Here is a 922746-nt window from a genome sequence, read left to right as displayed (position 1 = left end):
CGAAGACCGGGTTGCCCTCCGCTCCCTGTTGGCCGCTTCCGTTCAAGCTGTGGCAGATGGCCTTCCACCGTATTTTCTGATGCCCGCGCTGCCGGAAATAAGAACCTCCTTGCCCTTATAAAGAAATGTTTCCCAGGTCTTCCGCAGAAAGGCCGCAAGCCCTGTTCCCGGTATCCTGCGCCCGGAAATGCCGGGATAAATTTGCATTAAATGATTTTTAATCAAATTTTTGGGTTGACTCCGGATTCCAAATCCGTCCCGATGCACTAGCTTCTCTCCCTCAAAATGCAAGAGTGTTCCCCGGCGGCACAATTTTCTTTTTACTCAAGAAATGACTTTACAATTCTTAACCAAACGGTATATTCCGTTCCCCGAACCGAACACCAAACCGGAGTTACACACCATGAAAGTTCTTTCTTCCTTAGCCTCTATGAAGCGCCGCCACGCAGACTGCCAGATCGTGAAGCGCAAGGGCACGTTGTATGTGATTTGCAAGAGCAATCCCAAGTTCAAAGCCCGCCAGGGCGCCACGGCAGGTACGCGTCTTTCCAAGAAGGGCGTCAAGTAACCCCTGGCCCAGCACAGATTTCAAGAAGACCGCCGCCCGCCGGGTGCCGGTCTTTTTTTGCTGACAGAGCACCTTCTCACACGTCCATGCAGCTTCCCTCCGTCCAAACCAGATTTCTGGACCTTCCCGGCTCCTTTTCCCTGCGGAACGGAACCGTGCTGGACAAGGTACGCGTGGCCTACGAGCAGTACGGCTCCCTGACGCCGGAAAAGGATAACGTGATCCTCCTGTTTCACGCCCTTTCCGGCAGCCAGCACGCCTACGGCTATAATCCGGAAGTGCCGGGCATCGGCTCCCTCTGGAAGCCGGAAAACCATGAAGGCTGGTGGAACAGCATCATTGGCCCCGGCCGTCCGCTGGATACGGACCGCTTCTGCATCATCTGCGCCAATTATCTGGGCGGCTGCTACGGCACCACCGGCCCCGCCAGCCCCTGCCCTGCGGACGGCCTGCCCTACGGCTCCCGCTTCCCGCACGTGGAGGCGGCGGACCAGGCACGCCTTCAGGCACTCCTGCTGGACAGCCTGGGAATAGACCGCGTTCATCTGGTGGGGCCCTCCGTGGGCGGCCTGATCGCCCTCAGCTTCGCCTGCCAGTTCCCGGAACGGGTCCGGAGCTTCATTTCCATCGGCTCCGGCTACCGGGCTTCCATTGAACACCGCCTGTCCCTGTTTGAACAAATCCTGGCCATTGAACTTGATCCGGATTTCCGCGGCGGGGATTATTACCAGGGCCCGGCTCCCAAAAAGGGGCTGGCGTTCGCGCGCATCATCGGCCACAAGGCGTTCGTGTACCAGGAAGGGCTGGAACAGCGCGCCAGAAAGGAGGTGGGCGGCCAATCCGGCCTGCTTACGTGGATGACGCCCACCCGCAGCACGCAAAGCTACATGCTGCACCAGGGAACCAAGTTTGCGGAGCGTTTTGACGCCAACGCCTACATCCGCATTGCGGACATGTGGGCGGAGTTCGACATCCGGGACCATGCGGCGGACGGCGCTTTCAGCACTGCCCTGGCGGGCTTCCGGCGCGCGGGGATTCCGGCTCTTGTCTTTTCCATTGATACAGACTGCTGCTTCCGTCCGGCGGAACAGAAGGATTTTGCGGAACAGCTCAAAGCCGCGGGCATTCCCGTGGAGTTCCACACCATTGTTTCCACCAAGGGACACGATTCCTTCCTGCTGGAACCGGAGCTTTATGCGGAACCTGTCCGCAGGGTTCTGGGGTGAGGGAGAGTTTTCATTCAGAAACCGCGGCTTTGCCCGGCGGTTCAAGACAGTGCCCGGACGCTCCGGATGACAGACCAGGTGCAAAAGCAGGAAAACCGTTTGCGGTTGAACGCCCTTGTAAGAACTTCAAAAAATTGAAACTCCGTACTTTGCCGCAGCGCCGCGCTCATTCAGGCAAGTCCGGAAGACGGATTGACAATCTCCATTTCCGGCTTTAGTCTGCCCACCAAGGCCATGGATGCTTCCGGGCGTCTATGGGAACCAGCAGGCGCCCGCCGCTTACCGGAAGAGAAGGATATGAGTTACTATTTTATTGTCACGGTTTCTTTAACCGGGGATGCCCATTCCCCGTACGATTCCTATGTCAGGGAAGTCAAACCCATTGTTGAAAAGCACGGCGGAGAATACCTGGTCAGGACCAGCGAGGTCATTCCGTTGACCGACGGCTGGAAGCCGGACCGTGTGATTGTCATCCGGTTTCCCTCCCGGGAAAAGCTGGAACGCTGCTTTGCCTCGGAAGAGTACCGGCAGATCAAATCCCTGCGGGAGGATTCCGTGAAGAGCCACGCCATCATCGTGAAAGGAACGGATGGTGATGAAGCTCTGTGAAGGACTGCACCAGATCAGGGTTGATTTCCAGGTGACGCCGGAAATCAAGCGTTTTGCGTATATCTACCTTATTGAGGGAACCGCCTGCTACCTGGTTGATTCCGGCGTTGGCGGAAGCGAGAAGGCCATTTTTTCCTACATGGAGAAAATCGGGCGCAGGCCGGAAGAGATCAGAGGGATTTTCCTGACGCACGCGCACCCGGACCACATCGGCAGCGCATCCGTCATCAGGGAACTCACGGGCTGCACCGTTTACGCAAGCCGGGGGGAGCGGCGGTGGATTGAGAATATTGACCTGCAATTCCAGGAGCGCCCCATTCCCAATTTTCACGCGCTGGCGGGGGCATCCACTCAAGTGGATGCCGTCGTCACGGACGGAGACGTCATCACGCCGGAACCGGGCATGGAAATCAAGGTTATAGGCTCCAGGGGACATTCCTGCGACGGCGTCTCCTACTGGCTGCGGAACCGGGAGATCCTGTTTACCGGAGACGCCATTCCCGTGTGGAATGACGTTCCCATTTACATCAACAGGGACTGGAGCATGGATACCCTGCACCGCCTGGCGAGTCTTTCCCCGGTACGGTTTTACTGCCCCGCATGGGACAAGGTTTACACAGGCCGGGAAGGCGCGGAAGCCATCTCCCGGGCGCTGGACCTCATTGAAGAGATCCAGAGGGGCGTGGATGCCGTGATGAAGGACCGGCCCGCGACGGACAGGGCCGCACTGATCAGTCAAATCTGCACGAAACTGGGCATGGAAAGATTTTTAGGAAATCCCCTCTTTGCCGGAACAATCGCGTCCCACCTGCCCTCCGGGATGCAGGACATTTCTTCACGGGAATCTTAAATAAAAAACGGAATTATCCCTTTTAGTCTTGTCGCCCCCCCTACTTCTTAGGGGAGGAAACAAAAAAGGTTCCCTTTTTTGAAGGGAGCCTTTTTGCAAATAAATTTCTATAGAGGTTTTTAGGTTTGCTGTAGATTCGCTATTATTATTGCGGAACCCTGTAGCGAGATTTCAGTAAATACAGCAATTGAAGGTGTATAAATCTATCACCATGAAGAATTTGTACATCGATAGGAAATACCTCCTTTGTTGCGCTTATAAAAACATTATCGGGACGAGCATCAACAATTTTTGTTCCACATGGGTGCTTATATACATTTCTTCCTTCATATATAAAACCTAAAGATTTCATATAGCGTTCTATTTCAGCAACTGATGCAGGCTGTCCATCTACAAGAGGTTGCGAAATGAAAATTTTTGCTAATTTGTTAATTTTCTTCTGACGCCCAATAATAGATACTACATCAATGGAATCATAGAATATATAATTAGAAAACCATAAATTTTCTAAATAATCTTTCAGATTTGCGCGTGCTCCATATCCATTATTAGACTTAGTGAGCTTAAATATAATCCCATGAGAATCTTTTATTGAGGTAAACGTATCATGTTCGTCACCTCCTTCATGAGATTCATAAGTCTCTGTGAGGGTTCTTGCGAACTTACCGTAAGAAATGAACCTTTTACGGTGCTTTGCCCAGCAGAACAAAACAGCTTGCTCGCTTCTTTGGAATAAGTCCGTTTGATTTGTTCGCCTGCTGCTCCCGCAGGCCTGCTGTACCAAACAGAAGAGTTCTTCAAGCGGCGTTTTAACATTTCTTGTCTCGTAAGTACTTTGTTCATAATTCATTATTTCCTTCGTAATATCATCAATGAATTAATTTTCTGAAAAGAGAGATAAGATATGCTCTATGAGCATTTTACACCCTTTTTAGCCTTTCGGCAACTGTTTTCTCTATCCACTCTTCAAGCGATAACCCCTCTTTCACCGCCCGTCGAGCTACTTCATTCAGCATGGAGTTTTTGAGACGCACGCTTATAGAGGATTCGAGTTCCGCAGGATAGTCCTTACTCATTAGATGACGCAATGAGCCTTGTACGTTCTTAGGGATTCTTTGACGGGCAAACCAGTTATGAACCACGGTAGTTTGGACTCCAAGAGCCTTGGCTATTTCGGCACGGCTAATGGAATGTTCATTGAGCCATTGGCCTAATTTTTTAGTGTCCACATAGTCCGGTTCAGGCTTGGAATTGCTCGTAAACATGCGGTTTGATTATCTGATAGAACCTAGTTCATAGAAAGAAAGAGCTTGCGTTGTTCGCATTTGTTATGTTAATAACTCGCATATGATGATTATTGCGATTCACAATTGAGACTCTAAAGGAGGAATCTTTGTTGGCAATCGTGACTTCATTATGACTTCAACTCATAAACGACCATGAAGAGAAACTTATTTATAACGTACGCATTAGGCCTATTGTCCTGTACTTTTTCAGCCCAAGCATCCAATGACCCTTGGGATTATTATAGGGTAGGAGGTAATTATAGTTCCGCATATTCAACACGGTATGATTCCAATTTTGGAATGAGTATCAAAGGTATGTATGGATTCCACTCAGGAAATGATTATGGAATAGATATGCCAGACCTGTACGGTGCCCAATTAGGACTTCACGCTAACATTCCATCGGGTTCTGTTTTCCATGAATTATCTTTCAATCTCGGCGCGCTTACAGGTTCTAAAACCTACGGAGGGGAGTTAAAATGGAAACAACAAGTATTCCCCTTCACCGCTGGATATTCTTTCAATGTCCCCTTATCTGATTCTGCCACTTTCTATTTAGGCGGCAAAATTGGTTTTCACTATTATAAACAGGAACTCTCTGGTGGAGGAGAAAAAGCTTCTGAGTCTGATTCTAGTGGAACTTACTCGGCATTAATCGGTTTTAAATTTGCTGTTGCAGAAAAAACAGACATCGTTATTGGATATGAAATAGCGAAATACTGGTCAGATGTTGACCCATACCACTTTATCACAGTTGGCTTTAACTGGTCATTCTAATTTTCGGCGGTGAATTAACGGGCCTCCTTCCTTTCGGGGAAGGAGGCGATTCTTTGATTTGCATTGACTGGCCGTCACCTTGTTGCAGGGTGGCGGCTTTTCATTTCCAGCACAACCCCATCAACACCTCAAAGGCTTCATTTTCGTTCCTGTAACATTGTCTGAAACAGAATTCATCCACATATTTCTGTAGGTGTTTGAGAGAGACATGGTGAAATATTCCATGAATACCTCTTTTCAGTAAGGCCCAAAAGCTTTCAATTCCATTAGTGTGAACCCCATTGCCCGCACTAAACATGACATTATGGTCAATCATGATGCGGGTAAGATTCTTATTGTTAGGATAGTTCAGAATATTGTAGCCCTTGAACTGGTCAGTCATGACTTTGGTATTAGGTTTACAAACCTTGCTAAGGACATTGAACAATTGTTTGCCCGTCAATTGTTTTCCTTCTTCATTCCTATTAGCAACGACGGCATGAACTTTCCCAGTTCCCCTTTCCCTGACTCCAATAACAGGAACTTTAGCTGTCCCTCTTCCTCTAGGATTTTTCGGCAAGTCGTCATCATCCCCATGTTCATTCTTCTTCCGGGGTTTTCCTCCAACATAGGTTTCGTCAATCTCAACAATCGCCTCAAAAGTTTCTCCTACCTCTCTTTTTGCCATTGCCCCTCTAATCTTGTGCATCATTCTCCAAGCGGTTTTATAGGAAACACCTAATTCCCTTTTCAATTGCATGGCTGAAATCCCTTTTTTAGACAAACAAACCATATTAATAGCATACAACCAATGCCTCAAAGGCATTCTTGTTTCCTCAAAAATGGTTCCCTTGAAAATAGAGAATTCCATCTTACAGTTGTTGCAATAGGCATTGCGGCAATTATAGTGAGCGTGATAAACCTTCTCCGTTTTCCCACAAAACGGGCAAACTATTTTCCCCTCAAACCGTTTTTCAATGAGATATTTTGCAACACTCTCATCATCAGGGAATTTTTCAATGAATTCGCGGTACGTCATGTTCTACTCCTTTCTTTTTCTAGGAGTAGTGTAATGGATTATGGGGGATTTACAAGATTAAAGTAAATAGTTCCGTAAAAAAATAACCAAATTCCGGTGAACCCAAACCGGGACCGGACTGTCCTACTCCTATGACTGATACTCATTACACCTCCGAAACGGAGAACGTCGGACAGTTCCGCTGTGAGAGCACCTATATTCCCTCCAATATCACCTTTGCCACCGACCTGCCCGCTTCCTTTGAAGGCCGCGCAGAGTTTCCCTCCCCCGGCGTGATGCTCGGTTCCACGCTTGCCTCCTGCATGATCAGCCTGGTTTCCGTAGTTGCGGCCAGAAAGGGCGTGGACCTGAAGGGCATGCGCATCCTGGCGCGCGCGGTGGAATCCTCCAAGGGGATTGAAAAGATTGAGCTGAAGGCCATCATGCCCCTGGAAGGCACCCACCCCCTCCGCTCCATGCTGGAAAAGACGGCCCTGAGCTGCCCGGTGCACCAGGCGCTCCGCCCGGACCTGGAAACGCCCATTGAATGGGAATGGAAGTAATGGAAAGAGCCAATTAATACTTAACGTCTTATCTGAAAATTACGAAGAAGGCCGTTCCGGAATCCTCCGGAACGGCCTTGTTTTTAGCTGAGTTTCCCTTCTTTTAGAAGTTGTAGCGGTAGCCGATGCTTCCGTTGATGGAGCTGGAGCCGCTGCGGATGTCCGCATTCCCGTCCGCAAAGATGACGCTCTGCGTGCCCACCGGGATGCTCAGGCCCACGCCAACCTGGAAGGCCGTAGCCCCCACCTTGGCGCCGTATACCGGGCGCGTGTAGGAGGGGTCCGCCAGGAAGCCCACATTGGCCTGCCCGCGGCGGTCGCCCATGTCCTGGGAGACATTCGCCCGGACTTCTCCCAAGGCTTCCCGCCCGAAGAGGTTGGAGCCAAGGAGGCCGGAAAGCCTGGCGCCCACCGCAACGGCCGCCGTCGTCAGCTTCTGCTCTTCCACCCTCAGGCCGGCGTTTCCGGCGGAACCGCTTTCACTGTAACCGTCCATGCGCGTCGTCACGATGGAGGCGTTGAACAGGGGCTGGAGAATCACGCTCTTGTCTTCATTGAGGGCGATGTCGTACGCCAGTTCATACATGGCGCCGAAGCCGGACCCGGTCGTGCTGCCGTGGGCCTGGTAGGAGCCTGTGCCGTAGTCCACCGTGCGCGTGAGTTTGGCGTCATTCCAGCCGCCCGTCAGGATCAGCAGGTGGGACCACTTGCGGGACTGGTAGCGGGCGAACAGGTTGACGTAGTAGCTGTCCAGGTCTCCGTCCGCCGTATCCGCCGCGTTCGCGGTCAGGCTTCCGTAGTTGGCCGTGAACGCCGCGCCCGCGGTGAGGTGGTCGTTGATATCCACGTCCATGCCCACCGTTCCGCCCCAGGTGGAGAGCTTGTAGCCGCTCTCATCCCCCTTGGCGTCCAGCTTGGCGTAAGACCCGGTGCCCTGCATCCACATATGGAAGTACGGCATGTCTTCATTAATGTATGCGGGATTCACGCCCATCTGCGCCACGCGGTTGCGTATCCAGCCCATCTGGTCACGCAGGGAGTCCCGCTGGGCAATACCCAGGCTGGTGACCGTACTGCCCGCGGCGGCGGCCAGCTTGCGTGCCGCTCCGGAGTAGTCCCCGCTGTTCTGGGAGAGCAGAACGGAGGTGTACAGGTCGCGCAGGGTGGTTCCCTCCTCCATGTGGTAGCGGGAGTTCCAGAGCAGGTCAGCCCCGGTGGACGCATTCCGCGTGAGGGAGGAGTCACGGAAGATGTTTTCCGTGCGCGCCGTTCCAGTGAGGATGATGGCCGTCATGCTGTCATTGGTGGCCAGGTGCAGGTTTTCATACAGGGAGCTGAGGATCATGTCCTGAAGGGTGACGTTGTCTCCCAGGGAGACCAGGGCGCCGTCCGTCGTCTTGAACAGTTCCATGTTCAGCGTTTCCGTATTCCCGGTGACCAGGGTATCCAGGTTGCTCATGACCAGCGTGACTTCTCCCGTTCCGTCACCCAGCGTGATGTTTCCGCTGGACGTGACGAACGGGTTGCCCAGCCCATCCACCGTAGTGGAGGAGGTGGTGATGGTCACCGTGCTGTTCCCCGTTACGCTCAGGCCGTCCGTGCCCAGCGTGAGCTGGGTCTTGGGATCAGTTGCGCTGCCGATGTTGAGCGTGCCGCCGTTCACGGTGATGCCCTTGTAGGCCGCCTGCGCCGGATTGCCCCCTTCCGCCGGGGCTCCGGCCAGGGTCAGCGCACCGCCGCCGGTCACGTTCAGGTTGTAGCCGGCGTTGCCCGCGCCCTTGATGGTTTGCACGCTGCCGTTTCCGGATTTGAAGTTGAGCGTTCCGGAAGCCCCGTCCAGCGTACCGGTGAAGGTATGGGAGGCGGAGGAGTCCACCGTCATTTCCGCACCGCTCAGCTTCAGGGCGCCTCCGCCCGTCAGGCCGGAGACCGTGTTCACGGAACCGGCCGCGGTGGACAGCGCGGAACCTTCACGGACGTCCAGCAGAACGCCGTCCAGGGAGGAGCCGTTGCCCAGCGTCAGGGAGGAGTCCGTTCCGTCCCCGCCCAGGGTCAGCGTGCCGTCCCCGGAGATGGTCACGTCCGTCACATGGCTGCCGGCCTGCTGGCCGGTGACTACGAGCTGGGCGCCTTTACCCAGGTCCAGGGTGCCGCCGCCCGTGCCGGAGGCCAGGTTTTCCACCGTCGTTACACGGGAAGCGCCGTCATTCCTGCCGCCCAGCGTGATGTCTCCGCCGGCCAGTTCCAGCGTGGTGAGGCTGTTGCCCGTGCCGTTCAGGACAATGTTCCCTTCCGTGGAGCTCAGCTTGGAGTCATTACCCGTAAAGCTGCCTTCCACCGTGAGGGTTTCCGCGCCTTTCTTAATGAAGTCCACATGGTCGCCGCTGATGGTGCCGCCGTAGCTGTTGCTGCCGGCGTCCACGTTCTGGATCAGGTCCACCACGGCATGGTTGGCCGCCGCATCCGCCGCCGTATTCGTCACCACCAGGGCGCCGTTGCTGCCGATCAGGTTGCTAACTTTCAGGCCGTCTCCGTTCCGGGAGGCGTCCGGGGCTCCGTCCAGGCTTATATTAAGCGTGGTTCCGTTGATGCCCACGGCCTTGTAGGGGTCCAAGGCGGCGTAGTCGGTGATGTTGGGGTTGTCGGAATTGGGGGTGGTATCCACCAGGTAGACCAGGTCCGTATTGCCGCTGACCATCAGCGTTCCGTCCGCACCCAGGACTTCCGTCACCGCGTAGCCCAGGGAGGCCAGCAGCGGGGAGAAGCCGATCTGCTTGTAATTGTCCACCGTCAGCGTTCCCGTGGTCAGCACCAGTCCCACGCCGTCCGCGGAATCCCGGTTGGCGGAGAGCAGGTCCAGAACGCCCTGGTTGCTGAGGTTGATGGTCGTGGTGGCGGCGGAGAGCGTCAGGCTGTCCGCGTCAATGACGCCCTGCCCGGTTGCTCCGCCCGCGGTCAGGCTGCCGCTGTCCAGCTTGAGCGTCACCGTTTTGCCCGTCATGTCCAGAGGGCCGGAGATCCCGGTAAGCCGGGAGAAGTCCTCCATGACGATGGAGCTGACGAGACTGCCGGACAAGCCTCCCAGATTGATGGTGTTCAGGGTGCCCTGCGTTCCGGCGGAGGCTGCCACTTCCACGTTTCCGGTGGTCTTGGCGCCCGCGTTTGCCAGGCTTCCCTTCGTGATCAGGATGACGTTGGCCGCATTCTGGGAGGCCAGGTCAAGAACGCCGTTGTTGACGGTGACCCGCCCGGATCCCAGGGAATCAGCCCCCGCCAGAGTGACGGTGCCCGTTCCGGAAAGGGTGGTGGCCCCGGTAAATCCGGTGTTGCCAGCCGCCAGCGTTATATTCCCGGTGGTGTCAATGACCAGGGAACCGGCTCCGGAGAGGGTTCCGGCCCAGGCGCTTCCTTCACCCAGCCGCGCCGTGGCGCCGCCTGCAATGGAGAGGGCGCCCAGGAAGGTGTTAGCCCCGGTGAGTTCCAGCGTTCCGGAGTTCACGGATACCGTGCCGCCGGCCGTGCCGCTGATGACGCCGCCATAGGAGAAGTCACGGGCAAAGGCCAGCGTGGAGTTGTTCTGGATGTCTATGCTGTCCCCCAGCTTGGTCACATTGGCGGAGTTCACCGTGACCGTGCCGCGGTGCACCTTGAGCTGGCCGTCCAGGTTGACGCCGCCCGTCAGGGTGATGTTGCCCGCGCCCTGGGTGGAGAACGCCGTGCCGCTCAAATCGCCGCTGAGGGTGAAGTCCTTGGTGGCAAAAATCTGGTTGCCCGTAAAGACCATGTCATTGGCAAAGGTTCCCCCGGCCGTCCCGTTCCATTCCGTACGGACATTGGAATCCGCCAGGTTCACGGTGCCGTCCGCTCCCATGGTCACGTTGTTCAACTGGAAGTACCCGGCTGTCACGGACAGGGTTCCCTGGAATTCCGTGCTCATGTTCAGGACATTGGCTCCGTAGTTGGTTCCCAGCCCCACGGAAATGGTACCGGTCCCGGAGGCGTTCAGGTTGAGCGCCGTGTTGTCATTGGCGCCGCTGACCGTCAGAACGGAGCCGGAGGCCAGCTCCACGGTTTTTCCGTTGGCCAGGGCCTTGGCGGCGGTAGCCGTCACGTTTTCACCCAGGATGAGGGAGCCGTCCGTCCACGTCATGTTATCCGCGGTGAATGCCGTGGCGAAGGCGCCGGAAGCCAGATTGAGGCTGCCGCCCTGCAGGTTGATCATGCCCATGCCCGGCTGGACGTCCGCCGTTGCCAGCGTGAGCGTGCCGCCCGTAACGGTGACGGCTCCGGAACCCAGGGAGTTGGCGACCTGAGCCACCAGCTCGCCCTGCTGGATGGAGATGGCTCCCGCCCAGCCCGTGTTGTCCAGATTCAGGGTCAGCTTGCCTTCGCCGCGCTTGGTCAGCGTGCCCTGGGCAATTTTCCCGGTGCCGTCCGAGGCGAAGACATAGTCGCTGCCCGCGGCGTTGTTCACCGTGATGGAGGCCGGATTCACCGCCCCGGACAGGGTAACGGTGCCAGCACCGGAGCTGTTGAAGACCAGGTTCTGCCCGGCGGCCGTATCCGCAGAGCCGTCAATGCCCCACTGGGCGCCCGTGTTCGTGTCGCTCCAGGTCATGCCTTCCGTTCCCTGCCAGATCCACACGTCCCCGGCGGAAGTCACCACCAGCTTGAGGGTGGTGCCCGTCTGGACCAGTTCGTAAATCAGCGTTTCGTCTCCGGTGTATCCGGCCCAGTTGAAGATGGCGCTTCCGGCGTCAAGCCCGCTTGCCGCGGAGATGAGCGTGTATTCCCCCGCTTCCGTAATGCCTTCAAGGCCGTTCAGGGTGAGGGTGAAGGTTCCGGCGCCAAAGGCGCCGCCCACCTCCATGGAGGAACTGATGTCCATCGTCAGGGTGGAGCTGTTCGCCAGATTCAGCGCGCCGGCGGTAGTCATGCGGGTGTTGGCGGCCATCGTGATATTCCCCAGAGCGGTGGCTCCGGTGGAAGTCAGGGCCAGCGTTCCTCCGCGGATGTCCGTGAGCCCGGTATAACTGACCGTACCGCCCAGCGTCAGCGTTTCATCGCTGACCTTGGTCAGGGACAGGGCTCCGGTGGTGTCATAGGAGATGGTGGTGGCTCCGTAGGCAATGGCAACGCCCTGGTCCGTGAGCGTCCCGTTGTACGTGCCGGAACCCACCGTCAGCGTGCGTGCGCCGCCCACGGCGCCCACCTGGGAGTTGGCCGTGCCGTCCAGGGAGGCGATTTCAATATCTCCCAGCACGCGCATGAAGGCGAATCCCGTGGTATCCGTGCCGGACGTGAGGGTCACCCCGCCCTGCGCCATGGAGGTGCGCATGTCAAGCCCCGTGCTGTACCCGTTGGAGGCGTTCATGGTGATCATGCCGGTAAATCCGGAGGCGTCGCCACCGATGATGAGTTTGCCGTTGGAGTTGTACCTGCCGTCACCAGCTCCGCGGCTGTAAGTCAGGGAGCCTGCGCCTGTGAGCGTTCCGGTGAAGCCCATTTCCTTGGCCCAGTTGTCCCGGCCTACCAGGGAAGCCGCCCCGTTGACGGTCACGGTTCCCGTAAAGTTATGCTGGTAATTGGTGGCGTTTGCCTGGGAGGCGTCCACCCATTTCACGGAGACCGCATCAGACGCCGCCGTGCCCAGAATCAGGTCAGAGCCGATGGTGTGGTGGGCGCTGTTGCCCGCAATGATCAGGGACGTGCCGTTCTGCAAGGTGACGGAGGAACCGGCGCTCCCCCAATTGATGGCGGTAGAGCCGCCCCCTATCTGGACGTTGCCTTCCTGCACGATCAGATGGCCGGAGTTGGCCCCCGTCAATTTCAGCAGCCCCGTACCGGTTTTCCGGACGGAACCGGCTCCCGTGATGTTATTGCCGAAGGTAAGGTCGGAAGGAGTTACCAGATTGATGAAAGAGTTGTTATCCGCGGCAAGGGAGAAGGCCGGGTTGGTCACGGTTCCCAGATTCACCGTGACCGTCGCGCCGTTGGCCGCTCCCAGGAAGGAACCCGCGCCCCAGGTGATGCCCGTGGCAGGCAGGTCCGTATCATACCCGAACGCCAGAACGCCCTGGTTCACGGCTACGGTGGTTCCCGTGCCGAGCACGGAAGCGGAGCCCAGCACCAGGGTTCCCGTGCCTTCCTTGGTGACGGCGGTATTGGCGATTGCGCCCGTCCCCGTCAGTTCATAGCGGGTGGTGGAGTTGCGGACCAGCATGGAACCGGGGGAGACCTCGGAATCAAGCTGCACCACGGAGGTGGCGACTCCGGCCTGGTCTGCAAAGGAAACCGCCAGGCCGTCCGCATACGTGGCGGGAGCGCCTCCATCCGTCCAGATGTTTTCCGCGCTCCAGACGCCATTTTCGCCACCTGCCCACAGAAGGAGGGTTTCCGCGGTGAAAACAAGGTCCCTGCCGTTGTTGGAAACGGTGATGGTTCCCGCCACGCCGTCCGCAAAGACGGCCTTGATGGAAGAGATGTTGGTCAGCCCGGTGGTGGAGAGCACGGACATTCCGTCCGTCAAGGCGCCAAATCCGGTAAGGTCCAGATTCAATTCCCCTTCCGCGGAGAGGGCGAAGGCGCCATTCACATTGATTCCCGTTCCGGCTCCCCCGGCCAGCGCCAGCGTGCTGGAGCCGTCCACGTTCAGGCTCCCCGTAAAGAAGGAGTTCTGGAACATGGTCACGATGTCGAAGCCGGTGATGACCGTATTGGAGAAGGAGATGGCCTGGTCCACCGTATTGCCGTAACCGCCCAGAAGAAGGGAGGACGTGCCTCCCACCGTGCCTTCCGACACACCCAGCGTGCTACCCGTGCGGAACGCGGCTTTTTTGACGGTGAGGGTGGCGTTCCCGTTCACGGCGGACCTTGCGCCGCCGCCGCCCGCATAAAGGGCTCCCGTGTAAGCGCCGCCGTCCAGGGTCAGGCTGGAATTGCCCTTGACCGTGGAAGTTCCGGCAGTGCCGTAGCCGCCGCCGTAAATGGCCCCGGTAAAGATGGCGTCACTGCCCGCGGTGATGCTGACGTTGGAGTCTCCGTTGATCGTATACGTTCCTGAACTGCCCGAGTAGGAACCGCCCACGATGCTCTTGACGAAGGTGCCCGTGGCAGTCCCCAGGTCAATCGTCACATTGGTGCTTCCGGTGATAGTGGCGCTGGAAGTGGAGTTGGCTTCATAAGCGCTGCCGCCGATGATGAAGCCCCTGGCTACGGAATTGAGCGAGACGGCTTCATCCGTGACGCTCTGCATGCTGCGCACAACGACGAAGGTGCTGCCGTCAATGGTGTTGGTGGAGTTATGGGCCGCCGTACCGCCGCCTATCACGCTCCCCTTCACCACGGCATTGCCGTCCACGGACACGTAAATATTCCCCGTGATGCCGGCCCCCTGGCCGTCCTTGTAGTTGCCGCCTACCACCCAGTTGACGGAGGTATCCCCCTGAATCTGGGTATGGACATCTCCCGTGATGTTCCACTTGCCGGTGCCGCTCCAGTTGTTGGCATAACTGCCGCCGATGATCAGGTTGTAGTTGCCCGCCAGAACGTCCGTCCAGATGCCGGTGGTGATTTCCGTGGCCGTTGCATTGGTTGCCGTATTGTAATAGCCGCCAGCCAGAGTGACTCCCGTCAGGTCTCCCGTTCCGGTCACGACGTTCACGGAGCCGAAGCCCTCCTGCATGGATGCGGCGCGGATGTTGTACAGGGCCAGCGCCTGCTGGTCCGCCAGCGTTCCGGCGCCGGAGGAGGGGGCGCTTCCCAGCCCCCAGGCGGAATCCCATGCGGTATCATACGCGCCGGACCCGGTGAAGGTAATAACCGTTTTCCCGTCAACGGTGGTGATGGTGTACAGGGAGGCGTCAATGTCCGCCAGCGTGAAGCCCGTCCCCAGGTCAACGCCCAGGTTGTAGGAGGTATTCACCAGGGCTTCGGAACCGAACAGGTCCTGGAATTCCTGGAAACCGGAGAAATCAATCAGGCCGGAAGTCAGCGTCACGTTCTGAAGCACGGTGCCCACGTTGTCCATGGAGGTGTAGTACAGGCGGCCGCCGTCCACGGTTACATCGCCCGTAATCGTCCCCGTGCCGTTGGCGAGGATGCCCATCGTTTCCCCCACCGTGACGGCGTTCTGGAAATTCATGGTCCCTGCGGAGGCGGAGATGGTTCCGTTCCCCGTCAGCCCAGTCACGTTCATGGTTCCACTGCCCGCATCCAGCCTGCCCCCCGCAAGGACGGCATTGATGTCGCCCGCCTTGGAAAGTACGGCACCGGAGTTGACGGTGTAGGTTCCCGTAAGCGCTACGTTTTCGGAAAGGTGCACCCAGCCTGATTGCGCCACGAAGTTGCCCGCGCCCGTGATGGAGTTGTCAATGACGTCCGCCGCTTCTCCCGCCGTACCGTAATAAGTGAGGTACTGGCTGCCGGAGGAAGTAGTGACGGCGGCGGTGCCGAGGGACCCGGAAGCGTTGATGCCCAGGGAAGTTGAATTACGCGTGATGGCGATGGTGCCGCCGATCTGGTTTTCCGTACCGGTGAGGGTGTAGTAAGTGTACTCGCTGTCGGCGCCGCTGATGGAGAATCCGGAGGCCGCCGTAAGCACGCCCGTGAATTTGATATTCTTGCCGTACTGCGTGGTCAGGTTCACTCCGGTGCCGAACGTGGCTGCTCCGGAGAAGGTGAAGCCATCCCCGTTGATGGAGTTGGCGTCATAGTTATAATATCCGGAAACGGCCGGACCGTCCTGTACGGTCAGCGTAGTGCCGTCCCCCATGACCAGCTTCTGGGACCAGTTGACATTGCCGGAAAAAAGGGAGAGCGTGCCGCTGCTGATTTTAAGGGTGGCATCCGCGGCGGCGGCTGGGGCCAGGGCCACGGTCTTGTCGGAATTGCCCAGGGTGAACGTACCGCCCCCCGTGTAATCAACCGTCACGGTGCCGCCAAAGCTGCCGCCGTAGGAGGAGGAGTCTCCGGTGATGGTCAGCGTGGTTCCCTCCCCGGTAATCAGGGCCGCGGCGTTGTTGTGCTCCAGCTTGCTGATGGAGGTGTCCACGCCCGCTTTCAGGACGGAAGCGCCCGTCGCATACCCATAGCCGCCCAACTTGATCGTGGCGTTCTGAGCCGCCAGCGCGTGGTTGAGGTTCAGGATGTTGTTCTGCGTTCCCCCTGTCGTGTTGGAATAGAGGGAAATGATTCCGTTGAAGGTGCCCGCCCCGTTCAGGGTGAGGGTGGAGAGAGCCGTGCCTCCGCTGGCGGCCCGGTTCACCGTCAGCACGGCTTCCGGGGCATCCCCGTTCAGGTTCGTGATCGTGGCGTTGCCCGCTCCGGCAAATTGCAATGTTGTGGAAGCCGTGACGGTGCCGATGTCATAAGTGGCGTTCCCTCCCGCCGCCACATTCACCTGTGTCCCGTTAAAAGCGACATCCGCGGCATAAGTCTGTGATACTGTTATTAGAAGACCAGAAACTCCTGCAAAGGTGGCAGTTCCAAGAGTTACTCCTGAGAAGGAGGTCAGCAGGGCGGCCAGCAGATTCAAGGGAAGGTGTAATTTCATGTAACGTTTGACAATTAATGGGTTATTCAATCATAAAAGAACCTTTCCCACAACACGGCAAGGGGAATATGATTGTGAATATAAATAAGGAATTCGCAATCCGCTGTCAAAGGAAAAGAATCAGCTGCAACGGTTTTCTACCGGAAGGGAAATGCTCCCGGTAACCAGATTTTTCCGGTTTTCTCTGGAGGGATTATTTTTTAAATAGATAACACATTGATTATTAATCAAATTTAATAATTGAATTTTGAATAATATGTGAATAAAGAGCCGGCGGATTGCGAATTCGCATTTGCCCTTTTAATGGCAGGATAAAATAAAAAGATGCCCTGCAACAGGTTATGAAGAACACTGCTTGGGGATTGAGGAAGAATGGCTGAATATGCCTCTGGTCCATTTTTCAAAATTTCCCACCCCCGCAGCTTTGTAAAGCGTCTGAGCAGGACTCCGGGGCACGGCCTCGCACAGACGGACCACTGAACCGGCATCCGTCTGAAACGCACGAAAAGTGAATGATGAAGCCGAACGAATTCTTACAAGGTCTTACAAGGGGCGGGAGACCTTGTGCCCGGCAGAGTACCCGTCACGGGCACGGCGGGGCAATAGGCCACAGCTTGAATGGAATACGGCCAGCAGGGAACGGAGGTTTGATTCGTGCCACTTTCAGATTCACTCACCCTGCGGGCTTCAAGATCCGCTTCTCTTCAACCGGATGAACACGTTTTCCCGGCCTCCATCAATGAACATCTTACAAAGCTCAACATAAGTAACTTACATATTCATCCCTTCCGGGAACCAAGGACCATTTTCTCCATTTCCAGCCATGTGACGGATTAGGAATCCGATGTCAATCCTACTATTATGATAGGGATTATTTTAAGGTAAATTCCTCTTTTAAAATAGAACACTGAACGGCACCCCTCTCCCCTTTCAGAGCCCTATGCCGGATCTTTTCTTTTTTGCTGCGGCAAACTTTTTAAGAACTTAAAAATAGTTACTTACAGAGAAATCCATATTTCCAAACATCAATCACACTACCCTTATTTTTCCGATTGATACCTGTTTCAGTCTCTCTTTACGACTGAAGAAAAAATGCGGATTCCTAATCCGCTACTAGGTTCGTGTTGTTACAACACATTCACTACTGATTATTATTATGAGAATGACCATACCTTTGCCGCTGCGCCGCAGCCTGCTGGCCTCCGTGCTGATTCCCGTTTCCTTGTCCTTTTCCGCCTCCGCTGCGGATTTCATGGTAGACGCCGCCCAGACTTCCGACCCGGCCCATAACATCTATACCACTCTGGATGATCTGGCCCGCTCCGGCTCCCTGGCTGCCGGGGATACGGTGGTTCTGAATAATGACGACGCTTCCTTGACGACCGGCTTGACCGTTCCGGTCAACTTCCGTTCGGATGATCCGGACACGCCGCGCACGGTGAACTTATCCGGACTGGGGAAAAACCCCATGTACAATCTTACAGAGGGAGAGTATACGCTGGATATGGATTCCGTCATCTGGGCCAATGCCAACAGAGGGGTGATTCAGGCGCAAGGCGGCGATATATCCCTGGAACTCACCGGTCATGTCCAATTCCTTAATAATAGCGTTTTATCTGGCACCGGCCTCAATGCCGGAGGGGCGATTTATGTGAGTGGAGACCATTCAATAATGGCCCTGGGAGACCACGCAATCTTCCACGGCAATCATGCCTACGGCTACGGCTTTAACTACGGCACCAGCTACGGCGGAGCAATCTATATGGGTGGAAGCAATTCAACAATACTGACTTTTGGAGACGATGCTTCCTTTTCCGGCAATTACGCCTACGGCTCCTTCGATGGCGCCGGCGGAGCGATTTATATGAAAGGAAACAACATATCCCTAACCATCAGGAACGGAGCCTCATTCACCAATAATTATGCTTTCGTTAATGGCGGGGCTATTTTCCTGGATGGGAACAATACCGACAAGTTCAGCCGCTTTCTGGCCTTCACTCATGACGTTTTCTTCAGCGGAAACATGACCGGGGGAACGTTCACTCAACACAATGACGGCTCCTTCTCCGTGGAAAACGGCGTTGCCAACGCCATTCATGTATATGGAACCAGCCATCTTCAACTGGCAGCCGCCCAAGGAAGGGAGGTTCGCTTCAATGACCCCATCACCAGTTCAACCTACGGCATCATCAAGGAAAACGTCACCCTCTCCCTCAACCAATACACGGACGACGACGGCATCTCCCACGCTACGGACGGCACCGTCATCTTCAGCGGGGAACTCTACCAGGGGGACGACGCCCACCTTGTGGCCAGCCGCTACAGCGATTTCAAGGGCCAAACCACCCTCTACGGCGGCACCCTCATCCTGGAACACAATGTCGTCTTCGGCAACTCCCAGCTCAGGGACGATACTTCCATGACCCTGGAACACGGAACCCTGGAAATCACCGGGAGCAGCGTCATCAACGCCGCCTCCTTCACCATCGCCAACGGGGACGCCGTCCTTCGTCCCGGGACCAGCGCCTTCATCAATGCCAAGGACGTGGATCTCTCCCGCGGCTTTGTTTTTGACATGCAAAAGCAGGCGCAGGAAGCCGCCTCCCTGGCAAACACCAACGGACTCTCCATCTCCGCCTCCGGTTCCTTCACCCTGGGCGGCTCTATAGGGATTATGGACACGGGAATATCCGCCGATTATTTCTATGCGGACAATTCCTGGGAGCAACAGCGCACCTTCATCATCCTGACGGACGCCAGCCAGACCCACACGGATGACTTCTCCGGCGCCCATTCACTGGCTACCGGCTCCGACCGGGTGGACAGCCCCTATGCCTATACGGGCTCCTGGAGCCACCAGTGGGTGGATGCCGACGGAGACGGCTTCCCGGAACAACTCCAACTGGTCTGGACTCCCGCCGAGGACTCCGCTATCCGGGACATCCTGCCGGAACTGGCAGGGACTCTGGCCATGAACTCCATGTGGTCCAGCGCCGCCAACGCTCTTGGGATGTCCAGGGCCGCCCTGGGCCATCTGGATGCCCTGCGCTTTATCGCCGGACCGGAAAACAACTACTGGGTCAAGGGCATGGGGGATTTCCTCAACCACGCTTCCGAGGGAACCCGTGACGGCTTTGACTACCACGGCGGCGGCTATTCCGTGGGAGCGGACAGGAAAATCACTTCCCACACCGTTCTTGGCCTGGGCTTCGGTGACCTGTACGGCAAGATGAACGGGCGCCACTTTGCGGGGGATATTGACCAGCAGACGCGCACCGGCATGCTCTACGGGGGCTGGCACAAGGTTCTCAACCGGAAGAATACCCTGCTGGTGACGGGAACGGCAGGCTATGGCTGGACGGACAACAAGATGAATTCCTTCCATACGGGCGGACGGTCCCGCGGCAAGTGGACCAACGAAACCCTGTTTGGAACGCTGACCGGGAAGTGGAGCCGCCGGGTAGACGAGACCGTGGCGATGGAGGTCATGCTGGGGCTGGAGTATACGGACGTGACGCAGGAGGCGTTTACGGAAACGGGCTGGGACGCGAGGCGCTTTGAAAAGGGGCGCCTGAAGAATATGAGCGTGCCTGTAGGGGTGGGCCTGACGCACCGCAGTGAGCTGAAAGGGAGGGAATGGATCAACAGCGCGATGGTGAGCTACGTGCCGGACGTGTACCGTGAGAACCCGGGAGCGCAGGCGGAGCGGCTGCTCAACGGGTACCGGTGGGAAGCGCAGGGAACGTCTCCGGACCGGAATGCGGTGAGGGTGAACGTGAACAGCGCATTACAGCTGAATGCGCGCTGGAGGACGTATGCGGGGTACGAGTTTGAGGGAAGGAGCAAGGCCACGGCCCACCGGTTTAACGCCGGAGTCAGTTACGCTTATTGACAGAGCCTGATTGCAGGCGCCGGAAAACCGTTAAATTTACTTTATCTTTGACGGAAGACCAGCAACAAAGAGGCTGTGCAGAACGACTGCACAGCCTCTTTTTAACGTTAACGGGGAATGTTATTTTACTTTCCGGTCCATTTGCCCAGGAATTCCGCCGCATCCTTCCCTTCTGCAATGTGCCTGAGCAGGGCGCTGCCGAGAACGGCGGCGTCCGGGCGGGCGTCTTCCGGCAGGACATCCAGCTGGTCCGGCGTCTGGAGGCCGAAGCCCAGCGCCAGCGGCACGTCGAATACGGACCGGGCGCGGCGCATGGTTTCCGTGACGCTCTGCGTCAGGTCCACTTTCCCCCCCGTGGTGCCCAGCATGGAGACCACGTAAACGAAGCCGGAGGTATGGGGCTTGTATTCCCGCATGCGTTCCACGGAGGTGTTTGGGGCCACCAGCGTGACGAGCGTCAGGCCGCGGGGCTCAAAGGCCTCCCTGAAGATGCCGGATTCTTCCAGCGGCATGTCCGGAATGACGAAGCCGCTAACCCCGGCTTCCGCCGCATCCCGGGCAAGCCGTTCCAGCCCGTACTGGTAAAAGGGGTTCACGTACCCCATCAGCGCCAGTTTGGCGGAAAAGCGGTCCTTGCGGGCCTTCAGGCCGTCCAGAATCCATTTCAGGCTGACGCCGCGGGCCAGAGCGTCCCGCGAGGCCTGTTCAATGAACGGGCCGTCCGCCACGGGGTCCGAGAAGGGAACGCCTATTTCAATGATGTCCGCCCCGGCTCCGTCAATCCGTTCCAGATGGGTCCAGAAAGATTCCTTGTCCGGAAATCCGGCGGTGATGAAGGGGATGACGGCTCGCCTGCCGAGGGCATGGGCATGCTCCACGGCTTCCTGCAACGGTGATTTCTGCATGTTGTTCATGGAATATTGCTGCTTAAAGGTTCAGATATTTTTTAACGATGCTCAGATCCTTGTCCCCACGGCCGGAGAGGTTCACCAGCACGTCCCCCCCCTGCGGCAGTTCCTCTGCATGGTCCAGCACCCATGCCACGGCATGGGAGGATTCCAGAGCGGGGATGATGCCTTCCTCCTGAGTCAGGGTCTGGAAGGCGTTCAGCGCAGAGGCGTCACAGATGACGCCGTAATGCACCCGGCCGATTTCCGCCAGGTGGGAGTGCTCCGGCCCCACGCCGGGGTAGTCCAGCCCGGCGGAGATGGAGTGGGACGGCTGTATCTGCCCGTCTTCATCCTGCAAAAGCATGGTCACATGGCCGTGCAGCACGCCGGGGCTGCCCAGGTTGATGGGGGCGGAGTTGTAGCACCCGGGTTCCCCGGTGCCTCCGGCCTCCACGCCCACCAGGCGCACGCCTTCATCTTCCACAAAGGGGTGGAGCATGCCGATGGCGTTGGAGCCGCCGCCCACGCAAGCCACCACCACGTCCGGAAGCCTTCCGGCGCGTTCCAGCATCTGGGCGCGGGACTCCGTGCCGATGACGGACTGGAGCTGTTTGACCAGCGTGGGGAATGGATGGGGGCCCGCCGCCGTGCCGAAGCAGTACAGGGTGTCCTCCTGATGGGAAATCCAGTAGCGAAGGGCCTCGTTGATGGCGTCCTTCAAGGTGCGGGAACCGCTTTCAATCGGGAACACGCGGGCACCCAGCAGCTTCATGCGCATCACGTTCATGGATTGGCGCTCCACATCCTCCGCCCCCATGAAGATGGTGCAGTCCATCTTGAGCCGGGCCGCCGCCGTAGCCGTGGCCACGCCGTGCTGCCCCGCCCCGGTCTCCGCAATGAGGCGGGTTTTCCCCATCATCTTGGCCAGCAGGGCCTGCCCCAGCGCGTTATTGATCTTGTGCGCTCCGGTGTGCAGCAGGTCCTCCCGCTTCAGCCACAGGCGGAAACCCAGTTTTTCCGAGAGGTGGGGACAGAACGTGAGGGGCGTTTCACGGCCCGCGTAATTGACCAGCAGGTCCTGGAGCGCGTCCCGGTACTCGCGGGACGGCATGATGGCGGCCATGGCTTCCTCCAGCTCCATGAGCGGGGGGCGCAGCGCTTCCGGTACGAAGCGGCCGCCGAAGTTGCCGAAATATCCTTTTTTGTTCATGCGATGTGGTAAGGGGTGTAGGAGATGAGAGGTTTGAGGGCCGCCAGCAGTTTCTGCGGGCTTTTCTGGCCGGGAATGGCTTCCACGCCGGAGTTCAGGTCAATGCCGTTCGGGGTGCACTGTTCCAGCGCCTTGTTCAGTGAGGCGGAGGAAAGGCCGCCCGCCAGGAACCAGGGCCGGGGGGACTGGAGGGCCGCCAGGGCGTTCCAGTCCAGGGGGACGCCGTGGCCGCCGCCGCGGCTGCCTGCATCCAGCAGGAACCAGGCGCAGCTGTCCGCCCACAGTTCCATTTCCTTCTGAAGGGCCTCCAGGGATTCATACCGGTCCGGCCACAGCACGCGGATGACCTTTTCCGGGCCTATGCGGCGGGCGCATTCCAGGGACTGGGCGCCGTGGAGCTGGGCGAATTCCAGACGGGCCGTCTTCATGGTTTCCATGATTTCCTCCGCATCCTGGTTCACGAAGACGCCCACGCGGCGCACCAGCGCGGAATCCAGCGCGGCGGCGCGTTCCGGCGCAATGTAGCGCGGACTGCCGGGATGGAATATGAACCCGCAGAAGTGGGCCCCCATCCCCATGGCGGTTGACAAGTCACTCTGGCGGGTAATCCCGCACACCTTGATTGCGAATGAATGTTTCTTCATCTTGTTTCTTCTAAAATTGCGGCCAGGGTTTCACCCGGCTTTCCGCCGTCCATCAGGGCGGTGCCCATCAGTACGGCCTGGAAGCCCGCTTCCGCGGCTTCCCTGAGATGCGCTCCCGTGCTCATGGCGCTGGCGGCGATCCACGCTTCCCCCTCCCGGCGGAGTTTGCCCATCTCCAGACAGGCCCGCCTGTCCGTCTTCAAGGTATCCAGGTCACGGGCGTTCACCTGGATGATGCGCGCCCCGGATTCCCTGGCAATTTCCAGGTCCGCCCCGTCAAAGACCTCCACCACGGCGTGCATGCCGTAGGCTTCCGCCTGTTCCCGCAGGATGCGGAGGGTCCGGGCATCCGGCGTCAGGCGCACGATGAGCAGCAGGGCGGAGGCCGGGGTGGAGGCCGTCTCCATCACCTGGAGCTGGTGGAAGATGAAGTCCTTGCGCAGCAGGGGGAGCCCCGCGCGGTGCATGCGTTCCAGGTACCCGATGCGGCCGCCGAAGAACCGCTCCTCCGTCAGCACGGAGATGCAGGAGGCGCCCGCAGCGGCATATTGTTCCGCCACTTCCTCCGGCTTCAACCCGGTGGCAATGACGCCGCGGGACGGGGAGGATTGCTTGAACTCCGCAATCACGGCCACGGGCTGCCCGGCGGGGGGAGCCGCAATGGCCTTCAGAAAGTCCGGCCTGCGCCCCTTCCAGGGCCGGGGCAGTTCCCGCCGGGACGCCAGGTCCGTGAGCAGGGCTATTTCCTCCGCCTTGGCTTCCCTGAACCGGTCAAGCAACATGGAGCGTTCTCCTTCCTACTCCGGCGCAAACGGCCTCACGGGCCTTCGCCATGCAGACGGAGAGGTCCATGTGGTCCTCCAGCAGGAACATGGCCACCCCCACGTTCAGAATCACCATGTCCATCATGGCCCGGGGGCCCTTGCCGTACAGGATGTCCTTCAGCACGGCTACGGCTTCCTTCTTGGAATGGACGGCCAGCTCCTCCGGGTCACAGGGGGAGATGCCGTAATCCGCAGGGTCCAGCGTCATGGGGGTGAGCTTTCCGTTATGGACGATCATCATCTTGGTGGGCCCCAGGGGCGTCACCTCGTCATACCCGCCTGCCCCGTACACTACGGCCGCCTTCCGGATATGGGACTGCCGGAGCGTTTCCGCCAGCAGTTCCACCAGTTCCGGACGGGCCACGCCCAGCAGAATGTGCGTGGGGCGCGCCGGGTTGATCAGGGGCCCCAGCAGGTTGAACAGCGTGCGGATGCCCAGCTCCCTGCGGATGGGCCCCACGTTGCGGAATGCCGGGTGGAAATTGGGGGCGAACAGGAAGGCGAAGTTCCGCTCGTCCAGCAGGTGCTGGACATCCTCCGGAGCCACGTCCAGCGGGAAGCCCAGGCCTTCCAGGGCATCCGCGGAACCGCAGGAGGAGGACACGGCGCGGTTGCCGTGCTTCACTACCTTGTACCCCATTCCGGCCAGCGTCAGGGACGTGGCGGTGGAGCAGTTGAAGGAGCTGCGGCCGTCTCCACCCGTGCCCACTACGTCTATGCAATCCCCTTCCAGCCCTTCCACGCGGTTGGCGCGGCCCAGGGCGATGCCTACGGCGTGGGCCATTTCCAGCGGGGTTTCCCCCTTCATGCGGAGGCCCATCAGGAAGCACCCGGCCTGGGCCGGAGACATGCGGCCGTCCATGATGTCCGCGAATCCGGCGGCGGCCATGTCAGCCGTCAGGTCCTGCCCGGCAGCCAGCGCGTCCAGAATGAGGCTGATCCTCTTTTCCTTCTGGCCGGAGGGGACGACGTTGTCCGGGAAATTCCCCAGGAGCTGGAGGCCGTCCGGCGTCAGGATGGATTCCGGATGGAACTGGATGCCCACCCACGGGCGGTCATTGTACCGCAGAGCCATGACTTCCCCTTCCGGTCCGCGGGAGGTGACGGTAAAGCGGGGGTTGGGCTCGTCCTCCTTGGACTGGACTACCAGGGAATGGTAGCGGCCCACGGTCATGGGGTTGGGGAGCCCGGTAAACAGCCCCTTGCCGTCATGGATGATGTCAGAGCTTTTCCCGTGCATCACGTACGGGGCGCGGGAAACCTCCGCCCCGGCAAAGCAGCCCAGAAGCTGGTGCCCCAGGCAGACGCCCAGCACGGGGATATTCGCGGGAAGGCGTTCCAGGAACTCCAGGCAAAGCCCGGCGTTGCGCGGATGGCTGGGACCGGGAGAAATGCACACGGCCTCCAGGTCCGGGCTGGCCGCCAGGTCCAGAATGCGGGGATCGTCATTCGTGTACACCACGGGCTTGCGCCCCAGGGCGTAAAATGCCTGCACCAGATTCCACGAGAAGGAATCGTAATTATCAATGAACAGAAACATGGTCTTCTCCTTTCAATATCACGTCAATAATCTTGCCCTTGTTCATGCACTCCTGCCATTCCGCGGCGGGGTCCGAATCATACACGATGCCGGCGCCGGCCTGCCAGTGGATGCGGCCGTCCTTCACCCACATGCTGCGGATGGTAATGCCGGAATCCATATGGACGCCGCCCTTGTCCAGGCCCAGCCAGCCGATGCACCCGGCGTACGGGCCGCGCGGCAGGGGCTCTTCTTCCGCCAGAATCTCCATGGCGCGCACCTTGGGGGCGCCGCTGACCGTTCCGGCGGGGAAGGCCGCGCCGAGGATGTCCAGGGCATCCAGCCCGTCGTTCACCTGGGCAGTCACGCGGGAAGTCATGTGCATTACATGGGAAAAACGTTCAATCTCCATCAGGCGTTCCAGCTTTACGGAACCGGGCTTGGCGACGCGGCCCAGGTCATTGCGGCCCAGGTCCACCAGCATCACGTGTTCCGAGCATTCCTTGGGATCTTTTAACAGGTCCGCTGCCAGGGCGGCGTCCTCCTCGTCATCCCTGCCGCGCTTGCGCGTCCCGGCAATGGGGGAGAGCTGAAGCTTGCCGTCCGTGCAGCGCACCATCAGTTCCGGGGAGGAGCCGAACAGCGCGACCTCCGGCAGGCGCATGAAAAACATGTACGGGGAGGGATTAATGCTGCGCATGCGGCGGTACAGCGTGAAGGCGTCTCCGTGAAATTCCGCGGAGGCCTGGGAGGAAAGAACCACCTGGATGGCTTCTCCGTCATGCAGCAGTTCCTTGATATGCTCCACGCCCTTCATGTAGCTCGCCTGGTCCGGGGTGCGGGAGACCTCCCCGATGGAAGGTTCTTCCGTTTCATGCAGGGCGGCATGGGACAGGTCCCGGTGTTCCCCCAGGCTGATCTGGGTGAGGCGGTTGTACAAATGGTCAAACACGATGACGGTTCCGGCCAGTACCAGGCAGGACTCCGCTGAAGAAGGGCTGATGGCCTGCGCCAGCTTGGGCTGGAACAGGGCGGCGGTTTCATAACCGAAGTAACCGTACAGGGCCCGCGTGATGGGGGCCTGCCTCTTGTCGTCCCCCACCAGTTCCAGACGCTGCATCAGGGCGCGCAGGCCGTCCAGGTAAGGCAGGCCGTCCAGCTCCTTCAGGGAGGCCAGGCGGTCGTCGCTGATGGAGAGGGAAAGTTTGGCCTCCACACAGGAAACGGTCATCAGGTAATCACAGGCGATGACGCTGTAGCGGCCCCACCTGCCGTCCACTTCCGCGCTTTCCAGCAGAAGGCCGGGGGTTTGTTCCTGGGTGAGGCTCAGGAACAGGCTGATGGGCGTCTCCAGGTCCGCGCTCAGGCGGCGGCTGCGCTGTTGGAGGGTGATGATGGATGGTGGTTGCATGAATGGTTCATTGTATAAGTTGAAAATAAAAAAACTGCTTTGACTCGCGGAGGAATCAAAGCAGTTCTTGAAAAATGGTCATAGCTGAATGCTACTACTGCACCTCGGGATTCCCCCGTCCGGACATGGGTACGCGCCACCAATAGCCGTTGCCATCATAACGGTTCTTGCTAAAAAAGGGCTGTACGGTGCTGAATTGCATCTGCGCGTTTATTACTCCTCCGCCCCGCTCTTGTCAACGGAACTTTCCCGTGATGACAAAAAACAGCTACCCTCTACCTCCCGGGCCAAAGAAACAAGATGCCTCTCCCGAGTTCTCCAAAGGAACCGCCTGTCATTCTCCCGCCGGAGGAACGGCACTGCAACTATGGAGTTGCAGCTTTATCACTTCTTTTTCCTGTACAGCTTGTCATGCTCCTGGCGGTGTTTTCCCTTATACAGGAAATCAGTCTTGTTGTCCCTGCCGACGGTGCGATCAATCAGGCTGGGAATGTCTTCTTTTGAATATCCGGCTTCCAGAATGAAATTCTCCACCTTTCCGTATTGACCGGGGAATTCGGAGACGAGCAATTCCATGAAGGATTTTTCAAGATCCCTGACTTCGTCTTTAAATACTTCATTTCTCGTCTCGATAAAAGAACGGTGACGCGAACCCTCCCGCATCATCTTGAGGATTTCCTGAACAGGAAGATGTCTGATTCTTTCTATTTCACGCTTCCGGAATTCTTTTTCCTTGTCGGAAAGAGGCGGTACGGGATTTCCCTGTGCGTCCCGCTGGTAGGGGTTGGGCTCCTGCGCGTTTTTGTACTGTTTCAGGATGCGGGCATAATAGGGAAGAAACAGGCGCCGGATGATCTGCTTTTTGACGGGTTCCTTGATTTTGTGCGTATTCCGGACCAGACCGATATATTTCTCCATGAGGAGGCAGGCTTCGGACTTGCGGTGAATATCAATCCTATCATCATCCATATAAACATCCGGTTCTATTTCCCGGTACGTTTTGTAGGTAAAAAGGGGTGCCGAAACTACCAGATAATAATTCCATATTTTCTCTTTCAACTCGGTATCAATATTATCCCGAGTCGTCAAACTGAAGGTGAGCGTATGTTTTCTAGCCCCGTTATAAAAGGATTTGAGCCGCATGTCCTTCAGAAACCCGGCGAGTTCCCGGATGGTGGCGGAGGGCTGCTTGTACTGCTCAAGGCATGCCGGGCTCTCCAGGGGAGGATCGGAGTAGGCCTGATTGCCCTTCCCGATCATCAGGCAGACAACACACGTGCATATAGGTGATAACAGGTTCATTACTCTTTAATCCTCATCGCTGGTTCTTTTAAACGTGATGCCAAATTTTTCAACAACCGTTTTTGTTGTATTTTGATCGACAGCTTCAATGTGATACTTTTGATTTGTTCTACCTAAAAAGATGGAATCCTCTTGTTCGCTTCCTTTTCCTCCCTCTCCACAATGAATATGGAAGTTACATACAAACCAAAAAATTTGAGGATTATGTCCGGAGTCGCGAATCGTTTGAAGAACTTCCTGTTTCTCTCGAGTATCCCCCATCATATCATAAAAATTATTTTTATCCTGAATGGGAGCGGCTATGTTGCACGTTGCATGTTCCATTGCCAGTTCCGGTTTCGGCTGCGGAGGTTTTCCATTTTTTCCATCCCACATAAGCCCCCCATCCCGCTCAATAATCCTGATTTCCTTGAAACTGACATTAGTAGGAAAAAGAGTTACTTTAATAAATCCCAAAACACCGTGTTCTCCCCTGGGTATTTTAAAATCGGCCGTATTGGCGGAAAAGCCATGACCCAAGTCCATCTGCCCCTCATGCTTCACCTTCGCCGTCTTTTTAGGAACTCTGATATTGACGGTGATTTTAGCTTGCTTGCCTCCGCTGGTTTTGGCTGTAACGGTGACACGGGCATCTTTGGTTAAATCTTTTCTGGCTGTCAGGGTGATCTTTTGTGAACCTTTGAATGGATTAGTGTCTGTCTGCAGGAAGCCGTCTCCTTTGATGTTCCAGGTAAGCTCTTCAATATTTCCCTTGGGCTTGCCGATAAGAAGTAAGGTAATATTCTCTCCGACGCCTATATTTTTCCTTTTTCTGTCTTCTTCCTTGCCCTCTTCACCTCCTCCCTTGATGTAATAGTCCGCAGAACATAATTCTGTCCGGGATTTGATCCGGAGAGGCTCGTAAGATTCTTCTTCCGTTTCCTCAATGTCATCATCCTTTTCATCTGCAGCCCCCAAGAAACTGAAGCTGAATGAAGCTGCCAGGAAACAGCACAGAAGCCGGAAGAAGGAGAGAGATGAAGAAAGACGAGTAAACATACCCTATCTGGCTTTTAGTAAAGTACATACTAATACCATTTTTGTAAATAAAAATAAGATCAGTTTTTTGGAAGAGTCATCTTTGTTCTGAACCTTTCCGATGCAGTGGGTAGAAGCACAGACAGAAATTTGACCATTGACCATCAGAGCCTAAAAATCATATCCCCTCCATTAAAAAAGGGAGCACCGCCAATTCCGCGGGGCTCCCTCTGTTTTTCATGAAGGAATCTTCCTGTTTAGAACAGCGTCACGGCGATGTTCACGCCGGCGGTGACGATGGCCACCATGCTCATGAGCTTGATCAGGATGTTCAGGGACGGTCCGGACGTATCCTTAAAGGGGTCCCCCACGGTGTCGCCGATGACGGCGGCCTTATGGCTTTCCGAACCCTTGCCGCCCACGTGGCCCTGTTCAATGTATTTCTTGGCATTGTCCCATGCGCCGCCGGAGTTCGCCATGAACACGGCCAGCACGAAGCCGGAGGCCAGGCCGCCGGCCAGCAGGCCGAACACGCCGGGAACGCCGAACACAAGGCCCATGCAGATGGGAGTGATGACAGCCAGCACGGACGGCCAGATCATTTCATGCTGCGCGCCCGCCGTGGAGATTTCCACGCAGCGCACGTAATCCGGCTCCGCTTCTCCGGTCAGGATGCCCTTGATTTCCTTAAACTGGCGGCGCACTTCCTTCACCATCTTCTCCGCGGCGCGGCCCACGGCGTTCATGGTCAGGCCGCAGAACAGGAAGGACATCATGGCACCCACGAAGAGGCCCATGAGCACCTTCGGGTTCATCAGGGTCACCTGGAAATAGCCCATGAAATCCGCCAGGGAAGCGGTGGTGATCTTGGAGACCTCCACGCTCACGGCGTCATTAATCTTGTAAACGGTGTTGCCCGTGGCTTCACTCCAGTGGAGGATGGAAATTTTCAGTTCTTCAATGTAGGAGGCCAGCAGCGCCAGCGCGGTCAGCGCGGCGGAACCGATGGCGAAGCCCTTGCCTGTGGCGGCGGTCGTATTGCCCAGGGCATCCAGAGCGTCCGTGCGGCGGCGCACTTCCGGGTCCAGCTTGCTCATTTCCGCATTGCCCCCGGCGTTGTCGGAAATGGGGCCGTAGGCGTCCGTCGCCAGGGTGAGGCCCAGCGTGGAAAGCATGCCGACGGCGGCAATGCCGATGCCGTACAGCCCCTTGCTCATTTCAGCTCCAGTGAAATGCCAGTCTCCGGAAGCCATGCCGTAAGCCAGAACAGTGCCCACCACGATGGTGATGACGGGAATGCAGGTGGAAATCATGCCGATGCCGATGCCGGAAATAATGACCGTGGCAGGCCCCGTCTTCGCGCTGTGGGCAATCTTGCGGCAGGGGTAGGAATCATGGGAGGTGTAATGCTCCGTGCTCTTCCCGATGACGATGCCTACTGCCAGGCCGGTGACGATGGCGCCCCAGATGCCCGCCCAGTTATCCAGGCCGATGAGCTGGAGCAGGAAGGCGGAGGCAATGGCGATCAGGAAGGAACTCAGGTTGATGCCGCGGTTCAGGGCGGCCATCAGCTCCGTCTGGGAGGCGCCGCGCTTCACACGCACCGCGTATACGCCCAGCAGGGAAAGAATGGTGCCCAGGGCCGCAATCAGCATGGGCGTGAGAACGGCTTTGATCGCCATTTCCGGCACGGCCATGTAAGCCGCCGCGCCAAGGGCGGCGGAAGCCAGGATGGAACCGCAGTAGGACTCGTAAAGGTCCGCGCCCATGCCAGCCACGTCCCCCACGTTGTCGCCCACGTTATCCGCGATGGTGGCGGGGTTGCGGGGATCGTCCTCCGGAATGCCGGCTTCCACCTTCCCGACCAGGTCAGCCCCCACGTCCGCGGCCTTCGTGAAAATGCCGCCGCCCACGCGGGCGAACAGGGCCTGGAGGGAGGCCCCCATGCCGAAGGTCAGCATGGTGGTGGTGATGACGACCAGGCGCATGGAAAGCTCCATGTCTCCGTAAAACCAGTCCAGCACCCAGTACCAGGCGCCGATGTCAAGCATGGCAAGGCCCACCACGGTCAGGCCGAGCACGGCGCCGGAGCGGAAGGCGATCTGAAGGCCGGCGTCCAGGGAATGGCGGCAGGCGTTCGCCACGCGGCCGGAGGCGTATGTGGCCGTCTTCATGCCGATGTAACCGGCCAGGCCGGAGAAAAAGCCGCCGGAAATGAAAGCGAACGGAACCCAGGGATTCTGGATGTGGAGGCAGTACGCCAGAAAAGCGAATACAACGGTGATCAGCACAAAGAAAATGGCGACGATCTTGTATTGCTGCCGCAGGTACGCCATGGCGCCGCTGCGAACGTGTTTGGCGATCATCTTCATGACCTCGTTCCCCTCATCCTGGGCTTTCATACGGTAAAAGAAGACGCCCGCAAAAACGAGAGCCAGCACCGAAGCCGACGGAATGAGCCAAAATAAATCCTGGATGGTTATCATTGTCAGTACACTTTAAATTAAAGTGGAAGGATCGTACCACCTGCTCCACTTTACTCCAAGAAAAAACCCCCGTTCCGGATGGAAAATTCACCTTCCTGCGGAAAGACCAGACCAACGGGAAAACCAGGGGGTATTTCCGGAAGAAACAAGGGGCGCCCCAATTAATCCAATTCCCTGTCCGGAGCCCCCTGCGGCCTGCTCCGGACAGGCAGGAAAGCCTTTTTACGGCTCTTTCCCCGCTTCCCCCCCTCCCCGGATGGGAAAGCGCCCGGGATCAAGCCCATCCAACACATGCGCCAGCACTGCGGATGGGAACAGACCGGAAGCGTGCCCCTGCCGGAGAACGGGATCATGAGAGGAAGAGTGGAAGGAAAAAAGCCTCCCATCAGCAGGAGCTGCGGCTACCTGTCCGCCATTCCATCAATAACGGAAAGCTCCTCCGGCGTGAACCGGGCATGTTCCAGCGCTTTCAGGCAATCCCTGATCTGGGAAGGGCGGCTGGCGCCTATCAGGGCCGTGGTCACCACGGAGTCCCTCAGCACCCAGGCCAGAGCCATCTGCGCGAGGCTCTGCCCGCGGCTCCGGGCCAGTTCAGCCAGCCGGCGGATTTTACCTTCATGCTCCCGGACACGCTCTTCCGTTAAAAAAACGGAGGAACCCGCCGCGCGGGAATCCGCGGGAATGCCCTCCAGATAGCGGTCCGTCAACATGCCCTGGGCCAGCGGGGAAAAGGCCACGCAGCCGGTGCCCGTCTCCCTGATAGCCTGGAAAACGGCCTCCTCCGGCTCACGGTTGAACATGTTGTAACGGAGCTGGTGCACCAGGCATGGCACACGGGCCTCCCGGAGCATGGCGCAGATCTGCCTGGTCTGTTCCGCCGGGAATTTGGAAATGCCGGCATACAGGGCCTTGCCGGATTGCACCGCCGTGACAAGGGCTCCCGCCGTTTCCTCCACCGGAGTCTCCGGATCATACCGGTGCGCATAAAAAATATCCACGTAATCCAGCTTCATGCGGGAGAGGGACTGGTCCAGGCTGGCAAGCATGTGCTTGCGGGAACCCCAGTCCCCGTACGGCCCCTCCCACATCAGATGCCCTGCCTTGGTAGCGATGACAAGCTCATCACGGAAACGGGACAAATCCTGCATGAAAATGCGGCCGAAGCATTCTTCCGCGGAACCGGGAGGCGGTCCGTAATTATTTGCCAAGTCAAAATACGTGATGCCGGCGTCAAAGGCGCCGTGGATAAGCCGCCGCGCATTCTCAAAATCATCGGCAGAACCGAAATTATGCCAAAGCCCCAGGGAAACAGGGGGAAGCAGCAGCCCGCTGTGCCCGCAGCGGCGGTAGTCCAGATGGCTGTAACGGCCGGGATCAGGAAGATAACTCATCATCAGGAAGGATTGGAAGATTTCCGGGCATGGGACGGGCGTTCATGCCGTACGCCGGAACGCCATGCCTCCGTGCGGTATTTGGATGCCAGCAATTCCGCCACACGGGCGTTCATGCCGGGAAAAAGCTCCGCTTCCACGGACAGTGAATGTTCCTCCGCCAGGCGGGAGGCCAGCTTCTCGTCCCAACCGGAGAGGAGGGAGCAATTCTGGATGCTGCCCTGGTGGAGAACGCCGCCGCGGACTCTCCGCTGCCCGCCCCCGGCCAGCTTCTCTCCGCCGGGAAGTACAAGATCACTCGTCACGGGGCTGGAAAAACAGGCGCGGCCTCCGTCGGGAGCGTCTCCGTCCAGCATCACGCACTCCACGCCGCAATCCTTCAGGACGCGGGCCAGCGCCCCGTGAATCCAGCGGTAAAGCGTGGCGCTGGAAGGCCGTTCCGTTCCGTCGCTGCGGTGCATGGCCAGAGTGAAGGGAATGTCATTCCGGTGGTCTACAATGCCTCCGCCTGTCCAGCGGCGGACAAAATGGAGTTCCTGCGCCGGAAAAATGCCGCGCGCCGTGGCTTCCGCGTCAAAATAGCCGTAGGTCACGGTCGGCCGCGCCCACCGGTACACCCGCAATACGGGCTTCTTCCCCCACTCCAGGAGGGCCTCATCCACGGCCATGGCCTCCTCCCCGCATCTGGCTACCGGATCACGCCACAGCACCAGCTCCGGGAGGGGGGACAAATTGCCGACGACATTTGCGAATCCCGACATATCGTAATGAACAAGTAAATAATGACAGGAGGGGTCCGGGCTGGAGCGGCGCCGGAAAACTCCGCGCCCTCCGGCCCTCAAGGACGGGCCTAGTGGCTCACGGGGAGTGCGACGCGCTGGGTGAACGACCGGGTGTAACGTTCAAAGAACTCCTCCGGAGAGGGCGCGGGACGCTTCTTCTGCCGTATCTGGTCCACCAGGGCCATGCCTTCATCCGTAACCACCGTCATGGAAATGGTCACGGCGGTGACGCGGCCTGACTTCAAATCGTCAATGTTCACGCTGCTCCCGATGATATTCAGCCGGTTGCCGTACACATCCATCTGGGTGCAGGAACCCAGGCGGTTGGCCCCGGTTGTCATGACGGGAACCAGCACGGACGCGCGCTGCGTGGCATCCTTGTCAGACTTGTTGCTTCCGGAATTGCCGATCTTCTTCTGGTAATCCACCTCAAAAATCAGCGTCATTTCCACCACGTTTTCCACCAGGAAATTGGCGGGGATGGTTTCATCCTGCTGATAACGGGTATAAGCGGACCAGAGGTCCTGCTGGCCCAGAAGATTCTGGACGGTATCCTCCGCGCTGATCAAGTTGCGGTACAGGGAATAAACGGGAAAACCGTCAGACTCCGCCGTGGCGTCCTGGTCCAAAATCTGGTCACGGTACAGCAGCTTGTAACCCACGCAGTTAATATCCCCGATGATACGGTCATTCCTCATGTCCATGCTGGACTTGGCAGGGTTACGGTCCGTGGGGGTGGTAAAGAAAATCAACTGGGAGGCATTCGTGATCTTGGCACCTTCCGGCCCCATGGTCATCAGGTTCACGCGGGCTTCATCCAGACCGGAGGAACGGCCTTTTTTCTTGGATGCCGTAGTCTTGCCGGCACGAGAAACCAGGTCGCTGTCCCGCTGCACCAGCATCCATTCAAAGGGATTGCCGGGGCGGAACTGCATGCTCTCAAAATCCTTGGTCATGGTATCCATGGCCGTGCGGGCAAGCGTGGTAGTCCGCACATCCTGGAGCACCCATCTCCAGATATCCACCCCGCGGGAGGTGAGAGCCACAATCACCAGCACCAGCACGGTGGTGATGGTCATGGCGGCCAGAAGCTCAATCAGGGTAAACGCGCCGGATTTGATTTTGGCAAATGTCTTCATGATATTTCAGATGTCTCGGATAATTCCCGTTAACGGCGGAAGGCGAGATTGCGCGTAAAGACGGGCGTCTTCAAATTCTCCCAGGTCACGTTCTGCAAACGCTCGGGGTCCGTATTCAGAAGCTGGAAAAACTCCGCCTGGTACAGGACTTCCGCCCCCCAGGGCAAATTCAGGCCGCCGCCTTTTTCCGGCGTGTAAACGTACAGGGAAGGCTCCGTAATCACCTTGCCGCGGTTGTAGGGATTGTAGATCGTCCCGTACTTGGGCGCCAGCTTGTACCCGTAAGCGTTGGAATCCATGCGCTCCACCACAAGCTGGGTCATGCGCACGGCGAAGACGGGCCCCACGAGCGCCTTGAAATCCTCCCAGCGGTCCTTGTTGTTCGCCAGGCAAACGCCCGTCACTACCGCCGTATTCCTGCCGGGGATGCTGCCGCCTTCCTCCAGCCAGGGCTGGGGCGTGCCGTCCTTGCGGGCGCCTTTGGTCAGGTCAGCCCTGTAATTGTAAACGAGGATGGTCGTAGCGGGCTTGGACGTAAACTCCATCCAGTAAAATGCCTTGTCAAAAGCGGAAATGTATCTGGTGGAGGAAGACTTTCTGGCATTGGGAGCGGCGCGCTCCGAATTGCGGAGCTCCCCGAGTTCCGCCGTCAGGGCGTGAACAATGCGGTCCGCCTCACGGATGGTCAGGGCGGCCTGTACCGTCCTTCTGGCGGGAATGAACATGGCCATGAACACCACGATCAGCACGGCAACTACGCCGATCGCCAGCACCACTTCCGTCAGGGTGAACCCCTTGGCACGAGACTGTCTCATAGAATTGGTCAACATAAAATGGAAAATCCGTTAAAGTATAATTAGTTGGGAATCACCTGCTCCGTCGTTCTCAGCCGGCTGATATTGCCCTTGGGATAAATCACGATGCCGCCTGCCAGGCCCGGCTTGCCGTCCACCATCGGGGAAGGCTTCTCCTCCTTGCCGTTACCGGCGGAACCGGAAACCACCACCAGGCGGGTGGGGGCGTTCGGCTGGGACATGCGGCCCTCCTCGTCAAACTCAATGAAATAAATATCCGTCATCCTGTTGCCGGGAAGATTGACGGTATCCTGCCCGTCACGGCTGGCAAAGCCGCGGGCCACGGACTTTCCGCCCTTGGTCTTTTTGGAACCTTCCAGAAGAGTGCTGTAAGTGGGGCTGATGTAGAACCCGGCGGGAAGCGTCTGCAAGCGGTTGACCAGGTGCCATTTTCCGGTGCGCGTATTCTTGGACATCACGCCCAGGGTGCGCATGTTGCGGGCCTCGTCCTCAGGAGTGCTGACAATAATCAGGCGGCTCCACGTCCCCTTGCCCATGGCGTCCAGCCGGGCTTCCTGCACCATGCCGTCAACCATCTCCACGGCGGACTGAAGGCCCTGCCCCCTGCCCCCGCCTCTTAACATGCTGGCGGCCAGCGCCATCATAGCAACCATAATGGTGATGACGACAATCAGTTCCACCAGGGTAAACCCCTTGCTCCCTGACGAAGAACAGCGTGACGCCGCTCCGGAATGCTTGGAAAAATTTCTCATACAGATAATGCAGGATTGAACAACGATTTTTGGCATGCTACCCGTTTCACGCGGGCACGGCAATCATTTTTTGAGAAACGGGAATGCCGGATATGCTCCCGTCCAAACAAAAATCCGGCGGGGTTTCACCACCCGATCATTCCCGGCGCCATGAACCATCCGGAAGAAAGGAATTTTCGGCTGATTCAATCCACACAACTCAAGAAGCATAGGGAGGAAAAAGCCCTTGAACCACCTTTGAAAGGCCGATTTTCCAGAGTTCACTCACCACTCCTCCTGCAACCGGATGGCAGGCAACGCTCCCATGATGACCGCAACAGTTTAACGGTTCATCCTTTCTCGGAAAAGAAACCTTAAACAGGAGCAGAGAACCAGCCATCTTCCCCTTCATCCGGGAAAACTGTTCCTTCGTGCCGGATGATACTCCTGTTTCCTCCCGTGATGGACTCCATGGAAGTGGCCTCCATTCTGACCACCCTGTACCGGGAGAAAAATGCCTGTTCCGGCAAAACGGGTTACCGTTATCAGGAAATCGTCCGCAACATTGCCGTAGTGGAACTCCTGTTCGGCACCGGCATCCAGGTATACACCATTTGGTATTTGCAGTTCGAGGGCGAGGGAACGCTGACAATGGATAACGGCATCACCTTCCTGCCCAACGACCACTACCTGCTCGAAAACGAGAAGTTCCGGCTATACTATAAGCCGAAGAGCGACGAGGCGCACAACTTCATCGTAGTAGTTGAAGACAATTTCGACAATTCCTACGAATTGGAATTTGACTTCAATAATCGGATCGGGAAGGACGACCAAACTGTTATCCCCATCGGCAATTTCAAGCCACTGCCATGATGATGCGTGTTTTCATGGCAATGTTCTTTTCCTTTTTGGTGGTCTGTTCCGTGTCTGCACAGGACAGCCGTCATGAGGGGACAAACGGGCAGGCGGCAATCTACCGCCTGCCATCTTTCGAGCGTGCAGTGCGCTGCACGAAATACTTTGAGGGCTGGCACTCGGAGAAACACCATTTGTATGTAGGATGGGGACACAAACTCTTGCCGGGCGAAAGGTACTCGGCACGCACCATAACTAAAAGGCAGGCGGATGCGCTCCGAAGCAAAGACCTGCGGAAGTTCTGCGCGATGTTCCGGGAATTCGGGCGTGACAGTCTGCTCCTTGCCACCCTCGCTTACAATGTCGGACCATACCGACTTTTGGGTAGCGGAAAGATGCCCAAAAGCACGCTGATTCGCAAATTGGAGGCTGGCGACCGGAATATTTATCGGGAGTATATAGCTTTTTGCAACTACAAGGAGAAACGGCACACCATGCTACTTAAACGGAGGAAGGCGGAGTTTACGCTGCTGTATATCCCTTGATATAATTATAAAAGGGGCTGTTAGTTTTGACACAACCCATTTACGTTATTTAGATTCATTGAAAGCAGCCTTAACATTAACATAATCCCACTCCAATTGACCATTCTCTCTTTTTTGCATAGCTCTATGCACACCTCGCCATCGTACTATTTCAGGGCATTTGTCTCGATTTACAACAGTAGAGTTGTAAAATACTATGATTTCCAATTCATCAGAGACTGCCTTTTTACATTCAAAGTCAATATAACTTTGATAATCCACGCTATTACCTCGAGCACAAGAGCAGGTATAGTTATTGTAACTGTCACAATAGTAACAACTACCAGCTCTCAGATTTTTTGTGTGTTCACCAACGATCAAGACAAAAGTCTTAGATTCATTCATGCGATACGCTAATGATCGTTTTATTGAACACTTCAAACTTGTATCTCGAGCTTGTGTTAAGTCGTGGGCATCAGAGAATGATAGACCATACTTACTGCTATTATTCCAATAATGCAGCATTTTTACAGCCTTATCATCATGATCCCAATCACCAGCAATATAAGTTTTAGTACGGCTCATGTTAAAAATGTTTTTTTATGTTATATAAATCAATTTTTCTGATAGTATCCTCTGTTAGAACGATTGTTACAGGTTTACCGATTTGCGTATCAGAATATTTTAATGTACACAAGATACATCTTAATAGTTGTTCTTCATTCTTGTCACTATTCCCGGCTATTCGTGTTATTCCTCCTCCTATTAAAGGTAGAGAAATTGGATAATATGCGTAAGCACGGCTAATCTCTTTCCACATAGTTATGAGACATGATTCATATTCTTCATGAGTTATTCGAGCCTCATTCTTATCAAAATGAGTAAGAGCCAATAGCATATACCTATTATCCTCATTCTCAACATAAGGAATTATATTACCGAGCGGATAACATACCCTATTATGTTTTGTTCTACTCTTCAATACACCAACATAACTTTCTATCTCCTGTTCTACATTCGATATATCCGATACGTATTGGTTGAGAAAAATTCCATTTAAGGATTTTTTAGCAATTACGATGTCATCAACTTTTGTATCATAATATTCATTAAACGGTATTACTCTCCAACCATTAGTCTTAAATAAATCTCCAGTAGTTATCGTAACGTCAATATTTCGGATTTTAATTTTTAAATTCTTTGAATTAATTAATCCTTTTGTTATCCCAACAATAAAACATATCAAAAATAGAGTTCCTGCGATAATTATGAGCTTTATGCCCCAAGAAATAGAATCATCAAAATCTTCTAACGAAAGACCAGATATTGCTGCAATAGTTTCAATAGCAGCAACAATAGAAATGGCAACAGTGAAGCTGTCAATCCACAAACTTTTATTTAGTAATTTCCTTATGATCATTAATGTTAATGTTCAAAAAGAAAGCGTTATTATAATAAAAGAAAATCTCATTAAAATTCGAAAAATATTTCCAAATTTTCGACTATATTTTAAAATACTGCCATATTAAATAGTTATTAATTATTTGAACTGGTAATGCTAAAGAATAGTACTACAAATTTCACTTTTGTTAGAATATTATTTTTTTAGATTTTTGCAAATGTATTTTTATGTTACGAAAATATCAATTTTATCAATTAAAAAATCTAACAAATATTTATTGCGTATCTTTTTTATAATAAATCATTATTACCTACCTCAATTCTACCCATACGCCGCGGTGGTCGCTGGCTTGGCGAGAGGGGGGAGAGTCAAGGATGCCCATGGGGGGCTTGCGGCCAAGGCGCTTTTTCAGAGTATTGTTGATGAAGAGATGGTCAAAGGAGTGGTAGGTGTCACCGTCTTCGTAGTAGATGGTCCAGGTCTCTCCGCGGGAATCCCTGGGTTTCAGGCGGTTTAAACGATATTCCGTTTTCGCCGGACCCTGGATGACCTGTACGGCGCTGTCCGCCGGGCCGTCATTGAAATCTCCGTACAAAAGGAGTGGCATTCCGTCCTGGGAGGCGATGACTTTATTCAAGTAGTCCCGCAAGGCGTAGGCCTCCCTGCGCCGCGTGTCTTCCGCAGAGCCGTCGCGGCTGAGGCGGGATTTCAAATGAATGCCCATCAGGCGGAAGAGGCGCCCATCCGGCGTTTTCACCGTGGCGTCCAGAATGCCGCGCAGCATTGTTTTTTTCCGTTTGGATTCTCCCGGTACAGGCATGTCCGTGACGGAACGGTTGTCCACGATGGGATATTTGGAGAGGAGAGCCAGCCCCCGGTCTTCTCCGTTCCGCATGACCAGCACCTTGTGCGGCAGTTGAATGCCTTTTCTTTTCAGCCGCATCTGCAAGTCGCGCACGGCGGCTTCTCCACCCATTTCAGACAGCCCCACTATTTCCGCCCCGGATTGCCGGACCAGTTCCGCCAGGGCTTCCCGCGCCTCCACGGGCTTGTATTTTACCTGGAAGTTGCTTCTCCGCGGGTCTTCCGGAACAAAGTAGTTGCCCGCGTTCATGGTCAGCATCCGGACAGGCTCCCCCTTGTCCGGGATTTCCACTTTTTCCGGAACAGATGACTGCCGCGCTTCCCCCGGCTGGGCAGGGACGGCCTCCGGCATATCCAGAAGCGGTTTCCATTCCGTCAGCCCGTAGCCCAGCACCGCACATAGTACAATCAGGGCGGCAATGACGGAGGATCCCCTGCGTTTTGACGTTTTCCTGATCATGCCCGTTGTCTTGAAAGATTTTCTCCATGGAGGACGTAGTGAATACAAAGGTCCAGCCTCGTAAAATTTTCAGCTTATTACTCGGCTTTCACTTCACTTTCATCCGTAATTCATGATAAACCATGAATGTGCCTCCATTGCAACCCCAGAACGAGTCCCAGCCTGACGAACAGTCACTTTCCCAATACGCGGAACATACCAGGAAAAGCCTGATTGCGCGCCTGGAGAATTGGGAGGACCAGCGCACGTGGGATGAATTTTACCGCACCTACTGGCGGCTGATTTATTCCGTAGCCCTGAAGGCCGGTTTGAGGGAGGATGAAGCCTGGGACGTGGTGCAGGAGACCATCCTTTCCATCGCCAAGCAGAGCAAGAAGAATATTTACAAGCCGGAACAGGGTTCCTTCAAGCTCTGGCTCTGGAATATGACCCGCTGGCGCATCAACGACCAGTTCCGCAAACGGAAGAAGGATACGGCCATGCTGATGAGTCCGGACGCCACGGAGACCCAGGAGCATCCCATTGACAAGATTCCGGACGAAGGGAAGAATAATTTTGACCAGGTGTGGGAACGGGAGTGGCAGAATAACCTGCTGCAGGCGGCTCTGGAGCGCGTCAAGGCGAAGGTATCCCCCAAGCAGTTCCAGATTTTTGATTACTACGTGCTGCGGGAGTGGGATGCTGCCAAAGTCCGCAGACAGCTTGGCGTCACCATCGCCCAAGTGTACCTGGCGAAGCACCGCGTGGGGAGCGCGCTGAAGAAAGAGCTGCAATTCCTTCAATCCCAGGAAGAAGAGAAGGAGAGGTAGCCGCGGGCGCCTGCGCCGGGATTGGAGCATTTCCTGCTTTTCCCCTGCCGTCCGCCTTTTCAGGAATGATTCCTTTATTTTGCCTCTTGCCAAGGCAGGCGTTTTGTCGTTAGATAACGGCAACTGCAATGCCGCCCTCACGCAACAGACATTCCGCCCAGAAGGTTTTTACCTGGGATAAGATCAAGATGGCCCTGGCGGCGGCGGAAGAGGGTTTTTATATCTGGAATATCAAGACGGGCGTCATCCATTATACGGACCGCTGCCTGACGATGATGGGGGCCAGCCGCAAGGAGAAGGCTCCCAATATTTTTACCCAGCCGGAGCTGACCATCCATGAGGAGGACCAGGCGTTCTTTTCCCAGGAGGTGCGCCGTTATCTGGACGGCCATTCCCACATGCCCATGCGCATTGAGATCCGGATGAAGAAGCTCAATTCCAAGAGCTGGAGCTGGGTCCGCATCAACGGACTGGCGCGCAGGGACAAGCAACGCCGCCCCGTCATGCTGGTGGGCGTATGGGTGAATATTACCCGGCGGAAAACGGCGGAGCTGCGCGCGGCGGAGGACAGGGACCTGTTCCACACCCTGATTGAGCACATTCCGGACAGCATTTATTTCAAGAACCGGGAATCGCGCTTCGTCCTAGCGAACACGGCCACGGCCAATAAATTGGGCGTCCCCACCCCGGCGGACCTGACGGGCCGGACGGACGGTTACTTTTTCGATCAGACGATGTCCGATATTTCCCGCAAGGAGGAGCTGGACATTATGGCGACCGGACGCCCCATCCGCGCGCGCCTGCACCATGAGACATGGCTCCACAAGGATGATTCCTGGAGCCAGATCAGCAAGTTCCCGTGGTATGGCCGCAACGGAGACCTCAAGGGCATCGTGGGCATTTCCAGCGACGTCACCAAACTGGTGAAGACGGAGATCAAGGCCACGGAGACAGCCCGCATTCTGGAAGAACGGAACAAGTCCCTGGAGAAGGAAATAGATTTGGCGCGGGAAATCCAGTTCGCGCTGCTTCCGTATGAGATTCCTTCCCGCTCCCATACGGAACACGGCCTGACGCGCCATGTGGATTTCCACCACATTTTCACTCCTTCAGAAGGGGTGGCGGGCGACTGGTTTGATGCCTTTCCCGTGGGCAATTCCGGCGTAGGCGCCATCGTCTGCGACGTGATGGGCCACGGCATCCGCGCCGCCCTTATCGCCTCCATGCTCCGCGGCCTGATGGAGCAGTTGTCCCATCTGGCGGACAATCCGGCGGCGTTCCTTACCTCCCTGAACCACCAGCTGGCCAAGATTCTGCAACGGGCGAACACCACCATGTTCGCCTCCGCCGTTTACGTTTACCTGGACCTGGAAACCGGCGTCATGACCGCCTCCACGGCGGGGCATCCGCACCCCATCATCCTGGGGCCGGACGGCGTTGCCCGCAAGATGCCCTTGCCAAAGAGCATCGCCATGGGCCTGCTGGATGACGCCACCTACCAGAACGCCCAGTTCCCGCTGCTGGCAGGTTCCCGCGTCCTGATGTATACGGACGGCCTGACGGAAGCCGCCAACCCGGAAGGGGAGGAGCTGGGCGTGCACAGGCTGATTGATTATTTCAACAGCTCCTCTCCCAGGAGCACCAAGGATTTCGTGCACCAGGCGCTCACCTGCGTGGCCAAATTCACGGGCTGCACCAATCAGGCGGACGATATCTGCATGCTGGGCATCAGCTATTCCGAGCACGAGGAAAAACCCGGTCACTGACGGGCGCACGCGGCAAGGAGCCCGCAAGCATTGTCCATCCCCGCCAACGGCAAGGGGAAGTCATGTTGTTCCGGGGCTTTCTTCCGGGGAGAACCTGAAGTTGCGCCAGAACGGGACGCTCAGCATCCAGACGGAGAAGAGGGCTTCCAGCCCTCCCGCCATGATGATCGTCGTGGAGACTCCCCAGGCATCCACCACCGCGCCCCAGCCCATGGCAGCCAGGGGCTGCACTCCGATGGTGACAATGCTGAACAGCCCCAGAATGGCGGATTTGCGTTCCGGAGGGGCCAGAAGCTGCACGGCGGAAGAGGAGGTCACGAAGAGGGAGGATGTGGCCAGCCCGGCAAAGAAAAAGCATACGGCCTGTATTTCCACCACGGGGATGATGCCCGCCACGCACAGCGCGCTTCCCATCCACAGCGTGCCTGAGGAGAGCTTGGCCCCCACCCTGTCACTTTTGCGCGCAAACGGCAGGACAAAGAGGATGCTGACCATGGCCCCGGCCCCTACCGCGCCCAGAATGAGGCCGGTATTCCGGGGGTTCCCGTGCATCAGCGCCGGAACAATCTGGTAAAGGGACTGCCCGCAGATGTTCTGAATCAGCGCGCTGATCATGATGAAGAGCAGGCTGCGCGAGGAGAGGACGGCCTTGAGCCCGGAGGCTTTCCTCCCGGCTCCGCGCTGTTTTCTGGGAGCGCAGGCATCCGTGATGCGCCCTTTCAGGGAAACCAGGCAGCCAATCAACGGCAGGCTTGCCACCACGTTGCCGCCAAAAGCGGTTCCGGCCCCCCATTCCGCAATGATGTATCCGGCCAGTGCCGGGCCTATGGCGCGGCAGGTATTGAATACCAGAGAGTACATGCCCACGGCTTCCTGCAATTGCCTGCGGGGGATCAGGTCTCCCACAAAGGCCTGCTGCGTGGGGAAGCCCACCGTCTGGTTGACGCCCATCACCAGCCCGGCGGCATACAGGTGCCATAGCTGGAGCATGCCAAGAATCGTGAGCAGAAACAGGCCGACAGCCACCAGCCACTGGACGCACTGCACGGCAATCAGCAGTTTTCTGCGGTCAAAGCGGTCTCCCAGCCCCGCCAGCAGCATGCCGCCCAGAAAGAAGGGGAGCGCATTGAGCGCCGCCAGCAATCCTACCGCCGTAGCGGAGCCGCCGGAAATTTCATAGACGAGGATGCCCATGGCCGTGACCTGCAGCCACATCCCGATCAGGGCGGCTGCCTGTCCGGACCAGAAGATTTGCAGGTTCCTTACCTGAAGGGGCTTGAAGAAGCCCAGCCAGTCATTCAGCCATTTCATCAGCCCCTTCATCGTAGCCCCCTCCGCCGGAACCGTCCAGACGCGAGTGCGGCAACGCTCCCCTCCTCCTCCTCTGGGTTCCGTTTATTCCCCAGCCGTGTAACAGGCCGGGTAGTCCTTGGAGGGCAGCCACACGGGGAGGTTTTTCATCCTGTCCATGGCGCGTTCGGAGACAGGCATGCGCCAGATTTTAAAGAAAGGCCCCATGTTCTTTCCCGTGACTTTGGAGAAAGCGCTCATGACCCATTCCCATTTCTTTTCATCGCTCAGCTTGCCGTTGTCATACGGCTTGTCATGGAACTGGAGGGCCACTTGCCGGAAGGCGTCAAAGCCCAGGTAGTACATCAGTTCCACCCAGAAGAAGAGCTGAACCTTGTTGGGCGCTTCATTGTAGGTCTGGCCGCCGGAGAAGTATTTTTTCATCTCCGCGCTCATTCCGTACGGCCCCATGCCGCCACCCCAGCAGGATTCAAAGTTTTTCCCGGTTCCCATGACTTCACAGACCATGGAGAAGATGTTGACGGAGACTTCCGTCTGCCCCTCCATCGTAAACGGGGGGGACTGGTGGTTATGCCCCAGTTCATGCCACAGCCCCCAGCTTCCGGACTGGATGATGGAGCCGCTGGCTATGGAGTCCGTCCAGTCCTTCGTGCCCATGGCGGGGTACCCGGAATGCCCGGCCCCGGCGGAAATCTGCCTGTCCACGACAAAGCGCATGGGGTGGTGCAGGCGGTCCGGCTTGGTGTCCCACCCCATGATCCAATCCTGGAGCCCCATGTTTTTTTGCAGGAATTCAGCCGCTTTCTGAACGTCCGGGCACCGTTTCAGTTGCTCCAGGGGCATCGTGACAATGAGGCGGGGCATGGAGATTTCCCCCCACGGCGCCCTGGCGTTTTCCAATTGCGCGGCCCATTGTTCCGGAGTGGTTTTCCCCATGATGAACAGGGGCGCCGGAACGGCTCCGGAAATCTGCACCTTGAAAACTTTCCCGCGCTTTGAACGCTGGCCCACATTCACGTATACCAGGCCGCCCATCGGGTTCGCCATTTTCACGCGGCCCCGGTCCGCCGGAACCTGCATGGTTATTTCCGGAACCCGCTTCCATTCGTCCAGTTTTTGCAGGCTGTCCGTATGGCACCCTATGCGGACGCTGATGGAGCTGTCCTTGGGCGCGCCGGACAGGGAGAAAGAGATTTCCGCCCCGGGAGGCGCATAAAGCCCCGTGCTGTGCCAGCCGCCGATGTTGGAGTCTATCTCCACCGTACGCCGGACAAGCTGGGCGCCATCTTCCGGAACGCCGGGGAAATCCTTTGCCGCCGGGCAGGCCTTCAGCCCGGAGGGCTTGGCGTCCTTCCATTCACGGCACTTTTCCAGAAGCTCCTGCATGCGCCGGGCATCATTCCCGCTCTTCCACGGGGCGGCGCCCGTGGGGAATTCCTCCATTCCCGCCATCTTTTCAGCTTTGTCCCATGACCAGGTTTCCAGCGGCTTGTCCGCATCCATGGGGATTTCATCCTTGCTGGGGGTGGCGTAGACGGAAAGCTCCGGCATCACGTTTTTCACGGGCAGGGGGAAGAGCCCTTCCGGTTCCTCTTCCTCCACGGGAACGGGCTCCTCCTGCCTGCGGGCCTGTTCCTCACGCTCGCGCCGTTCGAGCTCCTCCCTCCTCTGTTTCTCCCTTTCGTCCTGTGCCGCCTGCTCCCGGAGCTTCCGGGCCGCTTCCGCGGACTCACGGGTTTTCTTCTCCATGGCCGCATCCCTGGCCTTCTGAGCCTCCTGCCGTTCCTTTTCCTTCTTTTCCCGGATTTCCCGCTCCCGCTTTATCCTCTGCTTTTCAGCAGCTTCCCTGGCCGCCTTTTCCTTCACTTTGCGTTCCGCCGCCAGTTCCCGGGCCGCTTCCCTTTTCTCCACATTATCCCGGTACAGATAATACCCGGCCCCGGCCCCGCAAACCAGCAGCAGCACTAAAAACCACCCCACGGCGGAACCTCTGAATACATTACGGGAGAAAGAAGGATTGTTCATGTGATCGGAACTTGGAATGAATCGTCATCATTTCCTCATTGCAGGCATTCCTTGTCAATCTGATTCTTCCTTTTCCACAGGCATTTTTCATGGAAGAATACGCCAAAGCGGCTGCCAGGGATCAGCCTCCCGCGCCCGGTCTTCAGAAGTCCGCTTCCGGAATATCCGTATTCATGCGGAAATGGGGGAGCGCCCCGTGCATCAGGCCGTCCAGCACGCCGCGGGTGCGCGGTTCCGGGCTGATGTATCCATGGCCGCAGGCGACCATGGCTTTCACCTCCGCCGCCGCATTGGAGGGACAGCACCGGAACGCCTCCGGCAAATGCCGCATGGCGTCCAGGTCATTGTGCCCGTCTCCGAAGATGGCGGCACGGACGGGCGGCACGCCGAACCGGGAAGCCACAAAAGCCAGCGCGGTTCCCTTGTTATAGTCACGGTGGCTGAAGCGCAGGTAGGGTCCGGCACGCTGCGTCACGATTTCCTCATACGGGCCCACCCTGTCCCGGATGACGCAGGAGACGTCGTCCAGACCGCAGGCGTCATTCACCACCAGGGAAAAGGCGTCATTGTCCTGCCTCCGCAGCTCCAGCCCGGAAAAACGGCCTTCCAGATGAGCCATCAGCTCCTCCAGCATGCCGCCGTAACGGCTGAACAGGTCATCATGGGCCACCGCGCAGGCGTCATTCCACGGAAGTCCGGGCATCAGCCTTCCTTCCGCGTCAGCCAGATGCACGTTGCGCTCCATCGTGACCGTAAAGTCCGGGGCAAACGCCTCCGGGTCATCATGGAACAGGTCCATCAGCCCTTCCCTCAAGTAAACGGGGTCCCGCCCCGTATTGATGCCCCACAACGCTCCGTACCGTGCACGGAGTTCACGCATGATGCTGAAAAACACGCGCCTTTCCTCCGCGGGACCGCCCATCGTGAACAGGGTATCGTCAAAGTCGAAGGAAAAAAGGTACCGGGCCTGCTCCGGCAACGGGAGAGAGCGGACCGGCAGAAAACGCATCAATTCCATTTCAGGCCAGCCCTCCCTTCACCCCGGCATGGCTTTCCGCACGCACAACGGGTTCCGCCAGGGGAATATCCTCCTCCACCGGCTCCGCCGAAGGGATATGCTCATCCACGGGCTCTGCGGACGGAATGGTTTCCGGAACAGGTTCCGCCTGGGGAATGTCTTCCTGCCGCGGCCGGGGCTGCTCCGGACGCGCAGGAGCGGGGCGCGCTGCCGGAACGGCAGACGGGGGACGGGCGGCGGGAGCCTTCCTTTCTGCGGAGGAAGCGGGGACTTTAGCCCGGGCCCCCACTCCGGCACGCACCTGGCGGGCAATCGGAGTGTTCATGTCCACGGCATACGTGGCGGGCAGGCTTCCTGCGGGAATTTCCTCTCCCGGCTTGCGCATGTGGATTTCCACCCTGCGGTTGGCCGCCTGCGCATTCTGGTCACCCCTGGTGGAGACCACCGGACGGGAAGCCCCGCACGCGCGGATGTACAGCCTGCTTTCCCCGTTCGGGCGCGTCAGGGCAATGCCGTTATCCTTCAGCCACTGGCGCACGGCATTAGCCCGCATCAGGGAGAGCACGGCGTTGTATTCTTCAGAACCGAAGCTGTCCGTGTGCCCTTCCACAATGAAGATCGTATCCGGATTTTTCATCATCAGCCCGGCGAGCTGGAGCATGCTGAGACGGGCGGAATTTTTCATCACCGCCTTGTTGTATTCAAACAGAAGGTCCGCGCCCAGCCTGCTGTATCCGCTGTCTTTCCCCAGGGAAGACTGGGCCATCAACTGGGAGAGGGACTTGCTGCCGTCCGGCAGGTGGGAATCGTCCTGGCCGCCCGCACCCTTGAGCTTGTTGTTATACCATTCGTCCGGGTTGACCATGTCCGGCTCCGCCGTCTTGATCGTCGCCGGGCTGGGAGAGGTTTTCAATGCCTCCGGGGGAGAAGGTTCCGGCAGTCCCTGCGCGATGGCCTTCATATCCACCTGCGGCATTTTGGGGGAGAGGGATTCCGGCACGGACGGAGCTACCGGATCAGCGGAGAAGCTGGTTTCCCCGGGAGCGATCACCACGTCTTCCAGCACCATGTCCTCCAGATCCGGCAATTCCGGGGGGGTATCCTGAAGCTGCTCGATGTCCGGCGTTTCAACGGCTTCCGCCACCTCCGGAGCCGGGCGGTCATCCGCTCTCAGCACAATTTTCTCAGGCACGGGCATCCGGTCCGCCGGAAGCGCGGGCGCCTTATGCACATGGATGCCCAGGTCAAACCAGCTCAGAACGATGAAGCCCAGGTAGTGCACCAGCACGGCGGCAAGAAGGGCGCCCACCGCCACGGCGGCCAGATGGCGCGGCGCAGGCAGGATGAAACGGCTGCGCCTGCGGCGGTTCTCGCGGAGTTCACGGGTGTTTTCCTGATTGGCACTCACGGGATCATCAGCAAAGGGGAAGGCCCGGTTCATGAACCGGAAGGCGCCGTGCCCGTAGCGGGCGCACTGTAGGATTCATGGGACAACACCCTGGGCATGGGCATGCGCGTATTCTCGTGAATCCATTCCGCAATGCCAGCCTGGAGCTCGTCATCCCCCGCGTAGACATTGACCTTGTAGGTTTTCTCAAATTTCTCCCCCTTCTTTCCTTCAATGGAGTGAAGGAAGGTCCGTTCCCGGGTGCCGTAGGGCTCCCCTTCACGGATGGATTCATACAACTGTTTTTTCTCGTTTTTCAGGGAATCGTAAATGCTCAGGCAGTCCTCCAGGGTGGAGAAGAAGTACTGGTTCGTACAGACCACCATGACCGGATAATCCAGCTTCAGGGCGTCATCCACCGGAGCCACGTCAAACGTGCTGAAATTGGCCCGCCAGTCCACGCCGGCGTCCAGAAGCCAATAAGCGGCATAGCAGAGGGGTTTGCCCCAGTCCTGCTCCATCTCCCGCACAGCCACGGTTTTAAGGGACGGGAAGCAGTCCATGCTGACCATGCAGCGGATGCGCGGGTCTTCAGACGCGGCTTTCAGCAGTACGGCGGCGCCAAAGCCCTGCCCCACGGCGGCCACGGGCGGCAGCCCCCCCTCTTTCCGGGAGACGGCGTCCAGCAGAGCCGTCACGTCCGCATATTCCTTCAATCCGTAGGTGCAGAATTTCCGGGCGTTATCCTTCCCGCGCGGATTCCATACCAGGCACGTGTACCCGGCCCCGGTCAGGCCTTCCGCCAGCGGCAGGGAACCCTTCACCCCCTGGTCCCAGGAAGTGGCTATCACGACCAGCTCCGGCTTTGCCTCCAGATGCGGCATGTTGCCGCGCAGCTTCAGGGCATCCCGCACGCGGCTCTGGCGCGGGGACAGGGCCTCCGGACGACCCGGACGCACCAGATAGCCTTCAATGGCCGTGCCGTCCGCGGAGACGGCCTCCACAGGCTCCATCGCCAGGGAATCCGCCACAGGAGAATCGGCAGCCTCATCCCCGCCCACGGGAACGAGCAGCGGGGTGGACACATACCAGGCAAACCACACCAGGACGCCCACCGCCGCAAGAATGAGCAGAAAAAACAGTTGAACAAGACGTTTGAACATGAAAAGACGGTGCCTGCAAGGCAGTTATCGGAAAGGTTCTATCCCATCCTGCTTACGTTGACAACCCCCAACTTCTATCAGGCTAATATCCTCCGCCATCCTGCCGCACCCTCCCGGCGGCCAAATAACGCTTTATTTCCCTTCCCCGATCTGGCATCCTTACCCCACCTTCCTTTTTCATGGCAATCCAGGCCCGACATTTCCGCCAATGGTCCGCGTTCCTCCTCCTGCTTGCGCTGGGAGGAACGGCGGCCTGGTTCCTGATGCCCCGGGAGTGGTCCCAGATGCAGTGGGAGATTCCCGGCACGCCGTCCGAATATCCTCTGGCCCAGCTCCTGCGCCCGTGGCTCATCCTGGTGGGGTGTTTTCTTCCGGCGCTGGGCATGTTCCTGTACAACCGGGCGGGCATCATGGACAGGTACGTGGCGCGCACCTGGTTCACGGCCTTCATCATGTGCACGGCCATCCTGACGCTGATTTACATCATCGGGGATTTTGCGGACAACGTGGGGGACCTGATGAACCTGGATTCCCCCCTCGCAGGCACCTTCCGCTTTTACCTGAGCCAGCTGCCCATGATCCTGAACCTGATCCTTCCCTATACGCTCCTTCTGGGAACGCTCTGGGCGCTTACCAAGCTCTCCTCCTCCTCGGAAATCACGGGCATGCTGCAATCCGGAAGGTCCCTGCTCCGGATCAATGCCCCGGTCATCATCGGCGCCGTGTTCGCGGCCATCTATTTCGGTATCTTCGGGTTCCACTGGGCGCCCAATTCCACGCTGTACAGGAAACTCATGTTCTCCTCCCTGAGCCAGAACAAAAATGACGACTCCTCCCGCAGCTCCATTTACAAGAACGATGCGGAGTCCCGCATCTGGTACCTGGGCAATCCTCCCGGCATCGACTCCCCCGGAGAACCGTTCAGGCAGGTGCGCGTGGAACAGTTCAGCGCGCCCGGCAAGATGGAATACGAGCTGTTTGCAGATGAGGCCTCCTGGGACCCGGCTTCCAGAACATGGACGTTCCGCCATGCCATCAGGAGAAATTATTCCCAGGAGGAGCCCCGGCAACTGAACGACGTGCCCGTTTTTGAAGGCCTGGAGTACCGGACGCTGAAAGAGCAGTATTCCGAAACTCCGTGGCAGCTGATCTCCCCCAACGTACGCGTGGACACCCAGGGAACTCCCGCCCTCCAGGAAATCCTCAAGGCCGGCACCATGAACGCCAAGTACCTCAGGAGCCTGCAAACGGAATGGCACGTCAGGATAGCCCGCATGTTCTCCTGCATCATCCTGACATTCATCGCCATCCCCTCCGCCATCACGTTCCAGAGGCGGTCCACCATGTCCGGCATCGGCATCGCCCTGTTCCTGGCGGCGGCCATGCTGTTCCTGTATGAGTTCTTCCCCACCCTGGCCTCCGCAGGCTACCTCCCCACCTGGCTGGGAGCGTGGATGCCCAACATCATCTATACCATCATCGCCATCCGCCTGTTCCAGACCAAGCTGGCCCACAGAAGCTTCATGGAGATGCTGAAAGGCTTGAAAAAGACGCCCGCCCATGACCAACCCTGACCATCCTGTCGCCGTCCAAAAAGCCCGCGAACTGCTCCGGCAGGCAAAAGCCGTGATTTTTGACTTCGACGGGCTGCTGGTGGATACGGAGTACGCCATTTATTCCTCCTGGGAACGCGTGTTCTCCTCCTGCGGCCATTCCCTGCCCCTGGATCTGTTCAACCAGTGCCTGGGCAGCGGCTACACCCACTGGAACCCCGGAGACCATCTGGAACAACTGACAGGACGCACCTACGACTGGGAAGACATCAACGCCCGCAGGCAGGAGGAAATCGTCCGCGACCTGGAGCACGCCGGGCTTCTGCCCGGCGCGTGTGAACTCATCCGCCGCCTGGCGGCAGCCGGAACGCCCATGGGGGTGGCCTCCAGTTCATCCCACCGCTGGGTGGATGGCTGGCTGAATAAACTGGGCATCATGCCTTTTTTCCAAACCGTCGTCTGCCGTGACGACGGCCTTCCCGTCAAGCCGGACCCGGCCCTGTTCCTGAAAGCGGCGGAAAACCTGGGCGTGCCGCCCGCACAATGCCTGGTGCTGGAAGACTCCCAGAACGGCACCACGGCTGCGTTCCGTGCAGGCATTCCCGTCATCTCCATTCCGAACCGGGTGACGGAGCAAGCGGATTTTTCCCAGGCAACCAGCAAAATCCGTTCACTGGCAGAGCTTCTTTAGGAATCCGCTCCTTCTTTTCCCTGTTCTTGCTTCTTGACGGAATTCCCTCCATGCCTTATGTAAGGAGGATGGCTTCCCAACGCATTCCATTATATCACTACCGGGTCAAAGACAAGATTGTGGGCCCCGTCTCCCTGGCGGACCTCCATGCCCTGCTTACTTCCAAGAAGATTCTCCCTGACACCATGATCCGGGAGGAGAATTCCCAGGGCTGGATGCCGCTCACGGCGGAACTGCGCCGGCATGAGCGCCTGGCGCGCCTCAGGGCCTCCGCATTCATGCTTTCCTGCCGGCCGCCCAAAAGCTGCCTTCTGTTTTACATTATTGCCCTTCTTCTTCTGGCGTGCGGCGTGGCGCACTCCATCATGCTCCGCTCCATTCTTTACATGGAAGTGCTGTTCATCCCCGCCACGGCGTTTTTCATGGGGAAGGTGCTGATGTACCTGCACCTCCTCACCGGGGGCATGAGGAAGATGCCCGCGGAAGAACCGGAACGCTGACCGGGCGGGAAATGTTCCCTGCTTTAAATCAAGCTCTTCCGTAGTCCCCCCCTCGGCCCCGCAGGACGCTGCCCCGGAAGCCTGAAATGAAAAAACCACCGGAACCCTGACGGTCCCGGCGGTTTAAAATTTACCGTGCAGGAGAATTACTTGTTCAGCTCCGCAACGGCCGCTTCCAGGCTGGGCACGTCTTCTATGGAAATGACCGTGGCATCCTTGCAGATGCGGCCCATCATGCCGGCCAGCGTTTTGCCCGGCCCCAGTTCAATGAACAAGCGGTGCCCCTGATCCACCAGCTTCTGCATGGAGGCCGTCCAGCGCACGGAACCGCATACCTGGTGTTCCAGCACGTTGCGGATGTCGTCCGGGCCTTCCACCACGCGGGCTTCATAGTTGCAGTAAACGGGCATGGAGGGCGTGCCGAAGGAGACATTCTTAAGTTCCTCTGCCAGTTTCACCATGGCGCTGTGCATCAGGCGGGAGTGGTAGGCGCCCGCCACGTTGAGCTTCTTGGCGATCTTGCACCCGGCGGCTTTGGCTCCGGCAATGGCCTTGTCCACGCCTTCCTCCGTGCCGGAAACGACCGTCTGGCCCGGGCAGTTGAAGTTGGCTACGTCCACATCGCATTCCTGGGCGAGCTTGATGACGTTTTCATCCGTCCCGCCAATCATGGCGGCCATGGTGCCCTTTGTGGCGTTGCAGGCTTCCTCCATGAAAGCGCCGCGCTTCTGGACCAAGCGCAGGCCTTCCTCAAAGGAGTAGGTTCCAGCGGCGGCATGTGCCGTGAATTCACCCAGGGAAAGACCGGCAGCGGCCACGGGGTTCAGGGAAGGCACCAGTTCCTTCAGGACGGCCAGGCAGGCCAGGCCGTGCACGTAGAGAGCGGGCTGGCAGTTGCAGGTGCGCGTCAGTTCTTCGCCGGGGCCTTCAAACATGATGGAGGAGAGGGATTCCCCAAGCGCCTTGTCCGCCTGCTCAATCAGGGCCCTGGCGGCAGGATACTGGTCATACAAATCTTTACCCATGCCCACTTTCTGGGCACCTTGTCCGGAAAACAATAGTACTGCGTCCATAGTTAAGGCGTGAATTATACCGTTCCGCGGAGAAAGAAGCAAGAGCGATCTTGACGCCTTAATCCGGGCTTAAACACCTTACGTTCAATGTGAATAAAAATCCGCCCCGGTCTCAGCAGGAGGCCGGGGCGGAGGGTTAAACCGGATGGTTCAGGAGAACGGCCTTAGGCCGTGGCTTCCGTGGTAGCGGGAGCTTCTTCCTTTTCAGCCGTTTCACGGGGCAGATCGATGATTTCGATCATGGCCACGAGAGCGGAGTCCGTGAGGCGCTGGCCCAGCTTGATGATGCGGGTATAACCGCCCTTGCGTTCCGCACAGAGGGGAGCGATTTCATCAAACAGGCGCTTGACGGCGGTCGTGTTATGAATGGTGGCGGTAGCCAGGCGGCGGGAGTGCACGTCACCGCGCTTGGCAAGCGTAATGAGCTTTTCCACGTAGGGACGGAGGGCCTTGGCCTTCGCCAGGGTGGTGGTGATGCGTCCGTTGAGGATGAGGCTGCATGCCTGGTTGGCGAGCAAAGCCCTGCGGTGAGAAGCGTTGCGCTGAAGCTTGGAGGTTTTTACACCGTGTCTCATGATGATATTTTTCTATGTGTGTTGGTTTTGTGAGATTTAGTCGTCGTCGTCTTCGATGTTGGCGGCAATCAGGTCTGCCAGGCCCACGGGGCTTTCCTCTTCCAGACCCAGGCGCGGCTTGGCCTGCGGCACGGGGCCGGTAAGCAGGGAGGGATCCACCTGGACGCCCAGGGAAAGGCCCAGTTCCAGCAGCTTGTCCTTGATCTCGTTGAGGGATTTTTTGCCGAAGTTGCGGTACTTGAGCATTTCGCTTTCGCTCTTCATGGCGAGCTGGCCAACGGTAGTGATGTTGGCGTTGTTGAGGCAGTTGGCGGCGCGCACGGAAAGCTCGATTTCGTTGACGCTCATGTTGAGCAGCTTGCGCAGGCGGGCCGTTTCCTCGTCCTGGACGGCGGAAGGCGCTTCTTCAAAGTTGACCTGCTTGTCGTCATAGTTGACGAACACGTCCAGGTGGTGGCGCAGAATGGCGGAGGCCTGGAGCATGGCGTCTGCCGGGGCAATGCGGCCGTCCGTCCAGACTTCAAGCGTCAGCTTGTCATAGTCGGTCATCTGGCCCACACGGGTATTCTGAACGGAATACTTCACACGGGTGACCGGGGAGAAAATGGAGTCGATCGGGATCACGCCGATGGGCATGTCCGGCACCTTGTTTTCGTCGCCGGTGGAGAAGCCGCGGCCGACGCGCACCTGGAATTCACATTCAAACAGGGTATCCTGGTCCAGGGTGCAGATGATCTGATCGGGGTTGACCACTTGGTAGGTGGTGTCGTCGGCGATGTCGGCGGCGGTCACGACGCCCTGCTTGTGCACGCGCAGGGAGAGCAGGCGCGGTTCCTTGCCGTTGTGCTTGAACTTGACTTTTTTCAGGTTCAGCACAATTTCCGTCACGTCTTCCACCACACCGGGCAGAGAGGAGAATTCATGCTGCGCGCCGGCGATGCGGACGGAGGTGATGGCGGCGCCTTCAAGAGAGCCCAGAAGAACGCGGCGCAGGGAGTTGCCGAGCGTGTGGCCGTAACCGTTTTCAAACGGTTCCGCGACGAAGGTCAGATGATTCGCATCATTCGGGTCTTCAATTTTTTCCAGACGGCTGGGGACTTCAAAGCGGGCCAGCGTGGTCACGGCCGTTTCTTCTGCAGTAGTGGTTTCGTTTTCCGACATAATCGTATGTAATGTACCGGGTTTCCCTCCAGCACGGGCACGGCGGAGAACCCGCCTGAAGGACCTACGGCATGTTTTGGAAACGCCCGTGCGGGGAGCAATTTAACGATCTGTTTTCAACAATCAACTCTTTTCATGTCCTCCCGCAAATTTTCTGTGACTTAACGTGCGTCATCTGGCATAGTGGACGCAAACCTACACAACAATTGCATGAAGCATCCTGATTTTTTGGACAATAGGGATTTCACGGGGGAAGACCAGCGGCGCCCGTCCACCATGTCCATGGACAACAGCTACCAGGCTCTGGAAGGAATCGTCAAAAAGCTCTCCGAGGTAGCCTCCACCCGGCACGATCCCCGCTACCTCCAGGAATATATCAAGACGGGCATCAACATGGCGCAGTCCGCCGCTTCCGACCATGATTTCACCGTCCTGATCCGCTCCGGGCGGGAGATGTACCGCGCCAACTGCGTTTTTGCGCCGTACCGCCACATCCGCAAGATTTCCGTTTTCGGCTCCGCCCGCATCAGGGAGGACGAGCCCGCCTATGAAACGGCGCGGGATTTTGCCAGGGAGGCCAGCGACCAGGGTTACCTGGTCATTACGGGGGGCGGCCCCGGCATCATGCAGGCGGCCAATGAAGGCGCCGGGGAGGAACGCTCCTTCGGCCTGAACATCACCCTGCCGTATGAGCAGACCTCCAACCACGTGGTGGCCCACAGCGACAAGCTGATCAATTTTTACTATTTCTTTGTCAGAAAGCTGAATTTCGTGGCGGAAAGCGACGCCATGGTGGCGCTCCCCGGCGGCTTCGGCACCATGGACGAGGTGTTTGAAACCCTCACCCTGATCCAGACGGGAAAGGCCACCATTTACCCCGTCGTGCTGCTGGACTCCCCCGGCAAGACCTTCTGGCTGAACTGGCTGGCCTTCATCCGCGTGGAGCTGGTGGATTCCGGCCTGATTTCCGAGGATGACCTGCACCTGATCCACGTCACCAAGAACCCGGCGGAGGCCATGGAGCACATTGACCGGTTCTACCGCATTTTCCACTCCTACCGTTTTATCAAGGATACCATCGTCATCCGCCTGAACACGCACCTGCCCGCCCAGTGGGTGGAGCATCTGGAACGGGACTTCCAGGACCTGATCCTGCCCGGAGGAAAGATGGTGCAGACCGGGCCCCTGCCCGACGAGGCGGACGAGCCCCATCTGAACCGCCTGCCCCGCCTCGTCTTCCCCATCAAGCGCGGCAATTACGGCAGGCTGAGGCTGCTGATCGACCGCATCAACCAGACGCCCAGCAGGACTTATTCCCCCCCGTCCCATGTCTGAAGCCTTTCCCGCGTGGCTGGTTCCCCTGGTCTTCGGCCTGATGGGAGCGTGCATAGGTTCCTTCCTGAACGTGGTCATTTACCGGGTGCCCCTGGGCATTTCCGTGAATGACCCGGCGCGTTCCTTCTGTCCGGAATGCGGGGAACCCATCCCGTGGTACCTGAACATCCCGGTACTGAGCTGGCTGGTTCTCAGGGGAAAATCCGCCTGCTGCGGAACCCCTGTCAGCTTCCGCTACTGCCTGGTGGAGCTGCTCACGGCCCTGCTCTTCGCGGCCATGGGATGGAAGTATGCGGACGCCTCCGCGGGGGCCGCCGTCCTGCTTTGCGCATGGAGCGCCATAGCCATCGTCATCATCTTCATTGACGCGGAGCATCTGATCGTCTTCCGCACCCAGACGCTCATCGGCGCCGCGGCAGGGGTGGGGGCCTGCTCCCTTTATCCTTTTCTCCTGCCGGACAATGACGTCATGACCTGGACGGACGCCTTCACGGCGGCGGTGCTGGGAGGCGCCGCCGGATATGCCGTCATCAGGCTGGTGATTGAACTGGGCAAGCTCCTGTTCGGGACCTGGAAGCAGCATTTTGACGCTCCGGCCCCGTGGAGCCTGAGGGAACCGGAATCAGAGCAGGAGGAATTGCAGCTCATCATTGACGGGCAGTCTCATGACTGGTCCATGCTTTTCCACCGCGCCTCTGACAAGGCCGTCATTTCCGGAGGCTCCGTCACTATTGACGGGAACGTTCTTCCGCCCGGCGCCGTCACCCTGCGCCAGGACAGGATAGAGCTGGAGAACGGTGACGTTTTCCAGCTGGAAGACCTGGAAAGCGTGGAGGGGAGCCTGACGGATATTCATGCGCAGCGGGAGGCCATGGGGTCCGGAGACGCGTGGATTCTGATGATGGCCGGATGCGTGGGCGGCTGGCAGGGCGCCGTGTTCTGCCTTTTCATCGGCTCCCTGCTGGGGATTGTGCAGGCAGTCATTTCACGCATGGGTTTCGGCCGGAATCTCCCCTTCGGTCCCGCGTTGCTCAGCGCCGCCTTCATCTGGCTGCTGGGGGGCGACCGGTGGTGGCTGGCCTATATCCGCTTCATTTCCGGAGAATAATTTTTTCCGCATGACACGGCTGTAACCGCAACCTTCCGGGATTGCGGTCTTTTTTATCAATCCCTTTCACTCTCAGCCGTTTTCCAATCCGGCGCCAAAGCCGGATTGACGGCAATGCCCTAGCCTGTTCCGGCGTCCCTGCCGGAGGCGCATACGTTTTTATTTTGCAACCAGGACGGAAACCGGGTGTTCATCCTAGCAAAGGGAGGCGCCTCCGCCGTTCAAACCGCCGCAGGGCAGCGCTCCTTTCCGAAACGCATTAACCTCACCACTCAAAGATATGACCAAGCAAATATTGATCGCCGCGGCCTTTGCCGCATGCTCCGCGTTCGCCCAGGACGCACCGCCGCCCCCGGCACCGGACTCCCCTTCCGACGCTCCGGGAATGCAGCCGCCCCCTGAACGAAGGGGAGGCCCCCGCAACCGGGCAGGAGGCCCGAACCGCCAGGGTCCCCGTCCGCAACAGGCCGAACTCCGGCTGAAGAGGATTGATCCCGGCATCATGATCATCGGTGAAGAACTGGTGATGGCCAAGTACGATACCGACAAGGACGGCAAGCTTTCCGACGAGGAAATAGCCGTTCTGCAGGCGGACGTCAAGAAAGCCCAGGAAGCGAAGAAAGCCGCTATCCTGAAGAAGTTTGACAAGGACGGAGACGGCAAACTTTCCAAGGAGGAGAGGAAGGCCATGCAGGACGAATGGCTGAAGGACAATCCGGAAGCCGCCAAGCGCATGGAGGAGATGAAGGCCCGCCAGGAAGCCCGCAAGGCCGAGATGCTGAAGAAATATGACAAGGACGGAGACGGCAAGCTTTCCGACGAAGAAAAGAAAGCCATGCGTGACGACTGGGCCAAGGACCATCCGGAAGCCGCCAAGCGCATGGAGGAAATGAAGGCCCGCCAGGAAGCCCACGCCGCCAGAATGGTCAAGGAGTTTGACAAGGACGGCGACGGCAAGCTTTCCCCGGAAGAGCTCCAGGCCATTCCGCCCCATCACGGGAAACCCGGTCCGCACCATGCGGCCCCCGGCGGTCCCAAGGGACCGGAAGCGCCCGGAATGGACGGTCCGCGCCGTCCCGGAGGCCCCAGGGCTGAAGTCCCCCGCGCACCCAGGGGACCGGAAGGCCGCAGAGGCGGTGAAGGACGCCGTGGAGACGGAGACCGCGGCCCCCGCGGCAACCGTCCGGACGGCCCCCGCCCCCAGTTGGACCCCAACCGCGCCCCGATCATGGCCGCCGGCTGGATACTGATCGAAGAGAAGTATGACGCCGACAAGGACGGCAAGCTGAATGAAGCTGAAATGGCGCAGCTTAATGCGGACGCCTCCAAGGCTCTGGAAGCCCGCCGCGCCGCCCGCAGGGAAGCCAGAAAGGCGGCCCGCGGCAATAACGACATGCCTCCCCCTCCCGCCCCGGTGCAGGAAGACGGGGATGATGAATAAGTTCACCCGCAGCAACGCATAGCAGAAACAGAGAGACGGCCCCGTCTGCCTTACGGCAGGCGGGGTTTTTCTTATCAGGGAAAAGGAATTAGGGGTTATAGGAATCATAGGGAACTTTAGGGATTATAGGGAATTCCCCTCTTACCCCTCTTACCCCTCTTACCCCTCTTACCCCTCTTACCCCTCTTACCCCTCTTACCCCTCTTACCCCTCCCCTCTTACCCCTCTTACCCCTCTTACCCCTCTTACCCTCTTACCCCTCTTACCCCTCTTACCCCTCTTACCCCTCTTACCCCTCTTACCCCTCTTACCCCTCTTACCCCTCTTACCCCTCTTACCCCTCTTACCCCTCTTACCCCTCTTACCCCTCTTACCCAGCAAACTCTCGGACTTACTTAACCCTTCCCCTTCCTTCCACCAAGAAACGGACCGGGGGAGGCATGCAGCTTCCCCCGGTCAGAGTTAATGAATCAATTTCCTGCCGCCCCTCAGGCTCCGGCCTTCATGGCTTCCTTCACTTCCGCGTGCAGACCATGCTTCCTGGAGAACAGGAGGGCCGCCGGGGAGGCGATGAAGATGGAGGAGTACGTGCCGATCAGGATACCCGCGGAGATCGTCCAGGCGAAGTCTTCCATGGAAGGACCGCCGAAGAAGTACAGGCACACCAGCACGGACAGCGTGGAGAGGGAGGTCAGGAGGGTACGGGAGAGCGTCTGGTTGATGGCCTCATTCATGATGTTTTCCGCACTTTCATTCGGGTCCGAGAACCGGAGGAATTCACGGATGCGGTCAAACACGATGATCTTGTCATTGATGGAGTAGCCGGCCACCGTTAACAGCGCGCCGATGTGGATGACGTTCAGCTCCGTTCCGCTGATGATCACCAGCCCCAGCACCAGCAGCACGTCATGCGTCAGGGCGATAACGGCACCGATGGCGAAGGTCCATTCAAACCGCACCGTCAGGTAAACCATGATGCCCAGAATGCCGAAGAAGAGGGCCCAGGCGGAAGTGATGAGCGTGTCGTAACCCATGGACTGGCCAATGGTTTCTTCACTGAACGGGGCATCCTTCAACACGGGAAAGGCTTTGTTCAACGCGTTGGTGATGGCCGTCTTGTCCTGGGCGTTGTCAGAAAAGTTGACCAGGATGTTCACCTTGCTGCTGTCCGTGGATTCAGCCACTTCCTGCACGGTGGCCTTCTGGGTCAGGGCCAGCTTGTTGACCACGCTCTCAGCTTCCCGGAAGGATACCTCATTCTTGTTCACCAGGTAGGAGATGGAGGAACCGCCGGTGAAGTCCATGCCCAGGCAGTCCTTGCCCTTCATGGCGCCCACCGCCAGGCAGATTAACAGGAGGATGGCGGACAGGGAGCAGGACCATACCTTCTGGCCCATGAAGTTGATGTTGCTCTTGTTCTTGAAGAGGTTCAGGAATTTGACGTCCTTCATCATGCCCACCGTATCCGCCCAGTAGAACAGGACGCGGGTGACCAGGATGGCCCCGATCATGGAGGTAATAACGCCCACCGTCAGCGTGACGGCAAAGCCCTTGATGGTGCCGGTAGCCATCCAGTACAGGATGACGGCGGTAATGAGGGAGGTGATGTTGGAGTCAAAAATGGCGGAGAAGGCCTTGTCAAAGGAGTTGCGGATGGCCACGCGGAAGGGGCGCCCGGCTTCCTTTTCTTCCCGCAGGCGTTCATAGATCAGCACGTTCGCGTCCACCGCCACGCCCAGGGTCAGCACGATACCGGCAATGCCCGGCAGCGTCAGTTCAAAGCCGAAGATGGACATGGCCCCCAGCAGAAGCAGGGCGTTGATCGTCAGGCCCATGATAGCCACCAGCCCGGCAAAGCGGTAGTAGATGATCATCATGATGAAGCACAGGATCAGGCCCGTAATGCCCGCGTATTCCCCCTGAAGCAGGGCCGTATGGCCCAGGGAGGCGGAGATTTCACTGGCGGATTCAAAGTTGAGCTTGTTGGTCAGGGGGTTGGAAAGCACCTTCGTCAGCGCTTCCGCCTCCCCGGGGGCATCCAGCCCGCTGATTTCAAAGCTCTTGGAAAGGATGGCCTGGACCGTGGGGGCGCTCTTGACCACGTCATCCAGCACAATGGCCATGCGGTCATGGCCCAGCTGCATACGGGAGGTGAGGTTGTACATCTTGTCCGCCCCCTCGTTGCTGAGGGTGACGTTGACATGGCCGGGACGGGCCAGGTCCACCCCGGCGCGGACAATGTCCTTGCCCGTCAGGGATTCACGCTTTTCCAGAAAGATTTTTTCCTTAACGTCTTCGCCCTTGCCATTCTTGAAGGTGTATTCATACAGGCGGTAGCCGGGAACGCGGATGCGGCCCTCCGCCACCAGTTCATTGTTGCGCGGATGGACGGGGAGAATTTGCAGCTTGGCGACCTTCGTCAGAATGGCCTTGGTTTCCTCGCGCTTGGCGGGGTCCGCGGCGGGAATCTGCACTTCAATGAGGTTCAGGTTGTCCTTCTTCTTCGGGCGGATGATGACGTCATTGGCCCCGGTGCTGTTAAGGCGTTCCGTCAGGATGACGCACGCCTGTTCCATGGCCTGGTCCGTCAGCGGAATGGGCTTGCCGTCATCCCCGATGTTCGGTTCCACGCTCAGCGTGAAGGAGACGCCCCCGGCAATGTCAATGCCGTACTTCAGGCCCTGCTGGAAGAGGGAGAAGAGGGAGAAGGACGCGATGCCGATGATGAAGATCGTCCCGGCGTTGCGCTTGACCCTGTCCTGGTCGGAACCCAGGTACCAGAAAAACACGCCCAGCAATACCAGACCGCCGATGAAAATGAAAAGAGGGTTGCTGAAGAGATCGTAAATAAACGCGAGGGGAGCGGACGTTCCGCCGGCCGCGGGTAGAGTATCGGCAGATGCCAGGAGATTCATAGACATTTCAATCCGGATTGGGTGTGAGTAATACGGCAAGGGATTGTGGAGAATTTCACCAGCAGGTCAAGCCTTCTGTGCGTGTACCCGTTAAGAGGAAGGGCGCCCCCGCGGAACGCCGGAAAAGGCGCCGCTCCACGGGCATGAAAAACCCGGTTTCCGCAGGGAAACCGGGTTAAAGGGAAAACCGGAAACGCTGAAATTACATGCCGGCCACCGTTTCCACGGGGACCGAGGCGGGCGTCACGGGAGTGACGATTACAGGCGCGGAAAGAGGCGCGGAATCCGGAACAGCCGGGGAAGGAGACATGGAAGGCGCGTGACCGGAGGCCGCGCGGCCGCGGCGCATGAGTTCGGAAACGGTCACCAGTTCGTACCCGCGGTTTTTCAGCCCTTTCACTATGGCGTCAACAGCCGCCACCGTGGAGGCGTGGATGTCATGCACCAGGATGATGGAGCCGGGCTTGGCGCCGTTTACGGCGCGGGCGGCCACCACGGAGGAGCCGGGCTTGCGCCAGTCATTCGTATCCACATCCCACATGATGGTGGTGAAGCCGAAGCGCTGGCGCGCCCAGGAGGCCACGCCGGCGTTCGTGTAACCGCCGGGGGGGCGCATGACCACGGGAACCACGCCGCAGGCGTTGCGGATGGCTTCATTGGTGCTCTGGAGCTGGGATTCCGCCTTTTCACGGGAAACCTTGCTCAGGTAAACGTGGTTCCACGTATGGTTGCCCACTTCATGGCCTTCATTGACCATGCGCTGGACCACCTGCGGGTGGGCCTTGACGTTGCAGCCCTGCATGAAGAAGGTTCCTTTCACGTTGTTGGCGCGGAGGATGTCCAGCACCCTGGGAGTCAGCGTCCCGTGGGGGCCGTCATCAAAGGTGAGGGCCACCACCTTGTCCGGCACGGCCACGCGGTTCACCGTAACGCCGGGAATGCGGGGGGAAAGGGGGGTGTCATTGTAGGACGGGCTCACGGACGGCGGCGGCACAGACTTGTCAGGCAGTTTCACGGCGGGGCGGTCCGGCTTCTTTCCGGGGGCCGTCACCGGGGAAAAGGAGGTCTTTACCGGGGCGCCGGGCTGGACCGGCCGCTCAGTCTGGTCCTGGTGGGAACAGGCGGACAGCCCAAGCGCCAGGGCGCATGCAAGGAATAAACGTTTCTTCATAACAGGTTTTTGGAGGATTTACGCCCATCCCGCCTACTTGTCACGTCCTAAATCATCCATCTGTGCGGCATGAAAAAGACGCCTCCCGGCTTGAGAGGCGCCATGCGTGCGGGAATACCCCGGAATGGAGGAGGGGCCTACTCCGGGCTGTCCATGTCAATGTAGCTGACGGATACCGTCCTGCGGGGGTTGGCGGGGTCCCTCACTTCCACCTTCATCCTCTTGAAGAACCAGGAGCCGTCCTTCAGCTTCATCACGGAATCAATCATGAACCGTTTGGCCAGCTCCCCGCGGCCGTCAATGCCGTCCACCTGCCACATGGCGCCGTTTTCCTTGTCAATCCAGACGCGCACCCAGGCATACTGCCCCACCTTGGGGTTGGGGTTGGGAATCTGGACGATCCAGCAGTCCCGGCCCTTTACCGTGCTTGCCGCGTCGTCCCGGACGATCTTGGCCTGGGGCCAGTACAGGTAGCGCATGGAGAGGTCTTCATACGTCACGTCCGTCCCGGCAATGGGGACCGCGTACTGAGAGACCGGCAGAACGCCGGATTTCCCGCCTTTCCAAGAGAGGATTTCCTGGCCGCGGTCCTTGAACTTCAGGTCAAACCTGTTCCAGGCATTGTCCAGCTGGTACTGGAAGGCAATCAGGTTGCCGCGCAGGCTCATGGAAAAGGGAACCTTCACGCTGCGCCTGCGTATCTGCCCCTTCACGTCCTTGTTTTCCTGAAGGGTCGCCCCCTGGCGCACCCTTTTCAGCAGCTGCCCGGCGTCCGGGGCCGCCTGCTGGGAGAATGAAGGAGCCAGGGAAAGGACCACGGCGGCCATCCCTGAAAGGAAAGCGGAAAATAAAGAACGTCTGCTCAGCATGAACTGCTCATATCACTCCGGAAACGCGGAAAAAAACCTTTTCTCAGTCACCGGACGGCGTCCATGACATTTTGCGCCGATTTTGCTCGACTAGGTTATACAAAACGACAAGATGTGCCCAACGACATCTATTGATCCATCAATTATGGAAACGCCTGCATTCTTGAAGCCCATCCAGTCCTACCCTGGGGAAATCGTCCAGTTCATTGAAAGAATTCCGGGAGTGGACGTAACCGGAGACCGGGAAACCGTGCTGGAACGGCTGGAACCGTACCACCGCGCGGAAGTGGAAGCCCTGGGCTGGCGGTGGAAGGACCTGCGCCGCGCCGAGCAGGTGCACGGCACCAAGGCGGCCCTGGTGGGGGACATCGGCTCCAATTATCCCGTGGAGGGCGCGGACAGCCTGATCTGTTCCGGGGTTTCCGACTGCGTGCTTGCCATTTACGTGGCGGACTGCGCCGCCGTCTGGCTGTACGACAAGGAACACTGCCACCGCTCCCTGATCCATTCAGGAAAGGCGGGAACCGCCGGCAACATTGTGGCCAACACCATCAAGTCCATGAAAAAATGCCTGGGGGTGGACCCGGCCAACCTGATCGCCGTCATTTCCCCCTGCATCCGTCCCCCCCACTACGAGGAAGACATCCCCACGGCCATCAAGGCCCAGCTTCTGGAGGAAGGGGTGCCGGAAGACCAGATTCATGACTCCGGCCTGGACACGGCGTCCGATACCAAGCGTTTTTATTCCTACCGCGTGGAAAAAGGCCAGACGGGCCGCATGCTGGCCCTCTTCGGTCCGGACCACGCCACGCGCCCGCACCCGATCATTCTTTAACCGCGGGAAGGCCCGGCCTTCCCCTCCCCTTGTATCCAGCGCATCACGGTTCCGCCGTGGTGCGCTTTTTTTCCGTATGCCCCATACCCGTTGGCGCTGGAGGGCACGGCCGCGCAATCCCGCAGGGGACAAGGCCGCAGCCCGCCGCGGCAGGACCGTTCCGGTTACGCCGGACCCGACAATCCGAGTTGCCGTTCCCGCATTCAAACATCATTACATTTGCAATCATGGCAGTAACAATCAGCGACAACTATCAGGTAAAATACACCAGGAAATGGGGCACCCTGCTCCAGCAGCACGCCTCCCGGCTGGACAAGTACGTCAGCGTCATGCGCGACTTGAGCGGCAAGGTGGTCTTTCTGGACCAATTCGGCGTTCTGGACTTCACGGAAAAAACAACCCGCGTGGGCCAGACCGTTCTGAACGAGGCGCCCACCACGCGCCGCTCCATGCGTCCGCGCACCTTCACCAAGGCCATCGGCTACGATGAATTCGACGCAACCCGCCTGGGCGACATGGACCTTCCCGTCAGCAAGACGATCGAAGGCCTCCAGGCCGCCGCCGGGCGCCGCATGGACGACGTGATGATTTCCGGCTTTCTGGACACGAATTACGTGGGCGAGGACGGCATGACCGCCGTTCCGTTCAAGGAAAGCCAGCAGATCCCCGTGGACCACGTGGACAGCGGCACCAAGGGAGCCAGCAACCTCACCGTGGCCAAGCTGCGCGCGGCTCTCCAGCTTTTTGAGGAAAATGAAGCCTGGAACCAGGACGCCCCGCAGTTCGGCGACCAGCTCGTCATTGCGGTCACCAGTTCCCAGATCATGAGCCTGCTGCGGGAAACGGAGGTCAGCAGTTATGACTTCAATAACGTGAAAGCCCTGGTGGAAGGGAAGATAGATACCTTCATGGGCTTCAAGTTCATCCGCACCCAGCGGCTGCCCAAGGCGGACAACGGCACCCGTTCCTGCCTGGCCTGGGTGAAGAGCAAGGCGCAGTTCGGCATCTGGAATGACTTCAAGGTGAAGCTTTCCGTGCGTGACGACATGGAGGAAGCCCTCCAGATCCGCGCCAAATTCGCCTGCGGAGCCACCCGCCTCCAGGAAGAAGGCTTTGTCAAAATCCTGTGTGACGAAGGGGTTAGTTAATTCCGGACCACGTTAACCTTGAACCCCTCCCCTCTTTCATGAAGGGAGGCGCCCCGGACCCGCCCTGCGGTCCGGGGCTTTCGTTTTTCCGCCGGTACGCGCGCACGCTCCCAAAACGTAAATTTGACTTTCCCGGCATACCGGATACATTGCCCGGATGAACTGGAAGCGCTTTCATCTGGTACTCTGCATGTTCCTGCTGGCGGCATGCGCCACGGCACGCGGAGAGAAAACACGCGTTCTGATCGTGGACGGCTTTTCCAACCACGACTGGCAGCGCACGACCGCCTGCCTCCGGATGCTGCTGGAGAAGGAGGGCAGTTATTCCGTGGACGTGAGCACCTTCCCGGCCCGGGCTCCGGAGGCGGAGCGGGAGGCATGGAAGCCGGATTTCAAAAGCTACGACGTGGTCATCCAGAATACCAATGGCGGAACGAACGGTCCCGAATGGGGCGCCGGGGCGAAAAAAGCCCTGGAGCATTACCTCACGGACGGAGGCGGCATGCTGGCCTTTCACTCCGCCAACAACGCCTTTCCCCGGTGGCCGGAATACAACCGCATGATCGGGCTGGGATGGAGGCCGCGGGATTACGGCACCTCCCTGGTCATTACGGATGACGAAACCATCCTGCGCCTTCCACCTGGCGAGGGGGGCCCCACGTCCCACGGCGACCGCGTGGATGCGCTGGTCACGCGCCTGGGAGAACATCCCATCCATGCGGAACTGCCGCGCCGCTGGAGAACGACGGACATTGAAGTGTACCGCTACGTACGCGGCCCGGCGGAACAAGTCCAGGTGCTTTCCTATGCGCGCGATCCGCTGACGGGCCTCAATTTCCCGGTGGAATGGACGGTCCAATACGGAAAAGGGCGCGTGTACACCTCCACGCTGGGCCACGTCTGGCCGGGAGACGCCAATCTGAAGGGGATTCAATGCGCCGCCTTCCAGACCCTGTTGTTCCGCGCCCTGGACTGGCTGGCGGGAAAACCGGTCCGCTACGCCGTTCCCGGAGATTTTCCGGACCGGGAAAAACCTTCCCTGCGCCCCCTCCCCCATATCCTCCTTCAGATGGTTTCCCCCTGAACGGGCACGCATTTACGCATGCCGCCCAGCGCTTTTGCACCCGGAGCCGGCCCATGTTCCCGCTCCGGTGGCGTAGCGTTGCGCCTCCATGGAAAAGCTGACATTTTCCGTGCGCCAAAATGGGGTAATGTCATCAATAGAAGATTGACCTTCCTTCCTTAGCTGGGATAGTAGGATGTATGCAGCAGATTTTACGTGAACATCAAACCTATCCGCCGAAAATCGTTGCGTCCGTCACCTCCTGGGAGCTGTGGAAAACGCTGAAAGGAAAAGATTTAACGGACCAGTGCGACTGTGTGGAACTGCGTGTGGACGCCCTTCCTCCGGAACTCGCGCCTGAGGAGGTCATGAAGTTCAGGCCGGAAATGCCCCTGCTGGTCACCGTACGCTGCCATGAGGAAGGGGGGCTGCGCCGCATTCCGGAGGAAGAACGCTTCTCCCTGCTGCGGGCGTACCTGCCGTACGCTACCGCCATTGACATTGAAATCAAGGCCATGCGCCACGCCAGGGAACTGATTATGGAAGCCGGGGAGCGGGACGTGCTTATCATCGGCTCCACTCATGACTTCCAGATCACGCCCGGCGTGGACTACCTGCGGGAACTGGAAAAAAGGGCGCGCGCCCATAAGGCGGACATCGTCAAATTTGCGTTCACCCCGTGCCTTGCCTCGGACATCCAGACAGGCGTGCAGCTCTTCACCAAGCCAAAGGGACCTATTGCCGTGATGGGCATGGGACCCATGGGGCCCGTCTCCCGCCTGCTGTACTCCCAGCTTGGCAGCCGCCTGGTATACGGCTACCTGGGAGACCGGGAAACGGCTCCGGGCCAGTGGCACGTCTCCCTCATCAAGGAAACCCTCCGCCATCTCGGCCCCATTCTCCGCTGATACCCGCGCCTCTTCTTCCACTCTCTCATGAACATCATTACTTCCGCCTTTCTGGCGGCACGCCCCAAGACGCTCACCGCCTCCCTGATTCCGGTGTGGGCAGGCTGCATGGTGGTGCAGAAACTGACGGGTAACTGGGACCTGCGCCTGGCCCTCCTGACCTTTGCCGCGTGCCTGTGCCTCCAGATTGCCTGCAACTTTTTCAATGACGCCATTGACAACGCCAAGCACGCGGACACGGACAAGCGCACCGGCCCCGTGCGCATGACGGCCAGCGGGGCGCTCTCCTACGGAACGGTCATGCTCACAGGCGCCGCCTTCCTGCTAGGGGCCTGCCTGCTGGCCCTTCCCCTCATTGAACTGCGCGGGTGGCCCATCATCGCCATCGGCATTCCCTCTCTCTACTTCACCTACGGGTACACGGGCGGCCCGTGGCCGCTGGCTTACAAGGGTCTGGGGGAAATATTCGTCATCCTCTTCTTCGGCCTAGTGGCCGTTCTGGGCACCATCCTGGTGCAGATCGGCACGGCACCGGTGGTTCCCGGCACGCTGGTGGAATCCCTGGCGGTGTACAACGCCGGCATCGTGGTAGGCATTCAATGCGGCCTCCTGTGCGCCGTCATGATCGCCGTCAACAACATACGCGACAGGAAGGAGGACCTCACCACGGGCAAGCGCACGCTGGCCGTCCGGCTGGGGGAGGGAAAGGCGCGCGCCATGGCCCAGTCCTTCATTCTGGCGGCGTACATCACGCTGCCCACCTCCAGCCGGGCTCTTCACCTGAACCTGTCCCACACGTGGTGGATGTGGATTCCCGCCATCCTCTTCGGCGGCTACCTGATGCTCCTGATCCGCAAAACGCCTGCGGACAAACGCATGAACAAGGTCCTGGCCCTCTCCTCCGTGCACCTGCTCCTGTACCTGGCTACATACACAATTCTGCCCCCGCACTGAAAAAGCCTCCCTTTTTCCAACGTAGTAACCTGTGTATTCATGAATCTGCTAAAATTCATTCCCGTTTTTCTCATTCTGCCCGTCTTCTTCTCCTGCACTCAAAAAAGCACCCTGGAAATCGCCACCGGCAAGGTGACGACAATCAAGCTGGGCAACGTGGTCCGCATCAAGGAAATCAACGTGCTGACCTCCGCTGATGACGGCACCTTCGCCAACATGGCGGGCACGGCGGCGGAAGCCATGACGCCCGGCATCATCGGCATGGGCACCTCCAAACTGGCGTCCGCCACCGGCTCCATCGTGGACGGCAGGGTGGAAGCAACCAAAATGATCCGCGTGCGCGTCAAGCTCAAGGACACGAACGAGCTGGTGGAAGTCCAGCAGGAAGTAACGCCCACCTTTACCTTGAAAATAGGCCAGGAAGTAGTCATCACGCAGGGCAGCACGCCCGGCAACGTCTGGCCTGATTAAACGGAGATGAACCACGCCGCGGCATCCGCCCCGCCGCACCGGGGCCTTCTGGTTAAAAGCGCCGGCATCCTGGCGGCCGCCTCTCCCCTGTGCGCATGGAGCTATTGGAACAGCCTGCCCTCCGCAGCCCTGCTGGCCCCGTTGTTTTTCACAACCCTGCTTGCCGGAACCATCCGGGCCATGGGAAAAAACGTCCGGGAAACGCTGGGCCCCGTTCTTCCGGCGGTACGGCTCTCCCTGGCCGCAGGGTTGGCCTTCACGGCTGTCCTTCTGCTTTCCCAGAGCGCCTTTGCGTGGCTGCCGGAGGTACTGGCCGGCATGGGACTCATGCCGCCCGCATGGATCATTCCGCTGGGGCACCTGAACCTGCTGGTTTCTTTCTGCGCGCTTCTCCTGCTTACCCTTGCGGCGGCCTGGGCGTGCCTTCTCTGCATGGGAAAAGGCGGAATACGCCCCGTTGCGGGAAAACCGCGTCCGGAATCCCGCGCCTGACTCCCCCTCCGGAACACGGCGCCCGGCAAAGGAAACGCGGCGGCATTCTCAGCTCTCCCGCATCAGGCGGAACACGTCCTCCGGCTTCATGCCCGCGGCGCGCATCTCCTGAAGGCTCAGGCTCCGGTCTCTCTTGGCAAGCCTCTTTCCGGCGGCATCCTTCACCAGCCGGTGATGGTACCACTGCGGCACGGGGAGCCCCAGCAGGGCCTGGAGCGTACGGTGAATACCGGTAACGGGGAGCAAATCCTCCCCCCGGCTCACATGGGTGACCCCCTGGGCCGCATCATCCACCACCACGGCAATGTGGTAGCTGGCCGGGCAATCCTTGCGCCCCAGAATCACGTCCCCCAGCTCCTCCGGGCGGCAAACCTGGCCGCCGAACCGCATGTCCCTCCACAACAGAGGTCCCGTAATACGCGCGGCGGCGCGGCAGTCCAGCCGCCATGAAAAGGGCCTGCCGGACTTGAGAAGCTCCTTCCTGCGCCCCTTGTCAAGCTGGCGGCAGATTCCCGGATAAATATCCACCTGCCCCCCCTGCGGCGCGCCGCCCATGGCGGCCACTTCTTCCGCAATCTCCCGGCGCGTGCAGAAACAGGGATAAAGCACCCCGCGGTCCTTCAGCACCTGGAGGGCGTTTTCATAAGCGATGAAGCGGGAGGACTGGATCATCATGGGGCCGTCAAAACGGATGCCCAGCCAATCCAGGTCTTCCAGAATCCCCTCCACAAAACCGGGACGGCACCGCGTCTGGTCAATATCCTCCATCCTCAGCACGCACCTTCCGGAAAAACGGTCCGCCAGGGAACGGGCCTCCCACGCGGCCAGGGCATGCCCCAGATGGAGACGCCCCGTAGGGCTGGGGGCAAACCTTGTTACTATGGGGGATTCCATGCGGCGCATTCCACCATAAAAAAGCGCAGGCGCCTTTTCAAACCCTTTCCGGAAAATTATTGCGGCTTGACAGAAAGGGGCCGGGAAAGTAGGAGAGTTGGGCCCTCTCCCGGTAAATTCACCTTTCACTACATGCCTTCCCTCTTCAACTTCAACTCCGCCGCCGTCATGGGCTGGATGGAGACGGCAGCCACCCAGCAATGGATTGTGGGCATTCTGCTGCTCCTCCTCTTCATCTGCTTCATCAAGGAATGGATGCCCGTGGAAATAACCGCCCTGGCCGGAACCGCCGTGCTCATGCTTACGGGCATCCTGAGTACCAGCGACGTTCTGTCCAGCTTTGCCAACAGCGGCCCGCTGACCGTGGTATGCATGTTCATCCTGAGCGCCTCCCTGGAAAGAACGGGGCTCATTGGAGACCTCTCCAAACTCTTCAACAAGGTAGCCAAAGGCAGGGAACTGACCGCCCTGCTGGTCATCACGCTGGGGGCGTTCATGGTCTCCCCCTTCGTCAACAACACGCCCGTGGTCGTCATCCTGATGCCCATTGTCCTGGCCTTCTGCCGGGACCACAACATCGCGGCCTCCAAGCTGCTCATCCCCCTCTCCTACGCCACCATCCTGGGTGGCACCTGCTCCGTGGTGGGCACCTCCACCAACGTCGTGGTGCTGGGCCAGGTACAGAAACTGGGCTATGAAGGCATCCAGATGTTCACGGTGACGCCCATGGGGCTGCTTTATGCTGCGGCGGGGCTGCTCTACCTCTGGACGGTGGGCCGCAAATGGCTGCCCACCCGCCCCACCCTGTCCACCATGCTGCCGGGCGGCATCCAGCGGGACTTCCTGCTCCAGGTCAGAATCCCCTCAGGCTCCCCCCACATCGGCACCACTCCCGTCAGCCTGATGCAGTCCGAACTGCTGGGCACCAAAATCGTGGAAGTGCGCCGCAAGGGCTTCTCCATGCAGGAGGAACTACAGCACATCAACCTGGAGGAAGGCGACCGCATCCTCTTCCTGTGCAACGCCAGGAAAGTCAACCAGGTCCGGGAGGCCAAGGGCGTGGACCTGGGCTGGGACGACAGCCGCGGCCTGGAAACCCTGGAACAGCGCGACGTGCAAATCGTGGAAGGCATGATCGCCAACAACTCGGAATTCGCCGGACTCTCCCTGTCCGAGCTCAAATTGCGCCAGCGGTTCAACATCTTCGTGCTCGCCATCCACAGGCAGGGCAGGAACATCACGGACATGGGACCGGACACCAAGCTGGCCGCCGGGGACACCCTGCTGCTGGAAGGGCCGCAGGAAGGCATGAACCGCATCCTGACCAAGCAGCGCATCATCCCCCTGAGCCAGCGCCCCGCGGATGCGCACAACCGCAGCAAGCAGGGCTGGGCCATCTTCGCCATGGGGCTGTTCATCCTCATCGGCCTGCTGGGTTCCTTTGAACAATACGGGGACTTCTTCAAATTCTTCGCCCGCTTCAACCCCTTCTACCTGGCGTTCATCGGCGCCCTGATCGTCGTCATCTCCGGCTGCATCAAACCCAAGGAAGCATACCAGGCGGTGGACTGGGGCATCATCTTCCTGATTCTGGGCATGCTCTGCGTAGGGGACGCCATGAGCAAAACCGGGCTCGCCAAGGCCATTGCCTTCGGCGTGGTGGACAACATAGGGCCCATGGGGTGCCTGGTGGCCATCTCCGGCCTGTACCTGATCTGCTCCATCATGACGGAAATGATCTCCAACAACGCCGTGGCCGCCGTCATGGGGCCGCTGGCCTATGAAATGGCCCTGCAATTTGACGCCAACCCCATCCCCTTCATCCTGGCCGTCATGTTCGGCGCCAGCGCCAGCTTCTCCACCCCCATCGGCTACCAGACCAATACCTACGTCTACAATGCCGGCGGTTACAAATTCAAGGACTTCGTCAAGGTGGGCCTCCCCCTCAACATCCTCCTGTGGATCATCTTCACCTGCACCGTCGGCTGGTTGTACCCTCTTAAATAGAGGCGCGTGTTTTCTGGAAAAAAGCCAGGGAAAGCACCCCTGGCTTTTTTATGGATGAGGAAACGGACGAACCGGTTTTTCCGGGTCATGGGACCCTGACCGCAGAACAAGGAGAAAGCATCCCGTCCAATCTTTCCAGAACAACCGGGAAGCGGAGAAAAAAGGCACACGGGATTTCGGGAATCCAGCACCCGGAAGCCTTACTCCCGCATCAGCGCCACGCGCATGGACTGGCACTTGAGCAGGGCGGCAAAGGCGGCGTAATCCGTTTCCCGGTCGGAGGAAACCAGGCAATACTGGTACCGCGGCAGGCAGGCGTCTTCCTGCGCGGCATTGCGCAGGCGCAGGGAGATCACCTCGTCTTCATCCGTCTGGCGGCCGCAGAGGCGGTTTCTCAGCTCCTCCTGCGGCACGTAGATATAAACGTCCGTATAGCATTTGGGAAGAATGCCGTCCACGCAGGCGCGGATCTGCTCCGCCCCCTGAACGTCAATGTCCATCACCACGCTTTTACCCTGCTCCAGAAGGTTCAGGATGTCCGCCTTCAACGTCCCGTAATGGTTGCCGTGCACCTCCGCATGTTCCAGAAAATGCCCTTTCTGCACCCTGTCCGTGAATTCTTCAGGAGTCAGGAAGTGGTAGTCCACCCCGTCCGCCTCACCCTGCCGGGGCTGGCGCGTGGTGCAGGAGATGCTGTACACGCACAGCCCGTCTTCCGTCGCGCGGCGGCACAGGGTCGTTTTTCCGGAACCGGACGGTCCGGATACTACCAGCAAAGATCCCAATGGCTGTTTCATGGCTGTCATTCGATGTTCTGAACCTGTTCCCTGATTTTTTCCAGCTCCGTCTTGGCGGAAACCACCAGATGGGACAGCGTGGAGTCATTCGCCTTGGAACCGATGGTATTGAATTCCCGGAAGATTTCCTGGCAGAGGAAGTCCAGGGGCCTGCCCGCGGGAGCGGAGGACGCGCACAGGGTGCGGAACTGGTCAAAGTGGGAGGAAAGACGCGTGATTTCCTCGGAAATGTCGCACTTGTCCGCAAACAGGGCCACCTCCCGGATGATGCGTTCATCGTCCGCAGAGACGGACAGGTCGGCATCCGCCAGGCGCTTGAGCATGGCTTCACGCAGTCTTGCGGGGACGGACGGGGCGTGTTCCGCAATCTTGAGACGGAATTGTTCCAGCGTGTCCAGCTTGCCCAGCACATCCGTTTTCAGGTTGGCGCCTTCCGCCGCGCGCATGGCGATGAAGTCTTTCAAGGCACCCTTGAGGGCCTCTTCCACCACCGGCCAGGCTTCTTCCGGAGACAGGGCAGTTTCCGCTGCGGAGGTGATGATTTCCAGCCTCAGCAGGTCGGACGCCTGAAGGGGCATGGGCTGCCCGGCCAGGTCAGCCGCGCGGTTCAGCAACCCTGCCAGGGAGGCCAGTTTTTTTTCATCAAGCTGGAGGGAGCCGTCCGCTTCCTCCAGCCGTTCCACGGAGACGGAAACGCCCACGCGGCCGCGGGAAACGGCCCCCTGAACGATGGAGCGCACGGAGGCATCCCATTCCGCATAGCTGCGGGGCACGTTAACGGCAATTTCCGTCTGCTTGCGGTTTACTCCGGAGATTTCAACAAGAATGTTGTAACGGTCTGTCTGGGCAACGGCTCTACCAAAGCCGGTCATGCTGTTCATGGATACGGTTCAGATTGGGATTAAGAATGGGAGTAGGCTTTTTTCACCTCGTCAGCCACGATGGAGAGGCCCTTGCGCAACAGGTCCTCCGCCTGGGTGAAGCTGATGCGGATGCATTCATGCCGGTGCGGCCAGGGTTCACCTTCCTCCGGAAGGGCAAAGAAAAAGTGATGGCCCGGATTCACAAAGCAGCCGCGCGCCTTGCACCGTTCATAGAGTTCCTGGCACGTGATGGGCAGCCCCTCAAACCAGAGCCACAGGAACATGGCTCCTTCACTCTTGTGGACGCGCCACGGGATGGATTCTCCAAAGAGTTCAGGCAGCAGGGAGAGGGCGAATTCCGCCTGGCGGCGGTAGAACGGCGTGAGGGTTTCACGGCACACGCGTTCCAGCGTGCCGTCTTCCAGATAAGGGGTTACCAGCGCCTGGCCCAGGTTGTTCGGGCACAGGGAGGAGGTGGTGACCATGCTGACCACCGCCCGGATGATGTCCGGACGCGCAATGACAATTCCGGTGCGCGTGCCGGGCAATCCGATCTTGGACAGGCTCATGGTCAGGATCATGTTTTCGTCCCACGCCGGATTTACGGGCACAAAGCAGATGTTGGGCAGCGGCGGTCCGTACGCGTTGTCAATCATCAGGGGCACCCCGGCGCGGGCGGCCATTTCCCGCAGGCGGTCCAGCTCTTCATCCGTCACCACGTTGCCGGTGGGGTTGGTGGGGCGGGACATGCAGATGGCGGCCGTTTCCGGGCGGATGTCCAGGCGGTCAAAGTCAATCACGTACTTGAACGTATGGCCGTCCAGCATGCGGATGCCGGGCCGGATGCCCCGGAACATCACGCCGCCGCACAGGGACTGGGACTGGTAGCCCACATAATCCGGGCACAGGGGGAAGAGGATTTCACGCACGCAGCCGTCCTTGCAGGGACCCGCGAGCATGTTGAAGAGCGTGAAGCAGGCCATCTGGCCACCCTGGGTGATCGCCACGTTCTCCGGCTTCAGGTTCCAGCCGCAGCGTTCATTGAGGAAACGGACCAGGGCGCGGATGAAGCCGGGGTCCCCGCCCGGATGGGCGTAATGCCCTACGAGCACGTCAAATTTTCCATTCCGCACCAGCTCCGCCATGCTGCGGCGCCAGAGTTCCGTTACCTCCGGAATGACGGCGGGACTGCCGCCGTTCAGCTGGCACAGGCCGGCATCCCCCGAATGGAGGGCCTTGAATAAATCCTCCATCAAATCGTCAATACCCGTTCTGGCCGTCAGGTGGCCTCCGATCTCCGATAATTGCATCATGCCGCGGGCATTGTAGCCGCATGCGCGTTTTATGCGAGAAAAATCATTGTTCGGCAGGGCGCATGAACAGTTTGACTTTCCCCCCCGTTAATGTTCATAATCCCCGGCATGTTCAACATCGTGCGATTTACCAGGCGTACCTGTCCGGCGCTGGCCCTTGCGCTGGCCCTTACCTCATGCGACAGCGGCACGAATGAAGCCCTGACCTCCTTCATTACGGGCAATTCCTCTTCGGAACACCAGCAGCTCCAGGCCCAGCTCCAGCAGACGAAGGACGCCCTGGCCCAGCTTGACCAGGAGATCAGCCAGGCGGAATCCCATGACGCGCGCGTGAATTACAATCTTCAAAAGCGCCTTTCCAATCCGGGCAAAATCGCCACTCCCTTCACGGTGAAGGATATTGACGTCCTGCCGTCCAAGCGGCGCGACTTCGAGCACCTGTGCTTTGACATTGAAGACATGCGCAAGACGCTGGCGCAGCGCAAGCAGGAGTTTCACGCCCTGCAATACCAGTACAACGCGTATGCCGCCAAACTGGCGGAATTCAAGCAGTCCCACCCGGTAGACTAATCCCACTCCCCTGACCCATCCCATGACTGACTCACCTTCCCCGCAACAGCCGTCCGGCGAAACGCTCCCGCCTTCCGAAGATGAAACCCGCTTCGCCCCCAGGGAGGACAGGAACGGCGACGGAGAAAACAAGGACGGCTCTTCCGCCCCTAAAAAACGCCTGAAAACATCCATGGACGTCGTCTCCGAACACGCCGCGGAAGAGGAATCAGCCCAGCAGGAGGAGGCGCAGAAGAAAGCCAGGGGGGACGCCCTGTTCTGGAACCTGTGCCTGGGACTGTTCGGCATCATCGTCATCGGGGCCGGATACATCGTTTATGAAAAATTTTCCCAGCTTCCCGATCCGGTGAGGGACGCCCGGGAAGCGCTGGAAGCCAACCATGCCGCCCTCCTGAAAAAGCAGGAACAGTTCAGGGAATTACGGAACAAGACTGCTCCCAAGGAACAGCTTCTCAGCCTGCTGGACATTTTTGAAAACACGGCGACCGACCTGGATGAGACGCAGAAGTCCATTGAGAAGGAAAAAATGCGCGTGGCCGGCATCCGGGGGGAAATCCGCTCCTACTTTGAACGATACCGCCAGGATGCCCGCGCGAAGGCCCGCGGCCGCAAGTTTGACATCCTCAGAACGGCCCATTCCGGAAAGACCTACCTGAACGTGGAAATCACCCGCGTGGAGAACGAGTTTGTGCGCATCATGCACGAGCAGGGCAGCACTTCCATTCCCGCCGGAGACCTTCCGGACGATATCCGGGAAATGCTGGCTTACGGCGACCCGCTGAACATTACGGCCATGAACCAGACGGACGCCTCCTTTCAGGCCCCCGTCATCCGCCGGGCTCCCGTCCCGGCTCCCGCTCCCGCCCCGGCTCCCCAGCCCGCCAAGAAGAAAGTGGTGGTGGAAGACCTGGATCCGCCCTCCGGCAAGCCGCAGATTGAAACGCCCACCCATACGGGAGATTCGGACTCCTCCTCTTCCGGCGGCATGTGGGTGCCTCCTGCCCATTCTCCGCTACCCCCCATGTAACTGATTTATCTCCAAATCATGAAAACAATCATCATCCCCGTCGTGGCCGCGCTCGTTGCCGGAATTGCCGGAGCTTCCGAAGCGTGGAGCACCAATCCTGCGGAAGCCATGCAGCAGGCCGCGGCCCAGAAGAAGGGCGTTATGCTGGAATTCACCGGTTCCGACTGGTGCGGCGCCTGCATCATGCAAAAGAAGCAGGCCCTTTCCCTCCCCAAGGTGCAGGAAGGCATCACCGCCGCCTTTATTCCCGTGGAACTGGATTTCCCGCGTAAAAAGCAGCAGGACGAACAGACCAAGGCCATGCTGGAAACCTACAAGAAATCCTACGGCATCACCGGGTTCCCCACGCTGGTCTACACAGACGCCCAGGGACGCCCCGTCCACACCGTCGTAGGCTATGCCAACCCGGACCAGGTCATGAAAGATGCGGCCAAGGCGGCGGAAGCTCTAAAAACCCAGCAGGCCCTGACAAACAAGCTGGCGGGCAGCCTCACGGACGAGCAGCGCCGGGACGCCCTGGTCCAATTGCTGAAGACGGTTCCCCAGTCCAGCATCCCCGCTTTCTACAAGCCGTCCCTGGAAGAACTGGCCAAACTGGACCCGGAGGATGCTTCCGGCATCCGCGCGGAACTGAACAGGAAAGAACTGCTCCATACCCAGAGAGAAGAGCTGGCCGATACGTTCCGTCAGAAAAACGTCCACATCCTGGCGGAACAAAAGCCTGACGAAGCCCTTTCCCTTATGGACGGCTACCTGAAGAAGGACGGGCTCCTGCCGGAAGTCAAACAGGCCGTCCTCATGCAAAAGGTGAACCTGCTCATGCAGCAAAACAGGGTGAATGAACTGGAACAGCCCCTTAAAGAAGCCGTCGCGCTTCTCCCGGACAGCTTTGAAGGAAAGATGTGCGGCAGGCTTCTGGAAAAACTGCCTGAGATCAAGAAGGAACGGGGCCAGCTGAAGCCGGGGGAAGAGCCCCCGCTCCCTCCCGGAGCCATCCGGGCCACTAAAATGATCATTCCCCCGGCTCCTGCAAAGAAATAACCCATCCTTTCCTGCCGGGTACCGGGTTCCCCCTGCCCGGCGGGTCCGCACATGGATCTTTCCACCAACCACATCCTCACCGTCTTCCTGCTCACTACGCTGGCAGGCCTTGCTACCGGGATAGGAGGCTTCATCGCCTTCTTCATGAAGAGGACGGACACGAAGACGCTTACCTTCGCCCTGGGGTTTTCCGGGGGAGTGATGGTGTACATTTCCCTGGTGGAGCTGCTGGGGGAGGCCCAGCACCGGCTGATGGAATTTGAAGGCCACACGGCAGGCGCCTGGATCGCCATTGCCTCCTTCTTCGGAGGCATCGCCGTGGCGGCCCTGATCGACTACCTGGTGCCTGAAGACGAAAACCCGCACGAAGCGCGCGGCCCGGAGGATATCCACGGCCAGGCCAGCGGGGAATTCTCCTCCGCCAAGATTAAAAGGTCCGGCATCCTCTTTGCCCTGGCTATCGGCATCCATAACTTCCCGGAAGGGATCGCCACCTTTGCCGCCGGGCTGGATTCCCTGACGCTGGGCACGTCCATCGCCCTGGCCGTGGCCGTCCACAACATTCCGGAAGGAATCGCCGTGGCGGTTCCCCTTTACTACGGCACGGGCAACCGTAAAAAGGCCCTCTTCTACTCCTTCCTGTCCGGGCTGGCGGAACCGGTGGGCGCGGCCATCGCCATGCTCTTCCTGTTCCACTTCCTCACGCCTACCGTGCTGGCCATCCTCTTTGCCTCCGTGGCGGGCATCATGGTATTCATTTCCTTTGACGAACTGCTGCCTATGGCGGAACGCTGGGGCCACCATCACATTTCCATCATGGGCATCATTGCCGGCATGCTGCTGATGGCCGTCGTGCTGATCTGAACCTGCTCCTGGCGGGGAAAATTTTCCGTGTCCTGAAAACACGCCGCATTGAGCATTTCCCGGCATCAGGGGGTCTAACCGGAAACCCCCTTTCTCCTCCATGCCGGACACCCCTGCTACCCCTGCTACCCCTGCTACCCCTGCTACCCCTGCTACCCCTGCTACCCCTGCTACCCCTGCTACCCCTGCTACCCCTGCTACCCCTGCTACCCCTGCTACCCCTGCTACCCCTGCTACCCCTGCTGCTTCCTCTGCTCCCGCCGCTCCGGCACCTTCCCCCGCCCTTCCTTCCCCTTCATCCCCCCTTGCCTGCTGGAAAAAAGGGTTCCGGCATTATGCGGATTTCCGGGGCTGCGCCTCCCGCGCGGAATTCTGGTGGTTCATGGCGCTTCCCCTCCTGGCCCTGATTCCGGCCCTGGCGGGGTACATCCTGACGGACTGGCTCCATATTCCGGATACAAGGTTGAGCATTTACGGAGACGCGCTGACCATCCTCCTGTGGGCGGCCCTGATCGTTCCCTGCGCCGCGGCGGCATTCAGGCGCCTGCATGACACGGGCAGAAGCGGCTTCTGGGTTCTTTCCCTGCTGCTTCCCTTCGGCCTGGGGCACCTGATCTTTTTCTACCTGACGCTGGGTGAAAGCAAGACGGCCGGCAACAAGTACTGCCGCCGGACGGACATACCTCCCGCGAGCGCTCCCGTCACTGCCGGAGACACGCCTGAAAAGCCCTTCACGCCGTTTTACCTTTACTGGCTCATCAGCCTCAGGAAGCTGACCACGCTGGCCGGACGCGCCTCCCGTGCGGAGTTCTGGTCCTTCTTCCTCCTTTCCGTGCTTCTGTTCCTGCCGCTGGGCTACAGCATGATCGACGTGGACAGCAATCCGCTGGGGTTCTATGTTTCCCCTTCCCGGCAAATTCTGGCGTACACCACCCATCCGCAGGATGCCCTCATCCTGCTGGCCCACGCCTGTTTCAATCCCACCTTTTACTTTTTCTACCAGTCCGGGGAGCTGAGCATGCTTTCCCTGGAGCTTCTGGCCACCGTGGCCGGGCTCAACATCCTGTTCAACATACCGGTGGCCGTACGGCGCCTGCATGACAGCAACCTGAGCGGAAAATTCATCCTGATTCCCATCCTGATTTTCATCGTCACCTTCGTGCTGGTTTTCCTGCTGCGCCTGATTCCGGGGGATATGGCCCCTTACGTGGCCTATCTGGCCATGGCCTCCAATCTGATGGACCTGTTTTCCATCCTCTTCCTGTCCATGATGCTGCTCAAAAGCTCTTCCGGCGCCAATGACTACGGCGTGCTTCCGCAAAAAATAACCGTATCCTGAGAACAGGATACGGTTGAAAAGCAATCAAGCCGCACAGGCAGCGGCTTTTGCCTGAAGGCGCGGAGCGTCAGTCCCCGAAGCACACGCCCAGGTCACGCGCCGTGCGCACAAGCTGGCAGTCCGGGTCCACCAGCTTCAGGGTCTTCACGGCCTCCTCAATGGGGACGGCCGTCATCTTGGTCCCCCGCAGGGCCACCATGCAGCTGAACTTGCCCTTTTCCACCAGTTCCACGGCGTAACTGCCGAACCGGACGCCCAGAATGCGGTCATAGGCGCAAGGGGAGCCGCCGCGCTGGATGTGGCCCAGCACGCAGGAGCGGGTTTCAATACCTGTAGCTTCCTCCAGTTTTTTAGAGATCACTTTGCCGATGCCTCCCAGGCGTACTTCCCCCTGGGTCTTTTCATCCAGCAGCACCAGTTCATCCGCCAGGCGCGCGCCTTCGGACACCACCACCAGAATTTCCCGCTGCCCGGCAGCCTTGCGCGCCTTGATGCATTCCACCACATTTTCAATGGAGAACGGAATTTCCGGCAGCAGAATCACATCCGCGCTTCCGGCGATGCCGCCTTCCAGGGCAATCCACCCCGCATGGCGCCCCATCACTTCCACCACCATCATGCGCTGGTGCGCGTTCGCCGTGGTTTCCAGGCGGTCCAGGGATTCGGAGACGATGGAAACGGCGCTGTAGAAGCCGAAGGTCACGTCCGTCGCGCCCAGGTCGTTGTCAATGGTCTTGGGCACTCCCACCACGGGAAGGCCTATTTCAGAAAGCAAAAGGGCCGTGGACTGGGAGCCGTCCCCGCCGACGACGATCAGGGCATCCAGGCCCAGCCGCCGGATGGTGGCTTTTGTCTTTTCCAGCACGGCGGGCTCAATCGCCCCTTTCTGGTCCACGCCCACCTTGATGGCGAAGTTTCCCTTGTTCACGGTTCCCAGGATGGTGCCTCCCTTGGCGCGCAATCCGCGGCATCCGGCAGGGGTCAGCCATTCAAACCGTTCATCATCCTCCGTGGACAGAAGTCCCTCAAACCCATCGTAAAAACCGACAACGTTCCAGCCGCGGCGGGAAGCCGCGCCCACGACACCTTCAATAACTGCATTCAACCCGGGAGAGTCACCCCCGCTATTCAAAACACCGATGTTCATATTCGGTGTTTCTTATAGCAGAAAATTGCGGGGCCGTCTACTTCCTATCGCTTCTCTGCTCCAGATTTCACGGGAAGCTGGACGAACTCCTTGGGGTCCTTCATGTCCATGCCGGAAGCCTGCCAGTTTTCCCACACCCGCCAGCCGCTGGTCATCATCTGCTTGGCCAGGGGGTAACGTTGCGCAGAGCCCAGCACCACAATGATCATGCGCTGGGGGTAAATCACCTCCGTGCCCGTCTGGGGACTGCGGCGGGAAATGGCGTTGCGCGTGACGCTGAGCAGCAGGCAGGGGCCGGCGGCGCGGGAGGTGCCCGCCTTGATGCCGTCCACGCCGGGGGAGCTCATGAGCTTGTTGTTGTTGGAGATGTCGTACATCGTCATTCCCTTGGTCTGGGACTGCACGCCGATGCGGCGGCTCGCCTGGGAGACAATGTAGCAGAAGGCCGGATTCTGCATGCTGTACGCGCCCAGCAGGGCCATGTCCAGCGCGCAGGATTCGGAAACGGAGTTGCCCGCATCCAGCCCGTGGGGGGCGGTGAAGCGCGTCTTGGACATCTTCAGGGAGCGGGCCAGATTGTTCATTTCCGTCACGAAGGCGCCAATGGGGGAGCCGCCGCCACGGCGGGAGACCAAATCACGGCCCACAAAGGAGGCGACCGTCAGGGCGGACACGTTGTCCGAGCCCAGCAGGGTGGAGTACAGCGCGTCCCGAAGCGTCAGGCGGTCGCCCGGCTGAAGGTCCATGGGATTGCCGGCGCGGAGTCCGAACGCCTCCTGGGGAACGGCGATGAAGGTGTCCAGCGGCAGGCGCGTGCGGGCCACCCAGTCCAGCGCGACCATGGCGGTGGCTACCTGGGAAAGGCTGGCTACTGGCCTTCTGGCTTCCGCATTGGAGCTGAAAAGGAGTTTGCCGGAATTGGCCTCAATGGCGATGTAACTGGGCTTTTCCTGCGCCCGGGCGGAGAACTGGAATACACAGGCCAGGGTCAGGAGGAATAGAGATAGCTTTTTCATGGCGGGACCGGCGGGATAGTGCCCGTTCCCCCCGCATTTGGAAAGTCTAAAATGTTTTCCATGCACCACTTATATGTCATGACACGGAAAAACGCATTGACCTTTCGCCTCCTATCCTATTTGTTGGAGGAAGCCGTCCCCTCCAACGGGAGCATTACGACCTGCCCAGCGCCATGACCAGCATTCAATTCTTCTACAGCCGGGACTTCCCGGGAAACGCCCTGCGCTCCAACGCCCGCCAGGCGCTGGAGCATCTGGGCATGAATGTGGAAATACAGGAGACGGAAGCCTCTCCGGGACAGGCTGAATGCACGCTGCCCGCCCTCGCCATTGACGGGGAAATCGTCGTTTCCGGCGTGGAGCCTTCCGTGCGTGAGCTGGAACTCCTCCTTGAAGACCGCGCGCGGATGCAGGAAGAGGAATCCTTCTGTGGAGCGTGCGGCATGGAGTGCGGCGGCATGAATGGTGCGGAGGGCTGCGCCGGGTGCGGGAAGAACGGAGGGCACCCCGGCATGGCGGGCAAAATCATCGGCTTTGTGATCCTGCTCATCATCCTGTTCACGGCGGTAAAAATCCTCTCCTGACCATTCCCCGTGCGCAGAAAGCGCCGCTCATGGATGTGCCTTCCCCTCCCCACGGCGGCTTTCCAAGCGGCAGGCCCACTCTTCTTCCGTCCACGTGAGCAGGCTTGATAATTTCTTGAATTCCCCTCTCCAGCAGGACACAGTAGCGGCATGCGCTCCTTCTTCGGTTCCATTCTCCTGATTCTGGTGCTGGCCGCCCTTGGCGCCACCATTTATTACCACTGGTCCACCAATTCCCACCTGGAATTCGAACTCCGCAATCCTGACGAACCGGAGAAAACCATCCAGGTCATCAACATGGAAAAGCGCGCCGCCTCTCCTCAACCCGCCCCTGCCGCGGAAGAACCCATCCCCTTTGCGGAAGAGATTCCGTCCCCCGCGCCCGCCCCGGCGGAAGCCGCGGAATCCTAACCCCTCCCCTCTGTTCCATTTCATGAAACCGGTCATCGGATACACGCTGGGCGACCAGTCGGGCATAGGCCCGGAAGTCATTTCCGCCGCGCTCGCCTCCGGAGAGCTCCCGGAGGAAGCGGAATACCGCCTCATCGGCGCCAGAACGGACGTTCCGGTGGGAAGGCCTAATCCTGAATCCGCCAAATACGCCTTTGAACATCTGGAACAGGCCGCACAAGCCCTCCGGGAAGGGACCGTTGCCGCCGTGGTTACCGCCCCCGTCTGCAAGGAGACCCTGCATGAAGCAGGTTTCCGCTGGCCGGGGCAGACGGAATTCTTTGCGGAACGCCTGGAAACGGACAATTACGCCATGTGCCTGACCGGAAAACGGCTGACAGTGGGCCTGGCAACCATCCATACGTCCCTTCAAAGCGTGCCGTCCCTGCTGAACACCGCGGAACTGGTCCGCATCGGGACCCTGCTGAAGGATTTCTGCCTCCGCAAGGGAATCCGCCGCCCGCGCATCGCCCTGGCGGCCCTGAACCCCCATGCGGGAGAGCACGGGGCCTTCGGGAATGAGGACGGAGCCATCATTGCCCCGGCCGTGGAACAACTGGGCATTTTATGCCCGGATGCCGTGTTTGACGGCCCTGCCGTCCCGGACTGCGTGTACCGTGACGCCGTGGAAGGCTGCTATGACGCCGTGCTGGCCCCGTACCATGACCAGGGTCTGATTCCGCTGAAACTGGTGGACTTCCACACCGCCGTCAACGTCACCCTGGGCCTTCCGCGTCCCCGGCTGAGTCCTGACCACGGAACCGCTTTCAACCTGGCGGGCACCGGAAAGGCCAATCCTTCCAGCACCATCCATGCCTTCCAACTGGCCGTCCGGATGGCGCAGCCGCGTTAACGGCTCTCTTCCTTCCGGAGTTTTTCCCGCCACACCCGGGCGGCCCGTTCCGGAGCAGACACCCAGTATTGGAACGTTTCCTCCGCAGGGAGGCTCTCATCCTCCCACAGGATCAGAGAAATGGTCAGTATGTCTATGACGGAGCGTTCCAGGGCATCCCTGTCATGTTCCCGCTTCTGGAACCAGCACCATTGTTCCGGCGTCAGCGGAGGAAGTTGGGAAAGCCTTTCCGTTTCCTCCACCTGCCGGTCCGCATAACGCCGGATCAGTAAAAACTTTCTCTCCCGGGAAATCCGGGAGACCGTGTCCTCCAGCAGTTCCAGAACCCCGTCATTCCAGCAGCATAACAGCGTCTCTTCCAGACTGCCGTTGGCCAGCGGGTCGTGGTCCATCTCATAAGACAGGGAAGATTCAGGCTTCCATTTCCAGGCCAGCAGCTTTTCATAGGAATCGCCATCGGGGGACGACGGCAGGGGAAGTTCCGCCTGAGCTATGAAATCATCCAGGGAGTCTATCGCCGTCTTGGACGCCCACATCATCCTACGTAACGCGGAAAATCCTTCTTCCGCTTCTTCATGGGTAATAACGCCATCTTCCTCCAGCTCCAGTAATGTTACTATCTCCTCCTTCTTTTTCTGTTTCCTGCTCTCCGCTATCCTCCTGAACAGCCGGACCTCCGCATCAGACATCCGGCACCACTCCCGCGTGGAAGGTTCACCGGACATGAACGCCTCCCGCCACGCCTTTTCCAGCCGGTCCGCCTCCCGGCTCAATTCCTTCACCGCTTTTTTACAGGAGGGGGAATCCTTCACCCGGCTGCCGACCATCTCCACGGCTTTGGTAAACGTATCGTCCCCCACCACATCCACCATCCGGACGCCGGAACGGGCGCTACCGCAGCAAAGGCACCCGGCAAGAAGCGCCACGCAAAACAATTTCATCATGAACGGATCATTGTCAACCGCACACGGAAAGTCAACCCCTTCCGGGCTTTGCCTCCTTTATTCCCACCCAAGGCGGGAATAAAATGCGGGAAACGGGCCGTTCCCCAAAACAAGGTAAAAAATAGGCTTGCTTTCTGGCGGCAATCATTGCACCTTACTTGCCCGCAAGGTGCGCACCGTTCGCACGACACATTTCTAATTATCACAAGACCATGAGAAATTACGAAGCTCTTATCGTATTCAACATGAAGGGTACGGAAACCCCCGTTGAGGAGTTGATCAATACCGTAGCCGCTACGATGAAGGAAGAAGGCGCCGACATCACCAAGACCGAAAACGCCGGACGCCGTGAATTCGCCTATGAATCCAACCACCTTTCCGCCGGCCAGTATGTGACTTACACGTTCTCCGCGGAACCTTCCGCCATCAGAACCATCCGCGAACGCCTTCGCCTGAATCCCCAGATTCACCTTCAGTACTACAAGGTGATCGCCTAAATCCGGCACATGCGGACGAAGCATCCGCTCCTTGCTTTTTTACTGAAAGGACCGCCTCTTTACGGAGGCGGTCCTTTTCTTTACGGGTAATTTACTCTTCAAAAACGCACGCTTGCTCCTCTTTAATAGACATTGGCCGCTTTTGAGGCGATGTTCCGCAGCAACTGGCGGATGGGGGCAACAGGAGGCAGATTTTCCACGCCGTATTCCCTGGCAATTTTTTCCATGTGGGGAAAGCTGATCCACGTGCTGCCTTCCTTATCTTCCCACACGGCAATGCGCAGGGGCAGTTCCGTAGCAATGCCCGGATTTCCGAGCATCAGATTGGTGCCTACCTTGGGGGAGCCAAAAATGACCACCTTGGAGGGAGGCATTTCCAGCCCCGCCTCACGGGCATTTTTTCCGTGGTCAATCCTGGCGAAGACGGGAATGGATTTTCCCTCCAGAATCTTTTCAATGCGTTCCATGGTTTCATCCACGCCGAACACGCTTTCATAAAGATACAGGGAATTGTCATCCAGCTGGCCGGAGCCGAGCTTGGGATCCAGCGCTCCGGCAATGCGGCGCGCCAGGTTGGTCAGGTCCACGCCTTCCTTGTTCGCCGTCAGGGTCACGCACACCAGTTCGGAAGGGGCCGTGAACCGGCAGATGTAGGAGGAAAAGCCGGGAACGCCGCCCTTGATGTCCATCAGGCCCTTGTGGTGCGGGAACTGCCAGCCCGCCATGGCCGGGACGATTTTTCCATTGTCCAGGCGGATGGGCTTGTAAATCATGTCCCGGTGCTTTTCATCCTTCACCAGGATGGAGCCGGCCAGGCAAATGTCCCAGAAGCTGATTTCCTGCGGAGTGGACCAGATGTCGGAAAAGCCGCGCAAGGAGGAGCGCGCAGGCGGAGGAACGGATTTCACGGCCCCGTCCTTCACGGCATATCCCGCCGCCGTTTCCGCCGGGTTCACATATCCCACACGGGATTTGAAGAGGGTATGCTCATTGTCATGCCCACGCACGTTATCCTGCTGTATGGCTCCCAGATCCTTGCCGAACACCGTGTGCTGAAGGCCCAGGGGCTGGAACTGGTTTTCCCGGACAAATTCTTCATAAGGCATGCCCGCTACCGCATCAATGACCATGGACAGGAGCAGGAAGTTCGTGGCGCTCTGGCGCACGTCCGTTCCGGAGGGGAATTCCAGGCCGTTCAGCCTGACCAGGGAAAGGAGTTCTCCCGGATCATAATCCCTACTCATGTCAAACTGGGGGGATTTCCTGTAATCCGGAATGCCGGAAGAGTGCTGCAACAGCTGGAGCACGGAGACGTTCTGCCAGGCTTCCGGCAGCCCCGCCACGTAGCGGGAAATCTTGTCATGGATGTCCATTTTCCCTTTCTCCACCAGCTGGAAGGCGGCTATGGCGGCATATCCCTGGGAGATTTCCGCCGCGGGCCACAGGGTGTTGGTGGAAGCGAGAAGGCCGGTTTCCGCATTGGACACGCCGTAACCCACTACGCGGGGAATGTAGGGGGCCTGGACAATCGCAAGGGTCATGCCGGGAATTTTTTCCTCCTGCATGAAATCGTAAATCAACTGGTCCATGGACTGGCCCAGGTATTCTACCCTGGAGTCTCCACGCCCCTGGGACGGGAGATGAATGGCTGCTGAATCTTGAGTGGACATGTTATTGGGGGTTTTGTTTGCATGCGCGGGGATGCCGCCCAGCATGCACGCGCATGCGAGTATCTCCCCTGTTAACCTGAACGAATTATTCATGGCGCCTGTTTTATAAGACCCTATTTCCTGCATACGGTTCATTCAGCTTGTCATCAGCATTCCCAAAATGCCGCAGAAAAAATACAACACCACCCTCTTCCCTCCTCCGGGGAAGAGTTCCGCCAGGCCAGGTTCCCGCCACGGAAGGATTACAGGGACACGAAGTTTTCCAGCAGCTTTACGCCCAGCTTCTGGCTTTTTTCCGGATGGAACTGGGTGGCTACCAGATTCCCGCGCCTGATGGCGGCGGCAAAGCGCACGCCGTACGTGCAGAAGGCGGCCGCCAGGGAGTCATCCTCCGGACGGGGATAATAGGAATGCACAAAGTAGAAGTACGGGTCCTCCCCCATGCCCTTCCAGACAGGGTCCGCAGGATCGGAGAGGGTGAGCCGGTTCCATCCCATGTGGGGCACCTTGAGTTCCGATTCCGGGAAACGGACAACGCTTCCCTTGAAGATGCCCAGCCCGGGCACCTCCCCGTCTTCCTCACCGCTTTCAAAAAGGACCTGGTAACCTACGCAGATGCCCAGGAACGGCCTGTCCCGTTCTATCCAAGTCCGGATCAGCGGCACCAGCTCCTGGCGGCGCAGTTTTTCCGCGCAGTCCCCAAAGGCCCCCACGCCCGGCAGCACCAGATGGGTGACGCCTGCCGCATCTTCCGGCGTGCGGACCAGATGCCCGTTCACGCCGGCGGCCTCAAAGGTGTTCAGAACGCTGCGGAGGTTGCCCGCGCCGTAATCAATCACGCCGAGTTTCATGGACTTACAGCATTCCCTTGGTTGAAGGAAGGGTTCCGGCAGCCCTGGGATCAATGGCGGCAGCCTGGCGCAGCGCGCGGGCAATGCCCTTGAAGATGGATTCCGCGATGTGGTGGCCGTCCCGGCCGTAAAGCACTTCCACGTGCAGGTTGCAGCGCAGGTTGTTGGCCAGGGCGCGGCAGAATTCCTCACAGAGGGTCAGCGGAAAGTTGGGAGCGTCCGGCAGGCCGCCCTCCGGAATGCGGAAGACCACGTACGGGCGGTTGCTCAGGTCCATCACCACGCGCGTCAGGGTTTCATCCATAGGCAGGTAGGAACAGCCGTAGCGGGCAATTCCCGTCTTGTCCCCCAGGGCGTTTTTGATGCATTCACCCAGAACGATTCCCACGTCCTCCACCGTGTGGTGGGCGTCCACGTCCAGGTCTCCCCTGGCTTGAAGAGTGAGATCCGTCAGGGAATGGCGGGCCAGCAAATCCAGCATGTGGTCAAAAAACGCATGGCCCGTGGCGATGGCGGCGCATCCCGTGCCGTCCAGGTTCAGTTCCATGCTGATGTCCGTTTCACCGGTGACCCGTTTGCAAGAAGCGTTCCTCATGCGACTCTTCTATACCGAAGCCGCTACGGAAGAAAGCAGGAAATACCCCATGGGGAAAGATTTGCCCCCTTTTTTCCTCAAAAACGGCATGGCCCGGTAAAAGGGCCATGACGCAGGGCCTCCGCCGTCAGAAAAAGTCCCGGGAGGCTTTGCAGGTTGAAGGAACGGAATGGGCCTGACAAACAGGGCGGACTGAGTTTTTATTTAATCCGTCCTGTCCGTGAAGCCCGTTCCCGCGGCGCTTTCCGGAGGATATTTTCTACGGGAAGGAGCCGGATTATTTTTTCTTGGCCTTGGCGGCGGCAGCCCGCTCTTCCTGGCGCTTCTTGTCCCGGTCTTCACGGGCCTTGCGCGCGGCTTCCGCGCGTTCCGCGCGTTCACGGGCGCGTTGTTCCTGAAGGCCCACGCGCACCGTTTCCGTCAGTTCCTCATAGTATTCCCGGGGAACCTGGGCGGTGCGTACATCCGCAAGGGCCTCCATGGCCTCGTCAAATTTCTTCTCGTCACACAGGGTCCAGGCCTTTTCCAGAGCGGCGGAGCCGGCGCCTTTTTCCGGTTCCTGGTTTTTCAGGCGTTCCGCATCCGTGTTGGCAACCAGCTTGACGTCCCTCATGGCTTCCAGGGAACCCGCCGTAGGTTCATACCAGCGGTCCCCGCGCTCCTTGACCTTCTTGCGGTAGGCCCGGTGCACTTCCGTGAGCTGGTTTTCACGCTCGCGGATGGCGGTCTGCTTTTTCTGGAAAGCTTCCATCAGGAGCTGGCGCTGCTCTTTCGTCAGCTTGGGATCCCCGCGGCGCTTTTCCTCCTCTTTTCTCAACGTTTCACGTTCCTTTTCCAGAGATTTTTCCTTGGCGGCTATCATGACCTCCAGCCTCCGGTTAAGCTGGCCGGAGATTCTAACGGCATCCGGATAGGCGTCCGCCAGGGCGGCGGAGCCGGGGTAGCCGTCGCGCAAGCGGTCATACACGGCCATGGCCTGGTAGGGATTGCGGGCGGCAAGCGCCTTGAAGCGCTTCAGCAGTTTGCCGGCCTCATGGTCGTACTTGGTGCGCACGGTCACTTCCGCCTCATCCTTGGCTTCCTGCGCGGCCTGGGCGCCTTCCACCAGCTTCTTTTCCTCCAGCAGGACCACCACCCTGGCCCGCGCCTTCACGGCGGCGTCATGGGCCAGCCCCTGGGGATTCTTCTTGATGACCTTGTCCAGATCGGCCACGGCGCTCTCCAGCTCCCTGGCGTTCATGGCTTCCGGCTTGGCGTACGTCTTGGCGATCTTGGCGGCCTCCAGTTCATCCGGAGTTGCCTTCTTGATGGATTCAATCAATTCCCTCTTGATGGTCAGGGAATCCTTGATTCCTCCGGCCACGGGAACCAGGAGGCTCACGCTTTCCGGGGTTTCCACCTCCACGGTGCAATCCTTGTAAATGGTTCCATCCTTGAGTTTTACTTCATCCGCCGCAGCAAGCGGAACGAGTGCGGCCAGCGCCAACATGAGGGACTTGTTCATAAATCTAAGGCTTTTTCCAAATTGATCTGACGAGTACGTATCCTGCACTTTACCAGAAGACGCCATCTTGGCGACAAAAAAAAGCCCGGAGCCGTAAAAACGGTTCCGGGCCCTGAGAGATAAAATCAGTCTGTCAGGCTTACTTGGCAGCGGGGGCTTCTTCAGCAGCCGGAGCGGCTTCCTCCGTGGAAACGCGGGGGGCTTCCACGATGGCCACGATCACGTCGCCGGCCAGTTCCGTGTTCACGCCGGAGGGCAGCTTGAGATCGGCAATGCGGAGGGTCTCACCCAGCTTCAGGCCGGAGATGTCAGCCGTGACGGCTTCAGGCAGGTTCTTCACCTGGCAGGTGATGGCCAGTTCATGAATGGTCTGGTCCAGCACGCCGCCCAGGGCTACGCCGGCAGCTTCACCTTCCAGAATGACGGGAACGATGGAGTGGATGACCGTGGTATCGGTAACGGCCTGGAAGTCCACATGCACGCAGGAGTTGGTGATGGGGTTGTGCTGCACTTCCTTGAGAAGAGCCTTCACGATCTTGCCGTCGATGTCCAGAGCCACCAGAATGTGTTCGGAAACGGCGGAAGCCAGCATGCGGGAGAATTCGCGGGCGTCAACCTGTACATTGACGTTGTCAAAACCGGGACCGTAAACCACGCCGGGGACCAGGCCCTGGCTGCGGAGTTGCTTCAGATTACCGGAGCCGCAGGCTCTCGTTTCGGCCTTGAGGGAATGGGATGTAGCCATGTCTTATAGAGGCAATATTGAGTGTTGATTGATAATGTTTCCTAATCGGGTTCAGGCAGAGGCCCCGCCGGGATTTCTGAACCCGCGTAAACCGATACTCAGGTCAGGGCGCAGGACTCTGCACTAAAATTGTCTAAATGTCAAACAATGATGATACGGATTCTCCGTCATGAATGCGCCGCACGGCATGACCCAGCAGGTCTCCCACGCTGATGCAGTCCACCTTGGGGCCATGGGCCATGGGAACGGTGTCCGACGTGAGGACGCGTTCAATGCAGGAGCCGGCAATGCGCTCGCGGGCCATGTCTCCCAGCACGCCGTGGGACACGCAGGCAAATACGCGCTGGGCGCCGCGTTCCTTCAGGATGTTGGCGGCGGCGCACAGGGTGCCGGCGGTTTCCGTCATGTCGTCAATGAGGACGGCGTCACGGCCTTCCACGTCACCGATGACGTTCATGGCTTCCACATGGGTGGCATTGACGCGGTGCTTGGCTACGATGGCCAGTTCCGCGCCCAGGGCGTCCGAATAGGCGCGGGCCATTTTCACGCCGCCTACGTCCGGGGAGACGACGACGAGCTTCTGGAGGTCCTTCACGTAGTTTTCACGCAGGTGGCGGATCAGGACGGGAGCAGCGTAAAGGTGGTCCACCGGAATATCAAAGAAGCCCTGGATCTGGGCGGCGTGCAGGTCCATGGTGAGCACGCGGTCCACGCCGGCAGCGGTGAGGAGGTTGGCCACCAGCTTGGCGGTAATGGGAACGCGGGGCTGGTCCTTGCGGTCCTGCCGGGCGTACCCGAAGAAGGGCACCACCGCGGTGATGCGTCCGGCGCTGGCGCGGCGGGCGGCGTCCACCATCACGCACAATTCCATAATATTATGGTTGGTGGGGGGGCAGGTGGGCTGAATGAGAAAGACATCCTTGCCGCGGATGTTTTCATTTATCTTTACAAAACTTTCCCCATCGGGGAAAGTGTTCACCGTGACGTCCGTCAACTGAATGCCTACGCTTTGCGAAATGCGCTCCGCAAGTTCTCTGTGTGCTGTACCGCTGATAATCTTCATACCGGAAACTGAAAAGCGGACGCATTCTGAACACAGGTCCACATAATCGCAATACTTAATTCTCACAATTTGATTTTTCTCCATGATGGGTTCATCCGCTCCAGATGCAAAAGAGAGATTTCTAACCGTTCCCATGGCCGCCGTCCTGGCCGCCTGCGCCATCCTGCTGGCGTGGTCGTACCTGGCGTTTCCGGAATTCGGCTCCTCCGGGAATGACAACAGCATCCAGTGGCTCATTTCCTCCTGGAACAAGCAGACGGATTATGAACACGGCTGGCTGGTAGTCCCCATCATCGCCTTCATGCTGTACCACGCCAGGAAGAAGGTAGCGGAAGCCGCCAAGCGCATCGACTGGCGCGGACTGGTTCTTTTCATCCCGGCATGCCTGCTGCTGGCCCTCTCCTACCGTGTGGGGCAGCCCCGCGTGGCCGTAGGGGCGCTCCCCCTGATCCTGCTGGGAGGCGCCTGGTATCTTGCCGGGCCGCAGGTAGCCAGGCTGCTTGCCTTCCCCCTGCTTTTCTTCTGGCTGTGCATTCCCCTGCCTTCCTTCCAGCAGGCCACGGTGGAGCTGCAAATCCTTGCCACGGAGCTGGGGCACCTGGGGGGGGCCCTTTTCGGGGTGGATACATACCTGCAAGGCACCAATATCCGCTCCACGGACGGCCATTGGGACGCCTTCAACATTTCAGGGGGGTGCAGCGGCATGCGCTCCCTGATGGCCCTGCTCATGCTGTCCGCCGCGTGGGCCTACCTGTCCGACCTGAAGTTCTGGAAGAAATGCGTGCTTTTTCTCAGCGCCATTCCCCTGGCCGTCATCGGCAACGGCGTCCGCATCACCAGCATTGTGGTAATGGCGGAATACGGAGACCCCGGGTTTGCGGCTAAAACCTGGCACGACTGGTCCGGCCTGCTGTTTTTCTTCCCCATCTGCCTGGCGGGCCTGGCGGCCGTCCACTCCCTGCTGGCCGGGGAGCTGATCTGGAAGCCGTCCCGGCGCAAAAAGCTGGTCGTTAAAATGAACAAGTCCCACTAAGCGTTTCCGCCGCCATGAATATTAAAACGCTCAAGATTCTCATCCTTCCCTTTTTCCTGGCCGTCATGCTCGGCGGCATTTACCTGATGCCGCGCAAGGGAGAGGTGCAGGACTCATCCATCAGCATGAACCTTCCCACCGGCATGAATCCGGACGGCTGGCACGGCACGCGCCGGCAGGAGTCTGAACAGGAACGGGGCATTCTGGCCCCGGACACGGAATTCTCCAAGGCGGACTACGTGCAGGAAATCCCCATCAGCCTGGACACGCCGGAAACCGCGCCCGTGCTGTGCCGGGTCTCCATCGTCAAATCCGGCCACGACCTGAACAACTCCATCCACCGCCCGGAACGCTGCCTCCCGGCCCAGGGCCATTTCAACCTGACGGGAACCAGGGTGGAGGTGCCCGTGGAAGGCCACGGAACCATCAGGATGACCAAGCTGAAGTCCCAGCAGAACATTACTCCGGGCGAGCCGCGGCCCATCATTCTGGACAGCATGCACTATTACGTGTTCATCGGCCACCGCCACATGACGGAAGACCACCTTGCCCGCACCCTGATGGACATGAGGGACAGGGTCCTGTACGGGGAGGACCAGCGCTGGTGCTATTTCCAGATATCCACCGCATACGGGGACCAGATCAAGGTGCCGGAGGAGGAAGCCCGGAAACAGACGGAACGCCTCATCAGCCAGCTTCTCTCCCGGCTGGTCAAGTGGAATGAACTGGACAGGTAGCACATGCCCGGCCTGCGGCGGTCAGTCCGCAAGCCTGCCTTCCAGCCATGCGGAAGCCGCCTGAAAGAGGCTGGGCGTTTCTTCCGCGGGGGCTTCATACAGCATGGGCGCGGGACGCCGGTGGGAGTAAAGATGCCCGGAGAGGTCCCGCCGGTATCCGGAGAAGGCCAGGTTCACGTCCGCTCCGGCGCAATGGCCCCAGCGGCCGCCAATCCTGGGCACCACGTCCATGAAACCGCCGCCGTCCCGCAGGTAGGCATTTCCCCACCATTCCACGCACGCCGGGCGCACGCTTTTCTGCCGCCGCGCCACGGCGTCTATCGTCAGGAGGCAGAGCGGAGCGGCCTGCACGGACTGCCTGCGGGCCACTTCCACCGCGCAGGAGCCGCCGTAACTGTGCCCCACCAGCACCACGGGCAGCCCGGGATGTTCCCGGCGCAGCGCTTCCAGCTCCTCCGCAATGTTCCCGCACCTGTCCCGGAACACGCCCCAGCCTCCACCGTCCCAGTGGTAATAGGCCGTGGCATGGGCCACCCCCGGCAGAAAGCCGGAAAACCTCCGTTCCACACGGCTCAGGCAGCCCGCCACCGCGTCCCCGAAACCGCCGATGAACACGGTCAGATAACCGGGAACGCTTCCGCGCGGAAGCAGGTTTAACGTCCTTTGAACATGCATGTCTGGCGCCATGATGGAGAAATCACGTCAATATCCAAGCCCATAGGACGTTCTGGCTTGATAAAACCGGAAAACTGTCCAAATGTGATGGTATGCAAGTAATCATTCACCAATGGGCCTTCAATGGAAGCTTTGAACAGCTTGCCTCCCTGCCCCGCCAGGAACTCGTCAACGACTGGTTTGGATACGACGTGGAGCCAAGCGCGGAGTTCGCCTTTGCCACGGACGGCCAGTACCTCTGGTTCCTGGCTTCCCGGAGCAAGGAAGCTACCGTGCATCCGGACGCGCGGCCCGGTCAGTTCCAGCCGGAATTATGGCGGTATGACCTGGCTGAATGGTTCATGGCCGCCGGGGACGGCACCAATTACTGGGAATTCAACCTTGCCCCCAACGGCGCCTGGTGGGCCTGCGCCTTTTCCGACACGCGCCGCGCCAATGAGGATATTCCGGCCCCGCTGGCCGTGGATACCGAGTGCATCCTGACGGATGAAGGCTGGTGCGCCATGGCCCGCATTCCGCTGAATGAGTTGCGCGGCGTGGACGTCCGTGACTGCAAGCTGGCGGCCACGTTCATCCTGGACACCCCGGACCAGATTTTCCTGACCACCGCGGACGACCTTTCCGGCACGCCGGATTTCCACCGCCCGGACAGCTTCTGCACCCCCATTCTCAAGTAACTGCATGTCTTTGGAAGAAGACATTTCCCGCATCCTGGGGCCTGAAAAGGTTTCCGGAGATCCGGAGGTGCTGGCCGCGCACGCCGGGGACAAATGGTATGCCTCCGTGCTTCCGGAAGCCGTCGTTTTCCCGGAGAGCACGGAGGACGTCTCCCTGCTCCTGCGCTACGCCTCCTCCATGAACATTCCCGTCACGGCCCGCGGCGGCGGCGTGGGATATGTGGGGGGCTGCGTTCCCGTGCGCGGCGGCATCAGCCTTTCCCTGGAACGGATGAACCGCATTCTGGAAATTTCCCCGGAAGACGGCGTGGCTGTGGTGGAACCCGGCGTCATCACGGCGGACCTTCAGCGGGAAGTCCGCGCCCTGGGGTGGTTCTACCCCCCGGACCCGGCTTCCAGGAAGGAATGCAGCCTGGGCGGGAACATCGCTACGAACGCCGGAGGCCCCCGGTGCCTGAAATACGGAGTCACCAAGGCCTATGTGCTGGGCCTCACCGTAGTCCTGGCCAGCGGAGAAGTGGTGGAATGCGGCGGACGCACCCACAAGAATAAAACGGGGTTTGACCTGGGGGACCTTTTCATCGGCTCGGAAGGGATGCTGGGCGTCATTACCCGGGCCATTCTGCGCATCATCCCCCATCCGGAAGCGTTCGGCGCGCTGAGCGCCAGCTTTCCGCAGTTTCCCATGGCCGCGGCGGCCGTGCAGCGCATCCTGAACAGCGGGCACCTTCCCTCCGCGCTGGAAATCACGGACAGCTTCACCCTCCGCGCCGCCCGCGCCTACCTGGGGGACAGCGCCCTGCCCTCCGGCAGCCGCGGCCACCTGATTGTGGAAGTGGACGGCAGGCAGGCCGCCGTGAAGGAGGAGCTGGATTCCCTGTGCGCCCTGCTGGAGGAGTGCGGCGCCACGGACATCCTGCGCGCAGACACGGAGGCGGAGGCGGAAGCCGTCTGGCAGCTGCGGCGTGAATTTTCCTACAGCCTGAAAGCCACCGGCATGACCAAGCTTAATGAAGACATCGTCATTCCCCGGTCCCGCCTGGTGGACCTGGTGGAGTTCTGCGAGGCCATGAACCGGGAGACCGGGCTGGACATCGCGTGCTTCGGCCATTCCGGGGACGGCAACATCCACACCAACATCATGGTGGACGATTACACGGACTCGGAAAAGAAGGCCCTGGCGGACGCCTGCGTGGACAGACTGTTCCACTGGGTGCTGGAACACGGGGGGACCATCACCGGGGAGCACGGCATCGGCCTGGCGAAGGCCAAATGGTTCCGGGAAGCCGTGGGAGAAGGAGCCTTCCATCTGCACGAGCTGGTGAAATCCGCCCTGGACCCCCGGAATTTGCTGAATCCGGGCAAAATGGGGCTCCCGTAACGTAAAATAGGCTTCCAAGATGCTCCCGGACGGGGCATCATGGCCACCGCATTCCATGAACAGCCCGCACAAGTCCATCCTAGCCGCCCTTTACGACCGTTTTCCGGCCGCAAACGCCGTCCTGGTGTTTATTCTGGACCATCCCCTGGCCTGGTTTACGCCCAAATGGCGCAGGAAAGGCCGCATGGCCCTGAAGGCGGTGCGCCGCTACATCAATTACAACCGCGACCTTCTGCCGCCCGAACGCCTGGCGGAGTTTGAAGAAAGCCGCAACCTGCTGAAAACGGCCCTCCGCAGGGGGGACAGGCAGCAGGTGGAAACCACCACCTCAAAATTGGAATCCACACTGGAATCCATCCCCGGCGCGCTCCCCTCCGGCCTGGCGGAAAACGTGGAAGTCCTGTTCGTGATCCTGGCCATTTTCCTGGGCCTGCGCTGTTACGTGGTGCAGCCCTTCCGCATCCCCACCGGCTCCATGCAACCCTCCCTGAACGGCATCCGGGCCGTCCCACAGGAAGGAGACCCCACCCTGATGCAGAAAATAGGGGACATGGTGATGTACGGCGGCTCCTATGTGCATGAAACGGCTTCCAAAGAAAAGAAGATCGTCCGTTTTGAACCCGCCACCAAATACCTTCTTCTCACCGTCACCAACGTGGTGTTTGACGACGGCTCCAGGCTGGAAATTCCGGCGGCGGAGGCGGAAACGCGCCGCTATTTCCTCAACCAGGAACCGCGTTTCGAGTCCGAGCGGCACACGCCGTTCAGAAGCTACCTGCCGGGGGATACGATCGTCAACGCCCGCTTTGACGCCGGGGACCTGATTGTAGTGAACAAGATGGCCTACCACTTCCGCAAGCCGGAACGCGGGGAAGTCTTCGTCTTTGACACGCGCGGCATTGAAGGCATTGCCAACAAGGGCAGCAGCACCGGACAGGAGGGCGGCACCCATTACGTCAAACGCCTCGCCGGCGTACCGGGGGATTCCCTTTCCATCCAGGATTCCCAGCTGATCGTGAACGGAAAACCGGCCACGGAATGGACCATCCGGAGGGTGGCCTCCGGACAGCCCCCCTACCAGCCCTGCGGCTATGTGGCCCTTCCCGCCCCGCTGAGCCTGCTGGACGGCAGGGCCTACATCACGGAAGGCGGCACCGTGCACCTTTCCAATGACAAAAAACGCCCCTACCTGCGCGAATACGTGGCCCTGGGCGACAATTCCACCCGTGAAAACTCCTTTGACTCCCGGTACTGGGGGCCCGTTCATCAATACAACATCGTAGGCCCCGCCAGTTTCTGCCTGTGGCCCTTTACCTCCCATTGGGGGCTTATCCCCTGATTCCCCGCCCTTCCGCAGGCACGCTTTCCCCGTCAAGACATGACTCAAGCCCAGACTATCACCAGCAAGGCCAAATCCAACCTGGCCTTCGCTCTCATTGACCTTCCTGAAGAAGAACGCCGCCATATGGCGGAATTTTACGCCTTCTGCCGCACTGTGGACGACATCGTGGACGAACCGGGCATGACGCCCCGTGAACGCCATGACGCCCTGAACCGCTGGATAGATGTCATCAACGGAGGGGAAGGCCTGGAACTGACGGAGCTGGAGGAAGACATCATCGCCCTGATCCAGGACCTGGAGCTGGACACCACCCCCATGCTGCACCTGATTGAAGGCTGCCGTTCCGACATCTGCCAGCAGCAGCCCCTGAACCGCGACGAATTGCTGGACTATACCTATTGCGTGGCCTGCTGCGTGGGCCTCACCTCCGCCCGCATCATGGGCGCGGGGGAAGCCTCCTACCCGTACGCCATCGCCCTGGGACATGCCCTCCAGATGGTGAACATCATCCGGGACGTGGCGGAAGACTGCAACAAATCCAACCGCATCTACCTGCCCAGGGAGGACATGGACCGCTTCGGCTATTCCCTGGAAGACCTGCGCGCCCGGGTGTACTCCCCCCAGCTCCGGGAACTGCTGCAATATGAAGCGGACCTGGCGGAAAAGTTTTTTACGGAAGCGGAGGAGGAATACAACCGCCTCAGCACGGAGGACAAGGCGGCGCTCGTTCCCGCCCAGGCCATGGCGCTCATTTACCACACCATCCTGGACAAGATGAAGGCGGGCGGCTTCCGCGTCTTTGACATCCGCTACCACGTCAATACCTTCCACAAGCTCTGGCTTCTGTTCCGCATCAAGCTGGACATTGACCCCCAATCCTATTACGACAAGTCCAAGGCGTACTATGACAAGCTCGTGGGCTTCCTCTCCAAGCCTATCAGGAAGGATGAGAAATAGAAATTCCCTGCCCACCCCGGCGGGAAGAAGACGGACGTAAAGGGAGAAGGCGCGGGAAAACCTCCCGGTTTATGGAGCCGCCGTGTTCCGGCCTCCGGGAAAGAGGCATGAAAATGGGCTGCCTCCCCCAGGGAAACAGCCCCATTCCCCTCATCGTGAGGCGCTCCTCATCATGCCGCCCTTCGGCGTCTCAACAGGAGCCCGGCCAAACCCAGCAGGCCCAGCGAGGCCGCCGCCGGTTCGGGAACCATCAGTTCCCCGTCCACGGAAATGCCCACCCTGGCGTTATTATTATCGTTCCCTCCCCCGGCGCCCACTACGGCATAGAGCTTTCCGTTTCCGTTCTTTTTCATGTCCTCCAGTTGTTCCGGGGTAAGGTCGTAATGGACGTCCCACGGATTGCCGTCATTGTTTTTCGTACCCCGGCATAATTCCACCATCTCGCCGTCCTTGGTCTCATACCACACGGAGTACGTATACGTACCTCCCGTTCCGGAGGGAGAAAGGTTCATGCTGAAAGACAGGCCGGAATAATCCTGGATGTTTTCAATGGTCATTTTCAAGCCGAAGCACACCCCCGCCGTACCGGGCATGCTGGGAAGGCTGATGGTCTGGTCTTCCGGATTGGCGGAAGCGCTGCCCCAGCGCATGTCTCCGTTCCCGGTAGTGGTGTACCAGCCGTCATTGCGGGAACCGAGCCAGCTCTTGACGTCGTTTCCCGTGATTCCGCTGCCGGACAGCCGGCCTGCGGAATTGTAGCCCTGGCCCGTAATCGTGTCGATTTCAGGAACCAGTTCAATGGTTGCTGCGGCGGCCATGGCCGTCAAGGCGGCCGCGGCCGCGCAGATCATGTATAGTAGCTTCTTCATATCCTGCTGAATAAGTGGATAACTGCATACTGCCGGATTTGGAATCCGTTACATGGGACGGAGATGGAAAAACACCCCTCCTCTCCGCTTCCCCAGACGTTTCAGGCACGAAGGCCGGGTTGCCCTCCGCTCCCTGTTGGCCGCTTCCGTTCAAGCTGTGGCAGATGGCCTTCCACCGTATTTTCTGATGCCCGCGCTGCCGGAAATAAGAACCTCCCTGCCCTTATAAAGAAATGTTTCCCAGGTCTTCCGCAGAAAGGCCGCAAGCCCTGTTGCCGGTATCCGGCGCCCGGAAATGCCGGAATAAATTTGCATTAAATGATTTTTAATCAAATTTTTGGGTTGACTCCGGATTCCAAATCCGTTGAAAAAATTAACTGATTGATTCTTTGGATATAACGTCATTATTTCCGGAGAATTCAGGAGAGAAAGCAGAGTGAGGCAGAGGCATTTTTTCATAAAAAATGACAATAAGAGCTTCTCGGCATCGTGAATACGCCATGAGAAGGAACGCCACCTTTCCCTTCCTCCCGCTACAGGAAGCCGGATTTGCCGATTCGCCCCCTCTTCAACCAAATTTCCGTTCCGGCGGAGTCAGGGGAAGAAAAAAACCATTCCTGCCGGAAAGAACCAGAAAATTATCCCGGCGCAGGAGTCTTCAACGGTGCCGGGAAACATGCACGGTCACGGAGACGCTGTCCGTGCGGGGCAGAATAAATTTGTGCAGGGTGACGATCACATGGCGCGCGCCGAACTCATGCAGGCAAACCTTCCCCATGTCCTCCGCCAGTGTTTCCACCAGCTTGCGGGGGTGTGCCAGGGCCTCCGCCCTGAGGGCGCGGGCGATGGAATCATAACAGACGGTCTTTGAAAAATCGTCATTCAGGCCGGAAAGGGCTTCATCCGGATAAAAGGTGATGTCCGCCTTCAGGGTCTGCATGGAAGCCCGCTCCTCCTCCGGCACGCCGATGAAGGTATCCAGTTCCAGGCCGTTGATGTTGATGGAATCCTGCGTATCGGACGGCAGAGCATAACGGCGCATCAGCGTGCGCAGGACAAGCAGGTCCGGAACGATGATGTCCGGCCTGACCTTGGAGAGCTGGGCCGCGTCATTGTAGCCCGTCAGCACGGCTATGGACGTGATGCCCGCATGGTGGGCCGTCTCCACGTCATGCTGCATGTCCCCGATAAACGCCGTTTCATGGGCATGCAGGCCATGCTGGGCCAGCAGGGTGTGGATGTGGGTGTCCTTGTGGCGGATGCCCGCATGAATGGCTTCAAAATATTCCATCATGCCCAGGTCACGGCACTGGATGTCAAATTCCTTGGCGTCCACGCTGGTGAGGATAAAACAGCGCACGCCGCGCGCGCGGCAGAATTCCAGGAATTCCCGCGCATGGGGGAGCACTTCCACCGGAGCATTGGAGACGCGGAAGGCGTACCGGAAATGGTCTTCCAGTTCATTCAGGTCCGCCTGGGGCAGAACGCGGGCGTAATAGTCCGGGTAGGGAAGCTGGAACTCCGCGCGGAATTCATCCCTGTTCATGCAGGGTTTTCCGTACTGGGAAAAAACGTAGTTGGAAGCGTCCAGCGTCAGGGCCAGGTCGTCCACCAGGGTGCCGGACCAGTCGAAAATGAGATTCTTGAACATGGGAATGCGTATCGGGTGAAAATCAGTCCAGAGCGTACCGCATGGCGGCCAGGCCGAAGAAGGCGGCCGTCTCCACCCGCAGGACGATGGGCCCCAGCGTGACAGGGGCGAATCCAGCCTCCAGCGCCAGGGCCGTTTCCCGGTCCGTAAAATCACCCTCCGGCCCCACCAGCAGGGAGGCGCGCCGCACGGAGCGGGCACGGGCTTCCTCCAGCACGTCCCTGACCGGGCGGACGCCGGGCACCAGGGAGGCAATTACATTCAGGCCTTCCGGCGCGCCGTGCCCCAGCCATTCCGCAAAAGGAACGGGCGCCGCCACCTCAGGCAGCGTGTTCTGGCCGCACTGCTTGCAGGCCTCCAGGGCGATGCGCTGCCATTTCTGCCTCTTAGCCCCGGCTTCACGGGCGTTCAGCCGTACAATCGTGCGGTCCGTCAGGAGCGGAACGATGGCGGAAACGCCCAGTTCCACGGCCTTCTGGATGATGAGGTCCATATTGGCCCCCTTCGGGACGGCCTGGCACAGGGTCAGATGGGCCACCGCCGGAGAGGGAGGGCATTCCTCACCCGGAACCAGCAGCACGCCGGAGCTGCGGGGAGGCTCCGCCACCACGGCATGGGCGGCGCGGCCGCAGCCGTCAAAAACGATGCAGGAGTCCCCCTGTTTCAGGCGCAGGACCTTGGCGGCATGGTGCGCCTCATCCCCCCGCAGCTCCCAGGAGGGGGCTGTCCATTCAGAAGCGGGGAGATAAAAACGGGCCATGTGTTAAATGGAAAAACGGGCCTTACTTGCTCTTCAGATAGCGCGCCGCCTTGTCGGCAAACGCCACGCAGGCCGGCTGGTTGCGCTTTTCATCCAGGGTGGAGGTGAAGGCGTTCAGCTTGTCCATCTGGTCCTTGGTAAGCTTGGTGGGAACTTCCACCTCCACTTCCACCAGCATGTCCCCCACGTCCGAGCCGCGCAGGGCTTTCATCCCCTTGCCGCGCAGGCGGAAGATCATGCCGTTCTGCGTGCCTTCCGGCAGCTTGATGGTGGCGGCGCCTTCCAGTGTGGGAACTTTCAGCTTGCCGCCGGAAACGGCCAGGGAGAGCGGCACCGGAACCGTGCAGCTCAGGTCATTGCCCTCCCGCTGGAAAATATCGTGCGGCTTCACGTCAATGAATACGTGCAGGTCCCCGGTGGGGCCTCCGTGCACGCCGGCATCCCCTTCCCCGGCAATGCGGAGCTGGCTGCCCGTGGCGACGCCCGCGGGAATGCGGATGGTGATGTGGGAGTCTTCCCTCACACGGCCTTCCCCGCGGCAGACGGGGCACGGGTCCGAGATGATTTCCCCGGTGCCGTGGCACGTGGGGCAGGTGGATTGCTGGACGAAAAAGCCGCTCTGCTGGGTGATGATGCCGCGCCCCTGGCAGGTTGGGCACGTCTTGAAGGATTCCTTCCCGTCCCGGGCTCCGGAGCCATGGCAGGCCTTGCAGGTCACCAGGCGTTCAATTTCCAGCTTCTTGGTGCAGCCCTTGGCCGCTTCTTCCAGGGTAATGTCCAGATCGTAGCGCAGATCGGAGCCGGGCCTCTTGGAGGACCTTTTCTGGCCCCCGTGGCCGCCGGCACCTCCGAACATGTCCGCAAAGCCGCCCATGCCGGAAAACATCTGGGCGAAGATATCCATCGGGTCCTGGAACCCTCCACCGGAATAACTTCCGCCGCCCGCAGCGGGGCCGCCCTGTTCAAAGGCAGCGTGGCCAAAGCGGTCATAGGCGGCCTTCTTGTCCGCATCGGAGAGTACCTCGTAGGCCTCTCCCAGTTCCTTGAACTTCTCTTCCGCGGAAGGGTCGTCCGGATTGCGGTCCGGGTGGTACTTCAAGGCCAGCTTGCGGTAGGCCTTCTTGATCTCATCATCAGTGGCGTCCTTGGAAACGCCCAGGATCTCGTAATAATCTTTCTTAGCCATGTGGCGTGAATGTTAAAAAACGGTCAAACTTGCGGTTCGGGTTCCGGAGTCTGGGCCACCACGACGTTCGCCGGGCGCAGGAGCCTGTCTTTCAGCTTGTACCCCTTGCGGATGACGCGCAGGACGGTGCCCTCAGGCTGGTCGGAAGGTTCGCGCTGGAGTGCCTCCTCCGTGGCGTGGTCAAACATGCTGCCTACAACGGGCTCCACGGGAGTTACGCCGTTGCTTGCGAGAAATTCATCCAGCTGCTTTTTCACCATGTTCATGCCGATGTAAATCATGGAACCGGTGTCCGCACTGGCGGCGGCCATGCCCATTTCAAAATTGTCAATTACGGGAAGCAGCTCCTCCAGCAGGCGCTGGTTGGCGAACTTGGCGCATTCCTCTTTTTCCTTCACCATGCGCTTGCGGTAATTATCATACTCCGCTGCGGTGCGCATGGCGGTATCCCGCCACTTCATCAATTCATCTTCCAAGGACGGTTCCGCATCCTTCTGTTCTGCAGGGGCATCCTGAACCTGTTCCGGAATTTCCTTCTCTTCCTCATCCACGTTCTTCTTTTCCTTTTCTTCCTTGCTCATGCGGCCAATGTAAATACTTTTACCGAATGCGTCAACGGCCCCGTAAGACATGGATGACGTTTGACGCGTGATGACTGGAACCTGATACAACTCATCTATGCAGAAAAGGGAATGGCGGCCTTTCCGCCAGCCGTTTCAGGCTTCCGGAGCGTCCGCCGCAGGCAGCAGCCGGGCAAGCTTTTCCGCGCACCCGTCCGGCAACTCCACCATTTTCAGCCGTGCGGACTCTCCGCGCAGCAGGGAGATGGAAGACCTGGGAACGTCCAGCCAGGAGGACAGGAAAAGAATGACGGCCTTGTTCGCCTTTCCCTCCACGGGAGGGGCGGCGATGCGGAGTTTCAGCACGCGCCCGGCGCGGGGATCATCCTCCCAGCCCGCGGCCCCGCTCTTTTTTGCGTTGGGGATGACTTTCAGGGCCAGTTTCATGCCGTTTCCGGTCCGGATTCCGTGCGCTGCCTGGCTACCAGGTCCGCGTACCTGATCAGCCCTCCGCCGAACAGGTCCAGAGCGCTCCCCGCCGTGGCGTCCATGGCGCCCCCGCTCAGGGCGTCTATCTCGTCAAAATCCCGGATATGGCTGATTCCCCCGGCATACGTCATGGGCCGGCGGCGCCAGCTCCCCAGCAGCTTCACCAGTTCCCGGTCAATCCCGGTGCAGAGTCCCTCCACGTCCGCGGCGTGAATGAGGAACTCCGCGCAGTGCTCCGCCAGCATGTCCAGCGTCTGCGCCGTCACCCGGAGCTCCGTCAGGGTCTGCCACCGGTTCATGGCCACGGCCCAGCCGCCCGGAACCCTCCGGCAGCTCAAATCCAGCACCAGATGTTCCGCCCCCACGGCGGAGACAAGGTCCTTCAGCTTATCCTGCAAAAACGTTCCCTCCGCGTCAAACAGGCAGGAGGTGACAATCACGTGGCTGGCTCCGGCGGAAATCCACTCCTCCGCATTTTCCGGCACAATCCCGCCGCCCACCTGAAGGCCGCCCGGCCACGCCGCCAGGGCTTCCCGCGCCGCCAGGTCATTGCCCGGCCCCAGCTTGATCACGTGGCCGCCGGACAGGCCGTCCCGGCGGTACAGCTCCGCATACCATGCGGCGCCGCGGTCGGAAACGAAATTGGTGCGCAGGGAGGCCGCATCCTGCGTCAGGGAGCCGCCCACGATCTGCTTCACCCGCCCGTCATGTAAATCAATGCATGGTCTGAATCTCGTCACCCGGCCACTTTGCCCGGACGGCCCCCCCGCGTCAAGAAGGGATTCCCCTCCCTTCCCCCGGGAGAAACGGGCGCGGAAATTTACACAAAACCGGCCCGTGCATGCGCTCTACCGGGTAACCTCCCCTGAACACCGTTCCAAAAGACCATGAAAAACAACCCCGTTAAAAACCACATTCTTTCCTACTGCGCCGGGAGCGCCCTGTTTACCCTCCTGGCCTTTTCCGCCTCCGTGGCGGAGGCCGGAATCCATGTCCACGGAGAAATCCGCCTCCCGGCGGGTGGACAGGCCACTTTCCTGTATGATTCCGCCGGATTCCCCATCTGGGGTTACGCTCCGTGCGGACGCCCCGTTTACGCCTATTCCCCCGGAGGCGCGCCCATTTATGCCATCAGAGGCATTTACCGGGGGTGCTACGTACCTACGTGGAATCCCAGGCCGCACTACCACGGCCCCTGCTGGCCCGCCGGAATCTGCCGGGGGCATCATGCGGCCCATCCCCGTTACGGAATGGCGTGCCCACCTCCCCGGCCGCACTACCGGCCCTGCCGCCCCCGGCGGCCGTATGGCGGACGCCCGCCCCATTTCCACCGCCACCGGTAAAACAACGGACTGCCGAAGAGATGCGGAAGCAAGGAGGAACAGCCATAAGCCGTCACGCCTCCCCCATGCATGGAAGGGAGACAGAGTTCCGTTATTCCGGGAAGGAAAGGCCGTACCACCCTTCCCCGATCAGCTTCACCAGCGTGAAAGAATATTCCCCCTTGCGGTTGGGCTCCTTGCTGCGGGAAAGCAGGACGCGCATGCGGAGCATTTCCAGCCCGTCATTGGCGTTCAGCACCCGGTAGGGGGAGTGCTCCATTTCCTCATTAATCCTGAACAGCATGAACAGGCGCTTGCCCATCTCCGATTTCCGGGGAACATGCACCATGGGGCGCGCAATGCTGCGCTCCTCCGAGCCGTTCATTCCGGGAGCGATCAGCTTGAACGCGTAATCATCCTTGTTTTCAGACACGCGGTCACGGACCATCCACACGCGGAATTCCGCAATGTCCTCACCTTTCCCGCGCACAAAATCCTCCCAGTCCACCGGCTGGTAGCGGGCGAACTGCTGCCAGTCCAGCTTCCAGGAGCCGTCCTGTTCATCCTTGAAGAAGCAGAACTCCATGTCCGGCGTTCTCTCAAACCCGATCAGGAGCTGGGCGCAGGGGATGCCTTCCACCTCCAGCACGGCAAAGCTTTTAGGCCCGGTGGGCCTGCTGGCGATCACTTCCGGGGGGGAGACGGCGTAATGCCTGACCATCAGGGGAAGGGATTTCAGGGAATTCCACACGAAAGAGGATTTCTGGACCACATCACTGGCGCTCAAATATTTCTGCGCCTCCACCAGGCAGTTCTTCAACAGATCCTGGCGCTCCATGGGGGGAATGTAAAGCGGTGGCCAGAAACTGTAGTCCACCTTGTCCTTCAGAGCGGCCTGCAATCCCCCGGACAACATCTCCGGAGTGGCGCAAATCCGCGCGGCGGCGCCTGAATCCCGGGCCGCCTGGCGCTTCTGGAGCCAGAAGAAAAGACCGCCGAAAAACAGGCCCAGCGCCATCATGAAGAAGATGACGGAAAGAATGCGGCCCAGCGCGCCGCCCGCTTTTCCGCCGTTCCCGCGCGCGGAAGGGGAAAGGGGCGGCCTATTTTCAGATAAATCACTCATTTTAAAACGAAAATGTCCACAGAAAACAACTGCGGAAGGATGTTCAAACACTACCGGAACGCCAAACGCAACGCAACGATAAAAAACAGACACATTTTTTTATCCGTTCCGGAGAAAATTGTTTCACATCCACAGGACGGTGATGTACATTAAACCGGACGAGTTTCAAGAGCTCCCGCCTTACCTTTCACCCCCCCTCTTTTTTAACGCCATGTTTGGATCATTTACTACCGTTCCGGCCCCCAAGGGCAACAAGAATCCTGAATCCACCCCCAGCTGGATGGACGTAGCCAAAAGCCAGGACACTCCCGAACCCGTTGCGGAAGCCGTTCCCTCCCCCGCCTCCTATGCCCCCACCACCCGCGTCCAGCAGCTTACCCGCAACGTGCTGAATTCCGATGTGGAGGTGGTAGGCTCCCTGCGCTTTTCCGACGACCTGCTGATTGACGGCACCGTTGAAGGCGACATCTCCTCCGAAGGCGTGCTCTCCGTAGGCCAGAATGCCGTCATCCGTGCGGAAATCAACACCAAGTCCGTCATCATCCACGGCAAGGTCATCGGCAACGTTACGGTCACGGACCGCGTGGAACTGAAAAGCACCGCGGAACTGGTGGGCGACATCCAGGCGGCGTCCCTCGCCATTGAAGGCGGCGCCATCTTCATCGGCCACTCCACCGTAGGCGCCCCCACGGTAGGCACCGCCGGAGCTTCCGCCGCCAAAAAGGCAGCCCCCGTCCATACCTTCGCCCCGGAACCGGAAGCCGCCGCTCCGGCCAGCCAGAGCACGCTGGACATTGACGCGGAATAAAAGCTTTTAACCAGCCATTTTCAGGGGCGCCAAGGGAACGGACCGTTCTTTTGCCGCCCCTCTTTGTTCCATGAACCCTCCCTTCCAGCCCGTTCCGCGAACCAGCAGCGCGCCCTCCGGAAAAATCACGCGCCCTGCCCCGGCTCCGCCGTGGACACTCCCGGCAGCGACGGAAACCCGGCCCGCCCCCACGCGGGAAGTAGAGTGCTTCTCCTGCCGCCGGAGCACATCCGTTCCCGTCACCGCCGTTTCCGCCAGATGCGGGCACTGCTCTGCCTACATCAAGCTGGACGACGTCATTCTGCACAGCAGGACGCACAGAACCAGGGTGCAGACCTGCGGAAGCGTCACCGTGCAGGCCAATGCAGACCTGAAGGGACTGAACGTAGAATGCCGGGACCTGGTCTTATACGGAAGGGCGTCCGGCGACTTTCTGTGCCGGGGCGTCTGCAAGATCAAAACGGACCAGCACATCTCCGGCTCCATCTCAGCCCGCAGGCTGGTGGTGGAGAAGAAGACGACAGTGCTGGTTACAGGAGCCATTCACGTGGAAAACATCTGGATACAGGGGTCCCTGGAAGGAACGCTTACGGCGGATGAAACCGTTACCATCCACCGGCACGCCAAATTCCTGGGGGACATCACGGCGCGCCGCCTCATCATTGAGGAAGGGGGCGCCCACCAGGGCTCTTTCACCCGGCTTACGTGACATGAACCTCCCCATCTCCATCCGCGGCGCACGCCAGCACAACCTCCGGAACCTGGACCTGGACCTTCCGTCCAACAAGCTGATCGTGTTCAGCGGCCCTTCCGGTTCCGGGAAATCCTCCCTGGCGTTCGACACGCTGTTCTCCGAATCCCGCCGGCGTTTCCTGGACTGTCTTTCAGCCCGCGCACGGCAGGGCATGGAACAGCCGGAAAAACCGGAGGTGGACAGCATCACCGGGCTGCCCCCGGCCCTGTGCCTGGAACAATCCGTCCGGCAGCAGAGCTCCCGCACCCTGCTGGGCAGCATCACGGAAATTCTGGATTACCTCCGTATCCTGTATGCCGCCGCGGGCACGCCCCATGACCCGGAAACAGGCAAGGAACTGGTGCGGAAAAGCCCGGACCGGATCACGGAGGAACTCGTCTCCCTGCCGGAACAAACGCGCCTGGTGCTGGCGGCTCCGGCGGAAGCCCTGCTGGCCCAGGACCCGGCGGCCACGCTGGGGGATTTTCAGCGCCAGGGCTTTCTGCGGGTTTACTGGAACGGGAAAATGCGGGATATTGAGGAAATAGAATCCCCCTCCCCGTCCCCGCCGGACGCTGCCCTGGTCATTGACCGCATCATCGTCAGAGGGGAAGGCACGGCCTCCCGCGTGGCGGACTCCCTGCAAACGGCTCTCCGCATCAACCCGGACGAGGTGCGGGCCATCATTACCCGCCCGGGAGGGGAACCAGCCGTACAGGCCTTCCATACCCGTTACCGCAATCCGGAAACGGGCTTCCTGCTCCCCCAGCTTACGCCCCGCCATTTTTCCTTCAACTCCCCCCTGGGCGCCTGTCCGGCCTGCCAGGGGTCCGGGCTTAACGACCAGGAAGACGCCCCGTGCCCGGCATGCGGAGGCCTCAGGCTCTCCCCGCTGGCGCTGGCCGTGACCATGCGCACCCCCAGCCGGGCCTACAACCTGGCGGAACTGACGGCCCTGCCGCTGGAAGACATGGCCGGGGAAGCGGAGCGGCTGGAAACGCCGGCCTCACTGGCAGCGGCCCTGAACCCGCTCATGGCGGAAATCAACAAGCGCATCCGCTTTCTGAATGAACTGGGCCTTTCCTACCTTTCCCTGGACCGTCAGGCGAACACCCTCTCCGGCGGGGAACTGCAGCGGGCGCGCCTGGCCTCCCAACTGGGGGGAGCCCTTTCCGGTGTGCTCTACATTCTGGACGAGCCTACGGCGGGGCTGCACCCTTCCGATACGGACCGCCTTCTGCATGCGCTCCAGTCCCTCCGGGACCAGGGCAACACCGTCCTGGTGGTGGAGCACGATGAACAAATCCTGAACGCGGCGGACCACCTGGTGGACATGGGGCCCGGCTCCGGGGCCAACGGAGGGCGCATCCTGGCCCAGGGAACCCTCCCGGAAATTCTGGAAAACGCGGAGAGCCCCACCGGGGCATGGCTCTCCGGCAAACGGAACATGCCCGCCTCCGCGCACAGCGCGCTTCCCGCCAGCCGCCTGATCCTGGCGGGAGCGTCCAAACACAACCTCAACAACGTCACCCTGAACATTCCGGTGGGCACGCTGACCTGCATCTCCGGCCCCTCCGGGTCCGGAAAATCCACCCTTGTCCGGGACTGCCTCATTCCTGCCGTCAAACAGGACCTGACCGGAAAAAGGGGAGTTCCGCGGATTGTGCAGGGATCGGAACACCTCAACCGCCTCGTCGTCATTGACCAGTCCCCCATTGGTAAAACACCGCGCTCCACGCCGGCCACGGCCACGGGGCTGCTTCAGGTGCTGCGCCCCCTTTACGCCCAGCTCCCCCTTTCCAAGCAGAGGGGGTATACGGCGGCGCGCTTTTCCCCCAACATCCGCGGAGGGCGCTGCGAACGGTGCCTGGGAACGGGCATGATTGAAGTGGACATGAACTTCCTGGGCAACGTCACGATGCCCTGCGACGCCTGCCAGGGCCAATGCTACAACCGGGAAACCCTGGAAGTTACCTGGAAGGGAAAATCCATCGCCCAGGCGCTGGCGCTGACCGTGGATGAAGCGGCGGACTTCTTCTCCTCCCTCCCCAAAGCCACCGCCATTCTCAAAAGCATGCAGGACGTGGGGCTGGGGTACCTCAGCCTCAACCGCCGGGCGGACACGCTCTCCGGAGGGGAATCCCAGCGCATTAAAATAGCGGCGGAACTAGCCAAGGCCCCGGCCTGGAAGCTGGCGGAAGACGGCAAGCGCGCCCTGTTCATTCTGGATGAACCTACCAGCGGCCTTCACTTCAATGAAGTGGCCCTTCTCCTGACAGCCCTTTTCCGCCTGAGGGCCGCCGGGCATACCGTCCTCTGCGTAGAACACCACAAGGATCTGCTGAACGCGGCGGATTACCTGGTGGACATGGGCCCCGGAGCCGGAAGGCATGGCGGGAACATTGTGGCGGAAGGCTCTCCCGCCGCCGTGGCGGCCATGCCGGAAGCGCCCACTTCCCGCTGGCTTTCTTCCCATTAAAATTGGGAAAATCTACTCTGATCTTGACCCGGCTCCGATTCTTCTATAACGGTAGGGGAATCTCTCTTTTTGTCCGCTTATGAACCTCCGTTTCCTCCCTGTGGCGTTTCTTGCCGTGTTCCTGTCTCCTGAAATAGCCTGCGCCGTTCCGGTATTCCTTGAAAACGTCTCTGAATCCTCCGGCTGGTATGACTGCAACAAAAAAACCAAATGGGACTGGGGCAGTATTTCAAACCGTCCGTCTGAATACTATAAGCTGCCTCTGGACAGCCAGCTCTGCTGGGCGGCCGCGGCGTCCAACGTCCTGCAATGGTGGCAGGATACGCGGAGCGACCGGGCCCCGGCCACGCCCAACGGAAAATCCGCCACTTATGCAGCCATGCCGGAAGTCGGCCAGCTTGCTATCTACTACACCATCGCGAACAACTGGACGGACGCCGGAGGTTCCGTGGAACAGGCCTACAACTGGTGGTTCAACGGCAGCACGCTTCCTTCCGTCTTCTTCCCCACCGACTCCCAAATCAGAGACCAGCCCGTCTTTTCACCAGCTTCCCCGGGCGGATACTGGAAGGAGCTGGATATGAACGTCACCTATACTCCGGATGGCGGAGGCGTGGCGGACACTCCCCTGTTCAATTCCTACACCTTCTACAACCATGACGACAGGGACGGAGTCTATGGAATCCTGAAAAACAACATCAACAATAACTGGGGAACCACGCTCACCATCGGCCAGGAAGGAAGGGGCCACGCCATCACCATGTGGGGATACGATACGGATGCGAACGGCAATCTGATTGTCTACCTGACGGACTCCGATGACTACGCCGTGGGCATGTTCCGTCAGAAAGTGGTGGTGGACGATCAAAAGTACGTTTATCTGACCAGCCTGGATGGAGAAAAGGATGTGTACGGCTATTCCTATGAAGAGCTGGGACTGACCGGGTGCCAGGTGGGGGAAATCCAGGGCTTCACGGCGCCTTTGGGGGACCTCAGAATTCCGGAGCCCGCCACCGGGGTTCTGGCCCTCTGCGGGTTGTTCCTTCCGCTGTGGCGGCGCAGGCGGCGCCTGTGAACAGGGCAGGCTTAAACTCCCGCCCATTCAAAACGAGCCTTGATTATTGCTGGGAAAATGTGCAGAATTGTCAAACGCACGGTTCAGGAGAGCATGAATTGTTCCCATGCTCTCCCAGTGCGGTACCTGTGAAATGAATGACGCTTCCAACAACCGCGGCGAGCTGGAAAACACCGTCTCGACTTACTCCGTCGATATAGAAACACTCCAGCAAACAGCCCTGAAAGGTGACCCGCAGGCCCTGTTCCAGCTGGCGATCAGTTATGAACAGGGGCGCGGGGTTGTGGAAAACCAGCAGGAAGCCTTCTACTGCTACCAGCAGGCCGCGGAGCTCGGCCACGTTACGGCCCAGCTCAACCTCGGCTGGGCCTATTCCAACGGCATAGGCGCTCCGCAGGATAATGACAAGGCCTTTTACTGGTATCAGAAAGCCGCGGAACAGGGGCACCCCACCGCGCAATTCGACCTCGGGTTCTGCTACATCAACGGGCTGGGCGTGGAAAAAGATGAACACCAGGCCATCAGCTGGTACAAAAAAGCGGCGGAACAGGGCCATGCGGTGGCCCAGCTCAACCTCGGCTGGATTTACGCCAACAGCAACAGCCAGAAAAACTGGGAACAGGCCGTGTACTGGTACCAGCAGGCCGCGGAACAGGGAGACCCCCGCGCCCAGTACAACCTGGCCTGGTGCTATGGCAACGGCAGCGGCACCCCAAAAAATCCGCAAAAAGCGGCCTACTGGTATGAGGAGGCGGCCACACAGAACCACGCCACGGCCCAGTATAACCTGGGGTGGTGTTATGAAAACGGATTCGGCGTGCAGCCCAATCTGGACAAGGCGCTGGTGTGGTACCACAAATCAGCCCTTCAGGGCCAGATCACGGCCCAATACACGCTGGGCTGGTGTTACGGCAACGGCCGGGGCATGGAAGTGGACATGGCCAAGGCCGTCTACTGGTACACCAAAGCCGCCGAACAAGGCCACACAACGGCCCAGCTTAATCTGGGATGGTGCCACCTCAACGGCAAGGGAACGCCCGTCAACCGGGAAGAAGCCTTGAAATGGTATCTTAAGGCGGCGGAACAGGGCAACGCCACCGCCATGTTCAATGTGGGCAACTGCTACGCCCACGGCTACGGCATTGAGCAGAATGACGAACAGGCGGCCGCCTGGTACCAGAAAGCCGTCAAACACGGCAATAAAAAAGCCGCCAGCGCCCTGCGCCACCTTGCCTCCAAGCAGGAAAAAGAAAAGAGCCCGGACGCCCAGGCCTGAAAGCTGCAAGGGAATAGCTTCTGTCCCGGAATAAACGTTTCTCACCAGGGCCTGGAAACCGCGTTGTGGCGGCCCAAGCCTGAAGGATGAAAAAGCCCCAGCAACAAATGAATCCCCCCGGTTTCCGGAACCGCGGCCATCAGGGGACACGGGAAAAGGACATATCCCCACAGCTTGAACGGGACACAGCCAGCTGGGCATGAAGGCTTGGTCCCTGCCTCTTTCAGATTCACTCACCCTGCGGGCTTCAAGCTTCGCTTTCCGTCCAACCGGGCGCACCCGGTTTCCCGGCCTTCATTAAACACTGTTCTTCATCGCCTCAACGCCTTCCCTTCCGGCCACCTCCCGCGGGGCCTTTCCTGGAAAGCCGTTCCACCGCCTCCGGCAGCCGGGCCGCACCGTCGCCGCCCAGCGCCGCATCAATATCTTCCAGCGCGTGAATCAGGTCAATCACCTCCCGCCGGGGCAATGCTCCCCCGGCAGCCACGCAAAAATGGGTGCGGCAAGCCAGGGGCCTGCCCTCATAAATCATGCACCTTCCCTGCCCGTTCAGAAACGGGCAGCTACCGTCCGGGGACAATTCCACGCGCGTACGTCCGGCGGCACGCCATGCCTTCCAGGCCACCCACGCCTCCCCCAGCGTCACGTGGGGAGTCTCCCCGGTCAGGCGGAACCGGCAGCAATCCGCCGTTCCCGTACAGGAACGCAGCGCCCCGGAGGCACGGGCAGACCCTTCCCCCAGCAAACGGCGCACCTCCGTTAACAATTCAGCGGAGGGGGCGCACCCCTCCGCCTTTCCATGACGGCACTTGCTGGACGCCATGATTAATGATTCCTTACCGCGTCAGGCCGTCAGCCTTCGCCTGGTTCCAATACGCGTACTCGGAGCGGTTGAAATCAACATACTCCGGAGACAAGTCCGTGGTATACACCGTGTGGGAAAACTCACCGCGGTTCAAATTAATCTCCACCAGGAAGGCGGGCACCTGCACAGCCTGGCGCAGGTCGTCGGACGGCGTATCCGCCTGCATGCCGCCGCGGCACGCGGGAAGTCCGGCTATGTCGATGTCGATCTTCTCTTCATCCACCTTCGCGCCGCAGTAACCCACGGCATGGATGATACGGCCCCAGTTCGGGTCGTTACCGTTCCAGGAACTCTTCACCAGAGAGGATTTGGCGACGGCTTCCGCCGCCTTCTTCGCTTCCTCCTCCGTGCGGCCTCCGGTCACGCGCACGGTCACAAACTTAGTCACGCGCTCGCCGTCCTGCACAATGTGCTTGGCCAGCTCCAACATCACATGGGCCAGAGCCTGCTGGAACGCGTAAATGTCTTCCGGGGATTCCAGCTTCACGCCGGACGCGCCGTTAGCCATCACCAGCACCGTGTCATTCGTGCTCATGTCGCCGTCAATGGTGATGCAGTTAAAGGAACCCTTCACGCCGGACTGCACGCACAGCTCCAGCACGTCGCGGGAAATGCCCGCATCCGTCGTAATGAAGCACAGCATGGTAGCCATGCAGGGATTGATCATGCCCGCGCCCTTGCAACACGCGCCGATGCGCACGGGCATGCCCTGAACCATGAACTCAATGGCGATGATCTTTTCCTTCGTATCGCTGGTCATCACGGCCTGGGCTACTTCATGGCCCTTGTCGCGTGAAAGGCCCTCCGTCAATTCCGGGAACTTAGGGTAAATGCGCATCATGGGCATCGGCAAGCCGATCACCCCGGTGGAGCACACGGCCACTTCCGCAGGCTTAAGCCCCAGAAGTTCCGCGATACTCCGGCATTCCCCCTTCGCGTCTTCCACCCCCTGGGCTCCGGTACAGGCGTTCGCATTCCCGCTGTTCGCCACAATGGCGCGGATATCCCCCTTCCGGAGGTGCTCCCGGCTCACCTTTACGCAAGCGGCCTGCACGCGGTTGGTCGTGAACGTGCCTGCGGAAACGCAGGGTTCCGTGGAATAAATCAGGGCCAGGTCCAGACGCGTGGCCGTAGGCTTCTTGATGCCGCAGCTTACGGCGCTTCCCAAAAAACCCTGGGGCGCGCAAACGCCCCCGTCAACCGGAATATAGGATGAATCATTCATCGTCTTGAAGTACCTTTCAGCGTATCAAAAAACTACAGGACCCACAAGCCTTCCGTTTCATCAAACCCGCACATGATATTGAAGGACTGGACGGCCTGGCCGCCGGCGCCCTTCACCACGTTATCCTCCGCGCTCATCAGAATCACGCGGTTCGTGCGGGGATCATACGCCCAGCCGATGTCCACGCAATTCGTGCGGGTCACATTCTTGGTATCCGCAGGCTGGTTGCGCCCCAGCAGGCGCACGAACGGAGCATCTGCATAAGCTTCCTCCAAAAGCCGGCCCACGAACTCGGCATCCGCCCCTTTCTTCACCTTGGCCGTGATGGTGGAGCAGATGCCCGTATTCACCGGAATCAGGTGCGGAGTGAAGGACATCACCACCGTTTCCCCGGCGGCATGGGAAAGCTCCTGCTCAATCTCGCTCAAATGGCGATGCTTCGGCACGCCGTAGGCATGGAAGCTTTCATTGCACTCACAAAACAGGAGGGGAATGGAAGCCTTGCGTCCGGCGCCGCTCACGCCGCTGCCGGAACAGACAACCACGTCCTCCGGCTCCAGCAGACCAGCCTTGAACAGGGGAATCAGGGGAAGAAGAATGCTGGTGGGATAACAGCCGGGAGAAGCGACGATGCGCGCTCCGGCTATCTCCGCCCGGCGCCACTCCGGCAGGCCGTACACGGCCTCCTGCATCAGGGCCGTATCCGGATGGGCGTTCCCGTAATACTCCTCATACACGTCCGGGGAATCCAGGCGGAAATCCGCGCTCAGGTCAATCACGCGCACGCCCCGGTCCACCAGGCCGCGGGCATAGGAAGCGGCCACGCCGTGAGGCAGCGCCAGAAAGGCCACCTCCGCCCCCGTGGCGGCAATGGCCTCCACATCGGAATCCGTAAACTTCAAGTCGGAACCCGGAACCTGCCGGAAACGGGGAAACACCTCCCACAGCGGCTGCCCGGCATACTGGCGGGAGGTAGCGCACACCAGCTTCACCCCGCGGTGATTCAACAGGATGCGCAACAACTCCTGCCCGGTGTAGCCACTGGCTCCGACGACTGCTACTTGAACTTGCTTCATGACAAAAAAGGTATGCTATGAAAAAAGACTCTTGCCAACACTAAAGTTTTCCTATATACACCTCGCCGTCGCAAGACACGGCCCCGGTCGGTCCGATTTTATCGGGTTGTAGCGCAGTCTGGTAGCGCACCTGCATGGGGTGCAGGGGGTCGCAGGTTCGAATCCTGTCAACCCGACCACTTTTAACCGCTGTAAGTTGAAAAGCTTACGGCGGTTTTTGTTTTCCGGCATATTGAATATAATTGGCCGCCCGTTCATGGCTTTTTCCGCATCACGGTGATCCGGCTCTTTATATTCACGCGCCTGCGTAGATGCAGAAGAATTCGGGAAAAGGGAAAAGCACACGGAATCACTATATCCTGTCCCTGCTCCTCTCCCGCCTGACGTTGCGCGCGGGATGACCTCTCTTTGAAATACATGCAAACTCCTTCCGCAAGGTGCCCGTCCTGGAACAGGTTCCAAGTCATCAGCAGATACGTTCCTGAGTAAAAACAGCACGTCACCAGCCGGGATTATCCCGAACCAGCAAATAACAATCATGAATGAAATGATCACAATTAATGGAATCCTCATGGCCACGCAGAATGAATTTTCTGCCCATGCGGGAAACGCAAACATGCACGTCACCGCGCAGGAAAAGGAAAAATGGAATTCCGGCGGTCAAGGCTCTAAAGGAGACAAGGGAGATCCGGGCCCGCAAGGCCCTCAGGGCCCCAAAGGGGATCCCGGCATCCAGGGCCCAGCCGGTCCACAAGGCCCCAAAGGGGACAAGGGAGACAAAGGTGACGCTGGTCCCGAAGGACCGCAAGGTTCCAGTGTGCCTCCGGGCTGCTTCATGTGGTTCTGCGGCAGCACAGCCCCGAACGGCTGGCTGGAATGCAACGGAGCAACCCTCCAAATCAGCCAATACCAGCAATTATTTGCGGCAATCGGCACTACTTACGGCGGCGACGGCGTGACGACCTTCACCCTTCCCGATTTAACTAGAGACAACGGGTTGTTTATCCGGGGAACGTCCCCGAACAGAACAATAGGGAGCACTCAGGGAGACACCATCCGCAACATTTCGGGGCAGATACCTACAACGCCAGTGACATCAGGAGGCACTACGCCCGGCACGGGAGCATTCAAACAAACAACAGCGATTGCGGAGGACTGGTGTGGAATGGCTTCCTATAAAAGTCACAGAATAACCAATATCATTTTTGACGCATCTGAGGTTGTTCCGACCGCTGAAGAAAACCGTCCCGTCAATATAGCTTTCATGCCTGTGATCAAATATTAAGACCGATTCCGGAGACAACCCTTCAGACTGTTTCAACCGCTGCAAGATGCAATACTTGCAGCGGTTTTTCTTTCTCATCCATAAAAGTCACACATATTCTTCATGAAGTAAAATAATTGTTCCCAAAACAAAAGGTCTCATCCTTTAGCTGAAAACTTCTTTTACATTGTTAGCTTCTTCAGCCTTTGCTATAAACGGGCGGCCCGCTAATCAGACGGCATATTAAGACACTCTGATGAAATGTCCTGATGGAAATTTGGCCTCATGATACAGGAAATAACGCACATGAAAAAAATCCTGCCGTTTTTCACCCTTTTACTGGTTTCCCTTTTCCCTGTACAGGGGGCCAACGTTCCCAGCGGCAGCATTCCCTTTGAATTGGGACCAGCCAGCCGTATTTACGTGAAAGGAAGCGTCAACGGCAGCCGTCCCCTGCGCTTTCTTTTCGATACCGGGGCCACCTCCATGGTCATCAGCACCAATTCCCTGAAAGGCGTTCCCATGGAATTCAACGAGACCGTCGTCAACCATGGCGCCACGGGGTCCGATGAAGTACGCGGAAGCACGGAGAACAAATTCACCATCGGGGGACAAGTCATGGAGCACGTTCCCTTTATTGCCATTCCCTACTCGCCGGACCAGTGGGACGGCGTGCTGGGCCTTTGGTTCATCAATCAGCAGGTGACGGAGGTAAATTACACGGACCGGAAGATTTACCTGTATCCGCACGGTTCCTATACGCCGCCGCCCAACGCCATCCGTCTCAAGATTGAATACGTGATGGGTATTCCAGTCGTTCCCGGCCAGGTGACGGTCAACGGAAAAACCCACCAGCTCCGACTGTCCGTGGATACCGGGTCCGACCGCGTTCTGGACCTCAACACTCCCTTCGTCAAAAAACATCATTTGCTGGGCAGCCAAAAGCCATTTTGCATTTCCCGCATTTCCAGCTCGGATTCCCATACCGGAGTTCTGGAAAACGTCATGTTCGACAGCATCCAACTGGGCGGCTGCAAGCTCCCCCTGATCCCCGGAGCTTTTTCCACTGTTACGGCAGGAACCCAGAGCAGCGCGGAAATGGATGGCGTCATGGGCAACAACCTGCTGAAACGCTTCAACATGGTCTATGATTCCCGGGAAGGGTATATTTACCTGGTTCCCAACAATCTGCTTTACACCCCGTTTTATGATTGCCTGCTCCGCCCCCAGCCGGACGCAGCCTGTTCTTCGGGGAAGTAAGGCATTCCTTCACCACCCCTACCGGGCGCTTCCGCGCAGGTTGATGATGCGCGTGCATAGGTCCACCAGCCTGTTCCCCATGCGGGAATGCAGAACCCGGTAAATGCCGAAGAGGGCGCACCGCACGCGGAGGTCGTTCCCCTTGGCAATGTGTCTCAGCAGGCGGAAGGGAGACCCCGGGGATTTGACGAAGTCCCGCCATTCATATTTGTCCAGCAGCGCGCGCACGGCGTCCAGGGCCTTCTTTTTTTCCGCCGCCGTCTGGTTCAGCAGATTGGAGGAGAATAGCTGAATACTGCCGTTCAGCCAGTTTAACACCGTAATCCTGGCTTTTTCCAGACAGCCCAGTTCCCGGTAGGAGGCGGCAATCAGGTCAATGCGTTCCAGCGCCGGATAGAATCCGGAGCCCTTTTTATCCGGGGCCTTGTGCACGTTCACCAGGGAATCCGGACGCGTGGGCCGGTAGATATACAGACAGTCCGGTATTTTCACGATGTTCCGCACATAAGGCTGGAGCAGGTTGTTGAAGAGGGCGTCACTTCCCTGACGCATCCCCGCCCTGAAGCGCAGACCCGTTTTTTTCAGGAATTCCGCCCGGTAAAGCTTGTCCCAGCACAGTTCGCTGAACGGCCCCATGGCGGCAAAGTCATAGTGGCTGCAGTGCCATTCCGGGCATTGCAGACCGTTGAGCATGCTCCACCGCACGGAAAGGGGCATGTCTCCGGCAACCGTGGCCCCCATGCAGGCCAGGTCTGCTCCGTACTGCTCCGCCGCCAGATAAAGCCGCTGGAACATGACAGGTGAAATGTAGTCATCCGGGTCCACAAAACCGATGTACGTTCCGGAAGCCGCGTCCAGCCCGGCATTCCGCGCGGCCGCTACGCCAGCATTGGGCTGGTCAATGACGATGAACCTGTCATCCGCCGCTTCATATTCCCGCAGAATATCCAGCGTTCCGTCCCGGGAACCGTCGTTGATGCAGATGATTTCTATGTCCCGGAGCGTCTGGGCGCAGACGGTATCCAGGCATTTTTTCATGAATCCGGCCACGTTGTAGCAGGGAATGATAATGGAAACGAGGGGCATGGTTTTAAAAAGATTGGTGTGGTTGAGTAGAAGTTAATTCACGAAACAGGTCCATCCAGCGCGCGGCAATGGCATCCAGGGCATAGTGCGCCGCTTTTTCGCGGGCGGCGGCTCCCATGCTGCGCCTCAGCTCCGGCTGCTCCATCAGCCGGATGATGGCCAGGGAGAGCTGTTCCACATCTCCGGGAGGAACCAGAAGCCCGTCCACCTCCGGGGAAATCACGTCGCGCGGGCCGCACGGGCATTCAAAGGCCACGCACGGTACGCCGCACGCCATGGCCTCCACCAGCACCATGCCGAAGCCTTCAAACAGGGAGGAAAAGACGAGCATGGAGGATTGCAGCAGCCTGCCCTGCACATCGCCCGTCACGCCGCGCAGGAATACTTTGCCTTGCAGTCCTTTTTCCCGTACCAGCCGTTCCAGGGCACCTCGTTCCGGGCCATCCCCCCAGATGTCCAGTTTCCAGTCCGGATGAACCGCGGCCACTTTTTCCCAGGCCTGAATCAGAAGGTCGAAGCCCTTCACGGGAACAAGCCTTCCCACGGCCGCCGCACGGCGGCATTCCAGGGCGGCGGACCGTTCCGGACGCAGAATGCACGGATTAGGGATGACATGCACGCCAGTTTTCCCCCGCCAGTTTTCCTCCCGGTCCTGCCGGGTGAGCACCACCGTGGCGTCATAGCTTCCCTGGCCGAGGCCGAATTCATAAAAGTCGGAAACCGCGGCCACCAGCCGGGCGCGCAGTCCGCCCTGAAGGCGGGCGTAATCTTTCCGGTACGTTCCGGAGTAATGAAATTCACGCACCGTTTTCCAGGGCCTGTTGCGGGAAAGCCGCAGAATCATGAATTTTTCCGACTGTCCCACGGAAATAACAATGTCTGGCTTCAGTTCGTCCAGCACGTTGCGCAAGGCCACGGCATGCTTTCTGCGCCTGACCAGAATGCCTTTCAGGACGTAGAGGAATCCCTTCCAGTCGTCCTCATAATAATTCACGCCCAGATGAACCACCCTGACACCCTGCGGGAGGGAGGAAGCGGTCTGCCGGGAATCATTGGCGGTGACCAGCACCACCTCATTGCCGGGAATCGCGGCCAATGCCGCCGCCTTGGCGCGCGTCACGGCCTGAATGCCGCCCGCCGCGTCCAGATCATCCAGCACGTAGGCAATTTTCATTTTCCGGCCCCCTTTCCTTTTCTGTTTTTTACCAGAATCAGGCACATCAGCGCCACACCTAGCGGAACGGCTGCCAGCGTCAGGAAAAGCCGGGGGGATTCCCGCAGAAAACGGGAATTCCGGACCAGCAGGGAGGCGGACACGTAGTGCACGGCCTCCATGAAACGCCTGCTCCGGGTGGGCTGGTACTGCATGCCCTCCTTCCGCAGGAAGGCAAATCCCCGCGGATTCAGCACATATTGCCGGAACATGTTCCTGGAGGAGCCGTCTTCCCGGTATTCCACCAGGCAAAGCACCTTGTTCATGGTCAGCAGGGGGGCTATCCGGTCCGCCAGCATGTACTTGTAGCCCAGCCCCACGTACTTTTCACCGGGGAAGACGGGATAAGGCGGCAGCTGTTTCATCAGCGCCGTCCGGTATACCAGCTTTTTGTCCCCGCGCCCTCCCGCCGCGTAAAATCCGTTCAGCGTCGTTTCTCCGGCATCTTCCTCAAACGGCGTGCCGATGAGTTCCCCCGTGACGGCGTCCGCATCCAGCCCAGCCATTCCGGCCACCCGGTCACTTCCGTGCAGCTCCCAGAATTCCAGGATGGAGGCCACGGCGTCCTCCGGCATCCGGTCATCGGAATCCAGGCAGACATTCAGCTCTGTAGCCATCAATTCATAGGCGGCATTATGAGCGGCATGCATGCCTCCGTTTTCCTGGTAATGGTACTGTATTTCCAGTTCTCCGGCCTGCATCCACACCTTCACCATGTCTCCGGTCCCGTCGGAGGAGCCGTCGTCCACCACCAGCCAGATGAAATCACGGCACGTCTGTTTCCGCAGGCTTTCATAACAACGGCGCAGGCAATCCGCCCGGTTGAACGCGGGGGTAAAAACGGTCAGCAGCGGCTTCATGCCCCACCTCCCTGTTCCAGATAAATTTCCTGAAGCTTTTCCGCGTTATGGACGATGTCCAGCCCGGCCGCCCGAACGGCTTCCGAGGTGTCCGTGCGGCGCCAGCCGTCCGTTATTTCCAGGATTTTTTCCACCCACGCGCCGAGGGGTTCCCTGAGGGAAAGAAAGTTCACATGGCCCGGCGCCACCGCGCCGTCTTCCGGCACCCGGTCGGAGGCCACCACGGGCAGTCCGGCGGCCTGCGCCTCCAGCATGGCAATGCCGAAGCCTTCAAACCAGGAGGGGAACGCAAAGACATCCATCCCCTGCAACAGGGCGGCCACGTCATCCCTGCCGCCCAGCAGGCGGACTTTCCCGCCCCACTCCGGGTTCCGCGCTTCCGCCCGTATCTTTTCCTCCCCTTCCCCGCCGCTTCCCACCAGCACCAGCAGGGATTCCGGCTGCACGGCCAGCAGGGCGCGGAACACGCGCAGCAGGAATTCATGATTCTTGGGCCAAGAGAAATTGCCCGTATGACCCACCACCAGCTTTCCATCCCACCCCATTTTCTTCCTCACCTGCTCCCGCACTTCCGGGGAGTACCTGAATTTTTCCGCATCAATGGCATTCCGCACCACAATGGCGTCCCGCACGCCCCGCCGCCCGAACAGCCAGCAGCCGCACAGTTCATTGCATGTGAACCGGTGCGTCAGGTACGGGCGCATGAGGTGCTTCAGCAGGAACCGCTGGAGCGAGTTCCTGTCCACCCCCAGCGGGGAGCTGTGGGCATGCGCCGCAATGAAGGGGAGCTTCCGCGCCGCCGCTTCCCGGTATACCCAGTAGCCCAGCTCGGAACAATGGCCGTGCACCAGCCTGTATTCCGGGTGCGCGTCAAAAAACTCCGCCACCTTCTTCCGGTACTCCGCCAGGCCGGACAGGGTAATGGGGGGCAGCCTGTAAATCCTGCCGCCCAGGCTCCGTATCTCCTCTTCATAAATGCCGGGAGCCTCCCGGTGCACCAGAAAGTCAAACTGGAGCCTGCTGCGGTCGATATGGCGGTAATAATTCATCACCATCGTTTCCGCGCCGCCGCGGTTCATAATGGTGAATACCATGAGCACACGTTGAGGATTCATTTTGCCAGGATTCGTTTAATGGCTGCGAGAAGCAGGTACAAACCGGGCACAAAGCCCAGTTTCGCGTTCAGGAAAAACACCTTCCAGTGCGGCGGCAGGGGGGCCAGGGGCAGGCTTTTCACCGCCGCCCGGCACCAGTCCCGTTTCAGGAGGGTACGGAGCATGCCGCATTTCACCAGGGCGGACCCCGGGGCGTCGCAGATGTTCAGGCCCAGGAAAATGAGGGAAACGGCCCTGCGGTTCCGCAACGCGCGTTCAGCCTCCGGAGAGGCCCCGTTTTCCTGCACATGCCGGACCATCCTCCGGAAGAGTTCCTCCCACTGGATGGTCAGAGCAGGCTTGTACCGCTTGGTCAGGGCTCCCGCCGCCGTCTTCCTGTAATGGTAGAAGGTGGTGGGGATATACACCGCCCTGCGGGCCGCGCCAAACAGGGAAAGGTTGCATAGCACGTCTTCCGCGGAGCCGATGAGGGCCGTATCCACAAAGGACGCCTTCCCCTCCCGGAACAGGGCGCGCCTGTAAAGCTTGCCCCAGGCCGTGCCGTAGGAATCCAGCCGTTCCGGACAAGCCAGTTCGGCCCCGTCCGGCCCCAGAAGCCTGTTCCTCAGCCAGACCATGGCTTCCCCTTCAAATACCCGTTCCTCCGGCCAGAACCGCACCGGGGAGGAAGCCGTTTCATATTCCCTGGCATAGCTCCAGAAGACGATGTCCGCTTCCCGCCGCTCCATGGCTTCCACGGCGTCCGCGCACGCATGCCCGTCCAGCCAGTCGTCCGCGTCCACAAACATCACATATTCCCCCTCCGCCAGTTCCAGCCCGGCATTGCGGGAGGCGGAAAGCCCGGAGTTCGTGCGGCAAACCACCTTCACACGGTCATCCCTGCGGGCCAATTCTTCCAGCATCCCCCCGGTGCCGTCCGTGGAGCCGTCATTCACGCAGATCACCTGGATGTTCCGGTACGTCTGGTTCAGAATGCTTTCCATGCAGCGGGACAGGTAGGCCTCCGCATTATAAACGGGAACAATGACGGAAATCATGAACGGCCTCCCTTCTTTTCTTCCAGCACGCGGGTGAACAGGGCATCCCACCGGGCCGCCACCGTCTCCGCCGCGTAGCGCTTCACATTCTCCCGCGTCTTCGCGGCCATGGAGGCGCGCAACGCGTCATCCCCCATCAGGCGTTCCAGCGCGGAGGCCAGTTCCGGAACGTTCCCCGCTTCCGCCAGCAGGCCGTCCTCCCCGTGGCGGATAATGTCCCCGGGACCGCGGGGGCAGTCAAAGGCCACGCACGGCACGCCGCACGCCATCGCCTCCGCCAGCATCATGCCGAATCCTTCATAGCGGGAAGACATCGCACAGATGGAAGAGGCCAGGTACTCCCGCATGATTTCCCGCGTGGGCGGATGCAGCAGGAAGCACCCTTCCAGCCCTGCGGCCCGTATTTCTTTTCTCAGTTCTCCTCCGTCCTTTTCCGCTCCGAACAAATCCAGTTTCCAATCCGGGAATTTTCCGTGTACTTCCTTCCATGCACGGAGCAGCGCCCCATAATTTTTCTGGGGAGAAATCTTGCCGACGGCAATCACCCGCCTTTCCTGCCCGGAAGAAGGAACATCCGGATAAAACGGCAGCGGATTGGGAATCACCTCCACATTGTCCATGGGCCATTCCTCCCTGTTTCCGGGGGTGAGCACCACAAAGCGGGAGAACATTCCCCCCAGCAGGCGCATGGCGGCAAATTCCACACCCATGAGGACCGGGAATTTCTTCCCTTCCGCCTGAATCAGCCGGGACACATGGCGTTCATAAACCACCGGGCACCGGAACCCCTTCACCAGAAAGGGAATCCAGAATCCCTTGAACCCGTCGTCACAGACGGCTATCACGTCCGGGCGTACCTTGCGCACCGCCTCCCTGATTCCGCGCGCCCAGGCCGTCAAACGGGCGGCGGGGCCGCCCTGCATGCGCACGTCATGAAGGCGAATGCCCGGGAAAAAGTCGTAAAAGGGCTCCCTGCCCTCTTCGTTCAGCGTCAGCACGTGGATTTCATCCCCGTATTTTTCCGCAAGCAGGCGTGTGCGGACGGAGAGCACGCGCTCCAGCCCTCCCGCTCCGGCAATTCCATTGGTGATGTACAGCAGGCGTCTTCCCATGTCAGATCAATTCCTCCAGTTTCAGGATTTCATCACGGTTGCCGTAGTCCCTCCTGCGGCATTCCGCAGAGAGGCTTTCCAGACGCGCGGCGTCGTTCAGCAGGCGGAACAGCTCCACGGCGGCGCCCTCCTCCTCATTCGGAATAATCAGGCCGTCCACGCCGTCTTCCAGATGCCCGGCAGAGGTCGGGAACCGGGTGACCGCCACGGGGCGCCCCAGAATCTGCGCCTCCCTCACCGCCACGGCCTTTCCTTCATACCGGGACGGCTGGACGTACAGGTCGCAGGCAGCCATATACGGGTAGGGATTGGCCTTCTTCCCCAGAATGATGACGTGCTCCTCCATGCCGCAGTCTCTTATTTCCCGGCGCAGGGACGCTTCATCCCCGTAGCCGATGAGATGCCAGCGGAGCCGCTCCATGCCCAGGCCCACAAGGCGCGCGGCCAGCCTGACGGCGCGGTCCATCCCCTTGGCATGGGAAAACCTTCCCACGGTGCACAGGCAGGGGGAGCCGCCCATCACGCCGGAGACGTCCTCCAGCGCCGCCTGCTCCCGCACCGCTTCCGGGGAAACGATGTTTTCCATCTGCACCAGCCTGCCTTCCAGCTCCGGGAAGCGGGACAGGAAGCCCCTTCCCGCCTGCGGGGAGATGGAGATGATGTGGTCATAAGCGCGCCACACCGGAAGTTCCCGTTCCACATTGATGCCTATGGAAGAGTAGTCCGTATGAATCCAGGCTATTTTCCTGCGGGCGCGCACCTTGTCCCGAACGATGCGGTGGGGCGTCAGGAAGCTGATGGCAAGATCGTACACGCCCAGCTTCTTCAGGGAGGGGAGGAAGGGGGAGACCGCCGCCGCCGCATCGTCAAAGACGGCGTAGTTTTCCGGGCCGTCCAGCCGCTTTCCAAACCTTGCGGAGCGCCATTTGGCCCACAGGCGCGCTCCGGCAATGCCCAGCTTCCCTTCCAGCAGAATATCTTTCAGAGGCCGGGAAATGGCGCGGTAGGCGGGCAGCTCCGGCAGCAGGTTCACCTTGGACGGAATCAGCGGCATCAGCTCCCCGGAATGGCGGTAAACGAACAGGTCCACCTGGAAGCGGGAGGCGTCCAGCGCGTCCAGCAGCCCCAGGAGGGCGCGTTCCGCTCCCCCCAGCTCCATGTACTGAATAGCTATAAAGATACGTTTCATCTGCATACCAGCGTGCGCATGTGGCCCATCAGGCCGCGGAAGGGCCCCGTCCGGAACAGGAGAAGGACGTACAGCCCCAGCGGAACGGCAACGGAAATGCCCCCCCACAGGAACAGATCGGCCAGGGGGGAGGAAAAATAGGAACGGGAACAGAGAGGGTACGTCAGCACATACCCCGCCGCCGCCAGCAGCAGGTACCATCCGTACGTGATGAAGTACCGCCTCAGCGGCTGGTGGAACACATGCTTGTACACCAAGCGGGGGAATTGCCAGACGCCGATGGAAAGAAGGCTGAGCGTCGCCGCCAGCAACACGCCCGCAATGCCCCACCACTGCACCAGCGTGACGGACAGGATAACGTTGATCACGCCCTGGAGAAGGGGGGAGTAGCGGTCCTGGTGGAAGATGCCCGCCTTGGTCTTGAACACCATGGCGGAGCGCCGCATGCCCACCACGAAGAAGTTCAGGATGATGACGAAGGAGCACGCGCCGGACAAGATGTAGTCCGGTCCCAGCCACCAGGAGATGAACGGGTTCAGCGTGTTCAGCAGAACGATGGAGGCCACCCCGCAAATCAGGAAGTTGATCAGGAAGACCCTTCTGAAAATTTCATACACATGGCCCCTGTCCTCACTGGCAATCAGGTTTCCCACGCTTTCCGCCATGCTGTTGATCACCTGCATGATGAAGGTGGAGATGGTACCCACCACCAGCATGTAGTTGGAATAGAAGCCCACCGCCGCCAGCCCCACGAAGCTGGAGATGACGATGTTGCTGGTGGAGTGCATGAAGTACCCGCCCACGCTGTGCAGGAACAGCGCCTTGACGTTGACCACAATCTGGCTTTTCGTCACGGCGTCCAGCGCATACGCCATCCTGCTCTTCACGTAGGGGTACAGGGCGTCCACCTTGCGCACCATGGCCACGTTGAACCCCGCCAGGAACAGGGATTCCACCACCAGGTACAGCACGTAGTTGGCCGTATAGTACAGGATGGCCAGCTTGGACAGGTTCAGTCCCACCTGGTACACGAAGTTGATGGTCCCCAGCCTGTAGTTCTTCTGGTCCGCATTGATCAGGGAATTCTTGTACGCCGTCAGGTACGGCAGGATGGAGTTGAAGACGAAGATGAAATACACCAGCGTCAGGTAGTCCAGGTGCCCCTCGTCCTTGATGAAGCAACCCAGGAACGGGTACAGGCCCAGGCACAGGACAAGCACGGCGGCGGCAATGATGCGGTACACCTTGCGGTAAAATTGCAGCAGGGCCAGAATCCGCGGCTGGTCATTCTCCGCCAGCGGCTTGTAAAGGTGGAAAACCACGCTGGTTCCAAAGCCGGATTCCAGCAGCGTGACAGCGGCCAGGATGTTGGTCAGCAAGCCGTTGAGGCCCAGGTACTCCACCCCGATCTCATTGACGAACAGCTTGCGCGTCACAAAGCCCAGCAGGGTCATCGTGACCATCAGGCTGATGGTCACCAGAAAATTCTTGCCGGAGTTCAGCGTCCTCATGCCCCGCGTTCCTCCCGGTTCAGTTCCACGCCCAGCCGCAAGGCCATTCCCTGGGCAAAGGGCATCAGATTCCACACGTCGGAATACATGCCTATTCCCTTGGTGTCCCCCTGGCACATGTCCAGCACCCCGTTGCGGCGCGTCACCCCCATCAGCGCTTTTTCCGCACGGAATGCGGCTTCCAGAAAACGCTCTTCCCCGGAGATGCGGAAGGCCGTCAGCAGCAGCAGGCCCAGCAGGGCCGTTCCGGAGGATTCAAAGACGGATTCCGGCCTGGCGGCCATCCAGCCGAAGCCGCCGTTCTTTTTCTGCAGGGGAAGCAGTTCTTCCGCCAGGGACAGAATGCGCCGCGCCATTCCTTCCGCCTCCGGCCTGCCGTGCAGGGTCATCAGGCGGTACAGCTCACACAGGCCCAGCGCATACCATCCGATGCCGCGGGACCAGTCATACAGCCCCAGCGGGTAGCCGCGCTCCATCTCAAACCCGTGGGCCGGGAAGGAGGAATCCGGCAGCAGGGCCACATCATATTCCTCCACCTGCCTCACCGCCAGGTTCCAGTATTCCTCATTCCCCGTACGCGCCGCGCAGGCGGCGGCCAGCGGACACGCCAGGCCGATGGTATCCACGTAACGCATGCCGGGCTGCCTGCGCCTGTAGGCCAGGGTTCCCGCCTCCGTCCGGAGGGATTCCAGCAGCGCGGCGGAAGCCTCCGCCACCTGCTCCGCCCCGCGGCAGCCGGCTTCCAGAACGGCGTAATCCAGCAGCAGGCGGTCTACTTCCCACCGTTCCGGATCCGGGGCCTCCAGATAATTTTTCACCAGTTCATGTTCTTCCAGCCTGCGGCACAGCGTTTCTTTCAACGCCTTATCCCCCCTGTCCGCGGCATAGGCATTCAGGCCCAGGAAAAGTCCTGCCGCCTGCCATCCCTGGATGGCGGTATCCGCATACGTTCCGCGCACCATTTCCCACAGGATGCGCCTGCCCTGGTCCTTCCTGGGCACGGCGGGCATGCGCCGCGTCCATGACAAGGCCGTCCGGGCAAGGGCCTCCTGCCACGCGCGCCGGTCCTGCCAGCGCCCGATGCGCACGCGGCCCGCCAGCGTTCCCATGAAGCGCCAGGCATCCACGCAGACCACAGCCAGGGCCAGCAGGAGCAGGACAGATGCTATGGAAACATAAAAAGTCATGGCCGTTTCAACAGGGCTGCCAATTCCTGCGGCAGACGGTTCAGGCGTTCCCGGTACGCGGGAAGCTTCTCCGCATACGCGGATTTCATCTCATCCTCACGTTCCATCATCCGGACAAATGCCTTACACAGTTCATCCGGGGCGTCCAGCGCCTGCACGGGCAGCACATGGCAGTCTTCCGTTCCGAACAAATCACGGGCAATCCCCCGGGCCTTCACGGAATAGCCCACCACCAGCGCCGGAACGCCCGTGGAATACGCGGCAATGGAGGCGTGCGTGCGCGCGGCCACCAGAAAACGGCACCGGGCAATGTATCCCTTCAATTCCTCGCAGGGAGCATCCCCGACCATCACGACGCGGCCCGTATGCCGGAAACGGCCGTACAGTTCCTCCAGCGGTTTCCGGTCATCATTGCCGGGCCACACCACATGGGGAATCAGGGCCACGTTCATATCCGTAGCGTCCAGCACGTATTCCATGAGCCGCGCGTAATTTTCCATCACGGCTCCGGCCCTCCCCTCATGGCCGATGACCAGGGGACTGACGTTGACGCCAACCATGCCCCCCTCCTTCCATCCTTCCGGAAAGGCAGCCTCCCCTACGGGCAGGGCGAACGCAGGGTCCGGATACAGCACCGTGCGGGAGCACCCGCATTCCCGCAGGGCGTCACAAGTGAGAGATTCCCGCGCCACAATCAGGTCAAAAGCCTTGAGGTCCTCCAGCATGGCCCCCTTCATGTCCTCCCGTTCCAGGGAGCACCCCCACAGGACGGCAGGCGCCCCGGCACGGCGCAGCAGGTCATTCTGCAAATAGATATGCACGGGCTCCCCGTAACAGTAATTGTCCCCTCCGCCGCACAGGGCCAGGGAGGCGTCCCGCCCCTCTTCCGCAATGCCGCGGAAGGCAAGCCGGTCAAAGGCATCCCGCACGCCCATCACATGCCGCCGCATCCACGCCGCCGCATATCCGGCGGAACATCTCCGGATGGGCCTCTGTTCCGGCAGCACGCGCACCGTCCGGTCCAGGCCGTAGCGCCTGTCTTCCCCGCACGCGGAGGAAAACAAAACGCCCTCTTCAGGCCGGAGCAGCAGCATCGTGGACCTGACGATCGCCTCGCAGCCGTGGTTGCCGCTTCCTCCATGGGGATATAAAAGAATCTTATGCATGCCAATCCTATCTATTTTTTCCGGCCCAGGGCCCCTTCCATCAGCAGGAACAGGCTGAAGGGCCAGCGGTTGAACAAACAAACGCTCATCCATTTAGGGCAATGGAACACATCGGGATAAGCGCGCAACAGGTTGTTTTCCGGCGTTCCTACAATGGACCGCACCGCCCGCATGCGCCCCATGAGGCCGTAGTGCTCCCGGAAACGGTATATTTCAAACAGGGAGTTGTACACCAGCCCCCACCAGCGGAACGCCAGGTACCTCTCCACCTTCTCCCCCTCCAGCCTCCGGGTGTGGAAATACTTCCGTTCCAAGCGGAACTGCCGGACAATCCAGATGAATTTTTCCGGGACAAACCGTGTGGACAGGGTTCCTTCCTCCGCCCTGCGGTAAAAGTAACCGGCCTTGTCCACCGTTCTCAAACGCCTGATGTATTTCAGGTACGCCATGTTGAACATCAGGTCTTCCCCGTAGGAGACGTCTTCCGGAAAACGGATGGAGTGCCGAGCCAGCAGGGTGCGCCTGTACAGCTTCACCACCGGGCCAAAAAGCAGGAAGGAGCGGAACAGCCGTACCCAGGCTTCCTCCTCTCCGGGCCTGGCATCCAGTTCCACGGGCTGCGGCACCGTCACTTCATCCTTCTTCCCGTCGCGGACGGAGCGCAGCCCCTCCACCACCAGGTCGCAGGCCCCGTCCTCCACGGCGGAGACCAGTTCCTGAAGGTAGGTGGACGTCACCCAGTCATCCCCGTCAATGAAGCACAGCCAGCGCCCGTCCGTTTCCCTCATGCCGCGGTTTCTGGCGGCGGAGACTCCCATGTTCCTGTCCAGATGGATGACCCGGACGCGCCTGTCCCCGGAAGCCAGCCTGTCGCACAGCGGACCGCTCCCGTCCGTGGAACCGTCATCCACCAGGCAGACGTCAAAATCCGTGAAGGTCTGTCCCAGCACGGAGCCCACGCATTTTTCAAGAAAACGCGCGGCGTTGAATACGGGAATAATAACGGATACGGAGGGCATGGCTATTCAACGCGTTTCTTCAAAAAGCAGTTTCACGGCATTCATCTGTTTATCCAGGTCAAACCGGCTTCCCCCGCGGAGCGCCCGCCCGCGGTAGTCCCGGTGGTCAGCCTTTCCCGTCAGAATATCTTCCAGGGCACGGTAAAGCCCCAGCACATGGTTCTCCGCAACCAGGCCGAATTCCCCGTCTCCCAGTTGTTCCCGGACTCCGGCGCACAGCGTGGCCGCCACGGGCGTGCCGAGGATCAGGCTCTCGGAAATCACGGTGGAATACCCCTCGCTCCGGGAGGAGCAGACCAGCCAGTCCGCCGCCTTCACGTAGGGATACGGGTTTTCCCGGTGTCCCAGCAGCGTGATCCTGTCCTGCAAATTCCCCTCCGCGATCATGGTTTCCAGCATTTCCCTCTCCGGGCCCTCTCCCAGAATCCAGAGATGGAAGGAGAAGCCCTCCCGCGCCAGGTAGCGGCAGGCCGTCACCAGCCGGTCAAAACCCTTCTGCGGAACAAGCCGCCCAGAGGCGCAGAAAAGCACCGTCCCGTCCGGACGTTCCGGAACGGATTCCACGGCTTTATCCCTGATGCGCGGAACATCCACGGGGTTGTAAACCACCCGCGCATCCTGCAAAGGCCCCACCAGCTCCAGCAGGGATTCCCGGACATTCCGGGAGACGCAGGCCACCGTGTCAAAACAGCGGTAGACGGCTTTTTCCTCTTCAGCGTTCCGGTAGGCGGGAAGCGTCCAGTGGTTGGCGCCCAGGTCAATGTGAACCCAGGCCAGCTTACGGCTTCCGGCATGGCGGGAGCCGCCGGCTATCCGCGTGGCGTAGCCTTCAATGAAGGCGACTTCCACATCATAAGTTCCGCGGATGAACAGGCGGTAGAAGACGGAGGGGGGGAAATGCCTGTAAACCAGCAATTTCAGCCCGTTCCTGACCTTGACCCGCAGGCGGCTCCACGGGCCGTCCTCCTCCCGGAGGGCATCAAATAAAAACCGGACGGAGACATTCCGGGGGTAGCCCGACGGAATGTCCTCCTTCTTAATGGAATAAACGACCACCTCCCACTGGTCCCCGTTCCAGCGGTTCAGCAGGGTTTGCAGAATCTTTTCCGCCCCTCCGCCGGACAGGCTGTTGACAAAAAACGCTACTTTCTTCATGCCATTCCCTCCAATACCTGTTCCACCTTCCGCACGGCGCGTTCATAAACAACCGCATCGCCTCCCAGCGCGGCCCTCTCCCGCCAGAATTCGCAGGATTCCCTGCCGGATAAAAAGTCTTCCATTCCGGCAGCCAGCGCATCTTCATCATTCTCCACGATGCGCCCGAACCTTCCCATGCCAAGCTGTTCCCGCACGCCGGAACACTCCACGGCCAGCACGGGCACGCCCAACGCCAGCGCCTCCGTGACCACGGTGCTCATTCCCTCACTGCGGGAACTGCACACGAATACATCAGCTGAGGCCATCCACGGGTAGGGATTCCCCAGGAAACCGGGCATCAGCACGGAGTCCGCCACGCCCAGGGCGGCAGCCTGCCCTTCCAGCTCCCGCCTCCGGCTCCCTTCCCCCAGAATCACCAGCTCCGCCTGCCATCCCCGCTCCCTCAACCGGGCCAGCGCGGCAACCAGACGGTCAAAGCCCTTCTGCTCCTCCAGACGCCCCACGGAAATAAAGCGGAAATGCTTCTTTTCCGGCACGTCCCCCGCGGCGGCTCCGGAACGCACGGCATCCCGGTCCACCGGGTTGTGCAGAACCACGGAACCCGCATGCGCCCCAAAGCGCCGTTCAAACGCCTCCCGGACGGTTTGCGACACATGCACCACGGTTTGAAAACGGGCATACGCCTTTTTTTCCTCCTCCAGAGACCGGAACACCACCCCCTGCGTCCAGGGCCGCGCTTCCAGGTCCACGTGAACCCAGGCGATTTTCCGGGATTTTCCCTCCGGCACGGCCGCCAGAAGGCGCGTAGGCAGCCCTTCCGTAAAAGCCACCTCCACATCATAATCCCCGGCAACGCCCCACTTGTAAATCCAGGCCGCCGGCAAAAAGCGGTACACCAGCGCGTACCTGATCCGGTAAAGCAATCCCCGGCCCCCTACGATGGAGCGGTAACGCGCATGCTTCCCCACTTCCTCCCGGTACGGGCCACAATCCACCACCGTGCACACCGTCACGTCAAACCGGTCCCGGTCCAGGCCGCGCACCAGGCCGGAGAGAATTTTCTCCGCCCCTCCCCCGGCCAGGGATTCCACCAGAAACAGGACTTTTAAACGGGCGCGCGGCATAAACGGTCTCCTAAAGCGAATTATTTTCCCCGCAGGGGGAGGAAGTATCCAGGCTCCTGTACACGGCCGCCTTCCGGGAAGAACGGCCCTGGGGCTCCACATCGCACAGGACAATGCCCATGCGCTTCAGTTCCCCGTTTTTCCATATCTTCTGGAGTCCGGCCAGATCACGCTTCTTCACGCAGCCGGCCCGCATGACGTACAGCGTGGCGTCAGCCAGCCGGGCGGCAATGCGGGCATCCGCCAGGGAGGAATAGGGAACGCAGTCCATGAAGATGAAATCATACTGTTCCTTCAGTTCCTCCATCAGCTTCCGGATGCGGTCATGCAGCAGCAGCCGGGAGGGATGGTCCGGCAGCGTTCCGGCAAACAGATAATCCAGATGATCGGAAACGGAGGACTTCTCCACCAGGGAACGCCAGCCGCCTTCCCCCGCCTGTTCCAGATCGCCCATGCCGGGCTTCCCGGCCCCGCCCAGCAGGGAGCTGAGCGTCCCCTTCCTCAAATCCATATCCATCAGCAGGACCTTCTTTCCGGCCACGGCAAGAGACACGGCCAGATTCACGGAGAGGTAGGTTTTCCCTTCCCCGGAACAGGAGGACGTAACCAGGACGCTGAGGGGCTTTCCACCGTTCTCGTCGGAAAGGGACACCATGCGCTCCGCCAGCAGGGGGAAGCATTCGGACAATTCGGAAGGCTCTTCCAGATTCACCACAATCTCCTGGTTTTTCAGCTTCCGCGGCTTGCGGGGCAGTTCCCCGTAAACGGGAATGGAGGTGAGGGTTTCTATCTCCTCCCGGCGCTTCACGTTGGAATCCAGCACCGCCGCAATCACGCACAGGAGCACCGGAATAGCCATCCCCGCCAGAAAACCCACCATCAGGATTTTAGCCACATTCGGCTCCAGCGGTCCGTTCCCGCCGCGCACGGCGTCCACCATCCGGGCATTGTCTTCCGTAGCGGCCAGGGCCAGGGAATTTTCCTCCCTCTTGTTCAGCAGGAAGACGTACAGGGATTCCCGGACGCGCTGCTCCCGCTCAATGTGGTTGACGTCCCGTTCCCGGCTGGAAACGGTCCTGATATGCTCCCGCGTCATTTCATGCTGGTCCTCCACGTTCTTCTTCTTGACCAGCAGGGACGTATAGTAATTATTCACGGAACGCCTCAGCGCATCCTTCAGGGAGCTCAAGTTGGCTTCCAGCTCCCGGACAATCGGGTTGTTGTCCCCGGCGTTCACCTTCAGGCTCGTTCTTTTCAGCAGGGTGTCATTGAAAACGCCTATCTGGTCCCGGATGCCCATATCCGCTATCTTTGCATTGATGGGCACCAGCCTGGAATCATGCTCAGCCTCCTGCTCCAGGTAATTTTTCAGGTATTCAATGGATTTGATCTCCAGGTCCAGCTCCCTCAGGTCCTTCTTGTCATTAATGCTGTTCTCATATTCCTCCGTGAGGGCGGTGGACAGGTCCGTCAGTACATTGGTCTCCCTTTTCAGGTCTTCAATGGACAGGTCATTTTTCTGCATTTCCTCGCTGATGACGTCCAGACGCTCCTCAATGAACTGGTTCGTTTTCATTCCGCGCGTGTTTTTCTCCTTCAGGGAGGCCTCATTGTAAAAATGGACGATGCTGTGCAGAATCCGCTCCGCCTTCACCAGATTGTTGCAGCGCATGGAAATATTGATCAGGTTGTTCTTTCCGCTCGCCTTTTTGACGGTCAGGCCGCCCGCCAGGCCCAGCGCCGCCTGCCTGACCGAGGTTCTTCTGACAATCACGGGAACATTCAGGCTGGCGTCATTAAACCGGGGCGTTTTCTCCACAATGAACGTCTGGGAGTCAAATTGAACCTCCTTGCCGAAGGAGCCGGTTTTCTCCTCATGCCCGGAATCGCCCACATTTTTCTCCACCCGGAATTCCTCTCCGGACAAGGGAACCACCTGGAACTTGGCGTCAGCCGCCGCGCCCTCCTGCGTGAACCGCACCGCAATGGGTGAGTCCTGGTAAATCTCCACCTTGCGGAACTTGTTCTTCTTCCAGTAGGTGACGTCCAGCTTCAGGTGCCGGACCACGGTTTCCAGCAGGGAGTGGGAGGAAAGCAGGAAGATTTCATTGTCCAGATTGGTGGTGGCCGTATTCACAATCCCATTGGTGGAGGCCAGAACCGTGGTGGCCACGGATTCCTTCGGATAATCCTCCTTGACGAGGATGGTGGTGGCCTTCCCGTAAACCTGGGGCTGCCTGGCCGCGTACAGATAGGCCAGGGGCAGGCAGACGGCCAGGGAGAGCACGCACCAGTACCAGTTCCGGACAATCCGCCCCATGATGGCCTTCGGGCTGGGGAGCAGGGATGGCGGCGCACTGCCGCCGCCGTCCAGGGATTCCGTCTTGTTGGAGAGGGCTTTCATGGGATTAAATGCAGAAGGCCAGAATGACCATGGCAATGGAGGTGCCGGAAATGAGGTAGGGGTAAATCTGGAGCTGCTCGCTGCGGGTATTCACCTTCCTGTCTGACGGAGTAACGTAAATGACGTCATTCTGCTGGATGTAATAGTAGGGGGAGTGGAACAGTTTGCTGCTCCGCAGGTCCACCTTGGACGCGATGCGCTCCCCGTCCGCCTCCCGGATGATGTAAATGTCACGGTTGCCGTCCATGTTCAGGTCCCCGGCCTTGCTCAGCGCCTCCAGCAGGGTCAGGCGTTCCCCCTTGATTTCATAGCTGCCCGGCTTGGACACTTCCCCGAGAACGGAGAATTTGAAGTTCATCAGGCGCACGCTGACCGCCGGGTCCTTGATGTAGCCTTCCTTGAGGATCTCGTTTTCAATATCCGTAGCGAGCTGGATGCAGGTCTTGCCCACAGCCCTGATTCTCCCCAGAACGGGGAACACGATGTCCCCGTCCGTATTCACGAAGTAGCCGCGCTCGTCATCACGGGGGCTGGAGACGCTGCCGCTGTCCTTGTTGAACATCTGCGCGAGCGTAGGATTCTTGCTGCTGACGGAAATGAAAAGGCGGTCGTCCCTCTTGATGACGATCTTATACTCCTTCCCGATGGCCGCTTTCTGGTCCAGCACGAGATCCTGGACGTAGTTGACTTCTTCAGGCTTGACGCAGGCGGGAAGCGCGCCCAGCAGGAGGCCCGCCACGAGAAGGCGGCTCCAAAGGGCGGGACGATAGAACAAATTAAGGTATTTCATTGGATGGATTGAGTAGGTGTTAGATGGAGAGGGGCTTTTTCAGGTCCAGGTAGTCGTATTTCTGGTAAGGGGAGTTATTGCTTTTGTATTCGGGGATTAATTGCTTCATGGCGCGGATGGTTTCCTCCAGGTGGTTGGATTCCGCATGGCGCACCAGTTCTTCAAAGGCCTGCTTCAGCTCGGACATGTCATATTTCCGGGTCTCGAAAATACGGATGCGCTGGTGCGGGGTTTCTAGCGTGTGTTCATAGTCCGTCAGAAGTTCTTCATAAAGTTTTTCGCCGGGCCGCAGTCCGGTGAAGACAATGCGGATATCCTTCAGCGGGGAGAGCCCGGCCAGGCGGATCATCTTTTCAGCCAGCTCCACGATTCTGACCTGCTCTCCCATGTCAAAGACGAAAATCTCCCCGCCCTTCCCCATCGCGTTGGCCTGAAGAATCAGGTGGCAGGCTTCCGGAATGGTCATGAAATAGCGGATCATTTCAGGATGGGTTACGGTTACGGGACCTCCCTTTCTGATTTGTTCCTTGAACAAGGGGATCACGGAACCGGCGCTTCCCAGCACATTGCCGAACCGCGTGGTAATAAACACGGTGGAGCCTTCCCCGTGCTTCTGCGCCAGGTGTTCCCCCAGGCTCTGCACGTACATTTCAGCCAGGCGCTTGGTGGCCCCCATGACGCTGGTGGGGTTCACCGCCTTGTCCGTGGAGACCATGACGAAGCGCTGCACCCCGTACCTGGCGGCCAGGGAGGCCAGGTGCATGGCGCCCTTCACGTTATTGACCACGGCTATGCACGGGTTTTCCTCCATCAGGGGAACGTGCTTGTAGGCGGCGGCATGGAAAATCAAATCCGGACGGTGCAGCTTCATGCACTCCTCCAACTGGCGGCGGTGGCAGACATTCGTAATGGAAGTGGCAACGGGAATCCGGGGATACAACTTTTCCACCTCCCGGCGCACCAGCCACAGGGGCGTTTCCGCATGGTCCAGCAGCACGATCCGGCCCGGGGCAAACGGGCACACCTGCCTGACCAGTTCACTGCCTATGGACCCCGCCGCGCCCGTCACCATCACCACCTTCCCCCTGATCCCTCCGGAAATCTTTTCCGTGTCAATGCTGATTTCCTCCCGTTCCATCAGGTCCTCAATCTGCACTTCATCCACGGCAACGCCGGAATACTCGCGGAACGACTGGATCAGGTCGTGGGAAACCATCAGTTCTATCCCCTTTTCCAGGCACACGTCCGCCAGTTTCTTTTCTCCCAGAATCTCATCCTTCCCCACAAAAATAACCCCTGACGCCTGAAATACATTCAAGGCCGTCTCCACCTCCGCGGCCTCCTTGATCAACCGTATGGGAATCCCCTTGATTTCCTTGCCGTCCGCCTCCGGAGCGGAAGTCAGGATGCCCACCACTTCATATTCCTCACTTTTCAGGCTTCTGATGAGAGAGGCTTTCAGGAGGCAGGCGTCCAGCTTGCCCACCAGCGCAATCCTCTTGCGCCCGGTCGTGGTGATGGAAGAAATGGATTCGCTGGAATTAAGGTGTTCCAGCCATCTTCTTCCGCCGATGCACGCCATGCGGCAGCCGACCAGAACCATGAAGGTGAAGACGAAATTAAAGATGGCGCAGACAACGTGCCCCTTATAATACGTGGGCCAGAGCACAATGTTAAAGAGGCACAGCAGCATGCTGGACAGCAGAATGGCCGCCATCAGCCTCTGCAAGTCTTTCATGGTCGTAAACCGGACCAGGGTTTTGTAAACGCCGGACCTCCAAAGCATCGTGCCCGTAACGGCAAGGTCAAAGAGAAGGGCCGTACCCAAGTGCTTGTCCACCCAGTCCCCCTTGTAAAGCCATTCTCCATAGTAGCAGGCGAACACGGTGACCATGGAAGAAAGCCCCAAGTCCAGCAGGAAGACGAATTTACCGCTGGCATTCAGGATGTAGTGCCGTGCGTAATAAAGGAACTTTGAAACAGGGTTATGAGTCTCAGTCATCAGCACAAAGGTTAAAGATTAAGCAGGACGCCGGTGATGCGGTCCATGTCCTCCCCGGTCAGGGAAGCGCCGGAAGGCAGGCACAGGCCCTGCTCAAACAGGCGGTCCGACACGCCGGAACCGTAAAACGGGCAGGAGCGGAATACGGGCTGCAAATGCATGGGCTTCCAGAGGGGGCGGCTCTCCACGCCGGCTTTCTGGAGCGCCAGCCGCAGCTCTTCCCGGTCAAAACGGGCCTCCTCCGGATTGATCTGCACGCAGGTCAGCCAGTGGTTGGAATGGTAGCGGGCATCCGGATTTTCCAGCAGGGTCAGCCCCGGCACGCCGGAAAGGCGGCGGCGGTATTCCTCATGAATGCCGCGCCTTTTTTCCAGAAAGGCAGGCAGGGAGAGCATCTGCCCACGGCCTATGCCCGCGCACACGTTGCTGAGACGGTAATTATAACCGATGTGCGTGTGTTCATAATGCGGCGCCTGGTCACGGGCCTGGGTGGCGTAAAACTTGACCCTGTTCCGGGATTCCTCATCCGGGCAGCAGAGGGCGCCCCCGCCGGAGGTAGTGATGATCTTGTTCCCGTTAAAGGAAAAAGCGCCGTAGGTCCCGAACACCCCGCACTTGCGCCCCCGGTACTCGGAACCGAGCGCTTCCGCGGCGTCTTCCAGTACGGGAATGCCGTACTTCCCGGCAATCTCCATGATCTCCTCCATGCGGGCGGGCATCCCGTACAGGTCCACCGGAATGATGGCTTTAGGGGTGCGGCCCGTCTGCCTGATGCGGTCCCGGACGGCTTCCTCCAGCAGTTCCGGGGACATGTTCCAGGTACTCTCCTCACTGTCCACAAACACGGGTGAAGCGCCCTGGTAAATGATGGGATTGGCGGAGGCGGCAAACGTCATGGACTGGCAGAGGACTTCATCCCCCGGCCCCACTCCCAGCATCACCAGGCCCAGATGAAGGGCGGAGGTGCCGGACGCCAGGGCCACCACATGGGTTTCCCCCAGGTATTCCTCCAGCTCCCGTTCAAAAGCGTCCACGTTCGGCCCTACCGTCGTCACCCATTTTGATTCAAAGGCTTCACGCACGAACTTTTCTTCCGCCTCCCCCGTGCTGGCCAGGGAGAGCCAGATGGTGGATTTCTTTTCCTGCGCCGGAGACGGCTTCTTTTTCAGCACCGCGGGACAGCCCGCATACGTTCCGCCCTCCAGGGCGTCACGCACCAGCGTGGAATTGGCGCCCAGAACCACGTTTTCCTTCACCGTACGGCACGGAAGCACCACGGACGCAGCGCCCAGGAAGTTGGCATTCCCCAGCGTCACGCCTCCGGATACCTTGCAGCCGTTGGCCACCACATTCCAGTTCCCCAGCGTCACGTCATGGCCGATCAGGGAGCCGCAGCTGAACAGGTTGAAATCCCCCATGGCCACGTGGCAGCTGAAGATGTGGCCAAAGCTGATGATGTTCCCCTTCCCCATGGCTACCCGGTCACGGTCATAGAATTTCACGTCCGGGGCAATGATGTTGGGAAAATCCAGCAACGGATTGTCCAGCAGGCCGGAAATGCGTTCCAGGGCCCTGGGGGAAGCAATGGCGATCACGACGGAAAGAGGCTCCTTCCAGGCGTTCAGCTCTTCCACCGTGCCCAGCACGCGGCCATATTCGTTTTCCGTTCCGGCGGGAACCCCGTCATCAAAGAAGCCGATCAAATTCCAGGAGGGAGACTCCCCGTTGATTGCCCTGAGGCAGCAGGCCGTTTCCCTGCCGAAGCCCCCGGCGCCTATAATCGCTATATTTTTCTTCATTTTCCGGAACCTGTGAATTTTTCCATGGTGGCGCTTCCTTCAGCGCTGATTCCCTGGCGTTGAACAACCTTCGCCAGCGTTAAAAAGATGATGCGGACATCCAGAAGGAAGCTCAGGTGGTCCACGTACCAGACGTCCAGTTCAAACTTGCGCTCCCAGCTGATGGAGTTGCGCCCGTTCACCTGGGCCCAGCCCGTAATGCCGGGCCTCACGTCATGGCGGCGCGCCTGCTCCTCCGTGTACAGGGGCAGGTATTCCGGCAGCAGGGGCCGCGGGCCGATGAAGCTCATCTGCCCCGCCAGCACATTGAACAACTGCGGCAGTTCATCCAGGGAGAGGGAACGCACCAGCCGCCCTGTGCGCGTCAGGCGCCGCTCGTCCGGCAGCAGTTCCCCGCGGGCGTCCCTTTCATCCGTCATCGTCTTGAATTTGGCAATCCGGAACAACTTGCCGTGGCGGCCGGGCCGCGTTTGCCGGAAAAACGGCGTGCCGTGGTTCGCCAGGGCCAGAAGCGCCATCAGCGCCAGAAACGGAACCAGCAGAACCGCCAGGACAGCCAGGGCGATGAGAAAATCCAGCGCCCTCTTGATGCAATTCCCGTAAATCATGCCGCTACCCTCCCGTAAAAATGGAGCAGGGCTTCCCAAACGATCCGGCAGGTAAACCTGCTTTCCACCTGCCGGGCCGCCTCCGCGCCCATCTTCCTGCGCCGTTCCGGGTCATCCCTGAGGGAGGCCATGGCGCAGCGCAGCGCCTTTTCATCCCGGGCCGGGACCAGCAGGCCGTTCACGCCGTCCTTCACAATCTCATTGCACCCGCAGATGTCCGTGGCGATGGCGGGCAGCTCCATGGCTCCCGCCTGCAGCAGGGAATTGGGGAAACCCTCCCGGTAGCTGGGCAGCACAAACACGTCCGCGGCTTCCAGCCAGGGGCGGATATCCTCCTGGAAACCGGGGCGGAACACGCCGGGCACATCCAGTTCTTCCCCGGCGTAATCCTCCGTCCAGCCCACGAGCGCCAGAAAAACGGGCGCCCCCTTCTCCTCTGCGCGCAGGGCGGAAAACGCGGCAAGCAACTCACGGATGCCCTTGTCTCCCGTAATCCTCCCCACAAAAACGTACAGCACGGCGTTCTCCGGCAGTTCCAGCCGCTCCCTCATTTCCCTCCGGCAGCCGGAACGGCGGAAATAGTCCGTATCTATGCCGTTGATATTGCCGTGGGCCAGGATTTCCAGCGGCTTGCCCGTCACCTTCTCCTCCACCAGCAGCTTCCTGACGCCCTCCCCCTCCGGAATGACGTGCGTGGCAAACAGGCAGATGAGGCGGTCCATCTGCTTCAGCAGGCATTTGAAGGCTCCCTTCCGGTAGGGGAAAATCAGGCCGGTGAAGGTATGGACCCGGACCGGAACACGGGCAAAGGCCGCCGCCATCATGCTCAGCAGTCCGGCCTTGGGCGTGAGGGAGTGCACCCCCCACGGGCGTTCCCTGCGGAACAGCAGGAACAGGCGCCACAGGCTCTTCAAATCCTTCCACAGGGAAATGGACCGTTCCATCTCAAGCTCCACGGTAGGCACGCCCTCGCGGCGGCGGATGCGTTCATGTTCCTCACCGGGGGAAGCCACGGCAAGAACGTCAAAGAACCCGTTCAGGTAATTCAACTGTCCCCTGAGCAGCAGGTCCAGGGAGATGGAGGCCGCCGCCACCCTGATGATCTTCTTTTTCATGCGTTGTAAATATTCATGTAAAAGGTGAAGAGGTAGATCGCCGGGATAAAGCAGGCCAGCTTCTTTTCCTGGTCCGCCCAGAACCTTTGCTTGAAAAAGGGATAGATGAAGACAAAGCCCATCAGGAACCAGGAGAGCTGCGCGAACCTGTTGCTGAACGCCGCGTACATGCAGAGAATCCAGAACGCATTGGCCGCAATGTAAATGTTCAGCAGCCACGTGTACATCACGTCCCGGTATTCCTCCCTGAACAGGAAGTAACAGCCGGAGGCAATGGGCAGAGCGCTGTAAATCAGGAAATCCCAGCGGAAGCCGACGCTGCTGAACAAGGCGGAGGAAGCCTTCAGTTCATCAGCCTGGTTGATGTAAAGGGTCAGGCGCGGATCATCGAAAAAGCCGGAGGAGGCGATCATTTCCCCAATGGCGGGCCCGGCCAGAATGACGGCGAGGATGCAGCCCAGCCACGCCGCCACGTAATACCGCGTGTCCGTCACAAACCAGGCCAGGGCGCCAGCGGCGGCCAGCAGCATCATGGACTTATGCAGGCTGACGGCCAGCACGGCGAACAGCAGCAGCATCTTGAGGTTTTTCCGGAACGTCAGGCCCAGAATCATCACGGAGGCGGCCATGCCGTTGCGGATGCCGTTGACGCCATACACCCAGAAGGTGAACATGGCGCACGCAATCAGGAACGGGATGAACCACCTGGCGCCGAAAATCCTGTAACTGGCCAGCGCCAGCGCTCCCACATACACCGCGGCACAGGTCAGGAAGTAGTCATGCACGTTGCCGTGCTGCACCCATGCATGCAGAATGACGGCAAAGAGCCATTCCCCCTTCATCCCCGTCAGCTGGGCTTTCCAGTCCCCGGCTTCCCCCTCCTGAAGGGTCCGGAATTCCGCGGCGTAATTGATGGTGTCTCCAAACTCCCCGCTTACGGGCCGCGCTCCCATGTACAAGATCAGGGCGAGCACGAACAAAATCCCGGCCATACTGTCCAGCCGGGCCGCGGAATGGGAATAGATGCCTCCCGTTCCCGCCTGATACACGGCAAACAGCACAAAAAAAAGAACAGTCCAGTTAAATAATGCTGTGTATACGGAAATGGGAACAAAGTCAAAACACATGCCAAGGCAAAAAAGGACGCGGACGCATTCTAACGGATTATCAGTCCGTTTGAAGATATGAGCTCGGGAAAGCCATTAAATTCAACATCTTAGGAAGATGGCAAAAACGCCCCGTTTTCTGGGGCAAAAATCCAAAAACATCTTAAGCTTTATATTGTCAGAATCTTCGATTGACAGCGGACTGATAATCCGGTTTCATATTTTACTTCTAAAAAACGTTTTTTTCTTTCATATATCATTACATATTGAATATAAAGAAAATAGCAAATGGCACTAATTATCCGGCAATACAGAAAACAGCTTTTCAGCATTGTTTGATGCGTCCGGATGGCCTATCGTTCCCTCCGGTCCGGGCCATGTTTCTCACGTTCCTGCCAGACAGGCACCCTTTTCATGGCGGCGGAGCCTTTAACAACCACCAGGCCCATCGGCATCCCCATGCAGACCCTCCTTCATCCCGCTCCGGAGACACCCCTCGTCAGCATCATCGTTCCCGTGTACAATCTGGAAACGTGCGTTTCCGCCTGCCTGGACAGCCTGCTGGCCCAGACCTGGCCATCGCTGGAAATTATTACGGTCAATGACGGCTCCACGGACGGAACGGCGCGTATCCTGGACGCGTACTCGGAACGGCGCCCCGGCATCAGGGTCATCACCCAGGATAACGCAGGGGTGGACGCCGCCCGCTACGCCGGCATGGACGCGGCCACGGGGGAATATGTCATGTTTGTGGACGGGGATGACGCCATTTTTCCGGACAGCGTGGAGGCCATGGTTCAAATGGCCGTCCGGGAACGGGCGGACATCGTCATCGGAGACTACGTGCGCCATCTGGACCGCTTCGGCCTTTTCCGCCGGAAGGACGGCCATATCCCGCACAGCCGGGTGGTGGAAAGGGAGGAGTTCCTCTCCTCCTACTACTCCGGCTTCTTCGGCATGGACCGCCACGGCCTCTTCTATACGTACGGGAAAATGTGCATCAAGCTTTACAGGAGGGAATTCCTGCTGGACAACCGTCCCGCCCCCAGCGGGCTGAGGTACGCGGAAGACCAGTTGTTCAACCTTCAGGTCTTTCCCGCCGCGGAACGGATAGCCGTGCTGGCAAGGGAGGTGTATATCTATAAATTCGGGGGAGTGACGGGCAACTTGTCCCTCTCCCTGTTTGACGACATGCTGCTCCTTCATTCCACCAAACTGTCCATGACGGACCGGGAAGACTGGAAGAAAAGCGAGCTGGGGGCCTTCCTGAACAACGTGCGCAGTTTTCTGGCTACTCTGGCGGTTTCCGGAAAGCTGACGGCCCGCAGCATGCCGGAGGCTCTTGAAAAACTGAACGGCAGTGCCATCTGGCGCCAGGCGCTGGAAGCCCACCCCTCCCTGAATGACCCGTTTTTCTCCGCCATGCGCCGGAATGACGCCGCGGCGGCCTACGGGGAGCTCAACCGCCATACCATCCTGAAAAAAATAGCCTACCGGATGCGCAGGGCCATCCTGAAGCTGGTGCGCTGAATACGTTTCCGCGCCGGGAACCTGCCCCGTGCTCCCCGCCTTCCTTCCATGGAGGGAAGCGGCCCCCGGAAGAGACAATTTTTTATTGCGTTCCGGGCGGGTAAATCATATACCCCACCGGTTCAGCCGCTGCTGGTTCCCCTTACACGCCATGCCTTTCCCTCCTTTCCTGAAATACCTTGGAGTCCTGCTGACGGGCTGGCTCCTCCTGTGCTCCGGCGCGGGAGCGGCGGAAAACGGTAAAATCCTGATGGTCACGGAAGCGACCTTCCCACCCTATGAATTCTGGGAAGGGAACACCATCATGGGCATTGATCCGGAAATCATGCGGGAAGTGGCGCGGCGCACCGGCAGGGAGCTGGTCATTGAGGACATGAGCTTTGACTCCGTGATTACGGCGGTGGTTTCCGGAAAGGCGGACGTAGCGGCCTCCGGCATCACGGTCACTCCGGAACGCCGGGGAAAGGTGGACTTTTCCATCCCCTACATGGAAGCGGCGCAGGTCATCATTGTGCCCAAAGGCTCCCCCATCCGGAGCAGGGAGGACATCCGCGGCAAAAGAATAGGCGTGCAGCACGGAGCCACCGGAGATACCTACGTTACCCGGAACATCCAGCAGCCGGAACGCTTCCCCAACGGAGCGCTGGCCGTGGCGGCCGTAGCGGCCGGCAAGGTGGACGCGGCCGTGATTGACCAGGACCCGGCCAGCATGTACGCGGCCGGCAACGACCGGCTGGAAATCCTGCCGGAGCCCCTCACCTCCGAGAGCTACGCCATTGCCGTGCGCAAAGGGAATCCGGAACTTCTCCAGGACATCAACACCGCCATAGCGGACATGAAAGCCTCCGGCAGGCTGGAGGAGATACGGGCCAGATACGCGGCCATGCAGGTGAAATCCGCCGCGGAGGCCGGAAAACACGCCGCAGGCGGAAACTGGCTGGAAAACGCGTGGCTGGACCTGAAAAGCTCCTTTGACGTCAATTTCATGCAGGAGGGGCGCTGGAAATACCTGGCCAACGGCTTCCTGGTCACGCTGGAAGTCTCCTTCTTCTCCGTCCTGCTGGGCATCCTGATGGGCTTTGTGGTGGCCGTCATCCGCGCCACGCATGACAAGACGGGCAGCCTGCGCTTCCTGAACGCCCTCTGCAAACTGTACCTGACGGTGATCCGCGGCACCCCGGTGGTGGTGCAGCTGCTGATCATCTACTTTGTGATCTTCGGCACGGTGGACGTCAGCAAGGTGCTGGTGGCCGTGGTGGCCTTCGGCTTCAACTCCGGGGCCTACGTGGCGGAGATCATCCGCGGCGGCATCATGTCCATTGACAAGGGGCAGTTTGAAGCCGGGCGCAGCCTGGGCCTGGGATACTCCCAGACCATGGTTTTCATTATCCTGCCCCAGGCCTTCAAGAACGTGCTTCCCGCGCTGGGGAACGAGTTCATTGTGCTGCTTAAGGAAACCAGCGTTTCCGGCTACATTGCCCTTCAGGACCTGACCAAGGGCGGGGACATCATCCGCAGCCAGACTTACACCGCCTTCATGCCCCTGACGGCGGTAGCCCTGATTTACCTCTCCGTGGTCATGCTGTTCAGCTGGCTGCTCGGCAAACTGGAAAGGAGACTGAAAAACAATGAATGAACAGCCCGGGAACACGCCCATGTTCCAGATCAGCCATCTGGTGAAGGAATTCAATGCCGTGCATGCGGTGAATGACGTCACCACGCAGATTCACCAGGGGGAAGTGGTCTTCATCGTGGGCCCCTCCGGCTCCGGAAAAAGCACCTTCCTGCGCTGCCTGAACCTGCTGGAGGAGCCTACCTCCGGGGAAATCCGCTTCAAGGGGGAACCGATCACCGCCCCCCATGCGGACGTCAACAAATTCCGCCAGCACGTGGGCATGGTTTTCCAGCACTTCAACCTGTTTCCGCACCTGACCATTCTGGAAAACATCACCATAGCCCCCGTTAAAACGGGCCGCTCCACCAGGAAGGAAGCCGTGGAACAGGCGGAGGCCCTGCTCCGGCGCATCGGCCTGTACGACAAGCGGAACTCCTATCCCCTCCAGCTTTCCGGGGGGCAGAAGCAGCGCATCGCCATCGTGCGCGCGCTGGTCATGAATCCGGACGTGATCCTGTTTGACGAGCCCACATCCGCCCTGGATCCGGAAATGGTGGGGGAAGTGCTTTCCCTGATGAAGGACCTGGCGCAGGGCGGCCTGACCATGGTGGTGGTCACCCATGAAATAGGCTTCGCGCGCGAGGTAGCCTCCCGCATCCTGTTCATGGACCAGGGAAAAATCGTGGAGGAGGGGCCTCCGGCCCAGCTCATTGACCATCCCTCCAACCCCCGGTTGAAGGAATTCTTCTCCAAGGTGCTCTGATGCCCTTTTACTCCCGGACTGTTCCGTCCAGCCCCATCTTCATGTCCACCGGGAGGGGGACCATCCCCATGTCTTCCTTGCGGTATAGCCTGATTTTCAGCTTGCCGAGGTCCGTCCCGGCATCCACCGCCATGGACTGCCCGGTTCCGGAACGGCCGGAATCGCGGGAGATGATACCGCTGACGAAATCCGTCTTCAATGGTTTTCCATCCCCGTCCATCAGCTCCCAGGAAGTGATCCGGTAACCCTTGTCATTCCAGAGCATGGCTTCCAGCAGCCATTTTTCCCCCATGCGGCGGGAAACCTTCACGGACAGTTCCTCCGTTCCCGCATCTCCCGCCACCGCCAGGTCTCCGGCGCATTCCTGCGGTTCTTCCTCCGGTCCGGCAAGAGTCACAGGGAATGAGACTGCCCCTTCACTGAGGGAAAAATCATAAACCGGGCTGGGAACCTCACGCGTTACGGGGAGGCGGAAGGTGCCATGCAGCCGAATCCATTCAGCCTCCGGAGAAGGAAGCTCCGGGCATTCCCCCTTGAGCATGGTTACTCTTATCTTCCCCCTTTTCCTGGTGTGCAAATTCCACACGTCAAAGGTTACAGCGCCCAGTTTCCTTCCCGTGGAGTCCTCCGCCTCCAGGCTCTGCCCGCCCGCCTGGCCATTCCCGTTCAGATCAAACGGCTCAGCCACCCCAAAGTTCAGCGCAAAAGACAATTTAACGGCCCGGGGCGCCTGCTCCTCCGCCTCCCCGGCTTCCCCGCAGCTGATTTCCATGCTCCTGAGCCCCGTTTCCACAGGAATCTTTGGGGCGCCGCCATCACCGGCCAGGGCGCCGAGGGCGCAACACATCATCCAGCAGGCTAATCCGGCAGTCTTCATTTTTTCCCCTCCTTTTTCTCCCCACCCTTCCGGACGGGTTCCACGATGCCACCCATGCCCGCCTTGAAGGACACGGGCACCATCACCTCCTGCAAGCCGGAGGCATATTTTACGGCCATCTTGAACCGGTCCTTGCTCTCTGTGCCCATCCAGATGTTCTGCAGCCAGTAATACTGGCCGTAACTGCCATGGAATGCCTCGTAAGATTTGGAAACGTCACCCGGACGGCCGTCCACCGTAAAAAATTCCAGCTCCTTGATTCCGCAGGGTACGGGGGTCTTCACCAGGATAACGGCCGCAACTCCCTCCCTGCCCTTCCGGCGGTTCGGGCGGCACCATTCCACCGTGACGGAAGCGCGCACGTCACTCTCCTTCCCCAGGGCGGCGCCTTTCAATACGATGGACGTTTTTTCTCCATCTTTCAGGGAGAGCGTTACTTTTTCCGACAGTTTTTCCGTACAGGACACGGCTACAGGCATGCGGCCCCGCACGGACATCCACACGGAGCGGGGGGCCGGCCTCCATTTCTCCCCCCGGATATGGAGGTTTGCCCGGAAAGCGGCAGACTTGTCACAGTTCTCCGCCGTGCAAAAAGACAGCAGAGGATTCGGCATGCGGGTGCCGCGGGAATCCGCCACTTCCGGCTTTTCCCCGTCCTGGCGCACATACGCCACCCGCCAGGGAGGGTTACACTGAAGCCTTAGATTCCACTGGACGCAGAGCCCGGGAGAAAGCCCGGACTCGCCCAGCTCTCCATACTGGAACTGAAGACTGTCAAACTGCGCCTGCACCCGGGGCCGGGAAAGGATTTCCGCGTGCAGCGCTCCCGTCATGCAGGCTGCCGGCAGCAGCATCATTAATAAACGCAACATCGCAAAAAGGCAGAGGTTGATTCAATATAAGCCGCTTAACCGCCAATACAATCAAATAGAACAACAAACAGGCGCAGGAGCGGAATCCCCATTACTTTTTCTTGTCCCTGATCTCTCCCCTCATCCCCAGCCTGACGTCCACAGGCACGGCGACGGGTTCCAGCGGAACGTTGTAAATCATCCGGAACCGGAGCTTTTGGAGATTCTCCGGAGCTTCAAACTGAAAACGTTTTGTCCATGACCTGGAATTGGAACTCATGCTGGAGCTTCCCCCTCTCTCATCGGCCTCCAGAACTTCATCCTTCTCATTGAGAATTTCAAATTGGTCCAGGTCAAACGGGGTTTCCACCGCCAGCCCCAATTTTACTTCCACCATCTTCTTCCCATTCCTTTCAAACGAACGGCATTCCTCAATGAAAAACCTGCCTGCGGGTACGCTTTCAGGGATGACGATGTCTTCCCCCGCCTCTTCCTCCCGGTCATCATTACCCGGCAGCGGGGCATGCATTTCAACCCCTTGTTGCAGAGGCAGCTCATGAACCGTACTCTTCATGGAACGGGAGACGGGCACGCGGAAGACGCCCTTCAGCCGGACCCAGGAGGCGGAGGGAGAAGGAAATTCTCCCGCAACTCCATTGACGGATGTCTTCACCACCCCCTTTTCACTCCGGGGATACATACTGCTCATCTCAAACTCCACCGGAGCCAGTTTCCTGCCTGTGGAATCCGTCGCCTCCAGATACTGGAGGCGGTCATTATACTGGCTTAAAAAGCCCAATGGCTCCCTGACGCTGAAGTTCACAGTGAATTTCAGCTTCAGCCCGGATTCCTGCGGCTGGCCATTGATCCACACTTTGTCTCTTTCCACCCCGACGGAAGTAAAAACAGCCTCCACCGGATTTTTCCCTTCCGGCTTTCCTCCGCCCCAGGCGGCCACTCCTGAAACCATGGCGGCGCACAGCAGCGCCCGGGTACACATCATGCTCCAACTCTCCATGCTAATCCTCCCTGTTCCGGTTATCCGGTTGTTTCACTTCTCCAAACATCCCGCACCGGACATGGACGGGAACCATGATTTTTTTTAATCCTGCCGCATATTTAACGGAGACCTTCAGTTCTTCCATCTTATCCTCCTGCATCCGGAAATACCGTTCCCATTCATAATGCTTAAGGGAACTTCCGTAGCTGGAACCGTAATTCTCCGCCAGCAGCGGAGCGCCATCCATCGAGTACAGTTCAAAGTCCAGAAAGCCGAGCAGTGCGGAAGAAGTCATGCTGATCCTTAGCGTACGGGCTTCCCCTCCGGCTTCACCCTCCTCATAATAGCCTTTCAATTCCACCTTCACGTCCTTTCCGTCCACTCCGGCATTCCTGAGAACCAGCGGAACGGAAAAATCCTTTACCGCCACCTTGAGCGCAACACTTTCCGAGACGGCGGAATCACTGGACATGATGAAGGGGATCTCCCCCCTGGCTTCCACCCATCCGGCGCCTTCCGCAGGGAGCCAGGAATCCGTTTGCAGGGAAACCGTTCCGGCCCTGCGGGCCTGTTCCGATGAATGGGATGCGCTGTAACTGAAACGGCGGACGGCGCAGGAACTTCCTTCCGAATCCGCCAGAGTCAGCCTGGCGCCGGACTCTTCACCATCAACCACTTTCCATGAAGGGGATGTTTCCGCTATCTTCAACTCCATGGAAAACGACCAGGACGGAGTTAAAGACGGCCGCACGTTCCGCAGATTCGTTTCCCATCCGTCCAGGGAAACGGAGACGGCAGGTTCTTCAGGACTTTCCTTTCCGGCGGCGCCGGAAAAAGCGGCCAGGCAGAGAAGAGCCAGGGTGGTCAGGCAATAATGACACATAGGCAGGGGGTTGGGACTTTCCCACCATAGCAGGTTTCCCGGACAGGACAAGTTGAAAACGGCCCGCCATCAAAGAACCGTCCCCAATTCCAACAAAACGCTACGTGGCTTTCTTTTCCGCTTCCGCCCGTATTTCCCCTCCCACTCCAAACCTGACGTCCACGGGAACGGTAACATACTCCGGCGCTGTCTTGTAAATCAGCCGGACTCTGCATTTGCCCTGATCCATCTTTTCCGGGGGAGAAAACGTAAAATCAGCGTACCAGCATTGTGACTGTTCATCAATGTCGGACCTGTTGGGACTCGTGTACTCCATCACCTCCCCCTTCCCGTCGAGAAGCTCGATTTTTTCCAGCCTAAACCGATGATTGGCGTCCAGGCAAATGCGCAGGGCGAGCTGCTTTTCTCCATCGCCCCTCTTCCACTCACACTTCCCCACATAAAGCTCTCCCAGGGGCAGCTCATTTGACTTTACCACATCATCCGCATTCCTGGCATAACCCTCCTCACTGCCCGGCAGCGGAATAAGAGAAGAAGCCTCCGCCTTGAAGGGGAGTTCATAGACGGGACTTTCCAGCATGCGCACCACCGGAACCCTCAGGTTCCCCTTCATCCGGACCTGCGTACAGCCGGCAGGCGGCAGGCAGACAGCCGCGCCCTGAATTTCCGCATAACTCACCCCTTTCTCCTCCCGTCCGTTCAGCCAGCCCGTATGAAACTCCACAGGAGACAATTCCCTGCCGTCCATATCCCACATCTTCACAGATTGCCTTTCCGCAACGGAGCGGGTTTCAAAGTCCCAGGGTTCAGGAATAAAAAGCACCGCCTGGCACTTCCACTGCAAATCTCCTGTTCTTTCCCCATTTTCCGAACTCCGCTCCAGGCCCGCCTTCGTAAAGGCTATTTCCACCTTTTTCTCCTCCTTTTCACTGCCGGCGCCCCGGCATGGCTGCCAAGCCGCCAGGCAGGCGCAGATGCCGAACCATAAATAACGCATCGCATTCATCATCCTTGTCCACCTGAAGTTTCTCCGGCCATTCCGGACAGGCCTATTTTCATATCCACAGGTACATCCACCTGCTCCAGTCCGGTCATATAATTCACAAAAACCTGTATTTCCCCCTGTTCACCGGGGTCCAGCCCGTAATTCCACTCCCACTCCCATGAAGAGCGGCCGCCGGAACCGGGAGATTGGCTGCTGCACCAGTTCCTTCCTATAACGGGAGTGCCGTCCGGCTTCATAAGCGTCACGCCTTTCACGCCAAGGAGGCGTGGAGAGCTCAGTTTCACACTCATATAGATCTCCCCGGAACTCTTGTTAAGGGACCATTCCAGGGTCACGGCAGTCTTGACATCCCCCGTCCGGCCGTCATCCATCAACCCGCCGCCTTTCAGAACGAGAGGCCTTTCCTCCTTTTTCTCCTTCATGGAGAAAAGCGCCCCTTCAGACAGCATTTCTTTTTCCCCGGTGACAAGAGAAACATTTCCTGTCACGCTCACCCAGCGGGCGGCCGGGGAGGGGAGCCAATTCTCCATTTCCATCGCGAGTTCCGGATCACTGGAACTCAGAGAATCCCGATAATCAGACGGGGCGCCGGACGCGCCGGAGGAATCACCTATCTTCAGATGAACGCCATCCTTCCGGCAGCCTATGATTTTACCAGGAGCAGGAACGGAAAAGCCCAAAACCACCATGAATTTTTTCCGCGTTTTTTTCATTCCCGGCTTCCATGGGGTTTCACTTGCAGCCGACAAAAGAGACACGGAAACCATCTTTTCCGGCGGAACTTCATCACTCCGCGCGGGAACGTTTGCCGACAGGCAAACCGCGGAGAAGACGGGAATAAGTTTCATCAGGGCAGTTTTCACAATACTTCACGCTAGCATTTCTTTTTCAAGGAGCAAGGGCAAAATGAAGACGGCAGGAATTCACCGCCGTTCCATGCCTCCGACAACTCCGGAACCGTGATCTCCGCCATCTTTTACAGCGCAATATCCACGCGATAGGCCCCGTCGATCAGCACATAATCACACCCGTGCCGCCTGCACTGTTCCAGGTTATCCCGGTTTTCCCGCAGCAGCCTTTCCCGTGTGCAGGAGGCGTCCTCCAGCCGCCGCTCCATCACGTTTGCGTGGTTCATGATATCATGGTAATGCCGGCGAATATAGTCCTCTGAAAAAATCAGGCACACATACCGAATCTGCTTCAGACTGGCGGAGTCAAAATCCTTTTTCCAGTCAAACGGGATGTAGCAGCCTTCCACCACCAGATTCTGCCTGTTCTCGACCGCGGTTTTTACGATTTCCCGGATGATGTTCCAGAGGAAGGGCGTCAGCTCTTCATCGGAACTTTCAGGCGTGAGAGAGCACATTCCGCTGCGTATCAGCCCCATTTTTAAATGGTCAATGGACAAATAGGGATAGGAGTACTTTTCCAGCACCCGCTGCGCCGCAAGCGTTTTTCCCGTATGCGAACCGCCGCCAATCAGTAAAACCATCGGAAATCCCTCCATGACGGGCGTCCGGGACGCCTAAAATTCCAGTTGCTCCGCAAGCTTGACCTCGGCAAACATGCCGTTCAATCCGGCCATATAGGCATCATGCACGACGTTCGCCGGGATGGAATTCCCCATGATCTCCAGATCCCTGGCGGCGCAGGCGTCATAAAGCAGCGTCACCGGAATGCCGTAATCCTTCGCGGCGCGCACCGTGGTATCAATGCACATATGGGTCATCATTCCGCAAACCACCAGTTCATCCATTCCCGCCGCCTGTAAAAGCTCCTGAAGATTCGTCTGGAAAAAGCTGTTGGGGGCGTGCTTGACCACAACCGCCTCCCCTTCCATGGGGGCAATATCCGGATGGATTTCAGAGCCGGAGGTGCCCGGAAGGAAAAAGGCGGCGCCGGGGCGGGTGTTGATATGCCGGACAAAGATAACCGGGCATTCCTTTTCCCGGAACCGGTTTAACACGGCCCTGACCCGTTCAAGGGCTTGAACGGAACCAACCAGTTCACAACGCCCACCGGGAAAGTAATCATTTTGAACGTCAATAATCAGTAATGCACGCATAAGTTTCTGCCTCCGCCATAATTTTACCGCCGGGCGTTTTTCCAGTGTATTACTGAACCCCTCCGTTGTCAAATACGGGCGGGCACGGCCGCACGCTCCCGGGCCGCCCCCTGCCCCGGCTGATGCCGGAAGGAAAAAACACCGCGCCGCAGACTCATTTGGCACATTCCCGGCCTTCAGGACAACGGCTTCAGGATTGGTTCCATTCAGAGGAGCATCCACGGGGTACCGGACATTGCCAGCAAGCCTCCGCCGTTTCCGGCGGAGGCTTGCTGGATGGCGCCCTTGCGGGCGAAGCATGCGGGAAGGCCCTACTTGTTGTAGGAGGATTCCACGCGCGCCGCTACGTCACGGTAGCCGTATTCGGCATCATAAATCTGCTGGAAGGCCGCCAGGGATTCCTCCTTCCGGCCCAGCTTTTCATCAAGCAGGCCGATCATGTAAAGGATTTCCTTCTTGGTGTCATTCATTTCAATCAGCTCCTTGTTGGCTTCCTCCAACTGGCGCAGGGCCATGTCATGCATGTTCTTGGCATCATAGCACTTGCCAAGCAGCAGCATGGCGCGGATGCGGATATGGGGGTTGTTGCGCGCGCGCTGGAGCTCCGGAATGGCTTCCGTATAGCTTCCGCAGTCAAAGAGGGCCTGGCCAAGCTCAAAACGCGTCTGCGGGTCCGTGGGGTTGTTTTCCACGCGCTGGCGGTACAGGGCCACCTGCTGTTCAGCGGCGTCCTTGCTGAACTGGGCCAGCTGTTCCTGAAGTTCTTTGTTGTCAGGTTCCGCGGCGGCGCGTTTGCGAATTTCCTCCACCTGGGCCTTGCGGTAGCGCTCGTTCATTTCCGAAGCCTTGTTTTCCAGGGAAATGTCATTGTTGCTGAGGCTGAACGCATAGTTGTAGAAGGAATAGGCATTTGCCCAGTCTTCCATTTGTTCATAGACGCCGGCGATGTCGCGCACGACGGCCAGATCCTGCTGGTTCTGCGCATAACGGGCGGAAAGGAGTCCCAGGCGTTCTTCCAGTTCAGCGCGGGTGAGGCCCTTTTTGTCGCTCTTGTCCAGGGCATTCGTTTCCGCGGAGTTCTTCATCACGTCCTTGAAGCTCTTGGCTTCCTCCCACTTCTGCTGCTGCATCGTGGCGCGCGCCATACAGTCCTTTTCACTCTTCACGGCCAGGCTGTCCGTGGGGTCCAGCTTCACGATGTCATGGTACACCTCGGCCGCTTCCGCCGGCATGTCACGGGAAACGTAATGGGAGGCCAGCATATGGAGCATTTTCTTGTTGCCGGGATGGCCCTGGCGGACGGTTTCCAGCGCAAAGGCGGCCAGGTCCGGGAAGTCCACGTCCATGGCGGCGGTGAACAGGGCCTCGTTCACGGGGATGCTGTACGGATCATTTTCCAGTTCGTCTTCCAGGGAGGAGAGCTGGGTGGCCGCATCCTTCTTGGAGGAGGTGAGCTTGCTGGTGCTCATTTTCATGCCGCTGAACAGGCCGGCCTTCTTGGCTGACGGATTCAGCTTGATTTCACAGGCGCGCAGTGCCTTGCGGCCTTCCAGAAAGCCGGGGAGCTGCTTCACCAGGGCCTTGAGCAGGCTGACGGCGTAAGGATAATTGTTCATGTCCACCGCCTGGCGGGCGCGCACCCAAAATTCGGCCTGCTGCGGGGTCAACTGATCTTCTTTAATCGTTTCAATCATGGAACTGTTTAAGCGTAAATGGTGAGCAACGAGAGCGTTCCAAACAGGAAGCCCCCGCATGTAATAGTTTAATGCTATCAGCAGGGGAGGCATACTTCAACCTTGTTTTTTGTTCCCGTTAGGAAAAAATACGCCGCATGAGACTGGATGCTCTTTTATCCCGCTACGGGTACTGTTCCAGGCGGGAGGCGCTGGGCTGGATCAAACGCCACTCCATCACCTTCAAGGGGGAGCCATGCACCGCCCCCACGGATAAGGTACAGCCGGACGGCATTCTGCTGGACGGGGAACCGGTGGAATTCCCGGACGGCCTGTACGCGGCCCTTTACAAGCCCCTGGGGTACACATGCAGCCATGACGGAGAGGAGGGGGACGTGATTTACGACCTGCTGCCCTTCCAGTGGCGGCACAGGAACCCCGCGGTTTCTTCCGTAGGGCGGCTGGACAAGGAGACGTCCGGCCTGCTTCTCATCACGGATGACGGGAAGTTCATCCACCGGATGACATCCCCCAAACACCACGTTCCCAAGGTTTATGAAGCCGTTACGGAGGAGGACATTCCGGCGGAGGCCGTGGAGCTGTTCGCCTCCGGCGCTTTCACGCTGGCCGGGGAGGACCGCCCCTGCGCCCCCGCGGCCCTGGAAATCCTGGAACCGCGCCGCGCCCGGCTGACGCTGACGGAAGGAAAGTACCACCAGGTGCGCCGCATGCTGGCCGCCGTGGGCGCTCCCGTGGCTTCCCTGTGCCGCATTTCCATCGGCTCCCTGCGCCTGGACGGGCTGAATCTGGAACCGGGGGAATGGACTCCCATCCGCCCGGACGCGCTGTAAGCCCCTGCCCGCGCCATGTGGATACCCATTTCCGACGCTCCGATCGCCTGCTTTCCGCACTTTGAGGTGGCGGCGGAGTCCGGGGACTGGATCGTGGCGGACAAGGGGGCCCCTCTCATCGTCCATCCTTCCAACGGGAAGAAGGAACCCAATCTGCTGGAAGGCGTGGAAGCCCTGCTCATCTATGAAATCACCAATGGAGCAGCGCTTTCCCTGGTCAACAGGCTGGACCGGGAAACCAGCGGCCTGACGCTGATCGCCAAGAACAAGGCGGCGGCGCGCCAACTGGGCAGGGCCATGCAGAGGCGCCTGATGCACAAGGAATACCTGGCCATCGTCCGGGGACGGCCGGAATGGACGGAAACAGCCTGCGACGCCCCCATCCTGCGGCAGGGAGACGTGGCGGAAAGCCGCATCTGGGTCAAACAAGCTGTGCACCCCGCCGGGAAGGAATGCTCCACCGTCTTCCGGGTGGAGCGGGCATGGAATACTTCCCACGGCCCACTGGCGTTGGTCCGGTGCATTCCGGTAACGGGCCGCATGCATCAGATACGCGTGCATCTGGCGCACCTGGGCCACCCCATCCTGGGAGACAAGATTTACGGCCCTTCCGAGGAGTGCTACCTGGACTACATCCAGCACGGATGGAGCCGGGAGCTGGAAGAAAAACTCATTCTGCCGCGCCATGCGCTGCACGCCTGCCGGCTGGAGTTCCCCTTTGACGAACAAATGTTCACCGTGGAAGCGCCCCTGCCGGAAGACATGCGCAGGCTGCTTGAGGCCGGAACCCGGGAAGATTCCGTCAAACGACCGGAATGACCTCGTCCCGGTCAAAGCGGACCTTCGCCAGACGGGCGTACTTGTCCGCCTCTTCATCCCGGTAGCCCAGGGCCAGGGCGCAGAGCGCGTAATACGGGGAGTCTTCCAGCTTCAGAATGCGGTCATACGCCGCGGGGTCCATCCCTTCCAGAGCGCAGGTATCCACCCGGAGATCAGCGGCGCAGCTCATCATGAAGCCCAGGGCGATGTATACCTGCCGTTCCAGCCAGGCTTTCAGCACTTCCGGGGACTTGGAGTCCACCAGTTCAAAAATGCGGGCGCGGTACTGGTCCAGGGATTCCATGGTGACGCCGCGCACTTCCACGATGCGTTCCAGATAACGCTGCACGTCTTCCGGCTTGAAGTCCCTGCGGGCGCAGAAGACCACCAAATGGGAGGCGTCCGTGACCTGGGACTGGTTCCAGGAAGCCTTGCGGAGCTCCGCCCGCACGGCGGGGTCCTGCACGTCAAGGAACTTCCACATCTGAAGCCCAAGGGAGGAGGGGCTTAAGTGAAGGGATTCCAGAAGGGCCTCCCAGTCATCCGCCGGAATGCGGCGGTCCGGGTTGAATATCTTGGTGGCGTAACGCCATTCCAGCGTCTTGATTAATTCCTGAGCGTTCATCTTTGTTATAAGGCTTATTGGTGCAGGGCTTCCTGCGGATACCCGGCGCCGGACGACGCTCTCATGAAGGCACCCGCCATGGTTGGTCCCGTATCATTGCATCTTCCTTCTTTCCCCACCGGAATGCAAGCCAAGGTTCCGGCACAACCGCGGCGGCTCCCCTCTTATGGAAAAACTCTTTTCCTGCCGATGAAGCAAAAGGAGCGCCCGCTCTTCCGTCCGGCAACGCAATTTCTCTGTGGCAGCAGGACAGGCAACAGAAAATTTCCCTCCGCTGCGCTCCAGCAGGAATCCAGCTATAAAGACCGGAAAACCGCGCTGCGGTCAGACGGAAAGAGAAGCTTGAGCCCCGCAGGGTAAGTGAATCTGAAAGAGGCACGAACCAAACCTTCGTTCCCGGTTGGAGGTTTCCGTTCAAACCATGGCGTATTGTCCTTCTACCGCGCCTTTTGATGGCCGTGCTGCTGGGGCAACGGCCTCCGGGCCCTTGTAAGCAAAACTCCTCGCTTTGCCCCGGAAGAGATTTAAATGCGAAGGCCGGGAGGCCTCCGTTCCCAGCTGGCGGCTCCTTGCCAAACCAAGGTATATTTCCCTTCTACCGTGTTTCCTGATGGCCGCGCTGGCGGGAACAAGAGCTTGCAGAGCCTGCAATCCCGGAGAAATTCCCCCCCTGCCCCACTTAGGAAACTTCACATGGCTTCCCCTGCGAAGCACAGGGGAAACACCCTCTTCCGGAAATCAGAGGAACTTGACCGGCATGTAGTCCCCGGTCTGCTGGATCGTGAAGCTGATGCCCAGGCCGAATTCACTTTTATTCCCGTTTTTGCGCACGAACGCGCCCACGCCCAGGTACCAGGAACCCATGTTGTGGTACACGTTGTATTCCTGGATGTCCAGCTTGCCGTCCAGCAGGGAGAAGCGCCACTTGCCGCTGAAGGCCCAGGCTTCCGAAAAGCGCTGAAGGAGGCGCAAATCCAGCTGGCTGCTGTCTTCCAGCAGGGAGTGCTGGTTCAGATAACGGTGCCCAACCACGATTTCCGTGGAACGCCACGGCATGAAGCGCAGGGAGTTGTTATATTCATGGCAGCCGGAAATCTTATCCTTCCCCAGGATGGGTGCCTGCATTTCCGACCGGTATTCCATCCACGGGACGGGATTCCAGCGCATGAAGGAAAAGAGGTTGGAAAAGTCCCGCTGGTTAACCGGATCATACAGGTACGCATCCATGAACACGTCCCAGGAGAACCAGCGGTGGGAGTTGGCGTCACGGCTGGTCATCAGCATATTGCGCAGGCCGTAGCGGAATACCAGGCCCGTGGGCAGGGAATCAATTTCCGTGTACCGGCCCAGGCTCAGGGACGTCGGGTTGGTGGTGGGGGTGTCCCCGTCTATCTGGGGGTAAAGCTCATTCAGGCGGTTGGTCTTCACGTATGCCAGCGTAAAGTGGGGCTGCACGATGTGGTTCATGCCGTTCAGCCCCATGGAATCACTGTACACGGAGGAATAACGGCGGGAAAATTTGAAATCCGCATCCGTGCCCGCATAAAAAATTCCCTGGTTGAGCGGCTTGTAGTCATCCACGCCGTAATACCCCGTGTACCCCCCGCCCAGCTTGGGCGTCACGTTCAGGAAGCCCATGATTTTCTGGGAAGCGGAAATCTCATGGTAGGAGTGGAACCGGCTGAAACTGTCCGTCATCAGCATGCGGGCCCAGTAATCATAAGAGGTGGTTCCGGGCTCCATATAGTCCAGCATGTCCCGGATTTCCGTCCTCATGAAGGGGGGAACGTACTGCTTGAGGAAAGCGAAGCTGGTGCGGCTTTCATACATGACGGGGGAACGGAAAACGGGGGACTTGATGCGTTCATAACTGAACTCCGTCCGCTGGTCCGCCATGTAAAAGTTGTTGGGAACGAAACGCTGCAGCAGGGAAAAATCATTGGTGTCATCCGTGCGGGAGAGAAGCACCGTGTTATCCGGAGAAGAGTTGCGCTGGTAGATTTCCGGATAGAAGTCACGGAGCATGTACTCGTCGCTCAGCATGTTGACGTTGGCCTTCAGCCGCCAGTCCGTGCGTCCGTTTACCCGGTGGGACCACATCTGCTGAAGCGCGAACCGCCAGCGGTCCGGGTCCAGCCCTTCCCGGGATTCATCGTCCCCGGCGTTAATCTTCACCCCCTTGTCATGGGTCTTGTAAAAGGAGAGCCCCGTCATGTCCGGACAATCCTTTTCCAGCAGCACGTCGCGGATGTCCAACCCGTAGGCAAAGCCGCGCCGGGTACGGTAATCCAGATGCAGGGTGCCCAGGTAGTCCGCGGAGGGCATGCCGTTGTCCGACCATTTTTTGCCCATCAGGAACCCGTATTCATTCAGAAGGTAAGGCCCCCAGATGGACCGCATGCCAGGCAACGGAAGGTAGCCCACTTCCGGATTCAGGGAATGGCTGAGGTAGGGAAAGTAAAAGAAGGGCACGCCCCCGTAATACAGGGTCAGGTTCTTGAAGGAAAACCTGTCTTCCGGATAAACGCGTATCCTGTCCGCGGAAATCCAGGTGAGGGGGTCGCTGACGTCCTCCGCCGTAACGGAGGCGTTCAGGGCTTCCAGATAGGTATTGCCCGCGGCGTCCTTCCGGGATTCAAACTTCCCGCTGCGCAGGATCAGGCCTTCCATCTTCGCCTTGATGGCATCCGTGAGAAGCACCTCGTTCTTCCAGTCAAATTCCGCGGTATTGGCGCGGATCAGGCTGTTGGTCCGCGTTCTGCTATCACTCTGGTAAATGGCCAGGTTGCCTTTCAGAAAGACCTTGTTCTGGTCCAGGTCCGCCTGGGCGTAATCCGCAAATACTTCCACTCCCGTATCCGCTACCATGTGCACGCGCGGACCTTCAAAAATGACCTTCCTGGATTTCTCCACCCTGATGGGGCCGTCATTGGTGATGGAGATATTGGAAGGGATCTGCGGCATGAGCGTGCCGGAAAGCAGATTTCCCGCCATCTCCTCCCGCGGGGTTTCCTCCCCGGCCTTGGCGGGTGAGGAAGCGGGGGACTGCCCTGCGGGCGTTTCTGCAAACAGGGGAGCTCCGGCAATCAGAGCCGCCGCACCCCATAGCTTTGCATTCATCCCAATCATGGCTAGTCCACAGAACACTATGAGAAAGGACAAAAGACAAGCCTAATGTCACATTTCTCCGCCAGTGGAGCAGAAATTTACCGGGTCAGAACGCCGTTGGCGATGATGCCCCAGTCAGCGGCATTGCCGTCTCCGGCGTCATCCACGCGGATTTCCAGCTTCTTGCCGCCCTCCACAGCCACCTTCACGGGAATGGAGGAACCGTCCTTGAGCACGGGAGATTCAACAAGCTTTTTACCGTCCAGATACACGCCGAACCTGACGCTGCCGCGGGAGCCGAAGGGCAGCCCCACATCAGCGCGGAATTCCTTCCAGCGGCCATCCAGGTCATAGGAAAAGACGGCCGGAGCGTGCGCCAGGATGAAGTGGTCCGGCTTCCCGATCGTCCGGAAAAAGGGCACAGGCCCCAGATCAGACGGGAAAAGGGCGTCCCACAGGGGAACGGCCCAGCCCACCTGCGCCACGGAGGGCTTGCAGTCATTCAGGCTGACGCTGACGGTCTCTGCCGGAATCTGGGCCGGGGTAGCCTCCAGGGAAGGGTCCTGACGCTCCAGGGCGCGCTTCCAGATGGGGAGCCATTCCTTCACCTCCGGACGGGAGCCATGCTTGCGCTCCACCTCCGCGAGGGCTTTCCCGGCCTCATTCATGTTGCCGCGTATCCACAGGTTCTGCACGTCTCCGAAGTAAACGGCCTGGGCCAGGGACGGGGCCTTGGCGCCCTGCGCGTCCATCCACACGGGCAACGTAATCATGCTGCGGGTGCTGTCGCAATTCAGCACCGCCACCCGCATCTCAATAAAGCCGCCCTTATAGCCGGGCCGGCAGATGGTGAGGTCAAATTCTCCCTTTTCATTCAGGGAAGCCCCCACGGCATTGGAATCATAATCCGAACCGCCGGGAGGGTCCAGATGAACCACAATGCCGTAAGCAGGCCGCGTCAGGCGCACCCGGCCCTTCAGCCGCAGGCCGTCCTTGACGGGAATGGCCTCCAGCCGTTCATAGGAACCCGGAACGTACTTGCCGATCATGCGCCCGTAGGAGGCGTCAGCGGGAAGCTCCGTCTCCACCCCGTTGAACAGCGGCACGCTGGCCAGCTTCAGGGCGTCCGTAGGGGCCAGATAAGCGCCCTTCCCCTCGTTACGCAGTTCATTGCCGTACGAGGAATTGCCGTGCCCCATCAGGGAATCCCCCGCATCGGGGTAATCCCATCCGTTGCCCGTATGGGGAAGGCCGAAGGAGTGCCCCAGTTCATGGGCCGTGCCGCCGATGTAAATGGTGGCGTTCTTTCCTTTGGTCACCTTGAAGCGGCCGCCCTGCATCATCTCCGTATCCAGGAAGCTGGCAGGGTCCAGCCCCTCCTGGTCACAGGTCCAGCCCGTTCCCTGGTGGCTGAAGCCGCCCCCGTAATAAGGCCCCACGCCGTCCGGAAGCTGGCACACGATCAGCACGTGCTCCTTTTCCATGTCAATCCCCTTGGACGCCAGCACTTTCTTGGCGGCTTCACGGGAGACGGGGCCGGAACTCTGCACGTTCATCTCGCTCATGGGCTTGTCCACATAGGCATCATGGATGACCAGCTTGCCCCGGTCATCCAGGTCAAGCTGGAACGTAAGCGGGGGAAAACCGTTGGCCTTCATCTGGTCCGCGTAATAAGCCTGGATGTTTTTCAGGATGTGGTCATACCGTTCCCGGTATCCGTCCAGCGCGGGCCTGTCCTTGAACGTTACGTAAACCACGTGCAATTTTCTGGAGGATCTGGGCTTGCCCTGATGGAAGGCTTCCAGCGCCTTCCACGCGGCGCGGGCCGTGGCGGCATCCCGGGGATTCACGGTCCAGCTCACGGGCAGTCGGGTAAAACCCGCCCCCTCCGCGGGAGCGGAGGCCGGAGGCTGTGAGGCGGCTGCCTCCTCCTTCTCCCGGGCAGGAGCGTTCCACACGCCGGTCCCCAGGGCCAGCAACAAGACAAAAAAGCGTTTTGACATAAGATCCATGAACCGATGTCAGGATATACGGGTAAAGCGCAGGTGTTTTATCACCATATCATTCACCAGGCGGTTCATATTCTCGGAAAAAGAGTCGTACACCACCTCCACGCGGCAGGGGCCCGGCGTCATCACCGCCTCCACCGCCGTGGAATAAATGAAATATTCCCAGTTGCCGGAGCGGGACGTATGGGGGAAAGCCAGCGTGCCGGCGCGCCGCCCGTTCAGGTACAGGCTGCGCAGGGCGCAGGTGTTCCCGTCTGAAACGTCATACGTGCCGTTGGCAAAAAAGGCGTCCACCCTGTACACGCCGGGCCGGTCTATGTTCACGTTATAGCACAGGGCGTCCGGAGACTCCGTAACGCGGGAAAACCAGACCTCATCCCCGCTCAGCCCGCAGGGGCGCGTCTCCATGCGGGAATCCGCAGAAGGATAATCATTGGGTTCATTAAGGTAGGACTCCCTGCCGTCCAGCGCAACCGCCATCACCTGGAAATACACGTCCCCCCGGCTGGGAGAAGGCATGTAATGGCAATGCTCCGTCTGGGACACCGGAATGCCGTTCCGGTAAACGCGGTAATAATCCGCGCCGTTCACGGCCTCCCACGCGATGCCATGGCGGCTGGCCTTCCATTCCGGAGCCGCCAGGCTGCCGCCCATGTGGGCCAGGTTCACCTGCCCCGCCCCTTCCTCTCCCGGAACCAGTTCCAGCTCCACCAGCACACGGCCCTTCATGTCTGCGGAAAGCGCCGGGCGCCCCTCCCGCCCGTTCACCAGGCAGCGCGCTATCTGGTGCCCGCGGCCCTTCAGGCGCACGTCTACCGTCATGCCGCGGTATTCCAGCCCGGACAACTCATGGACTCCCTCAAAGGACTCCGGAACGCAGGGACGGAATTCCAGGGAATCCGGCAGGAGCCGGATGCCGAACAGCCCCTTGTAAAAACTGCCCAGCATCCCGGCAATACTCCAGAGCTGGCTGTCCGAACTGAGCAGCAGGCCTTCATCCAGCCCCGTTTCCAGAAGAATATTCTCCTTGTTGGTACCGCACAGCAGGGCGGCGCGCACCATGCAGGCGAACGCCAGGGCCAGGGCGGACTCATTCTCCACCGCGGCGGCGGCCTGCGCATAATACCCCTCCAGGAACGGCCACATGGCGCGGTTATGGTAGGGAGGCACGCCGTCCGGCATCTGGGGGTGGAAACAGGGAATGCCGTAAACGCAGTGGGGGAGGACGGCCACCATGCCGGCGGCATGGGAACCGTGCGCCTGCCCCAGAAGCACGCAGAGCAAATTGCCCAGGGAGTCCACCTTTTCCGACAGCACGGGATACCCGCGCCCATACAGGTACTGCCCGTACAGGGCATGCCCTGGAATCCGGAAAAACCGCTCAATCACGGCGGAGAGGGCCGCGCTTTTTTCCTCCCACTCCCGCGCCTTTTCTTCCTGCCCCAGCTCCCGGAACATGCGGGACAGCGTTCGCCGGGCCTCCACATGAAGAACCATGGTGGAAAGGCTGCATGAATCCCCGATGTCCGCGGAAGTCATCCACGCGGGATAGCTCTGTTCCCGCCAGTCCAGGAAGGAAGACTCCCCCTTCACCAGCCCCCCTGTGGCCGCAAGCACCTCTTCATCCCGCAGGCATGTCTTTTCCAGCACGCGGCAGGAACGGGACAGCCAGCCGGCATCCCCCGTGAGGCAGTAAACCTCCCACGCGGCCATTCCCCACACCACGCGGTCTGAGGAAATGGGCCAGGAGCCGCCCGTTCCGGTATCCTGCTCCACCTCCCCGTTCCGCACCCGTGCATTCAGGCTCTTCATGCAGGCATGAACGTTCCACAGGCCCAGCCCCAGGTGGGTGGCATAGGAAATATCCCGCGTCCACACGGTGGGCCAGTTGGCGCCTGTACGGAACGTCCCCTCCCCGTTGAGCAGGGAGGAGGCCTCATTCAGCGCCAGGCTGTAAGCCTTGTTAAGCACTTCAAAGCTTCCCCGGTAATGCGGGGCATTTCCGGTCTCCGGCAGGATGCGCCATTCTGAATAACGGCCGTTTTTCATCGTCTTCACCTGCCCGTCCGGCTGCACTTCCGCCCAGTGCGCGGCATCCTGGCGCACGGAATTCCCGGTCAGCGTGAACGCCTCCCCCCGGTATAGTATACGGTCTTGATCCATAAATAAACGGACGCTGCGTCCATCCTCCTTCTTAACATGGCGGGAAACTTCTGTCCCGCAGAAAATGAGGCTTACGGAGGTTCCCGGGCACAAAAAAACCGGGCTTCCCGGAAAAGGGAAGCCCGGCGCAAGAGCAAATCAACTTTAATGCTTCAACAGAGAGGAAACGGCGTCACGTTCTTCCTTCAGTTCATTGACGGTGGCGTCAATCTTTTCCTGGGAGAACGCGTCGATCGGGAGGCCCTGCACGATTTCCCAGCCGCCGTCCTTGGTGGTGCGGACCGGGAAGGAGCAGATGAGGCCCTTTTCAATGCCATAGGAGCCATCGGAACAGACGGCCACGGAGTACCAGTCGCCTTCCGGGGTCTGGGTAGCCAGGCTGCGGACGGTGTCCACGGCGGCGGAGGCGGCGGAGGCGGCGGAGGAAGCGCCGCGGGCCTTGATGATGGCGGCGCCGCGCTGCTGCACGGTGGTGATGAAGTCGCCCTTGAGCCATTCCGTATCCTTGATGACTTCCGTCACGGGCTTGCCGCCGATCTTGGCGTTGGTGAAGTCCGGATACTGGGTGGAGGAGTGGTTGCCCCAGATGGTCATGTTGGTCACTTCCGTCACATGGACGCCGGCCTTCTCGGCAAGCTGGCTCTTGGCGCGGTTTTCATCCAGGCGGGTCATGGCGAAGAAACGGTCGGCGGGAACGCCGGTGGCGTTGTGCATGGCGATCAGGGCATTCGTATTGCAGGGGTTGCCGACGACCAGCACGCGCACGTCCTTGGCGGCGCTGCGGGCGATGGCCTGCCCCTGGCCGATGAACACCTTGCCGTTGATATCCAGCAGGTCCTTGCGTTCCATGCCTGCCTTGCGGGGAACGGAACCTACCAGGAGGCACCAATCCGCGCCGGAGAAGGCTTCATCCGGATCGGAAGTGGGAACGATTTCATTGACCAGCGGGAACGCGGCATCACGCAGTTCCATTACCACCCCTTCCAGTGCATTCATGGCCGGGGGAATTTCCAGCAGGCGCAGGTTGATCGGCTGGTCCGGTCCCAGCATGCTGCCGGAAGCAATGCGGAACAGCAGGGAATAGGCGATTTGGCCGGCGGCTCCTGTAACGGTAACGGTGATAGGTGTTTTCATAACGTTCAAATTAAAAATAAACAGATCTTTTCTGTCTGGTCGTGGTTATATCACACGGAAGAGAGGCGCTCAATCAGGAACTTTTTATTTTGACAGAAAAAATCCTCTCCCCCATTATGCTTGAACATCAGCCTCGCAGCCCCTATCCTTTAAGGCAACCGATTTTTTACCATATATTTGCACTGACACCATGAATTTAACGATCATCGGCAGTGGCTACGTGGGGCTTACCACGGGCACCTGTTTTGCGGAAATGGGCCACCACGTCATCTGCGTGGACAATAATACAGAAAAAATACGCACCCTCCAATCCGGGTCCATTCCCATTTACGAGCCCAAGCTGGAAGAACTCGTGAAAAAAAACGTGGCCGTGGGACGGCTGGAATTTTCCCCTTCCATTGCGGATTCCATCGCGGAAAGTGAAGTCATCTTCATTGCCGTGCCTACCCCCCCCAATACGGACGGCTCCGTGGACCTGACCTACATTGAAAAAGTGGCGCGGGAAATAGCCCAGGTGCTGAAACCGGAAATGGGTTACAAGGTCATTGTGGACAAATCCACCGTTCCGGTTAAAACCGGGGAAAAAGTGCGCCAGACCATCAAGCGCTATGCAGGCCCCGGCGTGGAATTCGACATCGTCTCCAACCCGGAATTCCTGAGGGAAGGCTGCGCGGTGGATGACCTGCTGCACCCGGACCGCATCGTCATCGGCGCCAACTCGGAACGCGCCATGAACGTCATCAAGCGCGTTTACCAGCCCATCCTGGCCCCCATTCTGGAAACGGACGTCAACTCCGCGGAACTCATCAAGCACGCGGCCAACTCCTTCCTGGCCCTGAAAATCTCCTACATCAACGCCGTCGCCAAAGTCTGTGAAAAAACGGGCGCGGACGTGGAGCTGGTGGCGGAAGGCATCGGCATGGACAAGCGCATCTCACGCCACTTCCTCAACGCGGGCCTGGGGTACGGCGGCTCCTGCTTCCCGAAGGACGTCAAGGCCTTCATCAACATCAGCCGCACGCTGGGCATCCCCTTCACCCTGCTGGAGGAGGTGGAACACATCAACAACACCCAGCACGTCCACTTCCTGGACCAGATACGGGAACGCCTGTGGGTGCTCAAGGATAAAAAAATTGCCGTTTGGGGCCTGGCGTTCAAGCAGAACACGGACGACATCCGGGAATCCATTGCCCTGAAACTCTGTGAAAAACTCCGCAAGGAGGGAGCGGTAGTCACCGCCACGGACCCCAAAGCCATGCACACCGCCGCCCCCATTCTGGAACCGCTGGGCGTCACGCTGGTGGAAGACATGTATGAATGCGCCCGGGATGCGGAAGTGTTGATCATCGCCACGGAATGGAGCGAATACGCCAATGCGGACCTCCAGAAGCTGGCGGACGTCATGCGCAACCGCATCATCTTTGACGGAAGGAACATCCTCTCCCCGGCCAATATCAAGGCCATGGGCTTTGAATACCACTCCGTGGGCCGCCCCCCCATTGAAGAGGCATAACGCCGCCCGGGCATGATCCCGGTTCTACGCAGCATCCTTGCAAAAAGGCCCCCGGAGCGCGGAATGCTCCGGGGGCCTTTGTCATGTATTCGCTAATCCTGTTGGCCGATCAAAAATCAAACTGCAATCCCGCCCGCAGGTAAAAACCGGGATCGTAATGGTACTTCTCCAGTTCATGGCTCCCGTTGCTGGTCTTGATGGTGCCGGAATTCCCGAAGGAAAAGCCCACGTCCGTCACGATGCGGGGATGTACGCTCCCCCAACGGCCCAGCCCTATCTCCGCGCCTACGCCGGCCACGCCGGAAATCCACTCAAACTGGCGGACGCGGCGGTCATGGTGGATCGTCCATGTCCCGGAAACCACGGAAACGAACGGCCCCCACGTCAAGCCTTCGCTCACTTTATTGATGTAGGAAAGGCGGGCGCCTTCCAGCTGGAGTATCCAGTTGCGCGTTGCTTTCCATTCGAACTGGATAAGGGGGAGGATAGGGAAATCCCCCAACTGGGGATAGCAGCCTACGCCGATGCCGTAGCTGAACCGGTCATTCAAGGGACCCGCGAGAAGAGCATGGCCGCCAAAAAAGATATTATGGGTTGTCCAGGTATCGAAATCCGTAGAAATCTGCGGCGTCACGCCAAAAACCAAGCGGGTCTTCCCCGTAAGCTTGTAGGAAGCAGTCGCATTCAGCCAGACCGTGTACAGCTCGTTCACATCCATATCGCGAGCGCCTTCTCCGTTAAACCAGCTCAAACGAAGGGCCGTCGTGGCGGAAAAGCCCCAGGAACCGCTGGACATCCGGCACAGATTCAGGTCCGTCATCCAGTTCTGCACGTTCACGCTCCCATGACCGTTTCTGGAATCCATGGGGCCAAGCAGCTCAAAATAGGACTGCGTGGGGAAAATGGGTTTGGAAGCGGTCTCCCCTACCGGAGCGGGAGAGCTGTTGTACCCTCCGGAATAGGCTTCCGCATAATAGCCGGTATCATAACCGTCTGAGGAATCGGAATCCGGATAAGGCTGGGTATTCGCTTGGGCGATCACGGCCACGCCGGCCGCAAGAGAGAGACTCGACAAAAATCGAAGGGACATGCCGGGAAAGTATACATACGCTCACACGCGGTCAATCAAAAGATATACAGATGACCAATTAATTGCTACCGCGCCCGAACAGAATCGCAACCAACATCATCACGAGTACAAGAAGCAAGTACCACCGGGCCGCTTTGCTGCTCCGCACGCACGCCCCCGCACAAACAAGAGACACGACAAAACAAACCGCCGCCGCCAAAAGCACCACCCGCGCCAGCATGGGAAAATCCAGAGCCCCTGCCCCCGCCGCAAGAAGCGTCCCTACCACATACCCGCCAAACGACCACCTCAACCCCGCTAGCCAGGAAAAAGCTGATGTCTTCTGCCGACTCTCACTCACGCATCTACTGTGCCCTGCATCCCTCGAATTTCAAGCTGAAAGGCCACCCCGTATACTTCAAACTTTTCAACTTATTCTCCCGTAATAAATTAAAACAATTCTTCCATTCATTTCCTGTTGATTAGGAATAGAAAACATTTCCGCATGCAATCCTCAAAAAATCCAATAATTTCTGAGCCGTCAAGCTTTATTAAATGGTCGGGAAGACAGGATTGTAGATATTAATAATTAGATAAGTACAGCAATATGTACCCCTGATATTCGGAATAATCTTTCTTTGTCATACAAGGATATCTACTAAACCAAAGATCACAAAGAGATATATACCAGCTCTCAAAAAACGCACAAGCATTCTTTTCTGACCTCCATACTCGCCCCTTAGAAAAAAGCTTTCTCTGACCTCTACGATCATTCGCAGAGATATTTTTCCAAGTCGCCCATATTATATCTGGTAAATCCCTGACGCCCCAGATAATCCTTCGGTTGCATTTTCCGAATTTTTCCCAACCTTACCCCTTCACAAACATACGTTCTCATACGATCCCGTTTCATCCCGAAATAAGAAGCAGCTGTTTTCAAATCACACCATTCCGGGTTCACAGGGGGAGTTGAATATTCTTGTCGGATCGCCATCTTGGACAATTCCTTCGTCAGCCAATCAGACCAGTCCTTCAACAGCTCAATACTCACGGGAGCTTTCCCATCACCTCTGGCTACCAGGAGATTCAAAGGATTTTCTTCAGATTGATGGTGTATATCCCTCATGGTCGTAATTGTGAGAAAGGAACAAGACAACATATAACGTTGCCTTGAGGTACTTGATTCCTGCCCTTTTATCATGAATAAGCCAAACATGGCTATATCTCATAACATGAATCCCTCCCGCAATTATCTGAAAACATCCTGTTTCTTGTACACCACATTATCTCTTATACAGCCTGTCGTCTCTAAATCACCGAAAATGAGCTCCATGAAATGTCGGAGCCGTTCAACCATCGCCTCAAACTCTTCCACCTCGTCGAACAGCATGGGATTCATCTGCTCATAGTCCTTCATCTGTGCTTGATAACGAATGCCTTTGTGTGATTCATAGACATCGTTTCAACTCTGAAGTAGAAAGGAGCAATGAAAATGGATTCAAATGGGAGGAAAAAATGGATTGAGTACTATGAGAAAACAGGCGATGCATGCTTGACTTGCCTGCGCTGTGGAATAAGTCGTCCAACCTTGAGAAAATGGTCGAAACGTTATCTTGAAAAGGGAGAAGAAGGCCTTACAGAGAAAACTCGGCGGCCGCACCATAGCCCCAAACGTAAAATCAACGAAGAACTTACAAATCTCGTCATGGATCTTCGAAGGACTCGAAATATTGGAGCCCGGCGGCTGCAATGTGAACTTCTTTTGAATCATGACATCAGGCTCTCTCTTGGCACAATCCACAAAATACTCACATTCTCCGAGGCAAAGCCGCTTTTGAAGCAGGGGAAGAAAAGTCATTAGCGTCGTTATGAAGCCTCGCTTCCTGGGGAAAGAATCCAAATGGATACCTGCAAAATTGGCCCGAGCATGTATCAATATACAGCGATAGACGACTGCTCAAGATAAGGGTCATGAAACTCTATAAAAGACGCACAGCGGCCAATACGCTTCTCTTTTTAGAGGATCTTCTGGAAGAAATGCCCTTTCCCATTCAACGCATTCAGACAGAGGGTTAGAATTCTTTGCAGAAAGCGTCCAGAAAAAACTCATGGAGCTGCAATCAAATTCAGACCTAACAAGCCAAGGCGTCCTCATTTGAACGGGAAGGTCAAAAGATCACAGAAAACAGACAGGATCGAATTTTATGCATTGAATGACTTGCCATTCGAACAATTGGCGGAAGAGTTGGAATGCTGGCAGACAACTTATAATTACCGCAGGCCACATGGATCGTTAGGAGGAAAAACTTCTATGCAGAGAGTATGTGAGCTGTATGAAAAAACACCCTACAGCGACGAAGTTTTTTTATGCTTACGATGCATCCAAAGAAATCCTTCGAGTTGCAGATGATAAGATTGACTTGAGGGTGATGAAATTGAAACGATGTCTATGAATCACACAAATTGAAAAACCTTCTCCCTCATGCCTATGCCAGCCATCCTGACTACATTCCCAGGCTGGTTCTTGGCTCCTTCTGCGGTGTCCGTTCGCGGGAAATAGCCTGTATGGAATTGAAGAACATTCACATGGAAGGCAAGGAACTCATGATCCTCCACATGAAAACAAAAACTGAGGAACCCCGCCATCACTTGGCGGCAATACTGGTTCGCTTTCGGAAACACGGCAAAAGGCCCCATAATCCCGACTGAAAACACAAACCACCGCATCTGGACCATGAGTCGATGGATGAAAAACTCTCAACTCATCACCATCTACATTTATATGTTAACTATTCAAATTCAGATGAAAACTCCCTTTTTTACGCGATTAGAAATCCTAATATATTCACAATGGTGACAATCAAACAAATCCGAATACAAAAACTTCTCTTAACCGGACACTAATCATCCTCCACACAAATACGATCTTCGCTATTTTTGCTTAAACAAATCGCCCCTGTAAAAGGATTTTGTATCATTTCCAGAGCGATATGAGCCGAGGTCATTTCTGCAATCGACAATTTTTTTCCTATATTCGACGCGGTTTCCTTGAGATTGACTACACGCCGTTGCACATTTCTCATGGATACGTCTGCATATGTTTTTTCCAAAAGAGCCCCCGTTTTCAAATCCCGCAAGCACTTTTCGAAACCTCCTCCCATTTTGCGGGCAAAGCCAAAATACAAGCCTTCAGCCGGTTGGGCTACCTCAAGCCTTTCGATTCCACCATCGAAAATCCCTATCAGAACGTCATTTCCCAAAGTCTCCAGCCGTAGAATCTTTAAAGGAACGCCATTTTTTCCAAATGCCTTGAATTCCAGTCCCCTCCATCCCCGGACAAGAACGGATCGCATCAAAAATCCGGTACTGCGCATTTCGGAGAGAGTTCGTTCTCCCATACCATTGCTTTTTTGTTCCGGCTTTCCCAAAAGCTTTCTTCTTACGAAAAAGCTTTTCTTGAAAGCCCGGTCAACAACGCTTTCGATGATGGCCGCATCATGCTGATAATCGATGTCAAATACTCGCCCTATGCTCATGGCGCCATCCAGCAACGCGAAAATGAAATTGACATCCACATGAAAGAACCGTGTGCTTTCCTGCGGCAGCATATCTTCACGTACGACAAGATATTGAAAAGGGACATCGTAAAGCAGGCTCCACAGGGCAAGTTTGCTTTCTATTTCTTCAGGAATTTCAAATCCGGAAGAAACGGCATTCATGAGACCTCCACGCTTCGCTATATACTGGGGGGTCAGGAAATCAAACAGATTATCGAAACTCTCTTCTCTTTTTGTCCAGCTCTCAGGCATTTGATTGTTGTTCCCCTATCAGTTCTTTTGTCAAATCAGTCAAACGGCTTAACAGGATATCTTTCATATCGGCATTATTCATCATACGGCAAGCTCCATCAATATGACTCAAAAGCAGAGCATGATTGCTCCGGTCGATCGCTTCTCTTTTGTTGACGCTTCTCCATGCATCCAGTGCTGCGGTAAAGGAACCCGACTGCATGGCGAGCAGACGTCCCAGTGTAAAAGCCGAAGCATAAGAAATGTCGAACATGCCCATTTCCGGTTCGTATATGAGCCGTGAATCCGAAAAAAACTGCGTCCGGTTTTTTCTCGTTTTTTGTTCACAGGAAGCAAAAGGACTTTTATACCAGGATACCGTTCGACCACCGTCCCGCAGAGAATGGTTCAACGGGACAAATCCTTTGGAAATGAGATTGTGAACAGGAGGTGGCGTATTCCCGGAAGTTTTGGCTATCAGAGGATCGACGTCCAATCCCTGAAAAACGGTTTTGAAATCAAAATCATCCTGCCTGCAGTGAAAACTCCATGAAGTCAGAACGAAAAGACGTACATGGCTGTACTCTTTAGAATCCCTGATTCTTTGGCGTAAACGAACATCGTTAAAAAAATTCTCGAATCCCTGGATAGATACAACGTAAGCCGTATTTTTCACACCTTCTTCACCCGTAACGGAACAGGGATACCGGTTGCTCACGAGAACGGAAAGCCACTCATCAATCTGAACCGCCTCTATCGCCTTGTTGTCGCGACAGACGCCTCTTGCGTGTGCAGTATAGGGCAAATCGTCCAAGGCTGGGCACACATCGCAAAACAATTCCGCAGGTACATCAAGGACCGTACAGGGTTCTTCCTGGCCACCTTCGCCAAGAGCCGGACAATAAACGCCGTCAGGAGGGGGAAATGCTTCCCTTCGCGGCATTACCGTCACAACGGCACCCTCAGTTTCGTCAAAAAGCAGCAAAGTTATCCAAGGCGAATCGGGAGCGTTGCCAAAGTTGCGCTCCCAGGGATAGGTGCGGCGCGTAAAAATGATATGAGGCAGCACCATGTCAAATTTTCCGAAACAATCTCTCGGCGGATAGACGGAATAAATTTCATGAGGCAGCAGGGATGACGGATCCGCATCGCAATGAAAGGTAAAGCGGGCTGTTTCTATGGTGCAATCCGGTATATTCGTGCTTTGAGATACCTCTACATGGTATTCTCCTCCGGGCAAATTCGGCCGGATTCGAGCGGCCAGCTGTATTCTTCCTGTATCCATATCTCTTCCTGTTATTCTGTGCCAATAGCTTGAATTTCCGGTGTGCTGAACAGAATTTCATCCAAATTTTCACCCCAGCGGTCCAGTTTCAAATCTTCCTCCCGATAAACGCCAAATTCCTTCGCAAGCATCGATAAACAGTTGTACCGCAATCCTCCTGTTTTGACGATGGAATCCGATATCTGCCGCAGCCGGTTCTCGTCAGGGTAAATTTTGGGCCTAATAGGAGACGGATGAGTCCATGAGAAAATCAAAGGAGGTAGCATTTCATTCTTGCACAGCTCAGCCACATCATAACTTCCAGCAGGATATTCCGGCAGAATTCCTTCAGGTTCAACATCCGGGCAGCATAAGACAATGCCTGTCGGCACGTTCTTTTGAAGTGTGTCGGTATCGTTGATCTCCGGTTTTCGCTGTGCCCACAGAGCCCTGGGCAGATTGGAAAGAATGGCCTTCCCCTGCATCCGGACCACGGCACCCGCCGCACTGCGCACTTTGACCGTCAGCTCGCTTGTATAATGACTGATTCCCATGGGAACAACTCCCAGCCCCCCGTACTCCCCCCGTACCTCGTCTTCCAGCCGCAGAGAACTGCAGGGGAGGCGAGAAATAATTTCAATGGACAGATATTTGGCACTGACGATTTTTTCTCCGCTGTTCCTGTTTTCACGAACAATGCCGTCTGCCACACGTATACCTATATACTGAGCCTCGTTTGCATTGCCTGTCTTTGCCTGAGGGAGGAAGGATTCCGCAAATTCCGGCCATTTGATGGGGATCTCCAAGGCCTTGCCCTCACCGAAGGAAATGGTAAATGAGATAACCCACCATTTGACATGGGCTTTCCCGCCAAACGGCGGACCCCAAAGATCGAGATTGGCGGAAAGTTCAAGAGTAAACGTCCTGTAAAACGGAAAAAAATCCCAGCGGAAACTCGCTCCTATACTGACATAAAGAGAAAGCGAATAGGCGAAGGGCTTCCACTGCATGAAGAAGTCAACGCGAGCCCGAAACCAGGCTTTTAAACGCCCCATCTCAAAAGTCAGGGCTAGGCACCCTCCCATCATCAGGCACGAAGGCGTCAGAGCAAAATAAAAACTGGCTGTCAGAGACAGGTTTTTGCTGATTTTCCAATCTACTCCGATTCGATCTACCTTGGGATAATGAGGTATCAGGAACCCTTCCCTGTATCCGCCCAGCGTCAGGATGAAATCACCGCTATGTTCGTTTTTTCCAAACCACGTCACAAAGGCAAAACCGCCACGAAGTTTGCACCCTTTGTCAAGAACGAAAGACTCGCTTGTAAGTACTCCCAATATACTCACGACCCCGCAATCAGGCGCGATGACCACTTTCAGGGCAAGCTCCGCATATGCGACCTTTGTAGAACTCCGGGGAGGGAGCGAGACACTGGCCAAGCCCAGCAGGGAAATCTCAAGATGGTCGCCAAACATGACATTGGCCAGCAGAAAGGCGTCCACTAACCCGAAGGAGGTAAAACGTACGCCGACAGAGGCAAAGTATTGTCCCCGCTGCGGCTTGATAGACGCATTCATGGCCTTGAGAATCTCTCCCGGCGACATTTCCTTTTTCAGGGGTCCCTGCTGCATGGCTGCAGCCACAAACGGAAACTTTTTTACATCCTTCACCTCTGCGGGCAGGATAATGGTCCGGTTATAACCAAACCCTCCCGCCAATCCCGTTATATAAAAAATGGAAGGCCCTCCCAGCGGGTAATTAAGCAGTAAAAAGATAAAAAGAGAGGGATCTCCATCATCAAAAACTCCATAGGAACCCAATGCAGTTAATTGAAAATTTCCGACTCGAACGGAAATCTCGCCCGTATACAAGGACATCTTCTTTTCTTTTGCAACATAAAGTCCCCCGGACAATAACAGGGGAGGTCTCGATACCGTAACGGCAAGCCCCTGGATGCCGAAATCGACTGGCTTGCTCTTTTTCAAGGGAATGCTCAAATAAAGACCTAAAAATTCGAGCAATAATACGGACAGCCGGAGACCACCGTCGACCTGAACCGTCACGCATCCATCCCCCATGGCAAAGCCTAATCGCGCCAAATGTAAGGGGCCAGCATCCTTGTTGACATCCAGCCACTTAACGGAAGATATACTTTCTTGCCTGACATCACTGGCAAGCGACATGGAACGATTATCCGGCGACGGAAGCAACTCAAAAGGAATTTTTTGCCCGAATAGACCTACTTCCAGATCGGCACCCAGGGCTGCTTTCTTTTCTCGCGCGACGGTCACGGAAAAATATCCCAGACGGATGTAATCCTCCGCCTTCAATCCCTCTCCGATCACCGGCAGTTTGTTCAACTGGAAAACACTGTTGATTTCCAGCTTAAAACAGAACTCCCGCGACAACCCCGAGGAATGGGAAGAAATGGTCAGAGCCCCATAATTTTTTGTCGCGATGAGAAAGGTGAACCGCTTTGCTTTGAAATGGTAGTCAAAGGCGATTTTTGTCAAAGAAAGATCAAAATGGGAAACAGCCTCCGGAATGTCGACGCTCAGGGGCGTATTCGAAAAATGTTGAGATAAAAGGGCGGGACTTATTCCCCCGCCTTCCTCCGCATTCCAGGCGGCCGATATAATACTTTCCTGCCGGGAAGCCTGGAAAAGCAGACGGAAAGGCAAATCGCCGATTCGTATATCACCGGCGATCTGCACACTGATAGATAAATTTTGTTGAGGAATTTCCAAAATTTACACTTTTCTTGTAACTGCCCGGTATACTTGTTTTGAAACTAAGCGTTATCTTTCAGGTAAGTCGGAATATCCACAATATCCATCCGGGACAGGATCTTCACGCGATCCGTATTCCAAACAGAAAGAGACAATTTTTCCACATTGAAGAAAGATTGGCCCTCCGGGAAAATATTGCTGAAATCCACATTGAGTTGAATAGCATATTCGACGGGGGCTTCCGGCGACAGAAGCAAGAAGGCTTGTTTCAAGCAAATCTTGATAGACTCGGGATCAAACGCGGGTTTGGTTGCATCCTTTTTACTGCCTGCTTCCCCGACTTCCTTTATTGAGTCTTCCAGCGCTTTGGCATCCAATCCGGAAGCATTCGGATCAAACCCTTTCAACAGGTTATTGATTTCACCTGCTATATCCTTTATACTCATCCCCTCATTGCTGTCCTTGTCTGTCGGAATCACCAGGAAAGTATTTTTCCCATCTACCCTGGCAAACATTGCCATCAGGCCTGTGCCTATGAGCTTGAATGAAATGCCGGCCTGAATATTCATGCTGCTGCCTGCCGTCCCTAGCTGTGTATCCTGGCGGGATACCAATTGATTGCCTTGAGTGCCCTTATCGGAGGCTCTTTGTAGTTCTTTCTTCATCATATTGTACTCTTTCCATGCTTGTTTGACGGATCGACCCGAAAAACACTATACCTAAAATAACATGTAAATAAATAATTGTCAAAATTAATAAATATGTTATTCTAAAATAAACACAGAATATGTTCCACGAATCAGGAATATTTTGTTTTCAAAATTCCCAATAAAACAAAAAACCAAAAAATCGTATGAATGAGTACATCACCGATCTTGAACGTGAAATGATCAAACAGGCACTGGCCAATGCCGGCCGTGTAAAGATTGATTTATCAAATGATCTGCACTATGCCTTTTTTCTGGAACAGAATGGAGGGCTTGACCGTATGGCACGTGTTGCCCCGACTTATCTGTCCATGGCGCAGCAACAGCGACGCTCCTTCCTCGACGGAATATTCCTTGAGGAAACGCCGGCACAAAGCGTATTGGGTCTTGTTGATTACGAATATATTAGTAATGCGGCAATTTTGCAGATCCAAACCGAAACCGGTAAACCCGCTTGGAATATTTTTTCCAACTCCATTGCAACCTACATTGCTCCCAGAGCGATGGAAAAAATGACTCCCAAAATCTCCAACTGCAATACGGGAAAACTGATTTACTCTGACACTGTCTATTTTGACACCCCGGACTCAGATCATCAATATGTCTCGAAGGCCAAGAAAATATTCCCGTTGGCGGAAGGGCGGAATGAAACGGAATATCGCGCAACTACTTATTTTGAAAATATCAGCGTCAATTCCAAAGGAGAAGGCAGGATCAACGGCACCTTCATTGTCTCCAGTATTTTCACATACAATACGAGCGACGACATCGAGAGAATTACCGTTAACAGTCCACAACCGATAAATGGTAACAAACGCACGGGGGAGGATGCCAAGATCGTCCATATTTCTTATTCCAGTCAGGTTATGAAGAATCCCGATTATACGTACAAAATATACCTGCCTTCCGACATCAAGGAAATGCCTGTTCGCATTCCGTTGGAAATTGAAGTAGAATTACGCAATGGTTCCTGTTTTTACAGCGAAGGAGAAAAAGGGTACTTGGATGAAGACTGCGATCCGACTGTAATATTGTCCCGGTTTTACCAGAATAAAGTCATTCAGAGCGGGGCTGCCCCTCTTATCATTGATTGGAAAGATTTTTCAGAAAATAATATTAAGATCATAAAAACAGACAAAAACAATAATCCCATTGCGCTGAGACTGACATTCCCCGAAGAATGGAAAAGCAAACTTCTTTCCGATGCTGTCGTCACACAAACAACCGATGCGGATTTATATATGAGCTTAATGTTGAATATGAAAACCCCTAAATATGGAAACGTCTATGTGGCTCTTCTGATCGGCAGCGATATGGAGCCAACCCACCCGGGAACTAATACCGCCTATATGCCGCGCTTACGTTATGCCTGGGACTGTTTTGACAAAAACGCCCTGATTTCAACTGTAAACGGACAAAAACGAGCCGTCGAGATCAATAAGGGAGATCAAATTTTGACGCGAAACGGGAAAACAGCCAAAGTCATCAATATCGTCCGGTGCCCTAGAAACACGATGCTGAGCGTGAAAACGGAAAACGGAGGTCTCCTCGTAACGCCCAGTCATATCATTTGCACAGATAAAGGCTGCTGTCCCGCCTCTCTCCTGGTTCCGGGCAACAACGTCCGGGCATGGAATGAAAAAACGAATAAGGAATTCCTGACCAAAGTTACATCGGTGACGGCAGAAGAATACGAAGGAGATGCCTACAATTTCCAGTTTGATTCCACGACGGAAATTATCGCCAATGGGCTTTTTGTCGGAGACGCACTCATGGAACAAAACATCTCCCGGCAAACAGAAGAAATTGTCCGCCCCACATACTCTCATGAACTTCAATCCGTCTTGTCAGAAATCAAAAAACTGTGCAAATAGCGAGCTTCCCGCTTTTGTAAAAGGAGACGTTCCCGAATGTCCCGCCTTACACTACTTCGCCGTCAAGGCTCTCTCCTGTTTTGCCGGATTCTCTCATGAAGAGGCGCAAATAATTGCCGAATACGCTCAATTCCTCGGTGATAATGCTACATCTGCGGGACTGCCAGTAGAAGAAATTACGGAAGAATTAAATGAGAAGAAACTGTATTTTAACAGTGAGACAGGCATTCTCGTGCCCATCATTCCTACGAGCATGAAAACGTGGTACAATGAAACGGAGATTGAGACAAAAATTCCATGGTTTGGTGCTTCTGCCGGAGATAAACGTACTTATGATACCATAACGGATATCCTGCGCCCCTTTCACTTCTATCCCCCTTCATCCCCTTCAAATCCCGGAGATCCGCCCGTTGTTCGGTTCAATCCCTCAAATCTCCACAACCGTTTGACGGAGATTGAAAAAGAAGCGCAAAAAGCGGAAGGGCATCCCGGTACAGATCTGTTGATGAAAATCGGAGTTTATATCCATATTCTTGCCGACACGATGCTGCATGAACGCTTTTGCGCCGAACGGACATGGCAAAATTTAAAAAGACTGGTTACCGCGCTTGATGAAAACGGTAATAGAATAATCTATACTCCCTATAAGGATTATGGTTTCTCGACCTTGGAAAAATATCCGTGCGGCATCCAGCAAATCGGAAAAGTCGTTCATGATAGCTACGTCGATTATGAATATATATTCCCACGGGGAGTTCATGAACTTGCCGACAAACTCGATTATTCGGGGCATCTTACTCCCGTTAATTCGCATCGTTATACGGATGCATGCGAGATAATATTGCGTTTTTTGACAAATTGCATACCCGATTCTTCATTTGACGAAACAAATTGGAAACAAACATTGAAACCAAAGCTACGAAGTGTTTTCGCAACGGGCAACGGAACTTTCAATGAACTGAAAAAAGCCTGGAAAAAAGAATTCAACTATGCATACGAATACGATGCCGGCGCGGTCTATAAACGGTTGATGGAGGGCGACTCTTCAAAAACAACCGATCCGGAACGACTTAAGGAATTTTATGATTACACCCTTTTACTCTACAACATCAAACAGGAAATATAAGCATTATGAGCATCGAAATAATTCCCCAGTGGAATACGAACGGAACCGCACATCTGACACTTATCGCGGAATATCCGGAGTCTGATAAAGATTTGCAGCTGGTTCTCGAACTGAGCAATGAAACAACATCCAGAAAGATTTTCTCCAGAACATATATTGCAAAGAAGAAAATCATCGGTGAAATTCCGAATGTAAAAATGGCAACGCCGGACGACGATACCGTCTATCGGCTCTCTGCCGTTTTACGCGAAAAGGAACAGGAAGAATCCGCCCCGGAAGAACCGACTCCTGTTTTAGACAGTCTTCACATGAGCATCATCGGAACAAAACAATGCTTTGAATATCCTCTTTACCATTTTACGATAAAAGGATTATACGATAATTCCACAAAAAAACAGTGGGTAAACCTTAAGGCATCTGTCCCATTGGTTCCTCTCCCTGAATACAAAATCATCAGAATAGATGCTCCGGCTTTGCAGTATGTCGTCTCCGGGCAACCTGTAAAATATACAGGCCCTCTCATATTCAGGAAACAGACCGCATTCTCTTCTCCGGCCTGTTTCGATCTTGCAGAATTCAGTTCCGCAACAAAAGCGGACAGCCCTTCTTTAATCTTTACCGCATGCTGCTACATTAAAAAACGAGGCCGCCAAAGTCCGGTTGAAATGGTACTGTTTTATTTCGATAGCCGTTACTGGCATTGGTAATGGAAAAAAAAGTTTCTCTTCTCGTTCCCGTCAGGGTGCGTGCCATGATGATTGGAGAGTCTTCGAAAAAGAAGATGTTCTCCGGTTTGTCCTATGATTTTTCCAAACTGGATGAAGAACCGTTATCCCAGATTATTGAAAAACACATCTTCTCCGAACGGGAACAGGAAGACCCCGGCATACATCTGCATTGGGGGTTGCCCGCAGGGCTGACAAATGGCATCCAGGATGAGCAAAGTGAAGATATAACGTATCCGACAGTCCCCAACCGTTGGCTGGTAACGCGGTTATGGACGAAGGAGGGTCATGAGAAAATTTCCACAAAATCCTTCATCATCCGGAGCGACATTCTTAACAGTAATTCGGAAAGAAAAAATTTCAGCAGTCCCACCTATCCCTTCACAAAGGATATTGATCAGCCGTACCGTTATCTGGGTCAATATGCGGATGCCTCCCTAAGCCCTGATGCTGCTGCCTTTTCCGAACGCATAAGATTGACGGCGACAGCCCCGGCCAATCCGTTTTTTGCCGCTTTCGCCCCGATGTGCCGCAATGTTTTTGCGTTTTATGACGATTTGTCGGACGACGACCTGGCTGGCGCACATATCTGTTATGCTGTCTCCGGCTGGTATGAAGACGCCGTCGAGGAAGAACCCATCGCAAGTATCAGCGGGATAAAAGAACTGGAAGAGAAATGGGGGTTAACCGTCAAAGCCGCCCGCAAACCGGACCGGATGATTTGCCACGGGTTTATAGACAATCTCGAATGGAGGGGTAGCCATATCTATTACCCATCAGGCGTCCCATCCGACCCTGAGCCGGGAGAACCGGAAATACGGCCCAGGTTGGCCCTCGGCAATTCTTCAGCAGAGGCACTGGCTGCCCTCGCCGGGCGCGGCCATGGCAACGATGAACGCCTGTTTCATTTGTTCATGCAAAATTCTCTTTCCGGACTGATGGAAAGCAATGGACTCACCCTTGCCGAACGGGAAATGCACGAAACCGCGTTTACCCCGATCAAACCGCCGGATATTATCGGAATCAGACGTAAAAAAAACAGAGAAGAGGCAGCTCCCCCCGATACCCGCACAATGGGTAAAATCGCAGCGATTAGAAAGCGGCAGCGCCTGTTATTCGACAAATACAGGGAATTCCTGCAATCACAACGGGAAGCGTTCGAAACATGGTATTTATATACATTCGCCATGGAGGACAGATACCGGGCTCTATACCTCAAGCGTCTGCAGCAACAATTTCAACGCCTCCCTGTAGTAGGCTCGTGTCTGAAGCAGGGAACGGAAAACCTTGAGTCTCGCATAAAGGCTCTTGATCCCGGCCCCGACTACGAAACCGCAGAAGAGCCTGATCAATGTTTTTATGTGCCCAATGAACCTGTCATGGTTATTTCCCAGCTGGCTCATAAAGATACACAGGAGAGTGGTATCCTGACTTGCCGAATCACTGGTCAGACAATTCAGTCACTGACGCTTCTCCTTGAAGGAAAAAGTGTATTCATCAAAGGCAATTCCCTATATGAAACAATGCGTCTTGGTATCAATGTCCCGGACGATGTTCCGGACCTTGTGACGGAGGCCGTACTGCTCTCCCCCGGATTTGCAGAAATAGCGGCAAAGAAAGCATTTACTCTCGGCGGGATTTCCCCCTCGAAGGAACAAACAGAAACTTTGGCCCGAACCATCAGAGTGCTCCAGCAAAATGATGGGGAAGCAAAAGAAAAAGGATTTTCGGGAGAATTTCCCGATTCTGCCGCCTGCGGATTCCACTCTCCTTCATGGCGTCCTCTCTTCATCGAATGGCAGGCCTGTTATTACCCCGATAACGAACTTTTAAAAAAGCAGCCTGATTTCAAAAACTGGCAATTAGAAAATGGAGACTACACCTTTACCGGAAAGGATGATCTGATCAATCTCCATAACGAACGAATCATAGAAGGGCGTATGCTCATCTCTGACAATGCGGATCATCAGTTGTCCTCCATGGTACAAACAAATCTCCCCCCGGGCAACCAGGCGGAACTGCTTGCTCAGGCACGGGAAAAAAGCCTGCTCTCCCAAGCACTCAGCGGATTTCACAACACTCTTCTGATGAAAAACGAATCATTCCCGCTGGCTCTTTTTACAACAGATGACGAGGAACAGTATATCATTGACGCCATTTCCGGACTCTCTCCCGAAGTGCTTGGAACAAAACCGGTTTTCGATAAATTGTACGCTCCAATACGAGGTGGTTTCCTTTCCCTGCACCAAATACGCATCATCGACACATGGGGACGCTACCAGGATATAAAGCAGCCGGATTGGTACGTAGGCGAAAGCCTGAGGCAAAAAGAAAAACGCCTCCCTCTCAGGTACGCCATGCTGCCCCCGCGGCTTCCGCAGGCGTCCCGTCTGCGGGCTTACTGGACCTGCTCCGGGAAAGGCAGGGAAAAGGAAGAAGCCGGTTTTGTGGAAACGGCGTCGCCGATTTGCGGATTCCTTCTCCCCAACCGTATAGACCACAGCCTGATGGCCTACTATCCGAACGGAACTCTGGCCGGAAGTTTAAATTTGACGGAGACAGGTACCGGAATCATCTGGAAAAGCCCGCCGGGAGCCCCATTCTCCTCAATCATACCGGAAAACCTTGATCCGGAAATGTACCAGATCATGAAGAATTTGCATGATAGCACCCCCTTCGTGTTGAAGCAATTGATCTCCTATATCAACAAACTTTTTTATCTCATCCACACCCCCGTCCACAAGATGCATGCCGCTGATTTCATGGGCCGCCCCATTGCAGTCTCCCGCATCTCTCTCAAAATGGAACAATTGGGCAGAACGGAATGGTACAGGCACAATGAAGAAACCGGGCAGAGGGACAAATCACACGAAACAGATGTCGAAGAGGCGGTCCTGCCTCTGGATCTGGGGCTTCGTACAGATATGCGGGACGGCATGATCGGTTTTTTCCTGAATGGTGACTACAAACAAATGCATATACATGGAGAAATCGTTTCCGGCGACAGCGATCCCTACTTTATCAAAAGCAATCGAATTTCCATACCGCTCAAGCCCACAGCCGAGCCTGACATGATCACCGTTTTACTGGAACCTTGGTCTGACATCAACATCATCACGGGCCTCCTCCCTGTAAAAACACTGCGCCTGCCGGAAGAGCTGGTCAGCCAAACGGTAAAAAAAATGAGCATGACCTGTCTGGCGGCGCCGATCATCACCAACATAAAGGACCTCTCCATTCCCGTGCCGCGTTCCGAGAACACCGATTTTATATGGAGCAGTCTGGAAAACGATACGCAATGGAAGAACATACTTCTGGAACCCGTAGACGGGCAAGCCTTTGCCCATGAATATCCCCAGAAAGCCGTAGAAGGTTTTATAGAAATGAAATATAAGGAGGAACCGAAAAAATGATCTATACTCCCAATGGAATTATCCTTGGATTTCATGAAACGGAATTTGCCGTCAACGATTCAAGTGAAAATAATATGACTGAAGCGCAGCTTCATTTTTCGGTTATGAATCCGAACAGGAGCAAAAAAATAATCTTCTCCAATTCCTTGCAGGCTCCGAAGTCCAAAATTCAGCTATTCATTGATATAGGTGAGGGGGAACACAATATGTTCACACCCGATGATAAAAAGGGATACGGAACCATAATATGTCACGGAGAGTTTCAAGCGACTGGCTGGAAAGAGCATGAGACCTTTCCAAACAAATTATACTGTGACATTACACCTGCAGGCAACAGCCCTGTCAGTCTGGAAGCGCTGGAAGCCATTCGCTTCACCTGGACCGGGATAGCCTCCACATCATGCCAGGGCTTTTGCTCCATCATGGTCAAATTTTCCCATATCAAGGGGGTGCCCGACAAAACCGTGTTATGCGAATTGTTCAAGAAAAAAACGGATCTGCGCATTCTGCAATTCGAGGCGTCTCCCGGAACAGCCGCATTCGGACAGACAATAACCCTGCATTGGAAAATACAAAAAGCAACCAAAGGGTATCTGTATCCCGGTGATTTTGACATTTTTTCGGAAGAACAAAAAGGAGCCTCATCACAGGATGTTGTTTTCGACAAGGATAGTGGTAGTTATTATCTGAACATTTCCTCAGCAGATTGCAGCACATGCAGAAAGGTAGATCTCTTCGCTGCCCTGCCTCTCATCTCCGACTTGTCCGTCAAAAACAAAGAGGCCAAATGGGAAGTCCATTTCGCATATTTGGTTGAATTCTCTACCGGTGATTCCTTTGAAAAAGTCGATCCCGTCGGCCAGCAGGTTCTCACACCGGACATAAGCCATATCTCACTCAGAGCAACAAGCAGCGAGGGAACTATTCAGCGTGACATCCATCTGCCGCCAGTCTCTGAAATCATTTCTATCATCAAGGAAACAACAACCTTTAAAACACACAGGATCATCACTATCAAGTGGACGACCCAGCTACTTGCGAGCGTTACATTAAAATCGTGGGATACCGCACTTTACACCATTTCCGACGTTCCCTCGGGAGAGTGGGAACAGGCTTATCCATTAACGATGAACTGCCAATTTGCCATTTATTATGAAACAACAAAGGGAACCAAGGGCTCCATCATTATTTAACGAAAAAACTGGGACGGATTGTCCTCTGTTTCTCAATATTTCGCCGAATCATCTTTTTTCCAGCCATAAGGAACCTCGTGTTGTCAAAAACAGACTTGTTTTTCAAATTCGTAATACTTCCTTAACACAATCGGTGGAACTATATAATGATGAGGAACGCGAATATTCTGACTTCAAAAACATCGATGAAGCAGAAATCAGACCGGGCCTCAGCATGATCTATCTGGTTTTCCTTTTGGGAGAGGCCGAAACATGCCTGACGACAGAAGCCCAATTCTCTCTTGCTCAAACGTACAGGCAGGAAAATTTTCTGGTGAGTCGTCCCTATCCCGGTCATCTCATTCTCTACCCGGAAAAAACGCTATCCATACCGCCCTGTGGGCAAATAGAACTTGTTCTGGATGAATTGTCCACCAACCTTCCTGCAGGAAGCATTACCTCTTGCGAAGCAAAGTTCATCAATATCCAACAGGATATTTTTTATTTTTGTCTGCCTGTTTATAAAAAAAGTATTCCACTCGGTATCAGGCAATTTGAAATAGTAGAAGGAACTGGGAAAGCCGGATTCCGCGATACGGTCAAATTTAAATATATGGCTTGGGGAGCCGATACCTGTCTTATCACTCCCGGTGATATTGTCTTGGAACAGAAAGCAAAGGAAGAAGACAATATTTATGAAACTATCCTTTTGAAAAAAACATTGTTCACACTCATCGCAAGATGCGAAGACGAACAAATATCCCAATCTCTCGAAATAAAGCCATTGCGAGCTGAAATTGTGAATTTTAAAGTCTCGGCCACTCCCAAAGGCTCAAACTATGAAGCCACGCTGACCTTTACCGTCAAGAATACTCGCCATGTTTTTATAACACATGCAGGACGCATTAAAGTGGAAGACGGGAAAGAACATGTTCTCACTCTTCTTCAAAGCAAAGCAAAAGAAAAGTACACGTTGACTGTAGAAAACGAAGACGGCCTGCTCACAGAATCCCGCAGTACCTAATACTCATAGTCAATTATTGAAAAACCAGATTTCCCTACCTTCCCAAAAAAACAAGTGCCCAGATAATCCTGATGAAAATGATCGTTCAATCGATCATACAGATTCTCGATAATCGGCTTATTTTTACATAAAAACCGTTAGAAAATGAAGGACTCTCTTCCCGGAACCGTCGGATATCAGGCGCAGGGCAACTCCCGTTCCATCATGGCAAAGCACTACCGCAAGGCAAAAGGCAAAAAAGACGCCCAGGCATGGTTCGCCACCACTCCCATCTACATATCAGCAGAAGACATGCTGGCCGAACTCCAGAAAATCACCCTCAAGCTGGAAGCCATGGACCTCGCCCGTAAGGACTCGGACGCGGGCAGCGTCGTCTGGGCCAGCCAGGCCACCCTTGCCAAACGTTATGACATGTCCAAGTCCAACATGTGCCGCCTCCTCCTTGGCGGCGTCTCCGGTAAAAAAATCCGCACCTGCCAGCCCAACGGCGGCGTCCGTAAATACAACGTCGCAGACGTGGACGCCTACCTCATTTCCATTACCCCCTCCGGCGGCTGACAATCCCCCCCATCGCGCCCCACACGTCCGGCACCGGAATTTTCTTCCCTTTCTCATTGGCATTCTTAATCTATATGAGAGAAAATACCTTTAACGGAGAAAGTCTCTCTTCCATGATGGAGACCGGGGAAACCGCCTACCAGACCAACTCCCTGAACCAGTACACCGTCATTACGGAAGGGAGCGCGGCGCCATTCCACCCCACCTATGACGCCAGCGGGAACCAGACCCTCATCCAGACGGACACAGGCATCTGGGAAGTCGTATATAACTTCCATAACCAGCCCGTCAAATTCACGCAGGGCGGCACCGTCATCACCTGCGGCTATGACTTACATGGGCCGCAGATGGTTTACCAAGGTTACGGAAAATGGCACCGTCACAGCGCATGAACGCTACCTCTACCGGGGCTACCAGCAAATCGCCACGGTAGACCTCTTGCACCCGTCGTCACACAATCCAGGCGCATACTTTTCTTCTTTCCCAGAAACTCCAGAAACACTTTGAACGCCCTCTTCTGACCGTCCGAATATTTCTGTTTTCCGGTACTCCGGTAATTATCCAGATACTCTTTAACAGACGGCACTTTATCCGCCATGGAAAAAGCACTGCGAGCCGCTTGCAATGCCTGAGCCTTCCCAACATTGCCTTTGGCTGCACGCTCCATATTATCCGCCGTCAACTGAGCCAGCTTTTTGGCATCCGAAGATTTCATGCCATCCGTAGGCTTCAGCTTCACTTTGGTGGATTTGACGATTTCCTTGCCATCGGCATCCCGCCATTTGGCAAACCACGTTCCTTTTCTTTCTTTCAACCAGGCCATAACATTCAAATTTTCTTAGGGGTACATCGAGGGGTACATTTTGTACCCCAAAGTGTACCCCTAGCCATAATGCGCTATTCGGCACAATTCAAACTAAAACTGCGTAAGCCGTTGCTATCTAAGCATAATTCGGCACCCTTAAAAAGAAGAATTTGGTCGGGAAGACAGGATTCGAACCTGCGACATCCTGCTCCCAAAGCAGGCGCTCCACCAGGCTGAGCTACTTCCCGTATAAAAGGAGGGGGGATTAAAAAATTGGGAGAAAAAAATGGTGGCTCGGGACGGGATCGAACCGCCGACACGGGGATTTTCAATCCCCTGCTCTACCGACTGAGCTACCGAGCCACTTGCTTGCACGCAGAGCGTGATTGCGGGGCAGAATCTAGCACCGCATCTCCCGTATTGCAACCACAAAATATCATTTTTCCAATTTTCCTGCGTTTTGCCGTGTTCGGCGGCAGGAAGTTCTTCCCAGTCAATCAGGAGGAAGCCTGGGCCAGAATGCCGCTCAGCACCAGCGGGAAGATCAGCGCCACCCAGGAGAGGGTGTACAGCATGAGGGGAGGCATGTTCCTTTTCAACCTGTCCAGCACGAACATGAATACTCCCGCCATGGCCAGACCGTAATAGATCCACGCATCCCCGGTGTATTCCCGCGCGGCCGCGGCCAGGCAGAAGACCACGTAAATGACAATCACTCCCATCCAGACCAGGGATACCATGTCCCGGGCGGCGGATTCCTGCTCCTCTTCATCATCTTCTTCTATCCACCTCCTCCGGCTGAACATGCTCAGCATGACCAGGGCCACCAGATACCAGGTGGGCGTGGATAACTGGCCGCTCCACCCTCCGCCCATGGTGCCGTAAAAGTAGGCAGGGATTCCGGCGCCGGTGGCAAAGGAGACGGAGGCAAAGAATGACCCCATGACAAACGCGGAAGACAGGATTCCCTTTTTGTGCGGATTGGTGGAGAAGTACAGGAACAGCAAACTGCAAATACCCGGCAGCAGGGCGAATTGGAAGATGACCACACCCAGCTGGAAGAACATGATCCACAGTCCCGTGATGGCGGCCACCACAATGAGGAGGGAAATGACGAAGCAGTGTTTTTTGGCAAACAGCAGGCATTCGTCAGAGTACACCGCAGGGCCTCCCCGGAATACCTTCATGACCCGGTCCAGCATGTTGACGCACCAGACGGCCACAAATAGAAACTGGTACAGCCAGGGAGAAGAGACTACCACCAGATGGGACTGGCTGACGGCAAAAGCCCACGCAATGGCTGCAGAAGGAATCTCCAGTCCCATCAGGGAAAACCACGCCCACCAGGGGGGTCTCTTCAGCACCTGCTCCATTTTCCGTTCCATCATCCCCATAACCGCCCTCCGGGCAAGTCCGTCCACCGTCATTCACAGACTTCCGCATTTTTATGCGGGGATGCTTGACATGCAATAAAACGCGCCTATACTGGTGCTCCCCTTGCGTCGGAAACGCAATACATCACCATGAAGAAAGATATTCATCCCCAGTACAATCCGGTGGTCTTCGTTGACATTACCACCGGACGCCGCTTCATCACCCATTCCACGGTTCGTTCCCCCAAGACGGAAGTTATTGACGGGGTTGAACATTTCGTGGTTTCCTGCGGTATCACCTCCGATTCCCACCCGTTCTTCACCGGCAAGAACCAGTTTGTGGACACCGAAGGCCGCATTGACAAGTTCCAGAAGCGCTTCGGCTCCGTCCGGCGCAGCGGCGGCAAGCCCAAGCTCAACAAGTAAGGCTTGTTCCAACAGTTTTCCCACCCCGTTTCCTTCCCGGAAAACGGGGTTTTTATTTGCAGGCTTCTCTTTATTCCTTTTTCCTGCTTCACTGGCGGCGGCATGATGTTGACACCGGACCATTTCGATAGCCAGTCTGCGGAGCTTCTGCGTTCCGGGCGCCCCGTCCTCGCCGGCATCAGCGGCGGGCGGGATTCCATGGCTCTTCTTTCCCTCTTGTCCGGCATGCAGGGGTGCAATTTGATTGCCTGCCACGTGCACCACGGCTTGCGTCCGGAGGCGGAGGAGGAGGCGCAGTTCGTGCGCCAGTATGCTTCCTCCCTGGGAGTTCGCTGTGTGTGGGAGCGGGCGGACGTCCGCGCCACGGCCCGCGCCGGGGGCATGTCCGTTGAAGAAGCGGCCCGCCACGCACGGCAGGCACTGTTCCTGAAGTGGTCCGCAGCCCATCCGGGCGCGCTCGTAGCACTGGCCCACCACCGGAACGACCAGCAGGAGACAGCCCTCCTTCACCTGTGCCGCGGCGCTTCCGGCATTCACGGCATGTCTCCCGTTTCCACGTGGGCCAACGGGCTGACCGTCGTACGGCCTCTGCTGAGTGTTTCCCGGGAGGAGATCACCGCGTACCTGGCCCATCACCGCATTCCGTGGAGGGAGGACGCCAGCAACCAGTCCACGGAGTACACCAGGAATGCCCTGCGCCATGAGGTTATCCCCAGGCTGGATGCCCTGTTCCGGCGGAATACCAGCCTTTCCTTTTCACGCGCCTGCCGGGTGGAGAACCAAATCCGCACGGCGCTTTCCCAGGCCCTGGATTCCATGAACCTGACGGACCCGCAGGGGCGCCTGTTCCTGCCGAAGGTGAATCGGCTCCCCGCGGAGCTGAGGCAATGCGCCGTCCATGATTACCTGCGCCGCCAGAATGTTCCCGATCTGACGGAGAATGCGGTCCTCCGGGTGATGAATATCCTGGATACGGACGGCCCTTCCCGCACTTCCCTGCCCGGTGGCAAGCTGGCCGTGCGCAAGGAGAAACGCCTGCTGGTGAAGGACGCGCCGCGCCCCATCAATAAAGGGGAGCAACCCCCTGTGGATACAGCAGGTGGAATTTGATGGCTTCATTCCCCACTACCAGCGCGGTGCCGAACATCCGGTCTTCATCCGTCAACCGCGGAAGCTGGGCAATCGGGAAGAGCAGCCCGCCCAGAATGAGGCCGTAGTTGTACACGGAGGGCATCATGCAGATCAGTTTTTTGGAGATGTCCGCCGCATCCAGGGTCGGGAAGACCCACACGTCACTGGGTTGCAGCATGGAGTTGCGGTGCACGCGCACGCTGTAGGAGTCCGACGAGAGGGCGGCGTCAATCTGGATTTCCCCTTCCACGGAGATTTCATTGTTCAGGCATTCCTTCTGCACCATGCTCCGGGCCAGCGCGGTAGCGGCCCTGGTGCGGTCCGCGGCCAGTTCCGGCACGGAGCCGTCCGTGGACGCGCTCAGCATGGCGACACGGACGCTTTTGCCGAGCATGTGCCGGGCCATTTTGGCCGTTTCCACGGCAAAGTAGGCCATGTTTTCCACCGTGGGGTCAGGCGTTACGCCCGTATCCGCCAGGAAGTAGATGCCGCGGCCGCCGAATTTTCTGGCAAATTCGGGAACCAGCACAATGGAGATGGCAAAAAGGGGCTTGGTGGGAACGGGGTCCTGCCGGTATTTGTTCACGGCGCGGAAGACGGAGGCCACCCTTTTCATGTTCCCGGCCACAATGGCGTCCGCCTGGCCGTAAAGGACCATCATGGCGGCAAAGTGGACCGGCTCGGAGACGATTTCACGCGTGTTCATGGGCAGTCCGTTGCCGAACATTTGCTCCGCGCGTTCATAGCGGTCGCAGAACATTTGAAGATCGGAGCTTTTTTCCGGTTCAATGATGCGGACGAATTTCAGGGAAATTCCATTCATTTCCGCCATTCTACGGATGACTTCCTTGCGGCCCAGCAGGATGGGCACACCGGCCTTTTCCGCCACGAAGCGCTCAGACACGCGCAGCACGCGCACGTCCTCCCCTTCCGGAAAAACAATGCGCTTGGGATGACGCTTCAGGTTGTCCAGGAGCGGTCCTGTGAAATCATTCAGCGGGGAAAAGCCTTGCCAGTCACTCATATGTCACGTGTCCTATTCAACGCGACTCTAAAAAATCCTGTCCATAAAATCAACCCATAAAGTCAAAGACGGCAAATAATCGGCAAATACGTCCTCCGGATTGAACCGCCCGCGCCGCCGTGCTAACATGGGCTTTCCCCCATGTACTGCGATTACCATACCCATACCCCCCTGTGCCTGCACGCCTCCGGCACCCCGCAGGAATATGTGCAGTCAGCCGTGCGCGCCGGACTGCGGGAGTACGGCATTTCAGACCACGCCCCCATGCCCGGCGAGCCTTTTGACGACTGGCGCATGAAGCAGGCGGACATGCCTGCTTACCTGGACTGGCTTACGGAGGCGCGGGAGCTAGCCGCGCCGCACGGCCTGACGGTCCGCACCGCGCTGGAATGCGACTGGTTCCCCGGCATTGAGCCGTGGATAGAGCATTTGCGGAGCCTGCACGGGTGGGATTACCTGATCGGCTCCGTCCATTACCTGGGGGAGAAGGAGGAGTTTGACAATCCCTACAAGATGGATTTCTGGAACCGGACGGCCGTGGAGGACGCCTGGGGGCAGTACTGGGAACGCTACCGGGACATGGCGGCTTCCGGCCTGTTCCAAATCATGGGCCATGCGGACCTGATCAAGAAATTCGGGTTCCGTCCTGCCGGAGACCTGCGCCCTTATTATGAACCTGCGCTGGAAGCCATCCGGGAATCCGGTGCATGCCTGGAACTTAATACCGCCGGCTGGCGCAACAAGTGCGCCGAGCAGTATCCGGACGCGCAGTTCCTGAACATGGCGGCGGAGATGGGCATTCCCCTTACCATCAGTTCAGACGCCCACAAGCCGGAGGATGTGGGCCGGGATTTTGAGCATGCCGCGGAACTGGCCCGCCAGGCCGGATTCCGCCACCTGGCCACCTTTCACGCAGGCCGCATGGAGCTGTTCCCCCTGCCTGGGGCCTGACCTTCCCCGTTGCAGGAAAGAAGGCTTTTCCGCAGTCCGCCGCGTCACCTCCCGGAACAGCCGCAGGCTTGCAGGCTGTGCCGGAAACCGCCCGCAGGCTGCCGGAAGAAAAGAGGAGGAGTCCCGGCAAGCAGCCACTACCCCACGCGCATGTTGGGCTTGGTGGGGATGGGAACGGGACGCGGCGGAACGGGGTAAGGCCTGGGCGGACGGGGAGGAAGGGGCCTGATAATTACGGGAGGGGGAGGATAGTTCCACGTCCTGATGATCGGGGGGACGATGATGCGCTCCGTTCTCGGCTGGCTGGCTACGTCCCGCACTTCCCCCTGCAGCTGGGAGACCTGCTTGTTCAGGTCCGCAATCTTTTTCTGGGTTCCGTCTTTCAGGGCCAGGTACTTCTTTTCCAGGTCCTGCCAGTATTGTTCCGCGGTTTCCCTTTTTTTGCGGATGGCGCTTACCTGGTCCTGATACGCCCCGGCTCTCGCGCGGAAGACGCGGGCTTCCTCCGGCAGCCCCACACGGTCCGCCTCCAGGGCATTCCATTGCAGGGCCATGACTTCCGCTTCCACCTTGGTGAGTTCACCCATCAGTAAAAACATGCGGGCGATGTCCGCCCCTTCCAGATACCGGGGGTGGCGTTCCGCCTCAGACAGGGATTCCCGGATTTTCCTGGCTTCCTCATCTGCCGCCTTCCTGGCCTCTTCCGCCTTCTTTTTCCGCGCCGCATCCTCCAGGCGCCGCCGGCCCAGCCTGGCCTCCACCTCCTCCGGCGTCATCTTATAGTCCTTTTGCTGGTCGTCCGTCAGTTCCTTGTACGGAACCTTGGCTACGCCGTCCGTGTACTGGACGCTGACAAAGTCATCCCCGGAGGATACCACGCTGGCATCCTTAAGCACCCTTCCGGACCTCAGGGTCATGTCTTCCGCCAGAGCGGCGGGCAACAGGGCGCACAACAGTAAAAAACAGGTTCCATGCTTCATTTGATTCTCCCCTTCTACGTTGGTAAGAGGCGCAGGGGAAGGAATTTATTCAAAAAAAATAGGACCAGAGGTTAATTCTGGCGCAGCGGCCCGCTTTTCGTTAGCATTACGCGAATCCTTTATATTCGTATGAGTCTTTATTCTTCATCCTGGAGCCCCCTACCCTCTCTTCCCGATCCGGAAGGTTTCGCCGGCATGTATGCAGGAACCCACGGAGAAACAATGATTTGTGCCGGAGGCACCAATTTTCCGGATAAACCCATGCTTGAAGGCGGATCCAAAACGTGGACGGACCGCATTTTTACGCTGGCGCCAGAGGCCGCAGCCTGGACAGAGGCCGGAACGCTCCCCTTTCCCTATGCTTACGGAGCCTCCGCCAGCATGGAAGAGGGGCTGCTCTGCATCGGCGGGTGTGACAAGTCACGCCACCGGAAAGACGTTTACCTGCTGCGCGCGGCAAACGGCGCGGTGACCGCAACTCCCTTCCCCTTCCTCCCCATTGCCCTGGCTTATACGGCCGCCGCCGTTCTGGACGGAAAGGTTTACCTGACGGGAGGCTGTGAGCGCCCGGGGGAACAGGACTGCACCAACCGGCTGTTCATGCTGGACGCGCGCCAGCCGGACCAGGGCTGGCAGGAGCTGCCCCCCCTGCCGGGCCGCGGCCGCTTCCTGCACCAGATGGCCGCAGTGGACGGAGTTCTTTACGTGCTGGGCGGCATCGGCCTGAAGGAGCAGGACGGCAAACAGGCCAGGGAACTGCTGGCGGAAGCCTGGAGCTTCACCCCGGAACACGGCTGGTCCCGCCTGCCGGAGATGCCTTACGCCATTGCAGCCGCCCCCACTCCCGCCCCGGTTTCCCGGTCCGGGGTGATTTACCTGCTTGGCGGAGACGACGGCTCCGGGAAAAAGTACACCCCGCAGACCAATCCCGGTTTCAACAACCAGTCCCTGTGCCTGGATACGGCTTCCATGACCTGGCACGACGGCGGTCCCATCGCGGCCCCCCGGGCGGTACTTCCATGCTGTGCGTGGCAGGGCGGTTTTACCGCCGTAAACGGGGAACTTAAACCCGGCAGGCGTTCCCATGAAGTGTGGGGCATCACCCTTTCCTGATTTTTCCTCCCATCCCAAACAGTATTTCCCAGCATATGCACCTCTCACGTCACCTTACCCGATTCTCCAGGACCTGGGGCTCCGCTCTCGCCGCCCTGGTGCTGATTGCGGCCCCCGCCGCCCATGCCTCTTTTTCCGTGGAAGTCCAGCCCGCCGGCACCATCCCGGACCTGCCGGACCCGGTAGGCCGCGCCGGCATGGTTGCCGGAACCGTTACGGAGAATGACGGCACCCAGTCCATCATTGCCGCGGGCGGGGCCAACTTCCCCCAAGCCGCGCCGGGCGCCGCCACTCCGGAGGAACGCGGCCCCAAGGTGTATTACCAGGATATTTTCAAACTCCGCAACGGCCAATGGAGCAAGGCCGGAACACTTCCTGTTCCGCTGGGTTATGCCGCCTTCGGCAGTGTTGGCAAGGGGCTGGCGGTAGCCGGCGGCCATAACGCGGAAGGCATCCTGACGGACGCCCTGCTGATCAAGGCGGACGGTTCCGTGGAGAAGCTGCCTCCCCTCCCCGTTCCCATCACGGAAGCCGCCTGCGCCTTCCACGGGAACAAGCTGTTTGTCATCGGCGGACGGGACGCGGAACAGCCGGAAGCAGCGCTCAACACCATTTACATGCTGGATACCACGCCGGATACGGCCAAAATGAAGTGGCAGCTGCTGCCGCCCTTCCACGGACCGGGCCGCATTCTTTCCACTGCCGCCATTTGTGACGGCACGCTGTTCATCGCGGGCGGCTGCACCCTTTCCAAAAACGCCTCCGGAGAAACCGCCAGAACGTACCTTTCCGACCTGATTGATTACAACATGACGTCCAACAATTCCTCCGAGTGGGGCGCCATGAGCAAGCAGCCGCTCGCCGGACCGGGAACGCCCGTGGCCGCCGCCGCAGGACCGGCCCCGGTGCGTGAAAACGCCATCCTCCTGATCGGCGGGGATAAGCGCGGCAACGCGCCGGACACGTCCAAACCTGTGGTCCAGTCCAGGGACATCCTGGCCTATGACGTCATCAAGAACACCTGGACGCATGAGGGGGAATGGCCCGTCGGCATCGCCACGGCGCCCGCCATCGTCAAGGGGACCGAAATCATGACCATCAGCGGGGAGACCGCTCCGGGGGTGCGGACCGCCGTGAACGCCTCCGCCACTGCGGGCTACCATTTTGAAATGAGCATGGTGGATTACGCCGTCCTCATCCTGACCGTGATCGTGATGGCCATCATCATCGTCTCCGCCATGCGCCACGGCGTTAAAAACGTCTCCGCCGTCACGGACCCGAACACCAGGCCCGGCCTGTGGGCCTGGGTGGCCGTGATCGTCCTGTGGTTCGTGGTGATGCTGAATTACTTTGACCGCCAGCTTCTCTCCGCCCTGCATGAACCCATCGTCCGGGACATCCCGCAGACGGAGGCCCAGTTCGGCATGGTTACCTCCGTCTTCCTGCTGATTTACGCCCTGCTCAGCCCCGTGGGGGGCTTTCTGGCGGACCGTTACAGCCGCCGCCTGATGATCCTGTGCTCCCTTGTCGTCTGGTCCGTAGTCACGTGGTGGACCGGCCACGCGGAGGATTACACGTCCCTGCTCATTGCGCGCGGCGCCATGGGAATCAGTGAGGCCTTTTACATTCCCGCCGCCCTGGCCCTGATTACGGACTACCACCGGGGCAGCACTCGCTCCATCGCCACGGGCCTGCACATGAGCGGCATTTACGTGGGCATGGCCGTGGCGGGCTTCGGCGCCACCATGGCGTCATGGACGGGCTGGCGCATGACCTTCGCCCTGTTCGGCCTGATCGGCGTGGCGTACGCCATCGTCCTCATCCTGTTCCTGAAGGATCCCGGCAGGGCCCCGGCGGATACGGCCCTGGCGCGGAAGCCCTCCAAGCCGGAGGAAAAGACCGTGCTGATCAATGTGGACAATGACGAGCAGGTCATCAAGGAACCCGCCTCCAATCTTTCCACCGGAGCCGTCCTCTCCAGCCTGTTGAGCGGTCGCCCCATGTGGATGCTCCTGGCCGTGGTGGCCTTTGCAGGCGCCGGCAACTGGTTCCTGCTCACCTGGTACCCCACCCTGCTGCAGGATAAATACCAGCTTTCCTCCGCGGAGGCCGGCCCCGCCGCCACCCTGTGGAGCTCCGTAGCCAAGTACGTGGCCGTGCTGGGCGGCGCCATCCTGGCGGACATGTGGTACAAGCGCAACAAGCGCGCCCGCGCCCTGGTGCCCGGCATCACCTTCACCATCTCCGGCCCGCTGGTGGTGCTGGCGCTGCTGCCCGGCATCTTCGGCTGGGACATTGCGGTACCCCTCGTGCTCATGCTGGGGCTGGTCGCTACGCAGGGGCTGGCGCAAGGATCGCTGGACGCCACCCTCATGCCTGTGCTACGCTCCCATATTGACGAGCGGTATTCCGCAACCGGCTACGGCCTCCTGAACCTCACGTCTGCGGGCGTGGGCGCCCTCATCTCCTTCTTCGGGGGATGGTTCAAGGACCAGGGCGTTCCGCTGACCACCACGCTGGCGGCGTCAGGCTGCCTGATGCTGTTCTGCGGCTTGCTGCTCCTGACGCTTCCGCGCCCCCAGCGCTGACAGCTTCAATTCTCCCTACCCCCACCCCGCCTGATGAAGAATACCGCACGCCTCTGCCTGGTGACGGGAGCCCTGTGCTCCCTCTCCCTCCTTTCCACGGCCCAGGGCCGCACCTGGACCAGCGTCCAGGGAAAAAGCCTGGAAGCCGAGTTCGTCAAGCTGGACGGCCAGAAAGCCGTGCTGAAACGTTCCGGCGGCCAGACCGTCTCCATCCCCCTGGCCCAGCTTTCCCAGGGGGACCGGGATTTCATTGCGGAACAGGGAAAGGGAAACTCCTCCGCCAATCCCGCGGACAATTACCACCTGCCGTGGCCCCGGACCGTCAAATGCCCGGACAATTTCAAGGTGGAAACCATCAAGGAGGAAAAAGGGGAGTATATTTATGAAACGCCCCATTTCCGCTTTATTTGCGACGCCCGGCTGGGCGCGGGCATGATCAAGCGGCTGGGGCTTCTGTTTGAAGCCACCCACCTGGCGAACAAGTCCCTGCCCATCGGCAACATTCCCCCGCACGACGATTCCGCCAAATTCCCCGCCTACCTGTACGAGAAGTTCAGCACGTACCTGGAGAACGGCGGGCGTGAAGGCACGGCAGGCATTTTCCTGGGGACCACGCGCCCCGGAGACCGCGGCAGAATCCTGGTTCCGTTTGATTCCCTGGGCGTCAAGACCATGGGGAGCACGTACATCATTGACCGTGACAAGGATTCCTCCACCCTCATCCATGAACTGACCCACCAGCTCATGTCCCCGCAGGCCAAGCAGGCAAGCTGGTTCTGTGAAGGCTCCGCGGAATACATGGGGATGACCCCGTATTCCGGAGGCCGTTTCAACTTCGGGGCCAACCGCTCCCACATCGTCGCCCGCGTGACGGAATACGGCAAGAAAAACACCGGGGGCCGCGCCCTGGGGGATGACTTTGAAGCGCCCGGCCTGGAGGCGTACATGAACATGCCCTATGACCAGTTCACGGGGGAGAACGCCAACCTGCATTACGGGCTGGCCGCCCTGATGGCGTATTATTTTTACCACATGGACGGCAAGGGGGACGGCCAGCGCATCAAGAATTACATGAAGGCCATCCAGTCCGGCGCCAGGGAGAAGGAAGCGCAGAAACTCCTCCTGGACGGCCGCAGCTATGCGGAGCTGGCCAAGGAGATTGAACAGAAATGGCGCAAGGCAGGCATTAAAATCCGCTTCCGCACCTCTTCCTGAGCCCCGCTCCGTGTGCCCCGTCCGGAATGCTGCGGACAGTCTGTGCCCTGAAAAACCGTTGACATGGCAGGGAAAGGCGGCACACTCCCTGACAGCAGGGGTTATCAGACAAGCATGGCAGAAGACGCTTCCATATCCGCCCTGATGGACAGGGTGGCCCGGACCGCACCCTTCCACCGGGAGCTGGCCAAACTGGGCACGGAGGAACAGGCGGTTTTCGACCACACTTCCCTGCCGGGCGTCCCGTTTGTGGCGGCCTTGTGCATCCGCGCCATTCCGGAAACCGCCCGCGCCTGGGTGGTAACGCCCCATCTGAGGGCGCAGGAATCCATCGCTGCGCAGTTGGAAACCTGGGGAGTCAGGAACATCCTGTTCGTCCCGGAAAAAGAAGTGGCGCTTGGGGAGGAAGTAGGCGATCCGGAACTTGCCGCAGAACGGCTGAATGTCCTTCACCGCATTGCTTCCGGAAGCCTGGGCAAGCAGACTATCGTGGTGACGGAAGGCAGCCTGAATGACGAGGTTCCCTCCGTCAACGGCATGCAGAACCAGGGGATGACCCTGAAAACGGGAGAAACTCATGCCCCCGACGAGTTGATCAATCTGTTTACGGAGGCAGGCTTTGAAGGGGTTCCGCAGGTCATTTCCCGCGGGCAGTGGTCGCGCCGCGGCGGCATTCTGGACATTTTTCCGCTCCAGTCCTCCCACCCCGTGCGCCTGGAGTTTTTTGACGACGAGATTGAATCCATCCGGGAATTCGACGTAGATTCCCAGATTTCCTTCCGGAAGGTGGAGCACGTCAACCTGGTGCTGGCGGAGGCGGCGGGCGTGGAAACCCTCCGGGACTGGATCAAACCGGGAGACGTGGTAATCACCGCCCCCTTCTGCAAGGAGCGCGGGAACGCCTGCATCCTCACCGCCCCGCCGGAGAACGCGGAGGGGGAGGAGGATTTTTCCCTGGCCATCCATGAGAACCCCCTGGGCAGCTTTGACGCCGGGGACTTCGTGATGCAGGAGATGCGCCGGGAGCTGGCGGAACGCCAGATCCGCGAGTGGCTGGACCGGAAGTGGAATGTCAGCATGTTCTTTCCCAATGAAGGGGAGGAGGAGCGCTTCCGGGACATCTGCGCCGGAACTCCCGCGCTGCTTTCCATCACGGCCCTGCGCGGGGACCTGCCCGCGGGCTTCAGCATTCCGGGCGCAAAAACGGCCGTGCTTTCTTCCTCGGAATTGTTCGGCAGGTACCAGTCCGCCACCGCACGCCGCCGCGCCAGCCGGGAAGACAAGGCGCGCAAGGCCCGTGCGCAGGCCTCCCTGAAGGACATCAACCCCGGGGACCTGGTGGTGCACACCAGCTACGGCATCGGCAAGTTCATCAATATTTCCACCTCTCCGGATTCCGGAGACGAGGAAATGAACATCCTCTACCGGGATAATACCATCCTGCACGTTCCCCTCAGCCAGGCGCACCTGGTTTCACGTTACATCGGCCTGGGGAGCAAGACGCCGGAACTCAACAAGCTGGGGGACGCCAAATGGCAGCGCGCCAAAAAGTCCGCGGAACGCTCCGTGGCGGATTACGCCGCCCAGCTCCTGAACGTGCAGGCGGAACGCCAGACGGGGAAAGGCTACAGCCACCCGCCGGACAGCAAATGGATGTGGGAGTTTGAAAGCTCCTTCCCCTTCCGGGAGACGCAGGACCAGCTCCGCGCCATCGCCCAGACGAAGGCGGACATGGAAGGCCCCCGCCCCATGGACCGCCTGATTTGCGGGGACGTGGGCTTCGGCAAGACGGAGGTGGCCATCCGCGCCGCCTTCAAGTGCGTGACGGGCGGGCGCCAGGTGGCCGTGCTGGTGCCCACCACCGTGCTGGCGGAACAGCATTTCCGGACGTTCAAGTCACGCATGAGCGAATATCCCGTGCGGATTGAAATGCTCAGCCGCTTCAGCAGCGCGGCGGACGTCCGCTCCACGCTGGAAGGGCTGAGGACGGGGGCCGTGGACATCGTCATCGGCACGCACCGCCTTATTTCGGACGACGTCTCCATCAAGAATCTGGGCCTGGTGGTGATTGACGAGGAACAGCGGTTCGGCGTCAGGCACAAGGAAAAGTTCAAGGAACGCTTCAAGGGAATCGACGTGCTCACGCTGTCCGCCACGCCCATTCCACGCACGCTGTACATTGCCCTGATGGGCGCGCGGGACATGAGTTCCATTGAGACGCCGCCCGTCAACCGCCAGCCCGTGCAGACGAGCGTATGCCCCTACGACGAGCGCATCATGAAGAAGGCCATGGAGCGTGAACTGGAACGCGGCGGCCAGATTTTCCTGCTGCACAACCGGGTCAAGACCATTGAACTGTTCCGGGACCGCATCCAGGCCCTGGTTCCCAAGGCCCGCATCGTCATCGGCCACGGGCAGATGCCCAAGGACGAGCTGGAAAAGGTCATGCGCACCTTCGTGAACGGTGATGCGGACATCCTGCTGGCGACCACCATCATTGAATCCGGCATCGACATCCCGAACGCCAACACCATCATCATTGACCGCGCGGACCGCTTCGGCCTGGCGGACCTGTACCAGCTCCGCGGCCGCGTGGGCCGCGCCGGGCACCGCGCCTACGCGTACCTCATGCTCCCCCGGTCCGCCGCCACCACGGGAGACGCCCGCAAGCGCGTCTCCGCCATCAAGCAGTACACGGAGCTGGGTTCCGGCTTCAAGATAGCCATGCGGGACCTGGAAATCCGCGGCGCGGGCAACCTGCTGGGCACCCAGCAGAGCGGCCACATCGCCGCCATCGGCTTTGACCTGTACTGCCAGCTTCTCCAGCAGTCCATCTCCCACATGCAGGTCAAGCACACGGCCCCCCGCCCGGATGCGGCCCTGAGAACGGATTTCATCGTGAACAGCGAGACGCAGTTCGCCGCCAAATCGCGCAAGGATTATCTGGGAGCCTTCCTGCCCCGGGAGTATATCAGCGACGCCGCCCTGCGCATCGCCGCGTACAAGGACCTGGCGGCCGTCCGCACCCTGAAGGAGGCGGACGCCCTGCTCCGCGCGTGGGAAGACCGCTTCGGACCTGCACCGGAAACGGTGCATCATCTTCTGGATTCCCACAAAATCAAGATACTGGCCTCCAAGGCCAACATCTCCATGGTGGAGATCAGCGGCCAGCGCCTGATGCTGACCAGGAACGGGGACTTCATCCTGCTGTCCAACAAGTTCCCGCGGCTGGCAAGCGTCAGTCCCGCAGACAAGCTCCGGGAGGCGCTGGAAATGCTGAAGAACATTTAACAGGGGTCCGCTTTTTCCTCCGGACGCTTTCCTTGTAATGAAACGGCGTGCCGGGACGTATTCCATGAAAGGAGACGTTATGAAGAACCTGATCATCCTCAGCAGCATTGCCGTACTGGCCGCATCCGGAACCGTGCGGGCGGGGGAACCCTCCGCCGCCATGGCATCCCCGGACGGCCTGCTCACCTGGAACCTGGAGGCCCGGGACGGAAAGGCCGGACATTCCCTGAATAAAAAGGGCCGGGTTGTTCTGGAGCCTTCCGCGCTCGGCATCGTGGCGGACGGCGCCGGCGTGGCGGACGGCATCACGGGATGGAGCGTGGAAAAGGTGCGGGAAAACGTTCGCGAGACCTTTGAAACGCGCGGCAAGTATCCGACCGCCTCCGTCAATTTTAACGAGTACGTGGCTTCCGGGGACAACTCCGCCCTGCGCCTCCGCGCCCGCGTCTTCAATAACGGGGTAGCCTTCCGCTATGAATGGACGGAGGACATGAAGAAAAAGCCCTTGCTCCACATCGGGGAGGAAAAAACTTCCTTCACGTTCCCGGAGCAGGCCGTCCTGTGGACCCAGGACGCCTCCTCCGCCCTGGGTCCCTGCGAGGGGGTATGGTCCCCGGCCAGAATAGCAGATTTCAAGAAAGACCCCGGCAATCCCCGCAGCCATATCCGCACCATGCCGGTTACGGCGGAACTGCCGGGCGGAGGCTTCGCCCTGGTCCAGGAAGCCGCCAACTTCAACAAGCAGTGGAGCGGCATTAAATTCTCCCTTGAGGACGGCTCCTGCCGGGCCGTGCATTTCCAGAACCCGAGCGGCTTTGCCGTCCCTTCTTCCGTGGAGATGCCCTGGCGGGTCATTCTGGTGAATGACGATCTCAACGGCCTGGTCCGGAACGACATTATCCTCTCCCTAGCTCCGGAACCGGACAAAAATCTTTTCCTGGAAGGGGCCAAAACGCCCTGGATCAAGCCGGGCCGCTCCACCTGGACCTGGTGGGACCGGGGAAAAGTCCTTGAAGACGACCAGTACGCGTTTGTGGATATGGCCTCCGGCTTCGGCTGGGAATACCACCTGGTGGATGAAGGGTGGAAGAAATGGGGAAAGACCCTCCCGGAAAGCATGGAGAAGATCGCCCGGCTGGTCCGCTACGCTGCGGATAAGAAGGTAGGCATCTGGGTATGGGTGCGCTGGTCCGACGTCAACGATCCCGCCAACAACTGGGAAAGCATGCGCAGCTTTTTCAGCGCCCTTGCCAAAACGGGCATCAGGGGAATCAAGATAGACTTCATGGATTCCGCCTCACAGGAACGCCTGGCTTTTTATGACGCCGTGGCGGAGAACCTGGCGAAGAACAAGCTGATGGTCAACTTCCACGGCGCCAATACCCCCACCGGGGAGGAACGCGCCTGGCCGCATGAAATGAGCCGGGAGGGCATCTACGGAGGGGAACAGAACATCTGGGCGGCCATCGGCGGCCGGCACTACTGCGCGCTGCCCTTCACACGCCTCGTTTCCGGGCATGCCGACTTCACGGGCGGCTACTTCGGCCACGGGGAAAAATTGCGCGGCTCCTCCTGGCCCCTCCAGATGGCGGCCAACATCATTTACACGTCCCCCATCCTGCACTGGGTTTCCAGCCCTGCGGACATGGAAGCGGCCTTTCCACAGGGCTCCCCGGAACGCGACGCCGTCCGGAATATTCCCTCCGTGTGGGATGAAACCATCGTCCTGCCGCCGTCCGCCATCGGGGAATGCGCCGCCTTCGCCCGGCGCTCCGGGGACCAGTGGTACATTGCCCTGATGAACGGGGACGGACAGGAACGCACGGTCTCCATCCCCCTGAAGTTCCTGGACAGAAATACGGCGTACCGGGCCACCATCCTCCGCGACCTGCCTGAAAGAAACGACGGCTGGAAGGTGGAAACAGGGGAATTTTCTTCCAAAGACACCCTCCCCTTCACCATGCGCGTGAAGGGCGGCGGCATGGCGCGCCTGGTTCCCGCGGGCAGGTAATATTCCCTGCCGCCGGAACGGCAACTCCCGTCATCCGGAAACCACGTGGAAGCGGAGAAAGGTCAGCTCCTGACGGGTTCCCCGGCTGCTTCCTCCCTGGTGCTCCACGCCGGGAGCCACTGAACGTCCCGGAGGCGGTAGCCGCGCTTCACCAGTTCCCGGTGCAGGCCGGGGAGGTGGGCCGCCCCGTAGAAAATGCCTATTTTGCGCACGTCCCCGCCGCCCCACAGGTCAAACACTTCCATGCACTTGGCATTCCGCCCTTCCAGAATCACGGTATTCTCCAGGTCATCCGGGGCATTGGCAAAAATGCGCATCAGTTCATTTTTCAGCCCCTTTTTATTTCCGGAAAGCAAATCCAGCATCATGCCGAATTGATTAGGCTGGTAGGCGCCGGGCTTCTCCACCAGGGAAGACAAAAAGGATTTAAACATCAGCCCGGCAAAGCTTTCCCCCCTCCTGGCCTGCGCCAGCCGGAATTCCTCCAGCGTCATGTCCGCATGGACAAAACGGGGCGCGGAATAATCAATGCCCTGGTACTGGGTCTGCAAGCCCACCGCGTCACTCAATTTTTGATAGGCGCTGCCCAGCAATCCCAGCAGGAAGGATTTTTCCTCCTCAGCGCTTTTTCTCCTCCATTCCACGATCCGGTTCCATTCACGCGCCTCTTCCAGCGTCAGGCCGCCCAGCGGCTTGCTGCGGTCCAGCTTGCGGCGCAGTTCCTGCTCCCGCTGGAGCCCCTCCCCGCCGATCATTTCAAACAGCACCACATCATACCCGCTGAACAGCTTGTTCAGGCGCGCATAGTAGGCCGCCTCCGCCACATGGATAGCTCCGATGAGCGCCACTTCCCTGCCTTCCCCATCCACATAGGAAGCCACGGGCGTGGACAGGCTCTGCCGGTCGCGGGAGGATGTTTCCAGAAGCATGTACTTTCCGGGGTATCCCCCCGGTTCCACTTTTTCCGCAGCGGGGGCGTCCGCCGCAAGCACGGGAGAGCACCACAGGAAAACAGCCGGAAGGCAGCGCAGCATCTTCATACGTGTTCAGCCTAGCCGGAGCCGCCCGCAGAGCAAGCCAAAAAAGGGACTGCCGCACCTTTCCCCCCGGCAGCCGGAAGGCAAAAAATTCCCCGCACCCGGAGACGGGAACGGGGAATGAAGGGATTGATTCAAGGCTGCCGGGCGGAAAAACGCCCCGAAGCCGTGAACGGCTACTTCTGGCAGCAGCAGCCGCACTTGTCCGTCAGGGCGCCCACGCCGGGGAGCACCTTGCCTTCCAGCAGTTCCAGGGAGGCGCCGCCGCCCGTGGAACAGAAGGAAAGCTTGTCCTGGACCTTGAATTTCTTGGCCGCCGTCACGGAGTCGCCGCCGCCTACGATGGAAATGGCGGAGGAATCCGCCAGGGCTTCCGCGATTTCCTTGGTGCCCTTGGCGAAGCAGTCCATTTCAAACACGCCCATCGGGCCGTTCCACAGAACGGTCTTGGCGCCCTTGATGATGGCGGAGAATTCTTCAATGGCCTTGTCGCCAATGTCAATGGCCATGCCGCCTTCCGGCACCTTGCCGCCTTCCGCGAAGGGAGCCGTGCAGAAGGTTTCCGCGCCGTCTTCAAACTTCATGGCTACGCGCACGTCAGCCGGAAGCAGGAACTTCACGCCCTTGGCCTTGGCTTCCGCCAGGATTTCACGGGCCAGGTCCAGCTTGTCGCCTTCAATCTTGGAAGCGCCCAGGTCGTAACCTTCAGCCGCCAGGAACGTGTTGGCCATGGCTCCGCCGATGAGGAAGGTATCAGCCTTTTCCATCAGCTTGGAAAGCACTTCAATCTTGTCTGACACCTTGGCGCCGCCCATGATTACCACGAAGGGTTTTTCCGGGTGTTCCAGCTTGCCTTCCAGGTATTCCAGTTCGCGTTCAATCAGGAAGCCCATGGCGCTCTTTTCCGCAAAATGCGTCACGCCTTCCGTGGAAGCGTGGGCGCGGTGCGCGGTGCCGAACGCATCATTCACGAACAGCGTGGCGTTGCCCAGGAGAGCCTTGGCGAATTCCGGATCGTTTTTCTTTTCACCGGGGTAGAAGCGGACGTTTTCCAGCAGGACCACGTCACCGTCCTTCATGGCGGCGCGGGCGGCTTCCGCTTCCGGGCCGATGGCGGCGGGAACGAATTTCACTTCCTTGCCGAGCAGTTCGGAAAGGCGGGCCGCAACGGGCTTCAGGGAGAAAGCGGCATCAGGTTCGTTTTTGGGACGGCCCAGATGGGAGGTCAGGACGACGCGTGCGCCCTGGTCCAGCAGGAACTTGATGGTGGGAAGAGCCGCAACGATGCGGGCGTCATTGGTGATTTCCCCATCCTTGAGGGGAACGTTGAAGTCAACGCGCATCAGGACTTCCTTGCCCTTGGCATCAAGGTCACGTACAGTAAGTTTAGCCATATCGGTCTATATTGTTTGGTTCAATGGAATAAAAAAGGGAGGGCATTTCTGCCCTCCCGGATAAATCCCCGGCCGCCTGGACAAATCCGGTTCATGAACCGGAGGGTTGGTGCAGGCAACCGGCAAGACTTGTCGTGCAACTGAAGAGCAAGCGTTGTTCCGGAGAACTTACTTGCCGCAGGAGCAGCCGCAGCCCAGGCTGTCGCCCAGCTTCTTCATGGCTTCAGCGGCGCGGTTGGAGTAACCCCATTCGTTGTCGTACCAGCCGCAGACCTTCACCAGGTTGCCGCCGACCACATACGTGAAGCCGGAGTCAAAGATGCAGGAGTGGGGGTCGGAAACGATGTCCTGGAGAACCAGGGCTTCCTCGGAGTAGTCCATAATGCCCTTCAGCGGGCCTTCAGCGGCTTCCTTCATGGCGGCGTTCACTTCTTCCACAGTCACGTTCTTCTTGAGAACGGCCACGAAGTCGGTCAGGGAACCGGTCGGGGTCGGCACGCGGAAGGAGGCGCCGTTCAGGGAGCCCTTCAGGTTCGGCATCACTTCACCGATGGCCTTGGCGGCGCCGGTGGTGGTGGGGATGATGTTGATCGCGGCGGCGCGGGCGCGGCGGGGATCGGAGTGCGGAAGGTCCAGGATGCGCTGGTCATTCGTGTAGGAGTGAATGGTGCTCATCATGCCCTTTTCAATGCCGAACTTGTCGTCCAGCACCTTCACCATCGGAGCAAGGCAGTTGGTGGTGCAGGAAGCGTTGGAAACGATGTCGTGCTTGGCGGGATCGTATTCGCTGTCGTTGATGCCCAGAACGAAGGTCAGGTCCGGATCCGGAGAGGGAGCGGAAATGAGCACCTTCTTGGCGCCGGCGGCCAGGTGCTTCTTGGCGGCGTCACGCTTGGTGAACAGGCCGGTGGATTCCAGAACGACGTCCACGCCCAGGTCCTTCCAGGGAAGGTTGGCGGGGTCGCGTTCCACGGTGATGAGGATCTTGTGACCGTCAACAACCAGATATTCGCCGTCGATGGAGATTTCGCCGTCAAACTTGCCCTGCGTGGAGTCATACTTGAGCAGGTGGGCGATCATTTCAATGGGGGTCAAGTCATTGATGGCAACAACCTTGTTGCGTTCTTCCTTGGACATGGCGCGCAGTACGTTGCGACCAATACGTCCAAAACCGTTAATAGCATATTTGGCCATAAGATTGAGGGCTTCAGATTTGATTAATTATTAGTCCAGGGCTTATTTAAGCACCATGGACGCCGTAAGTTTAAAAACGATTCAACCAGCCGTCAACACTATTGTTCCCCCATCATGGCAGTATGTGCCCGCACCCATGCAGGCGCGGGAGCCTCCCAGGCGCACAATGCTCCCCCATGGAAGTCAAATGCTTGCGGAAGCGCCCCTCCGCCGGGACGGTCAGTTCATGGAACGCAGGGCGGCGCGGATCAGCTCGTCCGCATCCGCGTCCGGATGGTCCTTCAAATGGGCGGCAATCGCCTTGCGGGACTCCACCTGCTTGAACCCCAGGGCAATCAGCGCCAGCTCCGCGTCCCCGGCAGCCTGGGAGGTGGCCCCCTGGGCCTGGGCCTCCCACGTGGCGGCCAGCCCTACCTTGTCCTTCAGCTCCAGAACGATGCGCTCCGCCGTTTTCTTGCCCACGCCCTTGGCCCGGGCAATGCCGGAGACGTCCCCGCTGACGACCGCCTGCTTGAATTGCTCCACGGACAGGGAGCCCAGGATGGCGATGGCCGTGGCCGGGCCGATGCCGGAAACGCGGTCAATGAGCAGCAGGAAAATATCCCGCTCCGCATCCGTGGCGAAGCCGTACAGCACCTGCATGTTCTCGCGGACATGCAGGTAGGTCTTCAGCGTCAGCTCCCTGCCGGGCAGAGGATTCAGCCTGTCAAAGGTGGACAGGGGCACAATCACCTCATACCCCACGCCGTGTACATCCAGAATCAACCGCTGGGGGTAGGATTCCGCCACCGTGCCGCGCAGAAAAGCTATCATGCCCATAACGTGACACAATCGCGCCCGCGCTCAAGCCAAAAACGCATCTGTCCGGCATCCGCCGCCATCATCTTTTCCGGAGCACGTGCAGCCGGATATGCTCCAGGTCCTCCCGGTTATAAAAACAGCGCACGCGGAATCCGCGGGTAGTCTTCATCCGGCACCTGTATTCCCGTAGCAGGCCCTTTTTCACGAGCCTGTAAATATAACTCCGCACCACTCCCAGCATGCTGACGGCCGTAGCCATGTCCACATGGCACGGAGGAACGCGGCGGCGCACAGGCTCCCGCCTGGCGAGAATACGCTCCACATCCAGCCTGCGCCAGTACAGCGCCAGGGACCCCGTGCCCTTCCGGACCACGCGGAAACGGGCGCCGTGGCGGTGCAGGTACTGGCGCGCGGCGGATGCGCTGCAGCAGAGCTGTGACGCAATGGCGGAAGTTTCCACAAACGCGCCGCCGCATTCCGCGTAGGGCAGTCCGGATTTGGGATTCGTCCCCTTGCGGCGCGTTTTCACATGCGCCGGGAAGCTCAGCTTGGGGTTGTTAATATATTCGCGGCCTCCTACTCCGATGAATGTTTTCTTAAAATGGTATATCATGGTTTATGGGATTTCACATTGGAAATACAAAGCTCCACGCAGACAGTCCGCATGAAACTCTAACATTTTTGGAAGATTCCAAAAATGCATTGAGCGCACGAATGTTCAACATTTTTCTTTGTTTTTCTGTTTTTCACATTCATACTGAACTCATTTCATCGCAATATATGCCCGGAAGCCGGATGATCCAACCACTTGAAAAGGGCCTACGCCTCTGGCGGGAAGTGCATGTCCGTCAACTCTTTCCGCTCGGCAAGCCTTCCATTCCGGTGAATGCGGAGCCCCCAGGCAGGGAAAAATTCTTTCCACCGGCGTTTCACTGACGCCGTACAGTTACATGGGAATTTTTTTCCAGCTATGATTTTACCATATCCCGCCTGCCATGCACGGTCCATTTCACGGCAGGGTACGGAAAAACCCATGAAAAACAGCCTCCCCTCCCACCAGGCCTCCATACGCAGGGGCTTCTCCGACCACACCCACGCCGCATTTTTCCAGAAGTTCAACAGGATCTTCCGGAATCAGGACAATAAAAAACCCGGCTTCCTTGAGGGAAGCCGGGCCTGGAAAAATGCTTCAGGGCAGGAGTTTGGCGGGCCGTCCTTCAAAAATCCCGCGCTGGGGAACGAAAATACGGTCATTGGGCTGGATGGGGATACCCCTGTCCCGGATGGAGAAGTAGTCATACGTCACGGTTTTTCCCCCGCGCGTCACCTGAATATAACGGGAGCCGAAGTCCGTAATGTCCCCCGCGCCTACAATCGCTTCCAGCAAAGTCATGCCGCGCCGCCACAGAACGTTTTTCTTCATGGCCACGCCGCCGCTCACCAGCACAATGTGCTCCGTCAGGTGCATGTCGGAACTTTGCACTTTCACCAGGAAAGTGGGGGCCGTATACAATTCCGCCTTTTTATAGGCAGCCATCAGCATGTCTTCTATCTGGCGGGCCGTCTTGCCCACCACGCGCAACACATCCTGCCCCGCCGGAAGCTGGGGCATGCGTATCGTCCCGTTGCCGTCCAGCAGATACTGTCCGGAGATGGCTGTAGCGTCATCATTGGGAATGCCGCGCACCTGGATTTCAATGGTCCCGTGCGCAGGCACGGCATCCGGAGACTGGGCGGAGGCCAGCCCCGCCGCACCCAGCAGGAGACAGAGGATGGAACAGATAATTTTTTTCATGGGAGCAATGGAGTTAGTACAAATCTTCACTATCATGGGACTGGTTGGCGGCCAGCTCCTTGGCCTTGCCGGAACGTTCCGCCTTCTTCATGGAAGAGGCGTCCACGTTCCCGCCGGAGGAACCGCCATCCGCGGAATAATAGGAATAGTAAGTAGTGTAGTATTGATACTGATGATCGGACGTAATGTCCACATTATTCATTACCACCCCGGCCAGGTTGCCGCCTACGGATTCAATCACCTGCTTCTGCCTCAGCAGGGCTTTCAACGGCAGCTTGCGCGGCTGCACCACCATGAGGGTCATGTCCACCTCGCTTACGATGACGGCGGAGTCACTGACGCCCAGGATGGGCGGGGAGTCCACCAGCACCATGTCAAAGCGCTGTTTCACCTCCTGGAGAAGCTCGCTGAATTTGCGGGAGTTCAGCGTTCCGGACGGGTCAAAGGGCGTGGGGCCCGCAGGCATCACGTACAGGTTTTCAATGGGCGTCTGAAAAATCACTTCCTCCAGCGGGTAGTCTTCCAACAGGTAGGAGGTCAGCCCCACCTCATTATCCAGTTCATAGTACCGGTGAAGTTTGGAGCGGCGCAGGTCCGCGTCAATCATCAGGGTGGCGTAACCGCCCTGGGCGCAGATGTAGGCCAGGTTGCACAAGGTGGTGGTCTTGCCTTCCCCGGCGCTGCCGGAAACGAACGTCAGGGAAATTTCCTCCAGTCCCTTCTTGTTGAATTCTATGTTTGTCCGCAGGATCCGGTAAGCTTCCGCATCCGGCCCCATCACGTCGGAAGAATGGAGAATGGGAACATTCTTGGGAATGATGCCCAGCACGGGAACCTGAAGAGCCCGTTCCACATCCTCCATGGTTTTGACGGACGTGTCCATGAATTCCAGAAAGAGGGCCAGGCCGATGCCCAGCAGCAGCCCTACGCTCGCGCCCACCGCCAGATTGATGGTGATGCTCGGCTTATAGGCAACGGCGGGATATTCCGGCAGATCATACATTTCAACCGCATCACGGGGAACGCGCATCCGGGCAATTTCATCCGTATACCGGGAAGACAGGTCCTTGAGCTGGTCCAGAGCGGCGTCATAATCACGGCTGGCCTGCTCATACATGGGCACTTTCAAGACATGATCCTGGAGGGCTTTTTCCTTAAGCGCCACGGTTTCCTCCCATTGCTTCCGGCTTGCGGAAACCATTTCCAGCTTGCTTTTAAGCGAAGAGCGCAGCCCGATCAGCTCCTTGTTCAGCTTCTCGGACAGAATTCTTTCCGTTTCCACCAGCGCCAGCATCTTGGGGTGCCTGGGACCGATGTTCTGGGCTTTCAGGTTTTCCTTCTCCTTGAGCTTTTCGGAAAATTCCGCATAGGTTTCACGCAGAGCCTTGGCGCCCACGGATTCGGCATTCAGCAGGTCGGAGCTGATCACGTAATCCAGCAGCTTGTCATCAGGCAGGCGCTGCAGCTCCTGCACGTAGGAAGCCAGTTCCTTTTCATCCTTTTCAAAGGCCATGGCCTGGGATTTGGCGTTCCGGAAGTCTTCCTCTTCCATCCCGGCCGTCAATGTGTTCCGGTTTTCACCGTTCCTCCAGGTAGTGGGCAGGTAGGAGCTCTCCGCAATCAGCTTCTTGAGAGCCATCATTTTTTCATTAACGGTGTCTTCCTGTTCCCGGAGGACGTCCTTCAAACTTTTAATAGCGGTTTCAACCAGACGGTTTTCACGCATTTCACGGTCCTGCTTGTAGGCTTCCGGAACCGTTTTGGCGATGTTCTGCACCAGTTTGGGATCCGGACCGGAGACAATCACATCCACCAGGTCCGTCGCGCGCACGGGAGCCACCTTGATCATGTTGGCCAGGTTGGAGGCGGCCTTTTCATCCGTCATTCCCCACTCCGCGGCAAGGTTCAGTTTTTTGGATACTATCTTCAGTACTTCGGTTGAAGTCAGCACAGAGTACTGCATGGGAATGTAGTTGGCCGTGACGTTGGAGGTGGCGACCACGTCCCCCCCCTGGCCGATTTCCATGACGGGCTTGGGCAGCTTGATCTGGAACTGGCACCTCGTCTGATAAGCCGGAGGCATCAGGAAAGTCACCACCACGGAAATGACCAAAACCAGAAGGAAAACCAGGAAGACCTCCTTCCAGCGATTTTTTAAAACCTGCAAATAATCAATATTGCGTACAATCCGATCGCCGTTCTGCTGATCCTGGGAATTCATGAAAGATAGATAGGTAGTAAGATAAAAACTCCTCTAATTGTGAACGCAAATTCGCAATTAGAGGAGTGTAAGCATTAATCGTCGGTCAAGACTTAGAAGCTGTAATTCATTCCGAAGGAGAACACGTTACGGTTGTAGGCGGGCATGGGATAGTTGTAGCCGCTGTAGGAGCCGTTGGTGTAGGAATACTGGGCCGTAAGGGCCAGGGCATTGGTCAGCATCAGCTTGATGCCGACCGTAGCGTTGAAGGTCAGCGTCGTCGTGTCACTGTTGCCGCTGGAGCTCGGGTTCGTGTAGTCGCTGGAAATCAGGTTCACGCCGGCATCCAGGCTGACGCGGTGCGTCAGTTTCAGGGTGCTGTTTACACCGAAGCGCCACGTTTCATTGGAGTAGTAGCTGGCGCCGCTGTTGGGGATGTACGTATTCGTCGCTTCGTTGGAGTAACGGACGAACATGCCGATCATGAAACGATCGCTCATGCGGTGGTTCAAACCGAATTCAGCGGAAGGATACGTCTTGGTGCCGTAACCGTCCACATACTTGAACTGGGGGCCTACGCGCAGCGTTGCGGACGTGTTTTCAGCCACGGCGTATTCAGCGCCGGCCATGACGAAGTTGGAGAATTCATTGTTGCCGTATTCGCGGTGGCAGTAGGAACCGTTCCAGCTCAGGGAGAGGGCCAGGCGTTCCGTCCACTTGTAACGGTTGGTGAAATCCATGCCCACATAGTCACGGTTGTCTGTCTTGGCGGAATCCTCCTGATACTCAATCATGGAGAAGTTGGCGCCCAGCGTCGTGGAGTAGCGGGAAGTCCATGCCTTGCTCACGGAGTTGGCAATGCCATTGGCATAGTTCGGTTCCGGCTGCCACGCAAAGGACACGCTGCCGTTGTAGCGGAGGGTCTGGTCAAAGCTGTGGGAAAGATTGGCTGACAGCGTGGAGTTGGAGAGGGATTCGTTCGTGTCCCCCTGAAGGTCCTTCAGGTAGAAAATGCCGCCAAGCTTGGCAGAGAAGGAGTACTGCGTCACGGAGTCGTAATTGGCCAGGGAGGCGCCGATGTCCGTGCTGATGAAAGCGGCTTCCTGCTGGTCGTAGTTGGAGGCGTTGACGTTGTCGTCATAACCGCCGGCCAGGTTGAACGACCATTTCAGAGGAATGGATTCTTCCAGGCCAACCGGCCCTGCCAGCGTGTACAGGGACTGCCCGTTGGCGTGAACGGCAAGCATGCCGGCAGCCATCAGGGAGAGGTAAAAAAGACTCTTCATGCGATTGATAAATGATCGGGTTAATTTCCAGCAGGATTGGACACAGGGGACGGGCTCGTAGGAGTGCCGCCCACGGGAAGGCCACCCGGCAGCAGCAGGGCGCCGCCGGAAGCTTCTTCACCAGGCTTCACCAGGCCGTTGGCCTGAGTGGTTACGCCCTGAAGGGGATTGTCAGGAGTGGCGGCCGCCACGCTCACCGCAATGGAGGGAACGGTATTGGCCACCATGGAGTTGCCCAGAGCCTTCGTCACCGCTTCACAAATGGGGGAGACGGACGCATACGGATGGGGCTGGACGGCAACAGCGGAAGCCACGATGTTGCGCACCTGCGCTTCCGTGATCTGCGTTCCGTAACTCCGGACGGCGGAAGAGGCGATAGCCGGGGAATCTGCCGGGAAAGCGCCTGCGGCCATGGATACCATGGAGCCCATGGCGGAGTCGGACACGCCTGCCTTGACGGCGGCGTTCAGCACTTCGGCCACGGCCTTCATATCCAGAGCTCCGGCCTTCAGACCAGCCTGGACGACACCTGCCATTTTCTTCATAAAAGCCTTGTCGGAAGCAGAGGCTTTAACCTTGTTAACAGCCGGAGCGGCTGCCGGAGAAGCAGCTTGCTGAGCCACACCGGGGAGGGTGCCCGCAAACGCAAGTGCCAGCGCACTGAGCGCCGTCTTTGTCATGAACCTGGCTTTCATAAGGAAACTATCTAGCAGGTGAATTTAATAAAAAATGGAGCGGGTAACGGGAATCGAACCCGTGTGATCAGCTTGGAAGGCTGGAGCTTTACCATTAAGCTATACCCGCACAACGGAGGCATTATGTTCAAGCCTTGGGAATAAGACAAGTTTTTTTTCATTACCGCGTCAAAATAACAAAAAAGAAGACACGATTTTTCTGTGGTCTTGACATACCGGGTTTCTACCGCTAAATAAGCACCCGCATTCCATGCGGGCGTCGTTCAATGGTAGGACGCGAGCTTCCCAAGCTTGAGACGTGGGTTCGATCCCCATCGCCCGTACCAGTTTTATACCGCAGGCAGTTGTCTTTCAACGCCTGCGGTTTTTATTTACTCTTCCGTTCTGCGGGCGCCGCCGCCCCCTGCCTTCTGGAAAAAGCCCAGCTCCTTTCCGTTTCCCGCTCCTCCGGGAAAGGCTTCCGGAGAACAGGGCATGGCCTTGCTTTTCCGCCCCGCCGGGAGCATGCACGCTTCCGGCGGGGTCTCCAAACACAGGCGTTTACCAGCCAAGCACGAATTTCCGCTGAATTTTCGCCAGCAGAAGCACCTTGCGGATCATCGTGCGGGTTTCATTAAGCAGGTTGAGGTAAAGAAGAGCCCGCCGCATGTCGGACACGTCTTCCGCCCGCAGGATGATCTGCTGCTTGACCGCCTCCGCGAATTCCTCATCCAGGGCGTCCATGCCGGCCAGGCATTCGTCCAGCCCGGCGTAGTCATTGCTTTCCATCATGTCCCGGAAGCGCGGGTACAGGGAGGAAACGCGGTTGTTCATTCCCCGCAGGTGTTCTATCCTGCCCAGGTCCAGGCCTTCATGGTTGTTGTCAATGTAGGCGTAGCTGGCCGTAGTAATGTTGGAGAGGGATTCAAAGACGGAGGTGGCGTATTCCACCATCTGCACGTAGCGCTTTCCGCGGTCCGCCTCCTCATCCGGGAGTTCCCGCACCACGGGCATGACTTCCATTGCCATCCTCTCGCCCAGGGAGCGGCGGATGCCGCGAGCCTCCTTCCGGAGCTTTTTCAGCCGCTTACGGTCCTCCACGTTCAGGGCTTCCAGGTTCATTTCATAGATTTCCGCCATGCGCTTCATCAGCTCAATGATTTCTTCATTGTAGCGGGCGGCAGCGGCGGGATCCCGGTAATTGGCGCCCTGTGCCAAAGCCGCGGCCTGGGTTCTCTTTTTGTGAAGCCTGGCGCTTTTCAGCAGCAGGAAGGCCGCCAGCCCGCACATGGCAATGATGCCGAAGAGGCCGCCGTATACAATGCACGCCGCCACGATGCAGCACATGGTGAATGCGGCAAAGGCCGTGAAGAACCATCCGGAGATTACCGTAATCACCCCCGTAATGCGGTACACCGCGCTGTCACGCCCCCAGGCCTTGTCCGCCAGGGAGGAACCCATCGCCACCATGAACGTCACATACGTAGTGGAGAGGGGGAGCCGCAGGGAGGTAGCCAGGGAGATGAGCAGCGCCGCCACCGTCAGATTCACGGAGGCGCGGATCAGGTCAAAGGAGGCCCCGTCATCCGGCCCTTCCGCCACGGGCCGGAAGCGTTTTTCAATGAATCTTCCCACGCAGGCGGGCATGATTTTTTCCACCGCGCGGGAGGCATGCAGCGCATAACGCACGGCCATGCGGGCCGGGGGAACGGAGCCGAACCGTTCCACGCCCCCGCCCTGCCTCGCCAGATTGACCTCCGTGTCCGTCACGGTCCGCGCCTTTTTGGAGAAGATGAGGGCGAGCACCATGATCACGCCCGCGCCCAGCAGGTAGCGCCAGTCCGCCGTGACGGGGGCCATCAGGCCGCCCATGGTCAGCGTGGAGAGGTCCGCGCCCTGCGCCGCGGCGGCGGAGGCTATCTCCATGGAGGACTGCCCTGCCATGAAGACGCCGATGAAGTTGACCAGGTCATTCCCGGCAAAGGAAAGGGCCAGCGCCATGGTGCCCGCCAGAACGGCTATTTTTAGGATGTTCACTTTGCAGAGGTTCTGGAGCACGGCCATCAGGACGGTCCAGAATACCAGGCTGTAGCACACGTACAGCCAGATGTGGGCGTCCAGGTGCCGGACCATGTCCTTGGTGACCAGCGTACTGCCTTTCAGCCCCTTGAAGATGGCGAAGTACGTGATGGCCGTCAGGGCCGCGCCGCACCAGGCGGCCCCCAGGTATTTGAAGGATTTCCTGTAGTTGAAGGAGAAGATGAGGCGGGATATCCACATGACCGTTATCCCGCAGATGAAGGCGACGAAGACGGAGGAAAAGATGCCGGAGATGATGGCCAGCGCCTTGGAGGAGTTGATGTAGCTGGACAGTTCCTGCGCCGCCCCCGGCTCTCCGGACCAGATTTTAAACAGGGCCACCGCCACGGCGCCCCCCAGGAGTTCAAAGACGATGGAAACCGTGGTGGAGGTGGGCAGGCCGAAGGTGTTGAAGACGTCCAGCAGAATCACGTCCGTCAGCATTACCGCCAGGAAGATCAGCATGATGTCATGAAAGGTGAACTGGGCCGGCATGAACACGCCGCTCCGGGCAATTTCCATCATGCCGCTGGAGAACAGGGAACCGATGATGATGCCCAGCGCCGCTACCAGCAGGATTGTCCTGCGCGGAGCGGCCTTGGAGCCGACGGCGGAGTTCAGGAAGTTGGCCGCGTCATTGGAGACCCCTACCACGAGGTCAAAGCAGGAGAGTACCAGAATCAGTCCTATGATGAAGTAATAGAGTGGGTCCATATGCGTAATAAACGGCCCTCTATTACAGGAGGCCGCTTCCGCACGCCCGTTTTAAAACGTGACTATTCCGTCACATTAACGCAACAATATGATGTTGAACAAAATATCACATTACTACGCATGATGCCCGCAAACCCTTCCGTTTCTTGCAGGCCAACTCCGGAGCCTGATTTTCCGCAGATTCTCCGGCAGTCAGGGCCATCTTCCTGAAACCCCTCCAAACAAAAAGGCTCCCCGGAAAACCGGGGAGCCTTGAAGTCGATTGCTGTGTCTCGCAGAAACGGACGGGGCTTACATCATGCCCATGCCGCCCATTCCTCCCATGCCGCCCATGTCGGGAGCGCCGGAGCCGCATCCGCAGCCCTTCTTCTCGGGCTTGTCGGCAATGACGCATTCCGTGGTGAGCAGCAGGCCGGCGATGGAGGCCGCGTTCTGCAGGGCGGAACGGGTCACCTTGGTGGGGTCCACCACACCGGCGGTAAGCAGGTCTTCATACTTGTCCGTGGCTACGTTGTAGCCGTCCGCCGCCTTCTTCATGCCTTTTACCTTGGCAACGATGAGGGCGCCTTCACGCCCGGCATTGCTGGCCAGCTGGCGGAGCGGGGCTTCCACCGCACGGTAGACGATCTGGGCGCCGGTTTCTTCGTCGCCTTCCAGCTTGAGGGTGTCAATGGACTTCTGGGCGCGGATGAGGGCCACACCGCCGCCGGGAACAATGCCTTCTTCCACCGCAGCGCGGGTGGCGTGCAGGGCGTCGTCCACACGGGCCTTCTTTTCCTTCATTTCCGTTTCCGTAGCGGCACCCACATGGATGACGGCCACGCCGCCGGCCAGCTTCGCCAGGCGTTCCTGGAGCTTTTCACGGTCGTAGTCGGACGTGGTGTCCTTGATCTGGTGGCGGATCTGGGAAATGCGGGCTTCAATGTCGGCAGACTTGCCGGCGCCTTCCACGATGACGGTTTCATCCTTGGAGACAACCACGCGCTTGGCCTGGCCGAGGTCTTCAATGCCCACGTTTTCCAGCTTGATGCCCAGGTCTTCCGTGATGCACTTGCCGCCGGTGAGGATGGCGATGTCTTCCATCATGGCCTTGCGCCGGTCGCCGAAGCCGGGGGCCTTCACCGCGCAGATGTTCAGCACGCCGCGCAGGCGGTTGACCACCAGGGTGGCGAGGGCTTCGCCTTCAATGTCTTCCGCAATGACCAGGAAGGGACGGCCCGTCTTGGCCACTTTTTCAAGCAGCGGAAGGAAGTCCTTCAGGTTGTTGATCTTCTTTTCGTGAATCAGGATGTAGGGGTTTTCCAGCACCGCTTCCATCGTTTCCGCGTTGGTCACGAAGTAGGGGGACAGGTAGCCCTTGTCAAACTGCATGCCTTCCACCACGTCCAGCGTGGTTTCAATGCCCTTGGCTTCTTCCACGGTGATGGTGCCGTCCTTGCCGACCTTGTCCATGGCTTCCGCGATGATGTGGCCGATTTCCGCGTCCCAGTTGGCGGAAACGGTGGCAACCTGGGCCACTTCCTTGCTGGAGTCAACGGGCTTGCTGATCTTCTTGAGTTCCGCAACCACGGCGTCCGCGGCCTTCATGATGCCCCTCTGCAGGGAGATGGGGTTGGCCCCGGCGGTGACGTTGCGCAGGCCTTCGCGGTAAATGCTTTCAGCCAGCACGGTGGCGGTGGTGGTGCCGTCCCCGGCCACGTCGTTGGTCTTGGAGGAGACTTCACGGACAAGCTGGGCGCCCATGTTTTCAAACGGGTCTTCCAGTTCGATTTCCTTGGCGACGGTTACGCCGTCCTTGGTGATGAGGGGGGAACCGAATTTCTTGTCGATCACCACGTTGCGGCCGGCAGGGCCCAGCGTGCTCTTGACAGCCTTGGCAATCTGTTCCACGCCGCGGAGGAGGGCCTGGCGGGCGGTTTCGTCAAATTGGATTTGTTTAGCCATAATATCAGGTTATTTAAAAATGGTGTTGAGTGAGTGTTGTGCAAGTTAGCCAATGATGGCCAGAATGTCGTTTTCAGACAGGATGAGGTAGTCTTCTCCGTCCAGCTTGATTTCCGTACCGCCGTATTTGGAAATGAGAACGCGGTCGCCCGGCTTCACGGTAAATTCAATCAAGGCGCCCTTGTCGTCCCGGCCGCCGGTGCCTACGGAGATTACTTCGGCTTCCTGGGGTTTTTCCTTGGCGGTATCCGGCAGGAACAGGCCGCCGGCCGTCTTGGTTTCAGCTTCAATGCGCTTGACCAGCACACGTTGTCCTAGGGGTTTGATGTTTGCCATAGTATGTTGTTTTTGTGTTGTTATAGATGAATATATGGATGTAATGTTCCGGAGGAGGGGAATTGCTTCCCCTCCTCCGGGAAGGGGTTATTTCTCGTCGTCGACGATTTCGGCGTCCACCACGCGGCCTTTGGCCTTGCGGGGGCCGTCGGAAGGTTCTTCCTCAGGAGCGGCGCCCGGCATGGGACCGGCTGCGCCGGCGGATTGCTGCTGGGCGGCTTCCGCTGCCTTGTACAGGGCTTCCAGGCGGGATTCAAGGTCTTCCTTGCCTGCCTTGATGGCCGTGTATTCCTTCTTGGAGATGGCTTCCTTCAGGTGCATCACCTTGTCTTCAATTTCACGCTTGAGGTCGGCGGGAATCTTGTCTCCCATGTCCTTGAGCTGGCGTTCCACGGAGAAGCAGAGGGTGTCCGCCTGGTTGACGGTGTCAATTTCCTCGGCGCGCTTCTTGTCTTCTTCCGCATGGGCTTCCGCATCACGCTTGGCACGTTCGATTTCATCCTTGGAAAGGCCGCTGGAACCCTGGATGGAGATCTTCTGTTCCTTGCCGGTGCCCTTGTCCTTGGCGGAGACGTGCAGGATGCCGTTGGCGTCAATGTCAAAGGTCACTTCAATCTGCGGTTCGCCGCGGCGCGCCGGGGAGATGCCGTCCAGCTTGAAGTTGCCCAGAAGCTTGTTGTCGTCAAACATCTTGCGTTCCCCCTGGCACACGCGGATGTCCACGGCAGGCTGGTTGTCAGCCGCGGTGGAGAACACTTGGCTCTTGCGCACCGGGATGGTCGTGTTGCGCTCGATCATCGGCGTGGCGATGCCGCCCATCGTTTCAATGGACAGGGTCAGCGGAGTCACGTCCAGCAGAAGTACGTCGTTCACGTCCCCCTGGAGCACGCCCCCCTGAATGGCGGCGCCTATGGCTACCACTTCATCCGGGTTCACGCCCTTGTGGGGTTCCTTGCCGGCCAGCGTATGGGCCTCTTCCTGAACGGCGGGCATGCGGGTCATGCCGCCCACCAGCACCAGTTCGTCAATGTCGCCGGTTTTCAGGCCGGAAGCGGCAATGCAGTCCAGGACGGGCTTGCGGGTGCGGTCCAGCAGGTCGCCCGTGAGCTGTTCCAGCTTGGAACGGCTCAGCGTAAGCTGAATGTGCTTGGGGCCGGAGGAGTCCGCCGTGATGAACGGCAGGCTGATGTCATAGCTCTGGGTGGAGGAAAGGGCAATCTTGGCCTTTTCAGCTTCTTCCTTGATGCGCTGGATGGCGTCAGGCTGGTTGGAGAGGTCCATGCCGGAGTCCTTCTTGAATTCCTCCATGATCCAGGTGATGATCGCGTTGTCCCAGTCGTCGCCGCCCAGGTGGGTATCGCCGTCGGAGGCTTTCACTTCAAACACGCCGTCACCGATTTCCAGCACGGAAATATCAAAGGTGCCGCCGCCAAGGTCGTATACGGCTATGTTTTCATTGGACTTCTTGTCCAGGCCATAGGCCAGGGCAGCCGCCGTCGGTTCATTGATGATGCGGCGCACCTTCAGGCCGGCGATTTCACCGGCGGCCTTGGTCGCGTTGCGCTGGGCGTCATTGAAATAGGCCGGAACGGTAATGACGGCTTCCGAGATCGTTTCACCCAGCTTGGATTCCGCATCAGCCTTCAGCTTGGCAAGGACCATGGAAGCGATTTCCTGCGGGGAAAAGGTCTTCTTTTCACCGCCCACATCCACGCGGATATAGGCATCCCCGTTGGGAGCTTCCACGATTTCATAAGGCACCTTCTTGTCTTCTTCCGTCAGCTCGCTGTACTTGCGGCCAATGAGGCGCTTGGAGGAAAACACGGTGTTTTTCGGGTTGGTCACCGCCTGACGTTTGGCGGCCTGCCCCACGAGGCGTTCACCGCTCTTGGTGAAGGCAACAATGGAGGGAGTGGTGCGCGCACCTTCGCTGTTTTCAAGTACGGTACCCTGACCGCCTTCCATTACAGCCATGCACGAGTTGGTCGTGCCCAAGTCGATTCCTAATATTTTAGCCATATTGTTATCTTAGATTGTTTTGAATGGTTTTCGTTGAGATTTGGTTTACCCATGACCTGATGTGTCATGCAGGCGAACTCATGTTCTTGCCTTCCTTGTTGCAAATGGCGTGCCAGCCCATAACGGGACCGACTAAAATATATCATAAGCAATCATCTATCAATATATTAAAGCATATTCATTCACATATTCCCTTTTTTAAACGGCACGAATAATGAGACATCTTGTCACACCAAAAAGAGACAAAATGTCACACGCGGTCATTTTGTCCCATCCACCGCCCGGACCAGATACCAACAGACCCTTCACGAAGCCTCCCCGCAGGAGGAAGACTCCGGCTGCGTTCCGGTGCCGCATGCGCCGTAAGCCAGGCGTTTCATGAAATCCTTGTACAGCACCGTTTCCATGCGGCCATCCGCGTATTCCACCACTGCGCTCATGGTTTCCACCCAGTCCCCGCAATTCAGGTAGCGCACTTCTCCCACCATGGTATCCGCCGGATGGTGCACGTGCCCGGCGATGATGCCGTCACACTGCCTCCTGACGGCCAGGCCCTGAAGCTGCTCCTCATATTTTCCGATGAAATTGACGGCGGATTTCACCCTCCCCTTGATGGCCCGGGAAACGGAATAATATTCCCTGCCCCGCCACGCGCGGTACCTGTTATAAAAGCGGTTGACCATCAGCAGGACATCGTATCCCAGGGAGCCGAGCACCGCCAGCCACCGGTGATTGGTGGAAATGGAGTCAAACCCGTCCCCGTGCACGCACAGGTAACGCCTGCCGTCCGCCGCCCGGTGCACATATTCCTTACCCATCTTCAACCCGCCCAGATGAAAGGGAAGGAATTTTTCCAGAATATCGTCATGGTTCCCGCGCAGGTACAGCACTTCCACATTCTCCTGCTCCATTTTTTTCAGCAGGGTACGGATCAGGCGCGTATGCCGCCTGCGCCAGCGGCTGCCGCGGGACAGCGCCCAGGCATCCACCACATCCCCCACCAGAACTATTTTCTCCGCCCGCACATGCTTCAGGAACCTCCGGCATTCGTCCGCCTTGCAGTCTTTCGTCCCCAGATGGAGGTCTGACAGAAAAACCGTGCGGCATTCCAGAACGGCGTCCCGCGGGGGGCGGGCATAACCCGTTCCGTTTTCCTCCCGCGCCACGGAGGCCAGCAGTTCTTCAAACCTGTCATGGATGGCATCCCATGCCCTGGCGCTCACAGTCTTGCGGGCCTGCGCCCCGAGCCTGCCGCCCAGTTCCCTGTCCGTAAGCAGGCGGCGCATGCAGGAATAAAACCCCTCCGCGTTCCCCTTCTCCGCCTGAAGGCCGTTGATGCCGTCCAGCACCACGTCCGCGGAAGCGGCGTACCGGTAGCTGACCGTAGCCAGTCCGCTGGCCATGCCTTCCAGCAGGACGTTCCCGAAAGTCTCCGTCTCGCTCGGGAACAGCAGCACATCCATCCCGGCGTAATGGCGCGCCAGGTCTTCCCCACTGCGCATTCCGCAAAAAACGGCGTCGGGAAATTCACTGCGGAGGCTGCTCATCATGGGGCCGTCCCCCACTACCACCATTTTCATGCCGCAGTCCGGAAATTCCCGCTGCAGGCGCGTATACAGGCCCAGTACCGCCACCAGGTTCTTTTCCCGTGCCAGGCGCCCCACCACGCCAAACACCACTTCATCCCTCCACACGCCCCAGGATTGACGGAGAGAGGCATCCCGCCGGGCAGGATCAAACAAGGCGGCATCCACCCCGCGCCCCATCACGGAGAGGCGTTCAAACCCCAGCCCTTCCAGCGTACGGCGCATCTCTTCCGTGGGCACTACCGTCATCCCCGCCTGGTTGTGCAGCTTGCGCAGGTAATTCACGGCGGCGTTTTCCAGCCCGGAGAAATGGTAATCCTTCATGTACTGGTGGAAGTTGGTGTGGAATCCCATCACCACGGGAATCTCCAGAGCGCGGGCGGCCTTGACGGCGGACGCCCCCATGGGGCTTTCCGTGGCTACGTAAACCACATCCGGCCTCTTCTTCATCCATCTGGCGCGGAACCTGTCTGCGGAAGGCAGCCCTATCTTCACTTCATGGTACATGGGAAGGGAGAGGGACGGCATGGCCGTCTCCCCGGGATTGGAAGCCCCGTCCCGCTCCGACGCCCGCAGCACATGCACCAGGTGCCCCCGCGCCCTGAGTTCCCGGACCAGACGCCCCAGAGTCATGGCCACTCCATTCACATCAGGCTCATACGTATCCGTTGCCACGTCAATTCTCATGCGCCGGAACCATGAACCGGAAGGCGCCTTCAAACAAGACGCGGAAGGAAACGAAACCGTCACGGAACGCCCTTCTCCTGCGCCAGGGCCGGAACCGGAGAAACGGCCGCATCTCCATTGCCTTTACATGAATCCCTGCTTTCAACACTGTGCGCCTCTGCAAAAACCTGATGATTCATTGAATATCAGCCTTTCCAAAATCATCTTTATCCACCCGCGCATTATAAATCCGCAGTCAACCAAATTTTTTGAGAAAAAATGATTTTCATCGTATTTGAAGATGAAAAAATGATCGCTCCCTCCAATACCTCCGGCTTCTGAAATTTTTACTAATAATTTATATTGAATAATATATATCTATCATTATTCACTTCTCCATGTGAGCCGGATTTATAATCCGCCAATATGAGCTCATACGGAACGCGTGAAACGGAAGTGAAGGCATATTCAGGAAGATTTTTAATAAAAACAAGAATGATTCCCATGTGTTAATATCATAAAACAGGACGAATAATTCCAAAAATTCTCCTACCCGGAAATCCCAAACGGAACCCTCCTTCATGGCGTCCTCTCCCTTATCTACTGTTTCTCAAACTGATTTAAACAACCCGGATTAGGAATCCGGCGTCAATACTAGTTTTTCATATCGAGTTCTTTTCTCCAATTACATCCAGTATTTCCCCGTATTGGAGCCTTGATTGAATATATTTGTTAGTACGATGCATAAATTCTTGAATATAATGATTGTTCATCTTATTTTGGCGCTGTTGGCTATTTCATCCGGATTCCTAATTCGCTATTGAAACAACTGACCCCACCCCCTACCCCATGAAATTGATAGATTGCTACCGCTATGCGGCCATGCTTTATGCATCCGCCTGTTGTACTGCGTCACCGCTGTACGGCCCTCTGGAAACAGGATTGCAGGAATCCCAGCTTTTAAACTCCCTGAAATCCTGCAAATCCCTGGAAGGACCTGGAACGGAGGCCTACCTGAGCCGCACCGGGCTGAACGGCGCGTACAAGACGAAAAAGCCCATCGGCGGCCTCTTCTTTTCCCTTCATTTTGAATATAACAAGGACGGAGGGCTGAGGGCCGTTTCCTTTTATTCCAACACCAAAGCAGGCAAAGATGAGTACGATACGCGCCTGAAATCCCTGTACAAGCGCATGCTGAACGGCCTGACGGGCCTTTACGGGCCGCCCATGAACCTGCCGGACTGGATAGAAAAGGATTCACTGCCCACGGACCGCGTGCTGTACATGCACATGTGGCGCATCCAGCCCGGCTGCTTCCTGATGGCCGGACTGGCCAATACGGGAGCCACCGGCTACATGCCCGTTTTCCGGATATCCCCGCCTGCCGGAATGCCTGCCAAGTCCAAGAAAGACAGGGACAAGCTCAAATCCGAGTGGGCCGCCATGCCCGAATTCTACGAGTTCACGAAGGCGGAACGCTTCCTTGCCAACGCGGTGTTCGCCATGTCCCACAAAAAATATCCGGACGCCCTCCAGCTTTTCCAAAAGGCCGCAGACCTGGGCAGCCCCAACGGCTACTGGGGGCTGGCCCACCTGTACCGCCTGGGCCCGGCCGGCGTGGAAAAGAATCCCAGCCTGGCAGATGAATATACCAGAAAAGCGGCTCTGATGGGTTTTGCCCGCGCTGCCATGAAAATCGGAAAAACATGGGAGCAATTCTGCAAAAAACAGGATTTCAGCGAGGCGGAGGCCAAGGAATGGCACGGCAGGAACCTTCGCGCCGCCAGAGCCGGCTACGCCTCCGAGCAATATAATCTGGGCATCATTTACCAGCACGGCTTCGGCGTGGAAAAAAACCTGTCTACCGCCAGGGAATGGCTGGAAAAAGCGGCCTCCCAGGACCACTCCCAGGCAAAAGCGGCGTTAAAAACGCTTCCGGAAGGCGGAACCGCCGAACCTTCCTGACCAGTCTCCCAACAACCAGCTCCCCCCAAACCAAGCCGGCTGCCGCTTCCCCGGAAGCATATGCAGCCGCTCCGGCATTCCCTATGAAATGCCAGACCGGCAGGGAAGCGGCCCCAAACCGCTTCCCTGCCAAAAAGCCGGAACGTATTCAGCCGCGCAGCGGAAGCGCCGGCAGCATCAGCAGATGCGCGGAAGCTGCATCCCGGAAGGCATGCCCAGCACCCGCTCCACGCCCAGACGCCCCGTCATCAGGAGAGGGGCCGTTCTAAATTCTTCCACACGCCCTATGGAACATGTCCCGGCGGAGACGGCGCAGCCGCGCATCAGGCGCAGGGCCTCTTCCTCATATTCCCGGGGCAGAATAGCCAGATAACGGCCTTCACAGGCCACCTGGAGGGGATCCAGCCCCAGCAGGCCGCAGGCCGCGCGAACATCCTCCCGCACAGGAATGGACGTTTCATTCAGCCGCACCGTCAGGCCGGAGGACTCCGCAATTTCTGAAAGGGTGGCGGTCAGGCCGCCACGGGTTACGTCACGCAGGCAATGCACGGGAATCCCCGCCCGGACGAGAGCCGCCACGGATTCATGCAGCGCGGCGGAATCGCTCGCCAGGCCATCCCCGAAGGACAATCCCGCCCGCAGGCTCATAATCGTCATGCCATGCCTGCCCAGGTCCCCGCTCAGGAGGACGGAATCTCCCGGGCGCACGGAAGAAGGGCTGATCTCCAGCCCATGGCGGACCACGCCCACTCCGGCCGTATTAATGTAAATGCCGTCGCCCCTGCCGCGTTCCACCACCTTCGTATCCCCCGTCACAATGCGGACGCCGGCCGCGCGCGCCGCCGCGGCCATGTCCTGCACCACGCAGGCCAGCACCTCTAACGGAAGGCCCTCTTCCAGAATAAAGCCTGCCGTCAGGTACAGGGGGTCCGCCCCGCTCATGGAGAGATCATTCACCGTGCCGTGTACGGCCAGGGAACCGATCGTTCCCCCCGGAAACTCCAGAGGCTCCACCACAAAGCTGTCCGTCGTCATCGCCAGCCGCCCCGGCGGAAAATCCAGCACGGCGGCGTCATTCTGCACGCCCCCCGCCGGGGAGCCAAAGGCCTCCAGGAACACGGAGCGGATCAGGTCATTCATCAGCCGCCCGCCGCCGCCGTGGGCCATCTGGATACGGTCGGAAACAGGTTCAGGAACAGGACATTCAAACATGGGTCAACTTCTTTTATAACGGTAATAGGCCGCGCAGGCCCCTTCCCCGGACACCATGGGCGCGCCCAGCGGAGCCAGCGGTGTGCAGGAGGCGCCGAAAAAGGGGCATTCCTCCGGACGGATAAGCCCCCGCAACACCTGGCCGGCCAGGCAGCCGGAAGCTTCATCCGCGCCATGGACGCCTCTCCGGCACCGGAAACGCAAGGCGGCGTCCATCCCCTCCCACGCCCGGCGCACCTTCATACCGCCGGAGGGAATCAGCCCCAGACCGCGCCAGTGGCGGTCTTCCGGTTCAAAAACTTCCTCCATCCTTTTCCGCGCCGTCTTGTTCCCCTCCGGCTTTACATAGCGCGCATAGGCATTCTGCACGGCACACTCCCCGGCCTCCAGCTGGCGGACGCACATCAGGATGCCGCGGAGCAAATCCGGCGCTTCAAACCCCGTCACCGCCATCGGCACCCGGTAACGGGCGGCCAGACGGCCATAATCCCCCTCCCCCGTAATGGCGCAGACATGGCCGGGAGCCAGAAAGGCGTCCGGCCTCCCCTCATCCTGGTCCATCAGCCATTCCAGCGCCGGAGGAACCTGCACATGGGCGCAGAGCACGGAAAAATTGGCATACCCCAGCGCGCGGGCCTGCTGCATGGCCAGGGCTGTAGCCGGAGCCGTGGTCTCAAACCCAACGGCGAAAAACACCACTTCCAGCCCAGGATGGCTCCCGGCCAGGGCTACGGCCTCCAGCGGAGAATACATCAGCCGCACATCCCCTCCCCGCGCCTTGGCGGAAAACAGGTCACCGCCGGAACCCGGCACCCTCATCATATCCCCGTAACTGCACAAGGCCACGCCGGGCCTCAGGCTCAGCTCCACGGCCTGGTCAATCAGATCCACGGCGGTAACGCAAACCGGGCAGCCGGGACCGTGAATCAGGCGCAATTCCGGAGGAAGAAGCTCCTCCAGCCCCAGGGACGCGATGGCGTGCGTCTGGCCGCCGCACACCTCCATCACCGCCCACGGGCGCGTCACGGCATGGCGCAGCTCTTCAAGCAACCGCTGAACTTCCTCCTGCATAAACCATTGAAACGTTTAATCCGGCAAAGGACGCTCCCTTACACGGGATCGGTATTCTCCACAATCTCCCGCATTTCCCTCCGGGTTTGCAGCGCGGTCTCCTCATCCAGCACGCTCAGGGCCATGCCCACATGCACGATGACGTAATCTCCCAGGGCGGCCTCCGGCACACACGCCAGGTTCACCTCACGGGTCACGCCGCCGAAGTCCACCACGCCCAGCCTGAACAGGGGGTCCGTTTCATTAACGCTCACAATCTTTCCGGGAACAGCCAGACACATATCTTATCCTTTCCATTGGCGCACGACCGCCGCCGCCTGCCCCAGGGAGATTCCCCCGTCATTGCAGGGAACGCGCTGCGGCAGGGACAATCGGCACTTTCTAGACTGGGCCATTCCCGCCAGGCCTTCAAGCAAAAAGGCATTCTGGAAACATCCTCCGCCCAGCACCAGACGGTCCAGGCAGAAATGCTCCGCCACGTCAAAGGCCAGGTTCACCAGGCTTTCATGAAACTTCCGGGCGATGCAGCCGCGGGAAACGCCGTTCAGCAGGTCATCATCCACGGCTTTCAGCAACGGGCGCCAGTCCAGTTCCAGCAGCCCGCCATCCTCATGCATGATCCATTCATACGGATCTCCCTGAATCTCTTCCGTGACAGCCGCCGCGGCCCATGACTCCAGCAACATGGCGGCATGTCCTTCACACCCCGCCACGCCGTCAAAGCCGCACCAGAAGGCCATGGCGTCAAACAGGCGCCCCATGGAAGAAGTGGCCGGAGCGTGAATATTCCGGCCCATCATGGCCTCCAGCGCCTCCCGCTTCTGCCGGGTCATTCCGCCCTCCAGACGACGGTCAAGCCCATCCGTCCTCCAGGGGGCCATCTGCCGCGCCAGGGAACAGGCGCACCGGGCAGGCTCCCGCACCGCTTCATCCCCGCCGGGCAGCAGAAACGGCCTGAGCCGCGCCACCCTCCGGGGTCCTCCCGCCTCCTCCATGACAAAAAACTCTCCGCCCCATACCGTTCCGTCCGTGCCGAAGCCCGTCCCGTCCCAAGCCGCGCCTAAAGCGGGAAACGGAGTCTCATTCTCCGCGGCGCAGGCCAGTACATGGGCATGGTGGTGCTGCACGGGAACCAATTCCACATTCCATTCCCTGGCCAGCCGCCTGCCCAGGGCGAAAGAAGGGCCGTCCGGGTGGGCATCCACGGCAATCACCTGCGGCACTCCACCCAGCGTATGGCTCAGGGTCTCCACCGTCCGTTCAAAGGCGTTCAGGGAAGCCGCGCTGTCCAGATCCCCCAGATGCTGGCTCATAACGGCCACGCCGTCCTTCAGCCAGCAAACGGTATTCTTCAGCCCGGAACCCAGCGCGAGCACATGCGGAGCCTCCGGAGACGTGCGCCATACAGGCCGGGGAGCGTACCCGCGGGCACGGCGCACCACCATGGCTTTTCCATCCGCCACGCGGACCACGGAATCATCCACGGGACGCACGACCGGACGGTCGTGCACAAAAAAAACATCCGCCACATGGCCCAGCTTCTGCAAACCCTCCTCCACGGAAATGCACAGGGGCTCTCCGCTCAGGTTCCCGCTGGTCACCACCAGCGGCTTCTCCCACACATCCATCAGCAGGGCATGCACGGGGGAGGACGGAAGCATCACCCCCACAAAACGGCTGAACATGCACACGGAGGGAGCCAAATCCACCTCCTTCCTTCCAGGCGCCAGCACAATGGGGGCCGCCGGAGAAACCAGCAGGCGTTTTTCCTCCTCCGACAAGCGGCACAGCTTTTCCGCCGCGGCCACATCCGGCACCATCACGGCAAAGGGCTTGGCGTCACGCCCCTTCAGCCGCCGGAGACGCCGGACGGCGGCTTCCGAAGAAGCGTCCGCCAGAAGCTGGAATCCGCCCACGCCCAGCAGGGCAACAATCAGCCCGTCCGCCAGCACCCACGCCACCTGCTCCGCAGGAGTATCAAACCCGTGGCCGAAGCCCAACTCTGCGCCATCCGAAAACAGCACCTTCATGGAGGGGCCGCAGGACGGGCACGCAATAGGCTGGGCATGGAAACGCCTGTCCTCCACATCCCCGTACTCCTTCAGGCACTCCGGGCACATCCGGAACTTCTTCATGCTGGTGCCCGCACGGTCATACGGCAGCTTCTCAATGATGGAATAACGGGGGCCGCAATGCGTGCAATTGGTAAAGGGATAATGATACCTCCGGGAAGAAGGGTCGCGCATCTCCTTCAGGCACTCCGGACACGGGGCCAGGTCCGGCAGCATCATCGGAACGCCGCGGGGGGAGGAATCGCTCTCCACGATGCGGAACTCTTCAAACCCGGCAGGCTCGCACACGGTCCGTTCCACGCCGTACACACGGGCATGCTCCGGGAGGCTCTTCATCAGAGCGGCAAGAAAACGTTCCGGAACGCCGGGCTTCCCCTCCACATGGATATCCACGCCGGACTCCGTATTGCGGACAAACCCCTTCAGCCCCAGCTGCGATGCCAAACGGTACACATGGGGCCGGAAACCGACCCCCTGGACCATGCCGGCTATCTCAAACTTCAATGCCGCAGCGGCCTGTTCAATGGTGGTGGTGGCCATGATTCTGAATCCTGCCTTCCCGGACGCGGCGCGCGCGTTCCACAATCTCCTCACACCAGGCGTCCATGCCTTCTCCGGTCTTGGAAGATAACTCTACAACGTGCGCATGATGGGCTACCTTGTTCAGGGCCGCCAGAGCGGCATCACGGTCAAAATCCACGGCATCTGCCAGATCTGACTTGGTCACCAGGGCCACATCCGCGGAATGGAACATGGGCGGGTACTTCAGCGGCTTGTCCTCCCCTTCCGTCACGGAAAGCAAAACCACGCGCATGCCTTCCCCCAGGTCATAGGAAGCCGGGCATACCAGGTTACCCACATTCTCAATCACCAGCACGTCCAGTTCATCCAGGGGCATCTTCTTCATGGCCTCCGCAATCATGCGGGCGTCCAGATGACACATAGTGCCCGTGGTAATCTGCACCACGGGAATATCCGCACGGCTCAGGCGTTCCGCATCATTATCCGTAGCCAGATCACCCACGATCACCCCCATGCGCACACGGTTACGGAGCATCTCCGCCGTCTTTTGCAGCAGGGAGGTTTTCCCGGAGCCCGGAGAAGAAAAAACATTGATGACCAGCAGGTTCTTTGCCGCAAAAAAACCTCTGTTCCGCTCCGCCAGCCGGTCATTGGCATCCAGCACGGGAACATGGACGTCCATACCGTGGCCGTGACTTTCATGGGTGTGCTCACCTCCGCATCCGCATTCTTTACACATAATCAATACTGATATTAGATTCAGAAAAAGGGAATTTTTCTCATTTATCCTACGTCATACCGGAACTACGGCAAGAGGAATCTTTCCTTTTTCCGGCACGTAATACCTCCCAGGAAAAACCGCCCGGAACCGTTCTTCCGTCCAAATCCCGCCCGGAGCTCCTGCGGACAGCCGCTGTTCCCAACCCATCGGCAGCATCAAAAAAGGAAGAGGGACGCACCAGCTCCCGGAAAAAAGGGAGCAAAAAGAACAAGCCGTTCCCCTGCATCAAGAAGCATCACCAAAAAATAACTGGTTACCAATTAATTTTACCCGGTTCTTCCTTAAAAGAACACCTGTCCTCCCTTGGATGGGCATACAGGCGCTTTTCCGTTGAACTTCCTTCATCATCAGGATGTGGGCTTGCCAAGGCATCAGAATCTTGTAAACTATTTCGTCCTCAGTTAACATCCTTTAATTCAGGTTATGCCAGACGCTCGCTTTCAACCACTTCCCGGATTCCGTGACTTTGCCCCGGCGGACTGCGCCGTGCGCAACTACCTCTTTAACGCATGGAAGAGGGTGGCGCACCGCTATGGATTCCTGGAATGGGAAGGCCCCACTGTAGAAGCCACGGAGCTCTATCTTAAAAAGAGCGGAGGCGAACTGCCCACCCAGCTTTTCCGCTTTACGGACCAGGGCGGCCGGGATATTACCATCCGCCCGGAACTTACCGCCTCCCTGGGCCGCATTGCCGCCGCCTACCAGCGGGAATACACCAAGCCGCTCAAGTGGTTTGAAATAGGCTCCTGCTTCCGTTATGAAAAACCCCAGAAAGGACGCCTGCGTGAATTCTACCAGTTCAACGCGGATATTCTGGGGGAAGGTTCCGTCTGGGCGGACTCCGAACTGATTGCCCTGGCCATCGACTGCATGAGGGAGCTGGGTTTTACACAGAACGACTTCATCGTGCGTGTCTCCGACCGCGAAGCCTGGATCAGGTTTGCCGCGGAACACGGCGTTCAGGAACAGGACATTCCCGCCTTCCTGGGCATTGTGGACAAATTTGAACGTGACCGCCCGGAAGAATGCCAGCGCAAGCTGGACGCCTTCAACATCAGCCGCGGAGACCTGGTGGCCTTCATTGAGAACCCGCCCGCCGGAGCCTCCGAACGCTACGACCTCCTGCTGAAAGACCTGGAAGCCCGCGGACTGGACGGCTATGTGAAGCTGGACCTCTCCGTGGTGCGCGGTCTGGCCTATTACACGGGGCTGGTTTTTGAAATCTTTGATACGAAGCGCAGCCTGCGCGCCGTAGCCGGAGGCGGCCGCTACGACACGTTGGTGGGCGCCCTCTCCAACAACGCGGTAGGCATGCCCGCCACCGGATTTGCCATGGGAGACGCCGTCATCACCCACCTCATTGACCAGACCCCGCATGCCAAGGCGCTGAAAGACGCCGCCCTGGCCGCAGCGGGCTGCGACGTTTTCCTGGTGCAGGCTTCCGAAAACCGCCGTGCGGAAGTGCTCTCCATCGCCTCCGCACTCCGGGACCAGGGTTACAGCGTGGACCTTCCCCTTACCCTCACCAAGGTCAACGGCCAATTGCAGAAAGCCGCCAAATCCGGCGCGCGCGCGGCCCTGATTGTGGGGGACGACTTCCCTTCCCTGGAACTGCGCGACCTGGGCGCGCGCGCCTCATCCTCCGTCGCTATGGACGACCTGTTTGACGCTCTGGCCTCCATGACGGGCCGCGACTGATATTTCCCTCCCCTCCTTCCATTTTCAACAAAGATGAACTCATACCGCACTCATACCTGCAGCGAATTGCGCGCTGCGAACATTGGCAAGCCGACCACCCTCATCGGCTGGGTAGACTCCGTCCGTGACCACGGCGGCGTCATATTTATCGACTTGCGCGACCGTACGGGCATCACCCAGGTAGTCTTTCACCCGGAAGTCAACCAGGACGTGGCCAGGGCCTCCCAGCAGCTCCGCTCCGAGGACATGATCCAGATTTCCGGCTCCGTAGCGGCCCGTCTGAAAACGGACACGGTGGACACCACGAATACGGACCTGCCCACCGGGGAAATTGAAGTCTCCGCAGACACTCTGAACGTCATCAACAAGGCGGAAGTGCTCCCCTTCCAGCTGGACCGGGCCCTCTCCAATGAAGACCTGCGGCTCAAATACCGCTTTCTGGACCTGCGGCGCCCCGCCATGATCCGCAACATGCAGATCCGCCACCGCGTGACCAAAACCACGCGCGATTATCTGGATGAACACGGCTTCCTGGAAATTGAAACGCCCATCCTCTCCAAATCCACCCCGGAAGGCGCGCGCGACTTCCTAGTCCCTTCCCGCCTGGCACCGGGCAAATTCTACGCCCTGCCCCAGGCTCCGCAGCAGTACAAGCAACTGCTCATGGTAGCAGGCATGGAACGCTACTTCCAGATCGCCCGCTGCTTCCGTGACGAAGACCTGCGCGCGGACCGCCAGCTGGAATTCACCCAGGTGGACATTGAAGCCTCCTTCATCACGCCGGAAGACATCTACAACCTGGTGGAAGGCCTGCTCAAACGCGTGTACAAGGAAGCCCTGGACGTGGACATCCCCACCCCCTTCCCCCGCATGACGTGGAGGGAAGCCATGGACCAGTATGGTTCCGACAAGCCGGAACGCCGCTTCGGCATGAAGCTGACGGACGTCTCCTCCATCTTTGAAAACAGCGGCTTCAAGGTATTCTCCTCCGCCGTGAAAAATGGCGGCGTGGTCAAGGCCATTAACGCCAAGGGCTTCGGCTCCGCCTCCGTCGGCCAGATTGACGCCCTCACGAAAACCGCCGTGGAAGCCGGAGCCAAGGGCCTGGCCTACATCAAGGTGCGGGAAGAGGACTGGAGAAGCCCCATCTCCAAATTCCTTTCCGATGAAGAAAAGCAAAAGCTCACGGAAGCCCTGAACATTGAAACGGGAGACCTTGTTCTCTTTGCGGCCGGCCCGTGGGAACCCTCCTGCGACATCCTGGGCCGCGTGCGCCTGCAATGCGCCGACTTCATGGAGCTGCTCAAGGACAACACGGAACGCGACTTCCTGTGGGTCATTGAATTCCCCCTGCTGGGCCGGGATGAGGAAGAACAGCGCTGGGTGGCCATCCACCACCCCTTCACCCGCCCCGTCAAGGAAGACGAGGAAAAACTGCTCAAGGGAGAACTCTCCGCAGACCTGCGCGCCCAGGCGTACGACGTGGTGCTTAACGGCACGGAACTGGGCGGCGGCTCCATCCGGATTCATGAACGCGACTTGCAGTCCGCCATGTTCAAGGCCCTGGGCATCACGGAAGAACAGGCCCGCGAACAATTCGGCCATATCCTGGACGCGTTCAGCTTTGGCGCTCCGCCCCACGGCGGCCTTGCCCTGGGCCTGGACCGCCTGGTCATGATGATCTGCAATGCGGAATCCATCCGTGAAGTCATCGCGTTCCCGAAAAACAACCGTGGAGCGGACCTGATGAGCGACTCCCCCGCCGCGGCGGAAGAACGCCAGCTGCGCGACATTCACATCCAGGTAAAGCTGCCCGCTAAAAAATAACCGGATTCTTTAAACCAAAACGCCCGGATGGAGAACTTCCATCCGGGGATTTTTCATGCAGGGATATCCGGAACCATGCCTGTCATGATGGATGGCAGGCCCTTCCTATGAACCTTGCCTGCCGCCCGTCAGACGGCGGCGGATATCCGCAATCTGCCGCAAATTCTTCATCACGGGCAAACGGTGGCGCTTGTCCAGCGGAGGCGGCGGAGGATTGCCCGTGGTCACCATGGTAAAACGCTGGTACCCTTTTACCTCTGGATAACGCCCCCAGTAATAGGCCGTCCACCCGCTATCCGGGGCATCCGGGCCAAAAGGGGGATAAATCATGTGCCGTTCCTCCCCCGGATACAAATTAAAGGCACTGGTGCCGATTACAATATCCTCCGGCGCGTCCGGCAGCAGCTCCAGCCCGCGGACATACTCACGGATTTTTACGGCCGCATGCGCCTTCACGGCATACAGGCAGCCGTAAACGCGCTGTTCCACAGAACCGCTGCCCCAGAACACCATGTCCCTGCGCCTTGCAAAGCGCCGCAGGTCTTCGCCGGATATCATCACCGTATCCGCATCTATCTTCACCAGCGTATCCCCATCATCACCTGCGCTCCGGAGCATTTCATCCAGCATCCCTTCAATGCAGGCCTTCCCCCGCAAATTGCCGCCCCTTTCCCAGGAAGACACGCGCCATTCCGCCCCCAGCTTCTCCGCCTGCGCCCTCACCTCCTCCGGACACGGATGCGCCCCGTCGTCAATCACGGCCAGCCGGGCCTCCGGAAGGGCATGACGGACGCACAGCAGATTCTCGCCGACCAGGGCGGCATCTCCCGAATACACGAACAAATGCACGTGGATAGTTGCTTTTTCCTTCTTCATCTAAACTCTATTGCTGGAATTCTTTTTCTGCCTGCATCAATCATGGCAGGAATCACCTGCTGCCTCCATCCGCTGCAGCGGGCCTTGTTCCGGAAACTCCGGACGGGACCCCGGCTGGGAAAAAGGAGAGACGGGCACCCCGTTCCCGCTGCGCGCTTCCTGCCTCAGCCTCAACGCGCCCAGCTTGATTCTGGAAACCATATTGCCCAGGGCATTCGCCCGGGAAGGAATCAGCCATTTTCCAAGGACTCCTTGACGGAAAAAATCCGTATCCGCCGCCAGCGCCTCACCCGGCGTCAGGCCGAAAAACAGCCTCACCCACAGTGCCATCAATCCCCGGCTGATGCGGGAATCACTATCTGCATCAATCCTCAGCAGGCCATCTTTCAGGGACAGGCGCAGCCATACCCGGTACTGGCATCCCCGCAGAAGACAAGCTTCCGTCTTCCATTCTTCCGCAAAAGGGGGCAATTGCTCCCCCTGGCGCATCAAAAAACCATACAGGGCGCCTTCTCCCGGCAGAGCATTTAACTCCTTCAGCAGGGCATTCCGCCTTCCTTCAAAACAATCCATACATTTCTATCCGTTATCTGTTAAAACAACTCGGGCCGTTCCTGAAACCACTTGGAAACCACTCCAAACGATATCTGCGACGGCCCGGGCACCTACCCTTTCAGCACGCACTCGTCCCGGGACGCCACGACGGAACCGGACCCGATTTCAATATTCAAAATGCGGCAGGGATGCTGGCGCTGTTCCGAGGCGCAATGCTGCAATCCCTGAATCAATACCCTCAGGTCGCCCTCCCGGTCATTCAGCCTCCAGCCGGAAATAAGCAAACGGAGGCACCGGACTTTCTCATCTCCATTCGTCTGGAACCAGATGAACATCGTCTCATCCGTAACCATGCGGCAGCCCTTTCCCGTGAGCCTGAACATTCGGGAATTCACCGGATACTCCATACTGTCCCAGAAAATCTCCTTCATGCCACAATCGGCAGGCCCCTTCACGGTAATCTTTCCTCCGGGAAACCATCCCATGTGAAACAACAAATACCGCATCAGGGAGGCGCGCCTTAACGCACAATCCTCCTGGTGAGTACCCAGGCCGAGCGACTTTCTGGCCCCACAAAACTTGCTGCCCCGGTCAATGGTTAGCCTGACCTTATAACTTCCCGATGTATTCTTCCTCAATTCGATTGATCTATAGATGGACATGCAAATATTCATACAATATCCAAAAACTATATATATAAAATCAAACGGGCCTAGAAGAAAAATGTTAGAAAACAACATAACATAAGTAAATGCAACAATATCAGAAAACTATGTCGTGAAGAAAAATCAAGATATTCAACGTTTTGGACGTTTTGGGGGCTGCATGAAGGAATATCCCGCCCAATTTTTATCCCTTCCGGTAGCAGGAAAACAGAACATCCTTGCACATATCGTTACGGCAAGCTCCTGTAAAAATCCCACATAGCCAACCGGGGACGAATCGTCAAGCAACTTTCACACTATTTACGGGCACGCCAAAAGGCCACTCCTGTCTAACAGACAGAAATGACCCAGCTCCTTTCACGCAACAGGCAGGAAAAGCTTCTTTATTTTTCCGGAACCGGAATAGCCTGCACCCTGAATGGCTCTTAATCCTGGAACGCTGGAGGGTTCCCAGGGAGCGCGCTTCAAATACCGGTGCAATACAAAAGTATCTTCCTTCCGGATGCCTTCCACGGATGTCCATGCATATTCTCCATATACCGTTCGGTGGGTCCGTGGGTCAAAAAACTCCACCAATGCCACAACATCACTCGAAGGGTGTTTAAGAGTACCGGTCCTTTTATCCACGGCATATTGATAGATGCCTTTAACACCATGCACCACAACCGTTGATCCCCTCGGCACGACCGGAAGACGGGCTCCTTTTCTCCAATTCTGTTCATCTTTCTGGTCCCACAATCCCTGAAACCTTAAGTATTGCTTAAAATCATCCCCATACAATTCACGCATATCCGGATTATAAATCACCGGGTAATAGCGCACATGCATATCACATTGCAACTTCAATGGACGCTTCACATAATCGCAATACGGCTTCTCCCCATTCAAAATACGGCAGGCGTTTTGAATGCTCTTGCACAAGTTAAAATTCCATGACAACAACGACACTAATACCGTACTGCAGTCCTTGGGCACAAGAAATCACAACCAACATTACCCTTTAAATAAAGGAGCAATTTCTCTCCATATGCATCCTAAATTTTATCTATCCGATTTAAATTTCCACTTGAAGACAACATGGGCTCTCCATATAAAATAGAGAGCCCATATTACGAAAAAATATTAGAATATTAATTATTGTATAATAATTTTTTAGGAGCGTACATCCATGGAAAATACATACTCATCCTTGATTGGACGATAAATACCTTAAAAAAATCATACAATGGTTTATTGTAAAAATAAGTATATCCTAATTTTTCGTATGCTCCTCTCTTTTTTATATAATTGAATACACAGATAGATCCATCTAAATCCATATCAATTTGAAACAATCCGATATCATAACCTGATGGACATGAAATGAGAATCATATGCGAATTTAAGCCAAACCATATTTCAGGATACTTTTCATTATGTGTATATGCTTCAAAAAAATCATATGCGGAAGCATGCACAGTAATAGCGGTTTTCTTATAAAAGGATATATCTTTATCCTCTTCCAGAGAATCTATTTTTTGAGGATTATATAACTCATGTAAGGTAATGTCGCTTCCCAGAGAATTACTAACAGCAGCTAAACAAATGCAAATTATAATGTATATATTGATCATTTTATATTCTAAACTAAACACTATTTATCATTGTAAGATCGTCCATTCTTACTTAACTATAACCCTCGGTTATAGTTTATCTTGGGACCTATATACTTAACTAACCATTAAAGTTATTTTTGAGGGTAGGAATATTCCTACCCTCAAATTTTTATCATTCTATTATTATACCATTACTAATTTCTACATGTGACTGTAAGTCACTCCAATCATCTAAAATTCCTTCAAATTCGATTCTATCTCCAACTTTGTATTTTAGACCTTTTTCCTTCTCACTTTTTTTCAAAATAACTAATACCTCAGGAGAAGAAAAGGAAATGTCATTAGAGGAATAACTCATTCCTCCAAAGGAAACTGTATTGGAAGACCCCATTACAACAGACATACTCAATGTCCCAAATGTTGTCTCAATTTCACTTACCTTACCTTTCCATCTGACTTTCTTCCCTTCAAAATCCTTCCATTTGTCCTTTTTAAAAATCTCAGTTGCATCACTGTTATTTCCATAAATCTTCCCTACTTCACTCCAAGTAAGTTCAGATAATGGTATCTTGGATGTGTCTTTTTCTTCTGGTTCTACATCGCAGGAGGTCATTCCTACCATTACTATCACAGATGCCGCCAGAGGCAAAATACGTAACTTCTTCATAATTATTATTTTTTGTTGTTCTAATATCCTAAAACAGGATAATACCTCAGAAGTGTTATCGTAGAACCCTCTTATTGTAAACAACAAAATATCCTAATTCGGGTTATTTTATTCACTATGGTAGACTTATGAGATGCTCAGAAAAAGGGATAACCCCCAAGAGGAAAAGCTTCGCACCTATCTCAGGAACCAACGTAAGAAGATGGGATTGTCTCAAGTAGAACTCTCTGAGATGTGTGAATTACCTCAGTCATTCGTCTCCAAGTATGAAACAGGCGAAAGGTATTTGACCTTTATTGAGGTCCTAATGATCTGCAAATTGCTCAAAATCAATATTTTAGACTTATCTAGAGAAGTAGAATCTTGACTCCTAAACACACCATACTAAAATCGCTTGATGTCTTTACATATTCAAGGATATACACTAAAAGGAAATCCAATAGGAAGCCCTATTTTGGGAGGATTCGGATTTTCCCAACCTATCATAAAAGATGGATATACTTTTCACATTTTATATACTGAATTAAATTTTAATAATCGTACTCGATTTAATTGGAGTGATGTAATTGTTAATCCTACTCAAATGAATTCATTAATTGAACAATATAATAAAACACATATTTTTACGAAAAATTACATTTTTGAAAAAATCATACTCACGGCCGAAGAAGGAATTGCCTTTTCTAAAATAACACAGAAAGACAAGGAAGATGTATTTAATCTTCCTCCTCTACATATATTTCGATTGGACTAGATTTATCATCCCATATTCCATAATAAGGATCTACAAAATGAAGACCAGATGTTGTTGATCTGTATTTTTTAATTTCACCATTTTTTATTCGAAAAAAATAACCTCTATAGAATCCTCTCTCTTCAAAGGTTAAATATTTTTCATTTCCTTTAAAGTTTGGAGAATAAAATTTTAAAAATCTTCCATTATTATCTAAGTCTTGAATATAGATAACTTTTTCTTGGAGTAATTCTTCATATAGTTTTTTAGAAATTGTAATACCTCTAAGTTTTTGTGAACCTTCTTCTACAAGATACTTATTATTATGATAAGTTCTTTCAAGTTCAGTAATTTTTCTATTCTCATCATTATTAATAGGATAGGCAACCATTTCTAGTGATTCGTTTTTCATAGAAACTACTTACCTTCAATTTTTTAAAATCATTTTACCAAATCACAGTACATCAATCTTTTACCATCCATCATCTCAATAGTTTTACCTAGGAAATCTAGAACATTTTCCTTAGAAGTATTGTATCTAAAGGAAAACTCATGGACATATCTATTGAGATGTTTTTCACTCATATAATGGTAAATTCCATAATAACCTCTTTTCAAAATCGCCCAAAAGCTTTCAATACCATTGGTATGCACAATACCTCTAACAAATTCCTTAACAGAATGATTGATTTTGTGATGGGTAAAGTCGGTTAATCCATTATAGGATTTCCATGTATCAGTCATAATAGTAGAACCTTTTTCTATATTGTCATTGATGAATCCATGAAGGGTTTCCTGCTTATTATCCTTAATAACATTGGAAACAACTTTTCCTTTTCTGCTTCTACCACCTACTACAATTAATTTACCAGAAGGACCACGTCCCCAACCACGCTGTTGACTCTTCTTTTTATTCTTCTCCAAACCTCCAACATAGGTTTCATCAATCTCAATAATACCATCTAATTTATTCTTGGTAGTCTTCATCCAAACTTCCCGGATACGTTGGCACAAAAACCATGCAGTCTTCTGAGTAACACCAAGGATTTTACCCACCTGGATAGAGGAAATACCTTTACGGTTAACTCTCATCAAATACATGCAAAACAACCATTTATGTAATGGTAATTTTGATTCCTCAAGGATTGTTCCAAACCTTACACTGAAAAACTTTCTGCATGATCTACACCTGTAAGGCATTGGAGAATGGTTTTTGCACTCATGGATATTATCAGAAGAACAATGTGGACAGACAATTTGACCGTTCCAACGTTTCTTCTCAAAATATTTTCTAGCAGACTCCTCATCTGGAAACATCTGAAAGAATTCGTACAAACTGAGATCATTTTTATCCATAATTTCCTTTGGCTGATAAGGAAATTTTGTCGTGTTTTGATTAGTTTGTACGCATTTATTTTTAGTGATTTGTGTATTATTTTTGGTTACAATTTTCTTACCCATATAGAGCGAGTAGAAAATTGTCCTTAAAATTGAATGATATAAAAATTAATGGAAATTGACTGAATGGATAATGGGGTTAACGATGATTAAACGGGATGGTTAATCAAGTATGTAGGTCCCTTTATCTTATTTAAGGGTATTCACATTTCCAATCATTCTTCTTCCAAAGCCATATCTTCATAGTAATGTAAATTACCAGATTCATTCAGAAAAGCATCAGGAAGATAATTCAAATAGTCCATTTCTTCATGGCAGATACATCGGCTCCCTATCTCTTTCAACAAACGTTCTCTCAATGGTAAATAATAGTCCCAATAATCATACTCTCTTCCTCCGTTATTTCGATTGAAATGACGCCAGGATGGATATAGTTTTACAGGATGGCATATGTCCCCTTGAAGACCTAACGAGTACTGTGTGACATGATCAAATTTCAAAAAGAAATGTGTTGAGCGTTTTTCAGAAGACAGGAAAGATTTCCTTTTTTTAATTTGAGGCAGTAAACTCTCAATTACATTTTTTAATTTTCCCGCGCTGTCTTCTGTAAGCATCAAAATATATACTAGCCTTCCTGACTCAATATCTTCTTCATTTTCCAACAAATAGACAGTACCGGAAAAACACCAGTTAGCACTTAAACCATACTGTTCCGGATCAACTTTAATCAAATAAATGGAAAATGCTGAATCAATTGTATATAATTTCTTGAATTCCTTATCTTTCTCTATTACTTGTTCAAGCCCTTCAAGAAGGGCTTTCTGAACAGGTGAATCTTTACCCAGGATTAGTTGTATTTCAAATTCCGAACATCCTATTTTGTATCCAAACTTAATGCTCATTCCAGGAAGGTAATTCCAGTATCTATCTTTTTCCCTAATCATGCTAAGGTCTATATTCATACAGCATGCGTCTGCATAATTATCATAGGAGTTATATTTATCCCCATCCAGATATTCATATACGAGAATCTGGCGCGCCTGTTAAGTTACTTCCATCATATTCCCTTTTCCGCACGGCAAACAAATAATCATATCTAAATTCAATTCTTACACCCAAGATTGGAGTATTCAATATCCTCCATTTACCGATTTTCTAAAAATTCATTATTACTCAAAAAATCAACTACCAACTTTGTTTAATAAATGGGTCGTATTCCAAGCTTCCTATGTCAAAATGAGTTTTGGGATCATTTTCCTGAACGGTTGTATCACAGCCATAATCGATCAGATCATCCATCAGCCCTATCACTTCCCTCGCGGGTGTGCCTGGTACCGTAAAATCTCTAAAAGAAACACCAAATATTCTTGAATTCATTCCATAGTAAGAAAAGTATCCCGACGACATGAAAAATTCACTTAAAAGGAAAAATTCAGTGCTATCAATACCTTTGGAGGGCACTTGTAATTTCCAGAAACTCGTTAGGACCTTATAAATTGAATTTAAAACTCCTGTTGAAATTGGATTTGAATATTCCTCTATTTCCCATGAAGCTGATTTTAGATTCTTCCACTCTTTCACGAGCTCCATGAGAACCTCGGAATTTTTCTCTTCAAGCAGTTTCTCCTCCAAACATTTAATTTTCCCTCGGACGGCCAATTCAGAATACCATTTTTCCGATGAGCCGGGAACTTTCAAGTAAGGTTTCCAAACAAAAATTCTATTATTCTTAATAACTAAAAAGATGTATGATATTTCAGTATGTATGCTTGCATAGAAAACGTCATACTGTCCATCACATTTTCTCAATATTTCTCTATAAATATTTAAAGGAAGGCTTCCTGTCTCCAAGGCCGTATTCTCAGAATAGGGTATGTAAGAGTATACTGATTTTTTCAATATACTCATATTATCATTTAATAATTTTGCCCTGTCTTCAAATACCTGCAGGCATATTGCTTCAAATTCTGCAGTAGACGCAGCAGAAGCACATTGGAAAAAAACACCAGCAACTAGTAAGTACAGTCTGTTCACAATCAATTTATCCTTTCTTTCTTTTTATGTAATTCTCATATGTGTCCCTACTGTTAACCCTTGCATTATATTCATATGATAGAATACTACCATCACTTCTTTCAACTGTTGACATAATAATAATACCACCAGGCATGGCTACTTGCGGATTCGAATGCTTGATTCCCTGTCTAGCAGTTCTTTCATCTGCGCCACTAAAATTTGGATCGTGATCCGTATGTGTGTGAATATAAGCTACTACAGTATCACCTTTATCACAACCAGGAACAGCTAAGGCATTCACATCTTCAGGATTATATGTTGTACCCACTTTTCCTACATAAAATTTTCTTTTTGAATCACAACACACCCTCACACCATATTCCCATTTTCCTAATTTTGCTTCATATTCCAACAACTCATTTAACAGTTTTTTATCATTTCCTGCGAATTCTTTTAATATTCTTATTCTTTCTTTATTTTTTTGAGACTCACTTTTTCGTTCATTAAATTTAGGCATCTTTTTTAAATTCGGGGGTTCATATCCAGCATCAAGAATTTTCTTATAGGAGTTATTCATGGCTTCCATTACGGATTTCAGTCCTGCTATTTTTGCTTCTTCTATAGAGTCATATGTTTGCCTCAACCCACAGATATCAATATTCATGACAGGGCAATTTGATACAAAACCGTATAAATTTTCCCCACCTTCTTCACCAACCGGATCCCTGGAAATCCATCTTCCATTCTGCGGATTGTAGTGCCGGTAGTTGTAGTAGATTAATCCTAAATCCTCGTCACAGTATTCACTGGAGTAGCGGAACGGCATTGACTGTGCCCATGAACCTTTCTTCGTCAACGTTTCTCCGTAGGGAGCATATTCAAACTGAGCCTGCTGGCTTCCGGATGCATCGAACAAAGAGCTTACATTTTTGAACAGGTCATGGGCTGCATAACGCGTAGACGCCACACTCCTATCTGCGTTATGTGTGCATATGGCAAGCACGCGTGTCGCCACTGGTTCCGAGGGATCCCATAACCATGTATCCAGCAAAGGAAGATTCGAAATATTTTGCGTGCTATCCATGCTTGCTACCAAAAGATATCCCATATACACAAATCTGGTAGACTTAGTCAAGTGGCCTCCATCATATTCCAGTTTTTCCATGCGCCGTCCAAGATAGTCATACACACATTCCACCTTTTTGCTTCCTTGTGTAAAGACCACTGGACGATTATCCGCATTATACTGGACAGCCCAGACTCCTGTGGAAGTTTTTACACTGGTCTGATTGCCATCAGTATCGTATGTAGGTGTGAAGATCATACCGGAATGTGCCGCGCTCTCATACAGGCTCAGTCTATTGCTATCATAAGAACTAGAAGCTCCACGTCTGACTGCGGCCACACGGTTACCGAGGTTGTCATAGGTATAGCTGAAAGAGCCACCGGGACTCATCATATCTTCCGCTAATTCTCCACGCGCATTGTAGCCATATGTATGACGGCGCGAAAGAGTGGAGGAGCCTACATAATCTTCCCGTATAGAGGGACGCTGCATATTGTCCCAGGTATAGGCATGCTTGATCATGGGCTCTATGGAAGTTCCTTTCACATAGGTCAGGGACGAAACCAATGGAAGATTGGCATGGAACTCCGTTTTTCGGATCATTTCATTCGGATAGGTTAGTTCGTTCAGCCAACCTGTATTTATATCATAGCCGTAAGTGAAGGATTTTCCATTAAGCGACACTACAGAAAGACGATCCAACGTATCATAACTCAATGAAACCTCCTGCACCGCCGTCCCATCCAGGGATAGTGCATAACCTGACGGACGCCCCAAAGAGTCACGCGAATAGGATAAGGTACTATCTACCAACCAATGGGAGGTTTCGGAGGCAACATCTTCAAAACCGGAGTATTCCATTCTCCTGGAGCCGGAAGCATCCTGTATTGTGGCTATACGGTCTCTCTCATCATAGGTAAGGGATACGGACGGAGTTCCATCACTATGTGTTATAGAGACTAATTTACCTATAACTTCATCATACCGGTAAACGGATTCCACGCCCCGGGACTGCCTTCGTGTTACAAGACGCTCCCATTCATCAAAACTATAAGAGGTCCTGGTACCGTCTGCATAAGTCTTATCCAATAAAAAACCGCTTACGTGATCATAGTTCCAGCGCGTCACATCGCCTCCGGACTCTGGAACCGTATCCAGAATCCCATCAGGGGAACGATACGTGTAAAGCGCCACAACATGATCGCGGTCATCATATTCCCACTTCATCGGCTGAACGGCACTTCCATATTGGCGAATCAACCGGTTGCGGGAATCATATTCATAATATTTCTTTTTACCATCCGGAGTAGTAACGCAACTGGGAAGCCCCGTTACACCATCATATGTAGTGACGGTTATCTCCCCATTTTGGTCTGTTCTCTGAATTTCTCTTCCAGAAAGGTCATACTCAATGACCATGTTTTTTCCACGCGCATCCTGAATGGTAAGCGTATTTCCGGAAGACCCATAAGTACGTTTGTACTTGGTAATAGTGCCATCCGTTTCCTTTTTCCGGACAATATCTCCATTTAGAACAACCGTCTCTTCCTCTTTATCACACCCATTCCTTCCCCTTAGAATACGGATATTCCCGCTCTCATTGTACGTTTTTTCCCAGGACCATCGTGCATAAACATCCTTATGTAGTGTCAGGGAAACCAAAGACGAACTTTTACGGGAAACCAGCTCATAAGTATCCTCAGTCAAATCGGAAGCATCCTGTCTGGGAAGAGTCTCACGGGAGACCTTGAATACCATCTGGGAGGCTTCCTGAGGAACTCCGGATGGCACCACAGATAAAAGATGAAAGTACGTTTCAAACAAGCGGTCTCCGGGAAGGGTCGCATCCTCTGTAGACCACGCCTTTCTGCTGAAGCGCAGATTGCCTAATTCATCATATTTGTACGTATAGTTGACGCTATCATCACCGATCCAATGCACTACCTGCCCTTTCTCATTATACATGGTGAGATTTCTCGTGCTGATACCATAACCCGTTTCAGGAGAAATAGTTGCTTTCTCTACCATTTTAAAACGTCCACCACCATCTTCTACGGTGCTTTCCACTCTTACCCGACAATCAGGATCCAAATGGGCATTTTTTCTGATCCCGACATCCTCATTCGCCTCATACGCATAATAACGTCCTTCCTGTCCCGTGCCGGATTCTTCCGCTACCAATCCCGACGGAAAAAGCCGGGTGGACAGGGTTGAACCAGTAAATGTAGTTTCTGTAGTCGTAAGACCGTCCGGAGAATAGGAATATGAAGTTAAACGCCCCAATTCATCAGTTCTTGAAATGATACGTCCCAATATATCATATTCATTTACTACATTGTTAATATGACTCCCCATGGAAGTAGTGATTGAAAGAATTCTTCCTGCGCCGTCATAGGTAAAATTCGTAACCGTATCGGGACAAGTAACCGTCATTTCATCACCATTCCAACTTTCTACAGGAACAGCAGCGTCCCGTTCCATGCGAACCAAACGCTTAACCCCATTATAAGTATACCGCGTTTGCAGCCCTCTTACATCCGTCTCCCACAAAGGACCGGCACAGCTCCACTCAGCAGAAGAATAAAGTCCGTTGGCATAATCCGTACGAATTACCCGGTGAGATTCATCATAAGTCATCTGTTTAAAATCAACAGAAACAAAATTTCCCAATACATGGACCAGATAATCCGTCGCTATTTCATTACCGTTTTCTGCATAATAATGAACGGTTCTCGTAGACTTTCCAGATACAATTCCATGCTCTCCTTGCAGTGTTTCCGTACATTTCCATAATGACTGATAATCAGAACACAGCGCATATTCATAATGAATTTCCGTTCCGTCAATTTCTTTTTTCTTTTTTATTTTCCCCTGTGCATAAACACAAGAAGGATGATTCACATACCATTCCGTTGATGCAGAATTGGTAGGTCTGGTCTGTCCACACCCGGTTTGAGAAGTTGTCTTTGATGCAGTCTCACCTGAATTTGAATAAACATTTGAAATAGCGTACATTTGTACCGTCTTTTCACCATTGCTCAAATTCGCAACTTCCCGTATCACCCGCCTGTCATTAAATTTCTCGGAAGAATAAGTATAACTAATTTTCTTCTGAATATCTCCATACCACGGCTCCGTCCGTTGAATCACGTTCCCGTTGGAATCATACTCCATCTCCACTACGGAACCGTCCGGGCGCGTTTCCCTGATGCGTTTGCCATAATTGGGGGAAGAAGGATCGCTGCCGTATCCGTACGTCCATGTCCTTTCCAGCGGGGTTTCATATCCTTCCGTGCGAGATAGAAGGACGTCTCCGTACAACCGGCGCTGGTACACTTCCTTTTCTGCGGAACACAGCACGGCGTTCTCGGTTCCCGCTACACCGCTGTATACATACTTGAATTTTTCCTTCTTGTCCGTGTAGTAGCCTCCCGCCACCATGGACTGTCCGTTAAGGTCCTTGGCTATCATGTTTTCATGGCCGTCCGCAGGGCGGCATCTGGTGACAATGCTGATAGCGTCATCTCCCTCGCCTTTCACCAGCGTCAGGTCGTCCGGGTAAAGGCCGGCACGCCATTCACTGATAAAACCGCCCGGTTCTTCAATGCGCAATGTCTTCAGCATCATCTGAGTCACCTCCGGATTTTCTTCATCCACGGCACGGGCGATCATCGTCTCCGTATCCGAGAACGTCCAGGACAGCTTCCACGTCTTGATGGGAACGGCTCCATTGCGGATGATATACATTCCGTCGTTGCGTCGTCCCTCCACGTCTGCGGCGGCATACCATTTGATGTTCTGCACATCGCTCAGGTCCAGCAATCCGTCCGCCTTGTTCCACACCTGTTTCAGCATGAACAGGGAAAGCGCATTGAACGCTTCTACCGCGCTGTTGGGCTCGTTATAGGCATCCTGCCGGACTACCTGAAGTTCCTCAGCCAATTCCGCGAAGGTGATTTTCACGCCGAGCGGCGTCACGATATGGTCAAATACGGCGGAATTGGGACGGAAGCGCATGGTCATGCCGCCTTCCTGAGCTTCTTCCAGATAGGAAATGCCATCCACGGTAACGCGCCGCATCCTGTCCTGGAACATCTGAGTACCGCCAAGCACCTCTGCCCCGGAAACATTTGGAGAGGCAAAGCTGTAATAGCGCGGAAACCCTTTTTCCGTCTTCACCACCGCCCGGGAAACGTCTTCCGGTTCTTCCGGACGGCTGATGGACGCATTGGTGGTTTCAGTCACTTCCAGACGGCGCTGGGAAATGTGTTCGTACTGAAAGGCGGTCCCCCAGCATAACCCGGCATCCATCATGTTCAGGTTCAGCATCAGGCGCCCTCCACTCAATTCCGGCCATTTGGGAAAACGGCCGAATTCAATGGAGAAGTCCACGCTGTTGTTGTCCGTACTTCCCGTACCGGAGTCGCCTTCGGAACACGGGCATGGGTATTCCGTCTCCGGCCCTATGGGAGTGACGGGGTACCAGGTATTGGGCCACGGCATCGGGGACGGTTCATCGTTGGAGGCGAATGTCACGGGATGGCTGGGCATTCCGCCGGGCTGTTCCGGAGCGGATAATTGATTATCAATTTCTTTCATTTTTTATTGTCATTGACGCATCTGCCGGAAATGAGGGAAACGCCGCCATGGATTTTCCCTGGCTTCATTCCCGACAGATGCTTTGGGTTAAGTTCAGGCGGCAGGCCGGCGATCCACGGAGACAGGACGGCTACAGATGGCGTTCCGCAGGCATCTCATGACGGAAAGGCGGACGGAACGCGCCACCTTGTCCTGATACCGCCGGCTCATGGATACCATGTCCATGTCCGCCAGGGATTCCGCAGACGGGAAAGACGTCCAGTTGTAATGTCCCCACAGGGGGCCTCCCGCACCACGTGTCCAGGCTCTGGCAAGCAGCGGCGCGCCATCCGGAAACAGGGCGGTAAAGGCCCCCAGGATAACGGCGCCTTCCGGACATTTCATCACGGAGGAGGATTGCTCCAGATGCTGGAGAATGGCCCTCAGCACAGCAGGCTTCAGGGCGTAAAGTTCATTGCACAGCAGGCCGGACCGCAGGCAGGTCCCGCACAGCCCCGCACCGGAACGGGCAAATTCCCTCAGGAAAGCGGCATTCAGAATGAGGTTGTCCGGTTTGGTGCGCACCAGCACATCATGTTCATGGCGCACCGCCTGAGCCATCAGCTCCAGAATGGCAGCTGCATGTTCGGAGGATGTCCCGGTCTTTTTCAGCACCTTCCACTCTACGGACATGTTCCGCAGCACTTCCTTCACGGTCTCCGGGCACCGTGCCCGGTCATCGTCCAGAACAATAACGGACGCTTCCGGAACGGCACGGCGGATGCCCTGCACGGCTTCCACCAGCAGAGGCGCGTTGTTTGCCTTGCAGGGGATGAAAAAAACAATCCCCGGCTGCTCCGCAGAAACAGGCTGCGGAGAATTTGATATGGATTCATTCATACAGATAATGGTTGAGTTGTAATGAAATGATGCTTTGCATCGGCGCCATTCTTTACTGCCACCCTGAATGAACACACGTTATTTCAATGGGCCTTGAGTGTTGATTTCAAGATTATTGAGCAATATCCACGATGGCAGGAATGCCCCTGTTCCCCCATCCATGGACACTTTCCCGCCATCCATGTTTTTTCAAATCCTTCCTTCAACAGAAAGAGGATGATTTCCTCTTCCCCTTTTCCCGGCACCACTTTCCTCTTCATCATATTAAACAGCCAAAAGATTGGCATTCCTATCCCAATGGGCCTCACTCCGGACGGAGCCCCCGCTCCTATTAAAAATACAAGGCCGGTTTAAATGACAGTCATCATGCCATTTAAACCGGCCTGTGTCAGCAGGATGTTCATCCCGGAGGGTGCCGGGCAGTACATCCGCCAATCCTGCCGCAAGATTTACCGCTTCATTTACCGGAATCCGCAGGAGCAGGGCCTTCCAGGACGGCCGTCGCGCCCCGTCTGGACGGAGGAGCCACTTCAAGGAATTTCTCTTTAACCATCTCGTGCTCGTTCTCCGGATGGTCAATCAGGGAGATCACACGGTCCACCGCCTCACACGCTTCCGGATGCATTTCTTCCTTGGCCTCTCTCACGGCGCTGCACGCCGTCCACCTGAATTCCTCCGTATGGGCGTCCGCCTGCTTCATGACGGGCGCCAGAATCATGCCTTGGTAAATGGTGGCGCCAATAATAACCACCAGGGCAATGCACCCGCATGTCAGCGCCCCTTTGGCGGAACCATAGGTCCTGTCATCACTCCTCTTTACCGCCACCGCCCCCAGAATAATGGCCAGGATGGCACAGAGAAGACCGGGAACAATGGCCACCCATCCCAGACATGGCAAAAAGGCGAGCAACGCTAAAAACAGTCCTACAATGCCCAGAATTAATGCAAGGATAGCTGAAACGGTATCGGGAACGGAACGGCGGGTATCCGAATAGTTTATTTTGTTCATCTTTCATTTTTTCATTGGATTTCCAGACACGGAAACATCCCAATGTTAAAGAAAGCGCGCAAAATCTGTCAAGGAACCTCCCTGTTGCCCCTTTTCCCTCGTTTCCGCCAAAAACATCGCCGCCATAGGTCACAACGACGGCCTGATACCTTTCAATGTGCTAAAAATAAATGCCATGATTACATCATCCACCAAACCGCCTCCCCTCTTTCACACCTTTTCCGGCATACCGTCTTTATGACAAAAAACGTATGACACAACCGTTCATCTACAGCCGTCAGATAATTATTTTCTCTGTTCCTTCCGCGGATTTTCCACTCCAGAGCACCAGTTCTCCTGTCTCAAGTGCATGCTCCTTTTCCGCCAGGACCATGCCAGATAAACCACGGCCGCTCCACCATTCAGCAACCCGAAGATGAACCAGAACGGAGCGCCCCGGTTCCATTCCCACGCGGCATGCACATCTCCACGGGCCATTTCCACATAACCGCGCGTCATGCCGCACAGTGGACATTCCCGGTGCGGCACGGCAACGGAATGCGCTATGGATTTCATCCCGTCCGGACTGACCACCAGGGCCAGAACGGACGGCACCAGCAACAGGCAGGACAGGATAGCCCACACAGGCAACCCTACCCTCCTGATTATCCAGTTATCACGGCATGAACGCCACGCAGGCCGCACGTCATTCATCGCCATACTTTCTTGGAAGCCTTCCTGCTCCTACAGCTCCTGGGAAACGTTTTCCTCATTCACCGGGGAGGAGCTCTCAGCATCCCGGAGCCTCTTCAACTGCTCCTGGTTCTGCTGCTCCAGCTGCTGGAGTTCCTTCTGGACCTCCTGCGCTTTCTTTTCCACATAATCCTGGTGCTTTTCCACATAAACGGCGGCGGTACTGGCCATCCAGGCCTGTACAATGCCAGCTCCGGCAGATACAGCCAAAGCAATGATGGCAACGACAAGGGCTCCCTTGGGAGAGCCTTTGCTCACGGCCACAATGCTCATGATCAGCGCAATAATGGCAAGCAGCACCGCAGGAACCAGGGCAATCCAGCCCAGGCAGGGGAAGAAGCCAATCAACGCCAGCACCAGGGCAATAATGCCAAGGACCAGAGCCGCCGTGCAGGAGGGGGAACCGCTGCAGCAGGGCGGCGGGGAGGAAGAATCAGGAGCATTCATCATATTATTCTTATGGAGTTCACGGAAGGTTCCCCTTTGGAACCTTCATCCTTTCCCATTACTGGAAGACAGCTTTCCTGTCAAGGTGCAAGCTCTGCCATTCCGGACATCCGGCTGTCATCTCACACGCCTTACAGCATCAGGTATCCCGCCGCCACGGCGGCTGTTCCCAGCGCGGCGCTGAGCAGCATCAGTTTCCTCTTCCTCCGGTTTCTCCACATCAGCAGGACACCGGTCACATAAAGCGCCGCCAAGGTAAGGGCGGCTCCATACCCCAGCACAGTAAACAACCATCCCGCCTTTCCCTTGTGGGCCAGCATCAGCTTGGGATAGATGCCGGGCTCCACCACCTCCGCCCGGAGGGAAGCGCCTTCCCTGAGAAATAAAACATGCGTATCCGTCATGGACCCCAGAATGTGGTTCCCCTTGAACGGCCTTACCTTCCCTCCCGGCAATACTACTCCGCGGCGTTCCAGCTCCCCGCAGGAATCCGCATAGGGCGCCTGGTCGGAAGCATTCAGCTCATACACGGCCACACGGGAAGTAAAATTCTGGTCCACCCCGCCCATGTACAACAGGCCTGTCACGGCATACACCATGATCATGGGCAGGAAAAACAGGCTCAGGACCAAGTGAAGGGAATGGGAGGACAGCGCTTTCATCGTCATTTCAGGAATCGTCTCATGATCCGTGCAGCAGGTCCGCCAGCCCGCGGCCCAGCTGCTCAATTTGCCCGGTCCGGTGGGCTGCCGTCACTGTAATGCGCAACCGGGCAGTTCCGCGCGGCACGGTGGGGTAGCGTATGGCAGGGGCCAGAAAACCCCTTTCCAGTAAAGCTTCCGATGCCGCCAGGGCGGCCTCGTTCTCACCGATCACTACCGGGAAAATGGAGGAAACAGGCCTGCCGGGCATTCCCAGCGCGGCGGACAGCGCATCCGCCAGCACGGAAACATGGCGGCGCAGCTCCTGCCCCTCCGCGCTGCGGATCACCTCCACCGCGGCCAGCGCGGCCGCAGCCAGCGCGGGAGGAGGGGCTGTGGAATAAATCAGGGACCGTGCGGAATTGACCATCACGTCCGCCCAGGCGCGGGAACAGGCCACATAGCCGCCGCTCACACCGGCTGCCTTGCTGAGGGTGCCCATCTGGAAATCTATCCGGGAGGAAACTCCCAGCTCCTCCCCCAGTCCGGCCCCGTGTTCCCCCAGCACGCCAAATCCATGCGCTTCATCCACCAGCAGCAGGGCGCCGAATTCATCTTTCAAGCGCACCATCTCCCGGAGGGGGGCCCGGTCCCCGTCCATGCTGAAAACGGATTCCGTCACCACCAGAATCCCGCGGGAAGGATTATTCTCCCGCAGGTACTCCAGCTTCTTCCTCAGGGACTTCATGTCATTATGCAGGAACGTGGCCAGGCGGGCGCCGGACAAACGCGCGCCGTCAATCAGGCTGGCATGGGACAGCTTGTCCATCAGCACCGTATCCTCCCGGTCCACAATAGAGGTAATCACCCCCAGGGAGGTGGCATAGCCGGAGGAAAAACTAATGGCTGCTTCCGTTCCCTTCAACGCCGCCAGCGCCTCCTCCAGCCGGGAATGCGTCCGGCGCGTTCCCGTCACCAGGCGGGACGCCATGGCCCCCGCACCGCCATCACGCGCTGCGCGGGAAAACGCCTCCGCCAGGGCCGGATGATGCGCCAGCCCCAGGTAATCATTGCTCGCCAGGTTGACCACCTCGCGCCCATCCTCCATGCGGGCCATGCCGCCGGGCAGGCACTCCACATTCCGCAAAACGCGCAGCAGCCCCGCGGACTTCAATTCTGATAAAAACTGTTCAGGATTCTTCATAAGCGTTCACGTTGCAGGAATGCCCATCATCCACGGCCAGGCTCAGCACCACATTATGGCCGCCCATGGACGCGGCGGATTTGACCAGCAGCCGTCTTCCCCGCAAAGGCAATTCCTCCGCAGCGGAAGCCCCGCCGCCGGGGGAACTCACCCATTCCGGATTGGGAGGCAGAACACCCTCCCTGGTAAAAGCCAGCATCAGGGCCAGCTCCAGAATGCCGCTGCCGCCAATGGCATGGCCCGTCCACGGCTTCATCATCCTTAAATCCGGCAAACAGCTTCCAAAAACCCGTTTCAGCGCGGCACGTTCGGAAGCGGCATTACCCGCCGTCCCGCTGGCATGGGGACACACGGTCAGGGGGACGCTCCCATCCCAATTCCGCAGGGCGCCCTCCAGCAGGGCGGCCATGCCCTTTCCATCCTCCGGCATTCCCAAAGGGCTGTAGGCATCGGAATTCACCAGATAATCCTTTACGTAAATACCGGGTTCGTCAGACATCTCCAGCGCTATGGCCGCTCCCCCCTCGGAAATGCACATGCCGTCGGCGCAGGGGCCATAGGGATCATTCACCCCGTTGCGGGAAAGCATGCCGGAGGCCCAGTACGTCCCCAGCAATTCCCGGCACAGGGGCAAATCCAGGCCAATCGCCAGTGCCCGCCCGGCAATCCCCTGCCGCATCAGCATGGCGGCCATGCCCACAGCATCCAGCCCGGCGGCACATCCGCTCGCCAGCACGTGATAAGGCCCGTGAATGCCCATTTCAATGCTGACGCAGGAAGCAAGCTCGCTGTGCAGGGAATTGGGAACCGCCAGAATCTTCATGGCCCGCCGCCCGGGCCACGGGCTCAGCCAGCCGGAGGCATTCCCGCGGGAACTCCCCACAATCAGGGCCGCGTCTTTCAGTTCCTCCCCACTCCACCCGGCTTCCTCCACAGCCTGCCGCGCCAGCAGCAATGCCAGTTGGGATGCGGGGCCGTTCCTGCGGCTGCATAAAAGTTTCCTGTCCGGAATCCATCCGCTCAACACCTCCGCCCAGGGATGGCCCTCTCCCCACAATTCCCGCAACGGCCTCAATACCCTGCGCCCCTTCCTTACCCCGTCCAGATGGGCTGCCGCCCCCATGCCAAACCCGGAAGCCAGCCCCAGGCCGCAAACCCGCGGCTCCGGACTCCCGTGACTTTTACCCCCCTCAATCATGTCGACGGCCAGGCTACCTCCGCGCCGGGGCAAACTCAAGCCTGCGGTACGTCAGGAACAGAACGGAAATACGGCACCGCTGGCGCCTTGCAACAAAGCCTCCTCCTGTGGCAATCTGGCCTCATGACCCTTCAGGCCTCCGGATTCTTCTCTCTCCTCTTTACCGTCTTTTGCCTCCCCGCGTTCTGCTCCCCCGCCGCACAGCCGGAATTCCACGCGGCAGACTGGGCGGTACTCCGCTCTCCCCGGAATGACCAGCGGCACGTTTCCTCCCGGGGAATCGTGCAAACAATGCTGGAGGGCATCCGCCCGGCGTGCGGGTTTTCCCCGGAGATGGCCCCGGAAGCCTTCCCCGCCTGGCGGGACAAAGTTCGGGAAGCCATGAAAAAGCTGATGAAATTTCCCCTTCATGCCCACCTCCCGGCGCCCGTCCTCGTTGAAGCCGTACAGAGGGACCGCTACCGGGCAGAAAAATGGGAAGCCTACCCCTTCCCGGGAGCCGCCGTACCGTTTCTGGTACTCATCCCGGATGCGGCTTCAGCAGAAAACCCGGTTCCCGTGGTTTTCTGCATCCCCGGTTCCGATCAAACCAAGGAAGAACTGGCTGCGGAAACATCCACAGACCTCTCGCAGCCTCCCGTGGAGCAGCCGGGAAACAACGCCATGGCGTACCACTATGTGAAGCAGGGCTGGGCGGCCGTTGTGGTAGATAATGCCGGGACGGGAGAGGAGGGAGACGCCGAGCACGCCGCAGGCCGTTCCTCCCACGATTATGAAAACCTGGCCCGTTTCCTGCTGGAAATGGGCTGGAGCTGGCTGGGCTACACCTCCTACACGGACCAATGCATTCTGGACTGGGTAAAAACACGCCCCTGGGCACAGAAAAACCGCATCATCCTGAGCGGCTTCTCCCTGGGCACGGAACCCATGATGGTGCTGGGCATCCTGAATCCGGACATCTTTGCATTTGTGTATAATGACTTCCTGTGCCGCACCCTGGAACGCGCCAAAGTCATGACCGTGCCGGACAACAGGGGCGTGCGCTCCGCGCCCAACTCCATCCGCCACCTCATACCGGGATTCTGGCAGCAATTTGACTTTCCGGACATTGTGGCCGCTCTTGCCCCCCGCCCCGTCATCTGCACGGAAGGAGGGCTGGACAGGGATTTCAAACTCATTTCCGGCGCCTACCGTATGGCCGGGGCTCCGGAGCATTTCCAATACCGCCACCAGCCCAAATTTGCGGATGCGGGCCGCCGCTGGCAGGGCAGCCGCCTGCCGGCAGGGCTGGACCGGAACGCCTTTTTCCGCCTCGCCAATGTGGATCCCCGCAACCACTTCTTTAAAAAAGACCTCGTCATTCCCTGGATCAAGAGCCTTTTGAGCAAGGAACAAAAATAGAAGGGGGCCATTCCGGCCTGAACGCCATACGGGCCGGAGCAGCCGGAACACGGCTTCCCTGCCGTTACGGATGCAGGGACATTCTGCGGTACATTTTCAGGCAGAGACGGCCCAGTTTCCCGAAAAAGCCAACGACCGCCCGGGCTCCCCTGTTGACGTCCACCATCTTGAATAAATAGCGCCGTACGGAATCCACGAGAGAACAGGCCAGATAAACCGCCACAGCCATCGCAACCACCTTCACCACCATCATCACGGGGGAGGAAGACGCGCATTTGCCGAACAGATCCCATAAAAACAATCTGCCCAGCAAAAGGTTGCAATGGATCACATAAACACTGAACGAGGCCGCCGCCAGCCATGAAATACAGGCAATCGCCCTGCGGGAGGAAAAACGCATGCGGGAAAAAATCAGGAACAGGGAAACCGCCGTCCCTACAATGAACGGAGAATTATAGGCAATGAACATCCCGCCTCCCCTCACCTGGCCAATTACGAGAGGGGATACCACGTCAAGAATCATCTTGAACGACCAGACAAAAAAGACGCATCCGGCATAAAGCGCCCACAGCGTGCCCGTCTTCATCCCTGTAAAAAAGCCATACTTCTTGATATACATACCCAGCATATAGAGAATGCCCAGCCACCAGACGGAATACCCCCCGCTTACAGGAAACACATCCTTGTGAATCAGGGTAGGAATTACGGAAAACAGAACCAGTACGGTGACAAGGAGATATTGAAACTGTAGTTTGGTAAGCTGGCGCCCCAGGACATTAAGAAACGGAATAAAGAAAAACAGCCCCACATACGCCGTCACGTACCAGTACTGGCCCGTCAAAACAGGGAAAAACGAGCTCAAAATACTTTCAAGATGAACCGCCTGGGGTAGAAACAGCATCGCCAGCGCCAGACTGCCTGCCGTATAAAAAATCACCTGGAACCATAAAGTGACCACACGTTCATACTTGAATGATCCCTCACAGCACACATACCCCGTAATCAGCGCATAGCAGTTCACCCCGCAATAAGCCGCGATCTCCAGCAACCATCCCACCCTGTGAAGGGCGGAATCATAATTCTCCAGCGGCAAAACATGAGTAGCCCCCACAAGATGAAGAATTAAAACCATCATCATGGCGGCAATGCGCAAAGCGTCTATTCCATAATTTCTCGACAGGGGAATATCCAAACCAACATACGAAGGAGGGTTTTCTTTTCCTTGATTATCAGCCGCAGGCAAGCTCATAAGGGCATTTCAGCGGATTTCTTATCCGAATAAAAGCTATAAATTTAAGAAAAAACGTTTAATGTAAATTCCTCCTGCTGTTTCTGTGTGCCGCACGTCCGGGGAAGAGGGCCTTACGGCATTCATGCATGCCCTTCCTCCACAATCAAAGGCCGGATATGGCAAGGCACGGGCATCCGCCTGGCGGACGGACGGAATGCGCGGCAGGAAGTCTGAAAAGCAGGCGTTTCCGAAGACGGACGAACTTACTCCTTATTCCCGGACCACGAAGCCATAAGGGACCGCAGGAAGGGAAATGCACCACGGGCAGGCAGGTAGCCTCCAACCTGGAATGAAGATTTCCCGGGCCCCATGGTTAAACACCCTCTGAAGCGCAGCGGAGGGAATTGATCCCTTCATCCCTTTCCGTATCCTGCGCCCATTTTCCCAGCTTCCGGACACGTGGCGGATAAGAAATCCGCAACTCATCATCAGACAATCCGGCTGTCCAGATCAAACGCCTGGCCGGAAACCGCCGTGAGAATTTCCTGCAAAAACAGCAGGAATGCCGCGGCCTTTTCCGGCGTATTAAACCTGCCCAGCACATGCCGGGATAAAGCCGCCTCCTTCACACTCTCCCTCAGCCCCGCGGTCATCTCCGTCAGCATGAACCCCGGCAGCACCAGGTTCACGCGGATTCCTTCCCTTCCCCATTCCCGCGCCAGGCTCTTCACCAACCCTTCCAGGGCGGACTTGGAAGCGGCATAAGCCGCCTGGGAGGGCGACGGGCGAAGCGCCGCATAGGAACCGATCATCACCACCTGCCCTTCCCGTTTCTCCCGTATCATAGCTGCGGCGGCACAGCGGGCGCACCAGGCGGCTCCTGTCACATTCACGTTCATCACCTCGTCCCATTCCTTCTCCGTCTGTTTCAGGAATGGCCTGTCCCTGGTGATTCCGGCGGCGCAGACCGCCAGATCATAGGCGGGATGCCCGTCAAACCAGCGGCGCACGGCGGAGCGGTCCTCCACATCCAGCTCCGCATGGGACGGCGCATCCGCCTCCCAGCCGGCAGCGGTAAAGCATTCCACGGCGGCCCGCGCCAAACCGCCGTGACCGCCGCTGATGAACAACCTTCCCATACCGGAATCTTTCCAGAACCATCAGAGCCTCACTTGGGGTCCACCCACCGTCCGTATTCCTTGATCAGGTCCACCAGCCGCTCCACGGCCTCCTCCTGGGGAATGTTGAACTTGACGGGGGTATGCTTCACGTACAGGTTGATCTTGTTCGGAGCGCCGCCCACATAGCCGAAATCGGCATCCGCCATTTCACCGGGCCCGTTCACAATGCACCCCATCACGGCAATCTTCACGCCCTTCAAATGCTCCGTGGCTTTCCGGATGCGGGCGGTAGCCTCCTGAATATTGTAGAGGGTGCGCCCGCAGGACGGGCAGGAAACATAATCCGCCCGGGTCAGGCGCGTTCCGGTAGCCTGTAAAATATTGAATCCCAGGAAGGAAGCCAGCCGCGGATCGGACTCTCCCTGAATCAGCAGCGCATCCCCAATGCCGTCGCTCAGCAGGGAGCCGATATTGCGCGCAGCCACCAGCGGCACGTCTTCATCGGAAACGGAACCGGGAACCAGCGTATCCTTCAGCAGAACCAGGTGCCTGTCTTCAATGCGGGACGCCAGCAGGCGGAAGGCATAAACGGGTTCCATGTCCAGGCCGTTCTTCACGGTGACAATGGACGGCTCCGCCAATTCTTTTAGCGGCTCAAGGTCATCGTCGCGCCGGGGGTCCACCTCAATGGCATCCAGCTGGCCATAAGCCAGTTCCGGCATCATGTCCCCCATCGCCTCCCGTTCCGTCTGAAGGGAGTAAAACCCGGCATCCGGCACAACCACCCGCACGGGCTGGTCCCAGCCCAGGCGCACGCCGTAGCACATCGCCAATCCCCCCTGCCTTTTGGAAAACTTCAGGGGATCGAACCCCAGTTCAGGTTCAGGAAAGGAAGAAGGAGGATCATCGGAACGTTCCGACGGCTGGAACGGATTGGACAGGCGGTAGGCCACCGGCACTTCCCGCACGGCGTCCTCCGTCAGGGAGACGCGCAGGGTATCCCCAATGCCGTCCATCAGCAGGGAACCGATGCCCACGGCGCTCTTGATGCGTCCATCCTCGCCCCCTCCGGCTTCCGTCACCCCCAGATGAATGGGATAATTCCAGTCCGGGCCCAGCGCATTCAGGCGCTCCACCAGCAGGCGGTAGGCGGCCACCATCACCTTCACGTTGGAGGCCTTCATGGAAAACACCAGGGAATGGTAATCCAGGTCGCGGGCAATCCGGGCAAACTCAATCGCGCTCTCCACCATCCCCTCCGGGGTATCTCCAAAACGGTTCAAAATGCGGTCGGACAGGGAACCGTGATTGGACCCGATGCGCATGGCACGCCCATGTTCCCGGCAAAACAGCACCAGGGGAGTAAACTCCTCCCGCAGGCGTTCCAGCTCCTCGTTATATTCCGCGTCCGAATATTCCCGCACTTCAAACTTCTTCTTGTCGATGAAATTGCCGGGATTAATGCGTATCTTCTCCACCCATTTGGCGGCCTCCATCGCGGCATCCGGCTTGAAATGAATATCCGCCACCAGCGGCACATGACAGCCCGCGGCGCGCAATTCACGGGATATGTTTTCCAGATTGGCGGCATACGCCTTGGTCTGGGCCGTCAGGCGGATAATCTCGCACCCGGCGGCGGCCAGTTCCAGAGCCTCCTTCACGCAGGCGTCCGTATCCCGCGTATCAGACGTCAGCATGGACTGGACCCGGATGGGATTGGACCCGCCCACCCCCACATTCCCCACCATGACCTCCCGGGTCACGCGGCGCGTATATCGATAAGGACTCGGACAATAGGAAGACTGCATGCAACCACTCTACCGCGCCGCGCCGCGCTGTCAACCATCCTTCAAAACAGAACATCTCTTCACCACGCCCGGTAAAAGCGGAAAAACCGGTGGTGCATACGCTGAATGCCTTCTTCCCGTCCGGAAGCATTCCGTCAGGGGAAAGCTTTTCTCACATCCCCAGGGACTGCACGATAAACAAAACAACGGACCCTATATACACCGCCCCCAGCACAAGTGCGGAACAGCACAGGAACAAACGGTATCCGGCGCCCACAGCCAGCCTTCTCAAGGGAGATTCCGGATGCCGCCGCACCCGCCACGCGCATAGTAAAAAGAACGCAGCCGCCCCCGCAGACACGAGCAGGGCAGCCTTTAACAAGGGGGGGTAATAATCAAACACCACCCGGTTACGCCCCTCGTCCAGACGCACCGCCATCAATTCCCCCACTTTTTCAATGGGCGCTTCCACGCCGTTGCGTTCGGCTTTCCATCCCCGGTCGTAAACCACTGGAATCATTAACGCCTCTTCCTTTCCAGCGGACAAAACGGCCTCCACATGCCCTCCCCATCCCCGTGCCTCCAGCCCGTACTTATCCTGTTCCCTGCCCAGCACCGGCACTTCCTGCTCCGGCACGCGCGCCTCAGCCGCCAGAAGAGGGGCCTCCACCGGACGGCGCAGAATTCCCTCCACTACGGTTTCCCCGGCTCTGCCCGCCTGCTTCAATTCCAAAACTCCGTTATAAGTGCGCCCCGTCCAGCCCGGCTTCCCCTGCGCCACTGCCATCACAGGGACGGCCAGCCCATTGACCCGGAAGTCATCAATATCCGTTTGCGGAAATCCGTACACAGCGCCGGAACATTCCGCAATCTTCCCCCTGTATCCATCACCATCCTTCTCCGTCTGCACTTCCACGGGAACGTACAGGGCCCCTTCCCCAGATGGACAAAGAGCGGCATGCAAGGCATTGAGATTCGTGAATACATCAGCCTCCGCATCAAGCCTCAGTCCCAGAGCGTTTTGGGGAACCACCAGCCCCCACCGGGCGCCCGGAAGCCTGTACAAGTGCATCCCGTGCCCGGAAAGCACCCTTTCCATTCCTTCCACGGGACGGGACGCCAGCATAAATCCATTCCCCAGCAGCAAATCTGAGAACAGGGTTCCCCCTTGTCCGTACGTGCGCGTGAATTCATCCCGGTACCCCAGGTTTTTCAGAAAACGGAAATGGGCTATGCTCGTGGTATGCCGGAAATTGCTGATGCTAGGCACCGGCCCCAGGCAGGCGGAATTCTCCACCAGCAGGCGGTCCCTGTCCTTCACGCGCAGAAGCCCGGCGCACCCGTCCATGCGGCGCGCCAGCCACTCCGCATGGAGAGCCTGGACAGCGGCTTTCTCCTCTTCTCCCCGCTTCCAGAATGCGGCAGCCCCCACGGGCAGCCCCAGCATCATCACGGCGGCGATGGACCATGCCAGCTTCCCGCCTTCCGCATGCCGCCAGCAGAACCATGCACACGCAAAAAACAGCAGGGGCAGCAGGCGCACCGCCAAATCCGCATCCGTCACGGAAAGGACAAGCAGGGAAACGGCAAAAGCCGCCGCGGGAAGGCCCAGGCACAGCCCCCAGCCCCAGTTGCGCCCCGCCGGTTCCGGCAGCCTGCCGCCGGACAAAATCCAGGCGCAAAAAGAGACTGCCACCAGATTGGGGATGAACCCGAACCGGACGGGAAAATCCACATAGCTCCACAGATGGGCGGCCCGGTGAAGGGGTTCAATGAATGCGGGAAGCACGGACGCGCCCAGCAGGAGAAGGAACAACCGCCTCCCCCGGTCCGATGAAGAAGCCTCCTTCCTCCCATAGGCCAGATAGACGGCCGCCAGGGAGGCGCAGGCCATTCCCGGCAGGCACGCATACAGGCGTTCCAGGAATTTGGGAGGGTCAAACGGCCACGTCAGTTCAAAAAACGTGGGCGCAGTCATGAACAGGGAGCGCATGGAATCCCGGCTCATGTCCATCATCGGCAACCAGTAGTAGCAGGTAGCCAGCGTCACCGCCGCCGTGTACCAGAACACGCGGGCCAGGCGCACGCGGCGTTCCTCCGTTCCTTTCAGGGGCAGCGTATAGGCCCAGGCGAACAGCCAGCCAAGGACAACAGCCATGAATGCGCTGTACAGGGAAGTGGCCAGCAGAAAAAGCCCCACGGCGTACAGCCACCCCTTTCCCCCGTTTACCAGCCGGTAAAGGCCCAGGGCAAACAGGGGGAACATGGCCGCATGGTCCAGAAACTGCATGAATCCGTACTTGGTCTGGAAAAATCCCCCCAGCGCATATCCCGCCGTCAGGAGCACGGTCCAGCACACGGACAGGGAGGGAAACACGCGCCTCAGGAACCAGGAGGCCGTCAGGCAGATGCACATCACATCCGCCAGCATCACCCAGACCATGTCCTTCAACAGGAAGGAGTCCCCCATGGCTACGGCAATCCAGGTGGAGGGAACCAGCAGCTGGTGCGGCAGCGTGGGGCTCACGCGAATACCCGCACCGGAATTGACATCATAAAAAAAGGACCCGTCACACATGCCGCTCATCAGGGCGGACGCGTAATACTTCAAGGTGGGATAAACGAGCTGCCCGTTATCCATGTATTCCAGAAAATGGCCTCCAAGCGGCCAAATACCCCGCACCGCCAGAAACAGGAACAATGCCGCCAGGGCAAACGCCATGGAGGCCAGAGACGTCAATACCGGACGGGATGAAGCGGGTTCCATGGGAGCGGTCAGCGGACAAAAGGTTCAGCGGTCTGCACCAGTTTCAGGGCGCGGGCGCACTCCTCCACGTCATGGACACGGTGGATACCGGCGCCGTGCAGATGGCCCCACACCGTCATCACGGCGGTGCCCAGCGGGGCGCGCCCCTGCTCCACACTTCCCAGAATGGCGCCCAGCATGCGCTTGCGGGAAAGGCCCAGCAGCACCGGGCGCCCCGCCACCTGAAGCTTGTCCATATTGGACAGCAGGGCCAGATTGTGTTCCACCGTCTTGCCGAAGCCGATGCCGGGATCCCAGCAAATCTGTTCCGGAACAAGCCCGCGCGCCAGCAGAAAATCATAACGTTCCTCAAAATAACTGCGCACCTCCCCCACCACGTCACCATAGGAAGGCGCCTCCTGCATCGTCTCCGGCGTTCCCTGCATGTGCATCACCACCACGCCGCAACGCGCCGCGGCGCACAGCTCCGCCATTCCCTCCTCCTGCAATCCGGAAATATCATTGATCACGTCCGCCCCGGCTTCCAGCACGGCTTCTGCCACGGCTGCATGGCGGGTATCCACGGAAATCACGGCCTCCGTGCACGGGCGCAATTCCCGCACCACGGGAAGCACCCGGTCCAGTTCCTCCTCCACGGAAACCTCCGCGGCCCCCGGCCTGGTGGACTCCCCGCCTATATCCAGAATCAGAGCGCCCTGCCGTTCAAGCTCCTTCGCATGGGAGACGGCGCGTTCCAGCGTATGGAACCGCCCTCCGTCGGAAAAGGAATCCGGAGTCACATTCACTATTCCCATCAGCACGCCTCCGCGCTCCACATTCAATAGGTCTCGCCTTACAAGCCAGTTCATCTAATTACGTTCTTGTCAAAGGCACTATACATCACTTTAATAAGTCAGAAACACTTTTTTCATCATGAAAATATCGCCCCTGCTTCTCATCGTTCCCCTGGCCATGACATCTGGAGCCCTGGCTGCCGGCCAGGACGATTTCAATGTCCAGACCTCCTCCTCCCGCCTGGTCAAGCATGAAGACGGATCACGCAGCTATTTTGAAAAGACCAACGAAGGCAAGGGGATGAAAAAAACGACTTACAATACCCATAACGTGCTGGTTTCCGTAACGCTTTACACCCGGGGCAAATACAACCAGCTTCTCTCCTGCCTCATCTTCGACGGGCAGAAAAACGAGCTGTTCTACGTAAGCTACGGCTACAACCAGAACGCAGAGCTGGTGGAAGAACGGATGTTCGACTCCAAGACCAAGGAACTCGTGCGCCGCTTCCTTTACAGGTATGACGCCATGGGCAACCGTAGCAAGCCCGTGTGCATCACCCTGGTTAAAGACAACAAAAACGTGGAGAAATACGGCAAGGAAACCGCTCCGGAAAAGGACCCCTTTGCCGCCGACTTCGAAAAGAAGAACAAGTAGGCTCCGGAATACCGGGGAAAACTGTTCCACCCCACCACCTTTCAACCGGTCCCATCCCCGTGATGCCCGTCCGGTTTTACCTTTCATGCCGCGTGAAGCAGGCCGGAGGGATACGCACCTCTCCCAACAAGGGAGGAACGCGCACGAATGTCCTGTTTAAGTCTAAAACACGGCTCCCCGCGTCAACCGCCTCAATCCGTCCTGTACCGGAAACGGGGGCGGATTCAGGAACGCCCCGTCAACAGAGCGGGGAGTCTTATTCCTCGTCGCTGGCCTCCAGCCTGTTCCGCCAGCGGCGGGCCACCCAGGGACGCACCAGTCCGTAAAGCAGGTAAATGGAGAAAATGACCGCGGGCATCACCCACGGGAACTTGAAAATACAGATGACCGCCAGCACAATGAGCACGATCGCGTACATCGTTCCCCGCGTACGCATGTTGATATGCTTGAAGCTGGGATAAACCACCCGGCTCATCATCAGGACGGACACTCCCGCCATCGCCAGCGCAATCACGTACTTGAACACGCCCAGGTCCATGGCTCCGTCCGGAGCCCTGCCCGCCAGGTACATCACCAGGTACATGGTGGAAACCACGGCTCCCGCCGCCATCGGAACGGGCAGGCCCACAAAATCGCTGCTCTGCCCCTCCTTCCGGGGAGCGGCCGCCATGCAGTTGAACCGCGCCAGGCGCAGGGCGGCGCACAGCAGGTACAGGATGCCGATGCCCCAACCCACCTCCGGCGGAGAAAGCTGGAACAGGACGGCCTTGGCCACCAGCAGCGCCGGGGCGATGCCGAAGGAGACGATGTCCGCCAGGGAGTCAAACTCCCGTCCAAACGGGCCGTCCTGCCCGCGCATGCGCGCGATGCGGCCGTCAAACAAATCAAACAGGCACGCCGCGAAAATCAGGAACGTGGCATTCTGGTAATAGGAAAAGGCCGCCACGGCGTCGCTGTCCGCCTGGTTGATCCCTTCAAAAATCGTCAGAATGGCGAAAAATCCGCACACCAGGTTCCCTGCCGTAAACAGGTTCGGCAGAATGGGAATCTCAGGTTCGTCCGGAAAAATCTTCTTGTCCATGATCAGTATCCAGTGGGGCGCCCCTGTACGGGGCTAATCATTAATAATATTGCGGGCCGCCGCAGCCAGGGCCTGGGGATCTGCATCCTGCGGGGCGGAACCGCGGGCCTGGTCCGCACGGCCGCCCCCCTTGCCTCCGGCAAGAGCGGAAACCTCACGGATCATGTCTCCGGCGGACAATCCGTCCGCAATGGCATCTTTGCCACAATAAGCGCCCAGGAGCAAGGAAGAACTGTCCACGCACAGCAGGAAGGCGGCGCCCGCATACTGGCGCTTTTTCAGACCGTTCAGTAATTCCTGGAGCAATTCCCCGGCGCCCTCCGCCACCTGGATCAGGGAGGCGGGGTCATCGGAAAGCCATTCATTCAGCAGGGCGTCAGCCCTGGCGGCGGACTGCCCGGCGCGGGCCTTCTTAAGCTTCTTTTCCGCCTCCAGGGCCGTCTGCTTGAAATGCTCCACGGAGGCGTCAAAACGCGCCAGGGAATCATTCACCGTCCGAATGTCGGAAGCGCCCAGGGCGGACAGCCCCGGCTTGCCTTCAATCGTGGGGACCGGGACCTGTTCCAGCCCCATATCCGCCAGTTCCCCATTCACCTCCTTGATTTTTTCCACCGCCCTGGCGATTTCCAGGCTTTTGGCGACGACGTGCTGGCGGATCATTTCCAGAGCCGCGTCTCCCGTCATGGCCTCAATGCGGCGCACGCCGGAGGCGATGGCCCCCTCGCTCTTGATCTTGAACAGGCCTATATCCTTCGTATTGGCAATGTGCGTGCCGCCGCAGAACTCCATGGAAACGCCGTCCAGTTCATTCCGGCAGCCGCCCACCTGGACCACGCGCACCACGTCCCCGTACTTGTCGCCAAAGAACTGGGCAATCGCGGAATTTCCCTTCACGTCCGCATAGGCGCGTTCCGTGCAGTGAACCGGCAGGGCCTCCTCAATCCAGCCGTTCACCTTCTCTTCAATCCGGCGGAGCTGGTCCGGCGTGACGGCGCCGCTGTTAAAGTCAAAGCGCAGGCGGTCTTCCGAAACGTAGGAACCCTGCTGGGCCGCATCCGGGCTCACCACCTGGTGCAGGGCGCAGTGAAGAAGGTGGGTGGCGGTATGGTGCGCCTCCACACGGCGGCGGCGTTCCGCGTCAATGCTCAGATGCACGCGGTCCCCCGGCTTCACGGCCAGCCCCTCGCGGGCTTCCACCACATGGGCGCGGGCATTCCCGATCTGCTGGACGGCCATCACATGGTAGCTGTCCCCGCCTATTTCAATCAACCCGGCATCGGAAACCTGGCCGCCCATCTCCGCGTAAAACGGAGTCTTGTCCGTAATGATGAACAGGGAATCCCCCTGGCGGCTCACTTCCAACACCGTGGCGGCGCATTCGTCCACATCGTACCCCGTGAACTCCGTCACGGCATCCGTCTTCAAATCCAGGGCGCGGACCACCTCGCTCTTGCGGGCGGCGCGGGCGCGTTCCCGTTGCTCATTCATCAGCCTGTTGAACCCGTCCATGTCAATTTCCAGCCCGCGTTCTTCCGCAAGCAGGGCCGTCAGGTCAATCGGGAAACCGTACGTATCATACAGCTTGAACGCAAACTCCCCGCTCACCTTTCCGGCGGAAGCCGTTTCCGCATCAAACAATTCCAGGCCGCGGTCCAGCGTTTCATTAAAGCTGGCCTCTTCACGGTTCAGCACCTCCTTCACGGTGGCGGCGCGGGTGGCGAGCTCAGGGAACACCTGGCCGAAGGATTCCACCAGCGTATCCACCAGTTCCGCCAGGAACGGCTGGGTGAAGCCCAGGCGCCGGCCGTAGCGCACGGCACGGCGCAGAATGCGGCGCAGCACGTAATTACGGCCGTTGTTGCCAGGCAAAATGCCGTCCGCTATGGAAAAACTGAGCGTGCGCAGATGGTCCGCAATCACGCGGAAGGCAATCGCCTCCTGAAGGGAATCATCCTGCGCGCCCACCTTCTTGGAACCGGGCGCCGGATACACGTCCGCATACTTGCGTCCGCTTAAAACCTCCAGACGGTCAAACAGGGGACGGAACACGTCCGTGGCGTAATTGGACGGCTTGCGGGAAAAATCCTTGAACCCGTCCGTGCACTGCATGATGGAGCACGCGCGTTCAAAGCCCATGCCCGTATCCACATGGCACGCCGGAAGATTGCGCATGGAACCGTTGCTCTCCGCATTATACTGGATGAACACCAGGTTCCAGATTTCTATGCACTGGTCGGAATCCTTGTTCACCAGGCTCCCCTTCGTATCCCCCTTCGGGGTCAGGTCCACGTGCAGCTCGGAACAGGGGCCGCAGGGGCCGGTTTCACCCATCATCCAGAAATTATCCTTCACGTTCCCGTGCACGATCTGCACGTCCGGGTCCAGACCGCGGGAACGGAACAGCTCCGCCCAGTAATCCCAGGCCTCCTGGTCAAACTCTCCGGGATCGCCCTTGCTCTTGTCCGGCGAGTATACGGTGGCGTACAGCCGTTCCGCCGGGAACCCCCACCGTTCCACCACCAGCTCCCAGGCCCACTGGATGGCCTCCTTCTTGAAATAATCCCCAAAGGACCAATTCCCCAGCATTTCAAAAAACGTATGGTGGTAGGAATCATAACCCACATCCTCCAGGTCGTTGTGCTTGCCGCCGGCGCGGATGCACTTCTGAGTGTCCGTGGCGCGGGCAGGCGTCCACGGCGGGGTCCATACCCCCAGGAAATACGGAACAAACTGGTTCATGCCGGCATTAGTGAACAACAATCCGGGGCTCTGGGGCATCAAAGAAGCAGAGGGCACGACCGTGTGCTGTTTCTCGCGGAAAAAGTCCAGAAAGCTTTGGCGTATCTCGGTGGCGGTCATCATATCAATAATAGGAAAAGTAAAAGTCGCCGGATTATGCCTGTTCCGCCCCCGTTAGTAAACCGCTAATTCCTTCTCCGTCATGCCGGACGTATTTTTACTTGTAAAAAATTATACACTTGTATAAATAGAGACATGAAAAAACTGGTGATCCTCCTGATTCTTCTTGCGGCGGCAGGAGCGGCAGCCTGGTTCATCTACCGGGAAGCTCCGTCCGGGCCTGAGGATAAAGCCGTCCTTTACGGCAACGTGGACCTGCGCCAGGTGGACCTGGCCTTCCTGATCTCCGAACGGATTGACTCCGTGCTGGTGGATGAGGGAGACACCGTGGTCCCCGGGCAGAAACTTGCCACGCTGGAAACGGTGCGCCTGCAGCAGGCTGTGGATGAAGCGCGCCAGACGGCGGAGGCCGCGCGCCAGAACTACCTGCGCGTTAAAAACGGCCCGCGCGCGGAGGAAATAGCCCAGGCGCGGTCAAACGTGGAAGCGGCGGAAGCCACGCTGAACAACGCCGCAGTGCGCAGCAAGAGACTAGTGGCACTGGCTGACACCAAATCCATCTCCCGGCAGGAGGCGGACGACGCCGTAGCCTCCCAGCAAGTGGCGGCGGCCAACCTGGACGTAGCCAGAAAACAGCTGGAACTGCTGCTGGCGGGCTCCCGCGCGGAAGACATTGCCCAGTCCCTGGCCCAGTATAACCAGGCGAAGGCCAACCTGGTCATCAGGGAACAGAACCTGAAGGACGCCGTGCTTTACGCCCCAAGCAACGCCGTGGTGCGCAACCGGATTCTGGAAAAGGGGGACATGGCCTCCCCGCAGAAACCCGTGTACAACCTCTCCCTGAACCACACCAAATGGGTCAGGGCCTATCTGACCGAATCCCAGCTGGGAAAGGTAAAACCCGGCTTTTCCGCCACCGTCCATAACGACAGCTTCCCGGATACGGACTTCAAGGGAACGGTGGGCTTCATCTCCTCCGTGGCGGAATTCACGCCCAAGAACGTGGAAACGCCGGACCTCCGGACCGCCCTGGTATATGAAGTGCGCATCATCGTGGACGATCCGGACAACCGGCTGCGGCTGGGCGCCCCCGCCACGGTCACCATCCCGCTGGACCAAGCCGCCGGGCAGCGGGCTCTGGAACAGCCCAGGCCATGAACGCGGACTCCCAGCCCCTGATTGACTGCCGGAACGTCCGTAAAATGTTTCCGGACCCGGCGGGCGTTCCCTTTGCGGCGGTGGACGGCGTCTCCTTCCGCCTTTCCCCCGGGGAAATCGTGGGCCTGCTGGGGCCGGACGGCGCGGGAAAAACCACCCTCATCCGCCTCATCACCGGACTGATGAAGCCGCATGAAGGCTCCATTTCCGTACTCAATCTGGACTCCGTCAAAAAAGCGCGGGCCATTCAGGCCTCCATCGGGTACATGCCGCAGAAATTCGGTCTTTACGAGGATCTTACCGTGAGGGAAAACATGGAGCTTTACGCCCGCATGCACGGCGTCTCCGGTCAGGACCGGGAAAAACGCTTCCGCAGCCTGCTCTCCATGACCAGCCTGGAGCGCTTCACCACGCGCCTGGCGGGCAAGCTCTCCGGCGGCATGAAGCAGAAGCTGGGGCTGTGCTGTTCCCTGGTCTCCTCCCCGCCCCTGATCCTGCTGGATGAACCCACCGTGGGGGTGGACCCGCTCTCACGCCGGGAACTCTGGAACATCCTGGGGCAGTTCTCCCGTGAGGAAGGCGTGGGCGTGCTGGTCAGCACCTCCTACATGGATGAATCCGCCTACTGCAACCGCACCCTCATCATGTACAAGGGGGGCCTGCTGATGGATGCTCCGCCCGCGGACGTCATCGCCCGCGCGGAGGGCATGTGCATCACCGTACGCACGCCGGAAGGCATCCACGCGCGCCAGTTCCAGAGCAGGCTGGCCGCCCTGCCCGGAATCATCAACGCCACTCCACAGGGAGGCACCGTGCGCATCATCCTGCCGCGTGACCACCCCACGCGGCAGAAGCTGGAGGAATACCACCCGCAGCCGGGGCAGCCGGATTTTTCCGACGGCTTCATGACCCTGCTGGCCGGACAGACGGACCTCACCCCGCAGGACATCCCCGCTCCCGCGGAAACACCTCCTCCCGACCAGGGGACCGGCGGAGAAACCATCATCCAGGTAACGGACCTTGTACGCAAATTCGGCAGCTTCACCGCCGTCAACCACGTCAGCTTCTCCGTCAGCCGGGGGCAGGTATTCGGCCTGCTGGGACCAAATGGAGCCGGAAAAAGCACCACGTTCCGCATGCTTTGCGGCCTCCTGCCCGCAACCGGAGGCACCCTTAACGTGGCCGGAGCGGACCTGAGAACCGCCGCCGCCCGCGCGCGGAGAAGAGTGGGGTACGTGGCCCAGAAATTCTCCATGTACGGCATGCTCACCACGCGGCAGAACCTGGAATTCTTTGCCGGAGCCTATGGCATGGCCGGAAAGGAACGGCGGGACGCCATCCGCTCCATGGAAGAAGAATTCCACCTCACCCCGTACATGAATGCCCCCGCAGCCCACCTGCCCGGCGGCTACAAGCAGCGCCTGAGCATGGCGTGCGGCCTGCTCCACTCCCCGGACATCCTCTTCCTGGACGAACCCACCTCAGGCGCGGACCCCCTGGCCCGGCGCGACTTCTGGCTGCGCATCAACTCCCTGGCGGAAAAAGGCGTCACCATCATCATCACCACCCACTTTCTGGGGGAAGCGGAATTCTGCGACAACATGCTCATCATGATGGACGGAACCACGCTGGCGGAAGGCTCTCCGGATGAAATACGCAACTATGCCCCGCCCCGCAAGGACGGCGCCCCGGCCTCCCTGGAAGACGCCTTCCTGGCCATCACGGAGGAACACATGCGGAAGGGAGGGGAAAAATCATGACGGCCTCCCTCAAACGCATCGGCGCCCTCATCGTCAAGGAACTCCACCAGGTGGTGAGGGACCCCGGCAACATCGGCATCGCCGTCATTCTCCCCGCCGTGCTCCTGCTCCTCTTCGGCTACGGCATGAGCATGGACATCAAAAACGTGCGCATCGCGTACCTGGCCGTTCCGGCCTCCAGCGAATCCACCAACCTGGAAACGCGCCTCACCCTCTCCAAATACTTCCAGACCACCCGCGTCTTCTCCTCCCGCGAGGCGGAAGAAAAGCTGCGCACCCATCAGGCGGACGCCTTCATCGCCCTGCAAAGCGACGCCCCGGACACGCTCAACGGCGGCGTCACGAAAGTCCAGATCGTCGTCAACGGAGTCAACGCCAACCAGGCCACCCTCATCCGCAACTACCTCCAGGCCGTTGTGGGCTCCTGGGCGGCCTCCCTGGACAGACAGTCCGCCCCCGTGCTGGACGTGCAGACGCGCACCCGCTTCAATGAAGCCAACGACAGCCACTACTACCTGGTTCCCGGCGTCATCGTCACCATCATGACCATGATCGGGGCGCTCCTCACCTCCCTGGTCATGGCGCGGGAATATGAACGGGGCACGCTGGAAAGCCTCTTCGTCACCCCCGTGGGCAGCGGGGAAATCCTCACCGCCAAGGCGGCCACCAACTTCCTGCTGGGCATGGTCAGCCTGGCCATCTCCATGGTCTTCGCCGCCTTCGTCTTTGACATTCCCATCCGCGGCTCCCTCACCCTGCTGCTGGCGGTCTCCGCCCTCTTCCTGATCGTAGCCCTGGGGCTGGGCCTCGTCATCTCCACCGCCACGAAAAACCAGTTCCTGGCCTGCCAGTTCGCCATCATGGGCACCTTCATGCCGGCCCTCATGCTCTCCGGCTTCCTGTATGACATCCTGAACATGCCGCCCGCCGTGCGCGCCCTCACCTACATGATCCCGGCGCGCTACTACGTCACCCTGCTCCAGACCCTCTTCCTGGCCGGGGACATCCCCTCCGTCATCATCCCGTGCTGCATCACGCTGGGCGTCTTTGCCGTCGTCCTCATGGGCATCGCCCGCCTGAAAGCCCCCAAATCCCTAGAATAACGCCATGGACTTCTTCGTCAGAATAGCCTCCCTCGTCAAAAAGGAACTGCTGGCCGTCCTCCGGGACAAAAAAAGCCGCATGGCCCTCATCATCCCGCCCGTCATCCAGATCTGCATCTTCGGATACGCGGCTACCATGAACGTCACGCGCGTGCCTTACGCCGTGCTGGACAAGGACGGCGGGGAAGCGGCCGCCCAGTACATCGCGGACCTGGAAGGCACCGGCATCTTCCGGCGGCAGGCCACGGCAGCCACGGAAAAGGACATCGACCGCATGATCGACAACCGGGACATTGTCGTAGGGCTCACCATTCCGCCGGACTTCTCCCGCAACCTCCAGACGGGCCGCCCCGCCTCCCTCCAGCTCATCGCGGACGGGCGCAACGCAAACACGGCAGCCATCGCCCTCGGCTACGCCCAGCAAATCGCCTCCGGCTTCGGCGCGGACCTGGCCGTCAAAAACGGCGCCGCCACCCCGGTGGAAATAGAAGCCCGCTCCTGGTTCAACCCCAACCTCATCACGCGCTGGTTCATCGTGCCCGGCCTCATTGCCGTCCTCGCCCTGATCAACTCCATCCTATCCGGCGCGCTCTCCATCGCCCGGGAACGGGAGGAAGGCACCTTTGACCAGCTTCTGGTAGCCCCGTACAACCCGGGGGAAATCCTGCTGGGCAAAGGCATCGCCACGGTCATCACCGGTTCCATGCAGGCCGTCTTCGTGGTGCTGGTAGCCATGTTCTGGTTCCGCATCCCCTTCCAGGGCTCCATCTGGCTGCTTGCCGCGGCCATTCTGCTCTTCATCATCACCGCAGCGGCCATCGGGCTGTGCATCTCCTCCTTCGCCCAATCCCTCCAGCAGGCCATTGTGGGAACCTTCCTGCTCCTGGTGCCCATGGTCATGCTCTCCGGCTTCGCCACCCCCATCTCCAGCATGCCGGACATCTTCCAGGACCTCACCCTGCTCAACCCCATGAGGTACGGCCTGGAGCTCATCCAGCGCATCTTCCTGGAAGGGGCCGGATTCCTGGACCTCTGGCCGCTCTTCGGGGCCATTCTCATCGTAACGGCGGTATCCGTATTCGCCGCCATCTTCTCCTTCCATCACAAAATCTCCTGACGGAAAACTCCACGGGAAACTCTCCCTTCCCGGCCCCCGGAACATCCCGGCGCCCTTTTGCCCTTAGTCTTTCGTCTTGAACATTTTCATCACGCCAATCCCGTCACCCGCATAAAAATACTTGCATCCGGCCCGGTTTTTCTATTCTATCTCCTTCGTTCTCCTTGAGAACATGGGCTCGTCGTTCAATGGATAGGACATCGGTTTCCGGTACCGACGATGTAGGTTCGATTCCTACCGGGCCTACCACCCACATCACACCGCAAGCCGTTGTTAATCACAGCTTGCGGATTTTATTTTCTTGAAAGGAAAAGACATGGAGACATCTTCTAGCGGCATTCCTTCAATCCGGATATGCCCATTCCGGGTCTTCTTTCTGAATCCAATGCTCTCGGGTATTGAGCCGTCCTTTTCCAGGCCGGAAGGCCCCAGGCTTCATTCCCCGGAGCAAAAGGAGGCGGTATCATGGCTCCTTCAAGCTTCCTGACCCGCTGGAATCCCGGGGGGCCTGGAGACGGCTTCACCCGTATATTCGCGGAGAACGGAAGCCACCAGTATTCTGTATTGTTCAAAAAGCGCTTCACGCCCCCTCTTCTGGCAGGCTCTGTGATTCATGCGCCTGCGCCATTCGGCGGCAGCCTCTTCATTTTCCCAGAGGGAAAGGCTGAGCAGCCTGCCCTCCTCCTTCAGGCTTGAAAAACGTTCCGCACTGATGAAACCCGGCATTCCCTCCAACTCGGATTTCAGCGCGCCCGCTAAACGGAGATATTCCTCATGGCCCTCCTTCCTGGGTGTTACCTCAAAAAGCACTGCTACTCTCGCGGGCTTTCCCTTCTTGTGGACGTCATCAGTGGCTTCCCGCCGCTCTGCAATCTTCTCCATGCTGATTCTTTTATTCCTGTTATACTAATCCTTGTTTGAAATTCCGCTGCCGCATGCAGGAACAATGCGTCAGGGTTTTCTTTAAAGGGCCGTTCCCTTTTTCGGCATGAAAAGACGGGTCAGATCGGCTCCTTCAAGTTCCAGAAGCCTGATCTTTGCAGGAATTCCGCCCGCATAGCCTGTCAGGCTCCCGCCTGTGCCCACCACCCGGTGGCATGGGATGATGATGGAAATGGGATTATGCCCCACCGCTCCTCCCACCGCCTGCGCAGACATCCCCTTTTTATTCCCGCGCATGGCTATCTTCCGGGCAATTTCTCCGTAAGTAGTTACTTCCCCATAGGGAATTTCGCAGAGCATCCTCCACACGGCCTGGCGGAACTCTCCACCCACGGGGGCCAGGGGTAATTCACTTATCCGGGGCTTCCCTCCTGCAAAATACCTGTCCAGCCAGTCTTTTGCCGCGGCAAATACAGGCAGACCGTCTCTTTCCTCCATGTTCCCGCTGACGGTATCGCCAAAATACTTCTGGCCTTCCAGCCACAGGCCTGCAAGGTTCCCACCGTCGCTGGCCAGCGTAAGCATTCCCAGGGGGGATGAATAATGTGTCGAATAATATTCCATGTTTCTTACTTCTTTAATGAATTCCATAAATTGACGGCGGCATAGCCGCGCCACGGCCTCCAGCTTTCAGCCAGGGCAAGAATTTCCTTCTGCGTACGCGGAGCAAGCGCCCTTCCGATGCCTTGATCGGCTGAAGGAAAAGCGTCCGTCCACCCGAGCGCCCGCATGGCAATGTACTGCGCCGTCCACGCTCCAATGCCGGGCAGCTTCATCAGCCTTTTCATTTCTGTCTCAGGGTCCGCCCGGAAACTGAAATCAATCGCTCCTTCTTCAAACGCGCGGGCCAGTTCCACAACCGCCCTGCTCCCGGCTTCTGTCATTCCGGAGATGCCCAATCCAGCGCTTTCCGGACTCTTGAGGGAAAGAACCCTCCCCGGCGCGGGAAACACATGGGTCAGTCCCTCCATTCCGGTCCGCACAGGCTCGCCAAGGCCCCGCGCCAATCTCCCTGCCAGGGTATTCGCGGCCTTCATGGAAACCCGCTGTCCCAACACTGTCCGGACCGCCAGCTCATAAGGATCAAAGCAGCCGGGCAACCGGGTGCCGGGAACATACAGTCCCGGAGACAGCCTGTTCATGGAAGCCAGCGTTTCATCCACTGCGGCCGGGTCACCATACAAGTCAAACAAATGCCGTACCCTGGCAAGCACCTGGGACAACACGGGAAGCAGAGACCTCGCAATCACCACGACCAGGGCATTTTTCACGGGACGGTGGCCTACCCGTATCCAGCCATAGACATCCTTGTGCCTTCCGGTTGCAAGGCGCACGGTGCGGCCATATTCGCCGCTGCCTACCGCCTCCACACCGGGAATGGCCCGCAGCGCGAGGAAATCAAGCAATTTCTCCCACTGGTAGGGAGGACGGTAAGGCAGCGTCAGCGTTATCCCGGAACCTTCCTCCTCTTCTCCCTTCCCCAGCTTCCGCAATGCCGCAGGGGAAAGCCTGTATTCTTTTTTGAACAATTCATTGAACCGCCGCAAACTGCCGAACCCCGCGCTCATGGCAACGTCCAGAACCGAAAGCCTCGTGCTCGTCAGGAGATTCTTCGCCAGCAGAAGGCGGAGAGTCTGCAAATACTGAATGGGGGAAACATTGAACTCTGCGGCAAAAGCCCGGCGCAAATGCCGGCCGGTACAGCCCAGGTGCGCGGCAAGCTCTTCCAGGCTTTCCATGTCACCGCAATTCTCCTCCAGGAAATTGGCCGCCCGGCGCGCCAGGGAAGAGGCGGCATCCACCGGGGCGGTCCCGGGCGCAAGCTCCGGGCGGCATTGCAGGCAAGGCCGGAATCCGGCCCGTTCCGCTTCCGCCGCCGTGGCGTAATAGGTGCAATTCCCGGGCCTGGGCAACTTTGCCCGGCATATGGGCCGGCAATAAATGCCCGTAGATACAACCCCCACGAAGAAATGGCCGTCAAACCGGGCATCCTTGGATTTAAAAGCGGCATACCAGGCCTTTTCATTTCCTTTCATGGTTTTGGCAAACTCCACGTTTGAGACTCACTATAGCAAACCTCAGGAATGATTCTCGCCATTTTCGGACATGCATCCAAAAAAATTATTTTGACATCGGGAAAACAATTATATAACCAATTACGTAATCAGTTACATTTTTAACAACCCAACAAAAGCCGGAAACATGGATTTTTTCAACCAGACAGGCAAAATGGCCATTGGAAGCAGACTGCGGATGCTGACGGACAAAATAACGAATGACGCCGCACAGATCTTCCGGATGTACGGTGTGGACATCCGCCCCAAATGGTTTCCCGTATTCTTCGTCCTGTCGCGGGGAGAGGCCAAGACCATTACCTCCATGGCAAAGGAAATCGGGCACTCCCACCCGTCAGTCAGCAACATCGTCAAGGAAATGGGGGCCAGGGGACTGGTAAAAGAAAAAAAGGACAAAACGGACGGGCGGAGAAACCTCATCATGCTATCCGCCAAAGGAAAGAAAATGTCCGATATCATGGCGGAACAGTATCCCGACGTGGAAGCCGCCGTGGAGCAAATTTCCCGTCAGACCCGGAACGATCTGTGGCGCGCGATTGAAGAATGGGAAGGCCTGCTGGCGGAAAAAACGCTGCTGGAACGGGTGAAGGAGGCCAAAAAGGAACGGGAAGGCAGGGACATCGCCATCGTTCCCTACGAGCCCCGCTACCAGGCCGCTTTCAAGACGCTCAATGAAGAATGGATTACGGCGCACTGGCAGATGGAAGAACCGGACCATCACGCGCTGGACCACCCGCAGGAGCACATTCTGGACAAGGGCGGCCACATTTTCGTGGCGCTTTATAAGGAGGAGCCGGTCGGCGTGTGCGCCCTGTGCAAAAAGGATGACCCCGTTCATCAGTATGAGCTGGCCAAACTTGCCGTCAGCCCCAACGCGCAGGGCAAAGGCATCGGCATGCTGCTGTGCCGGACCGTCATCGCCAAGGCGAAAGAGCTGGGCTGCAAAAAAATCTTTCTGGAAAGCAATACCCTGCTGCGCCCGGCCATCCAGCTCTACAGAAAGGCGGGGTTCAAGGAAGTTGAGATTTACCACCCATCCTATGAACGGGTGAATATCCAGATGGAACTGACGCTCCGGTAACGCGCAACCCTTTGTGCACCCCGTCCCGAATAGTTCCGGAGAAAAGCCAATGTCTTTTCCTCCGGTCAAAAAATTCATGTTCCCTCATATCTCCGTCAAACGGTCATCACTCCTCTTCCGGTAAAACAGTCTGGCGTCTTGTGAACAAACTTCATCAAAAAGAGGAAGCATTGCCATTCCCTGATCTCAGATTTTTATTATAAGGGGATCATTTCTCCACTGGTTCCGGCCCGGCAGTTTTTTCTTTAGGAAAAAATCGCTCTTCTTTCGGACGATGGCAGCAGTCAGACGTTATAACAGTTAGAGATGGGGATGAACCGGGCCCCTACCCTCCGGTTCCCCGCCTCTCTCCGCCACTAAACAGTGGCGAAAGTCGCACTGCCATCAATGGAAAAGGTAAAGGCATCCTGCCCCCCCCCTTTCCATGCCCCAACACCAGCAAGGCCGTTTCCTCCGTGCAGAGAGGAAACGGCCAGTTGTTTTTCCGCCTCCCCATTTCCTTCATACATGGCGCGGCCGGAAAAAGAAACATATCCCTTATATTCGCGTCCAGCATGGCGGCACTCCATTTTCCCCTGGAAATTCCGGTGTTCAACCACCTTCCTGCAAACCGTTTCATTCAAAATCGCCGCGTTTTCCAGAAACCTCCCTTTCTTTCATGTTCAAGTCTTTCTTTACCCCGTCCAACTGGACTTGGCAGGAAAATTGCATTATGATGGCAGCGCCCCTTTTCTCATGATTTTCCCTTCACTAGGGATCATGAAGCGCACCCATGAAACAGAGAAAAATCATCCATGTGGATATGGATGCCTTTTACGCATCCATTGAACAGCGCGACCATCCGGAATACCGCGGCAAGCCCATTGCCGTAGGCAGGCCGGAAATGCGCGGCGTGGTGGCGGCGGCCAGCTATGAGGCGCGCCGCTTCGGCGTGCGTTCCGCCATGCCTTCCATGAAGGCGATGAAACTCTGCCCCAAGCTGATTTTCACCAGCAACCGCATGGACGTGTACAAATCCGTTTCAGCGCAGATACGCTCCATATTCCACCGTTATACGGACCTGGTGGAACCCCTTTCCCTGGATGAGGCTTTTCTGGACGTCACGGAGAACAAGCCGGGCATTCCGCTGGCTGTAGATATTGCACGGCGCATCAAGAGGGAAATCAGGCAGGAGCTTCATCTGACGGCCTCCGCAGGCGTTTCCTACAATAAATTCCTGGCTAAGATCGCCTCAGACTACCGCAAGCCGGACGGCCTGTTCACCATTCATCCCTCCCGCGCGGAAGAATTTATTGCGCGGCTTCCCATTGAGGCCTTCTGGGGGGTAGGCCATGCCACCGCGGAACGCATGCGCGCCCTCTCCATCACCAACGGAGCGCAGCTCCGGGAACGGAGCCTGGATTTCCTGCTCCGCCATTTCGGCAAGATAGGAGGAGTCTTCTACAACTTCGCCCGCGGTTTGGACGACCGTCCCGTGGAACCTTCCCGCATCCGCAAATCCGTGGGCTGTGAAGAAACTTACCGGGAAGACGCCACCAAGGCGGAAGCCCTGAAAACACACCTTCCCCTCCTGTCGGAAGAGCTCGCGGGACGCCTGGCGCGCTCCGGATTCCAGGGCAATACGCTGACGCTGAAAGTCAAATTCCCGGACTTCGTCCAGAAGTCCCGGAGCATGACCGTTCCGGATTGCCTGACGGAGACGGAGGACATCCTGCCCCTGGCACGCACCCTGATGGAAGACCTGGATTCCGGAGACCGTACCTTCCGCCTGCTGGGCCTGTCCGTTTCCCATCCCAGGGAAGAGCAAGCCGGGGGAATCTGGGAACAGCTTTGGCTGGACCTGGAATACTAATCCTCCCACAGACTCCCATATTTTTAGGCTTCTTCCCTTAAAATCAACCTTATCCACAAGATATTGGCGTATGAATGAGCGAAATCCGCCCTTACCTGGTCATAGGTACGTATGAATCAGGAAGAACGGAGACACTGGAGATCATGGATAGGAACAATCGCTGAAGGAGTGGCAGGCGTCATGGCCGTGGACGGGGGGATTCCCGCCTCCCAAGACGTGCCTGATCCCGGTCCTTCCCGGACGCGCCGCCCCCTCACGGAAACGGAAAAGCGCATCATCGAGCACCAGGGCACGGAACCGCCCTTTTCCGGGGAGTTCGTCAACTGCTTTGAGCAGGGAACCTATTCCTGCCGCAAGTGCGGGGAAGCCCTGTTCCGGTCGGAAGACAAATTTGACGCCGGATGCGGCTGGCCCTGCTTTGACGACTCCCTGCCGGATGCCGTCAGAAGCATCCACTCAGGTTCCGGACGGCGCACGGAAGTCACATGCGCCCATTGCGGCGCCCATCTGGGCCATATCTTCATGGGGGAACACCTGACGCTGAAGGATACGCGCTACTGCGTCAATTCCCTCTCCCTGGAATTCCAGGCGGAGCCGCAGCCCGCCATGGCGCACAGCTCCCCTTGAGGCGGACAGCACGAAAAAGGACCAGCCGGCAACCGGACAAAACCTCCCGGAAAACAGAATTTTCCGGGAACAATGCCTTGCTGAAACATTCATTCCCGTGCCCGCGTAATTTGGTATCATGAGAATGAACGCACTGCGCATCATCCCGGTACTGCTGGCTCTGTTCCTGGCGCACGCCGTAGGAGCGGAACCCAGAATCGCCTTTCTGGGGGACAGCATCCCGTATTCCGGACAATGGCCTGCCCTGGTGGAGTCAGCCCTGCGGCAGACTCCGGCCTACCGGCATGCGGAAATCGTCAGCATGGCCCTCCCCAGTGAAACAGTCTCCGGCCTGTCGGAACCGGGCCACGCCGGGGGCGCCTTTCCGCGCCCCTGCCTCCATGACCGCCTGGATTCCATTCTGTCCAAATACAGGCCCACCCTCGTCATTGCCTGCTACGGCATGAATGACGGCATGATGAAGCCTTTTTCAGAAGCCGCCTTCCAGGCCTTTAAAAAAGGCATGGAGCGGCTGAAGCAGCGGGTGGAAGGGGCCGGGGCCAAATTCATCGTCATCACGCCGCCCCAGTACATGGCGGATACCCCGGAAAAGGATGCGGCCCGTTACAACCAGGTGCTGGATACCTATGCCGCATGGCTGGTCAGCCGGAAAAAAGCGGGCTGGAAGGTAGTGGACATGCGCCCTGAACTTGCCAGGCAAATCCGGGAGGCGAAGAAAAAGAACCCCAAATTCATTTATGCCGGGGACGGTGTCCACCCGGGCACAGAAGGCCACTCCATGATTGCCGGGGCCGTCTGGCCGCCGCTCGCCTCCATCCTCCGCGTCCCCTCCCGCGTCCGTTTTCCGGAAGGGGATGATTTCAGGAAAGCCCTGGACCGGCATAACGTCTACAAACTGGCATGGCTGACGGAAACGGGCCACCGGCGCCCCGGCATCCCGAAGGGAGTTCCCGTTTCCGTACTTCCCTTCCTCCGGGAGGGAGTAAGCGTCTCGGAATGGCAGGGCTTCCCTTCCCTGCGGTTCAAGGCAGCAGGCAGAAGCGCCACTCTTGTTCTTCCCGGAACACCGGCGGAAAACAAGCCCTGGATATGGCGGCAGGAATTCTTTGGCCATGAGCCCCAGGCGGACGTGGCCCTGCTTAAGAAAGGCTTTCACGTGGCTTATGTGGATGTGCAGAATATGTATGGCTCACCCGCGGCCATGAAAATCATGGACCAGTTTTATAATATCCTGGTCAGGGACTACGGCCTTTCCCCTAAAACGGTCCTGGAAGGGTTCAGCCGCGGAGGCCTGTTCTCCTTTAACTGGGCAGCCCTGCACCCGGACCGGGTAGCGGCCATGTATGTGGATGCCCCCGTTTGCGACGTCGCAAGCTGGCCCGGCGGCAAGGGAAAGGGAAAAGGCTCCCCGGAGGACTGGCGCCGCCTGCTGGACATCTACGGCGTGACGGAACAGGAAGCCGTCTCTGGAAAACTGAGTCCCGTCAACAAGCTGGCTCCCCTGGCCAAGGGCCGCATACCGATCCTCGCCGTAGTGGGGGATGCGGATGACGTGGTGCCCCTGGAAGAGAACATGGCCGTCGTGGAACGGAAATACCGCGCCCTGGGCGGCAGCATCAAGGTAATTCATAAACCGGGGGTGGGCCACCATCCCCACAGCCTCCCGGACCCGGCGCCCATTGTGGATTTTATCCTGGAATCCGTTCGTAAAACCGGAACCCCTGCGGTGAAACAGGAACCGCGCGCCTCCAGATAGCCCCGGTTCCGGCGCCGCATTCCCGCCGCACTGGCGGACAAGGGGATTAGCTTGACTTTCCTGTAATGATCCCTATTCTGGCTCAAGCATTATTTGCAACCACTCACACTTATTATGACCGACCGCAGAATTGTTATCACCGGCATCGGAGTGATCAGCCCCTTGGGCAATGATCTTGCATCCACCTGGGAAGCCATGAAGGCTGGCCGCAGCGGCATTGACACCATCAAGTCCATGGATGTCACCGACTACTCCACGAAAATCGCCGGTGAAGTCAAGGATTTCGATCCGTCCCCCTACTTCAAGACGCCCAAGGACGCGCGCCGCGTGGACCGCTTTACGCACTTTGCCATGGGCGCCGCCGGAATGGCTCTCAAGGATTCCGGCATGGACCTGGACGCGGAAGACAAAACCCGCATCGGCGTCATGGTAGGCAGCGGCATCGGCGGCCTCGGCACGCTGGAAACCCAGCACGCCACGCTTCTCTCCAAGGGGCCGACCCGCGTATCCCCCTTCATGATTCCGTACATGATCAGCAACATCGCCTCCGGCCTCATCTCCATGGAATACGGCCTCGGCGGACCGAACATGTCCATCGTCACGGCCTGTGCTACCTCCAACCACAACATCGGGGAAGCCTGGCGCATCATGAAGTTCGGTGATGCGGACGTCATGGTCTGCGGCGGGGCGGAAGCCACCATCCTGCCCACGGGCGTATCCGGCTTCAGCAACATGAAAGCCCTCAGCTCCCGCAATGACGAGCCCCAGCGCGCCTCCCGCCCGTATGATGTGGACCGCGACGGCTTCGTCATGGGTGAAGGCGCCGGCGTCGTCATTCTGGAAACGCTGGAACACGCCCAGAAACGCGGCGCGAAAATCTATGCGGAACTCGTGGGCTACGGCATCTCCGCAGATGCCTACCACCTGACCGCTCCGGATCCGGAAGGCCGCGGAGCCGCCCGCTGCATGCAGATGGCCCTGGAACACGCCGGAATGAAGCCGGAAGACATTGACTACATCAACACCCACGGCACCTCCACCCCGCTGGGCGACATCTGTGAAACGAAGGCCATCAAGGCCGTCTTTGGCGACCACGCTAAAAACGGCCTGCTCATCAGCTCCACCAAATCCATGACGGGCCACCTTCTGGGCGCCGCCGGCGGTGTGGAACTGGCAGCCTGCATCATGGCCATGCAGGACGGCATCATTCCGCCCACCATCAACGTGGATAACCAGGACCCGGAATGCGATCTGGACTGCGTGCCCAACACGGCCCGGAAGGCCAAGGTGGACGCCGCCCTGAGCAACTCCTTCGGCTTCGGCGGGCATAACTCCTCCGTCATCGTCAAGAGATTCTCCTGATCCCTTCAGGCACCCTCTTCCCGGCGGAAGCGCTGATGTTTGTGTCCACCGCAGCCATCACGCTTCCGCCTTCTTCATTTACAGCCATGCTTTCCCACAAACATCAGGACATTCTGCTCATGCGCTGGGCCCTGTTCTCCGTCACGGGGATCATCCTGATCGTGGTGCTGTATTCCGTGGGCGTCACTCCGGCCTGGGCGCAGGAGCTGAAGGAAGCCATGGCGCCCGCTCCGTTCCTGCTGGGACCGGAAACACCCGCCCTTTCTCCCGGCACGGGCTTCCTGCTGTGCATCATCCTGACTCTGGCCCTGGTCTACGATCTGCTGCTGATCCGCGGGACCCTCCGTAAAACAGCCGTTCTGGCTGCCTTCCTTCTTCTGCTGGCCTGCTTCACTCCCGTGCTGGGGCTGTGGGGCGTTTTCTTCAATCCCGTTCCATGCCTGCTCTCCGCAGGGTGCGCGGGCATTCTCGCCATCCTGTGGCCCCAGCCGCCACCGGACCAGCCCATTTCCGAACCACCCCCCGCTCATGAATAATCTGGACTATCCCCTTCCCGTACTTGAACTGGTAGCCGCCCTGAAACAGCTTCCGGGCATCGGCACCCGCGGCGCGGAGCGCATGGCCCTGTGGATGCTCCAGGGCCACATGGGAGAGGCGGAATCCATTGCCCGCACCATCGGCCAGGCAGCTGAACACGTCACCCCGTGCCCCGTATGCGGCTTTTTCAGCACCGCCGGCGAACCCTGCGCCGCCTGCCGGGATGAAGAGCGGGACAGCTCGCTCATCTGCGTGGTGGAACAGGCTACGGACGTCATTCCCATTGAACGCAGCAGTGCCTACCGCGGGTTGTACCACTGCCTGGGAGGGAAGCTCTCCCCGCTGGACGATGTGGAACCGGAAGACCTCAATATCCACGCCCTGGTGGAACGCGTCACCCGCCAGCCGGGTTGTGAAGTCATTCTGGCGACCGGGTCCGATGTGGAAGGGGAAGCCACGGCAACCTACCTGCACCACCTGCTCAAAGACCTGGACTGCAAGATCACCCGCCCGGCCCAGGGACTGCCTGCCGGCTCCGGCCTCAGCCATGCAGACACGCTGACGCTGATGAAGGCCCTGGAAGGCCGCACACAGCTTTGATACCATTCTTTATTACAGAATTTTATATCTAAATTCATAAATCGTTGTTGAATGGAAAAATTCATCAACAGGAATGGGAAATTGGCTGTGGAAAAGCGCGGGCAATACGCTTCCACAACTTGGGTGGATTGCTCTGGATGACGAGCACTGCGGCTTTATTGATTATGATGGAGGTATCATCAGCGGAGGTACATTTGATGTTAATAAAAAAATTACTCTTAACTTCCCCAAATATTTTAGAATATATCAACCATGAATTATTGCATTCCCCTCTTCGCATGTTTAATTTGTTATAGTTCAATTTCTTATGCAAATGTTAAGGATGGGCCTATTACAAATTCCTCCGGCAATACGTCCTTAAATTATTTTTTAAATAATTACCGAAATTTATCTGAGGAAGACATATCTGTATATTTTAATACGCATTGCAGCGATATTTTAAGTAAATATTCATCTTTTACCCGCGATCAGAGGGATTTATTTAATTTTTTGTTTTCTCTAACACCTGAAATCTATCTTGCAATATGGGAAAGCATAGCTGAAAATTTAGATCCTGATAATTCTTCTCATATGCTTGCGCTAAACGATCTGTTTAACGATCCAATTTACGGGTATACAAGATCGTTCTTCGGACTGAACTGGAAGCAAAAATCCATTAGGGATATCTGTGAAAAATTAATAAACAAATTGAAAGGAAATCCGTCATGGATAAATGAGTTAAACAGTATTCTTCAGGGTGAGGCATGGAAAGATATAACAAGGAACGGTTTGAATGACATGTCAGGAAAAATTCCAAAGACCCCCCTTCCCCGGCAAGGCTACTCTCCTCAATTTAAAAATTGGACAGGAGATGAGATCGTTCAGGCAAAGCTGATTCAAGAGCTGTCAGAAGCCCATACGCAATTCACACAGCATATTTGGAAAACAAAAACGGAACAAGATATTGATTCTCTTTATAAAAAAGGACTCCGGGTGATGCAAATAGCAGAAGAATTATTTGAACTGCCTCCTCCATCCTCGGAGGCGGCTCAGCACCGCTTGGGAAAACTATATCATGAAAAAGTTCACGTTGCCGGATACAAGAAAGGAATGCTGCCTCCGCCTGACATCAAGGAGCCGGAACAGTTTTATCGACGGTTCCTGATTCTTGTGGAAAACCATCCAAAAATGAAATTATTACTGGAACAGTATCCGGAAATAATGACTTCCTCCCCCAGTTATCTTCTGGAAGAAGCCCTGTACCTGGAACAACAGGAAATACAGAACAAGAACTGAGTGGCTTGAAATACGCCATTACATTCTCCGTTACTCCGCCAGGCCGTCCACGCGGGCGCGGTCAAAATCCGCCGGGCAAATCGTCACGTTCACCCGGTCGCCCGGCTTAAGCACATCTCTCAGCGGGGCATTCTTTTTTTCCACAAAAGCCACGGTAGTCTTGCCGTTCGGCAGAGTAGCCCGGAAGGCCGTTTCCGCGATGCGCTCCACAATCACGGCCACCGCCTGCACCATCTGGTAGGGGTAAAGTTTCATCTGGAAAATCAGGTTACAAATTCATCAGCCCGTTCATCAGGTCACTCCCGGTCTTGAGCCCCTTTTCCGCGGCGTCCTGAAGATTGGGCATCACGGGAACGGGAACCTTGTCCGCGGCCGGTATCTTGAAATCGCCGTCACCTTTCTCGTCTTTATCCCTGCCCTCTCCGGCCCCTTTGTTCAGCAGGCGGGACGCTACGTCCGCCACTTCCGCCACCTTCCCCATTCCAATCTGCGTCAAACGGTCTCCCGCCGCCTTGATGAGCCGGGCGGACAAGTCTTCCGACGGGTTGTCCAGCGTGCCTCCAATGTTCACATTGGCCCACACCAGATTGCCGCCCACTCCCTGGCGGGAAGCGGAAAATACGTCGGAAAAGCCCGGCAGGGCGCTCCACAGGCCATCCGCCCGCAGCCCCACCTGGAGCCTTCCGTTCAGTTCGCCACCCTTGCCGACCTCCAGCCAGCCTTCCACCCTCACCAGATTTTCACTTTCCACCAGAATGTCGGAAATATGCCAGGCGTTCCCGCTGTAGCGGAACTGGGCGGATGCCTTGTGCAGGGGCAGCTGGCGGAATCTGGGGGAACCGCAGAACAGGGCCAGCCTGTCCAGAACAGGAAGCCCGGTCAGCATGCCGTCCTGCAACCTCACCAGGCCCGCCACATGGGTCAGTCCGTTCCGGCCGCCGCGCAGGTCCACACCCCCGCTCACGCTCCCTTGGACATGCTTTTTCCAGTCATTTTCCAGAATGGAGGCGGCGGGAACGCTGTTGACCACCATGTTCGCCGTCCAGGAGGAGGAAAGGCCGTCCCAGTCCCCCTTAATGTCCAGATAGCCTCCCGCATCCGTCGTCAGGCGGCAGGAGGGCACGTTCACCCTCCTGCTGGAATGATTGAACTGCGCCGTGCCGGACATCAGGGAAAATTCCGGACAGCCCTTGAAGGGGATCAGCAGCCTGCCCCCCTGAATGTCAAACCTGTACTGGCTGGATCCGGCGTCATGGGTGCTTTCCACGCGGGCTCCGTTCAGGGCATACATCCTGCCGGGCACTCCGTAGGATACGGACAGGGAATCAATGCTTCCCTTTTCCAGGCGGAACGTATCCGGCAGAATATTCTTTTCCACCCAGCTCTTGGGCTCTTCCTCCTTTTCCTTAAAGTGGAAAGGCACCGGGGCCAGTTGAAGCTTTACTTCCGCAATGTTTACGGAGGTGATGACAAAGGCGCGCTTCAGCAGATCCCAGCGGTTGAATTCCGTCTCAATGGATTTTGCCTGGAGGGAGGTCAGGAATTCGTGCCCCTCCATCGTCACGCTGTCGCACCGGATTCCGGAGCCGTCCCAGTCCAAGGGGGCTATTCTGGCGGTATCCACATTCATGTCGTCCACCGCGGACTGACCCAGCATGGTTAAAAAATCATCGCTCTTCAAGTAAGCCCGCACATACAGGTAGGAGCCGGTTACAGCCGCCACGGCCAGCACAAGCGCCCCCAGGACGCTCCACAGCAGCAGCTTTTTCCAAACGCCTCCGGTGCGGGGCTTTTTGCGGCGTATCCTCCTCATTCTGGACATGGTACCAGCCTATATCAAATCCGCCGGGGGTCAAGCCTCCGGATGAGGCCCCCGACTGCCGCAAGCCACGGATAAACGGGCATTCCCGCAGTTTTCCCCTGCCTACCGCGGCCCGTGGTACACCTTGTGCCTTCCGGACGCCATGGTGATGAAGAGCAGGAACAGGGTATATGCCGCCAGAAAGCCTACCGGAATCACGGCCCCATGCTCTCCGCGCCCCAGCGCCTGGATGGGAGCGGCCTGCTTCACCCAGATATTCTGCGCCAGCCAGGTCAGGAAAATGGCCAGCAGGAGCGTGGGCGTCACAAATTTCATGATAAAGCGGTAAATCCTGGGAATCCGGATCACGGAGCCGTCCTCCAGGTCCGTCAGCCCCTTGTCCACCCCCAGCTTCCAGGAAAACAGAATCATCATGACCATGGCGCTTACAAAGAAGCACAGGGTGCCCAGAAAGAAGTCATACGTATCCATCGCCAGCAAGTTCCCGCTGTACCAGGCGACAATCAGGGTGCCCGTGGCCGTGAAAAAACCCTGCACCACCACGGCCATCTTGCGTTTCAGCCCCATGAATTCCTCAATGAAGGACAAGCCCACCTGCATCATGGAGATGGAGCTGGTCACCGCCGCCACGGTCAGGAGCAGGAAAAACAGGCTGCCGAAGACCACGCTGGACCCCATCTTGGCAAAAGCCTGGGGAAGCACCATGAAGCCCAGCGCAAAGGTTCCCTGCCCGGCGGCTCCGGCCACCCCCAGGAACGCCACGGCGGCGGGAACCGTCATCATGCCGGCAATGCCTACCTCGCACACTTCATTGGACGCGGCGGCGGAAAGGCCGCTCAGCGCAATGTCCTCCTTCTTCCTGACATAGCTGGCATACGTCAGGATCAGCCCCGTTCCCACGGAAAGGCTCAGGAACACCTGCCCGGCCGCGGCCACCCAGAGTTCAATGTTTTTCAGTCCGTCCCACAAGGTCACCCTGGTAAGCCTCCGGGCTCCTGCGGACATTTCCACCTGCCGCACGGCTTCATCCATGGCCCCCTCATGGGAGGCGGATACCATGGAGACCGTCTTCCACTCTCCGCTGTGCGGGTCCTGCTCTTCCACCAGTACCTTGCTGGGATTCCACATGTAACCCAGCCCCTGCTCAATGCTGCGGTCCGGCTGGGACGGGTCCGGCGTGCCAATGCATAAAATGCGCACCAGCAGCACCAGGGAAATCAGGAGAAGCAACGGCATGAACCAGCGTGAAAACATCTCAATTCCCTTGCTGATTCCCCGGTAAATGATTCCCAGGTTCAGCAGGATGACCCCTATGACGATCCAGAGCAGCCCGTTGTCAGACAGGAGGGCGCTCCCGTCTCCGTACATGCCCGTGAAGCTGAAGAAGGTATGCGCCGTCCCCTCAGCCGTGGAGAACACTTCCGGCTGGGTCAGCATCTTCCAGAAATAGCCGCAGCACCACGCCTCCACCACCATGTAGTAAAACGCCACGGAGGAAGGCCCCAGAACCGCCAGCACTCCCAGGAACTTCCACAGCCTGGACCCCTTGGTCAGGTACCAGAACACGCCGGGGGCGCAATGGGCGCCCAACTGGCCGCCGCGGCGCCCGATGGACCATTCCGCCCAGGCCACGGGCAGGCCCACCAGCACCAGCATGATGCCGTATGCCACCATGAAGGCTCCCCCGCCATACTGGGCCGCCAGCCCCGGAAAGCGCAGAAAGTTACCCAGCCCCACGGCGCTTCCGGCCACAGCAAGAATCACGCCGATTTTTCCGGACCACTCGTCTTGTTGAGGCTTTGGGGATGACATGCAGGCCATACTGACAAAAAAAGCCTCCCTTTCAAGAGAAAACAGGCTCCTTTCTCATGAAGAAGGCATCATTGCCTCTTGACTTCCTCTTGTTTTTTGGAATCATTCTTTTAGAACTAAACCAAAAAACCGACCATGCTCCTCATTGGAAAACCGGCACCTCATTTTAGTGCAAACGCAGTTGTAAACGGTACCATCGTACCGGATTTCAGTCTTGACCAGTTCAAGGGCAAAAAGTACGTAATCCTGTTCTTCTACCCGAAGGACTTCACGTTCGTATGCCCCACGGAACTGATCGGCTTCCAGGAAGCCCTGGGCGAATTCGACAAGCGTGACGTAGCCGTCGTCGGCTGCTCCACGGACAGCGAATTCTCCCACTGGGCCTGGGTGAACACCCCCCGCGACCAAGGCGGCATCCAGGGCGTGACCTACCCCATCGTTTCCGATATCAACAAGACCATTTCCGCTGACTACGGCGTGCTGGCCGGAGACGAGGAAATTGATGAAGACGGCAACGTGGAAGTCAACGGGGAACTGATCGCCTACCGCGGCCTCTTCCTGATTGACAAAAACGGCATCGTCCGCCACCAGCTCATCAACGACTTCCCGCTGGGACGTTCCATTGATGAAGCCATCCGCGTGGTAGACGCCCTCCAGCACTTTGAACTGTACGGAGAAGTATGCCCCCTTGGCTGGCACAAGGGTGACGCAGCCATGACTCCGTCCCACGAAGGCGTGGCCTCCTACCTCAGCAAGTAAGCTGCCCCCGGCAACATTTCATGGCCGTTTCCCACTCCGGGAAACGGCCTTTTTTGTCGCTTTTTCTAACATATAAACATTGACCCGTGAAACCTTCCGTTTTACCTTACCATGAATGAACTACTTCATTCCTGCTTTCCTATTGGTTTCTGCCTTTGCAGGTTCCGCCTGCGCCGCAAACGCCCAGGCGCCAGAAAGCATCAGGGATCTTGAAACGGCCTACCAAAAATTCTGTTTCCGGCGCGGAGAGTCTCTTCTTCCGGCATTTTCAAAAAAACTTCTCTCTCTTCAGCAGCAGGCAGTCAACCAATCCGACTTTGAAAAAGCCAAGCAGATTCAATCCGTTCTTCAAAGCATCAAAAAAGATATCCTCTCTCCGCCTCCTGCAACTACCATTGACCCGTTTTTCATAGGAAAGGCCTGGAAAAAGAATGGGGACAGCAGTGAATTCACGCAGTTCCTGGATTCCAGCCTGAGGCGGTTCTCAAAAGACGTGAAGCAAACGGCATTCCAGCCCCAGAACCAGTGGGCGGACCCCGGCAAATCCTCCCGGGAAATAGTTGTCTTCAGGGAGGAGCCCCTGCGCATCTGGGTTAAAAAGGATGACTCCACCATCATTCAAATCCATAAGGACTCCGGCATTGACTGGCTCACGCTTCAAGACGGCAGGCAGGGCATCATCAAATCACCGGAACCGGACTTGAACAACCTTCACCAGGAATTCCGGACGGAATATTCCAAAGCGTGCCAGCCGTTGACCCAGAAATATCTGGCCGCTGTGGAAAAAAGGCAGAAGCAGCTGGCCCAGCAGGGAAACATGGAGGAGGCGATCGCCATCCACAGCTACATGAAGCCCTTCCACTCTGACGACAGCCCGGTGGACCAGGTATTAAACGGAATCTGGAAGAACCAGGGCGGCGAGCTGTATGACTTCTCCAACAAGTCAAAAGCGGCCAAGAAAAACCCGGACGGCTCTCTTAAATTCTATCTGGTTTATACGTCTTCCAGTCCCAGGGGGGAATGGAAGCTGGCGCGTGTGGACAGGGGGACCGAAAAGGGAATGGAAGTCATTTTCTTTTCCGCTGAAGGTAAATTATACCTCATTCCCAACAGGCCCTCCCGCTTTTTCTCTATTTTAACGCGCGTATCCGGCAGCTGACATCTCTTCAAGGCGCACATTCCCAGTACTAAAAATCCTTCCGTGCCTGTCCATTCACGGAGCCCGGCGGAAAAAGCTCTCCCCTCCCGGCAGGGGTCTCCGTCCCCAGAAATTGCTAATCCATTGCCACATTCACCTTGTTATTGGCAATCAGATAATTAATCGCCTTCGCCGCCTCCAGCCTGTTCATCATCCCCTCCCGCACCCGCCGGGACAACACGTCCACCAATTTTTCCGCCAGAAGCTTGTCCACCGTTCCAACCTGCACGGCAGCTCTCAGCCTCTGCATGGAAGAGGCCAGCGCTTTCTTCTCTTCCTCCCGTGAAGCTATTTTGGACCGTGCCTCCTGCTCCGCCTGGTTGACAAAGGTTCTGGCCTTGGCCCCTTGCCTCTTTTCCCACGCTTCCCGCGCAGCTCTGGCCCTGGCCTCGGGATCTACGAGTTCTACTTCCGCCTCATAGCTTTTTCCATCTTCTCCAACGACGGAAACAGTATCCCTGACGACGGCAGGGGCGCGGCGCGACTTGAAACGTTCAAAGCGTTCCTTGGCGCTTCTCTCCCCTTTCCCGGAATGGGTATAATACCCGGCGGCGCGCCCGGTTTCCAGCGTACGGCCAGTTCCGGCTTCCGCCGGAAAAACCAGGGAGGATATTCCCATACACCACAGGACAACATTATTTTTATTCATGGCTGTTCAGCAATCTATTCTCTCTGGAAGCGTTTTAACCAGCGGCATTTGTCTCTCACGGCAATGTGACGGTAAAAAACGCTGCACGGCATCACGCGAAAACGGCAGCGCTTCTCCCTCCGCCAAATGGCCGGAACTGTCATAAATCCGGAGGAATACGCGCACGCCCCTTGAGCCGTACAGGGGTGTTTGCTACATCCTTGGCATGAATATGGATTTCATGGCAGCCGCAGCCTCCAGGGAAGATATCTGGACAAGAACCATGGATTTTCTGAACATGCCGGACTGGCTCAAGCTGGAAATGGTGCAGTCCGTGGGCGCTAAAATCCTTCACGTGGTCATCTGGCTGGTAGTAAGCTGGATTCTTCTGAAGCTCCTCTGCCAGGTGCTCCGGAAAATAACCAGCCTGAAAATGTCGCCGCAGGCATCCCGCCTGACGGTAAAAATCGTTAAAAACGCGGGGTACATCATCATCGGTGTGGAAGCCTTCGCCCTGATGGGCTTTGACATCCTTACCCTGCTGGGCGCGGCCAGCATCATCGGCGTGGCGGTGGGCTTCGCCTCCCAGACCTCCCTGTCCAACATCATCAGCGGCCTCTTCCTGGTAGGGGAAAAGCAGATCAACCTGGGGGACATGATTGAAGTGGGGGGCATCACCGGCAATGTGGACTCCATCAACCTCATGTCCGTCCAGCTCCGGCTGGCGAACAACACCATGGTCCGCATCCCCAATGAAATGATCATTAAAAACCCGGTGAGCAACATCACCCGCTTCTCCACACGCCGCTGTGACCTGGACCTGGGGGTGGACTACAATTGCGATATTGAGCACGTGGTGGCCGTGCTTGGGGAAGTGGTCAAACAAAACAGGCTCTGTCTGGACGATCCGGCGCCCGTCATCATGTTCACGGGATTCCAGGACTCCTCCCTGGGGTTCAAGATAGGCGCCTGGTGCCTGAAGGACAACTTCCTGGACTGCCAGAAAACGCTTGCCCATGACATCAAGCACCGCTTTGCGGCAGAGGGAATTTCCTTCCCCTTCCCCACCCGCAGCCTGGAGAGCAGAACCCCCATCAAGGTGGAAATCTCCGGTACGCCGGAGAAAAATCAGTAGGGGCTCTCTTTTTGCTTTCTTTTTGCCGCGTGAAATTTCAATCTTGTCTGCGTAAAATCCGCACTATGTCTGACACATCCGCACCCGTCTATCAAAGAATCCTCCTGAAACTCAGCGGAGAAGCCCTGCGCAGCCCCGGCAGCATGGACAATATTTCCCCGGAAATCGTCGCCCGCATTGCTGAAGAAATCGCCCAGGCTCACCGCGCAGGCGTGCAGCTCGGCCTCGTCGTGGGCGGCGGCAACTTCTGGCGCGGGGCGAAAGCCAGCGTGCGCGGCATGGACCGCGCCACGGCGGATTACGTCGGCATGCTCGCCACGGTGATGAACGCCCTGGCCCTCCAGAGCGCGCTGGAACGCGCGGGAGCCCCCTGCGTGGTCCAGTCCGCCATTGAAATGAAAAACGTAGCGGAACCCTTCATCCGCCTGACGGCCCGTTCCTACCTGGACAATAATAAAATCGTCATCTTTGCCGCGGGCACGGGCAATCCGTTCTTTTCCACGGACACCACGGCGGCCCTGCGCGCCAGCGAGATCAACGCGGAAGTGGTGATGAAGGCCACCTCCGTGGACGGCGTGTACGATGCGGACCCCAAGAAAGTTTCCGGCGCCAAGCGCTTTGACACCATCTCCTACCAGGAATGCCTGGAACGCCAGCTCAAGGTGATGGACTCCACCGCATTCACCCTGTGTATGGACAACAAGAAGCCCATCATCGTATTCGATATGCACGAGCCGGGCAACATCACGCGCGCCCTGCTCGGGGAGCCCATCGGCACCACCATCAGCTAAACGCCCGCAAACCCTTTTCCAACCTACAAAAACACTTAGCACCCACCATCATCATGGACGCAGAAACACTATTATTGGAAACGGAGGAATCCATGCTCAAGGCCGTGGACTTCGCCAAACAGGAATTCTCCGGCGTACGCACGGGAAAAGCCTCCCCCGGCCTCGTGGAAAACCTGGACGTGCACGTCTCCAGCTACGGCTCCGTCATGAAGCTGAAGGGCCTGGCCGTAATCAGCACCCCTGAACCGCGCCTGATCCTCATCCAGCCGTTTGACCCCAGCACCGTTCATGACATCGGCCGCGCCATCAATGAAAGCAAGCTGAACCTCAACCCGCTTGTGGAAGGCCGCTCCATCCGCCTGCCCATTCCCGCCCTCACGGAAGAACGCCGCAAGGACCTGGTGAAGCTGGTAAAATCCCAGGCGGAAGAAGCCCGCGTCCGCGTCCGCGGCGTCCGCAAGGCAGCCATTGACTCCGCCAAAAAGCTCAAGGCGGACAACCTTGTCACGGAAGACGGCCAGCGCGACCTGGAAACGCAGATCCAGAAGCTCACGGACAAATACGTCAAGGAGATTGATGAACTGGTGGCCGCCAAGGAAAAGGACATCATGACCATCTAAGCCAGAACCCTCCATCCCCAACCATTTTACGACAATGACAGACAACGTAACAAACTTCCTCGCCTCCGGCATTGAAATCAAGGGAACCATCCGTTTCCAGAACGACATGCACATCGACGGCAAGATTGAAGGTGAAATCATTTCCGACAAGGGAAAGGTCACCATCGGAGAAACCGCCCAGATCAAGGGTGACATCACCGCCGGAGACGTGCGCATTTACGGCAACGTGGAAGGCAAGGTCACCTCTGACCGCTGCGAGCTCAAGCAGCAGGCCCGCGTCGTGGGAGACATGAAAACCCGCAGCCTCGCCATGGAAGAAGGCGCCCACCTGCTGGGCCGCACGGAAATCGGTTAAGAAAAAAATACGCTCCATTTTTACCAAGCCGTTCCTCAAAAAGGGAACGGCTTTTTTGCGTCCGCGTACAGCACGGAATTCCCCGCCGGAAAAGCAGGTAACAACGCTAGACATCCAGCCTGGAGAGGAAGGCTCCCTCCTTTCGCCTTCATGATCATACGGAACACACAGGAGATTTCCTTCCTTTCACCGCCGTACTTTGCAAGGGCCGGGAAACCTTCACTCCCAGCCGGGTGTCTATGCCCATGTGCGCGGTACAGTACAGGAACAAACTCCGGCGGAATTCATCTGCCTGCGCGACAAACTCCGGCAGACGGGGCGGAAACCACCGCCCCGCGCGCTTCCTCAGGGAAGCGGCGGACGGACGATGGACACGGACCGGGGCTGCGCGGGGTCCAGCACCTTCTTGATAAAGGCGTTCACCTGGTCCAGCGTCATGCCCCTGATGGCGTCCGTCTGCCGTTCAAACGCATCCAGGGGCAGCCCGAACAGGATATCCAGCACCAGCATCTGGCACAGGGCTCCGTTGGACTGCATGGCCAGCAGGCGGGAAGACAGGGCGGAGGCCTTGGTACGCTCCAGCTCCTCTTCCGTCATGCCGCGTTCATGAATCATTTCCAGCGTTTTTTCCAGGCGCTCTCCGGCTTCCTCCAATTGCTCCGGGGAGGTCCCCAGGTAGAAGCAGATGCCCCCGGCATCCATGCCGATGAACAGGCTGGAACTGGCATAATAGGCCAGCCCGGCCTCCTCCCGGATGCTGGTGAACACGGGCCCGGCCATGTCGCTACACCAGGCCTGGAAAACCAGCGCCTGGGCCATTTCCGGAGAAGCTACGTCCACACCGGGCAATCCCACCACCAGAACGGCCTGCTGCTTGTCCAGAACGGCCACTTCCCGTCCGGCTTGCAGCGCGGGGGTGGGAGTAAGAACAGGAGGCGTTCCCTTCCGCATTCCCCCCAGACGCTTTTCCAGAAGAGAGAGAACCTCTTCCTTTCTGACGTCTCCGGAAATGCAGATCACGGCATTGGAAGCGCAAATGATGCGTTCATACTGGCTCTTCACGTCCTGGACCGTTAATGAAGAAAGGCTCTCCGGCGTGCCGGACGGGGAATTCCCGTAGGATACGGGCCCATAGGCCACCTTACGCTCCTGCCTGAAGGCCACGGAAAGAGGGTCTTCCATATCCTCCTCCGCATCCGCCACAAAAGATTCCTTTTCCCGCAGGAAGGCGTCTTCCGGGAAAGAGGGGTTCATCACCACATCCGCCATCAGTTCCAGACCGGCGTCCAGGTCTTCCGCCAGAATCTGGCAGCCCACGCTCAGGGAATTATTGCCGGTGGAAGTATTGATGGCCCCTCCTATGTCTTCCAGAAAACGGGCGATGTCCGCCGCGGAACGCGTGGCGGTGCCTTTCAGCAGACACTCGGACATCAAATCCGTCACTCCGGCGTCCCGTTCATTCTCCGCACGGCAGCCGGCCTTGAAGGCTAGGCAGGCATAGGCCAGCGGGAGGCGGTGGTCTTCACGGATCACTACCTTCATGCCGTTGCCCAGCACGTGCTCGCTCAGGGCCGTTTCCGCCCCGGCGGCGGAGCCGTCTCCATCCTCGGCATTGCTGCCCAGGGGGTCCAGGCTGACCTCCGTCACATTCGGGGAGGACAGCCAGGTGGAACACACGCGGCGCAGGTCTTCCGTCGTCACCCGTTCAATGGCCTCCTGCCATTCGGAAGACAGGTTCAAATTGCGCGCGCCGAACCAGTCAGCCCCCATTTCCGAGGCTACCCCGGCAGCGGAACTCCTGCGGCGCAGGCGGCTGACCCGCGTCTGCTTGCAGACCCTCTTCAGGTCCTCCGTAAAATCCTCCTGCGCCAGATCCCGGAGCTCCTGGAGCACCAGGTCCCGCACCTTATCGCGCTGGGCCCGGTCCACGTCAATGCTGATGGTGAACGCCCCTTCGTCAGACTCGGACTGGTTGGAATGCACCTCAATGCTATACACCAGGCCCAGCCGGTCATGGAATTTTTCATAAAAACGCGCGGAACGCCCTCCGCCCAGAATACTGGCCAGGGCGGAAAGAGCCGGCGTATCCGGATGGCCGGAACAGGGCAGCCGCCACGCAAGGTTCAGCTTGGAGTAAGGCACGGCAAATTCCTTCCGCACCCTGCGGGAGCCGAACTGGTGCGGTTCATGGGGAATAAGCTCCCGGTTCAGCGGGCGGGACTTCAAATCCTCCACCAGCAGTTCCAAGTGGGAAAGAATCTCCGCGGCGTCCACATCCCCGGCGATGGAAAGCACCACGTTGTTCGGAACATAGCGGCTGCCATGGTAATCCAGCACGTCCTGGCGCGTCAGCGCGTCAAAGGAAGCCGGTTCCCCCAGCACGGGCCAGCGGCGCGGGTGCTTCAGGTACAGCGTCTGCATCAGAAGCTGGTAGGCCACGGAATCCGGATCATCCGCATACATGGCCATCTCCCGGCGCACCACTTCCTTCTCCCGTTCCATATCTTCTTCCGGGAACGTGGGGGAAAACACCAGCTCCGTCAGGAGATTCAGGAAAATCTGCCAGGACTCCGCCGGGCCGTCTATATAATAAACAGTGCGGTTCACGCTGGTATACGCATTCCAGTGGCCCCCGCGCTCCTGCACCTTGCGGGCCAGGTCCGGGCCGGAGTAATTCTCCGTTCCCTTGAATACCAGGTGTTCCAGTAAATGGGAAAGGCCGCTTCCCTGCCAATGCCCCTCATTCATGGAGCCCGTGCCCACCCAGTACTGGAGGGACACTACGGGATGGGACTTGTCCTCCTTGATCAAAACCGTCAAACCGTTTCCAAAACGGCGCATCACAGGTTCCTTGGCTGAACTCATGTTACTTACCGTGCCTCAAGAAGGGAGGCCATGCAAGCCGCCGCTCCGTACGCGCCGCGGCACTGTCAGACTTACTCCGGTTCCAAAAACGCAATTGAACCAAAAACCTTCCTCAAAAAAACATGATGACTACACATTTTTTTGAACAAATCTTAAACTCTGTTACTCTATCAGTCGTAGAACGGCAGTTCATATGCCGTTCCCTATCAACACCACCAACCTCATACATCAATAACATGAAAAAGATCCTCGCTGTAGCAGCCTTTGCTTTCGCCTTCAGTGTCAACGGCTATGCCCAGGAAGCCGCCGCCCCGTCCGACTCCTCCGCCCCCGCCGCCCAGAAGTGCTGCAAGAAAGACAAAAAGTGCGACAAGAAATGCAATAAGGAAGGCAAGTGCGGCAAAAAGTGCGACAAGCCCTGCAGCAAGGGTGAAAAGCCCTGCGACTGCCCCAAAAAGGAAGAAGCTCCCAAGGCCTAACCCCACGGAAACCATTACAATGAACACCAGCCCTTGCCGGAACCTTTCGGCAAGGGTTTTCTCCACCGGGAGGAAGTAAAACATCCATCCCGTTGACCATGAAATTACTTGATCTTAACCTTCAACCCATTTTATAAATTGTCATCATGAAAACAACCTCCATTCTTACCATCGGCTGTGCAGCCATCGCTCTGTCCATGACCGCCTGCACCAACTTCGGTTCCCCGAATACTTACAACATGAACGAAATCGGCGGCGCCCAGGAAACCTACACCGGTACGGTCACCAGCGTGGAAAACGTCAAAATCCAGGCCAATAACGCCAATGCCGGCACCGGCATCGGCGCCGTGGCAGGCGGCCTGACCGGCGCCATGTTCGGCGGCGGCAACGCCAAGTACGCCACCGCGGCGGGCGGCGCCATTCTGGGCGGCGTTGCCGGCAACCAGATTGACAAGGCCGTGAACAACACGACCGGCCAGCGCATCACCGTGCGCCTGGACCAGAAGAGAAACGGCACCCGCAGCTACACGGTCGTCCAGGTGGCCAGCAAGAACAACCCGATCTATGTTGGGCAGCGCGTACGCGTGATCATTGGCAACAACGGTTCCCGCGTCCTGGCCTATTAACTGGCCGTCATTCCCTGACCAGCTACATACCGGCATGATCTTCGGCACCTTACCCGGCGGCGCTCCAGTAGAATTGTTCGAACTGTCTTCCGACAAGTTGACGGTACGCATCAGCAACTACGGAGGGCGCATCATCTCCGTCGTCAAGGACGGCATGGATATGATCGTTGGGCCCAAGCACTTTGAAGACATGTTGAAAGATACCTGTTATTGCGGTGCGATTTGCGGCCGTGTCGCGAATCGCATCGCAAAAGGCAGGTTCTCCATTGACGGAGACTCCCGCTCCGTGGCCGTCAACAACGGCCCCAACCACCTGCACGGCGGCATCCAGGGCTTTGACAGCAAAATCTGGCAGGTTCAGGAAGCCACGCGCAGCGCCCTGGTGCTCACCCTGCACTCCGCAGACGGGGAGGAAAACTACCCGGGCAACCTGGAAGTGGTGGCCACTTACACCGTGGTGGAGGAAACCCTCCACCTGCGCCTGGAAGCGTACGCGGACGCGGCCACCATCGTCAATCTTACCAACCACGCCTACTGGAACCTCTCCAGCAAGCCCACCATTGACTCCATGACGCTGGAGGTGCGGGCATCCGCCTACACCCCGGTGGACTCAACCAATATCCCGGACGGGCGCATCCTGCCCGTGGAAGGTACGGACTTTGACCTGCGGAAGGCAGCCCTGCTGGGCGAGCGCAATTCCGCCGCCCATCCGGACACAGCCGCCGGACTGGACCACAACTACGTGCTGGATTCCGAACCCGGCGACAAGATTGCCGCCATCCTTCTTGACCCGGAATCCGGACACCGCCTGATGGTGGCAACGGACGCGCCGGGCCTCCAGGTTTATACCGGGGAATACCTGCCCCGGGCCCGCCAGGGAATCGCGCTGGAAGCCCAGGGCTTCCCCAACGCCGTCAACACGCCCCATTTTCCCAGCGTCATCCTGCGCCCCGGCCAGTCCGCCACGCGCAATATCACCTGGACCGTCAGGTAGGAAGCAGGGAGGGGCCATCTGAACGTTCCCTGCACCGCTACACCGCCGCATACAGGGCTTCCGCCACCACTTTTTGCAGGCCTTCCGCCATGCGTTCCATGGAACGGCCCACAAAAATCAGATCCGCCACGGCCACCAGATTGTCCTGATACCGTTTCGGCAGACGGGTAAACATGCCGGTAAGGGACGCCGCATGCTCCGCCAGCGTCTCCAACGCTGGCGCCAGCTCCTCCAGAGCCTTCCCGTTCCAGGTGGAAACGGCCTTGTTCACAGCCCTGAACCGCTCCGCCATCTCCCGGTACACGGGGTCCGCCTGGGCAGTCTCCCGGATGCGGGGGCGCTTGTTGAGCTTGTTGGCCCTCTTGGCGACCGTGACGGCCTCATCCCCAATGCGCTCATACATGGAAGACATGCGTATGGAAGCCAGCACCACCTTGAGATCGGAGGCCACCGGGCTGTAAAAAGCCAGCAGGTGCAGTCCTTCCCGGTCCACCGTCATTTCCAGCTCGTCCAGCTCCTCGTCATCGGCAATCGCCTGGTTGGCGGCGGATTCATTCTGCTGCAAAAGTCCTGCGGCGGCCAGGTCAAGGGCGCTCTGCGCCTTGTAGGCCATCTGCATTAAATGCGTATTCAGGGAGGAAAGGGCGGCGTCAAACTCCCTCAGGGCATGTGCGTCGTGATTCATGATTCGGAATATTGGCTTGCTGGCGGGCAGCGGTTCTGCCCGCATGATAAAAAAGATGCTGCCTGCGCCGGCTGTCCTTGCTGGCGGCGGATGAAGACTTCCTCCGGACAACGCCGGAGGAAGAGGAAAAACGGCCCGCTCCGCCCCTGGAAGTAAATTTTGATAAAACCATAATCAACTTTCTGTCAAGTGAATCTTCCCGTAATATAATCCTCCGTTTCCTTCATGGAGGGATTGGAAAAAACTTTCTCCGTGGAATCAAATTCCACCAGCCGGCCCAGCATGAAAAATCCCGTCAGGTCTGAAACGCGCGTAGCCTGCTGCATGTTATGGGTGACTACAATGATGGTGAACTCCTCCTTGAGCCGGTGCATCAGCTCCTCCACCCGCACCGTGGCGATGGGGTCCAGGGCGGAACAGGGTTCATCCATCAGCAGAATGCGCGGCTTCACGGCAATGGAGCGGGCAATGCACAGGCGCTGCTGCTGGCCGCCGGAAAGGCCGTTGGCGGAGACATGGAGGCGGTCCTTCACTTCATCCCATAAAGCGGCGTAGCGCAGGCTTTCCTCCACCGCCTCATCCAGAAGTCCGCGGTTTTTCACCCCGGCCAGCTTCAACCCGTAGGAAACGTTCTCGTAAATGCTCATCGGGAAGGGATTGGACTTCTGGAACACCATGCCCACTTCCCGGCGCAGATGAATGGGGTCCAGCGTGGGGGAAGTCACGTCCACCCCGTCAATGCGGATGGAGCCGCCCGTGACGCGGGCCTCCGGAATACGGTCGTTCATCCGGTTGATGCAGCGCAGCAGCGTGGACTTTCCGCAGCCGGAAGGGCCTATAAACGCCGTCACCCGGTTTCTTGGAATTCTCATGGTGACATGAAATAGAGACTGCTTGTTCCCATAACAAAAATCCAGGGAATCCACTTCTACGGCGGTCTGTCCGGCTGCTGCTGGGTGTGGGGTCATCTTCGTTCAAAAGCGCATCTTGCGCCGTTACCCGCATGGTATCCCAAATCCGGCCCTCCATGGCTACTACGCGTTTGTGACAATTTCTTAAGGTGGCTTTTTGAGAAAAAGAAAATCATGCAGCGGATTTAGAATCCGTCAAGAGGCTGGAAGAAACCAGGGAGATGTCGTGGTAGACCTCTCCCAAGTCTTTCAGCCTGCCGTTTTTACTGTTGGCGAGGATGGCATCAAAAGAAATGAGTTTTCTGACGGTAGACATGTCGTTTCCGGAGCCCGAGGCCATCACGGAGGAGAGGTTGAGGGGTTCCAAATCCGGCCCGGGCGTGTCCCATGTGGAGCGCAGCACCGTCAGGGCATCCGTGCTTTCTTCAGAGGCGTGCGGCATCAGGTTGATGCGCGCCTTCTGGTTTTCCCCCGTTACCCACCAGGCAATGTACTTGCGCATGTTGGCGTTCTTTTTCAATCCCAGGTTTTTGGAGTAGTCATCCACGCGCACGAGCCGGGCGTAGATTTCCTTATTGTCCTGGTTTTTAGCGCCTACGGGCGTTCCCACCGTGCCATGATTTACCAGGGGAACGGTGCGGAAATTCCGGTTGGAAAGGGAACGCTTGCCCAGCAGGTTCTTTCCGGCTTCCAGTGAGCTGAGCCTGCGCAGGTCAGGGTCGGAAATGAGCCAGCGGCGGAACATGGCCTTTCTTCCCGTATCATAAGTGGAAGAAATGGTCATGCCCTGGGAGTTGTTCTTGTTGAGCCAGGTATCCCAGCTGTTCCAGACGCCCAGGATGTATGGAGCGCTTCCTTCACTGGTTCCGGAGGAAAGGATGCCGGAGTTGGCGGAAACGCGCTGGTCGGGCCCCAGCTCACACTGGAGCTGGCCCAGGGCCACTTCCAGGGAAAACCTGGCTAGGGATTTGGCTTCCGCTGCAAAAAGATGTTTTTCGGAGAGTCTGGTCTGAGAGGATGCAATGGTAAGAAGGCCAACGCTGAGTAGGGCCAGAAGCATCATCAGGGTAATGGTGGCAATCAGGGCAAAACCCTTGCTCATATGTCTGGGTTTTGGATTCTGAGGAATTGTTCTTTTCATTGAAATTTTTATCTAAAAATTATTGAAATCTATTAAAAATGAGAGATGTAAAGCCGCTGTCAATAGGTTGGCCGACATTTCAGACCAACATACAAAATAGTTTTTTTTCAGCAAGAAAAATAGTTCTCAGTTTGCAAGTAAAAACGTATCTGTAAAAAGAAAAGACCAAGCATATTCCTGAGGCCGCCCTCATTTGGTTTTATAGTCATTTAAAAATTAACGGATTCTAAATTCGGTGGATTGAAGAAGGACTTGAACATCATGTTCTCCCAGGAAAAACTGCCTGAGGAATTCCGCGGAGACACCTCGGATATAGGCCTGCGCCCATATACCTCCGAGGACGGGAGCCCGACCGAACAGAGCCGTCCGATCGGCTCCTGGAACCAGCTCTACCTGTGGGCCAACGTATGGGATTCTTCCTCCAAAAAAGAAGGCCAGGACGCCTCCGCGGCCCTGCAATGGGACGGCCGCACGCCGAGCACGCTGATCGCCTCCGATTCCGCCGCGAACATGGAGATGATGGACAACCGCTACACGTACATGCGCCATCCCATCCTGCTGCGCTTTTATTCCTTCGTAGGGTTGAACTACGTCAAACGCGAGGCCCAGCACGGGTCCCGCGGCGGTCATATTGACGTGCGCGTTTCCGTGATCCCGGTGTACGTGTGGTGGAACCCGTACAACGTGGACATGAAATTCCAGGGAGCGGAAGGCGGCCCCTGGGGCTCCTTCTTCGGGGAGCACCGGTACATGCCGCTCATGCAGACCAATAACTACGGCCGCATGCAAGGCAATCTGATTGAAAACTGGGATCCCTCCTCGGCCACCTATTCGGAATCCCCCTTCTCCCCCTATTCCCCCAACGACGGCTATAACAACCGCCAGATTGCCGACTTTGGAGCCTCGTTCCGGAAAACGTCGCAATTAACGTCCGGAGGCGCAGGAAAAGCCGGCGAGGTATCCACGCTCAAGGCGGGGGAAATCGTCATTTACGCTCATCCCGTCGTCTCCAAGATTGAGCACGGCAACATGGTCACGCAGTCCAAGGCAAACAAGAACGATGTGCGCGTAGACAACTTTGCCTTCAAGGAAGGCTGGGACCAGAGCCCCGGGCAAGTCAGTTCCTACGCCATCAACCAGGCTGACGGCATTCAGTACCAGTACCTTGCCGGAAGCGGATATGAAGACAGGGGAACGGCCATGATGTCCATCAAATTTGCCGAAACTCTGAACGACCTTAATTATACGCCCCGCAACGTCGTCCTCTGCACCAAATACACGGACGAATTCAATGCCAGTTCCAACAAGCTCGGCTCGATCGTCATGGTGTCCGGCATCATGGATCCTAAGCAAATCGGCAAGGCAGGGGATTTAACCGCGAAGACGGGAGCAGACTTGAATGTTTTCTCCAAAGCCATGCCCACTATCCTGAATCTCAACTGGGGCGCGTGGGAAAAGCCGCTGCTGGACCAGGTCAAGCTGCCTGCGGACATGTTCTTGGATAACGAAGGGCCGGACGACAACCTGAAACGCCGCGGCAAATACGGCACTGCGGCCCAGGATTCCACGTTCGTGGCCTACTACGGAGTATCGATCAAATGGGGCAAGCCTCCCGTGATTGGAGCCTACCCCGAAGGCAAGGACTACCGCGCCAAGACCTGGCAGCACTCCAGCCCCCTCTTCTGGGGCGGGCAGATGCCCACCGCATCCGAGCTGGGACGCCTCTACAGCCCCTACCAGTTTGAAGTCAAAAACGCCAACAGCGACTTCTTCCCCATCACCATCTCCAACATCCTCTCCAACGACGGCACCAGGCTCTCCCCCTTCGGCGGACCGGGCGCCGAGCAGGTCAACAAGATCGTGGCCGCAGAACTTCCCTTCCAGCAGCCCTCCAGCCTGGCGGGCTTTGCCGGATGCCGCCTCACCCCGGGATGGTACAAGACTGACTCCAAGGCGGCCATCGCCAAGCGCTTCGCCTACCAGTCCGGCGTGCCGGGCGTGGGTATTGGCAACGCCTTTGCCGACCCCATGCTCCCTCCGGACAAGGTCTTCTCCCACAATGAAATCATGGGAGACGCCTCCCTGGGGGACTTCTGGGACCACGGCCTGATGATCAACGACGCCCTCTGGGACTCCTGGTTTGCCTCCTCCCTGGCCTCCCGCCCCTCCAGCATCGGCGGCACGGGCAAGGAAGAACTCAAAACCGTCCTGAAGGAAGCCTTCTCCACGGACGCCTCCTCCAACAAGGCCGCAGGCATTGCCAACAGGCGCTTCGTCCCGGACCTCCAGGGCAAGCCCGCCGAAGCCGTCGTGGACGAACTCTCCAGGGCCGACGAGGGCTACAAGCAGGCCGGCAAGTACCTCACCGTGGCCGGAGGCTTCAACGTCAACTCCACCTCCCAGCGCGCCTGGGAGGCCACCCTGCTGGGGCTGAAAAAGAGAAAGCTCCTCTACTCCAGGAGCGGCATGCCCTCCGTGCTCAGCAACAGCCAGACGGCCTTCTCCCGCTTCGGGGTGGCCAGCAGCGACAAGTCCCACGTGGACGACTACGGCTCGGTGGGGGTCACGCAGGGCATCCCGGACGGGGAGGCCATGGCGTGGTCGGACCTCAGAACGCTCAGCGACTCCCAGATCAAGTCCCTGGCCCAGAACATGGTCAAGGAGGTCAAGAAGAGGGGGCCCTTCCTGAACATGTCCGACTTTGTCAACCGCCGCCTGCAGAGCGGGGAGATGGGGGTGAAGGGGGCGCTTCAGGCGGCTATTGACGAAAGCTCCATCAACAGCACGTTTGACGAACTCTCCGACATGGTCATCACGCCCAAGGGAGGGTACCCGAACCAGGACGCGGCCAAGGGGTCGGTGTATACGGCGGCTCCCGGCTACCTGATCCAGTCCGACGTGCTGGCAGTACTAGGCAACATTCTGACGACGCGTGACGATACGTTTACGATCCGGGCCTACGGGGAGCTGGCCAGCCGGGAGGGGGTGGTGCTGTCGCGCGCGTGGTGCGAGGCGGTGGTGCAGAGGGGGATCAACTACGTGGACCCGGTGAACAGCCCGGAAACGCCGGTCAAGAAGATCAACATGAAGAGCGGCGCGCTGGAGGAGACGGAGCTGAGCGCGGTGAACAAGGCGTTTGGGAGGAAGTTTAACATCGTCTCCTTCCGGTGGCTGTCCCCGGAGGAGGTGTAGGAGAGGGGGAGAACAGAAGAGAGAGAAGAAGGGTCTGACCAGCGCCGCTTCCCATCCACGGGGAGCGGCTCTTTTTGTGCTCCGGGGAGGGAAAGCAAGATAGGGTTTATAAGGATTAGAGGGTTTATAGGGGTAATGGGGGCCTTCCCTATCACCCTCATAAACCCTATCTCCCCTATCCTCCCCCAGAGACAGCCCCCACAACCACATCCTTGCAGTTTGTGACGATTTCTTAACCAGGATTCACTTCCTCACCATGGGGGCGGGAGGGTATCACTTCCCCGTCTTCCGGCATGAACGGCTCCACTGTCCGGGAAACGGAAGGCGTAACACAACAGAAAAGACGCCATGAAATTTGTCGCCACCATCCTGACCATCGCAGCCGCTCTCAGCTCCCTGAGCATGGCCGCCGAGAAAGTAACCGTTGACAGCAGCATCAAGCCGTATGCGCCCACCAGCGGCGTTTCCGGCAACCTGAGCGCCGTCGGTTCCGATACGCTGAACAACCTGATGACCCTTTGGGCGGAAGGATTCAGCAAAAAATACCCCAGCGTCAAAATCGGCGTTGAAGGCAAGGGATCTTCCACCGCTCCCCCCGCCCTGACGGCAGGAACCGCCCAGCTCGCCCCCATGAGCCGCCAGATGAAGCGGGAGGAAATCGCCGCCTTTGAAGCCAAATACGGCTACAAGCCGACGGAAATCAAGGTGGCGCTGGACGCCGTGGCCTTCTTCGTCAACAAGAACAATCCCATCCAGGCCCTCTCCCTGTCGCAGGTGGATTCCATCTTCTCCTCCACCTTCAAGCGCGGAGGCTCCAACATCTCCGACTGGGGCGATGCGGGCGTCCCCTCCATGAAAGGAAAAGCCATTTCCATTTATGGCCGTAACAGCGCTTCCGGCACGAACGGCTTCGTGAAGGAAATCGCCCTGAAGAAGGGGGACTACAAAAACTCCGTGAAGGAACAACCCGGTTCCTCCGCCGTGGTGCAGGGCATCAGCTCCGACGAACAGGGGATCGGCTACTCCGGCATCGGATACGTCACCTCCGGCGTGAAAACCCTCTCTCTGGCGGAAAAAGGCGGCCAGGAGGCCGTGCAGCCTTCCTATGACAACTGCATCAGCGGCAAATACCCGCTTTCCCGCTACCTGCTGATTTACGTCAACAAGAAGCCGGGCGAACCCCTGGACACCCTGACCAGGGAGTTCATCAAGTTCATCGTCTCCCGGGACGGCCAGGAAATCGTGACCAAAGACGGCTATTACCCGATTCCCGCCAAGGTCAGCGCGGATGTCCTCAAGAGAATTGAATAAACGCCCCTTCCCTGCTCCATCAACACATGCCGGGGCAGGACTGCGGCCTTCCCGCCGGAGTCCTGCCCCCAACTCCCCTCTCCACCGCCTGCCGTCATGAGCGCCAATGCCCCTTCTCCTGCGCCGCCCAGAAAGCCCAAGCCCGTTCCGGAACGCTTCCAGGTGGCAAAAACCACGCTGTGGTTTGACCGCATCATGACTAAAACCATCATCGGCGGGGGCTTTACCGTCATTGTAGCCGTTTTCGGCATCCTCTTTTTCCTGCTGGCCGTCACCATTCCCCTCTTCCAGAGCGCGGACGTGGAAGAACGGCAGCACCTCGCTCCGTCCGCTCCGGTCCGGGGAACCTGGGGCCTGGACCCTTCCGGCACGCTCCCCTTTGTTTATGACAACGGCAAAAACGTCTTCTTTCTGGACAAGGCCTCCGGGAACCTGAATCCCGCTCCCGTCACCCTGCCGGACGGGGAAACCGTCTGCGCCCATTCCTATGATTCATCCCTGACGGCCTACGCCATCGCCACGGAATCCGGCAAGGCGGCCCTCATCTCCGTCCATTCCGGGCTCAACATCCACGGCCAGGCGAACGCGCACGGCCCGGATAAGGCCGGAACGGAAACCGGCCCGCTCTATCCCCTGACGGAAAGCGGCGCCGTTCCCGGCAGAATATCCGCCATAGCCTATGCGGACGCGGGGGAACGTAAGATCTTCACCGCGACTGCGGAGACCGAACAGGGCCCGCGCCTCCTGCTGATGACGCTGGAAGAATCCCGCTCCCTGCTGCATGAAGGGGAGCTGGCCCCTTCCGGCTTCCATGACCTGACGGACCAGCTTGAAGGCCGCCCCGCCGCCATGCTGCCCGGCGCCTCCGGGGACAGCCTCGTCATCGTTACGGACACGGACAAACTCCTCTATTTTTCCTATGACGAAGACCGGGAAACGTGGATCAAGCGGCAAACCATTCCGTCACCGCTGGGAAATGGAGAAAAAATGACTTCCGTCAACTGGCTCTTTGGAGACATGTCCCTGGTGATAGGCGGCGACAAGGGAAGCCTTAAAATCTTCAGCCTGTACCCCCACCCCCGCCCGGACGGCACAGCCGTACGCCTCTTCGGGCAGACCAGGCAATTCTCCCCCCTGAACGGCCCCGTGCAGCATTACGCCGCTTCCGGCATCAACCGTTCCTTCCTCGTCTCCACTCCTGGCGAACTCCGGCTCTGCTACGGAACCACGGCGGACGTCCGCTGGACCAGCGGCCCGCTGGAATTCACCCCGGTCCAGCTGGCGGCCAACACGGAATTCAACTCCGTCATTGCCGTGGACGCCGGGGGAAAGGTCCACTTCTTCTCCATGGAAGACAGGCACCCGGAAGCGGGAGCCAAAGCCCTGGCCGGGAAAATCTGGTATGAAGGGTATGATTCCCCCAAATGGCTGTGGCAATCCGTGGGCGGCACGGACGACTACGAATCCAAGCTTTCCCTGATGCCCCTGGTCTTCGGCACGCTGAAAGGCACCCTCTACGCCCTCCTCTTCGCCGTTCCGGTAGCGGTCATGGCCGCCATTTACACGGCCCACTTCATGGCCCCCGCCGTCAAGCGGGCGGTGAAACCCGTCATGGAAATCATGGCCTCCCTGCCCTCTGTGGTGCTGGGCTTCTTCGGCGCCCTCTACCTGGCCCCAAGAATGGAAGACAAGGTGCCCGCCCTGCTCTGCATGGCCGTCCTCATCCCCGGCCTGGCGGCCCTCATCGCATGGTTCTGGACCACGCGGCCCGCGGCCTGGCGCAACAAGTTCAGCCGCGGCGTGGAATACATCGTCATGACTCCCGTCATCCTCCTCTGCGCCTGGTTCTGCTGGGAATACCTGGGCTACTGGCTGGAACAGCCCTTCATCAGCCTCTGCCGCGGCGTCATGAGCCTGTGGGGCGCGGGGGACTTCCAGGCCGCCGGCTTTGCGGACCTGTGGCGCAACGGCTTCGGCATGCCCTATGAACAGCGCAACTCCCTGGTGGTGGGGTTCATCATGGGCTTTGCCGTCATCCCCGTCATCTTCACCATCTCCGAGGACGCGCTGAGCAACGTTCCCCCGTCCCTCATCGCCGCCTCGGAGGCCCTGGGGGCCAGCCGCTGGCAGATGGTCCGCACCGTCGTGCTCCCGATGGCCTCCGCGGGCATCTTCTCCGCCCTGATGATCGGCCTGGGCCGCGCGGTGGGGGAAACCATGATCGTGCTGATGGCCACGGGCAACACCCCCATCATGGACTGGAACATCTTCAACGGCATGCGCACCCTCTCCGCCAACATCGCCACGGAACTGCCGGAAGCGGCGCAGGACTCCACCCACTACCGCGTCCTCTTCCTGGGCGGCCTCATCCTCTTCTCCATGACGTTCATCCTGAACACCCTGGCGGAAGTCGTACGCCAGCGGCTCCGCAAACGCTTCAACGTCGTGTGAGGCCCCCACTCTCCCTCATCCATTCATCTTCCATGAAACAGGACTTCAGCCTCCCGCCCGCTCCCAAACGCCCCCTGGGGGAAGTCAACATCTGGCTCACCTCCATCGGGCTCTCCCTGGGCCTCATCATGATCTTCGGCCTGCTGGGCATCATCGTCTTCAACGGCCTGGAGGCTTTCTGGCCCAAAACCGTCCATGAACTGACGATTGCCCCCGCCTCAAAAGGAGAAAAACCGCTGGTCCTGTACGCCGGCATCACGAAGGACCAGACGCGCCACATGCCGGCAGACCCCGCGGTGCCCGGTTCCACGGCCAGGGATGTGCGGGAATACCAGCTCTTCACCGGAAGCAAGGAAACCTACGGACAATCCTACCGCTACGTGGACGCGCACAACGTCACCGCCTCCTCCACACCCAGGGGGCTCCTGTGCCTGGAACGCATGGAGGGAGGAAAAGCCCTGGTCAAACCGCTGGAACTCAAGCTGGCCTCCGGAGAAACCATCCCGGCCTCCTCCCCGGAATTCATGGCGGCCTTCCGCCGTGCACTGGACCGGGAAATGGAACTGCGGGACGACATCAAGAGCATTGACGTCAAAGACATCGGAGCCGTCAACACCCGGCTGGCGGACACCAGGCTGGACATCAAGGCCATTGAACGGTCCTACGACATCCGGGAAGAAAACGGACGGCGCACGGCCATGACCAGGGAAAACCCCATCCTCACGGGCATGGACGATCCGGCGGGGGAACTGGACCGGCTCCGCGCCAGGGTGGAGCAGCTCAACGCGGAATACGCCCGGTACACGGCGGAAGCGGGCAGACTGAGGGAACAACAGGGCCGGGACACGCTCGTGTACGCCCTGGGAGACGGGGAGAAGAAGGAAATCAGCATGGATAAAATCGTCTACGGCTACCAGCCTAACGACCTGGGCTTCTTCGGCAAATGCGGCGTTTTCCTGCACAACCTGTACCACTTCGTCATGGACGACCCGCGGGAGGCCAATACGGAAGGCGGCATCTTCCCCGCCATCTTCGGCACCTTCATCATGACCCTGCTCATGAGCGCGCTGGTCACGCCGGTGGGAGTCATCGGCGCCATCTACCTGCGGGAATACGCCAGGCAGGGAACCCTGGTGCAGGCCGTCCGCATCTGCGTGAACAACCTCGCCGGCGTGCCCTCCATCGTCTTCGGCGTCTTTGGCCTGGGCTTCTTCGTCTACTACCTGGGCGGAACGATTGACGAACTCTTCTACTGGAAAAAATTGGCCGTGGACAACACGCCCACCTTCGGCACCTCCGGCATCCTGTGGGCCTCCCTCACGCTGGCCCTGATGACGCTCCCCGTCGTCATCGTCTCCACGGAGGAAGCCCTCTCCGCCGTCCCCCGCGGGCTGCGGGAGGCGGCCCTGGCCTGCGGTGCCTCCAAATGGCAGATGATCAAGCGCATCATCCTGCCCAGCGCCCTGCCGGGCGTCATGACCGGCCTTATTCTGGCCATGGCCCGCGGCGCCGGGGAAGTGGCCCCCCTCATGGTCACGGGCGTGGTCAAGCTGGCCCCCTCCCTGCCCATTGACGGGGAAGGCCCCTTCATCCACCTGGAGCGCAAATTCATGCACCTGGGCTTCCATATCTATGACGTGGGGTTCCAGTCTCCGGACTCGGACGCCGCCCAGCCCATGGTCTTCGCCACCACGCTGCTGCTCATCCTGCTGGTAGTGGTCATGAACCTCACGGCCATCCTCATCCGCAACCGCCTGCGCAAAAAATACGCGGCCTCCAGCTTCTAACACCCTATCCTCCTTCACCACCCATGACTGAACCAGACGCCGCAGACGACGACCCCATCATTGAAGTGGAAGACTTCTCCTTCTTTTACGGAGACAAGCAGGTTCTCTTCAACATCGGCATGACCTTTGAAACCAACCGGGTGACCGCCCTCATCGGCCCCTCCGGCTGCGGAAAATCCACCCTGCTCCGCAACATCAACCGCATGAACGACCTGGTCCCGGACGTGCGCCACCGGGGGGACATCCGCATTGACGGCGCCAGCCTGTACGACCCGCGCGTGGAAGTCATCTCCCTGCGCAAACGCGTGGGCATGGTCTTCCAGAAATACAACCCCTTCCCTAAAAGCATTTATGAAAACATCGTCTTCCCCCTCCGCGTGGCGGGACGCAACAGGCGCGCGGAACTGGATGAAACCGTGGAGCGCAGCCTCAAAGGTGCCGCCCTGTGGGATGAAGTGAAGGACAAGCTGCACGAAAGCGCCTACGGACTCTCCGGCGGCCAGCAGCAGCGCCTGTGCATCGCCCGCGCCATTGCCAACCGCCCCCAGATCCTGCTGATGGACGAGCCCTGCGCCGCTCTGGACCCCATCGCCACCCTGAAAATAGAAGACCTGATGGAAGACCTGAAAAAAGACCTCACCATCGTCATCGTCACCCATAACATGCAGCAGGCCACGCGCATCGCGGACCGCACCGCCTTCATGTACATGGGCCGCCTGGTGGAATACGGGGAAACGTCCCAAATCTTCACCAATCCCGCGGAAAAAGAAACGGAAGCCTACATCACGGGCCGTTTCAGCTAAAAAGCCCACCTCCCAAGCCATTCACCTCATGACACCTTCCGGCAATCACATCCTCCCCCACTATGACGCGGCCCTGAACGCCATCCGCACCCGCGTCAATGCCATCTGCGGCAGCCTGCTGAAACACATGGACGTCCTGGAACGGGTCATCTCCGGTCCGGACAGCGACGGAGCCAACGGCATCATTGCGGACGGGGAACTGCTCAACGAAGAAACCCGCCAGGTCCTCACCCTCTGCGCCGCCGTGCTCACCCAGTTCCATCCCCTGGGGTCCGACCTGCGGCTGGTGCTCACCTTCTCCCGCTGCGGGGACAAGCTTCAGGAATGCATGGAGGAGGTCACGGGCATCGCCAGGCACGCCAAGGCATCCATCAGGCGCCGGGAATCCCTCTGCCCGGACATTGTGCTCCCCCTGCTGGACATGGCCGTCTCCGAGTTCAGGGACGCGGCCCGGTGCCTGGAAACGCAGGACGCGGACGCCGCCAGGGAAATACGCCTGAGGGACAAAAAGCTGGACAAGGCCCACCGCAAGGCGCTGGCCCTGCTGGTCTCCCCGGAAAGGGAAAACACACTCTCCCTCAACGTCAACCTGCTCTTCATCATCCGCTCCCTGGAGCGCATCGGGGACATTGCCAAAACAATCGCCGCCACCGTCGTCTTCCTGAAGGAAGCCGCAGACATCCGACACGGGAAAGGGAAATAAACCGCGTCTCTCCCTGCCGATTATTCCGCCTTGCTCACGCTGAAGCAGTACACGGCGGGGTTGATCAGAGCCAGGGGAAGGTAGAACACGGCAAAGGAGAGGGAGCCGCCGTACAAAACCAGGCACAGGGCGGAAATGATAAACAGGATTCCGATTTTCAGGCTCCGCGCCCAGTCCTGGCGGTTCACCAGCCAGATCAGGGCTGCGCATACAAAGCCAATGACCACGCACAACACCCCGCCCATGGTGAGGAACTGCATGTAACTGGAACAGAATTGCTCCAGCCACCGCACATTGTCCGGGCTGGGCGGGTTCCCTTCCCAGGCAAAAACGCCCGGAGGCAGCAGCACCCACAACAGAACGGAAAAAAATACCAGGCGGTCCGTATTGAGGCGATAGGTCATGCGGGGGTACGGTACCATTTCCGTGCATGTGATAACAAGTGAAATCGGCCATTTACGGCTGTTCCCGGAACAGCCCGTTTACAATGGGGCAAAAGCCCCGTCTCCGGCCCCATTGACGGCGATGCCGTCTATTTCCACCAGCCAGCCGGGGCGGCAGACGGGGGCTTTCAGCATCACATGCGGCACGGCGCCCAGCGGGGAATCCATCAGGCGGCGGCGGACCGTCTCCCGGTCCGCCCAGTCGCGCAGGTACACTACGACCTGTTTCAGGTCGGACAGGCTTCCGCCGTTTCTCTTCATCAGGGCGTTCATATTCTCCAAGGCGCGGTCCGTCTGCCGCGCCACGTCTCCCGGATGGACAATGTTCCCCTGCGCGTCAATGCTGGCCGTGCCGGAAAGGAAGTAATGGGAACGGTCCCCGTATACGATGCGTGTGCCGCGTTCAAAGGCCACCCGGTACAGGTGCGTGGGGGACAGGTAATCCGGGGCCTCCATGTAACGGACCTGCTCCGGCCTCAGCCCCGCAATACCCAGGCTGTCCATGTGCAGCAAGCGTCCCGGCGTTTCCGTACAGGCTTCAATGCCCGTGCTGGCGATGAAGTGGCTCTCCGGCGTCAACCCGTAACGGTCAAAACATTCATTGCGGCCTTCCACCAGTCCGCGGTAGTTGTTGTCAATGTCCCGGCAATAAATCCAGGTGCGGTGAACCAGTTCCGCCACGGTTGCCCCCTGCGCGGAAGCCACCCGGTCCAGCCAGCGGAATTCCTCCCGCATCTGGCCGTAGCTGTCCGGAGCTGAAGCCTCCTTCCTGCCAGCCAGAAACAGCCGGTAATGCGGGCGCCGCGCCGTCACCACCGTTCCCCCTTCTTCCGCCTCCTTCCTCTTTTCCAGCATGCCCCCGATGTGCCAGGCCTCCAGGGCCACGCGGGCCCCGTTCGCCGGGGGCTGCCCCACTACGGAGACATAGGAGTTCCGCTCCCCCGCCATCCGGTGCAGCGTTTCCGCCTGGCGCACCGGATCGCTGACGTGGAAGCGCAGCAGGAATTCGTCTTTTCCCCCGCCGCCCAGCTCCTGGTACCTGTCCATCAGGGAGTGCAGTTCCGCCTCAAAGCACGCGCCCGGCTCCGCCGTCATGCAGAAGAAGCGTTCTTCCGCTCCGCCCTTTCCGCGCCATTCCAGTTTTTCAGGTGATTCCGCCGTCATGATGCCCTCCCGCCCCATTTACAGGGACTGCACGTAGTTGACCAGGTCTTCCAGTTCACGGTCGTTCAGGGAACTCGTCTTTCCCCGGATGTCCCCGGGATTATGCGTCGTGACGGCTTCCCGGATCGTCTTCGCCCGGCCGTCGTGCAGGTAGGGGGCGGTGCGCCACACTTCCACCAGGGAGGGCACCAGAATGCTTTTCCCTTCATCCAGCCCACGGGCCGTTCCCGTTGCCACCAGTTCCTTGGTAGTGAAGTACGGGTGCGGGTGGCAATGCACGCACCCGGCAGTTTTAAAAACTTCCTTACCCCTGCGGGCGGATTCGGACAAGGCGCCCCGCTCCACTCCGGGGGCATGGCACTGCGCGCAGGAGACCTGCTTCACCTGCTCCCGGGAGGGAACATGGGCCTCCAGGAACGGGCTGGGAACTTCCTTCATGTTTTTCAGGTATTCATTCACGCATTCCGCCAGTTCTCCGGAGGGTTCCAGGAACTGGATGTGCACGAAGCCCGCTGTTACGGCCACCTCCGCGGAGGCGCGGACGCCCAGCGTCATTACCGGGCTTGTCCGGTGGGAGAGGAACATGGTGCGCGTGTTCTTCGGGTTGCCCATGCCGTCATTCAGCAGGTCCCAGTTCAGCCCGTCCACCCGTCCGTCCGGGTGGCAGGTGGCGCAACTCTGCCAGCCCTGGAAGCAATGGGAGGCGTCGTTGAAGTATTGTTCCCCCAGTTTTTCCCGTGAGGGTTGGAATCCTCCATTCAGGGCGATTTTCCGGGGCCGGGCGTCTGCCTGGAGGGGGACTTGCGCCAGCGAGTCCGAGAAGTATCCGGCCACATAAACGTTTTTCCCGTCAGAAGACAGGGCGCGCGGACCGTTCAGGGGCAGCGGAACCCGGGTACGGAGACCGTGCAGGAAGCCGAGCCTTTCGGAAACGGGCTCGTTTTCCCGGTCTTCCCGCTTTATGCGGTCCAGCAAGGCGGGAAAATCAATCACGGACAGTTCATGCGTTCCCGCGCACGTCACAAACAACTTTCCGCCATCTCCGGAAAAGGCGACGCCCCAGGGATTGGCCGCCCCCGCGTCCGGATCGTCCAGCAGGACGGGATGCGGCTTGTCCGGCTGTTCCGTATCAATAAGGGTCACGGCATTCGTGTTCATCCAGCCGCGGTCCAGCTGGGTGGTGGGCACCTGGTAGCGGCTCAGCACGTGCGCCACGGCCAGGTAGCGGCCATCCGGGCTCATCGCCATGCCGCGCACGCCCTGCGTCCCGTTGGAGAGCGGGAAGTGGGCCGCTTTCCCGTCTTCCACCAGCGTCAGCGCAGCAGCCGTGAAATCCCCGTCCGCCGTCCCGGCAGGCAAATGGCCGGCAGCCCATATCTTCCTGCCGTCCGGGGAGACGGCCAGCGCCACCGGTTCACGGGGAACATTCCAGGAGTTCAGCACTTTTCCGGTGGCGGCGTCCATTTCCACTACTTTGGAATCAAACCGGCAGGCTACATACAATTTCCCGCCGTGCAGTACGGGAGACATGGGCGTGTGCCCCGCCGGAAAGGAGCCTTTCAACGCTCCGCTTTCCAGGTCCACCACTTCCACCACGCCGCACGGCCCTCCTTCCGCCACATAGGCGGCCGCTCCGTCAAGCGCCATGCCGTTGGGCGGCTGGCCCAGCCGGATGCTTTTCACTTTTTCCCCGGAAGCGGGGTCCACCAGTTCCAGAGTCCGGCTTTCATGCCCCAGCACGGCAACCAGATGATTAAAAACTTTCACGTCCACCGGGGCTGCAGGGCCTGTAAAGGCCTCCGGTCCCTGCCTGCATGAGGCGAAGGCCAGCAGACAGCAGAGGGCAGCCGCGGAGGCGCGGAGCGTTTTGGTCAGTTTCATGGCAATTTCAGAGTCAGTCTTCTATCATCACGCGGAACCCCACGTTGTGCACGGGGCGCCAGCCGGGGTACCCCCACCGCCATGAGGACGTAGCCCGCCGGGGGCGGTCATACCAGGAACCGCCGCGCACGGCACGGGGAACGCGTGAGCCCAGGCTTTCATTGCGCCCGTCCTTCCCATTCCACGGGTAGGGCCTGTACTCGGAACGGGTCCATTCCGCAGCATTGCCGATCATGTCGTACAATCCGTAGGCATTCGGCCTGTAGCTCTTGACGGGCGCCAGGTGAAGCTTCCCGTCATTGTATTTTTCATCACGCGGCACGAAGTCCCAGAAACGGTTGGGATTCTTAATCGGCTTGGGGTCCACGCCGGAGACGGCCAGCTCCTTCAGCGTCACGTCCCCCAGGTTGGCGTACGCGGAGAAGTCCGCATCCCGTTCTCCGAAGAAGAAGTCCGCCTCCGCTCCGCCCCTGGCCGCGTATTCCCACTGCGCTTCCGTGGGCAGCGTCACCTTTTTCCCGGTTTTCGCGGAAAGCCAGCGGCAGAATTCCATGGCCCTGGTCCACGGTACCCGGATGACCGGGAATCGCGGGTCGGCGTCCATGTCGTAGCCGGGCCTCACCTGGTCCTTGTAGTGCATGTCGTACCATCCGTTGAGGTAGTCCGGGTCAAAGCGGCGGTACTGCTCCAGCGTCACTTCCGCCTCTCCCATCCAGAACGGTTTTTCAATCTCCACCGTGGAGGCGGGGCTTTCCGCCGGAGTTTCCCGTTCGCTCCCCATCCTGAATTTTCCCGCGGGAATGCGGCGGAATTTCATGCTTACGCCATTCCCCAAATCCACGGCCAGCGTTTCATTACGCGCCTCCGGAACGGGCACTCTTTTTTCACTGGCGCGGGGGACGGGCCTGCCTCCGCCAGGGAGAATGCCGCTGACGTGCCTCTGGAACAGGGAGTCCTTCATGGTCACATAATTCCGTTCCGCTCCGGAAAATTGCCTGTGCAGGTCATAGCGGCGTTTCAGCAATCCTTCATTGCGCTCTCCCGGCCATTCTCCCAGATAGGGGGCGTTCATGTCCATCCACGTGACCAGGCGGTTCCAGTCTTCCTGCGGCATCTCCACGCCGTGATGGCCTTTTTTGAGGAGCTGGTATAGTTCCGACGTATCCGCGAAGAACTCCGTGGGAGACAGCCCCAGGTAGTTCCCTTCCGGTCCGTTGCGGCGTACGTAGGGGTGCAGGTTCCAGTACGCGACGGAACCGGGAGCGGGCGCACCCTTGACGGCCTCCAATGTCATGAAATCCGGTATTCCTTCACGGGCCTTGTCCCCCGCGGTGTGGCAGCGGATGCAGTGGCGGTCCAGCACGGGCTGCACCTCATTCATGAAGGAGAAGGTGCGCGCCGGACCGTACCACGGAACAATGGCGGCAGGCTTTTGGCGGGAAGCCATGGCCGCCTTGGCGGGCGGCGCGGAGTTCTGCCGTTCATGGCAGCCTATGCAGCTGAGCGTTTCCCCCGGCATGGCCGTGAACCAGCTCCGCATCAGCGCCAGGGCGCGCCCTTCCCCGTCCAGCACCTGGAGGGTCAGCGGCTGGCTGGCGGGAGCCGTGAAGATGGCGGAACCGTCCGGATTCACGGGAACGGTGCCGTACAGCACCTTCAGGTCCCAGTTGCTTTCCATGCCCATGGCATAATGGCTTCCGGTGTTGCGCGGGCTGTATTCGGACATGAACACGCGCAGGAATTTTGCCTCCCCCTTAGGCACTCCGGCCATGGCGCGCCCCCGGTACACGTCGGAGATATAAACCGTGGCCGTCCTGCTCTCCGGCTTCACGCGGTCATGCAGCACGGGCGGCTTTTTGCGCGGCTTCAGCGGCGTGGGATCCGCATAAATGAAATAGGAGGAAGCCGTGAGGGGAATGATGTTGTCATACACGTCACACCAGACCACATTGGTCACGCCCTGGTTGCCGGAAGGGGAGGAGACGGCCAGGAAGGTTTCCTCATTCAGCGGGTACGGTTCCGCAAAATAGGGAGTCTTCAATCCCTCCACCAACTGGTCCCTGGTCACGTTTTCCACGGGCTTTCCATATCCGGGAATTTTCTGCACCGCGCCCTCCGTGGCGGTGCGCCCCCGGTTCACGTCAAAGATGACCAGTTCCCCCAGCCGCTTGACTCCATGGTGCCCGCTGACAATGCCCGCAAACATGCCCGGCCTGCCGGGAAGGGGGCGGGCGTTGAACAGGCTATTGGGCCAGTAGGAGTTGGAGCCGTAATATTCCTTCTGGTCGCTGCCGTCGGGGTTCATATGCATCAGCACGCGGCTGAAGTAGTGGGCGCTTTCCGTGTACTCCCAGCGCAGGAACAGCACGCGGCCGTCCGGGAGCATGGTGGGGAACCAGTTGTTGTCCTGGTCAAAGGTGAGCCGCCGGGTCGTCTTCTTCTCGCGGTCGTAAAGGTGGATGTTCCCCACGTAGTCCACCCCGGTGACGCAGGGCACGCCCTGCATGCCGGAGGTGTTGATGAAGATGATGCGGCCGTCCGGCAGGTAGCAGGAATTGTAGCTGTCCGTATCCGCGGGCATGTGGGCGGTAAGGGATTCCTTTTGCCCGGTTTTCAAGTCCAGTTCAAAGACGTCCCAGGGCCTGTTTTCCTTCTTGCCGAAGTGGTTGCCGGTGAACATGAGCCTTTCCCCGGAAAAATCCACTTCCAGATGCCCCATCCAGCGGTCGTCCTCCAGCAGCCGCGCCGCGGGGGAAGAGGCAGCTCCGTCAAATTTCACGATGCCGCTGCGGTACATGCGGCCCGGCCCCGGCATGCTGGAAATGCCCTGCCAGTTGGCCGGGCGGTCATGGTTGAAGGAGCTTTTCCCGGAAGGGTTGAAACGCCGCACGCTCACCCATTCCCTCAGGGAGTCCTGTTCCGGCAGGGATTCAATAAGAGCCTTTTTCCGCAATTCCACCAGCTCGCGCAACTGGGCAGCCTGCTCCGGGCCGGCCTGCTGCACCCACCGGTCCAGCGGCCCCAGCTTCTTTTCCCATTCATCCAGCCGGGCCAGGAAGCCGTCCGCGCCGGGGTACCGTTCCCCGTATTTTTCCCGGTTGCGTTTCACCGCGCGGCGGATGGCGGCCGCGTCATAATAAGCCGCCAGCTTCTTCAGCCTGAGGAAACTGAGTTTTTCCAGAATGGCTTTCTCATGCTTCGCCAAGTCATCCCAGGAGGAGACGGCCCCCACCCGCTCCACCGGAACGGAAAGGATTTCCGCCAGTGCGGCCCCGGCCTTCTGCCCGTCCGGCCATGCCTGGAATACGGGGGCCAGCAGCGCCATGGCGTCTCCGCAGTCATCCGCGGCAGCCGGATCGGAAAGGGAAGACACCTGCTCCGCCGTCCGCGCCCACAGGCCCTGCATCCATTGATTCTTTCCTTCCGCGGAGGCCGGAAGCGGAATTCCGGATAATTCCTGCAGCCAGGGCCGGAGCCCGGAGGCATGGAGTATTCCGGCTCCCAGCACGGCACAGCCGCATGAGAGAAGGCGCAGGATGGAGCATAAGTCAAGCATGGCGTACAGTTTTACACTAGTACGCAGAGGAAATTCTTTTTCATTCAACCATAATTTATGAGCCTCTTTATTTACCCTATAATCAAATGAGGATGAATACATAACTTAATTCCCACGGATTCCCAATCCGGAAGTCAAGCTCCGATTTTAAAGGAAAGGCGGTTGTGGAAAAACTCTCCGGGCAATGGCGGGGGAAAGGAAGGTTTACCGGAGTTTTTCCGTCCATGATTCCAGATGGAGAGCGGAGAGAGTTCCTGCAAGGGCGGAAGGCCTATGTTCCCGGCGGCGCGACCATGAAAGGACGCGGTGGAAAGGCTGTTTTCCCTGCCTTCACAGTTGAATTCAACAAGCGCTCCGGATTGGGAATCCGCAGAATACGTCTTGTCCTCCAAAAAAAGAAGGACATCCGTAATAATACCCACATTAATCTCATGAAAAAGACCCTACTGATTTCCTCCTGCATTGCCATGCTTGGGCTCCTGTGCACGGCGCAGGGAGCAGGAACGCTCCTCTGGGACATGTCGTTCACCGGAACTTCCAGTTCCCCTAGTGCCGGCAATATCGTGGTTACGGGAGCCGACGGAAACGCCTACACCACTCTTTCCCCTAACTTCGGGGGAGGTTCCGTCACGGATGACATTTACAATTCCGTCAGTGGTAATCGCATGACCTTCACGGACAGCGCTTCTCCTATTAAAATGAAAGACAATTTCAGTTTTGTGGTGAAGGCCAGCCTGAACGCAGGGAGCACTTCCAATTGGCCCGTACTGTTCGGCTTGGGAGAAGCCGGCAGCTGGAACCTGAAAGTCAATTACACGAAAGGTGATAATGCCGGATGGTCCTTTTCTCCGGAAGGCTACAGCCTGAGCAACCAAATCTCCACTGCGGGCACCGTGGTTCAGGGAATAGAACAAACATTCATCGTCACCGTAGACACCGGCGCCAATAACACGGGACTCCTCACCCTGTACTTGAATGGAGAGATCATCGCCACCGCAACGCTGGCCTCCACTAACCGGACCAATGAATTGCTGGATACCTTCTCCCTGGGAGGAAGGCCAATCAGCACTCAGAATACCCAGTCGGCGGACTTCTCCAATGTACAGTTATACCAGGGGGTGCTGAGCGCGGAACAGATTGCGTCCCTCTCCGGCAACGTGCCGGAATCCGCTACTGCCTCCCTCAGCCTGACGGGGCTGGCCCTTCTGGCCCTGCGCCGCAGAAGGCCGCAACATTAAAAGTTTTTCCGGATAAACCTCGTTGCGGATATTCCTTTACGGGAATATCCGTTTTTCATGGATTGATACAGAGGCTTCTTCCTTTCCGCGGCCATGGAGGCCATACCGGAGCGCGGAAGAAGCGGTCACGGCGGCAGGAAAGGGCCTACCGGTCATCCTCCATGCCAAGAATTATTTTCATGGCCGGCCTGAATTCATTTCCCCATTGTTCCAGCTGCCTGACGACGGGGATTAACGTCTTCCCTGCCGGGGTGATGGAATATTCGGAATGCGGAGGGAGCTCCGCGTATATCTTTTTTTCAATGATTCCGCACGTTTCCAGTTCTTTCAACTGCTGGTCAATGACGCGTGAGTTGGCCTCCGGAAACAGGCGGTGAAGCTCGCTGGGGCGCCTGGGGCCTTCCGCCAGTTCAAAGATGATGCAGCTCTTCCATTTGCCGCCGATTACCTCCATGGCTATTCTGATTCCGCAATCAATATCAAAGGGCAATTTTTTCTCATACATGGCAGACAGGGGGAAACAGGTTTTCTTCTTTCCACTTCACCAATTCCGGAAGCATTTTTCAAGCGTTTCCCGGATAAAACCGCCGTTATGCCGCACAGCCCGGCGGCTCCCAGTGGCAGGGAGGAAGCCGGGAAAAAGGGCGCCGGAAGGCATGCACCGGCAAATTTGCCGGCATACGAATAATTTATCCGTATTGCGGGAAAACGGAAATGGTCTAACTTCACATAAACGGGTTCTGCCCTTCTCACCATATCACAGCAGCATGAAACATTCCTTATTGTCAGCCGCCGTATTGCTGGGGATATCCTTTTCCCCGGCACAGGAAAAACCCTCAACAAACAATCAGCGCATGGAACATCAAGCAAATACGATTCGCCTCATTTATCCCCAATGGCAAGGGGGCGTGGTAAGCCACTGGATGCCGGACCTCCCCGCGGAAGACGCTTCCAGGGGGTATTACCTGGGAGCGCAGCTTCTCCGGATGCTGGCGCCAGAAAGCACCCAGAAGACCGTTGAAGTTCCCGTTTCCCTGGACATTGGAGAAAGGAAGGTGGAGAAAGGCATCAGCGACCGGAGCGCCATTCTGGCCCAGACCAGAGCGGCACTCGGGAAGCTGCGTGAAAACAATCCGGACAAGATAGTGACGCTGGGCGGGGAATGCTCCGTCAGCGTGGTTCCCTTCACTTACCTAGCCGGGAAATATCCCGATGATGTGGCCGTGGTCTGGATTGACGCCCATCCTGACATCAATCTTCCGAACGATGAATACAAGGGTTACCACGCCATGGCGCTGACAGCCTGCATGGGGATGGGGGATGAAGAGATCATGAAGCTTCTGCCGGGGAAGGTGGATGCCTCCAACGTCCTGATTGCAGGATTGCGCGCCTGGGAAAAGGACGGAGGGACGAAGGAGCGGCAAAAGAGCCTGAACATCAAAAGCCTGTCTCCTGCGGAATTGGCCGATAACAGCGACGCTGTGATGAACTGGCTGAAAGAGAGGGGCGTTTCCAAGGTTCTCATCCACTTTGACCTGGACGTTCTGGACCCGGCGGAAATCATCGCGGGGGTGGGCGTAGAACCGGGAGGAATGAAGATCAGCGAGGTGGTCCGGGTGATTAACGACATCGCCGCCCGCTACGACGTGGCGGGCCTTACGGTAGCGGAACCGATGCCGCGCCTGGCGATCAAGATTAAAAACATGCTCAGCCAGCTCCCCCTGCTGAAGCAGGATGCACCGCCGTCCCCTGCCGGACAGGGAACGGGGGAATGAGCAACGTTCCTCCGTTTATTCCCGCTATCCGGGAAAAACAAACGCCGGAGAAGGAGGGAACCGCCGTTTCCCCTCTCTCCGGCGGTCTTGTTTTTACATTTCTGCGGTATTAAAAGTTCAGGCGTCTTCCAGCGTGCGGGGGCGCAGCAGGTACACCTTGTCCCGGCGGCGCACCTGTTCCGGAACCGCCAGATAGACGGTTTCCCCTTTTTGCGCGGTTTCCACGGGTTCCATTCCGGCCGCCGTCTCCCGCTGCATGGATTCCACTTCCACGCGGACGGCTCCCGTGGTGGGGCCCGCCATGAGGATGGTCTGCCCCGCGGACAAGCCGCCGGCTTCCAGGTAAAGGGCCGCCACGCCGTTCTTTTTATAAAAGTTGTCCACCTTGCCGATGTGGATTTTCAGCAGGGAGGCGCGGCTGTTGGAGGATCCGCTCCATTCCCCCCATTTTACGCCCAGGTAATACCCTCCCTGCCAGAAGCCCCGGTTGAATACGGATTCCAGCCGTTCCATCCACGCAGCCGCTCCGTCCGCGGAGAAGGTGCCGTCCAGGCACGCCTGCGCGGCTTCCCGGTACACGGAGGTGACCGTCCGGACATAGTCTGAGGAACGCCCGCGCCCTTCCAGCTTCAGCACGGAGACTCCGGCATCCAGTATCTGGTCCAGCACTGGAACGGTGCACAGGTCCCGGGGGGACATCACGTATTTGTTGTCTATCACCAGTTCATTGCCCGTTTCTTCATCCGTCACGCGGTAGGCGCGGCGGCAGTTCTGGAAGCAGGCGCCCCGGTTGGCGGAGGAGTTGTAGGCCGCCAGGCTCATGTGGCATTTGCCGGACACGGCCACGCACAACGCCCCGTGGGCAAAGATTTCCACCCGGAGCAGTTCTCCGGAGGGGCCTCTCACGTCCTCCTTCCGGATGGATTCAATGATGTGCCTGATTTGCGCCAGGGTGAGTTCCCGGGCCAGCACCACCACATCCGCGTATTGAGCGTAGAATCTGACGGAGGCCATGTTGCAGACGTTGGCCTGCACGGACATGTGGACTTCCAGCCCGATGGAGCGGGCATAAGTGATCACCGCCAGATCGGAGGCAATGACGGCGTCCACTCCGGCCTTCCGGGCGGCGCGGCACAGGGAATGCACCTCCTCCAGCTCATCATCGTACACGATGATGTTGAGCGTCAGGTAGGCCTTAGCCCCCGCCTCATGACAGCGCGCGACGATTTCCGGCAGGTCTTCCTCTGAAAAGTTTGCCGTGGCGCGGGAGCGCATATTGAGCTTTCCTACGCCGAAGTACACGGAGTCCGCCCCGCCCTGCAATGCGGCGGCCAGGGATTCAAACGACCCCGCCGGGGCCATGATTTCTATCCGGGATGAAACGGGCATGGCTCAGAGTCCTCCGGATTCCTCCATCAGGATGACGGTAATCCTTCCCTTGGGGAAGCATTTGACGATGGACATGTGGATATTGCACAGGCGGTCCGGGGAGTTGCAGTCCGCACAGGTTCCCGTGTACATGCAGGGCGTCTTGAAGCCCTCATGGCGTTTGGCGTTCAGCGGGGCAATGCGGCGGATGCGTTCCGCGGCCTCCTCCGGGCCAGCCACCAGCTTGTTGGCTCCGGCCAGCAGAATGACGTGCCGGGGGCCGAACGCCACCGGGGCCACGCGGTTGCCCACCATGTCCACCCAGTGCAGGGTTCCCTTCATGCTGACGGCATTGATTCCGGTCAGGAAGAGGTCCGCCGTCATGCCGCGGCGCCGGATTTCCCATTTTTCCTCCCGGTCCATGCCCGGGAGAAAGCCGTCGTAAAATTGAATGTCCGGGTTGGCCCGCAGGTCGTCAAGAATTCCCGTGGACTTCAAGGTCATGGAGTCCCCGTAGGAGGCGGACGCGGGTTGGAACTCCCGCACCAGGCCGCGCATCAGGTCCGCGGCTTCCTTCAAGCCCGGGACTACAAAGCTTCTGAATCCGCGCCGTTCCAGGCGTTCGGCGCACTTTTGCAGGGAAAGGTTTTCTTCCATAAAAACGGCGGATGAAGAACCCCGCTCCGGCATGATTCCGGAGCGGGGTTCCATGGAGTGTTATTCTTCCGCAGGGGCTTGCGCCTCGCCGGAAGGTTCCACGGCCTCCGCGTCTTCCCCGTCCTCCGGGATATCCTCTTCTTCATCATCCGGAATGACGATGGAGATGTCCTGGATGGCTTCGCCGTCGTTCAGCGTCATGAGCTTCACGCCCTGGGTGGCGCGGCCCGTCTCACGGACGGTAGCCACCTTGATGCGGACGGATTGCCCGGCCGTGGTCATGAGCATCAGTTCATCCTCCTCGGAAACAACCGTGGCGGAGACCACCTTGCCCGTCTTGTCCGTGCAGTTCATGGTCTTGATGCCGGTGCCGCCGCGGCCCTGCGTGCGGTATTCCTCAAAGGAGGTGCGCTTGCCGAGGCCGTTTTCAGAGGCCACCAGCAGGGTTTTCTGCGGGTCCACAATGGCGAGGGCCACCACGTAGTCCCCCTCGCGCGGGCGGATGCCGCGCACGCCGATGGTGTTGCGGCCCTGGGTGCGGAGGGCTTCCTCCGGGAAGCGGATGCTCATGCCGTCATGGGTGACGAGCACGATTTCATTTTCCCCGGTGGTGAGTTCCGCGTTCACCAGGGTGTTGCCTTCCTCCAGGTTGATGGCGATGATGCCGGCCTTGCGGTAGTTGACAAAGTCGTTCAGGCTGGTTTTTTTCACCGTGCCGTCCTTCGTGGCGAAGACCACGTTGCCGCTGCCTTCCGCAAAGGTGATGTCATTGCCCTTTTCATCCACCCGGCGTTCCAGGCGCAGGATGGCGGCGATGGCTTCCTCCGGCTGGAGGTCCAGCAGGTTCTTGATGTTGCGGCCCTGCGCGCTGCGGGCGGCCTCGTCAATTTCATACACGCGGTCCACGTACACGCGCCCGGTGTTGGTGAAGAACATCAGGTAGTCGTGGTTCTGGGCGGCGAAGAGGTGCTCGATGAAATCCGCCTCCGCGTCTTTTTTGGCTCCCTTCGTGGTAGCGGCCTTCACGCCCTTGCCCCCACGGGCCTGCACGCGGTATTCCGCGGAGTTGGTGCGCTTGATGTAGCCGCTGTGCGTGATGGTGACGATCATCGTGTCGTTCGGGATCAGGTCCTCGATAGCCATGTCCCCGGAGAAGGGAATGATGCGCGTGACGCGCGGCGTGGCGTACTTGTCCCTGATCGCCATGAGTTCATCCTTCACGATTCCCAGCACGCGGGATTCATTGGCCAGAATGTCCAGATAGTCCTTGATCCGGACCAGCAGTTCCGTGTATTCCCCGGAAATCTTGTCGTTTTCCAGAGCGGTGAGCTGGTACAGGCGCAGGTCCAGGATGGAATTGACCTGGCGTTCCGTAAAGATGTAGCGGTCCCCCTGCACGGAGGCCTGGGAACGGATCAGGATGCCCAGGCTTTCCGCCGTCTGTGTGGAGAAGGTGTAGTTTTGCAGCCGTTCGCGGGCTTCCTCCCTGTTTTTGGAGTCGCGGATGATGGTGATGAAGTCATCCATGTGGTGCAGGGCCAGCAGGAAGGCTTCCAGGCGTTCCGCGTCCTTTTCCGCATCCCCCAGCAGGTAGCGCGTGCGGCGCACGACCACCTCGCGGCGGTGCTCAATGTAGAAGTTGATGGCGTCCAGCATCGCGAGCGTCTTGGGGCGGTTGTCGTGAATCGCCAGCATATTCACCGCAAAGGAGGTTTCCATGGAGGTGAGCTTGTAGAGCTGGTTCATGACCACCTGCGGGCGGGCGTCCCTCTTGAGCTCGATTTCAATGCAGGTTTTCTCGTCGGAAAGGTCCCGGATGCCGGAAATGTCCGTCAGTATCTTGTCCTTGTACAGTTCCGCAATGCGTTCCTGGAGGGCGGCGCGGTTTACGCCGTACGGCACTTCACGGATGATGAGGAGGTCCTTGCCGGAGTCCGTCATTTCCATGTCTATCTTGCCGCGGATGCGCACGGAGCCGCGCCCGGTGCGGAAGTAGCTGTCAATGCCGGAAAAGCCCAGCACGTCGCCCCCGGTGGGGAAGTCCGGCCCCTTGATGTAGTGGCGCAGTTCATCCACCGTCATGAGGGGGTTGTCAATCACGGCGCAGATGCCGTCCACCACTTCCCCCAGGTTGTGGGGGGGCATGTTGGTGGCCATCCCCACGGCAATGCCCGTGCCGCCGTTCACCAGCAGGTTGGGGAAGGCGGAGGGGAACACGGTGGGTTCCGTGTGCTCGTTGTCATACGTGGGGACAAAGTCCACGGTGTCCTTGTCCAGGTCAGCCATCAGGGCCACCCCCATGCCGGAAAGCTTGGCTTCCGTGTATCGGGCGGCGGCGGGCGGGTCCCCGTCCGGCGTGCCGAAGTTGCCCTGGCCGATGACGAGGATGTCCCGCATGGACCAGTCCTGCGCCATGTTCACCAGGGTGCCGTAAATGGCGGCGTCCCCGTGCGGGTGATAGTTACCCATGGTGTCACCCACGATCTTGGAGCATTTGCGGGTCTTGCCGCCGGGGGACAGGTTGAGCTCCTTCATGGCGTACAGGATACGCCGCTGGGAGGGCTTGAGGCCGTCTCTCACGTCCGGCAGGGCGCGGGAGATGATGACGGACATGGAGTAGTCCAGGAAAGAAGTGGAGAGCTCACTGGCTACGTCCACCGGTTTGATTCTATTGTTTTCCATGGTTCTGGGAGAAAGTGTAGGAATTAAACGTCAAGGTTGCGGACATTGAGCGCGTGGTCCACGATGTAGTTCTTGCGGGGCTCCACCACGTCCCCCATCAGGATGGTGAACATTTCATCAGCCCTGACGGCGTTGTCGTCATTCAGGATGACGCGGAGCAGCTCGCGCCGTTCCGGGTCCATCGTCGTCTTGAACAGGTCCTTGGCGTCCATTTCACCCAGGCCCTTGAATCGCGTGATTTCCACGCCGCGCTTGCCGATGGTGATGACGGATTCCAGAATGTCCATCACGGAGAAGAGGGCCGTGGTCCGTTCCTTGTCTCCTTCCCCTTCCACCAGTTCAAACAGGGGCGTATCCATGGATACGAGCATGTTCCCGGGGATGCCGAGCTCTGCCAGGCGCGTCAGGGCGCGCGCAATGGCCTTGGCTTCATGCAGTTCATGGGTGATGGAGCGGCGGCTGGGGCCTTCCCGGTCCGGGAGGGGGTTTTCCAGCAGTTCCTCTTCCGTGGGCATGCCGAAGATGAAGAGGTCCCGGTTTTCATCCGAAAAGGCCGTGAGGGCCTCCATGTCATGGAAGAACAGGATTTCCTCCTCATTGCCGCTGCGCACCTTCACCAGGAATTCCGGGAAGTCGCCGTTGGCCTCCCGGTGGTTGAGCAGGTCTTCCAGGGTGCCGCCCTGCGCCTGCATGGATTCCGTATAACGCTGGAGGTTGACCAGCGTTTCCAGAATGGCGGAAAGTTCATCGGAAGAGAAGGAATGGGAGCCGTCCGCAAAGCGGAGGGTCACGTCATTGACGGCCAGTTCAATCAGTTTGCGGTTCAGGGCCACGTCATCCTGCACGTATTCCTCCTTCTTCCTGCGGATGATGCGGTAAAGGGGAGCCTGCGCGATGTACAGGTACCCGGCGCGCACCAGCTGCGGCATGTGGCGGCAGAAGAAGGTGAGCAGCAGGGTGCGGATGTGGGCGCCGTCCACGTCCGCGTCAGTCATGATGATGATCTTATGGTAGCGCACCCGGTCCAGCTTGAAGGAGGCCTCATCATCCCCGTCGCCGATCCCGGCGCCGATGGCCGTGATCATGTTCTGGATTTCCCGGCTACCCAGGGCCTTGTCCAGCCGCGCCTTTTCCACGTTAAGCACTTTCCCGCGCAGGGGCAGGATGGCCTGCGTGCGGCGGTCACGCCCCATCTTGGCGGAGCCGCCGGCGGAGTCACCTTCCACAATGAAGAGCTCACACTTGGCGGGGTCGCGGTCGGAGCAGTCCGCCAGCTTGCCCGGAAGGCCGCCGATGGAAAGAGCGCTCTTGCGGACCGTTTCACGCGCCTTGCGCGCGGCCTCGCGGGCACGGGCGGCCGTGATGCTCTTTTCAATGATCTTCTTGGCCATTGCCGGGTTTTCCTCGAAGTACGTCTTGATCTCTTCGTACACGACGTTCCCTACCACGCCTTCAATTTCCGTGTTCACCAGCTTGTCCTTGGTCTGGGAGGAGAAACGCGGGTTGGGCATCTTGACGGAGATGACGGCCACCAGGCCTTCGCGCACGTCCTCCCCGCTCAGGGAGGGGTCCTTTTCCTTGAGCAGGCCGTTCGCCTTCGCGTACCCGTTGATCACACGCGTCAGGGCGCCGCGGAAGCCGGAAAGGTGCGTGCCGCCGTCCCCGTTGTAAATGGAGTTGGCAAAGCAGAGGATGTTCGTTTCATACGTGTTGTTGTACTGGAACACCACGTCCACCAGCACGTCGTCGTCCATTTTCTTGCCGTCGTACTCCACTTCCACCTTCCGGACGCCGGAAATGGAAATGGGTTCCTCGTTGATCACTTCCTTGTTCCTGCCCAGCTGGCGCACGAATTCCACAATGCCCTCCTTGTAGAAGAACGTTTCCCGGCGCACGGGGGCTTCCCGTTCGTCAATCAGTTCAATAATCAGGCCGGGGTTCAGGAAGGCAAGCTCACGCAGGCGCGTGGTCAGGCGGTCAAACTTGAACTCCGTGGTATCCGTGAAAATGGTGGCATCCGGAAAGAAGGTGATCGTGGTGCCCGTGATTTCACAGGCGCACGCTCCCACCGGGCGGAGAGGTTCCGTCGTCTTGCCGCGCTCAAACTTGATCTGGTAGCGCTTGCCGTCCCGGCGCACTTCCGCCTTGAACCAGTCGGACAGGGCGTTCACGCACTTGGCGCCCACCCCGTGCAGGCCGCCGGAGTATTTGTAGGCGCCCTGGCCGAACTTGCCGCCGGCGTGCAGGTTGGTCAGCACCAGCTCCACGGCGGGAATGCCGAACTTCGGGTGCGTATCCACCGGAATGCCGCGGCCGTTGTCCACCACGGAAATGGAGCCGTCCACATGAATCACAATGTCAATCTTGCTGCAATACCCGGCCAGATGCTCGTCAATGGAGTTATCCAGCACTTCAAACACGCAGTGATGCAGGCCTCTTTCGTCAGGGTCCCCGATGTACATGCCGGGGCGCTTCCGCACGGCCTCCAGGCCCTCCAGTTTGTCAATCTGCGCGGCGCCGTATTCATGCTGCGCCGTCGTGGAAACGGTGGTTTCAACAACCTCGTTGGTATCTTCGGACATAACTGAAATATACTACGCTTATCTTAAATTTTTGCAAGGCTAATGTTAGAAAACGCGCGTGCGCGTGTGGGAGCTGCCTCCGCAAAAACCCGCTGTAATCGCATAAAAACAGGCCTATTTCTCGCCGCCCGGTTTTTTCTGACATAAGATAGCGGACAAGGGGTGCGGAAGTATTCTACGCGGTTTTACAGAATCTTGAACGGGGAGAGTTCAGAGTGGAAGGTTGAGAGTTGAGAGTTCAGGGTGGAGAGAATGGACAGGATGAACTTCATGGACTCACCTTCCCCTTCTATTCCGTCCATGGAGTCCGCTTGGCCTATTCCGTCCTCCTTCTCCGGGAAAGACCCCTTCATCACAACGCAACAGGGCCGTCCCGGATAACCCCGGAACGGCCCTGAAGGGATGGAGAGCGGGCGTCTCCGCTCCACTCTCCACTCTCAAACCTCAACTCTCCTTAAAAGTCATAGCGGTAGCCCACGCTTCCGTTCACCGAGTTGGCTCCGTCACGGAAGTCCGCGTTGCCGTTGACAAACACCGTTCCCTGCGTTCCCACAGGCACGCTCAGGCCCGCTCCGATTTGAAGCGCGGTCGTTCCTACCTTCGCTCCCCTCACCGTTTGCGTGTAGCCGGGGTTGGCCAGGAAGCCCACGCCCGTCTCGCCGCGGCGGTCTCCCATGTCCTGGGCCACGTTGGCTCGGAATTCTACCAGCGCCTCGCGTCCGAAGAGGTTGCTGCCCGCCAGCCCCATCCACCGGCCGCCAAGCGCCACCGTCCCCGTCGTCCATTCCTGCTTGCCTACATTCAGCCCCGCGTTTCCGGCTCCCGTTTCCGTATAACCGTCCATACGGGTGGTTACCACCGAGACGTTGGCCAAAGGTTGCAGGATGCTGCTCTTGTCTTCATTCAGGTAGACGTCGTAGGTGAGTTCGTACATCGCTCCAAAGCCCCACCCGTTGGTGTTGCCCTGCGTGCTGTAGCTGCCTTCTCCGTAGTTGACCGTCCGGTTGAGCTTGGCGTCGTTCCACCCGCCCGTCAGGATGAGCGTGTGGGCCCATCTCTTGCTCTGGTAGCGACCGAAGAGGTTGGCGTAGTAGCTGTCCAGGTGGCCGTCGGCCGTGTCCGCCGCGCTGGCCGTCAGGTCCCCGTAGTTGGCCGTGAAGGCCGCTCCCATCGTGAAGTGGTCGCTGAGGTCCACGTCCATGCCGACGGTTCCGCCCCAGGTGGTGAGCTGGTAGCCGCTTTCATCCCCCTTGGTGTCCAGCTTGCTGTAGGAGCCCGTTCCTTCCATCCACATGTGGAAGTAGGGGAGGTCTTCGTTGATGTAGGCGGGGTTGACGCCCATCAGCGTGGTGCGGTTCCTGATCCATCCCATCTGGTCTCGCAGGGCGTCTTTCTGGGCCGTTCCCAGCGCGTTGACCGTAGCTCCGGCCACGGCCGCCATGACCCTCTTGGCTTCCGAGGGATTGGAGGCCGTCAGGGCGCCCACGGCGTCATCCACCTTCTTCAGGATGGAATCCGCGGCCAGGTCGCCGGGCAGGTTCCAGAGAAGTTCCGCGCCGGCTCTGGAGTTAACGGTATCCGCAATCCGCGCATACTTGTTGTCCTTGGAAGCCGTGGCCACCAGAACGAGGTTGCCGTTTTCCATCACCAGGTACGCATTATTTTCAAACTTCTTGAAAGCAGAGGAGGAGGGGTCCAGCAGGATAGCCAGCCGGTCGCTTCCGCCCAGATCAATGTCGCCGTCCGCGTGCATGAGCGTGTAGCTGCCGTCCGCGCCCAGCGTCAGTTCATTCTTGCCGGTGGAGCTGAGGGTGATTTCCGCTCCCTGGCTGATGCTGATGTTTCCGGTCACGCTGATGATGGGGCCCGCGTAGTCCGTGTTGAAGGTGAAGTTCGTGCTGGAACCGTCGCCCAGCGTCATGCTGCTGAGGGTAAGGGCCGTATTGGCCCTCGGGTCTTCCACCGTGCCGCCCATCCTGATATTGAGGCGGCCCGTGTTGTTGATCGCCCAGTTGCTGCCCGCGGCGGTGATGACGTTGTCAAGCGTCTGTCCCGCATTGCCGGAGATGTTGAGCTGCCCGCGGCCTTCCAGCGTGCCGCTGAAGACGGAGCCGCTTCCCGAGTTTCCGGTATTGACAGCCAGGGAGCCGCCATTACTCTTCAGGGTGCCCTGCCCGCTGATGCCGGCAACGGCGTTGCCGGTGGTGGCGCCCAGGTCAAGCGTGCCCGTGGAATCATCATCCTTCACCAGGTTGAGCAGCACGCCGCCCTGGAGGGATGCCGTGCCGGAAAGAGCCAGCGTATCATGAAGGGCCAGCGTTCCGCTGCCCTGGATGGTGCTGGAGGAAAGGCTGCTGGCGTCATTAATGGTGAGGGTTGCCCCGCTGCCGATGTTGAGGTCCGCGCCTTCGCCGCTGTCCGTCAGGTCTCCCATGACGGTATTCCGGTTGACGTCCAGAACCACGCCTTCCGCCGTGCCTGCCAGAACCACATGGTTGAAGCTGCTGCCATCACCGTTCAGGGTGAGCGTGCCGCCTTCCATGCGGAGGGTGTCCGTCACAAAGGAGCCGTTTACCGTCAGCTTGCCCGTGTTCTGCTTGATGAAGGTGACTCCGTTTTCCCCGACGATGCTGCCGCCCATGATAGAGTCCGCTCCGGCGTAATCGTCCGGTGCAGGCAGTCCCGTTTCCAGGCGTTCATTGTTAAGGATAACCACGGCGTTGCCTCCGCCCGCATTGGTGTTTTCCACCTTCAGCGTGCTTCCCGTCGCGCCCAGCAGGTTGTTGATGACCGCGCCGTCACCGTCGGTATCGCCGGGGGCGCCGGCCAACTGGACGGTGAGCGTCTTGTCCTGGGCGATGACCACGCCGGCGTACATGCCCAGCGTGCCGTAGTTCGTGACGGTATCAGGATCGGAAGAGGCGGTGCCGTCCACCATGTAAAGGCCGCTGACCTGTCCGCTGAGGACCAGGCTGCCGCCGTCGGTGCCCGTCACGCGGATGCCGTAGTTGGAAAGAATCTTGCTGAACTGGATGTCGCCCAGATCAGCGCATTCCAATGTTCCGGTCGTCAGCGTCAGCCAGCTTTCCACCCCGGCGTCCTTGTGGGCGACGAGCGTGTTCACAATGGCGTCAATATCCAGATTGACCGTGGCGGAATCATTGATGACGAGCTTGCCGTCCCCTTGGTCAATGATGGCCGTTCCGGCCGCGCCCTGGTTGACGTTGTCCGCACCCAGGGTAAGGTTCAGCGTTTCCGTAGCTCCCGCACCCACCGTAATGTCTCCGGAGACGTTGGTGAGCTTGCCTCCGGCAGCCAGGGTGATGCCCTTCAGCATGTCGCCATTGGTGCCGCCCAGGTTGATGCTGACGGCGGAGTCCACCACGATGCCCGCAGTGGAGCCTTCACCGCGCGTCATGGCGGAGGTGAGTGATCCGTTAACGATTTTCAGCGTTCCCGCTCCGTTCAGCACAGTACCGGCCCACTGGCCGGCCTTGTCCGCGGTGCCAAGCTGAACCACGGCGCCGGCATCCGTGATGCCGAGGGCTCCCGTAGCGGTATTGGCCTGATCCAGGATCAGGGTGCCCGTGCCCGCATGCGTCAGGTTGGAGTTGCCCTGGACCAGCGCATTCAGCACCAGTTCCGCATTGTTGTAATTGACGTTGTACTGCGCGGCCAGTGCGGCATCCGTGGAGCCCGTGTTGCCCGCCAGAATGGCGCCGTTACCAAAGACGGTATTCCCCGCACCTGTGACGCTTGCTCCGCCGTTGCCGAAGTTCCAGACCTGGCGGCTGTTGTTGGCGGAGGTTTCATTGGTGGACAGGGTTCCCGAAAAGTCCTTGAGGGAGCCTGTGAGGATATTGGTCATCCGCACGTTCGCAGACATGCCCCAGGCGCCCGAACCGGAAAGATTCCCGGAGAAGGTGTACGTGGCGCCGGAGGAACCGTTCTGCATTGTGCCGTGGGCGTCACCAATCTCAAAGTTGGCGGCCGTTGTGCCCGCGGTGAAGAAGAAGCCCTTGCCGTCTATGAAGACGGTGCCCCCTCCCAGCGTATTTCCTGCGCCGAAGGCCACCCAGTTGGCATTGGAGCTCATATTTTCTCCGTTGCCGATCAGTTCCAGGCGTCCCGTGAAGTTGGTGTTCCCGGTATTGGAGATGTTAACCAGTCCCGCGGTATCCGCCGTCCCGATGGTGATGGTGCCCGCTCCGTTGAGCTGGGCATGCAGGTTGACGGTTCCGCCGGAAAGGGCCAGAGTGGCGCCTTCACTTACGCGGACGATGGTGGCGTTATTGGGGTTCACGCCGATGGTCGCGCCGCCCGTGAAGGCTAGCGTTCCCTCTTCCACGGTGAGGTGGGCCAAGGTATTCCCGGCGTATCCCAGCGCCAGCGTGCCGTCCCCCGTCTTGGTCAGGGTGGTTCCCGTTCCCATGACGTCAGCCGTCAGTCCGGCCCAGGAGACGGTATCCCCTGCTCCGAGCACGGAAACGTTAAGGGCTCCTCCGTCACCAACCTTGACGCGGCTGGAAACGTCATACCCCGTCACGTTCGTACCGGCTGCGGAGTCTGCATAAGCCAGCGTGCCGCCGTTAAACGTGATGTCTCCCGCCGTACCCAGCGCGCCGTCCGCGCCGATGGTGAGAGTGCCGCCGTTAAGGACCGTGCCGCCGGTATAGGTATTCGCCAGATTCAGGGTGACATTAGCCGTTCCGTTCACGGTCAGCGACGTGGGAGCCGTGGAATCCGCAATGGCGCCCGCATTGTCGGGATCACTGATGAGCGTGTAAGTGCCGCCGTTGAAGACGACGCTCTTGGGGGTCACGGTGCCGGAGACCTTCACTTCACCCGCTTCCGCAGCGGAGAAGTAGATTTCCTGGTCATTCAGCGTGTCCACGCCCGTGAGCTTGGTGGTCCAGCCGTCAATGCTGGTGTTGATCCACTTGCGGTCCGTTCCGCCGTCCCAGACAAAACCGTTGTCTCCGGAAACGTCCACGACTTTCAGCACAAGCTGGTTGTTTTCCACCACGATGGAATATTCAAAGCCTTCCCGGGTAATGTCAGGCGTCCAGGTGAAGGAATCCGTGGTCAGGCTTCCGTTCGCCGCCCATTGGGCAAGGACGTAGTCAGATGCTTCCAGCTCGCCGTAGTTGTTGAGGGTGAGCGTGCAGGTGGGGTCCGTCAGAGCCAGGGAGCCAGCCTGGATGTTGATGATCGGCTGGCTGGCCACCACGCCCGTCATGTCAAAAGTCAGCGTTGCGCCGCTGTTCAGCGTCAAGCCGGAAGCCGTGGTCATTCTGGCGCCAGCGCCCATGGAGATGCTGCCCAGAGCCATGGCGTTCGTGTTCGTGAAGGCCAGCGTGCCGGCGTTCACGCTGGTTGCGCCCGTGTAGGTATTCTGCCCGGAGAGCGTCAGGGTGCCGGAACCGACTTTGGTCAGGCCGCCCGTACCGGAAAGAACGCCCCCAAGGGTGATGTTGGTGGAAGCCTGGTCATTGTAGGACTTGGTTCCCGCATCATACTGGCGGGTATCAACTGTTACATTACCCGTGAGGGTCATGTTATACGCGGAGGACCAGCCTTCCGCCGCCGTCGTTCCCAGCGTCCCGGAATTCAGGTTCAGGACAATGGCATTGGCATTGCCGGAGGCCGTCATGCCTCCCGCGCCGAGAAGAAGTGAACCGCCGTTCAGGTTGACCGTAGCCCCCTTCTCTGCAGCGCCCGCCCAGTTCTGCCCCAGATCCAGGGTCTGGGCCAGCACCATACCGCCGTTTTCAATATTCAGAATGGCTTTCCCGTCACGGGCAATCTGGAAAATACCGGTGATGTTCATGAAGGCATCCTTCCTGACATTCAGCGTCGTTGTTCCATTGTACTGATAACGGCCGATGAAACTTCCGGCTGTCAGGGAAGCACCGGAATCCAGCGTCCAGGTGGAGGCGTTGTTCACAGTAGCCATCAAATTGTAGCTTCCCGTAATGTTGACGCTGCCTTTCAACACGGAGGTTCCCGCCGCGGATACCAGGGAACCGCCGCCGGTGATCGTATTGCCGTAGGTTCCGGCGGAAAGCGTCAGGGTAGTCCCCGCACCCACATCATACTTGACTCCGGTCAGAGCGGCCGTCGTGGTGCCGGAGGCATTGCCGCTCAGCTTCAAGGTACCCGTTGAATTGGCATTGAGGCGCGTACCCAGCCCATTCCATGTGCCGGTGGTCAGTTCCAGAATGGAATTGCCCTGGAGAAGAACCGTGCTGGTTCCCAACGCGCCGGCATTGCCCACAACGAGCTTGCTGCCGTTATAGAGCACGGTATCTCCGGTATAGGTGTTGGCGTTGTTGATAGTCAGGGAAGCTCCGTCCAGCAGATTCAGCGTCGTATCTCCGGTAATGGAGCCGTCGCCCGCAAAAACGAAGTCCGTGCCTACCACATTGATTTTCCCGGGAGCAACATTGCCCACAATCGTCACGGTCTTGTTCACTCCGTCCCCATTGGAGAAGTAAACGGTCTGTCCATCCGTATAAGCGGAGTCTACGCCATCCATATTCCAGGACAGATCCGTGCCTGACGTGCTCCAGTTGCCGCTCTTCCAGCGCAGAAGCCCTTCCTTGTCCGCTAGGGAAACGTACAGCGTGTTATTATTGACGGTAAAGGTGGCGTTGTACAGCTCGGCCGCGCTGCCGGAGAGCGTGAACATGGACGTATCCCCCAAACCCGTTCCGCTCAACAGGGCATAGCTTGTATTGGTAGTGAGTGTATTAAGAGAAATCTGAACATCCGTAGCCGCCGTACCGCTGACGGAGTTGACCGTGAGGGCTGCCGTATCCTCACTCAGGGTGCCGAAGTTCAGACTGCCTCCATTCAAGGTCAAAGCAGCGGACAAGGTGGCAGTACCCCCGCCAATGTTCGTCGTAGCGAGGGTGGAACCGGCGTCCAGGGAGTAGCCGTCCGCCGAGGTCACAGCAACGGTGAGGCCGCCGCCGATGAGCAGGGTCCCCTGCCCGATGACGCTGGAATCCTTCACCGTCAACGCGCCTTCTCGCAGTTCCACCGTTCCGGTAAAGCCGGGAACGGCGGCCGTTTCACCTTCCGCGGGGACCGGGGCCTGGGCCGTTCCGTTGAGCACCAGCGTGCCGTCTCCCACCTTCACCAGTTTGCCATTCCCGGTCAGGCCGTTCTGGAAGGTGATGGTACGGGCCGTCAGGCCGTCATTGGCGTCCAGTGTATCCACCATCGTCCCCCCTACGGTGCCGATTAAATCAACATAAGCCCCGGTAAAGGCCGCATTATACGTCAGGTTCCAGTTAGCAGTGGCCCCCAGTGTACCCTCACCCAGTTGGATGACGGCGCTCCCGGCAACATTGGAGATGCCGGATGCCCCGAAGTTGACACGGGCAGAACCTGTCCCTGCGGTCCCTAACTGGAATTTGCCACGGAAAGCGCCATTGCCTTCCGCCCAATAATCCATCCCCATCAAATTAGCGGTTCCGGAATTGGCAGAAAAGGTACCCGTCCCGGCCCAGGAAAGCCCCATGACGGCTTCTTGCGCATTCAGTTGTCCGCCATTTAATTGGAAGAAACCCTGGGAGGACCAGTGAGCAAGCAGAAGAGTCCTGTTTGTTGAATGATCATTATTGTTACCCGTTATATTGAGGGTAGCACCTGAATTGACTACCATATAAGTGGAAGCCGCTGCCCCTCCGTATCCTCCCGTATCTCCCAACCGGACTTGCTGGGCATTCATGACGGTTCCGTCATTCAACACCACACGGCTGCCGTCAGCATAACCGCATCCCAAAGAAATCAATTTTACAGAAGCCTGGCTGTTATCAAACTGGAAAGTGCCCAAAGTATAAAATGTCTGCAACGAATCCAGATTGACCGTATTATCCCGGAAAGTAACATTGATGGCATGTCCTCCGTTATAATCCTGCCCTAAAAGCATGGCACCGTTATAATCAACATCACCTGTGACTACCAGGGTGCCTCCCTGGGACTGCCATGAAATGGTATTGGCAGAAGTTACTCCGGCCCCTCCCACAATATCGGAGGTCCATAAAGCGGAAGCAGCCGTAATGTTGTTCCCAAATCTGATTCTGGCATTTCCTTCTACAATAACCTGGGAAGAAGGCTGGATGTTTCCGCTGACGCCATTGCGCAAGAGAAGCATGCTCCCATTGTTCATGTGCAGAGCGGCACCTCCCAGATTGGTGGATACTCCCTGTCCGGAAACATTCATAGCCAGGGTGCCATTGACATAAACATCCTTGACTCCTGTTCCCGTTCCCATGGAAACGGTGGAAACCCCTGTTTCTTCCGTAGCCAGCCACAGGGTAAGGGAAGAGTCCGAACCTCCGGACACATTGGACTGGAAAGAGGAGAAACGGTGGTCCGCATCACCCAGGGTTAAAGAAGCATTATTGCCTAATGTAACGTTTTTGGCTTCCAAGACGGAAGAGGCATCCGCTCCGGCCAGCGTATAAGCGGTATCATTCTCAAACGTCATGGAATTGACGTCAATGGAACCGGAAAAAGTCACGGTCTTGGAACCTTCCGCCGCTGTGAAGATTACGGAGTCCCCATTCAGGAAGGAGGTATCCACCTTGCCGCCGTCACCCTGCGTGTACCAGCCCGTTCCCGTATTGGTCCACGTTCCGTCAGCCGAGTTCCACACGAGGGTTGCCGCATCATAGCCCGTCCCCTTGTACTGCACGGACATACCGGACCCATTGGATACGAGGATAAAATTGCCGGTTCCAAGCTGGTCCAGGGAATTAACCCTGGTCAGGGCGTCATAGGCGTCATCCCCCGTCTGCATCCAAATGCGGAGCGTGTCCAAAAGCCCTCCCAGATCACCGCCGGTGGTCATGAATTTGCGGGTCAGCAGGGCATCATTCTTCAAGGTGCGGTTGGTCAGGCCCAGGTCTCCCCCGCCGGAAACCACCACTTCCACGTTCCACGTGCGGTCATTCTTGGTAACGGTGGTGGTATTGGCCAGATTGATCATGCCGTTGAGGCCGATGTGCCAGTAGTGGCTGCCGGCTCCTGTACCATTGTCAAAGTTGAGGTTGCCGCCCGGCGTGGACAGGTTCAGGGTGCCGTCCACAAAGATACTGGCATGCCCTTCCGCTTCCGTGTTCTTGATCTGGTTGCCGAACGAGGTGGAAAGAGTGGAGCCGTCCTCCACATAAACGCTGCCTGCCCATTGGCCCAGGCTTACGGTCACATTGCTGTTTCCCGTGACGGTAACACCGCCGCCGTCCGACGTATTGGGCGTGGTTCCCGTAACAGTAACGGTTTTATTGTCAAATACAAGATGGGGTCCTTTATTATCCTGACGCGCCGGGGCCGTTCCACCCTGCCAGTTGGCGCCCGTGCCGATAGCGTCACCTTCCCCGTCACCCGTCCAGATGAATTCCGGACCGCCAAAAGCGGGAGCCTGCCAGAAATCCGCGGACGTAGCGGCCTGGGCGGAGTACATGGAAAAACCGGAAAAAGAAACCAGGGAGGCGAGGAGGGCGGAACGCAGGGAAGGAGGAAGATGCAGTCTCATATTGTACTAATAATGCTGCCTCATAAAACCGGATTGGAAATCCGTTGGCAAGCTTATTTTCCTTATAAACTCTACATAAACGCTTCATGCGAATATTAAGAAAGAAGTTAAATTGAATCATCATCCAGAATATTTTGTTAGATAATATCTCAAATTTCTCACGACAAATATCTTAAGCAGAATTCGACAAGATGGCAGGATTTCCAATCCGCCATTTATCCAACCAAAAGACCGTCTGTCCGGAACATGAAAAAGGCCGTTCCCATGGGAACGGCCTTAAATTAAAGAGGGCTGTTTGTCCTTTTACTGCTGTCCGCCGCTCTGCTGCTTGAGCATCTCCTGAAGCTGTTCCGGAGAAATGCTCATGGGGCCGCCCTGGGGGGCCGGAGCTTCGGAAATGCCGTCCAGCTCCAGATCAAAGATGAGGGGGGAGTTGGGTTCGATCGGAGCGCCGGGGGTGTTTTCACCATAGGCCAGCTCGGAAGGAATGTACACGATCCACTTGGAACCGACGGGCATGGTGGTCAGCGCTTCCGCAAAGCCGGGGATGACCTGGAGGGGAAGTTCCACATCCTTGCCCTTGGTGTCGTCAAACACGGTGCCGTCCAGCAGCGTGCCCTTGTACTTCACCTTGAACATGGGGTTCTTGAACTTCTTTTCGTCAAATTTTTCTTCGCCGCCCTTGTTCACTACCTTGTACTGGAGTCCGGATTTCGTGGTAGTCACGCCTTCCTTCTTGCCGTTTTCCTCCATGAACTTCTTGCTGGCTTCCAGATTGGCCTTGGCCTTGGCGGAGATGCGTTCGTCAATCTGCTTCTGGAACGCGTCCAGGGCGGGCTTCAGCTGTTCCTGGTCCTTGGCGGGCTTGCGGACCATGCCGTCCTTGATGCCCTGCAGGAAGGATTCCTGGTCCAGGTCATCAAAAGTAAGGGTGGGGATGGAGCCGAGCTGCTGGCCGCTCTGGAAACCCAGAAAATAGCCCAGGTCCTTTTTCATCTGTTCGGGAGACACAGTAATTTCTTTCTCTTGTTTGGGTTGGTCGGCCACCGGAGTTTCAGCGGCCTTTTCTTGCGCGCCCGCCACACCCGCCAGAAGGGCGGAAACGGCAAACAGGGCGATGGAAGGGTTCATCTTCATGGTTGTTTTTATCCTTTGTTTGAAAAGAGGACACCTTTTTAACGGATTCCGTTCACAGAACAAGACAAGAGAATCAGTCATCCTGTCATCCGCGCTCCGGACGCCCTCCCGCCAAAAGGTGCAGCGGGTTATGCAGGCGTTTCCAGAACGCGGGCAATCATGGCGGGGTAAAGGGTGTGCTCCTGCTCCTGAATGCGGGCGTGCAGGCTTTCCGGGGTGTCTCCCGGCAGCACCGGCACGCGCGCCTGCCCCAGGATGGGACCGGTATCCATGCCGTCATCCACATAATGAACGGTACAGCCGCTCTCCGCCGCTCCGGCGTTCACGGCCTGCTCCCAGGCGTGAAGCCCGGGGAAGGAGGGAAGGAGGGAAGGATGAATGTTCAGGATGCGGGAGGGGAATTCCTTCAGCAGCGGATGCTTCACCAGGCGCATGAATCCCGCCAGGCAAACGCAGTCCACGCCGTATTCCTTCAGCCGCGCGGCGACGGCGGCCTGGGATTCCTCCGGGAATTTGGTTTTGAATCCCCCGCAGTCGATCACCTCCGCCGGGATGCCCCAGGAACGGGCGCGTTCCAGAATGTACGCGTCCGGATTGTCAGACATCACCACGGCGATTTCCGCCCGGAGAGAGCCGGACTGAATGGCATCATAAATGGACTGGCAGTTGGAACCGGAACCGGAACCGAGTATTCCTAATTTGGGCAATCTGGACATCCGGGGGATGAAACCACAGTTTTTTGCCCGTGGCAAGTCTCCGGCTTGACAAAAAGGCGTCGTTATTCGCCTAATAAGGGCATGACAGACACCCGTTTTCAGGCCCTGGCGGCCCAGCTTGCAGGGTATTCCACCACCCTGCGTCCGGGAGACCGGGTTCTGCTGGAATTAACGGATATTCCGGAGGAAATGGGAATAGCCCTTATCCGGGAAGTGCGCGCCGCGGGCGCCCTGCCCTTCCTGCGCCTGAACCAGTCCCGGCTGAACCGGGAGATGCTTTCCGGAGCCACGGAGGAGCAGTACGGCATCATCAGCCGCCACCGCCTGGCGGAAATGGAGGAGATGGACGCCTATATTGAAATACGCGGCGGCGGGAACGCTTTTGAACTCTCTTCCGTTCCCCAGCAGAACATGGCCGCCGCCATGAAGGCCATGAACCCCGTCTCCCAGCGGCGCATCCGCCACACGCGGTGGTGCGGGCTGCGCTGGCCGTCGGAAGGGATGGCCCAGCAGGCCGCTATGAGCACGGAAGAGTTTGAGGATTTTTATTTCAGCACCTGCCTGATGGATTACGCCGCCCTGCGCCCCGCCATGCAGAAGCTGGCCGCCCTGATGGAGGCGGCGGACCACGTGCGCATCACCGGACCCGGAACGGATATTTCCTTTTCCATCAAGGGGCTGCCCGCCATCCCCTGCGCGGGGGAATGCAACCTGCCGGACGGGGAGGTATTTACCGCACCCGTTATTGACAGCGCCAACGGCCGCATTTCCTTCAACACCCCCAGCCTGTTCCAGGGCATCCCCTTTGACAACATCCGCCTGACGCTGGAAAACGGCCTGGTCGTACAGGCGGAAGCGGGAGACAGGACCGCGGAACTCAACGCCATTCTGGATACGGACCCCGGCGCGCGGCGGCTGGGGGAATTCGCCTTCGGCGTGAATCCGGCCATCACCCGTCCCATGCGCAACATCCTGTTTGATGAAAAGATCTCCGGCTCCTTCCACCTGACGCCGGGACAGGCCTACCACGTGGCGGACAACGGCAACCAGTCCCGCATCCACTGGGACATGGTGTGCATCCAGACGGAAGAGGCCGGAGGAGGAGATATTTACCTGGACGGCGCGCTGGTGCGCCGCAACGGCTTGTTCACCCTTCCGGAACTGGCTATTCTCAATCCCGCCCAATCATGACCACTGACTCTACCCCCGCCAAAAAACGCTCCCTGCTCCGCAAGCTCCTGTACGCAGCCGCGGCAGCCATTTTGCTGGGCTCCCTGCTGGCCTCCTACATGCACTGGGAAGCCAACCATCTGGAATTGAATGAAAACACCGCGCCCGCGGGCTGCGTTCCGGACCTCTCCGGACTGCGCATCCTGGTGCTGTCAGACGTCCACACCAACCTTCCCCTGCTGGAAAAAGCGGCACGCATGGCGGAACAGGCCAGGCCTGACATGATCGTGTTCCTGGGGGATCTTTACACGGATTTTATGCGGGCCACCCATGCGGGGGACTACATCACGCAGATGAAGAAGCTCTCCTCCATCGCCCCGGCCTACGCATGCCTGGGCAACCATGACATGGCCCTGGCGGACAACGTGGAGCGCATCCTGAAGGAAGGCGGCTTCACCCTGCTCAGGAATTCCGCCGCCTTCGTCACCATTCCCAGGCTGGGGAACGCGGAGTTCAAGCTGGTGGGGCTGGGGGACGTACGGGAGGGCGACTTCTTTCCGGAGCGGTGCATGACCCCGCTCACCTTTGCGGAAGACTCCGCCATGCCCACCATCGTCCTTTCCCATAACCCCAAGGGGAGGGAGCTGCTGGACGGCTACCGCTGGGACCTGATGCTTTCCGGCCACACGCACGGCGGCCAGATCAGGCTGCCCTTCTCTTCCACCCCCCTGCTGGCCTCGGAAGGGGAAACGATGTACTCCGGCTTTTATCCCTATGAAGGCAGGCAGGTCTTCGTCACCCGCGGCATAGGCTACATGGGGCCGGGCCGCTTCAATTGCCCGCCGGAAATCAATCTCATTATCATTCCCTAGCCTCCCTTTCCAACTGCCATGGTTCTCTCTCTGCTGGCTTCCGGAGGCCCCAATGCCGCGCCTCCCTTTTTCACCCTGCTGACCGTCGTCTTCATGGGCATCATTGCGATTGCCCTGGTTCTGGCCCATTTCCGCCAGTCCCTGCTGGCGGGCTATTTCATCTGCGGGGTGATTCTGGCCAACTGCGGCATTCTGGACCACATCCCCAATTCCGACGTCAGCATCCAGGCCCTTTCCGAGGTGGGCATTATCCTGCTCATGTTCACGCTGGGGCTGGAATTTTCCATTGACGAACTCAGGCACCTGCGGAAAACGGCTCTGGTCGGCGGGGGCATCCAGATGTTCATCTGCACCGCCGCCTTCGGCCTGGGGCTTCATTACGCCACGGGCATGGACATGAGCCATTCCCTTACGGTAGGGGCCATCATGGGCCTTTCCTCCACGGCGGTGGCGCTGAAATCCTTCCAGGAATTCGGCCTCAGCGGCACCTCCGGGGCAAAAATGGCGGTGGGCATCGCCCTGTTCCAGGACATTGCCGCCATCATGCTGGTGGCGATCATGCCCCAGATATTCACCGCGTCGCCCAGCTCATGGTCAACCGCGCTCAACATCGGCATGGCCGTGCTGCGGGGCCTGGTCTTCCTGGGCGCCGCATGGCTGATCGGCCATTACCTGCTCCCGCGCATCATGCTGGCCGTGGCCCGGACAAAAAGCCGGGAACTCTTCACCCTGATGGTGTTCGCCATCTGCTCCGGCATCGCCATGCTGGCCAGCCTGCTGGGCCTGAGCATCGCCCTGGGGGCCTTCACCGCGGGGCTCTTCGTCAGTAGTTCCTACTACAGCCACCGCGTCCTCAGTGAAGTGCTCCCCTTCAAGGACCTTTTCCTGACCATCTTCTTCGTCTCCGCCGGGCTGCTGATTGACATTGACGACTTGTGGGAACACCTCGGCCATGTGGCTACCTTCGCCGCCTTTGTCCTGGCCATCAAATTCGTGGCCTGCATCGTAGCCGCAAGCTTCCTGAAAATACCGGGGCGCATGGGCATCATGGCCTCCACCGCGCTGACCAACGTGGGGGAATTCTCCCTGGTGCTCATCCCCTTCATGCAGGAGATCACCCCCATTCCGGCGCTGGTGACCACGAATGTGTACGCCATTGCCGCCGTCTCCATGGGCATGACGCCCCTGCTGATGAAGGCGGCGCGGAAGCTCACCCCCCTGCTGGTGCGCATTCCCGGCCTGAAAACAAAACGGGAGCGCCTCAGCGTGGAAACCATGATCACGCGCGTGGAGGGCATCAAGGACCACGCCATCATCTGCGGCTACGGCCCGGTAGGCAGGCGGCTGCATGAAAACCTGGCCCAGTACGGCATCCCCTGCATCATCATTGACCTGAACGCGGACACTGTGAAAGCCCTGCTCAACGACGGCCATCTGGCCTTCCTGGGCGACATCCAGCACCAGATCACCATGGACCTGGCGGGCATCCGCACCGCGCGGCTCATCGCCTTCACGTTCCCGGACCCGGCCCCCGCCCTGTCCACCTACATGCAGATCAAGGGTGTCAACGCGGACATCACGGTGATTGCACGCGCCAAATTCCGGTCGGAAGTGGCTTTACTGCATCATGCGGGCATCACCAACGTCATCCATGACGAAATGGAAACGGGCGCCGCCGCGGTACGCCTGGCAAAACGGAGTTTTGATATTATTGAACCCGTGGAGGCGCCCACGCTGTCCCACTGATACATGATGAACCTGCCGGACGCCCACACCCACCCGGCCCCGGCCATCTCCGGCGTGGGGCCCCGCTTCATCTGCGGCACCTGCCCGGCGGATTGGGAACAGGTGGCCCTGCTGGCGGAAGAGGATGAACGCGTTACCCCTTTCTTCGGCATTCATCCGTGGCGCCTGAATCCGAATACATGGCAGGAGGAAATACGCTTGCTGGAATCCTTCCTGCACCGTTTTCCCCATGCGGGAATTGGAGAAACCGGGCTGGACAAATGCCGCCGGGGCATTCCGGGACTGCCCGTGCAAAGGGAAGCGCTGAAACGGCATCTGGAGCTGGCCGTGCGCCTGGACCGCCCCGCCGCCCTGCACTGCTGCCGCGCATGGGGAACGCTGGCCGGCATCCTGGGGGAATACCCTGCGCTGAAAGCCGTACTCCATGGGTGGACAGGAGCGCTGAACCCCGCCGCACAGCTTCCTTCCGGCAACTGGCTCCTTTCCGTGGGGCCGCGGGAGATGGAACGCCCGGACATCCTCTCCTCCATTCCGCGCCAACGCCTGGCCCTGGAATCCGACGAACACCCGGAGGCCCTTCCGGAGCTTTACCGGCGCGCCGCACAAGCCCTCTCCATGAAGGTGGAAGAACTGGCGGCCATGGTCGCGGACAATATGGAAAAAATCTCCACCCGCTAGCACGCCGGGGACGGAACGGAGACTGTGAACGCGGGTGGCGCGAAACCCCGGCTTTTTTCCTTGGCAGGCTCCTGCCGCGGGCTATCATGCGGGCATGGGCCTTTTTCAGGATCAAACCAGTTCTTTGTCGGAAATCAAGCGGCTCGCCGCTCTCGTCATGGATCCCTCCCGCAGGGATGAAATCGGGCCGGACCAATGGCCGCTGGCCATGATCGCCTACGGGCTGGTCACCTGCAATGAAACAGGCAGGGAAGAAGAAGGCGTCACCATTTACAACATCTTCCAGTCCTGCTGTGCGCCGGACGCACGGCGCAAATGCGCGCTTCAACTGGCCTCCTTCATCCGCCAGCGCAAGGGGGACGGCTGGCGGGCGCTCCTGCCCTTTGCCATGACGGACGCGGCTCCGGACATCCGCCGCCAGGCCGCCTTCCTGATTTACACGCTGGCCGCCCCAAAGCCGGAGGAACGCTTCCCCGGAATCGCCGGGCTGGTGAACATCATCTGTGCGGCTCCGCTCCCCGGGCAGGCCGGAATGGCCCCGGCCCTGGACGCCCTGATGAGCCTGGGAGACATGCGGTTTGCCCCTTATCTGGCCTCCATCTCCAAAAAACTTCCTTCCGGCCGTCTTGCGGACCTCCTGGCCGGAACGGAAGCCATCCCCACGGACTTGGGCTGCGGATGGCTGCTGGACGTTTTGGAGGAACACCCGGAACTTTCCTCCGCCATTGCCGCGGTACTGGCCGGAATGCCGGCCAGGGCAACGGAAGTCATGGATGTGGTGGTGCCCGTCCCCTCCTGGCAATTCACGAACTCCGCCGTCCAGCCGCTCCACTCCTGGAGCATTCCGGAATACAGGCTGCGCATGAAGGAACGGCTCTCCAGGCACCTTGACCCGGAAGCACAGGAAACCGTGGACCGGGCGTGGAGCTGATTACTCCTCCGAACCCGGAAATCATCCTTCTTTTACAACAAAAAGGGCCGTTCCGCAGAAATGTGGAACGGCCCTTTTATTCAAAAAATTCAAGCTCAGGCGCGTTTGCGGCGCATCAGAAGCGCCGTCAGCCCCATCAGACCCAGCGTAGCGGTGGCCGGTTCCGGGATGGACAAAGGCATGTCGTGCGTATTCAGGTAGGCAAAATCATCCCCATTCAATACGCCGTCATACACGGCCAGATTATCAACAAAAAGGCCGTTGGCCGCGGTATTGTGCTCTCCGCTGCCCTTAATGCTGGTCACTTTGGAATCATCGGAAAGATTGGTCGTCACCGTTTTGACAAGCTCGCCATCGTGATAAACCTGCATCTCGTTTCCCTTGAACGTCAGCCCAAGGTAATTCCATTCATCATCGTTGGCGGCAAACAGCTCGGTTCCGTCTGCTATGCCAATGCCTGCCCCGTTGTAAATCACCCATTTGTTGGCAGCCGTCATTTCCACCCGAATCGTCGTACCCGCAATGGTCATGGAAAAAGCATCCTTCCAGGCCGCGTTGGAAGAACTGTAATACATGTGAATGCCCACGCTGAACCCGGTGGAAAAATTCAGGCCGTCAATGCCATCGGAGTTCGTGATATTGAACGTTCCTCCGTTGGGGCAATGGGAATAACCGCCGTCCGGCATGGGCGTGATCGCATTGCTCCAGTTCATATAACCGGTGGTTTTCGAAATAGCCGTGGATCCGCTTCCCAAATTGACCAGGTTCTGGCCGCTCCCAAGCTGGTTGAAATCCAGTCCGTACAGCAGAGAAGCAGCCTCCGCGCCGGAAACCAGGCACAAAGCCGCCGCAACCACCGCTCCCTTGAATATTAAATGACCGTGGGGGTTCAACATGTGCCCACTGAAGCGGATAACAAATCCGGTGTCAAGCGTGGATTTTGAGGAATAAAGATTTATATTTCTTTTTAAAAAGAGGACGTATCTCCCTTGAACCCATTCCGTTAAAAATAGGATTATTCATTATTTATTGAATTTTAGAATGTTTTAATACGTGCTGTCTGTTTTTATTAAAACACCGGATTTGTTATCCGTTGGTAGATACTTCATACATGATATTCAACATTTCCGGCGGGTTGAAGGCGGAAAAAACGGTGCAATACGACAATAATGAAATAAAACACCAACCCGCAAAAACAGCACGAGAGCAGGCTCAAGAGCCAAAAACATTTCCGACGCCTCTTTTTCCGGAAAAAACTTATCTTGCCACTACGTGGTTGTGGTGGAAATCCACAAAGCTCCGGTATGTTTCCTCATCCAGCAAGTCCTCATGCGTCATCAGCAGGAGTGGGAAAGGCGTGCCTTCATCCGTATAGGGGGGATGGATGTAATCAAACTGGGGGTTGGGAACGAAGCCGTGGCGCTGGTAAAAGCCCAGGCGGCGGCGTGAGATTTCATCCTCCGGCGGGTCAATCTCCAGAATGACCTTGCGGGGGAAAGCGTCCCTCAGCTCCTCCAGAATCCTCTGTCCGGCGCCCTGGCCGCGCAAGGAGGCATCCACGGCAAAATATTCCAGATACACGAACTTCTCCCGCCGCCAGCTCACCAGCATGGCAACAACCCGTCCTTTCCCGTTTAAGAACACTTCATAACAAAAGCCCGGGTCTTGAAACGCCAGCGGAAAATCCTGAACGCGCCGCTGTTCATGCACCGGAAAACTTGTCCGGTAAATATCCAGGGAGTCCAGGAACAGGGGATCATCCACCCCCGTTACGCAGTGCTTGGTCAACGCTTCAGGCTTCATGCCCCGTATCCAACCACACCCGCACTCCTTCGGCAAGGCTCCCGGAAAGACTTCTCCAGTCATGCGGCAGGCTGTTCCGGTTTAACATGTTCACTCCCAGAATGATGCACATTTTTCAACACATTATGCAAACCGTTGGCAATAAATAAAATAAGAAGATACGCCGATCAGCGTGCAGAAATAGTAGATTCCCCTCCATATTCCATCCGTTTGAAGTTCCATTCCGGAAACATCAGGGTTAAATTCAACTCATGATGCCGGGCATAAAATTTTTCCTGCCGCTGTTTTTTACCTGGGCAGTTTTTCCCTGTTCCCTCTGGGCGCAGGAAGAGCCGCATGGAGAGGGCCCCTGGCCCCGCTGCGCCCCCGCACGGCCCGGAAGCCGCATTCTTTTTCTGGGAAACAGCTATACGTTTTTCAACCGCATGCCCGCCATGGTGAAGGCGATGGCAGATTCCCGGGGACTGAGGCCGGACGTGCACATGCACGCGGCTCCGGCAGCTTCCTTCCAGTCCCACTGGCATGACGGGGGCGCACGCAAGAAGCTGGAAGGGACGGCTTGGGACTTCGTCATTCTCCAGGACCAGAGCGCCACTCCCGTCGTGGCTCCGGAGCGGACCATGGAATTCGGCGGCAAATGGTGCTCCTGCATCCGGAGCGCCCACGGCACGCCCGTCCTGTTTCTGACGTGGGGGAGGAAGAGCGCTTCCGGCGTTCCGGAGCCGCAGGAGCAAAAAGCCCTCCTTGAGGCGTATTTGAAACTTGCGCGCCGGGAAAAAGCCGCCGTAGCCCCGGTAGGCATCGCCTGGGAGAATTGCCTCAAGCGCCATCCCGGCATCCCCCTGTACCAGGCGGACGGCCAGCACCCCACGGCAGAAGGCAGCTATCTGGCGGCCTGCGTGTTGTACTGTACCCTGTTCGGCAAGTCTCCCGCAGGCCTGCCGGGAAAACTGTCCCTGAAAGGAGTGACCCTGTGCAGCATTTCCGCAGACAGGGCCAGGAAGCTGCAAACCGTCGCCATGGACACGTGCCGGCAGCTCTTCGCGCCGCCCGCAAAGAACCATTCCGGAGCCGCCGGACAGTGACCCGCCGCATAGCGCAGAATCTACTGGCAAAACGGATGTTCCCCCTCTATCATTGCGGCGATCACTTACACGTATTATGAGCGAACAAGTCATTATCATCGGCGCAGGATGCGCGGGCTACACGGCGGCCATTTACACCGCCCGGGCCAATCTCTCCCCCCTCCTTATTACGGGTTCCCAGATCGGCGGCCAATTAACCACCACCACGGAAGTGGAAAACTTCCCCGGTTTTCCGGACGGCGTGATGGGCCCGGACCTGATGTTCCTGATGCAGCAGCAGGCGGAAAAGTTCGGCACCCGGTTTGCGTATGAGGACGTCAAGAGCGTGGTCAGGGATGAAGCCACCGGGCTGTTTACCGTGAAAACCAGCGGACAGGATTACGAAGCCCGCAGCATCATTGTGGCTACGGGCGCTTCCGCCCGCTATCTGGGCATTCCCGGAGAAGAAGGCCTCATCGGCCACGGCCTTACCGCCTGCGCCACCTGTGACGGAGCCTTTTACCGCGATGTGCCCGTGTGCGTGGTGGGCGGCGGAGACAGCGCCTGTGAAGAGGCCATGTTCCTGACCCGCTTTGCCTCCCGGGTTTACCTGATCCACCGCCGGGACACGCTCCGCGCGTCCAGAATCATGGCGGAGCGCACGCTGTCCAATGAAAAGATTTTCCCCATGTGGAATTCCACCATCGTGAGCTACAAGACGGACGACAAGGGGGAACTGGAAGCCGTCATGCTGAAGGACCTGGTGGAAGGGGATGAAACGGAACTGCCCGTCAAGTGCGTCTTCATGGCGATCGGCCACACGCCGAACACCTCTTTCCTGGGAGACCTGGTGGACCGGGACGACGCCGGCTACATCATCCGGGAAGCCGGGCTGATGGCAACCAGGACGCCGGGCCTGTTCGCCGCCGGAGACGTGGCGGACCCCCACTACCGCCAGGCCATTTCCTCCGCCGGCATGGGCTGCGGCGCCGCCATTGAGGCGGAACGCTACCTGCTGGGCCTGTAAGCCCGTCTTTCGGAACGGGCCGGAGTTCCCGCGGGAATTCCGGCCCTGTCCCGCCACAGGAAAACGGACATGCACCATTACAGCATTTTTGAGCTTTTCAGCATCGGGATAGGTCCTTCCTCCTCCCATACCGTAGGCCCCATGCGGGCGGCGCACCGTTTTCTGGAACAGATACGCCATTCCCCCCGGCTGCCGGAAATTACGGGCATCCGCTGTGAATGCTACGGCTCCCTGGCAGCCACCGGGCACGGGCACGGCACGGACACGGCCATCATGCTGGGCCTGCTGGGGGAAGAACCCCATACGGTGGAGCCGCGCAGCATTCCCGGAAAAATCGGCCGCCTGCACCAGCAGGAGACGCTCCCCGTCACGGAAGAAAAGTCCGTCCGTTTCTCCCCCACCCGGGACCTGGACCTTTCCCACTACCAGCCCCTGCGCCTGCATCCCAACGGGATGCTGTTCACCGCCGTCAACCAGGCCGGGGAACCGGTGGAGGACGCCGTGTTTTATTCCACCGGAGGCGGTTTTGTCGCTTCCGAGCAGGAACTCCTGCATCCGGAGGAACCGGACAGGGAACCGTTCCCCCTCCCCTATGAATCCGCGGAAGAACTGCTGCGCATGGCGGATGAACGGGATTGCCCCCTTTCCTCCATTGTCATGGCCAATGAATGCGCCCTGCTCCCGGAACGGGAAGTCCGTGAAAAGCTGGACCTGATCTGGGCCACCATGAAGCAGTCCATTTCCAACGGCATGAGCGCGCGCGGCAACCTGCCGGGCGTCCTGCAAGTGCCGCGCCGTGCCAAGACCTTGCGGAAATCCCTCCTGGTGCACGGGGAATCAGCCCTGAAGGACCCTCTTTCCATCATGGACTGGATCAACCTGTACGCCATTGCCGTGAGCGAGGAGAACGCGGCAGGCGGCCGCATCGTCACCGCTCCCACCAACGGCGCGGCGGGCATTGTTCCGGCCGTGCTCAATTACGCCACCAAGTTCTGTTTTTCCCCGCACCCGGACGCCGTTCACCGTTTTCTGCTCACCGCGGGAGGAATCGCCATCCTGTATAAAAAGAACGCTTCCATTTCCGGCGCGGACGTAGGGTGCCAGGGGGAAGTGGGCGTAGCCTGCTCCATGGCCGCGGCGGCTCTTGCGGAGTACCTGGGCGGAACGCCCCATCAGGTGGAAAACGCCGCGGAAATAGGCATGGAACACAACCTGGGCCTCACCTGCGACCCGATCGCGGGGCTCGTCCAGATTCCCTGCATTGAACGCAACGCCATTGCCGCCATCAAGGCCATCAACGCCGCCCGCATCGCCATGGGCGGCACGGGCGCCCACTTCGTTCCGCTGGACAAGGTCATCCGCACCATGCTGGATACCGGCAGGGACATGCAGTCCAAGTACAAGGAGACCGCCCAGGGCGGACTGGCCGTGAATGTGGTGAATTGCTAAAGGGAAACGGAAATCATCCCACGGGATTCCATATGTGTCTGTTCCCTTAAAAAACACTGCGGCGGGTTGACAGATACGGGGAGCAAAGGTAGGGTGCGGGCATGTTTTCACGCCTTTTTCTCGCTCTGGCCCTGCTGCTGGGCGGCACGGGACTGTCCCAGGCCGTCCACGTCGTCATGTGCGGCGGCCCCGCCCTCAGACAATGGGAGGGGCTCAGAATCCAGCCTGACAGGCATGACAACTGGTGGGCCAACTTTGTAAGGGCTTCCACCATCCGCATCTCCCAGATCCAGCAGAAAGACCCCTCCGCCAGAATCACCTGGATCGTTTACCGTCCGGGTTACGCGGCCCGCGGGCGGGAGGACGGCAAGCCCTATACCCGCTGGATTGCGGACCTGGCTTCCAAGTACAGGATCAAGCTCGTCTGGGTGGACAGCGCGGACCAGGCCATCCGCGCGCTGAACTCCTCTCCGCGCTTCCGGGGGGACACGGTGGAATCCTTTTACTACTTCGGCCATTCCAATTGCTTTGCGTGGATGCTGGACTACGGCAACAACATCATGGCCATCTCCACGGAATGGATTCATGAGACGGACCTGAACCGGATACGCCGGGATATTTTCACCCCGCGGTCCGACTGCTGGAGCTTCGGATGCTATACCGGAGCCAGCATGTCCCGCTGGTGGAGGCGCATCGTGGGCGTGCCCCTCTGGGGCAATATGGAATCCACCCGCTACGGCCCCGTCTCCGACGGCAGGCTGCCGGAAGGCGTGGGGAAATGGGTTAAATAAGCATGTAACAGTTAACAGTGAATAGTTAATACTGCTTATAGCCTTCATATTAACCTGCGCTGTTCATCTGCTGCCGATCCCGTATTGCTTTTCTTGGAAAAAACCTTTATCATCATGCCCATGCGGACTGAATTCCGCCATTTTCTGACACAATCATGAACCAAGCACCCCATGTTGCCATCGTCGGCGCCACCGGAGCGGTGGGCGTTGAGATCCTGTCCTGCCTGGAAACCCGCAACTTTCCCGTAGGCTCCCTGAAGCTTCTGGCCTCCGCACGGTCTGCCGGAAAACAGGTCGCCTTCCGGGGAGAAATGCTGACTGTGGAAGAATTGACGGAGAAATCCTTTGAAGGCGTGGACATCGCCCTGTTCAGCGCAGGCGGCGGCATTTCCCTGAAGTTCGCCCCCATTGCCGCAGCCGCGGGCTGCGTGGTGATTGATAATTCCTCCGCCTTCCGCCAGGACCCGGACGTACCCCTGGTGGTGCCGGAAATCAACCCGGAGGCGGCGTTCAACCACCCCCGCAACATCATCGCCAACCCGAACTGCACCACCATCATTACGCTGATGGCGCTCTTCCCTCTGCACCAGCGCTTCGGCCTGAAAACCGTCATTGCCTCCAGCTACCAGGCGGTTTCCGGCAGCGGGCAGCACGGCATTACGGAGCTGGAATCACAGGTGCGCGCCGTGGTGGACGGCCATCCCGTAGTGAAAAACGTTTATCCGCACCAGATTGCCTTTAACCTTCTTCCCCAGATAGACTCCTTCACGGAAAGCGGCTATACGAAGGAAGAGCTTAAAATGCTCAATGAAGGCCGCAAAATCCTTTCCCTGCCGGAGCTCAAGGTAACGTGCACCTGCGTGCGCGTGCCCGTGTACCGCTCCCACTCCATCTCCGTGACCGCCCAGTTTGAGCAGCCCGTGGACGTGGAAGCGGCCCGCGGCGCCTACGAAGGAAAGCCCGGCGTAGCCCTGATGGACAACCCCGCGGAAGGCGTTTGGCCCACCCCGCTGGACAGCACCAACGGGGACACCTGCTATGTGGGGCGCATCCGCCCGGACATGGCCATTGATAATGCCCTGGCCCTCTGGGTCGTGGGAGACCAGGTGCGCAAGGGAGCAGCCCTGAACGCCGTACAGATCGCGGAACTTCTGGTCAGCCGCTGAACCATATCATCCACTATCCCCGCACCCATTCCTTAACGTCATGTGTGAAGAACAATCCCTGAACGATTACATTACAGAACAGTGCGCCCTGATTGACGCCGCGTTGGACAGGCTCCTGCCTGCTGAGGACAAGAGACCTGAAACCATCCACAAGGCCATGCGCTACAGCATGTTCGCGGGCGGCAAGAGAATGCGCCCCGTGCTCTGCCTGGCGGCGGCGGAAGCCTGCGGCGGCCTGGCGGTGAACGCCCTGGTGCCCGCCTGCGCCGTGGAAATGATGCACACGTATTCCCTGATTCATGACGACCTGCCGGCCATGGACAATGACGACCTGCGCCGCGGGAAGCCCACCAGCCACAAGGCCTTCGGGGAAGGAGTAGCCATTCTGGCCGGGGACGCCCTGCTGACGGAAGCCTTCGCCGTGATCGCCCAGGCGGATGATACGGAACGTTATACGGTCCGGGATTACGTCAAGGAACTGGCGGCCACCGGAGGCAGCACCATGCTGATCGGCGGCCAGATACTGGACCTGGAAGGGGAGCACAAGCAGCTTTCCGAGCCGGAAGTGCGGGCTGTGTACGAAGGGAAGACGGCCGCCCTCCTGACCACGGCCCTCCGCTTCGGCGCCATGTCCGCAAACGCCACGGAAGCCCAGCTGGAAGCCATCACGGACTTCGGCTACAACCTCGGCCTGGCCTTCCAGGTGATTGACGACATCCTGGACCTGACCGCCTCCACGGAAAAGCTCGGCAAAACCGCCGGCAAGGACGTGAATGCGCAGAAATCCACCTGCCCGGCCCTGATCGGCATGGACGGAGCCCGTTCCGAGGCGAAATGCCGCACCCAGGCAGCCCTGGACGCCCTGATGATCTTCCCTGAAGAACGCCGCACCCGCCTGGTGGAACTGGCCAATTACCTTCTCAACCGCGAATATTAAGCCGCAATTTCATTCATGCCCGCAGAAACCGTATCCGACAACGTGGAAACCCTGATCAACCTGGCACTGGCCGAAGACTTCGGCTCCGGGGACGTCACCTCCACCTACTTCGTCCCGGAACACCTGACCGCCAGAGCCATCCTGACGCCCCGCAAGAAAGGCGTTCTTTCCGGCGTCAACGTGGCGGCGGAGGTCTTCCGCAAGGTGGACCCCGCCCTGAAGGTGGAAGTGTACCTGCACGACGGGGAAGCCGTGGCGCCCGGCGCCGTGGTGATGCTCATTGAAGGCTCCGCCCGCTCCATCCTGGGAGCGGAACGCACCGCGCTCAATTTCATCCAGCGCCTTTCCGGCGTAGCCACGCTTACCCGGAAATACGTGAAGGCCGTCTCCCACACCAGCGCCCGCATCCTGGACACCCGCAAGACCACGCCCGGCTACCGCCTGCTGGAGAAAGCGGCCGTGGCCCACGGCGGAGGCACCAACCACCGCATGGGCCTGTATGACCGCGCCATGGTGAAGGACAACCACCTGATGACGGACGGCAACACGGAACACCTCCAGCAGTGCATCAACACCCTCCGCGCGGAGAAGCCCGGCGTGGAAATCCAGTTGGAGGCGGACACCCTGGAACAGGTGGAGTCCTTCCTCAAGCTGGAAGGGGTGGACCACATCCTGCTGGACAACATGACGCCGGAAATGCTGAAGCAGGCCGTCGCCATGCGCGGCGACCGCGCCACGCCCCTGATGGAAGCGAGCGGCGGCGTCAATCTGGATACGGTGGCCGCCATTGCGGAATCCGGCGTGGACTTCGTCTCCGTGGGCTACGTCACCCACTCCGCCCCTTCCCTGGACCTGGGGCTGGACTTCAGCGTGGAATAACATTTATCCTCCAACCCATCATGGACCTGTCCAATTTCAGAGAAGAATACCTCAAGGGCCAGCTGCACAGAAAAGACCTGGCGGAGAACCCCTTTGAACAATTTCAAACCTGGTTTGAGCAGGCCCTGAAGGCGGGCATTCCGGAACCGAACGCCTTCTCCCTGGCTACGGTGAACGCGCAGGGAAGGCCGTCCCTGCGCACGGTGCTGCTCAAGTACTTTGACCAGACGGGCTTTGTCTTTTTCACGAACTACGGCAGCCACAAGGCCCATGACATTGCGGAAAACCCGCAGGTCTGCATGATGCTGCCCTGGGTGATGCTGGAACGCCAGGTCATCATTTACGGAAAAGCCGTCAAGGTTTCCCGCGCGGAATCCCTGAAATACTTCCTCACCCGTCCCAAGGAATCCCAGCTCGGCGCGTGGGTCTCCCAGCAAAGCTCCGTCATTTCCGGAAGAAAACTGCTGGAAATGAAGCTCATGGAGCTGAAAAACAAATTCTCCAAGGGAGAAATCCCCCTGCCCTCCTTCTGGGGCGGCTACCGGATCATTCCAGACACCTTTGAATTCTGGCAGGGCGGCCCCGGCCGCGTTCACGACCGCTTCATGTACAAGCTCCAGGAAAACGGCTCCTGGACGATCGAACGCCTCCAGCCATGATTACTCCGCGCGCAACAGACCAGGGAATCACTTTCCTGGACGTGGAAACACCGCTCTGTACCGCCACGCTGTGCCTTCAGGGCGCGCACCTCACGTCATGGAAGCCGGAAGGACAGGAGGAATGCCTCTTCCTTTCCCCCCATGCGGTCTTTGCTCCCGGCAAGGCCATCCGCGGCGGGATTCCCATCTGCTGGCCGTGGTTCGGACCGCGGAAAAACGCCCCGTCCCACGGCGTGGCGCGCATCTCCGAATGGCGCCTCCACCACCAGGAGACGGACAAGGAAGGGAACGTCCTGCTTTCCCTGGCCTTCTATCCGGAAGACGAGGCTTTCCCCGCCGCCATCCTGCGCCTGGCCCTGGGCCGCACGCTGGCCATGAAGCTGGAAACCACCGCGCGCACGCAACCCTGCAAGCTCACGGAAGCCTTCCACAACTACTTTGCCGTGGGCAACCTGACCAAATGCCGCGTTCACGGACTGGACGGCATCCCGTTCCGGGAAGAAGCGGCCCGGCCCATGAAGCACGGAGAACGCCCGCTGGCGCCCCTGGGGTGCCTGGACCGCGTTTACGACTGCCCCGCCTGCTCGGGAAAAACAGTGCTGGAGGACCTCGTGCTGAACCGCGCCATCACGGTGGAACGGAGCCACGCCTCTTCCGTCATCGTCTGGAACCCGGGACAGCAGGGTGCCAAAAACATGGCGGACCTGGGCGCGGCATCCTGGAACAAATTTCTGTGCGTGGAAGTGGGGAATGCCGGGTCGCGCTGCATTCCCCTCGCCTCCGGACAGACTCATACCATGTGCCAGAAAATCACGGTAGGGCCGTTGAAATAGCGGGTATTCCCCTCCCTTTCATCTGCGGATCAAGGCAGTCCCGGACGGGAGCCCCTTCCGGGAGAAAAGGCCGCCGGAACAATTCCGCGCCATTTCTCCGTACAGGGGGAGCGTGAAAGGCAGCCTCCCTCCACAAGGCGGAAATTGGGCGCACCCGGAACTTTTGTTCCCTGAAACGTCCCTCCGTCAACCTCTGCGGCAGGATTCGGCTTGCAAAAACCCCCCTTTTAAGGTTTGGTAGATTCCGAGCCTTTTGGCGCGTTCCCTACCAAGATGCATACAAACCCACCTTCCGATGTTGGCGACGCCGCAACTTTTATTGCGGAAATTTACGGTCAGGATGTCTTCAATATGGAGACCATGCGCGATTACCTGCCGCGTCCCGTTTACAAGAAACTGCTGGCAACCATCCGCAAGGACGAGAAGCTGGACCCGGACATTGCCAATGAAGTGGCCCAGGCCATGATGACGTGGGCCCTGGAAAAGGGCGCCAGCCACTACACCCACTGGTTCCAGCCCCTGAACGGAAGCACGGCGGAAAAGCATGACTCCTTCGTGGACGTGGACCCGGAAGGAAACCTGGAGCTCAAGTTCTCCGGAAAGAGCCTGGTGCAGGGAGAGCCAGACGCCTCCAGCTTCCCCTCCGGCGGCCTGCGCGCCACCTTTGAAGCGCGCGGCTACACCGCGTGGGACCCCACCAGCCCCGCCTTCATCAAGCGCACGGAAAACGGCGCCACCCTTTGCATCCCCACCGCCTTCTGCTCCTACAAGGGACAGGCGCTGGATAAAAAGACCCCCCTTCTGCGGTCCATGACCGCCGTCACCCGCCAGGCCAAACGGCTGCTCGCCTGCTTCGGAGGGCCGGAAAACATCCACGTCAGCGCGGATCTGGGCGCGGAACAGGAATACTTCCTGGTGGACAAGCAGCTTTACGCCCTGCGCCCGGACCTGATGATGTGCGGCCGCACCCTCTTCGGCAATGTTCCTCCCAAGCACCAGCAGATGGAAGACCACTACTTCGGCTCCATCAAGGACCGCGTGCTGGAATTCATGGTGGACGTGGACGAAGCCCTCTGGAAGCTCGGCATTCCGGCCAAAACACGCCATAATGAAGTGGCGCCGGGCCAGTTTGAAATCGCGCCCATTTTTGAAAGCCAGAACCTGGCCGTGGACCACAACATGCTGGTCATGGAAGTGCTCCGGAAAACCGCCAACAAGCATGACATGGTCTGCCTGCTGCATGAAAAGCCTTTCTCCGGCATGAACGGCTCCGGCAAGCATAACAACTGGTCCCTTTCCGCGCCCGGTTACGGCAGCCTGCTGAATCCCGGTTCCAGCCCGCAGGAAAACGCCATCTTCCTCACCCTGCTCTGCGCCACCATCAAGGCCGTGGACGAACACGCCGACCTGCTGCGCGCCTCCGTAGCCAAATCCGGCAACGAGCACCGCCTGGGCGCCCACGAAGCGCCTCCCGCCATCATCTCCATTTTCCTGGGGGACCTGCTGGATGAAATCATTGAGCAGATTGAAAAGGGCGGCACCAAAAAGGCGCGCACGCTGAAGACCATCAACATCGGCGTGGACACCCTGCCCATGTTCCCGCTGGACGCCTCCGACCGCAACCGCACGAGCCCCTTCGCCTTCACGGGCAACAAATTCGAGTTCCGCGCCGTAGGCTCCTCCCAGACCTGCGCATGGCCCATGACGGTGCTCAACACCATCGTGGCGGAAAGCCTGGATGAAATCTGCACCCTTCTGGAACCCGTCAAGGACAACCCGGAGGAATTCCACGCCACGCTGAACAAGCACCTCCAGGGCATCATCAAGAAGCACAAGCGCATCCTATTCAGCGGAGACGGCTACGGCGAGGCCTGGATTGAAGAGGCGGAACGCCGCAAGCTCCCCAACGTCCCCGGCACCATTGAAGCCCTGGCCGCCCTGGAAACGCCCAAAGCCAAGGCCCTCTTTGAAAAATACAAGGTGGTCAGCCCCGTGGAGCTCCACGCCCGCCATGAAATCCAGACGGAAATATTCTACAAGGAAATCAGCATTGAAGCGGAAACCGCCCTGCTGATGGTGGAGACCCTGTACATTCCCGCCGTGACGGAGCAGCTCACGCAGCTCACCACCGCCATCGCTCAGATGAAAGCCGCCGGGATCAAGGCGGGCATGAAATCCACCGTGGACCGCGCCAACCAGATCGGCACGCTGCTGGACCTCCTCCCCACCCAGGTGAAAGAACTCCGCCAGGCCGTGGACCGCGCCAGCACAAAGGACATTCAGTCCGGCATGGACAATCTGAGAAGCACGATCGACATGCTGGAAGGCCTGACGGACGCAGACCTGTGGCCCGTTCCCACGTATGCGGAACTGCTCTTTCTGTAAAACAACAGCCTTTCCTCAAAAGAGAAAATTATTGACTATCAATCATAAATATCACTAAATCCAGTTCCACCAACAAGAAAAACGGCAAATTAATAGCCTGACGGATTGACAAAACAGCCAAAATAGTTATCCTTTCCGTCCGGTTGTGCATAGGCCGCTTAGACGGACGGCACTGAATCTAGTAATTCACAAGAAGCATCTTTCAACATCATGAGCAAGAGGACTTATCAACCATCCAAGCGTTGCCGCAAGCGTCAGTTCGGATTCCGTGCACGCATGGCTACCAAGAACGGAGCAGACATCATCCGCCGCCGCCGCGCCAAAGGCCGCAAGCGCCTGCTTCCCAAGGGAGCCGAAATCCAGTACAAGCGCCACACCATCCAGCACGGCCGTTAATTCAGCCACCAGGACTCGGTTAACGCCTCCTTGGAACTTCTTTTCACGGGCCGACCCGCGGGAGATGCGTCTTACTCGTCAACAAAGCATGACCAGGGCATTTCAATTTGCCCGGGTACGCAACGAGGGACCATCCGTAGCAGGTCGGCTTATTGTTTTAAGTGCAGCCCCGCTGGAACATCCGGAAGACCCGTCCAAATTCGGCATCATCTGCACCAAGAAAATCGGCTGCGCCGTCGTCCGCAACAAACTGCGGCGGCGCGTGCGGGAAATCCTGAGGGAGCACGGCGCCCCCTTTGAAAATGGCGTGCACCTGGTGTGCGTCCTCCGCTGGCGGGCCGTGGAAGCCAGCTATGCCGATCTGGAGCGGGACTGGCAGAAAGCCGCCCGCAAGCTCAAACTGCAACTTCTTTCCCGGGAAAAAGACAACGCATGATGAAATGGCTGCTCATTGCCCTGGTACGGGGCTATCAAACCTTCATCAGCGCTCCCCTGCATGCACTGGGGGGCCCCGGCAGCGGCTGCCGCTACACTCCCACCTGCTCCCAGTACTTCATTCAGGCCGTCCGGCTCCACGGGGCATGGCGCGGCCTTCTTCTTGGAACATGGCGCATTTTAAGATGCAACCCGTGGGGCGGCTCAGGGTATGATCCCGTGCCTCCGGCCCGCACGCCGCGTTAAATTACCTTTCTCTCCCCTCCCTACCTGCCAACTTCAATCAAGCTATATACATTATGGATCGCACAGCATGGATCATCATAGGCGTTTGCGCCGCCCTTCTGGGCCTGAACATTTACATGGGCAACAATAAAAAGGAAGAGCCCGTTCCCGCAGCCCCCGTCCCCGCCCAGCAAACCGCCGCCGCTCCCGCCGGCGCCCCGGCTCCCGGCGCTGAAACGCCCGCCTCCCCCGCCGCGCCGGAACAGACTTCCGCCGCCAAGGCCCTGGAAGAAGACAAAACCAGCCCGATTACGCTGACGGCCACGCAGGAAGCGGACGGCAGGCAGGAGCCCTTCATCACCTACACCTTCAACCGCATCGGCGGCTCCATCGGCGCCGTCACCCTCCACAACGACATTGTGGACTCCCAGAAGGTCGCGGACCACAACATTACGATCAACGAAGCCCAGCAGAGGGGAATCGGCGAGCTCGTCTTCAACATGGACGCCACGCAGGACCCTTCCTATGACAACACGGTATACCGGGAAGTCAAGCGCACGGCGGACTCCGTCACTCTGGAAGGCTATGACGCCGCCCGGCAGCTTTTCATCTCCAAGACCTATACTCTGCACCCCGTCAAAAATCTGGAAGGAAACGTACTGCCCGGCAGCAAATACCTTATCCGCCTGACCGTCTCCCTGCTCAACAAATCCCCCAATGTCCAGGACCTGCGCTACATGGGCATCTTCGGCGGCAGCGCCTATCCCATCGCCAAAAGCGAACCCAAGGACACCTACACCCACTTCTTCTACCATGCGGACGGCTCCCTGGAGCAGGAAGTTCCCTCCTACTTCACGGGCGGCATTTTCAGCACAGCGAAGGCCCGCGTTCTGGAAGGCCCCCTTCAGGACCTGACCTATGCCGGCGTAATGAGCCAGTATTACGCCACCATCCTTCTTCCCCAGGATAAGTCCAACGGTTCCACCGTGTACGCCACCCGCCAGGAATTCCCGCTGGCCCATGAAAACAACACGCTGGTGCCCGGCGTTACCGTAGCCATGGGAATTCCCAACCTGACGATGGCGCCCAACGAGATCAAGACGCTCACGTACGACATTTACACGGGACCCAAGTTCAACGCCTACCTGCGCGACCTGAACCTCACCTACCCCGCCATCAGCGACATCATGGCCTACGGCTGGCTCGTCTTCCTGAGCGTGCCGATGAACTGGCTGCTCAACCTCTTCCACGGCTGGTTCGGTAACTGGGGCGTGGCCATCATCTGCATGACCATCGTCGTCCGCGCCCTCATCTGGCCGCTGCACAAGAAGTCCTACATGGCCATGAAGCGCATGTCCCTGATTCAGCCGGAAATGGCCAAGCTCAAGGAAAAATATCCGGACGAGCCCCAGAAGGTGAACATGGAAATGATGAAGCTGTACCAGAAATACGGCATCAACCCGGCCAGCGGCTGCGTGCCCATGCTCATCCAGATACCTATCTTCTTCGCCTTCTACCGCGTTCTCCAGTACTCCGCGGAACTGAGGGGCCAGCCCTTCTGCCTGTGGATGACGGACCTGTCCCTGCCTGACACCGTGGGCCACCTGTTCGGCATTCCGATCAACATCCTGCCGCTCATCATGGCGGTCACCATGATCATCCAGATGCGGATGACCCCGCAGGCGGGGGAACGCTCCCAGCGCATCATCATGAACCTGATGCCCGTCATGTTCTTCCTGTTCTGTTATAACTTCGCTTCCGCCCTGGCCCTGTACTGGACCACGCAGAACCTTATTTCCATCGGCCAGACGGCCTTGATCCGCCGTCTTCCCATGCCCGTGCTCACCGCCGCCAAAAAGAAGAAGCCCGGCTTCTTCCAGCGGATGATGGACCAGCAGCGCGTGGCCCTGGAGGAACAGCAACGCAAGGGCAAAGGCCACAACATGCGCAACATTACGCCTAAAAAGAAGTAAAGGGCGCGCTTTCAGCACTCTTTTTCCCTGCAAATGCGGCCGTTCACGCGGCCGCATTTTTTATGGGGAAACGCGGAAAACCGCACCGTGCTACAGGAGCGCCGGAAGAAAAGCAGAGCCCGCGCCCTTCGCACCCCTGATGAAAAAACCGGACTTCCCCACACGGAGAAGCCCGGTTTTTCTCGTCATATATCTTTGTGTAGCTAATTGGAGCGGCCTGGCAGAAAATGCCAAAACACCCACTGAAACTACCTTAGCGGATTATGAATCCGTTACATGGGAGAAAGAGAAAAGAACACCCCTGCTTTGCTCCGGAAGGAATTTCAGTACGAAGGCCGGGAGGCCTCCGCTCCCAGCTGGTCGTGGCCCGTTCAAACCGTGGGTATGTTGTTCCTCCACTGTGTTTTGGTGGCCGCGCTGCTGGGAACAAGGGCCTCCCGGCTTCTCCAATCCCCCTCATAGTTCTCTGGAAATTATCTCAGACAAAGTTATCTGAAATCCTTCATTCCAACGCGCACAGCATCCGGAAATGCCGGGGTAAATTCGCATTAAGGGATTTTCCATCAAATTTGTGGGTTGACCCCGGATTCATAATCCGTATGAAACTCTACAGACTGACCCGCAGCCCATGGCACAAAAAGCCATGCTCCCCTTCTGCTTGAAGGGTTCCAAAAATATGGCAGTGATGCGTTATGGCGTGGGTAAATCTTCCGGCATCAAGATGGCCGCCACGGCAAACGCGGCTATGCCTTCCCGGCGCCCCAGGGCGCCGAGCTGCTCATTGGTGGTGGCTTTCACTCCCACGCGCGCCGGAGAAATGCCCAGGGCGCTTCCCAGGGCTTCCTTCATCTGTTCCAGATAGGGAGAGATGCGGGGAGCTTCCGCAATCAGGGAGGAGTCCACATTCACCACGCGGCCGCCGCGCTCACGGATCAGGGAAACGGCCTTCGCCACGATTTCCAGAGAAGGAATATCCTTGCAGGAGGGGTCTCCCGGCGGGAACCAGTACCCGATGTCCGGCAGTCCGGCCGCGCCGAGCAATGCGTCTGCAACGGCATGGCACAGGACGTCCGCATCGGAATGGCCGTCCAGCCCGCGGGCGGAAGGAATGTGCACGCCCCCCAGCATCAGGGGCCGCGGGACTTCCGCAAAACGGTGGATATCATATCCCAGCCCGGTCAGGGCAATCATGTCTTTCATACTGAGGCAGTTTGTTCAGGTTATTCGTTCAGCGCCTCCACAATCGGGATGCGGCCGTTCCAGGCGATGATGGCAAACTGTTCCGGATTATCCTCCCGGGGTTCCAGAATCACTTTTCCTCCGGCGGCCTCCACCAGCAGAGCGCCGGCGGCGATGTCCCAGATGGAAATGACACTTTCCACATAGGCGTCAAACCTGCCGCAGGCAATGTACGCCAGAGCCAGCGCGGCGGAGCCGTTGTTGCGCACCTTGCGCACCTGCCAGGCTATTTTGGCAAAACGTTCAATCCCCTTTTCCTTGGAACCGTCCGTCTTGCCGTGCCCCACAAACACCACGGCCTCCGCCATGCGTTCCCGGCGGCTGCAATGCATGGGGTGGTCATTCATGTACGGAATTCCTCCCTTTTCCACATGCCAGCATTCGTCCATCATGGGATCGTAAATCACGCCCAGCACCACTTCCCCGCGGCGGCGCAGGGCGATGGAGACGCAGAACCAGGGAATGGTGTAAAAGTAATTCACCGTCCCGTCAATGGGGTCCACAATCCATTCGTATTCACTGTCGCGGTTCCCGGTATACCCTTCCTCGCCCAGAACGGCATGAGTGGGGAACACGGAGAGGATTTCCTCCGTAATCAGTTTCTGGGAAAGCTTGTCCAGCTCCAGCTTGATGTCATTCTGGCTGGCTTCATCCACCTTCTTGCTGTCATAAAAATGCTTTTTCAGGAAGGCTCCGGCGGATTTGGCGGCCAGAATGGCCGTGGTCATTTCAGGTGAGTGGTTCATGATATGTGGTCTATTGTAGAAAATTTGCTTCCGTCAGGAATCCTGCTCCGCAGGGGCTTCCTTCTCCTTCCGTTCCTGAACGGCTTTCCTCCGGTTTTCTTCCGTCCGGTCATATACTTCCCCGGCCAGCGCGGCAGTGGTTTTTGCCAGCGCGGCGGCCACCCCCTTCTTTTTATAAACGGCCTCCTCCGGGGAGTCAAAGCCCACCCAGACGAACACCGTAAAATAACGCCCCATGACGGCGGAGAAATTCCCGGTGTTCTCCGGCAGCCTGACATTGACGAATGTCTTCCTGGAGCGTTCGTCATAACGGAAGGGAGGCAGCGCGGCCACCAGATGGGCTGATTCACGCGGCAGGATTTCACGGCGGCTTTCCTCCGGAGAGGGCGCATTCACCATCACCAGGTTCTTCTTGGTGGTGCCTACCTGCCGGACGGAGGAGATCTGCACGTTGCGCCCGTCGCTGCCGATCAGGTACAGCGCATTGACGGCTTGCGCCAGAGGGGCGCGGAACCTCCCGGCATACAGGTCGGGGGAACGGGGAAGGTCCACCTTGTATCCGGCTTTTTGCGCCGTTTCTATCACCGTATTGAACCCTACCCCGCGCCCGGTGACTTCCGGACTGCTGCGGATGACGGTTCTGCGCTGGTCCACGGCACATACGTTGACAATGGGGGTGAAGAGGTCCCCGGGCATCACCATGGCCTGCCACCGGTCCACGCCGTCCAGGGCGGAGCGTCCGCCCGTCACGGCCAGCAGGTCCCCCTTGCGGGAGTCCACGCACAGAACGGCCGCCTGCACGCAGTTCTTTAGCTGGTTGTCCACCCTCCTGGGCAGTCCGGCCCACACGGGGGAATGTTCCAGCTCCGCCAGCAGGGGCTCGCTTATTTCCTCCACCATGCGCTGGACTTCCAGATCCAGCGTGGTCATCACAAAAATGCTGGACGTCCCCTCCTGCTCGTCGCAGCAGTCCATGTCCCTCAATTCACGGGAAATGACCAGGATGGGGTATGAGCCGGGCCGGGCCTCCTTCTCTCCCGCTACCGTCATCGGCTCACGGGATGCCTGCCATAATTGCTCCTGAGTGATGAAATTGCATTCCAGCATCCTTTCCAGCGTGGCGTTGCGCACCTTCACGGCCGCGTCCGGGCTGTAAACGGGGTTGTAAATGGACGGCCCGCGTACCAGCCCGGCCAGCGTGGCGCACTCCGCCAGCGTGAGATCCGCCACTTTTTTACCGAAGTACAGGTCAGCCGCCTGGGCGATGCCGTAGCACTGCTGGCCAAAGTAAATGCGGTTCAGGTAGGCCGTCAGAATTTCATCCTTGGAATACTTGCCTTCAATGCGGCGCGCCACGGCCATTTCCAGAATCTTGCGGTCCAGGGTCTTTCCCCCCAGTTCATAACAGTTCCGCGCCAGTTGCATCGTGATGGTGGACGCTCCCTGCGCATAGGACAGCGTGGTGAGGTTCCGGCAGATGGAGCGGATAATGGAGGAGTACACGATGCCACCGTGATCGAAAAAGGCTTCATCCTCCCGTGCAATGAAGGCATTCACCAGATTGTCCGGCAGTTCATTGCGGGCCACGTACACCCGGTCATGGTCCGTCAGGGTGCCTATCCACTGGCCGTTGCGGTCATAAGCGGCGCAATTTTCCAGCGGTGCCAGCACTTCGTCCAGTTCATACTGGTCCGCTCTCCAGGCGTACACGAGCAGAACGATGACGAACGCAATGGGAATGAGCCCCAGCCACAGCAGCATGCGTCCCAGATTGCGCGGGAGCAATCCGAACAGATCATACCATCTTTTGCGCCTGTTTTCCATTCCGGTTCCAATGATCCGGACGCCTAGCGGGCGTCCGGCGGCAGTGAATCTTCATCCTGCTTCCAATCCGGGAACTCCTTTTGCAGGCGCGCCCGGTACTGGGAAGCCTCCGACTTGCGGCCGGCCTTGTCCAGCGCTTCCGCCGCCTTGAACAGGGCCTTGGGCTTCAGTTCGGCGTCATTGACAAACAATTCAGCCGTGACGCCATAATACTTGGCCGCTTCATCAAACTTTTTCTCCGCATAGGATATGTCTCCAAGAACGATTTTCAGGGAGGCCATCAGGGGGCCTTCCACTCCCAGCGCCAGCGCCTCCTCCGCCGTCTTCCGGGCGTCCGCATACCTGCCAAGCCCCAGCTGGATGGAAGCCTTGTCCAGCAAGCCGTCCGCCCGGCGGTAGGGCTGGTCTTCATCTTTCAGGAAATTGTTGGAGGCCACCAGGGCGCGGTCATACTTCTTGAGGGCCAGCCGCACCTTCGCCAGATTGCGCCAGATCACCTTCTTCACATTCTGGAGCTGGTCGTTCTGGGTGGCCCAGGTCATGTACTTGTCCGCCGTTTCCAGATCCTTCATGCCATAGGCCTGAAGGCCCAGCCACGCGGGAATGACGTCCGGCACGCGGGCTACGGCTGAGGGGTTCTCCTTCTGGAGGGTTTCCAGGGCTTCCTTCAATTTTTTCACGTCCTGGAGCTTGTGGTAGGACAGGACGGAAAGCACGTTCACCTGTTCTCCGTATTTCTGGGGGTCCAGCGTCTTGGCTTCCGCCATGTGGCTGATGGAGGATTTGAAATCCCCCTGGTCAAACGCCGCGCGGCCCAGCAGGAAGTGGGCTTCCGCCAGCGCGGCGGGGGACGCCTTCGGGAAGTTCTGGATCAGGCCTTCATAGTACTTCGCCATGTTCACCATATCCTGGCGTCCCGCGTAAATCTGGGCCGCACGCTGCCATGCGGCGGCGGCGGATTCCTCCTTGGGCCAGCGCGCGATCACCCGGTCAAAGTCCATCAGGGCTTCCGCCTCCTTCCTGGTCTTGGCATACATGTCTCCGCGCAGAGTCAGCGCCTCGCAAATGCGGGGGTCCTGCGGGTACTTGCTGATGAAATCCGTCAACAGCGTGGCGGCCGCTTCCCGGTTCCCGGCCTGGGCGATGGCCCAAGCGCTCTTGTAAAGGATGTCCGCACGCATCTTGGGAGGCAGCTTGTCAAAATCAATGCTGGCGTAAAACCGGGCGGCATCCGCCGGACTGCTGTTAAACAGATTCTCCGCGGCCATCAGGCGCACGAGGTCATGCAGCTCACTGGTCGGGAAAGCCTTGGCATAATGGTTCAGGAAACTCTGCGCGCGCTGCGGAAGGTCTTTCTGCTTGAGTTCATTATAGCACATCAGGCGGTAAAAGGAGGCCTGCATGGCTTCCTGCGTGTAGGGAACGGCCTTTTCCGCTTCCAGGAAGAAATCCGCCGCCTTCTGGTACTCCTTCAGCTTGTAGGCCGACTGGCCCAGCAGCATCAGGAGGCGTACTTCTCCTTCCTTGGTCGGCATCTTCATGTCCTTCTGCTGCGCGTACTGGGACAGGATTTCCTTGTACTTGCCCATGTCGTACAGTCCCAGGAGCAGCCCCATGCGGGCCTCCGGAGCCATTTCCTTCAGGGACTCGTCCTTCAAAAGCCGTTCGTATAGGCCCTGGGCTTCCGCGGTCTTCTTCAGCTTGGTAGCCAGCATGGCGGCCTGCAGGGTGGCAATGCCCCGGTTACGGTCATCCACGCCGGGCGTCTCCAGCACCTTGCGGTATTCGGAATAGGCCTCGCCCAGGCGGCCCGTATCCGCGCACAGGGCGGCATACCCCATCCGGGACACCAGCACGAATTTTCCGTCAGCCTGCGGGTTGCCCATCACCGCGCAGAACATGGTGGCGGCGGCCTCCGGATTCCCGCTGGAGAGGAAGAGGCGCCCCAGGCGGTACTGCGCGTCCACCTTCAAATCATTCTGTTCCGCATTGCGGACCACGAGCTGGTAATACTGGATGGCCTTTTCCGTTTCCCCGGCAGCGGAAGCGTCCGTAGCCAGCCGGTAGGCGGAAGCGGCGACCAAAGCCGGGGTGCCCGTCTGGGTAAGCCTGCGGAACAGGCCATGCGCGTCCGCCTTCCTTCCAAGCTCCGTGAGGCACATGGCGGCGCGGTACTCCGCCAGAGGGGCCTGGGCGGACTGGGGGAAACGCTGGGCAAATTCCAGATACTTGCGCAGGCTCAGGTCAAGCAGGCGGGCGTGTTCCTGCGGATTCCCCTTCATGGCAGGCTCCTGGGCCTGCTTGTACAGCATGTCCGCCATGTCCAGGGTATCCTGCTCCGGATTGGCGACCAGCGGGCCGTCCGGTACGGGAGCGGCATCCGGAATGTTCTCCTGTGCGGCGGCAAACGCGGCCAGGGCCATTAAACCTGCATTGACGAAAAGGAACGCTTTCATGAAGCTTGGGGATTGGAAACATTAACGGAAGACGGAGCCGGGGGCCGCGTGGAAAAGGAAACGTTGTTCAGGCCGGCCTTCAGGCAGGCGTCCATCACATGCACCACCACGCCGGATTCCGCCTTTTCATCCACGCGGATGCGGACGAGCATGGTTTTATCCAGCCGGGCGACGGAAAGAAGCTTGTCTTCCAGCTGCGGCATGGTGTACGGCTGGCGGTTGATGACCACCGTGCCGTCCTTCCGGATATTCACGGTAATTTCATTGGAAACGCTTTCACCGGGCTTGGGAGTCTCCGCGGAGGGGAGGTTGATGGAAAGGTCCGGCTCGTCGTCCTCAAACGTCTGGGTCACGATGAAAAACACCAGCAGCAGAAAAACAATATCCAGCATGGGAGCCAGCTGGAACCCGATGGGATTGGGCATTTTATAATGGAATTTCATACGTTGTTCCGGTGTTGGGAGCGGAGCCGCTTCCTGTTAAAGCCCGCGCACGTCGCGCAGGGAGGTGGGGTCCACGGGCACCCTGGGTAGTTCCTCCTCATGGAACGCCCCGGCACGCGGCTTCTGGAGCTGGGTGGCGACTACGGAAACGCTGTGCGTCACCGCGGCTTCCAGGTCCCCCACGCGCTTGTGCACCCGGCTGCGGAAGTATACATACGCCAGGATGGCTGGAATGCCCAGCATCAGGCCGCCCGCCGTGGTGATCAGGGCTTCCGCCACGCCACCCGCCATGTCAATGCGCTGCTTGCCGCCGGAGAAATCACCGTTGGCGATCTCAAAGAAGGTTTTCATCATCCCGACCACGGTCCCCAGCAGCCCGAGCATGGGGGCCAGCGCGCCGATGTCCGAGAGCCAGGATATCTGGCGGCTCAGGAAGCCCGCCTGCCGCCCGCCTTCCGCAGCGGCTATTTCCCTCACCTCTTCAAACTGGGCGGAAGGGTTGCGCAGCATGAAACTGGCCACCGTCAGCATCACGCGCGCGTAGCAGGAGTCCCCATCCTTGCAAAGGATGGACAGCCCCGTGTAATCCCTCTTGCGGATGAAGGATTCCGCCTGCTCCACCAGCTTGGTAGGCAGAACGGCGGAGGCGCGGGTGGAAAAACAGCACATGACCAGCACCACCACTCCGGCGATGGACAACAGGAGCAGCGGCCACATGATGAAGCCACCCTTCATAAACAGCTCGGAGAGGGGATAGTTTCTATCTCCCACCACAAAGTCCATGGCGGCAGCCAGCGTGGTAAACGGTACAGGATTCATACAAAAGACGTAGGGGATTATACAGAAGATGTCTTCCTAGGCAAGCCAAGTAGCCGTAATGCAGTACGTTTCCGCAGTTTCATTTCTTGCCGCATATGGCATAATAACGCCCGTGGCAGATCGTGAAAAACCATCCCTGAAGGAACTCTGGAGGGAAACCCCGCATAAACCCGGCGTTTACATCATGAAAGACGCCCTGGGGAATACTATTTACGTAGGCAAGGCGAAGGACCTCCACCGCCGCCTGGGCAACTACTTTTCCCCTACGGGAGCCACCCTCTCCAACCACAAGACACGGGCGCTCATCAATGCTATTGCGTCATTCGACTACTTTGAAACCAGGAACGACCAGGAGGCTTTTCTGCTGGAAAGCAAGCTCATCAAGCAGTACCGCCCGCATTACAACATCCAGATGAAGGATGACAAGCGCTACCCCCTGCTGAAGATACCCAAGGGGGAGAAAATGCCGCGCTTCCAACTGGCGAGGGTGAGGAAGGATGACGGCGCGCGCTACTTCGGCCCCTTTGTCCATTCCCAGGCGCTGTACGCCACGCAGGAATGGCTTAACAGGCACTTCCGGCTGCGTACCTGCAAGGTCAAGAATCCCGGCCTCAACGACTTCAGGCACTGCCATGCGGACGTAATACGCAACTGCTCCGCTCCGTGTGTAGGCCGCATTTCCCTCAGCGACTACAACCGGAACTTCGACCAGGCGGTGCGCCTGCTGGAAGGAACGGGCAAAAAAAGCACCCTGGACGAATTGACCCGGGAGATGATGCAGGCCTCCGACGAGCTGGATTTTGAACGCGCCGCCTACCTGCGGGACATCCGGGACAACCTGGTCAAGGTGCTGGAGCCCGCGCGGAGGTTCCAGAAGGGAACGCCCAACCTGCCCGGCACCGTGCGCCCGGTGGAGGACATGAAGGAACTGGGCCTGGCCCTGGGGCTGGAAGAGCCCCCCTCCATTATGGAATGCTTTGACATTTCCAACGTCTCCTCCAACCACATCGTAGCCTCCATGGTGCGGTTCACCAATGGCAGGCCGGACAACAAGGCCTACCGCCGCTACCGCATCCGCACCGTAGACGGCCAAAACGACTTTGCCTCCATGTCGGAAGTCATCCGGCGGCGCTATTCCCGCATTCTGGCGGAAAGCGAGGCCGTAGCGTCACGGCCCGCAGGCATGAGCCTGTACCGGTGGCTCAAGAAACTCAGCGCGGAAGGGAAAGCCCCCATCAAGGTTCCGGACCTGGTGGTGGTGGACGGCGGCAAGGGCCAGCTTTCCTCCGCCCTGGCGGACCTGGAGGCCATCGGCCTGGGGGACATGCCCATCGTGGGCCTGGCCAAGCAGCGGGAGGAAATCTTCTTCCCCCACCAGTCACAGCCCCTGTGCCTGCCGCACAGTACCGGAGCCCTCAAGCTCATGCAGCGCATCCGCGACGAAGCCCACCGGTTTGCCAACGGGTACAACGAGCTGCTTTACCGGAAACGCATGAGGGAAAGCGCCCTGGACGACGCCCCGGGCATGAGCGCGTCCAAAAAAAGCCTGCTGCTGGAAAAATTCAAATCCGTGGCCGCCATCAGAAAAGCGGACCCCGCCTCCATTGCCGCCATCCGCGGCATCTCGGAAACCTGGGCCCGCAATTTGCTGGACTATCTCAACTCATCACCCAACGCCTGACCTCACATGCAATTCCTGATTCTGGCCGCAGGCAAGCCGGCCCTGAACTACGCCCGGGAAGGCGTGGAACTTTATCTCAACCGCCTCAAGCCGTTCGGCAAGGCGGAACTCAAACTCGTCAGGGACGGAAGCTCCAGGGACGTTTCCGAACGACTGCTGGCCGCCAGCGAGGGGTGCCTGCGCATTGCCATGGACGAACGCGGAGAGCTCTGGACCACGGAAAAGCTGGTCAAGCTGGCGAGGGACTGGCAGATGCGTTCCGTACGCCGCATCGCGTTCCTCATCGGCGCGTCAGACGGCCACACGGAGGAACTGCGCTCACGGTGTGACCATATCCTGGCGTTGAGCAAATTCACCCTCCAGCATGAGCTGGCGCTCGTCGTGCTGCTGGAGCAGCTCTACCGCTGCCACACCATCCTGGCGGGGACGCCTTACCACCGGTAAGATTCAATATTCCGTCACTCCCGGTCAATCAAGGCCTTCACCATGACGATGATGGCCACGACTACAGCCAGCCCCCATGCCGTAGAGTCACCCACGATTCCCGTGGAAAACGCGGGAAAAGGATTGAACGCCACTGCCAGGGAGCCAAACATCCAGCCCCAGCCGGGAAGGCCTTTTTTAAAAGCTGCGTAAGCAAGGTAGAAATACAGGGCCACGCCTGCAAACTGGAAAAAAGCGGAACCCGGTCCGTATTTGACCACCTTGGGAGCGTTAAAACCGGCGTAATGGGAATGCCTCAAAAGGGAGCCCAGCAACAGCAGGAGCGGCGTGCCCAGCAAGGGGACAAGCGGAAAAAGAAACCTTGTTGTTTTTTCTTCTTCCGGGGAAGGTTCCGTAACAGCGTCTTCCTGAGGCTCTGGCGTCATGATGCTCCTTCATAACAGCAAGCAGCCTCCCCTGCAACGAAAAAGGAGTACTCCGCAGGGAGCACTCCTTTTCCGAGAAAGAAATGGTAAAGCCAGTTCCTTCGCAGCCAGCCAAGCTTAGCGCTTGGAGAACTGGTAACGCTTGCGGGCGCCGGGGCGGCCGGGCTTTTTACGTTCCTTCATGCGGGAATCACGGGTCAGGAGACCGAATTCACGCAGCTGGGCGCGGGAGGCTTCATCAACCTGGACCAGGGCGCGGGCGATCGCCATGCGGATGGCGCCCACCTGGCCGTGAATGCCGCCGCCCTTGGTGACGACGTTCACGTCAAATTTGTTCATGGTGTTGGTCACCTGGAAGGGTTGGAGAACGGCGTTCTGCAACTGGACGGTGGGAAGGTATTCTTCAAAACCGCGGCGGTTGATCGTGATGCGGCCGGTACCTTCAGTAAGCCAAGCGTGTGCAATGGCGGTCTTGCGACGGCCGGTGGCGTTGAATGGGGTTGTCTGACTCATGTCTGGAAAAATCGGTTAGAGAGTGATGGCGGTGGGCTGCTGGGCTTCATGCGGATGGCCGGCGCCGGCGTAAACCTTCAGCTTGGACATTTGCTGACGGCCCAGGCGGGTGTGGGGCACCATGCCCTTGACGGCCAGTTCCAGAAGAAGTTCGGGGCGACGGGCACGGATTTTCCGGGGAGTATCCACCTGCTTGCCGCCGACGTAGCCGGAGAAACGGGTGTAAATCTTGGCGTTTTCCTTGTTGCCGGTCAGCACCACCTTGTCCGCGTTTACGATAATGACAAAGTCGCCACAATCAACGTGGGGGGTGAAAATTGTCTTGTTCTTGCCACGCAAAATGTTAGCCGCTTCAACGGCAACACGGCCGAGCACCTTGTCGGCAGCGTCAATAACATACCATTTGCGCTCTACTTCTTGCGGTTTGGCTGAGAAGGTCTTCATGGTTCAATTCTTCGTTCTCGGTTTTCGGCATCCTGCCGTAATCTTCCAATTCGGGGGCGCATTCCTAATGATTATTCACGTAAATGTCAAATACTTTTTCTCTATTACTCCCCTTTTGAAGGCTTTTTCCCCCTCTGCCCGGAGAATCGCGGCTTAATTGCGGCGTTTTCACATTCAGGGCTTGCCCTCGTGAAAATATGGCCTATTATTCGCCTGCGCGAAAATTCGTACACGCGCGTTCATTTTAACCTTACAAGGAGAATCCTATCAGCCCGAATCCAAGACCCAGCAACCGCCCCAGCGGCGGCCAGAATTCCCGCCCCGGCCCCAGGCCGGCAGGCAGCAGCACAAGACCGGCCGGCAACGGCAGCCGTCCCGGACAGCCCCGGCCCGCAGGGAGCGGCACCGGCCCGGCACGCCCGGCCGGACAGTCCGCAGGTCCGGGAGGAGCCAGAACAGGCGGGGGACCGCGCCCCGGAGGCGGACCGAACCGCCCGCGCCCGCAGGGAGGCGGACGCCACAAGGGCAGAAGGCACTTCAGCAAATCAGCGCCCAAGGAGGAAAACTCCGAAAGTGAAATTGAAGTGGAAGGCACCATCTGCGCCGTGCTGGCAGGCACCATGTTCAAGGTGCGCCTGCCCAACGGGCACGAAGTGCTGGCCCATATCTCCGGCAAGATGCGCAAGCGTTTCATCAAAATCGTGGTAGGCGACAAGGTCCGCATGGAAATGTCTCCCTATGACATGACCAAGGCGCGCATCACCTTCCGCATCGGTTAACCGTTCCGGATTCACTCCTTTTGCGAAAAACCTTCTCCGGCTTGCCGGAGAAGGTTTTTTAGCGTAAAGTGCGGACTGACTCCACCAACGCGCCATGAAAGTTTGCTCCACGGAAAATATGCAGATTGCGGAACGCGAGCTCATCGTCAGCGGAACGCCGGCCAGAACCCTCATGAAACAGGCCTCCGCCGGCATTGCGGAAGCCGTGATGCAGTTCTTTCCCATTCCCGGTCTTTGCGTAGCCTATGTAGGAAAAGGCAACAATGCCGGGGACGCCCTCACCGTCCTCAATATCCTGAAACAGCACGGCTGGGAAATTGGACTCCGGGCAGCCTATCCGCGTTCCGAATGGGGGGAACTGCCCGTCCGCCAACTGGCGGAAATCTCTCCTCCGCCCCCGGAGTACCAGGAAGCCCCCCTTCCCCGCACGGGAAAGCCCATGATCCTGCTGGACGGGCTGCTGGGTATTGGCGCCAGGGGGCTGCTCCGCCAGGAAATCTCCGCCCTCTGTGCGGAAATGAATTACCTGCGGAACCGCTGCGGAGCCGTGCGCACCGTGGCAATCGACATCCCCACGGGAATTGACCCGGATACGGGAATGCCCCAGGAAAATGCCGTGGAGGCGGATTTCACCATGTGCATAGGAGCCGTCAAGCAGGGGCTGCTGGATGATGACGCCACCCTGCACGCAGGGCGCCTGGCCTGCATTGACCTTCCGGGACTCCATGTGCAGGCTCTGCCCGCCACGGAACTCATCACCTCTTCCCGGCTTACCAAATTCCTCTCTGCAAGGCCTTATACGGACTATAAGAACAAACGCGGGCACATTGGCGTCATTGCCGGCTCGGAAGGGATGCTGGGAGCCGCCAGGCTGTGCTGTGAAGCCGCCCTCCGTGCCGGAGCCGGGCTGGTGACGCTGTACGTCCACCGTAATGCCTATCTCCTCATTGCGCCGTCCATGCCGCCGGAAATCATGGTCAGGCCCGTGGACAGCTATGCGGACGTCTCCCTCCGGACATTCAGCGCCTTTCTCATCGGTCCCGGCATCGGCTCCGTATCGGAGGAAGACGCGGAAGCCATCCGCCTCATTCTGGAAACCGGCACTCCCGCCGTTCTGGATGCGGACGGCCTGAACCTGGCGGCGGCCCTGCAATGGAAACTGGGAGAACACATTCTGGCTACTCCGCACCATGGAGAGATACGCCGCCTTCTACCGGACGCGGACAGCTGCGCCATCCGGGCGGACATTGCGGACTGCTTCCTGGAGGAGCATGAAGCGGCCCTGATCTACAAGGGAGCGCGCACCATCGTCACTCAGCGGGGGAAACCCCTCTTTTACAACATCACCGGAGGCCCCGGCATGGCTACCGCCGGCCAGGGAGACGTACTGGCGGGCGTCTGCGGCGGCTTTCTGGCACAGGGAGAATCCCTGCTGGTCTCCGCCGTCCTGGGAACGTACCTGTGCGGCCGTGCTTCCGAGATGGCCATCTCCTCCGGGGACTCCACCCAGCAAACCCTGACGGCAGGAGATACGCTGCGCCATCTGCCCGCCGCCATCCTATCCACCGCACGCCTCTGCTACTGACATGGCCTACCGCAAACTCCAGGACCTCCCTTCCCAATCCCTGCCGAGGGAAAAACTGCTGCGCCAGGGAAGGCACAGCCTCAGCAATGCGGAACTGCTGGCGATCTTCCTGCGGATGGGCATCAAGGGGAAAAACGTGCTGGACATATCCTCGGACCTGATCCAGTCCGCAGGTTCCCTGGATGCCCTGGCCCACATGGACGCCGCGGAAATAGCGGACATCTGCAAGGGAATAGGCATGGCGAAAGCGGCCACGCTGAGCGCCGCCTTTGAACTGGGCGCGCGGGCCCTCCGGGAAACGATGATGCGGCGCCCCATCCAAACGCCTGAAGATGTTTATGACTATCTGACCACCGCGATGCGCTGGAGAGACAGGGAAACCGTGCTCGTTCTGCTGCTGGATACCAAATGCAGCCTCATCAAGCCTGTGGAAATCTCCAGCGGCACCCTGAACGAATCCATTGCCCACCCGCGCGACATCCTGCGCCCCTCCGTCATCCATAACGCCTACGGCTTCATCCTGGCGCACAACCACCCCAGCGGGAATCCCGCTCCCAGCCGCACGGACGACCTCCTGACAGAACGCGTCCGGGAATGCTCCAAGCTTCTCGGCGTCCGTTTCCTGGACCATATCATCATCGGGAAACCCACTGAAATGGCATCCAGGAACTACTACAGCTACAACCATCCCAACGGGGAACGGCTCAAGGAAGCCGTCAAAGGACGCCCCCTCTATCATTGAATAACCTTCCTCCGTATTTCCCGGGTGGATGCTCCACGCACCGAGGGACAAAAAAGCCCGTCTCAAGGACGGGCTTCCGTTAAAAAAGTGGCGGAGAGAGTGGGATTCGAACCCACGGTAGGTTGCCCTACGTTCGATTTCGAGTCGAGTGCCTTAGACCAGCTCAGCCATCTCTCCGCTTGGAAATCGGGGAGCGTTGTATCCGGTTTGCCGGGCGCTGTAAAGAACAGAATCCCAGCCAACCGTCATTTGAACGCTTTTAGCGTCGTGGAGAAGCCAGCGGTCCGAGGGTGGCTTCCGCCTCGAATTTCTGAGTCTTGTTGTGGGGGAGAGCGCTCTTTGTCTCTCCGGGGGGCGGCTGCGGAATGCGTTCGTGTTCCTTCGGCTCCATCAGCCAGGAGCAGGAAGAGACAAGAAGAAGGGAGAAGGACGCAAGCAAAAGAGAACCTGTGAATCGTTTCATCATTTCCTTTTAAAAAGTTGAACCCCACTATGCCGGAGGGCACAGCGGGGTTCAAGGAAAATACGCGGCAGAACCTTATTTGGCGGACTGTACGGGGCGCAGGAGCTGCACCATGTCGCCGGGCTGGATGCTCATGCCGGCAGGCACGGTATCCTTGACGATGTCAGCCACCGTCTGGTTCTTTTCCAGGGAAGTCACCTTCAATTTGCCGATGCTGCGGCCGTCACGGGTGACAAGCAGGATCGTGTTCGGGTCAATGTTGCTGCCCTGTCCGGCGCCAATCACCACAAAGCCCCACTGCGGGTCCACGGACAGAACGGGGTATTCATCCCCATTCTTGGCGAGGGCGGCGCGGTATTCAGCCTGTTCCTTCTGGCGTCCGGCCAGTTCGGTAGCCTGTTCGGCGCGCTTCTTGGCGGCCACTTCCGTGGCGCTCTTGATCTGGTCAATGTCTTCCTGAAGCTTTTTGTTGGAGGCTTCCATGGATTCCATCTTCGCCTGGATTTCCTGCACGCTGGAAACGCCAAAGTCGTTCAGTTTGGCCTTAAGTTCATCCATCTGCTTGTTGATCTTGGACAGGTCCGCATTCAGCTGGACTTCCTCTTCCTTCAGTTCCGTTTCCTTGGAGAGCTGTTCGTCACGCTGCTGCGTCACGGAAGCCTTGGTGGAGGTCAGGCTCAGGTTTTCTTCCGCAGCCAGACCGCGGTTCTTGATCATGTCATTGCGCAATCCCGTCCAATTCCGGATTTCCTTGTCCAGAACCTTGCGGTACGTGATCATTTCCTTGAAGTCCTGGTACTGGCCATTGATGCCGAAGAGGCCGCTGAGACCGGAGAACCAGGCGCCCGCACCTGCTGCAAGAATCAATAAAACTACTAAGACAGTTTTCATTGTGTGTGTATGTGAGAGTGTATGGAGTGTATTGAACCGGGAAAGGACTACGGGCGGACGGATACTACGATGTCTCCGGCTTCAACACGTTCGCCGGCGGTTACCGTGGTGGGGAGGATGGTAGCCGTGGAAACACGGGATTCAACAGCGTTCACGTCAAGCTCGGCAATTTTGTTGCCGTCCCTCATCACGGCCAGCTTGGAACCGGGCACCACGCCCAGGTCGGCAGCACCGCCGTCAATTACCACTACATTAAAGTCATCAATCACCTGGGAAACCCGCGTTTTCAGGTTGGGCGGGGAAAGGTGCGCATCCTGGTCAGCCTTGAGCTGGCGGAGGGCCGCATTGTTCACGACAAGCTGTTCCGTTTCCGCCACAATAGCGTCATGCTTGCCCTGTTCGGCCTGCTTGACCACTTCCAGCTGCTTGGATTCTTCTTCCAGTCCCTTGATTTTGTCGGCAATGGCCTGGATGCTTTCCATGTCCTTGCTCTTGGACTGGAGTTCCGCCAGGGCGGTTTGCTGCGCCTGGAGGTCCGTCTTCTTGGCCTCATTGGCGGCGGCCAACTCCTGGTTCTTGGCTTCCAGCTCGTCCTTCTGCTTGGTTAAGGCATTGATATCGTTCGTCAAACCTTCATTCTTCACCAGGAAGTCGACATATTTTGTCTTTTCTTCCGTAAACTCACCGCGAAGACCGTTCAGGTTTTTATAGCGAGAGACGCATTCCTTACGCTCCTTGGTTAGAGCTTCCTCGTTATCAAGATAATACATGGCTCCGCCGAGAAGAGCTATGACCAAGGCTGCAATTGATACTTTGACCCACATAGGAAATAATAGAGATGAGAAGGTTCCTGTTACTTTTGTGAGATTGGCATGAACATTTTCACATTTCAACATCAAAATGACATCCTCATTGTTTTCTTGATATTTTTTTCAGGAAGGTTCCGTAACGGGAGGCCGCAAAGTTTCTCTTATCAACATTTTAAAACAATTACGCTCTATTTTCTTTTCAAACAGGGACTCATCTTCTAGTCTTTCTGAACCGTGAGTTACCAGGTCTTTGCCAGAAAATATCGTCCTCTGACATTCAATGACGTCCTCGGACAGGATCATGTCGTCCAGACGTTGAAAAACGCCATTGAGCACAATCGCCTCGCGCATGCCTACCTTTTTGTAGGACCGCGCGGAACGGGAAAAACATCTACTGCCAGAATTTTCGCAAAAGCCCTGAATTGCAGCGGCGGCCCGAAAGTGGATTTTGACCCGCATGAAGACATCTGTGAAGAGATCGCGGAGGGACGGAGCCTGGATGTTCTGGAAATAGACGGCGCATCCAACCGCGGCATCGACCACATCCGCGACCTCCGGGACAATGTGCGCTTTGCTCCCAGCCGGGGGAATTTCCGCATTGTCTATATAGATGAAGTGCACATGCTCACCAAGGAGTCCTTCAACGCCCTGCTGAAAACGCTGGAGGAACCGCCCCCCCACGTCAAATTCATTTTCGCGACGACGGAACCCCACAAGATTCTGCCGACCATCCTGTCACGCTGCCAGCGTTTTGACCTGCGCCCCATTCCTTCCGAAATCATTGCGGAGCACCTGCTCCACATCGCTTCTGCGGAAGGAGTGAATCTGAGCCGTGAAGCGGCCTTTGCCGTAGCCAAGGTGGCGGACGGCGGCATGCGGGATGCCCAGTCCATGCTGGACCAGCTGGTTTCCTTCTGCGGGAACCAGATTGAAGAGGAACAGGTGCTCCACATCTTCGGCATTACTTCCCGGGAAACCGTGGCGCATGCCCTGGCGCTCATTCTGAACAAGGAGCTCCCCTCCCTGCTTCACCTTCTGCATGAGCAGGCGGAGGCGGGAAGAGACATGGGCCAGTTCCTTTCTGAAATTATTTCCGCCGTGCGTGAAATCCTGGTTTCCAAGGTGGATCCGGAAGCCAGCTTTGACTCCCTCCCGGAAGCCTCCAAGGAGGAACTCGCCGGACTAGTCAAACGCACCCAGACGGACAAGATTCTGCGCCTGGTGGAAGTCCTGGCGGAAACGGAAGACAAGATGCGCTGGTCTACTAATAAAAGGCTGCATCTGGAAATGGGCCTGATCAAGGCCGTCCACGCCCTGGCGGAAGCCAGCATCAGCGATATTATCATGGCTCTGGAAGGCGCGCCGCTGGCCGCCTCCACACAGGCTCCCGCTGACCGCCAGGAACAGAAGGCGCCTGCGGCCGCCGCCCCTGCCCCGGAACCTCCGGCAACTGTCCAGGCGCCCATTCCTGTGGAAAAACCGGAACCCGCTCCGGAAGCGCACCTGATGGACCCGGTTCCGGATTTTTCTCCGGCCAAGCCGTCCCCCGCTGCCGCCATGCAGAAGAGCGAACCCGCCAGTGTTCCGCCAGCGCCTGTTCCCGCGGAGGCCCCCGAACCGCAACCGCAGGTTCCGCCTGCCGCCGTGGAGGAAGAACCTCCCCCCTCCCTTCCGGAGGAAGAGCCTCTTTACTCCGCGCCTGAACCTCAGCAAGAACCCGTTCCTGAAATCCCGGCCGAAACCCAGCGCCCCGCCTCCGTCATCTCGGATGCTCCGGTGTCCCCTCCGGATTCTCCGGAACCCACCTTCATGGACCCTGAGGAAAGCCTGCCTCCGGAAAGGAGAACCAGCAGTTTCTTTGACAATCTGTTTGACACGGCAAGCGCCCCTTCCCGCGCCCCTGCTCCCGCGGTAAAAGAGGAGCCGCAGGCCCCCGTTCCTCAATCCGGAAGAACCATCACGGCGGAAGACTGGAAAGCGGCGCTGGAACAGGCCGCCGCCAAATTCCCCCTGCAGGCGGACTTTCTGGCAAACAGCGTCTTTTCCGGCCATGACGGAGCATTCGTCGCCGTTTCTTTCCATCCCTCCGACCATCAGGGAATGGACAGCCTGGGCTCCGGTCCCCTCCGCGCCGCCCTGGAAGCGGATCTCTCCAAACGCGGCGGAGTTCCCGTTACCATCTCCATCCTTCAGGATGCTTCCATACCGGAGCCTGTCCAGGAAGAACTGGCCCCGCTGCCGGCACCCCCGCCCCCCGCGGCGGCCGCTCCAGCCCCCAAACCCCAGGCTCCCCGGGAAAAAACCGCTGCGCCCGTCCGGGAACCCGCCAAAGAGGAAAATGAAGATAACTCCTACTATACGGACCCCCTGATTGACGCCGCCATGGAAATATTCCGCGCCCGTATCATTTCCCAATAATACATCAACCCACATCTCCAAATACAACAGCCATGAATATGATGAAAATGATGAAGCAGGTCCAGCAGATGCAGGCCGGACTTGCCGCCGCCCAGGAAAAACTGGCCTCCCAGACCGTTACTCTGGAAGGCGCGGGCGGCAAGCTGAAAGTCACCGCCACCTGTGACGGAAATCTCACGGAGCTGGTTATTGATCCCTCCATCATTGACCCGTCCGACTCCGAATTTCTCCAGGACCTGCTCCTGCAAACCATTAACGCCGCCATCGCCAAAGGCAAGGAAACCGCAGCCGCGGAAATGAAAAAGCTGACGGGCGGACTGGACCTGCCCCCCGGCATGGGCTTTTAACCTACCATCACCGTGCACAGGCTCAGAAGGCGCAAACATCTGGCAGAACCACTGCCTGCGTTATCCGGTGTCAACCACCTGGGGATAGCGCTGGGTTGCGTCTCTCTGTGCCTGTGGGTTATCGTCGTCACCATTTTCTGGACCGGATCGGACACGATGGCCTTTATGACTTCACTGCCCATCTGGGCGTGCTGTCTTATCTTCTCCTTCCCGGCGCTTCTGGCGTGGCTGATTTTCGGTTCCCGGATCGGGCTGCTTGGCGTCATTGTCTGGTTTGCATACGGCATCGTCGTCACGGATTTCATCCCTCCCATCGCCAGAACGGGAATGGAATATTACAAAATGCCCCCGGCGCCGGACTCCCGCCAGATCAGAGTCCTTACCCTGTACGGGGGCTGCGTGGAAAACCCGCCCATTGAACAGATATCCAAACTCCGGGCGGACGTCATCTTTATCCAGGGATGCAGCAACCACAACCGGACGCTCAAATTTGCCTACAGCATCTTCGGACGCACCTCCTACATCAAGCAAATTGGAAGCTGCGCCATCATTGTGCGCCACGGCCAGATAGGTCCGGCGCAAAGCATCACGGATACCTCAGGCCTGATCGTGGACTGGATACCGGAAAACTCTTCTTTGGCAATACGGCTCATCAACATCAGCCTGGAGCCCTTTGAGCACCGCTTTGACCTTTATTCCCCCGCCTGCTGGAAATACTTCCACACACTCCGGTTCATTCACCGCAAACAGCTCCAGTATCTGTTTGATACCCTGAAGGAGGTAGGAAGCCAGCACGGTGAACTGCCTATCATCCTGGCCGGGAACTTCAGCGCCGCTCCTCAATCCCCCATCTTCTCCAAACTCAGCAGCGACTTTCAGGATTGCTTCAAGCTGAAAGGCGCCGGATACGGGGCCACCTGTCCCGTCAACTTCCCGCTGCTGCGCCTGGACCGGGTCTTCTGCACACCGCCGCTCAAACCTGAACGCGCCAGCACCGTGCTGGTACCGGATACCATCCGCCGCTCCATCCTGGCGGACATTTCCATGCCCTGATCCCCTCCTGCGCCACTGCTCCAGGCTATTTCCGTATAACAATTCCTCCGGACATCCCGGGAACGGAGCAACCCTACGTAAAACGCGGAAAAGAATTTTCCCCGTCACATCTACAGGGTTTTCAAGGCACGGGAAATAGCCGGGAAAAGCTGCTTCTTGCGGCTGACCACATCAGCGGCGGAAAACAGGTTGGGCCCCAGCCGTTCGTACTCGATGCGCTCCAGCACCTCTTCATCCCCCACGGCCAGAAGCATGGAATCATGCGTGACAATGTCCGTAACCAGAAGGCACGCCAGTTTCAACCCTTCTTCCTCCACCAATTTCTGAAGCTCCTTCACCAGGTCATCCTGAACTTCCTGAAGGCCGAAGATGCCGATTTCCTCAATCTGGGAGATGCTGATCTTGTGCCCGTACTCCGTAAAGGTTTTCCTGTCCGCCTGGATAATCGCGGAAGGCGCCGTTTTGGAGCGCAGCAGGGAACCGGTGGCGAAAAACTCTTCCGTAAACTTCTTGGCGTCTATCTTGGCAATGCCGGTCAGCCATTCCAGCATCTCCCTGTCCGCCCGCGCCGTGGTGGGGGACGTCAGGTTCAGCGTATCGGAAAGAATACCCGCGCACAGGCAAATCGCCACAGCCTGGGAAGGCTCCGCATCACGGTGGTAAAACCTGCGTGCCACCAGGGTGGAAGTGGAGCCCACAGGCTCATTCAAAAATCGGATCGGGTCCCGGGTGGAAATCTGGGTGCCCAGGCGGTGGTGGTCCATGACCTCCACGATCTCCGCTTCCTCCACCCCCTTGACGGCCTGTGAAAATTCATTATGGTCCACCAGGGCTACGCGCATGCGGGGCGGGTCCACCAGGTCCGTCTTGCTCAATACGCCAATCATCTTGTTGGTCCTGATGCTCATCACGGGGAATAGCGCCTGCTTGCTCTTCACAGCGGCCTGCCTCAATTCAGGCAGCGGCATATTCTCCGGAAAAACCGTATAATCCTTGTGCACCTGTTCCATCACCTTCCGGGAGCAGCGGATCAACTGGCCCACACTGGCCGTATCCCACGGGGTGCTTAAAATGCATGTGCCTGTCGTCTGGGCCGTCTCAACAATATCCAGGGACGGGAACGCCCCGGAGGTGGTTACCAGCGCGCGCACTCCGTGCTCCACGGCATAAAGCTGCACGTTCGGACGGTCCCCGCAAATAACGATCAGATCCTGGACAATGCCCTTTCTTTTGTAATTGGCAAGCCTCGTCCGGACGCTCGGCTCGCTGGAAGCCCCCACCAGAATGATATTCTGCGTTTCTTCCTCACTCAGGGTCTCCCCCGTCAGGCACTTGCCGTCAATGGTGGTGGCAATGTTGCTCAGGCTGGAAAAAACGGAGCGCACATTCATCTCCGTCATGTTCAGGGGCATCAGCAGGCTCAGCAAATCAAAATAACGCAGCAGCCCATGAAGATTGTGGTCCGCGTCAACCACCGGAATGGTCTGAAGGGAGTTCTCCGTCATCCTGCGGTACGCCGTCAGGAACGTATCGTCCGGACTTACGCTGATCACATCACGGCGGCAGATCGTTCCCGCAGTGGGTGTTACGTCATAAACGAGGAGCGGCTCCGGCAGTCCGGCCTTTTCCAGCACCCAGGACGTTCTCAGCGTCATCTCCCCGCATCTGGCGGCAATGGCGTCAGGTTCGCCATGGGCTCTTAAAAACTCCGCATTACCTATGGCGGAACAAATGGCATCCGTATCCGGATTCTGGTGGCCGATCACGTATATGGGCCTTTTTTCTGTCTTCTCCGGAAGCATCTTTCTTATTTCCTGCACAGGTTAATCTATATTCAACCTGACGGGCACCACTACCTTGGAAGCAATGGGCACGCCGTCCTTTTCTGCCGGGTAGAAAGTCCAATTCTCTTTCACCCAGCGCATGAAAAGACGGTCCAGTTCCGCATTCCCCGTTGACTGAATAAGATTGACGGATGAAGGTTCGCCACGGGGATTTACCCCCACCGCAACTTTCACCACGGCATTCACCTTCCCGACTTTAGAAGAATTGACGGAATTGGGCAAGGATGGAGCATGTTTATAACGCACCTTTTTATCCGGAGTCACATTTTCATCCGGCGCCGGAGGTCCCGGCCGAGATACCGCAGGAGTTTTTGCGGGGCGCCTGGGTTTCACCTCTTTCATGGAAATCCGCTGGCTGGCAAGCTCTTCCGGCAAAAACTCCGTTTGAGGCTCCTCCTGAAGAAAATCCTTCATCTCGGAACAATCCTCGTTTTCCGGCAGCTTCATCGCAAGCAGGTCCTCATCCGCGGTAATTTCCGGAATGGAGCTGACCGTAGGAGGAGCCGCCGCGGGGTCCACCGGCACGGGCCGAACCTCCTCCAGCTCCTGGAGAATCTCCTCGGAAGGGGCCACAAACTCCATTTCTACCTCCCCGCTCTGGACGGAAGGGAGCCACAGCTCCTGAAAATGGATGGCTACGAGCACGGCGCATAAAGCCACCTGGACGCACAAAGCCACCCCCACCGCAATAAACATGGCGGACTTGGAGGTTGAACGGGGCGTGAATCTTACAATTCCGGGCTTTTCATCCATAAAAACGGGCGGGAAGAGGAGAGAAGTGCCCGTTCACTATACCAGCGCCCTTCCCGTTGACAAGCGCCCGCACTGCCATGTGCGGCCCGTTACCGTTTTGTTATCCTGCCGGAAACCGTATGAGGATCAATAACCCAGCGCTTCCCGTATCCGCAGGGAAAACCTCTCCGCTTTCTCCGCAAAGCTTAGTTCCGGATTCTGGTACATGATGCCGCGGGAAACGTTGATCAACGGGGGAGCCACGTGGCCGGACCCGCTCAGGCTGGAAAGGTCGCCTCCCTGCGCCCCCAGGCCGGGAACCAGCAGGGGGGCGTCCGGAATACGCGCCAGAATGCTGGAATCCGCATTGGTCAGCCCCACCACCATGCCCACGGATGTCTTGCGCCCTTCCTGCACGGAGCGGCGCACCATATCCCCCACCAGTTCATACACCTTGCGGCCGTCAGCCAGCTCCTGGCGCTCCACATCCGCGGAACCCGGATTGGAAGTGACTGCCAGCAGATAGATGCCCTTGCCTTCATAATCCAGAAAAGGTTCCAGCGTATCATAACCCATGAAGGGGCTTAACGTGACGGCATCCACTCCCAGACGTTCAAAATACGCCTGGGCATAATACTTCTGGGTCTCTCCGATGTCCCCGCGCTTGGCGTCCAGCACCACGGGCACATCCCCCGGCATATCCGGAAGCAATTCTTCAAGCATCTCCAGGCCGCGCAGGCCCATGGCCTCAAAATACGCGATATTCGGCTTGAACGCCGCCGCATACGGAGCGGTTTCTTCCACGACCTTCCGCAACAGGGCGGGAACCGACTGCAAATCATCCATGACGGGGCGCGGATCCAGCCCCACGCACAGGGCGGAACCGGTCTTTCTGATGCGGGCGGCAAGTTTATCCGTAAAAGATGGGCTCATGCCGTTCATTAAACCACGGCCGCCACGGGCAGGCAAGCCCCAAGCAGGAGGCGTTCCGGAGGAAAGGAAAGGCAGATACGGCTTTTCCACCGCGCCCGCACATGCTATGTTCCGGCCCGTATGGCACCTACGGAATCCCAGTCTTCCCCCGCTCCTCTCTCCTGCCTGGAAAAGCCGCTCCCCCTGGACGGCTTCCAGGGGACGCCGGATGAAATCGAACAACAATGGTATGACCGGGTCTACCTGGGCTCCGGCGACAGAATGAAGCAGCTCACCTGGAGAGCCGTCATCGTAGGCATGCTCCTGGGCTCCATCCTCTCCCTCACCAACCTTTATGCCAACCTTAAAATGGGATGGTCCTTCGGGGTGGCGCTGACGGCAGGCATTATCTCGTTTGCCCTCTGGAATGCGTTTGTCCGCCTGGGCATCTCCAAATCCCCCATGACCATCCTGGAAAACACGTGCATGCAGTCCGCCGCCAGCTCCGCAGGCTACTCCACCGGGGGCACGCTTACCTCCGCCGTGGCCGCCCTGCTCCTGCTCACTGGGCAGCACATGCCGCTGGGCGTCACCTTCGCCTGGATATTCTTCATTGCCGTGCTGGGCGTCACCATGGCCATTCCGATGAAGCGCCAGATGATCAACATTGAACAAATCAAATTCCCGGACAGCATCGCCACGGCGGAAACCCTCAAGGTGCTCTATTCAGAAGGCAAAAAGGCGGCGGGACAGGCCAAAGCCCTTCTTTACTCCGCCCTCTTCGCCTCCGCCAACGCCATCGCCATGGCAGCGGGAGGGGAGCAATGGCTGGGCACCGCCCAGCAGCAAATCCTGGGCAATTGGTACCACCGCACCATCTTCTTCAAATGGGACCTCATGTTTGTGGGCGCAGGCGCACTGGTGGGCATGAAAACCTCCCTCAGCCTCTTCATCGGGGGCACGGTCTGCTGGGCGCTTTACGTACCGTGGCTGGAAAACCAGGGGCTGCTTCCCGCGGGCGCCGGCTACCGGGACGCTGTGGGCTGGACCCTGTGGGGGGGAACCGCCTGCATGGTCGTCGCCAGCATTGTGGCCTTCCTGTTCCAGTGGAAAAGCATCGTCCGCTCCTTCTCCTCCCTGGGCGCCATGTTCTCCCTGACTAAAAGGCGGGAGCTGACGGACGTGGAAAAAATAGAAACGCCCATGAGCTGGTTCCTGGCCGGGCAGCTCGTCTCCCTGGCGGCCCTCGGCTATCTGGCGCATGCCACCTTTGACGTTCCGTACTGGATGAGCTGCATTGCAGTAATCATCTCCTTCTTCCTGGCGCTGGTCGTCTGCCGGATCACCGGGGAGGCCAACATCACGCCCACCGGAGCCATGGGGAAAGTCACGCAGCTCATCTTCGGCGGGATTGCGCCGGGACACGTGACGGCCAACCTGATGGCGGCCAACATCACCTCCGGAGCGTCCAGTTCCTCGGCAGACCTGCTCGTGGACCTCAAGGTGGGCTACCTGCTGGGAGCCAATCCCCGCAAGCAATTCATCGCCCAGTTCTCCGGAATCTTCCTGGGAACCCTCGTCTCCGTGCTCGCCTTCCGCTCCATGGTCCCGGACGTGGATGCCCTCCAGGCCTTCAATGCGCCGGGGGCCAGAACATGGGCGGCCACGGCGGAAGCGCTGGGCATGGGCTTCAGCCACCTGCACAGCATCAAGGTTCTCTCCATCATCGCGGGCGGCATCCTCGGCCTCATTCTGGTGCTTGTCCCCCGCTACCTTCCCGCCGCAGGAAAATGGCTCCCCACTCCCATCGGCTTCGGGCTGGCGTGGGCCATCCAGTGGAATGACTCCTTCCTCTTCTTTGCCGGGGCCGTGCTCGGCTGGGCTGCGGACCGCTTCTTCCGCGCCAAATCCAGGGAATACAAAATCCCCACCGCTTCCGGCATCATTGCCGGCGCGGCCCTGACGGGCATGGCCATCCTGATGTTCAGCATTTACCAGGCGGCACGCTGAATCCGTGACCGGGCGCCGGGCCTGCGGAAAAGGATATTCCGAAGGTCCGGACCTGGCCCGGCGGCATGTCAACGGGCTTCCTTCTTCAACGTCATTTCCCCTTTGGAAGCTCCTTCGGAAACGCCGCTTACCTCCGCCTTCAAGGTATAGGAATCAAGGTTGGTGCGGTACTTCTTTAAATCGAGCCTGTAGGCATTATCCTTATTCTCCACGCCGGTCCAGCCTTCATGGGTATCCGCGGCCACCTCCCTGCTCCCCTCATATAGCTTGACGGAATGAATTTTCAGGGCGCTGGGGCCGTTCTTCCACTGGAAGGTAGCGGTGTACGTACCCGGCCCGGTCACCTGTTCCGTCACGTTAAATTGCAGCGGAGAACCCTGCTGGAGATCCCACGGCGTTCCCGCGGAATGCCTTTCTTCCGCGCTCAGGGCATCCAGCATTTCCCGGTGGGCGCCCATCACGCGATTGGCGACGGTCAACGTATCCCCGGCCGGCCTGGTAGGATACACCTTTCCATTTCCCGCAAAAGCCAGCTCCTCACGGACCGTTTTATCCATGAAAGCGGCATGGGCGGCGGCACGGTCCTTCTTTCCAGTCAGCACATCCAGCTGGGATTCAAAAAAATTCTTCCAGCGGGGCAAATAAAAATCGGAAACAAGCCCGGCCCATTGTCGGTTGGAATAATCATTCAGCGCCCGGGGAGCCTGGTCAATCCATGTGGTAATAAGCATTTTGGCGGACTTGTCCATCAAGGCCTTCTCCTGCCGGGTGCCTCCCCAATCCAGCGCCTTCTTCTGCCAGGTTCCCAGCAGGAACTGCCTGTCCGTCGCCAGGAGGGCGTCCATATCCGAAACCAGGGCCAGGAACAATTTCACCTGCTTCCTGTATGCAGCCGCATCCCCGGAATCAAAAGCGCTCCTGACCCGCTGGAGCTGGTAAAAAGCGGCATCTGCAAGCGCCTGGCGGACAACATCCACCAAATCATAGCGGAAGGTCTCCTCCTTCACCAGGGACGGCTGGTCGTTAGCCGCCTTCAAGTAACCGCGGGCCGCTTTAACAATGTCGCCCAGATGGTAATACCTCTCCCCGCTGGACCACGTGGAGGCCTTGCGGACGTCCCAGGACGGGCGGGCGCAGACAATGGACTCCGTACACCCCTCCTGGGACCGGGCGGGATTGTAAATGGAGGAAGACAGGACTTCCAAAGCCTGTACAACCGCTTCCGGAGCGGCTCCGTAACGCTGGCGGGCATACTTCCCGAGCCAGTCCCGGACAGGAATATCCTCTTGCGTCCATAAGCGGTCACAAAACAGGGCGTAATGAAGGGGATTCGTCTCCAGTCCTTCGGACAAGGTGCCCATTCCCGTCAAACCCTTGTCCCTGTATCCGGCCAAGTCACTTCCAAGCCGGGACAGAAGGGGAACCCCTCCGTACAGCCCCGTATTGCCGCCGAAGTTGGCCAGCTCACACCAGACCCAGGGGATGCCGTCAAAGGTCCTTAAATTCTTTCCGCCGTCAGCCATATCCTTGGTAAGCTGCAATACGAGGGCATGCTTTGGGTCTGTTCCGGCCAGCAGCTCGCGGGAAGGATTGCCTCCCCACGCCTGAATCACCCAGGAAGAACCCGGTGACGCCTTCTGCATGGCGCCCTGCACCGCCTGCGCCGCGCGCGTTACGTCAATGTTCTCCTTGCTGCCGCCCTCATGAAACAAATCCCCCCCGAACATCTTTCCGGAAATACCGTATACCTTGCGGAGAGCCTTGTACCAGTCTGCTGCCAGCTTTGGAAAAGCCTCGCAAGTGGGGTCCACCACCCATGGCCTCTTGAAATTGACCCATTCCCCCTGCGGAATAAGTTTCAGGCCTTTCATCTGCACGTTCTCCGCAAAATCCGCAGGAACAAACCCCACATACCCCTGAAGCACGGGCGTCATGCCCAGCTGTTCCATGCGGGACACGATGTTCCTTCCCAGCTGCGCCATCCTGTCAATCTGCTGCTGGGTCAACGGTCCTCCGTGCCCTTCCAGGTTGCCCATGTTCCACCAGGCGGCAAAGGCTGGATTGGGGATGAAGCGGAGAGCCTTTTCCCGGGGATACCCCAGGCCGATGAGAAAATCCTCCCAGGTTTTCTCCAGGCCTGCCGTTACCAGCGCGTGCGTAAACCCGCTCAGGGCCAGGAAATCAATCTCGCGCTGCCATCTTTTCCAATCCCAGAAAGCTGCCGTATAGGACAAAGTGCAATAATTATACGCAAAAACGGTATTCCACGGAGATTCAATCGTGACGGGACTGGACGGAGCGGGCAACGGAGAGGGAAGCTCCAGACGGTCTCCATTCCAGGAAAAATGCACCTTGGCAATATTCTTCAAATACCACCCATACCCCGCCACCAGGCGGCGGACATCGGACGCCTCCACCCGGATGCCGCCCGGAACTCCTGAGATGGAAACCTTTGCACCCATATTCCGGTTCAACTTGAAAAACACGGACCCTTTGGCACGTGGAGTCATACGCTCCACCACTCCTTCCGCAGCAGCAATCGGCGATATCTCCGCCGGAGCGGCACAGACAATAGATGCAACTCCCATTCCGGCAATGGAACAAGCAGTAGAGACATTAACTATCATGTGTAACGGTACACGTCTTCCTGCCTGCATCTTTCATCAAATCCCGCCAACAAAAAAATCAATATTCCAATTAATTTAACATCGGCCAGCCATGACGGCAATGCGTTAAAATGGCTCCAGTTCTTCCGGTATGCCGCCAAGCCATTTCATTCCTGAAACAGAACGGAAATACTTCCCTCCCATCAGGGAAGATTCAATATCCCATATATTACGCAAATTGACATGCAGCCGGCAAACAAGGGATTCCGCGCTTGATACAATCAACCGGCGCCCTTCCTGCTTCACGACGCAGTTGATACCTAGAACGGAACCATCGGGCCTTTCCACAATATACGCATTCTGCAAGGCCATCTCAGCCATCAACTTGAATCCTTCATGGGCAAAATTATCAATCCCCCATTTCTGCCGCCATGTTGCATTAGGCTCCTTGTGCCAATCCGAAGACTGGCTGACATACTGCTCTCCCATCACCACGCGCTGAGGAACCGGGCGTCCGCTGCCGGAAGGCCATTCCACAAACTGGCAGGCATCAATATACGGATCAACCATGAATCCGAAACGCAGTTCTCCCGTTTTTTCATCCAAAAGCTGCAAACAGCATCCCAGCGTATTAAATGCCTGCCTCAAGTACTCATACTCTCCCGTCAGCAGATACAGGTACCAGCTTCCATACCCATCCCATGCGGACCATCCGCAGGGAGAATTCAGGGCATTCGTCATCAAATTCACCGTATACTGGAATTCCCAGAACCGCAGCGTGGCGCCATTCATCCGGCAATCCGGCACCAGCAGTGCAGAAAGGCAGGAGTGCTTCCGGTGCAATTCCCTGGCACGCTTCACGTAACGGGCGCGGCGGCCTTCATCCGTCTCTTTCAGGGCAGCCATGCCAAGCTGGGCCACGGAGCAGGAAACCATTCCGTCCTCAAACGTCAACTGCCCCTCCGTGTCTATGTTGTCCCCCCGAAGCTCCAAATCATCCAACGCCGCCCGGACGGAAGCGAGGTGGCGTTCATAACGGCTTTTCCAGACAGGATCGGTCATGCCCAGCTTCTTTTCATGAACCATCACCTCCATGATTGACTTGGCCGGATAAATGACCGAGGTGTAATGGGTTTTCCCCGATCGGAAGACCCCGTCCCGGCTCTGGCAGGAAATAAGAAAATCCGCCAAGCCAGAAGCATTCTCCAATGTGGCAATCTCTCCCGTCACCGCATACCGATCCGCCAAAATCCCCGCCATGGTCGCAGCATCCTGAATTCTATGGCGTCCATTCCTCATTACCTTTTTTCCGGCATCGAAAAGTTTGGGGAATAAAGACAAAAACACCTCCTCCGCTTTGGAATCCAGCTCCGGCTCCGGCACGTGAAGGCGGGACAGGAAATAAGAGTAAAACGGATAAAAACACTCGGCATGATGCGTCTCCGTCGGCAGCCATCGCAATCCCGCTTTCCTGGCCTGCCGCAGATAGGATGCCAGAGAAGGCCTCACAAACAAACTTCCTTCGCCAACCTTGCCATTACTTCCAAACACGGCGCATGTGTACATGCCACATCCGGACCCAGGCAGGAAAGACCACAGAAAACGTCCCTCTCCCGTTTTCTTTAAAGGAACGGTAAACAATTCACTGCGCGGACTCCGGATCTCCATTCTCACCACATCTCCCTCCACCGTTCCGCAAAAAGCCTGCCCTTCCTCCTGCGTATATAATTCCGCATCCAGAACCGGGATGCCAGTTAAAAAAGCCGCCTCCCTCTTCACTTCCCGCAAGGAATCCAGAATCTTGAAAAACAAACGGAAGGATGATGACTTTCCCGGTTCCAGCCTGGATAAATGTTGAGGATGACGGGGAGGAAGCGGGCCTCTGTGCATCAAATCCAGAAACACGGTCCGGATCCGGTGCGCGCCCATGTACCCCTGTTTGCCGCTGAAACACCGGGGGGACTGTTCATAATCATTAGCCCAGGAAGCGACAGGATCAGGAGAGGCAACCAAAAGCACGCGGCCGCCGGGACTCATGAAATATCCCCAGAAGCCGTCCCGCTCCGCACGCATCAGCGTTGGAAACATTTTCCCGTTCCAGGAGGGAAAACTCTCCATATAGCAATCCACGCCCAAATCCAGCCGCACACGGTCCGGTGCAAATACCTTGCCGGAATCATTCCTTACCCACGCCCGCAGACATAATGCGCCATGCTCCACACCATACTCCGCTCCATACGTAATACCTTCTTCCTTCACTTCCCCCCTGCCATTCCTGATCGTCAACGGGCCTTTCACCTCCGGAAACAAGGAACCGGAACGGAAGGGAACTCTTTCTCCGGAACCGTCTTCCAACAAGATGCAGTCCAGGGATCCATTTCCATTCACCCGGACGGAGAAACCGGGTAAATGGTACGTGTTCACACCGGAGTGGCAAAGAGGATCCTGCACATTTCCCCATGAAGAGAAACCCGCGCCGCACAACAAAAAAACTCCGGCCAGTACTTTTAAATAATTGCGGGAAAGAGGAACAAGCATCATCAACAATATACCCAATCAGGCAGAGAGAACTTTCAAGTGAGAAGGAAGGGTTCCTTCAGTTTCGTATTCCCCATTGTCCAAGTTCCCCTAAGGAGGAAACCGGGAGAAGGGGAGAGGGCCTTTTGATTGAAGGAGGCGATCAATCCTTGCTTGTTACTTTTGTTTTACCTCAGTATTTGAAGAAGAAGACACTATCAAGAAAAGAGCAAGCCCCGTCAGTTTTTGAACTGGCGGGGCTTGATGAAAAAAATCCCGGCGGCGACCTACTCTTGCGGGACCTATCGTCCGACTACCATTGGCGCGGCAGCGTTTCACTTCCGGGTTCGGAACGGGACCGGGTGGGACCACTGCGCTCTGGCCACCGGGCTTCAGGGGGAAGAGGGTTTCTCTTCATCCTGCCTGCCCGGGAGCCCTTGGGGGCTTTGAGGGGGGGATTTTTTGTATGTGTTTTGTGTGGCTTTAAGAAGATTTCTAAAAGAGGAGTGGCCTCTTGAGGAAAGTCAGCGTAAACTGACATCTGCGTGGCTGGTGGTGTTACTTTTTTTTAACATACATCGTATGAACAGGACAACGGTAAGTTGTTATTCACGAACGGGAGTGATGTAATATGATGAAGTCTATTGGTAATTAGTATCGCTTGGCTCAATACATTGCTGCACTTACACCTGCGACCTATCAACGTGGTGGTCTTCCACGAACCTATAGGGAAAACTCATCTTGGGATGGGCTTGGCGCTTAGATGCTTTCAGCGCTTATCCCGTCCGCACTTAGCTACTCGGCCATGCACTTGACAGTACAACCGATGCACCAGTGGTGCGTCAGACCCGGTCCTCTCGTACTAAGGTCTGAACCCCTCAATTTTCCAACGCCCACAGAGGATAGAGGACCGAACTGTCTCGCGACGTTCTGAACCCAGCTCGCGTGCCGCTTTAACCGGCGAACAGCCGGACCCTTGGGACCTTCTCCAGCCCCAGGATGCGACGAGCCGACATCGAGGTGCCAAACCACGCCGTCGATATGAACTCTTGGGCGTGATCAGCCTGTTATCCCTAAGGTACCTTTTATCCGTTGAGCGACGGCAATTCCACTTTCTACCGCCGGATCACTTGGGCCTGCTTTCGCATCTGCTCGACTTGTAGGTCTCACAGTTAGGCGGGCTTATGCCCATGCACTCGACACCCGGTTGCCAACCGGGCTGAGCCCACCTTCGCGCTCCTCCGTTACTCTTTGGGAGGATACCGCCCCAGTAAAACTGACCGGCTGACACGGTCCTCTGGCCGGATTCACGGCTCAGGGTTAGATCCTCCAGTTTCAAAGGGTGGTGTCTCATTGATGACTCGGACACCCCCTAAAGGGTGTCTTCAGCGTCTCCCACTTACTCTGAGCATTAAAACCGAAGAAACAATGACAGCTTACAGTTAAGGTCTATAGGGTCTTTCCGTCCTTCTGCGGGTAGGCGGCATCTTCACCGCCACTACAATTTCACTGAGCGCCTGGTTGAGACAGTGCCCAACTCGTTTCACGATTCGTGCAGGTCGGAACTTACCCGACAAGGAATTTCGCTACCTTAGGACCGTTATAGTTACGGCCGACATTCACCGGGACTTGGGTTCAGAGCTTCGCCTTGCGGCTAACCCCTTGCCTTAATCTTTCGGCATTGGTCACGTGTCACACCCTATACTTCGACTTGCGTCTTTGCAGAGTGCTGTGTTTTTGATAAACAGTCGGTTGGGCCATTTCTCTGCGGCCTGCATCGCTGCAGGCACCCCTTCTTCCGAAGTTACGGGGCTAATTTGCCGAGTTCCTTAACCAGGTTTCACTCTTACGCCTTGGTATATTCTACCCACCCACCTGTGTCGGTTTGCGGTACGGGTCGCTTAGCATATGCTGGGGCTTTTCTTGGCACTCGATCCAATGATGCGCTGAGTCCGTAGACTCAACTCGGAATTCAATAACCTAGTCATCTTTTCTCATGCGTCCTCCCAGTTTAAGGGTCGCGAGCTCAGGATTATTAACCTGATGTCCATCGCCTACGCCTCTCGGCCTCGGCTTAGGTCCCGGCTAACCCAGGGACGAAACACGTTGCCCTGGAAACCTCGGGTTTACGGCGGCCGGGGATTTCACCCGGCTTTACGTTACTCATGTCTGCATACTCACTTGCATACGCTCCAGGGTCAGTCGCCATCACCCTTCAACGCGTATGCAACGCTCTTCTACCACTCTACCATAAGGTAAAGTCCAGAGCTTCGGTATAACGCTTGATCGCCAATCATTTTCGGCGCAGGATCACTCGATGAGTAAGCTATTACGCATTTTTTAAATGGTGGCTGCTTCTAAGCCAACATCCTCACTGTCTGTGTAATCCCACATCCTTTCCACTGAGCGTTATTTAGGCACCTTAGCTGCTGGTCTGGGTTGTTTCCCTCTCGACAATGAAGCTTATCCCCCACTGTCTCACTGCCACGTTCCATTGCACGGTATTCGGAGTTTGATAAGGTTTGGTAAGCGGGTGTGCCCCCTAGCCTTGTCAGTGCTCTACCCCCGCGCATCAGCACGTGACGCTGCACCTAAATGCATTTCGAAGAGAACCAGCTATCACGGGGTTTGATTAGCCTTTCACTCCTACCCTCAGCTCATCAGAGAACTTTTCAACGTTCACCTGTTCGGTCCTCCACATGGTTTTACCCATGCTTCAACCTGGCCAAGGGTAGGTCACCTCCGCTTCGGGTCCAGTACCTGCGACTTAATTCGCCCTATTCGGACTTGCTTTCGCTACGACTCCGGGCCGGAAGCCCTTAGTCTTGCCACAAACACTGACTCGCAGACTCATTAAACAAAAGGCACGCCATCGCAGATCGCTCTGCTCTGACACTTTGTAGACATACGGTTTCAGGTTCTATTTCACTCCGCTCACAGCGGTTCTTTTCACCTTTCCCTCGCGGTACTTGTTCACTATCGGTCGCCAACTAGTATTTAGCCTTGCGCGGTGGTCCGCGCTGATTCATACATCGTTCCACGTGTGATGTATTACTCAGGATACCACTAATTCCCACGCTGGATTTCGTTTACAGGGCTTTCACCTTCTACGGCCAGCCTTTCCAGGCTGTTCTACTATCCAGTATGGTCGAATATGTCGTGGTCCTACAACCCCGAAGGAGTACCTTCGGTTTGGGCTCCATCCGCTTTCGCTCGCCACTACTTACGGAATCGATTTCTCTTTCTTTTCCTCCGCTTACTGAGATGTTTCACTTCAGCGGGTTTCGCGTTTCATACCCTATGTATTCAGGTATGAACGATCGAGTATTAACTCGATCAGGTTACCCCATTCGGATACCCCCGGATCATCGCTTGCTTGCAGCTTCCCGAGGATTTTCGCAGCTTGCCGCGTCCTTCTTCGCCTGTTGGCACCAAGGCATTCACCGTACGCCCTTACTTACTTCATCATATTGCAAAAGTTTTTTACCACTTCCACAATACCACAAAGCCCTTTCGTGACTTACTGTATTGTCTTATTTCTTGGTATGCATGTTTTAAATTGTGTATTGTAGTTGTTTTTCAACTACCCACTTTGTTGGAAAGCAATTGCTTCTCAGCAATTGTTTTCTTTGCCACGCAGATGTCAATTTTCGTTCTTCCCTCAATAATCGATTTGCTTTTGGTGGGCCTGACAGGACTTGAACCTGTGACCCCGCGCTTATCAAGCGCGTGCTCTAACCAACTGAGCTACAGGCCCGGCTTTGGGTCTCGCAGAGGCAGTTAACAGCGAACAGGTAATAGTTAATAGTTTTTACCTGGCGCCCTGGCCGCCCTCTTACCGAAACTGGTGGAGGCACGGGGACTCGAACCCCGGACATCCAGCTTGCAAAGCTGGCGCTCTACCAACTGAGCTATACCCCCAGTTGCGGTTCGGTTTGAAAAAAGGTCGTCACGCACGTCGTGCCTAGTTTCGCTCCAAGCGAACTGGCTGTTTACACATCTTTGGTTCGTTGCGGGCCCTCACGGGTTCCGCTCCCTCTTCCCTCAGGAAGAGATCCGACCTGTGCACTTCTAATGCACTTACTCCATAGAAAGGAGGTGATCCAGCCGCAGGTTCCCCTACGGCTACCTTGTTACGACTTCATCCCAGTTACCAGTCTCACCTTAGGACCCTGCCTCCTTGCGGTTGGCTTCAGATACTTCGGGTGCGACCGGCTTCCATGATGTGACGGGCGGTGTGTACAAGACCCGGGAACGTATTCACGGCGCCGTAGCTGATGCGCCATTACTAGCGATTCCGGCTTCGTGTAGGCGGGTTGCAGCCTACAGTCCGAACTGGGCCCAGTTTTTAGGATTTCCTCCGCCTCGCGGCTTCGGCCCCCTCTGTACTGGGCATTGTAGTACGTGTGCAGCCCTGGGCATAAGGGCCATACTGACCTGACGTCGTCCCCACCTTCCTCCCAGTTGATCTGGGCAGTCTCGCCAGAGTCCCCACCATTATGTGCTGGTAACTGGCAACAGGGGTTGCGCTCGTTGCTGGACTTAACCAAACATCTCACGACACGAGCTGACGACGGCCATGCAGCACCTGTGTAACGCCTCCGAAGAGTCGCATGCTTTCACATGTTTTTCATTACATGTCAAGCCCAGGTAAGGTTCTTCGCGTTGCATCGAATTAAGCCACATACTCCACCGCTTGTGCGGGTCCCCGTCAATTTCTTTGAGTTTTAATCTTGCGACCGTACTCCCCAGGCGGCACGCTTAACGCGTTAGCTCCGGCACGCAGGGGGTCGATTCCCCGCACACCAAGCGTGCACCGTTTACTGCCAGGACTACAGGGGTATCTAATCCCTTTCGCTCCCCTGGCCTTCGTGCCTCAGCGTCAGTTAATGTCCAGGAACCCGCCTTCGCCACGAGTGTTCCTCTCGATATCTACGCATTTCACTGCTACACCGAGAATTCCGGTTCCCCCTCCATTACTCTAGTCTCGCAGTATCATGTGCAGTCCGGGGGTTGAGCCCCCGCCTTTCACACACGACTTACGAAACCGCCTACGCACGCTTTACGCCCAGTGATTCCGAACAACGCTTGAGACCTCTGTATTACCGCGGCTGCTGGCACAGAGTTAGCCGTCTCTTCCTCTTGTGGTACTATCTTTTTAATTTGCTCCCACATGACAGGGGTTTACAATCCGAAGACCTTCATTCCCCCACGCGGCGTCGCACCATCAGGGTTGCCCCCATTGTGAATGATTCTCGACTGCTGCCACCCGTAGGTGTCTGGACCGTGTCTCAGTTCCAGTGTGGCCGGACATCCTCTCAGACCGGCTACCCGTCATCGCCTTGGTGAGCCGTTACCTCACCAACTAACTAATAGGACGCGAGCCCATCCCCAAGCGCATTGCTGCTTTAATCTTGCGATCTTATGCGGTATTAATCCCAGTTTCCCGGGGCTATCCCACTCTTGGGGGCAGGTTACTCACGTGTTACTCACCCGTGCGCCACTAGAGAATTATTAGCAAGCTACTAATCCTCTCGTTCGACTTGCATGTCTTATCCACGCCGCCAGCGTTCGTTCTGAGCCAGAATCAAACTCTCCATCAAAATAATTTTTGAAATTGCTGGACCAAATGGAATCTTTCGATTTCATCTGCGCCATGCTTCAGTCAGCTCTTCCCTCAAGTTGTGTCTCTCGAGGACATCTTCGCTCTGCCAAGCACGGCGCGCGTCACGACCTTTTTTCTTTCCCTTGCTTCTACCAATCCGCCCCTCTCGGAGCAAGGTCGCTCCTTCGGGTTTTTTCTCCTTCGACCGTCTCTCGACGACCTCCGGAAAACCCTCGGCGGGTTCGGTAGTCATTCCCTTGAAATCTTCTTATCGGAGCTCTCTTTCAAGCCCTCTTCCGGGTGGCCGGCCCCAGCCGCTTCAGCTCCTGTTTTCCAGGCCTTCCGCTGCCGGGCTTTTCATCCCGTCGCCGTGTTGGCGTGCCGAGAAGTCTATCAAAATCACCCCAAGTGTCAATTTTTTTCGAGTCGTTTTTCCAAAGGAACCTTTCATCAAGTTTGTCACGTTACATGACAACATAAACATTATGAATGTTTTAGGATTTTGTCATACTCCCCAAAAACGACGTCATTTTTTTGAACATTCCCTCACTCCACACTCCCCCCTCATCCAAGACAACCAGTTTTACCGCACAACAGGGTAAAAAAGGAGGGGGGGTTTCCCATCTACAGGGGCATTGGGCGCACCATTTTGCCGTTACCAATCCTTTTCCTTTCATGAAAGGCCTCCTGCCAAGGCTCTTTTCACCGCTTCTTTTTCCTTTTAAACCCTTTTCCCGGCGCCCCTGCCGTGAACATTCCACCTCCGGATTTTGTCTAACCGCGCATGAAGAATCAGGAAATCCATTTGCCAACGCCCGATCCCGAGCATCCTTACGGAGCGGGAAACGGGCGTTACCGTTTTCCGGATATCAACGGCATGAACCTGCTGGGGGATAATGTCTCCCTGCCTCCCATTGTGCCGAAAAGCTTTCATATCATGCTGACCGTGTTTCATCCGGAAACCCTGTACAGCATGAAGAAGTGGCTTCCGTTCTGCGAGGATGTACGCAAGCAGTACAAGCATACCCCCACCCCGGTGGAGTACACCATTCTGCTGGTTTTGCAGCCTCCGCCCATTGAAGGGGACGTTCCGGCTTTCACCCAGGCCCTGGGGGATATTCCGGATTTCTACATGAAGACCAATTCCCTGATTTCCTATTACGACCAGTCTTTTGTACGCCGCAGGCTTTCCCTTCATAAGAAGGCGGAGACCGCGATCGTCCTTCTGGACGGCAACGGCAATATTATCTGGATGGATGAGGGAGCCTTCACGTCCGCACGCGCGGAACATTTAAAGGTCATTCTGGAGACGCTTTCCCCGCTCGCGCCCAAGACAAGGACGCACTAGGAAACGGCGCGTCTTCTTCGCCTCATCCGCACTTTCCGTTTGAGCTTCCTTCCGGAATGCCTCATACTGGCCGCATGCCTACCATTTCTCTTGCTCTCGGGGAACGTTCCTACGATATCCACGTGGAAAACGGCGCGCTGGACCGCGTGGGTGAGTTTGCCTACCGCGCCGGACTGGACGGCAAGATCGCGATTATCACGGATACCCGCGTGGCTCCCCTTTATGCGGAACGCGTGATGAAGTCCCTGGAGAGCGCGGGCTTTATGCCCAGCCTGCATGTGGTGGAAGCCGGGGAAGCCTCCAAGAATATGCTTCAGGCGCAGGAATTGTGTTCCGAACTGGTACGGGCGGGCATTGACCGCACCGGATGCATCGCCGCCCTGGGCGGAGGCGTGGTGGGGGATTTGGCGGGTTTTGTAGCCTCCGTTTATTACCGGGGCATTCCTTTCATGCATATTCCCACAACGGTGGTGGCCCAGGTGGACAGTTCCGTGGGCGGAAAAACAGCCGTCAACATTCCGGAAGGGAAAAACCTGGTGGGCGCTTTCCACCAGCCAGCCGTCGTCGTGATTGATCCCACCACGCTGGTGACGCTGGACCGCCGGACTCTGGCGGAAGGACTGGCGGAAGCCGTCAAGCACGCCGCCATCAGGGACGCTTCCATGCTTCATGATTTGAAACGGCTGGGGCCGGAGCTTTCCATCGGCTTTTCCCTGAATACCATTTCCAGGCTTCCGGAGCTGATTGCCCGGAACGTGGCGATCAAGGCCCGCATTGTGGAGAGCGACGAGCTGGAGACGCTTGATATCCGCGCCCTGCTCAATTTCGGTCACACCATCGGCCACGGCATTGAAGCCGCCGTTCCCTACGGCACCATCCTGCATGGAGAAGCCGTGGCGCTGGGCATGCGCGCCGCCCTGTTCCTGAGCGAGCGGAAGGCCGGCTTGAGCCCTTCCGATTCCCGGAAGGTTCTTTGCGCTCTTGAAGCGCTGGAACTGCCCCTGGTCCTTCCGGACGATATCGACACGGAACTGGTACTCAAGAAAACGGCCTCCGACAAAAAATTCCGGGCCGGTACCATCCGCTTCGTCCTTCTCTCCAAGGCGGGGGAAGCGGGCATTTCCAAGAAGATCACGCGGGCAGACATGGCGGAAGCCATTGAAGAATTACGCCGCCCCCTGGCCTGATTTTCTCTCCGGAGTTTTCCCAATCCTCCGGAAAGGAGAATTCCATGTCCCCGTTTCAAAGACAGCCTTTTCCCGTTAAAGCGGGAAAACCGCTCTCACAAAAAATTGCGCCCCTCCCTTCCCTGAAAAACGGGGAGGGAAAGACGCTGATACAGTCCGCAACTGCCGGACGGAGGCAAGCGATTTCTACGGTTCCTCCGGAGTAGGTTCAAACGCATCCACATCCAGAGGCACACTGCCGGTGTATTCTCCGGTGTCCAGGTTGATCCCTTTTAAGGCGTCTTCCAGGGGCAGGGAGCCGTAACATTCCCGGCTGCCCAGGCGCATCAGTTCATTGGCGATGTTCACGCCTTCCTCATTGGAAATATCCTTGGGAAGGGAGGCGGCCAGCTCTTTCACCTCCTCCGCATGGGCGTTTGCCGTCGCCTGGTCCTGGATCAGCACCAGAACGGCCAGCATTTTTTCTCCCGGCGTTTTAGGCACCTCCTGTTCGGAGGGAACGGGAGTCTTCCCGGTCAGGTCCGGCTTTTTGCCGCCGTCGCAGGAAACAAGGGCCAATGCCGCCAAGGCCATTGTAAAAGGAATGAGATTTTGTTTCATAAAATAATGATCTATTGGTAAGCCGGAGGCCTCAGTGAATCCATCATGGACACAGGGGAATCCGGAGTCAAATCAGTTTTTTAATCTTATGAAATGTTTTTTCAGACAAAATATTCCGTTGCGTACGCTTTGCTTTCTGAACGGGGGGAGTATCCCTGTTCAACTAATAGCCAGAATATAGTGCATTCATTGGTTCCCTGCAGCAGACGCAATTTCCGGCAACGGGCGTTGCGTCTGCTTTTTTGCGTCACCACCCCAATACAGCGTTTGATTCCACCGCCTGACAACGTATAATTCCACCGAGATGGGTTCCCCTATTTGGAACAGACGCAGTTTTTTAAGAACCGCCGCGGGAACGGCCGGGTTCCTGGCGGCCATGCCCTATTTGAATGTAACCGCCGCCGGAGCCGTGCCGGACGCCAGGCCGCTCAAGGTGGGCCTGGTCGGCTGCGGAGGCCGCGGCCTGGGCGCCATGAAGAACGCGCTGGACGCGGACCCCGGAACAGTGGCCTGGGCACTGGCGGACGTGTTTCAGGAACGGATTGATTTCGGCTCCAACCTGCTGGCGGAGGAGTACGGCAGCCGCGTGCAGGTGGATAAGAGCCGCATGTTCGACGGCCTGGACGGCTACAAGAAGCTGCTGCAAACGGACATTGACGTGGTGCTGCTCTGCACGCCGCCCGCTTTCCGCCCGGAACATCTGGCGGCGGCCATTGACGCCAACAAGCATATTTATGCGGAAAAACCCGTGGCGGTGGACGTTCCCGGCGTGCTTTCCGTCCTGGAATCCGCACGGCTGGCCAAGCTCCGGAACCTGGTTATTCTGGACGGTTTCTGCTGGCGTTACGACAAGGCGAACGAAGCGGCCCACCACAAACTGTCTTCCGGCCAGCTGGGCCGCGTGCTTTCCTTTGACGGCCTTTATTACACCACGCCGCCCAAGTCCCCTCTGGCGCTGGATTCCCGCCCCGCGTCCGATACGGACGTGGCCTGGGCCCTCCGCAACTGGACTGCCTGGAACTGGCTGAGCGGCGGCCAGTTCGTGGAACAGATCGTCCACACGATTGACGGCATGGTGTGGTCCATGAATGAGCAGCTTCCGCTGGCGGCTTTCGGCTCCGGCGGACGCGCCCAGCGCCGGGACGATGGAGACGTATGGGACCATTACGACGTTTATTTTGAATATGACCACAACGTGGCCGCCCACATCTCATGCAGGCAGTGGGTAGGCTGCCACGGGGAGATCGTGGACCGGACGGTTTGTGAAAAAGGCATGCTGGTCACTCCGTACCGTCCCCACATCCAGGCGGATAAACGCTGGCGTTTCCGCGGAGAACGGGGCAATATGTACGCAGACACGCACGTGGCCTTTTACCGTTTCCTCCGCTCCGGCACCTGGACGCAGACGCTGGAAAGCGCGGCCAACAAGACCCTGGCGGCCATCATGGGACGCGAGGCAGCCCATACCGGGCAGCGCATCACCTGGGAACAGATTAAAAAGAATACCACGCGGCTGGTGCCTGAAGACCTGACGATGGATACGCCGCTGCCCCCGGCCCGCATTCCGCGGCCGGGCAGGACAGCCTGACGGCGGGCCCCGCCTTTTCTCTCTACCGGACCATGGCCAACATCTTTCCACCCAATACCAACAGGCGCTTTTACGGAGGCGTCGCGCTGATTGCGCTTGCCGCCGCACTGGCGCTGGGGGGCCTGTATTACGTCAATTTCCAGGTTCCGGAGTACGAACCCGTGCAACCCGTCCGTTTTTCCCATAAACTCCACGCCGGAGACTTGAACATGAGCTGTACGGCCTGCCACAGCGCAGCCCGCCGCTCGCCCAGGGCAGGCATTCCGGATACGAAGTCCTGCATGGGCTGCCACCAGCATATTCTTCCCAACAGCCCGCTCATCGCTCCGCTGCGCCAGGCAGCCGATCCCCAATATCCCGGCTACACGGGTGAACCGGTCCGCTGGGTGATGGTCAACCGGCTGTCCGGCCACGCCTATTTCAACCACATGGCCCATCTGAACCGCGGCATCGGCTGCACTTCATGCCATGGCGACGTAGCGGGCATGGAACGCATCAGGGCCCCGCGGGATGCCCGCATGCAGTGGTGCCTGGACTGCCACCGCAACCCGGCGCCGCACCTGCGCCCGCTGGAGGAGACGGACGCCTCCCATTATTCCGCCGCGGATTACCTCCGCACGCATTCCGTCCGGGATGCGGAAGGAAACCGCCTCCGGACTCCCCTTCAGTTGGGAGATTTCCTGAAACGCCAGTGGAAGATCCAGCCAAAACTGGATTGCTCCACATGCCACCACTAGCAGTACGGAAAGCCTCCGCAGCGCTTAATTTCCACGTTAAATTTTTCTAAAAACCTCCAGCCCTCCCACTTTGTCCAGCCAACAGCCAGCTCCCGGGAATGACGTTCCCCAGAACCATCCCGCTTTTCTTCCGGAAGAAGAGCGGGAGATGACGCGCCGTTCCTTTATGAAATGGATGGGAGCGGGTGCCGCCCTGGTGGGGGTGGGGCTGCCCGCCTGCCGCCGCGTGGAGAAGTACCTGGTTCCCTATAACGAAGGGCCGGAGTGGTCCGTTCCCGGCGTGGAGACGGCTTACGCCACCTGCCTGACCATGGGGGGAAGCGCCCGTCCCGTCCTGGCCGCCTGCTATGAAGGGCGCCCCGTCAAGCTGCTTCCCTCCCTGCCATATCCGGAGGGTCCGGGCCTGTCAGCCACAGCCCAGGCCTCCATTCTGGACCTTTACGATCCGGGCCGCAGCAAGCACATCCTGTTCCATGGCAAGCCGGCCTCCGGGGACGAGTTCCGCGGCGCCTTTTCCTCCTGGTCCCGCAATCTTCGGGACGGCGGCAAGATGGGCCTTCTTCTTCCCGGAACGGATTCCCCCCTGGTGCGCTCCATGCTGGAGGAAATCACCAGGAAAAACCCCGGCATCCGGATTTACCATGACTCCCCCGTTCCCGCTCCCGGCTCCGCCATGCAGGCAGGCCTGCCGGAGGAAGTGCGGTTCCGCGTCCGGTTCACCCGCGCCAAGCGCATCCTTGCCCTGGACTGCGATTTTCTGCATGAAAATCCTTACGGCAACACCCGTGACTTCATCGCCGCCCGTTCTCCGGAGGGCCTCCATTACAAGGAGGAGAACCGGAACCGCACGCGCCTTTACGCCGCGGAGGGCCGCGTTTCCCTGACCGGGGCCCATGCCGACCACAGGCTGCCTGTTTCTCCCGCCCGTCTGGCGGTTTTTACGGAGGAGCTGTTCCACTACGTCGCCAGCAGAAAATTCTCCCCCCAGGCCGCCCCACGTATCCCTGCCTCCCTGACGGAACGGGAATTCGCGTGGCTCCGCCACTGCGGGGATGATTTATACAGCCATCCCGGAGAAAGCCTGGTCCTGCTGGGGGATAACCATCCGGAGCTTTCCGGGTGGGTCTGGAAGCTCAACCGCCTCCTGGGCGCCATCGGAACCTGCATCCAGCTTTTGGAGGCTCCGGCCTCCGTGCCCCACGGCACGCTGGGGGATTTCATCCGGGACATCCGCCAGAAAAAGGTGGACATCGTTTTCCTGCTGGATTCGGGAAATCCCGTGCTGGATTCCGGGCATGGCCCCGCACTGGCGGAGGCCCTGAACGGAACGGAAAGCATCCACCTGGGCATGTATGAGGATGAAACTTCCCGCGCCTGCCGGTGGCACCTGCCGGCGGCCCACCCCCTGGAAGCCTGGGGAGTGGAAAGGGACCGCCGAGGGAGATTCTGCTACCGCCAGCCCGTCATCCTTCCCCTGTATGGCGGAATTTCCCCGGAGGAAGTGCTTTCCGGCCTGCTTTCCACCAGGGGGCAGCTCATCACGGCGGACAATTCACCCACCCATCTTTCCCCCGTTTACCACCGGGCGCGCAAATGCTTTGAACGTGCCGTGAATCCGGAGAACAAGACCGCCGCCTGGACAGAGGCACTCCAGCGCGGCTATTCGGACGAAACGGCGTACCCCCCCCTCTCCCCACAGGAAGAATCCGCTTTCGCAGCCATCACGCCGGATGTGTCCGTTACGGAGGCCCGCCCCCATGCGGACGCGCCGGGGAGCGGACTGCTGGAACTGCAATTTTGCCCGGATTACACCATCGGGGACGGCCGCTGGAAGCGCAACGCCTGGATGCAGGAATGCCCGGACCCCGTCACGGGCGTCAGCTGGGCGGCTTCCGCACAGGTTTCCCCCGCCACCTTCCGCCGGCTGGGCGGCGCGGGGTCCGGCCCCATGCTCTGTACCATCACGGCCCCCGCAGGGCGGATGGAAGTGATCCTGTGCCCCATTCCCGGAGTGGCGGAAAATCTGCTGGTGCTACCACTGGGGTACGGCGGCATGAACCACGTGGCGGAAGGCCAGCGGAATTCCAACGGGTATGAACTCCGCACGCAGGTGAACCAGGCGCACGGCTGCGGAATTTCACCGGACCAGGTTGTCCTGCGCGGCCTTCCGGACCGTACGGAGGCCATTCAAAGCCCGGTGGTCCGGCCCTCCCCCTTCACAGCCGGGACGGCCCCGGCTTCAGCCCCGTTCACTTCTCCCGGCGCAGATACCGTTTATCAATGGAAAATGGCGATTGACACCTCGCGCTGCATCGGCTGCAACGCCTGCATGATTGCCTGCCGGGCGGAGAATAACATTCCCGTGGTGGGCCGTGACCAGATGGCGAAGGGCCGCGCGCTGGACTGGATACGCCTTGACAGGTATTTCACGGAGGAGGGGGCCCTTACCGCCATTCCCGTGGCCTGCCAGCAGTGCGGCAAGGCCCCGTGCGAGTCCGTATGCCCCGTAAACGCCACCGTCCACACCACGGAAGGGCTGAACGCCATGGTGTACGCACGGTGCTGGGGCACCCGGTACTGCGCCACCAACTGCCCGTACAAGGCGCGCCGCTTCAACTTTTTTGACTATGCGAAGGCGTCTGAGGAAGCCACCCGCCTCCAGCGCAATCCGAACGTGACTGTCCGCTCCCGCGGCGTCATGGAAAAATGCACCTACTGTGTCCAGATGGTGGAACGCGCCAAAATCCGGCATAAATCCCGCCTGATGAAGGAGCACCCGGGGCAGCCCTCCACCTCCGTCCGGGTGACGGAGAAGGACCTGCTCCTGCCGGACGGCGCGGCGCAGACCGCCTGCCAGCTGGCGTGCCCGATGGGCGCCATCACCTTCGGAAACGTGCTGGATACGTCCTCCGCCGTCTTCCGCGCCAAATCCCTGCCGCGCCATATGGACCTGCTGCCCACCCTGGGGACGGAACCCGGCACCGGCTACCTGGCCCCGGCGCGCAACCCGAACCCCGCCATGGAAGAGTAAGCCCCCGGAGGTGGATTCATTAAAACATCCGCTCCGCCAAAGAATAAGGCCGTCCTTTTCCAAGGACGGCCTTACCAGTCAAAGGTTTTTACAAACTGATCACTTAGTCTTCCACAATTTGTTCCACGGACGTGATCGTTTCCACCACTTCAATGTTGGCGGCGTCAGCGAAGTTGTTCACGGCCTTGAGCAGAGCGGGGGTCATGAGCTTGTCCTTCTGAATGCGTTCGCAGTTTTCCAGCATGTCCACGATGGTATCCTGGGCATCGCCGTTCATCTTGGTGATTTTAATGGCCTGTTCGGAATTGAGCTTCATCTTTTCCATGGCCTTGTCCAGCTGCTTGGCCTGCTCGGTCAGCGCATTGATCTGCTTGATGGCGATGGCAACCGCCGCATTGTCCTTCACGTCGTCCAGAACCTTGTTGGCGGAAGAAATGAGGTCGATATTCTGCTTAACCATCTGCACGGGATCGGCAGCGTTCTGGGCAAGAGCGGAGGCGGAGCATACGATGGCCACCACGGGGAGTATTTGGTACGTTTGAATCATTGTTTTATCGGTGTTCGGGTTAAAGAAGAGTCATCCTCTTTGCCTCTTTAGATTCATTCCAAGACAGAAACCGTTGCACGCCGTATCTGTCATACACTTCCTACCGGCTGACTGTCAGCAGGCCACAAGCAAACAATATTATCCCGTTACACGCCTTTCCTCCCCGTTTTCCAGTAGAAAACGGAGCGGGCGGTACTTGGCGGATTCCAGATCGGGGTCTTCCGCCAGAATGGCCTCCGCCAGCTCCCGCCCGCGGTGGATCAGGCGCGCATCCAGCAGCCATTCCTCAAAGCGTACGCCCTTCAGGCCGCTCTGGGAGGTCCCCAGCACGTCGCCGGGGCCGCGAAGCTTCAAATCCTGCTCCGCCAGGTCAAACCCGTTGGCCGTGGTTTCCACAATGCGCAGTTTCTCCCACTGTTCATCTTCCGGCAGGGCCTCCGTCATCAGGATGCAGTAGGACTTATGCGCTCCGCGGCCAATGCGCCCGCGGAGCTGGTGCAGCTGGGAAAGGCCAAAGCTTTCCGCATTGTTGATAATCATCACCGTGGCGTTCGGCACATCCACCCCCACTTCCACCACCGTAGTGGCCACCAGCACGCTGATGCGGTTGGCGCGGAAATCCTTCATCACGGCCTCCTTTTCTTCAGAGGACATCCTCCCGTGCAGCAGCCCCACATCCACCTGGGGCAGAAGCGCCTTCCATTCGTCCAGCTCCTTCGTCACGGCCTTCCCTTTCCGGGATTCCTCCCCGTCAATGAGGGGGGAAACCACGTAAATTTGCCTTCCCTCCTCCAGCTGGCTCCGAACGAACGCAACCACCTTCCCCTTGTCCTTCTCCGTGCGGATGGCCGTCACCACGGGGCCGCGGCCCCCGGGAACGCCGTCCAGGATGGAGACGTCCAGATCCCCGTAAAAAGTCAGCGTCAGCGTGCGCGGAATGGGGGTGGCGGTCATCACCAGTACGTCCGGCCGCTCTTCCCGGTCAATCAGCTTTTCCCGCTGGTTCACGCCGAATTTGTGCTGTTCGTCAATCACGACCAGCCCCACACGTTCCGGAACGTTTTTCCCGTACAGCAGCGCGTGCGTGCCCACGACAATTCCTCCCTGGTTCCCGAACGCCACGTGGGATTCCTCCTTCCTGTCCGCCGTCACCAGGGACACGGGAACGTCCAGCTTGTCCAGCATCTGGCGGAACTTCAAATAATGCTGCTCCGCCAGAATCTGGGTGGGGGCCATCATCACGGCGGAATATCCGTGCTCCACGGCCAGCAGCATCGCGCACAGGGCCACCAGCGTCTTTCCGGACCCCACATCCCCCTGGAGCAGGCGGTTCATGGAGTGCGGGGCCTTCATGTCCCGGTAAATCTCCCTCACGCAGCGCTTCTGGGCTTCCGTCAGCTCAAACGGCAGGGAATCCGCCAGGTCCTTCACCAGATGGCTGGACCCTGCGGTCCGCATGCCGGGCACCGCCTCAGCGCGCCGTCTCCGGTAAGCCACGTTCAATTGCTGGGCCAGGCATTCTTCCAGCGCAAAACGCCTTCTGGTCCGGTCCCGCGCCTCCACGGATTCCGGAAAATGAAGGTCCTTCAGCGCCGTCTTGCACGGGATGTCCGGCACAAACTCGTAAACCTCCGGTTCCGGCGCGGGGGAAAGACAGGATAGAGCCTCCCAGACGATTTCCCGCAGCCTGCGCACGGCAATCCCCATGCGGCCGCTGTATACGGGAACAATGCGGTTCAAGTGGATGGACTGGTCATCCCCCTCCCGGATGAGTTCAAAATCCGGATGGACGATGCTCAGCTTCTTCCCGTACAGCTTCATGCGTCCATACACGATCATCTCCTGCCCGGCGCACAGCATCCTGGCCACGCCCGGCATGCTGAACCACAGGCAGGAAAAACGAGCGCGCCCCAGGGACTGCTCATCCTCCAGCACGGCTTCCACATAACGCCCGCGGCCCTTGCCGCCCTTCCCTCCCCAGCCTTTCCAGCCCACGTCCACCACGCGCCCCCTCAGGCAAACGGGCGCGCCGGAAGACAGAGAATCATAATGGTCAAACATGCGGCGGTCCTCATACCTGCGCGGCAGCGTGAACAGCAAATCCCGCACGGTGGCCATTCCCGCGGCCTGCATGGCCGCCAGCTCCCTGGGGCGGATGAAGGCGCACTCCTCCAGGGGAGATGTCAAAAGCAGCTCTCCGGCCATGGGTCCAGGCGTATTCCTCACAGATCGCATCATGATGCGCGCGCCTCCGTCAGAGCGCCGCGGCGGGACGGGTTTCCAGGCAGCGCCTGTAGTAATCCACGCGGGAAACGAACCAGCTCCACTTATGCCCCGGACGCCCGTTGGTCAGCAGCGGGGCCGGACAGTTCTTGCCCGTCCAGTAATAATGGGGCACTACATTGCGGAGGGGGATGTTGTACTGCTTCATCAGCACGGCCGTCAGCTTGGCGGAGCGGTTCCAGGTGACGATGGGGTTGTGGCTTCTTACCTCGCCCATTTCAATCCCGATGGAATACATGTCCCCGGGGCCGCCGCGGTCCGCATGCCGCCCCGTCTCATTCAGCGGAATATGCTGGATGGCCCGGTACTGGTCCACCGTAAAATGCCAGTTCAGGGAGCCCATGGCCCCCCTTTTCAGCGCCCGGGCGTGCGCCGCGGCGTCTCCCGTGGGATTGGCCGTGCTGTGGATGGTGATGAAGCGCGGACGCATGGAACGGGCCGCACGGCGCGGGCGGGAACGCGGGGACATGAAATCACGGCTGATATGCACCTCCCGGGACATCTGGGACATGGTGCGCGGCACGGGGGGAGCGTTCTGAATCTTGAAGCTGACGGCGGGCGGCCGCGAGGCATCCGAACACGCCGCCAGCAGGGCCGGCAGCACCAGAATCACCGCATTTGCCATCAACTTTCTAACATTCATGATTCTTCCCTAGACTATCACGCGCGAGCTGGCAAGCAGATTTCCAGTCAAAACAGCCTTTTTTCTGCTTACGGGAACACGGCAACAGGGAAAAAACAGGGCCCCGGGAACGGTCCCGCCCGGAGCGCCCCGTATTCCGGGCAACGCCTTCCCCTGCACCGGATTTTCCCTCCCGGAGAAACAAAACGGCCCCGCAAAAAGCCGCACGGGAGACTTGCCAACGCCCATTTCCGTGCATACACTATTTGCACCATGAGTACCACTCACGAAGCAGCTAAGAAGTGGGTCGAAGAAATCGCCCAGCTTTGCCAACCCGACTCCATCTATTGGTGCAACGGCTCTCAGGAAGAAAATGATGAGCTTTGCAACATGATGGTTGAAAAGGGCACCTTTATCAAACTGAACCCCGAGAAGCGCCCCGGATGCTTCCTCGCCCGTTCCACCCCCTCCGATGTGGCCCGTGTGGAAGACCGCACGTTCATCTGCAGCGAGAAGGAAGAAGACGCCGGCCCGACCAACCACTGGGCCGACCCCGCCGAAATGAAGACCAAGCTGAAGGGCTTCTTCAAGGGCTGCATGAAGGGCCGTACCATGTACGTGATTCCCTTCTGCATGGGTCCCCTGGACTCCCCCCTGGCCAAGATCGGCATTGAAATCACGGACTCCCCCTACGTCGTGGTCAACATGCGCATCATGACCAAGATGGGCGCACAGGTTCTCAAGCGCCTGGAAGACGAAGTCAAGGGCGGCGGCAACCCGAAGCGCGACGGCTACGGAACCTTCGTTCCCTGCCTCCACACCGTGGGCGCCCCGCTTGCAGACGGCCAGATCGACGTGCCGTGGCCCTGCAATGAAGAAAAATACATCTGCCACTTCCCGGAAACGGAAGAAATCTGGTCCTTCGGTTCCGGTTACGGCGGCAACGCCCTGCTCGGCAAGAAGTGCCTGGCCCTGCGCATCGCCTCCGCCATCGCCCGCAAGAACAAGTGGATGGCTGAACACATGCTCCTCCTGGGCATTGAATCCCCGGACGGCACGAAGGCCTATGTCGGCGGCGCATTCCCGTCCGCCTGCGGCAAGACCAACCTGGCCATGCTCGTTCCCCCCGCTTCCTACCGCGAAGCCGGCTGGAAGACATCCATCATCGGTGACGACATCGCCTGGATCTGGCCCCATGAAGACGGCACCTTCCACGCCATCAACCCGGAAAACGGCTACTTCGGCGTGGCTCCCGGCACGTCCTACAAGACGAACCCGATCGCCATGGACACCATCAAGGAAAACGTCATCTTCACCAACGTGGGCCTGACGGACGACGGCGACGTCTGGTGGGAAGGCATGGACGGCCCCGCTCCCGCCCACGCCATCGACTGGCAGGGCAATGACTGGACCCCGGACTGCGGCCGCAAGTGCGCTCACCCGAACGCCCGCTTCACCGCTCCCGCCGCCCAGTGCCCGACGATCGACCCCGAATGGCAGAACCCGGAAGGCGTTTCCCTCTCCGCGATCCTGTTCGGCGGCCGCCGCGCCACCACCATGCCCCTCGTCTTCCAGTCCCGCGACTGGACGCACGGCGTATACGTCGGCGCTACGATGGGCTCCGAAATGACCGCCGCCGCCTTCGGTAACATCGGCCAGGTCCGCCGCGACCCGATGGCCATGCTTCCCTTCATCGGCTACAACGTGGGCGACTACTGGCAGCACTGGCTGGACATGGGCAAGACCGTGGCCAATCCTCCGCTGATCTTCAACGTGAACTGGTTCCGCAAGGACAAGGACGGCAACTTCATCTGGCCGGGCTTTGGCGACAACATGCGCGTTCTCGACTGGATCCTCCGCCGCGCCAAGGGCAAGACGGAAGGCCAGAAGACCGTGCTGGGCGTCTCCCCGACCTATGCCGAACTGGACAAGACCGGCCTGGACTACAGCGAAGAACAGTTCAACGCCAACATGGCTCTCAACCCGAGCGAATGGCAGGCTGAACTGGAAAGCCAGACCGAACTGTTCGACAAGGTGGGCAAGAAGCTCCCGGCCGAACTGGAAGAACAGCGCCAGATCCTCATCAAGAGCTTCTCCTAAGCAGAGAAACTCCTGACTGAGCGTCAACTCAACAGCAGAGGCTGTCCCATGAACGGGACAGCCTCTTTTTCATTCCACCCATCTTCTCAACATGCACTTAGGGACCGCGGCAGGCCCGCTCACACGGCATGGTCAAAAATCTCTGCCCGTTATCGGCTTCCCATTAAAAGATGGCAGGTAGCCATGTCTTTCTATCTATCGGGGCGGGGCGAATGAAAAGGCGTAAAGAGCTGCAATGAGATGATAGGAACAGAAAAAATAAAATCGTTTTCCGCCTGAATATAATATTCAGCATTTTTTGGGTTTGCAGCTCTATTTGGACTTGAAACATTATGTTTATTTAGGGTTTTCTGAAAGAAAGAAATGGGAAAACGGGTATAGTAGGGAATAGGTTCAGCCGTGTGTTTCATGGTTTTTTATAGCCGCGGCATATGTTGGGAAGCCATTCCCGGTATGATGCTGCGCTCACTTATCAACTCCGGATTTATCTGGGACGGCTTGAGTAATGCCTGGCTTAAGATGGATAACAATACAAATAGCCGGCGGCCTGGCCGCCAAAGCGGAAATGTCCGGTATCTGAATGCAACGTCCCGGAGAAAGAAAAAACCACGGTCAGCGGATTAAGGCGCCTTTACGTCCTGAAAGAACGCTGCCGGGCGCTCAAATGGAAAATTGCCCTGGAAGAAAGCCTGAATTAATTTAAAAAGAAAGATCACCAACTGATGAAACGGTTACCGCTATGGCTCTGCATCCTGCTGACGGGCCTTCTTACTCCCGTATTCGGCAAACTGGACGGCACTTACATGAATGAGGCCGGAATGACCCTGAAAACGCCCCATGCCGCATGGGATGAAAAAGGTGAGCTCCCCCATAAGAACATACTTTTTATCATGCAGCAGACGGCCTCGCGCGAGGTCATTGAGCTGGTCCAGCGTTTCCCGGGCTTTGAATATGAAGTGGTTCTCACAGCCAGCGAAAAGAGCATCGGAGCGGATGATATTTACAGCAATCCGATTGCGGGGCTGGGCACCGCCGACAAACATCAGGAGCTGGCCGCCAAGCTGGCGAAGGATTATGACCTGGTGGTCATGGCGAACGTTGATTTTTCAATCCTGCCGGACGAGCAGAAATTCCGCCTGATGACGATGGTGCGGAACGGAACCGGCCTGGTCCGGATTCAATCCAGTGAACCTTGGGTGGAACTTAGGAAACTGCCTTATAAAAAACCGTACGCCAGGCCATTGCCCCGGCCTGAATGGGTTGCCGGAAGCAACGGCCTGCCCGGAACCAGGCCGGAAAATTTTGAATCACGTATCTTCAACGCCTGGCAGTTCGGCCATGGCCGGATCGTCGAAGTCGATTATGGCGCGGGCTACCGGGCAGGAGTGGGGCTGACGCCGTATTTTGACTACACCACGGACTGGCTCTTTCTCTATGAAACGTCGCAGGCTTTTCTGGCCCAGGTGCTCTATTACGCCAGCGGAGTGGAACTGCCGGCATTTTCAGTGCGGCAGGACAGCGGCAAATTTGCCGTGGCCTCTCCGGAGAAAACCATTGTGGAGGGCCGTATCCGGCAGACGGATAATTCCGTCATCCGGAACAGCCTTGATTTCACGAACCTTCCGGCGGGCAGATATACCGCAGACGTATTGGTCCGCCGGAATGGCGCGCTGGTCAACTTCGGCGCCTTTCCCTTTACGGTGGAATCCGCTTTCGGGGCCGTATCGGTGGAAGCGCCCAGGCTGGTGCAGAACCGCGGCCCCTTTTCCGGCACGCTGAAACTGGCTTCGCCCGCGCAGAACGGTTACTCCGTCAAAGTGGAGCTGATGGACGCCCCCTACCGCAATGTATGGTTCAGCAAAACATTTCCTTTGGAGGCCGGAAAGAAAGAGTTCCCATTTGACCTTGAAGATTACCGGATGCCGACCATCGGCGGTTATCTGCGCTGTACCGTTTACGATGCCCGGGGCCACGCGGCGCATGCGGAAAAACCGGTGATTTTCCCGGACTATTCTCTGGAGGATTACCTCCAGCTTACCTGGGGGCAGGTTGGCTGCACCTTCAACCCCGCCTTCGGGGAGAGGATTATCGACCGCCTCGGCTGGAACGTATCGCTGCAATTTTTCAGCAAGGGAGATATTGAAAACACCCTGCGGAACGAAAAACTGTGCCCGTATATTTGCCGGATCGGGATGGAAGCCGGACCAAACAATGAAACCAGGATATTGCGCAAGCTATGGTCGGAACAGAAAGAAAATATGGAGCGGCTGGGTACGTTGAACGGCGACGAATCGTTCTACCACCCATTGGTCCGGAAGCTTTGGGCCGACGATCTGCGGCGCCAGGCAGAATACCTGAAAGACCTGAGCCCTGTGCTGTACAACCTGGGCGACGAGAATTTTTACACCTACGACGCCGGATTCGGAGAGTCGGATAAACAGCCGTTCGCCGATTTCCTGCGGAGGAAGTACCAGACCATTGAAAACCTGAACCTTGAATACGGCGCCTCCTACGCCGGCTTCAGTGAAGTGCCCCACCTCCGGCTGGACGAGGCCAAAAAAGAAGGAAACCTGGTCGCCTACAACGACCACCGGGAATACATTGAAAAAATGTACGTGGACATGCATCACTTCCTGGCGGCGGAAATCAAAAAGGTTCATCCCGGAGCCCGGGTAGGCGCGGAAGGCTCGCCTCCCGGCAATCTTGAAGAAATGATTAAAGGGCTGGACTTCTGGGGCCCTTACAGCGGCATGCAGGAGAACGAGGCGCTGCGCGCATTCGGGGCGGACCGGGTCCGGACCATCTGGTGGGGCGGCTATTGCTCGGAACGTTCATCTTATCCGTACAAACTTTGGGAACACCTGCTCCAGGGAGCGATCAACGGCCACGCCTGGTTCCTGATCAACCCCGCCCTGGGAGAAACCAGCCATTCCGGCGACCTCTCCGAGGCGGCATACCTGCGCCAGTACATGCCCTACCTCGATGACCTGAATTACGGCCTCGCGCAGCTCCTGATCAAAACGCCGTTTCCGGATACCGGCATTCTCTTCTACTACAGCCACTCCTCCAAATCTGCCGCCCAGGCGGACAACCGCTGCGTCAACCCGGACGCCAGCATGAATCCGCTGCTCCGGTATTGCTACCAGCGCGGACTGGGCTTCAATTTCGTCTCTCCCAACACCCTGGAACGCCTGAAGAACGCCCGGCTCCTCTTCCTTTGCGGAACGTCCTCTCTGAGCGACAAAGAGTGCGCGGCCATTCTGGATTTCGTCAAATCCGGCGGCACCGTACTGGCGGACGCCAATATTGCGCTCTTGAACGAAAACCTGAAAAAACGCCCCCATAACCCCTTGAGCGAACTTTTCGGAGACCTGACGTTCGACCAGGCGAAAGAGCTCGAAATCCAACCCTATGAGAGCACAAGCGGCGCCCTGGCCCTGGCGGGAGAAAAGGCGCATGCAGTCCACGGTAATCCGGGCCTGCGGCTCCACAAGGCCGGCAAAGGAAATGCCATCCTGCTGAATGCCTCGCTCTCCGTTCTGGAAAATAATTTCCGTCCCGGCTCCTCTCTGAACGCGTTCCTTGACCAGGTAGTAAAGAGCGTGGGCATCCGTCCTCCGGCCGTGATTCCCGATTTCAGCGACACCCTGATGGTCCGTCCCCGGAAGGCCGGAGAATTCGAACTTCTGGGCGCCCTCGGCCAGGAAAAGGACCTCGGCAAATCATTCACCGCCAAGTTGCCGAAAGAAAAATACATCTATGAATGCCGCAAGGGACTGGTCGGGAAATCAGACCGGCTTGCCTTTAAATTCTCTGAAGCGCCGTTCCGCTGCTTTGCCCTGTTTGACCGGGAGCAGCAGCCGCCCGTGGTAACCGCTCCGGCCCAGGCGGCAAAAGGAACCCGTGCCCTGCTTAAAATTTCCGGACCGGCCAATCCCCGGGAGCGCGCGTACCGTATTACGGTAACGGCCCCGGACGGCAAGGAAATGCTGCACCGCAGCAAAACCATCTACGGCAAGACGGAATACCCGCTGGATTTCGCCTTCAACGACCTGCCCGGCATCTACCGCATCTCCATTGAAGATGCAGCTACAGGCTTGAACACTCAACACGAAATAGAGGTAAAATAATCATGCAGAAACTCGCCCTGACCGTACTGGCCGGATTGTGCAGCACACTGCTGTACGCCGCCCCTTTCATTGAAAAGAAAGAAGAACAACTTGACCGCAAGGGAACTGCCGTCCTTGTGACCCGCCATACCGTCAACCTTGGCAATGGAAAGATCAATTACCACACCGTTACCCATCCCAATGACAACAAGCCCATTCAGCAGGAATGGGGGGATTTCAGATTCGGCATCGAATACTGGAGAAACCCCAATACTCCCGGGAGCTGGAGCCCCGTCAATTTCCTTGCCGTGATTGGCAGGGACGGCAAAACGCTGCTGGACCGGAAAGTGGCGGAAAAAATTGACACCGTGGAAAACGGCCGGATGGAAATGGCTGTCTTCACGTTCCGTCCGGAAAATAGTGTTCTGGACGTCAGGATAGCGCAGTTCAAGGACCGTCCGGACTGGCTGTTCGTCAAGGTCGCTTATCCCGGACAACTGAATGAAGTATGGGCATCGCCTGTTCACGGTTACGGAAAGCCGGAACTGGAGTCACAATACGCTCTGAAAGAAGGAGCCGGGGCAAAGCCATGCGGAAAGCCGGACTGGATTCTGACGAAAACGACCGGGGGAAACGGGGTGATGAACTTCAACCGTTATGCTTACAAGGAATTCGGCACTTTCATCGTTTTTGAAAAAGAATCCCTCCGGCAGATCCGGATTCATGGAGATGACATCAAATTTGAGCTGAAGCCGGAGTCGGACAGCTTCAGCTTTGCCATCAGTTATTTTAAAGACCGGAAACCGGAAGAGGTCCGTCCGGAATTCTTCAACGTGACGGTTCCGGAAGTGGAAAGCTTCCTGAAATCCATTGATTGGAACCCGGCCCCCGACCGGAAGGCGTTTTCCGAGCTTGCGGATAACACCCGGGAAAATATCTCCATCCTGAAAAGGGACGGCGGTTCTGTGGCGGACTACGAGAAGAAAATGAACGAGCTGGAAACCGATTTTGCCGAAGCGCCAAGCTTTGAAATTCTGGGCGCCCTCCGCAAGCTGAATATGGAGATCATCAGGAAGAATCTTGAAAACCTGTAGGAACACCGTGTCCGCCGGCCCGCTGGTAAGGTATCCGGTAAAAATTTCCGGGGCGCAGGACCGGATTATGTTCGGCCGGCTTTGGCGCAGGGAAAACGGTCCCGGATGCAGCAAAGGCTTGCAGCGCTTCTGAAGCGTCAGGAAAATTCCGGAGCTTCCGCAAGAGCGATGACGGTGGCGGCGGCGCTATGGGGGGAGTGGGTCATGCTCAGCAACCAGCCCGTGATGCCCTGCTCCCGGGCCGTCACCCCGGCAGTGCCGTGCAGCAGGATGGAGGGAGAGCCCGCATCATTGCGCACCACTTCCACCTCCGTGAAAGAGCATTTTTCCCCAATGCCTGTACCCAGCGCCTTCGCCACGGCCTCCTTGGCCGCAAAACGGGCCGCCAGGCGCGGCACGGGGTCCGCATGCATCCGGCAGTAGGCCCATTCATCCGGGGTGCAGATGCGCAGGGCAAAGGCCTCCCCGTTTTTCTGGAGGGCCTGGCGCACGCGTTCCAGGTCAACCAGGTCCATTCCCAATCCTGCAATGCGGCTCATGTTCCTGCAACCGGGGTTAGCGTTGAAACGGAAGCATCAGCTCAGGCGGTCGATCGCCTGGCGCATTTCCCTCACGGCCTGCTCCATCCCCACAAAGAGGGCGCGGGCTACGATCGTATGGCCGATGTTCAGCTCATGCAGGTAAGGCACGCCGGCCATCAACTGTTCCAGATTCTGGTAGTTGATGCCATGGCCCGCATTCACCTGGATTCCCAGGGAGTGGGCCTGTTCCGCGGCGCGTTTCAGCCGGGCCAGTTCCGCCGTGCGTTCCTTTCCGGCATGGTTGGCGAAGCATCCGGTATGCAGCTCAATCATGGGCGCGCCCAGACGGGCGGCGGCGTCCACCTGGGCCAGCTCCGGATCAATGAACAGGCTCACCTGAATGCCGTTGTCCGCCATTCTTGCCATGGTCGGGGCCAGTTCCTTTTCATGAAAGACGGCGTCCAGCCCGCCTTCCGTAGTGATTTCCTCCCGCTTTTCCGGAACCATGCACACATAGTCCGGCTTTAACCGGAGGGCAAAGTCCACCATCCCCGGGGTATTCCCCATTTCCAGGTTCAGCGGAAGAGCCACGCTTTCCCGGACGCTCAGGGCGTCCGTGTCCTGCATGTGGCGGCGGTCGCCCCGGACGTGGAGGGTGATGGAATCCGCCCCGCCCCTTTGCGCCGCATAGGCGGCGTCCAAAACGCTCGGCTCCACGTTGAAGGAATCAAGCATGGTCGCATAGCGGGCCTGCCTTAGCGTGGCGATGTGGTCTATATTTACACCTAGCAACATATCGGTTTTAAGACAAGGGGACGGGGCCGATCATTCAAATTAATGGAGGAAATGGCGGTGGCCCGTGAACACCATGGCGATGCCCGCGGCGTCCGCGGCGGCGATCACTTCCTCGTCCCGGATGGAACCGCCGGGCTGGATGCAGGCGGTGGCCCCGGCGTCAATGGCTACCTGGAGGCCGTCCGCAAACGGGAACATGGCGTCTGACGCCACCACGCTGCCCTTCAGGTCCAGTCCGGCCTGTCCGGCCTTCCAGACGGCAATGCGGGCGGAGTCCACGCGGCTCATCTGCCCGGCGCCGATGCCCAGCGTGCGGTCCGTGCCGCCAAAGACGATGGCGTTGGAGTGCACCTGCTTCACGACGCGCCAGTTGAAGCGCATGGCGGTAAGTTCTTCTTCCGTCGGGGGACGCTTGGTCACCACCTTGGCTTCCAGGTTGTCCAGGCCCATCACGTCCGTATCCCGCTTCATGGTCATGAAGCCGCCGGGAGCGGAGCGGATGATGGGTTCCAGGCGGGCCTTCATCCAGGCTTCCGTGTTCATGCGAATGATGCGGCAGTTCTTCTTTTTCTGAAGAATGGCGCGGGCTTCCGCGTCGTATTCCGGGGCGATGATCACATCCGTGAAAATGGCGCTCAGCACGCGGGCCAGGCCTTCCGTCATCGGGCGGTTGACCACGATCACGCCGCCGAAGGGGGCCTGCGTGTCCGTTTCAAAAGCCTTCTGCCAGGCGTTGCGCAGGTCTTCGTCGTCCTGGCCCACGCCGCAGGGGTTCGTGTGCTTCAGGATGCCCACCGTCGGGCGGCGGAACTGGGTAATCAGCTCGGCGGCGCCTTCAATGTCCAGCACGTTCGTGTAGGAAAGCTCCTTGCCCTGGAGCTGGTGGAAAATATCGCCGAAATTGCCGTACAGGCTGGATTCCTGGTGGGGGTTGTCCCCGTAGCGCAGTTCCTGGTACAGGGGCGCGCAGATGCAGAAGCTTCCCTTGGTGCTCTCCGCGCTCTGGTGGCCCAGGTAGTTGGTGATGGCGTTGTCGTAATTGGACGTGCGCATGAACACCTTCACCGCCAGGTTTTCACGGGTTTTCAGAGTCGTGTCTCCCTTGTGCGTCTGCATTTCATCCAGAATGCGGGGATAGTCCGCGGGATCGGAGACCACCGTGACGGAGGCGTAGTTCTTGGAGGCGGAGCGGAGCATGGACGGCCCGCCGATGTCAATCTTTTCAATGGCTTCCTCCAGCGTGACGCCGGGCTTGGCGACGGTTTCCTCAAAGGGGTACAGGTTCACGCAGACCAGGTCAATGGGCTTGATGCCGTTTTCCTTCGCCTGGCGTACATGCTCCTCATTGTCGCGGCGGTGCAGCAGGCCTCCGTGCACCATGGGATGGAGCGTCTTCAGGCGTCCCTCAAACAATTCCGGCTCTCCGGTATAGTCGGAAATTTCAATCACCGGAAGGCCCAGGCCTTTCAGGAAAGCGGCGGTGCCGCCGGTGGAAATAAGCTCTACTCCAAACTCGTGCAGGCCCTTGGCAAACTCCTCCAGGCCGGTCTTGTCGGAAACGGATATCAATGCGCGCTGAATAGCCATAAAATCAAATATCTGTAATGTATCCGCGGGCGGACCCTCCTCTCTGGGAGCGAACGCGATAAATGCGGTTCCTTTCCCTACATACTACCGCCGCGTGAAGCAAGCGCAATGTCACCTATCATGACAGCCGGGGGGATTTTTTCCTTCCAAAACATAAAAAAACACCCTTTTTATCGCTCTTGTCTTGACATTCGGGCCAATACTTACTACTTCAACCGCTCACAAATAACCATTTCTTTTTAGCCATGGCAACGATGGAAGTAATTCTCGCAACAAAAATTGAAGGACTCGGCGCGGAAGCCGACCTGGTGACCGTTAAGGCTGGCTATGGCCGCAACTACCTCATTCCTCAGGGTCTGGCCCACGAAGCAACGGCCTCCAACCGCCGTTTCATCGCCAATCTTCAGGCCGCCCGCGCCAAGCGCGAAGCGGAAGAACTCAGCGCCGCCCAGGAAGTGGCCGCTAAGATCAACGGACTGACGGTGGACCTCGTCCTTGAAGTGGGCCAGGGCGGCAAGGCGTTCGGCGCCATCACCAACCAGAACATTCATGACGCCCTGACCGCTCAGGGAGTGGAAGTGGACCGCCGCGCGATTGAGCTTGAAAAGCCGATCAAGAGCGAAGGCGAACACGAAGTTGCCATCAAGGTGCATCCCCAGGTGGAAGCCACGCTCAAGGTGGTCGTCAAGGAAAACGCCTAAGCGGCGCACATCCCTTTTTTCCGGCAGGCCCGGTTCCCACCTTGGGAACCGGGCCTCTTTTTTGTCACCCTTTTTACTTTCCTTCCCTGTATAAACAAGGCATCATACCCGCGTTGGGTGTCACTCGACATCATGCACGGAATCGTTCCACCCCCTAACCGACATTAACGGCATGATTCGACTTTATCGTCAAACCCCGGAAGGCATTGAGCGCACCACCCAGGTGGATGCGGCGGAACAGAACTTGGACTCCGTCTTCTGGATTGACCTCCTTACCCCGGAACCGGCGGAAATCAAATTTGTGGAACGCCTCTGCGGGCTGGAAATGCCCACCTACGACGAGATGCGGGAAATTGAGGCCACCAGCCGCCTGTACACGGAGGACGGCGCCCGCTTCATGACCACTACGGTGCTCAGCCGCGTGGACACGGAATCCCCCTCCCTGTCGGAAATCACCTTCGTCCTCATGGGGGCCAAGATCATCACCATCCGCCATTCGGACTCCTACTCCTTCCGCGTCTTCTCCCACCAGCTCCTGCGCCAGAAGCAGATCAGCCGGGACCAGGTTTTCACCGGCCTGCTGGAAACCATCGTGGACCGCCAGGCGGACGTGCTGGAACGCTTCGGCGCGGAACTGGACCGCCTTTCCAAAAACATCTTCCGCAGGGACGAACCGGAAGGCAAGGGCGGCAAGCGCGCCCCCGTCTCCAGCGCCCTGCGCCTCATCCTCCAGGACCTGGGACGCGTGGGCGACCTGCTCACCCGCCAGCGGGACTGCCTGGTAAACCTTCTGCGCCTGCTCACGTACGCCAGCAATGAGGAAGCCCTGGACGACACCAACTCCACCCTGTACATCAAGCTCCGCCCGCTGAGCCGCGACGTCACCTCCCTCTCGGAATACGCCAACTTCCTTTCCAGCAACGTAAACTTCATGCTGGACGCCGTTCTGGGCCTCATCAACATTGAGCAGAACGAAATCGTGAAAATCTTCACCGTGGCGGCCGTGGTCTTCATGCCCCCCACCCTCATCGCCAGCATTTACGGGATGAACTTCTCCCACATGCCCGGCCTGGAAAACGAATACGGTTATTACATCTCCCTGGCGGTCATGCTCGTTTCCATCATTCTTCCCCTGGTTTATTTCAGGAACAGGCGCCTGCTTTGAACGGCCCCTCCCGCGGATTCCCACCCTCTTTCTCTCTTAACCATTCCTACGTTTCATTACTGACATGGACTCCAAAATCACCCGCCTGATTGAACAGGCCTCCGTCATCGTCGGCGCACTGCCCTACCTCCAGGCCTACCGGGACAAGACGTTTCTCATCAAATTCGGCGGCAGCGCCATGGACGACGCCCGCCTGGTCAAAAAGCTCATGCGGGACATCGTCCTGCTGGAAGCTCTGGGCTTCAACCCCGTGATCGTGCACGGCGGAGGCAAGGCCATCTCCAAGGCCATGGCGGAAGCCGGGCTGGAAGCCCGCTTCGTCAACGGGCTGCGCGTCACGACGCCGGAAGCCATCTCCATCGTGGAACGCACCCTCTCCGGAACCATCAATCCCGGCCTGGTCCAGATGTTCCGTGACTACGGCGGCAAGGGCGTGGGCATTCCCGGCACGGAAATCTTCGTGGGAGAGCGAATCCAGGAAAAGGACGAACAGGGCAGCCCCGTGGACATCGGGGAAGTGGGCAACGTCATCGGCTGCCTGACGGAACGCATCACGGAAGCCCTGAAACTCCAGATCACCCCCATCGTCTCCCCGCTAGCCAAGGAGCTGGGCACCCACAAGCCGCTCAACGTAAACGCGGACCTGGCTGCGGCGGCTCTCGCCAAGGAACTCAAGCCCGTCAAGCTCATCTACATTTCCGACGTGCCCGGCATCATGAAGGACCCCTCAGACCCTTCCACCCTCATCAAATCAGTTACCCGCACGGAAGCCCTGGACCTGATTGAAGACGGCACCGTTTCCGGCGGCATGATTCCCAAAATCCATTCCGCCATTGACGCCCTGAACGCGGGCGTGCGCAAGGTGCACTTCATTGACGGGCGCCTGCCCCACACCCTGCTGCTGGAAATCTTCACCCCGGACGGCATCGGCACGGAGGTCATCAGAGAACAGCGTTAACTGCCCGGCCATTCGCCTCTTCCTCCTTCTTCCGGCTCTTTCCCTGCTGGCGGCTTCCTGCTCCGTGAAGCCGTCCGCCGCCAGCCTTTCCGGCTGCTGGACCCAGCCCGTTCCCGAACAGCCGCAGCACATCCAGGGCATGGCGCTCATGCCGGACGGTCGCGCCAGCTCCATCAACATGCACACGCTCCTTTACACGGGCTGGCGCCTGGACGGCAACCGGCTGACCCTGACGGGAAAAAGCACAGGCAACGAAATTCCTCCGTCTTCACCACGGCCTCCACCATTGACCGTCTCAGCAAAACCACGCTCATCCTGAACACGGACGGAAACCGGGAGGCCTATACGCGCACGCCCCGGTGCGTGGAGCAATAAGCGGCACGCCCCTCCTATTCCTCCTCCAGCAGGGATTTGTTGGCCGCCTTCGCCAGCTCGCAATTCGGGCATTTGTCAATCAGGCGGTCCATCAGGGCCTCAATGCGGGCGTCCTTCGCCATCAACTGCTCATCCTTTTTCTTGAGCAGGTTCAGCGTATAATTCACGGCAATCGTCAAAACGCCCAGGCCGCCGATGGCCCCGGCGGAGGAAACAGCCCCATCCACGGAAATATTGCCCAGGATCGTCGAACATCCGCCTATGGAAAACAAGCACTTAGCTATGGAAAAATTCATCATGGGTCCCGTCTAGCAAATCACGGGCCGGACCGCATCACGCCCGATCCGTCCATGTTCCCGGCCCTGCCCGGACGGAACACGCTCCCCCTGCCCATGGAAAGCCGCCATTCCCGGGAATAACCCCCTCCCGTCCCACCGCCGGAAAAAGCCCTGGCGGGGCAGAAAAATACTTCTTCCCGGAACGCATTTCCTTCTTCGGCCTGGCGGTGTTTATGCTAAAGTGGCGTCAATCTGCCCGGTCCGGGCCTTTACCAATACTTCACTTCATCCAATAGAAAGACACAAACATCATGCATATGGCGGACGGCTTCATCTCACCGGCGGTAGGCTGCACCATGTTGGCGGCTTCCGCGGCCATCACGACGCTCTGCGCGCGCAAGGTCAGGCAGGAAAAGGAAGTGCGGCTTGTCCCGCTCATGGGCGTGCTGGGGGCCTTCATCTTTGCCTGCCAGATGCTGAACTTCACCATTCCCGGCACCGGGTCCAGCGGTCATCTGGGTGGCGGGCTCATTCTCGCAGTTCTGCTGGGGCCGTACGCCGGGTTCCTGGTCATGGCGGCCATCCTGGCGGTGCAGGCTCTTTTCTTTGCGGACGGCGGCCTGCTGGCCCTGGGCTGCAACATCTTCAACCTGGGCTTCTTCTCCTGCCTGGTGGCCTATCCCTTCATTTACAGGCCTCTGGCCGGGAAAACTCCCGGCACGGGGCGCATCACGCTCGCCAGCATCACCGCCGCCGTCATCGGTCTTCTGCTGGGCGCCTTCTCCGTAGTCCTGGAAACGACGGCCTCCGGCATTTCCGCGCTGCCCTTCGCCCAGTTCGTGGAACTGATGCTGCCCATCCATCTGGCGATCGGCATTGTGGAAGGGCTTGCCACGGCGGCCATCGTCATCTTCATCAGCAAGGCCCAGCCCTCCCTGCTGCGCCCGGCGGACCTGGAAACGGGCCCGGTTAAAAAAGCCTCCTTCACCGTCCTGGGCATCTTTGCGGTAGCGGCCCTGCTCTGCGGGGCGGCCCTCTCCTGGTTCGCCTCCGCCTATCCGGACGGCCTGGAATGGTCCGTGGCCGGCGTCACCGGATCGGAGGAAACCACTCTGGCGGAACCTTCCTCCCTCCACCGCAGCCTGGAATCCGTGCAGGAATCCACCGCCATTATGCCGGATTACGCCCTTCCCGCCGCGGAGCAAACGGCCTCCGCCGGGGAAACGGGGGAAACCTCCTCCATCGTCAACCCTGAAACGAGCCTGGCCGGCATTCTGGGGAGCGTCATCATTGCGGCCGTCATCTTCGGCGCCGGCTTCCTGTTCGGCAAAAAACCGCACGGCCACTGCCCCCGCTGACCCTCCCCATGGCCCTGTTCACGGACGCCGCGCGGCACTTCCGCCAGATGGACCGGTTTTCCTGCGGAAACACCGGCTTCCACCGTCTGGACGCCCGCATCAAAATCGGGGCCTTCCTCGTTTTTCAAATCTGCGTGCTCTCCTGGCCTCCTCAGGAAATCACGGGGCTGCTGCCCTTCTTCCTGTTCCCGGTCTGCGTCATCCGCATGGCGGGGCTGCCCCTGGGATACCTGCTGAAACGCACCCTGTGGCTGCTGCCCGTCGCCATCATGATAGGCATCTTCAATCCGCTGGTGGACAGGACGCCCGCAGGGGAATGGTTCGGCATTCCCGTCACCCGGGGCATGATCTCCTTCATCTCCATCATCCTGCGGTGCATGCTCACCATCCTGGGGGCCTTCACGCTGCTGGCCGCCACGGGCTTCGCCCCGCTGTGCCGCGGCTTAAGGCAGCTTGGCGTGCCGCGCATCCTGATCACGCTGCTGGCCTTCCTGTACCGGTACGCCTTCATCCTGATGGATGAATTCCAGAACATGCTGATGGCGTTCCGTTCCCGGCGGGGCGGCTCCGGTTCCGTCCCCCTCTCCACCTGGGGGGCCATGACCGGCCAGCTCCTGCTGCGCACCTTCGGGCGCGCGGAACGCATCTACCAGGCCGTCCTGTGCCGGGGCGGGGAAGACCCGCAATTCGTCAGCGCCCCCGGCGTTATCACCTGGCGCGGCATAGCGGGCGGCCTCCTCTTCTGTGCCCTCGTCATCCTCTTCCGCTGTTTTAACGTCACCATGCTGGCGGGCCAGTGCGCCCGCGGCCTCCTCTCATGAGCCACCACCTTGTAGAAACCATTGACCTGTGCTTCAGCTACCCGGATTCCCCTCCGGCGCTGAACCGCGTCTCCCTGCGCATCACCCACGGGGAATCCGTTGCCGTCGTGGGCGGGAACGGAGCGGGAAAATCCACCCTGCTCCTGCATCTCAACGGCCTGCTGGAGCCCTCCTCCGGCCAGGTGAGGGTGGGAGACATACCCGTAACTCCCAGGACCGCCGCCCGCGTCCGGGAGAGCGTGGGGATGGTGTTCCAGCAGGCGGACGACCAGCTTTTCATGCCCACGGTCCGGGAAGACGTGGCCTTCGGCCCCCTCAATATGGGCCTCCCCCCGGAAGAAGTGGACCGCCGCGTGCGGCAGGCCCTGCGGGACGTCCATGCGGAAGCTCTGGCGGATAAAATGACCCATCATCTTTCCGGCGGGGAAAAGCGCGCCGTCTCCATCGCCACCGTCCTTTCCATGAGTCCGGACATCCTGGTGCTGGACGAGCCCAGCGCGAACCTGGACCCCGCCTCCCGCCGCACGCTCATCAGCCTGCTGCGCCAGTTCTCCCATACCAAGATCATCGCCACCCACGACCTGGACATGGTCATGGACCTGTGCACGCGCTGCATCGTGATGAAGGACGGCGCCATTCTGGCGGACGCCCCCGTTCCGGACATCTTTGCGGACTGCGCCCTGCTGGAGGAGGCGCGCCTGGAACAGCCCCTCAGCTACCGCCTGATGCAGTACGGCAGGGAGCGGGAAAACTCCGGCCAGCTTTAAGGAAAAGCCTTACACGAATTCCAGCCGGGCATCCGGCAGGGACTTGATGAACCGCGCCCCGTACCTCTTGGTGGCTACGCGGGGGTCCAGGATCACCACCATGCCGGAATCGCTTTTCGTGCGGATCAGGCGCCCCACCCCCTGCCGCAGCTTCAGAATGGCCACGGGCACGGAATACTCGTAAAACGGATTGCCTCCCCGCGCCCTGATGCTCTCAAAGCGGGATTCCACCAGCGGGTGGTCCGGCACCTCAAACGGCAGGCGCGTCACGATCACGTTGGAAAGGGCCTCTCCCGGCACGTCCACCCCGGTCCAGAAACTGTCCGTGCCGAAGAGCACGCTGTTCACATCCTTCCGGAACGCCTCCAGCATGGCGTGCCGCTGCATGTCCTGCCCCTGCACGTACAGCGTCCAACCCTGTTCCTCACAGAACGGGCGCACCTTCTCCGCCACCTGCACCATCAGGCGGTAGCTGGTGAACAGCACGAAGGCCCTGCCGCGGGACTCCGCCAGATACCTTTTAATCCACTCCGGCAGCACTTCCGCGTACTCCGGCTGGTCCGGCTCCGGCATGGAGCGGGCCACGATCAGGCGCATCTGCTCCCGGTAATTAAACGGGCTGCCTATTTGGAGCTTCCGGACGCTTTCCGCCCCCACGCGCCCCGCAAAGTAACTCATGTCCGCATCCCCCGTCCCCAGCGTGGCGGAGGTCAGAATGGCGGAACGCCCGGCGGAAAACAGGCGCTCCCTCAGAATATCCCCCACCTCCACGGGAGCGGAGCACACGCTCATGCTCCTGCCTTCCGGGCCGGACCGCTCCGCCCAGTACACGTGCCCCTCCTCCGTCATGTCCATCAGCACCTTCAGGGAGGCCTGCGCCTCCTCCATCCGGGCGGCCATGTCCGCCAGTTCATCCTTCACGGCCGTGTTCTCCTCCTGCTTTGCGGCTTCCCGCTTCAGTTCCCCCACCAGCTCCGCCAGAGGGAGGGAAAGAATGTCCTGGGACCACTCCGGCTGGAGAATGCGGACAATCTTTCCGGAACCCGCAAATCCCAGGTCATCCCGCGCGTTCTGGAAGAACAGGTCCGACGCGTCAATCACCTCCTGCACGCACTGGAACAGGGCCGCATTATTCAGCGGTTTCAGCAGCCCCTTGCGCGTGCGAGGATTAAACATGCGCAGCAGTTCATAATTCAAATGCGGCTGGGACAACTGCACGCCCAGCTGCTTGGCGGCGATGTTCTCAATCATGTGGGCCTCATCCAGAACCACGAAATCACCGGGAAAAACGAACCCCGCCTCCTCGGAGTCCTCCGCCTGGGCCATCAGGCCGAAAAACAGGGTATGGTTCAGCACCACCACCTTGGCCTCCAGCACCCTCTTGCGGGCCACCTGGTACGGGCAGGAGGGGCCGCAATGGCGCATGCTGCACGCATGCGGTTCACTGCACACCATGGCCCACACCTTGGGGGAGGGGCGGAACGTCATGTCGCTCAGGGTGCCGTCCTGCGTTCTCAGCGCCCAGTCCTGGATCCGCGTCAGCTCCGCGGCTTCTCCCTGCGTAAACAGGGAATCCATCTGGGACAGCGCGCGCCGCAGGCGCGTGTGGCACAGGTAATTCTGCCTGCCCTTCAGCAGGGCGGCGGAAAAATCAATCCCCAGGGCGGCCCGGAGCAAAGGAATATCCTTGTTGAACAACTGCTCCTGAAGGTTGATCGTGTGTGTGGAAATGACCGCTTTCCGGTCAAAATCCAGCGCAAACTTCACCGCAGGCAGCAGGTAGCCCAGGGACTTGCCCACGCCCGTGCCGGCTTCCACCAGCAGCGGGGCGTCCACCTGGAGCGCCCTGGCCACGGCCAGGGCCATGCTCTGCTGCTCCGCCCGGTATTCAAAATCCCTGGCGCGGGAAAACAGGCCGTCCGGGGCAAATGCCCGGTGGACATAAGCCTCAAAGGCGCTAACGCCTTCCCCTTCATCTGCCCCGGCGCCATTCATACGGGAATGCGTTCCCTACTGGCCCACGGGAAGCTGGCGGGAGGAAACCGGAGGCAGGTTCACCTTTTCCGGCAGGTCATAAAACATGGAACGCAGGGCATTCGCATTCATCCTGGAGGCGTCGATGAACGTCCAGGGGCCCTTGTCCTTCAAATCCTTCACCAGCACCAGAACGCCGGTATTCTCCATCTTCACGGGCATCCCGTCCGGGCGCTTCATCGAAATGACCATCCGGGTGGGGAGCACCACCAGCACCTCGTCCCCGTTCTTCACCAGGTGTTCCGCCGTGGGATTGCCGATTTCATACGTCTCCACCACCATGCCGCGCTCTTTCATCACGGCGGCGGCAGCCTGCATCTTTTCCCTCATGGTGGTCATGAAAGCGGCCTCCCCGCCGGGGAAGGAAGAAACGAGCTGCTTCTTCATGGGCGCATACATCTTCTCAATCATCCACATCATGTCGCCCGTCTTCACCGCTCCGGAAAGCTCGCGGGCGGCCTGGACCGCGCTGGCTCCATATTCCCCGGCCTGGACGGCGCACGCGGCCACGAGGGCCACGCCTGCAAACAAACTCTTCATCATGGCAGGAGTGTAACGGCATGCCTCCCCCGCCGTCAAGGCAACGCCGCCTGCGGCAACATGTTTTTACCGGGCGCCCCGCTGCATCACGCGGCCGGACCACATCCACAGGGTGGGGTCCAGCTCCTGGGCGGCATCCTCCATCAGCCTGCGGGCCGCTTCCGCGTCCTCCGCCACGGCGAACATGGTGGAGCCGGAGCCGGACATCATGGCGCCGCGCACACCGGGCCTTTCCAGCAGCCAGCTCTTCATTTCCGCCAGAAACAGATGCTTCTCAAACACGGGCCTTTCCAGATCGTTCACCAGCACATGGCCGTCCACCCTCTGCTCCCCGTAAGGTATGCCCGGCAGTTCCCTTGAACCTGCCCAGCGGCGGTAAGCGTCCGGTGTGGAAACGCCGAAGGACGGTTTCAGCAGCACTACCTGGGGCTGCCATTCTCCCCATTCCGGCAGGGGTTCCACCTTCTCCCCGCGCCCGGTGCAGCGGCACGCCGCGCCGTAAATGAAAAATCCCACGTCGGAACCGATCTCCCCGGCCAGTTCCGCCAGGCGTTCCGGCGGCAAGCCCCCGTGTTCCAGCTCATTCAGGGCGCGCAACACGCATGCGGCGTCACTGCTGCCGCCGCCCAGCCCCGCGCCATGGGGCACGTTCTTGACCAGATGCACATGCCACGGCATGGGCCGCCCCAGCTCCCGCTCCATCAGGCGCCCCGCCTTCATGACCAGGTTGCTTTCATCCAGCGGAACGCCCGGAGCGTCGCAGCTCATTTCCAGGGCGTCCGCCGGGGAAAACTCCAGCACGTCGCACAATTCCAGGGGAACCATCACGGTATCCACTTCATGGAAACCGTCCGGCCTCTTTCCCAGAACGCGGAGGAAAACGTTCACCTTGCACGGAGCGCTGCGACTGATCATACGTCATGGATTCCACCAAGGGACGGCCTCCGGGTCAAGCCCCCATTGGGCGCAAATGGGCGGACACGCATTTTTTCTTCGCAAATTCCGGGGGCTCCGCTATAATAGTTGCGACCCCGCTGCACATGGCTTACGACGAAAACAGCATTAAAACCCTGGACTGGAGGGAGCATATCCGCATGCGTCCGGGGATGTACATCGGCAAACTGGGCGACGGCACCTCTCCGGACGACGGCATTTACGTCCTGCTGAAGGAAGTCATCGACAACTCGATTGACGAATTCGTCATGGGCTACGGCAAAAAAATCACCATTGACGTGACTCCGGACGGCCTGTGCGAGGTGCGCGACTTCGGCCGCGGCATCCCCCTGGGCAAACTGCTGGACTGCGCCGCCAAGATCAATACCGGCGCCAAGTACGACAGCGACGCCTTCAAAAAATCCGTGGGTCTCAACGGCGTGGGCATCAAGGCGGTCAACGCCCTTTCCGACTTTTTTGAAATCCAGGCCTACCGGGACGGGGAAACCCGCTCCTACCAGTTCTGCCGCGGGAAGGAAATCCCCAAGGGGCGGAAGGACGGCGCCACGGAGGAACCCAACGGCACGCGCACGGCGTTTCATGCGGACGCGGACATTTTCCCGGTAAACACGCAGTTCCGGCCGGAATACATTGAAAAAATGTGCCGGTACTACTCCTACCTCAACAAGGGGCTGGCCCTGCACTACAACGGCCGCCGCTATGTCTCCAAAAACGGCCTGCTGGACCTTCTCACGGAGGCCATGAGCGAGGAACCGCTGTACCCCATCATCCACCTGGAAGGGCATGACATCGAGGTGGCCTTCACCCATGGCGGCCAGTACGGGGAAGAGCACTACTCCTTTGTCAACGGGCAGCACACCACGCAGGGGGGCACGCACCAGGCGGCCTTCCGGGAGGCCATCGTCAAAACCCTGAGGGACTTTTACAAAAAGAACTATGAGGCCGGGGACATCCGCTCCTCCCTCGTGGCCGCCATCTCCATCAAGGTGAAGGAACCCGTCTTTGAATCCCAGACCAAGACCAAGCTGGGGTCCAACACCATCAGCCCGGAGGGGGAAACCATCCGCACCTTCGTAGGCAACTTCATTGCCAAGGAGCTGGACAACTACCTGCACAAGAATCCGGAAACGGCCAGGGCGCTGGAAGCCAAGATCAAGGACTCCGAACGTGACCGCAAGGAGCTCTCCGGCATCCAGAAGCTGGCGCGTGAAAACGCCCGCAAGGCAAAAATCCACAACAAGAACCTCCGGGACTGCCGCGTGCACTACAACTCCAAACACGCCCGCGCCGGGGAAACCACCCTGTTCATTACGGAAGGCATCTCCGCCTCCGGCTCCATCACCACGGCGCGCGACGCGGAAATCCAGGCGGTCTTCTCCCTGCGGGGCAAGCCCCTGAACTCCTTCGGCATGAGCCGCAAGGTCGTCTATGAAAACGAGGAATTCAACTTCCTCCAGCATGCCCTGAACATTGAAAACGGGCTGGAAGACCTGCGCTATGACAAGGTGGTCATCGCCACGGACGCCGATGACGACGGCATGCACATCCGCATCCTGCTGATGACCTTCTTCATCCAGTTCTTCCCGGAACTGATCCGGGAGGGGCACCTCTTCATCCTCCAGACGCCCCTCTTCCGCGTGCGCAACAAGCAGAAGACCATTTACTGCTACTCGGACGCGGAGCGGGAAGCGGCCATCGCCCTGCTGGGCAAAAACCCGGAAATTACCCGTTTCAAGGGCCTTGGGGAAATTTCCCCCCAGGAATTCAAAGCCTTCATCGGGGAGGGAATCCGCCTGGACCGCGTGCGCCTGGAAGATTCCCACAAGGTGAAAGACCTCCTTTCCTTCTACATGGGGAAAAATACGCGGGAAAGACAGGAATACATCCTGAAAAACTTGCGTGTTGAACTGGACCCGGTCATGGACTAGAGTAGCGGAGCCACATCTATCTATGCTTACCATTCCCAAGGAAAAACTGCCGGTCCATATCGCCTGCATCATGGACGGCAACGGGCGCTGGGCTCACAGCCGCCATCTGCCCCGCCAGGCGGGGCACCGTGCGGGAGCGGATACTGTGGAACACTGCGTGGACTTCTGCATTGACCACGGCATCCCCTGGCTGACCCTGTACGCATTCTCCTCGGAAAACTGGAACCGCCCGAAAATGGAAGTTCACGCCCTGATGGTCCTCCTGCATGAGTTCCTGAAAAAACGCCTCGGCCAGATGCAGGAAAAAGGCGTGCGCCTCCGCGCCATCGGAGACATCTCCCGCCTCCCCAAACGCACCCAGAAGCTGCTTCAATCCAGCATGGACGCCACCCGGGAAAACACCCGGCTCAACCTGGTTCTGGCTCTCTCCTACGGCAGCAGGGCGGAAATTACCGCCGCCGCCAGGAAAATTGCGGAAAAAGCCGCGCGGGGGGAAATCCACCCGGACCAAGTCACGGAAGACCTCTTCAACCAGCACCTGGAAACCGCCGGCATGCCGGAACCGGACCTGCTCATCCGCACCTCCGGTGAAATGCGCGTCTCCAACTTCCTGCTCTGGCAGATCAGCTATTCGGAACTCTATGTGACGGACACGCTGTGGCCGGACTTCAGCGACCGGGACATGGAAGCCGCCCTGCTGGACTATTCCCGCAGAAAGCGCCGCTTCGGCGCCCTCTGACCACTTTAAAAACCATCCTTACGGAATCGCCATGAACCAATACGCTCTCATTCTGGCAGGCGGAAGCGGCACCCGTTTCTGGCCGCTTTCACGGGACCACCGCCCCAAGCAGCTCCTGAACATGTTCGGAGAAGGAACCCTGCTCCGCCAGGCCATCGACAGGCTGGACGGCCTGGTGCCCCGGCAGAACATCTTCATCCTGACCAACCACCTTCAGGAAGCGGAAGTGCGCCGGCAGGCCCCGGACGTTCCCGCAAGCAACATCATCTCCGAGCCCGTGCGCCGGGACACCGCCCCCGCCATTGCCCTGGGCATCGGCCTCATCAAGGCGGCGGACCCGCACGGGGTCATGCTCGTCATCCCCTCGGACCAGCTCATTCAGGACCAGGCGGCCTTCCGCTCCCTGATGAAAGCCGCCATGAACACGGCGGCCCGGGAAAAGGCCCTTGTCACCGTGGGCATCAAGCCCACCTGGCCGTGCCCTTCCTACGGCTACATTGAACGCGGGGAGGAAATCGCCTCCGCTCCGGGATGCTCCTGCCGGGAAGTCGTCCAGTTCCGGGAAAAGCCGGACACGGCTACGGCCGCCGCCTACCTGGCCCAGGGAAACTTCTGCTGGAATGCCGGCATGTTCGTCTGGAGCATTCCCACCGTGTGCGAACAGCTTGACAAGCACTGCCCGGAGCTGGCCTCCTTCGTGGAGCACATCGCGGAATCCCCGGACAAGCAGGAAACCCTCCGGGAGGAATTTCCGGAACTCACGCCCATCTCCATTGACTTCGCGCTGATGGAAAACGCGGACCGGGTACTGAACTTTGAAGCCACCTTTGACTGGGATGACGTAGGCTCATGGATCTCCGTCTCCAACTACCTAGAAGACCACAGCCGGAACACCGCCAACACGGACCTCACCGTGCAGGACGCCTCCGGAAACATCGTCTTCTCCCAGCGGGGGGACAAGCACGTGGCCCTGCTGGGCGTGGAAAACCTGATCGTGGTGGAGACGGCGGACGCCATCCTCATTGCGGATAAAAACAAGGCGGACGAAATTAAAAAAATCGTCAACCAGCTTCCGGACGAACTCAGATGACCCCGCAGCATCCGGCCCTGGGCATTGACTACGGAGAAGCCCGCATCGGCATAGCCGCCACGGACCCCGTGGGCATCATGGCCCACCCCGTGGAAACCATCCACAGGCACAAGACGGACGGCGTCACCCGCATCGTCCAGCTCGTCCAGGAGCGGGGAATCCGTACCCTGGTGCTGGGCATCCCCGTGCGCATGGACGGCACGGAAGGAACCGCCGCCGCCAAGGTGCGCGCCTTCGGCAAGGAACTGGCTGCCGCACTTCCCGGCCTGCCGATGGTATTCATGGATGAATGCCTCACGACCGTCATCGCCCAGGAAAAACTGCACGCCGCCGGGAAAAAGCAAAAAAGCTTCCGCCCCATCATTGACCAGGTGGCCGCCGTGGAAATCCTCAGCACATGGCTTGACTCCACGCTGGGCTGAAACGGCAAACGGCGCACGCCGCGGCGCAATTCCCGCTCTATGCGCCGACGGAGCTCCGCACCTCTCTCTTCCTCAGCAGGACCGTTCCCCCGGCAAGCAGAAACGCCGTCAGCCACAGGGCCCGGCGCGTTTCCGGCCACCAGATGAAGCCGTCCGCCACACGGGCGTCCTGCGGATGTCCCGGCTGATAGCATACCTTCACCGCATCCCCTCTGGAATACGCGGACCAGAAAAGGAAGGCAGGAGACTGGAACGTGACTTCCCCTTCCCCGGTCTGCGTCAGGAACCACACCTCCGGGGCCCAGACAGGCAGAGAGGAGCTGGAGACAGACCGCGAACGGGGCCAAAGTCTCACCTTATCCTCCGTAATTTTCCGAACCTCCCCTGTTGTGCACAACCCCTCCCGTGCAAACAGGTTCTTTTCCAGGAAAAAATTACAGGCCTGCCAGATGGAATAGAGGCTCAGAACCGCCATGACCCATGCCAGCAACCAGTACCACCCAAACCAGGGAACGCTGAAAAAATCCCTCCAGCGCTCCGCAGTACGGGAAAACAACCGTTCTTCCGCTCCGGTCATCAGGCGTTGTCCATGCTCAGCACCACCTTGCCGCTGCGGAACTCCTCCTGGGCCTTCTCTACGGCCTGCCGGACGTCGTTCAGCGGATAAACGGTATCCACGGCCTGCTTCAGCCTGCCGTCCGCCATCAGCCGCGCCAGCTTGTCGTAAGCGGCCTCAATCTCCGGAACGGGGGCATTCTTGAGCCACTGCGTCACCCACAGGCCTTCCAGCCTGATTCCCTTGAAAATCAGGAAACCGTTCGGCACCTTGATGCTCTTCCTGCTCATGGCGCCGTACGTCACCATGCTGCCGCCGGGGGCCAGCATGTCCATCAGGCGCAGGGCGCTTTCCCCGCCCACGGCGTTGGAAGCCAGCACGGGCCTCTTCCCGTCCAGGCGTGCCAGCGTCTTCTTCACCACGTCCTCGTCATCCTCTCCCACCACCAGGTCGGCGCCCAGGGCGGTCAGCTCATCCCTCAATTCATCCGGCCTCCTCACAAAATTCACCGTCTTGACGCCCATCTCGCGCGCCAGCTGGATAATGCACCTGCCCACGCCGGAATTGGCGGCGTTCTGCACCACCCAGTCTCCCGGCACCAGGGAAACGAACCCCTCCAGCATGCGCAGGGCCGTCAGGGGATTCACCTTCAGCATGGCGGCCTGGACCGGATCCACCTTCACGGGAAGCTTCATCACATTCACGGCGGGAACCGCCACATACTCGCTCCAGGAACCTACGCCCCTCAGCAGAATCACCTCATCCCCCTTGCGGAAACCCTCTGCACGGGACTCTTCCACCACTCCGCAGCCTTCCAGCCCGGCGCGTGAATGGGGCAGTACGGGCTTCACGCCGTACACGCCCTGCACAAAGTTGATGTCCGCCGGATTAATGGGAGCGGCCTTCATCCGGACCAGCACCTCCCCTTCCGCCGGAACCGGCATGGGGCCGGAAACGTACTCCAGCACATCCTGGGGCTTCATACTGCACTCGGAAAACTCTGCATAATGATTTTCATTCATGGTCATAATCTCTCACGGAGCATCCCTCCGTGCAAGCGCGGGATACGTTTTACGCAGCCATACCGCTTCCGGGGAAACCGGGACCATCCCAGGATTCCTCCTTCGGTAAAAGGCCGGAAGGCTCTGACTGAAATGATGTTCCAGGAGGACATTTTAACATCGCGGGAACGCGCCCGGCCGCCGGATTCCACCCCCAAATTACCTCCCTGCCCCGGTCCCGGCCGCTCTCCGGGAGCCGGATGTGTTCTCCGGCCTTCTTCCGAACGCCGCCCAAACAAATTCCGAGTCTTTTATCCGGTTATTCTTGACCTTAGGCGAAAATACGCTAGATTATCTCTCTCGTATTAACAATAACTTCGATTGCCATGTCCCGAATTTGTATCATCCGAGGCACCACGCCTCACAAAGGTCGTCGTATCCATCGCTCCGGTCTTGCCAAGAAAAAGGGCGGTATTGGTCGTCACGTCACTAAGACTGTCAATCGTACCGTTTTCCCCAATCTCCAGGAAAAACGCATCTGGGTTCCTGAACTGGGCCAGTTCGTTAAAATGAAGATTTCTGCCAAGGCGCTGCGTACGATTAACAAGAACGGTGCTTACAATACTCTTAAAAAGGTAGGTCTCCTGTAAAAAGATTCTTTTTTTGAACGTTGTTACACCACTTGAACTCTAAGGCTTCAACGAGGTGAGCAACTGAAAGAAAAGATGTCCAAAAAGACAAGGGATCATCTGCTTAAGTGAGGCACCTCCAAGTTGAAGGTTTTATTGAAATATTAATATACCAAAGGACGTAGATAAAGAGTCCACTACTGGAAAAGATCACACAGATGAAAGCCCAAACCAAAATCGCTCTGAGAATTAATGATGACAACCCCAACCACCACCTGTGGAACAACAGGGGGGTATGGTGGTGCCACGTTACGGTTCACAAGCCTGACTCAACGGCTGAACGCCTGAGATTCTCCCTGAAGACCCGTGACATCGAAAAAGCCCGCGCCCGCCGCGACAAGATTTTCGCCTCCATCCAGCAGCACTTCGGCATTGCCGCGTAAGTCCGCCAGGAGGTAAAGGCAAGTCACATCAACTCCTTTTAAAAACCGTTCCGGTTATCCCGGAACGGTTCTTTTTTAATCCTGATCCCGCTCATCAGTTCTTTTTGATGAACCGGAACATGGCGGCTCCGTGGCTGTTAAGCTCCACGGACATTTTTCCCTTCACCGTGCCCTGGTCGGCGCGCTTCCACAGGTCGCGTACCTCATACGTATCCGGCAGGCCAAGTTCCCCCAGGTTCACGCTCAGAACGCCCCTGGCGCCTCCCGTATTGAAAAAGGCCGCCGCCACGGAGCCGTCGGACAGCTCCTTCGTCCAAACCTGGAAATCCCCCCGGTGCCATGCCTTGCGGGCCGGACGGGCCGCCGGGTCCTGGTCCACGGCAATCACCTCGTCATTCGTAAGAAGGCCCATCGTGAACGAATCAATGTTCTCCAGATCGCAGGAAATAATCAGCGGAGCGGACAGCAGGGCCCACAGAGTCACGTGCGTATACTGCTCATCCGGAGAAAGCCGCGTCTGCACAAACGTGGTATTGGCATTGTTGGGCTTGCCCAGCTTCCCGATCTGAAGAATGTCCGGATCATTCCAGTGCCCGGGGCGCATGTGCTTCTGCCAGCGTTCCTGGGAAAAACCTATCCTGCTGACGCTGCCCCAGTGGTCCTCAATATCACCTGTAGTCCGCCACAGGTTGGCCAGCTTGGCCAGCCCTTCCACGTGCTCATACGGAGCGGCGTTGGACAGGCTCAGCACGATGTCCCGCCCGCTTGCGTCCAGTGCCTTGCGGATGCGTTCCGTCGTGGGCACGTCGTTGGGGTTCCAGTCCACCTTTACATAATCAAAGCCCCAGTCAGCCCATTGCCTGGCGTCCCGGTCAAAGAACCACACGGGGCCCGTGCGGTCCGCCTTCCTCTGATGCACTCCGGGATAGCCGCCATACACCTGGTTCTCCTGCTTGCGGTCCTTTTTCGGAATGGTCAGTTCCGTATAATCCCCTTTCTTGTTGGGCGCGCTGCCGCCGATGAATCCGGCATACGTCCCCATCCACGGGCTTGAATAAATGCCCGCTTTCATTCCCATGGCATGGATGGCGCTGCACATGGCCTTCATGTCCGGAAAACGCTTGTTGGGCTGGATGGCGCCATTCTTTCCTCCGCGCTCCCCCTGCCAGCAATCGTCAATATTAATGTAGCTCCAGCCATGGTTGGTCAATCCAAGTTCCACAAACAGCCGCGCCGTCTTGAGCACGTTGTCCTGCCCCACGGCCTCACTGTAGGAATACCAGCTGCTCCACCCCATGGGAGGCGTCAGGCAAAGATCGTCGCCCACCTTCAGCACCCATTCCCCGGAATCCTTCCCATGGCTGTTGGCGGCCTTCAGCGCGACCTTGTATTCTCCCCTCTTTGCCGGGGCCTTCCCCGTAATCAGACCACCCGGGGTCATCTTCAATCCCGGAGGAAGGCCGGACGCCTGAATCTTCATGGGCCTCTCTCCGGAAACCGGAACCTGGAACAACACGCTGGAACCGGGCCTGGCGCCGAACACGCGCGCTCCGTTGATGGAAGGCGCGGGAGACGTTTCAGGCGTCAGGCGCACTCCGGATTCCGCCGCCGGGTAGGGATTTGGAAATTCCGCGCCAAAAGCGGCGGAGACGGCGGCGCCCATAAGGGCGGAAATAAATAACGGGGACATTTTCATCAGTGTGACAGGAGTGTCTACTAACAACGCCGCATCCGCCCTTCTTCTTTCATCTGAATTCTTCCGCGGAAACCATGTGCGCCATCCCCGTCTCCCGGTGGAGAACTAGGGGTTCACGAAAGAGCTCAGTAGAAAGACTCCGGGCAGGCACTCCGCCAGGGAACGGAAATCCTCTTCACTCATCACGCAGGCGGCCGTCGCCAGCGCATCCGCCATGGCTGCGCTGGGCGCCTGCACGCTTGCCTGGCGCCCTTCGGTAACGCCCAGCCCCGTATTCGGGTCCAGCACGTGGGAATACTCCACTCCGCCAATCTTCACCATCTGGCGGGCGTTCCCGGAGGTGGAAACGGCGGCATGGCTCAACAGCAGCGTTCTTCCTTCTCCGTGCCCGGCCTCCACCCGCAGCCGCCATCCCTTCTCCCCGGGCGGGGGAGCTCCCGCCAGCACGTCGCTGGTACTGTCAATGAAGAAGGAAAGCACCCCTTTTCCCTTTAAAAGCTCCGCCATCCGGTCCACGGCAAACCCCTTGCCGATGCCTCCCAGGTCCAACCTCATTCCGGGAACCTTCTTGAGCGCCCCTCTCTTCCCCACGCACAGCTTTTCCCAACCGGAAGCCCGGCGTGCGCATTCCAACTCCTCATGGGACGGGAGAACGTCCCGGCGGCGGCTCTTCTTCCACAGGCGGATGCAGGGCCCCAGCGTGAGATCAAACGCGCCGTCCGTCAACCGGGAATATTTCATGGCCAGCAGCAGAACCTCTTTCAGTTCCACAGGTATGGGCACGATCACGCCGCTTTCCGCCGCGTTAAATGCGGCCAGGGAGCTTTCCGCATCCATGGCGGACATCACCTTCTCCCAGTGAACGGCGCAGGCCAACGCCTCCGTACAGGCTTTTTCCGTCTCCGCCGCGTCCATGCCCTTCCCGGGATAGGCGCGTACCGTAAACACCGTCCCCATGGCTGCGCCGCGGACCGTCACCCTGCCGTCCGCGGCATGCACGCAGGAAAGCGGGTTCAGCGGCGCGCCCTCCTTTTCCGCCCCGTGCGCACAATCCATTCCCACGGCGATCAACAGGCATAGCATCATAACAACGGACTGTCGGGAAAAAGAGATCATGCGCAACTGAGTAATCATGTTTTAAAATTTACTCTGTACGAACAAACAGGGGCAAGGCCTGAATGCGTCCATACCTGCCGCTGACAGAACAGGAACGCCATTCCTGCATTTGACGCTGGAACACCCACCCCTTTTTATGATAAATGGAACGGTTCCACGTTTTTGCAAATTTCAACATCTCCCTGCCGTCATGACCAGACTTCTTCTTTCCCTGTGGCTCCTGTTAACGCTTCCCGTCTGCGCCAGCTGGTATGGTGACGAAGTGAAGCCCGGTTCCGACATCATCATGGTGGACCTGCTCTATCCCTATTGGCCGGAATCCACCTACTTCTCCTGCTGGAACCTGGACATGTTCCCCAAGGGCGGCTACTTTTATGCTGGGGTGGCGGCCAACGTCAACGACAACACGAACCTGGAGACCTACCGCCCGTCCACCGTGTGGTCTTTCTGGCCCGCCCCGGTCTACGAAGGTCGCCAGGTGCGCAACGTGTACGTGAACCCGCACGTCTACGCCCAGCAATACGTGGGTGAAGGCGCTTCCGGCAAGGCCGGCGGGCGCGACGTCCCGTGGATCAAGACCAAGCAGTGGTACACCATGCTCATGCGCACATGGGGCGCGGACGAAGCCAACAAGGAATGCTACGCCGGCTGGTGGATGAAGGACCAGGCCGGCAACCGGTGGCACCACATCGCCACCTTCCGCATTCCCTACGCGGCCACCGGGTTCAAGGGGAACGGCGGCTTTCTGGAGGACTTCGGGCACGGGGGCCGCAAGCAGCGGGAACTGTGGCGCGGCAAGGGCTTTTACCGGAACAACGGCGCCTGGGAAAAATGTGATACCGTTTCCATTAACGTGCCCAAGGAAGGAGGCATGAAGTACAGCGGCTGGACGGTGCACCAAACGGAAAACGACTCCGTCCTGACCATGTCCTACACGGAAAACAGGCAATTCCCCAGAAATCTGGAACCGGGCCGCAAGCACACGTTCAAACTGAACCAGCCGGACAAGCCCGTGATGGACGCCATCACGGCGGAAGGCAAGGCGCGCCATGACGGGAGCCAGGTGATCGTGGACTGGACGCTGGCGGAAACCTCCTCCCCCCAGTTCGGTTACAAAATAGAAGTCTTTGACAACCCGCAATACTCCGGCGCCCCCGTTTACACGGTGGAGGAACAAATCCCGCACGTGCGCACCAGGGCCGTTGCCCTGCCCAGGGACATTCCCCAATGCTTCGTGAAGCTCACCATCACGGACATCTTTGACCAGCAAAAAACCCTGAAGCTTGCCCGGGCCGCAGCGGAAGCTCCCCTGAAAGGGCTGCCCGGCAAAAAAGACCTCTCCAGCGGCCTGGAATACAAATACCTGGAAAACAAGGACGGATGGTCCAAACTGGCGGAACTGGACTTCTCCAAACCGTTGAGGACCGGCGTCTCCCACGGATTCGACACGGCCCTGCGCGGCGCCAGGGAAGGACGCTTCGCCTTTGAATATGAAGGCTTCCTGGTCGTCCCCCAGACGGGAGCCTATACCTTCGCCCTCCAAACCTGCGACGGAAGCCGCCTGGACGTCGGCGGGAAAACCGTCATTGACAACGACGGGCTGCACAGCACGTCGGAAAAGCGCGCCTCCGTCTTCCTGGAAAAAGGCGTCACGCCCGTCAAGCTGACCTACTTCAAGAAAAAACCGGAACACGAATTCACCGTGGCGTGGGTGGGCTGGCAGTACGGCAACCGTCCCATGGAGGAAATACCGCTCGCCAGCCTCATGCGCCCCAAACGGGCGGACATTCCGGAAGCCAGGCTGGAAGTGGGCGGCAAGGGGCCGGAACGCGTATTGAAAACAGCCGTCTCCTCCGGACGGGTGAACAAGGTGGAATACTATAACGGCGCCAAGCTGGTCGCCGCCGCGGACGCCGCCCCCTTCACCGCTCCCCTGATGCTCTTTGACGGAGAAAACAAACTATGGGCGCGCGTCTTCTATAACGGCTCCCGCACGGTGGACACCCCCGTGGTCTCCGTCCATTCCCAAAGCCGCCTCTCCCCGGGCTGGGAAGCCATGCTGCGCGGGGAACCGGGGCTGCCCCACTCCATCAGCGGTACGGGAAACTCCTTCCGCTTCGTGGGAGAAGGGGAATACCTGGTCAACAGAAAGGTCAAGGGAGACTTCATGCTCACGGCCCATATCAGTTCCATCAGCGACAAGGCGCTGGACACCGGGGACGACTGCTGGGCGGGCATCATGGTGCGCAAGGACGCCGGGGCCACCAACTACGATGATGAAATCGCCGTTTTCCGGACGGTGGGCCGCGGCCTCCGGTGCAGTGCGGACTTCAGCGACTACGGAACGGGCCGCCAGTCCACCTTCACCCTGAACAAGGACCACTCCTGGGTGCGCATCATGCGGCGCGGCAATGAATTCACCTGCTTCACCTCTCCGGACATGAAAAAATGGGAAATGGGCATGCAGCGCATCATCCCGATGAAGGAGGAAGCCATCGCCGGCATCACATTCAGGACCATTCCGGGCAAGGGCAAGGGTATCTTCTCCGCCGCCATGGACGGAATCTCCATCAAACCCGTTAAACTCCAGCCGCACAAAATAACCGCCGCGATGCCTGCCGGAAAAATCATCGGCTACTCCCTGCTCTCCCCGGATCTGGCCGTGGTGCGCTACCGTTCCGGCGCGGACCTGCTGGAACGCAAAAACGGAACCTACGTCCGCAAGCCGTTCACGCTGCCCAAGGGCGTCAAAACCATCCGTTCCATGGCCCTTGCCGGGGATAAAATGTTCCTGCTGGCCCCCACCTCCCAGGGAGGAGCCCTGTTCAGCAGCAAGGACATGGGTAAAACGTGGACGGTAGCCAGCCCGGACGTCAAAGTGGACCCGTCCCCCATCTCCTTCATCGCCGGGGAACTCATCTCCGTCAATCCCCGGAACCCTCGTGAAATCATCGTGGGCTCGGACCGCGCAGGGCTGTTCATGAGCACGGATGGCGGAGAAACCTGGACCAACGCGGGCCTGGTGGGGGAACCCGTTACCAACGTCGGTTTCCATACCACCGCGCAGGGCCGGATTGGAGCCGTGACGGCGGATCGCAAGACCAACACCAGCAAAGTCTTCATCTCCACCAACAACGGGAAGAAATGGACCCAGAAAAATGAAGTTCAGGGGGCGGGCTTCCTGAGGCTGGTTTACGACACCCGCGCCGCAGACCAGCTCTATGTCTTCTCCACCCAGGGTGTGTACACCTCTTTCAATGACTGCCGCACCATGAACCGCGTGCTTCAGGGCCTGCCCGTCACGCAGCCCACGCTGGCGATCGACAGGCGCCGCCTGGACGATACTTTCATGCTCGCCGTCCCGCTGGACGGCAAGGGCGTGTATTCCAGCGAACGCAACGCCAGAAACTGGCAGAAGCGGTCGGACAAGGAAGACTGGGGAGCCGCCTTCAACCTGCTGATTGACACAGCCAACAACAAGCACATCACCCTGTACGCGGAAAAAGGCATTTATGAAAGCATGGATGAAGGGAAAACCTGGAAACAGGTTTTCCCCAGCCATTGATCCTAAAATATTCATACAACTTTTTTCAGAGCTCTCCGGATTATCAATCCGGAGTCAAGAGCGAATTCTAAGAGTCAGGATTTTGTACGGAGCGGCTACTGTATCATGAAGCGTTCCCCCGCATTAACTTCCCCGGATTCGCCCCACACGTTCCGGGAGCGCCGCATGCCCATGCGGCGTCTGCACTAGATGTGTCCGTCAGGACGTACTGCCTTTCCGAGAATACAGTTCGCTGCCGCTCAGTTCCATATTCAGGTGCCACGACGCTCCTTGCAGAGGCAGGTATTTATGTGCTGTTTTAATGCATACCGGATTGATAATCCGCAATTATCATTAGGATGAAAACGATATTGCCATTTAAACCAGTAATATCCCGGCTCTTTTGCATCGCCGGCATTACAATGGCCGGAAATTTCCTGGCGGAAGGCGCAGGTGTGGAACTCACCTATCCCGGAGCCCCACTGGACGAAAACGGCCTCCTGTTCCCGCAGGACAGCCTGTCGGACAACACGGTCTCCATCACGGGAGGCTCCATTCCCGGAAACGCCTATGGAGCCAAAACAACAGACGGAGACACTGTCCGTAACCGGATTTCCATGACCGGAGGTTCTGTCCTCCATCTTCTCGGAGCTTATTCCGCGACGGGAACCGTGGAATATAATTCCGTCATTCTTGGGGGCGGGACGGTCGCCCGCAACGTTTATGGCGGAGAAAGCGGCAGCGGAAACGCTCAATATAATTCCATCACAATGACGGGGGGAAGCGCTCAATGGGTACAGGGGGCCTACAGTGATTCCGGCAACGTCACGGGGAACGAAGTCCTTATTTCCGGCGGTACGTTAAGCGGCGGCGTCAACGGAGGCCAAACAGCCGGCGGAGACGCTATCTCCAACAGCGTGCGGCTTGGCAATGCCACGGCAACTTGGCTCAACGGCGGCTATTCCTCTACAGGGAATGCCTCCGGCAACCGGGTAATCATCACCAGCGGCGGCGTCAACAACAATGCCTTCGGAGGCTTTGTGGAATCCGGCACGGGAAACGCCTGCAACAACCTGTTCATCATGCATGGAGGAGAAGTGGGGCTCAACGGAGAAATACCCGGCGTAGGCCATGGAATCATGGGAGGGAGGGCCAGTGAAGGGAACGCCTCCGGCAACCGGGTAATCTTCCTCGGTGGCCATACAGGATTCATTGACGGGGGGACTTCCTCCAACGGAGGGGCCGCTTCCGGCAACCATGTTCTTATTCTGGGAGGGAACATTGACGGCTCCGTCACGGGTGGAATGAGTTTCCAGGGATCTTCCAGCGGCAATGTGGTGGAAATCCGGGGAGGCACGGTAGGGGGATATATCTACGGAGGCAGAGCGGACAAAGGAACGGCCAGCGACAATACCGTTATTCTGGAAGGCAATTTCAACCTTAACGGTGTTTTCGGCGGATGGGACGCCTATGCCTCCAGTCCAGGAGCCACGGCTATGGATGTAACAACGGGCAACATGCTCATTCTGGAAAACTTTCAGGGAAGCGCAACGAACGTGGGCAATTTTGAGCACTACGTTTTCCGCCTGTCGTCCTGGAACGAAAACGGCGGCCCCATGCTTACCGTCTCCAACGGAACTTCTTCCACCGCTCCCTCGGCTACGGACCTTTCCGGCTCCACCATCCGGGTGGAAATCACCGGTGTTTCTCCGGGAAGCCCCGGCCCTGCTGTGGGAGACACCATTTCCCTCATCCGCAACAACATGGGGCTCATCACCAACGGCGTGATCCTGAAAACCCCTTTCGTCTCCTTCAAACGCGGCATCGCCATGCTCTATGACGCCGCCGTCTCCGTGGGAAACACCAGCATTGACGCTACCGTCACTTCCAGCCGCCTGAATCCCCAGTTGAAATCCCTTTCCGAGGGCCGCACCGCCGCCATGGCCCTGAACAACCAGGGCGCGGACCTTGCCGCCGGGCTGGGAATCAGCCGCGCCGCCATGGTCGCCATGCAGGGAGGCTCCCCCTCCGGCATGGAAACATTCCTCGCCATGGAAGGCTCCCATTCCAACTACGCCACCGGCTCCCGTGTGGAACAGGACGGCTACGCCGTTCTGGCAGGCGTTTCCGCCGGATTTTCCAAAAACCGTTCTGTAGTGCTGGGCGGTTTCATGGAAAGCGGCTGGGGCAGCTACACGGCTCACAACGCCTTTGCAGACGCCCCCTTTGTACGGGCTTCCGGGGACACCTCCTATTACGGCGGCGGCCTTCTGGCCCGCTGGGACCTCACGGATAACGGCCTCAGAGGAATCGCGCTGGAGGCTTCCTTCCGCGCGGGACGGCTGGACTCGGACTACCGCAGCGGAGACCTGGTGGACGGGGCGGGCAATCCCTCCGCCTATAACCTTTCCTCCCCTTACTACGGCGGCCACGCTGGAGCGGCGTTGACAAGGGAGCTGGACCGGAAAGTGAACATGGAGGCCTATGGGCGCTTCCTGTGGACGCGCCAGGACGGTGACCACGCCACGGTCTCCGGGGACCATATCCGGTTCCGGGACATGAACTCCAGTCGGCTCCAGGGCGGTGCGCGCTTCCACTATGAGATGACGCAAGCCATCCGCCCGTACGCGGGAGCGGCGTATGAATGGCAATGTAATGGAACGGCCCGCGCCTCCGTCTACGGCCAGGACATCGCCGCGCCCACCTTGCGCGGCGGTACGGGAATGGCGGAACTGGGCGTGATCTTCCAGCCCGTAGCCGGCAAACCCATGTTCGTTGATCTTGGAGTGAAAGGATACGCGGGCAAACGCGAGGGAGTGAGCGGAAGCCTCCAATTCCGGGCGGCTTTCTAATTCCCCGGACAGCCGTTCAAAACAACAGGCCGCGGCGTTCTGCCGCCGCGGCCTGTTTTCATTTACCGTGCGCCTGCCTATCTGGCGAACAGGGAGTGAATGCGGCGGCAGACCTCATCCACGTTCTCCCGTGAATTGAACGCGGAAATGCGGAAGAACCCTTCCCCTCTGGAACCGAAGCCGGAACCGGGCGTAATGACCACATTCGCCTCATACAGCATCTTGTCAAACATCTGCCAGCTATCCAGGCCGTCCGGGCACTGCACCCAGACGTACGGGGCGTTTTCCCCGCCCCACACGCGCATTCCCGCCTGGCGGCAGGCATTCAGCAGCAGCGCGGCGTTCCCTAGGTAATGGCTGATCAGCACGGCAGTCTGCGCCATGCCTTCCAGCGTGAACAGGGCCGCGGCGCCCCGCTGGACGATGTAGGAAGCGCCGTTGAACTTCGTACTGGTGCGCCGGCTCCAGAGCTGGCTGATCAGCACCTTGTTCCCCCGGGAATCATGGCCGTGCAGGTCTTTGGGAATCACCACGTAGCCGCAGCGCACCCCCGTAAAGCCTCCCTGCTTGGAAAAGGAGCGGAACTCAATGGCGCAGTCGCGCGCGCCGGGAATCTCAAAAATGGACCTGGGAACGGCAGAATCCTGAATAAAGGCCTCATACGCGGAATCATACAGGATAATGGCATGGTTCGCCCGCGCATACTCCACCCACTTCAACAGTTCATTCCGGTTGGCGACGGCACCCGTAGGATTGTTCGGGAAGCACAGGTAAATCAAATCCACGTGTTCATCCGGCAATTCCGGCACAAAATTATTCTCCGGCGTGCAGGGAAGGTACACCAGCCCTTCATAGGAGCCGTCCGCACCGGCCTCACCAGTATTGCCGGCCATCACATTGGTATCCACGTATACGGGATAAACCGGGTCCGGCACGGCAATCTTGTTCCCCGGGCCGAAAATGTCCAGAATGTTGCCCGTATCACACTTGGCGCCGTCGGACACGTAAATCTCATCCACCTCCACATGCACGCCATGGGCCTGGTAGGCTTTTTTGGCAATCGCCTCCCGCAGCCAGAAATACCCCTGTTCCGGCCCGTAGCCGTGAAAACGCTCATGGCAGGCCAGATCGTCCACCGCCTCATGCATGGCCTCAATAGCCGCCATGGGCAGAGGCTCCGTCACGTCTCCAATGCCGCAGCGGATCAGCCTTTTAGCCGCCTCCGGGTGGGACTCCATGAACGCATTCACGCGGCGCCCTATTTCCGGGAACAAATATCCCGCCTGCAGCTTGAGGAAGTTATCGTTAATATTAGGCATGGTTTTAATAGTAAGTGTACCCATTCCATACCTTGCACGGAACGGAATCAAGGCCCGGTTCCGGCATCCCCCGCCTCCCTGCGTCACAATTCCGCGCGGGTCTCTCCGCCTCCCCGCGTGTGCAGGGAGGGCCCGCGGCCTATTTGCGCTTCATGCTCCGCATCAGTTCCTTGTCTTCCCGGCTCACCCGCAGGGATTCGATGATCTTCTGCAATGCCTTGTTGTAAGTGAAATCGGACAGGGAGGAATTACGCAAATATTCCAGCGTCAGCGCCGGGAACTTCACATAACAGACGGAAACCGCCCAGGCTACGGCCATGCCCACGTAGTAATCCTCATGCCGCACCCCGTCCAGCAGGGAAAGCACCCGTTCCACGTAATCCTCCGTAATGAAGTGGGCCAGCATCATCACCACGGCAAAGCGGACATCATACACACGGGTGGAATTCAAATACGGCTGAATGAACTCCCACACCAGGGACGGATGCTTTTTGCTGAACTTCAGCCCGGAGCAGAAGGTATCGCAAACGGCCCAGTTATCCATGCGGGACACAAAGCGCGCGACGTGTTCCAGGCGTTCCTCCGGCTCCATGCGCGCCAGCGCTATCAGCATGCCGTCCAGCATCACTTCCTCTGCATACGGATCCCCGGCGGGGTTCTCCAGCAGCTCCCGCCAATTCCCCCTCAACTCCTCACGGGCAAGATTCCGGAGCACGGGCAGGCGGACGCCCAGCAGGCGGCTGACGCCGGGAATCAGGGCAGCGGAAAACTTCTGGAACTCCGGTTCCGCCAATGACTCAATCTTTTCCCTCAGCTTCCGCCTGCTCTCAATCATGGGCGCCATCCTACATGGAGGCCATGCGCCGCACAAGGGGGAATTCCCGTGTGAGAAGCGGTGGAATCCATGCGGAATCCTCCTTTGGAAACGCTCTTCCTGCCTTTCCGGAGGCGCACCTAAAAAGAAATGGCGGCTCCCCTCTTTCTGTGGTAGCCTGCGGACAGGCAGCAAGCCGTCCCCTATGTCTTCCAGCCCTCAACAATTCAAATGCCCCGGATGCGGCACTCCGTTTTCCGCGGCGGATGTGGACAACCGCCGGGACACGGTCACCTGCGGAAGCTGCGGACTTTCCACCCCCTGGACGTCCCTGGTCCGGGAGCAGGAATTCCATGATGTGCCTGCTGCCCCTTCCAGGCATCTGACGGTAACATCCGTCAATGGAAAGGTCACGCTCACCTACAGGCATTCCCTTTCCAAAATACTTCTTTATACGGGGCTGGCCGTGGTTTGGGGGCTGGTTACCCTGGTGCTCGTCCTCATCTCCTTCGGACCGGGGAAAACGGACTTCGCGCTGCCCGTCTTCACCACTTTCTTTGCCATCACGGAAGCCTTCATCATCTTTCTCTGCGTTGACATGATGCTGGGAAAAGCCGTTCTCCGGGTGGAACCGGGTAAAGCGTCCCTTTTCCGGGGCATAGGCCCGGTGGGGAGCACATGGACTTTTCTTCTTCCCGCGCAGGCCCCGATCATGATGGAGCGCAAGGGAGGGGAAAAAACGGACTACTGCCGCATCTCCGTGCCCCAGCCCACCGGAAGGCCGTTTTACTTTTCCGGCGGCATTTCAGACCCGGAGACTCTTGAATACATTGCCGCCGTTCTGCGTCAGTTCCGCGCCTGAAGCCGGAATTTTCACGGTCATGACATGTTTCCCTGGAACAGGCGGAGCCGTTCCATGGTCCAAAAAAGACAATAAAAAATCTTATGATCATGAACGAACTGGAAATCATCGACGTCCGCGGCCGTGAAATCATCGATTCACGGGGCAATCCCACCGTAGAAGTGGACGTGGCCCTGGCCGGCGGCGCCATCGGGCGCGCATCCGTCCCCAGCGGCGCCTCCACCGGGGAGCATGAAGCCTGGGAACTCCGGGACGGGGACGCCAAGCGTTACGGCGGCAAGGGCGTTCTCAAGGCCGTGGATAATATCAACAACATTATTGCTCCGGAAGTGTCCGGGCATGATGCCACCCTCCAGCCGTCCATTGACAAGATCATGATTGACCTGGACGGCACCCCCAACAAGTCCCGCCTGGGCGCCAACGCCATCCTGGGCGTCTCCCTGGCCGTGGCCAAAGCCGCCGCCATCCAGCTTAACCTTCCCCTCTTCAAATACCTGGGCGGCCCGAACGCCAAAGTGCTGCCCGTCCCGATGATGAACATCATCAACGGAGGCGCCCACTCGGATTCCCCCATTGACTTTCAGGAATTCATGATTATGCCCAAGGGCGCCCCCACCTTCCGGGAGGCCCTGCGCTACGGCGCGGAAGTCTTCCATGCGCTCAAGGACGTGCTGCACGACCGCGGCCTGTCCACCGCCGTGGGGGATGAAGGCGGCTTTGCCCCTTCCCTGAAATCTGCGGACGACGCCCTGGAATGCATCGCCCAGGCCGTGAAACGCGCAGGCTACACCCTGGGCACGGACATCTTCATTGCCCTGGACGTGGCTTCCTCCGAATTCTACGATCCTTCCCAGAACCTGTACGTCTTCAAGAAATCCGACGGCCGCGGCCGAACGGCGGCGGAACTGACGGCCTATTATCAGGAGCTCCAGAAAAAATATCCCATCATCTCCATTGAAGACGGCTGCGCGGAAAATGACTGGGAGGGCTGGGAGCAGCTCACCAGGGCCATGGGGCACAATACCCAGCTGGTGGGGGATGACCTGTTCGTGACGAACGTGGAATTCCTGAACCTGGGCATTTCCCGCCATGTGGCGAACGCCGTTCTGGTGAAAGTCAACCAGATCGGCTCCCTGACGGAAACGCTGGATACGGTGGAACTGGCCAAGGACAACAAATACTCCGCCATCATCTCCCACCGCTCCGGAGAAACGGAAGACGCCACCATCGCGGACATCGCCGTGGCGACCAATGCCGGGCAGATCAAAACCGGCTCCCTGAGCCGCTCCGACCGCATGGCCAAATACAACCAGCTCCTTAGAATTGAAGAGGAACTGGGGGATGACGCAGTTTATGGTGGCAAAATCCACATTCTATGATCAAAAATATGTTGTTTAACTGCAAAGAATGCTCTGGAGACGCCGCTATTACCATCGTTTTACCTTGGCGGAACTTGAAATCCGCCGGGAGAAACGTGCCCTGATCGTCCAGAGGGCCCTGCGCCTCTTTGCCATCGTCCTGGCCCTGTGCCTCACCATGCTGCTTTCCCTGGTGTGTTTCAAGCCGTGGAAGGACTTGCGCTCTCTGGAGCATGAGCGTTCCTTCCTCCAGGCGCATCTGGAAAAATCCAGGAAGCAGATGGAACAGGCCAAGAATGAATTCATCTGGATTTCCCAGGACCCCCATTACTTTGAAATGATCGCGCGGGACAAGGGCAACCTGGCCCTTCCCGGTGAGCATATCCTCCGCATCGCGGAACCAAAGCGCCTTAAATAAGGCGCTTTTTTAATGGAAAAGCGGGACCCTGAATACCATGGTCCCGTACGGAACGCGGGCCGCCGCCCTCCGCGTGCCCGGGCAGCCCCGACCCATGGCTCATTCAGGCTGCTTATCCGGCGTGGTCTTGTCATACTCCCGCATGAGCTTGGAGGACCAGCTGATGCTGTCCGGGAAGCGGCACGCGGGCGTAGTGGTCAGGTAGGTTCCCAGCTTTTTGGCGAGGGGTTCCGCATCCTGATGCTTGGAAAAATATAAATCCTTCTGCTCCTGGGGATCATCCGTAACGCTGTAAAACTGCGGCGCGCGGTCCGCCACCAGCAGGTACTTCAAATCCCCGTCCAGCACAGCGGAGGTGTAATCCGTGCACCAGAAGAACGTACGCGGGACGGAAGCCTTCTCATTGCCTACCAGCTCCAGAATATCCATGCCGTCCAGCTTCTTCGGAATCTGGTGGCCGTTTGCCTTCAGCAACGCGGGGAGCAGGTCCACCGTGGAAACGGGCTGCCTGCAAACGCTCCCTGCCGCCAGCCTCTTGTCCGCAGGATACCTGATGATGAACGGCACGCGCACCCCCCCTTCAAAATGCTGTCTCTTGGCTCCACGGAAAGGGGCGTTGCAGGAAGGAGCTTCCGGAGCGCCGCCGTTGTCCGACAGGAACACGACAATCGTGTCCCTTTCCAGGCCGTCCTTCTTCAAGGCGTCCAGAATGCGCCCCACGCCCTTGTCCATGGCATACACCATGGCGCAGTAAATCCTGCGGTCCCGGTTCTGCACGTTCTTGAATTTGGCAAGATCCTCCGGCTTGGCCTGGTAGGGCCAGTGGGGGGCATTGTAGGAAACGAACATGAAAAACGGCTTTTTGTCCTTTCCGGCTTCCTGCAGGAACTCCACCGCCCGGTCCGTAATGTCATCCGTCAGGTAGGTAATATCCTTCTTATCCGTGAAATTGGACTCAATGGCGGAGGGGCTCAGGCCTTCAGCCTCCTTCTTGATGGGGAAATAAGGCCGTGAACCGCCCAGGAACCCCCACCAGTGCGTGAAGCCGCGTTCCGGCGGCGTGTACCCCTTCGTGTGGCCCAGATGCCACTTGCCGAACACGGCGCTCCGGTAGCCGTAAGGCTTCAAATATTCCGGAATCAGCTTCTCCGTCTGGGGCAGTCCGTAATGGGACTCCGGAAGGTAATCCACCTTCACATTGGGATTCGTGGTAATGCCGTAGCGCTTCGGGAAACGGCCCGTCAGCAGCCCCATGCGGGAAGGTGAGCACATCGGCGCCGTTACGTACGCCCGGGAACAGAACACGCCCTCCTTCGCCAGCCGGTCCAGGGAAGGAGTCTTGATCTGTTTGGACCCTGTGCAGCCCAGATCTCCGTACCCCAGGTCATCCGCCAGAATAACGATCATGTTCGGCGGCGTGGAAGGACGGCTCTGCGCCCCCGCCACCCCGCAAAGCAGGCCGAACAGCATCAACAACAAATGCGCTCTCTTCATAGTCTGCTAAATCTACACGGTTCTCCGTTCCTATCAATCAAAAAACCGTCCCGGCTTCTTCCGGAGAATCCCATGGCCCGCACATTTCAAATGCGGTCACGGCAGTCCCTGCCCCTCCCTTTTCTCCCGCCTTTCTTCCAAACCAGCGGCCTGCCGGAACTGCGGCCCTACCCCCTCATCTGCCGCAGAAGGGCCGCTACATACTGCTGGGCTTCCTTTTCCGCGATACCCGTGCCGAACTCGAACGGCTTGCCGTCCGGCTGATCCACCACAATCTTGTTCAGCACTTTATGATTCTGCTGCATGTTGCTCGCTTCAATGGAAACGCGGGCATCCTTCGCCAGAAGAAACTGCTGGCGGCGGCCCAGGCTCCCCACTCCGCGGAACAGCTCTCCCCTGCCCGGCGTCAGAGTCAGCGTCATGCGGCCGAACAGCACATAAACGGCGCCCAGCAACGTGCCGAATCCAACCAGGACGAAAGGAATCAGGAACAACTGCCCGAATAAACCCTCATGGGTCATTTTCCCCATCATCGCAAACAAGATGCTATACGTAATGGCATTCCATATCACGGAAAACAGCAAAAAGAAAAATCCGGCGCCCTTCGGCTTCTTATAAGTCACTTCCAGTCCCCGCGCCGTTTTTACCACGCTCATGCGCCGGGGAATGGAATCAAGGATTTCCTCATCCCGTTCCTCCTGCACAAGGTCTGAAAACCTGCTTATCTTATTGCAGGCGCGGCATAAAGCCATATCCGTGGCCATATTCACATCTTCCATCGCCAGCAGGGCGCCGCACTTCGGGCACTTCAATTCAACAGGGGTAGTCATGCCCGGAACTCTAACAAACTTTCATACCCTGCAAAGCATAAAAATCATCCTGTTACCATCTATTTCACCGCCACCCTTTCACCGGAATCCCCTCTTTCAAGGGGGATGAAACAACGCTGCCATTCGTCCGGAAAAAGAACAAGCCAACCTTTCCCATGAATGGCTTTTGATTATACGGAAGGCGCTCCCCAGAGACAGCGATGCTCTTCACTCCATCAGCTCTCTTACCTTCAAAGGCTGCCTGCGGAGGGGGGCATATTGATATTCACGGTTTTGCCTTTTGTACATCCTTCGGCATTCCCTTGTATAAAAATTCCGTAGCCGGGGTCCGCCCCAATGTCCGGTTGATCAAGTCCGGAATTTCCTTGTCCGCGTACCCCGCCATCCGGAGGTAGTTCTTTACCGCCCCGCTTTGTCCAGGAAACAGATTCACCAGCATTTCCACAAACTCCTCCATCCAGCAATCGGAAAGATAATGCTCCAGCCTTCTATTCCGGGTATCGTTTACTCCCAGCTTGTTGAGGAAGACATGGTACTGGGGGTTGACGAGACTGCCGATCTCCTTTTTCTTGAACTCTTCTTCCACGTACTTCCGGTTCAACGGAATAAACGACTTCTTCAGGGCCTCATGCTTCGCCTCCAAATCCGGATCATAATGGCTCCGGAACTGCGCATAGGTAGCAGCAGCGTACGTGGCCAGCAAGTCGCACAGCGTCTTGCCCCGCAGATGCAGGCGGCGCGCCATCGGCGCAGCGTCTCGGCTCATCACGTAGAGGAAAGACAGCATGTCATGTTTGATATCCTGGTCCTTATTGTCAAAAATGCTCTCCGGCGTAGCCTTATCGTAGTCCGCGGGATACAGGGGCGCGGCGGCAATGTCATGGAACAGCCAGAGCTGCAATGCCAACTCCTCCCTCGTGATCTGTTTGTTGTCAACGGAAGCGCATTGACCCAGCAGGGCATCGGCTCCATCATAAAACTCCCTCAGCTTCCCCTGCTTCAGCTTTTCCTGCAAGCCGGACAACTCCGCAGGGGGAGATTTAAACGGGTCCATGCATGCCGGAGCAGGAATGGCATGCCCCAGCGCAGCCGCGCAGAACAACACGGCAACGCAGATAAACAGGTTCATCAGATCATTACCCTCCTTCTCACGGTTTTGCCTTTTGTACATTCTTCGGCATTCCCCTGTACAAAAATTCCGTAGCCGGGGTCCGACCCAATGTCCGGTTGATCAAGTCCGGAATTTCCTTGTCCGCATACCCCGCCATCCGGAGGTAGTTCTTTACCGCCCCGCTTTGACCGGGAAACAGATTCACCAGCATTTCCACAAAATACTTCATCCTGGGAGTGGAAATGAAATTCTTTAACAGTTCATTCCGGTTATTATTTACCCCCAGCTTGTTGAGGAAAACGTGGTACTGGGGGTTGACCAGACTGCCGATCTCCTTCTTCTTGAACTCTTCTTCCACGTACTTCCGGTTCAACGGAATAAACGATTTTTTCAGGGCCTCGTGCTTCGCCTCTATATTCGGGTCGTAATGGTCCCGGAACTGCGCATAGGTAGCAGCAGCGTACGTGGCCAGCAAGTCGCACAGCGCCTTGCCCCGCAGATGCAGGCGGCGCGCCATCGGCGCAGCGTCTCGGCTCATCACGTAGAGGAAGGACAGCATGTCATGTTTGACGTCCAGATCCTTATCGTCAAAAATGCTCTCCGGCGTGGCCTTATCGTAGTCCGCGGGATACAGGGGCGCGGCGGCAATGTCATGGAACAGCCAGAGCTGCAACGCCAGCTCCTCCCTCGTGATCTGTTTGTTGTCAACGGAAGCGCATTGACCCAGCAGGGCATCGGCTTCCTCATAAAACTCCCTCAACTTCCCCTGCTTCAGCTTTTCCTGCAAGCCGGACAACTCCGCAGGGGGAGATTTAAACGGGTCCATGCATGCCGGAGCAGGAATGGCATGCCCCAGCGCAGCCGCGCAGAACAACACGGCAAGGCAGGCAAACAGGTCCATCAGATTATTTCCAGGCATATTCATAATTCATTTGGTGATTGTATAAATCATAAGAGATGGCGCGCCCGAATTTCCTGATGGCAATCTGGACTTCTTTAATCTCGCCATCTATTGCCTCAAATTTCATATATTCAACTTTGAATCTCTGCTCCACGGTCCCTACTTTGAAAATATCGTCGTTGGCAGACTCCTTGCCTCCATTTCCATCATGCACTTTCCAATCACAGGTCCAGAACCATTCCTGCGGCAGTTTGGCGCCCCATACTGTATTATAATACGCCGCATAAGCCACCTGATCAATCAACGAATTATTTAGTTCAATGATCCTGGCGTCATTGCATCCATGACCCGTATGCGGCACGCCCAACTTTATTTCACCTTTCTGGGGATCGGGAGGCGGATCCGGCATGACATAGGTCAACCCTCCATCACGCTCAATCAGTTTGATATTGCTGAAACTCACCGCCGTAGGCTCTACCGTCAGTTTGACATCCGCCGCCACAACAACGATATTGGGATCACTCGGAAGACTGGATTTAACGGGAACGGCTGCCGTCAGTTTGGTCGGCACAAGAATCTCAAAGGTAATGGTTTTTTCCAGGCCTTCACTCGTAGTGACGGTAACTTCCACCTCTCCCTTCTTTTCCACTCGTTTGCTGACAGTCAAAGTAACTTCTTCGTGCCCCTCCGTTTTTTGGGGGAGAGTGGCAAGGGATTCTCCCTTGGTAACCTTCCACTGCAGTTGGGAAATATCTCCCTTGGGTTTTCCGGCCAAGGTCAACACAACCTTTTCCCCCATGCCCAGCTTTTTCCGCTCCTTATCCGCCTTTTCATCCACATCCTTCCCCTGTTCCCTGGCAATATAGAAATCGGCAGAACATTTTACAGTTTCCGATTTAATTTCCAGCGCCTGTACCTCATCAGGGATATCTTCCACAGCTTGTGCAAAAGCGCCAAACCAGTGGATCATCAACATCAGGGAAACCGAACGTATTTGAAACAGAGACGACATAGCAGGAAGGAAAGCTGGCAAGTTGTTGCCCTATCCGGGTAATTTATTTGTTTGCAGATGTAAAGAAAAAGTTAAAAATCTTAATCACCCTTAATAAATTACGAGCACTCTTCCCTCCCTTTCCGGAGTGGTGTCCGCTTCCCGCAAAAAATGGCGGCCTCCATCACGCAGAAGGCGCCCGGACTTCCTGGCGCCGGATCAACTGCCGGTTCAAGCGGCAAGGCACACAGCCATCAGGCGCGGAACTGGCCGCCTATGCTGACGGTGTCAAATTCCACGATTTTCACAATGATGTTTTCCGCGGTGTCCGCCTCCCGCTTCCGGATGGCATCCAGCAGATCGTCATGCAGCTTCATGGCGCCGGTGTCATATTGCTTCTCCTCCAGCAGCCCTTCCAGATTTTCCTGCACATGGCGGACAACCACGTTGTACAATTCCGCCAGCACCGGGTTATGCGTGGCGCGGGCCACGGCGGCATGGAACAGCATGTCGTCCTCAATGCCCGGCCTTACCCTGGCATGGCAATCCCTCAGGGAGCTTTCCAGCTCCTTCAAATCCTCCTCCGTCCTTTTAACGGCGGCCAGCCGCGCAATCTCCTTTTCCAGCGCCAGGCGGGCCTCCAGAATCTGGGGCAGTTCCGATTCCTTCAGGCGGTTGCTTACCGCTACGGCAAACCGGTCCGACGCCATCACGTAGGTGCCGTCTCCGGGCCGCGCTTCCAGCATCCCCATGTGAATCAGGGATTGCAGGGCCTCCCGAATGGTATTATGGCTGACGGAGAAGGCCCGCGCCAGTTCCGGCTCTGCGGGAATGCGGTCCCCCACCTTCCACTTGCCGGAGCGTATCATGGATTCCATGGCGGTGAGCACTTGGCGGGACAGGGACACCCTTACAGGCTTCTTCAACTCCATTTTCTTGGCTTTCTTCATGAAAAGTTAACGGATAACGGTCCAGAGGCGCCCCTTTTCCGTCTTGATCAGCTGGATATCCAGCTCAAAGGCGTCTTTCAGGTTTTCCTCCGTCAGCACCTCGTCCCGGCTTCCGTGCGCCACAATCTCGCCGGACTTTAAAATCATGCCGCGGTTGAAGACGGGCAGAATGTCCTCAATGCGCTGGGTGATGAACACGATGGTCAGATCAGGCCGCGTCTCCGCCAGCTCCTCAATGGTGTTCAGCAAGAATTCCCGCCCGGCCAGGTCCAGGTAAACGCTGGGCTCGTCCAGGATCATCAGCTCCGGGTTCGTCATCAGGGCGCGCGCAATCAGCACCTTCACCTGCTCCCCGGAAGACATGGCCACCACGGGCCTGTCCATCAGATGCTCCGCCTTCAGGGATTGCATGATCCCGGCGGCTTTTTCCTCCTCTTCCGGCGTAGGCTCCCTCAGCAGGCCGATCGTCCCGTCGGGGCCGGAAAGCACCATGTCGCGCCCGCTCCAGGCTCCGTCCTCCAGCCATTTGTGCATGAACGGGCTCACCCATGCAATGGATTTGCGCAGTTCCAGCAGGTTCACCTGCCCGAAGGTCTTGCCCAGCACCTGGACCTTGGCGCCGAAGAGAGGCCAGGCAAACCCCATCAGCACCTTGACCAGCGTCGTTTTCCCGGCGCCGTTCGCGCCCAGGATGAAGCAGCGTTCTCCGCGCTGCACCTGCCAGGAAATATTGTGCAGGATTTCATGTCCGCCCAGAAACACTCTGGCGTTCTCCACATTGACGGCCGGGAAGGAATTGTCCATAAACTGAAAGATGGCGGGCTTCCGGGGGAAGTCCGGGTTGTATGCGGGCCGTTCCTCCGGAATACGGCGGAACGGCCCGTGAAAGAGTCAAAAGAAACCTTAGTTCCTTTCAAACAGGCTGCGAATCTTGGCGCCCACGATTTCCACCGGGTGCTGGCCCAGGGCTTCGCGCTTGGCCTTGAGGTTGGGCGCGCCCTTGGCGGCTTCTTCCAGCCAGTCCTTGGCGAACTTGCCGGATTCAATGCGCTTGAGGGATTCCTTCATGCGTTCCTTCACATCGGCGGGCAGGATCTGCGGGCCGTTGTAGTATTCACCGAATTCAGCGGTGTTGGAAATCACGGAATTCATCTTCTGGATGCCGCCCGTGTAAATCAGGTCCACGATCAGCTTGGCTTCATGCACGCATTCAAAGTAAGCCATTTCCGGCGGATACCCGGCTTCCGTCAGGGTTTCAAAACCGTACTTCATCAGGTCCACAATGCCGCCGCACAGCACATTCTGTTCACCGAAGAGGTCTTCATACGTTTCCTGGGCCATGGTGCATTCCAGCACGCCGCCGCGGGTCAGGCCTTCAGCCTTCGCCATGGCAAGGGCCACGTTGCGGGCATTGCCGGAGGGGTTCTGGTGCACGGCGATCAGGCCGGGGCAGCCGAAGCCTTCTTCAAACACGCGGCGCACTTCCGTGCCCGGGCCCTTGGGGGCCACCATGATCACATCCACGTCCGCGGGAGGAACGATGGTGTTGAACACGTAGGCAAAGCCGTGGGAGCAGCAAAGCGTCTTGCCAGCCTTCAGATAGGGCTTGATTTCAGCTTCATACACGGCGCCGTGGCTTTCATCAGGCAGCAGAATGTGGATGATGTCCGCCTTGTCGGCGGCTTCAGCTACGGTCATCACCTGGAAACCGTCCTGGGTGGCGGCGTCAAAAGACTTGCCGGGGCGAACGCCGATAATCACGTTCACACCGGAGTCACGCATGCAAAGCGCCTGGGCGCGGCCCTGGGCGCCATATCCGATCACGGCAACGGTCTTGCCGTTCAAAGCGCTGAGATCAGCGGCGTTATCATGAATAATATCCATTGTTACTCCTTCTTTAAGTAGAATTCATCCAAACATCCAATGTTTGGATGAATGACAACATAGCCGTCCGCGGGCCGATTGCAAGCGCTTTTAACCGGATAGCCGCGTTTTTTAAATGATGTGGACGGAGAAAAGGCAACAGGGAAAAAGTTTGAAAGGCCAATGAATCACCCCACGGTTCCCTGCAGAGCAGCTATCAGAGGACGCGGCGGAAGGACTGTTTTCCCACGGTTTGAACAAAACACGGCCAACTGGGAGAAGGTTTGATTCGTTCATCTTCCAGATTCCCCGGCACCGCGGGCTTCATGCTTCGCATTCCGTCCAACCGGGCACGCCCGGCTTCCCGGCCTTCACAGTTGTATTTCCCCGGAACGGAGCGAAGGCGTTTTTCCCATAACGGAACACAGCTTTTCCATCAAGCTGCCGCTTCTTCCCGGTTCACGGACTGCAACCCTCACAAATCCCGCCCCACGGCATGCTCCTGGGAAGACGGGGAATTGCTGTAAATCAACTGGGAGGTATCGTACCCCAGTTCCTCCGCGCAATGAAGCATGGGCTGAAGTTCGCCGTCATCAAGCTGCGGCCTCCGGGCCAGCAGCCACAGGTAATTGAGGGAGCCGCCGGAAACCACGGCGCGGCTGTAATCCTCATCCAGAAAAGCCACTTCATACCGTCCGTACACCAGAGGCACGAAGTATACTTTCAAATGGTTGGGGGCATCCGCCACCACGGCCCGCGCATGAGCCTCCTTCCGCTCCCCGGTGCGGACGTCATAGCCGCTGTTGGTAACGGAAACGGTGCCGTTTTCTCCGTGGTCGTACCGGGCCGTCACCTTGCGCAGCCCGCGCTCAAACCAGTTTTCCAGACGGGCAATTTCATGCCAGTCCCCCAGGTAACGTTCCAGGTTGAAATCCGGCATGGGAGCCGTCTTGACAGAATGGCCGGGAAACAGTGAAGTGAAGATGGTTTGGATGATGCTCATGATTTGTCGGGGAATGCCTTGTTGAAAAAAGTGCGGATATCCGGATATTGAAATTCAAATCCCTCCCGCAGCAGCGTTTCCGGCACGGCGCACTGCCCGCGGGTAATCACCTGGGAAGCCTCCCCCATCAGCAGGCGCAGAACGGCGTCCGGCACATGGATGGACAGGCGGGTGTGGAAATGCTCCGCGGCGGCCTTGTAGAATTCCCGGTTGGTGGTGCGTTCCGGGGCCGTCACATTGACCGGGCCGGAGATGTCTCCCTTCCCCATGATGAAGATCAGGGCGTCCACCAGGTCCTCCAGGGCCACCCAGGAGAAGGAATGGTCCGGGTCCCCTACGGAAGCCGTGATGCCGAACCGGGCGGGCCTCACCATTCTGGGCAGGGCTCCGCCATCCGGGGAAAGAACCACGCCAAACCGGGTGCGGACCAGCCGCACGGAGCCATTCACCAGCTCAGCCTCCTTTTCCCAGGCCAGGCATAATTCCGCCAGAAAGGAATCCGCCGTTGGGTCATCTTTCTCACCATGGCACCCGGACGGGCTGTAGTACCCCACGGCGGAAGTGGAAATCATCACTTCCGGCGGCTCATGCAGGCGGTTGACCGCTTCCACCAGCTTGCGGGTGGTCATGATTCTGCTTTCCACCAGCTCCTTTTTGTAATCATCCGTCCAGCGCCGGTCGATGGGCGCCCCGGCCAGATTGATGACGGCATTGCACCCCGCCAGGGCTTCTGCCAGGCAGTCCACACTGTCCTGCGTGAAGAGGTAGCGCCACAAGGGCGTGACCTGGTGCCCCAGCACCGCCAGGCGGCTGGACAAATGGCTGCCGATAAATCCGCTGGATCCCGTAATGGCTACATTCATGACCTTGAATTCAGATAACGTCCATTTCCGCCGCCGCATTCCGGCACGCTGCCGGAAACATCCTGCACGGAAACGGACAACCTTTAACGGATAAGACATTTCTTCCGCGCTCCTCCGTTCAGCGGAGGACGTACTTTGACAGTCCACCGTCTCCGCAACGTCTCCCAGCACCGGATTCCGCACGCGGCCCGGGAAAAGGAAACCTGGTTTCCGCCCACCTCATTTATGCAGGGACACACCCCTGCAACTACTTTCTCAAGAACAAACCATCATCCTTCACCACTCCCGCAGTGACCGTCATTGGTGCGGGGGCGCAGGCCCCTACCCTCTGCAATTTCATCCGGCAGCCTTTCGCCCCGTCGTGCGCGCGCAATTGAGCAAGCGTCCCCCCGGCACGCCGGAAGGGGGGCGGCCCTCAAGCCGGGCCGGAGATGGAAAAGTCGTCTTCTTCCCCTTCTTCGGCAAATTCATGCTTGAGCATGAAGAGGCCGCACACGTTCATCAGCACGCAGGTGATGTAGAGCTTCACGGGGGCCATGACAAAATCCAGCAGCAGACCGGAAGGAAGGTTCAGGATCACCCATCCTCCTGCGCCAATGGCGGCAAGCACCCCGGCATAGGCCAGGGGCGCCCTCCGGACCAGCATCCACCAGCCCACGGGTGAAAGCCCGGAAAAACTTTCCAGAACGGCTGTTCTCATGAACGCGCCCGGGAAGTACACCGCCCCCGCCGCAATGAAAAGCCAGGCCAGGGAGCCGTCCAAATCCCAGTCCGCCACGTTCAGGTAAATAACCAGAGGCAGGGAAGACACCACCATGCACGCCACCAGTTGAATGAAAGGCATCATCATGCTGTCCAGCCAGTCCTCCAGCTCCGGGAAAAGGCAGATTTCCTCTTCACCCATGGCGGACTGCTGCACCATCTTCATGAAAAAGACGCCCATGAAGGGCAGCAGGAAGCAGAAATTGGCAATCAGGCCAATGAGGGAAGCCCATGAAGCCAAATACATGGCCCATATAATAAGCACTCCAAAAATAAACACCATGGGGCGCCCCCGGAAAGGGTAGCCCAAAGAAGAGAGGTAGTCGGACATGCGGAAATGTTAGATAAGCTACCCCACACCGTCAACGCCTTATTCCATCTCTAACAAAATAGTTTATTCCTCCCTTTCAGGAATAAAACGCCTCCACCGCCCGCGCCATGCGCTCCATGTCCTGCGGACCGCAGCGCTGGTCCACGGGCAGCGGCAGCAGATGCAGCGCCAGCTTCCATTCCAGGCTGTCCGCCGGAGCCCGTTCCAGTACCTCCGGCCACAGCAGGGGAACCAGGATGCGTTCATCAATCAGAGCGTTTCTCAATTCCGGAAAAGCCGTCCAAAACGGATAGCAGAAAGGCCCGGACACGGAATCAAGGTCCACGGACAGCCGGTTCAACGGCCCCAGCCTTTCGTGCAGAAACCGGAAGTTCTCCATGCGCCGGAGCCTTGCCCGCTCATAGTCAATGCCGCCAATCAAACGTTCCGTCAAACGGGACATCCTGCGCAAGGGGGCGTTCCGCAAACGCTCCTCGTTGCGCCCGCAGGCCGCAGACGCCCCCTCCGGCCCATGTTCCAGCCATTCCAGCAGGAAGGCGGCGTCCGGCAGGGATTCATCCCGTTCCTCCGGCAGCGGATCCCCGGCCCCCATGACGGCAATACCCCCGTCCGGCAGCCCGGAGAATTTGCGCGGGCTATACAGGGCGCACGCCCCGGAACGCGGCGGGGAATACAGGGCCAGCGCATTGTCCACAATCAGCCTCCCTCCATACCGGGAGGCCAGCAGGTCCACATACTTCTCCTTGATGCCGAAGTAATTTGCGTACAGCAGGTATTCCCCCTCCTCCAGTTCCGGCAGCTTCTCCAGCTCCAGGCGTTCGTCCAGGCGGTAAAAGACGGCGGGCACCCGGAGCCGTTCCATCGGTTCCAGCGCAGCCGGGCACGTATACAGGGGAACATGGACGCGCCGCACATCTCCCAGACGGCGCAGGATATGCTCCAGTGCGCGCCTGCCGGAATTCACGGCCACGCTCCGGCCCGGATGCCATTGCGGGAAATTGCCGTATTCCGGCAGTTCCAGACCGAAAAAGCCGCCTATGTCCGTCCGCCCTTCCATGCGCCATGCATACTACATCCGTCCCTTAAAAGAAAGCGCCATGTGGAACGGCCCCGTGCCCGCCATGGCGGAACAGCGCGGGAACGGTTGAAAACGGAGCGGCTTCCCATCGGCTCCATGCTCCCGGAACACTGGAACAAGGGCAAGATACAGCGTTCCCCTCCATCCCTCCCCGCCCTTCCCGGCGGTTTGAAAAGGAATGCGCCCGCTCCCGCGCCGGGGGAGTGGCAGAATACGGCCGGGAAGAAAAATCAAAGGGGAATGGATCGCAGGCATGCGGGAAAAGACGCCGGGCGCCCCGGCATCAGGCTACCTCCGCAGCGCCTCTCAAACCGTCGCATTTTGAACGGATGCCCCGGGAATGGACTCCTGACCTTATGCCTTCATCATTCACACTTCACAGCAAGGACCTGGGCGGCGTCGCCACGCCTGTCAACCGGCACACCAGCATTGGAGGAGCCAATCAGTCCCCCCAGCTCTTCTGGACCAATCCGCCGGAAGAAACAAAGAGCTTTGCCGTCACCATTCATGACCGTGACGCGCCCACCGGAAGCGGCTTCTGGCACTGGCTGGCCGTCAACATTCCCGCCTCCGTCCGGGAACTGCACGCGGATGCCGGAAACCCGGCCACCCGCCTGATGCCGGAACAGGTTGTCCAAATCCGCAATGACGCCGGATTCACAGGCTACAGCGGCAGTTTCCCGCCCCCGGGCCACGGCTGGCACCTGTACCTGGTCACCGTTTACGCGCTGGATACGGCTTCCCTGCCGGTAACGCCGGATACGCCCGCCGCCCAGGTGGGGTTCCACCTCTGGCAGCACACGCTGGAAAAAGCGTCCCTTGTCTTTTACGACCAGGTTCCGGCCAAATAGTCCGCGCTTTTACCGGGCTTCCCGTTTGGCGGCCTTTCCGGCATCCATCCAGGTGGCCCGGTGCCACCATCCTTCCAGCACCCCGTAGCGGTGGCGTTCCAGCCACCAGCGGCAGAACCATATCTGCGCCGCCATGGCGGCGCAGCCGATCACAAAACTGGCCAGGTACCCGCAATAGGAGGCCAGCCCCAGCGCATACGGGAAGAAGATCAGGGAGCCGATCATGGACTGGGAAACGTAGTTGGTCAGGCTCATGCGCCCGTAGGTCAGTAGCGGCACCGTCACTTTCCGGAAATATTCCAGCCGGTACAGCAGGACGAATCCGGCCACCCACAGGCCGGTAAAGCAGACGTTGTGCCACATGCTGAACACGGTATGCAGCGGAGCAGGCAGCCCGGGAAGGGACATCACCACGTAAAACGCTACGGCCCCGGCCAGGGAAAGAAGCAGCCCGCGGGTCCAGAACACGGCATTTCCGTCATTCTGCAAAAAGAAATCCTGCCTTCCCAGCACAAAGCCCAGCAGGAACAGGCCCGGGGCCTGCATCAGGCGCCCGGCTTCAATGCCCCACGCCAGGCTGGCCCACTGGCCCACGGTCAGGTTCTCCCTGGCCATCACCCAGAAGTTGCCCGTATCCACCGCGGCTTTCAGGGAGGCGTATGATTCCGCCACGGACAGGGAGGGCGGCGCCCAGCCCGGATTTACCCACTGCGCCGCCGCATACGCCCATTCCAGGGGCTGCGCCAGGAAGAACAGGGACAGGAGCACCAGTGCGGAGGTTTTCAAGCGGCGGCACGGCACCAGCAGAAGCCCCGCAATGGCGAAGGTCAGCAGCACGTCCCCGCCCGGAAAGAACATCGCGTTCAGGCAGGCGAACACCACCAGCAGGCACATGCGCCAGACGAACCTGCCCGCAAAGTCCCGTCCCTTCCGCGCCTGGTTGCGGTACTGGATGGCAAAGGTGAACCCGAACAACAGCGCAAATATGGTGTAGGATTTTCCGGCGAACAGGAAGAAGAAGACCTCCTTGAACTGCTGGTTGGCCGCCTCCATCACCGGGGAGGAAGCCACGGGGTAGGAATTGTAGATGAAATGCTCCAGGAAATGCAACAGCATGATCGCCATCACGGCAAAGCCGCGCAGGGCGTCCACCACATAAATACGTTTGCTGTCCGGAGAGAGTACGGGATCCATGGCAGTGATATTACAGCGCGGGAAGCGCCTTTGTTTCAACAGAAGCAACGTTACACCACGGCAAAGCCGTTTACAGCAAAAATCCACGCCGGACTTCTTTTCCTTCATATTCCTGAAAATTAACAGGTCCCGCCTTTTCTGCTTGCGGATTACCGGACGCATGGAGTAAGTTCACGCAAAACTCTAACAACTCCCCGGGCTTTTTTCCAAAAAGCCGCGGTCATCCGGCAGTTCCCCATGAATACCCTCCCCTCTCTCTCCCAGGAAGAACTCGGCTATGCCGTAAGAAAGCTTGACGCCCTGGCCGCCGCCATGAACCAGGTGCTGTTCGGCAAGGAAGACCTCATTGAACTCGTCCTCATCGGCGTGCTGGCGCGCGGCCACATCCTGCTGGAAGGGCTGCCCGGCCTGGGCAAGACGGAACTGGTCAAAGGGCTCTCCAGGGCACTGGCCCTCACGGCGCGCCGCGTCCAGTTCACGCCGGACCTGCTGCCCGGGGACATCACGGGCACTCCCGTCCTCCAGGAAATGAACGGGGCAAAAACCTTCGTCTTCCAGGAAGGCCCGGTCTTCGCCAACATCATGCTGGCGGATGAAATCAACCGCGCCTCTCCCAAGACCCAGTCCGCCCTGCTGGAGGCCATGCAGGAGCGCCGCGTCACCGTAATGGGGGAAACCCATGCCCTGCCTCATCCCTTTTTCGTCCTCGCCACCCAGAACCCCATTGAACTGGAGGGCACCTTTCCCCTGCCGGAAGCGCAGCTGGACCGCTTCCTTTTCAAAATCAACGTCAGCCGCACCCCGGCGGACGTGCTGGCCCGCATCGTCCTCAACCGGGAAATGGGCGTGGAGCCAGAAATTTCCCCGGTCCTGGACGCGCAGGAATTGCTGGACCTCATGCAGATGGCCCGGAACACCGCCATTCCGGAAGTGGTGGCGGACTACATAGGCAGGCTGGTCAACGCCACCCACCCCGGAGAATCGGAAGCCTCCGGCGGCGTCAAGTACGGGGCCAGCCCCCGGGCGGCCCTGGGCCTGGCTGCCGCCGCCAAGGCGCGCGCGCTGCGCCACGGACGCCCCTTCTGCTCCTTTGAAGACGTGCAGGCCGTGCTCCATCCCGTGCTGGGCCACCGTATCCTGCTCAACCACATGGCCCGGCTGGACGGCATGACTCCCGCCACGGTCATCGACCGCCTGATGAAAGAAATCCCGGCCCAGAACAAGCCCCTGCCGGATTCCCTGGCCGCCGCCAAAATTCATTAATCCAGCACCCTTACCCATGTTCCGCCATCCTCTCTCCCGCTCATGGCTGTTCTTCAGCCTTCTTCTCCTCACGGCGTTCAGCGGCGCACGGCTCCACGCCAGCCCCGTCCCCCCACCCCCCATCATCGTATCCGTGGAGGAAGCGTTTGACTACAGCGCGGAGGACGCCCGCGTCCCCCTGCGGGTCAGGCTGGAAAACACCACGGCCGCGGACAGGAGCGCCACCCTTCAATTCCGGGAAGGCTGGCGCAGCGACCACGGGACCAGCCACACCTATCCGTTCTTCATTCCCGCCGGGGAAAGCGTCCAGGCGGTCGTTTACCCTCTGCTCTCCTCCAACCTTGTCTATGAAGTGAAGGAATCCCATGAAGGCACTTCCTCCGTCTCTGTAGACACAAGCTCCAAGGACCTTTATGCCGTTATCCAGGAAAGCGCCCCGGCGGACTGGCACCTGCTTTCCGAATCATCCTATCATGCGGGCGTTTCCTCCTGCGACCTGATGAAATGGCCTGCCGACTACCGGATGTATGAGGGCCAGACCTGCCTCATTATTCCGGAAAAAACCTACCGGACCTATTTTGACGAAGCTCACCGCAAGGCCATCCGCCAGTGGGTGACGGGAGGGGGCAACCTGTGGCTCATCGGAGACAAGGGGCAGCCCGCCGCCACCCGGCTGCTGGGCCATGGCCGCATCCTGCACGTGCCGTCCCTGGACGGACTGCCGGAAACGGAGAAAAAGCTGAAGCTCGCGGAGTTCATCAAACTCCATGAGAAGGAAGACAGTTATCCCGAACTCACCGCCACCGCCCCCTATTACTTTTCCACCCCGTCCACCATGCTGGGGCTGGTTTTGATCATCTTTGCCGTGTTCGTCGGCCCGCTGAGCCTGTTCCTGTGGGCGCCCGCAGGCAAGAGGCAGAGGCTGTTCCTGCTGGTTCCCGGCATTTCCATAGGCTTCTCCCTCCTGCTGCTGCTCTTCATCCTGGTCGGGGACGGCACGGGAGGCGCCGGGAAACGGGAGGTGCTTATCCAAGTCAACCCGCAGGACCACTCCGCCCTGATCACCCAAAGCCAGATCTGCAAGACCTCCGTCCTTCTGAACAATACATTCAAACTGCCGGAGAATGCCGGCATCACCGGGAAACGCCAGAGAAAAGCGCTCCACTCCAAATGGGAGCAAGACATCGAGAACGCGGCGCGGCAGGGCGAACAATGCGGAGGAAACTGGTTCACCAGCCGTTCCACGCTCCAGCACCGGCTCATCATGCCTGTCGCCACCAGGGCCGCGCTCACCCTGCTGGAAACGCTTCCGGACGGCGCCCCCGTATTCCAAAGCACCTTCCCCGGAACCCTGAACGGCCTCACCTACCGGGACGCCTCCGGAAAATACTGGACCCTGGAACAACTGCCCCCGGGCCAAAAAATGCAGGCCTTCCCGTTCACCCCGGAAGATGAACTGTCCGCACCGCCCCCGGAACACTTCCTGGCAACCATGGAACCGGCGCCCGGGGAACTGGAACCCATCCCCACCCTGCCGTCCATCAACTGGGAAAAAACCTCCATCACCGTCTCCGGCCCCGTTGCCGTCACTCCCCAGCCACACGAATAACTATGAGCACGCCACCTCTGCTGGAAGTTTCCGGCCTGTCCAAATCATTCGGTACGCTGAAAGCCGTCAACAATGCCTCCTTCCGCATCCGCCAGGGCCAGGTCGTCGGCCTGATCGGCGCCAACGGAGCCGGGAAAACCACCGTGATGCGCATGCTGGCCACGCTGGACATGCCTGACTCCGGCCATATCCGGATCAACGGAACCGACGTGGTGGACTATCCGGAACTGGTCCGCCCCCTGATCGGATGGATGCCGGACTACTTCCACCCCTATAAAAACACCAGCGTCCGGGAATACCTGGACTTCTTCGCCCGGGCCTACGGCATCACCAGGGAACGGCTGCTGGACACCGTGGATGAAGTGATTGACTTCACGGAGCTGGGCGGACTCCAGGACCAGATGATCAGCAAGCTCTCCAAGGGGCAGACCCAGCGGCTCTGCCTGGCCCGCACCCTGATCAGCGACGCCCAGTTCCTCATTCTGGATGAACCGGCTGCGGGGCTGGACCCCAAGGCCCGCATTGAATTCAAAAACCTGGTCCATCTGCTCAAGGCACGCGGAAAAACACTGCTCATCAGCTCTCACATCCTCTCGGAACTGGGGGAAATGTGCGACTCCCTCCTCTTCATGGACGCGGGAGCCATTGTTCATGACGGCAATATGGAAGACCTGCTGCACCGTCAGACGGAATCCGGTTATGCCTTTGAAATCCGCACTGCCGGAGACACCACCGCACCGCTGGAGGAATGGCTGGCCCTTCACCAGGGCTGGGACGTGCGTTCCGTGCAGAAACAGATGGTGGTGGCCACTTTCACCTCCTGTGAACCGGACGCCGTGGCCGCGGAACTCCGCCAGCTCTGCCGCGACCTGCCCGTGATTGACTTCCACCGCAGCGAACGCCGCCTGGAAGAAGCCTTTGTAGACATCCTCATCCGCCGCGACCAGGAACCGGCCGCCGCCGTTTCTCCGGAAACTCCCGCCACCCCCGCCTTATGAATACCTCCCGCTCTCTGGATTTCCCCATCTGGGTCCCGTCCGCCCTGGTCAAGGAACTGCGCCAGGGCCTCAGGACGCCCACGTTCATCCTGCTGGCCAGCCTGTTCCCCGCCCTGCTCTCCTTCTTCTTCCTGTTCAGCTTCATCGTCAATCCTTTTGACGGGAAGCCCTTCATCAGTCCCGACGGCTGCCAGGCCATCTTCTGGATCACCATGGTCGTCACCCTGCTCTTCATCATGCCGCTGCGGGCGTCCTCCTCCATCAGGGATGAACTGCTCTCCCGGAACAATGAACTGCTGCTGCTCACCAGGCAGAGCGCGGGCCGCATCGTGCTGGGAAAATGGGTCTCCTTCATGGCCCAGTCCCTGCTGATTGTCTTCATCTCCCTGCCCTTCTTCCTGATCCGGTATTACTACGGGGAAATCAACCTGGTGCAGGACGTGACCGTGTTTTCCCTTCTCTACCTGGGGTCCGGCATTCTGACCGCGTATACGCTGTGGGCGTCCGCCATGCCCTCCCTGTTGCGCACCATCGCCTTCTTCCTCCTGGGCATCGGCGTAGTGATCCTGGGCAGCAACTACACGGACCTGAACCTTTTCCGGGAAGGACTGGGGAACGGCATTCTTCTGGCGTTCCTCATTCTGGCGGATGCCTTCCTGGTCATCTCATCCCTGCTTCTGCTGGCAAGGGAATGGTTCTCCCCCGCGGCACAGAACACGGCGGCTCCCCTGCGGAAGCTGATACTGGCTTTTTTCATGGCTTCCATCATCCCCATTGCCTTTCTGGAGAACGCAAGCTCCGCCATCCAGGATATTATGGCTGGAAACTTCACCTTCATGATGATTTACGGCGCCTTCCTGACGATTGTCAACCTGACTGACCCGGCCTATCTTCTCCCCATTCATGTGGAGCAGATGAACAGCAAAAGGTTCTCCAGGCTCCAACAGCTTCTGTTCCTCCCCGGCCTGCCGGGCGGCGTCTTTTTCACCCTGCTCCTCAGCATTCTGATGGTGCTTGCCCTGTACTTGACAGACCGCATGACGGCCACCTCCGAGTTCCAATCCCTTCAACTGCTCTTCTGCCTTGCGGTGAGCATCTGGTACGCCGTCACCATGCCGGCCATGCTCCTGAAGCCGCTCTGGAAAAAACTGAAGAACAACACTCTTCTGGCGTATGCCCTGGTCTGGCTCATCCTGTTCCTGCTGCTGAACGTGCTGGACGCCATCCACATGCCCCTCCCCCTTATTCCCGGCGGGTACTTGCATGAACTGCTGAATGAAAAATCACTGCCGCCCTTCAGCAAATTCTCCCTGTTCAGCCTGATGGACCTGGCAGCCGGAATAGCGGTGCTGTTCCTCATGAATAAACACTGGTTTGACGTGCTCCGGAACTTCTCCCCTTCACCGCGCCGGGAACCGGAAGACGCCCCTCCGGAACGGGAATAAACGTTTACCTGCCATTGTTGCACTCTTAGAACCTTATGATGCCCCTTTCCCCGCCAGCCCGCCAGGGAATCCAGCCGGACGCCGAGCAGGCGGCGCGGCGCTTCCGCCTGCCTTTTTCCAGCCGCGCCTGGAACGGCGCGCAGGGCAACTGGACGGGAACGGGGTCCGGCAGTTCCATCGACTTCCAAGGGAACCGCTCCTACCAATGGGGGGATGACCCGCGGGACATCCACTGGGCCGCGTACGCCAGAACCGGGCAACTCACCATGAAAGTCTTCCAGGCGGAGCTGTCCCCGCGGGTGGACGTGGCAGTAGATGTCTCCGAATCCATGTTCTTTCATGAAGCGCGCGCGGCACGCACGCAGGGCCTGCTCCAATTCTGCCTGCTCTCCGCCCTCGCAACGGGCGCCCAGGTGCGGCTCCATGCGATGAAAGGCCGCCGCACCGTCCCTCTGGAAAATGTGGACGTCCTCTCCGGCCAATGGCTCGCCCGGCTTCAGGACCTTCCCCCGGATGAATCCATGCCCGCCATTTCCACCTGGCGGCCCAACGGAATGCACATTCTCATCTCCGACCTGCTCTACCCCGGAGAACCGGCTGCCCTGCTGGACGCCATGACCGCTCAAAAAGGCCTCTCCGTCATCCTGGCCCCCACGCTGGCGGAAGAAGCGGGGCTCCCCGCCGCCGGAAACGTAAAGCTTAAAAACTGTGAATCCGGCCTCCTGCGCCGCCAGCTCATCACCCCGGCCCTGTCCCGGAGATATGCCCGCGCCTACGCCGCCCACTTTGAACTATGGGCCTCCGCCTGCCTTCGCCGCCAGGCCGTCCTTGCCCGAGTTCCCTGCACGGGAACCCTGACGGACTCCCTGGCCGGAGAAGCCTTCCGGCAGGGAGCCGTGGAACTCTCCTGAACCGTCCTTCATCCCCTCCCTAAGCCATGATCCCCCATTTTACCAATACGGCTGCGTTATGGGCGCTTCTGGCCATTCCCCTCATCATTGCCATCCACTTCCTCCAGCACAAGACGAAGGTGCAGCCCACGGCCACGCTCTTCCTGCTGGAGGCGTTGTCTCCGGAAGCCCATGAGGGAAACATCTGGGACAGGCTGCGCACCTCCCGCGCCTTCTGGATGCAACTCCTGGCCGTCCTTCTGCTCACCTGGGTTCTGGCCGCCCCCGCGTGGCCGGGCAAAGACGCCGGCCAGACCGTGGTCTTCATCATGGACGATTCCGCAGACATGGCCCCTTTCCGTGAAGAAGCCGTGCGCGCCGTTTCCGGAGACATGGACGCCATCCGCCAGTCCGGAATTCCGGTTAACTGGGTACTCATGGGCAGCCGCCCTTCCAGCCGCCCGCTCTACCGCGGAACGGACTCCCGCCAAGCCCTGCACGCCCTGGACCTCTGGCAGCCGCGCGAAGGAACGCATAACCTGTCCCCGGCCCTGCGCACGGCCGCAGCCATGGCCGGGCCCGCGGGTATCACCCGGCTGGTCACCTCCACCGCCCGGCGGGTTCCCCCCGGCCAATCCGCGCGGGGCGTGGGCAGGCCGCTGGACAATGCAGGCTTTGCGGGAATCACCCCGGTGGAGGACGCCGGCCCCGCCCGCTGGAGGATCGCCGTTAAAAACAACAGCTCCGCACCCCTGCAAAGCGCGGTCACCATCCACACGGAAGACGGGCGGCCGCCTGCCCGGCGCCCCTTGCACCTGAACCCCGGGGCCGTCACGGAATTTGAATACAGCCTCCCTCCGGAATGCGGAAAAGCCATGCTCCGGCTCCCGCCGGACGCCTTTCCGGCGGATGACGCGCTCCTGCTGGTCCGCACCGTTCCCAAACCCGTCACCGTAAGCATGGATGTGCCGGAAAAAGCCGGGGAAACGTTCCGCAGCATCATGGACGGCCTTCCGGGTTTTACTCCGGCCCCGGCAGGCGCCGCGCCTTCCCTCCGCGTGCTGGCGGAAAAAGCGGAGGGCGCCCTGGAAGCCGGCAGCCCGGCCATCATGCTGGCAGGCGGCGGCAAACCCTCCTCCGGCCCCGTCACGGCGGAACAGCACCCGCTGACTGACGGGCTGAACTGGAGCGGTCTGCTCATTCCCACCATCGGCGCCATGAGCCCGGGAGAAAAAGCCTCCGTCCTGCTCTGGCAGGGAGAAGCGCCTCTCGCCTGGGTGGAAGAGAAGCGCCTTTTTCTCAACTGGCCGTGGGAAAAATCCAATGCGGACCGCGTCCCGGCCCCCCTGCTCATGATCCGCAGATTCATGCAGTCCGTGCAGGAGCAACTGCCGGGCACACGTTACGGCAACCTCCCCGGCGGCACCCTTTTATCCGTGCCCGCGGGCGGAAAACTTATTCAAACGGCGCCTGGAGGGGAACGCCGTGAAACCGTCTTCTCCGGCAGACTTCCGGGAGAAGCCGGATATGTGGAAATCTTTCCTCCCGGCACGGAAAAAACGCCCCTGTTCCAGGGCTCCGTCTGGTTTTCCGACGCCCGGATGGGGGACTTCTCCCGCTGCTCCACGTTTGACACAGGCCTTCCCCCGCCCCATGAGGAAACGCTGCGGCACATGAGGCATGACCCGCTCGCCCCGCTTTGGCTGGCGCTGGCCGTCCTGGCCCTGGTCATTTCCTGGCTCCCCTCCACCCCTGACAAATCCCCGCGCCCATGATCCAGTTCAACTCCCCGGAATGGTTTTTCCTGGTTCCCCTGCTGCTGGCTGCCGGGTGGAAATACAAGCGCCTGCGCCTGGGGTCCCCCGTGCGGCTCCTGCTCCAGGCCTGCCTCCTGCTGGCCCTGGCGCAGCCCGTCTTCAACAAGGGAGGCAGCGGCATGGACCTCTGGGTGCTGGTGGACAGGTCCAACTCCGCCGCAGGAATTCCGGCCGCCGGGGCGGAGGAAATCCAAGCCATTCTGGAACGGCACAAGCGTTCCGGAGACCGCATCCGCCTGGTGGACTTCGCGCAATCCGCCGTGCTTCAGGGGCGCGGAGACCCTGTCTTTGCCGGAGGAACCGCGGGAACGGACATGGAACAGGCCCTGGCCTACACGATGGCCCAGATGGCCCCGGACCGGGTGAACCGCATCCTGATGCTGACGGACGGCTGGCCCACCACGCCCCTGGACCATGCGGCGGAACAGCTTGTCCATTCCCGGATTCCGGTGGACTACCGGCTGGCCGTCACCCGCCGGGAAACGGACGTCCGCATAGAACAGATCAAGACCCCGGTCCGCATCCGGCCAGGGGAAGCCTTTATTCTGGAAGCCACCCTGGCGGGACCGCCCGGCCCTTCCGTTACGGTTCCATGGCAAATCAGCAAAAACGGCGGGCCGCCGCTGAAAGGGGAGGCCACCCTGGTCAACGGCAAGGCTACCGTGAGGCTGACGGACCGGCTCACCACTCCCGGCTGCTCCGCGTATGAAATGACCATTGCTCCGCAGAACGACCCCATCACTGAAAACAACCATGCCGTCAGTTTCCTTGAAGTGACGGGAGGAAACAACATCCTGCTGGTCTCCGGCTATGACCGCGACCCCCTCGTCCCCTTCCTGGAAGCGCAGGGCTTCCGCGTCCAGCGCCCCGCCAACCTGCGCCAGCTGGACGCGCGCCACCTCTCCGGCGCGGGGCTGGTCATCATCAACAACCTCTCCGCCTCCGCCATCCCTGCGGACTTCCTGCACTCCCTGGACTACTACGTGAGGGAACAGGGCGGCGGCCTGCTCATGTGCGGAGGCAGGCAGAGCTTCGGTTCCGGGGGCTACTTCTCCTCCCCCCTGGACGAACTGCTCCCCGTCTCCATGGAAATGAAAAAGGACAAGATGAAGCTCATGACGGCCATGAGCATCGTTCTGGACCGTTCCGGCTCCATGGCCTGTTCCGTCTCCGGAGGGAAAACGAAAATGGACCTGGCCAACGCCGGAGCCTGCCAGACCATCTCCCTGCTGTCCGACCAGGACTTCATCTCCGTCCACGCCGTGGACAGCGCCCCGCACCCCATCGTCACCCTGGCCAGGCTGGGGCCCAACCGGAAGCAAATGCTCTCCAGCGTCTCCAGGATCGCCTCCATGGGCGGGGGCATCTTCATTGGCGAGGGGCTCAAAGCGGGCTGGAAGGAACTCCAGCGCTCCGTGGCCGGAACCCGGCACCTGATCCTTTTTGCGGACGCCAACGATTCCGAGGAACCTGCCGACTACAGGGAAACCCTGAAAGAAATGGTCAAGGAAGGAACCACCGTAAGCGTCATTGCCCTGGGATCGGAAAAAAGCGCTGATGCCGGACTGCTCAAGGAAATAGCGGAACTGGGCCGGGGGCGCATCTTCTTCTGCACCCGCCCGGGAGACATCCCCAACATCTTTGCCCAGGAAACCATCAGCGTGGCGCGCGCCGCCTTCATCCGGGAACGCACGCCCCTGCACGGCACGGCAGGCTGGCTCCAGATCGCAGCGCGGCAGCCGGCGTGGCCCCCTGCCGTGGACGGCTACAACCTGTGCTACTTAAGGGACGGAGCCACGGCAGCCTGCGTGACGGAAGACGGAAACGGGGCGCCCCTCATCTCCTTCTGGAACCGGGGGGCGGGACGGGCCGCCGCCGTCACGTTCGCCATGGGCGGGGAATACGGTCAATCCATCCAGCAATGGGACGGCTACGGAGACCTCATTCAAACCCTGGCCCGGTGGCTCAACAGGCAGAATCCCCCGCAGGGCTACTCCGTGCGGGCGGATACGGCGGGAGACAGGCTCCGGGTACGCCTTTACTACAGTGACGAGAACATCCCGCGGCTGGCGGAACGCATGCCGGAGGTATCCATGGAATTCTCTGGAAAGGAAGGTTCCCGCACGCAAAACGGCATTTGGGAGCATCTGCAGCCGGGTGTGTTCCAGTGCAGCTTTCCGCTGCCGCACGGCACTATGGCGCGGGGCTCGGTCCGCGTCGGAAACGGCGTCATCCCCTTTGGCCCCGTCAGCCAGCAGGTGGACCCGGAATGGGCCATGCCACCCGCGGCCAGGGAAGCCTTTCTGGACCTTGTAAGCCGCACCGGAGGCAGGGAACGGATGGACCTGCCCTCCATCTTCCAGGAACCGAGGCCCAGCACAAGCCTTCAGCTCCGCCCCTTTCTGCTGTGGGGAGCCTGCGCCCTCCTGGTGCTGGACGCCCTGTTCACCAGAACCGGGTTGCTTCCCCGCAGGACCTCCCGGCTTCCTCCCCTGCCGGAGAAAAATAAATTTATTTGAAAATCCCCTTCAGGGCGGACTGTTCCTGAGGCGTCAGGTCGTCCGACCATACGGCATCTCCCCCGCGGGCCGGGCGCGCTCCGCGGCCGCCGCGTTCCAGGCCTTCCCTCTCCCCTTCCGGAGAGGGAGCCGCCGTTTCCACCCCCGCCGCCTCTCCCAGTGCGGCACGGCTTAAATCTTCATTCACGGCCCGCCTGGAAACCGTATCAAGCTGCTTGCGCTCCTCCATGTCAAAAGCCAGGGGAGCGTCTCCGCGCCCGCGGCTCACGCCTCCGGAGCCCGGTTCAGTTCCATCCCCCTCTCCGTTCCCGGACTTCACCACGGAGTTCTCATCCGGAGACGCCATCAGGGACATGCCGCACTGCCCGGACATGCTCCGCAGCTGCTGGGCGGCGCGTTCCAGCTGCTCCTTCAGGCGGCGGCCCGTCTCCGGGTCAATCTGCCGGGAAGGCAGGGAGGCCTGCAGCTCCTGAAGCTGGCGGCTCATGATGCCGCCCGGCTGGAGCGGGAGAGACTCCATCCCCTTCAAGGCCTCCTGGAGGGACTGCATCGCCTCCGGGCTGGACGCGCCATTCCTGCTGTCCAGCAGGGACAGCGCGGAATCCGCCTGGTACATCTGGTTGGACAACCCGGCAACGGCAGCCGCCGTCTTCCCCTTCAGGGCGTCTGCAGCTTCCAGCCCCGCGTGGGAATACATCTCATTCCGGGACATCTGCTTCAAATCCTCCAACTGCTCCCGGAAAGGCTCCAGGCTCTTCCCGTCCACACTCTCCATCTCCGCCATGCGGTCCAGGGCTTCCTCCACCTGGGCCAGGACGGGCGGCAGGTCCGGAAGCTGCTGCACAACCTGCTGAACGGACAGCGGCAGAAGGGCCCCGCAGGCTATCAGCGCCGCGCCTCCCGCCAGCCAGCCCAGGCACCGCACGGAGCGCACACGGAGCACGGGCTTCCTCCTTACGGCTTCTCCGGAACTCTCCACGGAATTCCCCCACTCCTCTCCGGCGCTCAACGCCGCGTGCAGTCCCATCTGTTCATCCAGAAAAGCCGCCGCATCACGCCTGCTGAAAAAACGTCCCCGGAGCCGCATCCAGCCCCATGCCGCCAGAAATAAAACAGCGGCGGAAAGGGAAATTCCCGCCAGCCAGCCCCAGTCCGCCCCCAGCCTGCGGCCGCCGTACCACGCCATCCCCACCACCGCCCCGGCGGCAAAAAAGGGGATGCAGAGGCACTCCACCGTTATCACGGCATTCAGCAGCCACTGCAAGCGGGAAATCCGCCCCTGCCATTCCTGTCGCACTGTTAAGGACATAGACGCATCATGACTTATCCTTTGCGCCCCGGAAAGACAAAAAATACTTCTCTGCAAACGGACGCGGAAAAGCCCCTCCCCGTACCTTCCGGCATCTCCGGCAGGAGGGGAATTTCAGCACAGGCGGGCGATATCCTCCATCAACTCCCGCACGTCTTCCTCCCGTGTGGACCAGCTGGTGCAGAAACGCACCGTGCTGTGGGTTTCATCCACCCGGCGGAGGTAGGCAAAGCCGTACTTCTTCCTCAATTCATCCAGAACGGAATCGGGCATCGTGACAAACTGCTGGTTCGTTCCGCTGGCAACGGGAAGCGCAAGCCCTCTGGAACGGCAGAAATCCCGCAGCATCACGGCCAGGCGGTCCGCATGGGCAGCCAGCCGGAAATAAAGGCCGTCCCGGAACAGCTCCAGAAACTGGATGCCCAGCAGCCTCCCTTTCGCAAGGCGGCCGCCCTTCTGCTTCATGATGTAGCGGAAATCCTCCTTCAGGGCATCATGGCGCAGCACCAGGGCTTCCCCGAACAGGGCGCCGACCTTGGTGCCGCCAATGTAAAAGGCGTCACAGAGGGAGGCAATCCCCGGCAAATCCAGATCATTGTCTTCATCACACAGGCCGTAGCCCAGGCGCGCGCCGTCCATGTACAGGTACAGTCCCCTGCGGCGGCAGACATCGGAAATCTCTTCAAGCTCTCTCCGGGAATAAATGGTCCCCAGCTCCGTCGGCTGGGAAATATAAACCATCCGGGGCTGCGGCATGTGCTCATGGGTCTCGTCGTCCCAATGGGCATGCCATGCCTCCTCAATCTGCCGGGCCGTGAGCTTTCCGTCCGGGGTGGAAATGGCGGAAACCTTGTGGCCGCAAGCCTCCACGGCGCCGGATTCATGAACGTTGATATGGCCCGCATCCGCACACAGCACGCACTGATGGGGGCGCAGCGCGGCGGCAATCACCGTGAAATTGGTCTGGGTTCCGCCGATGAGGAAATGAATATCCAGGTCCGTCCTGCCGCACAACCCGGCAATCAGTTCCCTGGCCTGCGCGCAATAGGGATCCTCCCCATACCCGGCGGTCTGTTCCATATTCGTTTCCGCCAGCCTGCGGAGAATATCCGCATGGGCGCCCTCACTGTAATCACAGTTGAAAAGAATCATTGCCTTCCTGAAAAACGCGGGGACCATAGCCCCGGCACCCGTTCATGTAAAGGAATATGAACTGCACCCGCCAACCTGGTCCGGGCAATCCCGGGGGCGATAAAAACCGTTCATTCCGGCAATTTCACCCTTTTCAGCGTGAACTCCATGTTGGAAATATCCCCCGTAGCCTCCTGGATGCGGGAATTGGTGAAGTAAAGATAGCCGTCATGGATGCTGAACGTATCAGGCCAGCTGATGCCGTCCCCGGACGCCAGCACCTTGATCTCCCTGCGGTCCGGAGTGACGTAAACGATGCGGCTCTTCTCCAGGTCCCCCATGTACAAATTGCCCCGGTCATCCATGATCATCCCATCCGGGAAAGGCGTCTTCATGGATGAAATCTTCCCTTCATCCACATGACGGCCAATGAGCTGGCTTGTCGGTATCCCGTACAGGGTCTTACCCGTCAGGGCGTGGAAATAAAGAATGCCGTTCTTCCGGTCCAGGGCAATCCCGTCTGAATGGACTTTCCCGTCATGCCTCCTGCCGCCGGCGGTGATGTGGTCCTGTTCCGCTGTGGTGTAAGGGTGACGGTCCAGCATGCGGTAATTCTCTCCGCTTTCCATATCCAGTACGATCAGGCCCGGATCATTGGAATCCGTAAAATAAATTTTGCCATGTTCGCGGTCCACGCGCAGGTCATTCACATAAGACCCCGGCCTGGTGGACTCCGCCAGGGGATACTTCCTGACAAGCTTGTCCGTATGGAGGTCATACACGTACAGCGTGGGAACGGCGACGGTCTTGCCGATCATGGGATTCTTGGTATCAATCACGTAAAGCCTGTCCCCGTCCGCAACCACGGATTGCACGCACACAAACGCATCCCCGTCCCCGGGCATCCCCTTTTCCCACCGGTTGGTCTTTTCATTCGGATAAGGGGTGTAGCTGCCGTCTTTGCCTACCTCCGCCACCGAACATGGAATATGCTCCCGCCAGCGGGGAAAGTTGACGAAAATACGGCCCTTGTCCGTCACCGTCACTCCGGTCACCTGCGCCCCCTTGAACGAGGCGACGTCTTCAATCTTTCCCTCCGCCTCCGCATGACCGGACGAAGCAAAGGCGCACGCAAGGAATAAAACAAGGGAGGCGGAAAAGATAAAACGTTTAACGGGGAACATGGGATGAAAGCTTCCTATGGACTACCAGACAAGCTCAAAGAGCTTCCCGTTCATTTCACACTCCTAACATTCTACGGCATACATATCTATGCTCCATGAGTAAGAATATGGCGGAAACTGTCTTGGAACTGGAATATTCCGAATCCATGTAGATTGAACATTATTGGAATGTAGTTACTATACAACCAGAAGAAGAGTATTTTACAATCATGCCCCTTATTCCTGAAGAAGTATGGAGGGAACAAAACATACAGCCTTCATTAACATAAAAAAGATCAAGCTTTCCAGGATTATAGGACATCATCAGGTAATAGCCTTGAATGCCTTAATCAAACTGATACCGTTTTTCAAAAGAAGCAAAAACATGACTCCTGAAACGCTCCAGCAAATCGACACCCAATTGGCTGCATGGAAAGCCGGGCAACCACTCTCAGAATCAGCTCGCAAGCAACTTCACTCCAAACAGGATTTATTATGGTCATACAACTCTAACCATCTTGAGGGAAACACTCTTTCCTATGGAGAAACGGAGCTATTGCTCATCCATGGAGAAGTGACGGGCAACCACTCCGCTCGCGACGTTGATGAAATGCGAGCGCACCATGTCGCCGTTACTATGATCCGTCATTGGGCTCAGGAAGACAGGGAAATCACGGAGGCCGATATCCGCAACATCAACCAAATTCTTCTCAAGGAGCCGTTCACCAAAGAAACCGCCACGGAAGAAGGAATCCCCGCCAGCAGACTCATCACGCCCGGTGTTTACAAAAGGGAACCCAACCACGTCAAAACAGCGTCGGGAGAACTTTTCCGCTTTGCAGAACCTCTCGAAGTACCCGCAAAAATGGAGATATTCACTCAACATCTCCGAGAACCGCTTCCCGACAATGTCTTTGACATTGCGGCACGGCTAGCTCACCTGCATCATGAATTTATCCTGATCCATCCCTTTGACGATGGAAATGGAAGAACGATTCGCCTCCTCTTGAACTATGTTCTGGTGAGGGACGGCCTTCCCGCCATTGTCATCAAATCGGCAGATAAAGCACAATATCTGCAAGCATTAAGATTGGCGGATGCCAAGGAATACGAAGCTCTTGTAGACTTCCTGCTGAACTGTATGAAATATGCTCTTGATTTGGGTGTTAAAGCCATCAATGGAGAAAGCTTGGAAGAGCCAAATGATGTTGAGATGAAAATAGCTTTATTAAAACAACGTCTTGTAACAGGAGTATCTCCAGAAAAACGAGTTCAATTTTTCCGAAATTACATTATTCCATTTTGGAAACAGTTGATCATCAAATTCTCCCTATTCGATGATTTTTTTGAAAAAAATACACATGATTTCCGTCTTAATTTTTCAAACGATACATGTAAATATTTCAAAACAACTGAAGAATTAGAAAATTTTCTCATAAGTACAGAAAATATTTCAGATCTCCTTAAGAATTCATATGGAATTATATCCACTTACAGTATAAATTTTTTAAGAAAATACTCAAAATCCAGAATCATAACTACGACAGATTTCACATTTGAACCCTCTTATGTAGTTATGGATAAACATCAACTTTCTTATTCGTCAACCTTAACGCAAGAAGAAGTAGAAAAATTAGTTAGTATCAAATTAAAAGAAGTTCTAATGAAAATAGAAAATTATGATCGCTAGTTCTTATTTCCCTTTAGAGAATCCTCTGTAGCTGACACTAGGCTACTGGCATGGGACATGCGAGCACGAGCCAACGTAATAGCGTCCGTATCGTTGGAATACGAACAGCTCGTTCGATCATGAAAATGTAGGTAGTATCAAAATGACTCAGCTCGGCGAGCTTCTTGGGTAAGCCCTGCTCTTTCCAAGCTGGCGGACGACGTGTCCAAACGGGATGGCTTCCTCACATTTCATAAAAGGCAAGTCCCAATTCAAAAGGGACTTGCCTATTCATTCCCTCAAGAAACCAGTAAGGCCCTGCAAGCAGTTAACTTGCAGGGCCTTGTTTGGTGCGCCCGAAAGGACTCGAACCTTCACGGGGGAACCCCCACTAGAACCTGAATCTAGCGCGTCTACCAATTCCGCCACGAGCGCACATGGTTTGGTAAGAACGGGGCTTATTATGCACGGCGGCGGCGGATTGGCAACTATTTTCCTGCACATGAAAGAAAATATTTTCCGGGGCCTCCGCCTCCCTGCCGTTCCGCGCGGCATGGCAACGATATAAGGGCTTCTCAAATCCTCCGGTATGCAGTAGTCTCGCTCCAGAGTCAGAGGCACCACCATTTCAGGCTTGTGAATGAGACGAGGGAAAAACCGCTATTGAACCGTTTTGAGGTCATGGAAATGGGGTTCGGCCTGTGTACGCTGGCTGCCCTGATGTGGCTGCTGTGGTGGAACGGCTTCGGCGAGGTTCATGAGGACCAGCTTTCCCTGCGTTATTTCCGGGAAATCCTGTCCCTGCTGGTGCTCGGCCAGCTTACCGGGGTGCTCGGCATTCTGCGGGAGAAGTGGCTTTCCAGATCCATCCGGAACCCGCGTTGGATGGAACTGGGGCTGGGCATCGTCATTCTGGTGATGCTGGCCGGGAATTTTTTCAATTCCACTTTTATTTCCAGAATAGAGCTTCAGAACATTTTCCGCGTCCTCTGCCTTTGTTACGGGGCGGCCCCCCTGCTGAACCTGAAGGAGTATTTTTTCCGCGTGGCCCGCAGGAAACGAGGGTTTCACATACCGCGCATCCGCCCGGCCCTGCTTTTCCTGCTTACGCTGGTGGTCTTCATCACGCTGGGGGGCACCCTGCTCATGTCTCCGGGAGCCACCAAGGAAGGCATTGTGCTTTCCCCCACGGACGCCTATTTCATCAGCACCAGCGCCGTGTGCGTCACAGGGCTGGTGCCCCTGAACGTCCACGAGCATTTCACCAATTACGGCCAGACCATCCTGCTGGTGCTTTTCCAGGTGGGCGCCTTCGGCATCATGACGTTCACTTATTTCGTCTCCCTGATGGTGGGCCAGGGCCTGAGCCTGCGCTCCAAGGTCACCATCAGCAACCTGCTGGACGAGGAAGGCATCGCCCAGGTGGACCGGTTTATTAAAAACATCATTGCCGTCACATTCGGGGTAGAGGCGCTGGGGGCGGTGGCCCTTTATTTTTCCTGGAGGAACGTGCCCGGGCTGGAGGGGGACACCCTCTGGTGGTACGCCGTGTTCCATTCCGTTTCCGGCTTCTGCAATGCGGGGTTCAGCCTGTTTGCGGACAACCTGGCTACGCCGGACGTAGCCTATAACATGGGGGGCCAGATTACCATCATGGTCATGGTGCTCTGCGGGAGCCTGGGTTTTGCCATGTACCTGGAAATCGTCCGCAGAGCGCGGGTGGCCCTAGGCTGGGACAACCGGAACACCATCAGCCGCCACTGGTCCACGTACAGCTGGCTGGTCGTGCGCATGACGGCGGCGCTGGTGCTGGGCGGGGGACTGATCCTGTTCCTGACCAAGATGATTGACGGCAGCCTGTTCACCTCGGCCGATCCCTGGTACTGGATTTTGTGGGAGAGCCTGTTCAATGCCACGGCGCGCACCGCCGGCTTCAATATTTCAGACATGGCGCTTAACAGCATCCCGTATGCGCTGTTCCTGGCGGCGCTCATGTTCATCGGCGGCAATCCCGGCTCCACCACGGGCGGCGTCCACACCACCACGTTCGCCGTTTCCTGCGGGGAGGTGGCGCGCATTTTGCAGGGCAAGCAGGACGTGGTGATGCATAAGCGGAGAATCGCCCGCAGCGTGGTGGAACGCGCCGTCATCACCGTCATCCTGGCCGGGGCCTGGGTGGGCATGATCACCACGGTCATGTGCTTTGCGGAACCGGGTCTCAGCCTGGAACGCCTGTTTTTTGAGGTGGTGAGCTCCTTCGCCACGGTGGGGTTCTCCTGGAACGTCACGCCGGAACTCAGCGACGTAGGCAAATGGATCATCGTGTTCAACATGATCGTGGGCCGCGTGGGAATGGTGGCCTTTGTTCTGGCTTTCATGAAACAGCCCACCAAGTCTCCGCTCCGGTATCCGGAGACCCGGCTGCCTCTCAGCTGACCCGCGTTCCCTCCTTCCGTTTTTCATGACATACATGGAAAACAAACGCATTTCTTTCTTGCATGAATCCGGTTTGCGTCAAGAATGCCGGACCTTTAGCGTCTGCTCCCGGCAGAACAAGCCCGCAGGGCGCCCTTGTTATGAATAATCCTTCCTCTATTTCCTATCAAAAGATATGGCTGATGTCCTATCCCCTCATGATCAGCCTGATCATTGAGCACATGATCGGCCTGACGGACGCCGTTTTCCTGGGGCGCGTGGGGGACGTGGCTTTAGGCGCTTGCGCCCTGGGCGGCGTGTATTACATGGCCATGTTCATGCTGGCCTTCGGCTTCGGCTTCGGGGCACAGATCATCATCGCGCGCCGCAACGGGGAACGGCGGTACAACCGCATCGGGCCCACCCTGGTCCAGGGCTGTTACTTCATGCTGGCCATGGCGGTGGCCCTTTTTACCGCCTCCCAATATTTTTCCCCCGCCATCCTGCGGGACATCATTGAATCCCCCCAAGTATACGGAGCCACGGTGGATTACATCCACTGGCGCACCTACGGCGTCTTTTTCTCCTTCCTTTGCGTGATGTTCCGCGCGTATTACGTGGGGATTACCCAGACCAAGATTCTCACGGTCAACTCCGTCGTGATGCTCCTGAGCAACGTGGTGCTTAATTACTGCCTCATCTTCGGCAAAGGCGGCTTCCCCGTCATGGGCATCGCCGGAGCGGCCATCGCTTCCAGCGTGTCGGAAGCCGTTTCTCTCCTCTTCTTCATCCTTTACACAGGCGTCAAGGCGGACAAGAGGAAGTACGGCTTCCGCCGGGCGTTTACATTCCGCCCCCATTTGCTGAAAGGCATGCTGGCCATTTCCGGGTGGACCATGGTGCAGTCCTTCATTTCCGTCTCCATCTGGTTCATCTTTTTCCTGGCGATCGAACACCTTGGGGAACGTCCCCTGGCCGTCACCAACATCGTGCGCAACATTTCCGCCATGCTCATCATGGTGATCAGCGCCTTCGCCACCACGGCGGGAGCCCTCGTCAGCAACCAGATCGGCGCCGGGGAACAACGCTACGTGTTCCGGACCTGCGGCATGACGGTCAACCTGACATACGCCATCCTGGTTCCCCTGCTCGTCGTCTTGTGCCTGTTTCCGGAGCCAGTCCTCCGGGTTTTCACGGATAACCCGTCCCTGATTGCCGCCAGCGTGGATTCCGTGTACGTGATGGCCACCTCCACCCTGGTCATGGCTCCGGCGTTCATCCTGTTCAATGCCGTATCCGGCACGGGCAATACGAAGGCAGGCTTCATCATGGAGATGATGTCCCTGGCCGTTTACACCGCCGCCGTTTATTTCATCGTCATCAGGCTCAAGCCGGACGTGGCCCTCTGCTGGTTTTCCGAGCACGTTTACGGCTTCTCCCTGATCATCCTGGCATGGTGGTACCTCAAGAGCGGAAAATGGCGCGGTAAAAAGGTTTAAGAGAATAAGTAAGGGCGGAGCATCCGCCCCCCCTCCCGCCGACAAGCGGAACAAGGGAAGCCTGCCCTTTTCAATTCCCGTGCGGACAGGTCCGGCGCAATGGAGAATTCCACTCCGGCGCAGCAGACCGCGCCTTTCCCGTCATTTCCAGGAGCATAAAAAAAGCCCCGCGGCAAAAGCCGCAGGGCAACAACGGAACAGGGAGTAGTTATTCCTCGCCGGATTCTTCTTCGGAATCACGTTCTTCCTCCGGGGAAGAAGCTTTTTCCTGCTGCTGGGGGGCGGCCTTCTGGGACTGCTTGCGGCGGGATTCCTCCATCATGAAGAATTCCGCACAGCGGAAGGCGCGGCGGGCGGCTTCGCGCGCCGTCTGGTCATCCATCAGGGCAAGCCCTTCTTCAGACACTTCCGCCAGGAACATTTTCCAGGCGCGGGCGGCCACTTTCTTGCCGTCCAGATGCTTGAAGGAAGCGGATTCCTGCATGGGCTGGCGGTCTTCAGAGCCGTTGCCCTTTTTATTGCGGCGGCGGCGCTTGCGCTTGTTGAAGGTGCCTTCGGACGCTCCGCCCACGGTTTCCGGCTGGGCAAAGTAGTCTCCGCCGTGCTGTTCATGGCGTTCCTGTTGTTCAGAGTTTCGGTTGGGGCGGAATGATTCACGCTTGACCTTGACCGGAGCGGCGGCCTGCGGCTTCTGGGAAGCCTCGGGAGCGGCGGTCTTTTCAACGGGGGCGGCGGGAGCCGGGGTCGCGGAAGGAGCAGCCGCTTCAGCGGCGGGAGCCTTCTTGTCAACCGCCTTTTTGGCGGTTTTCACGGTTTTTGCCTTGGCCGCGGTTTTCGTGGCGGACTTGACCGTTTTGATTTTGGTTTTGGGTGCTTCTACGGAAGCGGCGTCAGCAGCGGGCTTCTTTTCAGCCGCGGCAGCCTTCTTGGTCGTAGACGCCGTCTTTTTGGCAGCCGTCTTGCGTGCAGCCGTTTTCTTGGCTGCGGACGCTTCCGGAGCACCTGTTTCTAATGGTTTTTTTGCCATAAAATTTCAAGTGAAAGGAAGGATTATGAATCAATTCCGGAGATTGTCGAGATTTATCACGGAGCCTCATCCGGAAGGGCCGGCAAATCTTTCAAAAGCGCCTTGTACCTTCCCGAATCAAAGGGCCGTCCGCCCACTACCATTTCATTAATGGTGATGGCGAGGGCCTGCGCCATCAGTTCCAGTGCTTCCTGCTCCTCCAGTTTTTCCCGCCCCGTCAGGCGCTCCAGGCAGGCCTTGACATAGGCCGTATCCGGCGCCTCCAGCTGTTCCCGCACGGCAGGCACCAGCGTTTCAATCATTTCATCCGGTATTTCCATAAGATTTCCCTTCTGCCGGTTTTACATGGCGCCCATGCGGCTGCGGATGACGGATTGCAGCTCCGTTTCAAATTCCCTCAGGTCATCTGCCGTGGGTTCTCCGAGCGTAGCGTCCCAGTTGATGCGGCCCGTGCGGTCGATGTCCCAGACGCCCTGCGCCCCGCTCCTGAACAGAACCTTGCCGGCCATCAGAGCATGGGGAGGCGTTATTTCATCCACGGTTACCTGGGTTTTACCCAGCAGAGAGGCCGGGGGAGCCGTTGCTCCGGGAGCGTCTTGCGGCTGCTCGGCCTGGGGTTCCGGTTCCGGCTGCCTGATGTGGATGTCCAGGTCCTGAAGCAGGAACCTGGTATCCATGAACGTCAGCTTGATGCCCAGGTCCTCATGCAGTTTTTTCTGGATGGCGTTTAAATCCAGCCCTTCTTCCGCCCAGTCCCGGATGGACTGGACCTGCTCCGGAGATAATTGATCAGGGGTAATCATGATATGTATTTGAGTTAGGATGATGCCTTTTTGTTCGCGGCCAGCCATGCATTCCAGCACGGGATGAACGCGGGGGAGAAGTCCTGCGGGCGGCGCTCCACCCATGCCTGGATTTGTTCCGGCGTAAACCACTGCACGCTGTCCACTTCCGCCGCGGGAAAACGGACCTTCCCGGAATAGCTTCCCTCATACAGGGCAATGAATTCCCAGCCGTTGTTTTCACTCGCGTCAAAGTCCGCGATTTTCCTCAGCCCGCAGCCGGAAACGCCCAGTTCCTCCTTCAGCTCCCGCACGGCGGCTTCCTCATAGCTTTCCCCGGCGTCCAGGTGACCCGCAGCGGAAGAATCCCACTTGCCCGGCTGCCTGTCCTTCCACAGGGACCTTTTCTGGAGAAGCACGGCCCCATGCTTGTTTACCAGGAACATGTGCACGGCACGGTGGAGAAGGCCCCCCTCATGGATTTCCCGGCGCGTTCCCTGCCCGGTCATCTGGTTGAGCCCGTCCACCACGTCAAACAATTCATCCCCGCTCTGCGCCACATCCCTGAGGGGGTTGGCGTCATAGGCGCGCGCCAACTGCACCCACTGGGACAAATTCAGTTCCTCCGCCCTGGCGGAGGGGGAGAGTCCCAGGGATGAGGCCACTTCCTCCCACGGAGGGGAGGAGGGAAGCTGTTTTTTCAACTGCTTGCGCCGCTGGGAAAAAGCCTTGCGCATCAGTTCGTCCATCAGCCGGTCGTCATACGGCGGCAGATCGCGGACGGGGCGCGGCGTGAGCAGCATCACCGTGGAGTCAATCCTGGGGCGGGGATGGAATGCTTCCGGGGGAATGGTCTTGAGGGCGCGGGGAACCCAGTTTTTCTGAATGCGGAGGGACAGCAGCCCGAAGGCGTCGTCATCCGGGGTAGCCAGAATGCGGTCAATGAACTCCTTCTGGAGCATCACCACGGCGCGTTCCACCGCGCTGGGGCGGGACAGGAAATTCTGAAGAATGGCGCCTCCCGCGGAATAGGGAAGGTTGCCCAGGAATTTGACGGGAGCCTCCGCAAAGAGTCCCCGGGGGTCCCAGGTGGCGCCGTCCGCATGGTGGACTTCCACATGGGGGTCTCCGGCCCAGCGTTCTTTCTGGTATTCCGCCAGGCGGGAGTCAAATTCCACCAGAATCAACTTGCGGCAGAGGGGCGCGGCATGCTCCGTCAGGGCGCCCGTTCCGGGCCCCACCTCCACCACGCAGTCCTGCGGCTGGATTTCAAGCTGGTCCACAATCCAGCGGGCCACATTTTCATCCGTCAGAAAATTCTGGCCCAGGGATTTGCTGGGGCGCACTTCGTGATCTTCCAGAACATTCCTGATCTCGGATGGTTTCATAGGCCCATGCTCTCAAAAATGCACATCCGGAGCCAGTAAAAAGCGGGGCAGTTTCCGGCATCGGAACGGACGCGCCCCATGCGCCGCCTTGCCGGGAAGGGCCAACCGTGGCAGAGCTCCGTTCCACGGCCCGGCGCCCTCCGCCTGCCCGGCGGCAGGTGTATCACAAATTGACAAAAAGGGGAAAACATGTCACTTTTACAGGCGTCTGGAACAGTGACACCGCCTGCCGTGAACCGGAAGCTTCCGCAGGCCCTGGAACGTGCGGACGCCCTTGCCGGTGAAAAGGTTGAACCGGCCCAACAGCAATTTGATAAGATCATGAAAGTACTTGTAACCGGCGGCGCCGGATATATTGGTTCCCACACGGTGCGCCAGCTCGTCAAAATCGGCGCAGACGTGACCGTGCTGGACAACATGGTGTACGGCCACATCGAGGCCCTGGTGGACCCGGAAGTAAAACTGGTCAAGGGAGACCTGGGAGACGCCTCCGTGGTGTATCCGCTCCTGATGCAGGGCAACTTTGACGCCGTGATCCACTTTGCCGCCTTCATCAACGTGGGTGAATCCGTCCAGAATCCCCTGAAGTATTACATGAACAACATCGCCCGGCCCCTCGTCCTTCTGGGCGCCATGCAGGCCGCGGGCGTCAAGCGCTTCGTCTTCTCCTCCACCTGCGCCACCTACGGCGTCCCCACCCAGATTCCGATTCCGGAAACGGAAAAGCAGGACCCCATCAACCCTTACGGCAGCTCCAAGTACATGCTGGAGAAAGTCTGCCAGGACTGCGACCGCGCCTGGGGGCTGAAGAGCGTTTTCCTGCGTTATTTCAACGCTTCCGGCTGTAGTGAAGACGGCCTCATCGGCGAAGACCATGATCCGGAAACCCACCTTATCCCCAACATCCTGCTCACGCTGACCGGGGAAAAGGAATACATTGAAGTTTTCGGCACGGATTACGACACGCCGGACGGCACCTGCATCCGCGACTATATCCATGTCAATGACCTGGCGGACGCCCACCTGAGAGCGGTGGACTACCTGATGAAAGGCGGCTCCACGGAATGCTTCAACCTGGGAACCGGCCTGGGACTTTCCGTCCGGGAAATCCTGGAAACGGCAGAAAAAGTTACCGGGAAGAAAATCCCCGTCCGTTACGGCCCCCGCCGTGAAGGGGACCCGCCCCGCCTGATCGCCAACCCGAAGAAGGCGAAGGAAATCCTCGGCTGGGAAGCCCAGTGCAAAGACGCCGGAGCCATCGTGGAGACGGCCTGGAAATGGATGACCGGTCCGCGCAAAGGCCATTATTGATTCCTGCTCCCTAGCGGAACCATTCCTTTCCCCGCCCTGCCATGAGATTCATGGCAGGGCGTTTTTCTCCCGTAAAGCATCGCAGATACGGAGCTTCCGTAACCGGCCATCCCCACCTGGCCGGAAAACACTTCGCCTCCACCCCCGGAAACGCCCAATTCCAATTTAAAGACCACAGCGGATAGCATAAATTACTTATGGCGAATACCTCCTTGCAACGCATCTGGTCATCATGCAGACCACCGGGCCAATAAAATTTTTACACTCGTCCCAACCGGAAAAAACGCTATATTATTTTCAGGAACCTCCTATTATTGCATGAGCCTGCACATTGAAAGTACAGAAGAAGCCCTTACGGAACTGAAGAAGCAGCGCGTCAAGACGCTGGCCGCCGCCTTCTCCGTCTCCTTCCTCGGCGTTGTCCTCATGGGCCTTCTCCTTTATCTGGTTCACATCATCGTCGCCGTTCCGGAAGATCCGCCCATGGTGGCTTACGCCACCCAGGAAGGCGACAATCCGGACATTGACACCCCGGAAGTGACCCCGACCACCCAGCGTCCCAGCAGTTCCTCCACCGCCGCGCAGGTGAAGGTCATTGCCGCCGTAGCGTCAGCTGATGTGGCCGTCGTCAATCCGGACATTGAAGTGGAGGTCCCCTCGGAAGAGCTTTCCATGGGCATCGACATCGGCGACGGCTTCGGCACCGGCACGGGGGACGGCGACGGAGGCGGCATTCCCGGCATCATCTCCAAGCGGTGCGACCTGAATGACCGCATGAAGCGCATCACGGAAAACGGCGGCACTCCCCAGTGCGAGGAAGCCGTGGTCAAATCCCTCAAGTGGCTCCAGAAGCAGCAGAACAAGGACGGCTCCTGGGGCGGAACTCCGCAGAACTACAAGTGCGCCATGACGGGGCTCGCCCTGCTCTCCTACCTGGCCCACTGTGAGACCCCCCTTTCCGAAGACTTTGGCGAAACCGTCCTGAAAGGCATTTCCTTCCTCGTGGACCTGGGCGTGAAGAACCCCGTCCTTTCCCTGGTGCCCCAGAGGAATGAGGTCAGCTATGACCACGCCGTGGCCACCTACGCCCTGTGCGAGGCCTACACCTTCTGCAAGCAGATGGACATTCCCTCCATCACCAACCTGGAAAAAGTCGTCATCAAGGCCGTAGACAAGATTCTGGACAACCAGAACGTGGACGGCGGCTGGGCCTATAATTACAATACCAAGGCAGGAGCCCATACGGACCTTTCCGTCACGGGCTGGAACATCCAGGCGCTCAAGGCGGCGGAGCACGGCGGCATCAAGCCTACCAAGGGTGAAATACGCACCGCCCTGCGCAAGGCGGCCTCTTATTGCCGCAAGTGCGGCAAGCCCGACGGCCTGTTCACCTACATGCAGGAAGGCCGGGAAGACGCTACGGCCCGCCCCTCCCTGGTGGGCGTGGGCGTGCTCTCCCTGCAAATGTGCGGCAACGGTTCCGACAGCACGGCGCGCAAAGGCCTGGACTGGATGCTCAAGAATACCAGCCAGCCCTTTAACTGGAAGGCGAACAACACTTCCTCCAACCTGTACCAGCATTATTACGGCGTGCAGGCGGCCATGAACCGCGGCGGGGACGTGTGGAAGGCTTACAACAGGGCCTTCCGGGATTCCACCCTTGGCGCACAGGCTTCCGACGGCAGTTTTGCCCCGAACGGCTTCCCCGGTCCGGGGGGCCTCGTGAACACCAACGGGGGCAGCATCAATGACAAAATCTACCGCCAGTGCCTGGCTACACTGATGCTGGAGGTATATTACCGCTTCCTCCCCGGGACGGGAGAAGGCACCAAGAATTCCTAATCTGATTGACATACCGGCGCGTCTGGTTTTAGTATGCTGCCAGCCTCGTGAACAGGCAGGCCAGCAGCATTTACCCGTACCCTGGCAATTCTCCTCCATTTTCAAGAATGCGGGAGCATTGGCAGGTACACCAACCAGACACGTCCCTCTATGAGTCTCCATATTGAAAGTACCGATGAAGCCCTTACGGAACTGAAGAAGCAGCGCGTCAAGACGCTGACCGCCGCCTTCTCCGTCTCCTTCCTCGGCGTTGCCCTTATGGGCCTTCTCCTTTATCTGGTTCACATCATCGTCGCCATTCCGGAAGATCCGCCCATGGTGGCCTATGCCACCCAGGAAGGCGACAATCCGGACATTGACACCCCGGAAGTGACCCAGACCACCCAGCGCCCCAGCAGTTCCTCCACCGCCGCGCAGGTGAAGGTCATTGCCGCCGTTGCTACGGCGGATGTGGCCGTCGTCAACCCGGACATTGAAGTGGACGTCCCCTCGGAAGAACTCTCCATGGGCATCGACATCGGCGACGGTTTCGGTACCGGCACGGGGGACGGCGACGGAGGCGGCATTCCCGGCATTCTTTCCAAGCGCTGTGACCTGAACGACCGCATGAAGCGCATTGCGGAAAACGGCGGCACCCCCCAGTGTGAGGAAGCCGTGGTCAAATCCCTCCGCTGGCTTAAAAAGCAGCAGAACAAGGACGGCTCCTGGGGTGAAGGCCAGTTCCGCGCTTCCATGACCGGGATTTCCCTGCTGGCCTACCTGGCCCATTGTGAAACTCCTCTTTCCGAGGAATTCGGAGAAAACGTCCTGAAAGGCATTTCCTTCCTGGTGGACCTGGGAATGAAGAATCCCGTGATTTCCGAAAAACCTGCCTTGAAGGAGATCTGCTATGACCACGCCGTGGCCACCTACGCCCTGTGCGAGGCCTACACCTTCTGCAAGCAGATGGACATTCCCTCCATCGCCAACCTGGAAAAAGTCGTGATCAAGGCCGTGGACAGGATCATAGACGCCCAGTGCCCCAACGGGGGCTGGGGCTACAGCTATAACAACAAGATCAATCCGGACATTGACCTTTCCGTCACGGGCTGGAATGTCCAGGCGCTCAAGGCTGCGGAGCACGGCGGCATCAAGCCCACCAAGGGTGAAATACGCTCCACGCTGCGCAAGGCTTCCAGCTACGTGCGCAAGAACGTGATGCCGGACGGCAAATTCGCCTACAAGGAAAACGGCAACATGCCCCGTGCCTCCCTGGTGGGCGTGGGCGTGCTCTCCCTGCAAATGACCGGCAACGGTTCCGACAGCGCGGCCCGCAAGGGTCTGGACTGGATCAAGAACAACGTTAAAACCCTCCAATGGGGACAGGGTTCCGGCACGGAAAACGTCAAGAGCAACCTTTACATGCACTATTACTGCGTCCAGGCGGCCATGAACCGCGGCGGCGATGTATGGACCTCCTACAACAAGGCATTCCGTGACGCCGTGCTCAGCGGACAGAATGCGGACGGCAGCTTCAGGAAGAATGATGTAGGGTACGTTTCCGGCCTGACCAACAAGTCGGAAAGCATCTACCGCCAGTGCCTGGCTACGCTGATGCTGGAAACCTACTACCGCTTCCTGCCCGGTACGGGGGAAGGCACCAAGAATTCCTGACGCCATTCACCGGCTTTTTTACAGCCCTCTTTTTCCTTCCGGGAAAAGAGGGCTTTTCATTTACCTGACGCCACGTGCGGAAGGCGGCAGCCCCTCTTCTCCGGCAGCCCGGCGCCTCTTAAGTAACAAATTAATAACAACACACTAAATACAAGCATATTATAAATTTCATACTTGCATCTGCACGCGCCTGGAGGGATGGTGAAATCCTAATAAAACCCCATCCCATCCATGAGCCTGCATATTGAAAGTACGGAAGACGCCCTGGCGGAACTGAAAAGACAGCGCGTTAAAAACCTGGCCGCGGCGGTATCCGTTTCCGTCCTCGGCGCCGCCATGATGAGCCTCCTGCTCTATCTGGCCAATATCATCACCTTCGTCCCGGAACCTCCGGCCACGATCGTTTATCCGGCGGTTGTGGAAAAAGGAACGGAGGAACCGGAAAGACCGGAGCTCGTCCAGAAGACCCAGCGCCCCAGCAGCCCCGCCATGGAGCAGCAGGTAAGAGTCATCGCCACGGATGCAGCCCTGGATACGGCCATCAGAATCCCGGACACCGAAATGGACGAGCCCTCAGAATCACTCCTGTCAGGCATCGACATCGGCCATGACTTCGGGCCCGACGACAACGAAGGGCCGGGATCAAACCGCCCGGACATCATCATCCTGTCCAAACGCTGTGATCCGAACGACCGCATGAAGCGCATCACGGAGAACGGCGGCATCCCCCAGTGTGAGGAAGCCGTGGTCAAATCCCTCAAGTGGCTCCAGAAGCAGCAAAACAAGGACGGCTCCTGGGGAGACGGCCCACAGAATTACAAGTGCGCCATGACGGGCCTTGCCCTGCTCTCCTACCTGGCCCACTGTGAAACCCCTCTTTCAGAAGATTTTGGAGACACTGTCCTGAAGGGAATCTCCTTCCTGGTGGACCAGGGGATGAAATCTCCCGTCATTTCCCTGGTTCCGCAAATGAATGAGGTCAGCTATGACCACGCCATCGCCACCTACGCCCTGTGCGAGGCCTACACCTTCTGCAAACAGATGGACATCCCCACCATCGCCAACCTGGAAAAAGTAGCCGTGAAGGCGGTGGACCAGATCATGAAGGGGCAGAACTCCAACGGGGGCTGGGCCTATCATTACAACACGCAGCCCGGCGCCCATACGGACCTTTCCGTCACGGGCTGGAACGTCCAGGCGCTCAAGGCGGCGGAGCACGGCGGCATCCAGCCCACCAGGGGCAAAATACGCACCGCGCTGAATAAGGCGGCCATGTACTGCCGCAAGACGTCCCTTTCAAACGGACTCTTCTCCTACCAGGAGAACGGCAATGAACCCAGGGCCTCCCTGGTGGGCGTAGGGGTGCTTTCCCTTCAGATGTGCGGCAGCGGCTCGGACAGCGCAGCGCGCAAAGGCTTGGACTGGATGCTGAGGAACACCAATAAGCCCTTTAACTGGAAAGCCGGAAACACCACGTCCAACCTCTACCAGCATTATTACGGAGTACAGGCGGCCATGAATCGCGGCGGCGACGTATGGAAGGCCTATAACCACGCCTTCCGTGACGCGGTGCTGAAAGCCCAGTCTTCTGACGGCAGTTTCATGCCCAACGGATTCGGAGGCCCCGGCGGCGTTGTCCAGACCAGCCGGAACCGGCATGCCAATGACCGGATTTACCGCCAGTGCCTGGCTACGCTGATGCTGGAGGTATATTACCGCTTCCTCCCCGGAACGGGGGAGGGCACCAGGAATTCCTGAACTGCCTCCCTGCCGGACAGGAGGCAGCCGCCGGAAGAAGGCCCCGCACGCCGGGAGGACTGGCCTTCTTCCGGACCGGCTGCCTGTAAATCCTGACTTGACCGCGGCTCTTTCTCTTGTTATTCATACGGTTTCCATTTTCCAACGACGTGAATAACAATTCTTCCATTCTTTTCGGCCTTTTTGATGAATTTCTTTGGATCCGGTGTTCCGGGCGGGGAAGTTTTGCCAACAGCCCCACCGTCAAATCCTTGGGGGATGACTATATCGCTTCCGGAGGGCGCCTGATCGTCATTGATCTGGAAACCTGTTCCGGGATTGACTCCACCTTCATGGGAACTCTTGCGGGGCTGTCGCGCAGGCTGCTTCCCATCGGCGGAGCCGTGCAGATCGCCTCCCCCAGCGAACGCTGCCTGTGCGCGCTGGAAAGCCTGGGGCTGGACGCCCTGCTCAGCATTGAGCCGCCTACGGCTCCCTGGCGGGGGAAAGTGGACCAGATACGCGCCAGCCTGAGTGCGGAAACCGCCCCCACCGTCCATCTGGACGCGAAGGACCAGACACTGCACGTTCTCAATTCCCACCTGACGCTGAGCGAATTGAGTGAAGAGAACGAAGAGAAATTCCGCAACGTGACCGACTGCCTGAAGGAGGAACTGGAACGGCAGAAGGACAAATAATCCCTCCCCCATTCCACATGGACATGCGCTCCATGGCCTCCCTGTACGGGGATGCCCTTTCCGCCGCGGAGAAGGAAGAGCCGGACGCCGTAAGGGAGAATGCCTGTTCCCTCCGTCCCGGACTTCCGGACGAACGGACGCTCCAGCTTCTGCTGCTGGAAGGCAGGTTCGGAGCCTTATTTACGGATGACCTGGGCAGGGACATCCGCATTCTGGACTTTGGGGACTGGAACAGATCGGCAGGTCCGGATTTCCTGAACGCCCGGGTACAAATAGACGGCGTGCCACAGTCCGGTGACATTGAACTGGACCCGGCCCCGGAAGACTGGGAACGCCACGGGCACGGCTCCAATCCGGCCTTTAACGGAGTCATTCTGCACCTGGCCTGCACGCCCAGCCGCCGGGAATGGTTCACCCGGAATGCCAGGCATGAACGCATACCCCTGGCCGTCATTCCTCCCGCCGCGCTGGCCCTGGCGGGAACACCGCCGGAAAAAGCGCCGGAACGCTGCTGCCGCCATGCCGGCGAGCTGGATGCCATGGCTCCGGAAGTTCTGGAAATCCTCCTTCAATCAGCGGCGGCCTACCGATTCCGGAACAAGCACCGCCGCCATGCGGAACGCGCCGGATACGCAGGAGAGGAGCAGGCCCTTTTTGAAAGCCTGGCGGAAACGCTGGGCTACCATGCCAACAAAACCGCCATGCGCCACCTGGTCTTGCGCGCGCCCCTGCGCGCCATCCGGGAATGCCCGGAAGCCCTTCTCTTTGGCGCGGCCGGATTCCTGATTCCCGTTCTGCCGGATTCCTGCACGCCGGAGGCCGTAGCCCACCACAAGAAGCTCTGGACGGAATGGTGGCCCCTCCGGGAACAGTTTGAACTGGCGCCGGACCGTACCTTCCCCTGGACGCTCTCCGGCAGCAGGCCGGCCAACCACCCGCAGAGGCGCGTGGGAGCGCTGGCGGTCATCGCCGCAGATTTTGACACCTTCAAGCGGCTTTGCCGCCCCGGCCACGGGGATGGCCTGGCGGACTATCTTTCCTCCCTGACGCATCCTTACTGGAGCACCCATGTGACCCTGCCCTCCGCCCCGTCCCCGCGCCCCATGGCCCTGATGGGGCGGGACAGAATCCAGGCCCTGGCCATCAACCACCTCCTGCCCGCGGAAGGCGGTGAACGCGCGTGGGAACATTACCTCTCCCTCAGGGCCGGACAGGCGGGAGCAAAGGTGCTGGCCGTCCATCAATCCCTGCTGGGCCGCAGGCCGGACGCAAAGGCTTTTCTTGCGAAAGAATGGCACCACCAGGCGCTGCTTCAAATTCATGAAGACCTGTGCTCCCGCCGTTCCTGCCCCCTCTGCACCCTGACCGGGCAGCTGAAAAAGCAATGAGAGAGCGCCCTGCTTCCTTTCCCGGACCAACCGTACCAAACGCGGAGTTTATCCCGCCATGGCTTCAGCGGAATAAAAAACTTCCAGCTTCCTCCTGAGGAAGCTGGAAGCCATGAATATTTTTTCTAAGGGAGATTACAGCCCCGGCAATAAAACCGCCTTGTTACCTGGCCACGGCCTGCGCCGCTTCCGCAACGGGCTTCAGAGGCAGGGTCTTCACGCGAGTCATTTTTCCATTGACGCGCACGGGCACCACCTTGGGCTGGTCGGAATAAAGCTTCAGGTTGCTCACCTTGCCGTTCTTCCAGGTGAAATCCACGGTGACATTGCCGCGGGCTTTCAGCCCCTTCACGGAGCCTTCCGGCCATGCCTCCACGGGAGAAGGCATGATGTCCAGCCCCCCGGCGTGGGACTGCACCAGCATTTCACAAATGCCGCCCACAATGCCGAAGTTGCCGTCCATCTGCATGGGCGGGTGAGTGGTGAGCATGTTCGGCAGGGTGTTATGCTTCAGAAGCCCCTGCACCATTTCATGAGCCTTGTTCCCGTCCCCCAGGCGGGCCCACAGCGCCGTGCGCCACGGCCACGTCCAGGAACGGCGGCTGTCTCCGGTGGTGCCGCGCCATTCCAGGGAAAGGCGGGCGGCTTCCGCCAGCTTGGGCGTCTTGAGCTTGCTGATCTGGTTGCCGGGGAAGACGGCAAACAGGTGGGACGTGTGGCGGTGGTCCGTCTTGGGGATGCGGTCAATCATCCATTCCTGAAGGTTCCCTTCCTTGCCTATCTTGTTGCCGGCCAGCCTCTTCAACTTGCCTTCCAGGCTCTTGGCCCAGGAGGCATCCTTGCCCAGGATGCGGGCCGCCTTGATCGTATTGGTAAAGAGTTCCGCAATAAGCTGCTGGTCATGCATCACGCCGTCTTCACGGGGGCCGTGTTCCGGAGACCAGCCGTTGGGGGCCACCAGGGTGCCGGCCTTCACGTCCGCCAGGTCCTTCTTCTCCTCTTCGTTCGGGTCCTTGCCGTTCGTCTTGAATCCTTCGCCCCTGGCGCCCAGTTCCTTCAAATGGTCTTCCCAGAAATGGCAAATCTCCTTCATGAGGGGATAGGCCTGCTTTTCCAGATATTTCTTGTCACCGGTGAACGCGTAATGCTCCCAGATATGCAGCGCATACCACGCCGCGCCGGGAATGTTCCACTGCCAGCCGTTGCCGCCGAAAATGTTCTGGGAGGTACGCACCGTCCAGCCGCGCACGGGCTTGCCGTCCTTGGTATTGAATCCCTTGTTGGCCTGGGAAACGTCGCGGCAGCCGGGAGCCATGGCTTCCACATAATTGATCAGCGCCTCATGGCATTCGGACAGGTTGGCGGGTTCCGCCCCCCAGTAAGCCATCTGGACATTGATGTTGTTGTGGTAGTCACAGGCCCACGGCGGATTGAGATAAACATTCCAGAGCCCCTGGAGGTTGGCCGGAAGCGTGCCGGGCCGGGAACTGGACAGAAGCAGGTAACGGCCATACTGGAAAATGGTTTCTTCCAGATCGGGGTCCACCGGATTCTTCTTGTAGGCTTCCAGACGCTTCGGAATGGGCAGTTTGGCCACGTCCGCATCCGTCTTGCCAAAGTTGACCTTCACCCGGTCAAACATGGATTTGTACTGGGCGATGTGGGCCTGCTTCATGGCGGCATAATCCCCGGCCGCGGCCTTGGCCGCATAACGGTCCAGCTTTTTGGCGGGAGCCTCTCCCTTCCAGTCCTTTTTATAATCCATCAGGTAATCCGTCTCCATGGCGACAATCACCATGCAGGAGTCCGCATTCTTCACGGAAATCTTATCATCTGCCGTGGAAAGCGTACCGCCTTTGGGACGCACCAGGACGCGGCCTTCATAGCTCATGCCGTTTTTCAGGGTTCCCTTCCACGTGATGACGGGGCCCTTGGCGGAGATTGCGGATTCAAGCTGGCTGTTGATGGAAAAGTCCGCGCTGAACTGGCCGGGCTTGCTGGCCTTGTACTCCAGCACCAGCACATTGGCGGGCGTGCTGGCAAAGGCCTCCCGGTCATACGTCACGCCGTCCGACTTGTAATTCACCTTGTGAATACCGTCGCGCAGATCCAGGGCACGAGTAAAATCCTCCACGGAAACGGAAGCCGGCTGGTCCCCCTTCTTGAAATCCACGAACAGGTCCCCGAAAGGCAGGTAATTGCCGAACTGGTTGGTTCCCGCGTTAAGCCCGTAACCGTATCCGCCGCCGGGATTGGCTCCGCCGGACCAGAGGCTGATTTCATTCAGGGCAAACCGCTCGCGGTTGGGCGCGCTGAAAATCATGGCCCCCACCCGGCCGTTGCCGATCGGATACCCTTCAGCTTCCCAGACGGCGGAAGGTTTCTTGTACTTGCCGAAGTTGCCATCAGGGTTCTTGTCCTCCTGCGGATATACTACCACGGCAGGCTGGTCAGACCAGATCAGGTTGGAGGCGGAAGGCTTGTCCAGAGCGCCCCACCCCAGGGAAATGGCGCTCACGGAAAGAGCAGATAAGAAAAGAGATTGGAGATGCATGCTTTGATAAGGATGTCACAAATATACTGCCGCCGCAATCTCTATCTTTCAGCCTTTCCAAACTTATTGGTATGGCCTGGTCCCCCTCTCTCTGCCTTTTTCTCCCCGCCCCGGGGCCTTTTTCACTAATGGTAGCGAGGACAGTAAATTTCCTTGTCTTTAAGGGGGGCGCCTCTACTTTAGACAACCATGTTTAAACGCCTTCTCTCCGCACTTTTTTCCCTGGCTCTTCTGGGAACTGCCTCCGGAATATCCTCTGCCGGGATCACCGTCCCGGACATCCTGAAAGACCGGATTGCCCTGAAAAAGACAGCCCATCAGCTCAACGTCGTGTACTTCCTGGGCAGTGATACGAAGCCCGTACCGGACTACGAACGCCGCCTCAGTGAACTGCTACTTTATCTTCAGCAGTTTTACGGCAAGGAAATGCAGCGGCACGGCTACGGCGCGCGCTCCTTCGGCTTGGACATGAAATCCCCCGGCCGCGTGAACATCATTGAATACAAGGCCAAGAATCCGGCGGCGCATTATCCGTATGAAAACGGGGGCGGCTGGAAGGCGGCGCAGGAACTTGACGAGTTTTTCAAGGCCAATCCGGACAGGAAAAAAGGACAGCACACCCTGGTCATCATGCCCACCTGGAATGATGAAAAGAACGGCCCGGACAATCCCGGCGGCGTTCCCTTCTACGGCATGGGCCGCAATTGCTTTGCCCTGGATTATCCGGCCTTTGACATCAAGCACCTGGGCCAGAAAACCAGGGAAGGACAACTGCTGACCAAATGGTACGGCGGCATGGCCCATGAGCTGGGGCACGGCCTCAATCTGCCCCACAACCACCAGACCGCCTCCGACGGTAAAAAGTACGGCACGGCCCTGATGGGCGCGGGCAACTACACGTTCGGCACCAGCCCCACCTTCCTTACCCCCGCCAGCTGCGCCCTGCTGGACGCCTGCGAAGTATTCTCCGTCACTCCGGCACAGAAATTCTACGAGGGCAAGCCGGAAGTGGAGGTCAAGGACACGGCCATCTCCTTCAAGGGAGACCAGATTCTCATTTCCGGCAACTACAAAAGCCCCCAGACGGTCAAAGCGCTGAATGTCTATGTGCAGGACCCGCCCTATGCGGTCAACCAGGATTATGACGCCGTTTCCTTCTCCCAGCGCCTGGGAAAAAAGAGCGGCAAGTTTTCCATGAAGATTGACAAGAAGGAATTGGACGGACTGACCAACAATGAATTCCGCATTTCCCTCATGTTCATCCTCGCCAACGGATTACAGATGCAAAAGCACGTCACGTTCCACTGGGACGCCCTTCAGGACTACAGGGACGAACCCAAATCCTGAACCGGATTCCCCTTCCATGGGCGGATGCCGCAGAAGCGCCGGCATCCGCATTCCGTGAGGCCCTTATTCCTTCAAACTGGTGCGCCAGCCGGAAGCGTGCTGATAATAATAAACCGCCTCCTTTTCCAGCTCCTTCATCCGGTCATCCGGCTTCACAGGTTCTCCGTCACGGAAAAACTCCGCGCCGCGCTGGGGTTTGAGTACCACCATGTCCCTTCCCTTCAAGTAGCCGATGTACTGGTAATTGCTCACAAAATACCGGGACTGGTAGGAGGGTTTCAAGGCGTCCTTTCCGTAAAACGCCGCATCATACGGCCATTTCAACAGGCCGAGCAGGGTAGGCAGCACGTCAATCTGGCTGACGGGCGTCTCAATCCGTGCCGGCTTCAGTAGGGCCGGAGCGTAGAAAATGGAGAAAATGCGGTGCGTTTCCGGATTAAGCGTCTGTTTCCCGGCGCTGCCCGCGCCGTGATCCGCCACAAACACGAAAAGCGTATGGTCAAACCAAGGTTTGCCCTTGGCTTCCTCCACAAAGGCCCCCACGGCATAATCCGCGTACTTGACGGCGCCCATGCGCCCGGTATGGGAAGGAATGTCTATGCGCCCTTCCGGGTAAGTATAGGGGCGGTGGTTGGATGTGGTGAACACCACCTGTAAAAAAGGAGAACCGCTTTTGAAGGACTTGTCAGCCTCACGCACGGCGCGGCGGAACAAATCCTCGTCACAGACGCCCCAGATGGTGGAATGGGTTACCTCCGAATCATCCATGGAATTGCGGTCCAGAACCTGGAAGCCGTTGTTCCCGAAGAAGTAATTCATGTTGTCAAAATACCCGTACCCTCCGTAAATCCACTTGAGGTCATACCCCTTGTCCCTGAATATGGACCCGATGGTCTGCAAATGCTCGTTCCCTTCCTGGCGGAGGATGGACATGCCGGGCAGCGGGGGCATGGACGTGCTGACGGCTTCCAGCCCGCGCACGGAGCGGGTGCCCGTGGCATAGGTATTCGGGAAGAAAATGCCTTCCCTGCCCAGACGGCTCAGGCACGGGGTGACGTTCGCGCCATCCTCCCGGCACTCATTTAAAAACTCCGCCCCCATGCTCTCCATGACCACGACCACCACGTTAGGACGGAGGGCTTCCCCGGAGGGACGCACCTGCCTCTTCACGCTGCCGGAAGCGGCGTCCGGCACGGACGTGTCGTCCGCCGTAAACTCTCGGGCCAGAAACGCCGCCGCATCCGCGTCCGGCAGCGTCTTGTAATAGTCGCGGTAATCCAGTTCATTCTTCAGGAAGGCGCTGAACAGGCTGTAAAGGCCGTCCTTGGCCATCTCCGAGTTATAGCGGTTGTTCACGGCGTCCGCATCCTTGATGTCCACCAGCCAGTACCCCCCCGTCATGCACACCAGCAGGAACAGCACCACGCCGCCCCGCTTCCATCCTGCGGGAGCTTCCCCGCGGCGGGGAATGAGAAACCGCTTCATCCCCCAGACGGCCAGAACGGAGACGGCCAGAACGCCGATGAGAATCGGAATGATGGGGTAGGATTCATAAATGTTCCCGATGACCTCCTTGGTATAAATCAGGTAGTCCACCGCAATGAAATTGAAACTGGCCTCAAACTCATTCCAGAAAAAGGCCTCCGCCACGTCCTCAAACAGGTTGGCGAGCACAAACAGGAAAAACCATGTGCAGGTAATCCACCGGTCCGCCTTTCCACCCGCCTTCCCGCGCGGCAGAATCCACAAATACACGGCATAAGGCAGCAGCCAGTAGCACATGGTGATGGAGAACTCCGTCACGAAAATATACGCCGTCTTGAGAAGGGGAATTACCCCGAAATCCATGTTCCGGTATTCAAAAAACACCGTGAACAGATTCTCCAAAGCCTCAATACCGAACGCAAACAGAAGGAACGGCCAAAACCTTCCCCAATAATAACGAATCATTGCCCCTGGAAATATGATAGACGGTGCCTGCCGTCAATGCTCCATCATAGCATTACCGCGGTATGGGTGTCATTCCGCAGCGGGGCGCCGGATGTGCGGAGCCCTTACACCACATCCAGGGCGGCGTCCCAGTCTTTCCAGACAGGCTCCAGCCCGGCGTTCCGGATGGCGCCTACCACCTGTTCCGGAGTACGCTGGTCGGAAATCTCAAACTGCTCCGTAGCCTTGCAGCGGCCTTTCCTGTCTTCCGGAAGGTCCACCTGGTTGCCCCGCACCGTCAAATGGGCGGTGGCCGTTCCCACCCCCGTGTAGCCCCCCGGCTCCGTGCGCGCAATGGCGGACATGTGGGTCATGCCCAGATTCATGAGGGCGTTCCTCATGGGAGCGGGTTCACGGGTGCTTACGGACATGCCGATCCTGGGGAAGCAGATGCGGAGGGCGGCCATCAACTGGACAAAGTTCCGGTCATCCAGCATCAGTTCCGGGTCCGGCTCATACTCGTAATTTCCGGCGTAGGGCCGCATGCGCGGGAAGGCCACGGAAAGAGCGGACTTCCAGCAATGCTTCTGCAAATAATCCAGATGGGTGGCCAGCGCCATGGCCTCCCTGCGCCAGGGGGACAACCCGAACAGAGCCCCTATCTGGATGCGGCGGAAGCCGCCCTGATAGGCGCGTTCCGGGCAATCCAGCCTCCAGTTGAAGTTCTTCTTCATTCCCGCCGTGTGCAGAGTTTCGTACACCTCCCGGTTGTAGGTCTCCTGGTACACGGCCAGTTGTTCCGCCCCGTGGTGGACGATCTCCGCATAGCGGTCATCCGGGAGCGGCCCTATTTCCAGCCCCAGGGACGGAATAAAGGGATGCAACGCGTCCAGGCATTCCTGCATGTACCCGTCTGAAACGAACTTAGGGTGCTCCCCGGCCACCAGCAGGATGCTGCGCAGCCCCAGCCCGTGCAGGTAGCGGGCTTCCTGCACCACTTCATCCACCGTGAGGGTGGTGCGGATGATGGGATTGTCCCGTGAAAAACCGCAGTACTTGCAGTTGTTAATGCACTCGTTAGACAGGTAAATGGGGGCAAAGAGACGGATGGTCCGGCCAAAATGCAGGCGCGTCAGCCGGCGGCTCTCCTGCGCCATCGCCTCCAGCCGCGAGTCGTCCGCGGGTTCCAGCAATGCCATGAAGCGGCGCACCAGGGGAGAGGGCCGGTCCATCAGACCGTTTAATTCTTCAGAAAAAGACATGGGAGAAATAAGGTAAAAAGTGAGATAACGGCTGCTGGAAGGCATTACCATGCCTGAACCGGAGGCATTCAATTTGCCCCCTCCTCCGCAAGGGATTCCATCTTTTACCGTGTCATTCCCGGGGGAGGCTCTGCGCAGGAAGGAAGGCGTACCCTGCAAATCATCGTGACAGACGGCCTCCCATGGACTAATCTGGCCTTATCCTCCCATGACCGCCACGCCGAAGAGCCTTTTCCGCCATTATCTCGACTCCCTGATTCAACGGGGGACGACGCGCGCCAGCCTGACGGATGAAGCCAGAAATGTTCTGCGGACATGGTATGTGGCCGCTAAACAGGGAGGACGCCCGGCTGTTGCGGCAGCGGCAGCGGCCGTCACGCCGGCTGTCCCGGAACCGGCGGCACCACCGCAGCCTGGCCCGGCGCCCGCGCCTTCCGCAACCCTGGAACTCCTGCCGGAAAACCGGGAACCGGCCTCCACCGTCACGCTCCCGGAGGGGACGATGGAAGACAAGCTGCAATACCTCCGGGACCTGGCGCAGAACTGGCAGCCGGCCAGGGAGCTCAATTCCCTGCGGGACACCATGGTCTTTGCTACGGGCAATCCCCACACGGAGCTCATGCTCATCGGGGAAGCTCCCGGCTATTATGAAGAAGTGCAGCAGGAGCCCTTTGTGGGCCGCGCCGGGGAAAAGCTCAACCAGATTTTGAAGGCCATGGGACTCTCCAGGGACATGGTTTACATCTCCAACATCGTCAAATTCCGCCCTGCCCTCCCCAACCAGCGGACCAACAACCGCGCCCCCACGCCGGAAGAAATTGAAGCCTGCCTGCCCATCATCATGCATGAAATCCAGGTCATCCAGCCGAAGATGATCGTTGCCCTGGGCGGAACCGCCGCCGTAGGTCTGCTGGGCATCCAGGGATCCGTCAGCTCCATGCGCGGCAGATTCCATGAACTCAACGGCATTCCTGTGCGCGTCACCTACCATCCCAGCTATCTGCTGAGATCAGACAATCCCCGGGAAAAGCGCAAGGTCTGGGAAGACATGCTGGCCGTCATGGAACGGATGGGCATGCCCGTCTCCGAAAAACAGCGCAGCTACTTTCTGCCCAGGGAATAAACCCCGGAGACTCCTGCATGGCAGGAAGCATAAGCACGCCCCGGCGCATTCGGGCTCCATTCTCCCAAACGCGGCTATGCAGCCCCTGGCGGGAGCTTCCAGCAATCCGCTGGATGAGGGGAACTGCTTGCGGACAAAAAAGGCGTGGTTCTTCATTGCCGTGCGGATACGGCAATGAAAAACCCGGGAAAAGTGGATATTCCCTTCTGGAAAACCTGCATCACCCAAAATGCGGCCATGATCCAGCTCCCGGGCCGGAAAGCGCCGGCGAGGGACAGTCCTCAAGAGGTTTCAGGGGCCAGCCGTTTATTCTTTCACCAACTCCAATTTCCCGTTGGAATCTTTTCCTCCCACAGAACGCACCCGGGCTCTGAGGGAACACCCGTTGTTGGCGTGAATTCCTTTGGGAAGAGAGAGCTTGTAGAAAATTCCACGGGAAGGTTTCCCCGCCAATCCGGCATGCTGGTCCCGGGCGAGCACTTTGTCGTTTCCCAGGAGTTCAACCCGGTCTATTTCCAGAGCATGGTTTCCGGAAGTGAAGACGAACCGTACCCCGCGGAGCTTCTCAAGATCCGCGGAAGAAACGGGCCATTCCAGGTCACTCCATTCCGTGGATACCGTCGCGGAAGTCCAGTTTCCTATAACTGATTTGGCGGCTTTTCTTTTCAGGGAAGCGGGGAGGGGAGGCGCCTCCCGGACAGCCTGGCGGCAGGCCTTGATGAGGTCTTCAGGCCTGTGTGCGGGACTTATGCCGGTGGAACGAACCCATTTTTCCTCCCATGTGCCCATATCCGGGTTTTTGTCCGAAAGGCGGCTCTGGATAAAATGCTCCCAGCGCGGCAGATAATAGTCACGGATAAGACCGCTCCATATTTTTGCGGCGTAGTCGTCTACGGGAGGGCCCCATCTGCTCACCAGACGCCTGGCGTTTTTTTCATACTCGTCTTTTTCCTTCGGAGAAGTTCCGTGAGACCGGGCGAACGCTATCCAGCGCGACAGCCTCCAGGTAGGGTGCCCTTCCAGAAGGGAATCTGCCTGAAGGGCGTATTTACGGAAATAGTCCATGCACTTTTCCGCGTTTTCCTGATCCTGTTCATCCAGAGCTTCCAGAGCGGCCTGGATGGCTTCATTCATGCGTATCCCCAGGTAATGGACAGCCATCTCGACGGCATCCTGGCGGAACAGGGGAGATTGCTCCAGGCCACGGGTATTGACGAACAGGGCAAGCCCCCGCAGAAAGTCTTCACTTACGTTAACGGAACAACTGCGGGTGCCGGGTTTCATTTGCCAGTTGAAACGGGGATGGTCTTTCAAGTTGGAATAGGCCGTGCGGCGCAGCAGGGCCCAGGCCTCCTTCAAGGTATCCGGATAATTTCCGTACCTGGCCCGGCAATAATTTTCCAGATATTGCTCCACGTCCTCCTGGTGATTCCTCCATGCGGCATCCGTGACCAATTCGTAAATCACGTCATTGTTTTCTATTCCTTCCGGCGCCATGCCCATCCCTGCGAGACGCCCTTTGGAGGAAGAATTCAAGGCTTCCAGATGACCGTTGGCATAAAAATCCAGTACCCCGGTCATGGCGCATTTGCCGCCCATATTGGGAACTACGCTGTATACCCAGGGTTTGTTGAAAAAGCCCTTAAAAACATCCCAGTTCATGCCGTTGCGCCAAAAGGTTTTGTTATAATCCGCCGCCAAGTCCAGAAGGAGCATTTTATCGTCCGGAACTTTGCTGAGCAAAGCCTTCAGGGTATCTGCATTCCAGATGTTGCGCTGGTATCCGAACATCCATCCCTGCATGACCCATACCGCATCCGGATTATTGGAGGAAATGGAACGGTAGATTTGTTCTCCAAGCGAACTGAGCATATTGTCGCGGGCTTCCGCATTCCCTTGGTTCACGGGAAGTTCCATTTCATTGAAGGAATCTGCCAGAAAGTAAGTGTTCTTCCCGAATTCCTTTTGCCATTCCTTCATGTACAGGTTCCCTATCTTGAGAAAAAGAGGCTCCTCCGGAGAAAGAAGATGGGCGTGGTTTTTTTGGGGCCATCCTCCCACCCCAGGCGGTGAAGCTTTACTTCCGGATAAAGGCGGCGTATTCCCTGGGGAACGAAACCGGAAAAAGCCGGGCAGACGGGAGTCATGCCCAGGGATTTCATTCTGTGGAGAATACGGTGCTGCAAGGCGATTTGATCCTTGTGTCAGCTGGCGGGAAGGGTGCCGTCATGATTGACTATGTTTCCCATTCGCTGCCAGGGGAGATGAGCCGGGCCCGTATAAAACTCCTGTATTTCTTTCTCCGTCAGTCCAAGCTGCTTCCATACCCGGACGGCAATCCCCTCCGTGGCGACTAACGCCAGGGGCATATTGATGCCGTGCAGGGCCATCCAGTCTATTTCCCTTTCCCAGCGTTCCCATGTCCAGTAGGGCATTGTATAGCCATAGGTAACCACATTGAAATAATAGTGGTGGCGGAAAGGGGAAACAATGCGGCGCAGCGCAGTATCCGGCAGCTGTTCCGGCCAGCGAATGTCCTTGTTGTCCCAGGATACCATTCCCAGATGGTTCTTTTTCAGAAAATCATAGAATCCCCGGCAGAGGGCCGTACCGCTGCTTCCCCGGATCGTCAGGACTTCTCCGGAGGACTTCGTCTCGAAGACATCGTGTCCGTTTTCTTTTTCAATAATTTCCAAATGCAGTTTTTCCGGGGTGCCGGCCAGGGCAGGAACGGCGCGCATCATTACCGCGCGCGCGGCTTCCCGTTCCCTGTTTTTCTCCATATCTCCTGCGAAGGCGTGCAGGCTTACCAGCAGCATAAGGAATAAAATTTTTGAAAAGGAAAAAATCATAGTTGCGAATATACGCAGGCTAAGGAATTACCCTTTCAGGATATGGAGGATTTATGCCGTGGAATCCGGCAAAGGAAAAGGCCCCTGCATGGTGCAATGCAGGGGCCTTGGCGGGAAAGCTTGATGACTTTTACCCCTCCCTGGGCTCCGCGGCGGTTCTTGCGCGGAGCTTCGGGCCTGGGTGCGGTTTTGTCCTTGGCGTGGAGCAAAGGGGCTCTTATTCCCCCCGCCGGAGGACAGCGCCATTGCTGGCGTTGGTGGCGAGCTGGCGGTAACGGCCCAGCCAGGAGGAGGAAACCTTATTGTAAGAAGGCTTCCAGTCCGCACGGCGGCGCGCGATCTCATCTTCACTCAGATGGGCGTTCAGTGTACGGTCCGGGATGGAATACTCAATGATGTCCCCGTTCCGCAACAGGCCGATCAGGCCGCCTTCCGCCGCTTCCGGGGAAATATGGCCGATGCAGGCGCCATGGGTGGCGCCGGAAAAACGGCCGTCCGTGATCAGCGCCACTTCCGCGCCGAGGCCCTGCCCCATGATGTAAGAGGTGGGGGCCAGCATCTCCTGCATGCCGGGGCCGCCCTTGGGCCCTTCATTGCGGATGACGACCACGTCCCCGGACTTCACCTTCCCGGCAAGAATGCCTTCGCAGGCTTCCTCCTGGGACTCGAAAATCACGGCGGGGCCGCTGAAGCTCATCATATCCGGATGCACGCCGGCCTTCTTCACCACGGCGCCTTCCCGGGCCAGGTTGCCGAACAGGATAGCCAGGCCGCCGTCACGGGAATAAGCCTTTTCCAGAGGATGGATGACGGTTTCATCCGTAATGCCGCAACCTTCCACGGTTTCACCCAGCGTCTTTCCGCTGACGGTGACGGCATCCAGATGGAGGGCGCCGGGAATGCGGGCGATCTCATGGATGATGGCGCTTACGCCTCCGGCGCGCAGGACGTCCTGCATGTGGAAATGGGAGGAAGGGGCCACCTTGCAGATATTCGGGGTACGTCTGGAAATGTCATTGATGCGCTGGAGGTCATATTCCACCCCGGCTTCCCGGGCGATGGCCAGCGTATGGAGAACGGTGTTGGAGCTGCCGCCCATCGCCATGTCAATCGCAAAGGCGTTGTCAATGGCGTCACGGTTCACGATGTCACGCGGCAGGGGGCCGTCCGCCTTCGCCATTTCCACGGCGCGGCGCGCGGTCTTCTTCCAGAACTCCTTGCGCTCCTCGGACGTAGCCAGCAGGGAGCCGTTGCCGGGAAGGGCCAGGCCGATCACCTCACTCAGGCAATTCATGGAATTGGCCGTAAACATGCCGGAACAGGAACCGGCGCCGGGACAGGCGCGGCATTCCAGGGAATGGAGTTCCTCCGCATTGATCTTTCCCGCCTTGAAACGGGCCACGGCCTCAAACACGCTGTTCAGGTCCAGCACGGTGCCGTCCTCCGCCATGCCTGCGGCCATGGGGCCGCCGCTGCAGAAAATGGTGGGAATATTGCAGCGCAGGGCGCCCATGATCATGCCGGGAACAATCTTGTCGCAATTCGGGATGCAGATCATGGCGTCAAACGCGTGGGCGCTCAGCATCGTCTCCACGCTGTCCGCAATCAGTTCACGGCTGGGCAGGGAAAACTTCATGCCGCCGTGCCCCATGGCAATGCCGTCACAAACGCCGGGCAGGTTGAACTCCACGGGGGTTCCCCCGGCCTTGCGCACTTCCTCCTTAATGAGGGCGGCTACCTTGTTCAGGTGGACATGGCCCGGAATCACCTCATTAAAGGAATTGCAAATGGCAATGAAGGGACGGCTTAAATCTTCATCCGTCATTCCCGTGGCACGCATCAGACTGCGGTGCGGCGCACGCTCGAAACCTGCTTTAACTCTATCGCTTCGCATAACAATATATTGTTGCGGAGCAAGTGTATCACATGACGCAGGGAAGAGAAGTTGAATCTAGGCCAGCCTTGCAAAACGGAAACGCCTCCGTTACAGTCTGTTTGCATCAGGAAAGGCCTTATGCACCCGGGAATGCCCTCCGGACGGGGAAATGTGAACGAATCGTCACATCTAATATCGGGACACGGCCCCTCCCCTCATCGTAAAAAACAGCCATGGCAACCATTCTTATCGCTGAAGACGATCACGCCATCTCAGACCTAGTGGCCTACAACCTGGAACGCGCAGGCCACACGCCCCTGGCGGCTTACGACGGGCTTACCGCACTGGAAGTGGCGCGCAGGGACAAGCCGGAACTGATCCTGCTGGACCAGATGATGCCCGGCATGGACGGCCACGGCGTGCTGCGGGAACTGCGCCGGGACAGCCGAACGCAGAACATTCCCGTCATCTTCCTGACCGCCAAGGCCCAGGCGGAAGACCGCATCCAGGGGCTGGAGCTGGGCGCGGACGACTATGTGACCAAGCCGTTCAGCCCCAAGGAGCTTGTACTGCGCGTAGCCAGCGTGCTGAAACGGTGTGAACACACGCCGGGCAGCGTCATTGCGGAATACGGCCCCTTCACCTTTGACAAAAACGCCCTCAAATTCTACATCGACAAGGAGGAAGTGGAACTGACAGCCACGGAATTCAAGCTCATGATCTACATGGTTGAACGGGAAGGCCAGACCCTGAACCGCAACGACCTGCTGAGCTGCGTATGGGGGTACAGCCACCAGGCCCAGAGCCGCACGCTGGACACGCACATGAAACGGCTGCGCCAGAAACTATCCTCCTATGCGGACTGCATTGAAACCGTCCGCAGCATCGGCTACCGCTTTACTCTGCCGGGGCGCCGACCGCCCAGGGAAGAAGCCTAACGTTCAGGTTCCATGTCGGCCATCGACTACATCCTCATCATTCTGGTTCTGGCCTCCCTGTACCTGAACTGGCATCTGGTCCAGGTATGCCGGTCCGCCATGAAAGCCAGGAAAAAGGCCCTGCGGGACGCACAGCGGCTGCTGAAGCGCGGAGAGGAAGCCCAGGAACAGGCCATTGCAGATAAACGGCGCTTTCTGGAAGCCCTGGGGGAGGCCTTCCTGCTCATCGGACCTGCCGGACACATTGTGCTGGCCAATACGCTGGCGAAAGAACTCTTTCAGGAAGACCGGCTGGAAGGACGCAAAGTGGACGCCCTGGTCTGCAACCAGGAACTGCTGGGGCATGTTCAGGAAGCCTTTGACACGGACGGCCCCGTCACCAAGGAATTCACGCTGAGCGCTGCCAATTCCCCCGGCGGCGTGCAAAACGGCATCACGGCCTGGCACCTGGACAGCGCCATCACGGACACCCCGATCAGGGAAAAGCGCATCCTGCTACGCAACGTCACGCAGAACTACCTCACCAACCAGATGCGCCGGGACTTCGTGGCGAACGCCTCCCACGAGCTGCGCACGCCGCTCACCATCATTGTGGGGTATCTGGAAAACCTGATGGAGGACGACCTGGTGGAGGAAAGCCCCGGACTGGCGCACAAATTCATCGGCGTCATGCACCAGAACAGCCAGCGGCTCATGAACATCATTGAAGACATGCTCATGATCTCCAAACTGGAATCAGGCCACAAGGCCATCCTGAAGGAGCAATGGTTCCACATCACCTCCTGCGTGGACGACGTCTTCTCCCGCCTGGACTCCATCCGGGAGAAAAAACAGGCCGTCCTTCACATGGACATTCCGCCGGACTGGGAACTCTACGGGGACCCCTTCTACTGGACGCAAGTCCTGTTCAACCTGGTGGAAAACGCCCTCAAGCAAAATACGGCCCCGGGCCTCTCCGTCACCGTGGCGGCAGCCAGGACGCCGGAAGCCTGCGTCATCACCGTCACGGATACGGGCGTAGGCATCCCCGCGGAAAGCCTCCCCTTCCTCTTCAACCGCTTTTACCGGGTGGAAACCCACCACTCCTCTGAAATCAAGGGAACGGGCCTGGGCCTTTCCATCGTGAAACGCGCCGTGGAAGCGCACGATAGCGCCATCACCGTCTCCAGCGTCCCCCACCGGGAAACCGTCTTCACCATCACTATCCCCCTGAAACGGTTCCGGGAAGAAGCAAAGGCATCATAAAAGAACAGTCAAAAATATTTGACTCCAAATTCGGAAGACAAGTTAATATCTTTGATCTATTTTCCAGTCTAAGAGAGAATAGACGATCGTTCCCCAATTTCTCTATTTAATGCTCAGCATGGGCTTCCGCATAACGTACCAGCGATTTTTTGTCTCCCAGCTGGTCAGCCACTTTCAGACCTATTTCCGCCATTTTCTTGCGTACGGAAGCCTTGTCCGCCTCTTTCAGCCATGCAGTCAAGCAAGCATCGGCCCGCGCGGACAGCTGTTTGTCTTTCCACAAGTCAAGCACCTGGCCATAAAATCCAAGAAATTGGAGAGCCGTTTTTTCATGGTTCAATAATGGAGGAAGCGCCTTTTCCAATACGGCGCAGGTCTGCACCCTCACCTTACGGTCCACCTTATTCTGCTGGTAAAATTTCAGCCAGTTTTTGAAAAAGATTCTCTTGGTTTTCACTTCATAAGGCAACTTTCCGGCCATGTCCGGAATATCCTTCCGGGCTAAAGCACAAAAATTACGCATATAGGCATCCACGGAATCCCACGATTCATTTTCCGCCAGCAATCCGGGATAAACGGCATAACCATTCGCCTTTTTCCAATCAAGCCCCAGTTCTTTTTTCAGAAAATACTCCCACAAAGTGGGATTCCCAGGAAAGGCCTCCTTGAACTCTTCCAACAAAGCCAGCTTGTCTTTCTCCGCCAAACGGCCCTTCCTCCTCATTAAGGCCTGCCATGCGGGATAATTGGAAGCATTCCGTTTCAACGCCTCTTTCAGCAGTACTTCCGCCTTCTGTGAATCGGCAGCCAGCAAGGATAAATAATAACAGAGATTGGATGCAGCGGCATCCTTCCCCTTCCAAAAACGGGGGAGCTCTGTAATCGTAGAAACGGAACCTTGCCACGGTCCGCCGGAACCGCCTTCCGACCATATCCAGCCGTAAATGTTATTTCCTATCTTCCATTCTCCGTCTGCCCCCTTCCACACAAAGGCGCAATGCCCTGGCTGGCCGATCGTGTAGGAGGGAATCCCCTTCGCCTTCACAAACCCGGCCGCCCCTTTGGAAACGGCGCCGCACACGCCTCCATACTCCACGTAAATCTGTAAGGAAATCGGTTTGTGATCGTAAAACGCTCCACCCGCATGCACGCTGATTCCCTGCTTATTCTTCATCCGGTAGGGAATCAGACCGCAACAGGCATACCCTGCGTTCCCCGCCTTGATCTTCTTTTTGCCGGCCAGGTAATCCTGTGCCCAGGCAAGCTCCTCAATACTTTCCCTGCCCCGGAAAAGTATGCCGAATTCCCACGGTTCCAGCGTAATGAACTGCGGAAACAATTTCTTTTCCGCAAAAGACTTTTTGTAAAAATCGTACCGCGCTTCGCATGCCTCCGGCTCCCGGGACGTGGAAATCAACGCCGCACCCAAGGCCATGTTAAGGCCAACACCGGAAAGTTCCTTCCCTTCCTTCAGCCAAATGTTACGCAAAACAGCCAGCGTATTTTTCCCAGAAGCACGGGCAAAAGAAAGTTTTTCAAACACCTCTGGATGCTCCAACAGCCACTGCACATACTCCTTATCCTTCAACTCATGCAGAAGATACGTCCTTTCTTTTCCCACCAGGGAAAAGAAATGGGCCATATAACAGGCCCGGACCATACCCCGGTCCTGTAGCAACGCCTCTACAGAAAACGTCTTCTGAGCCTCAAACTTCTTCTGCACATACTGACGGCACAGCCCGGCAATATTCCTCACATCCCCTCCATCCATCTGCCACGCCAGACGCTGCTGCGGCAACTCTCTCCTCTGCAATGGAATTAGAAAGAAAAAGAAAAGTAGAAGGAATCTTACCATGAAATTTTATTATTTATCTTGGTGTTGTTATTTAAGTCTTTTTTATCCCTGCCTATCCTACTCTTATAAAGATATTCCGTTTTAAAACCCCTACTTTACAGATTGCATAGTTAATCTTCTTGTCTCGTAAATAAAATATACAAGAATAAAAACCCAATCATTTCTACAATATATATCTTTAAAAAATTTGTCTTCTATAAGAAATTCATTTTTCTACACTAATCATTCCAGGAGCAATTTCTTTCAATTTAATCTCATGTGTTTTTTTATATTCATTAATATAAGACGACACGTCAAACATCAGTACTTTAGTATTATCTTCTTTTTCCAATCGGATCCGATCAATAAACTTTTTCCCGAATACCCATGTGGCCCTCGAAACTATTTGGTAATCAGGAAAATGTTTCTCCAGATAATCCTTCTGTGCCTTCAAAACTTCCTTCTCAGTTTTAGCGTCTCTCAATTCAATAGGAAAATGATAGGAGCTCCCTTTTTCTTCATCTTTTTTTATACTTTGTTTTTGTTTACGGATATCCCTAGAAATTTTAATAATTTCTTTTTTATTATGATCGCGAAATTTCTTCATATAATCCGTAATATCAAAACACGCTTCTATTACATTTCCCTGTTCATTTTTTAAATATACAGTTTCAATGATTGATTCCTTACTGGAAATATCCACTTCCTTATCACCTATACTATAGCCAGGATAATTTGTTGTCACATAATTTTCAATCCAGCTATCAAGCTCTCTCCGGTTTTTTACACCTTCTATAACGACAGGAGAAGAAGATTCATTCTTTTCCAAATTCACTTCCTCGTTCATGGCAACTTTATGTATCATGTCCTTTTCATGGGCATAAAGAAAACCTGCAGAAAGTAAAATGATATTTGTTAATATAATTTTTTTCATAGTATTTTATCAATTATGTTTTTCACATTCTTCTTTAAGTTCCTTTTTGAATTTTTCAAGAAGATCCCTTTTTGCTTTAGAGACGGCACTTTGAGCACTTTTTTTCCCTTCAACATCCGGTTTGAAAAAATCCTTCATCCCATCAGCTAAATGTTCTTTCACCCCCGTTATCCAAGGAGTTTTAAATTTATGATTATGAACAAATCTATAGGCATACCACAAATGAACATGATAAGTATGCTTCATGGAAGCACCTATAAGATGATCCATATCTACTATCCCGGTTTCTGCTCCCAAAGCTTCAGTAAGAACAGATTGTACCATATCCGCCAACATTCCCGCTGCAATATTAGGAGGGGTAGGGGCTTCTTCACCCCATGGAGTGAAAAATGCAAGATATCTCCTTTCTACGCGACATCTTTCCTGATCAGCCACAGCATTTCCCACAAAAATCAGTAATATAGAGATTATCAAGATATGCGCACGCCTCATAGTTTTCTCTTAGAAGGGTATGCATAAAAAAGAAAATATCAATATCATTTACATATGAAACCAAATTAATATTCTTTGACTCATTCAGATACATAAAAACGGCGTCCTTCCGTGGTACGGAGGACGCCGGGATTTTCCGGAAATCGGATAGACTGCCAGTTTGAGCAGCGAAGCGCACAAACCTTAGGACTTGTAACGCAAACGCTTCTTGTGACGGTTCTGACGCATGCGCTTGCTGCGCTTATGCTTGTTGATTTTTGCTTTACGGCGTTTTTTGAGCGATCCCATGATTGTGGTTCGTTTGTTGTTTTACTGTGGTGAGAAAAAAGTTAGTAGACCAGCTTGTTGAGCGGGTATTCAATGATGCCTTCCGCGCCCAGGGCCTTGAGCTGGGGAATGATATCCCGCACGACGGATTCGTCAATGACGGTTTCCACGGCCAGCCAGCCTTCTTCCGCCAGATGGGAGATGGTGGGGCGGCGCAGGGACGGCAGGGCTTCCACCAGGCCGTTCAGGGAAGCCGCGGGGAGGTTCATTTTCAGGCCCACTTTCCGGCGGGCTTCCAAGGCGCCCCTGAGCATCATGACCAGGCTTTCCAGTTTCTGCTTCTTCCACTCGTCCTGCATGGTTTCCCGGTTCGCGATGAACTGGGGGTAGGAGGTCATCAGGGTGTCCACGATGCGGAGCTTGTTGGCCTTGATGGAGCTGCCCGTTTCCGTGATGTCCACAATGGCGTCCACCAGTTCCGGCACTTTCACTTCCGTGGCGCCCCAGGAGAATTCCACATGGGCCTTGATGCCTTTTTCCTGAAGCCAGCGTTCCGTGATGCCCACGCCTTCCGTGGCGATGCGCTTGCCTTGCAGGTCATCCGCGCAGGTGATGGGGGAGTCTTCCGGAACCACCAGCACCCAGCGGGTGGGCTTGGAGGTGGCCTTGGAATATTGAAGGTCCGTCAGCACTTCCACGTCCGCGCGGTTTTCATAAATCCAGTCGCGTCCGGTAATGCCGCAGTCGATGAAACCGTCATTGACGTAACGACCGATTTCCTGCGCACGGATCAGAAAGAGTTCCAGATCGTCGTCGTCGCAAGTCGGGCGGTACCCGCGGCTGGACACATATACATTGTAGCCGGCCTTGCGGAACAATTCCACGGTGGAGTCCTGCAAACTGCCTTTGGGAAGTGCTATTTTGAGTTTCTTCGACATGATGGGACGGGAATGAAAACCCACGCGGGCCTCATTGTCAAGTTTAGAACCGAATCCGCCCCATTTTACCGGGCCATGAGCCGTTCAATGTCATCGGGCAGCAGGGGCACGTCCCCGAGCAGGTCGATGTTTTCCGTTTCCCCGATCAGGATGTCGTTTTCCAGGCGGATGCCTATGCCTTCTTCCGCAATGTAGATGCCCGGCTCAATGGTAAAGACCATGCCCGGCAGCACCACGGGGTTGGGCTCCCCTACGTCGTGCACGTCCAGCCCCAGGAAGTGGGAGCAGCCGTGCATGTAGTATTTCCGGACGATGGGGGGATCAGACGGTTTCTCCGCCACCTGCGCGGGCGTGATAAGTCCCAGCTTGACGAGTTCCCCGGCGGCAAAGACGCGCACCAGCCGTTCGTATTCCGATTTCAGGATCCCGGGCCTCAGGATGCTTTTAGCGTACGTCATCATGTTCAGCACGCTTTCATACACGGCGCGCTGGCGGGGGGTGAATTTTCCGTTCACGGGAACGGTGCGGGTCATGTCGGAATTGTAGTTGCCGTATTCCGTGCCTATGTCCATGAGCACCAGGTCGCCGTCCTCGCACCGCTTGTCATTCTGGATGTAGTGCAGTACGCAGGTGTCCTTTCCGGAGGCGATGATGGGCAGGAAGGAGAATTTGCGCGGTCCCCGGCTGATGAATTCGTTCGCCAGAAAACCTTCTATCTGCCATTCCCCCACGCCCGGCTTGATGAAGCCGAGGAGCGCGCGGAAGCCTTCATTGGTGATTTCACAGGCTTTTTTGAGCGCCTTGATTTCCTCCGGCTTTTTGATCTGCCGCATGTCGGACAAAAGTTCATAGACGTTTTTCAGGATCGCGTCCGGGAATTTTTCCTTCAGGTCTTTGGTCATGCGGGCATTGCGCGTTTCCACCGGGCAGGTGCAGCGGGGATGCTGGTTGGCTTCCACAAAGACCATCCTGGCGGCCGGAACCAGGTTGTCCAGCAGCGCATCATATTCCTTGGTCCAGCGCACGTTCCGGATGCCGCTCAATTCTCTCGCCTGGTCCTGCGTGAGGCGGGCACCTTCCCAGATGGCGATTTGTTCATTCGTTTCCCGCAGCAGCAGGATTTCATCCCAGCCGTCTTCCCGGATGGTCATGATCAGGACGGTTTCCTCCTGGTCAATTCCGGTGAGGTAAAAGAGGTTGGCATTCTGGTGCAGGGCAAAGGTGCCGTCCGCATTCGTGGGGAATACGTCGTTGGCATGCAGGATCAGCATACTGCCGGCGGGCAGGCGGGAAGCCAGTTCCGCACGATTGCCGGCAAAAAAGGAGGAAGGAAGCGGCTCGTATCTCATACGGACAGCATGCCCCGCTTTTCCATCTTGTCAATCATCCATCCGGACACGGAACGGCCTTCCAGCAGCGCTTGTTAAGTTCTTGCACGCGGGGATTCTTTTGTCCATTCTGGATTTCATGCTCCTCCGCGCAGTTTTTTTCCGCTGCGGCCATCCTTTTTCTGGGGGGTTCCGGAAACAGCCCCTTATCTGGCGCGTGAATTCCGGGATTCCATGCAAAAGGAGGTGCGCCTTCTCATTGACCGCAGAAATGCGCAGCCCGGCAACCACCCCCATTGGGTGCTGAGCGACCGACCGCGCACGCCCGGAGTGAAAATTTCCCTGGCGGTCGTCCATCTGAAGCCCACGGACGTGGGCGGAAAAGTAGCGGCCCTGGGCGTGGGCATCGTTTCTCCCATTCCAGGTATTTCCTTCATCATCAACCATCTCGCTTCCGGAGCCGTAGGAGTTGAGGGCAACATTGCTGCCCTGGACAACGGAACCGCCCTGAAGGAGTTTTACGGACGCAACCGGGACCCCATCAATATTTTCTCCTGCAACAGTTTTGAGGAGTTCGCTTGTGACAAGTACAATCTGGACCGCTTTGCCGCACAGATTGCGGAAATGCCGGCGGAAAACCCGGTAAAGCCCTGATTTTTTCCCTGCCGGAAAAACTCTTGATGACAATCGGGTCATGACTCTAACACCGGGCATCCGGCCCCCGTCTTAACCTGCATGTACGGCGCTATTCCAAAGCTCTTGCTGGCATTGGGAACGGGACTGGTTTTTTCCTGTTCCAGCTCCCAGCACATGCCCACCTCTCCCTTGATTACCCATCCCCTTAAGGCGGATCCCAAGCAGAGCTGTTTTCAAGGCGTCTGGTACAATCCCACGGAACAGTCCATCTGGAATTCCCCGCGCCTGAAGGTATACGTAGCGCCCGTCAATATTGATTATATCAAGGCCAAGTTCCCGAAGGAAGCTCCGGCCCTGGCGGCACAGTTCAGAACAGAGCTCCAGAAAGACATCCAAAGGGTGCTGGAAGAGAGGGCCAAGCAGACCGGAGGAAAAATCAAGTGGCAATTGGTTGACCGCCCCGCCCCGGGAGGCGTGACCCTTTACATCGCCATGGTGAAGCTGAAGCCCACGGACGTGGGCGGCAATGTCCTTTCCGACCTGGTTTCCCTGGCCTCCCCCCTGCCGGGCACTTCCCTGATCCTGGGCAATTTAATGAGCGGAGACGTGGGCATTGAAGGGCGCCTGTCCGACATGCGCACGGGCACCAGCATCATGGAGTTCAAGGCTTACAATACGGACCCCATCACCCTGTTTTCCGTGAAGGAGTTTGAACGCTTCGCCTTTGACCAGCGGAACCTGCGGCTTTTCGCCAGCGGGATTTCCTCCATTTTCAAAGGCGGACCATCCAGCAGCATTCCCAAGACAGGCAACTTTGACCTGGACCCGTTTTAAGCAGTCTTCCCGGCTGATTCCTCCTTGTTCTTCTTCTCCGGATCATAGAAGGTGCATTCCTGAACCGTCTGCCTGGTTTTAAAGGCATAGATCAAGAAAGCCACGCCCACCAGAACGAGGAAGACGGAGAGGAACTGCCCGCGGGTCAGGCCCATGGAGAAGGGGGAATCCGGCTCCCGGTATTCCTCGCAGACGATTCTGCCAATAGCATACAGAATGGCAAAGACGCCGCAGAAGACGCCATTCCAGGCACGCGGGAATTTCACCCGGATGAACCACAGAACCGCAAAAAGAAGCACCCCTTCCGCAAATGCCTCATATAATTGGGAGGGGTAGCGCGCATGGTCCTGCATCATTTCGCTCACAATTTCCTTGATGGCGGGCGTATCCCTCACCCGGTCAACCACCCAGGCGGCGTTCATGTGCTCCGGAACGGCCACCCCGGAAAGGGAAAGCTTGTCTACCAGGCCGGGCGTTTCATAAATGCGGGAGGCCACGCGGACAAACAGGTCCGGATCCTGGGAAAGTTCCGCCGGAAAGATCATTCCCTGCGTGGAGCCGGGGGAGACAATGCGCCCATACAGTTCCCCGTTGATAAAGTTGGCCATGCGGCCAAAGAACAGCCCCACGGGCGCTACAATAGCCAGGCCGTCCAGCAGGGCCACCCATTTGACGCGGTGCTTCCACGCATAATAAAACGTATACAGCCCCACGCCGATCATTCCCCCGTGGCTGGCCATGCCTCCCTCCCATACCCGCAAGGCCATCAATGGGTCAGCCAGAAACTGGGACCAGCCATGATTGGGTATCTGGTAAAAGAGCACGTATCCCAGCCGTCCGCCGATCAGGACGCCGAAGATCGCTACATAGGTGACAAAGTCCGCCAGCTTGTCCTGCGGAACGGGGTACAGCTTCCGGCGGGACAGCCAGGAGAGCAGAAAGTATCCTCCTATGAAGCCCATCAGGTAGGCCAGGCCATACCAGCGCAGGGCGATGGAGTCCGTAACCTGCCAGATGACGGGGTCCAGGTCGTGTACGTAAGCAGTCGGGTTCATGAGCGTTTCTTTCAGGGCAGGTAATGGGTAAGGGCTTCCACGGCTTCATGGTCCAGGGAACGCGCCAGCGCCACCGTCAGTTCCACCGCCGCACGGTAATCCCGCAGGTCCAGCACGCCGTTATGGGCGTGAATGTACCGGGTGGGGATTCCCAGTACAATGCAGGGGACTCCCTTGCCGGAGAGATGAAGGGCGCCCGCATCCGTTCCACCGGAGCGGCGCACCGTTAACTGGAAGGGGATGCCCGCCTTCACCGCCGCTTCCTCCGCCAGGGCGGCCAGCCGCGGGTTGGTGATGGCCGTGGGGTCAAACAACCTGATCTGCACGCCGCCGCCCAGGACTCCCTGGGAGTCCGGCAATGTAAAGCCGGGGGTATCGTCCGCGGGCGGTCCTTCCAGCACGATGACGCAATCCGGGCGCATGGCGGCTCCGGCCGTCCTGGCGCCCCTGGTCCCCACTTCCTCCTGCACCGTAGCGGCCGCAATCAGGGTATTGGGATGCCCCTCCCGGCACAGCGTCTTGAACGCTTCTATCATCACGGAAAGTCCGGCGCGGTTGTCAAAGGCCTTGCCCATGACCCGGAAGGGATTTTCCAGAGAGGTGAATTTTACGTCCGGCACCACGGGGTCACCCAGGTGAATGCCGAATTCATTCCGCGCCTGTTCCGCGCTTTCCGCGCCCACATCCACAAACAGGGCTTCCATGCTCATGACGCTGTTGCGCTGGCCTTCCGGCAGAAAATGGGGAGGCTTGGAACCTATTACCCCCTGAATGCTGCGGCCGGAGCGCGTCTTCACCAAAACACGCTGGCTCAACAGGGTATGCGGCCACCAGCCGCCTATGCCCACCAGTTGCAGAAAGCCGTTCCCGGTAATATTCTGCACCAGGAAGCCAATCTCATCCATGTGGGCGGCCAGCATCACGCGGGGGCCGGAATCACCATTGGTGCAGAAGAGGCACCCGGAACCGTCGGTGGAAAATTCCCCGCATCCCGCCAGCTCCCCCGCCACAAGGTTCCGCACTTCATCCTCATGCCCTGAAATGCCATGGGCCTCTGAAAACTTTTCCAGCAGCTCCGAATCAATCGCCATGGGCCGAGCATGTGAAAACACCCCTTCCAGGTCAAGCCCGCAGCCATGCCGCATGATTTTTTCTTGACTGTACCGGGAGAAGCCCCGGACCGCGCCGCACCCGTTCCGGGGAAAGAAACAAGAGATTTTTGCTAGCCACAGTTCGGTTTTTGGTGTAACTAATCAGGGAATCGAATTGTGCTATGAAATCCATCCTTAACACTATCACGGCCATGCTGGCTGCGGTGCTTTTCATTCCTGTGGCATCGGCGCAAACCACCAGCAACCCCAGAATGCAGGTGAAGGTCACACTGGAGAAGCTGTCCCTGTACATGCGCCAGTCCCCCAACGTCATGACCCAGGACGATCCCCGGCCCCTGCCCAAGCCGAAGAGATGGGCGGATTTTGAGATACCCTTCAAGGTGGACGCCGCACCCGCGCCCAAGTCCGGCTACATCGACTCCCTGACGTTTAAATTTTATATTGCCGTGGTCAATCCGGACCGCGCCCGCCAGTACCTGAAACTTTACAAGGAAGTCAAGTACGTCAACGTTCCCGTAGGGGAAGCCACATATGCCTCCGTCTACCTGTCCCCCTCTTCCGTCAAGCGCATTACCGGTTCCGAAGGCGGCAGGGGCAAATGGGTGAAGTACCAGGGCGTGGTGGTGGAATACAACGGCAAAATAGTCGCCACCTACTCCTCTGAACGCGGCAAGATGGAAAAATGGTGGACCATCCAGTCCCCCAGCATCGTGGAAACCTCCTATTATCCCCTGCTGAACAAGGATGAAACGCCCTTCTCCGTGTACTGGTATGACCGCTATCCGGAAATCATGCGGCCCAACAGTACGCAGCCGGCTTCCAGCCCGGCTCCCGCCCCGTTCGGAGCTCCCGCGGAAACCCCGGCGGCGGACGGCGAGTAACGCCTTTCAACATTATTCACCTTTCATTTTTATTTAACAGAAATCACCCATGGCTAATTCACGACAAATCGTCGCATTAAACGTAGGTTCCCAGAGAGTATCCATGGGCGTCTTTTCCAAGACCTCCAAGGACGCCCTCATTCTGGACCGCTATGCTACGCGCCTCGTAGTGCTGGACCCGTCAGCGGAAGGCTTGCGCCTGACGAAAATAGGGGAGGCGATCGCCGACCTCGTCCAGGAACTCAATGTCAAAGGCAGCGTCGCCAACTATTCCGTTTCCGGTCAATCCGTATTCATCCGCTTCGTCAAGCTTCCGGCCCTGGATGATACGGATGTGGAACAGCTCATCCGCTTTGAAGCCCAGCAGCACGTCCCCTTCCCGCTGGATGAAGTGGTGTGGGACTACCACCTTCTCCCGGCCAAGGGCCTGGAACGTGAAGCCGTCCTGGTGGCCATCAAGGCGGAAGACCTGGACACCCTTAATGATGAAATCGTCTCCCACGGACTTTCCACCGGCAAGGTGGACTGCGCGCTGACTTCCCTGTACAACGCTTATGTGGACAGCTACCCGGAAGAAACGGAGCCGGTAATGCTCATCGACATAGGCGCCAAGTCCACGGACCTCATTTACAGTGAACAGGGCCGCTTCTTCACCCGCAGCATTTCCGCAGGCGGCATTTTCGTCACGTCCTCCATCGCCCGTGAATTCAACGTCCCCTTCATGGAGGCGGAACGCCTGAAGACCACCAGCGGCCTCGTTTCCATGAGCAATGGGCAGACGGAGGGGCTGGACCCCGCCACGGCCAACCTGGCTACCGTCATCCGCACGGCCATGACCCGGCTCGCGTCTGAAATCCAGCGCACCACCAACCATTACCGCGCCCAGATGAACGGAAGCGCGCCCGTCAAGGCCTACCTGTGCGGCGGCGGCGCATCCCTGCCCTACACCAAGGAATTCCTGGAAGACAAGCTCGGCATTCCCATCTCCTTCTTCAACCCCATGCACAACGTGGGCGTGGGCTCCGGCGTGGATGTCAACACCATTTCCCGTGAAGCCTTCATCCTGGGCGGCCTGATCGGCACCGCCGTCAACGCCATCGGCAGGGCTTCCCTCAACATTGACCTGGAACCCACGGCAATTGCCAAAAAGCGGGCCAACCAGAAAAAGATGCCCGCCATTATCGCAGGGGTCGCCATCGCCGTCATCGGCGCCGCGGCCTATGCCGTGACGGGATACATGGGCGTCAAGAAGGCGGAGGAAACCCTGGCAAACGTCCAGCCCACCGTCACTTCCATCAAGTCGGAACAATCCGCCCTGCGCCAGAAGGAGCAAGAGCTGAAAAAGCTGGACTCCACCCTGGCTGCCTACCAGCAGCTCACGCTCCAGCGTTACGGTTATGCGGATATTATCAAGCACCTGCTGGAACAGTCGGAACACAAGGACTATCCCTACTGGTTCACGGATTTTGAACCGCTGGCGCACTTCAACCCGGAGGATACCACCCAGATCACGGGCTATTCCGTCATCAAGGACTCCTTCACGTCTGACAAGAACACGTCCCTGGTGGATGACATCAGGACGGAAGCCGCCGCAAATGCCGCCAACGATGACGAGCAAACCGTCTACAGCGTTAACGCCCTGCGCCTGACCGGCTTTGTCCGTCGCAGCCTGGGCGGCCAAAGAATCGTCCAGGACCTCCAGGCAAAGATAGACGGGAACAAGGACTCCCTGTTCACCTTCAGGCACGGAGACGTCAAGCTGGAAGCCCGCCAGATCATGGAACTGGGCGCCAAGGACGCCAAGATAGACGCGGCGGCCGGGCCCTTTGTTCCCTTCAAGCTGGTGCTTCCGTTGAAAACGCCCATTCCCGTGCATTTTAACAAATAAGATTACCCAACCCGAACAAGACACATTTTATGAGCAATTGGATTACAGACAACAAGCCCGCCGCCATGGTAGCGGGCGTGGGGCTTCTCTTATTCGTGGGGTTATCCGTGACGGGATACATGGTCAATTCCAAACGCAGTGAGCTGGACAAGAAAATCAGCATCGCCTCCAAGGAAATCAAGTCCGCCAACGCGGCTGAAATCACGCCAAGCCGCACGTCAAACAACGAGCTGGAAAAGGAATTGAACCGCTATGCCAAGGCAGTCGCCAATCTGGAAACGGCCTACAAGCCCTTCCTGGCTACCTCCGCGCTGGTTCCCACCACGCCCACCGCGTTCCAGAATGAATTGAAAACGTTCAGGGACGCCCTGATCGCGGCCTGCAAGAAAAAGAACATCCAGATTACGGATACCTCCTCCTGGCTCGGCTTCCAGGTTTACAGCACCCAGGCCCCCAGCGTGCAGGCAGCCTCCACGCTGGGCTTTGAATTAAAAGCGGTCAACAGCCTCGCCAACAAGCTGACGGATTGCGGACTGACCAAGTTCATCAAGGTGTACCGCCCCCAGCTTCCCATTGAAAACCCGGCGAACAACCCGGAAGAGGAAGCTGAGGAGCCCAACCAGGCTCCCTGGTCCCCCATGCCGCTGGAAATCGCCTTCCAGGGTGACCGGGAAAGCGTGCTGAAGGCCATGAACGCCATTACGGACTCCCAGGAGTACCTTTTTACGGTCAACTCCATCAGAATCCGCAATGAACGGATGATGCCCCCCCCCATTGCCGGACCGGCGGCGCCCAAGCCTGCCGCGGCACAGCCTGCGGCGGGAGCGGCGGACCTGAGGCCGGCGGATGAAGCGGCAGCCCAAGCCGCGGCTCCGGCCATCCAGCAAGTCATCAAGCCTTACATGGGCAAGGAGCAGATCTTTGTCCAGGTCTCCCTGAACCTGGTCCACTTCAACCAGCCCAAGGCGCAGGAACCGTCTGAAGATTAATTACGGCAACCAACCGCAGCAAATACTTTCAACATGTCTGAAAAACAAAACTACGACAAAATCCTGCTGGCTTCCGGCATCGTGCTGGGCCTGGGGGTAGCCGCCTACGGTACGCTGACCCTTCTGGGACTGAATGACAAGTACAAGTTCACCACGCAGGTTTCAGAAAAGACGATTGAACCGCCCGCCGGCATTAAAAAGGCCGTGGAGGTCAATCAGGAGCTTTCCGCCTCCCATGAGCTCAAGCCCATTGCACAGGAAACCCAGCAATACGTGGGCTTTGTAGCGCCCAGTCTCTGGATCAAGGAGGGGGGGATGGAGCCCTTTGACATCGTCTCCGGTCCACCCATCCACGGCAATATTCCGAATAAATGGTTCCTGGACAACGGCCTGGAAAATGAATTCGTTTATTCGGACGTCCTCACCCGCGACCCTGACAACGACGGGTTCACGGTGCAGGAAGAATATGAGGCCAAGACTCTTCCCAATGACCCCAACAGCCACCCGCCCCTTGTCAACAAGCTCTTTGTAGATGAAATCAAGCAGTTCGGCTTCTTCCTGGGCTTCACGCAGGCAGACGGCAATGATTTTACTTTCAAGGGATTAAACCGCGCCAGACAGGAGCTCTGGAAAAACGTCGTCCAGGTTAATGGCCAGTTCGGCACCCGGAAAAACACGAAAGACAAGCCCAGGTTTGAGCTTGTCAGCGTCACCAACAAGGAATTCAAGAATCCCAGCCTGGACATGGTGGAAACGGATGAGGAAGCCGTTGTCAAAGACCTGAAGCCGACCAAAAACGGCCAGACCTACACCATCAGGCGCGGCACAAAATACGTCATTCCAATCATTGATAAGAAAGCAAACCTTACTATCGCCGCCGGCCCCGAGAGGGACACCAGCTTCGAAGTGGAAGAAGGAGCCGACTTCCAGATTCCGGGAGACACCAAACAGACCTACACGCTGAAAACCGTTGATAATGCTACGCAGACCGTAACCATTGCCAACAAAACAACTGGAGAACAAACAACACTGAGCAAGAAAAAATAGACCCGGATTTAAACTTTTCTGAAAAAAAAGCTTCACAAATCCGAAAAACATGTAAAAAGAAGAACCTAACTATGGACCACGCACCACTTTATCAACCGAAGCGTTCTCTGATCGCGCTGATGGCCATTGCTGCCTCCTGCCCGTTTGCGCAGGCTGGTGATGGCGGCGCCGTCGGAACCTCCAGTGCTTATGGCTCGTCCTACGCCGGACCGGGGAGTTACTACCAGTCCGATGCAGCGCGCCAAGCCATGGCACGCCGTGAAGCGCAGACCCAGGAAGCCATGCAGCTCCTTGCAGAAGGCCGCAACCTGTACCGCGAAGGCAAGTACAAGGAAGCCCTGGACAAATTCAATGCCGCTTACAACATGCTGCCCGCTGCGCCGATCAATGACCAGCGCAAGGAAGCCATTGCCAACAACATTGGCGACGCCAGCATCGCCGTTGCTCAGGAATACATCAAAGTGGGCCGCTATGACGAAGCTGAGAAGCTTCTTCAGGACGCCATCAAGCTTAATCCCCGGGACGTCAAGCTTGCCAAGCAGACGCTCGAATACATGAAGGACCCGATTCGCACGAATCCGGCGCTCACCCCCGAGCACGTCAAGAACGTGGAAAAGGTGAACACCCTCCTTCACATGGCCTATGGTTACTATGACCTCGGCGACTACGACAAAGCCATCGCCGAATTCAACAAGGTTCTCGTTATTGACCCGTACAACGTGGCGGCCCGCCGCGGACAGGAAACGGTCAACCGCCGCAGGATGGCCTATTACGCCGCCGCCTATGACGAAACCCGCAGCACCATGCTTGCGGAAGTGGACAAGATGTGGGAACGCCCCATTCCGATGGAAGCTCCGACCGGACCCGACGGCCTGGACAACACCCCGATGACCGACGTCAACGGCGCCACCGCCAACCTGATGAAGCTCAAGAGCATCATCATCCCCTCCGTCTCCTTTGAAGACACCACCGTGGAAGACGCCATCGACTACCTGCGCAAGAAGTCCATTGAACTGGACCGCACCGTAGGCCCGAACGGCGAACGCGGCATCAACTTTGTCATCAATGACGCCCAGCCCGCAGCCGTTTCCCCCGCAGCTCCCGCTGCTGAGGACCCCGGCTTCGGCGAAGAATCCACGGAAATTACGGAAGTTGCTCCGGCAGCCGCTCCGCAGGAAAGCATCCGCACCCGTAAGATCGGCCAGCTCAAGCTGACCAACGTTCCCATGCTGGAAGTGCTGCGCTTCATCTGCCGTAACGCGGGTCTGCGCCAGAAGGTGGAAGACTATGCAGTCACCATCCTTCCCGCCGGCGGCAATGACGTGGACCTCTACCAGCGCACCTTCTCCGTGCCTCCGGGCTTCCAGTCCTCCCTCCGCAACACCGTTGGCGACAGCGACGGCGGCGGCACTGAAGATCCCTTCGGCGGTGGCGGTGAAAGCTCCTCCGGCCTCAAGCCCATGCCCTCCATCCGCAGCCTGCTGCAAAAGAGCGGCATCAGCTTCCCGGAAGGCGCCACGGCATTCCTCGTCAACGGCAACTCCTCCCTGGTCGTCCGCAATACCTCCGGCAACCTGGACCTCATCGAAGGCCTCATTGAAAACACCCGCGGCGAATCCCAGCAGGTGCGCATCATGACCAAGTTTGTGGAAGTGACCCAGGAAAACACGGAAGAACTCGGCTTTGACTGGATCGTCACCCCGTTCTCCGTCAGCAATGACCGCAGCACCTTCCTGGGCGGCGGCACGAACTACGGCACCGGCCTCATCCCGGACGACTTCACCCAGTCCCCCGGCGGCGTGAGCGGCTGGCCCGTGAACAACAACAGCTCCAACACGGACGGCAACGGCCTCATCAACGGCCTCGCTACCGGCGGCAACCGCACGGGCGACTATGCCATCTCCAAGAACTCCGTGGACAACCTGCTGAACAGCACCAACCGTTCTGAAGCCACCAAGAAGAACCCGGCTCCCGGCATCATGTCCCTCACGGGCATTTATGACGAAGGCGCCTTCCAGATGCTGATGCGCGGCCTGTCCCAGAAGAAGGGTTCCGACGTTCTCACCGCTCCCAGCGTAACCGCCAAGTCCGGTGAAACCGCCAAGATTGAAATCATCCGCGAATTCTGGTACCCCACCGAATACGAACCCCCGGAACTTCCCAACAACGTGAGCAGCTGGGGCGGCGGCAACTACAACAACCGGAACAACGTTCTGGATGACCTTGTAGGCACCGAAAACCCGGCCCAGGTCACCAGCTTCCCCGTCACTCCCGCCACTCCCGGCGTGTTTGAAATGAAGCCCGTTGGCGTGACCCTGGAAGTTGTGCCCACCATTGGTGACAACAAGTACATCATTGACCTCAACTTCAAGCCCAGCATCGTGGAATTTGAAGGCTTCGTGAACTACGGCAGCCCGATCCAGTCCACCGGCGTTGGTTCCGACGGCAAGCCGATGTCCCTGACTCTGACGGAAAACCGCATTGAGCAGCCCATCTTCTCCAAGCGTTCCGTTGAAACGTCCCTGTTCATCTACGACGGCCACACCGTGGCAATCGGTGGTTTGATCACGGAAAACGTGCAGACGGTGGAAGACAAGGTGCCGATCTTCGGTGACCTGCCTCTCATCGGACGCTTCTTCCGCAGCAACTCTGACAACCATATCAAGAAGAACCTGATGATCTTCGTGACGGGTCAGATCATTGATGCCACCGGCCAGCCCGTACGCGGCAACGCCCTTCCCACCACGGCAAACGCCGCGGCACCGGAAAGCGCCCTGCCTGCATCCGAAGGCCTGCTGCCCCCCATGTAGGCGGCCTGCATAACGTCCATATTGGAGCGGGTGAAAGGGTGAACCTTTCACCCGCTCTTTTTGTCCCATACATACGCATTTTCCCTCTCTGCATGAAAACCCTGATCGTGACCGGCGGGATAGCCACCGGAAAATCCACCGCCATTCGCCTGCTGATGGAGGCGGGAGGACCGCGCCTGCGCCTGTTTGACTGTGATGCGGAGGCAGGCAGGCTGCTGGACGGCGGCTGGCTGAAAGAAAGCCTTTCCGCCGCCTTCGGTCCCGCCAGCGTGGATGCCGCCGGACGGGCGGACAGGGGCTTCCTGCGGGAGCTCGTGTTCCGGAACCCGGAAAGCCGCCGGAGGCTGGAGGGAATCATTCATCCCCTGCTGCACCAAGAATGTCTTGCGCAAATGGAGGCGGCGCGTCAGAATGCGGCGGTAGACGGGTTCGTCATTGACGTGCCGCTGTTTTTTGAAACATCGGCATGCTACCGCCAGGACGCCGTATGCGTGGTAGCCGTTTCCCGGGAAACGCAGAAAACCCGCCTGGCTCTCAGGAACGGATTCCGCGAGGATATGATTGAAGCCATTCTGGCGGCCCAGCGTCCTATCATGGAAAAAGTGGCCGCGGCCGATTTCGTTATCTGGAATGAAGGGCCCCCGCCCCTGCTGCGCCGGCAAATCCAAAGACTTCACCAACATTTTTTTCATGACTGAAGAACTCGACAACAAGTCCCTTCCCTCCGGAGAGGACGCACAGGCCGTTCCCCCCAAGGCTCTTCCGTCCCCGGAAGAGGTTTCCGCGGAACAAACCGCCCCTGCTCCGGAACAGGATGCAGAGGCGTCGGCCTGCGCCCCGGCAGCCCAGGATCAGGCCCAGGAATCCGCCGCTCCCGTTCTGGAGCAGATTGACATCAATGAACTGCGTGAACGCCCGCTGAATGACCTTCAGGAGATGGCGGAAGGCCTCCCCATCCGGAACGCGGCCTCCCTCACCAAGTCCCAGTTGATTTTTGAACTGGGGAAACAGCTTCTGGCCAAGGGCCATGAAGTGGTCGTCTCCGGCGTCATGGAACAGGCCAAGGATAACTACGCCATGCTGAGGGACCCCGTCAAAAGCTTCCGCACCTCCCCGGATGACATTTACCTGGGCGGCAACCTCATCAAGCCCATGCGCCTGCGCGTGGGCCAGCAGGTCAAGGTCAGGCTGCGCAAGCTGCGGCCTCATGACAAGTACCTTTCCGCCTCCGCCGTCATCAGCGTGGAAGGCATCCCCGCGGAGGACTACCGGGCAGGCGCCGATTTTGAACGCCTCACCCCCCTGTTCCCGAAGGAACGCCTTCTTCTGGAAAACAAGGAGGTCAATTCCGGTGCCATGCGCGTGCTGGACCTCATGACCCCCTTCGGCAAGGGCCAGCGCGGCCTGATCGTGGCCCCGCCGCGCGGCGGGAAAACCGTTCTGCTGAAAACCATCGCCCGCTCCATCAAGGCCAACTACCCGGATGTGGAGCTGATTGTGCTGCTGCTGGACGAACGCCCGGAAGAAGTGACGGATTTTGAAGAAACCGTGGACGCTCCGGTTTACGCCTCCACCTTTGACGAGCCTTCCCGCCGCCACGCCCAGGTTTCCGACCTCGTAATTGAACGGGCCAAGCGCCTGGTGGAGATGGGCAAGGACGTGGTCATCCTGCTGGATTCCCTGACGCGCCTGGCCCGCGGCTACAATGCCAACCAGACGGGCGGCCGCATCATGTCCGGCGGCCTGGGCTCCAACGCGCTAGAAAAACCGCGCAAGTTCTTTTCCGCCGCGCGCAACGTGGAGGAAGGCGGCAGCCTGACCATCATCGCCACATGCCTGGTGGATACGGAGTCCAGAATGGATGAAGTGATTTTTGAAGAATTCAAGGGAACGGGCAACCTGGAAATCCGCCTGGACCGGGAACTTTCCGAACGGCGCATTTATCCGGCCATCTCCCTTTCCCAGAGCGGCACGCGCAATGACGACAGGCTGTACAATGAACAGGAGTTCGTGAAGATCATGCAGCTCCGCCGCCAGCTCGCCATGAAGCCGGGATGGGAAGGCCTCCAGGCCCTCCTGCAAAATATCTCCAAGACGCAGAACAATGCGGAACTTCTGCTGACGGGGCTGCGATAGAGATTACTGTCTTTTCCGTTTTCACGCCTCCGTTCCCCTGCCGGGGGGCGGGGGCTTTTTGATGGGAGCATGCGCCGTTATTCATGGCTGGCGCGGCGGGATGATGGGGATGATGGGGATGATGGGGATGATGGGGATGATGGGGATGATGGGGATGATGGGGATGATGGGGATGATGGGGATGATGGCCTCCGGGGCGGAGAAAGGGCGGAGGTATTTTTCCGTTACACGCCCAGCTTCACCCGGAAAATGCGCATGGAGTTGCCCACCGCAAGGAGGCACACGCCCACGTCCGCCATGACGGCGCCCCACATTCCGGCCAGTCCCAGAATGCCCAGCACCATCACCAGAAACTTGATGCCCAGAATCAGAATGATGTTTTGCACAATGATGCGCTCCGTCGCCCGTGACAGAAGCATTCCCTGCGGAACGGCCACGGGATCACCCTTCATCACTACCATATCAGCCGCCTGGAGGGCCGTATCAGACCCCACGCCGCCCATGGCTATACCGATGTCCGCGGCAGCCAGGGAAGGAGCGTCATTCATGCCGTCCCCCACAAAGGCAAGCACCCCCGTTTCCGGTTTCAACCGCCGTACATGCTCCAGCTTGTCCGCCGGCATCAGCCCGCTGAAAACTTCGTCCAGGCCCAGCATGCGCCCCACCTCCGGCCCGGCGGAAGAGGAGTCCCCCGTCAGCATCACCAGGTTGGAGACGCCCAATTCCCTCAGTTCCCGCACAGCCTGCTCCGCCCCCGGCTTGATCCGGTCGGACAGGCGCAGCCGTCCCAGCAGAACGCCGTTCAGAGCCACGTAAATGGTCACGCCCCGGTCTTCAACATCTCCGGTGCTGATTCCGGCCTCCTGAAGAAAAGCCTTTTTCCCCACCAGTACGGCCTTTCCCTCCACCCGGGCGGAAACGCCGCCTCCGGTCACTTCCACCAGCTCCGCCACGCGGTCCGGGAACAGGCGGCCTTCATACGCTTTCACGATGGAGCGCCCCAGCGGGTGGGAAGCGGAGCTTTCCGCATGCGCCGCCCAGTACAGCAGGTTTTCCGGGGTGATCCCGTCACAGGGGAGCACTTCATCCACGGTAAAAACACCTTCCGTCAAGGTTCCTGTTTTATCAAACACCACCGTTTTCACCTTCCGCAGGGCATCCAGGTAATTGCTTCCTTTCAGCAGAATCCCCTGCCGCGCCGCCCTTCCTATCCCGGCAAAGAAGCCCAGGGGGATGGACAGCACCAGCGCGCAGGGGCAGGAGATCACCAGCAGCACCAGCGCGCGGAACAGGCCGTCAGACCAGCTTCCGCCCGTCACGAAGGGATAAAGCAGGAACACCAGCACGGCAATGGAGATCACCAGCGGCGTGTAGATGCGCGAGAACCGGGCCAGCCTTCCCTCCAGCGGGGATTTGCGCCCGGACGCGGCTTCCACCAGCTCCTGGACCCTCGCTAGGGCGGAATGCCGCCAGTCCCGCTCCGTACGAACCTCCAGCACGCCCTGGCCGTTGATGTAGCCCGCCAGCACGGAACTTCCGGCCCCGGTCTCCACCGGCAGGGATTCCCCCGTCATGGCGGAGGTGTCCAGCACGGAATTCCCGCCCGTCACCACGCCGTCCAGAGGAACGCGCTCACCGGGGCGCACCTCAATCAGGGTTCCGGGCCGCACCTCCGCAGGAGGAACGTCACGGATTTCCCCACCCTCTTTCACATGGACAAACTCGGGCCTCAGATTCATCAGTTCACTCACGGACCGGCGGGAACTGCCCACTGCGCGCTCCTGAAGGTATTCCCCCACACGGTAGAAAAGCATCACGCCCACGGCCTCGGAATAATCCCCCAGGAACATCGCGCCCAGGGAGGCAATGCTCATCAGGAAATTTTCATCCATGGCACGGCCGTGCCTCAGTCCCAGAAAAGCCGCCTTCAATACATCCCAGCCTATCAGCAGGTAGGCGCCCGCGTAGGCGGCCCTGCCGCTCCAGGAGCCGCCCCCCAGCACCAGGGCGGCGATGAAAAGGGAAATGCCCAGCACGGCGGGAACCGGCCTGATGGCGTCTCCGGAGCCGCAGCAGCTTCCGGAACAGCACCCTCCGGCGCAGCAGGAAGCCCCTTCTGAAAAATGTTCGTGGGAATGTTCCGTACTCATGACTTGTTCCGCTTGTACGCCTGCCGCCCCGCGATGGCAAGCCCTATGTTAGCCCAATCTAACAAAGAACCCTTGATGTTCCCTGTTTTTTAAAACGTTCCAGAATCCCCAGCCCCATAAGTTCATCCATCGCCATGGCTCCGGCTCCCAGCAGGCCCGCTTCAGCGCCAAACCGGGCGGGCAGGATGTTCAGATCCTCCATCAGCAGGGGGAACAACTGCTCCCTGAGGTTCTTCAGCAGGGGCTTCATCAGCAAGTCTCCGGCCTTGGCCACGCCGCCGCCAATGATGAAGGCCTCCGGAACCAGGATATACATCAGGTTCATGATCAGGCAGGCAAGCATTTCCGCCGTGTCCTCCCACAATTGGAGTGCTACGGGACACCCCGCGCGGGCGGCTTCATCCAGATGCCTGGGCGTGCATTCGTTCACGGTTTTGACGATTCCGGCCCCGGCATACCTCTTGACCGCTTCCGCCGCCAGTTCGTTGTTGCCGATGTATTCTTCTATAGCCCCCCGGTTGCCGAACGGTCCGGTCTTGCCCTGATAATGGATGCTCGTCTGGCCCAGCTCCCCGGAGGAAAGCCGCTTTCCGCGCACAATGCGGTCATTCACCACAATGCCGCCGCCAATGCCCGTTCCCATGGTCAGGCACACCAGGCTGGACATGCCGCGCCCGGCGCCCAGCTTCCATTCCGCATACGCCATGCAGTTGGCGTCATTGTCCAGCACCACGGGCAGTCCCAGCGCCTGCTCCATCAGCTCCTTCACCGGAACTTCATGGTCCCATACCCGTACATTGGTGAGCTGGTAAAGCACGCCCCGGCGGTAGTCGCACCACCCCGGCATCCCCATGCCCATCACGCAGGCGGTCGGGAATTGCTCGCGCAAGGTGAGCGCCGCCGCAACCATGGCGTCAATGATCGCCTGGGGACTCTCGAACATGGCGGTGGGGATGCGGTCCGCCGTCGCCAGGATGCGGTCCCCCGCCGTCACGCCCATTTTAATGCTGGTTCCGCCAAAGTCCACGGCCAGCGCGCAGGGTTCTGAAAAGCTCATGGTTCATACTTATGCCACGCATCTCCTGGAATCAACGCAAAAACGCATTCACCCCCATTTCTTTTCGCGGCATGCCCTACTTCTTGTATAATTTACAATAAATATCCTCCAGAAAGGGCTTGCCACAGGCGCGCCGTCCGGTCCATGATAACCGGCGTGATGATGGAAATGCCCGGTTCTGACGAGTGGTTCATGCGCCAAGCCATGAAGGAGTCCAGAAAAGCCCTGGTGAAGGGGGAAGTGCCCATCGGGGCCATTGTGGTGAAGGACGGCCGCGTGATCGGCCGGGGATGGAACCAGGTGGAGACCCTCAAGGACGCCACGGCCCACGCGGAGATGATCGCCCTGACGGCGGCCCAGGAGGCGCTGGGGGACTGGCGGCTGGAAGGCTGCACCCTGTACGTCACCAAGGAACCGTGCCCCATGTGCGCGGGGGCCATCGTCCATTGCCGTCCGGACCGCGTGGTGTTCGGCTGTCCGGACGCCAAAACCGGAGCCGCGGGCGGCTGGATCAACCTGCTGGATTCCAACCCGCCCCTCAACCACAAGTGCGAGGTGCGCCCCGGCGTGCTGGGGGATGAATGCCTGCACCACCTCCAGGAATTTTTCCGGGCGGCGCGGCTGGCGGCCAGGGAACGGAAGAAGCTGTCTGCGGACTCCTCCGCAGCCCCGGATGAAAACGGGGAGGACAGTCCCGAATAAAACACTTTGCATTTGCCAAAGCGGCGGAGTCACGGCAAGCTAGCGGAGCTATGGAACGCCGGAACGACAATGAGACTGCGGAAGGGATGGAACGTAAGCCGTCCTGGATCAAGGTGCGCCTGCCCAACGGCCGGGAATTCTGGGACGTCAAGCAGCTTGTGGAAGGCAAGAACCTCTTCACCGTCTGTGAAGAAGCCCACTGCCCCAACCGCTATGAGTGCTGGAACCAGGGCACGGCCACGTTCATGATTGCCGGGGAACGGTGCACGCGCGCCTGCGGATTCTGCGCCACCCGCACAGCCAGGCCTGATCCTCTGGACCCGGAGGAACCCCGGCACGTGGCGGAAGCCGTCGTGCACATGAAGCTGCGCCACGCCGTCATCACCATGGTCACCCGTGACGACCTTCCGGACGGGGCCGCCGCCCATTTCGCCCAGGTAATCCGGGCCATTAGAAAAGCCAGCCCCTCCACCATCATTGAAGTGCTGGCCTCTGACCTGAATGAAAAGCCCTCCTCCATCCAGACGCTGATGGCGGCGCGGCCGCACATCTTCGGCCATAATCTGGAAACGGTGGAGCGCCTTACGCCCATGGTGCGCTTCCGCGCCCAGTACAGGCGTTCCCTGCGCGTCCTCCGGATGGCGTTGGATTGCGTGGACGGCAAGGTGTCCACCAAGAGCGGCATCATGCTGGGCCTGGGGGAAACGGAAGACGAGCTTTTCCGGTCCATGGACGACTTGCTGGAGCACGGCGTCTCCGTGCTGACCCTGGGGCAGTACCTGCGCCCCTCCCGCAAGCACCTGCCGGTGGTCAAGTACATCCACCCGGACGACTTTGCCCGGTATGAGGAAATCGCGCGCGCCAAGGGCTTCAGGCACGTGGCGTCCGGCCCGCTGGTCCGCAGCTCCTACCACGCCGCCAATTTCACCCCGGAAGCGGACGTTCTGGAAGCCATTAATGAGGACCTGAGAAAGGCCGGCGAACTTTAGAATAAATCTTGATTTATTGCCCTTCACCCTTTACCATGCAGGCAATTCCACGTCATTGAGAATCTCATGAGCAAAACACGTTCCTTCTTTACGGCCGGTGCCATCCTGTGCGGCACGGTCATCGTGACGGCGGCAGTCGCGCCCCTGTTCCTTCCGGACCAGAATATCAAGCCCCTGACGCCCTCCCAGGCGGCGGAAATCACCGCACAGACCATGAACTCCAAGTGTGCGGACTGCCACAAGCCCGGCACCCACATTTCCCAACTGGTGAACACCCTTTCCGGCGGCCTGCTGGCGCGCCACATCCGGGACGGCCAGCGCAGCTACAATATGGATGAAGCGCCCACCGCCGTGACCCTTTCCAAGCTGGAACACGTGCTCCAGATCAATTCCATGCCCCCCACTTCCTACACCATGGTGCACTGGGGCAGCACGCTCACCCTCCGGGAGAAGGCCGCCATGCTGCAATGGATCAAGGATGAACGCCTGAAGATCTTCGGCGACATGGTGGGCAAAGAATACGCCATCACCGCCATCACTCCCATCCCGGACAGCCTCCCCACGGACCCGGCCAAGGTGGCCCTGGGCGACAAGCTGTTCCATGACGTGCGCCTTTCCACGGACAATACCGTTTCCTGCGCCACCTGCCACTCTCTGGAGAAGGGCGGCACGGACAATCTGGCCACCTCCACCGGCGTACGCGGGCAGAAGGGCGGCATCAACGCCCCCACCGTATTTAACGCCGCCTTCCACACCAAGCAGTTCTGGGACGGACGCGCCGCCAATCTCCAGGAACAGGCGGGCGGCCCCCCCCTGAACCCGGTGGAAATGGGTTACGAACACCCGGACGACTGGAACCAGATCGCCGCCAAGCTGAACCAGGACACCGCCTTTGCAGCGGAATTCAAGAAAGTCTATCCCCAGGGCTTCACCGGAGAAACCATCACTAACGCCATTGCGGAGTATGAAAAAACCCTCATCACGCCGAACAGCCCGTTTGACCGTTATCTGAAGGGTGATGAAAACGCCATCAGCGACAACGCCAAGAAGGGCTACAGGCTCTTCCTCAAGCTCGGCTGCCAGACCTGCCACACCGGCCCCGCCATGGGCGGCCAGTCCTTTGAATACGCCGACCTCAAGGGCGACTTCTTTGCCGGACGCGCCAAGACCAATGACGACAACGGCCTGATGAACTTCTCCAAGAAGGAGTCAGACAAGCACAGGTTCCGCGTTCCCACCCTCCGCAACGTGGAGCTTACCTGGCCGTACATGCATGACGCCTCCGCCCGGACGCTGGAGGAAGCCATCACCAAGATGTACCATTACCAGCTTGGCTATGACAAGCTGGACAAGAAGGAAGTGAGCCTCCTGGTAGCCTTCCTGAAAACCCTGACCGGGGAATACAAGGGCAAGCCCGTCCGGGGCGAAGTCTGCCCCGCTTCCTGAAGTCGGATCATCATCCTCTTTTCTCCCAGCCGCGCCATGAATTCCCATGGCGCGGCTTTTTTAGCATTCCCGTTTCCGGCCCAGCGGAAGGAATGGCCGGAAAACACCTCTTCCCGGCCCGGAACCTTTGCGTCATACTTAGATTAAACTAATGTATAATTTTTTCATGGTGAATGAATACCATGGAAATTAAAAACACAGCCGCATAATATCATTGACTTGTTAGTTTGTTAAAACTAACTTTCTCACGGATTTGATTCATACACACACCATGCCACTCTCCATGCTCAACATCGGCGACATCCGCCAGATTAACAAAATTCATGGCAGGGATGAAACCCGGCGCTTTCTGGAAAGCCTGGGCTTCGTTTCCGGCAGTACGGTTTCCATCATTTCTGAAAATGGCGGAAACTTCATCGTCAATGTCAAGGGGTCCCGGATCGCGCTCAGCAAGGCGCTTGCCTGCAAAATATTCGTGGCCTGAACCTTTTCATTCAACATCACCAATCTATGACCAAACACCGTACATTAAGAGACGCCCTGATCGGGGAGACCGTCACCGTCGGCAAGCTGGCGGGGGAAGGCCCGGTCAGAAGGCGCATCATGGACATGGGAGTCACCAAGGGAACGCAGATCTTTATCCGCAAGGTCGCGCCCCTGGGAGACCCCATTGAAGTCACTGTCCGCGGCTACGAACTCTCCATCCGCAAGTCGGAGGCCGAGAATATCCATATCCACTGATTCCGCCTTTATTACCGCACGTTTCCTGACCTGACAGCAAGACGGCGCATCCCATACATCAAGACAAGGAAACATCCATGAGCAACATTACCATCGCCCTGGCGGGCAATCCCAACTGCGGAAAAACCACTCTCTTCAACGCCCTGACCGGCGCCAGCCAGTACGTCGGGAACTGGCCCGGCGTTACGGTGGAAAAAAAGGAAGGCCGGCTGAAAGGCCACAGGAACATCATCATTGAAGACCTTCCGGGCATTTACTCCCTTTCCCCCTACACGCTGGAAGAAGTCGTCAGCCGGAATTACCTGGTCACGGACCACCCTTCCCTCATCCTGAACCTGGTTGACGGCAGCAACCTGGAACGCAACCTTTACCTCACCACCCAGCTTTGCGAGCTGGGCGTTCCAGTCATCATTGCCCTGAACATGATGGACATCGTCCGGAAGCGCGGGGACCGCATTGACACGGAAAAACTTTCCCGGGACCTGGGATGCCAGGTAGTGGAAATAAGCGCGCTGAAAGGCACCGGCGTCCGTGAACTGGTGGATGCCGTGGTAAAAACCGCAACCGCGGAGGATGCGCAGGCTCCGCGCGCCGTCCACTTCCCTGCCCCCCTGGAAAAAGCCATTGGGGAGATTGGGGAAATCATCACCGGCAAATGCCTGGACCAGCAGAAGAAATGGTTTGCCGTCAAAGTTTTTGAAAGGGACCAGAAGGTCGCGGACCAGCTGGCCCTCACCCCGGACGAGCAATCCCGCATCAACGGGATTATCGAGTCCATGGAACGGGAGATGGATGACGACAGCGAATCCATCATCACCAACGAACGCTACAATTCCATTTCCCGCATCACCAGGGATTCCGTCGTGAAGGCCAGCGCCGGAAGCCTGACGGGGAGCGACCGGATTGACCGCATCATCACCAACCGCTGGCTGGGCCTCCCCATCTTCGCCGTGGTCATGTGGGCGGTGTACTACATCTCCATCCAGACGGTGGGCGCGTGGGGAACGGACTGGGCCAATGACACTTTCTTCGGTGAATGGGTTCCGGAATGGGTAGGCGGCCTGCTGGAGAGCGCCAACTGCGCCCCCTGGCTGGAGAGCCTGATCCAGGACGGCGTGATTGCCGGCGTGGGGGCCGTTCTGGGCTTCCTGCCGCAGATGGCGGTGCTGTTCCTCTGCCTGGGGATTCTGGAAGACTGCGGCTACATGGCCCGCGTGGCCTTCATCATGGACCGCATTTTCCGCAAATTCGGCCTCTCCGGGAAGTCCTTCATCCCCATGCTCGTTTCCATGGGCTGCGGCGTTCCGGGCATCATGGCCACCCGCACCATTGAGAATGAAAAGGACAGGCGCATGACCATCATGACCACCACATTCATTCCGTGCGGGGCAAAAACGCCCATCATCGCCCTGATTGCCGGAGCCTTTTTTCCGGAAAATTCCTGGGTGGCTCCGGGCGCCTATTTCATCGGCGTGGGCGCCATCATCCTTTCCGGCCTTATTCTGAAAAAGACCGCCATGTTCTCCGGGGACCCCTCCCCCTTCGTCATGGAACTTCCCATTTACCACATCCCCGCCTGGAAGAACGTCATCATCCACGCGTGGGATCGGTGCAAGGCCTTCGTGCAGAAAGCCGGGACCGTCATCTTCGTGTCCAGCGCCCTGATCTGGTTCCTTTCCAGCTATAACTGGAAGGCGGATTCCGTGGAGCAGAACGACAGCATGCTGGCCTCCATCGGCAATGTGGCCGCGCCCGTCTTCCAGCCGCTGGGCTGGGGTGAATGGAAACCCACCATGGCCACCATCACCGGCCTGATCGCCAAGGAAAACGTGGTCGGCACCTTTGGCGTCCTGTATGCGGACGGCGGTTCCGGGGAGGAAGAGGCCGCAGAAGAACCGGCAGCGCCCGCAGAAGTGCAGGAGATGTCTCCCGCCGGGCAGGAACTCCAGGCATCCCTGGAGGAAGCTTCCGGCGAGTCCGCCGCTGAAGCGGAGGAAGAAGAAGATGAAGACGCTGAAATCCGGGAAACCGGGGACCGCCTGGTCCAGGCCGGGGCATTCACCTTCCTGAGCGCCTTCTCCTTCATGATCTTCAACCTTCTCTGCGCCCCCTGCTTCGCCGCCATGGGCGCCATCAGAAGGGAAATGAACAGCGCCAAATGGACCTTCTTCGCCATCGGCTACATGTGCGCCCTGGCGTACTGCCTGGCCTTCCTGATCTACCAGCTCGGGGCGTGGCTTTATGCGGAGGCTTCCTTCGGCATCGGCCAGGCGCTCGCCGTGCTGCTCCTGCTGGGGCTTGCCTACCTGGTGGTGAAAAAACCCGCCCGCTCTTCCAAGTAATCCTCACATCCACTCTTAACCAACCCCCTCACTTCATATGGGAACATACATTATTGGCGCCATCCTTTTCCTGGCCCTGGCTTATGCGCTGTATAAAAGCTTCAGCAAGCGCGGCAAGTGCTGCGGCAATTGCGACGGGTGCGGCAACGGCGGCGGAGGCTGCTGCGGCGCCCACGATCACGGCCACGACGAGGAAAACGAAAAACAGGACTGATCCCGCCCGCGGCTAATTCCTTCAGAACCTGCAAGCCGTCCGCGGTTTGCAGGTTCTTTTTCCCTGGCGCATGCAGCATGCGTCCCCCCCCCGTTACCCGATCCAGCCGTGCTGGTACGCAGCCATGGCGGCAATCACCATCGCGATGAACAGGAAGATGAACCACATCACATTGTGGCGGTGGCGGTATTCCACGGCCATCAGGGGCTCCCATTCCTTTTCCACAAAGGAGAAGTCATCCCCACCGGCAAAGCGGTCGTACAGCGTTTCCAGTTCCTTGCCCGTCACCCCCTCCGGAGCGGCAAAGACGGGCGGGCAGCATCCCCCCGTCTTGAATACGATCTCGCAGTGGTAGACGCCGTCCGCCTCCTTGTAGGACTGGAGGCACGCGCCGTCGCGGGCGCATACCACATGGCCGGTCGTTCCTTCCTGCAAGCGGCGCAGAGCAGTATCACGGTCAGTCACTTCATCATTTGAAATTTCCCATTGAACCTTACTCATTCTGTCAGTTTAAGACAGTTCCCATCCAAGTCAACATGGTTTTAAACGTTTCCTGACGCCGGAAATGTCATCCATTGTCATAAATCCGGCCGCGCGCAAGCTGCTGAACTTAACGTTCTTCCCGGTGTTTAATTCACCTAACTTGTTGTTAGTCAAACCAAAGAACTTTCAACGAACAGCCAGGGGTGCTAATCTAACTATCAGCGGCCGCAACCAGCCGCACACCATAAGATGATGAACAAGTACACATGTATCATGATAGGAGCCGCCTGCCTGCTGGCAGCCTCCTGTCAGGCGGATACGGCCCGCAGGGAACCGGTGCGGAATACGGCGCCGGCTTCCACCGTACAGGCCTCTTCCGCAGCCCCCCAGTCCGGCCAACGGAATGACGGGGTTCAGGAACACAGGCGGTTCAAGCGCCTGTCTCTTCCTTTGAGATAATAAAATAAGCAACGCCGCACCCCCTACCTGATCGAGAATGCGACGTTGCCGCCAGGTCATGCAGACCCCTTCAATGCCCCCCGCACGCAGGATTCCGCTCTCTGCATGCAGAAGGACAAGGAAGACTTGATTGTTATTGCGTTTTCACTGGTACGGAGCTTTTCCCGCCTAGAACGTGACCACGCATTGCACGGAGAGGATATTGGCGGAGTTGACGTCATCCCGCCCGGAAGGATTTTTCACATACTGGTAGGAAGGCTGGATCAGGCAGTACGGCGTAATGGAAAAGCTGTACGTGCATTCCAGAATCATTTCCCGGTCATGTCCGGGCCGCGTTTCCGCCAGCGTGTCGGAATCCGGCTTGCTCACGGAGAAGCCTACGCCAAGGAAGTTGCCATCCGCCTCTTTCAGGCCGGTCATGATTTCCAGGGGCTTCTTGAAGACTACCCCGGCGGAAGCCTGCGCTTCCGCTCCGCAGATGTTGCCGTATTCGGCGCTGCTCCATCCGGCGCGCGCGAACAGGGCGAACGGACTGCTGCCCAGGTCCTGTTCCAGGTTGAACGCCACGCCGCCGTGGTTCTTGCCGTCCGCATGGAACATGAACGGCTGGAGGCGGTACGTGCCCGTGCCTATTCCGAAGGCCTTTTCATGCGTCCAGCCGATTTCACCGAGCAGGTTGAAGGATTTCCCGGTAGTGTTATGGAACGGGTTGCGGCGCGGCTCATTGTCCATCATGTTGCCGCCCACCTGGATGAACCAGTTGTCATTGAACTGGTACTGCCCCACGAACCCGAAGTTGGAGTCTCCCAGCGGAAGCACCTGGTTGTTGACGAAAGGAGCGCTGCCGAACTGCCCGAAGGTGGTGTTGGCATACGTATTGGCGTCAAAGTAGTTCGTCTGGTTGATCATGCCGCCCATGATGACCAGCTGGCCGTCCATGAATCCCTGGGAAAGGAGCAGTTCCGGCAGGTAGAAATAGCCGTCTTCAAAAACGTCGCAATTGGCGGGGCCGCTCGCGCCCCAGGAATCATCCAGCGTGGTGCGGTGCGTGTGCCTGTTCAGGGCCACGGATCCGGAAAGCTCGCTCTTGATCCAGGTGCCCTGGTTGCGGCTGGATTGGAACAGCTGCAACCCGGCCTGGGCGTGGAACTTGTACCAGCTCTGGCTGGAACCCGCGGTCTCATCGTTCGGGGCGGCATGGTGGCCCTTGGTATACAGGAACGCCTGCTCCACCAGGAACTGGAAACCGGCTTTCTCATAAGCGCCCTTGTGCAGATCCGTCAGGGCCCTGGTCAGCAGGTCGTTCGGAATGGGCGTGCTTTCGTCGCCGTACTCGTCCCCGAACAGGTCGATGTCGTCCAGAATGGAACCTTTGCCTTCAGCCTCTTCCGCGGCCGGAGCGGCGGCGGTAGCGGCTACGGATGCCGTACCGGCCATGCAGAAGCCGGAGCAGGCCAGCAGGGCGGGTATCATGTAGCGTTTCTTCATAGTAATGCTGTTTCTTGAGTCTTCCTCGTCAATCGCGGATATTCAGTCCTCCATGGAGGAGGAGCATTCCTGCTCCCGGCCCGCGGGGGGCTGCGTATTCACGGCTTTGCCGCATGCGCCCATACAGAACTCACAGTCTCCGCAGAGCAGGCGGTACCTGGGGCGCCGGACGAGCAGCCCGGCCAGTTTCCGGTACCGGGAAACCCGGTGGAAGAAACGGTGAAGTCCTGTATGGGTCAAGTTCATGCAACACGGCAAAGTTAGATTCAACTAACTATTGAGTCAACTCTTTTTCTCTCTTGCCTCTTCCCCAACCTCATACCTCCTTCCTGATACATGATTCATATTCATCTTACCATCAACGTTTTGAAAAATATCCCGAATTGTTTTCCAAGCCTGTAAAAAAATTAGTTCAAACTAATTCAACTTGACCTGAAACCTCCGGAACGCTACAAAAAAGCAGGCCGAAGGGAGACAATCCAACTCTTCCGGAAAAAGAGCGGCTGCATGCCGCCAGGGCCCGCTGAACCAACAAAAGGAACATTACCATGAGTTACATCAACAACAAGGGCCTCTGGGGCTTCGTGGGAGGAATCATAGCCGCCGCCATCGGCGCGAAAGTAGCTAAAAGCCCCGCCACCAGGAAACTGGCCGTCCAAGGGCTTTCCAAAGCCATGCTCATCCAGCAGAAGGCCATGGAGCAACTGGCCAACATCCGCGAGGAAGCCCAGGACCTGTGCCACGAGGCCGCCGCAGAAAACCGCAAGCCGGAACAGTAGGAATCTCATTGCTCATCATCAGACAGGGGCTGTCCGTTTCCTTCTCCTCCGGCGGAACGGACAGCCTCCAACGGGGGAAACGCACGGAGAAGGGCGTTTCCCCCTTTTTCATTTTTCCTTACCCATGCACTATCAGGTTATCCACCACACGCCCGGCAGGCTCCGGGTACGCTGCGGCCGCGGCATATTCAATCATGACCAGGCCTGCGGCATTGAATGCAGGCTCTTGAAACAGAAAGGCGTGCGCTCCGTCCAGGCCACCCCCTGCAACGGAGGCGTGTTCATCCTGTATGAAGGGAGCAGCCCCCAGACCATTTTCCGCACGCTGGACAGGCTCAGGCCGGAAACGCTCCGCAGCCATGAACCGGAAGAACGCGCGGAAGCCCGCAAACTGGCCCGCTCCTTTTCCCTCCGGATAGCCGGGAAGGTTTCCTCCTTCCTGCTCTGCAAGCTGTTCCTGCCTCCCCCGCTCAGAATGGCCAAAGCGTTCTGGAACTACGGCTCCTATTTCCGGCGCGGGATGGCGGGACTGGGCAGAGGACGGCTCAACGTGGCGGTGCTGGATGCCGTCTCCATCGGCGTTTCCATCGGCACCGGGGCTTACGGAACGGCCAATTCCATCATGTTCCTCCTTTCCATTTCAGACCTGCTGGAAAATTACACGCGGAAAAAGACCCGGGCGGCGCTTGCGGCCAGCCTGAGCATTAATGTGGACCAGGTTTGGAGGGTGGATGAGGACGGCATGCGCCAGGTGCCCATGGAACAAATCCGGTCCGGGGACAAGATCCGCGTGGACACAGGAAACGTGATCCCCGTGGATGGAACCGTGCTGTCCGGAGAAGCGGAAGTCAACCAGGCCGCCATGACGGGGGAATCACAGGCGGCGGCCAAGCAGGAAGGCTCCGTCGTCTTCGCCGGGACCACGCTGGAGGCGGGGTCCCTCGTCATCCGGGTGGATGCCGCGGGAAACCAGTCCCGCATCCACAACATCATCTCCCTGATTGACCACTCGGAAGAATTAAAAGCCCGCATCCAGAGCCGGGCGGAAAAACTGGCGGATTCCATCGTGCCTCTCACCCTGCTCACGGCGGGAGGACTGTTCCTGTTCACCCGGAACATTTCCAAGGCGCTGTCCGTGCTGATGGTGGACTATTCCTGCGCCATCAAGCTCGCCACGCCCATCTCCGTCATCTCCGCCATGAAGGAGGCTTCCGCGCGCAAGATCATGATCAAGGGAGGAAAATTCATGGAGCTGTTCGCCGGGACGGATACCATCGTCTTTGACAAGACGGGCACGCTGACTTCCGCCTGCCCGCAGGTGACGCAGATCGTCCCCCTGGGAGATTGCAGCCGGGAGTACATCCTGAAAACGGCCGCCTGCCTGGAAGAGCACTTCCCGCACAGCGTGGCGCGGGCCGTGGTGCGCAAAGCCCTGGAGGAAGGCCTGCACCACGAGGAGGAGCATGCGGAGGTGGAGTACATCGTAGCTCACGGCATTTCCTCCCGCCTGCACGGGAAAAAGGCCCTCGTGGGGAGCTACCACTTCCTTTTTGAGGATGAGGGCATCCCCCTTACGGAAGAACAGCGGCAGATCATCCGCACCCACTCCAGAGGGAAATCCAATATCTTTCTCGCCATCGGCCGCAGGGCCATCGGCATGATCGGCGTCAGCGACCCGCCCAGGCCGGAGGCGAAGGAAACGATCGCGCGGCTGAAACAGCAGGGTATTTCCTCCGTCATCATGCTCACGGGGGACAGCGAATCCGCCGCGCGCGCCATCAGCCTCCAGCTGGGCATCACGGAATACCGCTCCCAGGTGCTCCCGGAGGACAAGGCGCGCTTCATCCGGGAGCTCAAGCAGGCCGGAAGAACGGTGTGCATGGTGGGTGACGGCATTAATGACTCCCCCGCCCTTTCCTGCGCGGACGTCTCCGTCTCCATGAGGGATTCCTCCGACATCGCCCGGGAAGTGGCGGATATTTCCCTGCTGTCCAGCTCCCTGGAGGAACTGGCCGTCTTAAGGGAATTGAGCTGCGCCGTCCTTGAGAAAATAGAACGCAACTACCGTTTCATCGTCGGGTTCAACACGTCCCTCATCCTGATGGGCATGTTCGGGCTGATCACTCCGGCCCTTTCCGCCTTCCTCCACAATGCCTCCACGGTGTACGTCAGCGCGCGCAGCACGCGCCGCTGCCTGCCTCCGGTGCCGCCCCGCCAGTAACAGGAAAGGGATGGTTCATTCACGCATGAACCATCCCTTTAAAAACGTTCCGGCCTTTTTACTGCCCGTCCTTCCGGGAATGTTCCGTGAGCAGTTTGAACCTGGAAATTTCCTCCAGCGTCATGATGTGTTCAATGCCGCAGGCCACTTCGTCCGCGCGCTTTTCCTCCATCTTCAGCACCGTAATCAGGAAGTCCTTCACCATGGTGTGGCAGGAGATGACCCGGTCCGCATAATAACGGCCCTCCCTGGTCAGCACAATGGGGGAATACTGCGTATATTCCACCAGCTTCCGTTCTTTCAACTGCTTCATGGCGAGGGAGACGGAGGGCTTCTTCACATTCAGGGCCTCCGCAATTTCCCCTACGGTGGCGCACCCTTTTTCCAGCTCAATGTTGCGGACGGCTTCAATGTAATCCTCCAGGCTGTTGCTCAGTTCCAGGGAGGGAAAGTTTTTGCGTATCATGACTGATGCTTATTAGATTCAACTAACAAAAACAATAACCCAGCCTCCGTCCAAGTCAACCTCTTCTTCAAAAAAATTAGGTCCGGCAAACTTTTTTCTTGCAAGTTTAGTTAGACTGCACTAACTTTCGCTCATGGTCAGCCCAAACCCGGAAAGAAACCATGAAAGAAAATGCTCCGGCGGCGTTCCCGCCAGAACGGAGTCCTTCTTCTCCCGGTTTTTTTCCTCCTCGCGCCCCTGCCGCTGCCGGGGCTGCGCCCTGAAATGCTCCGGGAAAAACTGTCCCTCCGGCAATAAGGGAAAACAGGCACGGCCAAACTCCCTGGGGAACGCGTCCACAAACTGTATGGACTAGTCATCCGGTGCTCTAACACATTATCGCCTAAACACGGACGCGTTCCCCCTCCCCTTTCTTTCCGTTCCTCGGAACCTTGTCAGCGGAGATCTTCCTCCGGGCCGTTATAACCCTCCGGGGTATAACTGCGGATGGATACGGCGCCTTCCGCCGTCACGTCCGCCGCATAACATTCCGCATGGCGGAAGCAGGCTCCCAGGTTGACGTATAGCCGCCTCCCCTGTTTTCCGGCAACCGCCCGGCGGTGCAGATGGCCGAAGATGACGACCTCCGCCTCCGGGAAAAAGCGGTCCGTAAATTGCCGCATGCGCCGCATCATCGTCAGCCACGCCAGAAGAATCTGCACAGGCCGCTCCGGCGGCCACGCGGAATGGGCCAGGAAACGTACCAGCTTATTTCCGCTCGCCCCGGAACGCGTATCAATGGGGGGCACCAGCACGCTCATGGCGCGCGCCAGTTCCAGCCGCTGCAGCAAATCCGTGTCCGCCTCCGGAAACGCGGCGATCAGGTCACGGGCGGCCTGCTTGTTCTTCAAATACTCCCAGCCCCACGGAGCCACCTCCTTGAACAGGGCATGGCCGTGCAGGGCGCAGATGCGCCCCCCCTGCAATTTCAGCAGCCCGGCCTCTTCATCCGGATCATGGTTGCCCGCCAGCAGAATGGGACGGACTCCGGCAGCACGGCACATTTGCAGGAAGCGGGCGCGTTTTTCCAGCCCTTCCTTCCGGTACGGGCTTTCACGGGTTTCACTGAGGTCCCCGCACACCACCAGATGGGTGCACCCTTCCAGCAGGAAAGCCAGTTCCTCCGGTTCCCGGACCAGGGCCTTGGCATGGCCGAAGTGGATGTCCGAGATGAACCGGGCGCGTTCCCCCGGAGCAAGAGCAAGTTCCTGAATCATAAGGGCGGCGGAGGTAGAAAAACAATAGGACATCAGGCGCGCAGCCGCTGCCGCACCATTTCATACAGGCACACGCCCGTAGCCACGGACACGTTCAGGCACGGAACGCTTCCCCTCATGGGAATCCGCAGCAGGAAGTCACAGTTCTCTTCCGTCAGCCGCCTCATGCCTTCCCCTTCCGCGCCCATCACCAGCGCGGCCGGCCCCGTGAAATCCGTTTCATACAGGTCGCGGTCCCCCTTGTCCGAGGTGCCGAAAATCCAGATGCCGCGGCTCTGAAGCTGTTTCATGGTGCGCGCCAGGTTGGTCACCTGGATGAAGGGCACTTTTTCCGCCGCTCCCACGGAGACGCGCAGCACGGTTTCCGTAATGCCCACGGACTTGTCCCGGGGGGCGATCACGGCATCCACGCCCGCACCGTCCGCCGTGCGCAGAATGGCCCCCAGGTTGTGGGGATCCTGCACGCAGTCAAGAATCAGCAGCAGGGGGTTGGTGGCGTTGTCCAGAATCCCGTCCAGAGCGTCTTCTCCCAGCGCCTTGACGGCAATTTTTGCCGGGGCGCTGCGCACGTGCTTGTTCCGCCGCGCCTCCTGTTCGTTCCCTTGGGGTCTCATGCCCATGAATTAGCGTGTTTCACGCCTCTTTTCCAGACAAATATGCCCCGGCGCACCATCATTGGGCGTGACTTGCGGCCCCCCGGCATGGTACAGTTCCGTACCATTCATGATGAAGACGAGCGACTTTTTAGTCATTGGGGCCGGGGTTGCCGGGTTGAGTTTCGCCCTGAGAGCGGCGGAACACGGCAAGGTTGCAGTCATTACAAAAGGTAAATTTCTGGATTGCAGTTCCGCCAAGGCGCAGGGCGGCATAGCCGCCGTATGGGACCGCAATGATTCCTTTGAAGACCATGTGGCAGACACGCTGGACGCCGGAGCGGGCCTCTGCAACGAGCAGGCCGTGCGCACCATCGTGGAGGAAGGCCCAGGCGCCATCCGGGAACTGCTGGAATGGGGCGTGAATTTTGACCCCGGCAACCAGGGGGAGGATTACGAACTGGCCCGGGAGGGCGGCCATACCAAGCGGCGCATCCTGCACGCCAAGGACGCCACCGGTCTGGAGATCACCTCCAAGCTGCTGGAGGCGGCCAAGCTGCACCCCAACATTGAACTGCTGGAAGACCACTTCGCCATCGACCTGATTACGACAACCAAGCTGGGCCTGGTCACGGAAGACCGCGTGCTGGGGGCCTACGTGCTGGACCGCAGCTCCGGGGAAGTAGAAATTTTCCGGTCGGACCGCGTCCTGCTCGCCACGGGCGGCTGCGGACGGGTGTACCTGTACACCACCAATAATGATTCCGCCACGGGGGACGGCGTAGCCATGGCCTGGCGCGCGGGCGCCACCATCGCCAACATGGAATTCGTGCAGTTCCACCCCACCTGCTTTTTCAACACCCGCGCGGAGGGCGCGGAAGCGCGTTCCTTCCTCATTTCCGAAGCCGTGCGCGGCGAAGGCGGCGTGCTGATCGGCGCGGACGGGAAGGAATTCATGCACAAGTACGACCCCCGCAAGTCCCTGGCTCCGCGCGACATCACGGCCCGCGCCGTGGATTCCGAGATGAAGCGCACGGGCAGCATGTGCGTTTACCTGGACATCTCCCACAAGCCGGAGGGCTTCGTCCAGGAACGCTTCCCCCTGATTTACGAGACCTGCAACCGCTACGGCATTGACCCAGCCAGGGAACCCATTCCCGTGGTCCCCGCGGCGCATTTCCAGTGCGGCGGCGTGCTGACGGACGTCAACGGCCAGACGAGCCTGGACGGCCTTTACGCCGCCGGGGAAACCGGCTGCACCGGGCTTCACGGAGCCAACCGCCTGGCCTCCAATTCCCTGCTGGAATGCGTGGTGGTGGCCAAGCGCGCGCTGAACTCCATGCTGGCCCTCCAGCCCCTGCGGAAGGATGCCCCCACTTCCTACGACATCCCCGCGTGGCACCACGGAGACACCGCCCTGCCGGATGAACTTTCCGTCATCTATCACAATTGGGATGAAATCCGCCGCCTGATGTGGGATTATGTTTCCATTGTCCGGACCAATAAAAGGCTGGACCGCGCGGCCACGCGCCTGCGGATGCTGCACCGCGAGGTGAAGGACTTCTACTGGGGGTACCGCATTACGCCGGATATCCTGGAACTCCGCAACCTGGTGGCGGTGGCCTCCCTGATCGTGGACTGCGCCATGCGCCGCAATGAAAGCCGCGGCCTCCACTTCAACACGGATTATCCCGGCAAGCTGGATCACCGCTTCGTCACTCAACTGCACCGATGGTAAAGCACTGGCAACGTCAACAGGCATTCCGGAAGGGTTCCCCTGGGAACTCCTTCCTTTCCGCATGCCTGCTTGCCTTGCTGGCGCTGGCCTCCGCGGGGACTGTCCGGGCGGACATCCAGACAGGCCGGAGCGCCACCCGCGCCCTGGCGGACAGCCCCGCCCGACCCAAAGGCCCGGTCATCATCACCCCCACGCAGCGGGATCCGCTCCCCAGGGTCATCGTCAAATCCCCCACTACGGCGCCCGGCGGCAAACGCCCCGCTCCCCAGCCCCGCATCCTTCCCCGGACGGCCCCGCAAAGCCCCGGCACCTATCCCTGGCGGCTCAACATCACCGCCACGGTGTTCTGGGTGGGGGAAGATTCCACCGCGCGCAATCCTGTAGCCAACCACAAGAGTTCCTGGGATTCCGCGTGGCGGGAAAACTTCGGCGGCTTTGACGATCCCAACCCCGTGTGCCGCACCACGGATTTCCGCCCAAAGACGTTTATCCCCCAGCAGAACCCCTTTTACGTGGCCCTGCCGTACAATGACGTCTCCAAGGGGGAGCACAAGGTGGAGGCCTCACGGGTGATTCCCTGGTTCCGCCGGGAATACACGGAAAAAGGGCAGTCCGTCTGCAAGGGCAGATGGGTGCAGATCGTGTACAACAAGCGCAGCTGCTTTGCCCAATGGGAGGATTGCGGCCCCTTTACCACGGAAGACTGGCCCTACGTCTTTGGAGACAAACCCCCGGTCAATACCCAGAACAAGGGCGCGGGCATAGACATCTCCCCCGCCGTGCGGGACTACCTGGGCATCACCGGCGGGACGGCCACCGTCCACTGGCGCTTTGTGGAATTTTACCGCATTCCCCGCGGGCCATGGTCCAGGTGGGGGGATAACAACCCTTTTGTCAATCCCGATACGGCCTCCCGGAGAAAGGCTCTCAAATCCCAGGAAGACCGCCTGCGCCTGCAGCAGGAGGCCATCCAGAGGGAGCTGTTGAAGGACCCCCAGAAGCTCAGGAGGGAACTCCAGGGATAGCCCCGTGCCGCCGCGGCCATGCAACGTCCACGCATTCTACATATTTTCAGCCGCTACGGGGAACTGGGCGGGGAAGAAGTCTGCTTCCATGCCATCACGGAGGCGCTGGATACCGTGGCGGACGTCACCCCCTTTGTCTATTCCACCGGAGAATTGTTCCGCAGCCCCCACGGCGCGCTGACGAAAATGCGCTACATGCTCCACAACCGGGACGTGGAAGAGAGGCTCCGCGAATGCCTGCGTGAAAACCGCTTTGACGCGTGGATCATTCATAACACGTTTCCGGCCATGTCCCCCTGCGTTTACGAGCTGGCCCTGCAGCAGGCCGTTCCCGTCATCCACTACCTGCACAACTACCGCGCCGGGTGCCTTAACGGGGTGTTCTACCGGGACGGCGCGCCCTGTTTCTCCTGTAAAAACGGCAATTATCTTCCCGGCGTCCTGCACGCCTGCTGGCGCGGTAGCGCCGCCTATTCCGCCCTGGCTGCTGCCGCCCTGTACAAGACGCGCCGCATGGGAACCTGGAACCGCCTTTCCTCCTACATCGCCGTCAGCCGGCGGCAGCGGGAGCTTCTCATCCAGTCCGGAATACCGGAGGATAAAATCCGGGTCATTCCCCATTTTATCCGGCAAACGTCCGCCCCCGCCGGACCGCCCCCCCCCCGCCGGGACGTTCTTTATGCCGGACGCTTGACACAGGAAAAAGGAGTCCTCCAACTGGTTCAGGCGTGGGAGAACCTTTCCCCGCCCGGTCGCACCCTCTACCTGATGGGGGACGGCCCCATGCGCGGGGAGCTGGAGCGCTACGTCTCTTCCCGCCGGCTTGAATCCGTCCGCCTGACCGGATTCATTCCCCATGAGGAGCAGGGGGCCATACGCGCCGCCTGCGGCCTGACCGTAGCCCCCTCCCTGTGGGAGGAAACCTTTGGTATGGTGGTTCTGGAAGGCTGGCTCCACGGCACGCCCGTCATCGTGACCCCGTGCGGCGGCCTGCCGGAACTCATCACCCACGGGCGGAACGGATGGATTGCGCGGGGACCTTCCGCGGACGCGCTGGCGGAGACGCTGCGCGCCGCGCTGGAGGAAGAAGAACGCTGGCCTGCCATGGGGATGCACGGGCGCCAGCTCCTGGCCTCTACCTACTCCCCCGCCGCATGGCTCCAGTCCATGGGTAGCCTTTTTGAAGAACTCCGCATTCTCCGTCAACCTTCCACCACCACGGCATCATGAAATGGTACACCTGCACGCCCGTTCCCTTCAAAGGGGACCACACTTTCTTTTCCCGTGATTCAGGCGCTTTCTGCAAGGCCTTTCAGCGAATAGGCGTGGAGAGCAGGGCCATCATGCCCACGCCTGCTCAGGACGGGGACGATCCCGACCTCATCCGCACGGAATACGCCAACCTGGAAGACCCTGCCTGGTGGAAATCCCTGGGCATTGACGGGCTGGTCCTGTACGCGTGGGGCACGGGCAAATACCTTCCCATCGCCCGGGCCATCCATGACGCGGGCATTTTCCTGGTGGTGTACATGGATTCCTCCGGGCTGTTTTTCCCGTGGCAATACTGGTTCCCCATTGCGGAAAACATGTGGATCAGGGACGTCTTCGCCCGCGGAAAAATCAAGGGTTCCGCCTTCTTCCTGCTACGCCTGCTGAAGCAGCACACCTGGAACCTGCTCAACCGGGGGCGGAGAAAACACCTGGACCAGGGGGACATGGCGGCCTTCCCCATGCCGGCGGCCCTCCAATCCATCCGGGACAGGGAATGGCTTTACGGAAAATCCATTGTCCGGAAACTGGCCCTCCTCCCCAACCCCATTTCCTCCACCTGCCGCTATGCCGGGGAAAAACGCAACATCATCATGGCCGTGGGACGCTGGGACGACCTTCTCTACAAACGCCCCTACCTTCTGATGGCCACGCTGGAACAGGCCATGCCCCGGGCCCCGCACTGGGAAGCGGAAATCTACGGGAACATTCCCCCTTTTCTGCGGGAATGGCACAGCAACCTTCCGGAAGGCCTCCGCTCCCGCATCCGCCTGGCCGGATACCTGCCGAATGCGGAGCTCCAAAAGAAATATTCCCAAGCCAGGATCAGCCTCTGCACCTCCCGGTCCGAGGGGACGCACGTCGCCTCCGCGGAGGCGCTCTGCGCCGGAGCCTCCGTCGTGGGGCCTCGCCTCACTCCCCTGCTGAACTGCCTGCAATGGTACGTTTCCCATGATTCCGGCACGCTCAGCCCGAAGGATTCTCCGGAAAGCATCGCCGGAGCGCTTCTGGAAGAAATCCGCGCCTGGGACGATGGGAAACGCAGCCCGGAGGAAATCTCCCGCCACTGGTGCTCCCTGCTGCACGCGGAAAACTCCTGCAAGCGCATCATTGCCGCCTATGAAGCCGCCAAAGGCGGAAACTGACCGCTAATTTCCCGACAGGGCGCGCGCCTCAATCCAGACGTCTTCCCAGCTCCTGTCCCCCAGCGCCCCGTAAAGAGGATGGCCCCACAACCGCGCGCGCATGGCCGCCGGAGAAGCCAGCCCCAGCAGAAAACGCGTTAACTGGGAAGGGCGGGACAGCGCGGGCTTTCTCTGCGCCGCCAGTTCCATGACGGCGGAACGCAGTTCTTCCGGAACCGGGCCGGGCTCCTCCTCTTCCATCTCCGCGGGAACCGCACCGCAGCATGACGGACAGTGCCCGCAGGGGCCGGACGGTTCCCGGAAGCCGAAGTAGGCGTCCAGGCTCCTGTTAAGACAGGCGACGGCCGTCAGCGTGGAAACGCACGTTTTCCAGCGTTCCAGCCCGTTCAGCCGCGACCGGGAAAAATACCGCGCGAATTCCTCCGCGGTTTCCGCCGCATCAAAACCTTCGGAATGCAGATGAAGCGCTATCTGGCGCAGCTCCACCTTCCATTCCCCGGAAAGGGCCAGCTCGTCAAGCCAGGCGGCGGCCTCTTCCCATGAAATCCCCCACTCCGCGGCCAGGACCTCCACTTCCCCCTCCCGGCGGCCGTCCATCCATTGCAGGCGGGCGCTTTCTTCGCCATCACGGCCGCACAGGATTTCCTCCATCCGGAACAGAGGGCGCACCTTGTAATATTTGTATCCCCTGCCCTGCTCCCGCATGGAGCCGGAACGCTTCAGGTCAAACAGCATCCGGTCCACCGCCACATCCGGCAAATCATGAACGGCGGAAGCTTCATACAGGGAAACAACGTGCTCCCCCCTCCGGGACAGCAGGGACACCAGCCCCTTCACGCCGTGGCGGTCCGGTTCCGCCGCATGCAGGCGGTTGACCACGGCCACGCCGTCGCGGGCGGACAGCATCACCAGGCTGAAGGAGGGCAGCCCGTCGCGGCCCGCACGGCCGGATTCCTGCACATACGCCTCCAGACTGGCAGGCGGGTGGTAATGCACCACGGAGCGCACGTCCGGCTTGTCTATTCCCATGCCGAAGGCAATCGTCGCCACCAGCACGTCCGCCGCCCCCGTCAGGAATTCATCCTGCACCAGCCCCCGCGTTTCCGGAGGCATGCCCGCATGGTAGGATTTGACGGAAAAACCGCCCTGCCCCAATTCATAGGAGAGCCTTTCCGCATCCTTGCGCGTGCGCGTGTACACCACGGCGGGACGGTGGCCGCCCTCCTTCAAAAACTCAACCAGCCGAGCGGTTTTATCCTCCTCCTTCAGCGTTTCCACCTGGCGGACGATATTCGCGCGGTACGGCGGGGCGCGGAAAATGCATTCCTCCTTCACGTTGAAAAGGGAGGCCAGGTCACGGCACACCCGTTCCGTAGCCGTGGCCGTCAGAGCCATGACGCTGCGGAACCCATGCTTTTTGAAAAAACCGGGGAGTCCCAGATAATCCGGGCGGAAACTGTGCCCCCACTCCGAGAGGCAATGCGCCTCATCCACCACGAACAGGCCGGGAGGGACAAGTTCCATGGCCTGCCGCATCCACGGGGATTCCAGAGACTCCGGCGCGGCGAAAAGCAGGCGGACGGCTCCGGACTTCAGCCTGTCCAGCAGGGCGGCCTTTTCTTCCTCCTCCAGGGAGGAATCATACCGTGCCGCGGCCACGCCCAGTTTTTCCAGCCCGGCCACCTGGTCGCGCATCAGGGCGATCAGCGGGGAAACCACCACCGTCACTCCGTCTCCCAGCACTGCCGGAATCTGGTAACAAAGGCTCTTGCCGGACCCCGTGGGCAAAATGCCGATGCAGGAATTGCCTGCCAGCGCGCACTCCATCAGTTCCCGCTGCATGGGGCGGAACCGCTCCTTGCCGAACAAACGCAGCGTGTCTTCCAACGGGGAGGGATGCATGGCAGGAAGGATACCATAACGCAGAATCCCGGCAAAAGGAATCCTATGACATTGACACGGTGGCTTCATCCTATATCCTCCATGCAATATGAGACCCTTGAAAACCATCATCGCCGGAACTCTGGCCCTGCTGGCGGCAGCTCCTCTCACGGCCCAGACCAAGGCTGCGGAGAATAAAAAGCCGAATATCCTTTTCATCATTACGGACGACCACGCCTACCAGACGCTGGGCACCAGCAAGAATGATTCCCCCGTGGCCCTGCCCAATTTCAACAAGCTGGCCCGCCAAGGCATGGTCTTTGACCGCAGCTACTGCGCCAACTCCCTGTGCGGCCCCTCCCGCGCGTGCATCCTGACCGGCAGGCATTCCCACATGAACGGCTTTGTCTTTAACGGCCAGAGGCCACTGGACGGTTCCCAGCCCACCTACCCCAAAATGCTGCAAAAAGCCGGGTACCAGACGGGGCTTTTCGGCAAGTGGCACCTGGAATCGGACCCCACCGGCTTTGACACGTGGGAAATCTTCCCCGGCCAGGGCAGCTACTACAATCCGGACTTCATCAGCCTCAAGCCGAACGGAAAACGCCAAACGAAGCGCTTCCCCGGCTACGCCACGGACGTGGTCACGGACAAATCCATCCAGTGGCTGGAAAACCGGGACAAGGACAAGCCCTTCCTGCTCGTCGTGGGCCACAAGGCCCCCCACCGCGCCTGGTGCCCCGCCCTGCGCCACCTGGGCAAGGTGAACACCTCCAAACTGGCGCCGCCCGCCAATTTCCATGACGACTACGCCAACCGCCCGGAATTCCTGAAGAAAAACCAGCAGACCGTCGCCAGGCACATGGCTATTTATTCCGACCTCAAGGTACTCAAGGACCAGGTGCCGGAAGAGATGCGCAAGAGCATCGTCTCTCCCGGCTACGGCTGGGACCTGGGGGAAATCAACCGCATGACTCCGGAAGAAAAGAAAACCTGGACGGATTACTACGCCAAGCGCACCAAGTCCCTGGTGGACGGCATGAAATCCGGAAAACTGAAGGATCCGAAAGCTTTTGCGGAATGGAAATGGCACGCCTACATGGAAGACTACCTGGGCTGCTTGCTTTCCGTGGACGACAGCATCGGCCGCCTCATGAATTATCTGGACAAGGAAGGCCTTTCCAAAGACACGCTGGTCATCTACTGCGGCGACCAGGGCTTCTACATGGGCGAACACGGCATGTACGACAAGCGCTGGATTTTTGAAGAATCCCTCCGCATGCCCCTCATCATGAGATGGCCCGGCAAAATTCCCGCGGGCACCCGCAACAACGCCATGGTGCAGAACATCGACTATGCCCCCACCATCGTTTCCGCAGCTGGAGCGGACACCCCGGAAAACATGAACACCTTCCAGGGCGTTTCCCTCCTGCCCACGGCCTCCACAGGCAAAACGCCGGACAATTGGAGAGACGCCATCTACTATTGCTTCTACGAGAATCCCGGCGAACACAATGCCCCGCGCCACGACGGCATCCGGACGGACCGCTACACGCTTTCCTACATCTGGACCAGTGACGAATGGATGCTTTTTGACATGAAGAAGGACCCCATGCAGATGAAGAACGTCATTGACGATCCCGCCTACAAGTCCACCGTGGAAAAACTCAAGAAACGCTATCACGAGCTCCGCAAGGCCTACAAGGTCCCGGAAAACAGCCCCGGCGGAAAGGGGACGCCCATTCCCAAATTTGACGCTTCCTGGTAGGGAGCTGCCGCAACAGAACTTTTCTCAGGCGCCGGAAGATTCCGGCGCTTTTTTATTCCCTGGGGGTGCGCCCGGGAAACGGCTATTCCTCCTCCCCAGCCTTACCCGTAAAAACCTTTGCGGGGCCCCAGCCCGGCGATCTTGGACAGCTTATTCACAGCCTTCTCGCAAAAGGCAAATCCCTGGTGGGCGCAGGAAAGAAAAGTGAGCAAGGGCCTTTCCACCCTCTCCGCTCCCAGCTCTCCCAAAAAAAAGTCCGGATCCTTATCGTCAAATCCGGGATGCCGCAAAAAAGGGTGCCTCCCATCAAGGTGGATGACTCCCTTGCCGGAATACAGGCAATCCAGACGGTTCATGGCCGCAACAAGAGACCACAGCGTCTGGTCATGCGTATGGGCCGCAAAATTGTCACGGCAGCGGCTCTTTTCCTCCGGAGTTGGGGAAGACACCAGATTGAACTGCCGACATAATTCCATCCATTCACGAAGAATCCGGATGCTTTCTTCCGATTTTTTCAGAAAGCACGGGGTCGGCTGAATCAGGGGGCTATGCTCGAAATCCCTGATATCCAGATTCAATGCGTCAAAAACGCTCTGCTTGCACCACCTTGCCAAATCTCCCGTGTAATAGGAGATATTCACTCCCGGCAGGATGTCCTGCCCCTTCTCCTCCAGCCATTGGACAAGGGGCTGTACCGAATGGCGGAAAAGGGTTCCCGGCGGACGCCCCGCATCCGTGTAAAGCAAATAGTCCCCTTCCTGCATGCTGTCCAGTTCCCTGAGCATAATGAAGGGCTTCCAGCACCAGTAACCTGCCCCCTGCAAATGAGGGTCAAACCAGGGGACCTCGCGCCTGATGCCTGCGGACAGCAAGCGCCCCAGAGTCCAGAAGGACAATTCCACGGAAGGCTCCGCCAACTTTAAACTTTTCATCCGCATCCACTGCCGCCAGCGGTAGCCGCGTGTTGCAAAAGAACAATAACGAATAGCCATACGTGTTGATTCCTGGGTAAACGCATGGCCCTGGTAGAACATGGGCCATACTTCTCCACACCTGTTTCTAGCGAGTTGGTAATCCGCTGTCAATGGAAAATTTTAACGGAGAATGGATTCCGCATATTTGGCATGGAACGGAAAAGGATTTTTTACCTTTTACGGAGGATGGCCTGGACAGGTAACTTTTTCAGGGTTATATCCTTACAGGTTCTCTTTTATAGTTTTTAAAACAAGCGGATTACCAATCCACAGCCTTCGCCGGAAACTTGCCGGTAAACGCCTCCTTATATTCCCAAGCCCGCAGGAGCCGCGGCCCTTACGGCTGAAGCTCCGCGTGCATCCTCTTGTCAAGGTCCATGGCGGCGCCGATGGCCGCATCCATGTTGTAATATTCCCACTCCGCAAAACGCCCCAGCAGGTAAATGCCCCTGGGTTCCAGGCGGTCTTTCAGCTCCCGGATAAGGGCCCTGCTGGATGAATCCTGCACGGGATAGGTGTATTCCTCCCAATGATGGGCCAGATAGGCGGGAGAGAAGGGGATGAGCTCCAGTTGCGTCCGGATTTCCTCTTCCGTCATTTTCTCGGAAAACTCAATGGTGGCAGTGGTGACGTCCCCGTTATTATTGTTCCTGGAAAAATTCCCCGTGCAGATGATGCGGTGGGAACGGTGGGCCGGGGAGGGCATGTAAATCCAGCTATAGTCATTGGGGTCAATCCGGCACAGCACGGAGGTAGTCCCGTGGGAACGCAATGCCGAAATCCGGGGAAGGAACGGTTGCAGTTCATCCATGCCGGGGAAGCAGTCCGCAAGCTGCCTGGCATTTCCTGTAAAAACCACCCTGTCAAACAACTCTCCCTGCACGCGCCATTTCCCGTTCTCCGGGCGGATGCCCGCGGCCTGCGCCCCATAGACGACCTTCAAGCCATGCGCCAGCGTATCAGCCAGAAACTGGGAACCGCCGCGCTTTGCATAAAAGAAGGAGCTGTGCACCATGGTGCTTTCATTGATGCGCCCGATATTGTTCAGCAGAATTTCCGCCACGGTCGGCATGGGCAGCTTGTCTTCCAGCCAATCCATGGCGATTCCGTTGATGTCCTGCCGCCATACCTTGTTGTTGTAAGGCGTGAAATAAAGGTCGTTCAGGGTTTTTCCAAAACGGTTCAGGAAAAACTCTCCCAGGGAGCGGGGATCGGAAGGAGGATTCCTGTAAATCTCCAGCAGTTCATGGACAATGGAGGAACGGGCCTCCTCCGGGAACTGGTCCAGGTGGTTCTCAATGGGATAATCCACCACGTTCCCGCCCTCCAGGGAGATGACGGCACGGCGGCGGGCGGAAACAAAATCGCGTTCCTTGTCAAACCGGGACCAGAACCAGTCCAATACCTCCTGCCGCCGGGAATTGAACACATGGCCGCCCACCAGGTGGTACAAATGGCCCTGCACTTCCGCGCACTTGATCAGGCCGCCGGGGCGGCTGTCCTTCTCGTAAACCACTGCCTCATGCCCTTTTTTCAACAGCATTCCGGCCATGGACAATCCGGAAACTCCGGCTCCGATCACAGCATATCTCATCATGGAATAAAGAAAATCAATGGATTAAAGGCTCCGGCCGCCGAACTTGGACAATTTCACGGGATGGAGGTACAGGTAGTCCTCCGGAAAGGAGTCAAGCAGTTTGCCGATGTCTCCGGCGGAAGAGGAAACCAGCCCGTCAATGACGCCGCTCATGGACTCAAAGTGGTCCGGATTCTGCGGGAACCAGACGTTGCCGGACTTGTACTGCGTGTTTTCCAGCGTGGCCAGCCGCGTTTCCGGAAGAAGTTGCAGCGCCGTGGGGATAGCCAGCTCCACAAACATGTTCCACGCGAAAAACACTTCAAGAATCCGGCAAAAGTCGTCAAACTTCCCTTTCGGGATACAGAGAATATCCGAATAGCCAAAGACGACGGGGTAGGAATACGGGTACTTTTTAATCTTGTGCTTCCAATGGTTCAGGAGATGCCAGATTCTGCCCTTCAGCACTTTCCAATTGGCATGAATGCCGCCCCCGGGATTCCACTTGGGCATGAACATGCGCACGCGGGACAGTTCGTCATGCTGCATGAGGTTTCTGGATTTCAGAATCCGCCGGGCTTCTTCATAGGATGGAACATTTTTATTCACGCTCTCCGCATCAAGACCGGCGGGAGCCATGGAAAAACGGTGGGCTTCCACCGTGCCCCGGTAGCACAGGGGCAGGGAAACGTCCACAAATCCGTCAAGGTAGCACGTGTCGTCCCCCCGGATTCCCAGCAGGGGCGCCGTGGAAAACTCGTCAAACTCCGGGTTCAGCAGAAGGTCGTCTCCTATGATGAGGACATGGTCGCCGTCCAACGCCTTGATTCTCTCCCGCGCCTGTAAAATATAATGGTAAAATTGGAAGGAATTGCCGAATACCGGACATACGTCCGGATCATCCCCCTTATAATAGGGCATTAATTGAAGCAATGCGGAGAAACGCCCTGAATAAATCTCCCTGATGACCGGAATATTGCGGTTATACTGGTGGTTGAACAACACAACGAGAGCCGTTTTCTGGGGAGGGGAATCCATCGTACTTCAGATAGGGGAAACAATCCGCGCACTCCAACGTAAAGAATTGAAAAAACTAAGATTGCAAACTAAAAACATGCACCATTGAAATGGCTTCAGGGATAACAGTACGGATTTGCAAACCGGCGGCAAGCCATAAATTTGGGAAAGAGCATTTAAGACAAATTCTCCCCGGTGTTTCCGGACGCCGGAGGCCTTCAGCGCGGAGGCTGTTTTTGAAAGATATAGCCGGAAATCCCTCCTCACCTGCGTTTCAGGGGAATATTTTAAAATCCGGAAGATACTTGTTTCCATCATGTTGCGCCTGGAAGTCCACGGAAGGTATCTGATGGCGCCCCGTTTGAAAACGGTTTCCTTCTCCATGGAACGGATTGCAAATCCGTCCATGAAATACCGCTGCCGCAACCCGGAAACAAACCCTTTTCCGGACAAATAAAAAAGCTGTTCCACCGGGAGGGCCCTCCCGATGAAACAGCCGGAAAACGCAGAAATCCGCCAGCCTAATACCTGTAAAAGTCGGGCTTGTACGGCCCTTCCACCGGGACGCCGATGTAGTCCGCCTGTTCCGGACGCAGAACCGTGAGCTTGCAGCCGATCTTGCCGAGGTGCAGGCGAGCCACTTCCTCATCCAGCACCTTGGGCAGCACTTCCACGCCCGCGGGACGGTTTTCACGGGTGTTCCACAATTCCAGCTGGGCCAGCACCTGGTTGGCGAAGCTGTTGGACATCACAAAGCTGGGATGCCCGGTAGCGCAGCCCAGGTTGACCAGGCGCCCTTCCGCCAGCAGGTACAGGCTGTTGCCGGAGGGAAACGTATAGCGGTCCACCTGCGGCTTGATGTTGAGGTGCTTGATGCCGGGATAGGTCTGAAGCTTGTGTACCTCTATTTCATTGTCGAAGTGGCCGATGTTACACACAATGGCCTGGTCCTTCATCTTTTCCATGTGCTCCACCCGGATGATGCCGCAGTTGCCTGTGGTGGTCACGTAAATATCCGCCCAGCCCAGGGTGTCTTCCACCGTCAGCACGCGGTAGCCTTCCATGGCGGCCTGAAGGGCGCAGATGGGGTCTACTTCCGTCACCACCACCTGGGCGCCCATGCCGCGCAAGGACTGGGCACAGCCCTTGCCCACGTCTCCATAGCCGCAGACGACGGCCACCTTCCCGGCGATCATGACGTCCGTGGCGCGCTTGATGCCGTCCACCAGGGATTCACGGCACCCGTACAGGTTGTCAAACTTGGACTTGGTCACGGAATCATTCACGTTAATGGCCGGAATCAACAGGCGCCCCGCAGCCTGCATCTGGTACAGGCGGTGCACGCCCGTGGTCGTTTCCTCGGAAACGCCCTTCAGCTCAGGCAGCCAGCGGTGGAAAATGCCCGGCGTTTCCGCGGCGATCTTTTTCAGGAGGTCCTTGATGACTTCCTCTTCTTCCGATTCTGACGGGGTATTCACCCAGCCGGAGCCTTCCTCCATCTCATACCCGCGGTGAATGAGCAGGGTGGCGTCCCCGCCGTCGTCCACAATCAGCTGCGGGCCCAGGCCGTCCGGAAAGTTCATGGCCTTCCAGGTGCAGTCCCAGTATTCCCGGAGCGTTTCCCCCTTCCAGGCGAACACGGGCGTGCCGGATTCCGCAATGGCGGCGGCGGCATGGTCCTGGGTGGAAAAGATGTTGCAGCTGGCCCAGCGGACTGTGGCGCCCAGGGCCGTCAGCGTCTCAATCAGCACGGCCGTCTGCACCGTCATGTGCAGGGAGCCCATGATGCGCACGCCCTCCAGGGGCTTTGCGGCGGCGTACTTTTCACGCACGGCCATCAGGCCGGGCATTTCATGTTCCGCGATGTCCAGTTCCTTGCGTCCGAAATCCGCCAGGCTGATATCGCGCACCTTGTAATGTTCCGTTTCTGAAAACATGTCTGTAAACGTTGTCGTAGGATTAATGAAGAAGTTGTTTCAGGGAGGCCAGGCGCTTTTCGTCCAGTTGTTCCCAGGGAAGCTCCGGATTGGTGAAATGCCCGTAATGCGTCGTCTTCCGGTAAATGGGCCGCAGCAGGTCAAGTTGTTCCACCATGTCCGCGGGCTTGAAGGAGAAAATGCCTTCCAGCGCGTTTTCAATGGCTTTTTCCTCTACCTTCCCGGTACCGAAGGTATCCACCCGGATGGAAACGGGGGTGGGGTAGCCGATGGCGTAGGCCACCTGCAATTCACACTTGTCCGCCAGCCCGGCGGCCACGATATGCTTGGCAACCCAGCGGCACATGTACGCCGCGGAGCGGTCCACCTTGGACGGGTCCTTCCCGGAGAAGGCGCCGCCGCCGTGGCGGCCCATGCCGCCGTACGTGTCCACAATGATCTTGCGGCCCGTCAGGCCGGAATCCCCATGGGGACCGCCTACCACGAACTTCCCCGTGGGATTGATGAAGTACTCCGTCCTGTCATCCAGCAGTTCCGCAGGAAGCACGTTTTTAATGAGTTTGACGCAGTAATTGTAAATCGTATCATGGTCCACTTCCTCCGTGTGCTGGGTGGAGATGACCACATTCTCAATATGCACGGGGCGTCCGGCCTCGTCATAAGCCACGGCCACCTGGGACTTGCAGTCCGGTCGCAGCCAGTCCACATGCCCGCGCTTGCGGCGCTTGGCCAGTTCAATGAGCAGCTTGTGCGCGAACACGATGGGAGCGGGCAGCAACTCCGGAGTTTCATTCGTGGCGAAGCCGAACATGATGCCCTGGTCCCCGGCGCCCTGTTCCGCGTGGCCCTTGCCCTCCGCCTCCCGGGCGTCCACGCCCTGGGCGATATCCGGAGACTGTTCCGTAAGCAGGTTCGTGAAAAAGACGGTATCCGCATGGAAAACGTCGTCGTCCTGCCGGTTGCAGTACCCGATCTCCCGGATGGCCTGGCGGGCGATTTTTTCCGGATTGATCACGGCCTTGGTCGTCAGTTCTCCGGCAATGATGACCATGTTGCTCTTCACCAAAGTTTCGCACGCGACGCGGCTAGTTTTGTCTTGAGCCAGGCAGGCGTCTAAAATAGAGTCGGAAATGTAGTCGGCCACCTTGTCCGGATGGCCTTCTCCAACGGATTCCGACGTGAAGATGTGAGGGTTGTTTTTACTCATATCGATAAATCTCGATGCGTTGATATATTATTCCACCATGAAGTCAATCCTAAAAACGCTCAAACTCCTGACGGACCCCACCCGCCTGCGCATCATCAACGTTCTGAATGAAGAATCCCTGAGCGTTGCGGAGCTTCAGGAAATCCTCGGCATGGGGCAGAGCCGCATCTCCACCCAGCTCGCCCAGCTCCGGCAGGAAGGAGTGGTGGAAGACACGCGCTCCGGAAAAAACGTTTTTTACACGCTCTCCCTGGCCAACGACCTGCACAACGTAGCCCTGAAAGCCTGCGAGGAACTGCCGGAAGCGGAAACGGACAAAAAGGCCCTCCAGGTCATTCTGGACAAGCGCAAGAACCGCACGCAGGCCTACTTTGACGAAGTGGTGTGCCGTCTGGGCAAAAATTACGCGCCGGGCCGTTCCTGGAAGGCGCTGGCCGGAGCCCTGCTCCGCATCCTGAACTATGACGTGGTGGCGGACCTGGGCGCCGGGGAAGGCTTCGTCTCCCAGCTCATTTCCCCCAGCGCCAAGCAGGTGATTGCCGTGGACAACTCCCCCAGCATGGTGGAACTGGGGCAGGAGCTGGCGCGCAAGCACGGGCTGGACAATCTGGAATACCGCCTGGGCGACATTGAAGCGCCGCCCATTGAGCCCGGCACCGTGGACCTGGCCCTGCTCAGCCAGGCCCTGCACCATGCGCAAAAACCTGTCAGGGCCCTGGAGGCCGCATGGAACATCCTGAAACCGGGCGGCTGCCTGGTGGTGCTGGACCTGCTCCAGCACGGGCAGGAGGAAGCGCGGGACCTGTACGCGGACCGCTGGCTGGGGTTCACGCCCGCTGCGCTGGAAAGCATGCTCAAGGAAGCCGGATTCCGGAACATCCATACGGACATTGTGGACCGGGAGCCGGAACCACCCCATTTCCAGACCCTGATGGCGGCGGCCTGGAAGCCGTGAAAACAGGCCCCAATCATTTTCCGGCCTGTAATTACCAATAAAAACGGACAAGCCGTTCAATTTCAGACAAAATGCTGTGGGAAAGCCGCTCAGCAGATATGAGCGTTAAATCCGCACTAATCATTTCAGGCGGCGTTCTTGCATCTGCCCTGGGCGTTTACTGGATAGCCTCCCCGCGGGAACCCTCTCCCGAAGAACTGTACCGGCAATACATGGAGCTTTCTCCCTTTGAACAGTTTGAACAGAAGGAAGAACTGCTGAAAAAAGCGGCGCAGGCCGGCTATGTTCCCGCCATGCGCCAGATGGCGGATCATAATTTCCTCTCCAAAAGCGATCTTAAACCCGATGAATACAATTACTGGATTAAAAAAGCGGCGGACCATGGAAATCCGCAGGCCCAGTATGAAGCTTTCACGGAATGCGTCTCGGAGAACGCTTTTGAAATCATTTCCTACCTGGTACAGGCTGACAGGCAGTGCTACGCTCCCGCCTCCTTGGAACTGGGACGGTTGCATGCCTGTGGAGCCGAGGAATACGGCATCATGCGGGATGAACGTAAAGCCATGGAGTTTTATCAAAAAGCCGCTGCCCTGAATCATCCGGAAGCCCTTTATCTGCTTTATCTGATGGAAAAACTGGAAATTCCGTCCAGGGAGGAAGCGGAACGGCGCCCGGACGCCTATGCCCGCTATCTTCAACAGGCGCAGCAGCAGAAAGCGTTCCCGATCATGCCTCCCTGCATGGACGGGGAAGATCCCCGGAACCGCCAATCCGAGGGGCGTATCAGGGAGGTGCTAAAAACCTACCTGCCGCAAAACCCGAAAGCTATTGAATGGATTCAAAAAAGCTACAGGTAAAAAATGATAGGTCTTACTCCCGGTCCTCCGGAGTCCTTTCCGCGGGAAAGGGGCGTTTGCCGGATTGCAGGGCCTCCCGCACTTCCCGGACAATGTCCATCATCTGCTCCGGGGACAGTTCCTCCTTGCCTTCCACCTCTTCATCCACCAGCGCTTTCATCTCTTCCAGAAGATGCTCCGGCTCCAGGCGGTAATTGAGCAATACCCGGAAAAGCTCCCTTCCGGCCTCCTGCAAGGGAACCGGGGGGAAATCCTTCACGCTTTTCAAATCTTTCTCTTCAAAGGAATTCAGGAGTCCGGCATAACGGCGGAACGCGCGCTTGAATTCCTCCGGACACCCGGCCATGTCTACCGCGGCAAGATACCGGCGGAAGGAAATCTCCGCCGTCAGGTGAAGGGCGTCCTCCCCCGTGGATTGCGCCAGCCAGGTCTCCTTCTGCTTCAAATGCACGAGCAGAAGGACCTTCCGCATGGCTTCCCGCTGTTTGCCCTTGGGGCCCTTCTTCAATTTGACCAGGTCCAGGTCCAGCTCCGCGGCATCGGGGCTTGCCACATCCTGGGCCGGAGACACTCCGAGGACCGCCGCCATCAGGACAAACGGCAGCCACTTCCCCATGCATTCCCGGATATGGACCATTGCGGTCAGCAATTACATGAAAAGAGCCGCAAAAGCAATCCAAATCCAACGGCTCCCGGAGGCGGAGGCCATCCGTGCCCGGAGAACCGCCAGAGCGGGGTTCATGCCATCCGGGGAGATTGACGGAAAGGCGGCCGTATGAGAAAAAGCGGTCTATGCTATTCGCAGTAGTGATTTTCCTTTCCGTGGTCGTGCTCGGCGTCATTGCCGCGCTGCGCTTCACCAAGGGCGTCATTCCGCTGCGCACTTATGAATCGCGCGAGCTGCCGGGCTTCCCCGGCCCCACGGGACTGATCCGGCGCCTGGACGGCGCGGAAAAACGCCAGAGGAAACTGGCGGAGGCCCGTTTTCCCGGCGTGGATGAAAACGGCCTTATCAGCCTGCCCCCCGCGTGGGAGGGCAAGGTGACCGCGGGGAGGCTGGCCTGCGTGGCCCACACCTGGGCCATGAGCAGCCTGGTCAGGGAAGACCCTGCGGCGGCCAAGGTCCGCAAGACCGCCTCCGGCCGCGCCACGATGATTCCCTTCTTCACGGCGCTCATCCTGCTGGGGATGCTGGCAACCGGGCTGTTGAAGTTCCAGGTTGCGCTGGCTATCGGGCTGGCCTGCTGGGCCTTTTTCACCTTCTCCGCCCTTCCCTCCCAGTTCCGTGAATGGAAAGCGGCGGAAATAGCCAAGTCAGGGCTGAAAGAGGCCGGACTGTGGCCCCTGCTGCCCTCTGACGCCATGGCAGTGGACCAATGCTTAAAGGCGCTGTCATGGTGCAATGTGGCGGGATTCCGGCGCATTCTGCCCAGATAGGGATGCGCCGTGGCGGCGGCGCGCATTTTTGCGGCTAATCCGGCTTTTGAGAGAAAAAAACTTGAAACGGGGGTGCGGGTAACCCACTCTTCCAACGTCGTCAAAATTCACTCTCTTCTGCATGAACGAGTCCGCCAACCCAATCATCAAGTACTTTTCCGAGTTCAAAATCCTAAAGACCGTATCCAAAGATTTCTGGCTCACCAACGTCGTCCAATTCTTCGACGGCATGGCCTACTTCTCCCTGATTACGGTATTCGTCCTCTACCTGACGGACTATTGCAGCTTCAACGATGCGGACGCGGCCCTGTGGGTGGGGCTGTACACCCTGTTCATCTCCGCCTTCGTCTTTGCGGTGGGCTCCATTTGCGACATCATCGGCATACGGCGCACGTACCTGATCGGATTCATCATCCTCATCGTCGGGCGTCTCATCATGGGCTTCGGGCCGGACCTCAGCCCCACCGTGGACTCCGGGAGGCTGGTGGTCATGACAGGGATTCTGATCATGTCCTTCGGCACGGCATTCATGTCACCCGTCATCCAGACCTCCATCCGGCGCTTCGCCCCGCTGAATGCGCGCGCCACGGGGTTCAATATCTATTACCTGCTGATGAACATCGCCGCCGTGATTGCGAACGTGTTCCTGATTGAATTCTTCCGCAAGCACTTCGGCGCCGTGGACGGCGGCTACTGGATCATCAACTTCGGCACGCTGATGGTGCTGCTGGGCTGCATCACCACCCGCTTCATTGATGAAGACAACTACGCGGAACCCAGTGAAAAGGAGGCCAACCTGAAAGCTCCCCTCCGGCGGCCCCTGCAGCTTTTCCGGGAAGTGTGGAAGGAATCCGCCTTCCGCAAGCTTATCCTCTTCCTGGTGCTGACCATGGGAGTGCGCATCGTCTTCACGCTGCAATTCCTGGTCATGCCCAAATACTACGTGCGCACCCTGTATGATGACTTTGCCATCGGCTCCATCAATGCCATCAACCCGGCCATCATCGTCTCCGGCCTCATTCTGCTCATTCCGGTGCTGGGGCGCTTCTCCACCGTCAGCCTCATGATCGTGGGCATGTCCATCTCCGCCTTTTCCCTTGTCTTTATGGCCATTCCCATTGAATGGTACTATGTGGTGCCCGGCATTGAAACACGCTCGCAGGCGTATCTGGTAGCCATTGTGACGCAAATTCTGGTATTCGCGTTTGGGGAACTGCTGTTCTCCCCGCGCTTCTCGGAATATGTGGCCCGCGTGGCGCCCAAGGACAAGGTGGCCTCCTACATGTCCCTGGCGGCGCTGCCCATGTTCATCGCCAAGCCCATCAACGGCATCATCGGAGGCCTGCTCGTCGCCTACCTCTGCTATGACGGCATCTGCGCCAAGATGGATACCGGGCACATCGGCTTCTGGGATTCACCCGAATTCATGTGGACCATTTACCTGGCCATGGCCGTCATCAGCCCCATCGCCATCATCATGACCCGCAAGACCATCACCTCCGACCACCCGGAGGAAGATGCGGACTCCCCGCCCATTGCGGCCATTGAGACGGAAATGGACCCCGCCGTTACGGCGGAAGAACTCACGGAAGCCAACTCCTAACCTCACGAGACCATGAACCAGCACACGCGCAACATCATTGTGGATTCCCTCATCCTGGTGGCTTTCAGTTCCATTCTGGGCGGCATCAGCCTGGTGGTTTCCAAATCCTTCTCCGGAGACCCCAATCCGGCCCTGGACCTCATCACCGTGATGAAAAAGGCGGAGGCCAAGGAAGTCAATGCCTCCTCCGAACAGGAGGAACAGGAAGCCAGGGTCAAGGGAATGAAGGAATTCGACCAAACCCTGGAAGAAGGGGAGCAACTGGCGGCGAAGGAAGGAAAAGCCTTCGTCAACATGACGGACCCCCACGGCAGGACGCCCGTCATGTGGGTATGCTACGCCAACTATAACAACATTGAAACCACGCTGAAACTGGAAGCCAAGCGCGCGCCCTACCTGGGCCGCCTGCTGGAAGATCCCCGCGTGGAGATCGACCAGAAGGACAAGGACGGATGGACCGCCCTGCACTGGGCCTCCTGGAGCGGGCTGGACCGCCTGTCCGACATGCTGATTGAAAAGAAAGCGGACATCAACAACCGGGAAGGCAACGGCTTTACGCCGCTGATGCTGGCGGCCATGCGCGGCAACTTCCAGGTAGCGGCCCTGCTGCTGGAAAAAGGGGCAGACATGAATGCCGTCAACAAATTCGGAAAGAACGCCCTTCAACTGGCGGAGGAAGGGGCCCTGGCCTACCAATCCAGCTTTGACCTGACCAAGACGGAAGTTTCCAAGGCCCCGGTGAGCACCTTCACGCAGGCTTATGAAAAAGCCGTTGCAGCCCTCTCGCCCGAACACGCCCACGAATTCATGGAAGCCATGAGCAAGGCCGTAGGGCGCCAGTCCTTTGTAGAAACGGAGTACGTGCTCCAGCTCATTACGCGCTCCCTGATCTCCAGAAATCTGCTCACGGAAGAACAGGCCGGAAAATTCAAGGAGGAAATCACCGGAGCCGTAGCGGAAAACTCCCAGATCATTGACGTCCGCGGTGTAGCCTTTGAACACACTGTGGATATATTAAAGGAGGCGGCTGATAGAAACCATTGATGATTTCAACAATCAGCCACCTCCCATCCATTTTTTGAAATATCTATTTCAACTCACTCTTGCGGTTTTTTTCATCGCCTGTAATCCCAGTTAGCATCAAAATCTCTCCGATTTATCCATTTCCTTACTTCATCAATCGATCAATTTTTTATCCATTCTATAAAATCATCCATCCCGTCGGAGAATACCTTCAGCGCCACCACTTCTTTCGGCCCAGTGTAGGATTTATTGCCCCACACATATCCGTCACCCTGGTCTTCATCCATGAAGATTTCCGTCAAATCATTCAATTTGACTCTCATATCCCATAAAAAGCCCGATTTCATAGGTAACCCAGGAGATAAATCAAGAGGAGCAGTTAGCTCATCCCCAGACAACTTGTGATAGTACAGGCAAAAACTTTTCACCCGTTTTTCATAAAAATTTCTGAGTTGCTCTAATGATATTCTCTTTTCTTCGTAAGCGGAAATGAATCTTTTTAGGTCCTGCTGCAGTTGCAGAACTTCATTCTTTATCCTTGTAGCTTTTTTAGAAGGACTTTCTTGTATATCCATCATTTCAGTTTGTTTTTCAATGTTCTTTACATCCTCTGCTGCGCAGGCGCCCCATGCCAGGAAAGGATACAGGCTGATGGTTATTATTTTCGTTCTCATACCCTTTATTTTCTTGGTTGGTAGGTGGTCAATAGTTTTTATATTAATATTTAGAGGAGGGAAAATTTTCCCTCCTCTAAAGCTCCCATATTTTAATTTATAATCATGGACAACACACAAAGTAATCCATTAGATAAAAATAGGAGAAAACAACTATTCATCCATTCCTTTATCATATGATCTAAACAGGTAGAATTCAGTATATCCAACAAGACCTCCAATCACTCCAGCCAGCATGATGAAATAATTATTTTCAGCATTAAGCATACGAGACAATAAAAATCCCATAACCACACCAACAATCAGTCCGGAAAAACAAGAGACTGCACGATTTATTTCACCAGCAAAAATACGCCAGATCACCCAGCTAACAACAGCCAGTAAAAATGTTACTGGAAATGAAAACACTACAATAGCCAATCCCGCCATTGCTGAGAGCTCCGAGTTAGATAAACACATGGAATATCCAGCACCAATAAGCCAAGGAGCCAACGCGCAAATCAATATGAAGTGAACTATATTATATACTATTTGCATTGAGAATCATTAAGTAACATATTCCAACCTACATCAGCGCCTCCTTCGGGAAGCCCCAAAAAAGGAACAAACCCTCGACTGGCGTAACAATTTATATGTGCTTTTAGCCTACAGTTATTTCTTTCTGAACAACATGATATATTTTGGCATTGGCTTTCAGCATTCGCCAAACACATAGCTGTTGAAATCACTGCAATTGAAAATTGGTATCTTTTCAAAAAATCGATGCATATAGATTTTGCTGCTGTAGGATAGGAGTCTGAAACTTCTGAAGAATTTTGACACACACATTCGGCGCGGGTATGGAATAGTTACAAAATACTGAGGCCATCTCATCTGGAGTAAGAGGCACGGATGGAGGCGTACCGGGCGGAGTGTATTCACCACTCGGCCATACATTACCACCGCCAGGCGTCGGAGTAGGAAATTCTGGATGTGGACAGGTAGTCCAAAACCTAAGCCACATCAGACCTGGAAATAACCAGCCACACGCCTTAATCCGTCCGCCAAATAGGGCTATGCGTTCTGTCAGATCGTAACTTGTAGCTTGGGTAGTTTGCATGAGGCCTACATACACGGTCATTGAGAGTGCCCTCCTGGCTACATCGCGTAAGAGGTCTTATGGCGGTTAATTCATGATCAATTCACAAGCATATAATAATTATCCCGATCCTTGATCACATATTCTAATGATTGAGACCCGTCATATTTAAATTCACAATAAATTAAATTACTATATTTCTTTTCTCCACGCGGAGTTTTAAATATTATATCAAATTTAAAATAATTTAAAAATACAATATTTTCATCTTCTAGAATTCCCAAAAAATGCTCATTAGAGAAATTGTAAGGAAACTCTTTTTTAAGAGAGATTCGTATGTTTTTACTATTTCTATATTCAGAAATAGAATTATTTTTTACTGCGTCCCTAAAATATGACTTAATTTTATTCAGCTCATATTTCACCATTGCTTTTGTTGGTTCCATGTATGTGAGGGAGCCCCCCAGATAATCACAATTATCCCAATTCCCCAACCCATTTTTCCTGGCTTCATCATTCCAGAAAAAATCTTCATTTATACAAATAGAATATGTATCCTCATAAAAGGTCTGCATATCCGATTTATTTGTTCTTGGAGTGCAATTATATAATAATAGAACTAAAAAATAAACTACAATATTTTTAATATTACGCATCGCTTGTCTCAGTTTTTGTAGGAATAAACTTATAATGGCATGGATTCTTGATCGACTGATCAATTTTGAAAGAAATCAAATTTTCCATCACAGGATTTTTCCCCTCGTTTTGATAGCATGAAACCACCTTAATCAGTTCATTTTTCCTCCATTCCCCAAAAATAGGATCTTCTTTATGAATTGTATCCTGATCAGCAAATAGAGATATGCCAGTTTCTTTATGTCCATGTGTTAATATTACTATTTTATCATATTTTTCTCCATTTTTTAATTCTTCAAGAGCTTTATTAACAGCAGCAACCGTATCTTTTTTAGTGGTATAGTTATTGTACGAACTTTCACCTTCTCTTTTTATTTTAGATATAAGCTCTTCTGCACTTCCCTTATATGATTTTCCGTCTACAGTAACTTCCCATTTTCCTAAATATTGATTAATCATTTTTACAGAAATGGGTGAGCCATTCTTACTTTCTTCCCATCTCTTCAAAGTATTTTTCATACCTTGAATGATTTTATTATAAATTTCAAAATTTATTACATCCCACTCTGGCAATGAAGAAATAATAATAATTTTATTTCCCAGGTTATCTTTATAAATCAAAGGATTGTTTTTTACAAATCCATATAAATTCCATCCTCCCTGTTCAGCGATAGAGTCACGGTTAATCCATCTGCCATCAGCAGGATTATAATGGCGGTAGTTGTAATAGATCATATCCAATTCTTCGTCGTTCATCTCACTACTCCACTGCACAGGTTGAATAAGGTTTCCTGTTGAGGCAACTTGTCCATATGGCGAGTAGTCATAGGCAACTGCCATCGTTCCTTCCTCATCGAACAACTCCGTGACGTTCTTGTTGAAGTCATGACCATAGCAGTACAGGGCGTTGTCCTGCACCAAGGCTAAAGGCCGGGTGGCTATTGATTTCATCGGATCCCATAAAATAGTACGCAGTACGTTCTGGTTATTGAGCATGTCAAGAGCGGCTATCTGCAAATAGCCCCGATAGATGTAACGCTTGTGACTTCTGACAATTCCATCAACCATGACCTTTTTCATGTGCCGGCGTCCCTGATGATCATAATCACATTCCACCGCAATACGACCGTCCAGGCTTGTAAAACTCACCGGACGGTTGGCGGCATTGTAAACTATCGTCCAGATTGCCGTGGATGTTTTCACCAGTGTCTGATTGCCCGCAGCATCAAATTGAGGAATGAAAGGTATTTCTTCATTCTCCGCAATACTCGCGTACTGGTTAAGTTCATTGGCTGTATAAACAAGCTCTTCCTCCAGATTCAAGGCGGTTTTACGATTACCGATGTTATCATAATCATAACCATAAACCCTTCCTCCCAAAGAAGCGCTGACTAGTTCGTTGCGACCGTTGTAGTTGAAATGATCGCTTCGAGCTTGTTCCGATTCCCGTTGTTGCATGTGAAATGCCGGCCGGCCCAATGCATCATAACTCCGTGTACGGGCAACAAGAACGTTTTCTCCCAAACGAAGACTAATGCCAGTGCTCAAATCACGATGATCTTCATAGTCCAGGTACTTGACGATTCCATTAGGCATCGTCAAGCGGGAGAGCATGTTCGTTCCCTGCAAGTAACCGTACGTAAAGCTCTGTTCCATTCCACCATGTACAATAGTAGCAATTGCAAGTTGCCCATTCGATCCGTAATGCTGCCGGATGTCTTGGATTGTCTGTGTTCCCTTATTGAGAGTGTAACCCGCACTGCGTCCCAGAATATCGTGGGTTTCAGTCAGGAGGTAACTTGTTCCATTGATGGTTATATTTTCCGTTTCCGGTTCAGCGTACTGATTATAGCCGATGGTTCGCGTTCCGGACCCGTCAGTCACTTGAAAAAGCTGGTTGAGCGGATTCCAGAGCATGTTGATTGCCGGCGTTCCGTCGCTGTAAGTAATGGAAGTATTGGTTCCCTTTTTAAAGTTATAGCCCCAGGCGGTAGTAATTCCCCTGGCGTCAGTAAAAGCCGCCTTCATGTTAAGAGCGTTGTAGGTGGTGTCTTCATGTGTCCCGTCCGCATAGGTTTTCTTAATGACCAGTCCTGTGGCTTCATCATAACTCCAAAGGGTAGTGTCGCCGTCAACACGTCCGGATGGATCGTCAGTAATGTTTCCTTCATTCTCCCGGAAAGTCGTCAGGCTCGTCATCCGGTCGGCGTCATCATATTCAAAAAGCACCGGTTGGACGGCTGTGCCATATTCTGCTTTTTTACGTCCTCGGATATCGTAAGTCGAGCAGTTTGTTTTTCCCAACGCATTGGTGATGCAGGAAGGTTGATCCAAATTCGGATGATAAGTTGTTGCCACGGTGTTCCCTGCCGAATCCGTGACAGAGATGGTGCGGCCGGCAGTGTCCGTCCGGGTGGTAACTACATTGCCACGGGCATCCGTGTGTGTAGAGATAATTCCTGTTTCCGTATAAGTACGGGTGGCGGTTGTCGTCACTCCGGCATTGTTTACCGCACTTGTTACGAAACCATCCACCGTATGCGAGATGGCCGTCACAGTGGAAGAAGGAATGATACCCTTTCTGTTTCTGATGGCAGATCCGGCATATTCCGTCCATTGCGTTATCGTATTTCCTCTCGGATCAATGGAAAGAGTCTTGCTTTCCAAGGCAGCGGAAAGAGAAGAGATCAATGACTTTTCCGTTTCCTTATAGGTTGCTCCGTTCCCGTTATTCCTGATCACTGTCATGAAACGATAGGCTCCGTCCTGTCCCTGCTCCACACCATATTCCCATGTGGTAATGCGGGAGTTGGCAAGTGTAGGGCTATCTTCCAGCTTCCATGTTTCTTTTACTACATTGCCGAATCCGTCATATTCCCGTAACGTAGGTGCCATGCTCGTGGCAGCATTTCCGGCATCCACTTGTTCCCTGGTTATCTGCCCCTTGGCATTGTAGGTATAGCGCGTATAAATAACGCCTCCTGCCGTATTGGGCACTCCCGTTCGCAATATTTCTCCAAAGCCGTTAACTATATTTTTCCGGATTTCTGTTTCCGTTTCTGGAGAAACGGCTCTGACGCTGGTGCGGATACCATCATTAACCAGGTCCATGATGGCAAGAGTGTGCCGCTGCCCTGTTCCGCTTTGCTCCAGGATCGTACCATCCGAAGCGGAGCGTGTGATGAGTGTAGCTCCTGAAGGCAATGTTTTCGTCACTGTCAGACCGTCGGAGCTGTAGGCATAAGCAGTCGCACGGCCCAATATATCGGAGGAAGCAATAGTCCTGCCTATCAAGTCATAACTTGTAGCTTGGGTAGTTTGCATGGGGCCTGCATACACGGTCGTTGAAAGCGCTCTACCGGCTGCATCGCGTATGTAAGAGGTGATTATTTCCGGGGTAATTACGGTTTCTCCGTCTACGACGGCAGAACGCGAAGTTTCCACCAACTGGCGCGCCGTGTCATACGCGTAGTCAATCCGTACTTCATCTTCATCTTTTTCCCACAACGTGCGGCCGTCACACATGAGGGCACGTTCCGTAATGCGCCCGTTTCCGCGCGTTCTTTTTACCCATCGGTTTTGCGTATCAAATTCATAATCCGCACTATCAGTAAGCGCCCATTCTCCATCGGAAAGCAATACGTAGCTTTCTTCCCGTACACGCTGCCCTTGTGCCGTGATCCAGGTGGTTTTCCGGGTACTTTGTCCTGCGATGGATTCTCCATTGACACGCGTCTCTTCCGTTTCCGTATAGAGAGCCCCGTGTTCATTTGCCGCAGCATAGTCGTACCAAGTCTGTACTCCGTTGACCGTCTGGGCCATCCGGACACGGCCCCGGGCGTATGGGTTAGGAGCACTTGCCAGCCATTGTTCCGTTACTGTCAGGCGCGTTCCCGTTGCTCCAAGAGCAACAGCGCGCTTTTCCATCCTTTTGACGTGGTTGGATACAGTGTATTTATAAGCCTCGCGCACAAGTTGCTTAGCTTTACCTGTCGCTGGAAACAACCGCACTACTTTTTCAGCAACTTCCCCGTTGAAGTTGTCCTCCGCCGAATGGGCGTAGGTAATGTCCGTCTTTCTGCGGCCGTTTTCTCCCCAGGGTTCGTCTGTCCTGATGACGCGGCCCTGTGCATCGTAAAGCCATGTCCATAGACTCCCGTCGGGCTTCGTTTCCTTACAGAGACGCCCCGCGGCATCGTATTCATAGTGCGTTGTCAGTTCCTGCTCCGAACCATAGCCTTCTACCCGCGTGAGCAGCAAGTCCCCCACATCCGTCGTCTGGTACACTTCACCAACGCGTGAAGCTGACAGATTGTTTTTACTCTTCTCCGTGACCAACTGCCAAACGGTAGCTTCCAGCTCTGTATGAGTGCGGAAAGTAGTGACTGCTTCCTCCCCGGCCCCTTGCTGCATGTTCCAGGCCAAACCGTTCTTCCACCAGGTAACGGCATAAGGCTGCCTCTCCGGCGTTTGTTCCGTAATTGTGAAGCGGCTTTCGTCACGGGAGAGGGAAAGCACGAATGTCTTAAAGGGAGGGCCAGTGACCGTATATAAGCCAGATTCATCCATTTCTCCTATTTGAGCCGATGTATAAAGGGCAATCACATAACCGGTTTCCGTGATGGTTTCCACGTTGAGCAAGCCATCCCACAAGTTCCATATCTGGCGCAGGGAGCCATCTTCCGCACGCTTGATGTTCAGATACGCCGACGTATTGGAGATGGTTTGCTGGTCCGCCGTAGTGTAGGAGAGCAGGCTTCCAGTCATGGAGGAGAAGAGGTAGGTTTCCCCCGCAGCGGTCCGCCAGCGCAGGCTGCTTTGTTGTTCTTCCGTAATCAGGGAGGCTTTGCCACCGCCCGACGTATCTATGCCAATGGGAGCAACCGAACCGTCGTTGTAACAGCGCATGGCTATCACACGGTCTCCCCGTACCAGGTCAAACCGGGTTCCGGGAACAATTCCGCCTTCCGGTATGTTCAGATAACTGGCCAGAGGATGGTTATAGGCAAGGGAAACCGGAGTTTCCAAGCCGGAGACATTCTCCTGCGCCCTTAATTCCACACGTCCGGAAGGCATTTCTCCAATCCCCCTGAAAGAGCCGAAGTTGCATGACCAGTACATGAGCGTTGCCGTACTGTCTGCCTGGACATTGCATCCTGCGGAAGAAAAGTTTTGAGCATTAGCACTGCGTCCCGCCCGGACAGCCGGTCCAGACGGAGAACCTCCATCTCCGTTGCAAGTATCTCCTTCACAGGGGCAAGGTTCAGGTTTTTTTTGACCGCCGGGTTCAATGGGGCGCACATCAAGAGTATAGCGGCATACAGCTACGTTGCCCTTAGGATTGGAATATTTGATGTTTTCATTGCTAGTAACCAGATGATGATTTCCCGATTCCACCTTGCAAGTTCCTGAGAGCGTCCACTCCGTATGGCCGCCTTCCGGCCCGGCCTCCTGCCCGTGTGTAGAGCTTGTCATATCCACTACCAGGATATCGTCTATTTTGGCATCCCCCCAGTCGTCCTCCGTCAGCTTGACATCACATTTGGCCTGGATAGGAATTTGATTGCCCTGTTCGTCCGTTTCAAAGGGAACTTCAAACTCAAAGGGATAGAGTGCGATTGAGTCGGCGGGACCACTGGGCGGCCCAACTTTCTTTCCGTCCTGGTGGCTGATAGGCCACTGAGGGGCATCATTTGTTCTCATTGCAGCCCGCAACGCAGGGCGTGGCATAAAACGGGAAGGTTCAAACCACTTGGTATAAGAAGATATTTTGTCTTTCATGTTTGTAGAGTCATTAATGTTTTCCAGGCCTGTTTTTGGCCTTCCTTGTCCTGTTATGAAAAATATTCCTGAATATCAACATGATTCTCAGGTTATTTCCAATTCCAATACGTTTTATAGCTCCTATTGAAAATAGTATGAAAAATCCCTCCTACTCACGCTTCCGGCATCCGTCACTTTGCTCTTGACGCTTCCCCGGCTCCTTTCTAGGATTCGCGGCATACCATGGTTAGAGCATTGCGCAACGGCATCATGCTGCTCACCCTTCTGCTGGTCGTCGTAGGCGGAACGGGCATGGTTTCCGTATGCCCCTGCCATGAGGAGGTTTTTCTCTTTTCCTGCTCCTGCCATCAGGATGCCGCCCCCTGCGAATGCCGTGGGGACCATGGTTCCGGCGCCGGCAGTTCCACCCCTCTGGCCGGGCACCTCTGCGAACACCAACGCCTGGAGATTGACGACCTGACGCTGCCCGTTCTTCATGCGCCGCTTCCACAACCCTGCATCATCTGGCAGACGTTACCGGATTTCCACCATCTGGCGCAGCCTCTTCTTTTAACAAGCCAAACATCGGATTCCGCCATACCGGCTCCCCCTGACCCCTTCAGGGACGATGGCCCGGTACATAAAGGCTTTCAGCTTCCCCTGCTGATTTAACGGCCCCCTTTTCAGGAACGTCCCGGGACGCTTCCGGCTGAACGCTGCTTTTTTAATTGCGTCCGGCCCTGTTTGTTTCCGCAGAATGATCTGCCGCATTGTCCAAACCTGATTGAGACGAACTGTCTCCATTTCCTTTTTCATCATGAAATCCATACCATTTTTCGCTGGGCTCGGCCTGACCGCCTTCCTCAGCTCATGCAGCGTCTACCACAGCGCACCCATTGACTTGAACGCGGAGGAAGCCTCCTGGAAAGAGGCGTCCCGCGTGGACGCACACACCTCCGTCACCCGGAACCAGGCGCGCCAGATTGGCCTGGTCATGAATCCGGACCTGAACAAGGCACGCCTGAAACTGGCATCCAGCAATGAAGTAGCCAAACAATCGGGCTGGTGGAATGATCCGTCCTTTTCCTGGGACATTGAGCAGGTCCTTCAGGAAAATACGCTCAACATGGCCGGCAGCCTGGGCTTCACCATTCCCGTAACCGGCCTCCCGGCTCTGGAAAAGAAGGTGGCGGAACAGTACAAGGAGGCGGATTTCTGGACCCTCCGCCAGGCGGAACTGGATTTTCTCAGTTCCCTGGACCAGGCCTGGAGCAAGCTGGCCGTCACCCAGCGCCGCAAGGCGGTCATCCGGGAACGCCTGGAGGCGGTCAGGAATGAAAACGGCATGATTGAAAAGCTCATCGGAGCGGGGGAAGTGGAATTTTCCTCCCGCCAGGTGGCTTCCCAGCGCATGAATGACGCCATCCGGGAACTTCAGACCGTAACGGAAACGGAACTGGAACAGAAGATGGAACTGGTCAAGCTGATGGGGCTGCATCCCTCCGCGGCGCGGAAGCTCGGCTTCCGCACGGAACAGGGCTTCCAGCTTCCCGCCGCCGTTCCAGCGCCCAGCCCCGCCGCCCTGACGGCAGCTCCCAAAATCAAGGCCCAGCTGGCAGCCTACGCCACCACGGAAACGCTATTCAAGACGGAAATCCGGCGCCAGTATCCGGAACTGGAACTGGGGCCCTCCTTCACCCGTGACGACGGTGAAAAGGAAGTGGGCGGGGAAATAGGGTTCAATCTCCCCCTTTGGAACCGCAACCGCAAGGCCATTGCGGAATCCCGCGGAACACGGGATATGTCCAGGCAGGAAACCATCCAGCTCTGGAAGACGGAATTGTTCAACGCGCGCCAGCTTGACGCCAGCCAGCAGATGGTGCTGCGCCACTGCCGGACGGAGCTTCAGCGCATGGACTCCTTCGCCTCCTCCGTCCGGACCATGGAAAAGCTGCATGGCATCGGGGAAGCCTCCCTGCTGGAACTGGCGGAGAACCGCCACCAGCTTTACGAAAGCCGCCTGGCCTTCCTGGATAATCTGGACAAGCTGCTGGCCATTCAGGCCCAGCTCCGCTACCTCACCCACGCCAACCTTCAATCCAAATAAATTTCTCACCATGTTAACGAATATGAAACGTCTCTATTTTTCCATCATCCTGGGCCTCGCTCCCGTTTTTGGCCTCAATCCTGCACGCGGAGAACAGCAGGCCCCCGCTGAACACAAGCACGAGGACGGCACTGCCTGCACGGCCGATCACGGCCATGAAGAACACCAGCACAAGGAAGGAGAAACCTGCACCGAAGGCCACGCCCATGAGGAACACAAGCATGCGGACGGCTCCGTCTGCACGGGCGGCCATGAGCAGGAAGGCCACCAGCACAAGGAAGGGGAAGCATGCACGGGGGATCACGAACATGAAGAAGGTGAGGGGAAAGCTTCCGGACAGCAGGGGGATATGATTCCCGTGCATGTGGATGAAAAGGCGCGCCATTCCCTGGACATGCGCTTTGAGAAGGTGACGAAAGTCCCCCACGGCGCGGAAAAAACCCTTCATGGCCAAATGGTCATTCCTCCCCATGCGGTGACGACGTACGCCCTTCCCGCCGCAGGGCGCGTGACGTTCAACGTCAAGTCCGCCCAGCAGGTACGGAAAGGGGAACTGCTGTACACGCTGGCCTCTCCGGATATTGTGGAGATGGAAGGGAACGCCTCCCAGGCGCAGGCCGCCCTGGACCGCGCCGCGGCGGAACTCAACACCCTCAAGGAACGCCGCGCCCAACTGGAAAAAATCGGCACGCGGAACAGTGAACTGAATACCTCCATCCAGTTCAAGGAAGCGGAAATCCACAGTCTCCGGGCCGCCCTGGACGCCAGCAATAATAAATTGAAGCTGGTGACGGATTCCGGAGCGCTGAAAAACAACCTCCTTTACGTGTACGCCGCGGCGGACGGCTCCGTCCAGTCCGTGAACATGACCCAGGGCTCCTGGGGGGAACAGGGGGCCCCGGCCCTCGTCATGACCAACAAGGGGGAACTGGAATTCGCCACTACCATTTACGGGGCGGACCCCGTCCATTACGCGAAGGCCCAACTGGCCCTGACCAGCGGGAAAAACACGGAAGTGCTGAACGGCGCCCTGCGGGTGGCGGACCAGGTGGACCCCGCCACGCAGTCCCGCGCCCTGTACTTCGTTCCGGACCATATGCCGGAAGGGACGCACGCCGGGCAGCTTGCCCGGCTGGACCTTTATTCCCATGACGCCGCCACGGACGGCTTTATTCCCGTTCCCAACAGCGCCGTCGTCAAGGTGGGGGTGAACGACGTGGTTTTCATCAAGGCGGCAGACGATACCTTCGTCATGAAGAAAGTGGAGACACTGCCCGCCCGGCAGGGGAAAACGCCTGTGAAGGGACTGACGCCGGGACAAACCATCGTGACCAAGGGCGGGTATGAATTGAAATACATCCTGCCCACGGGGGATGCCGGGAGCAAGAAGGCGGCCGGGCACTTCCACGCGGACGGCCAGTTCCACGAAGGAGAACACTGATATTCAGCTAACAGTGATTAGAGAAAAGTTAATAGAAACAAGAATTCGATGAATTTTCTAATTTCATTCTGTCTGAATAACAGGATTACCGTGATTCTGCTGACGATTGCGCTGGCAATTATCAGCATTTTCGTGGTGAAGAATATTCCTGTGGATGTGTTTCCAGAACTGAAGGTTCCGCGCGTCACCATCCAGACGGAAGCCCCCGGCCTTACCGCGGAGGAAGTGGAGCAGTATATCACCATTCCCATTGAGTCCGCCATGAACGGCACCGCCGGAGTCAAGGGCGTCCGTTCCTCTTCCGGCAGCGGGCTTTCCTTCGTATGGGTGGACTTTGACTGGGACAAGGATATCTACCAGGCCCGCCAGATCGTGACGGAACGCCTGGGCGCGGTCCGGGAGTCCCTGCCGGAAGGCACGTCCCCGGAGCTGGCGCCCATCGTCTCCGTCACGGGAGAAATCATGCTGATCGCCCTGACGGGGGACAAAGACACCTCCACGCTGGACATGCGGCAATTGGCGGAATACAAGCTGCGCACACGCCTGCTGGCCATCCCCGGAGTGGGACAGGTCACGGTGCTGGGCGGCCGCCTGCCTGAGTACCAGGTGGTTTACGATCCTAACAAGCTCAAGCTGGCCGGAGTGGACCTTTCCAGCCTGAAAACGGCCATTGAGGAATCCCAGTCCTCCGTGCCCGCCGGGTATCTGGAGGACGTGGCCGGGCAGGAGCTCCCCATCCAGCAGGATACCCGCACCGCCAATATTGAACAGCTCAACCGCGCCCTGGTTCCGGACCACGCCTCCGGCATCCTGCGGCTTCAGGACGTAGCGGACGTCAAGATAGACGGCGCGCCGCGCCGGGGCGACGCCGGATTCATGGGGGAAGACGCCGTGGTGCTCTCCGTGCAGAAGGTGCCGGGCGCCAATACGCTGGCCCTGACGAAAGCCGTGGACGCAGCCGTGAAGGAATTTAGCCAAAGCCAGCTTCCCAAGGGCATGAAGCTGCACACCAGCGCCTACCGCCAGGCGGATTTCATTGAAATGTCCCTGGACAACGGAACGGAAACCCTGCTCATTGCGGGGGCGGTGGTCATGATCGTCATCTTCCTGACGCTGCTGAATTTGCGCACGGCCATCATCACGCTGATTTCCATGCCTCTGTCCGTCCTGTTCGGGATGATGATGTTCCCCGTCTTCGGGCTGGCCATCAACATCATGACCCTGGGGGGCCTGGCCGTGGCCGTGGGGGACGTGGTGGACAATGCCATCATCTTCGTGGAAATAGCGTGGCGGCACCTGAACCGGAACGCCGCCCTGCCGGAAGACAAGCGCAAGAGCAAGTATGAGGTGCTGATGAAGGCCAAGGGGGAAATCGTGGGTTCCATTTCCTTCTCTTCCGTCATCATCCTGCTGGTGTTCACGCCGGTGCTCTTCCTGTCCGGGCTGGAAGGCCAGTTCTTCCGCCCCCTGGGCATCTCCTACATGCTGGCCCTGCTCTCCTCCCTCATTGTGGCCGTCACCATCACCCCGGTGCTCTGCTACATGTGGTTCAAGAAGAGCAAAAACGCCGCCACCCTGGAAAGCGGGGACTCCTTCAGTTCCCGCCTCATCAAGCGCATTTATGCGCCCATCCTTGAGCTGTGCATGCGCTTTTCCAAGACGGTCTGCGCCATCATGGCGGCCATCACCCTGCTGGCCCTGTGGCTGGGCTCCACCTTCGGGACCAGCTTCCTGCCCCCGTTCAACGAAGACTGCTATACGGTCTTCGTCAGTACCGTGCCCGGTACCTCCCTGGATGAAACGGAGCGCATTTCCCGAACCGTGATGAAGGATATTGAACACATTCCGGGCGTTCTCAGCGTCACCCAGCGCACGGGACGCGCGGAAAACGACGAACACGCGGAACCCGTTAGCGCCTCCGAACTGCTTGTGCGCGTGGACTTGAAGAAGGATCAGAAAGAGCTGCGCGCCGCCATCAAGAAGTGCATTGACGGCATCCCCGGCACCAGCTCCATGATAGGCTACCCGCTGGCGCACCGCATCAGCTCCGCCCTGTCCGGCTCCAACTCGGAAATCGCCATCAACATTTACGGTACGGAGCTGCCCCAGCTTCGCCTGGCGGCCCAGAAGGCCAAGGAGATTCTGGCGAACATGCCGGAAGTGGCGGACGCGCGCGCCAACCGGGAGATCATGGTGGACACCATCCGCGTGCAGTACAACCAGGAAGCCCTGGCCTCCCACGGCCTGACCATGGCGAATGCCGCGGAACAGGTTTCCACGGCCATGAACGGCCAGAAGCTGGGGGAAGTGATCAAGAACCAGGACCACTGGAACATTGTCCTGCGCATTGACCCGAAGCTGAAGACGTCCATGGAAGACATCAAGAACCTGGAACTGATCTCCCCCAATAAAAAGACCGTTCGCCTGGACGACGTGGCGCAGGTGTACCGGGAGGAGGTCTCCAACCTCATCCTGAGGGACAACACCATGCGGAAAGCCATGATTTCCTGCAACCCCTCCCCCAATTCCAACCTGGGGGACCTGGCGAAGGCCTGCCGGGAACAATTGGACCCCGTGATGAACGCCATGGGCTGCACAGTGGACTATGACGGCACCATCAAGGCGCGGGAATCCGCCTCCGAGCGGCTTTACGTGCTGGGCGCCATCGTCATGGTGCTCATTGTGCTGCTGCTTTCCTCCGCGCTGGGGAGCGTCCGCCGCGCCATGCTGACGCTGGTGAACATTCCGCTGTGCCTGGTGGGCGGCATCGTAGCCGTCTTCCTGGCCTCCCCCGGCACGCTGTCCTCCCTGTTCGGGGACACGTACATTCCGCCCATCCTCTCTGTGGCCTCCATCGTGGGCTTCGTGACGGTCATCGGCTTTGCCATCCGCAGCGGCCTGATCCTGCTCAACAGGTACCGGGCCCTGGAGCACAAGGGGCTGGCACCGGCAGAAGCCATCCGGGAAGGTTCCCTGGAGCGCGTGGTCCCCATCATCATGACCTCCCTGACAACAGTGCTGGGGCTGCTCCCGCTGATCTGGGCCATTGACAAGCCAGGCGGCGAACTGCTCGGCCCGCTGGCCATCGTCCAGTTCGGCGGCCTGGTCTCAGCCACCATCCTGAACCTGCTCATCATTCCGGCCACGGCCAAACTCTTCTCCCGCTGGATTTCCTCCCGGCGGAAAGAACTGGAAGCAACATCCTGATTCCAGCGGCGGAACCGGGGAAAGGACGAGGCCCCGGTTCCGCTTTTTACAATAACAGACGTAACAAGTCCTTGCCTTACGGACGGAGAAGGAGCACACATTGGGTGCTTAAGCTTCACTTTCATGCCCAAACGGAAATCCACCAGAGAGCACCTGCTTAACACGGGAGCCATGATCATCGGAGAATCCGGACTACGCGCTCTCACTGTCCGTGGCCTTTCCCTGCGCGCGGGCACCAATACGGGGAGCTTTGTCTACCACTTCGGCAACCGGGAAGCTTTTCTAACCGAACTGCTGGAACGCTGGTATGAACCGCTGTTCACCGGTGTCAGAACCCACGCGAATATCCATCTTCCGGCTTTTGAAAAGCTGGAGGCCATCCTCGGGGACGTCATGGAGTTCCTGCTGCGCCACGGCCAGTTCATCGCCCATCTGGTGCTGGATGCCCTGGCGGGGGAGCAGGCGGCCATCCGCTTTATATCGGGAATCCATACGCGCCACCCCCTTGTCCTGCTGGAAACCATCAGGGAAGCCCAGCAGGAAGGGTCCGTGCTCCCGGGAGCCCCCATGAACATTCTGATTTACCTGGTTTGCTGCGGAGGAGCCCCTTTCATCCTCTCCGGCCAGCTCCAGGTGCACGACCCGAAGGCCGTCCGCCCGGTGCTGGACCTGCTGGGGACCATGCTCAATGACCCGGAAAGCGCCAGGCAGCGCATGACCTGGGCGCTCCGCGGCATCCGGCAGAGCTGAAACCGTCCAGCAATACCCACGGCCCTTCCCTACCGGCGCCAATGGGGACGATGGCGCGGCGGCGGCGGAGGGCTGTGGTGGTGATGGTGCGAGTCATGGCGGTACCTGTCCTTGTCCCGGTCATGCTGTACCGCGGCGCCGATGGCGGCTCCTGCGGCCAGCGCGCCCACTCCTATGGCGGCAGCGCCTCCGGGCGTCACGGCGCTGTTCCCGTAACTGTCCGTCGTGCAGGACGGCAGGAGGGAAAGAGCGAGCCCCGCGAGGGGAAGAAGCCAGAGGGATTTGATAGATCTGTTCATGGTCTGAAAAAATGTGGTTGGTACCGGCGGCCCGGTTTACATCCAGTAAGCGCGCACGTTCCTCATTTTTTGTTTAAGCATGTCACAACCCCGCAGGAAATTCCGGCATCACCGATCCCCATGCGCGTGAACGCTCCCGAGCAGCCTTTCCAGGCTGGAACACCGTGCCCCACAGGCCTGAATACGAACATACGCATGCCGCAAAGAGCAGGCATGCGTATGTGGAAAGCGTTTATTTTCCGGTGTCCCGGAAAAGCGCGCACGGATTATTTTTTCTCCGTAACGGGTTCAATGCGCACGGGGCTCTGAATATCAAACAGGCTCTTGCGCAGCAGATAGCCTCCACGCTGAAGGGCGAATGCGCTGGACGGGAACTTTTCCGCAAGTTCACGGTAAAAGGCGCCGGCGGCGGCATTGTCCTTTTTGGCCCGGGCAATATCCCCCAGGCACATGGTGGCGAAGCCGGAGAACGTGGGATCCCCCGCATCCACCACGGAACGGAACAGGCCTTCCGCCTCATCCGCCTTCCCACGGTTCATCAGGCGGCATGCCAGAGTAACGGAAGCCTGGGCTTTCCATTCTTCCGTGGGAGCGGAATCAATAAAGGACTTCATCCGGGCTACACCCTCGTCTTCCTTGCCGGCGTTCCACAGGGCAACCGCCTGAAGATAGGTAGCGGTAACGGCGGCGCGGGAATCGTCAAAGTCAGCCACCACCTGCTGAAGCCCCTGTTCATTCAGGGAGATTTCCCCGGTGGCGGGGGATTCCGGCATGGCGGCTACCAGGGCGGCGCCGGCTTTTCTTTCCATGGAATCCTGCATGCCGTTGTAAATGATCCAGCCGGCAGCGCCAAGAACGCACAGCAGCACGACCAGGGCAACCTTGCCGTAGTGTTCATCCAAAAATTGTTCATGCTTGGCCGGTCCGACGGAAATTTCCGCAAACGCGCTTCCATCACCCATGGGCATGTTGTCCATAGCCCGTTTAATATCCTTGATATCCATAATATTGTTGAAGAGGTTTCTACCGTGTTGTCCAGGTCAAATCAATCAGCTTTTTACTTATCTTCGCCATGTTCCAGAAGCTGAAGGGAATCCTTCAGGCCCAGGTTCCTGTAGATTTCCCGGGTGGCGCGGCTCTGGTTGAGCGTATAGAAATGAATGCCGGCCACGCCGGAATCCAGCAGCTCCGCACACTGGCTGGAGGCGTACTGGATACCTACTTCCTGAATGGCGTCCGGATTGGAACCGGCGCGCTTCAGCGCCTTGAGCAGCCGGGCCGGGAAACACGTGCCGCCGGAGAGCTCCGCCATGCGGTTCATGCCGGAGAGGCTGGTCACGGGCATGATGCCGGCAAGAATGGGGGCCTTGATGCCGGCCAGGAGGCAGCGCTCCCGGTAGTCCAGAAAAGCGTGGTTGTCAAAAAACAGCTGGGTGCAGATGTAATCTGCGCCGGCATCCACCTTCGCTTTCAGGAAGTCCATTTCACGCAGGCGGTTGGGAGTGGCCGGATGACCCTCCGGGAAACCTGCCACGCCTATGGCAAACCCGTCCGGGTCCGGATGGCGTCCGGATTCATTATATTCACGGATAAAGGCCACCAGGTCCGCCGCATGGCGAAAGGCGTCCGCATCACGATTGTAATCCGCCGCGCCGCGCGGAGGGTCCCCCCGCAGGGCCAGAACAGCCCTCACCCCCGCCTGGGCGTACCGGTCCAGGATGTTCCATACTTCGTCCCGGCTGTGTCCCACGCAGGTGAGGTGGGGCACCGTGGGAATGCGGGATTCATGCTGGATGCGCAGCACCACCTCGCGGGTAAGTTCCCGGGTGGAACCGCCCGCTCCATACGTTACGCTGACAAAGCTGGGGTGGTACGGCTCCAGTTCACGGATGGTCCGGTACAGGGCCGCCGCGGCCTGCTCGTTTTTAGGCGGGAAGAATTCAAAGGACAGGCTGGGGCCCGCGGCCGACTGCAATCTTTCTCTCAGATGCACTTCTTTTTACTTGGCTTGGCTCTATCCGTATCCGCTTACGGCTCCATGGGAATCATCACCGGCTGGGGTGCGGGAGAGGGGGCGGCGGACGGAGCCGCTCCGGCACCACCTTCTGAAGACATGTTTTCCTGCCAGCTGGCTGGCGGGACAATCACTTCATCCCCCGGCTTGATGGTTTCCTTGTCATTGTTGTCAAAAAGCGTATTGCGCTTCACATAGGACTGGAACACCTTGCCGTCAGGATCAACCCCGTCGATAATCAGGGATACAAAAATGCTTCCGCGCCTCCGGATGCCCAGTTCCTGCCCCACTTTCAGATCGGGCTGGCCGATGGCCTGAAACAGGACCAGGTTGGCGTCACGGTAGTATTCCGTCACGCGGCCCACCTGCTCCGCATCCTTGATCTCATTGAGCCATTGCAGGCGCGGATCACCCTTTTCAATGCTCCGGCGTTCCAGCAGGGCGCGTTCCTCCTCCGCCATGGCGTGGCGCTTTTTCAAGTCTTCATTTTCCTTTTTCATCCGTTCCAGCTCAGCCGTGGCATGAGCCAGTTCCTCGCTCACCACGGGGTCCGCCACCACCACCGGCTGGGCGGTTGTGCTGGGAACCTGGGTAGGCATGGGCAGATAAGGGGTGGGGCTGGCGGGCGCCGCAGCAGGCGCGGAGGCCAGCTGCTGCTGTTGCTGGATCACGTCCATTCTTGAGGAAATGTTCACATAGATGATCCCCAGAACGCCCAGGACCACCACCAGGAATGCCAGAATCAGAATGCGGAAGCTGCTCATGTCGTCGAAGGGTAGAGAGATTAATAGGAGTAGTTGAGATAGAACTGGAATTGTCCGCCACGGTCAATGGCGTTGTTCTTCTGGATCGGGATGGCGTAGTCCACCGCCAGGGGGCCGATGGGAAGGTTCAGGCGCAGACCGATCCCGTAGTCGGAAACAATCTTGGACGCGCTGAAGTCAAAGGAGTCTCCGTTAACGAAGCCGATGTCATAGAACACGGCGACGCGCACTTCTTCAATCACGGGAATGGAGTATTCAAACTGGCAGAAGAAGGAGGACCGGCCGCCCATCGTTTCATCACCGCTCAAAGCCGGATTGTACGGAGCCACGTCCCGGAAACGGAAGCCGCGCATGTTGTACGGGCCACCCAGGTAGAGGCGTTCAAAAATGGGCACGTCATGGTCGCCGTAGGAATCCACGGTGGCGGCGCCGGCATTGATGCTGAAAATGGTATCTCCACGCAGGTTCCAGTAATAGGAGCCGTTGATGCCGAAGTTGTAAGTCTTCACATCGCCGCCCAGGCCGGAATAGCCGGCCAGCACCTCAAACTTGCCGCCCTTGCGGGGGAATATCTGCGCGTCACGGGTATCAATGGTGTAGGAAAGTTCCACGTGGCTGCGCAGGTAATCGCCGTCCTGCATCCAGAAGAAGATGGGGGCGTTCCCCTTGGCGTCAATCTGGTACTGTTCCAGGCGGTATTCCAGTTTCACGTAATCCAGCTCGCCGATCGGCTTGCGCAGGGAAACGGCAAAGCCGTAATTCTGCTGGTCGTAATAGTCGGAGAAATACGTGGAGTTGCTGTAGAAGATTTCCGTGCCGAAGGCCAGCTTGCGGTGCAGGAACCACGGGTCCACCCAGGAGATGCTGGCGTCCTGCGTTTCAAAACCCACGCGGGTGTTGATGGCGAAGCGCTGGCCGCCCCCCACGAAGGAGGACCAGTCATACATGTCAAAGTTGGACTGGGTGATGCCCGCGAAGAGGTACACGCTTTCAATGGAGGAGAATGCCACGCCGATGTTCAGGGACCCGGTGCGTTTTTCCGCCACTTCAATGTTGATGTCACGGTAGCCCGGCCGGGTGGAGCCCACCTGCGCCACGTCTACCATGTCAAAGTAGTTCAGATTCTGGAGACGCTTCTGGGCCGTATCCAGATCCACGGAATTCATGGGGTCGTTGGACTGGAGGGGAAGTTCCTGGCGAATCACGTAATCCTTCGTGCGGTTGTTCCCAATCAGGCGGATGTTGCCCACGCGGTAGGGACTGCCTTCCGTCACATGGTAAACGATGTTGATCTGTCCATACCCGGTCCTGGGGTCAATGCCCACTTCCTGGATGTCCGGGCGCACGGCGGCGTCCGCATACCCGCGGGAGCCGTAATAGCGGCGGATCATCGTCACATCGTCAGCCACCTTCTGGGCGGAATAGGTATCCCCGTTGTACATGCTCAGACCGGGAATCAGCTCCTGGGCCGTGAACACCTTGGTGGGGCCGAAGGCGACCTGGTTCACCTTGTAGCGGCGGCCTTCAGTAAGGGTGATCTTCATGGTGAGCTTCTGCTCGTTGCCCTTGCCGGCGTCGAAGTATTCCACCTTGTCCAGCTTGACGCGCAGGTAACCCTTGTTGCGGTAGTAGGTCACCACTTCAGCCAGATCGTCCTCCACCTGCTCGCGGTCAATGCGTCCGGATTTGGTAATCCACGTCAGCCAGCCCTTTTCCTTGGTCTTCATCACCTGGCGGAGGTCCTTGGAGCTGATGTGGTCGTTGCCTACAAAGTCAATGTTGATGATGTTGGCTTTCTTGCCTTCGTTGATGTCAAAGACTACATCTACAAAGCCGGGGCGTTCCGTTTTCTGGTAAAAATAGGATACGCGCACATCCGGATACCGGGCTTCCTGATAATAGGTGCGCAGCTTGGAGATGGCGCTGCTGAGCGCCTTGTCGCTGAGGGCTTCCCCCCCTTTCAGGCCGCACTCCTCGGAAAGGTCCCGGTTGTCAAAGGCTGTGTTGCCGCGGAAGCCCACACCGCCCAACAGGTTCTGGGCCGCCATTTCAAACACCACGGAAACGCCGTCACCGGAAGGTTCCACGGCCACCGTCGTATTGCCGCCCACCAGGCCGCTTTCCAGCAGGCGTTCCAAATCCTTGTTCACCACTTCCGGGGAATAGCTGGAGCCCGGCTGCGTAGCCAGCAGGTTTTTCAGGCGGTCTTCAGACACGGTCTTGCCGGTACTCCTGTAACGTACGGAAACACTCTTCACGGGGCGGCCTTCATACGCCTGGTCCCCGGACAGAAGCCCCGTTTCCGGGCCCAGTTCCTTCACCACCTGGTCCGGCGTCATCACGGAACCATAGCCGCCTCTGTTAAGGGAAGTCTTATCCTGGGCCAAAGCAGCCGAACATGCCATCAGGGGGAAGGAAACACACAAAAAAACGGGTCGAATCATGAGAGCTGAACTTAATGCTTGGGATATAAAGGACTTTTCCTCCTGCATAGTCAAGACGTGATTCCGCGTAGAACGCAGTTGCCCTGCATTTTTATGTTGCGCGCGCAGGCGCCCGGAAAAGGCAATTGTGTCATTCCTGTGCAATAGCTTGCACTCCATATACCCTCTCATTACATTTACCGCCGCCCGTGTTTTGACCGCTGCCGTCATCCCGGAGCCGAGACAGAACCACTTTCAATTAACACTGACCGTATTATTTATGGAAATCAACGTTGATATTCAACCGGACTGCACAGCCACGCTGAAAGCTTCCATCCCCGCAGAAACCACGGCTGCACGCCGCGCCTCCATTGTGGACTCCTACGCCGGCAAAGCCAAGCTGCCCGGTTTCCGTCCCGGCAAAACGCCCAAGTCCATCATTGAAAAGCGCTTCAAGAAGGAAATTGAGGAAGAATTGCTGGACAACCTTTTTGAAACGGCCTGCTCCGCCGCCCTGGAAGAAAACCCCAAATTGAAAGTGCTTAACTTTGGCAAGCCGGAACAGTCCCTGGATGACAAGGGCAACTACACCGCCACCAGCACGATGACCGTAGTTCCCGAGTTTGAACTGCCGGAATACAAGGGCATTGAAGTCAAGGTTCCCTCCTCCGAGGTGACGGAAGCGGACGTGGAGGAAGCCCTGAAGTCCCTGGCCGAGCAGATCGCGGAGTTCACTCCCGTGGACCGCGCCGCCAAGAAGGACGACGTGGCGATCATTGATTTCAAAACCACGCTGGAAGACAAGCCCGTGGCGGAAGCCGTCGGCAAGCCCGTAGGCTTCCTGGAAGGCCGTGAAGGCCAGTGGATGAAAGTGGAAGACGATCAGTTCCTGCCCGGCTTCGCCTCCGCCCTGGAAGGCCTGAAGGCTGGCGAAAGCAAGGACATCACCGTCACCATTCCGGATACCTTCCCGATTGAAGACCTTCGCGGCAAGGAACTTGTGTTCCACACCACCGTCAAGGAAGTTCGTGAAAAGGAACTCCCGGCCATGGATGACGCCTTTGCGGAAAAAGTGCTTCCCGGCAAGAACCTGGAAGACCTGAAAACCGCCCTGAAGGAAAACCTGGCCCAGCGCAAGACTGCGCAGATTGACGAAGCGAAGGCTGACCAGATCACGGAAAAGCTGGCGGACCTGCTGGACTTCAACCTGCCGGAAGCCGTCGTGGAACGCGAAGTGTACGGCATCCTTCAGCAAAAGATGCAGCAGGCCATGTACAGCGGAAACGCCCCGGCGGACATGGACAAGTTTGTGGAAGAGGCCCGTGAAGAAGCCAGAAAGGAAGCCAAGCGCAATCTCAAGGTATTCTTCATGCTTCAGGAAGTGGCCCAGGTGGAAAAAATCGCCGTCACGGAAATGGAACTTTACAATGAAGTGGCACGCCAGGCGCGCCAGCAGAAAAAGAACCTCAAGTCCTACATCCGCGAACTCCAGCGCGAAGGCCGCGTGCATGGCATCAGAATGAGCCTGCTGACAGCCAAGGTACTGGACTTCCTGACAAAAGAAGCCAAAGTAACGGTAGACGAGCAATAACCCTCCTCTGCACAAGACACCTTACCAGGGGGAGTTGGCGCGCACATGCCCGACTCCCCCGTTTTGTACCCGGCAGGCGGGAAAATACATTGAACAAGACAACACCAGCATCTTTAACAACACTATGTTTCAAGACCAATCTTCCAAATCAGGCCCCGTGAACGCCTACTACGTCCCCATGGTGGTGGAGCAGGACGGCCGCGGCGAACGCGCCTTTGACATCTACTCCCGCCTCCTGAAGGACCGCGTCATCTTCATCGGCTCCGCCATTGACGATGATGTGGCGAACTCCGTCATCGCCCAGCTTCTGTTCCTCCAGATGGCCGATCCGAAAAAGGACATTCACATCTACATCAACTCCCCCGGCGGCTCCGTCACCGCGGGCCTGGCGATTTACGACACGATGCAGTTCGTTTCCTGCGACGTGAACACGTACTGCCTGGGCATCGCCGCCTCCATGGGCTCCGTCCTGCTGGCCGCGGGCACGCCCGGCAAGCGGTTCTGCCTGCCGAACTCCCATGTGATGATCCACCAGGTTTCCGGCGGCGCCCAGGGCACCGCCTCCGACGTGGAACGCACCATCGGCTTCATGTTCAACCTCAAAAAGCGCCTCAACGGCATTCTGGCCAAGCACACCGGAAAAACGGAAAAGCAGATTGAAAAGGATGCCGACCGCGACAACTACATGACCGCTGAGGAAGCCGCCGCCTACGGCCTGGTGGACAAGGTGCTGACCCATCATTCCGAGAGCCAGGACGACAAAAAGAAGGGCAAGGCCTAAGCCTCCCCCGGCGTATTTCTCTCTATCTGCAAAACCATGTCCGGTTCCAGCCCCCATATTCCTGCCTGTTCCTGCTGCGGCAAGCCCGGGAACAAGGTGGACAAGCTCATCCAGATTGCGGAAGACTTCTACATCTGCAACAATTGCGTTGAAATTTGCGTCAACATGATTGTGAAGGATACCGGCCTTCCGCTGGCAACCCGTTTCATCCAGGGCATCCTGAACATGGAGCCCTCCGCCTATGCCATGTGCCAGGCGGAGGCCCGCAAGGCCGCAGCCGCGGACATGCTCAAGGACACCGCCGGCGGGACAGCCGCCTACGAAGGCCCACTGCCCACGCCGGAAGAAATGTGCGCCACGCTCAACCAGTACGTCATTGGCCAGGATTACGCCAAAAAAGTGCTCTCCGTAGCCGTGTACAACCACTACATGCGCCTGCGCCAGAGCGCCGTGATGCTGGAAGACGAATCCCTGGACGACGTGGAAATTGAAAAGTCCAACATTCTGCTGGCCGGCCCCACCGGCTCCGGAAAAACCCTGCTGGCAAAAACGCTGGCAAAAATGCTCAACGTCCCCTTCTGCATTGTGGACGCCACCACGCTGACGGAAGCCGGCTACGTGGGGGAAGACGTGGAAAACATCATCCTGCGCCTTCTCCAGGCCGCCAACTTTGACGTGGCCAAGGCGGAACAGGGCATCATCTATGTGGATGAAATCGACAAAATAGGCCGCAAGACCCAGAATGTCTCCGTCACGCGGGACGTCTCCGGGGAAGGCGTGCAGCAGGCCCTGCTGAAAATCATTGAAGGCACCATCTGCAACGTTCCGCCCACCGGGGGCCGCAAGCACCCGCAGCAGGAATACATCCGCGTCAACACGGAAAAAATCCTCTTCATCGTGGGGGGGGCCTTCGTCGGACTGGAAGACATCATCCGCAAACGTCTCGGCTCCGCCCAGATGGGCTTCGGCGCCATCACGGAACAGCGCGACCGCAAGGAATACTCGGAAGAGGAAATCCTGGCCCAGGCCATGCCGGAAGACCTCTTCTCCTTCGGCATGATTCCGGAACTCGTGGGGCGCCTGCCTATCTTCTGCCCGCTTGCCAAGCTGGATGAAGGCCAGCTTGTGCGCCTGCTTACGGAACCCAAAAACGCCCTGGTCAAGCAATACTCCAAGCTGCTCGCCATGTACGGCGCCAGGCTGGACGTGAAACCGGACGCCCTGAAAGCCATGGCCGCGGAAGCCATGGAACGCGGCACTGGCGCCCGCGCCCTGCGCTCCATCTTTGAAACCCTCATGCTGGACGTCATGTACAAGGTGCCCAGCATGGATGATGCGGACTCCGTCACCATCACCAGGGAAACGGTTACTGACAAAAAACCGGCGCAAATCCGCCAGGCCTCCTAACTCCACCCGCTCCGCCATGCCGGAATCCCTCACCGTTCTGGGAATAGAATCCTCCTGTGACGAAACGGCAGTAGCCATCCTGCGTTCCGCCGGAGAGGAGGAAGCGCCGGAAATACTCTCCTCCATCATCTCCTCCCAGATCTCCATTCACCGCCGCCACGGCGGCGTGGTGCCGGAGCTGGCTTCCCGCAACCACTCGGCGGACCTTCCCGGCGTCATCCGGGCCGCATGCCGGGAGGCCGGCCTCGCCCCGGCGGACATTGACGTCTTCGGCGCCACGGGAGGCCCCGGACTGGTAGCCGCCCTGCTGGTGGGCAACAGCACGGCCAAGGCGCTGGCGCTGGCGACGGGCAGGCCCTTCGTCTCCGTCAACCATCTGGAAGGCCACCTCCTCTCCCCCTTCGTCAAACGTCCCGGAGGCCCCGTGCCCCATCTGGGCATGGTCGTCTCCGGCGGGCACACCCTTTTTGTGGACGTCCGCGGCGTGGGGGACTACCGCCTGCTGGGCCGTTCCCTGGACGACGCCGCGGGGGAAGCCTTTGACAAGGTAGGAAAAATGCTCGGCCTTCCGTACCCCGGCGGTCCGGAAATAGACCGCATGGCGGCGGGAGGAGACCCGGAGGCCTTCTCCTTCCCCCGCGCCCTGATGAAGGAGCACACGGCCAACGTCTCCTTCTCCGGCTTGAAAACCGCCGTCCTCTACACGCTCCCCAAACTGACGGAAAGCGGCAACCCGCATGACCTGCCGGAGCAAACCCTGCGGGATATATGTGCCTCCTTCCAGCGTGCCGTAACAGACGTTCTGATTCACAAGGCGCTGCATGCCCTGTGCGTCTCCGGCCACCGCACCCTTTCCGTTTCCGGCGGCGTCTCCTGCAACGGGGAGCTGCGTACCCGGCTGAAGGCCGCCTGCGCCCGTGAAAAGGTGGAACTGGTGCTGCCGGACTTCGACCTGACGACGGACAATGCCGCCATGATCGCCTATGTCACCTGCCTCAAAGCACGCAGGGGATTGTTCCACTCTCTGGATGAAGACGTTGACCCCAATCTCAAATTGACGGAAGATCTGAACAGATCTAAATATTCAACGCATTCCTGATAAAGATATTATACATGAACACCCCGTATTTGCGGCATAAAGATAAAAAAATGTTCATGTTTTCATTGACATCCGACATTAAAAAACGTAACCTAGCGTCCGCTTTTCGTCAGGCAACACGGGAGGATGCTATTTATCCGCTAGAACCGCAGGTTTGGGCGGATTTACAACTCTCTAAGAGCAGCGAAAGGCGGAAGAAGTCTATGCTTCTGTAGCTCAGGGGTAGAGCGCATCCTTGGTAAGGATGAGGTCGCGGGTTCAATTCCCGCCAGAAGCTCCATCTTCAAGCTAGACCCATAGCAGCCCAAACCTAAACAAAACATTATGGCTAAAGAGCAATTCCAGCGCAACAAGCCCCACGTGAACGTGGGCACCATCGGTCACGTTGACCACGGCAAAACCTCCCTTACCGCCGCCATTACTTCAGTGCTCGCTAAGAAGGGTTTCGCCGAAGCACGCGGCTATGACCAGATCGACGCCGCTCCCGAAGAACGCGAACGCGGCATTACCATCTCCACGGCCCACGTTGAATACGAAACGGAAAACCGTCACTATGCCCACGTTGACTGCCCCGGCCACGCCGACTATGTGAAGAACATGATCACCGGCGCTGCTCAGATGGACGGCGCCATCCTCGTGGTTGCCGCCTCCGACGGCCCGATGCCGCAGACCCGCGAACACATCCTCCTTGCCCGCCAGGTGGGCGTCCCCGCCATCGTCGTTTACATGAACAAGTGCGACCTGGTTGACGATCCCGACCTCATCGAACTCGTGGAAATGGAAATCCGCGAACTCCTCAACGAATACGAATTCCCGGGCGACGACACCCCCATCATCAAGGGTTCCGCCGTTAAGGCTCTGGAAGGCGACACCGCCGCTGAAGACTCCATCATGGAACTCATGGCCGCTGTTGACTCCTACATCCCGCAGCCTGAACGCCCCGTTGACCAGCCCTTCCTCATGCCTGTGGAAGACGTATTCTCCATCTCCGGCCGCGGCACCGTGGCTACCGGACGTATCGAACGCGGTATCGTCAAGAAGATGGAAGAAGTGGAAATCATCGGCATCAAGGATACCCAGAAGACCGCCGTTACGGACATTGAAATGTTCCGCAAGCTGCTTGACGAAGGTCAGGCCGGTGACAACGTTGGCCTGCTCCTCCGCGGCCTGAAGAAGGAAGACATTGAACGCGGCCAGGTGATCATCAAGCCCGGCACCGTGAAGCCCCACAAGAACTTCAAGGCTGAAGTTTACGTCCTGACCAAGGAAGAAGGCGGCCGTCACACCCCGTTCTTCAACAACTACCGCCCGCAGTTCTACTTCCGCACGACGGACGTGACCGGTTGCTGCACCCTTCCCGAAGGCGTGGAAATGGTGATGCCTGGTGACAACGTCAACCTGGAAGTTCAGCTCATCACTCCGATCGCCATGGAAAAGGCCATGCGATTCGCTATCCGCGAAGGCGGCCGCACCGTTGGTGCCGGTCGTGTGAGCGAAATCCTTGACTAAGTTCCCCCCGGGAACTTGTAGAGGAATCTACATCAGGTTTAATGAGGGGGTCTCCCCGGAGGCCCCCTCATTTCCCACGAAAGAAGAGACTTCAACAGGTCAGTAGTTCAATTGGTAGAGCGTTGGTCTCCAAAACCAAATGTTGGGGGTTCGAGTCCCTCCTGACCTGCCACTTCTTTCCAAATACATCACCCCACCTTGAAGCATGTTTCGCAAGATTTCTCAATTCATCGCCGAAGTTAAGGGCGAACTTAAGAAGACCACCTGGCCCTGGGAAAGCGACCCCAAGGTGAAAGGTTTTAAAAAATTCCGCGAACTCTGGGGTTCTACTCTCGTCGTACTGATTGCCATGGTCTTCCTTGGCGCGTTTGTTGCATCGTTCGACATCTTTCTTCACAGCGTGGTCAACTACCTCATTCAGTTGGCTATCTAGTTTTACTCCCACTTTCTTTCTCCGATCATGCCCAGTACCCCAGAGCCTCACGAACAATGGTATGTTCTTCACGTCCTCTCCGGACAGGAAAACAGCGTTCGTGACCGCATCATCCGCAAGGCAAAGGACGCCGAACTTTCCGACTTCATCTACCGCGTTGAAGTCCCCACGGAACTCATCTCCGAAGTGCGCAACGGCAAAAAGACGGAACGCCACAGCAAACTCTTCCCCGGCTACGTCTATGCCAACATGTACCTGCTGGAAGCGGACGGCACCCTGAACAAGGACCTCTGGTACTTCATCCAGCAGATTGACGGCGTCATCAGCATCGCCGGTTCCCGCAACGCCCCCCTCCCCATGCGCAAACGCGAGGTGGAAGACCTTCTGCCCCTGCTGGACGCGGAAGCCGTAGCCGCCCGCCCCAAGGTGGAATTCGCTGTCGGCGATCCCGTGCGCGTCTGCGAAGGCCCATTCCAGAGCCAGGAAGGCACCATCGAAGAAATCGACCCCGAAAAAGGCAAGCTGCGCGTCAGCGTCTCCATCTTTGGCCGCGCTACCCCGGTGGACCTGGAATACTGGCAGGTTGAAAAAGCCTGAGCCGCCCCATCCGGAAAACCGCAGGCTTCTCCCGTTCATTTTCTCCGCTAACAAAGCAAAACCATGGCAAAAGAAATAACCAAAATCATTAAGCTCCAGATTAATGCCGGAGCTGCTAACCCCTCCCCGCCCGTGGGTCCGGCACTTGGTCAGGCCGGTGTAAACATCATGGCATTCTGCAAGGAGTTCAACGCCGCCACGCAAAAGCAGGCCGGCGACCTCCTGCCGACCGTCATCACGGTTTACAAGGACAAGTCATTCTCTTTCATCACCAAGCAGCCCCCGGGCAGCGTGCTCCTCAAGAAAGCCGCCGGCATTCCTTCCGGCTCCGGCGAACCGAACAAAAAGAAGGTCGCCACTCTTTCCAAGGCCAAGCTGATGGAAGTCGTCAACACCAAACTCCCGGACCTCAACACGAAGGACCCCGAACGCGCCGCCCGCATCCTTGCCGGCCAGGCCCGCCAGATGGGCATCGAAGTTGAAGGTATGTAACACTCACCGCAGGAGGATTAACCAATCCGAACGCACTGCCAAATACACACATGTCTACCAAACGCAGCAAGCGATATCAAGAAGCAGCCAAGCTTGTTACCCCTAACAAGAACTACAGCATCACGGAAGCCGTGGAAACCATGAAGTCTTTCCCGGCCCCGAAATTTGACCCGACTGTCACCGTTTCCTTCCACCTGACCGTGGACCCCCGCAAATCTGACCAGATGGTCCGCGGCAGCGTCTCCCTGCCCAACGGCACGGGTAAGAATGTCCGCGTCCTCGTCTTCGCCCAGGGTGATGCCGCCAAGGCCGCCCAGGAAGCCGGAGCGGAATTCGTGGGCTTTGAAGACCTGATCAAGAAGGTCCAGGACGGTTTCGTTGACTTTGACACGGCCATTGCCACCCCCGACGCCATGACGGAGGTCCGCAAGGTTGCCCGTGTACTGGGTCCGCGCGGCCTGATGCCCAACCCGAAAACCGGCACCGTTACGGATGATACGGCCAAGGCCGTGAAGGAAGTGAAAGCCGGCCGCGTTGACTACAAGGTTGACAAGAACGCCAACATCTCCGCCGCTGTAGGCAAGCTGTCCTTCTCCAACGAAGGCATCACTGAAAATATCGCTGCCCTGATTGATTCCGTCGTCAAGGCCCGCCCGGCTTCCGCCAAGGGCGCCTACATCGAATCCGTCACCGTTTCATGCGCCATGTGCCCCGGTCTCCCGGTTGACACCGCTTCCATCGCCAAACTGTAACCCGAACCGATTTAGCACATCATGAATCCTGACAAGCGTATCATCATTGACGACCTGACCGCCCGCGTCAACGCCTCCCCGTTCCTGATCGTCGTGGACTACACCTCGATCACCGTGCCTGAGTTCACCAACCTGCGTTCCGCACTGGCCGCCTGCGGCGCCCAATGCCACGTAGCCAAGAACAACTTCATGCGTACGGCCCTGACGGACGCCGGCCTTCCCGACATCGGTGAACACCTCGTCGGCCAGACCGCCTTCGTGACCGGCGCGTCTGACGTGGCTGCCGCCGCCAAGGCCATCAACACCTTCGCCAAGGCCTCCAAGAAGGCTGAATACAAGGTGGCGATCCTGGACGGCGACGTCCTCTCCGCGGACCAGATCCGCGCCATCGGTGAACTGCCCCCCCGCGATCAGCTGCTGGCCAAGCTCCTTGGCACCATCAATGCGGCCGGTTCCGCTCTTGCCCGAGTTATTCAGGCATATGTGGACAAAGAAAACGGCGGCAGCGAAGAACCCGCCGCCTAATACTAACCCCTTGACCGGACGGCCCGGTTGCACTCTAGCCAAATGTGTGAAAACCGGGCCTGACTCTCCTACAGGTTCCTTGTCGGAACTCCAGCCGGAGAACTGAAATGCCAAGTTGGCTCTTGGCGCGACTCGAAACCAAACTAGAAAACAATACAATGGCTGATATTAACAAAATCGCTGAAGAACTCGGTACCCTCACCATCCTGGAAGCTGCCGACCTCGTCAAGCTCCTGGAAGAAAAGTGGGGCGTTTCCGCCGCTGCTCCCGTAGCCGCCGCTGCCGCCGCCGCTCCTGCCGAAGCTGAAGAAGAAAAGACCGAATTCAACGTCGTCCTGACGGAAGCCGGCGCCAACAAGATCGCCGTGATTAAGGCCGTCCGCGAAGTGAAGACCGGTCTCGGCCTGGTGGACGCCAAGAAACTGGTTGAAGGCACCCCCGCCGTCATCCTGGAAGCCGTCTCCAAGGACGAAGCTAACGCCGCCAAGGCCAAGCTCGAAGAAGCTGGCGCCAAGGTTGACGTCAAGTAAGCTTTTTACTTCCCGCGCAACAGGAGAAAACCCGTTTTTCTCCTGTTGCGCTTCCTCGTCTTCACATCCCGCGTGACCGACTAGAGGCTTTTTACCCGTCAAAACGCTTCCAGTCGGTTCCGTCTCCCAAGGAAGGAACCAATCAGCCCAGCATCCGGGTTTTTCAGGATGCAAACCCATAACATCTCCGCCACAGCAGCCCATGTCAAAGCGACTCTACTTCGGGAATATCAAGGAAGTCATCGAACCTCCGAACCTTATTGAGATTCAACTTCAATCATACTTCGATTTTCTACAACAGGACACCCCGGCCGCGGCCAGGAAAAACATCGGGTTACACGGCGTTCTGAAGGAAATCTTTCCTATCAAGAGCTATGACGAAAACATTGAGCTCGACTTCGTCTCCTACGACATCGAACAGCCGAAGATGAGCGATTACGAGGCTATCCGCGCCGGGGAAACCTACAGCGCCGCCCTCCAGGTCACCTTCAAGCTCAAGTCCGACAACGAATCCAAGGAAGAAACGGTCTACATGGGAGAACTCCCCATGATGACCAACCGCGGCACCTTTGTGATCAATGGCGCCGAACGCGTGATCGTGTCCCAGCTCCACCGTTCCCCGGGCATCTGCTTTGAAAGCGCCCAGCACCTGAACGGCAAGCTCCTCCACTCCTTCCGCATCATTCCGGACCGCGGCTCCTGGCTGGAAGTCCAGTTTGACACCAACGACCTCCTCTACGTCTACCTTGACCGCCGCCGCCGCCGCCGCAAGTTCCTTGCGACGACGTTCATGCGTTATCTGGGCTTCAAGACGGACCGCGACATCGTCAGCCAGTTCTATGATATCCGCACGCTTCCCCTGAGCGAAGACATGACGGAGGAAGACCTGCACAACCTCGTGGCCGTGGACACCATCAAGGACAAGGACCTGGTCCTCGCCAAGGCCTTTGAACAGCTCAACATGGGCGTGGTGCGCCAGCTCCTCCAGTTCGGCATCAAGGAAATTGACGTCATTGACCAGACTGAAGACGACGTGCTGATCAAGACCCTGAAGAAGGACCCCGCCCATGACGAGGAATCCGCCCTCAAGGAAATCTACAAGCGCCTCCGTCCCGGCGACCCCGCCACGGCCGCCCAGGCCCGCACCCTGCTCAAGAGGCTCTTTGACGATCCCAAGAAGTACGACCTCACCCGCGTGGGCCGCTACAAGATCAACCAGAAGCTCGGGCTGGACACCAGCCTGGACCAGCGCCTGATGACTGCGGACGACTTCCTGGCCGCCCTCAAGTACCTCCTGCGCCTCAAGAAGGGCGAAGGCATGGTGGACGACATTGACCACCTGGGCAGCCGCCGCGTGCGCGCCGTCGGCGAACTCATGGCCAACCAGTGCCGCGTGGGCCTCGCCCGCACGGAACGCCTGGTGAAGGAACGCATGACCCTCATTGACCAGAACATTGAAGGCGTGACGCCCAGCAAGCTCATCAACCCGAAGGCCCTCAGCGCCGTCGTGCGCGACTTCTTCGGCCGCTCCCAGCTCTCCCAGTTCATGGACCAGATCAACCCCCTTGCGGAACTGACGCACAAGCGCCGCCTTTCCGCCCTGGGGCCCGGCGGCCTGAACCGCGACCGTGCTGGCTTCGAAGTGCGAGACGTGCATCCCTCCCACTACGGCCGCATCTGCCCGATTGAAACCCCTGAAGGTCCCAACATCGGTCTGATCAACTCCATGTGCACTTACGCCCGCATCAATGAATTCGGATTCATTGAAACGCCCTACCGCAAGGTGGAAAACGGCAGGGTCACCAACACCATCGAATACGTCACCGCCGACCAGGAGGAAGGCTACCTCATCGCCCAGGCCAACAACCCGCTGGACGAACAAGGCAACTTCACCACCTCCCGCGTGACCGCCCGTGAAAAGGGCGAGTTCATTGAAGTGGACCCCGCTGACGTGCACTACATGGACGTGTCTCCCAAGCAGCTCGTCTCCATCGCCGCAGGCCTCATTCCCTTCCTGGAACACGATGACGCCAACCGCGCCCTCATGGGTTCCAACATGCAGCGCCAGGGCGTGCCTCTCATGGTGGCGGAATCCCCGTACGTGGGGACCGGCATTGAAGGCAAGTGCGCCAGGGACTCCCGTTCCGTCGTTCTGGCGGAAGCGGACGGCGTAGTAGCCGCCGCCTCGGCGGAAGTCATCATCACGACGAAGGACGGGGAACTGCCCGTACGTCCGGAAGTGTTCCTGTCCGATCCGGACAGCGTGCGCACGGACCGCGACAACGGCGTTTACGTCTATCCCCTGCGCAAGTTCATGCGTTCCAACGCCGGAACCTGCATCAACCAGCGTCCGATCGTGCGCCGCGGCGAGAAGATCAAGACCGGCGACGTGCTGGCCGACGGCCCGAACACGGACCAGGGCGAACTGGCCCTCGGCCGCAACGTGCTGGTGGCATATATGCCGTGGAACGGCTACAACTTCGAAGACGCCATCGTCATCTCCGAAAAGACCGTAAAGGAAGACACCTTCACCTCCATCCACATCTCCGAGTTTGAAGTGCAGGCCCGCGACACCAAGCTGGGCCCGGAAGAAATCACCCGCGACATTCCGAACGCCGGTGACGAAGCCCTGAAAAACCTGGACCATGACGGCGTCATCCGCATCGGCGCGGAAGTGAAGCCCGGCGACATCCTCGTGGGCAAGATCACTCCCAAGTCTGAAACGGAACTGGCTCCGGAAGAACGCCTCCTGCGCGCCATCTTCGGTGAAAAGGCTGCGGAAGTGAAAGACACCTCCCTCCGCGTTCCCTCCGGCTGCACCGGCATCGTGATGGATGTGCGCATCTCTTCCACGGGCTCCGGCCACCACCGCGGCGACCTCGTGGTGGACAGCGCGGAAAAGAAGAAGCAGTTCAAGAAGATCAATGACGAGCACAAGAAGAAGAAGGAACAGCTTATTGACCAACTGACCAAGAAGCTTTCCGACATTCTTCTGGGCGAAAAAATCCCGCTGGACGTGGTCAACGAACAGACCGGTGAAATCATCATCCCGGCCAACCGCAAGATCACCAAGACCCTGCTGCGCAAGCTGGCCCTGGTGCATGACCACATCGAAATCGAACCCAGCCCGATCCGCAACAAGATTCTGGAAATCATCACCTCCTTTGAAGGCCGCTTCACGGAACTGGATGACGAACGTGAGCACAGGCTGGACCAGATGGAATCCGGTGACGAATCCGAACCCGGCGGACTGAAGGAAGTCAAGGTGTACATCGCCGCCAAGCGCAAGCTCGGCGTGGGCGACAAGATGGCCGGCCGCCACGGCAACAAGGGCGTGGTAGCCAAGATCGTTCCTGAACAGGACATGCCCTTCCTCGCGGACGGCACTCCGGTGGACATCGTTCTGAACCCCCTGGGCGTGCCTTCCCGAATGAACGTGGGGCAGGTGCTTGAAGCCCACCTCGGCATCGCCGCCAGGGCCCTCGGCTTCAAGGTGGCCACCCCGGTGTTCGACGGCATCAGTGAAGACACCATCTGGAACTACATGTCCGAAGCCAAGAAAGTGGACGGCTTCACCTGGATCGGCGACGGCAAGGACGGCACCGTGGGCGGCAAGAGCACCCTCTATGACGGCCTGACCGGCGAACCCTTCCACAACCCGGTAGTGGTAGGCCAGACCTACATGCTCAAGCTGAACCACCTGGTGGCGGACAAGATTCACGCCCGCGCCGTGGGTCCGTACAGCCTGGTCACGCAGCAGCCCCTGGGCGGCAAGGCCCAGTACGGCGGCCAGCGTTTCGGGGAAATGGAAGTGTGGGCGCTGGAAGCCTATGGCGCCGCCTACACCCTCCAGGAACTCCTCACCGTGAAGTCTGACGACGTGCAGGGCCGCACCCGCATTTACGAATCCATCGTGAAGGGGGACAACACCCTGGAAGCCGGAACTCCGGAATCCTTCAACGTTCTGATGAAGGAAATGCAGTCCCTGGGCCTGAACGTGCGCCCCGGCAGCAAGGATGACCAACCCTCCCTGCAGCTTGGCGATACGGACCTCACCCCCGTGGACGGCATGACGGAAGGCTTTGACAGCGACGACATGGCCGGCCTGGCGGACGTCGACTTCTCCGACCTTAAATTCTAAACATCCACCGTATTCCACTCCCGTGCCGCAAGACGCGGGAGTGGGCATCAAACATTCTTCAAAACTTTTATTATATGTCTGATACCCCCACCATCAGGGAAATGCACGGTCTGAGCGACAAACCCCGGACCTTTGACCAGGTTGCCATCACCGTGGCGGACCCGGATACCATCCGCAGCTGGTCCTTCGGTGAAGTCGTCAACCCGGAAACCATCAACTACCGCACGTTCAAGCCGGAAAAAGGCGGCTTGTTCTGCGAACGCATCTTCGGGCCCACCCGTGACATGGAGTGCGCCTGCGGCAAGTACAAGCGCATCAAGCACAAGGGCATCACCTGTGACCGCTGCGGCGTGGAAGTAACCAACGCGCGCGTCCGCCGTGAACGCATGGGCCACATTGAACTGGCCGTTCCGGTCTCCCACATCTGGTTTTACAAGTGCATGCCCAGCCGCATCGGCCTCATGCTTGACATGACCGCCCGCCATCTGGAACGCGTGATCTACTATGAAGACTACATCGTGGTAGACCCCGGCAGCACTCCCCTGGAAAAGGGAGCCATCCTGACGGAAGAAGAATTCCGCAATGCGGAAGACGAATACGGCTATGACAGCTTTGAAGCCGGCATGGGCGCGGAAGCCATCCAGAAGATGCTTTCCTCCATTGACCTGGCCTCCCTCGTCACGGACCTGCAGGAACAGCTGGACAACACCAACTCCAAGCAGAACAAGCGCAAGATCGCCAAGCGCCTGAAGCTGGCCCAGGGCTTCCTTCAGTCCAACACACGCCCGGAATGGATGATCCTGAACGTGCTGCCCGTGATTCCCCCGGACCTGCGCCCGCTGGTTCCGCTGGAAGGCGGCCGCTTCGCCACGTCTGACCTGAATGACCTGTACCGCCGCGTCATCAACCGCAACAACCGCTTGAAGACCCTCCTGAGCCTCAAGACTCCGGAAGTCATCATCCGCAATGAAAAGCGCATGCTTCAGGAAGCCGTGGACGCCCTGTTCGATAACGGCCGCCATGGCCGCGCCGTCACGGGCGCCGGCAACCGCCCCCTCAAATCCCTCTCCGACATGCTGAAGGGCAAGGGAGGCCGTTTCCGCCAGAACCTGCTCGGCAAGCGCGTGGACTACTCCGGCCGTTCCGTCATCGTGATCGGCCCGGAACTGAAGCTCAACCAGTGCGGCCTTCCCAAGAAGATGGCCCTTATCCTGTTTGAACCCTTCATCATCCACCGCCTGAAGGAGCTGGGCTACGTGCACACCGTGCGTTCCGCCAAAAAGCTCATTGACCGCAAGACGCCGGAAGTGTGGGACATCCTGGAAGAAGTCACCAAGGGCCATCCGGTGATGCTCAACCGTGCCCCCACCCTGCACCGCCTCTCCATCCAGGCCTTTGAACCGGTCCTGATTGAAGGCTCCGCCATCCGTCTGCACCCGCTCGTCTGTAACGCGTATAACGCTGACTTCGACGGTGACCAGATGGCCGTGCACGTGCCGCTGTCCGTAGAAGCCCAGATGGAAGCCCGTCAGCTCATGCTGGCGCCCAACAACATCTTCTCCCCGGCCTCCGGCAAACCCATAGCCACGCCTACGCAGGATATTATTCTGGGCGCGTACTTCCTGACGCACACCCGTGCAGCGGAAGTGCAGAACAACCAAGACAACCATCATCACCTCCCCCTCTTCGAATCCATCGATGAAGTGGAATACGCCATTGCCGCCCGCAAGATCGGCTACCATGACTGGATCCGCCTGCACAACCCGGACTACGGCAAAAAGCCTTCCGACGTCGTATACGGGGACGTGACCAAGAAAGTCCTTGTCACCACCGCCGGACGCGTCCGCTTCAATGAAATCTGGCCCCGGGAACTCGGTTACATCAACCGCAACGTGGGCAAGAAGCAGATGGGTGACATCATCTGGCGCTGCTACCAGACCGTGGGCAAGGAACGTACCGTGAAGACCCTGGACTCCCTGAAAAACCTGGGCTTCAAGGAAGCTACCCGTTCCGGCTGCTCCATCGGCATTGTGGACATGGTCGTTCCGTCCCAGAAAAAGACGGAAATCGAGAAGGCTTATGCGGAACTGGACAAGGTGACCCGCCAGTACAAGAACGGCATCATCACGGACGGTGAACGCTACCAGAAGGTGGTGGACATCTGGACCCAGACCACGGACGTGATCCAGGCGGCCCTGTACCGCAAGCTGGAACACAACGAAGGCTCCAAGATGGCCAGCCCGCTCTTCATGATGGTGGACTCCGGCGCCCGAGGCAACAAGGCGCAGATCAAGCAGCTCTCCGGCATGCGCGGCCTGATGGCCAAGCCCAGCGGTGAAATTATTGAACAGCCCATTACGGCCAACTTCCGTGAAGGCCTGTCCGTGCTGGAATACTTCATCTCCACCCACGGCGCCCGCAAGGGTCTGGCAGACACCGCCCTGAAGACGGCTGACTCCGGCTACATGACCCGCAAGCTGGTGGACGTGGCCCAGGACGTCATCGTCCATGCGGAAGACTGCGGCACCAGCAACGGCATCACCGTTCATGCCATATATGACGGTGATGAAGAAGTGGCGTCCCTGGCCTCCCGCATCTATGGCCGTACCTCCTGCGAACGCATTGTTGACCCCGTCAACGGTGAAATCATCGTGGACATCAACGACCTCATCAATGAAAAGCAGGCGGAGCAACTGGAAAAGATCGGCATTGAACAGCTGAAGATCCGTTCCGTGCTTACCTGCGAACTCAAGAAGGGCTGCTGCGCCAAGTGCTACGGCCTGAACCTGGCCACCGGCCAGGAAGTGAAGATCGGGGAAGCGGTCGGCATCATCGCCGCCCAGTCCATTGGTGAACCCGGCACGCAGCTTACCATGCGTACGTTCCACGTGGGCGGCACCGCCACCACGGCGTTCAAGCAGCCCATCGTGAAAGCGAAGAACGACGGCCGCGTCATCTACACGGAAGACCTCCGCACGGTGGAAAACGCAGACGGCAACTTCGTCGTCCTGAACAAGAACTGCTCCGTCCGCATTGAAAACGAACAGGGCCGCGAACTGGAATCCTACCAGCCCGTCATCGGTACCATCCTGTACGTTCCCAACGGCGGCGCCATCAAGAAGGATGAGACTCTGGCCACCTGGGACCCGTACAACGTACCCGTCATCGCTGAAAAGGGCGGTGTGGTCGAATTCAAGGACATGATCGTCGGCATCACCGTCTCCAAGGAAACGGACCGTGAAACCGGCACCTCCTCCCTCGTCGTGATGGAACACAAGCAGGAACTTCACCCGCAGGTCGTCATCCGTGACGCCAAGACCCGTGAAGTCCTGGCCCACCACGCCATTCCCGCAGGCGCCAACCTCACCGTGGAAGACGGAGAAAACATCTCCGCCGGCACGATGGTGGCCAAGACGCCCCGCAAGGTGGCCAAGACGAAGGACATCACCGGCGGTCTGCCCCGAGTGGCGGAACTGTTTGAAGCCCGCAAGCCCAAGGACGCCTGCACCATTGCACGCGTGGAAGGCATTGTGCGCCTCAGCAGCAAGAACACCTCCCGCGGCAAGAAGGTCATCACCATTGAAACCCCCACGGGTGAACTGGTGGACCACCTGGTGCCGATGAACAAGCACGTCATCGTTCACGAAGACGACCATGTGCATCTGGGCGACCAGCTTACGGAAGGCCCCGTTTCTCCGGAAGAAATCCTGGACGTCTGCGGCAAGGACAGCCTGCAGGAACACCTCGTCAACGAGGTGCAGGAAGTCTACCGCCTCCAGGGGGTGGAAATCAATGACAAGCACGTGGAAATCATCGTGCGCCAGATGCTCCGCAAGGTAGTCATCACGGAACCCGGCAACACCGAATTCCTGTGGGGCGACCAGGTGGACAAAACCACCTTTGACCGCATTAACGAACAGACCGTAGCCCAGGGCGGCCAGCCTGCCGCCGCCAAGCCCGTTCTGCTCGGCATCACGAAGGCCTCTCTGGAAACGGAATCCTTCATCTCCGCCGCATCCTTCCAGGATACCACGCGCGTGCTGACGGAAGCCTCCACCCTCGGCAAGACTGACATGCTGGAAGGCTTCAAGGAAAACGTCATCATGGGCCACCTCATCCCTGCCGGTACCGGGTTCCCCCTGTACAGCAAGATTGAAGTGGAGCCCGCGGAAGGCGCGGAAGAAATCGCTCTGGCCGGGGAAGATGAGGAAGCGGCCGAGTTTGCCGAAGACGTATTGAACGATACCATCAACTTCGACAACGAGCGCTAAGCCGTTCCCGGCAACACCTCAACCTGCGGGGCCTTCATTCAGAAGGCCCCGCATTTTTTATGCCCGGGGAAAAGCAGCCGCACCGGGTTTCCAGGCCGGGCGCCTTTCTTTCATCTTCCTCCGGAACAAAACCTCCGTATGAATGAACATTCCATTTCCCTCCATTCCCAGCCCCGGAAAGGGACGGAACTGCGGCACCGCACGATCGTCCTGCCTGGCGGGGGACACGGGGTCCAGGCCCTTTTTCCATATAACCGATGGGGCCCACGCGGAACTTACCGCTACATCTGATAAAAGCTCTCCTTTTTTAGAAAAAACGCGGTTGCTTGAAAATAGATAAAGATGCAAGATTTTTACATAGAATGCCTTGCATTCCTATCTAACCAAAAATAGAGTCTTCACCGGATTAGCAATCCGTTATGAATGAAAAACGGAGTATGGATTTCCATCCTTCTAGAGGAACTCCGCAGACCCCTGCCGCATCTGAAATACAGACGCCCGTCAGGGCATACTGTCTTTCAGGTAATAAAGTAAGCTTTCGTTCAATTTCACGACCGACTATTGCAGAAGCCTGCGAAGCTCCCTGGGATGGTCTGGCGGTTACGGAAAGTTCACGATCACAGGAAAACGCCTTTGATATATGCAACGCCGTTTAACACAAATTCCTTGTTCTTAGAATTGGAACTTGACTCCGGATTGCTAATCCGCAAATGTAAGTACCGATTCTCACTCCAAAAAGATATGAAGAAAACACTCTGCACCATTTTTCTTGGCGTGGCGGCGCTGGTAGCTTCGGCCTCCGCGGCCACTATCCAGCTGATGCCTGAAATCAGCGGTATTACCGGGAAAGGTCTCAGTACTGCCGGCCGTCTTCCCGGCAATGGAATTACATCGGCCGATGTCAAAAACTGGCTGGGCAGCAGTTCCGTAACTGACGGATGGTATTCTACCACGGGCAACGGAGACATGCAGTGGGGCAAGGCCTCCGTGAACGTAGACAACCAGACAATCACCCTTCCCAATATGAACGGCACCCAGGGCGTGTGCGCCGGCCTGAAAATGACCATTGACAACATGCAGGCCTATGACAGCCTGACCTTCAGCTTCAGCCTTACGCCTCCCGGCACCGGCCCCACCTTCACGTATTCCCTGTGGTATGAAACCGCAGATGGCGACATCGTGAATCTTTGCCAGGGAACCAGAGGCAACAATGCTTCCGTATGGAATGTTTCTTATGACCTGACGGATGAACAGATGTCCGCTTTGAAGACGAACGGCAATGGAAAGATTTACGCTGTTCTGGGCAGTGCCGGGGGTTCGAACGGCAACAACGCCACAATCAGTGACATTTCCCTGGAAGGCACGCTGGCCGTCGTCCCGGAACCGGCTGCGGCATCCCTGGGATTGCTGGGGCTGGCCGCGCTGTTGATGCGCCGCCGCAGGGCCTGACGCATTCTCCGTGCTTCCTAAAAAGGCTGTTTCTTCCACGGGAGGAACAGCCTTTTTATTCGTGCACGCTTCCCCTTTCCTGATAAGCTGTGCCCATGTCCCCTCTGGATTTTAAAAAAGAAGAAAAGCGCTTCTATCTCCCTCCTTCACACCCCGTGCTGGCGGACATCCCGGAAATGAACTTTTTCATGGTGGAGGGAGAGGGAGACCCCAATGACCCGGCAGGAGCTTACCAGCACGCCGTGGAACTGCTGTACGCCTTGTCCTATGCCGTGCGCATGGGAGGCAAAAAAAAGACTTTCCCCATTCCGGATTACCATGAATACGTCGTCCCGCCGCTGGAAAGCCTGTGGTGGAACGGCGAAGCCGCCACGCCTGCAGCCAAAAAGGATTTCCGGTGGTTATCCATGATCCGCCAGCCCGGCTTCGTCACGCAGGAGACCCTGTCTTATGCACAGGAGCAGGTCGCCAGAAAAAAAACTCACCTGAATACGGAAGCCACCCGCCTGGGCTCCCTGCGGGAAGGCCTCTGCGTGCAGTGCCTGCACACAGGCCCCTATGACGACGAACCGGCCACGCTGGCGCGCATGCACGCTTTCATGGAACAGGAGGCGCTCCTTCCGGACACGGAGGGCGCGCGCACCCACCATGAGATTTACCTGTCCGATCCCCGGAAAACTCCGCCGGAACGCCTGAAGACTGTTCTCCGCGTTCCGGTAAGGAATCGTTAAGCTTCCGTTCCGGGAGGCCTTATTCGTTATCCATGAAGTACGCCTGCAGAATGCAGATGATATGCAGGACAATGGGAACGAGAGCGAAGACGAACCAGTACAGGAGGCCGTAGGCTGCGCCCACCACCAGGAACCAGATGATGGCCTGGACGAAGTGGCCCTTGTACAACTGGCCGAGGCCGGGAACGAATAAACTTAAAATGGCTGCTAAAAAGGATTTCATATGCTGACAAAGTAAAAGTGGCTGCACGGAGAAGGACTCGCGTGCCTGCACCAGTTAAGAGCCTCCCCTTCCCCTCCACGTTCAATCTACCGGTTCCGCCCCTGTCATGAATGACGGTTTTTCCGGAACGGAGAAAACGGGAGCGGCGCGGCCTGCCGGCAAGGAACGGCGGGCAGTCATGCTCCGGTCTTGACCGCCGCACGGGCTGTGTTACCCTCCCCGCGCACAGGGCACTCACGTTTTAGAAGGGTAGAGACCACCATGTCCATTGAACTGACTCGCAATTTCTCCATCATCGCTCACATTGACCACGGAAAGACCACCCTTTCCGACCGGTTGCTGGAAAAGACGAATACCATTTCCGAACGGGAAAAGCAGGATCAGCTTCTGGACGCCATGGATCTGGAACGGGAAAAGGGCATCACCATCAAGTCCCACCCCGTTACCATCTTTTACAAGGCCAAGGATGGAAAAACCTACAAGCTCAACCTGCTGGATACGCCCGGCCACGTGGACTTCTCCTATGAAGTGTCCCGTTCCCTGGCCGCGTGTGAAGGCGCCCTCCTCATCGTAGACGCGGCCCAGGGCGTGGAGGCCCAGACGCTCGCCAACATGCACCTGGCGATGGACCTGAACCTGGCCATCATCCCCGTCATCAACAAGATTGACCTTCCCAGCGCCAACCTGCCCAACGTATACCGCCAGTTGGAGGACATCGTCTGCATCCCCCATGAGGAGGCCATCCACGCTTCCGCCAAGATGGGCATTGGCATTGACGACATTCTGGAAGCCGTCGTCCAGCGCATCCCTCCCCCCAAGACGCAGGAAGACGGCCTCCTGCGCGCCCTGGTATTTGACTCCGTTTATGACGCCTACCGCGGCGTGGTCTCTTATGTGCGCGTCATTTCCGGCAGCGTTCAGCGCGGCATGAAGGTGAAGCTCTTCGCCACGGATGAAGTGTATGAAGTTAAGGAAGTGGGCATTTTCACCCCCAAGATGACCCGGACGGACTCCCTGGAAGCCGGCGACGTGGGCTACATCATCGCCAACATGAAATCCGCGGCGGACGTCAAGATCGGTGATACCTACACGGACTACATGCGCCCGTGCCCCTCTCCCCTGCCCGGCTTCAAGGAAATCCGCCCCATGGTCTTTTCCGGCATTTATCCGGTGGACTCCTCGGACTTTGAAGCCCTGAAGGCCGCCATGGCCAAGCTCCAGATCAACGACGCCGCCTTCTCCTTCCAGGCGGAATCCTCCGTGGCCCTGGGCTTCGGGTTCCGCTGCGGCTTCCTGGGCCTGCTCCACATGGAAATCATCCAGGAGCGCCTGCGCCGGGAATTCAACATGGACATCATTTCCACGTACCCCTCCGTGATTTACGAGGTCACCAAGACCAACGGGGAGGAAATCAATGTGGACAACCCCAGCCTGCTTCCGGAGCAGCAGGAAATTCAGGAAATCCGGGAACCCATTGTCAAGGTGTTCGTCATGCTCCCCGGGGAATACATCGGAGACATCATGCAGCTGGTCCTGGAAAAGCGCGGCAGCGTGACCAATACGGAAACGATTGACGATACGCGCGTGATGCTTACCTGTACCGTGCCTCTGGCGGAAATTCTGGTGGATTTCAACGACAAGCTCAAATCCATGACCCGCGGCTACGGCTCCATGGACTATGAGTACGCCGGCTACCAGGCGGCCAAGCTTATCAAGATGGATATGCTCATTGCCGGGGAACCGGTGGACGCCTTCTCCATGATCGTCCACCAGGACAAGGCAGCCTCCCGTGGCCGCGAACTGGCGGAACGACTGAAAAACGTCATTCCCCGCCAGCTTTTCACCGTAGCCATCCAGGCCTGCATTGGCGGCAAGATCATTGCCCGTGAAAGCATCTCCCCCATGCGCAAGGACGTGACGGCCAAATGCTACGGCGGTGACGTCACGCGCAAGCGCAAGCTTTTGGAAAAGCAGAAGGAAGGCAAGAAGCGCATGAAGGCCATCGGGAAAATCAACATCCCGCAGGAAGCTTTTATCAAGGTGCTGAAAACGGGGGACTGATTCCCGCATCCCACGCTCTCCCTTCCCCGGGAAGAAGGGCCGGAGACTGCAAATTCCCGGTTGCGAACCGCTCCCGGTTATGCTATCAGATCAGGCATGAGTCTCCCCAGGCTATCCATGCTTCTGTTTGTCTCCGCCGCCCTGTGCTCCTGCGTGGGGACCTCTCCGGAATCAGGGAAACCGAAGGTGAAAAAAAGCCTTTCGGAATACATGCAGGACAATATGGCCAACTCCATCGCCAACGTTCCGACCGGATTGCTGGGCACCACGCCGGGCCAGCAGCAGGCCCACCAGCTCACCGCCTCCACGCAGGAGGAGATGACCAGGACGGACAGCGGCGCCGTCTACTATACGGACGCGCATGACCCGGAAGCCCCCATCCCCGGACTGGATGAAGCCTTCGCCCAGCGCAAGGAGAACGAACGCTGGATCCAGAGCTACCCCTCTGCCCTCCGGGAAGCCCAAAGCACCGGAAAACCCATCCTGATCTGGTTCCACCATTCCGCAGGCAGCCCCCCCAGCCGGAAGCTGGCGGCGGAACTTCTCCATACGAAGGAATTTGAGGACTGGGCAAAAAACAACGTCGTCCGGGTCTGTTATGACCAGGCGGAAAAGTTTGAAAGCGAACCCATTTTCAAAAAGCGCAGAAAAATGCTGGAATATGTGCAAAAGGCCCCTTCCCTGTTTGGCGTAAGGGGTACGCCCGTGCTGCTGGTCATGTCTCCTGATGGAACCAAGGTGGACACCATACGCGGTTATTATACGGGCCAGAACGCCCTTTACTTTGACCAGATCAAAAACAGCGTCAAACTGGCCGGGCAGCAATATGAGGAATTCAAGAAGACTCTCATACCCAAGGGATACCGAGTCTGGACGGGACTTAACGGGAACACTGTCTTCGCCAAGCTTTCACGCTACTCGGAGAAAGACCAAGCCCTCTGGCTCCAGGAACTGGATGGCCACCAGAGCAGGACGTCCCTGCAAAAAATCAGCCCTCAGGACAGGAAATGGCTTCTGGAACAGAAGAAGGCCCATGAAAACAGCAGAAGGAACGGGCGCCACGCTCCCTGAGGCGCCCGGCCCTTTTTCCCATCCGTACAGGAATGCCGCAACCTGAGGAATTCCGGCATTTCAGCGTTATCCTCCGCCACGCCATCCGGCGTGCAGGGAGGCATCCCCGCTGCCGGAATCTGCCGTCATGCCTTTCATTCGGGCCCGGGCCTCCTCCCCTCCTGCCGCTCCGGCGGAAGAGGGCTCTTTTTCCCGCTTCCCGGCATTACTCCTATTTTTGTATTGAAATATAAAACTGATGTTTTATTTTTCCTAAAACTCTCTTCTGTCAGTTTTTTCTTTCGGGACTGTGGTCTTTTTCCTCTCCGGAGACAATTTCCTTCCGGACAAATCACCGCTCCTGTTCAACCATTCACCTGTTTAATTCATAATCCCTACGATGAACCGCCATGCCGTCACCGCATTGATGCTTGCGGCCTGTTCCCTGCCAGCTTCCGCGGACCAGCCGCAGAAGCAGGCGCCGGGCCAGCGCCCCAATATCCTGGTTATTGTTACTGATGACCACTCCTACCAGACCCTGGGCACCTGTGACAAGGATTCCCCCATGCCGTATCCGAACTTCCGCAAACTGGCGGATGAAGGCATGGTCTTTGACCGGAGCTACTGCGCCAACTCCCTCTGCGGCCCCTCCCGCGCCTGCATCTACACGGGGCGCCATTCCCACATGAACGGCTACCTTTTCAATGAACATGCGGCTCCTTTTGACGGTTCCCAGCCAACCTTCCCCAAGATGCTCCAGAAGGCCGGCTACCAGACAGCCATCGTAGGCAAGTGGCACCTGGAAGCCATTCCGCCGGACGCCAAGGGAGACACGTCCAAATATGAGTCCAATCCCACCGGGTTCGACTACTGGGAAATCTTTCCCGGCCAGGGCAATTACTTCAATCCGGATTTCATCACCCCCGGCAAAGACGGCAAACGCGTGGTGAAGACGGAACCCGGCTACGCCACGGAGCTGGTCACGCAGAAAAGCCTCAAATGGCTGGAACAGCGGGACAAGGACAAGCCCTTCATGCTCGTCGTGGGCCACAAGGCCCCCCACCGCTGCTGGTGCCCCTCCATCCAGAACCTGGGCCGCGCCAAGCAGTACGCAGACGCCATTGACCCGCCCGCCAACCTGGAAGATGACTTTGCGGACCGCCCGGAATTCCTGAAAATGACGGAACAGACGCTGCTCAACCATTTCAACGTCTGGTCTGACGAACACCTGATCAAGGACGTGGTGCCGGAAGACATCCAGAAAATGCTTTCCTGCCCGGAATCCAAAACCCTGCATACCAAGTATGACTGGGAGATGCCGGAATGGGTGCGCATGGACCCGCAGCAGAAGGAAGCCTGGTACAACTACCACAAGGCGCGCACCATTCATCTCGTGAAGGACATCCAGAGCGGAAAAATCAAGACGCAGCGGGATATCCTGCTGCGCCGCTGGCGCCACTACATGGAAGACTACCTGGGCACCGTGCTCTCCGTGGATGAAAGCATCGGCCAGATCATGGATTACCTGAAGCAGAACGGCCTGGACAAGAATACGCTGGTTCTCTACTGCGGGGACCAGGGCTTTTACATGGGGGAACACGGCCTGTATGACAAACGCTGGATTTTTGAGGAATCCTTCCGCATGCCCCTTATCATGAAATGGCCCGGCCACATCAAGCCCGGCGTGCGCTCCGCCGCCATGGTGCAGGAACTGGACTACGCCCCCACCTTCTGCGAAGTGGCCGGAGCCGCCACCCCGGAAAACATGAATACCTTCCAGGGCCGCAGCCTCACCCCGCTGTTTAAGACGGGGGAACACAAGGAATTCACGGACCGCCCCCTTTATTACGCCTTTTATGAAAATCCGGGGGAACACAACGCCCCGCGCCACGACGGCCTGCGCACGGACCGCTACACCCTGTCCTACCTCTGGACGAGTGACGAATGGATGCTCTTTGACAATGAAAAGGACCCGGCCCAGATGCACAACGTAGCCGGCAAGGCGGAATATGCGGAAACCTTGAAGGAACTCAAGGAACTGTACGGCAAACTGCGCAAGGACTGCCAGGTGCCGGAAGGCTTCCCCGGCGCCACGGGCAAGCTTTCCGTCAAACCGCAATGGGACTGCGCCCCCTCCAAAAACTGAAAACAGCCATCATTCCGCCCTCCGGCACGCAATGCCGGAGGGCCGTAAAAAGAGATCATCCTCCCTAAACAACAATCCACACCACATGATATGAAAGCGCTTTTATTAGCGGCAGCGTTCCTCGGCTCCCTTTGCTGGGCCGGGACCAATCCCTACAACATCATTCCGGAGCCCGTGAAGGTAACCACGGCTTCCGGCACCACCAAGAACCTCAAAATCCTGAACGAGCAAAAAGTCTCCGGCCTGGGCAATGAAGGATATTCCATGAAGCTCACGCCCGGCGGCGTGGAGCTCCGCTACACCACCCCCAACGGAAAAGCCATGGCCATGGCAACCCTGTTCCAGCTTCAGGACCAGCTCGCGGACTCCCCGGAAGGCCTCCCCTGCGGCTCCATCCAGGACGCTCCGGACTTCGGCTGGCGCGGCATGATGGTGGACGTGGGCCGCTATTACTACCCCATGAAGGAGCTCTACAACTTCGTGGACGCCATGCACTACTACAAGTACAACGTCCTGCACCTTCACCTGACGGAAGACCAGGGCTGGCGCCTCCCCGTGCCGGGCTATGACAAGCTCCGCACCATCGGCTCCGTTCGGCCCTCCGCCCCGGAAGGCCAGAACAACTCCCTGCTGGCCAATGAAGGCATGTACACCAAGAAGGAACTCCAGGACCTGGTGGCCTACTGCCGCACCCGCGGCATCCAGGTACTCCCGGAAGTGGAAATGCCGGGCCACAACATGGCTCTGGCGGCCTCTTACCCCGAATTCTGCTGCAACACCAAGCGGGCCCAGTTATGGACGCACGGAGGCGTTTCCTCCAAGCTGATCTGCCCCCAGAAAGCGGGCACCAAGAAATTCCTCAAGGACACCTATGACACCCTCCAGCAGATTTTCCCCTTCGGGTACGTCCACATCGGCGGAGACGAATGCCCCATGGGCGACTGGAAAAAATGCCCGGACTGCCAGGCCGCCCGCGCCAAGAAGGGCCAGGGGGATGACGTGGAAGCCCAGATGAGCGACTTCACCAAGAGCCTGGGAGCCATGCTTGCCAAGAATAAGAAAAAGCCCATCCTGTGGTACGACATCAACAAGAGCTACTACCACAAGGGGGAAACCGTCATGTCCTGGCTGCCGGGAGAATTCCCCCGCTGCATTGACAAGACGAAGGAACAGGGCATCGACCTCATCGTCACGCCCCAGTACAAGTATTACCTGGCCCGCACCCAGATGAAATTCCCGGCGGACGACGTGCGCGCCCGGCCCGGCGGCGGCCCCATCCTGCTGAAAGACTGCTACAACTTTGATCCCCGCAACGGGCGTGACAAGAACGACGTCAAGCACATCAAGGGCATCAATCTCTGCATGTGGGCGGAATGGATTCCCTCCGGAGAACTGCTGATGTACATGACCTATCCGCGCGCCATGGCCGTTTCCGAAAGCGCCTGGGGCAGCCACAAGGAACGCCCCAGCCTGGAGGACTTTGAAAAGAAAATGGAAACGCACAAGAAGCGCTTCCAGAAGCGCTTCGGCTACACTCTGGAACGCACGGTGGAAAACAAGCCCTACCGGGAATCCTTCATCACCCAGGAAGAAATAGACCGCATTAACGCGAACTATAAGAAGGGCCAGCAGGGCGCTGGCAAATAACCTTTCCTGATCCCTCAGCACCATCCGGTTCTTCCAGGGCCGGGGACGCGGGCAGCCGCCAGTCCCCGGCCCTCTTTTTCCCGCTTGACCGGACGGCTCTCTTCCCTTCTAATCGTCCCGCCATGTTACACCTTTACGATACCCGCACCAGAACGGCACAGGACATTTCCCCCATGGATGGAAAAAGGCTGCGTTTCTACTGCTGCGGCCCCACGGTGTACGGACCGGCCCACATCGGCAACTTCCGCACCTTTGTCATGCAGGACATTTTCCGCCGCGTCGTGGAGCTGGGCGGGACCCCTACCATGCACGTCCGCAACCTGACGGATGTGGATGACAAGACCATCCGTGATTCCCAAAAGGCCGGCGTCACCTTGGCGGAATTTACCGCCGGCTGGGCGGACCTGTTCCACCGGGACTGCACGGCCCTCAACTGCCTTCCTCCGCACGAGGAACCCTCCGCGGTAGGCCACATTCCGGAACAGATTCAAATGGTGCAGGCGCTGGTGGAAAAGGGCCACGCCTATGTCTCGGATGACGGTTCCGTCTACTTCAAAATTTCCTCTTTCCCGGAATACGGGAAACTCTCCCACCTGGATGAACGTGAACTGGACCTGGGCAAAACCGCGAATGCCCGGTCCAACGCGGACGAATATGAAAAGGATTCCGTGGCGGACTTCGTCCTGTGGAAAAGCCGCCGTCCGGAAGACGGGGATAACTTCTGGCCCTCCCCATGGGGAGAAGGCCGCCCCGGCTGGCACCTGGAATGCTCCGCCATGATCCACAAGTACTTCGGCAATGACTTTGATCTTCACTCCGGCGGCGTGGACCTGGTGTTCCCCCACCATGAAAACGAGGTGGCGCAGTCCCGTTGCGCCTGCGGCGGAGGTTTTGCGCGGCTGTGGTTCCACATCACGCACCTGCTGGTGAACGGCGGCAAGATGTCCAAATCCCTGGGCAACATGTACACGCTGGCGGACCTGGACAAACTGGGCCACAAGCCGTCAGCCGTCAGGTACGTGCTGGCCGGCGGCTACTACCGCCGGCCGCTGAACTTCACCCTCTCCTCTCTGGATGACGCCAAAGCCGCTCTGAACCGCCTGTCCAAATTCGACGCGCAGCTCCGCAGCGCCTCCGGAACGGACTCCGTTCCATCCTATGAGGAATTCTGCGCGGCTCCCCCGGAACCGGGCATCTTCCAGCCGGCATGGGACAGCCTGAACGATGACCTGAACACTCCGGAGGCCCTGGGCCACGTCTTTAGCGCCATCAAAAAGGCGGACGTTCCCTCCCTGGCTCCGGAGGAAGCGCGCCGCATGCGTAATGCCTTCCACTTCATCCTGGCCGCCTTCGGCATCCTTCTGCCGGAAGAGGAACAGGAGGAAGCACCGGAGAAAGTACGCTCCCTGGCGGAACAGCGCTGGCAGGCCAAACAGAACCGGGACTGGGCGGAAGCCGACCGGCTGCGGGCGGAAGTGACGGAACTGGGCTGGACCATCAAGGACCGCAAGGACGGGTACGACCTGGCGCGCAACTGACCTGCCATGGACGCTTTTTCCCCTATCCCCAACCATACCGGCTTCACGGCCAGGCCCCTGTTTGCAGAAGCGCAGGGAGTCCTGAAGGAGGGAGCCTTCGCCCAAATGGAACCCGGCGGAGGCGGCCCTCTCTCCCCGCACCGCCACGCGCACGCCCATCTGTTCATCGTTACCCGCGGAACGGTCACCGTCCTGATGGATGAAGAGGAAAAAACGGTCCGTGAGCATGAATCCCTGCTCGTGCCCGGCGGCGCCCTCCATGCCGTCTGGAACCGGAGCGCGGAACCGGCGGAAATCGTAGGCCTGACGCTGGAAGCCCCCTGCACTCCCCCAATCCCGTCCAACCGATGAGCTCCCGCCAGCGTACCCTGGGCCATGCCGCTGCCCTGATGACCATCCTAATCTGGGGAACCACCTTCGTCTCCACCAAGGTGCTTCTCCGGGACTTCACGCCCGTCACGGTGCTCTTTACACGGTTTGTCATCGGATACGCTTTCCTCTGGTGCCTGAAGCCGCAGTTGCTTCCGCTCTCCGGCTGGAGAAAGGAACTCCTGTTCGCCGGAGCGGGCCTTACGGGCGTTACCTTGTACTTTCTGCTGGAAAACATCGCCCTCACGTACACCTTCGCTTCCAATGTGGGCATCATCGTGGCCGTAGTGCCCTTCTTCACCGCCCTGCTGGCCCACTTCCTGCTGAAAGGGGAAGGCTTCTCCCGGCGTTTCTTCCTGGGCTTCGCCGCCGCCTTTACAGGCATCTTCCTCATCATGGCGAACGGCGCCTTTGTGCTGGAGCTGAACCCGGTGGGGGATGTGCTGGCCCTGGGCGCGGCCTTCGTCTGGGCGGTTTACTCCATCCTGATGAAGAAAATCGGCGTCAACACGTCCAACATGATCATCTGCACGCGGCGCATCTTCTTTTACGGTATCGTGCTGATGATTCCGGCCCTGTTCGTCCTTCCGGTAAACCTAGACTGGCATCTGATGGTGAAGCCCGTCAACGCCCTCAACCTGCTGTACCTGGGCCTCTTCGCCTCCGCCCTGTGTTTCCTGTCCTGGAACCGCGTGGTGGAAATCCTGGGAGCAGTCAAATCCAGCGTTTACATCTACATGGTTCCGGTCGTGGCTGTGGTGGCTTCCTCCATCATTCTGGGAGAACGCCTGACCTGGATTTCCCTGACGGGGATTCTGCTGACCCTCTGCGGCGTCACGATTTCCGAGTACAGGAAAAAAACGCGGAAAAGCGCAAGAGACAAGGAAGAAAAGGCCATCCTGCAAAAAAGCTGATTCCGTCCGCTTCCGGCTCATGCCGTTTTCCATGAAGGGAAATGAACGGGAACCATTTCCCGGACAGGATTTCCCCTGCGTTTCCGGTTTTTGGAAGCATGGCTCTCTTTTTCCTTCTACAGAGAAAAAGGCATGCCATGCGAGATGATGCCCTGTTTCAGCCAAACGTTCATTCTGTTACACCATGGAAAGATTCCTGCTACCGGATTAGATATCCGGCAATGGGAAAAGGAAAATAGGAGTAAGTAAAAGAGCACATTATCAAGGACTCATGAAAACGGCGCTTCGTGGCATTTTGTCCGTATTTCTTATTCTTCCCCTTTACCTGCGGTGAAACTCGTTTTTCCTCAAAAAATTTTGTTGTTTGCGGATATCTAATCCGCTAATATAAAATTCATGAAGAAGCTCCTTTCCATCTCAGCTTTTTTAATGTGCATTTCCGGGGTACAGGCAGCGACTACCCTGTATGAAACCCAGTTTCATCAAACCTCCATTAATGCGGACAGTAATTTTCTAGACGGCGCTTCCGTTACGCTCTCCAATCCCTCCACATCCCTTTCCGGAAACCTGGCTGCGAACCTCCTTGTTCCCAATGTCCAGATGCAGAATAACAACGCCGGATGGACCGTCACCTTTTCCTTCACGGCTACGCAGGACATCATTCTTTCTTCTCTTGACCTGGGCTTTCAATTCGTTACCGGAACCGGCACGCGGCACGGCAATACGGACCCCAAGACGGGAACCGCTACCGTTACGCTAACCGCCGGAGATTCTTCCGCTACGGCTGATCTGAGTTTCGAGCGCGTCCAGGCCGACAAGGACGGCACACCGACAGCGGATATCCAGCAGGCTTCCTTCAATACCCCGGTCACAGTCAAGGCGGGAGAAACCTTTACCCTTACCGTGAACGCCAAGGCGCCCAATACCGGGGGCACCTTCCTGGGGCTTTCCCAATTGGCCCTCCAGGGAGACGCGGTGCCGGAACCGGCAACAGCCTCCCTCAGCCTTCTCGGGCTGGCCGCCCTGCTTCTGCGCCGCCGGGTATAACCGCAGGCATCATTTAATCTCTGCTTTATTCCTCACCAAAACAGGACCGCCCCGCCGGGGAACGGTCCTGTTTCTCGTTGAAAAATCCTCTCAGTTTCCGGAAACGTTTCTTTCCGCCTCTTCTTCAATGCGGGCTTCCGTCTCCTCAATCTTCTCTGAAAGATCAGCCCACTGCGTGAAGCAGGTTTCCAACTGGCGGTCCGCCTGCTGGAAGCGGGAGGTAAGCTCCATGACCGCCTCCGTATCAGCCGCCACCTCCGGGCGTTCCAGCTGGGAGGTAATCTCCGTCTTTTCCGTTTCCAGACGCGCTATCTCCGCTTCCAACTGTTCCAGTTTTTCCTGGAGGGGACGGAGCAGGCGCGTCTTTTTCTGGCGGATTTCCGCCTCCATGCGCCTGCGCGCCTTGCGGTCCACTCCGGCTCCCGGTTCACCCGCCCCGGAGGCGGAAGACGCGGCAGAGGAAGACAGGGCCTGGTCCCGCTCCACCTTTTCCAGATAATCGGAAACGTTGCCTATGTAAACGCGCGGCTTCTCTCCCGGCACGAATTCCAGCACCTTCGTCACAATGGGGTCCAGGAAGCTGCGGTTGTGGGAAACAATGCAGTAGGAGCCCGGATATTCGGACAACGCCTGTTGAAGCACTTGCTGGGACTGGATGTCCAGGTGGTTCGTCGGTTCGTCCAGAATCAGGAAATTGGCCGGATGCAGCAGCATGCACACCAGCGCCACGCGGGAGCGTTCACCCCCGGAAAGCACGCCCACACGCTTGTGCACGTCATCCCCCCGGAACAGGAAACAGCCCAGCAGGTTGCGCACCATGGGCGCGGATTCCCGCGTGGCTGCCGCCTCCACGCATTCCAGAACCGTTTTTTCCGGGTCCAGGTCATCGGCATGGGTTTGGGAGAAAAAGGCGATCTGCGTATGGCGGCCCATCGTCACACTGCCGGAGCTGGGCTCCTCCCCGCCGGAAATGAGGCGGGAAAACGTGGACTTGCCCGCGCCGTTCACCCCCACAATGGCGATGCGGTCCCCCTTCACGATTTCAACATCCACATCTTCAAAGACGGAAATGGCGCCGTAACGCTTGGAGACCTTCTCCAGCCTGACCACGGAATGCGCTCCGGCGGGAGGGGTGGGAAAATGAAAATTCATCACGGCGTCGTCCTCCTCCACCTCAATCAGCTCCACTTTTTCCAACTGCTTGATGCGGGACTGCACCAGGGACGCCTTGGTGGCCTTGTAGCGGAAGCGGTCAATAAACTCCTTCGTCTTGGCTATTTCCCGGTCCTGGGCCTTTTTCTGGCGCAGCAGGATTTCCTTCCGCAGCACGCTTTCCTTCAGGAAATAGGAGAAATTGCCCGCATACTCCTCCGCCCGGCCATGGTAAAAGGCAATGGTGCGGGAAACCAGGGAATCCAGCAGCGCCACGTCGTGGGAAATGAGGATGATGGCGCCCCGGTAGGTGCGCAGGTACTGTTCCATCCACCGCTGGGACTGAATGTCCAGGTGGTTCGTCGGTTCATCCAGCAGCAGTACTTCCGGCTCCCGGAGCAGCAGCTTGGCCAGGGCGATGCGCATCTGCCAGCCGCCGGAAAATTCCCCGCAGTCCCGTTCAAAATCCCGGTCCTTGAACCCCAGCCCGCGCAGAATGGATTCCGTGCGGGGGCGGAGGCGGGCGGAATCATGGGCGTGCAGCACCAGCTCCAGTTCCCCGATCTCGTTGAGCACCTCGGAATACGCGGCGGAGCGCGGGTCCAGCTCCGCCATCTCCTTCGTCAGCGCGTCAATGCGCTTCTGGAGGTCCATCAAATCCGCAAAGGCGGACATGGCTTCATCAATGAGCCTGCGCCCGCGGACATGGATGCCCTCCTGGGGCAGATAGCCCACCTGGGTGTTCCTGGCCTTGATGATGGACCCGGAATCCGGTTCATTAAGCCCGGCGATGCACTTCATCAGCGTGGACTTGCCCGCGCCGTTATGGCCCGCCAGGGCAATTCTTTCCCCATCCTCAATCGTGAAGGAAAGGTCATTAAAGAGAACGCGCGCGCCATACTGTACGCGCAGATTTTGAACAGCCAGAACCATGTACCGGAAAAGCAGAGAGAAGAAGGCAGCGGAAGGCGCGGTTAAAAACGCCTTTCCGCCGCCTGAATGAAGTTGGAGGCAGCCTTATTTGCCCAGGGCCTTGTCCCATGCGGCAATGCGGTCCGCCTGCTCCGTGAACAAGTCGTCCGCAGCATCTTCAATGGTAATACCGGAAATGGTATCCCCCTGCTTGATGGAGTCCACCACGTCCTGGCCTTCCGTCACCTTGCCGAAGACGGTGTGCTTGCCGTTCAGCCAGTCAGTGGGAACGTGGGTGATGAAGAACTGGGAACCGTTGGTGCCGGGGCCCGCGTTTGCCATGGAAAGCACGCCGGGAGCGTCATGCTTGAGGTCCGGACGGCATTCGTCCTCAAAACGGTAGCCGGGACCGCCCATGCCCGTGCCGGTGGGGTCGCCGCCCTGGATCATGAAATCCGGAATCACGCGGTGGAACTTGAGCCCGTCATAAAACCCCTTGGAAGCCAGGTTCAGGAAGGAAGCCGCCGTCACGGGCGTTTTGGAAGCGAACACCGTGAGCTTGATGTCGCCCTTGGAAGTATGGATGGTGATATTCTTGTCGGTTGCCATGGGTGCATGTTAAACGCGCGGAAAGGCATGGTAAAGACTGTATTGCGTGCAGTCGCCGGGCCTGCGCCGTTATTTCCGCGCCAGTCTCCTTTTCCTTTTTTCCGGGGTGCGTCAAGGGAGCGGCAGCGCGGCGGCTACCTGTCATGATCCCCGCTAATGACAGGAGGAACGGTTGATTTTCTGCGGGGAAGAGCTGAATTTATATGATATGAGCGAAGAACTGGTAGAAGAATTCGTTACGGTTGAATCCATCTTTGTCCGGGAGCGCAACTGCCTGGTGCTGAAGGCGAAATTCTCCCCCCTGTTCACGGACTACTACCTCCATCTCATGCAGTACGGGCTGCGGAACGAGGAGCCTTACGACAGCCTCCTGAAAGAGCTGATGGCCTACTTCACCCTCTACATGGTCGCGCGCCCCTGGGCGGAACAGCACGCCTGGACGGTGAACCTGAAGACGCCCGCCGTGGCCAACCTGTTTGTCACGGGCTCCTCCCTGACGGAATCCGTGGTGGGCCGCATCTTCACGCAGGAAATCAAGGAGCCGGAGGAAAACACCCTTTACGCCACCATGCTCCGCAAGGGTTTTGAACCGCGTTACTCCGTAGTTCCCATTCCTGGAACCACCCCCGCCCAGTGGGTGGAGGAATTCTACAAGCAGAGTGAACAGAGAAATGCGCGCTGCATAGAACTGCCGGATGAATGCTACACCATGGTGACGTCCCAGCCGGACGCGGATGAAGAATGGCTGGCCTCCCTCACCTGTGAGAAACTGGCCCATCTGGAAGAGAATGAAGACACGCGCGTGCTTGAAACGCGCAGGTTCCGCTTTTACTGCGGCTGCACGCTGGACCGCATCCTGCCGACGCTGAAGGCTCTTCAGGAACGGGAGGAAGACCTGTTCCAGGGAGAAGACGAGCTGGAAGTCACGTGCCCCAGATGCGCCGCCATTTACCGTGTGACAAAAGAAAATCTGGAAGATTGAGACATACTTGATTTCTTTCTGACAATTAGCCTTTTCGGCAGCGAATTTCGTGCTTAAACTTCCCCCGTGCCGACTTGTCCGAAGTGTTTACATAATTTCCACCGCGGGGCGGAATCATTGTGCCCTCACTGCGGCTTTTCCCTGGAAAACCTGGACAGGAAATACGGCCGGGATTCCATCCCCTACCGCCGCGTATGCGACAACGCCGGAGCCCTCCGGCAGCAGGACCGCGTGAAGTTGAACGCCCTGCTGGAGAAGCTGGAACGCCGCATCCCCCCCGTTCTCCTTTCCGTTTATTTCCCCAATATCCTGGAGCCCTTCTCCCTCATCCCACACAGCTTCTGGATGATGAACCACCTGACGGTGGACGAAGCCGGCTTCCCCAACCACCGCGGGCCCCTGGACCCACAGTGGCTCCTGATCCTGGTGCTGGACGTGCGCACGGACACGGCCTGCTTCATGTGGGGTTATGAACTGGACCCGTACGTGGAGCCGGACCTGATCAACAAATCCATCATGAAGGCCCGCATCCCCCTGCGGGAAAGCATGCTGCTCCAGGCGGTGGGCTCCATCATGAAAGACGCCGTCCAGCTCGTGGCCCGGAAGGCGCGCTCCAAGGTCAGGCACCCCATGCGCTACGGATTGACGCCCCCTCCCCCCGCGGACCGGAAAGGAGGCGGCGCATGAAATTCCCTTTCCTTCCCTTCCTGCTGACGGCGGCCGTGTGCGCGGCCACGGCCCAGGAGCTTCCAGCCCTGAAATGGACGCCCCGCGACCAGCAATCCCTGATGAAGGGAACCTGGTGGGACGCCCATGCCCCCCTGCTGCCCCCCGTGGATGCGGCGGCCTCCCCTTCCCCCTCCGCGCCGGAGCCTGCCGCCAGCACGGACTCCCCCGCCGTGGACCCCGTTCCGGAGGACTTCACGGACGTGAACGAATACTTTCTTCCGGACTACATCCGCACCTCCACCGGGCTGATCGACCCCCAGAAGCTGCTTACGGAAGTGGAGAGCAATGACGTCATTGAACTCATCAAGCTCATCAAGTCCCGGTACAACGTCAACCTGTTCGTCAGCATCTTCGCCGCCGGGCAGAAGGTGCCCCCCTCTGTCAATGCCCCCACCATTGCCCGCCAGATTTTCAGGAACAAGGAGCGCAACCTGCTGCTCCACTTCCACATGGGCGACATTAAAAGCGCCCAGATTGCATTGGACCCGGAACTGAGCGCGCAGCTTGGGGATGCGGGACGCCGGGACCTCCTGTACCAGGTGAAGCAGGACGCCTCCCGCTTCACCCACCCGCAGGACGAACTTATTGAAGCCATGATCTCCCTGGCGCGCAGGACGGAGGCGGACATGGCCTCCGCCCCCAAGCCCACGCTGCCCGCGCTGGACCCGGACAACCCTGCCAGCATCCCGGAGGCCAACATTACCATTAAGGAGCCGGAGGAAGCGCGTGAATCCCACCTCCACGCCATGATGAAGGCCTGGATGTCCTTTGCCCTGGCCAATGTAGCCGGCATCATCCTGCATGTCTCCGCGCTGGCGGCCGTGGTGGTGCTGTGGCTGGTCTGGAAAAACAAAAGAGTGGTGCATCTGCTGCCGTCGGAACCGGACAAGCGCCTGGGCGCTCCGCACGGCGCCTCCCAGAGCCGCCCCGTGAACTACTGCATGCAGGACGGCCGCGGGCCGGACTCCATCGGCCGCAGGCAGATGCGCCAGCACATGCGCGACGTCTCATGACAGAACCTTCTCCACCCCCCGGGATCCGCGCCGTCCTGAACGGCGCCGGAGAACTGGAACTCTCCACGGTAAACGCCCCTCCCGGCGCAGTCGTCCGCATGGACATAAATGCGGACTCTCCCCGCATGCTCTGCACGCAGGGCCGTTACCTGGCTCCGGTGCAGGCGCCCCCCGGCACGCGCATCCGTTACCGCCTGTTTCAGGGCAGGCGCGGGCTTACGGAACCGGAAACCTTCATCATGCCGGGCATTCCTCCCGCCCAGCCCGTGCCGTCCACGCTGATTCCCTGCACCCAGAACCGGGATTTCATGATTTATGACTGGCCCGCGCGCCATGAAGCCGTGTGCCGCCTGGTGCGGGAAACGCATCCGGACCTCCTCTTCATCGGTGACTCCATCACCCACTTCTGGGGAGGGCCGCCTGTGGACGAGCCCCACCGGGACATCCTCCAGAAATCCCCGGAAACATGGAACCTGTGCACGGCGGGAATGACGGCGGCCAATCTGGGCTTCGGCTATGACCGGGTGGAAAACGCCCTGTGGCGGCTCCGCCACGGCGAGCTGGACGGCGCGGCGGAAAATGCCGTCTGCGTGGTCCTCCTGGGCACGAACAACCTCACGGAAAACACGGACGCGGAAATCCTGGAAGGCGTCCGCGCCGTCTGCCGGGAAATCACCGGAAGGCTGGCAAGAGCCGCCATCATCCTCCAGGGCTTCTACCCGCGCAACAGCGCGCGGGAAGGCACGGCGGAACGCATTGCCTCCATCAATCTTCTCCTGAACCGCCTGGCTGCGGAACAGGGTTTCATTTACACGGAACCGGGCCGCGTCATGGCGGACGCTTCCGGATACGTTCCGGAAGAACTCTCCAGCGACGGCCTGCATCCCTCCGCGGCCGGTTACGAACGCATCGCCGCCGTGCTGGCCCCTGTCATCAGGCAGGCGGCGGAACGGAAAAAATAAAGCCGCCAAGAAACCGGACGCGCTTTCCGGTGTTTTTCCTCATAGAAACCTCAGCAGAAATACCACAATGAACGAACAGGACGATACAAAACTCTGGCAGATTCTGGGCCATGCCTCCCAGCCTGCGCCGGGGGATGATTTTGCCCGCAAGGTCATGATGCGTATTGCCGGGGAAGAAAACGTCCCTGCCGTTCCGGTGGAATCCATCCTCCACTTCAAGCGGCACTCCTTCCGCATCTGGGGAGCCGCCGCTGCGGCCCTGGTGGCAGCCGTCATCGGCATTGCCGCCCTGATGGAACCCTCTGCTCCGGAAACGGCCCCCATGTCCTTCGCCACCATGAACATTGACGATGTGCTGGTGGAAGAAGCCGGGCTTGCCCTGGGCCAGGAAAACCTGGTGGACGCCCTCTGCGTGCTGTCCTCCACGGAAACGGGCGTCATCTCCTCGGACAACATCCAGGACCTCCTTCTGTAACTCCGGAAACGGGAGCATTCTGCATGCCCGGCGGAAGGAGGCAACTCTCCACCGGACAGACCGGATTTCTTTTTCCCCTGTCTTGAATTCATATTCCAGCCCCCTTTTCCGGAACCCGGAGCGCATGGGCACAGGGATATCCGGAATACATTCAAACTACTGTAACCTCCCTTGGCGGATGCTGGATGGCATCCGCCAATTTTTTATATGGAACATCCGAAGATGCCCCTCTTTTTTCCGGCGCCCAGGCCGGATGATACGGCAGCCCTCCAAAGGCGGCCGATTTTTCCGGAAAACGGCTCTCATCCCGATTAAAGCATGTTGTTGCCGTCCCAGGAATTCATCATGCTCATTGGAGAACTAAACGTTTAGTTCGCAAACAAGAAACGATCATGAAAATGAATAACTATATTCCCCTAAACAAGGCTGTCGGCCCTAAGGTCATCTGCGACGGGTACCAGGCTCTCATTCCTCAGAAGCTCGGAGTCGATGCCATGACGTTCAATTTTGACGGTTCGGAGTGCGAGCACGCCACTTGTGCCGGCGCGCCGGAAATGTTCATCAAGGTTGAAGAAGACGGCCTGTATTATTTCGGCGTGGAGGCCGACGATTCGGGCAGTATCTCCATTGCCGGCGAGCAACTTTGTGAGAAGGATGGAACACAGCCCAACGGCAAGCTGAACCTGGCAACCGATTCAGGAAGGGAAATATGAAGGAGATTCCATGATGAAGCGTGAATTTTAGCCTTCTCCCAAAATCAAGCTGTGGACGATTGAAAAGGAATCCTCCATTACCTGCGAAGAATCTAAGAAAATAGAACTGGAATTCGAAAAACCGGAACCTATCTATATGGAAACGGCAGATGCCTGTTCAACAACAAAAACCCGCCCCAAAATCTGCGTGACTGTTTGCAGGGATGAGGTGGAGGACGTGTGGAGATGCCGTGTCGCTTCCGCCTCCGCCGGAGCTAAAATTACAATACACCGGGACAATTTTAGGGCCCCCTTGCTCCATCCCTCCACTACCGAAGAGGAAGCCATTGATGCCGTTAACGCGATGAACGGCTACCAGGCGCGCGAAAAAGTGAGGACATGGCATACTCCGGCAGCTTCCCTCGCCCATGAAGAACATCACCGCCGGGAATTTGAAGAAGCGTTTAAATTTTACTGGAAGGAATTGAATATACAGGAGGAATTGGAAAGTAAGACTATTCCCTGTTTAGGGATGAACATGGACAATGCAATACATTTCATGGAACAATTTGCTCTGGGTTTTGAGAGCGATCTTTCGGATCAAGTGGAAAACTGTATAAAACGGTTTCCGGATGAGGCCAATACTCGTCCTTATTGTGCCGGACAAAAATCCCTGAATGAAGTGACTCTCCAGATTATCGCCCAGGCAAAAACCAACGGATGGAGCAGGGTACCCGATCAGGTCACAGAACCGGGAGCCATTGAGCCTCCTTGTTTCAAACCTCCGGTCAACGAAGGGTAAATGCGACAAAGCCTTGTCCCGAACGCTGAAACAGGGAATACTTGAAAAATTGGTACAATGTTCTTGTGAACATAAAACAATTTACTATAGTTTCTAGAATGAGAGGTACTTGTGCTGTAATGAAAAGAATCTTTCAGTTTTTAGGATGTCTGGCAATCCTGACCTTCCATGCGGCGGTATGGGGGGATATGGCCGACAACGGGGTAGAATGCTCCGTGGTGATGGAAAAGACCAGTTTTGATGCTAGGGAAGCCTTCCCGGACTTCAAGCTGGTATTCACGAACAAGGGCGAAAAGACCGTGCGCCTTTTGGATAATATTTATCCTGTTGTGGGCCTTCGTAAACCCAGGAAGGCAGAAGCGCCGGAAATTCGTATAGAAATATGGGGAAAGGGAACTGGAAAGAGATTCGGGAAAGTAATACTCGGAAAAAAAATGCCTTTAGCCTGGTATGAAACCGGGCCTATGAAAGCATGGCGTGAGGACATGATGCGCTTCATTACGCTTAAGCCCGGAGAAAAGCATGAAGTGCCTATCAAGAATGCCTATCTATTGCTGACTTATTTCGAGTATCTTCGCAACAATAATAGGTATGAGCTGGAAGTACGCTTTAAGGATGGATATAGTGAACCGGGAATCCGTAGAGAATACGTGGGCAGGCAGGAATTTAACACGTCAAGTCGATCTCCTGAAGGAGCTCCTAGATGGTAAATTATGGAATCCTATGCCAACCTTCCCTGCTTCTTTCCTCCGATCAACGGTGAAGAAAACTGACCATTTCCCCTAACTCATGAACAAGACCTGTCTCTTCGCCAATCTGCTGGTTGGCCTGTCCCTTTCTAGCAGCGCCCTGGGCGACCAGGCGGACAACGGAATTGAATGTTCCGTAGTGATGGAAAAGACCAGTTTTGATGCCAGGGAAACCTTCCCGGACTTCAAGCTGGTGTTCGCCAACAAGGGCGAAAAAACCGTACGTCTTTTTGACGACGTTTATCCTATTGTGCGTCTTCGTGAACCCAGAAGAGAAAAAGCGCCGAATATTCATATAGAAATATGGAGAAAGGAAAATGGGAAGAGACTTGGAGTAGTCAGATTAGAAAGAGAAACCCCTATAGCTTGGTATGGACCCATGTATATGTTTGAACGGGTAGGGGCCTTGATGCGCTTCATTACTCTGAAACCCGGAGAAAAACATGAAGTGTCCATCAAGGACGCTTACTTGTTGCTGGTATATTTCGAGCATCTTCGCAATGGAGAGTGGTACGAGCTTGAAGTCAGGTTCAAGGATGGATATGCAGAACCCGGCGTTCGGAGAGAATACGTAGGCAGACAGGAATTTAAAACGTCAAATCAATCTCCTGAAGGGGTCCGTAGATGGTAAAATCTCCGGGCAACGGCCAAACTCGCGCTATGATGAAAAAAATCTTCCGGTATTTAGGAATTTTGGGGTGCCTGTCCCTCCATGCTGCGGCATGGGGGGACATGGCCGACAACGGGATCGAATGTTCCGTGGTGATGGAAAAGACCGAGTTTGACGCAAGAGAGACTTTCCCGGACTTCAAGCTGGTGTTTACGAACAAGGGTGAAAAGACCGTGCGCCTTTTTGATGACTTCTATCCCCTCAAGGATTATGGCCCGAATATTTTCATAAAGATTTTTTTAAAAACGGGAAACGGGAAGAAAATGGACAAGCCCACAGCTTGGTATGGAGCCGGGTATCAAATTGAACGAAGAGCTAACTCCTTGCACTTCATTACGTTACAACCGAGAGAAAAACATGAAGTGCTCATCAAGGATGCGTATTCATTGTTAGTCTATCTTGGCCCTTTTCCACGTCTTTTCAACGGAAAGAAGTACGAGTTGGAAGTACGCTTCCGGGATGGATATGGAGAGCCGGGGATCTGGAGAAAGTATGTGGGCAGAAAAGATTTTGAACCAGTAAGCCGATCTCCTAAAGGAGTTATTCCTCAATAGCTGTTCCCGCTTCCTTAAAAATACTGTGGCATTCTACACAAAATCTGCCGGGATTCTCAAATCGCTTTTCAGATATAAAGAACCTGCTTCAGCGCTGGTGAAGAAAACAGCCAGCCAAACGGGGAAAATTTCCGCTGGCGGCGGTTCTCTTTGACGCACGCGCCCGTATCGTTTACAAGGTGCGTATTCCATGCAGGATTTCCTTTCCACCGTTATTCTCCTGTTCATCGTCATTGATCCCGTGGGACTGGCTCCGATGATTCAGGGCATGCTGAAAAAGTATTCTCCGGCCCGGCAGAAGGCCATTCTGATGCGTGAACTTGTGTTTGCGCTGAGCCTGTTGCTGTTGTTCTTTTTTTCCGGCAAATTCTTGCTGAACCTGCTGGGGCTGGAACCGGCTACCCTGAATATTTCCGGAGGCATCCTGCTATTCCTCGTGGCGCTGGGCATGGTATTCCCGGCCAAGGACATGCTTGCCTCCGCCGGACGCACGGCAGGCCAGGACGAGCCTTTCATCGTTCCCATCGCCATGCCCCTGATGGCCGGGCCTTCCTCCCTGGCCATCATCATGCTGCATGCTTCCCAGAGCCCGGACAGCATTTCCCAGATGACTTACGCCGGGGCCATCGTGACGGCATGGCTCCTTTCCGGAGTGGTGCTTTTCATTGCGCAGAGGTTCCTGCGCCTGCTGGGGGAAAAGGGAACGATCGCCTTGGAACGGATGATGGGCATGGTGCTCATCATGATTTCCGTCCAGATGTTTATGAATGGCCTCGCCGGATACGGCGTGAAATAGGAAAGGGCTTTCACCATGCTTTGGCTCCTGCACGGCAATCTGGGATCTCCTGCGGACTGGAAGCCCGCCATGGAAGCCCTGCGCGCCGGAGGGATAGAGGCCCGCGCCCTGAATCTATGGAAGTATCTGGAATGCTGCCCCAAGAGCCTGGAGGACATGGGGCGCGTGCTGTGCTCTGAAATAGCCGCCCAGGACAAGCATCCCTGGCTCTGCGGCTATTCCCTGGGAGGCAGGCTGGCCATGCAGGCCGTTCTGGCCCATCCCCCCCTCTGGAAGGGCGCCGTATTCGTCAGCGCCCATCCCGGGCTGGAAGATGAAGCGGAAAAAGCCGCGCGCCGCGCAAAGGATGCGGAATGGGCCGTCAAATGCCTTTCCGCCCCATGGGAGGATTTTTTAAAGGAATGGGACACGCAGGCCGTGTTTGGCGGAGAATCGGGAAATCCTGACCGCTCCTCCCTGAAACCGTGGCGCAAGTCCATCTCCCGCGCGTTTATTGACTGGTCCGTGGGTGCGCAGAAGAACCTGGCGCCCCTCCTGCGCCAGTCCCCCGTGCCCCAGTTGTGGATAGCCGGGGAGCGCGACACCAAATTTACTGCCTTGGCCCGTCGTGCGGCGGGGGAACAAGCCGTCATCATCCCCCACGCCGGCCACCGCCTCCCCCTGGAAGCTCCGGCACGGCTGGCGGAAAGCCTTCAACAATTCATCCTGCAAAACCCATGAACGATCCCAAAATACCGGACGCGGAAGATTTGAGAAAACTGGTGGAGGAAATCGCCCGGACCCATGTCCCCTTCGGCATGTACGGCCCGGCCAAGTACCCGCCCCAGGGGTGCCCGCTGATGGACGTGCCCCAGGAATACCTGGCATGGTTCCAGGCCAAGGGCTTCCCCAAGGGAAAACTTGGCCGCCTGATGGAACAGTGCCTGCTGCTGAAGGGTAACGGGCTGGACCCGCTTTTTGACCCCTTCCGCAAGGCCAACGGCGGACGGACGAAGAAAAACGCCCGCCGCCGCGTGTGGGATTTTGAGAACGAATAACCTTCCCTCCGGAAGGGACGCATCTTTTCCGGGGAATCAGGAGGAGGGAACGAGCCTCACTTCCCGCCTTGTCCCATCCTCTTCCGTGACGGTCAGCACATAAAATACCCCGTCCTCCTTCTTTCCGCGCGTGACGATAATGGTCAGGGTGCCGCGGGACAGCTTCACGCCATCCTCCGGAACGGAGACAACGCCCAGTTCGCCCAGCAGGTCAAGCGCCTTGGCTCCGTCCCTCACACGGATGGTCTGGCCGTCGCCTGAAATTTGCTTCTTCACGTCCTGCCAGGCGGCGGCCAGCTGGCCCGGCTCCCGCTGCTGCATTTCCGCCTGGGAAAGGGGGGGCAGAGCCATGCAGAGCATGGCGGACAGCATCATCAGCAGTCTCTTCATGACAGGGAGGCGGCAGGAAGCTGTTTGTCAAGGGTAGCCTGGAACTTTTCCAGGGCCTGCATGGCGTGGTCGGAAGACTTCCGGTCAATGGAAAGCTTCAGCCCGCAGTGGGGGCATTCAATGCCGCCGGACAACAGGTCCGGAATGGTTGTGGGGAAATACACACCGCATTTGGGGCAGTCAAGCCCCGGAGTGCGCTGGTAGGAATAAGTGGTTTTCTGGTCCATGTTTTTTCTTTCAATTAGTTATTTTTCTCCTGGGAGGGAGAGTCTTCATAATGCGGCCTGGAGGTCAGCTGGAGGAATTGGGACAGGCCGGAAGGCATGTCCGCCTGCTGCATGGCTACATGGATTTTCATGTTCGCCTGCAGGGAGGAAGAGGCGGCCCCCCTGCCCGACTGGGGCGCCAGGGAAGCCCGGAAGTTCAGGCCGTCACCCTGCCCCTTCCCAGCGGAGGAATCCACCTCACCCTTGTTCAGGGAAAAGCGTTCATCCGGAGCGGAGGCGACCGCGTCAATGATGTTGATGTCAAAGTCAAAGTCCGCCTGCTTGATTTGCAGCAGAGGCAGCGTCACCAGGCTGATGAGCGGCACGCTGACTTTCTTCTCCGCGCCGCCGGAAGCGTCGCTGTCCGTAAAATTAAAGCTGATGAGCCTTAACGCCCCCGTGGAACCGTCCGCGGGATTGTAGGACTCAAAAGCCAGGGACATGAAATGCTTCATGTAGCGTTCCGTGGACATCGCGTCCGCATCAATCGTCGCGACCAGCGGGGCCGAAATCAACTGCTGCAGGCTCATGATGTGCCCGTTCACCTTGTTGTTTGTAGAATCACTCATAATAAATATCACTATTGCGCGGCCAGTCCGGAGACGTCATTCTGCTCCGCCAGGACGGCGGGAACGGCGGCGGGCGCGATGTTGAGGTGCAGCGTCTGGATGGAGTTCTCCGGCATCTTTTTCAGCTTTTCCGTCTCCACCTCCACGTCCACCACCACATTGCTTACCTGCCGGGTGAACGCATACTTTTCCGCAAGCACGTCAATGAAGGAGGAGAGGCCCTCCTGGAGGTTCTTGCGGCACTCCTGCCTGAGGGCGTCGCCCTGCGCTCCCTGGAACAGGTCCGCCAGATCGGGATTGTCCATGAATTCCTTCTCCGCCACATCCGCCAGAAGTTCCGCCAGCAATCCCTTGTCCAATCCGGAGTCCGCCCGCAGGAGGGCCCCCTCATGGCCTGAAATGGCCGCAGTGAACTTCTTTCCCAGGTAGAGGCAGAAATTCCTTTTCCACTGTTCCTCCCTGGCAAGCAGGGAGGAAAAGTCACTTCTTGCCTCATCCGCCGGGAGATTGGAGTGCACCACGGCCATCACAATGGAACGGATGGCGTACGCAGGCACGCGCTCCGCCAGTTCCTGCTGGAACAGGCTGCACTGCTCCGCATCCAGCACCTGCTTCTCCTCCACCCCGGAGGTTCCCGTCACCGCATACTTCAGATCGAATTCCAGGGACCCTATCTGGGCGCTGGGAAGCTGGAAGCCACGCACACCGCCGTGCTTCCCGTACTGGCGCGCCAGCCCCGCCGCATGGCAGTTCGCCGCATGCTGCGCTTCAATAATGTCCCTCAGCAGGGATTCGACAATCAGATTCAGACGAGACATGGCTCTGGGATGGAGGAGAAATCGTTATGGTCCGGTTATCAGGCGCCTACAGCCACCTTCCTTTTGAGTTCTCCGGCGTTCACCGTGCAGTTCCTGGCGTCCTCCTTGGAAATCGTGTATTCCTTGCCGGAATCCGTTTTCACAATCTTGGCTTCATTCCCCGCACCGTTATCAAACGGGTCCGTGGCCTCCCCTATCCGGAGGGTGATGGCGTCCGGATCAAACAGGCCTTCCTTGTTCTTGTAGGAGGTCATCAGTTTCACGGTTCCGTCATCCTGGATGGCATGCTGCACTTCCAGGGAACCTTCCGGAGATACTACGGAAATGCTGTTGTTCAGCATTTCCAGCACCTTGGCCATCCCGGCGGGCATGCTGTCCTGCCCGGCATGGACGGCCACGTCCATCGTGTATTCCACGCTGTACTTGGAGTCCTTCGTGGCGGAGGAGTCCTTCTTGCTGGAATAACTGGCGTTCATGCTGCCGCGCGCCCAGAAGCATCTTGCAGAGGCAGATGTCTTGACATCGGCGGAGCTGGAGGAATTCTCCGTTTCCGTACTGGCGGCGGAAGCGCTGATGTTCGCCTTGAAGTTGATGTCAATGGAGTTGATGGCGATGTAGGGAATGGGGACGATGGTCAGAAGGGGGACCGTAATCTGGGCCATGTGCCCGTCCTTGATGAACTGGAAGGAGACGTTCACCGTCTTCTTCTCTTCTCCCTCCGTGTACAGGCCCACATTCTGGATGAACTCCCAGGAGGTCCGGGCCGCCTGGGCCTGGGCTTCCACACAGGCGACCAGGGGACCGCCGATGATGTTGCCGAAAGGAAGCGACTGCAGGGAGGAAGTCGCCACGTCGGCTGCTGATTTATCAATTGCCATATTATTTTATTTTCTGGTTGAGGTTAATATGATGTGCCGCCTTCCGGCGACGTTGTCATGATCATTCCATTCCGGCGCCTTTTCCACCCCGCCTGTCCGGAAGGCCCGTTCCGCCTTCCCGGAGCGCCGGCGGGGCATGGCTGGCGGCTATTTGGAAAACGATAGCATGTTCAGGCTTCCCAGCACTTTCTTTTTCATGAACTTGCTGACGGGGATGGAGACATTCCCTACCTGAAGGAAATTACCCGCAATGGACTCTATATGCAACTTGTTAACCAGGTAGGAACGATGCACACGGATGAAATATTCCCCGTCCAGGTGTTCCGCCACCCGAGCCAGCGGCGCGGATACCAGAATGGACGACATGCCGTGCACGTGCAGCGTGCAGTAGCTTCCTGCGGCCTCCACATACAGGATGTGCTTCATCAGGATGCGCTGGAATCCGTCATTCATTTTAACGAACACCATGGGGTTCCTGGACAGGGAAACCGCAGCCGCCCTGCCCGCCGGCGGGGAGAAAGCCCCCTCCTTCATTTCCATGATTTCCAGCTTGTCCCCCTGTTCTACCGGCTCCGGGACCGGAGCGTAGCAGACCCTATCTTTTTTAGTGACTTTAATAAATTTAACGGTCATTCAAAAATCATAACAAAAACTATAAATGCTCAATAAATTCATCAATGAACAGCAGAAATGACCTTCTGAAACCAAATTCCTCTCTTCCGAATGGCCCTGAATTTCTCCCATATCCGGCGGGAGAAAACCTAATTCATCAGCCCTGGCGCCTCTTCAGCAATTCCACCGTCAGCATGAAATGGCCTTCCGCCGGGTCCGCGCAATCAAGGGCCAGGCCTCCCTTTTTGTGCGCTACTTCCCCGATGCGCACCTTTTTCAATGTCCGGAGCCGGAATGTTCCAGATGCAGCCCGCGTTCCATTCCAGAAAGAAAAACCTTCCGCGCCACACGCGGAACCCGCGCACAGCCAAGACAGGCGGCACAGAAAAAAGAGGCTGGGAACATGATTCCTCACCATAGCCATTCCGAAAACATCCTGAACCATTTTCAGGTCAAAAATCGCCACACAACAGCTTCCCCACTCCGTAGAGCGGCACAACGCCGTGCCGACATTCACGCCTGCGGCGGAATTCCCGGACGGTGGGCGCAGCTCGGCCCCACCTCCCCGGCCTGAAGACGGTCAAAGGCCCATTCCCCGAACGTCCACGCATTCTCCCTTTTGGCAAGGGCAAACTGGCGGAAAATCTCCCGGAACAGCTCCCGCACCTTCCCGATGGGAACGGCCCGGCGCAGCAGGAACGCCGTCCTGTCACCCTGGGCGCGTCCTCCGGCAAACACGTCGTAAACGCCCTCGCTGCGGCCCACCAGGGCCAGCTCCGCAAACAGGGGGCGGGAACAGCCGTTGGGACAGCCGGAAATACGGAACACCACGGGTTCGTCATCAAGCCCGAATTCACGCAGGATTTCCTCCAGCCAGCCGTTGAGCTCCTGATGAATCAGGGAGGAAGCGGCACGGGCGCGGCGGCAGCCGGGCAGGCCGCGGCAGGAACAGGACTCTATGGAGAGCGGAGAAAAGCGCCTGGACCCGCGCAGCAGCGCCTTGATGCGTTCCGCCACGCACCTGTCCGCCGGATGAAGCCGGAGATTGCCGCGCGGCGTGATGCGCACCGGAGCCGTCAGAAAGGGAGCCACGCGCCGGAACGCCGCCGCCACCGCATATTCCGGCGTATCCTCCAGGCTTCCGGAAGGGAGCGCCACCAGCAGCCCGTTGTAAAAGTCATTGCGGCTCCATTCCCCGGATGAGGAAAACTCCGGCTCCTCCCCTTCTCCCGGATACAATCCGGCGTTTTTCAATTCGTTCCGCACCCAGTCCAGGCCACGCGTGGCGAACAATGACTTCAATCGCCTTTTGCGCGGGTTCTCCGTTTCCCCGAACCGTTCATTCAAGGCCGTCAGTACCGCCGCCGCTTTCAGGGCTTCCGGCAGGGAATACCGCCCCAGCCAGGACGCGGCCCGCGGGGCCAGGGCCGGACTGCCGGCGGGGATGCCGCCCCCGCCTCCGGCAAACAAATGCACGCCGCCTTCCGGATGGCCGCCTTTGGGTACCGCAAAACCCAGGTCACAGGAGAACAGGCCGAATTCATGGTGCGGAGCTTCTTCCAGGCAAATCCTGACGCGCTTGTGCAGGGCGGAGAAGCGTTCTTCCGGCCTGGGATCCGAGGAAAAGAGGCATTCGCGGTTCCTGCGTATTTCATATGCAGGGAAGGAAACGGGGGAGGAAAACCGGTTCAGTTTTCCGGCAAATTGCAGCCATGCGTCCCGGTTTTCCCCCCAGCAAAGGGAAGAACCCACATCCACGGCCTGTTCCGCATACGGGACCAGGCGGGAAAGCTTCTCCGCCAGGGCCATGCCCTTCCGCACGCATTCGCGCTCATCCTCTCCGTCCAGGGGAATGGACAGGGTGGAGAAGGAAACAAGGCGGCATCCGCCGTCCACGGCCTCCAGAATGGCGTGCCACTGGGCGGGCTCCATCCAGCCTCCGCAAAAAGGGTATTCCAGGGTATAGGTATCTCTCATGATCGGATTGAATGATGTCAGACTCTCGCCGTGGCCAGAAACACCACGTGCATGACGGAAATCAGCGTTATAAAGTACAGGTCCGCCCGCGCGGACGGAACGGAGGAAAAGGGGCCGGCCATGCCGAGGCCAAGCGCGCCATGGGAACACCGGGAAATGCAGTCCCGGCACAGGGTGCAGCGGCGGGAAATACGGCAAACCCCTCCCTCACGGGAGATGGCCAGGTCACGGCAGGCGGAGGCGCATTTCATGCAGCCGGTGCACGTCTCCCCCACGCGCATGCGCCAGGGGGAAAACCTGCCCAGCAGACTGGCCGCCAGGCCCATGGGGCAGAACCTGCTGCAATATTCCCGCACGCCGTTTGCGGAGCTTCTCTTCCAGACAAAGGGAGCCGCGAGCGCCGCGGCAAGCGCGGCCGCCAGGGCGTATTCCAGCGGCACGCCCAGAACGGCCAGGAGGAACGGGAGCCCCACTGCCGCGGCCAGGAAACCCCATCTCCAGTCACGGGAACTTTTGCCGCCCTTCACCGGGCGCCCCTTCCTGCGGGAAGAGGTGGCGGACAAGCAGTCCCAAACCCCGAAGTAGCACAGGTGGCTGCACCAGGCGCTTCCAACCAGAAGCACGGATACGCTGAACAGCGCCAGCATGAACATCCCCTCTCCCCGGTACACCGGGCCGGAAAGCATCATGAACGGCACGGGAAGATGGAGCCTGCCCGTCATCAGCAGGGAGGAAGCCACCGTGACGCCCAGCAGGAATTGCAGGAAAAAGACGGAGGCAAACACGGTCCACATCACCCGCCGCCTGCGGGGAGACGCCTGCGGATTCAGGAGGCCCTCCGCGCAATAGCCGCCCCACCACGCCAGAAGCAGAATCGCCGCTCCGTTGACGCCCTGCCATGGCAGCACGCGCTCTCCCAGCAGAAGGGGGAAAGGAGCCAGCGCATCCAGCGCGAAGAGAAGCGCCACAGAGGCGGAAAACACGCGGCTGCGCGCCAGTTCCGGCGCGGACAAATTCCTCTCCCCCCGCCTGCGCCACAGAATGGCTCCGGCATGGAGCAGCAGGACGCCCAGGAGAATGGCGCCCAGGCGCGCGAACGGCAGCCCCGCCACTATCCGCAGCCTCACCAGATGGACCAATTCCACTCCCCAAAGAACCAGTGAGGCCAGCAGAAGGAATGTTACGCTCCTGCGGAGCCAGCCGCGCCCGGAAAAAGACAGGACCGCCAGCGCCAGGCACAAAATGGCCCCCGTATCCGCGCCGCCGCGTAAAAAATGCGCGGCCGTCATCAGAAAACAGAAGAAGGAGATGAGTCCGGGGCCAATCATGGCATCATGGGCGCCTGGCAGGCGCCCCCAACATACGTGAAAAAGGCCGCCTCTCCAGCAAAAAACGGGCCATGCGCCCGCGGAGGGAGCCTCATTGCGTCACCCCGCGTTTCCGGAACATGCGGAAGGGCGCCCGCGCGGCGGTGAAAGCCGCGGGACGCCCCGCCGGGAGATGTCGGCCCCATGCGCCGGCTCTTTCAACCGGAACATGGGACCGCATCAGTGAAGCATGCTACAGTTTCTTGGTATTCAGCTTTTTATCCACCACCATGCCGTCCGTAAGCTTCGGCTGGAACTTCACGTCGCGGCGGGCCTTGAATTTCAGCACAAAGAGCTCGGAGGAACCTTCAAGGGGCTCCTTGTCTCCAATGTTGACGAAGGTGGGATACAGGGCCTTGGTCCCGTTCGTATGGAGCCTGTCGTTCGTCAGGTTCTCCATCTTCTTCATGCCCTTGACCTCCACGCCCACAAACTCCAGATCCTGCGGATTATAGGGGAGGGCGAAGCTCAGCGCATTCACCATGCGGAGGTTCCTGCCCTTCACGGTCACCTTGACGGCGTCTCCCTTGGCGTATTTCTTCTTGTCGGCGCTGAGCACCAGCTTCCCGTCCACATGGGCCTTCTTCTGGTCCTTCGCGGCGGCCTTTTCCTTGTCTTCATCGCCGTCTTTCTTTTCGGCATCTTCATCCTTCGCCGCGGCTTCCTCCTGCGGCTGGTCGGTTTCGTCCTCCAGCTGGGTGGCCACTACGGAAATATCATAGGCGTCAATGAGGCCATTCTTGTTGATGTCCCCGTTGCTGATATAGCCCTCGAAGTCGGAATCGCCCTTCCTCAAGCCCGTGTAGTTGATGTAGGAAGTCAGGTCGTTCCGGTCAATCTTGCCGTCGTTGTTGATGTCGCCCGGCAGGTAGCTTTCCGTGCCCGGAACCTTGAAGACGTAGATTTCCCGTCCGGAACCGTAGTCGCCTACGCCTTCCGTGACGTTCAGCTTGATGTAGCGGGCCGTGGGGGCGTCCTTGAAGTTGAAGATCTTCACTTCGCCATTCTTGTCCCACTGGAACGTTCCGGCCTTCGTCCAGTTTTCCCGGTCCATGCTGTAGGAAACGGAGCCCTTCAGAAGCGTTCCGTTGCCGCCGTCCTCACGGGGAACATAGTGGAACTTATCAAGCTTGTTGATGGTCTTCAGGTCCAGAACCAGGTCAAACGGCACGGCCTTCTCATTGTACTTCGTGTGCCACGTGTCCTTTTCCTTGAAGTCAAAGAGCTTCGTCAGGGAATTGCCCTGGTTTTCCACGCTCGTTTCACCTTCGATACCCGGGATGGCGAACTCAAGCGGGTTGGCCTTGGTCTTCGCGCTGATGGCCGTCCAGGCGGAATGGCCGTCCTTGTTGACGGCGCGCACGTTGAAGGAATAGGGCGTTTCAGCCTCCAAATCCTCAAACAGGAATTCCGTGCCCTTGATGGTGGTGTACAGCATCCCGCCGAACTCGATTTCATAGAAATCCGCATTCGGAACGGCGTCCCATGAGGGGGTCAGGGTGTATGCGGTCGCGTTTTCCTCCGTCACTCTGGCATTCGCGGGAGCGGCCAGGGCGCCGGAAGAAACACGGTATTTTTCAGCGGGTTCAAAGCGGAAGCCCTCCACGGAAAGCACGGCGGGGGCAGCCGTAATATCCGCCGCGGCCAGCTTCACCAGCAGTTGCGGGTTTTTGGCAATCACCTTCTTCTCAAAATCGCTTCCCTTCGTCGCAAACCTGTTCAGGCTGGGAGCCTGGTCATAAAAATACACGTTTTCGCGGGAATTGAAATCATCCCTGGAATTCGCTTCCGCCAGGTTGACCTCATTTTCCCCCACCCTGGCGGAAACCCTGGACGGCTTTTCCGTCACGTTCACGCGGAACTCCGTGGCCTTCTTCTTCTGGAAGCCCGTGAAATCCCCCACCGCCGGATGAACGGTGACGGTCGCGTTGTTCTTGTCGTCCACCCTGGATTCCACCAGGGTGCGCACGCCCTTGCCGGCCCGGTATTCCTCCGTCACGCCGTCGTCGTCATACGTGGAGAAAGAGGTATGGCCGTGCGGGTAAAGCTCGTAAATGCGCAGGTCCGGGTTGATTTCCGCAACGTTGTTGTTCGGATTCGCCATGGGAATGATCGCTCCGTTTTTCACGAACACGGGCAGTTTCCACAGGGGAGCGTTAAAATCATTGTAAATCTTGCCGCCCTCGTACAGATCCCCGGTGAAGTAGTCGATCCACTGGCCTTCGGGCAGGTAAATACCGTGGCGTACGTCATTCCCTTCCTTGTCCGCCCGCGTTTCCTGGTAAACGGGAGCCACCAGGAAATAGGGCCCGTACATGAACTGGTACTGCGTGGCCTTCCCCAGGGTATAGGGGTTGGGGTATTCCAGGAACATGGCCCGGATCATGGGCTTTCCGGAAACGGCTTCCTCCGCAATGCTGTACGCGTACGGGAGAAGTTCCGATTTAAGCTTCAGGTACCACCGGTTGATGGAGGTGTAGGGTTCGCCGAAGGCGTGGGGATATTTTTCATTGGCCCCCCAGCCATCCATGTTCAGTTCCATGGGGGTGAAGGTCTTCCACTGGAAATCACGGGTGTTCACCACCGCGTTCTTCCCGCCGAAAATGCCGTCCATGTCCGAACAGATGTTCGGCTGGCCGGAAAGTCCGGACCCGATGTAAGTGGGAATGTGGAAACGGATGTATTCCCAGACGCCGCCCGTCTGGTCGCCGGACCAGATGCCCGCATAACGCTGGGTTCCGGCCCAGCCGTCCAGGGAGATGATGAACGGACGGCTGTTGTTACCGTAGTAGGTCATGATCTGGGCTACGTCCGTAATGCCGTTCAGGCCGAAGGAATAACCCGCGCCCACCCAGGCGACGTCCGTCTTCAGCACGCGCACTCCGGCGTCCCGCACTTCCTTCACGATGTCCCGCTGAAGCAGGGCGCTGATTTCCGGCTTGGGGTGCAGGTCGGACTGCGTCCACAGGCCGATCTCCACGCCGTTCTTCTTGGCGTAGTCCGCCAGGCTCTTCAAATTCGCGATGTTGCCGTCCAGCGTATCCGTCTGCCCGTACCCGGCGCCGTAGCCGTCATTAGGCAGAAGCCAGCCCAGGGGCATGTCATGGGCCTTGTAGCGGTCCACTACGGCCCGGGCGGAAAACTGGTAATTGTCCTTTTCCCCGTTCAGGGATTCCTTGGTGCCGCCGTTATCCTTCTGGCTTTCCTTGTACCGCTTGCCGTCCTCAAACAGGATGCCCTTCTCGTCCTCCTTCCAATAGTCACGGTTATAGGCGTTCAGGTGGCCCTGGTAAAAGGCGAACTTGGGCAGCAGCACGGGTGTGCCGGTAAGCTGGTAGAAATCCCCCAGCAGGCTGACGGCCCCGTCATTGACCATGAAAAAGACGTCCAGATAGTTTTCATCATGCTGGAGGTTGACCAGGTTCTTTTCCTTGGAACCGAAGTCATACTGGCCCTTCTTGAAGGTATGCCACATGACGCCGTAGCCGTTGGTGGACCAGTAAAAGGGAGTGGGGGAGGCCACGCCGCCGTCCGTCCAGCTGTTTTGGTTTTCAATGGAAATCACCTTCCCCTTGTGGGAAAAGCGGCCGTTCTGCACGCCGCCTCCGTAGAAATACTCATCCGGATTCGCCTTCAGGGAAAAACTGGTTTTACCCTTCTCAAAAAGGACGGGGGACGCCTGCTCCACCACCACGGAATGGTCCTTCAGGTTGATGATCTTGAGCAGGGAGGTTTTCTTGTCTATTTCAATCCTGATCTTGCCGGTGGTGATGGTGACCACGCCGTCCTTCTGGTCCACGTCCAGCCTGGAAACCGGTTTCCGCGGATTGTCCACCAGGATTTTAGCTTCCGGTTCCGCCTTGGGGTCCCGGATGATACCGCCCTGGTCGTCCCGGAAAATCCGGAAAACATTGTCCCCGTAGAAATCAAACGTCATCCGCTGATTTTTTCCAAGCAGCACTTCCACGGCGGCAGGATTGATTTTCCTGGCGCCTTCAACAGCCTGGACCTGTTGTTCCGGCGCCTGTGCGCCTGATGCGGCAAGAGCCAGGCCGGAAAAGGAAAAGGACAATCCGCAAGCCAGCAGAACGGACTTCCGGAACATGCCATGGTCAATTGAGTTTCCCATTATTGTAGTGTTTTATGTGATATGATTCAGCCGGAACGGCGACACGGAAGGAGGGCAAACGATCGTTTCAAGCCGGCCAGAGGCCGTTTTCATTCATCTTGCCGTCCATGGTGCAGGTTATCTTGCGACACCATACTCTTTGTCTGTAATCGCCACAAGGCCAAAGAAAGCAAGTAACGGCGCGCCGGTATTCCATCAGTCCCAGAAATACCCGTTCGTTCCGGCCTCCCTTTCAAGGATGACCTTCTTAATGGACTTCCGCAGCGTGTACGGAGCGCGGACACGAAAAAGCCCTGCAAGCTTTTGACTTGCAGGGCTTTCAAATGGTTACGGGAACAGGATTTGAACCTGTGACCTTCAGGTTATGAGCCTGACGAGCTACCTGGCTGCTCCATCCCGCGATTTAGAGGGCATCCGTAGAGGAGTGCGGGATTGTTTTAACTTATTCCAGCAATATGTCAAGTATTTTCATATAAAAAATTTTGAGCAGCCGCTCGTATGACAGAGAGCCGGGAACGCTTTGCGGAGGCGGCGCAAGACGGCGAGAAAACGCACTTCCCCTGCGGCGGCTTGGATCACAACAGGTAGGGCGCGCGCCGCTCTTCCGCAAGCGCGGGGCGGCATAAAGAGCCCCCCTGCCCCGCACACGGAAAAAAAGAAAGGATTCCTCGACAAACATTGTCAAATCAGTATATCTTGAAAGGTGCGGACTGGGTTCCGCGCATTAACATCAACTAGAAAGAGGTACGACAATGCAAAAGGTAAACGTAAACACACCCATTACGATCACGGGCCGTCACGTGGAAGTCACAGACGCGATCCGGGAATTCGTGACGAAAAAGATTGAGGGGATCCGCCTGGACTTCCCGCGCATTATGGAGGTTAAAGTATTGCTTGATGTGCAACGCGACCGCAAGATTTCCCAGGTGATCCTGTTCTGCTCGGACCACATCACCATTGACGCTTCCACGGAAGGGACGGACATGTACGCCTGCATTGATGAGACGATCACCAAAATCATGCGCCGCATGCGCAAGCACAAAACGCGCCTGATGAAAAATTACCGCCCCCATCACCAGGAAACCATCCGCAAGCTGGATGAAACGGTGTATGACGATTCCGTACTGGATTATCCCGGAGAGTCCAAGGAAGACCCGGAACCCCTGCTCATTCACAGGGAAAGCTACAATCTCAAGAAGCTTTACAAGGAGGAAGCCATCATGGAACTGGAACTTTCCGACAAGCCCTTCGTGCTCTATAGGAATGCGCGCCGTGACGTGCTCCAGATCGTATACCGCCGTCCGGACGGTGACTACTCCATTATTGAACTCGGCACCACATTATAACCGTAAAAAACGGTTTTAAAACAGGCCGTTTTCCATAACGGTTCAAAAAGAGCAGGGCTCCTGAAACCGGGGGTCCTGCTCTTTTCTGTAATGCCGTGACATGGAACAAGAAAATCTCTTGATTTCTACTTGCCACCATTTACATTGGTCCCAGCAAACCTCCGTGGATGCGGAGGTTCCAGTAGTTAACAAACACTGTATTTAATTCGAATTATGAAGAACATCGCTATCCTCGCCATCGCCGGCGCCGCTTGCCTGGTTGCTTCTTGCTCCCAGCAGCAGCAGCAACAGCAAACCACCGCTCCTGCTCCCGCTCCGGTTGTGCAGGCCAAGGGCAAGTAAGTTTGCAGCAGGGCTTGCCCTGCAACATTAGCAAATCATCCAATTAATCCGCACTCGGTGTACGCACTGAGTGCGTTTTTATTTGCCCTGAATCCGGTTTTCAGCTGTCGTTTCCCGGTTCACCCGCATTTCCCGTAAAAAACGGGCATAGCGTTACCTGGACAATTACCGGGCACGCCGTTCCTTGCCGCCATGCGGGCGGCTCCATTCATCAACTCCGACCCTTTTAAACGGCCGCCTGCGCGCCGGAACCGCCAGCCTGTTTGCCGCCGTCCGCCGCAGGGCTGGCAGACTTAGCCTCTTCCTGCTGGCTGGACTGGAACATCCTCTGGATCAGCATCGGGCGCTTCTTGGCCCAGCCGGGCCAGACCAGGTGATGGTCCATCCCGTAGGAATGACCTTCCGGGAATGCCTTGGATACGAAAGGCTCCCGCCAGTCTTCCTCCCATTTCCTGCCTTCCCGGTCCTTCTGCTTCAGCACCACCAGGTGGCCGCAGTTCTTCCAGGCGTCCAGAACGATGGAATCCTGCAATCCCCCGCCGGCCGCGTTTACGTACACGCAACTGTGCTCCCTGCCCGTTCCACGGTCGCGGATGGTCAGGCCTACCCGGAAATACTTCACGGGGCGGCGGCGCATGTCACGGTACAAATCCTGCTGGACCTGCCAGCAGAGGCCGCGGTCCCGCACGTTGGAGTTAACCAGGATGTTGTTCAGCCAGCCGAACAGAACAATCCTGTTCTCCCGGGCGATGGCGGCGGACTGGACCACGGCCGTGTCAGCCAGCCATTTGGCCTCCTCCCGCGCGGCGGGAAGGGCGGCTTTCTCCGGCGGAAGCAGGGTCAGGAAGTCATTGGCCAGGCCGGACATCTGCCGCTGCACGTAAGGTTTCTGTACAAAATCCTCATCCGGGGGAGTACAGCAGGAACTCCACCCGCACAGAAGGGCGGCGGCAAGCAAAAGCCTGAATGTCTGCATGGTCGGCATAGCGCGTCAAGGCTAGCAGATTGCGTGTAAAAATCCAGTAAAGCTTTCAAAAATGCCCGCTGACGCCCTGACGGCTCTTGCCTTCCCCTTTCCGGCCCGGTAGAATGCCGCCCTTCTTCACCATGCTGACGATCAAAAAGCTCACGAAATCACACGCAGGACGCACCCTGTTCAGGGAAACGGAAATGACCATTAACTGGGGGGAACGTGTCGCCCTGGTAGGCCCCAACGGCGCAGGCAAATCCACCCTGTTCCGCATGATTCTGGGAGAGGACACGCCGGACGAAGGCACCATCAACATGGATGAATATGCCATGGTGGGCTATCTTCCGCAGGAAGCCAGCGAACCGAAGGATGAAACCGTGCTGGAAATAGCCATGGGTATCACGCCGGAGATGGAACGGGCCATCCACGTCATCCGTACGGCTGAAAACGCCAACAAGACGGACACGCCGGAGTACGCGGAAGCCATTGACACGTTCAATGCAGCCAACGGCTACCAGCTGGAGCCCAAGGCCAAGAAAATCCTCAAGGGGCTGGCCTTCCGTGAAAGCGACTTCCACCGCCCGGCACGGGAAATGTCCGGCGGCTGGATCATGCGCGCGTACCTGGCCAAACTTCTGGTCCTGGAACCGGACCTCCTGATGCTGGACGAACCGACCAACCACCTGGACCTCCTTTCCTTGCTGTGGTTCCAGCGCTACCTGAAAAACTACCCCGGCGCCATCCTGATGATTTCCCACGACCGGGATTTCATGGATGAACTGGTGGAGAACGTGTACGACATCGACAACGAGGAACTGGTGGAATACCGCGGCAACTACTCGGACTTCCTGAAACAGCGGGACCTGCGCTTTGAACAGCTTCAGGCCGCCTACCGCAACCAGCAGAAGGAAATCGCGCACATTCAGGAATTCATCGACCGCTTCCGTTCCATCAACTCCAAGGCCGGCCAGGTGCAGAGCCGCATCAAGCAGCTGGAAAAGATGAAGGTCATCCAGAAACCCGTGGCGCGCAGGAAGGTATTCAAATTCAACTTTCCCCAGCCGCCGCGCAGCACTCAGAAGGTCATGGAGCTGGAAAAAATCAGCCAGTCCTACGGCGACCACAGGGTTTATGAAAACCTGGACCTTCTGGTGGAACGCGGAGAACGCACCGTGCTGGTGGGCCCCAACGGCGCGGGCAAATCCACCCTGCTGAAAATCCTGGCTGGCATTATCCCCATTGACTCCGGCAAACGCACTCCCGGCACCACCACGCGCATCGGTTACTTCTCCCAGGCCCGTACGGAAAACCTGAACCCGGAAAACACCGTGCTGGAGGAGATCATGAAGTGCAACGCTGAAATCCGCGAGGAAGAGGCCCGTTCCATCCTGGGCTCCTTCCTGTTCCGGAGGCTGGACGTGGAAAAACGCGTGAGCGTGCTCTCCGGCGGTGAAAAATCACGCCTCAGCCTGGTCAAGTTCCTGGTGGACCCGCCCAACCTCCTGCTGATGGATGAACCGACCACGCACCTGGACCTCCTGTCCGTGGAAGCCCTGGTCCAGGCCCTGAAGCATTATGAAGGGACCCTGGTGTTCATCTCCCACGACGTGCACTTCATCCGCTCCCTGGCGGAGAAAACCCTGCACGTGAACCGCGGAACCATCACCGCCTACGCGGGCGGCTATGATTATTACCTGGAAAAATCAGGCATTCTGGACGACGAGAAGGGCGGCATCACGGCGGAATAACCGTCACCCCCTTTTCAGGCATCCTTTTCTCCTTGCCTTGGGTTTCATCCTGCCTTAAAAAGGCAGGATGAAGACTTTCCTTCTCCCTGTTCTGGCTTCCGCCCTGATGGCCGGAGTTCCGCTCGCCTTTGGTGAAACGGCTGCCCCGGCGGCCTCCCCCGCGCCCTCGGCCCAGGCGGAAAAAACTCCTTCAGCGGATTCCCTCCTCAACCAGGCCTTTTCCGTAGCCATTGACGTCCAGCAGACGCTGGCTGCCGTACAGGACAAGGAAAGCGGAGACAAGGCCGTCAAGAAGCTGCAAGGCATTCAGAAAGACATTCAGCGTCTCATGGACTTCCGGGAGAAATTGAGCGAGGCGGAAAAGGAAAAAATGGACGCCCTGTCAGAAAAAATGGAGGAACGGATGGACAGGCTGAGCGAACGCTGCGAGAAGGAAGGCAAGCGGCTGCTGGAAGCCCGCTATTACGGTTCTGCCGCGCTGAAGGACATCCTTGAAAACTCGGATGAATTCAGTGAACTCGTGGAACCGGATGAAGACGCCCCCGCTCCCGGGGAAACAAGGGACGGCGAATAGCCTTATCCCATTCCGGGCCATCTCCCGGGACTGCTTTTTCCATGTGCGGGGTCCGGCGCTCCGTTTCCCATTTCAAGCTTGCCGGAACCGTGAAAAACGGGTTTACTGTGGGCAGCATGCAAAAGTTAGCAGGTAAAACAGCCATCGTTACCGGGGCAGGCCGCGGCATCGGCAATGCCATCGCCCGCCGCTTCGCTTCGGAAGGAGCCAAAGTCATCCTAATCAGCCGCAGCCCGTCCAGCTGCGGAGGAGCCGCAGAAGAAATCAACAAGGAATTCCCGGACTCCTGCAAGGCCTATCCCTGCGACGTGGCGGATTACGCCGCCGTTCAGGAGACCGTCTCCGCCATCCTGAAGGATTTTCCGCAGATCGACATCCTGGTGAACAACGCCGGCATCACCCGTGATTCCCTCATGCTCCGCATGAAGGAGGAAGACTGGGACGCCGTCATGGATACCAACCTGAAAAGCGCGTTCAATACGGTGAAGGCCCTGCAGCGCGTGCTGATGAAATCCCCCGCCGGACGCATCATCAACATGAGTTCCGTCATCGGCCTCGTGGGCAACATCGGGCAGGCCAACTACGCCGCCTCCAAGGCCGGGCTGATTGGCTTCAGCAAATCCCTGGCCCTGGAATTCGCGCCGCGCAAGGTGACGTGCAACGCCATCGCCCCCGGCTTCATTTCCACGGAAATGTCCAACGCCATTCCGGACAACCTCAAGGAAGAAATCGTCAAGAAAATCCCCTTGAAGGAACAGGGCTCCGTGGAAGACATCGCCGCCCTGACGGCCTTCCTCGCCTCTGACGATGCCCGCTACATCACCGGGCAGGTCATCGCCTGTGACGGGGGCATGACGATGTAAGGCCCCGGCCCACCACCATCCCATGCGCGGCATTTTCCTTGTTTCCTGCTTTCTGGGGGGAAGCGCCCTGCTGACCGGGTGCCGGGACGGCAATTCCCCCCGGCCGGCCACGGAAGATGCCGCGCGCATTACCAGCGCGCGGCAGTGGGGAGAAAGCCGCTCCGCCCTCCAAAAACGTGAACTGGACCGTGCCGCAGGCCCCGCCCTCCCCATTCCGGAGGACCTCCCTTCCCGGGAGCTGGTGGGGACCACGCGCCAGATCCACCAGCTCATTGAAGCCTCCGGAACTCCGGTCCGCTTTGAATCCTACACGGAAGCCGTGCCCGCGGCGGGGGCCTCCCTGCGCATGATCGCTATTCCGGGGGGAACTTTCCTGATGGGAAGCCCTGCGGAGGAACCGGGCCGCAAGCCGGATGAAGGCCCCCGGCATGAGGTGGCCGTCTCCCCCTTCTGGATATCGGAGATGGAAATTCCGTGGGAGTTGTATACGGCTTTTATGGAAAACGGACGCCCCCGCGCCAGGGACGGCCAGCTTCTGGAAGAACAGCCGGACGATGAACTGTGGGATTCCGTTACGCAGCCCACGGCCCCGTACACCGCCATGAACTTGGGCATGGGCCACGGTTATGAACACGGCATGCCCGCCATCTCCATGTCCCACCATGCCGCCAGCAAATTCTGCGAATGGCTGAGCGCCCAGACCGGGCACTACTACCGCCTGCCCACGGAGGCGGAATGGGAATACGCCTGCCGTGCGGGGAACCCCGGCGCCTATTCCTACGGAAACGGAGAGGGCCCCCTGGACCAGTACGCCTGGTACTGGGACAATTCCAACGACCGCTACCAGAAAACAGGAACCAAAAAGCCAAACGCGTGGGGACTCCGGGATATGCACGGAAACGTGTCGGAATGGGTTCTGGATTCCTACATGCCGGATACTTACGCCAGGCGGAACGGCCAACCCGTGAAAGACCCCCTGGTCATCACGCCCAAGGCTCCCCACGCCGTTCGCGGGGGTTCGTGGGAAGATGACCCGGAGGGACTGCGGAGCGCCGCGCGCCGCGCCAGCTCCCCGGCCTGGAACCGGCAGGACCCCCAGAACCCCAAAAGCATCTGGTACCTGACGGACGGCGGCATGATCGGCTTCCGCGTGGTGCGCCCCCTGAACATTCCGGACGTCATCACCATGCACCGCCTCTGGAACTTCTCCAAGGGGGAGCCGTAAAAAACTCTTTCATGGCTATTGAATTAGGAACGGAACAGCCTGCAGAGACTATGCCGGACGGAAAACGTCACGCGGGAAGCGTTCCGGAATCCTTATTCCCCCGGCTGCAATGGCATTACCTGCTCCATGTTACGCGCCGCAGCCCCTCCTTCATCCCGGAACGGGATGCAGTTGCCGTCCACGGCGGCCGCGTTGCCGGAAACATCGTCCCTGTAAATCCGCTATCAGGACAGACGGCGGGAAGAAATGCAAGGCGCTGGGCATGAGCCCCATTTCCGTTCTTCCGGAGCACCGGCGCCGGGGAATTGGAGAACAATGATCAGCCAAGCCAGGAAACAGGCGCGTGAAACGGGGTTCCGCGCCATTCTGCTCTACGGGCCCATACTACTGTTCACGCCACGGGTTCGTACCCGCGGAAACGCCGGGCCTCAGGACGGCGCGTAATATGTATGCGGAGGCGCTCCGGGCCTGTAAATTGCTGGAAGATGCCCTGCCGGCATGAGGGGCCGTTATGTGAAGCTACCGCCCTTCCCCTCTCCGGGAGTAAAAAATAAGGGCCGTTCCATAAGAACAGCCCTTACCCGTCAATTGCCTGTCATCAGGGCTCAGGCCCTGCGGCGGCGCATCAGCAACGCAGCCAGACCCAGCAGGCCCAGCGTGGCCGTAGCGGGTTCCGGAACCACCTCACCGCGGATTTCCGTAAAAATGGGGGATAACTGGTTGAAGGTATTGGTTCCGTTAGCACCTGTGATGACAATGGAATCAGCGGGAGCCCCCGCGCTGTCATGATGGCCGCGGATGCCGGGAGCCGTCAGTCCGTTGCTGATGGTTACAGTATCCCCATCCGTGGAGGAAGTGGGGGCGCCTGTCCCACCCGCAGCATACAAATACGTTTTTGACGTATCTCCGTTGATGATGTCCATCACGGCCTGGCTTACGGTCAGGTAGCGGTACGTCGTGCCGGCGTCAAGAATCAGGGAGGAACCATCCACGGCGGAGAAATTGAACGTCAGATTGACTCCGTTGCCGGAGGTCCCCATATTGGTGCTCAGGCCGATGACCGAATTGTCGGAAGCATTCAGCACCAGAAAACCGTAAGTGACGTTAATGCCCGTAGTGCTGGAGGGGCCGCGCAGAGTAAAACTGTCCAGCCTGACATCTCCGGACAGGGAGGCGGGAGAGCCGGAACCGGCCACGGGAGCCAGGGCGGAAGAATCCAGCCCCAGATAGAACCCATGAATAGCGCTGTTGTAATTGTCTGTGCCGGGAGTGTAATAATTAAAAACAGTCGCGGCTTCAGAAGAAACGGCGAAGGTTCCGAGCGCGGTTAAAATTATCAGTGTTTTCTTCATGTCTATTGTCCTCTTCCTTTTAGGTTTTGTAGCGGATTTGGAATCCGGATTTGGAATCCGGCAAATATGAAAAAGAGGACAAACCAATAGGGAAATCAATGAATAACAAGGGCCGCTCCGCCACGTTGATAAAAGAACCAGAGGCATCAAAAATTAATTATTTTCAATGAATTATGGATACAATATATTAACCCTTAATATTTCTAATTGTTTGCGGATTCCAAATCCGCTATTTAGCTATTTACGCAGAAGCCCCTGCTTATGCACGCGAATGCGCACCATTCACCCCAGAACATTGATCATGAAGAAAATACTATCCATCTTGATGCTTGCAACCGGCATGAGCCTGAGCGCTACCGCGGCTACCACGCTTCTGGACAGTTCCATTGTCGGGTATTCCGATTTTGCCTCACGCCTGGCGGATTTCGGCACTCAGAAGGATTCCGTTGCCATCACCACTGACGGAGGCAATCTGGTGATGTCCGGCACGACCTTCAGCCAGCCCGTTTCCGGAGGCAACACGCGCAACAACATGACCGTGACCATGGTTCTGGATTTGTCCAGGATCACCGCTCCGGACGCTTTCACGGCCCTGTTCAACGCCAAGGGCGGCAGCACAAGCTGGGGCGTGGGCATCAATACCTCCGGCGCCCTCCAGGGCTTATGGAACAACGGCGCCTACAGCGGCGGTCCCACTTCTTCTCCCCTGGGTTCCGAAGGAAAGCTCACTATTTCCGTAGTTACCGGAGAGCAGGGCACGCGCATTTACGTGGGGAACAGCGACACCTACCACACTGCCAGCGGCCTGAAATTCGGCGGAGTGGACATCACCCAGATTCTGATTAACGCCGGGCTGGCCGATGCCATTGAACAGCTTTATGTTCATGACTCCGCCCTTTCCCAGGAACAGATCGGCCAGTTGATGAGTGAAATCGCCAGCGTGCCGGAACCCGCCACGGCCACGCTGGGCCTGCTGGGGCTGGCTGCGCTGATGATGCGCCGCCGCAGGGCATAAAACTACACCGCACCTCCGTTTTTCTTTCAGGGCTGCCTCACGACTCCGTGGGGCAGCCCTTTCCGCATCCGCGCGGCGCGGCTACTCTGCCGGGGGCGGCTACCTTTCCCTGCCCTCCCTGGCAAATCCCGCACGGGAGAAATATCCTTCTCCGGAAAAACGCTGTCCAGGCCTTTTCCCCGCCGGGAATGTTTCCCAGGCTCCCCCATGCCGCCCCATCTTCCGCACAAATCCTTTTTCCCCACGCCGGAACAGCCGGAACCGGAGGCAGGAAAAACCATCTTCCCTCTGCAGGCGGCGTATCCCATCCTTGCAACAGTCCCCCATGCGCAAACCGGCACAGCCCGGGCAGCTCCGTTCCGGGAAAAATGCCCTTTTAAAGCTGCTCCTTCCGCCTGACAGGGAAAACGGTTTAACCTGCACCCCCATGCCCCGACCATGAACCTCCAGAAACAACAACTGCTCCTGCGCCTTTTCCGGTACTTCAAAGGCAAAAAGGGAGAGCCGCATTTTTTCAACAAGCGGAATATATGGCTGCTCGCCATTGCGACAGCCTACATCCTGACTCCGGACGAATTCCTGTTTGACGGTATCGGCAAGCTGGGCCTCCTGGATGACGCGGCGGTCATCCTGGGAGCCATCTTCACCGTATTTTTTCCGGACGGGGATTAGGAGCCGCAGCGCCATCCCCCGCCATGAACGGAGCTAGCGGGAGGAAACTTTCCGGAACTTCGGGGACTGCCCCATGAACGCTTCCGGATTGCCCACAAGAAGGTTTTCCGCTTCCTGCCGGGAAAATCCCCGTTTGTACAGCTCACAGGCCAGGGCCGTCAGCGCCAGAGGATCGGAATCCCCCCAGTCCGCGGCGGAATTGGCCCAAACACGGTCCATTCCGTATATTTCCAGAATATCCGCCGCGCGCTTGGGATTCAGCTTGCTGGTGGGGTAAAGGGTCAGCCCGGCCCAGTAGTCGGCCTCCCTCACCAGCGGGAAGGTATGTTCCTCACAGTGGTCCACCAGAACGCGGCCCGGGTCCAGCTCCGGACGGTTTTTCAGGGCGGAAAGAATCATCCTGGTCCCCTTCAGCTTGTCTTCCAGATGGGGGGTGTGGATCAGGACAAGCTGGTGCAGGCGTATGGCCAGGTCCAGATGCTCTTCAAAAATAGTCATCTCGTGGGTGGTGTTCCGGTTCAGCCCTATCTCCCCGATGCCGAGGACATTGGGACGGTCAATGAACTCCGGAATGAGCTGCATCACCTCCCGGGCAAAGGCCACGTCCTGCGCCTCCTTGGGGTTGATGCACAGCCAGGTGTAATGGTCCAGGCCGAACTTGGCGGCCCGGGCCGGTTCACATTCCGTAAGCTGCACGAAGTAATCCCGGAAACCGTCCGCGGAGGAACGGTCATAGCCGGCCCAGAACGCCGGTTCCCCTACCGCCAGGCAGCCCGCCTGCGCCATGGCCCGGTATTCGTCCGTGGTGCGGCACACCATGTGTATGTGAGGTTCAATGAAAGCCATGATTCTTATTTGTTGAGGTTCGGGGCGCCGCAGGCCGCCTTGGCGGCGGCGGTTTCCGGCACGGCGTCATCCGTGTAGGAAAGGGCTTCCAGAACGGCGCGCACGCGGCCGGAACCCGGCGCGGACAGGAGCGGGAGCACCTCCATCAGGGCGCGGAAGCGGAAATCCGCCTCCCCTTCTCCGCGGTCCACACGGTCCAGAAACGCGGCCACATCCAGCACTCCGGCGCGCGCCGCCGCAAAATCCGCATCCAGCACTTCTTTTTTACTCCTTTTCATGCCCTGACGATACGCCCATGCGGAAAGGCGCGTCAAGCCGGAACAGGTAACAAAATTATAACTATTCCAAACTAGTGAACTGCAATGTCTTTCCGGGCCTTTTCAAAAATCCAAAAAGCGCCGGGAATTCAAGAAGAGGCTTGCCATCCGGTTTTGAACCGGGCATCCTGTGGAGACGCATTTATTTCATTAGAGCGCCTATGAATGCACTAGTAAAAACCATATGTACATTCGTGACATCCTCCATCGGCCGCAAAATCATTGTGGCGCTGACGGGGTTATGTTTGGTCTTGTTCCTCGCGGGACACCTGGCAGGCAACCTTCTCATCTTCGGGGGACCTGAATGGATCAACACTTACGCCCACGGCCTGCACTCCATGCCGGAAGCCGCCCTCTGGGGCATCCGCCTGGGCCTTGCGGTGATCTTCATCATCCACATCTGGCTGACCATCCAGCTGAAGCTGGAAAACCACGCCGCCCGCGAACCCTACGTGTTCAAGAACACGATCAAGGCTACGCTCTCCTCCCGCTACATGATCTACACCGGCCTGACTATCCTGGTGTTCCTGATCTACCACCTGTACCAGTACACCCTGCGCGTGGGTTATGATCCCTCCCAGTACACCGCCTTCATTTCCGACGGCAAGGTGGAAACCTTTGACGTGTACAAGATGATCGTGGCCGGGTTCTCCAATGTATGGTGCTCCGCGTTCTACATCCTGGCCATCCTGATGCTGTTCAGCCACCTGCGCCACGGCGTGCAGTCCATCTTCCAGACGGTGGGCGCTGATTCCCGCAAAATCCGGCCCTTCTACAACTTTCTCGCCATCGCGTACGGCGCAGTGATCTGCCTGGGCTTCATTTCCGTGCCGGTCGCGGTTCTTCTGGGCGTCATCAAATAACCATCAACTCCTCTCAAAGTCATGATTAATTTTCCCGTAAGCGACTGGATGCCGGATGCCAAGATTCCCTCCGGCCCGATTCAGGACAAATGGTCCAAGTACAAGCTTGAGTCCAAACTGATCAACCCGAACAACAAGCGCAAATACACGGTGCTCGTGGTAGGGTCCGGCCTGGCCGGCGCCTCCGCCGCCGCCACGCTTGCCGAGCTTGGCTACAACGTCAAGTGCTTCTGCTACCAGGACAGCCCCCGCCGCGCCCACTCCATTGCGGCCCAGGGCGGCATTAACGCGGCCAAGAACTACCAGAACGACGGCGACTCCGTCTACCGCCTGTTCTATGACACCGTGAAGGGCGGCGACTTCCGCGCCCGTGAAGCCAACGTCTACCGCCTGGCTGAAGTCTCCTCCAACATCATTGACCAGTGCGTGGCCCAGGGCGTCCCCTTTGGCCGTGAATACGGCGGCCTGCTGGACAACCGCTCCTTCGGCGGCGCCCAGCTCAAGCGCACCTTCTACGCACGCGGCCAGACGGGCCAGCAGCTCCTTCTGGGCGCCTACCAGGCCCTGGAAAAGGAAGTGGCCAAGGGGCACATTGAAATGTTCTCCCGCCATGAAATGATGGACGTGGTGCTGGTGGACGGCGAAGCCAGGGGCATCGTCACCCGCAACCTAGTCACCGGTGAAATCCAGTCCTACGCCGGGGACACCGTCCTGATCTGCACGGGCGGCTACGGCAACGTGTTCTTCCTGTCCACCAATGCGATGGGCTGCAACGTCACCGCCGCCTACAAGGCCTACAAGCGCGGCGCCTTCTTTGCCAACCCCTGCTTCACGCAGATCCACCCCACCTGCATTCCGGTGAAGGGGGACTACCAGTCCAAGCTCACGCTGATGTCGGAATCCCTCCGCAACAGCGGCCGCATCTGGGTGCCCAAGTCCCGTGAAACCGCGGAAAAAATCCGCAAGAAGGAAATCAAGCCTTCCGACGTTCCCGAAGAAGAACGCGACTACTACCTGGAACGCAAGTACCCCTCCTTCGGCAACCTGGCTCCGCGTGACATCTCCTCCCGCGCCGCCAAGGAAGCCTGCGACGACGGCCGCGGCGTGGCCATCACCGGCAAGGGCGTCTTCCTGGACTTTGCGGATGAAATCAAACGCATGGGCCGCGAATGGATTGACGGCCAGTACGGCAACCTCTTCGACATGTACGAGGAAATCACGGACGACGATCCCCATGAAACGCCCATGATGATCTATCCCGCCTCCCACTACACGATGGGCGGCCTGTGGGTGGACTACAACCTCATGTCCAACGTAAAGGGCCTGCACGTCCTCGGTGAAGCCAACTTCTCCGACCACGGCGCCAACCGCCTGGGCGCCTCCGCCCTGATGCAGGGCCTGTCTGACGGATACTTCGTCATTCCCGCCACCCTGCCCGCGTACCTGACGACCATCAAGCCCGGCTCCGTCACCAACGCCTCCCCGGAATTCAAGGCCGCGGAAGACGAGGTGAAGGAACGCATCAACAAGCTCCTGAACGTGAAGGGCACCAAGACCGTGGACTCCTTCCACCGGGAACTGGGCCTCATCATGTGGGAAGACTGCGGCATGGCCCGTACGCGGGAAAGCCTGATGAACGCCATTGAACGCATCCCCCAGCTCCGCAAGGAATTCTGGGAAAACGTGCGCGTGACCGGCACAGCGGAAGGCATCAATGCGGAACTGGAAAAGGCCTGCCGCGTGGCGGACTTCCTGGAATTCGCCCAGCTGCTCTGCTATGACGCCCTGAACCGCGAGGAATCCTGCGGCGCCCACTTCCGCGTGGAATACCAGCTGCCGGACGGCGAAGCCAAGCGCAACGACGAAGAATACGCCTACGTGGCCGCCTGGGAATACACCGGGGTGGACAGCCTGCCGATTCTTCACAAGGAACCGCTGACCTTCGAGAACGTGCACCTTGCCATCCGCAGCTACAAGTAAACATAGCCAATACACCAACACGTAAAAGAAAGATCATAACATGGCTAAAACACTCAATCTCACTCTCAAGGTCTGGCGCCAGGAAAACCGGGAAGCCAAGGGCCGCATTGAGACTTATGCCGCCAAGGACATTCCGGAAGACGCCTCCTTCCTGGAAATGCTGGACATCGTCAATGAAGACCTGGTCAAGGAAGGCAAGGAGCCGATCCACTTTGACCATGACTGCCGGGAAGGCATCTGCGGCATGTGCTCCCTGACGATCAACGGCATCCCCCACGGCCCGGAACGCCAGGTGACCACCTGCCAGCTCCACATGCGCAAGTTCAAGGACGGCGATACCGTCTGGATCGAACCCTTCCGCGCGAAGGCCTTCCCGATCCTGCGGGACCTCATGGTGGACCGCTCCGCCCTGGACCGCATCATCGCCGCCGGCGGCTACATTGACGTGCGCACCGGCTCCGCGCCGAACGCCAACAACATCGCCGTGGAAAAAGTGAAGGCTGAAGCCGCCTTTGACGCCGCCGCCTGCATCGGCTGCGGCGCCTGTGTGGCCTCCTGCAAGAACGCCTCCGCCATGCTGTTCACGTCCGCCAAGATCGCCCACCTCAATCTGCTGCCGCAGGGACAGCCGGAACGCACCAAGCGCGTCCTGTCCATGATGAAGCAGATGGAAGCGGAAGGATTCGGCAACTGCACGAACCAGTATGAATGTGAAGCCGCCTGCCCCAAGGGCGTGAGCGTGGACAACATCGCCCGCCTCAACCGCGACTTCATCGTGGCCAACACCAAGGAAGGCTTGGCCTACTAAGCGGTCCTTCATTTCAAACACCACACACAAGCTCCCGGCTGCCTCATTGGCTGCCGGGAGCTTTTTTCATGGCAAGTGCCCTGCTTGAGCCAATGATGAAATACCGGATAACTATTTCCCCATTGTCTCGTGGCAAGGAAATCAAGTGTTACGGCAACATGGAAGACCGCCGTCTCTCCTAAAGCCCATCTCCTCCTCTATTCCGGAAACACATTCTTTCCACCTGCATTCGGACCGTTTCGGGTTCCGGAATTTGCTTCATATCCCTATCCCGGCGGATTATCAGTCCGCTGTCAATCAAAGGTTCTAACAATGTAACCTTTGAGGTGTTCTGGATTTTTATTCAAGCCGGGAAGCATTTTTATCCAGCCCCGTAAGTAGCTGAATTTACGGGTTTTCCCGGGCCTTTATTTTCAAACGGACTGATAATCCGTTAATTATTCTGCAGTTCATAATGGGTTCTTTTATTTCAAATAAAATCAAAAAAACATGAAGTGTACCTGCTTAACCAACATTATCTGTATGATCATCCTCGGAACAACGGCTGGGGGAGCTGTATCCGGCCTTGGCAAAACCATTGTTTATCCGGGAGACGAACTGAAGCCGACACGCCCAAATGGTGACGGTGGCTCTTATTGGCCCAACAGCCTATTTCCGGAAGGCAGCGCCTCGGGGAACGAAGTCTTTATCAATGATGGAGGGGATGCCATCACTTTTGTGTTTGGCAATGATATCTCCATTCGGGAAAATGTGATGAATAACTCTGTCACCATCTCAGGTGGGACGATAAGGGTAGGTGGCGTGGATGGCGGTTATTCTGAGAACTTCTCCGTGATGGGCAATTCTGTCACCGTCTCGGGAGGTGAGATAACGGAAACTGGTGTGAGTGGCGGTTATTCTGCTACCAGCGTGGCGGCCAACAACTCCATCACCGTCTCGGGGGGAGTGATAAAAGGTTATGTACAAGGCGGTTTTTCTTCCTCCGGTTCTGTAACGGGCAATTCTGTCACCATCTCGGGAGGAAAGATAGAAAATCTTGTGCTCGGCGGTTTTTCCCTGGCCGGAGACGTGACAGGCAACTCTGTTACATTGAAAGGTTCTTCCATCCAATTCTCCGAAAACTCCATCATTTACGGAGGTCACTCCAATGACAAATCCAAGGTCGTTACCGACAACACGCTCATTCTGGACAACTTCTCCGGCAACGTCGGCAACTTCTGCAACTTCGAGCGTGTTGTCCTCTTCATTTCCTCTCTCCCGAATCCCGGTGATGACGCTCCCGTCATCATCCTTCATGGGAATGAAACTACCCTCAAGGGCGCTTCTCTTTCCATCTCCGTTGGCAATTGGGGCAACGTCGCTCCGGGACAATCATTCTCTCTCATCCGTGCCAACGACGGCGTTGATTTCAACGCCAACGGCCTTACGCTGGAAAACTCCTCCATTTCCGGCGTCGCCATGCAGTATGAACTCCTCTATTCCATTGACGGCAACCTCGTCAATGCCACTGTTGTTTCCTCCTCCCTCAACCCCCAGGCCAAGGCTCTTTCCGAGGGACGCATCGTCCCCCTCGCCCTGACCAGCCAGGCGGCCGATCTTGTCGCCTCCCTTGGTGTCAACAATGCCGCCCTGGCCGCCATGAGCGGCAGCTGCACCACCCGGCCGGAAACCTTCTTCGCCATGGCCGGCGGCCATTCCCACTACGATACCGGCTCCCATGTGGATCTTTCAGGGTTTTCCGCCCTGGCTGGGGTTTCCTCTTCCATACCGGAGGCAACGCCCCTCGTGCTGGGCGCTTTCCTGGAAACCGGCTGGGGGAAATATTCCACCCATGATTCCTTTGAAGACGCTCCCTCCGTGCGAGGTTCCGGGGATTCCTCCTATCATGGCGGCGGTCTGCTAGCACGCTGGGATATGAGCAACGCCGGTCTTCGCGGTGTGGCTCTGGAGGTTTCTTTCCGTACCGGTTCCGTGGAGGAGGATTTTTCCAGTGGCGACCTCACCGATGGAGTCGGGAATGGAGCCCGCTATGATCTTTCCTCCCCGTATTACGGAGCCCATGCCGGAGTGACGTTTTCCCGTAATCTCACACGCACCGTTTCCATGACCGGCTATGCACGGTTCCTGTGGAACCGCGTGGGAAAGGAGCGGGCCATTATCGGCGGGGATGAGATAACATTCCACACGCTGGATTCCCACCGTCTCCAGGGAGGGGCGAGGTTCCATTATGAAGCCGCACCCACAGTACGCCCGTATGCGGGTGTGGGGTATGAATGGGAGTGCAGCGGAACGTCCCGTGCCGTAACGTACGGAAATGAGATAATGGCGCCGAGCCTGAGGGGGGAACGGGAACCCTGGAAGCGGGCGTGGTGTTCCGGGTGACAGAGGAGAAACCGGTGTTCCTGGATCTGGGCGTAAAGGGGTACGCCGGAAAGAGGGAAGGCATTTCCGGTAATATACAGCTGAGGATGGCGTTTTAAGATTCCATATTAAAGGATGAATAACCTGGCAGCTCCGGGTTTTTATTTTGGCCATGAAGCCCCTCCCCTTCACTCCCTGCTCCGGGAGTCCATGAAAATGGTTACCGGCCCGTCGTTGACCAGGGAAACCTGCATGTCCGCGCCAAACTCCCCGCTCTGCACCCGGCCTTCCAGCAAATCCGCCAGTTCCTCCTTGAACAGCTCATACAGCGGAATGGCGTGCTCAGGCCTTGCGGCCCGGATGAAGGAAGGTCTGTTCCCCTTCCGGGTGGAGGCGTACAGCGTAAACTGGCTCACCACCAGCGCGCTTCCGCCCGTCTCCCTTGCGGAAAGGTTCATCTTCCCCTCCGCATCGGAAAAAATGCGCATATCCGCCGCCTTTTTGGCAAGCCAGCACACATCCTCTTCCGTATCCGCCTCTTCAATGCCCGCCAGAATCAGCAGGCCGGGCCCAGTGCTCCCGGCGCACACGCCGCCGATGTGCACGGCGGCCTCCGTAACGCGCTGAATGACCAGTCTCACTGCTGCTGCGCTCCCTTCTCCCTGAGAATGGTCACCCTGGTGCCCGCACGGGTCAGCATGGCCAGTTCATTACAATCCTGCCGGCTTAAATAAAAGCCCGGTGAACGGGGCGCGCCGCGGGAGGCGTCAATGACATACCCGCCCGCCGACAGCAGCAACGTTTTATCCGCAGAGGGGAACTGCTTGCTGTAAATGGAGACGGAGGCCTGGTCCTCCTTGACGGCGGTTTCCACATTCTTTTTCCCGCCATCCCTCATGGCCAGAATGGGGTACCCCTTCACAAAATTCTTGCCGTCGTAAAGGCAGACCTCTTTTTCCGGGACGTTGACCACCACATGGAAATTCAGCGGACGGTACTTGAACACGTCCCCCGCATGCAGAACGGGAATGTCCATCAGGCCGTTGAGATGCATCAGCATGGCCTGGGAACATTCCAGCTTCCTGACCATGCGTATCCAGGAATCCCCCCTCCGGACAGTGTATTTCTTCACGTCCGGACCGTTGGGGTCCAGCAACTGGCGGATGCGCAGGCTGCCGATGAGATCCTTGGCCTCGCGCCCCACCACGCCTCCCTGCTCCGCCAGGGGCTGGAGCAGTTCCAGAGCCTGGGGCAGCGTGCCGCGGTCCATCAGGCGGCGCGCCTCCGCCAGGGCTTCCGGACGGCGAGGCCAGAGGGAATAGTTCTCTCCGTCCGCCAAAGCTCCCTGGGCGCAGAAGGCCGCCGCCAGCAGGCTAAAGAAGGCCCTTGCGCTTGAAGTCAAAGATATTGATCTCATGGGATTTTTGTATCATTTCCACAGTGAATTTCAAGAGGGAGACCTCCCATGCGTCATCCACCCCCTCAATAAGGGCCATGAATGTATCCTCCCCGTTGCGCACCTGGTCCAGCAGGCGCCCGCGCACGGACTCAAGGGGTTCATGCAGAATTTCCTCCCTCACCTCCGACCTCTTGAAGCTGAAACCGTATTCCAGCAGCGTCATGAAACCCGGGCCATTTTTGGCAAGCCAGTCAAAGAAGCGTTTGGCTTCACCGGAAAAACCCTCCGTACTGACTTCATTGTAAATGGAAGGCTTGATGATCTTGGGCTTCTCCGCCTCCACCCAGCCGCTGCGTACGCGCACCACGCCCGCTTCATCCATCAGCTCGCTGATGAGAAGGAAATTGAACCGAGTATCTCCAAAGGTGTCAATACGGCGGTCCGGTTCATAAATCACCCGGGTCATCTCCGCCGCATAGCGGATATCGTCACGGGAGAAGGCGGGCAGGTCATTCATAAGAGAAGAAAGCTGGGGGCTTTCCATAAAAAAGCGGCTTCCTTGCCTTGGACAGGGAAGCCGCTCTTGTAATAAAGGATTTTAGCAGTTCAACTTAACCCTGAACCTTTTCGATGTAGGCAACCACGTCGGCAACGGACTGGAGCTTTTCAGCTTCTTCGTCGGGCACTTCAATGTCAAAGTTTTCTTCGAAAGCCATCACGAGTTCAACGGTATCCAGCGAATCAGCACCGAGATCCTCGATGAATTTCGCATCAGCAGTCACTTTATCGGATTCAACGCCAAGTTGGTCAACGATGATACTTCTTACTTTTTCTTCGATGCTGTTGTCAGACATGATATTTATTGTTAAGGTTCATGAATACTACATGGGGTATACGCAATTTGCAACACCTATTTGTGAGTTTTTACGTGTCATCCGGCCGTTTTTCCGGAAGTAATGAACTCCTGTCCAGTCCATTGCCCGTTCTTCAAAGATTCAGGGAGGCGGCCATGCGCAGCCCGTTCAGCGTAATATCCGGGTCCACGCGGTCAATGCGCTCCACGCCCCTGGCGATCAGCGCGGCATCCCCTCCCGTAGCCACCACGGCGGGCCGGACGCCCAGCTCCCCTTCCAGCCGGGCCAGGATTTCCTTCACCAGCCCCCGGTAGCCGTACACGGCGCCGGACTGCATGGCCTCCACCGTGCTGGTTCCGATGACGCGGGAAGGCTCCTGGGGGTCAATGGCGGGAAGGAGCGCGGTATTGCGCGCCAGATAATCCCCCATGCTGGCAAGCCCCGGAGCGATCACGCCGCCCTTGTACGTGCATTCGGGGCCGATCACGTCAAAGGTCACCGCGGTGCCGAAGTCCACCACAACGCACGGGTACCCGTAATACGCCACCGCGCCTACGGCATTCGCCAGCCTGTCAGCGCCTATCTGGCGCGGGTGCGGATAGTCAATGCCCACGTTCAGCCTGGAATCACAGGAGAGGAAGTGGCACGGCCTGACCATCCAGTTTTTCAGCGCTTCCGCCACGCGCGGCACCACGGAGCACACCACGGCGGCATCATAACGCACGCCGGAAAGCACTTCATCCAGCCGTTCCTCGCTCACCTCCCGGGTGGGAATCATGTACCGTTCCGGCAGCAGGGCGTCCGGCGTGGAAAGCACGAACTTGGTGCGCGTGTTGGAATTGTCAATCAGCAGATAGGTCACGGGAATCAGTTAGTACGTTCCTGCGCCAGTTTCAAGACCAAATCCGCTATCCGCCCGCTTCCTCCGGTCATATTGGCCTTCAATAAATTTTCATGCATGCGCCGCCATGGCGCGCCGCCGTCCGCCATCATCCCCGCCAGGGCAGAGGCCAAGGCGCGTGCATCCGGAACATGGCGTCCGCCGCCCAGCTTTTCCAGCAGGCGCGCGTTGCCCTCTTCCTGGCCCGGAAGAAGGAAGTTGACCAGCATGGGCCGCGCGGCCGCCAGCACCTCATGCACCGTGGCTCCCCCGGCCTTCCCCACCACCACATGGCTGGCTGAAAGGTAGGAGGGCACGCGGCGCGTCCAGCCGCGCACCGTCAGCCTGCGCCCGTACCTGGCGCGCAACTCCCGTATATGGGGGTAAATGCGCCTGAACCGGCGCCCCAGAATGCAGGTCACGCTGATGGCGGGGTCCGCCTCCAGCATGGCTTCCAGCTCCGCGCGGGCATGCCGCGCGGAACGCTGGGCAAAGTAAAGCACGCGGAACGGCTCCCCCTCCCTCCAGGAAACGGGATGCTCCCGCGCCAGCGCGCCCAGGCCGGGATTGACGGGAAATCCCGTCACGCGCAGCCTGTCCGGCGGAAGGCCCTTTTCCATCATGATTTCCCGCGTCCAGGGATCCGTTACGGCCCACAGCGGGGATTCCGAACACAGCCAGGACTTGTTGATCACGCAGGAGTCCGTCACGACGGTCAGGTACGGCACGGCCTTCCCGGTACGGGCCGCCAGCGAATCCAGCATGTAAGGATACACCATGTACGTGGAGACAACGGCGTCCGGCTTCCATTCCCGCAGCAGGCGTTCCAGCAGATGTTCCACCGGGCCCAGCCCCTTGACGGGCTTCTCCGCCAGGTTGCGCCTGTCGCTCACCTCATACATCAGCTTCCAGAGGCGCGGAGTGCGGGAAATGATCCAGAGGTACGCGGCGCGCGTCACGCGGAACATGCCGGGCATGGCCTCCGCGCACAGGTCCGTCACGCGGACTTCCGCGCGTCCCGCCAGCGCATCCCGCACGCCTCGGGCCGCGGAATGGTGCCCTTCCCCGTACCCTGCAGTCAGAATCAGAATGCGCGGCAGCCTTCCTTTCTCCATGAAGCAAGGATATACCATATCCGGCCCAATCGGAAAGAACTTCTTGCAGGGAAACGGCCATGCGGGACATTCCCCGCCCTTTTCCCGGCCGCCGCGGGACGGAAAGGAACCGTAAAAACGGCCTTCCAGCGCCATTATTCCCCTGCCGGATCCGGATTTAACATTGACCTGCGCAGGCCGTCAGGGCAAGCTTTCAGCCATGCGCATCGTCTTCATGGGCACAGGCGACATTGCCATTCCCGCCTTCCGCAGCCTGATCCGTAACACGGACCTGGTAGGCCTGGTTACGCAGCCTGACCGCCCCGTAGGCAGGCACCAGGTGCTTACGGCTCCCGCCATCAAGAACCTTGCCAGGGAAGCGGGCATCCCCGTGCTCCAGCCGCATTCCCTGCGGGCGGCGGACGCGCTGGTCAACCTCAGGAGACTGAATCCGGACCTGATTGCCGTCATGGCCTACGGGCAGATTCTGAGCCAGGAGGTGATTGACCTGGCTCCCATGGGCTGCATTAACGCGCACGCCTCCCTGCTGCCGCGCCACCGCGGGGCCGCCTGCATCCAGTCCGCCATCAAGTCCGGAGATTCCCACACGGGTATCACGATCATGCACATTGTCAAAAAGCTGGACGCCGGAGACATCATCGCCCAGATCAGTACCCCGCTGGAAGGAACGGAAACCGGAGGAACCCTGCACGACAAGCTGGCGCAGATGACGCCGGACGTTCTGCTCCCGGCCATCCACTCCATTGAAAAAGGGACCGCCACCCGCGTTCCCCAGCAGGAGTTCCTGGCAACGTACGCTCCCAAGCTCCTGCGGGCGGACGGCAGGATTGACTGGACGCGCCCCGCGGAGGAAATAGGCCGCATGATCCGGGCATATGACCCCTGGCCCGGCACCTTCACCAATTACTGGAACCGCAAGAACCGCATCCGCAACATGAAAATTTTCCCCGGCTTCACCATCGTTCCGGAGGCGCAGGGGAAACCGGGCCAGGTGCTTTCCGCCGGAGAACCGGGGCTGCTGATCGCCTGCGGAAGCGGCGGCCTGCTGGTGACGGACGTCCAGCTGGAAGGCAGCACGCGCATGAGCATTTCCCAGCTGATTGCCGGGCACCCGAATTTGAAAGACATCCACTTCGACGTGTAAATGGGAAAGTCCTTTTCCATGGATAGCCTGAACACGGCCCAGAGGAAGGCCGTGCAGACCCTTCAGGGGCCTGTGCTCATTCTGGCCGGGGCCGGAACGGGCAAGACGCGCACCGTCACCTGCCGCATCGCTCACATGGTGGACCGCGGCATCAGCCCCAAAAGCATCCTGGCCGTCACGTTCACGAACAAGGCCGCCCTGGAAATGCGGGAGCGCGTGGGCCAGATGGTGGAGCGGAAGGCGGCGCGCCAGATCATGGTGAGCACTTTCCATTCCCTCTGCGTGCGCATCCTGCGGGAGGACATCGGGCGCCTGGGGTACAAGACCAATTTCACCATTTACAGCGGTTCCGAGCAGAGCGGCCTGATCCGGCGCCTGATCGTCCGCCACGGGGGCATTACGGAAAAGATCGGCCCCAAGGACGTCCTTTCCGCCATGAGCCGGATGAAGAACAGCGGCCTGGGCCTGGACTCCATTGAAGACAACCTGACGGCGAACATCGCCGCCTCCTACCAGCGGGAGCTCCAGGCACAGAACTCCGTGGATTTTGACGACCTGCTGATCCTGGCGGACAAGCTGCTGAAGGAACATCCGGACGTAAGGGAAGCCTGGCAGCAGCGCTTCCGCTATATTACGGTAGATGAGTTCCAGGATACCAACAGCCTCCAGATGAGCCTGCTGGGCCATCTGGTGGGCCCGGCGCACAATGTCTGCGTGGTGGGGGACGACGACCAGTCCATTTACGGCTGGCGCGGCGCCCAGATCAGCAATATCCTGGAGTTCGAACGCTTTTTCCCAAATCCCACTGTCATCAAGCTGGAGGAGAATTACCGCTGCACCGCCCCCATCCTGGACGCGGCCAACGCGCTGATCCGCCACAACCTGGGCCGCAGGGACAAGACGCTGCGCGCCCACAAGGGAGGCGGTGAAGCCGTGCGCCTGATTTCCATGCCCGGAGACGCGGAGGAGGCGGAGTTCATCATCACGGACATTGAAAACGTCCGCAGGCAGGAGGAGCGCCCCTGGGAGGACTTCGCCATCCTGTTCCGGGCCAACACCCAGAGCCGCATCATTGAACAGACGCTCCGGGAGCACAAAATCCCCTACCGCATGGTGGGCGCGCAGAGCTTCTTTGACCGCAAGGAGGTGAAGGACCTCATTTCCTACCTGGCGACGATTGAGAACCCGCAGGCGGACGAATACCTGCTGCGCATCCTGAATACGCCTCCGCGCGGCATCAGCGAGCTGACCAGCCACCTGGCCATTGACTGGAGCCGGGAACATGGCAACAGCGTCTGGGCCGCCCTGCAGGACGAGGAATTCCTGGCGACCCTTTCCACCCGCGCCCGCAACAGCGTGCAGGAGTTCAATGAGCTGATCGCCAGGTACATCGACATCTTCCAGGACAAGGAGACGGACTTCGGAGACGCCATGGAGCAGCTCATTGAGGAAACCGGGTTCAGCGATTATGTAACGCGCCTGTGCAAGACAGAAGCTGAAATCCAGAAGCGCCTCGTCTCCATCGGGGACGTGAAGGCCTCCCTCCGCAACTTCTGGCAGCCCGGAAAAACCCTCCGGGACTACCTGGCCCAGGTCACCCTGGACAAGGAAGATAATGACGACGACGTGGAGAACAAGCCCGGCGTGTGCCTGATCACCATGCACGCCGCCAAGGGGTTGGAATTCCCTGTCGTTTACCTGGTGGGGCTGGAAGAAGGCATCCTCCCCCACAAGCGTTCCCTAGAAGACGGCAACTGTGACGAGGAACGCCGCCTGCTTTACGTGGGCATCACCCGCGCGCAGGAAAAGCTCATGCTGACCTATTGTTCCACGCGCCTGCGCTACGGGGACCGCATGCCCTGCCAGCGCTCCTCCTTCCTGAGCGAGATTCCGCCCCACCTGATGGAGTATGCCAAATGGGACGACCTGATGAACGCGGAAGCCACGGAGGAGGAGTCCGGAAACTTCTTTGACTCCCTCCGCAGCATGCTGCTGGAAGACGACTAAAAGGCAGCCGGGTGTTTCACCGGCTGCCTTTAAACCATGAGTTATTTTCTGCTGAAACAGGTTCAGCGGGAGCGGCGGCGGCGCATCAGCAGGGCGGCCAGTCCCAGCAGGCTCAGGGAGGCCGTGGCCGGTTCCGGAACCGTCAGGGCGGGCATTCCGTCCCTCACCGCCACAGCGGACACGCCGTAGTTGCCGCCCAGACTGAGCAGGCTGTCGGCGAATTGCATGGACACGTCGGAATTGGGATTGAAACCGGCGGAGGTTTCAAACTGCCACGTCAGCATGAACGTTCCCCCGGAAAGCAGGGTAGCGAGGCTGCCGCCGCCAATGTGGAGCAGGTCAACCACCTGTCCGTTGGTGCCGGCCAGGTAGATATTCTTGACGGTGAGTCCGTTTCCGGTCAGAGTCACGGGACTGTTCGTCCCCCAGGTGGCTACGTTGGCCAGACCGCTTACGGTAAATACGGAAGACATCGTGTAGGAATTATTGGCCTGGAATCCGGTAACGTTGATCTGACCGGGAGTGACCAGGCCGCCTACGCCGAGGACGAGGTTTTCATTCCAGCCGCGGGCGGTCTTGGAGGAATCCAGGTCATAGCCATAGGCCTGCTTCCACATGTTCAGGCCCCCGCTTCCGATCGTGGTGGTCACGCCCGTGAAGGACAGGGGGGCGTTGGTCGCCTGGGATACGCCGAGCAAACCGCCAGCCGTGTAGGTTACCTTGATCAGGGAATTCGTATTGTCTGTTGCCGTCAGGGAGGAAGTGCCGCGGCTGGTACCGGATACGGCGCCGCTGGCCAGGTTCCACGGAGCGGAGTAAGTGTTGGAACTTTCTCCGAACGAAATCATTGTCGTCTTCCCCCATCCCGGTGCGGAGCACAGAAGAGCAAGGAGCGACAGTACACATAAACGCATTTTCATATCATCAGCAGAGATAGAGTGTTTCCTTTAATTATTTCCTTGTCGGCGTTTTTTATTCAAGTGACGTCAACAAGGGATTTGACTCGAACGCACACTCCGGGTTCACGCAATAGATGAAAAAAAATCCCATTTTTCCAATTTCCGGAACAATGTATTAAGAAACAACGAGAAGCAATGTGTCATCCGTTTTGACATCCATTTTCATTTCAAACGGTTCCAAGAAAAAACAGCCCTTCTTCCAGACACAAAAAATCCTCCCGGCCCCAAGGCCGGGAGGATGAAAAACACAGGCTTAAAGCCTTCCCTGCATTACCAGAAGATGATGTACAGGATTACCGTAGCGGCTACCACAAACCAGCCAAAGATCTTGGCGCGGGAGGAAGATTGCAGGGCCACCACGCCCCGGTCCGGGAGCACGATGGACTGTCCGCCGCGGGCGACGTTCACCAGCGTGAAGATAAGGCCGATGACCATGACGATGATGAAGCAGACGGCCATGCGGTTCAGGAAGGCCATTTCCGGCTGCCATATCTTCAGGGCTCCGTACAGGAGGGCATTAATGACAATGCCCAGCCAGCCGAAGATGCGCGGGCACTTGGGCACAAAGAAGCCGAAGAGGAACACGCACAGGGCGCCCGGGCTGAGGAAGCCCTGGAATTCCTGAATGAAGTTGAAGATGCCGCCAAAGGCCGGACTGTCCAGGAACGGAGCAATGCACAGCGCAATTACGGCGCACGCCAGCAGGCCGATCTTGCCGACGGTCACCAGTTCCGGCGGTTTTGCGTTCCTGCGCAGCTTGTTGTAAATGTCCATCGTGAAGATGGTGGAAGCGGAGTTCAACATGGACGCCAGGGAGGACACCACCGCGCCGAAGAGGGCGGCAAGCACGAACCACGTCCACCCCGTGCCGGGCAGCAGTTTCCTGATCAGCGTGCCGAAGGCGGAGTCATAGTCAAAGCCCACCAGGGTATCCGTCAGGTAGTAGCCGTCCGAATTGTCTACGGCGGGCTTGATGATCTTGTCGTTAAGCTTGGCGATTTTTTCCACGAAGGGAGCGCGTTCCGCCAGCGTGGTCTGGTCATCGGCGGCGTCCGCCTTCAGATCGGCGCAGGCCTGTTTCAGATCAGCCATAACCTCGCCGCCAACCTTCATTACCTCCGCATTATGCAGGGCGTGGGCGCAGCCTTGTTCCACGTTTTCCACCAGGAAGCTGTCCGTAAGCTTGTAGATGACGGGACGGCCCTGGACCTTGGCGGGGTCTTCCGCCTTGTGGATTTCCGCCGCATACTTCACTTCGGCCTGTTCCTTCAGGTCATTGCGGTACAGGTTGTAGGCCAGGATGCCCGGCACCACCACCACAAACGGAATGATGAGCTTGAGGAACGCGGCGAACACGATGCCCATCTGGCCTTCCGCCAGGGACTTGGAGGCCAGCGTGCGCTGCATGATGTACTGGTTCAGGCCCCAGTAGAAGAAGTTGGGAATCCACAGGCCCAGGCAGAGGGCCGTCCACGGGATTTCCGCGTCGTCCGCCGGGCGGATCATGTGGAGCTTGCCGCCCACGGTATTGACGCCGCTGGCCGCATCCCCGGAGTTAAGTTCAAAGAAGCGCGTCACCCCGTGCCACAAGCTGTCCGAGGGATTCCCCAGGGAGGCGACCGTGGCGCCGGAATTAGCCGCGGCGGACTGCACCAGATGGTTCGGGTCCGCGCCGCTCAGCGCTATCAAGGCGAAGTACGCCACCACGCCGCCGCCCACAATCAGCGCGGCGCCCCAGAAGAGGTCCGTCCACGCGCAGGCTTTCAAGCCGCCCACGAATACGTACACGGTAGCACAGAAGGCGATGATGATACAGCCTACGGTGATGTTGCCGAAGTCAATTCCCATGGCGGTGTATCCCGTAAAGAATACGGAAATGACCTTGGCGCCTGCGTAAATAACGCCGGCGGTCGGCACGCCCACCAGAATCAGCAGCGTGGCGATGGCCATCAGGGAGCGGGCCAGCGTGTTGTAACGGTATTCCAGGAATTCGGGAATGGTGTACACGCCGCCTTTCAGCAGCTTGGGAAGGAAGCAGAAGGCCACGACCACCAGCGTGATGGCGGCCAGCCATTCATACCCGGCAATCGCCATGCCCACCCAGTTGGCGGACTTGCCGGACATCCCCACAAATTGTTCCGTGGAGATATTGGCGGCAATCAGGGAGAAACCCACCAGCCACCAGGTCAGGCCGCGCCCGGCCAGGAAGTAGTCTGAAGCTCCCTTGGTCTTTTTTTCTTCCGCCGTTTCTTCCGGGTCACGGCTTTTCCAGATACCCAGGGCGATGACGCCCACCACGACCACGCAGAACAGGACGACTTCCACCGCGGAAAGGGGAGCCGTTTTAGGTTCCGCGGAGGCTTCCGGGGCTTCCTGGGAGGCGGCGGCGGGGACCGCCGGCTCAAGGTCCGCGACCGGCAGCGCTTCCACAGCCGGGGCGGCCGCGGCAGGCTGCGCATCAATCACCGTTGCGGGCGCGGAGCCCTCCTGGGCGGAAACGCCCCACGTCATCAGGGCCAGGGCCCCGAATATGGTTGCTAGTTTTCTCATAATCAGTATGGATTAAGCTTGGTAGAGAACACGGGCGCCTTCCCCGGCGCGCGTGACGAGGTAAGTGGTTTCAATCCCCGTTTCCTGGCAGTAGCCGTCAAGAAGCTCGCGGGCCACCTTTTCCACGTCTTCCGTCTTCACCAGGGCGACGATGCAGCCGCCAAAGCCGCCGCCCGTCATGCGGGCTCCGTAAATGGAGGAGGCGGAGGGAATACGGTCACAGAGGGACACCAGGGTGTCCACTTCCGCACAGGAAACTTCATAATCATCACGCAGGGAGGCGTGGCTGCCGCGCATGGCTACCCCAGCTTCATCCCAGTCACCGCGGGCAAGGGCGTTTGCAAAGGCCTGCACACGGGCATTTTCTCCAATGACGTGGCGGGCGCGGCGGTAGCGCACGTCGCCAAGCTGTTCCTTGAAGGATTCCAGCAGTTCCAGCGTGGCTTCACGCAGGGAGGTCACGCCCATGATGGCGGAGGCTTCCTCGCACTGCTTGCGGCGCTGCCCGTAGGCGCCGTCCGCCAGGGAGTGCTTCACGGCGCTGTCCAGCACCAGCACGGAGACGGATTCATTATTCATCGGCACCAGTTCATATTCCAGGGAGGAGCAGTCCAGCTTGAGGGCCATGCCCTTCTTTCCGTTGGCGGAAATGAACTGGTCCATGATGCCGCACGGAACGTTTACAAATTCATGCTCCACGGCCTGGCCGATCAGGGCCACTTCCTTAGGATCAATCTCCACCCCGGCAAAGGCCGCAAGCGCCGTGCAGACGGCCACTTCAAGGGCCGCGCTGGAGGAGAGGCCGCCGCCGCGCGGAACATTGCTGTCAATCAGCATGTCCACCGGGCCTATTTCTATGCCGCGCCTGTGCAGGTTGGCCAGGACGCCGCGGACGTAGTTGGACCAGAACGGATCGCCGGGAACCAGGGCGTCTTCCACTGCAATTTCATGGATCTGGTCGCCCAGGGAGCCGCAGAAGCGGTGCTTGCCCGCGGGAGAGGGAGCCACAGCCACCACGCAATGGTTGTCAAGGGCCATAGGCATTACAAAACCATTATTATAATCCGTGTGTTCGCCAATGAGATTCACACGCCCCGGTGCCGCTGCCACATGAGTTGGCGCCTGACCGAAATACTCGATGAAATACGGAGTCACCGTTTCTTTTGAGATTTCTCGCTGAACTAAATCCATAGTGCGCAGATTTTGCCTTATCCATTTCCCCACCTCAAGGTTAAAGTCTCCGTCCGGCTACAAATTCCTTTATTTTCCGCCAATAACCCAAACAGGCGCCGGCAACCGCCCGCATTCCCTGTAAAAACGGCCTCCCGGCGACCGGGCCATGCGGCTGAAGCCCTCCGGAAACGCTGACGCCCGCCCTGTATATTTCAGGAGCGCAAGGAAGAGGAAGCGTCACTTGGCCCCGCGTGCGAACAACACCGCCGGGACGGTCTTCAACAGCAGCTTGACATCCAGCCACAGGGACCAGTTGTCAATATAATGCATGTCCAGCTCCACCAGCCGTTCAAATTCACGGATGTTGCTGCGGCCCGCGATCTGCCAGTACCCCGTAACGCCGGGGAGCACGCTCAGCCTGCGGCGGTGCGCGTCACTGGTAAAGGCCGCCGTTTCATATACGGGCAAAGGGCGCGGGCCCACCAGGCTCATTTCACCCTTCAGCACATTGATGAGCTGCGGAAGCTCGTCAATGCTGAATTTCCTCAGGAAGCGCCCGAAGGCAAAAATGCGCGGGTCATGCTCCAGCTTGAAGATGGGGCCGTCCATGTCATTGCCGTACCTGGCCTTCACCTCATCCAGCCTCTTGTCCGCATCCCGGTACATGGTGCGGAATTTCCACATGCCGAACTCCCTGCCATACAGGCCGGAACGCTTCTGGCGGTAAAAGACGGGGCCAGGGTCGGAAAGCCGGATGCCTATGGCGGCCAGCAGCCACAGCGGAGACGTGAAGACCAGGAGCAGGAGCGCGCCCACCCAGTCCAGCATCTTTTTCAACTGCCAGGAGGTAGTGTAGGGAATGGGGGTGGACTTGTACACCAGCATCCTGGTGCCGCCCAGCACCCCGAAATAGGTTTGGTGCACGTCGGGCATGTCCACCACCATGCTTGCATAAAAATCAACCCCCATCTTTCCGCACAGCTCCACCAGGCACCGTGCCACGGAGGAATCCACCTCTTCCGGAAGAAACACCACCTTGCTGATGCACCGGCGTATCAGCAAGCTCCTGACCCCCTCGCGGTCCACCTCCTCAGGAGCCATCACCATCAGTTCATCCTTGAAATCCACATGGTCGCTTTCCAGCAGCTTCCGGAATTCCTTCACGTGCTCCGGAACGCCTACCACGAGCGTAGGGGCCTCCTCCACCAAAACCTTCTCCGCCCGGAACCGGTTGATGCGCAGCCAGAGGCCGCACAGGAAGGTCAGCACATAAGCCAGCGTCTGCACGGCAATGTCCACGAAAAAGGGTACAAGAAACTTCCAGGTAATCATGCTGACCACGACAAAACAGGCATACGCCACTACAAACCGCTGGATGCTCATTCCCAGCGTCATGCACCGGTAGTAAACGCCGAGCTGGTCACAGCAGACGTACAGCAGCAGGGACATCGTCAGCGGCGTCAGCACCAGCACGCGCAGACGCCACGGCTCCGGATCCACCCCCATCCATTGCCACGAAACAAAACCGACAATAAAGAAAATGACGAATGCAAGGATGGAAAAAACAATCTTATTGATCCCGTAGGTAGTACGGTCTGCATTTTGAATCAGCATCGAGAGAGTGCAAGTTAGTTGAAGTTAAAGTGCCCCCCATTGGTCTTTTTGTCAAGTTGCTAGCTCACCTTCCCCCGTTTGCGGGCGCCGGAAAGCCCAAAATGACGGGAAACCGGCTTGCAAGAAGCCGGCTCCCTGTGCATTGGTATACGCGTCAATCGACCGGACTGGTACCGCACCTAGCCGGATCGCCCCCCTATCAGACCATGCATGGACCGTTGATCGGGGTATGGGGCATCCTTACTCCTGGCTTTTCTCATGGTAGCGGAACGTCCCGGCGATGCTCCGGCCGGAACCTACTGCATACAGCGACAACTCCGGCATGACACCAACATAATCACCAACTTAGAATATAAGTATGTCACAACACAACACACAGGGAAGGCAGGGCCAGGGAGCCCGCCGCCGCTACAACAAGAGCGGACGCTCCTATGGCAATGACCGCCGGGATTCCAGCGGCTACCGTCCCAAGTATAAGAAAGAAGCACCTGCCAAGCTCTCCCTGTGGCAGCGTTTCCTGGGGCTCTTCGGCATTCGTCCGGCCAAGAATAACAAGCCTGCGCCCAGGGACAAGGCAGCTCCCGCCAAGACCAACACCCGCGTGGCCCGCAACAACAGGCAGGAACGCGTTTCCGCACCCAAGCAGCCCGTTTCCAACCGCAGGCTTTACGTGGGCAACCTCTCCTATGAAGCTACGGAAAGCGATCTTGAAGACGTATTCAAGGGCATCGGCGAAGTCAGTTCCGTGGAAATCATTTACAATCCCCGCACCCACAAGTCCAAGGGCTACGCCTTTGTGGAAATGAAGAAGATGGAAGATGCCGTCCGTTCCGTGGACATTCTCCACAACCAGCCCTTCATGGGCCGGAACCTGCTGGTCAGCGGCGCCAACGAACGCCAGGAACAGCCCAGGGAAGCCCGTTCCCCCCGGGAGGAGCAGACCCCCATGGAAGAAGTGAAGGAAACCTCCACCCCCCTGGTCCAGCCGGAAGCGCCCGCTTCCCAGACTCAGGAACAGTAACCGTTTTATCATGCGGAAGCCGGCCTTTTTGCAAAGGCCGGCTTCTTGCGTTTAAGGAGGAAAAGGCCCGCCCCGTTTCCGCTCCTTGCCTCTCTCCCGCCGTAACCAGCCATCAACAGACGAAAGGGCGGAACCTTAAATAATCGGAAGGGTCAGGCGAAAAAGGAAAGGGTGAAGTGTCCCAAATGGGACAAATGGCCTTTCAATTTTTCAAGATTGACCCTTCCGGTCATTTATTTCCGCAACTGTCCCCGCGACTCTTCCATCCCGGCGCGGAAAGCCTGCGTTTTCAAGGCATTTCAAGCTTCTTCAAGCAAATTCAACCCTTTTCAACTATTTATGGCCGGTCACACCGCATTTCCACGCACGGGAACGGGGCACGGCCGCAGGCGCGGCACAGGCCGGGGCGGGACATGGAAGAATCTCCATGGCTCTTTCCCTCCATGGAAATGCGGACACAGGGAAGGCACGGAAAAGACCGGGGCCATTACGGCAATCCCCAGGCTCCGCGCAAGCGCAGATAGTCCCTGGCGGGCAGCAGGATGTAAAGCGGGTGTTTGGCGGGATCCAGCCACGCGATCATGGCCCTCAGGTTCTCCTCGCTCATGGCGGTGCACCCGGCCGTAGGGGCCCCGCCGTCCCGGCGCCAGATGTGGAAGAAGATGGAAGAGCCGCCGCCAGGCACGGGCTTCTCCCGTCCGGCTGCGGCATTATGCCTGATAAACAGTTTCAGGCTGTGCGCGTAATCGTTCAGCTTCATCTGCTGCTTGAACTCCCACGGAGTGGAGGGGTCATGCTTCAGCACGAAGTGCTGGTTGTACAGCGGGGAAGCGGGATCATCCACCCACATGTCACGCGGCGTAATGCGGCGGTACGGCATGGAGCGCTTCTTCTGCGGTACGGGAACCGTGCCATACACCCCTCCCAGTTCAAAAATCCCGGCTGGGGAACGCAAGTCCCCCTCCTTCTTCACCGGACCGCCGGAGGGCGGAAGGCTGACGCCCCTGCCCCAGACCAGGCCGGATTTTCCCAGCCGCGCCGGAAAAGGCCCCTTCACCATCACCCAGCCGCGCGGCCCCTTTTCCAAAAGGCTCAACTGCACATGGGAACTGTTCCAGCCCTCCGCGGACCCCACAATCACCTGGCTGCAATCCGCGGGAAGCGCCGCGGCCGTAATGCAGAACGCCGCCAGCATGCACAAACACAGGTACACTGCCTTCATGGGCGGTAGCATAGCGGCGGCGGCCCGGAAGAAAAGCAAATACTCCGTCTCCGCAGACACGCCGCGGGCCGGAGGCCCCTCCCTAGTTCAACGGAAGAACCTCATTCAGCAGGGATTCAATCCCCTCCTTGGCAAAGCGGGAATAAAGGTACAGCTTCTTGGCCTCCATGTACTTGCCCAGGGCAGAACCCACTTCCCCCGCGTTCCGGCACTTTTCCGCATCATTCAGCAGATTCACCAGGGTGCTCGCCTTGGTGGTCAGGTCCAGGTACTGGGCGTTCAGCTCCTGGTCATTAATGAACAGCTCCTGGTCCCTGGAACGCAATTGCTGCAATTCCTCCCAGGCGCCGTACACGTCCTGCATGGCCTCACGCTGCCGCGCCGCGCCCAGGGCGCGTTCAATAACGGCCATCTTGCCCAGGTCCTCCACAAACTGCTTCTGGAGCTCCGGGTCATCCTTCACCAGCACGGCGAATTCATGCTGGTTGTCAAAAATGCGGCGGTAATTCTTGTTCTTGTGGAAGCGCTTGAAATCCTCCAGCGCGTGGGACTGCTGCCCGGCGGCCATCATGGCGTTCCGCAGCGGAAGCAGGCGCGGATTCTTGGGCCAGATTTCAATGGCGCTTTTCAGGCATTCCTCCAGCTTGGGGCGGTCTCCCCTGGCGAGGGCTTCCTGGCCCTGCGCGATGTAGGCGTCACTGGCGAACACGGCGGCGCTGATGGCGGATTCGGCACGGCCCGTGCTGAAATCACGTGCGGTCTTTTTAAGGGCTTCCACCAGGGTGAGGGCTTCCTCGTAATCCTTGCCGTTCATCAGCTCAAACAGCTTCTCCACATCCCGCTTGAAGGCATACAGCTTCTGCTTCTTCTCATACGGGAACGTATTCACGGCGGGCATGAATTCCCCGATCAGGAGCGCCTCATTCAGCCGTTCCAGCGCGTCCACGTAATGGTGGGAATCCACCAGGTTGTTCACGGCCTTCATGTGACGGTCCGAATCACGCGCCAGCTCCCGGGAAAGGTTGTCCAGAACGGCTACGGTGGGAGGAGCCCCCAGCGTTCCGCTGAACATCTTGGCAGCGTCCGAATTTTTGTCCAGCCTCAGCTTGGTATCCCCGTCATTGAACAGGCGGCTGTAAATGCCGCAGCCTATGGAAACATGGTCAAAACGCCGCTGGGCGAACAGCTGCACCAGCGTGGACTGGAACACGATCTTCGCTTCCGTCACCGTCAGCACCTGCTCGCTTTCCAGTTTCAGCTTGCGGGCCTCCATCTCCACCATGCGCTTTTCCAGATACTTGTAGCGGGGGTTGTTCTTGGCCGGATTATTGGCAGAGGCGCCTTTCTTGCCCCCCTTCTGGTTGGAGGGGGAACCGGAACTGGTGCTCACGCCGCTTTCCATCAGGCTCATCTTCTGGGCATTGCTGCGTATTTCCCTCTCCATCGCCTCAAGCATCTTCCCCTTGTTCTTCCCGTTGGTCTTGGCCTGCCACGCAGTGTAAATAGCCTGGCAGAGGGCATCGGACACGCCTCCGTCCAGCGGATTGCTGGAAGCGGCGGTCAACAGGTCCACCACCTGCCGCACCACATTGTCCGCCAACAGTTTTTCCTTCCGCATGGAAAGCGTCTCATGGAGTTTTTGAAAAATCTTCTGATACTCCTTGGCGTCCTCCGTGCTCTCCTCCGGCTGGCTCAGGTACTTGTTGAAGCGCGCCTCAATCTCCCGGAAACTGCCCATGTTCAGCGTAGAACCGTTGATGGTCACGGTGCCGTCCTGAGGATTCAGGAAGGGCAGTTCATTGCCGTACAGGGACTTGGCATCCCCCTGCCGGGAAGGCTGGTAGGCATTCGGCTGCGCGGCGGCCGGGGAGGAAGGGGGAGCAGCGGGAGCGCCCCCTCCGGAAGCGGGCGGGTTATACATCATCTGCCCCAGCGCGGGAACAGCGCAGGCCAGAGTCAGGAAAAGGCAGCATTTCATGGGTCGGGGAAGGTTGTTCATTTAGGCTGAATGGATGTGGCTACGCATACACCGCGCACCTTCGGAGTGATGTCTTCCACGCGAAATTCTATTCTGTACTGCTGGTCGCGGTTGATGTTCAGGCCGTTCCTGGCCTCCGCGGAAACAGAAATGGGAATAATGTATTCACGCCCGGAGGCGTCCTTGTACAAAAAGGAAATCAGCTCGGACTCGCCGCGCGGAAAACGGTCGATTACCGTTCCGTCCAGCGCGTAATTGTTATTGGAAAGCTGGGAAGCGTTCGCCGCCAGGATATCCAGCGGAATGTCGGACCCCGCCTGCGGCTTCTCCTTGGCGCGGAACACGACAACTCCCACGATGACGGCCAGCACAAGCACTACCGCGCCGACCACCAGCATCAGCGCGGATGATGAGGAACTCTTTTTTTTTGCTGCACGTCGTCTCGCCATAACTTTTGATGGAAAAAGTATATAACGAACTCCGTGCAAGTGCACGCATTAAATTACAGCTCCCAGCGCGAGCGGCGAATGCCCGCGTAGGAAGCGGCAATGCCGCATGCAACGTGTGCGCCCAGAACAACATAACAAAGCAGGGCCGGGGTCAGGTCCGTATCCAGCACATTTTTGACGGCGTTGTACACATCGGCCTTCAGGGCGGAGATGCTGCCGGACCAGGCCCAGTACGCGGAAATGAAGGGCCGTATGAAACCCTCCACCTGTTCCGGAAGGGCCAGCACCGCCCCGGAAAGGGGAAGCTGGAAGCCCACCAGGTAAATGCTCAGCAGGGAGGCCTGGTCCGCGCTCCGGGCCAGGGAGGAAATGCCCAGGCACACAAAGGTCATGGCGGCGTCCGCCAGAATCAGGAACAGCAGGTGCGTCAGGCCGCCGCCCCGGTCCCAGAAGAAATCCACAAAGGCGAACATCCAGACGGACTGCACCAGCACCAGAACGCTCAGGTAGGCCAGCTTGCTCCCCAGATAGGCGGAAGGCCGCATGCCCGCGTATTTCTCCTTCTCCATGATGGCCCGTTCCCCGGCCACCTCCCGCGCGGCATTGTTGGAACCCATCAGGCCCAGCAGAATCACTTCAAACATGATGATGCCGGAAACGGCGGAACCCGTCTTCATATTCAACTGCTGGGCCTCCATATCCTTCTGGAGGGTCTGCACGTCCTGCGTGGCGGAAAGCCCCACGATCTGCCCGGTGCCCTTGTCCGTGAACATGGCTACCAGCACCGGAAACAGCAGAATCATCACCAATTGCAGAATCAATTGGGAGCGGTCACGGAAAAAGATGCGCCAGCGGCGCCCCAGCAGGCAAAAGAACTGCGTAAAAAATCCCGGCACTTCCGGAATGGAATCCTCCGGAGCATCCCCCTGCCCTTCCGCAGCGCGGGTTTCCGCGGGATCGTCCTGCACGGCTTCCGCCCCTTCTTCCTCCGTTTCCCCTTCCCCTGCCTTCCCGGCTCTCACGGCGCTGCGCACGGCATCCGGATCCGGGAGCTCCCCGGAAAGAATCTTCTGTTCCCGCTCCTTCTCCATCCGGGAATAATAGGAATCCCGGTGCTTGCCCCAGGACCGGCACCAGGAGGGGCCTTCACGGTCCTGAAGCTTGGGATAAATCTCCTCCAGCGAGGAAACGCCGAAGTAGTGCAGCATGGTCTTCGGAGAACCGTGATAAGCCACGCAGCCCTGGTGCATCACCAGGATGGAATCATACCGGTCCAGATGGGAAAGGCTGTGCGTGACGGAAATGACGATGCGGCCTTCCGAACGGGAGATTTCATGCAGAAGGTCCACAATATCGTGCTCGGACCTGGGGTCCAGGCCGGACGTCACCTCGTCGCAAATCAGCAGGCGCGGATTGGACACCAGCTCCATGGCGAGCGCCAGGCGCCGCTTCTGGCCGCCGGAAAGAATCTTCACGTCACGGTCCGCGATCCCTTCCATCCCGGTTACTTCCAGGGCATTGTCAATGCTGTCGTCCAAATCGTCCACGGAATTGAACCGGCAGCGGAGCCTGGCGGCGCTCTCCACATTTTCATCCACGCTCAACTGGTCATAGGCAATGCTGAACTGGGGAACGAACCCGATTTCCGACGGTTCAAAGTCTTCTTCCGCCAGATCATGGCCATTCCAGAAAAAACGGCCGTCCGTTTCCGCAATCATGCCCGCAATCGCCTTTAACAAGGTGGTCTTTCCGCACCCAGAAGGTCCCACAATAGCCATAAAATGCCCCCTGGGCACATTAAAGCTGACATTGTCCAATAATTTCAAAGGACCATCCGGTGTTTCTATCTCATACGTAATGCCGTCCGCCTGCAACATGGTTCTTTTATCCTAACGTATCAATTCCTGCATCATCAAGGAAAATCGGGTATCCGGCTTTTATCTTGCCGTAAACGAAGAATATGTTATTCAAAAACTTTCCCTTCACGGCATTTCTCCAATTAAATTAAATGATTTTTACCCGCCCCCTCGCTTTAGCCGCCTTTCTGGGTCCCCTGGCATGCGCCGCCCCGCCTCCGGCCGCTGAGCAGCCCCGTTTTACCGTCGCCCTGGATGACTGGAGCATTTCCTATATGAACGGACCCGGAAAAGTCAGCCTGGGCATCTCCATCATGCTGCAAGGGAAAGGAACCTTTGTCATTCCTTCTTCCGGGGAAGGGCAGCTCACGCGACTGGCCATGCGTGATTCCACCGGAAAAGAAACGCCCTGCGACCCCCGCCAGCCATGGGGAATGCCCGGCAAGCTCAATCCTTCCCATGTTCTTGGCTCCAAATCCTCATCCTCTCCCGGATCACCTTACACCATCCTGCATTTTTCCTGCGGTTTCAAGGAGCTGCCGGCCCCTCAATCGGAATGGCTGCGCATCCGCGGAACCTGGACCGTCCAGTTCTGCCCGGACCCGCAACGGCTGATGCTGAAACAAACGGTCCAACCAGCGGAAGAGCCCCAGACATTCTATCTGGACCTTCCGGAGCCAGGCGTCCGGGAAGACAGCGATATCATCCAGGCTGACTCCGCCAGCAACACGGCTTCCATTCAGCTGAAAACCAACGAAGAGCGGACCACCCTATCCTGCGAGGCGGAATTCCCTTCTTCCGCTTCCATTCAAGGCTTTGTCATTCTGGATTCCACCGGACGCCCCATACCAGGCCTGCGGCGCGACTTTACGCCGGAAATTGAAGAACAGGAAGACGGTAAAACCAGAATTGCCTGCCTGTACGAAATGGAAGAAGAAACGGATGGGGAAGGAGCGGGAAAGCCAGTTCCCTGCCTCCCCCGTGAATTGAAGATCGGCGCCGTTTACCTTCCCCGCAAACATTCGCTGGATGTTCCCATTGACCTGACCGTGAACCCCTCTCTTTCTATGCCCAGCCCTCCCCGGGAACCGGTGAACAATCCTGAATCCGGCCTTTCTGCCCAGCCGTCATCAGCCCTTCAGGTAAAATTGTACAATTGGTTTTGCTACGGAGACGAGCATAAACCCGTCTTCCTTGGCATTCACCTTCAGACGGATAAAAACCACGCCCTGCTGAATGATATGGAACAGCAGGGAACCAGTTATATCAACCTTTCCACCCCCGGCACAAAAACAGCCGTTCACTGCCGGGCAGAGCCCCCCGCATGGGGCGGCTCCAGCTATAACATGCTCTTTTTTCCTCTTCCCCGTTCCCTCCCTCCCGGCAGCGGGGGATGGCTGCTGGCCGGGGAGCTCCGCGTACCGGTCGGAGAGGTTCACACAACTCCGGCCCGGACGATTCCGGCAGAACCGGGCAAAAAATGGGCGTTCGACGTTCCGGCAGCATCCGAAGGGTATCCGCCCTTCCGGTTCCAGGCCACGCTTCTCAGCATTAAGCCGTCAGCAAAGGAATGCCGGGTCACCTTCAAGTTGCAGGGCCATCATGGAAAACCGCATTTCAGCGGCTTTCATGTGGAAGGGGGCATGCAGATCATGTCCAATAAAGACCCGGAGGATGAAACCGCACACCTCGTCACCTATTCCTTTCCGCAGCCTCCTGGTACTTTAAGCTGCTGCGCAAAATATATCGTCAACCCAGCCGTTATCCGCCATCCCCTGAACATGCGCATCGGCCTGGGGGGCATCGTCCCGGCTCCCACGGAAAAATGACATCCCGCTTTTTTTCATGGTTTCCGCCCTTTTCCGGAGCCATGATGGGGGCCATGATCCGGCAAGCATCCCGGGAAGATCTTCCGGCAATCCTGAATCTTCAATTCCTCGCCTTCGGAGAAGTGGCGGAGCGGCTGGGGCTCGGCACTATTCCGCCTCTGCAACAGACCCTGGAAGATTTGCAGGAGGAGGCACGGCACGGCGTGGTCTTCAAATATACGGAAAACGGGCGTATCACCGCGTCCGTCAGGGGCCGCCTGGATGCTGAAGGAGTCTGCCGCGTAGGCAAGCTGATTGTGGACCCGGCCCGCCGGAACAGGGGACTCGGGCGGCAGCTCATGCAGCATCTGGAAGAACACTTCCGTGGAAAAGCGATCCGCTACTTCCTCTTCACCTCAGCGAAGACCCCGGAAACCCTGCATCTGTACCGCAAGCTGGGTTATGTGGAGCTGTACAGAGAGACGGCGCCAGGCATGACGACGGTATTTCTGGAAAAGAAAGCCTGAATCCGCCGGAATCCGGAAGATTTCATTTCATCAGCTTCCACACCACCAGCCTGGTGACGGCGCCTGCCAGCAGAAGAGCCGCCGCAATCAGGAAAGGCGGCCACCCCAGCAAGCCCGCCGCCAGCAGAAACGCTACGGCGCACGCCAGTAAAAAAGCATTGATGAACCGCAACAGGGTCCATTCTTCCGCGTAAAGGGGAGACAGGGAAAAGGCGTCCGCCAGCCAGTCCGTCATCCATTCCAGAATTTCACTTTTCATCCATTCCCACATAGCCGTCAATTTTTTTGCCAGTTGATGATAAATGATCTACTTGTAAACGCAAGGGGAAGGACAGCCGGAGTTTTCCACCATGGAAGGTTTTTAAAGGGCCGGGAAACCGGGGTTTCCCGGCCTTCATCACAACCATTATTCGGAGCGCGGCGGGAAAGGACTTGCCCTCACGGGCCGCACTCAGAACGGGAAGTCCGCATCCCCTACCGGGTCCACGGCTTTTTCCTCAAATTTCTTCACGGCTTTCTGCTGGGGGTTCACGGCGCGGACGATAAGGGCGCGGGTAGGCATTTCCCGGTGTTTCCTGAACTCGCATCTTTCCTCGCACAGGTTGCAGGAATTCAGGCGCGCGCGTTCCTCCGGCCGTTCCGTGGTGACGGGGCACGCGTGTTCGCACGCGCCGCAGCCGATGCACAGGGAAGGGTCCAGCCGGGGCAGGCGGTGTTCCTGCCCGTCCCGCCCGATGTAGGGTACCGTGTAAAGGGCCTTGGTGGGGCAGTGCTCCGTACAGGCGCCGCAGTCCATGTCCTCCCGCGCAACCAGGCAGCGGCAGACGTAGAACTGGGCCACGGCGATGCGCGTGGTATCCTTCGTAAGTTCCGCAGTATCCCTCTCCGCCGTAATGGGGAGCTGGCGGATGGCGCCCGTGGGGCAGACTTCCGCACAGCGGTGGCAGTCGTAAAGGCAGTATTTGGTGGAAAAATCCATCCGGGGCTTCATGAACCCTTTCAGCCCGAGCTGCAAATAGGCAGGCTGGAGCACATGGGTGGGGCAGTTGGCTATGCACATCTGGCACCCGGTGCACCTGTCCAGGAAGCGTTCCAGAGACCCGGCGCCGGGGGGCAGGACACACTGGGTGGGGTCCAGCCTCTGGGCGGCGTCACCACGGCATCCGGAAAGGGCCGCGGTAGCCAGCCCGGCCGCGGTGGCCCCCAGGAACTGGCGGCGGGAACTCCCGGCGATGGGGGGAGCGGCGGCCGCGGAAGGGGGAACGGGCGCCGGGGCGGCTTTTTTCTTTTTGGCGGGAATCAGCCTGCGGGTTTTGGTAAACCAGCGGTAGCGTATCCCCCCCTCGGAGCAGGAACGCACGCAGTCGTAGCACGCCACGCAGCGGGAGGCGTCTATCCTGTATTCCTTCAGGTTCAGGCACTGGGCCTTGCAGGATTTGACGCATTTGCCGCATTTCTTGCAGGAACCGGGATCAAAGCCCAGCCGGAAGAGGGAGACGCGGGAGAGTAGCCCCAGCAGCGTACCCACGGGGCACACCGTATTACAGTACAGGCGCCCTTTCCAGGCGCTCATGACGACCACCAGGCCGAGCATGCCCGCGGAAGCCAGCAGGGCCGGAAAGGCCACGGAGAAATAGTCCATGCGGACCAGGTCGGCAGAGGCGCTGTCCCCCGCCAGCAGGTTGTTGCTCCAGATGGCGGCAGGCCATGCCAGCACATACATGATGCGCCCGAAGATGCTGTACGGGTCCAGCCAGTTCAGGGACAGGCCGGCAAGCCCGGTCACGCAGCAGGCGGCCAGCGCTCCCAGCACCACATACCGCACCCATGGCACGGGAGTGGAAAACTTCAGGAAACGCTTCGGCGCCATCCAGCGGCGGATTCTGAAAACGATGTCCTGGAGAATACCCAGCGGACAGAGGAAGGAGCAATAGACGCGCCCGAAGAGCAGCGTGAGCAGCAGCAGAACCGCCAGAATCCCGATGGAAACGGAAACACCGTCCAGAGCCCCCAGCACGGACGGGATAAACTGCCACTGCGCCAGGGAGAACGAGTTTTCCATGCCTTCCCCTCCGCCCGTCATGTTCGGAACGTTCCACGCGGGAATGTGGTGCAGGAAGGCATACGCAATCCCGACGAAGAAGATGACGGCCACCGTCACGCGGAGCCACTTCAGCGGACTGACGAAAAAGGCTTTGATGACTGACATATCAGTAATAAAACCGCCGGAGGCGGAAAGTTGGCCCCTTCCGCGTCATCCGCGGGAGGAGGCCGCCGCCTCAGGCCATGCTGATGCGGCGGATGTTGAGCTTGGAAAGGTCGGCGGTGCCCAGCCCCATTTCCTCTCCCAACTGCACGTGGCGGATTTTCCCGGCCTTGTTCAGCAGGGCCGCGCCTGCGGCGTCAATGGCCACGATGTCACGGGAGGCCAGAAGGGTCTTGCGCTCCACCAGGTCATTGGTGTCCTTCCCCACGGGGCCGTTGCGCACCATGGGCATGTAGGCGTCCAGCACGCACAGGTCAGGCTTGCGGAAGTACACGGCGTCCGCGATGCACTGGTGCAGGTCGTTCTTATGCATGGCGCCACGGTCCCAGACGGTGCCCATCACGTTCTTCATGCAAGCGGTCATTTCGGAACCGCTGTGGTGCTTGAGCGGGGGGCAGGTGATGTAGACATCCGCTTCCAGCACGGCCTTGTGCACCTTGGCGGAAGTGAATTTTTTGGCCTTCGGGTTTTCCGTCTGCACATACTGCCCTTCGTTGCCTCCGTCCACCATCACGCCGCCGGCTTTTTCCACGGCCTCTTTCACGCCGCTGCCTTCATAGGCTCCGTTGTGGCAGCAGTGGTCGAATACCCTGACTTCCTTCGCCCCTGCCTGCTTGCACAGTTCCACCAGCGTGGCGACGGTTTCAGGATGGGTGTTGGAACCGAATTCCGGCCCCTTGTTCCAGCCGATGTTCGGCTTGATCACGACGGTCTGGCCCGGCTTGACGAAGGCCTGCATGCCCCCCAGCGTATCCACGGCCTTCCGGACCATGTCCGCACGGGTGCCGTTGCGGACGGCCACCAGGTCCGGAATGCCGGAAGAAGCCGGGGCCCCGGCCTCCTGGGCGAACAGGGAGTCCATGTCCGAGATGACTGCAAGCGCCCCTACGGCGGCAGTCCCCTTTAAAAAAGTACGTCTGTCAGTCATTTTCTTTGCGAAGTCAATGGTTTGCCCAAGCCTGCGGAAGCGTGCGGAAGGTTTTATGCCTTTTCCTAACATACGTCCTGCGGAAAAACAACCTGTCATCCCTTCTGCACGGAAATTTATAAACGAATTGTCATACGGCTGCGGCTCCTATACAACGCGGTCATGAAATGTTCCCTGCTCAGCCGCCCCATGACCTGCGCGCATGGCTGGATCAGCAGCGTCGTGCATCCCGGCGATACCGTGGCGGATGCCACGGCAGGCAATGGATACGACACGGTCTTTCTGGCCCGCCTGGCCGGGCCCGCCGGACACGTGCACGCTTTTGACGTGCAGGAGGAAGCCATCCGGTCCACCAGGGAGCGGCTGGAGGAAGCGGGGCTCCTCACGCCCTCTGTCCATCTCCATCTTGCCAGCCATGACCGCCTGGCGGAGCTGGTCAGCGGCCCCGTGAAGGCCATTGTCTTCAACCTGGGCTACCTGCCGGGCGGGGATAAAAAGACGGTCACCCGGACGGACTCCACCCTGGCCGCTCTGGAACAGGCCGCCGCCCTGATTGCGCCCAACGGCCTTCTCAGCGTCATGTGCTATCCGGGCCATGAGGGAGGGGACGCGGAGGCGGAAGCCGTGGAGGCCTTCCTTTCCCGCCTGCCGCACCACACCTGGCGCACCGGAAAATACCAGCTGCTGAACACCGACTCCCCGGCGCCCTTCCAGGTCTGCGCCTTCAGGCTGGACTGACCCTCCGCGCCACACTGGACAACAATTCTCCGCTCCGTCACAATCCGCTTGATTTCAAATCATGGCGGAGTAGGGTAGCCCGCATGACTATCCACTATATCCGCCGCAGTTTTGCCGTGGCCGCCTGCATGCTCTCCGTGCTGGCGGCGTGTTCCGCCTCCGCCCAGGAGCCGGGGGAAGACCGGAATCCGTTTGAAGGATTGAACGTCCGGCAGGGCCCCGGAATACTGCGCCTGGGAAGCATCGCGGAGGTGAGGCTTCCGGGGGAATGCATTTACCTGAATGGTACGGACACGTCCCGATTGATGAAGCGGCTGGGCAACCCGTCGGAAGGAGGGGAGCTGGGCAGCGTGGCGGGAGATTCCTGCATTGCCATCTTTGAATTTGATCCGGTGGGCTACGTGAAGGACGATGAAAAGGATGAACTGGATCCGGACGAATTGCTGGACAGCATCAGGGAAGGCACGAAAGAAGCCAACAAGGAACGCGCCAGAATGGGGGCCGCCCCCATGTACATCAAGGGATGGTACAGGAAGCCCTACTACGATGAAGCCACTCACAATCTGGAATGGATCATCACCGGAGAGAGCGAGGGCGTGGAGAACCTGAACGTCAACACCCGCATCCTGGGCCGCAAGGGAGTCATGACCGTAACCCTCGTCACTTCCCCGGAAACGATTGCCCAGGACCTGCCGGTTTACCGGGAATGGCTGAAGGGGTTTGACTTCCGGGCGGGGCAGAAGTACGGAGAGTACCGCTCCGGAGACAAGGTGGCGGAATACGGCCTGATGGCCCTGGTTGCGGGGGGAGGCGCGGCGGCGCTCGCCAAGGGCGGCTTTTTCAAGTCATTCTGGAAGCTCATCGTGGCCGGGCTGGCCGCGGCGGGAGCCCTCATTAAAAAATTCTTCAGGAAGAAGAAGTCCTGACGTCCGCGGCGGATGAGTGATGAACAAACCACCTTTCTTCTCCTGGCCGTCCTCTACCTGGTGGAGTGCTGCCTGATTGCCGGGAGGGATTCCTTTCTGTTCCTTCCCCGGCCGTTCGGGCGTTTCTGGCGGGCGCAGGCGGCTGGAAAAGGACTGGCCGTCCGGCACGGGGTCCTGGCCGTACTGCCGCCCCTGATGCCATGGCGCCCGGCGGTGCTCAGCTCTCCGGCGCCCCTGCTGTTCCATCCTTCCGGAATCATTCACCGTGAGACGGGCCGGGAAATACGGTGGGAGGAGATAAACTCCCTTTCTGCGGAAAACGCGCGGCTTTATATCAACGGCGCTCCCTTTGCCCGGTTCCAGGATGAGTACGGGGCCGTAGAGGCCATGAACCGGTTGAAGGCCCTGATCTCCGCACCACCTGAAACGCGCCCGGCCGCCATCCGCGCCCTCCTGGCCCTCCGCGGACAACCCGGAAGCGTGAAAAGAGCCGTTCAGCGGATGAAACGGCGCACCCTTCCCCTCCGCCTTCTGGGAACGGTGCAGCTTCCGGTCATGTTTGCAATGCCTCCGGCGCTTTTCCACCTGCTGCCGCCGGGAGCGGCCTTCCTGCTCTCCGCCGCCCTGATTTTCCTGACGGGGTGGTGCATCTCCGGACTATTCTTCCGCATTCACCGGAAGCTGTATCCGGAGCGCCGCGGGGAACGGTGGGGCAAACTGTTCCACTTCCTGCTGTATCCGCCCGGCACCATTGGAGCGGCGCATGCGCTCTCCCTCCCGCTGGGCAGCCGCTATCATCCGGCGGCCTGGGCCTGCGCCCTGCTTCCGGAACGGGACCGGCGCTCCTTCCTGGCCCGCCTTCTCCGGGAAGGCCGCTACCCCGTTTCACGGGGCGCATGTTCCCCTGATGCAGCGGAGCGGTTCCGGGAAGCCTCCCGGGAAGAATACGAAGCCCTCCATTCCTATCTGGACAGGTGCGGGCTGCTTCCCCCGGAAGAAGAGCCGGAATGGGAGGAAAAGGACGGCTGCACGCGGTACTGCCCCCGGTGCCTGGGTATTTACCGGACGGAAGCGGAGACGTGCCCCGCCTGTTCCGGCATCCCTCTTCAGCCCCTCCCGGCCCGTCAGGAGAGGCAGGAAACTGATTGCGGCGGCAGGGAAGAAAATTCCCCGTGACCGGGGCCCGGCGGAATGTTCAGCCCCGGCGCTCCTTCATCCACTCCACCACCTGCGCCAGGGCGCGGGCGCGGTGGGACATGGAGTTCTTCACCTCCATGGGGAGCTGGGCAAAACTCCGGTCATGGCCTTCCGGCACAAACAGCGGATCATAACCGAAGCCCCCTTCCCCGGCGGGTTCCGTCAGCATATGGCCTTCCACGGAACCGGAAAACTCCGCCAGCACGCTGCCGTTCCCGGCAAGCACCATCACGCAGCGGAACCGGGCGGCGGGCTTGTCCCCCGGCCTGACTCCGGCGCGCCGAAGCTCCTCCATCATGCGGAGGTTATTCCGCGCGTGGTTTCCTTCCTCCCCGCCAAAGGAGGAGGACCAGACGCCCGGGCGGCCGTCCAGCACATCCACCTCCAGCCCGGAATCATCCGCCAGCACAATGCCGGGAATGCACCTGGAGGCGGAAAGCGCCTTCAGCGTGGCATTCTCCGTAAATGTGACTCCCGTTTCATCCACGGGCGGGGCCTGGGGATAGTCGGAAAGGTCCCTCACCTCCCACTTTCCGGCCAGCATGGCGCGGATTTCCCCGGTCTTGTGGGCGTTGCGCGTGGCAACCACCAGCAGCGGCAATGCTTGTTCCATCATGAATTTTCCATATGGTTAACTAACAGGAGGACACGGCGTTCAGCAGTCAATCTCCATACTGACGGGGCAATGGTCAGACCCCATCATGGCCGGATGGATGGCCGCATCTTTCACCTTGGGAACCAAAGAGTTGGAAACGCAGAAATAATCTATGCGCCACCCGGCGTTCCGGACGCGGGCCTTCCCCCAGTACGGCCACCAGCTGAACCACTTCTCCTCCCCCGGATGCAGGGCGCGGAACGTATCCGTAAACCCGGCCTCAAGCAGCATGGTGAAGCCGGCGCGCTCCTGGTCGCTGAACCCGGCGCAAAAACGGTTCTTTTCCGGCTCCGTGATGTCTATCTCCTGGTGGGCCACATTCAAATCCCCGCAGAAAATGACCGGCTTGGTTTCCGCCAATCCCGCCACGTACTTGCGGAACACGGCGTCCCATTGCTCCCGGTACGGAAGGCGCGCCAGCTCCCCCTGGGAATTGGGGGTGTAACAGTTGACCAGGTAAAATCCTTCAAACTCCATCGTGCACACTCGCCCCTCCCGGTCATGCTCCGGCCAGCCCATGCCCGTGGACGTGGAGACGGGCTTTACCCGGCTCAAGGTGAGCACCCCGGAATAACCCGGTTTTTCCGCCGGATTCCAAAGCTGGTACGGCCAGGAGGAAAGCCACAGGTCGTCCACCTGCTCCGGACGCGCCTTGATCTCCTGAAGGCAGAGGATGTCCGGCCCCAGCGCGTCCATGGCGTCCCCCATGCCCTTGCCGAGAATCGCCCGCAATCCGTTCACGTTCCATGAAACGAGTTTCATGGATGCATACTTCCCGTTTTTGGCGGCTCCGTCAAGTCCTCAAACCACCCTGCGGAACGCCCTCCGCGCGCCCTGCTGGAAATCCTCCTTCCGGAATCATCCCCAGTCTTTTGCATGCCGCATAGAACATGTGTTTTTTCTTGCCAAGGCCGCCCCCCCATGCTTACTTAGATAGGCAAACACCCCGAGAGACACTCGAGAGTGGGTCTGTCGACCCGCTCTTTTTTGTCTATCCATCACACTCCTCCACACTCATGACAAACGATATTAAAGCTTTGATTGACTACTACGAGAGGGAAAAAGGACTCTCCCGTGAAAAAATTCTTCTCGCTCTGGAATCCGCCTTTCTCTCCGCCTACCGCAAAATGGTTCCCGGCTCCGGCAGCATCAACTACCTGAGGGCTGAGATCAATGTGGACAAAGGCAAGGTGCGCATCTTTGCCGATCTGGAAGTGGTGCCGGATGAAGAATATTCCGACAAGTTCAACCAAATCCCCCTTTCCCTGGCCGTCAAGCTGGACCAGAACGCCGTGCTGCACGACCTGCTGCCCACCAACATCACGCCCAAGGGGTTCGGCCGCATCGCCGTCCAGACCGCACGCCAGACCATGCTCCAGAAGCTGCTGGACGCGGAAAAGGAAATGCTTTACGACGAGTTCAAGGACCGCGCCGGGGATCTGGTGACGGGGACCATCCGCCGTTTTGAAAAGGGGGACATCTTTGTGGACCTCGGCAAATTTGAAGGCGTCATGACCTCCCGCGAACGCGTCCCGAACGAGGACTACAGCGTCGGCGACCGCATGCGCTTCTACGTGGTGGAGGTGCGCACGGAAGCCCGCGGCCCGGAAGTCATCCTCTCCCGCAGCCATCCGAACCTGGTGCGCCGCCTCTTTGAATCCGAAGTGGTGGAAATAGGCGACCAGACCGTGGAAATCCACGGCATTGCCCGTGAAGCCGGCTACCGCACCAAGGTGGCCGTCATCAGCCATGACGACAAGGTGGACCCGGTGGGGGCATGCGTAGGCATGCGCGGAGCCCGCGTCAAAAACATCGTGCGGGAACTCAACAATGAAAAAGTAGACATCCTGGAATGGACGGAAGACCCCGTCGTCTTTGTCCGGGAAGCCCTCAGCCCCGTGGAACCGCGGGAAATCACCGTGGACGAGGAAGCCAAGAAAATCTTCGTCATCGTCCAGGATGACAAGGACCTCTCCAAGGCCATCGGCCGCAGGGGCCAGAACGCCCGCCTCACCTCCCGCCTGATGAACTGGGACGTCCAGGTGCGCGTCTTTGACGTCCAGGAAGAGGAAAAACGCCAGAACCAGGCCGCTGCCGAGGAAGTGATGCGCCAATGCCAGGCCGCCGCCAAGACCCTCAGCGAACAACTGGAAATCCCGGAAGAAACCGCTATGGGCCTGGTGACCATGGGCGGAACGGACCTGACGGCCCTCACCGGATTTGAAGCTTCCGACATCGCGGAAAGCATGGGCATTCCCGCAGAGGAAGCCGCCCAGATTCTGGACAAGGCCAGGGACCTCATCTCCCAATAACATTGAGCGCGGCGCTCAATACCTAACAAACTTAAATCAAGATGCCTAATAAACAAGAAGAGAACGAACCCAAAAAGGAAGTATTGGATCTGATCGGCGGATCTCCCAAAAAGAAACGCGCACCCCAGCCGGAACCCGCACCGGCGCCCTCCCGCCCTGCCCCGGTCAAGAAAGAAGCTCTCGACTTGCTTTCCGGCCCCAAGAAAAAAGCGCCCAAGCCCGCTCCCTCCGAACCGGCTCCCGCCCCTGTCCAGGCCGCTTCCGCCGCAGAACCTGCTGCGCCTGCACCCCGGGAGGAAGAAGCCGCGGACGGTAAAATCATCAACCTCAAGCCGCCCGTCTCCGTCTCCGAGCTGGCCGGCATGCTCCAGGCCAAGCCCTTCCAGATCATCAAGGACCTGATGGGCATGGGCATCTTCGCCAACCCGAACACGCCGCTGGACGCGGACGCCGTCAGCGCCATCTGCGACCTGCACGGCTACACCTTCGCCCGTGAAAAACGGGAAAAGGGCGGCGGCGTCAAGGCCCAGCAGGAACCGGTCAAGGAGCCGGAACCCGTCCCGGTGGTGGAAGAGCCCAAGGCCACCCTCATCCTGCGCACGCCCATCGTCACCGTCATGGGCCACGTGGACCACGGCAAAACCTCCCTGCTGGACTACATCCGCAAAGCGCGCGTAGCCAAGGGGGAAGCCGGCGGCATCACCCAGCACATCGGCGCGTACACGGTTGACTACAACGGCAGCACCCTCACCTTCCTGGATACTCCGGGCCACGCCATCTTCACGGAAATGCGCGCCCGCGGCGCGGACGTGACGGACATCGTGGTGCTGGTAGTAGCCGCCAATGACGGCATCATGCCCCAGACGCGGGAAGCCATCGCCCACTCCAAGGCGGCCGGCAAGACCATCATCGTGGCCATCAACAAATGCGACCTCCCGGCCGCAGACCCCGTCAAGACCAAGACCGGCCTGATGGAAGAAGGCCTGGTGCCCACGGACTTCGGCGGCAATGTGGAATGCGTGGAAGTCTCCGCCCTGACCGGAGACGGCATTGACGACCTTCTCGGCCTCCTTGTCCTCCAGTCTGAAGTGCTTGAACTCCAGGCAAACCCCAAGGCCAACTGCCGCGCCTCCATCATTGAGGCCCGCGTGGAACCCGGCACGGGCAGCTCCGCCACGGCCATCGTGGAAAGCGGCACCATCCGCGTAGGCATGCCCTTCATCTGCGGCCCGTACGCCGGCAAGGTGCGCGCCCTGGTCAACGACCACGGCGAACGCGTCAAAAAGGTAGGCCCCGGCATGCCCGTGGAAATCACCGGCTTCTCCGAAACCCCGAACGTGGGCGACGAGCTCGTGGAAATGGAAAACGAACGCGCCGCCAAGAAACTGGGTGAAGAACGCCAGGAGGAACTGCGCAAGCAGCGCCTGGCCCAGCCCCGCAAGGCCCGCATGGAGGAACTGCTCGCCATGATGGGAGACGGCACCCAGAAAGCCCAGCTCAAGATCCTCCTGAAGGGGGACGTGCAGGGCTCCGTGGAAGCCATCAAGAAAGCCATTCTGGACATCCAGTCCGACAAGGTGGAATGCATCTTCCTGAGTTCCTCCGCCGGTCCCATCTCGGAATCGGACGTGCTCCTGGCCTCCTCCTCGGACGCCGTCATCCTGGGCTTCAACGTCAAGGTGGAAGCCAACGCCGTGAAACTGCTCAAGCGGGAAGGCGTGCAGGTGAAGCTGTACTCCATCGTTTACGAACTCATCGACCAGGTGAGGGACGCCATGCTGGGCCTGCTGGAACCGGAAACGCGTGAAACCATCATCGGCCACGCCAAAGTGCTCCAGGTCTTCAAGCTCAACAAGGGCCGCGCAGCAGGCTGCATGGTGGAAGACGGCAAAATCCTCCGCAGCTGTGAAGCGCGCGTCATCCGCGACAAGACCCCTGTCTTTGACGGCAAGATGTCCACCCTCCGCCGCTTCCAGGATGAAGTGGATGAAGTCAAGGCCGGCCTGGAATGCGGTATCCGCCTGGGCGACTTTAACGAATACGAGGCAGGCGACATCATCGAATGCTACACGCTGGAAAAAATCCAGCAGACGCTGTAACCTAAACCGGAACCAAATCAACAGGGATGGACGCCCCTTGCACGCCCTCCGGGCGTTCAAAGAAGCTCCATCCCTGTCCTTTCTCCTTCATTCTTCTCTTTCCGATTGAACCAATCGGTCCATCCATCACTCTATCTCTTCATATGAGCAGACGCACTGACAAGGTAAATGAACTCCTCCGCAGGGAAATAGGCACCACCATCCAGCGGGATTTTGAATTCCCCGGCACGATTGTCACCGTCATTGAAGTGGAAGTGACGGATGATCTGAAGGAAGGAAAAGTATGGGTGGGCGTGGTAGGAAAAATGTCCCCCGCGCAAGTGCTGGAAAAACTGAACTCCCGCCATGGGCTCATCCAGTCCGCCGTAGCCAAGCGCGTGGTGCTGCGCAATACCCCCCGCCTTACCTTCAGGCTGGACAACTCCGCCCAGCGCGGCGTGGACCTGGTCAACCTTCTGGAAGACATTGACAAAAACCTTCCCAAGGCTCCGGCTGCGGAACCGGGAGAAGAATAGGAATAAGGCTCCCCGGACGGAAAGTTCTTTACCTTCAGGGAAGTGAGCCGGGGGGAATTCTCCTCCTGAAAGCTTGTTGTACTTGATAGCCTGAAAAGGTCCCTGGACTTTTACGCTACAACTCCCCTGTGAAAAACATGGGAAGGGTTTACAAGGGCCGGGAAACCGGGCTTATCCGGCCTTCATGGATGAATATATTCCCAAGCGGAGAGGAAGGGAATTCTTACAAGGTCCCCGCTACCCGGACGGAACGCACGGCAGGAAGCCCGCAGGATGGGTAAATTTGAAAGGCGGACGATTCAAAACTCCGTCCCGGCGCCACGGCTATCAGAAGATACCGTGGAAGGACTTTCCCTCCACGGTAATGATTCCTCCTTACCTCACCACTTTCAACCTCAGGAACCGGCGCACCGGGGCGCTTTCCTCCACCGCTACGGTATCACGGAATTCACTGCGCGCGCCGGTCGGAACGACCGTTTCTTCCTCAGCCCATGTCTTCAGATCGGCAGAGCTTTCCACACTGAAGGTCACATCCGTCGCTTCCGTATTCACCGGCCAGGAAAGCACGAGGTATTTTTTACCGTCTTCTTCCCGGATAGCCAGTTCCGTCACGCTCCCGCAGGGTTTGTTGGGGTTTAATCCCGTTGCGTACTTCATCAGGTTCGTGACGCCGTCTCCGGCGGGGCACGCATCCGGAGCCATCTGGTCGTCCGGCGTTCCATCCGGGAAGTTGTCCTGCTTCCACTTGTCGTAGCCCGTGGGAGCCGGTTTCCCCGCCTGGTTCAGCGTAAACGTCCTCTGCTCACCGTCACATGCTACGGTGACGACCGCCGTCCGTTCCGCCTGCTGTCCGTTTGCCTCCACCGCAATATCCAGCACGGCAGTTCCGGAGCCGGAAGAAGGATTGACCGCAACCCAGGGCTGGTCACAGGAAGCCGTCCAGGGCATTTGCGTCTGCACGGTCAGCGCCGTATGAACGGCGGCCGCGCCCACAGCCTCTTCCGTCTTGTCCAGATTGAAGGGATTCAAGTATTCATAGGAGAACGCGCTGGCGGGAATGGCTTCCTTGCCGTTGGTTTCCGGGCCTTCCCATTGCAGGGAAAGGGACGGAGCCGTTCCGTTCCCCACGTAGCCGATCCGGATGGGGTGCAGCCCTGCCGTGAGCTTCACCGTCTGGACGGCGTTGGGCTGCACATCACTGGAAACGCCTTCCCGTGCATTGGAGGAGGCCTCCGTTCCGGGCGTATAGGCATAGTCCGCATCAATGAGCTGCATATCGTGCAGATGCACGAAGGCCTTGCTCCCCGCATTGGAGTCCGTCCGGAGGTAGAATTTATATTCCCCGGTGGCAGGCACCGTGAGGTAGCCCGCAAGTTCCACACCCTTCTGGCCGGAAGAACCCGCCTTGACATTGAGCACGTCAAGGGCATCCGTCGCGCCTGTGGCGGCGGGGGCCTCCTCCAGCTGCCGGAAGTCCGGCACCCAGTCAAAGGCACGGTTCCAGGCGCGCCAGTGCAGCCTGCCCTGGCGGAGGCCGGCAGGCGCGGTAACGGGAGCAATATAACCGGCGTCAAAGTTTGTGGCGGTGACGGGGGAGGAACGGCGCATGCGCAATGCCTGCGCCTTCATTTTCTCCTGAAGGTCCGGACGGGAGGAAGCCAGGTTGTTGGCCTCTTGCGGGTCCTTTTCCGTATCATAGATTTCAAAGTCCGTGGCGGGAGCGGCATTGCCCATCCGCAGGCCCTTGAAACCGTCCACAAACACAATCTGCTGCTGCTGCCTGCCGCGGTTCCTGTGGGCCTGGAGGAAGTCACTGTAGCCCGGAGTATTTCCGCCGTAGGCATATTCCGTGTAAATGACGCCGGTTTTCTGGCGTTCCGGAACACCTACCAGCGTGGGCAGCAGGGAAACGCCGTCACAGCGGGACGGAACGGGTACCCCCGCCACATCCGCGAAGGTGGCCATCCAGTCATGGAACTGGCTGGCGCCCAGGCTGATCCCGCTGGGAACCACTCCGGGCCAGCGCACCACCGCAGGCACGCGCATGCCGCCCTCCCAGCAGTCCCGCTTGATGCCGTCCATCATTCCATAACTCATGAAGTACTGGGGGTCCTGCGCTCCGTTGGCGTAATTGCCTGACCCTCCTTCATTGTGGGGGCCATTGTCGGAGGTGAACACGATCATCGTATTGCTGTCAAGGTTCAGCTCCTTGAGCAGCTGGATCATATCCTTCAGCACATCGTCCACGCGGCGGATCATTGTGGCGTGGCGGGATTCCGTCTTGCCGAAAACCGCGTGTTCCGGGTAAATGTACGTATCCGGGCCAAAATCCCCCTGCACGCCCGTCCAACCGTTCGCGGCGGTGTTGCAGGCTTCATAGCCGTCCTTCTTCTCCCATTGCAGGCCGCCGGTTTTTCCCAATCCCTCCGGATAGGCGCAGGCAGGAGCAGACAGGCAGCCGTGGGGAGCGGGGAAAGCCAAGTACAGGAAGAAAGGCTGTGAAGGGGCCTTTTCATGGTGCTCCATAATCCACTGCTTGGCCCGGGCGCCGAAGAGGTCCGTATCATAGGCGGTGCCGGGAACCTTGGCGCTGACGCTCGTCCACGCCGGGGCTGCGGACTGGTCATCATATTCGTAAATCTCCTGGGAACCCGCCGTCAAATAGTGGAAGTGGCCCGCCAGATGCTTGATGATTCCGTAAAAGTAGTCAAACCCGCGCATATGGGGCGCTCCGGTCAGCCCCTTGCCGCTTTGCCCTCCGCCGCCCACGCCCCATTTCCCGATGGCCGCCGTATGGTAACCCGCGCCCTTCAGCAGCGTTCCCAGGGTGTGGGAGTTTTCAATGGGGTAGTCAAAGGTGTTGTTGCGCACCACGCGGGAGTGGCCCTGGTGCACGCCGAGAAGCAATGAGGCGCGCGCCGGAGCGCACACCGGAGCGGCGCTGTAATGGCGCCGGAGCTGCATGCCTTCCGTAGCCATCGTATCCAGGGTCGGGGTCTTGAACTCATTCCTGCGCGTCACCTGGCGCCCGTTTTTATCCTGCTGCGTCCAGTTGACGCTCAGGTCCCCCCAGCCCATGTCATCCACCAGCACAAAGATGATGTTGGGCCTGGAGCCGGAAACATGCGCCGGCATGTCCGGCTTCACCGCCACGTCCGTCTCAAGGGTCAGCAGTTTGGCGGCGGCGTCATAGTGCCAGGAAACCGCCCCCTTAGGCAGTTCCTTCACGGTGATGGAAGCGGCCATCTCCGGCTTGAACTGCACGCCCAGCGTGTGCCTGCCCGGCCACGCGGCAATCAGGTCTTCAAAGGAGGAATCAAACAGAACGACGTATTCCTGCGCCTGCTGGGAAGGATTTTCCGGCTGTACGGCCGTGCTCTGCGGCACGCCGTCCAGCAGGGACACATGAAGCCGCCCCAGCGTCAGGGAGGAACTGGGGAGCGATATATCCCCGTCCAAAGCCAGGGCGCCCCCCGGCGCATAGGTAATGGTTCCGGTGAAGGCCCCGCTGCCGCCCAGGGTGCAGCTGCCCTGCACCACCAGGTTCACCGCCGGGATTTCTCCGTCAAAGCGGATGGAGGAATTGTTCAGCGTAATCGTTACATTTTTCCCTACGCTCCGGATTTCGCCTGCCTTGACATGCCTGTCCGTATAGGTCACCCGGGCGTCATCCAGAATGGTCTGTTTCAGCGCCCCGTTGTCACCGGTAATGCCGGAGGTTCCGGAGAGCGTCACGCTCCCGTCCACGCCCGTTTCCGTCAGGTCCAGCGTGGAGTCTTCCAGGACAAACGCCGTCTCCGCGCCAATGTTCCATTGGCCGGATGCCCTGGCCGTGGTGCCGGAAAATGTCACGGCGGCTTTTTCCCGCGTCACCAGGGAACCCTGGTACAGGGACATGCCTTCCAGCCGCGCGGCGTCTTCCACGGTAATCGTATTGTTCATGCCCCGGTCCGCCAGGTCAAGCGTGGGCGTTCCCTTCCCGGCATTCATCACAAAGCCGACAAGGCTGGAAATATTGTTCAGCAGCAATCCTTCCCCCACGCGCACCGCACCGGAACCCGTCAGCGTTACGCGCCGGGGGGCATCGTTCTCCGAGGTCAGGGAATACAGTCCGCCGGAGGGGGCGGCCTCATCCAGCCCCACATAAAAACAACGGCCTTCCGCCACGTTCCACTCCTGATCGGCGGCTATGCGCAATTGCGCAATGCCGAAGTCCGCATTGTACCCGCCCGTGCTCGTGTTTTCCACGGTGATGCCGCCGGATTCCACGCGCAGATATACGCCGGAAGAAGTATTCAGCACGAAGAGCTGGACCTTTCCCCCGGGCTGGTTATTAATTCCTGCTACCCGGATGCCCTTCAAATACCGCCCTCCGGTCCCCAAGCCGCCTATGTTGGTCACGCCGGCCGAGTCGGTCCCGTTCGTGACCATCCAATGCGTGTAGGCGGAAGCGGACGCTCCGGGAGCGGCCGGCGGCGTACTGCCGTTCAGGCTCCAGTTGGATACGTTTGACCATGGAGACGCGGCACCTTTCCAAACATATTCATCAGCGGCAGCCCTGGCTGGCGCGAAAAACAATAAAGAAGGAACAAGAACAGATAAGAAACGGTACAGGAACATGGCAAGCTGGCGAAAAGGTGACTCAAGGGGCATCACGCCAAAGAGCGAACTGCCTTAAGAATCATGTTGGTTATTGATATTAAATATTAAAAAGTGTTAAATTCTGCTAACTGAACATGAAAAAAGCCGCCAATTTCAAAGAAAAACCGACGGCTTGATTAAAGGTTTCAGGGGGCATGGACTTTAAAGTCTGCGGCGGCGCATCATCAGCGCAGCCACCCCCAGAAGACCGAGGGAAGCTGTGGCCGGTTCAGGAACCGTATTCAATTCAAGGGCTCCCAGCCCAACAAAATATCCCTGCGTTTCCGAACCTCTGTTCAGGGAAATTTCAATGGTATAGGTATTACCGGTAGACAGAACCACCGCCTTGTCCAGCATGCCTTCCTCACGAACGCCGGAAGAACCTCCACGTTGCCCCAGCGTATCTACACTGGCTTGTTGAGAGCTGCCGGCCGTGCCATCCTGCGTACCCGCATAAGTCAGGTTGGAATTAGAGCAACTGGCCAGAACATCTCCATTCTGCTTTAGATCAAAAGTATAGGCACCTCCGCGGTCATTATTCTGAATCGCATTGGAAGCATTGAACGTAAAAAGATTAAGCGCAATGGAATCCACGGTGACGGTTTCCGTCACGGTGAAGGACAAAGTGACGCTCCATGGAGTTCCGGTGCCGACATTCGCATTGGGGCTCAGAAAGGAATTAACGTAGTTGGAACCTGTCTTTTGAGAGGAGACTCCGGTAAATGTCTGGCTAATCAGAAGAGCACCGGTAACGTCAGGCCGATAAAGATCAGATGCCGTCTGGGGATTCGCCTGATAGTCAAACACGATAGCCGCATGGGCTGAACCGGCAAGCGCAAGAATAGAAGCAATGACAGGGAATGTTTTCTTCATGGTTTTGGCAGATTAGATTATTTAAGATTCCAGGAATGAACTCAATTTTCTCTACCGAATTAAGAATTCTGAAAGTATTTTTTGAACTGAATAAAGATATAATTTGTTGATAATGAAATTTATACTCTTTTAAATGTGAAAAGGAACGATATCTCTCCTTCTCTTTTTAGAGATGGTTGGCGGAATAAAACGGGTTCATTTTTAAAATTTTACGTTGACACCGGATTCTTAATTCGCCTTCCGTGCCATCATTTTGATGCAGAGCACCAAAGAACCTGTTCTAAAAGCTTGGCTATTGAACAGGACGGGACGAAAAAGAAGCGTTCAGACTCTGCGGCGGCGCATCATCAGAACGGCCAGCCCCAGAAGACCCAGGGAAGCCGTGGCAGGTTCAGGAACCAGCAGTTCACCGTTAATCTGGATTCCGGTGAGCCCGGCAAAGCAGCCCTTGTTATAAGCGCTGTTGTTGGAAGCCGTAATGGTGATGGTCAGAGATTCCCCGGCTTTCAGCAGAAAGTCGTTGTAATTGAAGCTTCCCGTATGAATGCCGGTCCATGCGCCGGTGGTGCCGTTGGCAGCCGTGGACCCGTTATAAGCCAGGGTCTGGTCAGCCTGCCCGTCAATGGAGAGAGTCATATCGACAGGCTTGTTGAAATTGCCGTCGTATCCGCCCACATAATCATTATTGGCCACACCGCCGCCGCCATTCTGGGCTGCTCCCGCCCCCGTGAACCCGATCACGGACAGGTCAATGGAAGAAATCACCATATCCTGGGAACCGGTGTTGGTGAACGTGAAGGAAACACTCCACGTATTGTTCCCCGTACCCCCCACATTGGCATTGGGAGAAAACACGGACGCCGGAATGGAGCCTGAAGCCAGCAGGTCATTGCCCGTGGAACTCTTGCTGAAGTCTCCGGAACTGATGGAGGTGGAAGAGGTAAGTCCCACATCGGATGTCGTGTTCACTGTAACGGTATCCAGGGAAGTGCCGGTCCGGTTAAAAGTAGTGGAACACAGCACCGCAGCCTGGGAAACCGCCGTTCCTAAAGCCAGGGAAGCAATGATTATCAATGTTTTCTTCATAACTAGGAGAGGTTGGATGGAAGTAACTTTTATCCTCTAACGGATTGCCAATCCGAAGTCAACAATAAATGATAAAAACAAGATGTTTAGGAGAATCAATGCTCCGGCCCATCTCCGGATAGGATTCTCTTTTTTGGGAATTTCAAATCATCATAAAATTCATAAGGCCATATCTCTATGCATAAAAAACCGCGCCTGATTTCTTTTTCGGATTGGCAATCCGTTCCGTATTTTTTCTTTTTCACTAACGGCTTGCCAGAAGAGGGGAGAACAGTTAAGTTCCCCGAACGGACAGCCTGTCCATGAGAGGGCTGGCACTTTTTCCAACATGAACGGTTACTGCTACTTCATCCTGGGGATATTGATCCTGGCGGCCGGTTATTTCACCTACGGACGGGTGCTGGAAAAGATTTTCCGGCCGGACGCCTCCCGGCAGACTCCCGCCGTGGCCTGCACGGACGGAGTGGATTATGTGGTGATGCCGCGCTGGCGCGTGTTCCTGATCCAGCTGCTGAATATTGCGGGGCTGGGCCCTATCTTCGGCGCCGTCATGGGCGTGCTGTACGGTCCGGCCGCACTCCTGTGGATTATCATCGGCTGTATCTTCGGCGGCATGGTGCACGATTATTTTTCCGGCATGATATCCCTGCGCCACAAGGGGGAGAACCTGCCGGAAATCCTGGGCCGCTACCTGGGCAGCCAGGCCCAGTGGATCAGCCGCGCCGTCTGCATCGTGTTCAGCGTGCTGGTGGGCGTGGTCTTCGCCGTGGGTCCCGCCGCCATCCTGGCCCCCATGACGGGCTGGAGCGTTTCAGCATGGGTGTGGATCATCTTCGGCTACTATTTTCTGGCCACCATCCTCCCCATCCAGGCCATCATGGGAAAGGTATACCCCCTTTTCTCCGTAGCCCTGATTATCATGGTCGCGGGAATTCTGGGCGTGATGCTTCTGGCGCCCTTTGCGGATTTCATGCCGTACTGGATGCACATCCCCCGCATGGAAGTGCTTCCGGACCTGGACTTTTTCCATAACCGCCATCCGGCGGATTTCCCGCTGTTCCCCGTCATGTTCATCACCATCGCCTGCGGAGCGGTGAGCGGCTTTCATGCCACGCAGTCCCCGCTGATGGCGCGGTGCCTGAAGACGGAGCGGGAAGGGCTGCCCGTCTTCGGAGGCGCCATGATTACGGAAGGAATCATCGCCTTTATCTGGGCCGCCGCTGCGCTGACGTTCTACGGCTCCCCGGAAGCCCTGGGAATGGCTACGGCCAACGGAAAGGCCCCGGCGCTGGCCATCCAGATGATTTCCGAATCCTGGATGGGCCACGCAGGCTCCATCCTGGTGATGATCGGCGTAGTGATTCTCCCCATCAGCACGGGGGACGGCGCCCTGCGGGTTACGCGCCTGATGATCGCGGACTGCTTCAAGCTGAACCAGGAACAACTGGGCCGCCGCCTGATGATCGCCATTCCCCTCTTTGCCGCCGCCATCGCCGTGAGCAGCATGGACTACGCCATCATCTGGCAGTACTTCGGCTGGGCCAACCAGCTCCTGGCCGCCGCCACGCTCTGGGCCGTTTCCATTTACCTGCGCAGCAGGAACCTCTGCTACTGGACCGCTGCCGTTCCCGCCGCCTTCCTGAGCCTGGTAGTGCTCCAGTACCTGTTTTCCAGCCCGGAAATGTGCGGGTTCAGCTATGAGGCCTCCCTGATCGCCAGCGTGCTGCTGGTGGCCGTCCTGGGCGTGCTCTGCCTGTTCCGCGGCTCCGGACTGGAAAAAGCGGAAGAACCCAACCTGTGATTTCATGAGCCATTCCCCCCATACGCCCGGACACGTCAGCAAAGTTCCATGGGGAGCCTTCTGGCGGCTGGTGCTGATCCAGGCGCAAAACTCCTTTAATGAAAAAGGGGCGCAATTCCTGCTGATTCCGCTGGGCGTGTGGCTGTACGGCACCCAGGGAGACCTGGAATATCCGCTGGGGGCCATCATCGTGCTGCCCTTCATCCTGTTCTCCCCGTTCGTCGGCTGGCTTTCGGACCGCTTCTGCAAGGCGCGCATCATCCAATCCATGGCCGTGCTCCAGATATGCGTGCTGGCGGGCATGTACTGGAGCCTGCGCACCCACAACCTGCACGGGGCCATCCTGTGGTTCTGCGTTTTTGCGGTGCAGGCCACCATCTTCAGCCCTTCCAAGAAGGGCATTGTCAAGGACATCGTGGGCACCTCCCGCATGGGGTTCGCCAGCGGCATTGTGGAAATGGCCTCCATCCTCAGCCTGCTCATCGGCCAGATTGGCGTATTCGTCTGGTTCCGCTACCTGCTGGAACCTTCCACGGACACAGTCTGGCACCACTGGCTGGGAACGGATTTCTTCCGGTGGTTTGACGCATGGCTGAAACCCTCCGGGCTTAATGACGGCTGGTATGCCGCCTCCTTCCCGTGCCTGGTGTTCCTGCTCCTGGCCATTCCGGTGGCCATCTCCAGCTTCACCCTGCCCCGGTACGCTCCGGAAGGATTCCGGCCTTTCTCCTGGTCCCTGTTTTACGAGCACTTCCACCAGCTGGGCAAGCTGTGGAAAAACCGGAACCTGCGCGTCAGTGAAATGGGCATCGGCTATTTCTGGTTCTTCGGCGGCACGGTCATGCTGATGACTATCCAGATGGCCAAGGAAATCTCCGGAGGCAGTGACGACTTCAGCTCCGTGGGTGCCATGCTGATGGCCTGGATGAGCGGGGGGACGGTGCTGGGCGGCATCATTGCCTCCGTCATCTGCCGCCGCCACATCCGGATGAACGTCTCCGTGACAGGAGGCGCGCTGATGGCGGCCAGCTGCGTGGCCCTGTCCACGGTTTCCATGACCTCCCACATCTTTTACGCCCTGCTGATGGCGGCGGGCATTTCCGCAGCCCTGTTCCTGGTGCCGCTGAACGCCTTTTTCCAGGACCGGGCGGACAATGACAAGCGGGGGGACATGATTGCCGCAGGCAACCTGGTGGACTGCGTGCTGGGCCTGCTGGCCGTCGGATTCCAATACGCCATGATGCTGGTGATTCCCCCTTCCTGGCAATTCGTCGTCATGGGAATCCTGAGCCTGGGCATGGCCTGGCTTATCTTCCGTTTTTCCCGCGTCATTCATAGATCAAGGTAAAATCTGCTGGTTATCAGGGAGTAATCTTCAGGCAGGCTTCCTTCAGGAAAAATTCTTCCCCGGAAGGCGGCGACCCGCGCCATTCTCCCGTCAGGGCGCGCGATTTACTTGCAAACCTGCTTTTCTTCAGGCAACATAGAGGGGAAACAAGAAGCCATGAAAAAGTACCTTACCCTTCTGTTGTGCTCCCTGTGCGCTCTGGCGGGATTTTCCGCAGCTGCGGACTCCACTGCCGGCCTCAAGGACGTGAACATCGTCATCTCCACCACCAAGGGAGACATTGAACTGGCGCTTTATCCCTCCAAGGCGCCCGTCACCGTAGCCAACTTCCTGAACCTCATCAACAGGGGCTACTACAAGGGAATTACATTCCACCGCGTGATTCCGGATTTCATGATCCAGGGCGGCGATCCCACCGGCACGGGCATGGGCGGTCCCGGCTACAGCTTTGAAGACGAGTTTTCCCCGTCCCTCAAGCATGACGGCCCCGGCGTGCTCTCCATGGCAAACGCGGGCCCCGGCACCAACGGCTCCCAGTTCTTCATCACCCACGTCGCCACGCCCCACCTGGACGGACGCCACACCATCTTCGGCAAGGTGCTGAAAGGCCAGAACATCGTCAACTCCATCGTCCGCGGAGACAAGATCAAGGACATCCGTATTCTGGACAAAACCGCCGCGGCCGCCGTGCTGAAGGCGGAAGCCGCCCGCGTGGCCCAGTGGAACAAGACGCTGGACGCCGCCAAATAAACCAGGCATACCGGTACCAGCCCCGCATGAATATTCTCAAACGGTTCCTTGAGCAGGTTTTCACTCCGGAAAAAGTGGAAGCGACGCCGGAGAACCTGCAAAATGGGAACGGAGGGCGCCCGGCTGGATCATCCGCTGCAACCACTGCGGCATGGAAGAACCCTTTGGCAAGTACGGCATTCTCCGCAAGCCAGCGGGACGGAAAAGGGACTTTGGGCGTTGTCCGCATTGCCGCAAGTGGTCATGGTTTGCCATCTTCAGAACAGGCTCAACAATAATTCCGCATCCATTCAAACCGCTATACGGACTCCATTAATCAACCATTCATCCATTTTATGAAAACACTCATTAAAAACGCACGCATCATCTCCCCCGGCATTGACCTGCCCGGGGCTGCCGTGGAAATCGAAGGCAAGACCATCACCGCCGTCTACCCCGCCGGGAGCGAGCTCCCCGCCGCGGACAAGGTGGTGGACGCGGAAGGGAAAATGCTCCTTCCCGGTTTTATTGACATCCACAGCCACGGCGCCGGCGGTTGCGACACCTGTGACGCCAAGCTGGAAAGCCTTCGCACCATTGCGGAATGCAAGATGAAGGAAGGCGTCACCTCCTGGCTGCCCACCACGCTCACGCTGTCTCCCAAGGTACTGGAAGACGTGTGCGCCTCCGTGGCGGAATACATGAAGAACCAGGAGTTCGCCAAGACGCCCGGCATCCACCTGGAAGGGCCGTTCATCAATCCCAAGTGCTGCGGCGCCCAGAACCCCGCCTTCGTGCGCCAGCCGGATTATGATGAAGTAGCCAACCTGGACTCCATTGCCAAGGTTCTGCTGGTCTCCCTGGCGCCGGAAATGCCCGGAGCCGTGGAATTCATTGAAAAGGCCACCGCCAACGGCATCCGCTGCTCCGCGGGCCACAGTGCCGCCACCCATGCGGACTTCAACAAGGCCAAATCCGCGGGCCTCGTGCACCTGACCCACTACTGCAACCAGATGTCTCCCCTGCACCACCGTGAAATCGGCCTGGTGGGCTCCGGCCTGCTGGACAGGGAAATCAAGATTGAAATCATCTGCGACACCATCCACCTCTGCGCGGACATGCTCAAGACCGTGTTCAAGAACAAGGAAACGGACCAGATGATGATTACGGACTCCCTGGCCTGCTCCTGGATGCCGGACGGCCCCGGGGACCTGGGCGGCCTGCCCATCATCGTGAAAGACGGCGTGGCGCGCCTTCAGGAATCCGGCGCCCTGGCCGGCAGCACCCTCAAATACGCCCACGGCCTGAAAAACGTGCACCGCCTGACCGGCAAGCCCCTCAGCGAACTGGTGAAGGCCACCTCCTGGAACCAGGCGCAGTCCCTGGGCCTGGAAGGCCTGGGCAAGATCGCCCCCGGCTTCACCGCTGACATGGTTCTGCTGGACGATGACTTCAACACCTCCCGGGTGTTCATCGACGGCGTGGAAAAATACAGCGCGTAACCGCGCAGCCGCGCGCCGGACGGGGCGGAACCCCTCCGGCGCGCCATCCCCCCCTTACCGTATTCCAACGTTCAACATTCACCTCCATGGCTATTACCATTGAAATGCCCCGCCTGTCCGACTCCATGCATGAAGGCATCGTCCTGAGATGGGTCAAAAAGATAGGAGACTTCGTAGAAGTCGGCGACCATTTGGCCGACATTGAGACGGACAAGGCCCACGTGGAGCTCCAGGCATGCGAGGACGGAACCCTGACGGAAATCCTGGTGCCGGAAGGCGGTTCCGCCGCCGTGGGCGCGCCCATTGCGCTGCTTCAGTCGGAATTCGGCGCGGCCTCCTGCGACTGCCCGCCGTGCCCTCCCGTCAAATGCAGTCCGCTGGCCGCCAAACTGGCCGCGGAAGCAGGGCTGAATCCCGGTACCCTGAAAGGCACCGGCCCGCACGGCAAAATCATGGCCGCGGACGTGCGCGCCGCCATACGCCCCGCAAGCGGCCCGGCCCGCCGGGTGCAGACCCCGCTGGCACCCAGGGATACGCGCCACGCCACACGCGTGGACAACTTCTACCTGTACTCCCTGGAGGCCAATATGGCCTATTTGGCCGCCATCAGCACGCCCATCGCCGTCCAGTGTGAAAAACTCATCGGCGGCCGCTACAGCCTCTTTGACTACGTGGTGCGCGCTGCGGTGAAAGCGTGCATCAGCGAGCCGGAATGGCTGGCGGGAGACGCCGCAGCGGAACTGCTCATGGTGCTGGACAAGGGAGAAAAATACGTCTTCATTGAAAACGCCTCCGGTAAGACGATTTACAACATCGCCATGGAACGGCTGGCCGCCCCTGCCGCAGGACCGCCCCCCACGGGCAGCATTTCCCCGAACATTCTGCTCTGCGACAGCGGCGTGAACGTGGAAGCACAGCGCACCGTGCTCCCGGAAATGCCCCACAGCATCATCAGCATCGGCGGCACCACGCCCAAGACGGGCATAGAAGCGGGACGTCCCGTCTCCAAGCTCATCCTTCCCGTCACGCTGTACGTGAACGCCAACATCCTGCCGGAATGCAAGGCGTCCAAGATCGCCGCAGAATTCAAGACCCTGCTGGAAAATCCGGTCCTGCTTCTCCTGTAGGGCTGCTGGCATTCTGCCCCCTTTTCCTTGAACGTTCCATTCCCTCCCCTTGTCTCATTAACCATGAAAAAAGTCGCCATTCTTGCCGCCCCCGGATTTGAAGAAATAGAACTCATGGCCCCGCTGGACATTCTGCGCCGCCTGAACTTTGACGTGCAGCTGGCCGGCGTGCAGTCTGACAAGGTGGTCAGCACCCATGACGTGACCGTCACCACGGACACCATGCTGGACAAGCTTCATGCGGACAAGCTGGACGCCCTGATTCTGCCCGGCGGCGCAGGCGCCTGGGTGCTCCGTGATACGCCGGAAGTCATCCATCTGGTCAAGAAGATGCATGCCGCGGGCAAGCTGGTGGCCGCCATCTGCGCCGCCCCCATCGTCCTGGCGAAAGCCGGCCTGGTCAAGGACAAGAATGTCACGGCCTACCCGGCCCAGGACGTCTACCGGGAACTCAACGAAGCCGGAGCCCACATCGTCAAGGATGAAAACGTGGTTTTGGACGGCAACATGCTTACCGCCAACGGCCCCGGAGCCGCCATGCTCTTCGGCTACTGCATCGGGGAATACCTGGGAGAAGACCTCCAGGTGGCCCAGCTCAAGGAGCAGATGTGCTATATGGGCGTGTAAAAGCCGTAATTACCGGACCGGGATGCCTCCTGCCGCGGTTGCGCGCCTCCGATCAAAATTCCTTTTCCGGAAAAGGGCAGAAGTTCTCTTCGCCTTATTCCATAAGATGCCGTTTCAAGGCATAATAAGCCCCCCGGCGCCCTTTGCGGGATGACATCAGGCGGCAATGCAGGGAAGAAAGGAAATTGCCCTGAAGGGGGTAGTCCAGCAGCAGACGGCAGAACGCCTGGTCCCACCTGTCCAGTTGGCTGAGGGTTTTCTCCGCGCCCACCAGTTCCAGCCACTTTTTCCATCCGGAAAGGAGGACTTCCCGTTCTTCCCGTGAGGCCTTGAAGAAGGCGCCCTCCTTCATGATGAAGTGCCTGCGGATGAATTCCATGTAGTAGTCCACCAGACCGAAGAGCGCCGCAGAATCAAGCAATCCATGCCGTTCCCAGAAACGGGCTACCCGGTCCATGCCCATCAGGTCCATGCGGAAATCCCCCAGCAGCAGGTCCCTTCCATACGTGGCGGAGCCGGGCCGTTCCCTCCGGTAATGGTAAAAACGGTCCGACAAGGTCCGGAGCCGGGGGGCAAAGGGCAGCAGCATCAACAGGAAGGCCAGGTCCTCCCCTTCCTTCAGCCCCTCTACAAACCGGAGGCCATGCTCTTCCACCAGGCTTCTGCGGACCAGCTTGTTGTACACGGGACCCACGCACCGGCACCAGGCGGAACCGCGGCGGAATTGCTCTACCCGTTCCTCCGGATAAAATTCATCATCCGGGGACCAGCCGCCCTCATGGACGACCACACCGCCTTTTTCCACGAATTCCCGGCAACCGCACACCACAACGTCCGCATCATTCTTTTCAGCGGCGCCCAGCAGGCGCGAGAACATCCTCCGGTCCACCCGGTCATCCGGGTCCACAAAGCCCACGTATTTTCCCTCCGCGGCATCCAGCCCGGCATTCCTGGCCGCGGACACCCCGGCGTTGGACTGGCTGATGATCCGGAGGCGATTGTCTTTTTCCCGCCACAAGTACAGACGCTCCAGCGTCCCGTCCGTGGAACCGTCGTCCACGCAAATGATTTCCATGGGGGCCAGCGTCTGTTCCGCCAGACCGGACATGCATTCGTCCACGTAAGGTTCTACATTGTAACAGGGAACGATGACGGAAACGGCGGTTTTCATGATAATCCGGATAACAGGAGCTTAAGGCGGTGGTACCGCCCTTTTCTTCCGCTGCATGCCGACATCAGGGTACTGTGAAGACGCGCGCCGGGACCGAGCTTTACCGGTTCCGCACCCAGCAGGCGGCAGAATGCGCGGTCCCACTTGTTCAGGCCTGCAAAGCCGGGACCGATTTCCACGCCTTTCAACCATTTGCGGTAACGCGCCGCCAGTCCCCGGCGTTCCTCTTCATCCAGCCGCCGGAAGATTTCCTCTGCGGAGGTGACGTGAGCCAGCAGATAACGCTTCATAATATGGGCCAGCCAGCCCTGCCTGACGGCAGATTCCAGCCAGCCGATTTTTTCCCAGTAGGCCGTCACATATTCCAGACGGTCCATGTTCATGGAGTAAAACCATCCGTCCCGGTCCCAGACGTCGGAAAGGGACCCGGCCCTTTTCCTGCGGTAAAAGTACAGTTGATCCGGAATGACGGCCAGGCGGGAGGCGTGAGGGAGCGTCATCAACCAGAATACGTCATCTTCCCCGCCCTTGAACGAAAGTTCAAACCGGAACCCGAGACTTTCCAGGAATTCTCTCTTGTACAGTTTGTTCCAGGCAACCACGTCCATTCTTTTCCAGACAGCATCTTCTTGGAATACGCTCGCGCGCGCATTCTCCTCCACTCCGCATGACGGGGAATGAGAGCATTCTTCCAGTACTTTTCCATCACCATCGGAAAAACTGACGTAACCGCAGGCCGTCACCTGCGCCTCATGCTTGCGGGCTTCCTCCACCAGACAGGCATACATGGAAATATCCACGTAGTCGTCCGGGTCTATAAAGCCGATGTATTCGCCCGTCGCTGCATCTATCCCGGTATTGCGAGCCGCGGAAAGACCTCCGTTTTCCCGGTCAATCACCCGGATGCGGACGTCCTTTTCAGCCCATCCGCGCAGTACGGCTGGCGTATCGTCCGTGGAGCCGTCGTTGACGCAGATGATTTCCAGGTCTTCCCAGGTCTGCCGGACCAGGCTTTCCAGGCATTCATCCAGATAGGGAGCAACGTTGTAGCAGGGTAAAATAATGGAAACAGTACCATTCATAGAGGAATCAGGAGTATCATTCAGTTTTTCATGGGAAAAACCAGCGGAAACCATGGTTCATGATGTCCGCGCCTTTTCCCGCAACGGCTATCCTACTTCAATACGGATGTTCCCGCAAGCCCCAACGGTGCGCAGAAGGTTAAGAACCAGTCCGCCGGAAATCTATTTCCCACCGCCGCAAGAGGAAAGCTTCCCTTTAAGCCTGTAGTAACGTCCCCGCCGGCCGCGGCAGCGGGAGAGAAGCTTCCACCACGCACGGGACAGGAATCCGGGATGTTCCGGCGGAGAGGCCAGCACCCGGCACAGCGCAAAGTCCCACTTGCCGAGAGTCCGGAACGCCTCCGCCTTCCCCGCCAGGGCAAACCATTGCCGGCATTTGCCGCGCAGACGCCCCCATTCCTCCTCACTCAACTGCGGCAGGGGCTGCCCCGGATTCAGCAGCCGGACCAGAAGATAATGCCTCAGGGCCCGGAGTACCCAGCCGCGCTCCAGGCCGGATTCCAGCCAGCCGCATTTTTTCCAATACTCCGTGGCATGCAGCAGCCGTTCCGCCACCAGCAGGAGGGGACGTTCCTGCGCTTCCAGCATCTGGGAGACGGAGCCGCGCCTCTGGCGGCGGTACCAGTACAAGCGGTCCGGTATCACGGCCAGGCACGTGGCATGGGCCAGCACCATCAGCCAGAGGACGTCGTCCTCCATGGATCTGAAAGAAGTTTCAAAACGGAGACCGTGCCGGTCCAGAAAATCCCTCCGGTACAGCTTGTTGCATGTCACCACGTCCATCCGCTCCCAGACGGAGTTCGTTCGCATCACGTCTGACTGCACCCCCTTGTCCACGCCCGGAGCCGGAGACCAGCTCAATTCCTCCAGCACGGAACCGTCTCCGTCGGAAAAGCTGGTATAACCGCAGGCCGTCACATCAGCGCCATTCCTGCGGGCTTCCTCCACCAGGCGGGCAAACATGGAAGGTTCCACATAGTCGTCCGGATCCACAAAGCCCATGTATTCACCCCCGGCCATATCCATGCCGAGGTTCCGCGCTGACGCCTGCCCTCCGTTTTCACGGTGAATGACGCGGATGCGGTCCTCCTTTTCCGCCCACGCGTCCAAAAGAGCCGGGGTCACGTCCGTAGAACCGTCATTCACGCAGATGATTTCAATATTCCGCAAGCTCTGGTTCACCAGGCTGTCCAGGCAGGCCTCCACATACGGGGCCACATTGTAACAGGGAACAATAATGGAAACGGAAACGGACATGGTGCATCAGCTATGGGTTTTTACCTCCGCAGGAAGCCAGAAGCAGACGGAGAGCGTAATAGCGGCCGCGGCGCCCTTTGCGGAGGGAAAGGCGTTTCCACCAGATGCGGGACAGCAGGCCGGGACGTTCCGCAGGCCGTTCCAGCAGGCGGCAGAAGGCTGTTTCCCACTTGTCAAGACCCTGCAACCGCTCCGTGCCTCCCACCAGGGAGAACCATTCCCGGAACTGGCCGTGCAGCTGCGCCCATTCCTCCGCAGCCAGGCGGGGGAGCGGCTTGTGCGCAGGCACCAGATGGACAAGCAGGTAGTACCAGAGGGCATGCAGAACCCAGCCGCGTTCCAGGCCGGATTCCAGCCAGCCGCATTTTTTCCAGTAGGCGGTGGCATGGAGAAGACGGTCCGCAACGAGGGGCAACGGGCATCCCTCTTCCTCCCATGCCAGGGAGATGGCGCCCTCCCTCTGGCGGCGGTACCAGTATAATTGATCAGGAATCACGGCCAGCCGGGTGGCGTGGGCCAGCACCATCAGCCAGAAGGCATCATCCTCGCCCTGCCGGAAGCGGGGTTCAAAGCGAAGGCCGTACCTTTCCAGAAATTCCCGCTTGTACAGCTTGTTCCAGGCCACGGCGGCCATCCTTCTCCACACGGCATTTTCCTGAAAAACGCATGACTGCACCTCTTCCTCCACTCCCTCTTCCGGAGACAGGCTCCATTTTTCCAGCACGGAACCGTCCTGATCGGAAAAGCCGGTATAGCCGCAGGCCGTGACGTCAGCGCCATGCCTTCGGGCCTCCTCCAGCAGCCGGGCATACATGGAATGCTCCACATAATCGTCCGGATCCACAAAGCCGATGTATTCGCCGGAAGCCAATTCCATGCCGGTATTGCGCGCCGCGGACAATCCGCCGTTTTCCCGGTCCACCACCCGGATGCGGCCATCCCTTTCAGCCCACGCGCGGAGGATGGCGGGCGTGCCGTCCACAGAGCCGTCATTCACGCAGATGATTTCAATGTCCTCCAGCGTCTGGCTGGCCAGGCTTTCCATGCAGGCATCCAGGTAGGGAGCCACATTATAACAGGGAAGAATGATGGAAACAGCCGCGCTCATACCAGGAAATTCCTATGTAACCGGATTTCAAATCCGAAGTCAATTCAAACAGCCGCATTTGAAAGTATCTAGACATAACCGGATGTGCCCCATAGCGCAACGTGGTTTGACAGGACAGTGCCCCTGGATTTTCCCGGCTCCTTTTATTTCCTTGGGTTTCACGTTTTCACTCCGGAGAGCTACTCCCTCCGGATTTGAAATCCGTATGATGGCCGGACGTAATAGGGGCGTTTTCACCGCGGAAGTATCCCATGCCGGGAATACCGGGTCAGGAACGTCCATTTCCCTCCTTTCTTCATGACCTGTTGAATTCTTCCCATGCCGGCTGCACCCCCCTTATCCAGCATGAAGGGACCTCCCGTTTCCGTCATGTTTGCCGTCACTCCCTCCTGGCTTATCCCGCTGGCCGTAGCCATCCGTTCCCTTTGCCTGCATTCCAGCCCGCACCGGAATTATGAACTTCACATCGTCCACCAGGGGTTGGAGAAACGGCAGATGAAAGAACTGGAAAAAGCCGTTTCCGGTTATCCCCACGTTTCACTGGGATTCTCCATGCTTCCGGAAAAACTGCTCCGCATTCTGAATGGCAGGGATTGCGGACGCTTTTCTCCCCTTACGTACGGGCGCCTGCTGGCAGCGGACCTGTTCCCCAGGTGTGACAGGCTGGTATATCTGGACGTAGATGTTCTGCTGAATGGAGATGTGGCCGAACTTTACGGGGCGGACCTGCAGGGCGCGCCGGTAGGCGCCGTCCGGGACTGCGCCGTCCTGGAAAGCATGGGAACGGGCCAGCTTCCGGCCCATCTGGAATGCATCAGCGGCATGGGGGTGGCTTCCGCCCGCCTGTACTGCAATGCCGGAGTGATGGTGATGGACCTGCGGAAAATGAGGGAAGAGGAGACGGAAGACAGGCTGCTGGGGCTGCTTGAGTCCCGTCCGGAGCCCTTCCCGTATGGCGACCAGGATATTATCAACATCGCCCTTCACGGGCGCATCACTCCGCTGCCCATCAACTGGAATTACCACTTCCAGTTTGAACTGCACCACGCGGGCATGGCGGAGCTTGTCTCCGGCACCGAGTTCGAGGAGGCCCCTTTCCTGTTTGAAACCCGTTCCTGGAAGCTCTTCCATCTGGTTGGCGATTACAAGCCGTGGCTGCCGCCGGACATGGAGAAAACCTACCACCGCCTGTACCTCGCGCTCTGGTGGCCGGTCGCCCGGCAAACCCCGGCTTTCCGCCGTGAACTGCGCGCACTGTACCGGCAATTCACGCACGCCCTCCGCTCCCGCCTGCGCCACCACCAGTGGAGCCTCCCCTTTTCCCCGGGCCGGAAGTTCCGGAAACGCCGGGAAAAAATCAAAGCCCTTCAGCGCCGGCTGGCAGTTTTCGACGGCCTGTGGCCATAACCCCTTTTAACACCATGTCCACCTCCACCCTTCCCTCCTCCATGCCGGACACAGTTTCCGGCCCTCCCGCCGGACAGGCTCCCGTGGCCGTCATGTTCGCCGTCACCTCCGCATGGACCATGTGCCTGGCCGTCACCCTGCATTCCCTGGCGCGCCACTCCAGCCCGCACCGGAGCTATGAACTATGGGTAGTGCACGACGGGCTGGAGGAAGAGCATATGGAGGGACTTCAAAACGCCGTTTCCGGTTATCCCAACGTGGCCCTTCAGTTCATGACCATTCCCGGCAAACTGGAGCAAATGCTCCATGACCGGGATGTCCGGCGGTTCTCCGCCCTGGCTTACGCGCGCCTGCTGGCTCCCAGCCTGTTCCCCCGGCATGCCCGCATGGTCTATCTGGATGCGGATACCGTCCTGTACGCAGACGCAGCGGAGCTTTATGATGCGGACCTCCACGGCGCCCCCCTGGGCGCCATACGGGATACGGCCGTGCTGAGCAGCCTGGTAGCAGGCTATCCCCGGCGCCAGCTCCGGAAGCTCCAGCCCCTGGGCCTGCACGATCCATTCCATTATTTCAATTCCGGCGTGCTGGTCCTGGACCTGGGCCGCATGAGGGAGGAAGATGCGGAATCCCGCCTGATCCGCTTCATTGAAGAACATAATGAAATGCTGGAACATCCGGACCAGGATGCCTTGAACATCGTCTTCCACCGGCAGATTTCCCCGCTGCCCATTGAATGGAATTACCATTTCCAGTTTGAACTGGAAAAAGACGGGCTTGAGGAAGCCATCGCAGGTACGGAATTTGCGGGAGTCTCGGGCATTCACGCCCTGCGGGCCTGGAAGCTATTCCACATGATCGGCGCCAAAAAGCCGTGGCTGTTTCCTGAAAAGTCTGAGGAGTACATCATGTCCGCGGCCGTCTGGTGGAAACCGGCCATGGAGACCGCAGCCCTTCAGCCCCATTTATCCCAACTGCTGGCGGAATTCACGCAGTGGACGCGGCGCCAGCTCCGCCATAATCAATGGCACCTGCCGTTCTCGTTCGGCAAAAGCTTCCGGAAGCGCAGGGCCAGAATCAATCTGCTGAAGCGCCTGTTGCGCATTTTTGAAGAAGCGTAATCCCGCGCCTGGCAGCGGGAGCCCTTTCTTCAAGGGCTCCCTGTGGCCGTTACTCCGGCAGTTTAATGATCTCCCCCGTTTTCGGCTCCCGGTCCTTCAGGAAGGGATTCAGGCGGATGACCTCTCCCGCACGCTTCCCATCCTTCAATTGGCTCTCAGCAATGGACGCCCGGGTTTCCCCGGCTTTCACCTGGTAATCCCGCACGCCATTTTCCCGTAGAGCCTGTCCGTACTCCACTTTCCCGATGTCCACTACCTGCTTCCTGTCATTCAGGCGGAACATCAGCGTTTTCCGCTTTTCCTGCGGACGGGCATAGTCCGTGTACACTTCCGCATACAGGGTCACGGGGGCCAGCATTTTCTGGGACCGGGTTCCATAGTAGTGCGTCTGAATCAGGTAGGGACCGGGAAGAGCCTTGCGCACCAGGTATTCTTCCGGGCCGTAGCCCTCCGTCACGTCACGGGACAAATGGCCTCCGTGAGTGGTCAGCTGATGCCTGTAATAGCATTTCTCTCCGGTGATGTCCGTGACCCAAAGGTCCATGTCAGACGCGTCCGTGTCCCAGTTGATGACCACGCGCAGATCAGCTTCCACCGGCTGGAGAAAAGCCGGGTCCAGCCCTCCGGTATCAAGCTCCGCTCCTGCCGCCCTGCTCCGGCTAACGAGCCGGTTCAGTTCCACCAGCACAATTTGATCCACTCCGGTAAAGCGGCTGGACATCCGGCGTTCCAGCAACTCCCGGTACATGCCGAATGCCTTCCGGGCTTCTCCCAGTTCATCCAGCACCAGCGCCAGATCCCGGTAAGACTGGGGTTCCTCCGGAAACAGGGTTTTTACGGTTTCAAAAATGAACCTGGCCTGGCGGAGTTCCCCCATGTACCGCAGCTTGTAGCCCAGCATCCGCAGCAGGGAACGGTTTTCCAGTTCCAGCTCCGCCAGGTTGGACAGGATCTGGACGGCCAGCGCCTTGTCCCCCTTCCCGGCAAACCAGTCCGCGCAGTCCATGTAAAATCCGGGGCTTTCCCCGTACTCCTCCTTAAGCTTCATGTAAACCGCAAAAGGACGGTCAGCCGCCTCCAGAGCGGCCAGATACGGAGCCTTGGAGTCCCACGCCTTCACGTTTATCACGGGAGAAGAACCGGCGTCCCGTTCCCGGGCCTTTGAGCCATTGAAAGATTCTCCCCCTCCCAGAAACAGGGACCCTACCATGCCTTGCCTTTCCAGAGCGGGATTCTCGTTCCCCAGCAGATCCGGGGAGGCGAAATCCGGAGAACTCCCGGCTTCCTCATTAAAACTTCCGGACGCCCTGATGGCAGCACCGGAATCTCCGGATATATTGTTACCTTGAACTATAATAGGCGCTGGGGCGGACTGCCCCGAATTTTCATCCCCCGGGGAGGACTGGGCCGGACGCTCCCAGAGGGAATCAACTTCCGCCAGCATGGCGCTCCTGCTTTCATCACAAGCCGCGGAGTAGTAGGCAGTTTTTCTGCGGTTGACGGTCTCCGCACCCCTCCTGGCCGCAACATTTCCCGGGTCTTCTTCCAATATCCTGTTAAACAGGAGAAGGGCCTTGCCGTAATCCCCCAGGTCATAAAAGCCGTAGGCCAGACGGAGGCTCCCCGCTATGTCCGCGGGCTCCCGGTCCAATTCCCTGTTCAAGTTTGCCCTCGCCTCAGTCAATTCCCCGTCACGGGCAACTTTTTCCCCCGCGGCTTTTTCAGCCCGCGCTTCTTTTTCCCGGAGGCGCTTTTCCATGACCGCGACGCCCCTCAGGGCCGTCCGGTTATTGCGCTCTTCCTTCAGTATTTTCCGGTAAATCTCCAGCGCCTCCCGGTCGTTGCCCCGGCACGTATGAATCAAGGCCTGTTTCAACCGGTCATCTTTCAGGATGCTTTCCATCTCTTCCGCATTGAAAAATTTCTTCCCGTACCATTCCTGCGTCTTTTTCCAGGAAGCAAGGCAGGCCTTCAGGCGGTTTAATTTTGCGGTCTCTTCAGCCATGTCCTCCCTTTGGCTGCGTTTCAGCATCCTCCGGTCATATTCCGAGCGCAGTTCAGGAGCGGAAGCGGGAGGGCGCACGCCGTATTTCAGGTATTGGTCCAGGGAGTCCAGCACCAGCAGGGAGGTGCCGGGCGTCACGATTCCGTATTCCATCCCCAGTTTCCCGACAGCTTCATCCCTGGCGGCGGAGGGGGCCTGGCAGAGGAGTTCCCGGAGCCTTGCCTGGGCATACAAGGCCTTCAGCATGGTTCCCGGCTCCGCTCCGGAGGCGTCCACCTCCACGGGAATGTCCACTCCGGCGACCTCCGCCGTCCCGCGGTAGGAACCCGGCTCCAGTTCCGCCAGCAGAAGAATGGAATCCGACGGCATTCCGGGGGCTTCATACCTTGAAAACGCTCCCCAGGGCATGTTTCCCCCGTCAGCGTAACGGATGGCCGCTTCCCCCCTGGCGACGCGCTCCACCGCCTGCTCCGCCGTTTGGCTGGTCAGGTCAATCACGGGGATGCCTATCCGCGCGAACGTATTAGCATCCTGGCGCGGAGTCACCATCAGGGCAAAAGTGTTAGCGGAGCTGGCCGCCCGCTTTTCCGGCACGGGGCTGAAATTGGCAAAACCATCGCTGACAACCAGGCAGTCCCGGGCACGGGAACCGGCGGCCAGCCTTTCCTGAACGGCGCTCCAGTCACAGGTGGCCCCGTCATAGTCCAGAGCCAGCAATTCGCGGGCCAGTTCGTCCATGTTGTCCGGAGTAACCGCAAACGTTTTTGAAGGCATGATCCGGTCCCGGAAGACAGTCAGGCTGATGCGGATTTGCTGCCCCGGGGTTCTGCCGCAAGCAAGGTAGCGTTTCAGAAAATCCAGGAATTTCCGGACATCCGCCCCTTTCATGGAACCGGAAGCGTCCCAAACCAGCTCTATCGCGGGCGCGGCTTCCACGGCGTTCTTTTTGTCCGCCCGCACAGGCCGGGGAATAATCACGGCGGCATAATCCCTGCCTTCAGAAGATTCCACGAATACCCGCGCGGCCCCGGCCTCTTTACCCTCCGCACGCGGCAGGGAGATGAACAGGTCTTCCGTCAGGGAGAGGCCGTTCCACTCCTTTTCCGCCAGAAAGGCACGGCGCCAGCCCTTGAATTCCACGTTGTCCAGCGGGGAGGAAACCACGACGGGCCTCCGGCTGCCGAATACCTCCACCCTTAGTTTGAGGGAGTCCAGCTTTTCCTTGAAATTCATCGGAAGCCGGAGAGTGGGGACGCCTCCGGCATCTACGGGAAGGACGGCGGAATAACGCAGCCGCACGGTGCGCGTGCCTCCCGCAGGGATGGGATACACGCGCGTCTTGAACATGTTGCCGCCGGACCATTCCACCAGTCCGGGATCAACCTGTTTGCGTACTTCCTCTTCAAACGCCACGCGCGCCTTCTGCCTGGGCACGGGCACGCCGTCCACCATGCGGCCGTTGATGTCCAAAGCATAACCCTGCACGGTGGCACCGGAGGGAAGCGGACATGTCAATTCCCCCTCCATCACGCGGGTGTTGGGATTATGGAAAACCAGCGTCACTTCCGTTTCCGCCAGAAAATCCATCACGCGGGATTTGATTTCCGCCCGTGAAATGGAAACGGGCCGTTCCCCCTGGCGGCACTCCACTTTCATGAAGGGCGGGGGAAGAACGGTAGAACGCAGGGAAGCCGTTTGAGCCACGGAAACGCAGCAGGCAAGAATGCACAGGCAGAAAGAACACAGTAGTTTCATCATAGGGGGGGTTGGAGTTGGGAGGGAAAGGAAAAAGCAGGTTTTTCCAATCCCCGTCTTCCTAGCATAAGAAAAAAGACGTGGCAAGCTATTTGTTATAAACGGCTCCCGCATGTTAATCGCCAGGGTGTTGCTGCCCCGTAATTAAAGGAGCCCTCTCTTCCCCGTTCAGAAATGGAACCTGACGGCGGCAAACCAGGTCCAGCCGCTGAAGCACCTGGCGCCTTCCGGCGCGCCGCTGGTCGTCGTGTATTCGCCCCCTGCCATCAATTTCAGCATGTCCGGGTCTTCCGGGAAAAAGTAATAATTCAGGCCCAAGTAAAAAGAATTCATCGTGCTGACCCATTTGGGATACGTGGTCACCGCAGGAATATAACGGGCGTACATTTTCACGGCGTCACGCCCATGGGAGAGCTGGTAGCGAAACACGCCTTCCAGATGAGGGGAAAACCTGTAGGAAGGCAATACCGCCAGGCCGTAAACATTTTCCCCCAGGGAGGTCCCCACCACGCGGAAGCCGGACATTAGCTCCGTCACCATGGAAAATTTCCCGCGGGACATGACCCAGTCCACCGCCGCCACATCCCGGGCGCCAAGCCCGGAGTAATAGGAATCCTCCGGCAGGGGGCGCCCCGCGTAATGGGTGAAGTTGTGGGCATACGTCAGCCACACACGGCTTTTCTCCCCCGGCAGAAAGCCGCGAGCGTCCAGATGGACGGAGGCCTTGGCAAAGGCGTTATCCGCCGTATTAAACCTGATTTCATGCGCCAGGCTGTCGCTGGTGTCGTTCAGGAAGACGGAAGCCTCCCATCCTACGGGCACGTCCTGACGCGGATTTTCCAGCACAATGCCCCAACTGGAAATAGTCCCGAGCTGGTTGACCAGGCCGGACCGTTCCAGGGTCTTGAGTTCACTGGCCGTCTCCCGGAATTCCGCAGTCATTTTGGAGGTGATTTTTCCAACGCGCACGAAGAAGGAGGGGTTGACCTTGTATTTCAGGTAGAGTTCAAAGATGCTCCAGTCCGTCTTCGTCCTTCTCCAGCGGCCATCCTCCACCTTGTACATGCCGTCCAGCTCCCCTATGTTGGTCAGACTGTGCAGCGTCAGGCGGTTTTTGAAGAACACGGCTTCAAACCCTATCTGGAGCCGCCGCCATTCGTCTTCCCTGCCGTGCGATCCCTTGCGGAACCGGCTGGCTCCGGAAGGGGAAACCTGCGCCCCCTGGTACTGCCCCGTCAGCAGCAGCTTGAACTGGTTCAGGAATTCCGCGTCCTTGTTGTCGTAGAGATACGGCATTTTCTTCAGACGGGAGTACAGGCCGTCCTCAGCCGGATGGGAAGGAGCCCTTACGGAAGCGCCGGGGCCCGCAGGGCCGGACGCCTGCCATGCCGAACCTTCCGCCCAGGCAGAGCCGTGCCCCCCAGCCAGCGCGATCAGGAAAAAACAGCATACGCGGGCAAACATGTCTCATGAAAAGACACGTTCCGGGCCGGAACCTGTTGAAGGCATGCCGGAGAATGCCGCGCAGGCTCCACAATGCTCCGGACCGGGTTAGTGCGGCGTGTGAGGCTCCAGCATCTGCTGGCGTTCCCGCTCCTTGTCCTTGGCCAGTCGGCGCGCCTCCTTGGTCAGGTATTGCTGGAGACGGAATGCTTTCTGGCCCTTTTTGCGCACGATGTGCTCGGAAGTGCCGTCCGGAAGGATGCTGCACGCCTGCACGTTGTCCTTGAAACAGGCGTCCAGGACGGACTTGAGGCGGCGCGCCAGCCTCCCGTTGGTGACGGGCACCATCAGCTCCACCCTCTTGTCCAGATTGCGGGTCATCCAGTCCGCGCTGGCGATGAAGAGCTGGTGGTTGCCGCCGTGGTGGAAGAAGAAAATGCGGGCATGTTCCAGATAACGGTCCACAATGCTGACCACGCGGATCACCTTGCCGTTGGGCCGTGGGCCCGTTTTCAGGCAGCAGATGCCGCGCACATTCAGTTCAATATCCACCCCGGCATCCGCGGCCCTGTACAGGGCGTCAATGATTTCCACATCCTGAAGGCTGTTCATCTTGGCGGAGATGCGGGCGGGTTCCCCCTGCCTCGCGCGCTCCGCCTCCCCCTCAATGAGCTCAATGAGGCGCGCCTTCATCAGCACCGGGGAGGGGTACAGCTTGCGGAAGCGCATGAGCTTGGTGCGCCCCGTCACGGAGTTGAAGAACTGGGAGGCGTCCGCCCCCAGCTGGTCGTCACAGGTAAGGTAGGAGATATCCGTGTAAATCTTGGCGGTGGTTTCATTGTAATTTCCCGTGCCGAAGTGGCAGTAACGCCGCAGCATGCCCTGCTCCCGGCGCACCACCAGGCATATCTTGGCGTGGGTTTTAAGTCCTTTGACGCCGTAGACCACCTGCACGCCGGAACGCTGGAGCTCCTCCGCCTTTTCCAGATTGCGGGCTTCGTCAAACCGGGCCTTTAATTCCACCAGCGCCGTCACCTGCTTGCCGCTTTCCGCCGCTTTTTTCAGGGCGGCCACAATGCGGGAGTTTTTGGCGGTGCGGTACAGCACCTGCTTGATGGCGATCACATCCGGGTCCTCCGCGGCTTCCTCCACCAGGCGCAGGACGGGCTCAAAGCTTTCATAGGGGTGGTTGAGCAGGATGTCCCCGTTGGCGATGTTTTCAAAGATGCTGGCGGCAGGGTCCACGGAAGGGGACGGCTGCGGGGACCATTGCTCCACCTTCAGCTGGTCATTGCCGGGGGCAAAGGCCATTTCCATGAAGTCGGAAAGCATCAGGGGGCCCTTGAGGTCATAAGTTTCCTCCTTCCCCGCGCCCACGATCTGCATGATCCTGTCATGAAGGGGGGCGGGAGCGGAGGATTCAATTTCCAGTCTCACGCATTCGGAAAATTTGCGGGCCACCAGCACTTCCTCCATTTCATCCGCCAGGTCCAGGGCGTCCTCCTCCTGCACGGCAATGTCTCCATTGCGCGTAACGCGGAATACCGCCGCGGAGAGAACGGTCTCACCGGGGAAAACGGTGCCTATGCATTCCCGGACCAGGTCTTCCAGCATCACGTAGCGTTCCGTTTCCGCGGAGGGAACGGGCACACGCCGCGGCAGGCCGTCCGGCAGGGCCACCACGCTGGCGCGGACCTCACCGGTTTCATTGTCCCGCAGTTCCACGCCCATCAGCAGCTTGAGGGACGGGAGGGCGGGAGCTTCCGGAGCATCCATGTCCAGCGGCGTCAGCAGCGGGAATATCTGGTTGTTGAAATATTGTTCCAGCGTCAGCTTCTGGGACGTGCTGAGGTCCTCCATCGCCAGGGGGTTGATGCCGTTGATTTCCATCCACGGCAGGATTTCCTCATGAAACAGGCGGTACTGGTCCTCAATCATGCGGCCCACGCGGGCGCGGATGGCTTTCAGCTGGCGGGTGGGGGTGAGCCCGGAAATATCCTTCACGCGGGAGCCGGAATGCCGCAGCATTTGGAGGCCTCCCACGCGCACCATGAAAAACTCGTCCAGGTTGGAGGCGGTAATAGCCAGGAACTTCAGGCGTTCCAGCAGGGGGAGGTCCGTTCTCACGGCCTGGTCCAGCACGCGCTGGTTGAATTCCAGCCAGGAGAGCTCTCTGTTGATGTATTCGTTCGACATGGAGAAATAAGAAATGGGAGTTTGTAGAATCAGCTACCGCTGGGACACCAGCACGACGTCATAACCGAAGATGTCCGCAAAAAGGTCACCCTTCAGCCTCAGGGCCAGGTCTTCCACGGCGGTTTCCCGCACGCCCTGGAGCTCCAGCTCCAGCGTCCGTCCGCGGATATGCGCCCTGACTCCGTTCACGCGCTGGGCATGGCCGCGTTCCAGGGCGTCCGCCACGCGCAGGATGGCGGCCATCTTGGCCACGCGCATGCGGTCCGTCAGCTCCAGCTCCCCGTACATGGGATCGGAATTGGCGGGCACTTCATGCCGGTGGTAGCGGGCCAGCAGGGCGATGGTTTCCACGTCGTCCCGGGAGAGGCCGAAGATTTCACTGTTCAGGATGATGTACTGGGAATGGAGCTGGTGGTCCTGCTGGCTGATGAATGACCCCACCTCATGCAGGATGGAGGCCACCTCCAGCAACAGCCGGTCATGCTCGGAAAGGCGGTGCAGGTCCTGGAGCTGGTCAAACATTTCCATGCACAGAAGAGCCACATGTTCGCGGTGGCCCTTGTCCGCCTTGTACCTGTCCGCCAGGATGCCGGCAAAGTGGAGCACTTCCGCCTCCAGGTCCCCCGGGTGCTGTTCCGCCTGGATCAGGCTGCTTGAGAATTCCTCGTCATAGCCGCTCCCGGGAATGATCACGTCATTCAGGTGCAGGCTGCGGGCAATCATTTCCGTCATCAGCACGGCGGGCAGCAGGGAATCCACCCCGGCAAAGTCCGCCCCGTAAACGTTCATGCGCTGTTCCAGGGTGGTGCGGGACATCCTTTCCGCTTCCGCCACCAGGGCGGAACACGCCACCTTGCCTTCCGGCGTGGGGTCCAGGCGGCCGCGCAGCTGCTGCATTTCCTGGCCGATGACGATCAGGCCCGCCAGTCCCTTGACGCCGCCGTAATCCAGGCAGATCTGGTCCACCTGCCCGCGCATGTGCTCCCGCAACAGGGAGAGTTCCGTCACATCATCCCCATATTCAATTTCCCCCACGGCTTCACCCGTGCGGTGCGTCCCCAGCCGGTAGCAGGAATAGCGCACAATGCGCCCCTTCTGGAACAGGAGCACGCGGGTATTGCCCGGCCCCGTGTGAACCACGAGCACTTTTTTCTTGTTGAAGCCGGGGTACTGCGCCAGCGTTTCCTGCACCTTCACGTAAATGAGGCGCGTCATCTTGCCGTCGTCAATGCGGCGCCCGCGCAAGCCGTGGGCCACGTGCATGCGGTTGACGAAGACGTCCACATTATCCGCCTCGGAAATGATGTTGGAGATCATGAGGCGGACGGAGAGCTTGCTGCCGGTTCCGTATTCCTTGAGGATTTCCAGATAGTCCCCGATGATCTGCACGCAGCGGTCCATGGTGTGCCGCGAGATGCGGTGGAACCGGAAGATGTCCCGCGCCATGGGTACGGGCTGCTGGAGGAAGTCCAGCATGCGGATCCTGTCCTGAACCACCTCAGCCACCAGCAGGCTCATGGAGCTCGGCCCCAGGTAGATCACTGCCTGCGTTGTTAATTCCGAATCCTGAGCCTGTTCACCTTGAATCATCGCCATACCATGTGTTGTTTCCCAGCCGTGGGGCAAGAACGGGAGCGTGACAAAAACGCCATCCCCGCCCATTCCAGCAAGGGGCAGAATAAGGAATTTGCCTTTTGACGGCAAGAGATAAGCGCGGCTCCTTTTCCGGTCCGGCGGAACGGACTTGCAGAGCGGCTATTTTCCGTAAGCTCCCAGCAGGGGGACCAGGCGCGGGGCAAACCTTTTCATGCAGAAGAAGAGCCCCGCCAGCACGGCAAAGATGACAGGCACCAGGCAGAGCCAGAGAACGTCCCAGGCCTCCCCCCTCCAAGTAATCCACCCGCTTTCACGCAGCAGGATAATGACAATGTAATGCGTGCCGAAGATGAAGAAGCACGCCGGAGCCAGCCCCGCCACCCATTTGGCCGCGCGCGGAAACCATTCCGTGAACAGGATGGCCAGGGACATCAGCCCCAGCATCCCCAGCGCAATGAGCATGGAGTTATGCTGCTCCCGGTGGCCCACCAGCCACCAGGTGAGCGCGAGCGTGGCCAGCAGGAACGGCACCGCATACCGGCGTACGGATTCCGTCAGGAACGGAAGAGGATAACGGGATACGTACATCCCCAGCAGGAAAAAGCCCAGGCTGTTGGCAATGGGGAAGTCATGGTCCGCCAAATCCAGGGCAAAGTAGTTCAGGGAGAGCATGATGATACCCACCCAGAGCAGGTAGTTCCCCAACCGGTGCAGGAGGGGAGCCACGGCGGTATAAATGATGATGTCCCGCAGGAACCACATGGGGGCGTCCACCGGATGCCCGGCAATGCCCAGAGCGCGGCCGAACGCCGCCAGGGCGGGCCAGAAGCCGCTGCCCGGCTCTCCCTTCAGCCACGCATACATGGGCTGGTAGGACGCGTAGTATTCATGCAGGGGGGACCAGCCGATCAGGACGGCCGCCGCCAGCCCCCATACCAGGTACGGACGGAACAGGAACCAGCTGCGCTTCCACAGGAAGAGGCTGCCGCCATCCAGCGGCCCGAATGCGCCCCGCCCTACAAAGTAACCCGCTACCAGCAGGAAGAAGGGGGTGCGCGCGGCCAGGAATTCCGCCCATATCCACCGGTACAGCTCCGCCGAATAGAAAGCCATGTGATTGGCAATAATCAGCATGCACGCCACCACGCGAGCCACATCCACCCATACCATCCGGTGAGTGGCCGTTTTCTCCAGGATCACGGGATCGGGAACATGGGCGTCCGGCGGCGTCATTCCCTTGGGGGGGGTGGAGTTGGTTATAAAGGAGCAATTCCGAGCTGCTCCGGCAGAGCGATGCGCGGACGCGCCGTCGTAATCAGCGGTTCCCCGTCCGTTACGATGACCGTGTGTTCAAAGTGGGCGGAGGGCTTGCCGTCCGCCGTGATGACCGTCCAGCCGTCATCCAGGATTTTAACGGACGGCCTGCCGGCATTCACCATGGGTTCAATAGCCAGCGCCATGCCTTTTTTCAGGCGCGGAAGCTTGTAATGGGGGCGGTAGTTGGGAATCTGGGGTTCTTCATGCAGATGGCGGCCTATGCCGTGCCCTACGAAGTCCCTGACCACGGTATACCCGCGGGGGCGCACAAAGCCTTCCACTGCCGCGCAAACATCCGCCAGCAGGGCCCCGGGCCTCACCAGTTCAATGGCGCGGAACAGGGACTCCTCCGTCACGGCCAGTAGCCGCAGCTTTTCCGGGTCTACCATGCCCACCGGCACGGTCATGGCGTTGTCCCCATGCCAGCCGTCCACAATGGCGCCCACGTCCAGGCTCACGATGTCCCCGTTCTGGATGCGGCGGGGGCCGCCGCTGCCGTGCACCACTTCCTCATTGATGGAAATGCAGAGCTGGCCGGGAAACCCGCGGTACTGGTAGAAGGAGTTGCCTACCTTGTGCTTTTTGAAAATTTCACGCGCGATGTCGTCTATTTCCCGCGTGGTGCGGCCCGCCTGAACCTCGGCTCCGATTTCCATCAAGATTTCCGCCGTTACAGCACCGGCCTTCTGCATCTTGGCAACTTCACCGGGAGACTTGATGTGGATTCGTTCTGCCATGGGATTCTTTTTTCTATTGCCGGTATTCTTCCAGCTTGCGGGCCAGTTCCCGGGAAACTTCCGCGGGTTCCCGTTCCTCGGTCACGGTCATTTTGACCACCAGGCCGCGGGCTTCGTAGTACTTGGCTACGGGCAGCGTCATGGCTTCAAAGTCTTTCCAGCGGCGCGCGAAGGCTTCCAGGTTGTCATCCTTGCGGGAGACCATTTTGCCGCCGCATTTGGAGCATTCCTCCTCCGACGTCTGCACCACATACCCGCACGTGGAGCATTCCCGGCGGTGCATGATGCGTTCTTCAATGAGTTCCCTGGATACGTCCATCCAGACGACCACGTCCACGGACGTTCCGCGCTGGGTCAGGAAGTGGTCCAGGGCTTCCGCCTGCGCCACCGTGCGGGGGTAACCGTCCAGCAGCCACGCGTCATTGTCCATTTCCGAGAGCCAGCCGCGCACCATGTCGTTGACGATTTCGTCCGGAACCAGCATGGCCTTGTCCATATAGCCCAGGGCCTTGCGGCCCAGCTCCGTGCAGGACTCCACTTCCCGCCGCAGCAGGGAACCGGTGCTCAGGGAGTTCAGGTTGAAAGTATCAGCCAGAAAGCGCCCCTGGGTTCCTTTGCCGGATGCGGGAGGCCCAACCAGGATGAAATGCTTGAGTTCCTTCATGTCTTTACTTTCAGAAGAGGGGATGGAGTTCCTTACTGCATGGCATTGTAAGCGACAGCTCCGGCCAGCACAAGCAGGGCGATGACGATCCACATGACCGTGACCGTGCGGCTGCCTGCAGCGGCGCCGGTGCCCTGGATGTGGTTATACTTGCCCTTGAGCTTGCCTTTTTTCAGGAAGCCGTCGTAGTTGCGGGAGAGAAGAGTGGTTTCCACCTGGCGCATCATGTCAAGCAGCACGCCGACCAGAATCAGAAGGCTGGTGCCCCCGAAGAACTGGGTGACCAGGTAGGGGATGCTGCCGCCGATGTTCAGCAGGGAGGGCAGGAAGTAAATGAGGGTCAGGAACGCGGACCCGGCAAAGGTCAGCCTCTGCATGGTCTGGTCCAGGAACAGGGCCGTGGGGGGGCCGGGGCGGATGCCGGGGATGTAGCCGCCGTTGCGCTTCAGGTCTTCCGCGATCTGGGAGGGCTGGAACATGGTAGCCACCCAGAAGTAGGAGAAGAAGAAGATCATGAGGCCGGAGATGATGTAGTAGCCGGAGGAAGCGGGGTTCATCCAGTCATTCATCTTGGTGGCGATCCATTGCAGCGTGGTGTTGTAGTGGGCGATCTGGGAGAAGAGCACCTGCGGCAGGGACAGGATGGCCGTGGCGAAGATGACGGGCATCACGCCGGAGTAGTTGAGCTTGAGCGGCAGGTATTGCGTGGCGCCGTTGAACATTTTGTTGCCCATGACCCGTTTGGCGTACTGCACGGGGATGCGCCGCTGGGCCTGCGTTACCGTGACGACGAGCGCCACCACGATAATCAGGAAGGCGATCAGGGCCACCAGCAGCATGGCGCCCATCGGAACGACTGCGCCGTCCTTGTACACCAGCGTTTTCCAGGCCAGGGTCACCGCGCCCGGAAGGGCATGGATAATGTTGACGGAAATGATGAGGGAGACGCCGTTGCCGACGCCGCGCTCCGTAATCTGGTCACCGATCCACATCAGGAACATGGTGCCCGCCACCATGATGAGCACCGTCATCAGGGCAAACTGCATGCCGGGGTCAATGACGAGCTGGCAGTCCGGAGGGATGTTGAGGCCCACGGCTTTCAGACGGTCCGGGTGTTCCAGCGTGCCGACCAGAAACCAGCCCTGCACGATGGCGATGACGATGGCAATGGCGCGCGTCCATTTGGTCATCTTCTGGCGGCCGCCTTCCTCCCGCACCATCTTGGCCCACTGCGGGACCACTGCGGAAAGAAGCTGGGTCATGATGGAAGCGGAAATGTAGGGCATGATGCCCAGGGCAAAGATGCCGCACTGCTGGAGACCGCCGCCGGAAAAGATGGTGAGCACGGTAGCCAGGCCCGCTCCGGGGCCGCTGGCGTTCGCGGAGGCTTCAATCACTTTCTGCAGCTCCATGACGTCAATGCCCGGCAGGGGTATCTGTACCCCCAGGCGGACGACGACGATCATCGCCAGTGTGAACAAAATCCGGTGCCTGAGCTCCGGTACTTTCATGGAGTTTGCAAATGCGGATATCATAGTCCTGTATTATAAAAGTTGGCGCGCAGCTTGGCTTGCCTGTCGGCGGCTTGTACCCGGGGCATCCATGGGAACCGCAACAGTAAACACAATGATGCGAACCGGGTCAAGCTGCATGACCCGGTTCGCCAAATGTGATTAGGCTTCGCTGAGCACGGTGACGGTGCCACCGGCCTGAGTCACCTTTTCGCGGGCGCTAGCGCTCACGAAGTCCACGACTACGTTCAGGCTCTTGGTCAGGGTGCCGTTGCCGAGAAGCTTCACGGCGTCACAGGGACCTTGAACGAGCTTGGCTGCACGCAGGGTGTTTTCATCAACCGTAGCGCCGGCTTCAAACACGCGTTCGAGCTGGGAGAGGTTGATGATGAGGATTTTGTCCTGGAAGCGGGTGTTGTTGAACCCCTTCTTGGGCAGACGGCGGTGAAGGGGCATCTGGCCGCCTTCAAACCCCGGACGGATGGAGCCGCCGGAACGGGCCTTCTGGCCCTTGTTGCCTTTGCCGCAGGTCTTGCCGAGACCAGAGCTTTCCCCGTTGCCGAGGCGCTTCTTGCGGTGCTTGGCTCCGGGATTGGGCTTAATCGTATGAAGCTGTAACATGTTATTTACAATGGTTGGATTTCGTGGAGGCGGCGGCACCGGGCAGCCGCCTCCTTTGGATTAGATGGCCTTTTCCTTCTTCTTGCCGCGGTCGGCAAGAACCTGGTCGCTCGTACGCAGGGAAGCGAGCGCCTGCAGGGTAGCCTTCACCACGTTGGCATGGTTGGAGGAACCGAGGGATTTGGCAACGATGTCACGCACGCCGGCTGCTTCCAGCACGGCACGGATGGTGTTGCCGGCAATGAGGCCAGTACCGGGGGAGGCGGGCTTCAGAAGAACCTTGCCGCCGCCGAATTCGGAGTAGACTTCATGCGGAATGGTGCCGTTGGCGATGGAAACCGGACGAAGCTGGCGCTTGGCGGATTCCGTAGCCTTGCGGATGGCGTCTGCCACTTCATTGGCCTTGCCGAAGCCGAAGCCTACGCGGCCTTCCATGTCGCCGCTCACGACGAGGGCGGAGAAGGAGAAGCGGCGGCCGCCTTTGACGACCTTGGCGCAACGGTTGATGAACACAACCTTTTCAGCCAGCTGGGGGCCTTCTTCCACGGGAGCTTCAGCCTGGGGGCCACGGCGGCCGTCACGGCGGGGACCACGGGGTCCGCGGCCATTCTGGCCGTCACGGCGGGGTCCGCGGGGACCGCGGAAGTCGCGGCCGCCCGGTGCGGGTTGCTGCGCTTGAGCGGGAGCGGCGGCTTCCGTAGCAGGAGCAGTGTTTTCCGTTTCGTTATTCATTTAGGGGAATCTTTCAATTAGAATTTCAAACCAGTTTCACGGGCGGCATCGGCCAGGGCCTTTACCTTGCCGCAGAACTTGAAACCACCGCGGTCGAAGACGACTTCAGTGACGTTGGCGGCCTTCGCACGTTCACCAATCAGGTTGCCCACCTTGGTAGCGGTAGCGCAGTTGGCGAGCTTGGAAGGATCGGCGATGGAGGCATCGGCCGTGGAAGCGGAGCAGATGGTCTTGCCCACCGTGTCGTCGATGATCTGGGCATAGACGTGACGGTTGGAGAAATAAACAGCCAGGCGGGGACGGGAAGCCGTTCCGGAGAGCTTTCTGCGGATGCGGCGGCGGACCTTGGCGCGGGTGGCTTTGCGATTGATAGTACTCATCGTGTATAAATATGTTGTAATAGTTATTACCTGAATTACTTACCGACGCTCTTGCCTTCCTTGCGGCGGATAACTTCACCGGCAAAGCGCACGCCCTTGCCCTTGTAGGGTTCCGGGGGATAGTACGCACGGACTTCAGCGGCAAACTGGCCTACGACCTGCTTGTCAACGCCTTCAACCGTCACTTTCGTGTTTTCCGTCACGGTCACCTTGAGGCCTTCGGGAATTACCTGGTTGATCGGATGGGACTTGCCCAGGTTCAGGTCCAGGATGTTGCCCTTGACGGCGGCGCGGAAACCGACGCCGATGATTTCAAGGTTTTTGACGAAGCCTTCGGAAACGCCGATGACCATGTTGTTCAACAGGGAACGGTTCGTGCCGTGCAGGGCGCGAAGCTGGCGGCTTTCGCCAGCGCGGTCAACGGACAGCTGATTGCCTTCAACGGTGGCAGTGATGCCTTCCGGGAGAGTCCAGGAAAGCTTGCCTTTGGGGCCTTCCACCTGAACGGAAGAGCCGTTAACCTTTACCGTTACCTTGTCCGGCAATGTGATGGATTTTTTACCAACTCGGGACATATGTTTAGGAAATGTTAATGGTTACCAGACAAGGGCGAGAAGTTCGCCACCAATGCTCTGCTTGCGCGCCTGCGCACCGGTCATCACACCACGGGAGGTGGAGACGATGGCAATGCCAAGCCCACTGAGAACGCGGGGAATGTCCTCGGAAGAAACGTACTGACGGCGGCCCGGCTTGGAGCTGCGCTTCACGTCGGTAACGACCGGCTTGCCCTGGGAGGTAAATTTGGTTTTCACCTTGATTTGCTTCTTGGTGCCTTCACCGGTCACTTCATAGTTCCAGATGTAGCCTTCTTCCTGCAGAATCCGGGCGATTTCCACCTTGATGTTGGAGCAGGGAGCGGTAAATTCCTCGTTGCCGGCCAAGCTGGCGTTTTTCAGGCGGGTGAGGAAGTCGGAAATGGGGTCACTTAATACGGCCATGGTAAGAAATAGTTAGGCGTTAGCGGGTTGAGTTTCTTCGGCCTTCTTCGGTTCGCGCATGGGAACACCCAGGGCGCGGAGCAGGTCGCGGCCTTCATCGTCCGTAGGAGCGGTGGTCACGAAAATGATGTCGAAGCCGATCTGGCGCTTGATCTGGTCAAGTTCGATTTCCGGGAAGATGGACTGGTCAGAGATACCGATGGCATAGTTCCCGTTGCCGTCAAAGGACTTGTAGGGGAGGCCGCGGAAGTCGCGGATGTTCGGAGCCGTAACGTTGATGAAACGGTCCAGGAATTCCCACATGCGGGCGCCGCGCAGCGTTACGCGGGCTCCCAGAGGTTCGCCTTCGCGCACCTTGAAGTTGGCCACGCTCTTGCGGGCAAAGGTAGTGGACGGCTTCTGTCCGGTGATTTTGGCAATTTCGTTGACGGCATCTTCCACGGCCTGCTTGCGGTCCGGGTGCTTGCCCATGCAGGAGGTGACAACAATCTTCTCCAGGCGGGGAATCTGATGCACGTTCTTGTATGCATGCTTCGCTTGAAGGCCGGGAACGACCTTTTCACGGTAGTATGTTTGCAGTGTTGGTGTACTCATTGTTTTAGCGGGTCAGCTCTTTATTAATGATTGGTATGGCTTAAGCGCAGGGTCAGGCCGGAGGCCTAGCCTACTTTTTTCACGTTGGAGATGTGAATCGGGCCGTTGATCTCCTGAATGCCGCCTTCCGGGTTCTGTTCGGTCGGGCGCACAGCCTTTTTCAGGGTGCGGACGCCTTCTACGATGACAGTACCTTTGGAAGCATTTACGGCGAGAACGGTGCCGCGCTTGCCCTTGTGGTTACGTCCGGCGATGATTTCTACTTCATCACCTTTTTTCACGTGGGTCTTCATATATGACTATTTCTTACGCGTTTATGCGATTAAGATCTACCACCCCCTTGGTGGTAGGGCAGGAAGAGTATGATAGGATGGGCCTTTTCGTCAAGCCCGCATCCTAAAAAAATAGTTTTACCGCCCCTCCGCCAATGCGGAACGGCAAATGAACATGCCCTCCCGTCCGCAAAAGCCGCCGTTGCGGGAACATGGCGTCCAGCCGCCTATTCCGGCCCCCGGAACGGGTTTCACTCATCATCCGTGGGAATCTCCGCGCCCTGCCAGCGCAGCTTGGCCCTCAGAAGGGCGCCGAAGTTCTGCTTCCGGAGATGAACCAGGGAGAGGGTTTCCGGAGCTTTCCGGATCACGAGGCTTTCCCCCACTTCAATGGGGTAGGCGGAACGGCCGTCCAGGGAATAAACCATGGAGTCAAAGCGGCCGCGGCGCTCGCGGGGGCGCAGGCGGATGGTCATGGTATCCGGAAGCACCACGGAGCGGTTGGTCAGGCTGTGCGGGCAGATGGGGGTGACGCACACCACCCGGGACATGGGCCATACCAGAGGCCCCCCCGCGGAAAGGGAGTACGCCGTGGAACCAGTGGGGGTGGAGACCAGGACGCCGTCCGCATGGTAGCGGTTCAGCAGTTCCCCGTCTATCTCCGCATCCAGGTCCACCATCTTGCCGGACTGGGCGCGGATGAGGGAAACCTCATTCAGCGCCAGTTTGCGGAGCGGGGCCGGAGAGCCGTCCACCCCCATCTTGACCACCTCCAGCATGGAGCGGTCATCCGTCAGGTAGGATCCCTCCTGGAGGGCATACGCCAGCAGCGGCAGTTCCTGCACGGAACAGGTGGTCATGAATCCCAGGCGCCCCAGGTTCACCCCCGCCAGGGGCACATGGTGCATGGCCGCCAGGGTGGAGACGGTAAGCATGGTGCCGTCCCCTCCGAACGTCACCAGCAGGCTGCACCGGGTGATGCACTGTTCCAGGGCATCAGGCGTTTCAATAACGCAGGAGCCCAGCCCGTGGCGGGCAAGCTCACGGCGCATGATGCGCAGCGCCTCCGGCAGCCCGGGTTTCTCCGCCAGTGCGACCAGGCCAATTACCTTGGAAGGATTCATGCGGGCAAGCATACTGCATTTTTCCACACCGCTCAACTGGTAAACCTCAGCGGGCGGAAGATTCCTCCCTGACCTCCCTATCCCTTAAATTTCAATTCCTGTTTCTTTTTTGTTATACAAGATTATAAACATGTGTTAAGGATAAAAAGCGTGAATTGGTCCATCCCCGCCCTGCTGCTTTTTCTGATGCCGGCCTGCTCCACCACGGAGAAGTGCACACGGAAAACGGCCCCGTCCGTACAAGCGGCAGAAGCGCATGTAAAAAATGCGCCCTACCGGGTGCGGGGGAAAAGATATACACCCATGAGCGTGGCTGATGCCCTGAAATACAGTGAAACCGGCTATGCCTCATGGTACGGCGGAAAAGGCCGCAGCATGAAGACATCCTCCGGAGAGTACATTAACCCCCAGAGCTCCATGACCGCGGCCCACACCACCCTGCCGATGCCGTGCAAGGTGAAAGTCACCTGCCTGGCAACCGGAAAATCCGCCATCGTCCGCATCAACAACCGCGGACCTTTTCACAGCAACCGCCTGATTGACCTCACCGCGTCCGCCGCAAGCCGCATCGGCCTGCGCAGCCGCGGCGTATCCAAGGTCCGTCTGGAAGTCATTTCCGTGGGCGACGGGCCTTACGAGGTTTTCGCCCGTTAATCACCATCTTATCCTTTCCGCAGCTCTATTTTTCCGTCCATGATTCCGCCTCGCATTATTCTTGCCGGTCTGGCCTGCCTGTGCCCGTTCTCCCTGGCCCAGAAGCTGAAATCGGACCCTAATAAAACGCTGATCATCATTTCCACCAGCGACATTCACGGCAATCTGGACAAATTACCCAAACTGGCCACGCTGGTAAAACAGTACCGCGCCAAGTACCCGCACGTCCTGCTGGTTGATTCAGGGGATTATTTCATGGGAAATCCCTACGTGGACGAGTGGGAAAAACGGGGCGAACCCCTCACCATCCTGATGAACAAGCTGGGGTATGATCTGGCGACCGTCGGGAACCATGACCTGGATTACGGACAGGAGGCCCTCCGCGACCACATCAAGGGGATGCCGCGCACCAAGTTTGTCCTTACCAACGTCAATGCCTCCCCTGCGCTGACAAATTGTTTTTCACCGTATGTCAGCATACCTCTCAAGGGCACTCCCATTTCCGTAGGGTTCATCGGGCTGGCGGACCTGCAGACCACGGATGTCCGGAGGATGGGAGGCATTTCATGGAAGCTGCCGGATGAAGATGACTACAAAAGCATTATGGACAGGTTCCGCCTGCACCATAACACCATCAATATCATCCTGAGCCATCTGGGTTACGAACACGACATGAAAATGATGAGGTATTCACCTAATATCGACGTCATTCTGGGCGGTCATACTCATGTCATGCTACCTAACGGACAGCTTAAGACCGGTACCCTGCTCAGCCACACGGGCCACAGGTTAAGCCATGCAGGCGTTACGGAAATTACCTTCTCCACGGAAAAGCCAGTCTCCATCCTCTCCAAATCAACCAAGGCCATTGAGCTGAACGGCAAGATACCTGACGATCCGGAGGTGGAAAAGCTGGTGCAGAAGTTCACCGGAAATCCGCTTTTCAAACAGCAGGTAGGCGTAGCCGGGGAGGACCTCACGCACGTCACCATAGGCACCATTTTCTGCAAAGCCATCCAGCAGGCCTCCAATGCCGACATCGCCATTTACAACCGCGGCGGCGTACGGGCCAAGAGCCATCTCTGCAAAGGCCCCATTACGATCAAGGATATTTATGAAATGGAGCCCTTCCGGGAAAAGATCGTCACCTGCTCCATGAGCAAGGCGGACATTGAACAGCTGATCCTGTCCAAATTCATGTCTCCGTCAGAGGATGAGGGCGGCATTCTGGAAGTGTACTGCTCCGGTTTTTCCTACCAGATTATGGACGGCGTTACGCCAAGCATCTCCAGCACCCTGAAGAATAACATGGTCTATACCGTGGCGATGGGAGACTACCTGTGCAACAATTTCAAGTTTCCTCAAAGGGGAAACGGCAAACCCACCGGCATTAAAGTCCGCGAAGCCCTGATTACCTACCTGAAACAAATCAAGGAGCTTTTCAACCCGCCGCCGCCCAAACTGCCCATCATCAAAACGAACACCTTCGCCCTGTAACGCGCACGGGCACTGCATGCCACAGCGCGGCAGGATGGATTGAACAAGCCGCGCCGGCATGCTATAGTCCCGTCAGCCATGCAGCCGGACCCCCATCATGCAGCGCCGGAAGAGGAGCGGAACTTCAGCGGTTTCCGCATTCTTCCCTCCGGGGCGCTCGTGACGGATATTCCCCCCCTGGACCGCCTGTTTGAAGAAGGAGCCGGAAACGGGCTGTATGCCCTGGCCGTCTCCAACTGGGAAACCACGCCGGACCCGGCCGCTTATTTCATCAGGAATCTGGCGCGCCAGGCGCTCACCCGCATGGCGCATGCCGCCGCGGAAAGACCAGATGAGGTGGATGCCGTTCTGGACCACCTGCCGGGCTCCGCAGCGGAAAGGGCGGCCCTGGCGGAGCAGTTCCCTCCCGTACCGGGCGCGGAATACGTGACTCCCGGCGTCATCGCAGGGTGGCTTGGGGACTTCCGGCGGCTGGTGAGCAGGGAAATCTCCGCACGCGGCATTACTCCCGCCGCATGGCTGAACAGCCTGGGAGCCCCCTGGAACCAGATAGGCAAGGTATTCTTCCACCTGGCGGAAAACCGGGATGACGCCACGGGCTCCCGCCCCTTTGCCTTTATGGCTACCTTTGCGCATCAGAGCGCGGCGGATAACCAGGTGCGCCACCTTCCCCTTTCCACCGCCCTGAAACTTCATGAAGGGAACCATACGGCCCTGCTGGCCGTGCTCCAGCCGCTGAAGGAAGCGGCGCGGGAAAGCCCCCTGCTCCAGCGTCTGCTGGACAACGGCAAGATTTACGCCCCGCTGGCCTGGAGTGCTTCTGAAGCGCGGGACTTTCTTCAGGACTCTCCGGCGTATGAGCGCGCGGGCATCATCGTGCGCATGGTAAACCTGTGGAAAAAGGCCCCTCCCAAATTACAGGTGAAAGTCACGGCGGATGCACCAGGCGGGGAAAAAACGGCCCATTCCTCCGGCCTTTCCGTCCACAGCCTGCTGAGGTTCTCCGTCTCCGCCACGCTGGGAGGCAGGGACCTGGCGCCGGAGGAACTGGAAGAACTGCTCAACAACGGGGACGGCCTGATCCGCTTCAAGGGGGAATGGGTGCGCGTGGACGCCCAGAAGGTCCGGGACCTAATGGACCGGTGGAACAAGGCCGCGCGCATGATGAGCTCTCTCGGCATCCCCCTGGTGCAGGGGCTCAGGTTGCTGGTCAACGGCCCCTCCGGCCAGCTGGCGCAGCTTCCGGAACCGGATGAAGACTGCGTGATGGAACCGGGTAAGGGGCTTCAGCAGGCGCTGGACATCCTGGCGGGGGAGGTTTCCGTATCCGTGCCGGAGCTCCCGCCTCATTTGAACGCGCTGATGCGGCCCTACCAGAAAGAGGGCTTTGGCTTCCTGTACCGGGTGACGGAACGCGGCTTCGGCGCCTGCCTGGCGGATGACATGGGGCTGGGAAAAACCCTCCAGGCCATCGCGTGGCTGGATGTCCTGCGCAGGGAAGGACGGCTGGACGGCCTCCCGGCCCTGATCGTGGCTCCGGCTTCCCTCCTGTCCAACTGGCAGGAGGAAGCGGAGCGCTTCGCTCCGGAGCTCGCGCTGCGCATCATGCACCCCTCCACTCCGGACTCATGGCGGCCGGGGGAAAGAACGCACCGTGAAAACTGCCACGCCGTCATCACCACGTACGGCATGGCGGCGCGCACGCCTGGCCTGGCGAAACTGCACTTTCCGGCCATTATTCTGGATGAAGCGCAGGCCATTAAAAACGCCGGTTCCGCACGCTCCCGCGCCATCCGCTCCCTGCACGGGGAACGGCGCGCCGCCCTGTCCGGCACGCCGGTGGAAAACAACCTGAACGAGCTATGGAGCCTGATGGAATTCCTGAATCCGGGACTGCTGGGAAACAGGAAGAGCTTTGAAACCTTCACCCGCACCCTGGAACGCGGCTATGCCCCGCTGCGCCGCCTGGTGCGCCCTTTCATCCTGCGCAGGATGAAGACAGACCCGGCGCTGGTGCCGGACCTGCCGGACAAGACGGAAATCCCCGCCTACTGCCCCCTCACGCCGGAACAGGCCGCCCTGTACCAGACGCAGATAGACGCCCTGCACGCCATGCTGGATGAACCGGACCCCGCCACGCGCCTCATGCTGATTCTTCCCGTACTGGCGCGCCTCAAGCAGATTTGCAACCACCCCGCCCAATTCCAGGGCACGGATGACTACGCTCCGGAGCGCTCCGGAAAATTCCTGCGCCTTCAGGAACTGTGCGCCTCCATCGCTGCCCGGCAGGAAAAAGCCATCCTCTTCACCCAGTTCCGCTCCATCATCCCGCACCTGCATGACCTGCTCTCCACCGTCTTCGGCCGTTCCGGGTTTACGCTGCACGGCGGCACCCCCATTCCGGAGCGGCAGGGCATCGTGAACGCCTTCCAGAAGGAATCCGGCCCTCCCTTCTGCATCTTATCCCTGAAAGCCGCCGGAACCGGCCTGACGCTCACCCAGGCCTCTCACGTCATCCATGTGGACCGCTGGTGGAACCCCGCCGTGGAAAACCAGGCCACGGACCGGGCCTACCGCATCGGCCAGCACCGGAACGTGCTGGTGCACCGCCTGATCTGCCGCGGCACCATTGAGGACCGCATTGACGCCATGCTGGCGGAAAAACGCCGCATGGCGGACGACCTGTTCTCAGGAGGCCCGGAACAATGGCTCATGAACATGAGCCAGGAAGAACTTAAGGCATTGCTCTGCAAAAATTAAAGCAAATGCGTATCTAAAACAATAGATAAAAATACCTTAATATTACTTTAGTTTATCTTCCTCTTCCAATGGCTGATGATCTCCCATCAATTCCTTGATTTGAATTTTTGTTTTTTTATCCCTTGATCTTTCAAGTTTTTTATAAACATCCGTCATATCAAAATAAACCAACTTGCTTTCAGATTCTTCTTTTTCTATGGAAATAATTTGGATATAGCGATTTTTGTACATGGTATACATATATCCCAATATACCATACCCTTCATAGTGCTTTCTGATATATTCCTTCTGTGTTTCCTGGATATCACTCACATTCTTAATTCCCTTAAGAACAATAGGATTGATAATCGAAGTTCCAACTTCAATTTTTTGTTCCTCCTGAATTTGGTTATCCGACCCAAACAATGGGCTAACCATTGCATTAAAGAAACATCCTAATGATAAAATAACGATTTTTAATAATGCTTTCATATATTTATTTTTTCCCACAAGCTTTACATGTGCATCCTACATTATTGCAATCCCCGCAATCAGAAAGCGCGTTAGAACGACATTCTTCCAGTAAGCGCTTCCATGCGGCTATATATGCTTCTCTCACTCCCTCAGCATATGCCTCAATTTCACCTTTCTCTTTATCGCTAGTACTGACTACCACAGGTGTAAATGTTTTGCGGAATGATGGTTCTGTATTTGAATAACCAGTATGGTGTTGAGTGGCAACTCTACATGATACATGCACAGAATAAGTGCGTTCGGTATTTGGTTGTTTTACGGGCTCTATATGCAAATTTTTCAAATGATATTCACATTTTAACTCTTTTGCATTTGCTTTATCCCCAATAATAAGAGGGAGCACCAATGAAAAAATTAATAAGAAAATATTGGACATATTCTTTATTTTAAATATGTCCAATATTTCTTGAAGTCAATAATTTTTAATAGAAATTTTGGGAATATGATGAATCCAGCCGACAAAGGATGCTATCCCCAATCAAAGAACCATTTCTCTAAGAAATCACGGCCAGCGGCGCAGTGGTTTTCCAGTCTCCGCGGGTAAAGTCCGGGAACTCCACGGGCATGCCGCCCTGGGCGATGGAATGGGCCGTCAGCGGCAGCAGGGAAGACCACGCGGCGCCTTCATAAACGTTCTGGTCCAGCGGCTCCCCATTCTGCAAGCATTCCACGATGCGGGAAAGCATCACGAAGTCCATGCCGCCGTGCCCGCCCATCTTCTGGGCCAGATCCCCGATGCGCTTCCAGAGCGGGTGGTCATACTTCTCATAGATGGCGGCCAGCTTCTCCCTGCCTTCAATCCATTCATGGTAGTTGCCGTTGCCCAGCTTTTCACCGGCCACGCGGGTCGGGAAGCCGGCAAGCGTTCCTTCCGTGCCCTGGATCAGGTTGGCGCGGGAATAGGGCCGGGGGGAGGTTTCATCCAGCTGGACGACGATGGTGCGCCCCAGCTGCGTCTTGACGATGGCCGTGTTCATATCCCCGCAGATGAAGGGGGTGCGGTTCCAGCGGTGGTCCGCAGGGAGGTGCTTCTTCGCATACGCGTTGCGTCCCAGCGCGGGAGAGGCGAACGCCGCCACCCGGCTGAAATGGTCTTCCCCGCGGGCCAGGCCCATGTATTGCGCCACCGGACCCAGGCCGTGGGTGGGGTACAGGTTGGCATTGATTCTGGTATGGTATTCAGGCCGCCAGGCTCCTTCCCCGCGCGTATCCCCCAGCTGCGTCACCAGGCAGTGGATGTAGGCGGCCTCCCCGTGGAGCAGCTCGCCGATGACGCCCTGCCGGACCATGTTCAGGAACATGAGTTCATCCCGCCCGTAGTTGACGTTCTCCATCATCATGCAGTGCTTCCGGGTGGCCTCGCTGGTGTCCACCAGGTCCCAGAGTTCTTCCATGGAGACGGCCAGGGGAACTTCCACAAAAGCGTGCGCGCCGTGCTTCATGCTGTCACAGGCGATTTTCGCGTGCGTGCTCCAGTCCGTGCTGATGATGACGGCGTCCGGTTTCAGTTCCTTCAGCATGGTCAGGTATGCCGTGTCCCCGCCGGAATAACCCAGCGGCGTTTTCCCCATTTTGGCCAGCACGCGGTCCACGCCGCGCTTGGCCAGGTCTTCCTTCAAATCGCACACGCCCACAATTTCCACGCCGTCCATCACGCACATTTGCGCCAGATGGGAGAATCCGCGCCCTCCCACGCCAATAAAGGCCAGCCTGATACGGTCCAGCCTGGGAGCCTTGAAGCCCCCCATGTACATGGAGCCGGAAGGCCGCGGGGATGCCTTGGCGCCGGAGCGCCAGAGGCCGTCACCGGAAGGAATATCCAGGGCCTGCCCGGGAAGAACGTTTCCGGCGGCAGCCGCTCCGGCCGCCAGCCCCAGGGATTTGAGAAATTGCCTGCGTGATGAAAAAATAGACATGGTTTGAAAGTATAGTTTCAAAGAACTTTACGGGTCCCTGGCCGCGGATTTATCATTATTCCGCCTCCGGAGGGAAAAAGCTCCGGATGGCTGATTTTATAGTTTGCAAATTCCGGCGGAACTTCCACTATAAGTTTAACTTCTGACTCTACCCTCCTTCAACTTATGCGTTATCTTCTCCTTATCCTGTTGCTCGCCGGCGGCTATTACGGCTGGGATTATTATGAAACCGGCCTTGCGCCGCAGCATGAGGCCATTAAAGCCATGGAGCAGGAGCCGTACCCGGAACTGGATGCGGCCCGGGAACAGTTTGACGAGGCGGCGGAGCTTCATGAGCAGCAGGCCGCACGGCTCCAGGCGGCCATCCAGCGGAAGGAGGAGGCCATCCGCAAGTACTGGGACGCCCAAATGGAGAAGGCGGACCAGGCCGCCGCCGGACAAAAAACAATGCCGGCGGACAAGGGAAAGCCCAATGTACGGTCCGTGGAAAGCCGGATAGCCCGTCTCCTGGAACAGTATGACCAGCGTTCCGCGGACGTGGAGGAGCTCAAGAGCAAGCTGGACACCACCCGCCAGCAGCTTGCCGCCGCCCGGGACCGGCTTCAGGAACAGATACGCCAGGTGGAAACCCGGCTGGACATCAACCGCATCCAGCGCGCGGAAGCCTCCAACACGAAGAGCAAGGGTTTCAAGGTGACGGAGAACCGGGCGGACCTGCTCAAGCTCCAGGCCAGCCTCCCGCAGGAACTGGACCGCGTCAACCGCAAGGGGGAAGCCCTGGTCAGTGAACAGACGGCGGCCTATGAGAAGGCCAAGAGGGAACTGACCCTGTTCCAGAACAAGGTGGACCGGCAGATTGCCAGCCTCCGGGATTCCATGAACTCCCCGCTGGCGGAAGAGTATGACGAGACGGAAATTCTTTCGGAAGACCCGCAGTTCCGCACCATGATCGCCCCTTATGACCAGGCGGTCAGCCATGAGGAAACACTGGCCATGCGTACGGAGGCGGATGTGGAGGAACAGGCCAAGGTTCTGCACGGACTCCAGCGCGTCAGGGACGGAAAAATAGAAGGGGAGCGCAGCCGGTTGAAGCAGGAGGAGGAGATTTTCTTCACCGCGGCAGCCGTCATCGGCGTGGTTCTGCTTATCTCCATCCTGCTCTCTTTCAGCAAAAGGAGATGATCTCTTTGATGGTTGACAGTGCACGGCAAACCTAGTTTACTGTGTGGGCCGCCGGGAACCCGTGGAGGCACGACTGGCAAACCCCGCCAGGACCGAGAGGTAGCAACGGTAGCTTGTTCGTGTTTGCCGCGTCCGTTCCCGGCGGTATTTTATTGATGCCCCCTCCATACCGGGGATTGAACCGGGGCCTTCCCATGGTAGAATACCGCCCATGAACGCGTCCGCCGCCCTTGACTGGCTTTTTTCCACTCAATTCTTCGGGATCAAGCTGGGGCTTGAGAATACGGAAAAGCTGCTGGCGGCAGCCGGGGCGGACCGCCCGGACGCCACGGTGGTGCACGTAGCCGGCACCAACGGCAAAGGCTCCACCTGCGCCATGATTGAGGCGCTGGCCAGGGCGCAGGGCTACGTAACCGGCCTGTTCACGTCCCCCCATCTGGTGGAGTTTTCCGAACGCATCCGCGTGAACGGGCAGATGATTTCCCCGGAGGCGCTGGCGGAGGAAATCACCTTCCTGAAACAACTGGCGGAAACCTGGGAACAGCCGCCCACCTTTTTTGAGCTGGCGCTTGCCGTTGCCCTGCGCCACTTCCGCAAAAGCGGCGTGAACTTCATCATTCTGGAAACGGGCCTGGGCGGCAGGCTGGACGCCACCAATGCCGTTCCCAAGGACATCGCCGTGCTGGCCCCCATCGGGCTGGACCACCAGCAGTACCTGGGGGACACGCTGGCGCAGATTGCCGCGGAAAAGGCGGCCATCATCTCCCCGGGCAAGCCGGCCGTCACCGCCGTCCAGCACCCGGAAGCCATGGCCGTCATTGAACAGGCGGCGCGGGACTGCCATTCCCCCCTCACGGTCGCCCGCATGACCCGGGAAACGCCCCGGCCTTCCCTGCCCGGAGCCCATCAGCGGGAAAACGCCGCCCTGGCGCTGGAAACCATGAAGCAGCTCCATGCCCTCCCCTCCCCGGCGGTTGCCGGCGCAGCCCTGGCCAATATGCAGTGGCCCGGACGGTTTGAACGCCTGGCCTCTCCCGCTATTGTGCTGGACGGGGCCCATAATGAACATGCCGCTCGCGTGCTGGCGGCCACCTGGCGGGAGGAATTCCCCGGGCGGAAGGCGGCGCTGGTTTTTGCCGCCTCCGCAGACAAGCACATCCGGGACATGATTCCCGTTTTGCGGGAGATTGCCGGAGAATGGCACCTGGTGCCTTGCACCTCCCCCCGCATCATGCCGCCGGAAGAGCTGTCCGCCCTGCTGGCTGAGCTGGAAACGGGGCCCGTATTCATCCATTCCTCCCTTCCGGAGGGTCTGCATGCGGCCCTGGCCTCCCCTCTGCCGGCCCTGGCGGCAGGCTCCCTGTTCCTGCTGGGGGATTTGAAAGCGCTGCTCCTCCATGCGGAAAAACGCAGCACCGTCCAATAACCTTTTTTCTTTCTTCCCGTGACTCCTGACGACGATACCACCCTTTCCTCCCTCCAGCCCGGAGACCTGCGCCCGGAATTGCTCTCCCCCGCCGGGGACATGGAGTGCGCCCGCGCCGCCGTAGCCAATGGCGCGGATGCCATTTATTTTGGCCTGGACCGCTTTAACGCGCGCCTGCGCGCAGACAATTTCACGCTGGATTCCCTGCCGGAGCTGATGCGCTTCCTCCACGCTCACGGCGTGAAGGGGTACGTGACGATGAATACGCTTATCTTCACCTCGGAGCTGGAGGACGCCCTGGACTACCTGGGCCATCTGAACGCCGCCGGCGTGGACGGCGTCATTGTGCAGGATGTCGGGCTGGCACGCTGCCTGACGGAATGGGGCAGGCAGGATTCCGCCATGAAGCTGGAGCTGCACGCCTCCACCCAGATGACGCTCACCTCCCCCGCCGGGCTGGAATTCGCCTCCGGCTTTCTGGACCTGAAGCAGGCCGTGCTGGCGCGGGAATTAAGCTTGAAGGAGATCGGGGAATGCGTCCGCCATACGGACATCCCTCTTGAGGTGTTCGTGCACGGCGCGCTCTGCGTGGCCTATTCCGGCCAGTGCCTTACGTCGGAAAGCCTGGGCCAGCGCAGCGCCAACCGGGGGGAATGCGCGCAGGCATGCCGCCTGCCGTACGCCCTGGTTGTGGACGGCAAACAGGTTCCCCTGGGGGAAAGGCTCTACCTGCTCAGCCCGCAGGACCTGTGCGCCATTGACCGCATCCCTGACCTGGTCCGCCTGGGCGTGAAGAACTACAAGATAGAGGGACGCCTGAAAAGCCCGGAATATGTCGCCGCGGTGACGGCGGCCTACAGGAAGGCCCTGGACGCCGCCTGCGCCGGACTGCCCGTGGACGGCATGGTTACCGCACGGGACCGCTATGCATTGGAAATGGTATTTTCACGCGGCTTTTCCACAGGCTGGCTGGACGGCACGGACCATCCGCGCCTGACCCACGGGCGCCACGGCAAGAAGCGCGGCGCTTATGCGGGCGTCATTACGGACAGCGGCCATGGCTGGCTGGACATCAGGCCGGAAGGGGAAGTGCCCCTCGCGCCCGGGGACGGCTTCGTCATTGACGCCGGGGAGGACCGGAATGAAGAACAGGGGGGCCGCATCTGGAAGGTGCAGAGAAACCGCCTTTTCTTCCACGGAAAAGCTTCCCGCATTGACTGGAACCGGGTGAAACCGGGGCAGAAGCTCTGGAAAACGGATGACCCGGCCCTGAATGCGGAGCTGAAAAAGATGCGGGAACACCTGCCGGAAGCGGCCACCCCCCTTCACTTGACCTGCACGGGGCGCACCGGGGAACCCCTTACGGTTTCATGCCCGGAATACGGGTGTTCCGTGCAATCCGCCCAGCCGCTTCAAACGGCGGAGAAACGCCCGCTGACTCCTGAAACGCTGGAACAGCAGCTCGGCAGGCTGGGGGGAACGGGATTCCGCCTGGCCTCCTGTGAATGCCGCCTGCCGGAAGGGCTGATGCTTCCTCTGAGCGTTCTTAACCAGACGCGCCGCGCCCTGGTGGAACGGATTCAGACAGTACGGCAGGAGAGGGAAACATCCGCTCCCCCTTCCCGCCTTCCGGCGCCGTTCGTCCTCCCCGCGTTCCCGGCGGGAACTGCCGCTCCGGATACGCCCCCGCGCCTGTCCGTCCTGTGCCGCAGGGTGGAACAGATACCCGCCGCGCTGGATTCCGGCGCGGATGCCGTGTACCTGGACTTTGAAGACCTCCGGGATTACGCGGCAGGAGTGGAAGCCGTGCGGAAGAATGAGAAGGGAGCTCCCGTTTTCCTGGCGACCCCCCGCATCCAGAAACCGTCGGAAACAGGCTATTTCAAGCTCATGGAACGGGCAGAGCCGGACGGCATCCTCATCCGCAACCTGGGCGCGGCCCAGTACTTCCGCCATTCCGCCCTGCGCTGCATCGGAGACTTTTCCCTGAACGTGGCCAATCCTTGCAGCGCGGCCATCCTGAAGGAACAGGGAAATCTGGAATTCCTCACCATCTCCTATGATCTGAACGCCGGGCAGGTGGAGGACCTGCTCCGCAGCGCCCCGCTGGAATGGTTTGAACTGACCCTGCACCAGCACATGCCCATGTTTCACATGGAGCATTGCGTCTTCTGCACCTTCCTTTCCGGCGGCACCAGTTACAAGAATTGCGGGCGCCCCTGCGAGCAATACCGGGTGCAGCTGCGGGACCGCGTGGGTCAGCTTCATCCCCTGCTGGCGGACGCAGGCTGCCGCAATACGCTGTTCAACGGACGCGCCCAGACGGGAGCCGGCTTTTTCCGGGACTTCCGCCGCCAGGGCCTTTTCCGCTTCCGCGTGGAACTGCTGGATGATTCACCGGAGAAAACGCGCCTGCTGGTGTCCCGCTACCGGGGGCTTCTGGACGGCACCTGCACGGCTGCGCGGCTCATCCGGGAACTGGACGTTGCAGAACAGCTGGGCACTACGGAAGGAACGCTCCGGCCCAGATGACGCAGGGGGCGCAAAGGAAAAAGCGGGTAAAGAATGCACCACCCGCGCCTTGAAGCCGCGCAAAAACCGCATTATGATGGCTTCAATGGGAATGGAAGACCCCTTTCCCGGAATTTCCTCAAGATGAATACTCCCCTGAAAGACCGCCTGATCCGCCACATGGAGGACAGACATTACGAACCCCAGAGCAAGTCTGAACTGGCCCGCTCCCTGAATGTGGATTCACGGCAGAAACAGGACTTCCGCGCCCTGGTGGACCAGCTGGAAGAGGAAGGCAGGCTCGTGCGCCTGCAAAAAGGCAGGTACGCCCTGAAGCGGGAGCGCCGGGACCTGGTGCACGGCATGATCCGCATCCTGCGCTCCGGGAAGATTCTTTTTATCCCCAGGAAGGAAGACCCCGCCGCCGCGGCCATGGGCTGGGACCTGGAGGCCATTCCGGAACTGGAATTGAAGCCCAACCATCTGGGGACCGCCCTGGACGGCGACCGGGTGGCCGCCCGCGTGGAACGCAAGGCGTCCAAAGGACGCCGGAACGACCGCCGGGACCGCTTCTCCAGGCCGGACACGGGCATGAAGGCCCGCGTGGAGGAAGTGACGGAACGCGCCCGCTCACGCTGGCTGGGGATTTTCCGCGCCGGAAAAAATAAATTGGGCCGCGTGCTGGGGGACGGCATTGGCTCCCCGGAATACATTGAACTGGTGGAAAAACCCGCCATGGAGGTGCTCCCGGGCCAACTGGTTTCCGTGGAGCCCGTATCCCGCGGAGAGGAAAAGAAGGCCCAGCGCGGGAAAATCGTGGAGGTGCTGGGCTACCCGGATGATCCCCACGTGGACATGGAATCCGTCATCAGGAAGTATGACCTGCCTGTGGAATTCCCCGCCGCCGTGCTCCGGGAACTGGAAAACCTGCCCAAAGACCCTTCCTCCGGGGAGCTTGCCCGCCGGGAGGACTGGACGGACCGCACCGTCATCACCATTGACCCCGCGAGCGCCAAGGACTTTGACGACGCCATTTCCATCAAGGCCACTCCGCAGGGCTGGACGCTGGCCGTCCACATTGCGGACGTCTCCCACTTCGTGAAGCGCGGCAGCGCGCTGGATGAGGAAGCCCTGCGCCGCGGCAATTCCACCTACCTGCCGGACCGCGTTCTTCCCATGCTGCCTCCGCGCCTTTCCGACGATTTGTGCAGCCTGCGTCCGGACGTCGTGCGCCTGACGAAGGTGTGCGAAATGAAGTTTGACAAAAAGGGCAAGCTGCTCGGCGCCCGCTTTGCGGACGCCTTCATCCGCAGCAAGGCGCGCCTGACCTACCAGGAAGCCTTCACCATGATGAAGGGGCATGACAAGGGGGAAATTCCCTCCATGGTCCGGGAGGCCTGGAAGCTCGCCTCCATCCTGCGCCGGAACCGCTATGCCAAGGGAGCCCTGGACCTGGACTTTCCGGAAGTGCGCGCCGTCATGGACAAGGACGGCCGCGTGACGGACATCGTCACGGAAGAGTATGACGAGAGTCACCAGCTTATTGAAGAATGCATGCTGGCGGCCAATGGAGCCGTGGCCCTGACGCTGAAGAACAAGAACCGCCCCACCATCTACCGCGTCCATGAAGAGCCGGACTCCGCCAAGCTGTTCGAGTTCGGCCAGCTTTGCAAACTTTACGGGCATCCCGTCCACGACATCAGCCAGCGGCAGTACCTGAATGAACTGATGAAGTCCATCAAGGGTTCCCCGGATGAACAGCTCCTCAAGCTGGCTCTGCTGAAAAGCCTGATGCGGGCCCGGTACGACACGGAACCCCTGGGCCATTACGGCCTGGCCACCCCCAATTACTGCCATTTCACCAGCCCCATCCGCCGTTACGCGGACCTGGTGGTGCACCGTTCCCTGGACCCCCTGCTGGCCAATCCCCCCAAGGGAGCCAAAGGCCCCGGCAGCGTGAGCAGGCTGGAAGAGGATGCGGAGCATATTTCAGAAACGGAGCGCACCTCCGCCAGCGCGGAAAAGGACGCCAACCGCATGAAGCTCTTTGAATGGCTGGAGGGCCAGTGCTTCGCGGACCATCCGGAGGTGCACGAGGCGCTGATTACGGAAACGCGCCACTTCGGCGTGATGCTGGAAATCCCCCGCCTCCAGGTCAAGGGACTGATCAAGCCCGACCAGCTTCCCGGCGGCCGCTGGGTGTATGAGGCCTTTGCCAACCGCTGGAAGAACGATCACGGCTCCGTGCTGTGCGCGGGGCTGCGCATTCCCGTCATCCCCGTGAAGGTGGACCGTGACCAGCAATGGGCGGATTTCACCATTGCCTCCCGGGAGAAACGCGGAGAGCCGGAAAAAACGGCCGCAGCCGGAAAAAGGGGGAAACGCTCCAATGGGCGCAGGCGCCGCGCCCGCTAGGCGCGCGGAGGGACGCCGCGGAAACGCGGCGGAACGGGCATTAACCGCGGTTCTCCTTGCAGGAGAATCATCTCCGAACTTTTTTACTAAAAATTTTCTTGAAGTAAATTGCCCTTTTCGTGTATAGACTGGTTGCTGTTTACTTGTGAAACCGACCCCACGCCTATGAAACCAGGACGTTGAACCCGTAAGTAAGCGCGATATGAATGCTGAATGCCAAGGTCCGCTCCCGGGTCCGGAGCGGGCCTTTTTCCCGGAAGCCTGTCATGACGGAAACGGCAGGGGGAAATGAGGGTGTCCAACCTGCATGACAGCCATCCAGCACATCCCCGAACGGGCGCCTTTTACTTACGCGGACCTGATTGAATACCGCGACGGACAAATCACCAGCCTGGCCCTGGTGCGTTCCAAGGGCGTCAACATGACCATTCTGGCCTTTGACGACGAGCAGCTCCTCCCCACCCACCAGACGCCCGGCCCCGCCCTGGTGCAGGTACTGGACGGCACGGCCTTTTTTACCGTGGGCAATGATTCCATGAACGTGCAGCAGGGCCAGACCCTGATGATCCCCGCAGGCGCGCCCCATTCCGTGATCGCCCAGGGACGGTTCAAGATGCTGGTCACGTCCATCCTCCCGCTGGACTGACCAGGAGGGCCCCCTCCTGTTACAATTCCCTGACGGTAACGGTTGCGCGCTGTTCCAGATTCAGTTCCGGATGGCGCACGGTAATGACATGCGTCCCCGGTTCCAGCAGGGCGGACGCCTCATCCCCATACTGCACGATAGCCAGGGTGGGGGAGGACCAGACGGCCCCGGCCGGAAGATTGGAGCGCAGTTTAAGGCGCCGCCCCGCTCCGGGCATTTCCGGGTCCAGAACCAGGCGTGAACCGTCCGCCGGAACCAGGATGCGCGGCGCCTCCCCGGACCAGGCAGCAGGAAGCAGGCAGTAAGCGTCCCCCGCCGTGCAGGAGGGGCTGGTGAACCATTCCGTGTAACGGCTGTCCAGGCAGGCGCGACCCGCCGCGTCATAATCCGCCGCCGCGGCCTCCTGCGGCATCGTTTCCGGGGAGGCCCATTCCTCCCGGGCATGGGCCTGCGGCACAGGCAGCGCGCCTTCCCGCCTGCCCGTGCGGGCGTCAATGCGGATGCGGACCATGCCGGGAACGGCGCAGGGGAAGGAGGGGGAAAGGTCCCGGTGCGCCAGCTTCATGACCTCGGCAAAAATGGGAGCGGCCCCGGCCATGCCCCCCACCTGCTTCATGGGGGAGGCGTCAAAGTTGCCTACCCACACGCCCACGGTGATTTCACGCGTAAAACCCACGCACCAATTGTCCCGGAAATCAGATGAGGTGCCCGTCTTGCAGGCATACCGGAAAGGCAGGTCCATCACTTCCGCATCGCTGAACGCAGGCAGCCGCGCCTCCCGGTCCGCCAGAATATCCGCCGTCAGGAAGCAGGCTTCCGCGGGGAGTACGGGCCGTTCCTGCTCGGGAGGTCCCTGTTCCAGCTTCAGGGGCAGAAAGGTGCCTCCGCGGGCCAGGCACGCATAAGCTCCCGTCAACTCCCTCAACGTTACCTCCGCATTGCCGATGGCCAGCCCCAGGCCGTAACGCGCGGCGTCACCCTGAATGCTCCGGATACCCAGATTTTCCAGCAGTTTCAGCAGCCGGGCCGGACCGCCGAACGTTCCCAGCGCCCCCATGGCCGGAATGTTCTGGGAACAGGCCAGCGCCTGCCTGATGGAAATGGGGCCCATATAGTTCCTGTTGTAATTCTGCGGCGCTTCCAGCCCGTGCGCGCTCCGGTATGTGGTAGGCACATCCGGCAGCACCGTCCCCGGATACGCTCCCAGGACAAACGCCTGGGCATACACGAAGGGCTTCAGGGCGGAGCCGGGGGAGCGCCGCAGCGCGGTGCCGTCCAGCAATCCCCCCGCCGGATGGTTCCTGTCAGCGGACCCTGCCAGGCAGAGGATATTCCCCGTGGCGTTCTCCACCACGACCACGGCGGCCTGCGTCACATGGTGGCCCTTCAGGCGCTCCAGCTCCCGCTTCACGATCTCCAGGGCGCCGCGCTGCAGGGAGGAATCCAGCGTAGTGCGCACCTCTCCCGTGCGGCCCGCATGCATCAGGGCGGCCGTCACATGGGGAGCCAGCGGCCGGCGGTCTTCTTCCGCCCCCGCGCTGAACAGGGGTTCCAGCAGGGCGCGGTCCACCATGCCGGGGGCGGCCCAGCCCTCTTCCCTCATGCGCCGGAGAACCAGGTTCCGCCGCTGCAATGCACGTTCCGGATGCCGGAGGGGGTTCAGGAAGGAAGGCCCCTGCGGCAGCCCGGCCAGCAGCGCGCACTCCGCCAGGGACAGGCGCGACATCTCCCGGCCAAAGTAGAAACGCGCCGCCGCGGCGGGTCCCCGGCGCAGATTGCCGTAATCCAGGCGGTTGAAATAGGACTCCAGAATAGCCTCCTTGCTCATGCTCATCTCCATGCGCCGGGCCTGGAAGAATTCCCTGGCCTTGGCGGGGAGGTTCCTGGGAGAGGGAGGATTGGCATTCTTGGCGAGCTGCTGGGTGATGGTGGACGCTCCGGACACGACTTCCCCGCCCGCGGCATTCACAGCCACAGCGCGGGCCAGGGCCAGAAAGTCCGCCCCGCCATGGCTGAAAAAGCGTTTGTCCTCCGCCGCCAGCGTGGCCTTCAGCAGCATGTCCGGAACCTCCCGCAGCCGGACGGGCTCCGTGTGGTAATAATCCGGTCCCGGCAGCGTGGCGATCCTTGCGCCGTCCCTGTCCAGGACAAGGGCGCCCCGTTCTTCCGGATGAAGCAGCCCTTCCGGCAGGGGAACCAGCCAGGGGACCGCATACCATGCAAGCAGCCACGCCGCGGCCAGCCCTCCCGCAGCCCGGAGAAGGTTTTTCCGTTTCAAGAGCCCCTTGAAGAATGCCCTGGTCATGAATCTGCGCCGCATCGGAAGAAAACCGTGGTCACCGCCCCGGAGAGACGGCCAGCTTCTGGGGAATGCCCAGTCCGTAAGTTTCCGGCTTGTACATCAGTTCCGCCTTGGCGGACGGAGCGATGACGGAGCCGGACTTGGTCACCCGCGCCAGATAGCGCGCCGTAAACCGGCCCTCCCTCCAGGAATTGGCGAAGAAGCGCACCCGGTCCTTCAGGAATTCCCGGTGGGACACCCATCCGCTCCAGTAGAACCAGCGGTTTCCCTCGTCCTCCGCCTCGCTCTCCCGGCCTCCCGGTATCTGGGAAAGCAGGGCCGGATTCACGGCTTCAAAGGCGGAGGGCAGGTAATCCTCCATCACTACGTACGCCAGCGGGTCCGGAGCCTTGTCCACCTGAAGGGTGATCCTCACCAGATCCCCTACGGCAAACTCCGCCGCGGGCGTCCACGTCCCTTCCGGGGTAAGCTTTTCATAAATGCGTGAAACGGCAAAGCCCTTGTTGACGGCGGCGCCGTCGCGCTGCGTGCTGCTGCGCCCGTGGGCCTCCGCCATGCCGTACACCCTGGTTCCGGCCTCCGGAAGGCTGAGCACGGCTTTCTCCCCGACTGCGGCGAGGAACCGGGCCGGAGAAGACACGGAACATACGCCGTCAAGCGTCCGGCCGCCCCGTTCCACGCGGAAGGGAGCGGAAAGGGGAGCTTCCTGCAAGCCTTTCAGGTATTCCCCCAGCAGAAGGACGTCCCAGCCGGAAGTCCAGGTGGAGTACGGCGCCCGGCCTCCGAAGGAACCCGACATTCTGTCCACAATCAGGCGTTCCAGCCTTTCCCGGACCGCTTCATCACCGGGGGCCAGGGCCATCTCCGCCAGGGCCGCCAGAAGGCGGCAGCGGGGTTCCCTCATTTCCTCCGCGGAAACCTTCATCAGGGTCCGGGCCTGGGCCTTCGCCTCCGGACGGGGGGAAAGCGCCGCAGCCAGCGCCAGGTACAGGCGGTCTTCCGCCCCCAGCCCGCGGGCCTGGTCCAGCAGGCGGTTGAGCAGGGAGGCGGGCATGCGCCCCGCGCGGGCCAGCGTCCAGGCCGCCAGGAGCCCCTCACGGGGCTTTTCAGACAACTGCCGCTCCAGATAGGCGTACAGCTTGTCAAGATCACGCTCCGGCACGTAAACTCCGTGTTCCCGCGCCAGGGTCAGCACCAGCGCGGCATACGGGCAGTACTCGCTCACCTCCCCGCTTCCCTCCCAGTAGGCCAGGCCACCGGAGGAAAGCTGGTTCTTCATGATCTTGTACACGCCGCTCCGCAGGGCCCGCGCACGGTCCTCCGGAGACTTCCCCTTGAAGCCGGGAAGGTATTTGGCCAGAAGCGGCTCATAAATCCACGGGAGCGTGGAAGAGGAAAGCTGTTCCAGGCAGCCGTACGGATACCGCAGCAGGTAATTCACGCTGCCGTCCGCATACAGCAGGGGAGACGTGCCGAGCGTCACCCGGATGGGGGTTCCCTTCAGGAAGGGCGTGGTCACCAGTTCCGGCACGTCCAGCGTCTTCCCGGAGGAAAGGGAGAAACATCGCAGTTCCCGCAGGTCCGGGAAGGGAGGCACCACCTCAAACGCATGTTCCACGGAATCCTTCAGCAGGGAGTAAACCCCGGAGGAATATGGCGTGCCGCTGCTGTCGGCGGCACGTATGTCCCAGGTCAGCCGCGCTTCTCCGGGCTGCGTAAATTTCACGTTGAACACCAGCGTTTCAGGCTGGTTGCCGTTCAAGGTCAGCGTCTGCACGGGCTGCGGCACGGAAGCGGCGGCGGAACCGGATTTCAGCGTGACCACCCACGGTCCCTTCCTGTCACCCGTCTGGCTCACCGTCACCGGAATATTCAGGGAATCGCCTTCCGTCGCGGTGAAGGGGGGAGCGGGTTCCAGCATCACGGGCTTGTTCACCACGTAAGCCCCTTCCCCGGTTCCGAAAGCGGAATCCCCCGCCAGGGCGACCGCCATCACCCGGTAGCGGGTCAGCGTATCCGGATTCCTGTATTCCGCCTTGAACCGGCCTTCCCCGTCTGTACGGAGTGAGGCCAGCCACACGGCGCACGGGTTGAAATTCTTCCTTAAATCCAGGTTCTCCGGCGCTTTCCGGGAACCGTCGGAAGAATCCCCGCCGCCAATGAACACGCCCTTGTTGTCCGTGGGGCGGGCGCCCCAGTCTTCATCCAGAATTTGTTCCAGCGTGGTCCACGTGCCCACGGACAGGGGGCGGTCCGCATAAAAATAACGGATGGGCAGGGGCGTTCTGTAACCGATGACCTGGAGGGTGCCCTCATCCTCCGCAAACAGGCACACCTCCGCATTCCGGACCGGCCTGCCCAGATAATCCGTCACCACGCCGCTGACCACGGCAAGGGAACCGGGCCGGGACATGCCGGCGGGCGCAGACACCTTTACATTCAGGGTGTGCCGGACGGGCTGCACCTTCAGGGCGGCGTATCCCAGCTTCAACTGGGGATTGCGGGCCTTGCGGCTGCTCAAATCCGCTCCCTTCACCAGAAAAACGGAGACATAGACATTCGGGGAGTCCGCATCTTCCAGCGGCACTTCAATCACGGGGTTGTCCAGTGTCAGCTTTCTGGCAAAGCTCCGCAGCACCTTCTCCCGTTCCACCGTCACCATTACTTCCCCTTCAATGGGCGTCTGGACCAGGAGGCGGGCCGTCTCTCCCGGCTTGTACAGCTGCTTGTCCGGAATAATCTTCACTTTCAGTCCGTCATGGTATTCCCACGGGGAAACGTCACTGCCGTAAACCCAGTACTTCACGGCGGTGCGGAATTCCCGCCCCTCTGCGTCACGTCCGGAAAAAGCCGCCTCGTAAATGCCGTCCTGCGCGGTGGGGATGGAGACGGCCTTTCCTCCGGTCCGGATATCGGCGGAATCCGCCGGAGCCACGGTCAGCGTCTTCTTCATCACCGTGGCCGTTACCTCGTCATTGCGCACGGTCGTGGCATCATCACTCTCGTACCGCACAGGGCGGAAGGCGGTGCGCGTCACCGTCATGTCCAGGTTCAGGTTACTTCCCGCGTAGGGCTTCCCGTCCAGCCCCAGCGCAATCAGGCGCAAATCCAGAGGCGTTCCCTGGCGGCAGATGGAAGAGCTGTTCTTCACCCCCACAAACACGGAAGCCGGATTCCAGACGGCGCTCCGGGAAGCCTTGACCAACTGCTCATTCCCGTTCACCACGGAAGCCTGGAGGGACAGCCGCCTGACCCTGGGGAAGGACTGGCCGGCCAGGGAAAACTCCACCGTATTCGCGCCTTTCCCGTCCAGCACGGCGGACTGCTGCTTCATGCCGGAAGAGGCTCCGCCGCCGGAATAACCGTAATAAGCCTGCCAGTAGCCTGCATCCTCACTCCGGTAATCCCCGAAACGGTAATCCCTGTATCCGGCGGGATAAAAATTGGACGGTACGCTGCGCAGGGACCAGTTCACCTTGCCGCCGGAAACGGGGGTGCCCGTGAAATTCGTGGCCTTCACGTCGGCCTTCAGGACAGCCGCCCCCGGTTTCAGGTCATGAATCCTTTCCTCCACTTCAAACTCATTCCGCTTGAACTCGGCCACCTCTACGGGATACCGGAACTCCCGGTTGCTCTTGTGGAATTCCTGACGGTAATATTTTTTATAGTCGTCCCCGCCGGAGGAGTTATCTTCCTTCTCCTCCTGCGCGGAATCCCCTTTCAGCCTCAGGCCGGCAAGGACGGTATAGGTTCCCGTCTCTTCCTCAGGGAAGGTGAAATCCAGGTCAAACGTTCCCGCATCAGACAAATTCACCTGCTTGACGGCCACTTCCCGGTTCCGGCTGTCCCGGACGGTCAGCTTGACTTCCTCCACGGGGGCCGGGGTAAGGCGGTTGTCCAGCAGGGACCTCACGATTCCCTTCAGGTGCATCGTCTCTCCCGGCCGGTAAAGGTTCCGGTCAGAGAACATGAACAGCCTGGTCTCCGCGGTGGTGGCCGGGTTCAGCCCCAGGGCCTCCCATTCATAAGGCAGGGTCTTCACATCAAAGGACCACGTGCTCACTTTCCCCGGCCAGTCTTCCAGGGGGCTCAGGTAACTGTCCGCCCCGGACAGGACGCGCACATAGGCGGCCTTCCCGCCCATCCCGGCCATGGGCAGCCGCACGGCGCCCTGCTCCACGGGAACGGAAGCCAGCACGGCGCCCCCGGCGTCTAGTAGCTGAACCTGCGCCTTTTCCGCAGCTTTCCCGGTAGCCAGGGAATACACGTACACAAACATATCATCCGCCGTCTTCTTGTGCAGGACGCCCATATCCGTCACCTGAACGAGGGCCTGCACGGCATAAGAAGCCTCATCCCTGCTGAACTCCCTTCTGCCTCCGTTCTCTGAAGGCGCGCCGAACAACTTGTACGCCTCCAGCACCGGATCACTGACGCGGCCCTCCACCTCAATGAAATACATGCCCGGCTCCACGGCCCCTCCAAACAGGCCGTCCAGGCCGATGGACGCTTCCGTTTTGCCACGGACATCCAGGGCCAGCGCCCCCTTTTTATCCGCGGCAAGAAGTTCGGCAGGCAGAAAATGCCTCCGGTCAAGGTCCGTCACGGTACGGGAAAGTGGCGCCTCCCGGTCACGCTCATAAATCTTCCTGTAAGCCGCCATCGTCTGGTGCTGGTAGCCATCCCTGATCCGGTAGCCCCGCACGGTTAAATCCCTCAAATTACTGACGGAAGCCTTCAATTGGCGGGAACCGGCGTACATGATGCCGTTATTGCCCGCATCCAGGTACAGGGAGGGAGCTTCCGGCCTTACCTCCACGGAATCTTCCGAATTCTTCCGGGACAATTCCTGGCCATCCACGGAACGGACGCCCTTCAGCTTCCACCGCAGTTTGAACACGGCGCCCTCTCCGCTCACCAGGAAAGGCAGGGAGGAATACCACTGGGGGCGTATCTGCTTCATATCCGCCAGCCGTTCCCTGTCCAGGCGGATCACTACCTTCCGCGCGGTATCCCCGTCTTCCCCGCCCAGGGACGCGACAAAGCCTCCCTCCTGTTCCTCGTACTCCATGGGCTTCTTGCCGCCCTGCACGAACAACTCCACATGGTCCCGGCAGAATTGTTCCAAATCCCCAATCTGTACAGGGAGAGTCCATTCCAGGGTTAAACGGCCTCCGCTGCCGGAAAACGCATGGTAATAACCGGAGGCGGAAAAACGGGGCACGGTGCCCAGCTTGGTTTCCTCCAGTCCGGTTTTCAGCCCCCCTCCACGGGAAGAAAGGAAAGAAGCATCCCGGCTGACCAGATAATAGTTCCTGCCATACCGGAACATCCCTTCCGGCTGAATAACGTACACGCCGGGAACGGCCATGCCGTCAAGACTGCCCTTGAACCTTCCCTCCCCGGCAATATTTCTCACACGGTAGGATTTGGCGCCTCTCACCTCCTTCAACGTGGCGGGCCGCAGGCGGAACCCCACATCATCCTCTCCGTTCCCCGCCTTGAGACGCTCCTTAATATCCTCGCTCTTCAACTCCTGCGCCGCCGGAACATTGGCAAAACGGAGGTTCTCTTCCAATACCTGCTTCCATGAACAATAACCCGGAAGCATCAGGAAATCCTTGCCGTTGCCATACAAGCTATTCGAGGCATTTCCCTTGTCTGGAACAACGTCGGGAATCACCAGGAAAAAACTTTCCCACGGGTAAACTTCACCCCCCTGCCAGCCCCTGTCCACGGAAGACAGGTAGAAATTCCAGGTTACGCGCCCTGTCAGGCGCAGCGGAACGGATGGCACCGGGGAACCGTCCAGAAAACGGGTGTTCTCCGCCGGTTTCCATAGATAGGAGGCCCGGAAGGGGACCTCCTCCAGCGGTATGAACTCCAGTACGTTGGGAGTAATCCATTTGGAAGAAAACTTCAAGGAAGGAAAAAGAAGCGTCAGCTCTGTCAGCCCTGCCTCCTCCAGTTCCGTCATCGGTACGGTGGACTTGTCCAATGCCAGTTTCCACGGTTTCTCCTCCGGGGAAAAGGACGTCAGCGCCGGATCCGCCGGTTTTCCTACTCCGGAAGCGGGTACCACGGCCTTGTCAAAGACCAGTTGGAACGGCTTCCCCTTTTCCAGATGTGAGGGTGAGGCAGGCGGATAAGCCACCGTAGTGGCGGCAAGGGATGAACAAACACTGCAAACTCCTAATAAGCAGCCAATAATAAAAGAACAGAGTTTCATGGGAGGAGGGTAATTCTATGTACCCATCTTCTCCTACTTTTGAGTCTTCAACACAAGCAGAAAATCCGCAAGCGGCAAAAAATGAAGCGGAAGCGCAAATGCGCTTATTGAACCTCTTCCGTTCCGGACAGGAAAGAGGCGGAAACATATCCATGCGGACTTGACATAAAATGCTGGCATTCTTAATGTAATATGAATAAAGAACACCGCAACAAGCGATTTTCACGGCCATGCCATTTTTAAAAAGACATAAACTGTTGCTTTCCGTGCTGATTCTGGCCGCCGGACTTTATTTTCTTTCCATCCCCGTCCTTCTTTGGAGAGCCCACAGAGACCTGGACCTCGCGAAAAACCATCAGGAAACATTTTTTAACGTGTCCGCGGTGGAATTCTCCGATGGAACAACCACATACGGAATCGGTTTCGACAGCCATGGCAGCATTCTTCATCCCCTGGGCGGAACTATTGTTCTCCTGGACGGCAACGGTACAAAACGCCGCATGACAGGCGGCCATATATGCGGCGGAGACGGCCTGGGAATGTACATGCGCATCTATGAGAAAATCCAGGAACGGGACAACCTTCCCGCCACGAATTCCTCCTTCCTCGAATTTCTGCATCAGCAAAGGTTCAGGGAATAAAAACTTTTGACGTGCCCGGAAGCTCCCTTTTTCCATCTTCCCCCTCTCGGGAAAAGAAGGATGGCGGTAACGGCCCATTCAGGCTTCCGCCTTTTCCCCGGCGTCCAGAGCCTCAAAGCGGGCCAGAACCCAGCAGAGGTCGGAAAGGCGGTTCAGGAAGAGGGCCGTGTTCACATTGCTCAGGGCATTATCCAGCCTCAGCGCCACCACCCGGCGTTCTGCACGGCGGCAGACGGACCGGGCCAGGTCCAGATAGGCGGAACCCAGTGACCCCTCCTTGCCGGGGCGCGCCCACCCCTTGAAGCGGATGTCGCATTCCTTCTCCAGCAGGTGGGCCTGTTCCTCCAGCCACGCCACGTCCTCCGCCGTGATGCGGGCATAGCCTTTGGCATCATACTTGGGAAGGTCTTCCTCCAGCGTGGCCAGTTCCCCCATGGCGCCCACCAGGCGCGCCTGAACGCCGTCCAGCATTTCCACCGTCCGGGGGCTTACTCCGGAATGGCGCACCACGCCGATCAGGGAATTCAATTCATCCACCGTTCCGTAAGCTTCAATGCGCGGAGCCGTCTTGGGGCTCCGTTTGCCGAACATCAGGTCCGTTTCTCCGCTGTCTCCACGCTTGGTGATCACGCTCATACCCCGTACCCTACCATGCCCGCGCGGCCCTGCACGCAAAAAAGAAGGCATGATTCTTCACCCACCGCGCAAGCACGATGCTCCCGGCAGCCGTCCATCAGCCGTGCTCCGTTCCGCCTCTTTTCCGGGTATTCAACCACCCGGGGAGTTTATCCGTCGCGGTTAAAAACACCCGCCTCCATTCCTTTCCCTGGCGGGAACTGCGGCATGACACGTCAGACCGTTTGAAACTTTTTCCGATGGCTGTACAACCCCTGCATGACCCGGACCAGAGATGAATTGGCGGCGGAAACCGCACCCCCCGTCAAAACGCCCCTCTGGACGCGGGACTACATCCTGGCCTGCTGCGCGAACCTGATGATGGGGTTGGCCTTCTTTGAACTGGTGCCCGTCCTCCCGCTGTATTTGACGGGGCAATTGCAGGTTTCCTCCGGCTGGCTGGGCTGGATCATGTCCATTTATGTGCTGGCCGCCATTATTTCCCGCCCCTGGTTTGCACACCGGGTGGATACCGGAGACCGCAAGAAGATTTACATCACGGTTTACATCCTGCTGGCCCTGTCCTTTTCCGGGTATGCGGTAGCGGCCACCGCCCTGGCGTTTTTCCTGACGCGCTTTGTGCAGGGGCTGATCTGGGGCGGCATGACCACCTCCGGCCCCACGATGGCGGTGGACATCATCCCCCCGTCCCGGCGCGGGGAAGGCCTGGGCTTTTTCGGCATGACGATGACGCTGGGCATGTGCCTGGGGCCCGTCATCGGCCTCCAGATATACCAGGTATACGGCTTTTACGTGATTACGTGGAGCTCCCTGGTGCTGTGCCTGGCCGGGGCCGGAATAGCCTCCCTCATCCGCGCTCCCGGACGCCCTGTCCAGGAACCCGTGCAGGAAACGCCCAAAAAGGTGCTGGACCGCCTGGTGCTGCGCGTGGGCATTCCGCTGGCGGTGAATGTGATGATCGCCTCCTTCTCCTACGGGGTGGTGGCCGTTTACTCCGCCCTGTACGGGAAAATGTACGGCTTCAAATACGCCGGGCTGTTTTATGCTCTGATGGGGCTGGGCATGCTGGTCTCCCGGTTCATGGTGGGCAGGCAGATTGACCGCGGACGCGTGGCGGAGCTTTCCGTCATCTCCCTGAGCATCCTGACCGTCAGCTTCGGCGCGCTGGCGCTCGCGCCGCTGGAATGGGTTTACTACACATCCGCCATCCTCATCGGCTTCGGATTCGGCATCTTCATCCCCACCTTCCAGACCATGAAGCTGAACATGGCGGACCGCGGCCACCGGGGAGCCGTCAATTCCACGTTCTTCACGGCCTTTGACATCGGAGTGGGCACGGGCATGTTCTTCGGGGGCAAGATTTACGCGTACCTGAACCTGAACTGGGCCTTCGGCACAGGGGCATTGCTGAACCTGCTGGCGATCGTGTACTTCTACCGCATTTCCCTGGACCATTACCGCAAAAACAAGCTGGGCGTGGATTCCGATTGATCCCCATGCCGTCAACCCCGTTCCGGGGAGGAAAAGACGTCAATCACCCTTTTGGCGGAAGGCCGCACGCGTAACAGGCGCGGATTCCACGCCAGGGAAATACTGCGGGACAGCCTGTCCAGCGCCGGATGAGTCACCTTGATGAAGTCCTTGCCCAGTTCCGGCTCCACCATGCAGGGAAGCACCGCCATGAATGCCCCGCTTTTCAGCATGCGCGCCGCAAAGGGGAAGGACTGCGTTTCACACTGCACCCGCAGCCTGATGCCGGATTCCGCACAATTCCGCTTCAGGGAGGTAAAGAAACCGGAGGCGGAACCCAGCGTAGCCAGGGGAAACATTTCCAGCAGGCGGGGAAAGTCATCCTCCGTTCCCCGCACCTTCCGGCCCCCCAGGGCCGCAGGCACATACAGCGCATAATCCATGGAACGGATGACCCGGCTTTCCAGCCCTTCCGATTCCAGCGCGCTGGTGCGCACGATGCCGAAGTCCACATCCATGTTCTGAAGCTTGAGGGGAATCTCACTGTTACGCAGATTTTCCAGCGCAAACAGCCACGGCAGCCCGCGCCGCTGGATTTCCGCCAGCACCGGAGCCGCCACCCACGCGTGCAGGCTGTCCCCGGCGCCGATGGTGAAACGGTAGGGCATGTTGCGGCTGCGGCTCTTGAAGTCGTCCAGCAAGCACAGGCTCTCACTGGCCAGCCGGACCAGTTCCCAGCCGGGCTTCGTAAGCGCCAGCACCTTCCCGCGGCGGAGCGCCAGCTCTACGCCGAAGAATTCCTCCAGTTCCTTGATCTGGCGGGAATACAGGCTTTGCCGCGCACTGTCCCCGCGGGCGGCAGCGGCAATGCTCCCCGCCCTTCCTACCTCTATCAAGGTTTTCAATCGGTCCAGGGAGAGCCCCCGCTCTGCGAAAAGATGCTCAAACATAACTATAGAGTTATATTATATGAATACTTCCATAATGCAAGAGTCAGCAAATACGCTATGGTAACGAGGTCACAGGGCACGGCACACCGCTTTCCGCGGAACTGGCGCCCCTCAACTACAAGAATAAAACCATGATCACCATCGACGGAAAATACACGGAAGCCCGCGTGTTCACGGATGAACTGGAAGACCTGGCCCGCACCCAGATCAGAGACGTATGCAACCACCCCGCCTTTGAAGGAAGCCGGGTACGCATCATGCCGGACGTGCATGCGGGCGCGGGCTGCGTCATCGGCTTTACCGCGGAGATGAAAACGGACAAGGTGATTCCCAACCTGATCGGCGTGGACATCGGCTGCGGAGTGCTCACGGCCAGACTGCCCGGAATGCCGGATTTTTCCCGGTTTGACGAACGCCTGCGCGAACGCGTCCCGTTTGGCTGGGGCACCCGTTCCGCCGTTCACCAGGCTCTGCTGGATGATCCGGAACTGGATGAAGAAATCTCCCGCATCTGCGTGGATGTGCTGAGAACGGAGAAGGACAGGCACCGCCGTTCCGTGGGCTCCCTGGGCGGAGGCAACCACTTCATTGAAATAGCGCAGGGTACGGAACACGCCTTCCTGTGCATCCACTCCGGTTCCCGCAACTTCGGCCTGAAAATTGCGGAACGCTACCAGAAGATGGCCGTAGCCGCCTGCCCTGACACGTATCTCAAGGAGCGCAAGAAGGGCCTCTGCTACCTGGAGGGGGAGAACACGCTGAACTACATCCGGGACATGAAGGTGGCCCAGCGCTTCGCCGCCCTGAACCGCCGCGTGATGCTGCGGGAGCTGGTGGACGATGCGGACACCCTGGAAAGCTTCGATACCGTGCACAACTACATTGCGGAGGATAACGTCATCCGCAAGGGGGCTGTACGGGCTGCTGCCGGAGACAGGCTCATCGTCCCCCTGAACATGCGGGACGGCTCCGTCATCTGCATCGGCAGGGGGAACGAGGAATACAACTGTTCCTCCCCTCACGGAGCAGGCCGCAGAATGTCCAGGAAGAAGGCTAAAGCCAACCTCTCCCTGGAGGAATTCCAGGCTTCCATGCAGGGCATCTTCTCCACCTGCGTCTCCCGCGCTACGCTGGACGAAGCGCCCATGGCCTACAAGGACGGAGAAAGCGTGCTGGACAACGTCCATGAAACGGCGCAGATCGTAGAACGCATCAGGCCCGTGTACAACTTCAAGGCGCCGGAATAGAAAGCGCCCCAACGCCCGGCCCCTCCTGGAAACCATTTCCGGGAGGGGCTCTTTTATGGTGCAATACCTGAAAAGAGGTCGTAAAACTTGTTTACCCGGACATCCGCCGATTCTTCTTCCTATCCTATCATGGCCGTCAACGGAAAAGAAACGGCCCCCCTCTTTTCATTTTTTGAGTATTCTCTTCAGGGCGGAAATATCCGGCAACAAATTCACCGTCTCAAATTTTCCCTTGTAGAACACACCCCAGTTATTGAAGACACAAGGCAATTCCTTTGCTTTTTCCAAGGTATCCACCTGAATGAACGATGCAGGAACGCCGTTCATTTCACAATACCGTTTGATCATCTCAACGTTCTGAAGGACAAAGGGGCACTGCATATCATAATAAATGGTCAGCTCCCGGCTTTCAATCTCCCCGCGCTTTATATTTTGTGAGAACTGCGGCTTTGTTCCGTCCAGAGAAAGCGCCAGCAGTTCATAGCCGTTCTCCGTAACATCCACCACTTCAAAGCCGAACTTTCTGGCAAACGACTGGTCTGAAAGCCAATGTTTCTGTTTTTTTGCCCCAAGCATGCAAATGCCGGATTTACCCTTTTCCCGGGCGTCAGCCAGGCAATATTCCATCAACGATTTGCCGTAGCCTTTCCCTTTATCGCTCCCGGAAACCCACAGGCAGTATACATAATAATAGTTGTCACCGATGATGGGAACCCAGGCTTTTTCAAGAGGGGCGTATTCAATAAAAACCGTAGCCTTTGCATTCAGCTTTCTGAAGACATGGCCTTCCTTCAACCGGCCTGAAAGCCATTGCCGTTTTGCGTCAATGCCCGGATGGGCTTTTTTACTGCGGATGATGCAACATAAATGTTCGCTGGCTATGTTTTCCGGCGTCAAGTTTACAAACTCGGTACTCATGCGCATTCTGCCTCAGCTTTTCATGTTCCGGCCTGCGCCTTATGCGCAGGAAACGGACAAACCCAGTCCGGTTTCCTTGGTTTTAATAGCTGCGTTCGGAAATGTCAAACGGCTCATTTCATGCCGACACGTGATGTTGCTGTGCACAAAGTGTTTTACAAAAACGGTTTGAGTCCGGCTCCATTTGCCGATGGACACCTCCGGAAACTCATGTCATGCTGAAGGTTCTTCCATGAACGCGGAACCACACAAGGGCAACGGGCGCCGGAACAGGCTGCGCCGATGGGCGGCCATTCTGGCCGTCCCCCTTTTCCTTGCAGGCACAGCGCTGTTTTCCTTTCTGTGGAACGTGCCGCTGGACAAGCTGGCCACCCCGCGCAGGGCGGATTCATCCCCCGCCATTTTATTCAGGGAGCCATCCTCCCCCGCCGTCCGGGCCGTCCCCAGCCACCCTTCCCTGGAGCCCGGCATTCTTTCCCTGCTCAGGCATTATACGAAAACCATCAGCAATGCCGGCCACCTGGATTTTACCAGTTATGCCCCGCAGGATGTGGAAATACGGATGGACGGCCTCTCCATCAGCCTGGGCCCTTCCCTGGCCGTTTTCAATTTTGAAACCAAGTACGGATTCCGCATGCAGACGAGCAAAAAGCCGGACGCCACGGACCGTGCCGTTTATCAATGGCTGAAAGATACGATGCAGCCGGAAGAACCTGCGGAACCGGACACGGCGTTGACACAGCCATCGAACGGAACGGGCCCGGCGTTGTCTAATCCTTCATCTTCCCTGAAAAGCTGTGGAACGGCAGGTTCTTCAGCCCGGGAGCCGGATGCTCCCTGACCGGAAGGCGACTCCACACAGCGTTTATGAAACGTATTTACCACGGACCATGGACCCTGGCCGGACTGGCATGCGCCATTCTGGCCGCAGCAGCCATGCTGGCCCTGTTCTCCTGCGGAGAAAACGGCCGGGCGGCCAACAATAACAGACATCATATGGACAATAAGGATTTGAAGACGATTTATCTGGCGGGAGGCTGTTTCTGGGGCGTGGAGAAGTTTTTCTCCCTGATTCCCGGCGTCAAGGAAACGGAAGTGGGATACGCCAACGGCTCCACAGCCGCTCCCACATATGAGGAAGTCTGCACCGGAGGCACGGGCCACGCGGAAACGGTGAAAGTGGTGTTTGACCCGGAAGAAGTCAGCCTTCCCTTCCTGCTGGAGCAATACTACTCCATTATTGACCCCGTTTCCGTCAACAAGCAGGGGAACGACAGGGGCGTTCAATACCGCACGGGCATTTATTACACGGATGAGAAGGACAAGCCGGTGATAGAGGCGTCCCTGAAACGGCTTCAGGAGCAATTCAAACAGCCCCTGGCGATTGAAGCCCAGCCCCTCCGCCAGTTTTCACGGGCGGAAAAATACCACCAGCGCTATCTGGACAACCACCCCGGCGGCTACTGCCATATTCCGTCCTTCAAGTTCCAGCAGGCCGCCCAGGCGCGGGAAGCCGCGCCCGCCTACCGGAAAAAATCGGACGAAGAACTGCGCCGCACCCTGACGCCGGAGCAATTTGCCGTTACACGGAAGAATGCCACGGAGCCTCCCTTCCGCAACGAATATTTTAATAATGACAAGCCCGGCATTTATGTGGACATCACCACCGGGGAACCCCTTTTCCTTTCCACGGACAAGTTTGATTCCGGCTGCGGCTGGCCCAGCTTTTCCCGTCCCATCAAGGAAGACCTGATTCAGGAAAAAAAGGATCTTTCCCATGGCATGAGCCGTACGGAAGTGCGGAGCGCCACGGGGGACGCCCACCTGGGCCACGTCTTTACGGACGGCCCGAAGGACCGCGGCGGCCTGCGCTACTGCATCAACAGCGCCTCCCTGAAGTTCATTCCTGAACAGGACATGGAGGCACAGGGCTACGGCAAGTACCTCCCCCAACTGCGCAAGGAAGAGAAGGCCCGGTAACCTGCGGTGGAAACCGCTGCATGAAAATCCCATGCTTCCGCCCGGAGCAGGGAAAGGGCAGGCGTTATACAAGGTGAAGAACCGGGCATTTCATCATCGCCGGACGCCATTCTCTGGCCCGCTCTGTGCAGCCACGCCCTTGCCTGAGAACCAAGGCGGCGCACCCTCCAACCATGCCGCCGCCGGGAGATGGAAGCCATTCAACCGGCAACAGAACATGGAGGGTTTGGGGTGTTGGGGCAATACGACTTGCGGGATGGCCGTTTATCTTCATGCCTTTCACTTGAAATAGCGGCGGCCAAACCCGTTTTGTGTAAAAAAAATAAGTTTTTTTCCTTAACGCTCTTATCCAACCATGAAATTTATTATATTATACTTATAATAAAATTATCATGGATACACATAACATTTTTGCGCACAGGCTTTCCCGTACTTCCAAAAAAGCATGGCAAAGCCCCCATCCCTCCTGAAATGCTCCGGGCGCCTCACTCCGCCCCTGCGTCACGGCACGATCTTGACGGGCGTGCCTACTTTAACGGTTTTAAAAAGCGGCACGCAGGAGGAGCGGGTCATGCGGATGCATCCATGGGATTGCGGCGTCATGAAAACGGGACCCACATGCATGCCGATGCCCCCGTCCGTCAGCCGCATGAAGTAGGGCATGGAGGCATCATACAAATTGGAAACGTGGTGGACCGCCTTTTCCGTAATACGGAAATTCCCTACGGGAGTCCGGTGGGAAGGCATGCCCAGGCAGACGGGGAAATCCATGGCCACTTCATCCCCCACCATGAGCTGCCCCCTCTGGCGGGCTCTGCTGATCACCACGCGCGTGTTGCCGGACGTGGCCTTCTTCATGATGTCCGAATTCATCCACTCGTCATGAACTTCCGTATAATCCACTCCGGCCACTACCACCCTCGTACGGGGTCCGTAAGAGGTCATGGGCATCGTGGAATATCCGGTTAAAGGCACCATCCGCAAATTTTCTTCCTGCGGTCCTGCACAGGAAGCCAGGGCCAGCACTCCGGCCATGATTGACAAGGTTTTTTTCGCATTCATTACTTTTCATCCCTTTCACAGGATTGGACAATGCCGCGAACTTATTTTCAATGTTTCATGACGCATTCTCCATCATTCCGGCATGAACGGAAGAGATGAAAAATAAAGAAAAAAACAACCTCTCACGCCAGAGGAATATTGCGTACCACGGTAAACAAAACAAGCACGGCCGCCCCCGCAACCAGCACCCTTGTGAATACGGCCCTGTCCCGGATGAAGAACAGCGTTCCCAGCCAGACGAGCGTGGGCACCAGCAGCACGTTGTACCGCAGGGAATCCAGCCAATGGCCGTGAAGCAGGGCGTGCAACGCTCTGGTGGAGCCGCAGCCGTAGCAAAGAAAACCCGTCGTTTTATAAAAAAGGCACTCCGGCAGCCAGCCGGACCGGGACGGGTCACCCGCCAGCAGGAGCACCGCGCACGCCGCAGCCAGCAGCGCCAGATACAGGAGGAACAGTTTCATGCCATGAAAAAGGCCTGCGGACATTACTTTCTCCGCAAGCCTTGAATTCACGAGACTGGCGAGGACTTTTAGCGGACCATCGTCGTTCCCGCTCCAACAAGCATGATGACGATGCTGACGATTACGGCAATAAGGCTCATGGTCTTGCCGTTGCTCTTGTCCGGATATTTGTTGAGGCCGATGATTCCCAGAATAAGGCCCACGAGGCTGCACACAACGGCAAAAACGAGGGCCAAAATGGCAAGTGTATTATTCGGTTGCTGTGATTCATTCATATTTTCATTTCAGTTTAATTCATATTGGGTGCGAACAGCAGAATGCCGCACGCTATTCGTTCCTATCTAAGCAAAATCGCATGCCTGCACAAGTTTTTCCTGTTTCTTCCGGCAGTTCCGGCCCCCCTCCACCGGCAACATGACGGAAAAGCCCGGCTGCGGCCGGCAGAAAAAGGAATTCCCGGTTCCGGCGCGAACGGGAAAAATCCGCTCCCGTCACACAGAGTCCTTGCCTTATCGGGCTTGGCCTGTATAGTACCCGCGACTGCCAGGAGGGCAGCCGCCTGTTTACAGTTAACCCTCTATTCCGCATCATGACCAAGATTGCCAAGAGCACGTTCACCACGGGAGCCGGAACCCCCGGACAGTTTTATTCACTCCCAGCCCTGGCTGAAAACGGTTATCCCCGGCTGAACCGCCTTCCCGTTTCCATCCGGATTGTTCTGGAATCCCTGCTCCGCAACTGCGACGGCTTGAAGGTGACGGAAAAGGATGTGGACAATCTGGCCTCCTGGAACGCCAAAAACCCCGGCTCTTATGAAATCCCGTTCACCGTGGCCCGCATCGTCCTCCAGGACCTGACGGGCGTACCCCTGCTGGTGGACCTGGCGGCCATGCGCTCCGCCGTGGCCGGACTGGGCAAGGACGCCTCCGTCATTGAACCGCTGGTCCCCGTGGACTTGGTGGTGGACCATTCCGTGCAGGTGGACTGGGCAGGCCGCACGGACGCCCTGGAGAAGAACCTGGACATTGAGTTCCAGCGCAATGCAGAACGTTACGAGTTTCTGAAATGGGGCCAGCAGGCGTTCAGCACCTTTTCCGTGGTGCCGCCCTCCGTGGGCATTGTCCACCAGGTGAACTTGGAATACCTGGCTCAGGGCGTCATGGAAAAAGACGGCGTTTATTTCCCGGACACCCTGGTGGGGACGGACTCCCACACCACGATGATCAACGGCATCGGCGTGGTGGGCTGGGGCGTGGGCGGCATTGAGGCGGAAGCCGGCATGCTCGGCCAGCCCGTCACCTTCCTGGTGCCGGAAGTGGTGGGCGTCCATATGACGGGAGAACTCCGGGAAGGGGTGACCGCCACGGACCTGGCGCTGCACGTCACCCAGATGCTGCGCAGCCACGGCGTGGTGGGCAAGTTTGTGGAATTCTTCGGAGACGGAGCCGCGGCCCTTCCGCTGGCGGACCGCGCCACCGTGGCGAACATGGCCCCGGAATACGGCGCCACCATGGGCTTCTTCCCCATGGACGAGCACTGCTCCGAATACCTGCGCCTGACCGGCAGGAGCGAGGAAGCCATCACCACGTACGAAAACTACTTCAAGGCCCAAGACCTGTGGGGCATGCCCCGCAACGGGGAGCTGGATTACACGGACCAGCTGGAACTGGACCTGTCCGCCATAGAACCCGCCGTTTCCGGCCCCAAACGCCCGCAGGACCACATTCCCCTGGCCTCCATCAGGGACAGCTTCCGCAAGCTGGTCAGCATGCCCGCGGCGGAAGGCGGATACGGGAAAAAGGAATCCCCCTCCGTCAAGGTCGCCATGCACTCCCCCGCGGGCGTTCCCGTTCCGGTAGAAGGCTTCAGCCAGGAAGCGGAATTGAAGGACGGCAGCATCCTCATCGCGGCCATCACCTCCTGCACCAACACCTCCAATCCGGGCCTGATGCTGGCTGCCGGGCTGCTGGCCAAAAAGGCGGTCGCCCTGGGACTGCAAGTGCCGCCGCACGTGAAAACGTCCATCGCGCCGGGCTCCCGCATCGCCTCGGACTACTTTGCCGCCAACCAGCTCCAGGACTCCCTGGACGCCCTGGGTTTTGAAACCGTGGGCTACGGCTGCACCACCTGCATCGGCAACTCCGGCCCGCTGAATCCGGAACTGGAGCAGGCTGTCAGGGACAATGACATCGTGGCCGCTTCCGTCCTGTCCGGCAACCGGAACTTTGAGGCCCGCATCCACGCCTCCATTAAAACCAACTTCCTGATGTCCCCGCCCCTGGTCGTCGCCTTTGCGCTGGCCGGACACGTGGACATTGACTTCCAGACGGAACCGCTGGGCACGGACCGCAGCGGAAACCCCGTCTTTCTGAAAGACATCTGGCCCAGCGCCCCGGAAATCGCGGAAGCCGTCGCCAAATCCCGCAATCCGGAAGCGTACCGGGAGCTTTACACCATCACGCCGGAAAAAAATCCGCGCTGGGCGGCCGTGTACGCGCCGGAAGGCTCCGTCTTCCAGTGGAATGAAAACTCCACCTACATCCAGAACCCGCCCTTCTTCTGCGGCTTCAACAGCCAGCCCCGCACGCTGGCGGACATCCGGAACGCGCGGCCCCTGGGCATCTTCGGCGACTCCGTGACCACGGACCACATCTCCCCCGCCGGAGCCATCCGGGAAACCGGCCCCGCCGGGCTGTACCTGCAAGGCATGGGGATTGACAGGAAAGACTTCAACTCCTTCGGTTCCCGCCGCGGCAATGACCGCGTCATGACCCGCGGCACCTTCGCCAACGTCCGCATCAAGAACCTGATGGTGGACGGTACGGAAGGCGGCTACACGCTGTACTTCGGCGACCGCTCCATTCCGGCCCCGGACAAGAAGATAGCCGCAGCTGCAGGCGCCCCCGCCTTCATTTACGATGCGGCCATGGCCTACGCGCAGGACGGCGTCCCCCTCATCGTCATCGGCGGAGAGGACTACGGCATGGGCTCCTCCCGCGACTGGGCGGCCAAAGGCACAAACCTGCTGGGCGTCAAGGCCGTCATCACCAAGAGCTTTGAACGCATCCACCGCTCCAACCTGATCGGCATGGGCGTGCTTCCCCTCAACTTTGCGGACAAGGCGGATTATGACCGCATCGCCCCGCTGAAGGACGCCACGTTCTCCATCCTGGGCCTGGAAGGCGGCATTTCCCCCCGCCAGCAGGTCACTCTGCGCGTGCAGCCCGCAGGAGCGGAGGCGTTTGACGTGCCCGTCATCGTCCGCATTGATACGCCCATTGAAAAGGAATACTACCTGGCGGGCGGCATCCTGCAATACGTCCTCACCCAAATTCTCAAATAAACCTCCGGCAGGCCGGACTTTCCCGGCGCCGCATCCTTTCCGGACGGGCCGCCCTTCCCCCGAAGGCGCGGCCCGTCCGGCATACTCCGCACAACGCGCAGCGGGAGAACATGACACAGCTTGATTAGTTCAGTTGAACTAATTCCAGATTCTGCTTGCAATCCCCGCGGGCTGTTTCTAGAACAAACACATGGAATATAGATCTGTCTGGACGGGCTTTCTTGCCGTATTAGCCGCCCTGACGTTCTGCAGCTGTTCGCAGAACGATAAAATGAGACCGCCTGCCGTCTCCTTTAAAATTCAAAAAGCTCCGGTCGTCCCCCGCACACCCGGTCAGATGGGCCGTGAAGTGGGCATCCGCGTCTCCTACATGCCCAAAAACACGTACGCCCGGCGGCATGCGGCTTCCATGCACCCCCGCTTCATCACCATCCACAGCACCGCCAACCCCAAGGGAGACGCCCATGCCCACTCCCGCTACCTGAACAGCGGCAAATCCCGCAGCCTGAACTGGCACTTCACGGTGGACCAGTTCGGAGCGTACCAGCACATCCCCACCACGGAAACGGGCCACCATGCGGACCACTCCGGGCCGGGGGACCAATACTCCGTAGCCATTGAGATGTGTGAATGCACCACGCACAACCCCGTGGTCATCTACAACAAGACGGCCAAGCTGGCGGCCCTGCTGATGGTACGCTACAACGTCCCCCTGCGCAACGTGGTGCCCCACAACTACTGGTCCGGCAAGAACTGTCCGGCCCCGCTGATGACCAATGGAAGGCCCGGCTACAAATGGAGCTGGTTCATCTCCCGCGTGGACTACTACTACCGCTGCCTCCAGGCCGGGAAATAGCCCTTTCCGGCTCCTCCGGCGCTGCCGCGCATGCCGCATTCATGACAAGGCGCCCTCTTTACCGTTTCCGGCGGAGGGTGCTTCATGAAGGGTATGAAAAACATCACTTCCCCCGGAGATACGCACCGGCTGAGCAACGGACTACCCATGCCCGTCATCGGTTACGGAACCTATCTGGCCCCGGACGGCACGGCGGGCGCCAGGAGCATTCTGGACGCGCTGGAAGCGGGCTACCGCCTCATTGACACGGCCAGCGTGTACGGCAATGAAAAAACGGTGGGCCGCGCCGTCAGGGAAAGCTCCATTCCGCGGGAGGAAATTTTCATCACCACCAAGGTCTGGAACACGGACCAGGGCTATAACACCACGCTGGCGGCTTTTGACGCCTCCCTGAACCGTCTTGGGACGGATTACCTTGACCTGTACCTGATTCACTGGCCCATCCCCGCCGGTTATGAAAAAGACTACCGGGAACTCAACCGGGAAACCTGGAAAGCCATGGAACGGCTTTACAAGGAAGGCCAGGTAAAAGCCATCGGCGTCAGCAACTTCCTCCCCCACCATCTGGAAGCCCTGATGGAGGAAGCCGAGATCATACCCATGGTGAACCAGCTGGAGATCAACCCCAGGTACCACCAGACGGAAACGGTCGCCTTCTGCCGGGAACACGGCATCCTGGTTGAATCATGGGGTCCCTTGGCCCGCGGCGGCGTACTGGAGGAACCCGTTCTGTGCCGTATAGCGGACAAGCTTAAAAAATCCGTGGCCCAGATATGCCTCCGCTGGGAACTGCAGCGCGGCATCGTGCCCCTGCCCAAATCCATGCACGCGGATAGAATCCGGGCCAATCTGGACGTCTTTAACTTCTCCCTGGACGGGGAAGACATGGCCCTTATTGACACGCTGGATGCCCCCGGCCATTACTCCATCCATCCGGACCATCCTTCCGAGGAGTAAGTTCAACGGTCTGCCGGACACGGGAAGCGCAGGCCTATTCCCTCCGCTTCCTGGCAGACTCCACCAGGCGTTGCCGGGCCTGCTGTCTGGCCCGTAATGCCTGTTCACGTTCCTTTTCCTTCGCCAGAGCCGTTTTCTTTTCGGAATCACGGAGTTTTCCGTAATGCAGGGGATCAAGATCCGCCTCGGTTTCCGGACCTTCATGATGGTACACGGGCAGACCGTCTGCGGCCAGCGCCACGTGGTAGTAATGGCCGTCCTGCCCCTTGGAATCCCTGCCCTTTTTGTCCAGGCGGGAGAGGATCACCGCATACCCCAGTCCCGGAGCGTTCATCAGCTTCCGCTGGTCGTCAAACAAAGCGGCCAGGCGCAGGTTGTCGTATTCCAGCTTGATGACGCCGCAGACCATTTTGCCCTCCGTATTCCAGTACATGGCCAGCTTTTTTCTTCCCAGGGAGTTCGGTTTGCACGTCTCGTAAGCTCCCTTGACGGGACGGGCTTCCATGACCAGGGAATAGTCCATGTTGCTGTAGGATTTCGCCTCCCTTGCGGCGATTTTCTCACCCGCAGGAAGCAGGGAGGAAACGGGGCCGCGCATCTCCGTCCGTTCCTCAAGCATATATGTTGAAGGGGTCAGCAGGCCCGTTCCGGCATCGTAGCAGGCAGAGAGGCTCCCCTGGTCCAGAACCATGTCAAAGCTTTTCTGGCCCCGTACGCTTTCCGGCCGGTTCTGCGGACGGTAATATTCCTGAATGCGGAACGGAGGTCCCTTGATAGCGGAGAGAGAGGTGGTACAGGCCAGCCCGTCAATTTTCCTGTTTCCGGTCAAGGTTCCTCCGGTTTTTTTCCGGGCCGTTTCGTTGTACCGGGGGGAGATGTCCTTTTCCACAGTCGTCCACGTTACCTTTTCCAGCTCTCTCATCAGGAACGGCCAAAGCATCGCGGCCAGCTTGAGGTCCCGCCGCGCTGCAGTACCCGTCAGGGAATTGACCAGAGCCGCGTCTTCCTCATCCAGACGGTTCAGTGGAATTTCCACACGCTTCCGGCCTGTTTTCAGGGCCAGTTTGCTTCCCGTGCAGGATTGGAAGCTGCCTTTTACCACGTCTCCAAGCTTGGATATCCATTCCCGTTCACCCGGAAAGGCATATTCCTCCGCCGGGGCGCCAACAGCGCCGCACCATACCAGCACAGCAATCAGAAGCAGTTTCATCGTCAGGGACACAGGGTTGCGGGTGTAGCCTAACACACGGGAACGCCCCGGAAAAAGCTTTTTCCCGGCCCTTTCCTGCTCCCTTGCCGGAAAGCCCCTTTCTGCGGCTGCCGGCATTCTTCCGCCGGCAGCTTTTGCTCACCGTTCTTACTGCTTGCGGGGCTTTTTGGGAGCAGCGGCGGTTTTGGCGCTCTTACCGGCGCTCTTGGCCGCAGTGGTTTTCCCCGTGGTCCTGGCAGCGGCGGTTTTGCCCGTTTTCACCGCCTTTTCCTTCTTGTCTTCCGCCTTCGCGGCGGTTTTCTTTGCGGGATATTTCTTTTCCCGCGGCGGGAATTCAAAGCCGATCTTGCCCGTCTTCGCGTTAAAGACCAGATAGGCGTCAAACGGGCGCTTGGTGCGCTGCGAGATGAAGCCCTTCAACAGGTCGGACTTGCCTTCCCCCAGAATCTTCAATACCTGGTCCAGCGGGATTTCACGGCCCAGGATGGTCCGGGATACGGAGACGGATACACTTTCCTTCCCGATCGTCAGGGAGGGCACCTTCCAGGCCTTGGCCGTTTCCATCACATCGTGTTCCCCCAGGTCCGGAATGGTCACGGAGGCCACCTTCACGGCTTCCTCCGTCCCGGCGGCGTCCTCTTCCTCACGGGCCGGGAAGTAGAGCGTGGCGCGGAATTTGTCATTGAGCTCCAGTCCCGCTTCAAAGGGCTTGCCGAACCGGGAGGTGAACCCGTGGAGGATTCCCGTCTTGCCGTCCACAATGAGGGTTTTCAGTTCTTCGTCCGTCATGTCGCGGCCGGAGATGACCTTGCGGATGCTGAACTTGCAGGAACGGCAGGAGACGGCGTCCAGCGTGTTTTTCAGGCCGTGGGCGTGGCAGGACGGGCAGTCCAGTTCGATTTCCGGCAATTCCACCTGCTGCTGGGCCTCCCGGAAGTCTTTCACCCTTTTCACGATTTCCCCGGTCAGCGTCTTGATGCCTTCCATGAAGGAGTCCCGCTGCAGGGCAGCCTGCTCCATCTGCTTGAGCTTGTATTCCCATTCCCCGGTCAGGCTGGGGGAGGTGAGCGTTTTCAGCCCGATGCGTTCCAGCAGGCCGATGAGTTCAATCCCGCGGCGCGTCGCCAGAAGGTCCCTGCCGTCACGGACAATGTATTCCTGGGAGATCAGGCCTTCAATGATGGAGGCGCGCGTAGCGGGCGTACCAAGGCCGCGCTCGCTCATGGCGGCGGCCAGTTCTTCGTCATGAACCAGTTTCCCGGCGCCTTCCATGGCCGCCAGCAGCGTGGCTTCATTGTACCGGGCGGGCGGCTTGGTCATGGCGTTGCGGATTTCAATTTCACGCACCGCGGCTTCCTCACCATCCTGCACGGGCACCAGTTCCTCCTTGCCGGAGGCTCCGGCCTTGCGGCCGTACACGGCCTGCCAGCCCGGCTCCACCAGCACGCGGCCCGTGGTCAAGAAGGCGTCCGTCACGTTGCCCCCGTGGGCGATGACCGTGGTTCTCCGCGTGTCTTCAAAGACGGCGGCGGGGAAAAAGACGGCCAGGAAGCGGGCCATCACCATTTCAAAAAGTTTCTGGGCGTCTCCGGTCAGCTTTTCAATCTTGCCCGTCGGGATGATGGCGAAGTGGTCGCTCACCTTCTTGGTGTCAAACACCCTCCGGTTGGGCTTGATGCGCTTGTTGTCCAGAATGTCCCTGGCAAAGGGGGAGAATTCCGGGTCCTGCTCCGCCACGGTGCCCACAATGCCGTACACCTTGCCCAGGTAGTCCTCCGGCAGGTAGCGGGAGTCCGTACGGGGGTAGGTGAGCACCTTGTGCTTTTCATAGCATTCCTGGGCAAGCTGGAGCGTGCGCTTGGCGGAAAAGCCGTAGCGGTTGGCGGCTTCCCGCTGGAGGGAGGTCAGGTCATACAGCAGCGGGGCAATGGTGGTGACGGGCTTCTTTTCCTCTGTCACGGTGCCGGATTTCCCGCGGCAGCGGTCGCGGATGACGGTCGCCATCTCGGAGTCCCAGATGCGCTCCGGGCGGGACTGCGCGTCATCGCTCTTTTTCCAGTCCCGGTCAATCCACCGTCCGGCGTAGGAACCCGCCTTCACGTCGAACTCCGCCCATACTTCGGAATAAGGCACCGGTTCAAACGCCTGGATTTCCAATTCCCGCTGCGTCAGAATGGCCAGCGTGGGGGTCTGGACGCGTCCGGCGGGGGTCACGTTGAACCCGCCGCGGGATTGCAGGATGGTGAGCGCCCTGGTGCTGTTCAGGCCCACCAGCCAGTCGGATTCGGAACGGCAGACGGCGGCATTCGTCAGAGGCTGCATATCGGCCTCGCTGCGCATGCTGTGCCACGCATTCAGGATGGCTTCATCCGTCATGGACTGCATCCAGAGGCGGCGCGTGGGCTTGGTCCATTTTCCGTAACGGACCATGTTATGGAAAATCAGTTCCCCTTCACGGCCCGCATCGCATGCGTTGACAATTTCCGTGACGTCCTTGCTTTTGGCAAGCTGAAGCACCTTTTTCAGGCGGTCTTCAGACTGCTTGATCGGTTCCAGTTCAAAAGCGTTGGGGATGACGGGCAGGTAGTCGAACTTCCAGGGGAGCGACTTGCCGCCTTCCGTCATGGGCTTTTTCTGCTCCAGCAGGTGGCCCACGGCGGACGTGATGATCGCGCGGTCATTCTGGTAATACGCCCCGGACTTGTCCCGGGTGAATTTTCCAAGCTCCTTGCCGAGCACCCTCGCCAAATCAGTGGCGACGCTCGGCTTTTCTGCTATGATTAAAGTTTTGGACATATTGGCGGCTCGGAAAAGTAAATGTGGTAAACAGTGGCGGCAGCGTTATCCGCATCATGGCGGCGCGTTGCATTTGGAGGTGAATTCCTACTCCCCTACCCCCCATCCCTGTCAATAACCAATTATGTATTCACGGAAAAAGCATCCTTTTTTATGCCATGAAGCGGGTTTTCCGCTCTTTTTTTGCCGGAAAAGCCGCGTTGCCCCCTTGTCAGCCGCATGGGGGCATGCTATTTCATGGGATGATGAAAACGAGCCTTTCCCGCGTCCTTTTTTCCGCCTGCGCCGCCCTGCTGGCGGCCTGTTCCCCCACCCCGTCCGACCGCATCGCGAAGAATATGCCGGCCTATGAACAATTGCCCCGGGAGCAGCAGGTCAAAGTGGCGCGCGGAGAGCTGGAAAAAGGCATGTCTCCCATGGCGGTGCTGCTGGCATGGGGAGAACCCGAACAGAAAATGACGGGCCGCATGGACGGCAAAAACACGGAACGCTGGATTTACACGAAGAGCGGCACGGGCTGGGCCGTGGGGCTGGGCGGCGGAGGCTTCCGCAGCCGGGATTCCGGCGTGGGAACCGGCATAGGCGTCACCATGCCGCTGGGCAGCCGCCCCCCTGTTTCCTACAATGTCCTGTTTGAGAATGGAAAGGTAATCGGCTGGGAAGCCGTCAGCGGCTTCTGAACACAGAGGCCGGCTGTACGGCGCTTTCCGTTTTCCCCATTCGGAACCGGGTTCAGGGAAGCCCGAACTTCTTGAGGTTTGGAGCCCGCACAGGAGCTACCACGGGTTTGGCCCCCGGCACGGCAAGCAGCAGCTCACTGTCCTTGGGCGGCGTCCCTGTCCAGTCTCCGGCGGCATCCTTCCTCATGGCGGCCGCTCCCGTTCCGCTGAGCCGCGCTTCCGGAGCGATGTCCGCCCTCAACCGCAGGGATTCTCCGGCCAGGCTTTTGACATGTATCCACCTGGTGGTTCCGTCCCGCCGTTCCGCGCTGACCAGGAATGCCCCTTCCGCCCGGAGATTGTGGAAGGAGACGTCCTTCCACGCGCCGGGGACGGCAGGCAGAACGTTGACCACATCATTCCAGCTTTGCAGAACCATGTCATGCAGGGAGGCCGCCCCGGAAAGGGGCGTCTCAATCACAGGCCACCGGCCTTCCCGGTACAGAGTGTTCGGGCGTATCCAGCTTTTAAGGCCGCCCATGATCTCCAGAGCGTCGTCACCGCGCAGCAGCTTGGCGTACAGGCTGGCTCCCCCCGTAAAGGAATATCCGCGCAGGCCGCTTTTGAGGCTGTGCCAGTGGCGGATGGATTTGTCCGCCAGTTCCGCTTCCTCCGGCCTGGAGGTGTCCACCAGATGGAGGGGATACACCATGAACAGATGGGAGTAATGCCGGTGCGGATTTTTGAAGGGAACTCCACGTCCCACCATATACCCGTTCCCGTCCACCGGGTAATCCGTCAAGTCCCGCAGGATGGATTTCCACTTGGGGATGAGGGGGTCCTTGATTCCCAGCCTCTCCGCGCTCCACAGCAGGGTCCGGCAGCCCCAGCGCAGCAGGGCAAGGTCATAGTTTGCATCCGGCGCCACCCCGTATTCCGGAGACAGGGTGGGAGGCAGGTGCAGTTTTCCGTCACTGCCCTTTTCCAGAAAGTGAATGTAATAGTTGATTGCACGCCTTAACAGGGGATAAACATCTTCCTTCAGGAACCTGTCATCCATCGTCATGCGGTAGTGCAGAAAGAGGTTGTGGCACGCCCACGGGAGGGAGCCCACTTCCGACTTGGAATCCGGTCCACCATCCGGCCTCCCTACGTCCTGGCGGCCATCCTGCCCGGCGGCCCGTGAAATACCCGCTGAGTCCGCCCTATATTTGGGAGCCACGTTTTCAATGAGGTTGTTCCGGTTTCTGCGAAGGCTCCCGGTCAGGGATTCCGCCGCTTCCAGACGGTTGCCCGTGTAGCACGGCCAATAGGTAAGCTGAACATTCAGGTTCCACCAGACGCCGGGCCAGGCATCCGCATCCAGCGCCAGCCAGGGCCCCTGCAGGTCCAGCACGGGGCCGCCGGAACGCATGCCGGCCCCGATCTTGTAAATCTGCGCCCAGTAGAAGGGGTCCCAGTAACTGTCCGGAATGGACAGGAAGGACTGGGGATAAAACTTGTGCCACCAGGCCCGGTGCGTATCCGTCAATGCCTTGGCCGGGAGCGCCGCCGCTTTTCTGACCATGCCCAGGGAACGCTTCAACGCCCCGTCATCCGGGTAACTGTGGTCCAGGCTGATGAAAAAAGTCTTCCTGCCTTTGCCGGAAGAGGTCTCCGTCCAGGCAATGGAAACGACGCCTTTGGGCCGCAAAGGCAGTTTCCACACGTTCGTCTTCTGGTTCACCGTGACCAGGCTGCCTTTCGGACCGGGAGCAGCACGGGGAGCCTCCCTCTCCTTCACTTTTCTTTCCCGGCCCCGGGGGCTTTCATTGATAAATCCGTTCCATTCCAATTCCGGAAGGGCCTTCCCCGCGGCGTCTTCAAGATCCACTACAATCAGGGGCTGTGTAGCATGGGTATAGGCGCGCAGGGCCAGCTCCCTGCCCCCCGCCGTCGTGACGGTTCCCCTGATTTCCGCATTCCACAGGTCAAGACGCAAATCCCAATCCTTGAGTTCCTCCTTGAAATCCAGGGAAAAGTAACCCAGCGGCACGCGGTAGCGCTTGTAGGACCAGTCCCCCAGGCCGTCATTGGGATTGTCCATGGGCAAATGTTCCTGGGCGTCCATCCGGGCCACATCCACACGGAGCTTCCCTTTTTCCCCGGCATCCCTCTTGATGTGCATGCCCATGAATCCGTTCCCGGTGAAGGGGGCATTGTCCCAATGATCCGGAGCTTTTTTCCAGACCATGTCTCTGGATTTCAGGAATTCCGGCCAGTTGATCTCCGTTTTCACCATGGACCCGGAGGGTTCCTCATCCGCCAGAACGGTTCCGGCCAGCGGCAACAGGGAGAAAACCAACACAACCATGCACCCCGCCCAGGCACGGGCACGCCGACGGCGCCCGCGAAACGGGAAAGAAATCAGGAAAGAGGGCGAATCCGGCATAAGTATAAAAATATCTTATGCTCTTTACAGGAATACTTCCCGTTCATCCAGCATTTTCAGCCGGATTTCTCCTTTTGCCTATTTGCCGGCGGCCTTGACGATAGCTTCCACCAAGCCGTTGATGTCATGCGTTTTTGCCGTAATCGCGGGAGCGTGCCCCAGTTCCTTCAGGGTATCCGTGGTCACGGGGCCGATGCTGGCGGCCTTGCAGCCGTCAGGCCAAGGCAAACCCAGCCGGAAGAAGTTTTCCGCGGTGGAGGAGCTGGTAAACGTCACGATGTCCGCGCCCCGCTCACGGAAAGCCGCCTGGGCGCCCGCCACATCCTCCGTTTCCGCCTCCGTCCTGTAGGCAATGCATTCATCCACGATGGCCCCGAGGGAAGTGAGGCCGTCATAAATCACCCGGCGCGCTTCCTCCCCGCGGACCCACAGGAAGGTGCTGTGTTCAATGCCGCCAATTTCCTTGCGGGCATCCTTGAAGGCTTTCACAAGGCCTTCCGCCACGTATTTTTTAGGCATTATGTCCACGGCCAGCCCGTATTCCCGGAGCTTGGCTTCCGTTCCCGGGCCGATGGCCGCAATCCTGGCCCCGCCGATGCTCCGGATGTCCTTGTACACGGCAAAAAAGGCCTGGAAGAAGCGCTCCACCCCGTTGGGGCTGGAGAATACCAGCCAGTCATAGGTGTGGGCGTGCACCACGCCTTCCGCAAATTCCCGTTTGTTGGCAGGCGGGGCAATGCGGATGGTGGGCATTTCCAGCACGTCCGCGCCCAGCCTGCGCAGGCGGGAACTGAGTTCCCCCGCCTGGGAGCGCGTGCGCGTCACCACGATGCGCTTTCCGAAGAGGGGAAGCCGTTCAAACCAGTCCAGTTGTTCCCGCTCCTTCACCACGTCTCCAATGACAACCACGGCAGGGGCCTCCAGGCCCGCTTTCAGGACCTTGGCGGGCAGAGTCTTCACCGTACCCGTGACCGTCCGCTGAAGCCCCGTGGTGGCCCACTGGATGGCCGCGGCGGGAGTGGACGCATCCTGGCCGAACCCGATCAGGGCCTCACACACTTCCGGCAGTTTCCGCATGCCCATCAGCATGACCTTGGTGCCCTGCGCTCCGGCGATGCCCTTCAGATCCAGGGAAGATTCCTTTTTGTTCACGTCCTCATGGCCCGTGAACACGGTGAACTGCGTGCAGTACTTGCGGTGCGTCACCGGAATGCCCGCGTACGCCGGCCCCGCAATAGCGGAGGTAATGCCCGGAATGACTTCAAACGGCACGCCTGCTTCATGCAGGGCCTCCGCTTCCTCCCCTCCGCGGCCAAAGACGTAGGGATCGCCGCCTTTCAGGCGCACCACCCTTTTCCCGGCGTTCCCCAGCTTGACCAGCAGGGCATTGATTTCCTCCTGGGGCAGGGCATGGCGGGAGGCGCGCTTGCCCACAAAAATCCGTTCACACGCGGCAGGGGCCCAGTTCAGCATTTCCGCGGAACTCAGCGCATCATATACCAGCACTTCCGCCGTTTCCACCAGCTCACGGCCGCGGACGGTCATCAGGCCGGGGTCCCCGGGACCCGCTCCAAGCAAATAAACAATACCCTGTTGCATGCTGCCATTCAACTCCATCACCCTCTTTTTGGCGACAAGAAACCCCGCCATGTCCGGATTCATTCCATTTATGGCTAAATTGTCACGGAGCATCCGCAAAAGTTTCTTGTTTTTCGAATAAATACAATTATTACGTATCTATGAACATTTCACGTATACTTACAGCTACTCTTGCCGCCGCGTTCACTCTTCCGGCTTTGGCGGATATTCCGGCCTCCCGCGTTCCGGCTCCCGTGAAGGAGCAGGTGCAGAAGCAGTATCCGAACGCCGGAGCCATCGAATGGGATTTCGACAACGACGAGGATATTTATGAAGCGGAATTCCGCCTCAACGGCCTGGAATATGAAGTAAAGCTTTATCCCGACGGCACCGTCTGCCTGGTCAAGGCGGACATCTCCCTCCAAAATCTTCCCGCTCCCGTTACGGCGGCTATCGCCCGTGATTTCCCGGGGTATGCGCCCCGCCGCGCCAAGCAGATTACCGCCAGAGGCGCCCTGAAGTACCGGGTGGACTGCCGTTCTGAAACCGCCGCCGTCCGGAAACTGGAGCTTTATTATGCCGCAGACGGCAAACTTCTTTCCCAGAAGGCGGACGATTGAACCGGCCGTTCTTCCGCATGTTTCCGTATGACAGAAGCCGGGAGGCCATCCCCCGGATGGCTGACACGGCATCCCCTGGATTCAACAAAGCCTTATGATATAAGGTCAAACTTGCAATGATTGAGTTATTCAATATCGACCTCCTTTCCTATACGGCCCAGGCGGCTGAAACCGCCCCGCAGCATTCCTACACCATTTATTGGATGATTCTGCTGGGCTCCATGCTGCTGAGCTGGCTGGTCAGCGCCCGCATGAAGAGCCGTTTCAGCGAGTATTCCCAGATTCCCATTCCGGTGACCGGGCGGGAAGTGGCGGAGCAGATGCTGAAGGACAACCACATTACGGACGTGAAGGTAATTTCCACGCCCGGCCACCTGACGGACCATTACAACCCGGCGGACAAGACCGTCAACCTGAGCGAATCCGTCTACAATTCCAACAGCATTGCCGCTGCGGCCGTGGCGGCCCATGAAGTGGGGCATGCCGTGCAGCACGCCCAGGCCTACCACTGGCTGGGCCTGCGGTCCGCGCTGGTGCCCATCGTCCAGTTCTCTTCCAACATGGTGAGCTTCGTGCTGATCATCGGCATTGTACTGCTGGCCATGGGCGGTTCCCCGTGGGTGCTGGGGCTGGGCATCGGCCTGTTTGCCGTCACTACCATCTTCGCGTTCATCACGCTTCCGGTGGAGTTTGACGCTTCCGCCAGGGCCCTGAAGTGGCTGGACCGCTCCCACCTGATGAATTATTTTGACCACGGAAAGGCCAAGAGCGCCCTGTTCTGGGCGGCCATGACCTACGTGGTGGGCGCGCTTTCCTCCCTGGCCATGCTGCTGTATTACGTGTTCATTTTCCTGAACGCGCGCGGCAGGAACTGACCCGGAGCACGGGCGCAGCGGAATACGGGTTTCCAGCCGATGCGGATAACAGGGCTTGTTCCCGCCCTTCCTCCGCGGGAGCCCGTCTTTCAGCCTTTTTCCGAAAAAAGGGGAGCACGGAAACGTGCTCCCCTTTTATTAACGCACCAGGCGCGGGCGGCGGTCCCCCACGACGGGGTTCCGTCTTCCCGCGCCCTTTCGCACCTTTTCGCGGCGGCCATTCCGGCCGCTTTTTGCGATCGTCCTTTCTTTATGCTTCTTCCGGCTGGTCCGTTTTCCTCTTTCCTGCCGTCAGGCGGAAGAAGAGGGGAACCAGGAAGATCGCCAGCAGGGTGGCCGTAATGATGCCGCCCAGCACTCCCGTGCCTACGGCGCGCTGCGCGCCCGCCGCCGCCCCGTGGGCGAAGGCCAGCGGAACCACCCCGGCGCCGAACGCCAGGGAGGTCATCAGGATAGGCCTCAGGCGCAGCTTGGCGGCGGTCACAGTAGCTTCCATCACGCCCATTCCCTCCCGGTAGAATTCCTTGGCCACTTCTACAATGAGGATGGCATTCTTGGCGGAAAGGCCGATGGTCGTGATCAGGCCCACCTTGAAGTAGATGTCATTGGGCATGTCACGCAGGAAAACGGCCAGCAGGGCCCCGAGCAGGCCCAGGGGCACCACCAGGATCACGGCCAGCGGAATGGACCAGCTTTCATAGAGCGCCGCCAGCACCAGGAAGACAATCAGGATGGACAGGGAGAACAGCAGGGTGGCCTGGGAGCCTGCCAGCTGTTCTTCATAAGACTGCCCCGTCCATTCAAAGCCCACGCCCTGCGGCAGGGAGGCGGTAATCCGTTCCAGGGCCTTCATGGCGTCCCCGCTGCTTTTGCCGGGCGCGGCGGAGCCGTTAATCGTGAAGGAGGGATAGTTGTTGTAGCGCGTGAGCTGGGGAGGGCCCGCCGTCCAGTCCAGCCGGACGAAGGAGGAGAGGGGCAGCAGCTTCCCCTGGTCATTGCGCACATGCAGGTCTTCAATGTCATTGCCGTTCAGGCGGCTTTTCCCGTCCGCCTGGACAATGATGCGGCGCACCTGGCTGCCGTGCATGAAGTCCCCCACGTAGCTGGACCCGAACATGACGGCCAGCGAGTTGCTGATTTCCGTGATGGGCACCCCCATGGAGAAGGCTTTTTCCCGGTCAATGGAGACGTGCAGGCGCGGCGTGTCCGCCTGGCCGGAGAAATAAACGCCCGCCAGGTTGGGGTCCGCATTGGCGCGGGCCAGAAGTTCGTCACGTGCTTCCACCAGACGGTCATAGCCCAGGCCGCCTATGTCCTGAAGGCGGAAGTCAAACCCGGAGGTGTTGCCCAGTTCCGGCAGAGCGGGCATGTTCAGGGCCATGACGAGCATCTGGCGGTCCCCGGCAAAGCGCATGTTGACGCGGTCAATGATTTCCTGGGCGGAGTTGCCGGGCCCGGTGCGTTCATCCCATTTTTTCAGGCCGATGAACAGGATGCCCATGTTGGTGCCGGAGCCCATGAAGCTGAAGCCGCCCACGGAGTAGGCGTATTCCACGGGTTCATGCTTCATCAGGTAGTCCTCCACCTCGCGCAGGCGGGTACTCGTCTCCTCCTGGAGCGTTCCGGCAGGAAGGGCCACCATCGTCATGAAGTTGCCCTGGTCTTCTTCCGGCAGGAAGGAGGTGGGGAGCGTCATGTACAGGTACCCGGCACCCGCAATGATGAGCACATACAGGAACAGGGAACGCACGGGGCGCTTGATAATTCCGGTCACGGCGCTGCCGTACCGGTCCGTGGACCGGTGGATTGTCCTGTTGAACCATCCGAAGAATCCCTTCTTTTCCTGGTGCTCCACGGAGGAAGCTTTCAGCATGGCGGCGCAGAGCGCCGGAGTCAGGGAAAGGGCCAGGAATGCGGAGAAGGAGATGGAGACAATGAGCGTTACGGCAAACTGGCGGTAGATGTTGCCCACCGCCCCGCTGAAGAACGCCATGGGGATGAAGACCGCCACCAGCACGGTGGTGATGCCCACGATGGCGCCGCCGATCTGTTTCATGGCCTTGACCGTGGCGCGCCGGGCATCCAGCCCTTCCTCCATCATGATGCGCTCCACGTTTTCCACCACCACAATGGCGTCATCCACCAGAATGCCGATGCTGAGCACCATGCCGAACATGGTAAGCATGTTGATGGAGAAGCCGGAGAGCCACATCACGGCAAAGGTTCCCAGCAGGGCGACGGGAACGACGAGCGTCGGGATGAGGGTGGCCCGGAAGTTCTGGAGGAACAGGAACATGACCAGGAATACCAGGATAATGGCTTCCACCAGGGTGGAGATGACCTTCTGGATGGAGATTTCCACGAAATGGGTGGTTTCATACGGAATCTGGTAGGAGACCCCGGCAGGAAAATCCCGGGCCAGTTCGTCCATCTTGGCCTTGAGCAGGCCCATGGTTTCCACGGCGTTGGAGCCCGGAGCCATCTTGATGGCCATGCCGGTGGCAGTCTGCCCGTTGCAGCGGGAGAAGAACGCGTAGCTGTTGGCGCCCAGCTCCACCCGAGCCACGTCCCCCAGCTTGACGGAAGAACCGTCTGAAAGCGTTCTCAGGGCAATGGAGGCGAATTCCTCCGGCGTGCGGAAGGCTTCCTCCGCCACCACGGTGGCATTGATGGGGGCGGAGTCGGAAACCGCCGCTCCGCCAATGTCGCCGATGATGATGCGCTCGCTCTGGGCGGCCACGGCGGTCACAATGTCCGTGGGCGTGAGCCCCAGCGCTTCCAGCTTCTCCGGATCAGGCCAGATGCGCATGGACGTTTCAGCGCCGAACAGCTCCACGCGCCCGACGCCTTTCACGCGCTTCAGTTCCGGGATGATGCGGGCGGAGGCCCATTCCCCCAGCTCCGTATCATTCAGGGCCCCCGTGGAGGAAAGGGAGATCATCGCCTGAATGTTGTTGGAGGATTTTTCCACGAACACCCCTTCCCTCCGGACGGATTCCGGCAGGCGGGATTCAACGATTTTCAGGCGGTTCTGGACTTCCACGGCGGCAATGTCCGGATCCGTCCCCTGCTCAAAGGTGGCGATGATTTCCACCATGCCGCTGGAGCTGCTGCTGGCGGACATGTACAGGAGTCCCGGCGCGCCGTTGATTTCCCTTTCAATGACGGCGGTGACGGCTTCTTCCGTGTCCTGGGCGGAAGCCCCCGGATACGTGGTGCGCAGGGAGATGACCGGCGGAGCGATGTCCGGATACTGGGCAATAGGCAGGCTGGGAATAGCCAGCAGCCCGATCAGGGAAATCAGCAGGGCTACTACCCACGCGAAAATGGGGCGGCGTATGAAGAAGTCAGGCATGGCGGTTTATTGCTGGGAGTTGGATTGCGGCTGGGAGGCGGCGGCGCGGACCTGCATGCCGGGCCTGAGGGACATGATGTGGCTGACCACCACCTTGTCCCCGTCCTTGAGGCCTTCGGAAACCAGCCATTCCCGGCCATTCAGCGTATCCGCCTTGACGGGGCGCATTTCCAGCACGCCGTCCGGCCCCATCACAAAGACGGAGGCGCCCTGTGCGGTGCGGATGACGGCGTCACGGGGAATGGCGAACACGTTGTCACGCACCGCCTTGTCAAACACCACGCGCACATAGGCTCCGGGCAGAAGTTCATAGTCCGGATTGGGGAACTGGGCGCGCATTTCAATGGTATCCGTATTCGGGTCCACCGCCATGTCGGAAAAAATGATCTTGCCGGAGTGGGGGTATTCCTCCCCGTTGGAGAGCAGCAGACGCACCTTGATGTCCTCCAGCGGCACCCCCTTCCACAGGCCGGACACCACGGCCCGGCGCAGGCTGCTGTACTGGGTGGCCGGCTGGGAGAAGCGCACGTAAATGGGGTCTATCTGCTCAATGGTGGTCAGGTGCGTGAATTCATTCTGGTTGGCGAACGCCCCTTCCGTCACCAGCGCGCGGCGCACGCGTCCGGAGATGGGAGCCTCCACCCGGGTGTATTCCAGATTCAGGCGCGCCTGCTCCAGGGACGCGGCGGCGGCGGCGTATTCCGCCCTGGCGCGGTCTTCCTCCGCCCTGGCCTGCTTGTGCTCGCGCACGCTGACGGCCCCCTTGGCGACGAGGGAGGAATAGCGCGCGGCCTTGTCCTCCGCGTCCGCCAGCACCGCCTTGGCGCGGGCCACCGTAGCCTTGCATTCATCCAGAACAGCTTGAAGAGGAGCGGGGTCTATCTTGAAGAGAAGATCGCCGGGCCGGACCGTCTGCCCTTCCTGGTAGCAGCGTTCCTGAATGATTCCGGTCACGCGGGCGCGGACTTCCGCCTGGAGGTAGGCCTCCATGCGGCCGGGAAGATTAACGGTTACGGGAACCTGCGTGCCGCGGGCCGTCAGCACGGCCACTTCCGGCACCATGCCTGCGGGAGGCCCCGCGGCCTGGTTTTCATCCCCCTGGCGGCAGGAGGACAGAACCGCCAGGAGAGAGGAGCAGAGAAAGAGGAGACAAGTCGTTTTCATAAGCAATAATACTGTAATTAAGCCTCAAGAGATCCCGGAACCGCATTTCCGACAAGACCGGAGATTTTTCAATTGCCATATGATGTAAAGTATCCCATAATGGGAGAGTCAAGAGGTAATGAAAAGATTAAGAGGGACGGCTTTTTATCATTTGCTGTAAGCCATTGACAGAACAAATTGAATGGAGACGCAGAGATTTCGTCTTCATAAAGATTTCTTTTATATGCGGAAGACTTTCCCGCCGGGAATGCCCCTGAAGAAAGGAATCCGTTTCCCTCCAACCGCGATACAGGATGGACAAGCAGAATTTACTCACCATCGGCAGCCTGTCCAAACAGACCGGCGTACACATCAAATCCCTCCGGTATTATGAACAGCTGGGCATTCTGCGCCCGGCCCATACGGACCCGGATACCGGGTACCGCTATTACACCCTTTCCCAGATTCCCGTGGTGGACGCCATCCGCGCCTGCATCTTTCTGGACATTCCGCTGAAGGAGTTCACTACCTTCCTGACCAAGGACCAGCAGAGGATCCACTACAAGAAGCTGATTTCCCACGGCACCATGCTGGCGCACCAGAAGATCAGGGACATTCAGGAGAAACTGCACCTGCTGGAAAAATTCCAGAAGCAGATGGACCGGATGGAAGGCTTCCAGCACAGCGAGGAGCAGACCGTCCACGTACTGCCGGAAAAATACTGCTGGGCGGTGCCCTATGCCGGAAAACAGCACAGTCCGGATTACAATATCCTGATCACCCGGATGTTTAACGACATCAGCCGCAATGAGCTGCGCCTGGGCGCGGAAGCCGGCCTCCTTTCCTTCCACCGGAGCGCCGGAACGGAACAGTTCCTGTACGTGGAGGTGGAAGCGACAAAAAGAGACGCCCGGCAGCTGAAGGAAATCATGCGCCTTCCGGCAGCCGCCTTCCTCTGCGCCATCACGCAGGAAAGCGGCATCGGGAAGGCCCCCCTCGTCTTTCCGGAACTTTTTGCACGGGGGTATGATAAAATCATCATGGAAACGGAGTTGTTTTCCGGAGATTACGATGTGGCGCACCCCAAGTTCGAACTGAGGTGCTCCCTCCCCCCGGAAGAGAAGTGAAACGGAAGGATTCTCCCGAAACAGGCAACGGGTTAAGGAGATGTAAAAACGCGGCCTTGGCATCCGGGGTCCCCGGTCCGCGCTCCTGCCGCCCTGCGGGAGAGCCGGAACGCCCGTTCAGGCTCACTGGCACGGAGTCTCCGGAAGTTTCATGAAATGGCATTGCATTTCCCCATTCAGCATATAAAATAATGGGGTGGCACATTGCGACACTAAACCACCGGACCTGAAGGAAAGCGCCGTCAAGGCTTACAAGGCCATGTTGCTGGCGCGGGCTTTTGACACAAAAATTTCCAGCCTGTATAAAGCGGGCAAAATCACGGGCGGCGTTTACCTGGGCCGCGGCCATGAAGCGATTGCCGCCTGCGGAGGCGTTTTCCTGACTTCCGGATATGATGTGATCGCCCCGTTCATCCGGGAACAGGCGGCGCGCATCACCTGGGGGGAACCGATTATTGAAGCGGCGCGCTCCTACCTGGGCTCCGCCCTGGGCTACATGAAGGGACGGGACGGGAACGTGCACCGCGGGCTCCCCGCGGAAGGGTACATGGCCCCCATCAGCCATCTGGGCAGCACGGTTGCCTTCGTCATCGGCTGCCTGTTCGCCAAGCGCCTGGACGGCAAGTTGCCCGGCCCCGTGGGCGTAGCCTTCTGCGGAGACGGCACCACCTCCACCGGGGCCTTCCATGAAGCGGCCAACATGGCGAACGTGGAACAACTACCGCTGGTGCTCGTAGTGACCAACAATCAATTTGCCTATTCCACGCCCAATGTCCGGGAATTCGGGGAAGCCTCCCTGGCGGACAGGGGCCGCGGCTACGGCTTCACCGTTCATGAAACGGACGGCACGGACTTCATGGCCACGCTGGAAACGTTCCACGCCGCCGTCAGCAACGCGAGGAAAGGCCTGGGCCCCCAGTGGGTGCTTGCCAAGACCCTGCGCATGTGCGGCCACGGCGAACATGACGACGCCTCCTATATCCCCAGGGAACTGAAGGAGGAGTATAACAAGAAAGACCCCGTGGTTATGGCGGAGCGCCAGCTTCTGGAAGCCGGGTGGCTGACGCCGGAAGAAGTGGCGGACCTGAAAAAGCAGTATGCAGATGAAGTGCAGCTGGCCGTGGCTACCGCCCAGCGGGAGCCGGAACCGGACCCCTTCCGGGAAGACTGGAACGCCACGGTATGGAGACCTTATTAAGCCTGCAAACGGAATATTCCCATGAGCGTAACATACATTGATGCCATTCACGACGCCCAGAAAGACCTGCTGACGGAAGACAAGGACGTTTTCCTGTACGGGCAGGACATAGGCGTTTTCGGCGGCGCTTTCAAAGCGACCAAGGGCCTCAAGGAGCTGTTCCCGGACCGGGTGATTGACGCTCCCATCAGTGAGGACGCCATGGCCGGCATGGTCACCGGAGCCGCCGTCATGGGCAAGAAGCCCATCATGGAAGTCCAGTTTGCGGATTTCAGCACCATCGCTTTCAACCAGATCGTCAACATGGCGGCCACCCATTACTACCGCACGGGCATTCCGGCCAATATCACGGTGCGCCTGCCCTGCGGCGGAACGCCCGGCACGGGCCCCTTCCACAGCCAGAGCCTGGAAGCCCTGTTCGCCCATTATCCGGGCCTGCACGTGATGACCCCGGCCACCGTGGCGGATGCCTACTGGATGCTGCGCCAGGCCGTGGAAGTGCCTGATCCCGTCATCTTTCTGGAGCACAAGTTCCTGTACCGCTGGCTGAAGGCGGAGGACAATTACCGGGAAGCCCCGGTCGTCCCCTTCGGCATGGCCCGCATCGCCCGCACCGGGAAGCACGCCACCGTGGTGGCGTACAGCGCCATGGTGCCGGAAGCCGTGCGCGCGGCGGACCTGCTTGCCAAGGAGAGCGGTTATGAAGTGGAAGTAGTGGACCTCCGCACGGTGCGCCCGCTGGACATGGATACCGTCATCGCCTCCGTAGCGCGCACCGGGCGCGTCCTGGTCATCGGGGAAGACTTCCCGTGGGGAGGCGTCACGGCGGAAGTGGTTTCCCGCATTGTGGCGGAGGGGTTCCATCTGCTGGACGCCCCGCCCCAGCGGCTCAACGCCAAGGACACCCCCATTCCCCAGCACCCCAACCTCTGGAAGGCCCACCGCCCCACGATGGAATCCATTGCGGCCTCCATCCGTCACCTTTTATCCATCTGATCCAACCCAGTTTCCACCATGCCTAAAGTACCCATTCTGATGCCCCAGCTCGGGGATTCCATTGCAGAAGCCACCGTGCTGCGCCTGCTGGCAGCCCAGGGCGATACCGTAGAAGCCGACCAGGAAATCTTTGAGGTAGAGACCAACAAGGCCACCATGGGCGTCACCACCATGTGCGGCGGCGTCCTGAGCGATGTGTTTATCAAGGAAGGGGAATCCATCGTGGTCGGCGCCTGCATGGCCATGATTGATGCCACGGAGGAGGAGATTGAACGTTCCGGGGCCACCCCTGCCGGTGAATCGACTTCCCTTCCGGCCAGTCCGGAATCCGTGCCCCAGCCCGTGCCCGCCCCCGCCAGCCAGGAGGACAAGCCCGCCGGGGTGCACTTCGGCGTGACGGGGGAATCCTACCAGGAAAACGGCACGGACCTGAAAGTCCAGCCCAGCGTGCGCGGCCTTCCGGTGCCCGCCGGCATGAAGGGCGCGCATTACATGTCCCCGCGCATGAAGGCGCGCATGGATGAACTGGGCATGAGCGCCTCAGACATTGCCTTCATTTCCGGCTCCGGGGCCGGAGGCCGCGTCACCATTGACGATCTGGAAGAATTCCTGGAATACGTAAGCCAGTGGCCGCACCGCAAGGCCTCCTCCATGCGGCTGGCCGTGGCGGACGCCATGCGCCGGAGCTGGACGCGCCCCCTGGCCTCCGCCGGGCGCCCGGTCTTCATGGATCCCCTCATCAAGCACCGGCAGCATTCCCCGCTGCGGCCCGGCATCACCCTGTACTTTGCCCGCGCCCTGGCCCTGGCCCTGGCGGAAAGCCCGGAATGCGCCGGCTACCTGGTGGGGGAAAACATCCTTTCTCCCAAGACCATTGACATCGGCATCGCCGCGCAGGTGGCGGACGGAGTCATGGTACCCGTGCTCCGCCGCGTGAACGAACGGACCATGGAAGAGCTGCTGGAGGACTACAACCGGCTGATCGCCCAGGCGCGCCGCCGCAGGCTGGCGCCGGAAGACAGCACGGGCGGCATCGCCACGGTCACCAACTTCGGCGGCTTCGGCCTCACGTTTGCCGCGCCCATGCCCATGCCCAGCGAATCCCTCATCCTGGGGGTGGGGGCCGTCACCAAGACTCCGGTCTGGAGCGACGAGGTGGAGGCGTTCATTCCCATTTCCAAGGCCAACATCGTGGCTACGGGGGACCACCGCGTGGTGGACGGCGCGGACATCGGCCGCCTGCTCATGCGCGTGGCGGAACTTCTCCAGCGCCCGGAATACCTGTAACCAGCCTCCCGTTCCCGCACGCTTCACGCCGCATGACGACCAACCCGCCCGTATTAGGCCTGGTAGCCGGAGACGGCCTTTACCCGGAATACATTGTCCGGGGGGCGCGCCGCCGGACGCCGGAGCTGCGCATTGTGGCCGTGGGCTTCAAGGGGGAGACCAATCCCGCCGTCATCCCCCTGTGCGACGTTTACCGGGAGTTCAGCGTGGGGCAGCTCAGCAAGCCGTTCTCCTTCCTGAAAAAGCACGGCGTGCAGAACGTCATCATGGCCGGAGGCATCAACCCCAAGAATATTCTTTCCCTCCGTCCGGACCTGCGCGCCCTTTCCGTGCTGATGCGCATGCCGGAGAAAAACGCGGATTCCCTGCTGGGAGCCGTCATCACGGAGGCGGAAAAGGAAGGCTTCACCATCCTGCCCGCCTTCACGTACATGGAAGAGCACATGCCTCAGCCGGGCCACATCGCCGGACCGCGGCCCACGCCCGAACAATGGGAGGATGCCGTCTTCGGCATGCAGATGGCCAAGGAAATCACGCGCCTCCACATCGGCCAGTCCGTCATCGTGCACCATGGCACCGTGGTGGCCGTGGAAGCCATTGAAGGCACCAACAACTGCATCCGCCGCGGCGGCGAGCTGGGCAACGGCAAACCCGCCACGCTGGCCAAAGTGGCCCGCCTGGGGCATGACATGCGCTTTGACATACCCACCGTCGGCCCCGTCACCATCCAGACGTGCGCGGAATGCGGCATCAGGCAAATCGCCCTGGAAGCGGGAAAAACCATCCTGCTGGAACGGGACCGGGTGGAGCAGCTGTGCAAGAAGCATAAGATCAGCCTGCACGCCCTCCAGCTTCCGGAAGAAGGCGCCCCTCCTCCAGAAAACCAGCCTGCATAGAAATCCCCCTGCCCGGGAAACCCGGACAAGGGGAAATCATTCCGCATACGGGATGCAGAATAAAAAACGGCTTATTCACTCGCCGGAATTAAGCGTCTTTGTCCTTGTGCATCATGGACTTGGTCTTGTCACTTACACCGGAAGCCATATCCTTGACGCCTTCCTTGCCCTTTTCGTAGGCATCCTTCATCGCCTGCTTGCCCTCTTCCATCTTTCCGGAAGCGGCATCCTTCATTGCCTGCTTGTCTTCTTGCATTTTTCCGGAAGCGGCATCTTTGGAGCAACCGCAGCCTTCATGCATATGGTTCATATGATCTTTGGAGTTACACATAATAATTAAATGGTTTGTTTTTTATCGTTTGAATTAACCGTTTTTCGCAGCGTCGCCAATGGCATCGGCCTTATCGGCAGCCCTGTCAGCCGCATGGTCCACGGCTTCCTTGCTGTCCTGGTAAGTATCCTTGACGGCTTCCTTGCTTCTTTCGTAAGCGCCCTTCATCGCTTCCTTGCCTTCCTTCATTTTTTCAGAAGCGGCATCCTTGGCGGCTTTGGCGCCCTTTTTCATGTGGTCCTTGGCTTCGGCCATGTCCTTGTCACCCTTGGTGCAGGAACCGCTGTTACAAGCGCTTTGGGCCAGGGCCACGACGGGAACTGCAACGGCTACCGCTGCTATAGCATATATCAATTTTTTCATGACGTTGTTCTATTTGGATTCATTCCAATAGACCCTTTCTTCATGAAAAACTATGAATACAGTCGTGTCATTCTGCGTTCACTCCTGCAAATCAAAAGCCATAAACGCGGCAGAGGCAACGCAGTCCCGGCACGGAACGCGGCCTTCTTTTTTCAGCTCCCTGCAATGGGAATAACCCAGCTTTTCCACAAACCGCCGCTTCAGTTCCTCCCTTGACTGCACGGGCGTGCACAGGAGGGCTCCATACAAGGCGCCGCATACCCCGTCAGGCGCTCTTCCCGTGCCGCACGCGGAGACGGCTTCCAGCAAATCCTCCCTTCCCAGCGCCGCGCAAACGGCCTGGGCGCAGTTGTGGCGCCAGGGTTCCGTGCGGAAGGTGGACAGCGCCTTTTCTTCAACGTTCATGCCCCCACTGTAGGCCCGCCCCCCTTGCGGGTCAAGAGCCCCGTCCTCCCTTCCATCCGCAAACTCCGCCGCCATATTCCGGATGGATTCCGGGTGCGGAAAGTATAAGCCGTCCGGAAAACAGCCGGAAACGGCATTCACTTTCCGGCAAGCCGACGGCTGGTCTCCAGGCGCGCGGCCAGTTCTTCAAAGGGAATGGTCCCGTCCAGACAAAGGCTCACCCAGCTTTTCTTATTCATATGGTAGGCCGGAAAACGGCTGCAATGGTCCACAAGGCCGTCAAGCTCTCCGGGACAAACCCGCAAATTCAGCACCTCAACCCTCTCTTTGGAACTGCCGCCCAGCTTCAACCGCGGCACGGCCAGAAAAACGGCATACCATTTTTCCGTGTCCTTCCGGCGCACAATGGCGCTCCCCGGCGACTTGCGCCACAGGAATTCCAGTTCGTCCCCGTAAACCTCCCGGACGTGAGCGACGAGGCTCCGGGCAGGATCGCCGTGGAAGAAATCAGGCTCAAAGCAGCATTCAGCCACATGCCACAGTTCTTCCTCATATTCCCTCCGGAGCGCCCTTTCCTGCAACTTGTCCGCCGCCTCCTGGGCTGAATGCCGGATGTCCCTCCCGTCTGCATCATGCATTGCCACGCAGACGGAACCGTCCGCGTGTATTTCAAATTCCATGCGGCGGCGGCCATTCAGCAGTTTTGTCCGGTACAGGAAACCGTTTTCTCCGCGAACGCAGCCGAAGGGGAGCAGCTTTTCCTCACACAGTTTCCTGTCTCTGAAAACGCGCTCCACGGCTTTTTCATACCAGGTTTTCCGGGGAATGCGGTGAAAGAACATAGGAGAAATGGAGTTTAAGACGGCGCAGGAATGGAGAAACGTCACCCGCACCCCTTGCGGACGTGCAGGACCGGGAGAAGCCATGATAAAACCGCACAAGAACGGTACAAGCCAAAATAATCTGCGCCTCATCTCCGGGGCACGCACCGGAAAAGGCTTTACCGCCCCGTCAGCACGTACCACACGAACAGGCTGTTATGCTTCACGTACCGCTTGAGCAGCCTTCCCGGCTCCCGGTAAATGCGGTACAGCCATTCCAGGCCGTTCCTCTGCATCCACCGGGGAGCGCGTTTCACCGTTCCGGCATGAAAGGCGAACGCCGCACCCACGCCTACATAAACCGCCGGGGGCAGCAGTCCCTTCTGCTCCGCCATCCACCGTTCCTGCTTGGGACAGCCCAGGCCCACCCAGACCACATTGGCCCCGCTTGAAGCGACGGCCTCCCTCATAGCCTTCCGGTCTTCCTCCGTCCAGGAACGGAAGGGCGGGGAATAGGCGCCGGCCAGATGAAAAGCGGGGTGCTTCTCCTTTAAGGCGGCGGCCAGAACCTCCAGCATTTCTTGATCCCCGCCCAGCAGAAAATGGCGCAGCTCCGGATACGCGGCATTCGCCCTGACCAGGGCCTCCATCAAATCCGGCCCGCTTACGCGTTCCGCGGCCCTTTCCCCGGCGGAAAGCCCCCGGTTCAGCTTCCACACTACGGGCATTCCGTCCGGGCAAACTACGTCCATCTTTTCCAGCACGGCTCCGTAATCCGGGTCGTGCACGCCGAGGGTCATCACGTGCACATCCGCGGCGGCGACCAGGCACGGGGCCTGCGCTTCCCGCGCATGCTCCGCCAGGACACGGCTCATTTCCTCCACGGAACTGACAGCCACGGGAAAGCCGAACACCTTCCTGGTCTCGCACGGAATCCGTCCGCCGGGCTGGTCAGGATCATTTGGAGGAGTCATGGCCTGATGGGAATGAAAGAGGAAATTACGGCAGGGACAGCCTCAGGCCGTCGTAAGCCGGAATAACGTTCTCCGGCAGTTTGCCGGAAAGAATATGGTAATCCATGTCATGGGACATGTGGGTCAGCACGGCGCGCCGGGGACGGATGGCGGCAATGGCGGCCAGGGATTCCTCCAGGCACAGGTGCGTGGGGTGCAGATGGTAGCGCAAGCCGTCAATAATCAGCAGGTCCACCCCTTTCATGGCCTCCAGGGAGGCCTCCGGAATGCTTTTCACATCCGGCATGTACGCCAGCCGCTGCCCTTCCGTCTCCAGCACGTAGGCATAAGTCTCCACCCCGGCATGCATGACGGGAAGGGGGGTCACCAGCACGCCGCCCACGTGGAACGGCTCCGCCACCTCGTGAGGTTCCGGCCTGACGTAGCCGCTCCGGGCCGTTTTCGGTTCAAACGCCCAGCCGTACATGGTCCGCAGGGCCTCCATCGTCTGCGGGGAGGCATACAGGGGCAGGCCGCCGGACCTGCGCCAGCAGAAGGCGCGCAGATCGTCAAACCCGCCCACATGGTCCACATGGGCGTGTGTGTACAGCACGGCATCCACGTCCGTAATGTTTTCCCGCAGGGCCTGCTGACGCAGGTCCGGGGAGGAATCCAGCAGAATGCGGGTGCCCGCGGCTTCCACGTAAATTGAGGAACGCAACCGCTTGTTCCTGGGATCCGGCGATGTGCAGACCGCACAGGAGCAACCTATCTGGGGAACTCCGGTGGACGTCCCGGTACCCAGAAAGAGAATGTTCATCACAGAGGTCATGATTGCGTTTAGAGCGAATGATGCCATAATGCATTCAAAATCCAAAGCCCGAATGCTTACATTGCTGAAAATTAGAAACCTGGCCCTCGTGGACCAGCTGCTCTGGGAACCCAGTTCCGGCTTCATCTGCATCACGGGGGAAACGGGAGCAGGGAAATCCGTCATCATCGGCGCCATACGGCTGGCGCTGGGGGAACGCGCGGACAAGACGCTTATCCGGTCCGGAGAACAGCAATGCAGCGTGGAAGCCGTCTTCCACCTGCCGGACTCCTCCCCGGTGCACGCCATCCTGAATGAACACGGCGTACCCCCGTGCGAAGACGGAAACCTGATCATCAAGCGCATTATTTCCTCCACAGCCAACCGCCAGTTCCTGAATGACAGCCCGTGCACCCTGAACCTGCTGCGGGAGGCGGGCGCCTGCCTGGTAGACATGCACGGCCCCAGCGACCACCGCTCCCTGATCTCCCAGGAAAGGCAGCTTTCCCTGCTGGACGCCTTCGGGGAACACGCCCCCCTGGTGCACGCCTATGCGGACGCCTGGCGGCAGTGGCAGGACGCGCGCCGGGCGTATGACGACCTGGAGCATGCGGAAGCGGCCACGGCGCGGGAAATAGAATTGCTGCGCCACCAGGTGGACGAGATAGACGCCGCCGCCTTCACGCCGGAGGAAGTGCCCACGCTGGAGGAACGCTGGCAGCGCGCCCGCAACGGCACCAGGCTCCAGGAACAGGTTTCCCGGATGCTCTCCATGCTGGAGGAAACGGACGTTCCCGGCCTGGCCTCCCAGTTGAGGGAACTGACCAGGGCGGCCCATGAACTGGAACGCATGGACGCCTCCACCGCCGCGTGGCTGGCTCCGCTGGCGGAAGTGAATTTGGAGCTCAAGGAGATCGAGGGGCGCCTGGCGGACTATTCCTCCGAGCTGGATTCCGATCCCCGGGAACTTTTCCAGCTGGAGGAACGCATCAACCTGCTGGAATCCCTGAAAATGAAATACGGCCCTTCCTTTGAAGACGTCTGCGCCCGCAGGGAGGAGGCGGCCCACCGCCTGGACCGCATCGAACACCGCACGGAGCGCCTGGAAGAACTGCGGGCCTCCATGGCCGTTCTGCGCAAGCAGGTGGACGCCGCCGGACAGGCCCTGACCAGGGCGCGGCAGGCCTCCGCGCCCAAACTGGCTTCCTCCATCGTCAAGCATTCCCGGGAACTGGGCTTCCGCCAGGCCGTCTTTGAAGTGGGCCTGTCCCCCCTCCAGGAACCCGGCTCCCAGGGGATGGAAACGGTGGAATTCCTGTTCGGCCCCAATCCGGGGGAACCCTCCAAGCCTCTCCGGCTGATCGCTTCCAGCGGGGAGCTGGCCCGCATCATGCTGGCGATTAAAAGCGCGCTGGCCCACAAGGATTCCACCCCCCTGCTGGTGTTTGATGAAATAGACGCCAACGTGGGCGGTGAAGTGGCGCGGGCCGTGGGCTTCAAGATGCAGCAGCTCGGGAACAGGCACCAGGTCATTTCCATCACGCACTTTCCGCAGGTGGCGGCCCTGGCCTCCCACCACTACCTGGTCCAGAAGGCTTCCGCGGGCAACCGCACTATCTCCTGCTTGCGGGAGGTGAGCCATGAAGACCGGATAGAGGAGCTGGTCCGCATGCTGGGCGGCGGAGGCGACCACGCGCGCACGCTGGCCCGGGCGCTTCTGCAACCCGCCTGAACGAGAGAGCCAATTTCACAGAAGAGATGAAGCGGAAATCAGAGGAGGACAGACAGCATCAGGCATCTACATAAAAGGAGATACTATGGAATTGGATATTTTCGAAAAGGAAAGGCAAGATCTTCTAAAAAACTTATGGAGCATTCTGACTCTGAAAAGGAACAAACATAAGTTATTCATGAGGGAAGAAGTCTTAGGTGCCAACGTCTTCCATTTTCCAGAATATCAAATCAGCACCAAGACCGGGGAATTTGATGACATCTAAAACCCCAGCAAGATAGGAGAATAAGGCTTTTTCCAGCAAAAAGCCTCGCTCATGTTTGATGAACAAGACTCACTTTATCGTAAAGCCATTTCGTCTAAAATTCCTTTCTCGCCACGTATCCTACCGAATGGTCCGGCGTTCCGTAACCGTCCCAATAAGCCATTTTCATCACATACCTCTTCTCCCTTTCCAAGGATGAAGGTAGACGATATACTCCGTAAAATTCCGAATAGGAATCTGATAGGGAATCCCAGGTTCAACATAACGAATCTCATTATTACCGCATTGCACTCAAAACGGTAGCGCACCCAGTAATAAGTCATTTTCCTGGATTCTCCATCCAGAATCTTCAGAAAAATATCCGGCCTTTTCAGTCCCTTGGCTAGATAAAAGCTGTCCAGCAGGCGCACTTCTTCTCGGCTTTTATTGATGGAGACCAAAGTAAAATACGAAAAAAACTTACTTAGGTTGAGGGCCCGACGGCCACTTTGATTGAATGTCGCTCTTTTCTGCATAAATTGAATTTTCGCGATTTCCGCGAGTGGAACAACCAATTATTCGCCTTTTAGCGAATAATTTTTACTCAGGATAGTTGACATTTCGCAAAAATCGCGTAAATTCAATTTATGACGTCGCCAAGTAAGAAAGAAATTAAGGACTGGCTAAAAATGATGAGAAAAGACCGAGCATGGCTCGGATTACAATGTGGGGGAGCGTCGAAACGAACTGTTGACACATGGTTATCTGATGCTGGGACAATCCCTTCCAAAGCCATTCTCATTATCCAAAAACTGATGGATCGCGAAGAGCAGGAAAATGGGCGCGGTTTCCTGCGCGTAGAAACCATCACCCTTCAATTCTCAAAAGCAGAATGGGTCATTATTCAAGAATATCAAAAACTGCATCCAGATAAAAGTGTTCAGGAGCTTGCGGAAGAATTCGTTTTAAAAATGACGGAAGGAATGAAATTTTGGTTCTCTTCTTCTGAGACCATTGAAAAACTTCCTGCCATCACATCCTCCATGTACTATACGGCACAAATCATCGGTAACATCACAGCTGGTGTGTTGGAAGCCGGAGACATAATCCCGCAAGACATCCACCTATACCGCCCCTTGAAGAAAGGAGAATATCTTCTGCGCGTGAACGGGCATTCCATGGAACCGGTTATTGCGGACGGCTCCGTGGTCATTATGCGCAAGCACGCCAGTCCCCCCATTCCCAAAGTGGGCACCATCGTGGAATACAATGACGAACGTGGCGTCACCCTGAAAAAGCTTGCCCGTCATAAAGATCCGGAAACGGGCAAGATAAACTATGTACTGCATCCGCTTAACCCGACATTCGGCGATATCAAACCAATGGATGGAGGAAAAATTTCAGCCATTTACATCGAAACCATCAACACCTACACCAAGGCATAAAGTCAAGCAACTCCAAGCATGAACATACCTACACTCCCGCACATCCTGAAATATATGGGCTCTAAACGGGAAATTCTACCTTTCGTTATTCGGGCGATCAAAGCAACAGGAGTTGAAAGTAACTATTTCTGTGATTTGTTTGCAGGAACATCCATAGTGGGATCGTCATTCAAACATGAATACCGTGTTCACATCAACGACATTCAAGCCTACTCATCTGTTTTTGCTCACGCATACCTGTATAACTTGAAAACAGCAGCTCCACCAAACATCACGGAACGTATCCACGAGGCAGCCATTACCTATACGAATGAGTCAAAAAATTACATGCCTGACCTGATTGCTGACTACGCCAATATCTCAAAGCTATCAGAACTTCAATCATTTGAAGAAATACAAAGATCGTTGATCAATAAAGATTTCCATACAGGGTTTCATCTCTTTACAAAATACTATTCAGGAACATACTGGAGTTACGAACAATGCCTCTGGATTGACTCCATTCGTGCCGTGGCCGAGTCTTACCGTAACACTCTTATCTACGGGGCAATCCTCTCAGCACTCATCTACGCCATGTCCTATACTTCTCAAGGAACTGGCCATTTCGCACAATATCGAGATATCACTGCAGCAAACATGCAAGACATTCTCATCTACAGGACAAAGCAAATCTGGCCGTTATTTGAGAAAAAATTCCAGGAACTTCTGATGACCATTGATACCGATCCGCGACATAATCCTTATACCACCAGTCTAAACTATCTGGATTGTCTTAAAATAGTGGAACCAAATAGCATCGTCTATGCAGACCCGCCCTACAGTGCTGTACATTATTCCAGATTTTACCATGCCATAGAAACGCTCGTCAAATATGACTACCCAGACATCCGTTATAAGGGGAGATACCGTAGTGACAGACATCAATCTCCCTTCTGTATCAAAAAACAGGTTCACCAAGCATTTAAAGATCTTTTTCTCAACATCAAAGAAAGAAAAGCCTATCTCTTTCTCAGCTATAGCGACAGCGGTATGATTTCCATTACAGAATTGAAGAAAATCGCTTATGAAACCTTGGGAAAAGAATACCAGCAAACATTATTTGACATGAAACATCTTCACAGCAGAATGGGGAGCACTGACACATACGGTTCCTACGTCAAAGAATACATTCTCGCCTTCACTTTAAACTGATATATTCTCATGGTCCCATTACCCAGCTTAAAAAATCTCAAAACATCCTGGACGAAATACTCCATCGTCCAAGTACTCGACATCATCAAAAGTAAAGATATCCGAGATGCTTATATTGATGGCAAAGAAGGAATAACAATTAATCAACCCAATTTGAAAAGCTTCCTGGGCATCAAGAATATAAATGATGAAATACCCGACTTCTGGGACCAACTCTATAACTACCCTCAAGAAAAAATGATATTCGGCATGATGGCATTGATTATGACTCATCATAAAATTTTAAAGACATTTGCTGAACTCTGTGCTTCTTCATTATCAGATATGAAAGGCATTTTTATATGCGATGAAGAAAAAAACAAAATGCTTAATTACAAAGAACAAACAAATGTTCGCAGTGCACTGGTCGAATCTGGTGCATCTTCCACAGAATATCGGCGAAAAACGGAAGTACCATATGACTTTTCCGTCGTATTTCAAAACCCTGAGCTGGGCCCTCTATTTAAGCAACTTATTGAAAACCGACTTCTCTGGAGCGGATGGACGGCAGAAGAAATAGAACTAAACATGCCTCAGATTTGCAAAGAAAATAAAATAGCCGATGCTTTCAGCGTGGAACATGGCTTCTTTCAAACGTGGCTCAATGGAACAAAACGTGGACATTACATTCAAGGCTTAAGTATTAGTGAATTTTTCACATTTAAGAACATTTCAATCAACTTTCCAAAAACAAAGGAAATTTACTTCCTGGGCGAAAATGGTGATGGCAAAACACTCATGCTTATGGCTCTCTATTTAGCATTTCGAAAAGGACATCTTGACCAACAACAAGCCCAAGAAAAGTTCTCTTCTGTTCTTGATATCTTTAGAAAAAAACCCTCCTTTGAGGCATCGGGCATTGATGAATGCGGAACAATCTATTCAACAAAAGGAAAAAATTATTTACCAAGCGTTTATGCCTATGGGGCGCAGAGAGCCAGAACAGACAGCACGAATGCTGATCGCCAAGGATTCATGACCCTCTTTAGCAATGACATCTGTCTAACTTCTCCTGAGGACTGGTTGCAGCACATTAAAGACAAAGAAAACGATTGTGCGAACAATAAAAAATACGATGCCATCTATCAATCCCGCATCTCAACAGAAAAGCTGCAAAAAGTACTATCTGACATACTGGAACGGCAAATAACTATTGAATGGAATGGGCGCACCCCTGTATTCAAGGAATGTGGAAATCCACTTCGATTTCAAGAACTATCAGAAGGATACAAAAGCATCACTATCTTTATCGTCGATCTGATTTACAGACTCGTACATGAAGAAGGAGTAACTGGAGAAAATATTTTCGATAAGAAAAGCGTTGTGCTTGTTGATGAAATAGACTTGCATATCCACCCTCGCTGGCAGCTCAAACTGGTTCCAAAGTTAAAAAAGCACTTTCCTAATATCCAGTTTTTTTTCACAACCCATAGCCCAACGATCATTCAGGCAGCATCAGATGAAGCACTCATTTACAGAATATACAGACAAGACGGGCAAACAATACTGAGTGAGCCTTACCTTCGTAAAAACCTCAATCATCTCATGATCAATACTCTTGCCACATCCCCCATGTTTGGATTGGAGAGTGCTCGGATGGAACCAAAAACGGACAATTATACGACAGCAAGTACATACGCTCAGTATCGACTTGAGCTAAAACTGGAAAAATTATTACAGGAACAATATCGGCAAGGAAAAAAATTCCTCACTGATAATGACATAGACATATTGATTGACAAAATCTTAAAAGAAGATGATCAAAATCAATAAAGACTTAAATGATATTCCTCCCTCTCTTCTTTCAGAAGAAACACACCAAAAACGGCAGGAACTCATCAATCAAAAAAAATATATCCCTACAGAAAATTATAATAAATGCTACAGAGCCTCCGATATCAAGGAGAAGCTCAAAACAATACATCATGGGAAATGTATCTACTGCGAGCAGATAATAGAGCAGTTTCATGTAGAACACTATCGTCCAAAATCAATATATTATTGGCTTGCATTTAGTTGGGATAATTTATTATTGGCATGCCCTGTTTGCAATCAAAAAAAACTGGACAATTTTCCTTTAGAGGGCACACAATCAATCACTCCTCCTTTCTTTAGAAAAAAGAAAAATATCAACCACAAATTTAATAATCTTTCATCAGAATTAAACAAGTTTGAAAAACCTATTCTTATAAATCCTGAACTAGAAGACCCTGAAAATTTCATTGTTTTCCTAAAAAATGGAGAAATAGATTCGGATAATCCTCGCTATCGAAAAACAATCGAAATTTGTCAACTATCTAGACCAGCCATTGTTGAAAGGCGGAAAAAGATCATAGATTCTCTAAAAAGAAAAATCACCAAAGAACTTACACGAGCTAAAACTTCAAAAGAGCAACAAAACAGTTTGGGATCTTGTATTCGTAATTTTATAGACGATGCTTCGGATCCGACAAAGGAATTCATTGGGTTTAGAAGATACGTAAAAAAACATCTGCTACGTAGTATTATAAAGCAAGTATTTCCGTCTCAGACAAAAACCCAATAAATAGTACTATCTCAACAGGCTCGCCGACAAGTAGGAAAGAAATAGAAAATCAATCCAAAATTATAGAACATAAATAAGTTACACCAAAATCCCCTTTGTTCAGGAAGTGACTGCCTTATTTTTCCAGATGGGGTTTGAAGCCGCGCAGCCGCAGGGAATTGAACACCACGCACAGGGAGCTCAGGCTCATGGCTCCGGCGGCAATCATGGGGTTCAGCGTAAGGCCGAAGGCGGGATACAGGCACCCGGCGGCCAGGGGAATGCCGATGATGTTGTAAAAGAAGGCCCAGAAGAGGTTCTGCCTGATGATGTGCAGCGTGGAGCGGCCCAATTGAAGGGCTTCCGCCACGCCCACGGGATTGCTCTTCATCAGCACGATGTCGGAAGACTCCATCGCCAGCTCTGTTCCTGATTTCATGGAAATGCCTACCCGGGCGCAGGCGAGCGCGGGGGCGTCATTCACGCCGTCCCCCACCATTGCCACCTTGTCCCCCCGTTCCTCCATTTTCATCACATGGGTGGCCTTTTCATCCGGCAGCACGTCGGAAATGACTTCATCAATGTGGAGTTCCCCCGCCATGTGGCGGGCTGTGGCGGCGTTGTCCCCCGTCAGCATGACCACGCGCAGGTTCATCCGCTTCAGATTGTCCACGGCCGCGCGGCTGTCCGGTTTCAGGGAATCCGCCACCATGATCACTCCGGCGGGACGGTCTTCCCTGCCCACATAAAGCGGCGAGGCTCCCTGCCGCATGAACTCCCGCAGGCGCGCCTCCTCCTCACTCCATGAAATCCCCCTGTCCTTCATGAAGCTGAGATTGCCCACCGCGTAAGGCACGCCGTCCACCGTACCGGAAATGCCGCGGCCGGGGACAATGGACAAATCAGCCACCGCGCGTATGGGAAGGTCCAGCAGCCGGGCATGGTCATAAATGGCTTTACCCACCGGATGTTCCGAGCCCTGTTCCAGGGCCGCCGCCATCTCCACCAGTTCATCCGCATTCATGGCCTGTTCCGGCAGAACGGCCACCACCCGGGGCTCCCCTTCCGTCAGGGTGCCCGTCTTGTCAAAGACGACGGTATCCACGCGGCTCAGGGCCTCCAGGGCGCTGGCGGACTTGCACAGGATGCCCAGGCGCGCGCCCCGCCCCGTACCCACCATGATGGCGATCGGGGTGGCGAGGCCCAGAACGCAGGGGCAGGAGATCACCAGCACCGCAATCGCCCTGGCAAGGGCAAAGGAAAAGCCCTCTCCGGCCACCAGCCATGCGGCAAACGCAATGAGCGCAATGGCAATCACTGTGGGGACAAAGAAATAGCACACCCGGTCCGCCAGCCGCGCAATGGGCGCCCTGGACTGGCTGGCCTGCTCCACCAAGCGGATCATGCGGGCCAGCGTGGAATCCCTGCCCACGCGCTCCGCACGGATTTTAAGATACCCGGCGCGGTTGAACGTGCCGCTGATCACCCGGTCCCCGGCCGTCTTGTCCACGGGCATGCTTTCCCCCGTCAGGTCGGATTCGTCCAGCGCGGCCTGCCCTTCCTCAATGAGGCCGTCCACCGGAATCCTCTGCCCGGTCTTTACCACCACCAGGTCCCCGGCCCGGAGTTCATCCAGCGGGACGGCGCGTTCCGCGCCGTCATGCCACACCAGGGCTTCCTGGGGAACCAGCTTCACCAGTCCCTTCACGGCGGCGTTCGTCTTCCGGTAGGAGCGGCGTTCCAGATACTTCCCTAGGGAAATGAGGGTGACGATCATGGCCGCGGACTCAAAATACAACTCCATCCCGTCCACATTGGCGCCCTGCCACAGGCCCGCAATCAACAGAAACAGCCCGTACAAAAAGGCGGACCCCGCGCCGATGGCGATCAGGGAATCCATGTTGGGAGACAGCGCGGCAAGCTGGCGGACGCCATTGATCAAATAATGCCGGTTCAGCCATAAAACCGCACCCGCCAGGATGCACTGCGCCCACAGATTCAACCAGAGCCCCCAGCCCCCTCCCGGAACGGGCCAATGCCACATGGGGCCCATGGACAGGTACATCAGCGGAACGAGCAGCAGGACGGACCAGACAAGGCGGGACCCGCCGTTTTCCTCCTCGCGCGCCTTCTCCTCCGCTCCGGAAAGCGGTTCCCCCTGCCAGTCCGCCAGGTGGAAGCCGGCTTTCTCTACTACCTTCGCCAGACGGTCCCTGGCCGGAGAATCATGCTCCCGGAACACAACGGCCATGCGCCCCGTCAGCAAATTCAGCTCAACGCGTTCCACACCGTCCAATTCCTCTACAGCGTGCTCCACCTTGGCCGCACAACCCGCACAGTGCATGCCGGAAACCAGATAATTCCTTTCTTCCATTATCGTTAAATCAGGGGTTGATGCTACGGAACCAGACAAAGGCCCCATGCTGTTAGACGACACTAACACATGACCCCCGTTTCTCAAGCCGCTTTCATGGCTTCACCCTTTTCCAATAAAAAATGACAAAAAAACACCCGTGCCTGCGTACCAAGAAAAACACCTTCTTTTCTTTCGCATGAACTCTTCCTCCTTATTCCCAATTCTGGCCTGCACGGCCCTCCTTGCCTCCCCCCTGCACGCCCAACTCTACTCCCTCCACGGGGACGGCGTCAAAAACGCCGACCGGGTGGTGGAAAAAGCGGATTATTCCGATTACGAACTCGTCTGGCACGACGAGTTCGACAAGGACGGACGCCCGGACCCCGCCAAATGGAATTACGAACATGGTTTTGTCCGCAATAAGGAGGCGCAGTGGTACCAGCCGGAGAACGCCTATTGCAAGGATGGAATGCTGATTATTGAAGGCAAAAAGGAAAAACATGCCAATCCCCATTACGATCCGGCAGGGAAGAGCTGGCAGACCACGCGGAAGGAAGCGGACTATACCTCCGCCTCCCTGACCACGCGCGGGAAATTCTCATGGCTGTACGGCCGCTTTGAAATCCGCGCCAAATTCAGCCCGCGGGAAGGCATGTGGCCCGCATTCTGGACCATGGGCGTCAAGGAAGGCTGGCCCATGTGCGGGGAAATAGACATCATGGAGTATTACCAGTCCACTTACCTGGCCAACCTCTGCTGGGCCTCCCCCAAAAAACACGTGGGGAAATGGAGCACCACCTACACGCCGCTGAAATGGCTTCTGGAAAAGCACGCGGACTGGGCGGACAGCTTCCATGTCTTCCGCATGGACTGGGACGAAAAGGAAGTGCGCCTGTATGCGGACGACATTCTGCTGAACAAGACCCCCCTGGACAACACCATCAACGCCGTTTACAAGGAAATAGACAATCCCTTCCGGCAGCCCCACTTCATCATCCTGAACCTGGCTCTTGGCGCCACCGGCGGCGACCTGAACAAACTGCCCCTGCCTCAGAAGTATGAAATAGACTACGTCCGGATTTACCAGAAAAAGGATTCCCCGCACAAGGGCACCATCCCGGACCAGCCGGAAAAGAAGCGGCAGCCCTCCCGGTAACCGTGCCGTCTTAAGACAGGGGCGCACGGAACGGACGGAAGGGGCAGGGTAAAAAGGAATCCGGCTCATGGTGCCCGTCAGGCCCGCTTATCCCCTGCCATTTCCTGTTAAAAAGGCCACGCCTCCGGAAAAAGGGGGCAGACCGTTATTCCACGGCTTTTCCCTTGAGAACCAGGAGAATGTGCTCCGCCATGAGCCCATGCCCTTCCGCATTGGGATGCACGCCGTCCACCAGCAGGTTGTCCCTGCCCTTCATGACCTTGTTCAGGTCAATGACTTTGGACCTGGTGCTTTTAGCCGCCTGCCGGATGAGCGGGATGACCTCTTTTTCAATGCATTCCTTGCTGATTCCCCCTTCCCGGGCCTCCTGGGACGGAATGGGCAGCAGGCAGTATACCTTCAGTTTGGGATTCTGCTTGCGGAACTCCGCGATGATCTCCTTGTAATTGTCCACGAAATCATCCTTGTGGCTCCAATTTACCTTTTTGCTGTCATTGGTGCCCAGGCCGATGAGCAGCACGTCAGGCTTGAACGCCAGAGCGTCCTGATAAGCCTTCTCCCGCGTGATGGGGCGGTCTCCCCTGAACAGCAGGCACCGGGCGGAAACGCCGAAGTTTCCTACTTCCGCCTTCTTGTCCAGTTCTTTGGCTATCCGGAAAACCCAGCAGTCTTCCTTTTTGACCAGCATTCCGGCTGTGATGCTGTCCCCCAGACAGGCCAGCTTTACCGCGGCGGCGCATTCCCCCGGCAGAAAAGAGGCCAGCATGCATACCCACAACAGAATAATAATTTTTTTCATGGAACAAAAATAATCGGATGAAAATGACTTACTGGAAGCGGCTGTGAAAGTAAAGCCTCCACTCCCGCCTGCTCCCTGGTCTTTTTCCGCGGCGTTCCGGCATGAAAAAACCCCGTCCGGAAAAACCGGACGGGGTTTTTTAAATAATCAGGGAGAACGTTCAGTTCACGCGGCCCAGGTAGGAACCGTCTTCCGTTTTCACGGAGATCTTTTCACCGGGCTTGATGAAGAGAGGAACCTGCACCACCAGGCCGGTGGTCATTGTGGCGGACTTGTAAACGTTGTTCGCGCTGTCGCCCTTGACGCCTTCCGGAGCTTCCGCCACTTCCATGGTGATGGCGGCGGGAAGTTCCACGGAGACCACCGTTTCATCCGTGAAAAGCAGGATGTAGATATTGCCTTCCATCAGGTAATCCTTCACGGGTTCCACGATTTCCGGAGACACGGTGATGTCTTCATACGTATCGGGATTCATGAAGTGGTAGCCCATGCCGTCAATGTAGCTGAACTCATATTCCTCACGGGCGAGGTTCACGCCTTCCAGGGATTCATTGGAAGTGAGGCGAAGGTTGTACACCTTCTTGGTGGAAATGCTGCGGATGCTCATTTGCACATAGGAAGCCATGCGGGGGGGGCACTTGTGCTCCATGCTGACCACGACGCAAACGTCATTGTTATGATTAACCGCGTGTCCCTTGCGAAGATTGATTACGGGTACTTTTGCCATGCGGCCCGTACCATACCATGTTTTCCCCTCCCGTCAAGCTGAAAAAACGCGCCAAACCCTTGATGCGCTTGGAGAAAACGCCTTTTGCACGGCAGCAAAAACAAGCGGAAAACCACTGTTTTCACCGGCTGAGATCCTGCTGGAACAGGACCTTGATGCCGCTGGAATTCAGTACGGTCCGCCCGAAGTTGAGGTCATCCACATGGAGGGCGACCAGGGAGCCACGCCCCGCGCAAGGCAGGAGCGGATACAGGAAGTTGACGTTCATTTCCGCGGCATACAGCGCATCCAGGCATTTCTTGAGGTCCGCGGGGCCGTGGCGGAGGACGGCTACCAGCACTTCGGATTCCGTATAGCAGATGCCCTTTTCCAGAAAGATTTCCGACGTCCGCTCCGGATCGCTGACGATCAGGCGCGCAATAGTCGCCTCATGGCAGTCATGCATGCTGAAGCCCAGGCAGAAGATGCCGTGCATGTCCAGCAGGCCCAGGAGGGCGGACAACGCCCCCACCCGGTTCTGGAGCATGATGGAATATTGCTTTATCGCATTGCCGGGGGCTTTAATGGATTCATCCTTCATGACAATAAAGCAGAGGCTGGGTTCACTATTTAACGTATGTCTTCAGCACGCGCCTGATGATGGCAAGCGCCTGCTGGACTTCTTCTTCACTTACGTTCAGGGGAGGCAGGAGGCGCACGGTTTCAGGACCAGCAGGAACGGAAAGCAGGCCTTCCTGCCTCAGGGCTTCCACCACCACGGAGGCAACCGTCTTGCCCTCCGGCGCATCCACCATTTCCGGGTTAAGGCCGATGCCCAGCAGAAGGCCCAAGCCGCGCACGCCCTGAACCACGGGCAGGTTCCAGGATTCTATTTCCGCGCGGATTTCCGCGCCCAGGCGCTGCGCCCGTTCCGGGAGGCCCTGGGAGACTACTTCCCTCAGCACGGCCAGGCTCACGGTAGTGCCAAGCGGATTGCCGCCGTACGTGGAACCATGGGAACCGGGGTCCATGATGGAGGCAAGCTCCGTGCCCTGGTCGTCAATGGCGCGGTCGGAAATCCAGAAGCCGCCGATGGGGAAGCCTCCTCCCAGCGCCTTGGCCCAGGAAATGCCGTCCGGCTCCACGTCAGGCGCAACGGCGCGCCATCCCATGATGTCGCCGCAGCGGCCAAAGCCGCACTGCACTTCATCCATCAGCAGAAGCAGATCATGCTCCTTGCACAACTGTGCCAGCCCGCGCAGGAATTCCGGGGTCACGCAGTTGACGCCGCCTTCACCCTGGATGGTTTCCAGCATGAAGGCTACGGTTTCCGGGCGAATGGCTTCACGGGCCGTTTCCAGGTCATTGAAAGGCAAGTGTCGAAAGCCTGGCAGCATGGGGTCAAAGCCTATCTTGATTTTATCCTGCCCCGTGGCGGACATGCTGCCCAGCGTTCTTCCGTGGAAGGATTTGTTGAACGTGAGCACTTCAAAACGGGGCTTGCCGTCCGGCTGGGGCTTCCGGTGCCCGTAGCGGCGCGCCACCTTGATCAACCCGTCATTGGATTCCGCCCCGCTGTTGGCAAAAAAGACTTTTCCCGGACGCTCCACGCACCTGGTCACGATGAATTCCGCCAGATCCGCCTGCTGGGGAATCTGGTACAGGTTGGAGCAGTGCACCAGCGTGGCCGCCTGCTTCTGCAGGGCCTGCGTTACCGCGGGATGGCAGTGCCCCAGCACGCAGGTGGCAATTCCGGCACAGAAGTCCAGATAGCACTTCCCGGTGCTGTCCCACAGGCGGGAACCTTCCCCGCGGACGGCAGCCATGGGATAACGGCCATAGGAATGAAGTACGTACTGGTTGAGTTTTTCTTCTGTGTTCATAAGCTAAGGTAATACGCGTGTAGTTTGCGCTTCTGGCCTCGTCTGTAAATGATTTTTTTGGGAGCCACGTCATGATTCTCACATTTTGCCGGGCACGGTGGTCATACTTCTGTTCCGGAGGGGGAAGTTCATTTTTTCTTTTCTTTTATTCTTTTGCCTTCAGAATGAAATAAATCATCAACACCGATTCATCATGGCCCGCTTTTTCAACGTCAAAGGATTTCTGGAGGAATTCAAGGCATTCGCCCTGAAAGGCAACGTGATTGACCTGGCCGTGGCGGTCGTCATCGGCGCCGCGTTCAACAAGATTGTTTCCGTCTTCGTCTCCAGCATCATCACCCCCATCATCGGGTACCTCACCTCCGGCGTAAACCTGGCCTACCTGACCTTGAAACTGGGGGATGTGGAACTGAAGTACGGGGAGCTGCTCCAGGCGACCATTGACTTCCTGATCATTGCCTTCTCCGTCTTCGTGGCCATCAAGCTGATCGGCACGATGAGGCGCAAGAGCGAAGAAACGCCCGCGGCCCCCGCGCCCAAGCCGGATGACGTCGTCCTGCTGGAACAAATCCGGGACATCCTGCAAAAACAGGCGGACTCCAAATAACCGCTCCAGGTTTCCCGTGCCGGGTCCCGGCGGAACCGGCACATTTTTCCTCTTTACTTGTTCCCTTGCGGGCGGGAAAGTGGCGGCATGATTTCCCCGCTGCGCTCCCTGGCCTGTGTCCTGCTGCTTGCCCCGTCCCTGCTCACGGCGGGGGAGGCGCAGCGCTTCGTTCTGGAACATCCCTACCCCGTAACGGAAATACGCGAGCCGGACCGGAACGCCCCCGTCACCAGCGTCATCCTGATGATCGGGGACGGCATGGGCATCCATCACCTTTCCGCCGCCTGGGCGGCCAACCGGGGCCGCCTGTTCATTGAAAACTGCCCGGTCACGGGCATTGCCAAAACGTGGTGCGCGGATAAGCTGGTGACGGATTCCGCCGCTGCGGGAACCGCCATGGCCACGGGAACCAAGACGCTCTACAAGAGGGTGGCCGTATGCCCTAAGGGCAACAAGCTGGATTCCCTGGTGGACAAGGCGGCGGACATGGGCAAATCCACCGGAGTAATCGCCACCTGCGAGCTGAACGACGCCACTCCGGCCGCCTTCTGCGCCAACAATGAACAACGGTCGGATTCCTACGGCATCATCGGGGATTATCCCCGTTCCCGCGCCGACTTCATTTTTGGCGGCGGGAGCAAGTATTTCACGCAAAGACCGGACGGAAGGGACATTTTCAAGGAGATGGAGGCGCAGGGCTACCGGATCGCCCGCACCTGGGAGGAAGCCGCCGCGCTGCCGCCCGGAAAAACGCTGGCCGTCACGGCCCCCGGCAACCTGCCCCCTCCCTCCAAACGGGGAGACGTTCTGCGCCAGGCCACGCTGAAGGCGCTGGACGCCCTTTCCCGGAATTCCAACGGATTTTTCCTGATGGTGGAAGGCTCCAACATCGACAAGGCCGCGCACAGCAACAAGCTGGAGGAGATGATGGAGGAGCTCCTGGATTTTGACCGGACCGCCGGGGCCGTGCTGGACTGGGCTTCACGCCATCCCGGCACGCTGGTCGTCATCACGGCGGACCATAACACGGGCGCGTTCGCCCTCACGGGAGGCAACCGTGAGAAGGGGGAAATAACAGCCCGGTTCGGGTCCGGCAGCCATGACGGCATAGCCGTTCCGGTTTATGCCTTCGGCGCGGGAAGCGGGGCCTTCACGGGCATTTATGAAAATACGGACATCTTCCGCAAGATTATGGAAGCCTTTAAAAAAGGAACGCCCGGGCCCGCAGCCGCACGGCAGGACAGCTGAACGGGCCGTTCCGGCCTCCCCCCTACCCGGTTAGGCCCCGTTCCGCCGCGGCTCCTCCATGTGCCGCGCCACGAGCCCGGCCCCCACGGTAGCCAGGCCGCCGATCAGGAACACGGCCTGCGGCCCTCCCGTATTCATCCAGATCACGCCGCCCAGCACGCCGTAAGCGATGGAGGCCACGTGGTTGATGGCCAGCCCGGTATAGATGCTGGGGGTGATGTCCTCCGGCTTCTCGCAGATGCGGGCCACGTAAGTGCTGCGGGCCATGCCCAGGGCAAACAACAGGTTATCCAGCACAAAACAGGCGGTCACCACCCCCACGGCCCAGTGCAGGGGCAGCAGCTCCGGGGCAAACGCGTACGCCAGGCACAGGACGGACAGCGCCATGCTGTCGAAAATCGTCACCTTCCTCTCCCCGTATTTCTTGATGCTCCAGCCGATGAGAGGCTGGGTGCCCAGCCCGATGACGCCGGCAATCAGCAGGGTTTTTCCGATGTAGCCGGGCGGCTGGCCCAGCGTGCTGACCATCAGCCAGAAGCCGAAGGTCAGGTACAATTGCTTGCGAATGCCGTGCAGGATTTCCAGCCCGTAATAAACGGCGTACCTGCGCTTGAAGACGAAGCACTGCCGCCATCCGCGCCGCTGCGGGAAGACCGGCGTTTTCACACGGCTCAGGAACACGAACGCCAGCAGGCAAACGCCGCCCGTAATGAAGAAGTCCACGGCAAAGGACTGGTTGAATTTCCACTTGATCCAGACGCACAAGGCGCCCAGCAGCGCGGCCGCCGTCCCCAGCGCCTTCATCTGCCCCAGCCTCAGGCTGCGGTTTTCCGGGCGCGCCGTATGAATGACGATGGTGTCAACCATCCCCATCAGGACATGCTGCCCCAGGCTCACCGTCAGGATCCACGCGGAAAGCACCCACAGGCTGGTTCCGGCGCTGCACGCGGCCAGCGCGTACATGCCGCCGAACATCAGCAGGCACGCCACCCCCGCCACGCGCACCTCATTGAACATGAACAGCAGGCTGACCACGAACAGGGACAGGATGCCGGGCAATTCCCGGGGGAGTTCAATAAACCCGCGCATCTCCACATCCAGGTGCTGGGCATCACGGAGGAAGTTGCTGAAAATGAGGTCATACACGCCGCTCCCGAACTGGCCCAGAAAGAGGGCCAGCAGCACAAATACCATCGTCTTCCTGACAGGCGGGGAAGCGGGATTACTCATAGCGCGGGGATACTCTCACAGGAGCCCGGGCGCGGCAACCGCTATTTTTATGCGGCGGCTTTTCTTCCCGCGGCGGAAAAAAATGCCACAGAGAAGAATTTTTGGGGCAAATGCCGCGTACTTAAGCTATGCTTTCCAGACATCTTTTCCCTGCCATGGCTTTCTGCTTATCTCCGTTCTGCTGGGGCGCCGCATCCGCCCCGGTTCAGGAAACGCCCCACATCATTCCGCTGCCCGCGGCCATGCAGGTTAAAACCGGGGAACCCGGTTTCTCCCTGAAAGAAGGCGTCAAACTGCCGGAGGGGCAGCCCCTCTCCACCCAGGCGGAACGTATTTTCAAGGATAACGGCATCAAAACCTCGCTGGTTAAATCCGGCGCGGACGTCGCCTTTACGGAAGACGCGGCCCTGGGCAGGGAAGGTTACCGCGTTGCCGTAACGCCGGACTCCATTTCCATTGCCTCCGGAGCCCCGAACGGTGCCCTGTACGCTCTTCAAAGCCTCATGCAGAGCATCGCCACGGACGGGAACGGAGACCCCGCCCTTCCCAGCATGGACGTGAAGGACCGGCCCCGCTTTGCCTGGCGGGGCCTGATGATGGACAGCTGCCGCCACATGATGCCCGTGCGGGACATTAAAAAGATCCTGGACCTGATGGAGAGGTACAAATTCAACACCCTGCACTGGCACCTGACGGACGACCAGGGGTGGCGGCTTCCGGTTGCCAAGTATCCCCGGCTGACGGCTGTCGGCGGAGCCCGCGTGCAGTCCCCCGTCATCGGCAACCGCAACAAGCCGGACGGCACCCCCTACTCCGGTCATTATACCGCGGATGAAATCCGGGAGGTGGTTCAATATGCCAAGGACCGGGGCATCACCGTCATCCCGGAGGTGGAACTGCCGGGCCACGCCTCCGCCGCCATCGCTGCGTATCCGGAACTGGGCAACACGGACATTCCGGGCTTTGCTCCCAAAGTGCAGGAAACCTGGGGCATCCACCCCTACACGTTCGCCCCCACGGAAAAGACCTTCCGCTTTCTGGAAGACGTGATTGACGAAGTGTGCCACCTGTTCCCGGACAGTCCCTACATCCACATAGGCGGGGATGAAGCGCCCAAGGACCAGTGGAAGCAGTCCGCCGCGGCGCAGCAGGTCATGAAGGAAAACGGCCTTGCCAATGAAAACGAACTCCAGAGCTATTTCATCCGCCGCGTGGAAAAAATGATCAACAAGCACGGCAAGAGGCTCATCGGCTGGGATGAAATCCAGGAGGGCGGCCTCTCCCCCACCGCCACCATGATGGTTTGGCGCAGCTGGATGCCGAACAGCGCCCGGCACGCCCTGGAACAGGGCAACGACGTGGTGATGACGCCCAACAGCCATCTGTACTTTGACTATGACCAGGGCCCCGGCAAGCCGTCCGCCCCGGAATATGAAACCATCAACAATGACAACCTGGCCTGGCAGCGCGTGTACTCCCTGGAACCCGTCCCGCAGGGCACGCCCAGGGAACGGGAAAAACAGGTGCTGGGCTGCCAGGCGAACATCTGGACGGAATACATTCCCAACCTGCCGAAATGGGAATACCACGTCTTCCCCCGCGCCCTGGCGCTGGCGGAAGTGGCCTGGACGCCGCGGGAACTGAAGAACGAGAAGGATTTCAAAAACCGCATGGAACGCGAACTCCCGTTCCTGGACGCCCGGCGCGTCAACTACAAGCGCCCGGACAACGGGGCACCCGCGCAGCCGGATGCCGTCATTACCCGGGAACGCCGGTAAAAACGGGAGGAACGCCCTGCCGGGCCTCCTTCCGGAGGCCGCATTATGGACTAGCCAACCTTCACGAAAACCAGTACATTGGCGGCATTATGAATTTGGAACTGCTTCGTCAGGTTTGCGTAACTCCGGGTGCTCCGGGGTTTGAAGACAAAATCCGTGATTTTATCATCCAGGAAGTGGCCCCGCTGGTGGACGCCGTGCGCGTGGACAATCTGGGCAGCGTGATTGCCATCGTGGAAGGCAAGGACACGGAAAAAACCATGATGGCCGCCGCCCACATGGATGAAATCGGCTTCATGGTCCGTCACATTGACGACAAGGGGTTCATCAAATTCCTTCCCCTGGGCGGTTTTGACGCCAAGACGCTGACGGCCCAGCGCGTCATCGTCCACGGCAGGAAGGACCTCATCGGCGTCATGGGCGTGAAACCCATCCATGTGATGTCTCCCGCGGAACGCACCAAGCTGCCGGAAGTGACCGATTTCTTCATTGACCTGGGCATGAGCAAGGAGGAAGTGGAAAAATACGTTTCCGTGGGCGACTCCGTCACCCGTGAACGCGACCTGGTGGAAATGGGGGACTGCGTCAACGTGAAGTCCCTGGACAACCGGGCCGGGTGCTACGTGCTCATTGAAGCCCTCCGCGCCATCAAGGCTTCCAAAAAGAAGCCCTCCTGCAACTTCGTGGCCGCCTTCACCGTCCAGGAGGAAGTAGGGCTGAGGGGCGCCCAGGCCGGCACGCTGGACATCCAGCCGGACTTCTCCATCGCGCTGGACGTCACCATCGCCTGCGACATTCCCGGCACCCCGGCCCACGACCAGGTCTCCCATCTGGGGGCGGGAGCCGCCATCAAGCTGTATGACGGCTCCGTGATTGCGGACCGCCGCATGGTGAAGTTCATGAAGGCCATGGCGGACGCCAACAAAATCAAATGGCAGGTGGAAATGCTGCCCGCGGGCGGCACGGACGCAGGCGCCATGCAGAAGTTCGTACCGGGCGGCTCCATTGCCGGGGCCATCTCCGTTCCCACCCGCAACGTTCACCAAGTCATTGAAATGGCGCACAAGGATGACCTGGACGCTTCCGTAGCGCTCCTGACCGCCTGTGCCATGAACGTGGACAAATGGGACTGGTCCTGGAACTCCGTCAATGAATGCCCCGCGGAAAAACCTGCCAAGGCATCCAAAACGGCAGCCAAGTCCGCCAAAGCCCCCGCCAAAAAGAAAAAGGCCAAATAACACGCCTTACCATTGATTCATCACACCCGGCAGGCCGCCCCGGAAACGGAGGCGGCCTGCCTTGTTTTTGGGCATCTTTCCGCGTTTTCAAGCATTCCGCCAGCACGCCGTACCCGGCCCTGCCCCGTTCAGGCAAGGCGTCTCCCCATAAAAAATCCTCCGGTATCCAAAGATACCGGAGGAGAATCAATCCTGGAAAAGAAAGTTACTTGGCGGCGGGAGCGGGAGCTTCCTTGGGAGCGGGGGCGGGGGCCGGAACGGCGTCCACTTCCACTTCTTCTTCCTCCACTTCAACGCCTTCTTCCGGACCGGAGGCTCCGGTCTGCTTCATGGCGTCCTTCAGCGCCTGGCTTCCGAAGAAGTCAGCCTGCTGCAAACGCTGCATGTCGGTCATCATGCCCATGAAAATAGGCAGGAGTTCAGCCTGGCGCGCCTGCATGGCGGCATCCATTTCAGCCTGGACCTTCTGGGCGCTCTTGGAAAGGGCTTCACCCTTTTCATTGATCTTGGCCATCTTTTCAGCGGCCGCGTCTGCGGTGGCCTTGTCCTTCACCGTGCTGAGCGTGGCGGACATTTCCTTCATCAAAGCCAGCATCTGGTCAGCGGCTTCCTTTGCTTCCTTGGAAACTTCAGCGGCCGGCGCAGCGGGCGCGGCAGGGGTTTCAGCGGCCTGGGCGGGTGCCGGAGCCGGGGCGTCCTGAGCGGAAGCCATACCTGCAAATGCCAGGGCACATGCCGAACTAATTGTTACAATGCTCTTCATAACGTTTCCGTTGTACAGGTTCATCCTGCACCCGTCAATGACTCATTGTGTAACATCTCCCCGTGATGCCGCAGAAAGAGGAATTTGCATTTTTTCTGCTCTAAAAGGATTTTTTCAGTTGCTTCTTTTTAGAATTATTATAAATTCATTCCCGATGACTAAAACCATAGAAAACCTGAAAGCCGCCATTACGGGAGAAAGCACAGCCTCCGCCACGTACGCGGCCTATGCCGCCAAAGCGGGCCAGGAAGGGCAGCCCCTTATCCAGCGGCTGTTTGAAGCCGCCTCCAAGGCTGAATCCGTACACGCCGCCAACCACAACAAGGTTTTGGAAAAACTGGGCGCCTCCATGGACCCTATCGACATCCAGATTCATGTGGGAACCACCGCGGAAAACCTGAAAGCCGCCATTGCCGGGGAAACCCATGAATTCGAAAGCATGTACCCCGAATTCATCGCCGTGGCGGAAGAGGAAGGCCAGAAGGCCGCCGTCCGTTCCTTCACGTGGGCCACGGAAGCGGAAAAGGAACACGCAGATTTTTACGCCGCCGCCCTCAAGGCCCTGGAAGACGGAGACACCAGCGCCCTTCCCAGGCAGTACTGGATCTGCCTGGTCTGCGGGGACACCTTCAAGTCCCTGGAAGGCGTGGACGCCTGCCCCCTCTGCGGAACCAAGGCTGAAAAATTCCTCGTCATCGGATAAACTCCGCCTGAGCACCGGAGGCCATCCATGGCACATGAAAACCGCCCGGAACATTCCGGGCGGTTTTTTACAAGCCGGAACCCCTGCCACTTGCAGAAGCGGTCCACGGGAAAGAACCCTACCTGTCTTTTTCCTCCCCGCTTTTCTGGTTTTCCAGGCTCCAGGTTACGCTGATTCCCTCCCCAACCTGTTTTGAACATTTCATTGGGGGCTCTTCCCCATGCTTGAACATCAAGTACATGGCCCCGCTTTCAGCAATGCCGCAGGCAACCAGTCCCGCAAAAATCATGACGATGCCGAATACAACGGATTTTCTGCACAACGCGGCAATGGCACAGGCCACGGAAGCCACCGCCAGCAGAATGCCGGCTACTCCCAGCGCTATTCCAGGGATTAATCCGGTACTGGAAAGCGCTCCAAGCCATGGCAGAACAGCGCCTGCCACGGCGCAAGCGACGGCCGCGCCTTTGAGAGTACCGGAACATTGTGCCGCAACGGATTGATTATCCATAAGTTTCATATACTCTTCCTGGATCGTTTCTGTCAACCATAACCGTGAAGCCTGCCCTTTTACGGCTTCCCGGCGGTCATCCCTCCTCACGCTGTATCCGGATTTGCTTCCGGCATTCCACGGGAGGACCTTGGCCACGCTTGTTCACCATATAATTACATGCGCTTTCAGCGACTCCGGCAGCAATCAATCCAACAAAAATCATCAGGATTCCAAAGGCAAAGAATTTTCTGCATAAGATAATGGCGGCACAGGCCACGGAAGCCACACCCAATGCCATGCCGGCCTCCCCCAATACCATTCCGGGAATATAACCGATGCCGCAAGCGGTAGCCATCCATGACAGTGCCAGGGCAACTATCACACAGACAACGGAAGCTATCTTGAGGCCATCGGAGCCCTGCCGCCCAACAGGTTGATTTTCCATGGGTTCCCTATACTACCTCAGAATTGTCATTGTCAATAACAACAGGGAACAGGTCTTTTCCTTTTACGGAGAAAGAGCACGCCGGAAAAAAGGCCCTCCATATTCTGCTTGAGCATCACTGTGAAACCCTTACAATGGCGCCCCCTTCAAGCAGGAAGAATACTTTATCCTTTCTTTGCGATGACCCCTCCCCATGCACCCACCCGTTCCGTAGAACGGTACGCGGACCAGCCAGGCGTTTTTTCCGCCGTGTTCCAGGCTCTGCGCGCCGCGTTCTTCCCGCGCCGCATGCGCTGCCTGTGGGCGGCCGGCCTTGCGGCGGCCCTGGTGGTGAATCCGTATGTACTGAATGACGGCCAGAGTGTGCTGATGAGCTGCATGGGCATCGCCTGTTCCGCCTCCCTGCTCTGCGGCATTATCCTTCTCTGCCTGAAATACCGCTTCACCGCGTACGTGGTTCTTCCTGCCGTCATCCTGTTCAACGCGGGCCTGTACATGATGCAGATGCGGTACGGGCTGACCCTGAACCTTTCCGTCCTTTCCAGCATGGCGGAGACCAATTTCCAGGAAGCCTGCGCTTTCTGCACCGCCGCCACCGTCACCGGGGCCCTGCTGCTGGCGGGTTTCATCTACCTGGCCATTTACTGGAGCCGCCGCTCCCTGCGCCAGAAAGCCACGTGGGGCGCGCTGGCCTGCATCTGGGGCCTGTACGGAATTTTTCTGCTGCTGGGCATTCCGGCCACCTCCTACAGCTCCGAACCCCTTTACCTTTACTACACCTCGGACAAGGCCAAGGGCTGGCCCCTCGTGGACTTCGTGATGGCGTACAAGCTGGCGGACGAATACATCACCCAGGACGCAAGCAGCTTTAATGAGCTCCGGAACCTGCCGTCCTGCGCGGAACCCCTTTCCGGGTGCGACGCGCCGGACGATCTTGCCGTGGTATTCCACATGGGCGAGAGCGTGCGCGCGGACCATCTTTCCCTCAACGGCTACCACCGGAACACGATGCCTCTGCTTTCCCGGGAACCCAACGTGGTTTCCTTCCCCCACGCCACCTCCTTCGGCATCGTGACCCGGATTTCCGCCATCGGCATGTTTACGGATGCGGAACTGTCCCGCCGCCGTCCCGGCCATTCCTCCTTCATTGACCTGTTCAACAAGCACGGCTTCCGCACCGTCCGGATCATGGACCTGTGCGGAGACTCCATCCATGATTATTCCCTGGGCATCCTGACCCGGAACTGCCGGGAACGGAAACAGACGCTGCCCCTGCACCAGACGCCCGGAATGATGCAGGAACGCACCTCCCTGGTGCTGGAGGAATCCCTGAAACAGCATGGACGGGACAAGCAGTTTTACGTCATTTACAACAACGGCAGCCACATGGCGTTCAGTTATCCGGAGCAGGCCGGGCGCTTTACTCCGGCCTCCTGCAACATGGATGACCCCAAGGCCCATCTGGAAGAAACCGTCAACGCGTACGATAATTCCATCGTGGACCTGGACGCGTCCGTCCACCGCATGATTGCGCAGTTGAAAGACAGGCCTGCCATTTATTTTTACTGTTCCGACCACGGGGTAGCCCTGGGGGAAGAGGGAAAAATGTTCCAAGGGCACGTACTGCCTCCGGTTTACCGCCCCGCGATGTTCGTCTGGTATTCCGACGCCTTCGCCTCGCGCTATCCGGACATGGTGCGCGCCCTGAAGGCCAACCGCCTGAAAGCCGTTTCCCACGACCACATTTTCCACACTCTTCTTTCCCTGGCTTCCATCCGCTCGGAAGTCGTCAGGGACGGCCTGAACCTGGCCTCTCCGGACGCCCGGGAAACCCCAGCGCCCCTCCAGCCGGAAATGCTGGCGGAGTGGCTGGCCGCACCCGCGCAGCAACAGCCGCCCCGGTAAAAGAGAAAAGGGCGGAGAAGGCTTGCACAGCGCCCATCCGCCCGGGGCGCCAAACGGCCGGATATCCTACCGCACCTTCACCCGGAGGGGATTCCCGATGCACTCGCGGACACGGCGCGCTTCCGCTTCCCAGTCCGCGGCGGATTTAACCGGTGAGGCCTTGTCCCAGACGGCTCCCATGTACCAGTCAAAAGCCTTTCCGTTCCCGATCTCCCGGGTCCAGTAGGTGCACCCCTCCGACTCCACTGCCCGGCCTTCCGGAAGCCACGGTACGATCACCGCGGTTCCAAAGCGCCCGTCATTCTTCCGGGGGCTGCTCCACGCAGTAATCAGCCCTCCGTTCTTCCGGTCCGCCGCCACCGTTTCATAATTGTTCCTGCCCTTTCCGGTATCCATTCCCACACCCGCCTTCACCGTTTCAGCTCCCTGAATGGACAGGGTGCTGCGGACTTTGGAAAAACGGCTTCCCGCATCCAGGGTCACTCTCCGCTTCTCCGCCACGCGCACGCCGCCGCCAATGTTCCACGGCGCATAAACCACCTCAAAGGCGGTCTGGACCGGACCGTTGTACAGGGTGCGGGCGCTGGCCCAGTTGCCGGACGCATGCGGTTTCCCATCCCTGAACACGGCAATGCCTCCGCAGCCGCGGCCCGGTCCCACGTTATACATGTCCAGGCCGCTGCCGTGGTCCCGATGGTAATCTCCCTTCTTGTAAAATTCATTGATGACGGGAACTCCCGCACGCTTGCTCCACACATCCGTTCCGCTGGAAACCAGCCCTTCCCCCGCCGGGGCGGGTCTGGCAACGGCCGGGCCGTAAATCCGGTGCGCCGTAAGGTCGTTTTCCCACGCAAAATCATCCAGGCGCTCCGGCACAGGGCGGCTGAAACAAACGTCCGCGGAAGGGGCCGCCTTCAGGGAGGAACGGTCCAGAATCCAGAAATCACGGGCTGTTCCGGGCCGGAAATTGCCCTGGAACAGGAGGGTATCCTTCCTGCCGTCTCCATCCGTATCCACCGCCTGGTGAGGAATCACCCGCCCGTGGCGCACGTCAAAGACGCGCAGGGACGCCGCATCCCCGGCAGCTCCTGGCGGCAGCGGAACCGCCACGGTTTCTCCGGGCCTGAACATGTTCAGGGGATTCGTGACGGTCACGGTCTTTTTCTGCGGATGGTCCCGGCCAATGACGTACTTGCGCAGCTCGGTGCCGGCCATCAGGTAAGCGCCCGCGCCGTACACTTCCGTATCCTCCCCGGAATAATGCCCCGGCTTGTCCGCAATGGGCTGCACCCAGCCCAGCGCGCCTTCCGCGTTGACGGAATCACAGGCGGCCTTCCAGGCCCTGCGGATGACGGGAAGGTATTCCTTCGCGTCCAGATACCCCTGGTTCACTCCCCACAGCATCCCGTACACGATAAACAGGGTGCCGCTCATCTCCTTCAGGGGCGGCTCTTCCGGATCCAGCAGGCTGGCGTGCCAGGAACCGTCGGGCGACTGGCATTTTTTCAGGGACGCCGCCAGGCGCTTGAGCAGGTCCACGTAAAAGGGACGGGTGGGCCAGTCCGCGGGCATGTCCTGAAGAATAAGCGGCAGTCCGGCAATCACCCAGCCGTTGCCCCGGCTCCAGAACATCTTTTTCCCATTGCCCGCCGGAATGGTGAAGTAACGGGAATCCCGGAAAAACAGTCCTTCCTTCCGGTCAAAAAGATAGTCGCAGGTGAGCTTGTATTCCTTGTCCATGAATTCCAGATAACGGCGGTCCCCGGTATAGGCCGCCAGCTTCACGAATACCGGAGGGGACATGAACAGGGCGTCCGACCAGCTCCAGCGGTCCTGGCACCGGGGTGTCTGGAACTGGAGGGAGGCGGAGGAAGGCCGGTTCATTACCTTGTCCAGCACGGCGCGTATCTTTTCCGCCGCAGCGGGATTGCCGTCTTCCATCGCCATTTCCATCCAGGCATGCCCCACGGCGTGATCGTCCGCATGGTAATGCCGTTTCAGGGTTTTCCATTCCTGTTCCTTCCCCGCTTTCCTCAGCAGCGGCAATCCCGGCCCTTCCGGAACGGACAGGCCGTACTGCACCATGCCGGAATAAAAAGCCCCGTAGGTCCAATGCAGCGGCGAGCGCTTTTTGGGATGCTCCGCCTGCCATTCCGCCACCAGTTGGAGATTGTCCCGGATGGTCTTTTCATTCCAGTCCGCAGAAGCGCCGGAAGCAGGATTCCCCGCAGAGAGAAGGGGAAGAACCAGCATCAGGAAGGATTTCCGCCATCCGCTTTTTGTAGAGAAAAAGAAACGCATTTTATTGATACGGAAAAAGCCGTACGGAAATTTCTCCGCAAGGGATGATTCTTCTTTTCATTCTATCCGCTTTCCTCCGGACCGGGAAAGGAGGCAAGGGCACATATGGTGCCATGACGGAAAGGAATGCCGCGTTATCAATCATTCCGCACCCGGCATATACAACATGATGTATACTAACAAATATTTAATACATCATTTATACATTTTCCTTGCGGGAAGTTCCTTTCTGTGGTTCATTGCGTTTCAGCGCAGGTAACGGAAGACGGTGAAAATCCGTCGCGGACGCGCCGCTGTAACCGGTAGACGATGGACCGGACACTGACTGCCCAGGCAGCCGGGAAGTCCCCATCACATGTCGCACCGGAAGCCAGAAGACGACCTGATGCCCCCGTATCCCATCCCGCGGACAGGATGAACATACGCACAGGTCCTCATCGTGCCCCTTGTTAAAAATGCACGCATGCGGCGGCCCCTGCCTATGATTTTTCCAGGCTTTTGCCCAGGCTCGCGGATGAGCGGTCATTATCCCTTCCAAGCGAGACATCCACCATGGCAACAAGCATCATCAAACGTTCCGGAAAAAAGGAACAATACCAGGGCTATAAAATTGAGGAGGCCATCAAAAACGCCTTCCACAGCTCCGGAACCGCCTACAACCGTTCCATTTATGAGGAAGTGGAGGCCAAGCTGACCCACCAGGACAGCGCGCACGTGGAAGAAATCCAGGACATGATTGAACGCGCCCTGTTCCGGTGCGGATACTTTGACACGGCCAAAACCTTCATCACCTACCGCTTCCTGCACAAAATGCAGCGCGAACAGCTCGGCGGCCTGTATTCCGGCAACACGTACGTGGACTGCAAGCAGACGGTGGAAGAATACATCGGCCAGAGCGACTGGCGCATCGCCGCCAACTCCAACACCACGTATTCCAACGCCGGGCTGATTAACAACACGGCGGGCAAGGTGATCGCCAACTACTGGCTGGACCAGGTTTACTCCGCCCGGGAAGGCGCCGCCCACCGTGAAGGGGACTACCACATCCATGACCTGGACTGCCTGACCGGGTATTGCGCCGGGTGGAGCCTCCGCAACCTGCTCAATGAGGGATTCAACGGCGTGCGCAGCCGCGTGAACAGCCGCCCCCCGCGCCACTTCCGGGAAGCCCTGGGCCAGATGGCCAACTTCCTGGGCATTCTGCAAAGCGAATGGGCGGGCGCTCAGGCGTTCAGCTCCTTTGACACCTTTCTGGCGCCCTACGCCTTCAAGGACCAGGCGGACTTCACGCGCATCAAGAAGGACATCCGCAGCTTTGTCTACAACCTGAACGTGCCCTCCCGCTGGGGGCAGTCCCCCTTCACCAACGTCACGATTGACTGGACCGTGCCGCGCGACCTGCGGGACCAGGCCCCCTTCAGCGGCGGGGAGCACCTCTTTGAAGGGATGGAGGACCCGGACCTTCTGGCCCTGGCGCGGGAACGCGGCGCGGACAAGCTGACGGAACTGACCTACAAGCACTTCCAGAAGGAAATGAACCTGATCAACAAGGCCTTTTACGAGGTGCTCACGGAAGGGGACAGCACGGGACAGCCCTTCACCTTCCCCATCCCCACCGTCAACATCACGGAAGACTTTGACTGGGAGGGGGAAAACGTGCCCCTCCTGTTTGAAAACGCCGCCAAGATCGGCTCCTCCTACTTCCAGAACTTCATCGGCAGCCAGTACACCGTGAATGAAAACGGGGAACGCGTGCCGGACGAACGGGCCTACAAGCCGGACGCGGTGCGCTCCATGTGCTGCCGCCTGCAACTGGACCTGCGGGAGCTGCTCAAACGCGGCGGCGGCCTCTTCGGCTCCGCGGAAATGACCGGTTCCATAGGCGTGGTGACCATCAACCTGGCCCGGCTGGGCTACCTCTTCAAGCAGAACCGGGAAGCCCTGTTCGCCCGGCTGGGGGAACTGCTGGACCTGGCCAAATCCTGCCTGGAAAAGAAAAGGGCCTTCGTGCAGGAGATGTATGACCGCGGCCTGTACCCCTACACCAGGCGCTACCTGCCCACCTTCCGCAACCACTTCTCCACCATCGGAGTCAACGGCATGAACGAGCTGCTGCGCAACTTCTCCAACGACACGATGGACATCACCTCCGAACAAGGCAGGGCCTTTGCGGAAGAAATCCTGGAATTCATCCGCCTGCGCATGCAGGAGTACCAGGAGGAAACGGGCAACCTGTACAACCTGGAAGCCACGCCCGCGGAAGGCACCACGCACCGCTTCGCCCGCGAGGACCAGAAACGCTACCCGGACATCCTCCAGGCGGGGCCCGTGGGGCAGCGCTACTACACGAACAGCTCCCAGCTTCCCGTGGACCATACGAGCGACCTGTTCCGGGCGCTCCAGCTCCAGGACGAACTCCAGTGCTGCTATACGGGGGGAACCGTCTTCCACATGTACATGAATGAAGCCATCAGCTCCCCGGAAGCCTGCCGGAACATCGTCCGCAAGGTGCTGACCCGCTTCCGCATGCCGTACCTGACCGTCACTCCGCTCTTCTCCGTCTGCGAGAAGCACGGCTACCTGCGCGGGGAACACCAGTACTGCCCCTTCTGCGATGAAGAGCTGCTCCACATTCACAGGCATGAATAACCCTTTTCAACCGACCGCCTCGTTTCAAAACCCAACCATTAATACGACAATGACCAAACAGGAAATATTAAGCAAATACGCACAGGACCGGACCCGCTGCACCGTTTACACGCGCGTCATGGGCTATCACCGCCCTGTGGAAACCTTCAACGCCGGCAAACAGGGCGAGTTCCATGACCGCGTCCACTTTGTGGAACCGGGCCGTCCCTGCCCCTGCTCCGCCCGGACGGAACAGCCTCGGTAATTTTCCCAATAACATATGCGAAGTCAATGGGAACGGGCCGGGGCATAGCGGACATCACGCCGCTCACCTTGCTGGATTTTCCGGACAAGGTGGCCTGCATCTTCTGGCTGAGAGGCTGTAACTTGTTTTGTCAGTACTGTTACAACGTCTCCCTGGTCAGAGGAACGGGCTCTCCTGCCGGAGACCGGACGGACTACCTTGATTTCCTCAGAGATCGGGTGGGATTTCTGGACGGGGTAGTCCTGTCCGGCGGCGAATGCACGCTGTGTCCCGACCTTATCCCCATCTGCCGCGAGATACGGCAGCTAGGCTTCGCGATTAAAATAGACACCAACGGCACCAGGCCCGGCGTGGTGAAAACGCTGGTGGAAGAGGGGCTTTGCGACTACATTGCCCTGGACTACAAGGCACCCCCGGAACAGTACGGCGCCGTCACCGGAAGGCCGGACCTCTTCCCCTCCTTTTCTGAAACGCTGGACTACCTGATCGCCTCCGGAACCGCTTTTGAAGTCAGAACCACCGTCCATCCCGATTTATTGACGGAAGATCACGTCAACAACATCATACGTGACTTGACAAAGCGCGGGTATGGGGGCAACTACTTCGTGCAAAATTTCTACCTGACCCAACAAACACTCAACTCTCTTCCCGCGCCAAGCCGGTTGTTTGACCGGACCCGGCTGGAGGCCGCCTCCATCCCCGTCCGTTTCCGCAATTTTGAGTTCGTCCCGGGAGAAGACTGACCCAGCCGACCATGTTCGACATCCTGCTCAATCACAACACCCTGGTTCTCTTCGGAATCATCTTCTTCGGCATCGCCCTTGGCAGCATTAAAATATACGGCCTGAACCTCGGCCTCTCCGGCGTGCTCTTCGTCGCCCTGGCCGCCGGGCACTACCGTCTGGCCATCCCCAACGGCGTAGGGCAGCTGGGCCTGGCGCTTTTCGTTTACTGCGTGGGCCTGAGCGCGGGCAACCGCTTCTTCTCCGCCATCGCCAAGCAGGGCAGCAAGCTGGCAGTCATGTCCGTGGTCATTGTAGGCGTTTCCGCCCTCTTCACCTGCCTGTTCGGCATCTGGTTCGAGGTGCCCGCGGGAATCTCCTCCGGCATCTTCGCCGGAGCGTGCACCAGCACCCCGGCGCTGGCGGCGGCCACGGAAAGCCTGCCGGGAGCCTCCGGCAGCGGCGTCAGCATCGGCTACGGCATCGCCTACCCGTTCGGCGTGGTGGGCGTGGTCCTGTTCGTCCAGCTTCTGCCGCGCCTGCTGCACTTTGACCTGAACAAGGAAGCCAAGGCCATGCACTCCAAGCAGGAGGCCAGCATCATCTCCCGCCTGGTCCGCGTCACGCAGCCCAACCTGATCGGCCAGAACATTGCGGACTGCAAGCTGCTGGACGGCCTGCACTGCATGGTCACCCGCGTGGTGCGCAACGACAGGCTGATGCCCCTGACGCCGGAAGACACGTTCCGGGAAGGAACGGAAGTCCTCATTGTGGGCAACAGTGATACGATGCCGCACGACGCCGCCTTCCTGGGGGAAGTATGTGACAACCCCTACCCCATGGACTCCCAGAAGGAGCGCCGCAAGCTGATCCTGACCAACAAGAACTACGCCGGGCGCAAGCTCCGCGACCTGAAAACCCTGCGTACGGACGGCGTGATCATCTCCCGCATCTCCCGCCTGGGCTTCACCTTCGTCCCCACCGGGGACACCACGCTGGAGCGCAATGACGTGCTGACCGTGGTGGGTTCTCCGGAAAACCTCACCAAGTACGGGGACAAAATAGGCCACCGCAGCCAGGACATGAACCAGACGGACCTTCTTTCCCTCGGGTTCGGCCTCTCGCTCGGCATCATTCTGGGGCTGGTCAACTTCAGCCTGGGCAACGGCCTGGGCATCTCCCTGGGGATTGCCGGCGGTCCGCTGATCGTGGCCCTGCTGCTGGGCCACTTCGGCCGCCTGGGGCCCATCGTGGGCTACATCCCGCGGCCCACCCGCCTTCTTTTACAGGATCTGGGTCTGGTCTTCTTCCTGGCGGACGCCGGCATCAAGGGCGGCGCAGACCTGGTCACCACCGTAGCCACACACGGCGCGGCGGTCTTCATCATGGGCGTCATCGTCACGTGCTCCGGCATGTTCGCCGGGTACTTCGTGGGCATGAAGGTCTTCAAGATGAACATCCTGGAATGCCTGGGCGGCATCTGCGGCGGCATGACCTCCACCCCGGCCCTGGGCGCCATCGCCAGCAAGACGGACTCCCAGGCTCCCGTGGTCAGCTACGCCACCGCCTACCCCGTGGCCCTCATCCTGATGACCATCATCGCCAAGGTCATCATCCAGACCATTGGCGGCGTGGTGGGTATTTAACAAGGGCGGAAACAATCCGGCCCAAAAAACAATCTTCTCTACTTTACCACCTCACCAAGGGGTTCCATTCTTTTCCCGAATGGAACCCCTTTTTCATAAATCCTCCGGAGAGGGTAGAAACGAAATAATCCCAGGTCCGGTTCCAGCAGTCTAATTCCTCTCAAGACCAATTATCTTAATTTGTTGTTCTTTTAATACAGAAAAAACTTTTCATTATCAATAATTTACAATATTTGTATCACCATTATTACGGTATATAAGTAAAACATACGATTATTTTTCATAATCAAAAAATACATCTTTTTATTGACATTCTATCAATTTTCTCTAGCGTATATTTACCCTTTCAACCTACCCTGAGTACCTTATGAAGAATATCCTCTGGATTTTCCTCTTCAGTATACTTATGTTGCCAGAGAGCCCTGCCGCGCTGGCTTCATCTGGATCAGACATACAGACACTACTTTCTGAGGGACGCTCCTCCTTCATTGCCGGTAAAGCCCGGGAAGCCCTGCGCAACCGGCTTGACTCCGGTCCGCTTACTATTGAAAAAATACGAGAACTGATTCATTCTCCACAAGTAGCGTCACTGTGCTACCTGCACCAATTTTTTAATACTGCTGAAGATGGCAAGCCGTTTACCCAGAAGGAACTCAAGGATCAGGACTTCAGGGAATGGCTTTCCAGCCATCCGGAAGTGTTTGAAATGCTCGCCCAATCCGGTCCTGCCAGCAAAAATACCCTTTCCGTTTTTTACCAAATCTGGAATACTAGGGATCAAAAGCTCAATTCTGTTGAACTCAGCATGGCGCTTGGAGCCGCCCTTGTTGCGAACACCTTCTCTCCCGAGGAATGCATCGCCAAATTCAATTTCTACCGGGATTCCCATCACCACGCCAGATGCTATCCACAAGCAGACAGCTTGCAACCCTGGGAATGGGCCATTGTATTCCGGGGTAAAGAAAGCCTTGAAGACCTCGCATGGGCACAGCAATTCATTGAGGGGAAAAAAATCAAACCGGAGAAAGCCGGAAGCAGATTCACCGGCTTCATTCCCTACCGTAAAAAGAATGATAAAGGTGTCAGCGTTCATGCTGGGGCCGCTTTTTACGACCACAAGCCCATCACCCTGAAACTTTATACTGAATATGGCGGCGTATGCGGCGCTGTTTCCAAAGGCGCGGCGGGATTCTTGCGCTCCAAAGGAGTTCCCGCTTATCCGATTGGGCAACCAGGGCACTGCGCCTTCGTGTGGAAACATCCCAACGGCCACTGGCAAATCGGCAATAACATCGGCGGATGGAACTGGGCCAATGGAGGGCCCCAAATTCCATGGAAAGGTCCCATTCAACTGGTGCCAGCTTACGATTCATTCATTCATCATCCCAATGCGAAAGAATCGACTTTAACGTATTATCTGTCCTTCTGCACACAGAAACCGGAGCATGCGGATCTGCTATTGCGGGAAGCGCGGAAATTCAATCCCTTCAACTATCCTGCGTGGCTGCGTTATTTGAACTTCAAGGCCAAAAACGCGAATGATCGACAAAAACTCATCTACCTCAAAGAGCTGGCTCAAACCATACCCAACGAACACAACCTCATTTGGCATGTGGCAAGCAAAGTGTTGAATATCCGAGAAAACAGAGTTAATCCCTATGAACTTTACTCTTGCGTGCTCGGACCGGATTGTACCCCTCACGGGGAAGAACTCTTCAACCGTCTGGCTTGGAATAGACTCATTACAAACTGTCTTGAAATCAAATGTATAGCTGAATACAAGCCAGGCTTCACCGGGAAACATTTGTCCATATGGGCCCAAAAAGCAAAACACGCCGTATGGACACCCAAAATGAAAAAATACTCTGTCCAGATGCTACAAGATGCAATCATTGCCTTAGAAGGGAAAGAACAGACGAAACGGCGCTACGTAGAGGCCTACCAAAGCCTGCTAGATACCTGGAATGATGGGAAATTAACCCGGGAGGGAGAAGAATTTATTAAAAAGAATTTCATTCCGACGAAATGAACTCCAACACCACGAAAAAAATTGACATGAGAAAGAAATCAATAGTAAGACTACTCACATACATTATAGCAGTAGTCATTGGCTCGTTTACCTCTCTGCCCGTCCAAGCAAAAGACTGTGACTATGAGATAAAATTTTTCCCTTATATGACTTCTAATGGGGCCTCGACGGCAACATTGGATACACTGGGAAATACATTAGATGGAATTGCAGCAAAAGTATTAGAAAAAGTAATCTACGATGCTATCGGGAATGCTAGTGGAATACTCAAATTGTCTGAGGCAATGAAAACTGATAAGGTATTCCGGAATGTGCATATCATTTATCTCTATCGATTCACTCATCAAAAGAAACTAATTGGATCATGGCAAATCGCTCAGAAGAATAATATCATGCGGAACGGAGTGGACTACCACCAAGCAAAAGACATTCCTGGTGTTATCAGAGAAGGAAAGCAACAGATTAGAAGGCAATTAGAAAAACAATTGAAGGAAGATTGCAAAAACCACCAGTAAATCAATAGAATAAAGAAATAATGAAATACATATTGAGTATAATGATCATCGTGCTCTCCTGCTTTCAAGGAATAGGCAGTCTAGCTATAGCACAGGAAGAAACCGTCCAACCCAACGAACAACAACAAGAAGCCTCCTGTGAAGCTCATACGGAGGAGAAGGATGTCCCTGTCATTACAAACCCTATCGTTTTCGACGAAAAAGATCTGAACAAACTTCTGGAAAAGCAACGGGAATATGTGGAGAAGCATTATCCCAATTATTGCATCAAAGGAAAGGGTGAAGAACAGGATGTCATGGATGGCCATCGATATTCGTTCTTTGATTTGGAAAACGAAGACGAAGAATGGGTCATAACCATTCGCTTCGATATCGAGGAAGCCTATCAGGCCTACATGAAAAAGCATCAAAAAGAGATAGAACGGGAAGCGGCCAAACTAATCAAGCAGGGTATCATTAAAATTGAATGATAAGCCGTTTCCTATAAAACAGAAGAAGCAATAACTAACAACCAGGTGTTGGAATACGCACGCCGTCTGTCAAACAGGCGGCGTGCGGCCGTATAGGTACTTGGCTTATTTTTCTGGAAAGAATGCTGCCAATAGAGCGTGACACTCATCAGCTTGCTGATAGTGAGCAGCATGGGTCGAGGTCATGAGGCCTCTCTCTACCCTGAGCATCATCACCAGAGAGACGGACTTTAGACTCTATGTGGTCATCATTCAAATCATCGCCGAGAGAGGGAATATATAAATCCTGCCAGGAATTTCCCGTCACTTATATAGGCGAACTCCTTTCCGCAGCCGGAGCACACTTTTGGTAATATTCGACATTCCGTTATTTAGAAATGACCATCAGAACCAACTCAACCGGCACAAATACAATTGTGACAAATCTGATTGATCATTTCCCTGGTTGCATGGCAACCGCATTCATGAAATCTTATCGGTCTATCAGCAAATTTCCCAGCAATCAAAGCATTGACATAACATATCAACCGTCGAGCTATGCAAGAGAAGTGACTTTATTATTTTCGTATAAATTTTTGGTTATTCATATCTTCATCACGCCGTAACCTCCTAATAGAGACGAAAACTTACCTGCCCGTTTCCGTCACTTCCATACAGACGGACTGGAACGCCTTTTTCCAGTTGATGCGGATTCCGGCGTCCATCAGGTAATCACCGCCAAGCACCCGTTCATGGACGTTGGCCAGGGAACCGTTTTCATCCAGGTTGATTTCCCTCACCAAATACCTGGCGGCAGGGTCCAGGCCTTTCAGGCGCAGGGGCGGCGGGGAATCCGCCAGCCATTTATCCATCAGCCAGGCGAAGACGACGGCCCTATTCTTATATACGTACATCAGGGAAGCCACCCGGCTTTCATACGGGGAAGACAGGCGGTACAGGTCCCCGAACTGGACTACGGGGCGGATGCGCTTGTATTCCGCCAGCGCCCGTTTGGAAAATTCCACTTCCTCCTTCGTCATGTCACAGGGCTGGAGCTCAAAGCCCAGACGGCCCGACATGGCCACGTCAAAGCGGAATTTGAGCGGCGTAACGCGCTTTGTCTGATGGTTGGGGGAGGCCGTCACATGGGCGGCCATGGAGATGGCCGGGAACAGGTGCCCGATGCCCCACTGCATGAATACGCGTTCACAGGCGTCCGTATTGTCGGACGTCCAAAATTCGTGATGCCTCCACATGGTCCCGTAGTCCGCGCGTCCTCCGCCGGAGGAACAGGCCTGAAATACCACATCCGGGAATTCCGTCGCCAGCGCATCAAGGATGGTTTCATAGCCGCGCACATAGTCAATGGACAGGTTCCCCTGATGGCTGGCGTCCAGCCGGGAGGAGCCGGGATCGGAGATTTTGCGGTTGCAGTCCCACTTGACATAGGAAATGCCCGGATGTTCTCCCAGCAGTTTCCGCATGGCGTCAAGAATGTAGGCGTGCACGTCCGGGTTGCTCAAATCCAGCAGGTACTGGCTGCGTTCCAGCCTGTTTTCCCGGTGGGGAAGGCCGATCACCCATTCCGGATGCTTCCGGTAAAGTTCCGACCGGGGGTTCACCATTTCCGGCTCCACCCAGATGCCGAAGCGTATCCCCAGCTTTTCCGCCTGGCGCACCAGGCCTTCCAGCCCATGGGGCAATTTGTCCCGGTTCACCTGCCAGTCCCCCAGCCCGGCCCGGGCGTCATTGCGCGGGAATTTGTTGCCAAACCAGCCGTCATCCAGCACAAAGAGCTCCACGCCCAGCTCCGCCGCACGCTTCATCATGCCATGCAGCACTTTTTCCGTGAAGGTGAAGTACACTCCCTCCCATGAGTTCAGCAGGGTAAGCCGCTCCGTAGCGCCGCCGCGCAGGCCGTAACGGCGCGCCCAGCGGTGGATGCGCCGGGAAGCTTCCCCCTTGCCGTTTCCGCTGTGCACCAGGATAAGGGGAGGCGTTTCAAACGTCCCGCCGCCATCCAGCAGGTAAGGCGCGGGAACCGCGTCCAGCCCCGCCCCGGCAAAGAGGTAGTGGTACGGGCTGTGCCGGAACCATATGCGGTAGTTGCCGGACCATGCCAGCGCCCCCAAAATTACTTCCCCCGCATCCTCCCGCGCCGGGCCGTCCAGGGAGATGATGAAGCCGGGGCTTCCCTCCTGGGCGGCGCGGGTTCCGGTGCCGGAAACCAGGGAAAGTTCATGGCCCCGCGCCACTTCCTCCTCGCTCATCAGGGATTCGCCGCCCCAGGTGCCGCGGAAGCTGGTGACAAAGTACCGTTCCGCGCGCAGATTCATTTGTGCGGACGCAACGCGGTGAAGGCGTATGCCTTCCCTCCCCTCGTTCCGTACCACTACCCATTGAAGGAAGGCGTCCGATTCCCGGTGGGAGCGCACGTGTATTTCCACCCTCACGGGGTAGGAAGGGTCTTTCCCGTAGAAGACGGCTTCTTCCCGGTCGTCATCCAGTTCCAGCACCTCCCACCCCAGGCATTCCAGGCGCAGGGAGAGGGCTCCGTCCGCCTGGGTTACGCAAATGGAGTATTCCTCCGACGCATTGGGAAGCCCTGCCACGGAGTCTCCCAGGGCGGAGTACAGAAGGGGCGCGTCCGCGGCGTTTGCCAGGGCATCCTCCGGTTCACGCAGCCGCGGACCGTAATAGGCGCGGCGCACACGTCCCTGTTCATCCTTGAACAGGGTCATCTGGGAGGAACGGGTCAGCAAATGAACGGAGTCCGGCGTCATGGTCAGCGAAAGGGCAAGGATCAGTCTTTTTCCAGGCAGGCGCCTGGCGCGCCTGCCTTATCCATTAAGGCCCGTGCCGGACAGGGAAGTCAATGGCAAAATGGAACGGGCCCCGGCCTTCCTTTCCCTACTTCTTCCACAGGCGGGAGGAAGGCCGGAATTTCATGGTGCTTGATTCATGCACAAACAGTTTACTGCCGTTTTCCGGATGGCGCACCACACGCGCATGGCGGTGCTTGACGGCGAACGACCCGAAGCCGCGGAATTTAACCAGAGACCGCTTCCGGACCGTCTTTGCAATTGTGTCCAGCACAGCGTTCAGCGCCTGTTCCGCCTGCCGGGAGGTTACGCCTTCTCCCAGTTCCCGCTGCAATTCCCGAATGAATTCTGTTTTATTCATAAGGCGCCCAGCATGGGATGCCACGTTTTTCCGGTAAAGCGGAGACGGCGCGCCCGCATTCCTGCCACCAGGACCGGGCGGGCGGCCCTTTCCCTTCCGGCCCGCAAGTTTCCTCCTTGCCCCCATGCGCCGGACCCATTAAGGTCCGGGGGAGATGCACTCCCCCGCCGCCGATGCCCCGTGCCCGGAACAAGCTTTCAGCGTGACTGCGCTGAAGTGGCATACCTGCGCATGGCTTATGCTGCCCGTGCTGGTTTTCATGGCGGGATGGATGCACTGGTACGCCGCTCTTCCGCTCATGTTCCTGATGGCCGCGGGACTGGCTCCCGGAAGGCGCAAGGAACCGCCGGAAAGGGGTTCCCTCCCCGCTTTTCCCCTCTTCACCCGCTCTTCGTTTCTCGTCCTGGCCGCGTTCATCGCCCTGATGGCGCTGTCCGGATGGGGGGAATGGGTCAATCAGCACCCGGACCATATCGTCAGGAACGCCTGCCTGCGCGAATTGGTCGCCAGTCCGTGGCCCGTCGTTTTTCCGGACGGAGATGTCTTGATTTACAACACAGGTTTCTGGCTGCTTCCGGCCCTGGCAGGCAAAATGGCGGGGTTGGGGGCTGCCCGGGCATTTGTCGTGCTGTGGGGGGCATGGGGCCTCTTTCTGGCGTGGCTGTGGCTTTGCGTTTTCTCCGGCCGCCGTTCCCTGCCGCTCGCCCTGCTGATGGTGATGTTCGGCTCCCTGCTGAATGTCCAGTGCTGGCTGGGGCTGGACCTGTTCCGCCTGCATTACTTCGGCACGGCGGAGCAAATCATGTGCAGTGCAAACGCCTCCATTCCCGTCATGCTTTTCTTCATCTTCCTGGCTTCGGGGCGCATGCCCCTGCACTGGATCCCTCTTTTGTTTGCATCCACCGCCTTTTATTCCCCCCTCGCGGCCCTGGTGGGGCTGCCTCTGGCGGCCTGCCAGTGGTTCCGGCAATGGAAAGACGGCCGCGCCTCCCGGCGCATCCTGTTCCATCCCTCCTTTCCGGCAGCCGTCCTGCTGGGGGCGTGCTTCCTCCTTTATTATGGGGCGGTAAACGCGCCATCCTCCCATACGGGCATACGGCCCTTTTATACGCATCCGGGAGATTTTCTGCTCATGGGTACCTCTTTTCTGGTATACGCCCTGTTCTGCTGGCGGGATTTCCGGAGGAATCCCCTCTTCATCTGCACGCTGGCAACCGGACTGATTCTGCCTTTCTTTTACGTGAACGGGGACGTCAACGACCTGCTCTGCAAGGGAAGCGTTCCGGCAATGGCCTGCCTGCTCGCCTTTCTGGCTTCCACCTGGATGCGGCACCCCCGCCTCCGGATGTGGATATGGCTCCTGCTGGCGTTCGGGCTAGCGCCGCGGTTCAACATTCCCTATTACTGCTGTTCTTCCGCCGCCCTCCAGGCATCCCTGGCACCCTCCGCTTCATGCTCCCGGCCTTCTTCCTTCGCCTGCCGGGAATGGCGGCTGCTTACTTATGCGCCGCAGGCGCTCCGTCAGGATGAATGGGGTTCCACCATGCACCATCCCGGGCACCGATGGTACCCCTATTACTCCGGCACCCCGCAGCCGTGGCTGCGCTTCATCTACCGTTTTTAGCGGAAAAGAGAGCCGGAAGAGGAATTCCGCATTCCGGCTTTCCCTCAAAAGAGGCGGACATTCAGGCAGCCTTACCCCCCTCCTGAAACTTTTTCCAGCATTCCCCGATAACCGCGGGCAGGGATTTGCCTTCCTTGTCCATGTCCCCCTGGCTCACCATCCTTTTAATCACTTTTCCGGAAACGGGGTCCAGAATGATCACGGCGGGAGGGCCAAAGACCACATAAGGAGCCCTGGATCCCAGGCAGCCCACGACTTTGCCCGCTTCCTCCGGAATGAATTTGAAGGTGAAAGACCCCGGAGACCTTCCAGGCTCCTGCCCGGTATCCACCATCCAGAAGATGAATTTTTTGCCGGATTCCATCTTAAAGTCGCGTTCCTTGATATGCTTGTTCGTAAAGATGTTGCAGTACACGCACCAGGAAGAGCCCGTCAGGTAGATAACCAGGGGAACTTTTTTTGTGATGGCTTCATTGCGCAGCTTGTCAAAGACCGGACTGCCCGATTCATTCACGGCGGGAGGGGGCGTCTGCTGTGCCAGGGCGGAAACAGGAGCCAGCATGCCCGCCATGGCGGCGGCACAAAGCACGGGAACGGCAAACTTGATCATATTCCCATGAAAATAAGCCTCTCCGCAGAGAAGTCAAACTTCAAGATTCCGCCATTGCCTTCATTTGAAGTTCAAGGTATATACATTCGCCATGCGCCATTCCAACCCCTATAACCGCAGGCACCCTTCACGGAACAAATGGCGCCTCATTTTCTGGCTGTCCATGGCGCTCCTGGTCCTGTGCGGCGCCCTGGTCTACTTCCACCCCGCGGAAGACTGGCAAACCGCGGACCGCAGCAGCAGCGGCCTGGCTCCGCTACCGGAGGAAGAGCCGGAAGCCGTCGTCCAGGTGTATTCGGCACGCGCCTTCGGCTGGCGCAAGTATTTCGGCGTGCATACCTGGATAGCCGTGAAGGAGAAGAACGCCGGCTTTTACACCGTTTACCAGGTGATGGGCTACCAGCTCCCTTCCAGGGGAACCAGCGTTTCCATCACCAGGGACATTCCGGACCGCAAGTGGTTTGGCGCGGAACCGGACCTGATTCAGGAATTGCGCGGAAAAGCGGCGGAAAGAGCCATTCCCGCCATCAGCTGCACAGCGCGGGAATACCCTGAGGCGGATACGTACCGGCTCATTCCCGGCCCCAACAGCAACACCTTCACCGCCGCGCTGATGAGGGAGGTGCCGGAACTGACGGTAGAGCTTCCGCCCCATGCGGTGGGGAAGGATTACCTGCCCGGCGGCATTGCCGGACGGACGGAGAGCGGCACGGGCATCCGCATGAATTTATGGGGCCTGGGAGGAGTCAGCCTGGGCCTGGCGGAAGGGGTTGAAGTCAGCCTGCTGGGACTGAACGCGGGTTTTGACCTGCTGCGCCCCGCCCTCAAGCTCCCCATGATAGGCCGCGTAGGGCTGCCGGACGCCCCGGTGGGCTGGGACTGGTGGAGCATCATGCTGCTGCTTCTGGCGGGGACGTTCATTTTCTTCCGCATGCTCCGCCACATGCGCCAAAAACGCAGGCAGGCGCACCGCATCCCCCACTTCCGCCATCCGCGGACAAAAACGAGCGAGCGCATTTAAGCCGCGTTTCACGGAAGCCTTTTTCCCTTATCCCGTTCCCCCACGCAGGGGAAGAAGGGGAATAAAGCGGAAATTCGATTGCCAAGCGGGAATGAAGCTGTAAGAATCCGCGCCATGAACAAGCTCCTGATCCGCTCCTGTCTGCTTGCCGGGCTGGCCTGCGCCGCTTCCTGCGCCTCCAATAAGGAAACGGCCTCTCAGGAACCCGCCCCCGCTCCGGCCGTCCAGCCGGAACCCGCCCCCGCGGCAGAGCGCCCGGCCCCCTGGGCCCCCGCTCCGGTGAAATCCGCCATTCTTCCGGAGGAAGACGGGGAAGAGTCCGCACCCGGCCCCGCCGTTCTTCCTGGCGACTTTCGCCCCGGACTGCGCACCCCCCAGCTTCCGGATACCCTGCTGTACGACCTGGACGGCAAACTGAATACTCCCACCGCTCCGTAACACGTTCCCTCCCATCATCATGACCGCGACCATTCCCAAAGGCTTCCACCCCGAACCTTTTTCCTACCACCAGGAGCTTGAACTGGATATTGACGCCCTTTCCAATGCGGGCGACGGCATCGGCCGCGTGGACGGCTGGGTGGTTTTCGTCCCCTTTGCCCTGCCGGGGGACCGCGTGAAGGCGCGCATATGGCGCAATGACAAGAATTATTCCTCCGCGGACCTGGTGGAGGTGCTGCGCCCCAGCGCGGACCGCGTGGAACCCGGCTGCCGGCTGTTCGGCACCTGCGGAGGCTGCCAGTACCAGCATTTTTCCTATGACCGGCAGCTCCTCTGGAAAACCCGGCAGGTGGCGGACCTGCTGCGCCTCCAGGCCGGGCTGGAACTGCCCGTCAATCCGGCGATCGCCTCTCCCCGGCAATACAACTACCGTTCCAAGATTACGCCCCATTTTGACAAGCCCAGGGAAGGCGGGAAGCCGGCCATCGGCTTTCTGAAGGCGGGGTCCAGAAGGGAAGTGGTGGACGTGCCCCAGTGCCCGATTGCCATGGAGTGCATCAACGAGGTGCTGCTGCTGGCCCGCAAGAGCGTTTACCAGGCCGCGGCGCGGTTCAAGCGCGGCGCCACCATCCTGCTCCGCGCCTCGGAGGGGGGCGTCATCACCAATAACAACGCCGTGGCCTGCGAGCGCGTGGGCGACCTGGAATTCCACTTCCTGGCTGGGGATTTTTTCCAGAACAATCCCTTCATTCTTCCGCTGTTTACGGATTACGTGGCCCAGCAGGCGAGCATGGACGGGGAGGAGTTCCTGGTGGACGCCTATTGCGGTTCCGGCCTGTTTGCCCTGAGCCTGGCGAAGAAGTTCAGGAAGGTGCTGGGCGTGGAGGTGAGCGAGACTTCCGCGGACTGGGCGCGGAGCAATGCCCGGAGCAACGGCATTGAACACGCGGAGTTCCTGGCGGCGGACGCCGGGGCCATTTTCTCCCAGGTGGATTTTCCCGCGGAAAAGACCGCCGTAGTCATTGATCCTCCCCGGAAGGGATGCAGCATGGAGTTCCTGAACCAGTTGTTCTCCTTCGGTCCCGGAAAGGTGGTGTACGTTTCCTGCAATCCCGCCACGCAGATACGGGACCTGGCGGAGTTTGACAAGGCCGGCTACGCCGTCACTGCCGTGCAGCCTTTTGACCTGTTCCCCCAGACCAAGCATCTGGAATGCGTGGTCACGTTAAAAAAGAAGATCTGATTGCCCATGCCCACGCTTTACATTAAAACCTACGGCTGCCAGATGAACGAGCGGGACTCCGAACAGGTGGCCCGCATGTTCGTCCAGAAGGGTTATACCCTGACGGACCGGGAGAATGAGGCGGATGTCATCCTGTTCAACTCCTGCTCCATCCGCGAGCAGGCGGAACAGAAGGCCCTGGGTAAAATGGGCCTGCTGTCCAAACAGCAGCAGCACCGCCCGCACGTGGTTTACGGCATGATGGGCTGCATGGCCCAGAGCAAAAAGGATGAATTGTTCAAGGAGCTTCCGCGCCTGGACCTGGTGGTCGGCACGCAGAAGTACCACCGCGTGTTTGAGCACGTGGACGGCATCCTCCGCGCACGCCAGGAACGCCGCATGGATGAACTGCAAACCGCTTTTTCCGGCACCCGCGTGTGCGACGTGGCGGAGGAGGCGGATTCCCAGAACCGGATCAGGGACCACCTGAACCCCGGCGCGCGCTCCACGGCTTACGTCTCCATCATGCAGGGGTGTGAAATGAAGTGCGCCTACTGCATCGTCCCCTACACCCGGGGCACGGAGCGCAGCCGTCCCATCCGGGACATTGTGGAGGAAGTGAACATGCTGGCGGACGCCGGAGTGAAGGAGGTGACCCTGCTGGGCCAGATCGTCAACCGCTACGGCAGGGAAATGCCCGCGGCGGACGGCAAGGGCGGCTTTGTCCAGCTGCTGGAGGCCGTGCATGAAGTGGAAGGGCTCAAACGCATCCGCTTCGTCTCCCCCCATCCTATCGGCTTCCGCCAGGACCTGGTGCAGGCCTTCACCTATCTTCCCAAGCTGTGCAGCCACATCCATTTCCCGATGCAGAGCGGCAGTGACCGCATCCTGAAGATGATGCGCCGCCCGTACAGGAATGAAACCTTCCTGGACCTTTGCGCCCGGATGAAGCAGGCGCGCCCGGATTTGTCCATCACTACGGACATCATCGTGGGCTTTCCCGGAGAAACGGAAGAAGACTACCTGCTGACCAGGCAGGCCGTGGAGCAGGTGCAGTTTGACAACGCCTTTATTTTCCGCTACTCCCCGCGCCGCGGCACGCCTGCCGCCGCCATGGAGGGACAGATTCCGGAAGAAGTGAAGGAGGCGCGCAACCAGGACCTGCTGGCCGTGGTCAATGAAATCGCCATCCGGAAAAACCGGGAACTGGTGGGCACCGTGCAGGAGGTCCTGCTGGAAGGGCCGTCCAAGACCAATGAAGAGCGCCTTTCCGGCCGCACCTCCCAGAACAAGCCCGTAATCGTAGACGCCGCTCCGGACCTCGCCGGGCAGCTCCTCCCCATCCGGATTGAGGAAAGCACGGGCTTTACCCTGTACGGCGTTCCGTGCCCTTCCAGGGCGTAACGCGCACGCCGTCCTCCTCCATCCGCAGGTAAAGGGTTCCGGTCTCCCGCAAACGGTACGCATCTGTCCCCTCCGGTACCGGACACGTGTATTCCGTAGTAAATACAACCGTCCGGGCGCCCGTGGCTTTTATCCATGCGGCGCTGCAGACGGGGTCGCGCGGGTGGCGCCCTATCACCAGCACATCCGCATGCGGCACTTCTTCCGCACGGGCCAGAGAGGAAAATCCGGCATTCCCGATGATCAGGACACGCCGCCCCCGGCACGTCCATGCCAGCACCCTGCACCTGTCCTGGTGAATCCCGGTAGGCAACGGTTCCGGCAAATCCGCCACGGCCAGTTCATTCCCTTGCCGGAACCGCCACTTCCGGGGGGAATCTCCGGCCCCGGCTTCTCCCCAGTTCCGGATGCCGGGGTATTCCTCCAGCAGGGTTTCCATTCCCGCGCGCTCCGCCTTGCCCCTTCTGGTCGCCAGCGCCCCGGCAGGCTGGATGCCGCGCGCTTTCAGCACGGGAATCAGGGCGTAGCGCACCATGCCTTCCGTTCCGGAGTCCACTACCAGCGCCGGATTGGAGACCGCCATGGACCAGGCATCTTTTTGCAGGGGAACAATAACGGCTTCATTTTCTGCGGCAGGCGGCAGGGAGGGAAAGTAACTGCACGGCAGGGAGGCTACGCCTCCGGTCACCGCCAGCATGGCTGAAGCCAGGGAAGCCGCCGCCGCATTGCAAATAGCCAGGGCTCCCGGGCACCAGGAGAGCATCAGCCCGGCCAGGGAGACGCCCATCAGCGGAAAAACCAGCACGCTCAGGCAAATATTGGCCAGGGGCGCGTACAGGTTCCAGGTGCCGAAATGCCAGGCCGTCAGCGGGATGGACATCAGCCACGCCCCCACGGAAACAAGCAGGGCGCCCCTGGCCGCCTTTTCCAGCCGCACCATGCTTCTTTCCCGCAGATTGTAAATCCGGACAGGGATGAACGCATCCGGAGACCATACGGTTTTTTCCCGGCGGAGCCACCAGGCAAGACAGACAATCACGGCAAAGACGCAAAAGGAAAGCTGGAACCCCGGCTGAAAGACCTGGAGCGGGTCCATCAAACACAGGATGATGAGGGCCAGGGCCAGAATATTGGCCGGATGCGCCTTCCGCCGCAGAACGGGAGCGGCCAGCCAGACGGCCGCCATGATGAAGGCCCGCAGCGCGGAAACGGACATTCCCGTGACAAAGACATACAGCGCCAGCAACAGCAGGCAGGCCAGCCGCGCCGCGGCGGGACGCACGCGCAGCAGCCGGAGCATTCCCAGAACCAGCAGGGCCGCCACGCCCACATGCATGCCGCTGACGGCGAAGACGTGCATGCAGCCGCTCATCAGGAACTTGGCCATCGTTTCCGGGCTGGCGTCCGTCTTGTCTCCCAGAACGGCGGAGACCATCACCTGGCGGGCTTCATCACCGGGCGGCGCGCCCTCCCTCAGCAGCTCCCCCGCCCCTTCACGGAGCCGCAGGGAAACCGCCTGAATCCGGCTGCGCCAGCCTCCTGCCCCCAGGTTGGAAAATTGGTCCAGCCGCACTCCGGCGGCAATGCCGCGCAGATATCCCCACCGCTCCCGGTCAAACATGCCGGGACCGCCTGGCGGCAGCAGCGGATACGCCTCTCCCTCCACCCGGTAACGGCGCCCCGCAGCCAGGGGGCACGCCCCGTCCGGAGCGGAGACGATGTAAAACCACCGGGAACCGTCGGGACGAAACAGCGCGGACCTGCCGGATACGGAATAAACGGCTCCCTCCGCCGTAAAACGCCGCCCCGCTTCCACGGGGACGGCCCGGTATTCCCGGTCATAAGACAGCAAGGACGCCCCGGCCCAGATGGAGAGGGCAAGAGCCAGCAGGCCCATGCCCGGAGCGCGGAACAGGCACGGCAACCCCGCCAGGCACACGCAGGGAACCCAGAACCAGGGAGAGGCCGCTGCCGCGGCGCAGGCGCACAGCATGGCCAGGGCCGGAACCAGCAATGGCGCGGCGGCCATCATCCGTTCCGGCCACGGACGCAGCGGACGGCCGTCTTTTTCCATGCAGGCCAACGCTTACGGCATGGCATCCGCGCCGTCCGGATTCAGGGGCAGCACGGAAGGCAGAGGAAGAACCACGTTGGCAGGCAGCGGGGCCTTGCGCTGGAGCACCTTGGGGGCCAGCGCCTCGCTCGTCTCATAGGCGCCGCGGAACATTTCCAGCTTGGCGTCCAGGTTGTCAATGTAATGCAGGGCTACCGCCTCCGGCGTCTTGGGGAACACGGGGGAGCCGAACGCCAGTTCCCCGTGATGGGAGGCGATCAGGTGCAGCAGGTGCATGCGCACGTCCGGGGAGGCGGGGTCCAGCGTCTTCCAGGATTCCGCTTCCGGAAGGGCCATGATGCGTTTCCACAGATTGTTGACCAGCTCAATTCCCAGCGGAATGTGCCCCAGCAATTCCCCGGCTTCCGAATACGGCATGGTGAAATCCTCCTTGGGGTAGCAGTTTTCCCACAGCTTCCCACAGTCATGGAACAGGCACCCGGCCAGCAGAAGGTCGCGGTTCAGCTCCGGATTTGCCTGGCAGACGGCGGAAGCCGTGCGCATCATCCCCGCCACGTGCTCCACCAGGCCGCCGCGGCGCGCATGATGGTAGGACCTGGCGGCGGCGGCGCGCTGGAGACGCTCCCCGAACTGGTCAATGAACTCAATGCACAGGGCCCTGATGCGCGGGTCGTTCATGCCCTTGATGAGCACGCAAATCTCCTTCAGGTCCGCCTCCTGCTTCTTCTTCAGGGTTCCGGACCCGGCCAGAAAACTTTCCTTCTCCTGTTCGTCCAGCGGACGCACTTCCAGATCGGCCGCTTCCATGCCGAAGCCCCCTTTGGTCCACTGGCCGCGCAGGCTCACGAACGTGCGCAGCGGCAGGGCGGCCAGCGTGCGGAACCAGGGCTTGTCCTCCCATACCTTCAGCCCCATGGTCCCTTCCGCATCCGCAAACGTCACGTCCAGGTACGGCTTGTTGCTCTTGGTCATTTTCTGCGCGCACTGGGCAACCTGGGCAAAGGCTTCCGCTTCCACCTGGCCTTCCGCGGCCAGCTTGGCCAACTCCATGAGACTGACTTGTTCCATGCGGTCCATCTTGCCCCGCTTCCCCGCATCCGTCAAGAAAACGCCGGAAAAGGAAAGCGGAACGGCTTATTTCTCCACCACGCCCAGCTCAGCCACCGCCACATGGCTGCCTTCCAGCACCCGCTTGCCCACAAAGCGCAGGTAGCGCGCCCTGACGGGGGCCTTCAAATCAATCCGCTGCGGAACGGGATTGGCCCGTATGTTGGAAAACTCCCCTTCCGCCACGGGAGCGCCCCAGTCCTTTCCGTCCCGGCTGAGGTAAACGGCATACTGGTCAATCGTTCCCCTGGCTGAATCCCTGCGGGGCGTGTAGATCACCGCGGCCGTATTCACCTCACGGCCCATGTCAATGTCCAGCGCCTGGGGCGGCGGCAATTCCCCCTGGGCGGCATGCGTATTCCACAGGGTGTCGGGGTCCCCGTCAAAAGCCAGTTCCGGCGCAGAGGCCTTCCTTTCCCCCGCCAGCACTTTCCAGCCCCGCACAGGCACCGGAATGACGCAGGCCGTTACGGAAGAAACCTTGCCGCGGTATTCGCTCACCGCCTTTACCGTTCCTCCGGATGGCAGCATGAAGGGCTTCTCATAAACGGGGGAATCCGGGCCAGGCTCGCTGCCGTCCGTCGTGTACCGGGTTACGGTTCCGGCGGCAGCCGACAGCGTCACCTGCCCGTCCCTGTCTCCCTTGATTTCCGGGGCGTGGAGGAGAACCGGATACTTCCACAGGGAAACTTCGCTTAGGGCCGGAACGGCCTTGGAATCCTCCACAACCACGCGCACCTCATCCGTCGTCACGGGCTTCCCTTTCAGGATGACCCGCGCGCCCACGCTGGAACCTTCCACCCACTTGACAAACCGGCCGTTTTCACGCACGTCCACGCGGAACTTGCGTATCCGCTGCCCAAGCTGTACCGGTTCCGCAAGGCGGATAACGTCAAACGCGGACATTTCCGGCAGTTTCAGCGTAACGGAGGGCTGGCCGTCCTCCGGGCCTGCCGCCCAATACGTGGTCCGTTTCCGGTCCAGGACCCATTTGGCCCCGTATCCATTAGAAGCAGAGGAAGCTTGCGCCTGCGCCCCGGAAGCGAAATTGCGTGAATACAGTTCATCCAGCAGGGCACGGAACCCGGCCAGGGACTTTTTATCCTCTTCATGAATCCTCCCCCGGCGGTCCGGAGGCACATTCAAATTCAGGTTGGCGCCCCTTCCCACGCTGTTAAAATACAAATTCAACAGGTTTTCAGGCGTCCTCACCCGGGAATTCTCATGTTCATGCCAGAACCAGCCCGGACGGATGGAAACGTCCACTTCCGCCGGAATCCAGTACTTCCCGTCCACCGTGCCTTCCGTTCCCAGCTGGTAGCGGACGGTTCCGGGAGCCGGTTCCGTACCCGCCTGGAGGGGAACGGGCGTGTACGTGGCCCAGCAGGGGTAGCCCGCATAGCCGCTTTCATTCCCCACCCAGCGGAGGTCCGGCCCCACATCGGAAAAAACGACGGCGCGCGGCTGGCGTTTCTTCAATTCCCCCCACGTCGTCTTCCACTGGTAATAGGTGCTCCTGTCAATGGAGCGCTTCTCCCGTGCGCCGCCGTAATAGCCGTCACCCCCGTTCGCTCCGTCAAACCAGGCCAGGAAAAGGGGGCCGTAACCCGTGGACAATTCCTTCAACTGCTCGCGGTACATCCTGATGTATTCCGGCGTGCCGTAGGAGGAAGCGTTGCGGTCCCAGGGAGACAGGTAAATGCCGAACTTGAGGCCGTATTTTTTACATGCCCGGGAAACATCCTTCACCACGTCGCCCTTTCCCTGCTTCCAGGGAGAGGAGGCGACGCTGTGCCGGGTGGTCCGGGTGGGCCACAGGCAGAACCCGTCATGGTGCTTGCAGGTCAGCACCACGCCCTTCAGCCCGGCGTCCGCCAGCGTTTTAACAAGGTCGTCCGCATCAAAATCGGAAGGGTTGAACAGCTCCGGCTTCTCGTCGCCATAGCCCCATTCCTTCCCGGTAAACGTATTGATCGTGAAATGCACGAAGGCGTACATCTCCATGTCATGCCAGGCCAGCTGACCCGCGGATGGAACGGGCGCCAGCGGAGCAAGGGCGTCCTTCGCCACGGCCTCCGGAAAACATGCGGCAAACAGGAAAGCCCCCAGCGCCGCCGCTGGAGTCAACTGGCTTAATCTCTTCATAAAAATACTTAAATGCGGTTCCGCATCATCTACGTCCCCGCCGGATTTATTCTTTCCGATAAAGTCATGCACCCTCTTTTATCTCTCTTCTCCCTCACGGCATGCTAAACTTTTGATCCATTCAGCAACCACCGCCATGTTATATCTCGGATGCCACCTCTCCTCCGCAAAAGGTTACGAAGCCATGGGCAAGGTAGCCCTCTCCATTGGCGCCAACACCTTCCAGTTCTTTACGCGCAATCCCCGCGGAAGCAAGGCCAAGGCCATTGACGGTCAGGATATTGCCCGCTTCCTGAAACTGGCCGGGGACAACAGCTTCGGTACCCTGCTGGCGCACGCCCCCTACACGCTGAACCCCTGCTCCGCAGATCCCAACGTCACCCGCTTCGCCGCCCAGGTGCTTCAGGAAGACCTGGCGCTCATGGAGCATCTGCCGGGCAACCTCTACAACTTTCATCCCGGCTGCCACCTGGGACAGGGAGCGGAACGCGGCATTGAACTGGTGGCGGAACAACTGAACGGCGTGCTCACGCCGGAACTGACAACCACCGTCCTGCTGGAAACCATGTCCGGCAAGGGAAGCGAAGTCGGCAGGACCTTTGAAGAACTGGCCGCCATCATGGAGCGGGTGGAACTGAAGGATAAGCTGGGCGTCTGCCTGGACACCTGCCACGTTTACTCCGCCGGGTACGACATCGTCAACAGCCTGGACGCCGTGCTGGAACAGTTTGATTCCGTGCTGGGCCTGGAACGCCTGCATGCCATCCACCTGAACGACAGCATGACGCCGTTCTCCTCCTTCAAGGACCGCCATGAAACCATCGGCAAGGGGAGCCTGGGAGAACAGGCCTTCATCAACATCATCAACCATCCCGCCTTGCGGGAACTGCCCTTCTTCCTGGAAACGCCACGGGACGACGCCGGACACGGCGAGGAAATAGCCTGGCTGAAAGAGCATTACCGCGGCTGAGAGCGGTTCCCGGCAGGAACTTCCCGGACCAGCCGGGGTGCCTGCGATGGAGAAAAAGCTTGCATGCGCACCGGATACGGGATACACAAGACCCGTAAATTAGTTTAAACTAATTCCAATATCTGCCTTTCACGGCGGACACTCTCCCGGTTTTATGAAAGAAATGCGCATCGCAAAAATAACAGGGCGTGAAATCCTGGATTCACGCGGCAACCCCACCATTGAAGCGGACGTTTACCTGGAAGGCGGAGCCGTAGGCACGGCAGGCGTCCCCAGCGGAGCTTCCACCGGAGAACATGAGGCCTGGGAACTCCGGGACGGCGACATGACCCGGTACCAGGGCAAAGGCGTCACGAAGGCCGTGGACAATATCCGCAATATCATCGCTCCGGCCCTGATTGGCCTGGAAGCGACGGAACAAACCACGGCGGATGCGCTGATGCGCTCCCTGGACGGAACCTTCAACAAGGCCAAACTGGGCGCCAACGCCGTTCTGGGCGTTTCCCTGGCCCTGGCGAAAGCGGCGGCGGCCCAGCTCCGGCAGCCCCTGTACCGTTACCTGGGCGGCCCGAACGCCAAGGTTCTGCCCGTGCCCATGATGAACATCATCAACGGCGGCGCCCATTCCGACGCGCCCATTGATTTTCAGGAATTCATGATCGTTCCCGCCGGAGCCCCCACCTTCCGGGAAGCGCTGCGCTACGGCGCGGAAGTCTTCCATGCGCTGAAATCCGTCCTGCACGCGCGCGGCCTTTCCACCGCCGTGGGGGACGAGGGCGGCTTTGCCCCCAGGCTGAATTCCGCGGAAGACGCCCTGGACTGCATCGCGCAGGCCGTAGACAAGGCCGGCTACCGGTTCGGGGAGGACATCTCCATCGCCCTGGATGTGGCTTCCTCCGAATTTTACGATGCGGAATCCGGCCTGTACGTCTTCAAGAAATCCGACGGCAGCCGCAGGACCGCCGAAGAACTGACGGATTATTACGTGGAACTGAAGAAAAAGTACCCCATCGTCTCCATTGAAGACGGCTGTGCGGAAAACGACTGGGACGGCTGGAAAACCCTGACGGAAAAACTGGGCGGAAGCACCCAGCTCGTCGGGGACGACCTCTTTGTCACCAACGTGGAATTCCTGAGGAAAGGCATCCATCTTGGCGTCGCCAACTCCATTCTGGTGAAGGTGAACCAGATCGGTTCCCTCACGGAAACGCTGGACGCCGTGGAACTGGCCATGGGCAACCGCTACACAGCTGTCATTTCCCACCGCTCCGGAGAAACGGAAGACGCCACCATTGCGGACATTGCCGTGGGAACCAACGCCGGCCAGATCAAGACCGGCTCCCTGAGCCGGTCCGACCGCATGGCCAAATACAACCGCCTCCTCAGGATTGAAGAGGAGCTGGGAGAATCCGCCCGTTACGGCAACGGATTCGGCCTGTTCTGATCCCCTTTGCCGGAACTGGTTAAAGCAATCCCAATCCCCGCGCTGCCTCCCGGCGGCCGGGGATTTTTCATTCTCCGGGGCAACTGCAACCTTTTCTTTGGGACAAAATATGCAATGCTGGGTTTTCAGATTCCGTCTTGTCAAAAAGCCCAGTCCAGTTCCGCGCCATGTCCTTCAGCCCTTCCCTGCCCACACGCCCCTTACTGTGTGCGGGGCTGGCGTATCTGGCGCTTCCCGCGGGCCTCTTCCTGTGGGGATGGCTGCATCCGGCTTTCTCCGCGCCGCTATGCGCCGGGCTGGCATACGGACTGTACGCATGCGCCCGGAAGCTCCCGGCGCACCGGCTCCCGCTGACGGGCCGCGGGCTGGCCGCGCTGGCCGGGCTCACCATGGCATGCCTGCTGCTGGTGCTGCTGTGCGGCTTTACGGGCCACTGCCAGCAGCACGCGGACTTTGCGGTCCGCAACGCCGTTTATGGGCAGCTCACGGCTGGCCCGTGGCCCCTGCTCATGCCGGACGGCGGCCATTTCATCTATTATCTGGGCCATTGGCTGCCTCCGGCTCTGGCCGCCACCTTCTCCCCGGCGTCATGGTCCCCCTGGCTGCTGGCCCTGTGGACCTTCCTGGGGCTGGAACTGGCTCTGCTGGCGGCAGCCGCGCGCTGGGGCATCCGCAAGACAGCCTGGTGGGCGTTGATTCTCTTCTGCCTGGGGTCTCCGGCCCCTGCACTGGACTGCCTGGGGATGCCCCTCTCCTCCCTCTTTCCGGAATACCATGCACAGATGGTCCTGTTCATCGGCATTCCCGCGCAAATCTTCAACACATTCAACCATGCCGTTCCGGCCCTGCTGTGCGCCGTGCTTATTCTGACCCGCTCCCTGCCTGCCGCCGGATATTATTTCATGGGCGCGCTCCTGCTGCCGTCCTCCCCGCTGGGCGCCCTTCTGCTCCTGCCGTACATGGTGAATGAAACCATTTTCCGCCGTTGCCCGGCGGGGAAAGCCCCCCTGCTCCGGTTGAGGGCCCTGCTTCTCCACCCGGTTTTCTGGGCAGCCATCCTGTTCACCATGGTCATGGCCGTCTTTTACGCTCATCTGGACGGAGGAGGGCAGTTCTCCTGCCTGTTTGCCGGGCAGTATGCGGAAATCTACCACTACGGGCAGCGGCAGCTCCTGCTCTATCCGGACTCCGTCAAATACGCCAGCTTCCTGCCTGCCCTGGCTCTGGGCGTCCTGCTGCCGGGGGCCCTGCTCTTTCCGGCGTGCCGGAAACTGCCGTGGTACTACATCACGCTGGGGATGATGGCATGCAGTCTTTTTTTCCGCACGGGCATCATGAACAATGAACTCCTGTTCAAAGCCCCCGCGGCTCTCTACCCCTTCCTCTCCCTGCTGTTTCTTCACGCCTTCCGCAAAGGGAGCCTGCGGTTCCGGACCGTGCTGGTTCTTTACCTGGCATGGACGGCCCTGCCATCCCTGGCGTGCGTGGCGGAAAAAGCGGGCACCTTCTCCATCCGCACAGCCATCATGCAGGAGCACCGACAGGACCAGGAGGGAGGCATGCTTGATCATCCTGGGGAATCCACCTGCCGCCAATTCAGAAAAAAGGACGGGCACCCCCTGCCCGCGTGGCTGTTCAAATCCGTACCAGAGCCGTGACCACACGGAAGCTGGAGTCAATCCAGCCTGATGCCGAAGATGTCCGAAAGGGAGCTGGAATCCCCTCCCAGGGAATCCTCCCCTTCGGGAGAGGAAACCGGAGCAGACGGAATCAGGGCGGAGGGCTCCATGCCGCGCAGCGTGAACAGCAACTCAGGTTGTTCGTCCAGCATCACGCCAAAGGCGTATAACACCGCCGCCGCATGCTTGCATAAATCCGCCCAATCCGGGCACGAGCAGGAAAAACGCCACTCTTCCGGCCGGGGAAACAGCCCACCCTCCGGGCTGCACAGGATTTCCATCAGCTCCGGAGACACATTCCCTTTCAGCAGGTCAATCCAGGAGCCGACATGCCCGGCGCACCGCCCGCGGAGCCGCGCCAGCGCTTCTTCATCCGGTGGCTCCGCTTCCACGCGCACTTCATACAAATGCTCTCCCATCACCAGGGCGTCCATGCGTCCGGGAGCCGCTTTCACGTCCAGAACACAGCCATAACGCAAATACGTACGCCCCGGAGCCAGCCGCATGCCGTACACCTCGCACGCGCCCAGGCTTTTCATCCATTCCTTTCCCCAGAACTTCTTGGCCAGGTTGCGCCCGGAAGCCGTTACGGGATGCAGTTCCATCCCTTCCGCGGCCAGCTCCGCCGCCCTGGCCTCCGCGCGTTTCCGCAAATCCTCCCGTTTGAGAGGCTTGTCATCATCTTCACACATGCTGCCGTTGCTTTCTTTTAATGAAACTCAATTAAACCAGCTCCCCATTTACTAGTGCTCTTCGGGAATGGTTCTCAACATGAAATCGCCAAATAAGGGTACCGTAAATGCCAATTCTCCATATGAAGGACTATAGATCATCCCCTTTTTCATTAAATGAGCTCTATTGGGGCCTATCTTGTTCACGGTAATACCCAAAACCTGTGCAATATCTCCCGCTCTCATTCTTTCCGACCTTAACTCTGCCATGGCCCTCAGGAATTTTTTCTCTCCGGGGGTAAGCCGGTTAAACCTCACCCGGAAAAAATTCTGATCCAGCCGCTCTATCACTTTCTCCGTTGCCTGATTAATGACATCCAATGTAATCTGTTCGGTTTGCGCCTGCTTCCATGCCTGATACCCCCATTCCTGTAAAAAATACGGATACCCATGAGTAAGCCTATATATTTTATCAAGGGCTTCATCCGTGAATACGGCGCCTTCTCTTCTGGCAGGTTCCTGTAAAGCGCGGGCGACATCTTTCCGGGATAAAGCCCCCACATCAGGAAAACTGAATAAACGTTCGGCATAGGATTTGGAATCCCCGGCCAATCCCGGCAAAATGGGCAATCCGGCGCCCATCAGGACGATTGGACTCTGCCGCTGCTGAATTCTATGCATGGCCATGATAAGCGCGCTTAACTCCTTCTCCTTGAAATATTGAATTTCATCAATAAGTATAGCCACGGCAGATTGCTTCTCCAAAGCGGCTTCCGACAAGGCTTGAAAAAGCTCCGGCAAATCATTTTCAAGATCCCCGCTATCCGCTACTCCCGGTAAAGGGTCCAGGTCCAATCCAAAATCCCCATAATTAATTTTGATAGTCCCAATGAAATTTCTAAGTGCAATCAGCCCCTTCTTCACCTTGTCACTTGCTCCGGCCAATCTATTGAATTCAAAAAACAACTTCCGCAAGTAGGGGGCAAGGCAGGCGCCTAAAGATTTGTTTTCATGCGCTTCAATTGAAATCGTATGGTATCCATGCCGCTGGGCCAAACGTTCCATTTCATTAAGCAGCACTGTCTTGCCTACCCCTCTCAAGCCAGTCAGGAGCATGCTCTTTTCCGGCTTCCTGTTCAAAGTACGTCCCAACAGAACTTCCGTTTGCCTGATAATTCCGGACCTTCCGACCAGTTCGGGAGGAGGAGAGCCGGCGCCTGGTGAAAACGGATTTTTTATTTCATCCATAATAACCCTTCCACGGTAAACATACTTCTAAGACATTTCAAGTAGAACTCAGTAGAACTTTCAATCCTTTTCTATCAAGTTCTACTAAGTTCTAGTAAAATTTTACTAGAACTTAGTAGAGAAATCCATGTTGAATCTGACTCCATTACCCATTTCAGGCTTTTAAAACGGAAGCTCCTGGGGCACAACATGTGGGTCATGTGGAAAGGCAGATTTTCTAAACCCACCGCTGATCTGGTTCAACGCTACGGCGAATCCGTCTCCTACGACTGGAGGCTTTTCCGCCAGGACATTGCCGGATCCATCGCCCATGCGCGGGCACAGCTCAAGGCAGGCCTGCTCACGCAGGAGGAATTCAACGCCATTGAAGCCGGGCTTCAGGACATCCTGAAGGACATTGAGGCCGGGAACTTCACGTGGAGCCGGGAGCTGGAAGACGTGCACATGAACATTGAAAGCGAGCTGACCCGGCGCATCGGCGCTCCGGGGGCCAAGCTGCATACGGCACGCTCCCGCAATGACCAGGTGGCCACGGACACGCGGCTCTACTGCCGCGCGGAGATTGACGAAATCCTGGAAAAAGTGCGCCATTTACAGCGCGCGCTGGTCATGAAGGCCAAGGAGTACGCGGACGCCATGATGCCGGGCTATACCCACCTCCAGCGCGCCCAGCCCGTCACGATGGGCCACCATCTGCTGGCTTACGTGGAAATGCTGGACCGGGATGCGGACCGCCTTGCGGACTGCCGCAGGCGCCTGAACGTTTCTCCGCTGGGTTCCGGCGCCATTGCCGGTTCCACCATCTGCCTGGACCGCCGCGGAATTGCCGCGGAACTGGGCTTTGACGCCGTAACGGAGAATTCCATGGATGCGATTGCGGACCGGGACTACATCATGGAGACCCTGTTTGACCTGGCCGTGATCGGCGCCCACCTTTCCCGCATGAGCGAGGACGTCATCCTGTGGTGCACGGCGGAATTCGGCTTTGCAACCCTTTCCGACGCCCACACCACGGGCTCCTCCCTGATGCCCCAGAAAAAGAATCCGGACGTGGCGGAACTGACCCGCGGCAAGACGGGGCGCCTGTACGGCAACCTCACCGCCGTGATGGTGGCAGTCAAGGGCCTCCCCCTGACCTACAACCGCGACCTTCAGGAAGACAAGGAACCCCTGTTTGATTCCATTGACACGATCAAGCTGGCCCTGGACGTCAACGCGGAGATGATCGCCGCCATGACGGTCAATACGGCGCGCGCCCTGGAAGCGGCTTCCGATCCCATGCTGCTGGCTACGGACCTGGCGGATTACCTGGTGCGCCGCGGCGTCCCCTTCCGCAAGGCCCACGAACTGGTCGGGAAGGCCGTCGCCATGAGCATTTCCACGGGAACGCCCCTCAACCAGTTGAGCGACGAACAGTTCGCCTCCATTTCAGACGCGTACGGAACAGACGCGCGGGACGTATTTGAATTGACAAAAGCGTTCGCCCAGCGTACCAACCCCGGGGCTCCCAATTCCGGGAATACCCGCCGCCGCATCGCCAGCTGGGAAGACATTCTTTCCAAATAACACTGCCTGCGGAGAGCGGACGGAACGGAGAGCCCGCCGTCCGTCTCCGCGGCGCGCCTCCGTGCGCAGGACAGGGGACGCCTCCATCCCCCCCCGGCTGCGGCGTTACACCGTGGCCGGCCACCCTCCGGCAGCCATGTTCAAACCTGCTCTCCTTTCCTCTCTCAAGACCTATACCAAGCAAACCTTTCTGGCGGACCTCTTCGCAGGGCTGACCGTAGGCGTGGTAGCCATCCCGCTGGCGATGGCCTTTGCGATTGCATGCGGGCTCTCCCCCACCCAGGGCCTCGTCACCGCCATCGTGGCCGGGTTCCTCATTTCCCTGTTCAGCGGAAGCAAGTACCAGATAGGCGGCCCCACCGGCGCTTTCGTCATCATCATTATGGGCGTGCTGGAACAGTACCACGTGTCCGGACTGCTGGTGTGCACGCTGATGGCGGGCCTCTTCCTCATCATTCTGGGTTTCTGCCGCATGGGGGCGCTCATCCGCTTCATTCCGTTCCCCGTCACCACGGGATTTACCTCCGGCATTGCCGTGGTGATTTTTTCCACGCAGATCAAGGACATCTTCGGCCTCACCATTACAGAAAAAATCCCCGGCGACTTCATTGAAAAATGGGCGTGCTACTTTAATTATTTCCACACCATCAACTGGGCGGCGCTGGGACTAGCCGCGGGAACCGTGGCCATCACCCTGCTGAGCCGCCGCTTCTGGCCCAAAGTGCCGGCCATGCTGGTGGGCATGCTGGGCATGACAGCCGTTTCCGTGGTCTTCTCCCTGCCCGTTACGACCATCGGCCAGGCCTTCGGCAGCCTGCCGAACACCCTCCCCCTTCCCTCACTGCCCCACATTGAGTGGCACAATCTGGGGGCGCTGACGGCTCCGGCCTTCACCATCGCCCTTCTGGCGGCCATTGAATCCCTGCTGAGCGCCTCCGTGGCGGACGGCATGACCGGAGGACGCCACAAGCCCAATATGGAACTCATCGCCCAGGGTATCGGCAACATCGGGTCCGCCCTGTTCGGCGGCATTCCGGCCACGGGAGCCATCGCCCGCACCGCCACCAACATCAAGGCGGGGGCCAAAAGCCCGGTTTCCGGCATGATTCACGCGCTGACCCTCCTGGCCATTCTGATGGCCTTTGCCCAGTACGCGCAGCAAATTCCCCTGGCCGTGCTGGCGGGCATCCTGACGGTGGTATGCTACAACATGAGTGAAATTCACACGTTCAGCCGCCTGCTTAAAGGACCGCGGCAGGATGCGGCGGTGCTGGTAATCACGTTCCTGCTGACCGTTTTTGTGGACCTGGTCGTAGCCGTGGAGGTGGGCGTGGTGCTGGCCGCCCTGCTCTTCATGGGCCGCATGGCCCAGATCAGCGACGTCTCCGCCATCAAGAACGAACTGCTGGACAATGACGAAGAAGACGACGAAGGCCGCTCCGCCGCCAAGCTGGACATTCCGGAAGGCGTGGAAGTTTTTGACGTGAAAGGCCCCTTCTTCTTCGGCGCCGTGGAACAGTTCAAGGACCAGGTGCTGGAAACGCTGGAGCATGACACCAAGGTGGTCATCCTGCGCATGCGCCTGGTTCCCGCGCTGGACGCCACCGGGCTGAACGTCCTTTCCGACTTCTGCCACCAGTGCCGGGAGCACGGCTCCACCCTGCTGGTCTGCGGCGTGCAGCCACAGCCCCTGGACGTCATCCGCCACGCGCCCTTTTACCGGGAACTGAAGCGCTATAATATCTGCGAGAATATTGACGCCGCCCTGCGCCGCGCCCGCAAGATCATCCACGGTCCCGCGCCAAAGCACCTGTAAGGGCGGCTATTCCCCGCGTCCGGCCAGGTAGGACGCGCCCCATTCATTCATGGCTTCCAGCACGGGCAGGACGCTCCTGCCGAAAGCGGTCAGGGAATACTCCACCCTGGGAGGAATGACGGGGTACGCCTTGCGCTCCACCAGCCCGTCCGCTTCCAGCTCCCGGAGCTGCTGGGTGAACATCTTGGTGGTAGCTTCCGGAATCAGCCGATGCAGCTCGTTGAACCGCACGGGGGCCTTCTGGTAAAGGTGCCAGAGAATCACAATCTTGTACTTTCCGCCAATCAGGGAGAGCGTGACGCCGCAGGGGCAACGGTAAGAGGAGGAAGGCTTTTTCATGGTTACAGTATCTTTTTTGATACTATATTACAAAATAGTGCCTACTTGTCAAAAACTCCCTGTCCTCCTATGCTGGCCGGAATTCCAATACACACAGCCATGAAATTGACCATTGACCGGGACAAGTGCATCCATTGCCATTTATGTGAACAGGCCTGCTTCCTCACCCGCTTCTGCGGCTTTGAGTCCCTGGAGGGAGCGGCGGAACAGCACTGCATTGACTGCGGTCATTGCGTAGCCGTCTGCCCGCGGCAGGCCATCACCCACGCCAGGGTAAAAAACACGGCGCCCATCGGCCCCATTCCGGGTGAAACGGAAGTGCTGAACCTGCTCATGAAAACCAGGAGCGTGCGGCATTTCAAGCCAACCCCCGTCAGCCGTCAAGCCTGGGACAGCCTGCGCCGCGTGGCGGAATACTCCCAGTCCGGTCTGAACGCCCAAAGCATCCACCTGATGGCCGTGGAAGACCCGGAAACCCTTTCCGGCGTCAGAAAGGCCCTCCTGCGCATGTACAGCAGACTGGAAAGACTGGCCAGTTTTCCCGTCACGCGTTTCCTGGCCCGGCTCTTCATGGCCCCGCAGGATTACGAAGCCGTACTCTCTGAAAGCGCCACGCAGCCCCTGCGCAGGCAGGCGGCAGAGCGGGGGGAAGATCCTGTTCTGTACGGAGCCCCGGCACTGCTTCTGCTGACCGGCCCGGCGTCACAAACCGCGCGGGAAGACGCCACGGTCCTCTCCCAGAACATCATGCTGGCCCTGACGGCGCAGGGGCTGGGAAGCTGCTACATGGGCGGCCTGGTTCTGGGATGCAGGGCGTTCAGGTACAAACCTCTTCTCCGCTCCCTGCACCTGCCGGAAGGCCACGCGGTGCACCAGGCCCTTGTCCTTGGTACGCCAACCGTACAGCTCAAGCGCATGCCGGAACGGAAGCGGCGTGAAATCAGGTTCCGGTAGGCTTTCCGGTCAATGGTTCCTTTCCTGCTCCTCATAGCGGGAAAGGAGAAAATCCAGGTCTTCCAGCAGGGTCTGGCAGGAACGGTCCCACCGCTTTCTTCCCTGGAGGGCCATCACGCATTCCTTCCTTCCGGTAAAGCAGTATTTGGTAATGCCGTGCCCCTGCAATTCCTCCACCTGTTTTTTCAGCTCACAGGCAAAAAACAGCCAGAACGGCACGCTGCGGGCGATGTCCGCCACGCTGACCGTCATGGGAGGGGTTTCCTCCTTCAGCTCCCTGGCCAGGTGATCCAGGCCCACCTCCTTAAGCATGCGGCGCAGGCGGGCGTACAGTTCGGACACCCCCATCACGGACAAATCACACTCATGCTCCAGATAATACCGGACGGAGGCGATCAGGTCCTCCTTGAACGGCAGGGTGGTTCCTGCCCGCCGGGCGGCATGTTCCAGGGCATCAGCCAGCCACTGGTCCCCATACCCGGCGATCAGGCAATCACCAAGCTTGAGCAGCGGTCTGTTGTTTCTGAAGCCGATCATAAAAGGAACTTAAAGGATGGGAAGCTTGCGCTGGAGGGGGTCAATCAGCGTCTGGTGGCGCATCTGCGTGATCTCCTGAATGAATTCCTCCACATTGGAGAACTGGCGGTACACGGACACATAGCGGATGTAGGCCACGGGATCAATGGCGTACAGTTTTTCAATCACCTTCTTGCCGATCTCGCTGGAGGGGACTTCACGCAGATGGTCGCGGTGCAATTCGGAAATGATTTCTTCCACGGCGCGGTCCAGGCGGTCCATGCTCACGGGCCGTTTTTCACAGGCTTTCACCAGCCCGCGCAAAATCTTCTCGCGGTTCAGGGCCTCCCGCAGGTTGTCCCTCTTCACCACGCGCAGTTCCGTGCGCTCGATCTGCTCATAAGTCGTGTAGCGGTAATCGCACCGCAGGCAGACGCGGCGGCGGCGGATGGTCGTCCCGTCCTTGGACATACGGGAGTCAATGACCTTGTCCTCCAAATGACCGCACTGAACGCATCTCATGGCATGACCATACTACTACATAACGCATCCATAAAGGAAAAAGTACGCCAAATATGGTACAGAAGCCTTCATCATCAGCTTTTTCGGAACACGGCTTCCTGTGAATAAACAGGGGATTGAAACAGCGCCGTCCGCACTGCTGCACGGATTCCCCGCCATGCCGGAATTGTGAATAAGCGGCGCCCCGTAAACTCCCCGGCCCCGTCATGAAGACGCATTTTCCTCCCTCCGGGACGGAAAAGAGCTGCCGGGGAGAAGGACCGCACGAGGCTTCTCTCCGCCTGCCCGTTACGGATTCACCGTGCCGCCCTGGTTGACGATGCTGCCCGCGGGCAGTTTAACGCCATTCAGATTCAGAACGGCGCCGTCCTTGACGAGTATCCTGCCCGGATTCAGAGCCTGCCCTTTCATCTCCTCCAGGGACATTTCCACCTTTCCGGACAACGTCCAGGAACATTTCAGGGAGGCAGCCTGCACCCGCTTTAACACGACGCGGGCCATTCCCGCCGCTTCCGAGGCGCCTTCCGCGCGGAGTATCCGGATCTCCGCCTGCCCGGACAAACGGACGGGAAGAATTTTCCCGTCCAGGCCGCCGGCTGGCGCCAAGGGCTCAATCACCACGGCGGAGCCGCCCGGAATATGCCAGGACTGGCGGCCCGCGAGCTGTACATTAGTCCTGAGCAGCAAATTCTTCCCCTCCGCCAGGCGGATGCCGCCCGGCCCCAGCACCAGACGGTCCCCGGAAGCGCCCGCACTCTGAATGACCACGGTATCAACGGCGGTATCTTCCACATGGATGCCGAACAACTTCACCACGCCCGATACCAGGCTGGGCTTTACGGAAGAAGCCACGTTCCAGACGCACACGTTCGTGCCCGGCATTTTCCGGTTCATCCAGGCGTCCGGAGAACCCAGGGGAACTTCATAACGGCCGCTGCGGACGGAACCGGCATCCTTCCCGGCCAGCCGGGCCGCTTCATAGGCAAAGCGCGCGCCTATGCTGATCTGGGATTTGCCGCTGTAATGCACCCCCATGTTGTCCCCGGCGGTCAGCTTGGGAAGATCACGGGTAGGGACATACCCCAGGGACGGCCGCGAAGCGGCCAGCTCTTTCATGAGCCGGTGGGTGGTTTTTCCCTGGACCTCCGTATCACGCCCTTCCAGCCCCCCGGTGACATTGCCCGTCTCCGGATCATTCTCATTTTTGCTGCTCCAGCTGGCATTCTCTCCAATGACGGCTTTTTGTGCGGCCAGGGCGGCCGTATCCCCATACGGTTTCAGGTCCGCCGCCAGATTGCCCAGAAGTTCCATAAAACGGGAGGCGCTTGCCGGAACGGAGCCTCCGCCGTTGCTTTCCCCCTGCAAGTACAGCAATCCGGCAAACTCCACCCGGGAGTGCCTGGATTTGTCCACGGCGGCGCAGGCATTCTTAACGGCCTGCACCAGCGCCTTGTAAGCCTGTCCGTTCCTTTGCCAATGGGAATTGTCCCCTCCGTCGCGGGAGGCTTTCACAATGGCCACGTCCGCATCCCTGAACCAGCCGTTCTTTTCCAACGTAAAGGCAAACCCGTACTCCGGCCCCATGCACATGCTGCCGTTATAGCGCGGCATCGCGGGCCGGACCTGCTCCCAGGACGTGGAAGCGCCGGGGAACACCCCTTCCCTCTGGCCGAAGTTTTCATGCCAGTACAGCGTCTTCCCCGGTTCATACTTCTTCAACAGCTCCGGAGAAGCGGGACTGCCCTTCACTGCTCCCAGGGAATTGGATTGGCCCGTCAGCAAAAAAATCTTCAGCTCTTTTGCGGAACATGCCGAAGCAAGGCACAGGAACAGGAAGGGCAGGAAAAATCTCATGCGGGTTAAAATTGCTTATGGCAATTATAACTGCCGGAATTTTCCTTTTCAATCGTCAACTGCCGGCCATGGACATAAGAAGGCGGGTGGTGAAAAAAGACCAGTTCAGTTCCTGCGGCGGCGGAAGGCGAGAACTGCCAGGGACAGTAGGCTGAGCGTCGCCGTGGCGGGCTCCGGCACACTGAGCATCATATCCGTCTTCGCAACGGTATAGGCTGCCGGTGCATGCCTCCGGATTGCCGAAATACAGCGTTATGGCCCCGTCCTGGGTGTCGGCATAGCCCGTGTAGGTTTGATCGCCGTTGACGGCCGTGACTGCTAGGTCCGCCAGATTAAAGGGGCGGTACTGTTCCCCTCACTGAACGTAAAGGAGAAGAAGTTGTAATCGCCCAGCAGGTCCGGGCCGACCCCGCTCAAATTGATCGTCAGGCTGGTCCCGCTGATCTGCAGATTGTCCACTCCCGTGCAGGTAATGTGTATACGCTCTTTTCCGCGCCCAGGGTCAGCGCCGGCAGTTCCATGCTGCCGCTCCGGTAAGGGAGCAAGTGAGAGTAGACCTTCCGCGAGGCTAAAGTCCGGATTCGTTTTGATCCCGGAGGGAGTTTCGCAGTTCATCTCTGAACCGGATGAATGATTGTGTTCAGTGCGTGCTGGCTTGCTTATTTCTTTTGTTTTACCCCCTGGAACTCTTAATGGTTCATATCAAGAAAAGAGCAAGCCCCGTCAGTTTTTGAACTGGCGGGGCTTGATGAAAAAAATCCCGGCGGCGACCTACTCTTGCGGGACCTATCGTCCGACTACCATTGGCGCGGCAGCGTTTCACTTCCGGGTTCGGAACGGGACCGGGTGGGACCACTGCGCTCTGGCCACCGGGCTTCAGGGGGAAGAGGGTTTCTCTTCATCCTGCCTGCCCGGGAGCCCTTGGGGGCTTTGAGGGGGGGATTTTTTGTATGTGTTTTGTGTGGCTTTAAGAAGATTTCTAAAAGAGGAGTGGCCTCTTGAGGAAAGTCAGCGTAAACTGACATCTGCGTGGCTGGTGGTGTTACTTTTTTTTAACATACATCGTATGAACAGGACAACGGTAAGTTGTTATTCACGAACGGGAGTGATGTAATATGATGAAGTCTATTGGTAATTAGTATCGCTTGGCTCAATACATTGCTGCACTTACACCTGCGACCTATCAACGTGGTGGTCTTCCACGAACCTATAGGGAAAACTCATCTTGGGATGGGCTTGGCGCTTAGATGCTTTCAGCGCTTATCCCGTCCGCACTTAGCTACTCGGCCATGCACTTGACAGTACAACCGATGCACCAGTGGTGCGTCAGACCCGGTCCTCTCGTACTAAGGTCTGAACCCCTCAATTTTCCAACGCCCACAGAGGATAGAGGACCGAACTGTCTCGCGACGTTCTGAACCCAGCTCGCGTGCCGCTTTAACCGGCGAACAGCCGGACCCTTGGGACCTTCTCCAGCCCCAGGATGCGACGAGCCGACATCGAGGTGCCAAACCACGCCGTCGATATGAACTCTTGGGCGTGATCAGCCTGTTATCCCTAAGGTACCTTTTATCCGTTGAGCGACGGCAATTCCACTTTCTACCGCCGGATCACTTGGGCCTGCTTTCGCATCTGCTCGACTTGTAGGTCTCACAGTTAGGCGGGCTTATGCCCATGCACTCGACACCCGGTTGCCAACCGGGCTGAGCCCACCTTCGCGCTCCTCCGTTACTCTTTGGGAGGATACCGCCCCAGTAAAACTGACCGGCTGACACGGTCCTCTGGCCGGATTCACGGCTCAGGGTTAGATCCTCCAGTTTCAAAGGGTGGTGTCTCATTGATGACTCGGACACCCCCTAAAGGGTGTCTTCAGCGTCTCCCACTTACTCTGAGCATTAAAACCGAAGAAACAATGACAGCTTACAGTTAAGGTCTATAGGGTCTTTCCGTCCTTCTGCGGGTAGGCGGCATCTTCACCGCCACTACAATTTCACTGAGCGCCTGGTTGAGACAGTGCCCAACTCGTTTCACGATTCGTGCAGGTCGGAACTTACCCGACAAGGAATTTCGCTACCTTAGGACCGTTATAGTTACGGCCGACATTCACCGGGACTTGGGTTCAGAGCTTCGCCTTGCGGCTAACCCCTTGCCTTAATCTTTCGGCATTGGTCACGTGTCACACCCTATACTTCGACTTGCGTCTTTGCAGAGTGCTGTGTTTTTGATAAACAGTCGGTTGGGCCATTTCTCTGCGGCCTGCATCGCTGCAGGCACCCCTTCTTCCGAAGTTACGGGGCTAATTTGCCGAGTTCCTTAACCAGGTTTCACTCTTACGCCTTGGTATATTCTACCCACCCACCTGTGTCGGTTTGCGGTACGGGTCGCTTAGCATATGCTGGGGCTTTTCTTGGCACTCGATCCAATGATGCGCTGAGTCCGTAGACTCAACTCGGAATTCAATAACCTAGTCATCTTTTCTCATGCGTCCTCCCAGTTTAAGGGTCGCGAGCTCAGGATTATTAACCTGATGTCCATCGCCTACGCCTCTCGGCCTCGGCTTAGGTCCCGGCTAACCCAGGGACGAAACACGTTGCCCTGGAAACCTCGGGTTTACGGCGGCCGGGGATTTCACCCGGCTTTACGTTACTCATGTCTGCATACTCACTTGCATACGCTCCAGGGTCAGTCGCCATCACCCTTCAACGCGTATGCAACGCTCTTCTACCACTCTACCATAAGGTAAAGTCCAGAGCTTCGGTATAACGCTTGATCGCCAATCATTTTCGGCGCAGGATCACTCGATGAGTAAGCTATTACGCATTTTTTAAATGGTGGCTGCTTCTAAGCCAACATCCTCACTGTCTGTGTAATCCCACATCCTTTCCACTGAGCGTTATTTAGGCACCTTAGCTGCTGGTCTGGGTTGTTTCCCTCTCGACAATGAAGCTTATCCCCCACTGTCTCACTGCCACGTTCCATTGCACGGTATTCGGAGTTTGATAAGGTTTGGTAAGCGGGTGTGCCCCCTAGCCTTGTCAGTGCTCTACCCCCGCGCATCAGCACGTGACGCTGCACCTAAATGCATTTCGAAGAGAACCAGCTATCACGGGGTTTGATTAGCCTTTCACTCCTACCCTCAGCTCATCAGAGAACTTTTCAACGTTCACCTGTTCGGTCCTCCACATGGTTTTACCCATGCTTCAACCTGGCCAAGGGTAGGTCACCTCCGCTTCGGGTCCAGTACCTGCGACTTAATTCGCCCTATTCGGACTTGCTTTCGCTACGACTCCGGGCCGGAAGCCCTTAGTCTTGCCACAAACACTGACTCGCAGACTCATTAAACAAAAGGCACGCCATCGCAGATCGCTCTGCTCTGACACTTTGTAGACATACGGTTTCAGGTTCTATTTCACTCCGCTCACAGCGGTTCTTTTCACCTTTCCCTCGCGGTACTTGTTCACTATCGGTCGCCAACTAGTATTTAGCCTTGCGCGGTGGTCCGCGCTGATTCATACATCGTTCCACGTGTGATGTATTACTCAGGATACCACTAATTCCCACGCTGGATTTCGTTTACAGGGCTTTCACCTTCTACGGCCAGCCTTTCCAGGCTGTTCTACTATCCAGTATGGTCGAATATGTCGTGGTCCTACAACCCCGAAGGAGTACCTTCGGTTTGGGCTCCATCCGCTTTCGCTCGCCACTACTTACGGAATCGATTTCTCTTTCTTTTCCTCCGCTTACTGAGATGTTTCACTTCAGCGGGTTTCGCGTTTCATACCCTATGTATTCAGGTATGAACGATCGAGTATTAACTCGATCAGGTTACCCCATTCGGATACCCCCGGATCATCGCTTGCTTGCAGCTTCCCGAGGATTTTCGCAGCTTGCCGCGTCCTTCTTCGCCTGTTGGCACCAAGGCATTCACCGTACGCCCTTACTTACTTCATCATATTGCAAAAGTTTTTTACCACTTCCACAATACCACAAAGCCCTTTCGTGACTTACTGTATTGTCTTATTTCTTGGTATGCATGTTTTAAATTGTGTATTGTAGTTGTTTTTCAACTACCCACTTTGTTGGAAAGCAATTGCTTCTCAGCAATTGTTTTCTTTGCCACGCAGATGTCAATTTTCGTTCTTCCCTCAATAATCGATTTGCTTTTGGTGGGCCTGACAGGACTTGAACCTGTGACCCCGCGCTTATCAAGCGCGTGCTCTAACCAACTGAGCTACAGGCCCGGCTTTGGGTCTCGCAGAGGCAGTTAACAGCGAACAGGTAATAGTTAATAGTTTTTACCTGGCGCCCTGGCCGCCCTCTTACCGAAACTGGTGGAGGCACGGGGACTCGAACCCCGGACATCCAGCTTGCAAAGCTGGCGCTCTACCAACTGAGCTATACCCCCAGTTGCGGTTCGGTTTGAAAAAAGGTCGTCACGCACGTCGTGCCTAGTTTCGCTCCAAGCGAACTGGCTGTTTACACATCTTTGGTTCGTTGCGGGCCCTCACGGGTTCCGCTCCCTCTTCCCTCAGGAAGAGATCCGACCTGTGCACTTCTAATGCACTTACTCCATAGAAAGGAGGTGATCCAGCCGCAGGTTCCCCTACGGCTACCTTGTTACGACTTCATCCCAGTTACCAGTCTCACCTTAGGACCCTGCCTCCTTGCGGTTGGCTTCAGATACTTCGGGTGCGACCGGCTTCCATGATGTGACGGGCGGTGTGTACAAGACCCGGGAACGTATTCACGGCGCCGTAGCTGATGCGCCATTACTAGCGATTCCGGCTTCGTGTAGGCGGGTTGCAGCCTACAGTCCGAACTGGGCCCAGTTTTTAGGATTTCCTCCGCCTCGCGGCTTCGGCCCCCTCTGTACTGGGCATTGTAGTACGTGTGCAGCCCTGGGCATAAGGGCCATACTGACCTGACGTCGTCCCCACCTTCCTCCCAGTTGATCTGGGCAGTCTCGCCAGAGTCCCCACCATTATGTGCTGGTAACTGGCAACAGGGGTTGCGCTCGTTGCTGGACTTAACCAAACATCTCACGACACGAGCTGACGACGGCCATGCAGCACCTGTGTAACGCCTCCGAAGAGTCGCATGCTTTCACATGTTTTTCATTACATGTCAAGCCCAGGTAAGGTTCTTCGCGTTGCATCGAATTAAGCCACATACTCCACCGCTTGTGCGGGTCCCCGTCAATTTCTTTGAGTTTTAATCTTGCGACCGTACTCCCCAGGCGGCACGCTTAACGCGTTAGCTCCGGCACGCAGGGGGTCGATTCCCCGCACACCAAGCGTGCACCGTTTACTGCCAGGACTACAGGGGTATCTAATCCCTTTCGCTCCCCTGGCCTTCGTGCCTCAGCGTCAGTTAATGTCCAGGAACCCGCCTTCGCCACGAGTGTTCCTCTCGATATCTACGCATTTCACTGCTACACCGAGAATTCCGGTTCCCCCTCCATTACTCTAGTCTCGCAGTATCATGTGCAGTCCGGGGGTTGAGCCCCCGCCTTTCACACACGACTTACGAAACCGCCTACGCACGCTTTACGCCCAGTGATTCCGAACAACGCTTGAGACCTCTGTATTACCGCGGCTGCTGGCACAGAGTTAGCCGTCTCTTCCTCTTGTGGTACTATCTTTTTAATTTGCTCCCACATGACAGGGGTTTACAATCCGAAGACCTTCATTCCCCCACGCGGCGTCGCACCATCAGGGTTGCCCCCATTGTGAATGATTCTCGACTGCTGCCACCCGTAGGTGTCTGGACCGTGTCTCAGTTCCAGTGTGGCCGGACATCCTCTCAGACCGGCTACCCGTCATCGCCTTGGTGAGCCGTTACCTCACCAACTAACTAATAGGACGCGAGCCCATCCCCAAGCGCATTGCTGCTTTAATCTTGCGATCTTATGCGGTATTAATCCCAGTTTCCCGGGGCTATCCCACTCTTGGGGGCAGGTTACTCACGTGTTACTCACCCGTGCGCCACTAGAGAATTATTAGCAAGCTACTAATCCTCTCGTTCGACTTGCATGTCTTATCCACGCCGCCAGCGTTCGTTCTGAGCCAGAATCAAACTCTCCATCAAAATAATTTTTGAAATTGCTGGACCAAATGGAATCTTTCGATTTCATCTGCGCCATGCTTCAGTCAGCTCTTCCCTCAAGTTGTGTCTCTCGAGGACATCTTCGCTCTGCCAAGCACGGCGCGCGTCACGACCTTTTTTCTTTCCCTTGCTTCTACCAATCCGCCCCTCTCGGAGCAAGGTCGCTCCTTCGGGTTTTTTCTCCTTCGACCGTCTCTCGACGACCTCCGGAAAACCCTCGGCGGGTTCGGTAGTCATTCCCTTGAAATCTTCTTATCGGAGCTCTCTTTCAAGCCCTCTTCCGGGTGGCCGGCCCCAGCCGCTTCAGCTCCTGTTTTCCAGGCCTTCCGCTGCCGGGCTTTTCATCCCGTCGCCGTGTTGGCGTGCCGAGAAGTCTATCAAAATCAACCCCACTGTCAATTTTTTTCGAGTCGTTTTTTCAAAGGAACCTTTCATCCAGTTTGTCACGTTACCTGGCAACATAAACATTATGAATGTTTTAGGCTTTTGTCATACTCTCCAAAAACGACGTCATTTTTTTGAACATTCCCTCACTCCACACTCCCCTCCTCATCCCAGACAACCAGTTTTACCGCACAACAGGGTAAAAAAGGAGTGGGGGGTTTTCTTCCTCACGACGATCTGTTTTCTTCTCCAATGTCCCCTGCCAAGAGGGGAGGCTTCCTTTACGCCGTTATCCATATCCTCAACCAAGAGGAAATAGGGCACGGAGAAGAAAGGGGGAGAGTCTCCCCTTCTATCAGGAAAGGAGGGGGGTTCTACTTTTTCTGAAGGGACCCGGGCGCCTTCCCCCGGTTTCTGCCCTCCCCCCTGCATGGCGCGCTCTTTCCATGGAGACGGAATGCCTTCCCATCTTCCCTGAAGGAGGCCGGAGCCGCCGGTTTTCGAATGGACGGAAGGATTTTTTCTGCTATATATAGGAAGTTTTTATTATTTCGCCATTTATGAAAAGATCATTCTGGATTGGAATTATTTACGCTGTCTGCTGCCTGGGAAGCATCCCTCTTTCATCCGCTGTACAAACAGCCAGTGTAGGCTCCACTTTTTCCTGCACCTTCCTGGATTCCGGCGACCAGGGATTTTTTGATTCGTCAAGCACCCATACATGGGACCAGGGCCAGATAGACGCCGCCCTACGGGCGCTGTCCACCTGGGACAGCTTAATCAATTCCACTCCCGGCAGGACGCTTACCGTGGGCCTCACCTGGTACGACGGAGCCAATTCCTCCACCCTGGCCTCCGCCTATTCTCCTTATTTTTACTACCAGTCCAACGGACCGCAGCAGGTTTCCACCCTGGCGGAGTCCGTCTGGCGTGATGGAGGCACAAGGTCCGGCGCGGGGTATGATATTTACATCCAGTGCAACACCGCCCATCTGGATTCCCTTTATTACGGAGCCGCCTTATCTGCGGAGTATACGGGAAAATATGATTTTCAAAGCATCCTGACCCATGAGGTGGGGCATACCGTAGGGTTCCTTTCCCTGGCCACACAGACCGGCACTTTCCAGGTCCAGTCCGGGAATGCTTCAGTCGCATACAGCACCATGCTGTATACCCGGTATGATTCCCTGTTAACCAACCGGGAAGGCCAGTCCATCGTGGAAAAGGCGGGGAACGGAAATACGGCGTTTACACTGGGAGAAACCCTGTCGCTGGCCGATACCGGGCTGACCGCCTATAATCCCTCCACATGGCAGCAAGGGTCCAGCATGGCCCATATTGACAGCGCGAGCGATCCGGACGCCCTCATGCAGTATTCCCTTTCTCCGGATACCTACCACCGCACCCTGACGGAGGGGGAAATGGAACTGATGCGCTCCATGGGCTGGAATATGGTTCCGGAACCCTGCACCTCCGCGCTTGCCCTTCTGGGGCTGGCCGCGCTGACGTTGCGGAGACGCCGTTGCTGACGGCATGGCGCTCCCGGGTTTTCCTTTATCCGCCAGGTTCAGGCATTCATAGCATAAGGGCGCTCCCTATCAGGAGCGCCCTTATGGTTTCCCGGCAATGCGCCGGAGAAGCAGGTTTTCCGGTTATTTCTTTTCCTTGGTAAAGTCAAGCTTGCCGCCCTTTTCCCTCACCACGATTTCCGTTCCTTCCGGGAATTCCCCTTCCAGGAGCTTGAGGCTGAGGGGATCCAGCAGGTCATGCTGGATGGCGCGCTTGAGCGGACGGGCTCCGTAGACGGGATCAAAGCCATGATCCGCCACCAGGGCCGTAGCCTCCGGAGTCATGCGCAGGAACAGGCCCTTGGCTTCCAGGCGTTTGCGGACACGCTTAAGCTGAATGTCCACAATGCCCTTGAGTTCTTCCGCCGTCAGGCGGTCAAAGATGATGATTTCATCAATGCGGTTCAGGAATTCCGGCCTGAAGTGGCCGCGCAGGGCATCCAGGGCCTTGGCTTCCCGCTGTTCCGGGTTGGATTCATTAAGGATGTACTGGCTGCCTATGTTGGAGGTCATGATGATGACCGTGTTGCGGAAGTCCACCGTACGCCCCTGCCCGTCCGTGATGCGGCCGTCATCCAGTACCTGGAGCAGCACGTTGAAGACGTCCGGATGGGCCTTTTCAATTTCATCAAAGAGGACCACGCAGTACGGATGGCGGCGCACGGCTTCAGAGAGCTGGCCGCCTTCTTCATAACCCACGTATCCGGGAGGCGCTCCAATGAGGCGCGCTACGGAGTGCTTTTCCATGTATTCCGACATGTCAATGCGGACGATGGCGTTTTCATTGTCAAAGAGGAATTCCGCCAGCGCCTTGCTGAGCTCCGTCTTGCCCACGCCCGTGGGCCCCAGGAACAGGAAGGAGCCGATGGGCTTGTTTTCATCCTGAAGTCCCGCGCGGGCACGCCTCACGGCGTCGGACACGGCCTTGACGGCCTGCTTCTGCCCGATCACCCGAGCGCCCAGGCGTTCTTCCATGTGCACCAGCTTGACGCGTTCCCCTTCCTGCAGGCGGTCGGCGGGAATGCCCGTCCAGGTGGCCACCACCTTGGCGATGTCCGCCTCCGTGACTTCCTCCTTCAGCAAGCCTCCGTCTTCCTTCTGCATTTTGTTAAGCTTTTCCTTGCCTTCCTTCAGGGCCTGTTCGGCTGCCGGGAGTTCACCGTACGTGATTTCGGAGGCGCGGGTCAGGTCCCCCATCCGCTTGGCCCGTTCACTTTCCAGTTTCAAGGCTTCTATTTTTTCCTGTTCCACGCGCACGGCGTCCAGAGCGGCTTTTTCACTTTTCCATTTGGCAATCATGGAGCCTGATTTTTCCTTCAGGTCAGCCAGGTCCTTGGTGATTTTTTCCAGCCGGGCCTTGCTGTCGGCATCCTTTTCCTTAGCCAGGGCCTGCCGCTCCATTTCAAGCTGCATGCCCTCGCGTTCAATCTGGTCGATCTCCGTGGGCATGGAGTCCAGCTCAATCTTGAGTCTGGCCGCCGCTTCGTCCACCAGGTCCACCGCCTTGTCAGGCAGGAAACGGTCGGAAATGTAACGGTCGGAAAGGGTGGCCGCCGCCACAATGGCGCCGTCCGTAATGCGCACGCCATGGTGCACTTCATAACGCTCCTTCAGGCCGCGCAGGATGGCAATGGTGTCTTCCACGCTGGGTTCCGCCACCATGACGGGCTGGAACCGGCGTTCCAGGGCGGCATCCTTTTCAATGTACTTGCGGTATTCATCCAACGTCGTCGCGCCGATGGTACGCAGTTCGCCGCGGGCCAGCGCAGGCTTGAGCAGGTTGGAGGCGTCCACGGCCCCTTCACTGGCGCCCGCCCCCACGATGGTGTGCAGCTCGTCAATGAACAGGATGATCTCACCGTTGGAGTCCGTTACTTCCTTGAGGAAGGATTTCAGACGCTCTTCAAATTCGCCGCGGTATTTGGCCCCCGCAAGCATGGACCCGATGTTCAGGGAGATGATACGCTTGTTGCGCATGCTTTCCGGCACGTCCCCGTTGACAATGCGGCGCGCGAGGCCTTCCGCAATGGCGGTCTTGCCCACGCCGGGCTCCCCAATGAGCACGGGGTTGTTCTTGGTCCGGCGGGAAAGGATCTGGAGGACGCGGCGGATTTCCGTGTCACGGCCGATGACGGGGTCAATCTTTCCGGCGCGGGCGCGGGCCGTCAGGTCCGTGCCGTATTTTTCCAGCGTCTGGTACTTGCCTTCCGGATTATCATCCGTCACGCGCTGGTTGCCGCGCACTTCCTTCATGGCGGCCAGATAGTTGTCCTTGGTCAATCCAAAGGTGTCCGTCAGCTGGTGCACCTTGTTCTGCGTGTCCAAGGCGCCCAGCATGAAGTGTTCCACGCTGAGGTAGTCGTCCTTGAGCTTTTTGCGCTCTTCTTCCGCGGCGTTCATCACCGTCTCCAGGTCACGCCCCATGCGGGGCTGCGTGGTCGCGCCGCTCTGGGAGGGTTCGCGGGCCACTTCCCTCTGCGCCGCCTGCAGCAGCAGGCCCGGATCACAGGAGGCTTTCCGGAGAATGGGGGACAGGATGCCGCCGTCCTGCTCCAGCAACGCCACCAGAACGTCCAGAGAGGAAATTTCCGGCTTCCCGAGCCGCCCCGCAGTCTGCTGCGCCTGCATCAGCGCTTCCTGAAATTTTGTTGTTAGATTGTTAAGCATGGTATGTTGGTAATTTAGACATAAGAATAACTCCAACCGTTGAATGGGAAAGCAGGATTTTTCCTGTTATCCAGATTTTTTTTGACCCTTCAAACTGCCTGTAATATTGTCATGTGCCCGGCATTTTTTAAAAAATCCGTATTTTAACTGCAATTCCTTATTTTCCTGTCTCCAGTTTCAGTTGTTCCTATGATCCGCATTCCTTTTCTTCCGCTTCTCTGCTCCGCCCTGCTCCTGGCCCATACAGCCGCCTCCGGCAGGGAGATGCCTTCCCCGTATCCGGCTCCGGAACCGGGCGTGCGCCTGACACCTCCGGAATCCCCTGCTCCCCTGATTAATGAACCGCGGCTTTTCGGCGCCACCCCCGGCGCGCCCATCCAGATGTCCATCAGCGCGAGCGGGAAGCGTCCGATGAGTTTTGCGGCCGCCAAGCTTCCTCCGGGATTGAAGCTGGACAGGGAAACCGGCGTCATTACCGGCAGAATCAGCCGCCCGGGCACTTACTCCTTTCCCGTGCAGGCGAGCAACAGCCACGGTAAAACCACCGGGACCCTGACCGTCCGCATCGGAAAGGAGATCTGCCTGACGCCTCCCATGGGCTGGAGCAGCTGGTATTCCTACAGCGGCGGCGTCAGCCAGGAAAATATCCTGAAAACCGCCCGGTTGATGGTGGAGTCCGGACTGGCCCAGTACGGTTATTCCTACGTCAACATTGACGATTGCTGGCAGGGCAGTCGGGGCGGCAAGTACCGCGCCATCCAGCCCAACAAACGTTTTCCGGACATGAAGTCCATGTGCCGTGAAATCCACCGCCTGGGGCTGAAGGCGGGGATTTATTCCACCCCCTGGATGGGCACTTATGCCGGTTACATGGGCGGCACTTCCCCCAATTCCCAGGGGGATTATTCCTCTCTGGCCCTGCCTGAAAACAAGCGCCCGCAGCCCGACCAGCTGTTCGGAGGCTGTCCCGGTTCCCAGCGGCTGGGAGCCGCCAAAATCGGCCCCGTATGGATGGTTTCCCAGGACGCCAAGCAGTGGGCGGAATGGGGTTTTGACTACGTCAAGATGGACTGGTACCTGATCGACGTGCCGAGCACGGAAAGAATTTCCGCCGATTTGAAGAAGAGCGGCCGGGACATTGTCCTGAGCGTTTCCAATTCCACTCCGTTTGAGATTGCCGCCCCCATCAGCAAAACGGCCAACGTCTGGCGTACCACCGGGGATATTGAGGATCACTGGGGGAGCTTGAAGAAGATCGCCTCCTCCCAGGAAAAATGGCAGCCTTATGCCGGACCGGGGCACTGGAATGATCCGGACATGCTCCAGATCGGCCGCCTGGGCAAGGTCGGGAAGGCGAACACCACGTTCCAGCCCACCCGTCTGACGCCGGACGAGCAGTATTTTCAAATGTCCTTCTGGGCCATGATCTCCGCCCCCCTGATTATTTCCTGTGATCTGGAGCACCTGGACGATTTCACGCGGGGCATCCTGTGCAACCGGGAAGTGATTGCCGTGAACCAGACGTTTCACGGCCCCTCGGAAAAGGTTTTAGCCCAAGATGGCTGCGAAGTCTGGATCAAGCCCCTGGGAGAAGGCCGTACTGCCGTCGGATTTTTCAATACGGGCAATGAACGCCAGACCGTGAAGGTTCCCCTTTCCCGGCTTAAACTGAAATCTCCCCAACATGTCCGCGACGTGTGGAAGCAGGAAAACGCCGGCACGGCGCGCCAGGAAATGAATGTGCAGCTCAACCCGCACGGGGCGGCCCTGTTCCTTCTGGAGGGTAAAAAATAGCCCGTGGGCCGGGAGGCTGCCTTCCGCCGCTTCATCAGTAAAAACCGCCCCGGCTGCCGGAGAAAGATGCGGAACCAAGGCGCCGGCTGACGCCGGGCGATTTTCCGCCGGGATTATTCTCCGGACCGGGGCGGCGTGGCGTTCCCTACCGCTAACCACGGGGCAATTTATCCAGCGCGGCGTTCAGGGTCATCACGTTGATCACGTTTTCCCCCAGAATTCCTCCCCGGACAAAGTGTTCCGCCACCAGTTCCCGGATTTTTTCCGGGGGCAGTCCGCGCGCGGCGGCCACACGGTTCAACTGGAATTCCGCCGCTTCCGGAGAGATGAAGGATTCCAGTCCGCTGCCGGACGCAAAGAGCATATCCGCCGGAACAGGCGTTTCCTCCGGCAGGTTGTGGGCTTTCAGCAGGGCCGCCCTGCGCTCTGCCACTGTCTTGACCAGCTCCCCGGAGGTCCAGGAGAGGTTGCTGGCTCCGGAAGGCATGGTAGCGTAGTCCCCGGCGGAGGGCCGGGGCCAGAAGTACCGGGCGGAGGTGAAGGGCTGGGCGATGAGCTCCGAGGCGATGACTTCCCCCCGTTCATTCCGGATCAGGGAACCGTGCGCCTGGTGGGGGAACAGAACCAGGCTGACAAGCGTGACAGCCAGGGGGTAAATGCCGCCGGTGATGACGGCCAGCGCCAGAAACAGGCGCAGATTGGGAAATGTCCATTTCATAATGATTCAGCAGGTTGGGTTTGATTTGTTCAGACGAGGTGCAGGGCGGTGACGGCCATGTCAATGAGCTTGATGCCTATGAAAGGCGCAATCAGGCCGCCTACCCCGTAAATGAGGATGTTGCGTTTCAGCAGGGAGGCCGCTCCCGCCGGACGGTAGGAGACCCCTTTCAAGGCCAGCGGGATCAGCGCCACGATGATGAGGGCGTTGAAGATCACGGCGCTGAGGATGGCGCTCTGCGGGGAGTGCAGGCCCATCACATTCAGGGCGGAGAGCGGTCCCTGGGCCATGCCGGCAGCTACAAAGAGACCGGCAAACATGGCGGGGATGATGGCGAAGTACTTGGCCACGTCATTGGCAAAGGAGAAGGTGGTCAGCGCGCCGCGGGTGATCAGCATTTGCTTGCCGATTTCCACGATTTCAATCAGCTTGGTCGGGTTGCTGTCCAGGTCCACCATGTTGCCGGCCTCCCGGGCGGCCTGCGTGCCGGTGTTCATCGCCACGCCCACGTCAGCCTGGGCCAGGGCGGGAGCGTCGTTTGTGCCGTCCCCCGTCATGGCCACCAGATGGCCTTCCGCCTGTTCTTCACGGATGCGCGCCAGCTTCATTTCCGGCGTGGCTTCCGCAATGAAGTCGTCCACCCCGGCCTCCGCCGCAATGGACGCGGCAGTCAGGGCATTGTCCCCGGTCACCATGACGGTGCGGATGCCCATGGCCCGGAGCCGGGCGAAGCGTTCCTTGATGCCGCCCTTGACGATGTCCTTCAGATAGATGACGCCCAGCACGTCCCTTCCCCGGGCCACCACCAGAGGCGTGCCGCCCGCCCGCGCGACGTTCTGCACAGTCATTTCCACCTCTTGCGGGAAGGTTCCGCCCTGGTCCTTCACCCACTGCGCCACGCTTTCCGCAGCGCCCTTCCGGATGGAAACGGCCGGCTGGCCATCGTGCTCCGCCATGTCCACGCCGCTCATGCGGGTGGAAGCGGAGAATGGAACAAAGGAGATGTGGTCCGCGTCCATGTGGCGCCCCCGGATCCCGAACTGCTTTTTGGCCAGCACCACGATGCTGCGGCCTTCCGGCGTTTCATCAGACAGGGAGGCGAGCTGGGCGGCTTCCGCCAGCTGCTGGTCCTCCACGCCGGGCGCAGGCAGGAATTCATTCGCCATGCGGTTGCCGAAGGTGATAGTTCCGGTCTTGTCCAGCATCAGCACGTCAATGTCCCCGGCCGCTTCCACGGCACGGCCGGACGTAGCCAGCACGTTCCGGCGCACCAGCCGGTCAATGCCGCTGATGCCGATGGCGCTTAGCAGGCCGCCGATCGTCGTCGGGATCAGGCACACCAGCAGGGAGACCAGGATGGGCAGGGAGATATGGCCGTCCGCCCTGAAGCCCAGCGCCCGGGCGGAATCTTCAATGTATCCGGCCATGGCTGGGAGGGAAAGCACTACGGCAATGAAGACGATGGTCAGCGCCACCAGCAGGATGCCCAGCGCTATTTCATTGGGCGTTTTCTGCCGGCTGGCGCCTTCCACCATGGCGATCATGCGGTCCAAGAAGGTATTGCCCGGTTCCGCCGTGATGCGGATGACGATGCCGTCACTGATCACGCGGGTGCCCCCCGTTACGGCGCTGCGGTCGCCCCCGCTTTCACGGATGACCGGGGCGGATTCCCCGGTAATGGCAGATTCGTCCACGCTGGCGATGCCTTCAATCACCTCGCCGTCAAGCGGGATGACGTCCCCGGCCTCACACAGCACTTTCTGTCCCTTGCGCAGCTCGGAAACGGAGACGATTTCCTCCGTGCCCTTGTCCGTCAGGAGGCGGGCGTTCACATAGACGCGCATTTTTTTCAGGGCGTCCGCCTGGGCCTTTCCGCGGCCTTCCGCCAATGCTTCCGCAAAGTTGGCGAACAGGACGGTGAACCAGAGCCAGAGCGTGATTTGCAGGGTAAAGCCGAAGGGCTGCCCGGCAGCGATATCCCTGACAAGGACAATTGTGGCAATCAGAGCGCCGATGGCCGTGACGAACATCACGAAGTTTTTAGACAGGGCGCGCGGGTCAAATTTGCGCAGCGCGTCCCTGAAGGCCGTTTTCAGCATGGCCCCGGTGCACCAGGATTGATTCTTTTTTTCTTCTTTCATCATCGTAAAATCTGGATTGTTGGTGAATATGCCTTACAGCATGGTTCCCGAATACAGGAGCAAATGCTCCAGAACGGGCCCCAGGGCCAGGGCCGGGAAGAAGGTGAGGGCGCCTACAATCAGCACCACGGCCACCAGCAGGACCATGAACATCAGGTTGTCCGTCGCCATGGTGCCCTGGGCCGGCGGCGCGGTTTTCTTGGATACCATGCTGCCCGCAATGATCATCACCGGAATGATGGCTCCGAAGCGCGCCAGCAGCATCGCCAGGCCGCCCAGCACGGAATAGAAAGGCGTATCCCCCACGGCCAGGCCCGCAAAGGCGCTGCCGTTGTTCCCGGCCTGGGAACCGAAGCAGTACAGGATTTCCGTCAGCCCGTGAGGTCCGGCGTTGCAGATGGATTCACGTCCCACTTCCGTAGCGGCGGCCAGCCCGCTCATGACCAGGACGGCTATGCCGGGCAGCAGAACACCCACCATGGACCAGCGCACTTCCCGCGCTTCAATTTTTTTGCCCAGGAATTCGGGGGTGCGCCCTACCATCAGGCCGCACAGGAACACGGTAATCATGGCGAACATCAGCATGCCGTACAGGCCGCAGCCCAGGCCGCCGAAGATCACCTCACCCAGCAGCATGTTGAACAGGGCGATGCCGCCGCCCAGCGGAGACATGCTGCAATGCATGCAGTTCACGGAACCGTTGGAGGAAGCCGTGGTAGCCACGGACCAGAGGGAGCTGTTCGTAACACCCAGGCGCACTTCCTTGCCCTCCAGCATTTCCATGCCGGGGAACAGCGGGTTGCCCGCGTGTTCCGCCCACTGGGACAGCCCGATAGTCGTCACGAGCAGAAGCATCATGGCGCCGAAGATGATCCAGCCCTGCTTCTTTTTTCCGATCATCACGCCATAGGCGTACGGGCAGGCGCAGCCGATCAGGAGCAGGGAGAGCATTTCAACCATGTTGCTGAAGGGCGTGGGGTTTTCAAAGGGATGCGTGCTGTTGTTCCCGAAGAAGCCGCCGCCATTCGTCCCAAGCTGCTTGATGGCCACCTGGGAGGCCGCCGGACCGTTGGGGATCACCTGTTCCACGCCATCCATGCCCGGCACGGTGACGGGCCCGTCAAAGGACTGCACCACTCCCTGGGAGACCAGCAGAAGCGCGACGACTACGGAAATCGGAATCAGGAAGTACAGGGTGCTGCGCGTCAGGTCCGCCCAGAAGTTGCCCAGGGTGGAGGCGCATTTCCTTTTCAGCCCGCGGATCAGGGCAGCCATGACGGCAATCCCCGTGGCGGCGCTGACGAAGTTCTGGACGCCCAGCCCGGTCATCTGCACAAAGTAGCTGATGCCCTCCGGCCCTTCGCCGGAGTAGAACTGCCAGTTCGTATTGGTCATAAAGCTGATGGCCGTATTCAGGGCAATGTCCCACCGCATGTTTTCCGTGCCGGCGGGATTCAGCGGCAGCCATTTCTGGCACAGCAGGGAAAGGAAGAGGATGAGGAATCCGGCGGCGTTAAACAGAAGAACGGCCGTCAGATACTTTTTCCAGTCCATTTCGCGGGAGGGGTCCACGCCGGCCACACGGTACGTGCAGCGCTCCACGGGGCCCAGAACCGGGGAAAGCCAGGTCCGCTTTCCCTGTAAAACATTCGCCAGCCACTTCCCGAGCAACGGGGTGAAGGCGACCAGTATGCCTATGAATAGGACAATGATTAACAAGTCGTGTGAGGACATAACGCTACTCTATACATATTCCGGAAATTTCGGGTAGTTAACAAAGGGCTTCCGGACATTAAGAAATTGTTAATTTCCCTCCGGAAGCCCGTTTTCATGCCGTCCGTACGCCGTTAGAATTCCACGCCCAGGCGGAAGCCCACCCAGAACTCGTCCCCGGCGTCCCTGCGGCGCAGCACCGTGGCCGCCTGGGAATAGTTGACGGAGCCGGAAAGCGAATAATGTTCCGCAAACCGCCACGTCACGCCCAGGCTCCAGTCAATGCAGTTGGAGCCGTCATCATAGTCCACGTTATAACCGCCGTTATACCCGTACCTGACCATGGGGGCCACGGTCACGTTTTCCAGAGGGGACCATTCCAGCTGCACAAAGGCGCTGTAATAGGCTTCAAAATCCTGATGCTCCACTTTTACCTGGGTTTCCGCTCCCACGGTCAGCCAGTCCGTCACGGCATAGGAGACGGTCAGAGCCGGATTGGCTACATTGTAATCCTGCGTGAAATAGAACTGGTGCTCATACCAGGGATTGACGGTCCACTTTCCCAGCTTCCAGGCGTAGCCCAGCACCAGGTCCAGTTCATCGTAATTGGCGGAATCCCCTCCGGCGTACCAGGCGCTGAGCGTAAGGTCCTTCCAGGAAATGCTCGGAGCCACTTCCCAAATGCCGCTGCCCGGCAGGCAGTCCAGCCCTTCCGTCACATATTTGCTGGACCACCCCGCGGAAAGGGAAAAGGCCCAGTCTGTGTCCGTGGAGGGTATGGCGGCCTCCTGTACTCTCGCCAGGGAGGGAGCAGCCGGGAAAGACGTTTCTCCGCCCATGCAGGCGGTTCCTGTTATCATGGCGCAGCCCAGGGCTGCGGCCCCTATGTTTCTTGCGATGTGTGTAATCTTCATAAAGACGTATCGAATACGTCCTGAATCCTACACAGCATATTGACCTGCGTGAAGTTAAGCCATGCCCTGCAACCGTTATGAAAAAATATATTTTTCCGGATGCCACGGTTGGAACGCCGCAATTTTTCCCGGCCCGCGGGAATGGAAAAAAGAATTATTCAGCCCCGTCTGCCACAATCCTGTACCCCAGGCCGGATTCCGCGCGGATGATGCGGTTTTCCGGATCGGAATCCCCCAGCTTCTGCCGCAGGTGGGCAATGTGCACCCGGAGGTAGTGCGTATCTTCCTCATGCTGGGGGCCCCAGATTTCACGGAGCAGCTGGCGGTGGGTCATCACCTTACCCTGGTGAAGCAACAGCAGGCGCAGAATGCCGTATTCCTTGGAGGTCAGGTGGATTTCCTCCTTCCCCTTCTCCACGCGCCGGGAACTCAGGTCCACGACAATGGATCCCAGCCGGAACACGGAGGGCTCCCTGTCCGGACGGTTGCGCCGCAGCATCACGCGCAGGCGCGCCAGCAATTCACGGCCGCTGAACGGCTTGGTCAGGTAATCGTCCGCCCCGGCGTCTAGGGCGTCCACCTTCTCATCCTCCCTGTCCCAGGCCGTCAGGATCAGAATGGGCACCTGAGTCCATTCCCGAAGCTGTTTCAATACTTCCAGGCCGCTGATGTCCGGAAGGCCCAGGTCCAGAATAATGGCGTCAGGCCGTTTCAGCGCGGTCTCGCTCAGGCCCAGTTGTCCGTTCTCACACTCGCGGACATGGTAGCCTGCCCCGGCCAGCGTGAGGTTCAGAAGACGGCGTATCTGCCGTTCGTCATCAATAATCAGGATATCTGCGGGAAGGTCGCTCATCAGGCAGGGGGGTATTTATTCTTCAGGAACATGATCATGCTCCACCAGGGGAAAGACAAGGCGGAAACAGGTTCCGGCGGAAACGGGCACCAGGGAGACGGCCCCATGCTGGGCCTCCATGAAACCGCGCACGATGGGAAGCCCCAGGCCCAGGCCGCCGGGCCGCGTCGTCCGGAAACGTTCAAATATGGTTTCCGCCCGTTCGGGGGGAATGCCCGGCCCCAGGTCATGGACATCCAGCCAGACCTGGCCGCGCGCGGGATCGGCTCCGCCCTTCAGCGTAATGGGGGTTCCCGCAGGAGTATGAACGCAGGCATTCAGCAGCAGATTGACCAGCACCTGCTCCATCAGGGAGAAATCCGCCTTCACCAGCGGATAATCCGGCGGCAGGGCGACGGACACGGGATGGTTACGGCGCGCCTCCCTGGTGGCGGCCAGCGCCCCTTCAATCACGTCCCCCAGGTCGCACCAGTCCAGTCTGGGTTTCAGGGCGCCGGATTCCAGGCGGCTCACGTCCAGAAGATTCTTCACCAGACGGCGCAGGCGGCGCGCGGCCAGCAGGATTTCCCCGTACTCCTCCCGTTCCTCCGGCGCGGACGCGGCGCGCCCGGCCAGCTTCTCACAGCCGCCCTCAATCACGGCCAGAGGCGTCTTGAACTCATGGGAAACGCTGTCCAGCAGGGAACGGTGCAGTTTTTCAGATTCCTCCATGAGCCGCGTACGCGCCCGTTCCGCCCGCAATTCTTCGCGCTCCAGCGCCATGGCCAGCTGCGCGCCCATGCTTTCCAGCAAATCCTTCTGTCCGGCCGTAAGGCGCTCCCCTTCCCCCGGTCTCACGCCAAGCACGCCCATGCAGCGTTCCCCGGATATCATGGGGAGGTAAAATCCTTCCGCCACCGGGAGCGTATCCGTAAACCTGCCTGCGGGACGGCGGTGCTCCATGCACCAGGCCGCCACGCTCCATTCCTTCTCATCCATGGGAAAAGCTCCGCCGGGCTCCCAAATTTTCAGCCTGCCGCTGTCTTCCGGCGTCATGGCCGCCAGGCGCACCCCCATGATCTGGCTCATCTGGCCCACGGCCACGGAAATCAGGGACGGAACATCCGCCGCGGAGGCAAGCGCGCGCGAGTACAGGAACAGGGCGTTCGTCTTCTTTTCACGCTCCCGCTCCTCCTGCTCCCGCACCCTCAGCCGTGATGTAAGACGCCCGGTGGACAGGGCCACCAGGAAGAAAAACACGCACAGCAGGGCGTCATCCAGCCGCTCTATCTTGAAGGTCAGAACCGGGGGGATGAACAGCAGGTTCCACAGCAGGGCGCTCAGCGCGGCGGCCATCAGCATGGCCCACCGGGAGCGGATGAAAAATCCCAGCCCCACCACGCCGGCCAGGTAAAGAAAACCCGGCGCAAAATATCCCGTAAACGCCGCCATCAACAGCCCCAGGCCCGTGACCGCCGCCGTTACGCCTGCGGCCAGCCAGTAATCCCGGCCATATTTTTCCGTTTCACGGTGCCAGCTCTTCCACCGGTTCCGGACCGGGCCGGGAGCGGCGGGAACCACGTAAATGTCAATCTGGTCGCTCCCCTTCACCAGTTTGTCCACCAGGGACATGGGCCGCACCAGCCCCCACAGGTAGGTCTCCTGCGGTTTTCCCACTACAATCTGGCTGACGTTTCTTAAAAAGGCCATGCGGAGCAGCGTTTCCGCCAGGTCGGAGCCGGGCATCACGACCACCTCCGCCCCCAGCCGCCGCGCCAGTTCCAGATTGGCGTCCAGCCGCTGCTGCTGTTCGGGGGACAGCGGCACGCCCGTATCCACGGAAAGTGCAATCCACGGAGCGTTCAGGGCGTAGGCCATGCGGCGAGTCCACCGCACCAGCCGGGCGGAAAACGGGCTGGGCCCCACCGCCACCATCAGCCGTTCCCCACTGCGCCAGATGGAGCGGTCCCCGGAGATGGTGCGCACCTCCGTCAGCTCATGGTCCACCTTCTCCGCCATGATGCGCAGGGCCAGCTCCCGGAGAGCCGTCAGGTTGGACTCCTTGAAAAAATGGTCCAGGGCGGCGGAAGCCTGGGGAGCGCTGTACACCTTCCCTTCCTGAAGGCGCGTCCGCAGCTGGTCCGGCGTAATGTCCACCAGCTGGATGCAGTCCGCCTCCGCCAGCACGGAATCCGGCACGGTTTCCTGCACGGGAGCGGCGGTAATGTCATGCACGGTATCGGAACGGCTTTCCAGATGCTGCACGTTCAGCGTGGTGTAAACGTCTATGCCTGCGGCCAGCAAATCCTCCACGTCCTGGTAGCGCTTCCTGTGGCGCATTCCGGGGACGTTGGTATGCGCCAGCTCGTCCACCAGAATGAGCTGGGGCTTGATGCGCAGCGCCTCCTCCAGATCAAACTCCTCCATCTCCACGCCCCGGTAAACCACTTTTTTCATGGGGAGGCGCGGCAGCCTGCCGATAAGGCGCATCGTATCCTCCCGGCCATGGGATTCCGCCACGCCTGTCATGACCTGCACGCCCTTGTCCGCCGCCTGAATGGCCGCCTCCAGCATGGCGTACGTCTTTCCCACCCCCGGCGCCATGCCGAAGAAGATTTTCAACAGGCCGCGGCCGGGGCGGGATTCCTCCCTCCGGATGGAGGCCAGAATCCTGTCTGCCCGCTGGCTGTCCGAATGCGCTTCTGAAAACATGAAAAAGGGGGTCTCCGTCTTTTAAACAGATTCACTTTAATGGAACCACGTTCGCAGCGCAAATAAAACAGACCAGAAAAAACGTTAAAATTTTATTAATTTCCCCCGCACTTTCCCATTTCTGTTTTCTTTCTCCACCCTTTCCGCTATCACGTACTCTTGGAATCTTTTTTCCCTTTTCACCATGAACGTCTTCCACACTCTCCGCCGCACTTTCACCGCCGCCATCCTGTTTTTCCTGTACCTGGGCTCCGTCATGGCGCTGCGGGCGGACGAGGCCGTTTCTGAAAACTTTGATTCCTTCCAGACGGGCGGATTCACCTCCCTTACGACCGCGCTGGGAACCATGACGGCGGAAAGCGGCCATGCCGCCATTGCCAATAACCGCTGGTCTTCCCAGCCCAACTGCCTGCGGCTCATAGGCCTGGGTGCGGGGACGAAAAGCACGGCCACGCTGACCCTGCCTGCTCCCCTGGCCGTTAAAAAAATGCTTTCCCTGACGGGGGAACGCTGGACGTCCGCCAATCCCTTCTCCTTCACCATCCATGCCGCGGACCGGGAAGGGAAGGAAACCCTGGTTGCGGACGGCTCCTCCCTGAAAACGGGCGGCAACCCCATGACCCAGCAGGTGACGGGAACCATCCCTTCCGGCACTGCCGTCCTGATCTTCCGTTGCGAGGCCCCCGCCAATACAGGTGTCCTCCTGGATGATCTGGCCTTTTCCGAATTCAAGCCTTTTTCCAGCGCGGCAGAAGCGTGGCCCGCCATGATCCGCATGGAGGCCAACGGCATTCTCCGTTTTTCCCTGACGGAAACTCCCTCCACTTATGCCGGCATGGCCGTCACCGTGGACATGGGCCCGTCCGATGACCTGGGAGACATTGAAAGCGTCTCTCTTTACACCGGGGACGCCAACAACATTTACTCCACACCCGCCTACGGCAGCAGCGGCCACGGCGCCATGAGCTCCCCCGGCATCCTGGCCAGCCCCGCCCAGCCGCCGGCCCCCGTCATGACCTTCTCCGTCACTCCGGGGGCGCTCACGGACGGCCAGCAATACTACTTCTGGGTCAGCGTCAAACTCAAGGATTCCGCCAGCATGGACCACAAGGTGGGCGCCAGAATCGCCTCCGTTACCGTGGACGGGGAAACGACGGATGTTACCGGCGGAGTGACGGCCCGGCAGCGGATAGGCTATGCCATCGCCAAGGCGAACGACCCCGTTTACGGGGGACCCACGGAAGGAAAGACCTCCAGGAAATTCCGCATTCCGGGCATTGTGCGCGCCAGGAACGGAGACCTGGTCTCCGTCTTTGACATCCGCTACGACGGCCGGAACGACATGCAGGCCAATATTGACACGGGGTGCAGCCGCTCCACGGACAACGGCCGCACCTGGACGCCCGTCAACGTGGCCGTCAACTTCAACCCCACGGGCAATTCCGCCAATGATTACAACTCCGGCTACGGCGTCAGCGACCCCTGCATCCTGCTGGATGAAGTCAACGGCACCCTGTGGGTGGCAGGCATCGCCAGGCACGGGCTGGCCTCCTCCAAGGCCAACGTGGATGTGGAAAGCCTGGAAACCGTCCAGTACGTAGTGGCATACAGCACGGATAACGGCCAGACATGGGGGTCCGCAGACCCGGATACCGGGGAGTTCGTGAAAACGAAGCCCCGGAGCATTAACGGGGACATCAAGAACAGGGCCTGGAAATCCTTCTTCCAGGGCCCGGGCCACGGCATTACGATGAAAAAAACGGTCAATGGCGTGCGCCCCATTGTCTTCCCCTCCCAGATATGGACGGGTACCAGCGGCGCGGGCACGCCCCAGTCCTGCATCATTTATTCCCTGGACCGCGGCCAGACCTGGATCAGCGAGGATACCGGAAAATCCGGCACGCTCGGCATCGGGGCCAGCTCCAGCGAATGCGTGGTCACGGAGCTGAGCGACGGGCGCCTGATGCTCAACGCCCGCAATGAAAACAAGAGCGGCTACAGAAAAGTCTTCACGACGGACGACATGGGGAAAACGTGGACAGCCCACGCCACCAACCTGAAAGCGCTGCCGGAGCCCGCCGCCTGCCAGGCCAGCCAGCTTGCCGTGGAAAACTCCGGGAACATCGGCAGGGCCCTTCTCTTCTCCAACCCCGCCAAAACCGCCGCCCCCCGCGCCCTGATGACCCTCAAAGCCTCCTTTGACGAAGGCGCCACGTGGCCCGCGAACCGCCAGGTTCTCTATGATTCCCGCCCCTGCGCCGGCTATTCCGACATATGCGAGGCGGGAGACGGCCACATCGGCGTACTATATGAAGGGCTCAATGGGGATGAGAATATCTTCTTCCTCCGCATTCCGCATGGTGAATTCCTCCCCTCCCTGGACGTTCCCGCCGCCCAAACCATCCGCGTGGAGGCGGAAGGAGTGACGGCCGCCACGTTCACCGTCTCCAGTGATGATTCCTGGACAGTCTCCTCCTCCGCAGACTGGATCACCGTTTCTCCGGTTTCCGGCTCCGGAAACGGCACGTTCACGTACAGCGCGGACCGCTGGGAAGGCGCGGGAGAACGCACCGGCGCCATCACCGTTACCGTTCCCGGCGTCCAGCCGGCCGTGGTCACCATCATCCAGTCCGGCAGGGCTCCCGCCCTGGCCGTGTCCCCCGGCGCCCACGTTCTTCCCAAAAACGGGGGAACGGCCATTTTCTCCGTCACCTGTGATGCCGCGTGGACCGTTTCCAAAACGGCGGACTGGGTGAACATCACCGGAATGCAAGGAGCGGAAACGGGTAATGGAACCGTATCCATTGCCGTAGCGGCCAATCCCGGGGAAAGCTCCCGCACGGCCGGATTCTCCTTTTCCTCCTTTGGAACCGTCCGCTCCGCTACCGTGGTTCAACGGGGGCAAAAACGCACCTGGGATGAATGGAAAGAGGATGAAATCACCTCCCGTGACCCAGACACGGACCAGACGGGGCCCAATGACTCCCCTGCGGGGGACGGCATTCCCAACCTGCTGAAATACGCCACGGGCCTGGACCCTCTCAAACCCTGCGGGAGCGTGGTGCAGGTTTCCACGGAGGAAGCGGGCGGCGGCACTTTTCTGGCGCTGGACTGGCCCGTCAATCCGGAAGCCACGGGAATCAGGCATCTGGTGGAAGCCTCTGAAGACCTCCGCACCTGGACGGAAATAACGGAAGTGGAGACGGAGGGCAAAAGCTCCGCCACCTTCCGGGATACCGTTCCCATGAACGCGGAAGGCCCCCGGAGGCGCTTCCTGCGTCTGAAAATCTCCCGGGAAGGGGAAAACGCGCCTTAAGGGCAGAACTACGCGCGGCACAGGAAACCTCCCGGTGAAGGGAGAAAAACTCTCCGGACAGCCTTGCATTCCGGACAGCGGCGGAAAATGCCGCGGGCACGTCTGAAATCAACGATTCCAGCGTTTTCCGTGTTCCCGGCTGCCGGCAGAAGCCGCCATGCCTTCTCCCTCCGGAACACACTCTCTAACAAATAAAATTAAAAAATCGGAATGTTTTTTCCTTTCTTAATTGACAAATCATTCCCTTTCCTCTTAATGATTTAATGTTCATGAATCCGGTACATTGCCTGCCAGCCTCTTTCTGCGCCTGCGCCCTGTTGTCGGGAACGGCCGCTTCCGTCCATGCGGAAACGGCTTACAGCACACCCTGCGGCTACATCCAGACGGACCTGCACGCCAAGACCACCGGGTACCTGGGGCTGGGGGTGCATCCGGAAGCCCTGATGCGGCACACGCTTGAGGAAGGCAACATTACCGTTTCCGGTAATAAAATCACCATCACGGACCCGGACGTTAATTTCAATGACCTGATGGATGCGGATTCCGCTTATGTTCTGGAACTCATTTTCGGAGACGAGGCGATGGCCCTTCCCCTCAACAGGGATGCCTGGAAAAAGCCCGCTCCCTCCTGGACGGGGAATAAAGTAACCGTGGACGATAAAATCACGGCGGACTTGGTTAAAAACACCAAGCCCGTTTCCTACGTCCTGCGCAAGGCGCGTACCCTGAACGACGTTCTGGGCGCGGACAATACGTTCAGCCTGAAGAGCGGCACTTCCGGCACGGCGGATTCCGTTTATATTTCCACATCCCCCACCATCCAGATTGCAGTTTACCACTCCGCGGCGGACAACAAATGGATGCGCCGCGGCTCCCGGGACGACATGGGCCTTCTCCCCGTGTTCAACCATGAACCTCTCAAAGTCGTCCGGAAAGCGGGCAATGACGTGCAGGCCTTCGTCATTGGGGAGGTGGTGCAGAATCACCAGAAGCTCCAGCTCTCCCAGGAAGGCACGCTGCTCCATACGGGGCTGGCCGTCCCCCAGACGCTTCACAGCATGTCCCTCCACACCACCCTGCCCGACCCTTCCGGCGACGTGGTTTACGTGCCCCTCACTGCGGGAGGCCCCCTGGAGCCGTGTTATTACGATTCCTCCTCCAGCCAATGGAAAAACAAAAACACGGGTGAAAACGTATCCTCCACGGTGGTGGAAGGCATTCTGAACATCCTTTCCGGCACCAGGCTGCCCGCCTGTACGACTGTCCAGGCAACTACCTTGTCCAATCCCCAGTAACTATTATTACCATAATGAAACATTCCTTCCTGCTGTGCGCCGCCGCCGGCCTGGTCCTGACCGGAGCCGCCTCCGCTACGACTCTCTCCGTTTATAATGAAAACGACTACGGAGACGCCCCCGTTACGCCCATTTTTGACGCTTCCGGACATTCTCTGGCAAACGGGTCCGCCATGCTCGGCCATTTGACCAGCAGTACATGGTCCTTTGACCTGGTCAACGGAAACATCCAATGGTCCAGGGACAACACGCCCGTGGACCAGTTGAGCTACAGCCAGATGGTGGAAATCAGGCAGAGTTTCGCCAGCAGCCTTTCCGCCGTCTCTCCGGAATATCCCGGCGCCATCACCAATAACGGCCAGTTCTCCCTTTCCGGCACCGTAGCCTCAGGACTGGAAGGAAAGCCTATTGTGCTGCTGATCACCAATGATGATTCCTCTGCCGAATTTTCCCTGTTTGCGTTCCGGAACGTGACGACAGGCGAACTGGCCCTGTACCCGGGAGTGGTGGGAGACGACATGCAGTTCTTCTTCGGCTCACAGGAGGAAGCCGCTGCCGAAGGCTATGACTGGTACATCACTCCCCTCCTGGGCGACGATTTCAACCTGGTGGTTCCCGAACCCGCCACCGCTACGCTGAGCCTGCTTGGCTTGGCTGCCCTGATGATGCGCAGACGGCGGTAAAGCGCCCTTTTCCTCCCCTCCTTGAGCCTCCGCACGGGAACACCCTGTGCGGAGGCTTTTTTACAGGCGCATGACTGCCGCATGGCCCCCCTGTCACATCCTGCCGCCGGAGAGCGCCGCAAGCCTTAGCGGCAACTGCCGGTACTCCTGAACCCCGGCGAACATATGTTCTAAAAAATCAGTACGGCCGACAGCCGCATGGTCATCAGTTGCCGCAAAGGGTTTGTAACGCTCAACCAAGGCTTCAGGCAGCATGACGGCAATAAAAACGCCCCGCGCGCTTCCTGAAGAGCGGCGGGGCGCCTGTTCAAACGGGTTGAACCCGCAGGAGTTATTTCTTGACGGGAATGATATCCAGTTCCGCTACGGCGGCGTAATCCCGGCCCTTCGTTTCACTGAGGGCGGAGAAACGGAAGTAGCGCGCCTTGACGGGCGCCTGGAACTTCACTTCCTGAAGGTCCGGGCTGTCCGGGAAGGCTCCCTTGGCGGCAGGTTGCCATTTTTCACCGTCCGTGCTCACTTCCACGGAATAATCCTTCACGCGGCCATTGCCGCTGCCGTCCTGGCGGGGGAGGTAGGTAATGCCGGAGAACTCCCGCTCCTTGCCCAGGTCCACGGCCAGCACGTGCGGGTGCTTGGTCACGGTCTTGTTGTACTCGGAGTGCCAGAAGGTGCCGGGATCCCCGTCAATGGCGAACTCGGCGTCCGCCTCTCCCTGCTCCTGGCTGGAAACGCTCTTGACGGTGTACTTGTCCGTACGGGTCAGCATGGTCATGTCCAGCTGGGCCGCGGGCACGCGGATTTCACCCTTGTAGGACTTGGAGGTGACGGGACGCATGAAGAAGGACAGCGGGTAGGGCTTGTTGGCCTTGATGATGTCCTTGCCCATGGGGCCGGGGCCGCAGGAGGCGCCCCCCAGGCCGCGCGTGGCGGAGGAGAGGATCAGCACGGTCTTGTCCGTCGTCTTGGGCAGCTCCACGGGGTGGTTGGCCAGAATCAGGTCCGTCGTGGTGTAGGGAATGGCCGAAAAGGCAAACGGGGCGCCCACGGAACCGAAGAGCAGGCCCTGCCCCTTGTCATCCGTGACGGCCACCCAGCGGGTGTCTTCATGGTTGCCGCAATCCTGCGGCCTGCCGTACGGGAAGAAGGAATCCCGGGCCGTCGTCTTGTACACGCCCAGGGGCATGCCGCTCTTGCGGTCCGCATAGTTTTCCTCCGGCCCGCGGCCGTAGTAGGTCACGTTGCCCATGTTCGCCGGAAGCTGGAGTTCATACCCCAGGCGCAGCAGCTCCAGGGGATTGCCGCGCGGCAGCAGCACGGACTGGCAGACGACGGTTCCATCCGGGTAGATAGTCCATTCCAGATTGTTGATGAAATGGGTGTTCGTGTCGTTCAGAGGCTGCTTTCTGGGCGTGATGGCGGTCTTGGTGTCGCCGTAGCCGCTGATGTTTTCAGCCTGCTTGCCGCTTACCTTGACGGACTGCTTGACGGTGACGCTGGTGCCGTTGTCCACGGCTTCATAACTGAGCAGTTCATGCTTCAGCTCACGGAGGCCATTGGCCATGCTCTTGGCCATGACGCCCGGCTCATTGCTGGAAGCGGCGCGCAGGGCGTTCACCGCCATGGGCGTCTTGAACAGGGGCTTGCCGTTCACGGTGAACTGGGCCAGTTCCCCGGTGGCCGCGTCAAACTGCACGGAGAAATCCTTGCCGGACACGGTGTGTTTGTCCGCGCTGAGGGTGACCTTGCCGGAAGGAGCCTTGAACATGGGCATGTCTCCCTGCACGGGAAGCTGGAGCTGGTCAAAGGCCAGTTCATAGCCCTTCTTGGCCCAGTCCTTGTCCTTCTTCAGCTTGTAGCCGATGCGCAGGGCGTATTCCGCTCCCGGCTTACGGTTTTTCAGCTGCGGGATGTCCGGTACGGGCACCACGATCTTCTCCCTGGGTCCGGCCGGAGGCGTATCCAGCTTGCCTTCCGCCACCACATTCCCGTTCTCCGTCAGGGTCCAGGTAATGTCGTACGGAGACAGGTCCGTAAAGAAGTTCTTGTTGAAGATGGCGATCTTGCCGTCGTCCGTCAGGGACGTGGAGATGTTCTGATAAACGTGCTTCACTTCAAAGTAGCCCGGTTCCGGCGTGCGATCCGCCAGGATGGTGCCGTTGAACACGAACTGCCCGCTGTTGGGATGGTCGTTGAAGTCCCCGCCGTAGGCCAGCATCTTTTCCCCGTTCGGCAGCGTCTTGTACAGGCCCTGGTCCACCCAGTCCCAGATGGCGCCGCCCATGATGCGGTCGGAGGACTCAATGGCCTCCCAGTAATCCGCCAGGTTGCCCATGGCGTTCATCATGTTGTGCGCGTACTCGGAAATGTAGTAGGGCTTGGGGAAGTTCTTGTTGGCCGCCATGGAGCGCGTCCAGTCCACGGAGGGGTACTGGTTGGAGCCCAGGTCCACAATGTCGTTATTGCGTTCATAGTGGGTGGGGCGGGACATGTCCCTGGCCTTCACGATCTTTTCCGCGCTGCGGAAGTTCTGGCCGGGGCCGGCTTCATTCCCCAGGGACCACATGATCACGCTGGGGTGGTTCTTGTTGCGCTCCACCATCGCCATGATGCGGTCCACGTGGGCCGGCATCCATTCGATGGGGTGGGAAAGGGACTCCTTGCCGTAGTAGTAGCCGTGGGACTCGATGTTGGCCTCATCCTGCACGTAAATGCCGTACTTGTCGCAAAGGTAGTAGAAATAGGGGTCTGCGGGATAATGGGAGCAGCGCACGTGGTTGATGTTGGCGCGCTTCATCATCTGCACCTCCTCCTCCATCTGCTCCGGGGTCACGTAGTGCCCGGTTTCCGGATGGCTTTCATGGCGGTTCACGCCCTTCACCTTGACCGGCTGGCCGTTCACCAGGAACACGCTGTCCTTAATCACCACGTTGCGGAAGCCCACGCGGGAGGAAACCATCTCCTCCGTCTTGCCGTCACGCTTCAGCGTCAGCACCAGCGTGTACAGGTTGGGGTCCTCCGCGGACCACAGTTTGGGCTTGGCGTAAATGCCCAGCAGGGAAGTCTTGAAATCCTTCATGCCGGTGATGCGCAAGGGCTTTTCCAGCACGCCGTCATACGGGGCGTCCTTGGGCTTGACGGGCTCCACCAGCTTGCCGGAAGCGTCATACAGGGCCATGGATACGGTGCACCCTTCCAGCTTCTCGGTTGCCGGGAACAGGTTGCGCACGTCCACGTCCACCTGGAGGCGCCAGTCTCCGTTCATGGTGCCGGGCTTGGCGGGGTCAATGTTCAGGGCCCAGTCCCTCTGGTCCACCGGATTGGTCTGCGCGAAAAAGTCGCGGATGTGGACCTTCGGCACCGCAAAAATGGAAACGTTGCGGAAAATGCCTGACAGGCGGAACATATCCTGGCATTCCAGGTACGCGCCGTCGGAATGGCGGTACACCTCCGCGGCCACCACGTTTTCCCCCTTCTTGAGGTAGGGGCTGATGTCAAAGCGGGCCGGATTGCGGGAGTCCTTGGAAAAGCCCACGTACTGCCCGTTGATCCAGAGGTAGAAGAAGGAATCCACGCCGTCAAACTGCATGTACACCTCCCTGCCGTCCCAGTCCGCGGGCACTTCAAAGGTGCGGCGGTAGGAGCCTACGGGGTTCCGTTCCTTGTAGGACGTGTAATTCTTGTTGGAGGGCTCCTTCATCACATAGGGCCAGGAGCGTTCAAAGGGGTACGGCTGGTTGGAATAAATGGGGGTGCCGTAGCCCTGCGTCTGCCAGGAGGCGGGCACCTTGATTTCCTTCCAGTCCCTCACGTCGTAATCCGGCTTGTAAAAATCGGCCGGGCGGCTCTGGGGGTCCTTTGCCCAGTGGAACTTCCACTGGCCGTTCAAGGACTTGCGCCATTTGCTGTTTTCAGGCAGCACCTTCAGGGCGGACTGCAAATCGCTGAAAGACGCAAAAAAGGCCGTGGGGGCCTCCTTGTTCAAATGCAGGTTCTGTTCCTGCTCCCATTCCAGCCCGGTGGGGGCGGGCGCGGGGGCGGAATCGCCCGGGGCTCCGAGGCCGCACATGGCGGAGCCTACCGCCAGCGCGGTACAGGATAAAAGCCAGGATCTGGTCGTTCTCATGAAGTAAGTATGTGTCAACGTTGGTATGCAAAAACGGATTGTCCTGTTACATACGAATCCGCAATTCTAATTCTAACAGCAAACTTCACCTTTGCAAGCTGCCGTTGCGTTTATGGACCGCCTGCGGAAAACGCAGCCGTTAAAAAGTATGTCTTAACTGAAGGACGCCCACGCACTGCATGGATTCCTGCTGCGTGTACTCCTTGGTGATGTAATGGAGGCCGAACAGCAGTTCCGTGCGCTTGTACCGGAGGCCGAAGCCATAACCCCATTCCCCCACCACGGGATACTTGTTCACGTACTCCGGAGAGGAGCGGAACACCGTGCCGTCCAGGTACAGGTCATGGGCCACGGCGCGCACGGCGGCGTGCAGGTAGCCGTAATACCCCCAGTTGGCGACGTTCGTCCTGTTGTAAACGAAGGGCGGCGCGGCGCTGGTGGCCCCGCGGATGCTGTTTTCAGGGGAAGTATTGCCCAGATTGTAGCCAAAGCGGAAGGACATGCCGCCACCCGCCTGCACCTTCACCGTGCCCGCGTCCGCGTGCCAGTAGGCCAGGGCGTCCGTTTCAAAGCCGGAGCTGTAGCGCTTCTCCAGCCCGCGCAGGCGGTAGTAACGCTTGAAAAACAGATTGGCCGTCATTTCTCCGGGAAGCTGGTTGGACCAGCCGGGCCATTGTTCCATGCCCCACAGCTTATGAATGAAATGCTGGGAGCCTTTCGCCAGGGAATTCGTTCCCGTGGTGCCCAGTTGCAGTTCCAGGGAATTGGCCCTGTCTTCATTCTTGACCAGGGAGGTCAGGCCCAGCGTCAGGTTGCCCACATAGGGGTGCTGGTTGTAGAGGGGATAGGTGGCCTTCTGCTCCGGAGTGTACATGAGCTGGGTCAGGTCCAGCCCCCACTGCTGGCGCAGGTTGGGGGAACCGTTCATGCCCATGAAACGCCGCCAGGAAGCCGAAGCGTTCGTCCCCCCCAGCACCGTTCCCAGCATGCCGGAAAAGGTGTGGCTCCGGGACGTGGTGCCGGACATCCAGGCAAAGCGGATGCCGTTGGTATAGTTATCGTCATCTCCCACGAACATGTCGTTTTCCAGATGGAAACTGATGACGGGGCCCTCCTGCGGCGCTTCTATCTGCTGGGTTCCTGCCTGAAGGGAAGCCACCGACAACAGGCCGGCGCACATGCACAAAGCCGTACAATTCATGGGCGGCAGTTTGTGCGTTTCATTTGCGCGTGGCAAGGAAAAATCAGGCATGCCCTGCGTTTGCACTTTTCAAAACCGGGAAATATCCACAAACTTTCCCCGCCCTGCCAGGGTTTCTTACGCCATGATTATTGACACGCACTGCCATCTGGCTTCCGCGCAATTCGACCAGTCCCGCCGGGAAGCCTATGTGGAGCATGCCCTCCGGGAAGGCATTGACCGCATGATTACGCTGGGAGCCCGCCCGGATGACTGGGAGGCGAACGCAGCGTGGGCGCGCCAGTTCCCGGGCGTGGTCTTTTGCGCGCTGGGCATCCATCCGGACGACGCCCATGACGCGCCGGAGGGCTGGGCGGACGAACTCTTCCGGAAGGCGCAGGGCGCCCCCCTGGCCGCCATCGGGGAGACGGGGCTGGACTACTTCCACGGAGCGCCGGAAGGGTGGGATACGGAACAATTCCGCCGCCTTCAACAGGACCTGCTGGAACAGCACTTTGACCTCGCGGCGCGCCTGGGCCTCAACATCGTGCTGCACACGCGGGACCGGAAAGGCTCCGGAAGCTTTGAAGACGCTCTGGCGATTGCCCGGAACCACGCGGGCCGCGTGCGTCCCGTGTTCCACTGCTTCATAGGAAACACGGCCCAGGCCGCGCGAATCTTTGACGAACTGGACGGCATGGTCTCCTTCACCGGGGTGGCCACCTTTAAAAACGCCCCCGTGGCGGCGGAAACCGCGCGCTGGTGCCCGGAAGACCGCATCATGCTGGAAACGGACTCCCCCTACCTCAGCCCGGAACCCCTCCGGGGCCGCATGAACGAACCCGCCCATCTCATCCATACGGCCCGTTTCATCGCCGCTTCCAGAGGCATGGAACTGGAGGAACTGGCGCGCGTAACGACGCGAAATGCGGAAACCTTTTATAATCTGGACAAGGGCTGAAAAAAAATCCCGGCAATCCGCGCTAGCGCCTTGAATCCGAAATCATAAATTAGTATGAACAGGGCACACATGAAAGCGCCATTCATTTTTACCTGCGCCTGCGCTGCCGCGCTGGTGCTGCCCTTCTCTTCCTGCTCCACCCAGAATTCCTCCACGGCCGGCTATGATACTGCGGAACCGGCCAGCGGTGAAATCCCGCCGTGGATTGCGGAAAGCTCCGATCCCGCTTATGAATCCGGCCATTACAGCCCGGTGAAGAGCTCCTCCAGCTCTTCCAGCTACGCTTACAATCCGCCCGCCAAGCCTTCCGTCAGCAAGAAATCCTCCACGCGGAAAACTACGGCCAGCAGCAAGTCCTCCCGCAATGCGTCTGCCAAGAAGAGCACCTCACGCAAGCCCGCTCCCAAGGCGCGCACCTACACCGTGAAGAAGGGGGACACGCTGGGAGCCATCGCCCGCAGGAACGGCACCTCCGTCAAAGCCCTCAAGAGGGCCAACGGCCTCAAGTCCGACATGATTCACATCAACCAGAAACTGACGATTCCGCGTTCCAAGTAACTCGGGGTATCCGCCCCGGTTTCACCGCTTATGAAGCATCTCTTTCTTCTGGCCGTCCTCCCCGTGGTTCTCATGGGGTGGACGTCCTGCTCCCACTCCGGCAAGGGCCACCCGGCCCTGCCGGACCCGCGTGCCGTGGACAAATCCGTCCCGGAGTATAAAAACCCGTTCCATCCCTCCACGTATGCCCACTTTGTAGCCCGCAAGGACTACCGGAAAACGTATGACGTGTACAAGGATGACACCCTGCTGAACCGCAAGCCGAAGAAATCCCGCAAAATCTTCGTCTGCCTGGACGAGCAGCGGGGCCAGTACCTGGTAGACGGCCTGGTCGCCATGGACTTTCCCCTCTCCTCCGGCGTCAAGGCCTATCCGACCAAGACGGGGGACTACACGGTCATCTCCAAAAAGGAAGACCACGCCTCCAACCTTTACGGCAAGATGTATGATGCCGAAGGCAAATGCATCAACTACAACGCTGAATCCACGGACCCTGTTCCGGAGGGCGGCCGCTTTGACGGTTCCCCCATGCCTTACTGGCAGCGGCTCACCAACGCGGGCCTGGGCCTGCACGTAGGGAAAGTGCGGCGCCATCCCATCTCCCACGGCTGCGTCCGCCTGCCGCGGAACGTCGCGGAAATTCTCTACAAGCAAACCAGCGTGGGAACGCCCGTGACCATCCAGCGGACTCCCCTGCCCGTGCCGGAAGTGCAGAAAGCCCCTCCGGTGCAATCCTAGGCCATGCGCCGCAATACTCCATTCAATAAAATCCTGCATCCTGACGGATGCGGGATTTTTTATAGCCTGATCTCCGTGAGACGGCTTTTTCTCAAAAAATTACCTGCTGGCTGATGTATCAGCCAGGACGCAATATTCCATGTAAATTTAACGGAGCATCCATGAAATGACCACTCCGCAAATAGGAAATAAATACAGAAGAGTGAATAAAAATTTTGACTTTTTATATATAGTAAAAACATTGAAGAATGATGCCATCCATATCAATATTCCGAGCGATATTGCCAGCAGCGTTCCTCTATTGCCCCCTATCTCCCTTGGAAGAATGTAATACGCCATCGGAACAATCAGCATGATGAAAATCATATAGCTCACGGTGGAACAGCTCCTCTCTCCTTTGTTCCCTTGGGAAAAAAGATCAACCGTCACTATTCTTTTCCACCTTTCCGGTGTGCCTTTTTTCTGTTGATGGTCCATTTCCTCCATACCTTGCCATTTGTTTAATCAGGACACTCTGCAACACTGCTGGCTGTTCAACACGTCAAGGGCCGTGACCCGCAGCAGGCGCAATAAGAAATAAGGCTGAATCAAATTACCATCATGCCCCTGTTTTGCAAGCTGCATGGATACTTTCTCTCCATGGCAGAGAAAGGTTGTCCCCTTCCGGCGAAGACCCTACAATACCGCCATGCCTGTGGACCCGGCGTGCATTCTGGAAGATTTGTCCCCCTTTTACCGGCGGGAGGAATTTCCCGTGCTTCTGCACCAGTATGAAACGTGGTTGGAAAGCCGCCCGTTGGAAGGATGCCGCGTCATTGACGCCTCCCCTGTGTTCCGGAATACCTGCGCCAAATACGCCGCCCTGCTGGCGGCGGGAGCGGACTTGACGGCAGCCGTCTCTCCCGTGATGCCCCATGATCCGGAAACGGTCGCGCTGCTGGGCCGGTACGGAATACCCGTGGCGGAGGCGGAACGGACGGAAGGCCCCTATGACGTGGTCATGGACTGCGCCGGGGCGCTCAGCCATGTCCTCAGCCGCTGCGGGTATGTGGAGCTGACCCGGTCAGGAGCACAGCGCTATGCGGGCTGCCCGCAGCCCGTGTGGATGGTGGATGCCGGAAGGATCAAGCAGATAGAAACCTGCCTGGGAACCGGGGAAAGCTTTTTCCGCGCCCTGGAGGCGCTGGGGGCGGAAAGCGGCCCGGGGCGCACGCTCGTCGTCATCGGCTGCGGAAAAGTGGGCCGAGGAATCGTTCTGCACGCCCTCAGCCGGGGCTTGAACGTCACCGTGGCGGATGTGGAGGAAAAGCCTCTTCCCGCTCCTTCCGCCTCCTTCATCCATGCAGCGGATGGAAAAGCGCTCAGCAACGCAGTTAAACAGGCATTCTGCGCCGTCACGGCCACAGGCAGGCGCCATGCCCTGTCAGGGGTGATTGACCCGGCCGTGATCCGCTCCTCCGGCGTTCTGCTGGCCAATATGGGAGTGGAGGACGAATGGGGGCCGGAGATTCCGAAGGAGCGCCTGCTGAACGGAGGGCGCCCCCTCAACTTCATTCTGCCGGACCCTACGCGAATGTGCTACATAGACCCTCCCCTGGCTCTCCACAACCGGGGAGCCGTGGAACTTGCGGCAGGCCGCGCCAGGCCGGGCATCTTTCCGCCGCCGCCGGAAATAGAGGAAGCCTTCCTCTCCCTGATCCGCTCCCGGGGCTCCGTGCCGCGTGAGATGCTGGACTGGATTTCCTGACTTATCCTCTTGTCTTCGCAGGAATCAGAGAGTACCGTATAGAATACGGCTGGGGGTTTTCATCCCCCGTCCGCATCTGACGCTTCATTGGCTTCGCAACTCATGAACACTTACTATTCCTACCGCAGTTACCGGCTGGGAGGAAGGCTCCTCGGCACCCTGGGGTGCGGCCTGGTCTGGGCTTTCTTCGGATCCGGCTGGTGGAGCTTTCTCCTCGGCGCCCTCCTGTTGTTCCTGTGGCTTCCCGTCCTCCTGGGCAGGCCCTACTTCCTGACCGTTACTTCCACCTCCCTGGCGTGGGGCAACAGCATTTCACGCAGGGAAATTCCGTGGGAACTTATTGAACGCATAGGATGTACGCCGGATCATGAAGCGGAACCGGGACTGATGATTGAACTGAAAGACGGCCGCATCCTGAATGTGGAATCCGCCTGCTTCAGTTCCCTGCCTCCCGTCCGGGAAGCCATTCTCCACGCCTCCGGTTCCTATCCTTTCCACGTGGCTCCGGATTTATTTTCCGCTCCCGGACTGTTGAGCGAATAACAGGCATGCGGATAGCCGGGCTATCCGGCTTTCCGCCCTGCCCTTCCGGATTCCCAACCCATGCCTTCCGGCGCCGGAAGGATTCTCACGCCGTTTCTTCCCTGCCCCCAGGGCCCGTGCATGGTCTTTTAAACAGGGAAACCCTTCTTTCCGCCCGCGTCCGGACGGTGGAAAATGAAAAATGTTCCACGTAGAACATTAATGTGAATAACCTTGCCTGTACCTTCACGGTCAACCCATAAAAAACAGGCGCCATGCTTCCACGGCGCCTGTTCCTTGTATGAACGATTTTGTACCAGTCAAAATCAGTTGGGAGATCTCATCGGCATGAGCACGTACAGGAACTCATCGCCAATCTTCAGCACGCCCGGGCTCATTTCATCAATGAGGTTCAGCGTAATGATCGTATCCCCGGCCATCGTCTTCAGGGGGGCCATGAAGAAATCCGGGTTGAAGGAAATGGAGAGCGGCCTTCCCGCATAAGTGATCGTCATGGATTCATGGGCTTCACCCACACCTTCCGCGCTGGAGGCCACTTCCAGCTCATTTTCACGGAAGTTCAGCTTGATGTTCGTGCTCTTGTCCACGGAGAGGAGGGAAACGCGGCGCACGGTTTCCAGCAGTTCACCGCAGGGAAGTTCTATGCTTTCCTTGCAATCCGTCGGGATGACCTGGCGGTAGTTCGGATAATTGCCGTCAATCAGCTTGCTGATTAAAAGCGTATCATTGATTTCAAAAGCGGCCTGGTTGCGGGTGAACCGGATGGTGACGGTTCCCACTTCATCCAGAAGGCGGCGGAGTTCACCGACAGCCTTGGTGGGCAGGATGGCGTCCAGCTGCTGTTCTTCCGGGAATTCCAGGGCGGTTTCCGCCAGGGCCAGACGGCGGCCGTCCGTAGCCACCAGGGTCATCTTGCCGTTGCGGAAGGAAAGGGAGATGCCGTTCAGCACGTAGCGGGTGGTGTCCGTGGAAATGGCGTATTCCGTGCGGCGGATGCAGTCGCGCAGCAAATTCTGGTCCACCTGGTAAACGGTCGCCTGTTCAAAGGAAGGCAATTCGGGGAATTCGTCCGCCGGAAGGCCGTTCAGCTTGAATTGGGAGCGGCCGCATTCTACCGTCGCCTGGTTGCGCTGGTTGACGTCCACCTGAACTTCGGCTTCAGGAAGTTCGCTGATGATGCTCACCAGCTTTTTGGCGGGAAGAGTCACGGTGCCCTCGCGCAGCACGTTCGCGGGAACTACGCCGGTAATGCATACATCAAGATCAGTAGCCGTAAAACGTACCTGGCCGTTTTCAGCTTCAATCTTGACGTTGGAAAGAATGGGCAGCGTCGTCTTGGAAGACACCACGCTGGCAACCTGTCTCAGACCGTCGAGAAATACTTGCTTGGAAATGGTAAACTTCATGTGTCTGTGCTTTTATCTGCCTCGCATCCTCTCATAAGTGCCTCCTGTGATTCAAGCCATTTCTCCGTCAAACCCTAATATTTGGCAGTATTTTTTTAAAAGCATACCATATGTAGTAATATGCTATTTCTCCGGGCATATCTTGCATGAAACGGTTTTTCAAATTATTTAAGTATTCTTAAAAGTCCGTTCCCCGGCGAACAACTTCCGGTTGACGGCCCACGCGGATTTCGAATCCGGATGCTGTTCTTTTTCTTCTGGAAAGCGGCAAATTCATTGAACAATATACACTATCCGGAAGAAACGCCGTTTATGTTTCCTTTCATGCTTTTATTTTTCCGTGATCTTTCTTTTTGTTAACCGGCTTGTTCTTAAAAAAATAATTTGACCCCGGATTCGAAATCCGCTACTTTTCCACCAAGCTCCTGCAATTTCAAACAATAAAGAGAATTTCTGTGAAACGTTCATTCATTATTTTGGCTTTACTGGCTGCGGCAGGCATCGCCCACGCGGCTTCTCCCGTTTATTCCTGGGAGTGGACCACGGAAGGAACGCAAATAACTGCTCCCGGCTGGAACGGTTCATTCACTTATACAACCGGCAACGATTATGCCACTTTCGGCAGCGGCTCCGGCGGAGGCACGCCCTACAATTCCGGCATAGCGGGAATTTCAGGCAGTTTTACCGTCAGCTTCGACCTGAAGAACCTGAGTTCCACCGGCAATGCGTGGAAAGACGTTTTCAGCCTGTATTCCAATGGAACGGTTTCCGGAGAATCCAACAGCATGGTCCTGGAATTCAATGAAGCCGGAGAGCTTTATTTTTATAACAAGGGGTTCGGAGGCCAAACCGGCGGCAACATTAACACGGGCGTGACCTGGACGGACCTTCAGCAGGATACGTGGAACAACTTCAGCATCGTCTCCGATCTTTCCTCCCAGACGCTTTCCGTTTACGTCAACGGCGCTCTGGCGGGCACCATTACGGGCTGGAATCCGTCCTCTCCGGCTCTGACAGGCTCTCAGTTCGGCTCCTCCTTTGGAGAAGTGCGCCCCATGAACGGAACCATGGACATCAACAACATCAAGTTTTATGACGGCGTGGTGCTTCCCGTGCCGGAAGCGGCTACGGCTTCCCTTAGCCTGCTTGGCCTGGCCGCCCTGATGATGCGCCGCCGGAGGCGTTAAAGCCATTTCCCCTTTTGATTAAAAGGCCGCATGCACGGAGGGATTCCTCCGCATGCGGCCTTTTCGCGTTCCGGGAATTCAGTCCTGGTTCATGCCTCCCGTGAACACCTCTCCCGGCATGGTCCAGGTTCCGGGAGGAATTACCCTGCCGGGCAAAACGACGGTATTGGCTCCCAGGCGCACATGATCCCCGATGACGGCGCCCAGCTTGTCCCTTCCCGTATCCTCCAGCCTTCCACCCGCCATCATCCTGTGCTTTCTTCCGTCATGCCGGAAATTGGAGCACACCGTTCCGGCTCCGAAGTTGACATCCGCGCCGATGATGGAATCTCCCGCATAGCTCAAATGCGGAATAAAGGTGTTATCCCCGATGATGCAATTTTTCAGTTCTACCCCCTGCCCCGCCACGCAGCCGTTCCCGATGGAGACACAGCCGCGCAAATGGCAATTGGGCCCTATCCTGCATCCGTCCCCCACCCAGACGGCCCCCTCCACCACCACGCCCGGCATCACCACGGTGCCCTTCCCCACCCGGAGCGCCCCCGTAACGTGAATGCCATCCTGCGCGGAAAAACTCCCTCCTTCCATCCCCTCCATCACTCTTTCCTGCCACGCCAGCAGGTCCCAGGGATAAACCAGGCGCTCCACCGGAGCCTCCTGCCGCGTGAAAACGCGTTTCAGCCCGCTTCCCTGCCGCTTCCGCGCCAGCAGGCGTCCTTCCCCGCTCCACGCTTCCCCTGCCCCGCAGGCGGCAAGCCGCGCGGCAGCCTGCGGAGAGAAATGATGCATGGACACTTCCACTATTTCCCCGGTTCCTTCCGGAACGGCTTCTCCAGAATTCAAAACCGTCTCAAAGCCCGCTTCCCGGAGCCGGGAAGCACAATACGCGGCTATACTCACCCCCGCCACGGAAAAGCCGCAGAAAGGCCTTTCAGGGCCCGTTGCGGGAAAGGTAAGGTCTATCGCCGGGGTGTAAATCAGTCTGGCAGCCCTCATGCATGAATGGTATGATTTCTTCCGGCGCCTCTGCAAGACGGAATGCACTGTCCCGTCCGCATGCCAATAACCGTGTGAACGGATGCGTCAATTAAGTGTGAGTATTGTGTGAATAAGTTATTCAGATGTTATGCACATTTCTATGGGCTGAATTTATTCACATTTGCAGAGTCTTGCAATTCCTTCATGGCTAAGGGATAAAAACGTTGTTCACATGAGGCACACGGTAGAAGAAGAAGGAATTTAATATTGTTATATCTAATATTCTTCAATCACACAACGTGATTGTCCTCCCTCCGGGATTCGTGTTACAAGGTCTGCATGAACACAGAGGACCAGGACGCCCGCTGGATGAACATGGCCGTTGAACTGGCCGCAAACGGAATCGGGCTGACAGCGCCGAACCCCTGTGTAGGAGCGGTCATTGTTCATGGGAACCGGGTAATCGGTTCCGGGTTTCATGAAAAAGCCGGTCTTCCCCATGCGGAAAGGAATGCCATAGCTGATGGAACAGCCAGAGGAAACGCCGGGCTGTTTGCGGATTCCACCCTGTACGTCACTCTGGAGCCATGCAGCACTACCGGAAAAACGCCGCCCTGTACGGAAGCCATTCTGGAACATCATTTCAAACGGGTGGTTTACGGTTCGGAGGATCCCAATCCCAGGCACCGCGGCGCTGCCGCTGAAATTCTTCAACGTGCGGGAATCCAAGTCACGCAGGGAATTCTGGAAAAGGAGTGCGACCGCCTGATCCGGGGGTTCCGGCTGAACATGCTGGAAGGGCGTCCGTGGGTGGTCGCGAAAAGCGCCATGTCCCTGGATGGCCGCATTTCACGCAGTCCGGAACGTTCCCAATGGCTGACGAACGAAGAATCCAGGGCTTTTGTGCACACCCTCCGTGCGGAGTGCGATGCCATTCTCACGGGAGGAAATACCATGCGCATGGATAATCCTTCCCTGACGATCAGGACTCCGGACCGCCCTATTTCTCCCCTGAAAGAGCAGCCCTGGCGCATTGTCCTGACTCATGACGCAGCGTCCATACCTGCGGATTCCATTTGCCTGACGGATGAATTCCGTGACCGTACCCTGATTGTGGAGAATGTTTCCAACTATTTGGAACTGCTACAAAATCTTTATAGTGACAGGAAAATCGGAACCATCCTGCTGGAAGCCGGAGGATGCCTAGTTAAGGAATTCCTGAAAGCAGGCCTGGTTGACGAATGGGTGGGATTTTACGCTCCCATGATCACGGGAGGAGGCGCCGGTGGAGTGGAGGGCGGCGCATTCCTGGAACGCGAAGCCTATCTCAATCAGCCTGTTGTGAGAACCTTTGGGAATGACGTGTGCATCCGCGGTAACGTGCGCTACCGGTAATGGCAGCGGCTATTTTTACCCGCTGTCCGGAATGTTCCGGCGGGGATACGGGACTGATTCCTGAAGCGGCTGCGTAGATGGTTTCCTCCATTTTTCCTTCCTCCCGTGGTTCGTTTTTCTTATGGCGATCAATCCATGCGGAAATGCGTGAGTTCTCTCCGCCGCAGATGAGACTGTTTAAGGAAAAGGCAGATGAATCCTGCCGGATATTTTTATTTGCCGTTCCGGAGCTGCCGGAAGAATAATCGTTGTGTTCCGCTTCCCCCTTCTTCCGGGGTTGAAGCCGGAAACATGGCTTCAATTACTGACGTTCCTGCCAAAGGGCCATCTTTTCCCCGGTGTATGCGCTTCTTTTTTGTTCCTGTTTCTTTTTGACGGGGAATCCTATGCCGCGGAGGAAATATTGGCAGCCGGGAAAATGTTGATCAAACTGATGGTAGAAAAGGCTATCCTGCAAGCATGAATGCATGTGGCGGTGAACCGGTATGCAAGGCAAACAGGCCGCGATGCTGAAGGAAAAATGACCGGGAACGAACGGAAGCCGGGGGTGTAGGCGGCAGTAAAACGGCTAAATACTGTGCATGATGTTTTCCATCATCTGCGGAGCCGTTTTTAAAAGTTCCGGGAAAACAGAGCCGGATATCCGGGATGCTATCTTCCGCGCTTTTGCAGATGTACAAGCAGCAGGGCTATATCTGCCGGAGTAATGCCCGGAATGCGTGATGCCTGCCCGATGGTGCCGGGGCGTATCTTTCCCAGCTTGATGACGGCCTCCTTTTTTAAGGCATGAACTTGTTCGTAATCAATGTCGGCAGGGATGGTTTTGCTTTCCATCCTTGTGATTTTCTCCGCCTGTTTTTTCTGCCTTTCAATGTGTCCTTCATACTGGATATCCGTGGCAATGGCATCCAAATGTTCCACGTGGAACATTTTTTTCAGTTCTTCAGGCAGCATGGTCCAGTCATTGCCGGGCCTCTTGAGCCAGGTGGACAGAGGGGCGCCTTCATGTTTAACAAGGGAGGCTTTTGCGGTTCCCTCTTCAATGGCGTTTTGCCGCGCTTCCGTTTTCAGGAATTCCTTACGAGTAATAAGACCAGTTTCAAAAGCGAGGGGGGCCAGGCGCAGGTCCGCATTGTCCTGGCGCAGCAGAAGCCTGAATTCCGCGCGGCTGGTGAACATGCGGTAGGGTTCGTCCGTGCCTTTGGTGACCAGGTCGTCTATCATGACGCCAATGTAGGATTGGTCCCGGCGCAGCACCAGGGAGGGTTTGTCCAGCACCTTCAGCGCTGCGTTTGTTCCCGCCATTAAACCTTGCGCGGCGGCTTCTTCATAACCGGAGGTACCGTTGATCTGTCCCGCAAAGTACAGGTTTTCCACCAGCTTGGTTTCCAGCGTGGGATGCAGCTGGGTGGGCGGGCAGAAGTCATATTCCACCGCATATCCGGGCCGGATGAGCTGGGCATTTTCCAGGCCGGGAATGGTGTGGATGAAATCGCATTGGGCGGAGTAGGGCAGGGAGGTGGAAACGCCGTTGAGATAGAATTCCTCCGTGCCGCGCCCTTCCGGTTCCAGGAATACCTGGTGGCTCGTTTTTTCCGCGAAGCGCACGATTTTATCTTCAATGGAGGGGCAGTAACGGGGCCCTATGCCTTCTATGATGCCGCTGTAAAGAGGGCTGAATTTTAAATTCTCCCGGATGATGTCATGCGTAGCCTGGTTGGTGTAGGTAATCCAGCATGGCATCTGCTCCATCCGGAAATCTTCGTCTCCCCACGTGTTCAGAGTGCAGAAGGGCTCGGAAGAACGTTTCAGCACGTCGCGGGAACGGTAGCTGAACAGGGCTTCCGGGGTGTCTCCCGGCTGCACTTCACAGACGGAAAAGTTTATGGACCTGCCATTGACGCGCGGAGAAGTTCCTGTTTTAAGCCGCTCTACCTGAAAGCCCAGAGTGGCCAGGTCCGTGGAGAGGCTGGAAGGGGCGCAGCCCATGCGTCCGCCAGTCACGTGCTGAAGCCCCACATGCAGCAGACCCTGCATGAAGGTTCCGGAGCAGATGACTACGCTGCGCGCGCAGATGGTGTAATCAAGGGAGGTGACGGCCCCCGTCACCTGTTGTTCTCCGTTTACGAGTAGCCGGACCACATCTCCCTGGAACAAACGCACGCCGGGAGCGGTTTCCAGAACCATTTTCATTCGTGCGCGGTAGGCTGTTTTATCGCACTGGGCACGGGGGGCGCGCACGCTGGGGCCCTTGGAGGCGTTCAGCATGCGGAACTGGATGGCGGTGGCGTCCGTGTTCAGTCCCATGGCTCCTCCCATGGCATCTATTTCCCGGACAATGTGGCCCTTGGCAAGCCCCCCGATGGCCGGGTTGCAGGACATTTGTCCAATCGTATCCAGATTGTGGGTCAGGACGGCGACGGAACATCCCAGGCGGGAGGCCGCCAACGCCGCCTCAATGCCTGCGTGCCCGGCGCCGACGACAAGAACGTCAAACAGGGGGGAGGCTTGGGAAGAAGATGAATTCATCAGGATGCGGAACAGATGGCAAGACGGTGCAGAATCAGGCGCGGATCAAGCGAGGAAGACACCAGGGCCTTGTCTGCCTTCATGCATTCCTTCAGGGTTTGCTTCAACCGTTCGGTTTTGAATTTGGAGGCGTTCTGCGCCGCCAGGAAAAGCGGGTACGCATTGGGAGTGCCGTCTTTTTTCAGGGGAATCAGGGCAGCTGCATAGGAGGGCAGGGAAGAGATGCGGGCCGTAAATTCCTTGAAGTTGGTAGGCTTCAGGTTGAACGCGTCACATAAAAGCCTGGCGGCGAGCAGATTTCTCAGCGTTGGGATGAACGCGGCGCGCATGATCGTGATAGCGTTTTCACCGCGTTCCAGTTGGAAGTCAATGAGGGAGATGGCCGCATCACTCTTTTTATTTTCCAGGGCGCGTGAAATTTCAAAAATAACGCCCGTGCGCGTCAGCGGAACCATGCGCTCCACATCCTCCGGCATCACGGTGCGCCTGTCCGCGCCCAGGTAGAGGTCCAGTTTTTCAATTTCGGAGATGATCTGGCGGGAAGATTCGCTGACGCGGTGAATGAACAACTCCAGGGCGGCGGAGTCAAAGCTCAGGCCCCGTGCTCCAGCTTCCTTGTTGATCAGGGGCATCAGGCTGCCTTCCCAGCCGGCCTTGGTGATGTCCGGCTTGTTCAGTTCCTCCGCGGCGGCGGATTGGAGCAGGAATTTGTTAAAGGAACGGCGCTTGTCAAATTCAGAGGCGGAAATAAGCAGCAGGACGTCCGGTCCTAGGCCGCCTTCCAGCAAATGCCTGAGGGAATCAAGAGCGGCCTCCGTGGTGGAGGAGCGCCCCGTGACGGAATCCCCCAGAAAATTGCAGTTCTTCATCCAGACCACCTTGCGGCCCGGGAAGAAGGGAAGCGTGCGCAGGGCTTCCATGACCTGGCGCGTCACCTGGTCCGCTTCGTCGGAATCGCCGCAGGCCGCTTCCAGTATTTCATGGGAAAATTCATTCGTTCCTTCCGTCAGGGCGGTAAAGATGCCGGAAGCCTTTTCACGCACCATTCCTTCATCCGTTCCAAAAACGAGGTAAATGGCTGGTTGTTGTAAAGTGCTGGTGCCCATAAAACCGTACCCGTAGGTATCATAAAACACGCCTTGTTAAAAGACGTATTTGTCATTTGAAACTTTTTTCGTTTGAAGAAATTATGCTTAAATAGTATCAATAGGAGCGGAATGTCAAAAGATGGATGGAGTCTTCCACGCCCGTTTTCAGGCATCTCCCCGGTATTAAGGCGCAAACAGTTTGACCGTTGCTACGGCAAGGCATTTCCATGAGATCAACCATATGGACACGGGCGTTACTTGTCATCATGATGACGGTTATGATGACCGTGGTCGCCGTTGCCTATTGGAGATGGAACAGCCGCGTAACGGAAAAGAACGTTTCCTTCCGGTCTGAGGTTTTTACCATGGCGCGGGAGTCCGAACTCAAGGAGGAGGACGTTCCCATCCTGCACCAGCTCAATGAAGAATATTCCCGTGTAGCCCGGCTGGTGGAGCGCGTGCTGGTCAGCATAGACACTACCGGGGTGGCCACCGTTCCGCAGCCTTCCGAGGACGGGGATTCCACGGTGGAGAAAAGGCTGGCGGTTCACGGCCTGGGTTCCGGCGTCATTGTCACTGAAGAAGGGCACATCATCACGGCCTACCATGTCATTCAGAACAAGCATGCTCTGCGCGTCACGCTGAGCAACGGGAAAAGCGTTTCCGTGCGGCTGGTGGGGGTGGACCCGGAGCTGGACATCGCCGTGCTGCAGGTGGAAAACCCAATGACCTTTACCCCTCTTCCGTTCGGCAACAGTGACGAGATTGCTCCCGGCATGATCGTTCTGGCCTGCGGCAACCCCTATGGTCTTGGAACGACGGTTTCCCGCGGCATCATCAGCGCCAGGGAGCGCAAGCTGGTGGATTCCGGCCTGGACCTGATCCAGACGGATGCCAGCATCTTCCCCGGCAATTCCGGCGGACCCCTCATCAACATCCGCGGTGAAGTCATCGGCATCAACAAATCGGTGCTTCCCAACGTGGAAAAGAACTACGCGGGCATCGGCTTCGCCATTCCCTCCAATCTTGTGGTGCACACCTTTGAGCAGATTTGCAGGCATGGACGCCCCATGAGGGGATATCTGGGGCTGGACATTGTACGCAATACGCCGCCCCTCCGCAGTTTCCTGGACTATCATGAAGCCGGAGGCGCCGTGGTCAACATCGTGAAGCCCGGTTCCCCGGCGGAGCAGGCAGGTCTTCAAACGGGGGACGTGATGCTGAGCTTTAATGAAGTGCCCATCCAGACGGACAAGGATGTAAAGGACCGCATAGAAAATCTTTCCATAGGCGACAAATTCCGGCTGAAAATCTGGCGCAAGGGACAAAAAATGAATGTCACCCTGAAGGTGGGGGACAGCATCCTGAAGAACGTCCCCTCTCCCTGGGAGGATTTCATGGAGGGAGTGGGCATGCACCTGCGTGAACTTACGGCGGAGGAGCAATCCATCGGCGCGCGGGGCCTGCTGGTCATCCAAGTGAATCCCAAGAAATCCGTGGGGCAGATTTTGCAGGCGGGAGATATGGTCTTTGCCGTGAACCACGAGAGCGTCAGCACCATGGATGCGCTAGTCAGAGCCCTGAGGGAAGGGCCGGCCCTGCTCACCGTTTCCCGTGACGGACAGCAGTTCAACGTGAAGGTGGATGCCCGTCCGGTTTCCGAAAAGACGTTGCTGCCCCGCATCCCCACGGCGACAAGGAGCAGCGCCATCGTTCCGCGGGAACTCTGAATCCCGCTAATCCTGCGTCTTCCGGAGCCTCCTGCGGGAAAGCGTTTTCCGGCATCATTCTTCCGCGGGCTTGACTGGCAGCCGGAAGCGCCTATAATGCATCACCTTTAAGAAATTAAAATTATGACTCGTCATACTATCTCCGTACTTGTTGAAAACAAATTTGGCGTGCTTGCCCGCATTGCCGGTTTGTTCAGTGGACGGGGCTACAATATTCATTCGTTGAACGTTGCCCCTAGCCAGGACCCGCGCTTTTCACGGATGACCATCGTCGTACGTGAAAAGGAAGACGTGCTTGACCAGATCATCAAGCATCTGGAAAAACTCGTCAACACGGTGGAAGTTGTAGATTTCCGCAATACGGACAACGTGTACCGGGAGACGGTGCTGACCCGCATTGGCGTAGATTCCGCCACGCGGCATGAAGTCATTGAATTCTGCCAGATTCTGGGCGCGAACATCGTGGATGTCACGCGGGACGCCCTGACCATTGAAGTGACGGGCGGCGAACACAAGATTGACCGTTTCCTGTCCCTCATTGAGGATTACGATGTGCAGATGCTGACGCGCAGCGGACGCATCGCCCTTCCCAAACCCCGGCAGTAAAGAAACCCTTTCCGGCTTTTCCATCAAACCCTGCAGGACGTTCTTGCAGGGTTTTTTTCTCCCCTCCATCATGAACATCACTTATCCGGACCTTCCCATTTCCCGCCGCCGGGATGACATTCTGGCGGCCATGCGGGAGCATCAGGTCATTGTGGTGGTGGGTGAGACCGGGTCCGGCAAGACCACCCAGCTTCCCAAGATGGCCATGGAGCTTGCCGGGGAGGCGCGGGGCAGGGTGGGGTGCACCCAGCCCCGGAGGCTGGCTGCGGCATCCGTTTCCCGCCGCGTGGCGGAAGAACTGAACTGCGAGCTGGGCGGCCTGGTGGGCTACCAGGTGCGTTTTGAGGAAAAAGCCGGGCCGGATACGCGCCTGAAGTTCATGACGGACGGCATTCTACTGGCGGAAACGCAGCATGATCCGGACCTGCGCCAGTACCATACCCTGATTCTGGATGAAGCCCATGAACGAAGCCTCAACATTGATTTTCTGCTGGGTTACCTGAGGCTTCTGCTGGACAGGCGCAAGGACCTGCGGCTGGTCATCAGCTCCGCTACGCTGGATGCGGGGGGCTTTTCCGAATTCTTCGGCGGCGCGCCCATTATCCAGGTGGAGGGCCGTACTTACCCGGTGGACCTTCATTACCTGCCGCCTCTGCGTGACGATGAAGAACTTCCCGCCCATGTGGCGCGCGCCGTGGACTGGCTGGATACCCTGGACGACCGCGGGGACGTGCTCGTTTTCCTCCCCGGAGAGCGTGAAATACGTGAAGTGGCGGAAAAACTGGAAGGCCGGAATTTAAGGAATACGCGTATCCTGCCGCTCTTTGCCAGGCTGGGACTGGCGGACCAGCAGAGGATTTTTCATCCGGAGCAGGGCTGCCGCCGCATTGTGCTGGCGACCAATGTGGCGGAAACATCCCTGACCATTCCCGGGATCATTTACGTCATTGATTCCGGGGTGGCGCGCGTCAGCCGGTACAGCCCGGCGCGCCAGGTGCAGCGGCTCCAGATAGAACCCGTCTCCAAGGCCAGCGCCCGCCAGCGCGCGGGCCGCTGCGGGCGCGTGTGCGAGGGCGTATGCATCCGCCTGTACAGTGAGGAGGATTGGGAGGACAGGCCGGACTTTACGGACCCGGAAATCAGGCGCAGCGCCCTGGCCGGGGCTCTTCTCAGGATGAAAGACCTCGGTCTTCCGGAAATGCCGGAGTTTCCCCTTCCGGACCCTCCTTCCTCCAAACTGGTGACGGAAGGCTACCGTACCCTGCGGGAAATCGGCGCCCTGGACAAGGCCCGGCAACTCACGCCCATGGGGAGGAAGCTGGCGCGCCTGCCCATTGACCCGCGCCTGGGCCGCATGCTGCTGGAAGCGCAGCATGAACAGGCCCTCCCTGAAATGCTGGTGATTGTGGCCGGGCTGGGGATTATGGACCCGCGGGAACGCCCGGCGGACGCCGCGCAGAAGGCGGACCAGGCCCACGCCCAGTGGAAGGATGAAGACAGCGATTTCCTGTCCCTGCTCAAGCTCTGGAAGGCCGCATGGGAATTCAGGGAGGGGCGCCGCTGGCGCAAAAACCAGCTCCGGAAATGGTGCGGGAAAAACTTCCTCAACTTCAACCGCATGATGGAATGGTTCAACCTGTGGGAAGACCTTTCCCGCCTGGTCCGGGAAACCCTGAAATGCAAGATTCCTCCCCTGGAGGCGGAAACGGAGCGCCAGGCGTCCTTTGCCATGATTCACCGGAGCATCCTGGCTGGCGTCCCCAGACAGTTCGGGCTCTGGGATGCGGACAACCGTGAATACCGCGGCGCCGGGGGGCGTTCCTTCGGCATCTTTCCCGGTTCCGGCCTGTTCCGCCGCAAAAAGCGCAGTGAATGGGTGATGGGCGTGGAGCTGGTGGACACCACGCGCCTGTGGATGCGCCGCGCCGCCCGGCTGGAGCCGGAATGGGTGGAGCAGGTGGCCCCCCACTTGTGTGAATCCCATTATTCCGGAGCCAGGTGGGACAAGGAGCAGGGAGCGGTTTACGCCGTGGAGCGCGTGGTGTGCGGCGGCCTGCGCATTATTGACAACAGGCGCGTACACTATGGACGCATCAATCCGGCCCATGCGCGGGAAATCATGATCCGGGAAGGGCTGCTGGGCGGCGGCTTCCGCACCAGGCCCGCCTGCATCACCCATCTGGAAACGCTCCGGGAGGAGGTGCGGCAGATAGAACTGAAGCTGCGCCGCCCGGACCAGGTCTGGTGCGAGGAAGGCGTTTATGAATTCTTTGACAGGCTCATTCCGCAGGACTGCTGCACGGCCAAGGCCTTTCTGCGCTGGGCCGGCAGTGTGGAGAAAAAAGATCCGGACGCCCTGCACGTTCCGCCGCAGGAGGCCATGTATGACTTCTGGGGCAGGGACCTGCTGGACGGCTTCCCGGATGAAATGATGTGTGCCGGAGCGGAGTATGCCGTGTATTACCAGAATGATCCCGGAGCGGAAGATGACGGCGTGACGCTGGGCGTTCACATTGACCAGTTGCCGGACGTGCCTGAATGGCTGCCGGAATGGGGCGTGCCGGGCCATCTGGCCCAGCGGGCGGAGTGCCTGCTGCGCACCCTTCCCAAGGACTTGCGCGTCTTCCTCCAGCCCATCAGCCAGAAGGCCGCCTATTTTGCGGAACTCCGGCATGGCCTGGAGCCGGACGGACCGCTGGCGCAGAAGCTGGCGGAATTCGTGGAAGCGGAAACCGGGCGATTCTGCGCTCCCTCCTTCTTTGACATGAACCGCATCCCTGCGGAGCTGGTGACGAAAATCTGGGTGTGCGACGACGAAGGCGAAGAGCTTGCCATGGGTACGGACGTTGCGGAGCTAAACGGGCGGCTGGGCAAAAAGCTTTCCCGCCGGTTCCGGGAAACGGCGGCGGACATCGTCTCCGTTACGGGCATGAAGGAATGGACCTGCGGAGATTTGGAACGCACGGTAGATGTGGCGGGCAGGCCGGGTTACGTGGCCCTGGTGGATGAAGGCGCGTCCGTAGGCGTCCGCGTTTTTGAGGATGAACTGCGCGCGGCGGAATCCCACCGGGGAGGGTGCCTGCGCTTCATGCGCCTGCGCCAGGCGGACCAGCTCAACCACCTCCGCAAAAAATTCCCGCTGAAGCTGGAAGGGAAACTCTCCCTGCACATGCTTGGCCGGGACCCGTCCACCAATCCGGACGACCTGGTGGACGTCTCCGCGGAGCTTGCCATGGGCCGCCCCCTTCCGCGCACGGCGGCCCAATTCGCCGCTGCGGAAATGAGCCTGCGCCAGAACCTTTTTGACGCCGCGCACAGCGTAGCGGACGTATGGGAATTGGTAGCGGCCACGGAACATGCCGCCAGGGACTTTATGGCCGCGCAGCAGGGCGTGCGCCATACGGAGCGCATCACGGCTGACCTCCGCCGCCAGCTTGACTGGCTGCTCCGCCCCCGCTTCCTGTGGGCGCATGGAGCGGAACATCTGCCGGACCTGAAACGGTACATGCAGGGCATCGCGGAACGCATCAGGCGCATCGGCCAGCAGCCTCTGGCCAAAGAGCTGGAACGCCTGGACCTCTTTGAACGCGTGTACCTTCCCTGGCATCAGAGCCTGCCGGAACATAACGGCGACCCGCGCTGGACGCAGTACGGCTATTTGCTGGAAGAATACCGTCTGGCCGTCTTCGCCCCCGCCATCTCCGTCAAGGGGCGCATCTCTGAAAAGCGCCTGATGACCGCTTTTGAAGAGCTGTCCTGAAAGCCGGGTTCCCGGAATGGCGCTGGTCCGGATTTACAGGCCCTTGGAGAGCTGGGCGAATTCAATCAGGTTCGTTTCCTTGCCGAACAGAATCAGGATGTCGTGGTCTTCAAAGACGAGGTCCGGAGAAGGGGTGCCGATGACGGGAATGCGCGGGATGGAAAGAATTTCCCGGCGCCCCTGCGGGGTCTGGGCTTCTCCGCGGCGGATGGTGAGCAGGTTGAGGTGGTGCTCCGTGCGCAGGCCCACATCCCGGAGCCGCTTGCCCACCCAGATGCGTGGCACGGCTATTTCCACGATGCTGTGGTTTTCATCCATGGGGGAGACCCGCAGGAATTCAGGGGATTCCAGCTGGCTGGCGAGCTGCTTGGAAGCCACGCGGGACAGGTTGATGAGCGCGTACACGTTCATCTGGCTGAGGATGTGCTCGTGCACCGGGCTCATCACGCGGGCGTAGATATAGCGCACGCCCATTTTCTGGAGGTGCGTGACGACGAGAAGGTTTTCTTCAAAGCTGTCCCCGATGGCGACGATGACGGCGGACTGGTCGTCCAGCTCCAGTTCCCGCAAGGCGGCCGGATTGGTGTAATCCGTCACCACGGCATAAGTCACCAGGTCCTTGATCTGCTCCAGTTCTTCATCCGTGGAAGCCACGGCCACTACTTCAATATTGCGGGCGGAGAGCTCCGTGCAGAGCTCCTGCCCAAACTGGCCCAGGCCGATAACGGTATATCTCATAACGGTATGTTCAGGTTAACGGGATTTTGACGGATGGATAGCGGTAATGCCGCGGGGTGGGGGTGCCGGCCAGGGCGATGAGGAAGGCGAAAAGCCCCACGCGGCCGGCGAGCATGTTGATGATGAGAAGATATTTGGAAGGGTCGCTCAGATTGGGCGTGATTCCCCGTGACACGCCTACCGTAGCAAAAGCGCTGCAGTTTTCAAAGAAGATATCCAGTGAGCTCATGGCGGGCTCCAGGCTGCAAATAAGAATGGTGAAGCAGCCGATCCAGGCGCAGGAGACCACCACCGTGATCACGCACCGCGCCACGGTGCGCTGCTCAATGCGGCGGTGGAAGAATTCCACATGGTCCCGGCCGCGGAGGATGCGCAGGATTTCCGCGCCTGCAATGGCGCAGGTGGTGGTTCTCATGCCGCCTGCCGTGCCGCCGGGGCTGCCGCCTACCACCATCAGGCCGCACATGATGAGGCTAGCCGCGGGCAGGTAGCGGCTGTAATCACTGATGTTGAATCCCGCCGTACGGGCCGTGACGCTGTCAAAAAGGCAGCTCCAGAGATGCTGGCCCAGCGGTTCCGAAGTGTGGGGAGCGGACACCGCGAAGATGGCCAGGGCGCCCCCTGCCAGCAGAATGCCCGTGGCGATCATCACCAGTTTGAAATACGGGGTCCACTGCATGCGCAGTCGGCGGTGCTTGGCCAGAAAGCGGTTGACCAGGCGGGAATTGATTTCCTTGTAAATGCCGAATCCCAGGCCGCCGCATACGATCAGCGCCATGATGACGGCCTGACCGCTGTAGCACAGGCGGATGCCCGGCTCCATCAGATTCATCGGGAACGTGGAAAAGCCCGCGTTGCAGAAGGCGGAAACGGAATGGAAGAGGGAATGCCACCACAGGGGCTCTCCCATCAGATTGATGTCCTTCCCTTCCCAGGAAAGGTACAGGAGGACGGCGCCGCACAGTTCAATGAACAGCGTGCTGACTACAATGGTGGTGATGAAGGAGACCACGGACCCCAGGTTGCCTTCGTCCAGCAGGTCCGTCAGCAGCACGCGGTCACGCAGGGAAAAGCCCTGGCCCGCCACCATGGCCACAAAGTAGGCGAACGTCATAATGCCGAAGCCGCCGATCTGGATCAGGGCAAGCGCGAACATTTCCCCCAGCGGGGTGAAGGTGTTGGCGAAGTCCACGGCGTTCAGCCCGGTGACGCACACGGCGCTGGTGCTGGTGAACAGGGCGTCCGTAAAGCTCAGCGTGATGCCCGGATATGTGGAATTGGGGAGCAGGAGAAGCCCGGTGCCAGCCAGAATGACCACTCCCAGGGAGGTCACGAACTGCATGGCGGGAGCCATCAGCGGGCGTCCTTTTTTCTGCTTGCCCAGCAGCCATTCAAAAATCCTGGTCAGGGACATCAGCGTGGGAATGGCGATCAGCCCGGCCGTAATCACCAGGCGGGATAGCTCCGTAAACCTCATGTAACTGTCCTCCTGCTGCTCCCTGGCGATCAGAAGGAAGATCAGCACGCAGCAGATAATCTGGAAAATAAGAAGCCTCAGGGAAGGGCGGTTGATCTCCTTCCGGAAATAGGAGCCCAGCACGCCCGCCAGGTGGCCCAGCGTGGCCACGGCCGCAATCAGGCGCGACCACTCATGCTCCGCATGCGTCAGAGGCCACCCCAGCTCCCAGATGACCGCCCCCAGAAGGATGGCAATGCAGATAGCTGCAAGTTTGGTAAATCCCGAGCGTGTGGTTGTCATGGGTGGAGATGCCTTGCCCGGAGTCTAGCACCTGAAAACGGAAAGGGAAGCTATTAACCGGGATGCAGCCCTCCCGTAATGGCCGGATAAGGGAATACGCTGCCGCACTTGTATGCGGAGAGTGGGGGCTGCGTTCCCGCGGAAAGGCGCCGGGAACGTTTTCCGGAATGATCGGTTCCGGCGGCGTTTTGCCAGCAGGGATGCCATGCCCGGAAGAGCAGGACGGTTCCGGAATGGAAAGTGTCACGATGCCTTAAATATCATCACTATTTGTATATTCTTGGAATGCTGGCACTTTGACGGTGCATCGAGCGTCAACAAATGGAAGAACACCCGGTCTCTCCCTTCTGGTGAGAGACCGGGCTCTTTGGGGCGGTTTTCCGCCGCCTGCAATCAGGCTCTGTCAATAGGCATAACTGACACCGGCATTAAATCGGTGGGCCGTGGCCTTGCTCCTTCCCTCAAACTCGTACCCCGCATACGTCCTCCAGCGCGCGTTCAACTGTAATGCGCTGTTCACGTTCACCCTCACCGCATTCCGGTCCGGAGACGTTCCCTGCGCTTCCCACCGGTACCCGTTGAGCAGCCGCTCCGCCTGCGCTCCCGGGTTCTCACGGTACACGTCAGGCACGTAGCTCACCATCGCGCTGTTAATCCATTCCCTCCCTTTCAGCTCACTGCGGTGCGTCAGGCCCACTCCCACCGGTACGCTCAGGTTCTTCAAATGTCCCTGCTCAAAGCGCCTCGCGTCCCAGCCCGTTTCCGTAAACGCCTCCTGCGTCACGTCCGTATACTCCAGCCCCAGCATGACCTCCATCGCCACGGTCTCGTCTACCCGGCGGCTCCACTTCCCGGTCAGCGTTCCAAACAGAGTTTCGTTGGTCCACTTGCCATGGGACTGGCCGCCCGTATGGAAGGAATTCATCTTGTTGTCCGTCCAGCCATAGCCTGCCGTTCCCGTCACCAGCAGGGTATTCTTCCTGTTGAGAACCTTGTGCCATCCCCCGTAGAGCATGCCGGTGCGCGTCTGCTGGTCAATATCCCCCGCAAAGCTGCGCCCGTTCATCTTGCCGTACAGGTCTCCAAAACCCAGGCCAAGGACGGTGTGGGAAGTGATTTTCCTGTCCGCTCCTACGGAATAGCCGCCACCGTGATAGTCAAAGCCGTCACGGGCTCCCTCGGAAGCGTGGTTGAGGAAATCCCCCATGCCCTTGACCCAGTAGTTGTTTTCCGGTCCGGCGATGAAGCGCAGGGCATCCAGATGGCCCAGGGCGGCCCGGGACATCCCAAGAGCGTTGGCGGCGCTGGACCACATGGAGTTCATGGCCAGAGTCCCTGCCAGTTCCGGAAGGATGTCCCGGATGGCGGCTTCTTCACCGGGAGTCCAGACCAGTTGGAGTTGTTCCGGGAAGCCGTCTCCGTCGGCATCCACCCACTGGTGGCTCCAGGAGCCCGTGTAGGCATAGGGGCTGTCCACCCGGTCGGACCCGGTAGCCAGAGATTTTACCGCATCAAAATCCCCTTCATGGGTGCCGTTTTCATCCAAAAACAGGGAGAATGAATGAGTTTGAGCCCAGCGGTTGTCTGCGTAGTAGTAGTTGGAGTCAACCGCATTGTCTTGAATCCCCAAAGTGCCGCCAAGGACAAATCTATCTGCCGTCACGCGAATGGCGCTGATGTCGGCAAATCCCGTCGTCGTCATGTGGTGGGCAAAATCAATCGTCATGCCGGAGCTCATGTCAATACGGTCAGCATCGAAATGGACCATGTCGCCAGGTCTTAATATGGACATCACGGCATCGGGATCAGCGGGAACAAAAGGCCTGTTATTGGCAGTGTCCTCCTGCTGTCCTGGATGACCGGTTCCGGCAAACTCGATGTTTCGTCCCGCAAGAGTTGTCTCCCCATGTTCGGCGCTGCCGCTGATATCAAGTATTCCCCTGTATTGCAGAAAGACTGTTCCGGTTTTGTTGTTCTCATCGTCCAGGTCTCCCGTACCACGGGTTCCGAACGTCACGCCGTGTTCCAGCAGGAGCGTGCCGCTATACTGATTGACTGTGGCATGAAGAATAGATTTCTTCGATTCCGCGAGGCGCTCGGCGTAATCGACCATGCCTTCCGAACCTGCCAAAGTATCACGGACAAATTCACCGGAAAAGCGGATAATGCCGGTATACTTCTCCACCATACCGCCCTCTTCATCAAAGGAAAAATAGGTGCCTAAGGAAATCGTTGCCCTCTCGTAGGAGTTTTCAGTGTGGTACTTGTCTCTGGGGCTGCCGTCGATTGCGGAACAAACAGGATCATAAAAATTGACGCAATGTCCTTCCATTGCCCGGATATGCAGGATAGCCGGTTTACCCGTCACAATATTCCAGGACGGTTCGAGCCAGACTGCATTGGCCACTCCCGAATTTCTTTCATTGGAGGAGGCCAGTTGATGAGTATTTCCCCTGAACGTGATATCACCGTCATCGGCGGAAAGCCAGCTCGTTGATCCCGCTCCGCTTACCGGCACATCAATATACAGGGCCCCTCCACGATCCGTCGCATAATTGTTCCGGAAAATGACATCTCCATAGTTGTTGATAAATTGCATAAGGGGAGCCTGGACAGCTCCTCCAAAAGCTCCTACGGAAGAAGAGGCGGTAACATCGGGCATGTTGTCCCTGATGGCGTCCGGGTGTCTGAGCGCTCTGTTGTTCTCAAAAAGAATGCTGTTATTGCCTTTGAACACCACAGCACCTGTGGAACAAATAGCTCCTCCTTGCACACTTGCAGAGCCGACGGCATGAGCTGTCCCATCAGCGCTATTGTTCGTGAACTCCACTTCTCCCGAATCCTGCACGTAAAACTGGCCGGAATGAAAGACGGCTCCCCCCCACAGTCTGCCTAATCCTTTCCATCCGGAATCCAGCGCTGCCGCCTGTGTTACGGTATTTCCTGAAAACAGAAGACGGCCGACGGATTTGAAATAAAACTTCATGCCTCCCTCGTTACTGGCCAATCCTCCCCCGTAGGCTTCACCGCCCTCTTTATTCATTTCGGAAACATTGTTGATAAAGGAAACGGACTCCGTGTTCTGAATGGTGGCCGTTCCTTGCAAATAAAGAGCTCCTCCCATCGTCCACTCGGGAGAAGTGGCCCTGTTGTTTTCAAAAGTGAGGGAGCCGATGTTTTCCATCAGGGTTTCTCCATCCATAAAAGCAGCCCCTCCGTTGGTACGTGCCATGGAGGAAACCGTATTGCCCTCAAAACGGATTTCATTGATATTTGACACGATTCCCTTGCTTATCCATAAGGCGCCGCCCTCTGCTTGCGAATAATAGGTAGTGTATCCCTGAGTTATCGAAGGCAGTTGGTTGTCGAGAGTGTTATTTACAAAAGACAGCAGGTTCAAATCACTCATACCGGCATTGGTAAGATAGACGGCGCCGCCTCCGGCGGAAAGAGATGAAGGATATCGAGTCACGGGCGTTGTCCTTTCCGCTGCATTGCCGGAGAAAACCAGGTCATAGCTTCTGTCCGCATCCCCCTTGATCGTATTGCGGTCTGAATAATCGTCCCAGCCTCCCGCATACCCCTGAATCACATTACCTTTCACAGAGTCGGCTACGATGACGCCGGAAGAGGTCCAGCCGTCATTGGCCGCCTTCGTTTGTCCTGGATAATCGTAGGTGTACCCAGAGTAAGTAATGCTTTCCGAGACGGTCATATTCATGGGACCATCTCCGAGAACAAACCTATACCCGGTACCTGGTGAGGTATACGTGAGCTTTTCCGTATTATAACGAACTTGGTTGTCGGCATCCGCCTGAGTGAGTGTCTTGTCCGTTATTGTCCCGGCTGAGGCGGAGAAGGACAAGGATACGGGAACCAGCAGAGAGGCCAGTAAAATGCGGAGCAATGGGAGAGGGAGAGTGAGTCTCATGATGATGAATTCGCTTGTTTGAAGCGCATTGTTTTTAGAACGGATAGCAAATCCGGCATCTATGCCGGTATTCTAAAAAACAAACAAAGATTGATTATATTTAATGAATTATATTTTTTCCCCAACATATTTTCTTAAGAAAAACTTCCGACAAAATAATGGATGAAATGTGAAATATACATTTAATATGAAATATTTAGTATTGACACGGATTTGCTATCCGCTTTCCCGCATTTGCCATGGCCACCATTCGGCTGTCACGGGGCCGAAAAACGCTTGGACAGAGCGGAAATCCGTGTCATTTTTTGTTGAACTTCAGAGAATGCGTTTAAAAATCAAAGGTAATGTCAATAAGAGTCAATCCCGGAGCGCGGAGCGGGAAGACGGAAACTTTTTGATGAATGCTTTCCGGAGGAAAGGCATATTTTAAGCTTTTTCTTTCCCGGACGGGATGGCTTTATAGGGGCGTGCTGGCAAAAAGAATCATTCCGTGTCTGGACGTGACGGACGGCAGAGTCGT

The 922746-nt window shown here is 58.3% G+C and carries 742 protein-coding genes, 15 tRNA genes, 6 rRNA genes, 1 other RNA gene, 5 pseudogenes and 1 riboswitch (1 of these 770 only partly in view); of the genes and pseudogenes, 362 read left to right on the top strand and 407 right to left on the bottom strand.

What is annotated here, in order from left to right:
• The first annotated feature begins 403 nt into the window (after window positions 1-403).
• The 4 genes from ykgO (at window position 404) to ABGM91_RS08315 (ending at window position 3253) form a co-directional block, all read left to right on the top strand.
• Window positions 404-568: a type B 50S ribosomal protein L36 gene (gene ykgO, locus ABGM91_RS08330; RefSeq protein ID WP_065529996.1), complete on the top strand. Its 165-nt coding sequence runs from the start codon at window positions 404-406 to the stop codon at window positions 566-568.
• An 86-nt stretch (window positions 569-654) separates the two neighbouring features.
• Window positions 655-1794: a homoserine O-acetyltransferase gene (gene metX, locus ABGM91_RS08325; protein ID WP_354831334.1), complete on the top strand. Its 1140-nt coding sequence runs from the start codon at window positions 655-657 to the stop codon at window positions 1792-1794.
• A 297-nt stretch (window positions 1795-2091) separates the two neighbouring features.
• Window positions 2092-2403, top strand: a complete 312-nt coding sequence (locus ABGM91_RS08320; protein WP_215429901.1) for a DUF1330 domain-containing protein — start codon at window positions 2092-2094, stop codon at window positions 2401-2403.
• A complete protein-coding gene (locus ABGM91_RS08315; protein WP_354831331.1) occupies window positions 2390-3253 on the top strand; it encodes an MBL fold metallo-hydrolase in 864 nt (287 codons plus the stop codon). The genes ABGM91_RS08320 and ABGM91_RS08315 overlap by 14 nt, the downstream gene beginning before the upstream one ends.
• Window positions 3254-3398: 145 nt before the next feature.
• Here the strand turns inward: ABGM91_RS08315 and ABGM91_RS08310 are convergent, their stop codons facing one another.
• Both ABGM91_RS08310 and ABGM91_RS08305 read right to left on the bottom strand, forming a co-directional pair.
• Window positions 3399-4103, bottom strand: a complete 705-nt coding sequence (locus ABGM91_RS08310) for a hypothetical protein (RefSeq protein ID WP_354831329.1) — start codon at window positions 4101-4103, stop codon at window positions 3399-3401.
• A gap of 70 nt (window positions 4104-4173) precedes the next feature.
• A complete protein-coding gene (locus ABGM91_RS08305; protein WP_354831327.1) occupies window positions 4174-4518 on the bottom strand; it encodes a hypothetical protein in 345 nt (114 codons plus the stop codon).
• A 174-nt stretch (window positions 4519-4692) separates the two neighbouring features.
• On the opposite strand from ABGM91_RS08305, the gene ABGM91_RS08300 reads away from it, so the two are divergent.
• Entirely contained in the window at window positions 4693-5316 is a 624-nt protein-coding gene (locus ABGM91_RS08300) for an outer membrane beta-barrel protein (RefSeq protein WP_354831324.1), read from the top strand.
• A 100-nt stretch (window positions 5317-5416) separates the two neighbouring features.
• Here the strand turns inward: ABGM91_RS08300 and ABGM91_RS08295 are convergent, their stop codons facing one another.
• On the bottom strand, window positions 5417-6334 hold the full coding sequence (locus ABGM91_RS08295; protein WP_102727419.1) for an IS1595 family transposase: 918 nt from the start codon (window positions 6332-6334) through the stop codon (window positions 5417-5419).
• Window positions 6335-6465: 131 nt separating this feature from the next.
• Here ABGM91_RS08295 and ABGM91_RS08290 point away from each other — a divergent pair, with 131 nt between their 5' ends.
• Window positions 6466-6876, top strand: coding sequence for an OsmC family protein (locus ABGM91_RS08290; protein WP_215429904.1), 411 nt, complete (start codon window positions 6466-6468; stop codon window positions 6874-6876).
• A 103-nt stretch (window positions 6877-6979) separates the two neighbouring features.
• Here the strand turns inward: ABGM91_RS08290 and ABGM91_RS08285 are convergent, their stop codons facing one another.
• Window positions 6980-16429: an autotransporter-associated beta strand repeat-containing protein gene (locus ABGM91_RS08285; RefSeq protein WP_354831320.1), complete on the bottom strand. Its 9450-nt coding sequence runs from the start codon at window positions 16427-16429 to the stop codon at window positions 6980-6982.
• A gap of 1162 nt (window positions 16430-17591) precedes the next feature.
• On the opposite strand from ABGM91_RS08285, the gene ABGM91_RS08280 reads away from it, so the two are divergent.
• Window positions 17592-20321: an autotransporter domain-containing protein gene (locus tag ABGM91_RS08280; RefSeq protein ID WP_354831317.1), complete on the top strand. Its 2730-nt coding sequence runs from the start codon at window positions 17592-17594 to the stop codon at window positions 20319-20321.
• A gap of 125 nt (window positions 20322-20446) precedes the next feature.
• On the opposite strand, the gene trpA is transcribed toward ABGM91_RS08280, so the two are convergent.
• The 7 genes from trpA to ABGM91_RS08245 all read right to left on the bottom strand — a co-directional run bounded on the left by trpA (window position 20447) and on the right by ABGM91_RS08245 (window position 27395).
• Entirely contained in the window at window positions 20447-21226 is a 780-nt protein-coding gene (gene trpA, locus ABGM91_RS08275; protein WP_354831314.1) for a tryptophan synthase subunit alpha, read from the bottom strand.
• Window positions 21227-21248: 22 nt separating this feature from the next.
• On the bottom strand, window positions 21249-22421 hold the full coding sequence (gene trpB, locus ABGM91_RS08270) for a tryptophan synthase subunit beta (RefSeq protein WP_354831311.1): 1173 nt from the start codon (window positions 22419-22421) through the stop codon (window positions 21249-21251).
• A complete protein-coding gene (locus ABGM91_RS08265) occupies window positions 22418-23065 on the bottom strand; it encodes a phosphoribosylanthranilate isomerase (protein ID WP_354831309.1) in 648 nt (215 codons plus the stop codon). Before ABGM91_RS08265 ends, trpB begins: the two co-directional genes overlap by 4 nt.
• Window positions 23062-23847, bottom strand: a complete 786-nt coding sequence (locus tag ABGM91_RS08260) for an indole-3-glycerol-phosphate synthase (RefSeq protein ID WP_354831307.1) — start codon at window positions 23845-23847, stop codon at window positions 23062-23064. Before ABGM91_RS08260 ends, ABGM91_RS08265 begins: the two co-directional genes overlap by 4 nt.
• Window positions 23837-25429, bottom strand: coding sequence for an anthranilate phosphoribosyltransferase (gene trpD / locus ABGM91_RS08255; protein WP_354831304.1), 1593 nt, complete (start codon window positions 25427-25429; stop codon window positions 23837-23839). The genes ABGM91_RS08260 and trpD overlap by 11 nt, the downstream gene beginning before the upstream one ends.
• Window positions 25413-26819: an anthranilate synthase component I family protein gene (locus ABGM91_RS08250; protein WP_354831301.1), complete on the bottom strand. Its 1407-nt coding sequence runs from the start codon at window positions 26817-26819 to the stop codon at window positions 25413-25415. Before ABGM91_RS08250 ends, trpD begins: the two co-directional genes overlap by 17 nt.
• 384 nt (window positions 26820-27203) lie before the next feature.
• Window positions 27204-27395, bottom strand: coding sequence for a hypothetical protein (locus tag ABGM91_RS08245; protein WP_354831298.1), 192 nt, complete (start codon window positions 27393-27395; stop codon window positions 27204-27206).
• Window positions 27396-27509: 114 nt separating this feature from the next.
• Between ABGM91_RS08245 and ABGM91_RS08240 the strand changes: the two genes are divergently transcribed.
• Window positions 27510-28109: a hypothetical protein gene (locus ABGM91_RS08240; protein WP_354831296.1), complete on the top strand. Its 600-nt coding sequence runs from the start codon at window positions 27510-27512 to the stop codon at window positions 28107-28109.
• Between the two features lie 18 nt (window positions 28110-28127).
• Here the strand turns inward: ABGM91_RS08240 and ABGM91_RS08235 are convergent, their stop codons facing one another.
• The 7 genes from ABGM91_RS08235 to ABGM91_RS08205 all read right to left on the bottom strand — a co-directional run bounded on the left by ABGM91_RS08235 (window position 28128) and on the right by ABGM91_RS08205 (window position 36503).
• Entirely contained in the window at window positions 28128-29159 is a 1032-nt protein-coding gene (locus tag ABGM91_RS08235; protein ID WP_354831293.1) for a hypothetical protein, read from the bottom strand.
• A 236-nt stretch (window positions 29160-29395) separates the two neighbouring features.
• Window positions 29396-31624 (bottom strand): sodium-translocating pyrophosphatase, encoded by a 2229-nt coding sequence (locus ABGM91_RS08230; RefSeq protein WP_215429937.1) that lies wholly within the window; start codon window positions 31622-31624, stop codon window positions 29396-29398.
• Between the two features lie 401 nt (window positions 31625-32025).
• On the bottom strand, window positions 32026-33015 hold the full coding sequence (locus ABGM91_RS08225; protein WP_354834846.1) for an aldo/keto reductase: 990 nt from the start codon (window positions 33013-33015) through the stop codon (window positions 32026-32028).
• Window positions 33016-33017: 2 nt separating this feature from the next.
• Window positions 33018-33776: a hypothetical protein gene (locus tag ABGM91_RS08220; RefSeq protein ID WP_354831290.1), complete on the bottom strand. Its 759-nt coding sequence runs from the start codon at window positions 33774-33776 to the stop codon at window positions 33018-33020.
• A gap of 89 nt (window positions 33777-33865) precedes the next feature.
• Window positions 33866-34936, bottom strand: coding sequence for a prepilin-type N-terminal cleavage/methylation domain-containing protein (locus ABGM91_RS08215; RefSeq protein ID WP_215429940.1), 1071 nt, complete (start codon window positions 34934-34936; stop codon window positions 33866-33868).
• 29 nt (window positions 34937-34965) lie between these two features.
• The gene (locus ABGM91_RS08210) at window positions 34966-35751 is read right to left on the bottom strand and encodes a prepilin-type N-terminal cleavage/methylation domain-containing protein (RefSeq protein WP_215429941.1); all 786 of its coding nucleotides are present in this window, start codon (window positions 35749-35751) and stop codon (window positions 34966-34968) included.
• 41 nt (window positions 35752-35792) lie between these two features.
• Window positions 35793-36503, bottom strand: coding sequence for a prepilin-type N-terminal cleavage/methylation domain-containing protein (locus ABGM91_RS08205; protein ID WP_215429942.1), 711 nt, complete (start codon window positions 36501-36503; stop codon window positions 35793-35795).
• 15 nt (window positions 36504-36518) lie between these two features.
• On the opposite strand from ABGM91_RS08205, the gene ABGM91_RS08200 reads away from it, so the two are divergent.
• The 3 genes and pseudogenes from ABGM91_RS08200 (at window position 36519) to ABGM91_RS08190 (ending at window position 37882) form a co-directional block, all read left to right on the top strand.
• The gene (locus ABGM91_RS08200; RefSeq protein ID WP_354831286.1) at window positions 36519-36860 is read left to right on the top strand and encodes a hypothetical protein; all 342 of its coding nucleotides are present in this window, start codon (window positions 36519-36521) and stop codon (window positions 36858-36860) included.
• 228 nt (window positions 36861-37088) lie between these two features.
• A pseudogene (locus ABGM91_RS08195) lies at window positions 37089-37355 on the top strand (TraQ conjugal transfer family protein); the annotation flags it as partial.
• A complete protein-coding gene (locus ABGM91_RS08190; protein WP_354834843.1) occupies window positions 37355-37882 on the top strand; it encodes a lysozyme in 528 nt (175 codons plus the stop codon). The pseudogene ABGM91_RS08195 and the gene ABGM91_RS08190, both read left to right, overlap by 1 nt.
• Window positions 37883-37927: 45 nt before the next feature.
• Here ABGM91_RS08190 and ABGM91_RS08185 read toward each other — a convergent pair whose 3' ends face one another.
• From ABGM91_RS08185 to ABGM91_RS08175, 3 genes are all read right to left on the bottom strand, one after another.
• Window positions 37928-38446, bottom strand: coding sequence for a molecular chaperone Tir (locus ABGM91_RS08185; protein WP_354831284.1), 519 nt, complete (start codon window positions 38444-38446; stop codon window positions 37928-37930).
• Window position 38447: 1 nt separating this feature from the next.
• A complete protein-coding gene (locus ABGM91_RS08180) occupies window positions 38448-39281 on the bottom strand; it encodes a macro domain-containing protein (RefSeq protein ID WP_354831281.1) in 834 nt (277 codons plus the stop codon).
• Window positions 39282-39573: 292 nt separating this feature from the next.
• Window positions 39574-40587: an endonuclease/exonuclease/phosphatase family protein gene (locus ABGM91_RS08175; protein ID WP_354831278.1), complete on the bottom strand. Its 1014-nt coding sequence runs from the start codon at window positions 40585-40587 to the stop codon at window positions 39574-39576.
• Window positions 40588-40709: 122 nt separating this feature from the next.
• On the opposite strand from ABGM91_RS08175, the gene ABGM91_RS08170 reads away from it, so the two are divergent.
• Together ABGM91_RS08170 and ABGM91_RS08165 are read left to right on the top strand one after the other, a co-directional pair.
• A complete protein-coding gene (locus tag ABGM91_RS08170) occupies window positions 40710-41396 on the top strand; it encodes a sigma-70 family RNA polymerase sigma factor (RefSeq protein ID WP_102714435.1) in 687 nt (228 codons plus the stop codon).
• Window positions 41397-41524: 128 nt separating this feature from the next.
• On the top strand, window positions 41525-43162 hold the full coding sequence (locus ABGM91_RS08165; RefSeq protein WP_354831275.1) for a SpoIIE family protein phosphatase: 1638 nt from the start codon (window positions 41525-41527) through the stop codon (window positions 43160-43162).
• 60 nt (window positions 43163-43222) lie between these two features.
• Here the strand turns inward: ABGM91_RS08165 and ABGM91_RS08160 are convergent, their stop codons facing one another.
• The 5 genes from ABGM91_RS08160 to ABGM91_RS08140 all read right to left on the bottom strand — a co-directional run bounded on the left by ABGM91_RS08160 (window position 43223) and on the right by ABGM91_RS08140 (window position 50066).
• Window positions 43223-44473 (bottom strand): MFS transporter, encoded by a 1251-nt coding sequence (locus ABGM91_RS08160; RefSeq protein ID WP_215428768.1) that lies wholly within the window; start codon window positions 44471-44473, stop codon window positions 43223-43225.
• A gap of 84 nt (window positions 44474-44557) precedes the next feature.
• Window positions 44558-46498: a M60 family metallopeptidase gene (locus tag ABGM91_RS08155; RefSeq protein WP_354831272.1), complete on the bottom strand. Its 1941-nt coding sequence runs from the start codon at window positions 46496-46498 to the stop codon at window positions 44558-44560.
• Between the two features lie 142 nt (window positions 46499-46640).
• A complete protein-coding gene (locus tag ABGM91_RS08150) occupies window positions 46641-47507 on the bottom strand; it encodes an HAD hydrolase family protein (protein ID WP_354831269.1) in 867 nt (288 codons plus the stop codon).
• A gap of 10 nt (window positions 47508-47517) precedes the next feature.
• Window positions 47518-48924, bottom strand: coding sequence for an OmpA family protein (locus ABGM91_RS08145; protein WP_354831266.1), 1407 nt, complete (start codon window positions 48922-48924; stop codon window positions 47518-47520).
• 29 nt (window positions 48925-48953) lie between these two features.
• Window positions 48954-50066, bottom strand: a complete 1113-nt coding sequence (locus ABGM91_RS08140; protein ID WP_215428772.1) for an alpha/beta hydrolase — start codon at window positions 50064-50066, stop codon at window positions 48954-48956.
• A gap of 179 nt (window positions 50067-50245) precedes the next feature.
• Between ABGM91_RS08140 and ABGM91_RS08135 the strand changes: the two genes are divergently transcribed.
• From ABGM91_RS08135 to ABGM91_RS08125, 3 genes are all read left to right on the top strand, one after another.
• Complete coding sequence (locus ABGM91_RS08135) at window positions 50246-51640, top strand: LptF/LptG family permease (RefSeq protein WP_215428773.1); 1395 nt, start codon at window positions 50246-50248, stop codon at window positions 51638-51640.
• The gene (locus ABGM91_RS08130) at window positions 51627-52310 is read left to right on the top strand and encodes an HAD-IA family hydrolase (RefSeq protein ID WP_354831263.1); all 684 of its coding nucleotides are present in this window, start codon (window positions 51627-51629) and stop codon (window positions 52308-52310) included. Before ABGM91_RS08135 ends, ABGM91_RS08130 begins: the two co-directional genes overlap by 14 nt.
• A gap of 68 nt (window positions 52311-52378) precedes the next feature.
• A complete protein-coding gene (locus ABGM91_RS08125) occupies window positions 52379-52810 on the top strand; it encodes a DUF4339 domain-containing protein (RefSeq protein ID WP_215428775.1) in 432 nt (143 codons plus the stop codon).
• A gap of 146 nt (window positions 52811-52956) precedes the next feature.
• Here the strand turns inward: ABGM91_RS08125 and fabD are convergent, their stop codons facing one another.
• From fabD to ABGM91_RS08110, 3 genes are all read right to left on the bottom strand, one after another.
• Window positions 52957-53883 carry an ACP S-malonyltransferase gene (fabD, locus tag ABGM91_RS08120; RefSeq protein WP_215428776.1) on the bottom strand — a complete coding sequence of 309 codons (927 nt, stop codon included), beginning with the start codon at window positions 53881-53883 and terminating at the stop codon, window positions 52957-52959.
• Between the two features lie 164 nt (window positions 53884-54047).
• Window positions 54048-54458 carry a 50S ribosomal protein L17 gene (gene rplQ / locus ABGM91_RS08115; protein ID WP_102714457.1) on the bottom strand — a complete coding sequence of 137 codons (411 nt, stop codon included), beginning with the start codon at window positions 54456-54458 and terminating at the stop codon, window positions 54048-54050.
• A gap of 36 nt (window positions 54459-54494) precedes the next feature.
• On the bottom strand, window positions 54495-55619 hold the full coding sequence (locus ABGM91_RS08110) for a DNA-directed RNA polymerase subunit alpha (RefSeq protein ID WP_102714459.1): 1125 nt from the start codon (window positions 55617-55619) through the stop codon (window positions 54495-54497).
• Window positions 55620-55829: 210 nt separating this feature from the next.
• Here ABGM91_RS08110 and ABGM91_RS08105 point away from each other — a divergent pair, with 210 nt between their 5' ends.
• From ABGM91_RS08105 to ABGM91_RS08095, 3 genes are all read left to right on the top strand, one after another.
• A complete protein-coding gene (locus ABGM91_RS08105; protein WP_290566674.1) occupies window positions 55830-56954 on the top strand; it encodes a TIGR00730 family Rossman fold protein in 1125 nt (374 codons plus the stop codon).
• On the top strand, window positions 56947-58062 hold the full coding sequence (locus ABGM91_RS08100) for a prepilin peptidase (protein ID WP_354831258.1): 1116 nt from the start codon (window positions 56947-56949) through the stop codon (window positions 58060-58062). Before ABGM91_RS08105 ends, ABGM91_RS08100 begins: the two co-directional genes overlap by 8 nt.
• A 280-nt stretch (window positions 58063-58342) precedes the next feature.
• Window positions 58343-59503, top strand: coding sequence for an EF-hand domain-containing protein (locus tag ABGM91_RS08095; protein WP_354831255.1), 1161 nt, complete (start codon window positions 58343-58345; stop codon window positions 59501-59503).
• A gap of 204 nt (window positions 59504-59707) precedes the next feature.
• Here the strand turns inward: ABGM91_RS08095 and ABGM91_RS08090 are convergent, their stop codons facing one another.
• From ABGM91_RS08090 to ABGM91_RS08075, 4 genes are all read right to left on the bottom strand, one after another.
• Window positions 59708-59884 (bottom strand): hypothetical protein, encoded by a 177-nt coding sequence (locus tag ABGM91_RS08090; RefSeq protein WP_354831253.1) that lies wholly within the window; start codon window positions 59882-59884, stop codon window positions 59708-59710.
• A 107-nt stretch (window positions 59885-59991) separates the two neighbouring features.
• Window positions 59992-62418, bottom strand: coding sequence for a protein translocase subunit SecD (gene secD / locus ABGM91_RS08085; protein WP_354831251.1), 2427 nt, complete (start codon window positions 62416-62418; stop codon window positions 59992-59994).
• A 202-nt stretch (window positions 62419-62620) separates the two neighbouring features.
• On the bottom strand, window positions 62621-63589 hold the full coding sequence (locus tag ABGM91_RS08080) for a polysaccharide deacetylase family protein (protein ID WP_354831248.1): 969 nt from the start codon (window positions 63587-63589) through the stop codon (window positions 62621-62623).
• A gap of 137 nt (window positions 63590-63726) precedes the next feature.
• The gene (locus tag ABGM91_RS08075; RefSeq protein ID WP_215428782.1) at window positions 63727-64416 is read right to left on the bottom strand and encodes an outer membrane lipoprotein-sorting protein; all 690 of its coding nucleotides are present in this window, start codon (window positions 64414-64416) and stop codon (window positions 63727-63729) included.
• 187 nt (window positions 64417-64603) lie between these two features.
• On the opposite strand from ABGM91_RS08075, the gene ABGM91_RS08070 reads away from it, so the two are divergent.
• The 7 genes from ABGM91_RS08070 to ABGM91_RS08040 all read left to right on the top strand — a co-directional run bounded on the left by ABGM91_RS08070 (window position 64604) and on the right by ABGM91_RS08040 (window position 70329).
• Window positions 64604-65293 (top strand): polyphenol oxidase family protein, encoded by a 690-nt coding sequence (locus ABGM91_RS08070; RefSeq protein WP_180972441.1) that lies wholly within the window; start codon window positions 64604-64606, stop codon window positions 65291-65293.
• A gap of 227 nt (window positions 65294-65520) precedes the next feature.
• Window positions 65521-66441, top strand: a complete 921-nt coding sequence (locus ABGM91_RS08065) for a phage capsid protein (protein WP_215428784.1) — start codon at window positions 65521-65523, stop codon at window positions 66439-66441.
• Window positions 66442-66598: 157 nt separating this feature from the next.
• Window positions 66599-67525, top strand: a complete 927-nt coding sequence (locus tag ABGM91_RS08060) for a ThuA domain-containing protein (protein ID WP_354831244.1) — start codon at window positions 66599-66601, stop codon at window positions 67523-67525.
• Window positions 67526-67704: 179 nt separating this feature from the next.
• Window positions 67705-68412 (top strand): type I 3-dehydroquinate dehydratase, encoded by a 708-nt coding sequence (locus tag ABGM91_RS08055; protein WP_354831241.1) that lies wholly within the window; start codon window positions 67705-67707, stop codon window positions 68410-68412.
• A 27-nt stretch (window positions 68413-68439) separates the two neighbouring features.
• Window positions 68440-69366: a 1,4-dihydroxy-2-naphthoate octaprenyltransferase gene (gene menA, locus ABGM91_RS08050; RefSeq protein WP_354831239.1), complete on the top strand. Its 927-nt coding sequence runs from the start codon at window positions 68440-68442 to the stop codon at window positions 69364-69366.
• A 39-nt stretch (window positions 69367-69405) separates the two neighbouring features.
• The gene (locus tag ABGM91_RS08045) at window positions 69406-69837 is read left to right on the top strand and encodes a hypothetical protein (protein ID WP_102714483.1); all 432 of its coding nucleotides are present in this window, start codon (window positions 69406-69408) and stop codon (window positions 69835-69837) included.
• Window positions 69838-69843: 6 nt separating this feature from the next.
• Window positions 69844-70329, top strand: coding sequence for a hypothetical protein (locus ABGM91_RS08040; RefSeq protein WP_354831236.1), 486 nt, complete (start codon window positions 69844-69846; stop codon window positions 70327-70329).
• 48 nt (window positions 70330-70377) lie between these two features.
• Here the strand turns inward: ABGM91_RS08040 and gluQRS are convergent, their stop codons facing one another.
• Entirely contained in the window at window positions 70378-71223 is an 846-nt protein-coding gene (gluQRS, locus tag ABGM91_RS08035) for a tRNA glutamyl-Q(34) synthetase GluQRS (RefSeq protein WP_354831233.1), read from the bottom strand.
• A gap of 132 nt (window positions 71224-71355) precedes the next feature.
• On the opposite strand from gluQRS, the gene ABGM91_RS08030 reads away from it, so the two are divergent.
• Window positions 71356-73230: an SLC13 family permease gene (locus tag ABGM91_RS08030; RefSeq protein WP_354831230.1), complete on the top strand. Its 1875-nt coding sequence runs from the start codon at window positions 71356-71358 to the stop codon at window positions 73228-73230.
• A 200-nt stretch (window positions 73231-73430) separates the two neighbouring features.
• Here ABGM91_RS08030 and gmk read toward each other — a convergent pair whose 3' ends face one another.
• Genes gmk through ABGM91_RS08015 form a run of 3 tightly spaced genes read right to left on the bottom strand, consistent with a single transcriptional unit; the run spans window position 73431 to window position 76203 of the window.
• Window positions 73431-74027: a guanylate kinase gene (gene gmk / locus ABGM91_RS08025; protein ID WP_251841464.1), complete on the bottom strand. Its 597-nt coding sequence runs from the start codon at window positions 74025-74027 to the stop codon at window positions 73431-73433.
• A 5-nt stretch (window positions 74028-74032) separates the two neighbouring features.
• On the bottom strand, window positions 74033-74908 hold the full coding sequence (locus ABGM91_RS08020) for a YicC/YloC family endoribonuclease (protein WP_215428792.1): 876 nt from the start codon (window positions 74906-74908) through the stop codon (window positions 74033-74035).
• Between the two features lie 20 nt (window positions 74909-74928).
• On the bottom strand, window positions 74929-76203 hold the full coding sequence (locus ABGM91_RS08015) for a valine--pyruvate transaminase (protein ID WP_290566807.1): 1275 nt from the start codon (window positions 76201-76203) through the stop codon (window positions 74929-74931).
• Window positions 76204-76293: 90 nt separating this feature from the next.
• Here ABGM91_RS08015 and ABGM91_RS08010 point away from each other — a divergent pair, with 90 nt between their 5' ends.
• The 5 genes from ABGM91_RS08010 to ABGM91_RS07990 all read left to right on the top strand — a co-directional run bounded on the left by ABGM91_RS08010 (window position 76294) and on the right by ABGM91_RS07990 (window position 81044).
• Window positions 76294-76773 (top strand): hypothetical protein, encoded by a 480-nt coding sequence (locus ABGM91_RS08010; RefSeq protein ID WP_290566806.1) that lies wholly within the window; start codon window positions 76294-76296, stop codon window positions 76771-76773.
• Between the two features lie 22 nt (window positions 76774-76795).
• Window positions 76796-77800 (top strand): hypothetical protein, encoded by a 1005-nt coding sequence (locus ABGM91_RS08005; protein WP_354831225.1) that lies wholly within the window; start codon window positions 76796-76798, stop codon window positions 77798-77800.
• 18 nt (window positions 77801-77818) lie between these two features.
• Entirely contained in the window at window positions 77819-78841 is a 1023-nt protein-coding gene (locus ABGM91_RS08000; protein WP_354831222.1) for a thioredoxin family protein, read from the top strand.
• Window positions 78842-78892: 51 nt separating this feature from the next.
• The gene (gene zupT, locus ABGM91_RS07995; RefSeq protein WP_290566803.1) at window positions 78893-79705 is read left to right on the top strand and encodes a zinc transporter ZupT; all 813 of its coding nucleotides are present in this window, start codon (window positions 78893-78895) and stop codon (window positions 79703-79705) included.
• 100 nt (window positions 79706-79805) lie between these two features.
• Entirely contained in the window at window positions 79806-81044 is a 1239-nt protein-coding gene (locus ABGM91_RS07990; RefSeq protein WP_354831219.1) for a DUF805 domain-containing protein, read from the top strand.
• 67 nt (window positions 81045-81111) lie between these two features.
• Here the strand turns inward: ABGM91_RS07990 and ABGM91_RS07985 are convergent, their stop codons facing one another.
• The gene (locus ABGM91_RS07985; RefSeq protein WP_215428798.1) at window positions 81112-82191 is read right to left on the bottom strand and encodes an ATP-dependent 6-phosphofructokinase; all 1080 of its coding nucleotides are present in this window, start codon (window positions 82189-82191) and stop codon (window positions 81112-81114) included.
• 44 nt (window positions 82192-82235) lie between these two features.
• Window positions 82236-83207 carry a serine hydrolase gene (locus tag ABGM91_RS07980; RefSeq protein ID WP_215428799.1) on the bottom strand — a complete coding sequence of 324 codons (972 nt, stop codon included), beginning with the start codon at window positions 83205-83207 and terminating at the stop codon, window positions 82236-82238.
• A gap of 173 nt (window positions 83208-83380) precedes the next feature.
• Between ABGM91_RS07980 and ABGM91_RS07975 the strand changes: the two genes are divergently transcribed.
• The 3 genes from ABGM91_RS07975 to ABGM91_RS07965 all read left to right on the top strand — a co-directional run bounded on the left by ABGM91_RS07975 (window position 83381) and on the right by ABGM91_RS07965 (window position 85094).
• Complete coding sequence (locus ABGM91_RS07975; protein ID WP_354831216.1) at window positions 83381-83791, top strand: thioredoxin family protein; 411 nt, start codon at window positions 83381-83383, stop codon at window positions 83789-83791.
• 150 nt (window positions 83792-83941) lie between these two features.
• Entirely contained in the window at window positions 83942-84202 is a 261-nt protein-coding gene (locus ABGM91_RS07970) for a hypothetical protein (protein ID WP_354831213.1), read from the top strand.
• 22 nt (window positions 84203-84224) lie between these two features.
• Complete coding sequence (locus ABGM91_RS07965) at window positions 84225-85094, top strand: 4-hydroxythreonine-4-phosphate dehydrogenase PdxA (RefSeq protein ID WP_354831211.1); 870 nt, start codon at window positions 84225-84227, stop codon at window positions 85092-85094.
• Here the strand turns inward: ABGM91_RS07965 and ABGM91_RS07960 are convergent.
• Window positions 85091-86038 carry a hypothetical protein gene (locus tag ABGM91_RS07960; protein WP_354831209.1) on the bottom strand — a complete coding sequence of 316 codons (948 nt, stop codon included), beginning with the start codon at window positions 86036-86038 and terminating at the stop codon, window positions 85091-85093. The genes ABGM91_RS07965 and ABGM91_RS07960 overlap by 4 nt on opposite strands.
• Window positions 86039-86250: 212 nt before the next feature.
• On the opposite strand from ABGM91_RS07960, the gene rpsF reads away from it, so the two are divergent.
• Entirely contained in the window at window positions 86251-86535 is a 285-nt protein-coding gene (rpsF, locus tag ABGM91_RS07955) for a 30S ribosomal protein S6 (protein WP_102714517.1), read from the top strand.
• A gap of 122 nt (window positions 86536-86657) precedes the next feature.
• On the opposite strand, the gene ABGM91_RS07950 is transcribed toward rpsF, so the two are convergent.
• From ABGM91_RS07950 to ABGM91_RS07925, 6 genes are all read right to left on the bottom strand, one after another.
• The gene (locus ABGM91_RS07950) at window positions 86658-88205 is read right to left on the bottom strand and encodes a serine hydrolase (RefSeq protein ID WP_354831206.1); all 1548 of its coding nucleotides are present in this window, start codon (window positions 88203-88205) and stop codon (window positions 86658-86660) included.
• 242 nt (window positions 88206-88447) lie between these two features.
• Window positions 88448-89056, bottom strand: a complete 609-nt coding sequence (gene hisH / locus ABGM91_RS07945; protein WP_215428805.1) for an imidazole glycerol phosphate synthase subunit HisH — start codon at window positions 89054-89056, stop codon at window positions 88448-88450.
• 4 nt (window positions 89057-89060) lie between these two features.
• Complete coding sequence (hisB, locus tag ABGM91_RS07940; protein WP_354831204.1) at window positions 89061-89651, bottom strand: imidazoleglycerol-phosphate dehydratase HisB; 591 nt, start codon at window positions 89649-89651, stop codon at window positions 89061-89063.
• Between the two features lie 277 nt (window positions 89652-89928).
• Complete coding sequence (locus tag ABGM91_RS07935; protein ID WP_354831201.1) at window positions 89929-91155, bottom strand: hypothetical protein; 1227 nt, start codon at window positions 91153-91155, stop codon at window positions 89929-89931.
• 139 nt (window positions 91156-91294) lie between these two features.
• Window positions 91295-91900, bottom strand: coding sequence for a 50S ribosomal protein L25 (locus ABGM91_RS07930; RefSeq protein WP_215428808.1), 606 nt, complete (start codon window positions 91898-91900; stop codon window positions 91295-91297).
• Window positions 91901-92033: 133 nt separating this feature from the next.
• Window positions 92034-92963 carry a ribose-phosphate pyrophosphokinase gene (locus ABGM91_RS07925; protein WP_102714780.1) on the bottom strand — a complete coding sequence of 310 codons (930 nt, stop codon included), beginning with the start codon at window positions 92961-92963 and terminating at the stop codon, window positions 92034-92036.
• Window positions 92964-93096: 133 nt separating this feature from the next.
• On the opposite strand from ABGM91_RS07925, the gene ABGM91_RS07920 reads away from it, so the two are divergent.
• Window positions 93097-93996, top strand: coding sequence for an exosortase/archaeosortase family protein (locus ABGM91_RS07920; RefSeq protein WP_354831199.1), 900 nt, complete (start codon window positions 93097-93099; stop codon window positions 93994-93996).
• Window positions 93997-94010: 14 nt separating this feature from the next.
• Window positions 94011-94733: an EpsI family protein gene (locus ABGM91_RS07915; RefSeq protein ID WP_354831196.1), complete on the top strand. Its 723-nt coding sequence runs from the start codon at window positions 94011-94013 to the stop codon at window positions 94731-94733.
• Window positions 94734-94754: 21 nt separating this feature from the next.
• On the opposite strand, the gene ABGM91_RS07910 is transcribed toward ABGM91_RS07915, so the two are convergent.
• The gene (locus ABGM91_RS07910) at window positions 94755-95408 is read right to left on the bottom strand and encodes a hypothetical protein (protein WP_354831194.1); all 654 of its coding nucleotides are present in this window, start codon (window positions 95406-95408) and stop codon (window positions 94755-94757) included.
• Between the two features lie 92 nt (window positions 95409-95500).
• Here ABGM91_RS07910 and ABGM91_RS07905 point away from each other — a divergent pair, with 92 nt between their 5' ends.
• Genes ABGM91_RS07905 through ABGM91_RS07890 form a run of 4 tightly spaced genes read left to right on the top strand, consistent with a single transcriptional unit; the run spans window position 95501 to window position 99765 of the window.
• Complete coding sequence (locus ABGM91_RS07905; protein ID WP_215428812.1) at window positions 95501-96085, top strand: DOMON-like domain-containing protein; 585 nt, start codon at window positions 95501-95503, stop codon at window positions 96083-96085.
• Between the two features lie 4 nt (window positions 96086-96089).
• Window positions 96090-97466 carry an FAD-linked oxidase C-terminal domain-containing protein gene (locus tag ABGM91_RS07900; protein ID WP_354831190.1) on the top strand — a complete coding sequence of 459 codons (1377 nt, stop codon included), beginning with the start codon at window positions 96090-96092 and terminating at the stop codon, window positions 97464-97466.
• A gap of 55 nt (window positions 97467-97521) precedes the next feature.
• A complete protein-coding gene (lepB, locus tag ABGM91_RS07895; RefSeq protein ID WP_215428814.1) occupies window positions 97522-98805 on the top strand; it encodes a signal peptidase I in 1284 nt (427 codons plus the stop codon).
• 39 nt (window positions 98806-98844) lie between these two features.
• Window positions 98845-99765, top strand: a complete 921-nt coding sequence (locus tag ABGM91_RS07890; protein WP_354831186.1) for a phytoene/squalene synthase family protein — start codon at window positions 98845-98847, stop codon at window positions 99763-99765.
• Between the two features lie 170 nt (window positions 99766-99935).
• Here the strand turns inward: ABGM91_RS07890 and ABGM91_RS07885 are convergent, their stop codons facing one another.
• From ABGM91_RS07885 to hisA, 8 genes are all read right to left on the bottom strand, one after another.
• A complete protein-coding gene (locus ABGM91_RS07885) occupies window positions 99936-100634 on the bottom strand; it encodes a hypothetical protein (protein WP_354831183.1) in 699 nt (232 codons plus the stop codon).
• A gap of 150 nt (window positions 100635-100784) precedes the next feature.
• Window positions 100785-101093, bottom strand: coding sequence for a hypothetical protein (locus tag ABGM91_RS07880; protein WP_354831181.1), 309 nt, complete (start codon window positions 101091-101093; stop codon window positions 100785-100787).
• A 199-nt stretch (window positions 101094-101292) separates the two neighbouring features.
• A complete protein-coding gene (locus ABGM91_RS07875) occupies window positions 101293-102285 on the bottom strand; it encodes an HAD hydrolase-like protein (RefSeq protein ID WP_354831179.1) in 993 nt (330 codons plus the stop codon).
• A gap of 22 nt (window positions 102286-102307) precedes the next feature.
• Complete coding sequence (locus ABGM91_RS07870) at window positions 102308-103045, bottom strand: 16S rRNA (uracil(1498)-N(3))-methyltransferase (protein WP_354831176.1); 738 nt, start codon at window positions 103043-103045, stop codon at window positions 102308-102310.
• 22 nt (window positions 103046-103067) lie between these two features.
• Window positions 103068-104231 carry a molecular chaperone DnaJ gene (gene dnaJ, locus ABGM91_RS07865; protein WP_354831173.1) on the bottom strand — a complete coding sequence of 388 codons (1164 nt, stop codon included), beginning with the start codon at window positions 104229-104231 and terminating at the stop codon, window positions 103068-103070.
• Window positions 104232-104254: 23 nt separating this feature from the next.
• Complete coding sequence (locus ABGM91_RS07860) at window positions 104255-104812, bottom strand: nucleotide exchange factor GrpE (protein WP_215428820.1); 558 nt, start codon at window positions 104810-104812, stop codon at window positions 104255-104257.
• Between the two features lie 135 nt (window positions 104813-104947).
• Window positions 104948-105238: a DUF167 domain-containing protein gene (locus tag ABGM91_RS07855; RefSeq protein WP_290566608.1), complete on the bottom strand. Its 291-nt coding sequence runs from the start codon at window positions 105236-105238 to the stop codon at window positions 104948-104950.
• On the bottom strand, window positions 105235-106020 hold the full coding sequence (gene hisA, locus ABGM91_RS07850; protein WP_354831170.1) for a phosphoribosylformimino-5-aminoimidazole carboxamide ribotide isomerase: 786 nt from the start codon (window positions 106018-106020) through the stop codon (window positions 105235-105237). Before hisA ends, ABGM91_RS07855 begins: the two co-directional genes overlap by 4 nt.
• A gap of 147 nt (window positions 106021-106167) precedes the next feature.
• Between hisA and ABGM91_RS07845 the strand changes: the two genes are divergently transcribed.
• Complete coding sequence (locus tag ABGM91_RS07845) at window positions 106168-106623, top strand: hypothetical protein (RefSeq protein ID WP_354831167.1); 456 nt, start codon at window positions 106168-106170, stop codon at window positions 106621-106623.
• Window positions 106624-106714: 91 nt separating this feature from the next.
• Here the strand turns inward: ABGM91_RS07845 and ABGM91_RS07840 are convergent, their stop codons facing one another.
• Window positions 106715-107728 (bottom strand): hypothetical protein, encoded by a 1014-nt coding sequence (locus ABGM91_RS07840; protein WP_354831164.1) that lies wholly within the window; start codon window positions 107726-107728, stop codon window positions 106715-106717.
• 211 nt (window positions 107729-107939) lie between these two features.
• Between ABGM91_RS07840 and ABGM91_RS07835 the strand changes: the two genes are divergently transcribed.
• From ABGM91_RS07835 to ABGM91_RS07815, 5 genes are all read left to right on the top strand, one after another.
• The gene (locus ABGM91_RS07835) at window positions 107940-108536 is read left to right on the top strand and encodes a polymer-forming cytoskeletal protein (protein WP_354831162.1); all 597 of its coding nucleotides are present in this window, start codon (window positions 107940-107942) and stop codon (window positions 108534-108536) included.
• Between the two features lie 70 nt (window positions 108537-108606).
• Window positions 108607-109245 (top strand): polymer-forming cytoskeletal protein, encoded by a 639-nt coding sequence (locus ABGM91_RS07830; RefSeq protein ID WP_354831160.1) that lies wholly within the window; start codon window positions 108607-108609, stop codon window positions 109243-109245.
• 1 nt (window position 109246) lies between these two features.
• Window positions 109247-111748, top strand: coding sequence for an excinuclease ABC subunit UvrA (locus tag ABGM91_RS07825; RefSeq protein WP_354831157.1), 2502 nt, complete (start codon window positions 109247-109249; stop codon window positions 111746-111748).
• Between the two features lie 79 nt (window positions 111749-111827).
• Entirely contained in the window at window positions 111828-112823 is a 996-nt protein-coding gene (locus tag ABGM91_RS07820) for a hypothetical protein (protein ID WP_354831155.1), read from the top strand.
• Window positions 112824-112929: 106 nt separating this feature from the next.
• Window positions 112930-114099 carry a tetratricopeptide repeat protein gene (locus ABGM91_RS07815; protein WP_354831153.1) on the top strand — a complete coding sequence of 390 codons (1170 nt, stop codon included), beginning with the start codon at window positions 112930-112932 and terminating at the stop codon, window positions 114097-114099.
• A 319-nt stretch (window positions 114100-114418) separates the two neighbouring features.
• On the opposite strand, the gene ABGM91_RS07810 is transcribed toward ABGM91_RS07815, so the two are convergent.
• From ABGM91_RS07810 to argC, 3 genes are read right to left on the bottom strand one after another with little or no spacing between them, the layout of a single operon-like run.
• Window positions 114419-114922 (bottom strand): YkgJ family cysteine cluster protein, encoded by a 504-nt coding sequence (locus ABGM91_RS07810; protein WP_354831151.1) that lies wholly within the window; start codon window positions 114920-114922, stop codon window positions 114419-114421.
• A 13-nt stretch (window positions 114923-114935) separates the two neighbouring features.
• A complete protein-coding gene (gene argJ / locus ABGM91_RS07805; RefSeq protein ID WP_354831148.1) occupies window positions 114936-116189 on the bottom strand; it encodes a bifunctional glutamate N-acetyltransferase/amino-acid acetyltransferase ArgJ in 1254 nt (417 codons plus the stop codon).
• Between the two features lie 32 nt (window positions 116190-116221).
• Window positions 116222-117265: an N-acetyl-gamma-glutamyl-phosphate reductase gene (gene argC, locus ABGM91_RS07800; RefSeq protein ID WP_354831146.1), complete on the bottom strand. Its 1044-nt coding sequence runs from the start codon at window positions 117263-117265 to the stop codon at window positions 116222-116224.
• 102 nt (window positions 117266-117367) lie between these two features.
• Between argC and ABGM91_RS07795 the strand changes: the two genes are divergently transcribed.
• The 3 genes from ABGM91_RS07795 to ABGM91_RS07785 all read left to right on the top strand — a co-directional run bounded on the left by ABGM91_RS07795 (window position 117368) and on the right by ABGM91_RS07785 (window position 119789).
• Window positions 117368-117444 (top strand) — tRNA-Pro (locus ABGM91_RS07795).
• 359 nt (window positions 117445-117803) lie between these two features.
• Entirely contained in the window at window positions 117804-118550 is a 747-nt protein-coding gene (locus tag ABGM91_RS07790; protein WP_354831144.1) for a tail fiber protein, read from the top strand.
• Between the two features lie 285 nt (window positions 118551-118835).
• Complete coding sequence (locus ABGM91_RS07785) at window positions 118836-119789, top strand: retropepsin-like aspartic protease (protein WP_354831141.1); 954 nt, start codon at window positions 118836-118838, stop codon at window positions 119787-119789.
• 18 nt (window positions 119790-119807) lie between these two features.
• Here the strand turns inward: ABGM91_RS07785 and ABGM91_RS07780 are convergent, their stop codons facing one another.
• The 21 genes and pseudogenes from ABGM91_RS07780 to ABGM91_RS07680 form a co-directional block, all read right to left on the bottom strand.
• The gene (locus tag ABGM91_RS07780) at window positions 119808-120875 is read right to left on the bottom strand and encodes a glycosyltransferase (protein ID WP_354831138.1); all 1068 of its coding nucleotides are present in this window, start codon (window positions 120873-120875) and stop codon (window positions 119808-119810) included.
• Window positions 120876-120879: 4 nt separating this feature from the next.
• A complete protein-coding gene (locus tag ABGM91_RS07775) occupies window positions 120880-122049 on the bottom strand; it encodes a glycosyltransferase family 4 protein (protein WP_354831135.1) in 1170 nt (389 codons plus the stop codon).
• Window positions 122046-122948: a glycosyltransferase gene (locus tag ABGM91_RS07770; RefSeq protein WP_354831132.1), complete on the bottom strand. Its 903-nt coding sequence runs from the start codon at window positions 122946-122948 to the stop codon at window positions 122046-122048. The genes ABGM91_RS07775 and ABGM91_RS07770 overlap by 4 nt, the downstream gene beginning before the upstream one ends.
• Window positions 122945-124063 carry a glycosyltransferase gene (locus tag ABGM91_RS07765; protein ID WP_354831129.1) on the bottom strand — a complete coding sequence of 373 codons (1119 nt, stop codon included), beginning with the start codon at window positions 124061-124063 and terminating at the stop codon, window positions 122945-122947. Before ABGM91_RS07765 ends, ABGM91_RS07770 begins: the two co-directional genes overlap by 4 nt.
• Window positions 124060-125100, bottom strand: a complete 1041-nt coding sequence (locus tag ABGM91_RS07760) for a glycosyltransferase family 2 protein (RefSeq protein ID WP_354831127.1) — start codon at window positions 125098-125100, stop codon at window positions 124060-124062. Before ABGM91_RS07760 ends, ABGM91_RS07765 begins: the two co-directional genes overlap by 4 nt.
• Window positions 125097-126212: a glycosyltransferase family 4 protein gene (locus tag ABGM91_RS07755; protein ID WP_354831124.1), complete on the bottom strand. Its 1116-nt coding sequence runs from the start codon at window positions 126210-126212 to the stop codon at window positions 125097-125099. Before ABGM91_RS07755 ends, ABGM91_RS07760 begins: the two co-directional genes overlap by 4 nt.
• 1 nt (window position 126213) lies before the next feature.
• Window positions 126214-127401 (bottom strand): glycosyltransferase, encoded by a 1188-nt coding sequence (locus tag ABGM91_RS07750; protein ID WP_354831121.1) that lies wholly within the window; start codon window positions 127399-127401, stop codon window positions 126214-126216.
• A complete protein-coding gene (locus ABGM91_RS07745; RefSeq protein WP_354831118.1) occupies window positions 127398-128912 on the bottom strand; it encodes a hypothetical protein in 1515 nt (504 codons plus the stop codon). Before ABGM91_RS07745 ends, ABGM91_RS07750 begins: the two co-directional genes overlap by 4 nt.
• Window positions 128909-130099, bottom strand: a complete 1191-nt coding sequence (locus tag ABGM91_RS07740) for a glycoside hydrolase family 88 protein (RefSeq protein WP_354831115.1) — start codon at window positions 130097-130099, stop codon at window positions 128909-128911. Before ABGM91_RS07740 ends, ABGM91_RS07745 begins: the two co-directional genes overlap by 4 nt.
• Window positions 130096-131265: a polysaccharide pyruvyl transferase family protein gene (locus ABGM91_RS07735; protein WP_354831113.1), complete on the bottom strand. Its 1170-nt coding sequence runs from the start codon at window positions 131263-131265 to the stop codon at window positions 130096-130098. The genes ABGM91_RS07740 and ABGM91_RS07735 overlap by 4 nt, the downstream gene beginning before the upstream one ends.
• Before the next feature lie 11 nt (window positions 131266-131276).
• Entirely contained in the window at window positions 131277-132284 is a 1008-nt protein-coding gene (locus ABGM91_RS07730; protein WP_354831111.1) for a glycosyltransferase family 2 protein, read from the bottom strand.
• Window positions 132285-132290: 6 nt separating this feature from the next.
• Window positions 132291-133439, bottom strand: a complete 1149-nt coding sequence (locus ABGM91_RS07725) for a glycosyltransferase (protein WP_354831108.1) — start codon at window positions 133437-133439, stop codon at window positions 132291-132293.
• Entirely contained in the window at window positions 133436-134566 is a 1131-nt protein-coding gene (locus ABGM91_RS07720; protein ID WP_354831105.1) for a glycosyltransferase, read from the bottom strand. Before ABGM91_RS07720 ends, ABGM91_RS07725 begins: the two co-directional genes overlap by 4 nt.
• A gap of 10 nt (window positions 134567-134576) precedes the next feature.
• Window positions 134577-136970 carry a hypothetical protein gene (locus ABGM91_RS07715; protein WP_354831102.1) on the bottom strand — a complete coding sequence of 798 codons (2394 nt, stop codon included), beginning with the start codon at window positions 136968-136970 and terminating at the stop codon, window positions 134577-134579.
• A gap of 4 nt (window positions 136971-136974) precedes the next feature.
• The gene (locus ABGM91_RS07710) at window positions 136975-137760 is read right to left on the bottom strand and encodes a polysaccharide biosynthesis/export family protein (RefSeq protein WP_354831099.1); all 786 of its coding nucleotides are present in this window, start codon (window positions 137758-137760) and stop codon (window positions 136975-136977) included.
• Between the two features lie 19 nt (window positions 137761-137779).
• On the bottom strand, window positions 137780-139762 hold the full coding sequence (locus ABGM91_RS07705; RefSeq protein WP_354831096.1) for a nucleoside-diphosphate sugar epimerase/dehydratase: 1983 nt from the start codon (window positions 139760-139762) through the stop codon (window positions 137780-137782).
• Window positions 139763-139773: 11 nt separating this feature from the next.
• Window positions 139774-140889, bottom strand: a complete 1116-nt coding sequence (locus ABGM91_RS07700; RefSeq protein ID WP_354834840.1) for an aminotransferase class I/II-fold pyridoxal phosphate-dependent enzyme — start codon at window positions 140887-140889, stop codon at window positions 139774-139776.
• A 441-nt stretch (window positions 140890-141330) separates the two neighbouring features.
• A pseudogene (locus ABGM91_RS07695) lies at window positions 141331-141561 on the bottom strand (serine acetyltransferase); the annotation flags it as partial.
• On the bottom strand, window positions 141558-142166 hold the full coding sequence (locus ABGM91_RS07690; RefSeq protein ID WP_354834838.1) for a sugar transferase: 609 nt from the start codon (window positions 142164-142166) through the stop codon (window positions 141558-141560). The pseudogene ABGM91_RS07695 and the gene ABGM91_RS07690, both read right to left, overlap by 4 nt.
• The gene (locus ABGM91_RS07685; RefSeq protein WP_354831093.1) at window positions 142166-143284 is read right to left on the bottom strand and encodes a glycosyltransferase family 4 protein; all 1119 of its coding nucleotides are present in this window, start codon (window positions 143282-143284) and stop codon (window positions 142166-142168) included. The genes ABGM91_RS07690 and ABGM91_RS07685 overlap by 1 nt, the downstream gene beginning before the upstream one ends.
• A complete protein-coding gene (locus ABGM91_RS07680; RefSeq protein WP_290566291.1) occupies window positions 143281-144411 on the bottom strand; it encodes an EpsG family protein in 1131 nt (376 codons plus the stop codon). The genes ABGM91_RS07685 and ABGM91_RS07680 overlap by 4 nt, the downstream gene beginning before the upstream one ends.
• Window positions 144412-144804: 393 nt before the next feature.
• Between ABGM91_RS07680 and ABGM91_RS07675 the strand changes: the two genes are divergently transcribed.
• The 4 genes and pseudogenes from ABGM91_RS07675 to ABGM91_RS07660 all read left to right on the top strand — a co-directional run bounded on the left by ABGM91_RS07675 (window position 144805) and on the right by ABGM91_RS07660 (window position 148298).
• Entirely contained in the window at window positions 144805-145920 is a 1116-nt protein-coding gene (locus tag ABGM91_RS07675; protein WP_354831090.1) for a glycosyltransferase, read from the top strand.
• Between the two features lie 151 nt (window positions 145921-146071).
• Window positions 146072-146791 (top strand): annotated as a pseudogene (locus ABGM91_RS07670) (transporter substrate-binding domain-containing protein); the annotation flags it as partial.
• 114 nt (window positions 146792-146905) lie between these two features.
• Window positions 146906-147556 carry an amino acid ABC transporter permease gene (locus ABGM91_RS07665; RefSeq protein WP_343212566.1) on the top strand — a complete coding sequence of 217 codons (651 nt, stop codon included), beginning with the start codon at window positions 146906-146908 and terminating at the stop codon, window positions 147554-147556.
• Complete coding sequence (locus ABGM91_RS07660) at window positions 147549-148298, top strand: amino acid ABC transporter ATP-binding protein (RefSeq protein WP_354831088.1); 750 nt, start codon at window positions 147549-147551, stop codon at window positions 148296-148298. The genes ABGM91_RS07665 and ABGM91_RS07660 overlap by 8 nt, the downstream gene beginning before the upstream one ends.
• A gap of 7 nt (window positions 148299-148305) precedes the next feature.
• On the opposite strand, the gene ABGM91_RS07655 is transcribed toward ABGM91_RS07660, so the two are convergent.
• From ABGM91_RS07655 to ABGM91_RS07615, 9 genes are all read right to left on the bottom strand, one after another.
• Window positions 148306-149175: a hypothetical protein gene (locus tag ABGM91_RS07655; protein ID WP_354831084.1), complete on the bottom strand. Its 870-nt coding sequence runs from the start codon at window positions 149173-149175 to the stop codon at window positions 148306-148308.
• Complete coding sequence (locus ABGM91_RS07650) at window positions 149172-150032, bottom strand: hypothetical protein (protein ID WP_354831081.1); 861 nt, start codon at window positions 150030-150032, stop codon at window positions 149172-149174. Before ABGM91_RS07650 ends, ABGM91_RS07655 begins: the two co-directional genes overlap by 4 nt.
• Before the next feature lie 106 nt (window positions 150033-150138).
• Complete coding sequence (locus ABGM91_RS07645) at window positions 150139-151029, bottom strand: hypothetical protein (RefSeq protein WP_354831078.1); 891 nt, start codon at window positions 151027-151029, stop codon at window positions 150139-150141.
• A 16-nt stretch (window positions 151030-151045) separates the two neighbouring features.
• A complete protein-coding gene (locus ABGM91_RS07640) occupies window positions 151046-151909 on the bottom strand; it encodes a hypothetical protein (protein WP_354831075.1) in 864 nt (287 codons plus the stop codon).
• A 100-nt stretch (window positions 151910-152009) separates the two neighbouring features.
• A complete protein-coding gene (locus tag ABGM91_RS07635; protein WP_354831072.1) occupies window positions 152010-152906 on the bottom strand; it encodes a hypothetical protein in 897 nt (298 codons plus the stop codon).
• Window positions 152907-152914: 8 nt separating this feature from the next.
• Window positions 152915-153628 carry a hypothetical protein gene (locus ABGM91_RS07630; RefSeq protein ID WP_354831069.1) on the bottom strand — a complete coding sequence of 238 codons (714 nt, stop codon included), beginning with the start codon at window positions 153626-153628 and terminating at the stop codon, window positions 152915-152917.
• 263 nt (window positions 153629-153891) lie between these two features.
• Window positions 153892-154407 (bottom strand): adenylate kinase, encoded by a 516-nt coding sequence (locus ABGM91_RS07625; RefSeq protein WP_354831066.1) that lies wholly within the window; start codon window positions 154405-154407, stop codon window positions 153892-153894.
• 33 nt (window positions 154408-154440) lie between these two features.
• Window positions 154441-154980 (bottom strand): cysteine hydrolase family protein, encoded by a 540-nt coding sequence (locus ABGM91_RS07620; RefSeq protein ID WP_354831063.1) that lies wholly within the window; start codon window positions 154978-154980, stop codon window positions 154441-154443.
• 311 nt (window positions 154981-155291) lie between these two features.
• Complete coding sequence (locus ABGM91_RS07615) at window positions 155292-156674, bottom strand: hypothetical protein (protein WP_215429081.1); 1383 nt, start codon at window positions 156672-156674, stop codon at window positions 155292-155294.
• Between the two features lie 137 nt (window positions 156675-156811).
• Here ABGM91_RS07615 and ABGM91_RS07610 point away from each other — a divergent pair, with 137 nt between their 5' ends.
• Window positions 156812-157504 (top strand): pseudouridine synthase, encoded by a 693-nt coding sequence (locus ABGM91_RS07610; protein WP_354831060.1) that lies wholly within the window; start codon window positions 156812-156814, stop codon window positions 157502-157504.
• Between the two features lie 15 nt (window positions 157505-157519).
• Complete coding sequence (locus ABGM91_RS07605; RefSeq protein ID WP_354831057.1) at window positions 157520-158323, top strand: RNA pseudouridine synthase; 804 nt, start codon at window positions 157520-157522, stop codon at window positions 158321-158323.
• Here ABGM91_RS07605 and ABGM91_RS07600 read toward each other — a convergent pair.
• From ABGM91_RS07600 to ABGM91_RS07580, 5 genes are all read right to left on the bottom strand, one after another.
• The gene (locus ABGM91_RS07600) at window positions 158307-158948 is read right to left on the bottom strand and encodes an NAD(P)H-dependent oxidoreductase (RefSeq protein ID WP_215429084.1); all 642 of its coding nucleotides are present in this window, start codon (window positions 158946-158948) and stop codon (window positions 158307-158309) included. The two genes, ABGM91_RS07605 and ABGM91_RS07600, sit on opposite strands and share 17 nt — an antisense overlap.
• Window positions 158949-159686: 738 nt before the next feature.
• A complete protein-coding gene (locus tag ABGM91_RS07595) occupies window positions 159687-162068 on the bottom strand; it encodes a hypothetical protein (RefSeq protein ID WP_354831055.1) in 2382 nt (793 codons plus the stop codon).
• A gap of 86 nt (window positions 162069-162154) precedes the next feature.
• On the bottom strand, window positions 162155-164059 hold the full coding sequence (locus ABGM91_RS07590; RefSeq protein ID WP_354831052.1) for an NPCBM/NEW2 domain-containing protein: 1905 nt from the start codon (window positions 164057-164059) through the stop codon (window positions 162155-162157).
• An 18-nt stretch (window positions 164060-164077) separates the two neighbouring features.
• Window positions 164078-166228, bottom strand: coding sequence for a hypothetical protein (locus tag ABGM91_RS07585; protein WP_354831050.1), 2151 nt, complete (start codon window positions 166226-166228; stop codon window positions 164078-164080).
• A 144-nt stretch (window positions 166229-166372) separates the two neighbouring features.
• Window positions 166373-167362 (bottom strand): malate dehydrogenase, encoded by a 990-nt coding sequence (locus ABGM91_RS07580; protein WP_290565952.1) that lies wholly within the window; start codon window positions 167360-167362, stop codon window positions 166373-166375.
• A 190-nt stretch (window positions 167363-167552) separates the two neighbouring features.
• Here ABGM91_RS07580 and ABGM91_RS07575 point away from each other — a divergent pair, with 190 nt between their 5' ends.
• Complete coding sequence (locus tag ABGM91_RS07575; protein WP_354831046.1) at window positions 167553-168875, top strand: UDP-glucose/GDP-mannose dehydrogenase family protein; 1323 nt, start codon at window positions 167553-167555, stop codon at window positions 168873-168875.
• A 109-nt stretch (window positions 168876-168984) separates the two neighbouring features.
• Here the strand turns inward: ABGM91_RS07575 and ABGM91_RS07570 are convergent, their stop codons facing one another.
• Window positions 168985-169965 carry an Amuc_1434 family mucin 2-degrading aspartic protease gene (locus ABGM91_RS07570; protein WP_354831044.1) on the bottom strand — a complete coding sequence of 327 codons (981 nt, stop codon included), beginning with the start codon at window positions 169963-169965 and terminating at the stop codon, window positions 168985-168987.
• A 748-nt stretch (window positions 169966-170713) separates the two neighbouring features.
• A complete protein-coding gene (locus ABGM91_RS07565; RefSeq protein WP_354831041.1) occupies window positions 170714-171070 on the bottom strand; it encodes a hypothetical protein in 357 nt (118 codons plus the stop codon).
• Window positions 171071-171430: 360 nt separating this feature from the next.
• Between ABGM91_RS07565 and ABGM91_RS07560 the strand changes: the two are divergent.
• A pseudogene (locus ABGM91_RS07560) lies at window positions 171431-172397 on the top strand (IS481 family transposase).
• A gap of 447 nt (window positions 172398-172844) precedes the next feature.
• Here the strand turns inward: ABGM91_RS07560 and ABGM91_RS07555 are convergent.
• The 4 genes from ABGM91_RS07555 to ABGM91_RS07540 are packed head-to-tail and all read right to left on the bottom strand — an operon-like array spanning window position 172845 to window position 178393.
• Window positions 172845-173753: a hypothetical protein gene (locus tag ABGM91_RS07555; RefSeq protein ID WP_290565948.1), complete on the bottom strand. Its 909-nt coding sequence runs from the start codon at window positions 173751-173753 to the stop codon at window positions 172845-172847.
• The gene (locus ABGM91_RS07550) at window positions 173746-175017 is read right to left on the bottom strand and encodes a hypothetical protein (RefSeq protein ID WP_354831038.1); all 1272 of its coding nucleotides are present in this window, start codon (window positions 175015-175017) and stop codon (window positions 173746-173748) included. The genes ABGM91_RS07555 and ABGM91_RS07550 overlap by 8 nt, the downstream gene beginning before the upstream one ends.
• Before the next feature lie 11 nt (window positions 175018-175028).
• Window positions 175029-177743: a DUF6603 domain-containing protein gene (locus tag ABGM91_RS07545; RefSeq protein ID WP_354831035.1), complete on the bottom strand. Its 2715-nt coding sequence runs from the start codon at window positions 177741-177743 to the stop codon at window positions 175029-175031.
• Window positions 177744-177787: 44 nt separating this feature from the next.
• Window positions 177788-178393: a hypothetical protein gene (locus ABGM91_RS07540; protein ID WP_354831033.1), complete on the bottom strand. Its 606-nt coding sequence runs from the start codon at window positions 178391-178393 to the stop codon at window positions 177788-177790.
• 185 nt (window positions 178394-178578) lie between these two features.
• On the opposite strand from ABGM91_RS07540, the gene ABGM91_RS07535 reads away from it, so the two are divergent.
• The 8 genes from ABGM91_RS07535 (at window position 178579) to ABGM91_RS07500 (ending at window position 188716) form a co-directional block, all read left to right on the top strand.
• Entirely contained in the window at window positions 178579-180306 is a 1728-nt protein-coding gene (locus ABGM91_RS07535) for a hypothetical protein (protein ID WP_354831030.1), read from the top strand.
• Window positions 180260-181432 (top strand): DUF6765 family protein, encoded by a 1173-nt coding sequence (locus ABGM91_RS07530; RefSeq protein WP_354831027.1) that lies wholly within the window; start codon window positions 180260-180262, stop codon window positions 181430-181432. Before ABGM91_RS07535 ends, ABGM91_RS07530 begins: the two co-directional genes overlap by 47 nt.
• A 5-nt stretch (window positions 181433-181437) precedes the next feature.
• A complete protein-coding gene (locus ABGM91_RS07525; RefSeq protein WP_354831024.1) occupies window positions 181438-182139 on the top strand; it encodes a hypothetical protein in 702 nt (233 codons plus the stop codon).
• Entirely contained in the window at window positions 182139-185570 is a 3432-nt protein-coding gene (locus ABGM91_RS07520) for a hypothetical protein (RefSeq protein WP_354831021.1), read from the top strand. Before ABGM91_RS07525 ends, ABGM91_RS07520 begins: the two co-directional genes overlap by 1 nt.
• Window positions 185567-186763 (top strand): hypothetical protein, encoded by a 1197-nt coding sequence (locus ABGM91_RS07515; RefSeq protein WP_354831018.1) that lies wholly within the window; start codon window positions 185567-185569, stop codon window positions 186761-186763. Before ABGM91_RS07520 ends, ABGM91_RS07515 begins: the two co-directional genes overlap by 4 nt.
• Window positions 186723-187766 carry a hypothetical protein gene (locus ABGM91_RS07510; protein WP_354831016.1) on the top strand — a complete coding sequence of 348 codons (1044 nt, stop codon included), beginning with the start codon at window positions 186723-186725 and terminating at the stop codon, window positions 187764-187766. Before ABGM91_RS07515 ends, ABGM91_RS07510 begins: the two co-directional genes overlap by 41 nt.
• 144 nt (window positions 187767-187910) lie before the next feature.
• Window positions 187911-188324 (top strand): hypothetical protein, encoded by a 414-nt coding sequence (locus tag ABGM91_RS07505; RefSeq protein WP_290565938.1) that lies wholly within the window; start codon window positions 187911-187913, stop codon window positions 188322-188324.
• Window positions 188325-188398: 74 nt separating this feature from the next.
• Complete coding sequence (locus tag ABGM91_RS07500) at window positions 188399-188716, top strand: hypothetical protein (protein WP_354831012.1); 318 nt, start codon at window positions 188399-188401, stop codon at window positions 188714-188716.
• Here ABGM91_RS07500 and ABGM91_RS07495 read toward each other — a convergent pair.
• The 4 genes from ABGM91_RS07495 to ABGM91_RS07480 form a co-directional block, all read right to left on the bottom strand.
• Complete coding sequence (locus tag ABGM91_RS07495) at window positions 188704-189147, bottom strand: hypothetical protein (protein ID WP_354831009.1); 444 nt, start codon at window positions 189145-189147, stop codon at window positions 188704-188706. The two genes, ABGM91_RS07500 and ABGM91_RS07495, sit on opposite strands and share 13 nt — an antisense overlap.
• Before the next feature lie 153 nt (window positions 189148-189300).
• Window positions 189301-189377, bottom strand: a tRNA-Pro gene (locus ABGM91_RS07490).
• A 39-nt stretch (window positions 189378-189416) separates the two neighbouring features.
• A tRNA-Phe gene (locus tag ABGM91_RS07485) sits at window positions 189417-189492 on the bottom strand.
• A 134-nt stretch (window positions 189493-189626) separates the two neighbouring features.
• Window positions 189627-190517 (bottom strand): hypothetical protein, encoded by an 891-nt coding sequence (locus ABGM91_RS07480; protein WP_215429091.1) that lies wholly within the window; start codon window positions 190515-190517, stop codon window positions 189627-189629.
• Window positions 190518-190652: 135 nt separating this feature from the next.
• Between ABGM91_RS07480 and ABGM91_RS07475 the strand changes: the two genes are divergently transcribed.
• Window positions 190653-190928 carry a type B 50S ribosomal protein L31 gene (locus tag ABGM91_RS07475; protein WP_102714660.1) on the top strand — a complete coding sequence of 92 codons (276 nt, stop codon included), beginning with the start codon at window positions 190653-190655 and terminating at the stop codon, window positions 190926-190928.
• A 102-nt stretch (window positions 190929-191030) separates the two neighbouring features.
• Entirely contained in the window at window positions 191031-192038 is a 1008-nt protein-coding gene (tilS, locus tag ABGM91_RS07470; RefSeq protein WP_354831007.1) for a tRNA lysidine(34) synthetase TilS, read from the top strand.
• Here tilS and ABGM91_RS07465 read toward each other — a convergent pair.
• Entirely contained in the window at window positions 191992-193083 is a 1092-nt protein-coding gene (locus ABGM91_RS07465) for a phosphate acyltransferase (RefSeq protein ID WP_354831004.1), read from the bottom strand. The two genes, tilS and ABGM91_RS07465, sit on opposite strands and share 47 nt — an antisense overlap.
• Window positions 193084-193224: 141 nt before the next feature.
• Here ABGM91_RS07465 and ABGM91_RS07460 point away from each other — a divergent pair, with 141 nt between their 5' ends.
• Window positions 193225-194034: a histidinol-phosphatase gene (locus ABGM91_RS07460; RefSeq protein WP_354831002.1), complete on the top strand. Its 810-nt coding sequence runs from the start codon at window positions 193225-193227 to the stop codon at window positions 194032-194034.
• Between the two features lie 137 nt (window positions 194035-194171).
• On the opposite strand, the gene ABGM91_RS07455 is transcribed toward ABGM91_RS07460, so the two are convergent.
• Window positions 194172-195014: a hypothetical protein gene (locus ABGM91_RS07455; RefSeq protein WP_354830999.1), complete on the bottom strand. Its 843-nt coding sequence runs from the start codon at window positions 195012-195014 to the stop codon at window positions 194172-194174.
• Between the two features lie 261 nt (window positions 195015-195275).
• Between ABGM91_RS07455 and ABGM91_RS07450 the strand changes: the two genes are divergently transcribed.
• The 5 genes from ABGM91_RS07450 (at window position 195276) to ABGM91_RS07430 (ending at window position 205232) form a co-directional block, all read left to right on the top strand.
• Window positions 195276-196127, top strand: coding sequence for a hypothetical protein (locus ABGM91_RS07450; RefSeq protein WP_354830996.1), 852 nt, complete (start codon window positions 195276-195278; stop codon window positions 196125-196127).
• Window positions 196128-196162: 35 nt separating this feature from the next.
• The gene (locus tag ABGM91_RS07445) at window positions 196163-198715 is read left to right on the top strand and encodes an MFS transporter (RefSeq protein WP_354830993.1); all 2553 of its coding nucleotides are present in this window, start codon (window positions 196163-196165) and stop codon (window positions 198713-198715) included.
• A gap of 33 nt (window positions 198716-198748) precedes the next feature.
• Window positions 198749-199930 (top strand): hypothetical protein, encoded by a 1182-nt coding sequence (locus tag ABGM91_RS07440; protein WP_354830990.1) that lies wholly within the window; start codon window positions 198749-198751, stop codon window positions 199928-199930.
• A gap of 114 nt (window positions 199931-200044) precedes the next feature.
• Window positions 200045-203221 carry a transcription-repair coupling factor gene (mfd, locus tag ABGM91_RS07435; protein ID WP_354830988.1) on the top strand — a complete coding sequence of 1059 codons (3177 nt, stop codon included), beginning with the start codon at window positions 200045-200047 and terminating at the stop codon, window positions 203219-203221.
• 79 nt (window positions 203222-203300) lie between these two features.
• On the top strand, window positions 203301-205232 hold the full coding sequence (locus ABGM91_RS07430; RefSeq protein WP_354830985.1) for a glycoside hydrolase family 97 catalytic domain-containing protein: 1932 nt from the start codon (window positions 203301-203303) through the stop codon (window positions 205230-205232).
• Window positions 205233-205294: 62 nt separating this feature from the next.
• Here ABGM91_RS07430 and ABGM91_RS07425 read toward each other — a convergent pair whose 3' ends face one another.
• The 10 genes from ABGM91_RS07425 to ABGM91_RS07380 form a co-directional block, all read right to left on the bottom strand.
• Window positions 205295-206272 (bottom strand): hypothetical protein, encoded by a 978-nt coding sequence (locus ABGM91_RS07425; protein ID WP_354830982.1) that lies wholly within the window; start codon window positions 206270-206272, stop codon window positions 205295-205297.
• A gap of 173 nt (window positions 206273-206445) precedes the next feature.
• Window positions 206446-207663, bottom strand: a complete 1218-nt coding sequence (locus ABGM91_RS07420) for a phosphoglycerate kinase (RefSeq protein WP_215429113.1) — start codon at window positions 207661-207663, stop codon at window positions 206446-206448.
• A gap of 168 nt (window positions 207664-207831) precedes the next feature.
• Window positions 207832-208857 carry a type I glyceraldehyde-3-phosphate dehydrogenase gene (gap, locus tag ABGM91_RS07415; protein ID WP_215429115.1) on the bottom strand — a complete coding sequence of 342 codons (1026 nt, stop codon included), beginning with the start codon at window positions 208855-208857 and terminating at the stop codon, window positions 207832-207834.
• A 219-nt stretch (window positions 208858-209076) separates the two neighbouring features.
• Window positions 209077-209670 carry a Holliday junction branch migration protein RuvA gene (ruvA, locus tag ABGM91_RS07410; protein ID WP_102714792.1) on the bottom strand — a complete coding sequence of 198 codons (594 nt, stop codon included), beginning with the start codon at window positions 209668-209670 and terminating at the stop codon, window positions 209077-209079.
• A 67-nt stretch (window positions 209671-209737) separates the two neighbouring features.
• Window positions 209738-210271: a hypothetical protein gene (locus ABGM91_RS07405; RefSeq protein WP_290565670.1), complete on the bottom strand. Its 534-nt coding sequence runs from the start codon at window positions 210269-210271 to the stop codon at window positions 209738-209740.
• Window positions 210272-210847: 576 nt separating this feature from the next.
• Window positions 210848-211453 carry a hypothetical protein gene (locus ABGM91_RS07400; RefSeq protein ID WP_215429118.1) on the bottom strand — a complete coding sequence of 202 codons (606 nt, stop codon included), beginning with the start codon at window positions 211451-211453 and terminating at the stop codon, window positions 210848-210850.
• A 13-nt stretch (window positions 211454-211466) separates the two neighbouring features.
• Entirely contained in the window at window positions 211467-213674 is a 2208-nt protein-coding gene (locus ABGM91_RS07395) for a polysaccharide biosynthesis tyrosine autokinase (RefSeq protein ID WP_354830977.1), read from the bottom strand.
• Between the two features lie 92 nt (window positions 213675-213766).
• Window positions 213767-214939 (bottom strand): outer membrane beta-barrel protein, encoded by a 1173-nt coding sequence (locus tag ABGM91_RS07390; protein ID WP_354830974.1) that lies wholly within the window; start codon window positions 214937-214939, stop codon window positions 213767-213769.
• 20 nt (window positions 214940-214959) lie between these two features.
• A complete protein-coding gene (locus ABGM91_RS07385) occupies window positions 214960-215475 on the bottom strand; it encodes a hypothetical protein (protein WP_354830972.1) in 516 nt (171 codons plus the stop codon).
• 194 nt (window positions 215476-215669) lie between these two features.
• Window positions 215670-215743 (bottom strand) — tRNA-Gly (locus tag ABGM91_RS07380).
• A gap of 143 nt (window positions 215744-215886) precedes the next feature.
• On the opposite strand from ABGM91_RS07380, the gene ABGM91_RS07375 reads away from it, so the two are divergent.
• Window positions 215887-215960: transfer RNA gene (locus ABGM91_RS07375), tRNA-Gly, on the top strand.
• A gap of 214 nt (window positions 215961-216174) precedes the next feature.
• Here ABGM91_RS07375 and ABGM91_RS07370 read toward each other — a convergent pair.
• From ABGM91_RS07370 to ABGM91_RS07350, 5 genes are all read right to left on the bottom strand, one after another.
• Complete coding sequence (locus ABGM91_RS07370) at window positions 216175-218406, bottom strand: inorganic phosphate transporter (RefSeq protein WP_354830970.1); 2232 nt, start codon at window positions 218404-218406, stop codon at window positions 216175-216177.
• Between the two features lie 291 nt (window positions 218407-218697).
• The gene (groL, locus tag ABGM91_RS07365) at window positions 218698-220353 is read right to left on the bottom strand and encodes a chaperonin GroEL (RefSeq protein ID WP_102714698.1); all 1656 of its coding nucleotides are present in this window, start codon (window positions 220351-220353) and stop codon (window positions 218698-218700) included.
• Between the two features lie 42 nt (window positions 220354-220395).
• Window positions 220396-220686 carry a co-chaperone GroES gene (gene groES / locus ABGM91_RS07360; RefSeq protein WP_067571201.1) on the bottom strand — a complete coding sequence of 97 codons (291 nt, stop codon included), beginning with the start codon at window positions 220684-220686 and terminating at the stop codon, window positions 220396-220398.
• Between the two features lie 87 nt (window positions 220687-220773).
• Complete coding sequence (dnaK, locus tag ABGM91_RS07355) at window positions 220774-222705, bottom strand: molecular chaperone DnaK (RefSeq protein WP_215429133.1); 1932 nt, start codon at window positions 222703-222705, stop codon at window positions 220774-220776.
• Between the two features lie 305 nt (window positions 222706-223010).
• Window positions 223011-224978 carry a glycosyltransferase gene (locus ABGM91_RS07350; protein WP_354830966.1) on the bottom strand — a complete coding sequence of 656 codons (1968 nt, stop codon included), beginning with the start codon at window positions 224976-224978 and terminating at the stop codon, window positions 223011-223013.
• A gap of 828 nt (window positions 224979-225806) precedes the next feature.
• On the opposite strand from ABGM91_RS07350, the gene ABGM91_RS07345 reads away from it, so the two are divergent.
• Complete coding sequence (locus ABGM91_RS07345) at window positions 225807-226922, top strand: tetratricopeptide repeat protein (protein ID WP_354830963.1); 1116 nt, start codon at window positions 225807-225809, stop codon at window positions 226920-226922.
• A gap of 177 nt (window positions 226923-227099) precedes the next feature.
• Here ABGM91_RS07345 and hypE read toward each other — a convergent pair whose 3' ends face one another.
• The 5 genes from hypE to hypB are packed head-to-tail and all read right to left on the bottom strand — an operon-like array spanning window position 227100 to window position 232481.
• Window positions 227100-228134 carry a hydrogenase expression/formation protein HypE gene (hypE, locus tag ABGM91_RS07340; RefSeq protein ID WP_354830961.1) on the bottom strand — a complete coding sequence of 345 codons (1035 nt, stop codon included), beginning with the start codon at window positions 228132-228134 and terminating at the stop codon, window positions 227100-227102.
• A 3-nt stretch (window positions 228135-228137) separates the two neighbouring features.
• The gene (hypD, locus tag ABGM91_RS07335) at window positions 228138-229205 is read right to left on the bottom strand and encodes a hydrogenase formation protein HypD (protein ID WP_354830958.1); all 1068 of its coding nucleotides are present in this window, start codon (window positions 229203-229205) and stop codon (window positions 228138-228140) included.
• A 38-nt stretch (window positions 229206-229243) separates the two neighbouring features.
• Entirely contained in the window at window positions 229244-229486 is a 243-nt protein-coding gene (locus ABGM91_RS07330) for a HypC/HybG/HupF family hydrogenase formation chaperone (protein WP_354830956.1), read from the bottom strand.
• A 3-nt stretch (window positions 229487-229489) separates the two neighbouring features.
• On the bottom strand, window positions 229490-231817 hold the full coding sequence (gene hypF / locus ABGM91_RS07325) for a carbamoyltransferase HypF (protein WP_354830954.1): 2328 nt from the start codon (window positions 231815-231817) through the stop codon (window positions 229490-229492).
• The gene (gene hypB, locus ABGM91_RS07320) at window positions 231798-232481 is read right to left on the bottom strand and encodes a hydrogenase nickel incorporation protein HypB (RefSeq protein WP_354830951.1); all 684 of its coding nucleotides are present in this window, start codon (window positions 232479-232481) and stop codon (window positions 231798-231800) included. The genes hypF and hypB overlap by 20 nt, the downstream gene beginning before the upstream one ends.
• Before the next feature lie 522 nt (window positions 232482-233003).
• Between hypB and hisS the strand changes: the two genes are divergently transcribed.
• On the top strand, window positions 233004-234278 hold the full coding sequence (gene hisS / locus ABGM91_RS07315) for a histidine--tRNA ligase (protein WP_354830948.1): 1275 nt from the start codon (window positions 233004-233006) through the stop codon (window positions 234276-234278).
• A 33-nt stretch (window positions 234279-234311) separates the two neighbouring features.
• Window positions 234312-236105, top strand: a complete 1794-nt coding sequence (gene aspS / locus ABGM91_RS07310) for an aspartate--tRNA ligase (RefSeq protein WP_290565684.1) — start codon at window positions 234312-234314, stop codon at window positions 236103-236105.
• 105 nt (window positions 236106-236210) lie between these two features.
• On the opposite strand, the gene ABGM91_RS07305 is transcribed toward aspS, so the two are convergent.
• The 6 genes from ABGM91_RS07305 to ABGM91_RS07280 form a co-directional block, all read right to left on the bottom strand.
• Window positions 236211-236981, bottom strand: a complete 771-nt coding sequence (locus ABGM91_RS07305) for a hypothetical protein (protein ID WP_354830945.1) — start codon at window positions 236979-236981, stop codon at window positions 236211-236213.
• A gap of 36 nt (window positions 236982-237017) precedes the next feature.
• A complete protein-coding gene (locus ABGM91_RS07300; protein ID WP_354830943.1) occupies window positions 237018-237554 on the bottom strand; it encodes a SufE family protein in 537 nt (178 codons plus the stop codon).
• A 92-nt stretch (window positions 237555-237646) separates the two neighbouring features.
• Complete coding sequence (locus tag ABGM91_RS07295) at window positions 237647-238021, bottom strand: hypothetical protein (RefSeq protein WP_290565687.1); 375 nt, start codon at window positions 238019-238021, stop codon at window positions 237647-237649.
• Between the two features lie 537 nt (window positions 238022-238558).
• Window positions 238559-239122 carry a hypothetical protein gene (locus ABGM91_RS07290; RefSeq protein ID WP_354830939.1) on the bottom strand — a complete coding sequence of 188 codons (564 nt, stop codon included), beginning with the start codon at window positions 239120-239122 and terminating at the stop codon, window positions 238559-238561.
• 209 nt (window positions 239123-239331) lie between these two features.
• Window positions 239332-239814, bottom strand: coding sequence for a hypothetical protein (locus ABGM91_RS07285; protein ID WP_354830936.1), 483 nt, complete (start codon window positions 239812-239814; stop codon window positions 239332-239334).
• 154 nt (window positions 239815-239968) lie between these two features.
• Window positions 239969-240463 (bottom strand): hypothetical protein, encoded by a 495-nt coding sequence (locus ABGM91_RS07280; protein WP_354830933.1) that lies wholly within the window; start codon window positions 240461-240463, stop codon window positions 239969-239971.
• A 133-nt stretch (window positions 240464-240596) separates the two neighbouring features.
• Between ABGM91_RS07280 and ABGM91_RS07275 the strand changes: the two genes are divergently transcribed.
• Window positions 240597-240830: a helix-turn-helix transcriptional regulator gene (locus tag ABGM91_RS07275; protein ID WP_354830930.1), complete on the top strand. Its 234-nt coding sequence runs from the start codon at window positions 240597-240599 to the stop codon at window positions 240828-240830.
• A 349-nt stretch (window positions 240831-241179) separates the two neighbouring features.
• On the opposite strand, the gene ABGM91_RS07270 is transcribed toward ABGM91_RS07275, so the two are convergent.
• The 12 genes from ABGM91_RS07270 to ABGM91_RS07215 form a co-directional block, all read right to left on the bottom strand.
• On the bottom strand, window positions 241180-241608 hold the full coding sequence (locus ABGM91_RS07270; protein WP_354830928.1) for a hypothetical protein: 429 nt from the start codon (window positions 241606-241608) through the stop codon (window positions 241180-241182).
• Between the two features lie 29 nt (window positions 241609-241637).
• Window positions 241638-242552: an IS1595 family transposase gene (locus ABGM91_RS07265; protein ID WP_354834833.1), complete on the bottom strand. Its 915-nt coding sequence runs from the start codon at window positions 242550-242552 to the stop codon at window positions 241638-241640.
• A 257-nt stretch (window positions 242553-242809) separates the two neighbouring features.
• Window positions 242810-243556 (bottom strand): hypothetical protein, encoded by a 747-nt coding sequence (locus ABGM91_RS07260; RefSeq protein ID WP_354830925.1) that lies wholly within the window; start codon window positions 243554-243556, stop codon window positions 242810-242812.
• A 223-nt stretch (window positions 243557-243779) separates the two neighbouring features.
• Entirely contained in the window at window positions 243780-244628 is an 849-nt protein-coding gene (locus ABGM91_RS07255) for a hypothetical protein (RefSeq protein WP_354830923.1), read from the bottom strand.
• A gap of 7 nt (window positions 244629-244635) precedes the next feature.
• The gene (locus ABGM91_RS07250; RefSeq protein WP_354830920.1) at window positions 244636-250275 is read right to left on the bottom strand and encodes an RHS repeat-associated core domain-containing protein; all 5640 of its coding nucleotides are present in this window, start codon (window positions 250273-250275) and stop codon (window positions 244636-244638) included.
• A gap of 93 nt (window positions 250276-250368) precedes the next feature.
• A complete protein-coding gene (locus ABGM91_RS07245) occupies window positions 250369-251154 on the bottom strand; it encodes a hypothetical protein (RefSeq protein WP_354830918.1) in 786 nt (261 codons plus the stop codon).
• A gap of 457 nt (window positions 251155-251611) precedes the next feature.
• Window positions 251612-252163: a DUF4190 domain-containing protein gene (locus ABGM91_RS07240; RefSeq protein ID WP_354830916.1), complete on the bottom strand. Its 552-nt coding sequence runs from the start codon at window positions 252161-252163 to the stop codon at window positions 251612-251614.
• Between the two features lie 285 nt (window positions 252164-252448).
• A complete protein-coding gene (locus ABGM91_RS07235) occupies window positions 252449-252862 on the bottom strand; it encodes a DUF2752 domain-containing protein (RefSeq protein WP_354830914.1) in 414 nt (137 codons plus the stop codon).
• A gap of 24 nt (window positions 252863-252886) precedes the next feature.
• Window positions 252887-253345, bottom strand: coding sequence for a hypothetical protein (locus tag ABGM91_RS07230; RefSeq protein WP_354830912.1), 459 nt, complete (start codon window positions 253343-253345; stop codon window positions 252887-252889).
• 128 nt (window positions 253346-253473) lie between these two features.
• A complete protein-coding gene (locus tag ABGM91_RS07225; RefSeq protein ID WP_354830909.1) occupies window positions 253474-254004 on the bottom strand; it encodes a hypothetical protein in 531 nt (176 codons plus the stop codon).
• Window positions 254005-254023: 19 nt separating this feature from the next.
• On the bottom strand, window positions 254024-255187 hold the full coding sequence (locus ABGM91_RS07220; protein ID WP_215429825.1) for an 8-amino-7-oxononanoate synthase: 1164 nt from the start codon (window positions 255185-255187) through the stop codon (window positions 254024-254026).
• On the bottom strand, window positions 255174-256424 hold the full coding sequence (locus tag ABGM91_RS07215) for a beta-ketoacyl synthase N-terminal-like domain-containing protein (protein WP_354830905.1): 1251 nt from the start codon (window positions 256422-256424) through the stop codon (window positions 255174-255176). The genes ABGM91_RS07220 and ABGM91_RS07215 overlap by 14 nt, the downstream gene beginning before the upstream one ends.
• Before the next feature lie 84 nt (window positions 256425-256508).
• Here ABGM91_RS07215 and ABGM91_RS07210 point away from each other — a divergent pair, with 84 nt between their 5' ends.
• On the top strand, window positions 256509-257786 hold the full coding sequence (locus ABGM91_RS07210; protein WP_354830902.1) for an alpha/beta hydrolase family protein: 1278 nt from the start codon (window positions 256509-256511) through the stop codon (window positions 257784-257786).
• Window positions 257787-257850: 64 nt separating this feature from the next.
• Here the strand turns inward: ABGM91_RS07210 and ABGM91_RS07205 are convergent, their stop codons facing one another.
• The 5 genes from ABGM91_RS07205 to folP form a co-directional block, all read right to left on the bottom strand.
• Window positions 257851-259035 carry an acyltransferase gene (locus ABGM91_RS07205; protein ID WP_354830899.1) on the bottom strand — a complete coding sequence of 395 codons (1185 nt, stop codon included), beginning with the start codon at window positions 259033-259035 and terminating at the stop codon, window positions 257851-257853.
• 470 nt (window positions 259036-259505) lie between these two features.
• On the bottom strand, window positions 259506-260156 hold the full coding sequence (locus tag ABGM91_RS07200; protein ID WP_354830896.1) for an SDR family oxidoreductase: 651 nt from the start codon (window positions 260154-260156) through the stop codon (window positions 259506-259508).
• 29 nt (window positions 260157-260185) lie between these two features.
• Window positions 260186-261946, bottom strand: coding sequence for a (E)-4-hydroxy-3-methylbut-2-enyl-diphosphate synthase (gene ispG, locus ABGM91_RS07195; RefSeq protein WP_354830894.1), 1761 nt, complete (start codon window positions 261944-261946; stop codon window positions 260186-260188).
• Window positions 261947-262097: 151 nt separating this feature from the next.
• Window positions 262098-264692 (bottom strand): YfhO family protein, encoded by a 2595-nt coding sequence (locus tag ABGM91_RS07190; RefSeq protein WP_354830891.1) that lies wholly within the window; start codon window positions 264690-264692, stop codon window positions 262098-262100.
• Window positions 264693-264700: 8 nt separating this feature from the next.
• Entirely contained in the window at window positions 264701-265540 is an 840-nt protein-coding gene (gene folP / locus ABGM91_RS07185) for a dihydropteroate synthase (RefSeq protein ID WP_354830888.1), read from the bottom strand.
• Between the two features lie 64 nt (window positions 265541-265604).
• Between folP and ABGM91_RS07180 the strand changes: the two genes are divergently transcribed.
• On the top strand, window positions 265605-266120 hold the full coding sequence (locus ABGM91_RS07180) for a hypothetical protein (RefSeq protein ID WP_290566204.1): 516 nt from the start codon (window positions 265605-265607) through the stop codon (window positions 266118-266120).
• 256 nt (window positions 266121-266376) lie between these two features.
• Here ABGM91_RS07180 and pssA read toward each other — a convergent pair whose 3' ends face one another.
• Both pssA and alaS read right to left on the bottom strand, forming a co-directional pair.
• Window positions 266377-267201, bottom strand: a complete 825-nt coding sequence (gene pssA, locus ABGM91_RS07175) for a CDP-diacylglycerol--serine O-phosphatidyltransferase (RefSeq protein WP_102713129.1) — start codon at window positions 267199-267201, stop codon at window positions 266377-266379.
• Between the two features lie 33 nt (window positions 267202-267234).
• Complete coding sequence (gene alaS / locus ABGM91_RS07170; RefSeq protein WP_354834830.1) at window positions 267235-270060, bottom strand: alanine--tRNA ligase; 2826 nt, start codon at window positions 270058-270060, stop codon at window positions 267235-267237.
• Window positions 270061-270195: 135 nt separating this feature from the next.
• On the opposite strand from alaS, the gene ABGM91_RS07165 reads away from it, so the two are divergent.
• The 5 genes from ABGM91_RS07165 to ABGM91_RS07145 all read left to right on the top strand — a co-directional run bounded on the left by ABGM91_RS07165 (window position 270196) and on the right by ABGM91_RS07145 (window position 275447).
• Complete coding sequence (locus tag ABGM91_RS07165; protein ID WP_354830885.1) at window positions 270196-271218, top strand: efflux RND transporter periplasmic adaptor subunit; 1023 nt, start codon at window positions 270196-270198, stop codon at window positions 271216-271218.
• Window positions 271215-272978: an ATP-binding cassette domain-containing protein gene (locus tag ABGM91_RS07160; RefSeq protein WP_354830884.1), complete on the top strand. Its 1764-nt coding sequence runs from the start codon at window positions 271215-271217 to the stop codon at window positions 272976-272978. The genes ABGM91_RS07165 and ABGM91_RS07160 overlap by 4 nt, the downstream gene beginning before the upstream one ends.
• A complete protein-coding gene (locus tag ABGM91_RS07155) occupies window positions 272975-274081 on the top strand; it encodes an ABC transporter permease (protein ID WP_354830881.1) in 1107 nt (368 codons plus the stop codon). Before ABGM91_RS07160 ends, ABGM91_RS07155 begins: the two co-directional genes overlap by 4 nt.
• Before the next feature lie 4 nt (window positions 274082-274085).
• Window positions 274086-275198: an ABC transporter permease gene (locus ABGM91_RS07150; protein ID WP_354830878.1), complete on the top strand. Its 1113-nt coding sequence runs from the start codon at window positions 274086-274088 to the stop codon at window positions 275196-275198.
• 174 nt (window positions 275199-275372) lie between these two features.
• A tRNA-Arg gene (locus ABGM91_RS07145) sits at window positions 275373-275447 on the top strand.
• 225 nt (window positions 275448-275672) lie between these two features.
• On the opposite strand, the gene ABGM91_RS07140 is transcribed toward ABGM91_RS07145, so the two are convergent.
• The 3 genes from ABGM91_RS07140 to ABGM91_RS07130 form a co-directional block, all read right to left on the bottom strand.
• Window positions 275673-276080 (bottom strand): antibiotic biosynthesis monooxygenase, encoded by a 408-nt coding sequence (locus ABGM91_RS07140; protein WP_354830876.1) that lies wholly within the window; start codon window positions 276078-276080, stop codon window positions 275673-275675.
• A gap of 81 nt (window positions 276081-276161) precedes the next feature.
• Window positions 276162-276704 carry a methylated-DNA--[protein]-cysteine S-methyltransferase gene (locus tag ABGM91_RS07135; protein ID WP_290566197.1) on the bottom strand — a complete coding sequence of 181 codons (543 nt, stop codon included), beginning with the start codon at window positions 276702-276704 and terminating at the stop codon, window positions 276162-276164.
• A 5-nt stretch (window positions 276705-276709) separates the two neighbouring features.
• The gene (locus ABGM91_RS07130) at window positions 276710-278176 is read right to left on the bottom strand and encodes an AlkA N-terminal domain-containing protein (protein ID WP_354830873.1); all 1467 of its coding nucleotides are present in this window, start codon (window positions 278174-278176) and stop codon (window positions 276710-276712) included.
• Between the two features lie 166 nt (window positions 278177-278342).
• On the opposite strand from ABGM91_RS07130, the gene ABGM91_RS07125 reads away from it, so the two are divergent.
• Window positions 278343-279296: a bifunctional helix-turn-helix transcriptional regulator/GNAT family N-acetyltransferase gene (locus ABGM91_RS07125; RefSeq protein ID WP_354830870.1), complete on the top strand. Its 954-nt coding sequence runs from the start codon at window positions 278343-278345 to the stop codon at window positions 279294-279296.
• 356 nt (window positions 279297-279652) lie between these two features.
• On the opposite strand, the gene ABGM91_RS07120 is transcribed toward ABGM91_RS07125, so the two are convergent.
• The gene (locus tag ABGM91_RS07120) at window positions 279653-279919 is read right to left on the bottom strand and encodes a hypothetical protein (RefSeq protein ID WP_354830867.1); all 267 of its coding nucleotides are present in this window, start codon (window positions 279917-279919) and stop codon (window positions 279653-279655) included.
• 149 nt (window positions 279920-280068) lie between these two features.
• Between ABGM91_RS07120 and dinB the strand changes: the two genes are divergently transcribed.
• The 8 genes from dinB (at window position 280069) to ABGM91_RS07080 (ending at window position 287305) form a co-directional block, all read left to right on the top strand.
• Window positions 280069-281148: a DNA polymerase IV gene (gene dinB / locus ABGM91_RS07115; protein WP_215429731.1), complete on the top strand. Its 1080-nt coding sequence runs from the start codon at window positions 280069-280071 to the stop codon at window positions 281146-281148.
• A gap of 111 nt (window positions 281149-281259) precedes the next feature.
• Window positions 281260-281775 carry a peptide-methionine (R)-S-oxide reductase gene (locus ABGM91_RS07110; protein WP_251841507.1) on the top strand — a complete coding sequence of 172 codons (516 nt, stop codon included), beginning with the start codon at window positions 281260-281262 and terminating at the stop codon, window positions 281773-281775.
• A 124-nt stretch (window positions 281776-281899) separates the two neighbouring features.
• Window positions 281900-283531, top strand: coding sequence for an alpha/beta fold hydrolase (locus tag ABGM91_RS07105; RefSeq protein WP_354830863.1), 1632 nt, complete (start codon window positions 281900-281902; stop codon window positions 283529-283531).
• Between the two features lie 114 nt (window positions 283532-283645).
• On the top strand, window positions 283646-284893 hold the full coding sequence (gene fabF, locus ABGM91_RS07100) for a beta-ketoacyl-ACP synthase II (RefSeq protein ID WP_215429721.1): 1248 nt from the start codon (window positions 283646-283648) through the stop codon (window positions 284891-284893).
• 86 nt (window positions 284894-284979) lie between these two features.
• Complete coding sequence (locus ABGM91_RS07095) at window positions 284980-285429, top strand: hypothetical protein (RefSeq protein WP_290566190.1); 450 nt, start codon at window positions 284980-284982, stop codon at window positions 285427-285429.
• The gene (recR, locus tag ABGM91_RS07090; protein ID WP_354830860.1) at window positions 285422-286030 is read left to right on the top strand and encodes a recombination mediator RecR; all 609 of its coding nucleotides are present in this window, start codon (window positions 285422-285424) and stop codon (window positions 286028-286030) included. The genes ABGM91_RS07095 and recR overlap by 8 nt, the downstream gene beginning before the upstream one ends.
• A 73-nt stretch (window positions 286031-286103) precedes the next feature.
• Entirely contained in the window at window positions 286104-286286 is a 183-nt protein-coding gene (locus tag ABGM91_RS07085) for a hypothetical protein (RefSeq protein WP_354830857.1), read from the top strand.
• Window positions 286283-287305 carry a hypothetical protein gene (locus ABGM91_RS07080; RefSeq protein ID WP_354830854.1) on the top strand — a complete coding sequence of 341 codons (1023 nt, stop codon included), beginning with the start codon at window positions 286283-286285 and terminating at the stop codon, window positions 287303-287305. Before ABGM91_RS07085 ends, ABGM91_RS07080 begins: the two co-directional genes overlap by 4 nt.
• Window positions 287306-287335: 30 nt before the next feature.
• On the opposite strand, the gene ABGM91_RS07075 is transcribed toward ABGM91_RS07080, so the two are convergent.
• From ABGM91_RS07075 to ABGM91_RS07065, 3 genes are all read right to left on the bottom strand, one after another.
• Window positions 287336-287560 carry a hypothetical protein gene (locus ABGM91_RS07075; RefSeq protein WP_215429709.1) on the bottom strand — a complete coding sequence of 75 codons (225 nt, stop codon included), beginning with the start codon at window positions 287558-287560 and terminating at the stop codon, window positions 287336-287338.
• Window positions 287561-287573: 13 nt separating this feature from the next.
• A complete protein-coding gene (locus ABGM91_RS07070) occupies window positions 287574-289127 on the bottom strand; it encodes a hypothetical protein (protein WP_354830851.1) in 1554 nt (517 codons plus the stop codon).
• Between the two features lie 102 nt (window positions 289128-289229).
• Window positions 289230-290939 (bottom strand): hypothetical protein, encoded by a 1710-nt coding sequence (locus tag ABGM91_RS07065; protein ID WP_215429705.1) that lies wholly within the window; start codon window positions 290937-290939, stop codon window positions 289230-289232.
• A 135-nt stretch (window positions 290940-291074) separates the two neighbouring features.
• On the opposite strand from ABGM91_RS07065, the gene ABGM91_RS07060 reads away from it, so the two are divergent.
• Both ABGM91_RS07060 and ABGM91_RS07055 read left to right on the top strand, forming a co-directional pair.
• Window positions 291075-291698, top strand: a complete 624-nt coding sequence (locus ABGM91_RS07060; protein WP_354830849.1) for a peroxiredoxin — start codon at window positions 291075-291077, stop codon at window positions 291696-291698.
• Between the two features lie 493 nt (window positions 291699-292191).
• Complete coding sequence (locus ABGM91_RS07055) at window positions 292192-292857, top strand: hypothetical protein (protein WP_290566187.1); 666 nt, start codon at window positions 292192-292194, stop codon at window positions 292855-292857.
• Window positions 292858-292972: 115 nt separating this feature from the next.
• Here the strand turns inward: ABGM91_RS07055 and ABGM91_RS07050 are convergent, their stop codons facing one another.
• The gene (locus ABGM91_RS07050; RefSeq protein WP_354830846.1) at window positions 292973-293545 is read right to left on the bottom strand and encodes a hypothetical protein; all 573 of its coding nucleotides are present in this window, start codon (window positions 293543-293545) and stop codon (window positions 292973-292975) included.
• 205 nt (window positions 293546-293750) lie between these two features.
• On the opposite strand from ABGM91_RS07050, the gene ABGM91_RS07045 reads away from it, so the two are divergent.
• The 4 genes from ABGM91_RS07045 (at window position 293751) to ABGM91_RS07030 (ending at window position 296425) form a co-directional block, all read left to right on the top strand.
• A complete protein-coding gene (locus ABGM91_RS07045; RefSeq protein WP_290566185.1) occupies window positions 293751-294659 on the top strand; it encodes a mechanosensitive ion channel family protein in 909 nt (302 codons plus the stop codon).
• A 65-nt stretch (window positions 294660-294724) separates the two neighbouring features.
• Complete coding sequence (gene pyrH / locus ABGM91_RS07040; RefSeq protein WP_354830843.1) at window positions 294725-295450, top strand: UMP kinase; 726 nt, start codon at window positions 294725-294727, stop codon at window positions 295448-295450.
• A gap of 53 nt (window positions 295451-295503) precedes the next feature.
• On the top strand, window positions 295504-296070 hold the full coding sequence (frr, locus tag ABGM91_RS07035; protein ID WP_102713087.1) for a ribosome recycling factor: 567 nt from the start codon (window positions 295504-295506) through the stop codon (window positions 296068-296070).
• 34 nt (window positions 296071-296104) lie between these two features.
• Complete coding sequence (locus ABGM91_RS07030; RefSeq protein WP_012420356.1) at window positions 296105-296425, top strand: polymer-forming cytoskeletal protein; 321 nt, start codon at window positions 296105-296107, stop codon at window positions 296423-296425.
• A 345-nt stretch (window positions 296426-296770) separates the two neighbouring features.
• Here ABGM91_RS07030 and ABGM91_RS07025 read toward each other — a convergent pair whose 3' ends face one another.
• Complete coding sequence (locus ABGM91_RS07025; protein ID WP_354830836.1) at window positions 296771-299290, bottom strand: pitrilysin family protein; 2520 nt, start codon at window positions 299288-299290, stop codon at window positions 296771-296773.
• A 236-nt stretch (window positions 299291-299526) separates the two neighbouring features.
• Here ABGM91_RS07025 and ABGM91_RS07020 point away from each other — a divergent pair, with 236 nt between their 5' ends.
• The 3 genes from ABGM91_RS07020 (at window position 299527) to ABGM91_RS07010 (ending at window position 301389) form a co-directional block, all read left to right on the top strand.
• The gene (locus ABGM91_RS07020; RefSeq protein WP_354830833.1) at window positions 299527-299769 is read left to right on the top strand and encodes a hypothetical protein; all 243 of its coding nucleotides are present in this window, start codon (window positions 299527-299529) and stop codon (window positions 299767-299769) included.
• A 146-nt stretch (window positions 299770-299915) separates the two neighbouring features.
• Window positions 299916-300395, top strand: coding sequence for a glycine zipper 2TM domain-containing protein (locus tag ABGM91_RS07015; RefSeq protein ID WP_354830830.1), 480 nt, complete (start codon window positions 299916-299918; stop codon window positions 300393-300395).
• Between the two features lie 34 nt (window positions 300396-300429).
• Entirely contained in the window at window positions 300430-301389 is a 960-nt protein-coding gene (locus tag ABGM91_RS07010) for an aldose epimerase family protein (RefSeq protein WP_215429683.1), read from the top strand.
• A gap of 37 nt (window positions 301390-301426) precedes the next feature.
• On the opposite strand, the gene ABGM91_RS07005 is transcribed toward ABGM91_RS07010, so the two are convergent.
• The 3 genes from ABGM91_RS07005 to ABGM91_RS06995 form a co-directional block, all read right to left on the bottom strand.
• Window positions 301427-302074 (bottom strand): PhoU domain-containing protein, encoded by a 648-nt coding sequence (locus ABGM91_RS07005; RefSeq protein ID WP_354830827.1) that lies wholly within the window; start codon window positions 302072-302074, stop codon window positions 301427-301429.
• Window positions 302075-302259: 185 nt separating this feature from the next.
• Window positions 302260-303042, bottom strand: a complete 783-nt coding sequence (gene pstB / locus ABGM91_RS07000) for a phosphate ABC transporter ATP-binding protein PstB (RefSeq protein ID WP_354830824.1) — start codon at window positions 303040-303042, stop codon at window positions 302260-302262.
• A 115-nt stretch (window positions 303043-303157) separates the two neighbouring features.
• The gene (locus ABGM91_RS06995; RefSeq protein WP_354830822.1) at window positions 303158-304087 is read right to left on the bottom strand and encodes a hypothetical protein; all 930 of its coding nucleotides are present in this window, start codon (window positions 304085-304087) and stop codon (window positions 303158-303160) included.
• 300 nt (window positions 304088-304387) lie between these two features.
• Between ABGM91_RS06995 and ABGM91_RS06990 the strand changes: the two genes are divergently transcribed.
• The 6 genes from ABGM91_RS06990 to ABGM91_RS06965 all read left to right on the top strand — a co-directional run bounded on the left by ABGM91_RS06990 (window position 304388) and on the right by ABGM91_RS06965 (window position 314373).
• Complete coding sequence (locus ABGM91_RS06990) at window positions 304388-307318, top strand: hypothetical protein (protein WP_354830820.1); 2931 nt, start codon at window positions 304388-304390, stop codon at window positions 307316-307318.
• A 348-nt stretch (window positions 307319-307666) separates the two neighbouring features.
• Complete coding sequence (locus ABGM91_RS06985; RefSeq protein WP_354830817.1) at window positions 307667-308629, top strand: phosphate ABC transporter substrate-binding protein; 963 nt, start codon at window positions 307667-307669, stop codon at window positions 308627-308629.
• 96 nt (window positions 308630-308725) lie between these two features.
• Window positions 308726-311080, top strand: coding sequence for an ABC transporter permease subunit (locus tag ABGM91_RS06980; protein ID WP_354830814.1), 2355 nt, complete (start codon window positions 308726-308728; stop codon window positions 311078-311080).
• A 32-nt stretch (window positions 311081-311112) separates the two neighbouring features.
• Window positions 311113-312867: a phosphate ABC transporter permease PstA gene (gene pstA / locus ABGM91_RS06975; RefSeq protein ID WP_354830811.1), complete on the top strand. Its 1755-nt coding sequence runs from the start codon at window positions 311113-311115 to the stop codon at window positions 312865-312867.
• A 23-nt stretch (window positions 312868-312890) separates the two neighbouring features.
• Entirely contained in the window at window positions 312891-313670 is a 780-nt protein-coding gene (gene pstB / locus ABGM91_RS06970) for a phosphate ABC transporter ATP-binding protein PstB (RefSeq protein ID WP_215429841.1), read from the top strand.
• A 28-nt stretch (window positions 313671-313698) separates the two neighbouring features.
• Window positions 313699-314373 carry a phosphate uptake regulator PhoU gene (locus tag ABGM91_RS06965; RefSeq protein ID WP_354830808.1) on the top strand — a complete coding sequence of 225 codons (675 nt, stop codon included), beginning with the start codon at window positions 313699-313701 and terminating at the stop codon, window positions 314371-314373.
• Between the two features lie 20 nt (window positions 314374-314393).
• Here ABGM91_RS06965 and ABGM91_RS06960 read toward each other — a convergent pair whose 3' ends face one another.
• From ABGM91_RS06960 to ABGM91_RS06945, 4 genes are all read right to left on the bottom strand, one after another.
• Entirely contained in the window at window positions 314394-314777 is a 384-nt protein-coding gene (locus ABGM91_RS06960; protein WP_290566543.1) for a hypothetical protein, read from the bottom strand.
• Between the two features lie 78 nt (window positions 314778-314855).
• Window positions 314856-315980: a Rid family hydrolase gene (locus ABGM91_RS06955; RefSeq protein ID WP_354830805.1), complete on the bottom strand. Its 1125-nt coding sequence runs from the start codon at window positions 315978-315980 to the stop codon at window positions 314856-314858.
• A gap of 18 nt (window positions 315981-315998) precedes the next feature.
• Window positions 315999-317861 carry a cell surface protein gene (locus tag ABGM91_RS06950; RefSeq protein WP_354830803.1) on the bottom strand — a complete coding sequence of 621 codons (1863 nt, stop codon included), beginning with the start codon at window positions 317859-317861 and terminating at the stop codon, window positions 315999-316001.
• 13 nt (window positions 317862-317874) lie between these two features.
• Window positions 317875-321417, bottom strand: a complete 3543-nt coding sequence (locus tag ABGM91_RS06945) for an SUMF1/EgtB/PvdO family nonheme iron enzyme (RefSeq protein WP_354830802.1) — start codon at window positions 321415-321417, stop codon at window positions 317875-317877.
• Window positions 321418-321848: 431 nt separating this feature from the next.
• On the opposite strand from ABGM91_RS06945, the gene ABGM91_RS06940 reads away from it, so the two are divergent.
• Window positions 321849-322655, top strand: a complete 807-nt coding sequence (locus ABGM91_RS06940) for a LamG-like jellyroll fold domain-containing protein (protein ID WP_354830799.1) — start codon at window positions 321849-321851, stop codon at window positions 322653-322655.
• A 145-nt stretch (window positions 322656-322800) separates the two neighbouring features.
• Here the strand turns inward: ABGM91_RS06940 and ABGM91_RS06935 are convergent, their stop codons facing one another.
• Window positions 322801-323160, bottom strand: coding sequence for a helix-turn-helix domain-containing protein (locus ABGM91_RS06935; protein ID WP_290566538.1), 360 nt, complete (start codon window positions 323158-323160; stop codon window positions 322801-322803).
• A 349-nt stretch (window positions 323161-323509) separates the two neighbouring features.
• Here ABGM91_RS06935 and ABGM91_RS06930 point away from each other — a divergent pair, with 349 nt between their 5' ends.
• Window positions 323510-324430, top strand: a complete 921-nt coding sequence (locus ABGM91_RS06930; protein WP_354830796.1) for an arginase family protein — start codon at window positions 323510-323512, stop codon at window positions 324428-324430.
• Between the two features lie 117 nt (window positions 324431-324547).
• Here the strand turns inward: ABGM91_RS06930 and ABGM91_RS06925 are convergent, their stop codons facing one another.
• The 7 genes from ABGM91_RS06925 to purN all read right to left on the bottom strand — a co-directional run bounded on the left by ABGM91_RS06925 (window position 324548) and on the right by purN (window position 343119).
• Entirely contained in the window at window positions 324548-325819 is a 1272-nt protein-coding gene (locus ABGM91_RS06925) for a peptidase U32 family protein (protein WP_354830793.1), read from the bottom strand.
• Window positions 325820-325822: 3 nt separating this feature from the next.
• Entirely contained in the window at window positions 325823-326455 is a 633-nt protein-coding gene (locus tag ABGM91_RS06920) for a lactate utilization protein (RefSeq protein ID WP_354830790.1), read from the bottom strand.
• Window positions 326456-326515: 60 nt separating this feature from the next.
• Window positions 326516-329137 carry a DNA gyrase subunit A gene (gene gyrA, locus ABGM91_RS06915; protein WP_354830787.1) on the bottom strand — a complete coding sequence of 874 codons (2622 nt, stop codon included), beginning with the start codon at window positions 329135-329137 and terminating at the stop codon, window positions 326516-326518.
• 23 nt (window positions 329138-329160) lie between these two features.
• Window positions 329161-331719, bottom strand: a complete 2559-nt coding sequence (gene gyrB, locus ABGM91_RS06910; protein WP_354830784.1) for a DNA topoisomerase (ATP-hydrolyzing) subunit B — start codon at window positions 331717-331719, stop codon at window positions 329161-329163.
• 454 nt (window positions 331720-332173) lie between these two features.
• On the bottom strand, window positions 332174-341266 hold the full coding sequence (locus ABGM91_RS06905; protein ID WP_354830782.1) for an autotransporter-associated beta strand repeat-containing protein: 9093 nt from the start codon (window positions 341264-341266) through the stop codon (window positions 332174-332176).
• Window positions 341267-341569: 303 nt separating this feature from the next.
• Window positions 341570-342403, bottom strand: coding sequence for an FKBP-type peptidyl-prolyl cis-trans isomerase N-terminal domain-containing protein (locus ABGM91_RS06900; protein ID WP_354830779.1), 834 nt, complete (start codon window positions 342401-342403; stop codon window positions 341570-341572).
• A gap of 128 nt (window positions 342404-342531) precedes the next feature.
• The gene (purN, locus tag ABGM91_RS06895) at window positions 342532-343119 is read right to left on the bottom strand and encodes a phosphoribosylglycinamide formyltransferase (RefSeq protein WP_354830777.1); all 588 of its coding nucleotides are present in this window, start codon (window positions 343117-343119) and stop codon (window positions 342532-342534) included.
• A gap of 81 nt (window positions 343120-343200) precedes the next feature.
• Between purN and ABGM91_RS06890 the strand changes: the two genes are divergently transcribed.
• From ABGM91_RS06890 to ABGM91_RS06870, 5 genes are all read left to right on the top strand, one after another.
• Window positions 343201-344310, top strand: coding sequence for an aminopeptidase (locus tag ABGM91_RS06890; protein ID WP_354830774.1), 1110 nt, complete (start codon window positions 343201-343203; stop codon window positions 344308-344310).
• Window positions 344307-345161: a phosphodiesterase YaeI gene (yaeI, locus tag ABGM91_RS06885; protein ID WP_354830772.1), complete on the top strand. Its 855-nt coding sequence runs from the start codon at window positions 344307-344309 to the stop codon at window positions 345159-345161. Before ABGM91_RS06890 ends, yaeI begins: the two co-directional genes overlap by 4 nt.
• 18 nt (window positions 345162-345179) lie before the next feature.
• The gene (locus ABGM91_RS06880; protein ID WP_354830769.1) at window positions 345180-346907 is read left to right on the top strand and encodes a cation:proton antiporter; all 1728 of its coding nucleotides are present in this window, start codon (window positions 345180-345182) and stop codon (window positions 346905-346907) included.
• Between the two features lie 3 nt (window positions 346908-346910).
• A complete protein-coding gene (locus ABGM91_RS06875) occupies window positions 346911-347585 on the top strand; it encodes a TatD family hydrolase (protein WP_354830766.1) in 675 nt (224 codons plus the stop codon).
• Window positions 347586-347709: 124 nt separating this feature from the next.
• On the top strand, window positions 347710-348516 hold the full coding sequence (locus tag ABGM91_RS06870) for a hypothetical protein (protein ID WP_354830763.1): 807 nt from the start codon (window positions 347710-347712) through the stop codon (window positions 348514-348516).
• Window positions 348517-348611: 95 nt separating this feature from the next.
• Here ABGM91_RS06870 and ABGM91_RS06865 read toward each other — a convergent pair whose 3' ends face one another.
• Window positions 348612-349412: a LamG-like jellyroll fold domain-containing protein gene (locus tag ABGM91_RS06865; protein WP_354830760.1), complete on the bottom strand. Its 801-nt coding sequence runs from the start codon at window positions 349410-349412 to the stop codon at window positions 348612-348614.
• A gap of 361 nt (window positions 349413-349773) precedes the next feature.
• Window positions 349774-350319: a GNAT family N-acetyltransferase gene (locus tag ABGM91_RS06860; RefSeq protein ID WP_215429598.1), complete on the bottom strand. Its 546-nt coding sequence runs from the start codon at window positions 350317-350319 to the stop codon at window positions 349774-349776.
• A gap of 251 nt (window positions 350320-350570) precedes the next feature.
• Here ABGM91_RS06860 and ABGM91_RS06855 point away from each other — a divergent pair, with 251 nt between their 5' ends.
• The 14 genes from ABGM91_RS06855 to yidC all read left to right on the top strand — a co-directional run bounded on the left by ABGM91_RS06855 (window position 350571) and on the right by yidC (window position 364538).
• Complete coding sequence (locus ABGM91_RS06855; RefSeq protein WP_354830757.1) at window positions 350571-351404, top strand: SGNH/GDSL hydrolase family protein; 834 nt, start codon at window positions 350571-350573, stop codon at window positions 351402-351404.
• A gap of 76 nt (window positions 351405-351480) precedes the next feature.
• On the top strand, window positions 351481-352410 hold the full coding sequence (gene trxB / locus ABGM91_RS06850) for a thioredoxin-disulfide reductase (RefSeq protein WP_290566640.1): 930 nt from the start codon (window positions 351481-351483) through the stop codon (window positions 352408-352410).
• A 69-nt stretch (window positions 352411-352479) separates the two neighbouring features.
• Window positions 352480-353859 (top strand): L-serine ammonia-lyase, encoded by a 1380-nt coding sequence (locus ABGM91_RS06845; protein WP_215429604.1) that lies wholly within the window; start codon window positions 352480-352482, stop codon window positions 353857-353859.
• Between the two features lie 101 nt (window positions 353860-353960).
• On the top strand, window positions 353961-354650 hold the full coding sequence (locus ABGM91_RS06840; RefSeq protein WP_290566638.1) for a hypothetical protein: 690 nt from the start codon (window positions 353961-353963) through the stop codon (window positions 354648-354650).
• A gap of 155 nt (window positions 354651-354805) precedes the next feature.
• Complete coding sequence (locus tag ABGM91_RS06835) at window positions 354806-355816, top strand: aspartate-semialdehyde dehydrogenase (RefSeq protein ID WP_215429613.1); 1011 nt, start codon at window positions 354806-354808, stop codon at window positions 355814-355816.
• 40 nt (window positions 355817-355856) lie between these two features.
• A complete protein-coding gene (locus ABGM91_RS06830; protein ID WP_354830752.1) occupies window positions 355857-356753 on the top strand; it encodes a polyprenyl synthetase family protein in 897 nt (298 codons plus the stop codon).
• Window positions 356754-356768: 15 nt separating this feature from the next.
• On the top strand, window positions 356769-357632 hold the full coding sequence (gene nadC / locus ABGM91_RS06825; RefSeq protein ID WP_354830749.1) for a carboxylating nicotinate-nucleotide diphosphorylase: 864 nt from the start codon (window positions 356769-356771) through the stop codon (window positions 357630-357632).
• A gap of 20 nt (window positions 357633-357652) precedes the next feature.
• Window positions 357653-358291 (top strand): pyridoxamine 5'-phosphate oxidase, encoded by a 639-nt coding sequence (gene pdxH, locus ABGM91_RS06820; RefSeq protein ID WP_290566636.1) that lies wholly within the window; start codon window positions 357653-357655, stop codon window positions 358289-358291.
• Entirely contained in the window at window positions 358288-359124 is an 837-nt protein-coding gene (locus tag ABGM91_RS06815; RefSeq protein ID WP_354830746.1) for a D-hexose-6-phosphate mutarotase, read from the top strand. The genes pdxH and ABGM91_RS06815 overlap by 4 nt, the downstream gene beginning before the upstream one ends.
• 273 nt (window positions 359125-359397) lie before the next feature.
• Window positions 359398-361509 (top strand): glutamine synthetase III, encoded by a 2112-nt coding sequence (locus ABGM91_RS06810; RefSeq protein WP_215429623.1) that lies wholly within the window; start codon window positions 359398-359400, stop codon window positions 361507-361509.
• 210 nt (window positions 361510-361719) lie between these two features.
• A complete protein-coding gene (rpmH, locus tag ABGM91_RS06805) occupies window positions 361720-361905 on the top strand; it encodes a 50S ribosomal protein L34 (RefSeq protein ID WP_012420297.1) in 186 nt (61 codons plus the stop codon).
• Between the two features lie 64 nt (window positions 361906-361969).
• On the top strand, window positions 361970-362341 hold the full coding sequence (gene rnpA / locus ABGM91_RS06800; protein ID WP_286010602.1) for a ribonuclease P protein component: 372 nt from the start codon (window positions 361970-361972) through the stop codon (window positions 362339-362341).
• Window positions 362338-362586, top strand: coding sequence for a membrane protein insertion efficiency factor YidD (gene yidD, locus ABGM91_RS06795; RefSeq protein WP_102715493.1), 249 nt, complete (start codon window positions 362338-362340; stop codon window positions 362584-362586). Before rnpA ends, yidD begins: the two co-directional genes overlap by 4 nt.
• A 53-nt stretch (window positions 362587-362639) precedes the next feature.
• Entirely contained in the window at window positions 362640-364538 is a 1899-nt protein-coding gene (yidC, locus tag ABGM91_RS06790) for a membrane protein insertase YidC (RefSeq protein WP_215429627.1), read from the top strand.
• A gap of 690 nt (window positions 364539-365228) precedes the next feature.
• Here the strand turns inward: yidC and ispF are convergent.
• Genes ispF through ABGM91_RS06760 form a run of 6 tightly spaced genes read right to left on the bottom strand, consistent with a single transcriptional unit; the run spans window position 365229 to window position 372065 of the window.
• Complete coding sequence (gene ispF, locus ABGM91_RS06785; RefSeq protein WP_354830735.1) at window positions 365229-365738, bottom strand: 2-C-methyl-D-erythritol 2,4-cyclodiphosphate synthase; 510 nt, start codon at window positions 365736-365738, stop codon at window positions 365229-365231.
• A 20-nt stretch (window positions 365739-365758) separates the two neighbouring features.
• Window positions 365759-366523, bottom strand: a complete 765-nt coding sequence (locus ABGM91_RS06780) for an inositol monophosphatase family protein (protein WP_290566686.1) — start codon at window positions 366521-366523, stop codon at window positions 365759-365761.
• Window positions 366524-366556: 33 nt separating this feature from the next.
• The gene (locus ABGM91_RS06775) at window positions 366557-368347 is read right to left on the bottom strand and encodes a transglycosylase domain-containing protein (RefSeq protein ID WP_354830733.1); all 1791 of its coding nucleotides are present in this window, start codon (window positions 368345-368347) and stop codon (window positions 366557-366559) included.
• Between the two features lie 23 nt (window positions 368348-368370).
• Window positions 368371-370803, bottom strand: coding sequence for a tetratricopeptide repeat protein (locus tag ABGM91_RS06770; protein ID WP_354830731.1), 2433 nt, complete (start codon window positions 370801-370803; stop codon window positions 368371-368373).
• Entirely contained in the window at window positions 370800-371246 is a 447-nt protein-coding gene (locus ABGM91_RS06765) for a biopolymer transporter ExbD (RefSeq protein ID WP_102715483.1), read from the bottom strand. Before ABGM91_RS06765 ends, ABGM91_RS06770 begins: the two co-directional genes overlap by 4 nt.
• 36 nt (window positions 371247-371282) lie before the next feature.
• Window positions 371283-372065: a MotA/TolQ/ExbB proton channel family protein gene (locus ABGM91_RS06760; protein ID WP_102715481.1), complete on the bottom strand. Its 783-nt coding sequence runs from the start codon at window positions 372063-372065 to the stop codon at window positions 371283-371285.
• Window positions 372066-372177: 112 nt separating this feature from the next.
• Between ABGM91_RS06760 and ABGM91_RS06755 the strand changes: the two genes are divergently transcribed.
• Both ABGM91_RS06755 and ABGM91_RS06750 read left to right on the top strand, forming a co-directional pair.
• Complete coding sequence (locus tag ABGM91_RS06755) at window positions 372178-373746, top strand: excinuclease ABC subunit UvrC (protein ID WP_354830728.1); 1569 nt, start codon at window positions 372178-372180, stop codon at window positions 373744-373746.
• Window positions 373747-373752: 6 nt separating this feature from the next.
• Window positions 373753-374190, top strand: a complete 438-nt coding sequence (locus tag ABGM91_RS06750) for a 23S rRNA (pseudouridine(1915)-N(3))-methyltransferase RlmH (RefSeq protein WP_215429637.1) — start codon at window positions 373753-373755, stop codon at window positions 374188-374190.
• Window positions 374191-374204: 14 nt separating this feature from the next.
• On the opposite strand, the gene ABGM91_RS06745 is transcribed toward ABGM91_RS06750, so the two are convergent.
• From ABGM91_RS06745 to rplM, 3 genes are all read right to left on the bottom strand, one after another.
• A complete protein-coding gene (locus ABGM91_RS06745; RefSeq protein ID WP_354830725.1) occupies window positions 374205-374615 on the bottom strand; it encodes a hypothetical protein in 411 nt (136 codons plus the stop codon).
• A 117-nt stretch (window positions 374616-374732) separates the two neighbouring features.
• Window positions 374733-375128 carry a 30S ribosomal protein S9 gene (rpsI, locus tag ABGM91_RS06740; RefSeq protein WP_215429641.1) on the bottom strand — a complete coding sequence of 132 codons (396 nt, stop codon included), beginning with the start codon at window positions 375126-375128 and terminating at the stop codon, window positions 374733-374735.
• Between the two features lie 15 nt (window positions 375129-375143).
• On the bottom strand, window positions 375144-375572 hold the full coding sequence (gene rplM, locus ABGM91_RS06735) for a 50S ribosomal protein L13 (RefSeq protein ID WP_102715472.1): 429 nt from the start codon (window positions 375570-375572) through the stop codon (window positions 375144-375146).
• A 578-nt stretch (window positions 375573-376150) separates the two neighbouring features.
• Between rplM and infA the strand changes: the two genes are divergently transcribed.
• The 3 genes from infA (at window position 376151) to radC (ending at window position 378678) form a co-directional block, all read left to right on the top strand.
• Window positions 376151-376351, top strand: a complete 201-nt coding sequence (gene infA, locus ABGM91_RS06730) for a translation initiation factor IF-1 (protein WP_031930865.1) — start codon at window positions 376151-376153, stop codon at window positions 376349-376351.
• A 94-nt stretch (window positions 376352-376445) separates the two neighbouring features.
• Window positions 376446-377936, top strand: coding sequence for an NAD(P)H-hydrate dehydratase (locus ABGM91_RS06725; protein WP_354830721.1), 1491 nt, complete (start codon window positions 376446-376448; stop codon window positions 377934-377936).
• Between the two features lies 1 nt (window position 377937).
• On the top strand, window positions 377938-378678 hold the full coding sequence (gene radC, locus ABGM91_RS06720; RefSeq protein ID WP_290566678.1) for a DNA repair protein RadC: 741 nt from the start codon (window positions 377938-377940) through the stop codon (window positions 378676-378678).
• An 88-nt stretch (window positions 378679-378766) separates the two neighbouring features.
• On the opposite strand, the gene ABGM91_RS06715 is transcribed toward radC, so the two are convergent.
• The 4 genes from ABGM91_RS06715 to ABGM91_RS06700 all read right to left on the bottom strand — a co-directional run bounded on the left by ABGM91_RS06715 (window position 378767) and on the right by ABGM91_RS06700 (window position 380829).
• Window positions 378767-378855 (bottom strand) — tRNA-Ser (locus ABGM91_RS06715).
• Between the two features lie 82 nt (window positions 378856-378937).
• Window positions 378938-379144 carry a hypothetical protein gene (locus ABGM91_RS06710; protein WP_215429647.1) on the bottom strand — a complete coding sequence of 69 codons (207 nt, stop codon included), beginning with the start codon at window positions 379142-379144 and terminating at the stop codon, window positions 378938-378940.
• A 72-nt stretch (window positions 379145-379216) separates the two neighbouring features.
• Window positions 379217-380032, bottom strand: coding sequence for a hypothetical protein (locus ABGM91_RS06705; RefSeq protein ID WP_215429649.1), 816 nt, complete (start codon window positions 380030-380032; stop codon window positions 379217-379219).
• Window positions 380033-380079: 47 nt separating this feature from the next.
• Window positions 380080-380829: a hypothetical protein gene (locus ABGM91_RS06700; protein ID WP_146016808.1), complete on the bottom strand. Its 750-nt coding sequence runs from the start codon at window positions 380827-380829 to the stop codon at window positions 380080-380082.
• A 246-nt stretch (window positions 380830-381075) separates the two neighbouring features.
• Between ABGM91_RS06700 and dnaX the strand changes: the two genes are divergently transcribed.
• Genes dnaX through ABGM91_RS06685 form a run of 3 tightly spaced genes read left to right on the top strand, consistent with a single transcriptional unit; the run spans window position 381076 to window position 384659 of the window.
• Window positions 381076-383259, top strand: a complete 2184-nt coding sequence (dnaX, locus tag ABGM91_RS06695; RefSeq protein ID WP_354830716.1) for a DNA polymerase III subunit gamma/tau — start codon at window positions 381076-381078, stop codon at window positions 383257-383259.
• A 32-nt stretch (window positions 383260-383291) separates the two neighbouring features.
• Window positions 383292-383606: a YbaB/EbfC family nucleoid-associated protein gene (locus ABGM91_RS06690; RefSeq protein WP_102715460.1), complete on the top strand. Its 315-nt coding sequence runs from the start codon at window positions 383292-383294 to the stop codon at window positions 383604-383606.
• A 12-nt stretch (window positions 383607-383618) separates the two neighbouring features.
• A complete protein-coding gene (locus ABGM91_RS06685) occupies window positions 383619-384659 on the top strand; it encodes an endonuclease/exonuclease/phosphatase family protein (protein WP_215429655.1) in 1041 nt (346 codons plus the stop codon).
• Window positions 384660-384769: 110 nt separating this feature from the next.
• On the opposite strand, the gene ABGM91_RS06680 is transcribed toward ABGM91_RS06685, so the two are convergent.
• The 3 genes from ABGM91_RS06680 to pyrF all read right to left on the bottom strand — a co-directional run bounded on the left by ABGM91_RS06680 (window position 384770) and on the right by pyrF (window position 388168).
• On the bottom strand, window positions 384770-386461 hold the full coding sequence (locus ABGM91_RS06680; RefSeq protein WP_354830712.1) for a putative manganese-dependent inorganic diphosphatase: 1692 nt from the start codon (window positions 386459-386461) through the stop codon (window positions 384770-384772).
• A 21-nt stretch (window positions 386462-386482) separates the two neighbouring features.
• Window positions 386483-387199, bottom strand: coding sequence for a TonB family protein (locus ABGM91_RS06675; protein ID WP_354830709.1), 717 nt, complete (start codon window positions 387197-387199; stop codon window positions 386483-386485).
• A gap of 183 nt (window positions 387200-387382) precedes the next feature.
• A complete protein-coding gene (pyrF, locus tag ABGM91_RS06670; protein ID WP_251841504.1) occupies window positions 387383-388168 on the bottom strand; it encodes an orotidine-5'-phosphate decarboxylase in 786 nt (261 codons plus the stop codon).
• A 120-nt stretch (window positions 388169-388288) separates the two neighbouring features.
• Between pyrF and ABGM91_RS06665 the strand changes: the two genes are divergently transcribed.
• The gene (locus tag ABGM91_RS06665) at window positions 388289-390157 is read left to right on the top strand and encodes an OPT family oligopeptide transporter (protein ID WP_354830706.1); all 1869 of its coding nucleotides are present in this window, start codon (window positions 388289-388291) and stop codon (window positions 390155-390157) included.
• A 68-nt stretch (window positions 390158-390225) separates the two neighbouring features.
• Here the strand turns inward: ABGM91_RS06665 and ABGM91_RS06660 are convergent, their stop codons facing one another.
• The 7 genes from ABGM91_RS06660 to ABGM91_RS06630 form a co-directional block, all read right to left on the bottom strand.
• Entirely contained in the window at window positions 390226-392745 is a 2520-nt protein-coding gene (locus ABGM91_RS06660; protein WP_354830703.1) for an alpha-N-acetylglucosaminidase, read from the bottom strand.
• A 144-nt stretch (window positions 392746-392889) separates the two neighbouring features.
• Window positions 392890-393954, bottom strand: coding sequence for a hypothetical protein (locus tag ABGM91_RS06655; protein ID WP_354830700.1), 1065 nt, complete (start codon window positions 393952-393954; stop codon window positions 392890-392892).
• A gap of 1600 nt (window positions 393955-395554) precedes the next feature.
• Window positions 395555-395670 (bottom strand): 5S ribosomal RNA (gene rrf, locus ABGM91_RS06650).
• 241 nt (window positions 395671-395911) lie between these two features.
• A 23S ribosomal RNA gene (locus ABGM91_RS06645) occupies window positions 395912-398747 on the bottom strand.
• 213 nt (window positions 398748-398960) lie between these two features.
• Window positions 398961-399037 (bottom strand) — tRNA-Ile (locus ABGM91_RS06640).
• A gap of 88 nt (window positions 399038-399125) precedes the next feature.
• Window positions 399126-399201: transfer RNA gene (locus ABGM91_RS06635), tRNA-Ala, on the bottom strand.
• Window positions 399202-399371: 170 nt separating this feature from the next.
• Window positions 399372-400883: ribosomal RNA gene (locus ABGM91_RS06630) — 16S ribosomal RNA — on the bottom strand.
• Together the 16S, 23S and 5S rRNA genes with 2 tRNA genes alongside form the textbook arrangement of a ribosomal RNA operon.
• A 786-nt stretch (window positions 400884-401669) precedes the next feature.
• On the opposite strand from ABGM91_RS06630, the gene ABGM91_RS06625 reads away from it, so the two are divergent.
• The gene (locus tag ABGM91_RS06625) at window positions 401670-402233 is read left to right on the top strand and encodes a hypothetical protein (RefSeq protein WP_354830698.1); all 564 of its coding nucleotides are present in this window, start codon (window positions 401670-401672) and stop codon (window positions 402231-402233) included.
• 74 nt (window positions 402234-402307) lie between these two features.
• Entirely contained in the window at window positions 402308-403420 is a 1113-nt protein-coding gene (aroB, locus tag ABGM91_RS06620; RefSeq protein ID WP_354830695.1) for a 3-dehydroquinate synthase, read from the top strand.
• Window positions 403421-403606: 186 nt separating this feature from the next.
• Here the strand turns inward: aroB and ABGM91_RS06615 are convergent, their stop codons facing one another.
• Window positions 403607-404020: a hypothetical protein gene (locus tag ABGM91_RS06615; protein WP_290565621.1), complete on the bottom strand. Its 414-nt coding sequence runs from the start codon at window positions 404018-404020 to the stop codon at window positions 403607-403609.
• A gap of 304 nt (window positions 404021-404324) precedes the next feature.
• Between ABGM91_RS06615 and ABGM91_RS06610 the strand changes: the two genes are divergently transcribed.
• The 3 genes from ABGM91_RS06610 (at window position 404325) to ABGM91_RS06600 (ending at window position 409376) form a co-directional block, all read left to right on the top strand.
• Window positions 404325-405608, top strand: coding sequence for a Gfo/Idh/MocA family oxidoreductase (locus ABGM91_RS06610; protein ID WP_354830691.1), 1284 nt, complete (start codon window positions 404325-404327; stop codon window positions 405606-405608).
• A 32-nt stretch (window positions 405609-405640) separates the two neighbouring features.
• A complete protein-coding gene (locus ABGM91_RS06605) occupies window positions 405641-406345 on the top strand; it encodes a cytochrome c3 family protein (RefSeq protein ID WP_354830689.1) in 705 nt (234 codons plus the stop codon).
• Window positions 406346-406520: 175 nt separating this feature from the next.
• Entirely contained in the window at window positions 406521-409376 is a 2856-nt protein-coding gene (locus ABGM91_RS06600; RefSeq protein WP_354830686.1) for a 4Fe-4S dicluster domain-containing protein, read from the top strand.
• Window positions 409377-409479: 103 nt separating this feature from the next.
• On the opposite strand, the gene ABGM91_RS06595 is transcribed toward ABGM91_RS06600, so the two are convergent.
• From ABGM91_RS06595 to ABGM91_RS06585, 3 genes are all read right to left on the bottom strand, one after another.
• Window positions 409480-409923, bottom strand: a complete 444-nt coding sequence (locus ABGM91_RS06595) for a hypothetical protein (protein ID WP_290565625.1) — start codon at window positions 409921-409923, stop codon at window positions 409480-409482.
• A 138-nt stretch (window positions 409924-410061) separates the two neighbouring features.
• Window positions 410062-412128: an ATP-dependent DNA helicase RecG gene (recG, locus tag ABGM91_RS06590; RefSeq protein WP_354830683.1), complete on the bottom strand. Its 2067-nt coding sequence runs from the start codon at window positions 412126-412128 to the stop codon at window positions 410062-410064.
• 49 nt (window positions 412129-412177) lie between these two features.
• Window positions 412178-412849, bottom strand: a complete 672-nt coding sequence (locus ABGM91_RS06585) for an N-acetylmuramoyl-L-alanine amidase (protein ID WP_215427378.1) — start codon at window positions 412847-412849, stop codon at window positions 412178-412180.
• 252 nt (window positions 412850-413101) lie between these two features.
• On the opposite strand from ABGM91_RS06585, the gene ABGM91_RS06580 reads away from it, so the two are divergent.
• From ABGM91_RS06580 to ABGM91_RS06570, 3 genes are all read left to right on the top strand, one after another.
• The gene (locus tag ABGM91_RS06580) at window positions 413102-414928 is read left to right on the top strand and encodes a phosphoenolpyruvate carboxykinase (GTP) (RefSeq protein WP_215427380.1); all 1827 of its coding nucleotides are present in this window, start codon (window positions 413102-413104) and stop codon (window positions 414926-414928) included.
• Window positions 414929-415650: 722 nt separating this feature from the next.
• Window positions 415651-419058, top strand: a complete 3408-nt coding sequence (locus ABGM91_RS06575; protein WP_354830681.1) for an alpha-amylase family protein — start codon at window positions 415651-415653, stop codon at window positions 419056-419058.
• Window positions 419059-419060: 2 nt separating this feature from the next.
• Window positions 419061-420131 (top strand): hypothetical protein, encoded by a 1071-nt coding sequence (locus ABGM91_RS06570; RefSeq protein WP_354830678.1) that lies wholly within the window; start codon window positions 419061-419063, stop codon window positions 420129-420131.
• A gap of 137 nt (window positions 420132-420268) precedes the next feature.
• On the opposite strand, the gene acpS is transcribed toward ABGM91_RS06570, so the two are convergent.
• The 3 genes from acpS to purH are packed head-to-tail and all read right to left on the bottom strand — an operon-like array spanning window position 420269 to window position 423034.
• On the bottom strand, window positions 420269-420670 hold the full coding sequence (acpS, locus tag ABGM91_RS06565; RefSeq protein WP_354830676.1) for a holo-ACP synthase: 402 nt from the start codon (window positions 420668-420670) through the stop codon (window positions 420269-420271).
• Window positions 420671-420706: 36 nt separating this feature from the next.
• Window positions 420707-421447, bottom strand: coding sequence for a pyridoxine 5'-phosphate synthase (locus tag ABGM91_RS06560; RefSeq protein ID WP_354830673.1), 741 nt, complete (start codon window positions 421445-421447; stop codon window positions 420707-420709).
• Between the two features lie 39 nt (window positions 421448-421486).
• On the bottom strand, window positions 421487-423034 hold the full coding sequence (gene purH, locus ABGM91_RS06555; protein WP_215427392.1) for a bifunctional phosphoribosylaminoimidazolecarboxamide formyltransferase/IMP cyclohydrolase: 1548 nt from the start codon (window positions 423032-423034) through the stop codon (window positions 421487-421489).
• A 245-nt stretch (window positions 423035-423279) separates the two neighbouring features.
• On the opposite strand from purH, the gene rplI reads away from it, so the two are divergent.
• The 4 genes from rplI (at window position 423280) to ABGM91_RS06535 (ending at window position 426177) form a co-directional block, all read left to right on the top strand.
• Window positions 423280-423735 carry a 50S ribosomal protein L9 gene (gene rplI / locus ABGM91_RS06550; protein ID WP_215427394.1) on the top strand — a complete coding sequence of 152 codons (456 nt, stop codon included), beginning with the start codon at window positions 423280-423282 and terminating at the stop codon, window positions 423733-423735.
• Between the two features lie 172 nt (window positions 423736-423907).
• Window positions 423908-424900, top strand: coding sequence for a magnesium transporter CorA family protein (locus tag ABGM91_RS06545; protein WP_215427396.1), 993 nt, complete (start codon window positions 423908-423910; stop codon window positions 424898-424900).
• A 64-nt stretch (window positions 424901-424964) separates the two neighbouring features.
• Window positions 424965-425858 (top strand): acetylglutamate kinase, encoded by an 894-nt coding sequence (argB, locus tag ABGM91_RS06540; protein ID WP_215427398.1) that lies wholly within the window; start codon window positions 424965-424967, stop codon window positions 425856-425858.
• A 64-nt stretch (window positions 425859-425922) separates the two neighbouring features.
• On the top strand, window positions 425923-426177 hold the full coding sequence (locus ABGM91_RS06535) for a lipocalin family protein (RefSeq protein WP_354830669.1): 255 nt from the start codon (window positions 425923-425925) through the stop codon (window positions 426175-426177).
• A 70-nt stretch (window positions 426178-426247) separates the two neighbouring features.
• On the opposite strand, the gene ABGM91_RS06530 is transcribed toward ABGM91_RS06535, so the two are convergent.
• Window positions 426248-426532, bottom strand: coding sequence for a hypothetical protein (locus tag ABGM91_RS06530; protein WP_215427402.1), 285 nt, complete (start codon window positions 426530-426532; stop codon window positions 426248-426250).
• 290 nt (window positions 426533-426822) lie between these two features.
• Between ABGM91_RS06530 and ABGM91_RS06525 the strand changes: the two genes are divergently transcribed.
• The 3 genes from ABGM91_RS06525 to ABGM91_RS06515 are packed head-to-tail and all read left to right on the top strand — an operon-like array spanning window position 426823 to window position 429457.
• Entirely contained in the window at window positions 426823-427869 is a 1047-nt protein-coding gene (locus ABGM91_RS06525; RefSeq protein WP_354830666.1) for an energy-coupling factor ABC transporter permease, read from the top strand.
• Between the two features lie 8 nt (window positions 427870-427877).
• On the top strand, window positions 427878-428690 hold the full coding sequence (gene cbiQ / locus ABGM91_RS06520) for a cobalt ECF transporter T component CbiQ (RefSeq protein WP_354830664.1): 813 nt from the start codon (window positions 427878-427880) through the stop codon (window positions 428688-428690).
• Window positions 428687-429457, top strand: coding sequence for an ABC transporter ATP-binding protein (locus ABGM91_RS06515; protein WP_215427408.1), 771 nt, complete (start codon window positions 428687-428689; stop codon window positions 429455-429457). Before cbiQ ends, ABGM91_RS06515 begins: the two co-directional genes overlap by 4 nt.
• Before the next feature lie 9 nt (window positions 429458-429466).
• On the opposite strand, the gene ABGM91_RS06510 is transcribed toward ABGM91_RS06515, so the two are convergent.
• The 3 genes from ABGM91_RS06510 to ispE form a co-directional block, all read right to left on the bottom strand.
• Window positions 429467-431452 (bottom strand): helicase C-terminal domain-containing protein, encoded by a 1986-nt coding sequence (locus ABGM91_RS06510; RefSeq protein ID WP_354830661.1) that lies wholly within the window; start codon window positions 431450-431452, stop codon window positions 429467-429469.
• A gap of 15 nt (window positions 431453-431467) precedes the next feature.
• On the bottom strand, window positions 431468-432034 hold the full coding sequence (locus ABGM91_RS06505) for a hypothetical protein (RefSeq protein WP_215427411.1): 567 nt from the start codon (window positions 432032-432034) through the stop codon (window positions 431468-431470).
• A gap of 63 nt (window positions 432035-432097) precedes the next feature.
• Window positions 432098-432946, bottom strand: coding sequence for a 4-(cytidine 5'-diphospho)-2-C-methyl-D-erythritol kinase (gene ispE / locus ABGM91_RS06500; protein WP_354830658.1), 849 nt, complete (start codon window positions 432944-432946; stop codon window positions 432098-432100).
• Window positions 432947-433071: 125 nt separating this feature from the next.
• On the opposite strand from ispE, the gene ABGM91_RS06495 reads away from it, so the two are divergent.
• Genes ABGM91_RS06495 through ruvX form a run of 4 tightly spaced genes read left to right on the top strand, consistent with a single transcriptional unit; the run spans window position 433072 to window position 437164 of the window.
• Window positions 433072-434913: a DNA topoisomerase IV subunit B gene (locus ABGM91_RS06495; RefSeq protein ID WP_354830655.1), complete on the top strand. Its 1842-nt coding sequence runs from the start codon at window positions 433072-433074 to the stop codon at window positions 434911-434913.
• A gap of 22 nt (window positions 434914-434935) precedes the next feature.
• Entirely contained in the window at window positions 434936-435652 is a 717-nt protein-coding gene (locus tag ABGM91_RS06490; RefSeq protein ID WP_290565637.1) for an isoprenyl transferase, read from the top strand.
• 31 nt (window positions 435653-435683) lie between these two features.
• Complete coding sequence (locus ABGM91_RS06485; protein WP_354830652.1) at window positions 435684-436742, top strand: mannose-1-phosphate guanylyltransferase; 1059 nt, start codon at window positions 435684-435686, stop codon at window positions 436740-436742.
• Window positions 436739-437164, top strand: a complete 426-nt coding sequence (gene ruvX, locus ABGM91_RS06480) for a Holliday junction resolvase RuvX (protein ID WP_290565639.1) — start codon at window positions 436739-436741, stop codon at window positions 437162-437164. The genes ABGM91_RS06485 and ruvX overlap by 4 nt, the downstream gene beginning before the upstream one ends.
• Window positions 437165-437201: 37 nt before the next feature.
• Here ruvX and ABGM91_RS06475 read toward each other — a convergent pair whose 3' ends face one another.
• Entirely contained in the window at window positions 437202-437741 is a 540-nt protein-coding gene (locus ABGM91_RS06475; RefSeq protein WP_290565640.1) for a DUF3592 domain-containing protein, read from the bottom strand.
• Complete coding sequence (locus tag ABGM91_RS06470; protein WP_354830648.1) at window positions 437741-438742, bottom strand: 2-enoyl thioester reductase domain-containing protein; 1002 nt, start codon at window positions 438740-438742, stop codon at window positions 437741-437743. The genes ABGM91_RS06475 and ABGM91_RS06470 overlap by 1 nt, the downstream gene beginning before the upstream one ends.
• 365 nt (window positions 438743-439107) lie before the next feature.
• On the opposite strand from ABGM91_RS06470, the gene rpmB reads away from it, so the two are divergent.
• Window positions 439108-439371, top strand: coding sequence for a 50S ribosomal protein L28 (rpmB, locus tag ABGM91_RS06465; protein WP_354830646.1), 264 nt, complete (start codon window positions 439108-439110; stop codon window positions 439369-439371).
• 197 nt (window positions 439372-439568) lie between these two features.
• On the top strand, window positions 439569-439793 hold the full coding sequence (locus tag ABGM91_RS06460) for a hypothetical protein (RefSeq protein ID WP_012420228.1): 225 nt from the start codon (window positions 439569-439571) through the stop codon (window positions 439791-439793).
• A 94-nt stretch (window positions 439794-439887) separates the two neighbouring features.
• On the opposite strand, the gene ABGM91_RS06455 is transcribed toward ABGM91_RS06460, so the two are convergent.
• Together ABGM91_RS06455 and ABGM91_RS06450 are read right to left on the bottom strand one after the other, a co-directional pair.
• A complete protein-coding gene (locus ABGM91_RS06455) occupies window positions 439888-441483 on the bottom strand; it encodes a glycoside hydrolase family 27 protein (protein ID WP_354830633.1) in 1596 nt (531 codons plus the stop codon).
• 111 nt (window positions 441484-441594) lie between these two features.
• A complete protein-coding gene (locus ABGM91_RS06450; RefSeq protein WP_354830631.1) occupies window positions 441595-442575 on the bottom strand; it encodes an FAD:protein FMN transferase in 981 nt (326 codons plus the stop codon).
• Between the two features lie 220 nt (window positions 442576-442795).
• Here ABGM91_RS06450 and ABGM91_RS06445 point away from each other — a divergent pair, with 220 nt between their 5' ends.
• Both ABGM91_RS06445 and ABGM91_RS06440 read left to right on the top strand, forming a co-directional pair.
• Window positions 442796-446170: a PA14 domain-containing protein gene (locus ABGM91_RS06445; RefSeq protein WP_354830629.1), complete on the top strand. Its 3375-nt coding sequence runs from the start codon at window positions 442796-442798 to the stop codon at window positions 446168-446170.
• Window positions 446171-446571: 401 nt separating this feature from the next.
• On the top strand, window positions 446572-449001 hold the full coding sequence (locus ABGM91_RS06440) for an autotransporter outer membrane beta-barrel domain-containing protein (protein ID WP_354830626.1): 2430 nt from the start codon (window positions 446572-446574) through the stop codon (window positions 448999-449001).
• Window positions 449002-449078: 77 nt separating this feature from the next.
• Here ABGM91_RS06440 and ABGM91_RS06435 read toward each other — a convergent pair whose 3' ends face one another.
• Together ABGM91_RS06435 and ABGM91_RS06430 are read right to left on the bottom strand one after the other, a co-directional pair.
• Window positions 449079-450320, bottom strand: a complete 1242-nt coding sequence (locus ABGM91_RS06435) for an LL-diaminopimelate aminotransferase (protein ID WP_215427435.1) — start codon at window positions 450318-450320, stop codon at window positions 449079-449081.
• Between the two features lie 139 nt (window positions 450321-450459).
• Window positions 450460-451155, bottom strand: coding sequence for a DNA alkylation repair protein (locus ABGM91_RS06430; protein WP_354830624.1), 696 nt, complete (start codon window positions 451153-451155; stop codon window positions 450460-450462).
• A gap of 184 nt (window positions 451156-451339) precedes the next feature.
• Here ABGM91_RS06430 and ABGM91_RS06425 point away from each other — a divergent pair, with 184 nt between their 5' ends.
• From ABGM91_RS06425 to ABGM91_RS06415, 3 genes are all read left to right on the top strand, one after another.
• Window positions 451340-451996: a hypothetical protein gene (locus ABGM91_RS06425; protein WP_354830621.1), complete on the top strand. Its 657-nt coding sequence runs from the start codon at window positions 451340-451342 to the stop codon at window positions 451994-451996.
• A 98-nt stretch (window positions 451997-452094) separates the two neighbouring features.
• On the top strand, window positions 452095-453375 hold the full coding sequence (gene eno, locus ABGM91_RS06420; RefSeq protein ID WP_102716013.1) for a phosphopyruvate hydratase: 1281 nt from the start codon (window positions 452095-452097) through the stop codon (window positions 453373-453375).
• Window positions 453376-453403: 28 nt separating this feature from the next.
• Complete coding sequence (locus tag ABGM91_RS06415) at window positions 453404-453772, top strand: septum formation initiator family protein (protein ID WP_290565651.1); 369 nt, start codon at window positions 453404-453406, stop codon at window positions 453770-453772.
• Between the two features lie 99 nt (window positions 453773-453871).
• On the opposite strand, the gene ABGM91_RS06410 is transcribed toward ABGM91_RS06415, so the two are convergent.
• From ABGM91_RS06410 to ABGM91_RS06355, 12 genes are all read right to left on the bottom strand, one after another.
• Window positions 453872-455266, bottom strand: a complete 1395-nt coding sequence (locus ABGM91_RS06410; protein ID WP_354830618.1) for a sulfatase-like hydrolase/transferase — start codon at window positions 455264-455266, stop codon at window positions 453872-453874.
• A 167-nt stretch (window positions 455267-455433) separates the two neighbouring features.
• Complete coding sequence (locus ABGM91_RS06405; RefSeq protein WP_215427445.1) at window positions 455434-456096, bottom strand: hypothetical protein; 663 nt, start codon at window positions 456094-456096, stop codon at window positions 455434-455436.
• Window positions 456097-456361: 265 nt separating this feature from the next.
• Complete coding sequence (locus ABGM91_RS06400) at window positions 456362-457225, bottom strand: hypothetical protein (RefSeq protein WP_354830617.1); 864 nt, start codon at window positions 457223-457225, stop codon at window positions 456362-456364.
• A 19-nt stretch (window positions 457226-457244) separates the two neighbouring features.
• Window positions 457245-458126 (bottom strand): hypothetical protein, encoded by an 882-nt coding sequence (locus tag ABGM91_RS06395; protein ID WP_354830615.1) that lies wholly within the window; start codon window positions 458124-458126, stop codon window positions 457245-457247.
• The gene (locus tag ABGM91_RS06390; protein WP_354830614.1) at window positions 458113-459084 is read right to left on the bottom strand and encodes a hypothetical protein; all 972 of its coding nucleotides are present in this window, start codon (window positions 459082-459084) and stop codon (window positions 458113-458115) included. The genes ABGM91_RS06395 and ABGM91_RS06390 overlap by 14 nt, the downstream gene beginning before the upstream one ends.
• A 269-nt stretch (window positions 459085-459353) precedes the next feature.
• Entirely contained in the window at window positions 459354-460049 is a 696-nt protein-coding gene (locus ABGM91_RS06385) for a FadR/GntR family transcriptional regulator (protein ID WP_354830613.1), read from the bottom strand.
• A gap of 6 nt (window positions 460050-460055) precedes the next feature.
• Window positions 460056-460853, bottom strand: coding sequence for an ATP-binding cassette domain-containing protein (locus ABGM91_RS06380; protein ID WP_354830611.1), 798 nt, complete (start codon window positions 460851-460853; stop codon window positions 460056-460058).
• Between the two features lie 99 nt (window positions 460854-460952).
• Window positions 460953-461933: a ketol-acid reductoisomerase gene (gene ilvC / locus ABGM91_RS06375; RefSeq protein ID WP_215427455.1), complete on the bottom strand. Its 981-nt coding sequence runs from the start codon at window positions 461931-461933 to the stop codon at window positions 460953-460955.
• A 454-nt stretch (window positions 461934-462387) separates the two neighbouring features.
• A complete protein-coding gene (locus ABGM91_RS06370; protein WP_215427457.1) occupies window positions 462388-462915 on the bottom strand; it encodes a lipocalin family protein in 528 nt (175 codons plus the stop codon).
• Window positions 462912-463778 carry a TIGR01777 family oxidoreductase gene (locus ABGM91_RS06365; protein WP_290565658.1) on the bottom strand — a complete coding sequence of 289 codons (867 nt, stop codon included), beginning with the start codon at window positions 463776-463778 and terminating at the stop codon, window positions 462912-462914. Before ABGM91_RS06365 ends, ABGM91_RS06370 begins: the two co-directional genes overlap by 4 nt.
• Before the next feature lie 415 nt (window positions 463779-464193).
• Window positions 464194-464787, bottom strand: a complete 594-nt coding sequence (locus ABGM91_RS06360) for a hypothetical protein (RefSeq protein ID WP_354830610.1) — start codon at window positions 464785-464787, stop codon at window positions 464194-464196.
• Between the two features lie 160 nt (window positions 464788-464947).
• Window positions 464948-465928, bottom strand: coding sequence for a hypothetical protein (locus ABGM91_RS06355; RefSeq protein WP_354830609.1), 981 nt, complete (start codon window positions 465926-465928; stop codon window positions 464948-464950).
• Between the two features lie 377 nt (window positions 465929-466305).
• On the opposite strand from ABGM91_RS06355, the gene ABGM91_RS06350 reads away from it, so the two are divergent.
• The gene (locus ABGM91_RS06350; protein WP_215427467.1) at window positions 466306-466800 is read left to right on the top strand and encodes a YbhB/YbcL family Raf kinase inhibitor-like protein; all 495 of its coding nucleotides are present in this window, start codon (window positions 466306-466308) and stop codon (window positions 466798-466800) included.
• A 9-nt stretch (window positions 466801-466809) separates the two neighbouring features.
• On the opposite strand, the gene ABGM91_RS06345 is transcribed toward ABGM91_RS06350, so the two are convergent.
• On the bottom strand, window positions 466810-467994 hold the full coding sequence (locus ABGM91_RS06345; protein WP_354830606.1) for a DUF418 domain-containing protein: 1185 nt from the start codon (window positions 467992-467994) through the stop codon (window positions 466810-466812).
• 237 nt (window positions 467995-468231) lie between these two features.
• Here ABGM91_RS06345 and ABGM91_RS06340 point away from each other — a divergent pair, with 237 nt between their 5' ends.
• From ABGM91_RS06340 to ABGM91_RS06310, 7 genes are read left to right on the top strand one after another with little or no spacing between them, the layout of a single operon-like run.
• A complete protein-coding gene (locus ABGM91_RS06340) occupies window positions 468232-469257 on the top strand; it encodes an AAA family ATPase (protein ID WP_354830604.1) in 1026 nt (341 codons plus the stop codon).
• 16 nt (window positions 469258-469273) lie between these two features.
• Window positions 469274-470866: a hypothetical protein gene (locus ABGM91_RS06335; protein WP_354830603.1), complete on the top strand. Its 1593-nt coding sequence runs from the start codon at window positions 469274-469276 to the stop codon at window positions 470864-470866.
• Between the two features lie 2 nt (window positions 470867-470868).
• Window positions 470869-471864 (top strand): ABC transporter ATP-binding protein, encoded by a 996-nt coding sequence (locus tag ABGM91_RS06330; protein ID WP_354830601.1) that lies wholly within the window; start codon window positions 470869-470871, stop codon window positions 471862-471864.
• Window positions 471861-473309 carry a hypothetical protein gene (locus ABGM91_RS06325; protein ID WP_354830600.1) on the top strand — a complete coding sequence of 483 codons (1449 nt, stop codon included), beginning with the start codon at window positions 471861-471863 and terminating at the stop codon, window positions 473307-473309. The genes ABGM91_RS06330 and ABGM91_RS06325 overlap by 4 nt, the downstream gene beginning before the upstream one ends.
• Window positions 473310-473344: 35 nt before the next feature.
• Window positions 473345-474220 (top strand): DUF58 domain-containing protein, encoded by an 876-nt coding sequence (locus ABGM91_RS06320; RefSeq protein ID WP_354830598.1) that lies wholly within the window; start codon window positions 473345-473347, stop codon window positions 474218-474220.
• Between the two features lie 26 nt (window positions 474221-474246).
• On the top strand, window positions 474247-475974 hold the full coding sequence (locus ABGM91_RS06315) for a BatA and WFA domain-containing protein (protein ID WP_354830596.1): 1728 nt from the start codon (window positions 474247-474249) through the stop codon (window positions 475972-475974).
• A complete protein-coding gene (locus tag ABGM91_RS06310) occupies window positions 475971-478535 on the top strand; it encodes a VWA domain-containing protein (RefSeq protein WP_354830595.1) in 2565 nt (854 codons plus the stop codon). Before ABGM91_RS06315 ends, ABGM91_RS06310 begins: the two co-directional genes overlap by 4 nt.
• Here the strand turns inward: ABGM91_RS06310 and ABGM91_RS06305 are convergent.
• The 3 genes from ABGM91_RS06305 to ABGM91_RS06295 all read right to left on the bottom strand — a co-directional run bounded on the left by ABGM91_RS06305 (window position 478528) and on the right by ABGM91_RS06295 (window position 482159).
• On the bottom strand, window positions 478528-479844 hold the full coding sequence (locus tag ABGM91_RS06305) for a hypothetical protein (protein ID WP_354830593.1): 1317 nt from the start codon (window positions 479842-479844) through the stop codon (window positions 478528-478530). The two genes, ABGM91_RS06310 and ABGM91_RS06305, sit on opposite strands and share 8 nt — an antisense overlap.
• A gap of 114 nt (window positions 479845-479958) precedes the next feature.
• The gene (locus tag ABGM91_RS06300; protein ID WP_354830592.1) at window positions 479959-480996 is read right to left on the bottom strand and encodes an aminotransferase class I/II-fold pyridoxal phosphate-dependent enzyme; all 1038 of its coding nucleotides are present in this window, start codon (window positions 480994-480996) and stop codon (window positions 479959-479961) included.
• A gap of 110 nt (window positions 480997-481106) precedes the next feature.
• Window positions 481107-482159: an L-dopachrome tautomerase-related protein gene (locus tag ABGM91_RS06295; RefSeq protein WP_354830590.1), complete on the bottom strand. Its 1053-nt coding sequence runs from the start codon at window positions 482157-482159 to the stop codon at window positions 481107-481109.
• Between the two features lie 364 nt (window positions 482160-482523).
• On the opposite strand from ABGM91_RS06295, the gene ABGM91_RS06290 reads away from it, so the two are divergent.
• Window positions 482524-483828, top strand: a complete 1305-nt coding sequence (locus ABGM91_RS06290; protein ID WP_354830587.1) for a Fic family protein — start codon at window positions 482524-482526, stop codon at window positions 483826-483828.
• A gap of 327 nt (window positions 483829-484155) precedes the next feature.
• Here the strand turns inward: ABGM91_RS06290 and ABGM91_RS06285 are convergent.
• Window positions 484156-484242: transfer RNA gene (locus ABGM91_RS06285), tRNA-Leu, on the bottom strand.
• A 201-nt stretch (window positions 484243-484443) separates the two neighbouring features.
• On the opposite strand from ABGM91_RS06285, the gene ABGM91_RS06280 reads away from it, so the two are divergent.
• Complete coding sequence (locus tag ABGM91_RS06280; protein WP_354830585.1) at window positions 484444-486243, top strand: potassium transporter TrkG; 1800 nt, start codon at window positions 484444-484446, stop codon at window positions 486241-486243.
• A 140-nt stretch (window positions 486244-486383) separates the two neighbouring features.
• Window positions 486384-487721: an MATE family efflux transporter gene (locus tag ABGM91_RS06275; RefSeq protein WP_215427539.1), complete on the top strand. Its 1338-nt coding sequence runs from the start codon at window positions 486384-486386 to the stop codon at window positions 487719-487721.
• A 208-nt stretch (window positions 487722-487929) separates the two neighbouring features.
• Here the strand turns inward: ABGM91_RS06275 and ABGM91_RS06270 are convergent, their stop codons facing one another.
• The 4 genes from ABGM91_RS06270 to rsmA are packed head-to-tail and all read right to left on the bottom strand — an operon-like array spanning window position 487930 to window position 490918.
• Window positions 487930-488748: a hypothetical protein gene (locus ABGM91_RS06270; RefSeq protein ID WP_290566591.1), complete on the bottom strand. Its 819-nt coding sequence runs from the start codon at window positions 488746-488748 to the stop codon at window positions 487930-487932.
• 56 nt (window positions 488749-488804) lie between these two features.
• A complete protein-coding gene (locus tag ABGM91_RS06265) occupies window positions 488805-489068 on the bottom strand; it encodes a hypothetical protein (RefSeq protein WP_354834774.1) in 264 nt (87 codons plus the stop codon).
• 21 nt (window positions 489069-489089) lie between these two features.
• A complete protein-coding gene (locus ABGM91_RS06260; protein ID WP_354834771.1) occupies window positions 489090-489551 on the bottom strand; it encodes a hypothetical protein in 462 nt (153 codons plus the stop codon).
• 14 nt (window positions 489552-489565) lie between these two features.
• Entirely contained in the window at window positions 489566-490918 is a 1353-nt protein-coding gene (rsmA, locus tag ABGM91_RS06255) for a 16S rRNA (adenine(1518)-N(6)/adenine(1519)-N(6))-dimethyltransferase RsmA (RefSeq protein ID WP_354834768.1), read from the bottom strand.
• Window positions 490919-491239: 321 nt separating this feature from the next.
• Here rsmA and galE point away from each other — a divergent pair, with 321 nt between their 5' ends.
• From galE to ABGM91_RS06225, 6 genes are all read left to right on the top strand, one after another.
• Window positions 491240-492229 (top strand): UDP-glucose 4-epimerase GalE, encoded by a 990-nt coding sequence (gene galE / locus ABGM91_RS06250; RefSeq protein WP_354834765.1) that lies wholly within the window; start codon window positions 491240-491242, stop codon window positions 492227-492229.
• Window positions 492230-492547: 318 nt separating this feature from the next.
• Entirely contained in the window at window positions 492548-494071 is a 1524-nt protein-coding gene (locus ABGM91_RS06245) for a prenyltransferase/squalene oxidase repeat-containing protein (protein ID WP_354834762.1), read from the top strand.
• A 150-nt stretch (window positions 494072-494221) separates the two neighbouring features.
• Window positions 494222-495724: a prenyltransferase/squalene oxidase repeat-containing protein gene (locus tag ABGM91_RS06240; RefSeq protein ID WP_354834759.1), complete on the top strand. Its 1503-nt coding sequence runs from the start codon at window positions 494222-494224 to the stop codon at window positions 495722-495724.
• Between the two features lie 231 nt (window positions 495725-495955).
• On the top strand, window positions 495956-497482 hold the full coding sequence (locus ABGM91_RS06235; RefSeq protein WP_354834756.1) for a prenyltransferase/squalene oxidase repeat-containing protein: 1527 nt from the start codon (window positions 495956-495958) through the stop codon (window positions 497480-497482).
• 149 nt (window positions 497483-497631) lie between these two features.
• The gene (locus tag ABGM91_RS06230; protein ID WP_180972510.1) at window positions 497632-498159 is read left to right on the top strand and encodes an STAS domain-containing protein; all 528 of its coding nucleotides are present in this window, start codon (window positions 497632-497634) and stop codon (window positions 498157-498159) included.
• 17 nt (window positions 498160-498176) lie between these two features.
• Window positions 498177-499547 carry a DUF2851 family protein gene (locus ABGM91_RS06225; protein WP_354834753.1) on the top strand — a complete coding sequence of 457 codons (1371 nt, stop codon included), beginning with the start codon at window positions 498177-498179 and terminating at the stop codon, window positions 499545-499547.
• A gap of 163 nt (window positions 499548-499710) precedes the next feature.
• Here the strand turns inward: ABGM91_RS06225 and ABGM91_RS06220 are convergent, their stop codons facing one another.
• On the bottom strand, window positions 499711-502065 hold the full coding sequence (locus ABGM91_RS06220; RefSeq protein ID WP_354834750.1) for a glycoside hydrolase N-terminal domain-containing protein: 2355 nt from the start codon (window positions 502063-502065) through the stop codon (window positions 499711-499713).
• Window positions 502066-502290: 225 nt separating this feature from the next.
• Between ABGM91_RS06220 and ABGM91_RS06215 the strand changes: the two genes are divergently transcribed.
• The gene (locus ABGM91_RS06215) at window positions 502291-503448 is read left to right on the top strand and encodes a hypothetical protein (RefSeq protein ID WP_354834747.1); all 1158 of its coding nucleotides are present in this window, start codon (window positions 502291-502293) and stop codon (window positions 503446-503448) included.
• A gap of 63 nt (window positions 503449-503511) precedes the next feature.
• Here the strand turns inward: ABGM91_RS06215 and ABGM91_RS06210 are convergent, their stop codons facing one another.
• Together ABGM91_RS06210 and thiH are read right to left on the bottom strand one after the other, a co-directional pair.
• Entirely contained in the window at window positions 503512-505296 is a 1785-nt protein-coding gene (locus ABGM91_RS06210) for a sulfatase-like hydrolase/transferase (protein ID WP_354834744.1), read from the bottom strand.
• Window positions 505297-505502: 206 nt separating this feature from the next.
• A complete protein-coding gene (gene thiH, locus ABGM91_RS06205; RefSeq protein ID WP_354834741.1) occupies window positions 505503-506639 on the bottom strand; it encodes a 2-iminoacetate synthase ThiH in 1137 nt (378 codons plus the stop codon).
• A 208-nt stretch (window positions 506640-506847) separates the two neighbouring features.
• Here thiH and ABGM91_RS06200 point away from each other — a divergent pair, with 208 nt between their 5' ends.
• On the top strand, window positions 506848-507762 hold the full coding sequence (locus tag ABGM91_RS06200) for a uracil-DNA glycosylase (RefSeq protein ID WP_354834738.1): 915 nt from the start codon (window positions 506848-506850) through the stop codon (window positions 507760-507762).
• A gap of 306 nt (window positions 507763-508068) precedes the next feature.
• On the opposite strand, the gene ABGM91_RS06195 is transcribed toward ABGM91_RS06200, so the two are convergent.
• From ABGM91_RS06195 to ilvD, 3 genes and pseudogenes are all read right to left on the bottom strand, one after another.
• Complete coding sequence (locus ABGM91_RS06195; RefSeq protein ID WP_354834735.1) at window positions 508069-509823, bottom strand: alpha-N-acetylglucosaminidase TIM-barrel domain-containing protein; 1755 nt, start codon at window positions 509821-509823, stop codon at window positions 508069-508071.
• A pseudogene (locus tag ABGM91_RS06190) lies at window positions 509754-510503 on the bottom strand (alpha-N-acetylglucosaminidase TIM-barrel domain-containing protein). Before ABGM91_RS06190 ends, ABGM91_RS06195 begins: the two are co-directional and overlap by 70 nt.
• Before the next feature lie 328 nt (window positions 510504-510831).
• Window positions 510832-512508: a dihydroxy-acid dehydratase gene (gene ilvD, locus ABGM91_RS06185; protein ID WP_354834732.1), complete on the bottom strand. Its 1677-nt coding sequence runs from the start codon at window positions 512506-512508 to the stop codon at window positions 510832-510834.
• A gap of 215 nt (window positions 512509-512723) precedes the next feature.
• Here ilvD and ABGM91_RS06180 point away from each other — a divergent pair, with 215 nt between their 5' ends.
• Together ABGM91_RS06180 and ABGM91_RS06175 are read left to right on the top strand one after the other, a co-directional pair.
• Entirely contained in the window at window positions 512724-513428 is a 705-nt protein-coding gene (locus tag ABGM91_RS06180; protein WP_354834729.1) for a response regulator transcription factor, read from the top strand.
• Between the two features lie 12 nt (window positions 513429-513440).
• Window positions 513441-514673: an ATP-binding protein gene (locus ABGM91_RS06175; protein ID WP_354834726.1), complete on the top strand. Its 1233-nt coding sequence runs from the start codon at window positions 513441-513443 to the stop codon at window positions 514671-514673.
• 106 nt (window positions 514674-514779) lie between these two features.
• On the opposite strand, the gene ABGM91_RS06170 is transcribed toward ABGM91_RS06175, so the two are convergent.
• The 6 genes from ABGM91_RS06170 to ABGM91_RS06145 all read right to left on the bottom strand — a co-directional run bounded on the left by ABGM91_RS06170 (window position 514780) and on the right by ABGM91_RS06145 (window position 520487).
• A complete protein-coding gene (locus ABGM91_RS06170; protein ID WP_354834723.1) occupies window positions 514780-516528 on the bottom strand; it encodes a hypothetical protein in 1749 nt (582 codons plus the stop codon).
• Window positions 516529-516733: 205 nt separating this feature from the next.
• A complete protein-coding gene (locus ABGM91_RS06165) occupies window positions 516734-517441 on the bottom strand; it encodes a hypothetical protein (protein ID WP_354834720.1) in 708 nt (235 codons plus the stop codon).
• Window positions 517442-517450: 9 nt separating this feature from the next.
• Window positions 517451-517876 carry a hypothetical protein gene (locus ABGM91_RS06160; protein ID WP_354834717.1) on the bottom strand — a complete coding sequence of 142 codons (426 nt, stop codon included), beginning with the start codon at window positions 517874-517876 and terminating at the stop codon, window positions 517451-517453.
• Between the two features lie 240 nt (window positions 517877-518116).
• Window positions 518117-518221: a hypothetical protein gene (locus ABGM91_RS06155; RefSeq protein WP_012420149.1), complete on the bottom strand. Its 105-nt coding sequence runs from the start codon at window positions 518219-518221 to the stop codon at window positions 518117-518119.
• Between the two features lie 41 nt (window positions 518222-518262).
• Window positions 518263-519138 (bottom strand): ATP phosphoribosyltransferase, encoded by an 876-nt coding sequence (gene hisG, locus ABGM91_RS06150; protein WP_102716003.1) that lies wholly within the window; start codon window positions 519136-519138, stop codon window positions 518263-518265.
• A 65-nt stretch (window positions 519139-519203) separates the two neighbouring features.
• Window positions 519204-520487, bottom strand: a complete 1284-nt coding sequence (locus ABGM91_RS06145; protein ID WP_354834711.1) for an aminopeptidase P N-terminal domain-containing protein — start codon at window positions 520485-520487, stop codon at window positions 519204-519206.
• 213 nt (window positions 520488-520700) lie between these two features.
• On the opposite strand from ABGM91_RS06145, the gene ABGM91_RS06140 reads away from it, so the two are divergent.
• On the top strand, window positions 520701-521120 hold the full coding sequence (locus ABGM91_RS06140; protein WP_354834708.1) for a hypothetical protein: 420 nt from the start codon (window positions 520701-520703) through the stop codon (window positions 521118-521120).
• Window positions 521121-521276: 156 nt separating this feature from the next.
• Window positions 521277-521936: a hypothetical protein gene (locus tag ABGM91_RS06135; protein ID WP_354834705.1), complete on the top strand. Its 660-nt coding sequence runs from the start codon at window positions 521277-521279 to the stop codon at window positions 521934-521936.
• Here the strand turns inward: ABGM91_RS06135 and lgt are convergent.
• Window positions 521933-522991: a prolipoprotein diacylglyceryl transferase gene (gene lgt / locus ABGM91_RS06130; RefSeq protein WP_215427570.1), complete on the bottom strand. Its 1059-nt coding sequence runs from the start codon at window positions 522989-522991 to the stop codon at window positions 521933-521935. The two genes, ABGM91_RS06135 and lgt, sit on opposite strands and share 4 nt — an antisense overlap.
• Window positions 522992-523002: 11 nt before the next feature.
• Complete coding sequence (locus tag ABGM91_RS06125) at window positions 523003-524082, bottom strand: M42 family metallopeptidase (protein WP_354834702.1); 1080 nt, start codon at window positions 524080-524082, stop codon at window positions 523003-523005.
• 182 nt (window positions 524083-524264) lie between these two features.
• Here ABGM91_RS06125 and ABGM91_RS06120 point away from each other — a divergent pair, with 182 nt between their 5' ends.
• From ABGM91_RS06120 to rho, 7 genes are all read left to right on the top strand, one after another.
• A complete protein-coding gene (locus ABGM91_RS06120) occupies window positions 524265-524984 on the top strand; it encodes an Amuc_1102 family pilus-like protein (protein WP_215427575.1) in 720 nt (239 codons plus the stop codon).
• A 49-nt stretch (window positions 524985-525033) separates the two neighbouring features.
• Entirely contained in the window at window positions 525034-526872 is a 1839-nt protein-coding gene (locus ABGM91_RS06115; protein ID WP_354834699.1) for an Amuc_1101 family PilM-like pilus complex protein, read from the top strand.
• A gap of 29 nt (window positions 526873-526901) precedes the next feature.
• On the top strand, window positions 526902-527861 hold the full coding sequence (locus tag ABGM91_RS06110; RefSeq protein WP_354834696.1) for an Amuc_1100 family pilus-like protein: 960 nt from the start codon (window positions 526902-526904) through the stop codon (window positions 527859-527861).
• Between the two features lie 33 nt (window positions 527862-527894).
• Complete coding sequence (locus ABGM91_RS06105) at window positions 527895-528908, top strand: Amuc_1099 family pilus-like system protein (protein WP_215427581.1); 1014 nt, start codon at window positions 527895-527897, stop codon at window positions 528906-528908.
• 71 nt (window positions 528909-528979) lie between these two features.
• The gene (locus tag ABGM91_RS06100) at window positions 528980-531718 is read left to right on the top strand and encodes an Amuc_1098 family type IV pilus outer membrane protein (protein WP_354834692.1); all 2739 of its coding nucleotides are present in this window, start codon (window positions 528980-528982) and stop codon (window positions 531716-531718) included.
• A gap of 92 nt (window positions 531719-531810) precedes the next feature.
• Window positions 531811-532416 (top strand): dephospho-CoA kinase, encoded by a 606-nt coding sequence (gene coaE, locus ABGM91_RS06095; protein WP_215427585.1) that lies wholly within the window; start codon window positions 531811-531813, stop codon window positions 532414-532416.
• A complete protein-coding gene (rho, locus tag ABGM91_RS06090) occupies window positions 532409-533854 on the top strand; it encodes a transcription termination factor Rho (RefSeq protein ID WP_354834688.1) in 1446 nt (481 codons plus the stop codon). The genes coaE and rho overlap by 8 nt, the downstream gene beginning before the upstream one ends.
• A gap of 224 nt (window positions 533855-534078) precedes the next feature.
• Here rho and ABGM91_RS06085 read toward each other — a convergent pair whose 3' ends face one another.
• Window positions 534079-536004: a heavy metal translocating P-type ATPase gene (locus ABGM91_RS06085; protein ID WP_354834685.1), complete on the bottom strand. Its 1926-nt coding sequence runs from the start codon at window positions 536002-536004 to the stop codon at window positions 534079-534081.
• A 58-nt stretch (window positions 536005-536062) separates the two neighbouring features.
• Complete coding sequence (locus ABGM91_RS06080) at window positions 536063-537061, bottom strand: ROK family protein (protein WP_354834682.1); 999 nt, start codon at window positions 537059-537061, stop codon at window positions 536063-536065.
• 159 nt (window positions 537062-537220) lie between these two features.
• Between ABGM91_RS06080 and tadA the strand changes: the two genes are divergently transcribed.
• The 7 genes from tadA to ABGM91_RS06045 all read left to right on the top strand — a co-directional run bounded on the left by tadA (window position 537221) and on the right by ABGM91_RS06045 (window position 543495).
• On the top strand, window positions 537221-537763 hold the full coding sequence (gene tadA / locus ABGM91_RS06075; protein WP_354834679.1) for a tRNA adenosine(34) deaminase TadA: 543 nt from the start codon (window positions 537221-537223) through the stop codon (window positions 537761-537763).
• Window positions 537764-537813: 50 nt separating this feature from the next.
• Window positions 537814-538752: a lipoyl synthase gene (gene lipA / locus ABGM91_RS06070; protein WP_354834676.1), complete on the top strand. Its 939-nt coding sequence runs from the start codon at window positions 537814-537816 to the stop codon at window positions 538750-538752.
• A gap of 66 nt (window positions 538753-538818) precedes the next feature.
• Entirely contained in the window at window positions 538819-540198 is a 1380-nt protein-coding gene (locus ABGM91_RS06065; protein ID WP_354834673.1) for a cytochrome c peroxidase, read from the top strand.
• Between the two features lie 271 nt (window positions 540199-540469).
• On the top strand, window positions 540470-540682 hold the full coding sequence (locus tag ABGM91_RS06060; RefSeq protein WP_354834670.1) for a FeoA family protein: 213 nt from the start codon (window positions 540470-540472) through the stop codon (window positions 540680-540682).
• A 26-nt stretch (window positions 540683-540708) separates the two neighbouring features.
• Window positions 540709-540939 carry a ferrous iron transport protein A gene (locus ABGM91_RS06055; RefSeq protein WP_012420130.1) on the top strand — a complete coding sequence of 77 codons (231 nt, stop codon included), beginning with the start codon at window positions 540709-540711 and terminating at the stop codon, window positions 540937-540939.
• Window positions 540940-541016: 77 nt separating this feature from the next.
• Window positions 541017-543281: a ferrous iron transport protein B gene (gene feoB, locus ABGM91_RS06050; protein ID WP_354834666.1), complete on the top strand. Its 2265-nt coding sequence runs from the start codon at window positions 541017-541019 to the stop codon at window positions 543279-543281.
• Window positions 543282-543318: 37 nt separating this feature from the next.
• Entirely contained in the window at window positions 543319-543495 is a 177-nt protein-coding gene (locus ABGM91_RS06045; protein ID WP_290565827.1) for a FeoB-associated Cys-rich membrane protein, read from the top strand.
• A 93-nt stretch (window positions 543496-543588) separates the two neighbouring features.
• Here the strand turns inward: ABGM91_RS06045 and ABGM91_RS06040 are convergent, their stop codons facing one another.
• The 3 genes from ABGM91_RS06040 to ABGM91_RS06030 form a co-directional block, all read right to left on the bottom strand.
• Window positions 543589-543996, bottom strand: coding sequence for a hypothetical protein (locus ABGM91_RS06040; RefSeq protein WP_354834663.1), 408 nt, complete (start codon window positions 543994-543996; stop codon window positions 543589-543591).
• Window positions 543997-544605: 609 nt separating this feature from the next.
• Window positions 544606-545925, bottom strand: a complete 1320-nt coding sequence (locus tag ABGM91_RS06035) for a carbohydrate porin (RefSeq protein WP_354834660.1) — start codon at window positions 545923-545925, stop codon at window positions 544606-544608.
• Window positions 545926-545967: 42 nt separating this feature from the next.
• Window positions 545968-546171: a hypothetical protein gene (locus ABGM91_RS06030; RefSeq protein ID WP_290565824.1), complete on the bottom strand. Its 204-nt coding sequence runs from the start codon at window positions 546169-546171 to the stop codon at window positions 545968-545970.
• A 302-nt stretch (window positions 546172-546473) separates the two neighbouring features.
• Here ABGM91_RS06030 and ABGM91_RS06025 point away from each other — a divergent pair, with 302 nt between their 5' ends.
• Both ABGM91_RS06025 and ABGM91_RS06020 read left to right on the top strand, forming a co-directional pair.
• Complete coding sequence (locus tag ABGM91_RS06025; protein ID WP_354834657.1) at window positions 546474-546704, top strand: DUF1490 domain-containing protein; 231 nt, start codon at window positions 546474-546476, stop codon at window positions 546702-546704.
• 124 nt (window positions 546705-546828) lie between these two features.
• Window positions 546829-548925 (top strand): heavy metal translocating P-type ATPase, encoded by a 2097-nt coding sequence (locus ABGM91_RS06020; protein WP_354834654.1) that lies wholly within the window; start codon window positions 546829-546831, stop codon window positions 548923-548925.
• Window positions 548926-548983: 58 nt separating this feature from the next.
• Here the strand turns inward: ABGM91_RS06020 and ABGM91_RS06015 are convergent, their stop codons facing one another.
• From ABGM91_RS06015 to rlmB, 3 genes are all read right to left on the bottom strand, one after another.
• Complete coding sequence (locus tag ABGM91_RS06015) at window positions 548984-549391, bottom strand: metal-dependent transcriptional regulator (protein WP_354834651.1); 408 nt, start codon at window positions 549389-549391, stop codon at window positions 548984-548986.
• Window positions 549392-549825: 434 nt separating this feature from the next.
• Window positions 549826-550647, bottom strand: a complete 822-nt coding sequence (locus tag ABGM91_RS06010; protein ID WP_354834648.1) for a metallophosphoesterase — start codon at window positions 550645-550647, stop codon at window positions 549826-549828.
• Window positions 550648-550679: 32 nt separating this feature from the next.
• Complete coding sequence (gene rlmB / locus ABGM91_RS06005; protein ID WP_354834645.1) at window positions 550680-551267, bottom strand: 23S rRNA (guanosine(2251)-2'-O)-methyltransferase RlmB; 588 nt, start codon at window positions 551265-551267, stop codon at window positions 550680-550682.
• A 106-nt stretch (window positions 551268-551373) separates the two neighbouring features.
• Here rlmB and nadB point away from each other — a divergent pair, with 106 nt between their 5' ends.
• The 4 genes from nadB to ABGM91_RS05985 all read left to right on the top strand — a co-directional run bounded on the left by nadB (window position 551374) and on the right by ABGM91_RS05985 (window position 556417).
• Window positions 551374-552978: an L-aspartate oxidase gene (nadB, locus tag ABGM91_RS06000; protein WP_215427683.1), complete on the top strand. Its 1605-nt coding sequence runs from the start codon at window positions 551374-551376 to the stop codon at window positions 552976-552978.
• A 74-nt stretch (window positions 552979-553052) separates the two neighbouring features.
• The gene (locus ABGM91_RS05995) at window positions 553053-554003 is read left to right on the top strand and encodes a hypothetical protein (RefSeq protein WP_354834642.1); all 951 of its coding nucleotides are present in this window, start codon (window positions 553053-553055) and stop codon (window positions 554001-554003) included.
• 18 nt (window positions 554004-554021) lie between these two features.
• Window positions 554022-555233 (top strand): glycosyltransferase family 4 protein, encoded by a 1212-nt coding sequence (locus ABGM91_RS05990; RefSeq protein ID WP_354834639.1) that lies wholly within the window; start codon window positions 554022-554024, stop codon window positions 555231-555233.
• Window positions 555230-556417, top strand: coding sequence for a glycosyltransferase (locus ABGM91_RS05985; protein ID WP_354834636.1), 1188 nt, complete (start codon window positions 555230-555232; stop codon window positions 556415-556417). Before ABGM91_RS05990 ends, ABGM91_RS05985 begins: the two co-directional genes overlap by 4 nt.
• 3 nt (window positions 556418-556420) lie before the next feature.
• Here the strand turns inward: ABGM91_RS05985 and ABGM91_RS05980 are convergent, their stop codons facing one another.
• Window positions 556421-558319: a RecQ family ATP-dependent DNA helicase gene (locus ABGM91_RS05980; RefSeq protein ID WP_354834633.1), complete on the bottom strand. Its 1899-nt coding sequence runs from the start codon at window positions 558317-558319 to the stop codon at window positions 556421-556423.
• An 88-nt stretch (window positions 558320-558407) separates the two neighbouring features.
• Here ABGM91_RS05980 and ABGM91_RS05975 point away from each other — a divergent pair, with 88 nt between their 5' ends.
• Window positions 558408-560066 carry a sulfatase gene (locus tag ABGM91_RS05975; protein WP_354834630.1) on the top strand — a complete coding sequence of 553 codons (1659 nt, stop codon included), beginning with the start codon at window positions 558408-558410 and terminating at the stop codon, window positions 560064-560066.
• Window positions 560067-560167: 101 nt separating this feature from the next.
• Here ABGM91_RS05975 and ABGM91_RS05970 read toward each other — a convergent pair whose 3' ends face one another.
• The 5 genes from ABGM91_RS05970 to metK form a co-directional block, all read right to left on the bottom strand.
• The gene (locus tag ABGM91_RS05970) at window positions 560168-560998 is read right to left on the bottom strand and encodes a hypothetical protein (protein WP_354834627.1); all 831 of its coding nucleotides are present in this window, start codon (window positions 560996-560998) and stop codon (window positions 560168-560170) included.
• Window positions 560999-561377: 379 nt separating this feature from the next.
• On the bottom strand, window positions 561378-562637 hold the full coding sequence (locus ABGM91_RS05965) for an NAD(P)-binding protein (RefSeq protein ID WP_354834624.1): 1260 nt from the start codon (window positions 562635-562637) through the stop codon (window positions 561378-561380).
• Window positions 562638-562658: 21 nt separating this feature from the next.
• Window positions 562659-563654, bottom strand: coding sequence for a hypothetical protein (locus ABGM91_RS05960; protein ID WP_354834621.1), 996 nt, complete (start codon window positions 563652-563654; stop codon window positions 562659-562661).
• A 500-nt stretch (window positions 563655-564154) separates the two neighbouring features.
• Window positions 564155-565570: an adenosylhomocysteinase gene (gene ahcY / locus ABGM91_RS05955; protein ID WP_215427629.1), complete on the bottom strand. Its 1416-nt coding sequence runs from the start codon at window positions 565568-565570 to the stop codon at window positions 564155-564157.
• A 22-nt stretch (window positions 565571-565592) separates the two neighbouring features.
• Window positions 565593-566777, bottom strand: coding sequence for a methionine adenosyltransferase (gene metK / locus ABGM91_RS05950; RefSeq protein WP_354834618.1), 1185 nt, complete (start codon window positions 566775-566777; stop codon window positions 565593-565595).
• Window positions 566778-566814: 37 nt separating this feature from the next.
• Between metK and ABGM91_RS05945 the strand changes: the two genes are divergently transcribed.
• A complete protein-coding gene (locus tag ABGM91_RS05945; protein WP_215427633.1) occupies window positions 566815-567732 on the top strand; it encodes a metalloregulator ArsR/SmtB family transcription factor in 918 nt (305 codons plus the stop codon).
• A gap of 98 nt (window positions 567733-567830) precedes the next feature.
• Window positions 567831-568589 (top strand): tetratricopeptide repeat protein, encoded by a 759-nt coding sequence (locus ABGM91_RS05940; protein WP_354834614.1) that lies wholly within the window; start codon window positions 567831-567833, stop codon window positions 568587-568589.
• Between the two features lie 13 nt (window positions 568590-568602).
• On the opposite strand, the gene ABGM91_RS05935 is transcribed toward ABGM91_RS05940, so the two are convergent.
• Window positions 568603-569226: a hypothetical protein gene (locus ABGM91_RS05935; RefSeq protein ID WP_354834611.1), complete on the bottom strand. Its 624-nt coding sequence runs from the start codon at window positions 569224-569226 to the stop codon at window positions 568603-568605.
• Between the two features lie 155 nt (window positions 569227-569381).
• Here ABGM91_RS05935 and ABGM91_RS05930 point away from each other — a divergent pair, with 155 nt between their 5' ends.
• The 3 genes from ABGM91_RS05930 (at window position 569382) to ABGM91_RS05920 (ending at window position 572673) form a co-directional block, all read left to right on the top strand.
• On the top strand, window positions 569382-570026 hold the full coding sequence (locus tag ABGM91_RS05930; protein WP_215427639.1) for a hypothetical protein: 645 nt from the start codon (window positions 569382-569384) through the stop codon (window positions 570024-570026).
• Between the two features lie 121 nt (window positions 570027-570147).
• Entirely contained in the window at window positions 570148-571629 is a 1482-nt protein-coding gene (locus ABGM91_RS05925; RefSeq protein ID WP_102737124.1) for an MFS transporter, read from the top strand.
• A 12-nt stretch (window positions 571630-571641) separates the two neighbouring features.
• A complete protein-coding gene (locus tag ABGM91_RS05920; protein WP_354834607.1) occupies window positions 571642-572673 on the top strand; it encodes an ankyrin repeat domain-containing protein in 1032 nt (343 codons plus the stop codon).
• Between the two features lie 140 nt (window positions 572674-572813).
• On the opposite strand, the gene ABGM91_RS05915 is transcribed toward ABGM91_RS05920, so the two are convergent.
• The 4 genes from ABGM91_RS05915 to ABGM91_RS05900 all read right to left on the bottom strand — a co-directional run bounded on the left by ABGM91_RS05915 (window position 572814) and on the right by ABGM91_RS05900 (window position 580821).
• A complete protein-coding gene (locus tag ABGM91_RS05915) occupies window positions 572814-573326 on the bottom strand; it encodes a hypothetical protein (protein WP_354834604.1) in 513 nt (170 codons plus the stop codon).
• Window positions 573327-573479: 153 nt separating this feature from the next.
• Window positions 573480-573863: a hypothetical protein gene (locus tag ABGM91_RS05910; RefSeq protein ID WP_215427647.1), complete on the bottom strand. Its 384-nt coding sequence runs from the start codon at window positions 573861-573863 to the stop codon at window positions 573480-573482.
• 639 nt (window positions 573864-574502) lie between these two features.
• On the bottom strand, window positions 574503-574979 hold the full coding sequence (locus tag ABGM91_RS05905; protein ID WP_354834601.1) for a hypothetical protein: 477 nt from the start codon (window positions 574977-574979) through the stop codon (window positions 574503-574505).
• A 73-nt stretch (window positions 574980-575052) separates the two neighbouring features.
• Window positions 575053-580821, bottom strand: a complete 5769-nt coding sequence (locus tag ABGM91_RS05900; RefSeq protein WP_354834598.1) for an RHS repeat-associated core domain-containing protein — start codon at window positions 580819-580821, stop codon at window positions 575053-575055.
• A 225-nt stretch (window positions 580822-581046) separates the two neighbouring features.
• Between ABGM91_RS05900 and ABGM91_RS05895 the strand changes: the two genes are divergently transcribed.
• From ABGM91_RS05895 to ABGM91_RS05875, 5 genes are all read left to right on the top strand, one after another.
• Window positions 581047-581475, top strand: a complete 429-nt coding sequence (locus ABGM91_RS05895; RefSeq protein WP_290566001.1) for a hypothetical protein — start codon at window positions 581047-581049, stop codon at window positions 581473-581475.
• A gap of 145 nt (window positions 581476-581620) precedes the next feature.
• Window positions 581621-582910 carry a TolC family protein gene (locus tag ABGM91_RS05890; protein ID WP_354834594.1) on the top strand — a complete coding sequence of 430 codons (1290 nt, stop codon included), beginning with the start codon at window positions 581621-581623 and terminating at the stop codon, window positions 582908-582910.
• A 22-nt stretch (window positions 582911-582932) separates the two neighbouring features.
• Window positions 582933-584351: a hypothetical protein gene (locus ABGM91_RS05885; RefSeq protein WP_354834591.1), complete on the top strand. Its 1419-nt coding sequence runs from the start codon at window positions 582933-582935 to the stop codon at window positions 584349-584351.
• Between the two features lie 48 nt (window positions 584352-584399).
• Window positions 584400-587558 carry an efflux RND transporter permease subunit gene (locus tag ABGM91_RS05880; protein WP_215427657.1) on the top strand — a complete coding sequence of 1053 codons (3159 nt, stop codon included), beginning with the start codon at window positions 584400-584402 and terminating at the stop codon, window positions 587556-587558.
• Window positions 587559-587681: 123 nt separating this feature from the next.
• Entirely contained in the window at window positions 587682-588308 is a 627-nt protein-coding gene (locus tag ABGM91_RS05875; protein WP_215427659.1) for a TetR/AcrR family transcriptional regulator, read from the top strand.
• Window positions 588309-588337: 29 nt separating this feature from the next.
• Here the strand turns inward: ABGM91_RS05875 and ABGM91_RS05870 are convergent, their stop codons facing one another.
• The 5 genes from ABGM91_RS05870 to bamA all read right to left on the bottom strand — a co-directional run bounded on the left by ABGM91_RS05870 (window position 588338) and on the right by bamA (window position 593829).
• Entirely contained in the window at window positions 588338-588607 is a 270-nt protein-coding gene (locus tag ABGM91_RS05870; RefSeq protein ID WP_354834587.1) for a hypothetical protein, read from the bottom strand.
• Between the two features lie 266 nt (window positions 588608-588873).
• Window positions 588874-589611, bottom strand: coding sequence for a tetratricopeptide repeat protein (locus ABGM91_RS05865; RefSeq protein WP_290566007.1), 738 nt, complete (start codon window positions 589609-589611; stop codon window positions 588874-588876).
• Window positions 589612-589664: 53 nt separating this feature from the next.
• Window positions 589665-590600, bottom strand: coding sequence for a methylenetetrahydrofolate reductase [NAD(P)H] (gene metF / locus ABGM91_RS05860; protein ID WP_290566008.1), 936 nt, complete (start codon window positions 590598-590600; stop codon window positions 589665-589667).
• Between the two features lie 35 nt (window positions 590601-590635).
• Window positions 590636-591385 carry a hypothetical protein gene (locus ABGM91_RS05855; protein WP_354834583.1) on the bottom strand — a complete coding sequence of 250 codons (750 nt, stop codon included), beginning with the start codon at window positions 591383-591385 and terminating at the stop codon, window positions 590636-590638.
• A 20-nt stretch (window positions 591386-591405) separates the two neighbouring features.
• A complete protein-coding gene (bamA, locus tag ABGM91_RS05850; protein WP_354834580.1) occupies window positions 591406-593829 on the bottom strand; it encodes an outer membrane protein assembly factor BamA in 2424 nt (807 codons plus the stop codon).
• Between the two features lie 259 nt (window positions 593830-594088).
• On the opposite strand from bamA, the gene tig reads away from it, so the two are divergent.
• The 17 genes from tig to ABGM91_RS05765 all read left to right on the top strand — a co-directional run bounded on the left by tig (window position 594089) and on the right by ABGM91_RS05765 (window position 614116).
• The gene (gene tig / locus ABGM91_RS05845) at window positions 594089-595399 is read left to right on the top strand and encodes a trigger factor (protein WP_354834577.1); all 1311 of its coding nucleotides are present in this window, start codon (window positions 594089-594091) and stop codon (window positions 595397-595399) included.
• A 124-nt stretch (window positions 595400-595523) separates the two neighbouring features.
• A complete protein-coding gene (locus ABGM91_RS05840) occupies window positions 595524-596180 on the top strand; it encodes an ATP-dependent Clp protease proteolytic subunit (RefSeq protein ID WP_290566011.1) in 657 nt (218 codons plus the stop codon).
• 36 nt (window positions 596181-596216) lie between these two features.
• A complete protein-coding gene (clpX, locus tag ABGM91_RS05835) occupies window positions 596217-597587 on the top strand; it encodes an ATP-dependent Clp protease ATP-binding subunit ClpX (RefSeq protein WP_354834574.1) in 1371 nt (456 codons plus the stop codon).
• A gap of 16 nt (window positions 597588-597603) precedes the next feature.
• A complete protein-coding gene (tsaD, locus tag ABGM91_RS05830; protein ID WP_354834571.1) occupies window positions 597604-598686 on the top strand; it encodes a tRNA (adenosine(37)-N6)-threonylcarbamoyltransferase complex transferase subunit TsaD in 1083 nt (360 codons plus the stop codon).
• 205 nt (window positions 598687-598891) lie between these two features.
• A tRNA-Thr gene (locus tag ABGM91_RS05825) sits at window positions 598892-598966 on the top strand.
• A gap of 44 nt (window positions 598967-599010) precedes the next feature.
• Window positions 599011-600195 (top strand): elongation factor Tu, encoded by a 1185-nt coding sequence (tuf, locus tag ABGM91_RS05820; RefSeq protein ID WP_354834568.1) that lies wholly within the window; start codon window positions 599011-599013, stop codon window positions 600193-600195.
• 96 nt (window positions 600196-600291) lie between these two features.
• Window positions 600292-600367 (top strand) — tRNA-Trp (locus ABGM91_RS05815).
• A 33-nt stretch (window positions 600368-600400) separates the two neighbouring features.
• Window positions 600401-600628, top strand: a complete 228-nt coding sequence (locus tag ABGM91_RS05810; RefSeq protein ID WP_012420088.1) for a preprotein translocase subunit SecE — start codon at window positions 600401-600403, stop codon at window positions 600626-600628.
• A 27-nt stretch (window positions 600629-600655) separates the two neighbouring features.
• Window positions 600656-601225 (top strand): transcription termination/antitermination protein NusG, encoded by a 570-nt coding sequence (gene nusG, locus ABGM91_RS05805; RefSeq protein WP_012420087.1) that lies wholly within the window; start codon window positions 600656-600658, stop codon window positions 601223-601225.
• 63 nt (window positions 601226-601288) lie between these two features.
• Window positions 601289-601717, top strand: coding sequence for a 50S ribosomal protein L11 (gene rplK, locus ABGM91_RS05800; protein WP_102715177.1), 429 nt, complete (start codon window positions 601289-601291; stop codon window positions 601715-601717).
• A gap of 50 nt (window positions 601718-601767) precedes the next feature.
• Window positions 601768-602469, top strand: a complete 702-nt coding sequence (gene rplA / locus ABGM91_RS05795) for a 50S ribosomal protein L1 (protein WP_102715175.1) — start codon at window positions 601768-601770, stop codon at window positions 602467-602469.
• A gap of 21 nt (window positions 602470-602490) precedes the next feature.
• Entirely contained in the window at window positions 602491-602994 is a 504-nt protein-coding gene (gene rplJ / locus ABGM91_RS05790; RefSeq protein ID WP_102715173.1) for a 50S ribosomal protein L10, read from the top strand.
• 158 nt (window positions 602995-603152) lie between these two features.
• Window positions 603153-603524, top strand: coding sequence for a 50S ribosomal protein L7/L12 (gene rplL / locus ABGM91_RS05785; protein ID WP_022396951.1), 372 nt, complete (start codon window positions 603153-603155; stop codon window positions 603522-603524).
• A 202-nt stretch (window positions 603525-603726) separates the two neighbouring features.
• Window positions 603727-607665: a DNA-directed RNA polymerase subunit beta gene (rpoB, locus tag ABGM91_RS05780; protein ID WP_290566015.1), complete on the top strand. Its 3939-nt coding sequence runs from the start codon at window positions 603727-603729 to the stop codon at window positions 607663-607665.
• A gap of 74 nt (window positions 607666-607739) precedes the next feature.
• Window positions 607740-611936: a DNA-directed RNA polymerase subunit beta' gene (rpoC, locus tag ABGM91_RS05775; RefSeq protein WP_354834560.1), complete on the top strand. Its 4197-nt coding sequence runs from the start codon at window positions 607740-607742 to the stop codon at window positions 611934-611936.
• 741 nt (window positions 611937-612677) lie between these two features.
• Window positions 612678-613385, top strand: a complete 708-nt coding sequence (locus ABGM91_RS05770; protein ID WP_354834557.1) for a hypothetical protein — start codon at window positions 612678-612680, stop codon at window positions 613383-613385.
• 95 nt (window positions 613386-613480) lie between these two features.
• Window positions 613481-614116 carry a GyrI-like domain-containing protein gene (locus tag ABGM91_RS05765; protein ID WP_354834554.1) on the top strand — a complete coding sequence of 212 codons (636 nt, stop codon included), beginning with the start codon at window positions 613481-613483 and terminating at the stop codon, window positions 614114-614116.
• A 19-nt stretch (window positions 614117-614135) separates the two neighbouring features.
• On the opposite strand, the gene ABGM91_RS05760 is transcribed toward ABGM91_RS05765, so the two are convergent.
• Window positions 614136-614339: a hypothetical protein gene (locus ABGM91_RS05760; protein WP_215429429.1), complete on the bottom strand. Its 204-nt coding sequence runs from the start codon at window positions 614337-614339 to the stop codon at window positions 614136-614138.
• A gap of 261 nt (window positions 614340-614600) precedes the next feature.
• Between ABGM91_RS05760 and lepA the strand changes: the two genes are divergently transcribed.
• The 8 genes from lepA to ABGM91_RS05720 all read left to right on the top strand — a co-directional run bounded on the left by lepA (window position 614601) and on the right by ABGM91_RS05720 (window position 625111).
• A complete protein-coding gene (gene lepA / locus ABGM91_RS05755) occupies window positions 614601-616400 on the top strand; it encodes a translation elongation factor 4 (protein ID WP_215429436.1) in 1800 nt (599 codons plus the stop codon).
• A gap of 96 nt (window positions 616401-616496) precedes the next feature.
• On the top strand, window positions 616497-617471 hold the full coding sequence (locus ABGM91_RS05750; RefSeq protein WP_354834550.1) for a thioredoxin family protein: 975 nt from the start codon (window positions 616497-616499) through the stop codon (window positions 617469-617471).
• A 379-nt stretch (window positions 617472-617850) separates the two neighbouring features.
• Window positions 617851-619596 carry a sulfatase gene (locus tag ABGM91_RS05745; RefSeq protein WP_354834547.1) on the top strand — a complete coding sequence of 582 codons (1746 nt, stop codon included), beginning with the start codon at window positions 617851-617853 and terminating at the stop codon, window positions 619594-619596.
• Window positions 619597-619686: 90 nt separating this feature from the next.
• On the top strand, window positions 619687-621243 hold the full coding sequence (locus ABGM91_RS05740; RefSeq protein ID WP_215429443.1) for a beta-N-acetylhexosaminidase: 1557 nt from the start codon (window positions 619687-619689) through the stop codon (window positions 621241-621243).
• 122 nt (window positions 621244-621365) lie between these two features.
• Window positions 621366-622781, top strand: a complete 1416-nt coding sequence (gene cysS, locus ABGM91_RS05735) for a cysteine--tRNA ligase (RefSeq protein ID WP_290566023.1) — start codon at window positions 621366-621368, stop codon at window positions 622779-622781.
• Window positions 622782-622787: 6 nt separating this feature from the next.
• Complete coding sequence (locus ABGM91_RS05730) at window positions 622788-623132, top strand: cupin domain-containing protein (protein WP_354834539.1); 345 nt, start codon at window positions 622788-622790, stop codon at window positions 623130-623132.
• Complete coding sequence (locus ABGM91_RS05725; protein ID WP_354834536.1) at window positions 623129-624064, top strand: DMT family transporter; 936 nt, start codon at window positions 623129-623131, stop codon at window positions 624062-624064. The genes ABGM91_RS05730 and ABGM91_RS05725 overlap by 4 nt, the downstream gene beginning before the upstream one ends.
• A gap of 396 nt (window positions 624065-624460) precedes the next feature.
• On the top strand, window positions 624461-625111 hold the full coding sequence (locus ABGM91_RS05720) for a PEP-CTERM sorting domain-containing protein (RefSeq protein ID WP_354834533.1): 651 nt from the start codon (window positions 624461-624463) through the stop codon (window positions 625109-625111).
• A 90-nt stretch (window positions 625112-625201) separates the two neighbouring features.
• Here the strand turns inward: ABGM91_RS05720 and ABGM91_RS05715 are convergent, their stop codons facing one another.
• Both ABGM91_RS05715 and ABGM91_RS05710 read right to left on the bottom strand, forming a co-directional pair.
• Window positions 625202-627196 (bottom strand): ABC-F family ATP-binding cassette domain-containing protein, encoded by a 1995-nt coding sequence (locus ABGM91_RS05715; RefSeq protein WP_354834530.1) that lies wholly within the window; start codon window positions 627194-627196, stop codon window positions 625202-625204.
• Window positions 627197-627280: 84 nt separating this feature from the next.
• A complete protein-coding gene (locus ABGM91_RS05710; protein WP_290565523.1) occupies window positions 627281-627784 on the bottom strand; it encodes a peptidylprolyl isomerase in 504 nt (167 codons plus the stop codon).
• Window positions 627785-627992: 208 nt separating this feature from the next.
• Here ABGM91_RS05710 and ABGM91_RS05705 point away from each other — a divergent pair, with 208 nt between their 5' ends.
• From ABGM91_RS05705 to ABGM91_RS05645, 13 genes are all read left to right on the top strand, one after another.
• On the top strand, window positions 627993-628766 hold the full coding sequence (locus tag ABGM91_RS05705; RefSeq protein ID WP_354834527.1) for an Hsp33 family molecular chaperone HslO: 774 nt from the start codon (window positions 627993-627995) through the stop codon (window positions 628764-628766).
• 117 nt (window positions 628767-628883) lie between these two features.
• The gene (locus ABGM91_RS05700; RefSeq protein ID WP_290565521.1) at window positions 628884-629453 is read left to right on the top strand and encodes a hypothetical protein; all 570 of its coding nucleotides are present in this window, start codon (window positions 628884-628886) and stop codon (window positions 629451-629453) included.
• A complete protein-coding gene (locus ABGM91_RS05695) occupies window positions 629450-630508 on the top strand; it encodes a hypothetical protein (protein ID WP_354834524.1) in 1059 nt (352 codons plus the stop codon). Before ABGM91_RS05700 ends, ABGM91_RS05695 begins: the two co-directional genes overlap by 4 nt.
• Entirely contained in the window at window positions 630505-631470 is a 966-nt protein-coding gene (locus tag ABGM91_RS05690; protein WP_354834521.1) for a GDSL-type esterase/lipase family protein, read from the top strand. Before ABGM91_RS05695 ends, ABGM91_RS05690 begins: the two co-directional genes overlap by 4 nt.
• Before the next feature lie 67 nt (window positions 631471-631537).
• On the top strand, window positions 631538-631945 hold the full coding sequence (locus tag ABGM91_RS05685) for a hypothetical protein (RefSeq protein ID WP_290565518.1): 408 nt from the start codon (window positions 631538-631540) through the stop codon (window positions 631943-631945).
• Window positions 631946-632343: 398 nt separating this feature from the next.
• Complete coding sequence (locus ABGM91_RS05680; RefSeq protein WP_354834518.1) at window positions 632344-632658, top strand: hypothetical protein; 315 nt, start codon at window positions 632344-632346, stop codon at window positions 632656-632658.
• Window positions 632659-632794: 136 nt separating this feature from the next.
• Entirely contained in the window at window positions 632795-633439 is a 645-nt protein-coding gene (locus ABGM91_RS05675) for a hypothetical protein (RefSeq protein ID WP_354834515.1), read from the top strand.
• Window positions 633440-633558: 119 nt separating this feature from the next.
• On the top strand, window positions 633559-634149 hold the full coding sequence (locus ABGM91_RS05670) for a hypothetical protein (RefSeq protein ID WP_354834512.1): 591 nt from the start codon (window positions 633559-633561) through the stop codon (window positions 634147-634149).
• 79 nt (window positions 634150-634228) lie between these two features.
• Window positions 634229-634819: a hypothetical protein gene (locus tag ABGM91_RS05665; RefSeq protein ID WP_354834509.1), complete on the top strand. Its 591-nt coding sequence runs from the start codon at window positions 634229-634231 to the stop codon at window positions 634817-634819.
• A 29-nt stretch (window positions 634820-634848) separates the two neighbouring features.
• Entirely contained in the window at window positions 634849-635412 is a 564-nt protein-coding gene (locus ABGM91_RS05660; protein WP_354834506.1) for a hypothetical protein, read from the top strand.
• Window positions 635413-635602: 190 nt separating this feature from the next.
• Entirely contained in the window at window positions 635603-636208 is a 606-nt protein-coding gene (locus ABGM91_RS05655) for a MarC family protein (protein WP_290565512.1), read from the top strand.
• A gap of 15 nt (window positions 636209-636223) precedes the next feature.
• Window positions 636224-636928 (top strand): alpha/beta fold hydrolase, encoded by a 705-nt coding sequence (locus ABGM91_RS05650; RefSeq protein WP_354834503.1) that lies wholly within the window; start codon window positions 636224-636226, stop codon window positions 636926-636928.
• Window positions 636925-637245, top strand: a complete 321-nt coding sequence (locus ABGM91_RS05645) for a DUF3820 family protein (protein WP_290565510.1) — start codon at window positions 636925-636927, stop codon at window positions 637243-637245. The genes ABGM91_RS05650 and ABGM91_RS05645 overlap by 4 nt, the downstream gene beginning before the upstream one ends.
• Before the next feature lie 36 nt (window positions 637246-637281).
• On the opposite strand, the gene ABGM91_RS05640 is transcribed toward ABGM91_RS05645, so the two are convergent.
• From ABGM91_RS05640 to ABGM91_RS05590, 11 genes are all read right to left on the bottom strand, one after another.
• A complete protein-coding gene (locus tag ABGM91_RS05640) occupies window positions 637282-637635 on the bottom strand; it encodes a hypothetical protein (protein ID WP_354834498.1) in 354 nt (117 codons plus the stop codon).
• Window positions 637632-637862, bottom strand: a complete 231-nt coding sequence (locus tag ABGM91_RS05635) for a hypothetical protein (protein ID WP_215429483.1) — start codon at window positions 637860-637862, stop codon at window positions 637632-637634. The genes ABGM91_RS05640 and ABGM91_RS05635 overlap by 4 nt, the downstream gene beginning before the upstream one ends.
• A 14-nt stretch (window positions 637863-637876) precedes the next feature.
• On the bottom strand, window positions 637877-638470 hold the full coding sequence (locus ABGM91_RS05630; RefSeq protein ID WP_354834495.1) for a DUF2589 domain-containing protein: 594 nt from the start codon (window positions 638468-638470) through the stop codon (window positions 637877-637879).
• 11 nt (window positions 638471-638481) lie between these two features.
• On the bottom strand, window positions 638482-639288 hold the full coding sequence (locus tag ABGM91_RS05625) for a hypothetical protein (RefSeq protein WP_354834492.1): 807 nt from the start codon (window positions 639286-639288) through the stop codon (window positions 638482-638484).
• A 38-nt stretch (window positions 639289-639326) separates the two neighbouring features.
• Window positions 639327-640166 (bottom strand): DUF2589 domain-containing protein, encoded by an 840-nt coding sequence (locus tag ABGM91_RS05620; RefSeq protein ID WP_354834489.1) that lies wholly within the window; start codon window positions 640164-640166, stop codon window positions 639327-639329.
• A 147-nt stretch (window positions 640167-640313) separates the two neighbouring features.
• On the bottom strand, window positions 640314-640799 hold the full coding sequence (locus ABGM91_RS05615) for a LytTR family DNA-binding domain-containing protein (RefSeq protein WP_354834486.1): 486 nt from the start codon (window positions 640797-640799) through the stop codon (window positions 640314-640316).
• 136 nt (window positions 640800-640935) lie between these two features.
• Complete coding sequence (locus tag ABGM91_RS05610) at window positions 640936-641058, bottom strand: hypothetical protein (protein WP_354834483.1); 123 nt, start codon at window positions 641056-641058, stop codon at window positions 640936-640938.
• 233 nt (window positions 641059-641291) lie between these two features.
• Window positions 641292-642755: a hypothetical protein gene (locus ABGM91_RS05605; protein WP_354834480.1), complete on the bottom strand. Its 1464-nt coding sequence runs from the start codon at window positions 642753-642755 to the stop codon at window positions 641292-641294.
• Between the two features lie 17 nt (window positions 642756-642772).
• Window positions 642773-644083, bottom strand: coding sequence for a 4Fe-4S binding protein (locus ABGM91_RS05600; RefSeq protein WP_354834477.1), 1311 nt, complete (start codon window positions 644081-644083; stop codon window positions 642773-642775).
• A 232-nt stretch (window positions 644084-644315) separates the two neighbouring features.
• Complete coding sequence (locus tag ABGM91_RS05595) at window positions 644316-648251, bottom strand: TIM-barrel domain-containing protein (RefSeq protein WP_354834474.1); 3936 nt, start codon at window positions 648249-648251, stop codon at window positions 644316-644318.
• 324 nt (window positions 648252-648575) lie between these two features.
• Window positions 648576-648652 (bottom strand) — tRNA-Met (locus ABGM91_RS05590).
• A 351-nt stretch (window positions 648653-649003) separates the two neighbouring features.
• On the opposite strand from ABGM91_RS05590, the gene raiA reads away from it, so the two are divergent.
• Window positions 649004-649597: a ribosome-associated translation inhibitor RaiA gene (gene raiA, locus ABGM91_RS05585; protein ID WP_102715099.1), complete on the top strand. Its 594-nt coding sequence runs from the start codon at window positions 649004-649006 to the stop codon at window positions 649595-649597.
• Window positions 649598-649810: 213 nt separating this feature from the next.
• Window positions 649811-649939 (top strand): hypothetical protein, encoded by a 129-nt coding sequence (locus ABGM91_RS05580; RefSeq protein ID WP_012420041.1) that lies wholly within the window; start codon window positions 649811-649813, stop codon window positions 649937-649939.
• Between the two features lie 226 nt (window positions 649940-650165).
• On the opposite strand, the gene ABGM91_RS05575 is transcribed toward ABGM91_RS05580, so the two are convergent.
• A complete protein-coding gene (locus tag ABGM91_RS05575) occupies window positions 650166-650915 on the bottom strand; it encodes a hypothetical protein (protein ID WP_354834469.1) in 750 nt (249 codons plus the stop codon).
• 131 nt (window positions 650916-651046) lie between these two features.
• Here ABGM91_RS05575 and ABGM91_RS05570 point away from each other — a divergent pair, with 131 nt between their 5' ends.
• The 4 genes from ABGM91_RS05570 (at window position 651047) to ABGM91_RS05555 (ending at window position 655319) form a co-directional block, all read left to right on the top strand.
• Window positions 651047-652657, top strand: a complete 1611-nt coding sequence (locus ABGM91_RS05570) for an ABC-F family ATP-binding cassette domain-containing protein (RefSeq protein WP_290565499.1) — start codon at window positions 651047-651049, stop codon at window positions 652655-652657.
• Window positions 652658-652724: 67 nt separating this feature from the next.
• On the top strand, window positions 652725-653231 hold the full coding sequence (locus ABGM91_RS05565; protein ID WP_354834466.1) for a hypothetical protein: 507 nt from the start codon (window positions 652725-652727) through the stop codon (window positions 653229-653231).
• A gap of 116 nt (window positions 653232-653347) precedes the next feature.
• Window positions 653348-654094, top strand: a complete 747-nt coding sequence (fabG, locus tag ABGM91_RS05560; RefSeq protein WP_354834463.1) for a 3-oxoacyl-[acyl-carrier-protein] reductase — start codon at window positions 653348-653350, stop codon at window positions 654092-654094.
• Window positions 654095-654116: 22 nt separating this feature from the next.
• Window positions 654117-655319: an SUMF1/EgtB/PvdO family nonheme iron enzyme gene (locus tag ABGM91_RS05555; protein WP_354834460.1), complete on the top strand. Its 1203-nt coding sequence runs from the start codon at window positions 654117-654119 to the stop codon at window positions 655317-655319.
• 605 nt (window positions 655320-655924) lie between these two features.
• Here ABGM91_RS05555 and ABGM91_RS05550 read toward each other — a convergent pair.
• Window positions 655925-656671 (bottom strand): PEP-CTERM sorting domain-containing protein, encoded by a 747-nt coding sequence (locus tag ABGM91_RS05550; RefSeq protein WP_354834457.1) that lies wholly within the window; start codon window positions 656669-656671, stop codon window positions 655925-655927.
• Window positions 656672-656972: 301 nt separating this feature from the next.
• On the opposite strand from ABGM91_RS05550, the gene ABGM91_RS05545 reads away from it, so the two are divergent.
• Entirely contained in the window at window positions 656973-657686 is a 714-nt protein-coding gene (locus ABGM91_RS05545) for a PEP-CTERM sorting domain-containing protein (protein WP_354834454.1), read from the top strand.
• 438 nt (window positions 657687-658124) lie between these two features.
• Window positions 658125-658358, top strand: a complete 234-nt coding sequence (locus ABGM91_RS05540; RefSeq protein WP_290565493.1) for a DUF1232 domain-containing protein — start codon at window positions 658125-658127, stop codon at window positions 658356-658358.
• Between the two features lie 33 nt (window positions 658359-658391).
• Here ABGM91_RS05540 and ABGM91_RS05535 read toward each other — a convergent pair whose 3' ends face one another.
• The gene (locus ABGM91_RS05535; protein ID WP_354834450.1) at window positions 658392-659204 is read right to left on the bottom strand and encodes a TatD family hydrolase; all 813 of its coding nucleotides are present in this window, start codon (window positions 659202-659204) and stop codon (window positions 658392-658394) included.
• Between the two features lie 5 nt (window positions 659205-659209).
• Entirely contained in the window at window positions 659210-659482 is a 273-nt protein-coding gene (locus ABGM91_RS05530; RefSeq protein ID WP_354834448.1) for a hypothetical protein, read from the bottom strand.
• A 233-nt stretch (window positions 659483-659715) separates the two neighbouring features.
• On the opposite strand from ABGM91_RS05530, the gene ABGM91_RS05525 reads away from it, so the two are divergent.
• The 4 genes from ABGM91_RS05525 to ABGM91_RS05510 all read left to right on the top strand — a co-directional run bounded on the left by ABGM91_RS05525 (window position 659716) and on the right by ABGM91_RS05510 (window position 665554).
• Entirely contained in the window at window positions 659716-660384 is a 669-nt protein-coding gene (locus ABGM91_RS05525) for a succinate dehydrogenase cytochrome b subunit (RefSeq protein WP_290565491.1), read from the top strand.
• Window positions 660385-660405: 21 nt separating this feature from the next.
• A complete protein-coding gene (locus tag ABGM91_RS05520) occupies window positions 660406-662364 on the top strand; it encodes a fumarate reductase/succinate dehydrogenase flavoprotein subunit (protein WP_354834444.1) in 1959 nt (652 codons plus the stop codon).
• 40 nt (window positions 662365-662404) lie between these two features.
• Window positions 662405-663172: a succinate dehydrogenase/fumarate reductase iron-sulfur subunit gene (locus tag ABGM91_RS05515; RefSeq protein WP_354834442.1), complete on the top strand. Its 768-nt coding sequence runs from the start codon at window positions 662405-662407 to the stop codon at window positions 663170-663172.
• A gap of 882 nt (window positions 663173-664054) precedes the next feature.
• Complete coding sequence (locus ABGM91_RS05510) at window positions 664055-665554, top strand: hypothetical protein (RefSeq protein ID WP_354834439.1); 1500 nt, start codon at window positions 664055-664057, stop codon at window positions 665552-665554.
• Between the two features lie 167 nt (window positions 665555-665721).
• Here the strand turns inward: ABGM91_RS05510 and dtd are convergent, their stop codons facing one another.
• The 6 genes from dtd to ABGM91_RS05480 all read right to left on the bottom strand — a co-directional run bounded on the left by dtd (window position 665722) and on the right by ABGM91_RS05480 (window position 669781).
• Window positions 665722-666174 carry a D-aminoacyl-tRNA deacylase gene (gene dtd, locus ABGM91_RS05505; RefSeq protein WP_354834436.1) on the bottom strand — a complete coding sequence of 151 codons (453 nt, stop codon included), beginning with the start codon at window positions 666172-666174 and terminating at the stop codon, window positions 665722-665724.
• Window positions 666171-666935 (bottom strand): LysM domain-containing protein, encoded by a 765-nt coding sequence (locus tag ABGM91_RS05500; protein WP_354834433.1) that lies wholly within the window; start codon window positions 666933-666935, stop codon window positions 666171-666173. The genes dtd and ABGM91_RS05500 overlap by 4 nt, the downstream gene beginning before the upstream one ends.
• Window positions 666907-667449 carry a hypothetical protein gene (locus ABGM91_RS05495; protein WP_251841489.1) on the bottom strand — a complete coding sequence of 181 codons (543 nt, stop codon included), beginning with the start codon at window positions 667447-667449 and terminating at the stop codon, window positions 666907-666909. Before ABGM91_RS05495 ends, ABGM91_RS05500 begins: the two co-directional genes overlap by 29 nt.
• A 94-nt stretch (window positions 667450-667543) precedes the next feature.
• Window positions 667544-667786: an acyl carrier protein gene (locus ABGM91_RS05490; RefSeq protein ID WP_012420022.1), complete on the bottom strand. Its 243-nt coding sequence runs from the start codon at window positions 667784-667786 to the stop codon at window positions 667544-667546.
• Window positions 667787-667919: 133 nt separating this feature from the next.
• Window positions 667920-668648: a type III pantothenate kinase gene (locus ABGM91_RS05485; RefSeq protein WP_215429230.1), complete on the bottom strand. Its 729-nt coding sequence runs from the start codon at window positions 668646-668648 to the stop codon at window positions 667920-667922.
• Between the two features lie 5 nt (window positions 668649-668653).
• Window positions 668654-669781 carry a glycosyltransferase gene (locus ABGM91_RS05480; protein ID WP_354834425.1) on the bottom strand — a complete coding sequence of 376 codons (1128 nt, stop codon included), beginning with the start codon at window positions 669779-669781 and terminating at the stop codon, window positions 668654-668656.
• A 199-nt stretch (window positions 669782-669980) separates the two neighbouring features.
• On the opposite strand from ABGM91_RS05480, the gene fmt reads away from it, so the two are divergent.
• Complete coding sequence (gene fmt / locus ABGM91_RS05475; RefSeq protein ID WP_290565486.1) at window positions 669981-670925, top strand: methionyl-tRNA formyltransferase; 945 nt, start codon at window positions 669981-669983, stop codon at window positions 670923-670925.
• Between the two features lie 18 nt (window positions 670926-670943).
• Window positions 670944-672932, top strand: a complete 1989-nt coding sequence (locus ABGM91_RS05470; protein WP_251841488.1) for a UvrD-helicase domain-containing protein — start codon at window positions 670944-670946, stop codon at window positions 672930-672932.
• A gap of 62 nt (window positions 672933-672994) precedes the next feature.
• Here the strand turns inward: ABGM91_RS05470 and ABGM91_RS05465 are convergent, their stop codons facing one another.
• The 4 genes from ABGM91_RS05465 to ABGM91_RS05450 form a co-directional block, all read right to left on the bottom strand.
• Complete coding sequence (locus ABGM91_RS05465) at window positions 672995-673780, bottom strand: PEP-CTERM sorting domain-containing protein (RefSeq protein ID WP_354834421.1); 786 nt, start codon at window positions 673778-673780, stop codon at window positions 672995-672997.
• A gap of 381 nt (window positions 673781-674161) precedes the next feature.
• Window positions 674162-676441, bottom strand: a complete 2280-nt coding sequence (locus tag ABGM91_RS05460) for a sodium/solute symporter (protein ID WP_354834418.1) — start codon at window positions 676439-676441, stop codon at window positions 674162-674164.
• A 12-nt stretch (window positions 676442-676453) separates the two neighbouring features.
• On the bottom strand, window positions 676454-677632 hold the full coding sequence (gene galK, locus ABGM91_RS05455) for a galactokinase (protein ID WP_354834415.1): 1179 nt from the start codon (window positions 677630-677632) through the stop codon (window positions 676454-676456).
• A 219-nt stretch (window positions 677633-677851) separates the two neighbouring features.
• Complete coding sequence (locus tag ABGM91_RS05450; RefSeq protein WP_354834412.1) at window positions 677852-679228, bottom strand: sugar transferase; 1377 nt, start codon at window positions 679226-679228, stop codon at window positions 677852-677854.
• 358 nt (window positions 679229-679586) lie between these two features.
• On the opposite strand from ABGM91_RS05450, the gene ABGM91_RS05445 reads away from it, so the two are divergent.
• Window positions 679587-680249 (top strand): hypothetical protein, encoded by a 663-nt coding sequence (locus tag ABGM91_RS05445; RefSeq protein WP_354834409.1) that lies wholly within the window; start codon window positions 679587-679589, stop codon window positions 680247-680249.
• A gap of 487 nt (window positions 680250-680736) precedes the next feature.
• Here ABGM91_RS05445 and ABGM91_RS05440 read toward each other — a convergent pair whose 3' ends face one another.
• The 4 genes from ABGM91_RS05440 to ABGM91_RS05425 all read right to left on the bottom strand — a co-directional run bounded on the left by ABGM91_RS05440 (window position 680737) and on the right by ABGM91_RS05425 (window position 685775).
• Entirely contained in the window at window positions 680737-681471 is a 735-nt protein-coding gene (locus ABGM91_RS05440; RefSeq protein WP_354834406.1) for a L,D-transpeptidase family protein, read from the bottom strand.
• Window positions 681472-681553: 82 nt separating this feature from the next.
• Window positions 681554-683449, bottom strand: a complete 1896-nt coding sequence (locus ABGM91_RS05435; RefSeq protein WP_354834403.1) for a hypothetical protein — start codon at window positions 683447-683449, stop codon at window positions 681554-681556.
• 17 nt (window positions 683450-683466) lie between these two features.
• Window positions 683467-683898, bottom strand: coding sequence for a hypothetical protein (locus tag ABGM91_RS05430; protein WP_354834400.1), 432 nt, complete (start codon window positions 683896-683898; stop codon window positions 683467-683469).
• Between the two features lie 53 nt (window positions 683899-683951).
• Window positions 683952-685775: an ATP-binding cassette domain-containing protein gene (locus tag ABGM91_RS05425; protein WP_354834397.1), complete on the bottom strand. Its 1824-nt coding sequence runs from the start codon at window positions 685773-685775 to the stop codon at window positions 683952-683954.
• Window positions 685776-685906: 131 nt separating this feature from the next.
• Between ABGM91_RS05425 and ABGM91_RS05420 the strand changes: the two genes are divergently transcribed.
• A complete protein-coding gene (locus ABGM91_RS05420) occupies window positions 685907-687583 on the top strand; it encodes a hypothetical protein (RefSeq protein ID WP_354834394.1) in 1677 nt (558 codons plus the stop codon).
• Window positions 687584-687636: 53 nt separating this feature from the next.
• Window positions 687637-688089 (top strand): GNAT family N-acetyltransferase, encoded by a 453-nt coding sequence (locus ABGM91_RS05415; RefSeq protein ID WP_354834391.1) that lies wholly within the window; start codon window positions 687637-687639, stop codon window positions 688087-688089.
• 22 nt (window positions 688090-688111) lie between these two features.
• Here the strand turns inward: ABGM91_RS05415 and ABGM91_RS05410 are convergent, their stop codons facing one another.
• The 3 genes from ABGM91_RS05410 to ABGM91_RS05400 all read right to left on the bottom strand — a co-directional run bounded on the left by ABGM91_RS05410 (window position 688112) and on the right by ABGM91_RS05400 (window position 691283).
• On the bottom strand, window positions 688112-688348 hold the full coding sequence (locus tag ABGM91_RS05410; RefSeq protein ID WP_354834388.1) for a hypothetical protein: 237 nt from the start codon (window positions 688346-688348) through the stop codon (window positions 688112-688114).
• Between the two features lie 192 nt (window positions 688349-688540).
• Entirely contained in the window at window positions 688541-690298 is a 1758-nt protein-coding gene (locus ABGM91_RS05405) for a 4Fe-4S dicluster domain-containing protein (RefSeq protein WP_290565473.1), read from the bottom strand.
• Between the two features lie 70 nt (window positions 690299-690368).
• Window positions 690369-691283 (bottom strand): DUF362 domain-containing protein, encoded by a 915-nt coding sequence (locus ABGM91_RS05400; protein ID WP_290565472.1) that lies wholly within the window; start codon window positions 691281-691283, stop codon window positions 690369-690371.
• Window positions 691284-691445: 162 nt separating this feature from the next.
• Between ABGM91_RS05400 and ABGM91_RS05395 the strand changes: the two genes are divergently transcribed.
• The 3 genes from ABGM91_RS05395 (at window position 691446) to ABGM91_RS05385 (ending at window position 694123) form a co-directional block, all read left to right on the top strand.
• Window positions 691446-692021, top strand: coding sequence for a class I SAM-dependent methyltransferase (locus ABGM91_RS05395; RefSeq protein ID WP_354834384.1), 576 nt, complete (start codon window positions 691446-691448; stop codon window positions 692019-692021).
• 83 nt (window positions 692022-692104) lie between these two features.
• Entirely contained in the window at window positions 692105-692947 is an 843-nt protein-coding gene (locus ABGM91_RS05390; protein ID WP_215429172.1) for a DUF2167 domain-containing protein, read from the top strand.
• Between the two features lie 12 nt (window positions 692948-692959).
• Window positions 692960-694123 carry a hypothetical protein gene (locus tag ABGM91_RS05385; RefSeq protein ID WP_354834381.1) on the top strand — a complete coding sequence of 388 codons (1164 nt, stop codon included), beginning with the start codon at window positions 692960-692962 and terminating at the stop codon, window positions 694121-694123.
• A 19-nt stretch (window positions 694124-694142) separates the two neighbouring features.
• On the opposite strand, the gene ABGM91_RS05380 is transcribed toward ABGM91_RS05385, so the two are convergent.
• Both ABGM91_RS05380 and ABGM91_RS05375 read right to left on the bottom strand, forming a co-directional pair.
• Window positions 694143-694760 (bottom strand): non-canonical purine NTP pyrophosphatase, encoded by a 618-nt coding sequence (locus ABGM91_RS05380; RefSeq protein WP_354834378.1) that lies wholly within the window; start codon window positions 694758-694760, stop codon window positions 694143-694145.
• A 39-nt stretch (window positions 694761-694799) separates the two neighbouring features.
• Window positions 694800-695561, bottom strand: a complete 762-nt coding sequence (locus ABGM91_RS05375) for an exodeoxyribonuclease III (protein WP_290565467.1) — start codon at window positions 695559-695561, stop codon at window positions 694800-694802.
• Between the two features lie 254 nt (window positions 695562-695815).
• Between ABGM91_RS05375 and nusA the strand changes: the two genes are divergently transcribed.
• From nusA to rbfA, 3 genes are all read left to right on the top strand, one after another.
• Window positions 695816-697111, top strand: a complete 1296-nt coding sequence (nusA, locus tag ABGM91_RS05370) for a transcription termination factor NusA (RefSeq protein ID WP_102715022.1) — start codon at window positions 695816-695818, stop codon at window positions 697109-697111.
• 41 nt (window positions 697112-697152) lie between these two features.
• Entirely contained in the window at window positions 697153-699210 is a 2058-nt protein-coding gene (infB, locus tag ABGM91_RS05365; RefSeq protein WP_354834374.1) for a translation initiation factor IF-2, read from the top strand.
• Between the two features lie 143 nt (window positions 699211-699353).
• Window positions 699354-699725, top strand: a complete 372-nt coding sequence (gene rbfA, locus ABGM91_RS05360; protein ID WP_354834371.1) for a 30S ribosome-binding factor RbfA — start codon at window positions 699354-699356, stop codon at window positions 699723-699725.
• A 375-nt stretch (window positions 699726-700100) separates the two neighbouring features.
• Here rbfA and ABGM91_RS05355 read toward each other — a convergent pair whose 3' ends face one another.
• From ABGM91_RS05355 to ABGM91_RS05345, 3 genes are all read right to left on the bottom strand, one after another.
• Entirely contained in the window at window positions 700101-704303 is a 4203-nt protein-coding gene (locus ABGM91_RS05355) for a sulfatase-like hydrolase/transferase (protein ID WP_354834368.1), read from the bottom strand.
• Between the two features lie 225 nt (window positions 704304-704528).
• Window positions 704529-705239 carry a PEP-CTERM sorting domain-containing protein gene (locus ABGM91_RS05350; protein WP_215429155.1) on the bottom strand — a complete coding sequence of 237 codons (711 nt, stop codon included), beginning with the start codon at window positions 705237-705239 and terminating at the stop codon, window positions 704529-704531.
• Between the two features lie 324 nt (window positions 705240-705563).
• Window positions 705564-706325 (bottom strand): PEP-CTERM sorting domain-containing protein, encoded by a 762-nt coding sequence (locus tag ABGM91_RS05345; RefSeq protein WP_354834364.1) that lies wholly within the window; start codon window positions 706323-706325, stop codon window positions 705564-705566.
• A 328-nt stretch (window positions 706326-706653) separates the two neighbouring features.
• On the opposite strand from ABGM91_RS05345, the gene ABGM91_RS05340 reads away from it, so the two are divergent.
• From ABGM91_RS05340 to ABGM91_RS05310, 7 genes are all read left to right on the top strand, one after another.
• Window positions 706654-708126 (top strand): carbon starvation CstA family protein, encoded by a 1473-nt coding sequence (locus tag ABGM91_RS05340; RefSeq protein WP_354834361.1) that lies wholly within the window; start codon window positions 706654-706656, stop codon window positions 708124-708126.
• Window positions 708127-708130: 4 nt separating this feature from the next.
• Entirely contained in the window at window positions 708131-709474 is a 1344-nt protein-coding gene (locus ABGM91_RS05335) for an MFS transporter (RefSeq protein WP_354834358.1), read from the top strand.
• A gap of 156 nt (window positions 709475-709630) precedes the next feature.
• A complete protein-coding gene (locus tag ABGM91_RS05330; RefSeq protein ID WP_215429148.1) occupies window positions 709631-710224 on the top strand; it encodes a peptidylprolyl isomerase in 594 nt (197 codons plus the stop codon).
• A gap of 26 nt (window positions 710225-710250) precedes the next feature.
• The gene (locus ABGM91_RS05325) at window positions 710251-710502 is read left to right on the top strand and encodes a hypothetical protein (RefSeq protein WP_354834355.1); all 252 of its coding nucleotides are present in this window, start codon (window positions 710251-710253) and stop codon (window positions 710500-710502) included.
• A gap of 57 nt (window positions 710503-710559) precedes the next feature.
• Entirely contained in the window at window positions 710560-711705 is a 1146-nt protein-coding gene (gene nagA, locus ABGM91_RS05320; protein WP_354834352.1) for an N-acetylglucosamine-6-phosphate deacetylase, read from the top strand.
• A gap of 86 nt (window positions 711706-711791) precedes the next feature.
• Entirely contained in the window at window positions 711792-712832 is a 1041-nt protein-coding gene (locus tag ABGM91_RS05315; protein ID WP_354834349.1) for a biotin/lipoyl-containing protein, read from the top strand.
• 63 nt (window positions 712833-712895) lie between these two features.
• On the top strand, window positions 712896-713459 hold the full coding sequence (locus tag ABGM91_RS05310) for a DJ-1 family glyoxalase III (RefSeq protein ID WP_354834346.1): 564 nt from the start codon (window positions 712896-712898) through the stop codon (window positions 713457-713459).
• Window positions 713460-713553: 94 nt separating this feature from the next.
• Here ABGM91_RS05310 and ABGM91_RS05305 read toward each other — a convergent pair whose 3' ends face one another.
• The 4 genes from ABGM91_RS05305 to ABGM91_RS05290 form a co-directional block, all read right to left on the bottom strand.
• Window positions 713554-714630: a glycosyltransferase gene (locus ABGM91_RS05305; protein ID WP_354834343.1), complete on the bottom strand. Its 1077-nt coding sequence runs from the start codon at window positions 714628-714630 to the stop codon at window positions 713554-713556.
• Entirely contained in the window at window positions 714627-715712 is a 1086-nt protein-coding gene (locus ABGM91_RS05300) for a glycosyltransferase family 2 protein (RefSeq protein ID WP_354834340.1), read from the bottom strand. Before ABGM91_RS05300 ends, ABGM91_RS05305 begins: the two co-directional genes overlap by 4 nt.
• Before the next feature lie 162 nt (window positions 715713-715874).
• On the bottom strand, window positions 715875-716969 hold the full coding sequence (locus ABGM91_RS05295) for a glycosyltransferase family 2 protein (RefSeq protein WP_354834337.1): 1095 nt from the start codon (window positions 716967-716969) through the stop codon (window positions 715875-715877).
• Between the two features lie 10 nt (window positions 716970-716979).
• Window positions 716980-718077 (bottom strand): glycosyltransferase, encoded by a 1098-nt coding sequence (locus tag ABGM91_RS05290; RefSeq protein WP_354834334.1) that lies wholly within the window; start codon window positions 718075-718077, stop codon window positions 716980-716982.
• 345 nt (window positions 718078-718422) lie between these two features.
• Between ABGM91_RS05290 and ABGM91_RS05285 the strand changes: the two genes are divergently transcribed.
• Both ABGM91_RS05285 and ABGM91_RS05280 read left to right on the top strand, forming a co-directional pair.
• Entirely contained in the window at window positions 718423-719484 is a 1062-nt protein-coding gene (locus ABGM91_RS05285; RefSeq protein ID WP_354834331.1) for a glycosyltransferase family 8 protein, read from the top strand.
• A 14-nt stretch (window positions 719485-719498) separates the two neighbouring features.
• Window positions 719499-720605 (top strand): glycosyltransferase family 8 protein, encoded by a 1107-nt coding sequence (locus tag ABGM91_RS05280; RefSeq protein WP_354834328.1) that lies wholly within the window; start codon window positions 719499-719501, stop codon window positions 720603-720605.
• A gap of 49 nt (window positions 720606-720654) precedes the next feature.
• Here ABGM91_RS05280 and ABGM91_RS05275 read toward each other — a convergent pair whose 3' ends face one another.
• The 16 genes from ABGM91_RS05275 to ABGM91_RS05200 form a co-directional block, all read right to left on the bottom strand.
• Window positions 720655-724368: a VIT domain-containing protein gene (locus tag ABGM91_RS05275; protein ID WP_354834325.1), complete on the bottom strand. Its 3714-nt coding sequence runs from the start codon at window positions 724366-724368 to the stop codon at window positions 720655-720657.
• Window positions 724369-724533: 165 nt separating this feature from the next.
• Window positions 724534-725829 carry a hypothetical protein gene (locus ABGM91_RS05270; RefSeq protein ID WP_354834322.1) on the bottom strand — a complete coding sequence of 432 codons (1296 nt, stop codon included), beginning with the start codon at window positions 725827-725829 and terminating at the stop codon, window positions 724534-724536.
• An 87-nt stretch (window positions 725830-725916) separates the two neighbouring features.
• Window positions 725917-728004, bottom strand: a complete 2088-nt coding sequence (ppk1, locus tag ABGM91_RS05265; RefSeq protein WP_354834318.1) for a polyphosphate kinase 1 — start codon at window positions 728002-728004, stop codon at window positions 725917-725919.
• 33 nt (window positions 728005-728037) lie between these two features.
• The gene (locus ABGM91_RS05260) at window positions 728038-729600 is read right to left on the bottom strand and encodes an HD domain-containing protein (protein ID WP_354834315.1); all 1563 of its coding nucleotides are present in this window, start codon (window positions 729598-729600) and stop codon (window positions 728038-728040) included.
• Window positions 729601-729759: 159 nt separating this feature from the next.
• The gene (locus ABGM91_RS05255) at window positions 729760-730833 is read right to left on the bottom strand and encodes an acyltransferase (protein WP_354834312.1); all 1074 of its coding nucleotides are present in this window, start codon (window positions 730831-730833) and stop codon (window positions 729760-729762) included.
• A 23-nt stretch (window positions 730834-730856) separates the two neighbouring features.
• Window positions 730857-731654, bottom strand: coding sequence for a type I methionyl aminopeptidase (gene map, locus ABGM91_RS05250; protein WP_102714981.1), 798 nt, complete (start codon window positions 731652-731654; stop codon window positions 730857-730859).
• Between the two features lie 13 nt (window positions 731655-731667).
• Window positions 731668-732318: a nucleoside monophosphate kinase gene (locus ABGM91_RS05245; RefSeq protein WP_290565713.1), complete on the bottom strand. Its 651-nt coding sequence runs from the start codon at window positions 732316-732318 to the stop codon at window positions 731668-731670.
• Window positions 732319-732350: 32 nt separating this feature from the next.
• Window positions 732351-733829 (bottom strand): preprotein translocase subunit SecY, encoded by a 1479-nt coding sequence (gene secY / locus ABGM91_RS05240; protein ID WP_354834307.1) that lies wholly within the window; start codon window positions 733827-733829, stop codon window positions 732351-732353.
• Window positions 733830-733991: 162 nt separating this feature from the next.
• Entirely contained in the window at window positions 733992-734450 is a 459-nt protein-coding gene (gene rplO, locus ABGM91_RS05235) for a 50S ribosomal protein L15 (RefSeq protein ID WP_215428582.1), read from the bottom strand.
• Between the two features lie 60 nt (window positions 734451-734510).
• Window positions 734511-735182, bottom strand: coding sequence for a 30S ribosomal protein S5 (gene rpsE / locus ABGM91_RS05230; protein ID WP_102725734.1), 672 nt, complete (start codon window positions 735180-735182; stop codon window positions 734511-734513).
• Window positions 735183-735199: 17 nt separating this feature from the next.
• The gene (gene rplR, locus ABGM91_RS05225; protein WP_215428583.1) at window positions 735200-735562 is read right to left on the bottom strand and encodes a 50S ribosomal protein L18; all 363 of its coding nucleotides are present in this window, start codon (window positions 735560-735562) and stop codon (window positions 735200-735202) included.
• A gap of 35 nt (window positions 735563-735597) precedes the next feature.
• Window positions 735598-736137: a 50S ribosomal protein L6 gene (gene rplF / locus ABGM91_RS05220; RefSeq protein ID WP_102714969.1), complete on the bottom strand. Its 540-nt coding sequence runs from the start codon at window positions 736135-736137 to the stop codon at window positions 735598-735600.
• 21 nt (window positions 736138-736158) lie between these two features.
• A complete protein-coding gene (gene rpsH, locus ABGM91_RS05215; RefSeq protein WP_215428584.1) occupies window positions 736159-736560 on the bottom strand; it encodes a 30S ribosomal protein S8 in 402 nt (133 codons plus the stop codon).
• A gap of 12 nt (window positions 736561-736572) precedes the next feature.
• Window positions 736573-737154, bottom strand: coding sequence for a 50S ribosomal protein L5 (gene rplE / locus ABGM91_RS05210; RefSeq protein WP_215428585.1), 582 nt, complete (start codon window positions 737152-737154; stop codon window positions 736573-736575).
• A gap of 65 nt (window positions 737155-737219) precedes the next feature.
• Entirely contained in the window at window positions 737220-737447 is a 228-nt protein-coding gene (rplX, locus tag ABGM91_RS05205; protein WP_022396872.1) for a 50S ribosomal protein L24, read from the bottom strand.
• Window positions 737448-737677: 230 nt separating this feature from the next.
• Window positions 737678-738550 (bottom strand): NAD(+)/NADH kinase, encoded by an 873-nt coding sequence (locus ABGM91_RS05200; protein ID WP_215428586.1) that lies wholly within the window; start codon window positions 738548-738550, stop codon window positions 737678-737680.
• Between the two features lie 303 nt (window positions 738551-738853).
• Here ABGM91_RS05200 and ABGM91_RS05195 point away from each other — a divergent pair, with 303 nt between their 5' ends.
• From ABGM91_RS05195 to ABGM91_RS05185, 3 genes are all read left to right on the top strand, one after another.
• Entirely contained in the window at window positions 738854-739204 is a 351-nt protein-coding gene (locus tag ABGM91_RS05195; RefSeq protein ID WP_215428587.1) for a septal ring lytic transglycosylase RlpA family protein, read from the top strand.
• A 39-nt stretch (window positions 739205-739243) separates the two neighbouring features.
• Complete coding sequence (locus ABGM91_RS05190) at window positions 739244-740701, top strand: bifunctional UDP-sugar hydrolase/5'-nucleotidase (protein WP_354834298.1); 1458 nt, start codon at window positions 739244-739246, stop codon at window positions 740699-740701.
• A 78-nt stretch (window positions 740702-740779) separates the two neighbouring features.
• Window positions 740780-743461, top strand: coding sequence for a DEAD/DEAH box helicase (locus ABGM91_RS05185; protein WP_354834295.1), 2682 nt, complete (start codon window positions 740780-740782; stop codon window positions 743459-743461).
• Between the two features lie 42 nt (window positions 743462-743503).
• On the opposite strand, the gene ABGM91_RS05180 is transcribed toward ABGM91_RS05185, so the two are convergent.
• From ABGM91_RS05180 to ABGM91_RS05170, 3 genes are all read right to left on the bottom strand, one after another.
• Entirely contained in the window at window positions 743504-743932 is a 429-nt protein-coding gene (locus tag ABGM91_RS05180; RefSeq protein ID WP_290565708.1) for a hypothetical protein, read from the bottom strand.
• Window positions 743933-743936: 4 nt separating this feature from the next.
• On the bottom strand, window positions 743937-744350 hold the full coding sequence (locus ABGM91_RS05175; RefSeq protein WP_290565707.1) for a hypothetical protein: 414 nt from the start codon (window positions 744348-744350) through the stop codon (window positions 743937-743939).
• A 118-nt stretch (window positions 744351-744468) separates the two neighbouring features.
• A complete protein-coding gene (locus tag ABGM91_RS05170) occupies window positions 744469-745890 on the bottom strand; it encodes a Gfo/Idh/MocA family oxidoreductase (protein WP_354834291.1) in 1422 nt (473 codons plus the stop codon).
• 165 nt (window positions 745891-746055) lie between these two features.
• Between ABGM91_RS05170 and ABGM91_RS05165 the strand changes: the two genes are divergently transcribed.
• The 6 genes from ABGM91_RS05165 (at window position 746056) to ABGM91_RS05140 (ending at window position 754070) form a co-directional block, all read left to right on the top strand.
• Entirely contained in the window at window positions 746056-747072 is a 1017-nt protein-coding gene (locus ABGM91_RS05165; RefSeq protein WP_354834288.1) for a hypothetical protein, read from the top strand.
• 51 nt (window positions 747073-747123) lie between these two features.
• Window positions 747124-747217, top strand: an RNA gene (ffs, locus tag ABGM91_RS05160) — signal recognition particle sRNA small type.
• A gap of 66 nt (window positions 747218-747283) precedes the next feature.
• Window positions 747284-748498 (top strand): folylpolyglutamate synthase/dihydrofolate synthase family protein, encoded by a 1215-nt coding sequence (locus ABGM91_RS05155; RefSeq protein ID WP_290565704.1) that lies wholly within the window; start codon window positions 747284-747286, stop codon window positions 748496-748498.
• A gap of 18 nt (window positions 748499-748516) precedes the next feature.
• Window positions 748517-751030, top strand: coding sequence for a DUF3656 domain-containing protein (locus ABGM91_RS05150; RefSeq protein WP_354834285.1), 2514 nt, complete (start codon window positions 748517-748519; stop codon window positions 751028-751030).
• A 123-nt stretch (window positions 751031-751153) separates the two neighbouring features.
• Window positions 751154-753424, top strand: coding sequence for a VacB/RNase II family 3'-5' exoribonuclease (locus ABGM91_RS05145; RefSeq protein WP_354834282.1), 2271 nt, complete (start codon window positions 751154-751156; stop codon window positions 753422-753424).
• 307 nt (window positions 753425-753731) lie between these two features.
• A complete protein-coding gene (locus ABGM91_RS05140) occupies window positions 753732-754070 on the top strand; it encodes a cupin domain-containing protein (protein WP_354834279.1) in 339 nt (112 codons plus the stop codon).
• Window positions 754071-754089: 19 nt separating this feature from the next.
• Here ABGM91_RS05140 and ABGM91_RS05135 read toward each other — a convergent pair whose 3' ends face one another.
• From ABGM91_RS05135 to ABGM91_RS05120, 4 genes are all read right to left on the bottom strand, one after another.
• On the bottom strand, window positions 754090-756348 hold the full coding sequence (locus tag ABGM91_RS05135) for a transglycosylase domain-containing protein (protein WP_354834276.1): 2259 nt from the start codon (window positions 756346-756348) through the stop codon (window positions 754090-754092).
• Between the two features lie 58 nt (window positions 756349-756406).
• The gene (locus tag ABGM91_RS05130; protein WP_354834273.1) at window positions 756407-762526 is read right to left on the bottom strand and encodes an MG2 domain-containing protein; all 6120 of its coding nucleotides are present in this window, start codon (window positions 762524-762526) and stop codon (window positions 756407-756409) included.
• 314 nt (window positions 762527-762840) lie between these two features.
• Window positions 762841-763278, bottom strand: coding sequence for a hypothetical protein (locus ABGM91_RS05125; RefSeq protein WP_354834270.1), 438 nt, complete (start codon window positions 763276-763278; stop codon window positions 762841-762843).
• A 42-nt stretch (window positions 763279-763320) separates the two neighbouring features.
• A complete protein-coding gene (locus ABGM91_RS05120) occupies window positions 763321-763878 on the bottom strand; it encodes a cob(I)yrinic acid a,c-diamide adenosyltransferase (RefSeq protein ID WP_215428600.1) in 558 nt (185 codons plus the stop codon).
• 258 nt (window positions 763879-764136) lie between these two features.
• On the opposite strand from ABGM91_RS05120, the gene ABGM91_RS05115 reads away from it, so the two are divergent.
• Window positions 764137-765369: an MFS transporter gene (locus tag ABGM91_RS05115; RefSeq protein WP_354834266.1), complete on the top strand. Its 1233-nt coding sequence runs from the start codon at window positions 764137-764139 to the stop codon at window positions 765367-765369.
• 11 nt (window positions 765370-765380) lie between these two features.
• Here the strand turns inward: ABGM91_RS05115 and ABGM91_RS05110 are convergent, their stop codons facing one another.
• Window positions 765381-766298, bottom strand: coding sequence for a LysR family transcriptional regulator (locus tag ABGM91_RS05110; RefSeq protein ID WP_354834263.1), 918 nt, complete (start codon window positions 766296-766298; stop codon window positions 765381-765383).
• Between the two features lie 131 nt (window positions 766299-766429).
• On the opposite strand from ABGM91_RS05110, the gene ABGM91_RS05105 reads away from it, so the two are divergent.
• A complete protein-coding gene (locus ABGM91_RS05105) occupies window positions 766430-767545 on the top strand; it encodes an RtcB family protein (RefSeq protein ID WP_354834260.1) in 1116 nt (371 codons plus the stop codon).
• A 165-nt stretch (window positions 767546-767710) separates the two neighbouring features.
• Here ABGM91_RS05105 and ABGM91_RS05100 read toward each other — a convergent pair whose 3' ends face one another.
• Window positions 767711-768463, bottom strand: a complete 753-nt coding sequence (locus ABGM91_RS05100) for a GNAT family N-acetyltransferase (RefSeq protein ID WP_354834257.1) — start codon at window positions 768461-768463, stop codon at window positions 767711-767713.
• A 232-nt stretch (window positions 768464-768695) separates the two neighbouring features.
• On the opposite strand from ABGM91_RS05100, the gene ABGM91_RS05095 reads away from it, so the two are divergent.
• Complete coding sequence (locus ABGM91_RS05095) at window positions 768696-769304, top strand: hypothetical protein (RefSeq protein ID WP_354834254.1); 609 nt, start codon at window positions 768696-768698, stop codon at window positions 769302-769304.
• A 155-nt stretch (window positions 769305-769459) separates the two neighbouring features.
• On the top strand, window positions 769460-770443 hold the full coding sequence (gene msrB / locus ABGM91_RS05090) for a peptide-methionine (R)-S-oxide reductase MsrB (protein WP_354834824.1): 984 nt from the start codon (window positions 769460-769462) through the stop codon (window positions 770441-770443).
• Between the two features lie 501 nt (window positions 770444-770944).
• Here msrB and ABGM91_RS05085 read toward each other — a convergent pair.
• The 3 genes from ABGM91_RS05085 to ABGM91_RS05075 form a co-directional block, all read right to left on the bottom strand.
• Complete coding sequence (locus ABGM91_RS05085) at window positions 770945-771388, bottom strand: L,D-transpeptidase (protein ID WP_215428606.1); 444 nt, start codon at window positions 771386-771388, stop codon at window positions 770945-770947.
• Between the two features lie 239 nt (window positions 771389-771627).
• Window positions 771628-771966: a DUF2752 domain-containing protein gene (locus tag ABGM91_RS05080; protein ID WP_354834251.1), complete on the bottom strand. Its 339-nt coding sequence runs from the start codon at window positions 771964-771966 to the stop codon at window positions 771628-771630.
• A gap of 68 nt (window positions 771967-772034) precedes the next feature.
• The gene (locus tag ABGM91_RS05075; protein ID WP_354834248.1) at window positions 772035-772241 is read right to left on the bottom strand and encodes a hypothetical protein; all 207 of its coding nucleotides are present in this window, start codon (window positions 772239-772241) and stop codon (window positions 772035-772037) included.
• A 314-nt stretch (window positions 772242-772555) separates the two neighbouring features.
• Between ABGM91_RS05075 and acnA the strand changes: the two genes are divergently transcribed.
• From acnA to ABGM91_RS05060, 3 genes are all read left to right on the top strand, one after another.
• Window positions 772556-775309: an aconitate hydratase AcnA gene (acnA, locus tag ABGM91_RS05070; RefSeq protein ID WP_354834245.1), complete on the top strand. Its 2754-nt coding sequence runs from the start codon at window positions 772556-772558 to the stop codon at window positions 775307-775309.
• Window positions 775310-775499: 190 nt separating this feature from the next.
• Window positions 775500-776165, top strand: a complete 666-nt coding sequence (locus ABGM91_RS05065; protein WP_354834242.1) for an N-acetylmuramoyl-L-alanine amidase — start codon at window positions 775500-775502, stop codon at window positions 776163-776165.
• 93 nt (window positions 776166-776258) lie between these two features.
• Window positions 776259-777122 carry an aldo/keto reductase gene (locus tag ABGM91_RS05060; protein WP_354834239.1) on the top strand — a complete coding sequence of 288 codons (864 nt, stop codon included), beginning with the start codon at window positions 776259-776261 and terminating at the stop codon, window positions 777120-777122.
• A 34-nt stretch (window positions 777123-777156) separates the two neighbouring features.
• On the opposite strand, the gene ABGM91_RS05055 is transcribed toward ABGM91_RS05060, so the two are convergent.
• Both ABGM91_RS05055 and topB read right to left on the bottom strand, forming a co-directional pair.
• Window positions 777157-778368 carry a hypothetical protein gene (locus ABGM91_RS05055; protein ID WP_354834236.1) on the bottom strand — a complete coding sequence of 404 codons (1212 nt, stop codon included), beginning with the start codon at window positions 778366-778368 and terminating at the stop codon, window positions 777157-777159.
• A gap of 111 nt (window positions 778369-778479) precedes the next feature.
• On the bottom strand, window positions 778480-781128 hold the full coding sequence (topB, locus tag ABGM91_RS05050; RefSeq protein WP_354834233.1) for a DNA topoisomerase III: 2649 nt from the start codon (window positions 781126-781128) through the stop codon (window positions 778480-778482).
• 242 nt (window positions 781129-781370) lie between these two features.
• Here topB and ABGM91_RS05045 point away from each other — a divergent pair, with 242 nt between their 5' ends.
• On the top strand, window positions 781371-781808 hold the full coding sequence (locus tag ABGM91_RS05045; protein WP_354834230.1) for a hypothetical protein: 438 nt from the start codon (window positions 781371-781373) through the stop codon (window positions 781806-781808).
• Between the two features lie 52 nt (window positions 781809-781860).
• On the opposite strand, the gene ABGM91_RS05040 is transcribed toward ABGM91_RS05045, so the two are convergent.
• Window positions 781861-784140: a glycoside hydrolase family 95-like protein gene (locus ABGM91_RS05040; RefSeq protein ID WP_354834227.1), complete on the bottom strand. Its 2280-nt coding sequence runs from the start codon at window positions 784138-784140 to the stop codon at window positions 781861-781863.
• Window positions 784141-784296: 156 nt separating this feature from the next.
• Entirely contained in the window at window positions 784297-785868 is a 1572-nt protein-coding gene (gene cobA / locus ABGM91_RS05035; protein ID WP_354834224.1) for a uroporphyrinogen-III C-methyltransferase, read from the bottom strand.
• A gap of 89 nt (window positions 785869-785957) precedes the next feature.
• Between cobA and ABGM91_RS05030 the strand changes: the two genes are divergently transcribed.
• Window positions 785958-786416 (top strand): PepSY-like domain-containing protein, encoded by a 459-nt coding sequence (locus ABGM91_RS05030; protein ID WP_354834221.1) that lies wholly within the window; start codon window positions 785958-785960, stop codon window positions 786414-786416.
• A 203-nt stretch (window positions 786417-786619) separates the two neighbouring features.
• The gene (locus ABGM91_RS05025) at window positions 786620-787291 is read left to right on the top strand and encodes a zinc metallopeptidase (RefSeq protein WP_354834821.1); all 672 of its coding nucleotides are present in this window, start codon (window positions 786620-786622) and stop codon (window positions 787289-787291) included.
• Window positions 787292-787541: 250 nt separating this feature from the next.
• On the opposite strand, the gene ABGM91_RS05020 is transcribed toward ABGM91_RS05025, so the two are convergent.
• The gene (locus ABGM91_RS05020; RefSeq protein WP_354834218.1) at window positions 787542-790646 is read right to left on the bottom strand and encodes an efflux RND transporter permease subunit; all 3105 of its coding nucleotides are present in this window, start codon (window positions 790644-790646) and stop codon (window positions 787542-787544) included.
• A gap of 6 nt (window positions 790647-790652) precedes the next feature.
• Window positions 790653-791810 carry an efflux RND transporter periplasmic adaptor subunit gene (locus ABGM91_RS05015; protein WP_354834215.1) on the bottom strand — a complete coding sequence of 386 codons (1158 nt, stop codon included), beginning with the start codon at window positions 791808-791810 and terminating at the stop codon, window positions 790653-790655.
• A 293-nt stretch (window positions 791811-792103) separates the two neighbouring features.
• Between ABGM91_RS05015 and ABGM91_RS05010 the strand changes: the two genes are divergently transcribed.
• The 5 genes from ABGM91_RS05010 (at window position 792104) to lpxI (ending at window position 797293) form a co-directional block, all read left to right on the top strand.
• Complete coding sequence (locus tag ABGM91_RS05010; RefSeq protein WP_354834212.1) at window positions 792104-792916, top strand: MerR family transcriptional regulator; 813 nt, start codon at window positions 792104-792106, stop codon at window positions 792914-792916.
• 196 nt (window positions 792917-793112) lie between these two features.
• On the top strand, window positions 793113-794114 hold the full coding sequence (locus tag ABGM91_RS05005; protein WP_290566145.1) for a thiamine pyrophosphate-dependent dehydrogenase E1 component subunit alpha: 1002 nt from the start codon (window positions 793113-793115) through the stop codon (window positions 794112-794114).
• A gap of 21 nt (window positions 794115-794135) precedes the next feature.
• Entirely contained in the window at window positions 794136-795110 is a 975-nt protein-coding gene (locus tag ABGM91_RS05000; protein ID WP_215428622.1) for a transketolase C-terminal domain-containing protein, read from the top strand.
• An 18-nt stretch (window positions 795111-795128) separates the two neighbouring features.
• Window positions 795129-796397, top strand: a complete 1269-nt coding sequence (locus tag ABGM91_RS04995; protein ID WP_354834208.1) for a 2-oxo acid dehydrogenase subunit E2 — start codon at window positions 795129-795131, stop codon at window positions 796395-796397.
• Window positions 796398-796429: 32 nt separating this feature from the next.
• The gene (gene lpxI / locus ABGM91_RS04990; RefSeq protein ID WP_354834205.1) at window positions 796430-797293 is read left to right on the top strand and encodes a UDP-2,3-diacylglucosamine diphosphatase LpxI; all 864 of its coding nucleotides are present in this window, start codon (window positions 796430-796432) and stop codon (window positions 797291-797293) included.
• An 88-nt stretch (window positions 797294-797381) separates the two neighbouring features.
• On the opposite strand, the gene ABGM91_RS04985 is transcribed toward lpxI, so the two are convergent.
• The 6 genes from ABGM91_RS04985 to ABGM91_RS04960 form a co-directional block, all read right to left on the bottom strand.
• Window positions 797382-797603: a hypothetical protein gene (locus ABGM91_RS04985; RefSeq protein WP_354834202.1), complete on the bottom strand. Its 222-nt coding sequence runs from the start codon at window positions 797601-797603 to the stop codon at window positions 797382-797384.
• A gap of 54 nt (window positions 797604-797657) precedes the next feature.
• A complete protein-coding gene (locus ABGM91_RS04980) occupies window positions 797658-797987 on the bottom strand; it encodes a hypothetical protein (RefSeq protein ID WP_354834199.1) in 330 nt (109 codons plus the stop codon).
• A 78-nt stretch (window positions 797988-798065) separates the two neighbouring features.
• A complete protein-coding gene (locus tag ABGM91_RS04975; RefSeq protein WP_215428627.1) occupies window positions 798066-798392 on the bottom strand; it encodes a hypothetical protein in 327 nt (108 codons plus the stop codon).
• 137 nt (window positions 798393-798529) lie between these two features.
• Window positions 798530-799234, bottom strand: a complete 705-nt coding sequence (locus ABGM91_RS04970; RefSeq protein ID WP_354834196.1) for an MmcQ/YjbR family DNA-binding protein — start codon at window positions 799232-799234, stop codon at window positions 798530-798532.
• A gap of 158 nt (window positions 799235-799392) precedes the next feature.
• Window positions 799393-800187 (bottom strand): WecB/TagA/CpsF family glycosyltransferase, encoded by a 795-nt coding sequence (locus ABGM91_RS04965; RefSeq protein ID WP_354834193.1) that lies wholly within the window; start codon window positions 800185-800187, stop codon window positions 799393-799395.
• A gap of 25 nt (window positions 800188-800212) precedes the next feature.
• On the bottom strand, window positions 800213-800986 hold the full coding sequence (locus tag ABGM91_RS04960) for an MBL fold metallo-hydrolase (protein ID WP_354834190.1): 774 nt from the start codon (window positions 800984-800986) through the stop codon (window positions 800213-800215).
• A 64-nt stretch (window positions 800987-801050) separates the two neighbouring features.
• On the opposite strand from ABGM91_RS04960, the gene recN reads away from it, so the two are divergent.
• Window positions 801051-802709, top strand: coding sequence for a DNA repair protein RecN (recN, locus tag ABGM91_RS04955; protein ID WP_354834187.1), 1659 nt, complete (start codon window positions 801051-801053; stop codon window positions 802707-802709).
• Window positions 802710-802902: 193 nt separating this feature from the next.
• Here recN and ABGM91_RS04950 read toward each other — a convergent pair whose 3' ends face one another.
• On the bottom strand, window positions 802903-803040 hold the full coding sequence (locus ABGM91_RS04950) for a hypothetical protein (RefSeq protein ID WP_354834184.1): 138 nt from the start codon (window positions 803038-803040) through the stop codon (window positions 802903-802905).
• A gap of 602 nt (window positions 803041-803642) precedes the next feature.
• Between ABGM91_RS04950 and ABGM91_RS04945 the strand changes: the two genes are divergently transcribed.
• Genes ABGM91_RS04945 through ABGM91_RS04930 form a run of 4 tightly spaced genes read left to right on the top strand, consistent with a single transcriptional unit; the run spans window position 803643 to window position 808173 of the window.
• Window positions 803643-804398, top strand: coding sequence for a S24 family peptidase (locus ABGM91_RS04945; RefSeq protein ID WP_354834181.1), 756 nt, complete (start codon window positions 803643-803645; stop codon window positions 804396-804398).
• A gap of 18 nt (window positions 804399-804416) precedes the next feature.
• Window positions 804417-805589, top strand: coding sequence for a DNA adenine methylase (locus ABGM91_RS04940; protein WP_354834178.1), 1173 nt, complete (start codon window positions 804417-804419; stop codon window positions 805587-805589).
• Window positions 805590-805598: 9 nt separating this feature from the next.
• Window positions 805599-807401, top strand: coding sequence for an AAA family ATPase (locus ABGM91_RS04935; protein WP_354834175.1), 1803 nt, complete (start codon window positions 805599-805601; stop codon window positions 807399-807401).
• Window positions 807385-808173 carry an HNH endonuclease gene (locus ABGM91_RS04930; protein WP_354834172.1) on the top strand — a complete coding sequence of 263 codons (789 nt, stop codon included), beginning with the start codon at window positions 807385-807387 and terminating at the stop codon, window positions 808171-808173. The genes ABGM91_RS04935 and ABGM91_RS04930 overlap by 17 nt, the downstream gene beginning before the upstream one ends.
• A gap of 115 nt (window positions 808174-808288) precedes the next feature.
• Here the strand turns inward: ABGM91_RS04930 and ABGM91_RS04925 are convergent, their stop codons facing one another.
• Window positions 808289-810526: a heavy metal translocating P-type ATPase gene (locus ABGM91_RS04925; RefSeq protein WP_354834169.1), complete on the bottom strand. Its 2238-nt coding sequence runs from the start codon at window positions 810524-810526 to the stop codon at window positions 808289-808291.
• A 178-nt stretch (window positions 810527-810704) separates the two neighbouring features.
• Between ABGM91_RS04925 and ABGM91_RS04920 the strand changes: the two genes are divergently transcribed.
• Window positions 810705-811664: a glycoside hydrolase family 16 protein gene (locus ABGM91_RS04920; RefSeq protein WP_354834166.1), complete on the top strand. Its 960-nt coding sequence runs from the start codon at window positions 810705-810707 to the stop codon at window positions 811662-811664.
• A gap of 145 nt (window positions 811665-811809) precedes the next feature.
• Here ABGM91_RS04920 and ABGM91_RS04915 read toward each other — a convergent pair whose 3' ends face one another.
• The 4 genes from ABGM91_RS04915 to ABGM91_RS04900 form a co-directional block, all read right to left on the bottom strand.
• The gene (locus ABGM91_RS04915) at window positions 811810-812463 is read right to left on the bottom strand and encodes a GDSL-type esterase/lipase family protein (protein WP_354834164.1); all 654 of its coding nucleotides are present in this window, start codon (window positions 812461-812463) and stop codon (window positions 811810-811812) included.
• A gap of 160 nt (window positions 812464-812623) precedes the next feature.
• Window positions 812624-813190 (bottom strand): elongation factor P, encoded by a 567-nt coding sequence (gene efp / locus ABGM91_RS04910; protein ID WP_215428635.1) that lies wholly within the window; start codon window positions 813188-813190, stop codon window positions 812624-812626.
• A gap of 121 nt (window positions 813191-813311) precedes the next feature.
• A complete protein-coding gene (locus ABGM91_RS04905; RefSeq protein WP_290566158.1) occupies window positions 813312-813770 on the bottom strand; it encodes a hypothetical protein in 459 nt (152 codons plus the stop codon).
• A 25-nt stretch (window positions 813771-813795) separates the two neighbouring features.
• On the bottom strand, window positions 813796-815052 hold the full coding sequence (locus ABGM91_RS04900; protein WP_290566159.1) for an acetylornithine transaminase: 1257 nt from the start codon (window positions 815050-815052) through the stop codon (window positions 813796-813798).
• A 193-nt stretch (window positions 815053-815245) separates the two neighbouring features.
• On the opposite strand from ABGM91_RS04900, the gene mscL reads away from it, so the two are divergent.
• Window positions 815246-815659, top strand: a complete 414-nt coding sequence (gene mscL, locus ABGM91_RS04895) for a large conductance mechanosensitive channel protein MscL (RefSeq protein ID WP_354834161.1) — start codon at window positions 815246-815248, stop codon at window positions 815657-815659.
• Between the two features lie 87 nt (window positions 815660-815746).
• On the top strand, window positions 815747-816907 hold the full coding sequence (locus tag ABGM91_RS04890; protein ID WP_354834159.1) for an alkaline phosphatase: 1161 nt from the start codon (window positions 815747-815749) through the stop codon (window positions 816905-816907).
• Between the two features lie 30 nt (window positions 816908-816937).
• On the opposite strand, the gene ABGM91_RS04885 is transcribed toward ABGM91_RS04890, so the two are convergent.
• Entirely contained in the window at window positions 816938-818137 is a 1200-nt protein-coding gene (locus tag ABGM91_RS04885) for an MFS transporter (RefSeq protein WP_290566162.1), read from the bottom strand.
• A 155-nt stretch (window positions 818138-818292) separates the two neighbouring features.
• On the opposite strand from ABGM91_RS04885, the gene ABGM91_RS04880 reads away from it, so the two are divergent.
• Entirely contained in the window at window positions 818293-819915 is a 1623-nt protein-coding gene (locus ABGM91_RS04880; RefSeq protein WP_354834156.1) for a beta-N-acetylhexosaminidase, read from the top strand.
• Between the two features lie 89 nt (window positions 819916-820004).
• Entirely contained in the window at window positions 820005-821153 is a 1149-nt protein-coding gene (locus ABGM91_RS04875) for a M42 family metallopeptidase (protein ID WP_354834153.1), read from the top strand.
• Between the two features lie 205 nt (window positions 821154-821358).
• On the opposite strand, the gene ABGM91_RS04870 is transcribed toward ABGM91_RS04875, so the two are convergent.
• On the bottom strand, window positions 821359-821865 hold the full coding sequence (locus ABGM91_RS04870) for a hypothetical protein (RefSeq protein WP_290566164.1): 507 nt from the start codon (window positions 821863-821865) through the stop codon (window positions 821359-821361).
• A gap of 205 nt (window positions 821866-822070) precedes the next feature.
• On the opposite strand from ABGM91_RS04870, the gene ABGM91_RS04865 reads away from it, so the two are divergent.
• On the top strand, window positions 822071-822619 hold the full coding sequence (locus ABGM91_RS04865) for a ferritin family protein (protein WP_215428643.1): 549 nt from the start codon (window positions 822071-822073) through the stop codon (window positions 822617-822619).
• Window positions 822620-822737: 118 nt separating this feature from the next.
• On the opposite strand, the gene ABGM91_RS04860 is transcribed toward ABGM91_RS04865, so the two are convergent.
• Window positions 822738-823166 carry a hypothetical protein gene (locus tag ABGM91_RS04860; RefSeq protein WP_354834149.1) on the bottom strand — a complete coding sequence of 143 codons (429 nt, stop codon included), beginning with the start codon at window positions 823164-823166 and terminating at the stop codon, window positions 822738-822740.
• A 40-nt stretch (window positions 823167-823206) separates the two neighbouring features.
• Complete coding sequence (locus ABGM91_RS04855; protein WP_354834146.1) at window positions 823207-823557, bottom strand: hypothetical protein; 351 nt, start codon at window positions 823555-823557, stop codon at window positions 823207-823209.
• 180 nt (window positions 823558-823737) lie between these two features.
• Here ABGM91_RS04855 and ABGM91_RS04850 point away from each other — a divergent pair, with 180 nt between their 5' ends.
• Window positions 823738-825462 (top strand): phosphoethanolamine transferase, encoded by a 1725-nt coding sequence (locus ABGM91_RS04850; RefSeq protein WP_354834143.1) that lies wholly within the window; start codon window positions 823738-823740, stop codon window positions 825460-825462.
• A gap of 66 nt (window positions 825463-825528) precedes the next feature.
• On the opposite strand, the gene ABGM91_RS04845 is transcribed toward ABGM91_RS04850, so the two are convergent.
• Window positions 825529-827763 (bottom strand): glycoside hydrolase family 88 protein, encoded by a 2235-nt coding sequence (locus tag ABGM91_RS04845; protein ID WP_354834140.1) that lies wholly within the window; start codon window positions 827761-827763, stop codon window positions 825529-825531.
• Between the two features lie 215 nt (window positions 827764-827978).
• A riboswitch (cobalamin riboswitch) is annotated at window positions 827979-828164 on the top strand.
• Between the two features lie 151 nt (window positions 828165-828315).
• On the opposite strand from ABGM91_RS04845, the gene ABGM91_RS04840 reads away from it, so the two are divergent.
• The 7 genes from ABGM91_RS04840 (at window position 828316) to ABGM91_RS04810 (ending at window position 836038) form a co-directional block, all read left to right on the top strand.
• Window positions 828316-830412, top strand: a complete 2097-nt coding sequence (locus ABGM91_RS04840; protein ID WP_354834137.1) for a ribonucleoside triphosphate reductase — start codon at window positions 828316-828318, stop codon at window positions 830410-830412.
• Window positions 830413-830461: 49 nt separating this feature from the next.
• Entirely contained in the window at window positions 830462-830656 is a 195-nt protein-coding gene (gene nrdD / locus ABGM91_RS04835) for an anaerobic ribonucleoside-triphosphate reductase (RefSeq protein ID WP_215428675.1), read from the top strand.
• Between the two features lie 26 nt (window positions 830657-830682).
• Window positions 830683-831399 (top strand): anaerobic ribonucleoside-triphosphate reductase activating protein, encoded by a 717-nt coding sequence (locus ABGM91_RS04830; RefSeq protein ID WP_354834134.1) that lies wholly within the window; start codon window positions 830683-830685, stop codon window positions 831397-831399.
• 11 nt (window positions 831400-831410) lie between these two features.
• On the top strand, window positions 831411-833024 hold the full coding sequence (locus tag ABGM91_RS04825) for a TrkA C-terminal domain-containing protein (protein ID WP_354834131.1): 1614 nt from the start codon (window positions 831411-831413) through the stop codon (window positions 833022-833024).
• Between the two features lie 367 nt (window positions 833025-833391).
• Window positions 833392-835053, top strand: a complete 1662-nt coding sequence (locus ABGM91_RS04820) for a hypothetical protein (protein ID WP_290566173.1) — start codon at window positions 833392-833394, stop codon at window positions 835051-835053.
• On the top strand, window positions 835050-835568 hold the full coding sequence (locus ABGM91_RS04815) for a hypothetical protein (RefSeq protein ID WP_354834128.1): 519 nt from the start codon (window positions 835050-835052) through the stop codon (window positions 835566-835568). The genes ABGM91_RS04820 and ABGM91_RS04815 overlap by 4 nt, the downstream gene beginning before the upstream one ends.
• Window positions 835569-835609: 41 nt before the next feature.
• Window positions 835610-836038: a hypothetical protein gene (locus ABGM91_RS04810; protein WP_354834125.1), complete on the top strand. Its 429-nt coding sequence runs from the start codon at window positions 835610-835612 to the stop codon at window positions 836036-836038.
• Window positions 836039-836664: 626 nt separating this feature from the next.
• Here the strand turns inward: ABGM91_RS04810 and ABGM91_RS04805 are convergent.
• Both ABGM91_RS04805 and ABGM91_RS04800 read right to left on the bottom strand, forming a co-directional pair.
• Window positions 836665-838800: an alpha-galactosidase gene (locus tag ABGM91_RS04805; protein WP_354834122.1), complete on the bottom strand. Its 2136-nt coding sequence runs from the start codon at window positions 838798-838800 to the stop codon at window positions 836665-836667.
• A 127-nt stretch (window positions 838801-838927) separates the two neighbouring features.
• Entirely contained in the window at window positions 838928-839200 is a 273-nt protein-coding gene (locus tag ABGM91_RS04800; protein ID WP_354834119.1) for an HU family DNA-binding protein, read from the bottom strand.
• 154 nt (window positions 839201-839354) lie between these two features.
• On the opposite strand from ABGM91_RS04800, the gene ABGM91_RS04795 reads away from it, so the two are divergent.
• The gene (locus ABGM91_RS04795; protein ID WP_354834116.1) at window positions 839355-840824 is read left to right on the top strand and encodes a hypothetical protein; all 1470 of its coding nucleotides are present in this window, start codon (window positions 839355-839357) and stop codon (window positions 840822-840824) included.
• 61 nt (window positions 840825-840885) lie between these two features.
• Here ABGM91_RS04795 and ABGM91_RS04790 read toward each other — a convergent pair whose 3' ends face one another.
• Window positions 840886-841434: a hypothetical protein gene (locus tag ABGM91_RS04790; RefSeq protein ID WP_354834113.1), complete on the bottom strand. Its 549-nt coding sequence runs from the start codon at window positions 841432-841434 to the stop codon at window positions 840886-840888.
• A gap of 91 nt (window positions 841435-841525) precedes the next feature.
• Here ABGM91_RS04790 and ABGM91_RS04785 point away from each other — a divergent pair, with 91 nt between their 5' ends.
• The 4 genes from ABGM91_RS04785 (at window position 841526) to miaB (ending at window position 845519) form a co-directional block, all read left to right on the top strand.
• Window positions 841526-842455 carry a DUF3750 domain-containing protein gene (locus ABGM91_RS04785; RefSeq protein WP_354834110.1) on the top strand — a complete coding sequence of 310 codons (930 nt, stop codon included), beginning with the start codon at window positions 841526-841528 and terminating at the stop codon, window positions 842453-842455.
• A 114-nt stretch (window positions 842456-842569) separates the two neighbouring features.
• Window positions 842570-842893 carry a hypothetical protein gene (locus tag ABGM91_RS04780; RefSeq protein WP_354834107.1) on the top strand — a complete coding sequence of 108 codons (324 nt, stop codon included), beginning with the start codon at window positions 842570-842572 and terminating at the stop codon, window positions 842891-842893.
• Between the two features lie 19 nt (window positions 842894-842912).
• A complete protein-coding gene (locus tag ABGM91_RS04775; RefSeq protein WP_354834104.1) occupies window positions 842913-844136 on the top strand; it encodes a class I SAM-dependent RNA methyltransferase in 1224 nt (407 codons plus the stop codon).
• A 6-nt stretch (window positions 844137-844142) separates the two neighbouring features.
• Window positions 844143-845519 carry a tRNA (N6-isopentenyl adenosine(37)-C2)-methylthiotransferase MiaB gene (gene miaB / locus ABGM91_RS04770; protein ID WP_354834101.1) on the top strand — a complete coding sequence of 459 codons (1377 nt, stop codon included), beginning with the start codon at window positions 844143-844145 and terminating at the stop codon, window positions 845517-845519.
• Here miaB and ABGM91_RS04765 read toward each other — a convergent pair.
• The 3 genes from ABGM91_RS04765 to ABGM91_RS04755 all read right to left on the bottom strand — a co-directional run bounded on the left by ABGM91_RS04765 (window position 845482) and on the right by ABGM91_RS04755 (window position 850845).
• Complete coding sequence (locus ABGM91_RS04765; RefSeq protein ID WP_354834098.1) at window positions 845482-847593, bottom strand: ComEC/Rec2 family competence protein; 2112 nt, start codon at window positions 847591-847593, stop codon at window positions 845482-845484. The genes miaB and ABGM91_RS04765 overlap by 38 nt on opposite strands.
• 12 nt (window positions 847594-847605) lie before the next feature.
• Window positions 847606-848661 (bottom strand): HD domain-containing protein, encoded by a 1056-nt coding sequence (locus ABGM91_RS04760; protein ID WP_215428662.1) that lies wholly within the window; start codon window positions 848659-848661, stop codon window positions 847606-847608.
• A gap of 66 nt (window positions 848662-848727) precedes the next feature.
• Window positions 848728-850845: an alpha-L-fucosidase gene (locus ABGM91_RS04755; protein WP_354834095.1), complete on the bottom strand. Its 2118-nt coding sequence runs from the start codon at window positions 850843-850845 to the stop codon at window positions 848728-848730.
• A 136-nt stretch (window positions 850846-850981) separates the two neighbouring features.
• Between ABGM91_RS04755 and ABGM91_RS04750 the strand changes: the two genes are divergently transcribed.
• The 3 genes from ABGM91_RS04750 (at window position 850982) to ABGM91_RS04740 (ending at window position 854917) form a co-directional block, all read left to right on the top strand.
• Complete coding sequence (locus ABGM91_RS04750; RefSeq protein ID WP_290566433.1) at window positions 850982-851815, top strand: deoxyribonuclease IV; 834 nt, start codon at window positions 850982-850984, stop codon at window positions 851813-851815.
• A 154-nt stretch (window positions 851816-851969) separates the two neighbouring features.
• Window positions 851970-853259 carry a phosphopyruvate hydratase gene (gene eno / locus ABGM91_RS04745; RefSeq protein ID WP_354834092.1) on the top strand — a complete coding sequence of 430 codons (1290 nt, stop codon included), beginning with the start codon at window positions 851970-851972 and terminating at the stop codon, window positions 853257-853259.
• A gap of 137 nt (window positions 853260-853396) precedes the next feature.
• Window positions 853397-854917, top strand: a complete 1521-nt coding sequence (locus ABGM91_RS04740; protein WP_354834089.1) for a hypothetical protein — start codon at window positions 853397-853399, stop codon at window positions 854915-854917.
• Between the two features lie 17 nt (window positions 854918-854934).
• Here the strand turns inward: ABGM91_RS04740 and ABGM91_RS04735 are convergent, their stop codons facing one another.
• Window positions 854935-855630: an SWIM zinc finger family protein gene (locus ABGM91_RS04735; RefSeq protein WP_354834086.1), complete on the bottom strand. Its 696-nt coding sequence runs from the start codon at window positions 855628-855630 to the stop codon at window positions 854935-854937.
• A 51-nt stretch (window positions 855631-855681) separates the two neighbouring features.
• Window positions 855682-856857 carry an ATP-binding protein gene (locus ABGM91_RS04730; RefSeq protein WP_290566430.1) on the bottom strand — a complete coding sequence of 392 codons (1176 nt, stop codon included), beginning with the start codon at window positions 856855-856857 and terminating at the stop codon, window positions 855682-855684.
• Between the two features lie 198 nt (window positions 856858-857055).
• Here ABGM91_RS04730 and argH point away from each other — a divergent pair, with 198 nt between their 5' ends.
• Together argH and ABGM91_RS04720 are read left to right on the top strand one after the other, a co-directional pair.
• Window positions 857056-858423 carry an argininosuccinate lyase gene (gene argH / locus ABGM91_RS04725; protein ID WP_354834083.1) on the top strand — a complete coding sequence of 456 codons (1368 nt, stop codon included), beginning with the start codon at window positions 857056-857058 and terminating at the stop codon, window positions 858421-858423.
• Between the two features lie 136 nt (window positions 858424-858559).
• Window positions 858560-860239: a SulP family inorganic anion transporter gene (locus ABGM91_RS04720; RefSeq protein WP_215428669.1), complete on the top strand. Its 1680-nt coding sequence runs from the start codon at window positions 858560-858562 to the stop codon at window positions 860237-860239.
• A 6-nt stretch (window positions 860240-860245) separates the two neighbouring features.
• Here the strand turns inward: ABGM91_RS04720 and ABGM91_RS04715 are convergent, their stop codons facing one another.
• The gene (locus ABGM91_RS04715; RefSeq protein ID WP_215428670.1) at window positions 860246-860578 is read right to left on the bottom strand and encodes a helix-turn-helix domain-containing protein; all 333 of its coding nucleotides are present in this window, start codon (window positions 860576-860578) and stop codon (window positions 860246-860248) included.
• A gap of 99 nt (window positions 860579-860677) precedes the next feature.
• Here ABGM91_RS04715 and ABGM91_RS04710 point away from each other — a divergent pair, with 99 nt between their 5' ends.
• Window positions 860678-861532, top strand: a complete 855-nt coding sequence (locus tag ABGM91_RS04710; RefSeq protein WP_354834079.1) for a nitroreductase family protein — start codon at window positions 860678-860680, stop codon at window positions 861530-861532.
• A gap of 9 nt (window positions 861533-861541) precedes the next feature.
• Here ABGM91_RS04710 and ABGM91_RS04705 read toward each other — a convergent pair whose 3' ends face one another.
• From ABGM91_RS04705 to ABGM91_RS04660, 10 genes are all read right to left on the bottom strand, one after another.
• On the bottom strand, window positions 861542-862069 hold the full coding sequence (locus ABGM91_RS04705) for a hypothetical protein (RefSeq protein ID WP_354834076.1): 528 nt from the start codon (window positions 862067-862069) through the stop codon (window positions 861542-861544).
• A gap of 9 nt (window positions 862070-862078) precedes the next feature.
• Entirely contained in the window at window positions 862079-862570 is a 492-nt protein-coding gene (nrdR, locus tag ABGM91_RS04700; RefSeq protein ID WP_012419886.1) for a transcriptional regulator NrdR, read from the bottom strand.
• A 288-nt stretch (window positions 862571-862858) separates the two neighbouring features.
• Window positions 862859-864424 (bottom strand): sialate O-acetylesterase, encoded by a 1566-nt coding sequence (locus ABGM91_RS04695; RefSeq protein ID WP_354834067.1) that lies wholly within the window; start codon window positions 864422-864424, stop codon window positions 862859-862861.
• Between the two features lie 105 nt (window positions 864425-864529).
• Window positions 864530-864613 (bottom strand): PEP-CTERM sorting domain-containing protein, encoded by an 84-nt coding sequence (locus ABGM91_RS04690; RefSeq protein WP_354834818.1) that lies wholly within the window; start codon window positions 864611-864613, stop codon window positions 864530-864532.
• 129 nt (window positions 864614-864742) lie between these two features.
• Window positions 864743-864883: a hypothetical protein gene (locus ABGM91_RS04685; protein ID WP_354834064.1), complete on the bottom strand. Its 141-nt coding sequence runs from the start codon at window positions 864881-864883 to the stop codon at window positions 864743-864745.
• A gap of 299 nt (window positions 864884-865182) precedes the next feature.
• Window positions 865183-865298, bottom strand: a 5S ribosomal RNA gene (gene rrf / locus ABGM91_RS04680).
• A 241-nt stretch (window positions 865299-865539) separates the two neighbouring features.
• Window positions 865540-868375 (bottom strand): 23S ribosomal RNA (locus tag ABGM91_RS04675).
• Between the two features lie 213 nt (window positions 868376-868588).
• Window positions 868589-868665: transfer RNA gene (locus tag ABGM91_RS04670), tRNA-Ile, on the bottom strand.
• 88 nt (window positions 868666-868753) lie between these two features.
• Window positions 868754-868829: transfer RNA gene (locus tag ABGM91_RS04665), tRNA-Ala, on the bottom strand.
• Between the two features lie 170 nt (window positions 868830-868999).
• A 16S ribosomal RNA gene (locus ABGM91_RS04660) occupies window positions 869000-870511 on the bottom strand.
• A gap of 962 nt (window positions 870512-871473) precedes the next feature.
• Here ABGM91_RS04660 and ABGM91_RS04655 point away from each other — a divergent pair.
• Window positions 871474-872442, top strand: coding sequence for a PEP-CTERM sorting domain-containing protein (locus tag ABGM91_RS04655; protein ID WP_354834061.1), 969 nt, complete (start codon window positions 871474-871476; stop codon window positions 872440-872442).
• A 123-nt stretch (window positions 872443-872565) separates the two neighbouring features.
• On the opposite strand, the gene clpB is transcribed toward ABGM91_RS04655, so the two are convergent.
• Window positions 872566-875148, bottom strand: coding sequence for an ATP-dependent chaperone ClpB (clpB, locus tag ABGM91_RS04650; protein ID WP_215426762.1), 2583 nt, complete (start codon window positions 875146-875148; stop codon window positions 872566-872568).
• Between the two features lie 189 nt (window positions 875149-875337).
• On the opposite strand from clpB, the gene ABGM91_RS04645 reads away from it, so the two are divergent.
• The gene (locus tag ABGM91_RS04645) at window positions 875338-876942 is read left to right on the top strand and encodes a putative Ig domain-containing protein (protein WP_354834055.1); all 1605 of its coding nucleotides are present in this window, start codon (window positions 875338-875340) and stop codon (window positions 876940-876942) included.
• Between the two features lie 151 nt (window positions 876943-877093).
• Here ABGM91_RS04645 and kdpC read toward each other — a convergent pair whose 3' ends face one another.
• The 6 genes from kdpC to ABGM91_RS04615 form a co-directional block, all read right to left on the bottom strand.
• The gene (kdpC, locus tag ABGM91_RS04640; protein WP_354834053.1) at window positions 877094-877660 is read right to left on the bottom strand and encodes a potassium-transporting ATPase subunit KdpC; all 567 of its coding nucleotides are present in this window, start codon (window positions 877658-877660) and stop codon (window positions 877094-877096) included.
• Between the two features lie 29 nt (window positions 877661-877689).
• Window positions 877690-879801, bottom strand: a complete 2112-nt coding sequence (gene kdpB / locus ABGM91_RS04635) for a potassium-transporting ATPase subunit KdpB (RefSeq protein ID WP_354834815.1) — start codon at window positions 879799-879801, stop codon at window positions 877690-877692.
• A 33-nt stretch (window positions 879802-879834) separates the two neighbouring features.
• On the bottom strand, window positions 879835-881535 hold the full coding sequence (kdpA, locus tag ABGM91_RS04630; RefSeq protein ID WP_354834051.1) for a potassium-transporting ATPase subunit KdpA: 1701 nt from the start codon (window positions 881533-881535) through the stop codon (window positions 879835-879837).
• A gap of 113 nt (window positions 881536-881648) precedes the next feature.
• Window positions 881649-882428, bottom strand: a complete 780-nt coding sequence (locus ABGM91_RS04625; protein ID WP_354834049.1) for a TonB-dependent receptor — start codon at window positions 882426-882428, stop codon at window positions 881649-881651.
• A gap of 154 nt (window positions 882429-882582) precedes the next feature.
• Window positions 882583-883281: a response regulator transcription factor gene (locus tag ABGM91_RS04620; RefSeq protein ID WP_354834047.1), complete on the bottom strand. Its 699-nt coding sequence runs from the start codon at window positions 883279-883281 to the stop codon at window positions 882583-882585.
• Between the two features lie 15 nt (window positions 883282-883296).
• A complete protein-coding gene (locus ABGM91_RS04615) occupies window positions 883297-885972 on the bottom strand; it encodes a sensor histidine kinase KdpD (RefSeq protein ID WP_354834045.1) in 2676 nt (891 codons plus the stop codon).
• A 184-nt stretch (window positions 885973-886156) separates the two neighbouring features.
• Here ABGM91_RS04615 and ABGM91_RS04610 point away from each other — a divergent pair, with 184 nt between their 5' ends.
• From ABGM91_RS04610 to ABGM91_RS04600, 3 genes are all read left to right on the top strand, one after another.
• The gene (locus ABGM91_RS04610) at window positions 886157-889288 is read left to right on the top strand and encodes an exo-alpha-sialidase (protein ID WP_354834043.1); all 3132 of its coding nucleotides are present in this window, start codon (window positions 886157-886159) and stop codon (window positions 889286-889288) included.
• Window positions 889289-889557: 269 nt separating this feature from the next.
• Window positions 889558-890583: a hypothetical protein gene (locus ABGM91_RS04605; protein WP_354834041.1), complete on the top strand. Its 1026-nt coding sequence runs from the start codon at window positions 889558-889560 to the stop codon at window positions 890581-890583.
• A gap of 14 nt (window positions 890584-890597) precedes the next feature.
• Window positions 890598-891266: a PEP-CTERM sorting domain-containing protein gene (locus tag ABGM91_RS04600; RefSeq protein WP_354834039.1), complete on the top strand. Its 669-nt coding sequence runs from the start codon at window positions 890598-890600 to the stop codon at window positions 891264-891266.
• Between the two features lie 93 nt (window positions 891267-891359).
• On the opposite strand, the gene ABGM91_RS04595 is transcribed toward ABGM91_RS04600, so the two are convergent.
• The 3 genes from ABGM91_RS04595 to ABGM91_RS04585 all read right to left on the bottom strand — a co-directional run bounded on the left by ABGM91_RS04595 (window position 891360) and on the right by ABGM91_RS04585 (window position 896593).
• Entirely contained in the window at window positions 891360-891521 is a 162-nt protein-coding gene (locus ABGM91_RS04595; RefSeq protein ID WP_290566360.1) for a hypothetical protein, read from the bottom strand.
• A gap of 76 nt (window positions 891522-891597) precedes the next feature.
• Window positions 891598-895392, bottom strand: a complete 3795-nt coding sequence (locus ABGM91_RS04590) for a glycoside hydrolase family 2 TIM barrel-domain containing protein (RefSeq protein WP_354834037.1) — start codon at window positions 895390-895392, stop codon at window positions 891598-891600.
• A 139-nt stretch (window positions 895393-895531) separates the two neighbouring features.
• A complete protein-coding gene (locus ABGM91_RS04585; protein WP_354834035.1) occupies window positions 895532-896593 on the bottom strand; it encodes a lipid A deacylase LpxR family protein in 1062 nt (353 codons plus the stop codon).
• A gap of 124 nt (window positions 896594-896717) precedes the next feature.
• On the opposite strand from ABGM91_RS04585, the gene ABGM91_RS04580 reads away from it, so the two are divergent.
• From ABGM91_RS04580 to ABGM91_RS04560, 5 genes are all read left to right on the top strand, one after another.
• A complete protein-coding gene (locus tag ABGM91_RS04580; RefSeq protein ID WP_354834033.1) occupies window positions 896718-897533 on the top strand; it encodes a TatD family hydrolase in 816 nt (271 codons plus the stop codon).
• Between the two features lie 69 nt (window positions 897534-897602).
• On the top strand, window positions 897603-898091 hold the full coding sequence (locus tag ABGM91_RS04575; protein WP_215426776.1) for a LysM peptidoglycan-binding domain-containing protein: 489 nt from the start codon (window positions 897603-897605) through the stop codon (window positions 898089-898091).
• Window positions 898092-898121: 30 nt separating this feature from the next.
• A complete protein-coding gene (locus tag ABGM91_RS04570; protein WP_354834031.1) occupies window positions 898122-898829 on the top strand; it encodes a L,D-transpeptidase family protein in 708 nt (235 codons plus the stop codon).
• Window positions 898830-899517: 688 nt separating this feature from the next.
• Window positions 899518-900576, top strand: coding sequence for a hypothetical protein (locus ABGM91_RS04565; protein ID WP_354834029.1), 1059 nt, complete (start codon window positions 899518-899520; stop codon window positions 900574-900576).
• Between the two features lie 102 nt (window positions 900577-900678).
• Entirely contained in the window at window positions 900679-901119 is a 441-nt protein-coding gene (locus ABGM91_RS04560; protein WP_354834027.1) for a hypothetical protein, read from the top strand.
• 305 nt (window positions 901120-901424) lie between these two features.
• Here the strand turns inward: ABGM91_RS04560 and dnaN are convergent, their stop codons facing one another.
• On the bottom strand, window positions 901425-902525 hold the full coding sequence (dnaN, locus tag ABGM91_RS04555; RefSeq protein WP_046436403.1) for a DNA polymerase III subunit beta: 1101 nt from the start codon (window positions 902523-902525) through the stop codon (window positions 901425-901427).
• Between the two features lie 476 nt (window positions 902526-903001).
• On the opposite strand from dnaN, the gene ABGM91_RS04550 reads away from it, so the two are divergent.
• Window positions 903002-903712 carry a LamG domain-containing protein gene (locus ABGM91_RS04550; protein ID WP_215426780.1) on the top strand — a complete coding sequence of 237 codons (711 nt, stop codon included), beginning with the start codon at window positions 903002-903004 and terminating at the stop codon, window positions 903710-903712.
• Window positions 903713-903790: 78 nt separating this feature from the next.
• Here the strand turns inward: ABGM91_RS04550 and ABGM91_RS04545 are convergent, their stop codons facing one another.
• A complete protein-coding gene (locus tag ABGM91_RS04545; protein WP_354834025.1) occupies window positions 903791-904501 on the bottom strand; it encodes a hypothetical protein in 711 nt (236 codons plus the stop codon).
• A gap of 528 nt (window positions 904502-905029) precedes the next feature.
• Here ABGM91_RS04545 and ribD point away from each other — a divergent pair.
• Together ribD and ABGM91_RS04535 are read left to right on the top strand one after the other, a co-directional pair.
• A complete protein-coding gene (gene ribD / locus ABGM91_RS04540; RefSeq protein ID WP_354834023.1) occupies window positions 905030-906085 on the top strand; it encodes a bifunctional diaminohydroxyphosphoribosylaminopyrimidine deaminase/5-amino-6-(5-phosphoribosylamino)uracil reductase RibD in 1056 nt (351 codons plus the stop codon).
• Between the two features lie 77 nt (window positions 906086-906162).
• Window positions 906163-906330 (top strand): hypothetical protein, encoded by a 168-nt coding sequence (locus tag ABGM91_RS04535; RefSeq protein ID WP_354834021.1) that lies wholly within the window; start codon window positions 906163-906165, stop codon window positions 906328-906330.
• Between the two features lie 406 nt (window positions 906331-906736).
• Here ABGM91_RS04535 and mnmG read toward each other — a convergent pair whose 3' ends face one another.
• Both mnmG and holA read right to left on the bottom strand, forming a co-directional pair.
• Window positions 906737-908614, bottom strand: a complete 1878-nt coding sequence (gene mnmG / locus ABGM91_RS04530; RefSeq protein ID WP_354834019.1) for a tRNA uridine-5-carboxymethylaminomethyl(34) synthesis enzyme MnmG — start codon at window positions 908612-908614, stop codon at window positions 906737-906739.
• A complete protein-coding gene (gene holA, locus ABGM91_RS04525; protein ID WP_354834017.1) occupies window positions 908614-909750 on the bottom strand; it encodes a DNA polymerase III subunit delta in 1137 nt (378 codons plus the stop codon). The genes mnmG and holA overlap by 1 nt, the downstream gene beginning before the upstream one ends.
• A 218-nt stretch (window positions 909751-909968) precedes the next feature.
• Between holA and ABGM91_RS04520 the strand changes: the two genes are divergently transcribed.
• From ABGM91_RS04520 to hrpA, 3 genes are all read left to right on the top strand, one after another.
• Window positions 909969-911432, top strand: coding sequence for a trypsin-like peptidase domain-containing protein (locus ABGM91_RS04520; protein ID WP_215426785.1), 1464 nt, complete (start codon window positions 909969-909971; stop codon window positions 911430-911432).
• Between the two features lie 123 nt (window positions 911433-911555).
• Window positions 911556-912038: an acetolactate synthase small subunit gene (gene ilvN, locus ABGM91_RS04515; protein WP_102712969.1), complete on the top strand. Its 483-nt coding sequence runs from the start codon at window positions 911556-911558 to the stop codon at window positions 912036-912038.
• Between the two features lie 70 nt (window positions 912039-912108).
• On the top strand, window positions 912109-915798 hold the full coding sequence (gene hrpA / locus ABGM91_RS04510) for an ATP-dependent RNA helicase HrpA (RefSeq protein WP_354834014.1): 3690 nt from the start codon (window positions 912109-912111) through the stop codon (window positions 915796-915798).
• 33 nt (window positions 915799-915831) lie between these two features.
• On the opposite strand, the gene ABGM91_RS04505 is transcribed toward hrpA, so the two are convergent.
• The 3 genes from ABGM91_RS04505 to ABGM91_RS04495 all read right to left on the bottom strand — a co-directional run bounded on the left by ABGM91_RS04505 (window position 915832) and on the right by ABGM91_RS04495 (window position 922016).
• Entirely contained in the window at window positions 915832-916536 is a 705-nt protein-coding gene (locus tag ABGM91_RS04505; protein ID WP_022396118.1) for a TrkA family potassium uptake protein, read from the bottom strand.
• Between the two features lie 10 nt (window positions 916537-916546).
• Complete coding sequence (locus ABGM91_RS04500) at window positions 916547-918295, bottom strand: potassium transporter TrkG (protein ID WP_354834011.1); 1749 nt, start codon at window positions 918293-918295, stop codon at window positions 916547-916549.
• A 403-nt stretch (window positions 918296-918698) separates the two neighbouring features.
• Complete coding sequence (locus ABGM91_RS04495; protein WP_354834009.1) at window positions 918699-922016, bottom strand: autotransporter outer membrane beta-barrel domain-containing protein; 3318 nt, start codon at window positions 922014-922016, stop codon at window positions 918699-918701.
• 677 nt (window positions 922017-922693) lie between these two features.
• On the opposite strand from ABGM91_RS04495, the gene hisF reads away from it, so the two are divergent.
• Window positions 922694-922746 carry the start of an imidazole glycerol phosphate synthase subunit HisF gene (gene hisF / locus ABGM91_RS04490; protein ID WP_215426788.1) on the top strand. Its footprint extends 715 nt past the window's final position, so 53 of the gene's 768 nt are visible here — the first part of the coding sequence; the start codon lies at window positions 922694-922696; its stop codon lies off the right edge, out of view.

Source organism: Akkermansia muciniphila (assembly GCF_040616545.1).
Classification (GTDB): domain Bacteria; phylum Verrucomicrobiota; class Verrucomicrobiia; order Verrucomicrobiales; family Akkermansiaceae; genus Akkermansia; species Akkermansia muciniphila_E.
The sequence above is the reverse complement of the archived record's forward strand: the minus strand, read 5'-3'. Positions and strand labels throughout refer to the sequence as shown.

Excerpts from the sequence above, each read along its gene's own strand:
- ABGM91_RS07520 (WP_354831021.1), top strand. The coding sequence starts at position 182,139 with ATGGAAAAAAAAGTTTCTCTTCTCGTTCCCGTCAGGGTGCGTGCCATG.
- ABGM91_RS06705 (WP_215429649.1), bottom strand. The coding sequence starts at position 380,032 with ATGAAAACTGTCTTAGTAGTTTTATTGATTCTTGCAGCAGGTGCGGGC.
- ABGM91_RS08225 (WP_354834846.1), bottom strand. The coding sequence starts at position 33,015 with ATGAGTTATCTTCCTGATCCCGGCCGTTACAGCCATCTGGACTACCGC.
- ABGM91_RS05980 (WP_354834633.1), bottom strand. The coding sequence starts at position 558,319 with ATGCATCCCTCCCCGTTGGAAGACACGCTGCGTTTGTTCGGCAAGGAG.
- miaB (WP_354834101.1), top strand. The coding sequence starts at position 844,143 with ATGCCCACGCTTTACATTAAAACCTACGGCTGCCAGATGAACGAGCGG.
- ABGM91_RS08045 (WP_102714483.1), top strand. The coding sequence starts at position 69,406 with ATGAATCTGCTAAAATTCATTCCCGTTTTTCTCATTCTGCCCGTCTTC.
- tuf (WP_354834568.1), top strand. The coding sequence starts at position 599,011 with ATGGCTAAAGAGCAATTCCAGCGCAACAAGCCCCACGTGAACGTGGGC.
- ABGM91_RS05555 (WP_354834460.1), top strand. The coding sequence starts at position 654,117 with ATGCGCGGCATTTTCCTTGTTTCCTGCTTTCTGGGGGGAAGCGCCCTG.
- ABGM91_RS04875 (WP_354834153.1), top strand. The coding sequence starts at position 820,005 with ATGAATTTGGAACTGCTTCGTCAGGTTTGCGTAACTCCGGGTGCTCCG.
- ABGM91_RS08105 (WP_290566674.1), top strand. The coding sequence starts at position 55,830 with ATGAAGCATCCTGATTTTTTGGACAATAGGGATTTCACGGGGGAAGAC.
- ABGM91_RS07610 (WP_354831060.1), top strand. The coding sequence starts at position 156,812 with ATGAGACTGGATGCTCTTTTATCCCGCTACGGGTACTGTTCCAGGCGG.
- ABGM91_RS05730 (WP_354834539.1), top strand. The coding sequence starts at position 622,788 with ATGGACGCTTTTTCCCCTATCCCCAACCATACCGGCTTCACGGCCAGG.
- ABGM91_RS07155 (WP_354830881.1), top strand. The coding sequence starts at position 272,975 with ATGACGGCCTCCCTCAAACGCATCGGCGCCCTCATCGTCAAGGAACTC.
- ABGM91_RS05515 (WP_354834442.1), top strand. The coding sequence starts at position 662,405 with ATGGCTAAAACACTCAATCTCACTCTCAAGGTCTGGCGCCAGGAAAAC.
- ABGM91_RS08060 (WP_354831244.1), top strand. The coding sequence starts at position 66,599 with ATGAACTGGAAGCGCTTTCATCTGGTACTCTGCATGTTCCTGCTGGCG.
- ABGM91_RS04520 (WP_215426785.1), top strand. The coding sequence starts at position 909,969 with ATGATGACGGTTATGATGACCGTGGTCGCCGTTGCCTATTGGAGATGG.
- ABGM91_RS04815 (WP_354834128.1), top strand. The coding sequence starts at position 835,050 with ATGAACTCCAACACCACGAAAAAAATTGACATGAGAAAGAAATCAATA.
- ABGM91_RS05645 (WP_290565510.1), top strand. The coding sequence starts at position 636,925 with ATGAACGATCCCAAAATACCGGACGCGGAAGATTTGAGAAAACTGGTG.
- ABGM91_RS07190 (WP_354830891.1), bottom strand. The coding sequence starts at position 264,692 with ATGGAACCCGCTTCATCCCGTCCGGTATTGACGTCTCTGGCCTCCATG.
- efp (WP_215428635.1), bottom strand. The coding sequence starts at position 813,190 with ATGGCAAAAGTACCCGTAATCAATCTTCGCAAGGGACACGCGGTTAAT.
- ABGM91_RS06875 (WP_354830766.1), top strand. The coding sequence starts at position 346,911 with ATGATGAACCTGCCGGACGCCCACACCCACCCGGCCCCGGCCATCTCC.
- acnA (WP_354834245.1), top strand. The coding sequence starts at position 772,556 with ATGACCAAGATTGCCAAGAGCACGTTCACCACGGGAGCCGGAACCCCC.
- ABGM91_RS05665 (WP_354834509.1), top strand. The coding sequence starts at position 634,229 with ATGAACAAGACCTGTCTCTTCGCCAATCTGCTGGTTGGCCTGTCCCTT.
- ABGM91_RS04930 (WP_354834172.1), top strand. The coding sequence starts at position 807,385 with ATGATCAAAATCAATAAAGACTTAAATGATATTCCTCCCTCTCTTCTT.
- cobA (WP_354834224.1), bottom strand. The coding sequence starts at position 785,868 with ATGGCGGGGTTTCTTGTCGCCAAAAAGAGGGTGATGGAGTTGAATGGC.
- eno (WP_354834092.1), top strand. The coding sequence starts at position 851,970 with ATGAAAGAAATGCGCATCGCAAAAATAACAGGGCGTGAAATCCTGGAT.
- ABGM91_RS06405 (WP_215427445.1), bottom strand. The coding sequence starts at position 456,096 with ATGACTACCCCTGTTGAATTGAAGTGCCCGAAGTGCGGCGCCCTGCTG.
- ABGM91_RS06355 (WP_354830609.1), bottom strand. The coding sequence starts at position 465,928 with ATGGAAGGGCGGACGGACATAGGCGGCTTTTTCGGTCTGGAACTGCCG.
- tilS (WP_354831007.1), top strand. The coding sequence starts at position 191,031 with ATGATGTTGACACCGGACCATTTCGATAGCCAGTCTGCGGAGCTTCTG.
- ABGM91_RS04585 (WP_354834035.1), bottom strand. The coding sequence starts at position 896,593 with ATGAATTGTACGGCTTTGTGCATGTGCGCCGGCCTGTTGTCGGTGGCT.
- ABGM91_RS08140 (WP_215428772.1), bottom strand. The coding sequence starts at position 50,066 with ATGTTCAAACGTCTTGTTCAACTGTTTTTTCTGCTCATTCTTGCGGCG.
- ABGM91_RS04795 (WP_354834116.1), top strand. The coding sequence starts at position 839,355 with ATGCACTCCCCCGCCGCCGATGCCCCGTGCCCGGAACAAGCTTTCAGC.
- ABGM91_RS07465 (WP_354831004.1), bottom strand. The coding sequence starts at position 193,083 with ATGAGTGACTGGCAAGGCTTTTCCCCGCTGAATGATTTCACAGGACCG.
- ABGM91_RS05100 (WP_354834257.1), bottom strand. The coding sequence starts at position 768,463 with ATGAGTACCGAGTTTGTAAACTTGACGCCGGAAAACATAGCCAGCGAA.
- kdpC (WP_354834053.1), bottom strand. The coding sequence starts at position 877,660 with ATGAAATGGACATTTCCCAATCTGCGCCTGTTTCTGGCGCTGGCCGTC.
- recG (WP_354830683.1), bottom strand. The coding sequence starts at position 412,128 with ATGGCCGGAGAGCTGCTTTTGACATCTCCCCTGGAGGAGTGCGCCTTC.
- ABGM91_RS05760 (WP_215429429.1), bottom strand. The coding sequence starts at position 614,339 with ATGAAATCCTTTTTAGCAGCCATTTTAAGTTTATTCGTTCCCGGCCTC.
- ABGM91_RS07205 (WP_354830899.1), bottom strand. The coding sequence starts at position 259,035 with ATGAGCTTGCCTGCGGCTGATAATCAAGGAAAAGAAAACCCTCCTTCG.
- ABGM91_RS05940 (WP_354834614.1), top strand. The coding sequence starts at position 567,831 with ATGAGCGTTAAATCCGCACTAATCATTTCAGGCGGCGTTCTTGCATCT.
- ABGM91_RS07165 (WP_354830885.1), top strand. The coding sequence starts at position 270,196 with ATGAAAAAACTGGTGATCCTCCTGATTCTTCTTGCGGCGGCAGGAGCG.
- rplE (WP_215428585.1), bottom strand. The coding sequence starts at position 737,154 with ATGAGTACACCAACACTGCAAACATACTACCGTGAAAAGGTCGTTCCC.
- ABGM91_RS07265 (WP_354834833.1), bottom strand. The coding sequence starts at position 242,552 with ATGGATAAAAATGATCTCAGTTTGTACGAATTCTTTCAGATGTTTCCA.
- ppk1 (WP_354834318.1), bottom strand. The coding sequence starts at position 728,004 with ATGTCGAACGAATACATCAACAGAGAGCTCTCCTGGCTGGAATTCAAC.
- ABGM91_RS05345 (WP_354834364.1), bottom strand. The coding sequence starts at position 706,325 with ATGAAGAAAACATTGATAATCATTGCTTCCCTGGCTTTAGGAACGGCG.
- ABGM91_RS07260 (WP_354830925.1), bottom strand. The coding sequence starts at position 243,556 with ATGAATATAGACCTTAGCATGATTAGGGAAAAAGATAGATACTGGAAT.
- ABGM91_RS07160 (WP_354830884.1), top strand. The coding sequence starts at position 271,215 with ATGAACGCGGACTCCCAGCCCCTGATTGACTGCCGGAACGTCCGTAAA.
- ABGM91_RS07925 (WP_102714780.1), bottom strand. The coding sequence starts at position 92,963 with ATGAAGATTATCAGCGGTACAGCACACAGAGAACTTGCGGAGCGCATT.
- ABGM91_RS07660 (WP_354831088.1), top strand. The coding sequence starts at position 147,549 with ATGAATGAACAGCCCGGGAACACGCCCATGTTCCAGATCAGCCATCTG.
- ABGM91_RS05330 (WP_215429148.1), top strand. The coding sequence starts at position 709,631 with ATGAAAAAGTACCTTACCCTTCTGTTGTGCTCCCTGTGCGCTCTGGCG.
- trpD (WP_354831304.1), bottom strand. The coding sequence starts at position 25,429 with ATGTTTCTGTTCATTGATAATTACGATTCCTTCTCGTGGAATCTGGTG.
- feoB (WP_354834666.1), top strand. The coding sequence starts at position 541,017 with ATGAGCAACATTACCATCGCCCTGGCGGGCAATCCCAACTGCGGAAAA.
- lipA (WP_354834676.1), top strand. The coding sequence starts at position 537,814 with ATGGAACGCCGGAACGACAATGAGACTGCGGAAGGGATGGAACGTAAG.
- ABGM91_RS06315 (WP_354830596.1), top strand. The coding sequence starts at position 474,247 with ATGATCCCCCATTTTACCAATACGGCTGCGTTATGGGCGCTTCTGGCC.
- nrdR (WP_012419886.1), bottom strand. The coding sequence starts at position 862,570 with ATGAGATGCGTTCAGTGCGGTCATTTGGAGGACAAGGTCATTGACTCC.
- ABGM91_RS04885 (WP_290566162.1), bottom strand. The coding sequence starts at position 818,137 with ATGAGTAATCCCGCTTCCCCGCCTGTCAGGAAGACGATGGTATTTGTG.
- ABGM91_RS04775 (WP_354834104.1), top strand. The coding sequence starts at position 842,913 with ATGACCGCGACCATTCCCAAAGGCTTCCACCCCGAACCTTTTTCCTAC.
- ABGM91_RS06485 (WP_354830652.1), top strand. The coding sequence starts at position 435,684 with ATGAACCAATACGCTCTCATTCTGGCAGGCGGAAGCGGCACCCGTTTC.
- ABGM91_RS05895 (WP_290566001.1), top strand. The coding sequence starts at position 581,047 with ATGGTTAGAGCATTGCGCAACGGCATCATGCTGCTCACCCTTCTGCTG.
- ABGM91_RS07210 (WP_354830902.1), top strand. The coding sequence starts at position 256,509 with ATGACCCTTCAGGCCTCCGGATTCTTCTCTCTCCTCTTTACCGTCTTT.
- rlmB (WP_354834645.1), bottom strand. The coding sequence starts at position 551,267 with ATGGGCATGAGACCCCAAGGGAACGAACAGGAGGCGCGGCGGAACAAG.
- ABGM91_RS07450 (WP_354830996.1), top strand. The coding sequence starts at position 195,276 with ATGCTTGAAGGCGGATCCAAAACGTGGACGGACCGCATTTTTACGCTG.
- ABGM91_RS06475 (WP_290565640.1), bottom strand. The coding sequence starts at position 437,741 with ATGACCGGAGCGGAAGAACGGTTGTTTTCCCGTACTGCGGAGCGCTGG.
- ABGM91_RS06470 (WP_354830648.1), bottom strand. The coding sequence starts at position 438,742 with ATGAATGAAAATCATTATGCAGAGTTTTCCGAGTGCAGTATGAAGCCC.
- ABGM91_RS05635 (WP_215429483.1), bottom strand. The coding sequence starts at position 637,862 with ATGGACCAGAAAACCACTTATTCCTACCAGCGCACTCCGGGGCTTGAC.
- ABGM91_RS05015 (WP_354834215.1), bottom strand. The coding sequence starts at position 791,810 with ATGAAAACGACTTGTCTCCTCTTTCTCTGCTCCTCTCTCCTGGCGGTT.
- groES (WP_067571201.1), bottom strand. The coding sequence starts at position 220,686 with ATGGCAAACATCAAACCCCTAGGACAACGTGTGCTGGTCAAGCGCATT.
- ABGM91_RS06015 (WP_354834651.1), bottom strand. The coding sequence starts at position 549,391 with ATGATACGCAAAAACTTTCCCTCCCTGGAACTGAGCAACAGCCTGGAG.
- rpsE (WP_102725734.1), bottom strand. The coding sequence starts at position 735,182 with ATGAATAACGAAACGGAAAACACTGCTCCTGCTACGGAAGCCGCCGCT.
- ABGM91_RS04975 (WP_215428627.1), bottom strand. The coding sequence starts at position 798,392 with ATGAACGTTGAAGAAAAGGCGCTGTCCACCTTCCGCACGGAACCCTGG.
- ABGM91_RS06665 (WP_354830706.1), top strand. The coding sequence starts at position 388,289 with ATGGCACCTACGGAATCCCAGTCTTCCCCCGCTCCTCTCTCCTGCCTG.
- ABGM91_RS07710 (WP_354831099.1), bottom strand. The coding sequence starts at position 137,760 with ATGAAATACCTTAATTTGTTCTATCGTCCCGCCCTTTGGAGCCGCCTT.
- ABGM91_RS06060 (WP_354834670.1), top strand. The coding sequence starts at position 540,470 with ATGCCACTCTCCATGCTCAACATCGGCGACATCCGCCAGATTAACAAA.
- ABGM91_RS07005 (WP_354830827.1), bottom strand. The coding sequence starts at position 302,074 with ATGAATCACGACGCACATGCCCTGAGGGAGTTTGACGCCGCCCTTTCC.
- ABGM91_RS05595 (WP_354834474.1), bottom strand. The coding sequence starts at position 648,251 with ATGGGAAACTCAATTGACCATGGCATGTTCCGGAAGTCCGTTCTGCTG.
- zupT (WP_290566803.1), top strand. The coding sequence starts at position 78,893 with ATGGATCTTTCCACCAACCACATCCTCACCGTCTTCCTGCTCACTACG.
- ABGM91_RS05680 (WP_354834518.1), top strand. The coding sequence starts at position 632,344 with ATGAATAACTATATTCCCCTAAACAAGGCTGTCGGCCCTAAGGTCATC.
- ABGM91_RS04580 (WP_354834033.1), top strand. The coding sequence starts at position 896,718 with ATGATTATTGACACGCACTGCCATCTGGCTTCCGCGCAATTCGACCAG.
- ABGM91_RS08100 (WP_354831258.1), top strand. The coding sequence starts at position 56,947 with ATGTCTGAAGCCTTTCCCGCGTGGCTGGTTCCCCTGGTCTTCGGCCTG.
- ABGM91_RS07480 (WP_215429091.1), bottom strand. The coding sequence starts at position 190,517 with ATGATGGAACGGAAAATGGAGCAGGTGCTGAAGAGACCCCCCTGGTGG.
- ABGM91_RS04945 (WP_354834181.1), top strand. The coding sequence starts at position 803,643 with ATGATGAGAAAAGACCGAGCATGGCTCGGATTACAATGTGGGGGAGCG.
- ABGM91_RS05630 (WP_354834495.1), bottom strand. The coding sequence starts at position 638,470 with ATGAGTGATTCTACAAACAACAAGGTGAACGGGCACATCATGAGCCTG.
- ABGM91_RS06305 (WP_354830593.1), bottom strand. The coding sequence starts at position 479,844 with ATGTCCTTAACAGTGCGACAGGAATGGCAGGGGCGGATTTCCCGCTTG.
- ABGM91_RS07730 (WP_354831111.1), bottom strand. The coding sequence starts at position 132,284 with ATGCCCTCCGTATCCGTTATTATTCCCGTATTCAACGCCGCGCGTTTT.
- ABGM91_RS06290 (WP_354830587.1), top strand. The coding sequence starts at position 482,524 with ATGACTCCTGAAACGCTCCAGCAAATCGACACCCAATTGGCTGCATGG.
- ABGM91_RS06775 (WP_354830733.1), bottom strand. The coding sequence starts at position 368,347 with ATGGAAAACAGGCGCAAAAGATGGTATGATCTGTTCGGATTGCTCCCG.
- ABGM91_RS05970 (WP_354834627.1), bottom strand. The coding sequence starts at position 560,998 with ATGAAAAGTTTAAAGTTGGCGGAGCCTTCCGTGGAATTGTCCTTCTGG.
- ABGM91_RS07285 (WP_354830936.1), bottom strand. The coding sequence starts at position 239,814 with ATGATCAATATATACATTATAATTTGCATTTGTTTAGCTGCTGTTAGT.
- ABGM91_RS08075 (WP_215428782.1), bottom strand. The coding sequence starts at position 64,416 with ATGGCCGCCGTGGTCCTTTCCCTGGCTCCTTCATTCTCCCAGCAGGCG.
- recR (WP_354830860.1), top strand. The coding sequence starts at position 285,422 with ATGAATAATCTGGACTATCCCCTTCCCGTACTTGAACTGGTAGCCGCC.
- ABGM91_RS06325 (WP_354830600.1), top strand. The coding sequence starts at position 471,861 with ATGAATACCTCCCGCTCTCTGGATTTCCCCATCTGGGTCCCGTCCGCC.
- ABGM91_RS07715 (WP_354831102.1), bottom strand. The coding sequence starts at position 136,970 with ATGAAAGCCCTCTCCAACAAGACGGAATCCCTGGACGGCGGCGGCAGT.
- tadA (WP_354834679.1), top strand. The coding sequence starts at position 537,221 with ATGATGGAAATGCCCGGTTCTGACGAGTGGTTCATGCGCCAAGCCATG.
- ABGM91_RS07280 (WP_354830933.1), bottom strand. The coding sequence starts at position 240,463 with ATGAAGAAGTTACGTATTTTGCCTCTGGCGGCATCTGTGATAGTAATG.
- ABGM91_RS07640 (WP_354831075.1), bottom strand. The coding sequence starts at position 151,909 with ATGTGTCATTATTGCCTGACCACCCTGGCTCTTCTCTGCCTGGCCGCT.
- ABGM91_RS07075 (WP_215429709.1), bottom strand. The coding sequence starts at position 287,560 with ATGAAACTTTACCCCTACCAGATGGTGCAGGCGGTGGCCGTGATTGTG.
- ABGM91_RS04890 (WP_354834159.1), top strand. The coding sequence starts at position 815,747 with ATGATTTCCCCGCTGCGCTCCCTGGCCTGTGTCCTGCTGCTTGCCCCG.
- ABGM91_RS06505 (WP_215427411.1), bottom strand. The coding sequence starts at position 432,034 with ATGATGAAGAGTTTGTTTGCAGGCGTGGCCCTCGTGGCCGCGTGCGCC.
- ABGM91_RS05085 (WP_215428606.1), bottom strand. The coding sequence starts at position 771,388 with ATGACCTCTTACGGACCCCGTACGAGGGTGGTAGTGGCCGGAGTGGAT.
- ABGM91_RS06175 (WP_354834726.1), top strand. The coding sequence starts at position 513,441 with ATGTCGGCCATCGACTACATCCTCATCATTCTGGTTCTGGCCTCCCTG.
- ABGM91_RS05855 (WP_354834583.1), bottom strand. The coding sequence starts at position 591,385 with ATGAGCAGCTTCCGCATTCTGATTCTGGCATTCCTGGTGGTGGTCCTG.
- ABGM91_RS07140 (WP_354830876.1), bottom strand. The coding sequence starts at position 276,080 with ATGGAGAAGATTGCAGAGCGGCGGGAAGCCACTGATGACGTCCACAAG.
- ABGM91_RS06855 (WP_354830757.1), top strand. The coding sequence starts at position 350,571 with ATGATGCCGGGCATAAAATTTTTCCTGCCGCTGTTTTTTACCTGGGCA.
- pyrF (WP_251841504.1), bottom strand. The coding sequence starts at position 388,168 with ATGAGCCCATCTTTTACGGATAAACTTGCCGCCCGCATCAGAAAGACC.
- ABGM91_RS07735 (WP_354831113.1), bottom strand. The coding sequence starts at position 131,265 with ATGCATAAGATTCTTTTATATCCCCATGGAGGAAGCGGCAACCACGGC.
- purN (WP_354830777.1), bottom strand. The coding sequence starts at position 343,119 with ATGTCCAGATTGCCCAAATTAGGAATACTCGGTTCCGGTTCCGGTTCC.
- ABGM91_RS07370 (WP_354830970.1), bottom strand. The coding sequence starts at position 218,406 with ATGGACCCACTCTATTACTTCATCATAGGACTGATTCTGGTACTCTCC.
- ABGM91_RS07785 (WP_354831141.1), top strand. The coding sequence starts at position 118,836 with ATGAAAAAAATCCTGCCGTTTTTCACCCTTTTACTGGTTTCCCTTTTC.
- ABGM91_RS05550 (WP_354834457.1), bottom strand. The coding sequence starts at position 656,671 with ATGAAGAAAACACTGATAATTTTAACCGCGCTCGGAACCTTCGCCGTT.
- ABGM91_RS04870 (WP_290566164.1), bottom strand. The coding sequence starts at position 821,865 with ATGGCTTCCGCTCAGGACGCCCCGGCTCCGGCACCCGCCCAGGCCGCT.
- ABGM91_RS07790 (WP_354831144.1), top strand. The coding sequence starts at position 117,804 with ATGAATGAAATGATCACAATTAATGGAATCCTCATGGCCACGCAGAAT.
- ABGM91_RS08165 (WP_354831275.1), top strand. The coding sequence starts at position 41,525 with ATGCCGCCCTCACGCAACAGACATTCCGCCCAGAAGGTTTTTACCTGG.
- ABGM91_RS06300 (WP_354830592.1), bottom strand. The coding sequence starts at position 480,996 with ATGATTCTTTTCAACTGTGATTACAGTGAGGGCGCCCATGCGGATATT.
- ABGM91_RS08000 (WP_354831222.1), top strand. The coding sequence starts at position 77,819 with ATGAAAACAATCATCATCCCCGTCGTGGCCGCGCTCGTTGCCGGAATT.
- ABGM91_RS07245 (WP_354830918.1), bottom strand. The coding sequence starts at position 251,154 with ATGAATGAATCCATATCAAATTCTCCGCAGCCTGTTTCTGCGGAGCAG.
- ABGM91_RS07905 (WP_215428812.1), top strand. The coding sequence starts at position 95,501 with ATGCAAGTAATCATTCACCAATGGGCCTTCAATGGAAGCTTTGAACAG.
- rpsH (WP_215428584.1), bottom strand. The coding sequence starts at position 736,560 with ATGGCCGTATTAAGTGACCCCATTTCCGACTTCCTCACCCGCCTGAAA.
- ABGM91_RS07580 (WP_290565952.1), bottom strand. The coding sequence starts at position 167,362 with ATGAAAACACCTATCACCGTTACCGTTACAGGAGCCGCCGGCCAAATC.
- ABGM91_RS06245 (WP_354834762.1), top strand. The coding sequence starts at position 492,548 with ATGAGCCTGCACATTGAAAGTACAGAAGAAGCCCTTACGGAACTGAAG.
- pssA (WP_102713129.1), bottom strand. The coding sequence starts at position 267,201 with ATGGACAAGAAGATTTTTCCGGACGAACCTGAGATTCCCATTCTGCCG.
- ABGM91_RS07980 (WP_215428799.1), bottom strand. The coding sequence starts at position 83,207 with ATGAAAAAGCTATCTCTATTCCTCCTGACCCTGGCCTGTGTATTCCAG.
- ABGM91_RS06890 (WP_354830774.1), top strand. The coding sequence starts at position 343,201 with ATGACAGACACCCGTTTTCAGGCCCTGGCGGCCCAGCTTGCAGGGTAT.
- kdpB (WP_354834815.1), bottom strand. The coding sequence starts at position 879,801 with ATGAAAGAAGAAAAAAAGAATCAATCCTGGTGCACCGGGGCCATGCTG.
- ABGM91_RS04825 (WP_354834131.1), top strand. The coding sequence starts at position 831,411 with ATGTTCGACATCCTGCTCAATCACAACACCCTGGTTCTCTTCGGAATC.
- ABGM91_RS05000 (WP_215428622.1), top strand. The coding sequence starts at position 794,136 with ATGAGCGTAACATACATTGATGCCATTCACGACGCCCAGAAAGACCTG.
- ABGM91_RS06435 (WP_215427435.1), bottom strand. The coding sequence starts at position 450,320 with ATGCCTAATATTAACGATAACTTCCTCAAGCTGCAGGCGGGATATTTG.
- ABGM91_RS04750 (WP_290566433.1), top strand. The coding sequence starts at position 850,982 with ATGTTATATCTCGGATGCCACCTCTCCTCCGCAAAAGGTTACGAAGCC.
- rplO (WP_215428582.1), bottom strand. The coding sequence starts at position 734,450 with ATGTTACAGCTTCATACGATTAAGCCCAATCCCGGAGCCAAGCACCGC.
- ABGM91_RS06295 (WP_354830590.1), bottom strand. The coding sequence starts at position 482,159 with ATGTTCCCCGTTAAACGTTTTATCTTTTCCGCCTCCCTTGTTTTATTC.
- ABGM91_RS04720 (WP_215428669.1), top strand. The coding sequence starts at position 858,560 with ATGTTCAAACCTGCTCTCCTTTCCTCTCTCAAGACCTATACCAAGCAA.
- ABGM91_RS08310 (WP_354831329.1), bottom strand. The coding sequence starts at position 4,103 with ATGAATTATGAACAAAGTACTTACGAGACAAGAAATGTTAAAACGCCG.
- ABGM91_RS04985 (WP_354834202.1), bottom strand. The coding sequence starts at position 797,603 with ATGAACCATATGCATGAAGGCTGCGGTTGCTCCAAAGATGCCGCTTCC.
- ABGM91_RS08320 (WP_215429901.1), top strand. The coding sequence starts at position 2,092 with ATGAGTTACTATTTTATTGTCACGGTTTCTTTAACCGGGGATGCCCAT.
- ABGM91_RS05840 (WP_290566011.1), top strand. The coding sequence starts at position 595,524 with ATGTTTCAAGACCAATCTTCCAAATCAGGCCCCGTGAACGCCTACTAC.
- ABGM91_RS05375 (WP_290565467.1), bottom strand. The coding sequence starts at position 695,561 with ATGAAACTCGTTTCATGGAACGTGAACGGATTGCGGGCGATTCTCGGC.
- ABGM91_RS06350 (WP_215427467.1), top strand. The coding sequence starts at position 466,306 with ATGCCTTCATCATTCACACTTCACAGCAAGGACCTGGGCGGCGTCGCC.
- ABGM91_RS07540 (WP_354831033.1), bottom strand. The coding sequence starts at position 178,393 with ATGATGAAGAAAGAACTACAAAGAGCCTCCGATAAGGGCACTCAAGGC.
- ABGM91_RS04495 (WP_354834009.1), bottom strand. The coding sequence starts at position 922,016 with ATGAATATGACCGTCTCGGAAAGCATTACTTACTCTGGGTACACCTAC.
- ABGM91_RS06020 (WP_354834654.1), top strand. The coding sequence starts at position 546,829 with ATGCACTATCAGGTTATCCACCACACGCCCGGCAGGCTCCGGGTACGC.
- ABGM91_RS07025 (WP_354830836.1), bottom strand. The coding sequence starts at position 299,290 with ATGAGTTCAGCCAAGGAACCTGTGATGCGCCGTTTTGGAAACGGTTTG.
- ABGM91_RS06490 (WP_290565637.1), top strand. The coding sequence starts at position 434,936 with ATGCTTACCATTCCCAAGGAAAAACTGCCGGTCCATATCGCCTGCATC.
- ABGM91_RS08245 (WP_354831298.1), bottom strand. The coding sequence starts at position 27,395 with ATGGAATTGCTCGTCTCCGAATTCCCCGGTCAATACGGAAAGGTGGAG.
- ABGM91_RS07920 (WP_354831199.1), top strand. The coding sequence starts at position 93,097 with ATGGCCGCCGTCCTGGCCGCCTGCGCCATCCTGCTGGCGTGGTCGTAC.
- ABGM91_RS04965 (WP_354834193.1), bottom strand. The coding sequence starts at position 800,187 with ATGACTCCTCCAAATGATCCTGACCAGCCCGGCGGACGGATTCCGTGC.
- ABGM91_RS07835 (WP_354831162.1), top strand. The coding sequence starts at position 107,940 with ATGTTTGGATCATTTACTACCGTTCCGGCCCCCAAGGGCAACAAGAAT.
- ABGM91_RS07455 (WP_354830999.1), bottom strand. The coding sequence starts at position 195,014 with ATGAAGCATGGAACCTGTTTTTTACTGTTGTGCGCCCTGTTGCCCGCC.
- ABGM91_RS05020 (WP_354834218.1), bottom strand. The coding sequence starts at position 790,646 with ATGCCTGACTTCTTCATACGCCGCCCCATTTTCGCGTGGGTAGTAGCC.
- ABGM91_RS04830 (WP_354834134.1), top strand. The coding sequence starts at position 830,683 with ATGGGAACGGGCCGGGGCATAGCGGACATCACGCCGCTCACCTTGCTG.
- rsmA (WP_354834768.1), bottom strand. The coding sequence starts at position 490,918 with ATGAAACCATCCGAGATCAGGAATGTTCTGGAAGATCACGAAGTGCGC.
- ABGM91_RS06830 (WP_354830752.1), top strand. The coding sequence starts at position 355,857 with ATGTGTGAAGAACAATCCCTGAACGATTACATTACAGAACAGTGCGCC.
- ABGM91_RS04920 (WP_354834166.1), top strand. The coding sequence starts at position 810,705 with ATGAACTCTTCCTCCTTATTCCCAATTCTGGCCTGCACGGCCCTCCTT.
- ABGM91_RS07765 (WP_354831129.1), bottom strand. The coding sequence starts at position 124,063 with ATGAATCCTCAACGTGTGCTCATGGTATTCACCATTATGAACCGCGGC.
- ilvN (WP_102712969.1), top strand. The coding sequence starts at position 911,556 with ATGACTCGTCATACTATCTCCGTACTTGTTGAAAACAAATTTGGCGTG.
- ABGM91_RS06370 (WP_215427457.1), bottom strand. The coding sequence starts at position 462,915 with ATGAGCATCATCCAAACCATCTTCACTTCACTGTTTCCCGGCCATTCT.
- ABGM91_RS07020 (WP_354830833.1), top strand. The coding sequence starts at position 299,527 with ATGAAAAAGATCCTCGCTGTAGCAGCCTTTGCTTTCGCCTTCAGTGTC.
- ABGM91_RS07585 (WP_354831050.1), bottom strand. The coding sequence starts at position 166,228 with ATGGATCAAGACCGTATACTATACCGGGGGGAGGCGTTCACGCTGACC.
- ABGM91_RS07275 (WP_354830930.1), top strand. The coding sequence starts at position 240,597 with ATGCTCAGAAAAAGGGATAACCCCCAAGAGGAAAAGCTTCGCACCTAT.
- ABGM91_RS08015 (WP_290566807.1), bottom strand. The coding sequence starts at position 76,203 with ATGATGCAATTATCGGAGATCGGAGGCCACCTGACGGCCAGAACGGGT.
- ABGM91_RS07345 (WP_354830963.1), top strand. The coding sequence starts at position 225,807 with ATGAAATTGATAGATTGCTACCGCTATGCGGCCATGCTTTATGCATCC.
- ABGM91_RS05945 (WP_215427633.1), top strand. The coding sequence starts at position 566,815 with ATGAAGTCAATCCTAAAAACGCTCAAACTCCTGACGGACCCCACCCGC.
- ABGM91_RS06390 (WP_354830614.1), bottom strand. The coding sequence starts at position 459,084 with ATGTTGATGATCCACTGGTTTGGCGCTTTTGCACAAGCTGTGGAAGAT.
- ABGM91_RS07135 (WP_290566197.1), bottom strand. The coding sequence starts at position 276,704 with ATGGAATATTATTCGACACATTATTCATCCCCCCTGGGAATGCTTACG.
- ABGM91_RS05725 (WP_354834536.1), top strand. The coding sequence starts at position 623,129 with ATGAGCTCCCGCCAGCGTACCCTGGGCCATGCCGCTGCCCTGATGACC.
- ABGM91_RS06270 (WP_290566591.1), bottom strand. The coding sequence starts at position 488,748 with ATGGCAAAAAAACCATTAGAAACAGGTGCTCCGGAAGCGTCCGCAGCC.
- alaS (WP_354834830.1), bottom strand. The coding sequence starts at position 270,060 with ATGACCGCCACCGAGATACGCCAAAGCTTTCTGGACTTTTTCCGCGAG.
- dnaN (WP_046436403.1), bottom strand. The coding sequence starts at position 902,525 with ATGAAGTTTACCATTTCCAAGCAAGTATTTCTCGACGGTCTGAGACAG.
- ABGM91_RS05640 (WP_354834498.1), bottom strand. The coding sequence starts at position 637,635 with ATGAAGAGACTGCTGATGATGCTGTCCGCCATGCTCTGCATGGCTCTG.
- ABGM91_RS04625 (WP_354834049.1), bottom strand. The coding sequence starts at position 882,428 with ATGAAGATTACACACATCGCAAGAAACATAGGGGCCGCAGCCCTGGGC.
- ABGM91_RS07200 (WP_354830896.1), bottom strand. The coding sequence starts at position 260,156 with ATGGGAAGGTTGTTCATCAGCGGCGGTCACGGCGGTTTGGCGCGGGCC.
- ABGM91_RS07600 (WP_215429084.1), bottom strand. The coding sequence starts at position 158,948 with ATGAACGCTCAGGAATTAATCAAGACGCTGGAATGGCGTTACGCCACC.
- ABGM91_RS04935 (WP_354834175.1), top strand. The coding sequence starts at position 805,599 with ATGGTCCCATTACCCAGCTTAAAAAATCTCAAAACATCCTGGACGAAA.
- ABGM91_RS04590 (WP_354834037.1), bottom strand. The coding sequence starts at position 895,392 with ATGAGAACGACCAGATCCTGGCTTTTATCCTGTACCGCGCTGGCGGTA.
- ABGM91_RS04600 (WP_354834039.1), top strand. The coding sequence starts at position 890,598 with ATGAAACATTCCTTCCTGCTGTGCGCCGCCGCCGGCCTGGTCCTGACC.
- ABGM91_RS06100 (WP_354834692.1), top strand. The coding sequence starts at position 528,980 with ATGGACCACGCACCACTTTATCAACCGAAGCGTTCTCTGATCGCGCTG.
- ABGM91_RS06605 (WP_354830689.1), top strand. The coding sequence starts at position 405,641 with ATGGCCAACATCTTTCCACCCAATACCAACAGGCGCTTTTACGGAGGC.
- rbfA (WP_354834371.1), top strand. The coding sequence starts at position 699,354 with ATGAGCAGACGCACTGACAAGGTAAATGAACTCCTCCGCAGGGAAATA.
- ABGM91_RS05435 (WP_354834403.1), bottom strand. The coding sequence starts at position 683,449 with ATGAAATGCTGCCTTTTCCTGACTCTGGCCTGCGCTGTTCCCGCGCTG.
- ABGM91_RS04915 (WP_354834164.1), bottom strand. The coding sequence starts at position 812,463 with ATGAAAAAAATTATTATTCTGTTGTGGGTATGCATGCTGGCCTCTTTT.
- ABGM91_RS08240 (WP_354831296.1), top strand. The coding sequence starts at position 27,510 with ATGTCTGATTCTTTCTATTTCACGCTTCCGGAATTCTTTTTCCTTGTC.
- ABGM91_RS05255 (WP_354834312.1), bottom strand. The coding sequence starts at position 730,833 with ATGACGCCGCCGGACGCCCATGTTCCCGATCCCGTGATCCTGGAGAAA.
- gmk (WP_251841464.1), bottom strand. The coding sequence starts at position 74,027 with ATGAAACAGCCATTGGGATCTTTGCTGGTAGTATCCGGACCGTCCGGT.
- ABGM91_RS07300 (WP_354830943.1), bottom strand. The coding sequence starts at position 237,554 with ATGGATTGTTTTGAAGGAAGGCGGAATGCCCTGCTGAAGGAGTTAAAT.
- ABGM91_RS04615 (WP_354834045.1), bottom strand. The coding sequence starts at position 885,972 with ATGTTTTCAGAAGCGCATTCGGACAGCCAGCGGGCAGACAGGATTCTG.
- ABGM91_RS08065 (WP_215428784.1), top strand. The coding sequence starts at position 65,521 with ATGGCAGTAACAATCAGCGACAACTATCAGGTAAAATACACCAGGAAA.
- nadC (WP_354830749.1), top strand. The coding sequence starts at position 356,769 with ATGCCCGCAGAAACCGTATCCGACAACGTGGAAACCCTGATCAACCTG.
- msrB (WP_354834824.1), top strand. The coding sequence starts at position 769,460 with ATGGACAATAAGGATTTGAAGACGATTTATCTGGCGGGAGGCTGTTTC.
- ABGM91_RS05395 (WP_354834384.1), top strand. The coding sequence starts at position 691,446 with ATGAAATGTTCCCTGCTCAGCCGCCCCATGACCTGCGCGCATGGCTGG.
- ABGM91_RS07910 (WP_354831194.1), bottom strand. The coding sequence starts at position 95,408 with ATGCATGTTCAAAGGACGTTAAACCTGCTTCCGCGCGGAAGCGTTCCC.
- ABGM91_RS06035 (WP_354834660.1), bottom strand. The coding sequence starts at position 545,925 with ATGAAGAAACGCTACATGATACCCGCCCTGCTGGCCTGCTCCGGCTTC.
- ABGM91_RS07565 (WP_354831041.1), bottom strand. The coding sequence starts at position 171,070 with ATGAGGGATATACACCATCAATCTGAAGAAAATCCTTTGAATCTCCTG.
- ABGM91_RS07535 (WP_354831030.1), top strand. The coding sequence starts at position 178,579 with ATGAATGAGTACATCACCGATCTTGAACGTGAAATGATCAAACAGGCA.
- pstB (WP_215429841.1), top strand. The coding sequence starts at position 312,891 with ATGACTGAACCAGACGCCGCAGACGACGACCCCATCATTGAAGTGGAA.
- ABGM91_RS05315 (WP_354834349.1), top strand. The coding sequence starts at position 711,792 with ATGGCTATTACCATTGAAATGCCCCGCCTGTCCGACTCCATGCATGAA.
- ABGM91_RS05350 (WP_215429155.1), bottom strand. The coding sequence starts at position 705,239 with ATGAAGAAAACATTCCCTGTCATTGCTTCTATTCTTGCGCTTGCCGGT.
- ABGM91_RS07330 (WP_354830956.1), bottom strand. The coding sequence starts at position 229,486 with ATGTGTCTGGCTGTTCCCGGAAAGATTGTGAGCGTTAATGAAACGGAC.
- ABGM91_RS05670 (WP_354834512.1), top strand. The coding sequence starts at position 633,559 with ATGAAAAGAATCTTTCAGTTTTTAGGATGTCTGGCAATCCTGACCTTC.
- gyrA (WP_354830787.1), bottom strand. The coding sequence starts at position 329,137 with ATGGAAAACAATAGAATCAAACCGGTGGACGTAGCCAGTGAGCTCTCC.
- ABGM91_RS04620 (WP_354834047.1), bottom strand. The coding sequence starts at position 883,281 with ATGAGCGACCTTCCCGCAGATATCCTGATTATTGATGACGAACGGCAG.
- ABGM91_RS07675 (WP_354831090.1), top strand. The coding sequence starts at position 144,805 with ATGGCGGCGGAGCCTTTAACAACCACCAGGCCCATCGGCATCCCCATG.
- ABGM91_RS06215 (WP_354834747.1), top strand. The coding sequence starts at position 502,291 with ATGTTTAAACGCCTTCTCTCCGCACTTTTTTCCCTGGCTCTTCTGGGA.
- ABGM91_RS05195 (WP_215428587.1), top strand. The coding sequence starts at position 738,854 with ATGAGCGTGGCTGATGCCCTGAAATACAGTGAAACCGGCTATGCCTCA.
- ABGM91_RS07010 (WP_215429683.1), top strand. The coding sequence starts at position 300,430 with ATGATCTTCGGCACCTTACCCGGCGGCGCTCCAGTAGAATTGTTCGAA.
- ABGM91_RS06935 (WP_290566538.1), bottom strand. The coding sequence starts at position 323,160 with ATGTATGAGAAAAAATTGCCCTTTGATATTGATTGCGGAATCAGAATA.
- ABGM91_RS08040 (WP_354831236.1), top strand. The coding sequence starts at position 69,844 with ATGAACCACGCCGCGGCATCCGCCCCGCCGCACCGGGGCCTTCTGGTT.
- ABGM91_RS06385 (WP_354830613.1), bottom strand. The coding sequence starts at position 460,049 with ATGAAGAAAGCCAAGAAAATGGAGTTGAAGAAGCCTGTAAGGGTGTCC.
- ABGM91_RS07500 (WP_354831012.1), top strand. The coding sequence starts at position 188,399 with ATGAGAGAAAATACCTTTAACGGAGAAAGTCTCTCTTCCATGATGGAG.
- ABGM91_RS04755 (WP_354834095.1), bottom strand. The coding sequence starts at position 850,845 with ATGAAGAGATTAAGCCAGTTGACTCCAGCGGCGGCGCTGGGGGCTTTC.
- ABGM91_RS08080 (WP_354831248.1), bottom strand. The coding sequence starts at position 63,589 with ATGAAGAAACGTTTATTCCTTGCATGCGCCCTGGCGCTTGGGCTGTCC.
- ABGM91_RS07250 (WP_354830920.1), bottom strand. The coding sequence starts at position 250,275 with ATGAAAGAAATTGATAATCAATTATCCGCTCCGGAACAGCCCGGCGGA.
- ABGM91_RS06380 (WP_354830611.1), bottom strand. The coding sequence starts at position 460,853 with ATGGACAATTCCTTCCCGGCCGTCAATGTGGAGAACGCCAGAGTGTTT.
- ABGM91_RS04940 (WP_354834178.1), top strand. The coding sequence starts at position 804,417 with ATGAACATACCTACACTCCCGCACATCCTGAAATATATGGGCTCTAAA.
- ABGM91_RS06760 (WP_102715481.1), bottom strand. The coding sequence starts at position 372,065 with ATGAATCCTGTACCGTTTACCACGCTGGCTGCCGCCATGGACTTTGTG.
- rplM (WP_102715472.1), bottom strand. The coding sequence starts at position 375,572 with ATGAAGACCTTCTCAGCCAAACCGCAAGAAGTAGAGCGCAAATGGTAT.
- thiH (WP_354834741.1), bottom strand. The coding sequence starts at position 506,639 with ATGTCTTTTTCTGAAGAATTAAACGGTCTGATGGACCGGCCCTCTCCC.
- folP (WP_354830888.1), bottom strand. The coding sequence starts at position 265,540 with ATGAACTGGCTTGTAAGGCGAGACCTATTGAATGTGGAGCGCGGAGGC.
- metK (WP_354834618.1), bottom strand. The coding sequence starts at position 566,777 with ATGAGTAAAAACAACCCTCACATCTTCACGTCGGAATCCGTTGGAGAA.
- ABGM91_RS04605 (WP_354834041.1), top strand. The coding sequence starts at position 889,558 with ATGAATCCGGTACATTGCCTGCCAGCCTCTTTCTGCGCCTGCGCCCTG.
- ABGM91_RS04925 (WP_354834169.1), bottom strand. The coding sequence starts at position 810,526 with ATGGAAGAAAGGAATTATCTGGTTTCCGGCATGCACTGTGCGGGTTGT.
- nrdD (WP_215428675.1), top strand. The coding sequence starts at position 830,462 with ATGACCAAACAGGAAATATTAAGCAAATACGCACAGGACCGGACCCGC.
- ABGM91_RS07510 (WP_354831016.1), top strand. The coding sequence starts at position 186,723 with ATGAAACAACAAAGGGAACCAAGGGCTCCATCATTATTTAACGAAAAA.
- ABGM91_RS07050 (WP_354830846.1), bottom strand. The coding sequence starts at position 293,545 with ATGAATAAAAATAATGTTGTCCTGTGGTGTATGGGAATATCCTCCCTG.
- ABGM91_RS05060 (WP_354834239.1), top strand. The coding sequence starts at position 776,259 with ATGAAAAACATCACTTCCCCCGGAGATACGCACCGGCTGAGCAACGGA.
- ABGM91_RS06360 (WP_354830610.1), bottom strand. The coding sequence starts at position 464,787 with ATGTATTTGGCTTCATGGGCTTCCCTCATTGGCCTGATTGCCAATTTC.
- ABGM91_RS07950 (WP_354831206.1), bottom strand. The coding sequence starts at position 88,205 with ATGTCCACTCAAGATTCAGCAGCCATTCATCTCCCGTCCCAGGGGCGT.
- ABGM91_RS05750 (WP_354834550.1), top strand. The coding sequence starts at position 616,497 with ATGAGTCTCCCCAGGCTATCCATGCTTCTGTTTGTCTCCGCCGCCCTG.
- ABGM91_RS06560 (WP_354830673.1), bottom strand. The coding sequence starts at position 421,447 with ATGTTGCTAGGTGTAAATATAGACCACATCGCCACGCTAAGGCAGGCC.
- ABGM91_RS05170 (WP_354834291.1), bottom strand. The coding sequence starts at position 745,890 with ATGTCTATTTTTTCATCACGCAGGCAATTTCTCAAATCCCTGGGGCTG.
- ABGM91_RS07990 (WP_354831219.1), top strand. The coding sequence starts at position 79,806 with ATGCCGGACACCCCTGCTACCCCTGCTACCCCTGCTACCCCTGCTACC.
- ABGM91_RS06400 (WP_354830617.1), bottom strand. The coding sequence starts at position 457,225 with ATGAACCTGTTTATCTGCGTTGCCGTGTTGTTCTGCGCGGCTGCGCTG.
- rnpA (WP_286010602.1), top strand. The coding sequence starts at position 361,970 with ATGCGTCTTACTCGTCAACAAAGCATGACCAGGGCATTTCAATTTGCC.
- hrpA (WP_354834014.1), top strand. The coding sequence starts at position 912,109 with ATGAACATCACTTATCCGGACCTTCCCATTTCCCGCCGCCGGGATGAC.
- ABGM91_RS07240 (WP_354830916.1), bottom strand. The coding sequence starts at position 252,163 with ATGAACAAAATAAACTATTCGGATACCCGCCGTTCCGTTCCCGATACC.
- ABGM91_RS05400 (WP_290565472.1), bottom strand. The coding sequence starts at position 691,283 with ATGACTGACAGACGTACTTTTTTAAAGGGGACTGCCGCCGTAGGGGCG.
- ABGM91_RS06025 (WP_354834657.1), top strand. The coding sequence starts at position 546,474 with ATGAGTTACATCAACAACAAGGGCCTCTGGGGCTTCGTGGGAGGAATC.
- ABGM91_RS07810 (WP_354831151.1), bottom strand. The coding sequence starts at position 114,922 with ATGGCGTCCAGCAAGTGCCGTCATGGAAAGGCGGAGGGGTGCGCCCCC.
- ABGM91_RS07015 (WP_354830830.1), top strand. The coding sequence starts at position 299,916 with ATGAAAACAACCTCCATTCTTACCATCGGCTGTGCAGCCATCGCTCTG.
- ABGM91_RS08230 (WP_215429937.1), bottom strand. The coding sequence starts at position 31,624 with ATGATAACCATCCAGGATTTATTTTGGCTCATTCCGTCGGCTTCGGTG.
- ABGM91_RS06495 (WP_354830655.1), top strand. The coding sequence starts at position 433,072 with ATGGCTTACGACGAAAACAGCATTAAAACCCTGGACTGGAGGGAGCAT.
- ABGM91_RS07885 (WP_354831183.1), bottom strand. The coding sequence starts at position 100,634 with ATGAAGAAGCTACTATACATGATCTGCGCGGCCGCGGCCGCCTTGACG.
- ABGM91_RS06570 (WP_354830678.1), top strand. The coding sequence starts at position 419,061 with ATGCAGAAACTCGCCCTGACCGTACTGGCCGGATTGTGCAGCACACTG.
- ABGM91_RS07220 (WP_215429825.1), bottom strand. The coding sequence starts at position 255,187 with ATGAAGAATCCTGAACAGTTTTTATCAGAATTGAAGTCCGCGGGGCTG.
- hypF (WP_354830954.1), bottom strand. The coding sequence starts at position 231,817 with ATGGCCACCACCACCATTGAACAGGCCGCTGCGGCATTGAAGTTTGAG.
- ABGM91_RS06010 (WP_354834648.1), bottom strand. The coding sequence starts at position 550,647 with ATGATTCAGGAACTTGCTCTTGCTCCGGGGGAACGCGCCCGGTTCATC.
- dnaK (WP_215429133.1), bottom strand. The coding sequence starts at position 222,705 with ATGGCTAAAATATTAGGAATCGACTTGGGCACGACCAACTCGTGCATG.
- hisS (WP_354830948.1), top strand. The coding sequence starts at position 233,004 with ATGCCAGACGCTCGCTTTCAACCACTTCCCGGATTCCGTGACTTTGCC.
- trxB (WP_290566640.1), top strand. The coding sequence starts at position 351,481 with ATGAGCGAACAAGTCATTATCATCGGCGCAGGATGCGCGGGCTACACG.
- ABGM91_RS04765 (WP_354834098.1), bottom strand. The coding sequence starts at position 847,593 with ATGGAAAAAGACGGCCGTCCGCTGCGTCCGTGGCCGGAACGGATGATG.
- ABGM91_RS07900 (WP_354831190.1), top strand. The coding sequence starts at position 96,090 with ATGTCTTTGGAAGAAGACATTTCCCGCATCCTGGGGCCTGAAAAGGTT.
- ABGM91_RS04645 (WP_354834055.1), top strand. The coding sequence starts at position 875,338 with ATGATCCGCATTCCTTTTCTTCCGCTTCTCTGCTCCGCCCTGCTCCTG.
- tsaD (WP_354834571.1), top strand. The coding sequence starts at position 597,604 with ATGCCGGAATCCCTCACCGTTCTGGGAATAGAATCCTCCTGTGACGAA.
- ABGM91_RS04780 (WP_354834107.1), top strand. The coding sequence starts at position 842,570 with ATGAACAAGCTCCTGATCCGCTCCTGTCTGCTTGCCGGGCTGGCCTGC.
- yidC (WP_215429627.1), top strand. The coding sequence starts at position 362,640 with ATGGATCGCACAGCATGGATCATCATAGGCGTTTGCGCCGCCCTTCTG.
- ABGM91_RS05885 (WP_354834591.1), top strand. The coding sequence starts at position 582,933 with ATGAAACGTCTCTATTTTTCCATCATCCTGGGCCTCGCTCCCGTTTTT.
- ABGM91_RS05490 (WP_012420022.1), bottom strand. The coding sequence starts at position 667,786 with ATGTCTGACAACAGCATCGAAGAAAAAGTAAGAAGTATCATCGTTGAC.
- ABGM91_RS07385 (WP_354830972.1), bottom strand. The coding sequence starts at position 215,475 with ATGGCAGGTGTCGTCCAGGCTGGTCTGAAGGCCGGAGCTCTGGATATG.
- argB (WP_215427398.1), top strand. The coding sequence starts at position 424,965 with ATGGACTCCAAAATCACCCGCCTGATTGAACAGGCCTCCGTCATCGTC.
- topB (WP_354834233.1), bottom strand. The coding sequence starts at position 781,128 with ATGTCCAAAACTTTAATCATAGCAGAAAAGCCGAGCGTCGCCACTGAT.
- ABGM91_RS05740 (WP_215429443.1), top strand. The coding sequence starts at position 619,687 with ATGAAAGCGCTTTTATTAGCGGCAGCGTTCCTCGGCTCCCTTTGCTGG.
- ABGM91_RS08135 (WP_215428773.1), top strand. The coding sequence starts at position 50,246 with ATGGCAATCCAGGCCCGACATTTCCGCCAATGGTCCGCGTTCCTCCTC.
- ABGM91_RS05275 (WP_354834325.1), bottom strand. The coding sequence starts at position 724,368 with ATGATGAAACTACTGTGTTCTTTCTGCCTGTGCATTCTTGCCTGCTGC.
- ABGM91_RS06945 (WP_354830802.1), bottom strand. The coding sequence starts at position 321,417 with ATGCTTGACTTATGCTCCATCCTGCGCCTTCTCTCATGCGGCTGTGCC.
- rplJ (WP_102715173.1), top strand. The coding sequence starts at position 602,491 with ATGAATCCTGACAAGCGTATCATCATTGACGACCTGACCGCCCGCGTC.
- ABGM91_RS05410 (WP_354834388.1), bottom strand. The coding sequence starts at position 688,348 with ATGAAAAGTGAAATTCTGGAATGGATGACGGACTGGCTGGCGGACGCC.
- mscL (WP_354834161.1), top strand. The coding sequence starts at position 815,246 with ATGGCCCGCTTTTTCAACGTCAAAGGATTTCTGGAGGAATTCAAGGCA.
- ABGM91_RS06980 (WP_354830814.1), top strand. The coding sequence starts at position 308,726 with ATGAGCGCCAATGCCCCTTCTCCTGCGCCGCCCAGAAAGCCCAAGCCC.
- ABGM91_RS05975 (WP_354834630.1), top strand. The coding sequence starts at position 558,408 with ATGAGACCCTTGAAAACCATCATCGCCGGAACTCTGGCCCTGCTGGCG.
- ABGM91_RS08070 (WP_180972441.1), top strand. The coding sequence starts at position 64,604 with ATGGAAACGCCTGCATTCTTGAAGCCCATCCAGTCCTACCCTGGGGAA.
- ABGM91_RS07530 (WP_354831027.1), top strand. The coding sequence starts at position 180,260 with ATGAACTTCAATCCGTCTTGTCAGAAATCAAAAAACTGTGCAAATAGC.
- ABGM91_RS05040 (WP_354834227.1), bottom strand. The coding sequence starts at position 784,140 with ATGGTTGTGTTGGTTTTCTCCCTGTTGCCGCTGGCCGGAACCGTTCTG.
- ABGM91_RS06115 (WP_354834699.1), top strand. The coding sequence starts at position 525,034 with ATGGCTAATTCACGACAAATCGTCGCATTAAACGTAGGTTCCCAGAGA.
- ABGM91_RS07270 (WP_354830928.1), bottom strand. The coding sequence starts at position 241,608 with ATGAAAAACGAATCACTAGAAATGGTTGCCTATCCTATTAATAATGAT.
- ABGM91_RS07745 (WP_354831118.1), bottom strand. The coding sequence starts at position 128,912 with ATGAGGACGCTGAACTCCGGCAAGAATTTTCTGGTGACCATCAGCCTG.
- ABGM91_RS08125 (WP_215428775.1), top strand. The coding sequence starts at position 52,379 with ATGGCTTCCCAACGCATTCCATTATATCACTACCGGGTCAAAGACAAG.
- ABGM91_RS04655 (WP_354834061.1), top strand. The coding sequence starts at position 871,474 with ATGAAAAGATCATTCTGGATTGGAATTATTTACGCTGTCTGCTGCCTG.
- ABGM91_RS04810 (WP_354834125.1), top strand. The coding sequence starts at position 835,610 with ATGATCATCGTGCTCTCCTGCTTTCAAGGAATAGGCAGTCTAGCTATA.
- ABGM91_RS08315 (WP_354831331.1), top strand. The coding sequence starts at position 2,390 with ATGAAGCTCTGTGAAGGACTGCACCAGATCAGGGTTGATTTCCAGGTG.
- cbiQ (WP_354830664.1), top strand. The coding sequence starts at position 427,878 with ATGGCCCTGTTCACGGACGCCGCGCGGCACTTCCGCCAGATGGACCGG.
- ABGM91_RS06430 (WP_354830624.1), bottom strand. The coding sequence starts at position 451,155 with ATGATTGAGAGCAGGCGGAAGCTGAGGGAAAAGATTGAGTCATTGGCG.
- ABGM91_RS05520 (WP_354834444.1), top strand. The coding sequence starts at position 660,406 with ATGATTAATTTTCCCGTAAGCGACTGGATGCCGGATGCCAAGATTCCC.
- ABGM91_RS04840 (WP_354834137.1), top strand. The coding sequence starts at position 828,316 with ATGGCAACAAGCATCATCAAACGTTCCGGAAAAAAGGAACAATACCAG.
- ABGM91_RS06445 (WP_354830629.1), top strand. The coding sequence starts at position 442,796 with ATGACCAGACTTCTTCTTTCCCTGTGGCTCCTGTTAACGCTTCCCGTC.
- ABGM91_RS07770 (WP_354831132.1), bottom strand. The coding sequence starts at position 122,948 with ATGAAGCCGCTGCTGACCGTTTTTACCCCCGCGTTCAACCGGGCGGAT.
- ABGM91_RS06345 (WP_354830606.1), bottom strand. The coding sequence starts at position 467,994 with ATGGATCCCGTACTCTCTCCGGACAGCAAACGTATTTATGTGGTGGAC.
- ABGM91_RS08020 (WP_215428792.1), bottom strand. The coding sequence starts at position 74,908 with ATGAACAGCATGACCGGCTTTGGTAGAGCCGTTGCCCAGACAGACCGT.
- ABGM91_RS07985 (WP_215428798.1), bottom strand. The coding sequence starts at position 82,191 with ATGAACATCGGTGTTTTGAATAGCGGGGGTGACTCTCCCGGGTTGAAT.
- ABGM91_RS05470 (WP_251841488.1), top strand. The coding sequence starts at position 670,944 with ATGGATAGCCTGAACACGGCCCAGAGGAAGGCCGTGCAGACCCTTCAG.
- ABGM91_RS05925 (WP_102737124.1), top strand. The coding sequence starts at position 570,148 with ATGAACGAGTCCGCCAACCCAATCATCAAGTACTTTTCCGAGTTCAAA.
- ABGM91_RS04715 (WP_215428670.1), bottom strand. The coding sequence starts at position 860,578 with ATGAAAAAGCCTTCCTCCTCTTACCGTTGCCCCTGCGGCGTCACGCTC.
- ABGM91_RS07645 (WP_354831078.1), bottom strand. The coding sequence starts at position 151,029 with ATGATGTGTACCCGGGCGCTGCTGTGCGCCGCCATGGTTTCAGGAGTG.
- radC (WP_290566678.1), top strand. The coding sequence starts at position 377,938 with ATGGCCTACCGCAAACTCCAGGACCTCCCTTCCCAATCCCTGCCGAGG.
- ABGM91_RS05415 (WP_354834391.1), top strand. The coding sequence starts at position 687,637 with ATGATCCGGCAAGCATCCCGGGAAGATCTTCCGGCAATCCTGAATCTT.
- ABGM91_RS07070 (WP_354830851.1), bottom strand. The coding sequence starts at position 289,127 with ATGTCCAGAATGAGGAGGATACGCCGCAAAAAGCCCCGCACCGGAGGC.
- ABGM91_RS05910 (WP_215427647.1), bottom strand. The coding sequence starts at position 573,863 with ATGCAAATAGTATATAATATAGTTCACTTCATATTGATTTGCGCGTTG.
- ABGM91_RS07915 (WP_354831196.1), top strand. The coding sequence starts at position 94,011 with ATGAATATTAAAACGCTCAAGATTCTCATCCTTCCCTTTTTCCTGGCC.
- ABGM91_RS07855 (WP_290566608.1), bottom strand. The coding sequence starts at position 105,238 with ATGAAACTGGCCCTGAAAGTCATCCCCAACGCAAAAAAGAGCGGGGCC.
- rplL (WP_022396951.1), top strand. The coding sequence starts at position 603,153 with ATGGCTGATATTAACAAAATCGCTGAAGAACTCGGTACCCTCACCATC.
- rpoC (WP_354834560.1), top strand. The coding sequence starts at position 607,740 with ATGTCTGATACCCCCACCATCAGGGAAATGCACGGTCTGAGCGACAAA.
- ABGM91_RS06145 (WP_354834711.1), bottom strand. The coding sequence starts at position 520,487 with ATGAGATACGAGCCGCTTCCTTCCTCCTTTTTTGCCGGCAATCGTGCG.
- ABGM91_RS06455 (WP_354830633.1), bottom strand. The coding sequence starts at position 441,483 with ATGTCCCCGTTATTTATTTCCGCCCTTATGGGCGCCGCCGTCTCCGCC.
- ABGM91_RS05460 (WP_354834418.1), bottom strand. The coding sequence starts at position 676,441 with ATGAGAAAACTAGCAACCATATTCGGGGCCCTGGCCCTGATGACGTGG.
- fabF (WP_215429721.1), top strand. The coding sequence starts at position 283,646 with ATGACCGACCGCAGAATTGTTATCACCGGCATCGGAGTGATCAGCCCC.
- ABGM91_RS04845 (WP_354834140.1), bottom strand. The coding sequence starts at position 827,763 with ATGCGTTTCTTTTTCTCTACAAAAAGCGGATGGCGGAAATCCTTCCTG.
- ABGM91_RS06815 (WP_354830746.1), top strand. The coding sequence starts at position 358,288 with ATGATTACTCCGCGCGCAACAGACCAGGGAATCACTTTCCTGGACGTG.
- coaE (WP_215427585.1), top strand. The coding sequence starts at position 531,811 with ATGAAAACCCTGATCGTGACCGGCGGGATAGCCACCGGAAAATCCACC.
- ABGM91_RS06170 (WP_354834723.1), bottom strand. The coding sequence starts at position 516,528 with ATGGTAAGATTCCTTCTACTTTTCTTTTTCTTTCTAATTCCATTGCAG.
- ABGM91_RS06510 (WP_354830661.1), bottom strand. The coding sequence starts at position 431,452 with ATGAATGGCGCCGGGGCAGATGAAGGGGAAGGCGTTAGCGCCTTTGAG.
- ABGM91_RS06040 (WP_354834663.1), bottom strand. The coding sequence starts at position 543,996 with ATGAGTAAGGTTCAATGGGAAATTTCAAATGATGAAGTGACTGACCGT.
- ABGM91_RS06585 (WP_215427378.1), bottom strand. The coding sequence starts at position 412,849 with ATGAATGTTAGAAAGTTGATGGCAAATGCGGTGATTCTGGTGCTGCCG.
- nagA (WP_354834352.1), top strand. The coding sequence starts at position 710,560 with ATGAAAACACTCATTAAAAACGCACGCATCATCTCCCCCGGCATTGAC.
- hypB (WP_354830951.1), bottom strand. The coding sequence starts at position 232,481 with ATGGACGTCCATGTTCCCGTGCTGGATGCCAATGACCGGCTGGCGGAG.
- ABGM91_RS05125 (WP_354834270.1), bottom strand. The coding sequence starts at position 763,278 with ATGGAAAAAGGGAGCTTCCGGGCACGTCAAAAGTTTTTATTCCCTGAA.
- ABGM91_RS05185 (WP_354834295.1), top strand. The coding sequence starts at position 740,780 with ATGCAGCCGGACCCCCATCATGCAGCGCCGGAAGAGGAGCGGAACTTC.
- ABGM91_RS06925 (WP_354830793.1), bottom strand. The coding sequence starts at position 325,819 with ATGCCCGTTTCATCCCGGATAGAAATCATGGCCCCGGCGGGGTCGTTT.
- ABGM91_RS06920 (WP_354830790.1), bottom strand. The coding sequence starts at position 326,455 with ATGGAAGAAAACCTTTCCCTGCAAAAGTGCGCCGAACGCCTGGAACGG.
- clpX (WP_354834574.1), top strand. The coding sequence starts at position 596,217 with ATGTCCGGTTCCAGCCCCCATATTCCTGCCTGTTCCTGCTGCGGCAAG.
- ABGM91_RS06460 (WP_012420228.1), top strand. The coding sequence starts at position 439,569 with ATGAAAGCCCAAACCAAAATCGCTCTGAGAATTAATGATGACAACCCC.
- ABGM91_RS07495 (WP_354831009.1), bottom strand. The coding sequence starts at position 189,147 with ATGGCCTGGTTGAAAGAAAGAAAAGGAACGTGGTTTGCCAAATGGCGG.
- ABGM91_RS07085 (WP_354830857.1), top strand. The coding sequence starts at position 286,104 with ATGGGAAATTGGCTGTGGAAAAGCGCGGGCAATACGCTTCCACAACTT.
- ABGM91_RS07505 (WP_290565938.1), top strand. The coding sequence starts at position 187,911 with ATGAAGGACTCTCTTCCCGGAACCGTCGGATATCAGGCGCAGGGCAAC.
- lgt (WP_215427570.1), bottom strand. The coding sequence starts at position 522,991 with ATGAACCCGACTGCTTACGTACACGACCTGGACCCCGTCATCTGGCAG.
- ABGM91_RS07065 (WP_215429705.1), bottom strand. The coding sequence starts at position 290,939 with ATGTCATCCCCAAAGCCTCAACAAGACGAGTGGTCCGGAAAAATCGGC.
- ABGM91_RS05720 (WP_354834533.1), top strand. The coding sequence starts at position 624,461 with ATGAAGAAGCTCCTTTCCATCTCAGCTTTTTTAATGTGCATTTCCGGG.
- ABGM91_RS06180 (WP_354834729.1), top strand. The coding sequence starts at position 512,724 with ATGGCAACCATTCTTATCGCTGAAGACGATCACGCCATCTCAGACCTA.
- ABGM91_RS07755 (WP_354831124.1), bottom strand. The coding sequence starts at position 126,212 with ATGGGAAGACGCCTGCTGTACATCACCAATGGAATTGCCGGAGCGGGA.
- ABGM91_RS05535 (WP_354834450.1), bottom strand. The coding sequence starts at position 659,204 with ATGGCTTTCATTGAACCTCACATACACATGGTGTGCCGCACCACGGAC.
- ABGM91_RS05155 (WP_290565704.1), top strand. The coding sequence starts at position 747,284 with ATGAACGCGTCCGCCGCCCTTGACTGGCTTTTTTCCACTCAATTCTTC.
- ABGM91_RS07825 (WP_354831157.1), top strand. The coding sequence starts at position 109,247 with ATGAACCTCCCCATCTCCATCCGCGGCGCACGCCAGCACAACCTCCGG.
- ABGM91_RS05025 (WP_354834821.1), top strand. The coding sequence starts at position 786,620 with ATGATTCTGCTGGGCTCCATGCTGCTGAGCTGGCTGGTCAGCGCCCGC.
- ABGM91_RS05545 (WP_354834454.1), top strand. The coding sequence starts at position 656,973 with ATGAAGAAAATACTATCCATCTTGATGCTTGCAACCGGCATGAGCCTG.
- map (WP_102714981.1), bottom strand. The coding sequence starts at position 731,654 with ATGGCAGAACGAATCCACATCAAGTCTCCCGGTGAAGTTGCCAAGATG.
- ABGM91_RS05990 (WP_354834639.1), top strand. The coding sequence starts at position 554,022 with ATGCAACGTCCACGCATTCTACATATTTTCAGCCGCTACGGGGAACTG.
- ABGM91_RS05865 (WP_290566007.1), bottom strand. The coding sequence starts at position 589,611 with ATGGATATCAAGGATATTAAACGGGCTATGGACAACATGCCCATGGGT.
- rplF (WP_102714969.1), bottom strand. The coding sequence starts at position 736,137 with ATGTCCCGAGTTGGTAAAAAATCCATCACATTGCCGGACAAGGTAACG.
- ABGM91_RS05110 (WP_354834263.1), bottom strand. The coding sequence starts at position 766,298 with ATGTTTGAGCATCTTTTCGCAGAGCGGGGGCTCTCCCTGGACCGATTG.
- lepA (WP_215429436.1), top strand. The coding sequence starts at position 614,601 with ATGTCCATTGAACTGACTCGCAATTTCTCCATCATCGCTCACATTGAC.
- ABGM91_RS06960 (WP_290566543.1), bottom strand. The coding sequence starts at position 314,777 with ATGACCTATCGCCTCAATACGGACCGCCTGGTATTTTTTTCCGTTCTG.
- ABGM91_RS06660 (WP_354830703.1), bottom strand. The coding sequence starts at position 392,745 with ATGGGAGTTGCATCTATTGTCTGTGCCGCTCCGGCGGAGATATCGCCG.
- ABGM91_RS05695 (WP_354834524.1), top strand. The coding sequence starts at position 629,450 with ATGAAATTCCCTTTCCTTCCCTTCCTGCTGACGGCGGCCGTGTGCGCG.
- ABGM91_RS05655 (WP_290565512.1), top strand. The coding sequence starts at position 635,603 with ATGCAGGATTTCCTTTCCACCGTTATTCTCCTGTTCATCGTCATTGAT.
- ABGM91_RS07460 (WP_354831002.1), top strand. The coding sequence starts at position 193,225 with ATGTACTGCGATTACCATACCCATACCCCCCTGTGCCTGCACGCCTCC.
- ABGM91_RS04980 (WP_354834199.1), bottom strand. The coding sequence starts at position 797,987 with ATGAAAAAATTGATATATGCTATAGCAGCGGTAGCCGTTGCAGTTCCC.
- ABGM91_RS05065 (WP_354834242.1), top strand. The coding sequence starts at position 775,500 with ATGGAATATAGATCTGTCTGGACGGGCTTTCTTGCCGTATTAGCCGCC.
- ABGM91_RS05570 (WP_290565499.1), top strand. The coding sequence starts at position 651,047 with ATGCTGACGATCAAAAAGCTCACGAAATCACACGCAGGACGCACCCTG.
- dnaJ (WP_354831173.1), bottom strand. The coding sequence starts at position 104,231 with ATGGCTAAGAAAGATTATTACGAGATCCTGGGCGTTTCCAAGGACGCC.
- ABGM91_RS07400 (WP_215429118.1), bottom strand. The coding sequence starts at position 211,453 with ATGAAAAAAATTATCTGTTCCATCCTCTGTCTCCTGCTGGGTGCGGCG.
- ABGM91_RS04730 (WP_290566430.1), bottom strand. The coding sequence starts at position 856,857 with ATGGATGAAATAAAAAATCCGTTTTCACCAGGCGCCGGCTCTCCTCCT.
- ABGM91_RS05450 (WP_354834412.1), bottom strand. The coding sequence starts at position 679,228 with ATGCTGATTCAAAATGCAGACCGTACTACCTACGGGATCAATAAGATT.
- ABGM91_RS04880 (WP_354834156.1), top strand. The coding sequence starts at position 818,293 with ATGGCTTTCTGCTTATCTCCGTTCTGCTGGGGCGCCGCATCCGCCCCG.
- fmt (WP_290565486.1), top strand. The coding sequence starts at position 669,981 with ATGCGCATCGTCTTCATGGGCACAGGCGACATTGCCATTCCCGCCTTC.
- ABGM91_RS07475 (WP_102714660.1), top strand. The coding sequence starts at position 190,653 with ATGAAGAAAGATATTCATCCCCAGTACAATCCGGTGGTCTTCGTTGAC.
- ABGM91_RS06080 (WP_354834682.1), bottom strand. The coding sequence starts at position 537,061 with ATGAGCTTTTCAGAACCCTGCGCGCTGGCCGTGGACTTTGGCGGAACC.
- ABGM91_RS07425 (WP_354830982.1), bottom strand. The coding sequence starts at position 206,272 with ATGAAGATGCTGCGCTGCCTTCCGGCTGTTTTCCTGTGGTGCTCTCCC.
- rho (WP_354834688.1), top strand. The coding sequence starts at position 532,409 with ATGACTGAAGAACTCGACAACAAGTCCCTTCCCTCCGGAGAGGACGCA.
- ABGM91_RS05245 (WP_290565713.1), bottom strand. The coding sequence starts at position 732,318 with ATGAAGGAACTCAAGCATTTCATCCTGGTTGGGCCTCCCGCATCCGGC.
- ABGM91_RS06810 (WP_215429623.1), top strand. The coding sequence starts at position 359,398 with ATGCATACAAACCCACCTTCCGATGTTGGCGACGCCGCAACTTTTATT.
- ABGM91_RS06940 (WP_354830799.1), top strand. The coding sequence starts at position 321,849 with ATGAAAAAGACCCTACTGATTTCCTCCTGCATTGCCATGCTTGGGCTC.
- ABGM91_RS05705 (WP_354834527.1), top strand. The coding sequence starts at position 627,993 with ATGAGCGAAGAACTGGTAGAAGAATTCGTTACGGTTGAATCCATCTTT.
- ABGM91_RS05405 (WP_290565473.1), bottom strand. The coding sequence starts at position 690,298 with ATGTCAGTCATCAAAGCCTTTTTCGTCAGTCCGCTGAAGTGGCTCCGC.
- ABGM91_RS06595 (WP_290565625.1), bottom strand. The coding sequence starts at position 409,923 with ATGATTCAAACGTACCAAATACTCCCCGTGGTGGCCATCGTATGCTCC.
- ABGM91_RS06900 (WP_354830779.1), bottom strand. The coding sequence starts at position 342,403 with ATGAAGATGAACCCTTCCATCGCCCTGTTTGCCGTTTCCGCCCTTCTG.
- ABGM91_RS06310 (WP_354830595.1), top strand. The coding sequence starts at position 475,971 with ATGATCCAGTTCAACTCCCCGGAATGGTTTTTCCTGGTTCCCCTGCTG.
- raiA (WP_102715099.1), top strand. The coding sequence starts at position 649,004 with ATGCAAAAGGTAAACGTAAACACACCCATTACGATCACGGGCCGTCAC.
- ABGM91_RS04570 (WP_354834031.1), top strand. The coding sequence starts at position 898,122 with ATGAAGCATCTCTTTCTTCTGGCCGTCCTCCCCGTGGTTCTCATGGGG.
- pstA (WP_354830811.1), top strand. The coding sequence starts at position 311,113 with ATGAAACAGGACTTCAGCCTCCCGCCCGCTCCCAAACGCCCCCTGGGG.
- ABGM91_RS04855 (WP_354834146.1), bottom strand. The coding sequence starts at position 823,557 with ATGGAAAATCAACCTGTTGGGCGGCAGGGCTCCGATGGCCTCAAGATA.
- rpsI (WP_215429641.1), bottom strand. The coding sequence starts at position 375,128 with ATGAGTCAGACAACCCCATTCAACGCCACCGGCCGTCGCAAGACCGCC.
- rplA (WP_102715175.1), top strand. The coding sequence starts at position 601,768 with ATGTCTACCAAACGCAGCAAGCGATATCAAGAAGCAGCCAAGCTTGTT.
- argH (WP_354834083.1), top strand. The coding sequence starts at position 857,056 with ATGTGGAAAGGCAGATTTTCTAAACCCACCGCTGATCTGGTTCAACGC.
- ABGM91_RS06750 (WP_215429637.1), top strand. The coding sequence starts at position 373,753 with ATGCAATTCCTGATTCTGGCCGCAGGCAAGCCGGCCCTGAACTACGCC.
- ABGM91_RS07815 (WP_354831153.1), top strand. The coding sequence starts at position 112,930 with ATGCTCTCCCAGTGCGGTACCTGTGAAATGAATGACGCTTCCAACAAC.
- ABGM91_RS06530 (WP_215427402.1), bottom strand. The coding sequence starts at position 426,532 with ATGATGAATTTTTCCATAGCTAAGTGCTTGTTTTCCATAGGCGGATGT.
- ABGM91_RS06200 (WP_354834738.1), top strand. The coding sequence starts at position 506,848 with ATGACCGCCACGCCGAAGAGCCTTTTCCGCCATTATCTCGACTCCCTG.
- ABGM91_RS05930 (WP_215427639.1), top strand. The coding sequence starts at position 569,382 with ATGCTATTCGCAGTAGTGATTTTCCTTTCCGTGGTCGTGCTCGGCGTC.
- ABGM91_RS06140 (WP_354834708.1), top strand. The coding sequence starts at position 520,701 with ATGCAAAAGGAGGTGCGCCTTCTCATTGACCGCAGAAATGCGCAGCCC.
- ABGM91_RS08215 (WP_215429940.1), bottom strand. The coding sequence starts at position 34,936 with ATGAAGACATTTGCCAAAATCAAATCCGGCGCGTTTACCCTGATTGAG.
- ABGM91_RS06340 (WP_354830604.1), top strand. The coding sequence starts at position 468,232 with ATGAATACCCTCCCCTCTCTCTCCCAGGAAGAACTCGGCTATGCCGTA.
- ABGM91_RS05440 (WP_354834406.1), bottom strand. The coding sequence starts at position 681,471 with ATGAAGGCAGTGTACCTGTGTTTGTGCATGCTGGCGGCGTTCTGCATT.
- ABGM91_RS04710 (WP_354834079.1), top strand. The coding sequence starts at position 860,678 with ATGAAATTGACCATTGACCGGGACAAGTGCATCCATTGCCATTTATGT.
- aspS (WP_290565684.1), top strand. The coding sequence starts at position 234,312 with ATGAACTCATACCGCACTCATACCTGCAGCGAATTGCGCGCTGCGAAC.
- ABGM91_RS05300 (WP_354834340.1), bottom strand. The coding sequence starts at position 715,712 with ATGAATGGTACTGTTTCCATTATTTTACCCTGCTACAACGTTGCTCCC.
- ABGM91_RS06110 (WP_354834696.1), top strand. The coding sequence starts at position 526,902 with ATGAGCAATTGGATTACAGACAACAAGCCCGCCGCCATGGTAGCGGGC.
- ABGM91_RS07605 (WP_354831057.1), top strand. The coding sequence starts at position 157,520 with ATGTGGATACCCATTTCCGACGCTCCGATCGCCTGCTTTCCGCACTTT.
- ABGM91_RS05875 (WP_215427659.1), top strand. The coding sequence starts at position 587,682 with ATGCCCAAACGGAAATCCACCAGAGAGCACCTGCTTAACACGGGAGCC.
- ABGM91_RS06165 (WP_354834720.1), bottom strand. The coding sequence starts at position 517,441 with ATGAAAAAAATTATATTAACAAATATCATTTTACTTTCTGCAGGTTTT.
- ABGM91_RS08110 (WP_102714459.1), bottom strand. The coding sequence starts at position 55,619 with ATGTCGGAAAACGAAACCACTACTGCAGAAGAAACGGCCGTGACCACG.
- hisB (WP_354831204.1), bottom strand. The coding sequence starts at position 89,651 with ATGAGGAACGCTTCTTGCAAACGGGTCACCGGTGAAACGGACATCAGC.
- ABGM91_RS05425 (WP_354834397.1), bottom strand. The coding sequence starts at position 685,775 with ATGTTGCAGGCGGACGGCATTACGTATGAGATAGAAACACCGGATGGT.
- ABGM91_RS07705 (WP_354831096.1), bottom strand. The coding sequence starts at position 139,762 with ATGACTGAGACTCATAACCCTGTTTCAAAGTTCCTTTATTACGCACGG.
- ABGM91_RS04995 (WP_354834208.1), top strand. The coding sequence starts at position 795,129 with ATGCCTAAAGTACCCATTCTGATGCCCCAGCTCGGGGATTCCATTGCA.
- clpB (WP_215426762.1), bottom strand. The coding sequence starts at position 875,148 with ATGCTTAACAATCTAACAACAAAATTTCAGGAAGCGCTGATGCAGGCG.
- ABGM91_RS05280 (WP_354834328.1), top strand. The coding sequence starts at position 719,499 with ATGTCCACCTCCACCCTTCCCTCCTCCATGCCGGACACAGTTTCCGGC.
- rplI (WP_215427394.1), top strand. The coding sequence starts at position 423,280 with ATGGCAACGATGGAAGTAATTCTCGCAACAAAAATTGAAGGACTCGGC.
- ABGM91_RS07095 (WP_290566190.1), top strand. The coding sequence starts at position 284,980 with ATGCTTTCCCACAAACATCAGGACATTCTGCTCATGCGCTGGGCCCTG.
- ABGM91_RS06415 (WP_290565651.1), top strand. The coding sequence starts at position 453,404 with ATGCTCTGGAGACGCCGCTATTACCATCGTTTTACCTTGGCGGAACTT.
- infB (WP_354834374.1), top strand. The coding sequence starts at position 697,153 with ATGCCTAATAAACAAGAAGAGAACGAACCCAAAAAGGAAGTATTGGAT.
- ABGM91_RS07420 (WP_215429113.1), bottom strand. The coding sequence starts at position 207,663 with ATGGCTAAACTTACTGTACGTGACCTTGATGCCAAGGGCAAGGAAGTC.
- ABGM91_RS07890 (WP_354831186.1), top strand. The coding sequence starts at position 98,845 with ATGACTCAAGCCCAGACTATCACCAGCAAGGCCAAATCCAACCTGGCC.
- ABGM91_RS07875 (WP_354831179.1), bottom strand. The coding sequence starts at position 102,285 with ATGTTCAAGAATCTCATTTTCGACTGGTCCGGCACCCTGGTGGACGAC.
- mnmG (WP_354834019.1), bottom strand. The coding sequence starts at position 908,614 with ATGAATTCATCTTCTTCCCAAGCCTCCCCCCTGTTTGACGTTCTTGTC.
- ABGM91_RS07570 (WP_354831044.1), bottom strand. The coding sequence starts at position 169,965 with ATGTCCCTTCGATTTTTGTCGAGTCTCTCTCTTGCGGCCGGCGTGGCC.
- ABGM91_RS07720 (WP_354831105.1), bottom strand. The coding sequence starts at position 134,566 with ATGCCGCGCGCCCGTTTAAAAGTCCTGTTTCTGGTGGAATCCCTGGCC.
- ABGM91_RS06055 (WP_012420130.1), top strand. The coding sequence starts at position 540,709 with ATGACCAAACACCGTACATTAAGAGACGCCCTGATCGGGGAGACCGTC.
- hypE (WP_354830961.1), bottom strand. The coding sequence starts at position 228,134 with ATGTTTGAATGTCCTGTTCCTGAACCTGTTTCCGACCGTATCCAGATG.
- ABGM91_RS06045 (WP_290565827.1), top strand. The coding sequence starts at position 543,319 with ATGGGAACATACATTATTGGCGCCATCCTTTTCCTGGCCCTGGCTTAT.
- ABGM91_RS07725 (WP_354831108.1), bottom strand. The coding sequence starts at position 133,439 with ATGAAGAAAGTAGCGTTTTTTGTCAACAGCCTGTCCGGCGGAGGGGCG.
- ABGM91_RS07960 (WP_354831209.1), bottom strand. The coding sequence starts at position 86,038 with ATGATGAAATTGTTTTGCGTGGCGCTTCTTGCCGGGTGCCTTTGCTGC.
- ABGM91_RS05710 (WP_290565523.1), bottom strand. The coding sequence starts at position 627,784 with ATGGCAACCGACAAGAATATCACCATCCATACTTCCAAGGGCGACATC.
- ABGM91_RS06990 (WP_354830820.1), top strand. The coding sequence starts at position 304,388 with ATGTTCTCCCAGGAAAAACTGCCTGAGGAATTCCGCGGAGACACCTCG.
- ABGM91_RS06625 (WP_354830698.1), top strand. The coding sequence starts at position 401,670 with ATGAAGAATCAGGAAATCCATTTGCCAACGCCCGATCCCGAGCATCCT.
- ABGM91_RS07305 (WP_354830945.1), bottom strand. The coding sequence starts at position 236,981 with ATGAAGAAGGAAAAAGCAACTATCCACGTGCATTTGTTCGTGTATTCG.
- ABGM91_RS05380 (WP_354834378.1), bottom strand. The coding sequence starts at position 694,760 with ATGATGGAACAAGCATTGCCGCTGCTGGTGGTTGCCACGCGCAACGCC.
- ABGM91_RS07180 (WP_290566204.1), top strand. The coding sequence starts at position 265,605 with ATGAAAATATCGCCCCTGCTTCTCATCGTTCCCCTGGCCATGACATCT.
- ABGM91_RS06770 (WP_354830731.1), bottom strand. The coding sequence starts at position 370,803 with ATGAAAGCGTTCCTTTTCGTCAATGCAGGTTTAATGGCCCTGGCCGCG.
- ABGM91_RS05115 (WP_354834266.1), top strand. The coding sequence starts at position 764,137 with ATGACCCGGACCAGAGATGAATTGGCGGCGGAAACCGCACCCCCCGTC.
- ABGM91_RS07235 (WP_354830914.1), bottom strand. The coding sequence starts at position 252,862 with ATGGCGATGAATGACGTGCGGCCTGCGTGGCGTTCATGCCGTGATAAC.
- ispE (WP_354830658.1), bottom strand. The coding sequence starts at position 432,946 with ATGATCAGTCGCAGCGCTCCGTGCAAGGTGAACGTTTTCCTCCGCGTT.
- ABGM91_RS04610 (WP_354834043.1), top strand. The coding sequence starts at position 886,157 with ATGAACGTCTTCCACACTCTCCGCCGCACTTTCACCGCCGCCATCCTG.
- ABGM91_RS08300 (WP_354831324.1), top strand. The coding sequence starts at position 4,693 with ATGAAGAGAAACTTATTTATAACGTACGCATTAGGCCTATTGTCCTGT.
- ABGM91_RS05920 (WP_354834607.1), top strand. The coding sequence starts at position 571,642 with ATGAACCAGCACACGCGCAACATCATTGTGGATTCCCTCATCCTGGTG.
- gap (WP_215429115.1), bottom strand. The coding sequence starts at position 208,857 with ATGGCCAAATATGCTATTAACGGTTTTGGACGTATTGGTCGCAACGTA.
- ABGM91_RS05335 (WP_354834358.1), top strand. The coding sequence starts at position 708,131 with ATGAGCCATTCCCCCCATACGCCCGGACACGTCAGCAAAGTTCCATGG.
- ABGM91_RS07430 (WP_354830985.1), top strand. The coding sequence starts at position 203,301 with ATGAAGAACCTGATCATCCTCAGCAGCATTGCCGTACTGGCCGCATCC.
- ABGM91_RS04545 (WP_354834025.1), bottom strand. The coding sequence starts at position 904,501 with ATGCATCATTTCTCTCCGCAGGCTGCCGCGCGGCTTGCCGCCTGCGGG.
- secD (WP_354831251.1), bottom strand. The coding sequence starts at position 62,418 with ATGAATCTCCTGGCATCTGCCGATACTCTACCCGCGGCCGGCGGAACG.
- gyrB (WP_354830784.1), bottom strand. The coding sequence starts at position 331,719 with ATGTCCGAAGATACCAACGAGGTTGTTGAAACCACCGTTTCCACGACG.
- ABGM91_RS05575 (WP_354834469.1), bottom strand. The coding sequence starts at position 650,915 with ATGCAGACATTCAGGCTTTTGCTTGCCGCCGCCCTTCTGTGCGGGTGG.
- ABGM91_RS08155 (WP_354831272.1), bottom strand. The coding sequence starts at position 46,498 with ATGAACAATCCTTCTTTCTCCCGTAATGTATTCAGAGGTTCCGCCGTG.
- dinB (WP_215429731.1), top strand. The coding sequence starts at position 280,069 with ATGAAACAGAGAAAAATCATCCATGTGGATATGGATGCCTTTTACGCA.
- ABGM91_RS06105 (WP_215427581.1), top strand. The coding sequence starts at position 527,895 with ATGTCTGAAAAACAAAACTACGACAAAATCCTGCTGGCTTCCGGCATC.
- ABGM91_RS05600 (WP_354834477.1), bottom strand. The coding sequence starts at position 644,083 with ATGATTGGCCCCGGACTCATCTCCTTCTTCTGTTTTCTGATGACGGCC.
- ABGM91_RS08220 (WP_354831290.1), bottom strand. The coding sequence starts at position 33,776 with ATGTCGGGATTCGCAAATGTCGTCGGCAATTTGTCCCCCCTCCCGGAG.
- argC (WP_354831146.1), bottom strand. The coding sequence starts at position 117,265 with ATGAAGCAAGTTCAAGTAGCAGTCGTCGGAGCCAGTGGCTACACCGGG.
- ABGM91_RS06030 (WP_290565824.1), bottom strand. The coding sequence starts at position 546,171 with ATGAACTTGACCCATACAGGACTTCACCGTTTCTTCCACCGGGTTTCC.
- ABGM91_RS06930 (WP_354830796.1), top strand. The coding sequence starts at position 323,510 with ATGGAACATCAAGCAAATACGATTCGCCTCATTTATCCCCAATGGCAA.
- ABGM91_RS08185 (WP_354831284.1), bottom strand. The coding sequence starts at position 38,446 with ATGAGCCGTACTAAAACTTATATTGCTGGTGATTGGGATCATGATGAT.
- purH (WP_215427392.1), bottom strand. The coding sequence starts at position 423,034 with ATGGCTATTCAGCGCGCATTGATATCCGTTTCCGACAAGACCGGCCTG.
- ABGM91_RS06580 (WP_215427380.1), top strand. The coding sequence starts at position 413,102 with ATGAGTACCACTCACGAAGCAGCTAAGAAGTGGGTCGAAGAAATCGCC.
- rplR (WP_215428583.1), bottom strand. The coding sequence starts at position 735,562 with ATGAGTACTATCAATCGCAAAGCCACCCGCGCCAAGGTCCGCCGCCGC.
- ABGM91_RS08030 (WP_354831230.1), top strand. The coding sequence starts at position 71,356 with ATGCCTTCCCTCTTCAACTTCAACTCCGCCGCCGTCATGGGCTGGATG.
- ABGM91_RS06395 (WP_354830615.1), bottom strand. The coding sequence starts at position 458,126 with ATGCCTGGAAATAATCTGATGGACCTGTTTGCCTGCCTTGCCGTGTTG.
- ABGM91_RS08205 (WP_215429942.1), bottom strand. The coding sequence starts at position 36,503 with ATGAGAAATTTTTCCAAGCATTCCGGAGCGGCGTCACGCTGTTCTTCG.
- ABGM91_RS04565 (WP_354834029.1), top strand. The coding sequence starts at position 899,518 with ATGCCTGTGGACCCGGCGTGCATTCTGGAAGATTTGTCCCCCTTTTAC.
- ABGM91_RS07130 (WP_354830873.1), bottom strand. The coding sequence starts at position 278,176 with ATGAAAGGAAATGAAAAGGCCTGGTATGCCGCTTTTAAATCCAAGGAT.
- ykgO (WP_065529996.1), top strand. The coding sequence starts at position 404 with ATGAAAGTTCTTTCTTCCTTAGCCTCTATGAAGCGCCGCCACGCAGAC.
- ABGM91_RS04500 (WP_354834011.1), bottom strand. The coding sequence starts at position 918,295 with ATGACAACCACACGCTCGGGATTTACCAAACTTGCAGCTATCTGCATT.
- nusA (WP_102715022.1), top strand. The coding sequence starts at position 695,816 with ATGACAAACGATATTAAAGCTTTGATTGACTACTACGAGAGGGAAAAA.
- ABGM91_RS04790 (WP_354834113.1), bottom strand. The coding sequence starts at position 841,434 with ATGATCAAGTTTGCCGTTCCCGTGCTTTGTGCCGCCGCCATGGCGGGC.
- pyrH (WP_354830843.1), top strand. The coding sequence starts at position 294,725 with ATGTCTGACACATCCGCACCCGTCTATCAAAGAATCCTCCTGAAACTC.
- ABGM91_RS05420 (WP_354834394.1), top strand. The coding sequence starts at position 685,907 with ATGATTTTTACCCGCCCCCTCGCTTTAGCCGCCTTTCTGGGTCCCCTG.
- ABGM91_RS07395 (WP_354830977.1), bottom strand. The coding sequence starts at position 213,674 with ATGAATTCCCAGGATCAGCAGAACGGCGATCGGATTGTACGCAATATT.
- ABGM91_RS08150 (WP_354831269.1), bottom strand. The coding sequence starts at position 47,507 with ATGCGTTTTCTGCCGGTCCGCTCTCTCCCGTTGCCGGAGCAGGCCCGG.
- ABGM91_RS07630 (WP_354831069.1), bottom strand. The coding sequence starts at position 153,628 with ATGAAAAAAACGCGGAAAAAATTCATGGTGGTTTTGGGCTTTTCCGTT.
- ABGM91_RS08285 (WP_354831320.1), bottom strand. The coding sequence starts at position 16,429 with ATGAAATTACACCTTCCCTTGAATCTGCTGGCCGCCCTGCTGACCTCC.
- ABGM91_RS07550 (WP_354831038.1), bottom strand. The coding sequence starts at position 175,017 with ATGGATACAGGAAGAATACAGCTGGCCGCTCGAATCCGGCCGAATTTG.
- bamA (WP_354834580.1), bottom strand. The coding sequence starts at position 593,829 with ATGATTCGACCCGTTTTTTTGTGTGTTTCCTTCCCCCTGATGGCATGT.
- ABGM91_RS05480 (WP_354834425.1), bottom strand. The coding sequence starts at position 669,781 with ATGGAGAAAGGAAGGCTGCCGCGCATTCTGATTCTGACTGCAGGGTAC.
- fabD (WP_215428776.1), bottom strand. The coding sequence starts at position 53,883 with ATGGACGCAGTACTATTGTTTTCCGGACAAGGTGCCCAGAAAGTGGGC.
- ABGM91_RS07830 (WP_354831160.1), top strand. The coding sequence starts at position 108,607 with ATGAACCCTCCCTTCCAGCCCGTTCCGCGAACCAGCAGCGCGCCCTCC.
- ilvC (WP_215427455.1), bottom strand. The coding sequence starts at position 461,933 with ATGGATATTATTCATGATAACGCCGCTGATCTCAGCGCTTTGAACGGC.
- ABGM91_RS07390 (WP_354830974.1), bottom strand. The coding sequence starts at position 214,939 with ATGAAGAGTCTTTTTTACCTCTCCCTGATGGCTGCCGGCATGCTTGCC.
- ABGM91_RS05080 (WP_354834251.1), bottom strand. The coding sequence starts at position 771,966 with ATGAAACTGTTCCTCCTGTATCTGGCGCTGCTGGCTGCGGCGTGCGCG.
- ABGM91_RS06320 (WP_354830598.1), top strand. The coding sequence starts at position 473,345 with ATGATGCCCCTTTCCCCGCCAGCCCGCCAGGGAATCCAGCCGGACGCC.
- ABGM91_RS05900 (WP_354834598.1), bottom strand. The coding sequence starts at position 580,821 with ATGAAAGACAAAATATCTTCTTATACCAAGTGGTTTGAACCTTCCCGT.
- rpmH (WP_012420297.1), top strand. The coding sequence starts at position 361,720 with ATGAGCAAGAGGACTTATCAACCATCCAAGCGTTGCCGCAAGCGTCAG.
- tig (WP_354834577.1), top strand. The coding sequence starts at position 594,089 with ATGGAAATCAACGTTGATATTCAACCGGACTGCACAGCCACGCTGAAA.
- ABGM91_RS06865 (WP_354830760.1), bottom strand. The coding sequence starts at position 349,412 with ATGTTGAACCCCCACGGTCATTTAATATTCAAGGGAGCGGTGGTTGCG.
- rpsF (WP_102714517.1), top strand. The coding sequence starts at position 86,251 with ATGAGAAATTACGAAGCTCTTATCGTATTCAACATGAAGGGTACGGAA.
- ABGM91_RS07440 (WP_354830990.1), top strand. The coding sequence starts at position 198,749 with ATGAAGAATACCGCACGCCTCTGCCTGGTGACGGGAGCCCTGTGCTCC.
- ABGM91_RS07625 (WP_354831066.1), bottom strand. The coding sequence starts at position 154,407 with ATGGTTTTACTGATTGGCGGCGGTTCGCATACGGGAAAAACGCTTGCG.
- gluQRS (WP_354831233.1), bottom strand. The coding sequence starts at position 71,223 with ATGGAATCCCCCATAGTAACAAGGTTTGCCCCCAGCCCTACGGGGCGT.
- ABGM91_RS08290 (WP_215429904.1), top strand. The coding sequence starts at position 6,466 with ATGACTGATACTCATTACACCTCCGAAACGGAGAACGTCGGACAGTTC.
- ABGM91_RS04905 (WP_290566158.1), bottom strand. The coding sequence starts at position 813,770 with ATGAAGGATGAATCCATTAAAGCCCCCGGCAATGCGATAAAGCAATAT.
- recN (WP_354834187.1), top strand. The coding sequence starts at position 801,051 with ATGCTTACATTGCTGAAAATTAGAAACCTGGCCCTCGTGGACCAGCTG.
- ABGM91_RS07045 (WP_290566185.1), top strand. The coding sequence starts at position 293,751 with ATGAATATGGATTTCATGGCAGCCGCAGCCTCCAGGGAAGATATCTGG.
- galE (WP_354834765.1), top strand. The coding sequence starts at position 491,240 with ATGAAAGTACTTGTAACCGGCGGCGCCGGATATATTGGTTCCCACACG.
- ABGM91_RS05530 (WP_354834448.1), bottom strand. The coding sequence starts at position 659,482 with ATGAAAAGGAGTAAAAAAGAAGTGCTGGATGCGGATTTTGCGGCGGCG.
- ABGM91_RS06410 (WP_354830618.1), bottom strand. The coding sequence starts at position 455,266 with ATGAAGAGAGCGCATTTGTTGTTGATGCTGTTCGGCCTGCTTTGCGGG.
- trpB (WP_354831311.1), bottom strand. The coding sequence starts at position 22,421 with ATGAACAAAAAAGGATATTTCGGCAACTTCGGCGGCCGCTTCGTACCG.
- ABGM91_RS04820 (WP_290566173.1), top strand. The coding sequence starts at position 833,392 with ATGAAGAATATCCTCTGGATTTTCCTCTTCAGTATACTTATGTTGCCA.
- ABGM91_RS05890 (WP_354834594.1), top strand. The coding sequence starts at position 581,621 with ATGAAATCCATACCATTTTTCGCTGGGCTCGGCCTGACCGCCTTCCTC.
- ABGM91_RS07750 (WP_354831121.1), bottom strand. The coding sequence starts at position 127,401 with ATGAAACGTATCTTTATAGCTATTCAGTACATGGAGCTGGGGGGAGCG.
- ABGM91_RS06840 (WP_290566638.1), top strand. The coding sequence starts at position 353,961 with ATGTTTTCACGCCTTTTTCTCGCTCTGGCCCTGCTGCTGGGCGGCACG.
- ABGM91_RS06515 (WP_215427408.1), top strand. The coding sequence starts at position 428,687 with ATGAGCCACCACCTTGTAGAAACCATTGACCTGTGCTTCAGCTACCCG.
- ABGM91_RS07575 (WP_354831046.1), top strand. The coding sequence starts at position 167,553 with ATGAATTTAACGATCATCGGCAGTGGCTACGTGGGGCTTACCACGGGC.
- ABGM91_RS05030 (WP_354834221.1), top strand. The coding sequence starts at position 785,958 with ATGAACATTTCACGTATACTTACAGCTACTCTTGCCGCCGCGTTCACT.
- ruvA (WP_102714792.1), bottom strand. The coding sequence starts at position 209,670 with ATGATAGCTTTTCTGCGCGGCACGGTGGCGGAATCCTACCCCCAGCGG.
- ABGM91_RS05260 (WP_354834315.1), bottom strand. The coding sequence starts at position 729,600 with ATGGCGATGATTCAAGGTGAACAGGCTCAGGATTCGGAATTAACAACG.
- ABGM91_RS05310 (WP_354834346.1), top strand. The coding sequence starts at position 712,896 with ATGAAAAAAGTCGCCATTCTTGCCGCCCCCGGATTTGAAGAAATAGAA.
- ABGM91_RS06845 (WP_215429604.1), top strand. The coding sequence starts at position 352,480 with ATGCACCATTACAGCATTTTTGAGCTTTTCAGCATCGGGATAGGTCCT.
- ABGM91_RS05765 (WP_354834554.1), top strand. The coding sequence starts at position 613,481 with ATGTCCCCTCTGGATTTTAAAAAAGAAGAAAAGCGCTTCTATCTCCCT.
- ABGM91_RS08170 (WP_102714435.1), top strand. The coding sequence starts at position 40,710 with ATGAATGTGCCTCCATTGCAACCCCAGAACGAGTCCCAGCCTGACGAA.
- secY (WP_354834307.1), bottom strand. The coding sequence starts at position 733,829 with ATGAAAGTACCGGAGCTCAGGCACCGGATTTTGTTCACACTGGCGATG.
- rplK (WP_102715177.1), top strand. The coding sequence starts at position 601,289 with ATGGCAAAAGAAATAACCAAAATCATTAAGCTCCAGATTAATGCCGGA.
- ABGM91_RS06225 (WP_354834753.1), top strand. The coding sequence starts at position 498,177 with ATGGACATGCGCTCCATGGCCTCCCTGTACGGGGATGCCCTTTCCGCC.
- ABGM91_RS07525 (WP_354831024.1), top strand. The coding sequence starts at position 181,438 with ATGAGCATCGAAATAATTCCCCAGTGGAATACGAACGGAACCGCACAT.
- ABGM91_RS05715 (WP_354834530.1), bottom strand. The coding sequence starts at position 627,196 with ATGGTTCTGGCTGTTCAAAATCTGCGCGTACAGTATGGCGCGCGCGTT.
- ABGM91_RS06600 (WP_354830686.1), top strand. The coding sequence starts at position 406,521 with ATGGGAGCGGGTGCCGCCCTGGTGGGGGTGGGGCTGCCCGCCTGCCGC.
- ABGM91_RS07975 (WP_354831216.1), top strand. The coding sequence starts at position 83,381 with ATGACCAGCATTCAATTCTTCTACAGCCGGGACTTCCCGGGAAACGCC.
- ABGM91_RS07295 (WP_290565687.1), bottom strand. The coding sequence starts at position 238,021 with ATGGGATGGTTTCCCGGAGGAAAGATTACCGTGAAGGGGCCTGCCGAT.
- ABGM91_RS05565 (WP_354834466.1), top strand. The coding sequence starts at position 652,725 with ATGAAGACTTTCCTTCTCCCTGTTCTGGCTTCCGCCCTGATGGCCGGA.
- ABGM91_RS08130 (WP_354831263.1), top strand. The coding sequence starts at position 51,627 with ATGACCAACCCTGACCATCCTGTCGCCGTCCAAAAAGCCCGCGAACTG.
- ABGM91_RS06440 (WP_354830626.1), top strand. The coding sequence starts at position 446,572 with ATGGCCGGAAATTTCCTGGCGGAAGGCGCAGGTGTGGAACTCACCTAT.
- ABGM91_RS05305 (WP_354834343.1), bottom strand. The coding sequence starts at position 714,630 with ATGAAAACCGCCGTTTCCGTCATCGTTCCCTGTTACAATGTAGAACCT.
- ABGM91_RS06955 (WP_354830805.1), bottom strand. The coding sequence starts at position 315,980 with ATGACGGCGGAATCACCTGAAAAACTGGAATGGCGCGGAAAGGGCGGA.
- ABGM91_RS07125 (WP_354830870.1), top strand. The coding sequence starts at position 278,343 with ATGGATTTTTTCAACCAGACAGGCAAAATGGCCATTGGAAGCAGACTG.
- pdxH (WP_290566636.1), top strand. The coding sequence starts at position 357,653 with ATGGACCTGTCCAATTTCAGAGAAGAATACCTCAAGGGCCAGCTGCAC.
- ABGM91_RS04690 (WP_354834818.1), bottom strand. The coding sequence starts at position 864,613 with ATGCTCAGTGTGCCGGAGCCCGCCACGGCGACGCTCAGCCTACTGTCC.
- trpA (WP_354831314.1), bottom strand. The coding sequence starts at position 21,226 with ATGCAGAAATCACCGTTGCAGGAAGCCGTGGAGCATGCCCATGCCCTC.
- cysS (WP_290566023.1), top strand. The coding sequence starts at position 621,366 with ATGTTACACCTTTACGATACCCGCACCAGAACGGCACAGGACATTTCC.
- ahcY (WP_215427629.1), bottom strand. The coding sequence starts at position 565,570 with ATGTTTTCAGAAACGGAACATTACAAGGTGCGCGATATCAGCCTGGCG.
- ABGM91_RS07970 (WP_354831213.1), top strand. The coding sequence starts at position 83,942 with ATGCGCTCCTTCTTCGGTTCCATTCTCCTGATTCTGGTGCTGGCCGCC.
- ABGM91_RS07445 (WP_354830993.1), top strand. The coding sequence starts at position 196,163 with ATGCACCTCTCACGTCACCTTACCCGATTCTCCAGGACCTGGGGCTCC.
- ABGM91_RS04805 (WP_354834122.1), bottom strand. The coding sequence starts at position 838,800 with ATGACGCCGGACTCCGTTCATTTGCTGACCCGTTCCTCCCAGATGACC.
- ABGM91_RS06235 (WP_354834756.1), top strand. The coding sequence starts at position 495,956 with ATGAGCCTGCATATTGAAAGTACGGAAGACGCCCTGGCGGAACTGAAA.
- ABGM91_RS07650 (WP_354831081.1), bottom strand. The coding sequence starts at position 150,032 with ATGATGCTGCTGCCGGCAGCCTGCATGACGGGAGCGCTGCACGCGGAA.
- ABGM91_RS08295 (WP_102727419.1), bottom strand. The coding sequence starts at position 6,334 with ATGACGTACCGCGAATTCATTGAAAAATTCCCTGATGATGAGAGTGTT.
- ABGM91_RS07060 (WP_354830849.1), top strand. The coding sequence starts at position 291,075 with ATGCTCCTCATTGGAAAACCGGCACCTCATTTTAGTGCAAACGCAGTT.
- frr (WP_102713087.1), top strand. The coding sequence starts at position 295,504 with ATGGACGCAGAAACACTATTATTGGAAACGGAGGAATCCATGCTCAAG.
- ABGM91_RS06425 (WP_354830621.1), top strand. The coding sequence starts at position 451,340 with ATGTCTTCCAGCCCTCAACAATTCAAATGCCCCGGATGCGGCACTCCG.
- ABGM91_RS06335 (WP_354830603.1), top strand. The coding sequence starts at position 469,274 with ATGTTCCGCCATCCTCTCTCCCGCTCATGGCTGTTCTTCAGCCTTCTT.
- lepB (WP_215428814.1), top strand. The coding sequence starts at position 97,522 with ATGAACAGCCCGCACAAGTCCATCCTAGCCGCCCTTTACGACCGTTTT.
- rplQ (WP_102714457.1), bottom strand. The coding sequence starts at position 54,458 with ATGAGACACGGTGTAAAAACCTCCAAGCTTCAGCGCAACGCTTCTCAC.
- ABGM91_RS08005 (WP_354831225.1), top strand. The coding sequence starts at position 76,796 with ATGACTGACTCACCTTCCCCGCAACAGCCGTCCGGCGAAACGCTCCCG.
- ABGM91_RS06905 (WP_354830782.1), bottom strand. The coding sequence starts at position 341,266 with ATGAGACTGCATCTTCCTCCTTCCCTGCGTTCCGCCCTCCTCGCCTCC.
- ABGM91_RS05745 (WP_354834547.1), top strand. The coding sequence starts at position 617,851 with ATGAACCGCCATGCCGTCACCGCATTGATGCTTGCGGCCTGTTCCCTG.
- ABGM91_RS05045 (WP_354834230.1), top strand. The coding sequence starts at position 781,371 with ATGATGAAAACGAGCCTTTCCCGCGTCCTTTTTTCCGCCTGCGCCGCC.
- ABGM91_RS07615 (WP_215429081.1), bottom strand. The coding sequence starts at position 156,674 with ATGATTGAAACGATTAAAGAAGATCAGTTGACCCCGCAGCAGGCCGAA.
- ABGM91_RS05385 (WP_354834381.1), top strand. The coding sequence starts at position 692,960 with ATGAGTGATGAACAAACCACCTTTCTTCTCCTGGCCGTCCTCTACCTG.
- ABGM91_RS05120 (WP_215428600.1), bottom strand. The coding sequence starts at position 763,878 with ATGAGCGTGATCACCAAGCGTGGAGACAGCGGAGAAACGGACCTGATG.
- ABGM91_RS04760 (WP_215428662.1), bottom strand. The coding sequence starts at position 848,661 with ATGGAACAAGTCAGTCTCATGGAGTTGGCCAAGCTGGCCGCGGAAGGC.
- ABGM91_RS05430 (WP_354834400.1), bottom strand. The coding sequence starts at position 683,898 with ATGGCGAGACGACGTGCAGCAAAAAAAAAGAGTTCCTCATCATCCGCG.
- pstB (WP_354830824.1), bottom strand. The coding sequence starts at position 303,042 with ATGACCCCACACCCAGCAGCAGCCGGACAGACCGCCGTAGAAGTGGAT.
- ribD (WP_354834023.1), top strand. The coding sequence starts at position 905,030 with ATGAACACAGAGGACCAGGACGCCCGCTGGATGAACATGGCCGTTGAA.
- ABGM91_RS05390 (WP_215429172.1), top strand. The coding sequence starts at position 692,105 with ATGACTATCCACTATATCCGCCGCAGTTTTGCCGTGGCCGCCTGCATG.
- ABGM91_RS05870 (WP_354834587.1), bottom strand. The coding sequence starts at position 588,607 with ATGAACAGATCTATCAAATCCCTCTGGCTTCTTCCCCTCGCGGGGCTC.
- ABGM91_RS05935 (WP_354834611.1), bottom strand. The coding sequence starts at position 569,226 with ATGGTCCATATCCGGGAATGCATGGGGAAGTGGCTGCCGTTTGTCCTG.
- ABGM91_RS06210 (WP_354834744.1), bottom strand. The coding sequence starts at position 505,296 with ATGGATTTCGGGGTAATTCCCCTTCTCAAGACGGCGTATATTTTCGTG.
- ABGM91_RS05605 (WP_354834480.1), bottom strand. The coding sequence starts at position 642,755 with ATGAGAGATACCTATACCCTGGAATACCCTTTTTGCGGAGGCTGGATG.
- ABGM91_RS06265 (WP_354834774.1), bottom strand. The coding sequence starts at position 489,068 with ATGGAAATACCGGATGAAATGATTGAAACGCTGGTGCCTGCCGTGCGG.
- hypD (WP_354830958.1), bottom strand. The coding sequence starts at position 229,205 with ATGCAGGAGGAAGTTCAGCGGTTGCTTGAAGAGCTGCGCCATGCCGTG.
- ABGM91_RS06545 (WP_215427396.1), top strand. The coding sequence starts at position 423,908 with ATGATTCGACTTTATCGTCAAACCCCGGAAGGCATTGAGCGCACCACC.
- ABGM91_RS05965 (WP_354834624.1), bottom strand. The coding sequence starts at position 562,637 with ATGATGAGATATGCTGTGATCGGAGCCGGAGTTTCCGGATTGTCCATG.
- rplX (WP_022396872.1), bottom strand. The coding sequence starts at position 737,447 with ATGAAGACCCACGTGAAAAAAGGTGATGAAGTAGAAATCATCGCCGGA.
- fabG (WP_354834463.1), top strand. The coding sequence starts at position 653,348 with ATGCAAAAGTTAGCAGGTAAAACAGCCATCGTTACCGGGGCAGGCCGC.
- ABGM91_RS06725 (WP_354830721.1), top strand. The coding sequence starts at position 376,446 with ATGAAAGTTTGCTCCACGGAAAATATGCAGATTGCGGAACGCGAGCTC.
- ABGM91_RS08160 (WP_215428768.1), bottom strand. The coding sequence starts at position 44,473 with ATGAAATGGCTGAATGACTGGCTGGGCTTCTTCAAGCCCCTTCAGGTA.
- ABGM91_RS07860 (WP_215428820.1), bottom strand. The coding sequence starts at position 104,812 with ATGAGCAAGGAAGAAAAGGAAAAGAAGAACGTGGATGAGGAAGAGAAG.
- ABGM91_RS05675 (WP_354834515.1), top strand. The coding sequence starts at position 632,795 with ATGGAAACGGCAGATGCCTGTTCAACAACAAAAACCCGCCCCAAAATC.
- ABGM91_RS05905 (WP_354834601.1), bottom strand. The coding sequence starts at position 574,979 with ATGCAGACCTTTTATGAGGATACATATTCTATTTGTATAAATGAAGAT.
- ABGM91_RS05095 (WP_354834254.1), top strand. The coding sequence starts at position 768,696 with ATGAACGCGGAACCACACAAGGGCAACGGGCGCCGGAACAGGCTGCGC.
- acpS (WP_354830676.1), bottom strand. The coding sequence starts at position 420,670 with ATGAGCCGCATTGCAGGATTGGGAATGGACCTGGTTGACCTGGAACGC.
- aroB (WP_354830695.1), top strand. The coding sequence starts at position 402,308 with ATGCCTACCATTTCTCTTGCTCTCGGGGAACGTTCCTACGATATCCAC.
- ABGM91_RS05465 (WP_354834421.1), bottom strand. The coding sequence starts at position 673,780 with ATGATTTCGTTCGGAGAAAGTTCCAACACTTACTCCGCTCCGTGGAAC.
- ABGM91_RS05495 (WP_251841489.1), bottom strand. The coding sequence starts at position 667,449 with ATGAATGACCTGCCCGCCTTCTCCCGTGACGATATCCGCTATGCGGCG.
- rpoB (WP_290566015.1), top strand. The coding sequence starts at position 603,727 with ATGTCAAAGCGACTCTACTTCGGGAATATCAAGGAAGTCATCGAACCT.
- ABGM91_RS04705 (WP_354834076.1), bottom strand. The coding sequence starts at position 862,069 with ATGATCGGCTTCAGAAACAACAGACCGCTGCTCAAGCTTGGTGATTGC.
- ABGM91_RS07225 (WP_354830909.1), bottom strand. The coding sequence starts at position 254,004 with ATGAAAGCGCTGTCCTCCCATTCCCTTCACTTGGTCCTGAGCCTGTTT.
- ABGM91_RS06275 (WP_215427539.1), top strand. The coding sequence starts at position 486,384 with ATGAATAATCCTTCCTCTATTTCCTATCAAAAGATATGGCTGATGTCC.
- ABGM91_RS05445 (WP_354834409.1), top strand. The coding sequence starts at position 679,587 with ATGTCACAACACAACACACAGGGAAGGCAGGGCCAGGGAGCCCGCCGC.
- ABGM91_RS04695 (WP_354834067.1), bottom strand. The coding sequence starts at position 864,424 with ATGAGATTTTTCCTGCCCTTCCTGTTCCTGTGCCTTGCTTCGGCATGT.
- ABGM91_RS05620 (WP_354834489.1), bottom strand. The coding sequence starts at position 640,166 with ATGGCAATTGATAAATCAGCAGCCGACGTGGCGACTTCCTCCCTGCAG.
- ABGM91_RS06065 (WP_354834673.1), top strand. The coding sequence starts at position 538,819 with ATGAGCAAAACACGTTCCTTCTTTACGGCCGGTGCCATCCTGTGCGGC.
- ABGM91_RS05010 (WP_354834212.1), top strand. The coding sequence starts at position 792,104 with ATGGACAAGCAGAATTTACTCACCATCGGCAGCCTGTCCAAACAGACC.
- ABGM91_RS07635 (WP_354831072.1), bottom strand. The coding sequence starts at position 152,906 with ATGCGTTATTTATGGTTCGGCATCTGCGCCTGCCTGGCGGCTTGGCAG.
- ABGM91_RS06765 (WP_102715483.1), bottom strand. The coding sequence starts at position 371,246 with ATGAAATTCCATTATAAAATGCCCAATCCCATCGGGTTCCAGCTGGCT.
- ruvX (WP_290565639.1), top strand. The coding sequence starts at position 436,739 with ATGACCCCGCAGCATCCGGCCCTGGGCATTGACTACGGAGAAGCCCGC.
- mfd (WP_354830988.1), top strand. The coding sequence starts at position 200,045 with ATGGCAGAAGACGCTTCCATATCCGCCCTGATGGACAGGGTGGCCCGG.
- ABGM91_RS07150 (WP_354830878.1), top strand. The coding sequence starts at position 274,086 with ATGGACTTCTTCGTCAGAATAGCCTCCCTCGTCAAAAAGGAACTGCTG.
- ABGM91_RS07870 (WP_354831176.1), bottom strand. The coding sequence starts at position 103,045 with ATGGCCCGTTTTTATCTCCCCGCTTCTGAATGGACAGCCCCCTCCTGG.
- ABGM91_RS06240 (WP_354834759.1), top strand. The coding sequence starts at position 494,222 with ATGAGTCTCCATATTGAAAGTACCGATGAAGCCCTTACGGAACTGAAG.
- ABGM91_RS07620 (WP_354831063.1), bottom strand. The coding sequence starts at position 154,980 with ATGCGTGCATTACTGATTATTGACGTTCAAAATGATTACTTTCCCGGT.
- ABGM91_RS06450 (WP_354830631.1), bottom strand. The coding sequence starts at position 442,575 with ATGATGCTATGCCTGTTGATCGCCGTGGGAATGGATTGTGCGCACGGG.
- ABGM91_RS06860 (WP_215429598.1), bottom strand. The coding sequence starts at position 350,319 with ATGAAGCCTGAAGCGTTGACCAAGCACTGCGTAACGGGGGTGGATGAT.
- ABGM91_RS04535 (WP_354834021.1), top strand. The coding sequence starts at position 906,163 with ATGGTTTCCTCCATTTTTCCTTCCTCCCGTGGTTCGTTTTTCTTATGG.
- ABGM91_RS05140 (WP_354834279.1), top strand. The coding sequence starts at position 753,732 with ATGACAGCCATCCAGCACATCCCCGAACGGGCGCCTTTTACTTACGCG.
- ispF (WP_354830735.1), bottom strand. The coding sequence starts at position 365,738 with ATGAAAGACATGATTGCCCTGACCGGGCTGGGATATGATATCCACCGT.
- ABGM91_RS07880 (WP_354831181.1), bottom strand. The coding sequence starts at position 101,093 with ATGAAAAAATGCCTCTGCCTCACTCTGCTTTCTCTCCTGAATTCTCCG.
- ABGM91_RS05285 (WP_354834331.1), top strand. The coding sequence starts at position 718,423 with ATGAAGGGACCTCCCGTTTCCGTCATGTTTGCCGTCACTCCCTCCTGG.
- yaeI (WP_354830772.1), top strand. The coding sequence starts at position 344,307 with ATGACCACTGACTCTACCCCCGCCAAAAAACGCTCCCTGCTCCGCAAG.
- ABGM91_RS04960 (WP_354834190.1), bottom strand. The coding sequence starts at position 800,986 with ATGAACATTCTCTTTCTGGGTACCGGGACGTCCACCGGAGTTCCCCAG.
- ABGM91_RS06260 (WP_354834771.1), bottom strand. The coding sequence starts at position 489,551 with ATGATTACCCCTGATCAATTATCTCCGGAGCAGGTCCAGTCCATCCGG.
- ABGM91_RS07590 (WP_354831052.1), bottom strand. The coding sequence starts at position 164,059 with ATGTCAAAACGCTTTTTTGTCTTGTTGCTGGCCCTGGGGACCGGCGTG.
- ABGM91_RS05325 (WP_354834355.1), top strand. The coding sequence starts at position 710,251 with ATGAATATTCTCAAACGGTTCCTTGAGCAGGTTTTCACTCCGGAAAAA.
- ABGM91_RS06745 (WP_354830725.1), bottom strand. The coding sequence starts at position 374,615 with ATGACGCCAGAGCCTCAGGAAGACGCTGTTACGGAACCTTCCCCGGAA.
- kdpA (WP_354834051.1), bottom strand. The coding sequence starts at position 881,535 with ATGTCCTCACACGACTTGTTAATCATTGTCCTATTCATAGGCATACTG.
- ilvD (WP_354834732.1), bottom strand. The coding sequence starts at position 512,508 with ATGCGAAGCGATAGAGTTAAAGCAGGTTTCGAGCGTGCGCCGCACCGC.
- ABGM91_RS05180 (WP_290565708.1), bottom strand. The coding sequence starts at position 743,932 with ATGAAAGCATTATTAAAAATCGTTATTTTATCATTAGGATGTTTCTTT.
- ABGM91_RS05615 (WP_354834486.1), bottom strand. The coding sequence starts at position 640,799 with ATGACCGTTAAATTTATTAAAGTCACTAAAAAAGATAGGGTCTGCTAC.
- ABGM91_RS07930 (WP_215428808.1), bottom strand. The coding sequence starts at position 91,900 with ATGGCTACATCCCATTCCCTCAAGGCCGAAACGAGAGCCTGCGGCTCC.
- ABGM91_RS04850 (WP_354834143.1), top strand. The coding sequence starts at position 823,738 with ATGACCCCTCCCCATGCACCCACCCGTTCCGTAGAACGGTACGCGGAC.
- ABGM91_RS05105 (WP_354834260.1), top strand. The coding sequence starts at position 766,430 with ATGATCACCATCGACGGAAAATACACGGAAGCCCGCGTGTTCACGGAT.
- ABGM91_RS06120 (WP_215427575.1), top strand. The coding sequence starts at position 524,265 with ATGAAATCCATCCTTAACACTATCACGGCCATGCTGGCTGCGGTGCTT.
- ABGM91_RS06125 (WP_354834702.1), bottom strand. The coding sequence starts at position 524,082 with ATGGCGATTGATTCGGAGCTGCTGGAAAAGTTTTCAGAGGCCCATGGC.
- ABGM91_RS07935 (WP_354831201.1), bottom strand. The coding sequence starts at position 91,155 with ATGAACAAGTCCCTCATGTTGGCGCTGGCCGCACTCGTTCCGCTTGCT.
- ABGM91_RS08235 (WP_354831293.1), bottom strand. The coding sequence starts at position 29,159 with ATGTTTACTCGTCTTTCTTCATCTCTCTCCTTCTTCCGGCTTCTGTGC.
- ABGM91_RS07680 (WP_290566291.1), bottom strand. The coding sequence starts at position 144,411 with ATGTGTTTTGACTTTGTTCCCATTTCCGTATACACAGCATTATTTAAC.
- ABGM91_RS08010 (WP_290566806.1), top strand. The coding sequence starts at position 76,294 with ATGTTCATAATCCCCGGCATGTTCAACATCGTGCGATTTACCAGGCGT.
- ABGM91_RS06610 (WP_354830691.1), top strand. The coding sequence starts at position 404,325 with ATGGGTTCCCCTATTTGGAACAGACGCAGTTTTTTAAGAACCGCCGCG.
- ABGM91_RS08095 (WP_354831255.1), top strand. The coding sequence starts at position 58,343 with ATGACCAAGCAAATATTGATCGCCGCGGCCTTTGCCGCATGCTCCGCG.
- ABGM91_RS05625 (WP_354834492.1), bottom strand. The coding sequence starts at position 639,288 with ATGTCTCGTCTGAATCTGATTGTCGAATCCCTGCTGAGGGACATTATT.
- ABGM91_RS06995 (WP_354830822.1), bottom strand. The coding sequence starts at position 304,087 with ATGAGCAAGGGTTTTGCCCTGATTGCCACCATTACCCTGATGATGCTT.
- ABGM91_RS04970 (WP_354834196.1), bottom strand. The coding sequence starts at position 799,234 with ATGTTCTTTCACCGCATTCCCCGGAAAACCTGGTATGAAAAAGCCGTG.
- argJ (WP_354831148.1), bottom strand. The coding sequence starts at position 116,189 with ATGAATGATTCATCCTATATTCCGGTTGACGGGGGCGTTTGCGCGCCC.
- yidD (WP_102715493.1), top strand. The coding sequence starts at position 362,338 with ATGATGAAATGGCTGCTCATTGCCCTGGTACGGGGCTATCAAACCTTC.
- ABGM91_RS07845 (WP_354831167.1), top strand. The coding sequence starts at position 106,168 with ATGAAAAACAACCCCGTTAAAAACCACATTCTTTCCTACTGCGCCGGG.
- ABGM91_RS06950 (WP_354830803.1), bottom strand. The coding sequence starts at position 317,861 with ATGAAACTGACCAAAACGCTCCGCGCCTCCGCGGCTGCCCTCTGCTGT.
- ABGM91_RS07840 (WP_354831164.1), bottom strand. The coding sequence starts at position 107,728 with ATGAGTGATTTATCTGAAAATAGGCCGCCCCTTTCCCCTTCCGCGCGC.
- ABGM91_RS06675 (WP_354830709.1), bottom strand. The coding sequence starts at position 387,199 with ATGTTTATTGCGGTGGGGGTGGCTTTGTGCGTCCAGGTGGCTTTATGC.
- ABGM91_RS05690 (WP_354834521.1), top strand. The coding sequence starts at position 630,505 with ATGACAGAACCTTCTCCACCCCCCGGGATCCGCGCCGTCCTGAACGGC.
- ABGM91_RS06365 (WP_290565658.1), bottom strand. The coding sequence starts at position 463,778 with ATGAATGTAGCCATTACGGGATCCAGCGGATTTATCGGCAGCCATTTG.
- ABGM91_RS06965 (WP_354830808.1), top strand. The coding sequence starts at position 313,699 with ATGACACCTTCCGGCAATCACATCCTCCCCCACTATGACGCGGCCCTG.
- ABGM91_RS05685 (WP_290565518.1), top strand. The coding sequence starts at position 631,538 with ATGAACGAACAGGACGATACAAAACTCTGGCAGATTCTGGGCCATGCC.
- ABGM91_RS06085 (WP_354834685.1), bottom strand. The coding sequence starts at position 536,004 with ATGAGTACGGAACATTCCCACGAACATTTTTCAGAAGGGGCTTCCTGC.
- ABGM91_RS08265 (WP_354831309.1), bottom strand. The coding sequence starts at position 23,065 with ATGAAGAAACATTCATTCGCAATCAAGGTGTGCGGGATTACCCGCCAG.
- ABGM91_RS06690 (WP_102715460.1), top strand. The coding sequence starts at position 383,292 with ATGAATATGATGAAAATGATGAAGCAGGTCCAGCAGATGCAGGCCGGA.
- ABGM91_RS05810 (WP_012420088.1), top strand. The coding sequence starts at position 600,401 with ATGTTTCGCAAGATTTCTCAATTCATCGCCGAAGTTAAGGGCGAACTT.
- ABGM91_RS05270 (WP_354834322.1), bottom strand. The coding sequence starts at position 725,829 with ATGTTTGCCCGCGTATGCTGTTTTTTCCTGATCGCGCTGGCTGGGGGG.
- ABGM91_RS05175 (WP_290565707.1), bottom strand. The coding sequence starts at position 744,350 with ATGTCCAATATTTTCTTATTAATTTTTTCATTGGTGCTCCCTCTTATT.
- ABGM91_RS07740 (WP_354831115.1), bottom strand. The coding sequence starts at position 130,099 with ATGACTTTTTATGTTTCCATAGCATCTGTCCTGCTCCTGCTGGCCCTG.
- ABGM91_RS04800 (WP_354834119.1), bottom strand. The coding sequence starts at position 839,200 with ATGAATAAAACAGAATTCATTCGGGAATTGCAGCGGGAACTGGGAGAA.
- menA (WP_354831239.1), top strand. The coding sequence starts at position 68,440 with ATGAACATCATTACTTCCGCCTTTCTGGCGGCACGCCCCAAGACGCTC.
- ABGM91_RS06880 (WP_354830769.1), top strand. The coding sequence starts at position 345,180 with ATGGTTCTCTCTCTGCTGGCTTCCGGAGGCCCCAATGCCGCGCCTCCC.
- ABGM91_RS05540 (WP_290565493.1), top strand. The coding sequence starts at position 658,125 with ATGAACCTCCAGAAACAACAACTGCTCCTGCGCCTTTTCCGGTACTTC.
- ABGM91_RS07080 (WP_354830854.1), top strand. The coding sequence starts at position 286,283 with ATGAATTATTGCATTCCCCTCTTCGCATGTTTAATTTGTTATAGTTCA.
- ABGM91_RS06525 (WP_354830666.1), top strand. The coding sequence starts at position 426,823 with ATGCATATGGCGGACGGCTTCATCTCACCGGCGGTAGGCTGCACCATG.
- ABGM91_RS05200 (WP_215428586.1), bottom strand. The coding sequence starts at position 738,550 with ATGAATCCTTCCAAGGTAATTGGCCTGGTCGCACTGGCGGAGAAACCC.
- rpmB (WP_354830646.1), top strand. The coding sequence starts at position 439,108 with ATGTCCCGAATTTGTATCATCCGAGGCACCACGCCTCACAAAGGTCGT.
- ABGM91_RS05290 (WP_354834334.1), bottom strand. The coding sequence starts at position 718,077 with ATGAGCGCGGCTGTTTCCATCATTCTTCCCTGTTATAATGTGGCTCCC.
- ABGM91_RS06710 (WP_215429647.1), bottom strand. The coding sequence starts at position 379,144 with ATGATGAAACGATTCACAGGTTCTCTTTTGCTTGCGTCCTTCTCCCTT.
- ABGM91_RS07110 (WP_251841507.1), top strand. The coding sequence starts at position 281,260 with ATGAATCAGGAAGAACGGAGACACTGGAGATCATGGATAGGAACAATC.
- ABGM91_RS07780 (WP_354831138.1), bottom strand. The coding sequence starts at position 120,875 with ATGCCCCTCGTTTCCATTATCATTCCCTGCTACAACGTGGCCGGATTC.
- ABGM91_RS06330 (WP_354830601.1), top strand. The coding sequence starts at position 470,869 with ATGAGCACGCCACCTCTGCTGGAAGTTTCCGGCCTGTCCAAATCATTC.
- ABGM91_RS07515 (WP_354831018.1), top strand. The coding sequence starts at position 185,567 with ATGATCTATACTCCCAATGGAATTATCCTTGGATTTCATGAAACGGAA.
- ABGM91_RS07405 (WP_290565670.1), bottom strand. The coding sequence starts at position 210,271 with ATGATATACCATTTTAAGAAAACATTCATCGGAGTAGGAGGCCGCGAA.
- ABGM91_RS08180 (WP_354831281.1), bottom strand. The coding sequence starts at position 39,281 with ATGATCATAAGGAAATTACTAAATAAAAGTTTGTGGATTGACAGCTTC.
- ABGM91_RS08210 (WP_215429941.1), bottom strand. The coding sequence starts at position 35,751 with ATGAGACAGTCTCGTGCCAAGGGGTTCACCCTGACGGAAGTGGTGCTG.
- ABGM91_RS08305 (WP_354831327.1), bottom strand. The coding sequence starts at position 4,518 with ATGTTTACGAGCAATTCCAAGCCTGAACCGGACTATGTGGACACTAAA.
- galK (WP_354834415.1), bottom strand. The coding sequence starts at position 677,632 with ATGGATTTAGTTCAGCGAGAAATCTCAAAAGAAACGGTGACTCCGTAT.
- ABGM91_RS04560 (WP_354834027.1), top strand. The coding sequence starts at position 900,679 with ATGAACACTTACTATTCCTACCGCAGTTACCGGCTGGGAGGAAGGCTC.
- ABGM91_RS07350 (WP_354830966.1), bottom strand. The coding sequence starts at position 224,978 with ATGAGAATTGACGTGGCAACGGATACGTATGAGCCTGATGTGAATGGA.
- ABGM91_RS05295 (WP_354834337.1), bottom strand. The coding sequence starts at position 716,969 with ATGTCCGTTTCCGTTTCCATTATTGTTCCCTGTTACAATGTGGCCCCG.
- ABGM91_RS05985 (WP_354834636.1), top strand. The coding sequence starts at position 555,230 with ATGAAATGGTACACCTGCACGCCCGTTCCCTTCAAAGGGGACCACACT.
- ABGM91_RS07760 (WP_354831127.1), bottom strand. The coding sequence starts at position 125,100 with ATGATTTCCGTCATTGTTCCCGTTTATAATGCGGAGGCCTACCTGTCC.
- ABGM91_RS04575 (WP_215426776.1), top strand. The coding sequence starts at position 897,603 with ATGAAAGCGCCATTCATTTTTACCTGCGCCTGCGCTGCCGCGCTGGTG.
- ABGM91_RS05165 (WP_354834288.1), top strand. The coding sequence starts at position 746,056 with ATGCGTTATCTTCTCCTTATCCTGTTGCTCGCCGGCGGCTATTACGGC.
- ABGM91_RS05580 (WP_012420041.1), top strand. The coding sequence starts at position 649,811 with ATGAAGAACATCGCTATCCTCGCCATCGCCGGCGCCGCTTGCCTGGTT.
- ABGM91_RS04505 (WP_022396118.1), bottom strand. The coding sequence starts at position 916,536 with ATGAGATATACCGTTATCGGCCTGGGCCAGTTTGGGCAGGAGCTCTGC.
- ABGM91_RS04785 (WP_354834110.1), top strand. The coding sequence starts at position 841,526 with ATGCGCCATTCCAACCCCTATAACCGCAGGCACCCTTCACGGAACAAA.
- ABGM91_RS06780 (WP_290566686.1), bottom strand. The coding sequence starts at position 366,523 with ATGAACCACTCACCTGAAATGACCACGGCCATTCTGGCCGCCAAATCC.
- ABGM91_RS07230 (WP_354830912.1), bottom strand. The coding sequence starts at position 253,345 with ATGATGAATGCTCCTGATTCTTCCTCCCCGCCGCCCTGCTGCAGCGGT.
- ABGM91_RS06575 (WP_354830681.1), top strand. The coding sequence starts at position 415,651 with ATGAAACGGTTACCGCTATGGCTCTGCATCCTGCTGACGGGCCTTCTT.
- ABGM91_RS05915 (WP_354834604.1), bottom strand. The coding sequence starts at position 573,326 with ATGAGAACGAAAATAATAACCATCAGCCTGTATCCTTTCCTGGCATGG.
- nusG (WP_012420087.1), top strand. The coding sequence starts at position 600,656 with ATGCCCAGTACCCCAGAGCCTCACGAACAATGGTATGTTCTTCACGTC.
- ABGM91_RS07655 (WP_354831084.1), bottom strand. The coding sequence starts at position 149,175 with ATGAAGACTGCCGGATTAGCCTGCTGGATGATGTGTTGCGCCCTCGGC.
- ABGM91_RS06680 (WP_354830712.1), bottom strand. The coding sequence starts at position 386,461 with ATGCTTCCGGAGAAGACAGAAAAAAGGCCCATATACGTGATCGGCCAC.
- nadB (WP_215427683.1), top strand. The coding sequence starts at position 551,374 with ATGAAGACGAGCGACTTTTTAGTCATTGGGGCCGGGGTTGCCGGGTTG.
- ABGM91_RS05650 (WP_354834503.1), top strand. The coding sequence starts at position 636,224 with ATGCTTTGGCTCCTGCACGGCAATCTGGGATCTCCTGCGGACTGGAAG.
- ABGM91_RS07105 (WP_354830863.1), top strand. The coding sequence starts at position 281,900 with ATGAACGCACTGCGCATCATCCCGGTACTGCTGGCTCTGTTCCTGGCG.
- ABGM91_RS08250 (WP_354831301.1), bottom strand. The coding sequence starts at position 26,819 with ATGCAACCACCATCCATCATCACCCTCCAACAGCGCAGCCGCCGCCTG.
- ABGM91_RS05190 (WP_354834298.1), top strand. The coding sequence starts at position 739,244 with ATGATTCCGCCTCGCATTATTCTTGCCGGTCTGGCCTGCCTGTGCCCG.
- ABGM91_RS08190 (WP_354834843.1), top strand. The coding sequence starts at position 37,355 with ATGATGCGTGTTTTCATGGCAATGTTCTTTTCCTTTTTGGTGGTCTGT.
- ABGM91_RS07030 (WP_012420356.1), top strand. The coding sequence starts at position 296,105 with ATGACAGACAACGTAACAAACTTCCTCGCCTCCGGCATTGAAATCAAG.
- ABGM91_RS07820 (WP_354831155.1), top strand. The coding sequence starts at position 111,828 with ATGAACCTCCGTTTCCTCCCTGTGGCGTTTCTTGCCGTGTTCCTGTCT.
- hisH (WP_215428805.1), bottom strand. The coding sequence starts at position 89,056 with ATGAAACTCGGCGTGATTGATTACGGCGCGGGCAACCTCCGCAGCGTT.
- ABGM91_RS06135 (WP_354834705.1), top strand. The coding sequence starts at position 521,277 with ATGCCCACCTCTCCCTTGATTACCCATCCCCTTAAGGCGGATCCCAAG.
- ABGM91_RS06155 (WP_012420149.1), bottom strand. The coding sequence starts at position 518,221 with ATGGGATCGCTCAAAAAACGCCGTAAAGCAAAAATCAACAAGCATAAG.
- ABGM91_RS07665 (WP_343212566.1), top strand. The coding sequence starts at position 146,906 with ATGCAGGAGGGGCGCTGGAAATACCTGGCCAACGGCTTCCTGGTCACG.
- ABGM91_RS08055 (WP_354831241.1), top strand. The coding sequence starts at position 67,705 with ATGCAGCAGATTTTACGTGAACATCAAACCTATCCGCCGAAAATCGTT.
- ABGM91_RS04735 (WP_354834086.1), bottom strand. The coding sequence starts at position 855,630 with ATGTGTGAAGATGATGACAAGCCTCTCAAACGGGAGGATTTGCGGAAA.
- ABGM91_RS08260 (WP_354831307.1), bottom strand. The coding sequence starts at position 23,847 with ATGTTGCTTGACCGGTTCAGGGAAGCCAAGGCGGAGGAAATAGCCCTG.
- ABGM91_RS05145 (WP_354834282.1), top strand. The coding sequence starts at position 751,154 with ATGAATACTCCCCTGAAAGACCGCCTGATCCGCCACATGGAGGACAGA.
- hisG (WP_102716003.1), bottom strand. The coding sequence starts at position 519,138 with ATGTCGAAGAAACTCAAAATAGCACTTCCCAAAGGCAGTTTGCAGGAC.
- ABGM91_RS07685 (WP_354831093.1), bottom strand. The coding sequence starts at position 143,284 with ATGAAAAAGAAGATCATCAGGGTGGCGGCGGCCTCCATCTCCCTGGAC.
- ABGM91_RS07555 (WP_290565948.1), bottom strand. The coding sequence starts at position 173,753 with ATGCCTGAGAGCTGGACAAAAAGAGAAGAGAGTTTCGATAATCTGTTT.
- ABGM91_RS05770 (WP_354834557.1), top strand. The coding sequence starts at position 612,678 with ATGAAGAAAACACTCTGCACCATTTTTCTTGGCGTGGCGGCGCTGGTA.
- ABGM91_RS07595 (WP_354831055.1), bottom strand. The coding sequence starts at position 162,068 with ATGAATGCAAAGCTATGGGGTGCGGCGGCTCTGATTGCCGGAGCTCCC.
- ABGM91_RS06835 (WP_215429613.1), top strand. The coding sequence starts at position 354,806 with ATGAACCAAGCACCCCATGTTGCCATCGTCGGCGCCACCGGAGCGGTG.
- ABGM91_RS06615 (WP_290565621.1), bottom strand. The coding sequence starts at position 404,020 with ATGAAACAAAATCTCATTCCTTTTACAATGGCCTTGGCGGCATTGGCC.
- ABGM91_RS05340 (WP_354834361.1), top strand. The coding sequence starts at position 706,654 with ATGAACGGTTACTGCTACTTCATCCTGGGGATATTGATCCTGGCGGCC.
- ABGM91_RS05075 (WP_354834248.1), bottom strand. The coding sequence starts at position 772,241 with ATGAATGAATCACAGCAACCGAATAATACACTTGCCATTTTGGCCCTC.
- ABGM91_RS05660 (WP_354834506.1), top strand. The coding sequence starts at position 634,849 with ATGATGAAAAAAATCTTCCGGTATTTAGGAATTTTGGGGTGCCTGTCC.
- ABGM91_RS07775 (WP_354831135.1), bottom strand. The coding sequence starts at position 122,049 with ATGAAAATTGCCTACGTGCTGGATGATCTGGACGCGGCGGGCGGCATT.
- ABGM91_RS08280 (WP_354831317.1), top strand. The coding sequence starts at position 17,592 with ATGACCATACCTTTGCCGCTGCGCCGCAGCCTGCTGGCCTCCGTGCTG.
- ABGM91_RS04900 (WP_290566159.1), bottom strand. The coding sequence starts at position 815,052 with ATGAACACAGAAGAAAAACTCAACCAGTACGTACTTCATTCCTATGGC.
- metX (WP_354831334.1), top strand. The coding sequence starts at position 655 with ATGCAGCTTCCCTCCGTCCAAACCAGATTTCTGGACCTTCCCGGCTCC.
- ABGM91_RS06985 (WP_354830817.1), top strand. The coding sequence starts at position 307,667 with ATGAAATTTGTCGCCACCATCCTGACCATCGCAGCCGCTCTCAGCTCC.
- ABGM91_RS04865 (WP_215428643.1), top strand. The coding sequence starts at position 822,071 with ATGACTAAAACCATAGAAAACCTGAAAGCCGCCATTACGGGAGAAAGC.
- ABGM91_RS08175 (WP_354831278.1), bottom strand. The coding sequence starts at position 40,587 with ATGATCAGGAAAACGTCAAAACGCAGGGGATCCTCCGTCATTGCCGCC.
- lpxI (WP_354834205.1), top strand. The coding sequence starts at position 796,430 with ATGACGACCAACCCGCCCGTATTAGGCCTGGTAGCCGGAGACGGCCTT.
- ABGM91_RS05880 (WP_215427657.1), top strand. The coding sequence starts at position 584,400 with ATGAATTTTCTAATTTCATTCTGTCTGAATAACAGGATTACCGTGATT.
- ispG (WP_354830894.1), bottom strand. The coding sequence starts at position 261,946 with ATGCAGTCTTCCTATTGTCCGAGTCCTTATCGATATACGCGCCGCGTG.
- ABGM91_RS05960 (WP_354834621.1), bottom strand. The coding sequence starts at position 563,654 with ATGGATTCCCCTCCCCAGAAAACGGCTCTCGTTGTGTTGTTCAACCAC.
- ABGM91_RS04595 (WP_290566360.1), bottom strand. The coding sequence starts at position 891,521 with ATGCTGCCTGAAGCCTTGGTTGAGCGTTACAAACCCTTTGCGGCAACT.
- ABGM91_RS07965 (WP_354831211.1), top strand. The coding sequence starts at position 84,225 with ATGAAACCGGTCATCGGATACACGCTGGGCGACCAGTCGGGCATAGGC.